We start from the raw sequence: 922746 nt of genomic DNA on the forward strand, positions 1-922746 counted from the left end.
AACGCCGGGCGGATCCGCTTGAAGATGCGCGGCACCGTTTCGAGGTTGTGCGCCAAGACTTCCGGGCGTGCCTCGAAGACCTGCTCGAGCAGTGCGGCATCACCGTTGAAGTCGGGGATCAGCAGCTCGACTCCGGTGTTCGGGTTGAGCCGTTTGATGGCGCGCACCGTCTCGGCGTAGAGCCAGGCCCCGCCGTCGGGCAGGTCGTCGCGGGCCACGCCGGTGACGGTCGAGTACCGCAGACCCATCGCCTGCACGCTGTCGGCGACGCGACGCGGTTCGTCGCGATCCAGTTCGGCGGGCTTGCCGGTGTCGATCTGGCAGAAGTCGCAGCGACGGGTGCACTGCTCGCCGCCGATCAGGAAGGTGGCCTCGCGGTCCTCCCAGCATTCGAAGATGTTCGGGCAGCCGGCTTCCTCACAGACCGTGTGCAAACCCTCGCGGCGGACCAGCGCCTTGAGCTCGGTGTACTCCGGGCCCATCCGCGCCCTGGTCTTGATCCACGGCGGCTTGCGTTCGATCGGCGTCTCGGCGTTGCGAACCTCGAGACGCAGCAGCTTCCTACCGTCTGGCGCGACCGTCACTGTGTCGAGGCTACCCGCAGCCGGCCGTCGAGCGCCTCGTCGACGGCCGTGGCCACCTGTGTCATGACGTCGTCGACGCCGATCCGGCGGCCGAGTTCGGCCGTCAGCGAGGTCACCCCGGCGTCGGCGATCCCGCACGGCACGATCGACGCGAAGGCGCTCAGGTCGCAGTCGCAGTTCAGGGCGAAACCGTGCAACGTGGTCGCCCGCGACACCCGGATCCCGATCGCGGCGATCTTGCGGGCGGGTCCGCGGTCGTGGGCGGGCACCCACACTCCGGACCGTCCGGCCACCCTTCCCGTCTGCAGCCCGAATCCGGCACAGACGGCGATCAGTGACTCCTCAAGTCGCCGAACGAAATTCACCACGTCGAGCGGTTCGGCCAATCCGACGATCGGATAGCCGACCAGCTGGCCGGGGCCGTGCCAGGTGATCTTGCCGCCCCGGTCGGTGTCGACGACGGGGGTGCCGTCAAGTGGGCGTTCGTGCGCCTCGGTGCGCCTGCCCGCGGTGTAGACCGGCGGGTGCTCGAGCAGCAACAGCGTGTCCGGCCCACCCGCGACCCGCGCGTCGGCCAGTTCACGCTGCAGCCGCCACGCGTCCTGGTAGCCGACCGTGCCGAGCCTGCGCACCTCGATCGGCCCGGTCTGAGACCGAATCGACGTTGTCACGCCTTCGACGCTACCCGCCGTCACGCGTCGGCGGATGCGGTGGCGAAGGCCAGCGCCTCGCCGATCGTGTTGTGGCGGAACACGAAGCCCGCGCGTTCGAGCGCCGCCGGTATCGCGCGCTGACCGCCGAGCAGGCCCTCGTCGGCGAACTCGCCGAGCACTGTGCGCAACGCGAAGCCGGGCGCCATCAAGGCGGTCGGCCGGCCCAGCGCGCGGCCCAGCGCGGTGGTGAACTCGGCATTGGTGACGGGTGCCGGCCCGGTCAGGTTGACGGCCCCGGACAACCCGTCGTCGCTGATCGCGAACAGCAGCGCACGCACCTCGTCCTCGAGACTGATCCAGGGTATGTACTGGCGGCCGTTGCCCAGGCGTGCGCCGAGACCGAGTGAGAACAGCGGGCGCAGCCGGCTCATCAGCCCGCCCGACTGCGCGAGCACCAGCCCGGAGCGCACCAGCACCACCCGGGCGCCGTCCTGCTGGGCCGCCCACGTCGCGTTCTCCCAGTCGACGCACAGATGCGCGAGAAAGCCGTCGCCTGGTGGTGCGGTCTCGTCGGTGACGCGCGAGCCGGTGTCGCCGTAGTAACCCACCGCGCTGGAGTTGACCAGTACCGGCACCCCGGCCTCGGCGACCGCGGCGGCCAGCACCTCGGTCGGATCGATGCGGCTGTCGCGCAGGCTCTGCTTGAACGCCCCCGACCAGCGCTTGGCGCCGACGTTGACGCCGCACAGGTTCACCACGGCGTCCACCCCGGCAAGCACACCGGAGTCGAACTCGCCGGTGTCGGGGTTCCAGAACACCTCGTCGGCGGTCGAGGGGGCACGACGCACGATCCGTATCACCCGCCGGTCGGTGGCCCGCAGGGCATAGACCAGCGCCGTACCGATCAGGCCGGAGGATCCGGCTACCGCGACGACGGCGGACACGACAGGCGCAAGCCCTTCCCGGTAGGCGTTCTACAGACCCAGGTCCGCCTCGAACGCGCCGTCTTCGAGTCGGCGTTTGATGGTGGTCAGGAAACGGCCGGCGTCCGCACCGTCGATGAGCCGGTGATCGTAGGTCAGCGGCAGGTAGCACACCGACCGCACGCCGATCGACTCGTTGCCGAACTCGTCGGCGATGACTCGCGGCCGCTTCACGATCGCACCGGTGCCCAGCATTGCGGCCTGCGGCGGAACGAGGATCGGGGTGTCGAACAGCGCCCCCTGGCTGCCGATGTTGGTGATCGTGAACGTGCCACCGGACAACTCGTCGGGCTTGAGATCACCCGAGCGGGCGCGACCGGCGAGATCGGCGATCGCGCGGGCCAGCCCGCCCAGGGACAGATCACCGGCGTTCTTGATCACCGGCGAGAGCAGGCCCTGCTCGGTGTCGACGGCGATGCCGAGGTGCTCGGCGTCGTAGTAGGTGATCTCTTTGGTTTCCTCGTCGTAGCTGGCGTTGACGTTGGGATGCGCCTTGAGGGCGTCGATCACCGCGCGGGCGATGAACGGCAGGTACGTCAGGTTGACGCCCTCGCGCTCGGCGAAGTCATTCTTCGCGCGGGCACGCAGCGCCACGATCCGGGTCATGTCGACCTCGTGGGTTTGCGTCAATTGTGCTGTGGCCTGCAGGGATTCGCGGGTCTTCTTCGCCGTCAGCTGACGGATCCGGTTGGCCTTCTGCTTGGTGCCGCGCAGGTGTGCCAGTGCGGGGGCGGCCTGCTCGTCGGCGGGTGCCTTAGCCGCGGTCGGCGTCTTGTCCGGCGCCCCGGCGGCCTGCTCATCCGATGACTCGGGCGCCTTCTTGGCCTCCGCGGCGGCCAGCACGTCCTGCTTGCGGATGCGACCGCCGACACCGGTGCCCTTCACGCTGGCGAGGTCGACGTCGTTCTCCGCGGCGAGCTTGCGCACCAGCGGTGTGACATAGGGCCCAGAATCGCCCGACGGTTGCGCCTGCGGTTCCGGCTTGGGCGCGGGCGTGGCGTCCTGTTTCTGTTCCCGTTTGGGTTCCTGCTTGGACTCGGGCTTCGCGTCCGGTTTCGGTTCCTGCTCGGGTTCCGGCTCTGGCTCGGCTTCCTGCTTGGGCTCGGGCTCTGGCTCGGCTTCCTGCTCGGGCTCGGGCTCGGCTTCCTGCTTGGGCTCGGGCTCTGGCTCGGCTTTCTGCTCGGGCTCGGGTTCGGGCTCTGGCTCGGATTCCGGTTCGGAATCGGTGGCGTCGGAATCGGCGGCGTCGGCATCGCCCACCTTGGCCAGCTCCCCGCCCACCTCGACGGTGTCGTCCTCCTCGGCGGTGATGGACAACAGCGTGCCGGCGACGGGCGACGGGATCTCGGTGTCGACCTTGTCGGTGGAGACCTCCAGCAGCGGCTCGTCGACCTCGACGGTGTCGCCGACCTTCTTGAGCCAGCGCGTCACGGTGCCTTCGGTGACGGACTCGCCGAGTTCGGGCATCAGCACCGGCGTCGCGTCACCGGAGGATTTCGCGGACTTCGAGTCGGACTTCGAGTCGGACTTGGAGTCGGACTTGGGCGAGTCCTTCTCCTCCTCCTCGGCGGCCGGTTCGGGCTGCGACTCGTCCTCCTCGGCTGGCTCATCCTGCTCGTCCTCATCGCCCGGCTGCTCATCGGCGGCCTCGTCGTCTCCGGAGGAGTCATCGGCGGCTTCGTCGTCTGCAGAGGAGTCGTCATCACCCTGGTCGTCCGAGGAGTCATCGGACTCGTCGCCGGAGTCATCGGAGCCGCCGTCCTCGGCCGAGTCCCCGATCACCGCCAGGTCGCCGCCGACCTCGACGGTGTCGTCCTCCTGGGCGACGATCTTCTGGAGCACACCGGACGCGGGAGCGGGAATCTCGGTGTCGACCTTGTCGGTGGAGACCTCCAGCAGCGGCTCATCCTGCTCGACCGTGTCGCCCTCTTGCTTGAGCCATCGGGTGATAGTCCCTTCGGTGACGCTCTCGCCTAATGCGGGCATCTGGACGGTCGTGGCCATTGATTGACTCCCTCGCTCCCCTGAACGGTCGTCAGTCCTGCTGGGTCGGACGTCTGCAAAACCCATCCTGTCATGTCCGGGCCGAGTGTTCGCCGTAGACCTTCGGACCTGTCGCTCTGGCACTATCGAAATGGAGGAGAAGGGAGTGCGGGCAGGAGTGGGAATCCTCGACAGGTTCCGGCGCACTACGCGCCGCGGCAAGGCGCCGGGCAGCGACCCGGCGGCGGATCTGAAGTATCTGCGCCAGTGGGTCGCCGAGCACACCGGTGTCGAGGCGTTCGTCGAACCGAAGACCACCGTCACCGAGGTCACCGTGGTGCTCGTGGCCGCCGACGGCGAGTGGACCAGGCGCCGCGCCGGGGGAGACGCCGGCGCGCGGCGGCTCTCCGAGCGGCTCGACATTCCCGTCTACGACGTGCAGAAGGTCGGCTACCCCCAGCGGATGCGCGACTACGACGAACGCAGGCGCATCGAACGTCGGCGTGCTGCGCGCGAGGAACTGGACGGGCACTGACGAGCGCTTGCGCGAGGAACCGACTAGCACTGACGAGCGCTTGCGCGAGGAACCGACTAGCACTGACGAGCGCTTGCGCGAGGAACCGACGGCACTGACGAGCGCTTGCGCGAGGAACCGACGGCACTGACGAGCGCTTGCGAGGAACCGACTAGCAATGAGGGCGTCCTTGGTACGGTACCGGCGGTTGCACCCAAGTCACGGGAGGTGTGATGGGGGAGATCGCCGAGCGCTACGTGGACAGCAGTGACGGCGCGCGCATCGCCGTCTACGAGCAGGGCAACCCCGACGGGCCGACGCTGGTGCTGGTGCACGGCTGGCCGGATACACACCAGTTGTGGAACAGCGTGGTGCCGCACTTGGCCGAGCGGTTCCGGATCGTGCGCTTCGATGACCGCGGCGTCGGCAAATCGTCCGTGCCCAAGCGTGTCTCGGCCTACCGGATGGCGCGCTACGCCGACGACTTCGCCGCGGTGATCGCCGCCGTCAGCCCCGGCGAGCCCGTTCACGTGCTGGCCCACGACTGGGGTTCGTCGGCCATCTGGGAGTACCTCGTCCGGCCGGAGGCCCGCGAGCGGGTCGCGTCGTTCACCTCGATCTCGGGTCCCAGCGCTGACCACCTCAACCGCTACATCATCGGCAGCCTGGCCCGGCCCTACCGGCCGCGGCGGTTCGCCCGTGGGCTCGCTCAGATGCTGCGCCTGACGTACATGGCACTGTTCTCGATACCGGTGGCGGCTCCGCTGATCATCCGTCGGGCGTTCCGTAGAGGCGCGCTGCAGCGGATGCTCACCCACGACGGCATCCCCGCCGAGCGGATCCACCACTCGCCCGACCTGCCCGTCGACGCGGCCAACAGTCTGCGGGTCTACGCCGCCAACTACTGGCGCTCGCTGACCAGGGCACGCACGGACCACTACGTCGACGTGCCGGTTCAGCTCGTCGTCAACCTCAACGACCGGTTCGTGCGGCCGTACGTCTACGAGGACACGCAGAAGTGGGTGGCGCGGCTGTGGCGGCGCGACATCGTCGCCGGCCACTGGTCGCCGATGTCACATCCGCAGGTGATCGCACGATCGGTCCTGCAGCTCGTCGATCACCTCGAGGGCAGGCCGCCGGTCCGAGAACTGCTGCGGGCACAGGTGGGTCGGCCGCGCGAATACTTCAGCGACACACTGGTTTCGGTGACGGGCGCGGGCAGCGGCATCGGCCGGGCGACCGCGCTGGCGTTCGCGCGCGAGGGCGCCGAGATCGTCGTCAGCGACATCGACGAGGGCACCGTCAAGGAAACCGCGGCCCAGATCGCCGCGCACGGGGGTGTCGCCCACGCCTACACCGTCGACGTGTCCGACGCCGACGCCGTCGAAAACTTCGTCGACCGGGTGTGTGCCGAACACGGCGTGCCCGACGTCGTGGTCAACAACGCGGGCGTGGGACACGCGGGGCTGTTCCTCGACACACCGCGCGCCGAGTACGACCGCGTGCTGGCCATCAACTTCGGCGGAGTCGTCAACTGCTGCAGGTCTTTCGGACGACGCATGGTCGACCGCGGCGCAGGCGGACATGTCGTCAACATCTCGTCGATGGCGGCGTACTCGCCGCAGCAGTCGATGAACGCCTACGCCACCAGCAAGGCCGCGGTGTTCATGTTCGGCGACTGCCTGCGCGCCGAACTCGACCGCTCCGGCATCGGGCTGACCACCGTCTGCCCGGGCGTCATCGACACCAACATCGTTCGTACCACCAGGTTTGACGCGCCTGCCGACAAACGCGCCATGGTCGAGGCCCGACGCGCCCAACTCGAGAAGAGTTTCCACGCCCGCCGTTACGGACCGGACAAGGTCGCCAAGGCGATCGTCTCGGCGGTGAAGAAGAACAAGCCGATCCGACCTGTCGCGCCCGAGGCCTACCTGGTCTACGGCGTCGCCCACCTGCTGCCGCAGGTGATGCGTAGTTCGGCGCGCGCCAGCGTCGTCTAGCCGTTGACCGCGATGTCCTCCAGGACCGCGAACATCGTCCGCGTCGGCACACCGGTGCCGCCCTTGCCGGTGTAGCCCCACGGTCCGCCGGTGTTGTAGGCCGGACCGGCGATGTCGATGTGGGCCCACTGCACGCCCTCGCGGACGAACTCCCGCAGATAGGTGCCCGCCACCAGCATGCCCGCATACCGTGACCCGCTGACGTTGGCCAGGTCGGCCACCGTCGACTTCAGATCGTCCTTCAGCTCCTCGGGCAGCGGCATGGGCCAGGCGTTCTCGCCCGCGGCCTGCGAGATCGCGGCGACGCGGTCGCGGAACTCGTCGCTGCCCATCACACCCGGGGTGCGCGCGCCCAGCGCCACCGTCTGGGCCCCGGTCAGCGTCGACGTCTCGATCAGGTAGTCCGGATCGTCCTCGCAGGCCCGAACGATCGCGTCGGCCAGGATCAGCCTGCCCTCGGCATCGGTGTTGAGCACCTCGACGGTGATGCCGCCGTACTGGGTCAGCACGTCGCCGGGCCGCTGGGCGGTTGCCGAGGGCATGTTCTCGGCCATCGGAACGGTGGCGGTCACATCGATGGGTAGCTTCTGCCTGGCGGCCAGCACCACAGTGGCGATGACGGCGGCCGCCCCGCCCATGTCGGAGGTCATGTGATGCATGTTGGCGGCCGGCTTGATCGAGATGCCGCCGGTGTCGAAGGTGACGCCCTTGCCGACGAGGGCGACTTTCTTGCCCTTCCGCTTCGCGCCCTTGTGGGACAGCCGTACCAGTCGCGGCAGGCGCGACGAGCCCTTGCCGACGCCGACGATGCCGCCAAAGCCGCCCTTCTCCAGGGCCTTCTCGTCGAGGACTTCCACCTCGAGCCCGGCAGCATCGCCCAATGCCTTTGCCCGCTTGGCGAATTCGGCGGGATAGAGGTGGCTGGGCGGAGTGTTGACGAAGTCGCGAGCGGTGGCCACTGCGGTGGCGATGTCGACGGCTCGGGCCGCTTCTTCCTTTGGTGCTCCTCGCGTGCGCGCGTCCTTCGTCTTCGCTTTGGTGTCGGCGGTCAGCGCGGTGATCGTGCGCAGTCCGGAATCCTTGGGCGCGGTCTTGTCGCTGCGGAACTCGCTGAACCGGTACGAGCCCAGGATCAGGCCCTCGATCGCGGCGGACAGGTCCAAGTCGGACAGCGTCGTGGTGACCGCTTCGGTGCCGTTGAGCGATCGCGCGGCCACGCCCGCGGCCCGGCGGATCACGTCGGCGCTGAAGTCGCGGCTCTTGCCCAGCCCGACTGCCAGCACGCTGGCCACCGGAAGCGACGGCGCGACGACGCGGGTCAGTTGCTCGGCGCCACCCTTGGCGCCGAGGGCCTCCAGCGCGGCCTCGATCTCTGCGACCGCCCGGGCGCCGAGGAACGGGTTGGCGACCACGGTCGCCGTCTTGTCCTCGTCGGCGTTGGCGACGACCGGCACGATCAGCACCGTGCCGCCTGCCTTGCGTTTGGGCAGCGACGAGCTGACGGTGACGGTGGGCGTCTGATGACCGGATGATGCTGGGCTCACGGGCAACCAGCCTATCTTCAGCGCGCGGCGTGCAGGTCATAGGCCGCAACTGCAGCGTCGAAACCTTTGAGCGACAACGGTTCCAGCGCTGCGGCGGGCCAGTCCGGCAGCTGGCCGTATACGTCGGGGCCGGCCAGGATCTGCCCCGGCGACGCCGCCCCGACCAGCCGGGCGGCGAGGTTGACCGCGGTGCCGAAGTAGTCCCCGCCGATGGCGAGCACCCGCCCGTAGCCCAGCCCGGCACGCACCTGCAACCCGGCGTCGCGGGCGCGCGGATGCTCGACGAGATCGACCGCCACCTTCGCCAGCAACTCCGGCGTCGAGGTCACCCACATGACCTCGTCGCCGATGAACTTGACCACCCGCCCGCCGTCGGCGTGCACCAGGTCGGCGATCACGCCCCCGAACTCCAGCAGCAGATCCGACAGCTCGTCCGGGCTGAGCCGTTGGGTGAGCGCGGTGAAACCCGTCAGGTCGGCGAAGCCGATGCCGCAGGTGACGCTGGCCGACGCGTCGGTAAGCCCGCCCTCGAAGTGCACCCGGGCGCTGTTGAGGTGCTGGCGCCACACGACGTCGATCAACGTGCTGAACCGAGAGGTCGATTCGGCGATCGCCCGGTAGGTCCGGGCCGTCCGGTATTCGTCGCCGCTGTGGCCCATCAAGATGTCGGGCTGGGCGAGGCGCACCATCGTCGAGCCCGCCTCGGCCAGGCGGGCCATGGCGTTACCCATCACACGTAGGAAGGCGAGCGCGGGCTCGTCGCCCATGACCGCCTTGACTTCGACCCAGCAGGCGAGCCCGTCGACGTCGGTCTGACTCAACGCCACCGCCCCGGGGTCGGACACCGACAGTCCGACGGCCGCCCACGCCTTCGTGACGTCCTCGACCGGCACACCGAGCCGTTCGGCCGCGGTGCGCAGGCTGTACGTCGGCGGCCCCGACCACTGCAGGACATCGCCGGCCAGGCCGAACAACCGGCCGCGTCGCTCGGCCTCGACCATCTCCTCGGCGGTGAAGCCCAGCGAGTCCAGGTAGGCGATCAGCGCCGCCCGCTGGTGCGCGTCGGCTATCCCCGCGGCCTGCAGGGCGTCGAGGTCCACCACCCGCACCAGTGTGCCAACCGCAGGACCGGATTAGGGTGGTTCGGCGTGACGCACGCTGAGATGAACCTGGAATGAGTGACGTGTTGAAGGGCCCGCTGGAGGACCGGCACCGGCAACTGGGGGCCAGTTTCGCCGAGTTCGGCGGATGGCTGATGCCGGTGTCCTACGCGGGAACGGTCAGCGAGCACACCTCGACCCGCACCACCGTCGGCCTGTTCGACGTCAGCCACCTCGGCAAGGCGCTGGTACGGGGTCCCGGCGCGGCGGCCTACGTGAACTCCGCGCTCACCAACGACCTGCGCCGCGTCGGGCCCGGCAAGGCGCAGTACACGTTGTGCTGCAACGACTCCGGAGGTGTGATCGACGACCTGATCGCCTACTACGTCGCCGACGACGAGATCTTCCTGGTGCCCAACGCCGCCAATACCGCCGCGGTGGTCGCCGCGCTGGCCGCACAGGCGCCGAGCGGGGTCAGCGTCACCGACGAGCACAGGTCATACGCGGTGCTGGCCGTGCAGGGGCCGAAGTCGGCCGAGGTGGTCGGCGGGCTGGGCCTGCCGACGGACATGGACTACATGGGCTACGCCGATGCCGACTTCGGCGGTGTGCCGGTGCGGGTATGCCGGACCGGCTACACCGGCGAGCACGGCTACGAGCTGCTGCCCGAGTGGGACCGAACGGCGGTGGTGTTCGATGCCCTGGTCGAGGCGGTCACCGCGGCAGGCGGCGAACCCGCGGGCCTGGGCGCCCGCGACACATTGCGCACCGAGATGGGTTATCCGCTGCACGGTCACGAGTTGTCGCCGGAGTTTTCGCCGCTGCAGGCGCGCTGCGGTTGGGCCATCGGCTGGAAGAAGGACGCGTTCTGGGGGCGCGAGGCGCTGCTGGCGGAGAAGGAGGCCGGTCCACGCCGGCTGCTCCGGGGACTCAGGGCGACCGGCCGCGGGGTGCTGCGCGCGGACCTGACCGTGCTCGACGGCGACCGCCCCGTGGGCGTGACGACCTCGGGAACGTTCTCTCCGACACTGAAAGTCGGCATCGGCTTGGCGTTCATCGACACCGCCGCCGACATCGCCGACGGTGACCGCGTCGCGGTCGATGTTCGCGGTCGCGCGGTGGAGTGCGAAGTGGTCAGGCCGCCGTTCGTCACCGCAAAAACTCGGTAGTGTGCGGATATACACTTGCTCCATGACTGACGGCCCCCTCGAGTTCACCGTTGAGCGCAACGCGCACCCGGCGAGCGATGAGGTACGGGCGTCGATTCTCGCCAATCCCGGATTCGGCCAGCACCACACCGACCACATGGTCTCGATCGATTGGCGGACCGACGGGGCCGAGGGTGCGGGATGGCAGAACGCCCGGGTGATTCCGTACGGCCCCATCGAGCTCGACCCGTCGGCGATAGTGCTGCACTACGCGCAGGAGATCTTCGAGGGGCTCAAGGCCTACCGCTGGGCGGACGGGTCCATCGTGTCGTTCCGGCCGGAGGCCAACGCCGGGCGGCTGCGCACCTCGGCGCGCCGGATGGCGATCCCCGAACTGCCCGAAGAGGTCTTCATCGAATCGTTGCGCCAGTTGATCGCCGTCGACGAGGCGTGGGTGCCGCCGGCCGGGGGTGAGGAGTCGCTGTACCTGCGCCCGTTCGTCATCGCCACCGAACCGGGACTGGGGGTGCGGCCGGCGAATCAGTACCGCTATCTGGTGATCGCCTCACCGGCCGGCGCCTACTTCACGGGCGGCATCAAGCCGGTGAGCGTGTGGTTGTCCACCGAGTACGTCCGCGCCTGCCCGGGCGGAACGGGGGCGGCGAAGTTCGGCGGCAACTACGCGGCGTCGCTGCTGGCGCAGGCCCAGGCCGCCGACAACGGCTGCGACCAGGTGGTGTGGCTCGACGCCGCCGAGCGCCGCTACGTCGAGGAGATGGGCGGCATGAACCTGTTCTTCGTCTTCGGCAGCGGCGGGTCGGCGCGGCTGGTCACCCCCGAGCTGAGCGGGTCCATCCTGCCCGGCGTGACGCGAGACTCGTTGCTGCAGTTGGCCACCGACGCCGGGTTCACCGTCGAGGAACGCAAGATCGACGTCGACGAGTGGCAGAAGAAGGCGGCCGCGGGGGAGATCACCGAGGTGTTCGCCTGCGGGACCGCTGCGGTGATCACCCCGGTGGGCCGGGTCAAGCACGCCGAGGGCGAGTTCAGCATCGCCGACGGCGAGCCCGGCGAGATCACGATGGCCCTGCGGGACACACTGACGGGACTGCAACGCGGGATGTTCGCCGACACGCACGGTTGGATGGCCCGGCTGGGCTAGTCAGGCCGAGTATCTCTCGAAGTCTCGTTGCAACAGTCGTTCGAGGTCGGACACCTCCCATCGATCTGCCGCCCCTTTTTCGCCGGGGTCGTAGTTCACCAGGTAGGCCCGGTTGTCGTCCGACGCGGCAAATCTCGGCTCGGGTGGTAGGTCGGGAACGAAGCAGTCCATGCCCACCCTGGTCTCCGTTTGACCGACCAGCATCATCGGAACCGCAAGAAGCTTGTCAGGGGTGTAGGGGATCGACCAACCAGGATATTCACGGACCACCCGGACGTATCCCTCCGTGAGGCCGAGTTCTCGCGCGAATTTTCGAATCCTTCGGGGAATGTGCTCACTGAGGTCGTAGCGGGTGCCGTAGCCACGCGTGGAGAATGCGTTGTTGAACAGCGTCCCGCTCCGGGGCAAGTCCCAGTACTCACCGATTGCGGACATCCTGCTGCGAAACATTGAGGACTGATCAAGCGCCACGATGTCTGGACGCACGCCGTTATCGCGAAGGCGCTCGCTCGCGTCCTGCAACGTGGCCGCGATTGCCCTCGACGTGCGCGGTATTGCGGCGCGCGCCGCCTCGAAGGCGTCGGCGATCTCCCGATCGGTGTGGTCGAGAATGAGAGCAGCCCCGCCCACCACGTAGCCCCGCTGGATGAGGTGAGTGATGCGGTCGAGTCGGCGTACGTCGTCGTCGCTGTAGCGGCGTCCGCCTCGAACCCGCGTGGGGGCGACCATTCCCTGACGTTCATAGAACCGCAGCGTCTTACCGTCGATGCCCGTCATCTCCGTCACAGCGGACGCGCTGTACCCACTGTGCCCTGAGCCTGATGCCCTGCCGTCGGTCATCCTGCTGCCCACATTTCATGTGCCGGTTCTTGGCGCACCCTACGGTGCGCGGCTGCTGAGCACCAGTCATTGAGCGGCCGACTTCCTAATACCGCCTCGATGTGTCAGGCCCAATCGCGTGAGCTACCCCTCTGCAGTGTCCACAATGACTGTGACGGCTCCGATCCGTTGGAAAGGTTGAATGCGCGGCATGGCGCAAACGCAAATAGAGTTCGGCGTGCTGGGACCGCTGCAGCTGAGCGTTGATTCGACGCCGATGCGGCTGGGCACCCCCAAGCAGCGCGTGATGTTGGCGATGCTGCTGATCAATCGAAATCGTCCGGTCGGGGTCGACGCGCTGATCACCGCGGCGTGGGAGCAGCGGCCACCGCCGGGGGCGCGTGCGACGATCCACTCCTACATTTCAAACCTGCGCAAGCTGTTGCACAACGCGGGTGTTGACTCGCGGGTGGTGCTGGCCAGCGCACCACCCGGGTACCAACTCAGCGTCCCTGATGACCAACTGGACCTCGGGCGGTTCATCACCGAGAAATCGGCGGGAGCACACGCCGCGGCGGCTGGCCGATTCGACGAGGCCAGCAGGCATTTCTCGGCTGCTCTGCAACAGTGGCGTGGTCCGGTCCTGGACGACCTGCGGGACTACGAGTTCGTCAACGCGTTCGCCGCCGCGCTCACGGAGGACAAGGTAGCGATGCACAGAGCGCGGGCCGAGGCCGAGATCGCTTGTGGCAGAGCACAGACCGTGATCGGTGAATTGGAAACGTTGACCGGCGAGTTCCCGTATCGCGAGCCGCTGTGGGAGCAGTTGATCACGGCCTACTATCTGCTGGGCAGGCAGGCCGACGCCCTCGACGCATTCCGTCGTGTCAAGACGACGCTGGCTGACGACTTGGGGGTTGACCCCAACCCAAGGCTGCGTGAACTCAATGCGCGGATCCTGCGCCAGGAAGACCTGGGAGCCAAGAAAGCCGCCAAAAGGACAGCCACCGCGACCGTCGTGCAGCTGGGACAACGGACGACGGTCACCTCGCCCTCGGCGGCAGCTCACCTGCGCGACAGCTCTGGGCGCTGCTTTCCACTGCATGGCGCGGCCACTCGCATCGGTCGGTCGGACGACAACGACGTTGTGCTCGACGATGTCCGGGTCAGCAGGCACCACGCCATCGTCATCGACACCGGCAGCAGCTTCGTGGTGACCGATCTGCGGTCGGCCAACGGAGTCAAGGTGGGGCGGGAGCGCATCCACGCCAGTGCCATGCTGGCCGACGGCGACTGCATTCACATCAGCGATCACGAGTTCACGTTCAAGCTCGGCCCGGCCTAAGTCACCGTGGCCGAGTCGCGGCGACCCGTTCGCGACCGCGGTCAGCGGTTATCAAGAATTCGTTGAGGAATCGTCAAGGGGTCGATCCGAAGCTGGAGCTGTCCGAAAAACAGCTCCGCCGAAAGGATTCCCGAAATGTCTGCTCCCCGCCGATTCGCCACCGCCACCATCGCCGCCGCCGCCGTCGCCCTTGCTGCGCTCGGCAGCGCCGCCACCGCCGCCGCGACCAGCGTCGACGACGCGTTCATCGACGTGATCAGCGAGCGGGGCATCGCGTTCACCTCTGCCGATGCCGCGGTCGAGGCCGGTCTGGTGGTGTGTTCGCTGGTCGATGACGGCGCCACCCCGGTCGAGGCCGCCGAGATCGTCGACGAGGAATCCGGGCTCAGCGCGCCTAACGCCGGGTTCTTCGTGGGGGCGTCGATCGCCAGCTTCTGCCCCGAGTACGGCGACTTGATCTGACCCGAGACGTCCAGGGCCCCGCGATGCGGGGCCCTGCCGTCGTCCGGCGTCGCAGGTCTCGAGCAAGACGTGGGCGGCCGTCCCGGTTCCGGCCGCACAGTTACCGAGGGCAGACTCGCCGGCATTCAACCGAGCTCGGTTCCGCCGCCGATGGCCCGAGTGTGACCTGCTCTCGCCGGAAAGTCTGTCAGCTCGATGACCGGTTCGGTGGCCACCTTGAACAGCGGGCCCAGGGACGTGTCCTAACAGGCCTCTCTGAGCGCATGGCTGGGGAACCCCCACAGGTTGTCGGGGCACGACCCGGAATCCGACCGCAGCCGGCTGTCGTCGGGGATCTGCGAGCAAGCGGCCAGGTAGCGGTAGCGGTCATAGGGTGCCGCGGCGGTGTGACGACCGTGAGTTGTTGAGTCGGCATTCCGGCCACCCCGGAGATGGTCGGCAAGGACGGGGGTCAGATCGCCGGGCCGAGTGCCGGGCCTTGGCGCGTTCACGGCGTCTCGCCCTTGGCCGCTTCGGCGACGTCGGAGACCTTCTTGACGACCGCGTCGACGAGGTTGCCGCGGAAAGTGTTGGCCACGTCGGTTCCGGCGAGGGCATCGTCGACGGTGAAGAAGGTTCCCGCGACGTAGCGGTCCTGCTGAACCTGCACGAAGAATTGCGTCGCGGGGGGCGCCCCGTCGGGCGGGGTGATCACCGATTCGAACACCGCGACGTTCTGGCACCGGCAGCCGACCAGTTTCGGGTCGGCGGGCGGCATCGAGACGGAGACGGTGCCGGCGGCGTCGGTATAGGTGCCACAGTCGGCCGAGCTTCGCTGCTCCCGCTGATAGCCCTCGGCGTCACGCGCGGTCTCGAACACCGCACCGGCGGTGGTGACCTGGGGAAAGGTGTCAGGTTCCTGGCTTGCCAGGTGGAAGCCTCTGTCTTGGAACTCCCGAGGTATCTCCGTGTGCACCACGTTGCAGAAGGCGCCCGTGGGATTGATGGAGTCAGTGGCCGACTGTTCCCAGACGTCGTCGCTGAGACTGCCTAGTTCGGCCGCAGTGAACTGCAGTTGCTCGGCGGCCTGTTCGTCGGTCAGCGCGGGCGGAGGCGGTGGAGCCGGCGGGTCGTCCGTGCCGGTGGCGGCAAGGACGCCGACGACCCCGACGGCCAAGATGATGACCGCGACCACGGCGCCCGCCCCGAGGAGCAGCGGCCGCCGGGAGCGTTTCGCCTTCGGCTGTTGTCCCGGTTGCCGCGGAATCGGGCCGCTCGGCGGGGACGGGATTCCGCCAGAGGGGGTGGGGCCGCGGGCGGGGAGGCCGCGGGGGTCGGCCCTGAGGGCGGACCACCCGCCCACTGCGGGCCGGACGCCCACTGCGGCCCGGACGGACCGGATGTCGGTCCGAGTCCGCCCGGCGCGGTGATCGTTTCGTCGGACACCTTGCTGGCGGGCGGGGGCGCCAACACCTGGTAGCTGCTGCGTGCCAGTCCGACGCTGTGGCGGGCCGCGCGAAGCTCTTCGGCGAACTGTGCGCAACTCTTCGGCCGCTCCGCCGGGTTCTTGGCCATCGCCCGCACCACCACGTCGGCGACTTGCGCCGGGACGCTGTGCTCGTGCAGCCGTGGCGGCGTGTCGTTGGCGATGCGCAGCAGCAGCGGGGCGATCGAGGTCTCGCGGTCGCGCATGAAGGGCGGTTCGCCGGTGACCAGGGTATGCAGTGCCGCTGCCAGCGCATACAGGTCGCTGGCCGGTGACGGCTCCTTGCCGCTCACGGTCTCGGGGGCGATGTATGCCAGTGAGCCGACGATGCTGCCCGCGGCCGTCAACGCTGTCTGCGCATTCGCCCGGGCAACTCCGAAATCAGCGAGCTTGGGCACCCCGTAGCCGTCGATCAGAATGTTGTCGGGCTTGATGTCGCGATGCACGATGCCCGCGCGATGGGCGGTCTCCAACGCACCGGCGATGGAGATCGCCATGTCCGTCGCCTCGTCCCAGGAATAGCGGCGCCCCTTTTTCACCGCGTCGCCGTATGAACCTCCCTCGCAGTACTCCATCAACAAGTAGGGGGCGCCCGCGGTGGTGGTGCCGTGTTCGTAGACGCAGACGATGTTGGGATGTCCAGACAGGCGGCCCACCGCGCTCACTTCACGCGCGAACCGCTTCTGCGCCTCGTCGGTGAGGTCCACATTGGCCAACACCTTGACAGCGACGAACCGGTTGAACGACTCCTGATGTGCTTTGTAGACGATTCCGAAAGCGCCCGCGCCGATCTTCTCGGCTCCACTGACACCCGGCACTCCGATCTCCACCGGCGCCCCTCTCCACCCGTATGCGCGCTGACAGACCCTGACTGCCGGCGTTACGCCATTCTTGCCGCGCTGCCGTCTACTAGCGATCGGCACGATTTCACCGTTGCGCCTCCTCGGCGACCTCGGACACGTTCTTGACCACTTCGTCGATCAGGTCGGCGGCGAATCTTTCGGCGCCGTCCTCGACGAGAATGGTCGGAATGCTGATGAAGGCCTCCGAGACGTAGCGGTCCTGCTGAGCCTGCACGATGTACTGCGTTGTCGTTGTCGCGTTGTCCGGCGGCGTGACAAGCACCTCGTAGACGTTGACGTTCTGACACCGACAGCCGACCAGGGTCGGGCTGATGGACGATATCGCCACGTCGATGCTGTTCGGACCGTCGGTGTAGGTGCCGCAATCCGCAGAAGTCTTCTGCTCACGCAAGTTTCGTTCGGCGTCACGCGCAGTCTCGAAAACCGCGCCACCCGCGTTCACCTCCATGAGGATGTCAGGCGGCGGGTCGGTCGGAACGAAAGTCCGCTGCCGGTACTCGCGCGGCAGCGTTTTCAGAGTCGTGTTGCAGAAGGCGCCGCTGGGGTTGACGGCATTGGTGTTGGGGGACTGTTCCCAATCGGTGCCCGCGTTGTTCACGTCGGTGGCGGTCAACAGCAGCTGGTCCGCGGCCTCATCGTCCGGCAGAGCCGACGCGGTGCCGGTTGGAGTCGCCGGGCCGGACCCGCCGCGGAACGCCAGAACACCGCCGATCACGGCGGCGATGAGCACGGCCGCGGCGACGCCGAGGCCGATTAGTAACGACTTGCGGGACCGCTTCGTGGGGTGTTGTGGGCCACTGGCTGGGGGCTGATGCGGCGCGACATAGCCGCCGGGTGGCGGCTGATGCGGCGGCACCTGATGCGACGGCAGAAAGCCGCCAGGCTGTCCGGCCGCCGGATTGGCCGGCCAGGTCGGTGCCGAGGGTGGTCCACCGGTCCAGGGCGGTCCGCTCGTGCCTGGCACCGGGGGGGCAATGGGCGCCACCCTGGTGGCGTCCGCCGCCTCCTGCCCGCCCGGCGGGCTCAGCGAAGCGGGGTCCGGTTCACCACCGTGCGCCCCGGCCTGCTGAGCGGCCGAGCGCAGTTCGTTGGCGAAGTCCGCGCATGAGGCGGGGCGTTCGGCCGGGTTCTTGGCCATCGCCCGCACCACCACATCGGCCACCTGCGGTGGCACCCCGTGGCCGTGCAGACGAGGCGGCGGGTCGGTGGTGATCCGATGAAGCATCGGGATGATCGTGGTGTCGGTGTCTCGGGCGAACGGCGACTCGCCGGTGATCAACGCGTGCATGGTTGCGGCCAAGGCGTAGACATCACTTGCCGGCGAGGGCTCCTCGCCCAGCACGATCTCCGGGGCGGCATAGGCCGCTGAACCGACGAATGTCCCCTGTGCGGTCATGGATGTCACATCGGCCGCACGGGCGATCCCGAAATCGGCCAGCTTCGCCGCGCCGTACCCGTCAATCAATATGTTGTCCGGCTTTACATCCCGATGGACGATTCCGGCCCGATGCGAGACCTCCAGGGCGCCCGCGACAGTTACTGCCACGTCGACGGCCTCTTCCCAGGAGAAGCGACGGCCCTTGCGCAACGCATCCCCGTAGGAACCCTGCTCGCAAAACTCCATCACCAGGTACGGAGCGCCGGAATCGGTCGTGCCGTGCGAATACACCGTGACGATGTTGGGGTGCCCCGAGAGCGAACCGATCGCACGAAGCTCGCGCGCGAACCGCTGCTGCGCGGCGGCGTTCAGATCGACGTTGGTCAGCACCTTGACCGCGACGGTTCGACCCCCAAAGGAATCCTGGCGTGCCTGGTAGACGACGCCGAAGCCGCCCTCACCGATCTTCTGGGAGGCACTTACGTCCGGGACCCCGATCTCCACTGGTGTCACTTTCGTCGTCAATACCAGGTGCTGTCGCGCACCCTAACGCCTCGGCGAACATCCTGCTTCGGATTGTCACGGGACACGAGAATCGGAACATAACCGTCACGAACGCCTGTCTCCACGGGCACACCTGGGGTTCGGGGCCGACACTGGGCCAGCGCTGCGGCCAGAAGGGCCAGAGGGGTAAGTCGGCAACAGGTTCGGTGTGCAGGCAGAAGCGATTCCCGGCTTCACGATCCGAGTCGGGTTCTTTGGTCTTTGTCAACCGGATCAGCATGAGGTGCGGCATCGCGTCGAGTTTCTTGCGCATGTCGCGCCCGCAGCCACGGCGGCCGTGCCGCGGATGTACGCATTTCTGATGATTGCGCTTGCGCATGCGTTTATGCTGACCTGAGCCGCCGGGGACGCGGTGTCGAACAACTGTGACCACCGGCGGTCATGTGCCGCGAAGTGCGCGGTGTTTACCGGTCAACCACGTGCACCGCCCGCGGGGAGTCGCTATCCTGATTGGCGTTGCCGGCGGGAAGGCGGGGCCGATGAGGACGGCCGAGCGAAAAGAGTTGCCGCACTTGGGTGTCGGCCTTGCGCGTCGCCCCCCTGCTGGCAACGCGTCCAGTGGTCGACGATCGACGGTTCCCGCAGGAGCGGTGGCAGTGGTCGTCGGGTTGGTGCTGAGCGGCTGTTCTCTGGTAGACCGGTTCACCGGCGACCCGCCGGTGCCCGAGCTGTCCGAATCCTCGCTTGACCGGCTGCTGCTGAGCGAACGACAGATCAACGAAATCGTCGGGGGACCGGACGCGAGAGTCACGTTCGAGGGTGAGGAGCTGGCCGACACCGCCGACGTGGTATCCGATCGGGACTGCCTGGGGGTGGTCTTCGACGGCGAGGAGCGGGTCTATCGGGGCAGTGGAGTCACCGCACAGCGCCGAGAAGAGTTGGAGGACGAGGACCAGGCCGAGAGCCTCATCACCCAGACCGTCGTGCTCTTCTCCTCCGCCGATCGGGCCAGGCAGTTCTTCGACGACTCGGTGAGACAGTGGCAGGAGTGCGCGAACACCTCGCTGGACCGGACCCTCGATGACGGGACCGACATCGCGATAGACATCCGTGATGTCGGCAATCCTCGGGAAGACGTGGTCTCGGTGACGATCGCCTTTCCCAACTCCGACTGTTCCCACGCAATGGGCGTGGTGTCGAATCTGGTCGCCGAGGCACGCGATTGCGGCGGCAGCGCAGGTGAAGCCGAGACGATAGCGACGACCATCATCGACAACGCGGCCGACACCGCCCGAGCCCAGTAGCGGCGAACTCCCGCCATGGTTCTGCGGCCGCGCACCCAAATACCTTTCGTGGTGGTGATGTGAGCCGCATCGGCGCGGTGCTGGCGAGTGTCGGAGTACTGGCGCTCGGCTCCTGCTCCGCAGAAGTTGACGGTGAGGCGGTGTCCAGCCTGAACAATCCGTTCCTCGTCGCGGGGTTGGCTGTGACCGACGGCCCCAACGGGCTACATCAGGACGCCCCGCCACCGACCCGGGAGCCGGTGAATTCCGACGGTGGCGGCGTAGACGAGCTCGCAGCGAGTGCGACCAGCGACGTCGAGGAGTTCTGGGAAGAGGCGTTCGGCACCGAGTTCGGCGACGAGTTCACCCCGGTGGACGAAATCGTGTCGTACGACGCCACCGAGCGACCCGGAATAGTGATCTGCGGCGAGGACACCGAGGGTTTCGTCAACGCCTTCTTCTGCGAATCCCAGGACATCATCGGCTGGGACCGCGGCGTGTTGTTACCGGGTCTGCGCAGGTCGTTCGGCGACATGGGCGTTGTGAAAGTCATCGCACACGAATACGGCCACTCCGTTCAGCGACAAGCCGGCCTGGTCGGCCGCCGCACACCGACACTGGTGTCTGAGCAGCAGGCCGATTGCCTCACCGGGGTGTACATGCGGTGGGTCGCCGAGGGCAGCTCACCGCGATTCACCCTGAACACGAGCGACGGCCTCAATGATGTGCTGGCGGCGACGGTTTCGATTCGTGATGAGCCGATGAGCGCCGACGAGGTCACTCCCGGCAGCACCGACCACGGCTCGGCGTTCGAGCGTGTCACTGCGTTTCAGATGGGCTTCACGAACGGCGCTGCGGCGTGCACGGCGATCGACGAAGAAGAGATCGTGCAACGGCGCGGCAACCTGCCGGTCCTGTTGCCCGAAGACGAAACCGGCGAGTTGCCGGTCAGCGAGGAGTCGGTGACGTCGGTAGTGGATGCGCTGAACATCCTGTTCGCACCGGACGACGAGCCCCGGCTGGAATTCGAGCGGTCTCCGGAGTCGTGCGCGGACGCCGACCCGAGCCCGCCGGTGTCGTATTGCCCGGCCACCAACACCATTTCGGTGGATCTGGCCGAACTGCGGACCGTCGGCGAGTCGTTCGAGGATCCAGGCGACTCGATGGTGCTGGCCGGAGACAACAGTGCCTATTCGATTCTGGCCTCGCGCTACATGCTGGCCATTCAGAAGGAACAGGGTCTGACCCTGGACAACCCGACGGCGGCGATGCGCACCGCGTGCCTGACGGGGGTGGCCACCACGCTGCTGGCGGAGGGAGGCGGCAACTCCGACGACCTGCCGATCACGCTGACCGCGGGCGACCTCGATGAAGCAGTGACCGGCCTGCTCAGCAACGGGCTCGTCGCCAGCGATGTGAACGGCGAAACGGTGCCCTCCGGCTTTTCCAGGGTCGATGCCTTCCGCAGCGGGGTGCTCGGCGACGAGGACCGCTGTCTGAAGCGGTTCCCCTAGCGGATCGCCAGGCCTAGTGCGGCGACCGTCGTCGTCACCTCGATCGCGGCACCCAGCACGTCACCGGTGAGGCCGCCGAACCGGCGCACGCAGTGGGCCACCATCAGCGCACCGCAACCCAAACCGACCGCGACGGCCACCGGGCCCTGCCAGAGGCGCGGACCGGCGAGCGCGGCCAGCGCCGCCACGGCGACGACCCAGGCCGCCACCACCCCGAGCGGCTGGGTCCCGGCGACCCGCGCGCCGAGTGAACTGCCCGCCGCGGCCGGCACCCCGGGCCTGCACGCCACGACCGCCGCCACCCGGCCGGCCGCCACCGCCGTCACCACGCCGGCCGCGCTGAGCTCACTGAAGGCCAGCGCCTGCGCCACGATCACGACCACCACCGACGCCACCCCGAACGGGCCCGCGGAGCCGTCGCGCATCGCGGCCAGCGCCCGGTCCGGGGGCCCGTAACAGCCCAGCCCGTCGGCGGTGTCCGCCAGCCCGTCCATGTGCAGCCCGCGGGTGGCCATTAGCACCACCGCCACCGCGAGCAGTCCCGCCAGCGGGCCCATGTCGAACGCCCACTGCGCGGCCCACAACGTCGCGGCGGCCAGCGCACCGAGCGCCAGCCCGACTGCGGGCAGGGCCGTCAGTGCGCCGCGGCCGACGGCCACCGAGCTGCGGACCGGAGCCACCGTGCCGAATGCGAAAGCCGAAGCGAGCGAACCGAACACGGCGGTCCTATTGTTCCTCGCCCGCGCGGCTGATGCCCGCCTCGTCGAACGTCGCCATCGACGTCAGCGTGGCGATCGCGGCTCCGACGATGGGCAGGGCTATCGCCGCACCGGTACCTTCGCCGAGTCGCATGCCCAGATCGACGATCGGTTCGAGGCCCAACCGGTCCAACGCGACGGCGTGGGCCGGCTCGGTGGACCGGTGACCCGCCTGCCACCACTGGCGCGCCCCCGGCGCCATGCGTTCGGCGACCAGTGCCGCCGCCGTGACCACCAGGCCGTCGAGCAGCAGGGGAGTGCGGCGCACCGCGGCCTGCGCGCAGAAGCCCGCGATCGCCGCCAGGTCCGCACCGCCGCAGATACGCAGCAGCGCAACGGGATCGGTGCGACTGTTTCGGCTGCGGTACAGCGCGTCGCGCACCGCGGCGGTCTTTCGGGCCCATCCGGCGTCGTCGATTCCCGTACCGCGGCCCACGACGGCCACTGGTTCGCAGTCTGCCAGCGCGGCGATCAATGTCGTTGCCGGCGTTGTGTTTCCGATGCCCATGTCACCGGCGATCAACACGTCGGCGCCGGCGTCGACCTCTTCGTCGGCGATGCGGCGGCCCGCCTTGATCGCGGCGGCTGCCTCATCGAGACTCAACGCGTCCTCGACGGCGATGTTGCCGCTGCCGCGACGCACCTTGTGCGCGGCGACCGGGCCGGAAGTATCGGCGTCGACGGCGATGTCGGCCACCCGCACCGTCGCACCGGCCGCCTCGGCCACGATGTTGATCGCGGCCCCGCCGACCGCGAAATTGGCCACCATCTGTGCGGTGACCTCGGCCGGATACGCCGAGACGCCTGCCGTTGCCACCCCGTGGTCGCCGGCGAAGACCACCACCCGGGCCCGCTCGAACGGTCGCGGCGGGCAGCTGCCCTGGCACGAGGCCACCCACACCGCCAGGTCTTCCAGCCTGCCCAGCGATCCGGGCGGCTTGGTGAGCCGGTCCTGGCGGGCCCGCGCGGCGGCGCCCGCGCCGGCGTCGGGCGGACCGATCGGCGGAAACTCCGGCGGATCCATCGAGGGAGACTCGGTCACACCGGCTCCTTGACCGAGACGGCCTGCCCCGCGATCACCAGCACCACCCGCTCGCACACGCCGGCCAGGCGCTGGTTCAGCGTGCCCAGTTCGTCGGCGAACCGGCGACCGGCCGCACTGGCGGGCACCACGGTCAGCCCGACCTCCGGGCTGACGATCACCAACGGGACGGCGAACGCACCCACCGCATCCACCAGGTCGTCGGTCTGCGCGGTGACCGCGGCCCCGTGCCACGCCCCCGAGCGGTCCATCGTGGCGGTCAGCCAGGCGCCTGCGTCGTCGACCAGTGTCGGCACCGGATCGGCGCGCAACTGCGCTGCCACATCGGCGCTTTCGACCGTGGCCCAGCGGTGCTGTCTGCGCTCCCGGTGGGCGGCCACCCGGGCGGCCCAGTCGGTGTCGTCGTCGGGCGTGGGCCCGGTGGCCACGTAGCGCAGCGCCGCGCCGTCGGCGACCTCGCCCATCAACGCGTCCTCGGCCCACCGCGACTTGCCCGAGCGGATGCCGCCGAGCACCAGGGTGCGCACCGGGTTCAGGCGACCTTGTCGCCGCGGTTCACCTGCGGGCGCGGCGCCCGCATCCGCCGCAGTTGCGATGCGCGGCTGGCCGCGTAGAAGCCCAATCGCCAGCCGGTTTCGGTGTTGTCCGGGAACTTGGCGTCGACCAGGCGGTTGACCTTGCGCCCGACGATGAAGCCGTCGACCACCATCACGATCACGAGCAGCAGCATTGCGGGGGACAGGAAGGCTTGCACCTGGACCGAGGGCACGGCGAGCATCACGAAGACCAGGCCGAGCGCGGACGGCATGAACAATCCGAGCACGTTGCGCCGGGCGTCGACCACATCGCGCACGTAGCGCCGGACCGGACCGCGGTCGCGCGGCAGCAGGTAGGCCTCCTCGCCGGCCATCATCTTCTCGCGGCGTGTCGACATCTCCTCGCGGCGGGCGAACTTGTCGGCCTTGCGCTCCTCGCGGGTCATCTTGGTGCGCATTTCCTTGCGGCGCCGCCGCGCCTCGGCGGCGGTCATCGGGGCGGGAGCCACCGGGCCGCGCTTTCGGGCGGCCTGGTTGCGTTTGGGTGTCGGCCTGCCCTTGGGCGCCGTGGTGCCCGCCTTGCCGTCGTCCTGGGGTCCGGCCTCGGCGGTGATCTCGGACACATCCTCGGACACATCGGTGTCCGGGTCCGGCTCGTTGGGTTTCTTGCTCTTGCGGCCCAGCAGGTTCACACCTGCCAGGTTACTTCCGCGGATGCGGCCGATCGCGGCCTGGGGACGATCTCGGGAATAGCGGCGAGAAGAGGTACCGTTGAACGAGTACGCCCCACACGATGAGGCTTTACAGGAGACCTAATGACAGTTCAGGAACAGTCGGCTTCGCAGGACGGGACGGCCACCGCCACCCATGGTGTGATCCTGACCGACGCCGCTGCCGCCAAGGCCAAGGCGCTGCTGGACCAGGAGGGCCGCGACGATCTGGCCCTGCGCATCGCCGTGCAGCCGGGCGGTTGCGCCGGTCTGCGCTACAACCTGTTCTTCGACGACCGGGCGCTCGACGGCGACCTGACCGCCGAGTTCGGCGGTGTGAACCTGACCGTGGACCGCATGAGCGCGCCGTACGTGCAGGGCGCGACGATCGACTTCGTCGACACCATCGAGAAGCAGGGCTTCACGATCGACAATCCCAACGCCACGGGTTCGTGCGCCTGCGGCGATTCGTTCAACTGATCCGAGCGGGTCAGAACTGACCGCCCGTACGCGGTAGGTACGAGCACACCAGTATCTCGTTGTCCTGGGTGAGTAGCTGGGCCACGGCCTGCTGCTCCCTGGGTTCCGATTGGCCGCGGCGCGAGCCGCTGGCCGGTTCCACCCGCATCGAGAAGAGCACCTGGGCCTGATTCGGCGACGGTCGCACCACCTTGTCGATGGACGTCACCTCGGCGCTGTCGTACTGCTTGCGGAATGCGTCGCTGGACAGACCGGCCAGCGCCAGGTCGGAACGCTTCTCCTTCACCGCGTCGAAAAGGCCGCACAGCGTGTGGCGCGCGATGGTCTCGTCGTCGCCGTTGATCAACGCATCCAGATACTCCTGGATCGCGGCCGTCGCCGACTCATCGGTCAGGGCCCCGGTGCGCGGTGTCTCGTCGTCCCCGCCGGCGAACACGATCGCCAGCACCGTGCCCGCGATCGCCAGCACCGCCACCCCCGCGCCCACGACGGCCGGCCACCGCCTGCGCTTGCGATACGGCACCGGCGGCGGAAGCATGCCCGGGTAGGCCGAGGGCACGTTCTCCGGGTAGGGGACCGACGGCGGATACATTTGCGGGCCGTTCGGTCCGGCGCCGTATTCGGGCGGGTACGGGCCGGTCATGGATTTGCTCCCCGGAGATGTGTGGCGGAAAGTGCCTGTCTACAGTGGCGGACGGGCGTTCGTAGGCAGGTTAGCGCACCGAAGCTCCGCCACGACTCGACGATGAAAGGTGACTATTCGTGACCATCGCGGTGACCGGATCGATCGCGACCGACCATTTGATGCGGTTTCCCGGCAAGTTCTCCGAGCAACTGCTGCCCGAGCATCTGCAGAAGGTCTCGCTGAGCTTCCTGGTCGACGATCTGGTGGTGCACCGCGGCGGCGTCGCAGGCAACATGGCGTTCGCGATCGGCGTGCTCGGCGGCGATGTGGCCCTGATCGGTGCGGTCGGCCGCGACTTCGACGATTACCGCAGCTGGCTGGAGTCGGTGAACGTGGACACCGAGAGCGTGCTGGTCTCCGAGACCGCCTACACCGCGCGGTTCGTCTGCACCACCGACGACGCCATGGCCCAGATCGCGTCGTTCTACCCGGGCGCGATGTCGCAGGCACGCGACATCGCCCTCGCCGAGGTCGTCAAGCGGATCGGCACCCCGGAGCTGGTGATCATCGGCGCCAACGACCCGGAGGCGATGTTCCTGCACACCGAGGAGTGCCGCAAGCTCGGCCTGGCGTTCGCCGCGGACCCCTCCCAGCAGCTGGCGCGCCTGTCCGGCGAGGAGATCCGCCGACTGATCGACGGTGCGGCCTACCTTTTCACCAACGACTACGAGTGGGATCTGCTGCTGCAGAAGTCGGGCTGGAGCGAGGCGCAGGTGATGAGCCAGATCGGGCTGCGGGTCACCACCCTGGGACCCAAGGGCGTCGACCTGGTCAGCTCCGATGGCACCTTCATCCACATCGACGTGGTCCCGGAGAAGCGGCAGGCCGACCCCACCGGGATCGGTGACGCATTCCGCGCCGGCTTCCTCACCGGCCGCAGCGCCGGGCTGAGCCTTGAGCGGTCGGCCCAACTGGCGTCGCTGGTCGCCGTGCTGGTGTTCGAGGCGCCCGGACCCCAGGAGTGGAGCTGGAACCCCGAGGAGGCGCTGCAGCGGCTCTCCGACGCGTACGGCGCCGACGCCGGCGACGAGATCGCCCGCGCGCTCGCTTAGAGCTGCACGGGGTAGTGCGGCTCGCGGATCACCGGGCTGATGCTGCGCTCGACGAAGATCGCGTGCCACAGCATGAAGATCAGCACGGTCCACAGCCGTCGGCTGTGATCGCTGGTCCCGTTCCGGTGTTCGTCGAGCATGGTGCGCACTGCGGCCAGGTCGACCAGCTCACCCGCCTGCGACGCGCCGACCATCCCGTGGGCCCAGTCCAGCAGCTCGCCCGCGCGCAGCCAGTGCCGGATCGGCACCGGGAAGCCCAGTTTCGGGCGGTTGAGCACATGGGCGGGCACGATGGGTTCCAGGGCTCGCCGGAGCGCGAACTTCGTCGTCGTTCTGGTGATCTTGCGGTCGAACGGTAGGCGTGAGGCGACCGCGAACACCTCGGGGTCCAAGAACGGGACCCGCAGCTCGAGCGAATTGGCCATGGTCATCTTGTCGGCCTTGACCAGGATGTCGCCTCGCAGCCAGGTGAACAGGTCGACGTGCTGCATGCGTGCAACCGGGTCCCAGCCTGCCGATTCCGCGTACACCGGCGCAGTGACGTCGGTGTGCGTCCACTCCTGGCGGAAGCCGGGCAGCACGGCGCGCAGTTGGGCGTCGGAGAAACTGCGCGCGTTGCCGTAGTAGCGCTCCTCGAGGGTGAGTGACCCGCGGTGCAGCAGGCTCTTCCCGCGCATGCCCTCGGGCAGCGGCCGCGACGCCCGGCCCAGCGACCGTCGCACCGGCTTGGGCAGGTACTCGAACGGCCGCAGCGACAACGGCTCGCGGTAGATGGTGTAGCCGCCGAACAGTTCGTCGGCGCCCTCGCCGGAGAGCACCACCTTGACGTGCTTGCGGGCTTCGCGGGCGATGAAGAACAGCGGCACCAGCGCCGGGTCGGCCACCGGCTCGTCGAGGTACCAGACGATCTCGGGCAGCGCGGCGACGAACTCGGCCTGGTTGACCACCTTGGTGACGTGGCGTGCGCCGATCGCCTCTGCCGACGCGACGGCCACGTCCACCTCGGAGAACCCCTCGCGTTCGAAGCCGGTGGTGAAGGTGATCAGCCGCGGGTTGTGCCTCATCGCCAGCGCCGCGATCGCGGTGGAGTCGATGCCACCGGACAGGAACGCGCCCACGGTCACGTCGGCGCGCATGTGCTTGGCCACCGAGTCCTCCAGGACGGCGGTGATCTCGTCGTAGCGTGCCTGCTCGCCCTCCCCAGAAGATGAGGTGAACGGCACCGCGGCGAACCGGGGGGTGAAGTAGCGGGTCACCCGCGGTTGCTCGCCGGGACGAATCCGGGCGTAGCTGCCCGACTCCAGCCGTCGGATGCCGGTGTGCAGGCTCTCCGGTTCCGGGACGTACTGCAGCACGGTGTAGTGCTGGACGGCGCGCACGTCGACGGTCAGATCGATGCCCAGCGTGTCCGCCAGGTCCAGCAGGCACTTCTTCTCGCTGCCGACCGCGGTGCCCCCCGGACCGGTCGCCATGTACAGCGGCTTGATGCCGAAAGGATCCCGGGCACAGAACAACTCACCGGCGACGGTGTCCCACAGCGCGAACGCGAACATGCCGCGCAGCCGCGTCAGCGCATCGGTGCCCCAGTGGTGGTAGGCGACGATGATCGCTTCGCCGTCGCCGTCGGTGGTGAACTCCGCGCCGTGCCGGGTGCGCAGTTCGTCGCGCAACTCGAGGTAGTTGTAGATCTCGCCGTTGAACACCAGCACGTAGCGGTCCGGCGCCTCCGGCGGGCCCCAGCGCAACGGCTGGTGACTGTGGGCGATGTCGATGATCGACAGCCGGTTGAACCCCAACACGGTGGCCGGGCGCTCGGGGTCGTCGGCCCAGGTACCCGGTTCGTCGGGTCCGCGGTGGCGCATCAGGTGCGAGGCGCCCGATACCGCCTCGATCAGCCCGCCGGACGGCTCAGCGGACGGGTCACGCACCAGGGCCAGCAGTCCGCACACGGCGCCAAGTATGCCCAATGCGCCCGCGGGGAGCGCAAAGCGGCGCGGACCTGTGAAGCGGAAGGCGGAGGTGTGTCGAGACCGGCACTCGGCGGTGGTCTACGCTGCGTAGTATTCGCTTCGAAGCACGGACGTGGCGCGGTCGCGCGACACCGATTTCTAGGAGGCTTCCACGTGACACCTCGCGGGCGCAACGCGGTGGCGCGCAAGGCGGCACTGTCAATCGTCCTGGGTGGTACGGCGCTGCTGCTCAGCGGTTGTAGCTGGTCGGAGGTGCTGGGCCTGGGCTGGCCGAACGGCATCACTCCGGAAGCGCACCTCAACCGTGAACTGTGGATCGGGTCGCTGATCGCAGCACTGGTGGTCGGCGCCATCGTCTACGGCCTGATCTTCTGGACCTCGGCGTTCCACCGCAGGAAGAAGACCGACACGGAACTGCCGCGTCAGTTCGGCTACAACATGCCGTTGGAGCTCACGCTGACGGTCATCCCGTTCCTGATCATCTCGGTGCTGTTCTACTTCACCGTGGTGGTGCAGGAACGGATGCTCGAGGAGGACCCCAACCCCGAGGTCGTCGTCGACGTCACGGCGTTCCAGTGGAACTGGAAGTTCGGCTACCTGGGCGTGAACTACGCCGACGGCACCTTCACCTACGACGGTGTGGACCCGGGACGTCAGGAAGCCGTCGCGTCCGGACCCGAGGGCGCCGAGGGGCCCCACGGTGGCGAGTACGGCGCGATCGCGGGCATGAACCCCGAGGACCGCAGCTACCTGAACTTCACCAAGATCGAGACGCTGGGCACCTCCAACGAGATTCCGGTGCTGGTGGTGCCGTCCGGCAAGCGCATCGAGTTCCACCTGGCCTCCGCCGACGTGGCCCATGCGTTCTGGGTGCCGGAGTTCCTGTTCAAGCGCGACGTGTATCCCAACCCGGAGGCCAACAACTCCGACTACACCTTCCAGATCAGCGAGATCAACCAGACCGGCGCGTTCGTCGGCCGGTGTGCGGAGCTGTGCGGCACTTTCCACTCGATGATGAACTTCGAGTTGCGGGTGGTGCAGCCCAACGACTTCAAGGCCTACATGCAGCTGCGCAGGGAGGGCCGGACCAACGCCGAGGCCCTGCTGGCCATCAACCAGCCGCCGAGGGCCGTGACCACCGAGCCGTTCGACACCCGTCGCGGCGAGCTGGCGCCTCAGCTGGCCCAGGCGAGCGAGTAGGGACCACCACACATGCATATCGAAGCCAGACTGTTCGAGTTCCTGACGGCGTTCTTCGTGCTGTCCTCCGTGGTCTACGGCGGGTTGACCGCGACGTTCGGCGAGGGTGGCGTCGAGTGGGCAGGCACCACAGCACTGGTCATGACGGCCGGCCTGACGCTCATCACCGGCACCTTCTTCCGGTTCGTCGCCCGCCGTCTCGACACCAGGCCCGAGGACTACGAGGACGCCGAGATCAGCGACGGGGCCGGTGAGCTGGGCTTCTTCAGCCCGCACAGCTGGTGGCCGGTGTTCATTGCGCTGTCGGCCTCGATCACCGCCGTCGGCGTCGCGCTGTGGCTGCCGTGGCTGATCGTGGCGGGCATCGCCTTCGTGCTCACGACGGTGGGCGGCCTGGTGTTCGAGTACTACACCGGCCCCGAGAAGCACTGACCGACGCCGCTCCCGCTTCGTGGGCGTCGCCCGGGCGGGAAAGGTCACAATCGGGCCACCACTTCGCCCGCGCCCCGCGCTGCGATTCATCGTCTTTGTGGCGTTGGGTAGTGTTGCCGGGGCACGGTCAGCCGCTTGTTGGGGCGTGTCGCGCCGGTTGAGTAGTCGAGAAGGATAGGCGTAGATGAGCGGGCCGAATCCCCCGGGTGACGACGGGGCGGATCTTCCAGAGCAGGAGCCGGGTGCAGGCGCCGGCGAGCAGGCCGGGCCCGGCGCCAGCGAGTCGGAGACGTTCTCTCAGGCGTATTCGGCTCCGGAGTCCGAGCAGTTCATGAGCGGCCCGTACGTGCCCGCCGACTCGTCGCTCTACGACTACGACAGCTACGAACCGACCGAGGTCGTCGAACAGCCGGACCCGCCCCGGTGGCCCTGGGTGGTCGGAGTGGTGGCCATCGTCGCCGCCGTCGCGCTGGTGGCGTCGGTGTCGGTGCTCGTGACCCGCACCGACACCTCCAATCTGGCCACCCCGCAGACCTCCACCACCACCGTCAAGCCGCCGGTGCAGGACGAGATCACCACGACGACGCCGCCGCCGCCACCACCGCCGCCGACCGAGGAACCGCCGCCTCCGCCGCCGGAGACCGTCACGGTCACTCAGGAGCCGCCACCGCCGCCTCCGCCGCCGGCGCCCATCGAGCCACCGCCGCCGCCGGCCCCCGAAAGCACCCCACCGCCCCCGCCGCCGGCACCTACCACGACGACACGGGCGGGCCCGCGCCAGGTCACCTACTCGGTGACCGGAACCAAGGCACCTGGAGACATCATCACCGTGACCTACATCGACGCGTCAGGACGCAGCCGCACTCAGCGCAACGTCTACATTCCCTGGTCGCTGACCGTGACGCCGATCTCGCAGTCCGAGGTGGGCTCGGTCCAGGCGTCGAGCCTGTTCCTGGTCAGCAGGCTCAACTGCTCGATCACCACCAGCGACGGGACGGTGCTGTCGTCGAATACCAACAACGCCGCGCAGACCAGCTGCTGATGGCCTACGACACCGACGCCTCAGGTCGCGCCCGGCTGACCCCCATGCTGGACCACAACGGACTGGACCGCACCGACCGCATCCTGCTCGGCTCCTGCGCGGCGATCTGGCTGATCGCACTCGGCGCGGGTGTCGCCGCCACCGTCGCGCTGGTGGACCTCGGGCAAGGCCGCACGGAGCCGTCCGGCGAGGCCGGGACACCCTGGCTGCTCTATGCCGTGATCGGCATCTCGGCCGTGGTCATCGCCGGTGCAGTGCCGCTGCTGCTGAGGGCGCGGCGCGAGGCAATGGCCGCCGAGGCGGGCCCGTCCGGCACGCAACCGGCGGCCCGCCCGGCATCAGGTCGAACCCAGGACCCGGCAGCCGAACCGGCGACGACCGAGAAAATCGGGGTGCCGGCGGCCAGAAGCGGCCAGGGCGCCTCGTATGCCGCGCCGCGCGCCCTGCGCACCCCGGAGGATCCCGAACCCACGTCAGCGGCCGCGGACCAGGTGTCGTTGCGCTGTGCACTGGCGATCGCGTGTGCGATCGGCATCGCCATGGTCGCCATCGGCGTGGGCACCTATTTGATGGCCGTCGACAGCACCGTGGTCGCGTGGGTGTGCTACGCGCTGGCCGCGTTGGTGACGCTGGCGATGCCCGCCGTTCCGTGGTTCTACCTGAAAGAGCTACGCGCCCAGCTGGATCAGCCGGCCGCGTAGCTCTTCAGCTCCGGCGGGTGGTCAGTGCTGACCGTTGCCGTGCCCGTTCGACGACCCGTTGCCGTGACCGTTCGAACCGTTGCGGGCCTGATGCTCGGCCAGCGCGGTGAGCGCCTTACGCTCGCCGGCGTGCTCCGCCTCGGTGATCGCCGCATGCTCTTCGATCGGGTCGGCGGACAGGAAGCTGCCGCTACCCGGCGCTCCGGCAGAGCCGAGCTTGTTCATCCGCTTCGGCAGGGCAGCGCCCTGGTACGGCAGCGGCAGTGGGTGGCCGTGCTCGTCGACCGGGCCCAGCGGCTGATGCAGTTCGATGTAGGCGCCGTGCGGCAGGCGCTTGATGATGCCCGTCTCGATGCCGTGCTCGAGAACCTCGCGGTCGCTGCGCTGCAGGCCGACAGCCCACCGGTAGGCGATGTAGTACACGATGGTGGGCACCACGACCATGCCGATGCGGCCGATCCACGTGGTCGCGTTCAGCGAGATGAAGAACTTCAGCGCGATGATGTCGTTCATCGCGCTCAGCGTCAGCACCATGTACAGGCCGATGGCCGCCGCGCCGAAGGCGGTGCGCACCGGGGCGTCGCGGGGCCGCTGCAGCAGATTGTGGTGTGCGTCGTCACCGGATAGCTTCCGTTCGATGAACGGCCAGGCGATCAACAGGATGAACACCAGGCCCATGAACAGCGCCACCCAGACGGGAGCGGGGATGGTGTAGTTGCCGAGGTAGATCTCCCACGGCGGGAAGATGCGAGCCGCACCCTCGGTCCACATCATGTAAAAGTCCGGCTGGCTGCCCGCCGACACCTGAGAGGGCCGGTACGGGCCCAGGTTCCAGATCGGGTTGATCTGCAGCAGACCTCCCATCAGGCCCAGGACGCCGACGGTCATCGCGAAGAACGCCCCCGACTTGACGGCGAACACCGGCATGACGCGCACGCCCACCACGTTCTTCTCGGTGCGGCCGGGGCCGGGGAACTGGGTGTGCTTCTGGAACCACACCAGTGCCAGGTGAACGCCGATGAGCGCGAGGATGATCCCTGGTATCAACAAGATGTGCAGGGCGTACATTCGGGGAATCCAGATGCCGACTTCCGTGCAGGTGTAACCGACGCCGCCGCAAGGGAAATCACCGCCGAACAGCGCCCAGTGCAACCAGGTGCCGATGACCGGCATGCCCAGCGTGATCGAGCTCATCGCGGCGCGCAGGCCGATGCCGGACAGCAGGTCGTCGGGCAGCGAGTAGCCGAAGTAGCCCTCGAACATCGCCAGGATCAACAGCAGTGAGCCGATCACCCAGTTCGCCTCGCGCGGGCGGCGGAACGCCCCGGTGAAGAAGATGCGTGCGAGGTGCACCATGATCGCCGCGGCGAACAGCAGTGCCGCCCAGTGGTGTACCTGGCGCACGAACAGTCCGCCGCGGACCTCGAAGCTGATGTCCAACGTCGTCTGGTAGGCCTTCGACATCTGCACGCCGCGCAGCGGTTGGTAGACGCCGTCGTAGGTGACCTCGGCCATCGACGGGTCGAAGAACAGCGTCAGGTACACGCCCGTGATGAGCAGGACGATGAAGCTGTACAACGCGATCTCGCCCAGCAGGAAGGACCAGTGGGTCGGGAACACCTTGTTCAGTTGTCGCCGCACCGCCGCCGACGGGTGATATCGCGAGTCGATCGCTTCGCCTTGGGCGGCGGCGATCTTGGCTGCGCTCGGGGGCTTTGGCAGTGTCGGACTCATGTTGTCTTCCGTTCCCAGAATGCCGGACCCACGGGCTCGACGAAGTCGCCGTTGGCGACCAGATACCCGTCCTGGTCAATGGTGATGGGCAACTGCGCCAACGCGCGCGCAGCCGGGCCGAATATGGGTTTGGCGAAATGCAGTGCGTCGAACTGCGACTGGTGGCACGGACAGAGGATGCGGTAGGTCTGCTGCTCGTAGAGCGATGCCGGACAACCGAGGTGCGAGCAGACCTTCGTGTAGGCGTACAGATCGCCGAAGTTGAAGCTCTCCTGGCCCTTGCGCTTGACCACCTTCGCCGCGTCCTGGGCTTTGATACGGATCAGCATGACCGGATTGCGCACCCCCATCGCGATCTCGGCGAGGTGGTGGCTCGACTCGACGGTGGTGCCGTCGCCGTCGGACTCCCGCCACGGGAACACGGTCTCCATGCCGCCGGCGTCGATGTCCTCGGGCCGCATCTTGACGAATGGCGACTCACCGGGCCGACCGGTGGCCCGCGCCAGAAAGATGGTATCGCCCTCGTAGCGGGGCGTCCATCCCGTCGTCCACAGCACGGCCTTCTTGCCGTCGGCGGTCGTGACGACGGGCTTCCACGGGTTCTTGATCAGGCCACCGGCGAAGGCCACCAGCGTGCCGAGGCCGAAGGCGCCGAGGCCGATGCCCAGCGACAGGCCGACGAGCTTGCGGCGCTTGATCGTCGAACCCTCGAGCGCGTCGGTCAGGTTCGCGACGGCGGTCTTGCGTTGGATCTCGGGGGAGCGGCCGTCGTGGCGCTCCTGAATGGAGATCTCCTCGGGGATGAACTTCTTCTGGTACAGCACCGCGCCGATGCCGATGGCCAGGATCGACAGGCCGAAGGTCAGCCCGTACAGGGGGGTGGCCAGGCTGTAGATGAACTCGCCCTCGGAGCCGTACGGCTTGTACTCCCAGGGCCAGAAGATGAACACCAGCAGCAGTGCCAGGCCCGCGAAGCCGCCAAGCAGAAGCCAGTACGAGACCGTGCGCCCGGCGCGCTTCTCGGCCTTGGTGCCCGCGACCGGCCAGCGGTCTTCCTTGTAGACGATTTCGACGCCGTCGAGCCTGCCGCCGAGTTCGACCAGTTCCTCGCGGGACATCTTCGCCAGTTCGGCGTCGGTGGGCTGACCCGGCACGCCCGCGTGGCCGGGAGCGTCGGTGCCCTTGGGCGCGACGTCAGCGCCGTCGGGGTTGTCCGGGTTCACGGACGATCCGTCTCCGTGTCGCTCGGTCATGCTCGCGCTCCGATCCACAGGGCCGCCGCGATGACTGCCACCATGCCGATGATCCAGGCCGCCATGCCCTCGGAAGTGGGGCCGAATCCACCGAGACCGTAGCCGCCGTAGCTCGGCGTCTCCGCCGATTCACGCACGTAGGCGACGATGTCTCGCTTCTCATCCGGGCTCAGCTGCCGGTCGGAGAACTTCGGCATGTTCTGCGGACCGGTCAGCATCGCCGTGTAGATCTCCGCGGGCGTGGCCTCACCGAGGTCGGGGGCGTACTTACCCGAAGACAGCGCACCGCCCTTGCCGGTGAAGTTGTGGCACGACGCGCAGTTGAGCCGGAACAGGTCGCCACCGCGGGCGACGTCGTCGCCGATCAGCGATGCTTCGGCCACTTGACCGTTCTCGTCGCGGGGGACCACCGGCCCGCCGCCGTTGGCCTGGACATAGGCGCCGAGGGCATCGACCTGTTCGGGGGAGAACTCCGGCGGCTTCTGCGGGGCCTGGGCCTCGTTGCGTTCGGCCGGCATGCGTCCCGTGGACACCTGGAAGAACACCGCTGCCTCGCCGACGCCGATGAGGCTGGGTCCGCGGTCGGCGACGCCCTGCAGATTGATGCCGTGACAGGACACGCACGACGTCTCGAACAGTTGCTGGCCCGTGCGCAGCAGCGCCGACTGGGACTGGTCGGCGACCGCCACCTGGGGCGTCGGCGTGAACGTGGTCGCGAGGACACCGGCGACACCGAGTCCGACCAGCAGCAGCACTGCCGCGGACAGGCGCCTGCGGAGCCGGCGGCGGGACTTGTCGGTCATCGGACCCTTTCTCAACGGACGAAATAGATGACGGCGAACAGCGCGATCCACACGATGTCCACGAAGTGCCAGTAGTACGAGACGACGATCGCGGCGGTGGCCTGCGCCGGGGTGAACTTGCTCATCCGTGTCCGGGCCAGCAGATAGAGGAAGGCGATGAGGCCGCCGGTCACGTGCAGGGCGTGAAAGCCGGTGGCAAGGTAGAACACCGACCCGTAGGCGCTGCTCGACAACGTCGTGCCCTCGTGCACCAGGTGGTAGTACTCGTACATCTGACCACCGACGAAGAACGCGCCCATCAGGAACGTGACGACATACCAGCGGCGCAGGCCGAACACGTCGCCGCGCTCGGCGGCGAACACGCCCATCTGACAGGTGAACGACGAGGCGATCAGCACCACGGTCACCGGCACGGCCAGCGCCAGGTTCAGTTCGGTCGGCGGCGGCGGCCATTCGCCGCCCGCCTGCGAACGCGCGACGAAATACATCGCGAACAGCCCGGCAAAGAACATCAACTCGCTGGACAGCCACACGATCGTGCCAACGCTGACCATGTTGGGCCGGTTCAGCGAATGTACTCGCGACGTGATTGCGGTTCCCGAGGTCCCTACAGCGCTCGTCACAGAGGCAAGTATGACGCTTTGTAGTTGTCGATCTCCACCCGGGTCGGCAGTTTCGTAATAATCACGTGGTGGATTCGACCGAAAATGCTGATCCGTTCGCCTGGCCCCGGGTGCTGGGCCGACTCACCGTCGGACGGTCCCTCGCGACGGGCCAGGCGGCCTGGGCGATGGACCAGATCATGACCGGGTCGGCGACCCCCGCCCAGATCGCGGCGTTCGGCGTCGCGATGAAGATGAAGCGACCGACGTCGGCGGAGGTGACCGAGCTGGCCGACATCATGCTCAAGCACGCGCGACGGGTGCCGACCGATCAGATCGGCACCGACACCGTCGACGTCGTGGGCACCGGCGGCGACGGGTCGAACACCGTGAACCTGTCCACGATGGCCGCCATCGTGGTGGCCGCGGCAGGCGTGCCGGTGATCAAGCACGGCAATCGGGCGGCATCGTCGCTGTCAGGCGGGGCCGACACCCTCGAGGCGCTCGGGGTGCGCATCGACCTCGGTTCCGACGCCGTCGCCCGCAGCGTCGCCGAGGTCGGGATCGGCTTCGCCTTTGCGCCGCAGTTCCATCCGTCCTATCGGCACGCCGGTGTGGTGCGCCGTGAGATCGGCGTGCCGACGGTGTTCAATCTCCTTGGGCCCCTGACGAATCCGGCGTCGCCGCGGGCGGGCCTGATCGGGTGTGCGTGGGCCGACCTGGCCGAGGTGATGGCCGGCGTATTCGCCACCCGCCGGTCCAGCGTGCTGGTGGTGCACGGCGACGACGGTCTCGACGAACTGACCACGACCACCACGAGCACCATCTGGCGGGTGCAGTCCGGCACCGTCGAGCGGCTGACATTCGATCCGGCCGCCTTCGGGTTCAAGCGCGCCGAACTCTCGGAACTGGTGGGCGGCGACGCCGAGTCCAACGCCGCCGAGGTGCGCGCGGTGCTCGGCGGCGCGACGGGCGCGGTGCGCGATGCGGTGATCCTCAACGCCGCGGGCGCGATGGTGGCGCACGCGGGGCTAGCCAGCGACGCCAAATGGGTGCCGGCCTGGGAGCAGGGGCTGGCCAAGGCGGCCGAGGCCATCGACTCGGGGGCGGCCGAACAGCTCCTCGCGCGTTGGGTGCGGTTCACCCAGAAAGCTTGATAGGCCTGTTCTTTCGAGCTGCTCGGCGGCCAGCCGGGCCGAGCGCGCCGACTCCGCCCACGCCGCCCACCTGCCCGCCGCGTGGACCGGTGAGCAGTAGCCGTCCGTGCTGCGCACGATGCGCACGCCCGGCTGCTGCAACCAGCGCGCGATGAGCGCCGTCTCCTCGACCAGCGCGCCGTACAGCGGCGCCTCGGACGGCAGAACCGCCTGTGCGCCTGCGCATATGGCGTCGACCACCGGCATCGGCGGCACTCCGCGCGCGGCGTTGCCCGCGGCGGCCAGCTGACCGTGCCGGACGACCGCCAGGTGCCAACCGCCCGCGCCGTCCGGGCGGGCAGCGACCAACTCGGCGATTCCGGCCAGCGCCCTAAGCCGCTGCCCGCGCCACAACACGTCGAGCGCGGTGGCGGCGTGGTCGCGCAGCCGCGCGGCGGTCTCGTAGCGGCCGCGCTCGGCAAGGCCGGCGATGTGGTTCAGCACGTCGGTCAGCGCCCGGCCGTCCCGGCCGGCGATGAGATCGGTGGCGCGCGAGACGATGTCGACGTACTCGGCGGCGGTGACGTCGCGCGGCGCCGGGCACGGCGACAGCTCGCGTTCCGGACACGACGGGCCGTGCCGCACACCGCGGCCCAGCCGATTGGTGCACGTGCGGACTCGGGTGAACCGCGCCAGCAGCGCGGCCGTGTCGACCGCGTCGGAGCGCGCCCGGAACGGCCCGATCACCGCGTCGCGTTTGGGTGAGCGCACCACGGAGAACCGCGGGAACGCCTCGTCGGTCAGCGCCACCCACCACCACCGCTGCGGGAACTTCGAGCGGCGGTTGTACGGCGGCGCGTGGGCGGCCAGCAGCCGCAGTTCGCGCACGCCCGCCTCCAGGTCGTGCGCGCATTCGACGTGGTCGACGGCGGTGGCCAGCGAGGCCATCTCCTTGATGCGAGTGCGCGAGTCGGCGCCGTTGAAGTACTGGCCGACCCGTCTGCGCAGGTCGACTGCGGTGCCGACGTAGAGCACCTCGGCGCCGGGGCCGCGGAACAGATAGACGCCGGGACGGTGCGGCAGCCCGGCGGCCAGTTGCCGGTTGCGCCGCTGGGCCGGGGTCACATCGGGCAGATAGGAGCGCAGGTCGGTGTAGGTGTGGATGCCCTGGTTGCCGACGCGTTCGATGAGCCCGTGCAGCACGTCGACCGTCGCCCTGGCGTCGTCGAGGGCGCGGTGCGTCGGGGTGGTGGACGCACCGAACAGCCGGGCGAGCGCCGACAGTCGCACGCTGGGCGCCTCGTCGCGCGACAGCACCCGGCGCGCCAACTTCACCGTGCACAGCACCGGCGGTTTGGGCCAGGCGATGTCGCAGCGTTCGGCGGCCGCGCGCAGGAACCCCACGTCGAAGCCCGCGTTGTGGGCGACCAGCACCGCGCCCCGGGCGAACTCGAGGAAGGCGGGCAGCACCGACTCGATCCGCGGCGCGTCGCAGACCATCGCCGTGGTGATCCCGGTGAGCGCCACGATCTGCGGGGGGATGCTGCGCCCGGGGTCCACCAGCGTGGCCAGCTCGCCGAGCACCGTGCCGCCGCGCACCTTGACCGCGCCGATCTCGGTGATGGCGTCGTGGTGCTCGCCCGAGGCGCGCCCGCCGGTGGTCTCCAGGTCCACGACGACGAACGTCGTCTCCCGCAGCGACAGGTCAGCTCGCGGATCGACGTCCGCGAAGCTGAGCTGGCCCATGCGCTGACGGTAGGAAACGGCACCGACATCGGCGGGTTGCCACGCGGGGTGTCTGCGGCGGCTGGAATGTCGGTGTGCCCCGATACCGTGCGGACAGCACCGACCGAGAGGAGCCATGGTGGGCACGGTGAAGATCGACTGCGACGACTGCGCGGTCCGGGGAGCCGGATGTCAGGACTGCGTGGTCAGCGTCCTGCTCGGGGTTCCGGACACGCTGCTCGACGATGAACGTCGCGCACTGGAGGTGCTCGCCGACGTCGGGCTGGCGCCCCGGTTGCGGCTGGTTCCGATTCACCGGCCTGGCGATTCCGGAGTGGCGTGACGACACGCTCCTGACGTGGCCGTTGATATCGGTTTCCGGTGCGGCTGTTAAATTTGCGTCTTCTGTTGGACAAGCCCGATGCCGTTTCGTAACCTGTCTGAGACCTAAGAGCAGTCGACACGGCTTCGTCACGGAAGTTTGAGGACGCAAATCTTGAGGCTCGGCTTTACGCGCTTGACCGAACGCGGGCTCCGACGACCCGGTGTGGGTGCGATTGTCGGTATCACCCTTCTCGCGGGCATGTTCACTGGCATTGTGCAGGCCGACCCGGCCGATGATGCGCTGGCAAAACTCAACGAGTTGTCGCGCCAGGCCGAGCAGACCACCGAGGCGATGCACTCCGCCCAGCTCGATCTGGACAACAAGCTGGCGATTCAACGCACTGCGGAGACCAAACACGCGGCTGACGTCGCCGCCGCAGACGCCGCCCATTCGCAGCTGGAGACCTTCCAGGTCGCCGTGAACAAGGTCGCGGCCGCGCAGTACATGGGTGGTCGCACCGACGGGTTGGACGCGATGCTGACCGCCAAGTCGCCGCAGGGCCTCATCGACCAGTTGTCGGTGCAGCGGGTGATGGCCGACGAGATGTCGGCACAGATGAAGAGTTTCCGCGAGATCGGCAGGCAGGCCGCGTTGGCCAGGGAGGCGTCGGCGAAGTCGGCCGCCGAGGCCAAGACCGCGGCCGAACAGGCCGCCGCCGTGCGCGCTGACCTGCAGTCCAAGCAGAGCCGACTGCAGATCCAGATCGCCGTCGTCAAGTCGCAGTACGAGGCGTTGACGCCGAACCAGCGCGAAGCCCTGGCCGCGCTGCCGCCCGCGCCCCCGGCTGCCGCCGCGCCGGTGCCACCGGGTGGCGACCCCGCGATCCTGGCCGCGCCGCCGGGCGCCCCTGGCCTACCCGGAGCCGTCCCGCCGGGCGATGTCGCGCCGCCCTCGGGTGGCCACTCGGCGACCGTCATCCAGGCCGCGCTGAGCCGGATCGGATCGCCGTACTCGTGGGGCGGGTCGGGCCCGAACGCGTTCGACTGCTCCGGGCTGGTCCAGTGGGCGTTCCAGCAGGCGGGCATCTCGCTGCCGCACTCCAGCCAGGCGTTGGCCAGCGGCGGTCAGCCGGTCTCGACCGACCAGATGCAGCCGGGTGACGTGGTGAACTACTACTCCGACGCCTCGCACACGGCGATCTACATCGGCGACGGCATGATGGTGCACGCCTCGACGTACGGCACGCCGGTGCGGGTTGCACCGGTCGACAATGCGCCGATCTACAACGTCCGCCGTTACTGACCGCCGTCGGAGCAGAACCCGGCTGGCCGCGCTGCTCGTCACCGAGTTGATCTGCGCGCTGCTGATCGTCGGGCGCTCCGACATCGCGCCGGGTCCCACGGTCGCCACACCGGCCTCCCTGACCACGCCGAGCGCGGCCTCGACGGCCACCACGCTGGGCGACGGCCGCACCGCGCGGCTGATCGGGCTGGGTGGTCTGCGCACCACGGCGCTGCTCGACCGCGTCGTCGCGGAGTTGCCCGCCGCCGCAGCGGCGGTCACCGCTTTCTGGGGCGCCCACTGGCCACGCCAGGTGACGATCGTCGCCGCGGCGACCGACCAGCAATTCGCCGCGGTGGGCGGCGGCGACCTGCACACCGCGGCCACCACCACCGCCGAGCGCATCGTGTTCGCGCCCGGCGCCACCCGGATGAGTGATGCCGCGCTGCGGACCGTGGTGCGCCACGAGCTGTTCCACTATGCGGCCCGGGCCGCGACAGCCGCCGACGCTCCGCGGTGGCTCACCGAGGGTGTCGCCGACTTCGTCGCCCGGCCGGCGGCAGCGCCCCCGGACGCCGCCCTGCTCGCCCTGCCGACCGACGCCGAGATGTCCGGCCCCGACCGCTCCCTGGCCTATGACCGGGCGTGGTGGTTCGCCCGGTTCGTCGCCGACCGCTACGGCACCGCGGCACTGCGCGACTTCTATGTGCGGGCATGCGGCCAGGGGCATCCCGACGTGTCGACGGCGGCGCTCGACACCCTAGGGGCGGAGCCTGCAACCCTGCTGGCGCAGTGGCGGCAGTGGGCGTCTGGCTGACGTGAGCCGGGTTCTGCTGGTCTCCAACGACTTTCCGCCGCGCCGCGGTGGCATCCAGTCCTACCTGCAGGAGTTGGTGGACCATCTGGTCGCCGCAGGCGAGCACACGGTTACGGTGTACGCCCCGAGGTGGAAGGGTGCCGAGGACTTCGACCGTCACGTTCCCTACGAGGTGGTGCGTCACCCGGGCACGCTGATGCTCCCCGAACCGTCGGTGATGGGGCGGATGAAGCGGTTGATACAGCGAAACCAGGCTGAGACGGTGTGGTTCGGCGCAGCCGCGCCGCTGGCGTTGATGGCGCCGCTGGCCCGCGACGCCGGGGCACACCGGGTGATCGCCAGCACCCACGGCCACGAGGTCGGGTGGTCGATGCTGCCGGTGGCGCGAACGGCGCTGCGCCGCATCGGCTCGAGCACCGATGTGGTCACTTACATCAGCCGCTACACCCGCCGCCGGTTCGCCTCGGCCTTCGGGGCGCACGCCGCGCTCGAGCACCTGCCGCCCGGAGTGGACACCGACCGATTCGCCCCTGATGAGGTGGCCCGCGCCGAGCTGCGTGCCCGCTACCGGCTGGGCCATCGGCCTGTCGTGGTGTGCGTGTCCCGGTTGGTGCCCCGCAAGGGCCAGGACATGCTGATCCGCGCGCTGCCCGCGATCCGGCAGCGGGTGCCCGGCGCGGCGCTCGTCGTCGTCGGCGGCGGCCCGTACCGGGACGCCCTGCGCCGGTTGGCCCACAGCTTCGGCGTAGCCGAGCACGTGGTGTTCACCGAGGGCGTGCCCGGTGACGAACTGCCCGCTCACCACGCGATGGCCGACGTGTTCGCCATGCCGTGCCGGACCCGGGGGGCCGGCCTGGACGTCGAGGGTCTGGGCATCGTCTATTTGGAGGCGTCCGCGAGCGGGGTGCCGGTGGTCGCCGGTCGCTCGGGCGGGGCGCCCGAGACGGTCCTGGGGGGCGAAACCGGCGTCGTCGTGGACGGCTGGGACGTCGGCGCCATCGCCGCTGCGGTAGGTGACCTGCTCGCCGACCCGGACTCAGCGGCCCGGATGGGGGCGGCCGGCCGACGCTGGGTGGTCGACAACTGGCAGTGGCACACCCAGGCCGAGCGGCTCGCCGGGCTGCTCTAACCCTTCTCGTACAGCGCCTCGATCTCGGCGGCGAACTTGTCCGCGACGACCTTGCGCTTCACCTTCAAAGTGGGTGTCAGTTCTCCGGTGAGCACGGTGAAGTCGACCGGCAGGATGCGGAACTTGCGGATCGCCTCCGCCTTTGACACCGCCTGATTGGCCTCCTTCACGGCCCGGTCTATCTCGGCGACCAGATCCGGATCGGAAGCCAGGTCCTGCACCGATGCGGTGTCCGCCTTGCCGTGGTGCTGCTTCCACACGTCGAAGGCCTCCGGGTCGACGGCGACCAGCGCCGCGATGAACGGCTTGTCGTCGCCCACCGCCATGGCCTGGCTGATCAGCGGGTGGGCCCGCAGCTGGTCCTCGAGGACGGCGGGCGCGACGTTCTTGCCGCCCGCGGTCACGATGATCTCCTTCTTGCGCCCGACGATCGACAGGAAGCCGTCGTCGTCGACACTGCCGAGGTCACCGGTGTGGAACCAGCCGTTCACGATGGCCTCGTCGGTGGCGGTCTGGTTGCGCCAGTAACCGCCGAACACCACCGCGCCGCGCACCAGCAGCTCTCCGTCATCGGCGATCGCCATGCTGTTGCCCGGCAACAACTTCCCGACAGTGCCGACCCTGAGCTCGTCCATCCGGTTGACCGTGATGGCGGCGCTGGTCTCGGTGAGGCCGTAGCCCTCGTAGATCGTCAGCCCGATGCCGCGGTAGAAGTGACCCAGTCGCGCACCCAACGGCGCGCCGCCGGAGATGGACGCGCGACATCTGCCACCGGTGGCGGCGCGCAGCTTGCCGTAGACCAGTCGGTCGAACACGGCGTGTTTGGCCCGCAGTAGCAAGCCCGGGCCGCCGCTGTCCTGAGCCTTGCTCCAGTCGATCGCGGTCTGGGCGGCCTTGGCGAAGATCGCGCCCTTCCCGCTGTCCTGCGCACTCAATTCGGCTGTGTTGTAGACCTTCTCGAACACCCGCGGCACCGAGACGATGACGGTCGGCTGGAACAGGCCGAACATCGGGACCAGGTTCTTGATGTCGCTGGTGTAGCCGAGCGTCACGCCGTTGGCGAAGGCGGTCATCGACAGTGCCCGCGCAAGTACGTGGGCCAGCGGCAGGAACACCAGCAGTCGCTCGCCCTTGCGCAACAGGGTGGGGAAGCAGTCCGAGGCCCCGTGGATCTCGCTGAGCAGGTTGGAGTGCGTGAGCTGGCAGCCCTTCGGCCGGCCGGTGGTGCCCGATGTGTAGATGAGCGTGGCCGGATCCGCCGACCTGATGCCGGCCAACCGCCGGTCGAGTTCCGCTGCGTCCGCGGCCGCACCGGCGTCGGCCAGGGTGTCCAGCGCTGCCGGGCCCGCCGACTCGATGACCGCCACCTCGCGCAGGGCGGGCAGCTCGTCGAGCAGTTCCTTGACCATCAGCGCGTGCGCCTCGATCTCGACGAACGCCAGCACGGCGCCCGAGTCCTCCAGCACCCACCGCACCTGCTCGGGTGCCGAGGTCTCGTAGATGGGCACGGTTACGGCGCCGACGGCGAGGATCGCGTAGTCGAGGATGACCCACTCGTAACGGGTCGACGACAGGATCGCCACGCGGTCGCCGGGCTCGACGCCGTGTGCGATCAGACCCAGCGCCGCGGAGCGGATCTCGTCGGCGGCCTGCCTGCATGTCACGTCCTGCCAGGCGCCGTCGACGAGGCGCTGGAAGATCACGTGCTCGGGGTCATCGCGTTCATGGGCGAACACGGAACTGGCGACGTGGTCGCGCTCGCCCACGGTGAACGAAGCGGGCTCACTGAATTCACGCACGATTCGGCCTCTCGCTGTCCGGCGGCTCTGCCGCATACAGCCTAGTCGGCGCTGATCACGCCGGTTAGGGCCCTTGGTCAGGGCAACAGGTCAAGACCCGGGGTCCGGCCGTATGTGAAGCTGGTAGCCCATGTACAGCATCCAGATCGCGGACGAGACCTTCGTGGCCGCTGATCCCGTCGAGGTCGGCCGCTATGTCGCGGACCCGGCGAGCTGGCGCCGCTGGTGGCCCGATCTGCGCTTGACCGTGGTCGAGGACCGGGGTGACAAGGGGCATCGATGGACCGTCACCGGCGCACTCATCGGGACCATGGAGATCTGGCTCGAGCCGAAGCTGGACGGGGTGATCCTGCACTACTTCCTGCACGCCGAGCCGTCGGGTGCGGCGGCCTGGCAGCTGGCCAGGATGAACCTGGCGAAGATGAACCACCGGCGCCGGGTCGCAGGCAAGAACATGGCGTTCGAGGTCAAACAGCGGCTCGAGGCCACCCGTCCGGTCGGCGTCTCGCGGCTGGCCTGATACTTCGGCCGCACCAACTACAGGAAGGGTAGATTTTCCACGTGGCGGACAAAACGGCGCAGACCATTTTCATCGACGCGGATCCGTCGACGGTGATGGACGTCATCGCCGACATCGGCTCATACCCGGACTGGGTAGCCGAGTACAAGGAAGCAGAAGTGCTCGAGGCCGACGCGCAGGGTTACCCGAAGACCGCTCGGCTCGTGTTGGACGCCGCGGTGCTCAAGGACACTATGGTGCTGTCCTACGTCTGGCCACCGGACCACAAGTCGGTGACGTGGAGCCTGGTGTCGAGTTCACTGCTTAGGTCCCTGGAGGGCGCATACCGGTTGGCGCCGAAGGGATCTGGAACCGATGTCACCTACGAGCTGTCGGTGGATCTGATCATCCCGATGATCGGGCTGCTCAAGCGCAAGGCCGAGCGCAGGCTCACCGACACCGCGTTGAAGGATCTGAAGAAACGAGCCGAGGCTGAGTGAGCTGACCGATGCCGCCGGCATCAGCCTGTTCGTCGGCAAGGGCGGGGTAGGCAAGTCCACGTTGGCGACCGCCACCGCCGTGCGGGATGCACGCGCGGGGAAGCGGGTGTTGCTCGTCTCGACCGACCAGGCGCACTCCATCGGCGACGTGCTCGGCACGACGGTCACACCCACCGGACTGCGTCAGCCCACCCGCGTGCTCGCCGACCTCGACACCGGCCGGGCGGAGACGGGCGGCGGGTCACTCGACGCCCTGGCCCTCGACACCCTCGCGCTGCTCGAGGCGCGGTGGCGGGAGGTCGCCGGCCTGCTGTCGTCCAAGTTCCCCCATTCGGAATTGGGAAGCGTTGCCCCTGAGGAGCTTTCGGCGCTGCCCGGCATCCAGGAGGTGCTCGGCCTGCACGAGGTCGGCGAGCTGGCGAAATGCGGGCAGTGGGACCACGTCGTCGTCGACTGCGCGTCGACGGCCGACGCGCTTCGCATGCTCACCCTGCCAGCGACGTTCGCCCTCTACCTGGAGCGGGCGTGGCCCCGGCATCGCCGGCTGTCCACCAACGCCGACGATCCGCGCACCGCGGCTGTCGTCGGCCTGCTCGAGGGCATCGGGGCGGGCACCGAACGGCTCTCCGCGCTGCTCACCGACGGCTCGGCGGTGAGCGCACACCTGGTGATGACGGCCGAGCGGGTGGTGGCCGCCGAGGCGGTGCGGACGCTGGGTTCCCTGGCGTTGATGGGGGTCAGGGTCGCCGAATTGATCGTGAACCAGGTTCTGGTCCAGGATGATTCGTACGAATACCGCAATCTGCCGAGCCACCCGGCCTTCGACTGGTACACCGAGCGAATCTCCGAGCAGCGGTCGGTGCTCGACGAGCTCGACGCGGCTATCGGCGACTTGCAACTGGTCCTGGTGCCCCATCTGGCCGGCGAACCGATCGGGTCCAAGGCGCTGGGTGAACTGCTCGACAGCTCGCGCCGCCGCGACGGTGCGCCGCCCCCGGCACCGCTGCATCCGGTCGTCGACCGCGAGTCCGGGTCGGGGCTCGAAGCGATCTACCGGTTGCGGCTAGAGTTGCCGCAGGTCGACCGTTCCGGCTTGGCGCTGGGCCGGGTCGACGATGATCTGATCATCGGTGCGGGCGGCTTGCGGCGCCGCGTGCGACTGGCGTCCGTGCTACGTCGGTGCATCGTGGTGGACGCGCAGCTGCGAGGCGCCGAGCTGACCGTACGTTTCCGACCGAATCCGGAGGTGTGGCCGAAGTGAGTGGGCCCCACCCCGAGATCGGTCCGGAACTGCGGCAGTTGGCTCAGGCGGTGCTGGACAAACTCGACCCGGCCGTGCGGTTGGCTGCGGCGCGGGCGCTGTCGGGCGGGGCGGGCAAGTGCCAGCAGGTGTACTGCCCCGTGTGCGCCCTCGCTGCGCTGGTCGCCGGCGAGCAGCACCCGTTGCTGACGATCGTCGCCGAGCACAGCGTTGCATTGCTGACGGTGATCAGGGCGGTCGTAGACGGCGCAGACGGCCCCGACCGCGCAGAGCCGCGCGGTCCGGACGAACCGCCGGACGGGCCCCCGTCCCCACCGCCACCGGCCGGTGACGAGCCGCCTCCGCCCGGCCGGTATCAGCACATTCCCGTCGTCGTCGAGGAGTAAGCCCCGGTTTGTGGTCGCATCCACAGTGCGTGGGTAAAGTTGTCGCAGAACACTTCCGTCGAGTGTTCGATCACCGGGAGGGCCCATGTGGTACTGGCTGTTCAAATACATCTTCATGGGCCCGTTGCTGTCGTTGCTGGGCCGGCCGAAAGTCGAAGGGCTGGACTATGTTCCGCAGGACGGTCCTGCGATTCTGGCCAGTAATCACCTCGCCGTCGCCGACAGCTTCTATTTGCCGTTGGTGGTCAAGCGCAGGATCACGTTCCTCGCCAAGGCCGAGTACTTCACCGGAACCGGGGTCAAGGGCTGGTTCACCCGCTGGTTCTACACCGTCGCGGGGCAGGTGCCGATCGACCGCACCGACGCCGACAGCGCCCAGAGCGCGCTGACGACCGCGCAGCGCATCCTCGATGAGGGCAAGCTGCTGGGGATGTATCCCGAGGGCACGCGCTCACCGGACGGCAGGCTCTACAAGGGCAAGACCGGGCTGGCGCGGCTGGCGCTGGAGACCGGGGTGCCGGTGATCCCGGTCGCGATGATCGGAACCGACGCCGTCAACCCGCCGGGCAGCAAGATGTGGCGGTTCGGCCGGGTGAAGGTGAAGTTCGGCACGCCGATGGACTTCAGCCGCTTCGAGGGGCTCGCGGGCAACCGCTTCATCGAGCGGGCCGTGATCGACGAGGTGATGTACGAGCTGATGCAGCTGTCCGGTCAGGAGTACGTCGACCTCTACGCGGCAGACGTCAAGGAGGGCAAGGCCGACGGGTCGGACAAACCCTCGGCGCGGATGCCGGAGGTAGCCGCCGGCTGACCCGGTGAATCAGACACCGCGGGTTAGTTGACCGCGGGCACGGGCGTGGCGTCGACCATGCCGTCGGCGCGCCGCGCAGTGCGCACCGAAACCGTCGCGGTCGCCAAGATCACCGCGACGGCCCACCACACGTAAGAGCCGCCGATCAGTTGCCGCCACAGCGAGGCCGCGGTCTCGCGGTGTTCGGGCATGAGCACGATCGGCGTCCACACCATCAACGGCAGGCCCGCCGCCGCGACCACCGCCAGGGCCGCATTCCGCAACCGGTAGGCGACGACGGCCGAGACCACGAGCGTCGGCAGGGCCCACACCCAGTGATGCGACCACGACACCGGTGAGACCACCAACCCGAACATCGCCACGCACATCAGTGCCAGTACGGGTTGGTCGGCACGCAGCACCCGGCGCACGGCGAACACGGTCAGCGCCAGCACCGCGAAGCACGCCAGCAGCCACAGCACGAATTGGGGGCCCTCACCCAGTCCGAGCCGGGCCAGGGCGCCCGCGATGTTCTGGTTGGTGTTCAGTGTCGCGGTGCCGATGCGGTCGGTGTTGCGCACCGTCTCGGTCCAGTACTCCAGCGAGTCGCTCCAGGCGAACGCCGCTCCGAGCAGCGTGGCCGCAGCCGCCGACACGGCGGTGACAAGCAGCGCGCGGACGTCGCGGCGCAGCAGGAAGTACAGCAGGAACACCGCGGGGGTGAGCTTGAGGGCGATCGCGAGGCCGAGCAGCATCCCGCGGGGCCAGGGCGTCCGGCGCGGCACGCAGTCCGCGATCACCAGGGTCATCAGCACGACGTTGATCTGGCCGAAGTCGAAATTGGACCGGATGGGCTCCAGGAGGATCACCGCGGGGGCGACGATCGCGGCCGCCAGCCACGTGCGGCGCAGCCATGCGGGTTCACTGGTCACTCTGCTCTTGCCGAGCGGCGGCTGCGGCCACACCTCCAGCCGGGTCAGCAGGATCGTCAGCGCGACGACCAGCAGTATCAGCGTCGTCGCGGTGATCACCGCGCTCGCCACGTCCAGCGACAACAGCGCAAGCGGGGAGAACAGGACGGCGGCCAGCGGGGGATAGGTGAACGGCAGGTCCAGGCCACCCTGGGTGGCGAACATGGCGCCATCGGCGTACAGCGGCCGTCCGTCCAGCCAGGCCTGTCCGCCCATCCGGTAGACGTCGACGTCGATGCGGTAGGGCGCCCGGCCGAGCAAGCGCCAGCCGGCCCAGGCCAATGCCGCCACGACCAGCAGCTGGAACACCCGCCAGGCCAGCGTTTGCCCCCAACCAGCGCCGCCGGGCGACCGCCAAATACTCATGTCGCCGACCAGACTATCCGGGCCGTCCGGCGCGTCCGCTGCTATCCCGGGCGCGACACGTGCCGGTCGGCGTAAGTTCGCTGCGTGCGCGCGGACCTCGACTTCGACTTCGCCATCCCGCCGGGGCGGCTGCCGCTCGCCTTCTGCCTGGTGGCTTTCATCGTGACGTTCTTCGTCACCCGCACGATCGTGCGCTACATCCGCCGCCATGCCGACAGCGATGCGCCGCGCAAGTGGTGGCAGCCGCGCAACATCGGCACAGGTGACGGGCTCCACATCCACCACGTGGTGATCGGTGTGATCCTGGTCATGGTGTCCGGCGTGACTATGGTGACGCTCGCCGTCGACGGTGGAGTCACCGAATTCACGGTCGCCGCAGTTTTTTTCGGCATCGGCGCCGCACTGGTTCTCGACGAGTTCGCGTTGATCCTTCACCTGCAGGACGTGTATTGGGCCGAGGACGGCCGCACGTCGGTCGACGCGGTGTTCGCGGCGGTGGCGGTCGCAGGCCTGCTGATCATGGGCTTCAACCCGCTGTCGTTCTTCGACATCCACATCTGGCGCAACGACCAGACCCTGGCCGCTCGCGCCTTCGTCGTCGGCGTCGCGGTGCTGACGTTGCTGCTGGCGATCATCGTGCTGCTCAAGGGCAAGGTGTGGACCGGCCTGGTCGGGATGTTCATCACACCTCTGCTGGTCGTCGGCGCCGTCCGGCTGTCCCGGCCGCACGCGCCGTGGGCTCGGTGGCGGTACACCAACCGGCCCCGCAAGATGCACCGCGCGCTGGAACGGGAGCGGTGGCTGCGCAGGCCGGTCGTGCAGGCCAAGCTGTGGCTTCAGGACGCGATCGCGGGCATGCCCAAGTTCCCCGACGACGCCAAGGTCGACGAGCAGCTGGACCGCGAGATCCATGCCGCCCCTGCGCCGAGGGAGCGGGCAATCGAGAAGGAACCCGCTTAGTGCGCTACTTCTACGACACGGAGTTCATCGACAACGGCCGCACGATCGAGCTGATCTCGATCGGCGTGGCCGCCGAGGATGGCCGCGAATACTATGCTGTGTCAACGGAGTTCAATCCGGAGCAGGCGGGCAGCTGGGTGCGCAAGCACGTGCTGCCCAAGCTGCCGCCGCCCGCCTCGCAGGCGTGGCGCTCGCGCAGGCGGATCCGGTCCGACCTCGAGGACTTCCTCGGCGTCGACGGCAACGAACCCATCGAGCTGTGGGCCTGGGTCGGTGCCTACGACCACGTGGTGCTGTGCCAGCTGTGGGGGCCGATGACCGATCTCCCGCCCGCCATCCCACGTTTCACCCGCGAACTGCGGCAGTTCTGGGAGGAGCGCGGCTCGCCGCGGATGCCGCCGCGTCCGCGCGATGCCCATGACGCACTCGTCGACGCCCGGCACAACCTGCGGCGATTCCAGCTGATGACCACGGGATGAGGACCCGCCGAGCACCCGCCCAGCGGTGAAAACCACATGTCCGGGGCCGTTACCATGAATGGGTGAACTGGACCGTCGACGTACCCATCGACCAGCTGCCTGCGCTGCCGCCGCTGCCCGATGACCTGCGGCACCGGCTCGACGCGGCGCTGGCCAAGCCGGCCGTGCAGCAGCCCAGCTGGGATGCCGATCAGGCCCGCACCATGCGCACCGTGCTCGAGAGCGTCCCGCCGGTGACCGTGCCCGCAGAGATCGAGCGGCTCAAGGGCCTACTGGCCGACGTGGCGCGCGGTGAGGCGTTTTTGCTGCAGGGCGGCGACTGCGCCGAGACCTTCGTCGACAACACCGAGCCCCACATCCGGGCCAACATCCGGGCACTGCTGCAGATGGCGGTGGTGCTCACCTACGGCGCCAGCATGCCGGTGGTCAAGGTCGCCCGCATCGCCGGCCAGTACGCCAAGCCGCGCTCGTCGGACATCGACGCACTGGGCCTGAAGTCCTACCGCGGAGACATGGTCAACGGCTTCGCGCCCGACGCCGCCGCCCGCGAGCACGACCCGTCGCGCCTGGTGCGCGCCTACGCCAATGCCAGCGCGGCGATGAACCTGGTCCGGGCGCTGACGGCGTCGGGCCTGGCGTCGCTGCACGCCGTGCACGACTGGAACCGGGAATTCGTCCGCACCTCGCCCGCCGGTGCCCGCTACGAGGCGCTGGCCGGCGAGATCGACCGCGCGTTGACCTTCATGAGCGCGTGCGGCGTCGACGACCGCAACCTGCAGACCGCCGAGATCTACGCCAGCCACGAGGCGCTGGTGCTCGACTACGAGCGCGCGATGCTGCGGCTCGGGGAGAACGGGGCGACCGAGCCCGTCCTCTACGACCTGTCGGCGCACTACGTGTGGATCGGGGAGCGCACCCGCCAGCTCGACGGGGCGCACATCGCCTTCGCCGAGGTGATCGCCAACCCGATCGGGGTCAAGCTGGGGCCGACGATGACCCCGGAACTGGCGGTCGAGTACGTCGAGCGGCTCGACCCGAACAACGTTCCGGGCCGGCTCACGCTGGTCACCCGGATGGGCAACAACAAGGTGCGCGACCTGCTGCCGCCGATCATCGAGAAGGTGCAGGCCACCGGCCATCAGGTGATCTGGCAGTGCGATCCGATGCACGGCAACACCCACGAGTCCTCCACCGGCTACAAGACCCGCCACTTCGACCGGATCGTCGACGAGGTGCAGGGCTACTTCGAGGTGCACCGGGCACTGGGCACCCACCCCGGGGGCATCCACGTCGAGATCACCGGCGAGAACGTCACAGAGTGCCTCGGCGGTGCACAGGACATCTCGGACACCGACCTCGGAGGTCGCTACGAGACCGCCTGCGATCCGCGGCTCAACACCCAGCAGAGCCTCGAGTTGGCGTTCCTCGTCGCGGAGATGTTGCGCGACTAGCGTCGCGCGCCGACCGCGCGCCTCAGATGAGGTTGCCGAGGTTGCTGCCGACGGTCCACGCCGCTGCGGCGATCACACCCGTCAGCGTCAGCACGGCCACCGTCCAGAACAGCAGCGCGCGCTTGCCGCGTTGCCGCGCCCAGTGAAACTCATCGAGGTCGATGCCCGCGAACTGCGTTGCCGGCGGCGGGTATTCGGGTTCGTTGTGCGCCCAGTCGGCACGGTCGAGTGCCCGGGTCCGACCGCGGGGCTGCTGGGCTTGGGGCGCAGCCGACGGCGGCCCGGCCAACGCTGTCCCCGGCCCGCTGTGGGTCGGGCGACGGGGTGCCGGCACCCGGAACGGCGGCAGGCCGAGTGCGTCGACGATCTCGTCGAGGTCGTCGGCCATCTGTGACGCGTCGGCATAGCGCGCGGCCGGGTCGCGCGCGGTGGCGTGCAGCACCAGATCGTCGAACAGCGCAGGCACGCCGGGGATCACCGTGCCGGGGGCGGGCACGTCGTGGTCCATCCGCTGGTAGGCCACAGCGAGCGCACTGTCGCCGGTGAACGGGGTGGTGCCGGTGAGCAGCTCGTAGGTGAGGATGCCGACCGCGTAGACGTCGCTGCGGGGATCGGCGGTCCCATCCCTGACCTGCTCGGGTGACAGGTACGCCGCCGTCCCCAGGATCACGCTGGTGGAGGTGATCTTGGCTTCGGCGACCGCACGCACCAGGCCGAAGTCGGCGATCTTGACGTCGCCCTCGGTCGAGATCAGGACGTTCTCGGGCTTGATGTCGCGGTGCACCAGCCCGGCGTGATGCGCCACGGCCAGCCCGCGCAGGACCGGGGCGAGCACCGCGGCCGCCGCGTGCGGCGGCATCGGGCCGCGCTCGCGCAGCAGTTCGCGCAGTGTGCCGCCCTCGATCAGCTCCATCACGAGAAAAGGGGGCTGGCCGCCGATTTCTCCGCCGCCCTGGTCGTACACCGAGACCAGACCCGGCGACGTCAACCGGGCCACGGCGCGCGCCTCGCGCTGAAAACGCGTCAGGAACAGCGAGTCACCGGCATAGCGGGAATCCATGATCTTCAGTGCCACCGGCCGATCCAGCCGCAGATCGAGTCCGCGGTAGACCGCCGACATGCCACCGGTGGCGATCAAGGCGTCCACGCGGTACCGACCGTCCAAGACGACCCCGGCGAGCGGGTCGGCTTGCGGGTGGGCGCTCACCGAAGACATGTTACGGAGCGCCGGTCGGCGATTATGCGCCTCCGACGGGGCGGATCCGGTTCTAGACTCGGTGCGGTGAGCAGCATTCCGGCCGCCGAGGATGTTCTGGATCCCGCCGAGGACGTCTACGACCTGCCCACCGTCGCCGATCTGCTCGGCGTCCCGGTCACCAAGGTCCACCAGCAGCTACGCGAGGGGCACCTGCTCGGTGTGCGCCGCGGCGGCGCGGTGGTGGTGCCGAAGGTCTTCTTCGACGACAGCGGCCACGTGGTCAAGAGCCTGCCCGGACTGTTGATGGTGTTGCACGACGGGGGCTATCGCAACACCGAGATCGCGCGCTGGCTGTTCACCCCGGATCCCTCGCTGACCATCCGCCGCGACGGCATGACGGACAAGCAGGCTAATGCTCGGCCGGTTGATGCGCTTCACTCGCATCAGGCCCGTGAGGTGGTGCGCCGGGCTCAGGCTCTCGCCTGTTGACCGCCCGCTGTCGTGGCTCGTCGGCCGCGGCGCGTCGCAGCGAATACCACGCCACCACCCCGAACGCCGTCGCCAGCAGCACGTGGCCCCACGAGTACATCCCGTGCGCCCCGTCGGGTTTCCAGATCACGGTGATCCAGGTCGACAGTCCGGCGATCACCGCGATCGCCCTGCGGCTCTGCGCCAGCGCCGCGACCACCGCCAGCGGCCAGGTGTAGTACCACGGCAACGCCGCGGGCACGAACAGCACGATGACGCCCATCAGGAGCGCGATTCCCAGCAGGGCTTCGCGGTCGGTGTGCCGAAACCGCCACCACAGCAGCGGAAGCGACACCGCGATGACCGCGATGCCGACGATCCTGGCGACGTCGAGCACTGCATAGAAGTTCACCGGCAGGAACAGCCCGCCGAACACGTTGATGAGATTCGACGCCGCAGTGGGGATCGTCAGCCAGTTGATGATCTTCACCGATCCGGCCAGTGCGGTCAGCCAGCCCAGCCCGACACCGGCGGCCAGCGAGAGCACCGCGAACACCGCGGCGAAGATCAGCGCCGACGCGGCTGTGGCGATCGCAAACGCCTTGACCGGCCCGAACCCGCGCCTGGTGCGCAGATCGCGAGCCCACACCCACACCATGAACGGAAGGGCAAGCCCGCCGGTGGCTTTCACGGCGACCGCCGCCGCGATCAGGCCGACGCCCCATACGTGGCGGCCTGCGAAGGTCAGCGCGATGCCCGCCATCATGAGCCCGACCATGAGCATCTCGTTGTGCACGCCGCCCATCAGGTGGATGATCACCAGCGGGTTGAGCACGCAGATCCACAGGGCCGTCGCCCCGTCGGCGCCGACGTGCCTGGCGACCCGCGGGGCGGCCCAGATCAACAGGACGAGGCCCGGCAGCATGCACAGCCGCAGCAGCATCGTGCCCGCGACCACGTCGTTGCCCACCAGCATCGTGACGAACTTTGCGACCAGGATGAAGCCGGGACCGTAAGGGGCGGTGGTCGTCGTCCAGATCGGACTGACGTTGTCCAGCAACGAGTTCGGGTTGTCGATCGGGCCCACCGCATACGGGTCGAAGCCGTCCCGCAGCAGTGCGCCCTGCGCCAGGTAGGAGTAGGTGTCGCGGCTGAACAGCGGCACGCTCAGCAGCAGCGGTGTCAGCCAGAACCCGGTGGTCGCGACCATGGTGTACTCGGTCGCCGTGCGGTCGATGACCCGGCGGCCCAGCCACAGCCACGCGGCCAGCATCAGCGCTACTCCGCCCCACAACAGCACCGACGACAGCACCAGGCCGTGGCCGAACCGCAGCCAGGACAGGTGCAGCGACTCCAGCACCGGGTCGTGCAGTCGCGTGCTACCCGCCCCCAGGCCGCCCGCGGTGATCAGTACGGCACCGAGAAACCCGAGGCGGGCCGGCTTGGCCTGCGGCGACGTCGCGAACGTGACGAGCCGGGAAAAGTGTTGGGAAAGCCCGCTTCCGGACGATCGTGTCGGCGTGGAAGTGGTCATGCCCCTATGCGGACCGGTTCGCGGCCAACCGGGCGAGCTCGGTCAGCCCGGTCCTGGCCTCGGGGGCGATCGGGGCGGCGGCGAGGATGTCGAGGGCCCGGCGGCTGAGCTCGTGGATACGCGCCTCCACCGCGGCCAGCGCACCGACCGACTCGATCGCCTGGCAGACCTCTTTGACCTGGGCGTCGGACAGCTCCGAGCCGATCGATGTGCGCAGCAGCTTGGCCGCCACCGGATCGGTCTTCTCGGCCCGCTCGACGGCCTCGGCGAGCAGGACGGTGCGCTTGCCCGAGCGCAGGTCGTCGCCCGAGGGCTTACCGGTCACCGCCGGGTCACCGAACACCCCGAGCACGTCGTCGCGAAGCTGGAACGCCACCCCCAGATTGGTGCCCACCTCGTGGAAGGCGTCGGCGACCTCGGGCCGGTCGGCCGCCGCGGCGGCGCCCAGCTGCAGCGGGCGCGTGATCGTATAGGAGGCGGTCTTGTAGATGTTTACGGTCATGGCCGACGCGACCGAGTCCGCGCCGCTGGATTCGGCGACGATGTCCAGATACTGGCCGCCGAGCACCTCGGTGCGGATGGCGGCCCAGACCCGCTGCACGCGACGCTGCGCGTCGACCGGGAGACCGGCCGCGGCGACGATGTCGTCGGCCCAAACCAGCGCCAGGTCGCCGAGCAGGATCGCCGCCGAGAGCCCGAACTGGTCGGCGGAGCCGTGCCAGTCTTGGGTGCGGTGCCGCTCGGCGAACAGGCGGTGCACCGTGGGCAACCCGCGGCGGGTCGCCGACGCGTCGATCACGTCGTCGTGCACCAGTGCGCAGGCGTGCAGCAGCTCCAGCGCCGAGATCAGCCGCAGCACGTTCGGGTCGAGCGGATCCTCGGCTTCGTCGGCGACGGCCCGCCACCCCCAGTAAGCGAACAGCGGGCGCAGCCGCTTGCCGCCGCGCAGCACGAACTCCTCGAGAGCCGCGGTGAGTTCGGCGTACTCGGCGCCCATGTAGGCACAGTCGCCGCGGCGATCGCGCAGGTAGTCACGCAAGTGCGCGGTGACGGCGCTGACCAGCTCGACGGCTGACGGTGCCGCTGCATGCACGCTCAGCGGGCGCCCCTTTCTCTCCTGCGTCTACTAGGCCCCGAGTGACTTCGACAGTAGAGCCTGCGGTCGATGCGTTAGCAAGTCAGTCCGGGTGCCTGCGGTCAAGCTCTCATCCCCTAATCACGGGAGCTGCCGACGCGCGGCGACTGGTCGCGGTTCAGGTAGGCCAGCACGCCGATGATGCCTGCCACCACGAAGGAGCCGATGCCCAACCAGATCGCGGCGCCGGTGAAGGAGCGGGCGCTGGGGTCGGTGTAGCGCGCCTGCGCGTTCATGGTGCTGACCACGCCCGGGCGCAGCTTCCACTCGACGATCTCGGCCGAGACCTGGTCGCCGTTGGTCGACGTCACCTCGCCGGGGAAGGACACCGTCAGCGACACGTCGGCTTCAGGATCCGACAGCGACGTCAGGTCGACGCGCCCCTCGAGGATCACCAGGTCGCCCGCGCGACGCAGCGACAGGTCCACTCCGGCGGCATCGCGGTTCATGTTGGCCAGCTGCGGCAGTTCGGCGAAGGTCAGGTCGGAGAACACCGCCTGCGAGCCGACGTAGTCGTCGCGGCTGTAGTCCGAGACCGCGACCTTGTTGGCGAACGGCAGGCTGTTGAGCAGCTGCGGGCCCTTGTCGTCGGCGTTGCGCGGGATGGCGGCCGCGACGATCTGGCCGGACACCCGGTCATCCGGCGACACCGTGATCGACGCGCGCACCCGCACACATCCGACCGCCGTCGGCAGGACGATGAGCAGGAGCAGCACGAGCGCGAGCAACCGCGTTCTGCTGCGTTTGTGGCGGGCCGGCACGTGGTCATGGTGCCAGATCACGGCGCCGGCCGAGCGGCGATATGGGGCCGAAGCGTTCACAACGGCAGTGACCGGCCCAGAATGGCGAAGGCGCGTGGATCGCCCGCGAAATGGTAGCCGCGGATTACGTCGATGAACCCGAGCCTGCGGTAGAGCCGCCAGGCCCGGTTGGACTCGCCGTTGATCTCCGGTGTGGACAGCAGGACATGGGCTTCGGCGCGGTCGGCGAGCAGTCGGCGGGCCAGTGCCTCACCCAGGCCGCGGCCCTGCGCGCGAGGGTGGATGTGCAGTTCGGTCAACTCGAAGTAGCTGGTCATGAGCTCGGTGATGCGGGCCCGGTCGGCGCCGACGCGATGCAGGCCCGCGACGACCTGCTGTTGCCACCACTGGTCGGGGGCGCCGCAGTACCCGTACGCGACACCCAGCAGCGGGGCTCCGGCTGGGTCGCCGTCGGCCGCGTCGGTCAGCTCACCCGCCGCCTCCACCGCCGCCACGGCCTTCCAGCCCGGCCTGCGGGTGTGCTCGAGCCACATCGATGCCCGCTGATCCTCGGTGCCGCGCGGGTAGCGCATCGCGTCGACATATACGGCGAGCGCGTCCCCGAGCCGACGTTGCATGTCGGCGGGCGACAGCTCGATGAGAAGTGTCGCCAACTCCTGCTCCGCCTCTCCGCGTGTCGTGCGGTGTGTCGACCCTATTATCGGGCCGGTCAACCGGTCGCTTCCAGATGACGGGGCCCGTCATACAATCGAGCGTCGAACTAGGTGGTACGGCTCAGAATCAGCTCGTATCATGACGGTTAGGTGGCCGTGAACGCGGCCGCACGCGAGTTTGAATTTTGGCCGCGGCTGCCAGGGCCGGCGCGGCCACCGGGTTCCGAGGGAGGGACGAATGCCACTCTCCGATCATGAGCAGCGCATGCTCGACCAGATCGAGAGCGCGCTGTACGCCGAGGACCCGAAGTTCGCTTCGAGCGTCCGCGGCGGGAATCTGCGTGCTCCCTCGACGCGCCGTCGTCTGCAGGGCGCGGCCCTGTTCGTGGTCGGTTTGGCCCTCCTGATCTCCGGGGTCGCGTTCCCGGCGACGCAGATCAGCGGATTTCCCATTCTCTCCGTCCTCGGTTTCATCGTGATGTTCGGCGGCGTGGTCTTCGCCATCACGGGGCCGCGGGTGGCCGGCGGCCGCGACCGGTCGTCCGCCGCCGAGGCGGGCGCGCCCCGACAGAAGCGGGCCAAGGGATCGGGTGGTTCCTTCACCAGTCGCATGGAGGATCGCTTCCGCCGCCGCTTCGACCAGTAGCTTTCCGCTCCGACGCCGGGGTAGCCCTTCTCGGGCTACCCCGTTTTCGTGCATGTGGCCGCTGCCGGTCCCCACTTCGCCCCACGTGCTCGCTGTAGCCGTCTGGCCTGCGGCGTTGTGCCCCCGCAGGCTGCGTCGAGGACGGGTGTGCGCCGAGACGAGGCGGATTTGGGGTGATCAGTGGGGACTCGGAGACACATTTTGCTATCAAATGGCGGGCTGTGGGGGATTGTGGGGTAAAGTGGCGGACAACGGAGCGACCGGGGCTCCGGAGTGAAGCGGAGGTGGCGAGATGTTTCTCGGCACCTACACGCCGAAACTCGATGACAAAGGGCGGCTCACGTTGCCCGCCAAGTTCCGCGACGCGCTGGCAGGAGGGTTGATGGTCACCAAGAGCCAGGACCACAGCCTCGCCGTGTACCCGCGCGCCGAGTTCGAGAAACTGGCGCGCCGGGCCTCGCAGGCTTCGCGGAGCAATCCGGACGCCCGCGCATTCCTGCGCAACCTGGCCGCCGCCACCGACGAGCAGCATCCCGACGGACAAGGCCGTATCACCCTGTCGGCCGACCACCGCCGCTACGCCAACCTGTCCAAGGACTGCGTGGTGATCGGCTCGGTCGACTACCTGGAGATCTGGGATTCGGCCGCCTGGCAGGAGTATCAGCAGACCCACGAAGAGAACTTCTCCGCGGCCACCGATGAAGCTCTGCACGACATCATCTGAATCGGCGGTGGACCGACGCAGACACCGACACCCGGCCCGTGCATCGCGGCCTCTGCCCGAACCGGCCCTGGCGTACTTCCCCAACGCCAGGTACGTGCTCTCGGACAGGGACCTCGGTGCAGGGGCGCGCTTCGGAGGCCTCGACGAAGGAGCGGTGATGGCCTCAGAACACGGACACGTTCCGGTCCTGCTCGACCGCTGCGTCGAACTCCTGCGGCCCGCGCTAACCCGGGTCTCGCCGAGTGGCGAGAGTGCCGTGCTGGTGGATGCGACGCTGGGCGCCGGTGGACACGCCGAGCGCTTCCTCACCGAACTGCCCGGTCTGCGTCTGATCGGCCTCGACCGCGACCCGGATGCACTGTGGATCGCAGGCGAGCGGTTGGCCCGGTTCGGCGATCGGGCGGTGCTGGTGCGGACCCGCTATGACGGCATCGGCACGGCGGTGCGCCAAACTATCGGTGCGCCAGGGCAAGTCGACGGTGTGCTGTTCGACCTCGGGGTGTCGTCCATGCAGCTGGACCGAGCCGAACGGGGCTTCTCGTACTCGTCGGACGCGCCGCTGGACATGCGGATGGACCCCGACGCCGGGTTGACCGCGGCCGAGGTCGTCAACACCTACGACGAGAAGAGCCTGAGCCGGGTGCTGCGTGAATTCGGCGAGGAGCGCTTCGCCGGGCGGATCGCGTCGGCCATCATCCGCCGTCGTGCCCGCCAGCCCTTCGCCACCACGGGTGACCTCGTCGAACTGCTCTACCAGGCCATCCCCGCTCCCGCCCGCCGCACCGGCGGGCACCCGGCCAAGCGCACGTTTCAGGCGCTGCGCATCGCCGTGAACGGGGAACTGGACTCGTTGCGCGCCGCGCTGCCCGCCGCTCTCGACGCGCTGACCCCCGGTGGCCGCATCGCGGTGATGGCCTACCAGTCGCTGGAGGACCGGATCGTCAAGGCCGCGTTCGCCGAAGCGACGGCGTCGCGCACACCGCATGGACTGCCCGTCGAACTGCCCGGCCACGAAGCGCCTTTCGTCGTCCTGACCCGCGGCGCCGAGCGCGCCACGACCCAAGAGATCGAACGAAATCCGCGTAGCGCGCCCGTGCGGCTACGAGCAATCGAGAAGCGGGGGTAGAGATCAATGGGTAAGCAGGGTAAGCAAGGCAAGCGCAGCGCATCGGCGCGCGGCGACGACGAGCGCCGCCGGTCCACGCGCACCGCCGCCCGCCGCTCGGGCGACGGGCAGACACGACGCAAGCCCGTCCGTGAGCCGCGGCCGAATCGGTCGGCGCCGCAGACCAACCCGATTCCGCGGCCGGTCGACAAGCCGGCCCGGCCGAAGAACACCTCGCAGGCCAAGGCCCGGGCCAAGGCGCGAAAGGCCAAGGCCCCGAAGGTAGTCCGGCCGCCGCTGCGCGAGCGGTTCGCCGTCAGACTGACCTCGATCGATCTCAATCCACGCACCCTGGTCGCCCGGGTGCCGTTCGTCGTGCTGGTGATCGGATCGCTGGGCATGGGTCTGGGCACCACCTTGTGGCTCTCGACCGATGCCGCCGAGCGGTCCTACCAGCTGGGCAATGCCCGCGAGACGAACCAGGCTCTGCTGCAACAGAAGGAGGCGCTGGAGCGCGACGTCCTCGAGGCACAGGCCGCGCCGGCGCTCGCCGAGGCGGCCCGCGAGCTCGGCATGATCCCATCCCGCGACACCGCGCACCTGGTGCAGGATCCCGCAGGCAACTGGATCGTGGTGGGGACACCGAAACCCGCCGAGGGTGTGCCGCCACCGCCGCTGAACACGCCGCTACCCGAGGAGGCTCCGCCGGCACCGCCCAGGCCGCCCGCGCCGCGCGTCGTCGAACCGCGCGAGCTCACCGTGCGGCTGCCCGGCAGCGCGGCATCCGCACCGGCGGCGCCGATCCCCGGCGCACCGGTCCTCGGCGCACCGGTCCCGGGCGGACCGGTCCAGGGCGCACCGGTCGCGCCCTCGGCGGTTCCGCCCGCGCTCGAGGTGCCGCATCAGTTGCCGAGCCAGCAGCCCGTACTCGGACTGGCGCCCGCCGCCGCGCCGCAGGTGGCGCCCGCCACGCCACCCGTCGACCCGGCCCAAGCCCCGCCACCTGTGCTGCCCGCGCCGCACCTGCCGGCACCGCAGGCGCTTCCGGGCCCCCTGCCCGGGGCCGAGCAGCTCACCACCGCCGCGCCCGCACCGGGCCCGGCGGCATGACCCGCGGCGAGCGGCAGCGCCGCGCACCCAACGCGTCCCGCGCCAACCGCACGAGTGCACAGGAGCGTCCTGCCAAGGCTCGCCGGACCCGGGCCCCGTCGACCGACGCCGGTTTGCGCAGCGCGTCTTTCTTGTTCCGGCACCGTGTCGGCAATGCGGCGATCTTCCTGGTACTCGTCGTCGCTGCAGGACAGCTGTTCAACCTCCAGGTGCCGCGTGCCGAGGGCCTGCGCGCCGAAGCCGCGGGCCAGCTCAAGGTCACCGACGTCCAGCAGGCGCTGCGCGGGTCGATCGTCGACCGCAACAACGACAAGCTGGCCTTCACGATCGAAGCCCGTGCGCTGACCTTTCAGCCGGTCAAGGTGCGCAAGCAACTCGAGGAGGCCTTCCAGAAAGGCGGGGCGAAACCCGATGAGGCGCCCGAACCTCAGCGCAGACTGCGCGACATCGCCGCCGAGGTGGCATCGAGGCTGAACAACAAACCCGACGCCGCGACCGTGCTCAAGAAGCTCAAGAGCGACGAGACGTTCGTCTACCTCGCCCGTGCCGTCGATCCGGCCGTCGCCGACGCGATCACCACCAAGTTCCCCGAGGTCGGCACGGAGCGCCAGGACCTGCGTCAGTACCCGGGCGGCTCGCTGGCGGCCAACATCATCGGCGGCATCGACTGGGACGGGCACGGTCTGCTGGGACTGGAGGATTCGCTCGACGCGGTGCTGGCCGGAACCGACGGCTCGATCACCTACGACCGCGGCAGCGACGGCGTGGTGATCCCGGGCAGCTACCGCAACCGCCACGACGCGGTCGACGGATCGACGGTGATGCTGACCCTCGACGACGACATCCAGTTCTACGTGCAGCAGCAGGTGCAGCAGGCGAAGAACGCCTCCGGTGCCAAGCACGTGTCGGCGGTGGTGCTGGACGCGAGAACCAGTGAGGTGCTCGCGATGGCCAACGACAACACCTTCGATCCGAGCCAGGACATCGGCAGGCAGGACCACCGCGAACTCGGCAACCCCGCGGTGTCGTCACCGTTCGAACCGGGTTCGGTCAACAAGGTAGTCACCGCCGCCTCTGTCATCGAGTACGGGCTGTCCAACCCCGACGAGGTGCTGCAGGTGCCGGGTTCCATCTCGATGGGCGGTGTCACCGTCGGCGACGCCTGGGAGCACGGCACCATGCCGTACACGACGACCGGCATCTTCGGGAAGTCGTCCAACGTGGGCACGCTGATGCTGGCCCAGCGGCTGGGCCCGGAACGGTTCTTCGACATGGTGCGCAAGTTCGGTCTCGGCCAGCGCACCGGTGTCGGCCTGCCGGGCGAGAGTGCGGGCCTGGTTCCCCCGATCGACCAGTGGTCGGGCAGCACGTTCGCCAACCTGCCTATCGGACAGGGTCTTTCGATGACACTGCTGCAGATGACCGGCATGTACCAGACCATCGCCAACGACGGTGTGCGCATCCCGCCGCGGATCGTCAAGACCTCGATCGCCCCGGACGGGACTCGCACCGACGAACCGCGGCCCGAGGGAGTCCGGGTGGTGTCGCCCCAGACCGCAAGGACCGTGCGCAACATGCTCCGGGCGGCCACCCAGCGTGACCCGATGGGCTACCAACAGGGCACCGGGCCGCAGGCCGCGGTCGAGGGGTATCAGATCGCCGGCAAGACCGGCACCGCCCAGCAGATCAACCCGGCGTGCGGGTGCTACTACAGCGACGTCTACTGGATCACCTTCGCCGGAATCGCCACGGCCGACGATCCGCGCTACGTGGTGGGCATCATGATGGACGCTCCGCACCGCGCCGCCGACGGCACACCGGGGTCGTCGGCTGCGCCGCTGTTCCACAACATCACGTCGTGGCTGCTGCAGCGCGAGAACGTGCCGTTGTCGCCCGATCCCGGCCCGCCGCTGACGCTTCAGGCGGACTGAGCGCGGCACGAACGCAGGCACCCGACCGGCGGTCGGTACTGTGTCATCGCCATGAACCTGCGCCCCAGCCACCCCGCCGGCCTCGCTCTCGGCGCGCTGGCCGAGCAGGTCAAGGCGGTGCCCGTGGCGGGCGGCGCGGCGTCGCACGTGCTCGTCACCGGAGTGACGTTGCGCAGCCAGCAGGTGCGGCCCGGTGATCTGTTCGCCGCGCTGGCCGGGGCGTCCTCGCACGGCGCCCACCATGCCGGGGAAGCCGTCGAGCGCGGTGCGGCGGCGGTGCTGACCGACGCGGCCGGAGCGGCTCACCTGGGCGCCGACATCCGGGTGCCGGTCGTGGTGCACGCCGAACCACGCTCGGTGCTGGGTGAACTCGCCGCGACGGTGTACGGGCGACCCTCGGAGCACCTGCGCGTCATCGGGGTCACCGGCACGTCGGGCAAGACCACGACGGCCTACCTGGCCGAGGCGGGCCTGCGGGCGGCCGATCGGGTCGCCGGCCTCATCGGGACGGTGGGAGTCCGCATCGACGGGCGTGACCTGCCCAGCGCACTGACCACGCCGGAGGCGCCCGACCTACAGGCGCTGCTGGCCATGATGGTCGAGGCGGGCGTGGACACCGTGGTGATGGAGGTGTCCAGTCACGCGCTGTCGCTGGGGCGCGTCGACGGGGTGCGCTTCGCGGTCGGCGGTTTCACCAACCTGTCGCGTGACCACCTCGACTTCCACCCGACCATGCAGGACTACTTCGCCGCCAAGGCGCGGCTGTTCGATCCGCAATCACCCACGCACGCAGACACATCGGTGGTGTGCGTGGACGACGACGCGGGCCGGCAGATGGCTCGGCTCGCGCACCGCGCGATCACCGTAAGCGCGGTCGGCCGCCACGCCGACTGGCAGGTGGAGGACGCGCGCACCGTCGAGCGCGGTGGTCAGGAGTTCACCGTGGCCGACCCGGCAGGGGTGCACCACGCGCTGCGGGTCGCGCTGCCGGGTCGTTTCAACGTGGCCAACTGCCTGCTCGCCGCGGCACTGCTCGACGTGGTCGGGGTGTCGCCGGAGCAGGCCGCTCCCGGCCTTCGGACCGCCACCGTGCCCGGTCGGCTCGAGCCGGTCGACCGCGGGCAGGGCTTTCTGGCGCTCGTCGACTACGCACACAAGCCCGGCGCGCTGCAGGCCGTGCTGGCGACCCTGCGCGCCCAGTGCGAGGGCAGGCTCGCCGTGGTGTTCGGCGCGGGCGGCAACCGGGACCCGGGTAAGCGCGCGCCGATGGGGCGCGTGGCCGCTGAGACCGCCGATCTGGTGGTGGTCACCGACGACAATCCTCGCGACGAGGATCCGGCCGCGATCCGGGCGGCGATCCTGACGGGCGCGTCTGCGGGTACCGCGCAGGTGATCGAGATCGGGGACCGGCGGGAGGCCATTGCCCACGCGGTCCGGTGGGCGCGGCCGGGCGATGTCGTGCTGGTCGCGGGCAAGGGCCACGAGGCAGGACAGACCAGCGGCGGGCAGACACGGCCGTTCGACGACCGAGACGAATTGGCCGGCGCACTGGAGGCAGCGGGGCAGCGCGGGTGATCGACCTGACCATCGCCCAGATCGCCGACATCGTCGGCGGCCGGCTCACCGACATCAGCGTCGAGGACGCCGCGGCCACCCGCATCACCGGGACCGTCGAATTCGATTCGCGGGCCGTCACGCCCGGCGGGCTGTTCCTGGCCCTGCCCGGCGCCCGCTCGGACGGACACGACTTCGCCGCGGCAGCTGTGCAGTCCGGTGCCGCGGCGGTTCTTGCGGCGCGACCGGTCGGGGTGCCCGCCATCGTCGTCGACCCGACGTCGGCGGCGGACCGGGGCGCCGGCGTGCTCGAGCACGACAGCGACGGGTCCGGCGCGGCCGTGCTGGCGGCGTTGGCGAAACTGGCCGCCGCGGTCGCAGGGGAACTGGTCGGGGGTGGGCTGACGATCGTCGGCATCACCGGGTCATCGGGCAAGACCTCGACCAAGGACCTGGTGGCCGCGGTGCTCGCCCCGCTCGGCGAGGTGATCGCTCCGCCCGGGTCGTTCAACAACGAACTCGGCCATCCGTGGACCGTGCTGCGTGCGACCCGGTCAACCGACTTCCTGGTGCTGGAGATGTCGGCACGGCACCGCGGAAACATCGCGGCGCTGGCCGCGATCGCCACTCCCTCGATCGGGGTGGTGCTCAACGTCGGCACCGCCCACCTCGGCGAGTTCGGCTCCCGCGAGGCGATCGCCGCCACCAAATCGGAGCTGCCGCAATCTGTTCCCGAGTCCGGTGCGGTGATCCTCAATGCCGACGACCCGGCGGTGGCCGCCATGGCCGACGTCACCCGGGCACGGGTGGTTCGGGTGTCGCGGAAGGCGCGCGACGCCGACCTGTGGGCCGAGGGGGTGACGCTCGACGCGCTGGCCCGGCCGCGGTTCACGCTGCACGCGCGCGGTGAGCAGACAAACGTGACCCTGGCCGTGCACGGTGACCACCAGGTGTCCAACGCACTGTGTGCGGCGGCCGTCGCGCTCGAATGCGGTGCATCGGGCGCGCAGATCGCCGCCGCCCTTGCCGCTGCGGGCCCGGTGTCTCGGCACCGTATGCAGGTGGTCTCCCGCGACGACGGCGTCACCGTCATCAACGACGCCTACAACGCCAACCCTGACTCGATGCGGGCCGGGCTCAAGGCGCTGGTCTGGATGGCGCGCGAAGGCGGGGCGGGACGCCGCAGCTGGGCCGTTCTTGGCGAGATGGCCGAGCTCGGCGACGACGCGATAACCGAGCACGACAGCATCGGTCGGCTGGCCGTGCGATTAGATGTGTCACGACTCGTCGTCGTCGGAACCGGGAGGGCTATGAGCGCCATGCACCACGGCGCGGTGATGGAGGGCTCGTGGGGCCCCGAGGCCACCATGGTCGCCGATGCGGACGCGGCGCTGGCCCTGTTGCGGGCCGAACTGCGGCCCTCCGATGTGGTGCTGGTCAAGGCCTCCAACGCGGCGGGCCTCGGCGCGCTGGCCGACGCGCTCGCCGCCGATCCCGGGGAATCCCGGGCATGAGGCAGATCCTCATCGCCGTCGGCATCGCGCTGACGGTCTCGATCCTGCTCACCCCTGCGTTGATCCGGCTGTTCACCCGGCAGGGGTTCGGCCACGAGATCCGCGAGGACGGGCCGCCGAGCCACCGCAAGAAGCGGGGCACGCCGTCGATGGGCGGGGTGGCGATCGTCGCGGGCATCTGGGCGAGCTATCTGGGCACCCACCTGGTGGGCGTGGTGATCGACGGCAAGGGTCCCTCGGCGTCCGGCCTGCTGGTGCTGTTCCTGGCCACCGCGCTCGGTGTGGTCGGCTTCGTCGACGACATGATCAAGCTGCGGCGCGCCCGCAACCTCGGGCTCAACAAGACCGCCAAGACCGTCGGCATCCTGGCCGCCGCGGTGATCTTCGGAGTGCTGGCCCTGCAGTTCCGCAACGCCGACGGGTTGACGCCGGGCAGCCCGGAGCTGTCCTACGTCCGCGAGATCGCCACCGTGACGATGCCGCCGGTGCTGTTCGTGCTGTTCTGCATCGTGGTGGTCAGCGCGTGGTCGAACGCGGTCAACTTCACCGACGGGCTGGACGGGCTGGCGGCCGGGGCGATGGCGATGGTGTGCGCGGCCTACGTGCTGATCACCTTCTGGCAGTTCCGCAACGCCTGCGCGACGAGCCCGGGACTGGGCTGCTACAACGTACGCGACCCGCTGGACCTGGCGATCATCGCCGCGGCCACGGCGGGGGCCTGTATCGGCTTCCTGTGGTGGAACGCCGCGCCGGCCAAGATCTTCATGGGCGACACCGGGTCGCTGGCGCTCGGCGGCATCATCGCCGGTCTGTCGGTGGCCAGCCGTACCGAGATGCTGGCCGTCGTGCTCGGCGCCCTCTTCGTCGCCGAGGTCGTCTCGGTCGTCGTGCAGATCATGGCGTTTCGCACCACCGGCCGGCGGGTGTTCCGGATGGCGCCGTTCCACCACCACTTCGAGCTGGTCGGCTGGGCCGAGACCACGGTGATCATCCGGTTCTGGCTGCTCACCGCCATCGCGTGCGGGCTAGGCGTCGCGCTGTTCTACAGCGAGTGGCTGACCACCGTCGGTGCCTGAGATGCGGTCCGGCGGGCAGGAGCGTAGCGACCGGGGAATGACCGAGCTGGACCCGCTGGCGCCGGGCGCCAGGGTGCTGGTCACCGGGGCCGGGATCACCGGCCGCTCGGTGAGTGCGGTGCTCGAGCCGACCGGGGTGCGGCTGACGATCTGCGACGACGATCCGCTGGCCCTGCAGCGACTCGTCACCCCGGCACAGGTCGTCACCACCGCGCAAGCCCGGGCGCACATCGGCGAATATGCGCTCGTCGTCACCAGCCCGGGCTTCTCGCCGAGCACGCCGGTGCTTGCCGCCGCCGCGGCCGCGGGCGTCCCGATCTGGGGTGACGTCGAACTCGCGTGGCGGCTGGACGCGGCGGGCTGGTTCGGCCCGCCACGGCGCTGGCTGGTGGTCACCGGCACCAACGGCAAGACCACCACCACCTCGATGCTGCACGCCATGCTGGTGGCCGCGGGTCGGCGGGCCGTGCTGTGCGGCAACATCGGCAACCCGGTGCTCGACGTGCTGCCCGAGCGGGCGGAACTGCTCGCGGTCGAACTGTCCAGCTTCCAGTTGCACTGGGCGCCGTCGCTGCGGCCGGACGCCGGGGTGGTGCTCAACGTCGCCGAGGACCACCTCGACTGGCACGGTTCCATGGCCGCCTACGCGCACGACAAGGCGCGGGTGCTCAACGGGCGGGTCGCCGTCGTCGGCCTCGACGACCCGGTCGCCTCGGGCCTGCTTGCCACTTCGACGGCCGACGTGCGCGTCGGCTTCCGGTTGGGCGAGCCCGCGGCCGGCGAACTCGGTGTGCTGGACGGCACGCTGGTCGACAACGCGTTCGGTGAGCGCGTCGGCCTCGCAGACGCGGCGTCGATCCCGGTCGCCGGACCCGTCGGCGTGCTCGACGCGCTGGGCGCCGCGGCGCTCGCGCGCGCCGCGGGAGTGCCCCCGGACCCCATCGCCAGGGCCCTGGCCGGGTTCGAGGTCGGCAGGCACCGCGCCGAGGTCGTCGACACCGTCGACGGGGTGACCTATGTGGACGACTCCAAGGCCACCAACCCGCATGCCGCGCAGGCATCGATCGCCGCCTATCCGCGGGTGGTCTGGATCGCCGGCGGGATGCTCAAGGGCGCCGCAGTCACCGAAATGCTCGCCTCGGTGAGAAACCGCCTGGTGGGAGCGGTGTTGCTGGGTAGCGACCGCGCGTTGGTCGCCGATGCGTTGGCGCGACACGCCCCGGATGTCCCGGTCGTTGAGGTTGTGACGGGGGAGGATTCTGGGGTGCAAGGGACAACTGGGGCAGATGTTAGTCCTGATACTCGTGTGATTCGGCTGTCCGGGCGACCGGACGGTGACACGATCATGGTCGCGGTGGTGACGGCCGCCCGCGACCTCGCCCGGCCGGGCGATGCGGTGCTGCTGGCGCCGGCGGGCGCTTCCTTCGATCAGTTCACCGGCTACAGCCACCGCGGCGACGCGTTCGCCGCGGCCGTGCGTGCGCTGCCGCGGTAAGCGCCGATGAGCAACATCCTGACCCGGTTGCGGCATCGCAGGACGGGCGCCCAGGACCAGCCTGCCGAGACCGTCGCCGAGCCCCGCGGGCCGCGCACCCGGTTCGGCGCATGGCTCGGCCGACCGATGACGTCGTTCCACCTGATCGTCGCCGTCGCTGCGCTGCTGACCTCGCTCGGGCTGACGATGGTGTTGTCCGCCTCGGGCGTCTACTCCTACGACACGGACGGCTCACCCTGGGTCGTGTTCGCCAAGCAGGTGATGTGGACGGTCGTCGGCCTGGTCGCTTTCTACGTCGCGCTGCGGGTGCGGGTGACCCTGCTGCGCAGCCTGGCGTTCGCCGGGTTCGCGTTCACCGTCGTGCTGCTGGTGCTGGTGCTGATCCCCGGCATCGGCACGGTGGCCAACGGGTCGCGAGGCTGGTTCGTGGTCGCCGGACTGTCCATGCAGCCCTCGGAGCTGGCCAAGATCGCCTTCGCCATCTGGGGTGCGCACCTACTGGCGTCGCGCCGGATGGAGCACGCGTCGCTGCGCGAGATGCTGATCCCGCTGGTGCCCGCCGCCTTCGTCGCGCTCGCGCTCATCGTCGCCCAGCCCGACCTGGGGCAGACCGTGTCGCTGGGCATCATCCTGCTCGGCCTGCTGTGGTACGCGGGCCTTCCGCTGCGGGTGTTCGCGTCCTCGCTGTTCATGGTCGTGGTGTCGGCGGCCGTGCTGGCCATGGCCGAGGGCTACCGGTCGGCGCGCGTGCAGTCCTGGCTGAACCCGGCAGCCGATGCGCAGGGATCCGGCTACCAGGCGCGTCAGGCCCGGTTCGCGCTGGCCAACGGGGGGATCTTCGGCGACGGACTGGGCCAGGGCTCGGCCAAGTGGAACTACCTGCCCAACGCGCACAACGACTTCATCTTCGCGATCATCGGTGAGGAACTCGGCTTCATCGGCGCCGCGGGCCTGCTGTGCCTGTTCGGGTTGTTCGCCTACACCGGTATGCGCATCGCGCGTCGCTCGGCCGACCCGTTCCTGCGCCTGCTGACCGCCACCGCGACCCTGTGGATCATGGGCCAGGTCTTCATCAACGTGGGCTACGTCGTGGGCCTGCTGCCGGTGACCGGCCTGCAGCTACCCCTGATCTCGGCCGGTGGAACCTCGACGGCGACAACGCTGTTCATGATCGGGCTGATGGCCAACGCGGCGCGCCACGAACCTGAGGCGGTGGCCGCGCTGCGCGCAGGCCGCGACGACCGGGTCAACAAGCTGCTGCGGCTGCCGCTGCCCGCGCCCTATGCGCCCACCAGGACGGAGGCGCTGCGTGAACGCCTGCGCACCCAGCGCGCGCCCAAGGCCGACCGCAAGAAGCCGCCGAAGCGGGCCGAGCGCCCCCAGCGTGGCCGCCCCGCCAAGCAGGGGGCAGCCCGCAAGCCGACCACCGACGAGCGTCGCAAACCCCATACGGCTGCCCGGGCCGGCCGGGCCTCAAGGCATCATGGAGGCGGCCGCCCGGAGAGGGGCAAGCGGCGCACATTGGAAGGTCAACGTTACGGGTGAGCGACACGGTGTCAGTGTCCGTGGTGCTCGCGGGTGGTGGCACCGCGGGGCACGTCGAACCGGCGATGGCGGTGGCCGATGCGCTCGCCGCCATCGACCCGGCCGTGCGCATCACCGCGCTGGGCACCGAGCGGGGGCTCGAGACCCGTCTGGTGCCCGAGCGGGGCTACCGACTCGAACTCGTCACCCCGGTCCCGCTGCCGCGCAGATTCTCCGGCGACCTGCTCCGCCTGCCGGCACGGGTGCGGCGCGCAGTCCGGGAGACGCGCGCGGTGCTCGATGAGGTCAGCGCCGACGTGATCGTCGGCTTCGGCGGTTACGTCGCGGTGCCGGCCTACCTGGCCGCCCGCGGTGGTCTGCGCCGCGACCGCGTGCCGGTGGTGGTGCACGAGGCCAACGCCAGCGCGGGGTGGGCCAACAAGCTCGGGGCGCGTGGTGCGCAGCGGGTGCTCGCCGCCGTCGCCGATCCCGGCCTGGGGCGCGTCGAGGTGGTCGGTGTGCCGGTGCGCGCGGCCATCACTTCGCTGGACCGGATCGCTCTGCGCGCGCAGGCCCGAGCCCACTTCGGCTTCGCCGACGACGCCCGCGTGCTGCTGGTCTTCGGCGGTTCGCAAGGGGCCCGGTCGCTCAACCGTGCCGTCGCGGGAGCTGCCAAAGACCTTGCAGCGGCGGGCATTTCGGTGCTTCACGCGCACGGGCCCAAGAACACCCTCGAGCTGCGTGAGCCGGCCGACGGGGACCCTCCCTACGTCGCGGTGCCCTATCTGAACAGGATGGACCTGGCATATGCCGCCGCCGACCTGGCGATCTGCCGGTCGGGGGCGATGACGGTGGCCGAACTGACGGCGATCGGCCTGCCCGCGGTGTACGTGCCGCTGCCGATCGGCAACGGCGAACAGCGGCTCAACGCGCTGCCGGTGGTCGAGGCCGGCGGTGGCCTGCTCGTCGACGATGCCGAGCTGTCGCCGGCATACGTCGCCGACACCGTCGCCGATCTGCTCACCGACACCGGCCGGCTGCAGACCATGACCGCGGCCGCCGCGCTGGCCGGCCACCGCGACGCGGCCCAGCGTGTCGCAGAGATCGCGCTCGACGTGGCTCGAAAGGCCAAGCGATGACCGGGAAGTCACCGGAACCGCTCGGCAGGCGCCACTGGGCACTGCCCGACGAGTTGGCGCGGGTGCACATGGTCGGCATCGGGGGAGCGGGCATGTCGGGTGTGGCGCGGATCCTGCTCGACCGCGGCGGGCTGGTGTCGGGTTCGGATGCCAAGGAGTCGCGCGCGGTGGCAGCCCTGCGGGCACGCGGCGCCGCGATCCGCATCGGCCACGACCCGTCGTCGTTGGACCTGCTGCCCGGCGGGCCGACCGCCGTCGTCACCACGCACGCCGCGATCCCGAAGACGAACCCCGAACTGGTCGAGGCACGCCGGCGCGGGATCCCGGTGATCCTGCGACCGGTGGTGCTGGCCAAGCTGATGGCCGGCCACACCACGCTGATGGTCACGGGAACGCACGGCAAGACCACCACCACCTCGATGCTCATCGTCGCGTTGCAGCACAGCGGCTTCGACCCCTCGTTCGCCGTCGGTGGTGACCTCGGCGAGGCGGGCACGAACGCCCACAACGGCAGCGGCGAGTGCTTCGTTGCCGAGGCCGACGAGAGCGACGGCTCGCTGCTGGAGTACACCCCAGACGTGGCCGTGGTCACCAACATCGAGGCCGACCACCTCGACTACTTCGGCAGCGCCGAGGCGTACAGCGCGGTGTTCGACGATTTCGTCGAGCGGCTCAAACCCGGTGGGGCAGTGGTGGTGTGCACCGATGACCCCGGAGCGGCCGAGCTGGCCGAGCGCACCGCGGAGCTGGGCATCCGGGTGCTGCGCTACGGAAGCGACCCGAGCCGGCCGCTGCAGGGCACGCTGTTGAGCTGGGAGCAGCACGACACCGGTGCCGTCGCCCACATCCAGCTCGCCGACGAGCCGTACCCGCGGGTGATGCGGCTGTCCGTCCCGGGCAGGCATATGGCGCTCAACGCCCTCGGAGCGGTCCTGGCCGCGGTCGACATCGGTGCACCCGTCGAGGCGGTGCTCGACGGGTTGTCCGGGTTCGAGGGGGTACGTCGGCGGTTCGAGTTGGTGGGCACCGCCAACGGCGTCCGCGTCTTCGACGATTACGCCCACCATCCGACCGAGGTGGGCGCCACCCTCAGCGCGGTGCGGACGGTGACCCAGCAGTCCGGCTGCGGTCGCGCCATCGTGGTGTTCCAGCCGCACTTGTATTCGCGCACAGAGGCTTTCGCCCGAGAATTCGGCCGGGCCCTGGACGGCGCCGACGAGGTGTTCGTGCTCGACGTCTACGCCGCGCGCGAACAGCCGATCGCGGGGATCAGCGGCGCGAGCGTCGCCGAGCACGTCACCGTCCCGGTCACCTACGTTCCCGACTTCTCGTCGGTCGCCGCACGTGTGGCCGAAGTGGCCGCGCCCAACGACCTCGTGGTCACCATGGGTGCCGGGGACGTCACGATGCTGGGGCCGGAAATCCTTGCCGCGCTGCGGGTCAAGGCCAACCGCAGTGCGCCGGGCCGACCCGGGGCCGGGATGCGATGACCGAACCGACCGACACCAACACCGGTCCGGCCGACCCGGCGGACCCGGCCGAGGTGAGCGAGGCCAGTGAGGCGGGGCCCGAGGCTGCCGCGGCGGCCGTCGACGTCGAGGGGCCTCGACGGCGGGCGCGCCGGGAGCGCGAGGAGCGCCGCCTCGCACAGGCGCGTGCCACGGCGATCGAGCAGGCCCGCCGGGAAGCCAAGCGGCGCTCGCTGGGCGGGCCTGCCGAGGAGCCCAAGCGGGTCAATGGTGCGGTCCGCGGGCTGAAGGTGCTGATGTGGTCGGCGCTGGTCAGCGTGATCGTCGTCGGACTCGGCCTGCTGCTGTACTTCACGCCGATCATGTCGGTGCGCAACACCGTGGTCGCCGGCCTCGGCGTGCTGACACAGGAGGAGGTCGTCACCGTGGCGGCCGTCCCGCCCGGCACACCGTTGTTGCAGGTGGACACCGACGCGGTGGCCGAGCGGGTGGCCGGCATCCGCCGGATCGCCAGCGCCCGCGTGCAGCGGCAGTACCCGTCGACGCTGCGGATCACGGTGGTGGAGCGGGTGCCCGTCGTGGTCAAGGATTTTCCCGACGGACCGCACCTGTTCGACCGCGACGGCGTGGATTTCGCCATCGGCCCGCCGCCGCCGGGCGTGCCCTACCTCGACGTCGAGAACCCCGGGCCCGACGATCCGCCCACCAGGGCCGCCTTGGAGGTGATGACGTCGTTGCGCCCGGAGGTCGCCACGCAGGTGGCCCGCGTCGCGGCGCCGTCGGTCGCGGCGATCACCCTGCAACTCGTCGACGGGCGACAGGTGGTGTGGGGGACCACCGACCGCACCGAGGAGAAGTCCGCCAAACTCGGGGCGCTGCTCACCCAGCCCGGCCGCACGTACGACGTGTCGAGCCCGGACCTGCCAACCGTGAAATAGCCGAAAATCTCGCGATGCGCGTCGGCGCGCCTGCGCCGCAACGGCGGGACCTCGCCCTACCGTTCTGGTTGCGCGGAACAACTTGACATAACTATAACCCTCTTGTTGAGGTTTAGGGTTTGCCAACTGATCGGCGTGTCGTCAGACAACTGGGAGGAAGGGCGATCGCGATGACCCCGCCACACAACTATCTCGCCGTCATCAAGGTGGTCGGCATCGGCGGCGGCGGCGTCAACGCCGTCAACCGGATGATCGAGCAGGGTCTCAAGGGCGTCGAGTTCATCGCCATCAACACCGACGCGCAAGCGCTGTTGATGAGCGACGCCGACGTCAAGCTCGACGTCGGTCGCGACTCGACCCGGGGCCTGGGCGCCGGCGCCGACCCCGAGGTCGGCCGCAAGGCCGCCGAGGACGCCAAGGACGACATCGAGGAGCTGCTGCGCGGCGCCGACATGGTGTTCGTCACCGCCGGCGAGGGCGGTGGGACCGGCACCGGCGGAGCGCCCGTGGTCGCATCGATCGCACGCAAGCTCGGCGCGCTGACCGTCGGCGTGGTCACGCGGCCCTTCTCCTTCGAGGGCAAGCGGCGAAGCAACCAGGCCGAGAACGGCATTCAATCGTTGCGGGAAAGCTGCGACACGCTGATCGTGATCCCCAACGACCGGTTGCTGCAGATGGGCGACGCCGCGGTGTCGCTGATGGACGCGTTCCGAAGCGCCGACGAGGTGCTGCTGAACGGCGTGCAGGGCATCACCGACCTGATCACCACACCAGGCCTGATCAACGTGGACTTCGCCGACGTCAAAGGCGTGATGAGCGGTGCGGGCACCGCGCTGATGGGCATCGGGTCTGCCCGCGGGGACGGACGCGCGCTCAAGGCGGCCGAGATAGCGATCAACTCGCCCCTGCTGGAGGCGTCCATGGAGGGCGCCCAGGGCGTGCTGTTGTCCGTAGCGGGCGGCAGCGACCTCGGGTTGTTCGAGATCAACGAGGCCGCCTCGCTGGTGCAGGACGCCGCCCATCCCGACGCGAACATCATCTTCGGCACGGTCATCGACGACTCGCTGGGTGACGAGGTCCGGGTCACGGTGATCGCGGCCGGCTTCGACTCCGCGGGGCCGGGACGCAAGCCGGTGGTCGGTGCCGGCGAGTCGCAGGGCCAGGGCATCGCCCCGGGCAAGGCGGGCAAGGTGACGTCGTCGCTGTTCGAGCCCACGGATCCGGCCAGCGTGCCGGTGCACACCAACGGTGCGACGGTCAGCATCGGCGGGGACGGCCGCGATGACGGGGGCATCTCCGATGACGACGTCGACGTGCCGCCGTTCATGCGTCACTAGACGTGCCCCGGCTCTTCGGCCCGGCGGCGCGTCGGCGGCGATACTGGCGACCGTGACCCTTCGGATACGTCGAGTGACCACCACCCGCGCCGGAGGTGTGTCCGCGCCGCCGTTCGACGCGTTCAACCTGGGTGACCATGTCGGCGACGACCCGTCCGCCGTCGGGACGAACCGTAAGAGGCTGAGCACCGCGATCGGATTGGGTGACGATGAAATCGTCTGGATGAATCAAGTGCACAGCGATCACGTCGTTGTGGTGGACGAACCCCGCGACGCGCCGGTCGACAATACTGACGCTTTGGTTACTAATCGGCGGCGGTTGGCTCTGGCGGTGGTCACCGCCGATTGCGTGCCGGTATTAATGGGCGACGCCCGCGCCGGTGTGGTGGCCGCCGCGCACGCCGGTCGGGTCGGCGCGGCCCACGGCATCGTGGTCCGCACGGTGGAGGCGATGCGGGAGCTGGGCGCGCATCCCGAAGACATCTCGGCGCTGCTGGGGCCCGCCGTCAGCGGACACAACTACGAGGTTCCCGAAGCGATGGCCGCCGAGGTTGAGGCCGCGCTGCCGGGCAGTCGAACCACGACAGGGAAGGGCACACCCGGACTCGACCTGCGGGCCGGAATCGTAAGGCAGCTCGCAAGTTTGGGCATCAAAGCCGTCGACGTGGATCCGCGTTGCACCGTGGCGGACCGCTCGCTGTTCAGTCACCGCCGCGACGCGCCGACGGGTCGTCTGGCCTCGCTGGTGTGGATGGAGTGACGACCGCCGTGGTGACGACTCGCGAGCAGGAACTGGCCGAGGCGCTGGCGGCCGTGCGTTCGCGGTTGACCGCGGCCGCCGACGCCGCCGGGCGCGATGCCGGAGAAATCGAATTACTCCCGGTCACGAAATTCTTTCCGGCCGAAGACATTGTTATTCTGCGCCGATTGGGATGCGCGTCATTCGGCGAATCACGCGAACAGGAGGCGTCCAATAAAGTCGCCCGAATCGGCGAATTGCGCGACGTGCAACCGATTCGCTGGCACATGGTAGGGCGAATTCAGCGCAATAAGGCACGCGCGGTCGCGGGCTGGGCGTATGCCGCGCATTCGGTGGACAACCGCAAGCTGATCGATGCGCTGGACCGGGCGTCGGGCGAGGCGCTGGGCGACGGGCGACGGACCGACCCACTGCGGGTCTTCATCCAGGTGAGCCTCGACGGCGACGACAAGCGCGGAGGTGTGGACGTCGGCAACCCGGAGGCGATCGACGAGATGTGTGCCGCCGCGCACGCCGCCGCCGGTCTCGAGTTCGTCGGTTTGATGGCCATTCCGCCGCTCGGTGCCGACGCCGACGAAGCGTTCGCGCGCCTGAAGGCCGAGCACCAACGCGTCCAGACGTCCTACCCTCAGCGCCTCGGCCTCTCGGCGGGCATGTCGAGCGACCTCGAGTCGGCGGTCGAACACGGCTCGACGTGTGTGCGTGTCGGTACCGCGTTATTGGGTGAACGTCCCTTACCGTCACCAGGAGTAGTCACTCCAGTCACATCTTCATCACAGGCACCAGAGTCCAAGGTCATCAGAAGGGTCGAGCGATGAGCACACTTCATAAGGTCAAGGCCTACTTCGGTATGGCTCCGATGGACGACTACGACGACGAGTACTACGAGGACGACGAGCGCGGTCCCGTCCGCGGCTACGCTCGCCGCAGCCGAGAGGATCGCTTCGAGGAGGACGGCTACCTCGACCGCGCCGGTCCGGGTCTGCGGGGCTACGACGACCGCGACTACGACGACGCCCCGACGGGGTACCGCGGCGGCTACCACGACGAGCGCTTCGAGCCCCGGCCGCGGTTGCCGCGTGAGTTCGACCGGCCCGCACCCCGGCTCGGCGGGATGCGTGGCGCCACCCGCGGTGCGCTGGCCATGGACCCGCGCCGGATGGCCGAGTTGTTCGAAGCGGGCAGTCCGCTGTCGAAGATCACCACGCTGCGGCCCAAGGACTACAGCGAAGCCCGCACCATCGGTGAGCGCTTCCGCGACGGCACCCCGGTGATCATGGACCTGGTCTCCATGGACAACGCCGATGCCAAGCGACTGGTCGACTTCGCCGCCGGTCTGGCGTTCGCATTGCGGGGCTCGTTCGACAAGGTCGCCACCAAGGTGTTCCTGTTGTCGCCCGCCGATGTGGACGTGACGGCCGAGCAGCGCCGCCGCATCGCCGAGGCCGGCTTCTACGCCTATCAGTAGGTCGGCGGCACGGACGGGTAGGCTGGCGTGGCCCCTCGGCGCCGCGGCTGTGAGGGGCTGTATCTAATGTCACACCCCTGCCCGTAGTGAGGTCGGCTTAGTTGTCGCTCTTCTTCGAAATCCTGGGTTTCGCGCTGTTCGTGTTCTGGCTGCTGCTTATCGCCCGGGTCGTCGTCGAGTTCATCCGGTCCTTCTCCCGGGACTGGCATCCGAAGGGCGCCACGGTGGTGATCCTGGAGGTCATCATGACGCTCACCGACCCGCCCGTGAAGCTGCTGCGCCGGATCATTCCGCAGCTCACGATAGGTGCGGTCCGGTTCGACCTGTCGATCATGGTGCTGTTGCTCGTCGCATTCATCGGCATGCAACTGGCGTTCGGCGCCGCGGCCTAGCCGGCTGCGGCGCGCACCCGTTCGTCGTTTCCGGCGACCGTTTGCCGGTGTCGTTTACTGGCCACCGAATCGTGTCAGCGACCGCGGCAATGGCACGGGAATGGCCCGGCAATCTTGAAATTCGATCTTATTTCTCCGCCTCTCCTGCAACGGCCGCGTCTGGTGTGACAGGATGGACGCCAGTTACGTTCCAGTAAGGCCTTACACTTTGCAGATCGGTTGACGGTCCAGACTCCAAGGGGGCAGACAATGCCGCTCACACCAGCTGACGTCCATAATGTCGCGTTCAGCAAGCCGCCCATCGGCAAGCGTGGCTACAACGAGGACGAGGTCGACGCCTTCCTCGATCTGGTGGAGAACGAGCTGACTCGTCTCATCGAGGAGAACACCGACCTGCGTCAGCGCGTTGCCGAACTGGACCAGGAACTGTCCAGCGCCGGCTCCGGCGGCGGGGGACAGTCGACTCAGTCCATCCCCGTTTACGAACCGGCCCCGGAGCCGACGCCGCAGCCCGCTGCGCCACAGCCCACATACGAGGCGCCGTCCCCGCAGCAGAGCGAGGAGCAGGCGCTCAAGGCCGCCAAGGTGCTCAGCCTGGCTCAGGACACGGCCGACCGGTTGACCAGCACCGCCAAGGCCGAGTCGGACAAGCTGCTCGCCGATGCGCGCGCACAGGCCGACGCGATGGTCAGCGAGGCCCGACAGACCGCCGAAACCACCGTCGCCGAGGCGCGTCAGCGCGCCGACGCCATGCTGGCCGACGCCCAGTCCCGGTCCGAGGCGCAGTTGCGTCAGGCCCAGGAGAAGGCCGACGCACTGCAGGCCGACGCCGAGCGTAAGCACTCCGAGATCATGGGCACCATCAACCAGCAGCGCACCGTGCTGGAGGGCCGCCTCGAGCAGCTGCGCACCTTCGAGCGCGAATACCGCACCCGGCTCAAGACATACCTGGAATCGCAGCTCGAGGAACTCGGCCAGCGCGGTTCGGCCGCGCCCGTCGACTCAAGCGCAGGCAATGACGGTGGCGGCTTCAACCAGTTCAACCGGGGAAACAACTAGGCCGCCGCGCTCGCGCCCGGCGACCTAAGGTTGATCAATGCTGATTGTTGCGCTCGTCCTCGCCGTCATCGGCCTAGCCGCGCTGGTAACTGCGGTCGTGACCAGCAATGAACTGATCGCCTGGGTATGCATCGGCGCCAGCGTGATCGGTGTGCTGCTGCTCATCGTCGACGCGGTGCGGGAGCGCTCGGCCGGGCGCCGCGGCGGAGACACCGCGGCCGAGGCCGATGTCCAGGCCGATGCCGAACCGCAGTACTACGAGGACTATCCCGAGGACGACGCCACCGTCGCAGCCGAATCGAACGACGAAGCGGAGACCTCGGTCGTCGAGCAGGCCCGCGAAGATTCTCCCGACCCGGCCCCGGAGGATTCTCGCGACGATGTCTCCGGCGAGGAGCGCTCCCGCTAAACCGTTGGCGTGGACAGCAATTCGCGTACCTCGTCGTCGGTGACCTGGTGGAAGTCCTCGAAGACCTGCCCGACGGCCTCGAAGCCCGGCGGCATGGTGGCGCACACCACCTCGTCGGCCTCGCGCGCCAGCTCCCGACACGCTGACGCCGGTCCCACCGGCACCGCCACGACCACTTGCGACGGTCCGTAGGCGCGCACCGCCCGCACCGCGGCGAGCATGCTCGCGCCGGTGGCGATCCCGTCATCGACGAGGATCGTCACCCGCCCGGCGACGTCGGCGGGGGGCCGGTCGCCGCGATAGGCCCGCTCACGGCGGTGCAATTCCTCGGTTTCGCGAGCGATCGCGGATTGCAGCGCTTCGTCGGTGATGCCGAGGCTGCGCACCAGGCTGTCGTTGACCACCACGCCACCGCCGCTGGCCAGGGCGCCCATCGCCAGCTCCTCCCACTGCGGCACCCCCAGCTTGCGGACCAGGAAGACATCCATCTGGGCGCGCAACGCCCGGGCGACCTGCCAGGCCACCGGCACGCCACCGCGCGCCAAGCCCAATACCACGGCGTCTTGGTCGCGGTAGGCCGTCAACTCCTCGGCCAGGACCTCACCGGCCTCGCGGCGGTCCCGAAACACGCGTCTGGCTTCTCGGCGGGCCAGTCCACTCCATCCGCTCATCACTCAAAATCCCCGGTGTGTGCGACTTCCTCGAGCCTACGACCGCGAGTACCCGAACCGGACGCAATCCATCAGCGTGACGACTACGAATATCGGTAACGAGGGCGGCGGAAACGGAGGAACCATGGGCATCGAATACGAGAGCACCATCGGACACCCGGTGGGCGAGGTGTTCGCCTGGCACACCCGGCCCGGCGCGATGCGGCGACTGGTCCCGCCGTGGCAGCCGATGACCGTGGTGTCAGAGACCGAATCACTGGCCGACGGCCAGGCGGTGCTCGGGCTCCCCGGCGGCCTGCGCTGGGTGGCCCAGCATGATCCGGCCGGTTTCGACCCGCCCCACCGCTTCGTCGACGTGCTTTCGTCGGACGGCCCCACGTCATGGCCGCCGCGACTCGTCAGCCGGTGGACCCACACCCACACCTTCGACGAGGTGCCCGGCGGCACGCGGGTCCGCGACCGCGTCGAGACCCCGGTGCCGGGCGCGGCGCTGCGGCCGACGTTCGTATACCGGCACCGCCAGCTCGCCGACGACCTGGCCGCGCACCGCAACGCCGCCCAGGCCGGGCTGAGCTCGCTCGTCATCGCGGTCACCGGCGCGTCGGGCCTCGTCGGCTCGGCGTTGACGGCGTTCCTGACCACCGGTGGGCACCGGGTGATCTCGCTGGTGCGGGGTCCGGCGCAGGACAAGGACGAGCGCCAGTGGAACCCCGACCGGCCCGCGGCCGACCTGCTGACCGGGGTGGACGCAGTGGTGCACCTGGCCGGGGCCTCGATCGCGGGCCGCTTCACCCAGCGCCACAAGGAGGCGATCCGCGCCAGCCGTATCGAGCCGACCCGCCGGCTGGCCGAAGCCGCGGCAACGGCGACGGACGGTCCACGCGTGTTCGTCAGCGCCTCGGCGGTCGGCATCTACGGCTACGACCGAGGCGATGCGGTGCTCTGCGAGGACAGCGTCCGCGGCGACGGGTTCCTCGCCGAAGTGGTGTCGGACTGGGAGGCCGCGACCGAACCCGCAAGCGCCGCGGGCCTGCGGGTGGTCAACGTCCGCACCGGCATCGTGCAGTCCTCACGCGGCGGCACCCTGCGGTTGATGCGACCGCTGTTCGCGGCCGGACTCGGTGGCCGTTTGGGCAGCGGCCGCCAGTGGCTTGCCTGGATCGGGCACGACGACCTGCTCGACGTGTACCACCGGGCGCTCTACGACGACAGGCTCAGCGGCCCGGTCAACGCCGTCGCGCCCGAGCCGGTGCGCAACGCCGACTACACGAAGGCATTGGCTGGCGTGCTGCACCGCCCCGCGATCGTGCCGGTGCCTTCGTTCGGGCCGCGGCTACTGCTCGGCTCGCAGGGAGCCCGTGAGCTCGCCGAAGCCAACCAGCGCGTCGTGCCGACGAAGCTGCAGGCGCTGGGGCACCGGTTCCGCCGCCCGGCCATCGAGGACGCCCTGGCTCACGAACTCGGGCACGGCTGACGCACGACCCGGGTCACGAACCCGTGCACCAGCCGCCGTACCCGCTGTGCCGCATCGGCGCCGAGTTGGAAAGTGCGCGAACGGAGTTCGTCGTGCGTGGCACCGAATCCGACGACCTCTCCGTCGCGGTCGTCGGCCAGCCACAGCTCCAGCAGCCGATGGTCGACCTCCGGGTGGAACTGCAGCGCGAGGCTGCGTCCGAGCAGGAACGCCTGGGAGGCGTCGGCGGTTCGGGCCAGTTCCACCGCGCCGGGCGGCAACGTCCAGCGGTCGAAGTGCCACTGGAACCACGGCCCGCCGGGTACCACGTCGGGCCGGTCGCTTGTGACGTCGTACCAGCCGATCTCGGGGGCCGTCGATCGGGTGACGGTGCCGCCGAACGCCTGCGCGAGGAGTTGGCCGCCGAAGCACACTCCGAGGACCGCGACGCCGGCCGCGGCGGCGTCGCGCACCATCGCCATCTCGGCGTCGACCCAGGTGCGGCGTAGCGCCTCGTCATAGACGGGCCATCGCGCGCCGAGCGGCACGATCACGTCGTAGCGAGCCGGGTCGGGGAAGGTGACTTCACCCGCGGGGGAGTCGATTCGCTCGGCGGGCACCACTTCGAATGTGTCGACGTCGAAACCGTGTTCGGCGAAGGCCTCACCGAGCAGACCCTCGGTCGCCAGGTGCTCGTTGTAGAGGAACAGAACCGTCGACGTCATCTGCACATTATTTCGGCGGGGCGAACCGAGGGCGCTGCCGGTGGATAAATTGACGTCGAAGTGGGCATTCCTCGTCGTGTCTGTCCTGGCCGAGTGGTTCCTCACCGCGGCCGAACGCGTCAACCCCAGCTGGGAGCTGCCGCCGTGGAGCGAGGGCAATCGCGCCGAGGTGCTCATCGACGGCGCGGCCTACTTCGACCGCCTCGTCACCGAGGTCGAGGCACTCGGCCCCGGCGATCACCTGTTCTTCGCCGACTGGCGCGGCGATGCCGACCAGAGGTTGCGTGACGAGGGACCGACGGTCGCCGAACTGCTGCGCGCAGCCGCCGAGCGCGGAGTGCTTGTCAAGGGGCTGATGTGGCGCTCGTATCCGAACCGCTTGCAGTTCAACGAGGAGCAGAACCGCCATCTGGCCGAGACCATCGAGCGCGCGGGCGGAGAGGTGCTGCTGGATCAGCGGGTCCTGCTGGGCGGTTCGCATCACCAGCGGTTGGTGGTGCTTCGGCATCCCGACGATCCGGAGCGCGACGTGGCGTTCATCGGCGGGATCGACCTGTGCCATTCACGTCGCGACGACGCCGAGCATCGCGGTGATCCCCAGGCGGTGCAGATGTCGAGCCGCTACGGTGACCGGCCCCCGTGGCACGACGTGCAGTTGCAGCTGCGCGGGCCGGTGGTCGGTGCGCTCGACATCACCTTCCGCGAGCGGTGGACGGCGCGCGCACCGCTGAACCTGTTCAATCCGTTGGCCTGGCTGCGCGACCGGTTCCTCGGCCCCGCCGCCGACCGCCATCCACTGCCCGACCAACCATCTGATCCACCGCCGTGCGGCGCGCACGCCGTCCAGGTGTTGCGGACCTACGGCGACGCGCTGATCGAGTACGAGTTCGCCAAGGACGGCGAGCGCAGCATCGCCCATGGTTACACCAAGGCGATCCGGCGGGCCCGTCGGTTGATCTACCTCGAGGACCAGTACCTGTGGTCGGAGGAGATCGCCGATCTGCTCGTCGGGGCGCTTCGAGACAACCCGGACCTGAACTTCGTTGCGGTGGTGCCGCGTCACTTCGACCTGGAGGGGGCGCTGGGCCGCCCGCCGACTCTGGTGGGACGGCAGCTAGCCCTGGATGCGGTCCGGCGGGTGGCACCGGACCGAGTACATGTGTTCGACGTCGAGAACCACGAAGGGACACCGGTTTACGTGCATTCCAAGGTCTGTGTGATCGACGACACCTGGGCGTGTGTCGGTAGTGACAACTTCAACCGGCGGTCGTGGACCCATGACAGTGAGCTGTCGTGTGCGGTGCTCGACGCCGAAGGGGTGTTCGCCCGTGACGTTCGCTTGAAACTGCTGCGCGAGCACCTGGACCGTGCCGGCGACGGCAGTGCGGATGCCGGTCTTGCCGATCTCGGGACCGTGGTGGACGAAATAGTCTCGTGCGCCGAGGCTTTGGAGGCATGGCATACCGGAGGGCGTCGTGGGCAGCGGCCACCGGGCCGGTTGCGCCCGCACAACATCGAACGGGTCGACCCGTTGACCCGCCTGTGGGCTGAGCCCGCGTACCGGATGATCTACGACCCCGATGGGCGGTCGTACCGCGATCGATTTCTGGGGTGGCGGCGATGAACCTGTCGGAGTGGTTCCTGACCGCGGAGGAACGCGGTAACCCGTCGTCGAAGCTGCCGGCGTGGTGTGAAGGCAACCGGGTCGAGGCGCTCGTACACGGCGCCACGTACTTCGACCGGCTCGTCACCGAGGTGGAGGCGGCGGGCGAAGGCGACTACCTGTTCTTCACGGACTGGCGCGGCGACCCGGACCAGAAGATGCGTGAGCAGGGCCCGACCATCAAGGAGTTGCTGTGCCGCGCCGCCGAACGCGGCGTGACGGTCAAGGGCCTGATATGGCGGTCGCATGTGGACTGGATGCAGTACAGCCAGGAGGAGAACCGCAACCTCAGCGAGGACATCGCGGATGCGGGCGGGGAGGTACTGCTGGATCAGCGAGTTCGCATGGGCGGTTCGCACCACCAGAAGCTCGTTGTCATCCGGCATCCCGCCGAACCGGAACGAGATGTCGCGTTCGCGGGCGGCATCGACCTGTGTCACTCGCGACGCGACGACGCCTCACACCGCGGCGACCCGCAGGCGGTCCAGATGGCCGAACAGTACGGTGACCGGCCGCCGTGGCATGACGTCCAATTGCAGGTGCGCGGACCCGTGGTCGGCGCGCTCGACGCCACCTTCCGCGAGCGGTGGGAGGATCCCGCGTCGGTGGTGATGCTCAACCCGTTCGCGTGGTTGCGAGACAAGTGGAAGGGCACCGACATGACGGCAGGCCCCCTTCCCGAGCTGCCGCCGGACCCGCCACCGTGCGGAGCGCATGCCGTACAGGTGCTGCGGACGTACGCCGACGGGCATTTCACCTACGACTTCGCCCCGAACGGCGAGCGCAGCATCGCCCGCGCCTACTACAAGGCGGTGCCGCGGGCGCGGCGGCTGATCTATCTCGAAGATCAGTATCTGTGGTCCAAGCAGGTGGCCGACCTGTTCGCCGCGGCGCTGCGCGACAACCCGGGGCTGCATCTGGTCGCCGTCGTACCGCGCTACCCGGACGAAGACGGCCGGCTTGCGCTGCCGCCCAACCGGGTTGGTCGATGGCAGGCCCTCGAGACCTGCCTGGGCGCGGCTCCGGACCGGGTGCATGTGTTCGACGTCGAAAACCACGAGGGGACACCGGTGTATGTGCACGCGAAGGTCTGCGTGATCGACGACGTGTGGGCTTGCTCGGGCAGCGACAACTTCAACCGGCGGTCGTGGACGCACGACAGTGAGATTTCTTGCGCAGTAATGGATGCCGACGGCGCGTTCGCCCGCGACCTGAGGTTGCAGTTGATGCGCGAGCACCTGGACCGTGCCGAAGACGGCAGTGAGGACGGCCAACTGGCCGATCCGGATCTGGCCGTCGACGAGATCGTCAGGGCGGCTGACGCTCTGGAAGCCTGGCATTCGTCGGGCCGTAAGGGTCCGAGGCCGCAAGGCCGGCTGCGCCCTCACAAGTCCGAGCGGCTGGGTCTGCTCAATCGGTTGTGGGCTGAGCCCGCCTACCGGTTCGCCTACGACCCCGATGGGCGCTCCATCGGGGACCGGCTGAGAGGGCGGATGTAGCGACTCGGGGATCGCATCGCCTGATTTGATGCAGACTCAATGTCAGTGGCGCCTGGCATAATCGCATATATGTTCGATGCGGCGGGGTTGGCGGTGGTCGAGGAGACCGCTGACGAGGCGGCGTTGGTGGAGCGGATCGCCTGGTTGGAGCGGGTGAAGTCGGCCGCTGCGGCCGGTCAGGCCCGCGCGGCGGCGTTGTTGGACACCCGCCGCCGCGCCGCCGAAGCCGCCGCCGGGATCCCGCCCGCCCGGCGTGGGCGCGGGCTGGCCGGCGAGATCGCCCTGGCCCGCCGCGAGGCCCCGGTGCGCGGGGGCCGCCACCTCGGGCTGGCCAAAGCCCTGGTCCACGAGATGCCCCACACGCTGGCCGCCCTGGAATCCGGGGCGCTCTCCGAATGGCGGGCCACCCTGATCGTGCGCGAATCGGCGTGTCTAAGTGTCGAGGACCGCCGCGCCCTGGACGCCGAGATGTGCGCCGATGCCGCCGCGCTGGAGGGCAAAGGCGACAAGCGCATCGAGGCGCACGCCAAAACGATCGCCTACCGCCTGGACCCGCACGCGGTGGTCGAGCGCGCGGCCAGGGCTGCAGCCGACCGCACGGTCACGATCCGGCCCGCACCCGACTGCATGACCAACGTGACCGTGCTGCTGCCGGTCGCCCACGGCGTCGGGGTGTACGCGGCGCTCAAACGCCACGCCGACACCACCGTCGACGAGCGCACCCGCGGGCAGGTGATGGCCGACACCGCCTACCAGCGGATCACCGGCAGGCCCGCTGAGGTCGCTGAACCGGTCGCGGTGAACCTGGTCATGGCCGATCAGACACTGCTCGGCGGCGACGACAGCCCCGCGGTCCTCGACGGCTACGGGCCCATCCCGGCCGAGATCGCCCGCCAACTCATCACCGCAGCGGGCCTGGACCGGCGCTCGCAGGCCACGCTGCGGCGGCTCTACCGCCGCCCCGCCAGCGCGGCGCTGGTGGCCATGGAATCCAGAGCCAGACGCTTCCCGAAAGGGTTGGCCCGCTTCATCGCCCTGCGCGATCAGCGATGTCGCACCCCCTACTGCAACGCCCCGATCCGCCACACCGACCACGCCGTCCCGCGACACCGCCGCGGACCCACCCACGTCCTCAACGGCCTCGGTTCCTGCGAACAGTGCAACTACACCAAAGAAGCACCCGGCTGGCAGGTCCACACCAGCGAAGTCGACGGCGTGCACCACGCCGAGTTCATCACCCCCACCGGCGCACACCACCACTCGGTGGCACCCCAACCACCAGGCCCACCGGCCATCGACGTCAGCGAAGTCGAAGCCCGCATCGCGATCGCGCTCACGGCCTTACACGCCGCGTAGGAAGTATCGACGCTCCGGTCGCCCGACGCCGTACTGCAGCCTCAACTCCAGAGCGCCGGTGCTCAGATAATGTTCGAGATAGCGACGGGCGCTGACCCGGGAAATGCCGACCAACTCCGCGCATTCGGCGGCCGAGACCTCACCCGCGTCACGAACGGCGTCGAGCACCAGCCTGCCCGTCTCGGCACCCAATCCCTTGGGCAGCATGGCCGGTCGGCCGGTGCCCGGATTCCCGAACAGTGAGTCGATCAGCGATTGATCCACTCCCGCAGCGGATTCGAGCGCATAGGCACGCTGCGCAAACGCCTCCAGCTTGGCCTTCAACTGGTCGAACTCGAACGGCTTGATGAGATAGTCCGCTGCCCCGCCGTCCAGTGCGCCCCGGACGGTGTCCAGTTCACGGGCCGCCGTGATCATGATGACGCCGACGGGGTTGCCGTCACCGCGCAACCGCTGCAGCACGTCGAGTCCCGTCATGTCGGGCAGATAGACGTCGAGCAGGATGAGGTCGGGCTCCATTTCCATCGCCGAGGACAGTGCCTCGACGCCGGTGCGCGCGACACCGACGGATTGGAAACCGTCCACCCGATCGACGAAACGCCGGTGGATCTCGGCGACCATGAAGTCGTCGTCGACGATCAGCACGTCACGCATGCTCGGCTTTCTCCGCTGTGCTACTCGCCGGCAGGCGCACCACGAATCGTGCTCCGCCCGAGGGGCCGTTGTCCACCACCACCGTGCCCCCGTGCTGGGCCGTCACCAGTCGCACGAGCGCAAGACCTATCCCGCGTCCGCCGGGAACGTGCGGCTTCGACGTGACGCCGCGGGCGAAGATCTCTTCTCGCAGATGCTCGGGCACTCCTGGTCCGGAGTCGAGTACCGATACGGTGAGGCCGTCTTCGTCGTTCACACAGACCGTCACCCGAGCGGCGCTCGAACCCACCGAGACGTCGACCGCGTTGTCGATGAGGTTGCCCAGCACGGTGATCACGTCGGTGGCCAGCGCCGGCTCCAGAAGCCCGAGCCGTGAGGCGGGGTCGATCTCCAGCGACACACCGCTTTCCGCGGCCAGCGTCGTCTTGGCGATCAACAGCGAGGCCACGGCAGGATCGGAGATAGCCTGTGTCACAGCGTCACTGATCTCGGCTCGCCGACGCGTCAGCGCACCGATCAGGTCCCGCACGGAGTCGTACTCTCCGAGTTGGACCAGACCGGAGATCGTGTGCAACTGGTTGGCGAACTCGTGCGTCTGCGCCCGAAGGGTATCCGTCACGCTCTTGTGCGACGACAGCTGACCTTGCAGCGCAGCGAGTTCCGTGCTGTCGCGCATCGTTGTCACCGTACCGATCTGCCGGCCCTGACTCGTCGCCGCCCGCCGGTTCAACGCCAACACCCTCGTCCGGGTGGCGATCACGACATCGCGACCATCCTCGCCGGACAGCAGGAACTCGACCACCGCCGGATCCAAGCCCATGCTGTCCACCGGGCGTCCGACCGCGTCGCCGGACAACCCCAGTAGTTCCTGTGCGCTGTCGTTGAGCAACGTGATGTCGCCCTCGTTGTTCACCGCCACCACACCCTCGCGAATGCTGTGCAACAGGGCTTCACGATGATCGGCCAATCCGGCGATCTCGGCGATCTCCAGCCCCCGGGTGTGGCGTTTGATTCTCCGCGACAACAGCCAGGACGCCAGCATCCCCAGCGCTGCACCCAAGCCGAGATACACCAGTAGCCGTTCACCGGCGCCGCCGAGCAGCTGCCACACCGAAGGATAGGGCTCGCTGACCGAGGCAACGGCCAACACGCGGCCGTCGATATCGAGCATCGGCACCTGCCCGACGAGGCTGTGCACTCCGGCCACGTCCGCGTCGCCGTACCAGGCCCTGCCTTCGTCGGCGCGGCTCGTGTCGAGGTCGACCCGTGCACCGATCCGGGAGGGGTCCGACGACGCGCGCACCACGCCGCCCGGGTCGAGAATCTCGGCGACCTCGGCACCCGAGAGTGCGACGGCCCGGTCCACCTCGGGGGCCAAGACGCGCGACGCGAAGGGATCGGCGTAGCGGTCCCGCACGATCGGCGCCGAGGCCATGTTCTCGGCCACGGCGATCATCCGCTGACCCCTGACCTCTCGGAATTCTCGGGTCGACTGCGCGACGGACACGGCGGCCACGGCCACCAGCACCACCGCGACCACGAGGAGCTGGAACACCAGGAACTGGCTGGCCAGGCTTCGGATGCTGCGGGTCGGCGACCACCGTGCAGGCGTCATGTTCACAGTGGTGTTCTCAATGACCAATACGTCCTTTGCGTACTCATCAGTGACGCGCGTCACTGACCGGGTCCAGTATTGCTGAGCATCACAACCGATTGGGGACCTCGTGAAGACGCGAACAACGACCCTGGTGGTCATCACCCTGGTCGCGGCGCTGCTGCTGACCGCCTGTGGTGTCACCCGCGGTGGTGACGAAGGCGGATTGCACCGCCTGCGCATGATGGTGCCCAACAGCCCCGGCGGCGGATACGACCTGACGGCGCGCACCGCGGTGAAGATCATGGAAGACCAGGACATCACCGGTCGTGTCGAGGTCTTCAACGTCATCGGTGCAGGCGGCACGGTCGCGATGGCCCGGCTGATGAACGAGGGCGGCAACGACGACCTGATGATGATGATGGGCCTCGGCGTCGTCGGCGCCACCTACACCAATGGCTCGCGGATCAAGGCGTCCGACGCGACGGCCCTGGCCAAGATGATCGAGGATCCAGGCGCACTGTTCGTGCCCGCCGACTCCCCGTTCAAGACAGTGCAGGACTTCGTCGCGGCGTGGAAGTCCGATCCAGCCTCGGTGACCATCGGCGGCGGGTCGTCACCCGGCGGGCCCGACCACCTGTTCCCGATGGAGACTGCGCGGGCCGTGGGCATCGATCCGCGCAAAGTGAACTTCGTGACCTACGACGGCGGCGGTGATCTGCTGACCGCGTTGCTGGGCAAGAAGATCACGGTCGGCACCTCGAGTCCCGGCGAGTTCATCGACCAGATCGATTCGGGCCAACTGCGCGTCCTCGCGGTTTCCAGCAACGAGCGCGTCGAGGGCATCGACGCGCCCACCCTCCAAGAGGCCGGCATTGATCTCACATTCTCCAACTGGCGCGGAATCATCGCCCCACCAGGCATTTCCGAAGAGACGAGGCAGGCGATGATTGCGATCCTCGAGGAGCTTCACGGCACTGCGCAGTGGAAGGAGGCGCTGGTGAAGAACGGCTGGACCGACGCGTTCGTCACGGGTGCGGCGTTCGAGCAGTTCCTCGAGGAACAGGACGCCCGGGTTTCCTCGACCCTCACCGAGTTGGGACTGCTATGACCATCACCGAAGACAAGACCCGCGACGTCCCCGAGAGGACCACCGACACGGCCCAATACCTCGTCTGCGTCGTGATGGTGGCCGTGGGCGCCTTCCTCATCTACGACGCACTCACCCTCGAGGCGGGTTTCGCCGAGGTCGATCCGGTCGGACCCAAGTTGTTCCCCATGGTGATCGGCGTCGTTCTGCTGCTGCTCGCCATCGTGCTCGCCGTCGCCATCGGCCGCGGATCGGTCGGCGAGGCCGACGCCGGCGAGGACGTCGACCCCAGCACGCCGGGGGACTGGCGCACGGTCGGGATGCTGGTCGGGCTGTTCGTGGCGGTGATCGTCCTGGTCGATCCACTGGGGTGGGTCATCACCGGAACGCTGCTCTTCGCGGGTGCGGCGGCGGTGCTGGGTAACCGCCATCACGTCCGCAACATCGTCATCGGAACGACGCTGTCCCTGATCAGCTTCTACGCGTTCTACTCCGGGCTCGGAATCCCGCTGCCCGCGGGTGTTCTGGATGGGATTCTGTAGATGGACTTCACCATGCTCCTGTCGGGGTTCGAGCAGGCCGTCACACCGATGAACCTCCTCTACGCCGTCATCGGCGTGCTGCTGGGCACCGCAGTCGGCGTCCTACCCGGTATCGGCCCTGCCATGACCGTGGCACTGCTGCTGCCCATCACCTACAACGTCAGCCCCAGCGCGGCGTTCATCATGTTCGCCGGCATCTTCTACGGTGGTATGTACGGCGGGTCCACCACCTCGATCCTGCTCAACACGCCGGGTGAATCGTCGTCGGTGATCACCGCGATCGAGGGCAACAAGATGGCCAAGGCGGGCCGGGCGGCACAAGCCCTCGCGACGGCCGCCATCGGATCGTTCGTCGCGGGCGCCATCGGCACCGCTCTGCTCGCCGCCTTCGCGCCGCCGATCTCGAGATTCGCTGTGACACTGGGCGCCCCGTCATATCTGGCGATCATGCTGTTCGCGCTCGTCGCGGTCACCGCGGTGCTCGGTGCGTCCAAGCTGCGCGGCGCCATCTCGCTGTTTCTCGGTCTGGCGATAGGCATCGTCGGCATCGACTTCCTCACCGGCCAGCCGCGCGCAACGTTCGGACTGCCGCAACTGTCCGACGGAATCGACATCGTGGTGGTCGCGGTCGCGATCTTCGCGGTGGGCGAGGCTCTTTGGGTCGCCGCGCATCTGCGCCGCCGTCCGGCCGACGTCATTCCCGTCGGACGGCCGTGGATGGGACGTCAAGACTTCAAGCGGTCCTGGAAGCCGTGGCTGCGCGGCACCGCCTACGGCTTCCCGTTCGGTGCGCTGCCCGCCGGCGGCGCCGAACTACCCACGTTCCTGTCCTACATCACCGAGAAGCGGCTGGCGAAACGCACCGGGCACGCCGCCGAATTCGGCAAGGGCGCGATCGAAGGTGTCGCCGGTCCCGAGGCGGCCAACAATGCCTCGGCCGCAGGCACTTTGGTGCCGATGCTCTCACTCGGTCTGCCGACGAACGCCACCGCGGCGGTGATTCTCACCGCGTTCGTGTCCTACGGCATCCAGCCGGGGCCGACGTTGTTCGAGAAGGAACCGCTGCTGATCTGGACCCTGATTGCCAGCCTGTTCATCGGCAACCTCCTGCTGCTGCTGATCAACCTGCCGTTGGCGCCGTTGTGGGCGAAGCTGTTGCGCACTCCGCGACCGTATCTCTACGCGGGCATCCTGTTCTTCGCCACGCTGGGTGCGCTGGCGGTCAACGTGCAGGCCCTTGACCTCGCGCTGTTGTTGGTGTTCGGCCTGCTGGGCCTGATGATGCGGAGATTCGGACTGCCCATCCTGCCTCTGATCATCGGCGTCATTCTCGGCCCGCGCATCGAACGCCAATTGCGGCAATCGCTGCAACTCGGCGGGGGAGACTGGTCCAGCCTGTTCACCGAACCCGTCGCCATCGTCGTTTACCTGCTGATGGCGGTGCTGCTGCTGATGCCGTTGGTGTTGCGGCTCATGCACCGGAGCGAAGAAACGCTGCTCATCGTCGAGGACGATGAGGACCAGCGGGAGAAGGCGGAACAGGCGTGATCACCGACGACCGCTTGCGGGAGGAGAAATGATCACCGACGACCGCTTGCGGGAGGAGAAATGATCATCGTCGGATACAGCGCCGACAGGTTCGGCAGGGCGGCGTTGGAGCACGGGATCGCCGAGGCTAAGCGGCGAAACACCGCGCTGCGAGTGGTCAATTCGACATCCGGCGATGCATACGTCGACCCGGCCTTCGCCCAACAGGACGAGGTGCACGACGTCGAGGAGCACCTTGGTGACTGCGGTGTCGACTACGAGCTCACTCAGCCCGTCGGTGTCGACACCGCGCAAGCGCTGCTCGCCGAGATGGACCGCGATGACGCCGAGCTGCTGGTGATCGGTATCCGACACCGCAACCCGGTCGGCAAGTTGTTGTTGGGCAGCGTATCGCAACGGCTTCTGCTGGAATGTCGCAAGCCGGTGCTGGCGGTCAAACCCGCCGAGTGACGTCACCGACCATCGCTATTGTTTCGGGCATGTTGCCTGACGGCGTCGGCGGTGAAAACCGCGCCTGACAGCGCCGTCCCGCCCACATTGAGGACAACGTTCCCGCCGCGTAACAGCCCACACCCGACTCCGTAACAGGCGACTGGAAGCGTCAGAGCCGCATCGAAGCCGATTTCCGCTGCTCAAAGCTCGATCTGACGCTCTACAGGAGATAGTCGTGACTGTTACGGGGACCGAACCCACCACCGCTTCCGCTGCGCCTCCCGCCGGCCGGCCGCACTGGATCGACGACTGGCGTCCCGAGGATCCCCAGTTCTGGTCCACCGTCGGGAAACCCATCGCCAGACGCAACCTCATCTGGTCGATCTTCGCCGAACACATCGGGTTTTCGGTCTGGCTGCTGTGGAGCATCGTCGTTGTTCAGATGACCGCGGGTCCCGACGGCAGTCCGGCCGCGTCCGGCTTCGCGCTGACCACTACGCAGGCGCTGTGGCTGGTCGCCGTTCCGAGCGGTGTCGGGGCTTTCCTGCGACTGCCGTACACGTTCGCCGTACCGTTGTTCGGCGGCCGCAACTGGACGGTGATATCGGCTCTGCTGCTGGTGATTCCGTGTCTAGGACTCGCCTGGGCGGTGTCCGATCCCGACATCTCTTTCGCTCTGCTGCTGCTGATCGCAGCGACGGCGGGATTCGGTGGCGGCAACTTCGCGTCCTCCATGGCCAACATCTCGTTCTTCTATCCCGAGAAGGAGAAGGGATGGGCGTTGGGGCTCAATGCCGCAGGCGGAAACATCGGCGTCGCGGTCGTGCAGAAGGTCATCCCTATGGTGATCACGGTCGGCGGCGGTGTGGCCCTGTCGTACGCGGGCCTGTTCTACGTGCCGTTCGCGGTGGCGGCGGCGGTCTGCGCCTTCCTGTTCATGGACAACCTGGCGGAGGCCAAGGCGGACGTGAAGCCGGTGTGGCAGTCGCTGCGCCACCCCGACACCTGGGTCATGTCGCTGCTCTACATCGGCACCTTCGGATCGTTCATCGGCTACTCGGCGGCGTTCCCGACGCTGCTCAAGACGGTGTTCGATCGCGGTGACATCGCGCTGATGTGGGCGTTCCTCGGTGCGGGTATCGGTTCGATCGCGCGTCCGTTCGGTGGGTGGCTGTCGGACCGCATCGGTGGCTCCCGGATCACCGCGGTGGCGTTCCTCATGCTCGCGGTCGGCGCGGCGGTCGGGCTGTGGTCGGTCCAGATCAGAAACCTGCCGATCTTCTTCGTCAGCTTCATGTTCCTCTTCATCGCCACCGGTATCGGAAACGGGTCGACCTACCGGATGATCTCGAAGATCTTCCGCGTCAAGGGCGAAGATGCCGGTGGCACACCGGAGATCATGGTCGAGATGCGCCGGCAGGCGGCAGGCGCTCTCGGCGTCATCTCCTCGGTGGGCGCATTCGGCGGATTCGTCGTGCCGTTGGCGTACGCGTGGTCGAAGGCCCAGTTCGGCACCATCGAACCGGCACTGCGGTTCTACGTCGCCTTCTTCGTGGTGTTGCTCGCGGTGACGTGGTACTGCTACATGCGCAAAGGCACCCGGATGGCGCAGGCGGGCGTCTAAGCGGTGACGGTTGACGGTTGCGTGACCCGTACGGCGTGCTCGTACTGTGGTGTGGGGTGCGGTATCGAGGTGCACACGGCAACCGACGGCGGCAAGCCGGTCATCGCGCGTGTCACCGGAGACAGGTTGCACCCCAGCAACTTCGGCCGGTTGTGCACCAAGGGCGCCACACACGCCGAGATGATGCGGGCCGACGAGGGTCGGCTGACTTCAGCATTCGTCCGGCCCGGCCGCGACGCGGAACCGGTCCCCACGTCCGTGGACGATGCAGCCGCCGAGGCCGGCAGGCGGCTGAAACAGATCGTCGACGAACACGGTCCCGATGCGGTTGCGCTCTACGTCTCGGGACAGATGTCGATCGAGGCGCAGTATCTGGCCACCAAGCTCGCGAAGGGCTTCCTGCGGACGGTGCACCTCGAGTCGAACTCGCGGTTGTGCATGGCCAGCGCCGGCACGGGGTTCAAGCAGTCCCTCGGCGCCGACGGGCCGCCTGGCTCCTACACCGACTTCGACTGCACCGACCTGTTCTTCGTCATCGGCTCGAACATGGCCGACTGCCACCCGATCCTGTACCTGCGGATGGCCGACCGGCTCAAGACTGGCGCGAAGCTCATCGTCGTCGACCCCCGCCGCACCGACACCGCCGAACGGGCCGACCTGTTCCTTCAGATCAAGCCCGGCACCGACCTGGCGTTGCTCAACGGGCTGCTGCACCTGCTGGTGCGAAACGGCGACATCGACGACGATTTCATCGCCGCGCACACCCAGGGCTGGGGCGACATGCCCCCGTTCCTGGCGGACTACCTGCCCGAAAGAGTTGCCACCATAACGGGTCTCGCCGAAGCCGACATCGAACTCGCCGCTCGGATGATCGGCGAGGCGGGGGAGTGGATGAGCTGCTGGACGATGGGGCTCAACCAGAGCACCCACGGCACCTGGAACACCAACGCGATCTGCAACCTGCACCTGGCGACGGGCGCGATCTGCCGGCCCGGCAGCGGACCGATGTCGCTGACCGGACAGCCCAACGCCATGGGTGGACGCGAGATGGGTTACATGGGGCCGGGTCTGCCCGGCCAGCGGTCGGTGCTCTCAGCGGCGGACCGGGAGTTCGTCGAACAGCAATGGGGGTTGCCGCCCGGCGCAATCCGGTCCGACGTGGGTCCGGGCACCATCGACATGTTCGGTCGGCTCGTCACGGGCGAGACTAAGGCGTGCTGGATCATCTGCACCAATCCCGTTGCCAGCGTGGCCAACCGGTCGACGGTCATCGCCGGGCTCGAAGCCGCCGAACTGGTCATCACGCAGGACGCCTACCGCACCACGGCGACCAACACCTACGCCGACATCGTGTTGCCGGCCGCGTTGTGGGCCGAATCCGAGGGTGTGATGGTGAACTCCGAGCGCACTCTCACCCTGTTGCGGCAGTCCATTCCGCCTGCGGGGCAGGCGCGGCCGGACTGGCAGCTGATCTGCCAGGTCGCCGCACATCTGGGCTTCGGTGACCACTTCTCCTATCGCAGCAGCGAGGAGGTGTTCGACGAAATCCGTCGGTTCTCGAATCCGGATACGGGCTATGACCTTCGCGGTGCGTCGTATGCGCGGCTTCGCGACGCACCCCTGCAGTGGCCTTGCCCGCCCGACGCCGCGCACCGTCACCCGATCCGCTATCTCAACGACGGCGTGAGTCAGGATCTGTACATCGACGAGACGGGCCTGGCGCCGAGGCTGGCGTTCCCGACAGCGTCGCGCCGCGCGGTCTTCCACCCTCGTCCGCACATCGACCCCCACGAACTGCCCGACGACGGGCACGCGTTCGTGCTGAATACGGGCCGGCTGCAACACCAGTGGCACACCATGACCAAGACGGGACGGGTGGAAGCCCTCAACAAACTCACCGGCGGACCGTTCGTCGAAATCCACCCCGACGACGCCCGCGCACTCGACATCGCCGAGGGCCAACGCGTCGAGGTGACCTCGCGTCGTGGCCGCGCCGTGCTGCCCGCGGTGCTCTCCGACCGTGTGCTGCCCGGCAACTGCTTCGTCCCGTTCCACTGGAACGACGAGCACGGCGCCGATCTCACCATCAATGCCCTCACCAGCGACGCCGTGGATCCGGATTCGCTGCAGCCGGAGTTCAAGGTCTGCGCGGTCAGCCTGCGCCCGGTCGCCTCTCCGGAGCTCACGGACGCCGAGAGACTCTATGTGTCAGGCTTTTTCAGCGGGCTGGCCGAAGGCGCTGCCGAGGTGCCCGTGCTCCCGCCATCCGCACCGGTCAGCGATGAGGTGCGGCGGTGGATCAACGGCCTGCTCGCCGGGCAGTCGGCCATCGCCCCCACCGGCGCCCCGGCCCGCGTCGGTGCCGGGCCGCTGGTGGTCTGGGCGTCGCAGACCGGCAACGCCGAGCAGTTCGCGTCCCGCCTCGCCGAACGCCTCGGTCGAGCGTCGCTGGTCAACATGGACGACCTCGCGCTGACCGATCTCGCCGCGGCCGGTGAAGTGCTGGTGGTCACCAGTACCTTCGGCGACGGCGGACCCCCCGACAACGGCGCCACGTTCTGGCACCGCCTGGATGCAGCCGACGCCCCGGCGCTGACCGGTGTGCGCTATGCGGTCCTCGGCATCGGCGACCGCTCCTACGACGACTTCTGCGGACACGCCAAGGCCATCGACACCCGCTTGGCCGCGCTCGGCGCGACCCGCCTGCTCGACCGCGCCGACTGCGAGGCCTACGACGAGGAGCCCTTGCGCCGGTGGGCCGACGACGTGACCGCTCTGCTGGAACCGCGGCGCACGGATGCGACGCCCACCCCCGCGCCGGCCCCGACCCAGCCCTTCACCCGCACCCGACCCATCACGGCGCCGCTGTCACGCAACACAGTGCTGACCGCGCCGACGTCGCCGAAAGAGGTGCGCCAGTTCGGTTTCGACATCTCCGAGCACCACGTCGGCTATGCCGCCGGCGACTCGCTCGGTGTGTACCCGACCAATGACCCTGCCGTCGTCGACGCCTGGCTGGCGGCGACGGGTGTGCCCGCGGGACATGTCGTGGAGATCGACGGTGTCGAGCGGCCGATGCGCGATGCCCTGATCTTGCAGTACGACTTCTGCCGAGTCACCCCGGATCTGCTGGGCTTCATCGCCGACCACAGCCGCGACGCGAAGGCGCTGCGCGCACCGAAGGCCAAACTCGACAAGTGGCTGCACGGGCGCAACGGCCTCGACCTCGTGCAGGAGTTCGTCGTCCACGCCGATCCCGACGAATGGCAGCAGGTGCTGGTCCGGCTGACCCCGCGCAGCTACTCCATCTCGTCGAGCCCGCTGGTCAGCCCGCACGAGGTGCAGCTGACGGTGTCGGTGGTGCGGTACCGCGGTACCGCGGGCGGGGCGCGCGGCGGGGTCTGTTCGACGTTCCTGGCCGACCGGGCGTCCTGCGCGCCGGTCTTCCTTCAGCGTTCACCGCATTTTCGGCCACCGGAGGACGGTGCCACGCCGATGATCATGGTGGGCCCCGGCACCGGCATCGCCCCGTTCCGAGCCTTCCTGCAGGAGCGGCGCGCGCTCGGGCACCGCGGGCGTAACTGGTTGTTCTTCGGCGACCAGCACCGGGAGCAGAACTACTACTACCGCGACGACTTCGAGGACATGGCCGACGACGGGCTGCTGACGCGGCTGGACCTGGCGTTCTCCCGCGACCAGGCCAAGCGGATCTACGTCCAGCACCGGATGATGGAGAACGGCGCCGAGTTGTGGCGCTGGCTCGACGAGGGCGCGCATTTCTACGTGTGCGGTGACGCCAGCCGGATGGCCAAGGATGTCGACGCCGCGCTGACCACCATCATCGAGACGCACGGTCGGATGTCGCACGAGCAGGCCCACAACTACAAGCGGGAACTCGTGGCGGCCAAGCGCTACGTTCGCGACGTGTACTAGACGACTCATCACATGGTGTCCGAGGGGGGACTTGGCCATCTGCGACACGGGTTGTGATCTTGGGATTGAGGGGGTGAACGCATCGTACGCTGGCGCCGACGTGACATTACCCACTATGACGACGATTTCGAGATCGCTGCCGAAGTATTGGCGTTCCAGCATCGCTGGGCGTTGGAGCGGGGCACGACCGGCTAGGAAAGCGGTTGATGAATCAGTGTCCCGGCCCAAGGCCGACCGGCCGTTTGCCGCACAACGCTAGTCGTCCCAGCATATCTTGCTGGCCGCGTCCGTGTTGATGCTGAATATGCCGTCGACCGGCTCGTTGGTGACCAGCTCTACACCGGCGTCGTAGAACCCGAGTTCCTCGGATGGGACGAACTCGTCGGCACCAGCGACGGGGCGAAGCGACTGCGGAGTGCGCTGGGGGATCTCAATCCGGTCCGTCGCGCCGACTACCGCCTCTTTGATCGCCAGGATTCCCTCGCGGGCCATGACGATCGGGTACTGCTGCGCAGTGGCGTCGAGTTTCCCGTCGGCGATGGCCTGGATGCCCTCGCAGCCGCCGTCGACCGAGACCACGATGACATCGTCTCCCGTGATCCCCGCTGCATCCAGTGCCTCTAGCGCGCCGAAAGCCACGGGCTCGTTGATCGTGTAGACGATGTTGATGTCCGGGTTGGCGTTCAGGCACACCTCTATCGCCGACCGCCCGCCCTCGATGTTCCCGCCGGTGGGCTCCTGGCAGGCGATCTCGTAATCGCCGCCGCGGTAGGTCCCAGTCCGGGCTTCGTCGCCCTTGACGGTGTCATCGACGGCGTCGATGCCCATTCCGCTCAGGAACCCTTGGTTGCGCAGACCGTCCAGAGAGACCTCGTCGCCGTCGAAGAGATCGAGCAGGGCGATAATGGCGTCTTGGTTTCCGAGCCTCCCAGCGGTCCAGGATCCGATCAGCGTGCCGGCGCGGTAGTTGTCGGTGGCGATGTTGAGGTCGACGACGTCGGACGGCTCGGTCGGGGTGTCGAGGGCGACCACGTAGATGCCCGCGTCGCGCGCCTGCCGTATCGCGTCATAGACGCCAGGCCCGTTGGGCGTGATGAGGATGCCGTCTACCCCGACCCCGATGGCCTCGTCGATGGCGGCGATCTGCCCCTCTTCGTCACCGTCCTGGGCTCCGGCCCGGAGCATGAGATCGACTCCGTGCGCCTTGGCGAACTGCTCCGCGCCCTCTTGCATGGCTACGAAGTACGGGTTGATCTGATCTTTGGTGATGAGCATCATGCGGAGGTCGTCGCGGGCGCCGCAGGATGTCAGGCCGAAAGCCAGCACGGCGACAACGCCGGCGAGGACGGCCCGCAGCGACGTCGTTCGGGGGCGGCGCACAGGATCTCCTACGGTCGGGGCCATCGTCACGCCACCTCCTGGACATCGCGTGCGCTGCGCAGGGCGAACAGGGCATATGCGGCGCAAACACCGAAGCACACGGCGGGGACGATGTAGGAGATGTTCGAGCCCGCGGAGTCCACGATTCCGCCCTGGATAAGCGGGATGGTGGCGCCGCCGACGATCGCCATCACCAGCCCGGCGGCGCCGAACTTGCTGTCTTCGCCGAGACCCTCGAGCGCAACGCCGTAGATGGTGGGGAACAGCAGCGATAGGCAAGCCGACAGTGCCAAGACGGCCACCGCGCCGATGAGGTTCGGCGACGCTATCGCGACAAAGCAAAGCGCCACGCCCAGTGCAGTCATGATCAGCATCAGCAACCGGCTGTCGACGAATCCCATGATGCCGACCATGACGAACCGGGACACGAGGAAGACGATCAGGCTGGCTTGCAGCCACCAACCGGCCTGGGACGCCGTGGCGTCGACCGCATCCTGGACGTAGATGATCGTGAAGGTCCACACACCGGTCTGAGCAGCGACATTGAAGAATTGCGCGACGACGCCGAACGAGTAGTGCCGGTTGGTCAGCAGGCGCCTGAGCCGAGATCCGCGGCCGCGGATCTGCACCTTGCGCAGCTCGGATGGGTGCGGCCGGGGGATCTTGATGATGGCGATCCCCATCCAGATCAGGACGAGGACGATCGCGAGGCCGATGTACGGGGTCATGACCGCGTTGAGCTCGACTATCTGGACGGCGAGCAACTCGCCGGGAGGCAGCGCCTGCCGCTCTGCCTGGCTGAGTGCACTGAGCTGTGGGGCGATGACGAGCGCGGCGAGCAGGACGCCCGTGTTAGCTCCGACCGGGTTGAACGCTTGCGCGAAATTGAGACGCCGGGTGGCATTGCTCTCTGGCCCCATCGCCATGACGAAGGGATTCGCCGACGTTTCCAGGATCGACAGGCCGGCCGCGAGGGCGAATATCGCGGTGAGGAAGAACCCGAAGGTGAGCGCGTTTGCCGCGGGTAGGAACAAGAAGCCGCCGACGGCGGCCAGCCCCAGCCCGGTCAGCACTCCGACCCGGTAGCCAAGGCGCTGGTTGATGAATGCTGCCGGGAGCGCCAGCAGGAAGTACGCGCCGTAGTAGGCCGACTGCACGAGCGTCGCTTCGAAGGTGCTCATCGAAAAGATCTGCCGGAACGTCGCGACCAGCGTGTCGGTCATGTTCGCGGCCGCTCCCCACGCCGCAAAACACAACACCAGGAGGATGAACGGGAAGAGCATCCCGGGGTAGAGGAAGGATGTCTTCGTCCCAGCGGGGACTTCTCGCTCGCTGGCCTCTGGGCTGTCCATCACCATCGAGGGGACCCCTCTCGTCATGCGAGGTGTATCACAGACGTCGGAGGTTTCCCATGATCATCTGGAAAACTGCCAACTAGGGACGGACAGCTTGCTGCCCTTTCGGCGTTGTCTGCAAGCGCGGGGTCAAGTCCATGGACGTGGTGTACGACGTCGTCGTGTGATTCTTCGTTGTGAGGGTTCAGGCGGTCAGTGCCGCGGGAGTGGCCTCCTGTTCTGTCGTGGTCTCGCCGATGGCGCGTGATTTGCTCAGGACGTCCAGGCCGAGGTAGCGCCGTGATTCGGCCCATTCGTCGTGTTGTTCGGCCAGTACAGCTCCGACGAGGCGGATCAGGGCGTTGCGGTCGGGGAAGATGCCGACGACGTCGGTGCGCCGGCGGATTTCCTTGTTGAGTCGTTCCTGGGGGTTGTTCGACCAGATCTGGCGCCAGATCTGTTTGGGGAACGCGGTGAACGCCAGCAGGTCCGCGCGGGCGTCTTCGAGATGCTCGGCGACCTTGGGCAGCTTGTCGGCTAGTGCATCGACGATCCGGTCGTACTGTGCGGCAACAGATTCAGCGTCAGGCTGGTAGAACACCGATGCAGCAGCGTCTTGAACCCATGGCCATGACGCTTTCGGGGTGATCGCCATCAGGTTGGTCGTGTAGTGTAGTGGGTGCGGCAGCGTTGCCAGGCCGCCCCGGGCAAGGTGGCGCCGATTGCGGCCACCAGGCCCGCGTGGGCGTCGCTGGTGACGAGTTTGACCCCGCTTAGGCCGCGGGCAGTCAGCGACCGCAGGAACGTCAACCAGCCTGCGCCGTCCTCGGCGGTGGACACGTCGATGCCCAGGATTTCGCGGTACCCGTCGGCGTTGACACCCGTGGCGATCAAGGCGTGCACGTTGACCACCCGGCCCGCCTGGCGCACCTTCAGGACCAGGGCGTCGGCAGCCATGAACGTGTACGGGCCGCATCGAGCGGGCGGGTGCGAAACGCCTCGACGGCGGCATCGAGTTCTTTGGCCATCACCGACACCTGTGACTTCGATAGCGACGTGATCCCGAGCGTCCCGACGAGCTTGTCCATCCGCCGGGTTGCGACCCCGAGCAGGTAGCACGTCGCGATGACGGTCGTCAGTGCCCGCTCGGCGCGTTTGCGGCGTTCCAGCAGCCAGTCCGGGAAGTACGAGCCCTGGCGCAGCTTCGGGATCGCCAGATCCAACGTGCCCGCCCGGGTGTCGAACTGGCGGTGCCGATAGCCGTTGCGGGAATTGGTGCGTTCGGTGCTGCGCTGGCCGTATCCGGCACCGCACAGCGCGTCGGCTTCCGCGCCTATCAGGGTGTGAATAAACGTGGCCAACAGCTCGCGCAGCACGTCGGGGTGGCAGGTGGTGAGTCGTTCGGCCAACAGGGTGGGCAGGTCGATATCGTGGGCAGTGGTCATCGCGTTGATTCCTGTGCTCGAGTGACTTTGACGGGTCTCTCGAAGAATCACGCGATGACCTTCAATCATTCGGCTACGACACGCCGGTACCGCTGATCAGGCCCGACTCGTACACCACTGTGCTGGACGCAACCAGCGGCGGTTCGGGCCGCCGGCACCCAACCGGCTATGGGTGGCCGACCTGACCTACGTGTCGACGTGGTCGGGGTTCGCCTACGCTGCGTTTGTCACCGATGCCTACGCTCGACGGATTCTGGGCTGGCGAGTGGCCTCGACCATGGCGACCTCGATGGTCCTCGATGCGATCGGCCAAGCGATCTGGACCCGTCAGCAGGAAGGTGTGCTGAGCCTCGGAGAGGTTGTCCACCATACGGATAGAGGATCTCAGTACACGTCCATCCGGTTCAGCGAGCGGCTCGCCGGAGCCGGTATTCAGCCTTCGGTCGGCGCGGTCGGTAGTTCGTATGACAACGCGTTGGCCGAGACGATCAACGGCCTGTACAAGACCGAGCTGATCAAGCCTGGCAAGCCCTGGCGCACCATCGAGGACGTCGAGATCGCTACCGCCCGCTGGGTCGACTGGTTCAACCACCGCCGCCTCTACCGGTACTGCGGAGACGTGCTGAACCGCCCCGGCGTGTCCGGAGACTCTGATGTGCCCCGGGTTCGGCGGTGTCGCCATACTTGGTTTCAGGCTACGGTTTGAGCGGATTGATGTAGCAGTTCGAACTCTATCGGAGTGCGCATCCCGAGTGCGGAATGACGCCGTTGGCGGTTGTGGAAGATCTCAAGGTAGTCGAAGATTGCGTTGGCCAGCTCGATCCGGGTCTTCCATCGCTTGCGATTGAGTAGCTCGGTTTGCATTCTGCCCCAGAATGATTCGATCATCGCGTTGTCATACAGTCGCCGATTGACCCCATCGACGGCACCAGTCCGGAACGCTTGGCGCGATCGGTGAAGGCCCACGAGGTGAACTGAACGCCGTGATCAGAGTGAATCACCCCGCCGGCCTGCGGGTCGCGATTGGCGATGGCCATGCTCAGTGCGTTGGTGACCAGTGCGGCGGTCTGGCTGGAGTCGATCGACCAGCCGACGACCCGGCGGGAGAACGTGTCCAGGACCACCGCGCAGTAGACCTTGCCTTCATAGGTGCGATGCTCTGTGATGTCGGTGACCCACAGCCGATTTGGCGCCTCTCGGGTGAACATTCGCTCGACCAGATCGGTGGCCGTGGGGGTCTCGTGGCGGGGCCGGGGCCGCCGATTGCCCGGCAGCCCCTTGATTTCTGCTCGCGCCATCAGCAGCTCGACCTGGTTGTGGCCGACCGCCAGCCCCAGGCCGAGGGTCAGCTCAGCGTGGACCCTGCGAACCCCGTAGGTGCCACGTGAAGCCGTGTGCACGGCCCGGATCTGGCCGGTGAGCCAGGCGTGGCGGACCGCCCGTGCTGAGGGCGCTCGTGAGCGCCATTCGTAGTAGCCCGACTCGGAGACCTCGAGCAGTCGACAGGCCCTCTGTACGGGCAGTCCTTCTGCGGCCATGGTGGCTATGGCCGCGTACCGCCTTTTGGGTCGTGCGGCTCCCGGAGCAGCTCACGGGCCCGTTTCAGGATGGCCACCTCGGTCTCTAGTTCTCGGATGCGCTTGTTGGCCGCGCCGAGCTCGGACAGCTCAGCACGGTTGAGGCCAGGCAGCTGCCCGGTATCGATCAACTCCTGGCGGCGCCAGTCGTAGACGGTTTGATCGCTGATCTGCAGGTCGTTGGCGATCTGGGCCACCGGGCGGCCGGCGGCCACCAAGTCGAGCACTTTGCGGCGGAACTCTTCGGGATAGCGCTTGGGCACGGACACGGCTCCTTCGGGGATGTCGTGACCAGAAGTCAAGCAAAACGACTCCGTGCAACCCGGGGCACATCAAAGTCTCCGGACTCACCGGGGCGGTTCATGCCACCGGCCGAGCTTGAGACCGCCTACTACGCTCAATCGACGAGGCCAGCCGCCGGTTGAGCTCTCAAATCAGAAAGTCTCCGGACTCACGGGGCGGTTCAGATCGACCGCAGAATCGCAGTGCGAGGGGCAGAGATCGTGGATGAGTGTTCAGGACGGGGCTGATCGACTCAGTTGGCTTCCGGCTGTGCGGAGAGCCTCGGCGAGGCGTGCTTCAGCATCGGGGAGTTGGGCTGCGGCGGCTGCGGCGGCAGCAGCCCTGCGTCGTAGCGAGCTGGCGGGGTCGAACGCGGCCTTTGCGACTCGGGTCCACATGCATGAAGCGGTGCGGGCGGCATGCGCTGCCTCGGAGGCGGCATCGCAGTGCAGTATCTCCGCGATGCGCCGACATCCATCGGCTTGCAGGTTTCGGAACAGGCCGCCACCTGTGCCGGCTTTTTCAATGAGGGCGCCGAGGGCGAACAACGCGGATTCCAGTGTGTCGTTGTCGAATAGTTCGCTCCAGCGCGCGAGGTCGGCCGCGAAGGTCGTGACCCCGTCAAGTCCTTGCCCCGCGACGGCGGCATTGGGGATCGCGACGATGTGGGCCGTATGGGTGGCACCGGTGAGGGCGTCGGCGCTTTGTGTGAGCGCGGGACCGGCGATTGTGGCCAAGTCGGGGACCATGGAAGGCCAGTCCACGATGTAGGTTGTGTGGCGGGTGGGCGTGGGGAAGCCAGTGGATGCTCGCGCTCGCCGCAAGTTCTCGTAGGGCACGACTTGTGTTGCGTCGCGGTCATTGTCGACGACGAAGGCTACTTGAGTGTCGTCATCATATCCGGTGATGACTATGTCGTGACGGCTCATGCCCAATTTGGCTCGCAGATAGGGAAGTTCACCGATGTCGGCCCAAACCATCACGGGGACACCGTCGTCGAGTTGCTCTTTGACCCATTTCCAGCCGAGGTCTGGATCTTCGGTGCTGCGCATCGAGTAGGGGGCGTTGAGCCGATCGAAGAGGTCCTGCTCGAGGTCAGAGCCCCGTCCTACCAAGTAGAGTGGCGGGCGCAACTTCTTTGAGCGGATATATGAGAAATGCAGGGCGCCGCCGAGCGCAAATACCAGACCCTCAGTGGGTGGCCCGGCCCAGCCTAGCCCAGCCCACTCGATGAGGTCACGCAGGGCGCCGGACCCGCAGTGGCCTCCCATCTGGTGGCGATACGGGATCTGTACCGAAATCAAGGTGTACTCCTTTGTAGGGGACATTCACCCCGTAGCACGTGCCTATTGGGTGCTCTTCGTGACCGAATGTCGAAACATGAACTGATAAAGTCAGAGGGATCGGGCGATGATCTCCTTCATCACTTCGTTGGTTCCGGCGTAAATCATCTGCACTCGCTGGTCCACCCAGAGGCGCGAAATCGGGTACTCCTGCATATACCCGTAACCGCCGTGCAGTTGCAGGCAATCGTCGAGGACACCCATGGCGCGTTCGGTGGTCCACCACTTGGCCATTGCGACGGTCTGGACGTCCAATCGTCCCTCGAGGTGCAGGCCTATGCAGTGGTCGAGGAACACTCGTGCGACGCGGGTTTCGGTAGCGACTTCGGCGAGCTTGAACTTCGTGTTCTGAAATCCGAATACCGGACGACCGAAGGCCTCTCGGTCGCGGGTGTAGCGCAGCGTCTGTTGCAGGGCCGCCTCCATCGCGGTAACTGCGCCGACCGCCACGATCAGGCGTTCCTGAGGCAGTTGGGTCATCAGTTGAATGAAGCCTTGGCCCTCGATTTCACCCAGCAGATGCGTCCGGGGAACCCGCACGTCGTCGAAGTACAGTTCGGAGGTGTCTTGGCCGTGCTGGCCAATCTTCTTCAAGGTTCGGCCTCGACGAAATCCGGGCCGGTCGGCCTCTACGACGATCAACGAGATCCCGTCGGCGCCCTTGCCGGGGTCTGTTTTTGCAACCACGACGATGAGGTCTGCTTGCTGGCCGTTGGTGATGAAGGTCTTCGAGCCGGTGATCACGTAGTTGTCACCGTCGCCGATGGCTCGGGTGCGGATGCTTTGCAGGTCTGATCCGGTGCCGGGTTCGGTCATCGCAATGGCTCCGACGAGCTCGCCCGATGCCATTTGAGGTAACCACCGTTGTTTGAGCTCTTCGCGGGCGTAGTGAAGTATGTAGTGGGCCACGATTCCGCTGTGCAGCCCGGCGCCCCACGAGCTGTCGGCGATGCGGGCCTGCTCTTCGAGCAGGATCGCTTCGTGTGCGAACGTTCCGCCCCCGCCGCCATATTCGGTTGGAATCGATACGCACAGCAGCCCGAGTTCTCCGGCTCGGTTCCAGAGTGAACGGTCGACCTGGTGTTGCTCAGCGAATCGCTCCCTGTGCGGTGCGAGTTCGGTGGCGAAGAACTTCGCGGCGAGTTGGCGTAAGTCGTCCAGTTCGGGGTTGAGCCACGGCGACGGGTCTGACATGGTGTCCTTTCGTTCAGAAAAGCAGCGGGTCGCGGCGAGGCGAATCAGTCACCGCCGGATACGTTGTGATCTCCCGCGCGGTGGCGTATCCGCAGTAGCTTCTTGTCGTACTTGCCCACGCTGGTTCGGGGAATCTCGGATACAAACGACCACCGTTCTGGGATCCACCACTTCGGCACTTTGCCATCAAGGAAGGCGCGTAGTTCGTCGCAACCGGGGGCAGCCGTGGGTGCTGCAACGATGAAGGCGAGGGGGCGCTCCTGCCATTTCTCATCCGGCACGCCGATCACTGCGGCTTCAAGCACCTGCGGATGGGCGATGAGAGAATTCTCCAAGTCCACTGACGAGATCCATTCTCCGCCCGACTTGATGACATCTTTCGCACGGTCGGTCAGTGTCAGGAATCCGTGCTCATCGATGCGTCCTACGTCGCCGGTGCGCAACCAGCGGTCGTCGAACTTCTCGTCGTCATCGTCACCACAGTAGGCACCTGTCACCCACGGTCCGCGGGCTTGGATCTCACCGACCGCCACTCCGTCCCACGGCAAGGTGTGGCCGTCGTCGTCACGCAGCCGCAACTCGATCCCGCAGATGGGGCGGCCTTGGCTCGCGCGCTGGATCCAGACATCGCGCTCGTCCGCCGCGCTGGCCGGCCGCGCCACCGTGGCTAGCGGTGAGGTTTCTGTCATTCCCCAGGCTTGCACCATGGGTATACCGAATTCGGTCTCGAAACGCCGGATCAATGACACCGGCACAGCGGACCCACCGCAGGCGATCAGACGCAGAGACGAGATGTCATGCCCTGGATCACTTTCCATGTAGTGGACAATGTCGTTCCAGAGGGTGGGAACCGCACCCGCAATGGTGGGCTGAGTATCTTCGATAAGCGTCACGAGAGCCGGCGCCTGCATGAACTTGTCGGGAAGGACGAGTTCCGCTCCGGCGATCAACGCCGAATGGACCAGGCCCCAGGCATTGGCGTGAAACATCGGCACGATGGGCAAGACGCGATCGGCTTCGCCTATTCCCAACGCGTTTGGGATGCAACCGGTCAGCGAATGCAGGTAGGCGGACCGATGGCTGTAGACGACTCCTTTGGGATTGCCGGTGGTGCCGCTGGTATAGCACATCGCCGACGCCGATCGTTCATCGAGTTCGGGCCAATCGAATTCTGGGAGCTGGGCGTCGATGAGTTCGTTGTAGGACAGCACGGTCTTGCCGGTGCGCCTCAACGGATCGGTATCGCCGTCACCCACCGCGATTACGGTATGGACCGAATGCATGCCCGGCAGTGCGCGGGCCAGCAACGGAGCCAAGGACATGTCGACGATCACCACCTCGTCGTGGGCGTGGTTGGCGATGTAGCCGAGTTGCTCGGGGCTCAGCCGAATGTTGAGGGTGTGCAGGACCGCACCCATCGAGGGCACGGCGCAGTACGCCTCCAGGTGTTCCTGATTGTTCCACAGGAAGGTGGCGACACGCTGATCGCCGGTGATGCCGACAGCGCGCAGACCGTTCGCCAATTGCCCGACTCGCCGGCCCAGCGCAGCGTAATCGCACCCACGGTATCCCGACTCGGTCGGGGTGATGACGCGGCGGTCAGCGTGAATCGATGTCGCATGTTTCACGATCGTTCTCACGGTTAGCGGGACGTCTTGCATGGTGCTTCGCATGGGTCACCCTTTCTCGGCCCGATTAGAGGAAGAATTCGTCTCTTGGCGGTTCGGGCCCGATGATGAACTCGCCGTAGTGGGCGCGCAGTGCGTCGATGATGTCGTCGAAGGGCAGGTCGTCGAACTCCCCGCGATCGTGGAGGTACTCCATGTGCCGGGCGCCATCGCCGGTGAAGGCGTGTAAAAGTGCATCGTGTTCTCCGTCGAACTCGATGGGTGCGACGCCGAAGCGGGCACAGAGTTCGCGATTGAACGCCGGGGTAGCCTTCACCCAACGCCCGTGCAGCAGCATGCTGCAGTAGCCGTGGTAGACGAACACGTCTGAGCCGCCCATGCGCTGACGCAGGCTCGCGCTCTGGAGATGATTGCGCACATCGGCGAAACCGAGACGTGCCGGAATCCCCGCCGCGCGGCACGAAGCCGTCAATAAAACCGCTTTGGGAATGCAGTAGGCACGGGAGGTCGCCGCCACCGCACTGGCCCGGTAGTCGCGCGGATCGTCGGAGACGGCGTACGGGTCATACCAGATCGAATCACGCACCGCGGTGAAGATGCGACGGGCTCGCTCGACAGGATCGATCGACTCGCCGATCGCAGGCGCGGTGAATCGCTGGACAGCCCCGTGCTCGAAGTCCAGGAATTCCGTAGGTTCAAGGAACCGCGCGAACTCCACGTTCATCGGCGGCGCAATCTGACGGGTAGACCGTCCACCGGGATCGGAAGTGAGGTGTTGTCCCACCGAACCTGATAGCCAGGGGCAACATCCCACGTGTACGTCCGCAGCATCTCGTGCAAGATGGCCTTCACCTCAAGCGTGCCGAAATGCATGCCGATGCACTTGTGCGCCCCGCCACCGAACGGCAACCAGGCGAAGCGGTGCGCCTGATCTTCCCGTCGAGGGGCGTCGAACCGTGACGGGTCGAAGCGGTCCGGATCGTGCCAGATCTCCCGATCGAAGTGGTTGACCGCGGGCGTGATAGCGGCCAATGTGTCGGCGGGAATGAAGTAGCCCTCGATTGCGGTGTCCTCGACGGTCTTTCGCATCACCAGGGGGACGGGCGCGACCAGCCTCAACGACTCCCTGATCACCAGGTCGAGGGTTCTAAGACCCTCCAGGTCGTCGATATCCGGCGCACGATCGCCGAGAGCGTCTGATTCCGCCCGCACTTGCTCCTGCCAGTCCGGGTGCTTGGCCAGGTAATAGGCCACCGCAGTGGTGGTGATGGTTGAGGTGTCGTGGGCGGCCATCATGAGGAAGATCATGTGGTTGATGACGTCGGCGTCGGTGAAGCGCTCACCGTCTTCACCCCGCGCGTCACACAGTGCGGCGAACAGGTCATTACTCCGGCCAGCCCGCGCGGTAGGTAAATGGCGGGCGAAGTACTGTTCCAGGACACGCCGACCGCGCACCCCGGCGCGGTACCTTGTCCCCGGCAGCGGCGCGCGGACAATTGCACTCGCCGCGCGAACGGTTGCGATGAACGCTTGATTGATGATCTCGCTGCTGTCCTTACCGCGGCCGCCCATGAACACGTCAGTGGCGATGTCCAGGGTCAAGGTCTTGAGCAGCGGGTACAGGCGCACTGACTCGCCGTTGGGCCAATGCGGTACGGAGGACTTCACAGCGGGAGTCACCTGCTCGACATATCCGGTGAGGCGCGGACGGGTGAAGGCCTCCTGCATGATTCGCCGGTGCATGAGGTGCTCATCGAAGCTCATCAGCATCAGTCCACGATGAAAGAACGTGTCGATCAAGAAGTTCCAGCCGTCTTGGGAGAAGGCCTTGGCATTGCTGGTCAGCGCCTGCTGCGTCGCCGCCGGGCCCGCAATCACGACCATCTTCGTGCCGAACGCGCCCATCCACGACACCGGACCCAATCGCTCGTAGCGCTCCCTGCCCAGTGCGGATCCGAAGCGGATGTAATCGAGAATGTGGCCGACGAAGGGCAGACCTCGATCGCCAGGAACGGCCTTGAGTCCGCTGCCGGCAGGGGGGGAGGCCAGGTTGCGGACCGGCCACCGTCGACTCAGGGTGAGCAGCCCGTCATCGACGCGGTCGGGGAACGGCAACAGCAGCACGGAGGACAAGCGGTCGCGGGCCTTGCCGGCTGGCGGATGCAGTGTCGGCATGTTCAACTCCTGGGTTCTTGGCGACGATTACTCGACCCGTCACCTCTGATGGGCCGCGCGAGTGCAGATTGCGTGGAAGACCTTTCCGCGGAGCCAGACAGGAATTCCCCCGCCGAACGAAGGGCCGCCCGCGCCTCAGGCAAGACCCGGAACATGGCTTGAAATACGTGGATCTGGCCGCGCCACACCTGTAGATCCGCGGATGACTCGAACAGTTGCATGCGGTCAGCGAATCGTCGTGAGTCATCGAGTAGCATCTCGCGGCCGCCGACCTGGATCAGCGTCGGCGGCATATCGCTGAGGTCCGTATCGAGCACACTGATGCGAGGGTCGGTGGGATCCGCACAGCCGGCATAGAGTGCGAGGCTGCGTGCGGCCGATACGGCCGACGCAAACGGGTCGCTGCAGCGCAGATCGCGTGCGAGGGCGAGCCGGCACGTCAAATCCAGCACGGGCGACATCAAGAGCATCGCATCAGGCGCAGGCAACCCATGTGCTCGCGCGCCCAGTGCGGTAGCCACGGCCAGTTGACCGCCGGCAGAGTCGCCCGCCACCGCGACCGCGCCGCCTCCCGGCGCGCCAGGGCGATCGCAGGTCAGCCATCGGTAGGCGGTGAGCGCATCGTCGGCGGCGGCCGGATAGGGATGTCGCGGCGCCAGCCGATACCGGACGGCGAACACCGGGCGCCGCGATGCGGCGGATACCTCGCCCATGAGCCCGCGGTGAGTTTTCGGCGAGCACATCGCGAACGCACCACCGTGGATGTAGAGAATCGGCGGGTCATCCTTGTCCACGCCGGGACCGAGGACCCAGTCGCCCCGTACCCGATTGCCGTCGAACGGCTGATCGACCGGCGTGACGTGCACTCCCCGCCGCGGGCCGGATGCGATGAGGGCGCCCCGCAGCACTGCATCAATGATCGACAGGCCAGCTTGATTGGCGGGCACCGCCTGGGTCAGCGGACGAAACAGACCGCGTGCCGCCAGGGCGACGAGAAAGCTCGCCGAGCTTGGCTGGCCATGGGGATTCGATCTCAAGGCTGGAGTACCGGTCCTCTCTTGGGGGAGCATGTGCTTCGACTGCTCTCCAATTACCTCGGCATCTGCGTTGTCGATGCGGTCCGCGCTGCCGCCTTGCCGCCGCACCGCCTCAGGCTCAGCCATCGGCAGCCGTCCGCGTGGCCGCCACAGCCGAAGGCGTGTCAGGCGTAGCAATGGTTTTCGCGGATCTCACAAGCCGGGATGTCTTCGGTGTCATCACATAGTCGTTCGTCTTCACGCGCGCCAGTTGCCTGGCGAACTGCGTCGCGAACCCCGGATACATCGTGCCGTTGTAGCCGTCCGCGGTGAGATACCAACTACTGCACCCGGAGTTCCACGTGGTGCCGGCGAGGCGGCTCTGCAGGCGGTGATGGTATTTGTTCTGCTGGTCTGACTCGACGTCAATGGTTTGTAGGTCGTCGTCGACGATCAGCCCGATGGCCTTCACGATGTAGTCGATCTCTGCTTCCATGTAGACCAAGGCAGAGTTGTGTCCTGGCCCGGAATTCGGCCCGAAGGTGAAAAAGAGGTTGGGATAGCCTGAAACGCTGACGCTCTTATAAGCGTAGGCGCCGTTAGACCATTCCTCCCCAAGCTTTCGACCGTTTACGCCGGAGATGGGAAACGGTGTGCCGGCTTTGCAGACATCGAAACCGGTGGCGAACACGATGCAGTCGACCTCGTGTTCGATGCCGTCTGCGGTGCGGATGCCGGTGGGCGATATGGTCGCGATCGGCCACGTGATGAGTTTGCAGTTGTCGCGTTGCAGTGCTGGATAGTAGTCACTCGTCATCAGCATCCGTTTGCAGCCGGGTCGAAACTCGGGCGTCAATTGCCTTCTGAGCCAACGGTCTTTGACTTGGCGGCGCAAGTTCGCCTGGGCCGCCCATTTAATGAGTGTGGTGGCCGGGGTGTCCCACACCATGCCGACGGCTATGACTTCGTGCGCCCAGAACCATGCTTGGCGAGCGGCGCTCTGCAGAATCGGTACCTGGCCAAACGCGGCCTTGGCGATACGAGGGTGCCGGAAATCGGGGCGGGGAAGCACCCAACCGGGCGTTCGTTGAAACACTTTGACCGATCGCGCGGTCTTCACCAACTCCGGAACGATTTGCACCGCGCTCGCCCCGGTACCGATCACTGCGACGCGCTTAGCGCTCATGTCGTAGTCGTGATCCCAGCGTGCGCTGTGGATCTTGTGGCCCTCATAGGTCTCCAAACCGCGAATGTCGGGCAGGCTGGCATTGGCGAGCGGGCCGCTTGCCATCACCACCGTGCGCGCCCGGTAGCTTGGCCCGCCGTCGGTTTTTGCGGTCCACGTGCCGCTGTCTTCGTCGAATGCCAAGCCGGTCACGTTGACGTGGAACCGGATGAACCGCGACAGCGCATGCTTGTCGACGATGCCCTTGATGTAGCCGAGTATTTCGCTGCTATCCGAGTAGGCACGCGACCAATTCGGATTCTGTTCGAAGGAATACGAATACAGAAGCGACGGAACGTCGCACGCCGCACCGGGGTAGGAGTTGTCCCGCCAGGTGCCTCCTACCTCGCTGGCACGCTCCAGGATCAGGAAGTCGTCGATGCCCTGCTGCAACAGGCGTACCGCGGTACCGAGGCCGGCGAAACCCGCCCCGATGATCAGAACTGTGGTCGTGCCGCTCACTTGGCCACCGGTTCGTAAGTGAGTTCCTCAGTCCATGACGGCGCCTTACCGAGTACTTGAGTCGGGAAGTAGTCGATCACCGTGCCCAGGCGCTGGGAGATGAAGTGCAGCGGTTGGGAGTGTTTTATCGTGGCCGACATGTGGGCTTTGAGGATGTGATAGGGGGGAACGCGGCGGGTGTGCTCACTGCGATCGCCGACGTTCGAGTAGCGGCTGACCGCGTTGTACAGCTTCTCCTCGGACAGGCCCCAGGCATTGAGGTTCATCAGCATCCGGGTCAGCAGCGGGATGTAGAGCAACGCACCGGTGAGAATTCGCGGATCGACGAGAGACGCCGCGGTCTGAATCGCGTGCACCCTCATCGGACTGGCCCCCAGATCGTTCAGCACCTGAAAACCCACCGCGAGGTGGCGGGATTCGTCGCTGTTGACCTTGGCGAACACTTGTTCGCAGACGGGATCTGCCACCTCGTCCAACAGGAACTTGAGCAATGCGCCGTCCAAGGCGGTTTCCAGCGCTGGAATGGCAGCCCCGATCACCGTCAACGGAAGCGCTTCGGCGTACCGATCGAGCCATTCGATGACCAGGCGGATGTTCTTGTTCGGCACGGGTTTCTCGCCCTCTTCGAGCATTCCCCAGCGCTGCATCAGCGCCAGCTCTGCGTTGGCGTGTCGCTGCTCCTCGGCGTGGAAATACCGGTAAATCTCTCCCAACGCGTCGAAAGGCGCTTTGGGGGCCATCGCCGCGAAAGCACGGGCACCGACATGCTCAATCCACACCACGTCAGCCATGAACTGTTTCAGGCTGGGCCGTTGCTCGTCGGAGATCAACTCGGCACCGGGTGCGTCCCAGTCGATGTCGGCCAGCGCCCACTGGCGGTCTTTGATCGTCTGCAGCATGTCGCCGTATTCGAAAGCCATGTGCTTACCTTTCTCCGAAGCTGGTGTGGTCCGAACCCGTCAACCCGTTATTCGTTGGACGAGTCCCATCGTGCGGGTGAAGGTGGCCGGCATGAGTCTCTTGACCCGCCAGAGGATTTTGGCGTCGAGTTGTGGCATAACGTGAAGCTGGCCGCGGTCGTGTGCGTCTAAAGTGGTTCGGACCACCGACTCCGCAGACACCCCTACCCATCTCATCAAGTTCGCGGCGAGCGTGGCCGCCGCCGCCTCGATGCGCGGATTGTCGACGATGTTCGTCTTGACGAAGGTGGGGCACAGGACCGTCACCGTGACCCCGCTTCCGCTCAGCTCGGCCGCCAACGTTTCCGACAGCGCCAGCACGCCCGCTTTGCTCACGTTGTATGCCGCCATCCGTGGAGCCGCGCCGAAGCTTGCCGCCGACGCGACGTTGATGACCCCTCCGAAGCCACGTTCGCGAAGCCGCGGCACAAACACTTCGCAGCCGTGGATGGCTCCCCACAGATTCACCGCCAACGTCGCGGACCAATCACTCGTAGGCGTTGCACCCACGACGTTGCCTCCGGCGCCGATGCCAGCGTTGTTGATCACCAGTCCCGCAGCGCCGCCGAACCAGTTCTCGGCCGACTTGGCGAGTTCCCGAACCTGATTCCCGTCCGAGACGTCGCAAACCACACTCAGGGCATGGCCGCCAAGCTTGGAGATCAGGTCCGCGGTTTCCTTGGCGCGAATACCATCGATGTCGGCACACACCACGCGTCCACCCCGGCGCGCCAGCTCAACGGCAAAAGCGCGGCCAATACCACTGCCTGCACCGGTGACGACAGCGTCAGAATGATCGGTGCGGCGGGTGGGACGGCCGAAGGGCAAAAGTTTCATCGGAGGCCCCGAAGTCCGAGCGTTCTGGTCGTCGACCGCAGCATTGCCGCGTGAGCAATTGGTGGCATAAGCCACCATTGTGGGCGCATGCCATCAGATTGATATGACCTACGGTGCTTTGTCAAGATGGGAATGTGCGGACGAAGACGAAGAGATGGGGCGGGCGTACCGGTGATGAACGCCGGGCGGAGCGCCGGCTGCGCCTGATCGATGCCGCGACCGAGATCTGGAGCGAAAGCGGCTGGGCGGCAGTCACGATGAGAGGTGTGTGCGCCAGGACCGGTTTGAACGACCGTTACTTCTATGAAGACTTCAAGACCCGCGACGAGTTATTGGTTGCCGCATGGGACGGGGTGCGGAACGAGATGCTCGGTGAGGTTTCCACCACCCTCGCGGAACGCATCGGGCAGCCGCCAATGGAGACCATTAGGGTGACCATCGCCTCGGTGGTCGATCGAATCGCAGAAGATCCGGGGAGGGCGAAGATCTTGCTGACTCAGCATGTGGGCAGTTCCCCGCTTCAGGATCGGCGCGCTGTCGCGCTGCAGGAGGCGACGCACCTCGTGGTCGCGGCCAGTAAGCCACACCTGAGACCGGATGCCGATGAAACCGCTCTTCGCATGGACACCTTGGTTGCGGTCGGTGGCTTCGTGGAGCTGATCACCGCCTGGCATGCAGGTTTGCTTGACGTCGCCCAGGAGGAAATCGTCGAACACACCAGTAGGCTTGCCGAAACCCTGGCCGAACGTTATCTGGTGGACGACGCTGGCCTTCGATGACGTGCCGGGACGTTACGTGTTGATCGCGGGGCGCACGCACCCCGACATCGCCGGACGTGACCGCGAGCCGATAGAACCTGCCTCTACGGCTGCGATCCAGGAGCGGGCGCCTCGCCTGTGTTTTGCAGCAACACGTAGCTGCCGAGGCTGCCCAGGAAACCTGCGCAGTGCTGGACGAGTTCGTCAGTAGTGAAGTCCAGTTCGCCGTCGAGCCAGCGGCGCAATACTTCGAACAACCCCCCCACGCCTAAGGTCGAAGCCAGATGGGCCACACCCACTGAAGAGTCGGCAATGTCGAGGTGAAGTCTGGCCTCGCGCAATACGAGGTCGGTAAAACCGGCCATCAGTTCGCTGCGTAATTCGCGGAGAAGCGGCTCGGTTGCGGATTCCACGAATAGTATCCGGGCGAGGCGAGCGTCGTTGTCGATCATGTTGACCAGCGCGCGAATCGGCGCATACGCCAGCACTTCGGGTGGGGCGCCGGCATCGGGGATGGCTCGGACTATGACGTCTTGGAAGGTGGCATAGAGCTGCTGGTAGACCGCCCGCAGGAGCGCGTCCCGATCGGAGAAATGCTGATAGAAGTAGCGCGAAGTGACACCCGATTCAGCGCAGACGGCAGTCACGGTGGCGGCGGCAACGCCGCGGGTGCCGATCAGCTCGATAGCGGCATCAATGAGACGGGTGCGCCGGTGCTGGTGGCGCTCCTCGGCGGACATCCCGCTATACACCCGCGCCGACCGCACAAAGCATAGTTTGGCATTTAAATCTGACAAGGTATAAAGTCAGATATCAGCCGACCCATGACGACGGGAGTAACAAGTGAGCAGTGAGTTGCCCGCACGTTCCACCACGCGAGTCCTGCCGAAGGCTCGCCGTGTCCGTTTCGCGATGCCTGCCGGGACCAGTCGCCAGCACTTCGTCGACGGCGACTTGGTGATGAGCCACTTTGTCTCTACCCTCTCGGCGACGTTCCCCGAGGGCGAAGACTTCTTCATCCGGTCAGTCCGCCAGTACCGTGACCAGCTCGGCGACGCTGACCTGCAGGAGGCGGTCAAGGGTTTCATCGCACAGGAGGGCACCCACCGGCACCAGCATCGGCTGCTCAACGACCGGCTCCAAGCGATGGGCTATCCGACCGATGGGATCGATCGGCACATCAAAAAGTTGGTTGAGCGACTTGAGAAACGCTTCTCTCCGGAGATGCGCTTGGCTGTGACGGCCGCCCTTGAGCACTTCACGGCGACATTCGCCGAAATCATTCTCACGAGCGACGAGGCTCAAGAACTGATCGGCGACACCGAGGTCCGGCCGCTTCTGCTCTGGCACGCACTAGAAGAATCCGAGCACAAGGCCGTCGCCTTCGACGTCTTCCAGACGGTCGGTGGAAGCGAACGCACGAGGGTCTGGGGGATGCGGATTGCCACGGTGATCTTGTTCAGCGAGTTGGTCATTCAGACCACCCGCTCTCTGGCGGGTGACCGCGCCACCTACAACCCGCGGCGCTTGTTGCGCAGCCTTCGAGCCTTTAGGCGTTCCCCGCTGTTCAGCCCGGCCGCGATTGAACGCTTCCGTTCTTACACCCGCGCCGGGTTCCATCCCGATGACTGGGACAGCACCGACATCCTCGAGCGATGGACCAAAGAACTCTTCGACGCGGACGGTGCCCAACGAATGCGGAGTAACGTCTAGCTCGACGGGACCGTCTTGCGGTTGAAGCTGGCATGGGCTGGCAGGTGTCGACTTAACAGTTCCTTGACAACTGGCACAGTGAGCTCAACAGACCGGCGAAACCTTGATCCACCTCCTGCAAAGTGCACCCCTTCTCGCTGGCCGTAGACAGATGCCGCTCGCCGCCGCTCTTGAACTCTACTGCTGTAAGGAAGATGGAACACCAACAAACACAACCGGTGTCGCATCAATCGAAGCTGTCAGCCGCCAATGCAACCGAATCACTCGGGCGGCGTGAGCGGCCGAATCCCTTGTCCATCAAACGGGGTCGAGCCCACGGAAGGTCGAACACCGTCGGGGGGCCATGCCTCTAGGCCGTCTTCGAGCGGCACTTTTAAGGACCGCAGAAATGCCGAGAACAGCCTCCAATTGCCGATCGCGGCGACGAGTTCGACGAGGACGGCTGGGTCCCCGGGCAACGCACGCTGACACGCAGCCCATGTTTCATCCGAGATGGTGCCGTCCTGCAACGTCTCGTCCGTCGCCGCGAGTATTGCCCGCTCGGCTTCGCCGAAGTGGCTGGCGTTCTGCCAGTCTCGCACCGCGAGCAGGTCGCGTTCGGGCACATCGAGTAAGCGGGCGACCCTCCAGTGCTGCGTCCATTCATAGACCGAGCCGGTAACCCAGCCGATTCGCATGATGATCAACTCTCGCAGACGCGCATCCAGCGCGCCCCTCCACAGCAATGCCTCCAGCAGTCCGTGCAATGCGACGGCCACACTGGGCCGATGAAGCGCGATCCTGAAGACCGACAGTTCAGCCATGGCGGCCGGAATTCCGCATTGAGCGGCGCGCTCGCGGGCATCTGTCAGGTCGAGCATTTCAACCCGGCTTCGGTTGCTCACGGTGGATCCTTTCGGTCGGGCGCTGCTTGGCGCTGTCAAGCACTCGGCACAAAGACGCTGTGCAGCGCCGGATTCCGCCCCGGCTCAGTGCCGGCTAGGACGTCGAGCAGCTGCGGCAGGCCCGCGAAACCCGTAGTTTCGCGGGACAATTCACCAAAAGGCCAACGGCCCGAGACCAACAGCTCGATGGCGCTCTGGTAGGCGGGGTAATCGACCCCCAAGGAACCGAAGACGCGCAATTCTTTGAAGACGAGTAGGTCTGGCTCGAAGCCCGGCGCTCCGCCGCCACCGCGGGTGCCGGCAACCACCACGCGTCCGCCCGGCTGCGCAAGAGCGACGGCTTCGGCGAAGGCGGCTGGCGCCTTCGCGGTCACATCGACGACGACGTCTGCGAGCCGGCCAGTCGCTTGTTGCAGGGCCCGGACGGGGTTATCTCGGGTGACGTCGATGGTCAGGTCCACGCCGAACTTGTGGGCTGCGGCCAACCGAGGCCGGTCGCGAGGGCCCAGCCCAGTCATCGCGACGAACGCCGCTCCGGCCTCCTTCGCTGCTATGGCCGCACAAATCCCGCGGATTCCTGGTCCGAGAACCGCGACGACGTCGCCCGGCCCCGTCTCGGGCAGCATGGCAGCCCACTTTATCCCTGCGCCCAGCGGATTGAACAACGTCGCCAGGATCGGGTCAAGTCCGTCCGGAACCGACAACAGCATGGAATCGAAGGGTAGATGCAGATGGGTGGCGTAGCCTCCCCATAGACCGGGCGCGATGTTCACGTCGACGAAGCCGAACATAGTGGCCAGTCCGTTGCGCGAGCATCTGCGATACTCGCCGCGGTCGCACTCGTGGCACTCCCGGCACGATCGAAACACCTCGACGGCGACTCGCTGGCCCACCGACACGCCCCAGCGCGCCCGTGCAGCGTCACCGACTTCCTCGATGACGCCGACGATTTCGTGTCCGGGAATGAAGGCGAACCCCGCCGGCAGGTGACCGCTGAACTGCTCGTGGTCGGTTCCGCAGAGCCCGCACGCCTCGATCCGAAGGAGACCAGACTCGTCATCGACGCGCGGCACCGGAAGAGTGCGCAGCTCAAGGGTGCGCGGCTTGGTCAACACGAGCGCGTCGGCGTTCACGACAGTTCGAACTCGACGTGGTGATCAGCGCCGTGCACCGTGACCTGGTGTCCGACCCACATCTCTTGTGACATTGTCGCCGCCACCTCGGCGTTGTCGTTGCGTGCGGCGACGCGTCGGCCGTCGGTCAAGCGCGCGAAAATCGGCACCCAGGAGGGGCCTTGGTCACGGTCGTGCACCACGGTGTAGCTGTCTATGGTCGCCTTACCGGACGCGTCGGCGGGCGAAGCGACCGCAAGGGAGGTGGCGTCAATTGCGGACTGCGCTTCGGCCATGTCCGGACTCTGCCATCCGGTTGGCGGTGGGGTCGCCGACCACAAACCCAGCGAGTGCTTTGTGATGTACCAGCCGAGTCCGGACACGAGTCCCACGGCGTCCGGTTCGCTTCGGCAGCGTCGCACCATCTCCACAATCGAATGGCTGACGTAGTTGTTGCCCGGCCCGCCGTGGTAGGGCAATCCGCCGGTCACCGTGAACCCGCGGGCATCCGCCGGATCGAGGTCGAAGGCATCGATCGCCGCCTCGACCGCGGAAGGAAAGCAAGAGTAGAAATCGAACCATCTGATGTCGTCGATGTGAACTCCAGTGGCAGCCAGCACTGCCTTGCCGGCGGCCCGTATTCCGGCGGAACGGCCCAGCTCGGGCCGCTGAACCGGAAAGTACACGTCATTGCAGGTGGCCGACGACCACGGGAAGACCCAACGATCTCGAGGCACCCCTAGTTCCTCGGCTACTTCGGCAGCCATGATGACGAAGGCGGCCGCCATGTCCACGGCGATGATGCTGTTGAGCAGCTTGGGATACGGCTCGCACACCATCCGGTTAGCCGGGGAGACCGTGCTGAGTTCATCGGCGCCGCGAGCACGCGGAAACCAGGCCTGTTCGGGGTGTCGGGACGCTTCCAGGGTGAACGGAGCCATCAGGTCCGCCAGCCAACGGCGCTGCTCGTCGAATGTGCGGCCGAATTGAGCTGCGATCGCGGATTCGAACATCGGGTACACCTGGTGCGGCCAACGTAACCCGGCGCGCATCTCGGCTTCGCTGAGTCCGGGACGTGTATCACCGAGTGACTCATCCTGTGCTGCAACGGGATTCGGCTCCAACAACGCATTACCGGATGTGACCTTGCGGGCTGACGCGCCGCATTCTGCTCCGACGATCAGCACCGCGTCGCTGACGCCGCGCCAAATGCGGCGGCCCAGGACCTCGACAAGGTACTGAGGTGTATTGCCGCCGACCGGACAACTGATGCGACGCTTCGGCGTGAGCCCGGCCGCTTCGGCAATCCTCGACGCGGGGTTGTCGCGTGGAATCATCAAGATCCCCGGTGTCGCCACCGTATCGATCCGGTGCCCGATCGTGGCCCACGCATCCTGCAGTGCTCGGCGGGTGGCCTCGGAAGCCAAATCGATCGGGTCGACGATGTCTTGGCCGCGGTGCGTGAGCTCACCGACGCCGACGACAACCGGAGTGCGTGGTGCGATGGTCAATGGTCGGGCATGCTCATCGTCGACACCTTCTATGCGACACGATTTAGATATTGTCACACCGCGCTCAACTAGGACAACCGTTCCTGTTCGCAGAACCGACTCGGTTGGGCAGGCATACTTGCATCGTGACGAAAAAATCCTTGCGATGGGGCGACGCGACTCCTGCAACAAGCCGAGACGTGGCACGCGACCGCCTACTCGATGCCGCCGAAACGTGCCTGCAACGCAAGGGGCTGTCAGGCACCACGATGGATGACATCGCCAGGCGGGCGGGCGTCTCCCGCGCCACGGTCTATCGGTACTTCCCGAGTCGCGAATCCGTCGTTTCCGGTGTCATCGTGCGCGCAGCGGAACGTTACCTCCACCGAATCAGCGGGCGGATTTCAGCGCACACCGACTTAGGTTCTGCAATACTGGATTTCGTCGCAGTCACGGTGCGCGCGGCCCGCCGCGAACCCATAATTGGATTGCTGTTCGGAAGCGACGATGAACTCGCCGGCGTAGGGCTGGCCGAGGGAACCTCGGTGGCTCTGTTCGAACTCGTCGCCGAGTTCCTTCGACCTGTCTTCACTGCACACTGGGACCAACTCGAAGCCGGCGTGTCGGTCGATGACGCCGCCGAATGGATCCTGCGGACCATTCTTAGTTTGCTCTCGGTTCGCGGGCCCCGGCACCGCAGTCCCGAAGGCATCGATGCGTTTCTGCGTCGATTCCTGCTTCCCGCCCTGCTTGCCAACACCCACAGTTGCTTCAATGCGACAACTGCGGAGTAGTGTCTCAACAATGGCATCGGTATCGGTGAACGGAATGAGGCGCTGACCATGGACTTCCCGCAGTTCAACCAGCAAATTGCCGGCGAGCTACAGAACACGTCGGGCGCGACCGGAGGCCTCTCCAAGTACCTGGATTTTCGCCACACCGAGTTCGCCGCCGGGCGGCTGGTTGTGGAAATGGATGCTCGCGCCGACCTGTTGACTCCTTTCGGCAATCTGCATGGCGGATGCTTGTCAGCGATGGTCGACCACTGCTTGGGCGTGGTGTTCTACCCGGTGATCCCTGCTGGATCCTGGGTAGCCACAACCGAATTCAAGCTGAACTTACTACAGCCTGTGTCGAATGGAGTGTGCGTTGCGGTCGCCGAGATAATTGCCCTGGGTAAGCGTAGCGGCGTCGCCAGGATCGATATCACCAATGCCGGGCGCCCGGTATGTGCCGCGCAGGGAACAGTGACCGTCGTCGGCCCGAGGGCAGGCGCCTCGTGATGACGGCAGGAGATGAAGGCCCAATCCGTGACCGAGGCCGGAATAAATGACGTCGACCTTTGAGCGCGTCCGCACCGAAGACGGGATCGCCCTTGCAGCGGATGTCTACCGAAACAAATCCGCGCGCGGAGTTGTCATACTGCTGCACGGAGGTGGGCAAAACCGCCACGCCTGGGCGGCCACGGCGCGCCGCTTACATTCGCGCGGTTACACCGTCGTCGCCTATGACGCCCGCGGCCACGGCGACAGCGAGTGGGACCCCGACGGCCGATATGATCTCGAGAATCTCGCATCCGACCTGCTAGCGGTTCGCAACCACGCCAAAGACGACCGCGCGCCGGCGGTCGTAGGCGCATCCTTGGGCGGCATGACCGTGTTGGGAACGCACTTGCTTGCGTCCGCCGATCTTTGGGGAGCCGTCGTGCTGGTCGACATCACCCCGCGAATGGAGTTCCACGGAGCACGCCGCGTCGTGTCTTTCATGGTCGCCCATCCCGATGGATTCGAAACGCTCGACCACGCCGCCGACGTCATTGCCGAATACAACCGCCATCGCGCTCGTCCCAAGAGCCTGGACGGACTTCGCAAAGTCTTGCGGCAACGCGATGACGGTCGGTGGATCTGGCGATGGGACCCAGCCTTCATCACCTCAAACTTCGAGTTCCTGCGGGGTGACGCCGCAACCGGCGCTGAAAAATTCGGCGCCATCAGCGAGCTGCTCATCGAAGGCGCGCGCCGCGTCCGAGCGCCAACGCTTCTGGTCCGCGGCGCCCACTCGGATGTGACATCGCAGCAGTCGGTCGAGGAGTTCCTCGACGTCGTACCTCACGCCGAGGCAGTGGACGTTTCCGGCACGGGCCACATGGTTGCGGGGGACGACAACGACGCCTTCACCGCAGCAGTCACCGAATTTCTCGACCGCACGATCAACAGAGAAGCAATTTCGCCATTGATTGAGGGTCGTTCGAAGGACACGTGATGCCCGCCCTCTATCGGGCTACCACACGCCCGTCGGTCTCAACGCCCCCGTACACCAACTCCCGTGGACGCAATTGCCCGGGCGCGGCATACCCGCGATTTCGAAGCCACGGTGCTGTGGTTAGCCCAGCGCACCGATCGCACCTCGATGCCAGTATGAAGTACCAGGTCTTGTTCCGATCTCTATAGGAGGATCAGGAGCATGCCCCGTCAGTATTCGCCGGATTTTCGTCAGCGTGCGTTGCGGTTGTTGGATACCACGATGGAATCCTCGGAAGTATCGTGAGTTTGAGGCGCTCAAGTCTGTGGCTGGCCAACTCGGCATCTCGGAAGAATCGGTGCGCCGGTGGCGTCGCAAAGCCCAGGTCGACGCCGGCGAGCGGCCCGGCACGACCAGTTTTGAGCACGCCTAGATCCGCCGACTCAAGCGCGAAGTCGCCGATTTGCGTCGAGCCAACGAGATTTGCAGTCTGCGTCCGCGTTTTCGCAGCGGAGCTCGACCGCCCCGCCACGAAATGATCGCCTACATCGATACGCATCGCGATCAGTTCGGGGTCGAGCTCATCTGCGCTGTGCTGCGGGCAGCAATCCCAGGATTTCTCACCTCGCGAGGCTACCGGGCCGCTCGGACCCGCCCGCCAAGCGACCGCGAGATCCGCGACGAGCAGGTGATGGCCGAGCTGGCTGCAGTGCACCGCGCGAACTACTCGGTCTATGGGGTTAAGAAGATGCACGCCACGATGACCCGGCGCGGCTGGATCCTCGGACGCGAACAAACGCGCAGGTTGATGCGCAAGGCCGGCCTGCGCGGCGTCCAACGCGGCAAGCCGGTGTTCACCACCATCACCGACCCTGCTGCGGCCCGACCCGCCGACCTGGTCAACCGGAAATTCACCGCTCCGGCACCCAACCGGCTGTGGGTCGCCGACATCACCTTCGTGCGGACCTGGCAGGGGTTTTGCTACACCGCCTTCGTCACCGACGCAGCCACCAAGAAGATCGCCGGCTGGGCGGTCTCGGCGACCATGCGCACCGAGGATCTCCCCTTGCAGGCCTTCGATCACGCAGTGTGGCAATCAAATACCGATCTATCCAAGTTGATTCATCATTCCGACCGCGGATCTCAGGGCGGATTCAACTGATCGTCGCAACATCTCGATCCAGGAGGTGTGGTGTGGCAAGGCGGAAGGATGCGAAGCCGAGCGGCGTCAGGCGGCAGTTGGCGGCTGATCGCGCGTTGCGGCCGTCGTTGCGGTCACCGGGGCGGCTGAGCCGCCGCGGTCGGTTCAGCGGCTGATCGCCCCGGGGTCTCGACTGAAGATGCTGCCGCGGGAGTGGGTGTGTCGACACCAGTTGCGACCAGGTGGTTCCGTCACGCTGGCGGAATGTCACCGATCAGTTTGGATGAGCTCACGGGGCGGTATCTGTCGTTCGCTGAGCGGGAGGAGATCGCGCTGCTACGCGCCCGGGATGTCGGGGGGTGCGTGAGACCGCCCGCCAGATTGGGCATGATCCGGCGACGGTGTCTCGAGAGCTTCGGCGAACGCGGCCACCAGGGGCGGCAAGCCGATCTACCGGGCTGGGGTGGCGCAGTGGAAGGCCCAGCAAGCGGCAAAGCGCCCGAAAACCGCGAAGCTGGCGGCCCACGATGAGCTACGTGAGTATGTGCAGGATCGGCTCAACGGTAGCGTTCGCCGACTTGATGGCACTGCCGTCGAGGGCCCGCAGACCGGTGCGTGGAAGGGGCGCAATAAGCCGCACCGCCAGGACAGATGCTGGTCGACGTCGTGGAGTCCAGAGCAGATCTCCGACCGCCTGCCGATGGACTTCCCCGATGATGAGTCCATGCGCATCAGCCACGAGGCGATCTACCAGTCGTTGTTCATCGAGAGGCGCGGAGCTCTCAAACGCGAGTTGGTCGCTTGCCCGCGTACTGGCCGGGCGCTGCGAGTCCCCGGAGCCGAACACAGAACAAGCCACAGGGACACGTCACCGCCGATGTCGTGATCAGCGAACGGCCCGCTGACGCCGCGGATCGGGCTGTCCCCGGGCACTGGGAGGGCGACTCGATCATCGGGACCGGCCGCTCGGCAATCGGCACGCTGGTGGAACGAAAGAGCCGCTCCACGATGCTGGTACACCTTCCTCGGCGTGACGGTTGGGGGCGGGCACTGCCGGTGAAAAACGGGCCGGCGCTGAGCGGCTACGGTGCCGTCGCGATGGACGCCGCGTTGGCCGCATCACTGGAACAGCTGCCCGAGCAGCTGCGGCAGACCCTTACCTGGGTCCGTGGCAAAGAGCTATCCGGACATGCCCAGTTCACGCTGGACATCGGCACGAAGGTCTTCTTCGCCGACCCGCATTCACCCTGGCAGCGACCCACGAACGAGAACACGAATGGACTCCTCCGCCAGTACTTTCCGAAAGGAACCGACCTGTCCCGATGGTCGGCCGAAGATCTCGAAGCGGTCGCCCTTGCGCTCAACAACAGGCCCCGCAAGATCCCTCGGCTGGAAGACCCCGGCAAGTCTCTGAGGGACAACTACATTCGCTTCAACAGCCCGGTGTTGCATCGACCGATTGAACTCGCTCAGTACCTATCGCTGACCTATACCGACCGGTTGGCCGAGCTCGGCATCGCTCCGTCAGTCGGATCGCGCGGCGATAGTTATGACAACGCCCCTCGCTGAGGCGATCAACGCCGCCTACAAGACCGAGCTGATCAACGGCGGTAAACCATGCGGTGCATCGACGACGTCGAACTCGCCACCGCCGAATGGGTGGCCTGGTACAACCAGGAACACCTGCACGAGACCCTCGGCTACGTTCCACCAGCCGAGTATGAGGCCGCCCTCACCGGCACCTCACAACCAGCGAGCCAGCCAACCCCGGCCCTCGCACCCAAATAGGAACAAAACCTGGGGCCACTTCGCACAGATCTGAACCGCCCCGGCGTGTCCGGAGACTTTGATGTGCCCCGGGTTGCACGGAGTCGTTTTGCTTGACTTCTGGTCACGACATCCCCGAAGGAGCCGTGTCCGTGCCCAAGCGCTATCCCGAAGAGTTCCGCCGCAAAGTGCTCGACTTGGTGGCCGCCGGCCGCCCGGTGGCCCAGATCGCCAACGACCTGCAGATCAGCGATCAAACCGTCTACGACTGGCGCCGCCAGGAGTTGATCGATACCGGGCAGCTGCCTGGCCTCAACCGTGCTGAGCTGTCCGAGCTCGGCGCGGCCAACAAGCGCATCCGAGAACTAGAGACCGAGGTGGCCATCCTGAAACGGGCCCGTGAGCTGCTCCGGGAGCCGCACGACCCAAAAGGCGGTACGCGGCCATAGCCACCATGGCCGCAGAAGGACTGCCCGTACAGAGGGCCTGTCGACTGCTCGAGGTCTCCGAGTCGGGCTACTACGAATGGCGCTCACGAGCGCCCTCAGCACGGGCGGTCCGCCACGCCTGGCTCACCGGCCAGATCCGGGCCGTGCACACGGCTTCACGTGGCACCTACGGGGTTCGCAGGGTCCACGCTGAGCTGACCCTCGGCCTGGGGCTGGCGGTCGGCCACAACCAGGTCGAGCTGCTGATGGCGCGAGCAGAAATCAAGGGGCTGCCGGGCAATCGGCGGCCCCGGCCCCGCCACGAGACCCCCACGGCCACCGATCTGGTCGAGCGAATGTTCACCCGAGAGGCGCCAAATCGGCTGTGGGTCACCGACATCACAGAGCATCGCACCTATGAAGGCAAGGTCTACTGCGCGGTGGTCCTGGACACGTTCTCCCGCCGGGTCGTCGGCTGGTCGATCGACTCCAGCCAGACCGCCGCACTGGTCACCAACGCACTGAGCATGGCCATCGCCAATCGCGACCCGCAGGCCGGCGGGGTGATTCACTCTGATCACGGCGTTCAGTTCACCTCGTGGGCCTTCACCGATCGCGCCAAGCGTTCCGGACTGGTGCCGTCGATGGGGTCAATCGGCGACTGTATGACAACGCGATGATCGAATCATTCTGGGGCAGAATGCAAACCGAGCTACTCAATCGCAAGCGATGGAAGACCCGGATCGAGCTGGCCAACGCAATCTTCGACTACCTTGAGATCTTCCACAACCGCCAACGGCGTCATTCCGCACTCGGGATGCGCACTCCGATAGAGTTCGAACTGCTACATCAATCCGCTCAAACCGTAGCCTGAAACCAAGTATGGCGACACCGCCGAACCCGGGGCACATCACTCCGTTGCTTGGGAAGGATGGAGTCATGGCATCGAATTCGTCGAGGAGGTATCCGCCGGAGCTGCGTGAGCGGGCGGTGCGGATGGTCGCCGAGATCCGAGAGCAGCACGAGACCGAGTGGGCGGCGATGCGCGCGGTGTCGGAATTGCTCGGTGTCGGTACGACGGAGACGGTCCGCAAGTGGGTGCGCCAGGCAGAGATCGACACCGGGTCTCGTCCGGGGATGACGACCGAGGAGTCGGTTGAGCTCAAGCGGTTGAAACGGGAGAACGCGGAACTCAAGCGTGCCAACGCCATCTGAAGACGGCGTCGGCTTTCTTCGCGGCCGAACTGGACCGGCCACACCACTAATCGTTCGCTTCATCAGCGAACATCACGACCGCTGCGATGGTGGTCTGCGGTGGGTGTCCAGTCGATCTGCACCGGGCTGGCTGAGCTCGGCGTTCAGATCGCCCCATCGACCTATTACGAGCACGTCGACCGCCAGCCCAGCCGCCGCCAGGTGCGCGATGAATCCCCCAAGACTGACATCGCGCGGGCGCACGCGGCCAACTACGGCGTCTACGGGGCCCGCAAGGTGTGGCTGGCGCTCAACCGCGAGGGCATCGAGGTGGCCCGCTGCACCGTGGAGCGGCTGATGGGCGAACTGGGCCTGAGCGGAGCGGTCCGGGGCAAGCCACGGCACACCACGATCGCCGACCCGGCCGCGGCCCGGCCGGCTGATCTGGTGGGGCGACAGTTCGGGCCGCCGGCACCCAACCGGCTGTGGGTCGCCGATCTGACCTACGTATCGACGTGGTCGGGATTTGCCTACGTCGCCTTCGTCGTGGATGCCTACGCCCGGCGGATTCTAGGCTGGCGGGTAGCCTCCACGATGGCGACCTCGATGGTGCTCGACTCCATCGAACAGGCCATTTGGATGCGCCAGCATGAAGGAGTGTTCGATCTCAAAGATGTTGTCCATCATACGGATCGAGGATCGCAGTACACGTCGATCCGGTTCACCGAGCGCCTGGCCGAAGCGGGTATCCAGCCCTCGGTGGGCGCCGTGGGCAGCTCCTATGACAACGCGCTGGCCGAGACCAGCAACGGCCTCTACAAGACCGAGCTGATCAAACCAAGAAAGCCGTGGCGGACCATCGAGGAGGTAGAGCTGGCCACCGCCGAGTGGGTCGACTGGTTCAATCGTCGCCGCGTCTACCAGTACTGCGGCGACATCCCGCCTGTGGAGTTGGAGACGGCCTACTACGCTCAACACCGGAGACCAGCCGCCGGCTGACGTCTCAAATCAGAAAGTCTCCGGACTCACCGGGGCGGTTCAGTTCAATCAGCGAGTTGGTTGAGGAATTGGGTGGGCTGTCAGCCGTGCTTGGTGCGGCGACCGGGGCGGAAGAACGCGCAGAGGTGTACGCGAGCCTGGGACTCCGCCTTGATTACGATCCGCATGTGCGACAAGTCAAGGAAACGGCGGACCTGAGTCGTGTCGCCGGATGTGTCCGAGGGGGTGTATGGAATCACGACATAGGTGACAGATGAGTCGGGTCATGGGTTACACCTGGAACGACGCTCGATGAGTCGCGTCATAGGTGACAGTCATGCTTCATGTCCAAGGCCCGTGTTGTGGTGTTAGAAGTCGTCTCAGAGAACCTCACAGTCAGCGCCGCCTCCCGCGCATATGGACTGTCGCGCCAACACGTTCACCGGCTGCTCAAGCGGTACCGCGAAGGGGGTCTGGAGGCCGTCGATCCACGCTCGCGGCGCCCGGCCAGCAACCCGCGGGCTGTATCCGACGAGGTGATCGTGGCCATCGTCACGCTGCGTGAACGCCTCAGCGCCGCGGGCCTGGACGCTGGACCCCTGACCCTGCAGTGGCACCTCGCCCAGTGCGGGCTGCACGTGCCTTCGACCTCGACCATCCGGCGCATCCTGCACCACCACGGCCTGATCACCCCGCAACCACGCAAGCGCCCCAAGAGCTCCTACCGGCGCTTTGCAGCCTCCCAACCCAACGAATGCTGGCAATCGGACTTCACCCACTGGCAGTTGGCCGACGGCACCGACAGCGAGATCTTGTGCTGGCTCGACGACTGCTCCCGCTACCTACTGACCTGCACCGCCTACCGGCGCGTCACCGGCGGCGACGTCGTGGCCAGCTTCACCGACACCGCCACCACCCATGGACTGCCCGCCGCCACCCTCACCGACAACGGATCGGTCTACACCTCACGATTCACCCACGGCCACAACGACTTCGAAAGACTCCTAGCCAGCCTGGGCATCACCCAAAAGAACGGCCACCCCGGCCATCCCCAAACCCAAGGCAAGATCGAGCGCTTCCACCGGACCCTCAAATTCTGGCTCATCCAGCGTTCGCGCCCCACGAGCATCACCGAACTACAAACCCTGCTCGACACCTTCACCGCGATCTACAACACCGAGCGGCCCCACCGTGCTCACCCCTGCAGCGCCACACCGCACACCGTCTACCAGGCCCTGCCCAAAGCCACCCCCGCCGGCGCCACCGAACACTTCCGCATCCGCCACGACACCGTCGATCAATTCGGCAAGCTCTCCCTGCGCTACGGCAGCCGACTTCACCACCTCGGCATCGGCCGAGAACACGCCGGAACCTCCGTACTGATCCTCGTGGCCACCAAAACCGTCACCGTCATCAGCAAAACCGGTCACCGCCTAATCGCCAGCCACACCATCAACCCCGACCGCAACTACTGGCGCAACCAACAGAAAAACCCCGGCCGATGGCCAGGGCAACCTGTAACCGATGACTCGACTCAGGTGTAACCCATGACTCGACTCATCACAGATGTGTCCGAGGGGGGACTTGAACCCCCGCAGACCTCCCAGGTCAGGGGCGCGAATCCCTCTCTAGCAGCCGAAATGCATGACTGTGGTTCACGCGGGTTGTCCTAATTTCAGAGGATTTTGTGTCCAAAGCGTGTCCAGGCCGCCGCCGTCGACCAGGCGCTCGACGTCGCCGCGGACGTGCTCGACATGTGAGCGGGCCAGCGCCGCGAACCGGCCCTGGCCGGCATGGTCCGAGCATGGTGTGGCCTTCTCACGTCGTACCCTCCCTGCCGAATCGTTCCCCGGTCGTTTGGGCGAGTTCCCTCCTTGATTTCAACCCCGGTTCCGGCAACGCTGAGCGCGTCGACACAGTTAGCTTCGACGTGTCTCGCTACTGTTAGGCGGTGACCGAGAAGGGTGATGGTCCGCAGCCGACTGTCAAAAAGGTGCTGCAAGCTCTGGATTTAGGGTCTGCCGTCGCTGAACACGATCAACTGCTCAAAGAGCATTTCGTCGAGACGTCGGTATTTAGACAAGTAGTCGAGGATCGCGTCGACGTTGTCGCTGGCGATAAAGGCACTGGGAAGACTGCAATCTTCCTGGTGTTGAGCGAGCGGTACGCCACCTACGAAGCGCTACACGATGTAGAGGTGGTGCCCGCGTTCAACCCCGCCGGGCAGCCCATCTTCCAGCGCCTACTGGACACCGAAACTATGGACGAGGCCCAGTACGTCGCTGTGTGGAAGGTTTACTTCCTATCGCTGGCCGGAAATTGGGTGCTCAACTTCTTCGACGAGGATCTTTCGAGTGATATGAGGCGGCTGGATGAGCTGCTTCGAAGCGCCGACCTCAGGTCGGCAGACGAAACGCCCGAAACTATCTTCGGCAAGCTAATCGCTCGCGTGAAGAAACAATTCGCGCGGGTAACAGGCTTCGAAGGAACAGCAAGTGCGACAGCCGAAGGCATACCAATCCTGACCGGCAGGTTTTTGTTCGACTCCGACGACAGTGATGCCGAGTCGAAAGGTAAGTCTGGAACGGACACAGTGCGACCGGACGACGCGCTTGCTCTCTTGCAGCGAATCCTCGCCGACAACGGGTTCAAGATCTGGCTTGTCGTGGATCGACTCGACGAAGCCTTCCAGGGCAAACCAACCATTGAGCGGCCCGCGCTTCGTGCACTCTTACGGACATATCTGGACATGCTGGCGTTCCCGAATGTCCGCCTCAAGCTTTTCATCCGACGCGATCTTCTCGCGCGCATCACCGTTGGCGGATCCGGCGGATTCGTCAACCTGACGCACATAAATGCGCGCAAGGTCGAAATCACATGGGACGATGAGGATCTAAAGGATCTGCTTGATCGACGGCTCAGGGCCTCGGGTCAGTTCGTCGACATGCTTGACGCGGAAACTGACTCCAGCGATGCGCTGTTTCAACTCGTGTTTCCGGATCAAGTAGACCCAGGCACGAGAAAGCCTAAGACGTGGGCGTGGATCCTGACCCGAATTCGTGATGCGAACGGGGTCAAGCCCCCTCGTAATCTCATCGACTTGGCCCTGAAAGCTCAAGAGCAGCAATTTAAGCGAGAGGAACGAAGCCCTCGGACGTACACGCCTCGCAAGGAGCCGCTCATCACGAGTGATGCGCTCAAGAAGGGCCTGCAAGCACTGAGCGAGCAGAGGGTACTCGACACCCTTCTTGCAGAAGCAGGCGAGGATGCGGTTCTCATTGAGCCATTCCGGAACGGCAAGTCCGAGCACAACAAAGAGACACTGGCGGAGCTGCTAGGCGAGAACAGCGTCAAAAAGGTTGAGGTGCTCAAAACTCTAGGGTTCCTGGAACCGATCGGCGCCAATTTCAAGATACCGATGCTCTACCGAGGCGGATTGGGCATCACGCAGGGTAAGGCATTTTCAGGCGAACCGGACGACGACGAAGACGATGAGTGAGCCGCGTATTCCGCGCGCTTCGTCACCTGCTAAGAACTAGGCGCGCGGCCTGGAGCGACGAATCCCACGCCGACGGCCGATCGTCGTGATCCGGTGGATCACCAGACGTCGCGCTCGAACGCTTCACGCGCGGACAGCCGCGGCGCGGTCCGCGGGAACATGTCGATGCTGAACGCTGCGCCCCGGTCGTCGTCGTCCGGCCGGCACAGCTGCTTGAACGCGTCGATTTCCGACGAAAAGAACATTCCTTTCCGCGGCTGCCGCGTGTCGATCGACTGGCCGTAGCTCATCGTCGACTGCGTGACTACGGCGCCGGTGCCGGCCTCGTTCCAGCGCAGCACAGCGCCGCGCAGCTTCGACTTGACGAACGCCCGCTTGGCCGGATCCAGGCTCGGGTCCAGGATGCAGGGCGCATGAAACGCGGCCTCCCCGATCGCATCGTCGATCATCTCCTGCGCCTTGGCCGGCGCGATGGTCGCGAAGTTTTTCAGGTCGTCCGGCGTCAACAGCGGCGCAGCCGGTTCTACTGGCTCAGTCATAGTCGCGGCCTCCCGTTCATGGGTGACGACGGCCGGCAGCAACCCCGGCCGTCGTCACCGTTTGAGTGCGCACGGCGCCCGCCCGAGAAAGGGGAACCGCGACACCAGGCGCAGGCAGTTACAGGACTGTCAGCTTCGCGACGCGCGTCGCGTGCATGACCTTCCAGCCCAGACGCCACGTCACGCGCACGCCGATGGAGTCCGAACTGAAATAGGCGTCGTCGGAGCGTGCGACCCGAACGGAACTCTGCGCGCCGATCACTGCGGACTGGTCGATGACCAGCAGCGAGCCGGCCGGCATGGCCGGCGTGACCAGCACCGGCAACCCGAGCAACGCCCGAGTAGCGGCCACTGTGCCGGCGCCAACCAGGGACTCATTGCTGTCGGTTGCCCGCTTCAACTTGCTCAGGGTCGCCCACGCCGTCGGATTGGCGATAATGTGCGTCGCGGTGCCACCGTCGAGTTCGACGAACGAAACCGCGTCGACCAACAGGTCGAGGTCATCACCGATCGGCGTCTCGAAGTCGATAATTCCCGGCGCGTTGAGCAGACCGGTCGGACCGGGATCGGCTTCGAGGTTGCCCAGGTACGCGGCGTTCGCCTTCGTAACGACGCTGCGCGACAGCGAGTCGACGACCATCCGCGCGGCTTCCGGCTGCGCCAGGGTCTCGAAGCTGTACTTACCCAGGGCGGCGACCTTGCCGGTCAGAACCACAACCTCGTCGAACTCTTGGTTCGCGTCCGGGATCTCGGCACCCTCCGGGACAAAACCGACAACGCCATCGTCGGCGACGAACGGCACCCGGATGGCCGGTTCGTCGCCCTCTATAGCACCAACGACGGTCGCCGTTTGGAGGATCAGCGCGTCCGGCACGACGTCGGCCGGCAGGAACGCAGTCTGATCGGGCGCCCACGCCTTCGGGCTGGTGGGGGTCGTCTGGATAGCCATAATGGAACCTCTTCTGAGAGAACGGATTTAACGAACTCACAGGAGGCGCCTGGCCTTGGACCTGCGGCCCACACGGTGGGCGTTTCTGCGGCCGAAGTGGCCTTCCCGAGGCGTTACCCCGGCCGCAGCACCGATTCTAGCCGTCGGACCCGTCACGGCCCTGGACCAGGGCAACCATCGCGTTCAGCCCGGAGGGCTTGGCCGGACGTCCGACGGTTCGGCCCTCACCCCTGACGACGTTCCCCCGCGGCCGCGGCTTCGGGATGCCCAACTGCTCGCGCGCCACCGCGACCGCCGCGGCCACGGCGTCGGCGTTCACGGTGCCGTCCTCGCCTAGCAGGTCCGCCAGCTCGGGACCGGACGCCCACAGCGCCGCCGGCCGCAGACCGGCGTCCGCCGCCAGCCGGGCGACCTCGGCGCGTTGAAGGGCTGCGACGGTCGCCTTGAGTGTGTCGCGTTCGGCTTCGACGTCGCGAAGCCGCCGGCGGTACTTGGCGGCTTCGCGACCCGGCCCGTCGCCGGCGCTGGCGCCGTCGTCGTCGGTGTCGTCCTGGTCCTCGTCGACCTCGGAGGCGCCCTCGGGGCTGGCGTCTGCCGTCTCGGCGCCCTCGGTGTCGACGGACGCGGTTTCGTCCGGTACAGCCGGCTGTGGCTCGACTGCCGCCGCGTCGGCAGAGTCCGTCGTGTCGGTCCCGGTCGTAGTGTCTGTGGTGTTCATCGGTCGTAGCCCTTCGTGTCGTATGGGTCGAACAGTTCGACGCCGGGATACTCGCCGGCTTCGATAGCCGCCGCGATACCAAGCCGGTCCGCGTGTGCCCGGTCAACCACCAGACTGTTGAACACGAACGTCTCGACTGACCGGCCGACCGCCATCGGCCGGCCATCGGCGTCGGTCAAGATGTCGGCGTCGGTCGTCGTGAACCGGCCGGCGCCCCGGTTCTGCGCCCAGCGCCGCGAGTAGTCTTCGACGTCGGCCAGCGTGATCTCATACCGCGGACCCGGCGGTCGCTTGCCTACGCCGCCGAACAACTCCCGAACCGCGGCCCGCAGGTCGTCTCTGTCCATCATTTTCGTGATCCTCTCGTTGTTGTTTTTTTGGAAAAGTTCAGGGGGGGCGGTGCCAATGCCATGAGGGGCGCCTGGGGGTGGGGGCGGGGAGCACCCGCCCTGGGGGTCATGGCTTCACCGCGCCGGACGTGTTCACGACCTGGCCGGCGATGACGCCGCGCGGACGCTGTGCGGCCGGCAGGCCTTGCAGGTACTCGCGGCAGGGATGCAGTGACGGACACGTCTCACATAGCCGCAGCGCCTCACGGCGGGCGTCGGCGAGGTCTTCCGTAGTGGATCGGCCGGCGGCGCGGGCCTCGCCGGTAGTCCGCTCGAACAGATCCGCGCGCCTCGTACAGCGCGCGCCGGGCAGCGCGGGGATGCTTTCGAGCAGTGCGCGCATGGTGTCCCAATCGGGCATGGGGGCTCAGTCCTCGGGGTCGTGCGAATGGATGGGCTCGGAGAAGGAGCGGGTCGGGTGGGCCGGCGCGGCCTGGTGCTCGACGTCGGGCGGGCTCGGCGGGCAGCGACGCACGCACGGCACCCGTCGGCGACGCGGGCCGCGGCGGTCGTCGTCGACGACGCAGGGCTGGCCCGGTTCGGCGCCGCACGTCGGGCACGGTTGGTCGATCGCGCCGCGGTAGGGCGCTGGGATTGCGCCCGCCTGATCTTTGGCTGTGGCCGCGGCCGGCCGGCCCGCTTCGAGGCGTGCATCTGCCCGGTCCTCGCGCGCCTGTCGTTCGGCGGTCGTCTCGCGGTCGATCCGATCGCGCCGGATGGCGATGGCCGCTTGCACGATGTCGCGCGGCAGCGGCCGGAACCGCTCGCCGGTCCTGTCGGTGCCGTTGTCCCGGTACGCCATCGTGACGCCGGCTAGGACGTCGGCTTCGTTCAGCCGGTAGACGGCGATCTGCTCGGCCCATGCGGCGACGGTCGCGCGGTTCGGTTGTGGGAACCAGGGGTCGTTCGCGGCGCACTTCGCGAGCGCTTTGGCCGCGGTCTGCTGGTAGTCGTGCGGGTCGCTCATCGTTCGATCGCTTTCGAGGTTTCGGGTTCGGGCCGGCCTAGTTCCATCCAGCCGGCGACTTTCGCTTCGCCGCGGGTTCGGCCGGCAGCATCGCGTTCCGCACCGCCGGTCGATCGCCGTTTCGATTCGGCCTCTCGGCGGATCCAGTTGCGCCAGGTGGCGTTCCAGTCGGCTTTGCGCGCGTCCTTGCCGGCCTTCGAGTGCCAGTAGTCGGTGAACTTGTCGTGCTCGGCTGGGAGGTCGACGTCCGGGTACTTGGCGCGCATGGCGTCGATTACGACTCGGTCTGGTTCCCACCCGTCAGGGAGACGCGTGCCCTTCGGGTCTCTTTGCCGCGGGCGGTCGTTTCGCTGAATGGGGACGATTTCGGCGCCGGCCGGTTCGTGCTCTCGCGCGCGCGCTTCTCCCTCGTCTCTATCTTTTGTCTCCAAGGTCTCTATAGGTAGTGCAGATGGCGATTTCGCCTCGGCACCGTGGCGATTTCGCCCAGGGGGCGTGGCGATTTCGCCTCGGTCCTTGGCGATTTCGCCTTCTGGCTGCTCAGACTGTGGCGAATCCGCCTTTTGGCAGTTCACGGCGTCGCCGGCGTCGGCCGGCCGATATGCTCGCGTCTGGTCCTCGGGGTTGTCCAAGTTGTTTGCTGAAACCACCGCGTCGCCGAGTTTCAGTAGCGCCCGCTTGACGGTATCGGCCGACGCCCCGATCTCATGGCCGAGGTCGCGCCGCGACACTCGCCACCATCGGAACCCGTCACGCTCGAAGCGGTTGGTGCCTTCGGACTCGCATCGGAAGCGAATATGCGCGAGCACAGCGGCGCCGGCGAAGCCGTAGCGCTGGATCTCGTCGGGCACGACCATGACGAACGGCGGTCTCATGGTGCGCTCGCTCGTTCGGAGTGCCACGCGCACGACCGGCCGGGCGTTCTCACCGACTGACGGCACGGACGGCCGTCAGCCCGCGGCCGGCCACAGCGGTACGGCGCGCACTGCACCGCGGCGCGCCATCGAAAGGGCAGCGGGCCGACCTGTTCGTGGGGCTGGTTCGCGTTACCGTGCTGCGCGTCCCCGCCGTCCAGCAGGTCGGCTTCGTTGACGAGCCACGCGACGTCTTCGCCGTCCGCGGTTACGCACCATGCGACGACGTAGCCAGCCAGGCCGGCGTCGGCCAGGCCCACACTGCGCTCCCAGTCAACGAGCACGTACCCGTCGAGGTTGCCGCCTACCATCACGCACCCTTCGCTTCATCGTTGGTAGAAACTGATTCCTGAGGCCGTGGCGCCTAGGGGTCTATGGCGACCTGCTGGATGACGGCCCGGTATTTGCGCGTGGCGCGGCCCATGTGGTCCCTCACCACGACGGTGATGACGTCGCCTTCCGCGGTGGCATCGGCGCGGGAATCCCAGTCGTCGGCCTTCTTGATCGGGAACACTTCGCTTGCGGCCGCGAGGCGGGCCGCGATCTGCTGCGCTTCGCTCATCGGGCACCGTCGACGCGATTCGACGCCAGGAAGGCGAGCACGTCAGCCCGCAGGTAACGAATCCGGCTTCCGATGCGGGTGTACGGGATTCCCTTGCGCTGGTATCGGTCCTGTGCCAGCGCACCCTCGGTCGTGCCAACGACCGCGGCTACATGCTTGCCGGTCGACACTGGTGGGAGTGCTTCTGCGGGGATCGACCTGTCGAGGTCGGCGATGAGGCGGTCCAGCGCGGTCGGGGTCATCGAAGTTGTCACCATGCGCCCTTTCGGGATTGATCGTCGAGATGATCAGGTTTGATCGTCATGGTTATCAGGTTGAATCACAACCATGTAATTGTCAAGAGCGAGTAGGTGACAGATCAAAATTGATCACTTAGTGTCGTCTGGTATGGCAGAAGGTCAGGACAAGGCGGGTCGCCGGCTAGATGCGACCGGCGAGACGGTGCAGGCGAACATCAGGCGGATTCGAGACGACGTGCTGCGAATCCCGGTCACGGAACTTTCGCGTCGACTGGAGGGCCTTGGGCGGCCGATACCACCGTTAGGTCTGCGGAGGATCGAAGACGGGACACGTCGGGTGGACGTTGACGATTTGGTGAGTATCGCTGTGGCGCTTGGGGTTTCACCTGCCACACTGTTAATGCCTGAGAGCGCTAGCGCTGAGGATGCGGTGACGCTTACCGGGTGCAAGGAGCAGGTGCCCGCCGGGTACGCATGGGAGTGGCTAGGTGGCGACTTGCCGTTGCCGGACTCTGGTGACTCCGCACTCACGTTCTATGCCCGCGCGGTGCCGACCTGGGCCACGAAGACGATGGAGCAGCGACTACTCGGCGAACGTGGGCTGAGGTCAGCCATGCGCGAGATGATCGACCAGATGGATTCCACCCATGGCGACGATTAAGCGTTACCCGACGGCCGCGGGTGAACGGTGGGAAGTCCGCTACCGCCAACCGAACGGAATCACCAGTCGCAAAAGAGGATTCACGACGAAGCGCGACGCGTCGGCGTGGGCATCGAAGGTCGAGACGACGAAGGCCGAAGGCGCCTACGTGTCGCCGGCGCGCGGCCGGGTGACGGTCGGCGACCACTCGGTCGGATGGCTGGCACGGCAGGAGCAGACCCTCTCGCCGTCCTACTACCGAACTATCGCCTACGCCTACGGCAAGCACGTCGAACCGAAGTGGGCCGGCGTCCCGGTGGGCAAGGTCGACACCCTGGACGTGAAGGCGTGGGCCGCGGCCATGACCCGCGACGGGTCGAGCGCGACCGTGGTCAACCGCGCGGTAGGCATCCTGGCGGGCATCCTCGACGACGCCGTTGAGCACCGGGCGCTCGTGTTCAATCCGGCCCGCCGGTTCAAGCGCGGCGAGAAGCCGCAGAAGGCACCGAAGCGCCACGTCTATCTCACCGAGGCGGACGTGTGCCGGCTGGCCGAGGAGTCCGGCCGCTACGCCGACCTGGTGCTGACCCTGGCGTTCACCGGCCTGCGTTGGGGCGAGGCAATCGCGCTGACCGTCGCCGAAGTCGAGTTCCTGAAACGGCGAATTTCAGTGCACCGCAACGCTGTTCAAGTCGGGCAACAGTTCGAGGTCGGGCAGACGAAGGGCAAGGAGAACCGGATGGTGCCGGTAGCGGCGTCGGTGCTGTCCCGGCTAGCGGTCCGGTGCGAGGATCGCGGCGCCGGCGACCTGCTGTTCCCGGCCCGCGGCGGCGGGTACTTGAAGCGTCCCAGCTACGACTCGACGGGATGGTTCAACAGGGCGGTCGAGCGCGCCGAAGTGCAGACGATCACCCCGCATGATCTTCGGCATACGTGCGCGAGTTTGGCTGTCAGTTCGGGCGCGAATGTCCTTGCGGTGTCGCGGATGCTGGGCCACAAAGACCCGAGCGTCACGTTGAGGATTTACGCCGACCTGTTCGACAGCGACCTGGACGCGGTGGCCGTCAATCTGGACGCGAGAATTTCCGACAGTGTCCAAACCGTGTCCAAAGCACCCGCTGACCGTCGCCGGCCGCGTCGCATAACCGCTGTCTAGCTGCGTCGATGCGTCAGCCTGTGTTGTGTCCGAGGGGGGACTTGAACCCCCACGCCCGTTAATAGGGCACTAGCACCTCAAGCTAGCGCGTCTGCCATTCCGCCACTCGGACCAGTTCTGGGCAGCTAAGGCTATCGGATCATCGAGGCCGGACCCAAACCCAGCGACCCCTCCAATGGTACGAATGGTGACTGTGACTGGTCCCGTCAACGCCGAAGCGGAGGTCGTCGACCTCGTCAGCGCGCTCATCCGGTTCGACACATCCAACACCGGTGAGCCCGCCACCACCAAGGGCGAGGCCGAATGCGCCCGCTGGGTGGCCGCCCAGCTGGAGGAAGTCGGGTACCGGACCGAGTACATCGAGGCGGGCGCGCCCGGTCGCGGCAACCTGTTCGCCAGGCTCGAAGGCGCCGATCGCAGCCGGGGCGCGCTGCTGCTGCACGGCCACCTCGACGTCGTGCCCGCCGAGGCCGCCGACTGGAGCGTGCACCCGTTCTCCGGTGCGGTGGAGGACGGCTACGTGTGGGGCCGCGGGGCCGTGGACATGAAGGACATGTGCGGCATGCTGATCGCGATCGCGCGGCACTTCAAGCGGGCAGGCGTCGTTCCGCCGCGCGACCTGGTGTTCGCGTTCATGTCCGACGAGGAAGCCGGCGGAAAGTACGGCTCGCAGTGGCTGGTCGACAACCGGCCCGACCTGTTCGACGGGGTCACCGAAGCGGTCGGCGAGGTGGGCGGCTTCTCGTTGACCGTGCCGCGCAAGGACGGCGGCGAACGCCGGCTCTACCTGGTGGAGACCGCCGAGAAGTCGATGATGTGGATGAAGTTGACCGCCCGCAGTCACGCCGGACACGGGTCGATGATCCACGACCAGAACTCCGTCACCGCCGTCGCCGAGGCCGTCGCCAGGCTCGGCCGTCACGAGTTCCCGCTGGTGCTGACCGACGCGGTCGGCCAGTTCCTGCAGGCGATCACCGAGGAGACCGGCTACTCCTTCGACATCGACTCACCCGATCTGCCCGGCACGATCGCCAAGCTGGGCCCGATCGCCCGCGTCGTCGGCGCCACCCTGCGCGACACGGCCAACCCCACCATGCTCAAGGCCGGCTACAAGGCCAATGTCATCCCGGCGACGGCCGAGGCGGTGGTCGACTGCCGCATCCTGCCCGGGCGTCAGGCCGCGTTCGAACGCGAGGTCGACGAGCTCATCGGCCCCGACGTGACGCGGGATTGGATCACCGAACTGCCTTCGTACGAGACCACCTTCGACGGTGACCTGGTGGACGCGATGAACGGCGCGATCCTGTCCGTCGACCCCGACGCGCGGATCGTGCCGTACATGCTGTCCGGCGGGACCGACGCGAAAGCGTTCATGCGGTTGGGAATTCGCTGCTTCGGCTTCGCACCGCTGCAGTTGCCGCCCGACCTGGACTTCACCGCGTTGTTCCACGGCGTCGACGAACGGGTACCCGTTGACGCGTTGAAGTTCGGCACCCAGGTTCTCGAGCACTTCCTGATGCACTGTTGACGAGACGAACGAAAGGAATTGCCCACGTGTCTTTCCCATACAACCCGTACGACTTCCTTCCCGACCTGCCGTCGTTCACGCTGTCGTCGAACACCATCACCGACGGTCAGTCGCTGGACAAGGATCAGGTCAGCGGCATCATGGGCGCCGGAGGAAGCGACGTCTCGCCACATCTGACCTGGTCGGGCTTCCCCGATGAGACCCGCAGCTTCGCGGTCACCATGTACGACCCCGACGCCCCGACCGCTTCCGGGTTCTGGCACTGGGCGGTGGCCAATCTGCCCGCCGACGTCACCGAACTGGCCGAGGGCGCCGGCGACGGCAGCGCCCTGCCCGGCGATGCGCTGATCCTGCGCAACGACGCCGGTGCCAGGCGTTTCATCGGCGCGGCGCCGCCACCCGGGCATGGTCAGCACCGCTACATCATCGCGGTGCACGCCGTGGACGTCGACAAGCTCGACCTGCCCGAAGACGCCACGCCGGCGTTCCTCGGCTTCAACCTGTTCCAGCACGCGATCGCGCGCGCGCTGATCCACGGCGTCTACGAGCAGAACTAGCTGCAGGGCTAGCGGCGGTCGCGCGTCACGGCCGACCCCACGGCCTCGGCCAGCGACCCGAAACCGCCGTCGTGCAGGCGGCGGGCGATGCCGTCGTGAATGTGCTTGGCCCACAGCCCGCCGCCGTAGACGAAGCCGGTGTAACCCTGCAGCAGCGACGCGCCCGAGGTGATGCGCGCCCATGCGTCGTCGGCGTCCTCGATGCCGCCGACGCTGATCAGCACCAGGCGGTCCCCGACGCGCCGGTACAGCCTGCGCAGCACCTCCAGCGAGCGCCGCGCTACGGGCGGTCCGGAGATTCCGCCAGGACCGAGGTCGGCGACACCTGGAGTGGCCAGCCGGTCGCGCGACACCGTAGTGTTGGTCGCGACGATTCCGGCGAGCCCCAACTCCACTGCGAGATCGGCGATTTCGTCGACATCGCGATCCGACAGGTCCGGGGCTATCTTGACCAGAACGGGTGTCGACGTCTCGGCCCGGACGGCAGCCAGGATCGGGCGCAGCGACTGCACCGCCTGCAGGTCGCGCAGTCCCGGGGTGTTGGGCGAGCTGACGTTGACCACCAGGAACGCCGCCAGAGGTCCGAGCAGGCGGGCGCTGTCGGCGTAGTCCCGAACCGCGTCCTCGGGCGGCGTCGTCTTCGTCTTGCCGATGTTGACCCCGATCGGCACCTCGGGGGCGTTTCGGGTCAGCTTCAGGGCGAGTTCGCCCGCGCCGTGGTTGTTGAAGCCCATCCGGTTGAGCAACGCCCTGTCCTCGGGCAGCCGGAACATCCGCGGCCGGGGATTGCCGGGTTGGGCCTGCGCGGTAACAGTGCCGACCTCGGCGTAACCGAAGCCCAGCGCGCCCCATGTGCGCAGTCCGCTGCCGTTCTTGTCGAAGCCGGCCGCCAGGCCCAGGGGTCCGGCGAACCGCACACCGAACACGGTGCTCGCCAGCACCGGATCGCGAGGGCCCAGCCATCGCGTCAGAGCGCGCCGCGACCACGGCACACAGGTGACCGCACGCAGCAGCGCGAACACCAGGGTGTGAATGCGTTCGGGAGCAACGAGAAACAGCGCCCGCCGCAGCGCGCGGTACATCACGGCGTCACAGCGCAGGATGCTCCGGCGCGGCCGCCCGCTCGGCGGCGGTCTTCTTGCGCCGCAGCAGCACCCGCCGGGAGCCGTCGGTGTAGAGCCGCACGCGGGTCAGTTCCCAGCCGCGGTACTCGGCCTCGATCGACAGCCGGGTCGACGCGCTGATACGGGTCACGTCCGGTGGCAGCCGCAGCGGCACCCACTCGTAGTCGTCAGAAAGGTCCTGATCCCAGCCCGCAGGCAGCCGGCCATGGCTGATCAAGCTCATGCGCCCCCACCCGGGGCATCGCTGATCACCTGCACACCCGCTCCCGATCCGGACACCACATATAGCGTGCCAGACGACTCGTCATAGGCCAGGGAGTTGGGTTGCTGCACGGTTCGATATCGCACCTTCTCGACGGGGATGCCGGTGGCCAGATCGTAGCCAATGACGCTGTTGTCCGCCGTCTGGGACACCCAGACGAGCGTGGCCGACCCCGCCAGCCCGTACGGTGCGCCGGGCACCGGGTAGCTCTGGCGCAGGATCAACGGCTCGGTGGCGAACACCAACAGGCCGTCGCCGCGGGTGTCGGCCACCAGCACCCGACCGGCCGGGTCGGCGACCATGGTCGCCGCGCCCAGACCCGCCCGCAACGCCTGGTCGTCCTCGGTTCCGTCCTCTGAGACCGTCGTCACCGACGTCTGCCCCCGGTCCAGCACCACCGCCGTATTGCCCTGCGTCACAATCTGATCGACTCGGGCGAAGACGTCGAGTTCGGCGGTCACCTCGGTCTCGGAACCCAGCGTGAGCACGGCGCCGTCGGCGGTGCCGAGGACCAGCCTGCCGTCGGCGCGGCGGGCGATCGCGGTGAAGTCGGTTCCCGGTGAGCCATCGACGCCGACCATCGTGACGGTGCCATCGGCGACGTCGACCCGGTAGTAGCCACCGCGCGTCGACAGGTACAGCCGGCCCTCGTCGTCACCTGTCATCGCCGTCGCCGGCGTCGGCAGCGAGACCGTTCTGGCGTCACCGTCCGGCGGAAACACCGTGATCAGCGATTGAACCCCTGGACCGGTCGACAGCGTCACCAGCGAGCCGCTCGCAGGATCGACCCTGGCGGCACTGCCCGGCTGCGGCAGCGGTCGCACCACGCCGGGCGGCCTGCCGGTGGCGGGGGGCGACTCGGCCGCCTGCGCGGGCACGATGGTGGGTGGCGGCGCATCGTCGGGCTTGGATGAACAGCCGGCCAGCGCCAGGATTGCCAGTGCTGCGGCGCACCTCCGAAGAGGCTGATTCTGCGTGTTTAGGCGGCGCGGCAACGGGTAGCTTCCGATCATGATTCGCGGATGTGGGCTGAATCGCCAGTCTAGGCAGACCGTTCGTCGTGTATTACCGGCCGCTCGTCGTGGCCGCGTCTTCGACGGTTACCGCGGCGGTATGGTCCGATCATGACCCTCGCCGCAGGCCGCGAACTGGGCCACGAATTCGCCATCGAGGACATCACGACCGGCCTGCACGCGAGTGGATTCGGCCAGGTCGGTGACGGACGCAGCTTCTCCTTTCATGTCGAGCGCCAGCACCTTGTCGTCGAGATCTACCGGCCACGGCTCACCCGGCCGGTACCGCTGGAGGAAGACGTGGTGGCCAGCGCCACCCGCACGCTGACCGACCTCGACCTCACCGACGCACGCAGCGTGACCGCGGCCGTCCGCGACGCGGTCGCGGCCGCACAGCCCGTGGCGCGCCCCAACCGCTGACAAACTGCACGGTACGGTCGTCGTCGTGACGGACGTGCCGGCGATGTCGTGGGTCCAGGTTCTCGTTCTCGCGGTTCTGCAAGGTCTGACCGAATTCCTGCCCGTCTCGTCGTCCGGGCACCTGGCGATCGCCTCGCGCGTCTTCTTCGCCGACGACGCCGGGGCGTCGTTCACCGCCGTCACACAGTTGGGCACCGAACTGGCCGTGCTGCTCTACTTCGCCAGAGACATCGGCCGGATCGTCAAGGCGTGGTTCAACGGGCTGCTCGTCAAGGCACATCGCAACGCCGACTACCGGCTCGGCTGGTACGTCATCATCGGCACCATCCCGATCGCGGTGTTCGGGCTCATCTTCAAGGATCAGATTCGCACGGGCGCAAGGAATCTGTGGCTGATCGCCATTGCGCTGATTCTGTTCTCCGTCGTGATCGCCGCCGCGGAGTACCTCGGCAGGCAGAGCCGCCGCGTCGAGCAGCTCACCTGGAAAGACGGCCTCATCGTCGGACTGGCCCAATGCCTTGCACTGGTGCCCGGCGTCTCGCGGTCGGGCGCGACCATCAGTGTCGGGCTGTTTCTGGGCATGCAACGTGAACTCGCGGCGCGGTTCGGCTTCCTGCTCGCCATTCCGGCGGTCTTCGCATCGGGGTTGTTCTCCCTGCCCGACGCGTTCAACCCCGTCGGCGAGGGCATGAGCGCAACTGGTCCGCAGCTGCTGGTGGCGACTGCCATCGCGTTCGTCGTCGGGTTCGCAGCAGTGGCGTGGTTCCTGCGCTTCCTGGTCCGCCACAGCATGTACTGGTTCGTCGGGTACCGCGTAGCGTTGGGCATCGTCGTGCTGATCATGTTGGGTACCGGTGTGGTGTCGGCGAGATGACCGTGATCCTGTTGCGGCACGGCCGCTCGACGTCGAACACCGCACACACGCTGGCCGGCCGGTCGGCGGGGGTCGACCTCGACGACAAAGGGCGAGAACAGGCCCAGGCGGTGGTGGTGCGGATCGGGTCGCTGCCCATCCGGGCGATCGTGCGCTCACCGCTGCTGCGCTGCGAGCGGACCGTCGAACCGCTGGCGGCGGCCCTGGGCCTCACGCCCGTGGTCGACGAGCGGATCTCCGAAGTCGACTACGGCGCCTGGACCGGGCGCAAGCTCGGCGATCTGGTCAAAGAGCCGCTCTGGGGGGTCGTGCAGCAGCAGCCGAGCGCCGCGGTGTTCCCCGACGGCGAGGGGCTGGCCCAGATGCAGGCACGCGCTGTCGAGGCCGTTCGTGAGCACGACCGCCGGCTCGCCGAAGAGCACAAGGCCGACGTGCTGTGGGTCGCGTGCACCCACGGCGATGTGATCAAGGCCGTGGTGGCCGACGCGCTCGGCACGCACCTCGACAGTTTCCAGCGGCTCACCGCCGACCCCGCGTCGATGAGCGTGATCCGCTACACGGCGATGCGGCCGTTCGTCATCCACGTCAACCACACCGGTGACCAGCTCACCACGGGGCTGACCCCGAAACCACCCCAGGCCGACGGGCAGAGCGGCGCCGACGGCGACGTGCCGCCGGAGGACGCCGTCGTCGGCGGCGGCGCAGGCTAGTGACGATTACGGCGCAAGCGGCTCAGCCGGTATTTTGGTAGATGCCATGGCCCGCGCAATCCACGTCTTCCGCACCCCCGACCGCTTCGTGGCCGGAACCGTCGGCCAGCCGGGCAACCGGACGTTCTACCTACAGGCCGTGCACGACAAGCGCGTCGTCTCGGTGGTGCTGGAGAAGCAGCAGGTGGCCGTTCTCGCCGAGCGTATCGCGGCGTTGCTGCTCGAGATCAACCGCCGGTTCGGTACGCCGATCCCACCCGAGACCGGGGAGATCGAGGACTTGAGCCCGCTGGTCACCCCGGTGGATGCCGAGTTCCGCGTCGGCACGATGGGCCTGGGGTGGGACTCCGAGGCGCAGACCGTCGTCGTGGAGCTGCTCGCCGTGTCGGACACCGAGTTCGACGCGTCGGTGGTCCTCGACGATGCCGAGGACGGACCCGACGCGGTGCGGGTGTTCCTCACTCCGGAGTCGGCGCGCCAGTTCGCGGCCCGGTCCAACCGCGTCATCTCGGCGGGGCGACCGCCCTGCCCGCTGTGCGATGAGCCGCTGGACCCGGAGGGTCACATCTGCGTGCGCACCAACGGCTACCGGCGCGGCGCGTTCGCCGAGTCCGACGATGACGTCGACTGAGCCCGGCGCGCCGGACCCCGCTGACCTCGACGAGGTGTGCCTGCGCGGCGAGCTGACGGTCATCGGGCGGATCCGCTCGGCGAGTAATGCCACTTTCTTGTGTGAGGCGAATCTTGGCCCCCGCCAAGCGCATTGCGTATACAAGCCGGTGGCAGGAGAGGCCCCGCTCTGGGATTTCCCGGACGGCACGCTGGCGGGCCGTGAGGTCGGTGCGTATCTGATCTCGGCCGCGCTCGGCTGGAACATCGTGCCCTACACCGTTATTCGTGACGGGCCGGCCGGTCCGGGCATGGTGCAACGGTGGGTGGACCAGCCCGGAGACGCCGCCGATGACAGCGAACCGCCGTCGGGTCCCGACCTGGTCGACATCCTGCCCGCCGGGCGCATTCCGCCGGGCTACCTGCCGATCCTGCAGGCGTACGACTACGCCGGCGACGAGGTCACGCTGGTGCACGCCGACGACGACCGGTTGCGCCGGATGGCGGTGTTCGACGTGCTGGTCAACAACGCCGACCGCAAGGGTGGGCACATCTTGTGCGGCGTCGACGGGCACGTCTACGGCGTCGACCACGGCGTGACCCTGCACGTCGAGGACAAGCTGCGCACGGTGCTGTGGGGATGGGCGGGCAAGCCCGTCGACGACCAGACTCTCGAGGCGGTGGCCGCGCTGGGCGACGCGTTGCGCAACGGTATGGCCGACGACCTGTGCGGTCACATCACCGACCGCGAGGTCGCCGCCTTGTCCACCAGAATAGTTGCGCTGCTTGAGGATCCGGTGATGCCGACGCCGGACCGCAGGCGGCCCATCCCGTGGCCGGCGTTCTGAGCGATACTGTCGCGATGAGCCTGACCGATGCGGCGCTGGCCGCCGAGGTGGCCGCCGAAGCCGGCGAACTGCTGCTGAAGGTGCGCGAGGAGGTCGGCTTCTACGATCCCTACGACCTCGGGGATGCGGGAGACTTCCGGGCCAACAGGCTGATCCTGGAGCGGCTGCGCGAGCACCGACCCGATGACGCCGTGCTGTCCGAGGAGGCCGCCGACGACGTGTCCCGGGTGAACGCCGACCGGGTGTGGATCGTCGACCCGGTCGACGGGACATGGGAGTACTCGCTACCGGGGCGGCCGGACTGGGCGGTGCACATCGCATTGTGGCAACGCGACGGCAGCCCCAATGGGCGCATCACGGATGCGGCTGTGGCGCTGCCGGCCCACGGTGAGGTCTACCGCACCGACACGGTGACCGCGCCGCCGCCGCGCGTCGAGGGGCCGATCCTCATCACCGCCAGCGCGAACCGGCCGCCGCCTGTGCTGTGGTGGCTGCGCGAGCGGATGGACATCCGGCTGGTGCGCATCGGCTCCGCGGGCGCCAAGGCGATGGCGGTGGTGCGCGGCGACGTGGACGCCTACCTGCACGCGGGCGGGCAGTGGGAGTGGGACTCGGCCGCGCCCGCCGGCGTCGTTCAGGCCGCGGGACTGCACGCCTCCCGCCTCGACGGCTCCGAGTTGGTCTACAACCGGCGCGACCCCTACCTGCCCGACCTGCTGATGTGCCGCCCGGAGCTCAAGGAAGCGCTGCTGGAGGCAATCCTGTCGGCCTACCGGAGCCGCAGAGGGCACTGACGGGGAATGAAACAGGCGCGCGCGTTGTCCGACACGCTGATGCCTAGAGTCGGGGCTATGAATTCGTGGCCGGCGCCGTCGGTCCCGGCGCTGCCGGGGCGCGGTCCTGCGCTGCGTTTGTACGACAGCGCCGACCGGCAGGTCCGCCCGGTCAGCGCCGGCGACACGGCCACCATGTACGTCTGCGGGATCACCCCCTACGACGCCACCCACCTGGGGCACGCGGCCACCTACCTGGCCTTCGACCTGGTGCACCGGGTGTGGCTGGACACCGGCCACCGTGTGCACTACGTGCAGAACATCACCGACGTCGACGATCCGCTGTTCGAGCGGGCTCAGCGCGACGGGGTCGACTGGCGTGCGCTGGCCGACCGCGAAATCGGCCTGTTCTGTGAGGACATGGCCGCGCTGCGGGTGCTGCCGCCGCACGACTACGTGGCCGCCACCGACGCGATCGCCGAGGTGATCGAGCTCACCGAGAAGATGCTGGCCTCCGGTGCCGCCTACTTCGTGGACGATCCGCAGTATCCCGACGTCTACTTCCGTGCCGACGCCACCGCGCAGTTCGGCTACGAGTCCGGCTACGACCGCGCCACCATGCTGCGGCTGTTCGCCGAGCGCGGCGGTGACCCGACCCGGGCCGGTAAGGGTGACGAACTCGACGCGCTGCTGTGGCGGGCGCAGCGGCCGGACGAACCGAGCTGGCCGTCGCCGTTCGGGCCGGGGCGGCCGGGCTGGCACGTGGAGTGCGCGGCGATCGCGCTGAGCCGCATCGGCACCGGCCTCGACATCCAGGGCGGTGGCAGCGACCTGATCTTCCCGCATCACGAGTTCTCGGCTGCGCACGCCGAATCCGTCACCGGCGAACGGCGATTCGCTCGCCACTACGTGCATGCGGGCATGATCGGCTGGGATGGCCACAAGATGAGCAAGAGCCGGGGCAACCTGGTGCTGGTCTCACGGCTGCGGAGCGACGGCGTGGATCCCGCGGCGATCCGGCTCGGCCTGCTCGCAGGTCACTACCGCTCCGACCGGTACTGGAGCGACGCGGTGCTCGCCGAGGCCCACGACCGGCTGGGGCGCTGGCGGGCTGCCGTGGCTCTCGAGGGCGCCCCCGACGCCACCGACGTGGTGGGCCGCATCCGCCGCTACCTCGCCGACGATCTGGACACCCCGAAAGCGCTTGCCGCGCTTGATGGCTGGACCACCGACGCGCTGACCTACGGTGGCCACGACACCGCCGCAGGCCGCACGGTGGCGACCGCCGTCGACGCGCTGCTCGGCATCGCTCTGTAGCGCCCAGCCGTCGCGGATCGGCCCCCCCAACCGAGGGCGGAGTACTTTGTCCGCCATGGGTTCTGTCAACGGGAAAGTCGCCCTCATCACCGGCGGGGCGAACGGCATCGGTGAAGAAGTCGCCCGCCGGTTGCACGGCAAGGGCGCCAAGCTGGTGCTCACCGACCTCGACGAGGGCCGACTCTCCGACGTCGCCGCTCGCCTCGGGGACGACCGCGTGCTGACCCTCGTCGCCGACGTGCGGGATCTGCCTGCGATGCAGTCCGCCGTCGACAACGGCATCGAGCGATTCGGCGGCATCGACATCGTGATGGCCAACGCGGGCATCGCGACCGCGGGATCGCTGCTGGCCGTCGACCCGGACGCGTTCAAGACGCTGATCGACGTCAACGTCGTCGGCGTGTTCAACACGGTGCGGGCGGCGCTGCCGTCGGTGATCGAACGCCGCGGCTACGTGCTGATCGTGTCGTCGGCCGCGGCCTATGCGCCGTCGGCGGGGATGGTGGCCTACGACACGTCCAAGGCCGGTGTCGAGCACTTTGCCAACGCGCTGCGGCTGGAACTGGCCCACCGCGGCGTGGATGTCGGGTCGGCGCACATGCTGTGGATCGACACGCCGATGGTGCGGGACGGCAAGGCGGAGTCGCCGGCGTTCCGCGAGATGCTGAACCGGCTGCCCGGGCCGCTGGGCAAGACCACGTCGGTCGAGAAGTGCGGCGAGGTGTTCCTCAAGGGCATCGCGGAACGCAAGCGTCAGATCAACTGCCCGCAGTGGGTGGGGCTGATGCGCTGGCTCAAGCCGGTGCTGGCCTCGCGGCTGGGGGAGCGTGCCACGTTGAAGTCGGTGCCCGAATTGCTGCCGCAGATGGACGCGGAAGTCGTCGCGCAGGGCCGGTCGATGAGTGCCAGGGCCCAGCAACTCAACGGCTGACCGCAAACAGGGCCGGTCAGCCGCGGAAGCCGGGGCCGCGGCGGCGCAGGTAGCGCTCGAACTCGGCGGCCAGCGCGTCGCCGTCGATCTTGCCGAGCGCGTCGTGCATGTCGACCTCGGCGTCGCCGCGTTCCTCCAGCGACTGCACGTACTCGGCGATCTCGTCGTCCTCGGCGGTCATCTCCGACACCGCCTGCTCCCACTCCTCGGCGGCCGAGGGCAGGTCGGCCAGCGGCACCTCGATGTCGAGGACGTCCTCGACGCGGCGCAGCAAGGCCACCGTCGCCTTCGGGTTCGGCGGCTGCGACACGTAGTGCGGGATGGCCGCCCAGAACGTCACTGCGGGGATACCGGCCTGCACACAGGCGTCCTGGAACACCCCGGCGATGCCCGTCGGGCCCTCGTAACGGGTCTCCTCCAGGCCGAACGTCTGGGCCGAATCGGACGAGTAGGCGGCCCCCGACACCGGCACCGGACGGGTGTGCGGCGTGTCGGCCAGCAGCGCGCCGAGGATGACGACGGTCGTCACGTTGAGCTTCTCGGCGATGGCCAGCAGTTCGGCGCAGAACGTGCGCCACCGCATATTGGGTTCGACGCCGTGCATCAGCACGATGTCGCGGTCCGAGCCGGGGGGCCGGCAGTGCGAGATGCGCATCGACGGCCACACCAGCTCGCGGGTGACCCCGTCGACCTGCCGGATGACCGGCCGATTCACCTGGTAGTCGTAGTAGGCCTCGTCGTCGATGTTCACGATCGTGTCGGCTTCCCAGATGGCGTCCAGGTGCTCCAGCGCGTCACTGGCGGCGTCACCGGCGTCGTTCCAGCCCTCGAAGGCCGCGACCACAATCGTGTCGTGGAGTTCTGGCATGTCAGGGCCGGTCGGCGATGAGCCGCGTGCGCGAACAGCATCGGGCCTGGGCCCGCTCGCATCCGACAAGGTCACTACGCCAGCGTAAGCCCTGCCCGACGGCTGCGAGCGGCATCGCCACACGGGTTGACTTGCATCCGGCTACTACCCTGGATCCGTGGCTGAAGTGATCAATGAAGCCGACGGCACCGATCCGCTCGACGTCTGCTCGCAAACGGACCTCGTCATCGACCACTCCAGGTGATCGCAACGAAATAGCTTCCACTGCAATCTGGTTGATCTTGTGACTACGACATTTACTACGACATTCACTACGACATTGCCTACGACATCGCCAACATTGCCGACAAGACCGCGATCGGGGTCGATTGTGGCGATGAGCTGGGCGTCCACACATCGAACGGGTGACATCGTAGACTTTTCACCGTCGAGAGGCGTTGCAACGGATCCGGGTCCTGCCGGTGTCCGCCACGCTCGGCGAAGTCAAGGACGCCTTCCGTTACGGAAGGAACGCATGTGACTGCCTCTGAGTCGAACACCTTGGAGCCCAACATCCGGCCCGACTGCACCGACGAACTGACGGCCGCACTGCGCACGCGGATCATCGTGATCGACGGTGCGATGGGCACGGCGATCCAGCGCGACCGGCCCGACGAGGCCGGCTACCGCGGCGAGCGGTTCAAAGACTGGCCGAGCGACCTGGTGGGCAACAACGACCTGCTCAACCTGACGCAGCCGCAGATCATCGAGGGAATCCACCGCGAGTACCTCGATGCGGGCGCCGACATCCTGGAGACCAACACGTTCAACGCGAACGCGGTCTCGCTGTCCGACTACGACATGGCGAAACTCGCCTACGAGCTGAACTACGCAGGCGCAGCGCTGGCCCGGGCGGCCTGCGACGAGTACAGCACCCCCGACAAGCCCCGCTACGTCGCCGGCGCGCTGGGGCCGACGACGCGGACCGCATCGATCTCGCCGGACGTCAACGACCCCGGCGCCCGCAACGTCTCCTACGACCAACTGGTCGCCGCTTACCTCGAAGCCGCCAACGGCCTCGTCGACGGTGGTTCGGACCTCATCATCGTCGAGACGATCTTCGACTCGCTGAACGCGAAGGCGGCGGTGTTCGCCATCGAGACGCTGTTCGAGGACCGTGGCCGCCGCTGGCCGGTGATCATCTCGGGCACCATCACCGACGCGTCCGGCCGGACGTTGTCCGGTCAGGTCACCGAGGCGTTCTGGAACGCGATCCGGCACGCCAAGCCGCTGGCGGTGGGGCTGAACTGCGCCCTTGGCGCGCCGGAGATGCGGCCCTACATCGCCGAGATGGCGCGCATCGCGGACACCTTCGTCTCCTGCTACCCGAACGCCGGGTTGCCCAACGCCTTCGGCGAGTACGACGAGTCCCCGCAGCGTCAGGCCGGCTACATCGCCGAGTTCGCCGAGGCCGGCCTGGTCAACCTGGTCGGTGGGTGCTGCGGGACGGCGCCGCCGCACATCGCCGAGATCGCCAAGGTCGTCGACGGCGTGAGCCCGAGAGAAGTGCCGCACATTCCGGTGGCCACCCGGCTCTCGGGCCTGGAGCCGCTCAACATCACCGAGGACTCCCTGTTCGTCAACATCGGTGAGCGCACCAACATCACCGGCTCCGCCAGGTTCCGCAACCTGATCAAGGCAGAGGACTACGACACTGCGCTGTCGGTGGCCCTGCAGCAGGTCGAGGTCGGCGCGCAGGTCATCGACGTCAACATGGACGAAGGCATGATCGACGGCGTCGCCGCGATGGACCGGTTCACCAAGCTGATCGCGGCCGAACCGGACATCAGCCGCGTCCCGGTGATGATCGACTCCTCCAAGTGGGAGGTCATCGAGGCGGGACTGAAGAACGTGCAGGGCAAGCCGATCGTCAACTCGATCTCGCTGAAGGAGGGCGAGGAGAAGTTCATCCGCGAGGCGCGGCTGTGCCGCAAGTACGGCGCCGCGGTCGTCGTGATGGCCTTCGACGAGCAGGGGCAGGCCGACAACCTGGAGCGCCGCAAGGTGATCTGCGGGCGCGCCTACCGGATCCTGACCGAAGAGGTCGGCTTCCCGGCCGAGGACATCATCTTCGACCCGAACTGCTTTGCGCTGGCGACCGGTATCGAGGAGCACGCGACCTACGGGATCGACTTCATCGAGGCCTGCGCCTGGATCAAGGAGAACCTACCCGGGGTGCACATCTCCGGCGGCATCTCGAACGTGTCGTTCTCGTTCCGCGGCAACAACCCGGTACGCGAGGCGATCCACGCGGTGTTCCTCTTCCACGCCATCAAGGCCGGCCTCGACATGGGCATCGTCAACGCGGGGGCGCTGGTGCCCTACGACTCGATCGACACCGAACTGCGGGACCGCATCGAGGACGTCGTGCTGAACCGGCGCGAGGACGCGGCCGAACGCCTGCTGGAGATCGCCGAGCGGTACAACAGGTCGGAGCAGAGCGACGAGTCGGCTGTCCAGGAGTGGCGCAACCTCCCGGTCCGCGAGCGCATCACCCACGCCCTGGTCAAGGGCATCGACGCCCACGTCGACGACGACACCGAGCAACTGCGGGCCGAGATCGCCGCCGCAGGAGGTCGCCCGATCGAGGTGATCGAGGGCCCGTTGATGGACGGCATGAATGTCGTCGGCGACCTCTTCGGGTCGGGCAAGATGTTCCTGCCCCAGGTGGTGAAGTCGGCCCGGGTGATGAAGAAGGCCGTCGCGTACCTGCTGCCCTACATCGAGGCGGAGAAGGCGGAGCCCTTGCCCGGGGAGGCTGCGAAGAAGGACACCAACGGCACCATCATCATGGCGACGGTGAAGGGCGACGTCCACGACATCGGCAAGAACATCGTCGGAGTCGTGCTGCAGTGCAACAACTTCGAAGTGATCGACCTCGGCGTGATGGTGCCCGCGAGCAAGATCCTGGACGCGGCCAAGGAGCACAACGCCGACATCATCGGGCTGTCAGGCCTGATCACCCCGTCGCTGGACGAGATGGTCAACTTCGCCGTCGAGATGGAACGCCAGGGGCTGCAGATCCCGCTGCTGATCGGCGGCGCGACCACCTCTCGCGCCCACACCGCGGTGAAGGTGGCACCGCGCCGCAGCGGGCCGGTGGTCTGGGTCAAGGATGCGTCGCGCTCGGTGCCGGTCGCCGCGGCGCTGCTCGACGACAGGCAACGGCCCGCGCTGCTGGAGGCGACCGAGAAGGACTACGCGTCGCTGCGCGAACGGCACGCCCAGAAGAACGAGCGGCCGATGCTGACGCTGGAGAAGGCCCGGGCCAACCGGACGCCGATCGACTGGGACGGCTACACGCCGCCGGTGCCCGCCCAGGGCCTCGGCGTGCGGGAGTTTCTCGACTACGACATCGCCGAGCTGCGCGAGTACATCGACTGGCAGCCGTTCTTCAACGCGTGGGAGATGAAGGGCCGTTTCCCCGACATCCTCAACAACCCGGCCTCGGGCGAGGCTGCCCGCAAGCTGTACGAGGACGCCCAGGAGATGCTCGACACCCTCATCAAGGAGAAGTGGCTGACCGCCAACGGGGTGATCGGGTTCTTCTGCGCGAACGCCGTCGGTGACGACATCGAGGTCTACACAGACGAGACCCGCACCGAGGTGCTGACCACGCTGCACAACCTGCGCCAGCAGGGCGAGCACCGGGCAGGCATCCCGAACCGGTCGCTTGGCGACTTCATCGCACCCCGTGACACCGGTCTTGCCGACTACGTCGGCGCGTTCGCCGTCACCGCGGGGCTCGGCAGCGGTGACAAGATCGCCGAGTTCAAGGCGGCCAACGACGACTACAGCGCCATCCTGCTGGAGTCGATCGCCGACCGGCTGGCCGAGGCGTTCGCCGAACGGATGCACCAACGAGTGCGCAAGGAGTTCTGGGGATATCAGCCTGACGAGCAGCTGGACAACGAGGCGCTCATCGGCGAGAAGTACCAGGGCATCCGCCCGGCGCCCGGCTACCCGGCCTGCCCGGAGCACACCGAGAAGGCGACGCTGTTCACGTTGATGGACGTCACGGAACGAACCGGCATCGAACTGACCGAGTCGATGGCGATGTGGCCCGGCGCTGCGGTCAGCGGTTGGTACTTCTCGCACCCGCAATCGCAGTACTTCGTGGTCGGCCGACTGGCCCAGGACCAGGTCGCCGACTACGCGCGGCGCAAGGGCTGGACCCTGGCCGAAGCCGAGCGTTGGCTCGCCCCGAATCTCGGCTACAACCCGGAGGACTGAATGGGGGAGGTGCTGCGCGCCGTCCTGTTCGATATGGACGGCACGCTCGTCGATTCCGAGAAACTCTGGGATGTCTCGCTGGCCGCACTGTACGTCGAGCTCGGTGGAACGCTCAGCCCCGAGGTTCGTGCCTCGATGGTCGGCGGGTCGGCCGAGGACACCATTCGGACCGTCTACACAGACCTGGGCTTGGAGCTCGATCCGGTGGCCATGGCCGAGTCGAGCCGCCGGCTGCACGACTACACCGCCGAACTCTTCGACGGCGGGCTGCCCTGGTGCGACGGTGCCCGGGAGTTACTGGAAGCGCTTGCAGCCGAACGAACTCCGATGGCGCTGGTGACCAACACCGCGCGTTTCCTGACCGATCGCGCGCTGAACAGCCTTGGCCGACATTACTTCTCGGCAACAGTCTGCGGCGACGAGGTTCCGCGCGGCAAGCCGTCGCCCGACGTCTACGAGCGCGCAGCGGCGTTGCTGGGTCTGCACCCGGCGGAGTGTCTGGCCGTTGAGGACTCGGTGACCGGAACGGCGGCGGCCGAGGCCGCCGGCTGCCCGGTGCTGGTGGTGCCCAACGACGTAGCGGTGCCGAGCGGCCGACGCCGACGTCACATCACGTCGCTCGCCCAGGTCGATGTCGCCGCGCTACGCAGGGTATACGCGGAACTGAATCCGCAGTTCGGCGAACGCACGGCATAAGCCCGGGCGCGGTGCTTGAATTGAGAGCTCCAGCTCACAGCACCGCGGAAGGGGTGACATGGCTGTCGACGGCGTGACCGGCGCTTCCGCGGACGGCGAGGACTACGAATCGGAGTACATCACCGGCAGGGTCGTCAGGGTCGCTGCCGTCGCCGCACTGGGCGGCTTCCTCTTCGGGTACGACAGCGCGGTCATCAACGGCGCCGTCTCCGCGGTCCAGGATCATTTCGGCGTCGACAACGCCACACTCGGTTTCGCCGTCGCGTCCGCCCTGCTGGGTTGCGTGGCCGGTGCCCTGACCGCCGGCCGGCTGGCCGACCGGATCGGTCGCCTACAGGTGATGCGGATCGCGGCGCTGCTGTTCCTGGTCAGCGCCATCGTCACCGGGCTCGCCAACGACATCTGGCTTCTGGTGATCTTCCGCATCGTCGGCGGTGTGGCCGTCGGCATCGCGTCGGTGATCGCGCCTGCCTATATCGCCGAGACGGCGCCGCCCGGGATACGAGGGCGGTTGGGTTCGCTGCAGCAGTTGGCGATCGTCACCGGCATCTTCCTGTCACTGGCGATCGACTTCCTGCTTGCGCACCTGGCCGGTGGGTCACGCGAGGAGCTGTGGCTGGGCCTGGAGGCGTGGCGCTGGATGTTCCTCGCCGAGGCGATACCGGCCATCGCCTACGGTTTGTTGGCCTACACGATCCCGGAGTCGCCACGCTATCTCGTTGCCACATACCGAATCCCGGAGGCCCGCCGGGTGCTGTCGGCGTTGCTCGGCGGCAAGAACATCGACGTGACCATCAACCGGATCCAGGCGACTCTTCAGGCCGAGAAGCCACCCGCCTGGAGCGATCTGCGCAAGCCGACGGGCGGGCTGTACGGCATCGTCTGGGTGGGTCTCGGATTGTCGGTGTTCCAGCAGTTCGTCGGCATCAACGTGATCTTCTACTACTCCAATGTGCTCTGGGAGGCCGTCGGCTTCGACGAAAGCATGGCCTTCCTGATCACCGTGATCACCTCGGTTACCAACATCGTCACCACCCTCGTCGCGATCGCCCTGATCGACAAGGTCGGGCGAAAGCCGTTGCTGCTCATCGGGTCCAGCGGTATGGCCGTCACCCTGGCCACCATGGCGGTCATCTTCGGCACCGCCCCGCAAGTCGACGGCCAACCTGCGCTCGGCGATGTCGCCGGACCGGTGGCACTGGTCGCGGCGAACTTGTTCGTGGTGGCGTTCGGCATGTCGTGGGGGCCGGTGGTGTGGGTGCTGCTGGGTGAGATGTTCCCGAACCGGATCCGTGCCGCCGCACTGGGACTGGCCGCCGCCGGCCAGTGGATGGCCAACTGGGCCATCACCGTCACCTTCCCCGCACTGCGTGACGTCCTCGGCGTGGCCTACGGGTTCTACGCGTTGTGCGCGGTGCTGTCCTTCGTGTTCGTGTGGCGCTGGGTCCAGGAGACCAAGGGCAAGCATCTCGAGGACATGAGCGGCGAGATCAGGCGCATAAGGCAGCCGTCTGAGCGCGATTGAGGAGACCGTCGACGTCCTGGTCGCCGGCTCCGCCGGGGCATTGGCAGGGGCGTACACCGCTGCCCGAGAAGGGTTGTCGGTCGCGATCGTCGAGGCGAGCGACCGGTTCGGCGGCACCTTCGCCTACTCCGGCGGCGGCGGGATGTGGTATCCGGGCAACCCGGTGCTGATGCGAGCCGGTTGTGACGACACGGCCTCCGACGCCCTGCGCTACTTCCGCGCCGTCGTCGGCGACCGCACCCCGGCCGAGATGCAGGAGACCTACGTGCGCGGCGGCGCAGCACTGATCGAGTACCTGGAACGCGACGAGCACTTCGCGTTCAAGGTCCTGCCCTGGCCGGACTACTACAGCTCGCTGCCCGCCGCACGCACCGACGGCATGCGCCACATCGTGTCCAAGGCGGTGCCGGACGAGCGCCTCGGACGGTTCCGCGGCCTGGTCCGAGGCCCGCTCGACCACGAGCGTCTCGGTGCCCCGCAGCCCGACCTGCTGACCGGCGGCCGGGCTCTCATCGGACGGTTCCTGTGGGCGATGGCGGACCATCCGGCGGTGGCCGCGCACCTGGACACCAGCCTCGTCGACCTCGTCGTCGACGACGGGCGCGTCGTCGGCGGGGTGGTCGAGCACCGCGGGGTGCGACGCACGATCGGTGCGCGCCGCGGCGTGCTGCTCGCAGCGGGCGGCTTCGAGCAGAACGACGCCATGCGGGCCGAATACGGCGTACCCGGCGCCGCGCGCGACACCATGGGTGCCCCGGCCAACACCGGGCTCGCGCACCGGGCGGCGATCGCGGCAGGCGCCGCCGTCGACCTGATGGACCAGGCGTGGTGGGCGCCGGGACTCATCCATCCCGACGGCAGGGCCGCGTTCGCCCTGTGCTTCACCGGCGGCATCTTCGTCGACCGCGCAGGCAGACGGTTCGTCAACGAGTCTGCGGCATACGACCGGCTGGGCCGAGAGATCCTGCGCGCCATGGGTGGTGGGACCGTCGGCACCCCCTACTGGATGGTCTACGACAGCCGCGCCGGCGAGCAGCCACCCGTCATGGCCACCAACGTGTCGTTCTCGCCGACGCAGGAGTACCGGGACAAGGGGCTGTGGGTGCAAGCCGACACCGTGGCGGGGCTGGCCACCGAGATCGGCGTGCCCGCCGACCAACTCGAGGCCACCGTCCGTCGGTTCAACGAACTCGCCCTGCGCGACGATGACGAGGACTTCGGCCGCGGCCGCGAATCCTTCGACCGCGCATTCACCGGCGGCGCCTCGCCGCTCGTGCCGATCGACACCCCGCCGTACCGGGCCGCGGCCTTCGGCGTCTCCGATCTGGGCACCAAGGGCGGGCTGCGCACCGACGTCGACGCCCGCGTCCTGGACGCCGGCGGCAGGCCGATCGGCGGCCTGTACGCGGCGGGCAACACCATGGCCGCCGTCTCCGGCGAGACCTATCCCGGTGGGGGGAATCCGATCGGGGCGTCGCTGTTGTTCAGCCACCGCGCCGCATTGCACATGGCGGGCAGATGAGCGGGTCGGGCAAACCGGCGTGACCGCGTCGGTGTCCGCGTGAAACAATCGCGTGCCGTGAAGACCTTCGATGCCCTGTTCGCCGAGCTCAGCGAACGCGCGCGCAGCCGCCCTGCCGGCAGCGGCACCGTCGCGGCGCTGGATGCGGGCGTGCACGGGATCGGAAAGAAGATCCTCGAGGAGGCCGGCGAGGTGTGGCTGGCCGCCGAGCACGAGGGTGACGAGGAACTGGCCGAGGAGATCAGCCAGCTCCTGTACTGGACCCAGGTGCTGATGATCGCGCGGGGTCTGGGCCTCGACGATGTCTACGGGAAGTTGTGAGCGTGCTCCGCGTCGCCGTCCCCAACAAGGGCACACTGTCCGAACCCGCGAGCGAGATCCTGTCGGAGGCCGGCTACCGGCGCCGCACCGACCCCAAGGACCTGACCGTCGTCGACCCCGCTAACAACGTCGAGTTCTTCTTCCTGCGGCCCAAGGACATCGCCATCTATGTCGGGTCGGGGCAGCTCGACTTCGGGATCACCGGCCGCGACCTGGCGGCCGAGTCCGACGCCCCGGTTCGTGAGCGGTTGGCGCTGGGCTTCGGATCCTCGACATTCCGCTACGCGGCGCCGGCCGGACGGCAGTGGCGCGTCGAGGACCTCGCCGGCAGGCGGATCGCCACCGCCTTTCCGAACCTGGTCCGAAAAGACTTGGCGGCCAGAGGAATCGAGGCGACGGTGATCCGGCTCGACGGCGCCGTGGAGATCTCGGTACAACTCGGGGTGGCCGACGCGATCGCCGACGTCGTCGGGTCCGGGCGGACCCTGGGTCTGCACGACCTCGTCGCATTCGGGGATCCGCTGTGTGACTCGGAAGCCGTGCTGATCGAGGGGGAGGACGCGCCCGAGGGCAACGCCGCCGCGCGCGACCAACTCGCCGCCCGGGTGCAGGGCGTGGTGTTCGGCCAGCAGTACCTGATGCTCGACTACGACTGCCCGCGTAGCCTGCTCGAGGCGGCGTCGGCCGTCACGCCGGGTCTGGAGTCACCCACCATCGCCCCGCTGGCCGACCCGGCCTGGGTTGCGGTGCGCGCCCTGGTGCCACGCCGCGACGTCAACGCGATCATGGACGAACTGGCGGCCATCGGCGCTAAGGCGATCCTGGCCTCCGACATCCGGTTCTGCCGGTTCTGATTCGACAGGACCCGCGCCGCGCTGCGTGTTAGCGTCCGGAGGTTGATCACACCGGTCGGAGGTTGAGATGACGCACGCGCTGGTTCTGTTGCTCGCCCTGGCGATCGGCGTGATCGCCGGCCTGCGGGCACTCACCGCGCCGGCCGCGGTCGCCTGGGGCGCGATGCTCGGCTGGATCGACGTCGACGGTAAGTGGTCGGAGTGGATGGCTCATCCGATCACGGTGACCGTGCTGACGATCTTTCTGCTCGTCGAGTTGGTCACCGATCAGCTGCCGCGGACTCCGAGCCGCAAGACCGCGCCGCAGTTCATCACCCGACTCATCATGGGCGCGTTCGCCGGTGCGGTGATCGGCAGCGCGTTCCTCCACACCTTCAGCGCGCTGGGAGCCGGAATGGCCGGTGCGGTGATCGGCACGCTGGCCGGTGCCGCGGCACGTCAGCGCTTCGCCGCCGCCCGCGACGGCCAGGACCGCCCCGGCGCCATCCTCGAAGACGTCGTTGCCGTCGGCGGCGGCTTCCTCGTCGCCTTCCTGGTCAGCCTCGTCTGACGGCTCGGTCCGAAATGAGTGAAGTGACAGAGGAATTCGACGCGATCATCGTCGGTGCGGGGCAGGCCGGGCCGCCGCTGGCCGGACGCCTGACCAAGGCCGGACAGCGGGTGGCGCTGATCGAGCGCAAACTGGTCGGCGGCACCTGCGTCAACTACGGATGCATCCCGACCAAGACCCTGGTCGCCAGTGCGCACGCCGCGCACCTGGCCCGCCGCGGCGCCGAATACGGTGTCAGCACCGGCGATATCGCCGTCGACATGGCCAAGGTGAAGGCACGCAAGGACAAGATCATGCTCGACGACCGCGAAGGTGTCGAGTCGTGGCTGGAGGGCATGGACGGCTGCACGTTCATCCGCGGCCACGCGCGCTTCGAGGGTCCGCATACGATCCGCGTCGGCGACCGGGTGCTGCGGGCGGAGCGGATCTTCCTCAACGTGGGTGGGCGCGCGGTGACGCCGGACATGCCCGGACTGTCCGACATCGACTATCTGACCAACGTCGGCATACTCGAACTCGACGTCGTCCCCGACCATCTCGTCGTCATCGGGGGCAGCTACATCGCGTTGGAGTTCGCGCAGATGTACCGCCGCTTCGGCGCCCGGGTGACCGTACTCGAGAAGGGCCCCCGGCTGACTTCGCGTGAGGACGAGGACGTCTCCGCGGCCATCCGCGACATCCTCGAAAAGGAAGGCATCGACGTCGTCGTCGGCGCCGACGCGATCCAATTCACCAAGCGCGACAACGGTTTCGAAGTGGTACCAAGCGACGGCGCGGCGCCGATCGCGGGCACGCACCTGCTGGTCGCCGTCGGCCGCAACCCCAATACCGACGACCTCGGGCTGGACAAGGCGGGTGTGGAGACCGACGCCCGCGGCTACATCACCGTCGACGACCAACTCCGCACGAACGTCGGCCACATCTGGGCGATGGGCGACTGCAACGGAAAGGGCGCCTTCACGCACACGTCGTACAACGACTTCGAGATCGTGGCCGCCAACCTGCTCGACGACGACCCGCGCCGCGTCAGCGATCGCATCACCACCTACGCGCTCTACATCGATCCGCCGCTGGGCAGGGCGGGCCTGACGGCCGACCAGGTGCGCAAGTCCGGACGAAAGGCGTTGGTGGGCAAGCGGCCGATGACACGGGTGGGGCGGGCCGTCGAGAAGGGCGAGACCCAGGGCTTCATGAAGGTGGTGGTCGACGCCGAGACGCACCAGATCCTCGGTGCGGCGATCCTCGGTGTCGGCGGCGACGAGGTGGTGCACGCCATCCTCGACATCATGACCGCCAAGAAGCCGTACACCGCCATCTCGCGAACGATGCACATCCACCCGACGGTCAGCGAGTTGGTGCCGACACTTCTTCAGGACTTGAAGCCACTGTCGTGAGCGACCGGCCGACCATGTCGAATCGCCGGCGTAGGGCGGCACTCACGGGCGCCGTTGCACGAACAGGGTCTGTGCCGCGGTGCCGATGAACCCCTGCCGGTCGAACAGGTCCGCGGTGGTCACTCCGATGCCGTCAGGACCGATCGAACCGCGTGCGCGCAGCGCGAAATCGGTGCCCGCAGGCAACCGGTGCAGGTGAACAGCGGTGTCGGTGTTCATGAAGACGAACCGCTCCGGGTCCAGCGCAGCGCCCACCCCGTTGGCGCTGTCGACCACCATCGCGAGCCGCTGCAGATCGGTGGTCGGCTCCGAATCGACAAGCGGCACAAGCGGACTCATCCACGATATGTTGCCGGTGCCGTCGGTCGCCGGTTGGCGCCGCCAGCTGACCGCCTCGAGGTAGCCTGTCGCCCCCTGCCAGCTGTGTGGCACCGGATCGGGTGCGCCCTCGACCAGGGGTGGATAGCGGTCGGTCGTGGCGTCGCTTGTGTCGCTGGTCGCCAGCAGCCAGGCGGTGACACGCGCCACGACACGGTCGGCGCCGCCGGGCCGGGCGGCCGACATCTCGGCCACGATCAAGGAGATCCGTGCGCCGGGGCGCTCCACCCGCGTGTGCACCCGCACCGGTGCGACGGGAATCGCGCCGAAGATGTCCAGGGTGAGGCGGCCGACCCGCATCCCGGTGTCGGCGGCCGACTCCTCGATCAGCTTGGTCATCAGCGCAAGCGGCGGCGACCCGTGCTGGATCCGCGGATCCCAGTTGCTGCGGGTCCCGTCGGTGGAGTCGAACAGTTGACCCGTGCCGTCGGCGCCGACACGGCGGTAGAAGCAGTCGATCACGCAGCGGGCTCCGCGGTGCGCAGCACGGCCTCGTCGGCGTCGGGTGAGCCCTCGTCGGGCACCTCGGGCCAGCCTGGGTACGGTGGCGGCGTCCCGCCGAACTCCGGGCAGTGTGACCGGTGGGCGCACCAGTCGCACAGTGCCGACGGTCGCGGGCGGAAATCGCCGGTGGCGCCCGCGGTCAGGATTGCCCGCCATATCGCCATCAGCGTCTTCTCGAAGCGCAGCAGCTCGTCGTGGTCGGGGGAGTAGTCGAGGATCTGACCGTCGGCCAGGTACAGCAGCCGCAGCCGCGTCGGCAACACCCCGCGAGAGCGGAACAACGCCACGGCGTAGAACTTCATCTGGAACATTGCCTTGAACTCGGCGAGGGCCCGCGCCTCGGGAGGGGCCTTGCCGGTCTTGTAGTCCACCACCCGCAGCTCGCCGGTAGGCGCGACGTCGATGCGGTCGACGAAGCCACGCAGCAGCGTGCCGTCGGCCAGCTCCACCTCGACCCGCTGTTCGCAGCTGTCGGGTTCGAAGCGGGTGGGGTCCTCGAGCCGGTAGTAGCCCGCCAGCAGGGCCCGCGCCTCGGCGAGCAGGTCGGCGCGCAGGTCCGGTGCGATGTCGCCGGCCAGATCGGGCTTTTCGGCCAGTACCTGGTCCCAGGCGGGGTCGACGAGGGTCAGTGCGGTCTCAGGCCCGCGCTGCGGAGCCGGCAGTGCGTAGAGCTGCTCCAGGGCGGCGTGCACGACGGAGCCCCGCAGCTGCGCGGAAGACGGCGGCTCCGGCAGCCGGTCGATCGCGCGGAACCGGTACAGCAGCGGGCATTGCTTGAAGTCGGCGGCCCGCGACGGGGACAGCGCCGGGCGCCGCGCCGGCCGGGCCTGCTCCGGCCCGAGGCGCGAGCCGCCGTCATCCCCGTGCTGATCACCCATACCGGCAGCCTAGAACCGACGCCCGACAACCCCGGGCAGCCGTAGCGGCGCGTCTACTGGCAGGCTGAACAGCTGTGCCAAGAACCGGTCCGTTCGCCGTGGGGGACCGGGTGCAGCTCACCGACGCCAAGGGGCGTCACTACACGATGGTGCTGACGCCCGGCGGGGAGTTCCATACCCACCGCGGAATCATCGCGCTGGACACCGTCATCGGTCTGCCCGAGGGCAGCGTCGTCAAGTCGACCAGCGGCGACCAGTTCCTGGTGCTGCGGCCGCTGCTCGTCGACTACGTGATGTCGATGCCGCGCGGTGCGCAGGTCGTCTATCCCAAGGACGCCGCGCAGATCGTGCACGAGGGCGACATCTTCCCCGGCGCCCGGGTGCTGGAGGCCGGGGCCGGCTCCGGCGCGCTGACATGCTCGCTGCTGCGGGCAGTCGGTCCGCAGGGACGGGTGATCTCGTATGAGGTGCGCGACGACCACGCCGTGCACGCCGAACGCAACGTCAGGACCTTCTTCGGGGCGCTCCCGCCGAACTGGGACCTGGTCATCGCCGACCTCGGCGAGTACGGCGGACCGGAGGTGGACCGCGTCGTGCTCGACATGCTGGCCCCCTGGGAGGTGCTCGACACGGTCGCCTCAGCGCTGGTGGCCGGCGGGGTGCTGATGATCTACGTCGCGACGGTCACCCAGCTGTCCCGCGCGGTGGAGGCACTGCGCGAGCAGCAGTGCTGGACCGAACCGCGGGCGTGGGAGAGCATGCAGCGCGGTTGGCACGTCGTCGGCCTGGCGGTGCGCCCGCAACACACGATGCGCGGCCACACCGCGTTTCTGATCAGTGCGCGCAAGCTCGCGCCGGGCGCGGTGGCCCCGATGCCGGCGCGACGCAAACGCCAGATCGGGATCTAGTCGTCGGTGCTGCGCCGCAGGCCGCGCCGGGTCGACAGCAGCTCCATCTCCGGGCGTGAGGCCACCAGCCGCTCGGCGGCATCGAGCACGTCGACGACATGGCCGCGGTCGGCCGCGACCAGCGCCACCCCGACGTTGGCACGCCGATGCAGGTCCAGCGCGCCGGTTTCGGCGGCCGACACGGCGAACCGGCGGTGCAGTTCGGCGATCACCGGGCGGACGGCCGAGCGCTTCTGTTTGAGTGAGCGCACGTCCCCGAGTAGCAGATCGAACTCCAGCCAGCCGATCCACATCGCGATCAGGGCGTCGGCGTCGGGGCCGGAACGTCGCCGAGTTGCAGCAGTGCGTCGGCCGTGTCGCGGGTCAACTTCCAGCGGCCGTCGGCGAAGTGGAACTCCATCGGGAACGTGAACTCGCCTGCGTCGGCGTCGGCGGTTCTGATGGTGATCATCGCCAGCACTGCCGGCTGAGCGCCTTGCTGACCGCCCTGCGAATCGTCGGCCCAGGTGAGGTCTTTAGCCTCGAAGGTGGTGGGCGTCAAGCCACCGTCGCGCAGCGCCTGGCCGAACTTGTCCATCGCGACCGCGTCGTCGGGCGTGGCCATCTCGATAGCGTCGAGTTTCTCGACGCCGGGGATGTTCGGGTCGGCGATGCGCGCCATGACGTCGGTCAACGCGGCCGGCGGGGGCAGTGGCGCCGTGGGTGCGGAATCGGGCGGCGCCGTCACCGTCGGCGGTCTGGTGATGGGTGCCGGCGTGGCCACCGGTGGTGTCTGCGCCGACTCGTCGTCACCACACCCGACAAGCCCGAGCGCCGCCGCGATAGCGACGGCGCTCAGGACTGTGGCTCGGGTGGTGCGCTGCACCGAATGGATCAGCCGACCGACGACAGCAGCGAAAGCGCCGAGGCCTTGCCCAGTTGCCAGTTCCCGTTCGGGGCCCGGAAGAACTGCACGGTTTCAGTCCTGCTGACTCCAGTCGCCGTCGTCGCGGTGACGGTCGCAGTCGCAGCGTCGCCCGTCTGAACGATGTTCTGAACCGAGAACTGCAGCGGGAACTTGCCCTCGCGAGCCGCGTTGCTGTACGCGCGGTCGGCGGTGATGCCTTCGATTCGTCCGGTGCCGCCCTGGATATAGGCGGCCTTGTTGCCGCTCGGGGAGAACGAGCCGGGGCCCGCGAGCACATTGAGCGTCGTCAGCAGCGGACCCTGCAGTTCCGCCCCTTCTCCTTGGAGAGGCATCGGAATGCCAAACACCACCGGCGCCACGGCCGGTCCGGCGGAGATAGCGGGGGACGCAAGAGATGTCACACCTGCCGCGGCACCGCCGACGACAGCGGCTGCCGCGACACCGGTAACGAGGGTTTTCAGGGTCACGATGGTCCTTTCGATGGGGCCAACTCACCAGAGAGGCTAACAGTGGTGCTGGTGTGTCGAATTGCTACACCGCACACAAAGTCTGAATCGCCGGTAGCGTTGAAGTTGTTACTGCACCAACTTCCGGTGCGGGGAGGAGCGCAATATGAGTGAATCAGAGCGTTCTGAAGCCTACTCAGAAGGTTTCAACACCCACGAGTCAGGTCTGTCCAGCGAGGACGCCGCCGAACTCGAAGAGCTGCGTCGCGAGGCGGCCATACTGCGCGAGCAGTTGGAGAACGCGGTCGGTCCGCATAGTGGTCTGCGCAGTGCACGCGACGTGCACCAGCTCGAGGCGCGGATCGACTCCCTCGCCGCACGCAACGCCAAGCTGATGGAGACCCTCAAAGAGGCCCGCCAACAGTTGCTGGCTCTGCGCGAAGAGGTCGACCGGCTGGGACAGCCGCCGAGCGGTTACGGCGTGCTGCTGGGTGTGCAGGACGATGACACCGTCGACGTATTCACCTCCGGTCGCAAGATGCGGCTGACGTGCTCACCCAACATCGACACCAGCACCCTCAAGCAGGGCCAGACCGTCCGCCTCAATGAGGCGCTCACGGTCGTGGAGGCCGGCACCTTCGAGGCGGTCGGCGAGATCAGCACGCTGCGCGAGATCCTGTCCGACGGACACCGCGCACTGGTCGTCGGTCATGCCGACGAGGAGCGCATCGTGTGGCTGGCCGAGCCACTGGTCGCCGCCGAGGACCTGCCCGAGTCCTACGAGGACGACCTGGCCGACGACCGGCCCCGCAGGCTGCGCCCGGGCGATTCGCTGCTGGTCGACACCAAGGCCGGATACGCGTTCGAGCGGATTCCCAAGGCCGAGGTCGAGGATCTGGTGCTCGAGGAGGTCCCCGACGTCAGCTACAACGACATCGGTGGGCTGGGCAGGCAGATCGAGCAGATCCGCGACGCGGTCGAGCTGCCGTTCCTGCACAAGGAGCTCTACCGCGAATACTCGCTGCGTCCGCCCAAGGGTGTGCTGCTTTACGGTCCGCCCGGTTGCGGTAAGACGCTGATCGCCAAGGCGGTGGCCAACTCGCTGGCCAAGAAGATGGCCGAGGTCCGCGGCGACGACGCCCGCGAGGCGAAGAGCTATTTCCTCAACATCAAGGGTCCCGAGCTGCTGAACAAGTTCGTCGGCGAGACCGAACGTCACATCCGGCTGATCTTCCAGCGCGCCCGCGAGAAGGCCTCCGAGGGCACGCCGGTGATCGTGTTCTTCGACGAGATGGACTCGATATTCCGCACCCGCGGCACCGGCGTCAGCTCGGATGTGGAGACCACCGTCGTGCCCCAGCTGCTCTCCGAGATCGACGGCGTCGAGGGCCTCGAGAACGTCATCGTCATCGGGGCCTCCAACCGCGAGGACATGATCGACCCGGCGATCCTGCGACCCGGCCGCCTCGACGTCAAGATCAAGATCGAGCGGCCGGACGCCGAAGCGGCGCAGGACATCTTCTCCAAGTACCTCACCGAGGAGCTACCGGTCAACGAGGACGACCTCGCGGAGTTCGGCGGAGATCGGTCGCTGACCATCAAGGGGATGATCGAGAAGGTCGTCGAGCGGATGTACGCCGAGATCGACGACAACCGCTTCCTCGAGGTGACCTACGCCAACGGCGACAAGGAGGTCATGTACTTCAAGGACTTCAACTCCGGCGCCATGATCCAGAACGTGGTCGACCGGGCCAAGAAGTACGCGATCAAGTCGGTCCTCGAGACCGGCCAGCCCGGTCTGCGGATACAGCATCTGCTCGACTCGATCGTCGACGAGTTCGCCGAGAACGAGGACCTGCCCAACACCACCAACCCCGATGACTGGGCGCGGATCTCGGGCAAGAAGGGCGAGCGAATCGTCTACATCCGCACGCTGGTCACCGGCAAGAGCTCGAGTGCCAGCCGCGCCATCGACACCGAGTCGAACCTGGGGCAGTACCTCTGACGGGAGCGACGGCGGCGACTCAGACCTGCAGCGAGTAGCTGTTGGCCAGGTCGTCCTGGGTCACCTGCGCGGTGCGCGACGTGGTGTCCACTCGCAAGGTGGTCTCCGGGGTTCGGGCGGCGTAGCTCCATCCCGGCGGCAGCGACAGGCGTTCGGCCAGAGCAGGCAGGTCGGCCAGCGCGAGGCTCCGGTCGACGGTCTGGCTATAGGTCTGCATCACCCAGCGCCTGCCGTGCGGGTCGACGAGTTCGTAGATCTCGCGTCCGGCGTCGAAGACGAACGCAGCGCTGCGGTCGACCTCGTTGACCTGGTACGGCCCCGGGTTCATCGACGCCAGCTTGACGGTGGCCTGCTCGATCATGTCGATTCCGCCGAACGACTTGATCGTCGGCTCACCGTCGGCCACCTTGTCGATGCTGCTCATCAACCAGTAGCGCGGGCCGTTGAGCAGCGCCGCGACGGCACCGTTGTCCCGGGCGACGGCCTCGGCGTCCAACTGCGACCACAGCTCGTCGGGGCAGTCGTTGAGCGGAAAGGTGTTGTACACCGTGGCTTCCGGTCCGTCGGCGCCGATCCGGACCAGCAGCACCTCGCCGTAGCGCTTGCCGAACACGTCTGTCGCGGCGTCCATCTCAAGCGGCCTCCTTAGTGAGTTGTCGATTTTTTCGGGGTCAGCGCGCCGAGAGCGCGGCGCGGTATCGGTTGCGGGCGGCCAACGTGAGGCGGAAGTCGTCGATCGCCGGGTTCAGGTACTGCTCGCGGTATTGAGCGTCGGTGACCGCCCGGGCGCTGAGGTACATGAACGTCAGCGCGGTGAGGAACATGGTGACCTGAATGAGGGCCTGCGGCACGGGGATCGTCATGCCCAGCAGCGTGCCGTCGCTCGAACCGTTGCGGGTCCACACCGCCAGTAGTTCCGGCGACAGCAGAATCAGACCCAGCACGAAGAACAGCAATGCCGTCACCACCGCGACGACCATGATGTGGGCCAGCTGCGATACCACGAGCACGAAGTACACGTTGAGCCGCTCGATGCGGGTGAGGGGCTCGGCGTCGGGTGGTTCGGGCATCGTCGCGAACGGTGTGCCGTCCAGCCTGGCAACCCGGTCGACGTCCGGTTCGGCGGTGTTCACCATGGTGCGGACCCGGTCGACGGTGACTGACACGACGAACGCCGCGGCGATCGCGGCGAGGAACGCCAGCGCCACCCACAGCCGCGCACGCGACACCGTGGCGGCCATCAGCCACACCGGCGAGTTGAAGAACACCAAGAAGGTCAGCAACAGGACCGGCAGTGCGCGCAGCAGCAGCGAGCCGGCCTCCACCAGATGCGACATCACCGTGCGCGCCACCCAGCCGAGGATCGACCCGACTCCGGTCGCGGTGAGCACGACCGTCGTCGCCACCCCCAGGACCACCAGCATCAGGTTACGGACGGGGTAGGAGCTCGGGCCGCCGAACACGGCGCCGAGCAGCGCGACGACGACTGCACCCGTCCCCGCCAGCATCCGCTCGCGCGGCCCGGGGATGCGTGACACCAGCCAGCCGACCGTCGCCGCGATCGGCACCACCAGCACCAGCAGCGCCAGCACGAACCACTCGCCGCGCGTCGGCCGGCCGTCGATGTCGATCGCGTGCTGGCCCGTCACCGTAACCACCACAATGGTGTTGGCCATCAGCACCGCGAAGCCGGCCAGCGCGGGGGCCGAGCGCGACCACAGCCGCCGAACCAGCCGCCCCGGGCGCAGCACCGCGGGCAGGCCGTGTGCGAGCAACCAGGCGTCGGCCGCGCGTCGCTGCGACGCCTCGATCCCGGCCACCGGCTGAGTCGCGGCCGCGGCGGGAACCCCCCGATCGGATGGCACGGTCGCAGGCTACTGCGCCTCGTCACCTACGCTGGGCGACATGCAACGGATTATCGGAACCGAGGTCGAGTACGGCATCTCGTCGCCGTCCGACCCGTCCGCCAATCCAATCCTGACATCCACGCAGGCGGTGCTGGCCTACGCGGCGGCCGCCGGAATCCAGCGCGCCAAGCGCACCCGCTGGGACTACGAGGTCGAGTCGCCGCTGCGCGATGCCCGCGGGTTCGACCTGAGTCGGTCGGCGGGCCCGCCGCCGGTGGTCGACGCCGACGAGGTCGGCGCGGCCAACATGATTCTGACCAACGGGGCCCGGCTTTACGTCGACCACGCGCATCCGGAGTACTCCGCGCCGGAGTGCACCGATCCGATGGACGCGGTGATCTGGGACAAAGCCGGTGAGCGGGTCATGGAGGCCGCGGCGCGGCATGTCGCGAGCGTGCCCGGCGCCGCCAAGCTGCAGCTCTACAAGAACAACGTGGACGGCAAGGGCGCCTCCTACGGGTCGCACGAGAACTATCTGATGTCGCGGCATACGCCGTTCTCCGCGGTGATCGCCGGCCTGACACCGTTCCTGGTCTCGCGGCAGGTGGTGACGGGCTCCGGGCGCGTCGGCATCGGTCCCTCCGGCGACGAACCCGGCTTCCAGCTCTCGCAGCGCTCGGATTACATCGAGGTCGAGGTCGGCCTGGAGACGACGCTCAAGCGCGGCATCATCAACACCCGCGACGAACCGCACGCCGACGCCGACAAGTACCGCAGGCTGCACGTCATCATCGGCGACGCCAACCTGTCCGAAACCTCGACTTATCTCAAGCTGGGAGCCACTTCGCTGGTGCTGGATCTGATCGAGGAGGGCCCGCAATGCGGGCTCGACCTGTCCGATCTGGTGCTCGCGCGGCCGGTGCACGCCGTGCACGTGATCAGCCGGGACCCCTCGCTGCGGGCCACCGTCGCACTGGCCGACGGCCGCGAACTCACCGGCCTTGCGCTGCAGCGCATCTACCTCGACCGGGTGGCCAAGCTCGTCGACAGCCGCGACCGTGACCCGCGTGCCAACCACATCATCGAGACCTGGGCGGACGTGCTCGACCTGCTGGAGCGCGACCCGATGGAGTGCGCCGAGATCCTCGACTGGCCCGCCAAGCTCCGGCTGCTGGAGGGGTTCCGCAGCCGGGAGAACCTGGGCTGGTCGGCGCCCCGGCTGCACCTGGTCGACCTGCAGTACTCCGATGTAAGGCTGGACAAGGGTCTTTACAACCGCCTGGTGGCGCGCGGTTCGATGAAGCGACTGGTCACCGAACAGCAGGTGATCGACGCGGTCGACAACCCGCCGACCGACACTCGTGCCTACTTCCGCGGGGAGTGCCTGCGGCGGTTCGGCGCCGACATCGCCGCCGCGAGCTGGGATTCGGTGATCTTCGATCTCGGCGGCGACTCACTGGTGCGGATTCCGACACTCGAGCCGCTACGCGGCAGCAAGGCGCACGTTGGAGCCCTGCTCGACTCGGTCGACAGCGCCGCGGAACTGGTCGAACAGCTCACGACGTAAGAGTTGGCGCCCACCGCCCCTGACGCGCGCTATGCCGAGCAATCAGCGCACCGAACGGTAGTGTGGAGTGACGGCGGGCTGTGGACAGCCCGCCTAGCCCGCTCAAGACATACGCAGGAGGCAGCGATGGCTCAGGAGCAGACCAAGCGCGGTGGTGGCGGCGGCGAGGACGACGACCCCACCGGCACGGCCGCCGGACAGGAGCGTCGCGAGAAGCTTGCCGAGGACACCGACGACCTGCTGGACGAGATCGACGACGTCCTGGAGGAGAACGCCGAGGACTTCGTGCGCGCGTATGTCCAGAAGGGTGGCCAGTGACCTGGCAGCATCACGAATCGCTGACCTTTCCCACCCCTTCGGACCACCGTCACCCGGTAGCTCCTTCCGTCCCGGTGGATCTGTCGTCCTTCTCTGAGCTGCTGCGCCGCCAGGCGCCCGGACTGCTACCCGCGAACCGTCAGGCCCTCGGACCCACCGATGCGGTGCCGCACGGCACGACGATCGTCGCGCTGAAGTACCCCGGTGGCGTTGTGATGGCCGGGGACCGCCGGTCCACGCAGGGCAACATGATCGCCGGCCGGGATGTTCAGAAGGTCTACATCACCGACGACTACACGGCCACCGGCATCGCCGGGACCGCGGCGATCGCGGTGGAGTTCGCCCGCCTGTACGCCGTAGAACTCGAGCACTACGAGAAGCTCGAGGGTGTGGCCCTGACTTTCCAGGGCAAGGTCAACCGGCTCGCGACCATGGTGCGCGGCAACCTCGGCGCCGCCCTGCAGGGCTTCATCGCGGTGCCCCTGCTGGCCGGCTTCGACCTCGACGATCGCAACCCGGCCGCCGCCGGGCGCATCGTGTCGTTCGACGCCGCGGGCGGCTGGAACTTCGAGGAGGAGGGTTACCAGTCGGTGGGATCGGGCTCGATCTTCGCCAAGTCCTCGATGAAGAAGCTGTACTCGCGGGTGTCCGACGCCGTTTCGGCGCTGCGGGTGGCCGTCGAGGCGCTCTACGACGCGGCCGATGACGATTCAGCGACCGGCGGGCCGGACCTGGTGCGCGGGATATATCCGACTGCGGTGAGCATCGGCGCCGAGGGCGCCGAGGAGGTGTCCGAGGACCGCATCGCTGAAATCGCCCGCGAGGTCATCGAAAGCCGTTCGCGGGCCGACACCTTCGGCCCTGACGCCATTCACCGCCCGACCGACGCGCGGGGAGATTCGTGAGCTTTCCGTATTTCATCTCGCCAGAGCAGGCGATGCGTGAGCGCTCCGAGCTTGCGCGCAAGGGGATCGCCCGCGGCCGCAGCGTCGTGGCGCTCGCCTACACCGACGGTGTGTTGTTCGTCGCGGAGAACCCGTCGCGGTCCCTGCAGAAGGTCAGCGAGCTCTACGACCGCGTCGGTTTCGCCGCCGTCGGCCGGTTCAACGAGTTCGACAACCTCCGCCGGGGGGGCATCCAGTACGCGGACACCAGGGGATACGCCTACGCCCGTCGCGACGTCACCGGCCGCCAACTGGCCAACGTCTATGCCCAGACGCTCGGCACCATCTTCACCGAGCAGGCCAAGCCCTATGAGGTCGAGTTGTGCGTGGCAGAGGTGGCGCACCATGGTGAGACCAAAGCGCCCGAGCTGTACCGCATCACCTACGACGGGTCGATCGCCGACGAGCCGCACTTCGTGGTGATGGGCGGCACCACCGAACCGATCTCGACGGCGCTGAACGAGTCGTACGCGGAGAACCTCGGCCTGGCCGACGCGGTGAAGGTCGCGGTGAACGCGCTGAAGGGCGGCGGCAACGGCGAGGCGCGCACGCTGGGTCCGTCGACACTCGAGGTCGCCATCCTGGATGCGAACCGCCCGCGCCGGGCGTTCCGGCGGATCACCGGTTCAGCGCTGGAAGCGGTTCTGCCGGAGGACGATCCGGAAGCGGCGAACACCGTGGATGGCGACTAGGCGCAGGCGGGTTCATCGGCTTCGGCCGGGTGCGGCGCAGACCAGCACCATCTCGGCGAACTCGTCCGGGGTTTCGAGTGGCGTGAAATGCCCGACACCCTCGGCGAATTGCACATCCACATCGGTGAAGTAGTGAGCCAACCGGTCGGCCCACGCGGTGGGATACAGCGGGTCGTGCCGGGGCCACAGGACGGCGGTTGGCGTGCGGATCTTGACGGCGCGCTCGGGAGGTAGTTCGGACAGGGACTGGGCCACGGTGCCCGCACCCGCGGGGTACCACGCGATCGAGGTGGTGAACGCGCCGGGCAGGGCGTAGTCGGCGACCAGCCGGTCCAGATCATCGTCGGACAGCGCGAAATGCGGGCCGGACCAATGAGTCCAGAAGTGCCGCAGGTAGTCCCGCACGGCGTCGGACAGGCCGAGTTCCCTGATCAGCCCGACGATGCTGGCGGCCTGCGCGGTGGCACTGTAGAAGTGCCGCACCGCCACGGCGTGTTTGTCCGAGCCGCCGAACCCCCGCAGGTCGGCAACGATCACGTCGGCGACATCACCGAGGATCGGTACGACGAGCCGGTGGTCATGCCGGTTGCCGGGCCACCCGTGCAGCAGCACCACGGCGGGCGCACCCGTCGTGCCGAAACGGCCGTACGCCAGCCGGAATCCGTCGACGGGCGCGCTGTGACCACATCGGCTCATTGTCGCCGCATCTCAGCCGGCTCGATGCAGAGTTACCGAATCACCGGTGATGACGGCGAGTATGTTGCGCCAGGCATCCGACGGCCGGTTCATCACATCGCTGTGGGAGCGGGGACCCGACACCAGACCACCGTCGTCGTAATGGCCTGTGTTCAAACGGATCACGCCCGGCATCTCGTCGGGGTCCGCGCCGTGCGGTCCGCCGGGAACTCCTTGCACGGCCTCGATGAGGTCACCCGGCGGTGTCATGGAGTACCTCAGCACGTCGGGGTTGCGGTTGTGCCACTCGGCGGGCTCGTCCACCCCGACCCCCGCTCCGGCCGCCGCCACGTACAGCGTGCGGTCGGCCGTAAGGCCCAGCGCCTCGGCGGTGCCGACGATGGATCCGCCGTAGGAGTGGCCGATCACGGTGACGGGGATCCGGCGCCCGGTACCGTCCACCGTGCGGTCGACGTCTTCGCTGAACGCCACCAACCGCGGCGCCATCTGCAGCGCGTAGCGCGGGTCGGCGGCGTCGAGCATCCCGCCGATCGACGTACCGCGGGGGAACGGACCGCCCAGATAGGTGATCGTCGCCACTTCGCCGCGGGAGGCGCCGACGAACCGGCGTGCGGTCGCTGTGTTGGCGGCCGACCCCTCGATCGTGGTGTTCAGACCGGGCACCAGCACCGCGACGCTGCTAGCGGCGGACAGGTCGCCGTTGAGCTCGACCAGTGAGGACCGCGCCGGGTCGAACGCGAGGATCTGCCGGTCGACGCGCCGGCTGTCGCGCGCCGGGTCGTCGATCTCACCGAGCAGGCCGCGGTAGAAGTCGATGCGTCCCTCAGCCGCGGGGTCGCCGAGGTCGTCGACGATGCCCTGGGCGATGTTGATGCGATTCGCCGACGTCCGCATGTCCCACGGCACGCCGTCGGTGTTGCCGACCTGGTGCGGATGTTCGGCGATGAGCTGCCGGCGCTGAACGGGGGTCAGCGTGGCGATCTGCGCGCTGATCCGGTCCTGGCTCATCGCGGGCCAGTCGGCGACCGAGGCGGCCCCGGGCCCCGCGCCTGCGGGAACCGTCGCGGCGGGCACCGGCCCGGACGTCGACGCGAAGGCATCGTCGATGTCGGCGGCCGCGTCCGCGTCGGCGACCCCCAGCCGGTCCAGCGCGTCGGTGATCTGAGCGGTCAGCCGGTGCGCCTGCGCGGTGATCAGATCGTCGGCCACGGCGGCGTCGCCACCGGACAGCGCGACGAGCAGGCTCCCGGGCTCGGCCTGCGGGCTCACCGTGCCGTCGTCGGCGACGACGAACCCGCCACCGTGCGCGTCGGCCACCCGCGCCAGCACCACCGCCTGCGCGGCTGCGATCTGGTCCGCCCCGTCACGCGCGGCGACCGCGGCCAGCACCAGGCCGCGGGCGGTGCTGTCGGCGGCGGTAACCAGGCGTCGTCCCCGAACACCGGCGGCGTCGGCCGCCGCGCCGGTCCAGTGGGCGCCGGCCCGGTCGACCTCGGCCGCGGCGGCATCGGCCTGCATCGCCATGCGGCGGGCCGCCTCGTCCCAGCCGCCGGCCAGACGGTGAAGCGCATCGGGCCGCCACGCTTCGGCGCGCGAGACCGTCGGCCGCGTCACCGGCGGCCGAAGCGCTCGCCGTTGCCGTGGTCGGTCCGTTCGAACGCGTCGACCGACATGTGCGCCGCGACCGCCCAGCCGCGCATCGCGGCCACGACTTCGCCCAGCCGCGCCGCTACCAGAGCGGGTGCCGCGATGTTGCCGACGACCGAGTCCGGCAGGTCGTCGGGATCCAGTGTGGGCCAACGCAACTGCGCGACGTGTTCGGCAGCGGCCAGCACCCGGTCGGCGACCGCCCGCAGCCGGGCCGGGTCGACCTCCACGATTTCCCCCATGCCAGCATGCTGGCAGATTTGCGCCGACGGGCGCCGACGTTATCCACAGGCCCCGGCCGCCGGACTTGCTAGCGAACCCGCCAGCGGTGTCCCGGCGCCCCGGTGCGGTGCACGTCATCGGCGCGGCTGCCCACCGTGTCCGGTCGGCAACCAGTAGTCTCGATGAGGTGCAGCGACGAATCATGGGCATCGAAACCGAATTCGGTGTCACCTGCACGTTCCACGGCCATCGCCGGCTGAGTCCCGACGAGGTGGCCCGCTACCTGTTCCGGCGGGTGGTTTCGTGGGGCCGCAGTTCGAACGTGTTCCTCCGCAACGGCGCCCGGTTGTACCTCGACGTGGGCAGCCACCCCGAATACGCGACCGCCGAGTGCGACAGCCTGACGCAGTTGGTCACCCACGACCGGGCGGGTGAGCGCGTGCTCGAGGACCTGCTCATCGACGCCGAGCAGCGGCTTGCCGACGAGGGCATCGGCGGCGACATCTACCTGTTCAAGAACAACACCGACTCCGCGGGCAACTCCTACGGGTGCCACGAGAACTACTTGATCGTGCGTGCCGGCGAGTTCTCCCGTATCTCCGATGTGCTGCTGCCGTTCCTGGTCACCCGCCAGCTGATCTGCGGCGCGGGCAAGGTGCTGCAGACCCCCAAGGCTGCGACGTTCTGCCTGTCGCAGCGCGCCGAGCACATCTGGGAGGGCGTGTCGAGCGCGACCACCCGCAGCAGGCCGATCATCAACACCCGCGACGAACCGCACGCCGATGCCGAGAAGTACCGCAGGCTGCACGTCATCGTCGGTGACTCGAACATGTGCGAATCCACCACGATGCTCAAGGTGGGCACGGCCTCGCTGGTGCTGGAGATGATCGAGGCCGGCGTGGCGTTCCGCGACTTCTCGCTGGACAATCCGATCCGCGCGATCCGCGAGGTCAGCCACGACCTGACCGGGCGCAGGCCGGTACGGCTGGCCGGCGGTAGACAGGCCAGCGCGCTCGACATCCAGCGCGAGTACTACGGCCGCGCCGTCGACTACCTGCAGACGCGGGAGCCGGACACCCAGATCCAGCAGGTCGTCGACCTGTGGGGGCGGCAACTCGACGCGGTGGAGAGTCAGGACTTCGCCAAGGTGGACACCGAGATCGACTGGGTCATCAAGCGCAAGCTGTTCGCCCGCTACCAGGACCGCTACAACATGGAGCTGTCCGACCCGAAGATCAGCCAACTCGACCTGGCCTATCACGACATCAAGCGCGGCCGCGGCGTGTTCGACCTGCTGCAGCGCAAGGGACTTGCCGCCCGGATCACCACCGACGAGGACATCGAGGCCGCGGTCAACACGCCGCCGCAGACCACCCGGGCCAAGCTGCGCGGCGAGTTCATCAGCGCCGCTCAGGAGGCCGGGCGCGACTTCACCGTCGACTGGGTGCACCTCAAGCTCAACGACCAGGCCCAGCGCACCGTGCTGTGCAAGGACCCGTTCCGCTCGGTCGACGAGCGGGTCAAGCGCCTGATCGCCAGCATGTAACTTCTCCTGCGCGAGCGCTCACTCTTGTACGGTTTGAGCGCCGAAATCCGTACCACGATGAGCGCTCACCGGTTATCCACAGGGCATGCTGGCGGCGCTGGCCGTCGGCGGCCAAGAATTCCGGAATGCCACCGGACCTCGTCGCCGTCTTCGCGGAGCAGGGACGGGTCGCCACGTCGGCGCAGATCCTGCGGCACGTCAGCCGTCGAGCGATGCAGCGCCGACTGCGCACCGGCGAGTTGGTCAAGGTACTTCCCGGCATCTACAGCCTCGGCGCGCCGACGGAGCTCACGCGGCTGCGCGCCCTAGACCTCCGATGCGGTGAGCAGGTAGCCGTCTGCCTGGGCACGGCCGCCGCGGTGTTCGGCTTCGACACCGAGGGCGTCACCGAGCTCCACGTGCTCAACCCGGCGGGCCATCTTCTGCGCGATCAGATCGGACTAAGGGTGCATCGGCGGGACGGCGCGCCACTGACCAGCCACCGCGGCCGCCGGCTCACCACTGCTGCGTGGACTGCGGTCGAGGTTGCGCGGGGCCTTCGCCGACCCCGGGCGTTGGCGACTCTCGACGCTGCCTTGGGCACCAAGACCTGTGATCGCGGCGAACTGCTGGCGGCAGCGGATGCGCAGGCGGGCCGGCGCGGGATCGTGACCGTGCGCGAACTCATTCAGATCGCCAGGCCGGGACCGGAATCCCCGATGGAGAGCGAGGCTCGGCTGGTCATGCTCGACGGAGGATTGCCCCAGCCCTGCCTGCAGTACGAGTTAGTCGACCTGGACGGGCGACTGTGGCGGGTCGACTTCGCGTGGCCGGACCACAAACTCGCTGTCGAGTACGACGGCTTCGATTGGCACCGGTCACCGGAGTCGCTGCGGCGGGACCGTCAGAAGAGAGCCGCGCTCGAGGAGATCGGCTGGCGGGTCCTGTCTGTCGTCAGCGATGATGTCCGACGGCACGGTGACGTGATGGTGCGCCGCATCGACGCGCAACTCTCGCGGGCCGCGGCCGCGTGAACGCGCAGCCTTGTCCGGTTCTGGAGCGAAAATCTGTACCGGAGTGAGCGCTCGGCCGTACTCCGACACGCCCTAAGCTGGCAGCCGTGGCGATCTCCAAAGTCGAGCGGCTGATGAACCTGGTCATCGCGCTGCTGTCCACGCGCAGCTTCATCACCGCCGAACGGATCCGCGAGACGGTCTACGGCTACAGCGAGACCGCCAGTGACGAGGCCTTCTCGCGCATGTTCGAGCGCGACAAGAACGAACTGCGCGACCTGGGCATCCCGCTGGAAACCGGGCGGGTGTCGCAGTTCGACCCCACCGAGGGCTACCGCATCAACCGCGACGCGTACGCGTTGCCCGCCGTCGAACTGACCCCCGACGAGGCGGCCGCGGTGGCGGTGGCGACGAAACTGTGGGAGTCGCCGGAGCTGATCACCGCCACGCAGGGAGCCTTGCTGAAACTGCGCGCCGCCGGCATCGACATCGACGCCGTCGACTCCGATTTCGCGATCGCGTCGACCGCGTCCCTGCCCGGGCTGCGCGGTTCCGAGGAGGTGCTCGGAATCGTGCTGTCGGCCATCGACTCTGGGCAGGCCGTGCAGTTCCGGCATCGGCCGGCACGCAGCGAGCCCTACACCACCCGAACCGTCGAGCCCTGGGGTGTGGTCACCCACAGGGGCCGCTGGTATCTGGTGGGCCATGACCGGGACCGCGACGCGACGCGCACGTTCCGGCTCTCCCGCATCGGTGCGGATGTCGCGGTGATCGGGCCGGCGGGCGCGGTGCGGCGACCCGACGGCGTCGACCTCCGCGAGATCGTCGACCGCGCCGTGGGGGACTGGCCATCGGGCGGGCAGGCGCGGGTGTGGCTGGCCGAGGGACGTGGCACGGCGCTGCGGCGGCGCGCGACGATGATCGGCCCCCACACGCTGAACGGCCGCGCCGGTGAGGAGATCTCGTTGGACATCGGCATGTTCGACCGGTTGGCCCGCGAGATCGCCGGCTATGGACCCGACGCGGTGGCGCTCGAACCGCAGTCGCTGCGTGAGGACGTGGTGGCGCGGCTGCGCGCCCAGGCAGAGCGAGCGGGAGCCGAAGCGTGAGTACCGTGTCGACCCGGCTGGTGCGGCTGCTCAACATGGTGCCGTACTTCCAGGCCAACCCGAGGATCACCTACGCCGAGGCGGCGTCGGACCTCGGCGTCAGCGTCGACCAACTGCGCGACGACCTGAACCAGCTGTGGATGTGCGGGCTGCCCGGCTACGGGCCCGGTGACCTGATCGACTTCGAGTTCTCCGGCGACACCATCGAGGTCACGTTCACCGCCGGCATCGACCACCCGCTGCGGCTGACCTCGCCGGAGGCGACGGGCGTGCTGGTGGCGCTGCGGGCGCTGGCCGAGGTGCCCGGGATGGTCGATCCGGAAGCCGCGCGCAGCGCGATCGCGAAGATCGAGTCGGCAGCGGGCACCGTGGGCGCGGGCTCGCCCACCGCCGCCGTCGACGAACCTGCGCCGATGGAGAGCGAGGCGGCCGCCGCCGTGCGCGCGGCGGTGCGCGACGACCGCGCGCTGGCCATCGAGTACTACTCGGCCTCCCACGACCAGCTGACCAGTCGTACCGTCGACCCGATCCGCGTCGTGCTGGTCGGTGACCACAGCTACCTGGAGGCCTGGTGTCGCACCGCCGAGGGCGTCCGGCTGTTCCGGTTCGACCGCATCGTCGACGCACAGGTCCTCGACGAGCCGGCGACCCCTCCGCCGCCTGCGGTGCAGGCCGAACCGGACACCTCCCTGTTCTCTCCCGATAATGCCGACCCCTCGCTGCCGTCGGCGACGCTGCTGATCGACCGGTCGGCGTCCTGGATGTTCGACTACTACCCGCTGGGGGTGCTTCGTGAGCTGCCCGACGGCGCCTGCGAGGCCGCGATGACTTACGCCTCGGACGACTGGATGACCCGGTTCGTGCTCGGCTTCGGGTCCGCGGTGCGGGTGCTCGAGCCTGCCGGGCTGGCGGCCAGGGTGCGCGAATCGGCCGCCGCGGCGCTGAGCGCATACGGGGTCAACGAGTAGACTGGCCGCGACGTCTGGAGGTAACCAAATTGGGTGGTCTACAACCCTGGCACTGGGTCATCGTCATCGCCGTGTTCGTGCTGCTCTTCGGTGCCAAGAAGCTCCCGGACGCGGCGCGCTCGCTGGGCAAGTCGATGCGGATCTTCAAGTCGGAGATCAAGGAGATGCAGGCCGATTCTAAGCCCGACACGGCGACACCGATCGCCTCGGAGCGGGTCGACCCCGCGACCCACAAGGCGGCTGGATCCGACGTCGCCGCCGGAGCGGCTCCGGAGACCGAACAGCCGTCGGACAAGCGTCCGGCCTGATCGTCACCGGTCCACCGCGCGCGGCGTGATGCCGCGTCAGTAGGCATGCCGTGCAGACCCCCGGAATCTTCAAGAAGCTCGATCCTCGCCGACGGCGCTCGCGGGCCAACCCCGACGGGACCATGTCGCTGGTCGAGCACCTGCACGAGCTGCGCAGTCGGCTGCTGATCGCGGCCGCCGCGGTCGTGCTCACCACCATTCTCGGGTTCCTCTGGTACACCCACGGCGTGTTCGGCCTGCCCAGCCTGGGCGAATGGCTGCGGGGCCCGTACTGTGCCCTTCCGGACTCCGCCCGCGCCGACATCACCGCCGACGGGGCGTGTCGGTTGCTGGCGACCTCGCCGTTCGACCAGTTCATGTTGCGTCTGAAGGTGGGCCTGACCGCAGGCATCGTGTTGGCGTGCCCGGTCTGGCTGTATCAGATGTGGGCCTTCATCACCCCCGGCCTGTACAAGCAGGAACGCCGGTTCGCGGTCGCGTTCGTCACCGTGGGCGCGGTGCTGTTCGTCGCGGGCGCGGTGCTGGCCTACGTGGTGCTGGCCACGGCGCTGGGTTTCCTCCTGACCGTCGGCAGCGATGTGCAGGTGACGGCGTTGTCGGGCGACCAGTACTTCGGGTTCCTGATCAACCTGCTGCTGGTGTTCGGCTTCAGCTTCGAGTTCCCGCTGCTGATCGTGATGCTGAACCTGGTCGGGGTGCTGACCTACGAGCGCCTCAAGGCGTGGCGGCGCGGCCTGATCTTCGCGCTGTTCGTGTTCGCCGCGCTCTTCACCCCCGGCTCGGACCCGTTCTCGATGCTGGCGCTGGCGCTGGCGCTCACGGTGCTGCTGGAATTCGCGATCCAGCTGGCTCGCCTGCACGACCGCCGCAAGGCGCGCCGGGCCGCACTCGAGGAGATCCCCGACGAGGAGGCGGCGCCTATCGGCAGCCCCGAACCGATAGCCGAACCCGTCGAGGCGTCGAGCGCCGTGCCGACACCCGCTCGGCCGGTGGTCGATGACGATGCCACCTGACCAGTTGACCGGCTTCGCCGAGCAGCTGTCGTTCACCCTCGACGACTTCCAGCGACGCTCCTGTGAGGCACTGGAGAGTGGCCACGGCGTGCTGGTGTGCGCACCGACGGGTGCGGGCAAGACCGTGGTGGGCGAGTTCGCGGTCCACCTGGCCCTGGCCGCGGGTGGCAAGTGCTTTTACACCACGCCCATCAAGGCGCTGAGCAACCAGAAGCACAACGATCTGGTGCACCGGTACGGCCGGGAGAAGATCGGGCTGCTCACCGGCGACCAGTCGATCAACGGCGGCGCCGACGTCGTGGTGATGACCACCGAGGTGCTGCGCAACATGCTGTACGCCAATTCGTCGACGCTGCAGGGTCTTTCCTACGTCGTGATGGACGAGGTGCACTTCCTGGCCGACCGGATGCGCGGCGCGGTGTGGGAGGAGGTGATCCTGCACCTGCCCGAGGAGGTGCGGCTGGTGAGCCTGTCGGCGACGGTGAGCAACGCCGAGGAGTTCGGCGGCTGGATCCAGACCGTCCGCGGCGACACCACGGTGGTGGTCGACGAGCATCGGCCCGTCCCGCTGTGGCAGCACGTGCTGGTGGGCAGGCGGATGTTCGACCTGTTCGACTATCGGGCCGGGGGCGCGGCCAACGCCGGCCGCGAACTCGTCGTCGACCCGGAGTTGTTGCGGCACATCGCCCATCGCCGGGAAGCAGACCGGCTGGCCGACTGGCAACCGCGCGGTCGTGGCCGGTCCGGGCATCGCGGGCGACCGACGATGTACCGGCCGCCGAGCCGGCCCGACGTGATCAGCACGCTCGAACGCGAGGATCTGCTGCCCGCGATCACGTTCATCTTCTCGCGGGCCGGCTGCGACGCCGCGGTCAAGCAGTGCCTGCGCTCGTCGCTGCGGCTCACCACCGAGCAGGAGCGCAAGCGGGTCGCCGAGGTCGTCGACCGCCGCTGCGGTGACCTGCCCGAGTCGGACCTGATCGTGCTCGACTACCACGAGTGGCGCGAAGGCCTGCTGCGCGGGCTGGCGGCCCACCACGCGGGCATGCTGCCGGTGTTTCGCCACACCGTCGAGGAGCTGTTCTCCGCCGGGCTCGTCAAGGCCGTGTTCGCCACCGAGACACTGGCATTGGGTATCAACATGCCGGCGCGCACTGTGGTGCTGGAGCGCCTGGTCAAGTACAACGGCGAGCAGCACGTGCCGCTGACGCCGGGGGAGTACACCCAGCTGACCGGGCGCGCGGGCCGGCGCGGCATCGACGTCGAGGGCCACGCCGTGGTGCTGTGGACGCCCAACGACAGCACGGCCGAACCCGCCGAGGTGGCCGGCCTTGCGTCGACGCGAACCTTCCCGCTGCGCAGTTCTTTTGCGCCGTCGTACAACATGACCATCAACCTGGTGCAGCAGATGGGACCGGCCCAGGCGCACAAGCTGCTGGAGAGTTCGTTCGCCCAGTATCAGGCCGACCGCTCGGTGGTGGGCCTGCGGCGCGGCATCGAGCGCGGCGAGCGGATGCTGGGCGAGATCGCCGACGAACTGGGCGACGAGTCGATTCTCGACTACGCGCGTCTGCGCCAGCAGATCTCCGAACGCGAACGCGCGCAGTCGCGGGCCTCGCGGCTGCAGCGGCGCCGGGCCGCCAACGACGCGCTGGCCTCGCTGCGCCGCGGCGACATCATCACGATCACCCACGGCCGCCGCGGCGGGCTGGCCGTCGTGCTGGAACCCAGCCGCGACGACGACGACCCGCGGCCGCTCGTGCTGACCGAACACCGCTGGGCCGGGCGGATCTCGTCGGCCGACTACTCGGGCGCCTCCGAGCCGCTGGGCCGGATGACGCTGCCCAAACGGGTGGAACACCGCAACCCGCGTGCGCGGCGCGACCTCGCGTCGGCGCTGAGGTCGGCGGCCGCCGGGCTCGATGGCCCGTCGGTGCGGGCCAAGCGCAGCGGAGAACCGAGGGAGCGAGACATCGATCCCGAACTGGCCGCGCTGCGTGCGCGGTTGCGCGAGCATTCCGCCCACCACCTACCGGAGCGCGAGGAGAAGGTGCGCCTCGCCGAGCGCTATCTGCGCATCGAACGGGACAACGGGCAGATCGGTCAGAAGGTCGCCGCCGCCACCAACTCGCTGGCCCGCACCTTCGACCGGATCGTGGTGCTGCTGACCGAGCGCGGATTCATCGCGGGAAACGCCGACGATCCCAAGGTCACCGACGACGGTCGGCTGCTGGCCCGGATCTACAGCGAGAGTGACCTGTTGGTGGCCGAGGCGCTGCGCGCGGGCATCTGGGAGGGTCTCGACGCCGCCGAGTTGGCCGGCGTGCTGTCGGCGGTGCTGTACGAGTCGCGTGGCGACACGCCGGGCGGCCGCGAGGGCTTCGACATCCCCACGGGCAAGCTGCGGCGCGCATTGAACCAGACCCGCAGGCTGTCCTCGGAACTGCGCCTCGACGAGCAACGCCACCGGATCACGCAGAGCCGCGAACCCGACGACGGGTTCGTCGCCGCGATATTCCGGTGGGCCACCACCGGGGATCTGACCAGCGCCCTGGCCGCCTCCGACGCGACGGCCAGCGGAAACCCGCTGTCGGCAGGCGATTTCGTGCGTTGGTGCCGCCAGGTGCTCGACCTTCTCGACCAGGTGCGCAACGCCGCTCCCGACCCGGCGCTGCGGGCCACCGCGAAACGCGCGATCAACGACGTTCGACGCGGTGTGGTCGCCGTCGACGCGGGGTGACGCGGGTCGCACAGCCCCTGCGCGGCTGCGCCAGCCTGAATACCTCATCCCACGTGCATGCAACGGTAGGGTGTTGCCAGCACGACGGAAGCAGGCCGCGACTCGGCCGCGGGCGATCAAGGAGTGAGATGAGCGGACCGCAGGGATCTGATCCGACGCAGTCGTGGCCCGGTGAGCAGCAGCAGCCGGACCAGTCGACGGGCCAGCCGTCCAGCGACCCGTCGGCCAACCAGCCCTGGCAGCCGCAGCCGTCGGGCGGCGACGCCACCCAGGCGGCGCCCCAGTGGCAGCCGCCGGCCTACGACCCGCAACAGCAACAGCCGCCGGCGCAGTACCCGGGTTATCAGCAGCCGGGTTACCAGCCGTCGCAGTATCCGGGCGCCGAGCAGCAGTTCGGCCAGCAGCCGACCGAGTACAACCCGCAGGCCTACCAGCAGCCCGGGCAGTACGGTCAGCCCCAGTACGGCCAGCAGTACCCCCAGCAGCCCGGCCAGCCGCCGTACGGCCAGCCGCCGACGGGGCCGTACGGTCAGCAGCCGGGCCAGTTCGGCCAGTATCCGCCGTATCAGCAGCCTGGCTCCGAGGACGGCTCGAAGCGCTCGCTGGCGGTGATCGGCGGTGTGATCGGCCTGCTGGCCGCCCTCATCGTTGCCGCCGTGCTGGTGATGGGCTTCTGGAAGCCGGGCTTCTTCGTCACCAAGAAACTCGACATCGACGCCGCGCAGTCCGGCGTGGAGCAGATCCTCACCGACGAAGCGAACGGCTACGGCGCCACCAACGTCGAGGACGTCAAGTGCAACGACGGCCAGAACCCGACCGTCGAGCAGGGTGCCACGTTCAACTGCGAGGTCAGCATCGACGGCACCAAGCGCCAGGTCACGGTCACGTTCCAGGACGACGACGGCACCTACGAGGTCGGCAGGCCCCGCTAACCCAGCAGGTAGGCCCGGGCGGGCCGGCTTACCGCCTGCTCAGCTGTCGGGGAGTCCGTCCAGGGCCTTCTGCAGCCGGCCGATCGACGACGTGACGCCGTAGGTCTCGGCGAGTTCGGCGACCTTGCGCGGGTGTTCGGCGGCCAACGGGAGCGCATCGGTCTTGGTGGACCAGTCGAGGTCCGCGTCGGTGGCCACCCGCACCACCGGCCCCGCCGCCTCGATGTAGTCGGCGGCGTTGAGCAGCTTCTTCCGGTACGCCTTGGACATCTTCGACTTGGGATCGTTGGCGGCGGCCAGGATGTTCTCCAGCGAACCGTGCTGGCCCAACAGCGTCGCCGCGGTCTTCTCGCCGACGCCCGGCACGCCGGGCAGCCCGTCGCTCGGGTCGCCGCGCAGCAGCGCCAGTTCGGCGTAGGCGGGTCCGGCGCGATGCACCGGGACGCCGTACTTCTCCGCCACCTCCTTCGGGCCCCACCTGATGGCCTTGGCCAACCCGCTGCCGAGGTAGAGCACGCGCACGGGCACCGGTTCGTCGCGCACGAGCTGCAGCAGGTCGCGGTCACCGCTGACCACCACGACCGCAGCGCGCTGCTCGCGGGCGGCCAGCGTGCCGAGCACGTCGTCGGCCTCGCAGTCGGGCGCCCCGGCCGTCGCGATGCCGAACGCGTCGAGGATCTCGAAGATCATGTCGACCTGCGGGGTCAGCTCGTCGGGCACCTCCTCGACGTCGGGCTCACCGGCGGGATGCTCCTCGAGCACCCGGTGGGCCTTGTACGACGGCACGAGGTCGACGCGCCACTGCGGGCGCCAGTCGTCGTCTCGGCACACCACCAGCCGGGTGGGCCGCTCGCGGGTGATGACCGTGGCGACCGCGTCGAGAAATCCGCGCAGCGCGTTGACCGGTCGCCCGTCCGGTGCCTTGATCTTGTCGGGCACCCCGAAGTACGACCGGAACCACATGCTGGCGCCGTCGAGCAGCACGAGAGCCATGCGGGCCATCCTGCCAGGCGCGCGACCCGGCGATTAACCTCATGTCATGAGCGCCAGTCGATTCAGCTCCGATGTCTACGCAGCGCGGATTGAGGCGGCGGCGTCGGCCGCTGCCGACACGGGGCTCGACGGCCTGGTGGTAACGCCCGGATACGACCTGCGCTACCTGACCGGGTCGCGGGCGCAGACCTTCGAGCGGCTGACCGCGCTGGTGCTGCCCGCCACCGGCGAGCCGACGGTCGTCGTGCCCAGGCTGGAACTGGCCGCGCTGAAGGAGTCGGCGGTGCCCGAACTCGACCTGGCGGTGCGGGACTGGGTGGACGGCGACGACCCGTATGCGCTCGTGGCGCAGGCGCTCGGCGGCGGGGTTCCCGCGGCGGGGTCGTCGGGAGGGCTCGCCGTTGCGGTCACCGACTCTATGCCCGCGCTGCACCTGCTGCCGCTCGCCGACGTGCTCGGTGCGGTACCGGTGCTGGCGACCGCCGTGCTGCGCCGGCTGCGGATGATCAAGGACCCCGCAGAGATCGACGCGCTGCGCAAGGCCGGCGCGGCCATCGACCGGGTGCACGCCCGGGTGCCGGAGTTCCTGGTCCCGGGCCGGACCGAGGCCGACGTCGCCGCCGACATCGCCGAAGCGATTGTCGCCGAAGGCCATTCGGAGGTGGCCTTCATCATCGTCGGCTCGGGCCCGCACGGGGCTGACCCGCATCACGAGTGCTCGGACCGCGAACTGCGGGCCGGCGACGTCGTCGTCGTGGACATCGGCGGCCCACACGAGCCCGGCTACAACTCCGACTCCACCCGCACCTACAGTATCGGCGAGCCCGCTCCGGAGGTGGCGCGCCGTTACGCGGTCCTGCAGCGCGCGCAGCGGGCCGCCGTGGAGTCGGTGCGACCCGGCGTCACCGCCGAAGAGGTGGACGCCGCCGCGCGCGACGTGCTGGCGGCCGAGGGTCTGGCCGACGTCTTCGTGCACCGAACCGGGCACGGCATCGGTCTCTCGGTGCACGAGGAGCCCTACATCGTGGCGGGCAATCCGCTGCCCCTGCAGGAGGGCATGGCGTTCTCCGTCGAACCGGGCATCTACTTCCCCGGCGAGTGGGGGGCGCGGATCGAGGACATCGTGATCGTCACCGCCGACGGCGCGATGCCGGTGAACAACCGGCCGCACGAACTGGTGGTGGTGCCCGCAGGTCCGGGCGCGACGGCCTAGTCTTCGGCCCGGTTCAACAGGTCCGACGAGCCGAGCACCCGCTCGACGCGCACCTCGATGACGACGCGCTTCGGGTTGACCCGTGGCGTGCGGTACCGCTGGGCGTAGCGCAGTTCGGCATCGCGCACCGCATCGGCATCGGTGTTGACCCTGGCCTTGCCCTCCAGCGAAAGCCACCGTGCGCCGTCGACCTGACTGAGCACGGCGACACCCTGGCGCTCGGCGTTGACGGCCTTCTGCGACCCGCCGCTGGTGATGACGCGGGCAATGTGGGTCGCCGGGTCGAACGTGAACCCGACGGCGACGACGTGCGGCGAGTTGTCCGATCGCAGCGTGGTCAGCATGGCCAGATGGCGCTCGGACAAGAACGCCAGCGCGTCGCTGGTGAGCCGGGTGGTGGCCTTGCGACCCGATGTAGCCATCGGGGCCAACGGTAGCGCAGGTGATAATCGCTCCCGTGCATGACACGGGTAAGGCGCCCATCGTGGTTTTCGGCGGCCGTAGTGAGATCGGGCTGCACGTGGCGACTCGGCTCGCCGCGGGCGCGACGGTGGTGTTGGCCGCGCGCCGCGCCGACGACCTCGACGAGCAGGTCGCCGCAGTGCGGGCGGCCGGTGCGGCGGCGGTGCACGCCGTCGAGTTCGACGCCGACGACCTGGCATCGCACCAGCCGCTGGTCGAGGCGATCGTCGCCGAACACGGGCCGATCGGCACCGCCGTGCTGGCGTTCGGCATCCTCGGCGATCAGGCGCTCGCCGAGCGCGACCCCGCACACGCCGCGGCGGTGGTGCACACCGACTTCACCGCCCAGGTGAGCCTGCTGACGGTGCTGGTCGCGGCGATGCGTACGGCCGGCCGGGGTGCGATCATTGCGTTCTCGTCGATCGCGGGCATTCGCGTCCGGCGGGCCAACTACGTGTACGGGTCGGCCAAGGCCGGGCTCGACGGCTTCGTCGCCGGGCTCACCGACGCCCTGCACGGATCGGGGGTGCAAATGCTGCTGGTGCGCCCCGGATTCGTCGTCGGCCGGATGACCGAGGGGATGCGACCCGCCCCGATGTCCAGCACACCCACGCAGGTGGCCGACGCGACTGTGCGCGCGCTGCGCAAGCGCCGCCAGACCGTGTGGGTGCCCGCACCTTTGGCGCTGCTGGCGGCCGCCTTCCGCGTCACGCCGCGCTTCGTCTGGCGAAGGTTGAAGCGATGATCGTCGTGGTCGGCATCGGCGCCGACGGGATGGCGGGGCTGTCCCCGGCATCGCGGACCGAATTAGCCAGGGCGACAGTCGTTCACGGGTCTCTACGGCAGCTCGAGCTGCTGGACGGCACCGTCACCGCGGCGCGCAGGCAGTGGCCGTCGCCGATGCTGCCCGCACTGCGCACCCTGCTGGACGGCGCCGACGGGGACGTGCACGTGGTGGCCAGCGGGGACCCGCTGCTGCACGGTGTCGGCAGCTCCCTGATCCGGCTGTACGGACCCGATGAGGTCGCGGTGCTGCCACACGTGTCGTCGGTGACGCTGGCGTGTTCCCGGGTCGGCTGGGCGGTGCAGGACACCGAGATCATCAGCCTGGTGCTCGGCGAGACGCACACCGCGGTGCGCCGGGGCGGGCAGGCGGTCGTGTTGTCGCGCGGCGGCCAGACGCCGGCGCAACTGGCGCGCCTGCTAACCGACAGCGGGCGCGGAGCCTCGCAGATCACGGTGCTCGAACAACTCGGCGGTCCCGCCGAGCGGCGGCGCACGGCCACCGCGCGCGAGTGGGCCGCACGGCCGCCTGCCGATGTGGACGACCTCAATGTGCTGGCGGTGCGCTACCTGCCCGACGAGCGGCGGTTCGGGGTGCTGCCCGACGTCGAGTTCGCTAACGACGGGCAGATCACCAAGCAGCCGATCCGCGCGGTGACCCTGGCGGCGCTCGGCCCGCGGCCGGGCGAGCTGCTGTGGGATGTCGGCGCCGGATCGGGCAGTGTCGCGGTCGAATGGTGCCGCAGCGGAACAGGTTGCCACGCCGTGGCTTTCGAACGCGACGAGCAGCGGCGCAACCTGATCACCGCGAATGCGCAGGCGTTCGGCGCCACAGTGGAAGTGCGCGGCGACGCGCCCGAGGCGTTCGATTCCGCGCCGCCGCCGGACGCCGTCTTCGTCGGCGGTGCGGTCTCGCGGCCCGGGTTGCTTCAGGCCTGCTTCGAGCGGCTCGCAGCGGGTGGTCGGCTGGTTGCCAACGCGGTGACGGTGGAGTCCGAAGCGGCTCTGGCCCAGATGTTCTCGTCGCACGGTGGCGAACTGCGCCGCTTCGAGTACCACCGTGGCGAGCCGCTCGGCGGGTTCACCGGGTGGCGGCCCGCGATGCCGGTGACCCAGTGGTCGGTGACCAAGCCATGACGGTCTACTTCATCGGGGCGGGTCCCGGCGCCGCCGATCTGATCACGGTGCGCGGCCAGCGGCTGCTCAGCCGCTGCGGGGTGTGCCTGTACGCGGGCTCCATCATGCCCGAGGACCTGCTCGCGTTGTGCCCGGACAACGCCCGCGTGGTGGACACCGGCCCGTTGACGCTGGACCAGATCATCGACGAGATCGCCGCCGCGCACGCTGCGAATCACGATGTGGCGCGACTGCATTCGGGTGACCCGTCGATCTACAGTGCACTGGCCGAGCAGTGCCGCCGACTCGACGACCTCGGCGTCGACTACGAGATCGTGCCCGGGGTGCCGGCGTTCGCCGCGGCCGCCGCCGTGTTGGGCCGCGAACTCACCGTGCCCGGTGTCGCGCAGACGGTCACGCTGACCCGGGTGGCCACGCTGTCGACCGCGATGCCGCCCGGTGAGGACCTGCAGACGTTGTCGCGATCGGGCGGCACGCTGGTGCTGCATCTGGCCGCGGCCCAGATTGAGGCGATCGTGCCGCAGCTGCTCTCCGGCGGATACCTTCCTGAAACACCCTGCGCCGTCGTTGCTTTCGCGAGCTGGCCGCAGCAGCAGGTGGTTCGCTGCCCGCTGGCGGACCTGGCCGAGCAGACCACCGCGGCCGGTATCACCCGCACGGCGGTCATCGTCGTCGGCGATGTGCTGGCCGCCGAGGGCTTCGCCGACAGCTATCTGTACTCGTCCGGGCGGGTCCGGCGGGACCGGCACTGATGCGCATCCTGTTGCTGGGGGGCACTTCCGAGGCCCGCGCTGTGGCGCAGAGGCTGCATCCGGACGTGGAGGTGGTCAGCTCGCTGGCTGGCCGGGTACCGGATCCGGTGCTTCCCGTGGGCCGGGTACGCATCGGGGGCTTCGGCGGTGTCGAGGGGTTGCGACGCTGGTTGCTCGACAACCCCGTCGCCGCCGTCGTCGATGCCACGCATCCCTACGCCGCCACGATGACCGCCCACGCGGCCACCGCCTGCGCCGACGTGGGTCTGCCGCACCTCGTGCTGGTCCGGCCGCCCTGGCCGTCCGGTGACGCCATCGTCGTCGGCGACGACAGTGGAGCCGCGGAAGTGGTTGCCGGCCAACGGTTCTCCCGGGTGTTCCTGACGACCGGCCGGTCGGGTACCGCGGCGTTCACCGGTGTCGACGCGTGGTTCCTGATCCGCGCCGTCACCCCGCCCGACGCCGCGGACCTGCCCGCCCGTCATCGCGTCGTGCTCTCGCGCGGACCGTACCGCTACGACGACGAGCTGCACCTGCTGCGCGAGCACCGCATCGATGCGCTGGTCACCAAGAACAGTGGCGGGGCGATGACGCGGCCAAAGCTGGATGCCGCCGAGGCGCTGGGGGTCTCGGTGGTGATGGTGCAGCGGCCGCCGCTGCCTGGCGGTGTCGCCACGGTGTCCACCGTCGAGGAAGCGGTCGAATGGGTCAGCGCGATCGGTAGGACCTGATCAGTTCGAGCGTGCCGAGGTCGCGAATGGCCCGGCAGCCGCGCCCGAGCATCGCCAGCATCATCTCGTCGCCCCGCTCGGTCGACGTCGCGAACGCCGTGCCCAGTGCGACCAGCAGCGGCGCCTGCAGCACGCCGAGGCGGTAGTCGCTCCAGCAGGTGTCGAGGTCGTAGCCGGCGACACCGTAACCGACCAACGCTCGGTGGTAGTGCTCGACGAGATCGCCCTCGATCTGCGCCCGGACGCGTGGCTCGAGGCTGGTCGCGGTGAAGTAGGCCAGGTCGCGGGCAGGCAGCCCGATGCCGACGGTCTGCCAGTCCACCACCGTGATCCGCGTGCCCTCCGGGTCGAAGAGCATGTTGTCGAGGCGGTAGTCACCGTGCATCAACGCATACCGGTCCGGCTCGGCCATCAGCCACGGCGTCACCAGTCCCATCGCGTTGATCAGCGTCTCCTGGTCTTCGGTGCCGATCCACGAACCGAGCCGGTCGATGACGATGGTGGCGGCCATCTGGCTGACGTCACCCAGACCCCTGGCTGCCTCGGTGTCACCGGGTTTGGGCATGACGATCGCTGACAACTCCGCCCACCGCGGCTCACACCAGCTGGGGCCGTGCAGGCCGGCCAGCGCCTCTACGGCCAGCCGCGCTTCCTGCGGGGTGCACCCCGCGATCTGGTCGCCCTGCACCGCGGGCGCCATGTCGGCCAGCAACAACACGACGTCGGCGCCGTCGTCGGAGATGTCGCAGTGGAAGCTCGTCGGCACTGGGATGCGCATATGGGCGGCGACCAGCGAGTAGAACTCCACCTCAGACCGGTATCCCAGCGCCACCCGTTCGCGCACGGCATCGTCCTGAGCGGACAGCTTGATCGCGAACGACGACGGCAATCCATTCGGGCCCGTGTACGTCACGGCCAACCGGTACGTCGCACCCGTCTGACCGGTGCCGATCGGTGTGACGTCCACCGACGCGACGTCGGTGCCCAGCACCGAGCCGAGCCAGGCCGGCGTCACGTCTTCAGGGCTGCGTGGAATGGCCGGCACAGAGGTCACGCGTTTCTCCTATGTCGAGTCGCTAGGCGCCGCGAGCGCTCACTGCGGTACGGAACTGAGCCCCGAAACCGTACCGGGTTGAGCGCCGGCGGGTGTTCGTGCGGGCTCATCCGGGGTAGCGGCGCGGGGTGAAGACCCGGTCGCCGTCCTCGCAGTACCACTGCGTCTGCGACGACCCGACGATCAGCAGGCAGCGCATGTCCACGTCGGCGGGGTCCAGGTCGGCCAACCGCACCACCGTCACCTGCTCGCGGGGCCCGGACACGTCGCGGCCGATCACCACCGGTGTGCCCGGGTCGCGGTGTTCGAGCAGCAGGTCACGCATCGCTCCGACCTGCCAGGTGCGGCTCTTCGAAGCCGGGTTGTAGATCGCCAGCACCAGGTCGGCCGCGGCGGCCGCGGTCAGCCGCCCGGCGATCACGTCCCACGGCTTGAGCCGGTCCGACAGGGAGATGACGGCGTAGTCGTGGCCCAGCGGCGCCCCCACTCGGCTGGCCACGGCCTGTGCGGCCGTCATCGCCGGCACCACCCGCACCCGCACCTCCGGCCACTGCTTGGCCTCCTCGAGGACGGCGGTCGCCATCGCGAACACCCCGGGGTCGCCGGAGGACACCACCGCGACCGCCCGGCCCTGCTGGGCCAGCGTGCATGCCAGTCGCGCGCGTTCCGGTTCGTCGGTGTTGTCGCTGGGATGTCTGCGCTGACCGTCCCGGGCGCCGACGCGATCCAGGTAGGGGCCGTAGCCGATCAGGTCGGTGGCCGCGGCCAGTTCGCGGCTGCTCTGCGGCGTCATCCAGTCGGGGTCGCCGGGTCCGAGGCCGACCACCGCGACGCTGCCCGCCACCGGTTCGACGCGGGCCCGTCCCGGCAGCATGGCCAGGGAGAAGTAGGGCACGGAGCCGTCGTCGACCTCGCCTGCGCCCATCACCCGCTGTCGCGGGGTACTGGCCCGCTCGACGTAGAACGTCTCGTCCAAACGGCCGGTCGCCGAAAGAGCTTCGCGCACAGCCGGATACGAGCGGCCGAGCTTGATCATCACGGCGGCGTCGGTGTCGGCGAGCCTGCGCTTGAGCTCCTCGACCGGCAAGGTGGCCGGGAGGATCGTCAGCACCTCGTCGCCCTGGACCAGGGGGGTGGCCACCGCGGCCGAGGCCGCGCTGACCGAGGTCACGCCCGGCACGATCACGGCGTCGAAGCGCTCGGTGAGCCGGGTGTGCATGTGCATGTAGGAGCTGTAGAACAGCGGATCGCCCTCGGCGAGCAGCGCCACATTGCGTCCGGCCTCCAGGTGCGCGGCGATCCGGTCGGCGGCTTCCCGGTAGAAGTCCTCCATCGCGCCCGCGTAGCCGCCGGGGTGATCGGTGGTCTCGGTGGTCACCGGATAGACCAGATGCTCCTCGAGTTGGCCGGGCCGCAGATACGGTTCGGCGATGCCGCGCGCGATGCTCTTGCCGTGCCGGGCGCTGTGATACGCCACGACGTCGGCCTCGCCGATCACCCGGGCCGCTTTCACGGTGACGAGCTCGGGATCGCCGGGCCCCAGCCCGACGCCCCAGAGCGTGCCCCGGCCTGCGCTCATTCTCGTTCCGTCGCCATCGCATTCACCGCCGCGGCGGCCATCGCGCTGCCACCGCGCCTGCCGGTCACCACGAGGTACGACATGCCGCGGGGCCGCTCGATGAGCTCCTGCTTCGACTGCGCCGAGCCGATGAAGCCCACCGGCCCGCCCAGCACCGCCGCCGGGACCGGGGCGCCGTCGTCGATCAACTCGAGCAGCCTGAACAGTGCGGTGGGCGCGTTGCCGATCGCCAGCACGGCGCCGCCGAGCCGGTCGGCCCACAGCTCCACCGCGGCGGCCGACCGGGTGGTGCCGAGCCGCGCCGCGAGGTCGGCGGCGCGGGCGTCGGCGACCAGCGAGACCACCTCGTTGTCCGCAGGCAACCGCGACCGGGTGATGCCCGCGGCCACCATCGACGAGTCGCAAAGCACCGGGGCGCCTGCGGCGAGCGCGCCGTGGGCGCTGGCCACCACGTCGTCGCTGAAGGCGACGTGCCCGGCGACGTCGACCTGCCCGCAGGTGTGGATCAGCCGGACCACCACGCGGGCCACATCGGCCGGGAAGCGCGCCAGATCCGCCTCGTCGCGGATCGTCGCGAACGACTGCCGGTAGATCTCGGCGGCGTCGCGGATGTAGTCGAGCACCCGCTCACCCTACGGGGGTGATATGCGCGGCCGGTATCCGTCTCCGGTGGCCACCAGCACTTCGCCGACCGGCGGACTTCCGCACGCTCGATCGCAGCCCACGAAGTGACGATGCACGGTGGAGGGCTCGTCGAGCATCGCTACGGCGTCGGCGCGGACGTCGGCCGCCGAACGTTCACAACCCGGCCTGCCCGTGCAGGCGCTGACCGACAGCCACGGCGAGTTCTCGTCGAACACCAGCCCCATCGGCGCGAGCACGCGCAGGGCGACATCGGCAACGCCCTCGTCGAGGTCGAAGACCAGCACCGACCGCCAGGGCGTGATCCCCACGGGCGCCTCGATCGCCGCGATGAACTCGGCGGTGCGAGCAGGCAGCACCCCGAGCGGCACCGCGGCGCCCAGCGCCACGCGGCCGTCGTTCTGCTGGATCCAGCCAACGGGCCCTCGGATCACCGGCTCCCAGGTCGCGCCGGCTGGTTCGACGACGTCCAGACCGGTGAGCAGCGGACCGTGGTCGTCGAGTTCGCCGACACGCCAAGCGTTTCCGCGGACGTCGGCGAAGCGACGCGCCACCTCGATGAGGGTGGGGACGGCGGCAGTCGGTGGCAACCGGACGCCGGTGTCGCGACCGGCCAACAGCAGCGCGAACGCATCGCCCATGGCGTGGATCCCGACGTCGGCGCCCAGGCCCGAGATGTCGGCGCGGCCGTCGTCGATGCCAAACAGGAACCGGCCGGGCAGCGCGGCCAAGCCCGGCTCGGCGCGGATGGCTTCGTCGAGATCGGTTATCAGACAACGGATGTCGGCTGCGCCGCCCACACGGCCGGACAGCGGCGAGGCGACGATGTTGCGGACCCGCTCGTGGGACGGCGACGGCAACAAGCCCGCTGCGGCCACCGCGTCGGCGAGGGCGGCCTCGTCGTCGACGATGCCGCGCACCTGGACGTTGCCGCGCGAGGTGAGTTCCAGCGTGCCCGCGCCCCACTCGGTGGCCGCCCCCGCCAGCGCCTGCAGTTGGGAAGCGGTGAGCATGCCGCCCGGCAAGCGCACCCGGGCGAGAGCGCCGTCGGCCGCCCGGTGAACCTGTAGCGCGCCGGGGCAGGCGTCGTGATCGCGCATCCTGGCCACCAGCTCACGGTACGCCGGCTGACCAGGTGCTTCGACAGGACGTCCATGCCGAATGGTGACACGGGTCACAGCGAGGCCGGCGGTGATCCGTGCCACACAAGTTGTCCTTCTTCGGCCGTTTCAGACGTACCGTCCTGCTAACTGCACGCGTGTGCAGTAGGCGAAATTACGGAAGGAACAACGATGTTCGAACTTGTCGTTTTCGGTGTCCTGCTCGTCGTGCTCATCGCCGCGCTGGGGTTGCCCTATCCGCAGAGCACCTACGACCGCTGGAACCGCCACTAGCCGGGACTGGGCCCGCGGTGCCGGCTGGCAGTCGGCGGCGGCTTCCGTCCTCGGCATCGACCTAAGCGGTGCTGATCGACGTCGCACCCGACAATCCGTATGCCTGCCGGATGACCAAGTTGGGAGACCGTCGCTGGAGCGCGCGGGCGACGTCGTCGGCAGGCGGGGAGCCACCGCATATCCCGAGCCGCAGGGTGGTCAGGTCGTGGTCGGCGGCGTCGGCATGCGACAGCTCGCGGTACATCGACGCAACACCGGAGAAGACGGTGCATCGATGACGCGCCAGCTCGTCGAGAACGGTTCCGGCATCGAAGCTCGGTACCAACACCAGCGTGCTTCCGAAGCGCACAGCGGTGTTGAGCACGCTGGAGAGCCCGAACCATTGAAACAACGGCAGCACCGCCATGCCGATGTCCTCTTCGCGCAATCCGAACAGGTCGCCTGCACCCGTGCAGCTGCTGTACAGCTGAAAGTGCGTCAGCGCCGCACCCTTCGGTCCGCCGGTGGTGTCGCTCGTATGGACGATCACCGCCGTGTCGTCGGCATCGGTCGGGGCTATGACGTCGCTGTCACCTGCGAAATACAGCTCGTCGAAATGGTGTGTGCCCGCAGGGAGAGAGGCGTCCACGGGGGCCTTCACCACGTACGTTCCCAGCCCGTCGAGTTCGGTCGCGCCCTGCACAGCCTCCTTCGCCGAAGTCTCGAAGGTGATCAGCAGGCTGGCGTCACAATCGATGAGCTGCGAACAGATCTCCGGTGCGCGCAGGCTCGGATCCAGCGGCACCAGCACCGCGCCGGCCTTGAGGATGCCGAAGTAGGCGAACAGGAAGTGGGGCACATTGGGCAGCTGGACAGCGACCTTGTCGCCCAGCCCCACTCCGAGGGCGCGCAGACTGCTGGCGATTCGGCCGGAGATCTCGTCGACCTGGGCATAGCTGAAGGCGTGCTCGCCGAGGTGGCACAGCGGCTTGTGCGGGTGAGCCGCTGAGGATTGACGAAGGATGGTGGCGAGGTTGAAGCTCACCGCGGCCTCCGATCGTCGATCAGCGCAACGGACCGGCCCAGCTGTTCAGCGACCACGCCCGGCAGAAATCCTGGCGGTGTCGGCGTCGTCGTGGTCGTAGCGGCGCGACTCGCCGTCGGGACTGCTGGACGTCTTCTGTTGGCTGCCTTCCAGGTCTTCGCGGATGGCCTCCTGCGCGGCAGGCGGCAGGGTGTGCATGATCTCGCGCACCCGGGCCTGGCGACGGTGCACCGCCTGGCGCTCTGGCATGCCGGGCGTGGCCTGGATCTGCGGGGGCACACCCTGGATCTCCTCGACGCCGCCGTGGTGGTGGCCGGAATCGATCATGGCCTGCTCCTCGGCCATCGTCGCCTCGTCCTTCTCCTCGGACATACCGATCGGGCCGATGCGGCGGCCGTTGAGGAACTGCCCGACCACCGGCTCGTCACTGGTCAGCAGCACCTCGCGCGGACCGAACATCACCAGGTGCTTGCGGAACAGCATGCCGATGTTGTCCGGCACGGTGCGAGCGACGTTGATGTTGTGCGTGACGATCAGAACGGTGCAGTCGATCTGAGCGTTGATGTCGATCAGCAGCTGCGACAGATACGCCGTACGGACCGGGTCCAGACCCGAATCGGGCTCGTCGCACAGGATGATCTGCGGGTCGAGCACCAGGGAGCGGGCCAGCCCGGCACGCTTGCGCATGCCGCCGGAGATCTCGCCGGGGAACTTGTTCTCGTCACCGGCCAGACCGACCAGCTCGAGTTTCTCCATGGCGATGTTGCGGATCTCGCTTTCCTTCTTCTTGGTGTGCTCGCGTAGCGGGAACGCGGTGTTGTCGAAGATGCTCATGGAGCCGAACAGGGCGCCGTCCTGGAACATGACGCCGAACAGCGTTCGGATCTCGTAGAGCTCCTTGGCCGAGCACTGGATGATGTCGGTGCCGTCGACGATGATCTTGCCGCGTTCCGGGCGTAGCAGGCCGATGAGCGACTTCAAAAACACCGACTTGCCCGTGCCGGACGGGCCGATCAGCCCGCTGACCTCGCCCGCTGGAATCGTCAACGTCACGTCTTCCCAGACCGTGGTGGAACCGAATGACTTGGTCAGCCCCTCGACTGTGATTCCGATGCCCATGTGCGTTCCTCCCGACGCGAACACCCCGCACCGCAGTCGTGCGGTTATCGACGGGATAACCCAGTGAGCCGCCCGAAAAACCTGGCTTAGCCGAGAAACCGGGCATGAATTTTTCGCCGTAACCGTCGGTCACCGACGAGAAGGCCCTCGCCACCCCTTCCCCCACCGCGCTGGTCCCGATCGCGCGAACGGCGTGCGGTAGTAATGGTGAGTGCCCCACCCCACGGTCCTGCTGCTGTCGACGTCGGACACCGACCTGATCACCGCGCGCTCCAGCGGCGCGAACTTCCGGTGGGCGAACCCGTCGCGACTCGTCGACGGCGAACTGCGCGAGTTGCTCGACGGGGCCGACATCGCGGTGGTGCGCATCCTCGGTGGCTACCGCGCATGGGAGGACGGCATCGACACCGTCGCGGCCAGCGGCGTGCCCACCGTGGTGGTCAGCGGTGAGCAGTCGCCCGACGCGGACCTGATGGGTCACTCGACCACCCCGGCCGGTGTCGCGCTGCAGGCGCACGTCTACCTGGCCCAGGGGGGCGTGGCCAACCTGCGTCAACTGCACGCGTTTCTGTCCGACACGCTGCTGATGACCGGGTTCGGGTTCAGCCCGCCTGAGGTGACGCCCACCTGGGGGGTGGTGCAGCGGCAGGGGCCCGCCACCGACGGCCCGACCGTGGCCGTGCTGTACTACCGCGCCCAGCATCTGGCGGGCAACACCGCCTACATCGACGCGCTGTGCGACGCCGTCGAGAACGCGGGCGGCCGTGCGCTGCCGGTGTTCTGCGCGTCGCTGCGCACCGCCGACACCGACCTGCTCGACGTGCTGGGCACCGCCGACGCGTTGGTGACCACGGTGCTCGCCGCCGGTGGCGCCACCCCGTCGGCGGCGGGTGCCGGCGGTTCCGACGACAGCTGGAACGTCGCGCATCTGGCCGCGCTGGACGTTCCCATCCTGCAGGGCCTGTGCCTGACGAGTCCGCGTGCGCAGTGGGCCACCAACGACGACGGGTTGTCTCCGCTCGACGTCGCGACACAGGTCGCCGTTCCGGAGTTCGACGGGCGCATCATCACTGTGCCGTTCTCGTTCAAGGAGATCGACGACGAGGGGCTGATCTCCTATGTCCCCGACCCCGAGCGCTGCGCGCGGGTCGCCGGACTGGCCCTGCGGCATGCCCGCCTGCGCAGCGTCCCCGCGGCTCGGAAACGGGTCGCCGTGGTGTTCTCGGCCTATCCGACCAAGCACGCCCGCATCGGCAACGCCGTAGGGCTCGACACTCCGGCCAGCGCGGTGCGGCTGCTGCGCGCGATGCGCGAGCACGGGTACTGCATCGACGACGTGGCCGGACCCGGCGACCTCGGCACGATCATCGCCTCCGGCGATGGGGACGCGCTGATTCACGCGCTGATCGAACGCGGCGGCCAGGACGCCGCCTGGCTCACTTCCGAGCAGCTCGAGGGCAACCCGATCCGGGTCTCCGCTGACGACTATCGCGAGTGGTTCGCCACCCTGCCCAGCGAGCTGACCGACGCGATCGTCCAACACTGGGGCCCGCCGCCCGGTGACCTGTTCGTCGACCGCAGCGTCGATCCCGAAGGCGAGATCGTGATCGCCGCGCTGCAGGCGGGCAACGTGGTGCTAATGGTGCAACCGCCGCGCGGCTTCGGCGAGAACCCCGTCGCGATCTACCACGATCCGGATCTGCCGCCCAGTCACCACTATCTGGCCGCCTACCACTGGATCGACAGCGAGTTCGGCGCGGATGCCGTCGTGCACCTGGGCAAGCACGGCAACCTGGAGTGGCTGCCGGGCAAGACGCTGGGCATGTCGGCGGCATGCGGATCCGACGCCGCCCTTGGTGACCTGCCCCTGATCTACCCGTTCCTGGTCAACGATCCGGGGGAGGGCACGCAGGCCAAGCGGCGGGCCCACGCCACGCTCGTCGACCACCTGATCCCGCCGATGGCGCGCGCCGAGAGTTACGGCGACATCGCGCGATTGGAACAACTGCTCGACGAGCACGCCAACGTCTCGGCGCTGGATCCCGGCAAGCTGCCTGCCATCCGCCAGCAGATCTGGACGCTGATGCGCGCGGCGAAGATGGACCACGACCTCGGACTGGACGAACGCCCCGAGGAGGACTCGTTCGACGACATGCTCCTGCATGTCGACGGTTGGCTCTGCGAGATCAAGGACGTCCAGATCCGCGATGGGTTGCACATTCTCGGTGAGAAACCCAGCGGCGAGGACGAACTCGACCTCGTGCTGGCGGTGCTGCGGGCCCGCCAACTGTTCGGCGGCGAGCAGACGGTGCCCGGTCTGCGTGAGGCGCTCGGTCTGGACGAGAACGGCGTGGAAGGCCGGGCCGATCGCACAGCCGTCGACGCCGCCGAGGCGCAGGCACGCGAACTCGTTGCAGCGCTACAGGATTCGGGCTGGGACCCGGCAGTGGTCGACACGCTGACCGACACCCCAGACGTCGCCGCCGTGCTCCGCTTCGCGGCCACCGAGGTGGTGCCGCGACTGGCAGGCACTGCCGATGAGATCGCCCAGATCCTGCGCGCCCTCGACGGTCGGTTCATCGCCGCCGGTCCATCCGGGTCGCCGCTGCGCGGTCTGGTCAACGTGCTGCCCACCGGCCGCAACTTCTACTCCGTGGACCCCAAGGCCGTGCCTTCGCGGCTGGCGTGGGAAACCGGTGTGGCCATGGCCGATTCGCTGCTGACCCGCTACCGCGACGACCACGGCGACTGGCCGCGCTCGGTCGGCCTGTCGGTGTGGGGCACGTCGGCGATGCGCACCTCGGGCGACGACATCGCCGAAGTTCTTGCCCTGCTCGGGGTCCGGCCGGTGTGGGACGAGGCCTCCCGCCGCGTCGTCGACCTGGAGCCGATCGCGCTCGCCGACCTCGGCAGGCCGCGTATCGACGTGACCGTGCGGATCTCCGGCTTCTTCCGCGACGCGTTCCCGCACGTCGTCACCATGCTCGACGACGCCGTGGCGCTGGTCGCCGGCCTCGACGAGCCGGCCGCCGACAACTATGTACGGGCCCACGCCCAGGCCGACCTCGCCGAGCACGGCGACCAGCGTCGCGCCACCACCAGGATCTTCGGGTCCAAGCCGGGCACCTACGGTGCCGGACTGCTGCAGCTGATCGACAGCCGCAATTGGCGCGACGACGCCGACCTCGCCGAGGTGTACACCGCATGGGGCGGGTTCGCCTACGGCCGCGGTCTCGACGGCGCGCCCGCCAGTGCCGACATGAACATCCAGTACCGCCGGATCGCCGTCGCGGCCAAGAACACCGACACCCGCGAGCACGACATCGCCGACTCCGACGACTACTTCCAGTACCACGGCGGCATGGTCGCGACGGTTCGGGCGCTGACCGGTACCTCGCCCGCGGCCTACATCGGCGACAACACCGGCCCCGACGCCGTGCGAACCCGCACCCTGTCCGAGGAGACCACCCGGGTGTTCCGCGCCCGCGTCGTCAACCCGCGCTGGATCAACGCCATGCGCCGGCACGGCTACAAGGGCGCCTTCGAGATGGCGGCCACGGTCGACTACCTGTTCGGCTACGACGCCACCGCCGGGGTGATGGCCGACTGGATGTACGAGCGGCTCTCGGCGGAGTACGTGCTCGACGACGAGAACCGCAAGTTCATGACCGAGTCGAACCCGTGGGCGCTGCACGGCATGGCCGAGCGACTGCTGGAGGCCGCCGACCGCGGCATGTGGGCCGCCCCGGAGAAGCCCACCCTCGACGGGCTGCGTCAGGTGCTGCTGGAGAGCGAGGGCGAGCTGGAGGGCTGACCGCTAGCACCTTCGCGCCCTGTACGCCGAATCGACGCGAACGCTAGGTTGGTGTCGTGCCTGCCACCTTCGCCGACGTCGCGCAATCCGAGTACATCCTGCTGACCACCTTCACCAAGGACGGCAGGGCCAAGCCGACGGCGATCTGGGCCGTGCCCCGGGGCGACGGGTTGGTGGCCATCACGCAGGAGAAGTCGTGGAAGGTCAAGCGCATCCGCAACACCCCGCGGGTCACCATCGCCACGTGCGACCGGCGTGGCAACCCGAAGGGGGAGCCGGTGGAGGCGGTCGCCACGATCCTGGACAAGTCGGCCAACGCCGACACCTATAACGCCATCGGCCGGCGCTACGGGCTGCTGGGCAAGACGTTCAACTTCTTCTCCAAGCTGCGCGGCGGCATGGACAACAACGTGACCCTCGAGATCAAGGCGGTGTGACGGTGGCACCGACCTTCGAGGACGTCTACGGCGAGAAGTACCTGTTGCTGACCACCTTCACCAAGGACGGAAGGCCCAAGCCGACACCGGTCTGGGGCGTGCCCGACGGCGACAAGCTCGTCATCATCACCGACGACGGGTCGTGGAAGACCAAGCGCATCAACAACACTGCGCGCGTGACGATCCAGAAGTGTGGTGTGCTGGGCAAGCCGAAGGGCGAACCGGTGGAGGCGGTCGCACGCAACCTGCCCAAGTCCGAAACCCGCCGCGTCTTCGAGATGGTGACCCGGCGCTACTGGTGGCACGCATGGTGGTGGATCCCGCAGGCGCTCGTTCGCGGGGGCATCGACAAGGTGCACTCGGCCATCGAGGTGACCGCGGCACCCGCCTAGCCCGCCGCCGAGAGGTGCTCGCCGAAGAACGCGAACACCCGGTCCCACGCATCGTTCGCGGCCGCCTCGTGATAGCCGAATCCGGTTATGCGCAGCAGCGGCTGACCGGGCAGCTTGTTGGCGAAGCTGTGCCCGGCGTCCGGGTACACCTTGATGTCGGCCTCGATTCCCTTGCCGGCGACGACCGTGCGCAGTTTGTCGGCGGCGCCGATGCCGATCGGGTCGCGACGGCCGAAGCTGGCGACGATCGGGCAGGCGCCGTCGAGCGTCTCGGCGAGCGGGCGGGGCAGCGGGGTGCCGTAGAACGGCGCCGAGGCGCCGAACCCCTTCGGCGACATGACGAGCGCGAACTGCCCGCCCATACAGAAGCCGGCGATGCCGACCGCCCCGGTGCACTCGGGCAGGGCCAGCACGTGCTCGCGCGCGGCCAGCACGTCGTCGAGGGCGCGCCCACGTTTGGTGAGCAGCTCGCGGAACACCCGGGTGATGCAGCGGGCCCGACCCCCGCGTGCGTACAGGTTCGGCGAGATGGCGATGAACCCCGCCGCGGCGACCCGCGCCGATATCGCCTCGTTGTCGGGGCCGTAGCCGATCGCATCGTGCACGATGACGACCGCGGGCCACGGTCCCGGCCCCCGCGGTACGCCGAGTAGCGCGTCGATCGGGCCGTCGGGCGTGTCGATCTCGATTCTGGCCACGGCTTCAATCTAGGGCCATTCGCGGAACCCGGCCGGGGCGTTCGCACGTTCACCCCGTATGGCGATGCGGCTGTTCCTGCTCTACGTGGTCATCGAGCTCGTGGTCGTCGTGGCGCTGGCCTCGACCATCGGGCTCGGTTGGACGCTGATCGCGGTCCTGACGACGTTCCTGGTGGGGCTGGCCCTGGCCGGGTCGCAGATCAAACGCCACATCCGCCGGCTGCGATCGGGTCTGACCGTCTCGAACGCGCACGGTGCGGCCACCGACAGCGTGCTGGTCGCACTCGGCACGGTCTTCGTCGTGATCCCGGGGCTGGCCAGTTCCCTGCTCGGCGTGTTGCTGCTGCTGCCGCCGACCCGCGCGGTCGGGCGGCCGCTGGTGACCGCATTGGCCGCGCGCCGGATGCCGTTGATCACCGCTGGTGTCGCGGGATTCGGTGCGGCCAGGGCGCGGCGCGAGTACATCGACGGCGAGGTCGTCGACGTCCACGACGGTCCCGTCGGTCCCGTCGTGGAGCAGCAGGCGGTGGAGCGGGCGCGCCACACCGACGAGGGGCGTGAGAACCCCCCGCCGCACATCCGAGGAGCATGAGAATCGTCGGGTGACGACCCTCCTGCTGAACGGGCGCATTCACAGCCCGGCGATGCCCGACGCCACGGCATTCGCGGTACGCGACGGCGTCGTCGCCTGGCTGGGCAGCGACGACGTCGGTCGCGTCCAGTACCCGGATGCGCACGTCGTCGACCTCGACGGCGCGTTCGTCGCACCCGCCTTCGTCGACAGCCATGTCCATCTGACGGCCACCGGGCTCACCGTCTCCGGACTCGACTTGCGGCAGGCCACCTCGGTGCGGGATTGCCTGGACCTGCTTGCCGACTACGTCCGCACGCACCCCGACGGGCCGGTGTGGGGCCACGGATGGGACGAGTCGGGATGGCCCGAACGCACGGCGCCGAGCACGGACGACGTCGACGCCGTGGTCGGCGACCGGCCGGCCTACCTGGCCCGCATCGACGTGCACTCGGCGGCCGCGTCTTCCGGGTTGCGCCGGTTGGCGCCCGGACTGGCCGGCGCGCAGGGCTATGCGCCGCAAGGCCCGCTGACCGCCCACGCGCACCATCTGGCCCGCGCCGCCGCCCGCGCCCGTCTCACCGCCGAGCAGCGTCGTCGGGCCCGGCTGGCGGCGCTGGACGCCGCAGCCGCCATGGGCATCGTCGCGGTCTGCGAGTGCGGGGGACCCGACATCGGCGGCCTCGACGACTGGGACGAGATCCACGCCCTCGGGCACGGCGTCGAGATCGTCGGCTACTGGGGGGAGGCCGTCTCCGACGCCGAGCAGGCCAAGGCGCTGATCGCACGGACGGGCGCGCGCGGACTGGCCGGTGATCTGTTCGTCGACGGGGCGCTGGGGTCACGCACGGCATGGCTGCAGCGCCCGTACGCCGACGCGCCGGACTGTCTCGGCAACAGCTATCTGGGCGGCGAGGCGATCGCCGCCCATCTGCGGGCGTGCACCGAGGCGGGTGTCGCGGCCGGCTTCCACGTCATCGGCGACGCGGCGGTCAGCACGGTCGTCGACGCGTTGGCCGAGGTCGTCGAGATGTTCGGCGCGGCCGCGGTGGCCCGGTGCGGACACCGGCTCGAGCACCTCGAGATGGTCACCGAGGAACAGGCCCGGCTGCTGGGGAACTGGGGTGTGTTCGCCAGTGTGCAGCCGAATTTCGACGCGCTGTGGGGCGGCGACACCGGCATGTACGCCCAGCGTCTGGGCGCCGAGCGGGCCAGGTCGTTGAACCCCTTCGCGCTGTTAGCATCCGAAGGCGTGCCTCTCGCCTTCGGCTCCGACAGCCCCGTGACCGGAATGGACCCGTGGGCCACGGTGCGCGCGGCGGCCCGGCATCGGACGCCCGGCAGTGCGGTCTCGCCGCGGGCGGCCTTCGCGGCGCTGACCCGCGGCGCGTGGCGGGCGGCCGGTGTGCGCGACGGGGTCGCGGGCACGTTGGTTCCCGGTGCGCCGGCGTCCTACGCGGTGTGGGACACCGACGATCTCGAGGTCAGCGCCCCGGCCGATGCGGTGCAGCGGTGGTCGACCGATCAGCGGTCGCGCGTACCCGCCCTGCCCGCACTCGACGGCCCGTCGCCCCGCTGCCTGCAGACCGTTCACCGGGGTGTCACCATCCATGGCTGAGGTTTCCGTCGACCACGAAACCCCCGCTCCCGGCCGTGCTGCGCGGTGGGGACAGGCCGTGGCCGCCCGGTTGCCGCAACTCGGGCTCGCCATCGTCGCGGGGATCCTGTTATGTCTGAGCTTCCCGCCGTTCGGCTGGTGGTACCTGGGGGTCCTGGCGTTCGTCTCGCTGGCCTGGGTGCTGACCCGCGAGACCACGACCATCGCGGGCGGCTTCGGCTACGGCTTCGTCTTCGGCGCGGCGTTCTACCTGCCGCTGCTGCCGTGGGTCGGCGCGTTCGTCGGGCCGGTGCCGTGGATCGGGCTGGCACTCGTCGAGTCGCTGTTCCCGGCGCTGTTCGCCGCGGGCGCGGTCGTGGTCCGGCGGCTGCCGGGGTGGCCGCTGTGGTTCGCCGGACTGTGGTCGCTGCAGGAGTGGCTGAAGGCGACGGTGCCGTTCGGCGGGTTTCCGTGGGGCAACGTCGCGTTCAGCCAGACCGAGGGCGCCTTGCGGTCCATTGCGCAGCTGGGTGGCGCGCCGCTGGTGTCCTTCGCGGTGGTGCTGACCGGGTTCAGCGTGGCCGCGATCGCTTTCGAGATCGCGCAGCGGTGGCGGCACGAAGCGGCGGGCGACGACGCGCCGCCCGCGGTGGTGCTGCCGGGGCTGTGCATCGTGGCGGTGCTGCTGGTCACGGCGCTGACGTGGCCGCATGTCCGCCAGTCGGGTCTCGGCGCCGGCGACGACCAGTCGATCACCGTAGCGGCCGTGCAGGGCAACGTGCCGCGACTCGGCCTGGACTTCAACGCCCAACGACGCGCGGTGCTCGACAACCACGTCAGCGAGACGATGCGGCTGGCCCAGGACGTGCGCGCGGGCAGGGCGCCGCAGCCCCGGTTCGTCGTCTGGCCGGAGAACTCCTCCGACATCGACCCGTTGGCCAACCCGGATGCCCGCGAGTTGATCTCGTCGGCGGCGAAGGCGATCGACGCCCCGATCCTGGTCGGCGGTGTGGTGGCGGCGCCGGGCAACAGCCCCGACAACCCGGTGGCGACGAACTCGGTGATCGTGTGGAATCCGGACGGTGGACCGGCCGATCGTCACGACAAGCAGATCGTGCAGCCGTTCGGCGAATACCTGCCGTGGCGCGGTTTCTTCAGCCGGTTCTCCGCGTATGCCGAGCGGGCCGGCTACTTCCTGCCCGGTGACGGCGCCGGGGTGGTGCAGGTCGCGGGCGTCCCGGTCGGCGTGGCCACGTGCTGGGAGGTGATCTTCGACCGGGCTCCGCGCGAATCGGTGCGCAACGGCGCCCAGCTGGTGGTGGTGCCTGCCAACAACGCGACGTTCACCGAGGCGATGAGCGAGCAGATGCTCGCGTTCGCCCGGCTGAGGGCGGTCGAACACGACCGCTACGTGGTGGTGGCGGGCACGACGGGCATCAGCGCGATCGTCGCGCCCGACGGCCGGGAGCTGGCGCGCACCGAGTTCTTCGAGCCGGACTACCTCGACGGCTCGGTACGCCTGAAGACCCAGCTGACGTTCGCCACGCAATGGGGTCCGCTGGTCGAGGGACTGCTTATCCTGCTCGGCGTCGGCAGTGTGATCGCCGCAATACTGCACAATGGATCCTTTGTGCGCCGTCGAACCGACGGCGACAACGCCAGAGGAGCCACATGACCACGGGCCAGGGGCCGGTGCAACGCCCAAGCCAGCGCACGCTGGTCATCATTCCCACGTACAACGAGCGGGAGAACCTGCCCCTGATCGTCGGGCGGGTCCAGCAGGCGCGTCCCGACGTGCACATCCTGATCGTCGACGACGGCAGCCCCGACGGCACCGGCGAGTTGGCCGACGAACTGGCCCTCGCCGACCCGGACCGCGTCCACGTCATGCACCGCACCACGAAGGGCGGTCTCGGCGCCGCTTACATCGCCGGTTTCGGCTGGGGTCTGGGCCGGGAGTATTCGGTGCTCGTCGAGATGGACGCCGACGGCAGCCACCCGCCCGAACAGCTCTACCGGCTGCTCGACGCCGTCGACGCCGGCGCCGACCTGGTGATCGGCTCCCGGTATGTGAGCGGGGGAGAGGTCCGCAACTGGCCGCGCAGGCGCATGGTGCTCTCCCGCACCGCCAACGGCTACTCGCGCATCCTGCTCGGCGTCGACATTCACGACATCACCGCCGGCTACCGGGCCTACCGCCGCGAGGTGCTCGAGAAGATCGACCTCTCCGCGGTCGACTCCAAAGGTTACTGCTTCCAGATCGACCTGACCTGGCGCACCATCAACAACGGGTTCGTCGTCGTCGAGGTGCCGATCACGTTCACCGAACGAGAGTACGGCCAGTCGAAGATGAGCGGCTCCAACATCCGCGAGGCCCTGTTCAAGGTCGCCGAGTGGGGTGTTCGCGGGCGCCTCGATCGCGCCCGCGGAGTCGGCATCACACGCTGAGCTGCGGCTCAGCCGCCGCGTTCAGCCCCGGCGGCGAGCCTTGATGATGTCGAGGCGCTCCTTGAGCAGTTCCTCGAGTTCCTCCACCGAGCGGCGCTCCAGCAGCATGTCCCAGTGGGTGCGCGGGGGCTTGGTCTTCTTCGGCTCGGGCGCATTGCCCTCGATCAAGGTGCCTTCCATGCCGTTGCGGCACAGCCAGGTGTGGGGGATCTCGGCGTCGTCGGCGAACGGGACGTCGAACTCCTCGCCGTTGTCGGTGCGGTAACGGGCAACCTGACGCGGCGCCAAGTCGTGGTTGCGGTCGGTCTCGTAGCTCACGGCTCCGAGCCGACTCCCCCTCAGGACACGATCAGCCATCGTCAACACTCCTCGATTGATTTCGTCCGGTGAATCAACGCAGCAGCACGCCGCACGGTTCCCGACTCGACCCTTCATGATACCGGGAATCGCGCGCGTCCCCGTCTACAGTCACCTTCCGTGGAGCACGGGATCAACAAGCGGCTGCGTCCCCAATCCTGCCGCTGGTGCGGCCGCGAAGTGGCCGACGCCGGGCTCGGCAGGCGCCGTCAGTACTGCAGGCAGTCATGCCGCCAACGGGCCTATGAGCAGCGCGCCCAGATCAAGGGCACGACGCTTGCGCCGGATGCGGTGGTGCTCAGCGCCGACGAGGCCGCCGAGCTCTCCGATCGCGTCTATCAGGTCAGGTGTGCCGCCGAAGACGTCGCGACGGCGGTGGAGGAGGGCGCCGCACCCGAGGAGCTGCGGGGTCTGTGTGACGCGCTGGTGCGAGCGGCCAAGGCGGCCGACGGGTGGAGATGAGGTGAACCATCGCGCGCGCTGGTTCGTCGTCACGATGACCAGCAACAACTCCTGCGATGGGACCGGCCGTGACCCTCTTGACCGCCAAGTCGCCAGCCTCCACGCCCACGGCGTCCGGTGTCTGGCGCTTCGACTCCTTCGTGCTCGACACACAGCGTTTTCGACTGCGCCGCGACGGTGAGGTGATCCGCGTCGAGCCGCAGGTGTTCGACGTGCTGACGCAGTTGGTCCGCCACCATGACCGCGTCGTTTCCAAGGAGGAGCTGTTCGACTCCGTGTGGGGTGGCCGTTTCGTCGGCGAGGCGGCGTTGACAAGTCGCATCAAGGCCGTGCGCCGGGCGCTCGGCGACGACGGCGAGTCCCAGCGCTACATCCGCACCGCACGTGGCCGCGGCTACCAGTTCGTCGGCACCCTGCTCGACGAGACCGCGCCCCCGCCACCCGCAGAACCGCAAGTCGCACCACCCGCCCCACGCCAGCACGTCGCGTTCTGCCGGGCCGCCGACCACGTGCGCCTGGCTTACGCGGTCGCAGGCGACGGTCCGCCGCTGGTGCGTGCGGCGAACTGGCTGACCCATCTCGGCTACGACGTCGAGAGCCCGGTGTGGCGACACTGGGTCCGCGACCTGTCGGCGCGGTACCGCTTCGTCCGCTATGACGAACGCGGTTGCGGCCTGTCCGACTGGGAAGCAGGCGAATTCACGTTCGACGACTGGGTGGCCGATCTGGAGTCGGTGGTCGAGACACTCGGGCTGGAACGCTTTCCGCTGCTGGGTGTCTCACAGGGCGGCGCGGTTGCGGTGGCCTATGCCGCGCGGCACCCGGAGCGGGTCAGCCACCTGGTGCTGTGCGGGGCCTATGCCCGCGGCCGTACGGTGCGCGCCGTCGGTGACGACGAGAAGCGTGCTGCGGCACTGGATGCAGAGCTCGCCAGAGTCGGCTGGGGTGGTGACGACCCCGCGTTCCGGCAGGTGTTCGCCGCGCAGTTCCTGCCCGACGGCACCCGGGCCGACTGGGCCGCGTTCGACCAACTGCAACGCCGCACCACCTCGCCGGAGAACGCGGTGCGCTTCCTCGAGGAGTTCGGCCGCATCGACGTGCGCGACCTGGCCCGTGACGTGTCCTGCCCGACGCTGATCATGCACTCGCGCGACGACCGCCGGGTGCCGATGCGGTTCGGCGAGGAACTGGCGTCGCTGATCGGCGAGTCGCGGCTGGTCGCACTGGCGAGCAACAACCACCTGCTCACCGCGACCGAGCCAGCCTGGCAGGTGTTCCGCGGCGAACTCGACGCCTTCCTCGCCCTGTGACGCGCGCGCAGCAGATCTCCACGCAATCTCCACCTGATCTTCATGTACCGCGCGGCCGGGCGGCCCATGCTGATCATATGACGAAGATGACGCGGACTCTGCTCGTGGGTATCGGCGCGATGGTCGCGTTCGGCACCCTGCCCGCCTGTTCGGGCGGATCGTCCACCGAGGCGACGCCGACCTCGCAGGCCACCACCACGACGGCCGCTGCGTTTCCGCAGTCGGCGAGGTACGTCGCCGACATGAAATCGGCCGACGGAAAGTCGATGACCATCGGCCTCGCCGTCGAGGGCGCGGACGTCGCCGCCTACGCCTGCAACGGCACCGACGACGAGGCCTGGTTCTTCGGCAGCCAGACCGACGGCAGGATCGACCTCACGTCGCGGTTCCGCGACACCTTGATGGCCGAGTTCGACGGCGCCGACCTCGAGGGCAACCTCATGATGAACGGCGTCGCCTACGACTTCACCGCGCTGCCGGTGTCCGGCCCGGCGGGCATGTACACCGCGGAGGCTGACGGTGTCCGGGCGTCATGGGTGGTCCGGGAGGACGGCTCCTCGATCGGGGTCCAGTTCCGCACCGACAGCGTCGGCGACATCACCCAGGCCGAGATCCAGCAGCTGGCCGACGCGCAGTTCCGCGCGCAGGTGCGCAACAAGCGCCAGCTCCAACAGGCTCAGCAGATCACCCGGCTGTCCGATGGGCGCATGAGCTCGACGATCAACGGCACGCAGGCCACCCCGACGCTGGTGACCGGCAGCTTCCGACTCGGCTGACTTCTTCGGCGAGCAGACGCAAAATACTAGCGGGCATGACGCGGATCCACCCGGAGCGAGCCCGCGCCGAAGCCCGCCCACCCGAGCCGGTCTGATCCATCCGAGGGGACAAGCGCTACTATCTGCGTATGAATGCAGATAACCAGGTCTGCTCTCGGCGCCTGGCCGACGAACAGGCCGATCTCGTCGTCGAAGTGTTCCGGATGCTGGCCGATGCGACGCGCGTCCAGCTGCTGTGGGCGCTGGTGGACCGCGAGATGGCGGTTAACGACCTCGCTGCACGCGTCGGCAAGCCCGCGCCGTCGGTGTCGCAGCACCTGGCCAAGCTCCGGATGGCCCGGCTGGTACGCACCAGACGAGAAGGCACACAGGTCTTCTACCGGCTCGAGAACGACCACGTCCGCCAGCTGGTCGCCGACGCGGTGCACAACGCAGAGCACGCCGCTGGTGGAGTGCCTGCTCATCACCTCGATGACAGCGAGCTGCGCATCCTGCACGACGAGGCGGCGGGCTGATGGGGTCGGGTCACAGTCACGACCACTCCCACCGCGCAGACGATGCGCTGCGAGACAGCGCGGCCGGGATCCGCGCCGTCAAGGTGAGCCTGGCGGTGTTGGGCCTGACCGCGGCCGTACAACTGGTGATCGTCATCGTCTCCGGATCGGTCGCATTGCTGGCCGATACCGTGCACAACGTCTCGGATGCCCTGACCGCAGTGCCGTTGTGGATCGCATTCGCGATGAGCCGGCGGGCGGCGACCAGGAGATACACCTACGGCTTCGGACGAGTCGAGGACCTCGCCGGACTGTTCGTGCTCGCCGTCATCGCGTTGTCCGCGGTGGTCGCCGCGGTCGAGGGTGTGCGCCGGCTTGTCGACCCCCTGCCGCTGTCTCATCTGAGCTGGGTCGCGGCGGCGGGCGTCATCGGGTTCGTCGGAAACGAGGCAGTCGCGGTCTACCGAATCCGCGTCGGCCGGCGCATCGGTTCGGCGGCCCTGCGGGCGGACGGCATGCACGCGCGCGCAGACGGCTTGACGTCGCTCGCCGTCGTGGGCGGTGCAATCGGGGTGGGGCTGGGATTTCCCGCCGCCGATCCCATCATCGGCCTGGTCATCGCCGGCGCGATCGCTGTGGTGCTGGTGTTCGCGGCGCGCGACGTCTTCGGCCGCCTGCTCGATCGCGTCGACGCCGAGATCGTCGACACCGCCCACCGTGTACTGGCCCGCCAACCGGAGGTCCGCCAGGTCCGACGCCTGCGGATGCGGTGGGTCGGTCACGAGTTGCAGGCCGACACCGAACTCGACGTCGATCCGTCACTGAGCCTGGTCGAAGCGCACAACCTCGCACACGAAGCCGAACACACGCTCGTCCGCGCGATCCCGAAGCTCGGCTCGGTCGTCGTGCACGCCTACCCGGGGCATGAGCCCGCCGTCAGCAGCTGAACATCTCGCCGATCAGCGGCGGCGCGGTCACTGGCTGCAGGCAGCCGAAGGGCTCGATGCCGGCGTCGCTGAACCGCACCGCCGACTGCTGGGCCGTGCTGGCGCAGAACAAGCCGGCGGTGTCGCTGCGGCAACGGTAGTCACCGAACGTCAGCGCCTCGCCGTAGGCCAATTCCGGGCCCTTGCCTGCGGTGAAGCGTCCGGGGTCACCGTGCAGCGACCCCACGGCGACGCTGGCGCCGTCGTAGTCGACCCAGCCGCCCTTCCATTCCCCGTAGGCGTCCTGCGGTCGCGGCGGCGGATCGACGAGGTCCACCAGGCAGGCCAGCGCGCCGTCACCCTGCTGCGAGTCGGTCATGCAAGTGGTCTTGCCCGACGGCGTGGTGAACGCGACGTCGTCGCCGAGCTCGGTCGTCTGACCCTCGCGAAACGCGACGTGGTACTGCCCTGCGTCGGCCGCATCGCCGGCGTCGATCCAGGCGATGACGTCGGCGACCGGGGCGCCCGCGGCCGGTGGGGCGGCCGCCTTGGTCGTCGTTGTGGTGGGCGTCGTGGGCGACGGCGAGCTCGCCGACCGGTCCGGCGGGATGGGTTCGATCCGTTCGGCCTGCCCGTCTGTAGCGGTCGAACACCCTCCGACCAGCACACAAGCCGCGATGAGCACAGCCATTCGCATACCGGCCAGGCTAGCGGCCCGACACGCGATCCCCGGTCAGGCGCGGCGACGGTGGGTCATTCGCTACCGTCGGGTGATGCACGAACACACCGTCCGCGTGACCACCGCGTCGGGCACCGTCGAGGGCTTCACCCGCGATGGCGTGCATCGGTGGCGGGCCATTCCATACGCCCGTCCGCCGGTGGGCCCGTTGCGGCTGCGCGCACCGCAGCCCGTGCTCCCGTGGCGCGGCGTGCGCTACTGCCACGGCCACGGCAACTGTGCGCCCCAGCAGCGCATGTACACCCTCCTCGCGCCGGGCAAGTACCAGCCGATGAGCGAGGACTGCCTGACACTTAACGTGGTCACCCCCAAGAAGAGGTTCGACGAGCCGCTTCCGGTCATGGTCTTCATTCACGGTGGCGGCTACTTCATGGGCAGTTCGGCGACCCCCATCTACGACGGCGCCGCGCTGGCCCGCAAGGGCTGTGTGTACGTCTCGGTGAACTACCGCCTGGGACCGCTGGGATGTCTGGACCTGTCGTCGTTGTCCGACGCCGAGCACTCCTTCGACGACAACCTGTATCTGCGCGATCTGGTGATGTCGCTGCAGTGGGTGCGCGACAACATCGCCGCGTTCGGCGGTGATGCCGACAATGTCACCATCTTCGGCGAGAGCGCAGGCGCCCACGCCGTCGCCACCCTGCTGGCCGTGCCGGCAGCCAAAGGACTGTTCGCGCAAGCTATTTCGGAGAGCCCGGCAGCGGGCATGGTGCGCACGCCGGAGGTGGCCGCCCAGTATGCGACGCGGTTCGCCGCCCTGCTCGGAGCACCCGACGGTGACGGCGCGGCGGCCGTGATGTCCGCGCGTCCCACCGAGCTTGTCAGCGCCTTCGAGCGGTTGATCCGGCAGGGTCAACGCGAGATGCTCGGCGCGTTCGCCGCGGGGCCCACCAACGCCACCGACTACCTGCCGCTGGACCCGGTGGAGGCGATGCGCACCGGCGCGGCCCACCGAGTGCCGCTCATCGTGGGGACCAACGCCGAGGAGGCCAGGCTGTTCGGCCGGTTCCTCAAGCTGCTGCCGATGACGGAGACGATGATCGAGCAGCTGCTGGCGCAGGCGGAACCCGCTGAGCGCGAACGCATCAGGGCCGCCTACCCGAACTATCCGGATCCGGCGGCGTGCGTGCAGTTCGGTGGCGACTTCGCCTTCGGATCGGCGGCTTGGCAGATCGCCGAGGCGCACAGCGCCCATGCGCCGACGTACCTGTACCGCTACGACTACGCGCCACGGCCGCTGCGCTGGTCGGGTCTGGGCGCCACGCACGCCACCGAGCTGCTGGCGGTGTTCGACACCTACCGGACGAACTTCGGACGGCTGCTGACCGCCGTCGGTGACCGGCGCACGGCGCTGCGGGTCAGCGACGACGTGCAGGGCCGCTGGCGCGAATTCGCCCGCACCGGTGTGCCCGGCGCGGGCTGGCCCGCCTATACCAGCGCCGATCGCGCGGTGCAGGTGTTCGACCGCCGCCCCCGCATCGAATACGACCCGCACGCCGCCCGCAGGCAGGCCTGGGAAGGCTTCTCACTGGCCGCGAGGTGACGTCACGCCCGCCGCCGCGGCTGAGTTGACACCCGTCAAAGTGTGACGTGGCGCACTGCCATGTTGGCCGGGTGCAGCCCACTGACACCCCCGCGATCGAACGTCCGGCGGACCTGAACGCCGACTGGCTCGCCTCGGTCGTCGGCGCTCCGGTCGCCGGGTTCGGCTACGACCGCATCGGCACGGGTCAGATGAGCGAGTGCTATCGCGTCTCGCTGACCTATGCGGGCGACGAGCGCGGACCGGACACCGTGGTGCTCAAGGTCGCCGCCACCGATCCGGTGAGCAGGCAGACCGGGTTGGCGCTGGGCCTCTACGAGCGCGAGGTGCGGTTCTACACCGACATCGCTCCGCGCCTCGGCGGACCTGTCGCGCCGTGTTTCTCCTCAGCGTTCGACCCCGGCACCGGTGTGTTCCACCTGGTGCTCGGTGACGCCGGCCCGGCGGTGGTGGGCGACGAGATCCGCGGCGCCACAACGGAACAGGCGACGCTAGCGCTGGCCCAGCTGGGGCGGCTGCACGGTCCGCTGCTCGGCGACTCGGCGATGGCCAGCGCCGCTTGGCTCAACCGGGAGTCGCCGGTGAACCAGGCGCTGATCGGGCAGTTGTACGCGGGCTTCGCCGAGCGTTACGCGGCGATGATCGCGCCCGAGCATTCGATGGTGTGCCGGCGACTGGTCGGCGGCTTCGACGCGTATCTGGAAGCCGAGTCCGCGCCCGAGCGCATCAGCGGGCTGGTGCACGGGGACTACCGCCTCGACAACATGCTCTTCGGCCAGCCGGGCGCGGACCGGCCGCTCACCGTCGTCGACTGGCAGACCGTGGCATGGGGTCCGGCCATGACCGACGTGGCGTACTTCCTGGGCTGCGCGCTGCCGGTACAGATGCGCCGCGACCACTACGACGCCCTGCTGGCGGCCTATCACCAGGCGCTCGGCCCCGACGCGCCGATCGGTCTCGACGACGTACGCGAGGGTGTGCGCAGGCAGAGCTTCTTCGGGGTGATGATGGCGATCGTGTCGTCGATGCTCGTCGAGCGCACCGACCGCGGCGACGAGATGTTCATGACGATGCTGCAGCGCCACTGTCAGCACGTGCTGGATGTCGACGCGTTGAGCGTCCTGCCGGAACCGACTGTGCCCGAACCGCTGACACCGACACCGGCTGACGACGGCGAGCACCCCGCGGGAGGGGAACCGCTCTGGAACGAAAGCTGGTACTTCGACTTCGTCGACCCGCAGCAGGACATCGGCGGCTGGCTGCGGCTGGGGCGCTATCCCAACCTGGACACATCGTGGCTCAACGGATTGCTCTGCGGCCCGGGCATCCCGACCTATGCGCTGCTCGACTTCGAGGGCACCGGTGACGTCGAGATGACGTTGGACGCCACCGAACCGCTGACCACGTACCGGGTCACGATGCGCGGGAGCGGGCAGGCCCACGACGATCCGGCCGCACTGCTGCGCGACGAACCCGGCAGGCCCGTCGACATGACCATGGACCTCGAGTGGACCACCGTCGGCGCGCCCTACCAGTACCGGATCACGCCGCGCTACGAGATCCCGTGCACGGTCACCGGCACCGTGACCGTTGAGGACCTGCGGTTCACGGTCACCGCGGTCCCCGGGCAGCGCGACCACTCATGGGGCGTGCGCGACTGGTGGTCGATGGAGTGGGTCTGGAGCGCACTGCATCTCGACGACGGCACGCATCTGCACGGCGTGGACATCCGAATCCCCGGCGCCCCGGCCATGGGCATCGGTTACATCCAGCGGGCGGATGCGCCGCTGGTCGAACTGCAGACGGTGACAGCGCGAGAGACGTTCGCCGACAACGGTTTACCATTACAGACGACGCTGACTCTGGCACCTGGCGACGTCACCGCGACCGTCGACGTCCGCGGACACGCCCCGGTGCTGCTGCGGTCCTCGGACGGCCGGGTGAGTCACTTCCCGCGGGCCTGGGTGACGGTGGCGACGGCCGACGGTCGCAGCGGTGTGGGCTGGGTGGAATGGAACCGCAACCAACCGTGACGCGTGGGTGTCCGCGAGCGGGTGTCAGCTCAGGCGGGCGCTGTCGTCGTCGAGGTCGTCGCGGCTCAAGCCCATCGGCGTGGCGGCAGGCAGGTCGCCTGCGGCGACGACCTTGCGGGTGATCGGCGTCAACGCGCGGAACAGCGCTTCGACCTCGCCGTCGTCCAGCGCATCGAGAGCCGACAGCGCCAGCCGGTCGGTGCTGTGCTCTACCTCCTGCTTGAGGGCGCGGCCGCTGTCGGTGAGGTCCTCACCGTCGAGCAGACCTCGCCGCGCCAATTCGTCCTGGTAGCCGCGCCACTGCTGGTCGTCGTAGTCGCGGCTGCGCATGATCATCTCTTTGGGCACCCGGCCGGCCGCCGCGTGCAACACGTTGCACGCCCGGCCCGAGACACCCAGCGTCGTGAGCACGGCGACGTGGCCGTCGCCGCGTTGTTCGCGCAGCAGCGTGGTCGCGTGCCAGAGCTTGGCCAGCGGTTCGTCGGGCCACTCCAACGCCCTATTCGCCGCGAACAGCGCGCGGCCGTCGATCGGGGCCGTGCGTGCCGCCTTCGCCGCCAGTTCGGCGGCGGTGTACACGTCGTCGCCGTCCCCGACGCCGTACCGGCGCAGCGCCGCCACCGCGGACTCGAGTCGTGCGCGCAGCGCCGCCGACGGCGGCGCGACGTCCCACGCGGCGGGCAGGGCCTTGGCGACGCGCTGCGGCGCGAAGTTGTAGAACGCCGCCGAGACAACCTCGGGCGGCACCACACCGAAGGGCGCCGAGCGGGCCGCGAAGTAGCCCATCCAGAAACCCTTGTAGCCGAGCCCGTCGAGTGCGGCGCGGGCTTCGGGGGCGAAATAGGTGACGGCGTGCACGGGTTCGAGACGGTCGAAGAACCTGCGCGCCAGCGTTGATGGCCTGTCCACCCTCGCAGTCAACCATTCGGCCCTCGCCGCCTTGCACGCATGCCTCCCGGCACGACGTATGGCGTTGATCACAACTGGGTACTGGTTGAAAATGGCGTCACCAATCGTCGTGATGGGCGTCTCCGGGTCGGGTAAGTCGGCCGTCGGTGCCGCGCTGGCCCAGCGACTCCGCGTGCCGTTCGCCGACGCCGACGATTTCCATCCGCCGGCCAACATCGAGAAGATGACGGCGGGCGAAGCCCTCAACGATGACGACCGCTACCCGTGGTTGGAGGCGATCGGGGAGTGGCTGGCCGAACGCTGCGCCGATGGCGGGGTCATGGGCTGCTCGGCGCTCAAGCGCAAGTACCGTGACCAACTGCGCCGTCACTGCGGCGAGACCGAATTCCTCCACCTGGTCGGGACGCCGGAAGTCATCAGCAGGCGCCAGTCCAGTCGGCCGGGCCACTTCATGCCCGCGTCGCTGCTGCGATCCCAGTTCGACACCCTCGAACCGCTGGAGCCCGACGAATTGGGTGTCGCCATCGATGTCGATCGGAGCATCGACGCCATCATCGACGCCTATGTCTCTGAATGTGCTTCCGGCTCAACGGAAGCCGGTGACCGGTGAGCTCACGCCTGCACACCGCAGAAACAGCGTTATCACCGTTCCGTGCCGTTGACCAACCCACCGTTGTAACCACCACAGATGTCCCGGATCGACCGGGCGATGGAATTCGGAGGTCTCGTGGAAGCAATTGACCCGGCCTACGGGGCCGGCACGCTGCTGGTGATCGCCGCCGGGGCGGTCGCACTTCTGCTGTTCCTCATCATGAAGGTCAAGCTGCATGCCTTCGTGGCGCTCGTGCTGGTGAGTGTGCTCACTGCGCTGGCCGCCGGGATTCCCGTCGCGGAGGTCCCCGACGCGCTGGCCTTCGGATTCGCCGACACGATCGGCGCCGTCGCACTCTTGGTCGGCTTCGGCGTGATGATCGGCCGACTGCTCGAGATCACTGGCGGCGCACAGGTGCTCGCGGACACCCTGATCGGCCGGTTCGGCGAGAAGCGGGCTCCGCTGGCGCTCGGCGTCGCTGCGTTGCTCTTCGGCTTCCCGATCTTCTTCGACGCCGGCCTAGTGGTGTTCCTGCCCATCATCATCACGGTCGCCCGGCGCTTCGGCGGCTCCCTGCTGCTGTACGCGCTCCCGGCCGCCGGTGCGTTCGCGATCATGCATGCCCTGGTGCCGCCTCATCCGGGACCGGTCGCAGCCGCTGGATTGCTCGATGCCAGCATCGGCCTCACCCTTCTGGTCGGCGCCCCCGTCGCCGTCTTGTCGTGGTACGTGGGTTCCTTCCTGGTTTCGCGCGTGATCGGACGCCGCGTGTTCGTCGACATCCCCGAGGCGTTGTTCGGTGAGATCAACGGGGGCCGAGACGACAAGGACGCCGACGGTGGTGGCGCCCCGGCCGCGGGGGACGGTGGTGGCGCACAGACGCTCACCCGCACCGCACCGTCATTCGCGACGGTCCTCGGTCTGCTGCTGTTGCCATTCGTGCTGATCTCCTTCGACACCGTGCTCAGCACGCTGATCACCGCCGAGGTGATCCCCGAGGACAGCACCTGGGCCCAGTACCTCATGCTGCTGGGCAACACCACCGTCGCGCTGCTGATCACCACGATCGTCGCCATCCTCGTGCTCGGTCTGCGCAACCACACCATGGCCGGCGTCGGCACCATCCTGGACAACGCGCTCGGACCCATCTGCTCGATCATCCTGATCACCGGCGCCGGCGGCATGTTCGGCGGTGTGTTGGAGCTCAGCGGCATCGGCGCCGCACTTAGCGACTCACTGTCCGATCTGGGGATGTCCCTGATCGTGCAGGCCTTCCTCATCGCCACATTGCTTCGGGTGGCACAGGGTTCCGCCACCGTCGCGTTGACAACGACGGCCGGTCTGCTGGCTGCGGCCGTCGCCACAGCAGACCTGTCGAGTCTGCAGCTGACGTGTCTGGTCATCGCCATCGCCGCGGGCGCGACGGTGCTCTCGCACGTCAACGACTCCGGCTTCTGGTTGGTCAGCCGGTTCTTCGGCATGGACGTCAAGACCACGCTGAAGACCTGGACGGTCATGGAAACCACGCTGGGTGTGTCCGCGTTCCTGATCGCGCTGGCGATCTGGATGGTCGCGTGAGACAGATCAGCCCTTGACGACCTGAGTGCCGCCGGCGAGTTCGTCGTGCTTGCCCTGCTTGGTCGGGCTGCCACTGATCGTGACCGCGATGACGACGATCGCGAGCAGACCGAGTAGGCCGCCGACGAACGGGATGATCGGAAGCACCGTCCACGAGTTGCGAATGGCCGCCTGTGCGGCGCTGGGCTTGGCCGCTCCGGACGGTCCGAGGACCCGCAGACCCAGCAGCTTCTTGCCCGGCGTCCAACCCTGCGTGGTCTCGAAAGCGAAGAAGTACAGGAACATCAGCCCACCGGTGAAGAAACCGGTGACCATGATGCTCGACATCGAGTCGGTGAGGAAGGCCAGGAACCAACTGACGATGCCGACGATGATGCCGTCGATCAGCCGGGCGAGCCAACGCACCAGCAAACCACCGGGCGCGCTGCCTGCGGGGCGGCCGCCGCCGTACGGTCCGGGCTGGGGTGCGTATTCTCCGGTGCTCACCCGTGCAATGTACCGGTGAGCGCCGGTATTTCCGTGCGATTCGCTCAGCGCAGGCGGCGGCTCTGGGCCTTGGCCAGCTTGGTCTGGACCTTGGCCTGTTGACGCGCGGTCCTGGCCTGGGCCTTGGCCTGCTTACGCGCCGTCTTGGCCTGGATCCGCGCCGCATCGGCCAGCCCCGCGCTTCGCTTGCGCGCGTTGTCGGCGAGTTCCGGCGCCCGATCGCGCGCCACGTCGGCGAATTCGGCGCTGCGCTTGCGGGCCAGTTCGGCGATCTCAGGACCGCGCTGCCGGGCGACGTCGGCGAGTTCGGCGCTGCGCTTGCGGGCGAGCTCGGCGAATTCCGGTCCCCGTTCGCGGGCGACGTCGGCGAGTTCGGCGCCGCGTTCGCGAGCGATATGGGCCAGTTCACGGCCGCGCTCGGCGCCGACCTGCAGACCGTGGCCGACCTTGTCGGCAAGTTCGCTGTCGCTCAGCGCCCCACCCGCGGCGGCTCCGGCGGGCAGCGCGGCGGTCACTGCCCCGGAGACCCGCTGCGCCGCGTGCCGGCCGCGCCAGCCGAGCGACGGTTTGCCCTCGGTGTCGACGGCGGCGATGATCAGACCACCGATGAGACTGATGTCGGTGATGAAGGCGCGGCGCTCGTCGGCTTTGCGCTGCGGGTCTGTCTCACTCCAAAAGGTATGGCCGCCAAGGCTTCCGGGTACCACGCTGAGGGCCAACGCCGCCGAAGCGACGCGCGGCAGTTTGCCGGTCGCCAACAGGAGGCCGCCGCCGATCTGCACCGCGGCGGTGGCGCGGGCCACCGTTTCGGCGTTGGCGGGGACGTTCGTGCCGACCGGGTCGGGGAGCTTACTGAGCCCCTCGAGCGTGGGACGGGCCGCATCGGCCGCGGGTTTCGGGCTGCGCAAGGCCTCGACTCCCCGGGCGATGAAAGCTGCTGACAACATCGGTCGCGCGATACGTCGGATCAACATGGCCGGGGAGTTCCCGGGTGGCTGCCGTCACAAACGTCAGTATGTGGTGTTCTCGACCTTCCGACTGCGCAGAGGTATCGCGTACCAGAACACGGCGAGCGCCACCAAGCTGAACGCGCCGGCGATCCAGGCCGAGGGGCGGTTGGCGACCGCGTCGAAGATGATCGTCGCCACCCCGGCAAGCGCGATGCCCAGCAACAGCGTGCCGACGATCGCATAGCGGTGCGCCCGGGAGACCACCCTGTCGAGACGGTGTCTGCGGAACAGCACGCGGTGCATGCTCACCGGTGCGATGAGCAGCACGGTGGCTGAAATGGAGCAGGCCACGGTGATGAGGTAGACCGTGCGCATCACCGAGTCCAGACTCGAGAAGCGGTCCGAGAACGGCAGGATGAGCAGGAAGCCGGTGAGCAGCTGGACACCGGTCTGCGCGACCCGCAGCTCCTGCAACAGGCTCGACCAGTTGCGGTCGAGCCGCTCCGCCTCTGTCTCGGCACGGTCGCTGGCCCAAGGCTCGGCGGGGCTCGGCTGCTCGTAGTCCACACCCGATTGTCCCTGACGCAACGACGTCTACGCGGAGTACACACCGGAGTACGTTCGAAACCGTGGCTCTGGTCGCCGGGATCGACTCGTCTACGCAGTCCTGCAAGGTCTTGGTCTGCGACGCCGACTCCGGCGCGACCGTCCGGTCGGCGTCGTCGCCGCATCCCAGCGGTACGGAGGTCGACCCGCAGTCCTGGTGGTCGGCGCTGCAGTCCGCGATCACCGCCGCAGGCGGGCTCGACGACGTCGCGGCGGTGTCGGTCGCCGCGCAGCAACACGGCATGGTGTGCCTCGACGTCCACGGCCAGGTGGTACGAGACGCGTTGCTGTGGAACGACATTCGATCCAGTGAGGCGGCTGTCCAGCTCACGCGGGAGCTGGGCGGGCCGCACGAGTGGGCGAACCGAGTGGGTGTCGTGCCCGTCGCGGCCGTCACCGCGACGAAGCTGCGGTGGCTCGCCGATCACGAGCCCGCGCACGCGGACGCCACGGCGGCGGTGTGCCTGCCGCACGACTGGTTGACGTGGCGGTTGAGCGGTTCGTCGGACATCGCCGACCTCAGCACGGACCGCAGCGACGCCAGTGGAACGGGCTACTACTGCGCGGAGCGCGGCGCGTACCTGCCCGACATCCTCGAGTCGGCCATGCGCGGCAGGCGCCCCGCGGTGCCCGTCGTACTCGGTCCCAACGACGCGGCCGGCCACGCTCAGTTCGGTGCGGTGTTGGGCCCCGGCGCCGGTGACAACGCCGCGGCCGCCCTTGGTCTCGGCGCGCGACCGGGCGACTGTGTGGTGTCGCTGGGTACTTCGGGGGTGGTCAGCGCCGTCGGTGAGGTGGCGCCGCGCGATCCGGAGGGCATCGTCGCGGCGTTCGCGGACGCGACGGGCAGGCAGCTGCCGTTGGTGTGCACCCTCAATGGTGCACCTGTGCTGGGCGCGGTCGCGACGATGCTGGGCGTCGACTTCGACGAGTTCGACCGGCTGGCCTTGTCGGCGCCGCCGGGTGCCGACGGGTTGACCGTTGTGCCCTACTTCGAGGGCGAACGCTCGCCGAACCTGCCGAACGCCAACGGGGCCTTCCACGGTGTTACGACGCGAAATCTGCTGCCCGCCAACATCGCCCGCGCCGCAGTCGAAGGACTGCTGGCCTCGATGTCCTACTGCATCGGCAAGATCACCGACCACGGTGTCGACGTGCAACGCATCATGCTGACCGGTGGGGGAGCCCGGTCGGAGGCGGTGCGCCGGATGGCGCCGGCGATCCTGGGAATGACCGTGCATGTGCCGACACCGGCGGAATACGTCGCGCTGGGTGCTGCCCGGCAAGCCGCCTGGGTGCTCGCGCAGGCGGATGCGCCGCCGCCGTGGTCGTTCGGTATCACGGCGACCTACCACGCCGAGGCAACTCCCGTCGTGCTCGACCAGTATCGGGCGGCGCAACCCCTGACTCTCGGGCAGTGACGCTCCGCTGAAACGGTTCACGACAGCGCGGCCGACGCTGGACCGCCGGCTCGCGGATTGGGCGAGCCGCGTTGTGACCGGCGTCATTGATGGGACCCCGTGACTTAGGGCATGCTAACTTCTTTGCAAACGCTTTGACTAAGGGTGTCCTAACTTCATGACCGATGTCGAATTCTCCTACGACCTCACGCTCGACGAGGTGCGGCGGCGTGCGGCCGTCCTCGAGGCGCTGGAAGCCGACTGGGATCCGGCCGCCGCGCTGGCCGGCGAGCAACTCGCCCACGACCTGCTGTACTCGGGCCTCGACCAGGAGCAGCAGCGCGTATACGACGAACTCGTGCGCGCAGGTGTCCTGCCCGCCAGGACGGTGCGGCATGCTGCCGATTGATCCCACCGCGGACCGGGCGCGGCGGGCGTGGTTCGAGTGCCCGAGCTGTCGCCACGGTTCGGGCTGCGCGGACTGCGCAAGCCGGCTCAACTGTTCGCACCACTGGCAGTACCTACTGAGCAACGAGGCCACCGTGGTGCACCTGCAGTGTCCGACGTGCGGCCACCTCTGGTCGACCGACACGCGCCACCGCCGGGCCGCCTGAGCTAGCGACTCGCTTCGGGCCGCGGCCACGGCGGGCGCGGCAACGACGCCCCGCCGGTCGGCCGCATGCGGTCCAGGGCCACCCGCAGAGGCGACCAGGTCGCGCGCCCACGCCGGGCGACCGCGTAGGCGGTCAGCACCACCTCCGGTTCCTTGAGCGGGAGCACCTTGACCCCCTCGCGGGTCGGTCTGCCGATCGGCAGCAGGCCGACGCCGTAACCCGCCACGATGAGGTCCTCGACGAGGTCGAGGCTGTCGATCTGGTGCGCGATGCGGGGCGTGAAGCCGGCCAGCGCCGCCAGGGTGCGGACCGCGGCCTCGTCAGCGGTGTTGCGCGAGTTGACGATCCACGTCTGGTCGGCGTAGGCGGCGATGTCGGCCGGCCCGCAGGGGTAGCTGTCGGGAACACCGAGACCCCACGTGATCGACCACAACGGCTCGATCTGCAGGATCGGCCCCGGTGAGGCGGGCGCGAGGTTGTAGTCGTAGGTCAGCGCCAGGTCGAGGTCGTCGTCGTTCAGCAGTCGGAACGCCTCGAGGGGTTCGTGCTCGCTGACCACGAATTGCACCTTCGGATGAGCCGCCGCCAGGTCCGCGACGATCGGCAGCAGCGAGACACGGATACCGGTGGCGAAGCCGCCGATCCGAACGACGCCTGAGGGTTCGGCGTCCGGATCGAGGTCCAGTCGCGCACTGTCGACGGCGGCGAGGATCGTCACGGCGTGGTCGGCGAGTCGTCGGCCCGCCGGCGTCAGGCGCACGCGGCGACCATCCGGCTCGATCAGTTGGGCACCGGTTTCCCTTGCCAGAGCAGCGATCTGCTGCGAGACGGTCGACGTCGTGAGGTGGTGGGCGTCGGCGACGGCGCGCATCGAGCCCAGGCGCGACAGTGCGAGCAGCAACTGCAGCCGACGCACGTCCACGGTGTGGATTGTTCAGGAAAGGCGAACGGTATGTCCATCGAAATCACGTGGACGTGAATGGTGGTGCTGCCGTTCAATGCGGGACATGACCGGACAGGTGCGGGCGGGCGCGCTGATGGCAGTGGCGTCGATGCTGTGCGTGCAGACCGGACTCGCACTTGCGGTGACGTTGATCGACCGCATCGGAGTCGAGGGCGCGGCCTGGTTGCGCCTGGCGTGGGCCGGCGTGCTGATCCTCGTCATCGTGCGGCCGCGACGGGCGGCGTTCAGCGGGGCCACCTTCCGCACCTGCGTGGTGCTCGGCGTAGTGACCTCAGCCATCACACTGCTGTTCATGGCTGCGCTCGAGCGGATACCGCTGGGCACGGCGAGCGCGCTGGAGTTCCTTGGCCCACTCGGCGTCGCCGTCGCCCACGGCCGAGGCCCGCACCGCCTGTGGTGGCCGGGATTGGCCGCCGTCGGCGTACTGCTGTTGACCCAACCGTGGGCCGGTGCCGTGGATCCCGTCGGTGTGGTCTACGCGCTCGCCGCGGCCGCCTTCTGGGCCCTCTACATCCTGCTCACCCAGCGCGTCGGTGACTCGGTGGCCGGGATCAACGGCCTGGCGGTCTCGATGCCGGTCGCCGGTTTGGTGGCCACGGCGACGGTCGGGCACTCGGTGCTGCCCCGGATGACGCCCGAAATCCTCCTGATCGGAATCGGGTTGGCGATCCTGCTGCCGGTGGTCCCGTTCGCCCTGGAACTTCTGGCGTTGCGCAGGCTGACCACCGCCGCGTTCGGCACGTTGATGGCGCTGGAACCGGCGTTCGCCATGATGGTCGGCCTCATAGTGCTGCACCAGGTGCCGGGGCCGACGGGCGTGATGGGTCTGGCCCTCGTCGTGGTCGCCGGTATCGGCGCCGCGCGGGCCGGTGCCCGACGGCCGCCCGTGCCCGCCGAAGTCAACTCCTAAGTGTCGATGCGCTTGCGGCGGTACAGCGTGCCTGCCGCCAACAGGACCAGGCTGATCACCAGGATGGCCGTGGCGAGCACGTTGATCTGCGGCGGCACAGCCGCTTTCACCGCCGCGTTGACGTAGAGCGGATACGTCACCGTCGATCCGCTGACGAAATAGGTGATGATGAAGTCGTCGAGTGACAACGCGAACGACAGCATGGCCGCGGCGACGAGGCCGGGCACGATCAGCGGCAGCGTCACCCTGAAGAACGTCCGCGTCGGGCCGGCGCCGAGGTCCAGCGACGCGTCTTCGAGCGTCCAGTCGAAACCGCGCACCCGCGCCCGCACCGTCATCGCGATGAAGCTGACCTCGAATGCGATGTGCGCCAGCACGATGGTCACGTATCCGGTCGCCCAGCCGAGGTCGAGGAACAGCACCAGCAGCGCAGCGCCCATCACCACCTCGGGCGCCGTCAGCGGCAGCACCAGGAACGTGTCGACCGCCCGCTGGCCCCGCCACCGCTGCCGCACCAGGGCGATGGCCACCAACGAGCCGAGCACCAGCGCGACGGCGGTGGACACCGCCGCGACGTTGAGGCTCAACTGCAGCGCCTCGGTCAGCGCGGGATACTTGAACGGGTCGAGCCAGTTGTCGAGCGTGAAACCCTGCCAGGAGTAGTTGAACTTGCCCTGCGGGTTGTTGAAGGAGAACAGCACGATGACGAAGATCGGCAGGAACAGGTACAGCAACACCAGTCCGGCCACGGTCCGCAGCAGGATGTCGCCCCACTTCGGGGACCCCTTGACCGACTTCGCGGTGGTGGCCGGACCGATCGCGGTGGGCGCCGCGGCGGCGTGCAACGGATCGGCGGTCGTCATACCAGATCCTCCGTGCCCAGCGCGCGGGTGTAGAGCAGCACGCCGACCAGGATGATGGCCATCAGCACCATGCTCAACGCCGCCGCCGCCGGATAGTCCTTGACCACCAGGAACTGCTGCTGGATCACGTTGCCGATCATCGTCGTCTGTGTGCTGCCCAGGTACTCGGCGTTGATGAAGTCGCCTGCGGCCGGGATGAACACCAGCAGGCTGCCTGCCAGTAGACCCGGGATCGACAGCGGCAGAATCACTTTGGTGAAGCTGCGGGTGTTCGACGAATACAGGTCCCTTGAGGCTTCTATCAGCCGCGGATCGATCTTCTCCAAGCTGACGTACAGGGGCAGGATCATGAAGATGATCCAGTTGTAGGTGAGCCCGCCGATCACCGCCCAGCTCGTCGACAGCAGTCGCCCGTCGCTGGGCAGCAGGCCGATGGTGTCGAGGGCGCTGACCACCCAACCGTCGTCGGCCAGAATGGTTTTCCACGCGATCGTGCGGATCAGGAACGTCACGAAGAACGGCAGGATCACCAACCCGAGGATCAGGTTCTTGAAGCGGCCTGCCTTGAACGCGATAACGTAGGCCAGCGGGAAGCTCAGCACGATGCACAGCGCCGTCGCGGTGAGGGCGTAGCCGAAGGAGCGCAGGATCTGGTCCTGGAAGCGGGTGAACGCGTCGAGGTAGTTGCCGAAGTCCCACGAGAACGTCAGTGTCGGAAGAAAGAACGAACCGGACGTCGAGGACAGCGACGTGCGTGCCAGCGAGATGAACGGCACCACGAAGAACACCGCGAGGTAGGCAAGCGCGGGCAGGATCATCAGGTACGGCGCGATCCTGCTGCGCCGGCGGCCGCTGGTGGCAACCCCTGCCATCATGCTCCTCACGTCCGCAGCGCCATGGGTTAGGCGCCGGTGACTGCCGCGTACGCGGTGTAGATGTTCTGGGTCAGTTCATCGCTCAGCGGCGACCATGCCTTGCTCCGGTCGAGGATGTCCTGCGGAGGGTTGATCAGCGCGTTGTTCGCCACCCCGGGATCGACCTTGTTGAGTTCATCGGTCATATCCGACAGCACCGGCACGAACTGAGTGAAGGCGATCAACCTGGCGTAGTTCGGTCGGTCGTAGATGTAGTTGATCCACGCCTCGGCGGCGTTCTGATTCTGCGTCGTGTAGGGAATCACCATGGTGTCGACGAAGGTGGTGCCACCGGCGTCGGGAACGATGAATCTCAGATCGGGATCGTCGGCCTGCAACTGCACCACGTCACCCGAATAGGCCTGCGCCACCAACAAATTACCTGCGGCGAGGTCTTCGGTGTAGTCGTTGCCGGTGAAGCTGCGGATCTGACCCCGGTCCTTCTGCTCGCGGACGACGTCGATCGCCTTCTGCACGTTCTCCATCGACGGATCCTGCACGAAGCTGCCTTGGGACAACATGATCATTCCGAGTCCGTCGCGCGCGTCCGAGAACAGGCTCACCCGACCTCGGAAGGCGGGATCCCACAAGTCTTCGACTTTGGTGATGTCTCGACCTGTCGCCGCCCGGTTGTACGCCAGACCGACCAAACCCGACATGTACGGTGCTGCGTAGTTGCCGTCGATGCCGCCGTCGAGCAGATTGCGACGGACATTGCTCTTGTTCGGAACTCCGGAGTCACTGATCTCGTTGAGCCACTTGAGGTTCTGCAGGCGAGCCGCCATGAAGCTGGTCGGTACCACCAGATCGGCGCCGATGTCCTGTTTGCGTGACAACGGTTCTCGGTTCTTGGCGAACCACTCCTCGTTGTCGTTGAAGTCTTCCTTGTAGTCGACGGTGATGCCGGATGCCTGCTGAAAGCCCGCGATGAAGCCGTCGGCCATGTACAGCGGCCAGTTCGACACCCGCACCGTACCGCTGGCGGGCCCGCCGTCCTGGGTGGTGGTGCTCGAGGTGTTGCTCTCCGAACCGCACGCCGTGAGAAGCGACGGGCCGAACGCCAGTGCGGCAGCGGCTGCGGCGCCTCCGCCGATGAAGCGCCGGCGGGACGTGCGGTTGGTGGCGAGGCGGGCCGGCAGGCGGGGGTCCAGTTCGTTCTGGATGGGCATGGCGACTGTGCCTTTCGTCAGGGGTAGGGAAGGGGAGTGCGTCGGTGAGGCCGGGTCGCGTCGCCTCAGGAGTCGTCGAGCATGTCCTCGAGGTCCTCGGTGGTGGGGATGTCGGCCGCGGGCAGCACCAGCGACGCTTCCGGGGCCCAGCAGACGTGCACCTCGTCGCCGGGACGCAGCAGCGGCAGTTTCTGTTCGGGACCGATGTGCGCCACGATCGGTGAGCCGTCCGGGGCAACCAGCGACAGCCGCACCACGGCTCCCTGGAAGGTCAGGTCGGTCACGGTGGCGCGCACCGCCGCGACCTCGCTGCCCGGCGGGTCTTGTGAGAGCGCGGAGACGCGCACCCGCTCGGGGCGGACCATCAGCGTCGCATGCCCGCCTGGCTCGATCGTGGTATCGCCGGGGCGTGCCTGTACTTCCGTGCCGAGCACCTCCACCTCGACGAAGTCGCGGTTGGCGCGACCGGTCCTCCTGCCGGTCCACAGATTGGCCTGGCCGATGAAGCCGGCCACGAACACCGTCGATGGCCGGTCGTAGATCTCGTGTGGGGTGCCGATCTGATCGACGTTGCCTGCGTTCATGACGGCGATGCGGTCGCTCATGGTGAGAGCTTCCTCCTGATCGTGCGTCACGTAGACGAACGTGATGCCGACCTCGCGCTGAATGCGCTTGAGTTCGAACTGCATCGCGTGGCGGAGCTTGAGGTCCAGCGCGCCGAGCGGCTCGTCGAGCAGCAGCGCGCTCGGGTAGTTCACCAGCGCGCGCGCCAGCGCCACCCGCTGCTGCTGGCCGCCGGACAGCTGGCCCGGTTTGCGATCGGCGAAGTCGGTGAGCCGCACGATCTCCAGCAGTTCGCCGACCCGCTTGCGAACCTGGGACTTGTCCAGCTTCTTGCTGCGGGGTCCGTAGGCGACGTTGTCCCACACCGACATGTGCGGGAACAAGGCGTAGTGCTGGAAGACGGTGTTGACGTTGCGCTTGTGCGGCGACACCCTCGAGACGTCGACCCCTTCGAGCCGGATCGCCCCCGCGGTGGGGCTCTCGAATCCTGCGATCATCCGCAGCGTGGTGGTCTTGCCGCAGCCCGACGGGCCGAGCATCGAGAAGAACTCACCCGAGGCGATGGAGAAGTCGGCTTCGGCGACGGCGACGTAATCGCCGAAGCGTTTCGTGACGTGGTCGATCTCGATGACCGGTAGGCCTTTGGCGCGTGCAGCGGTCCCGTCCTGTCCCGACGGGTTCTCGACGGCGGTGGTTCGTGAGCCGGTCAGTGCGGATCCTCCTCGAGCAGCTCCCCGGAATGCTGTGGGTAAACAATCGCGGATAGTCCCGACCTTCGCAAGTGAATCCGCAACGAATTAACATTCCTACAATGGATTCCTTCGTAATCCGTGGAGATACCGCGAGATTCCGCTGGACAGTCGTGCGCGAAACCGGCCGGCCGGCGGGGCCGGCTGGAGCGACGCAGCGCGTGTCGGACCATTTTTTCAGTCCCCACGGCCGTTGATCGGTGGAAACGCCGTTTACCTCGGCCGGGAAGCCGGGTAGTGCAATGGGCATGGCAGCAGTGGACGTATCGGTGTCATCGGACCTCAGCCCCAAGGCGGCATGGGCGTTGGCCTCGGACCTCAGCCGGTTCGACGAGTGGCTGACCATCTTCGCCGGCTGGCGCAGCGAGGTGCCCGCCGACATCGAGGTCGGAACCTGTGTCTCGTCGCTGATCAAGGTGAAGGGGTTCCGCAACACCATCCACTGGCATGTCACCCGCTACGACGAGCCCAAGCAGATCGAGATGGTCGGCCGCGGCAGGCCCGGAATTCGCATCGCGTTGACCCTGTGTGTCCGCGACGACGCCCCGGGTTCGACATTCCAGGTAGTCGCCGACCTGTCGGGCGGGCTGCTCAACACCCGCATCGGCAGGCTCGTCGCCAAAGTCATCGAGTCCGACGTCCGCAAGTCCGTCGCGAACCTGGCCGCGTTGCGCTGATCAGCCCCATTCGTGGTTCATGGCGCGGGTTTCGCACCGCGCCTCGACGGAGTCGATGGGTTGTGGCCGCGGTCGCGACAGCGCGATCAGGACCATCGCGAGCACCGCGGTCACCGCGCCGCCGAGGAAGATGACGAAGAAACTGCTCTCCTGCGGCACGGTCGTACCGCCGACGGTCCGGCTGAGCAGCACGGCGACCAGGGCGGCCGCGGTGGAACTGCCTATGGTGCGGGCGATGGCGTTCATGCTCGTCGCCACCCCGGTCTCGGCGGCGTCGACCTCGCTGACCACCAGTGCGGGCAGCGCGCCGTAACCCAGGCTGATGTAGGCGTTGGCCAGGATCCCGGCGACGATCACCTGCCAGGCCTTGTCGTGTGCGAATGCGATGAACAGAAACCCGGCGATTCCGGCGAGCGCGGCCACCACCAGCACCGGTCGAGCGCCGTAGCGGTCGATGAACCGGCCGCTGACCAGCGCGATCAGGAAGCCGGCGACAGCGCCTGGCAGCAGGTAGACGACGCTGGCCTGCAGCACCGTCGCTCCGAAGCCGTAACCACCTGCCTCCCTTGGCATCTGGACGAATTGCGTCAACCCGAGGAACGCGAAGTACAGTCCCATTCCGACGAAGACGGTGGCGAGGTTGGTGAGCAGGATCGGCCGGCGGGCCAGCATCGTCGTCGACACCAGGGGCCGGCGAGCGCGCCGCTCCCACCACCACCATCCGATCAGGATCACCAGCCCACCCGCGGCGCAACCGAGCGTCGCCGGTGATGACCAACCCCACGCCTGGCCCTGGGTGACCGCCAGCAGCAGCGTCGACAGGCCCGCGGCGAGGCCTGCCGCGCCCAGCCAGTCGATGGTCCCGTCGGAATGGCGCAGCCGTGGGGGCACCACCAGCAGCACGATCGCGATGACGACCACCGTGAACGCGGTGGTCAGCCAGAACACCCGGTGGTAGTCGGCACCGTCGCTCATCAGCAGCCCGACCACGACCAGGCCCGTTCCACCGCCGAAGCCCAGCGTGCCCGACAGGACGGCCATCGCCGGCATGAGCCGGTTCGCCGGGAGCTCCTCGCGCAGGATCGCGATGCTGATGGGGTAGAGCGCATACGACGCTGCCTGCAGGACCCGGCCGACGATCAGCAGCGCCAGCGACGAGGTGACGGCGGCCAGCACCGAGCCGGCCAGGACGACCGCCAGCACCCACAGCAGGACCCGTCGCTTGCTGTGCAGGTCGGCCAGGCGTCCGATCAACGGGGTGGCGGCCACGGCGGCGAGCAGATTCGCGGTGACGGCCCAGCTCACGCCGATGATGGAGGCGTCGAGCTGGTCGGCGATGATACCGAGCACGGGGACCACCGCGGTCTGCAGAACCGCGACGGTGAGCACGACGATCGACAGACCGGCGACCAGCAGTCTCGGCGACGTGACCGGCGCGTGGCTCGTGGCCTGGGGCCGTGACGCGTCGGTGTCGACCACGGCCCGCTCCGATCGTTAGCTCATCTTCGGTTCCTCGATTATGGCCGGTCGGTCCTCGGGTCCGGGGGGAGGGCCGGTGCGCCCGCTGGTGCTGATGAAGTCGTCGAGCAACTCGGCTACCTCGGTGGGCCGTTCCACGTGTGGGAAGTGACCGACGCCTTCGAGCACCTCCAGCCGGCTGTCCGGCCTGAACTGCTGCGCGACGTATGCGTGGTCGACCGGGATGATCCGGTCCTGGTCGCCCCAGATCGCCATGATCGGCGTCTCTGCGGCGATGTGCAGCCGATTCAGGGCGCTGACCGCCTGGCCGCGGTAGTCGACGACCGAGCGCAGCGTGCGCAGGAACGCGTGGCGCGTCTGCGCGTCGGCCAGCGAGGAGTAGGCGCTCCACATCTCGGCGCCTCGGGGCGATTGGATCCCGGCGGTCGAGAACCAGTTGCGCAACCTGTTGCCTGCTGCCAGGACGGCCTGCGGCGCGATGATCGGGAGCAGGAACTCGGCCCCCGGCGCCGACAGCAGTCGAAGCGTCCAGCCCACATCGGGCCCCAGCCCGCCGCTACTGATCAGCACCAGCCGTTGGCAGTAGTCCGGGTGCTGGTAGACGAACTGCATGGCCACTCCGCCGCCGAGCGACTGTCCGACGATCGTCGCGCGGGTGACACCGAGCTCGTCGAGCAGATCACGCAGCCACACCGCGAACGCGCCAAGCGAGTAGTCGCTTCGCGGCTTGTCGGAGCGACCGTGCCCCAGCAGGTCCGGCGCGACGACCCGGTACTTGCGCGACAGCTGCGGCATCACCGCCCGCCAGGTCTCCGAGCTGCCGGCCATGCCGTGGATGAGCAGCACCGTTTCCTCGCCGCTGCCGGCGTCGCGGTATGCGACGCGATCGCCGTGTAGTTCCAGGTACTTGAGCTCGATCATGTGGACCCTCCGCCCTCGTGTGAACTGCCTACCCCGAAATGGTTGCGGTTATCGCCGAATCGCTCGACCGGCAGGTCGGCGCCGTCACGGTGTTCGGCGGCCAGTTGCTCGACCGACATGCCGTCCAGCAGGCGGTCCAGGGCGCCGGTCATCGTCGGACACTCCCGAGCCGGGTGATCGGCCGGGCAGTGCAGCGCATGGGTCAAAAACTGCTGCGCGCCGCGCGCCTGGGCGATGACCTCTTCCAGATGGCCGATGTGCTGCTCGACGATAGCGCGCCACTGTGGGCTGGGGGCGTCGAGGACCGCGGCGGCGGTGTCGAGTGGCAGGCCGAGACGACCGAAGATCTTCAGGAACGCCAGCCGGCGAAGCTCGTCGCGTCCGTACATGCGCCGGCCCGCCACCCGTGACGACGGGGACACCAGCCCGCGCTCGTCGTAGTAGCGCAGCGCCGACGACGTCATCTGCAGGCGCGCGGCCGCCTCACCGATCGGGATGGGGTCCACCCCGCCATTTGACTTCAAGTCGACTTGAACCGGCAAGCTCGGACCATGGATTACTCCGCGGCGCTTCCGGTCAATCACCACGCCGACCACCCCGGGTTCTCCGGAGTGACGGGTGCGCTGTTCGCCCTTGTGTTCCTGGCTGTCGGTCGTGCCAACGCCCGATTGGCCGTCGACGCCGCCGGCGTGACCGGCGACGACCGCGTCGTCGACATCGGTTGTGGCCCCGGCGAAGCGGTGCGGCAGGCCGCGCGCCGCGGTGCGGCGGCAACCGGTGTCGATCCCGCACAGGCGATGTTGCGCACAGCGAGGCTGTTCAGCCGCGGCGACACCGTCGAGTTCAAGCAGGGCACCGCCGAGCACGTGCCGTTGCCCGACGGCTGCGCCTCGGTGGTGTGGTCGCTGGCGACGGTGCACCACTGGAAGGACGTTGGCGCCGGCCTGCGTGAGGCGTACCGGCTGCTGGTCCCCACGGGCAGGTTGCTGGCCGTTGAACGTCAGTCGCCACCGGCCGCGACGGGGCTGGCCAGCCACGGGTGGACCCGCGGGCAGGCCGAATCCTTTGCCGCACAGTGCCGGTCGGCTGGCTTCGAAGCGGTCGAGGTAGTGGGTCGCACGGCCGGGCGCCGCGACGTGTGGGTGGTGCGAGCCAAAAGGCCCTGAGTTCGACCGCTTGACGATCGGCTTGTACCGTACTAGTCGATCGTAAAGGAGGCTGACGGGTCCATGGCGAGGAGAACAGCGGTCGTCACGGGTGGCGGTTCGGGGATCGGGCGCGCCGTGGTGGACCGGTTGCGCGCCGACGGATACGACGTCGGAGTAGTCGATCTGAGCCCGGGTGACGACGATTTAGCCTACGCCGCCGACGTGACCGACCGGGCGCAGGTGGACGCCGCCCTCGCGATGGTCCGCAGCCGACTTGGACCGATCTCGATCCTGGTCAACGCCGCCGGCCTCGACGGGTTCCGCAAGTTCACCGACATCACCTTCGAGCAGTGGCAGCGCGTCATCGACGTCAACCTCAACGGCGTCTTCCACTGCGTCCAGGCCGCGCTTCCCGACATGCTGGCCGGAGGCTGGGGCCGCATCGTCAACATCTCGTCATCGAGCACCCACTCCGGTGCGCCGTACATGGCGCACTATGTCGCGGCGAAGTCGGCGGTGAACGGGTTGACCAAGACTCTGGCGCTCGAATTGGGCTCCGCCGGGGTCACGGTCAACGCGGTACCGCCCGGATTCATCGACACCCCGATGCTGCGCGCCGCCGAAGCCCGCGGCGACCTCGGCGATATCCAGGCCACCATCGACGCCACTCCCGTGCGACGGATCGGCCGACCAGAGGACATCGCGGCGGCGTGCGCGTTCCTCGTCTCGGAGGAGGCCGGCTACATCACTGGACAGCTCGTGGGCGTCAACGGCGGGCGCAACACCTAGGCGGAGACCGTCCAACAGGCTGTGCGAGGATCGCGGAATGCCTGACGAAGCGGCGCATTTCACGCCAACGGACGACGACGCCTTCATGCCGACGCGGTTCGCCCAGAGCCACTGGGGCGACGACCACCTCAACGGCCCCGCCGTCGTCGGTCTGGCTGCCCGAGCGTTGGAGGATCACTGCGGGTCAGCAGAGTTCATGCCGGCCCGGTTCACCGCCGATCTGTTCCGCGCGGCGCGTACGGCGCGCACCACCGTCGACGTGAGGGTGGTTCGCGACGGGCGGCGGGTCCGTAACGCGGAATGCGATGTGCTGCAGGACGGTCGAGCGGTAGCGCGGGCGACGCTGGTCCAATACCGGCGATCGTCGGCACCGCCGGGCCGACAGTGGGCCGCCCCGGCAGCCGCCATCACCCCTCCGGTCCCCGACGACGAACTGGCACCCTTTGTCGGCAGTGACGACGGCGGCTGGACACGTTCGCCCGGCACACACCAGAACGCCTCACGTAAGCGCTTCTTCAATGACGGCATCGACATCGTTGCCGGAGAGCAGCTGTCCGCGTTCGTCAGGGCGGTGATGCTCGCCGAATCCACCAGCCTCGTCACCAATCTCGGCACCGAAGGTATCGGCTACATCAACGGCGACCTGACCGTCGCGCTGTCGCGGCTGCCCCTCGACAGGTGGCTGATGGTGCAGGCCGACAGCCACTTGGCCTGCGACGGCGTGGCCGTGGGAACCGCGACACTGTTCGATCGACGTGGCGCGTTCGGGTCGGGCATGGTGACGGCGGTGGCGAACCCGGCGGCGCAGATCGACTTCAGCCGACAGGCTTTCCCCAGGAATGGCCTGAATTACGAGTAGTGCGAACGCATTTGTCGGTGCTGGTTGGCAGAATACGGTTATGTCCTCGACCGCCGTCTCCGACGCTTCCGATGCTTCGGTGTTGCCGAAGGAGCGGTTGGCGGTGTTGTTCGAGGAGGTGGCGCAGTTGTGTGGGCAGCGCAACGCCATCGATGGGCGGCTGGTGCAGATCGTGGCCGAGATCGACCGCGACGGGTTGTGGGGTATGACCGGGGTGCGCTCGTTGGCGGGGTTGGTGGCCTGGAAGACCGGCTGCACCGAGGCCAACGCCAAGACCATGGCCGCGATCGCGGCCCGCTGTGAGGAGTTCCCCCGCTGCACCCAAGCCCTTGCCGAGGGCCGGTTGTCACTGGATCAGGTCGGGGTGATCGCCCAGAAAGCCGGTGCGGGCTCTGATGCCCACTACGTCGAGTTGGCCGGTGTGGCCACCGTCAGCCAGCTGCGCAAAGCGATCAGTTTGGAACCGCGCCCCGAGCCTGAACCCGCACCGCGGCGCGGATCTGAGCGCTCGATCACCAAGACCTCCGATGCCCACGGGGCGTGTTATCGGATCCGGTTGTCGCACCCGGATGCGGCCACGTTCGACGCCGCCCTGCAGTCGCACCACGAGGCGCTCATCGGTGAGTGGAAACGCGACCACAACGACGACAAGCACAGTGCTGGCGAGCACAGTGCTGGCGGCGGTCAGGTGCCGCCGTTTCCCACCGTCGGGGACGGGTTCATGCGGCTGGTGGAGGCCGGCTGGGACGCCGAAGCCGCCCGGCGCCCCCACCACGCGCACACCACGGTGATCGTGCATCTCGATGTCGACAAACGCGCCGCGGCGCTGCACCTGGGTCCGCTGCTCACCGACGCCGAACGCCGATACCTGACCTGTGATGCCACCTACCAAACCTGGTTCGACAAAGACGGGCAGACCCTGGGCTGTGGGCGCACCACCCGCCAGATCAGCCGCCGGCTGCGCCGCGCACTGGAGTTCCGCCATCGCACCTGCGCGGTGCCCGGCTGCGGGGCCACCCGCGCTCTGCACGCCCACCACATCATCCACTGGGAAGACGGCGGAGCGACCGAACTCGACAACCTGGTGCTGGTCTGTCCCTACCACCACCGCATGCACCACCGCGGCCTGATCACCATCCTCGGACCCGCACCAGCGATCACCGTGCTCGACGACGACGGCGAGCCCCTGCACCCCGGATCCCTGGCGCGCCCACCCACACAACCCCCACCGATGGTGCCCCCATACCCCGGACCCCTGGGCGAACGCGCCCAATGGTGGTGGTACGACCCCTACCAGCCCCAACCACCACCAACGAACAACTAGCGACCCAGCGCGAAAATCTCTGCCGTACACCCAATTCGGCACGCTGCTGTTCATCGACTCAGGGTCTCAAGTACGCGGGATCGACGCGATCACCAGCCGCTGTTGTTGCCGTTCCGGTTCCGAGTCGCCGGGTTCTCGATCGGACCGCGCCTGTCGGGTGCGACGCTGATCGGCGCGCGTGTCACATCGATTTCGGGCTTATTCGACTGTGACGGAGATGAATTCCGCGGCGGGTAGTACGGCGTGTAGCCCGGCGCACTGTCCTGCACTGACGCGGGTGGCGGGGGAGCGGGCGGCGGCGGAGGAGGCGGCGGAGCTACAGCGGGAACACTCGTCAGTGTCGGCTGTACGCCGGGCGGTGACGGTGGTGCGCTGCTGGGCGCGGCGCTCGACGAGGGTGCCGGTGCGCCGTCGGTCGATCCGTCGGGCCCGGCTGAATCGCTTCGCAGCACCATCGGCACGATCGCGAGCAGCAGCGCCGCGGCCGCCAAGAGCAGCAGCGCGGTCAACGCCGCCTTCGTGCGGTACCACGGATTGCGCGCGGGCTTGAACGTCAGGGTGCCGACGATCGCAATGCCGGCGGGGCGCTCGATGAACGGGTGAGCGTAGCTCGTTGGGCGGGGCTCGTCCCACGAGTCGGCTTCGACCGCCGCTCGCGGTGGGTCAGCGAAGGCCGTGAAGTCGGCCAGGTCGTCCGCGGGCGCGGCGCCGATGTCATCGGAGGTGAGCGGAATCGGCTCGGTGATCGGATCGTGGGCGGTGTCGCGGACGTGGATGGCCTCGGCACCATCGTGGTGGACCTCGTACCCGGCATCATACCGGGCGTCGTCGGTCGGCTCGACCGGGATTTCTTCCAGGTCCCAGCCCCACAGGGCCCCGCGCTCGGCCATGCGAGGATGCTACGCGCCGGCGTGTGAGAACACCGTGCCCCTCCAGCAGCTCGCCACATCCTGATGCACGTCAGGAATCTCGCTGATCGGACCGGGATTTCGGTGAGCGCCTCCGCGTGGGGGACTCCGTCGTGCGAGTCGACAGCCGCGTCAGCGCCGACACGCCTGGCACGGTGGAGACCGCCTGGTACACCTCATTGCCCGTCGCGACGAGTGCCTCCAGTTGAGGCAACAGAGCGTCCATGGTCCGGAGCATCGGATCGGCCAAAGCCAGGTACCGTTCGGCACGGTCGATGGCCGTGTTGAGGCGCTCGGTCGCCGTGGCCAGGTTCTCGATCAGGTCGGGCAGCTGGCCGGCGAGTTGGAGCGATGCCGGTGGGATGCGCATCGCATCGCTCGCGACGGACTGGGCTGTCTCGGCCGCCGCCTGTGCGGCCGCCACCACATCTTTCGGGCTGGGGACTTTCTTGCTCATCTGGTCAACGATGCCGCACGTCTAGACCGCTGTCTGCGCATCGGCGGAGTAGACCCGCTCAACGCGCGGCCTGCAGCGTGATGTCGGAAATGCTGGTGCGGCTCTGCCCGTCGGTGGTCCCCAGCTTCGTGATCCACACGAGCACATTGGCCGTCTCAGTGCCGTCGTCGACCGGGATGCGGTTTTCTCCCGGTTCGAGCGGAACGCTCGGGGTGAGTTCGGTCGTGTTCGCCAGGCTCGCCGGGTTGGGGCTGTCGGCCGCTCGGATCTGCACTTCGGTTCCTGTGCTCGGCACGTCGACGGTCACTTCGCTCAGCGCGGTCGGCTCGGGCAGCCGCAGGAGCAGTCCGACACCTTGTTTGAACGCGGGAAACGGGGTGGCATCGGTGTAGATGTCGGTGGGCCACGACGTCCCGGGATCCCCGTCGATCGCCTTACCGGCTTCGTCGGGATGGTCGGGGGCGCCGCCGGGGGAGAAGACCGTGGCGCTCTCCGCCCTCACGACCGGTCCGGGGCCCCCGTCGGACCACAGGCCGAACCCCTTCGTGAGGACGACGGCCGCAATCGCGACCAGCGCGACCACACCGATCACCGCAGCTCGGACAATCGATTCTGTTCGCCGGGACTTCGGCGCGGTGGGCGCGGAGGACACGGCGGAACTGGCGCTCGATTTGCCTGACAGCACGGGCCGGCGTCGCCCCCTGGTACGTGCCGAATGGTTGATCACCGAATCGGCCATCAGAAGGGCGCCATCCCAGATGCCGTTGACCTCGACCACGTCCCCGTCGGCGAGCGGCCCGGCGATGGCGGCTCCCCGCAGCTCGGTCGGGACCACCGTGTGCACAGCGCCGGTCGACTCGTAGCGCTCCACGCGGAAGGTCCAGACTTCCTCGTCGCCGCTGCCCGGGCCTGCCGCTCTCTTATGCACAGCGCGTGCGGTGCCGTGCACCGTCATCCTGTCCAGTCGCTTCGTGTGCTGCGGTGCGACGGGGCCAGACTCATCGGCGAAGGCGAAGGGCGCGGTGTGCACGCCCGCATCGGGCGGGCCGGGTGGACCCGGCGGCGGCGCCAGCACACGGGTCGCCGAGGCGCAGTCCGGGTCACGTTCGGAGAGTGCCCGAGCCAGGTCCATGCAGCGCGGATACCGGTCGTTCGGGTCCTTGGCAAGGGCTTTGTCGAGGACACCATCGAGATCGGCGAGATCGGGCCGACGGTCGGAGAGCTTGGGTGGCGGCTCGTTGAGGTGACACCCGACCACGACCGCCCGATTGGAGTGGTTGAACAACGGAGCGCCGGTGAGCAGGTGATAGGCGGTCGCGGCAAGGGCGTATTGATCGACCCGGCCGTCGATCGACCGACTGGTCAGCTGCTCGGGTGCCGCGTAGGTGACAGTGCCGATCGCCATGTTCGCCTCGGTGAGACCGCTGATGTCGTCCGCCTCGCGAGCGATGCCGAAGTCGGTGAGAAGCACCCGGCGCCTGCCGCCGCCGGACGGTTCGGTCACCAGGATGTTCGCGGGCTTGACGTCCCGATGCAACAGCCGCCGTTCGTGCGCGAAGTCCAGGGCCTCGGCCACGGCCGTCACGATCTCGGCGACCTCCTCGTGCGGCATTCCGGACCGGTAGCGCTGTTCCACCAGTTGACCGGCGTCGGTGCCCTCGACGTAGTCCATCGAGATCCACAGCCGACCATCGAACTCGCCGCGGTCGTGAACGCCCACGATGTGCGGATGCCACAGCGTCGCGGCCAACTCGGCCTCTCGATTGAAGCGCGCCCTGAACTCCTCGTCGCCGGTGGCGTCGAGGGACAGAATCTTCAGAGCATCCAAGCGCGGTAGTCGGGGATGCTGGGCCAGGTAGACCTCGCCCATGCCACCAGAGCCGAGAAGCCGCTGAATGGTATAGCCGGCGAAAACCTCGCCGCTGCTAAACGGCATAGCGGCAAGCCTACAAAAGCGGCGAACCGCAACGCCGTTACGCCGGAGGGGCTGCGGGTACCCGATGACGACGTAGTTCGGCTGGACCAGCTCAAACCGCGTCTGTCGTAGTGGCGGGCGGTGGGCTTTGATCGCCACGGCCGCTCCGGCGCGAAAGGAAACCAAGAGGTGCAGGCTTCGTCCGCGAGTTCGCCCGATGTCGCCGACCGCGGGAACTCCGCCGACAGCGGCGGAGAAGCGCCATGGCACACCCGGTCGGTACCCGACACTGAAGCCGCGTTCGACGTCGACGCATCGGTCGGGCTCGACGAATCGACGGTCGCGGAGCGACAGCGGGAGTTCGGGCCCAACGAGTTGGGCGAGGGCGCGAAGGACCCGGCGTGGAAGAAGATCGCCCGGCTACTGGCCGACAAGATGACGATCGTCTTGGTCGTCGCCGCCGCGGTCAGTGCCTTCGTCTCCAGGGAGTGGGAGACCCCGGTCGTCATCCTGGTGGTCATCACCTTCAACACGGTGTTGAACTACGTGCAGGAAGCGCGCGCCGAGAGCAGCCTGGAGGCGTTGCGCGAGTCGTCGGTCGCGCAGACCCGGGTGCGGCGGGGCGGCCATGAATCACAGGTGCCTCCCGCAGAACTGGTTCCGGGTGACGTGGTCCGCCTCGAGGCCGGTGATGCGGTCCCGGCCGACGGCCGGCTGGTTGAGGCGGTTCGCCTGCAGGTCGCCGAAGCCTCGTTGACCGGTGAGTCGCAACCGGTCGACAAGACGACGGAAACCTTCGACGACCCGAAGCTCCCCATCGGTGACCGCGCCAACATGCTGTTCATGAACACGGCCGTCACCCGGGGTACGGCGACCATGGTCGTTACGGCCACGGGGATGAGCACCCAGATGGGCGCCATCGCCGGTCTTCTCGGCGAGGCCGGCGGCGGCAAGACCCCCTTGCAGCGCCGCATCGACCACCTCGCCGGCGTGTTGACGGTGGTGGCCATTGCCGTCGTCGCCGTGGTCTTCGTGATGGGCCTGTTGCGGGGTCAGTCCTGGTCCGAATTGCTCCTGACCGCTGTCTCGCTCGCGGTGGCGACCATTCCCGAAGGTCTGACTGCGGTCGTGGCTTTCACCCTGGCCATGGGCGCGTCCAAGCTGGCTCGGCGGGGCGCGATCATCAAGCAGCTCGCGGCGGTCGAAACGCTGGGCAGCACCGCCCACATCGCCACGGACAAGACCGGCACATTGACGCTGAACGAGATGACAGTGCGGCGGCTGCTCATCGACGGCCGTGCCTTCAAGGTCAGCGGGGAGGGATATTCGACCGACGGCAAGATCCTCACCCCCGACCGCCGGCCGCTGCCCGACCTGACCGACGCGCTGCTGTCGATGGCGCTGTGCAACGACGCCTCGATCAACGACGGGCAACTGGTGGGCGATCCCACCGAGGGCGCGCTCGTCGTACTGGCCGAAAAGGGCGGCATCGATGTCGAAGGCGCCCGCAAGTCACACCCGCGGGTGGCGCAGGTTCCGTTCGACTCGGACTACAAGTTCATGGCCACCTTCCATCGGGCCGACGACGGCGGTCCGGAGAGTCACCGCTGCTTCGTCAAGGGTGCGCCCGGGGTGTTGTTGGAGCTGGCGGATTCCGTGTTGTCCGACGACGGGCCCCGACGGCTGGAGTCCGCAGATCGCGAGCGGATCGGTGAGCGTATCGACGAGCTGGCCGCCGAAGGGCTGCGCACGCTGCTGATCGCCGGCCGCGACATCGACGGGGACCTCCCGGACGACCCCGATGAGCTGAAAGCCTGCGTGACCGGCCTCACCGTTTACGCCGTTGTCGGCATCGTCGATCCCGCACGGCCGGAAGCCGCCAAGGCCATCCAGGTGGCGCGCGAGGCGGGCATCGTCGTCCACATGATCACCGGCGACCATCTCGTGACGGCGTCGGCGATCGCGGATTCGCTGGGTATTCCGGGTGATTCGGCCGAGGGCTCGGGGCTCGACGACCTCGACGATGACGCGCTGCGCGACCGCGCCCGTGACTACGGGGTGCTGGCGCGGGTGGCCCCCGAACACAAGATCCGGTTCGTCAAGGCGCTGCAAGCACGCGGCGAGGTCATCGCGATGACCGGTGACGGTGTCAACGACGCTCCTGCGCTGAAACAGGCCGACATCGGTGTCGCGATGGGCATCACCGGCACCGACGTCTCCAAGGGTGCGGCGAAGATGATCCTCACCGATGACAACTTCGCCACCATCGTCGCCGCGGTGCAGGAAGGCCGGGGGATCTACGCGAACATCGTGAAGTTCGTCCGCTTCCAGCTGACGACGGCGTGGGGCTTCGTGCTCATCTTCCTGGTCGCCGGAGCCCTGGGACTCGCGGGTGGCTCACCGTTCACCGCACTGCAGATCCTCTGGGTGAACATCATCATGGACGGCCCCCCGGCGATGGCATTGGGTGTCGACCCGCCCGAAACCGGCACCATGACAGCGAAACCACGTCCGCCCCACGAACGGCTGTTGAACCGGCAGAGGCTCGTGCGGATCTTGCTGTTGGGTCTGGTGATGACGGTCGGAACCGTCGCTGTGCTGGCCTTCGCCGACGACCTGTTCCCGGAAAGTGCCGGCGATCCGTTGTTCGTGACCACACTGGCGTTCACCACGTTCGTCTTCTACCAGGTGTTCAACCTGCTCAACGTGCGGTCCGTCAAGCATTCGGTGTTCTCCCTGCAAACGTTCACGAATCGCTCGATCTGGGTGGCGCTGGGAGCGGTCATCGTCCTGCAGATCATGGTGGTGAACCTTGGTGTCCTGCAGGACTTCTTCGACACCACCTCGCTGACATCGGCGCAATGGGGGCTGGCGATCCTCGTGGGATCGTCGGTGCTCTGGGTCGAAGAGATCGTCAAAGCCATTCTGCGCGCACGGGATTCCTCAGGTACGGAGTCCGAGCACCAGGACGGGTCGGCCACCCATATCGAGTCAGAGCTGTCGAAACGCTGACCGCGTCCCGTCGTCGCGATTCGCACATCTGTTTGACCTTAGAGCGAAAAGTACGGCCGGTCACCATGTTCCATGGAATTGACGTCGTTGACGTATTTTGCGGTTTCTTGGCGACTTCGTGTCGTACGCTTTCGCGGCAGTCGCCTGTGCACCGTCCGCGGACGGTTCGACGCATTGGCGGCGAATCATGTGGGGTCATTGCCGACGGCTTTCGGGGGGATGCATGGGGTATGCGCAACACGTCGGTCGAGTAGGCGCGTTGGCGGTGGCGCTGGGAGTGGGCGCCGCCGTGGCGACCACGCCGGGCATAGCGCGGGCCGACGACGGTTCTTCGGTATCTCCGGGGACCGCCGAGCCTTCGTCGTCCGACGCCGCCGACGTGGTGAACGGGGGGAGTGGCGTACCGAGCGTGGCACCGGCGCCGGATCGCGTCGACAGCAGTGCGTCGGGGAGTATCGCGCCGGACGGCCCCCAGGAACCCACGACGGGTGCAACCACCACTATCACGGTCGGCTCAGCGCCCCCGGTCACCATCACGAGTTCGGGCGGCGCCAACTCGAGCGTCGGCACCGAGCCGTCGGTGACCGAAATCGACTCGGCGGATGACGACGAGGCTGAGGAAATACCGGATCTCGTCACGGCGCCGGCTTCGGGCAAGACGCCGGAAGCACCGAACGGCGGGGTCGCGACCGCTGTACCGACTCCCGGCGGCGATGTCCACGAGTCAGCCTCGGGCGTCGTCGACCAAGTCCGCACCGCCGTCGAGAGTGACGGCAGCAACGCCTTCTTGGGCGTCGCCGGGACCGCCGACTCCTTCGGAGCAGCAGGCTCGACGGTGCAGTATGCACCGGCAGAGCAAGCGGTCGCGTTCTCCGTCGCCGAGGCCGTGGTGTCGACGACATCGACGCAATCGGCGACACCGCTCGTCACCCCGGTCGTGGTCACCCCGATACGGCAGCAGCCGCCGGGTCCTTTCCAAGTTCTCGGAGCGTTGCCGGGCGCGCTCGCCAACGCCGCCGTAGCCCTGGTGACGGCGGCGCTGGCGCCGCTGTTCGCGCCCGGGATCATCAATGCTCCCAACCTCCCACCTCAGACACCGGCGCTGTGGGTGATGTTGGCCTGGGCGCGTCGACAGCTGTTCAACGCCAAGCCGACCCTTGCTCCCGTCGCGGCGACGACCGACCCCACCACCGGCCTCGTCACCGGCGACCTTCACGCCAGTGACCCCGACGGGGATCCGCTCACCTTCACCGTCGTTCGCCAGCCCGCGAACGGTGAGCTCGTCATCGATTCGGCAGCCGGCACGTACACCTACACTCCTCGTTCGGGTTTCGCCGGCAGCGACACCTTCGTCGTTACGGTTACCGACGGGGGACCCGACGGCCTGTTCGGCTTCCTCGAGGCCGACAACGGCCACAGCAGCACCGCCGCGATCACGATCCGGGTCCCGTCCCTGGCCGCAGACCCGGCGTTCACCATCGAGGGCACCGACGCCGAGACCGGCGCAGTCTCCGGCAGGCTCAACGTCACCGGCCTCGACAATGGCGCGGCCGGCCTGGCGGTCACGTCTGCGCCGTCCCGAGGCGCGGTCGTACTCAATGCCGACGGCACCTTCGTCTACACCCCGACGCCGATCGCGCGGGCGCTGGCGTCCTGGTCCGACGAGGACGTCACCGACTCCTTCACGGTGACCGTCTCGGACGGCTTCAGCGTTCCGAGGAGCGTCACCGTCACCCCGGTCGTCGACCCGTCCCTCAACGCGCTTGCCTACATGGTGCCCGCGGACTCGGGCTTCAACAGATATCTTCTCGACACCGCGGTACAGCTTGACCCAGTGACCGGTCGCGTCTACGCCGAGCGGGCCCACGGGGACTACCGGAATTATGTACCGGGCCAACCGGTTCCGACTTACCTGAGCCTGGTCGCGATTTCGCCCGACGGCACGGTCGTCGAAACCGACGAGGTCCGCGCCACGGGACACGAGGGCACCGCCATCAACCCGGTGACCGGCGTCGGATATCTCGTCTCCACCTTCGCCGATCCGGTCACGGGAGTCACGACCAGCCACATCGCCGTCATCACCGCCGAGGGTGACGCCCGCGTGATCACAGCGGCCGGCACCGCGATCGGCGGCACGGTGTTCAACGCCGCTACGGGACACGGGTACCAAACCATCGAGGGTTTCGACCCCACCACCGGACCGGTGACCCATGTCGTCCGGTTCGACAGCAATGGCGAGCTGTTGGGCATCGATAAGCTGACCGGCCGGGCCGTGGGCGGCGTCGTCACCGACCCGGTCACCGGGCGGGCCTTCCAGACCACCGAGGTGGTGCTCCTGCCGTCCAACGTGTCGACCACCCACCTCACGGTCTTCGCTGGCGATGGCTCGGCGGTGACCCACAGCGGGTTGGCGGGCAAGCCGGTGGGCCAGGTGATTGTGAATTCGACTACGGGCAGCGTGTATCAGACCTCCAGGATTCGAGACCGGATCACCGGCACCAACGAAACCGCCGTCGTGGTCGTGGACGCCACGGGCACAGTGGCGCACACGGAGATCATCTCCGGGTTGCCGATCGGCGGCGTGGTGGTCAATCCGCTGACGGGCTCGGTTTATCAGACGACGCTTCCGAACATCGGTCCAGACGACCCGTTGGTCACCGTGGTCACCGCGGTACATGCCGATGGCTCCAGTGTCACCACCGGTCGGCTGCCCGGGTCACCCGACAGTGGCGTCATCGTCAACCCGGTCAGTGGGACTGTCTACCAGCTCACCACCGACACCGCCCTGGACACCCTGGTGAACGTCATCGAGGGAGATGGTTCGGTCCACACGGCCACCCTCCCGGGAGGGATCACGGGCGAGGTCCAGTTCAACCCGGTCGGCGACTCCGCTTATGTCACCACCACCAACGGCGGCGTGACCTCTCTGACCATCGTCGACACAGCCGGCGACATCCGCACCGTGCCCGGGTCGTTGGTCGGTGTTCCGGTGTTGGATCCGGTGACCGGACAGGTGTTCGTCACCAGCGCGGGCAGCGACGGTGCGACGCTCACGATCGCCAACGCCGATGGCAGGGTCCTCGATTCCCTTGTGCTGGGCGGTATTCCGCGCGACGGTGCCGGACGGAACCCCGTCACCGGCACCATCTACCAAACTACTAACCCGCAGGACCTCAGTTCGACCACCGTGCACATCATCGGCGCCGACGGCGAGCGCATCGCCACTCATGTCTTGCCGGAATCGACGGGCTTCGGTGCGGTGGTAAACCCGAAGACGGGCATGCTCTACCAACTGACCACCTATGACGACCGCATCGCCGGCACACTGCACGTCATCGACACCGAGGGCACGGTCATCGCCCACGAGGTGCCCGGATGGCCTTTCCCAATAGACGATAACCAGGGCCTAATAGCGCGCGTCGTGGCCAACCCGGTGACCGGTGGCGCGTATCTGGTTGTCACCGACTATGTTCGGCCTGAATTCAGTCCGGCTCCAAGGGCCGAGATCGTCGTTGTCAGCCCCGATGGTGCTGACGTGACGGTCGTCGGCGAGAGCGACGGCTTCACCGGCGCGGTGGTGCGGGAGCTCGCGGTCAATCCGGTGACCGGAGTGGCCTATCAGCTCAGCCTTCTCGTCCTTCCAGGGGGCAGCGGTATGTTGATCACGTCGATATTCGACGATGCGAGTGTCGTGGTCACCGATCCGCTCGCCGGGTTGAGCCAACGCAATCCTGTCGTCGACCCCCGTACCGGCACCGTCTACCAGGTGACTGACAGGGGAGTGTGGGTCGTCGACGTCACGCCGGAAGCACTGTCCGTGGGGTGAGCCGCAGCAGCCAACCCATTCGGCCGGTTCGGTGGGGCCAATCGGAAGTAGGGGAGTCAGGTCTTCTTGCGCGTGGAGCGGCCCCGCGGGGGCTCCTTGTCCGGCGGTGTGGCGCGCCGGTTAGCGAGCCTGCCGAGGTGCGAGACGCCGGGCATCGTCGCCACCGCGCCGTACACCTCGTTGCCGGTTGCGACTAGTGCTTCCAGTTGGGGCAGGATCGCGTCCATGGTCCGGATCATCGGGTCGGCCAACGCCAGGTAGCGTTCTGCGCGATCGACGGCTTGGTTGAGACGTTCTGTTGCGGTTGCCAGGTTTTCGAGCAGTCCGGGCAGTTGACTTGCCATCTTCAGCGACGCGGGCGGAATGCGCAGGACTTCATCGGTCACCGACTGAGCAGTGGCGGCTGCCGCCTGCGCGGCCTCCTTGATATCTTTCGGCGTGGGAACCTTCGGGTTCGGCATAAGACAACGATCCCGCACTCGCGGACGGTTGTGCACCATTTGCTGCAAGCCGGTGCGTCGAAGGGCGGTGACTGCCGCGAACAAGACCGTTCGACTTCGACGGGAATCGCTCAGCCGGAATGCCGATGGTCTGTCGCATAGGCCCGTACCACGGTGGCGGTATCGCCGCCGAGTTGCAGGAATTCTTGGTCGAGCAGTTCGGCGAGACTGTCGAGGGCAGCTGTCATCAGCGCGCCCGTCAGCCGTACCTGCGACTGCGTGCTGGCGGTCGCCTCAGCGGCCAGGTGGGTGGCATATTCGAGCGAAGCTGCCAGAGAAGCATCGGCCTCCAGGTCGCGGAAGTAATACGTGGCGCTGTACTGAGTGAAGTCGTTGCGAGCTTCGACGATGCTGGCAGCCAGCGAGGCGAGCACATCGACGGGGATGTCGTCGATTCCAAGGTCAGGCTCGGCCTGGCGTGCTTTCCGCAGGGTCGACAATTGCATTGCCAATACGCGCCGACGATGCAGGGCAGGGTATATCTCGAGAACCCAGGACACCGCTGCGGTGAGAAGCATGAATCCGAACAGCGCCTCCAACGGTGCGAGCACGCGAAGCGATAGCGACAAGGGCACGATATCGCCGAAGCCGAGCGTGCCAACGGCGACCAGCGAAACGTACAGCGAATCGAGCAGATCGTGGCGTTGGCTCGGATCCAGCTCGGCGCCGTAGGCAAAACCGTCCGGCATCTGCGCAAGGTAGATAAGCGTCCAGCCAACGACGGCGACCAACCCCCAGGCGAGCACCACCATCGCGATGCCCAACGGGCCGGTCAAGGTCGAGATTCGGCGCTGCGGCGGGAGGAATCGCAGCAGCCGCCAAATCAGTCTCATCACCAGCGGCGCGATGATGCCGTGGCCGATCGGATGAAAGAGCGTGTGGAAGACGTCGCGCACTATCGCGACCACGAGCAACAGGCCGACCACGGTCAGCACCCACTCCATAAAGCATGTCCTCCGTGTGCTGGCCGGTCGGTTTCATCGTCGGACCTGGTGCCTCATGGTGAGGCGCCCGCGTGGATCGGTCACACGGCTCCCACCAATCTAGCTAGCTCACTGGGGTGGGGGTGAGGAACGGGGGGCTCACCGCGACCGCTGTAGCGTCGGGCGATGTGATCAGCGAGGGGAAGACAGCGGGTGATGACGCGATCACGCTGGCGGCAGAACTCATCGGACTCGACTGGCGTGTCGGCCAACTGTTCAAGCATCTCGGAGACGTTCCGGTAGTCGGAAACCATGGGTTTCGTGGCCATAACCGATCAGAGCGGGCGTGCCCGGCACCAGTGGCCGAAATCCCCTCGGCACAGGGCACTTTGTACCTATTGGCTCCTGTCGCGCCGGGAGTTGAATGGATGAATCAAGGATCTTTCGGTCCAACATCGATTCACGGAGGTCAACATGGCAGGCAACGTCGCTCGCGTAACTGAGTTAAGCGCCAGGTCGGAAACCAGCTTTGAAGATGCCGTGAAGACTGGCCTCGCGCGGGCCAACGAGACGCTCCGTAATGTCAAGTCCGCCTGGATCAAAGAGCAGTCGGTGGATGTGGAGAACGGCAGCATTGCGGCCTACCGCGTCAACATGCTGGTCACATTCGTGCTTGAGTGAGGGCCCTTCTCGGCCAGTGGCTCACCCTGGGTGAGTCACGGCCTGACTGGTTCAAGCCGTTGAAGGCACGACGAACGATTGCGGCGCCTACCGCACCCCGGACAGCCGGACGAGGTCATCGGCCGGGACGCCTGAAACGCTTCTCGTACGAGCCAACAATCTTGCCTCGCCGTCACACCGTCCGCTTGTCCGTTGGTGGCGACTTCGACTGTGCACGTAATTTTCTCGTGTCCATCGCCTCTTGGAGCCGTAGCCGGGCCGGCGAGCCGTGTCGGTGGTCGTCATTATGCTGACCAGATGGCTACGAGTGGCAAACGGCGAGGCAGTAATTGATCGAGTGCCGTAAGTGTGCGGAGGGCGTTTGTAGCCACTGGGCGCAGTGTCCGATGATGATTCGAGCGAAGATCGCGAAGGCGTGCCGGGATGGTCACGTGTCAGTTTGCAGGTAAACGGCGCCTGAGGCAGCTGCTGACCTGTACAGCAGAGATAAATGTTGACGACGGTTGAAAACTAGGCCAGTTGCGACGGTCGAAAAGTAGGCCACCCATACAGATTGGATGGGTGATCTCCTTGGAAGACTGGGCCTTCATTCGGCATCTTCACCGCAGCGAGGGTTTGTCGCAGCGGGCCATTGCACGTCAACTCGGCATCGCGCGTGACACGGTGGCTAGTGCGCTGGCCAGCGACGATCCACCAAAGTACGAGAGGGAATCGCCGGCCTCGGCGATCAACGAGGTGGAACCGCGGATTCGGGCGTTGTTGTCGGCCTATCCCCGGATGTCGGCGACGGTGCTCGCCGAGCGGGTGGGGTGGACGGGCTCGATCTCCTGGTTTGGGGAGCGGGTCCGGATGATCCGCCCGGAGTACCTGCCCGCTGATCCGGTCGACCGCCTCGAGCATCCGCCGGGTCGGGTGGTCCAGTGCGATCTGTGGTTCCCGGCACCCAAGATCGCGGTCGGGTTCGGTCAGGAGGCGATGCTGCCGGTGCTGGTGATGGTGGCCGCGTTCTCCCGCTTCATCGCCGCGGTGATGCTGCCCTCGCGCCAAACCATGGATCTGGTGGCCGGGATGTGGCAGCTGCTCTCACAGAACTTCACCGCGGTGCCGCACGAGTTGTGGTGGGACAACGAGGCCGGGATCGGACGCCGCGGCCGGTTAACCGATCCGGTCACCGCGTTGATCGGGACGCTGGGTTCGCGGCTGGTGCAACTCAAACCCTATGACCCCGAGTCCAAGGGCATCGTGGAGCGAGCCAACCGGTATCTGGAGACTTCGTTTCTGCCCGGGCGCAGCTTCACCTCACCGCAGGACTTCAATGATCAACTGGGACTGTGGCTTCCGACCGCAAACCGTCGTCGGGTGCGGGTGTTGGATGGTCGCCCGGTGGACTTCTTGGCTGCCGACCAAGCCCAGATGCTGACCCTGCCACCGGTGGCGCCGACAGTGGAGACGAAGACGTCGGTGCGGTTGGGGCGTGACTACTACCTGCGGGTGGCCGGCAACGACTACTCGGTGGATCCGAGTGCGATCGGCCAGCTCGTCGAGGTGAGGACCACCCTGGCCCAGGTGACCGTGATGCGGACGGGGCGCCTGCTGGCTGCTCACGATCGCTGCTGGGCAGCGCGACAGACCCTGACCGACCCTAAACACGTCGAGACCGCTGCGGTGTTGCGTCGACAGTTCCAAGCCGGGCCGCCACCGGCGACCGGTGACCAGCTGGTGCGTGATCTGGCAGACTACGACCGGGCATTCGGCGTCGACTTCACCACTGCCGAAGTCACTTCTGATGGTGAGGTGGCATGAGCATGGCCGAGGATCCGATGAAGGCCGTCCTGCACTACGCCCAAGCCCTCAAGGCGCCACGCATCCGCGACGCCGCGGCCCGCCTGGCCGAGCAAGCCCGCGACGCCGGCTGGACTCACGAAGAGTATCTGGCGGCCGTTTTATCGCGGGAGGTTGCGGCTCGTGAGGCCTCCGGTGCGGCGACCCGTATCCGCTCCGCCGGGTTCCCGACCCGGAAGTCTTTGGAGGACTTCAACTTCGATCACCAACCCGCACTCAACCGGGACATGATCGCCCACCTCGGCACCGGCGCGTTCCTGGCCAAGGCCTCCAACGTGGTCCTGCTCGGGCCACCCGGAACTGGCAAGACCCACCTCGCCATCGGATTGGCGGTCAAGGCCGCGCAGAGCGGGCATCGCATCGCGTTCGCCACCGCGGTGGACTGGGTCGCTCGCCTCAAGGCCGCCCACAACGCCGGGCGGCTCCCGGCTGAGCTGGCCAAGCTGCGTCGCATCGGGTTACTCGTTGTCGACGAGGTCGGCTACATCCCCTTCGAACAGGACGCGGCGAACCTGTTCTTCCAACTGGTCTCCAGCCGCTATGAACACGCCTCGCTGATCTTGACCTCGAACCTGCCCTTCGCCCGCTGGGGCGACGTGTTCGGTGATCAAGTGGTGGCCGCGGCGATGATCGACCGCATCGTGCACCATGCCGACGTCCTGACCCTGAAGGGATCCAGCTATCGGCTCAAGGACACCGGAATCGACACCTTGCCCTCCGCACGCGCAGACAACACGGCACAATAACCACAACCACGTGGCCTACTTTTCGACCGTCGCTTCTGGCCTACATTTGGACCGTCGTCAACAATAAAGCGCAAATCGCGCAGCACCAGATTTGCAGCTAACCGCGCCCAGGGGTGATCGAAGATCGCGAAGGGATGCCGTGATGGTCACGGACAGGTTCGGGGACAGTTAGTCGCCGTCGTAGCCGTACGCCAGGTTGACGTCGGTGCCCAGATGCATACTGGGCTGCGTGCTGACAATCAACGCGGTTTGTAGCGACATCACCGCGCAGGAGGTCGACGCCGTAGTGAATCCCGCGAACTCTGCTATGCGCGGCGGTGGCGGCGCGGATGGCGCGATTCATCGCGCGGGAGGCCCCGCGATCCTGCGCGACTGCGTCGAGCGGTTCCCGAACGGACTGGCTACAGGTGACGCCGGCTGGACGACAGCAGGCGATCTGCCTGCCCGGTGGGTTATTCACACGGTCGGCCCGAACTACAGCACTGGGCAGACCGACCGTTCGCTGCTGGAGTCCTGCTACCGCCGGGCGTTGGAAGTCGCAGACGAACTCGGTGCTCGAACTATCGCCTTTCCGCTCATCAGTACAGGCACCTTCGGCTGGCCGCGGAGGGACGCCATCGCGGCGGCGGTTGAAACCATCGCCGCCGCCGACACACGCGTCGACGAGGTGCGACTGGTTGCTTTCGATCCCGAGGTGCACGACGATATTCGTGCGCGACTGGCGTCCTGGACTCCGATTCGCATCTTGCAAGGGGTTCATGTCCTGCATCAGCGCGGCTACCATCGGTTGCGTATTTTGCCGGGAGTGAGTTCCTCAGGGATGTACTGGCGCGTCGCTATCACCAGTGCCGACAATCTGATTGACCATGTGGACTACCCACATGTCGTCAACCTTGACGCCGTACTTCAGTACTCGACGGGCGGACTCACCGACTTCGCGGGCGGTGAGGTAACGGTCACCACCCGACCCGAGTTGGTCGCCGAACTGATCCTGAATGAACTGCCTGGTACCGCTCCGACCGACGACGACCCCGCGTACGTATCCTGGTTCGCCGACCTAATGCGTCTTGTCGAGCAGTCCATGGCGCCACCCGTCGCATACGCCGACTACTTCGACGCCACCGCGGGATGGGAGATCGGGTGGGGCAGCGGCATCAGGCATCCCCGCCCACCTAAGCCCGCGGCCAACACCCCAAGGAGATCCGCTCCAATGCCATCAGAGCCATCAGCCTCAATACCCGACGACAAAGCGAACGCCTTGTATCGACTCGAGACGATTCTGCAAAAGGCGACGGGGCTTTCCCCGAAAGCCAGCGCGATGGAAGGAACGCTTATCCCACGGGGAGACCCGCTGTTGCCTGGCGCCACAATCAAATTCGCCGCCGATCACATCCGCGGTGCCGACCGTGCAGCACTATTCTATGACGACAAGTACGTTCATTTGGGTGCCTGGCCGGCGGAACTGCAGCCGCAGTACACGTATATGTATTCGGATCCGGCAAGAGTCGACGCCCTCCTTGAACTGAACACTCACGACGGCTTCACTGTCGAGCCAAACTTCCAGCTTGCGCATCGGTTCGCCCAGCCTCTTCAACGCTGGTTCCCGACCAGACTGCTGTCCGCAGAGGACTACTTGCAGCAGTGGGTCGACGATGTCCACGACGGGCGCGCTGGTGGTCGAACCCGCAATGAGATAGCCGACCCTGGCTTCTTCCAGTGGCTGGTGGAGCGCCGGTACGCCCGCGCCGCCGAAGAGGAAAGCCTCCACCAGTGGCTGGACAGCAAGAAAGCTGGCATTCAGTTCCACGTACGCCCCGGCATCCAGATCCTCAGAACCTGGTCATATGACGAAGCTTTCGCAATCGTGGGTCAGGACGAGTTTGCTGCGCAGGTACGGGCCGCGACAAGCCAGATACTGATCACTCTCGGCCAGTCGCAGCTAGGCTCCCAGAGTTGAGCCATGCCCGTTAACAACCGGGGCTGCAGAATTCGCTTCCCACCCAGCGCAGCCGAATTGCGCCCCTGAAATCCGCACTACGAGTGCGTATTACGAACCGATCTAAACACGCGCAACGCCCGGCCTCACACCTCCGGTACCTCGGCGAATGGCAAGAGGCGCCGCATCGCGCAGGTAGCAGTAGGTCCCGGCCGATGGCGCAATCCCTGAGTGTCAGTGCCTGATGCTATCCATAGTGCAGTACGCCTAGATGGAGGTAGTCATGACGCAGAGCGCGCCGGTACAGATCGTCAGCGACAATCTGGTGCTGGGTCCAGTGACGGTGGGTTTTCAGAGGACGCTGCGTATCCCCGAGACGGGGTTGCATCCGCTGCCGCCGGGTCTGGGCCGGTTTCCGTTGCGGCGGGTCGCGGACTACCCCAGTACCGCACCAGCCGAATGGCTAGTTCGTGGCGGGGTGATGCTGCCGGTCTACCAGCGCGAGGCGATGTGGCTGTCGTTCAGTGCTTCCGAGCCCGCAGCGCTGCAGATTGGCGTGGGCAAGGTGTGCGCGGTTAGCGGCTTGCCGTGGATCGATCACCTCGTCGGTGACCCGCAGAACTACGTGGCGTTGCCCCAGCAGCCCTGGCTGGACGGCATCAACTCGGGGGATGGGTTCATCCGCCAGTTCGTTGCCGTGCCGCTCGGTTTGGGCGCCACAGTCGAAGGACAGGTGACGGGGGAGGAGACCCACGGTGGCGTGCAACTCCGTGCTGTCGCTCTGACCGAGCAGGCGCTGGCGGCGTGGCACGCCGCACAGGCGCTGCAAGTGATGTGCTGCGAGGACCTTGCGGATGGCGGACCGCTGCCGGCGCCCGCGGGGAGCAGTATGGGATTGGGGGCTGGCGGCCGGATGCGTCAAGAGGTGTATGCCGACGATCGCCCGCTGGCCGACTACGACGAGGACGGCGCCCGGCGGGTCTTCGTCCACCTGTGCTCGGCCGCGCAGTGGACTGCCATCACCGGTGAGGTGCCGCCTCCGACGCCGGTGGACCGGGATGCCTACGTGGACGCCGGGTTGCCGTGGTTCGACTACTACGACGCCGACGCCCGCGATCTCGCAGCCTCGAAGATCCTGGCGAACGTCAAGAGCGTCGGCAAAAAGCTTGGCAACGAGGAGGATCCGTTCGTCGCCGTCGACCCGAAGACGGTAGTCACCATCGGCGGGGCCAGCCACGACATGGTCACTGACGGGGAGTGGTAGCCCGTTCCGTCTGGTCAGCCGGAAACTCGGGCCTCCGGCAGTACCGGGGCGTTCGAGTCCCCGGTGCTTATGAGTTGCGCGAAAAGGGGCCGGGATCTGATCAACGTCGAGCTTGTAAACCCTGGAGCGGACGGCGAGCATTTGCGCCAGCACGCCACGATGGACTGCATGCCCTCCTGCCCCGAAGGACACTGGGACTGCGGAACTGCTCAGGTGGGATGGCAGGCACTACGTGTCGTGAAATCCCATCGACTGCCTGCTCCCGATCAGATGGCATGTATCCGGCAGCCTGACCTCGCGCCGCGCCCTTCTACTTGTCGCCGGACCCTAGCCCGCCTTGCACGACCCGAATCGGATTGCGCTTCGCGTCATACTCCTTTTCAGTGCGTCGATCCGCCTTCCTCTTTTCGCGAAGGTTTTTGCGAGCTTCCGTACTGCGGAGCAATCGCTGGCAGCGCCGGCATGTTTCGACCTTGTGCGCCGGGTTCTTGAGATTGCAGAGGCGTGGCGTGCTTTCCGAGTAACTCACTTATCGAGTGGCCCCGACGTCTGATGCCGGATAGCCCGCGCCGCGTTGGAGACACGGGAGGTGAGCTGGGGTAACGCCGAGTCTGGTGCTCATGGGCACTCTCCTGCATGCACCAAATAGCAGTAAGGACAAACTTTTTCCGGCTTCTCTGGCTTCGAGGGATCGTTCGCGCCGAGATGGACATGACCGAGAGGCGTCAGCAGAATCTTGGGGTCTAGCTCCCGCAGCTTCGCCAGCTTGGTCTTGATGTGTTGTGTCAGTTCAGGTGAACGCCGGTAGTTCAGCAGTTCGCGATAAAGTCCAGCTTGCCCCTCTGCATCAGACGGAGCCGGCACAAGTTTGTCGTCCATGGACAAGCGAACCAACCTGCGAACATTCGCAATGCTGTCGGCACTGATCGGTTCCCCTGCTTCGGCGGCCTCTTTCGCCATTTCGGCGTCGGACAGCCCGCGCAGCATGCCGAGCAACACCTTGGCATAGCGGGTGCGGGGGTGGTCGATCAGGATCTGTTGGATCTCTGCGCGAATTGAATCATGAGGGCAATCGCCAGTGGAGACCATGAGCAACTGTCACATACCTCCGACCTGCTTGAAGTGGGATCGAACGTTCGATGGTTCACGCGTTGCCGGATTCGGGGCGGCACTTCCAAGAGGCCGATGGTCTTTGTCTTCGATCAGCCGAAGGTTCGTACGCTGCGGGGCCGACACTCGATCGAGACTTCGTGGTCACCACGCAGAACCACAACGTTGACCCTTCGGTTGGCGACATCTCGCCGCAATGCGCGCAGCAGGTCATTCTGGGAGTGGATGTCGCGATCGCCGACAGCGACTATGACATCGCCGCGCTCGAAAGGGCCTGCTGAATTATCGCGAACAGCGGTCACCACAAGAGCATGGCCACCGGGTGCGCGGTCGACGGCCCGACGTGCGACGCTGACTCCGAGCGACGCGCGTTCAACTGCTCCGTAGGTGATGAGCTCATGGACGACCTCAGCGACGGTGTCGGCGGGAACCGCGAAGCCGATGCCGTCCGCCTCGGGAATAGCTGCCGTGTTCACACCGATGACTTGACCGTCGACGTTCACCAACGGCCCCCCGGAGTTCCCCGGGTTGATCGCCGCGTCCGTCTGGATGACGTCAAAGATCGCTTGCTTGTCGCCGGTGGGAAGGCTCCGCTTCAGTCCGCTCACGATGCCGATGCTGATGCTCTCCGGGAACTCACCCAAAGGGCTGCCGAATGCGAAGCAGAGTTCGCCCAGTCGAGCCCCCATGGGTGAAATCATCAGTGGCTGAGCAGATTGCGGGTCCACGCGAAGGACCGCCAGATCGGTCAAAGGGTCGCGCCCGACCACCCGCGCCTCGGCCTGCTGTGCGCCGGGAAGCTGAACATAGACGGGGTCGACCAAGTCTTGCACCACGTGATTGTTCGTGACGAGGTGTTCGACGTCGTAGAGGAACGCGGACCCACCGTCTTCCTCAAAATCGTGGGTCTGTCCCTTGACGATGGCGGTCGAGAGCACAACCCGCTCTGCCAATTCGATGATCTCGTCACTGAACTGCCGAAGCAACCGCCCCGACGTGTCAGACATCGAACTCGTCGCCTTCGTCGTCGTCAAGCATGGTTCTGCCGCCGAATCGCTTCTGCAGAAGGCTGTCGTAATGGTCCGCCCGGTCGGCCACGAGGTCGATGGTGGCCAATAGCTGATCGGGCGAGAGTTCGTCGAAGATGTACAACTCCGCTGTCAGCACGATTTGTGCGTTTTCTGGGTCGGCGTACGCCTTGGCGAACGGTGTATTTCGATTGATGGAGTTGACTGCCGCGAACACCTCGGGGCGCATCGTGAAGTCCTCCAACAGCGGGGAAAAGATCTCGATGCGCGGTGGATCGTCATCCGCAGTGTGTACGTACACAACCGCGCTTCCGCGGGAGATGGGGATGTCGCCGTCCTCGTCACGCTCGATGGCGTCAACCTTGAACTCGCGCTTGAGTGTCTCCTCGAGCCACTTGTCGAGTTCGCCGGTGCGGCGTTCGCCGCCGGACCCGAATATTCGGCCAAGAAGCGGCGTCGACTGTATCCGTGGTGCGAACCGGGACAACTCATCATCTCCACTCTGCAAGCTTGCCGGTGGTCATTCTTTCTCGAACCCCGACTGATCGAACTTCAGCGTCTTCGCGTTCTCCGACACCGTACGGATCTTGTTCTCATCAAAGCCTGTTGCGTCAACCGCTTCGATCTCGATCTTCACGACCAGGTTGATGCCCTGTTCCCGAAGGTTGGCGATCACCTCATCGGCGATGTTCTTGAAGTCCATCGCGATCCTGTCCGAGCTGAGCGTCTTGACGCCGTAGAACCGCGTGAACGCGATATCGATAGGGCCGGGGCCGGTTCCAGTTCCGGTGCTTGTCCCAGTCCCAGTTCCCGTCCCAGTGCCCTTGCCGGATTCAGTGTCGGTGTTGGAGTCCGTCTCCGTTGGTTTCTCGTGCTGTCGCTGATGGATTGCGACGTCGGGCCGCACCAAGAGCAGCGAGTCCGCTGGAGTAGGAGCTGAATTGCTGTCTCCGGGGATCCAGAGTCCGACAAACCGTCCTGTGGCAGCGTCGATGCCGGTTGCCAGGGCAAAGGCATCGGTTTCCCAGATCATCGGAAGGTCGAGCACGCCCTCCTCCAGAACGCGCCGATCCCGCAAGCGCGGCATGTACGGGTACTGGCAGTAGAGCCCCCACAGCGCGCCGAGGGTGACGTGCCCGTCCTTCCAGATCTGCGGCACCTTATTGATGGCGAGACGAATCGTCACCGCGGCTTGGCGAACGGACAGATCGCCATCGTTGCCAAGCCGGCGGGACACTCGTTCGGCCAACGACTCCGACTGCCCTTCGACCTTCGTCTCTCGCACGACGAATGGAGCGCTCGCATCCGGCTGTGACGGAACCAGTGCCCACGTGAACGTCTGCAGCAGGCGAGACTTGACCGTCTGGTCGGCCAGCGCCTGCCGAGTGGACGCTTGATTCCTTTGGTTTTGGGTGAGGTCTAGGTCGGCCTCGTTGGCCAGCACATGTGACCAGCCGAGGTAGTCCCGCGTGGCGGCATCGAGTTCCTCAAGTCGCGCTTCGTCGGCTGCCAAGAAGACCAGCATGTTGCGGTTGGTTCGGTTGGCGGTGCCGCGCTGCTCGGTTGCCTTTTGGGCGAACGTCTTGGCAGGTGAGTCCGATGCGCGTTTGTGCGCAACCTTCGGATGCAGGAGGACCAGTCGGGCTTCGTCGGTATCGGGGATATCCGCGTTCGATTCGGGGCACACATGCACACCCGCGAAGTCGCCACGAGTCTTCGCCTGTCCTTGCAGGCGGCGAGCGATCTCGGCCCAGACGTCTTCCTTGTGCAGTCGCTCCGCCTGGTCTTTGGCGGTGCGGGTGATGTTGGCCTGCAGGTCGTACCAGTACTTGCCGGAACCGGAGTAGAAGTACGTGGCCCGGTCACCGAGCTGGGTCAGCGCTGAATGGAAGTTGCCAGGAACATCACCCGGAACAGCAGTGCCCAGGAAGACCCGCTGAGTTTCGAGGCCTTTGTGGGCCGACCCGATGGTGGGTGCGGCGCCGAAGAACACCGTGCGGGCCAGCCGTTTGGTCAGTGACCGCTGACCGAAGACGGGCTTCTCCTTGTCGATGCGCGCAGGTTCGGAGGTTGGCCCGTCGACATCGGCGTCGATAATGGCTTTCCACGAATCTTGCAGGTACTGGGTGAGTTCGGCATTCACGTTGGCGGTGGACAGCGGGATAGACCCGGGCATGATCAGTGGCGAGGCGTCCTCACCGGCCCACAGCGCGTGTATGACGGTGCTCATCAGCCGCAGTACGCCGCGGGTGCGTTGGAAGCGCTCCAGCGAAGACCACTCTTCGTAGAGCCGGTCGAACAATTCAGGATGGATGGGGTAGGTCCGCTTGATGCGGTCTTCGTATGCGGTGTCGCGGGATTCCCGCGGGAAGTCGTCGGTGTACTTTCGGTACATGTCGACGTAGGCGCGGGCGGTGGCGCCAATGGAGGCGAGTGCGGCACCGTCAGGTTGGACGAAGAGGCGTTGTCGGACAATCTGATAGGCCTCGGCTGAGGATGCGGGGCGCCATTGTTCGGCGACTCGACGCACCACGTTCTGTAGTCGTTTGAGCGCTTCGAGGCCGTGCGCGCCACCGACTTCTTCGGCGTTGCCGGCGACGACCTTGTCGGAGTCGTCCCCGGTTTCCGATGCGGGGATCGAAATGACCAGCAGGACACCGCGAGTGCCCTTCGCCGCCTCGGTGAGCGATTGTGCGAAGGTGAACTGGTCGTCGAAGGTACCGCCGGCGAGATCGTCGCGGCCCACGAGCGAACGGGCATAGGCGACCCATTCGTCGATCAGGATGACCGCGGGGGAGTACTTCGCGAGCAATTCGTGGAGGGCCTCGCCGGGTGTGGTGCGGTCTGCGTCGGCCTTGGCGACCAGGGCGTAGGCCTCAGCACCCCCGAGTTGCCAGGCGAGCTCGCCCCAGATGGTGTTGACGTGGGTGCCGTCGTCTTTGGTCGTACCGGACGGACTGAAGTGATTGCCGACGATGGCGACCCGGTTGACCTTGGTGCCGGTGTAGCCGTTCTTGGTCAGTAGTTCCTGAGTGTCCTGAGGGAACTGACCGACTGGCAGCCCCGCGGCGACGTGCCACAGGGCGAGCATCGAATGCGTCTTGCCGCCACCGAAATTCGTTTGCAGGTTGATGACAGGGGGCGCGTTGTCGTCGCCGGACAGCCGGCGGACCGCCCGGCCGACGAGATCGGTGAGACCTTCGGTGAGGTAGGTGCGGCGAAAGAACTCGACCGCGTCGGCGTAGCCGGAATCTTGTTCACCGCCGAAGGCCACCTTGTACAGGTCTGCGGCGAATTCAGAGGCGGCGAAATTTCCGGTGGCAACATCGTGGTGGGGCGGCAACACTTCGCGCCAAGGCTTGAGCCCGGCGGCCTCGGGGTTATCGACTGCGGCCTTGAGAGTTTTCTTGTCGTCTTTGTCGGCGGCCACGCGGCGCAGGTTGAGGCGGATGGCGTGAACCTCGTCGGCTTCCTTGGCCGCACCAATCAGTTTGAGCAGTCGCTCACCGGTGTCTAACGCGCGGTAGGCGTCGTCGTCACTGAAGGTGCCGTTGTGGGCCCACGTGTTGCGGACTTCGCGGAGTTCGATGGCGAAGGATTCCCCCGCTTTGCCAAGTGTCTTGCTGAACGGGTACCAACCCGCCTTAAAACCGTTGGTGATGTTCGCCTCGGTGAGGATGCGAAACTGGACCTGCGGGTCGAGCGGGTTGTAGGTCTTGTCCGACGGCGCACCCTTCTTCCCGTCCTTGAGTTGAACCAGTTTCGTCCAGGCTGCTCCCAGCGCTGGATCCCCCTGGCCGATAACCGAGGCGATGAAGTCATCGAGCGGGGGTGCCATCGTCTGGAACATGCGGTCGATGCGGTCACGGTTGCTCAGTGCCATCAGTCGTTCTCCATACCTACGTCGTTGGGAAACTCCTCGAGCTCAAACTGTGCCGAGTCTTCGTCGGCGAATCCCAAGTCGATGTCTCGCTGCACAGCCTTACCGATCACCCTTTCGACTAGCTCGCATAGCGATTCGCGCCGCGTACGGAAGAAGCTCTCGAAGTCGTCCTGGCGGAGGAACTCGGCCGGAATAAGATGAGTGGCCACAAGGCCGTTGAGATGCGTCGAGTCGATCTGCGCGCGGGTCTCGATCACCGGAAGGTACGACGATGGGGCGACACCGCCGATCGTGCGGTTGGTGCGCGCGCTGATCGTCGTCTTGTTGACGATGCTCTCGCGGTGCTCTGCATCGATGCCGTTAGTGTCGCACCACTTCTGGGGGAAGATGTGATGGATGTCGACCGCGAGGTCGACGTACTGAACCTTGTCGAGCGCTTTGTCTTCCATCCAGTCCCTCGCACCCCCGGCAAGGATGAGTGCGGCAATACCCTTGTAGGCGGCGGCGTTGCGTGTTCGAAGCGAGTGCAGGCGAGACTCGGTGAAGCTGGCATCCTGAACGGTCTTCGGCACCGGCATGGAGCCGTCGGTGGCCCAGGGCGGAACCATCTCGATGTCACGGGCGAACCGCGATTCGATTGCCGAGCCGTAGAGTTCGCCGAGCACGCCACACCAGTACCAGCGGACGAGCCGTTCACTCATACTGATCAGATCCGCTTGCTTGCCCAGCACCACCTTGATGGCGGCCAGCGGAACCAGTTGTTTGGGGTAGGGCACGTCTCGTCGTGCGAAGATGTGCCGGTCAGCCAAGAATGTTGACGCCCAGATGAATGCCTCGCGCAGAGGTTCGCGCCATCGCAGGTAGTCGCTCAAGGTCAGCTTCAGGACGTCCTCGCGCTTGGCCGAGATGGCCGGCGGCCGGTCGGAGGTGTCGGCGAGGTGGCGTTGGCGGGTGGTGAGCATGGTGACCGCTTGGAGGAAGTCGGTGTTCTCGACGGCGGCCAGCACCGGGTAGGACGACCACTTGAGTTGGGTTTCCCGCCAGTCGTCGTTGAGCCGGAAGTCTTCGCCGGTCTTGGCGTAGTAGTCGGCGTCGCCGGCGAAGACGGCGGTGAGCAGTTCGAACACGTTGAGAGGCAGGCCACCGATGTTCACCTTCTCGAAGACGGTGGCCACGGCAGCCTTGTCGGTGTCCTCGTCCAAGATGATCGCGGGGATGTCGTAGGTGGCCGACTGCTTGATGAACTTGTCATGGAAGTGCTTGCCTAGCGCCGGGTTTTGCAGTTCCAGGATCCAGCTCATGTAGTCGCCGTAGAGCAGGTTCAGCGGGAAGTAGCCGTGCTCGTGTTGCTTGTCCTGGTCGCTGAGGTCGAGCACCACGTCTTTGCCGAAGTTCGACCGAACGATGCCGTCGGCTGGTACCGAGATCACCGCCTCGTCAACGCGGTTCGGGTCGCTCAGCGCCGTTTCCATGTGGACGAAGTAGCGCCGGTCGAGCAATCGTCCGCGGCTGTCTTTCGTTGCGACTACACCATTCCCGCTCAGGGCTTGCGTAAGCGATGTCAGACGCTGTTGCCCGTCCAACAGAAGGTACTTCGCCTCGGTGTCTGGGGCGAGGTGGACACCCTCGATTGCGCGCGGCTTGAACCGCACCTGTGAGTTTCCGGTCTTCAGCAGCATGACCGCACCCATCGGGTGTCCGCGCAACACCGTCACCAAGAGCTGACGGATACGTTCGTCTTCCCATTTGTATCCGCGCTGGAAGTCCGGCAACTGGATCTCACCGGAACGAGTCCACTTCAGATACTCACCCAACTCGTACATCGGTGTCAGGAACCCCATGTCAATCGTCCCCTTCATCGAAGTCGAATGCACTCTGCAAACTGCCTTCAGACGTATCCGTTCGTGCGGCATCGGAAATCTCGGGCCAACTGGTGACTAGAGTGTTGAAACTCAATGCGTCCTTGGTCCAGCCGTTGCTCTCTGCAATGCGGAACAACAAGTGCGCCAACTCTTTGACGAGGTCGGCGTCGACGGCACCGTCGGGGCGGCTCAGAGCAGTGCGCAAGAATTCACCCGCTGGGCCAATACCTTTGCTTTCGAGTGTCTTGATCAGGTGGTGCAGCGCCTCCCAGTTGCTGACGTGGAGGTCCGCGAGGATGTTGTAGTCCGTGCTCAAGTCTGACGGCTTGAAGAGGCGAACCTTATTGGCCCGGCTGGTTAGAACCCCGCCACGGTCCATTGAGTCGACGGTGGTGTTACGGGCGTTCGCGAGGATGTTTGCGGACCCGAAAGTGCCAGTGCCGTAGCCATGTTGGCGATACCAGGCGATCGCGAACCGGCTTGTCGAATCGAAGTCGCCTTCCTGCTCATTAAGCACATGGTCAAGGGTTTCGTTGATCCGGGCCAATGCGGAACGCACTGACATCTTTGAGCCATCGGGTTCGATGACGGCTGAATAGCGAGAGAAGACTGCCATGCCAGGCCCGATCGCTGCCTGCGGTAGATCGACGGGTGCGATCGCCCCGTGCTGGAGCTCTTTGAGCGCAGTCGGAAGTTCCGCCTTCAGCGTCTCGACAAACTGGCGGCGATCCGTCGGGGGCGCCTCCTCGGCTCGTGGTCGAAGCGCCAAGACGATCGAGGATGCAAGGGCATTGGTGTCTTTCGCGAGCAGACGTCCACTGCCTTCCGTTCGCAGGGGCCAGGTGGCGGTCACTGCCCAACCGGAGCGAATCATACCTTCCAGCAGCGTTTCCCAACCGGTGGACGCCTGGCCGGCTTCCGTGGTTTCGGATTGCTTGAATGCGTAGTAGACGGTAATGGGAACGCCCGGCAACGCGGATGCGCGTGCGTGGCGGAAGACCTTGCGGAAACCGTCCTCGAAGAACTCGTGCGCGCCCTCCTTGCCTCCGTGCCGGTAAGGGTTCGCGACGAGCTCCTCGGCTTTTGGGACCAACATGGTGCTGAGTAAATGAGGATGGATCGGACGCAGGGACCGGCGCAGCCACACGTAGAAGAAGTCCGACAAATCTGAGTATCCGATGTTGTCGTAGTAAGGCGGGTCCGTGGAAAGTAAGGTCGAACGGTCACCAAAGGACGCTGCGTCCGATTGTCGAGCCCGACCAGGGCCCATTGGTGAATAGTCCAAGACTGCGGAGACCTTCGCGACTGTGGTACTCCAAGAGCCTCCACTCGTTGAGAACACGTGCGACTCAGCAAAGTCCCACATCATGGGAATTGCCTGCCGCGCGAACACCTCACGGAAGGCGCCGCGGTCACTCATCCAACTAGTCAGTGACGACGAGAGGTTGGTTATCTTGCTGAGTGTGATTCCCAGGTAAGTTGCCACGGCATCGGCGTAGGCGGCGGCGCCGGTGCCCGCGGCTTCGAGGCGGTCTCCTTCGGACATACCTGCGACAAGGGCATCGGCCAGCACCTTTTCACGGGCTTCGGTGACGAGGTCGCTGAATGTGGTGAGTGTGGTCAGCTGTCGAGCCGTGAACAGATCTGCGAACGTCGTCAGGCCGTATCGCACGACGTTGATGCGCCCAGGCCAGTCGAATAGTTCGCCGGCAGGTATGTCGGCGGGGCGCGGAACACCCGCGGCTGATTCGTGGTCGGGCGTGGGTTCCAGATAAATGCGGGTGCGATTGCCTTCCGCCACTATCGCCATAAGCTGGGCGCCCATACGTGCAGCCCGGCTTTCTGCGCGTATGTACTTCAGCTCAACGGCGGTCGCACAGCCGATACATATGGCGCCCGTACGCCTGACAGTGCCGTCGGTGTCTGGCGTGGGTGCGCGCTTGGGGTCGTGACCGATGGTGAACTGCACCTTGCCGTCGATGACGGACGGGACGACGTAAGCTTCCTTCCCCTTCTTCTTGCCGAGCCACCATTTGCTTGTTAGCGGCATGGCGATGCCACACGCAGGGTTGGGGCAGGTGACGGTGCGCGCCCAGATCCAGGCGATCACGGTGGCCTGAGATCCATCCGGCAGAGTGGCCTTGGGGTACAGGTGGCCGACGCGGTTTTCAGCTTCGTCGCGCATCCATTGGCCATAGCGGCGTACATCTTCAGCCAGGCCGGTCGCACCCGGCCACGGGTGAGCGAGCTGATCCCTTGCTATATCGGGGGATACCGGCGGACGCCCCGAGAACTTCGGAGGGATTTCGATGAGCGCCTTCTCGATCAGGACCGCTACGGGATTGAGATCGGACGCGTGTGCCTCCAGACCGAGCCGCTGCGCTTCCAGAGGAATCGTCCCGCCGCCGGCGAATGGATCGAATATCGGCGGTGGGTTGCCGTCGGTGGATTTGAGGATCTCGGCGTGTGCTTCGGCCAGAAGCTTCTCATCGCGGATGTTCTCCCAAACGACAATGCGCTCGATGAGTTTGTGCAGTCGCTCGCGTTCTTTGCGCTGCAGCTCCTCGGTCGGAAATTCTTCGGGATGTGACGATGGGTCATCGACCAGCTGGGCGAACAGCACGGCCCTCGCGGAGGCGAGGGGTTTGCGCGACCACCAAAGGTGCAATGTGGAGGGATGGCCGTGCCGAATCGACTTCTCTCGGGCCGATTCCCGGTTTATTACTTCCAGCGGCAGTGCGACTTCGATCAGCTTGCGCTTGGGGGTTTGGTTGTCGGACGTCATCAGAATGGCTCAGTTCCCTTGTTCCACATTTTGTTCCAGTCACCGCGGACGCCGGTGGCGTCGAAGTCGCCAAGATCCGTCGACGAGAACGGGTTGTCTAGATAGCGGACTCGGTCATGGCCTGGGCCTCGCGGATCGACCTTGACCAAAGCCAGCCGGTAGCGGGGTGCTGCGTTCTTGCCGACCATTACTTCGTTGTGCGTGACGAAGAAGTCGGCGGCACCGTCCAGCCGGGCCTTGACCTCGATGCGGTAGGAATCACCGCCAGGGTCCGAGGACAGGATGTCGAATCCCTTGTTATTGAAGGACTGTTCGACTGGCGTACGGCCAAGCGTTCGTTCCGTCGCCATCACTAGGTCGACACCTCGACGCTCGACCTCTTTGGTCTCTTTGGCGTGCATAGGTGCCGACGCAGGCAACTCGCCGTCCACCATGGAAACCGGGAGTACAAGTGCGGCCGTCATGATGCGCGGTGGCTTGGTCGACATCAGCGCCTGCTTGTCGAGCAGCTCAAGGCGTTTGCGTAGACGAGCGTCAAGCTCGACTGCTTTCCGGTTAAGGCTCTCAGCCGACTCTTTCGGCTTCTCGCCCGCGCGTTCCTTCTCGGCTGCGACGGCAGCGTCCAGAAGGAGCCGGTCACGTTCTCCTTCAAGCCGTTTCACGACAAGCTCCCGAGCCTTGGCAAGTTCCGCCGCTCGGCGGGGTTGCACCTCGGCGAGGTACTCGGGCAGTTGGGTGGTGATGATCCAGCTGGTTGCGCGATCTTCAGCTTCGGTAAGCCAAGGAGACCGTCGTGCCGCGGCAACGGCTGGGGTATCGGGTGCGGCGACGCAATCCAGGTATGGTGCCGGGCCGGCGGGCGTCACGGTGCCGAGGCTGTCGACATAGGCGTAGCCGAATCGTCGGGAGACTGCGGCACCCGTAGCGTCGGCAACCTCTTCGACGACACCGACAAGCAGATGGGGCTCCTCCAGCGTCGCCGACACGAGCACCGTGCCGCTGTTGAGAGTGCCGCCGAAATGCCGAATCGCTTCGTCCATCACCGCGTCATGTAGCGGGTGTCCTGGCGCGAGCAGGTCGGCGCGCGCCAGTTCCTCCGAGTGCACGTGTTCCAGATCGAAGGCGACTCGGTCGTACTTGGTCGCGATCGGCTGGTACTTGCTGGCTCTGATTTGTGCTGGGACGTTGGCGATCTCGTAGCGGCCGCGTTCGCGTTTGGCGATGCGGCCACCGAGCCGGGTGAACGCGGCCTTGAATGCGAGTTCGATGTAGTGCGGTTGTAGACGGCGGGCACGGGCTTCGTCCATGGCGGCGCGAAGCTTGGCTAGATCCGCGTCGGCGAGGTGATCCGACGCCAGCGCGCGTTCGTCGAGCAACTCTTTCAGTCCATCGGCCACCTTGTGGTCGATGACCTCGTGCATCTTGGCCCTCACGTCATCGCGCTCACCGTAGCGGATCGCATCTAGTAGCAGGTCACGTAAAGGTGTATCGGCAAAAGCCTCGCCGAGAACATCGAAGACCTTGCCGCCGTACGCCTTCCGCTGTTCTTCGATCTTTTCCAGCAGGCGTTCGAAGACTGCGCCTTCGCGGGTGTTGCTGGCGACGAGATTCCATAGCCGGCAGACTTCTTCTTGGCCGATGCGGTGGATTCGGCCGAAGCGCTGTTCGATGCGATTGGGGTTCCACGGTAGGTCGTAGTTGACCATCAGGTGGGCGGCTTGAAGGTTGAGGCCTTCGCCGGCGGCGTCGGTGGCTAGCAGGATCTGGCAGTCGCGGTTCTTGGTGAACTCTTCGGTGATCATGCGCCGTTCCTTGCGGCGCACCCCGCCGTGGATGGCCTGTACGGCGTTGGGCTTTCCTATCAACGTCCGGATGCGGCCGGCGAGGTAGTCGAGGGTGTCGCGGTGTTCGGTGAAGATGATGAGCTTGCGCGGCCACCCGTTGGCGTCGACGGTCAGCGCTTCGTCTTGCAGGATTCTGCTGAGCTCGGTCCACTTGCGGTCGGTGCCGGAGTCGCGGACTTGCTTGGCAACCGTCGTCAGGTCTGCGAGTTCGAGGATTTCGGCGTCGAGTTCCTCGACGGTTTGAGCAGCGGTGGCAGCGTCGAGCAGTTCCTCTTCGAGTTCCTCGATCTGTTCGGAGTTGTAGTCGTCGGCGTCCAGGCCCTCGAAGTCGATGGTGGGTTCTCTATCGGTGTAGGTGCCGTTGAGGATTTCCAGCTTTTTGCGCTCCAGGCGCTCGGTGCGCCGAACGAGGCTCCTGTAGATGGCTTCGGGGCTGGATGCCAGGCGACGCTGCAGCACGGTCAATGCGAACCCGACGGTGTTCTTTCGTTTGCCGCCCACCCGGTCGGCCCGGTTCATGCCTTCGCGCACGTAGTCGGTGACCTCTGCGTACAGCGAATATTCCAATTCGGTGAGCTCGTAGGGCACGGTTTCGGCGCGGCGTTCGGGAAATAGTTTCTTGCCCTCGAAGGTGAGGAGATCCTCCTTGACCATGCGACGCATGATGCCGTCGGTGTTGGCGGTCTTGGTGTGCTTGCCCTCGAAGCGGTCGCGGTCGAGCAGCGTGAGGAAGAGCTGGAAGTCTTCTTCTTTGCCCGAGTGCGGCGTCGCTGTCATCAGCAGCAGATGCCGCGTGATGCGCCCGAGCATTTCACCAAGCAGAAAGCGTTTCGTCTTCTCCAGCTTGCCGCCGAAGTAGTGGGCGCCCATCCGGTGGGCCTCGTCGACGATGATCAGGTCCCACTCGGTTTCTGCGAGCTGGGCCTGTAGCTCCTCATTGCGCGATAGCTGATCCATCCGCGCTATCAACAGCGGATTGGTCTCGAAGACGTTCAGATTGACGTTGGCGTCGATGAGCTGGTTGGTCAAGAGGTCGAACCGCAGCCCGAACTTGAAGAAGAGCTCGTCTTGCCACTGCTCGACCAGGCCGCCGGGGGCGACGATCAGGCACTGGCGGACGTCGTCGCGTAAGAGCAGCTCTTTGATGTAGAGCCCGGCCATGATCGTCTTGCCGGCACCTGGGTCATCGGCGAGCAGGAAGCGCAGCGGAGTGCGGGGGAGAAGCTCCCCGTAGACCGCGCGGATCTGATGGGGGAGCGGCCGGACATCGCTGGTCGCCACGGCCAGCATGGGGTCGAACAGCCCGGCCAGGGTGATCCGCTGCGCCTCGGCGACCATTTTGAAGTCGGTGGCGTTGGCGTCGAATGCGCGGCTGCCGGTCTGGGCGACGGTGAGGTTGTTCTGGTCGTTGCGGAACACGACCTGCTGGCCGAGTGCGCCGTCGCTGGTCTTGTAAGTCAGCTCCAGTGCGTCGGTGCCGTGCCATTGGGCAAAGATCACCGTGATTACCTGGGACGGGATCAGCCCGTCGATGCGCAAGCCAGGCTTCAGCTCTTCCAGCAGCACTGTTCGTCCTCCCCGTCGATAGCCGGCCCACGCTAGTCGACCCCTCCGACAGTATCGGGGGTAGTCCGCGAATCGTCGCTAGGTCCGCTAATCTCCCGCAAGGGAGCGAGTCGATCAACGGGGACCATGGGCAGCGACGAACAGCCGTCAACATCGGCAATTGGTGACGAAGTACGAGGCTGGGTCGACGCCGCCACAGCGGTGACCGCGGCCCGCCACGAGATTGCTAAAGCGGCCGTCGCACAGTCCGCAGCACTGCGAGCGCGGACTGTGAAGGCCCGACGAAACAACCGCTACCTCTGGCACGTCATACCGTTGCGCTCGGACGACCAAGCCGTCTTTCAAGCCACGGCGCGTTCGGCCTGCCTCCCGCCTATACACCCCGACGTTCAACGAGAACTCGACCGGCTCACCACCGAGGTCGCTGCGGCGACGACGGACTTGAGAAAGGTCACGGGGTTCGGCCGCCTGTTGATGTTCGGCGGCACACGAGACAAAGCCAACCAGGCTGCACAGTTCCTCACTGACTACCGCCGCTGGTTCCACAGCAGCGGTATCGGCCAGGCTATCGACCAGGCCAGGCCGGTGGACGATCAACGGATTCGGGCCTTGACCGTGAACGACGCGCTGGCCGACTGGGTGGGGTTCAAACAGCAGCTACCCGACCACGGCCAAACCGCGACGCTTGAAGACTCGACGACCTTCGCGATCCTCCCGAACGCCACAGCTGTCATCCGGCGCGCAGCCGCCGAAGAGTCCAAGCTGCGCAGGTCTGCAGTCGACGCCGGCGACAAGGTCCGAAGCAAAGAGACCGACCGGATGCTGGCAGACATGTCCGTCGAACGGCTCCGGGAAGCCACCCGCGACAAGATCCGCGTCGGGGCTCTGACGGACAACGGCATCACCAACGTGCTCGCCGTCCTGAACAACGAGGGCATACTCGAGTACTTTGACGGCATCGGGGAGACCTCCGCGACCCGCATCCGCGCTGCCGCTCGGACACTGAGACAGAACACCTTCGATGAGATGCCGATGCGCATCGACATTAAGAACCGCACCCCAGAACACACTGAATTCCTGCGCCGCCTCCGCGCCTGGGATGCGGCACGTCGTGCTTCCACGTCGTCGGCGGACATGTCGATCGTCGAGGAACTGGCACCCGTTGCGGCAGCCATCGATAATACGGTCACCCATGCCATCGTCATTCCGACCGCCTTGTCGACCGTCGAGGACTTCCGCGACGCCATTCAAATTGTGGCCCGGTCCGCGCGCGCGATCGCCGATGCGCAAGACGCGGCAACAAGCGGGGACCCGTGGGAGGACTTCCTCACCCGGCCTGCCGACTACTTTGCGCTCCTCGCCGAGCTGGGCTTCATCACTGAGGACGACGAGAAGACCCACGGCGACCTGCCCACCGAAATCATTGAAGCGGTACGTGATTTCGAGCTGAAAGGCGACTACCTCACCGCGTCGCTACGCGGATATCAAAGCTTCGCTGCACGCTTCGCTCTGGTCCAGCGGAAAGTCATCATCGGCGACGAGATGGGCCTAGGCAAAACTGTTGAAGCCCTCGCAGCCCTCGCACACCTTCGCGCTAAGGGCGAGCACAACTTCCTTGTCGTCTGCCCCGCCGCAGTAGTGACGAACTGGGTTCGCGAAGTCACCGCCAAATCAAAACTTCCCGCGCACCGCCTACATGGGCCCGACCGACGATGGGCGGCCAAGAACTGGGAGCGCAACGGCGGCGTCGGCGTCACCACCTTCGAGACCCTGCGTTGGCTCAACGACGAGGTCTCCACACCGGCACTCAGCTGCGTGGTCGTCGACGAAGCGCACTACATCAAGAACCCCGACGCGCTTCGTACGCAGCGAACATCGCAGCTCATCGACTCCTGTGAACGAGCGATTCTCCTGACCGGCACACCGCTGGAGAATCGGTTGGACGAGTTTCGCAATCTCGTCGGGTACCTGCGCCCGGACCTTGTGTTGGATGCAAACGAGTTCGCTCCGAAGAAGTTTCGTCGCCAAGTGGCACCGGCGTACCTGCGACGCAACCAGGAAGACGTCCTCACCGAACTCCCGGAACTCGTCGAGGTCGACGAGTGGATGCCGATGTCGGGCGAGGACGTCGCCGCCTACCGCGCCGCCGTAGAGCAGCGGAACTTCATGGCGATGCGGCAAGCCACGATGAAGCAGGGACTCAAGTCGACCAAAATGCAGCGCCTGGTCGAGATCGTTCAGGAGGCGGAAGCAAATGGGCGCCGTGTTGTCGTCTTCTCACACTTCCTCGACGTCCTGAGCGACATCGCACGGCACATGCCCGGAAGGGTCTTCGGCCCTTTAACCGGTTCAGTCGCAGCCAGCCAGCGACAGGTACTGGTGGACGACTTCTCCGCTGCCAAGAAGGGTGCGGTGCTGGTCGCCCAGATCGTCGCCGGCGGCGTGGGTCTGAATATCCAAGCGGCATCTGTCGTCGTGATCTGCGAACCACAACTCAAGCCCACCACCGAGTGGCAAGCCATCGCCCGTGCACACCGCATGGGACAGCTGGAATCCGTGCAGGTTCATCGACTGCTTTCCGAAGAAGGTGTGGATCAAAGGCTCCGGGAGATTCTCGCAACGAAGAAAGCGCTATTCGAAAGTTTCGCGCGCGAGAGCGACTTGGCCGCAAGCGCTCCGGAAGCCTATGACGTCACCGAGGCCGAACTCGCACGCGACATCATTGCCTCCGAGCGCGAAAGGCTCTTTGGCCAACCGGCACAGGCCGCACCCGCCGGAACCCCAGCCGAGACGAAGATAGGCGACAGCACGGCCGTTTCCGAGCAACCCCGTCGCGAGCGTCCGCCAGCTTCGCAGAGGCCGTCGACACCGGTACCTGTCATTCATCCGCCGCCAACGCCCCGTAGCCTGGCGGCCGAGCCTAGGCCTTCGAACCAGGAGTCCGCCCGCACTAGGGAGGGTACGTTTGCTGACCGGCCGCGCCGCGTCGCTCCGCAACAAAAAGAGTCACCTGCGTCTTTGAGCGCTATGCCGCAGGCGACCAGCCCTGGGCTTCCGGCACTGAAGACCTATCCTGTTTTTTCCGAAGCGTTGTCACCGATCTCGCAGACACCGGCCGACCGCATCATCGACAACATTGTTCGCATTGTCGGAGTCGAAGGTCCCGTGACCGGCTGGCGGATACACCAGGTGTACAGAAAGAGCGCGGGGAGCGGTGAGTCTCACGACGAGTTTTCTCGACTAATCAACAGGGCTATCTCAGCGGCTGAGCGCCGGCAGAGAATCGTTTCGGAGAACCCGTTCAACCAAACCGGCAATAAGCCAAGGACTTTCAGGCTGCCGAGCCAGTCCTCAGCAGTCGCACGCGAACTCGGTCCCCGGACCATTGACATCGTGCCCCCAAGCGAGGTGCTGCAGTACTGTCGGAATGCGTCAGCCGGTAAAACGCTGTCTGAAAACGAATTGGTTGACCGGGTGGGCAAGCTGCTCCGTACCAGGCAAGTACCAACTGAGCTCCGGAACGCCGTTATCGCGGCGCTGCGCCGGGATGCGAAGGCCAGCGAACAACGTGTCACGAGCCCCGCGCGTGCGTCGGCTTTAGGATCAAAGGGTCAAGGTTCCCAGAGATCAGAAAGCGTCTGTCCCTCGTGCTTTACAGTCCATGCAGGTGAGTGCGCATGACCGCTTGCACTTACTCACTCGATTCCAGCGCCGCCCATCCGTCAGCTTGCGCGGCGGCGTCGAGCAGCATCTGAGCCAGCGCACGGGATTGTGCACCGGACAAGGGGCCGTCACCAGCGATATGCACGTAGATTTCTGTCGGATTATCTCGGCTGAGCGTCCCATCCGGATACTGGAGAGCAGACAGATGCACCCCATGTTCGCAGCCGTCCACGCGCTGCTCGTCGGTGTAAACAATCCTGTACAGCTCATCACCATCCAACTCCCATTCAGTGCAACCCGCTGCGCCCGACGGCAGCGCCGGCACACAATCATTGGTCGTCATCGTGGTCCTCCGTCTCCTTTGGTTGCATCCGTTCGGCTATCGGTATCCAGCGCGGCCAGCTGACGAAGCCTCCACTCGTAGAGGGGATCCGCGGCGCGGTACGGCACATGGCCGTCGATTACGAGCTCGAACAGGTCGAGCAGGGATTTGCCACGCTCAGCTCTGCTCTCCGCAAGCAGTCGAGACTTCCAGGCAGGGTCGGACAGCGCAGTTGCTAGGCGCACGATCTCCGGGTACATGGCTGCGTTGCGACAAGCGGTGCCGGGACCCCGCTGGGTCTCGTCGGGTTCAAGCTCGGCCAAGCGGAAGCTGACGGCTTCCAACGGCTGCCAGTAGTTCCAGTGCTCCACTACCTCGTAGGCATCGGAGATCGCTTGACGAATCGACGCCCGGCCATGGCTGTGAATAAGCCTTTGGTGACGTCGGTGTGCAAGCAGTATGTCCGCACGTGAAGCACCTATGACTTTCGTGACCGGCCGCGTAGCGTCCACACGGAACGCAGTTCCGTTGAGCCACAAACTATGTACGCCGCAGAACACGTGGTCGTGTGTGGACCAGATTTGTGGGAATGTGATTCGTTCTCCATGCCTCGACGCGCAGTGTGGACAGCCGGGGCCAATGGACTCAACTTCGTGCCGGTGCAGCTGCGGGTAGATTGTCCAATCGGCAGGGACCCGTAATTCAGGCAATGCGAAGGCTACAGCGCGGTCACTCATCGACACGCTCTTGCACAAAGCAGCCCGCATCGTTGGTCCACGGCGGGTCAGCAGCGCTTCGAGGCGAGACCTACTGATGCCGTTCGCTTTCGCTAGGCGAGCGAGATATTCGGCAAGTACCTCGTTGGGGAGCGGCTTCACGGGGCGCGGAAGTGTCTGATTGCGACTGCTCATCGTAAACGTCTGCATGAATCGGCCTAGCCGGCTTTCGGCGCGCTTGGGTGACTGGTTGCGGACTCTGCCGCATGGTCGATGATGGCTGCGTCGAGCGACTCCCGGCTGACCGCATCTTCTCCGCTGAGGATTGCCGTGATCGCGGCTACGCGAATAAGGTGGCTCAGGCTGCTGATCGACCCACCCGTTCTTTGATGCAGGTACTTGGAGTTGCGCGTCAGCGTCCCGTCCCTGTGCTTGTAGAGGCGCAGTGCTGATTCCATCGACGCGACAAGGGATTTCCATTCATCGTTGAATGGAAAGTTGCCTGTCTTTATGAGGACCGAGCGCCCCGAAATCTGTCGGCCGCGGACTCCGGTGAACAGGCCGGAACGCTCCACGTTGATGCCCGCGTAGACGAAAGTGGCCGGCATGTGCTCGCTGAAGTACTTCAAATGGTCGGACATGTCCTCGCCGGCGGCGCTGGCAAGGTTGAGGTTGTGTATCTCGTCGACGATGACGAGTTCTGTGCGGGCTTCGGTGAGCACATGGCACACGGCGTCTGCGATGTCGGTTGTGTTGTGGCGTTGACGCGTCGGCAGCCCGAGGAAGTTGGCGAACTCCGATGCGAGCTTGCGAGGGGACCCTTTCGGCGGCGTCGTGATGTAGACAACAGGTATGCGATCCTGGCCGGGATACCGGCGACGTACGTTCTGCTCGTGGATCTTCCCGAGCAGCTTGATGGTGGTGGTCTTCCCACTGGCCCAAGGCCCTGACACGATCATGGACCGCCGAGCGCCGCATTCGCGTTGATTGAGCAGGGTCAGCAGGCGTCCTTGGCGGGTGATGTGGCGGACCGTAGAGGTCTCGATGATGACCAACTCCGAGTGATAGGCCATTCGGCGGTCATCGAAGGCGAGCTTCTCCGCGCCGGTGAGCGTGCTGTAGGTGTCGTGATTGAGCAAGTCAAACATTGCTGGTTTCGCGTCGACGAATCTACGCCAGCCATCAAGCGTGACTGACGGCAGCTGGCGTGGGTCGAGGTCAGGTTCGGCGCACTGATCATCAACTGTCATCTTCGAATCACCATGTGTTGGACTCTTTCTCGGCGTCGAATACAGGGAGTGGAATGACATCAGCGATATCGTCGATGTCTTCATCTGAGGGCAGGAAAGGCCCAGGCGGTTCTTCTGTCGGGGGGACAGTCGGTGGCAACTCCGCTGCAGCCCGCGTACGCGCGACAACACGGCGGTCCTTCGCAGTCCTGCGACGCCGACGTGGAGACTCAGGCGCGACGGACGCGCGTCCCAGAAGATCCTCGACTGCTGCGGTGATCGCCTCTTGGGACGTTCGTCGCTCGCCTCGACTTGTTTCGAGTTGGCGTGCATGCTCCCACAATGCCGATCCGAACGGTTGTGGTGCGGTCTGTAGCTGTGTCCAGTGGGCCATCAGGTAGCCCTCGCCGTGGTGGTTGTGGACCCAGACGCGGCTGACGTCGTACGGGTCGTAGTGAACCTGCCACTGAACACCCTTGCCTGGCACCCCCGAGATTTCGCCGCGCGCCGGATCCAGGGCGTCGCTGTCGTATACCCGGTAGTCGATGGTGATGCCCGCGGCCGTCACCGTTCGGTACAGGCTGGGGAGCAGGGCGACGTACTGGTCGGAACTCAGGGGCGCCGGGATATAGCCGCTGACGGCGAGCATCGATGCGTACTTCTCGTTCGGCGTCAGCTTCCGTTGCGGATTCAGCGGGTCGCGTAGTCCGTCGTGGGGTCGGTTCTGCCAAGCGACGACGATCCATTCGTCTAGCAGGTCCTGAAGCTCTTGCAGGGAGAAGACGGCATTCTGTTCTGCGTGCTTACCTCGGTTCTCGACCGAGGACCCGAGGTAGCCGGTGACGTATTGTGCGAAAAGGGTTTTAACCGATCCAAGGGTGCGTTCGATGATTGGCTTGTCGGTGGGCTCGTCCTTATGAGCGGGCTGCATGCTGATCCCGAACGATCTGCATGCGGAACGGAAAGTGGTCGAGAGGTACACCGCACCGCTGTCGTAGACGATGTTCTCGGGAATGATGATGGGGCGGGCAGCAGCGTGGTCGAGCCTGTCGTCGACAGACCGCATGGCGTGGTAGGGAAGGACGGAGTTCGACATCCGGACGGCATCGACCCAGCCGGGGCGCATCGGTTCCGGTGTCATCGATTTGGCGAGAAGTAGTGATGCGTCCACTGCCTTCGTTGTTGGTCGCAGCACTGCCGCGACGATGGTCCGCGTCGCAGCGTCAACGAGTCCGGTCAACTCCACTCGGCCCTTCACGGAGTCGTCGAGTCGGATCCCCACATCGAAGGGTGTCGTGTCGATTTGCATCCACTCACCTGGACGGCTTGCGACGACCTTGCTGAACATGCCTTCCGGCTGATGGTTCCTCGTCTGCCGGGTTCGAGCGGATCCGGTCGCGTGGCGCGCCTGGGGGAGTTGCTTCATCAGTCGATGGAAAGTGGTGTGGGAGGGGAGTTTCACTTGGTTGTTGAACCTCTCGACCACTCGCCGGTCCACATGCCATTTCAAGGCGATTTCGGTCCGGGTCGATTGCAGTTCGTTCTCGTTCAGGACCTCCAAGAGCACGCCCACGTATCGATCATCGACGCGTCGGGTTGGCGAGCGTCGGCGATGAAGACGGCCGTCGATGAGCCCGGCGACACCGGACCTTTCGTAGCGCCGGCGGAGTTCCTGAAGGTATTTCAGTCCCAATGGCGTTCCAGCAGCTTCGAGTTCGAGGCACTTGTTGCGCTCGCGCTGCCCAAGTGATGTCGCTCGGACGTCGTACCCATTTCGCGGCTCTGTTTGTGGGGGAGAGCCGATCGGTGTGCCGTCGACTACTTCGGAGATGTGATGCTCGAGCCACAGCACACGCTCTTGGACCTGATTCGGCAGCGTAGAAAAGTAGTCTGGCGGAATCGGGCGGCGACGAACACTAGGGGAGAAGACGTCGAATGAACTGTCCGCGAACAGGTCCGCAATCTTCACAGCGGCGAGCTGACCGTCCTCACGCCGTAGCTTCGCCACCAGTCCGTCGATCGCTACCAGCTCGCAGAGCCTGCCGTCATACCGACAGAAATCGCCGATGATGATCTTGACGGGTTCAGCATTCATCGTTTGGCCAACCGGACGAGAGTACGTTCATCGATCGGTGCCGACTCGATATCAACGTCGATCTCGTGCGTCCATAGAAGGTGATACAGAGTCGGTAGGACCAGAAGAGGCTCACCGACCGCGGTGGCCGCCTTGCTAATTGTCATCGCCTTGCAAGCCAGGTGTGCGGTGAGTTCGGTAGCGAAGTCTTGCCTTCGGTTTCGTTGGTTCCGATAGCCAGCAAGCCAGCGGAGATTTGCGGCTCGGATCGGAGGCTGCTCCGCCGCCCGGCAGAAAGACCAGCCAACCTGTCTGCATAGCTCAGCGGCTGCCTCGAACGCCTCGCGTGAATCATCATCGACGAGTCGGTTCGGCCGAACATCTACAAGTACGCCGTCGCCGGATCTCGTCCGGAGAAAAACGTCGGGAGTGTGCTCACGCTGCCTGCCTGCGGCCGACGGGAAGCGAAAGGTGAGGGGCTGTACTGATATTCCAACGATCTGCGGGTCGAAGTCAGCAGCAATCAGGAAATCGCGTTCGACCCACGATTCGAAGGGAAGGTGCGATTGGGTGGTGAGGCACCACCACTCGCCCGTGAAGTTCTTCTGGCCCTTGTACGACGGCGCTTTGCGGACAGGTGCACATTTCTCCAGCGGCACTGACCACAGCTCATCGACCGGAATTTGAGCGACAAGTTCGCCTTCAGCGGGCCGGTAGTCAATCAGCTCGCCGTTACGAATCTGCGCCGCCGCGCGCCCGTGAGGGGGCACGTTGTTCATCGTATGGCCGCTTTCCGGGATGGCCCTGCTGGACACGCCCGGTCGCGCCTAGTCGAGCACCCTCTCATTGGCAACCACGCGAAGAAGGAAAACCGCGCCACCATGGGTGTGACCTCTTTGAGCGGCTGTGTTGTGTCGTTGTTGTCCGACTTGGTATGCGCAACATGGACCGCCGGATCATGCCACCAACGCCTTTGAGGCTGTCTACCGACACCTCGGCCGTGGGCGCGATTAGGTCTGCGTCGGGGACCGATGAAATGGCCCGTGATCCCGACGCCGCGAGCCCCGGCCAATACACTCCGTCGGTGGGTTCGAACACCGTAGAGCACGACACCGTCGCTTCGCGGCAGCTTCTCAAGCTCGCCCTCGACGACGAAATCAAAAGTTGTAGGCGTTGCGACGGGATGAATATCGACGGCGTCACCGCGTCGGCGCCCGGCTACGGCTGCTTGACCTCACCGGTGGCGCTGGTCGGGCAGAGCCTCTGCGAGAAGTGCATGGGAACCCAGATTCCGTTCACCGAGGGCAGTGGCGACCTGGTCGACGAGGGCATTAAGCGCGCGGGCCGCGAGAAGAAGAACCTCTTCATCAGCAACGCGGTGCACTGCCACCCGCCGAAGAACCGCGCGTCCCATCAGCACGAGATCGTCAACTGCTCTTCGTACCTGCACCGCGAACTTGAGATTGTCCGGCCGCGGCTGGTGATCACGCTGGGCCGGGACGCCGAACGCGTGCTGAGGTTCTTCTATCCGCGGGCGCGGGTGTCGGTGCCGCCCTTCGAGGCTCCTACTGGACGGCTTCCTAAGGGTGTGCCGTACATCGTCAACGCGAAGCACCCGTCGTGGATACAGCGCCAGCACGACGACGAACTGGAAGACGAGTACGTGTCCAATCTGGCCGCGGCCATCCGGTGGAGCTTCGGTGGCGCTCGCGAGGAAGCCGAATAGGCAACGTGAAATTCCCCGCCGATGATGACGTCCTCGCTCACGGCTTCCAGTTCCGGCCGACATGGTGGGTTCCGAGGGTCGCGGAGGGGTGGGGTACCTTCCTCGAACAGCTGCCTGCCGGCGACCGCGGCTACCGCACAATCACAAGGGCTGATCTGCTCGACACCGCGACCCGTCACGGTCTGCCACCGTCACTGCTCGCTGGTTACGTCTGGGGGACCGGTGGCTCGGCGTTCCTTGTCGGGCGCCGCGCACGGGTGTTCCGGGACAACGACTCGCGGCGTGTGGACGAGGCCCTGCGCGCGGTCGCCGATATGCTGCAGCGTGGCCACACCGTCGAGGCCTACACCGCGATGCTGCGGGGGCACCAGCACTACCTCAAACATCTCGGACCGTCGTTCTTCACCAAGTTCCTCTATGCTGCAGACGCCTGTGACCGTCAACCCGGACGAGCTCTGATCCTGGACCAGTTCGTGGCCGTGGCACTGAAAGCTGTTGACGGTTGGGGCATCTCGCGGTACGGCCCGTGGGACCCGTCAACCTATGCGAAGTGGATCGACCACGCACACCGCGTCGCAGCCGCCGAGGGTGTGCGCGCGGACGCTGTGGAGATGGCCTACTTCAACCACGGCCGAAAGGTCGCGGCCCGTCGTTGACCGCGGCGTCGACTCCGTGCCCTTTGAGTCGGATCGGGATGCGTACCGCTGCGCAGGCCGACAACACTGCCGAAGGTGTCGCCGAAGAAGAGGAAGCCAGTGCTGGAGAAGTAGGCCATGGCCGATCGAACAGCGCGGCAACTTCGACCACGGTCCGTGCTACCGAGACGGTATTTATCCGCCCACCAGAGAGGGTCGCCAGCAGTGCCCACGTCGGTTTCATGGATAACAACGGTTATCCATGAGGGCTGGTCAAACGCGTCGCCGGACGGCAACTTGATCAGCTCAAGCCAATTGTCAAGCCGACACCGGCGGCTAGGTGCCTTCCACGGTATCCGGAGCAGTGGGCAAGACAAGGACCTCGAAAGGGATGGACCCGAGGTACAGCTCGTCGAGTTCGATGTCGATGCGGCATCTACCGGCAGTTGTGAACAGCGGAGTAGTCACTATGGTGAACAGCTGAGGTTGGAAAGGGGACCGCGGGTCGTCCCATTCGCTCGACGGCGTCAGATAAAGGGCGGGCATTAAAACCTCTACCCGTGACGACTCGATCGGCCCGCAGCCTTCTTCCGGAACGTACGTTGCTTTGAAGATGTGATCTTCGCGCTTGGTGTCGGCGGCCCAGTGGATCCTTCCGATCACGTGCAGCCGGAGACGATAGGGCGGTTCGCCGACAGCATCCCACGTGTAACCCGCGAAATTCTCGACGTCTATCGTGCCGCCAGGGTGCATGCCGTGATTCGTTGCTAGAGCGACAAATTCCAGGGTCGGGTGGCTCGACGAGCCATACCGTCGGCTGCACCATTGCTCACGAAACCATTCGGCCGCCTTTTCCAGCGTGCTGTCGGGGCGTGTCTCACCGGTGTCGAAGACGTCCTGCGCTACGGCCTGCACGAAGGTCTCAGCTTCGATGTCGGCGATCTGCGGCAGGATGAATCCGTTGACCCGCAAGAACGTGACCGCCGCGAACCAACCCGTCCGCTTGTTTCCATCCGAAAAGTACTGCGGGCCGGCAATGCTGTGGACGTAGGCTGCGGCTTTCGACCAAATGTCGGGAAACACCTCAACGCCAAAGTACTCAGAGCTCGGTCGCTGTGCCGCGGACTCCAAGCCGTGGGTGTCCAGCGGGGTGCCGCTGCTCTGGTCCGCGTTGATTTCGATGATTTGGTCGAGGGTGAGGTAGTGGAAATCGGTCACTTCAGTCGCTCAGAGAGCCCCGCCCACCTGACCTTCTCCTTTTTGTAGGCGGCGCGGAACACGTCATCGGCAACCTTGGCGGTCGTGGGCTTCTCAACCTCCTGACCAGTGTCTTTCGCGCTTTGGACGCTTCGATGTTCCGCCATTCCTACAGCATACGATCCAATTCGGCACGGTGAGGTTGTATGCCTGTGTGATTACCCGCCTTCGCGGTCGGCCAAGTCCGGCTCACAAACCGGGACGCTCCACGCTCAGACGACCGCGCTGTATGCGGCCCGACCCACAGCCGGAGGCCACCTAGACGATTTGTGCCGATCCGGTGCACAAGGAAACGCGGCAGCGCGGTCCCTTCGAGCCGTACGGGCAGCCTGCGAGTTCCGCCCATCCACCCAAAGGAAGGCTGTAGTGCGGCGATCTGCGCGACTGCTATCCGGTAATCGGTTCCGCTGCCCGGTACGGGCGGTGCGACCGGCGGCGACGTGTCACCGATGCCGGAAGACATTGCATCGTCCGAGAACAATACCTATCTAATCAGGACGCCGACACGCGTCGAATTCGACCGCCGGGCGCGGGTACGGCGCGCACACTTGTGAGCCACGGACTACTCCACGGGGGCGGGCAGTGACGGCCGATGAGTTGCGGTTGCAGTTGTGGGACGACAACCCGAGTCTTGTGGACTTCCTCGGGTTCGATTCCGTCGTGGCACCGATCGTCGCGGCGATCGGCACTCCGGACATCGATCCCCTCGCCATCGGTGTTCATAGCCCCTGGGGCGGCGGCAAGTCCACCGTGCTCAACCTGCTCGAAACCCGGTTGGCCCCTCGATCCGAGTTCCTGGTGGTCCGAGCCGACCCATGGCAGTACGACAACCACGACGACGTCCGCGGCGATCTCATCGTTGAGGTCCTGGACCAGGTCGCGGCTCAGTTCAGCGAAACGGGCACTATCACAGGCGCGGTGAAGGACCTGATCAAACGGCTGAGCTGGGCGCGTATTGGATTGACCCTGGGCAAGGGCGCAATGACGATGCAATGGGACGTCGACGAGCTCGTCGAGGCATTCAAACCGCGCGGGCGTACCGATGACCGTTCGATGGCTGGATTCAAAGACCAGTTCGCCCGCCTGATCGACGGATTGCCCTACGTGCAGCGCGTCGTCGTGCTGGTCGATGATCTGGATCGGTGCCTGCCGGCGGCGGTGATGGCGACCTTGGAGGCGATCAAGCTGTTCCTGTCGGTTCCCAAGATGGTGTTCGTCGTCGCCGCAGACCAGGAGATGGTGCGCGAATCAATCGCCGTCAGCCTCGGCGAAACGAGCCGCAGCAACGCATTCGCCGTCCGATATCTGGAAAAGATCATTCAGATACCGATCTCGTTGCCGAGACTGGCGCCCGCCGATGCGGAGGCATACACCGGTCTTCTGCTGGCCTCCGCCGAGGCGGACAACCCCGACGCGCTCGTCCCACTCGCCGAGCAGTGCTCAGCCCGCCGCAAGAAGGGCAAGCTTCCCCTGCTGGGTGATCTCGGCGGTCTGGACTGGAGGCCGGCGGAGACGACTCTGGCGCTGGCAACCCAACTCGCGCAGGGGCTGTCGGCGGACCGGCTAGCCAACCCACGTCAGATCAAGCGGTTCCTCAACGCGTTCGGAGTGCGCCGGCTCGCGGCGCAGTCGCGCGACGTCGACATCGAACCCGCCGTACTGATCAAGATGCTGTTACTCGAAGACCTCTACCGCTCGTCGTTCCAGACGTTGGCCGCCACGCCACCCGCGCAACGGGGTGAGCTGCTCAGCGCGTGGGAGACGTGGGCCGCCGGTACCGAGCCCAACGTCGACAAGCCCGAAGGAATCGCTGCTGAGACTCGCGACTGGGCCGCCGCGGCACCGCCTCTGGCGGCGGTCGGCCTGGACCGTTATCTGGACCTGGCAGCGTCACTGATCAACGTCGGTACCGCAGAGCAGTTGAGCGACAACGTCATCGGACTGGTCAGCACGCTCCTCGGCGAGGGGCAGGCCGCACGAGACGCGGCGCTGGTTGAACTGACTCAGCTCGGCGAGTCCGAGCAACGCGCCGCGATGGAATTCGCCCTTCGGCAGGCCCGTGGCCTCGCCGACATCGACGTGCTCATCGAGATGGCGATCAAATGGGCCGACGTAACGCCGGGGTTGGTCGATCTCGTCGTCGCGGCCGCGGACCAGGGCCTGCGCCGTCTGGGACCAGGAGTGCCCCCCATGATGGGGGCCTCTCGGCTCAAGGCCGATTACGCGGGCATCATCAGTCGCCTCGCCGCCGACGACGGTATCGACGATATGGTCCGCAACGCGGCCCGCATGGAACTCGATAACTAGATGGGGACCTGCGGCGCGTACGGCGGCAGCGATTCCGCCGCGTGGAAGCGAGTACGCGAACAATGGGGTGGACTCGGTCCCGCGTCAGGCGGTGAGGGTGTCGGTGGAAGTACCGAGGGCGCCGCCGACCCGTCCACCGAGCCCGCAGCGGACACCGGCGACGGCGGTGCCCAGTACGAGGGGCTCGTGTCGGCGATCGCGCAGGCTCTCCTGAGCGAGGACGCCGACGCTCGTCGCCGCCGGGTTCCCGCCGCGGCGCTGGGGTCAGTGCTGGCACGCCGCGGCGGAGGCCGCGGAGGCGGCGGAAGCAGCGGCGGCGGGATCGGACCCCGCGGCGGCGGCTCGGCAGCGGGCCGGCGCATCACCTCCCAAGCCGGTCGCGGCGGCGCCGCGATCGGCGCGGCCGCCGCCTACCGCGACCGCGACGCCGCGGCCCTCGCTGAATATGGCCTGACCCTCGACGAATTGGACTCGCTCACCCCTCGGATGCGTTGCGCCCGCATCCTCGACGTCGCCATCGGCCAAGCCGGACACCCCGACGAGCAGGCGATGCGCGAAGCATCACTAGCCCAGATCAAAACGTTGGTGTCCGGCGACGTCGGTGCCTCGGTTTCCCCAGTGCAGGCGGTTCGGGATTTCATCGCCGAACTGTCGATCCGATTGGGCCTCATCGAACTGCGCGACCAGATCCTGACCAACGAAACCTCGGTCGCGCAATCCCGACAGCGCGAGAAGGGCCTTCGGCAGTGGGTCAAGGCGAAGGTCGCCGGGCTCGACCTGGCTCGCTACGGCCAGGTGTCGACCGGGCAGCTCCACCAACTCGCGCGCCAGATGTCGGCCGACGTCCTGCGTCTGCTGCGAGGGCGACCGTGACCTCCAGCGCCCATCTGCTCCGTCCTGAGGGCGCCACCGAGATCACCGCCGCAGGTTACACCGTGCTCGACTGGCCCACCCGCCCGAAGAACCGCAGCTCGACGGTCGTTTCCGATCTCGCCTGGAGTCTCGCGCCACTGCCCGCCATCAGAGCGCGGGTCGCCGACCTGGTGCATGTGGCCGCGGGCGCGTACATGGCCGATCGGAACACTGCGCGTGGTGTCCGCTTCAGCCGCGACCTGGCGCTGCGGGTCGCGGTGCTTGATCCCGACGCATGGAACGACCAGGTGCTCGACGCGGTCGCCGATCTACTCGGATGGCTCACCGGCGACGTGTGGGACGTGACCATCACGCCCGCACCGGCGGTCAGGCTCCCGGACCACTGGCCAAACAAGGAGCTTGACGGACCGATCAGCCTCATGAGCGGTGGACTGGACTCCTTCATGGGCGCATTGCATCTGCTGCAGTCCGGCCGTCTGCCCTCGCTGACGGCGCACAAGGACTCCGCCACGGCCGTCCGGCACGCCCAGCGACGCACCTGGCTCTGGCTCGCACGAACATTCAGCCCCCCTCCGTCCTACACGCGCGTCGCGCTGACCCAGGCCGGAGGCCGCATCGAAGCATCGAGCCGCAGCCGCGCATTGATGTTCATGAGTCTGGGCGTGGCTGTCGCCATCGCCCGCGGCGCTCGAACTCTCGTAATGCCGGAGAACGGATACACCAGCATCAACCTTCCGTTGCGGCCGAACCGTGGCGGTGCGTTGTCCACCCGCTCCACACATCCCGAGACAATGCACCGATTCACGACCATTTTGCGGGCGCTGGACATCGACGTGGCTGTCACGAACCCCTACCAGTGGATGACCAAGGGCGAGGTGATGGCCGCCCTCGTTGACAGCTCACCACCCGACGGGTGGCTGGCTGCGGCCGCCAACACACTGTCATGCAGCAAGCTCGACGGCCGGTGGTTCGGTGCGCCGCCCACCTCCAACTGCGGACTGTGCGTTCCCTGCATGGTGCGCAGAGCGACGTTCCTGAGAGCCGATGTACCCGACGGCACTACCTACGTGGTCGACGAAGTCGCCGAAGATCAACGGCGACAGCTCATCGAAGCGCGCCGGGGAGACATCGAAGCCGTCAAGTACGCAGTCTCCGGCGGGGTCAGCTCCGATGCGATCGACGCGGGCACCTGGCCACCCGGATACGACCTCGACCGCGTCGAGGACCTGGTGCAGCGCGGTCTCGACGAACTCGGCATGCTGTCCCTGCCATGACGACATCTCACCAGCTGCCCGCGCTCGATTGCCACGCCCACATCGCACCCGACGTCACACACCGCCAGCTCGCTGCACTCGGAGATGCGGCCGTCTTCGCGGTTACACGCGACCTCGACGAGGCCGACGCGGTCACAAACCGTCACGACAAGAAACTTGTGTGGGGAATCGGAGTTCATCCGGCGTTTCCAGCCGCAGTCGCCGCCTACGATCCCGACCGCTTCCGGGCGCTGCTCCCACACTTCGCGTTCGTCGGGGAAGTCGGTATGGACCGCCGCACTCCACTCGACAGCGGACGAGCCGTTTTTTCAGACATTCTCACGGCCTGCTCAGATCGACCCGTGCTGATCTCGGTGCACAGCACGGGGCGAGTGTCAGCGGTGCTCGATGAACTCGAGAACAAACGACATGTCGGAGTCATCCTGCACTGGTTCACCGGCGCCTCTCGCGATCTGGCTCGCGCACTCGAAATGAACCTATATTTCTCGGTTAACGCCGCGATGCCCGACACCGTGTTCGAGGCGATCCCCCGTGATCGCTTGCTTCCCGAAACCGACTTCCCCGCACGGACAGTCCGAGCGCAGCGGCCTGGCCACGTCGACACTCTCGAAGACCGGCTGTCCACTGTCTGGGGACAAGGCATTCAAGACGTCCGATACCGCCTGTGGCGCAACCTGAAAACGATTGCCGTCGACAGCGGTGCCATCGAGACGCTTCCCGAGAACATTGCGGACATCATCGTCGCGACGTGAACCGCCGGACACGTGCAGCCGGTTCATGGATAACGAAGATTATCCATGAACGAACCCGGAAGACGTTGGAAGGCAGATTATTTGGCACCTGTGCTACGTTCGTTAGTCCGTCACGGTGACGTATCTGGCTTCGGTCAGCGTTGATGCCGGTCGGGTGTGAGTTTCACCGGTGGGCTGTTACATCCCGTCCGGCGCGGTGACGCGCGGCGCTCGTGTTTCCCTGGAAACGCACCACGTGCTGGCCACCCGTAAGGAAGCGGGCCGGAGCCACGAGAGGGGCGCCGCAGAGCCGAAGCGTCACAGTGACAATAGGGTTAGGCTGAGGCCCATCGACGTAACAGGAAACAATCTCGGGATTCGCGGATGTGCAGCCAACCGCCAGCAATGAATCATGAATTCTCAGACCCATCCGAATTCCAAGGGATGAGGGCGGATGATGCGCGCCGTGCCGCCGAACGTTGTCGGGATCTCGGCGACTCTGCACTGATCCGGGCAGCCACGGATGAGCCAGTGTCGGCGTCCAGGCTGCCGGTGCGAACATTTGGACAGCTCCCAAATTTGCATGTTCCAGAAGACTTTGACGAACCGCTAACAGACGCGGAAAACGCTGTCTGGGAAGCCGATTCGGCAGATTAATTCGACTTCAACGCAGCGACAGTTGGGTTCCTTAGGGGCCCGCCAACGCCCTTAATGCGTCACAGTGACGAAAAACGGTGGGGGTGCCCAGGTGGTGCAGGTGGGGTAAGTGTGCCGTCAGCGAGCTCGATTGGCGGGCTCGGCGCGAGGTCCGATCACACGACCAGCGCGGAAGCATCACGAGACGCACAGCCCGATAGGCGAATAACTGAAAACCGTGTGCGCTCGGTCGGCGCAGTAGTGAAAAAGTCGGAGATCAACTGCAAAACGACATCACGGACGGGTTCGGGCGAGTCAGTCGCCGCCGTAGCATGTAGATGAAGTGCCGATAAGCCACATTATGTCAAGTAGGCCTTCCGCATCTGCGCTGCGTCCCAATGGTTTTCATCCGATACCCACCGTGCAGCGCTCATAGGTCGAGGACGATTCGCAGTGCCGCATCAACGCGGCGCATCTCGTCTAAGCCGAGGAACCCGATGCTCTTGCCGAGCCGGCCCGGATCGACTGCCGCGGCTTGCTCGGCAAGCACCCGGGTGTTGACGCCGCCGATATCAACCTCGGGACGAAAGCTGGCGGCACGAGCCGACGTAGACGTTGGCGCGACTAGCCAGGTCGAAAGAGGCAGCTGATCTGACTGGATGACTACGGCGTAGCGGGAACCCGCCTGCTCGTGACCGCGACTCCCCCGCGGGGCATGCAACTGGAATACCTCACCACGCACGCAGAGTCTCCATATCGCGCAGCACCTGCATGGCCTCAGCGCGATCGGACTCGTCCTCAGCAAGCCTTTCCGCCTCGGCGCGAATCGTCGCGCTGGCCTTCCGTCGTGCAGCATCAATGAGAGCAGACCGAACGGCTGCGGACACAGCCGTGCCATCTTTAGTCAAGACCTCCAGCGCCTTTGATGTGTCCTCGTCCGGCCGGAAGGTGATCGTGTCAGCCATAGCGACATTGTACGACAGTTCGTAAGACAGTCACCGGATCGGCAACAGCATCGTTCCGCAGAGCGGCGCCTACGGCGGGATCGTCCAAGGCGGGTTACGGGTACGCACCTGGGAGGTCAGCCCGCAGTCGGATCCGCCTGCGTCTTCCTCACTCTCCGCAGCAACTCGTCGCGACCCAGCCAGCGATGCGAGCGCTGCGGCACGGCGGTCAGCAGCGCCACCGGCTTGCCGTTCACGGTGATCGTGATGTCCTCGCCGGCCGCGGCGCGCCGCAAGACCGACGCGGTCTCATTGCGCAGTTCACGAGAGGCAACGTCACTCATGCTACGAACGCAGCGCGACCGTAGTAACTCGAGGGGCACGCGATCATGCTCAACCCAGTAGTGGCCACCGGCCCTCGGTGAGATCGGTCAATGCGCTCTGCATATCTGCCTCGACGCGGGATCCGAATGCCTCGGCACTCTCACCGCGGCCAGGGGTCATCGGCGGCAGGACCCGTGTCACGAGTTTGGTGGGTAGCGGGATGTACGGCAGCAATCCCACTGCGCCGACGTTCAGTCCCCACGGCAGCGAGACGCTCACCGGCAGCGCCTTGACACGGAACAACTTGTCGAGCCGCAACGCCCGCGCGAGACGCTCTCCGCTGGACAACACCAACAGTGACTCACCCGCCCCCGCCGTCACCACTGGCACGATCGGCACCTGGCGGTCGATGGCGAGCTTGGCGAAACCACTGCGGCCGTCGAAGATCACCCGATTGCGATCCTCGAAAGTCTTGCCGGCGTCTTTGTCCCCGCCCGGAAAGACAAGAACGTGATGTCCTGCGTCGAACGCCTCGACAGCGCTGTCCCGGCTCGCCGGACGCGCGCCGAGCGGCTCCAACAGGCGGCCGACGCGCAACGTCCACGCCAGTTGATGTGTCAACACCGTCACCGGACGGTCGAGATTCAACTCCGCCAACGTGGCACGGACGGCGAAGACATTGAGATCGACCACACCGCCGAAGCCGTGATTCGCGACGAACAACACCGGCTCCGGCAGCGACCGCACCGCTGCGTCGATGTCGAGACGGTGGTATCGACGCACGAATTCGACGGCACCGGCCGAGATCGCCGACATCGCGCGGAAGACGACCTCGTCCGCCAGCGCGCCGCGGTCGGGCAGGCTCTCGGCGATCTCCTCCAGCGCTGCCATCAGACTGTCGGTGAAGGCCTCCAGACCCTTTCGCGCATCGTGGTGCTCCGTGTCCGTCAAGGTGAACACCTCCCGGTCAGCGCGCGCAGGCGAGACGATTATGCACGGGAACAGCGTCGCAAGGGGGCGCGTCGCCTCATGTGTCTCTCCGATAGTCGACGGGCTACCGGCAGCGACCGCGGCCTCAGCGGTACCGTGGCGGCCGTGAACTTCTCTCCTGTGTCGCTCGTCGCAGTCGGCGCGGCGTCGCTTGCCATGGTGCTCGCCGGATGTGGTTCGGACACGGATACTCAGTCGGCCACCACCACCACGTCGCCCACCACCACCACGTCGCCCACCACCGACGTCTTCACACCGCCCTCGTTGACGCAGACGCCTCCCGAGGATGCGCCGTGCCCCATGGCGGCCCCTGCGGAGGGCAGCGCCCCCGACTGGACGTTGTCGGGAGCGACGGGCAGCGTCGCGGTCACCGGACCGACGGACAAGGCTGCGCCGCAGATCGACGTGCAGGCACCCTTCAGCGTCACCGAAACCCAGGTGCAGACGCTGCAACCCGGTGACGGACCCGTCGTCGCGGACAACGCGACGGTGCTGGTGTGCTACATGGGTGTCAACGGCCGGGACGGCAGCGTATTCGACAGCACCTACGACCGAGGGGCGCCGGTCGACTTCCCGCTCGGCGGGGTCGTGCCCGGGTTCCAGAAGGCCATTGCCGGACAGAAGGTCGGCTCCACCGTCGCCGTCGCGATGAGGCCTGCCGACGGTTACCCGGAGGGTCAGCCCGCCGCCGGCATTCAGCCGGGCGACTCCCTCGTCTTCGCCATCAAGATCCTCGACGCCGCGAACTGAGCCGACGGCGCTCAGGTCTCATCGCGTCCTGGGCCATCATCACCGCGGGCCATCACCACCGCGGCAGCCAAGGCGGCCACGGCGGACAGGACGTGCCAGGCGCCGTGGAACTGCCACAGGCTGTCGGGTCGGCAGAGCGGCGATCCGGAGCGGCCGGCAACATACGCGACGAGACCGACCCCGAAGATCGTTGCCGGCATCAGCCAGCCCGACCAGTCGCGCCGCATCCCGCTGCGGACCACGCCGAGGACACACAGCAGGCCCAACAGCACGATCGGCCAATCGTGGACCGGTCCCGCCCACGACGGCTGAGGCCCGTGGTAGACGATGCTTCCCGCGCCGACCGCCACCAACGCCACCCCGGCGGCCAGGGACAGCGGCGCCCGCAACCGCGCGGCCCAGATCACCGCTATCAATCCCGCAGCGACGTAGGCCACGCTCGTCAGCGCCAACACCGGCTGGGCCAGCGCGGCGTCCACGATGCGCTCGCAGTCTGAGGAACCGATCCCCGACGCCATGGCATCAACCGGTGTCACTGCGGGTGATGCGCCAGATAGTCCTGCACGGGTATTCGCGTGGTCTCGGCGTAACCCAAGGGAAGGACGATGTCGCCTGCCGTCGTCAAGTAATAGATGTCCCACCGGTGATACGCGGCGAACGCCGCTGGGTCGGCCGCCATCACCGTCGCGTAGTCGGTGACCGCCTCCACGTACCGGTCGGAGTTGTTGTACCGGAAGAGCGCTCGTTCCGGCGCGTGGCCGAAGCCGTTCGCCGCGAGATGCCTGCCTGCCGCCATGATGCTGTCGTGCGGCGAGTTGATGTCGCCGCCCCCGCCGTAGGCGGCGAAGGTGGACGGCAGGAACTGCATCGGACCCTGGGCACCGGCGGTGCTGGTTCCGGCGACGCGCCCGAAGCCGGTCTCGATGAGGTTGATCGCGGCCAGGAAGCTCCATCCCACGCCGGTCGCATCCTGAGCCTTGCGGTAGTAGCCGAGCAGTTCGTCCGAGGGCGCCGGCTCAACGATCCGCCAGGCCGGCATCGTGTCCGGTGGCTGTCCCCCGTTCACCCGGGCCAGCTGTCGACGCGCGTTGATGTTGCGGTCGAATGCGTCGAGAAGCTGGGCAGGGACGCGAGGTCGGACCACCGCGTCCCAATCCGGGTGGCGCGCGAGAACCCGGTAGGCCCGCTGCTGACGACGCGCCGCCGCCACCAGTACCGCTTCGGGCTCCGACTCAGCGCGCAGCGTCCGTTCATCGGCCACCAGGTCGTCGGCCATCCGGACGGGATCCGACGCCAGCCGCGGTTGGGCAGGCGCCTGCTCGGAGGGGGCCGGAACGCCGGCGGTCGGCGTGGCGGTGGCCTCGACGCTGGACGATGGTGGATTCGACGGCGGAGACGGTTCGATCGGCTGCGAGCAGGCGCCCAATGCGCCCACCAGCACCAGAGCGAGCACCGGCATAGGGGACCTACACGTTGAAGTCCGGCGGCGACGGAATTTACTGCGGTCGATCATCGACCTTGAAATCGAAGCTGACGTCGGTGCCCTCGACCTTCGTCACCGTCACCGTCACGCCGTAGGTGTCGTCGCCGTCCTTCAGCTCACACCGCTCGGTGTTGCCGACCTCACCTCTGAGGTTCTGTGGGCAGGTCACCGAATCCGGTGCGCGGCCGACCTGCTGCTCGAGGCGCTTGTTGATCTCACCCGCCAGGTCTTCTCTGTCGACGGTCGGCGTTCCGCTCGAACAACCGACCATCACGGCGGCGGCGCTGGACACCAGCGCCATCCGAATCAGCTGGCCCGTCACCATGTCGATCCCTCCCCTTGCCGGCACTCACGTCGCGAGGCGATCTCTACCTGCTGAACATAGCGGAGCGGCCGAGGGCGCTGGGGTCAGTTCGTGGCCTCGGGCCCACCATCGGGGCCTGCGCGGCGGCGGCCGCCGTAGCTGTTCTCGTCCAGCGCAAAGCTGACGACGATGACGAACACGACCAAACCGATCATCACCATGCGAAGGGTGGTTTCAATGCTCATTGTCCGCTCCTCACGTCGTTGCCGGACTTCAAGATCAGCCTGGATCGACGGTAGGCGGATACTTGACGTTCTTCGTAAGGGCAATTGTCACGGTGCTTAGGGCCGAAAGTCCCTGAGGCCGGTCCGTTTGGACGTCGTTACCGACGGGTGGTTTCGGGTATCAGAACCACGAATCCGAAGGAGACGAGATGAGCACACCACAACAGCCGGGCAACGACGACGACGCTGCCGAAGCCCAGCCCGCGAGCCCGGCTTACTCGACGCCGCCTCCGGAAGGACTGCCCTCAGCCGACGACGACGAGCCGACGACCGCTGAGTAACGTACCGCCACAGCACTATTCATGCAGGGTGCGCGGCAGCGACACGACCTGAGTACACCGAACAGGATCAGGACAGGATCGCCAGTGCGGCCGCGCGGGCGTCGGCAGCGGTCGCGGCGCCCAGCGCAGCCTGGGCCGCGTCGCGGCACTGCTGCAGCGTCACCGTCGCGAGTCTGGCGCCGACTCCCCCGATCGCGGTTGCCGCGGCGGACAGCGACGTCACACCGAAACCGGTCAGCACAGCGGCCAACTGTGGATCGGCCGCGGCCTCCCCGCAGACCCCCACCGGCTTGCCCGCCGCGGTGCCCGCACGCGCAGCCATGGCCACCAACGCCAGCACTGCCGGCTGCCACGGATCGGTGAGCGTCGCCAGCTCGGCCGACATGCGGTCTGCGGCCATCGTGTACTGCGCGAGGTCGTTGGTGCCGATCGACAAGAAGTCGACGTGCGCGAGGATGCGGTCGGCCAGCACCGCGGCCGCGGGCACCTCGATCATCACGCCTGGGGTGAGTCCGTGTGACCGGACTTGAGCGGCAAACCGTTCGGCCTCGTCGACCGTCGCGATCATCGGGGCCATGACCCACGGCGGGTTTCCCGCGCGGGCGCCCGCGGCCGCGACGGCCGCCAGCTGCCGGTCGAGCAGACCGGCGTCCAACTGGGCGATTCGGATGCCGCGGACGCCGAGCGCGGGATTGGCCTCGTCCGGGTGACCGGCGAACTTCAGCGGTTTGTCCGACCCTGCGTCCAGGGTGCGCACCACCACTCTGCGGCCCGAGAACGCTTCGAGCACCTCGGCATAGATGGTGGCCTGTTCGTCGACCGTGGGCTCGGTGTCGCGATTGAGGAAGCACAGTTCGGTACGGAACAGCCCGACGCCCTCTGCGGGCGTCTGGGCGGCCGCCCGTGCGGCCGCACCGTCCTGGACGTTGGCGTAGACCGCTACGGCGTGCCCGTCGGCGGTGGCGCCCGGGCCACGCCACTGGGCGGCCCGCTGGGCGTCGCGCCGGGCGGCGTCGACGATTGCCACTGCGGCTCCGGCGTCCGGCGAAACCGTCACCGTGCCGGCCGTGCCGTCGACCAGCACGTGAGTGCCGGCCTCGACCGCGTCCAATCGGTCGACCGCGACGACACACGGAATGCCCAGTTGACGCGCGATGATCGCGGTGTGGCTGGTGGGCCCGCCCATCGAGGTCGCCAGCGCGACGACCAGCGCCGGGTCGAGACCCGCTGTGTCTGCCGGGGCCAGATCCTCGGCGCACAGGATCGACGGCGTCACCGGCAACGGAACACCCGGCTCGGGCAGCCCGGACAGTTCGGCGACGACGCGGTCGCGGATGTCGCGCAGGTCGGTGACTCGCTCGGCCATCAACCCGCCGATCTGGGTGAACATCTCGACGAACTGGGCCACCGCCTCGTCGACCGCGCGGACCGCCGGAGCGCCGGCCGCGATCCGCTTCTCCGCGGCGCCGAGCCAGGCGCGGTCCTGTGCCAGCGTCGCCGTCGCCGCCAACACTTCTGACGCGGCGCCGGTGGCGTGGGCCGCTCGGTCACGCAACCGGTCCGCGACGGCCCTGGCGGCGGCGACGAACCGCGCAGCCTCAGCGGGCCGGTCGGCGGCGGCGACCTCGACCGGCGCGGGCTCGTCGGGTACCGGCAGGCGCCCTGGCCGGATGACCGGGCCGTACCGGGCACCTGCGACCACGGGCACTCCGCGCAGAACGGTGCCCGCCGGCAGCGCCTCGGCGGGACGTGAGGTAGGTGGCGAAGACGTGGTCATGTGAACCAGGCTACAAGAAATCATTGACAAGTCAACACAAACAGGAGTAAAACCAATCATAACCAATTCGCAGCGGATCTAATCCCACATCGATGGAGGCTCATGTACGCCGAGGAACGACAGCAGGCGATCACCTCGCTCGTGCTGTCGAAGGGCCGCGCATCGGTCACCGAGCTCGCCGAGACATATGACGTGACCACCGAGACCGTCCGCCGCGACCTCGCGGTGCTCGACAGGGCCGGGCTGGTTCGCCGGGTGCACGGCGGTGCGGTTCCGGCCCGAGCGCTGCACCTGGTCGAAGCGGGCGTCAGCGAACGCGAAACCGCTCGTGCCGACCACAAGGACGCCATTGCCGCCGCCGCGGTCGAGTTCCTCCCCGTCAGCGGTGGCAGCGTGTTGCTCGACGCCGGCACCACCACCGCGCGCATCGCGGCACACCTGCCCGCGGATCGGGAGCTGGTGGTGGTCACCAATGCCGTGCCGATCGCCGCGCGCCTGGCGAGCACGCCCTCGGTGAGCCTGCAGCTGCTTGGTGGGCGGGTGCGTGGACTGACCCAGGCCGCCGTCGGCGAGCAGGCGCTGCGGGTCCTCGACACGCTGCGAGTGGACGTCGCGTTCATCGGCACGAACGCGATCAGCATGCGCCATGGGCTGTCCACCCCCGACAGCGATGAGGCCGCCGTGAAGCGGGCAATGGTCCAGAGTGCCAATTACGTTGTGGTCGCCGCGGATTCGACGAAGATGGGACGCGAAGAGTTCGTCAGCTTCGCGCCGCTGAGCAGCGTCGACACCCTAATCACCGACAGTGAGATCAGCGACGAGGACCGCGCCGACCTGATCAGCCGTGGCGTCGAGGTCGTGATCGCATGATCCTGACCGTTACGCCCAACCCCAGCATCGACCGCACCCTGATGCTGGGCTCGGCCTTGACGCGCGGCGCGGTGCACCGCGTGCAGTCGGTCACGACCGAACCGGGCGGCAAGGGCGTCAACGTCGCTCGAGCCCTCACCCTTGCGGGCCTCGACGCCGTCGCTCTGCTTCCGGCCGCCGCCATCGACCCGCTCGTCGTGGCGCTGACGCGAGCGGGCGTGCCGTATCGCTGCGTGCCGGTCGCCGAACCGGTTCGCACCAACACCGCCGTGACCGAGGCCGACGGCACGACCACGAAACTCAACGAACCGGGTGCCACCCTGGACGGCGCCACGCTCGCGCTGTTTACCGAAGCCGTCGTCGGCGCCGCCGCACAGGCGTCGTGGGTGGTGCTGTCGGGGTCGTTGCCGCCCGGCGTTCCGCAGCGGTGGTACGCCGAGGTGGTGGCCCTGCTCGCCGACCGCGACTGTCGCGTGGCGATCGACACGTCGGAGGGGCCGTTGTCCGCGGTGGCCGACGAGATCGACCATGCCGCACCCGATCTGCTCAAGCCGAACGCCGAGGAACTGGCGGGGCTGGTCGGTGAATCCGCCGACGTGTTGGAAAAAGCTGCGGCCGATGGAGATCCGGGCCCGGTCGTCTCGGCGGCGCGTCAACTCGTCGAGCGCGGCGTCGGCGCGGTGCTGGCCACCCTGGGACCCGCGGGCGCGGTACTGGTCGACGGCACCGGCAGCTGGCTGGCGAGCCCGCCGCCGATAGTTCCCCGCAGCACCGTCGGCGCCGGCGACGCGGCCCTCGCGGGCTACCTGCGCGCGCATGCCGGCGGTGCCGAACCGCCGCGGCGCCTGCGCATGGCCGTCGCCTACGGCAGCGCCGCCGCCGCACTGCCGGGCTCGGCACTGCCCACCCCGGCCCAGATCGACCTCGACGCCGTCCGCGTCACCACCATCGCCCCTGCACCGACCCAGCCGTCACCATCAACGAAAGAGTCACCATGACGAGCTCAACCCAATCGATCATCAACACCAACCTGGTGCTTCTCGACGTCGACGCAGGCGGCGACAAGGAGGCGGTGATCGCGCGCCTGGTCAACCGGCTCGCCGACGCGGGCCGCACCGGAGACGCCGACGGGTTGACCGCCGCGGCGATGGCGCGCGAAGCACAGTCAGCCACCGGCCTGCCCGGCGGCATCGCCATCCCGCACTGCCGCTCCCCCCACGTCGACACGGCGTCGATCGCATTCGCCAGGCTGCGACCCGGCGTCGATTTCGGCGCTCCCGACGGGCCTGCCGACCTGGTGTTCCTGATCGCCGCCCCTGAGGCCGGTGGCGCCGAGCACATGAAGTTGCTGTCCAGCCTGGCGCGGGCGTTGGTGCGCAAGGACTTCGTCGGGTCCCTGCGGGCGGCCACCACCCCGGCCGAGGTGGTGGCGCTCGTCGACGACGTCGTCAATCCCGAAGCCACCCGATCCGCACCTGGCGAACCGGCCGCCGCCCAGCAGCGGACGCTGGTCGCGATCACCGCCTGCCCCACCGGCATCGCCCACACCTACATGGCCGCCGACTCCCTGGCCGCGGCGGCGAAGGCGGCCGGTGTGACGCTGCACGTCGAGACCCAAGGCTCGTCGGGCAGCACGCCGTTGTCGCGTGACGTCATCGCCGCCGCCGATGCGGTCATCTTCGCCACCGACGTAGGCGTGAAGGACCGGCAGCGGTTCGCAGGCAAGCCCGTCGTGGCCTCCGGCGTCAAGCGGGCCATCAACGAACCGGACGCGATGGTGGCCGAAGCGCTCGGCGCGGCGACCGATCCCGCCGCCAAGCGGGTCGAGGGTGACGGTGCCGCCCCGTCCGCGGCCGCCGCCACCTCGACGGGTGGCGTCGGCTGGGGCACCAGGACCCGCCAGATCCTGCTCACCGGCGTCAGCTACATGATCCCGTTCGTCGCCGCAGGCGGTCTGCTCATCGCTCTCGGCTTCCTGATCGCCGGCTATGACATCGCCAACACCCCTGAGGGACAGACGGACTCGCTCGGCCGCATCATTGCGACGACGAACTCGCTGACCGATCTGCCACCGGGCGGCCTCACCCAGTACCTCGGTGCGGTGCTGTTCACGATCGGCAGCCTGGCTTTCTTCTTCCTCGTGCCCGCGCTCGCCGGCTACATCGCCTTCGCCATCGCCGACCGGCCCGGCATCGCTCCCGGTTTCGTCGCCGGCTACATCGCCTCGGTCGTCGGAGGCGGCTTCATCGGCGGCATCGTCGGCGGGCTGATCGCCGGGTTCGCGGCGCTGTGGATCAGCCGGATCAAGGTGGCGCACTGGGCCCGTGGCTTGATGCCCGTGGTCATCATCCCGCTGTTCGCATCCCTCATCGTGGGTGTGCTGATGTTCGTCCTGCTGGGTCGTCCGCTGGCCGCCGTAACCTCAGGGCTGACCGACTGGCTCGGCGGCCTGTCGGGAAGTTCGGTCATCGTCCTCGGCATCATCCTCGGCCTGATGATGTGCTTCGACCTGGGTGGCCCGGTGAACAAGGCGGCCTACGCATTCGCCACCGCCGGCCTCAACGTCGTCGACCCCGCGTCGCTGCGCATCATGGCCGCGGTGATGGCTGCGGGCATGGTGCCGCCCCTGGCGATGGCCGTCGCCACGTTCGTGCGGCCCAGGCTGTTCAGCGAACCCGAGCGCGAGAACGGCCGTGCGGCAGTGCTGCTCGGACTGTCCTTCATCACCGAAGGCGCCATCCCGTTCGCCGCGGCCGACCCGTTCCGCGTCATTCCCTCGATGATGTTCGGCGGCGCCGTCACGGGTGCGCTGATCATGGCCTTCGACGTGACGCTCAAGGCCCCGCACGGCGGGATCTTCGTGTTCTTCGCGATCGGCCACCTGCTCTGGTTCCTGGTCGCCCTGGCGGCAGGCACCGTCGCGGGCACCGTCGCCGTCGTCATCGCCAAGCAGTTCGCCCGACCCGGCGTCACCGCAGACCGGCAGCCTGCGCCGGCCACCGCATGATCCCGTCAACCACCAAGGAGAACACCACTATGCCCACCAAGACCGTCACCGTCGGTTCAGCCATCGGTCTGCACGCCCGGCCCGCCGCGATCATCGCCGAAGCGGTGGTCAACGCCGGCGTTCCCGTCACGCTGGCGATGGACGGCGGCGAACCCGTCGACGCCGGGTCGGCGCTGATGATCATGACGCTCGGGGCCGGAAACGGCGCCCAGGTCACCGTCGCCTCCGATGACGAGGCTGCGCTGGCCACCGTCGCCGACCTGGTCGAGCAGGACCTCGACGCCTGAGCCGCTACGGCGCCGGGGGTGCCATCGGCGGCGGTGCGGGCACTGCGCCCGGTGCTGTCGAGGTCCAGGGCGCGGTCAGCGAGATGGTTCCGGGCGGCAGCGGCGGCGAGGGGCCGGCACCCGGAGGTGGTCCCGAGGGAACGACCTGCGGCATGGTGAGCGCGTCGATCGGATTGGCGCCGTTGAACGTCTGCATCGCGTCCTGAACGAACCCGAGCGGGCCGGGCGTCTGGCCCTGGCCGTAGACCGGTGGGATCTCCGGCACCGGAGGCGGTCCGACGGGCGGCGGCGGCGGTATCGGCGGCATGGGTTGCGCGGCGGCCTGCCCTGCCGCGGCGACGGCGCCTGCTGCGAGGAACAGGCCGGTCGCCGCGATCTTCGCGGCGCGGTGCGGTGATGCCATGGACGAAGGCTAGCGCCTGCGGTCGCCCGGCGTACAGCGTTGGCCGATCGGCGCACGACTACCCTGGCCGGGTGGCCGAAGTGCTCTCAGTCAACATCGCGCGGGTGCGCGTGAATCCCGATGCGCCGTCGCGGTCCACGGGGATCGACAAGGTGCCCGCGAGCCAGGAGGTGATGGTCCGTGCGCCGGGACCCAAGCGCGGCGGTCACGGGAGCGGACTCGTCGGCGACACCATCGGCAACCCAAAGCTGCACGGCGGCGACGACCAAGCCGTGTACGTGTACGCCCGAGAAGATCTCGACGACTGGCAGACTCGACTCGCCCGCCCGCTCACCGACGGCATGTTCGGTGAGAACCTCACCACGACCGGCGTCGACGTGACCGACACCGTGATCGGTGAACGCTGGCAGATCGGCGACGACGGCCTGGTGCTCGAGGTGTCGGCGCCGCGCACCCCGTGCCGCACGTTCTCGGCCTTCCTCGAACTGCCGAAATGGATCAAGACGTTCACCGAGGCCATGAAACCCGGTGCGTACCTTCGGGTGATCTCGCCCGGGACGGTGCGCGCGGGCGACGCGATCTCCGTGGTGCACCGTCCCGACCACGGCGTCACGATCGGCCTGGTGTTCCGGGCCCGCATGGCCGACCCGTCGCTGCTGCCGACATTGACCGGCATAGACGCGCTCTCGTCGGAGCTCAAGGCCTACGTGCGGAAAAGACCGCCGGTCAACGGCAATTGAGCGTCGCTACCGCGACTGCGTGCACCTGCTCCGACACGAGCCGTTCCCGGCATCGGTTTCGGCGCTCCGAATCCGCATCGACGACAACCGTTTCCGCCACACGAAGCATTGCCCCGCACAAGCGGACCAGGTTGCGGTTCGGCGGATCGCTGTGCGTGTCGTAACCCGGATCGCGGGCCGCGGTTCTATGGTCGAGACGTGCCCAGCGGCGACCCGATCAGGCTCTCCGGTGAATACGTCGCCGCCACGGTCGAGCAGGTACAGCGCCGTATCGATGCACGTTTCGGGGAACGCGGGCTGACGAAGACGGCACGCGATCTCGCGCACCTCGTAGTGCTGGTGCAGACCGAGGCAGGCCAGTCGCATGTGCGACTCCGCCGCACCACCCTGGCCGCCAGGGCCGCGGGCATCGTGATCATCGCGGCCACCGTTGTCGGCTTGCTCTACAGCCTGCGCTCGGCCGTGCTGGACGGGCTGGCCCGCAGCGCGGACTGGGTGCCGCTCAGCGAGAGCGTGATCAACGACCTGGTGTTCGCCGCGATAGCGGTGGTGTTCCTGTGGGCGTTCCCCGAGCGGTTGGAACGCCGCGCGCTGCTGGGCCTCCTGTACCGCCTCCGCTCGCTGACCCATGTCATAGACATGCACCAGCTGTCCAAGGACCCCGAGCAGATCAGCGAGAACTACGTCCCGACCGCGCACAGTCTCCGGCACGGCCTGGACGCCGACCAGCTGCACCAATACCTCAACTACTGCTCAGAGCTGCTCAGCCTCACCGCCAAGACCGCAGCGCTGTGCGCAGAGTGCAGCACGGATGGCGTCGTGCTCGAGACGGTGTCGAACATCGAGACCTTGGCCACCGAACTGACCAACAAGATCTGGCAGAAGATCTCCCTACTCCCCCGCGGCTAGGCGATTTTCGCCGCCGAGTCCCACTTCTCCCAGAACAGCAGGTGGGAACGGAAGCTGGGATGGTTGACCCTGTCCAGCACCTTGATTCCGGCATTGGCGACGGCGGGGATGCCGACCACCCGGTGGAAGAAGCGGCCGCGGCGGTACTCGCGGCCCCAGTCGGCCTCGACGCGCTGCGCGTAGTTGGTGAAGTCGTCCGGGCCACCGTTCAACAACGCCGCGACGGCGCACTCGCCGGCGGCCAGCCCTGACTGCAGCGCCTTCGAAATGCCCGCTCCCGACACGGGTCTCGCTGCGCCGAGGGCGTCACCGGCGAACAGCACACCCGGTCGCCACGGCGGCCACGCCGTGAAGCCCATGGGCAACCGCCACGCCTGCAGCGCCTTGGACTTCCTCAGCTCGTCGACGGACGGCAGTGCGAACTCCGGTGGGAACGCCGCGAGGAAGCCGGTGAACAGCGTCGTCGCGTTGATTCGATGCCAGTTCTTGTAACTGGTGCAGTAGCCCAGGCCGATGTTGGCCCGCCCGCCGCCGATCGGGAACAGCCAGCCGTAGCCGGGCAACTGGTCGCCGTCGAAGGTCAGCTTCAGATAGATGTCGAGGGTGTCGGTGTCCGGTTGGGCGACCGGCATCTCGGCCCGGATCGCGATGGCCGAATAGCCGTGGTACTCGGAGTCCAGGTTGAGTGCGCGCTTGAGCGGCGAGTAGGCGCCGTCAGCGGCGATCACCGCGTCGGCCATCACCTTCTCACCGTTCTCCAGGCTGACTCCGGTGACGCGTCCGTCATCGTCCACGACCGGCGCGACCACCTCCGCCGACTGGCGTACCTCCGCGCCGGCGCCGTGCGCTTGCTCGAGCAGCAGGGTGTCCAGTTCGGAGCGTCGGGCGACGTGGCCGTGATCGGGCATGCCGGGGCGGCGGGGGAACGCCAGGTTCCATGCGCTGGGGCTGAAGATTCTGGCGCCGTTCACCCGGTGGAACTTCGCCACCTCCCCGGCTAGGCCCATCTTCTGGATGAAGCTGACGGCGCGGGGAGTGAGCCCGTCACCGCAGGGTTTGTCACGGGGAAATGCGGCTTTGTCCAGGACGATGACCCTGGCACCGGTCCGAGCGGCCTGCCACGCGGCGGCCGATCCGGCCGGGCCGCCGCCAACGATCACCATGTCGTATTTCTGCGTCATTTGTTTGCCTCGGATGGTTAGTTCCCCGCCGCAGCCGACGCTATGCGGTCCGCGTCACACCCGGGTGGGCCCCGCCATTACTAAACCGTGACGCCACGGCACCGGCCGGTTCGGTTCAGTAACGGCGCGGTACCCGGGTGCGACAGATGAGTCAGCGGCGGCTGCCCCGCGGGGCGCCGTTCCTGTCCGCGGCAGGTGTGAAGCAGTGGCACCTGAACCGGTGGCCGAAGAGCGCCGGGGTCCGCACCGAAGTGACCGCTGACTGGCGGTTCGTCTCCAAAGGATGTTCAACAGATCATGACGTTCGTACACAGTTGGGCGCGCCGGTTGCTGACCGGTGCGCTGGTGGCCCTGTTCCTTCCGAGCCTGATCGCCGTCGCGGGCGGCACGTCCACCGCAGCGGCCTATTCGCGGCCGGGCTTGCCGGTCGAGACGCTTATGGTCCCGTCCCCGTCCATGGGCCGCGATATCCCGGTGAGGTTCCAGGGCGGCGGCCCCAAGGCCGTCTACCTGCTCGACGGGCTGCGCGCCCCCGACGACAACAGCGGCTGGGACATCGAGACCGCCGCGTTCGAGAACTACTACGAGTCGGGCCTGTCGGTGGTCATGCCCGTCGGCGGCATGTCCAGCTTCTACACCAACTGGCAGTCTCCCGCCGTGGGCAACGGCACCACCTACAACTACCAGTGGGAGACCTTCCTCACCTCGGAGTTGCCGGCCTACCTGGCCGCCAACAAGGGCATCTCACCAACCGGCAACGCGGTCGTGGGCGTGTCGATGTCGGGTAGCTCGGCGCTGATCCTGGCGGCCTACCACCCCGGGCAGTTCAGCTACGCGGCGTCGCTGTCGGGCTTCCTCAACCTGTCCGAGGGCATCTGGCCGACGCTCGTGGGCTTCGCGATGCGCGACTCCGGCGGCTTCGACGCCACCGCGATGTGGGGTCCGGGCGGCGGCCCGGCCTGGCAGCGCAACGATCCGACGCTGCAGGCGGACCGGCTGGCGGCAAACGGCACCCGCCTGTGGGTGTACACCGGCACAGGCAGGCCCGGTGAGCTCGGCGGCGGCGGGGACATCCCGGGCCAGCTGCTCGAGAACATCACCCAGGACAGCAACCAGGCCTTCCGGCAGGCGTACCGGGCTGCAGGCGGGAGCAACGCCACGTTTAACTTCCCGCCCAGCGGCACGCACGGCTGGGGCTACTGGGGTGCGCAGCTGAACGCGATGAAGGGTGACATCCAGGCCACGCTGGGCGTCTGACCCCGACGACGACACCGGGCGACCACTTCGTGTGGTCGCCCGGTTCGCGTTGGAGACAATCGGTGGGTGACAGCCCACCGGCCGACTGTGCCCGCGCTTCTCGCGCGCGCCGCGCAGAACTTCGGCGAACACACCTACCTGGTCACGCCGACGGATCGGCTCACCTACCGCGAAGCGTTCGACCGCTCGGCCGACATCGCCCGGTGGCTGCTCGCGCAGGGAGTCGGCAAGGGCACCCGGGTGGGGCTGTTCTTCCCCAACGGCGTCGACTGGGTCCTGTGGTGGCTTGCCGTGTCCCGGATCGGCGCACTGGCGGTCCCGCTGAGCACCATGTACACCCCGGGCGAGATCGCGAAGGTGGCCCGGCTGGCCGACCTGGCGGTGCTGATCGCGCCGAGCAGGGTGCTGACCATCGACGTCGCCGAGCGTTTCGAGGCGGCCTGGCCCGAACTGAGCACCATGCCGGCGGGACGGCTGACGCTGTCCGCAGCGCCGTACCTGCGCCGCATTCTCTTCGTCGACGGCGAGGTTCCCGGCTGGGCGACCGCGACGACCGGCGGGGACGGTGTGGCGCACGACCTGCTCACCGCCGTCGAGGCCGAGGTCTCCCCCGCCGACCTCGCGGTCATGGTGCACACTTCCGGATCCACCGCCGACCCCAAGGGCGTCCTGCACACCCACGGCACGCTGGTCCGGCAGACCTCGACGTGGCCGACCGCGATCCGGGCGGTCACCGGGTCCGACGGGCCCACCGGCATCGTGTGCGCGATGCCCTTCTTCTGGGTGGGCGGATTGCTGGCCGTCACCGGTGCGCTGCATGACCCCGTGACCGTGTGTGTCATGCCGCGGCTCGACGCCGGGACCGCGCTCGACCTCGTCGAGCGGGAAGCGGCGAGCGGGGTGATCGGGTGGCCGGCCTTCACCCAGCGGCTGCGCGAGCACCCCAGCTTCGCCGACCGCGACCTGGGCAGCGCCCCCATGCTGCGCGACGGTCCGCTCGACATCGCGATGGTCGATGTGCCCGACGGGTTTCCGGTGCACCGCACCATGTCCGAGACCGCGGGCGGGTTCGCCTACACCGACATGCGCGTCGTCGGCGACGACGGCACCGACGTGCCCGACGGCGCGGTTGGCGAACTGCTCATCCGCGGCATCGGCGTGATGGCCGGCTACAACAAGCGTGAGCGGTGGGAGACCTTCGACGCCGACGGCTGGTACCACACCGGGGACCGCGTGTACCGCCGCGATGGCGATCCGCGACTGTTCTACATCGGCCGGACCACCGACCTCATCAAGGCCGCGGGGGCGAACGTCTCACCGCTCGAGGTGGAGGCCGTCATCAGCGAGTTCGCCGACGTGGCACAGTGCCTGGTGCTCGGTGTCGACGACCCGGCCCGGGGCGAGGAGGTGTGTGCGGTCGTCGCCCCCGCCTGCGAGGACGTCGATGTCGCCTCGATGGCCGCACGCACCCGCGCTGCGCTGTCGGCCTACAAGGTGCCGACGCGCTGGGTCATCGCCGCCAGCGACCGGTTGCCCACCCTGCCCAGCGGGAAGTTCGATCGAAAGGCGCTGCATCGCATGATCGTCGACGGCGAACTGCAGACTGTGGACGGTCGGTGATCCGATGGATGTGGTGAGGACTCCAGACGACCGCTTCGCCGACCTGCCCGACTTCCCGTTCCCGCCGAACTACGTCGCCGTGGACGCCGCGGGCGTCGGCCCGCTGCGGATGCACTACGTCGAAGCCGGTGCCGCCGACGCGCCCGTGGTGGTGCTGCTGCACGGCCAGCCCACCTGGTCCTACCTGTACCGCTACGTCATAAGGACGTTGTGCGAGAGCGGGTTTCGCGCCGTCGCCTTCGACAACATCGGATTCGGCCGTTCGGACAAACCGACGGACCCCACGGACTACACCTTCGCCAGGCACATCGATTGGGTCCACAGCGCGATCACCCGCCTCGACCTGCGTGACATCACGCTCGTCGTGCAGGACTGGGGAGGCCCCATCGGGCTGAGCGTGCTGGCCCGCGACCCCGATCGCTTCGCCCGCGTCGTCGCGACCAACACCATCCTGCACACCTGCGACCCGGATCTGGCGGGCAAGCTCACCTGGCCGCACCACTCGCTGGGCGACGGCCGGGTGATCCACCAGGAGACCCTGCTGGACTACGTGGCGTTCTACCAACGGGCCCCGCGCCTGGCGCCGAGCTTCTTCCTCGAGGCGGTGGCGGGTCCGCTGAGCCAGGAGGTGCAGGCGGCCTACGACGCACCCTTCCCGGATCCGACCTACACCGCCGGTCTGCGCCAAATGACGGCGTTGATCCCGTTGACCCGCAACGACCCCGGGGCCGCCATCGGCCGCGCGACGATGGCCGCGCTGCGCGACTGGCAGCGCCCGTTTCTGACGGCGTACTCCGACGGCGATCCCCCGACCCGCGGCTGGGACAAGGTCTTTGCCGCCGAGGTGCCCGGCGCTCGCGGGCAGCCGCATACGACGGTGGCCGGTGCGGGTCACTTCATCCAGGAGCAGCGCGGCGACGAACTGGCCCGCATCGTGGCCGACTTCATCGCCCGCACCGCGTGACTACAGACCGAACTGATCGTCGATGACGCCGAGCCAGATCTGCGCTGCGTCGATCGCGACCTTCTCGCTGATGAACGCGTGCTGGGTGCCGGTGTAGATGTCGCGGAAGGCGCGTTCCAGCCGGGTGCCCTCCCGGATCGAACTGGTGCCTGCGACCAGGTGCGCCCATTCGGCGCAGCCACGGGCCACGTCCGTGGCGTAGACGGCCGCGACGCGCATGTCGGCACGCAGCGCCGGGCTCAGCTCAGCGCCGTCGGCGACCGCGGCCTCGGCGGTCGTGAAGGCGTCGAGCACCAGCAGCCGGGCCGCCCGCCACGCGGCGACGTGATGGGCGAGGCCCTTCTGAAACGTGGGACGGCTGGCCAACGACGCCATATCGCTCATCCGGAACTTCGTCGCGGCCAACTCCTGCACATCGTCGAGCATGCTCTTGGCGACGCCGAGCGCCCACGACGCGTGCCCGGCCGCGGTGACGGGCATCAGCCCCATCCGCGTTGCGGGCGACGCGCCGCGCCTGGGCTCACGGCTGAACAGGGCGAATGTCCGCTCGGCGGGAACGAACACGTCATCGATGCTGTAGTCGTAGGACCCCGTCCCCTTGAGCCCCTGAACGTGCCAGCCGTCGTTGAAACCGACCTGGTCGCGCGGCACGACGGCGACCTGCATGTCGGGTACGCCTTCGCTGATCCAGCGCATCTGCCCCTCATCCATCGGGAAGAAGCCGGCCGCGACGTACTGGGCGTGACCGATGCCCGAGCCGAAACTCCATGACCCGCTCAGTCGGTAGCCGCCGGGCACCACGGTCCCCTGTCCGTTGGGGAAGAACTGCCCGCCCATCGTGACGCGGTTGTCGTGTGCGCCGAACACCTCGGCGAAACCCTCGTCCGGCAGGTACGCCGCCGCGGCGAATGACGACGGCAGATTCGCGATGCCGATCCAGCCGAATGAGCCGTCCTGCCAGGCCATCTCGATCCACGTCTCGATCATCTCGGTGAACGACGGTTCGACGCCGGCCGCGGCTCGCGGGTTGAATGCCGTCATCAGCCCCGAGGTCCACATCGCGTCGACCATGGCCGGGCTCAGGGTGCGCAGCCGCTCCGATTCACCCGCCTCCTTCGCTGTCAGCTCCCGCATGCCGCGCGCCAACGCGGTGGTGGTCTCGGCGGTGTCCGCTGTTCCCAGAGTCGGTGTCACCCGCCTAGGCTTTCACATTCCGCCGATCGCTCACTTGATGATGCGGACCAGATAGGGCGCCATGTTGTTGGTGCGCACCGGAGAGACCGTCACGGCCGGTTCGGTCGCCTCCAGCATCTGGCCGTTGCCCAGGAACAGCGCGACGCTCTGATTTCCGTTCGGGCCGTAGAAGATCAGGTCTCCGGGCAGGGCTTGCGACGGAAGCACCTTCTGGCCGATGTTGTACTGCGCTCCGGAGGAGCGCGGCAGCTTCACCCCTATGCCGGCGAACGCGTACACCATCAGACCCGAGGCGTCGAAGCCCACGGCACTGGTCGCCGGATTAAGCCCGACGATGTGGCCTTCGCTGTCCAGGCCAGCGACATTGTCGGCGGTGCCGCTGCCGAGGGTCGGCCCGTTGGCGTCGCCGCCGCCGTAGGAGAAGGGCACACCCCGCTGTGCGAGTCCGCGTGCGATCACCGTGTCGACCGCCTGTTGATTCGCGGCGGGCCGCGGCGCCGCGATCGCGACCCCCGGCGCCACGATCAGCATCGCGGCGGCGATCAGAAAGGCGTACATGCGTCTCATCGGTGTTTCTACTCTTTCTCGTCCGGTCGCGGGCACACCGCGCTATATCACTTCTACCGTCAAATACATCGGTTTGCCGAATTCGTGCCTGGCACAACGTCAATGAGATGCCCTATCGTGACTCAACGGTGACTTCGCGCCGTGTCACCGGCGATTCGCCCCCGCACGATTACGATGAGGTCTCCCTTCGTTGAAGTCCTGGTGATGACCCTGAAGCACGCGAACCGAGTCGCCGTCGTCGGCGGCGGCATCCTTGGCGCCGCCGTCGCCAGAGAGATGCTGCGGCGCCACCCCCATCTGGAGCTGACGCTCTTCGAGAAGGAGGACGGCCTCGCCACCCACCAGACCGGCCGCAACAGCGGTGTGGTGCATGCGGGCCTGTACTACCGACCGGGTTCCCACAAGGCGGTCATGTGCCGCCGCGGCGTCGATTTGCTCGAGCGGTTCTGCTCCGAGCGCGGAATCCGTCGGATCGCCTGCGGCAAGGTGCTGGTGGCGCTCGACGACGAGGAGCGGGCCCGCCTCGCGGAGATCGAGCGCACGGCACTCGCCAACGGGGTGCCGGGGGTACGCATCATCGGCCCGGAGCAACTGCACGAACTCGAGCCGAACGTACGGGGCGTCGCGGCGCTGCACTCACCCGCGACGTCCATCGTCGACTTCGCCGAGGTGACCCGGGCGCTGGCGGCCGACGCCGCCGACGCGGGCGCGAAAGTGCTGTGCAGACACGAGGTCACCGGCCTGCGCACGGCCGGTGGACGGGTCGTCGTCAGCGTCCGCACACCCGACGGCGACACCGAGGTCACCGTCGACCGGGTGGTCGCCTGCGGCGGATTGCACAGCGACCGGTTGGCCGAGATGGCAGGCGACGGCCCGAACCCGGTGATCATGCCGTTTCGAGGCGAGTACTACGCGTTGAAACCACACCGGCGAGACCTGGTCAACGGCCTCGTCTACCCGGTGCCCGACCCGCGTTACCCGTTCCTGGGCGTACACCTCACGCCGCGAGTGGACGGTGAGGTGCTGATCGGTCCGAACGCGGTTCTCGCGCTGGCCCGCGAGGGCTACTCGTGGCGCACGGTCTCGGTCGGCGATATGGCCGAAGTGGTGCGCACACCGGCCTTCTGGCGTTTCGCGCGGCGACACTGGCGCACCGGAGTCCGGGAGATGTACGGCTCGGTGTCGCGGCGGCGGTTCATCGCCGCGGCCCGCGCCTATGTGCCTGCGCTGTCCGACGACGATGTCGTTGCCGGCAGGGCCGGCGTCCGCGCCCAGGCCCTCGACGCCGACGGCGGACTCGTCGACGACTTCCGCATCGCCATCCGCGGCCCGATCGTGGTGCTGCGCAACGCGCCGTCGCCGGCGGCCACCTCGTCGCTGGCCATCGCCGAGCACGTCGTCAGCACGATGGAGTCCGGCTGATAACGCCATCGCCGCGCAACCCCGCGTCTACTGTTGGACACATGGCCATCATCGAAACGGACGCAGCGCCGCAGAGCCCGTTCGAGCAGTCCTTTCAGGACCAGACCGCCGCCACGCAGGAGTACTTCGACAGTCCCCGGTTCGACGGCATCATCCGCCTCTACACGGCTCGTCAGGTCGTCGAGCAGCGCGGCTCGATCCCCAGCGACCACATCGTCGCGCGCGAGGCTGCCACGGCGTTCTACCAGCGCCTGCGCGAGCTGTACGCACAGAAGAAGAGCATCACCACCTTCGGGCCGTACTCCCCCGGGCAGGCGGTGACGATGAAACGGATCGGCATCGAAGGCATCTACCTCGGCGGCTGGGCCACGTCGGCCAAGGGGTCGACCACCGAGGATCCCGGCCCGGACCTCGCCAGTTATCCGCTCAGCCAGGTGCCCGAGGAGGCGGCCGGTCTGGTGCGCGCACTGCTCACCGCGGACCGCAACCAGCATTACCTTCGGCTGCAGATGACCGATGAGCAGCGGGCGGCCACCCCGGCGACCGACTACCGTCCGTTCATCATCGCCGATGCCGACACGGGACACGGCGGAGATCCCCACGTGCGCAACCTGATTCGCCGTTTCGTCGAGGCGGGTGTGCCCGGATACCATATCGAGGACCAGCGGCCCGGCACCAAGAAGTGCGGGCACCAGGGCGGCAAGGTTCTGGTGCCGTCCGACGAGCAGATCAAGCGGCTCAACACGGCCCGGTTCCAGCTCGACGTCATGAAGGTGCCCGGCATCATCGTGGCGCGCACCGACGCCGAGGCGGCGAACCTCATCGACAGCCGCGCCGACGAGCGGGATCAGCCCTTCCTGCTGGGCGTCACCAACCTCAAGATCCCCTCCTACAAGTCGTGCTACCTGGCGATGATGAAGCGGTTCCACGAGTCGGGCGTCGCCGAACTCAACGGTCACCTGCTCTACGCGCTGCCTGACGGTGAGTACGAGGCGGCCGACGCCTGGCTGGACCAGCACGGCATCACCGAGGCCGTCACCGCGGCCGCCGCGGCCTACCAGGACGGGCCGGACGGCGCCATCGACGAGCTATTCGACGACGTGGAGTCGAAGTTCGTCGACGCCTGGCAGTTGGACGCGGGGCTGATGACCTACGGCGAAGCCGTCGCCGAACTGCTGGAGTTCCGCGAAAGAGAGGGCGAGCAACTGGACATGAGCGCCACCGAGTGGCGCGAGTTCGCCACGCGGGCGCCGATGTACACCGCCCACAAGAAGGCCGGGGAGATCAGCGCCGCCGCCACCTGGGACTGCGAGCTGGCCAAGACCCCGGACGGCTACTACCAAGTCCGCGGCGGTATCCCGTACGCGATCGCCAAGTCATTGGCCGCCGCGCCGTTCGCCGACATCCTGTGGATGGAGACCAAGACCGCCGACCTCGCCGACGCCCGGGAATTCGCCGAGGCCATCCACGCCGAGTACCCCGACCAGATGTTGGCCTACAACCTGTCCCCCTCCTTCAACTGGGACACCACCGGCATGACCGATGACGAAATGCGGGCCTTCCCTGAGGAACTCGGCAAGTTGGGGTTCGTGTTCAACTTCATCACCTACGGCGGGCACCAGGTCGACGGCGTCGCCTCCGAAGAGTTCGCCACGGCGCTGCGGCAGGACGGCATGCTGGCGCTGGCACGGCTGCAGCGTAAGATGCGCCTGGTCGAATCCCCTTACCGCACACCGCAAACGCTTGTCGGGGGGCCGCGCAGCGATGCCGCGCTCACGGCGTCGTCGGGCCGCACCGCGACGACCAAGGCCATGGGGAAGGGCTCGACACAGCATCAGCACCTGGTGCAGACCGAGGTGCCGAAGAAGCTGCTCGAAGAGTGGCTGGGATTGTGGAGCGAGCACTACCGGCTCGACGAGAAGCTGCGGGTGCAACTGCGTCCGACGCGGCCCGGCTCCGACGTGCTGGAGTTGGGCATCTACGGCGAGCGGGCCGACGGCGACGAGGAGAAGCTGGCCAACGTCATCGTCGACCCCATCAAGGACAGACACGGCCGCAGCATCCTGACGGTGCGCGACCAGAACACGTTCTCCGAGAAGCTGCGCCAGAAGCGGCTGATGAGCATCGTGCACCTGTGGCTGATCCACCGGTTCAAGGCCGAGATCGTCTACTACGTCACCCCGACCGAGGACAACATCTACCAGACCGAGAAGATGAAGTCGCACGGCATCTTCAGCGACGTCTACCAGGAGGTCGGCGAAATCATCGTCGCCGACGTGAATCAACGCCGCATCGAGGAACTCCTGAGCTCCGACCGTAAGGCGCTGCACCGGTTGATCCGCAAGGAGGACTGATCGGCTGCGGCTAGGGCGACGTCGAACCGTCGGACGTCGAACCGTCGGATGTCGTCCCGCCCGACGTCGTCCCGCCCGACGTGGTGTCGCCCGAGGTGGTGCTACCGCCCGTGGTGGTGTCGTTCGTCGTGGTGCTGTCGGTCGACGGCGCTTGAGTCGTGGACTCGGTCGTCGACTGGGTCGTCGTACCAGTCGCACTCGTGACCGTCGGAGCCGTCGTGGTGGTCGTGCCCGTCGCGGTCGGCTCCTGCGTCGTGGTGCCGGTGGTGGGCGCGGCGGTCTCGGCGGCCGAGGTGGGCGACGAAGCCGACGTGCTCGACGGCGGACTGGTCGCCGACGGCGACGGCGCCGCGGTGGTGATCGGTGCGGTGGTCGCCGATGCGCTGGTCGGGGTCACCGAGCCGAAGACCTCGGTGGGGAACGTACCGGGTTGGTCCTCCTCGACGATCACCATGATCTGCTTCGTGTAATCGGCGAGCCTGCCGTCGATCTCGTTCACGTCGACCTCGCCGTTGGCGATCTGTTCACCGTAGTCGGCGATCTCGCTCCACAGCTGCTGCAGTTCGGCTTTCGCGTCGGGCGAGAGGTCCTCGTCGAGGGTGACGAACAGTTGTCGCGCCAGCGCGTAGGTGACGCAGTTGACGCAGTCGTAGTTGAGCGCGCCTGCCAGGTTCTGCGGGACGGCGACGTTGTCGTTGTCCTCGACCGTGTCGATGACGAACACCACCTGGTATGCCACCGCCACGGCCGCGCAGTTCTCGCAGGATGCGTACGCGTGCGCCTCGTTGACGTTCATCGCGTGCTCCTCGTCGGTCTGCCAGACGAGGGCGAAGGCGGCGTCGTACACGACGGTGTTGTCGGTGGTGTTTATTGCCAAGGATTGGTTGTCGCCCTCTTCGGGGGCCAGCGGCTTGTCGAACGGGAAGACCCAACCTTGATCGCTCGGCATTGACTGTGGCGAGGCGATGATGTAACCACCACCGTTGGCCCTGGCCAGGCTGGGTTGCCGCGGTACCAGTATCAAGGCAAGTTGCGGCGTACGGAACGTCGGCGGCGCCGTGCGGGTATCCCAGAGCGTCGGCATGACGCCTCGTTGCCCCACCGACAGCGGTCGGCTGACTGCGACCGGTTGCGACGCCTGCTGTACGGATCGCTGCGAGTCACCCATCTTCTCAACGCGCAGGGCGTAGATGATATCGCTGAGCGTTCCGCGCTCGGAGGCATCGATGGGTCGGTAGTTGTCGGCGTTGGGCCACCACGCGACGGCGATCCCCGCCAGCGCAGCGGCTCCGGCGAGGCCGGCTAGCAGACGCAGCGACGGCCTGCCCTCGGTGCCGCGCCACGCGGTTGCCACGATGCGCCGCACCACGCGGACCAGCAGATAGATGATGGCAGCCATCGGGATGACGATGGCGATCATTGCCAGCACCCGAGCAACGGCCTGCACCATGTCGCCGTCGGTCCATGCGGTGGCCAACACGTCCTGCTGCTTGTTGAGCCCCGCCCAGGCCGAACCGATGAGCCGGGGCAGCGCCAGCACCGCCAGTGTGATCATGCCGATCAGCAGGGGAACCACAACGATGACCCAGGCGGTCACCACGATGCGCGCCCACCATTTCAGCTCGCGCGCCTGCGGATCCCGCCATCGCCACGGCAGCATGCCGAGCAGCGTCGGCTTCATCCGCCCGTACAGGTCCGGTACGCCGGTCAGGTCGGCCAGCACGTGATAGCCGTCGAACCGCACCAGCGGGGTGAGCTGGCGGACCATCTGGATGATCTGGGTGGCTACCACGAGCAGCAGTGCGTCGTATTGTAGCCACAGCCACAGGCCCGTGATGCCTACGGCGACAATGGCATTGAAATACAGCCCGCCGAGGTCGGTCCGCAGCCGTCCGCTGCGTCCGAGGCGGTAGGAGTCGGTGACGTCGGTGTAGAACGCCGGCCAGAGCAAGTAGAGGCCGAACCCCATGGCGCCGGGCGCCGCACCCCCGTACCGAGCCGCGGCGGCGTGCCCGAACTCGTGGAACCCCGCCGACAGCACGGTCACGGCGAACACCAGGATCAACAGGCCGGGCCGTTCGAAGGCGTCGTAGGCCGCCGCGGCCAGCCCCTTGTGGAACGACACCCACCAGACGACGGCCAGGAAGGCCGCCAGGACAGGAACGACGATCCAGAGCCGGAACAGGACCCGGAACGGGTCGGTGAGGCGTCGGGTCCGATCGGGATCGGTGACCACCCGCTTCAACCGCAGGCCCAGCAGTGGGGGCCGCTTCTTGAGCGCTGGCTCAGCGCCGTCGGCCCCGACCATCAGGCCGAGCGGTCGCAGCTTGCCGTCGACCAGCTGGGTGACGTTGTCGTCCGACACGTCGCGGCCCGTCGACTGCGACACGGCCGCCGCGACCTCTGCGGCGGTGCGAGTGCCGTCGACCTCGCGCAACGTCGCATAGAGCAGCGGCGTCAGCTGGATCGTCTGGCCGTCGGCCCGGCGGACCAGGGAGGGCGCGACCCGGTAACCGGATCCCGCCATCTCCCCGATCAGCTCGACGCCGTCCGCACGCGCCAGGGCGGCAACGTCGGCCGCGCCTGCGCGCTCGGTGGTCACGGTCATTTCGACACTCCCCGGCATCAGCAACGTCGGTCGGCGGCTCAGCTGGTGGAACCGCTGCTGTCGCCGCCGGAGCTGGTGCCGCCGGTGCTGGTGCCACCTGAGCTGGTGCCGCCGCTGTCGCCGCCTGAGCTGGTGCTGCTGCTGATGCCACTCGTCTCACCGCCGGTCGTGCCGCCAGTGTCACCCGCGTCGGGAGCCTGCGTGGTGCCCTGAATCACATCCGAGACCTGATCGGCCCCGGCATACGTTTCACCGCGCAATTCTTGGTTGATGACCGCATCCTGATACGAGATCGCATCTGCGTCGGAGTCGACGGACAGAACGTTGGCCGACACGGCGGCAGCGATCGGCGCGGCGACATTGGCATTGGCCGCGACGGCGCCGGCGATCGGAGCGGTGAGGTCGGTATCGATGTCGACGTTGACATCGACGTTGAGCAGCGGGCCCTCGAGCGTGGCGAGGTTGCCGACCTCGACCGTCCCGCCGTCGTCCGGTGGCGGCGGGGTGGGATCGCCGTCGGCCACGTCGTCCTGGTCGATAGCGCTGTCCTGAGTGGAGATAGCGGTCGCGTTGGCCTCGATGATCTGATCGACCGTGGCGTTCTGGTCGACCATGGCACCGGCGGTGGAGTTCACCGTAAGCACGTTCGCGCCTGCGGCGGCGTCGATCGGTGCCGCCACATTGAGCTGGGCGGCGACGGCCAGATCGATCGGTGATGCCACGTCGAGGAAGACGTCGACGTCGACGTTGAGGTCAAGAATCGACACCACTTCCTTGTCCGGAAGCGGGGTGGCGATCTCCGCCGCGAGTTCTTCTGGGGTCAGCCCCTGACTGCTCATCGTGTTCTCCTGTGTCCGTGGCTCGACGTTGCTGTGACGAGTCAACCTGCTGCAACTGTGGTGCTCACAGAGGTACCCACTCGATGTCAAGATCAACAAAAATACTCAGGATTCTTTAAGGTATGGAGCAAACGCGCAGCTGCAACGGTAGGCGACTAATTAACTCTGCCGTACATATGGCGGCGTTTCCGTGCACGTAGAGTGTGACGCAGTCAGGCGCCGACGCGCCCGCTGAGTTTGCTGGCAGGCGGCGGCGGCGACACATGCACCACCTTCATCGCCGTCATCTCGTCGAGCAGTTCGGGTCCGAAGCCGAAGCCGTTGCCACTGGCGCGGCGCGGTTCGGAGGCCCCACCGGGCGCGCCACCGAACACGTTGTTGATCTTGACGGTGCCCACCGGCAGCGCTCGCCACGCCTGCTGGGCGTGACCCATGTCGCGGGTCAGCACGGTGGCGGCCAAACCGTAGCGGTCGTCGGCGGCTTCGCGGAGCGCGGTTTCGAAGTCGGCGACGGTGCGCACCGGGGCCACCGGGCCGAACGTCTCCTCGCGCAGCACCTGCATGTCGGGTGTGCAGTCGGCGAGCACCGTCGGCGGGTAGAAGGCACCGGGGCCTGGCGCGGGTTCGCCGCCGGCCAGCACACGCGCGCCCTTGGCGATCGCATCCTCGACTTGGCTCTGCACCACCGAACGCTGCCTGCGGTCCACCAGCGGCCCTATCCGGTCCACCCAGTCACGGGCCTGTGTGGCCAGCGCGTCGAGGAAGGCAGCGGCCGCCGACTCCACCACATACACCCGCTCGACCGACACGCAGATCTGTCCGGCGTTGGCGAACGCACCCTGCGCGGCCTGCCCGGCGGCCCATTGCGGGTCCACGTCGGCGTCGACGATCAGCGCGTCGTTGCCGCCGTTCTCCAGCACGGCCTTGGCGCCACGTTCGGCGCAGCCCCGCTCGATGGCGCGGCCCGTCGCGCTGCTTCCCACATGGGCCACGACGTCCACCTCCGGAGCCGAGGCAAGCTGGGCGCCGACCGTTCCATCGCCGTCGAGAATCTCGAGCACGCCGTCGGGGAGATGTGCAGCCAGCAGTTCGGCGAACCGCCTGCCGGTGCCGGGGCAACGTTCACTGGGCTTGTGCACCATCGTGTTTCCGGTGACGAGTGCCGCTCCCAGCAGTCCCGCCGCCACCGCGACCGGATCGTTCCACGGTGTCAGCACGGCGACCACACCGCGCGGTTCGGGAATCATCAGATCCGTTGCGTCCCAACCCCCGTGCAGACTGCGGCCGCGGTGCAGCGGACCCAGTTCGGAGTACTGAACGAGCGTGCCCGCTCCGGCCTCGACACCGCCGAGCGAATCGTTTCGCAGCTTGCCGGTCTCGCGTTCGTTGAGCTCGGCGAGTTCGTTGGCGGCGGCGCGCACGGCCGCGGCGGCCTGGGCCAGAGCCGCGGCGCGGTCGGCTGCCGGAGTGCGGGCCCAGCCCGGGAAGGCCGCGCGAGCCCGCGCGACCGCGTCGGCACACGCCGCCGGGTCGGTGATCGGGATCCGGGTCACCATGTCGCCGGTGCGAGGGTCCGAAACGGTCAAGTCCATGGTTTGAGACACCGGGGTGTGTTACCCGGTTCGACACCGATCAACCGCGGAGGCGATCGACCCCTCAGGCGTAGAGTTCCTCGAACTTGCGGATCGATCGGTCGATGTCGCCCTTGACCGCGCGCGCCGCCGCGGAGCCGATCGGACCGAACAGCGGTGGCCCGCCGAGGTTGAGGGTGAGCGTGAATGAACTGCCCACCTCGCTCGGCGCCACCTTCATCGTGAGCCCGTACTTGGTACCGCCCACCCCGTTGCCGGTGACCTCGATGAGCTCGGGAGGGTCGAACCTCTTGATAGTCCAGGTGACCCGGTTGCGCAGCCCCTTGGCACCCGCAACGCCCACGATCTGCGTGCCGACCGACAACTCGTCGGGCACCTCTCCGCGCCACCCCTCGTGCATGACCAGCCAGTCACCCAGCGAGTTGAGGTCCGAGACGTGCTCCCAGGCCTCCTGCGGGCTCACCGCCAGATCGCGCGCCAACTCGAGTTTCGCCATGGTCGGATGGTAGCCAGCTCAGCTGGGCGCGGGCAGGCGTAACACCAACCTGGCACCGCCCAGTGGGCTGGCCTCAACCGCCGCGGTGCCACCGTGCAGTTCGGCCTGCTGGGCCACCAGCGCCAGGCCCAGCCCAGAGCCCGACCGCGAGGCGGTCGAACCGCGGGAGAAGCGCTCGAAGACCGCGGCGCGCTCGGTCTCCGGGACGCCGGTGCCGTCGTCATCGACGGTGATGGCCACCCCGTCACCCGAACTGTCTGCGGCCAGCCGGATCTCGGTGGCGCCGCCGTGCTTGACCGCATTGGTGATCGCGTTGTCGATGACCAGCCGCAGGCCGGCGGGAAGGCCGACCATGAGCACCGTGGTCGCCGACGCCAGCGACACCGTCAAGCCGGGATAGTTGCGCATCGCGTCGTGGGCTGCGCGGTCCAGCAACTCGGTGATATCGACCGGAACGAAGTCGTCGACGGTGGTGAGTTCGCCCTGGGCCAGGCGTTCGAGCGCGGTCAGCGTCGCCTCGATCCGGCCCTGGGTGCGCATCACGTCGGCGATCACCTCCTGGCGCTGCTCGTCACGCATCTGCAGAGTGGACAGCACCTCGAGGTTGGTGCGCATCGCGGTCAGGGGTGTGCGCAGTTCGTGGGAGGCGACCGCGGCGAAGTCGCGGGCGGACTCCAGGGCGGCCCTGGTGCGCTGCTGTTCGTCACCGATGCGGGCCAGCATGCCCTCGACGGCCTCGGCGATCTCGACCGCTTCCTGAACGCCGCGCACGTGTAGCTCGTCGGGGTTGGACTGCGCGTTGATCGCGCGGGCCTGCTGGGCGAGCAGCCGGAAGGGGTTGATCATGATCGACCACATCACTGAGCCCACGATCACGGTGCCGACGATCACGCCGGCGCAGATGAGCAATACCCGTCGGTGCAGCTCGTCGATGCGGCGCTGCGTCTCGGCCAGTGGTGCGCCGATCGCGATCGTCGCGTCGCCCGCCGAAAACGTCCGCACCCGGTACTCGACCCCATCGATGTTGGTGTTGGAGTAGCCGTTCTCGAACAGGGGCAACACGATGTCGCGTGGCACGGACACGGTGATGCCGTCCACGCGGGCCGTGCGCACCAGACCGCCGTCGGCGACGTCCTGATCCATGCCGCCGTCCGGCGCGGTCCGCAGCAGCATGCTGATGTCGCCGAGGCTGCTGAGCGAATCGAGGCGCCGGTCCAGTTGGCTGTACTGGTCGTTGGTGACACCGAACCACACCCAGGCTCCGAGCGTGATGACCAGTGCGACGACCGACAGCGCGGCCACGATCACGATGACGCGCAGCGACATCACCGGTGTCAGCAACCGGTAGAGGCGTCCGCCGAGAGGTTGTCGCACCATCGCCTCAGGTACGTCTCGGCAGGTGGGCGGCGATGAGCGGGGCGATCTTGGCCGCCATGTACGCGTGGCCGGCATCTGTGGGGTGGACCCCGTCCGCGCCGATCAGTTGGGGCATGCCGACGAACCAGCGCTCGGCGAGCGGATCGACGAATGTCGCGTCCGCGAGACCTGCCTGGTACTCGAGTGTGTCGCGGATGCGCAGCAGCGCCGGCGGCGGGTCAGCGGTCGGCCACGGTGGACCGATGACGACGAACCGCGCCGCCGGAGCGATGCGCCGCGCCAGCGTGAACGTGCCGTAGGCCAGGATCGACAGCTGAGTGGGATCGACGGGCAGATCGTTGCGTGAGCCGAAGAACACGACCAGCCTGTCGTCGGGTTTCACCGTCGCGGCGGTGAGGTCTTCGAACAGGCGGCCTCGGTTGCCGCGAATGCCGTAGCCCGCGCCGCCCTCGGCGCCGATGTCGGCCGCCGTGGCCACACCCTGGCGGGCCAGGATCTGCCATGCCTGGGCGGGCCAACTCTTTTCACCGAGGCCGCCCTCCCCGCCGCCGGTGGTGTAGGAGTCGCCGATCACCGCGACGCGGTTCGCCGAGAAGGTCAGCGCCACAACCTGTTCATGGCCTGCCGGGTCCGGGCGCTGGCAACCCACGACCACCATGAGGGACAGCGCGACGAGCGCCGTAACCACACGCTTCACCGCTACAGCGTATTGCGGGACAACGGAAGCCACACTTCCGACGCGCGCGCTCATCCCGCGCGCGCCGGTACCGCAGGGGTGCGCTCGCCGACGGTGTGCAGCCTGCTCGGAACCGCAGCCGGCCGTGTCTGCGGGGTGTTCAACATGCTGCGCATCCACTTCCGGGCGGGCTCCTCGACGAGGTGGTACAGCAACACCGCGCCGAGCAGCGCAATGCCGAGCAGGGTGGCCAGCGTCAGTTTGCCCGCGGCGTCGGAGGACAACCGCAGCGCGAACTGCTCGACCATCCAGTTCCACGTGGTGTGCACCAGCTCGTGCACCATGTAGAGGCTGAACGAGACGCGGCCGAGGTAGACCAGCGGCCGGGTCCCCAGCAGCCCCGGCAGGCTGCCCGAGCCGATGGCCAGCGTGAGCAACAACGGCACGAACAACACGTCGACGAGGCCCGCGCTGTCGACGATCTTGGGGAGCGGGTTGGCATTCAGCCAGTACAGAACGCCGACGATGGTCACGCCGATGGCCAGCGCGGCAAAGCCCGCGGCGCGCCGGGCCGCGTCGGTGGGCCGCAGCTTGCGCACCGCGGCGCACACCAGCGCCCCGGCGGTGAACTGCATGACGATGCGGGGCAGCCAGCTCCACGGTGTGTAGAACTGGCCCGTGGCGAGCACCAGCAGCAGCGGAGGCAGGCTGGCCACGAACGCCAGCGCGATCAGGCCGCGCGCCCGCGTCGAGCGGGCGATCCGGAAGATCACCAGCACCAGGCCGCCGAACACCAGATAGGCCAGCCATTCGGCGCTGATCGACCAGGCCGGCCCGTCCCAGCTGGAACCGTCGAAGAACGGCACGAACCACAGCTGGATCATCAGCGCCTGCTTGATGTAGTTCATCGCGGTCAGCGTGTGCGCGGCCTCCGACGGCACGTGCCCGACGTGCAGCGTGAAGATCATCCACAGTGCCGCCAGGTGCATCGTCACCAGGTAGACGGGCCACACCCGGGCAAGTCGCAGCCACAGGAACCGCACGGTGGCCCGCCAGGACCACGACTCCCCCATGCGGTCCAGGTAGTTCCAGGTCAGCACGAAACCGCTGAGCATGAAGAACAGGTCCACGCCCTGAGCGCCGCAGTCCAGCAACGGCGCCAGCGCCGACCGGAACCCGGGGACCGTCTGCTCCAGCAGCGGACGGAAATGAAACAGCACCACCCACACCGCCGCGACGATGCGCAGGCCGGACAGTGCCCTTATCTCTGCCGTGCGCACAACACTCTCTTCGCCAAGATCTCGTCGGTTCGGGTCGGGTCGCGCCAGGGATCCGCTTGCGGTGGTTCACCACGTCGTCGCGCACCGGCAGCGTCCGAACAGTACCAGCGCCGGCTCGGAGGAAGCGCGCTCCGGGCACCCCGGCCGATTTCCACTGTGATCGCCAAAGGCGTTGTTCATCAGGCGGTTTGGACCGCCCAGCCACCGTGGTCGCCGACTTGTCCCGGCACCGCGACACGCCGGAAGTCAAGTCTTGACTGATTCCAGAAAAGGGAGCATATTGGCAGCGTGCCATCGACACCCGACTACGCGGAGCAACTGCGCGCCGTCGATCTGCGCGTGACGCGTCCGCGACTCGCCGTGCTCGAGGCCGTCTACTCCCATCCCCACGCCGACACCGAAACCCTCTTCAGCGCCGTGCGTGTCGCTCTTCCCGACGTGTCCCGGCAGGCCGTCTACGACGTACTCGCCGCACTGACCGGTGTGGGTCTGCTCCGGCGGATCCAGCCCTCGGGATCGGTCGCCCGCTACGAGTCGCGGGTGGGCGACAACCACCATCACGTGGTGTGCCGCTCGTGCGGTGTCATCGCCGACGTCGACTGCGCGCTCGGCGAGACGCCGTGTCTGACGCCGTCGGATCCGGACGGGTCGCTGGACGGTTTCGTGCTCGACGAGGCCGAGGTCATCTACTGGGGGCTGTGCCCCGACTGCTCGACTGCACAAGTGTCCCGATCACAGCCGTGATCGCAGCTGTTAACACCCACCGGAAGGAATGTTGTGTCCTCTGATACATCCGATGCCAAGCCGCCCTACCCCGAGGAATCGACGCACAGCAGCGGAAGTGAGAGCGAGAACCCGGCGATCCGGACGCCGGAGCCCAAGGGGCGCCGCCCGCTGACCAATCAGGACTGGTGGCCCGACCAGATCAACGTGTCGGTGCTGCAGACCCACAAGAACAGGGGCAACCCGCTCGGCGAGGACTTCGACTACGCCGCGGAGTTCGCCAAGCTCGACGTCGAGGCCCTCAAGGCCGACTTGATGAACGTGATCACCACCTCCCAGGACTGGTGGCCCGCCGACTACGGCAGCTATGCCGGCCTGTTCATCCGGATGAGCTGGCATGCCGCGGGTACCTATCGCACCTACGACGGCCGCGGCGGGGCAGGCCAGGGCATGCAGCGGTTTGCCCCGATCAACAGCTGGCCGGACAACGCCAACCTCGACAAGGCCCGGCGGCTGCTGTGGCCGGTGAAGAAGAAGTACGGCAACAAGATCTCCTGGTCGGACCTGCTGGTCTTCGCGGGCAATGTCGCACTTGAGTCGTCGGGGTTCCAGACGTTCGGCTTCGCCTTCGGCCGTCCCGACTACTGGGAGCCTGAAGAGGTGATCTTCGGCGAGGAAGAGGAGTGGCTGGGGACCGACAAGCGCTACGCGGGGTCCAACGGCGCCCGGGAACTCGAGGAGCGCTACGGGGCGACCACGATGGGCCTCATCTACGTCAACCCCGAGGGTCCCGAGGGTGAACCGGATCCGCTGAAGGCGGCCGAGGACATCCGCGTGACGTTCGGACGGATGGCGATGAACGACGAGGAGACCGCTGCTCTGATCGTCGGTGGGCACACCCTGGGCAAGACGCACGGCGCCGGCGACGGCGACCTCGTCGGACCCGAGCCGGAGGGCGCCCCGATCGAGCAGCAGGGTCTTGGCTGGAAGTGCGCGTTCGCCTCCGGCAAGGCCAACGACACCATCACCAGCGGTCTGGAGGTGGTGTGGACCGCGACGCCGACGAAGTGGAGCAACGGCTACCTGCAGAACCTCTACGGCTACGAGTGGGAGCTCACCAAGAGCCCCGGCGGCGCGTGGCAGTACGAGGCCAAGGACGCCGAGGCGATCATCCCCGACCCGTTCGGTGGTCCGCCGCGCAAGCCCACGATGCTGGTCACCGACGTGTCGATGCGGGTCGATCCGATCTACGGCGAGATCACCCGCCGCTGGCTCGACCACCCCGAGGAGATGAACGAGGCCTTCGCCAAGGCGTGGTACAAGCTGCTGCACCGCGACATGGGTCCGGTCAGCCGCTTCCTCGGCCCGTGGGTGGCCGAGCCGCAGCTGTGGCAGGACCCGGTGCCCGAGGTCGACCATCCGCTGGTCGACGAGTCCGACATCGAGCAGCTCAAGAACACCGTGTTGAACTCAGGACTGTCGGTCCCGCAGTTGGTGAAGACGGCCTGGTCGGCGGCGGCGAGCTTCCGCGGCACCGACAAGCGCGGTGGTGCCAACGGTGGCCGCCTGCGTCTGCAGCCGCAGCGCAACTGGGAGGTCAACGAGCCGGCCGAGCTGGACAAGGTGCTGCCCGCGCTGGAGAAGATCCAGCAGGACTTCAACGCCTCCGCCTCCGGCGGCAAGAAGATCTCGCTGGCGGACCTGATCGTGTTGGCGGGGTCGGCGGCCGTGGAGAAGGCCGCCAAGGACGCCGGCTACGAGATCGACGTCCACTTCGCTCCGGGCCGCACCGACGCCACCCAGGAGAACACCGACGCGGAGGCCCTCGCGGTGCTCGAGCCGCGGGCCGACGGGTTCCGCAACTACATCCGCCCGGGCGAGAAGGCACAGCTCGAGGAGTTGCTGCTGGACAAGGCCTACATGCTCAACGTGACCGCGCCGGAGCTGACGGTCTTGATCGGCGGCATGCGGGCATTGAACGCCAACCATGGCGGCAGCAAGCACGGCGTGTTCACCGACCGGCCCGGCGTGCTGACCAACGACTTCTTCGTCAACCTGCTCGACATGGGCACCGAATGGAAGTCGTCGGCGTCGGCGGAGAACGTTTACGAAGGTGTGGACCGCGCCACGGGCCAGACGAAGTGGACCGCCACTCCCAACGACCTGGTGTTCGGCTCGCACTCGGTGTTGCGCGCGGTGGCCGAGGTCTACGCCCAGGACGACAACCAGGACAAGTTCGTCGAGGACTTCGTCGCCGCCTGGGTGAAGGTGATGAACAACGATCGCTTCGACCTGTCCTGATCAACAGATCGACAGTGCGGCGCCCCGCGAGCTCAGCCGGCTCGCGGGGCGACGTGCGTTCGGGGCCACGTTCGTGTGTGGCATATTTGTGGCATGAAGCGCATACGGTTGAGTACCACCGTCGACGCGGGTCTGCTCGGCAGTGCGCGCAGTGTGCGCTCCGGGGTGACCGATGCGGCCCTCATCGACGAGGCTCTCGCTGCGCTGCTGGCTCGCCACAGATCCGCCGAAGTGGATGCCAGCTACCGGGCCTACGACGAGCACCCCGCGGAGGAGCCGGACGAATGGGGCGATCTGGCCTCCTGGCGGCGGGCGGCTGGGGCGTCGTGAGTCAGCTTCCCGCCCGCGGTGAGGTCTGGTGGTGCGAATTGCCCGAAGTCGGCCGTCGCCCGGTCGTTGTCATGTCTCGCGACGCAGCCATTCCGCGGTTACGACGGGTGCTGGTAGCACCCTGCACGACCACGATTAGGGCACTGGCCAGCGAGGTCGTTCTCGAACCGGAGACCGACCCGGTACCCCGGCGTTCGGCTGTCAATCTCGACTCTCTCGAAAGCGTCTCGGTCGCCGTCCTGGTCAGCCGCCTCGGCCGCCTCGCCGACGGCCGCATGCACGCCATCTGTGCCGCGCTCGAGGTAGCCGTGGACTGTTCGCACCTATGACGGAAGCCGGCGGACGGGCGCCGTTCCTGCTGCTGTCGATCCGCGGCGAGGACGAAGCGGCCGACGACGAGTACCGGGCGATGAGACGCTTCGCCGGTCTCGACGGCACTGGTATGCGTCGCGTCCGGTTGACCCACGAATCGCTGGGACGCCTTGACCTCGCCGACTGGTCCGGGGTCATCCTGGGCGGTGGACCGTACAACGTCAGCGACTCCCCCGAAGCGAAGTCGGCCACCCAGCGCCGGGTCGAGGAGGAGTTGTTCGCTCTCATCGAGTGCCTTGTGAAAGAGGACTTTCCCTTCCTGGGCTGCTGCTACGGCGTCGGCACGCTGGGCACGGTCATCGGTGCGACCGTCGACCGGACCTATCCGGAACCAGTCGGCGGGATGTCGATCACGGTCACCCCGGAGGGCCGCGAAGACTCGTTGTTCGCCGACATCCCGGTCGAGTTCGACGCATATGGCGGTCACAAGGAGGCGGCCAGCCTGCTGCCGACCCACGCGGTGCGGTTGGCGTCGTCGCGGGACTGCCCCGTGCAGGCGTTCCGTGTCGGTGCCAACGTCTACGCCACGCAGTTCCACCCCGAGCTCGATTTCGACGGCATCATCACCCGCATCAACGTCTACAAGAACCACGGATACTTTCCGCCGGAGTCGGCGGAGTCGCTGAAAGCCGCTGCGCGGCAATGGGATGTGCGCTATCCACCGGTCATTCTCAAGAGGTTCATCGACAGGTACGCGCGCCGAAGGTGATTGGAAGCGAGGGTGGCCGGGCACCCCGTTGCTGTGCACACCACCGAGTACTCCCCCGGCCGCGCCGCCGACGTCTACGGCGAGCCGAATCAGAACACCGTGCTGATGTGGCACGGCGCGCAGACCGACTCGCGATCGGCGATGCGACCGTTGGCCGAACGTGTGCACCGACACGGGATGGCGGTGGTACTGGCCGACTGGGATTCCCACGCCGACGACGGCGGCCGGGCCGACCTGCTGGCGTCGGCCCACTACGCCGGCAAGCACGCCGACGGTCACCCATTGGTGGTGGTCGGCTGGTCGATGGGTGGTCTTGCCGCGGCCGGCCTGACGATCGCCGCACGGGCGCTTGGAGTGGCGGTCTCGGGTGCGGTCTGCCTCGCCGGTGCCTTCATGGTCCGCGACCCGGTCTCGGGTGCGCCGCTGCCGACTGACTTGCCCGCCGGGGAGCGGCCGCCGTTCCTGCTGCTGCACGGGGCCTCCGACGACGTCATCCCCGCCGCGGTCACCCGGGAATTCGCCGAAACCCTGCGCGACAACGACTGGCCGGTCGACTGCGTCGAACTGGCGGCCGACCACGCCTCGATCGCCGGAGCCACCTACGACCGCGACGGCGACCGCTACTTCGCCGCCTCGGATGCCGAGACGCTGGCCGTCGCCGACGAGGTCGCCGCGCGCATCGCCGCCGTCCGCCTCACCTGAGCGCCACATCGGCTTGACCTCAACAAAAGTTGAGGTAGCACACTCGTGCGCATGGTTACCTCTACGACACGAAAAGCGAATCAGCTGAACCAGATCCGTGAGGATCTCTGGCAGACCCGGTTGGACACGCCGTTTCCCGGCTTGACGACGCACTCGTATCTGTGGCGCGGACCGAAGGGCAACGTGCTCTTCTACAGTCCGGCCACCGATGCGGACTTCGACGCCATCCAGGCGCTCGGCGGCGTTCGCGCCCAGTATCTGTCGCATCTCGACGAGGCCGGGCCGAACCTGGCGCGCATCGCCGAGCGGTTCGGATCGCGGCTTCATGCGCCTGCCGCCGAGCTCGCTGACATCACCAGGCACGCCCCGGTCGACGTGCCGATCGAGGACGTCCGCCGTGTCGACGACACCGGCGTGGAGGTACTGCCCACTCCCGGCCATTCACCGGGCAGCACGAGCTATCTCGTCACCGGCACCGACGGCGCAAGGTATCTGTTCACCGGGGACACGTTGTACCGCACCGGCGACGGCGCGTGGGCCGCGGGCCTGCTGCCGCCTCGCGGCGACGCCGCCGCCCTGCGTGACAGCGTCACGCTGCTGGCATCCGTGCAACCGGACGTCGTGCTCTCCAGCGCATTCGGCGGTCACTCGGGATTGGAGATCGTCGACGCGCGGCGGTGGGCGGACATCGTCGGAGAGGCGTTGGCCAGCCTGCCTTCCTAAGCCTGCGGCCGCTGGTCGTCGGGATCGTCGGGGTCCGGGTTGCCGAACCACCGTCGCGGAGTGTGAGTCGAGTAGGTGTCGTGCCAGCTCCACCATTCGTACGGGGGGCTCTGCGGATAGCCTTCCGGTGAGTCCTCCCAGTCCTCCTGCCGGCCGAGTGCGGTCATGTCGAGCAGATGCCAGGTGCCGACGAACATCTCGTCGCCGCGACCGTTGATGAAGTAGGTCCGGTAGACGCGGCCGTCGTCGTCGCGGATGAACGCGTTGGTGCCGTGCCAGTTGGCGACACCGAAGTCCTTGTCGAAGGCCGCGCCCTCGGTGGGCAGGATGGTGAACCACGGGTGCCGCCAGTTCATCTTCGCCTTCATTCGCGCCAGGTCCGATTGTGTTGCGCGCGAGACGTAGACGAAGGTGGTGTCGCGGGCATTGAGGTGCGCCAGATGTGGTACGTGGTCGGCCATCAACGAGCATCCCGTGCAACCGTGCTCGGGCCAGTCACCGGTGCCGGGCTCGATGAACGCGCGGTAGACGATGAGCTGCCTGCGGCCTTCGAACAGGTCGAGCAGGGAGACCTTGCCGTCCGGACCGTCGAAGGCGTAGTCCTTTTCGACGGCGAGCCACGGCATGCGGCGACGCTGCGCGGCCAGCGCGTCGCGCGCGCGCATCACCTGCTTCTCCGTGACGAGCATCTCCTGCAGCGCAGCCTCCCACTGCTGTGCCGAGACGACCGGTGGTGTCGTCATCAGGCGGCCTCCAGTCCGCTCTTGAGGTTGGCCAGCTTCCACGGCCAGCCGCCGGAGATGAGCCCCCGGACAGTGCTTTCCGCCGGAAAGTCATCGTGAGTGACGGTGAGCTTGACCATCCCGTTGTCGACGGGCTCGATCTCGAAGGTGACCTTGGACCTGCGCTCGGCGGCCGCCTTCTCGACGGTGTCGGCATCGATGCCCAGCTCGGTCAGTTCGGGCACGAACGTGTGAAAGGTGAAGGCCAGCCGACGGTACGGATCGGCTTCCAGGATCACCTGTTCGGGGTGTGCGATCTTCAGATCACCGTCCGCCCAGACGTACTGGGAACCCTTCTCCCAGTCCGAGACGATCGCATGTCCCATGTACCGCTCCGAGAAAACGGGGTCGGTGATCGCCTGCCAGAGCCGTTCGGGTGTGGTCCGGATGTAGGTGGTGTAGACGAAGTCGGGGCTGCCGCTCATGGGTGGGTTCTCCAATGCTGTCTTGAGGTCCGCGAGTGTCTGCGCCCGCGCACGGTCGTACTGGTTGATCCAGCGGTCGGCGATGGCGTTGATCGGCTCGGCATTGAGGTAGTGCAGCTTCTCCCGTCCCCGCCACACCGTGGTGATGAGGTTGGCCGCTTCCAGCACGGCCAGATGCTTGCTGACCGATTGCCGCGCCATCGACAGTTCTGCGCACAGGTCCCGCAGGGTCTGACCGTTGCGCGCGTTGAGGCTGTCGAGCAGCAGGCGCCGGCTGGGATCGGCGAGTGCCTTGAAAACCTCGTCCATCTTCTCTTTCGCCGTCGTCATGCAGCCGGATGGCTGCATGAAGGAAACAATAGGCAGCCATGTGGGTGCATGTCAACGGGTGGCAGGCTCTACTCGTGAAACCGCCGACGCCCGATCCGGGCCTGGCTCACCTCGCCGACGTCGTGCCGTCGGTGCTCGCCGCGATGGGCGTCGACGGCTTCGAAGGCCGTATCCCCCTGCCCGGAGACGTCGCAGGTGCGTGCGTTCTGCTGATCGACGGCCTTGGCGCCGAACTGCTCGACACCTTCGCCGCCGACGCACCCGTGCTGGCCGGGTTACGCGGGGTGACGCTCACCGTGGGTTTCCCCTCCACCACCGCTGCCGGGCTGGCCGCGATCGGCACTGGCTGCCGGTCCGGCGAGCACGGCCTGGTCGGCTACTCGTTCCGGCTGCCCGACGCCGGTGTGGTCAACGCGCTGCGCTGGCGTCCCCACCCCTGGGGCGACGACCTGCGCGCCTCGGTGCCGCCCGAACAGGTGCAGCCGCTGCCGACGACGTTCGAACGGGCCGCGGCGGCGGGGGTCGCGGTCAGCGTGATCTCCGGCGCCGAGTTCACCGGCTCGGGGCTGACGCGCGCCGTGCTGCGAGGCGGGCGGTACGTCGGCGTGCACGCGCTCGGCGATCTGGCCACCAGGATTCGAGACACGTTACGCGACAACGGTTTCTGCTACGGCTATCACAGCGAGCTCGACATGCTTGGGCACGTGTACGGCCCGGGGTCGACGCCGTGGCGCATGCAGTTGCGCCAGATCGACCGGCTGGTCGAGTCGGTGGTCGAGGCGCTACCTGGCGGCGGCCTGCTCGCCGTCGTCGCCGACCACGGGATGGTCGCCGTCGACGAGGCCGACATCGTCGACATCGATGCCACGCCTGCGCTGCTCGACGGTGTGCAGGCGATCGGCGGGGAACCCCGCGCCCGGCACGCCTATGCAGAGGACGGTGCACGCGACGACGTGCTCGCCGCTTGGCGGTCCACGCTGGGCGATCGGGCGTGGGTGCTGTCGCGCGAGGAGGCGATCGACGGGGGGTGGTTCGGCCGGCCGGTCACCGACGCGGTGCGTACCCGCATCGGTGACGTCGTTACGGCAGCGCGCGGGTCGGCGGCGGTGGTACGGCGAACCGTCGAACCGCTCGAGTCCTCACTGATCGGGCATCACGGGTCCGTGACTTTCGCTGAGCATGCGGTACCGCTGCTCGTTGCCCATCGCTGAGTCTTAGGCGCTCGATTGGGCGAGTGGCTCGTATATCTCTTGGTGCACAGATGTTTTGGATCGGGTTGGTGTCGATCCTGCGGCAAAGCGATTGGCGGGATGACCTATTCGTTACCGGGAATGGACGTCACTACTACTTCGATGAAAATCGATAACAGACAGCGACTTTCGTGAAGTACGCTACTGAAAGACGCGCTTGTGAAGGCCGTCACAGATTTTGGTGGGCTGCAACCGTCTTTGTTAGCGTCCGACCACATGTTTGCTACTGCCATGCTGTTGACGCTCGTCAACCAGGTGTCGGGCACGCCGTACGTCTCGGGTGGAGACTCCCCCGCTGGTACCGACTGCTCCGGCCTGGTGTCCTGGGTGACCAACGCGGCGACCGGCCGCCCTGTCTATGGAGACAGGTTTCACACCGGGAACATCGAAGGTGAACTGCTGGAACGCGGGTTCCAGTACGGCAGCGCGCCCGGCGCCCTGGTGGTTGGCTGGAACAGCGGCCACGCCGCGGTGACCCTGCCCGATGGCACTCCCGTGTCGTCCGGCGAGGGCGGCGGAGTCAAGGTCGGAGGTGGCGGCGCCTTCCAGGACCAGTTCACCAACCACATGTTCCTGCCCGCGCCGCCCGAGCAGCCGCTGGATCCCGCCGCACCGCCTCCGCCGGGTGCTCCCGTGGTGATGATGGCCGGGCACCCTGCACCGCCTCCGGCCCCGCCGATGGCGCCGCCGCCGCCGCCTCCGCCCACTGCGCCGATCGGTGCGCCACCGCCGGCGCCGATGGCCCCGCCGCCGCCTCCGCCGGCCCCACCAGCGCCCGTCCCGCCGCCGCCCGCCTGAGGCGTTCGGAGGTCCGGTTAACCTCTGCGGCGTGATCGTCCTGCTTCCGCCGTCGGAGACCAAGCGGCCCGGCGGCGACGGGCCACCGCTGCGGTTGGCGGCGCTGAGCGTGCCGCAACTCGGGGCGCTGCGGGCTGAACTGGTCGACGAACTGGTCGAACTGGCCGCCGACCCGGCGGCGTGCAGGCGTGCGCTCGGCCTCTCCGCATCGCAGGACGCGGAGATCGACCGAAACGCCGAGTTGCGCAGCGCGCCAACACTCCCGGCGATCCACCGCTACACCGGCGTGCTCTACGACGCGCTTGACGTCGGGTCGCTTCGGGGCGCCGCCGCGGCCCGCGCCCGAGCGCGGCTTGCGGTGGGGTCGGCCCTCTTCGGTCTCCTGCGCGCCGACGACCCGATCCCGGCCTACCGGCTCTCGGCGGCGGCGAAGCTGCCGGGCCGTCCGACGCTGGCGGCGCGGTGGCGACCGGTGCTGGAACCGGTGCTGGCCGAACTGGCTGCCGCCGACCTCGTGGTCGATCTCAGGTCCGGTTCCTATGCGTCACTCGGGCGGCTGGCCGAGGCCGTGCGCGTCGACGTCGTCGCCGAACACGTGGACGGCAGGCGCACCGTGGTGACCCATTTCAACAAGGCGCACAAGGGCCGGCTGGCCCGGGTGCTGGCGACGACGAGGGCCGAGCCCAGCGACGCAGGTGCGGTCACCGCGATCGCCCGCCGCGCCGGGATGCGGGTGGAGCGTCGCGGCGCCGACCTCACCGTCGTGGTGCCCGCCTAAATGGGTGCGACGAAGTCGGTGGTGTAGAACTCCTCCGGCGTCTGGGAGAACGCCGACGGGCGGCTGATGAACAACCATGCCCCGGTCGCGCCCGGTTCGATCGAGTCCTGCAGCGTGACCCGCCCGTTGCCGATGTTGTCGATCTGCATGTGCGTGAGGACCACACCGGGGTCGCCGCCCCAGCACGGTGACGATGACGGCTTGGGGGCCTGGATCAGCCGCACGTCGTAGCGGATATTAGGAATGGCCGTGGCGATCTGGACGTCGGCCGACACCGTCGACCCGTCGGAGCGGATCACGGCCTGCGGCCGGGCGTAGCCGGTGGGGCCGTTCCAGTCGCTCTCGCTGAAGTCGCAGCGCCGCAGCACCTGAGCGAACGGCACGAAGGTGCCGCCGTCGTCCATGTCGGCCGACGCCTCACCCGCGGCCATCGATGGCGCGACCGGGGCCGCGACGGCCAGCGCCGCGGCCAGAGCCAGGAACCGTGTCGTTGCGCGCATGTCTTCGTCCCCGTTCCTCGTCGCCGGCAACCGATGTGCGTACCGGATTGACCACCGTCGTAACGGTAAACCACCGCCGCGCCGTACCGTGGGGACATGACGGTGTTGCCGGACCTGAGCGGCGTGCGCAAGAACCTCGGGCGCAGCCTGTTCGGCATGGTTGCCGGACCCGAGGGGCCGGCCAACCGCGCCCGCATCCACGACACCCCCGGCCCGCGCTGGTTCGCCGAGGACCGGCCGATCCGGCGGGTGCACGCCGACGCCTCGATGTTCGTCGGCGGTCTGCGCGCGCTGTTGCTGCAGTCGCTGCACCCGCTGGCGATGGCCGGTGTCGCCGAGCATTCGGACTACCGCGGCGACCCGTGGGGGCGGCTGCAGCGGACCAGCACCTTCCTCGCCGTGACCACGTTCGGCCCGGCCGATGATGCACAGCGTGCGGTCGACCGGGTGCGCGGTATTCACCGCCGTGTCCACGGAACGGCGCCCGACGGCAGGCCCTACCGCGCCTCGGACCCGCACCTGCTCGAGTGGGTGCACATCGCCGAGGTCGACAGCTTCCTGATGGCCCACCGTCTCTACGGTGCGGTGCCGCTCGACCAGGCCGGCCGCGACGCCTACGTCGCCGACACGGCCCGCGTCGCCGCCGCCCTGGGTGTCGTCGAGCCGCCGCGCACCGAGGCCGAACTGGCCGAACGCATCGAACGGTTCCGGCCCGAACTGGCGGGCACCGCGGCCGCCCGCGACGCCGCCCGGTTCCTGCTGCTGACGCCCCCGCTGCCGGTCGCGGCCAGGGCGCCCTACGGGGTGCTCGCGGCGACCGCGGTGGCGATGCTGCCCGCGTGGGCGCGCACGCCGCTGCTGCTGCCGTACTTTCCGCCGATCGAGTCGACGGTCATCCGGATGTCGGGCCGCGTGCTCGTGGGCGGCATCCGCTGGGCGATGACCGCGCGGGACTAGTCGCGGCAGTCGACGACGGCGTAGGCGCCGTCGGCGTACCGCGACCGGATGACCTTCTTGTCGAACTTGCCGACGCTGGTCTTGGGCACCTCGTCAACGAAGGCCCAGCGCTCGGGAAGCCAGAACCGAGCGACGCGGTCACGCAGGTGTGCCCGGATCTCCTGTGCGGTCACCGAGCTGTTCTGAGCGACGACAACCGCGGCCAGCGGGCGCTCCTGCCAGCGTTCGTCGGGGACACCCACCACGGCCGCCTCGAACACCGCGGGGTGTTCCATGATGGCGAGTTCGAGTTCCACCGACGAGATCCACTCGCCGCCGGACTTGATGACGTCCTTGGCGCGGTCGGTGAGCGTGATGAAGCCCTGCGGGTCGATTCTGCCGACGTCGCCGGTGCGCAACCACCCGTCGTCGAACTTGTCGGCGTCGGCGTTGCAGTAGTAGGAACCGGTGATCCACGGCCCGCGAATCTCTATCTCGCCGACGGCTTTTCCGTCGCTGGGCAGCACGGTGCCGTCATCGGCGACGATGCGGATCTCGACTCCGCACAGCACCCGGCCCGCCGAGGCCCGCAGCGTCCAGTGATCGGCGCCGGTGACCTCCGGAGGTGGGGTGGCGATGGCGGCCAGCGGCGAGGTCTCGGTCATGCCCCAGCCCTGGCGGATCACCACGCCGTGATGCTCCTGGTATTCCTTCATCATGCCCAGCGGTACGGCCGAACCGCCGCAGCACACCGTCCGCAGGGAGGAGATGTCGCGGTCGGGATTGGCGTTTAGGTACTTCAGGACGTCATTCCAGATTGTGGGCACCGCGGCCGCCACGGTCGGCCGGTGCCGTTCGATCATGTCCACCAGTGGCGCGGCCGCCAGGAAGCGGTCGGGCAGCAGCAGATCGGCGCCTGCCATCATCGCGGCGTACGGTTGGCCCCACGCGTTGGCGTGGAACATCGGCACCACCGGCAGCACCCGGTCCCCGTCGACGAGGCCGATGTTGTTCGCCGCGCACACCGCCATCGAGTGCAGATAGCTCGACCGGTGGCTGTAGACGATGCCCTTCGGATTTCCCGTGGTGCCGCTCGTGTAACACATTGCGGCCGCGCTCTTCTCGTCCAATTCCGGCCAGTCGTATACAGGTGGCTGCCCGTCGAGCAGTTCCTCGTAGCGGAGCACGGTTTGACCCGCGGCGGTGAGTGGATCCACATCGCCGTCGCCGACGGCCACCACGGTGTGCACCGCGGTCAGCTCGGCCAGTATCGGCACGAGCAGGGCTGCCAGCGACATGTCAACCAGCACAACGGAATCCTGCGCCTGGTTCGCGATGAACGCGACCTGGTCCGCGGCCAGCCTGATGTTCAGCGTGTGCAGCACCGCCCCCATGCAGGGCGCGGCGAAGTATGCCTCCAGGTGTTCCTGGTTGTTCCACATGAACGTGGCGACGCGGTCCCCGGGGCGCACGCCGAGCTCGCGCAGTCCGTGCGCCAGGCGGGCGATGCGGCTGCCGAGTTCGCCGTAGCCGATCTCGCGGTGGCCGTCGGCGGTCGCGGTGATCGCCTTGCGGCTCGAATGCCAACCGGTGCCGTGTCGCAGGATGCCGGTCACCGTCAACGGGAAGTCCTGCATCGTGCTGTCCATGAACATCTCCCAGGCGCCGAGTGGATAGCGCAATGATGGTCGAAGCGCGGTTCCGCCGGACGGGAAACGGGACAAGGATTCCGAGGCGCCGATACCATCTGCTGCCATGGGCTATCCCGGCTACGCCGAGCCGCCGCCGCCCAAGCCCCCGGTATCCGGTGCGGACATCGCGGTTTCGGTCATCGTGCTGGTGCTGACCGCGCTCATGATCGCGGCAGGCGCGGTGCTGGGCCTGTTCTCTCTGGCGTTCCTCGATCACTGTCCGCCCGAGAGCTGCAGCGAACAGGGCGCCGTCAACGCGGTGTTCAACGCCCTCATCGCCGCGGTGGTCATCGGGGTGGCGGGACTGATCGCCACGATCGTCCAGTTGGTGCGGCGCCGACGAGGCTGGCCGCCGGCGGTGACGACGCTGCTGCTCTGCGTTGTCGCGTTCTTCATCGGTGGTCTCGCCTACAGCATGGCGGTCAGCTGAAAGCAGCCACCCGACCGCCGCGGTGGCCTACCGTTTTCGATGTGGAAGCACACCGGACAGACGCGCGATAGGAACTGGCACATGCTCCGTGACATCCGGGAACTGATCGATTCGCCCGAGGAGTACGCCGAGGAGCTGCGCAGGCGCTGGGGCGGACTGCTCAGCTACCGCTACATCGGCCGCAGTTACGCGTCGATGGACCTGGTGCCCGACGACAACACGGTCACGCTGCGTCGCGACATGCGCAACGCCTCGGGCGGTCTGCTGTTCGCGGTGCTGGGCATCTCGGCGCCGGAAAGCGGCCACATGTCGGACCTGGAAGCCGTGCCCAACCCGGTGATCCACTCCTGCCAGATCCTCGACCCGGGCCGCGACGTGCGTCGCATCGAGGTGGTGTCCGAGGAACTCAAGGTCGGCAGGCAGATGGGATACAGCCGGGCCAAGATCGTCGACGCCGATCAACCCTCCCGCGTCCTGGCGCTGATCGAGGGACAGGGCGTCAGCATCGGCGTACCGCCCGACGGGCTGCAACGGATGGAGGCCAATCCGCTACCGATCGTCGACTCCCCCGATCTGCCGCCGCTCTGGCAGGTGTTCGGCGGCCACCGCCGACCCGACGGCAACTGGGGGCTGCCACCCTTGGCCGCCGAAGTCGCCTCGCCCGACGCGGCGCTGCACGTCGGTCCGCAGTTCGTGATACTCGAGGCCGCCGCGACCGACGCCGCGACCACCCTGGCCGGGACGGACCGGCTGCAGGGTGCGTCGTGTCACGTGATGTTCCTGGGGCGCGGCAAGGCGGGGCCGTTCCGGGTGGAGGCCGAACCCCTGACGGGGGCCGACGGCGCCGTGGCCGTGCGGGTGGTGATGTACGACGAAGGCGCGGGCGACCGTCGCACCACAGCGGGATCCTATGTGTTCCGCGAGGTATAGCGGCGAACGCCGGTCACCGCACATGAGACACTTTCGGCATGGTTGTCGCAATCGCCCGTCCCAAGCTCGAAGGCAACGTCGCCGTGGGGGAAGACCGGCAGATCGGCTTCGCCGAGTTCGGTGATCCCCAAGGCCGTGCCATCTTCTGGCTACACGGCACCCCCGGTGCCCGCCGTCAGATTCCGATGGAGGCTCGCGTGTACGCCGAGAAGGCGAACATCAGGCTCATCGGGATCGACCGGCCGGGCATCGGGTCGTCGACACCGCACCGCTATGACACCGTCGTCGCCTTCGCCGATGACCTGCGCACGATTGCCGACACCTTGGGCATCGACAAGATGGTTGTCGTCGGCCTGTCCGGCGGCGGGCCGTACAGCCTGGCGTGCGCGGCGGCGCTGGCGGATCGGGTCGTGGCGGCCGGCGTCATCGGCGGTGTGGCACCGACGGTCGGGTCGGATGCCATCACCGGTGGGCTGATGGGCAACCTCGGCATGCGCGTCGCGCCGCTGCTGCAGCTCGCGGGAACGCCGATCGGGCTGGTCGCGTCGGCGCTCATCCGGCTCATCAAGCCGGTCGCCTCTCCGGCGGCCGACCTGTACGGCCGGGTGTCACCGGAGGCCGACCGCCGGCTGCTGGCCCGCCCGGAGATCAAGGCGATGTTCCTCGACGACCTGCTCAACGGCAGCCGCAAACAGTTGGCGGCGCCGTTCAACGACATCGTCGTGTTCGCCCGCGACTGGGGTTTCCGGCTCGACGAGATCACGGTGCCGGTCCGCTGGTGGCACGGCGACGCCGACCACATCGTGCCCTACGCCCACGGCCAGCATGTCGTGGCGAAGCTGGCCGACGCCGAGCTGTACCCGATGCCGGGCGAGAGTCATCTCGCCGGGCTGGGCCGCGCGGAGGAGATCCTGCAGACGATGCTCAAGGTCTGGGACGAGTACGACGGGGCCGCGGCGAAATAGGGTTCCGGTACATTCCAGCCGCCGAAACCAGGTCGGAACTCTGATCTCGCGCTAGGCCCGATGACCCGGCTCGTCAGCGCTTCAGCCAGCCGGCAACGGTGCTCAGGTCGCGGCTGTAGGCCATCAGGGTGTCGTCGTGGTACAGCGCTCCCCCGCTGATCGCGTCGGATCCACGCCAGACCACGTGCACCCGCACGGGAGTGCGCGTGTAGTAGTCGGTGCGGTCGGCGTCTCTGCGGTGCCAGCCGGCCTCTACGGCGCGTTCGGACAGCTCTTCGCGCGCGTTTGCCGTCATCACGTGTTCCTCCTGTGTCGCACGGGTACGTTATCGGATCGGGGTTGCGCCGGTGCGGGAGGGATCGTGAGCGTTCGGCAGGCCGCGACGGTGGGTGTCGAGGAGGAGTTCTTCCTCGTCGACCCGGTGCACCGCACCCCGCAACCACGCAGCGGCGAGGTCATCGGCCGCATTCCCGGTGAGGTCGCCGACCTGGTGTCCGGCGAGTTCACGCTGCACCAACTGGAGGTCAGGACTACTCCGTGCCTCGACGCCGATCAGCTGCGCGCCGATCTGCTCCGCATGCGCGCCGCCGCCAACGCAGCCGCGGCCGCCGAAGGGTTGCGCCTGTGCGCCACGGGTACGCCGGTGCTGGCCGGCCGACCCGCCGCGGTGAGCGGCGACCACCCCCGTTACCGCGCCGGCGTCGCGCAGTACCGGGCGATGCTCGATGACTTCGCCGTGTGCTCGGCGCACATCCACGTGCATCTGCCCGACCGCGAGCTGGCGATTCGGGTCAGCAACCGGCTCAGGCCCTGGCTGCCGATACTCGTTGCGCTGAGCGCGAATTCGCCGTTCGACCACGGTGTCGACACCGGCTACGCCGACTGGCGGGCGGTCATCAGGAGCCGTTTCCCCTGCCTTGGCCCACCGCCGTACGCCGAATCGGTGCGCCACTACGAGCAGCTTGCCACCGGGATCGCCGACTCGGGCGCCATGCTCGATGCGGCCATGCCGTTCTGGGACATCCGGCTCAATCCTCATCTGCCGACGTTGGAGATCCGCACCATGGACGTGCAGGCCGACGTCGAGGACACCGTCGCGCTCGCGCTGTTGGTCAGGGCGCTGGTGATGACCGCCGCGGCAGCCGCCGCGCGCACGGGTGACGCGGGGCCGGTGGTGAACAGCGAGCTGCTGCGGGCGGCGTACTGGCGGGCCGCGCGTGACGGCTGGTCGGGCTGCGGCCTCGATGTGTTGACGGGCCGCCTGCTGCCGTCGGCCGTGCAGGCAAGGCAGCTGCTCGACCACATCGGTCCGGCGCTGGCCGAGCACGCGGACACCGCGACGGTGACCGCGTTCATCGACCGACTCTTCGCGCGGGGCACGGGCGCGGACGTTCAGCGCGCGTCGGCCGCACGGCGCGGCCTGCTCACCGACGTCGTCGACGACCTGATGGCGACGACGGCGCGAACGTGACGACCAGAACGTCGCGCCGGGCGGGGCGCGAGGGGTCGAGGGGGTGGATGGGCGACACCCCGTGCAGGCTGCGGCGGTCGTCGCCCAGCAGCAGGGTGCCCGGCTCGTCGAGGATGACCGACAGCAGGTGAGCGCCTGCCATGTCGTAGACCGAACTTTCGCCGCCCTCGGCGTTGTCGCGGCCGATGAGCAGCGAGGTCACCAGCGTGACGCCGTCGCGGTGCAGCCCCTCGGGTGTGGGCTTTCCTGTGTCGTCGGCCGACGCGAGCACCCGGAAGGGGGTGACCTTGACGCTCCACCGGGCGGCGTCGTCGAGCAGCACTGCGAACTCAGCGAGCAGGCTCAGGTAGTCGCGCAGCAGCGGCTCGGCGGCGAAGGCGTCGGTGAGCGGTTCGAAGTGACGTTCCCGGCCGACGTAGAGCGGGTTGGAGTCCTCGGGCTGGACGAACGCGTCGTGCGTCATCGGCTCGATGTGCCCGTCGCCGGGAGTGAACAGATAGTGGCCGTAACGCCGCAGGCGCTTGGTGCCCAGCTCCGCGGCGTAGGTGTCATCGGCCAGCTGATCCCAGTGCCTGCCGAACTCGGTCCAGGCCTGCGGGTCGGCGCCGAGGCGCGCGTTGAGTTCGGCCGGGGCCATCAGATACGTGCCGACCGTCGTCAATGGGTGGTGCGCGACTGTCATGGTCGGCGGGGATACCCACCGGGCCGCGGCTTAAAAGTGCCGACTGATCAGCCCAGTGCCCCCCTCAGCAGGTGCATCGCGATGGTAGTCGACCGGTCGCGGACGTCGGCGCGGTTGCCGGGTATCCGGACGGTCCTGGTGACGGTGGGGCCGTCGGTGCGCTTGACGCTGAAACACACGGTGCCGACGGGCTTCTCGGCCGTGCCGCCGCCGGGGCCCGCAATGCCGGTGATCGCGACCGCCGTGTCGGCCCCGAACCGGAGCAGGGCGCCGTCGGCCATCGCCTCGGCGACGGGCTCGGACACCGCGCCGTGGGTGTCGATCAGGTCGGCGTCGACGCCGAGAACCTCGGACTTCGCCTCGTTGGCGTAGGCCACGACCGCACCGGTGACGTAGGCCGACGACCCCGCCAGGTCGGTCAGCCGGGCGGCCAGCAGGCCGCCGGTGCAGGACTCCGCGGTGGCGATGCGGCGACCGGCGAGCAGCGCGGCCACCTGGTCGTCGACCCGCGACCCGTCCTCGGAGAAGATCTCCGCGCCGTGGCGCTCCCGCAGCAGCGCCGTCAGCTGCCCATACGCGTCGGCGGCGTCGGGTTCGTAGCGCGTCACGACCTCCACCTCGCCCCGCCGAAGGCACGTGGTGATCTCCAGCCGGTCGAAGCCGGCGATGGTCCGCTCGGCGTCGCGCAGCGTGTCTGCCAGTGCGGACTCGGGCAGCCCGAACATCAACACCATCTCCTGGCGGTAGACGGTGCGGCCGGCGATCGCCTGCTGCACGGCGGAGGCCTGCAGCGCGCGCGGCCACATCGGCTGCAGCTCGCGCGGCGGGCCGGGCAGCACCACGACCGTCGGCGGGCCGGCCACCACTACACCGGGCGCCGTGCCGACGGGATCGAGGACGTGCGCGCCCTCGGGCACCATGGCCTGCTTGCGGTTCGACGCGCGCACGGCCTCGGCGTCGACGTGGGGGAAGCGTGCCATCAGGCGGGCCACGATGTCGCCGATCATCTCCTCGAGCCGGTTGTCCAACACCAGGTCTCGCCCCATGAACCGGGCGACGGTCTGCACGGTGAGGTCGTCGGCGGTCGGCCCGAGCCCACCGGTGGTGACGATCAGGTCGACGCCTTCGTCGGCGAGGAACCTCAGCTGGGCCTCGATGTCACCGGGCCGGTCACCACAGATCGTGATGTGCGCAAGGTCGACGCCCAGCTCGAGGAGTCGGTCGGCCACCCACGGCCCGTTGAGGTCCTGGACCCGGCCGGTGAGGACCTCGGTTCCGGTGACGACGATGCCCGCGCGTGCGCTCACGAGCTACGACACTACGCATCCGGCACGACGACGTGGTGCCCCGGTAATGTCGTTACCCATGACTGCGCCGAAGTCGCTTCGCGAGTTGTTCGATCAGCTCGGGCTGACCGAGGTGCCCGGCGACGACGGCACCGTCGTGATGGAGATGCCCGTCGACGAGCGGACCGTCAACACCGCGGGTGGTTTGCAGGGGGGCCTGGTCGCCACGATGGCAGATGTCACCGCCGGTCAACTCGCGGCGCGAGCCACCCCGTTCGGCCACGCGATCGCCACCACGGACCTGTTCATCCGCTATCTGCGGCCCATCAAAGTCGGGCCTGCGCGTGCGGTCGCCCGGATCCTGCGGACGGGCAAGCGCTCAGTGGTGGTGCAGGTCGACATCTACCGCGCCAACGACGACGAGATCGGCGCGACCGCGACCGTCAACTTCGCCGCCGTCGACTGAAGCGGCGAGCGGCTACCTGTGCGGGACGTCGTTGGTCAGACCGCCGTCCATGACGTACTCCGCGCCGGTCGAGTAGCGGGACTCGTCGCTGGCCAGGAAGACCACGAACGTCGCGACCTCCTCCGGTTGACCCGGCCGCCCGAGGGGGATGCGCAGCATGTTATCGGGGAAGTGCTTGGTCATCGGGGTGCGGATGAACCCGGGGTGCACGGAGTTGACGCGGATGTTGTGCGGCCCGAGTTCGAGCGCCGCCGACTTCGTCAGCCCGCGCACCGCCCACTTCGACGCGACGTACGGGTGCACCATCACCGCGCCGCGCAGGCCCTCGATCGACGAGATGTTGATGATCGACCCGCCGCCTGCGGCCTTCATCGCCTCGACGGAATGCTGCATGCCGAGGAAGGTGCCGGTGAGGTTGACGTCGATGACCTTCTGCCACTTGGCCATGTCGAACTGGCCGATCTGGCCCAGCGCCACCGTGCCCGCGTTGTTGACCAACACGTTGAGCTTGCCGAAGTCGTTGACCGCGGTGGCCACGGCGGCCTCCCACTGGTCGGCCTGCGTGACGTCGAGGTGCACGTAGCGGGCCGACTCGCCGATCTCGTCGGCCAGCGCCTTGCCCTTGTCGTCGAGGATGTCGCCGATCACCACCTTGGCGCCCTCGGCGACCAGTGCCCGGGCGTCGGCGGCGCCCATCCCCTGCGCGCCGCCACTGATCAGTGCCACCTTGTCGTCCACGCGTCCCATGGGGCGTCAGGCTACCGCACCGCATCAGCGAACTAGAACCTGTTCCAATTTGGGTACGCACCACGCATACTGCTGGCCATGGCTATTCGCGTCGCGCTCGTGGGAACCGGCAACTGCGGCAGTCTCGCGCTGCGTCAACTCATCACCGATGCGCGATTCGAGCTTGTCGGTGTGGGGGTGTCGTCGGACGCGAAGGTCGGCAAGGACGCCGGCGAGTTGGCCCGGCTCGACGTGACCACGGGGGTCACCGCGGGCAACGACCTCGACGCGATCATCGCGGCCAAGCCCGACTGTGTCGTCTACTGCGCGATGGGCGACACTCGGCTGCCCGAGGCGATGGCCGACGTCCGGCGCATCCTCGCGGCAGGCATCGATGTCGTCGGCTCGGCGCTCGGTGTCCTGCAGTACCCGTGGGGCGTGATCCCCGACAAGTACATCCAGCGGGTCGAAGAGGCTGCGCAAGAAGGCGATTCGACGGTGTTCATGACGGGCGTCGACCCGGGCTTCGTGACGGACCTGCTGCCGCTCGCCCTGGCGGGCACGTGCCAAAGCGTCCAGCACATCCGCACCATGGAGATCGCCGACTACGCCACCTACGACGGGGCGACGGTGATGTTCGACGTGATGGGCTTCGGCCGGAAGGTCGGGGAACCGGGTGACCTGCCGATGCTGTATCAGCCCGGCGTGCTGAGCATCGCCTGGGGCACGGCCATCCGCCAGCTCGCCGCCGGCCTCGGTGTCGAACTCGACGAGATCCGCGATTCCGTGGAGCAGGAACCCGCCCCCGAGGACTTCGACGTCGCCGTCGGCACCATCAAGAAGGGCACGATGGCCGCGGTGCGGTTTCTGATCGAAGGGATGGTCAACGGCGATCCGGTGATCGTCGTCGAACACGTGACGCGGCTGCGCGGCGACCTGCGGCCGGACTGGGCGCAGCCCGCGCAGCCCGGGGGCTCCTACCGGGTCGAGATCGTCGGTGAACCCTCCTACACCATGGACATCTGCCCGACGAGCCGCAACGGTGACCACAACTACGCCGCGATCCTGGCTGCGGCGGGCCGCATCGTCAACGCGATTCCCGACGTCGTGGCCGCGCCCGCAGGCATCCGCACCACGCTGGACATGCCGCTCGCCACCGGGAAGGGTGTGTACTCCGCTCAGTAGGCTGGAGCGCGTCATGGATGCGCAACCCGCAGCAGCCGATCCGATCGCCGAGATCGCCGCCAGCCCCCCGGGGCCGCATGTGGGTGCGTTCTTCGACCTCGACGGGACGCTGGTCGACGGGTTCACCGCCACCCATCACGCCGCCGACCGGATCCGCCGCAGGCAGGCGCGCATCGGCGAGGTGCTCGGCGTGGTCGAGGCGTCGGTGCGATACCGCCTGGGCCGCATGCAGTTCGAGCGGCTGCTGACCCGGGCGGCCGGCTACCTGCACGGCGAGTCGCTCGCCGAACTCGACGAGTTGGGCGAACGCATCTTCATCGAACGGGTAGCAGCGCGCGTGTTTCCCGTCATGCACGAGATCGTGCAGGCGCATCAGGACCGCGGGCACACCGTGGTGCTCAGCAGCTCGGCGCTGACCATTCACGCCGAACCGGTGGCCCGGTTCACCGGGATCACCGAGGTGCTGTGCAACCACTTCGAGGTCGACGACGCCGGGCGGCTCACCGGCCGGATCGCCAGGCCGGTGATCTGGGGACGCAACAAGTCCAGCGCCGTTCAGCGCTTCTGTGAGGCCAATGACGTTGGGCTGCAACACAGTTACTTCTACGCCGATGGTGACGAAGACGCGGCGCTGATGGTGCTGGTCGGCAACCCACGGCCGGTGAACCCGCGACCGGCACTGGCGGCGATGGCCGCCGAACACGGGTGGCCGGTGCTGCGGGTCCAGGGTTCGGGCAACCGTAGACGGGTGTCGTTGCGCCGGCTCATCGGCTACGACTGAGGCGCGAGGTGAAGCGGGGACCCGAATAGCCGTCGAGCCCCCTACTTGCCCCGACGGCACCTCCGGGTACTAAACTAGAACACGTTTCAATTCGTGAGCGGCCCACCAAGGAGCAGGCATGCGCACCCCCATCTGCGACGACCTCAACATCGAGTATCCGATCTTCGCGTTCACCCACTGCCGGGACGTGGTGGTCGCTGTGAGCAAGGCCGGCGGCTTCGGCGTGCTCGGCGCGGTCGGTTACACCCCCGAGCAACTCGAGATCGAGTTGAAGTGGATCGACCAGAACATCGGCGACCACCCATACGGCGTCGACATCGTCATCCCGAACAAGTACGAGGGCATGGACGCCACCGACCTGGAGCCCGAGGTCCTCAAGAAGCAGCTCAACGCGCTGGTGCCGCAGGAGCACATCGACTTCGCCAAGAAGATCCTCGCCGACCACGGCGTGCCGGTCGACCACAGCGACGACGACGCGCTTCAGCTCCTGGGCTGGACCGAGGCGACCGCGACGCCGCAGGTCGAGGTGGCGCTGCAGCATCCGAAGTGCACGCTGATCGCCAACGCGCTCGGCACGCCGCCCGCGGACATGATCTCCCACATCCACGCCGAGGGGCGCAAGGTCGCGGCGCTGTGCGGTTCGCCGTCGCAGGCACGCAAGCACGCCGACGCCGGCGTCGACATCATCATCGCCCAGGGCGGCGAGGCGGGCGGGCACTGCGGCGAGGTCGGCTCGATCGTGTTGTGGCCGCAGGTCGTCAAGGAGGTCGCGCCGGTGCCGGTGCTCGCCGCGGGCGGAATCGGCAGCGGCCAGCAGATCGCGGCGGCGCTGGCGCTCGGCGCCCAGGGCGCGTGGACCGGATCGCAGTGGGTGATGGTCGAGGAGTCCGAGCACACCCCGGTGCAGCACGCGGCCTACGCCAAGGCGTCGAGCCGCGACACCGTGCGCAGCCGCTCGTTCACCGGCAAGCCGGCGCGGATGCTGCGCAACGACTGGACCGAGGCGTGGGAGAACCCGGACAACCCACAGCCGCTGGGAATGCCGTTGCAGTACATGGTTTCCGGGATGGCGGTCGCCGCGACGCACAAGTATCCCAACGAGTCCGTCGACGTCGCTTTCAACCCGATCGGTCAGGTCGTGGGCCAGTTCACCAAGGTCGAGAAGACCTCCGCGGTGATCGAGCGCTGGGTGCAGGAGTACCTCGAGGCGACCGGCAGGCTCGACGCGATCAACGAGGCGGCGTCTGTCTGACCTGCAAGGCGTCGTCCGGTTGACCGGAGCCGCCTGCGCCGGCTTTCTCATCGCCGTGCTGTGGATGGACCTGATCTTCGACAGTCAGGTCCGATCCCACCGTAGGTCCGGCGAGCTTCCGGAACCGGTGCTCGCCTCCATCGCGGGCTACTACCGCCGGGCGACGACGGCGGCGCGGCCGATGAACTATCTGGTCGCGGCCGTGATGGTGCTCCTCTTGTCGGTCGTGGTGATTCGGTGGGTCGACGCTCCAGGCTGGCCACTGGTGATCCCATCGCTGTTGGCCGGTGCGCCGATTCTGCTGGCGGCGGTGCGCACCGTGCCGAGCGCCAAGCGACTCGGCAGCCGCGTCGACAGCGCCGCCGCCCAGTCGTTCCTGGCCCGCGGGGTGTTCCGCGACCATCTGCTTTGCCTGGCGGCCATGACGACGTTCCTGGTCGTCTGGATCGCCCACTACTGACCCCACGCCGCCTGACTCATCAGCCCCGCCGAATATGAGCTCGTGCTCGGGAACCGGGCCTGAAGTCGCGCTCAAGCTCAGTTTCGACGAGGGGCTAGCGCCCGGTCCACGCGTTATGTAGGTTTACATACATAACTCGACCGAAGGGACCGCGTCGCATGGCCGGACATCGGGAGCGGATGGTGATCTCCGCAGCCCTGCTGATCCGCGAACGCGGTGCCCATCCGACCGCGATCGCCGACGTGCTGGCGCACAGCGGCGCACCGCGCGGGTCGGCCTATCACTACTTCCCCGGCGGCCGCACCCAGTTGCTCAGCGAGGCAATCGACTACGCCGGGGAGTTCATCGCCACCCGGATCGAACGCGCGCGCAGCGGCATCGAGTTGCTCGACGAGCTCTTCGCCGCCTACCGCGGCCAACTCGAACAAACCGACTACCGCGCCGGGTGCCCGGTCGTCGCCGTCACCGTGGAGGCCGGCGCCCCCGACGGCGGAACGACGCCGCTCATCGACCGTGCCGCAGCGGCGTTCGAACGCTGGAACAGCGCGATCGCCGAGCGACTCAGGCACGACGGCGTGGCGGCCGAGCGCGCCGACGACCTCGCGTTGTTCATCACCGCCTCGGTCGAAGGGGCGATCGTCGTTGCCCGCGCCGCACGCTCGACGGCACCGCTCGACTCCGTCCACAACCAACTCCGCACGCTCGTGGTAGCCGCGCTGCCGGAAGGATCCGTCGATGACCAGTAGCGATACCGCCGCAGCGGCAGGCCCGCAGTGGCATGCGACGGCCTGCATCCTGTGCGAGTGCAACTGCGGCATCGTGGTGCAACTCGACGGCCGCACGCTGGCCAAGATCCGCGGCGACAAGAACCACCCGGCGTCGCAGGGCTACACCTGCAACAAGGCGCTGCGCCTCGACCACTACCAGAACAACCGCGGCCGGCTGACGTCACCGATGCGGCGCAGGCCCGACGGCAGCTACGAGGAGATCGACTGGGACACCGCGATCACCGAGATCGCCGCGGGCTTTCGCCGCATCGCCGACACGTACGGCGGGGACAAGATCTTCTACTACGGCGGCGGCGGCCAGGGCAATCACCTCGGCGGCGCCTACAGCGGGGCGTTCCTCAAGGCGCTCGGCAGCCACTACCGGTCCAACGCGCTGGCCCAGGAGAAGACCGGCGAGGCGTGGGTCGACGCCCACCTCTACGGCGGCCACACCCGCGGAGAATTCGAGCACGCGGAGGTGTCGGTGTTCGTCGGCAAGAACCCCTGGATGTCGCAGAGCTTCCCGCGGGCCCGCACCGTGCTCAACGACATCGCCAAGGATCCGGCGCGCGCCATGATCGTCATCGACCCGGTGATCACCGACACCGCGAAGATGGCCGACTACCACCTGCGCGTGCGGCCGGGCACCGACGCCTGGTGCCTGGCCGCCCTGGCAGGTGTGCTGGTGCAGGAGAACCTCTGTGACGAGACGTTTCTCGCCGAGCACGTGCACGGCGTCGAACCCGTCCGAAAGGCGCTGAGCGACGTCCCGGTCGCCGACTACGCGCTGCGGTGCGGGGTCGACGAGGAACTCATCCGCGCTGCCGCGCGGCGGATCGGCGCGGCGGCCAGCGTCTCGGTCTTCGAGGACCTGGGCGTGCAGCAGGCGCCCAACAGCACACTGAGCTCGTATCTGAACAAGCTGCTATGGATCCTCACCGGCAACTTCGCCAAACGCGGTGGGCAGCATCTGCATTCGTCGTTCGGCCCACTGTTCCGGCACACCCGCGACGTCGGCCGCACGCCGGTCACCGGCGCCCCGATCGTCGGCGGCCTGATCCCGAGCAACGCGGTGCCCCAGGAGATCCTGACCGATCACCCGGACCGGTTCCGCGCGATGATCGTGGAGAGCAGCAACCCCGCGCATTCACTGGCCGACTCGCAGGCCTGCCGTTCGGCGTTCGCGTCGCTGCAATTGATGGTGGTCATCGACGTGGCGATGACCGAGACCGCACGGCTCGCGCATTACGTCCTGCCGGCCGCCTCGCAGTACGAGAAGTGCGAGGCAACGTTCTTCAACCTGGAGTTCCCGCACAACACCTTTCATCTGCGTCACCCGCTCCTCGAGCCGGCCGAGGGAACGCTGCCCGAACCCGAGATCTGGGCACGACTGATGCGTGCGCTCGAAATCGTCGATGATGCGGACCTCGAGCCGCTGCGAGTGGCGGCACGACAAGGCCGCGAAGCCTACACCCAGGCGTTCCTGCAGGCCGTCGGGTCCACTCCGATGCTGGGCAAGGTGCTGCCGTTCGTGCTCTACGAGACACTCGGACCGACTCTGCCGCAAGGTCTTTCCGGTGCGGCCGCGCTGTGGGGGCTGGCGCAGAAGGCGGCGATGACCTATCCCGAGGCGGTGCGGCGGGCGGGCCATGCCGACGGCAACGCACTCTTCGATGCCATTCTGGCCAACCCGTCCGGTGTCACGTTCACCGTCCACGAGTACGCCGACGACTTCGCCCTGATCAGCCACGCCGATCGCAAGATCGCACTGGATCTGCCGGAGATGCTCGACGAGGTCCGCGCGCTCGCACACCGGCCACCAGACCTCACCACGGCCGAGTTCCCGATCGTGCTGTCGGCCGGCGAGCGGCGCGCCTACACGGCCAACGACATCCTTCGCGATCCGAGCTGGCGCAAACGGGACGTCGACGGCGCGCTGCGCGTGAGCCTCGAGGACGCCGACACGCTCGGTCTGGTCGACGGCGGGAGGGCCCGCATCACCACGGCCGCGGGCAGCGCCGAGGCCAGCGTCGAGGTCAGCGAGGCCATGCTGCCCGGACATGCTTCCCTGCCCAACGGCTTCGGCCTGGACTTCATCGACGACGACGGCCGCACGCGCGTGCCGGGTGTCGCGCCCAATGCGCTCACCTCCAGCGACTGGCGCGACGCCTATGCGGGCACGCCGTGGCACAAGCACGTGCCGGCGCGCATCGAGGCCGTTTCGGTCTGACCGATCCGATCAGGGCAGCGGCGCCGGAGCGGGCGGCGGTGTCGGCGCCGGAGCGGGCGGCGGCGTCGGAGCGGCCGGCGAGAGCGGAACGTTCGGGCCGGGCATCTGGTCCGGGTATGGCGTGCCCAGGTTGCGCTGCGCGAGACCCCATATCAAGGCCTCCTTTGCGCTGATCTCCTGGTTCTGCACGCCCTGCCAGAGGTCCCTGAAATAGCTGAGCCTCTGATTCTCGGCGCTCTTGGCGGCCGGGTCCAAGGTGGATCCCGGCGGCAGGTTCTCGGGGCTGGCCAGATGCGGCACCTCGGCCGCGGGAGCTTCGGCGGCCGCGGGTGCTGCGGGCGCTTCAGCCCGGGCGGGTGCGGCGGGCGCGGGCGGGCGCGGAATCGCCAGCGGGTCCGGCGCAGGCGCAGGAGCGACGTCGGCCGCCGCAGCCACCACCGGCGCCGGAGGCAGGGCAGGCGGGGTGGGCGGGGCCGGGTCAGCCAGTGCCGCCGGCGCCGCCCATATCGCCACGGCAACGCCGATACCCGCACCGAACAGCGAGAACTTCTTCACGTCCATGTCGATCCTCACCGATGCCCCCTCTTGCCCGTACCGCCGTCTCACGGCGTTACTGGGTGCTTCAGTCTGAACGGGAGAATTGTTACACCTGAGCCCGATGTGACCAAGCGGTCACTATGACGGCCCGAGCGGAACACGTTCCACTTCTCATGACCTCGGACTTCTTCGAACCCGCTTCACCCGTCCCCAACAGTGGTGTAGCAATGCGGTAGGCGCACTAGACCACGTCATGTGAGGAACGCACTAATGCCGACGCCCAACCTGCCGCCCGGATTCGATTTCACCGATCCCGACATCTATGCCGAGCGCCTGCCGGTCGACGAACTCGCCGAGATGCGCCGAGTGGCGCCCATCTGGTGGAACGAACAGACGAAGGGCAATCTCGCCTTCGGCGACACCGGCTTCTGGGTGGTGACCAAGCACAAGGACGTCAAGGAGATCTCCCGCCGCAGCGACGTGTTCTCCAGCAACCAGAAGACGGCGCTGCCGCGGTACCGAGACGACGCCGATCCCGCGTCGCTGGAGGGCGGCAAGGTTGTGCTGCTCAACCAGGACGCGCCGCACCACACGCACCTGCGCAAGATCATCTCGCGCGCGTTCACGCCCCGGGCGATCGAGTCACTGCGCGACGAACTGCGCGAGCGCGCGGCCAACATCGCCAAGACCGCCGCCGCCGAAGGGTCCGGCGACTTCGTCGAACAGGTGTCGGCCGAATTGCCCCTGCAGGCCATCGCCGGGCTGATGGGCGTGCCGCAGGAAGACCGGATGAAGCTGTTCCACTGGTCGAACCAGATGGTCGGCGACCAGGATCCCGAGTACTCGCGCAACGACCCGATGGCCGCATCGGTCGAGCTGATCACCTACGGCATGCAGATGGCCGCGGAGCGGACCAAGAGCCCGGGCGACGATCTGGTCACCAAGCTGGTGCAGGCCGACGTCGAGGGACACAAGCTCACCGACGACGAATTCGGCTTCTTCGTCATCCTGCTCGCGGTGGCGGGCAACGAGACCACGCGCAATTCCATCACCCAGGGCATGATGGCCTTCACCGACCATCCGGACCAGTGGGAACTGTTCAAAGAGCAGCGCCCGGGAACCGCCGCCGACGAGATCGTCCGCTGGGCCACGCCCGTCACGTCGTTCCAGCGCACTGCGCTCGAGGACACCGAACTGTCCGGTGTGACGATCAAGAAGGGTGATCGGGTGGTGATGTTCTACCGGTCGGCGAACTTCGACGAGGAGGTCTTCGACGACCCCTACACCTTCGACATCCTGCGCGACCCCAACCCACACGTCGGATTCGGCGGCACCGGAGCGCACTACTGCATCGGTGCGAATCTGGCGCGGATGACCATCGACCTGATCTTCAACGCGATCGCCGACGAGATACCGAATCTGCGTCCGCTGGGCCGGCCCGAACGGCTCCGGTCGGGCTGGCTCAACGGCATCAAGCACTGGCAGGTCGACTACACCGGTGCCAGTAAGGCGTAGTCAGTAGTCGATGATCGAGCGCCAGTACTCCTCGGGGATCTCGGCGTTCGACCGAAGCGCCATCGCCAACCCGGTCGCCATGGCGACGCCGAGCAGCCCGAGCCACAGCCCGAACAGCCCGATCACCGCCCACAGCGCCGCGGTGACCGCAGGCCACGGCGAGAGCACGGCGAGCACCGGCGCGAAGAAGAACCCGGCACCGATGAACCACGCCGAACCCGCGCGGTCGAAGATCAGCACGAACCGCAGCCACCGTGGAACTCCGACATCGGCGGGAAGGACTGATCCCATGGGTTGCCTCCTGTCAGGGCCGGACACCGTCAACGGTGCCTGCTCGAGGTGAGCGTGGCAACTGCCTGCGCGGGGCGCTCGACGGCGAGTCGCGCGATGCTGTTGCGCCCGCCGACGAGGACACGGCCGCCGCCTTGCGGTGAAACACACGTGAGCCGTCCCGAACACCAATAGAGTCTGGCGGCATGGACAACCGACTCGTTGCAGTGGCTGCCGTCGCCCTGGCCGCTGGCGCCGCCGGCTGCTCGACACCGCCCGCGGCGCTCGGCGGGACCACCGCGAAGGTGACCATCAACGGTCAGAGCACCGGGGGGCCGCATCCGGTGCGCTGCACGCAGTCCGGATGGTCGTGGCGCATCGCCACCCCCACTGAGGCCAAGGGGTTCACCGCCAACATCAATACCGGCGACGAGGTCGTCGTGAACTCGGTGGACTTCCGCGATTTCGGCGGATTCACCGGAACCTTCTGGCAGGACCACCTCGGTGAGGCCGAAGTGACCAGCGCCGGCGGCAAGTACACCATCACCGGTTCGGCCGACGGGTCCTTCGCCGACAACCCCAGCAACGAGGCCACCGCGACGTTCCGCATCGAAGCCGACTGCTGAGGAACCGGCGATGGTGCACGCGTTCCGCCAGGCGGTCGAAGCCGGCGATCTGGACGCCGTCGTCGCCCTACTGCGCGACGATGTGGAGTTCCACAGCCCGGTGGTGTTTCGGCCCTACCGCGGCCGGGCGGCGCTGCGGCCGATTCTGGCCGCCGTGATGGAGGTGTTCGAGGACTTCCGGTACATACGGGAGATCGGCGCAGCCGAGGCGCGCGAGCATGCCCTGGTGTTCCAGGCCAGGGTGGGCGACAAGGAGATCGAAGGCTGCGACTTCATCCGACTCGACGAGGCGGGTGCGGTCAAGGAACTCACGGTCATGGTGCGGCCGTTGTCGGCGACCCTGGCGCTCGCCGAGCAGATGCGAGCCCGGCTTGCGGCGATGTAGCAACTGGTCTTACCACTTGACCTCTGGCCGCTAGTCCCGGCACACTAGGCGCATGGCGCTGCAACCCGTGAACCGGCGGTCCGTGCCCGAAGACGTCTTCGAGCAGATCGTGGCCGAGGTGCTCGACGGGCAGATGAAACCCGGCGAGTCGCTGCCCAGCGAACGCCGCCTCGCCGAGGTGCTCGGGGTCTCCAGGCCGGCTGTCCGCGAGGCGCTCAAGCGACTGACGGCCGCAGGTCTGGTCGAAGTACGCCAGGGTGACGCGACGACGGTGCGCGACTTCCGGCGCCACGCCGGGTTGGATCTGCTGCCGCGGTTGTTGATCCGCGGGGGCGAACTCGACCCGTCGGTGGTGCGCAGCATCCTGGAAACCCGACTTCACAACGGGCCGAAGGTCGCCGAACTTGCGGCGCGACGGCGCGGCGCGGCACTCGCCGCTGTTCTCGACGAGACGGTGAATGCTCTCGAAGCCGAACACGACGCCGTCGAACGGCAGCGCCATGCGCTGGCGTTCTGGGATCACGTCGTCGACGGCGCCGACTCGATCGCCTTCCGGTTGATGTACAACACCCTGCGCGCCACGTATGAGCCGGCACTGCCCGCACTGGCCGCGGTGATGGCAGACGAGGTCGGCCGCCCACAGGCCTATCGCGACGTCGCCGGCGCGATCGTGGCCACCGACCCCGAGCGGGCCCGTCGGGCCGCGCACGACCTTCTCGAACCGGCCACGACGGCTCTGCTGGCCGCACTCGACACTCTGGAGGAGAACCGATGACACCCCGGGCCAGTCGTACCCGCAAGGGGTTCACGCTCGCCGACGCCACCCGCGAGTTCTGGAAACACCCGTCGCCGTGGATGATCGGTGTCACACTGCTCGCCGCGCTGGTCGCGCGCTTCGCGGTCGGCGACTGGCGGCTCACTGACGCCGTCGTGCCGCTGGTGGTGCTGGCCGTGTTCCCGTTCTTCGAGTGGGTCATCCACGTGTTCGTCCTGCATTGGCGACCGAAACGGTTGGGCCGCATGACGATCGACCCGTTGCTGGCCCGCGACCATCGCGCCCACCATCAGGACCCGCGCGATGTCCCGCTGATTTTCATCCCGTGGAAGTCGCTGGTGTCGTGGGTGTTGCCGCTCACGGTGGCCGTCGCGCTGCTGGCGTTCCCGCGGCTGGGCATGGGGTTGACCTTCTTGATGTGCATCGGCGCGCTGGGGCTGGTCTACGAGTGGACGCACTACCTGATTCACAGCGACTACAAGCCGAAAACCGGGCTCTACAAGGCGGTTTGGCGTAACCACCGGCACCATCACTTCAAGAATGAGCACTACTGGTTCACGGTCACCAGTTCCGGCACCGCCGACCGGGTGCTCGGCACCTACCCCGACCCGCGCACCGTGGAGAACTCACCGACGGCCAAGAACCTGCACGCCGCGGCGTGAGGCCGTTGCAAGACCGTCTAGGCCTGGACGATCACCGGGTCACCGACGCCGACGGTGTCGAAGTACCAGGCGGCGTTGTCCGGGCTGAGGTTTATGCAGCCGTGGCTGACGTTCGCATACCCCTGCGATCCGACCGACCACGGCGCCGAATGGACGTAGACGCCGCCGTTGGTGATCCGCACGGCGTTGTAGACGTCGAGTTTGTACCCCTCGGGGTCGTCGAGTGGGATGCCGATGGTTCGCGAGTCCATCACGACGAAGGCTTCCTTGCGCAGGACGCTGAACGTTCCCTGCGGAGTCGGGAAGCGAGCCTTGCCCATCGACGCGGGCATTTCACGCGCCACCTCACCGTCGATACTGACCGTGAAGCTGTATGAGTTGATGTCCGCGACGCTCACCACCGATGCTCCGGTCTGGAAGGAGGCTTTGGTGTCTCCCACACTCAGCGCGATCGTCGAGTGCGCAGGCCAGAATTCGTCCGGTGTCCATTCCAGTACCCGGTCGCTGAGCCAGGTGAACGATCCGGACGGCGTCTGGGGTGCAGATACGGCGAACGATCGTTCGGCGGCGGCGCGATCGGCGACGGCCCGCTGGAAAGTGACCGTGACCGGATGCGCAACACCGACCGTCTCGCCGGCGGGTTGAATACTGGCCACAGCGTCGACCGGAGCGGCGACACGAGCGGCGGTGGTGGCGGTAGCGCCCGCCAACGCGATCGCTGCGATGCCGAGTACGGCGAGCAGGTGTCGAAGCTTCAGCACAGTCACATCCTAATGAGTCGGCAGCGTTTAACTTGGAAATCGCACGTCGTGGCGGTGCGGTCGACCGCGACGCGCGACAGAACGCGCTTTGATGATCTATCGAATGCGGTGCCCGAAACGTTTCACACCGCATCGATTCGAGCCGGTGTGGCCAGCCGGTTGACGGCCAGCAACGCATAGCCCACCACGAGCACGCCGGCGCCGAGAACACCGATGTTCGTCAGCACCGTCGTTGTACCCACCCGGGCGGGGTCCAAGAAATAGTACGGCGCACGCCTGCCCGCCTCATTGAGCAGCACCACGGCCAGCACCGCGTACGCGGCGGGATAGGCCTGCCAGGCGATCGGGTGCCACCAGCGCACCCGCCCCCGTCCACGCCCGATCAACAGCCAGTCCGCCAACGCCAGGGCCGGCACCACGACGTGCAGCAGCAGGTTGGCCGGCGTGTAGCCCATGCTGCGTTCGGTCAGGAACAGGTTCCACACGACGCCGGCGATCAGCACGTAGAGCACCACCGCGCCCCGCAGCCCGACCCGGGCGTCGGCGCGGGGTGAGACCAGGGTCCACAGGTAGTAGGCGGCTGCGAGCACGTTCGCCTGGTAGGTGAAGGTGACGAGCCGCCACGCCACTCCGGAACGGGAGGTGAGCTCGACGGCGGCCAGTGCGAACACCACGCAGACCACGATGCCGAGGCGCAGCACCAGCCGCAGGGCCGCCGAAGCGGCGGCCGGCGTCACGCAGGCGGCGGCGGTGGCGCCAGTGCGGGATCGGGTGCGAGCACCGGGCCGGGTGGCGGCATGACGGGTGCCGGGGCCTGCTGCAGCCCGGCGTCGTCTCCGATGTTCAGCCTGTCCTTGATGCGCTGCAAGAACCCCCGGCGTTCGGGTACGGGCGTCGGCTGCGCGGGCACCAGTCCTGGGGCCATCGACTCCGGGGGCAGCACCGGAGCGCCGGCCACGGGTGCGGCAACGGGCTCGGGCGGCGCGGCGGGTGGCAGCGGCGGGGCCTGCGGCGCCGGTGCCGTGTCGACGGCCACGACCGGCGGCTCGGCGGGCAGTTCAGCCGGCGGCGGCGCCACCTCGACCGGCGGCGGTGCGGGCAGCGCCGCGGGTGCCGGTGTCGCGATCGGCAGCGGTTCGGCGGCCGCGGGGACACCGGACGACGATTTCGCCGCCGGACTGGGCTCCGCGGGCGGGGCACCCTTGTCGGGCGCCAGCTGCATGCTGATCGCGACCGACACCGACGCCACGAACGTCACCGCGCCGGCGGCCAGCATCGCCAGCGGACCCGTCAGCGCCGCCGGGCGGCGGCGGCCCGCCTGATCGTCGGTATAGACGTCCGTCTCGTCCAAGCTCAGCTCGCCGATGTGGGTGGACGCCAGCGCCGCTCCACGGGCCAGCGCCAGTTCGGCCTCGGCGGGGGCGAACACCGGCACGCCCAACGCGTCCTCCAGCTGCGGCATGAGCTCGTCGACACCGGCCCCCGAACCGACCATCACCAGGGCCTGGGGTCGCCAGTCGGCCTTGGCGAACACGGCGCTGAGCCACCGGACCAGCGCCTCGTCGTCGTCGATGGCGTGGTTGACAGCTGTCTGCACGGCTCCCTCGCGGGCGTGCACCACGAGCGCGATGACGGTGTCGGACTCCACGACGCACACCGCGGTGACGTCGTTGCCGATGACCTCCGCCACGCCCCACGCCAGCGCTTCGGACGCCTCGGGCAACCGGATGGGCACGACGTTGTCGAAGCCGCAGTCGCTAAGGGACTTCAGCAGCAGTGAGGCTTCCAGGTCGGCGTTGTCGCTCCAGGTGACGCCGATGGAGTGCAGCCGGTGCCCGCGGGTCGCGGCCAGGGCCTCGGTCCGCAGCACCGCCGCAGCGGCCTCGTCGGACGTCTGCTGCGGAGTCGACCGGCGCCCCGGGATCTCAATGGCGTCGCGGTCGACAGTGGCGCCGTCGGCGTCCTGTCCCTCCACGAGGACAAGGCCGACAGCCGACGGTGTCACCGACAAACCCAGTACGGCGTCCACATACACCCCTTCGGACGTCGAGCTATCGGGGTGACGGTAACAGCACATCGGGAGACCGCTTCCCGTGGTGTCGTCGCGTTCGAGAGCAGACGTCGCCGCGGAATGTGCTGTCGTCGGTCAACCACCTGCACGCACCGGCTGCGCCTCTTTGCCGAGGTTTCTCCCGGCTCGGCGAGGCCAAGTCGTGACCCGGCCGCAACGGTTTTGGCTGTCGGTGCGGGAGACCATGGGAACCGGAGCGCTTGCACGAGCGTCTGACGAGACAACGAGGTTTGGTCGACGTAGGAGGCTGACGATGTCGGTTGCGGTACACATCGAGACCGGCGGCGCGCCGCCGGGCGGCGAGTCCGCCGCGGGCACGGTGGCGGTCGGCACCTTCGGCTTCGCGCACTGCGCCGCCGCCTGCACGTGTGGGTGGCACGGCAGGCGTCGCTATCTGAAGGCGATGGCCGTGCAGGATGCGTGGACGCACTCGATCCACCGGCATTGCGCGGTGGCAAGCCCCCTGGTCCTGCCGGCGCCGGCTTGCCGAGGTCAGTCGGCCAGGATCTCGCGCAGCATCGTCGGTTCGATGTTGCCGCCGGAAAGCACGATCACCGTCCGTCCCGCCGGTGTCACACCCCGGCGGTAGGCCGCCAGCGTCACCGCGCCGCTGGGCTCGCTGATCAGGCGGGCACGATCAGCCAATTGCCTTACCGCCGAACGTATCTCGTCTTCCGTGACGGTGATGACGTCGTCGATCACCTGCTGCAGGTGCGCGAAGGTCAGCTCGGAGGGCTGCGAGCGCAAACCGTCGGCGATGGTGCGGTTGCGGTCCTCGATCGACCAGTCGGCGCGGCGGCCGACCCGCAGACCCTGCGCGGTGTCGGCCGCCAGTTCGGGTTCCACGCCGATCACCCGGGCACCCGGACACAGCGCCTTGATCGCGGTTCCGATACCGGATGCCAGTCCCCCGCCGCTGACCGGGATCAGCACGGTCTCGACGCCGGGCAGGTCCTCGGCGATCTCCAGGCCGATGGTGCCCTGACCGGCGATGATGTCGGGGTGGTCGAACGGCGGGATCAAGACGCCGCCGGTCTGTTCGACCACCTCGGCCGCGACGCGCTCCCGCTGGCCGGCTCCGCACAGCACGACGTCGGCGCCGTGGCCCCGCGTCGCCTGGACCTTCACCGGTGGTGTCTCCTCCGGCATCACAATGTGGGCGGGGATGCCGTACACCGCTGCGGCGTAGGCCACCGCCTGGGCGTGGTTGCCGCTGGAGTAGGCGACCACTCCCCTGGTGCGCACGGACTCGTCGAGGTTGCCGATCGCGTTGAACGCACCGCGCACCTTGAACGCCCCGATCGACTGCAGGCTCTCGGGCTTGATCCACAGCGGCCGGTCGGCGTCACCGGCCCAGCCGGCCGGAAGTAGCGGGGTGCGAAGGACGTACGCGCGGATCCGCGCGGCGGCCTGCTCGATGTCGGCGAGCGATACCATCTGCACGCCGACAGTCTGGCGTACCGGCGCGTACCGTCGCCCCATGGCCCACGCGGGCATGGTCTCTGGCAGCGCCCGTTTCGCACCGAGGTCGGGTGGGTGGAGTCGTGGCAGCCCGACGCCGCCGGCGCACAGCCCGGCCCGCCCGCGCGGCCGGCGCTGCGATGTGCGACCCCCGGCGCCGGCCGCACCCCCGGCGTGAGAGGACAATCGAAGCATGCCCGGCACCCTGTATTTCGACGGCAACTGCGGAATGTGCACCCGGTCGCGCAATCTGTTGATGAAGTTCGACCGGACCGGCGAGCTGCGAACCGAACCGCTGCAGAGCGAGGGCACCGCCGCCCGGCTGGGCATTCCCGAGTCTCGGCTGCTGGAGTCGGTGCGCTGGCTCGACGACTCCGGTGCGGTGTACGCCGGGGCGGAAGCGGTGAACGCCGCGGTCTCGGCGGCCGCAGGCACCCGGGTGCCGCTGCTGGTCTACCGGATCCCCGGCGTCCGCGTGCTCGAGGAGGCTGTCTACCGATGGGTGGCCGACCACCGCTACCGCTTCCCGGGCACCACCCCCTACTGCGAATCCAACCCGGTCGCGTGCTGAGGCGCCGGTTGTCCGACGCTCAGAAATCGATCTCGGTCCACGCCGGGTCGTCGTCGCGGTGTGCTCCCCAGTTGCGGCACTCGCCGTAGAGCCGAAGGGTGGCGTGACCCGAGTCGGTCGCGTCACGGTTGATAAGCGCGACCACACCGTCTGAGCTGAGCTTCGCCCCGAAACGTTCGCCGACCACCGGAGAGCGCGCCCACCCGTCTGCGCTCATCGCATCGGCGACACCGTCCAGATACCGCGCCGGATTGCGTTCGGGCACAGCGAAAGTGGCGTACATAGTGACCTGATACGGCGGGTTCCCCGTGGTGGTGCACGGCTGGAACGAGTAACCCCCCGCGGTCTGCTGCAGTTGTGCGGCCGAGACGATCTGCCTGGCCGCGGCCACCACTTGCGCCGCTGCTTCGTCGTCGCTGAGCGGTGCACCGGACCACGTCTGGGTCTCCGCGCCCTCGACCATCACCACCGCCACGCCCAAGGCCAGAGATATCAGAAGCGTGGCCAGAAGCAGACCGCGCGACGGGCGCGATCGTAGCCAGTGACCGCCCCTGGCCGAGTCGGCAGTCCCTGTCATCGGCCCTGTCATCGGCCCGCGATGCCGAACAGCAGGCGATCGCACACGGCGTCCATCTCGGCACGTGCCGCGGCGCGGTCCGCCGCGCGCGATATGTACAGCGCCGCCTCGTCCAGCGCACCGAGCAGCACGTGTGCCGTCGACCGCACCGGTTGATCGGGGATCGAGCCCTCGGCGATGGCGTGTGCCAGCATGCCCTCGATCACGCCGAGGCCGTACTTCATGCCGACCTCGCGCCAACGAACCCAGCCGAGCACCGCGGGTGCATCGATCAGCACGATCTGGGCGACGTCGGGGGCTGAACAGCCGTCGAGGAACAGCCGGGCGCCCACCCGCATGGCCGCCAGCGGGTCGGCAGGCTGCTGCTCGGCGATCTGGCGTGCGATGTCGGCCACCAGGTCACGCTCGACGTCCTCGTAGACAGCCGCGAAGAGTTGGGCCTTGTCCTCGAACTGGTGGTAGAGCGCCCCCCGGGTGACCCCGGCCTCGGCCACGATGGCCTGCGTCGAGATGTCGGCGAACCCCCGGTCCGCGAACAACTTGCGCGCAGCCTCGATCAGCTGCGCCCGCGTCGCCGCGGTGCGCTCGGCCTGGGTGCGCCGGCCGGTGGAGCCGCCCCTGTTGACTTCCATACAGTGTGCACGTAACTTTCGTACTAAGTGTTTGTAACTTTGAGAGGATAGCGAACATGCCGCAGGTCGCGCTGACAGACGCAACGATCGACTACCGCGTGGTGGGCCCGGAGGACACCGCGCACCCTCCGGTCGTCTTCGTGCACGGCATCCTGGTCGACAGCCGGTTGTGGGACCGGGTGGCCGACGGCCTCGCGCAGCGCGGCTACCGCTGCTATCTGCCGACCTGGCCGCTGGGCTCACACACGGTCCCGGTCAATACGGGCGTGCGGCTGACCCCACACTCGGTCGCGGCGATGGTCCGTGATTTCCTTGTCGCGCTTGATCTTTCGGACGTGACCTTGGTCGGCAACGACACCGGTGGCGGGTTGTGTCAGCTGGTGGTCGACGAATTCGGTGACCGGGTCGGGCGGTTGGTGCTCACCAATTGTGATGCCTTCGACAAGTTTCCGCCCTTCCCCTTCGATTTCGTCTTCGCGTTGCTGCGCGGACCGGTGTCGATCAAGCTCCTGTTCGAGCATATGCGGCTGACGGCACTGCGGCACTCCCCGCTCGGCTACGGGCTGCTGGCTCGGCCGGACAAGCGGTTGACGGCGTCGTGGCTGGAGCCGGGGCGCACCGACGTGCGGATCCGGCGGGACCTGGCTGCCCTGCTGCGGGCGGTTCGAAAGACCGATCTGACCGATGTGGCGACGCGGTTGCCGCGCTTCACCAAGCCGGTGTGTGTGGTGTGGGGTCAGCGCGACCGTTCGTTCACCCCCTCGCTCGGCAGGCGACTCGCGGGCCTGTTTCCCAACTCCACGCTGATCGAGGTCCCCAACGCGCGGACGTTCGTGTCGCTGGACGCCCCGGACGCCGTCATCGACACCATCGTCGGCTGCGGGGAGCACCGGGGCGCGGCTAACCCTTCGTCAGCGTGAACTGGCAGACGTCGGTATAGCCTTCGCGGAACAGGTCGGCGCAGCCGGTGAGGTACTTCATGTAACGCTCGTAGACCTCTTCGGACTGGATGCGGATGGCCTCGTCCCTATTGGCCTCCAGCGCGGCCGACCAGGTGTCGAGCGTGCGCGCGTAGTGCAGCCGCAGCGGTTGCACCAGCTTGACGTCGAAGCCGGCCTTGGTCGCGTGGTTCTTGACCTTGACCGGCTGCGGGAGATCACCGCCGGGGAAGATCTCGTCCATGATGAACTTGAAGAAGCGGATCTTCGTCATCGTGACCGGCAGACCCCGCTCCTTGAACTCCTCGTCGTCGGGTTTGACGATGGTGTGCAGCATCATCACGCCGTCGGCGGGCAGCACCTTGTACGCCGTCTTGAAGAACTCGTCGTAGCGGTCGCGACCGAAGTGCTCGAACGCGCCGATCGAGACGATGCGGTCGACCGGCTCGTGGAACTGTTCCCATCCCTGCAGGAGCACCCGCTTCTCGCGTGGGCTGTCTCCCCCGGTCTCGATGCCGTCGAGGACCTTCTGCACGTGGGCCTGCTGGTTCTTGCTCAGCGTCAGCCCCACCACGTTGACGTCGTACTTCTCGACGGCGCGCTTGATGGTCGCGCCCCAGCCGCAACCCACGTCGAGCAGTGTCATGCCGGGTTGCAGCCCCAGCTTGCCCAGCGACAGGTCGATCTTGGCGAGCTGTGCCTCTTCGAGGGTCATGTCCTCGCGCTCGAAGTAGGCGCAGCTGTAGGTCTGCGTCGGATCGAGGAACAGCCGGTAGAAGTCGTCGGACAGATCGTAGTGCGACTGCACATCCTCGAAATGCGGCGTGAGATCTTTGGTGTTTTCTGGCACAGCACAGCCTCTGACGTCTTGGTTTGTGGTCACCGACGGGCGCTCCGCGCGGTTCGAGAGCCTCCCCGTCGAGAGGGAAGTCTACGCACAGCAACGGCTGGCCGACCTCATTGGCCTGGTCAGGATGATGGTCGACCGGCCGCACTATTGTTGACGCGCACGCAGCGGCGCTTCGCAGGCCCATCGACACAGAACGGAGACCGTTCATGACCAACCCTGACGGCCCCGAGTCCGGCGAGGCTGCTCCCGAGGCGGACGTGGCGGAACAACGCATTCCGGTGGCCGACGAGGACCAGGACACCTGGACCGACGCCGACCGCATCACGACCGCGCGCGACTGGGAGGCCAGCGAGGCCGACCTGGTGGAGCAGGCGCTCGAGGTGCCGTTGCCCGACGACGAGGCGGATTTCGACCGCTGAGGTCTGAGTCAGATCGGCCGCGCGCGGTGACGCCGTACTCGGCCACCGGTCGGACCGGTGACTCATCAGGGCGGGCGGAGTATGCATGAGGCATGGATCTGCGCGAGGCGGGACACCTGCGAGACATCGACGAGGGCCGCGTTTACGGCCGGCCCTACGAGGTGGCCGACGGCACCACGATCATCCCGGTCGTCAAGCCGGTCGGGCTGTTCGTCGTCAAGGACGGGCGGGCGCAATGGCAGCCCGCGGTCGACGCCACCCGCATCGCCATGTTGGGCATCTCAGTGGGGCTGGTCTCGGTGGCGCTCGCCGGGCTGGCAATGGTCCGCCGACCGCCCTGGCCCGACCTGTACGGCGAGGTCTCCCGTCGCCCCCCGGTTTCGGTCATCACCCGCCGGCGACGTCCGGGGCCATGACCACAGACCGCGGCGACGCGCCGCTCACACCGCGGCCCACCGCGAGTCAGACCTTGTGCAAGCACTCCCTACGCGACACAGTGGGGAATCTGCAGGCAAGCGAAGGAGCACGTGTTGGACGGATCGGTGACGGTCTCGATGGCGGCTCCGGCGGAGCGGATCTGGGAGTTGATCGCCGATGTGCGCAACACCGGGAAGTTCTCGCCGGAGGTGATGGAGGCCGAGTGGCTCGACGGGGCCGCCGGGCCCGCGCTCGGCGCGCGGTTCCGTGGTCACGTCAAGCGCAACGAGATCGGCCCGGTGTACTGGACGACGTGTGAGGTGACGGCCTGCGAGCCCGGACGCGAGTTCGGCTTCGCGGTGTTGCTCGGCGAAAAGCCGGTCAACAGCTGGCATTACCGGCTCACTCCGGTCGACGGTGGCACCGACGTCACCGAGTCGTTCCGCCTCGACGACTCGGTCGCGATGAAGGTGTTCTCAGCGCTCGGCGGTCAGCTACGGCGCAGGCGCAACATCCGCGATATGCGCAAGACGCTCGAACGCATCAAGGCCGTCGTCGAAACACCCGGCACCGCCTGAACCCGAGTCAGTCTGTCCGCCAACCCATCACAGGCTTCGGAGGCGACGCACCCGATCGGCGAGCGCTCGCCGCGACACGGGGGCGCTGCGGGCCAGCACCTCGAACGCGTGCGGGCAGCCCGGGTAGACGTGAAGTTCGGTCGGCACGCCTGCATCGGCGAGTCGTCGCGCATAGACGATGTTCTCGTCGCGGAAGATGTCGAGGTCGCCGACGTCGAGGTACGTCTGCGGCAGGCCGCTGAGATCCTCGGCGCGCGCAGGCGCCGCATACGCCGTAGCCGCTTCGGTTCCGGCGTCCCGGCCGAGCAGCGCGCCCCATCCGGTCATGTTGTCCTCGTAGGTCCAGGTGAGAAAGGGCGCGATCTGCGGGTCCGGTGTGGCGGTGCGGTCGTCGAGCATCGGCCAGCCACCGCAGCGCGCAGAAGCAGTCATCGACGGGAACCGGGTGCGGGCGCGGCCTCGGCCTCGCCGACCGCGGCCAGCAACGGTGCCATCTGGTCGAGCACGTGCGCATCGATCCCGAGAGCCATGCTGCGAACCCTAGCTCCCGAGCTGCTATCGCATTGCCGCGCGGCCACATTGGGCGCGGCGGTATCCGAAACGTGCCCGCCGTCCCGGCGGATTTGGTAGGAACAGCCAGAGGCACGGCGAGACGAAGGAGTCTGTGGTGAGTCGGTGGTCGCGCGAGGAGCTCGAGGATGCGTTCGCCCGCTACCAGGATGTGGTCGTCGACATCGGCGAAACGTGGGACTGGTCCAGTTACGCCGACCAGTTCACCGAGGACGCCACTTACGTCGAGCACGCCTTGGGCAACATGTCGGGTCGCGACACCATCCGCGATTGGATCGTCGCCACGATGAACACGTTTCCCGGCAGCGAGATGCCGCACTACCCAGTCGAGTGGTACTCGGTCGACGTCGACAAGGGCTGGGTCATCAACCGCAACGTCAACACGATGAAGGACCCCGGCGACGGCAGCGTGCACGGCACGCCGGTCATAACGGTGCTCAAGTACGCGGGCGACGGTAGGTGGAGTTATGAGGAGGACGCCTACAACCCGATGAACTTCCTGGTGATGGTGCAGGGCTACGTCCAGCGCTGCCACGAGCTGGGCACGCTGTCCGATGACGCGCGCCAATTCGCCCGGAACATGAACTGGACGCTGGGCTAGCGGATAACGAAGTCGGCCGGATCGGGCTCGCGGGTCCACGTCCAGTAGTCGACCAGGCGCCACGGGCTGAGCGTGTGGACCTCCCCGGAGCTGTTCTTGAAGTACGAGTGCTTGATCGTGGGCTGTGACCACACCAGCGTGCGCATCTCGGCCTGACTGCGCTCGTGCCAGTCCGTCGTCTTCTCCACGGTCGGTTCCATCGTCGCGTGTCGGCCCGTGATGAGCAGCTCCAGACATTGCGTGATGTAACGCATCTGGCATTCCGACTGGAAGATCAGGCTGCCGCCACTGGCCAGCCAGGTGCCTGGACCGTTCATGCAGAAGAAATTCGGATAGTTCGGGATCGTGATGCCCAGGTACGCCGACGGTCGCTCACCCCATCGCTCGCTGAGGACTTCTCCGTGTCGGCCACGAATGGTCATGGGCCACAACAGCTTGGTGTGCTCAAAGCCCGTGGCGTAGACGATGACGTCAGCTGAATGGCGTGCCCCGTCCTCGGTCACCACGGCGTCGGACTCGATGCGAGCGATGCCGGTGCGGACCAGCTCGACGTTGTCACGGGTCAGCGTTCTGAGCCAACTGCCGTTGTCCTGCAGTGTGCGCTTGCCGGTCGCCGGGTAGTCCGGCACCACCTTGGCCTGCAGTTCGGGGTCGTCGCCGACCTGACTGAGAATCCACTCGGTGAACATGACCCGGGTGACCTCGCTGATCTCGTTGATCGCCCTCTGCTGGTCCGGATACTCGGGATCGACGCGCGCAACGTCCAAACCCTTGTCGCACCAGGGCCAGAACAGCAGGAAGCGGTACCAGCGGCCGTAGAAGGGCAGGTGCCGCAGCGCCCACTGCACACCCGGACCCACCTTGTCGTGATAGCCGGGGTTGGGAAACATCCACTGCGCCGTGCGCTGGAACACGGTGAGGTGCGTGACATCCGGTGCGATGGTCGGCGCGATCTGGAATCCGCTCGCGCCCGCGCCGATCATGGCGACCCGCTTGCCCTTCAGGTCGACCGAGTGGTCCCATGCGCTGGAGTGGAATGCCGGTCCGGCGAATTCCCGTTGTCCTCGGATCGTCGGGGTATGGGCCCTGTCGAGTTGCCCCACCGCCGTGATCACCGCGCGCGCCGACAGTTCCGCGGTCGTGCCGTCACGACCGACGGTGTGAACGGTCCACGTGGAGGTGTCGTCGTCCCACGCGGCTTCGGTGACCTCGGTCTCCCACCGGACGTGGCGGCGGATGTCGTGCTTGTCCATCACCCGCTCGAAATAGGCTTGCAGCTCCGGCTGCTCGGCGAAGAAGTGGGTCCACTGGTCCGTCGGTTCGAAGCTGTAGCAGTAGAAATGGTTGGGCACGTCGACCCGGGCGCCGGGATAGGTGTTCTGGTACCAGGTGCCGCCGACCCCCGCGTTCTTCTCGACGATGGTGAACGGGATGCCCGCCTCCTTCAACCGGATCCCCGCCAACAGTCCCGACTCCCCGCAGCCGATGACGACGACCGGGAAGTCGTCCGCACGGCCGGCGGCCGGGACTGATCGGGCGTCGCGGCCGTCGAGTTCCATCTCCTCGAGCAGCATCGGGACGTACTCCTCCGGCACGGGTTCGCAGACCAGCCACTGCATCATCTCGCGCAGCAACTCCGCGCCGACCGGTTCGGGTTCCGGGCAGCCCCGGTCGCGGTAGTCGGCGATGACCTCCAGGGCGATTTTGCGGACCGCTGTTTTGTCCTCCTCCGACATATAGCCCTGCACTTCGTTGAGGAACAGCCCGGCCGGTTTCAACTCGCCGCGGATCAGATTCGCATCGCCGGACATGTGCACCAGCGACAGCATCAAGGTGGGGATGCTGACGTCCAGCAAGGCCGCGGCGATCCGTTCGTCCGACGTCGTAAACGGTTGCCCGGCATGTGGGTTGCGCACGGTACTTTTCTACCGGCGAGCAGACGAAAGCGCCCCCCAAACGCCGCCATTTCGGGGGCATTCGCGTCTGCTCGCGCCGACAGCGGCCTACCCTCGGAGACGTGGGCATCGCGACACGCTTGAACGGCACCGCTCCCCCCGACGTGCCACTGTCCGACATCGATCTGGGCTCCTGGAAGTTCTGGGTCGCCGACGACGACTTTCGCGACGGCGCGTTCGCCACGCTGCGCCGCGAGGCGCCGGTGTCTTTCCACCCGGCGCTGGAGACGCCGGGTGTGCAGCAAGGCCCGGGGCACTGGGCCGTCACCCGGTTCGAGGACGTCTGGTACGCCAGCCGCCATCCGCAGATCTTCAGTTCGAGTCCGAGCATCACGATAAATGACGCCAACCCGGAGCTGTCGGAGTACTTCGGCTCGATGATCGTCATGGACGACCCCCGGCACCTGCGGCTGCGCAACATCGTCAGCCGCGCGTTCACCCCGCGGGTCGTCGCACGCACCGAGGCATCCGTCCGCGATCGTGCGCGCCGGCTGGTCGAGACGATGATCGAACGGCATCCCGACGGCACCGGCGAGGTGGTCACCGAGTTGGCCGGCCCGCTGCCGCTGCAGGTCATCTGCGACATGATGGGCATTCCGGAGGACGACCACGAGCAGATCTTCCACTGGACGAACGTCATCCTCGGCTTCGGTGACAAGGACATCGCCACCGACTACGAGCAGTTCGTCAAGGTCGCCATGGACATCGGTGCCTACGCGACCGCCCATGCCGAGGACCGTCGCGTCAACCCGCAGGAGGACCTCACGACGGCGCTGGTGCAGGCCGAGGTCGACGGTGAGCGGCTGACCTCGGCCGAGATCGCGTCGTTCTTCATCCTGCTGGTGGTGGCGGGCAACGAGACCACCCGCAACGCGATCAGCCACGGTGTCCTCGCGCTCACCCGCTATCCCGACGAGCGCGCGCGTTGGTGGGCCGACTACGAGGGGCTGGCGCCGACGGCGGTCGAGGAGATAGTTCGGTGGGCCTCGCCGGTGATCTACATGCGCCGGACGCTGACCGAGGACTTCGAGCTCAGCGGCGTCAAGATGGCCGCGGGCGACAAGGCCACCCTGTGGTACTGCTCGGCCAATCGCGACGAGGACAAGTTCACCGATCCGTGGAGCTTCGACCTGGGCCGCAACCCCAACCCGCACGCCGGATTCGGCGGTGGCGGCGCGCACTTCTGCCTCGGCGCCAACCTGGCCCGTCGCGAGATCAGTGTCGCCTTCGAGGAACTGCACCGCCAGATGCCCGACATCGCGGCCACCGAGGAACCCGCCCGGCTGCTGTCGCCGTTCATCCATGGCATCAAGCGGCTGCCGGTGTCCTGGACACCAGCGCGCTGAGTTCCTCTCGGGTGGGCCCGGCCGCGGGGTTCGGACGCCAGCCGCCCGCATAGATCTCGCGCGCCCGCGGTTCGGCGGGCGCCAGGCTGGCCGGGAGGGCGTCCATGGTGACGTATGGCGCGACGATGGCATGCAGCTGCGGGTCGGCCTCGGCGGCGGCGACGATGAGATCGGAGGGCAGGGGGCTGCCGAGGTCGATGTCGCCGCCCGACCAACGCCGCACGCGGTCGGTGTCGCAGGTCAGGTGGTCGGTGTACCACGGCTTGATGTGACGCTCGCACCACGCGTCGAATTCAGTCGTGAGCGTGTGTAGATCAGCGGCATCGTGGTCGATCATCGCGATCAGTTCGCGAGCCTGCCCGAAGGCCAGCGACACTCCCCGCCCCGCCAGCGGTGTGGTGGTGCACACCGCGTCGCCCACCGAGACGAGGCCGGTGAGCACGGGCGCACCGGCGTCGTCGAGTTGGCCGCGATAGCTGTTGTACAACCGTCCCGCCGGTAGCACCGCGGCGATCGGCCGCGACCGGCGCGGGTCGACCCAGTCCGATATCCCCGGGACGGCGCGGACCGCGGCGTCGAACACGGCGTCGTGACGCAGTCGGTGCAGGCGGTCGTCGGTTCCGCTGTGTATCACGGTGACCGTGAACGTGCGGTTGTCGTGGATGAACACCACTGCGCCGTAGCCGCCGAGACTGAGCGACAGCCCGACCACGGAGTTCGTCGGGCCGAAAGCGGCGGCTGACCGCAACCGGTACTGCCGGCCGGCGTAGGTGGCGCCGCAGTCGACCCGTTCTCCGCGCCCACGCACCGCGGTTCCGAAACGGCCTGCGCGCCCGGACGCGTCGATGACCAGATCGGCCTCGAGCACCGCGCTGCCGATGCGGACACCGGTGGCCCGCCCGTGCGCGGCGACGACCTCGTCGGCGTGGGCGGTGACCAGGTGCACGCCCGGCTGCCCGGCCGCGCATCGGCGCAGCGCCTGCTCGAACACGCTGCGGCGGCACCGCAGCCCGGCCGGGCGTGTGGGCTCCCCGGGGGCCATCACCACCTCGGCGCCCGAGGTCACCAAAGCGTGGAGCGCATCGGGCAGTTCGGCCGCAAGGGCGTCGACCACATGGCCGCGGAAGCTGTGCGCGTGCTCGAACTGCATCACACCTCTGCGCCGCCACTCTCCTCGCGAGGGTGGTCCAGGGTCGCGGTCCACAAGCGTGACCTTGCGGCCGCGACGTGCCAGCGCCACGGCAGTGAAGACACCGGTCGGTCCCGCGCCGACGACAACGGTTCTCATCATGCTCCAATTGAGGTAACGTGTAGTGTAATGAATACTACGAGAGTCACTTAGAATGTCGGGTGTTGTCAAGCGTGGCTACCGCTCCGACCTCAGGGCCCAGCAGGCACGCCAAACGCAGCGGAGGGTCATCGCCGCGGCCGCGCGATTGTTCGTCGAGCGTGGGTTCGCCGCGACAACCGTCGATGCCGTCGCCGACGCGGCCGGCGTCAGCCGCAAGACCGTGTTCACCGCGGCCGGCGGCAAGCCGGAGCTGCTGAAGACGGCGCTGGACTGGGCGGTGGCCGGCGATGACGAGCCACGTGCCCTCATCGAGCGCGAAGCGGTCCGACAACTGCTCGAGCACACCGAACCCGAAGCGCTGCTGGCCGGATGGGTCCGCCTGGTCGTCGACATCGATGTCAGGGTCGGGCCGCTGGTCAGGGTCCTGGAGGTCGCGGCTGACACCGACGCGCAGGCCGCGGAGCTTGTCGAGCAGATGTGCGGCCAACGCCTTGCCGGCGCCCGGACCGTGGTTCGGCGCCTAGCCGAACTCGACGCGCTGCGTCCTGGCCTCAACCGGAGGGAAGCGGTCGACATCACATGGTTGGCCACCGACGCGGTGCTCTACGACCGACTGGTCGGCGCGCGCGGCTGGTCGCGCAGCCGGTTCGAGAACTGGCTGGCGGCCGCGTTGCGAATCCAGCTCCTCGGCCCTTGAGCCGAGCCGTTCGTTTGCCCGGCCATCGGGCGGGCAACCCGTACCGCATGCATTCCGAACACTTCCGCACGCTGTTGACCTCGAACGGGCCCTACGCATCGGTGTACTTCGAAGACTCGCACAACACCGAGGACGCCGCGGCCCTGCTGGAATTGAGGTGGCGGTCGCTGCGCGAACAACTCGAGGAGCAGGGCGCCGATCCCGCCGTCACGGAGAGCATCGAGCAGGCTGTCGTAGGCGCCCGCCCCGCGGTGGGCCGCAGCGGCCGTGCCGTGGTCGCCAGTTCCGACGGGATCCTTGTCGACGAGCATCTGATCCGGCCCGCGGGCCCGGAGGTGCGGGTTTCGCCGCTGCCCTATCTCGTGCCCATCATCGAACACGGGGTGGGCCGCCCGACCTACGCGGTCGTGATCGTCGACCATGCGGGTGGTGACCTCACGCTGTACCGGGACGGGACCGCCGTCTCCGACACCGTCGATGGCACCGCCTACCCCGTGCACAAGGCCGCCGGAGCGGAGACTCCGGGCTGGGGGGACCCGCAGGGCACCGCCGAAGGTGCCCGGCAGCGCAACGTCCGCGCGGTGGCAAGCCAGCTCACCACGCTCTTCGACGACGCCTCCCCCGAGGTCGTGTTCGTCGTCGGCGAGGTGCGCTCGCGCGCGGACCTGCTGGCCGAATTGCCCGAGCGGGTGACCGAGCGGGTGGTGGAAGTGAAGGTGGGGGCGCGAAACAGCGGCTTCGAGGACGACGACCTGCGCCACGAGATCGACCAGGAGTTCCAGCGGCGCCGGGTCGCGGCCATCGACGACGCGGCGCAACGCTTCACCGCCGCACTCGGCCGCGGTGAGGGCCTGGCCGCCGAGGGGCTGGACGGCGTGACCGCCGCGCTGCGCGCCGGAGCGGTGGAGACGCTGATCATCGGTGATGTCGGAGACGCGACTGTCGTTGCCGGCGAAGACCTCTCGACGATTGCGCCCAATCCCAACGTGCTGTCCGAGTTGGGCGCCGCACCGGCGCAGACCCTGCGGGCCGATGAGGCGCTGCCGATGGTGGCGATCTCCACCGGTGCCGAGTTGATCCGCACCGACGAGCGCATCGAACCCGCCGACGGTGTGGCGGCGATACTGCGGTACGCGCTGCGCTGAGCAGAGCCTTCGGCTGACAGCCGGCTAGCGGGCACCCACGATGTTGGCCAGAGCCGCGATCGGCGTGTCGTCGAGGTGCTGACACAGATCCAGCGAGTTCTCGAAAACCCGCTGCGCACCCGCTTTTTCGAGCTCACCGCGGGACACCCCGCCGCTGAGGACACCGATGCTCTTGACGCCTGCGCGGTTGCACGCCTCGACGTCCCAGACGGTGTCGCCGACGAACACGGCGTGCTGCGCGCTGACCTTCGCGCGGTCCAGTGCGACCTTGACGATGTCGGGCCGCGGCTTGGCCGTGTCGACGTCCTCCGACGACGTGACGGCCGCGACCAGGTCGTCGCAGTCGAGCACCTGGCGCAGGATCTGCAGTTCGTCTTCGGGGGCCGAGGTCGCGAGCACCACCTGGACCTGCAGCTTGTACACGGCCTCCACCAGCCCGCGCGCGCCCGGCAGCGGCTTGAGCATCGGCGCGAGTTCGCGGTAGTAGCGCGAGTGCAGATCCTTGGCCAGCGAGCGCGTTTCTTCGTCGCCGTCGGCGGCCAGCGTGTTGACCAGAGTGGTGCCGTCCATGCCGATCGAGCGATGGATGCGCCAGGCCTCCACCGGCACCCCGGCTTCTTCGAAGGCCCGATGCCAGGCATGCACGTGCAGGTAGTTCGAGTCGACGAGGGTGCCGTCGACGTCGAACAACACGGCCGAGGTGGTGCTGGTCTTACCCGTCACGGCGCTGATGCTCGCCCGATCGGGGCTGCTCGGGGCGGGTCTCGTGCGGGTGCACGTCGGCCTCGGCGGCCGGGTCGGAGGCACCGGACCTGGGATCAAGCGCGTCGGCGCGGGCGCGCTGCTCGTCGAGTTCATCGCGCTTGGTGTTCACCGAATCGCGGTGGGTGCGCGCAGCGTCCTGGAGCCGGTCGGCTTCGGCCGCCTTGGCCTCCGCTTCGGCCTGCGCGGCGCGGGCGCGTGCCTCGGTCTCCTGGGCGACGGACTCCCGCTTGGCGAGGTGCGGCGCCTTCTGGTCGACTTCTGCGCGCAGCCGGTCGGCCTCCACCCGGCGACGCTTGGTGCGCGCCCGACGGGCCAGGAACGCCACTAGCGCGATGATCGCGATCACCACCACCGCGACGATGATCCACACGACGATGTTGTTATCCATGTCGGCTCCTCGGGTCGATTCGACAGACCCGCAGCACTGACGAGTCCGTTAGTTAGGCGGATTTCCCGAAGGCCGACCGGCCTAAACGAAGGCGTCGGGCCGTGCTAGGGCGTTGCGGTCACCGGTCCGGTGGGCGCACACACCGATTCGGGCGGGTTGCCCGTCGACGCGCAGCCTCTGCCGGTCGCGATGTACGTGGCGCCCGGCTGGAACGGCGACAGGTACACCTGGGCCGGCAGCGTGCCGTTCCCCTGAGCGCACTTGCCCGGACCCGAGCCGCCCTCCAGTTGCACGCAGGCGACCGTGGAGAAGGGGTTGGCGTCGTCGCAGGCGGCCGGCGACATGGTCACGGTCACCATCTGGGTGCCCGAGACCGACACCACGTGCGGTGGGGACATCGAGTACGTGCACCCCCGGGCGGCCGGTTCGGCGCCGGCGACCACGGTGGCCGAAGCGCACGCCAGCGCGGCGGCTGCGGCCCCGATCGCCAGCGACCTGATCATGACGGCGATGGTAGTCAGTCGAAACGCCGAACACAGCCGGATTCGGCGGGACGGCTACCGGGCGCCGAGAGCGCGCAGCATGCCTGCGGCGGCCCGCGGCCAGGTGAACTGCTCGGCTCTGCGGCGGGCGTCGGTGCGTCGCTCGGGCTCAGGACGGCTGATGACCGAGGTGACGGCGCGCGCGATGGCGTCGGGATCGTTGTCGGCGGCCGCCCCGCTCTCCGCGGTGAGGATCTCGGCGAGCGCCGAGGTACGCGAGACGACTGCAGGCGTTCCGCAGGCCAACGCCTCCAGGGCGGCGAGCCCGAACGTCTCGTGCGGTCCCGGCGCCAGCGCCACGTCGGCGGACGCCAGGATCGTGGCGACGGTGTCACGGCATCCGATAAAACCGGTGAAGTCGACGGGCAGACCCGCGGCCTGGCGCTGCAGCCGGGCCCGCAACGGCCCCTCCCCGACGACGACCAGTCGAGCATCGACGCCCGAATCACGCAGCGAGGCAACGGTATCGATGCTGCGATGAGCGTGCTTCTCCACCGAGAGGCGACCGCAGTGCACGAGCAGCGTCTGCTCAGGACGGGCCCATCGCTGCCGGACCGTCGCCGAGCGGCGGCGGGGATGGAACTGGTCGAGGTCGACACCGAGCGGCACCGTGAGCACGTTGGTGGCGTCGATGCGGTCGAACTCCTCGCGGGCGAACGCGGTCGTGCACACCACGGCGTCGTAGCTCGCGGCGGTCCGCCGGTTGGCGACGTCGGCCACCGCACGTGCCGCCCTGCCGGGAAGCACCTGGCCGACGAGGCGGTCGAGGCGTTCGTGGGAGATCATCATCGTGGCGACGCCTCGGCGCCGTCCCCAGGCGCCCAGCGAGCGCAGCGTCAACCGGTCGGATACCTCCAACGCGTCCGGCGAGAGCTGTTCGAGCAGCCCGGTGACGGGTCCGGGAAGCACCGCGCGGTAGCCGCCGGCGCCTGGGATCAGCCACGCAGGCAATGAGATCCGGACAACTCCCGACGCAAGCTGACGCCATTCCGATTGCCTGCCGGGTACCACGAGGAACACTTCGTGGCCCCGGGCGCAGTACTCCGCGCCTAGGCGGTCGACCGCCGTGCGCAGACCGCCGGATCGCGGGCCGTAGAAGTTCGCCACCTGCACAACGCGCATGGGGTGAATGTCGCCGCGGCGCGTGTGCGGTCAAGAACGCGAACCTGACCGGCAGTCGAACGCTGCGTTAACAACCGTCAGGCGACATGCCGGGTGAACCAGTTCTGGACGCGGTACCAGGCGTCGGTTGCGGCGGCGGCGTCGTAGCGCTCCCGGGTGTCGTTGAAGAACGCATGGTTGGCACCGGGTTCGGTGACGAGTTCGAACACCATCCCCGCCTGCTCGAGGGCCGCCCGCGCGATCGGTTCGGTGGCATTCACACGCTGGTCCTCAGCAGCGTAGATCCCAAGCACAGCAACGCTTTTCGAGTCGGTGAAGTCGGGATTGTCCGGAGTCGGCCCGTAGAACGGCACGGCGGCCGCCAGCCCCGGCGCGCCGGAGTCCAGCAGCCGCCACACATACCCGCCACCCATACAGAACCCCACGGCGGCGGTGCGCTTACCGGGCACCCGCCGCTGCAGTTCGGCGATGCCCGACATCAGATCGGCCACGCCGTCTTCCGGCGGGATCCTGCCCAGGGCCGCCGTCGCCTCGGCGGGATCCCCGAACCGGCCGGTGCCGCCCTGCCCCGACAGCAGGTCGATCGCCAACGCCGAGTAGCCGATGCCCGCGAACCGGCCCGCCACCGACCGGATGTGGTCGGTGAGGCCCTTGTTCTCGTGGATGACGATCACGCTGCCGAGGGTGTCCGCCGCCTCGGCCCACGCACCCTGCAACTCGCCGCGCGGGCCGGCCCAGGTCACCGGCGTCGTCGGCAGCTCCGTTTCGCTTCCCGGCGGCGGGGCGTCGTCGGTCGCCGCACCGCTGGCGGTCACGCTCGGCTCCCCCTCCGATTCGCTGTTCCGGCCGCACGCGGTGAACAGGGCCGTGGCCGCCGCGGTGCCGACACCGAGCAGCGCCAGCCGACGCAGCGCTTCCCGGCGCGAGAGCAGGCCGTCGACGTGGTCGGTGGCGATTTCCTCGGCGATGTAGCGCTGCAAGGGGGTCATCTCCGCGAGTATGCCCCTATGCACTGGACAGCGGACCCTGATGCCCTGCGCGGCCGTGTCGCCGTCGTCGCCGGGGCTTGACAGCCGAGTTGGTCAGCGCGCTCGGAGGCGGCGGCGTCGCCGTACCGGTCGATCATCTCGACATCGGCCAAGTCCGCGGCCTCGGGGACCGGCTGCGGGAGGAATTCGGGACCCTCGACATTCTCGTCAATGACATCTGGGGCGCGGAGATCCTGAAGGGGCCGCCACCGGCGTGGAATGGCCCGATCTGGGAGCACGACCTAGACGACGGGCTGTCCATGCGGTGTTCTACCACTTGGTCAGGACGGAAGTGAACCGACTCGCCTTCAGCCACGGCCATGGAACTCGCGCGATTCGGAGCGACCTCTGTCGCCGTGACGCCGGGCGTGCAGGGTGGAACCAGCGGTCACTCACCTCGGCCGCTGGCCCGCGAGTACGGTTTCACCGATGTCGACGGCCGGATGCCCGACGGCTGGGGGGCCGAATAGCAGCAGGTCACCAAGGTACTAGACATTTTTGAAAATCTGTTCACGGTTGTCGTTGACACCGGTCAACCCGGCACTGTTCTATGGCGTGGTGAGCTACGACACGATCATCCGCGGCGGGCGCTGGTTCGACGGCACCGGAGCTCCGTCAGCGGTGCGCGACATCGGAATCCGCGACGGCCACATCATGACCATCGGCCTCGACGACCTCGACTCCACCGGATGCCCGCAGGTCATCGATGCCTCGGACAAATGGGTCCTGCCCGGCATGCTGGACATCCACACCCACTACGACGTCGAGGTGCTTGGTGGGCCCGCCCTCACGGAGTCGCTGCGTCACGGCGTCACGACCGTGATGCTGGGATCGTGCTCGCTCTCGACAGTCCACGTGAACGGAACCGACGCGGGCGACATCTTCGGCCGGGTCGAGGCGATCCCCCGCGAGCACGTCATCGCCGCCGTGGACCAGAACAAGACCTGGACCGACTGCGAGGAGTACATCGCTGCCCTCGAAGCCCGGCCGCTCGGCCCCAACGTCGCGGCGTTCATCGGGCATTCCGATATGCGGGCCGCGGTGATGGGTCTAGACCGGGCCACCCGCGCCGATGTGCGGCCCAGCAAGGCCGAACAGGCTCAGATGGAGCGCTGGCTGGCCGACGCGCTGACGGCGGGTTTTGTCGGGATGTCCTCCCAGCAACTACTTTTCGACAAGCTCGACGGTGACATATGCCGCTCGCGCACGCTGCCGTCGACCTACGCAAAACCGCGTGAGCTGCGCCGGCTCAAGTCGCTGCTGCGCCGCGCGGGCCGGGTGCTGCAGTCCGGGCCCAACATAGAGAACCCGCTCAACCTGGCCTCCCAGCTCGTGCAGTCGTTGGGCATCGTGCGCAATCCGCTCAAGACCAGCCTGCTGTCGGCCGCCGACGTGAAGTCGAATCCGTACAGCATCCACGCACTGGGACCGGCCGCCCGGTTCGTCAACCGCCTCGGCGGCGACTTCCGGTGGCAACACCTGCCGGTGCCCTTCCAGGTCTACGCCGACGGCATCGACCTGGTGGTGTTCGAGGAATTCGGTGCGGGAGCGGCGGCGTTGCATCTGCGCGACGAGGTGGAGCGCAATGCGCTGATGCGCGAGGAGGCGTACCGGCGCCGCTTCCGCAAGGAGTACGAGAGCAAGCTCGGAATCCGGGTCTGGCAGCGTGACTTCTTCGACGCCGAGATCGTCGCGTGCCCCGACCCCGCGGTCATCGGAAAGTCGTTCGGTGTGGTCGGAGCCGAGCGCGGCGGACTGCATCCCGTCGACGCTTTCCTGGATCTGGTGCTCGAGCACGGCAGGGCGCTGCGCTGGCGCACCACGATCTCCAACCATCGACCCGAGGTGCTCAGAAAGCTCGCCCGCGACAACGGTATTCAGATGGGCTTTTCCGACGCGGGCGCGCACCTGCGCAACATGGCGTTCTACAACATGGGGCTGCGCTTCCTGCGTCACGTGCGCGACGCCGAGCAAGCCGGTGAGCCGTTCATGACGGTCGAGCAGGCGGTGCACCGACTCACCGGAGAGCTCGCGGACTTCTACCGCATCGACGCCGGTCACCTGCGCATCGGGGACCGCGCCGACATCGTCGTGGTCGATCCAGCCCGACTCGACGACTCGCTGGACGCCTACGCCGAGGAACCGGTGGCCCAGTACGGCGGGCTGTCGCGCATGGTCAACCGCAACGACGACACCGTGACCGCGGTCTTCGTCGGTGGCCGTGCGGTGTTCGTCGACGGCAGGCCAACGGACCTGGTGGGCCGCCGGCGTACCGGGCGGTTCCTGCGTGCGGCGCACAAGGCGCCCGCGCTGTCTCGACAGGAAGGCGAACTAGCCAGTGTCAGTTGAGGATACGGTTCTGGGCATGTGGAAAGCGCTCTCGGAGCGTGACTGGGACTCGGTGAAGACGTACCTGTCCGACGATTGCATCTACCTCGACATGCCGGTGGGTCCCGCCGCGGCCGCGCGGGGACCGGAGAACATCGTCAAACGGCTCAAGATCGGGTTGGAACCGCTGGCCTCCTATCAGAACTTCACCGGCCTCATGGTCGACAACGGCGTCGACGTGATGTACGAACACCACGAGGAATGGCACTGGCCCACCGGGGAATCGGCCGTCCTGCAGTTCGTCAGCGTGCATCGCGTCGAGGACGGCGAGATCACCCTGTGGAAGGACTACTGGGACATGGGTGCGCTGGCCAACAACGCGCCGCCCACCTGGATGGAGGACTTCGCCAACGCCGACATGAGCTGGGTGTTCGACGCGACCGGTCTGGTCTGAATCAGCCGATCCCGTAGACGCGCTGGGCGTTGCCGTTCGCGATCATGTCCACCACACGCATCCCGTCGCGCGGCGACCACTCCCCCGCGTCGACGAACCCCTGAATCGCGTCGCGTATCCCATTGCGCCACAACCGGGCTCCCAGGAAGTGCAGCTCAGCGGGGCCGAACCCGTCCGAGCTGTAGACGATTTTGCGGAACGGCGCCATCTCCAGCAGTCGCCCGATGAACGCGCCGGCGCGAGCCCCGAGGTAGTTGATCGCCAGTCCGCCGTCGAGGTACACGTTGTTGAAGGCCTGCGCCAGGTAACCGGCTTCGCGCTCGTACGGGTAGCAGTGCAACAGCATGATCGGTGTGTCGCCGCTGCGGCGCAGGAAGTCGAGTAGGTGCAGCGGATTGCCCGCGCGCAGGTCGCAGTCGCGGTCACCGAAGCCGACATGGAACTGCAGCGGCTTGCCCACCCGCAGAGCCTGATACAGCCCGAACCGCAACAGCACCCGATCGGTCAGCCGCTGCCGGCCGCTGTCTCGCCAGCGCTTCGCCGCCTCGGCCACCTCGGCCGCGGGCGGCTCGGACAGCTCACCGGCGAAGCCGCCACGGTAGGCCAGTATCGACTTGGTCGCCACCGCGCCTGTGGCGCGCTGAGTCAGTATCGCCTCGAACGCCTCGGCGTAGTCGCCGGGACTGCGCATCGCGTCTTCGGCCACCGTCTCCAGGCGGACGACTTCGTGCACGGTACCCGGCGTCAGTCTCGACAGCTGCGCGAGGTCACCGACCCCTTCGGCGAATCCGGTGTCCACCAGCCAATCCGAGACCGTCGCCGACGTCAGGAACAACTCGGCCAGCTCTGCCTCGTCGTATTCGCTGCGGCGGTACCAGTAGGTGTCCGGGCCGGCATGCCTGGGCAGGCCGAGCAGCGGTGCGCAGTGGGCGCGCACCGCGAAGCCCAACTGCGTGTCGAACGCCGAATCGAAGTCCGCCAGCGGCTCGGTGTTCGCTTCGTTGAGGGCGTTCTCGAACCGCTCCCGCTCGGGGCGCTGCAGCCAGCAACCGTGTACGTGGTGATCGATGAGCGCGACCTGTTCGACGTGTTCGGCCAGCGCACCGCGCTTGCGCTCCGTCATACGCTCCAGGCCAGCCGGAACTTGTCGGCGACCTGTTCGGGGCTCAGTGAGCCGAAGTTCTCGTGCTCGTAGCGGCGCACCGCGACCACGGCATCGACCGCCTCGTCGCCGAGGATGCCGCGCATCGCCGCCGATCGGTCCAACTCGTCGAGGGCGTCGGCCTGCTTCTCCGGTAGCAAGACGATACCGTCCTGTTCCCGCTGCGCCTCGGTCAGCGTCGCCGGGTCGACGGTGGTCTCCGGTGGCAGCGAGAGCTTTCGCTCGATCCCGTCGAGTGCCAGACCGAGGATCGCCGCTGTCGCGAAGTAGGGATTGGCCGACGGGTCGATCACCTTGACCTCGACGTTGGCGCCGTACGGATTGCTCGGCCCACCGACCAGGAAGCGCACCGCCGCTTCCCGGTTCTCGGTGCCCCAGCAGACATAGGCGCCGGCCCAGTGTCCCGGCTGCATCCGCTGACCCGACAGCACCGAGCCGGCGAGCACACCCTGGGCCTCGGGCAGCCCGGCGACCAGTCCGGCTATGGCTGACTCTCCTTCGGCCGTCATGCCGTTGACACCGGTGCCGTCGCAGAGCAGCGGCGTATCACCGCGCTTGAGCGAGAAGTGCTGATGGGCACCGGATCCGACGCTGCCGGCGAACGGCACCGGGGACAGGCTCACCCGTAGCCCGTACCGGCGTGCGACGCGCCCGACGATGATGCGCATCAGCACCAGCGCGTCGGCCGCCGCGACGGGCGGCATTGGAGCCAGCGAGATCTCGAACTGGTTCGGACCGTATTCGGGATGGAACTGTTCGATCGCGACACCCGAGCCCGTGGCCGCGTTGGTGACGTCGCGGACGAACCCCTCGAACTCCAGCACACCGGCCAGCCCGTACTGCGCCCACAGATGTGACGGCATTCGGCTGCCGTCAGGGGCCACCAGCAGAAACTCCATCTCGTGCCCGACGACCGCGCTGATGCCGGCATCGGCCAGTCGGTCCTGCACGCGGTTGAGCGCTCCGCGGCTGCAGTACGGATCGGCAGAACCGTCCTGGTTGTAGAAACCGCCTGGCGCCCATGCCAATCCGTCGCCCAAGATGCGTAGCGCAGACATGTCGATGCGGACTCGCTGGTCGCCGACCGGGGTGATGGCGTCACCGAAGACAATGCCGGTCTGATCGATGGCGAACGCATGCCATACCGGACTGGCGCCCAGTCCGGGGTCGGCGAACGCACCCATCCGCCGCAGCGGCACGGTCTTGGCGTGCGTCAGCCCCGCCGGGTTGACGACCGTGCCGATGAGAGTCGCGACGCCGTCAGCCTCGAGCTGGGCGATGGCGGCGGCGGCGAGCGGTTTGGCTGCCGATGGGGTCACGACAGCCATTGTGCGCGGTCGCGCTGCGGCTCACAGGGTGATCTTGCAGCTTTGGCCGATGTCGAGCGTGCGCAGCATGCGACCCATTCCCAGCCACATCGCGCAGGACAGCGCGAGATCGGTGAGCAGCTCGTCGCTGAAGTGCTCGCGGCAGCGCTGCCAGAAGTCCTCGTCGTCGCGCAGGCCGGTGTGGTCGGCGGCGAAGCGCTCGGCGAACTCGGCGGCGATCCGCTCCTGGGCGCTGTAGCCGGGCCAGGTCCGCCATTCGGCGGCGTGGTCGTAGAGGTCTTCGTCGACACCGGCGGCAAGCCCTTCCGAGTCACGGGTGTTCTGACACACCACACATTCGTTGTCGAGGGCGATGACCATCCGGGCCAGTTCGCGCGCCCGCATGGGCAGTCGGTTCTTCGTGTAGACCGCGTTGGTGAACCCGGCCATCGCGACGCCGATGTCGGGCGACTTCACCACCCAGGCGGCAGCGTTGTCGTCGGCGAAGTCCCCGATGCGGCTCATGATCGGCATCGTACGCCCCGACGCCGACGGATAGGAACACGTTCTAGTTTCGGCTCGCGCCCGCCGGTGCGGGCGGTCCCTTCTCGTCGGTCCAGTCCCGCTGTACCAGCATGCGGTGGGCGATCCGCTCGAGTGCCGCCTCGACCTGCAGCCGGTCCGGCCGCCCCTCGAACGTCGGGGATGTGGCCAGCTTCTCCACGATGCGGTTGACGATCGCGGCCGAGATGGCGTCGACGCGGCGCTTACCGTCCTGCGTCAGCCACAGTCGGCCGCCGGTGCGCAGCGCCAGCCCATGCTCGACGAGGTCGTCGAACGCCGGCGCGATCACCTCATGCGGCACGCGCAGGCGCTCGGCGATGTCTGTCAGCGTCGCCGAGCCGAACACCTGGTTCTGCCGGTAGATCTGCAGTAGTGCCCACATCTGGCAGACGTCGAGTTCGCAGCCGGGCTGCTCGGCGAGCCAACGCAGCCGGATGTCGGGCGAGTCGCGGAACAGGCGGCCGACCGCGACCTCGAGGATCTTCTCCGGCGACTCGGCACTCGGCATTCCGAAGCCCTCGCCCAGGTCGGTCACCGAGACCGTCTCCATCTCGCGCAGTTCGACCTCCTTGAGGAACAGCGAGACGACGAAACCGACGACCGCGACCGGAACGGCCCACAGAAACACCTGCCCGAGGGAGTCGGCGTAGGCGTCGACGATGGGTGCGGCCATCGACGGCGATAATTCGTGCAGCGCCTGCGGGGACTCCGCTGCGCGGGGCGGGGCGCCGCCTGCGGCCAGCGCAGGCGCGATCCGGCCCGCCAGGAAATTGGCGAACAGCGAGCCGAAAATTGCTGCGCCGAAGGAACTTCCGATCGTTCGAAAAAACGTCACCCCCGATGTCGCAACGCCGAGGTCGGTGAAGCTCGAAGTGTTCTGCACGACGAGGACCAGAATCTGCATGCACAGCCCAATGCCCGCGCCGAGCAGGAACAGATACAGCGACTGGCGCCATGCCGGGGTGGCCGCGTCCATTCCGGACAACAGCAGGAACGCGACGGCCATGAGCGCTGTGCCCACGACGGGGAACACCTTGTAGCGGCCGGTGCGGCCGACGATGCTGCCGCTGCCGATGGAGGTCAGCAGCATGCCCGCGACCATCGGCAGGGTGCGCAACCCGGATTCGGTTGCCGAGACGCCATTGACGAACTGCATGAACGTCGGCAGGAACGTCAGCGCACCGAGCATCGCGAAGCCCACGATGAACCCGAGGATGCAGCAGACGGTGAACACCGGACTGGCGAACAATCGAATCGGCAGTACCGGTTCGGCGGCGCGGGTCTCGACCCACACGAAGATCGCCAGCGCACAGGCCGACGCCGCGAACAGGACGATGATCACCGCCGAGGACCACGGGTACGTGCTGCCGCCCCAACTGGTGGCCAGCGTCAGCCCCGTTGCGCCGAGGCCGACGAACAGGATTCCGGCGTAGTCGATCACGGGCCGGGCCGCCTTGTGCAGCGACGGGATCGCGACGGCGCCGACGGCCAGCACGATCAGCGCCACCGGAATGTTGATCCAGAAGGCCCACCGCCACGTGAGGTGATCGGTGAAGAAGCCGCCGAGCAGCGGGCCGATCACGGTCGTCACACCGAAGACCGCGCCGAGCGCACCTTGGTATCGGCCGCGTTCGCGCAGCGGGATGACCTCGCCGATGACGGCCATCGCCGTCACCAAGACGGCCCCGCCGCCGATGCCCTGCAGCGTCCGCGAAGCCACCAGCATGGTCATCGAGCCGGCGAGCCCGCACAACACCGAGCCCGCGAGAAAGAACAGGATCGAGACCTGGAAGACGGTTTTGCGGCCGAACAGGTCGCCGAGCTTGCCGACCACCGCCGTGACGATCGTCGAGGCGAGCAGGTAGCTGGTGACCACCCACGACTGGTGACCTGCCCCACCGAGGTCGGCGACCACCGTCGGCAAGGCCGTCGCCACGATGGTCTGGTCGAGTGCGGCCAGCAGCATGCCGAGCAGCACCGCAACGAAGATGATGTTGCGGCGCTGCGGGCTGATCAACGCGGTGGTCGACTCGTGGTCGGCGTCGGCGGTCGGCGCGGCCTGACTCGTCATGACTCCCATCCGGGGCGGAACTCTCTCCCATCACATCGTTAGTCAGGCTATGAAAGTTACGCGTTGACGCGGGTGCAGACGCGCACTGGCGGAAAGGAAGAGCAGACGAGGTGCGGTGTGGGGACGTCGGTGCGGGCTACAACGCGGTCGGCGGGCGCGAGACGCACTGCGCGGCGTACAGCGCATCGCCGAGCTTGTCCATCAGCTGCAACTGCGTCTCGAGGTAGTCGACGTGTTCCTCCTCGTTGGCGAGGATCCGCTCCAGCAGCGTCGCCGACGTGGCGTCGCCTTTCTCGCGGCACATCATGATCCCGGGGCGCAGCCGCTCGAGCACCTCGTGCTCGATCGCCAGGTCGGCCTCGAACTGCTCGCGCAGGGTCTGACCGATTCGCAGGGAGAACAGCCGTTGATAGTTGGGCAACCCGTCGAGAATGAGAATGCGGTCGGTGACTTCCTCCGCGTGAACCATTTCCTCGAATGATTCTTTGCGGGTATACGCCGCGAGTTCCGTGAAGCCCCAATTCGCCTGCATTTTGGAATGCAGGAAATACTGATTAATGGCCGTGAGTTCGCTCGTCAATTGCTCGTTGAGCAATTTCAAAACGTCCGGATCGCCTTGCATGGTCACTCCTGGGCACCTGGGGGCTGGGTCACTGTCGCTATCGGTCGTGCGGCTTCCAATCTAGTCCAGGAAATGACGGATAGCGCGCCTTTGTGGTTGGGCGAGGCGCGGTTTCGTCACTATAACGCCCCGCTCGGGCGGCGTGTGTCGCAGATCCGCGACCTACTCTGGACTGCCTAGGCTAAGTAAGGCTAGACTTCGCTAACCATGCACAGGCGGCGGTGGAGAGGCGAGGAACACCGATGAGTGAGTACGATCTGCACTCGCTCATCTTGGCCTGCGATTTCCGCGTCGACGACGTCGACCGAATGTGGCGATGGCTCAAGAAGCACCATGACCAATTGAAGTCAATCGGTGCCCATCACGTAGTTCTCTACACCTCCATCTGGGAGAAGAACCGGGTGCTGGTGACTATCGGTATCCGTAATCCGCGATCCATTCGCGAGGTGTTGCGCTCGCCGGCGATCTTCGAATGGTTCGACATCTCGGGCGCCGACGACATCCCGCCGATCTTCGGCGGCGAGGTCGTCGAGAAGATCGATCTGTACGGCCCCTCACCCGCCGAGCACGTGGGCCGGGTCGTGGTCGGCGTCATGTCGTCGGTCGCCGACGTGCCCGCGCTGATGGTCAAGGTGCACGACGGTATCGATCGGTTCAAGCGCGGCGGCGTCCGCAAAATCTGGGTCTACCGCGCCCTTGACGACGGGCACGAGGTGATGATCCTGCAGGAGGTCGAGGACGAGGACGCCGCACGCCAGTGGATCGACCACCCCGATGCCGCGGCGGAGTGGACGTCCAACGCAGGTCTCGGCGCCTACCCCACCCACTTCATCGGGCGCTTCGCCCACCTGATGAGCATCGACGAGGGCTGACGGAGGCGCCGGTGTTTGTCTGTCTGTGTATGGGAATCACGAGCCACGTGGTCGACGAGGTCGTGGCCAACGGGGCCCGGACCTCCAAGCAGATCGCCGAGGCCTGCGGCGCCGGCGGCGACTGCGGCAGGTGCAGGCGCACCCTGCGCTCGATCATCAACTCCCACCAGCAGGTCAACGAGTCGGCTTCCAGCGCCGTCGGCCCCTAGCCGGCTATCGGTCGGCGCGCTTGCCGGTGAAATCGGCGAGGGCGCTGGCGTTGGCCGCGGCGCCCATGAGCACCGCGAAGTGACCGTTCTCCCGTGCCGTCGCCTCGTCGATCTGCTCGCGGGTCGGCGCGACGATGGTCTGCTTGACCGCCATCAGGCTCGAAATCGGCCGTGCCGCAAGGATCTCGGCGTGGCGGCGTGCCTCGGGCAACAGCTCGTCGGGCTCGCAGACCTTGAACACCAGGCCCATCCGCAGTGCCTCGGCGGCGTCGACCCATTCCGACGACATCAACAGCCACGCCGCGTTCTGCCTGCCCATAAGTCGCGGTAGCAGGTACGACGAGGCGGCCTCCGGCGCGACGCCGAGGCTGGTGAACGGCGTCTTCAACCGTGCGGTGGTCGACATGAACACCAGGTCGGCGTAGCCGAGCATGGTTGCGCCGATCCCCACGCCGACACCGTTGACCGCACAGATCAGCGGCTTGGGGAAGTCGGCGAGCGCGTCGATCATCGTGGTGAAGTGGCTGCCCTGCTCGTTGAACTCCGGCTCGGAGATCCGGCGCTGCATCTCGTTGAGGTCGTTGCCCGCGCTGAACGCCCGGCCCGCGCCGGTGATCACCACCACGGCAACGCCAGGATCGGCGCCCGCATCATTGAGAGCGGTTGCGGTGGCGAGGTACAGCTGTTCGTCGAAGGCGTTGAGGACGTCGGGCCGGTTGAGCGTGAGCGTTCGGACGCGGTTGTCGTCGCTGATCTGCAGGATCATCCTGTGCTCCTCGCGTGCGCGGCCACGGCAGCAGCGTAGGCGCTAGCTGTTGCTGTACACCCGGGTGGGTGCGATGAGCACGACGGTGCGCCGCTGTTCGGCCATCACGCGGTCATACTCGGCCCAGTCGTCGTGTGTGCCGCCCGCAGCGGTGAAGACCTCGCGCAGCAACAGCCGCAGCCGGTCCGGGTCGGTCGGCCAGGGCGCGGGATCGTCGGGGCCGACGAGTTCGGCGGTTCCCTCGATGGTCGCCCACTGCCAACCGGAGCGGAATGTGGTCGTCACCTGAGGGCGGGCCCGCAGATTGGCGAGCTTGACCCTGCCGTAAGTCACGAAGGCCAGGACCGGTTCGCCGGTGACCGGGTGAGCCAGCTTGCCCACGTTCGCCAACGAGGCCTGGATGGTGCCGTCGGCACGCAGCGTCGACACCACCGCAAGCCCGTTGTCGGCGGCGCTGAGCGCGACCGCCTCGTCGAGTGTGGTCAACGGTCCTCCCCCACCTTGGAACCGTTCGCGGCGAACGGGTTTCGGTACACGTAGCGGCTAGTCGGCACGGTGTCGACGTCGCGGTCGGCGCCGAACGCGGACGTGCTGGCCAGCATGCGCCGCATCCGGTCGCGCAGATCCTCGTCGTCGGTAGCGCCGAAGAAGGCGTGCAGATCGGAGACCGCGGCCTGCGGAAAGAGCTCCTCGACGATCGCGTCGACGACCGGCGCGTCCGGGGTCAGCGTGCGGACCACGGCGTTCTGGGTGTAGCCGAACGTCGACTGGGTCTCGATCGCCACCGGCGTGTGGCCGAGATGCCATCGCGCGAACCAGTTCTGGCGGTCCATGTCCGGCGGTCTGCGCAGCAGCGCGACATTGGCCAGCCCCGCGGAGCGTTCGCCGGGTCCGGTCGGCGGTGGCGGGAGCGGCACCGACTCGGTGACCAGGTAGGCGGCGACGTCGTCGGCCTCGCGCCGCAGCCGGGACAGCACCGCACGCACCTGCTCTCCGTAGTACTGCTGGGTCCACAGGCTGACGAAGGCGACCACCGGCGGGTCCAGCGTCGTCAGCGTCATCAGCGAGTCGCGCACCACGGCGTCGCGGACGTTGACCGCCAGGCCCGGCACGCCCGTGGCGAGCAGGTCGGCGACCACCGGCCCGCGCATCCTCTCGCACCATGCCTCATCGTGGGCGTCATCGAGGTGGGTCCGCCGCAGCGCGACGATCACTTTCTCCATGCCGCGAACTTATCGACTCAGGCCTGCAACCTTTCGCGGACAGTCGCGAGGCGTCGCGCGAGTTCGGCGGCATCGATGACACCGCGGGCCATCAGCGAATGCGCCAGCGACATCAGCTGGTTCTCCGGGTAAGGCAGGTTCGCGTAGACCGTGGCCGACAGGGCGTCCTCTTCGTCGCGCCGCTGTTTGAAGTCCGGCACGTTCTCGACGCACTGGGTGCGGTCCAGCGCGTCGCACATGCCGTCGAGGCTGGTCTTCCACGGCGGCACCGGGTTCTCGACGCCGTACTTGGCGGCCATCCGCGACCACACCTGGTTGCGCTCGACGATCTCGGCGAGCGGGTCGGGGACCTCGGCGCGGCCGCTCATGTCTGCGGCGCGGGATGAACGGCCGGGCGGGTGTCGGTGATGACGTTGGTGGTGACGCCCGCCTTCGGCAACGCGACCCCGATCAGGCAGTCGCGCGTGACGATCTCGGCGAGCTGGTCCTCCGTCCAGTCCTCGGTCTCCTCGGGTTGCATGGGCATCACCATGAAGCGGTGCTTCTGGTTGGAGTCCTGCACGCGCACGCTGATCTCGTCGGGCAGGTACAGGCCGAACTCGGCCAGCACCTGGCGCGGCCAGCGCACCATGCGCCTGCGGTAGTTCGGGGTGCGGTACCACTCCGGTGAGTTGCCCAGGATCGGTCGGGGGTAGCACGAGCAGAGGGCGCAAACGATCACGTTGTGCAGGGTCGGGGTGTCCGCGAGGATTTCGAACGCGGTGAAGTCGCTCGGCGTGCCGAATCCGGTCGGCTCCATCCAGTCGACGCCGACCTCCTTGCTGGCCGTCATCGGTTCGGCCAGCGCGAGTTCCTTGAACTGGGGGTCGAGCCAGGCCTTGGCGACCAGGCGGGCCGCAGGCGTCGGGCCGATCTGTTCGGCGAACTCGGTGAAGCGCCGATGTTCCTCGGCGGTGAAGATGCCCTTCTCGATGCACAATTCGCGCAGCGCGATCTCGAGCACCTCGAAGTCGGTGATCTCGTCGACCATCGGCGCGACAGTGCGCTGGTGGTCGTGATCGTGTGCGTGGTCGGTCATGACGCCGCCTCCAGCCAGTGTTCGGGAATTTCGGTTTGGATGATGTCGTCGGCGGTGCCGGTGTAGCCGTCCCACAACTCGGACATGGTGAACCGCACGACGTAGAACCACTCCGGCTTGGCGGGGCGGTCCCACGTCTCGTCCTCGGCGGCCGGACTCTCGTAGGCGACGGTGGCGATCTCGCCCGTCGCGCCGCGCACGTACTCCGGCGTGCGCGTGTAGAAGATCACCGGAAGTTCGCGCACCACCACCGCGTCGCCCACCTTGAACTTCGGCTCTCCGGCCTGTCCGGCGTACACCTGCGGGTCACCCTTGCCCACCGCATGCTTGTGGTGGCTGTTGCGCTTCACATCGGACCCGTCACCCTCGCACTTCGGCTTGGCCTCCAGGGTCTTGCCGGTCAACCCGCCCGCGTACCGCTCCTTGACCTCGGCCATCCGCTCGCTCAGCTCGGTGAGCCCGATGTGGTGCTTCTCGACGAGCACGCGCGCGACCGCGAGCAGCCAGCGGCCGTAATACGGCAGCCCGAGGTACTCGGCCCTGCCCACGTCGACGTTGCCGATGCGGCGACGCTCCTCGGAGAGCCAGATGCCGCGCCATGCCAGCACCTCACAGATGACGTAGGTCATGTGCTCCCAGAGTTCGTACTGCTTGTTCTCATACTTCATCGGCGCATCGGGCTCGCCGCCGACGTCGTGCACCGGCTTGAGATATGCGGTGATGCGCCGGTGGTCGAGAAGATCTGGCGTCGGGGCGTCCGGCAGCTCCGGGTAGGCCGACTTAAGCCGGGCCACCAACTCGAGCTGCGCTGCCCGCTCTGCCGCCGTGCTCATGGGGACTCCCTTCGGTCGTCGAGTCCGACAGTGACGTCGGCCATCGGCACCTCCGTACACAGCAACCGAACCGGTCAGGCGACTGTATCGCCGGAGTAGCAGGCGTGCAGGTGAAATCGCCGAGCAGTCTTCTCAAGATTCAGACCGCGCCGCAACGCGCACCCGTGTCAACCGCTGTGCCGCAGTGAAATTGACGCTCACGCCGGTAGCCGCGCCGATCGTCGAATCGCGGCGCACGCCACGCTGCGCAGTCGCGCGTGGACAAATGCGTCGCGCGATCCGCGGAGTGGTCGAGCGTCATGCTGGTGGGCTTGCCCTGCCATCGAGCGCCATACCCCGGGGAGTCGCACCGGTTCGCTGCGGTCAGGCGTCAGAATGGAGCGGTGAGCACCGGCACTCGGATTCTGGATGCCCTCCGGCCCACGATGCCCGACACCGGCGCCGTGGCCCGGAGCCTGCTCGCGGCGCTGGCCATGGCGGGGATCGCGTTGGTCTGGGATTCGGGTGTCACCGCGGTGTGGGTGCTGGGCGCAGCAACCATCGCGGGCGCCGTGGCCCTGCAGGACAGCCCGGGCGGCCGGATCATGCTTGTGATCGTGGTGTCACTGCAGATGTCGGCCGCGGTGTTCGTCGGCGCCTTGACGGCCTCCCACGACGTGGTCTTCGTCATCGTGGTGGCCATCTGGTGCTTCGCCGCGGGCCTGCAGTGGGCGGTGGGCAGCAACGCCGGTCTCGTCGGGGCCGCAGCCAGCGCACTGCTCGTGCTCGCCCCACCGGTGGCGCCGACGCTCGAGTCGGTGGTGGTGCCGACCGTCCTGACCCTGATCGCGGGCGGGTTGCAGGCGGCGCTGATCGTGGTACGACCACCGCGTCGCTGGCGCACCCAGCGCGACGCCTTGACCCAGGCCTACCGCACGCTCGCCGAGACCGCCCGGCGGATCAGCGACGACCGTGGCGCACCGGTGGCGGTGACGCTTACGCCGGAGTTGCGCGACGTCTTCGTCGACACCCAGGCGAGTCGGCGGCCCGAGGCCTACCAGGGCGGGCACCGGTTACCCGAACGCATCATGGTGACGTTGCGTGCCATGGCGCGTGCGTCCGATGGTGACAGCGATGGCGTGCCCAGGACGCTGTCGGCGGCGGCGGAGGTGCTCGACGCCATCGCCGACCACAGCCACACCGCGCGGCGCGAGGCCGAGCACAGCCTGGTCCGGCTGGAGGCGGCCGTCGCGATGCTGACCGGACCGCAACAGGTTGCCGCCGAACGGCTTACGCACCAGTTATGCGAAGCCGCCGAGCTACGCTTCCCCGATCTGTACCGGCCGGACCTGGTGAGTCCCCTGCGCGGAGCCGCGACGACCGCCAAGGCGCACCTGACGTTGACATCGCCGATCCTGCGTCACGCGGTACGGCTGTCGGCTGCGGTTGCGGCGGGTGTCGCCGCCGACCGCTTCGCACCGGTCAACCACGGCCACTGGATCGCGCTGACGGTGCTGATGGTGCTGCGCCCGGAGACCGCGCACACCTACACCCGCTGCGTGGGTCGGTTGGCGGGCATCGCCGGTGGGGTCGCGCTGGCCTCGTTGATCGCGGTACTGCTGCATCCGGCGGGTCTCGTCGCCGCCGTCCTGGCCGCCCTGATCCTGTTCGCGGCCCACGCGGTCAGCGAGATCGGCTACATTGCCGTGGCCGCGGCCGTGGCCGCGGCCACCGTGTTCCTTCTCGACGTCACCACCGCCACCTCGGGTGCGACGTTGGAGGACCGTTTGTTCTCCGTCGTCATCGGCGGCGGTTTTGCGGTGGTCGCGCATGTCGTGCTGCCCGACCACGCCCTGACCCGGCTGCACCAGCGGGCCGGCGAGCTGCTGAAGACCGAGATCGACTACGCCGCAGCCGTGGTCAAGGCCTACGTGCATGAGCTCGATCGTCCGGCCGACGCGCTGGCCGCGGCGTGGCAACGCGCGTACCGAGCGCGTTCGGGGTTCGAGGCCGCCTCGGGTGCCACGCGCATGGAGTCACCGGAACTGCGGCGGTGGCTGCGGTCGTACCGAACGGCGCTGAACGCCGTCACCAGTGCGTGCACCACGCTGGAGTCGAGCCTGCCGAACCATCCGCCTGCCAGTTTGACACCGGAGTTCGTTGCCGCCGTTGACGATTACGTGGACGCGTTGCGTGGCGCACCACCGACGCCCGCGACGCCGTGGACCGTCGACATGGCCGCGTTGACGGCTGCCACGCAGCAGGTGCGTGAGCGGGCGACCGGTCTGCCCGCACGCAACGTTGCCGCTCGGGTGCTGGTGTCAGAAATCGGGGCGATCACGCGCAGCCTGTCCGGGATCGGCGCTACCCACGAGCCCACTTCGGCGCAATGAAGACGCCCTCGGCCTCGACCGTCACGCCGTCCTCATCGGCGAGGTGGCCCGCGGCGTAGGTTTTCACTCCCTCGTTCCGGGTGATCCGGGCCTCGGCGTGCAGCGACCCAAGGCGCGTGGTCCGCAGATAGCGCAGCGTGATGGTGCCCGTGAAGCGAGGCGTGGCGGCGTTGGCCGCCACCTCGCCCAGCACATGGTCGAGCACGAGGGCCGCGATGCCGCCGTGCACGTGACCGGGCGGACCCTCGTACGCCGCGCCGAGGTGGAAGTCGGTCACGACGCGACCGTCCGCGTCGTGCCGGATGGTCAGCGGCGGGGCGATCGGGTTGCGGATACCGATCACCGGGTTGCCCCACGCCAGCCGGTCTCCCCCGGACGTCAGGCGGACGCCGAACGGACCGTCGAGTTGCCGGGCGCGCAGCTGTTCGGTCGCCGTGTCGATCCGGGCCTTGACCGCGGCCACGGTGTCGGCGTCGACCTCCGTGCGGATGGTTGCGTCGATGAGCTCGCGGACCGACTCCGCGAGTGGCCCGTAGAGCGCGCGCATCCGCTCGACCTCGGCTGCGGACACGTCGCCGATGTCGGTGAATTCCACCACCGGAGAACTAGAACACGTTCCAGGATGTCGTGTCGAATCACGGCCGGGCCGTTCCGTGATCAACCGGGCGGCGAGAGCACATCGCGACGTGCGGCCGACGCGAATCCCAGCCAGGTGTGGCGATTGCCCGCCCAGCACCAGCCGACCTTCGGCGCGTCGCGGTTGGCGGCGCCGTCACGGCCGGTGCCGTTGCTGATCCACAACGCGGGCGTTCTGGCGTCCAGCGAGCCGTCGTGCTTGGGCAGCCGCGATCCGATCGTCATGAAGCACCGGTTGCGTTGCAGCACATCCGGCTGCTGCAGCACCCAGTGGAGACCCTCGCTCACGGTCAGCGCCGTGCGCCCGGCGCCGACGATCGCGGGCAGCGCTTCGTCGGGGCTCCAATTCGCCATCGCGTCACCGCGGTCGGGAGCACACACCGCGTACACCGGTGAATCCGGCAACGCCACTGACGGGATGGGCCCGAACTCGTCGAGATCGGCCATGTCGGCCACCACGAACCCCGGCTTGCCGTCGCGGCGGATCAGCGGGGCCAGCGCCGAGGGCGCCAGCAGCTCGGGGTGGACGGCCAGCAGGACGGGACCGGCGGGGTCGTGGCGGCACATGTCGCGCAGCTGTTGGACCGGAATGCCTGCGAGCTCGGCCACGCCGAGCGTGATCAGTGTTTCGGCCTGGAGGGCGAGGGCGGGCAGCGTGGTGGTCGCGGTGGTGGGCACGCGGCCACAACGAAGCTCGGTGTGCGCGAGTTCCTGGCGGGCAGACCAGAGTACGTAGACTTCGGCCCGTGGCCCTCAGTGACGACGACCTCTCCCACCTCGGGCGCTGCGTCGAGCTGGCCCGCGAGGCCCTCGACGACGGCGACGAGCCGTTCGGCTCGGTGCTGGTCGACGAGGAAGGCCGGACCCTCTTCGAGGACCGCAACCGGGTCAAGGGCGGCGATCACACGCGTCATCCGGAACTGGCGATCGCCCGCTGGGCCGTCGACAACATGACGCCCGAACAGCGTGCCGCCGCGACCGTGTACACCTCCGGCGAACACTGCCCCATGTGCGCGGCCGGGCACGCCTGGGTCGGGCTGGGTCGGATCGTCTACGCCGCGTCGTCGGCGCAGCTGACTCGGTGGCTGACCGAGTGGGGGGCGCCGCCGCCACCGGTGGTGCCGCTGCCGGTCAACACCGTGGCGCCGGGACTGCGTGTGGACGGGCCCGCGGCTCGGTTCGAGGACACGGTGAAGTCGTTGTACGAGGCGAAGTTCCGGTGACCGAACCGCCCTGGGTCGAACACGTCATCTGGTGGCATCTCTACCCCCTCGGCTTCGTCGGGGCCTATCCCGCCGAACGGGCGCCCACCCCCGACGAACACCGGTTGCGCCGCATCGTCGACTGGCTGGACCACGCGATCGCACTCGGCGCGTCCGGCATCGCGTTGGGCCCGATTTTCGCCTCGCGCACCCACGGCTACGACACCACCGATCACTACCGGATCGACCCGCGACTCGGCACCGACGACGACTTCGACGTGCTGGTCGACGAGGCACACCGGCGCGGCCTGCGGGTCCTGCTCGACGGGGTGTTCAACCACGTCGGCACCGAGTTCGCCGCCACCGAGTGGCTGCGGCGCGGCGGTGCCGAAACCTTCGAGGGCCACGGTGACCTGCTCGCGTTGGACCACGACAACGCGGCCGTCGTGGACTACACGGTCGGGGTGATGACGCACTGGCTAAACCGCGGTGCCGACGGTTGGCGACTCGACGCCGCCTACGCCGTGGCCGACCGGTTCTGGGCGCAGGTGCTGCCGAGGGTGCGCGCCGAGATCCCCTCCGCCTGGATCGTCGCCGAGATCATCCACGGCGACTACGCCGCACGGGTCCGCGCATCGGGATTCGATTCGGTGACGCAGTACGAGCTGTGGAAGGCGGTGTGGAGCGCCCTCAACGACGGCAACTTCCACGAACTGGACTGGGCGCTGGTGCGGCACAACGAGTTCCTCGACACATTCGTGCCGATGACGTTCGTCGGCAACCACGACGTCACCCGCATCGCGAGCAGACTCGACGACGTCCGGCACCTCGACCACGCGCTGGTGTTGCTGTTCACCTGTGGCGGTACGCCGAGCGTCTACGCAGGCGACGAGTACGGCTTTCGCGGCGTCAAGGAGGAGCGGTTCGGCGGTGACGACGCCGTGCGGCCGGAGTTCACCACGCCACCGCCCGACACCGGCGCACCCGGTGCGGACATCTTCCGGTTGCACCAGTACCTGATCGGCTTGCGCAGGCGACATCCCTGGCTGCACACCGCCCGCACGGCGCCGCTGCGACTGACCAACCGGCAGTACGTCTATCGCTCACACGCCGGCTCGGAAGCCTTGGTCGTCGCGCTCAACATCGACGACGCACCGCTGTCGGTCTCATTGGCCGAACTGGGTGTCGACGTCGGAGAAATCGTCGCCGGCTCGGGAGCACCGCCGGCGGACGTGGTGAGCACCGTCGACGTCGCGCCGCACGGCTGGGTGATCATCGAGCCGCGGTGAGCAGTTCGACGGTCAGCGGGTCCTCCTCGCCGCCGTAGTATTTGGCAAGCACCTCCCGGAACACCGAATCATCCTCGGCTGCACGGGCGAACAACGTCATCGACGAACGCACCTTCAGGTCGTCGGGCGAGCCGAACAGATCGCGCGCCGACACGCGTCCGCTGCTCGCGACCAGCCGGGCGCACTCGTGCAACCGCGGCCCGAGCACATCGTGGGCGAGGTACGCGCGAGCCTCGTCGAGGGACGACACCCCGTATCGCTCGGCCATCACACTGCGTCCCAGCCCGCGCAACTGCGGGAAGACGAACCAGATCCAGTGCGTGCTCTTGCGGCCGGCGCGCAACTCGGCGAGCACGGAGTCGTAGACCCTGTCCTGCTGGTCGACGAACCGCTGCAGGTCGAAAGGGTCGGGGCCGCTGTTCGCTGACGATTTGTCTTCTGCCATCTCGTCGGCAAGTTTCGCAGGCCAGCGGGGTTGTAGTGTGCGATTCAATGACGACGACCACCCCGCCGGACGTGTCGACCCAGCCCGAGCACGAGCCCCCGCCCAGACGGCGCACTCCCCGGCGCCGATTCTTGTCGCGGGTCAGCATCCAGTCCAAGTTGTTGGTGATGCTGCTGGTGACCAGCATCCTGTCCGCGGCCGTGGTCGGCGCCATCGGATTCCACTCCGGACGCACCTCGATTCGGGCATCGGTGTTCGACCAGCTCACCGAGATCAGGGGGTCTCAGAGCCGGCAACTGGAGTCGCAGTTCCGCGACCTCGAGAACTCGATGATCGTGTGGACCCGCGGTGCGACGACGACCGAGGCCATCGAGGCGTTCACCACCGCGTTCGACCAACTCGACACCGCGACCATCAACCCGCAGCAGTGGCAGTCGGTCGTCGACTACTACACCGACCAGTTCGGCGCCGCCAAGGAGCGCCAGACCGGCACCGACCTCGACGTAGACGCCCTGCTGCCCACATCGAACGCCGCCAGGTATCTGCAGGCGTACTACACCGCGCCGTTCGGCCGGTCGGACAAGGCGATCGACATCGCCGACGCGCGCGACGGTAGCCCGTGGTCGGCGGCCAGCGCCCGCTTCAACGACTTCTTTCGGGAGATCGTGCAGCGCTTCCAGTTCGAGGATGCGCTGCTGCTCGACACCAGGGGCAACATCGTCTACAGCGCCCACAAGGGCGTCGACCTGGGCACCAACATCCTCACCGGCCCGTACCGCGAGGGTGGCCTGCAGGAGGCGTATCAACAGGTCCTTACGTCGAACGCCGTCGACTATGTGGGGGTCACCGATTTCGGCGACTATCAGCCCGCCAACGAACCGACGGCGTGGATGCTGGCCCCCACCGGGCCCAGCGGCCGGGTGCAAGGCGTACTGGCGCTGCAGTTCCCGATCTCGAAGATCAACAACATGATGACCGTCAACCGCCAGTGGGAGGCGGCCGGCATGGGTGAGACCGGCGAGACCATCCTCGTCGGACCCGACGACCTGATGCGCTCCGATTCGCGGCTGTTCCTGGAGGATCCGGAGCAGTACAAGGCCGATGTCGTCGAGGCGGGCACTCCTCCCGATGTGGCACAGAACGCGATCCGGCAGGGCAGCACCACCTTGGTGCAGCCGGTGACCAGCGAGGCGACGCGTCGGGCGCAGCGTGGTCAGACCGGCACCATTATCGAGGACGACTACCTCGGCCGCCGGACGCTACAGGCGTACGCCCCGGTCGATCTGCGCGGCCTGCACTGGGCGATCATCGCCAAGATCGACACCGAAGAGGCGTTCGCGCCGGTGCTCAAGTTCACCCGCACACTGGTGCTGTCCACCGCGTTGATCATCTTCGTGGTGTGCCTGGCCGCGATGCTGCTCGCCCGGCTCTTCGTCCGGCCGCTGCGCCGGCTCGAGGCGGGCGCACAGCAGATCAGTTCGGGTGACTACCACGTCGCGCTGCCGGTGCAGTCCAAGGACGAATTCGGCGATTTGACAGTGGCTTTCAACGACATGAGCCGCAACCTGGCGATCAAGGAGGAGCTGCTCACCGAGCAGCGGATGGAGAACGACCGGCTGCTGCTGTCGTTGATGCCCGAACCCGTGGTGCAGCGCTACCGCGAAGGCGAGGAGACGATCGCCCAGGACCATCAGAACGTCACCGTGATCTTCGCCGACATCGTCGGACTCGACGATCTCGGCGACGAGCTGACATCGGAGGAGCTGTTGGCCATCGTCAACAAGTTGACGCGCCAATTCGACGCCGCGGCCGAGAGTTTCGGTGTGGAATCCATCCGCATCCTGCACAACGGATTCCTGGCCAGTTGCGGGTTGTCCGTGCCGCGCCTCGACAACGTCCGCCGCACCGTCGATTTCGCCGCCGAGATGCAGCGGATCGTCGACCGGTTCAACGCCGAGACCGGCAACGACCTCGCGCTGCGCGCCGGCATCGACACCGGCACCGTCTCCAGCGGCCTGGTCGGTCGCTCCACGCTCGCCTATGACATGTGGGGCGCGGCGGTGAACCTGGCCTATCAGGTGCAGAGCGGATCGCCGCAGCCCGGCGTGTTCGTCACCTCCCAGGTCTACGACGTGATTCGCGACAGCAGGCGCTTCACGTCGGCGGGCACGATCTCTGTCGACGGCGATGAACAGCCGATCTGGCGTCTGGTGGAGCGCGACTCATGAGCGACATCCTGGGATCGGCGTGGTTCTACTGGGCCGTCTCCGTCGCGATCGGCTTCCCGGTCGCCCTGGTCCTGCTGACCGAGTTGCACAACGCGCTGCGCCGCCGGGGCAGCTTTCTGGCGCGGCCGGTGCATCTGGTGCGCAACTACGTGGTGCCGTTGGTCGCGCTGCTGGTGCTGCTGGTCGGGGCGCTGCAGATCTCGGGGGAATCCACCACGGTGCGCGTCGTGGCGACGGTGTTCGGCTTCGTCGTCCTGGTGCTGCTGCTGTCGGGAACGAACGCGACGCTGTTTCAGGGCGCACCGGAAGGCACGTGGCGCAAACGAATCCCGTCGATCTTCCTCGACGTCGCGCGCTTCGCGCTGATCGCGCTCGGTGTGGGTCTGATACTGGCCTACATCTGGGGCGCCAACATCGGCGGTCTGTTCACCGCGCTCGGGGTGTCCTCGATCGTGCTCGGCCTGGCGCTTCAGAACTCCGTGGGGCAGATCATCTCCGGTCTGCTCGTGCTCTTCGAGCAGCCGTTCCAGCTCGGCGACTGGATCCAGACGCCGACCGCGCGAGGGCGGGTGGTGGAGGTCAACTGGCGAGCCACGCACATCGACACCGGCGCCGGACTGTTGATCATGCCGAACTCGGTGCTTGCCGGCGCCTCGTTCACCAACTACTCGCGACCGCCGGGGTCACACGCGCTCACGGTGACGACCACGTTCGCGGTCGACGACCCGCCCGACGACGTGATCTCGATGCTGAACCGGGTGGCGGCCATGCTGCCGCAACTGCGCGCCGACGCCATGCCGTCGAGCGTGCACGTCGGCGGCCTGTCGTACCTGACCAGCGTGCCGCTGAACACCCCCGCCGACGACTTGGCCACCAAAACCACGTTTTTGCGGTGGGTCTGGTACGCCGCGCGGCGGGCCGGACTGCATCTGGACGAGGCGGAAGACGAATTCGAGACGACGCAGCGGGTGCAGCGGTCGCTGCGGGCGGTGGCGCCGACGTTGCGCCTGAATCAGGCCGAGCAGGACGAGATCGTCCCCCACGTGCGCGTCACCCGCTACGGCACCGACGAGTATCTGCAGGCTTCCGGTCAGGTGCCGACCCGGATGATGTTCATCGTGAGCGGTCGGGTGCGCCTGGTAGCCGTCGGCGACGACGACGTAGTCATCGAGATCCGTACGTTGGAGACGGGTGATTTCCTGGGCCAGACGACCCTGACGCGCGAACCGGTCACGGCGTCGGCCTATGCGCTCGAGGAGGTCACCGTGGTGCAGATCGAGCGCGATCGCGTCGAAGACCTGGTGGCGCGCAAGCCGCTTCTGCTGCACGACTTCGGCCGGGCGATCGAGGAGCGCCGGGCCACCCTTCGGCGGGCGCTGGCCGCGGCATCCGACTGACCCGCGTGATGAAGCGACGCCTGCCTCGACTGCGCGAACTGGCGCCGCTGGTCACGATTCGACGGCCGCAGTGGAATTCGACGCAGCGCAGGCTGGCCGCCGCGCTCACCATCGAGGACCTCAGGCGGATCGCCAAGCGCCGCACACCCAAGGCCGCGTTCGACTACACCGACGGCGCCGCCGAGGCGGAGTTGTCGCTGGCCCGCGCTCGACAGGCCTTCCGCGACATCGAGTTCCACCCGTCGATCCTTCGTGATGTGGCGAACGTCGACACCGGTGCGACGGTGCTCGGCGGCCACGTGGCCGCGCCGTTCGGCATCGCGCCGACCGGATTCACCCGGCTGATGCACACCGAGGGCGAGCTCGCCGGTGCCCGCGCTGCCGCCCGTGCCGGCATCCCATTCTCGCTGTCGACGCTGGCCACGTCGTCCATCGAGGATGTCAAGGCGGCGAACCCGCACGGGCGCAACTGGTTTCAGCTCTACATGTGGAAGGACCGCGAGCGGTCGATGGCGTTGGTGGAGCGCGCGGCGGCGGCCGGCTTCGACACCCTGCTGGTCACCGTGGACGTCCCCGTCGCGGGCGCGCGGTTGCGCGACATCCGCAACGGGATGTCGATCCCGCCCGCGCTCACGCTGCGCACCGTGCTCGACGCAGCGGCCCACCCGCGATGGTGGTTCGATCTGCTGACCACGCAACCGCTGTCGTTCGCCTCTCTGGATCGCTGGCCGGGCACCGTCGCCGAGTACCTCGACACCATGTTCGATCCCACGGTCACCTACGCCGACCTGGCCTGGATCACCGAGCAGTGGCCGAACAAGTTGGTGGTCAAGGGTATCCAGACGCTCCACGACGCCCGCGCCGTCGTCGACCTGGGTGTCGACGGCATCGTGCTCTCGAATCACGGTGGCCGACAACTCGACCGCGCACCGGTGCCGTTCCATCTGTTGCCCAGCGTGGCCCGCGAGGTCGGGGCGGACACCGAGATTTTGCTGGATACCGGCATCATGTCGGGCGCCGACATCGTCGCCGCGATCGCCCTCGGTGCACGATTCACGATGGTGGGGCGGGCCTACCTGTACGGGTTGATGGCCGGTGGTGAGGCGGGTGCCGATCGGGCGATCGCGATCCTGAACGAGCAGGTCGTGCGCACGATGCGGCTCCTCGGGGTGACCTCGCTCGCCGAGCTGGGGCCGCGGCACGTCACCCGGTTGCACCGGCTCTCCCGCGGCGTGTCGGCCTCCCGCACCGAGTCACCCTAGGCACTTCTTCCCCACAGGTCACACGGTCGATCATCGGAGCACGAGGCCGGGCCGAGTCGCAATCGTTAGCCAACCGCGACGTCGCAACCGCATGTCACGGCGCGGCGCGGGCCCGCCCGGCGTGTTTCATTACCCAGGAAAGCGACGGCAATTGCTTTGTGGCATGCGATGAAAGGTGGGTTGGTTGCCGTTATGAAATTCATGGAGAGGTACCGAGGTACCGGTACAAGACTGTTGCGCAGGATGGCGGTGGCCGCGCTTGCGACCGTGGCGCTGCCCGGGCTGATCGGGTTCGCCGGGGGGTCGGCGACTGCGGGAGCGTTCTCCCGGCCGGGTCTGCCGGTCGAGTATCTGGATGTGTTCTCCCAGTCGATGAACCGCAACATCCGGATCCAGTTCCAGGGCGGCGGTCCCCACGCGGTGTATCTGCTCGACGGCCTGCGCGCCCAGGACGACTTCAACGGCTGGGACATCAACACCCCGGCGTTCGAGTGGTACTACCAGTCAGGTCTGTCGACGGTGATGCCGGTCGGCGGGCAGTCCAGCTTCTACACCGACTGGTATCAGCCGTCGCGGGGCAACGGCCAGGACTACACCTACAAGTGGGAGACGTTCCTGACCCAGGAACTGCCGGCATGGCTGCAGGCGAACAGGGGCGTCGACCCGAACGGCAATGCGGTGGTTGGTATCTCGATGGCAGGCAGCACGGCGCTGACCTACTCGATCTACTACCCGCAGAAGTTCGTCTACGCCGCGTCGCTGTCGGGTTTCCTGAACCCGTCCGAGGGCTGGTGGCCGATGCTGATCGGGTTGGCGATGAACGACGCCGGTGGCTACAACGCCGAGAGCATGTGGGGTCCGTCCTCGGATCCGGCGTGGAAACGCAACGACCCGATGGTCAACATCGGCCAGTTGGTGGCCAACAACACCCGCATCTGGATCTACTGCGGCACCGGCACCCCGTCGGAGCTGGACAGCTCCGGTGGCGGTGGCAACCTGATGGCCGCCCAGTTCCTCGAGGGGTTCACGCTGCGGACCAACATCACCTTCCGCGACAACTACATCGCCGCGGGCGGCACCAACGGTGTCTTCAACTTCCCGGACCAGGGAACGCACAGCTGGGGCTACTGGGGTCAGCAGCTGCAGATGATGAAGCCTGACATCCAGCGGGTGCTGGGGGCGCAGGCCAGCGCCTAGGGACACCGCCGAGATCCACCCACTACAGGGAGCCTGCCGTAACCCCGAACGGCAGGCTCCCTGCCATGTGTGGGGTACGCCGAATGAGCAGCCATGGCCGTTGATCTGCCGCCACTGCGACCAGGAATGCTCTTTCGCGTCCAGCCGAACGAGGGAACAAACACCGATGCCCCAGGGTTGAGTCCATTCGACTGAACTTTGGAGGATTGATGGCTGACGCCAACAAGGCATCGCGTGTGGTGCCGGTGCTTTTCACCAGTGACTCGATCGTGCTGCCGGGCATGGTGGTGCCGATCGAACTCGACGACGCCGCACGTGCGGCGGTCGACGCCGCCCGCGCCAGCGAGTCGGGCGAGCTGCTGGTCGCGCCGCGGCTGGAGGACCGCTACCCGTCCTACGGTGTGCTGGCCTCGATTCTGCAGGTCGGCCAGATCGCCGGCGCCGCAGCCGCGGTGGTGCGCGGCAACAGCCGGGCGCACATCGGCATCGGCGCCACCGGACCGGGCACCGCGCTGTGGGTCGAGGTGGTCGAGATCACCGACGACACCGCGGCCGGCGGCGGGGTCGCGGCGCTGGCAGCCGAGTACAAGAAGCTGCTGCTGGCGGTGCTGCAGCGCCGAGAGGCCTGGCAGATCGTCGACTTCGTCAACCAGCAGACCGACCCGTCGGCGCTGGCCGACCTGGCCGGGTACGCCACCCACCTGAGCCAGGTGCAGAAGCGCCAACTGCTCGAGACGCCCGACGTGGCCGAGCGGTTGCGCGTGCTGATCGAGTGGACCACCGACCACCTCGCCGAGGTGGAGGTCAACGACAAGATCGCCGAGGACGTCCGCGAGGGCATTGAGAAGACGCAGAAGGAGTTCCTGCTGCGCCAGCAACTCGCCGCGATCCGCAGGGACCTGGGCGAGTTGAGCCCCGACGGCGAGGAGGGCACCGACGACTACCGCGCCCGGGTCGAGGCCGCCGATCTTCCCGACAAGATCCGCGAGGCCGCGCTGCGCGAGGTGGGCAAGCTGGAACGCGCCAGCGACCAGAGCCCGGAGGGCGGCTGGATCCGCACCTGGCTCGACACCGTGCTGGATCTGCCGTGGAACGTGCGCACCGACGACTCCACCGACCTGAAGGGCGCGCGCGAGATACTCGACGCCGACCACCACGGGCTCGAGGACGTCAAGGACCGCATCGTCGAGTACCTGGCCGTGCGGGCGCGGCGCACCCAGCGCGGACTGGCCCTCGTCGGCGGCCGCGGCTCCGGCGCGGTGATGGTGCTGGCCGGTCCGCCCGGCGTCGGCAAGACGTCGCTGGGCGAGAGCGTGGCCCGCGCGCTGGGTCGCAAGTTCGTCCGGGTCGCGCTCGGCGGCGTGCGCGACGAGGCCGAGATCCGCGGCCACCGACGCACCTACGTCGGCGCTCTGCCGGGGCGCATCGTGCGGGCCATCGGCGAAGCGGGCTCCATGAACCCCGTCGTGCTGCTCGACGAGATCGACAAGGTCGGCTCCGACTTCCGCGGCGACCCGGCGGCGGCGCTGCTCGAGGTGCTCGATCCGGCGCAGAACCACACGTTCCGCGACCACTACCTGGACCTGGATCTGGACCTGTCCGACGTGGTGTTCCTGGCGACGGCCAACGTGATCGAGAACATCCCCTCGGCGCTGCTGGATCGCATGGAACTGGTGCAGATCGACGGCTACACCGCCGACGACAAGGTCGCGATCGCGCGCGACTTCCTGCTGCCCCGACAGCGGGAGCGGGCGGCGCTGATCGAGGACGAGGTCGTGGTGACCGAGGAGGCGCTGCGCAAGATGGCCGCGGACTACACCCGCGAACCGGGCGTGCGGCAGTTCGAACGGTTGCTGGCCAAGGCGATGCGCAAGGCGGCGACGAAGCTGGCCGAGTCGGCCGATGACGAGGTCGCGTTGACCATTGACGAGCCCGATCTCGTCGACTATCTGGGCCGGCCGCGGTTCCTGCCCGAATCCGCCGAACGCACCGCGGTGCCGGGCGTGGCCACCGGGCTGGCGGTGACCGGTCTCGGCGGCGACGTCCTCTACATCGAGGCCGGGGCGGCTGGCTCAGCCGGGCCGGGCGATGCATCCTTGCAGCTGACCGGTCAGCTCGGCGACGTGATGAAGGAGTCGGCGCAGATCGCGCTGTCCTACGTGCGCAGCCACGCCGAGCAGTTAGGCGTCGACCCCAAGGCGCTGGACCGGCGCATCCACGTGCACGTGCCCGCGGGTGCGGTGCCCAAGGACGGCCCCTCGGCCGGTGTGACGATGGTGACCGCGCTGGTGTCCATGGCGACCGGCCGGCAGGTGCGCGCCGATGTCGGCATGACCGGCGAGGTGACGCTCAACGGCCGCGTGCTGCCGATCGGCGGGGTCAAGCAGAAGCTGCTGGCCGCACAACGGGCGGGCCTGTCCACGGTGTTCATCCCGCAGCGCAACGAGGCGGACCTGGATGACGTCCCGGCCGACGTGCTCGACGCGCTGGAGGTCAAGCCGATGACCGACGTCGCCGAGATCGTCGCGCAGGCGCTGCAGCCGTCCGAGGCGGTCACCGCGGCGGCCTGACGCCCGCACTGGGTGCGTGCATTCACCGGATTCGGGTACAGATCCGCCGTGAGGTTCGTGCTCGATGTGCATCTGCCCGACGACGCCGACGTGTCCGCGGAGGTCGGGCGGATCCTGCGGTACTGGGGCGGGGCGATGAAGGACCTCGACGACCTCGAACCCGGCGACAAGCAGGACGTGTACGACGCGGCCTACAACCGGGTCGGGTCCTGGTCGGTGAGCGCGGATACCGAGTAGCTGTCGGCCCCTGGCGCTACGGTCCTGCCATGGCCTACGACGAGGAACTCGCCGACCGGATCCGCGAGTTGCTGGGCGCCGAGCGGGGCGTCGAGGAGAAGCGGATGTTCGGCGGGCTGGCGTTCCTGATCAACGGCAACATGGCGGTCGTCGCCAGCGGACAGGGCGGCCTCATGGTGCGGGTACCACCCGAGGAGACCGAGAAGTTGCTGGCGCGCGACCATGTCGAGCCGATGGTGATGGCGGGCCGGCAGACCCGGGGCTGGTTGCGGGTGGCCCTCGACGGCGTCAAGACCATGCGCCAACTGCGGCCGTGGGTCGGCCGCGGCGTCGACTACGCGAAGAGTTTGCCTCCGAAATAGCCGGGGTACGCGCCGCAGATGGATTCCGCAGCGCGCAAGAAGTTGGTGCAGCGGCTGCTTAAGCAGGCGGGCACCACCTACGCCGACGAGGCGGGCATCAAGCTGGACGACAAACCGATGCCGCTGTTCCAGTTGTTGACGCTGTGCATGCTGGCGAGCAAGCCTATCGACGCCTCGATCGCGGTGGCGGCCGCGCGCGAGCTGTTCGGCGCCGGGATGCGCACGCCCGAGGCGGTGCTCGACGCCGATCGCAGGGACATGATCCGCGCCCTCGGACGGGCGCACTACGTCCGATACGACGAGAGCTCGGCCACCCGGTTGACCGACATCGCCTCGAGGGTCGACGACGATTACGGCGGCGATCTGCGAAAGCTGGCCGAGCGCGGCGACCACGACGCCAGGGCGGTCAAGCGCCTGCTCATCGAGTTCAAGGGGATCGGTGACACCGGCGCCGACATCTTCCTGCGCGAGGTGCAGGACGTGTGGGCGTGGGTGCGTCCCTATTTCGACGACCGGGCCACCTCAGCGGCCCGGCAACTCGGTCTACCGACCGAGGCCGACGAGCTGGCCGCGCTGGCGCCGCGACGAAACGCCGAGCTCGCCGCGGCACTGGTCCGGGTGTCGCTCGACGAGGAGTTGCACGCGGCCGTCTCTGAGCGGCGATGATCCGGATCGGCACCTCGGGGTGGTCCTACGACCACTGGGCCGACGTGCTGTATCCGCCGGGCATGCCGGTGGCCAAGCGGCTGGCCCGGTATGTCGAGGAGTTCGACACCGTGGAGCTCAACGCCAGCTTCTACCGCTGGCCCAAGGACGCGGCGTTCGCCGGCTGGCGCGAGCGGCTCCCCGAGGGATTCACGATGTCGGTCAAGGCGCAGCGGGGGTTGACGCACTACCGGCGGCTGCGCGAACCGGAGCCGTGGATCGAGCGGTTCGAGCGGTGCTGGACGCTGCTGGGCGACCGGGCCGAATCCCTGCTCGTGCAGGTTCATCCGGAGCTCGAACGCGACGACGACCGCCTCGAGCACTTTCTGACGTCGATGCCGGACCGGATTCCGGTCGCGGTGGAACTGCGGCATCCATCCTGGGACGCTCCCGACGTGTATGCGCTGCTGGAGCGCCACAACGCGGCGTACGTGGTGATGAGCGGAGCCCGGTTACGGTGTGTGCCGCGCGCGACCAGCGCGCTGGTGTATGTCCGGATGCACGGGCCCGACCAGGACTCGCTGTATGAGGGCTCCTATCCCGACGACCAGTTGCGGCATTGGGCGGACCGCATCGCCGCGTGGCACGCCGAGGGCAGGCGGGTGCTGGTGTACTTCAACAACGACCTCGGCGGGCATGCCGTCCGCAACGCCCGCACCCTCAGGGCGATGATCGCCGGCTGAACCGCACCCCGCCTCCCCCGCCGAAATCAGGTTCCGGCACGCTTGAGTGCCGAAATGCGTGTGATAACCCTGATCTCGGCCGTGGCGCTCGCCGTCGCGGCCTGCTCCGGCGAGCGGATCGTGACCACAGACGAGCCGTACGAGCCGACACCCACGAGCACGACGAAGCCACCGCCGGCCCCGCCGCGCAACAGCGCGCATCTGGTGGACGCGTTCGATTACGTCGCGCACCCCGGCGGCACGGCCGTCTACTACTTCACCACCCCGAGCGGGCGGTGGGCGTGCGCGATCGTGCCGCGGACCCGGGCCGGCTGCATGTCGGCGACCGCCTGGCAGTCCGGGATGGGCGTCACCGGTCAACCCGATGAGGTGTTGGACGCCCAGGGCGAGCCGACGACGCCGAACGCTGTGGTGGTCGACCGAACCGGCGAGCCCACCTTCGTCGCGCTCGAGCAGCCGGAGTTCGTCTTCGACAACGCCACCGTCCTGCCGTTCAACCGGATCCTGAACGCCGCCGGGTTCCGTTGCAACGTGCAGGAATCGGGCGTGTCGTGCATGAGCGAGGCCAGCGGCAAGGGATTCAGCTTCGCGCCCGAAGGATTCGTGCCGCAGTACACCGAGGTGCCGCCGGGCGCCCCCTAGCGCAGACCGGAGATGCCATGAAGATCAACGCGGGTCAGGTAGCCGTCGTCACCGGCGGCACGAGCGGAATCGGGTTCGCCCTGGCCGACCACCTGGCGCGCCGCGGTGTCGACGTGTTGATCGCCGACCTGGACTGACCGCTACCGCAGCGCCGCCGTCCCGTCGGCGTGGACCTGCACCTTGGCGCCCGCGATGTCGTCGCTGACCGTCGCTGCCGCTTCCGAGACGTCGTTCAGCACCGCCAGCACCCGCGCATCGTCGGGGGTGCGCACCGCGAGGAACGCCTTCTCCGGGGACCCGTCGCGGCTGACCGGGGTGGTCCACGCCTCCACCGTTGCGACACCGGACCAATCCACCAGCGCGGTCCGTGTCGGCTGGGCGTCCACCTCCGATTGCACGTCCTCCCAACGAAACTCGCGAGGTGGTGGCTCAGTGCCGTAGACACCGAAGCTGTGCTTGGTGAGGTAGCCGCCGTTGGCCGTTACCAGCCCGAGCTGCCCCGGCGCGACGGTCAGCCGTTCGGCCATGGTGGCGATCGAGTGCGTCACGTAGTTGTTCCACGGGCCGCCGGCGAAGGTGAGGCCACCGGTGACGGTGAGCGGCCGGGCGGGGTCGTCGGTGGGCAGCCCCAACTCGTTGGCGGCCACCTGGACGGCCGACGGGAAGCAGGAGTACACGTCGACCAGCGCGATACCGTCGACGTCCACGCCTGCCAGTTCCAGCGCGCGCCGTCCGCCGATCCTGATCGCCGGCGAGGTGTGGAACTCCGCGCGTTCCCCGATCGCGTACGTGTCGTGGGCATCGGTCCCGGCGTACGGGAAAACCCAGCGGTCGCGGGTGATCTGGAGCCGCTCGGCTCGCTCGGCGGACGTCAGCACGAGCACCGCCGCCTGGTCGACCATGTTGTTGGAGTTCATCAGCTTGGTGTACGGCCAACTGATCATCCGGTTGGCGGGACCGGCCTGCCAGATCTGCTCGGCCGACAGCGCCTCTCGGCTCCAGGCATGCGGGTTGTCGGCGGCGACGTCGCTGAAACGCGACCACAGCCGCCCGATGCGGCGGCGGTGTTCGTCCACCGACTCGCCCGCCGAGATCCGCAGGGCCTGTTCGAACATCGGGTACACGTACGCCGGTCGGTCCAGGTGGATCTTGAGTTCGGCGGGCCCGGCCATCGGTACCCCGTCGTCGGCGCCCGGCGCCATCGGCACCGACTCGTCCTGTCGCGTCCAGTCCGGCTTGGTTCCGGCCGCCCGCAGCCTGCTGCGCGTGCGCCAGGTCTCCGCACCGGCGATCAGCACGACGTCGGCGCGACCGCTGTGGATGTCCAGGCAGGCCTCGTTGACCAGCGACTGTGGGGTGTTGCCGCCCACCCCGGTGTACCGCGTCGCGGCGTTATGGGCCGAAAGCCGTTGCGCCAGAATAAGACCCGGATCTCGGTACCGCCACGACAGCAGGCTGACGACGCGCACCGAGTCGGCCGCCTCGAGCACCCGGGGATCGGCGCCTGCGCGCGCCGCGGCCACCATCAGATCGATCGGCTCCACGTCGGGGTTCTCGTCGCGTTGGTTGACCTGGCCGTAGCCGACCAGCACCGGCGTCCTGGGGTCCATCATGGCCTTTCTCGACAGTCGAAGAGCACGCCGTCGGCGATCAGCCGGTCGACCCGCTCAGGACTCAGCCCGAGCACCGTCTGGCAGATGTCGCGGGTGTGCTCACCCGGCATCGGGGCGGGACGCGAGTCGGCGGGCGGGATGTGAGTGTAGGGCGCGGGCCCGGTCTCGCTCGGCATCGGCGCCTCGAGCAGCGGGTGGACCAGCTCGGCGAACACCCGACGGTGCCTCACCTGCGGGTCGGCCAGGACGTCGACGGCGCGGTTCATCGGCGCCGCCGCGATGCCCGCCTGCTGCAGCGTGTCGGCCACCTCGGTCTTGTCGCGCACCGCGGTCCAGGTCTCGAGGTCGGCGCCGCCGGTGAGCGCGGCGACGGTGGCCCGCTCGGCATCGGATGCCAGTGAGACGACGCACCACTCGTCGTCGCCTGCGCACGTGTAGACGGCGTGTGCGGCGTCGTCGTCGGCCACCTGCAGCCCCGCGGACCTTGCCGCCTCGGCCACATATGCCGCGGCGAGCTGGCTCACCGCGGCCTCGGCCTGCGAAACGTGGGTGCGGGCCGCATCCCCGGTGCGGTCGCGCCGGATGAGCGCTGCCAGCGCCGCGATGGCGGTCAGGCGCGCCGACACGTGGTCGGGGAAGATCGTCGTCGCGTCGTAGAAGCCGCCGTCCGGCGAGGTCCACAGCGACGTGACGCCGGTGGTCGCCCGCACCAGCGGCCCGTACCCCATCCGGGTGCTCCACGGACCCGCCGCGCCGAATGCGCTGCTCTCGGCCAGCACGATGCGAGGGTTCAGTTCACGCAGCCGTTCATAGGTGAAGCCGAGGGAGTCGAGCGTTCCGGGCTTGAAGTTGGCGAAGGCCGCATCGGCTTGCGCCACCAGCCGGGCGAACAGTTCGGCGCCTCGCGGGTCGCGCAGGTCCAGGCCGAGGCTGCGCTCGTTGCGGTGGGTCAGCGCCCACGACCTGCTCATCCGCTGACCGGGCGGCGTCTGGCGCAACCCGTCCGGGTATGCGGCGCTTTCGACCTTGACGACGTCGGCACCCAGGTCGGCGAACAGCCGACCCAGCTCACCGCCGGCCACGATCACGCCCAGGTCGAGAATCCGCAGCCCGTCGAACGGCCGCCGCGCCCCTGCCGGCTGCGCCCAGGCGCTCGCCGGTGCGCTCAGCCACGAGGCGCCATCGGCGCCGACGGCCGGAGCAAGGTGTCGGAGCCCGCGACGGTGGCCGTCGACGACGAGCGGGCCGCCCGGTATCCGCAGCGTCGAGCAGGCGAACCGGGCGGTGGTCAACGCGCCGACCGCGCGAAAGTGGTCGGATGCCAGGGCTTCGGCGGGCGTCAACACCGCCGCGATCGGCACCCCGCGCGACTGTCCTTCGGCCACCAAAGCGTCCATGGTCTGCGGTGCCACGAACTCGCCGATGACGGCGTTGAGTTCGCGCGAGGCCGCGTAGCGCGCCGCGATGGTGTCGAACTCGGGACCGGCGAACTGTTCCGGCTCGCCCAGCCAGGCGCGCATGCCGCGCCACTGCCGTGCCGACAGCAGGCAGATCCGGACGTGGCCGTCCTTGCAGGCGAAGATCGGGTAGATGTTCTGGTTGCGGGGCCGCCCGCGCCACAGTTCGGTCGTCTTCTTCAGGCCCACCGCGGCCTGCCCCTCCGACCCGTACGGCGGATCCAGCGCCTGCAGCACTCCTTCGAAGCGGGAAAAGTCGATGTACTCCCCTGTGCCGCAACGCAACCGGTGATAGTAGGCGGCCAGGGTCGCCCACGCCGCCTGCGCCGCCGCGGTCGCCGACGCGAGACCGAGCGGTGGGATCACCGGCCTACCCGTCGTCGGTCCGGTCCGCGACAGCGCAGTCGACAGGGCGTAGAGGACCGGGTCGGAGGCGCGCCAGGCCGCCCGGGGTCCGTCGGTGCCGAAGTCGGTGACCGACAGTGCCACGAGGTGCTTGTGCCGGTGTGCCAGTGCGGCGCAGGAGGTCCCGAATGCGGCTGCGCCGCGTGGTGATCCGTCGTCGACGACGATGTCGGCGGTGGCGGCCAGCTCCAGGAGCCGGTCGCGGTCTGCCGGGTCGGACGGGTCCAGAACGGCGGCGCGCTTGTTGGCGTTGTCCACCGCGAACGGTACGCCGATGCCGTCGACGCCGGGCAGGGCGCTTCGGGCGGGGCTGCCGCCCGGCGGTTCGATCTTCAGCACGTCGGCGCCCAGGTCGGCGAACAACCGGCTCACCGCGTCGGATTTGGCGCCGCCGAGGTCGAGCACCCGCACGGCGTCCAGTAGGGCTTCGGTCATGAGCGCAGCAGCCGTTCCACCCATCCCAGATGCTCGTCGGTTTCGTCGGCGACGTACATCAGGTCGACGAATGCGTCGTCGTAGCCGGCCTCGGCCAGCACCTGAACCGCCTCGGCGACCGGTTCGACCGGCGTGCCGGCGGCGACGTTGATCCGGACGACGGTGGCGATGGCCGCCGGCTCACGTCTCGCGGCGCGGGCGGCGTCGTCGATCGTGCGGCGCTGCCACCCGAGCATCTCCAACATCACGCCGCCGGGCACCTGGACCGCGGCCATCCACCCGTCGGCGCGTCTGCCAATGCGCCTGAGCCCGGCGGGTGTGAACGCGCCGAGGTACACCGGTGGATGGGGCCGCTGCACGGGTTTGAGGTGCACCCACGACGGCGGTACGGACCACCGATCGCCCTCATGCGACACCGGGTTCGTGGTCCACAACTGCTCGAGCGCGTCGAGCATCTCGTCGAGCTGCTCGCCGCGGCCCCGGAACGGTGCGCCTGCGGCCTGATACTCCTCGGGCGACCACCCGATGCCGAAGCCGGGCGTCAGCCTGCCGCCGCTGATCACGTCGATGCTGGTCAATTGGCGCGCCAGCGCCACCGGGGAATACCACGGGGCGACGAACACGCTGCTGCCCAGCCGGACCCGGTTGGTGGCCGTCGCCGCGACCGTCAATGCCACGAACGGATCCAGGGCCGTGCGGAACCGGTCGGGAACGGTGTCACCGCCCGCGTACCCGACACTGGGATTCACCGGCGTCAGCAGCCGATCCCCGACCCACAGGCTGCCGGCGCCCAGGCTCTCGGCGGTGGCCGCGAAGCGGGCCAGATCGGCGTGGGCAGCCGCGCCGAATTGCGGTATCGCGAATCCCAACACGCAGGACAGGCTAGTGCTTAACAGCGCGACCACCGGGTACCAGGATCTCACCCGCTGTTCACCCGCCACCACGACGATGGGCCAGATGACTTCCCAGGACCTCTCCCCGACCCTTACCGACGACGAACTCGGCGTGCTCGACGCGTACTGGCGCGCGGCCAACTACCTGTCCGTTGGACAGATCTATCTCCTGGACAATCCGCTGCTGCGCGAGCCGCTCGAGCCGCAGCACGTCAAGCCGCGGCTACTCGGGCACTGGGGCACGACGCCGGGGTTGAACCTCATCTACGCGCACCTGAACCGCGTGATCCGTGCCCGCGACGTGTCCGTCATCTACATCACCGGTCCCGGCCACGGCGGTCCCGGCCTGGTCGCCAACGCCTACCTCGAGGGCACCTACAGCGAGGTCTACTCCGCTATCTCCGAAGACACCGAGGGTATCCGAAAGCTGTTCCGGCAGTTCTCTTTTCCCGGCGGGATTCCCAGCCACGTCGCCTCCGAGACGCCGGGGTCCATCCACGAGGGCGGCGAGCTCGGCTACGCGCTGGTGCATGCCTACGGAGCCGCCTTCGACAACCCGGACCTCGTGGTGGCGTGCGTGGTCGGCGACGGTGAGGCCGAGACCGGGCCGTTGGCCGCGAGCTGGCATTCCAACAAGTTCCTCAACCCCGTCACCGACGGCGCGGTGCTGCCGATCCTGCACCTCAACGAGTACAAGATCGCCAATCCGACGGTGCTGGCCCGCATCCCGCAGGAGGAACTCGAGTCGCTGATGTCCGGCTACGGCTACCGGCCCATCACGGTGGCCGGTGACGACCCCGCGAACGTGCACCAGCAGATGGCGACCGCGCTGGACGAGGCGTTCGACCAGATCGGCGCGATCCAGCGGGCGGCGCGGCTGGACGGCGAGCGTGGCCGCCCGCTGTGGCCGATGATCGTGCTGCGCACGCCGAAGGGGTGGACCGGTCCGCAGAAGGTCGACGGCAAGAAGGTCGAGGGCACATGGCGATCGCATCAGGTGCCGCTTGCCGAGACCCGCAGCAACGCCGAGCACCGCGCGCAGCTGGAGGACTGGCTGCGCAGCTACCGGCCGGAGGAGTTGTTCGACGAGACCGGCGCGCTGCGGGCCGACCTGCGTGGCTTCTCGCCGCAGGGACACCGCCGGATGAGCGCCAACCCGCACGCCAACGGCGGGCTGCTGTTGCGTGACCTGGACCTGCCGGCGTTCGACGACTATGCGGTGCCTGTCGAGGAGCCTGCGTCCGAATCCGCCGAGGCGACGCGGGTGCTGGGTACCTTCCTGCGTGACGTGATCGTGCGCAACCCCGACCGTTTCCGGCTGATGGGTCCCGACGAGACGGCGTCGAACCGGCTCGCGGCCACGCTGGAGGTGACCGACAAGGCGTGGATGGGCGAGATCGGCCCCGACGACGAGCAGCTGGGACCCGACGGCCGGGTGATGGAGGTGCTCAGCGAGCACCTGTGTCAGGGCTGGCTCGAGGGTTACCTGCTGACCGGCAGGCACGGGCTGTTCAACTGCTACGAGGCGTTCGTCCACATCATCGACTCGATGCTCAACCAGCACGCCAAGTGGCTCAACAGCAGCCGCGACGTGGTCTGGCGACGGCCCATCGCGTCGTTGAACTACCTGCTGACCTCCCACGTCTGGCGCCAGGACCACAACGGCGCCTCGCACCAGGACCCGGGGTTCATCGACCACGTCGCCAACAAGCGGCCCGAGGTGGTGCGGGTCTACCTGCCGCCGGACGCCAACACGTTGCTGTCGGTGGCCGACCACTGCCTGCGCAGTCGCCACTACGTCAACGTGATCGTCGCAGGCAAGCAGCCCGCCCTGACCTATCTGGACATGGACGCCGCGGTCGCGCACTGCGCCCGCGGCGTCGGGATCTGGGACTGGGCCGGCAACGCCACCGGGGAACCCGACGTCGTGCTGGCCTGCGCAGGCGACATCCCGACGCTGGAGACCGTGGCCGCGGCCGACATCCTGCGCCGGGAACTGCCGGACCTGGCCGTGCGCGTCGTCAACGTCGTCGACATGATGCGGCTGCAGCCCGACACCGAGCACCCACACGGGCTGTCCGATCACGAGTTCGACGCCTTGTTCACCACCGACAAGCCGGTGATCTTCGCCTATCACGGCTACCCATGGCTCGTTCACCGGCTCACCTACCGGCGGACCAACCACGCGCATCTGCATGTGCGCGGCTTCAAGGAGCGCGGCACCACGACGACGCCGTTCGACATGGTGATGCTCAACGACCTGGACCGGTTCCACCTCGTGCTCGACGTGATCGATCGCGTCGACGGGCTGGCCAACCGCGCGGCACAGCTGCGGCAGCGCATGGTCGACGCCCGGTCGGCGGCCCGGCGCTACACCCGCGAGCACGGCGAGGACGACCCCGCGATCTCGCAGTGGACATGGGACACCGGGTTCCGGCCGACCGGCTCCCCGTCGATGGCGCAGGACACCGGCGACAACGAGTGACCGGGTCCGATCGGTAGACTCGGTTGTCGTGTCCGACCAAGCCGTGGTAGCAGAGCAGCCGCACCCGCTGATCGAGCAGCTGTCCGCGCTGCACCACTTCCGCGTGTACGTCGACATCGCCGTCGTCGTGGTGGTGCTCGCGCTGAGCAACCTCATCGCGCACTTCACCACGCCGTGGGCCAGCGTTGCGACCGTGCCTGCGGCCGCGGTGTTGCTTGTCGCCCTGGTGCGCTCGCGGGGCCTGGGCTGGGCCGAACTGGGTTTGGGGCGCGAGCACTGGAGATCAGGTGCGGGCTATGCGGTGGCCGCCGTCGGCATCGTGGTGTCGGTGATCGCGATCGGGCTGGTGCTGCCGTGGACCCGGCCGATGTTCATGAACAACAACTACGCCACCGTCTCCGGCGCTCTGGTCGCGTCGATGGTCATCATCCCGCTGCAGACGGTGATTCCCGAGGAGTTGGCCTTCCGCGGCGTGCTGCACGGCGCGTTGAACCGGGCCTGGGGCTTCCGTGGCGTCGCGGCCGCGGGCTCGCTGCTGTTCGGGCTGTGGCACATCGCCACCTCGATGGGCCTCACCAGCAGCAATGTCGGTTTCACCCGGCTGTTCGGCGGCGGGGTGCTGGGCACGATCGCGGGTGTGGTGCTGGCGGTGGCGGCGACCGCGGTGGCCGGTTTCGTGTTCACGTGGTTGCGCGGCCGCAGCGGAAGCCTGATCGCCCCGATCGCGCTGCACTGGTCGCTCAACGGGCTGGGCGCGCTCGCCGCCGCACTGGTGTGGCATCTGTCGATGTGATGTCGGTGGCGCGTCGGCGCGCCCGGAACTCGCGGTTCTACACCTTGTTGCCGCAGGTGGCCATGGAACACCAGGTACCGCCCCGGTTGCGCGAGCGGTCGTAGAACGCCCACCGGCACTCGGGGTTGGCGCAGGTCTTCAGATGTACCCAAGTGCCGTCACGCTGAGCGTCGCGGATGACGATCAACAATTCCAGCAGGCGGTCGGCGACCGAGTCCCCGACGACGGTCAGCCCGATCCCCCCGTCGGCGCCGACGTCCATGCGCGCGGCGCCGCGAGAGCTGACGCTGTGCAGCGGGGCGAGGTCGGACTCCGCCGGTGCCGGACCGCCGGTGTTGTGCAGCAGCAGCGCACGCACCGCCTCACGCACACCGCGCAGGAGAGCGACGTCGTCCTCGGTCACCTCCCGACCCGCGGCGAGCAGTCCCGTGCGCCGCAGCCACGGAACCGCGCCCACGCGGTCGGCGAGCCGGTCCCGGCCGAACTCGAGTTCCGCGCTGTTGACCAGCGCCTGGACCCGGTCCGGTGCGTGCGCGATGCGCGATCGCGCGGAGCGCTGATGAGCCCGCGGATGCGGTTGCAGTCCCCAACATCGTGGCCGCCGAGGACGTGCTGGCCGCCGCCGCGATGCGGTTGACCGCCCCGGCGCCGGTCGCCGCCAGGGGCATGGCGCGGTTGCGGGTGCTGCTCGCCGACGGGAACGGCCCGCTGTTCCGGTACGGCCGTGGAGACCTGAGCGGCCGACTCGGCGCCGCGCTGGCCGAGCTGTAGATGTCGGACCGTGTCTCGTGGGGCCAATAAGCGAAGAACCTCATGGCCGATCGATTCGATCATGTTGTGGCGCAGAGCATTCGGGCGTCATCACTCGATGAGGTCTGGAGCCCGGCTAGGGAGATGACGATTTGTCGTCCATAATCCCAAGGTATGGACCGACGGCGCATGGAGCAGAGCGTGCAATCGCCCGACGAGTTGCTCGACCATCTGCCCGCGCGCGTGGTGCTCGAGCGCATGCCCGTACCCGTGCTCGCGATCGGTGACGACGGCCGCATCCTGTTCGTGAACGCGGCGTTCGCCGAGATGCTGGGTTACAGCCCGAAGGCGGTCATCTCACTGAACTTCATCGAGATCTTCCAGTCCGCACCCGTCGACGAGCCGCCGGTGTCGGTGGCGCGTGCATACGCCGGCGAGATCGTCTCGCTGTTCCATGCCGACGGTTCGGTGGTGCAGGCCAAGATGAGCAAGTCAGCCCTGCTGCGCGAGGATGACGTGATGGCGCTGGCGACCTTCGAGGACCTCACCGAGCAACTCTGGCTGCGCGGCAGCCGCTGACCTCGTCACTCCTCCGATGCTCACTTGCGGTACCGACCCGCCTGACGAACGAGGAACTCGCGGAAGTAGGTCAGCGCAGACTCGGGCACCAGCGCCGGCAGCAGCACCTCCCACGCCTGCATCGCGCGTGTGACCGAATCGGCGCCACCGGTGATGGACGTCGACACCACGTTGACGCCCACCAGCGCGCTCACCAGGAACCGCCCGAGCGCGTCGACGTCGAGATCGGGGCGGATGTCGCCGTCGTCCTGGGCCTGCATGAGTCGAGCGGTGGTGTCCGCCAGCCAGGCGCGGTGGACGCCGGCTGCGACATCGTTGAACTTGGCGAACTCGACCAGCAACTGCGTCCCGGCACGCACGAGCCGCTCGGTCCCCGCCAAAGACTCGGCGGCCAGGCTGCCCTGGATCAGCCCCTGCAGCGCCGGTGCCGAGCGCGCGTCCCCTCGGTAGGCCGCGTCGAGTCGCTCTACTGCCTCCTCGATGATCGCGATGGCCAGCGACTCCTTGGAGTCGAAGTGGTGGTAGAGCGCGCCCTTGGTCACCTCGATCTGCTCGAGGATGTCGCCGAGGCCGGTGTGGGCATAGCCGCGGCGGTCGATCAACTCAACTGCGGCGTCGATGATCGTGCGGCGGGTGTGCTCGGAACGGGTCTGGCGGGCCATGGTCTCGGTTCTCCGCTCGCCGGCGACGCAACTGCGTCGCCGGCGAGGCGCGAGTTAATTGCCGCAGCCTAGCACCCGCTTGACTGGCCCATCGGACTTCCGGACGGTCGGCGGTAGTGCCGCATCCTGGCGCCGGAAGTAAACACCAGGCAAATTCTGGTCACGCTGTGAGGCCGCTGCCAGCGAATTACGGACGGTTTGCTGGCCTGTGCGGGGGGTCACACTATGAAATCATGCGATAAGTATGTAATCTGCCCTCTGTGCGTGCACCAGGTCTGATTTTCGAGATGAAACTGCAGTTGGAAGCGGTCCGAGCGCGCCGGAAACTGCGGCATCCTGCGACGCGGTAAGGGGTCGGTCAACGCTGACCGCCGCGTGAAAATCGTGTTCCGCAAATGCTGTCGCGTCTGAAGTTAATGACGCTTTCGTAGATATAGCGAATTCGCACGCCGCCGGGCATCGCGAATCGGAAGGGAGTCGGACATGAAGGTCGTCCTGTTCTGTGGCGGTTACGGCATGCGGATGCGCACCGCCGAGCACGATGTCATACCGAAGCCGCTGCAGATGGTCGGTCCCCGGCCGCTGTTGTGGCATGTCATGCGCTATTACGCGCACTACGGTCACCGCGAGTTCGTGCTGTGCCTCGGCTACGGCGCCGAGATGATCAAGGACTTCTTCCTCAACTACCGCGAGACCGAATCCAACGACTTCGTCATGAACCGTGGAGCGGTCGAGTTGCTCGGATCCGACATCGCGGACTGGACCATCACCTTCGTCGACACCGGAGTGGAATCGGCGATCGGTGAGCGGCTCCGACGGGTGCGGCCCCACCTGGGCGACGACCCCTACTTCCTGGCCAACTATGCCGACGTGCTGACCGACGCGCCGCTGGACACGATCGTCGACCGCGTGCTGGCGGCGAAGGCGGCTGCGTCGATGTTGATCGTGCCGCCTCAGGAGTCCTTCCACTGCGTTGACGTCGCCCCGGATGGCGACGTCAAGGAGATCCTGCCGGTCAGCAGGTTTCCGCTGGGGGTCAATGGCGGCTACTTCGTGCTCAGCCGGGAGGTCGTCGACCTCATACCCGAGGGCGGCGACCTGGTCGGCGACGCGCTGGAGAAGCTCTCCGGGACGGGCCGTCTCATCGGATACCGCCACGACGGCTTCTGGAAGCCTGCCGACACGTTCAAGGAGCGCGCCGAACTCGACGCAGGCTACCGGCTGGGAGACAGACCGTGGATGGTCTGGGAGTCGCCCCAATTAACCTGCGCGAGCGCATGATCCGGTTGATCCTTCAGCGGCTCGACGCCGTGGCGGTGATCGGTGCGCATTGCGACGACATCGCCATCGGGGCGGGCGCCACCCTCTCGGCGATCACCGAAACCCATCCGGATGTGGTGGTGCACGCGCTCGTTTTGACCGGCGGGGGCAGCGACCGTGAGATCGAGGAGAAGGGTGCGCTCACCGCGTTGTGCGGCAGGGCGACACTGAACATGACCGTCGCAGACCTGCCCGACGGCGGGCTCCCCGGCCAGTGGCCGGCTGTCAAGCGCCTACTCGCCGAGTTCCGCCGCCGATGCGCACCCGATCTCGTGTTCGCTCCGCAACGGGCGGACTGCCACCAGGACCACCGGTTGATCGCCGAACTGGTGCCCACCGAGTTCCGCGACCACCTCACCCTCGGCTACGAGGTCCTCAAGTGGGAGTCCGATCTGCCCAAGAGTGCGTTGTATCAGCCGCTTTCGCCAACCGCGGCACAGCGCAAAGCCGCGTTGATCGCCGAGTGCTACCCCTCGCAGGCGGCCCACGACTGGTTCGACGAGGAGTCGTTCCTGGCGTTGATGCGCGTCCGCGGTGTCCAGTGCCGCAGCCCCTACGCCGAAGCATTCGTCTGCGAGAAGGCTTCGCTGGGCCTCGGCTTGCCAGCCGTCGGCGGTTGAGGAGTCGATTCGAAGATGCGCGTACTCGTCACCGGCACCGAAGGCTATCTGGGCGCATTGGTGGCCCCACACCTGATCGCCGAGGGACACGACGTCGTCGGTCTCGACACCGGCTATTACAAGTCGGGCTGGTTGTTTCACGGCGCGGCGGTCACACCGCACACGCTGGCGCGAGACCTTCGCGAGGTGAGCGCAGCGGACCTGCGCGGCTTCGACGCCGTCGTGCACATGGCCGAACTGTCCAACGACCCGATCGGCGCGCTGATCGGCGACGTCACCTATGACGTCAACCACCTCGGCAGCCTCCACCTCGCAAGATGCGCCAAGGCCGCCGGAGTGGACAGGTTCGTCTACATGTCCTCGTGCAGCGTGTACGGGATCGCGACCGGCACGGTCGACGAGACCAGTCTTGTGAACCCGCTGACGGCGTATGCGAAGTGCAAGGCGCTGGTCGAACGCGACCTGACCGCCATGGCCGACGACGACTTCTCGCCGACGTTCCTGCGCAACGCGACGGCATTCGGCGCGTCACCCCGCATGCGCTTCGACATCGTGCTCAACAATCTGTGCGGACTGGCCTGGATCGACCACCGCATCGCGATGACCAGTGATGGCACCCCGATCCGGCCCCTGGTTCATGCGCTCGACATCGCGCAGGCCATCCGGTGCGCGCTCACCGCCGACCGCGAACGGGTGCACGCACTTGTGGTCAACGTCGGCTCCGACCAGAACAACCACTCCGTCCGCGAGATCGCCGAATGTGTGGCCCGCGAATTCCCCGGCTGCGAGTTGACATTCGGGCCCCCCGGTGCCGACGAGCGCAGTTATCGGGTCAGTTTCGATCGGATCCAGGCGGTCTTCCCCGACTTCCGGGCCGCGTGGGACGTGGCGGCCGGGGCGGCTCAGCTGCACCGTGTCTTCGCCGACATCGACCTGGACTCCGAGACATTCCGAGGCCGCGGACACACCCGGCTCAAGCAGATCGAGTACCTGCTCAAGACCGGCCAGGTGGACGAGCAGCTGTTCTGGAAGGTGCAACCGTGAAGTACACACCCACCGAGGTCGATGGCGTCACGATCGTCGACATCGAGGCGCATCGTGACGACCGCGGATTCTTCGCGCGCTCGTTCTGCGCCGGGGAATTCGCCGAGCACGGCCTCGATGCGGCGGTCGTTCAAACCAACATCTCCCACAACCACCGCAGTGGCACGCTGCGCGGCCTGCATCGGCAGGTGCCGCCGTACCGGGAAGCCAAGCTGGTGCGCTGCACCCGCGGCGCCATCGCCGACGTCGCGGTCGATGTGCGCCCCGAGTCGGCCACCTACGGACGCCACATCATGGCCGAGTTGACCGGCGACAACCACCGTGCACTGTTCCTGCCGCCGTACGTGGCGCACGGCTTTCAGACGCTGGTCGACGACACCGAGGTGATCTATCAGGTCAGCGGTCTCTACGCGCCCGAAGGCGAGCAGGGATTCCGCTGGGACGACGATGAATTCGGCATTGATTGGCCACTACCGGTGTCGGTGATCTCCGCCAAGGACCGCGGGTGGCCGCTCGTCGCCGAGTTGAGGAGCACAACACCATGATGATGGGAATCGACTCGTTGCTGGCCGATCGCGCGCAGCAGCGCGACCCGATCCGAGTGGCCATGGCCGGCTGCGGGTTCATGGGTCGTGGGCTGGTCAACCAGATCGTCAACAGCGTCCCCGGAATGGCGCTTTCGGTCATCGCCGTGCGTGATGTTCAGCAGGGCATCAGGGCGTTGGGCGATGCCGGTGTCACCGACGTGGCGATCGCCGACGGCCTGCAGCAACTGAATCGTGCCGTCCACGGCGGAATACCCGCTGTCACCTCAGATTTCGAGGCGATCACCGCATGCGAGGCCATCGACGTGGTCATCGACGTAACCGGTGCCGTGGAGTTCGGTTGTCGCCTGGCACTGGACTGCTTCGCCAACGGCAAACACCTGGTGCTGATGAACGCCGAAGTCGACGCGACGGTGGGCGCCGAGTTGGTCCGGCTCGCCGATGCCGCCGGCGTGGTGTTCACCGGCTGCGACGGTGACCAACCGGGTGTGCAGCTCAACCTCATCCGGTTCGTCCGCAGCATCGGGGCGCGTCCCCTGGTCAGCGGCAACATCAAAGGCCTCCAGGACCCGTACCGCAACCCCACCACCCAGGAGGGTTTCGCCCGCCGCTGGGGGCAGGACCCCTGGATGGTCACCAGCTTCGCTGACGGCACCAAGATGAGCGTCGAGCAGTCGATAGTCGCGAACGCGGTCGGGATGTCGGTGCACCGACGCGGCATGCTGGGCCGCGATCACCACGGACACGTCGACGAGCTCACCGAGAGGTACGACGTCGACGAACTCAGCGCACTGGGTGGCGCGGTGGACTACGTGGTCGGTGCTCATCCGAACCCCGGCGTGTACTGCCTGGCGACACACGACGATCCGAAGCAGCGGCACTACCTCGAGCTCTACAAACTGGGCGCCGGTCCGCTTTACAGCTTCTACACGCCCTACCACCTGTGCCATTTCGAGGTGCCGATCACCGCGGCGCGCGCCGTGCTGATGCGCGACCCCACGGTGCGGGCGCAGCCGACCCGGTACGTGGAAGCGGTCACCACCGCCAAAGTCGATCTGCGGGCAGGAACGGTTCTCGACCGGCTCGGCGGCTACCACTACTACGGCGAGGCGGAGAAGGCCCACATCGCCCGCGAAAAGCGACTGTTGCCGGTGGGCGCAGCCGAGGGGTGCCGCCTGGTGAGCGACCTGCCGAAGGACTCCCCCATCACCTATGACGACGTCGCGTTGCCGTCGGGCCGTCTGGTCGACCGGCTGCTGGCGGCACAGGCGCGACTGCCCGTCGGCGTGCCGCCGGGGTTGCTGGCGGGGGCGTGAAGCGATGACCAAGACATCCGGCTCGCGGCGCGTGGTCACGGTCCGAATGGCCATCGGCGGCAACGTGATCGAGCGCCGTAGCGTCGACGACGTCGTCGAGGTCGTCGAGGCCCGCATGCGGACGCGGTCGGGTCGCAGCCTGGCGGTGGGGTCGGTCAACCTCGACCACCTGCATCATTTCGGCGACGAGAGCGCACTGAACCGCCAACCGGGTCCGGAGTGGCTGCTGCTTGCCGACGGCATGCCGATCGCGTGGCGCGGTCAACTGCTCACCGCCGCCCCGTGGCCGCGGGTGACCGGAGCAGACCTGCTGCCGCGCGTGCTGGAACTCGCCCAGCGATCCGGGTATCGCGTCGGGTTCCTCGGCGGCACCGCCGACACACACTTGCGGTTGACGGAACTTCTCCGACAACGGTTCCCGGACCTGGTCGTCAGCGGCACGTGGGCGCCCGAGGCCGATCAGGTCGCTCAGGTGTCACCCCACATCGCGGCGGCGATCCGGCTCGCGCGCACCGACATCCTGGTGGTGTGCCTGGGTAAGCCGCGCCAGGAGCGCTGGGTCGTGGAACACGGCACCGCCACGGGCGCGCACCTCTTCCTTCCGTTCGGAGCCGCCGCCGACTTCCTCGCAGGTACCAAACGGCGTGCACCGCAGTGGATGCAGCGTGCCGGTCTCGAATGGCTCTACCGGCTCAGCCGCGAGCCGCGCCGCCTGGCCCGCCGGTATCTGATCCAAGGGCCCGCCGCGCTCATCATGGCGATGCGGGCGCACGCGGTCTACGCACCCGGCACCTACTACGTCGCACCGGCGGAGGGTGGTCCGGTCAGGTATGCCCCACCTCGTGCCGAGTCAGTGGAGGATCGCCTGCCCGCCGTCGGCGCCGACCGCGCCTCATGACCGAATCGACTGTGGCCGCGCCGGTTTCCTCTTCGGTTCCGCCGTCTCGCATCGCACGCGCGTTCTCGATGCAGCTGGGCTGCCGGGCGATCGGCATGGTGGCGTCGGTGGTTTCGGTCGCCATGACGGCCCGCTATCTCGGCCCGGATCGGTACGGACAGCTGACCATCGCGATCGTGTTCATCGGGCTGTGGACGTCGCTGGCCGATCTGGGGATCGGGACCGTGATCGTGCGGCGGGTGTCGTCCGGGCGCGGTGAACTCGAGCGCCTGGTCCGCGTCAACAGCGGTCTGTCCATGGTGTACTGCCTGCCACTGGCGGCACTGGCCGCCGGCGTCGGCATCCTGGTCTACTCCGATGCCGACGTGCGCACCATGATCGTGGTCCTGTCGGCGCAGCTGGTGCTGATGACCATGACGACGCGGTTCGAACCGGTGTTCGTCAGCAGCGTGCGGTTCTCCGCCGTGGCCCTCTCCGATGTCACCAGCCGGGTCGCGATGCTCGGCTGCATCGTGTGGTTGGTGGCAGGCAGGCACGACCTCATCTGGTTCGCCGCGGCGCAGCTCATACCGCCGGTGGTGCAGCTGCTGATCCAGGGAACCGCTGCGGCACAACGTGTCTCGCTGCGGCCGCTGTTCTCCTTCGCCGAGTCCCGTGACCTGCTCAGGGAGAGTCTCGCCCCGATGGGCGTCATCGTGATCGCCGTCCTCTACTGGCGCGCGGACGGCGTGATCCTGTCGGTGCTCAGCACGCACTCGGAGGTCGGCGCCTACGGTCTGGCCTACACCATCGCCTTCAACGTCGTGGTGGTCTCGACGTTCTTCCTGAAGTCGACACTGTCGACGGCCACCGACCTCTATGCCCGCGACGCGCGGGACTTCGCGCGCTTCATGCAGCGCAGCATCGAAGCGATGTACTCCCTGGGCGTGCCCGTCGCCGTAGTGGGCGTCCTGCTGGCCCCACCGCTGATCCGGCTGCTCGGCGACGAGCAGTTCGTCGACCGCGGCGCGCCCACGCTGGCATTGCTCTTCGTCGCCGTCGCACTGCGCTTCGTCACCGGCACGCTGAGCCAGGGTCTGTTCGCCTGTCAGCATCAGCGATTCCTGTTCCGGCTGTCGATCGCGACGCTGGCGGTGAACGTGCTGCTCAACGTGGTGTTGGCCGCCCCGTTCGGGGCCGTCGGGGCGGCCGCGGCGCTGGTGTGCACCGAGGTGCTGGGCATGGTGTGCGCGAGTTGGTGGCTGAGCCGGCAGTCCGGATACCGCACGCCGATCGGCCATCTGGTGCGCACCCTGCTGCCCGCCGCGGCCGCGGTGGTGGTCGTGCTGGCGCTGTCCGGCCAGCATGTACTGGTTGTCGGTGCGGCGGCCGTCGCCGCGTACCTGGTGGCCAACCTGGTGTTCGGGCCGGTGCGGGCCTCGAATCTGATGGCGCTGGTCCGACGGGAGCCTGCCGATGCGAGGTGATGTGGACCGGGCCTACCTGCGCACGCCCGCCTCTCGGCCGGCGAAGCGCGCGGCGCCGGCCGGGCCGCGGTCGCTGGCGGTGCTCATCGTCAGTTACCGCAGCCACGAGCTGTTGGAGAAGTGCCTCGGGCAGGTCGCCGAGCACCTGCCCGAGTTGCCGGTCTACGCCTACGAGAACAGCGGTGACGACTACCCGGGCCGCCACGAACTGGTGGCCCGCCACCCGGACGTGCACTGGGTGGTCGGACCCACGAACGTCGGGTTCGCCGCGGCGGTCAACACGCTAGCCGAGCACACACCGCCGCACACCGATCTGCTGCTGCTCAATCCCGACGTCCGACTCCTCGGGCCCCTGACCCGCTCGCGGCTGCTGATCCATCAGCGCGGCGTAGCCGCGGTGGCCCCGCTGATGCTGGACGATCACGGTGCCGGTGGCAGGCCGTGGGACGTGGCGACCCGTCGCCGCACCCTCACTCGCGCACTGGTGGCCGCCGCTGGATACTCCGACCGGCTGCGTGGCACGCCGCTTTCACATCTGTATCGCAGCGCCCCCCGCGAATGCGAGGACGTCGGCGGTTACCTCTGCGGGGCGTGCCTGCTGATCAACCGCGACGCCTGGGACGACATCGGCGGCTTCGACGAGGAGTTCTTCCTCTACGGCGAGGAAACCGACTGGCAGAACCGCGCACACGCCGCCGGCTGGCGGGTGCTGCTGGCCGACGAGCTCGGCGCCCGCCACGGCGACGACCCGTCGGCCGCCGATCCCCGGCCGCCGATCCAGGGCCGGACCCACCACCTGCTGCGGGCCAACATCGCGCTCCTGCTCGAACACGAACACTCAGTCCATCACGGCGACGCCTACCTGGTCGGAACGACGGTGCTGGATCGGATGCAGCGCTCGAAGCGCATCTCGCGTCGTGCCGCGGCCCCGGGCCGCGACGCCGGTCGTCCGCACATCGTGATCACCACCAACCGGCTCGTCTACGGCGGCGCGGAACGGCAGAAGGTGCTGCTGGCCACCGAATTGGATCGCCGCGGGTACCCGGTGACGCTGGTGTGCATGCAGCGATTCGGCCCGCTGGTCAAGGAGTTGCCGCCCTCCGTGCAGGTCGTGCGGCAACCGTGGTTCGCTCCGGTGCTCGACGGCGTTGCCGGGCCTGCGGTGCTCATCGGCGGCGACACCAACACCGAGACGGGGTTCGCGACGCTGTGGCGGGCGGCGGGCCGACACCGGCGCTGGCTGGTCGGCGCCCATGTCCCCCCGGCGGAGGACGGGCCGATCTACTCGCGCGGGCTGGCCGCTGCGATGCGCAGGGCCGACGGCTTCGTCGCGCTCGCACACCGGCACTGGGACCAGCTGGCCGCACACCACCGGCTGGGACAACGCTACTTCGTGGCTCCCAACGGCGTCGGCCACGCCGGACCGCCCACGCGACGCCCACGCTGCGGCCCGACGGTCAACCTGGTGATGCTGTCTCGCATCGTCGAACACAAGAACCCGCACCTGCTCATCGAGGCGTTGTCGGACCTACCCGAACTGCCTTGGCGGCTAACGATTTTCGGAGACGGGCCCGATCGCTTGGGGCTGGCGGCGCGTACTCCCCCGCCGCTGCGGGACCGGGTGCATTGGCGTGGCTGGTCGGACGGCCCTGATCCGGCGTTCGCCCATGCCGATCTGTTGTGCGTGCCGAGTCGGTCCGAGGCTTTCCCGCTGGTCATCGTCGAAGCGATGGCGCGGGCCGTCCCGGTCGCGGCGTCGGGCGTCTGCGCTGTCCCCGAGATGCTCGACCACGGCGCCGCCGGCTTCGTCGTCGACCCGGTGTCGGTCGACGGCTGGCGCGGGGCGCTGGAGCGCATCCTCGCCGATCCCACGGCGCTACCCGAGGTCGGCAGGCGAGGCCATGAGCGAATGAGCGGTCGGTACACGGTCGAGGCGATGACCGACGCGTATCTCGACGCGATCGGTGCGGTCCTGTGAGACCCGTTCGCGTGCTGTGGCTTTCGCCGTGGATGCGTCCTCTGGCGAGGGTGTATGTGGAGGCGTTGGGCCGCCGCGGTGTGCACGCGCTGCTGGTGACCTCCGACCAGCACCCGGAGTCGGGTGACGCCCGCGACTACGAGATCGTGCTCGACCCGCGGCTGCGGGCCGCCTCGACCTGGTCGCCGACGCTAGACGCCTACCGGCGGATCCGGCGGTGGCGAGCCGACGTCGTCGTCACCGAACTGGTGCGCGATCCACGCTGGATCGCGTTGGCGGGCAGTGCACCTCGCGTCAATGTGGTGCACGACGACCGGGTGCACGACGTCGCCGAACGCAGACCGCGGTACGAGAGCACGGTGTTCGACCGGTGGGCCGACGGTGCAGCAGCCACGGTGACATTCAGCGATTTCGTCGCAGCGGCCGTGCAGAACCGGCGCGACCTGCGGGGCGGCGATGTCTACACCGTGCCCCTCACCAGCGATCTGGACAGTCGCCTGGTGCCTCCGTTCGCGGCGGCCGCCGACCGCAGGGATTTCGCCGCGATCGGTCGGCTGAACCCCTACAAGAATCTCGACGTGACCCTGCAGGCCTGGGCGGCTCACGTTCAGGGAAGCGGTTGGCGCGGAGACCGGATGCTGATCCTCGGAGACGGGTACGGTCTGAGGCGCGCACTGCCGAAGCACACGGTGTGGCGTGCCGGGACCTACCGCTACAGCGACGTGGTCGAGACCCTCGCCGCTGCCAAGGGGTGCGTCGCCCATTACCGAAGGGCCTCCCAGAGCGGCGTACAGGTGCTGGCGATGCAACTGGGCGTCACACCGATCGTCTCCACCGTCGGCGCGTTGGCGGAGTTCCAGCCGCCAGGGTGTCCGCCGATCGGCGTCGACGACGTCGAGGGGCTGGTCGGCGCGTTCGACCAGCTGGCCGACCCGGTGATCGCCGTGCGTCACGGCGTCACCGCCGCGGTGCACTATGCCGCGCACCACGCCGCCGACCGCGCGGCCGAAAAGCTCATCACCGTCTTCGACGACGTTCGGCGGGCCGCATCGTGAGAACAGATGTGATGCGGGTACTGGTGGTCGGGCCCGCGCCGGCCAGCCGGCTCAGCCGCGGCGGTATGGCCACCGTGGCCGCGTTGATGGACGCCCACCCGGACCCCCGCTTCCGGGTCACCGCGATCGCCACATATGTCGACGGCGGGCCGTGGCGACGACTGTCGGTGGGAGTGTCGGGCATGCTCCGCAGCGCCTGGCTGATCCTGCGCGGACGAGTCGACGTGCTGCATGTGCATCTGTCGCACGGCGGCAGTGTCGTTCGCAAGGCGGTGCCGCTGCTGGCGGCCAGGCGAGCGAAGGTGCCTGCGATAATCCACGGCCACAGCTTCGACTTCGGCGGTTGGTTCGACACGCTGCCTGCGGGGCTGCAGCGCCTGGTACGCGCCGCGCTGCCCGCCGATCGCTGGGTGGTGTTGGGGACCGAGCACCGCTGTGAGTACGCAGTCCGCATGGGCCTGCCGGCTGATCGAATCGACGTGCTGCCCAACGCGATCCGGCTTCCGGCACAACCGGTCGAGCACATCGCGGCCGATCCCGTCCATGCCGTGATGCTCGGACGCCTCGGAGAACGCAAGGGCACCTACGACATCGTCGCGGCCGTGCGGGCGCTGCCCGCGCCCGTGCGCCGTCGGCTGCGGATCACGCTGGCCGGCGACGGTGAGAACGTCGCCGTTCGCGACGCCGTCGCGGCTGCCAACCTGGCCGGAACCGTGCACGTCGTCGGCTGGCTCACCGAATCGGAGCGGGACCAATTGCTGTCGACAGCAGACGTTTTCCTGCTCCCGAGCTACGACGAAGGCCTGCCGATGGCACTGCTCGAGGCGATGGCATGGGGGCTGGCGCCCATTGCGTCGGCGGCAGGCAGCATCGGCGAGGTGATCACCGACGGCGTGGACGGGTTGGTGGTCGAAGCGGGCGATGCTCGGCAGATCGCCGATGCGCTCGCTGCACTGGTCACCGACGAGACGCTGCGCCGCCGTATCGGGCTCGCCGCCCGGGAGCGGGCCCGCGGCTTTGCCCTCAGCGGCTGGTATGCGCGGCTGGCAGAGCTGTGGGCGTCGCTGGCGGTGACATCGGCGACCCCACGTCGCACGACCGCCGGCTGAACGCGAACGCGCTTCCCAGCGCCATGCCGAGGGTCAGCGAACTCGAGGGTTCCAGTGGTAGTGGGTCGACGATGCAGATGGCCAACAGTCCCAGGCACACCGCGGCGCTGATCTTGGCCGTTGCCGCTTCGCTGCGCAGAGCGCGCGCCACCGGAAGCAACGCGAACACTGCGAATGCGACCATGCCCAGGACGCCCGCCTTCACCAGCCACCATAGGTAGAAGTTGTGCGCGTAGGTGGTGCCCAGCGTCGCGGTGAACGAGCCCGCCTCCCCGAACGGCAATTGATAGGCGTATCCCAGTCCGTGGCCGAGCACGGGCGCATCGCCGATCGCGCGCCACAGGCTGTCGTTCTCGTGGAGCCGGGCCAGCGTCGAGGAGTCAACGGCTAGGGCGGATGTCGACACGCCGCCGACCACCCGATGGGTGAACGCACCGACCTGATCGGCGAGCCAGCCACCACCGGATCCGTCCTGCAGCAGGAAAAGTGACGTCGGCACGGCGAGCGCGAGCGCCGCCACCCCGGTCACGGCGAGCAGGGCTGACCGCCGCAACGCGGCCCATCCGATGCTCGCCAGCAGCGCCACCATGGCGGCGACCGCTAACGCGATCAGCGTGTGCCGGGAGAACGACAGCAGCGTAACGATGAGCGCGGGGACGCCGAGTAGGGCCCAGTGCGAAAGGCGGGCCCGCCCGAGGATCTGGGCGGCCACGAGTGCGGTGAGCACGGTGAGTGCGGGTGCCTGGGTCGCCGTCAGGAGCCGGATCGCGCCCGCACCGGTCTCGGCCTGCAGGCTCTCGGCCCTGCCCGCCAACCGCAACCCGGTGACCGAGGCCGCCAGGATCATCGCCGCAGAGAACCACATGACCACGGCGACGGCGCGAATGGCCTGCCTGACCTGATCCGCCCGCACGATGAGGATGGCGAGCGCGGCTCCGGCCACCATCTCGACGAGGAATGAAGCCTCCCGCGCGACGCGCTCGCCGTCGTGACCCGCCAACATTCCCATCGCGGTGCTCACCGCGATCGCGAGAAGCATGGTCATCGGCGGCAGGCAGTGCGTGAATCGCAACCGCGCACGGGGGATCAGGAAGCCGATCGCCACCAACACCGCGACCTGGTGGGCGTAGACCGACACCGGCCCAACCACCTTGGCGACATGCCAGGACTCGGGCAGCGAGGCGAACGCGGCAAACAGCGCCAGCCACACCATCCGGTGCGCACCGGTCAGGTAGACGACCAGGCAGCCGAGGACACCGATCAGCAGCAGCCCCTCGGTCGTCGACCGGACCGCGAACACGCCGACGGTGAAACACCCCAGCAGCAGCGCCGTAGCCGCGGAGAACGATCCCAGCCGGGACGCCGGGCCTGCCGACATCCTCACGCGTGATGGCCGCGAAGCGCGGCCGGTGTGGTGTCACCGACCGTATGCCGGTAGTCGGCCAGCGCGCTCGCGGCGTACCTCGGCAGTTTGGCGGCGGTCAGGACGGCCCCTGCCACCCGGCCATCGGCCGCGCGCATCTGGTGCAGCGCGGCCCCGACTTCGTCGAGCGTGGTGCGGCCGGAGCGGACCACCAGGACGGAGGCGTCGACGGCGGCGCTGAAGACGCCTATCTCGGCCGCGGCGAGTGCCGGCGGGCCGTCGATCACCAGACGGTCGAAGTTCGCCCCGAGCTTGTCCACCACGGCCGCCAGTGCCGGCAGGCCCACCTGCCGTGGCCGGCGGACCGGGGTGTCGGAGGCGAGCATCCACAGCCCGGTATGGGACGTCGGCACGACGGCGTCATCGATGAACTGCTGATCAGCAAGGACATCGGACAGTCCCAGCCGTGAGGCGAGCCCCAACAGCTCGGCGACCCTGGCCGCTCGGGGGTCTCCGTCGACGAGCAGCACGGTCTCACCGACTTCGGCGAAGGACAGCGCCAGGCTCAGCGCGGTGGTGCTGGCGCCGTCACCCCTCTTCGCGGCGGTGATCAGAAAGGAGCGGTTGTTCGTGGCGCCCGCGCCGACCAGTCGGGTGCGCAGACCACGGATCGCCTCATCGAATGCGAGGTCGGCCGGTTTTGCGCGGCCGCGGGCTCGCCTGCCCGCCGGTTCGGGGGCGCTGGTTTCCGGTAGCCGGGCGAGCACCGGCAGGCCGGAGGCCGCCGCCAGCGCGTCGGTGCGGCGAACGGTGCGGTCGGTTTTGTCGCGCACAACGGCCAGCGCGACACCGAGCAGGACGCCGGCGAGCAGGCCGAGCGCGAGGTTGCGGGCGGGAACCGGGCTGACCGGACGCTGCGGCACGATCGGCGCCTCGACCATGGTGGCAGTCGCGGTCACCACCTGCTGCGGGCCGCTGAGACCGGTACCGATCGGAACCGGAAGTGGTTGTCCGCCAACCACTCCGGCGTCGAATTCGGGGACGAGGGCGGCGAACTGGTCCGCCATGGCGGCAGCGAGTGTGGCGGCACGCTCGGGGTTCGGATCGGCAACGGTCAGCCGGAAGACCGTCGATTCGGGGGTGTAGCTCACGTCGGTGTTCTCCACCACGTTTTCGGCGCTTAGTCGGCCGCCGACCTGTTCGACGGCGCGCTGTGCGACTACGTGGCCGCCCGCCAGTTCGGCGTACGACGACAGGCGTCGCTGAGCGGCCTGCGTCCCCTCGAATGCGTCGTTGATCGTCACCGCCCCGGGAAAGGAGATCAGCACGGTGGCCGACGCCTCATAGCTCCTGGTCTGCAGGGCAGTCAGGGCGGCGGCGCCCAGCAGACAGGCGATGACCGCCGCCAGGGCGACCTTCCAGCGCATGGCGATGATGCCGATGAAAGTGCGGAAATCCACGACGCCTCGAATCTTCACTGAGCGGGTTGCTGGCAAATCCGACGATCAGTATGCAACATGCATTGGTTTCATGCTATCGGTATGTGTCGAAGGCAGGCGAGTCAGGTCGCCGTTGGGCCGCCGACCGGCGGTGTCGTCGGTCCTGACTCGTCAGGACAGGTCGAGGACGGCCACCGGGTAACGCCCTGACGCATCCCGCCCGGCGCGGGCCAAGGCCATGGGCGGATAGTCGACGACGTGCGACGCTCGGGGCTTGTGATGTGCCCATGCCACCACGGCGGCGATCGTGTAGCGGCCCGGCTCCAGCCCGGCGGCGTCCATCCGGATCCGGTCCACGGTTGACGCGGCGACCGGTGCGCCGCCGGGGTCCTCCCCCGGCCGAGTGAGTAGATCCTTCAGGTCGACCGCAGCCGTCAGCGTACGCACGGTACGTCCCGAGCGATCCAGCACGTGATAGCTGGGCACCCAATTCTCGGTGGCGACGGCGGCACCGAGATTGCTCCATCGCACCTGCAAAGTCGCCGCTCCGCCGGCGAACGACCCCGACCCGGTGACGCCTTCGACGCTGTAGCGGTAGCCGGCGAAGCGGTTGGCGCGTGACCACAGCGCGAACAGGTCCGGATCCATCGGGCGGCGGCTGTCCCGGTCGGGGAAGTTGCTGCTCGACGCCATCGACACATGGAACCGCACGACGTCGCGCACGGCCTTCTGGTAGTAGCCGCGCAGGCTCGCGCCCTTGGGCAGCTGACACCACTCGGTGATCACCGGAGCGGTCGACAGGCGGTGCACCAACTCGTCGACCAGCCGATCTTTTCGCCTGACGTAGTCCGAGTCGGGTTCGTGGGCCCATGCCGGCAGCGGTTCGTACACCCCGAGGCAGTCGGATCGGATGCCGACCGGAGCGGCCAGTGATGCGGTCACCTTCGGCGCCAGCATCTGCCGGACGATCTCGGGATTCTGCGCGGTCACCACCAGTTGGGTGCGCGGGAAGGCGGACACGTGGGCCGCCACGAGCCGCCTGATCGACACCGCGGTGATGCTCTGGTCCCGGTATTGGCTGTAGTAGCCAAGCGCACGCACGCTGTCCTCGGGCGCGGACCCGGGCGCGTTGAGGGCGTCGCGCAGGAATGCGACGTGGTTCTCGCTGAAGTCGCCGTAACCGGAGAACTCGAAGACACTGAGCCGCTCGTCACCGTCGTAGCGGCGGCCGAGCGCGGAGATCAGTTGCTCGACCGCCCCGAGATAGGCGGGGTGGTTCCACTCCGGGACCACCTGAACGACCTTCTGCGCCCGCGTCGGTGGGAACGTCCGCGTCGCCCCGGGCGTGGTACGCAACCACTCCGGGACGGCGATGTTGGTGTTGCGGGGGTAGGTGGCGTTGCAGCAGGAGTTGTAGGCCATGATCCGCAGCGTCAGTCGCATACCCCGCTTGTCGGCCTCGGCCAGAGCGTGGTCGATGGAACGGAAGTCGAAACGCCGGTCGTCGGGGGTGCCGGACCGGATCCTGCGCGGGTCCGCGGGCTGGAGTTCGGCCCAGGTGATGCGCAGGCTGGCGTCGCGCGACCCGGGCCAGGCCGGGAAGCCGCGCTGCGCCGGATTGCCCTGCGGGAAAAGTGGTGTCAGCAGGTTCTCGTACTGGCCGCGCAGGGGGTTGACGAACTCCTGCACCGTGGCCGGGATCGGCGGGCTGCCGACGACGCGCAAAGTGCCGGGGCCCACCGCGGTGGACGCCGGGGCGCAGGCGCTCACCAGCAACATCACCGCGGTGAGCGCTGCCAGGTGGGTGGGCCGACGCGACATCGCTGTGCACGGTACCGCAGAAATCTCTCCGATTCGCGGTGTGCCGCCCTCACCAGGGTATGGCTGAGCAAATCGGGTACTTGATGGCGCGTTTACCTGAGCACCGTTAGCACGCTAGATTGTCGAAAGACAGCGAAGTGAGCGCGGCGCGGATGGCGACCGGCCGGGGGTGGTGATGAGGTTAGAGATACCCGGTGGGTTCGCCGCGCCGCCGGAACACTCGCACCGCTTGCTTGTCGCCGTTGCCGCCGTGTACACGGGCGTACTCGCGGTGCTGGCAGCCTGGCTCTGGCAAACTTGGGGCGGACCCGAGGTCACCCGGCGGGCCGACGACGTCCTGACCGTGGTCGGTGTGCTGTTCGCGGCGGGGTGCTCGATCTGGGCCGCCCATAGAGCTGTGGGCCGAGTGCGACGCGGCTGGACGGCGATGGCGGTTGGCCTGCTGGCCTGGGCCGTCGGCGAAGTCATCTGGGTGGCATACGAATTGGTACTCGGCTACGAGCAGACGCCCGTCCCGTCCTGGGCCGACGTCGCCTACCTGCTCTTCTACGTGGGTGCTGTCGCCGCGGTTCTGCTGCTGTCAGCCAGTGACCAGGGCCAGTCTCAGATCCGGCTGGTGCTCGACGGCATCATCGTCGCCGCGTCGGTGTTCCTGATCGCCTGGGTCACCGTCCTGCAGCCGGTATATGAGTCGAGTTCGGAAAGCGCTGTGACACAGGCGGTCTCCCTGGCCTATCCGGTCGCCGACGTGGTCGTGATCACGATCGCATGGGCCCGTGCCGCGGCCGCCTACCGGCAGAGCCTCGGCCTGTTGATCGCGGGGCTCATCGTGGTCGCAATCGCCGACAGCGTGTACAGCGTGATGCTCGCCACGGGCACCTACACCAGCGGCAGCCTGATCGACCTCGGGTGGATCGCGGGCTGCGGGTTCATCGGCCTGGCCGCCCTGCGCAGCGTCGGCGAGCGCCCGATCGACGGCACGCTCCGGCTGATCTCGTCGCAGTTGCGGGTCTGGGGACCCTACATTCCCTTGGTGCTGGCCTGCGGGATCGGCATCGCACACGCGATACCGATGCTGACGCCGGCTCCATTCGCCGCCGCTGGCGTGCTGGTCGTCGTCGGAGTGCTGATCCGACAGTTCATTGTGCTTCTCGAGAATCGGCGGTTGTTGGCCAAGGTGACCCGACTGGCATTCCGCGACCCGCTGACGGGGTTGGCCAACCGCGCGCTGTTCCTCGACCGCGTCGAACAGGCGGTCGCGCATCAGGGGCGCAAGCACGACTCCATCGCGGTGCTGTGCATGGATCTCGACGACTTCAAGACCGTCAACGACGAACTCGGCCACCCCGCGGGTGACGAGTTGTTGATCCGGGTCGCGCAGCGGTTGTCGTCGTGTCTGCGCACCACGGACACCATCGCCCGGTTCGGTGGAGACGAGTTCGCCGTCCTGATCACCGGGAATCCCGAGGACGCGCGGGTCACCGGTGAGCGGATACTCGACAGCTTCGCCGATCCGATCGCCATCGACGGGGTCAATCTGACCATCCGACCCAGCGTCGGATTGACCGTCGCCACACCGCAGACGCCGCCGGCGACGGTCGACGACCTGATCCGCAACGCGGACCTGGCCATGTACGCCGCCAAGCGCAATGGCGGTGGATGCCTGCGCATCTTCGTGCCCGACTCCCCCGACCCGTTCGACTTGCCGACTGCCACGGACCGTCCTGCGGCCCAGGGGGTCAGCATCAGGCCGAAGGGTGTCACCCGGCCCATGCCCAGACGCAGCGTCGAACCACGCCTGCGCACGCCGACGTGGGCGCCGGTAGACGTTCGGATCGGATTGTCGGCGCTGCTGGCCGGGGTGGTCGCTTTCGCCGTCGTCCGGTCGATCCGTGGCGCCGGCGACCTCAGCGTTGTCGAGCGGTGGTGGGAGGCGGTGCTGTACCTGTCGGCCTCGATGCTGGTGGCGGCGCGTGCCTACCGCGTGCGGGCCGAACGGGCCGCGTGGTGGTGCATGGCCGCGGGTATGGCGTTGACCGGGTGGGGCAACCTCGTGACCACCTTGTGGGACACCGGCCACCCGTCGCCGTCGCCGGCCGACCCGCTGTTCCTGGCGTCGTACCCGGCACTGTACGCCGGGTTGGTGCTGCTGGTGCGGTCGCGGTTGCGCTCGGCGTCGGGTCTGGTGCGACTCGACGCAGTGATTGCGGCAATGACTTCCGCCGCCGTCAGTGCGGCAGTCCTGGCGCCGTACATCCATGCGGCAGAAGCTGTTTCGTTGGCAGGCCTGTTGATCACGACGATCTACCTGGTTGCCGGTGTGCTGGTGCTATCCATGGCGTCCGGACTGGTCGCCATGCTCGGTTGGCGCGCCGAGCCACGATGGTTCGTCTTGCTCGGCGGTCTGATCCTGTGGGTGATCGCCAACAGCATTCTCCTGCTGGAATCAGCCAGCGGTGAATACGTGCGCGGCACATGGCTCGACGCGACGTGGCCGATCTCGTTCCTGTTGGTGGCGGTCGCCTGCTGGCTGCGGCCGTCCCCACCGACGACCATCCAGGAAGGCGTGCTCCAGGCACAGCTGTGGCCGCCGATCGTGTCCACCGCCATCGCGCTCGGCGTGGCGCTCACCTCGCCGGGGGAACGGCTGGCGGTCACCCTGTCGGCGGTGACCCTCACCGCCATCGTGGCGAGGCTCGCGGTCACCTTCCGCGGGTCCGGCACGTCGTCCGTCGGTGCCGATGCGATGACAGACGAGCTCACCGGCCTGACCAACAGACGCGGTCTGACCACCGCGCTGACCGCCGACCCGCCCGATGACTCCGTCTCGTCCTCCCTCGACGGGTCTTCCGCCCGAGTGGCCCTGCTGCTGTTGGACATCAATGAATTCGACGAGATCAACGAGGCCTTCGCCCACGCCGTCGGCAACGAACTGTTGCGGTGCGTCGCGGCGCGCCTGTCGCGCGCCGTCCGGCCGGCCGACCTCGTCATCCGCTCGGGCGGTGACGAATTCGCCATCCTGCTCACCCAAGACGTCAACTTGTTGACGGCGCGAACTCAGGCGGGTGCGCTGATGGACGCGCTGCGACCGCCGTTCGCACTGGACCACTTGACAGTGCAGATCGATGTGAGCATCGCGATCGCCATGTGGCCGGAACACTGTGCTCATCCCCAGGAGCTGTTGAGCCGAGCCGAGGCGGCGCTGCCCCAGGCCAGAACCACCGAGGGCCGGATTGCTTTCTACGACGCGGAACTGGACCTGCGGCGGGGCAACGAGGACCAACTGGTCGAAGACCTTCGGCAGGCGCTCGGCGCCGACGAGTCCGGCCTCTACGCAGAAGCAGGCCAGTTGATCTGTCACTATCAACCCAAGATCACCGACGAGGGCTGGGTGCACAGCGTGGAGGCTCTGGTGCGCTGGCAGCATCCCACGCGTGGGTTGCTGCTGCCCGATCAATTTCTCGCGGCGGCCGAACGGGCAGGATTGATGCGCCCAGTGGCTGCTCGTGTCCTCGACGTGGCATTGGCGCAGACGCGGGCATGGTGCGACCGCGGCATCGATCTGACCGTCGCGGTGAACCTGTCGGCGACCAACCTGCTCGATATCGGCCTTGTCGAGACGATCGACGGGCTGCTCACCGAATACCGGTTGCCCGCCAGTGCCCTCATCGTCGAAATCACCGAGGGCACACTGGCCCCCGATTCGCGACGGTCGCGCAACACCGTTGCGGCCCTGCGGCGCCTCGGCATCCGGATCTCGCTCGACGACTACGGCACCGGGTGGTCCTCGCTGGCGCGGCTGCAGGACCTGTCGGTCGACGAGTTGAAGCTCGACAAGGTGTTCGCCGCCCGCCTTTCCCGAGATCCCCGCTCGGTCGCCATCGTGCGATCGACCGTCGCGCTGGCCCACAGCCTGGGAGCCGATCTCGTCGCCGAAGGTGTCGAGGACGCTGCCACCCTCGAGGCGCTGCGCCGCTTCGGGTGCAGCATCACCCAGGGGCACGTGCACAGCCCACCGCTGCCCCCCGACGAGTTGTACGACTGGTTGATGGACCGCTCCCCCGAACTCGCCCACTGATCGGCCCGCACCGCGGCTGTCCACCAATCGATTTGCCAACGCTATGCTTGTCGTCCGGTGCAGCCGCGCCGAGCGGCAGGAGGATGATGGGGTTCTGGCGTCGAGCGTTCCGACCGGGCTGCCTGGGCCTGTTCGTCGAGAAAGGCGTGCTTTACGCCGAGCGCGACATCGCCGAACCGCCCTTCCGGTCGCTGGGCACCGCCGAGCAGCGGCGGAGCTTCCTCGCCCCCGCCGCCGTTCCGCTGAAGAACGCCAGGGTATTTCTCGACATCGAGCTCGGCTCACGCAGGCCTCTCGAAATCCCCGTCGGGGCAACGGTTCACCGGCCCGCCGCACCGCCGCCGAGCCGGGGCGACAAGCTCTACACCGTTTCCGTGCACACCGAGTCGAACGACGTGTTCATCGGCTACCCGGCCGACGGAGGCCAGGCCCGCAACGTCTTGCGTGCGATCGAGAGGCTGGTGAGGGCGGCCGGTTAGGCCAACAGTACGGCGGCTCCGGCGATCCGACCGGAGGCGAGATCGAGCAGTGCCTCGTCGGCGCTGTCGAGTGGATACTGGGGGGTCGTCACCTCGATCCGGTGCCTGCCCGCGAACTCCAGGAACGCATGCGCGTCGGCCCGCGTGTTGGCGGTGACCGATCGGAGCTGGCGTTCACCGAACAGGTGGCGCTGGTAGTCGAGCACCGGGATGTCGGAGAGGTGGATACCGGCGATCGACAACGTGCCGCCTCGGTCGAGTGCCTCCAGAGCGGGCAGCACCAGGTCGCCGACAGGAGCGAACAGGATTGCGGCGTCCAGCGGCACCGGCGGACGATCGGCGGCGCCCTGCACCGAGGCGGCCCCCAGCGACGAAGCGAGGGCGCGCGCGTGCTCGCCACGGGTCATCACATGCACCTCGGCTCCCCGTGCGAGGGCCACCTGTGCCGTCAGGTGTGCGCTGCCGCCGAACCCGTAGATACCCAACCGCCCACCGGCGGGCAGGTCCGCACGCAGCAGCGCGCGATAACCGATGATTCCGGCGCACAGCAGCGGGGCCAACTCGGTGTCGGCATAGCCCTGCGGCAACGCGAGTGCATAGGCGCTCGGCACGACCGCGAACTCCGCGTACCCGCCGTCGGCATCCCATCCCGTGTAGCGGGACTGCGGGCACAGGTTCTCGTCGCCGCGGACACAGAACTTGCACTGTCCGCAGGTGTGACGCAGCCAGGCGATGCCGACGCGGTCGCCGACGGCGAAGTCACCGTGGGTTCGCGGGCCGACCTCGACCACCTCCCCCACGACTTCGTGACCCGGGACGACCCCCGGCCGGTGGACCGGCAGGTCCCCCTCGGCCACATGAAGATCGGTGCGGCACACGCCACATGCGCGCACTGCGACGAGTAGCTCACCCGGTCCGGGGCTCGGTATCTCGACGTTCGCACGCACCAGAGGCCGGGTGCTGATCGGAGCCGGGCGCAGGACGCGCCACGCGCACATGGTGGTCATCACTCCATCGTCGCGCCGCCGCGTGCGCGAGACCAACCCCGGCGTGCTCACTGTCGGGCGCAAGACTCGATGGACCAGCCCGCGAACGCCGACGCCGCCGGGCAGAATAGGGAAAAACCCGATTCCCATGTCGCAACCACGGCATAACCTGGATATCACGACGGGCGAGGTCGGGCGGCCGCCGAAAAGCCCAGTACCGGTTCATCAGGCCCCGGTATTGCGATCAAGAGAGGTAGGAAATGAAAGCACTTGTGGCACTGGCCGTCGGCGCCCTTGCGGCGAGCGGAATCGCGCTGGCCGCCCCGGCCAACGCGGGTTGTCAGTCCGGTTGGACGCCGTGGGGCGGTGGCGAGATCTGCGACGGACCGATCGGCCCGGACGGCAACTTCGAACGCTGCCAGAGCGTCGGCGTCCTCGGCTTCGGGGGCAGCGTGCCCTGCTTCGTCGCCAACGTCGCGAACGCCAACCCGCCGCACATCGGCCCATGACGGGCGCATAGGGCGACATTGCAGACGAATCACTCCGCGGCGAAAGCCGCGGAGTGATTTCGTTTGGGTCCCGTCAGCCCGGAGGCAGCATGCCCGGGGCGTTCTCCGGCGCGACCGGAACGGCCACTCCGACACCCGGACGCGGCGGAGCGTTCGGGTCCGCGGGCGGTGGCGGCGGAGCGTTCGGGTCCGCGGGCGGTGGCGGCGGCGCGTTCGGGTCCGCGGGCGGTGGCGGCGGCGCGTTCGGGTCCGCGGGCGGAGTCGCCGCGGGCGCGGAGTACGGCCGGATCGAGTTGGCCAGAGCGACCGCCTCGTCCTTCGGCACCGGGTTGTTGGCCGTGCCGAGCCACACGACGAACCAGCGGTCGGGGGTGCGCTGGCCGCGCGGTGTGCCCGGTTCCACCGGGTTGCCGACCACTCCGGCGAAGATCTGGCCGTTCGGCTTGTTGGTGTCGGTGAACTTCACCTCGTAGTACGACGCAGCGCCCGGCATGCCGTCGGCGTTCAGTTCGAACGTCTCCTGGTTGACCCGGGTCCCCGGGAACGGCATGAAGAACTCGCCCATGTCCGAAGCCAGCCGCTGGGCGGCCTTGGCGTTGTCGGATTCGGCGCCTGCGAACAGCTTGAGGTCCAGCCGGCCCAGCAGCACGCTGGTGTCGTTCGGCGGCTCGGCGCCCTCGGGGGCGATCTTCGTCAGCAGCGCCTGCCCGTAGGACAGCTGCGTGGAGTCCGAGACCTTCCAGCCCGGGGGCACGACGTAGCTGAGCCCCCCCGCAGGAGAGTTGACCCGTCCGGCATCCCCAGCGGGTGGGGGCGGCGCGTTGGGGTCCGGCGGTGGTGGGGGTGCGTTGGGGTCCGGCGGAGGCGCGGGTGCACCGGGCGGCGGCGGTGGCGGAAGCGGCGCGCCGGGAGCCGGCGCGGGTGCGCCGGGCGGGGCGGCGGCCCCTGCATGAAGGTGTTGCCGGTCGGCGGTGGGGGCGGCGGCGGTGTCGGCTCGGGCTGTGCGTGCGCCACTGACGGCAGTGCGAGTGCCACCGCGGTCGCACCGGTCAGCGCCGCGATCGCCAGCGTCTTCGAGAGGCCCTTGCGGGGTTGAGAAATCGCGTCCGGCTGATCCATGGGGAAGAAACTACCGTGTTACCGCCGTGACGCAAGTGCGAGTTGCTCAAAAAGTTCTCAAATGAGAAATTGCTGTGAAGTCTAAATCACAACGCACGGCCCATAATGGCGAGTTGCTGACACGAAGAGGTCCCCGCGCGTGGCGCGGGGCCTGTGGACCGTTGTCATCGCCGGCGGACGTCGGCTCTTGTGACCTCTTCTTCGCGCCGGAGCGCCGCGCCGTTACGGGCCTGCGCACACCGATACTTCCTGGGCCTTGACGGCGAAGAGCACCCGGTCGCCCGGGGCCAGGCGCAACTCGACCGCGGCGTCGGCGGTGATGTCGGCGGCGAGCCCCGGCGCCCCGTCGGGCTGGTCCTGGGCGCGCACCCGCACGGTGGGCCCACGGCCGTCGAGTTCGGCGACCGTGACCTCGACGGTGTTGCGGGGGCTGCCGTGCGGACGCTCGCGGTAGACCGCGACGGCCGCCGGGTGGAACAGCGCGACCGCCGGCTGACCGGCTGGCACGTCGGAATCCGGGCTGCCGGACCACACCGTGCCCCACGGCGTCATCAGGGCACCCGACGCGGTCGCGTGCCCGCGGACCAGGTTCACGCCCGCGAGTCGAGCGGCGAACGTGCTGCGCGGTGTCGCCAAGACCGTCGCCGTGAAACCCGTTTCGGCTACCTTCCCGTTCTCGAGCACCGCGACGCGATCCGCCAGGGTCACCACGTCGAGCAGGTCGTGCGTGATCAGCACCGCGGTGCGCCCGTCGCGGGCGAGGACCCTGCGCAGCACTTTGCGCACCGCAGCCGCCGCCCCCACGTCCAGCCCGGCCAGCGGTTCGTCGAGCAGCAGCACGTCCGGTTCGGCGGCAAGGGCGCGCGCCAGGGCCACCCGCTGGGCCTGTCCCCCGGACAACCGGTGCGGCCTGCGATCGGACAGCTCCTCGGCGCCCACCTCGGCCAGCCAGTGACCGGGCCGAGTGCTGCGTGGCGCAAACGCCACGTTGCCGAGCACGCTGAGGTGCGGAAACAGCAGCGGATCCTGCAACAGCAGCGCGATGCGGCGGTCGTGGGTCGCGACGTGGACGCCGGCCCGGGTGTCGGTGAGCACGCGCCGGCCGACGCGGACGACGCCGTCGTCGGGACGCACCAGACCGGCGATGACGTGCAGAGCGGTCGTCTTGCCCGCGCCGTTGGGGCCGAGCACGGCCAGCACCTCGCCGGCCGCGACCGCCAACTCGATGTCGACGCCGCGGTCCTCGACCACGGCCCGCATCTCCAGTCCGTCCTCACCAGGCACGGGCGCCCCTGAGGCGTCGGCTGCCCAGTCCGACGACCACCACCGCGGCCACCGCGACCAGCAGCAGTGACAACGCCACCGCCGCATCGGCGTCGGTCTCCCGCTGCAGGTAGATCTCCAGCGGCAGGGTGCGAGTGACGCCCTGGCGGGAGCCGGCGAAGGTCAGGGTGGCGCCGAACTCGCCGAGTGCACGCGCGAACGCCAGGACGGTCCCGGAGACCAGGCCGGGGGCCAGCAGAGGCAGGGTCACTCGCCACCACACCCGCGTCGGGCGGGCGCCCAGCGTGGCCGCGACCAGTTCGTAGTCGGCTCCCGCCGAGCGTGCCGCTCCTTCGAGCGCGATGACCAGGAACGGTAGCGACACGAACGTCTGCGCCAGCACCACCGCTGTCGTCGTGAACGCGATTTGAATCCCGGCGGCGTCGAGATACTCCCCGATCAGGCCCAGCCGGCCGAACGCGTACAGCAACGCGATGCCGCCGACGACCGGGGGAAGCACGAGTGGCAGCAGGACCAGCGGTCGCGCCGCCCGCACCACCGGATGGTCGCTGCGGGCCAGCACCAGCGCCATCGGCACGCCCAGCAGCAGGCACACCACCGTGCTGGCCGCGGCGGTGCGCAGGCTCAGCAACAGCGCGCTGACCGACGACTCGCTGGTCACCAGCCGGAAGAAATCCGGCCAGTTCACCTTCAGTGCGATCGCGATGAGTGGCACCACCACGAACAGCGCGCCGATCGCGGCGGGTAGGAACAGCCAGCGCGGCAGTCCCGGCGATGTGCTCGGGGACGTGCTCATGGCCGCGCCGCTTCCCGCTCCACGGGCCAAATCTATGGCACGCGGTCGTCGAGGGACCGGGCGCCCGCGAGTCGGTTTCTCGCGCTAGCTACTGTCCAGTAACATTGCGCTCGATCGCTGGGTTCAGCGCCGAGCACAACAGGGAGGTCCGCGATGGAGGTGCTCGTCACCGGAGGTGACACCGATCTGGGTCGCACGATCGCCGAGGGCTTCGGAGATGCCGGTCACCGCGTCGTGATCGCCGGCGCCCGCCGTGCCGACCTCGAGGTCGCCGCCAAGGAACTCGACGTCGACGCCATCGTCGTAGACACCAACGACCCGGCCAGCCTGGAGGCGGCCCGTCCGCAGTTCCCCCACCACCTCGACACCATCGTCAACGTTCCCGCACCGCGTTCAGACGGCGGGGACCCCCGCACCTACAGCCTGGCCGACCTGGCTGCGGCCTGGCGTTCTGCGCTCGACGCGACCATGGTCTCGGCGGTGCTGACGGTGCAGATCCTCGGTGACCACCTGCGCTCGGGTGGGTCCATAGTCACCGTCGTGCCGGAGAATCCGGCCGAGGGCAGCGCGGAAGCGGCGATCAAGGCGGCCGTGTCCGACTGGACGGCCGGCCAGGCCACCCACTTCGGGACCAGGGGCATCACCGTGAACGCGGTCGCCTCGGGACGCAGCGCCGAGCCCGGGTACGCGGGCCTGTCGCGCACCCCTCCGCCGGTGGCCGCCGAAATCGCCCGCCTCACACTGTTTCTCACGACGCCGGCCGCCCGCCACATCACGGGCCAGACGTTGCATGTGAGCCGCGGCGCGCTCGCCGACTTCGGCTGAATATTCCCGCGTTCGCCCGCAGCGGAAGCCGGGGTGCTCACTCCGCTTGTTGTGGTTACGTATTGGCGTGACCATCAGACTCGGTTTGCAGATCCCCAACTTCTCCTACGGCACCGGCGTCGCCGAGATGTTCCCCACCGTCATCGCCCAGGCGCAGGAGGCCGAGGCCGCTGGCTTCGACTCGGTGTTCGTGATGGACCACTTCTACCAACTGCCCGGGCTCGGCACCCCGGACCAGCCGATGCTCGAGGCCTACACGGCGCTCGGCGCGTTGGCCACCGCCACCTCCGATGTGCAGTTGGGCACGCTCGTGACGGGCAACACCTACCGCAACCCCACGCTGCTGGCCAAGGCCGTCACGACGCTGGACGTGGTCAGCCAGGGGCGGGCCGTCCTGGGCATCGGCACAGGTTGGTACGAACTCGAGCACGACTCGCTGGGATACGAATTCGGTACGTTCACCGACCGCTTCAACAAGCTGGGCGAGGCGCTGGAGATCATCCTGCCGATGCTGCGCGGCGAACGTCCCACCGTCGAGGGCAAGTACTACCGGACCAAAGAGGCGATGGCCGAGCCGCGGTTCCGCGATCACGTCCCGCTGATGATCGGCGGCAGCGGCGAGAAGAAGACCATCCCGCTGGCCGCCCGCCACTTCGACCACCTCAACATCATCGCCGGGTTCGACGAGCTGCCGCGCAAGCTCCAGGTCGTCAAGGAGCGCTGCGAGGAGATCGGCCGTGATCCGGCCACGCTGGAGACCAGCATGCTGGTGATCGCGATCATCGATGAGAACGTCACCGGCGACGTGATCCCCGACGACTTCAAGCAGCAGGCGGTCTACGGCAGTGCCGAGCAGGTGGCCGACCAGGTCAAGACCAAGGTGCTCGACGCGGGTGTCGACGGTGTGATCCTGAGCCCGGTGACGAGCCTCGACGGGTACCACCCCGGCCGGGCCACCGCCGTCGCTGAGCTGCTCAAGCCGCTGCTCAGCGGCTAATCCCCCGCCCGAGGTGGGATATGCCACAGCAGGCCACTTGCCGGATCGGTGATTGGGGCGACTACCGTAAGGGGTACAGATCTGCACGTGAAGCACCGTCGAGGAGCCCAGAATGAGCCATCCCGGAGCCACTGCAACTGATCGGCACAAAGTCGTCATCATCGGGTCGGGATTCGGTGGGCTGACCGCTGCCAAGCGGCTCAAGCGGGCCGATGTCGACGTCAAGCTGATCGCGAAGACCACCCACCACCTGTTCCAGCCGCTGCTGTACCAGGTGGCCACCGGCATCATCCCGTCGGGCGAGATCGCACCGCCGACTCGGATGATTCTGCGCAAGCAGAACAACTGTCAGGTGCTGCTCGGCGACGTCACCCACATCGACCTCGCGAACCAGACCGTCAAGTCCGATCTACTGGGCCACAACTACGTAACGCCGTTCGACACGCTGATCGTCGCGGCGGGGGCGGGCCAGTCATACTTCGGCAACGACCACTTCGCCGAGTGGGCGCCCGGCATGAAGTCCATCGACGACGCCCTGGAACTGCGGGCGCGCATCCTGTCGGCGTTCGAGCAGGCCGAGCGGTCCAGCGATCCCGCCCGCCGTGAGAAGCTGCTCACCTTCACGGTGGTCGGCGCCGGCCCGACCGGAGTCGAAATGGCCGGGCAGATCGCCGAATTGGCCGATCACACCCTCAAAGGCGCGTTCCGCCACATCGATTCGACGACGGCTCGGGTGATCCTGCTCGACGCCGCCCCCGCCGTGCTGCCGCCGATGGGCGAGAAGCTGGGCAAGAAGGCCCAGGCGCGGCTGGAGAAGATGGGCGTCGACATCCAGCTCGGCGCGATGGTGACCGACGTCGACCGCAACGGCATCACGGTCAAGGACTCCGACGGCACCATCCGGCGCATCGAATCCGCGACCAAGGTGTGGTCGGCCGGTGTGTCGGCCAGCCCGTTGGGGCGCGACCTCGCCGAGCAGTCCGACGTCGAGGTCGACCGGGCCGGACGCGTCATGGTGCAGCCCGACCTGACCATCCCCGGCCACCCGAACGTGTTCGTGGTCGGCGATATGGCGCACGTCGAAGGGGTGCCGGGGCAGGCGCAGGGCGCGATCCAGGGCGGTCGGTACGCCGCGGACGCGATCAAGGCCGAGCGTAAGGGCGCCGACCCCTCCCAGCGTGAGCCGTTCCAGTACTTCGACAAGGGTTCGATGGCCACGGTGTCGCGGTTCTCCGCCGTCGCCAAGATCGGCCCGCTGGAGTTCGGCGGTTTCATCGCGTGGCTGGCGTGGTTGGTGCTGCACCTGGTGTACCTGGTCGGGTTCCGGCGCAAGCTCACCACGCTGCTGTCGTGGACGGTGACGTTCCTGTCGACCCAGCGCGGCAACCTCACCATCACCGAGCAGCAGGCCTACGCGCGCACGCGGATCGAGGAACTCGAAGAGATCGCGGCCTCGATCCAGGAGACCGAGAAGGCTGCCAGTTAGAGGCGCTCCCCCTGCCAGGTCGCCAGCGCACCGCCGGAGGCCAGGGCGAGTACCGCGCCTGCAGCCGGGAAATCGGGTTGCGGGTAACGGAGTTCACTGACGCACGCCCGCGGCGTGCCCAGCGCGTCGTCGGCGACCGAGCCGTCCCCCAGCTCCATGCGGTGCCGTAGCAGCGGCATACCGTCCACGTCGGCGTGCAGTGCGCCCGACCAGAATCCCTGTCGCTCACCGGACCTGCCGATCTGCACTCGCTCGCGCACGCGCACACGGGCGGTGCCGGTCAGCGTCAGCCGAGTCGTGGTGACGTGTCGCGAAGCGCCTGCGACAACGGTGGGTTGCGGGTCGAGGTCGAGGTCGCCGGCGACCTCGAGCGCCCAGATCGCCTGCGACTCGGGCGTCGCAGCGCCGGGCAGCGCCACGGTCGCGGCCGCGCTGCGGATGGCCAGCCGGGCGCCGGACTCCACGACGACCCGCACGGTGATCACGTCACCACCCAGCGGCGTGGCCGCCGCCGACACCAGATGCACGGTGTCGGCGGCGGTGAGCCGGGCGGCCAGCCCGCCGGTGCACTCGATTCGGGGCCGGCGCCCGTTGGGGGCGACGATGACCACGTCGGAACGCATCGGCTAGTGCTCGGCCGGAACCCGCAGTTGCTCGCGCACCCACGCCAGCACCGGGGTCGCGGCGGGGTCCTCGGTCAGCGAGATCAGCAGCGTCGGGCGGTCCCCGCGGACGGCCGCCGCATCGCGGCGCATCACGTCGAGGTCGGCGCCGACCATCGGCGCGAGGTCGGTTTTGTTGACCACCAGCAGGTCCGAGAATGTGACGCCGGGTCCGCCTTTGCGCGGCACCTTGTCCCCGCCGGCCACGTCGACGACGAAGATCTGCACATCGATCAGCCCGGACGAGAACGTGGCGGTGAGATTGTCGCCGCCGGACTCGACCAGGATCAGCTCCAACCCGTCGTTGCGAGCCACGAGGTCGTCGATGGCGTCGAGGTTGGCGGTGATGTCGTCACGGATCGCGGTGTGGGGGCAGCCTCCCGTCTGCACGGCCGCGATCCGCTCGTCGGGCAGCACCGCGTGGCGGCGCAGGAAGTCGGCGTCCTCGGTGGTGTAGATGTCGTTGGTCAGCACCGCCAGCGACAGCTGCTCGCGCAACTGCCTGCACAATGCCGCGACCAGCGCCGTCTTACCCGATCCCACCGGCCCGCCGACACCGACGCGCAGCGGCTCCCCCGGTGTTCGTTGGCGTTTCGGCCGCACGACGTGGTCGTGTGGCTGCCCGTCCAGGAAATGCGGTGGCATGGTGCTCCTTTCGCGCCGACGGCGGATCTCAAGAGACGAAGAGGGGTCGTTCCCGTTCGCTGTGCCGCTGGGCCAGCACGTCAAGCAGTGGATCGGACAGCTCGGCCGGTTCCTTGACCGCGGCCGCCGCGACCTGGTCGCACTCCGACGCCAACTCGAAGGTCAGCGCGGCGACGTCACCGGGATCGAGGGCCAGCAGGCGCTGGGCGGCCGTCGCCGATCCGGTCATGGTGGTGTAGACGACCGACAGGGCGGTCTGCTCGACGGTCAACTTCGCCGCCCTCCCCACCGCACCGGCTGCGACGGCGAGATGCGGGGTCGCGCCGAGCGGTGCCCAGTCCTCACCGGCCCAGACCCGGCGGGCCAGCCGGATCAGCCCGCGGCCCTGTGCGCGCGAAGCCCGCCTGGCCGCCGGAGACGGTGTGCGGGCATCCGTTTCGCGGTCGGCTTCGCCCACCGACATGGTTCCGGCGTGGACGGCGGCGGCCAGCGATGCGGTCACCAGGCCGTGGGCGCGGATCCGCCGGCGCAGATAGGCCCGTAGCGTGGCCAGATCCACCACCAGCCCGCTGGCGACCGCCTCCTCCGCTCCACCGGAATGCACGTGGCCGCCGGTCGGCAAGCGCGAGTCGGCGAGCGCGAGCAGGTTGGTCAGTGTCATCAGAACAGGAAATACCGTTGTGCCATGGGCAGTTCGGCTGCGGGCCGCTCCTGCCACACCTCACCGTCGATACGCACGGTGAAGGTGTCGGGATCCACCTCGATGCGGGGCAGCGCGTCGTTGAGCGGCATCTGGGCCTTGCCGACCTGCCGAACGTCTCGCACCGGGACGAGTCGGCGCTTGACGTCGATCCGGTCGGCGAGGCCGTCCTCGATAGCCTGCGGCGATACGAAGTGCACCGACGTGGCCGCAGCGGCGGCCGGCGCCGCACCGAACATCGGGCGCGGCAGCACCGGCTGCGGGGTGGGAATCGAGGCGTTGGCGTCACCCATCGCCGCCCAGGCGATCATGCCGCCCTTGAGCACCGCGTGCGGGCGCACGCCGAAGAACGCCGGATCCCACAGCACCAGGTCGGCGACTTTGCCGACCTCGACCGAACCGATCTCGCCGTCGAGGCCGTGGGCGACGGCCGGGCAGATGGTGTACTTGGCGACGTAGCGGCGGGCCCGGTTGTTGTCCGCCCCTTGATTTCCGGATGTGTCGCCGGGCAGTGACCCGCGTCTGCGCTTCATCACGTGCGCGGTCTGCCAGGTGCGCAACACCACCTCACCGATGCGGCCCATCGCCTGCGCGTCGCTACCGATCATCGAGATCGCACCGATGTCGTGCAGCAGGTCCTCGGCGGCGATGGTCGATGGCCGAATCCGGCTCTCCGCGAACGCGAGATCCTCCGGGACGCTGGGGTTGAGGTGGTGACACACCATCAGCATGTCGAGGTGCTCGTCGAGGGTGTTGACCGTGTGCGGGCGGGTCGGGTTGGTCGAACTCGGAAGCACGTGGGGTTCACCCGCCACGGTGATGATGTCGGGTGCGTGGCCGCCACCGGCGCCCTCGGTGTGGTAGGCGTGAATCGACCGGCCCTTGATCGCAGCCAACGTGTTCTCCACGAAGCCCATCTCGTTGAGCGTGTCGGTGTGGATGTTGACCTGGACTCCCGCGGCCTCGGCGACGGTCAGGCAGGCGTCGATGGCGGCAGGGGTGGTGCCCCAGTCCTCGTGCAACTTGAAAGCGGCTGCCCCGCCTCGCAATTGTTCCCACATGGCCTCGGCGCTGACCGTGTTGCCCTTGCCGAGCAGTGCGACGTTGAGCGGCCAGGAGTCCAGCGACTCGAGCATCCGGGCCAGATGCCAGGCGCCAGGCGTCACCGTGGTGGCCTTACTGCCCTCGGCCGGTCCGGTGCCGCCAGCGACGATCGTCGTGATACCGCTGCCCAGCGCCTCCTCCATGATCTGCGGGCAGATCAGATGGACGTGGCAGTCGATGGCGCCTGCGGTCACGATGTGGCCGTTGCCCGCGATCACCTCCGTCGACGGGCCGACCACCAGACCGGGGTGCACACCGGACATGATGTCGGGGTTGCCCGCCTTACCGATCGCGACGATCCGGCCATCGCGGACCCCGATGTCCGCCTTGATGATCCCCCAGTGATCGAGGATGACCGCGCCGGTGATGACGGTGTCGGGAGCGCCGTCGGCGCGGGTCGCGCGGGACTGTCCCATCGACTCGCGCAGGACCTTGCCCCCGCCGAAAACCGCTTCGTCGCCCGCGAGTCCCGGACCACCACTGCGGTCCTCGGTGATCTCGACGAACAGGTCGGTGTCGGCCAACCGGATCCGGTCACCGGTCGTGGGTCCGTACAGCGCGGTGTACCGCGCCCGCGACAACGCCGTCATGACGGGTCCAACCGTCCGGGCGGGTTCGGGCTCAGCCCGTGCACCTCGCGGGCTCCGCGCAGTGCGACCAACGAAACCATCTGTGCGACACCGGGTTCAAAGCGCACTGCCGTGCCCGCGGGAACGTCGAGTCGGTGGCCGTGTGCGGCATCGCGGTCGAACGACAGCGCGGCGTTGGCCTGCGGCAGGTGCACGTGGCTGCCGACCTGGACCGGACGGTCGCCGGTGTTGACGACCTCCATCGTCAGCCGGTCCGCGCCCGCGTTGAGCTCGATGTCACCGTCGCCGAACACGATCTCGCCCGGGATCATCTGCGCGCTCACGGGATCGGGTGGTGGACGGTGACGAGCTTGGTGCCGTCGGGAAAGGTCGCTTCGACCTGAACGTCGTGCAGCATCTCGGGCACACCCTCCATCACGTCCTCGCGGCCGAGCACCTCGCGACCGCTGACCATCAACTCGGCGACCGCGCGGCCGTCCCTCGCGCCCTCGAGGAGATGATCGGTGATGACGGCGACAGCCTCGGGGTGGTTGAGCTTGAGCCCGCGTGCCTGCCGCCTGCGGGCGAGGTCGGCGGCATACGAGATCAGCAGCCGGTCCTGTTCATGCGGCGTCAAACGCATAGTGCGCGATATTGCCACGGCGCGCGGCGATCAGCAGCGCGGAGTCACGGCCGCACCGCCGTCCGGGAAGTGCTATTCGGGCATATTCTGCAGTCGGACCTGCCCCCGCGCGACGAGACGGTCGTCGTCGTCGGTGATGGAGATCGACCACAGCTGTTGGCGGCGCCCCCGGTGAATCGGCGTGGAGACCGCGGTGACGGTGCCCGACGAGATGGCCCGCAGGAAATCGGTGTTGTTGTTGACGCCTACCACGTGACCGCCGCCGTGCTCGGTCAGCCAGGTCTGGGCGGACACGCTGGCCAGGCTTTCGATGACCGAGCAGTACACCCCACCGTGCACGATTCCGAAGGGCTGCAGCAGCCGATCGTCGATCTTCAACTGCGCACGGCCCCCGTCGGGTCCCATCTGTAGATACGTCAGGCCCAGTTCGGTGTCGAACCCCTTGCCCAGCGAACTCGATGCGTCGGATGTCACGCGATCGTGTCTACACGGTGGCTTTTCGGTCCGGGGCCGGGGGTCGGGCGGTTAGGGTCGGGGTATGGCCAAGAGTGCGAAAGATCTGGTAGCCGCCGCCAACGAGGTCGTGCCTCGAATCTCGCCTGCCGACGCCCAGGACATGATCGCCGACGGCGCCTTGGTCGTCGACGTCCGCGACGCACCGGAAGTGCAGCAGAGTGGGAAAGTGGCCGGCGCCGTCCACGTGCCGCGCGGGATGCTGGAGTTCCGCGCCGACCCCGAATCGCCGTATCACGACCCCAGTTTCAGCAAGGACAAGGCGGTGATCGTCTACTGCGCGTCGGGCGGCCGCTCGGCGCTGTCCGGTCAGGCGCTCAAGGAACTCGGCTACGACCGGGTCTACAACCTCGGCGGCTTCGGCGACTGGGCTGACAGCGGGGGCGCTGTCGAAACCGTCTGAGCTCCAACGACTTCCGTGTCACGGAGCGGACAGGCCCCGCACCGATAGTGCGGGGCCTGTCCTTCGTGTGGACCGGGAGTCTCTGCAGCCCTCAGGACTCCGGTGCGGTCCGGTGGTTCGGCCGGTGTGCCTGCGATCTGCATATCAGCATAGGCAAGGCTTCCCTAATCTCGCAAGACCTTCCCCGATGTGGCTCCTGGCCGCGCCACGTACCGGCAGCCCGAAACCGACGAATGCGTCCAGCACGGCCTGTCCGCGGCGCATGCTTGCCAATTCGCTCGAACCGGCCAGCAGCGGCACCTGGGTGGCCGCACCGACGACGGCGCCCCCGACCGCGTGCCACATCGCCGCGACCGACATCCCCGCGCCGCTGATGTCGGCCAGCCTGGCGAACAGCGGTGCCAGGGTGCGGTGGCTGCGGTGGGCGACCCACGTGGTCAGCGCCGCCTCGCTGGGCAAGGCCACGATGCCCTCGCGGACCGAATGCCCGGCCCGCCGCGATCGACGTCCACGGAAGTACGGATCGTCGGGCAGGGCGCGCAGCGTCGGATCCACTACGGCCACCCAGTCGATCGCCCCCTCGGAGTCGACGTGGACCCACAGGTTCTCCGGGCCGGTGTCCCAGGCCCGGCCTTCCATCGACAGCAGCGGTATCACGCGGCCGACGACGACATGGGCGAGCGTGACCGCCAGCTGGTGGGTGACCGCTGCGCGGCTGTCGGTCTCCTCGGCGGCGAGGTCGAACATGGTCTGCAACCGGTCCGCAGTCAGCGCCTCGGCCAGTGGCCACCAGCGCCGCCGGGACAGATCACCCATCACCGCCACCCCATAGACCCGCGGGCATTCGGGGCACAGCTCGCGGAGTCGTCGGCTCGACTCGTGCAGGGGAAGGGTTCGGTCGATCGCCATGCTTGCGATGAGCGGATCGTCGACGGCAACCGTCATGACACCTCCGTACGACTGAGTTAGGTTAGCCTTACTATAGCTAGGCGCCCAACCAGCGCCACCGCGTGTGACTGGTCTCACACCGTGGCAAGACAAGGCTGTGAACACGGTGCCGACCCGGCTCAGCCTGTGGAACAAGACGTAGGTCTGGCGGGATACGACACATCGTAGTAAACCCGTAGTACGCTGGTTCTACAGCCGCGAGGAGATGAACGAACGATGGCGAAATTGACGCGTCTCGGGGAACTTGAACGCGCGGTCATGGATCACCTGTGGTCCGCGCGTGACCCCCAAACCGTGCGCCAGGTTCACGAGGCGCTGTCGGCCCACCGGGATCTGGCCTACACCACGATAATGACCGTGTTGCAGCGGTTGGCGAAGAAGAACCTCGTCGTGCAGCACCGCGACGACCGAGCGCACCGATATGCCCCCACGCATGGCCGTGACGAGCTGGTCGCCGGCCTCATGGTCGACGCCCTCGACCAGGCCGCCGACTCGGGCAGCCGGGAGGCGGCGTTGGTGCACTTCGTCGAGCGCGTCGGCGCCGACGAGGCCGCGGCGCTGCGCCGTGCGCTCGCCGAACTGGAATCCAAACACCGCCTACCGCCGCCCGCTGGCGATCCGGGCACCGGCTGAGGGAGACTTGCAGCGTGTCCGCGCTGGCATTCACCGTCATGGCGCTGGTCCTGTCGGGACCGGTGCCGGCGATGCTGGCGCGGGCGGCCTGGCCCTTTCGTGCCCCACGTGCGGCGATCGTGTTGTGGCAGGCGATCGCGCTGGCCGCGGTGCTCTCGGCGTTCTCGGCCGGTATCGCCATCGCCCTGCGGCTGTTCGCGCCGGGATCCGACGGCAGGCCCACCGCGACGATCGTCCGTGAGATCGGCGCCCTTGGGTGGCCGCTGTGGATGGCCTATGTCGCGGTCTTCGCGTTGACCCTCGTCGTCGGCGGCCGCCTCGCGGTCTCGGTGCTACAGGTCGCGGTCGCCACTCGGCGTCGCCGCGCACATCACCGGATGGTCGTCGACCTGGTCGGCAAGTCGCGCAAATGGGGGCACCTTCCGCTTGCGGGGGACGGTCTGCGGATTCTCGACGTCGACCAGCCGCTGGCCTACTGCCTGCCCGGGGTGCGCAGCCGGGTGGTGGTCAGCGAAGGGACGCTGACGCGGTTGTCGGACAAGGAGATCGCCGCCATCCTGTCCCACGAGCGGGCCCACCTGCGGGCCCGCCACGACCTCGTCCTCGAGATGTTCACCGCAGTGCACGCCGCGTTCCCGAGGTTCGTGCGCAGCGGCAGCGCATTGGACGCCGTCCGCACGCTGATCGAGATGCTCGCCGACGACGCCGCGGTGCGCACCGCCGGTCCCACCCCGCTGGCACGGGCGCTCGTCGCCTGCGCGGCGGGACCCGCACCGTCGGGGGCGCTGGCCGCGGGTGGGCCGACCACGGTGTTGCGCGTACGCCGTCTGGGCGGTCAGGGCAACAGCCTGCTGCTCGCTGCGGGCGCCTACCTCTGCGCCGCCGCGGTTCTGGTGCTGCCGACCGTCGCGGTGGTGGTGCCGTGGCTGACGGAACTCCACCGGCTCTTCATCGCATAGGGAACACTCAGCGCCGACGCGCGATCTATCCACAACCAAACAACGAAAGGCTGCCCGTATGACCTCGTCCGACGCCTCCGCTTCCGCCACCGCTCAGATCGGCGTCACGGGGCTGGCCGTGATGGGGTCGAACATCGCCCGCAATTTCGCCAGGCACGGGTACACCGTCGCCCTGCACAACCGGTCCATCGCCAAGACCGATGCACTGCTCGAGCAGCACGGTTCGGACGGCGAATTCGTTCGCACCGAGACGATCGCGCAGTTCCTCGACGCCCTGGAGAGACCCCGGCGGGTGCTCATCATGGTCAAGGCCGGAGATCCCACCGATGCGGTGATCAACGAGCTCGCCGACGCGATGGAGGAAGGCGACATCATCATCGACGGCGGCAACGCCCTCTACACCGACACCATCCGCCGCGAGAAGGCGATGCGCGAACGCGGTCTGCACTTCGTCGGCGCGGGTATCTCCGGTGGCGAGGAGGGCGCGCTCAACGGTCCGTCGATCATGCCAGGGGGTCCCGCCGAGTCCTACAAGTCGCTCGGCCCGCTGCTGGAGGAGATCTCCGCGCACGTCGACGGGGTACCGTGCTGCACCCACATCGGCCCCGACGGCGCCGGTCACTTCGTCAAGATGGTGCACAACGGCATCGAGTACTCCGACATGCAGCTCATCGGCGAGGCCTACCAGCTGCTTCGCGACGGGCTCGGCAAGAGCGCCGCTGAGATCGCCGACGTGTTCGACAGCTGGAACTCCGGCGACCTCGACAGCTTCCTGGTCGAGATCACCGCGAAGGTGCTGCGCCAGACCGACGCCAAGACCGGCAAGCCGCTGGTCGACGTCATCCTCGACGAGGCCGAACAGAAGGGCACCGGTCGCTGGACCGTTAAGTCGGCCCTCGATCTGGGTGTACCGGTGACCGGCATCGCCGAGGCGGTGTTCGCGCGCGCGTTGTCGGGTTCGGTGGCCCAGCGGACGGCGACCACCGGGCTGGCCTCCGGTGACCTCGGTGACAAGCCGAGCAACGCAGAAGAGTTCACCGAGGACATCCGCCAGGCGCTGTACGCGTCGAAGATCATCGCCTACGCGCAGGGCTTCAACCAGATCCAAGCAGGCAGCGCTGAGTACGACTGGGACATCACCCCCGGCGACATGGCCACCATCTGGCGCGGGGGCTGCATCATCCGGGCCAAGTTCCTCAACCGGATCAAGGACGCCTTCGACGAGAACCCGGACCTGCCGAGCCTGATCGTCGCGCCGTATTTCCGCAGCGCGATCGAGTCGGCGGTCGACGGCTGGCGGCGCGTCGTGGTCACCGCGACCGAACTGGGCATCCCGATCCCCGGCTTCTCGTCGGCCCTGTCCTACTACGACGGACTGCGCCAGGAGCGCCTGCCCGCCGCGCTGACCCAGGGCCTGCGCGACTTCTTCGGCGCGCACACCTACGGCCGCATCGACGCCGACCGCGCCGAGCGCTTCCACACGCTGTGGAGCGGTGACCGCAGCGAGGTCAAGGCCTGAGACTCCTCCGGACTGACTCCCCCGGCGACAACTAGACTCGCCGGTGATGCGTTTCCTCGAGGGCCACCGGCCCGGCTACGACCTCACCTACAACGACGTGTTCATCGTTCCCGGACGATCCGACGTGCAGTCCCGGATGGACGTCGACCTGTCCACGTGCGACGGTTCGGGCACGACGATCCCCGTCGTGGTGGCGAACATGACCGCGGTCGCGGGACGGCGGATGGCCGAGACGGTGGCGCGCCGCGGCGGCCTGGTGGTACTGCCGCAGGATCTGCCGATCTCGGTGGTCCAACAGACCGTCGACTTCGTCAAGAGCCGCGACCTCGTCGTCGACACCCCCGTCGTGCTCTCCCCCGACGATTCGGTCTCGGACGCGACCGCGCTGATTCACAAGCGCGCGCACGGCGCCGCGGTGGTCGCGTTCGAGGGCCGGCCGATCGGCCTGGTCACCGAGGCCAGCTGTGTCGGCGTCGACCGCTTCACCCGCGTCCGCGACATCGCGTTCTCCGACTTCGTCACCGCGCCCGTCGGCACCGACCCGCGGAAGGTGTTCGACCTGCTCGAGCATGCGCCGATCGACGTCGCGGTGCTCACCGAGGCCGACGGCACCCTGTCCGGGGTGCTCACCCGTACCGGCGCCGTGCGCGCGGGCATCTACTCCCCCGCCGTCGACGCCGCGGGCCGGTTGCGCATCGCGGCCGCCCTCGGCATCAACGGCGACGTCGGGGCCAAGGCCCGCAGCCTCGCCGAAGCGGGCGTCGACCTGCTGGTGATCGACACCGCGCACGGCCACCAGGTCAGGATGCTCGAGGCGCTCAAGATCGTGAACTCGCTCGACCTCGGGCTGCCCATCGCGGCGGGCAATGTGGTCTCCGCCGAGGGCACCCGGGACCTGATCGGCGCGGGCGCGTCGATCGTCAAGGTCGGCGTCGGGCCCGGCGCCATGTGCACCACCCGCATGATGACCGGTGTGGGGCGACCGCAGTTGTCGGCCGTTGTCGAATGTGCCGATGCGGCAGAGCAGGTGGGCGGCCACGTCTGGGCCGACGGTGGCATCCGGCATCCCCGCGACGTCGCGCTGGCGCTGGCGGCCGGGGCGGCCAACGTGATGATCGGATCGTGGTTCGCCGGCACCTACGAGTCGCCGGGCGATCTGATGCGCGACCGCGACGACCAGCCGTTCAAGGAGAGTTACGGCATGGCGTCCAAGCGCGCCGTCGCCGCGCGCGCCGCCGCCGACAGCCCGTTCGACCAGGCGCGCAAGGCGCTGTTCGAAGAGGGCATCTCGACCTCGCGGATGGGCCTGGATCCCTCCCGCGGCGGGGTCGAGGACCTGCTCGACCACATCACCTCGGGGGTGCGCAGCACCTGTACCTACGTCGGCGCCGCGAGCCTGGCCGAACTGCACGACAAGGCGGTACTCGGGGTGCAGTCGGCCGCCGGATTCGCCGAGGGACACCCGCTGCCCACTGGTTGGTGAGTCCTTCGGCCCAGTGGGTAACCGCTACCATGATTTGTTCCCAAGTCCTCCACTCGAAAGGGGTCTCGTGCCGCAGGCACCCGTCGAGGCCTCGGATTCCGGGCGGGCGCTGACCGTCGAGCAGCCCGGCCACGAGCCCTCGGACGCCGAGCCCTCCTCTAGTCGGCCGGGCGCCCGGCCCGGCACCCCCCCGGCGGGAATGCGATGACCGCCGCGATGTCGCTGCTGTCGCTCCTGGCGATCGTGCTGCTGATCGCGGGCACCGCCGTATTCGTGGCCGCCGAGTTCTCGCTGACCGCGCTGGAGCGCAGCACCGTCGACGCCAATGCGCGCGGAGGCCACCGGCGCGACCAGATGGTCCAGCGGGCGCACCGCACGCTGTCGACCCAGCTCTCCGGCGCCCAGGTCGGCATCTCGATCACCACGCTGGCGACCGGTTTCCTCGCCGAGCCCGTCGTCGGCCGATTGATCCGCCCGGGTCTGGACGCGATCGGCCTGCCCGCGCAGTTCGCCACCGGCCTGGCGCTGGTGCTGGCCATCGTGATTGCGACGTCGCTGTCGATGGTGTTCGGCGAACTGGTGCCCAAGAACCTCGCGGTCGCCCGACCGGTGCCGACCGCGCGCTGGTCCGCCGGGCCGCAGCTGCTCTTCTCCGCGATGTTCACTCCGCTGATCCGGCTGACCAACGGTACGGCCAACATGATCCTGCGCCGGCTGGGCATCGAACCCGCCGAAGAGCTGCGATCGGCGCGCTCGCCGCAGGAGCTGGTGTCGTTGGTGCGCAGCTCCGCGCGCAGCGGCTCGCTGGACCCCGTCACCGCCGCTCTGGTGGACCGATCGCTGCAGTTCGGCGACCGGATCGCCGAGGAGTTCATGACCCCGCGCCAGAAGATCGAGGCGCTGGAAGCCGACGACACCGTCGCCGACCTGGTCAGGGCCGCCATCGAGACCGGTTACTCACGCTTTCCCATCATCCGCGGCGATCTGGACGAGACCGTCGGCATCGCTCACGTCAAGCAGGTCTTCGAGGTGCCGATGGGCGAGCGCGACACCACTCGACTGGCCTCACTGGCGCTGCCGATCGCCAAGGTGCCCTCCACGCTGGACGGCGACGCGGTGATGACGCAGATCCGGGCCAACGGGCTGCAGACCGCGCTGGTGGTCGACGAGTACGGCGGGACCGCGGGCATGGTCACCGTCGAGGATCTGATCGAGGAGATCGTCGGCGATGTCCGCGACGAACACGACGTCGAGCCGCCCGACGTGGTCCCCGCCGGACGTGGCTGGCAGCTGTCCGGGCTTCTGCGCATCGACGAGGTGGCCGACGCGACGCCGTTCCGTGCCGCCGAGGGCGACTACGAGACCATCGGCGGGCTGGTGCTCGAGACGCTCGGCCACATCCCCGAAGAGGGCGAGTCGGTGGAGCTCGACGCGTTCGACCCGGACGGTCCGCTGGAGGACCCCAACCGCTGGCTGGCCACGGTGCTGCGGATGGACGGCCGCCGCATCGACCTGCTCGAGCTGACGGAGCTGGGCCGCAGCGGAGATCACAAGGAGCGTGCCGATGGGTGATTACCTGGGCGTGCTGCTGACGGTGGTGCTGCTCGGGGTCAACGCGTTCTTCGTCGCTTCGGAGTTCGCGCTGATCTCGGCGCGCCGCGACCGGCTCGAAGCGCTGGCCGAACAGGGCAAGAAGAGCGCGGTGACCGTCATCCGCGCCGGGGAGAACCTGTCGCTGATGCTGGCGGGCGCGCAGCTGGGCATCACGATCTGCTCGATCCTGCTCGGCCGCGTCGGCGAACCGGCCGTCGCGCACCTGCTGGAGAAGCCGTTCCATGCGCTCGGCATCTCCGAGACGGTGCTGCACACGGTGTCGTTCATCGTCGCGCTGGGGATCGTGGTGACACTGCACGTGCTGCTCGGCGAGATGGTGCCCAAGAACATCGCGATCGCCGGGCCGGAGTCGACCGCAATGCTGCTGATCCCGACATACCTGGTCTGGATCCGGCTGGCGCGGCCGTTGATCTCGTTCTACAACTGGTGTGCCAACGTCACGCTGCGGCTGTTCCGCGTCGAACCGAAGGACGAACTCGACGTCACGGTGTCGACCGTCGAACTGTCCGAGATGATCGCCGAGTCGCTGTCCGAGGGGCTGCTGGATCCCGAGGAGCACGGCAGGCTCACCCGCGCGCTGCAGATCCGCGACCGTTCGGTCAACGACGTCGCGGTGCCGCTGAGCGAGATCAGGGCCGTCCCGGTCGCGCGCCAGGGCGCCGGGCCGACGGTCGGCGCGATCGAGGAGGCGCTGGGCGAGACCGGTTACTCGCGCTTCCCCATCACCGACGGCTCCGGCGGATATGTCGGCTACCTGCACATCAAGGACGTGCTGCCGCGTTTCGAGGACGTCGACGCGGTGCTGGACCTGGCGATGGTCCGGCCGCTGCCCAAGGTGCCGGCGTCGCTCCCGCTGCCAGACGCGTTGTCTCGGCTGCGGCGCAGCAACAGCCATCTGGCGCTGGTCACCGCGGCCGACGGCACGGTCACGGCGATGGTCGCGCTCGAAGACCTGGTCGAGGACCTGGTCGGCACGGTGCGCGACGGGACGCATCGTGTCTGAGCTGCTGTCTGAAGCCGAGTGGACGAGGCGGGAACGGATGCATCACGCCCGCGTCGACGCGTTCTGTTCATCCCATCTTCACCGGGCCCGGACGGGGCAGACGCATCCGGTGTGGGACTTCCTGTTCACCTACTACAGCCTGCGGCCGCGGCAGCTGCGAAGCTGGCACCCCGGGTTCGGCGTGACGCTGGCCGGCGAGTCCGCCCGGCCCCGGCTGAGCCGCACCGGGTACGGGTGGGACGGTGACGGAGTGGCGGTGACCGGCGACCATCTGCTGGCCCGCCTGCCGACCGTCCGGTTCGTCGCCGGGTTGCTGCGCGCGACGGCCGCCCGGCCGGCCCGGCTCAACTGCTTCGGCCTGCACGAGTGGGCGATGGTGTACCGCGCGGCGTCGCTGCGCCACGACTCGGTTCCGCTGCGGCTCGGCGCCGCAGGCACCGACGCCGTCGTCGAGTCGATGCCGCTGCGCTGCAGCCATTTCGACGCGTTCCGCTTCTTCACCGAACCGGCCGCGCGGCGCAACACCGAGCAGCTCAGCAGGCAGCGCCAACGCGAAACCGAGCAGCCGGGCTGCCTGCACGCGGCGATGGACCTGTACAAGTGGGCGTTCAAGCTGGGCCCGCTGGTGCCCTCGGAACTGGTGATGGACGCCTTGGCGTTGGCGGCCGATGCCCGTGCACTCGACATGCGGGCCAGCCCCTATGATCTCCGCGACTACGGATTCGAGCCGATCGCGATCGAGACACCGGCCGGTCGAGCCGAATACGTGCGGGTCCAGCAGCAGGTCGCACAGCGGGCGGCACCCTTGCGGTCCGCTCTTGCTGACCGGTGTCACCTGCTGCTCAAAACGGCGGGCAGTACCGAGCCGGTTACCGCTGGGTAAGCTGGATCGACAGTCCAAGGGAGGAATGATGACCGATCGCGTCACGGTTGGAGACCTGCGCGTGGCCCGGGTGTTGTACGACTTCATCAACAACGAGGCCCTGCCGGGTACCGACCTGGATCCCGACACCTTCTGGTCGGGCGTGGACAAGGTCGTCGCCGACCTGACGCCGCAGAACGACGAACTGCTGGCCAAACGCGACGATCTGCAGGCGCGCATCGACAAGTGGCACCGGCAGCGGGTCATCGAGCCGATCGACTCCGAGGCGTACCAGGCCTTCCTCACCGAGATCGGTTACCTGCAACCCGAACCCGACGACTTCACCATCACCACCTCGGGTGTCGACGCCGAGATCACCACCACCGCGGGCCCGCAGCTGGTGGTGCCGATCCTCAACGCGCGCTTCGCGCTCAACGCCGCCAACGCCCGCTGGGGCTCGCTGTACGACGCGTTGTACGGCACCGACGTCATCTCCGAGGAGGACGGCGCCGAGAAGGGCACTAGCTACAACAAGATTCGCGGCGACAAGGTCATCGCCTACGCCCGACGCTTCCTGGACGGCGCGGTGCCGTTGGCGTCCGGCTCGTGGAGCGACGCGACCGGCCTCAAGATCGACGGCGGCCGATTGCTCGCCGACCTCGGCGACGGGCAGGCTGAAGCCGTCGGGCTGGCCGATCCCGAGCAGTTCGTCGGCTACACCGGTGAACTCGGTTCCCCGCAGTGGTCGGTGCTGCTCCGCAACAACGGTCTGCACATCGAGATCCTGATCGACCCCGAATCACCCGTCGGGTCAACCGATGCCGCAGGCGTCAAGGACGTCGTGCTGGAGTCGGCGGTCACCACGATCATGGACTTCGAGGACTCGGTGGCGGCGGTCGACGCCGACGACAAGGTGCTCGGTTATCGCAACTGGCTGGGCCTGAACCGCGGCGACCTCACCGAGGAGGTGAGCAAAGCCGGTGAGACGTTCACCCGCACGCTCAACCCGGACCGCACCTACCACACGCCGGACGGTTCTGGCGAGCTGACGCTGCCCGGCCGCAGCCTGCTGTTCGTGCGCGACGTCGGTCACCTGATGACCAACGACGCGATCCTGCGAACGGACGCCAACGGTGACGAGATCGAGGTGTACGAGGGCATCCAGGACGCGCTGTTCACCAGCTTGATCGCCATGCACGGGCTGAGGTCCGGGGACGACGGCTCCGCTGGGAACGGGCCGTTGGCCAACAGCCGCACCGGCTCGATCTACATCGTCAAGCCGAAGATGCACGGACCCGAGGAGGTGGCTTACACCGTCGAGTTGTTCAGCCGCGTCGAGGATGTGCTCGGCCTGCCTGCCAACACCCTCAAGGTCGGCATCATGGACGAGGAGCGGCGCACCACGCTGAACCTCAAGGCCTGCATCAAGGCCGCCGCCGACCGGGTGGTGTTCATCAACACCGGCTTCCTGGACCGCACCGGCGACGAGATCCACACCTCGATGGAGGCCGGGCCGATGATCCGCAAGGGTGCGATGAAGAGCACCGACTGGATCAAGGCCTACGAGGACCAGAACGTCGACATCGGGCTGGCCACCGGGTTCTCCGGCAAGGCGCAGATCGGCAAGGGCATGTGGGCGATGACCGAGCTGATGGCCGACATGGTCGAGCAGAAGATCGGCCAGCCGAAGGCCGGCGCCACCACCGCGTGGGTGCCGTCGCCGACCGCGGCGACCCTGCACGCCATGCACTATCACGAGGTCGACGTCTACGCGGTCCACCAGGAGCTGGCGGGCAAGCGGCGCGGCACGGTCGACCAGCTGCTCACCATCCCGCTGGCCAAGGAGCTGGCGTGGGCGCCCGAGGAGATCCGCGAGGAGGTCGACAACAACTGTCAGTCGATCCTCGGCTACGTGGTGCGCTGGATCGACGCAGGCGTCGGCTGCTCGAAGGTGCCCGACATCCATGACACTGCGCTGATGGAAGACCGTGCCACGCTGCGTATCTCGAGTCAGCTGCTGGCGAACTGGTTGCGGCACGGGGTCATCACCGAGGACGACGTGAAAGCCAGCCTGCGACGCATGGCGGCGGTGGTCGACGAGCAGAACGAGAAGGATCCGGACTTCAAGCCGATGGCGCCGGACCCCGAGGCCAGCATCGCGTTCCAGGCCGCGCAGGAACTGATTCTGTCGGGCACCGATCAGCCCAACGGGTACACCGAGCCGATCCTGCACCGCCGTCGTCGCGAGTACAAGGCCGCCGTCGGCGGTGCGTGATCCGCTGACCCGTCGAGGTCGCGAGCAAGGGCGTAATGGGCAGGCATAGCAAACCGGATCCCGAAGATTCGGCAGGCCGGGATTCCGGGGCACAGCACAACGAGTCCCAGACCGAGCGCTTCGATCACTTCGGCGACACCCCGAACTACGGCGAGGACCGGGGCGAGGATTTCGTCGGCGACGGGCCCGCTGGGGCGGTCCCCCCGCGCTCGGGTCCGCAGCACAGTGTCGATTGGGACGGTGGCGAGTGGACGGGCAGCCACCGCGCGGTGACGCCGAAACGGCGCGGCGTCAGCGTCGGAGTCATCGCCGCGCTGGTGACGGTCGTCGTGGTTGTCGGAGCGGTGATCCTGTGGCGCTTCTTCGGTGACGCGCTGTCGGACCGCAGTGACGCCGCGGCCGCCCGCTGCGTAGACGGTGAACTCGCGGTCGCCGTCGCGGCCGACCCGTCGATCGCCGAGCACGTGCAGGGGCTGGCCGACCGGTACAACGAGACCGCGGCGCCGGTCGGCGACCGATGCGTCAACGTCGGCGTCACACCGGCGACCTCCGATCAGGTGGTCAACGGATTCACCGGCACCTGGCCCGCCGAACTCGGTGAGCGGCCCGCGTTGTGGATCCCCGCGAGCTCGGTCTCCGAGGCGCGCTTGGAGGCGGCCGCAGGCGCGAAGACGATCAGCGACAGCCGTTCACTGGTCAGCACCCCCGTGCTGCTCGCTGTTCAACCTCAGCTCAAAGGCGCCCTGGCGCAGCAGAACTGGTCGACTTTGCCGCAACTGCAGACCGACCCGGCGGCGCTCGACGGGCTCAACCTGCCCGGCTGGGGTTCGCTGCGGCTCGCGTTGCCGCTGAGCGGCGACGGCGACGCGTCCTACCTGGCCGCCGAGGCGGTCGCCGCGGCGTCCGCACCCGCCGGCGCGCCGCCGAGTGCGGGCATCGGCGCGGTGAACAGGTTGGTGGCCGGTCAGCCCGAGTTGGCCGACGACCGCGCCTCGACCGCGATGGATGCGATGCTGACCGCCGACGAGCCGGCCGCCGCCCCCGTGCATGCCGTCGTAACCACCGAACAGCAGTTGTACCAACGCAGCACGGCGCTGCCGGACGCCCGAAACGTCGTCGCGTCGTGGCTGCCGCCCGGGCCCACCGCGATGGCGGACTACCCCACCGTGCTGTTGTCGGGCGACTGGTTGTCGAAGGAACAGCAGACGGCGGCCAGCGAATTCGCCCGGTTCATGCGCAAGCCCGAACTGCTCGCCGAACTCGCGGACGCCGGCTTCCGGGTCGAGGGAGCCGCGCCGCCGAACAGTGAGGTCGTCGACTTCGCACCGGTGTCGGCGCCGTTATCGGTGGGCGGCACCGAGGTGCGCGCCACTGTCGCCAACGCCTTGACGGCGCCGGTGCAGAGCCCGGCGGTGACGATCATGCTCGACCAATCGATGCCCACCGACGAGGGCGGAAGGTCGCGGCTAGCGAACGTGGTGGCGGCGCTCGACGCCCGGTTGCAGGCCCTGCCGCCGACATCGGCGGTCGGGCTGTGGACCTTCGACGGTAGCCAGGGCCGGTCGGAGATCGCCATCGGCCCGCTCGGCGATCAACTCAACGGCCAACCGCGCTCGGCGGCGTTGACCGCGGCCCTGGACGCGCAGTCCGCGTCGGGTGGCGGCGCGGTCTCGTTCACCACGCTGCGGCTGGTCTACACCGCAGCGATGGCCGATTACCGTGAGGGACAGCCGAACTCGATCCTGGTGATCACGACGGGACCGCACACCGACCAGAGCCTCGGCAGCGAGGGATTGCAGGCCTATATCCGCGGCGCCTTTGATCCGGCACGCCCGGTCGCGGTCAACGTAATCGACTTCGGTGCGGACTCCGACCGCGCCACCTGGGAGGCCGTCGCGCAGATCACCGGCGGCAACTATCAGAACCTGCAGAGTTCGGCGAGCCCCGAACTGACCTCGGCGGTCGCGAACTTCCTGGGTTAGTGCGCCAGCAGGCTCAACGCCGACCGCGCGAACACGTCGGGCACCTCGACCTGCGGGTAATGGCCGACGCCGGGTAATTCGACGACGTCGGCGGCCGGCCGTAGCTCGCGCAGCCCGTCGAGCACGTTGACGGTCGCGACCGGATCGCCGAGCGCCCACAGGAAACTGAGCGGCCTGGGCCAATCGGCCACCGCACCGTGCCAGCGCGACGCGTACTCGACCCGCTCACCGAGGTAGGAGATCAGCAGGTGCGGGATCCGGTGACCGTCGTGGTAGGCCATCAGCGCCCACTGGGCTTCGGCCTCCTCGCGGGTCAGCGGGTGGTCGTCGCTGAACAGCTTGCCGAACCCACGGGCGAACCCCCGCTCGCTGATCAGGCGGGCCGCCACCTGGCCGAGGGGGCCACGCAGGATCTTCTGGATCGGCCGCAGACTGGCCCGGTCGAGGATGACGCTGCCGTTGGTCAAAACCGCGGCCTGCAGATCGAACGGCAAGCGGCTCTCCAGGTCTCGGGCCAGCAGTTCGGTGGCCACCGACGTGCCCATGTCGTGTGCGACCAGCACGACGGGTCCCGGCGTCGTATCGGCCAGCACGGACGAGACGATGTCGGCCTGCTCGAAAAGGCTGTAGCGGTGCGGACGCGGTTTGGCCGAAAGCCCGAAGCCCAGGAAATCCAGCGTCACCCACGCGCGATCCCTCAGGTGCGCGACGACGTGGCGGTAGTCGAACGAACTCGACGGGTAGCCGTGCAACAGCAGGATCGTCGGGCCGTTCCCGTCGGCCGAGCGGACGAACACCTCCCCGGCAGGCGTCGGCATCAGGCGGCCGCCGTCCCGCCATTCCCGTACGCTGTCAGGGAGCACGCCTCGGACCGTACCAACGGATTTTCGCGTCGGCGTCGCGTTCGTCGCAGATTCCGTTCACCATGAATCTCATGTCAGTCGAGTTCGTTCCCGACCCAGCGCTGTACCCGTTCGCGTCCCACTGGTTCGACAGCTCTCGAGGTCGACTGCACTACGTCGACGAGGGCACCGGCCCGGTCATCATGCTCTGCCACGGCAATCCGACGTGGAGCTTTCTGTACCGCGACATCATCAAGGGCCTACGGGCTCAATTCCGGTGCATCGCACCCGACTACCTGGGGTTCGGTCTCTCGGAGCGGCCTGCGGCATTCGGTTACCGGATCGAGGAGCACGTCGAAGTGGTCGGCGAACTGGTCGACCACCTGGGCCTCGATGGCTACCTCACCATGGGACAGGACTGGGGCGGTCCGATCAGCATGGCGGTCTCGCGTTTCCCGACCATGTGCTCGTGGAACTTCCCCAGGCCAAGCACTTCATCCAGGAGGATGAGCCCGAGGCCATCAGCCAGGCGATCCTCGCCCGCTTCGGCTGACTTCCTCGACGCCCGGCAGACGCGCCTTTGCGTAGCGCTAGGCGAACGCCTCGACCGGCGGGCAGGAGCACACCAGGTTGCGGTCGCCGTAGGCGCCGTCGATGCGTCGCACCGGGGGCCACACCTTGGGGCGGAAGTTCTTGCCCAGTGGATAGGCGGCCTGCTCGCGGCTGTACGGATGGGGCCAGTCGGCCACCAGCAGGCTCTCCGCGGTGTGCGGGGCGTTGCGCAGCGGGTTGTCGTCCACCGGCCACCCGCCGGAGCCGACCTCGTCGATCTCCGCGCGGATCGCGATCATCGCCTCGCAGAACGCGTCGACCTCCTCGATGCCCTCACTTTCGGTCGGCTCGACCATCAGCGTGCCTGCCACCGGGAAGCTCATTGTCGGGGCATGGAAACCATAGTCCGCCAGACGCTTTGCGACATCGTCGACGGTGACGCCCGTCTGCTTGGTGATGGTCCGCAGATCGAGGATGCATTCGTGGGCGACCATGCCGTTCTCGCCGGTGTAGAGGACCGGGTAATACTCGTCGAGGCGGCGGGCGATGTAGTTGGCCGACGCGATCGCCGTCAGCGACGCCGCGCGCAACCCGGCCGCGCCCATCATCCGAATGTAGGCCCAGCTGATCGGCAGGATCGACGCCGATCCGTAGGGCGCCGCCGACACCACGGGCCGCGCTGCCCCGTCGACCCGAGCGCCGTCGCCGAGTTCGGCGGCGAGCGGGTGGCCCGGCAGGTACTTGGCCAGATGGGCCCGCACCGCGACAGGCCCGACGCCCGGGCCGCCCCCGCCGTGCGGGATGCAGAACGTCTTGTGCAGGTTCAGGTGGCTGACGTCGCCGCCGAACCGGCCCGGCCGGGCCAGGCCGACGAGCGCGTTGAGGTTCGCGCCGTCGACGTAGACCTGGCCGCCGACGTCGTGCACGGCCGCGCAGATGTCGGCGATGTCGTGCTCGTAGACGCCGTGGGTCGAGGGATAGGTGATCATCAACGCCGACAACCGGTCTGCGTGTTCGGTCACCTTCGCGCGCAGGTCGTCGAGGTCGACGTCTCCGTTCGCGCGGCAGGCCACCACGACGACGCGCATGCCGGCCAGCGCCGCCGAGGCGGCGTTGGTGCCGTGCGCACTCGACGGGATGAGGCAGATGTCGCGGTCCGGTTCGCCGCGCTCAGCGTGGTAGGCCTGGATGGCAAGCAGTCCCGCGTACTCGCCCTGCGACCCTGCGTTGGGCTGCAGCGACACCGCATCGTAGCCGGTGATGTCGACCAGCCACTGCTCCAGATCCGCGATCAGCTTGCGCAGACCGGGGGTGTCGGAGGCCGGCGCGAACGGGTGCTGACGGCCGAACTCGGGCCAGGTGATCGACTCCATCTCTGCTGCCGCGTTGAGCTTCATCGTGCAGGAACCGAGCGGAATCATGCTGCGGTCCAACGCGATGTCCTTGTCGGCCAGCGACCGCAGGTAGCGCATCATCTCGGTTTCGGTACGGTAGCGCGTGAACGCCGGGTGCGTCAGGAAGCCCGACGCGCGCGTCGCGATGGCCGGGGCGTCGAAGTCGCCCTCCACCGGCGTCGCCTCGAACGCCGACAGCACCGCCTCGACGTGCGCGGCGGTGGTGGCCTCGTCGCAGGCCACCGACACGTGGTCGTCGTCGACGAGCCACACGTTGATGCCACGCGCCTTGGCGGCGTTGCGCACCTCGGCCGCGCCGCTCGGCACCCGGGCCAGCACGGTGTCGAAGAAGTCGCGGTGCACCACCTCGACCCCTGCCGCCGCCAGTCCCGCGGCCAGCGCGCGGGCGCGGCCGTGCACGCGGGCGGCGATCCCGGTCAGCCCGTCGGCGCCGTGGTAGCTGGCGTACATCGCGGCGATCACCGCCAGCAGCACCTGCGCGGTGCAGATGTTGCTCGTGGCCTTGTCGCGGCGTATGTGCTGCTCGCGGGTCTGCAGCGCCAACCGGTACGCCGGCGCGCCGTCGGCGTCCAGCGACACCCCAACCAGGCGACCGGGCAGTTGTCGCGCATGCTTGGCATGGACCGCCAGGTAGCCGGCGTGCGGCCCGCCGAATCCCATTGGCACGCCGAATCGTTGGGTGGTGCCGAAGGCGACGTCGGCCCCGATGTCACCGGGCGGGGTGACCAGCGTCAACGCCAGCAGATCGGCGCCGATCGCGACCAGCGCGTCCCGCTCGTGCGCCTCGGCGACCAGCGACGTCCAGTCGTCGACGCATCCGCTGGCGCCCGGCAGCTGCGCGATGACACCGAAGAAGTCGCCATCCGGCAGCCCCCGCCGCAGGTCGGCGGTGACGATCTCGATGCCCAGCGGTTCGGCGCGGGTGGCCACCACCGCGGCGGTCTGCCGGAACACGTCGGAATCCATCACCAACCGGTTCGACGGCCCGCGCACGGCGCGATGCATCAGGGTCATCGCCTCGGCCGCCGCCGTGCCCTCGTCGAGCATGGAGGCGTTGGCGACCTCGAGGCCGGTCAGGTCGGTCACCATGGTCTGGAAGTTCAGCAGCGCCTCGAGCCGGCCCTGGCTGATCTCGGGCTGGTAGGGCGTGTACGCGGTGTACCAGGCCGGGTTCTCCAGGATGTTGCGCAGCAGCACCGGCGGCGTCAGCGTGTCGTGGTAACCCTGTCCGATCATCGACACCGCGACCGTGTTGGTGTCGGCGAGCGCGCGCAGCTCGGCCAGCGCCTGCTCCTCGGTGGCAGCGGCGGGCAGCGTGTCGAGACCCGGCGCCAGGCCGTCGGCCGACGGCGCATCGAGGATGCCGGCGGGCAGCGCCTTGGCGGCGAGTTCGTCCAGCGATTCCACGCCGATGGTCTTGAGCATCGTCGCCAGGGCGTGGGCGTCGGGGCCGATGTGGCGGTCGGCGAAGTTGGGCTGATGATGATCGAACACTCGGGACTGCTCCAGTCGCATAGAGGAACCGCGGGTTCCCCTCCCTCTGTCGTCGACCCGGTCCGGGCGCCTGAGAGATTCGGCGCGCGAGAACGCCTTTCCCCATGGGCGGGCAGGCCGTCCCGCGAGGGAACCGCTTACCGCTTTCCAGAGGCATCGTGGCCGTGCGCGGTCCGGGTGCCTGAGAGGTTGACGGAGAGGTGTTGCTCCTTCGGCGTCCGTGGCTGGCGGTCACGGAACTCTCCCGCGCAAAGGCGATGCGCTGCCGAGTTTACCGGGCCTGCCCGCGTGGAGGAGGGAGGGTCAGCCGATCTTGCGGTCGCGGTGCTTGCGTCGCGACGCCAACTCGTCCTCGGGCGCCGCGATCGATTCACCCCCGTCGGCACGCTCGCCGGGGAAGTCGGCGATCGCGCCGGTCAGTTCCCGCATCGCGCCGGAGACAGCGATGCCGAACACGCCCTGCCCACCCTGCAGCAGGTCGACGACCTCCTCGGCCGACGTGCACTCGTAGACCGTGGTGCCGTCCGAGAACAGCGTGATGTTGGCCAGGTCCTGAACGCCGCGTTGGCGCAGGTGGTCGACGGCGACGCGGATGTTGTGCAGCGAGATGCCGGTGTCCAGCAGTCGCTTGACGATCTTGAGGACCAGGATGTCCTTGAACGAGTAGAGCCGCTGGCTGCCCGATCCGGCCGCGCCGCGGATCGACGGGACCACCAGCGAGGTGCGCGCCCAGTAGTCCAGCTGCCGGTAGGTGATGCCTGCGATCTGGCAGGCGCTGGGCCCGCGGTAGCCGACGAGTTCGTCGGGCACGGAGTCGTCCGGGAAGAGCCCCGCCTGCACCGGTTCGCTGGGCGCTGTCATCTGCGGATCCGTTCGGCCGCCGGCAGTGTTGAGGTCCAGCTGCTCCTGACGTGGCGTGTCTCCCACTTCCACAATCCTCTCGCCGATCGAACCCGCTGGCGTCTTGTCAGTGTCCCGCCAAGCGCACATTTGCCGAGCCCGAGTGTGTCGAGCATACGCTTCTCGCCGGGCCTTCGACTGCCCATCAGAATCCGGCTACCAAAGTATGGCCGCCCGATTCGTCGTTGCGGAGACTCCGCCCCGCGTGTCGAGTACGACGAGATGTATCCGTGACAATGGGCCTACGACGTCAGTACTGGCATGCGTGCCGCCGCCGCTGGACCCTCCGTCACTACAAGGCTACGTGGCTTTGAAGTCATCGGGCGAGACGCTGTCGAGAAACTCCTTGAACTTCTCCACCTCGTCCTCGCGCACGGTGCCTGCGGCCTCGTCGTCGTTCTCGTCGGGAATCAGCAGGCCGGCCTCGGCCAGCACCGCCTCCTCGACGTAGATGGGCACCCCCACCCGCAGCGCGATCGCCACCGAGTCCGACGGCCGCGCCGAGACCTTGATGTCGCGGTCGAAGATCAGGTCGGCGTAGAACGTGCCTTCCTGCAGGTCGACGATGCGCACCTCTTTGAGCGAATGGCCAAGCGCGGCAATGACATCTCTGATCAAGTCATGCGTGAGCGGGCGCGCCGGCTCGACTCCCTGCTGTTCCAGCGCGATTGCGGCGGCCTCCGACTGCCCGATCCAGATCGGCAGATACCGGTCGCCATTGGCCTCTCGCAGCAACAGCACCGGCTGGTTCTGGGGCTGCTCAACGCGAATGCCGACCACACGAACCTCACCCATCTGTGTCTGCCTTCCGCACACAAGAAACCCGCCGTAAAGCCATCGGTTTCGAGTCTAATCCTCAGCGATCGAGTACGTCGCGCACCGCCGACTTGATCAGCGACGTGTGCAACGTGATCGCCAGCGCAGCCACCTCACGGGCAAGGTCGTCGGCGCGGTCGCGAGCGCCCGCCTTGCCCGCTTTGACCACCGGTCCGGCGATCTGGGCGATCAGATCGGACTGCCGGTCGGCCGCGGACCGGAAGGCACGCAGGTGGCGGGGCTCGACGCCGTAGTCGGCGAGCGCGCGGGCGCACTGCGCGATCACCACCGAATGCTCGTCGAAGAAGGTCGCGCCCGGTCCCCGGAACGAGGGCGTTATCACTCCGGCCTTGATCAGAGCCGTCAGCAACTCGTCATCGACGCCCGAGCGCGCCAGCAGGTCCTCGCGGGACAGCCGCACCTGCGCGGGCGCCACGGCAGCCGAATCCTCCCGCCCTCCAGACACCGGCACCAACCGCGGCTGGCCGTAACCGGAACCGCTCGGGGGCAGCTCACCGTCCGGCTGTGCGTCGAGTTGGGACTTGATGACCTTCAACGGCAGGTACTGGTCGCGCTGGGCGGTGAGGATGAACCGCAGCCGCGCGCAGTCGTAGGCGGTGAACCGCCGGTAACCCGACGCCGTGCGCTCGGGGGTGACCAGCCCTTCGGCTTCCAGGAACCGGATCTTGGAGATGGTCACGTCCGGGAAGTCGGGCCGCAGCAGATCGAGGACCGCACCGATCGACATCCCGGTGAGCGCGGGAGTGTCGGGTGCCGTCATGGTTGCTCGTCGCGGGAGCGCTCACCGGCCACTAGCCGGTCGAACCGCTCTCGTCGCTCTTGGGCCCGGTCAAGAACACCAGGCGAAACTTGCCGATCTGCACCTCGTCGCCGTTGGCCAGCGCCGCGGAGTCCACCGGCTCCCTGTTGACGTAGGTGCCGTTCAGGCTCCCCACGTCGACCACCTGGAACTCGCCGCTTTCGAGGCGGAACTCGGCATGCCGACGGCTCACCGTGACGTCATCCAAGAAGATGTCGCTATCGGGATGACGGCCCGCCGACGTGGTCGGCTGGTCGAGCAAGAAGCGGGACCCGGCGTTCGGTCCGCGCTTGACGACGAGCAGGGCCGAGCCGACGGGCAGACCTTCGACCCCCGAGACCGCTCCTTCAGCGCCCGCCGCCGCCGGGGCGTCCAGTTCGTTGAGGAAGTCGGCGCGGAATACCGATGTCGTCTCCACGGTGACTTCGTCAGACGTCTGGTCAGCCCCAGAGTTCTGGTCGTTCTGTGGCACCCGCTGCTCCTAACTGGCTGTGCGTGGCGATACCGCGTCGGTGTCGACCGTACCGCGCAGTGGGCTTCACTGTGCCCACCACCGCCGGATCAGCCCTAGTTGGCTTCGGCGTCTGCACGACCCTAACAACTCGTCATTCGGTCACGGTGGCGCGGTAGCCGTCGGCATCAAGAAGTCCGCCCAGGCCCGCCTCCAGCGCCAAGGCGTCGGCCTGCAGCTCGACCAGCCAGCCCTCGCCATAGGGGTCGGAGTTGACCAGCTGCGGCGTTGCCTCCAGATCGCCGTTCACCGCAATGACTTTCGCGCTGACGGGCGCGTAGAGGTCCGACACCGACTTGGTGGATTCGACCTCGCCGAACGATTCGCCGGCGGTGACGTCGGCCCCGACGTCGGGCAGCTGGACGAACACCACGTCACCGAGGGCCGACTGCGCGTAATCGGTGATCCCGACGCGAACGGTGCCGTCGCCGGTGCGCTGCACCCACTCGTGTTCCTCGGTGTAGTGCAGGTCGGCTGGGATTTCGCTCACGAAGCTCCTCTGGTTCCAGGGTTGTTCGTCGAGGACTCGCGCCCTCACTTGACGGGCTGAGCGTATTGGCGTGGTTTCGGTTGCCGCAAGGCGGTGACGTCGACCCGGGCGGACTGCTCGATCGACATGGTCCCGCCGACGCGCTCGACGCTGTCCACGGCGCCGCCGGGAATGTTCATCGCCGCGGCAAGTGTCGGTGGATCACCAATGGCGAGAACCGAATACGGTGGGTTCAGCGTGGTGCCGTCGACCACCAGTGCGCCGGGGGCGCCCATCACCCAGGTGGACACGCCGACGCGGACCGCGGTTCGCTGGTCGCCGGCGCGCCCCTGAATCTCCATCGCCTCGGCACCGGCGTTGCGCAGTTCGTTGATCACGTCGAGAAGGGTCTCGGCGGGCACGCCGGGCGCGTTGTCGCTGATGGTCAGCCTGACGCCGGGCCCCGTGGCGGGCACCGTCCCGATCAGGATCGACAGCGCCGCGAGCCTGGCCTGCGCGTTCTCGATCGCCGCCTGATCGCTGCTGCCGGAGGCCTGCAGCTCTGCCAGGGTGCGCTGCAGTTCGGCCACCTCGGTGTTCAGCGCGGCCTCGCGCTGCTGCAACGAGTCGAGCAGCACCAGCAGATCGGCCGGGCGGGCGGTCTCCAGCGAATCACCGGACTCGTTCTGGCGCACCTGGGTGACGATCGCGATGCCCAGCAAGATGCACAGCACCACCGCCAGCGCGCCGAAGATCAACTGCGACCGGCTGCGGAGCCGACCGCTTCGGTCCGTGCCGTCCGGCGGCTGGGCATCGGGCGCCAGTTCGTGGCGGCCGTGCTGCGGCTGCTTGTGCTGCGGGGTGTGTTCGTTCATCAGGCGCCGAACAGCCTGCGCCGCAACGCGGCTGCATTGCCGAAGATCCGGATACCGAGCACGACGATGATCGCGGTGGACAGCTGGGTGCCGACGCCCAGCTGGTCGCCGACGTAGACGATCAGCGCGGCGACGAGCACGTTGAACACGAACGAGACCACGAACACCTTCGAGTCGAAGATGCGTTCCAGATAGGCCCGCAGCCCGCCGAACACGGCGTCCAGCGCGGCGACCACCGCGATCGGCAGATACGGCTGGACGAACTCGGGCACGTCCGGCTGGAACACCAGGCCGAGCACGATGCCGACGACGAGTGCGGCGATTCCGATCACGTGGCTGGACTCATCTCCCGGGTCATTGCCCAATCTGTCTGGCGAAGTTCACTTCTCGAACGGACGCCGCGGGCAGGGTAAGCGCGTCGCCCGCGCTCACGCTCACTCCCACGCCGTAGGCGGACTCGAGCAGCCGCAGCCGCTGCAGGCCGGGGCTGCGGTCGAACACATCCTGCATCTCGCGTGGCGGTCCGACGGCGAGAACCTCGTACGGGCTGCTGATCGGTTGATTGTCGACCAAAATACCCCCGCCCGCCTGGCGGACCGTCACATTGGGTCCGATCCGGACACCGCCCACAGACAACGCCTCGGCGCCGCTCACCGACAACGAGTTGACCACCAGCTGCAGGTCTCGGTCCAGGATGATCTGCTGGCTGCCCGGCAGCCGCTCCTTGGACACGTCGCTGAGGTCGGCCTCCTCGCTGACGCCCGGGTCGGTCACGGTGATGGTCAATCCCGGACCGGTGACCGGGGTGGCCGCGGCGGCGATGTTGGCCTGGTCGAGTTGGGCGAGCAGCCGCTGGCCGAGGGCATCGCCTTCCAGGCGGCTGCGGCGTTCGGCATCCACTTCGGTGGCCAGCGCATCGCGACGGGCGGACAGTTCGCTGACGGTGCTGTCGGCCGCGCGCACACTGCCGGCGAGGGCCTGCTGGGTGGCCTGCATTCCCGGGGCGGTCTCGCGGGCCTGGGCCATCGCGACGGCGAACACCGTCACCAGCAGCGCCGCACCGGCCACCTGCCACGCCCAGGCCTGCCACCATGGGCGCACCCGGCCTGCCGCCCTGGCCTCGGCCGCCGCGGCGTAACCCGGGTCGAGGTGGTCGGTCAGCAGCGAGCGCAGCAGCGACGGCACGGGGATCAGCGTCGGCCGGTCGGCCGCATGCGCATTCCGGCCCGCCTCGAGGTCGTAGCCGCCGAGCGCGCTCATCTGTGCCCTCGGCTCTTCGCGCGAGCGCTCATCGGGTTCCTCGGCTCTTCGCGCGAGCGCTCATCGGGTTCCTCGGCTCTTCGCGCGAGCGCTCATCGCGGCCACCTTGGGCATGTGCCGCATCACCAGCCCCACCTGCAGCAGGTACAGCACGCCCGACCACAGGTACATCGCCAGCCCCCAGATGAGGAAGGCCCAGCCACACGCCAGGATCACCCGGCTCCACAACGCGTCCCACTGCCCCAACAGGATCAGCGGGAGCCCGGACATCAGCGCGAACGTGGCCGCCTTGCCGATGTAGGTGACCGGCAGCGCGGTCAACCCGCGACTGCGCAGCAGAGGCAGCGTGGCGGCCAGCACCGCGTCGCGGCCCACCAACGTCACCACGGTCCACCAGGGCAGCGAGCCGTGAACCGCCATCGCCACCGGAACCACGATCATGTAGATGCGGTCGACGAGCGGGTCGAGCAACTCCCCCAGTCGCGAGGATTGGTTGTCGACCAGGCGCGCGATCTTGCCGTCGGCCCAGTCGGAGAACCCGCTGAACATCAGCACCGCCACCGCCCATGCGTTGGCGTCGGCGACCAGGAGCAGCCACAGGAAGACCGGGATCAGCACCAAGCGCACCACGCTCAGCACGTTGGGCACGGTCAGCACCCGGTCCCGGGCGGGGCCCGGCTCGTCCGGCGGCGGCGAAGGCGCCCGACGATGCGCCTCGGTCATGGGCTAAACCTAGCGGAACACACCCGGCAGGCTCAGCGCCGACAACGAGTCGTCGGCGAGCGGGTTGTCATGGACCATGTAGGTCCAGGTCGACGTCGGCCGGGCGAGCTTGGACAGGTCGATGCCCGGCTCGTCCTCGATCGACTGCGCGGTCTCGAAGGTCTGCTGGGCCGCCTCGATCGCGTCGGCGGCCAGCGACGCGAACGCGTCGACGGCCATCCGGTGGAACTCGTCGATCGGGGTCTGGTTGCCCAGCGCGCGCAGGTGGATGCTCTCCCGGATGTCGGCGAGGTAGGCCAGGTGATCGGCCCAACCGCGGTCCAGGTGGTAGAGCATGATCAGCCGGCAGACCTTTTCCAGCTTGTCCTCGCCGAGCCGCTCCGCGACCTCCTCGTAGCGCTTCGGTGACCGTTCGGCCAGTTCCTCGCGCGCCGTCGGCGTGCGCAGCAGCGTGTTCCGGCGTTCGACGATGATGGCGCGCTGCTGGGCGATCAGCTGGTTGTAGCGCCAGTTGTTGGCGTGGATGTCGAGCATGCGGCCCTCGGCGATGCGTTGCGCGTGGTCCAGCAGGCCCGCGGCCTTGCGGTTGACGACGCGGCCGTCCTCCTTCTCCGGGTCGGTGTCCATCGGCAGCTTGTTCGGCTCAAGGTGGGCGGTGACCACGTCGTCCTCCCAGCTGGCGAAGAAGACCGACGAGCCCGGGTCGCCCTGGCGTCCGGCGCGCCCACGCAGCTGGTTGTCCAGGCGCTGGGTGTGGTGGCGGCCGGTGCCGATGACGTGCAGCCCGCCGAGTTCGGCGACCTCTTTCTTTCTGGCGTCGTGATCGCTTACGTCGGACCCGCCCAGCCGGATGTCGGTGCCCCGCCCGGCCATCTGGGTGGACACCGTGACGCTGCCCAGCTTGCCGGCCTCCGCGATCACCGCGGCCTCCTCGGCGTCGTTCTTGGCGTTCAGGACGACGGCGGGCACGCCGGCCTTGACCAGCCTCTCGTGCAGTTCCTCCGATTCGGCGACGTCTCGGGTGCCGACGAGCACGGGTTGGCGCGTCTCGTGGACGGTCCTGATGTGCTCGACGATTGCGTCGTTTCGGGCGGCGGCGGTGACGTAGACCCGGTCGGGTTCGTCCTCGCGGATGTTGGGCTTGTTCGGCTCGATCGGCGAGACCCCGAGCTTGTAGAACTGGCGCAGCTGCTCACCGGCGGCCAGCGCGGTGCCGGTCATGCCGCAGACGGTCGGATAGCGGTTGATCAGCGCCTGCACGGTGATGGTGTCGAGCACCTCACCGGTCTCGGTGGTCTCGATGCCCTCCTTCGCCTCCACGGCGGCCTGCAGCCCGTCGGGCCAGCGCTGCAGCTGGGCGATGCGGCCGCGGGAGGCGTTGATCAGGTGGACGGCGTCGTCGCGGACGATGTAGTGCACGTCCCGTTGCAGCAGGACGTGCGCGTGCAGCGCCACGTTGATCTCGGTGAGCGTGGTCGCGACGTGCTCCTCGGAGTACAGGTCGATGCCGCCGAGTTTGGCCTCGACCTTCTGCGCACCGGTCTCGGTCAGGTGCACGTTGCGGGCGTCGGTGTCGGTGTCGAAGTCCACACCCGGGGTCAGTTCGCCGACCATTCGGATGAGCTCGATCTTGGGCGTCTCGCGGTGGCTCGTGCCGGCCAGCACCAGCGGCACCAGCGCCTCGTCGACGAGCACCGAGTCGGCCTCGTCGATGAGCGCGACGTCCGGGTTCGGCGATACGAGGTCGGCCACGTCGGTGACGAGCTGATCGCGCAGCACGTCGAAGCCGATCTCGTTGACCGAGGCGTACGTGATGTCGCATTCGTAGGCCGCGCGACGCTCGTCGGCCGTGGACTTCTCGGTGATCCAGCCGACCGTGAGTCCCAGCGCCTCGAGCAGCGGGCCCATCCACTCGGCGTCCCGGCGGGCGAGGTAGTCGTTGATGGTGATGACGTGCACGCTCCGGCCGCCGAGCGCGTAGCCGGCCGCGGCGATCGCGCCGGACAGCGTCTTGCCCTCACCGGTGGCCATCTCGACGACGTCACCGGCGAGCATGCGCAGCGCGCCGAGCAGCTGGACATCGAAGGGCCGCAGCGTCGTTGTCCGTTCGGCGGCTTCTCGCGCGATGGCCAGGAACTGCGGGATGTCGATCGACTCGGCCAGGTCGTCGAGGTTGAGCAGCTCGGCGGCCTTGCGCAGCTGTTCGTCGTCGAGCGCGGCGGCCTTCTCTTCGAATTCCGCCGAACTGTGCACCTGCGCCATCGAGTGCGCCTGGTCCCGGTCGGTGCTGGCGCCGAGCATCCGCCAGAACCGATTGCTGACACGACCTGAGGCTCGGGTCTTGGTCTTCGCCACACAATCAAGGTACGCGGCCCCGGCCCGCCGCCCGCTAGGCGAGGTTGGAGCGACGGGGGTAGGCCACCGTCGGGTCGGTCAGCGCATTGACGACTGCGGGCAGGCCCGACGAGAACGCGCGATCCAGTGCGGGCCGCAGTTCGGCGGGCGCCGACACCAACTCGCCGTGCCCGCCGAGCGCCGCGACGACTTCGTCGTAGCGGGTGCCCGGCCGTAGTTCGGCGACGACGGAGTAGCCGTAGATCGCCTCCATCGGGTGCTTCTCCAGCGCCCAGATGCCGTTGTTGCCGATCACCGACACCACCTGAACGTCGTGGCGTACCAACGTGTCCCATTCCATCCCGGAGAACCCGAACGCCCCGTCGCCCTGCAGCAGAACCACCTGCCGATGCGGCAGGGCCAGCTTGGCCGCCAGGGCGTAACCCGGCCCCGACCCGAGGCAGCCGAACGGCCCGCTGTCCAGCCACGCCCCCGGCACGTAACTGTCGATCACTCGGCCTGCATACGAGCCGAAGTCGCCGGCGTCGATCACCACGATGGCGTCGCGGTCCAGCATCGCGCTCAGTTCCGCATACACCCGCATGGGATGCAGCGGCATGCGGTCGTCGCCCAGCTCGTCGGCCTCGGCCGCCCGCGCTGAGGTCTCCACCGCGCGCAACGCCGCGATCCACGCCTCGTGATCAGGCCCCGACGCGGTCGACAGCGCCGCCAACGTCGTTGTCAGGTCCCCGTACAGGGCGGCGGCCACCGTGCGCGGATGGGGGCGCTGCTGCGGGACGCGGTCGACGGCGATCAGCGTCGTGTCGGGCCCGAACACTCCACCGAAGCCGAGGCGAAAGTCCATCGGCACCCCGATCACGACGGCGACGTCGGCCTCCTTCAACGCCTTCGATCGGGCCCGGGAGAACGCGAGCTGATGGTCGGCGGGAACCGTGCCGCGCGCCATGCCGTTCATCAGCACCGGAATGCGTAGGGCCTCTGCGAGTTCCAGCAGGGCGGCCTCGGCATGGCCCCACCACACGTTGGTGCCCCCCATCACGACGGGCCGCTCGGCCTGTGAGAGCAGTCGCAGCGCGGTTTCGAGTGCATCGCCGTCGGCCTGCCGCACCGCCGGCGGCTCGGTCAACGCTCCGGGGGCACCGGCGTCGGCGGCCTCGCTGAAGACGTGGTCCATCGGGAAGTCGACGAACGCCACCCCGGAGATTCCGTCCGCCGCTCCGACCGACGCCCGCAACGCGTCGTCGACCAGCTTGCCCGCCGCGTCCGGGGAATCCGCGGTGGCCGCGAACCGGCACAGCGGCGCCACGAACGGGACATGGTCGATCTCCTGCAACGAGCCCTGACCCCACCGCAGTGCAGGCGCGCGGCCGCCGAGCACCACGAGCGGCGACTGGTTCTGCTGGGCGGCGGCCATCGCGCTCATACCGTTGGTGACGCCGGGGCCCGCGGTCAGCGCGGCCACCCCGGGCAGGCGGGTCACCTTGGACCATCCCTCGGCGGCGAAGGCGGCGGTCTGCTCGTGCCGGGTGTCGATGAGCCGGATGTTCTCGGCGCGGCACCCGTCGTAGATCGAGAACAGGTGGCCACCCGAGAGTGTGAAGACCGTGTCGATGCCGCTGGCCCGCAGCCGCCGGGCGATCAGATGTCCCGCATTGACCCGGTCTGTATCCGCAGCATCGAGGCTCATGGGGGGAGCATAATCAGCCGTGGTCGGTGACCAGGAGATCGAAGTCGGCGAGGGCCGATCGTGGCTGCACGGACTCGCCGTCGGCGGTTGAGACGGTCGCGGCGCCGACCGCAGGTTGTCGCGGTACCTTGCCCGCATGGATGAGGGAATGTTCGTCCCGACGCTGGACTGGAGCAGCGAGCTCCTGGACTCGTTGAGGTGGATCGCCCAGGCCTGGGCGATCGCGGCGATCTGCACGGTGGCGGTGCTGGTGCTGATCATGAGGCGCACCGAATGGGGCAGGCAGTTCTGGCGCATCACCGGCGACTACTTCAAGGGCCCGGAGAGCGTCAAGGTGTGGCTGTGGCTGGCGGTGATCCTGCTGTCGGTGATCGTCGGCGTTCGCCTCTCGGTCCTGTTCAGCTACCAGGGCAACGACATGATGACGAGTTTCCAGGTGGTCGCGGCCGGCATCGGCAACGACGACGACCTCGTCAAGGCCTCCGGCAGGGACGGCTTCTGGCTCTCGATGCTGGTCTTCGCGGTGCTGGCGGTGCTGCACGTCTCGCGGATCATGCTGGATCTGTTCATCACCCAGCGGTTCATGCTGGCGTGGCGGATCTGGCTGACCGACCGCCTCACCGGAGACTGGCTCGACGGCAAGGCCTATTACCGGGGCCGGTTCATCGACCAGACCATCGACAACCCCGATCAGCGCATTCAGCAGGACATCGACATCTTCACCGCCGGGGTCGGCGGCCTGCCCAACACCCCGAACAACACCTCCACCGCGACGCTGCTGTTCGGGGCGGTCAACGCGATCGTCTCGATGATCTCGTTCACGGCGATCCTGTGGAACCTGTCGGGCACGCTCACCCTGCCGGTGCTCGGAACCGAAGTGCCCAAGGCCATGTTCTGGATCCTGATCGGGTATGTGCTCTTCGCGACGGTCGTCGCGTTCTGGGTCGGCAGACCGATCATCGGGCTGGCCTTCAACAACGAGAAGTTCAACGCGGCGTTCCGGTACGCGCTGGTGCGGCTTCGCGACGCCGCCGAGGCGGTTGCGTTCTACCGCGGTGAGGCGGCCGAGCGCAGCGGGTTGCGCAAGCTGTTCGTCCCGGTGGTGTCCAACTACAAGCGCTACATCAACCGGATGATGGGCTTCTACGGCTGGAACCTGTCGATGGACCAGATCATCGTGGTGCCGCCGTATCTGTTGCAGTTCCCCCGGTTCTTCAGCGGCGAAATCACGCTGGGTGCGATGAGCCAGACGGCGTCGGCGTTCGGCAACATCGAGCAGGGACTGTCCTTCTTCCGCAACGTCTATGACCAGTTCGCCGGCTACCGGGCGGCGATAATCCGGCTGCACGGGCTGGTCGTCGCCAACGACGAGGGCCGCGCGCTTCCGGAGATCACCACCACGCCGTGCGCCGACGGCACCGTGGCGCTGTCCGACATCGAGGTCCGCACGCCGGACGGGCGGCAGCTCATCAATCCCCTCGACCTGCGGCTGGAGGTCGGCGACACCATGGTGGTCACCGGTGCGTCCGGCGTCGGCAAGACCACATTGTTGCGCAGCCTCGCCGAGCTGTGGCCCTACACGTCCGGCACGTTGACGCGGCCGTGCGGCGACAACGAGACGATGTTCCTGTCGCAGCTTCCGTATGTGCCGCTCGGTGATCTGCGCGCCGTGGTCAGCTACCCCAACCAGGAGGGCGCCGTCGCCGACCAGACGCTGGAGCGCACCCTGGAGGCGGTGGCACTGCCGCATTTGGTCGGGCGGCTCGACGAGGTGCAGGACTGGGCCAAGGTGCTCTCACCCGGTGAGCAACAGCGCATCGCGTTCGCCCGGATCCTGCTCACCGAACCCAAGGCGGTGTTCCTCGACGAGTCCACCTCCGCGCTCGACGAGGGCGTCGAGTTCCTGCTGTATCAGCTGGTGCGCACCCGGCTGCCCGACACCATCCTGGTCAGCGTCAGCCATCGAAAGACCGTCGAGCAGCACCACACGCACGAGCTGGAGCTGCTCGGCGACGGAGACTGGCGGTTCAGCCGCATCGAGGGCAGCGAGCCGGCCCTGGTCTAGCGATGTGCGGCGGCGTGCGCGCCTGCGCGCCTGCCGAAGAACGACCCTTCGCCGAGCTGGGTTCCACTGGCGTACCCCTTGCCGTCCTGAGCGATGTTCGACGCGCAGGCGCCGGCGGCGTAGAGCCCGGGCACGGCTGCGCCGTCCTCGCGCAGCACCTCGCCGTCGATCGAGACCGCCAGTCCGCCCATGGTGAACCCGCTGTACATCGCCCGGCCCAGTGACAGGTCGAACACCGCGTACGGTCCCTTGTCCTGCGCGGCAACATATTCGGGCTGCTTGTGGAAGTCCGGATCGTCTCCTCGCGCCGCGTAGTCGTTGTACCGCTTCAGCGTGGCCACCAGGTTGCCCTGCGGAATGCCAAGTGCCGCTTCGGCTTCCTCGATGGTCTCGAAGCCGTCCAGGAATTTGATCAACGGCATCTCGGGCATCTCCATGTGCGCCTCGTCGACGATCAGATACGCCGTCTGATCGGGTTGTTCGAGGACGAAGGCCGAGGTGCGCGAATGGTAGGAGTCTTCGGCGACGAAGCGTTTGCCGTCCTTGTTGACGATGATTCCGGTGAGCAGGATCTCCGGTGGATAGGCCGCGGCCGTGATGAACAACTGATCCATGTTCGTGGCGACCCCGCCCGCCGACATGCCCAGCCGGATGCCAAGGCCGTCGTCGTTGGGGTTGCCGAGGATGTAGGGCTCGACCTCGCCGTGGTGCTTGGTCTTCCGCTTGTGGCCCAATGCCGGTGTGTACTCGGCGACCATGTCGGCATTCATGGCGAATCCGCCCGCGGCGATGATGACCGACTTGGCTCTGATCGCCCCGGTCTCGCCGAAGTGCTTCCACTGCACGCCCACGACGCGGCCGTCGTCGACGACCAGGTTCGTGGCGCCGGTCTCGTATCGGATCTGCACCCCGAGGTCGGCGGCGCGCTTGACCAAGAGGTCGATCACCATCGCGGCGCCGCCCAGTTCTCCGGGCACCGGGACGGAGTGGCCGCGCGGGGCCGGCTTGGCCTGCTCGCAGAACGGCCACACCTTCTCGTTGCCGGTGTAGGACAGGCCCTCGGTGCCGGGCGGAACCACCACCTTGCCGGGATAGAAGCTGCGCTCGAACTGGAAGCCGAGCGCCTCCAGCCAATCGAAGTGCTCGACGCTGCCCTCGCAGTACGCCCGGATCTTGTCGTGCTCGGGCTCGCGCGACATCGCGACCAGGTACTTGTACATCTCGTCGGGGCTGTCGTCGTGGCCGGTGGCCGTCTGCACGGCGGTGCCGCCGCCGAGATAGAAGTGACCGCCGGCCATCGATGTGGTGCCGCCCGCGTCGGCGGCCTTCTCTAGCACCAGCACCCGGGCGCCGGCCGCAGCGGCGCTGACCGCCGCGCATCCGCCGGCGATGCCGAATCCGAGCACCACCACGTCGGTTTCGTCGGACCAGGACGTCACTTCGGCCGCTGCCACGGTGTCGGGAATGTCGGTCTTCACGTCTGCTCCTGTTTCACGTACTCGAAGAATGCCTTGATCTCATCGGGGATGTAAGCGATCTCGACATAGGGCACCCCGGCCGCCGGCGCCGCGACATAGGCGAACCGCATACCGCCGGGCATCTGCCCCTGTGCGACGACCGACATCCCTGCGTTTTCGACGTCGACCAACGCCGCGTCGAACGCCTCTACGTCCGACTTCTCCACGCAGATGTGGTGCAGGCCGGGCCCGCAGGCTTCGAGGAACTCGCTGTAGAGGCTGGCTCCCGACATCGGCGCGATGAGCTCGAGTTGCGTCTCCCCGGCATAGCTCAACGAGATGGTCGCGACGAAGTCCGCCGGTTCGCCGCGAAACGTGCAGGCGTCCGGCGCGAAGTGCACGTCGGGCATACGCACCCATCTCTTCGCGCCCAACAGCGCGCTGAGCACCTTCTCGGTCGCATCGAGGTCCCGCGTCACCCACGCAATTTGGACAGGTGTCTGGGCATGCATCGCGTCGAGGATATCGTCGGCCCGCCGCCTTGGCTAGAACGTGTTCTAGTTATTCCTCGCCGTAGTACGCCGCCAGGCACCGATCGGCCGACCCGCGCGCCGATTCCGAGTCCTCACCCGAAGCGACGTGGGCGGTGTACCACGCCTCGCCCGAGAGTTTCAGGAAACGGCGGCCCTCTTCGGTGGTGGTCCATTCCTGCCCCTCCGCGGGGTCGACGCCCTGTCCGGAGGCCAGGTTCAGCGCCAGGCCGAGCAGCATGGAGTCCCACCCGATGCCGGTGGCGCCGGGGCCGAACCGGCGCCAGGTCTCGTCGTCCACCTGCGCGATGTGCTCGATGACCAGCCGCGCCCGCTCAGCGTCTTCGGCGATGACGCTGACGTCGATCCAGCTGACGCTGCCGCCCGATTCCCAGGTCGCGGTGAAATTCTTCGGCGGATCGCAGGTCAGCACCGTCCCGTTGGCGTGACCCTGCAGTTGGTAGGAACCGCCGACCTCGAGGTCGCCGGACACGGGCAGGAACCACCGCGCGATGCGGTCGGCCGTGGTGACCGCTTCCCACAGATCGTCCTGGTCGGTGTCGTAGGCCTGGCTGATGGTGACGACGTGCGCCTCCCCCGACTCGATCGCCCGCGTTCCGACGGTGCGCCGCACCGCGTTGATCTGATGGTCGACATCGATGTCTTTCATGGTGCCTTCCTTCGTCGTTCCCGTTTTCCGCGGGCGATCTCGGTGCCCAGCGCGTTCAGATGCGGGGTCCAGAAGCGACGGAACCGGTCGAGCCACTGGTCGACGTCGCGTAGCGCAGCCCCGTTGACGGCGTAGAGTCGCCGCTGGCCCTCCGGTCGTACGGTGGTGAAGCCGTTGTCGCGCAACACTTTCAGATGTTGTGATACCGCCGGCTGCGTGACTGCGAACTCGGTCTGGATGGCTTCGCCGATCGCGCCCGCCGACAACTCGCCCTCGACGAGCAGTTCGAGGATGCGGCGGCGCACCGGGTCGCCCAGGACGTCGAACGCGTGCACGGACTAAAGATAAAGGCGTAACTTATATAAGTCAAGGCTTCAATAAGTGAGCCACCGGGGTTGAGTCTCCGGCGCGACGTCTCGAACTCGACGGGCGCTAGGGGACGCTGATCGGAGGGGCCACGGAGGACGCCGCGGAGATGACGTCCTCTCGGGCCTGCTGGCTGGCCGCCTGCCAGGACACCGCCGCGGGGAACCGGCCCCAGGTGCTGTTGAACATGCCGATGATCGCGGCCCGCCCGTCGGGTGTGAACACGTACACCGGGCCTCCGGAGTCACCCTTCTGGCTGACCACGCCGTTGGCCATGGTGAACCAGCCGTTGTTGACGGCTTCCACGGTGCCGCAGCTCTCGCCGGTGACGACTCCGAAGTGACAGACCGGCTGACCCGGCGTCGGCGCCACGGTCGGGTCGGACACCAGCACCCTGCCGCCCGGCAGGACGTTGTTGATCATGACGTCGGGGGCCAGGGTGATCGCCATCCAGTCGGCGATCTGGTGGTTGGTGTCGATCGTCGCACCGTTGGGTGTGTTGTCGCGGAAGACGGTCTGCATCCCGACGAGGTTGCCGGCCTTGTCGTGCACGGGACCGCTGCCGCGGCAGTGACCGGCCGTGAAAGCGACCCGCGCCCCCGGATCGACATAGCCCAGGGTGCAGACGTTGGTGTCCTGGCGGATCTCCATGCCGGGAAACACCGGCACGCCCGGGGCGGGCTGCGCAGGCGCGGCGAGGAGCGTGAGGGCGCCGATCGGGGCGATCGCTGCTGCCAGTGGGCGTAACCATCGACGGCGCACTGTCGCCTCCGTTCTACGGGTCAGGGTTGACACGGTACCGGCGTGTCGCGGAGCCCAATACCGGAGCGACAGAATTACAATCCGCCCGACTCGGAGAACCACTCGACGATGGTGCCGTCACTAGCCCATCGGTCAAGGTCTCGGGAGCGTTACGAAACGGGTACGGCTAGGAGTCGAAGCCCAATCCCAGAGCGTTCGACGAGGTCGGGGTCGTCGCCGGCATCGAACAATGTCTTCACGTGGCGGACCCTACGTGGCCGGCGGCGCGGACGTCGACGATCTGCGCCGGGGTCGGCGTCGGCCGCCGGTGAAGCGGGTCAGCACCGGCCCGACGATCGCCATGACGAAGACGTACGGCATGGCGACGGCGCTGACCTGCGGGATCGACAGACCGACCAGTCCGATGATGACGAGCGAGAACTCCCCGCGCGCAATCAGCGCGGTTCCGGCGCGCAGTTGGCCCGGACGCCCTACCCCGTCCCGGCGGGCGGCGAACACGCCGGTCGCCACCTTGGTCGCGCCGCTGACCACCGCCAGCGCCAAGGCGGCGGGCAACATCGGTACCAGGTCGGCCGGGTCGACCGCATAGCCGATGGCCAGGAAGAAGACCGCGGCGAACAGGTCGCGCAGCGGGCTGAGCACCGCGCGGGCGCGATCGGCGGCGTCGCCGGTCAGCGTCAGGCCGACTAGGAAGGCGCCGACCGCGGCCGAGGCGTGCACGAACTCGGCAAGGGCCGCCACGATCAACGTCAGCCCCAGGATGCGGAGCAACAGCTGCTCGTTGTCCGGATGGGCCACGAGCCGGCCGACGTGGTGGCCCCACCGGTACGACGCCAGGAAGGCGACGACCAGGGCCGCCACGGCGATCGCCATCCCCAGCAGGGCCTGTACGAGCGTGCCGCCGGCGGCGAGGACCGCCAGCAGCGGCAGATAAGCGGCCATCGCGAAGTCCTCCAGCACGAGGATCGACAGCACGGCCGGCGTCTCGCGGTTGCCGAGGCGGCGCAGGTCGGCGAGCAGCCGGGCGATGACTCCGGACGACGAGATCCAGGTGACACCGGCCAGCGCGAGGATTCCGACTCCGTTGAGACCCAGCAGCACTCCGGCCAGCGCGCCGGGCGACGCGTTGAGCACGAAGTCCACCCAGGCGGACGGCATGTGTCGGCGCAGGCTGCTGGCGAACTCGGTGATCGAGAACTCCAACCCCAAGGTCAGCAGCAGGAGCACGACGCCGATCGAGGCGCCGGTGCGCATGAACTCCCCCGCCGCGGGGATCGGTGCGAATCCCCCGTTTCCCAGCGCGAGGCCGACCAGCAAATACAACGGAATCGGCGAGAGTGCGAACCGGCGCGCCACGGTGCCCAGCACGGTGAGCACAGTGAGGATGACGCCGAGCTCGAGAAGCAGCGCCGTCGAGATCGGCACCGCCTCAACCCCGGGTCACGAGGTCTTCGACACCCGCCAGGCCCTGCTCGGTCCCGATCACCACCAGCACATCACCGGCCCGGAGCAGATCGGTCGGGCCGGGCGAGGCCAGCACCGTCTCGTCGCGCACGATCGCCACGATCGAGGCACCGGTGCGGGTCCGGGCACGGGTGTCGCCGAGCGGGCGGTCGACGAACGGGCTGTCCGGCGGCAGGGCCACCTGACCGGCGTTCAGGCCCGGCACCTCGCGGGTGAGGTCGGCGAACCGCTCGGCGATGCGCGGTGCGCCCAGGATCTGCGCCAGCGCCTCGGCCTCCTCCTGTGACAGCCGGAAGACGTCCTGCGCCTGGTCGGGATCGTCTCGCGGATACACCACGAACTCGAAGTCGCCGGTGCGTCTGGCGACCACGCCGATGCGGTCGCCGTCGCGGTTCTCGAACTCGTAGCGCAACCCGACGCCGGGCAGCAGTACCTCTTTGACGTCCATGCCTACATCTTGCGGCGTCGGCTGCGGTGTCAGACGGGCACTTGGGCCGATTGCCCGGCCGCGGTTCGCTGCGGCGCCGGCTGCCAGCCCGGCGGGCCGAAGAGATAGCCCAGCTTGTCCCGCCATCGCGGCGCCCGGCGCACGTCGCGCGCCATCGCGACGTACTCGTGCGTCTGCAGCGTCCGGATGTTGTAGGTGTCCACCTGCTTGGTCAGCCCGTAGTGCGGCCGGACCGTCTCGGCGGCGAAGCTGCCGAACAGCCGGTCCCACACGATGAGGATGCCGCCGTAGTTCTTGTCGAGGTACTGCTGGTCCATACCGTGATGCACCCGGTGGTGCGACGGCGTGTTGAAAACGAATTCGATTGGCCCCCAGAGTTTTCCGATCCGCTCGGTATGAATCCAGAACTGGTAGACGAGGTTGATCGAGAAGCTGGCGAACACGATCCACGGCGGCACGCCGAACAGCGGCAGCAGCGCGCGCAGGAACACATCGCCGCTGATGTTCCACTTCTGCCGCAGCGCGGTGGCGAAGTTGAAGTACTGGCTCGAGTGGTGCGCCTGGTGGGTGGCCCAGACGAGCCGGACCCGGTGGGCCATTCGGTGGTACAGATAGTAGAGCAAATCGACGCCGACGATCGCGATGACCCAGGTGTACCAGGCACCGGCGGGTAGTTGCCACGGCGCGACGTAGACATACAGCGCGGCATAGCCCAGCAGTGCGACGAAGTTGAGCAGGCCGCTGGTGCCGATGGACACCACGCCCATCCAGATGCTGGCCCAGGCATCGGCGCGCAGGTAGCCCCCGGCAGGTGCGCGCTCGGCTGCTTCGTCGTGCGCGAGCTTGCGGGCGGCGGCCCATTCGATGACGAGCAGCAGCAGGAAGAAGGGCACCGCGAAGACGACGGGATCGTGCATCAGGGGTGGCAGCACGTGGGAGAAGACACCGTTCAGGTCCACCTCAACACCTCCAGCCACTTCCGGTGCAGAGCATACGACTCAACGGAAGCTGAGTACCTGATCGCCCCACGCCAGGCGCAGGTCGCGGTCGAGGTCGTCGACGATGCGGTCCTGCGCGTCGATGACCAGCGTGGCGCGGTCGCCGGCGCGGTACGGCCGCCATCGGGGGTCACCCGCGCCGGCGTCGGGAACACCGTCGACGGCGAAGTTCAGCCAGCGCCTGCGCATCCGCTCCGAGAGCGTGCGGCCCGCCTTCAGACCGCCCAGCCGGAAGGTGGGGTCCTTCGGGCCGGCGACCAGATTGCCCCAGACGTAGGGCAGTTCGGTCGCGTGGGCGGCGCCGAGGCGAAGCAGGCGCAGCATCGGGGTGGCGAAGTCGAACCGGTAGAGGTAGGTCGGCGCCACCTCCTGGTGACCCTCGGCGAACCACACCGAGGGCATCCGGAACCCGATGTCTCGCGCGACCCCCATGCCGATCCGCTTGCCACGGCCACGGTAGGCGGCCCGGATCTGCTCCTCACCGGGCAGCTGCAGCTCGGGCTGTTCGGCCGCGATCTCGGCGAACATCGCCCTGATCGCGCCCGGCGTGATGGGCATCAGCGGCGACTTCATCCAGCGGAACAGCGCCGCCTCGTGTTCGTTGGTGCCGATGATCAGCGGAACGGGATGCGTCCGGCCGTCGCGGGCCAGCTTCACCGGATTGCCGGGCACGATGTCCCCGTCGATGATGGGGGCGAACGCCAGCGTGCCGGGTGTGCGCACGGGGATGTCGTCGAACACCTTCTTGGATGCGGCCAGCAGCGCATGCATGGGCACCGACGGCAGCCGGCCCGCTTCCTCGCGCCGCATGCCCAACTCCTCGAGGAACAGGCTGGTGACCCGCTGCGCGCGGTCGCGGTCGTACATCGACGTCGCGGGTGAGCTCTGCGCGATCGCGGCGCCGAACAGTCCGTCCGCGGCCGGGCTGCACAGCAGCGTGGTGATGACGCCCGCGCCCGCCGACTCGCCGAACAGTGTCACCCGGTCGGGGTCTCCCCCGAAGCCGGCGATGTTGTCGCGCACCCACTGCAGGGCGAAGAGGACGTCGCGCAGGCCGGGGTTGGTGGCGAACTGGTCGCCGTGCGAGGACAGGTCGAGGAAGCCCAGTGCGCCCAGCCGGTAGTTGACGGTGACGATCAGAGCATCCCCACCGGATGCCAGCGCGCGGCCGTGGTACAGCGGCTGGGCCGAGGAGCCGAGCAGGTAGGCGCCACCGTGCACCCACACCAGGACGGGTTTGCCCGCGCCGGGCTCGGTGTCCGACGACGCCCACACGTTCAGGCTCAGGCAGTCTTCCCCCTGCGGAGCGCCGAGGTCGAGCGGGATTCGCGGATCGGTCGGCTGCGGGCACGCCGGACCCACCCTGGTCGCGTCGCGGGGCTCGTGCCATCGCGGCGCGGGCTGCGGCGCCCGCCACCGGAGGTCTCCGGCGGGTGCGGCGGCGTAGCGGACGCCCTTCCACACTTTGACGATCCCGTCGTCCACGCCGCGGACCGGGCCGTACGCGGTGTCGACGACGAGGCGGTCGGTGCCGCGGCGTGCGTCGGCGGTCATCGGAACTCCCTGACTCGGTGAAGGAACTGCCCAATCAGGTTACGCGCGGGCACGTAAGGATGGTATATCTGGTGAGGTGAGTGTCACATTCGTATCACCGAGTGACCGGCTTCGCCGGCGCATCGTCGCCGATTTCGAGCGCAGCGCCGGCCGGCATGACGACCCAGCGGTCTACGGCGGCCCGCCAGGCGATCCGGGGCTGCTTGGGCCGGGGAGCGTGTCCTGGGAGGTCAACGCCGACCTGGCGGCGGTGTCGCAGGCCGGGCTGCCTGCGATCGTGCTCGAGATTCTGCACCCGTCCGTGATCGCAGGGGTGCAGGACCTGTCGAACTACCGCGAGGACCCCTTCCAGCGCGCCAGGGCCACCCTCGGCTACGTCCTGGCCACCACCTTCGGCCACACCGAAGCCGCAACGCGGGTCATCGACCGCGTCCGGCGGGTGCACTCCCACGTAACCGGGACCCGGCCGGACGGGGTGGCCTACCGCGCGCTGGATCCCGACTTGATCGCGTGGGTGCACACCTGCATCCCGTGGATGATCTTGCGGGCATTCGAACACACGAAACGGTCCCTGTCGCGGCAGGAGAAGGATCGCTACCTCGCCGAGCAGGCGGTGATCGGCAGAATGGGCGGGGCCGACTGGGTACCCACCAGCACAGCCGAACTCGACGACTTCGTCGCCACGATGCGCCCGCGGCTGAGCGTGAACGCGCAGACACGTGAGTTCCTCGACTTCCTGATGACCTCTCCGTTCTTCGGGAACCTGCCCGCGCCGGTGGACCGTCGGCTGCACCGCTTCGCGATTTACGCGGGTATGAGCCGGGCACCGCGGTGGGCGCGCGAGCTCGTGGGCTACGACCGCCCGGCCGCGCTGACCCGCCGACTCATCGAACCGGCGCTGCAGCTCGATGCCCGGCAGCTGCGCTGGGCGTTCGGCACACCGCGCTACGCCGAACTGGCACGGGCGCGGGCGGCAGGTGCTGCGACGGAGCTCGTGACGACGTGATCGACGCCGCACTCATCGGCGCGGTCGGCGGTGCGTCGGGGCGCGGCAGCATCGACGAGACGGCCGACCGTACCGGCCAACGCATCCTCGATGCTGCCGTGCAGGAAGCCGCCGCCGTTGGCCTGCAACGGATCACGGTGGAGGACGTGGTGCGCCGCGCGGGCGTGTCCCGGATGACGGCCTACCGGCGCTACCCCCGTCGCGACGACCTCGTCGAGGCGCTGGTCCGGCGGGAGACCCAGCGGTTCCTCGCCGCGGTCGCCGACGCGATCGACACCGTGGTGGACCCGCACGAGGGCGTCGCCGAGGCGTTCATCGCGGCGGTCACCTTCGCCCGCGAGCACCCGATGCTGCGCCGCGCCGGGCAGGTGGAACCAGCGCCGATCGGCGACTCCACGGAACTGGTGAAGATGGGTTCGGCGTTCATCGCCAACTACATTCACGGCGAGTCGGCGGGCACGCCCGCGCAGTCGGTGCGCTGGGTCGCCGATGTGTTCGCCCGGCTGTTCTTCACCTACATCTCCATGCCGCCCGCCGACCCCGACTTCGGCGACGATGCCGAACTGCGCAGGTTCGCACACGACGTCCTGACTCCGATGGTGGAACGCGCGCTGAGCTAGGTTGGTCGGGTGACCAAGTGGGCACTGCTTCTCGGTGCCATCGCCACCGAGGTGGCCGCAACCCTGTCTTTGCGTGCCGCACAGGATCATTCGGGATGGCTGCTGGTGGTGGTCACCGGGTACCTCGGCGCGTTCGCGTTGTTGACGATGGTCTTGCGGGCCGGGATTCCGATCGGGGTCGCCTACGGCATCTGGGGTGCGCTTGGCACCGCGGGCACGGCCACGCTGGCCGCGGTGATCTTCGGCGACCCGTTCACCTGGCCGATCGTCGCCGGCATCGCCCTGATCATCGTCGGCGTGCTGCTCATCGAACTCGGCTCGCATCGGCCGGCCCAGGCGTGATGTGGTGGACGCTGGCCGCGGCGATCCTCCTCGAGGTCGTCGCGACGCTGTCGCTGCGAGCCTCCGCCGGTTTCCGCAAGAAGGCGTGGATCGGCCCCGTGGTGCTCGGTTATCTGGCGTCGTTCTACCTGTTGTGGCTGACGCTGGGACTGGGGATGCCCGTCGGGATCGCGTACGGGGTATGGACGGCCTGCGGCGTCGCCCTCGTCGCCCTCATCGCACGGGTGCTGTTCGCCGAACCGCTGACCTGGGTGATGGTCGCAGGCATCGCGCTGATCGTGGCCGGTGTGCTCACGATCGAGCTGGCCAGCGCCGCACACTGAGCACCCCGGCCAGGGCAAACACCACCACGCCCGCTACCGGCACGGTCACCAGCCCGACCCGAAGGGTGGTCGCGTCGGCGGTGACGCCGACGATCAGCGGAGCGCCGAAGAAGCCGATGCGCATCAGCCAGGTGACGACCATCAGGCCGCTGCCGGGGCGCAGTCCCGGAAGCTGGTCGGCGCGGTGCATCGCGGCCGGAATCAGGGTCGCAACCCCTAAACCGGCGGCGGCGAACCCGGCGATCGTGCCGAGGATCGAGGGGAACGCCAGTGCGGCGCCCATGCCGGCGGCCGTGATGAACCCGCCGGCCCGCACCACTGCGCGTTCGCCCAACCGGTCGACTAGGCGATCTCCGATCAGCCGTCCGACGACCATCGCCCCGGCCATCCCGACGTAGCCGAGGGCCGCGACCGCGCCCGGTGCCCCGAGAACGTCGCGAAGATACAACGTCGCCCATGAACTCCCGGCATCCTCGACAACGGCACCGGCCACCGCGATCACCACCAATGCCAGCAGCGCCGCGTACACCGCAGGGCCCGCGCCGGCGCCCTGGGTACTGCGCCCCGCCGGCCGGCTGTCAAGGTCGGAGCCCTTCAGCAGGTGGGGATAGGCGATCACGACGACGGCGCTGAAGATCAGCGCAGCGGTCGTCAGGTGCACGGTGCGCGAGATGTCCAACGCGATCGCCGCGGCGCCCATCGACCCGCCGAGGATCGCGCCCGCCGACCACACGGCGTGGAACGAGTTGATGATGGACCGGCCGTAGGCGCGCTGCAGGCGTAAGCCGTGGGCGTTCTGCGCGACGTCTGTCACGGCGTCGGACGCGCCTGCGACGAACAGAGCCGCGGCCAGCATGACGGGTCCGGCGGCCAGACCGGCGACCACGACGAACGCTGCGATGCCGAAGGTCCCGACGACCGCGACCCGTGCCGAGCGGTACCGCCGGATCAGCGCCGCCGCCGTCAGTCCCGCGACCAGCGCCCCCGCGGAGAACGCCGCGATCGCCCCGCCGTACACCGCATTGGACAACTGCAGGTCGGCCTTGATCTCCGGGTAGCGCGGGAGCAGGTTGGCGAACAGGGCACCGTTGCTGCCGAACAGGGCGGCGACCGCGACGCGGGCCCGGCGGTGCTGCGCCATGCGGCCGACCCTACCGAGATCGCTTGTCCGGCTTGGCCGGGGTTAATACGGGCCCCAACGGGTATGAACTCCGGTCGTGGCGAAGCGCGCAGAAGGTACGGACCGGGCAAGATCAACGACATGACTGAGTCCGACGCGTCACTGGCCGAACTGGCGCGCCGCTACGGGGTGGCAACGGAATACGAGGACTGGACCGGCAAGAACATCGCCGTCGCCGAGTCGACCCTGATCTCGGTGCTCGACGCCCTCGGCGTCGCGGCAGGCACCGGCGACGAGCGGGCCGCCGCCCTTGCCGACCTGGACCGCGACTACTGGACGCGCTCGCTGCCGCCGACGATCATCGCGCGCTCAGGCAGCGCCAAACCGTTCTGGGTGCACGTCGACCACGGCGATCCGGTCGGCCTGTGGATCCGCCTCGAGGACGGTTCGGTGCGCACCGGCCTGCGGCAGCTCGAGAACAATCGCCCACCCTTCGACCTCGACGGCCGGCTGATCGGCGAAGCCTCGTTCGAGTTGCCCGCCGACCTGCCGATCGGCTACCACCGCCTGCATCTGCAGGTCGGCTCGTCGGACATCGGCACACCGATCATCGTCTCTCCCGCCACGCTGGCGCCCCCGCCCGGGCGGCACTGGGGACTGGCCACCCAGCTCTACAGTGTGCGATCGGAAAACTCTTGGGGCATCGGCGATCTGACGGATCTGACGGACCTCGCCGTGTGGTCGGCGGCGCGGCATCGGGCCGGCTTCATCCTGGTGAACCCGCTTCATGCGGCGGCGCCGACCGGACCGATGGAACCGTCGCCCTACCTGCCCACCTCGCGGCGCTTCGTCAACCCGATCTACCTGCGGGTGGAGGCGATACCCGAATACGCCTATGTCCGCCGTCGCGGCCGGATGCGCAAAGCGCGCGAGTACGTGCAGAGCCGCGCGCACCGCGCCGACAAGATCGACCGCGACTCGGCGTGGAAGGTCAAACGTGCCGCGCTGCATGCCCTGTACCAGGTGCCGCGCTCGGCAGGGCGCGAACTCGCCTATGCCGCCTACCGCGAGCGCGAGGGCGCCCGCCTCGACGACTTCGCAATCTGGTGCGCGCTGGCCGAGCGGTACGGCGGCGACTGGCACGGGTGGCCCGAAGAACTTCACCATCCCGCCGCCGCCGCGGTCGCCGAGTACGCCTCCGAACACGCCGATGCCGTCGACTTCCATCGGTGGCTGCAGTGGCAACTCGACGACCAGCTCACCGCCGCACAGGCCACTGCGGTCCAGTCCGGGATGGATCTGGGCATCATGCACGACCTGGCCGTCGGGGTGGACCCCAACGGCGCCGACTCCTGGGCGCTGCAGGACGTGTTGGCGCTCGGCGTCACGGCGGGCGCGCCTCCCGACGAGTTCAACCAACTGGGCCAGGACTGGTCACAGCCGCCATGGCGCCCCGACCAGCTCGAGAAGCAGGCATACGAGCCGTTCCGCGCATTGGTCAACGCGGTGCTCCGGCACGCAGGCGGGGTGCGCATCGACCACATCATCGGGTTGTTCCGGCTCTGGTGGATTCCGCAGGGCGCCCCACCCACCGACGGCACTTACGTGCGCTACGACCACGAGGCGATGATCGGCATCGTGGCGCTGGAGGCCCACCGCGCCGGCGCCGTCGTCGTCGGCGAGGACCTGGGCACAGTCGAGCCGTGGGTGCGGGACTACCTGCACGATCGTGGGCTGCTCGGGACGTCGATCCTGTGGTTCGAGGCCGACCGCGACGGTCCCGATGCCACGGGCGGACCACTGCCCGCCGAGCGTTGGCGTGAATTCTGCCTGTCCGCGGTCACCACGCACGACCTGCCGCCGACGGCGGGTTATCTTGCGGGCGTGCACGTGCGGCTGCGTGAGGAACTCGGGCTGCTGACCCGGCCCGCCGACGAGGAACTGGCCGCCGACCGCGAGCAACAGCACGCCTGGCTCGCCGAACTGCGCCGCGTCGGGCTGCTCGACCACGAGCACACCGTTGTCGCCGACGTCGTCGAGGCATTGCATCGCTATCTCGGCCGCACGCCATCGCGTCTGCTCGCCCTGTCGCTGGCCGACGCGGTCGGCGACCTACGCGCCCAGAACCAGCCGGGAACCACCGACGAATACCCGAACTGGCGGATCCCGCTGACCGGTCCGGACGGCAGGAAACTGCTGCTCGAGGACGTGTTCGACGACGAAGGAGCGGCCCGCCTTGCCGAGGCGATGCGCTCGGCGGTGCACCCGTCGGTGTAACGCGGGCGGCCCCGTCTCCGGTTTCACATTCGTCACCGCTGCGATATGTTCGCAGCGCACCGACCGAGGAGAGATCACGTGAAGAAGCTTGTTGTGTTCAGCGGTGGACTCGTGGCCGTCGGATCAGCGGCGTTGGTGGGCGCCGGCATCTTGGGTTCGGGCGTAGCCATGTCCCAGCCGAACTACAGCGTGGTCGGCGAGCCGTACAACAAGGCACTGCAGATCCTCAAGCAGCACGGCATCAAGGCCTACTTCGGCGGTTCGTTCGGCAGCGAGTTGCCGCAGGCGCAGTGCCTGGTCGACCAGCAGAAGGTCACCTCCGGCGGCCGCATGCTGCTGATGCTCGACTGCAGCCAGAACGCCGTCGACCAGATCGCGCAAATGGGTCCGGCCGGTGGCCCGACGGTCGGTGGCAACGGCATCACCACGGTCACCCCGACGCCCGTCGTGCCGATCCAGGGCGCACCCGGCGCCGGCGCGCCGCCACCCGGCTGACGCGTCAGCCCTCGACCATCTCCCGCAGGTTGACCAGCGTTCGGCTCATATTGCGGCCGACCTGACGCGCGGCCACTCGGTCGGCGATCAGTCCGAGCACGTTGCCAGCCGACTCGTAGGCCAACCGAAAAGTGACCTTCGTGCGTCCGTCGTCGGTCTCGCGAAGCCGGAACCGGCCACGCTGAGAAACGCCGGTCAGCGCGGTCCACGACAGCTCGCGGGGCGGGTCGAACTCGACCACCTCGACCGTGCCGCCGATCGGCACGGAACCCACCTTCCAGTGCACGGTGTAGCGCGCGCCCAACCCGGCCGGGTCGTCGCTGAGCGTCTCGAACCGGTTCAGGCTGGCCATGAACTGCGGATAGCAGCCCGGATCGCTGACCACCTTCCAGATCGTGTCCCGGTCCGCGTCGATGACGCACTGCCGTTGGACCCTCATCGGTTCGCTCTCTTCTTCGCGCAGGCGCTCATCGGTTCGCTCTCTTCTTGGCGCAAGCGTCCCCTGCCCTTCGGGCGTGGGCCCACATCAGCCGATCACCGGGAGCCGTCGCTTCGCCGCCAGCCGGTCCACGCCGCTCTGCAGGCTGTTGAGGACCTTGTCGTTGATGACGTCGTCTTCGCTGGACGCGATGTCGTCGGCATCGATCGGATCCTGCACCTCGATGGCGATCTTCGTGGGCAGCGGCAGCCGCGGCACCATGTCGCTGACGGCCAGGCCCCACGGCGGCGCCAGCAGGATGGGCACGCTCTTCAACCGCGCCATCTTGTCGACCATCAACAGCTTGGCCAGCCATTGCCCGCGGTCGAGGAACAGCGCGGCCTCCTGGCCTCCGACGCTGGCGACGGGCACGATCGGCACCCCGGCCTCACGGGCGAGCCGCACGTAGCCCTTGCGTCCGCCGAAGTCGACCCGGTGCCGCTGCCAGGACGGTCGGAACACCTCGTAGTCCCCGCCGGGATACACCAGCAACGCCGCGCCCGACTTCAGCGCCATGGTGGCGTTGTCGTGGTTGGCCGCCACCGTGCCGAACTTGCGCAGTGATCCCAGTCCCGGCATCGAGACGACGAGGTTGTGCGCGAGTTGGTAGAAAGGCCGCTCGACGCCGAAGTACGAGCAGAACGCGAGCGTGAAGACGAAGGTGTCCGGCGGTAGATTGCCGCCGCTGTGATTGCCCACGAGCAACACGGGCCCGTCGGCGGGGATCCGGTCGAGTCCCTGGACATCGGCGCGGAAGTACAGGGACGCCAACAACCACAGGCCCGGCAACTGCTCGCGGATGTAGTCGGCGTCGCGCTGGTCGAGGTCGGCCTTGGGGACCCGGGCCGCCACCTGATCCTTGGCCCATCCGAGAACGTCGTCGATCCCCGCCATGCAACGTCATATTGACAGGGCGAGCGAACCTGAAACCTGCGTTCCCACCTAGTTCTCCTAGACTGCGGTACACAAGGCTTCGACAGGAGGCTGACATGCTGCGACCCCGCCGCTTCGATCGCGAGATCGACCCGGGTCCCGTGCAGATCCAGGCCCGCCAGGTCAAGTTCGACCTGACCGGCATTCCGCTGGAGTGGATCCCCGGACACCCCGTCGCCTCGACGATGATCAACCTGTTCAACGTCGTGCTGCCCGCGGCCGAGCACTGGTTCGTCAAGACCTACAACGAGGCGCTGCCACTGGTCGCCGATCCCAAGCTCGCCGACGACATCCGCGGGTTCGTCGGCCAGGAGGCCACCCACGCCGCCGCGCACGACCACGTCATCGAGGAGTTCCTCGTCGGCAACGGCGTCGACCCGGCGCCCATGCTGGACGCCGTCGACTACATTTTCGAAAAGGTCTTGGCGCCAACAGATTCCACCGATCCCGAGCGACGGCTCAACAACCTCTGCGAGCGGTTGTGGTTCATCGCGGCGATCGAGCACTATACGGCCGTGCTGGGTGACTTCGCGCTCAACTCCAGCTGGGACGAGCACAACGCGAACCCGACGATGGTCGACCTTTTCCGCTGGCACGGCAGCGAGGAGGTCGAGCACCGCTGCGTCGCCCACGACACGGCGGTGTACTTCCACGACAGTTACCCTGACCGCATCCGGGCCATGGTGACGGCGGCGACCATGATCTTCGCGTTCTTCCAGCGCGGCACCTGGTATCTGCTCAAGTCGGACCCCACCAGCGACATCGGGTGGTTGCAGATGCAGCGGCTGCGGATGCAGGACTCCAAGCTGGGTCTGCTGCCCACGTTCCGGACCCTGTTCGGAGCCAACACCCTGACCTACTTCCGGCCCGGTTTCTCGCCGGAGGAAATGGGCTCGACCGCTCAGGCCGTCGCCTACCTGGCCACCTCGCCGGCCGCGCGGGCCGCTCACCTTTGATGGGCCTGCGGCAGCGCTACCGGCAGTTGCCGGGCAACCCGCTGCGCCGGGACCGGCCGTTTTTGGCGCTGGGCTTGGCGGACGCGGTCATCTCCGGCCTCGATGCGCTGGCCGCCGCGACCCGCCGGGTGGCTCCGCCGCCCGAGCGGGACCACAGCCTCGTCCTGCGCGTGGCCGACCGGCAGGTGGTGGCCCACGACGACAACGTGGTGGCGTTGACCCTCACCGCAGCCGACGGCGGTGCGCTGCCCCGCTGGCATCCGGGCGCGCACATCGACGTCCACCTGCCCAGCGGGCTGATCCGTCAGTACTCGCTGTGCGGTGATGCGGCGGCCACTGATTCCTATCGGATCGCCGTGCGACGTATGCCCGCAGGTGGCGGCGGGTCGGTCGAGATGCACGGCCTGCAGCCGGGCGCAACGGTGACGTCGCACGGCCCGCGCAACGCCTTCCCGATGACGGTGCCCGGCTTCGGGTCGCCGACCCGGCAACTGCGGTTCGTCGCGGGTGGCATCGGGATCACGCCGATTCTGCCCATGCTGGCCCTCGCGCAGCGGCTCGGAGTCGACTGGTCGATGGTGTACGCCGGCCGCAGCCTCGACAGCTTGCCGTTCGTCGACGAGGTCGCGGCGTTCGGCGACCGGGTGACCGTGCGCACCGACGAGGTCGACGGCCTGCCGAGCGCTGCCGAGCTCCTCGGTGACTGTCCCGGGGGCACCGCGGTCTACGCCTGCGGCCCGGCGCCGATGCTGACGGCGATCCGCGCCCGGCTGGTCGGCCGCGACGACGTCGAACTGCACTTCGAACGGTTCGCTGCGCCGCCGGTCGTCGACGGCACCGAATTCGGTGTGACGGTCGCCTCGAGTGGGCGAAGCGTGCGAGTGGGCGCCGAGGAGACCTTGTTGGCGGCGCTTAACCGCGCCGGCGTGTCCGCGCCGTATTCGTGTCAGCAGGGCTTCTGCGGAACCTGCCGGACCCGGGTGCTGGCCGGCGCCGTCGACCACCGCGACACGCTGCTGACCGAGCCGGAACGAGACGAGCACATGCTGATCTGTGTCTCGCGTGGGGTACAGGGAACCGAACTGACGCTCGACCTGTAGCCGCTTCTCGTACTATTCGCCCATGCCGCTGGCCGATGGCGCGACGTTCGCCGGATACACCATCGTCCGACAACTCGGTTCCGGCGGCATGGGCGAGGTGTACCTGGCACAGCACCCTCGGCTGCCACGCCGCGATGCGCTCAAAGTGCTGCCCGCCTCGGTCTCTGCCGACGAGGAGTACCGCGAGCGGTTCAACCGCGAGGCCGACATCGCCGCCACCCTCTGGCATCCGCACATCGTCGGCGTCCACGACCGCGGTGACCACCAGGGCCAGATCTGGATCTCGATGGACTACGTCGAGGGCACCGACGCCGCTCGGCTGCTGCGCGACAGCCACCCCGACGGCATGCCGCAACGCGAGGTCGCGGCCATCGTCGCGGCCGTGGCCGATGCGCTCGACTACGCCCACCAGCGCGGCCTGCTGCACCGCGACGTCAAACCGGCCAACATCCTGCTCGCCCATCCCGAATCCGGCGATCAGCGAATCTTGTTGGCCGACTTCGGAATCGCCAAGTGGGCGAACGACATCAGCGGGCTCACCGCGACCAACATGACGGTCGGCACGGTCTCCTACGCCGCACCCGAGCAGCTGATGGGTGAGCGGCTCGACGGCCGCGCCGACCAGTACGCGCTGGCCGCCACGGCGTTTCACCTGCTGACCGGTAGGCCGCCGTTTGCGCACTCCAACCCGGCCGTGGTGATCAGTCAGCACCTCTCGGCGGCGCCGCCTGCGATCGGCGCCCGGCGCCCGGACCTCGCGGGTCTGGATCCGGTGATGGCCAAAGCGCTCGCCAAGGACCCGAAAGACCGGTTCGAACGATGCGCGGACTTCGCCAGGGCGCTGCGCCACCAGCTCGGCGTCGCCGCCGACGATGACGACAGCACCCGGCAGGTGCCGATCGCCACCCCGTCCAAACGGTCGCCGATTCGCGCCGCAGTGCTGGTCCCCGCGGTCCTCGCCGTCCTGCTCGTCGCTGCGGTCGCATTCGCGCTCGCGGAACTGCGCCGCGCCGACGAAGAGGAGGCCGCGGTGAGGCAGACTTCCGCGCCCGCGCCGACCCCCTCGGCGTTGCGGGCCTTGCCGCCGCCACAAGCGCCTGCGCCGCCCCCCACCGCCACCACGACGGCCCCGACCACCACGACGGCCCCGACCACCACGGCACCGGCCGCCGCGGTGATCGGCGCCGACTGCTCACCGGTGGGCAGCACCGGTACAACCGAAGACGGGTCCACCGCCTACTGCTCGACGTTGCAGACCACCGGCGCATCGATCTGGTCGCTCACCGAGGGCGACATACCCAGCCCCACCATCACCGCCGAGCCCACCGACGAGGTGTTGCCGTTAGCCGAGGAGTCCCCGGTGCGTGTCTGCATGCAGCAGACGGGCCAGACCCGCCGCGAGTGCCGGCGCGACATCCGCGAGAGCAACGGCCTGCCGTCGCTGCCATGAAATACGCCGTCATCGCACCCGTCGCGGCGGGCGTCACGGGAAACCCGGCGTTCATGGCCGAGTTCGCCCAGCACCTCGAGCGGTGCGGGTTCGAGTCGGTCGTCGCGGTCGAGCACACCGTGCTCATGTCGCACTACACCAGCGTGTACCCCTACGACAGCTCCGGCCGGGTGGAACTACCCGCCGACTGCGCGGTGCCCGATCCTCTTGACCTGCTTGCCTTCTTGGCCGGCCACACCCACCGGCTGCGGTTGGCGACCGGCGTGCTGGTGCTGCCCAACCACCACCCCGTCGTGCTCGCCAAACGGATCGCCACGCTGGACGTCCTCTCGGGCGGGCGGCTGCGCCTGTGCGTCGGGATGGGCTGGCTCAAGGAGGAGATCGAGGCCTGCGGCGCCGACTTCGCCACCCGCGGCCGCCGCGCCGACGAACAGATCGCGGTGATGCGGCTGCTGTGGGAGGACCGCCCGGGCGGCGCCGACCACGACGGCGAATTCTTCCGCTTCGCCAACGCGATGAGCTACCCGAAACCGGCCGCCCCGGTGCCGATCCATATCGGCGGGCACAGTCGGGCCGCGGCCAGGAGGGCGGGACGGCTCGGTGACGGATTCCAGCCGCTCGGTGTCGGCGGCGCCGACCTCACCGACCTCGTCGCGCTGATGCGCGAGGAGGCGCTGCGGTGTGGGCGCGACCCGGAGGTGCTGGAGCTCTCGCTGGGCCACCTGGTGACCAAGGTCGACGCCGACCGCGCTGCGAAACTCGAGGCGCTGGGCGCGGACCGGCTGGTCCTGGCCATGCCGGCGACCGCCGACATCGCCGAGGCCTGCGACGCCCTGTCCGCCTGCGCGCAACGGCTGGGGCTCACGGCATGACCCTCGGGGCGGCGGACCGGTTGGCGGTGGCCGACCTGGTACACCTGTACGCATCGGCCGTCGATGACCGCCGCTTCGAGGACGTTGTCCAATTGTTCACCGAGACAGCCGAACTGCGGCTGCCGGACCCGCCGCGGTCGCTGGAGCCGGTGCGCCGCCACCACGGCCGCGAGGGGGTACGGGCGGCGATGGCCGGTCTGGCAGCGATGTCCGGCGTGGCCCGCACCGAGCATGCGATCGTCGGTGAGGTCTACGCCGCATGCGACGAGCCGAACTACGCACTGGGCCGGATCACCTGCATCGCGCACCACTGGACGATCTCCGGTGGCGTCGACCAGGGCAGGGCCACCGACCTGGTGTGGCACCTGCGCTACGACGACGAGTACTTGCGCACGCGGGCGGGCTGGCGCATCCACGGCCGCAAGCTGACCATCAACGCGATCGAGACCCGTCCTGTTCACCGGCTCCGACTGCCGCAAGCAGACGGTCGAGCAGGAGCCGCTGACCCTTCAACAGCTTCGACCGAGCCTGCGCCACGGGAAACCAGACCAGGCGGTCGATTTCGGGATACTCCCTGAAGCTGCCCGACCCCTTCGGCCACTCCAACACGAAGGTATTGGACCGGGTGCCCGCCAAGTCGAGGTCGCCCCGCACCGCGAAGGCGGTGACGAGCTTGCCCCCGGGTTGTCTGACCTCGGCGAGGTCAATGCGCGGCCCCTCGGGTGGCGGCTTGCCGGTCTCCTCCTCGAACTCGCGGCGCGCGACCACCCACGGATCATCGCCTGCCGCGTACTCCCCTTTCGGGATCGACCACGCACCGTCGTCCCGGCGGGCCCAGAACGGCCCGCCGGGGTGCCCTAGAAGCACCTCGACGCCGTCCTCGCCCATCCGGTACAGAAGTAGACCGGCGCTCAACTTGGGCACTCCTGACCCTCACTCCCCTGGCCCCACTTCCCTGGGCCCCACTCCCCTTCGCCTCAATCCCCCCGCGAGCGACCGTGTCGTACGTCGACACGCTGTGTTCGCCGCAAGACTGCGGTCGCTTGCGGTCGACGAGTGGTCAGTACTTGCGGTCGCCCTCGCTGCTGTCGAAGAACGCCCAGCCGCCCTGCTCATCCTTGACCTCCATGCGCCAGCCCAGTTCAGGTTCGGCCTTCTGGTCGACGAACCAGGCGTGCGCATCGTCGGCACTCTCGATGTCCTTGGTATCGACGACTTCGCCCTTGGGGTTCAACACACGGTAGGTAGCCATGGGATTTCAGTTCCCCCCAGAGCGGCGGTTGAATCAGTCGGTTTTGGTCATCGGAATGCCCTCGCTCGCCGAGAACCGGGCATCCTCCTGCGACGAGAGTCCGAACGAGACAACGGAGCGGTCCCAGAACAGGTCCGTCAGATACGCCAGCGTCACGGCCCACCGGTTGACTCCCCGCGGGATGGCGTACACGTGGTAGGCGCGGGTCACCAACTTGGCCGCGAGGCCGGACAACTGGATGTTGAGCGGGTTGGCCACGGCGTAGCGCGGGCCGAGATCGACGACAAGGCCCATGTTGCGGTGCTTGTACCGCTTGGCCTTTCCGTAACCGAGACTCGCAGCGACATTGCGCGCCAACACCTTTCCCTGTCGGGTGGCGTGCTGCGCGGTCGGTGGGGTGATCGCACCGGGTTGTGTCACATCCGGCACGGCGGCCGCGTCGCCTGCGGCGAACACGCCTGGCTGGCCGGGCAACTCCAACTCCGTGGTGACCTTCAGCCGGCCTTTCTCCGTCGGCAGGCCCAGCTTCTCGATCAGCGGTGCACCGGTCACCCCGGTGACCCAGGCGACCGTGTGCGTGCGGATCAAGGAATCATCGCTGAGGACAACGTGTTCGGCGTGCACTTCCTTGAGCGTGACGCCGAGCCGCACGTCGATGCCCCGCGACCGCAGCACCCGCTGCGCGGCGGCGCCGAGCTTCTCGCCGACCTCCGGCATCACCTGTTCGGCCATGTCCAGCAGCACGAAGTTCACCGAGTCCGGGTCGAAGCCCATCTGCTTGGCCGCCGAATCGGCCAGCGCGCGCAGCTGCACGGCCAGCTCGGTGCCCGAGTACGACGCGCCGACCACCACGATGGTCCGCCGGGCCGCCGCCCGGCCCGCGTCGTCGTCGACATCGGCCAGCTCCAGCTGCTGCAGGACGTGATCGCGCAGATACAGCGCCTCGGCGGTCGACTTGAGCCCACGGGCATGCTCGGCCAGCCCGGGCACGTCGAACAATCGGGTGACCGATCCGGGGGTCAGCACCAGCCTGTCCCACGGCAGGACCCGCGAGCGCTCCTCGGGATCGGTGAACGTCACAGTGCGGTCGCTGAAGTCGACGCCGTCGACCCGGCCGCGGATCGCCTGTACCCCGTGCAGGGTGTTGGCCAGCGGAATCGCAACGAACCGGGCGTCCACCAGGCCGCCTGCGACGTCGGGTAGCAGCGGGGTGTAGAGCATGTAGTCGACCGGGGAGATGATCGAGATGTCGATCTGGGCGCCGTGCTTGCGGAACTTCTTGGCCAGGTGCCGGGCGCATTCGAATCCGGTGAACCCGCTGCCGACGATTACCACGGACGTCACCGGCCCCACTGTACGGAATGGTCGAGAGGCGGGATGCTTGAGCCATGACGCGCCCGCGCTCGCTGCGCCGATTCGATCCCTTCCGGCCCATCGACATGCTGTCGGCGCTGTGGTCGACCGCGGCGGTGGCCCCGATGAACAGCGGAGCGGCGGCCGCGTACCGGACTCTGTTCATGACCGTCCGGCGATTGGTCGTCGGCAGGCGGCTGACCGTCAGCCTGGACCGCGGTGATCTCACGCTCACCGTCACCGAGTTCGACTCGAGGCTCGATGTGCGCGCACTGTCGGTCGGCCAACTCAACGACATCCGGCTCGCCGCCCGCGACATCCAATGGGCCACAAATGAGTTCGACCACGCCACCGCGGTTCTGCACAACGTTCACATGCGCCCGACGGTTCCCCCGGTCCTCGTGGCCGCCCCCGTCGAGCTGACGCTGGAGGTGCCCGCACCGGTGCTCGCCGACCTGTTCCGCTGGGCGGCGCCCCGCCTGATCGGCGAGGTCGGGACCGACGGCGTCGCACGGCTGCGGCTGGCGCGCCGGCCCTCGGCCGGTCACCTCGAGGTCGACGCTCGTCTCGACGGCTCGACACTGTGGCTCGACCCGCGGGAACTGGTCCTGCGCCGGTCGCGCTGGCGGTTGCCGCGGCGCACTCCGGCCTACCCGGTCCACCTCCCGGAATTGCCCCACGGTGTGCTGCTCACCGGCGTCAGCTTCGCGCCGGGCGTGGTTCGGCTGTCGGCGGTGGTGCCGGAGTGGCGCATCGACGTGCCCCGGACCCGATTGGAAGACGTAATGACTCAGCTGAGCGCCGTTGGAGGGCCGTTGAACCTGACCTGGCTCGGCCGCCTGTTCTGATTAGCTGAGCGTCCCTTTCGTCACCCACCGACAATCGATTCCTGCCAGCCGCCGGTCAATTACTGCCAGCGGAATTAATGCTGTCACCTGTGGGTTTAAGCCGTCAGAACCGGCACGAATGCTCGAGAAGCCGGAACGCCGCGTCCGAACCGCGTCATTCGCTCCGCGGCTCGAACCACATCCGAAAGAAGGCACGTGAGATGAAGAAGATCGGATTCGCCGCCACTGTCGCCAGCGGACTGGCCGCTGCAGTTATCGGGCTGGCCGCCCCGGCCGCCTCGGCGCCCACCGGAAGCGACAACGCCCAGCAGACCATCGGCCAGCTGCGCGCTCAGGGCTACACCGTGATCGTCAACCGGCTCGGCAATGCGCCGCTCGATCAGGCCGAGGTCGTCGGTATCCGGCAGGGCCAGACCTTCAGCATGATCGACGCCGGCGCCCCGTTGATCGGCAGCAGCCACAACTACACCACGGTCCAGGAGCGCGTCGTCTACGTCGACGTCAAGTAGCACGGCACCGCGAAGCGAGGGGCATCCGAACGGGTGTGCCCCTCGCTTCGTACTGCGCGACTAGAGTGCCGATGTGGCCGCGTACTCGCGCTATGTCGCTATCGGGGACAGCCAGACCGAGGGACTGTGGGACGGCGACGACGACCGCGGTCTCATCGGTTTCGCCGACCGGCTGGCGCTGCTGATCGACTCGTACCAGCCGGGCTTGAGCTACGCCAACCTCGCCGTACGCGGTCGGCGCATTCTCGATCTGCTCGTCGAGCAGCTACCGCTTGCGCTGGCCATGCGGCCGGACCTGATCACCGTTTGCATCGGGATGAACGATGTGACGCGTCCGGGGCCGTACTTCGATCGCGCGCTGGCAGACCTCGACACCCTGCACAACCGGTTGGCAGACTCCGGCGCGACGATCGTGACCACGACTTTCCCGGACCTGGCCCAGGTATTGCCGATCGGCCGCATGCTGGAGTCACGCGTGCTTCGGATCAACGACGAGATCCGGACCGCCGCCGAGCGACACGGCTTTCGGCTCGTCGACCTCTACGGTGCTCCGTCGATGTCGGATCCGGAGATCTGGAGTCCCGACCGCATCCACGGCTCGACGAGGGGTCACATCCTGTTCACCGCCGCGGCCGCGGAGGCACTGGGCCTGCCCGGCAGCAACCACGACTGGGCGCAGTGCGATGGGCCGGTGCAGCCGACACTGCGCCAACTCGCCCATTCGCAGGCGCTCTGGACGCAGAACATGCTGGTGCCGTGGTTGTGGCGCTACGCGCGGGGCCGGTCCGCGGGAGGCGGTCGGGGACCCAAGCGGCCCCGCCTGGGCAGTCTGCCGGCCTAGATTCCCAGGAACGGAAGCGGAATCGGCGACTGACCGCTGCCGATCGCCGAGACCGCCGCCGGGCAGAACATCGAGATCGCGATGCCGGTGAACATCGTCGCCGGGCCCAGGGACATGCCGCCCATGTCGGCGACCTCGGCCGCGACGTCGGCCGCGTTCTGACCGGGCTCGGACAGCATCGGGCAGACCTGCTGGCCGATGCTCGCCGCGCTGCCGGGATCGCCCATCGCGACGCCGGCTTCGGTGACCGCGTTCAGGAACGCGTCTTCTACGGGGTCGGCCTGCGCAGGACTGGCCACGACCGCAGCGGCGGTCATCATGGCGGTGGTCAGCGCGAGGCCGAAGGCTGGTTTGCGAAGCACCCGCGAATCGTACGCGCTCGGATCGGACTCGTCAGACTCCGGTCCAGGTCTCGTCGATCATGTCCGCGACATTGATGATCTTCGCCTTTTGCGACGCCGGGCTGTCGATCTCCCCCGCCACGTGCGCAGAGATGAACCGCTTGATCTCGGCGTCGATGCCACCGAGCACCCGCAGCACTTCACCGCGCAGCGACTGCGATGTGACGTGGATGGAGATGTCCGATGACCGCGGTTTCTCCACATCCAAGATCAACACCAGCGGCTCGGCGGCCCGCGCGGTGGCGCGCAGCGCGATCTCGCCGAACACCATGAACTTCGGCTTGTCGATCCGCAGGTCGACGATCATGTCGATCTCCAGCGGGATGCGGATCGCGAACGTGATCATCGGCCCGACCTGGCGTTTCAGGCGGGGCTTCTGGACCCGGACCTTGGCGGTGACCTTGGCGAGCTTGCCCGGCCCCTGGGCCATCGGCCCCATCTCGAACGCATCGCCTGCGATCTCGCCGATCGCATCGCCGACGCGGTCCTCGGTCACCGCGATCTCGAAGAACCTGCGACCGAACTCCTCGTAGGTGATCTCGTCATCGGCGGACATGGTGCCCATACCGTCTCACGTCCCCCTGTTCCCCCGTGGTCAACGCGACCGAATCGAGACCACGCGCCGCTAGCCGCCGCCCTCGCTGCGCGCCTCGGCGCCGGTCTCGCCGGTGTCGAGGGAGTCATCGTTGAAGGTCTGGCCAACGTAGCTGCCGTCCTCGTCGCCGTCCTTGCCGGCGCGCGACGCCGCCACCTTGTTGTCGTCCTCGACGTCTTGTTCGCTCCGCTGGTCATCGTCGCCCGGGGTCATGCCGTCCGGGTTACCCGCGGCCGACGTGCTCAAACGGTGCTCGGCGACGGTCGGCGAGTCAGGCCTGGGAGAAGTAGCGGATCCGTTCGATCGCGAACGGCTTGGCCGCGACGTCGGCGATCAGCACATCGCGACCGTCGCTGCGGTCGATGCCGGCGACCAGGCAGTGGCCCGACGCGATGACCTTGCGCGGTTGCGCGCCGACCAGCCGTGTCAGCAGTTCTGCGCTGCTCATCGGGGTGCGGTCGCCTGCGGTGATGCGGGCGCCCTTGCCGAGCCAACGGCGCATCGCCACCTCGTCTCCGACCCGCGCGTCGGTCAGGAATTGGCGGAAGTGCCGCTTGCCGCGGGCGCCGGTGCCGCGAAAGCCGCTAAGGAAGCCCACCGCGCCGGCGGGGCCCTGATTCACGAGCAGATCCCGGGTGAGTTGCAGCCCGGCAGGCACCGCCCGCGCACCGCTGCGCGCGAACTGCCCCACCATGGCGGGCAGCTCCCAAAACGCCTGCAGCTCGGCAATTCTCACCTCACCGCGGTCATCGGCGAGTCGATAACAAAGATAGGCCGGAATGTACATGGTCAGCCCTGCGGCCATGGCGACCTCGAGTTCGAGGTCGCGGATGACCGTGGAATCCACCACCAGGTCCACGTCACGGTGGAAGGTGATGTCGCGGGGACCGATGAAGGTGTCGTAGAACGCGGTGAGTCCGCCCGTTCCGCGGTGCGGCTGCGAACCGACCGGGTCCTCGACGACGCCGTCGGAGGTGAAGGCGTCGACCCACGCCTGCCGGTCATGGACGGTGAACGCTGCGGGTGATCGCTCGACGGCGGCCAGCGCGTCCGCCGGTGAGATGGCCATAAGTGTGCCTACCACCCCGGCTGGCCTCAGTCGACTACTTCGGCACCTGCGGGCACACTGGGGGTCAGCGCCGTGCGGCGGTGCACGGTTGAAGGAGGAACCACCATGAGCAGCAGCGGACCTTTCGGCTTCGACCCCGATGAGTTCGACCGCGTCGTCCGCGAGGCCGGCGAGGGTCTGCGAGACGCGCTCGACGGTCTCGGCAAGTTCCTGAGCACGCCCGGCGAACGCGCGGGCTGGGTGAATCTATTCGACGAGTTCACCCGCTCGTCGCGCCCCCGCCGGGAGCCGGAGACCACCGGCGAGGCCGGCGACGGCGTGTGGGCGATCTACACCGTCGACGACGACGGTGGTGCCCACATCGAGCAGGTCTACCCGACGGAACTCGACGCGCTCCGGGCGAACAAGGACAACACCGACCCGACCCGCCGCGTGCGCTTCCTGCCCTACGGCATCGCGGTCAGCGTGCTGGACGCCTCGGGCACGTCCGACGGCGCCGCTTCTCCGGCCGACGACGCCTGAGGTTCCGTCCGCCGGGTATCACCGGCGGGTGTCACTCCCAACACACGCTGGATGTCGGGCCTCATCTGCTGCAGTTGCTGGCCGGCGTAGCCCCAGCTGTGGATGCCCTCGGGGAAGTTGAAGACGCCGTTGTCCCCGCCCGCGGCGATGTAGGCGTCGACGAAGGCGCGGTTGGAGTCGATCGCGAAGCCTTCCAGAAACCCCAGTCCGGCGATCGGCGCGTCCGGACTGGCGAGTGCGGGATCGGTGAGTGTGCCGTCGCCGCAGTAGATCCAGACGCGGGTCCCGTTGGCGGCAAGCCGCCCCGCCTGCATGGTGGGGTCGTTGCGAACCCACGCGGGATCACTCGGCGGGCCCCACATGGCGCCGGGGTCGAAGCCGCCGTTCCACATCATCGCGACCCTGACCTGGCCCGGTCCGTTCGGTGCGGACAGATTCAAGAAGCCGGACAACGAACCGGCGTAGCTGAACTGCTGCGGATGGTAAGCGGCCAGGATCAGCGCCGCCGATCCGCCCATCGAGAAGCCGACGACGGCGTTGTCGCTCTGACGGACCTGTTTGTTGGCCGCTAGCCACGCCGGAAGTTCCTGGGTGAGAAAGGTTTCCCAGTTGTAGGTGACGGTCCCGCCACTGCCTTTGGCAGGGGCGTACCAGTCGCTGTAGAAGCTGGACTTGCCGCCGACGGGCATGACGACCGAGATCCCCGTGCCGTTGTACCAGTCGAACGCTTGGGTGTTGATGTTCCAGCCGTTGAAGTCGTCACCGGCCTCCATGCTGTCCAGCAGGTACAGCGCGGGCGAACCGGCTCCCCCGGAAAGGAATTCCACGCGCACCGTGCGCCCCATCGCGGAAGACGGCACGTCGAGTTGTTCGACGGGCAGATCCGGGCTCGAGAACGCCGCCGCCGTTGGTGCTCCCGCGGTCACGCAGAGGCTTGCCGACAGCAGCGCGGCCATCATGACGCCGGCGGCGGCCCGCACGACTCGGCCGGCCATCCCCACTCGTGCCATCGGTTACCTCCATCGCACCATCGGCCCGACCCGTAGCGGAGGATACGCCCGCCACGGCGGTCACCAGCTAATTTCGGACGCACTTGCGTTATCATCATAAAAACAATCAGATAGCCGACTTCCGACCGAGGACCGTTGATGGACCGGGACCACCTGATCGATCTGACGCGGCGGGCACTCAAACTCGCCCGCGACGACACGACCGACCTGATGCCGGCCGAATTGGCCGTGGCAGCAGCCACATACACCTCCGCGCAGCGCCACGGGCAGGACGTCGCGCTGCTGATGCGCTCGCCTCAATTGGTTGGCTACTCGTCGGAGTTGCCCCGCCCGGGCACCTACTGCACCAAGACGGTGATGGGGCGTTCAGTCCTGATCACCAGGGCGGGCGACGGGGTGGTACGGGCATTCGAGAACGTCTGCCTGCACCGCCAGTCTCGGGTCGCCGACGGCTGCGGTGCCGCTCGCCGGTTGGCCTGTCCATACCACTCGTGGAGCTACGACCTGCACGGCACGCTGACGGGCGTGCCCGGTAAGGAGGGATTCCCGCAAACCCGTTCCGGCTCAGCGAAACTGGCCGAACTGCCAGCGGCCGAATGCGCCGGCTTCCTCTGGATATCGCTCGACTCCGACGCGGCGCTCGACATTCCGGCGTTCCTCGGACCCCTGGCCGGCGAACTAGAAGCCTGGGGCATCGGACACTGGTCGCCGCTGGGCGAGAAAGTTCTCGACTGCCCGATCAACTGGAAGCTCGCGATCGACACGTTCGCCGAGAACTATCACTTCGCGACGGTGCACAGGAACACCTTCGCGACGATCGCGCGCAGCAACTGCACCGTGTTCGACTCGTTCGGTCCGCACCACCGGCTTGTGTTCCCGCTCAACGGCATTCTCGAGCTGGAGGATGTCCCCGAGGAACGCTGGGACCCGCTGCACCACATGGTGGTGATCTACGCGCTGTTCCCGAACATCGTCCTGTCGTGCACGATCGCCAACGGGGAGCTGTTCCGGGTGTATCCCGGCGACGGTCCGGGCCGGTCGATCACCGTTCATCAGAACTCGACTCCGCTGGATGTGTCGGAGGAGTCTGTGGCCGCCGGGGCGGCGGCCGTCTTCGACTACGCGCACGCCACCGTTCGTGACGAGGACTACGCCCTCGTCACCACATTGCAGGCCAATCTCGCGTCCGGTGTACGTGACCACCTCGTTTTCGGCCGCAACGAACCGGGTCTGCAGCACCGGCACACCACCTGGGCCACCGCAGTCGACCGATAAGGCTCATTTTCGGCAGCGACACGACGGCTTGATTGAGCGGCATTGCCCGCCAGGATTATCGAGCCCGGTTGCCCGAAACTTGTCAGACCCCGCTGTCATGATGGGGTCATGTCCTCGACGGCCGACTGCGATGCTTCGGTGTTGCCGAAGGAGCGGTTGGCGGTGTTGTTCGAGGAGGTGGCCGAGTTGTGTGGGCAGCGCAACGCCATCGATGGGCGGCTGGTGCAGATCGTGGCCGAGATCGACCGCGACGGGTTGTGGGGTATGACCGGGGTGCGCTCGTTGGCGGGGTTGGTGGCCTGGAAGACCGGCTGCACCGAGGCCAACGCCAAAACCATGGCCGCGATCGCGGCCCGCTTGGAGGAGTTCCCCCGCTGCACCCAGGCGCTATCGCAGGGCCGGTTGTCACTGGATCAGGTCGGGGTCATCGCCCAGAAAGCCGGTGCGGGTTCGGATGCCCACTACGTCGAGTTGGCCGGTGTGGCCACGGTCAGCCAGCTGCGCAAAGCGATCAGTTTGGAACCGCGCCCCGAGCCTGAACCCGCACCGCGGCGCGGACCTGAGCGTTCGATCAGCAAGACCTCCGATGCCCACGGGGCGTGTTATCGGATCCGGTTGTCGCACCCGGATGTGGCCACGTTCGACGCCGCCCTGCAGTCCCACCACGAGGCGCTCATCGGTGAGTGGAAACGCGACCACAACGACGATGAGCACAGTGCTGGCGAGCACGGTGCTGGCGAGCAGTGCGAGGGCGGCGGTCAGGTGCTGCCGTTTCCCACCGTCGGGGACGGGTTCATGCGGTTGGTGGAGGCCGGCTGGGACGCCGAGGCCGCCCGGCGCCCCCACAGTGCGCACACCACCGTGGTCGTGCATCTCGATGTCGACAAACGCGCCGCGGCGCTGCATCTGGGTCCGCTGCTCACCGACGCCGAACGCCGATACCTGACCTGTGATGCCACCTACCAAACCTGGTTCCAAAAAGACGGGCAGACCCTGGGCTGTGGGCGCACCACCCGTCAGATCAGCCGCCGGCTGCGCCGCGCGCTGGAGTTCCGCCATCGCACCTGCGCGGTGCCCGGCTGCGGGGCCACCCGCGGACTGCACGCCCACCACATCATCCACTGGGAAGACGGCGGAGCGACCGAACTCGACAACCTGGTGCTGGTCTGTCCCTACCACCACCGCATGCACCACTGCGGCCTGATCACCATCCTCGGACCCGCACCGACGATCACCGTGTTCGACGACGACGGCGAGCCCCTGCACCCCGGATCCCTGGCACGCCCACCCACACAACCCCCACCCGACGTGCCCCCATACCCCGGACCCCTCGGCGAACGGGCCCAATGGTGGTGGTACGACCCCTACCAACCCCAACCACCAACGAACAACTGAGTCGCGGTGGTGCTCGGTTGGAGCGGCCGTGTCCGGGATCAGCGTTGAGCGAGTATGTAACAACGGCGGCTGGGATACTCGCGGCCGGCAGCTGTCGCTCGATCCGTGCCTCAACGGTGAAGTCCGCAGCGGAGACCTCGGCGGCCACGTAGTCCGGGTCAAGGAAATACCCGTCGAGCTCAACGCTCTTGCCGAACCAACTGTTCAAGTGATTGACCGAGCCCGCCGGGAACTCGGCGCTGGCCACATGAAACCCCAAGAGCAGCCAACCGTTTGGCCGTATGACACGAGCGAACTCACGACAGGCAGAAGCCCTCTCGCTCGGAGTCAGATGAATGATCGAGTACAGGGAAACGACGCCCGCCCACGCGGCGTCTGCCACCGGGAGATCCAACATCGTGTCCACGTCGAACGTCAGATCGGGTGCCTTCCGACGCGCGATCGCGACCATCGCCGACGACAGGTCCAGGCCCATGACGTCAGCATGGTGTGCTGACAGGAACCGAGTGACATGCCCGGGACCACAGCCGACGTCACAGATTCTCCCGGCCCCGACCATTTCAGTGAAGGCGATCAGTAATGCGCGGTCCAGCGGCTTGCCATCGAGCTCAGCGCCGAAGGCAGCACTGTAGTCCTCCGCCACAGCGTCGTAGGCCGCTTGGACACCCCGAGCTGATGCTGCCTCGCTTCCCTTACCGGCGGGAGATTCGGCCGCACTCACCGATCGAGGCTACCGCGACAGGCCCGATGTCACTGGCGTTGCAGCGCCGACACCAGATCGTCGACGATTCGGTCGATGACGGGTCCGCAGTTCTGCATCTCCTTCTGCAACAGGTCGATGGCCTCGTCCCGGCGGCCGTCGGTGACGAGACCGCGCACCGAAGCGACCCGGTCCTCCCCCACCTCCGCCGCCAGCACGTCGACCAGCTCCCAGTCGCGGTACAGCGCCAGTGAGCGCTCGTAGAAGGCGAAACCGGTGACCGGTTCACCGCCCAACGTTCCCCGATACCGGTACGGGCCCTCCATGTACTCCAGCGGCAAAGCATGCGCGGGCGCTGCGACCAGCGGCTCGCCGGTCAGGTCGAGGCCGAGCCGGCGCGACACGAGCCGGTGCCGGTCAGGCAGGTACCTCGCCGCGGCGGGCGGCGGAACCAGCGTCCGTACCGACTCCGGCCACCGGACGTGGCTCAGCACCGTGACTTCGACGTCGTCGGCGAACTCCGGTTCCGGGCCACCGTCGGGCCAGCTTGTCGTTGCCCCCGAGAACGGTTGCAGCGCATTGCGATCAGCGCGGTCGAACTGCCGCCAGATGCTGAGGTCCACTCCGTTGTCGAGGTTGATGGTGCGCCACTCGTGTGCCCGCCAGCGGATGTCACCGTCCGGACCGCCCGCGTTGGCCACGCGTGGGAACCACTGCCGGTCGACATGGCCCGATGTGCCTGACACCCGCTCAGACACCGCCCCCCAGGTCAGCGTGCCCGACATCGACATGCCCGTCTGGAAGTACGAATACGTGCCGGCTTGCCCGAAACAGTCGATCCGCCCGTTGTGGGCCGCGGCGCCCAGCGGCACCGGCGCGCGTGACGGGCGCACACGCAGATCCAGCTTCATCTGATCCCCGGTGACTGGGTCGGCGCCGACGAAGGCGACGTCATAGGTGTACGGGACCAACTCGCCTGTTTCGTCGCGAACCGTCACCCACTCCGCCGTTCCGCAAGGGCTGTCGTAGGTGATCTCGAGATGACCCCGGGCCACGCCCAGTTTCGGCTGCGCTCCCGGAGCCGTGTTCGCCGGTGGCATGTCGTAATCGGTATAGGACGCGTAGGTGCCGCGGTCGAGGTCGAACAACGCCAGGGTGTAGAAGTCCGCGGCGATGGACTGCCCTGGCCGGTTCTCGTTGAAGATCGACAGGAACGCGAACCGACGCCCGGAGTCAGCGTCGAGTTCGCCGGCCAGAAACCAGGTATCGGACTCGAAGTCGGGGTGATCTGCTTCGGCGGCGGGAAAGTCGAGTTGCGGGTCGCCGGGCACGAGCGCGAACGGATAACGACGCCAGTCCGCACCCACCGTGGCCATACCTCCGCGCTCCATGTTTATAGTAATAGCAACTTTAGCCCCGCAGGCGGCGACGCCGGGACGGAACGGAGGCGCGGTCATGAAATCTCTTGTCTACGACCGCCTTTTCATCGGCGGGCAATGGCAACAGCCGGCCACCGCACAGCGGCTGCCGGTGATCTCTCCGCACACCGAGGAGCAGATCGGCGAGACGCCCGAAGCCGCAGCCCAGGACGTCGACCGGGCGGTGCGCGCGGCGCGGACCGCATTCGACGACGGGCCCTGGCCACGGATGAGTGTGGCCGACCGGATCGCCCACATCGAGAAACTCGCCGCCGTCTACAGCGCCCATACCGACGAGATCGCCGATCTCATCACCGCCGAGATGGGGTCGCCGCGTAGCTTCAGCAGGCTCGGGCAGGGCGCGGGCGCCGTCGCGCAGATGCACCTGAACCTGGTGGCCGCGCGGGACTACCCCTGGGTCGAGCGGCGCAAGGGCCTTTTCGGCGACGTGCACATCCGTCGGGCACCGGTCGGCGTCGTGGGGGCGATCGTGCCCTGGAATGTGCCGCAGTTCCTCATCATGCCGAAGCTGATCCCGGCACTCATCGCCGGCTGCACGGTGGTGGTGAAGCCGGCGCCCGAAACGCCCATCGACGCGATGTGGCTGGCCGAGATGATCGAGGAGATCGACCTGCCCGACGGCGTGGTCTCCATCATCCCCGGCGGACGCGAGACCGGCGAGAGCCTGGTTCGCCATCCCGGAGTCGACAAGATCTCCTTCACCGGGTCGTCGGCGACCGGCAGGCACATCGCGGCACTCTGCGGCGAACAACTCAAGCGCGTCAGCCTGGAACTGGGTGGCAAGTCCGCGGCGATCGTGCTCGACGACGCCGACATCGGCCGCACCGTCGGCCACCTGAAGATGGCGAGCCTGATGAACAACGGGCAGGCTTGCGTCGCGCAGACCCGGATTCTGGTGAGCGATCGGCGCCACGACGAACTCGTCGACGCGCTGGCCGAGATGATGTCGGGGCTGCAGGTGGGCGACCCGACCGACGAAGCCACCGACGTGGGTCCGCTCGTCGCCCAGCGGCAGCAGCAGCGGGTGCAGGGCTACATTCAGGCCGGCCTCGAGGAGGGAGCCCGAATGGTGCTCGGCGGCAAGGACGCTCCGTACGAACGCGGCTGGTACGTCCAGCCGACCCTGTTCACCGACGCGACCAACGACATGCGCATCGCCCGGGAGGAGATCTTCGGTCCGGTGCTGACGGTGTTGACGTACTCCGACGAACGCGAGGCGATCCGAATCGCCAATGACACCGACTACGGACTGGCCGGCTCGGTGTGGACCGCCGACGTCGCTCACGGTCTGGAGATCGCCGCTCAGATCCGTACGGGCACCTACGGAATCAACATGTACACGCTGGACACCACCATGCCCTTCGGCGGCTTCAAACAATCCGGCATCGGTCGGGAGTTCGGTGCCGAGGGACTCTCCGAGTACGTCGAACTGCAGACGACCGTGAGTGCCGACCCGCTTCCGCAACTACCCTGACAGCTCGAGGGTGACCTCGGCCGGGCAGCACAACTCGTCGCGCTGGTTGGACACGGTGATCTCCAGATCGACCAGTCGGCCCGCGCGTTTGGCCACCACACGGCCCCGTCCGACCATCGAATCACCGGCGTAGATCGAGCCGAGCAGCGTGATCTTGCGCCGGACGACCCGGCTGCACGGCCCCGCCCAGTCGGTCGCGACCCGATCGACGAAACCGGCGATGTGCATGGTGTTGACGAAGATCCTCGGATGACCGTGCCGCTGGGCGTAATCGGGGTCGAAGTGTGCCGGAAAGTAGTCCCAGGTCGCACCGGAGTTCATCACCACGCGTTGATAATCGATCGGGTCGACGACCTCGGGCAGGTCGGTGGCGACGGTCACGTCGTCCCACCGGACGTCGTGCATCACCGGTCGCCCTCCGGCGTGAACCGGAAGAGCGTATTGCGGTTGACGGCCACCAGCGTCCCGTCCGCCCGGTGGAAGTGGTCGCAGGTCTCGACGAAATGGCCGGCGCCGAGACGTGTCCGCTTCACCGGTGACACCGACACCACCTCCTCGACGACCGACAACCGATCGCCCTCGACGATCGGGCAGGGAAACTCCACCTCGTTGGAGGCGTTGATGAACGTGGTGCCGGGCAACGGCACGCGGATCGCGATCGCTGCTGTCGGTACCCGGCCGTCCGGCAGCCACGGCGGCGGTATCAGCCAGCCCATCAACAGCGCGGGCGGAGCGATCAGCCCACCCCAGTGCAGGCGCGCGAACTCGTCGTCCCAGTACGACGGGTTGCGGTCGCGCACCGTCGCGGCGAAGTGCTGGATGCGCGCGGCGCTCACCGCGGTCCCGGCATACCTCGGCGGTGTGCGCGTGCCGACCATGCGCAGGGCGTCGTCATAGCTGCCGAAAGCGAGGTCGTACCGGACTGGGTCGTTCACACCGGTAGCGCGCTCTCGCGGGGCACCGCGTCCCAGACGAGATCGCGCGAGGTGAAGTACCATCCGCCGCGCTCGTAGACGAGTCGATCAGTGTAGCTGCCGGTGGAGCGGATCACGTTGCCATGCAACAGGAGTGCGACACACTGCTGCGACGCCTCGATACCGTCGACCGTGACGTCGTGGTCGACGGTGATCAACCGCTGCCCGTCACCGCCGTCGAACGCAGCGCTCAGGTCGGTGAACGACTGCCCGCCCCGGGTGTACGTCGCGCCCGAGTGCCGGAAGGTCGCGAGCCACCCGATCATGTCACCCGCCGAATACAGGCGGTTGTACCGCGCGTTCAGGTTGAGGATCGCCGCTCGCGCGGCCAGTCCGTCGAGCACGTACTGCTGTTGGTACGTCAGCGTCACCTCTGCTCCTTCATCTGCTCAGCGGGTGCCCGTGGGCGTCGCGGTCCCAGGCTCCTGCGCTCACTCCCCGGGCCCGTAGCAGGTCCTTGCGCACCCGACCGATGGCGTTCTTGGGGATCTCCGAGACCACATCCAGATAGCGGGGCACGCAGAAGTAGGGCATGCGGCCGGAGCAGAAGTCGACGAGTTCGGTGAACTCCAGCGCGGCGCCGGGCACGAGCGTCACCACGACCAGGATGTCGTCCTCACCCAGCTCGCTCGGCACGCCCACCGCCGCGGCCTCAAGTACCGCGGGGTGAGCCGTCACAACCTGTTCCACCTCGACCGACGACACATTCTCGCCGCGCCTGCGCAGCGAGTCCTTGGCGCGGTCGAGGAAGGTCAGGTTCTGGTCGGCGTCGAGGCGGCCGAGGTCACCGGTGTGAAACCACTGGGGATGACGGTCGACACGCAGTTCCGCGCCGTCGACGGCGGACACCACATACCCCTCGCTCATCACATGCGCTGTCCGCGGCCGACAGGTGATCTCACCCACGACGCCGTCGGGTACGGGACACCCGTCGCCGTCGACCACGCGTACCTCGAAGGCCGGATTGACTTGTCCCGAGGTACCCGGAACGCCCGAGTCCGAAACCGACTTGACGGCCAGCGGAAAGGCCTCGGTCAGCCCGTACATCGTCACGACGCGGCACCGGTACCGGGCCTCGATACCGCGGTACCGGTCGGCGGCGACCGGCGCCGCGGAGATGAACCGCAACCCGGTCTCGGCGTCCCTCGAGTCCGGCGGCAGGTTCCACAACATCTCCACCATCGCACCGGCACCTGCGAAACCGACAGCGCCGCAGTCACGTACCTCATCCCACACCTCGGTCGGATGGAATGCCGCTGCGAGCACGCTGGTGCCGCCGACCAGCATGGGAGCAAGCACGGTCGGTGCGGCACTGAGATGGAACAGCGGCATCGCGGTCCAGATCACCTCACCCGCGCTGAACTCCCACGCCGCCGCTGCGGTGGCCGCCGCCACGAAGAGATAGTGCCAAGTGGCCGCGACGGCCTTCGACGGGCCGGTGGTGCCCGAGGTGAAGAACAGCGCACCGATGTCGGCAGGACCCGCAGCCGCCGACCGCTGCACCTGGGTGGTCTTCTCGGCCAGCTCGGCTGACAGCGACGATCCCAGGTGGACAACGGTATTCAGCGTGTCGATGCCGCCGGCGACGTCGGCGAGCCGGTCGGCGCGGTCGGCGTCGGTGAGCACGACCCGCGCGCCGGACACCGTGAGCGCGTGACCGAGGAAGTCACCCTTGCTGGCGGCATTGACCGCCGCGATCACTGCACCGATACGCGCGGCGCCCAACCAGAAGTAGACCCATTCCGGGCACGTTCCGGTGAACAGCGCGACCGTTTCGCCGGCCGCGACGCCACGATCGAGCAGCACATTGGCCGCCGCGCAGGATCGGTCGCGCATCTGCGCGAATGTCACGGGCGTGCCTGCGATCGACATCATCACCCGGTTGGGGAACTGCTCGGCACGCCGGTCGAGCACCTCGGGCACCGTGAAGCTCCCGACACCGAACATCGCCGGTTCGGCAGCGCCCACCGGCCGGCCGCTGGGCATCAGGCTCCTGCAGCAGCCGGATCGGGCAGACCGTCGACGGTGTACCCGAAGTCGCCGGGTGACGGCTCGGCTCCCGGATAGAACCTGTGCGCCCAGCGCCGCAACGCCGCGTAGTCGCGGGCCTCCTCTGGCGCGAGGTTCGGCTTCTCCAGATACTTCATGTTCTCCCAGGTGAAGAAATCCTGCTTGATCACTTCTTGCTGCAGTTGCAGGAACTTCGCCGCTCGACCGGTCGGCGCGTCGCCGCCGTCGCCCGGTTCACGGATGGACGCCTGGGTGTAGAAGTAGTCGGTGTAGTCCTCGTCGACCGGCGTCTGACCGGTGACCTGGACCGTCGCGACCAGTTCGGACGGGAAGCGAACCACGCCGAGGCCGAGCGAGTAGTTGTCGTAGACGATCTTGGCGTCGACGGGGCCGGTGGGGGTCAGCCACGTCTTCGCCCGTCCCCCACCGAAATTCGCGTTCACTGTCGCATGCAGGTGGTAGCCGGACACCTCGAAGGACGCGGTGTTGGCCGGATTCGCCGCCTTGTGGACGTACTGCACGTGGTAGGGGTCGGCGGCGTTCTCGATGATCATCTGCGCATGGACCTTGACGCGGTTCACCATTCGCGTGTGCGGGTGCAGTGGGTAGTACTCGTCGGTCTCGAGTTCGGGCAGCACGGGCGGCTGCCAGTACGGCGCTCGGCCATGTCGCTCGTGCCAGACCAGCAGGAAGCCGTACCACTCGACGCAGGGGTAGGTCCTGATGCGCACGTTCTGCTTGCAGCCGATCCTGCTGTAGGGAATGAGCGCGTTGGTGCCGTCGCCCCGCCACTGCCAGCCGTGCCAGGGGCAGACGATGTGCTCGCCCTCGACAGTGCCGCCGACTCCCATGTTGGCGCCCAGATGCTGGCAGTACGCGTCGAGCACGTGCACCGCACCGGTACGGGTCCGGAACATCACCAGCTCCTCGCCGAAGTAGTGCGCCCGTTTCACCTGGCCGGGGACCAGATCGGAGGCGAAGCCGACGATGAACCACCCCGTCGGGAAGCGGTACGTCGAGAGGCTGATGCCGCTCGGGCCGAACTCCCGCTCCGACGGATCGATCCCCGGGTCGTCAACCGTATCCGTCAACGCTTTCTCCGTCCGCGCACGCCACATCCGCAGGTTGGCTCGACCCGCTCGTTGCCTATTTTTACTATTTTAGGCATTCTGGGTCAAGGACGGCGACGTGAGGAGAGCCATGCCGACGACGACACCGGTCGACCTCTCGGACACCGCGTTGTGGCGCAACGGCTTTCCTGACGAGCTGTTCGCCGAACTGCGTCAGGCGCAGCCGGTCTTCCACCACGAACTCACCGACGGCGTGGCCGAGTCCGTCGAGCACGACTTCTGGGTGACGACCAGGCACCGCCACTCGCTGCGAATCCACCGCGACACCGACAGTTTCACGGCTGTCGACGGCCCGCTGATCCAGGGCATCGGCCCGGCCGGGGCGTTTCCCACCATCATCAACATGGACCCGCCTGAGCAGACCAAGCGGCGACGGGTGATGTCGCACGCCTTCACCCCGCGAGCGATCGGCCGGCTCGAGGACGGCATCCGGACGCGTGCGGCGTCGTTGATCGATGCGCTGCTCGACAACGGCGGCGGTGACTGGATCACCGACGTCGCCGACGTCCTGCCGATGTCGGTGATCGGCGACATCATCGGCATCCCCGACGAGGACCGGCCCGAGATCTTCGACTGCTTCGACCGGATCCTGCAGGCGAATTCGCCGGAGGCCGAGGTGACGGCGCAGGACCGGATGGAGTCGTTCGGGAAGATCTTCGCCTATGCGGTGGACTTGACCGCCGAGAAGCGGCGCAACCCCGTCGACGACATCTGGAGCGTACTCACCTCCGCGGTGATCACCGACGAGAACGGCGATCAACTGTCCATCCCCGGCGCCGAACTCGAAACCTTCTTCTTCGTCCTCGCTTTCGCGGGCAGCGACACCACCAAGAATGCGCTGGCCTACGGACTGCAGGCGTTCGTCTCCCACCCCGCCGAGATCGAGCGGTACCGCGGTGACGCCTCGATCCGGGCCGCTGCCGTCGAGGAGGTGCTGCGCTGGGCCACTCCGGTCGCGTTCTGGACGCGGACCACGAAGGTCGACATCGAGATGGACGGTGTGCGCATTCCGCAGGGTGCCCGAGTGGTGTCGATGCTGCGGTCCGCGAACCGTGACGAGGAGGTGTTCGCCGACCCGTTCACCTTCGACATCGGCCGCGCCGACAATCCGCATGTGGCATTCGGCGGCGGCGGTGCCCATTACTGCTTGGGCGCGATGCTTGCGCGCGCCGAGATCCGGGCGGTGCTCGACGAACTGCTGTGCCGGGCCGACGGGATCGACCTCGGGCCGTCGAAGGTCACCTACCCCGACCTCACCAACAACATGACGATCTTCGACCGCATGCCGATCGCCCTGCGCGCGCGCTGATCACAGCCCCTTCGGACGGGTGCCTATCACGCCCTGCCCGGTGAGCCGCTCCAGCTCGGCGTCGGACAGGCCGCACAGTTCGGTCAGGACCTGCGTGTTGTGCTGTCCGAGTGTCGGGGGTGTGCGAAGCAGCCAAGGCTGCGCGCCGTCCAGGCGGGTGAACGGCGGGCACGGGTACAGGTTGACCCCCGCGCTGGGGTGGTCGAGCGCCTCGAAGAACCCCCGGTGACGCAGCTGCGGATTGTCGGTCACCAGCGACGGCGAGATCACCACCGCTGCCGGCACTCCCGCTCGCACCAGCCGTTCGGCCGCGCTATCCGCGTCACGGGCCGCGAGCCATGCGCCGAGATCCGTGTCGCCGGTGACGTCGTTCAGCGCCTGGCGCTGCGCGGCGGTGCCGATGGTGACCGCGATCCACCGATCCTCGCCGGCGCACGGGTATACGTCCTGCACCGCGTCGGTGTGCCCGCGATTGCCCCGCCGCTGCATCACGCGGCCGAACACCTCGTATTCGATTGTCTGTGCGGCGGTCACGTTCAGGACGGTCTCGATCATCGGCACCTCGACCAGTTGGCCATGGCCCGTCCGGTCGGTGAACTGGCGGGCGGCGAGCAGCGCGAACGCGGCGTGCGCACCGGCCAGCGGATCACAGGCGCCCCGCGGCGCGACGGGTGGACCGTCGGGCAGACCCGTCACCCACGCCAGCCCGGCGATCTGTTCCATGGTGGGTGCGAAACCCACCCGGTCGCGCCACGGGCCGGACAGGCCGAACGCCGGCATCCGCATCATCACCAGGCGGGGGTTCAGTTCCAGCAGCACCTCGGCGCCGAGCCCGAACTGTTCCATGACTCGCGGCGAGAAGTTCTCCACCACGGCGTCGGCGCCGCTGATCAGCTGCTTGACCAGCCGAAGGCCGTCGTCGGACTGCAGGTCCAGGGTGACGGACCGCTTGTTGGTGTTCATGGCGTGAAAGACCCACCCGTACTCCCACCAGTCGTCTACGTCGCGACGCATTCCGCCCGAGTAACGGATACCGTCGGGCCGCTGAATCGACTCCACCTTGATCACGTCGGCTCCGAACGCCGCCAGAGCGTGCGTTGCCGCCGGGCCGGCCCAGAACGCGGTGAAGTCGACGACCCGCAGTCCCGCCAGCGGAGGACGCCCGTCCGGCTTTGAAACCTCGCGATGCCGTGGCGGCCAGCATTGTTCACCGTCGGCGTCACCGATCGCGGGCGATTCCCGGATCGGCGCCGGGCGGGCCCGCGACATCAGCCAGGGTGGCCGCGGCTGGTGGAAGCCGGCCGGATTGTCGACGTAGACCCCCCTTTGCTCCATATGGTCCATGTCCCGGATCGTCGCGCCGTTTCCCAGTGGGGCCAACGGTAATCGGAACAGTTGACCGAGTTCGACTATCTCGGCCACGGTGCGTTCGCGCAGCCACGGGTCGATGCGCTCGCGGATCCAGTCCCGGTACGCGAACCGCCCGATCTGGAACTGCAGTTGCTCGATCTCCGTCAACTCCGGACATTCCACCATCGCCGCGAAGTCCAGCCACTGCTGGCCGGTGACCATGCTGATCCCGACATAGCCGTCCTTGGCGGGCTCGATGGACGGCACCTCGACGGAGCGCTGCACGGGCGGAACCTGCAGCAGCGCCGAATGCAGCCACTCACCGCTCTGCATCAGGGTCACCGCCTCGAGCATCGACATGTCCAGATGGCCGCCAGCACCGCCGCCGCTCACCCGGTGATGCAGCGCCATCGCACCGAGGGCGGCCCACGCCCCGCCCATGTACTCGCCCAGATCGCCACCGATCGAGAGTGGCGGGCCCGCCGGGTCGCCCCGGAACCCGGTGAGGCCCGAAGCCGCTTGCAGGGTGAACTCGCTCGCCGGGCGCTGCGCCCACGGCCCGGTCCAGCCGAAGTCGGAGATGGTCACGACGATGCATCCCGGCGCCGCATCGAGAATTCCGTTCGGGTCGATACCCTGCCCGTGCGCCGTTGCCTTGTCCGCGGTCACGACCACGATGTCGGCACCGTCCAGCAGATCTGCGGAAAGTTCTGTGACGCTGCGTTTCCCGGCGTTGAGAAACCTGAACAGCGGCGAATCGCCTCCGTCGAGGGGTGCGCCGGTCATGGTCAGCCGGCGCAACGCGTCCCCGTCGGCGGGTTCCACCTTCACCACGTCAGCGCCCGCGTCGGTGAACAATTTGCCGCAGTAAGCGCCCGCGATCCGGCCGGTGATCTCGATGACCCGCAGATCGTCGAGCGGGGTCGCTACCACCTCAGCCACAGACGCACTCTCCCCATCACAACCGCTCGCCGTTTCTTTGTCATCTTAATAACTATTGACGGATGGCGGCCGGTACACCCAGGTGACGGACCTGTCACTGTTAATATTGCGGCGTCATGACAACACTGGGTATCGGCCCCGAGGCGCGGCGTCGGTTGGGGGCACGCAGGACCGCCGAGATCATCGCCGACGAACTGCGCCGCCAGATCATCGACGGCGAACTCGCCGACGGCGATCTGCTGCCCCGCCAGGAGATCCTCGTCGAGCAGTTCAACGTCAGCCTTGTGTCGCTGCGAGAAGCGTTGCGGATCCTGGAAACCGAGGGCTTGGTATCGGTGCGGCGCGGTAACCGCGGCGGCGCGGTGGTGCACGCCCCGGCCAAGGCCAGTGCCGCCTACATGCTCGGACTGCTGCTGCAAAGCGACTACGTTCCGCTCGCCGACCTCGGCACCGCGCTGCAGGAACTCGATCCGATGTGCGCGGCGCTGGCGGCACGTCGCCCCGATCGCGCGGAGACGTTGATCCCCAGACTGAAGGAACTCAACGACGAGATGGCCGAGCACATCGAGGACGGCGCGCGGTTCACCGAGATCGGCGGGCAGTTTCACGACGAGATCGTGCGCGGGTGCGGCAACCACACGATGATCGCGGTGGTGGGCAGCCTGGAGACGTTATGGACCGGCCACTTGAACTGGTGGGCAGCCGAATCGGCGGCCAAGGGCGAGTATCCGGCCATGGGCAAGCGCCGTATCGCACTGGGCGTGCATCAGAAGATCACCGAGGCCATCGCAGCCGGAGATGCCGAGCGCGCGCGCAAACTGGCCGCGAGACATGTCGCCGACACGCAGACCTATCTGCTGGCCGGCGATCCGGAGCAACGCATTGTGGCGCTGTCCCCCCAGGCGCTCGCACAGCGCCAGCGCTGAGAGGTGCAGTGTGCGAACAGCACTCATCACCGGCGGTAGCGGCGGCATCGGGCGGGCCTGCGGCGTGAAACTGGTGGACAGCGGGTATGACGTCGTGTTGACGGCGCGGCGGGAGGCGCCCCTGCGGGCGGCCGCCGACGAGATCGGCGCCCGGTACGCGGTCGCCGACGCCAGCCAACCCTCGACGTTCGAACCGGCCGTCGAGGCCGCAGGACACGTCGACCTGCTGGTGCACGCATCCGGGATCCTCGGCGGAACCTACGCTCGCAAGCAGACCTTCGAGCAGTGGCGCGCAACACTTTCGGCCAACCTCGACTCGTGCTTCGTGGTGACCTCGGCCGCTCTCCCCCGGATGACGGCGGGTTCGCGCTTCGTCTTCATCTCCTCGTCGGCGGCGCACGAGCCGATGCGCGCGCGCACCGCGTACTCGGCCGCCAAGGCGGGCATGAACGCGTTCGCAGGCGCGCTCGCACAGGAGGTCGACCGCGACGGGATCAACGTGCATGTGGTCACGCCCGGCCCCGTGGAAACCGAGATGCTGACCGATGTGCCGTTCGAGATGTATGCGGTCCGGGCCGCCGACGTCGCCGACGCCGTCGCGTGGCTCGACACCCTGGACCCGTCGGTGGATCTGCCCGAGATCAGGCTTCACGCGGTCACCCGAGGGCCGTCGGCGCGGCCACCGGTGGTACCGCCGGAAGCCGAACGGCGCGCAGCCAACCGGTGAACCCGCCTCACGGTTCGCCGGGCAACGCCTTCACGGTCGACGGCAGGCCGTAGAGGGCGGTGGCGTTGCCGCGCATGATCCGCTCGCGCTGATCGGCGGGGAACCGCCGGATCGCCCAGTCCGGCGAGTCGTAGCTCCAATGCGGATAGTCGGTCGAGAACATCAGGTTGCCGCCGAGGTCCATCATCTCCAGGTACTCGCGGTACACGCTGACATTGACTTCTTCCAGCGGCTGGGTGGTGAACCGGACATGCTCACGGATGTACTCCGACGGCCTGCGCCTGACGTGGGGCAGATCGGCCTTGCGCCGCTGCCAGATTCGGTCCATTCGCCACATCACCGGCATCGCCCAGGTGAAGCCGCCTTCCACGAACACCACCCGCAGATCGGGATGGCGGTCGAAGGCGCCGTCGAAGACCAGGCTCATCAGATGCGAGACGTACAGCAGCGGCCAGGACGCGAAGAAGTCGTGCCAGTGCGCCGGATTCCCGACCGGATAGATCGGGATCAGCTCGAACGGCGTCTGCCCCATCAAGTGGGTGGCGACGGGCAGACCATGACGCGCGGCGGCCCCGTACAGCGGGTCGAAATGTGTACTTCCGAAGGGGATTCCCCGTGTCTGCGGCGTGATCAGCACTTCCGCCATGTAGGGGTGACCTGCCCAGCGTTCGATTTCCCTGGCCGCCGCCTGCGGGTCCTGGGCGGTGACGCTGATCGCCCCGCGCCAGCGCCCGTGCCAGTTGGCATCGCCCAACCACACGTCGGCCAGCCAGTCGTTGTGCGTGGCCTTGAGCACGTGTTCGGCCTGGGGTAGTTGCGCATCGCACATTGGTTCCAGCACCGCGATGCTCACGCCGGCATCCACCAGCAACTGCTTGGCGGCGAAGTCCGGGTCACTGCCGGCAACACCGCCGCTGGGCGGGGCCGCGTCGACTCGCAGCGACATCGTCTTGTACGAATCGGGAGTGTCGTAGAAGTGGGGCAACGGTGAGACGGCATTGCCGGTCGGCCACAGCTTGTCTCGCCACTGCGGCGGTGCATACGTCCTGAGGATCTCGGCCGAGACCGGCAGCGGATGCACGTCGGTGTCGACGATGCTCACCGCGATATCGCGGCTGACGGGTGGCCGCTCGATGGTCGTCATAGCGCGCGGTCCTTCACCTCGAGTTCCAGCCCGAACAACTGGTCGGCATTGCGCCACAACACGTTCTCGCGCTGGCGATCGTTCAGGCCGGCCACAGCTGAATCCGGGCCCGCCATCGACCAGTGGGGATAGCCCGAGCCGTACATCACCAGGTCCGCCTTGTCGGTAAGGTCCAGCCACCGTTCGGCATGGCCGGTGTCGGTGGGTCCGTCGAACGCCGAGGTGCAGAACCGCACGTGGTCGGACAAGTACTCACTGGGATAACGGTCGACCCAAGGCGTCTGGTCGCGCATCGACAGCCAGAACGTATCCAGCCGCCACATGAGCGGGGTGAGGATGTCATGGCCGCCGTCGGTGAAGACGAAACGCAGACCCGCATGCCTGCCGAACATGCCTTCGACGATGAGCGTTGCCAGGTGGACGAAGAAGTTCAGCGGCATGAACGCCGCGTAGCCGGGGTAGGTGAGCGCATGGCCGGCGAACGTGGGGGCATGGTCGACTCCGTTGCCGCCGTTGATGTGTACCGCCACCGGCAGGCCGTGTGCGGCGGCGGCCTCCCAGATCGGTTCGAACATCGGCTTGCCGTATGGCTCGCGGGACTGCAGCGGGACACCGACCTGCACCATCTTCGGATGCCCCGCCAGCCGTTCGATCTCGGCGACGGCACCCTTGACGTCCTCGGGGTTGACCCGGATGGTGCCGCGGAAGCGGTCGGTCGTGTCGGGGTCGAGCCAGCGGTCGAGCAGCCAGTCGTTGACCGCCGCGCAGATGCGGCTGTTGAGCAGGTAGTCGGCGATGTTGCCCCGGGTCAGCGGGTTGAGGATCGCCAGGTCGACCCCGCCCTCGTCGAACAGGTGACGGGCGACGGTTTCCGGGTCCGACCCGGGATACCCGTCGCCGTACAGGTCGGACCGGTAGTCCCCGCCCGGTGCCTGGTACCACTGTTGTTCGACATCGGGGATCGCGCGCAATTTGTGCGGTGCGGAGAGATATCGGCGGATCTCGCTGTTGTACCGGAAGTGCGGCTGCACGGAGCTGTCGACCACCGGGGTGTCGATGACGGGGGCGTTCATGCGATCAGGTACACCTGTCCGTCGGTCACGTCGACCTGATAGGTGCGCACTCGCTTCGTCGGGTCGGCGACGTTCACACCGGTGGTGATGTCGAACTCCCACTGGTGCCACGGGCATCGCGCGATCTGGCCGTCGCGCACGTGGCGGATGCCGTCGGGCATCTCCGGCGCGTACTCGGTGGTGCCGCGGACGTATCCCTCGCACAGCGGCGCGCCCTCGTGTGAGCAGTAGTTCGCGATGGCATACAGGGCCCCGCCGATGTTGTAGACACCCACACCGAAGGGACCTGCCTGCACGAGCCTCATGCTCCCGGGCGGCAGATCCTCGACGGCACACACCGCTCGTCGCTGCATGGCGTCCCTTCGCGTTCCTTGACCTAGAATACCTAAAATAGTAAAGATAGCCGCAACAGAGAGCGCGCTACCTGCTGCCCGGGAGGCAAGGTGACGATCAGCACCGATTCGGACGACCAACTCGCCCCCGACGTGGCCGACGATCTGTACGCCTTCTTCGCGTACATGCGGCGAACCGAGCCGGTCTGGCGTGGCACGATCATGGACACCTCGATGGCCCCGCCAGAACTCCTGTCGGCCGACGAGTGGACGCTGTTCGACTTCGAGAGCGTGTTCGCAGCGTTCCGGGACGACGAGGTCTACGGCTCCGAGATGTACAACCAGACGATCGGCCTGGTGTTCGGTCCGACGATTCTCGGGATGCACGGCAAGCAGCACCACGACCACCGAAGCCTGGTGGCCAAGGCGTTTCGGCAGAGTGCGCTGGCGCAGTGGGAGCCTGAGGTGATCGTGCCGATCTGCGACCGCCTCGTCGACGAGTTCAAAGACGACGGTGAGGTGGATCTGATCAAGGCGGTGACCTTCGAATTCCCCACCCGCGTCACCGCGGCGCTACTGGGGCTGCCACAGGAAGACCTGGAACTGTTCCGGCGGTTGTCTCTCGACCTCATCTCGATAACCGAGAACATCGAGGCGGGCCTGACCGCGTCGGTGGAACTCGGGGCCTACTTCCAGGATCAGGTGGACCAGCGCCGCAGCGCGCCCACCGACGACATCATCGGCGACCTGGTCAGCGCGGAGATCGACGGCGAGAAGCTCACCGACGAGGCGATCATCTCGTTCCTGCGGCTGCTGCTGCCCGCTGGACTGGAGACCACCTACCGGTCGTCCAGCAACCTGCTGTATCTACTGCTCACCCATCCCGGCCAGCTGCGGGATCTACAGGACAACCGCGAGCTCATTCCCGCCGCCATCGAGGAGGGACTGCGCTACGAGACACCGCTGGTGATGGTGCCCCGCAACGTGACTCGCGACGTGCAGATCCACGGTGTGCAGATTCCCAAAGGCGCCCAGATCAACCTCTGCATCGGCTCGGCCAACCGCGACGAGAAGCGGTGGGACAACGCCGGCGCATTCGACATCCACCGGCCACGGCGCGCCCACATCTCGTTTGCCGGCGGACTGCACAGCTGCCTGGGCATGCACCTCGCGCGGGTCGAGACGCGGGCGATGCTCAACAGCATCTTCGACCGCGTGACCGATCTGCGACTCCACATCGACGATGACACCACGATTTCCGGCATGCCGTTTCGCTCCCCCAGGCACTTGCCCGTGAGCTTCCGCCCGGCCTCATGAGAAGCCGGGCGGCGATCCTGCACGACATGGGTCAGCAGTGGTCGGTCGAGGACTTCGAGTTGGATCCCCCGAAGGCCGGCGAGGTGCTCGTGCAGATGGCCGCGGCGGGGCTGTGTCATTCCGACGAGCACATCCGCAACGGTGACATGTCGGCATCCAACGAGGTGATGGAGGCCTACGGCCTGCCGTCGATGTTCCCGATGATCGGCGGCCACGAGGGCGCAGGCACAGTCCTGGACGTGGGCCCTGGGGTCAGCGAGTTCGCGCCGGGTGATCATGTGGTCACGTCGTTCGTCGCGGTGTGTGGCCGGTGCCGGTGGTGCAACTGCGGCATGGAGTACATCTGCGACATGGGGGCCCAGGTCATGATCCCCGGGATGCCGACCGACGGCACCTTCCGTCACCACACCGCCGACGGCCGCCGGCTCGGCCACCTGTCGAAGGTGGGTGCGTTCGCCGAACACACTGTCGTGTCCACCGATTCGGTCGTCAAGGTCTCGCCGCATCTACCGCTGCTGCCAATGGCACTGCTGTCATGTGGAATACCGACCGGCTTCGGCTCGGCGGAGAATCGGGCTCAGGTGCGGGCCGGCGACACCGTCGTGGTCATCGGGGTGGGCGGCATCGGCACCGGCGCGATCCAGGGCGCGCGGATCTGCGGCGCCGCACAGATCGTCGCCGTGGACCCGGTGGAGTTCAAGCAGAAATCGGCGTTGGGGTTCGGCGCGACACACAGCGCCTCGTCGACGGAGGAAGCCGCCGACCTGGTGCGCGATCTGACGGGCGGTGTCATGGCCGACAGTGTCATCGTCGCGCCGTCGCTGATCACCAAGGACGACGTGCAGGCCGCGCTCAGCCTCACACGAAAGGGCGGCACCTGCGTGCTGACCGGTATGACGAGGCAGACCACCAACTCCATCGCGATCAACCTGCAGGAGTTCATCCTCTGGAACAAGAACCTCGTCGGCACGGTGTTCGGCTCGTGCAATCCCCGAGTGGACATCCCCCGGTTCGCGCGCCTCTACGAGGCAGGCCTGTTGCGGCTTGACGAGATGATCACTCGGCGCTATCGGCTCGACGAGATCAACGGCGGCTACCGCGATCAACTCAACGGCGACATCGTCCGCGGGGTGATCGATTTCAGTCTGGGCTGATTCTCACAGGATCCGCGACATCTTGCCCTGCCAGTACCGGTCGCGGATCCTGCGCTTGTACAGCTTGCCGTTGGGGTCCCGCGGCAGGGCGGGATCGAATTCGATCGTGCGCGGGCATTTGTAGCCCGCGAGATGGTTTCGGCAGTAGTCGATCAACTCGCGCTCCAGTGCGGGGCCAGGTGTCACTCCCTGCCGGGGCTGGACCACCGCCTTGACCTCTTCGCCGTACTCGTCGTTCGGCACACCGAAAACCGCCGCGTCCACCAGTAACGGGTGCATAACCAGGAGGTTCTCCACCTCCTGCGGATAGATGTTCACCCCGCCCGAGACGATCATGAACGTCGAGCGGTCGGTGAGGTAGAGGTAGCCGTCCTCATCCAGGTAACCTACATCGCCCAGCGACCGCCACCCGTGCGCGTTGGCGACGGCCGCCGTCTTCTGCGGGTCCTTGAAGTACTCGAATTCCGGTCCGCCCTCGAAGAACAACTCGCCCGCCTCGCCGGCGGGCAGTTCGGCGCCGTCCTCACCGACGACGTGCACCGGGGTGTACGGGCGGCCGACGGACCCCGGATGGGCCAGCCATTCCTGCGGGTCGATCGTCGAACCGGCGAATCCCTCGGTACCGCCGTAGTATTCGTGGATGATCGGTCCGAACCAGTCCATCATGGCGTGTTTGACCCCGATCGGACACGGTGCGGCCGCGTGGATCACGCACTGCAGGCTCGACACGTCGTAGGACCGTCGCACCTCGTCGGGAAGCTTCAGCATGCGCACGAACATCGTGGGAACGAACTGGGCATGCGTGACGCGGTGCGTCTGGATCAGCTGCAGCACGGTCTCGGCGTCGAATTGTCGCATCAGCACCGTCGCCGCGCCCACCCGCTGCACCGCCATTGTGTAGTTGACCCCCGCCGCGTGGTACAGCGGTGCCGGCGACAGGTACACGCTGTCGGTTGTCATCTTGTATCGGTGACGCAGCGCGTTCTCGAGAAGCTTCTGCCCCCAGGATCCTTCGCCGTCGGTCGGCAGCGGCCGCCGTACCGCCTTGGGCCTGCCCGTGGTGCCCGACGAGTACAGCATCTCCGACCCGTCGCTGCGCGGTGGTGGAGGTCCGGCAGCGCCGAGTGCGTCATAGTACCCTCGCCACCCGGACAACTCACCGCCCACGCAGATCCGCAGCCCTGCGCCGTCGACGCGCTCGACCAACGCGCTGAGCGAGGCGTCAACGAACAGCGCTCGGGCTTCCGAGTCGCTGACGATGTAGGCCACCTCGTCAGGGGTCAGGTGAGTGTTGACTGCTGAGTAGTACAGCCCGGATAGCTGGCAGCCCCAGGCGATCTCGAGAAACTCGCGGCGGTTGGGCAGCAGCAGCGCGACACCGTCGCCGCGGTGCAGACCGGCGTCGTGCAGGACCGCGGCCACGCGCTGGCTACGCTCGTACAGCTCACCGTAGGTGACGACGCCGCCGTCGGCCTCGATCAGCGCCGGCGCATCCGGGTCGGTGACGCGCACTCTAGGAGGCGGCGCCGTCGGTCGAGGCGGCCGCCTGACGCTGCGCCATCTCCGACGGCAGGATCTTGTCCTTGAACACCTGCTGGATCAGCTCCTGGACGTCCTTGCTGATGGACGCAAGCGCCACAAGGTCATTGGAGCTCTGCCAGTGCACCCGCATTCCCATCAGCTCCCACGCCCGCTTGAGGTTCGCCTTGGTCGCCAACAGCGTCGTCATGGGTGCGCGGGCGATGTGCCGGGCGATCGCCTCCACGCGGTCGTCGAGGTCCTCACGCTTGACCACCTCGTTCACGAGGCCGACCTCCAGGGCCTTGCGCGCGTCGATCACCTCGGCCAGGTACAGGTAGTACGCTGCGCGGCGCCAGTTCATGAAAACCCACGGTTCGATGGAACATTCGCCCGACGGCATCCCGAACCCCTGCAAGGGTGGGTACGAGAAGTAGGCGTCCTCCGACGCGATCACGATGTCGGTGGTCAGGCCCATGTGCGTACCGCCGCCCACGCAGTAGCCGTGCACCTGCGCGATGGTCGGCTTCGCGAACTCCCACAGGTTCAGTGTCGGCTTGACGAACAGGTCCGACTGCGGCTTCCAGGGGTGGCCCATCTTCATCGCACCCTCGACGAACGCCGGATAGTCGACGGCGTTGTTGCCGATCGCGTGCCCGGAGCAGAAGCCCTTGCCGTTGGCCTTGAGCACCAGCACCTTGATGTCGTAGTCGCGGTCGGCGTCGAGCAGTGCCGCGTCGACCTCCTCGGCGAGCTTCTGATCCTGGGCGTTGGCCTTCTCAGGCCAGTTGAGGATGATGCGCGCGATCGGACCGTCCTTCTGGTAGATGATCCGCTCGCGGGTCTCGTTGAGTTCCACTCGTTGAATACCTTTCGTTAAGAGGTGATCACGCCGATCTGGGCGCCGATGTCGTAGATGGTGCCGATGTCGCCGGTCCAGTGCACAGTGCCCGAGGCGCCCGCCTCGATCTCCTGTTCCACCTTCTCGGTTGCGATCGTGTAGATGGGTGTCCCCTCGTCGACGTGCTGACCCGAATCGACGAGTAGCTCGGTGAGTTCGGCTTCCGAAACGGCGACCGACACGCGCGGGATGCGAATGACGAAGTCAGGCACGCACACCCGCCCTCTCGCGCGTGCGCTGCGCGGCGGCGACGATGCGCGCCGCCGACGGGTAGATCTGCGCCTCCAGCGCAGGCGCCGCCGGAGTGGGCACGAACCGGGCGGCAACGCGCTCGATGGGCGCGGCGAGTTCGTCGAAGCACTCGGCCTGCAACGTCGCGACGACCTCGGCGCCCGGGCCGGCGAACTGCACCGCATCGTGGACGACGACGGCGCGGCGCGTTTTGCGCACCGACTCGACGATCGTCTCGACGTCGAGCGGGACGAGCGTGCGCAGATCGACGACCTCGGCGCTGACGCCCTGTGCGTCGAGTGCGGCGGCGGCCGCGAGGGCCTCATGCACGCTACGCCCGTAGCTGATCAGGGTGACGTCCGACCCGGTCCGCTTGACGTCGGCCATGCCCAGCGGGATCGCGAACGCGGGACCCGTTGGCACCAACCCCTTCTGCGCCTGGAGCCGGATGGTCTCGACGAACAGGCACGGGTCCTCGTCGAAGATCGCCGACGTCAGCAGTCCCTTGCCGTCGCGTGGGGTGGACGGCACGATCACCTTCAACCCGGGGATGTGCATGAACCATGCTTCCAAGCTCTGCGAGTGCGTGGCCCCGGTCGCGAGGCCGCTGTAGACCTGCGTTCGCACCGTGATGGGGGCGCTCGTCCGCCCCGCCGTCATGAAGCGCAGCTTGGCCGCATTGTTGATCAGCTGGTCGGCGGCGATGCCGATGAAGTCCATGATCATGATCTCGGCGACCGGGAGCAGCCCATCGATCGCCGCTCCGATCGCCGCGCCCAGGATCGCGGCCTCGGAGATGGGGGTGTCGAGCACGCGCTGGTGGCCGTATTTCGTCGAAAGGCCGCTGGTCGGACCGGAAGCCCCGGGATCGGCGATGTCCTCACCCAACAGGAACACCCGCTCGTCGGCGGCCATCGCCTGGTCGAGCGCGAGGTGCAGCGCCTCGCGCATCGACATCTCCTTCTCCTCCACCGATGCCGCCCTCAGACCGGGTACCGGATCGCGGTGGCGTAGACGTCGCGGTCGAGCTCGTCGGCGGTCGGCGCGTCGGCGTCCAGCACGGCACGCACGGCCCGCTCGACCTCGCCCAGCGCCTCGTTCTCCACGCGGTCGAGTTCCGCGTCGGTGCACACGCCCGTCTCGATGAGGTGGCGCCGGAAGCGCGGCACCGGATCGGCCGCTATCGCGGCCTCGAGTTGTTCGGCGGGCATGTAGGGCATCCGGTCGCCGAAGTAGTGGCCGCGGAAGCGGAACGTCACACACTCCAGCAGTGTGGGACCGTCTCCGCGCCTCGCCCTTTCGAGCGCGCTCTGCAGAGCGCCGGTGACCGCGATCGGGTCGTTGCCGTCGATGCGGACACCCGGCATGCCGTATCCGGCCGCGCGGTCGGCGACCCGGTCGAGCTTCATGGTGTCGGCCGTGGGCGTCATCTCCGCGTATTGGTTGTTCTGGCAGACGAACACCGTCGGCAGGTTCCACAGCGCCGCCATGTTGGCAGCCTCGTGGAAGGACCCGGTGTTGGTGGCGCCGTCGCCGAAGCTCACCACCGTCACGCGGTCGAGGCCCTTGCGTTGGGCCGCCATTGCCAACCCGACCGCGACAGGAGGGCCCGCGCCGACGATTCCGGTGCACAGCATCACCCCGCGCTGCGGGTTGGCGATGTGCATGGTGCCGCCCTTACCCCGGCCGGCGCCGACGGTGCGGCCCATCATCTCGCCGTAGATCTCGGTGAGTGGAACGCCTTTGCCGATGAGGTCGTGCAGGCCGCGGTACGTCGTCACCAGTTGGTCGTCCTCTCGCAACGCGACGCCCATGGCGGCGGCGATCGCCTCCTGGCCGCGCGACGGCCAATAGACACACATGAACTCACCGGTGCCGATGCCCTTGCTCAACCGGTCATCGGCTGCCTTCATCAGCGTCATCAACGCATAGAGGCGGCGCTGGACGTCGTTCGGCTGAGTCATGGCTCCAGTGAACCGATCTCGCGATACACGCGGGGCACCGGCGGTGGATCCATGCTGAGGTTCTCCATACCGGTCAACCCGCCACGCGCACCGAGGTCGCCCAGTCGTGCCACTGCGGCGTCGAGATCGTCGCAGTCGAGTTCGTAGATCGCGACGAACGGGCCGACGCCGTTCGTCGGCGCGAACCGCCGTGCCGACACGACACCGTCGACCGACAGGATCTGCGCCAGGTGCGTGTCGTTGTACCAGGCGTGGTAGTCGGCTTCCTTGTCCGGTGACACCGGCATGGTCTCGACATACATGATCCCTCGCGGCACGGTCACCGTCCTTCTGTGCGCCCGACCAGTACTTCACTTCGAGGAACCCGCGCTCCTGTCCGCGTGCTGCGCCACTGATCAGCGCGACCATACCCGCCCATCATGGCCTCCTCGGTTCACGCCAACTCTAAGCCCCGCGCTCGCTATACTCACAAAAATAGATAAAACAGCTCTGCAAGCCAACAGGACCCTGGTGGACTTCTCGTACCCTCCCGATGTGGAGCAGTTCCGCAAGGATTTGCGGACGTGGCTGGCCGCGAACCTCACCGACGAGGTGGTGACGGCCAACCGGCGACGTGGGCGCGATCCGGGTGCGTTCGATGTGCTGCGGGCCTGGGACGCCACCGTGGCGGACGCGGGCTGGGGCGCGGTGTCCTGGCCGGTGGACTACGGTGGCCGCGGGGCCTCGGTCCTCGAACAGCTGGTGTACGCCGAGGAGACCACGCGTGCGCGAGCGCCGGTGCCGCTCAATGTGATCGGTATGAACAACATCGCGCCGGCGATCATGCACCACGGTTCCGAGGCGCAGAAGCGAGACCTGCTCCCCCGCATGGTCCGCGCCGACGACATCTGGTGTCAGGGCATGTCGGAACCGGAGGCTGGATCGGACCTGGCGGCACTGCGCACCCGCGCCGTTCGAGAGGGCGACCACTTCGTGGTCCACGGCCAGAAGATCTGGACCTCATTGGGGCATCGGGCCGACTGGTGTCAGCTCTACGTCCGAACCGATCCCGACGCGCCCAAGCACAAGGGCATCTCCTGCCTGATCGTCGACATGACACTTCCCGGCATCGACGCGCGGCCGCTGGTCACCCTCAACGGCGCATCCGACTTCGCGGAGGTGTTCTTCAACGACGTCCGAGTCCCCGCCGATGCGCTGCTCGGCCCGCTCGACGGCGGCTGGGCGGTCGCGACCACCACGCTCAGCCACGAACGGGCGGGCGCGGCTCGGCTGTACGCCCACCTGCAGCTGCAACTGCGGGATCTGGTGGCGGATCTGGCCGAGGTGACGGTCGAGGACCGTCCACCGCTGACCGACCGGTCCGTCCTGCGTCGTATGGGTGAGCTGTCGGTGCGCATCGACTACCTCGAAATGCTGTGCAAGCGGGCGATATCGGCCTCGTTGCACGGCGGCGACGGACTGTCTACCGCGAGCCTGGCCAAGAGCGTGTGGGCCGAGGCCGGGCAGCGGCTCGCCGAGCTTGCGTTCGACCTACTCGGACCGAGTCACCCGGACGGACGGTGGACCGATCAGCGGCTGGCGTCACGCTCGCTAACGATCGCAGGCGGAACCACTCAGATCAATAAGGGCATCATCGCCACCCGCATTTTGGGATTGCCGCGCGCATGAACCTCGAGCTCACCGACGAGCAGCTCAGCCTGCGTGACACCGTGCGTCGTTTCCTCAACGAGAAGGCATCTGTTGCGACACATGTACGGCCGATGCTCGACGACACGACCGGGACGACGGATGCGGTCTGGGCGGGGCTGGCCGGCCTCGGGGCCCTCGGCCTTCTGGTCCCGCAGGAGTGCGGCGGCGCAGGGGCCTCGATGGTCGAGGCGGGCGTCGTCGCCGAGCAACTCGGTGCGGCCGTGAACCCTGGACCCTGGATGTCGTCAGCGGTTGCAGCGCCCCGCGCGCTGCTGCGTCTCGGCGCCGATGCGGACGCCGAGCACCTGCTCCGGTCCGTTGCCGACGGGTCGACGGTCGTGACGGTGGCGGCGCTGTACGGCCCCCGTCCCCAGGTGCAAATGGGAACCACATTGCGCGGCACCGCGACCGCCGTGCCCGACGCCATCGCGGCCGGTGTGCTCCTGGTGGTAGCCGACGAAGACGATGGCTCGGCACTTTTCGAGGTCGACGCCGCAGCCGACGGCGTGACCGTCGTACCCCGCCACCACGTGGACCCGACCCGCAAGCTCGCCGACGTCACCTTCGACGGCGCCTGCGCGCGGCGGCTGGCGGACGCACCCGACGACGCGGTACAGGCCGTCCTCGACGACGTCCTGATCGCCTGCGCCGCGGACGCGGTCGGCGCTGCGCACACCGTCGCAGGCCTGGCCGTGGACTACGCCAAGGTGCGCCGACAGTTCGGCAAGCCGATCGGTGGTTTCCAGGCGGTCCAGCATCTGTGCGTGGACATGTACGAAACCGTCGAACTCGCGCGCAGCGGTGTGGCGCACGCGTTGTGGGCCGCAGACGTAGCCGAGCCCGCAGAGCGGCATCTGGCCGCCCTGCGCGCGAAAGCCTTTGCAGCCCAGCTCACCAGGGTCGGCGACACCGCGATCCAGGTGTTCGGCGGTATCGGGTTCACCTGGGAGCACGACGCACACCTGTATCTCAAACGGCTTCTCAGTTTCGCCGCCATGGCCGGCGGTGCCGACCGATACCTCGAGGAAGTCGGCATGCGGCTGGTCTCGGCGGTCACCGAACCCCGACCCGACGTAGGAGGAGACCCGCTGTGACAGGAGTACTCGACGGCGTCCGCGTCGTGGAACTGGCGTCGTGGACGTATGTCCCGTCCGCGGGAGCCGCGCTGGCGGACTGGGGCGCCGACGTCATCAAGGTCGAGGACGTCAAGGCCGGTGACCCCGGCCGTGCGCTGGTGATCGGCGGTTTCACCAAGGACAACGCCCGCGCCAAGATCGACTTCATCCTGGAGATCGGCAACCGCGGCAAGCGCAGCGTCGCCGTCGACCTCAAGTCCGACACCGGCCGCGAGCTCTTCGGCCGGTTGCTCGCGACCGCCGATGTGTTCCTGACTAATTGGCTGCCCGGGGCGCTGGAACGGGCCCGGCTGACCGTCGAGGACATCCGGTCGTTCAACCCCAACATCATCATCGCGCGCGGAACCGGCACCGGGGTGCGCGGACCGGACCGCGACAAAGGCGGCTTCGACGCCGCCACCTATCTTTCGCGGGGTGGCGTTTCCTACACCATGACGCCGTTCGGCACCGAGACGCCCGCGGTGCAGGGCCCGGGGTTCGGCGATCTGCAGGGCGGTATCACCCTGGCAGGCGGGGTCTGCGCGGCGTTGTTCCACCGCGAGCGGACTGGCGAGACGTCGATCGTCGACTCGTCGCTTCTGGCGCAGGCGATGTGGACCATCGCCCCGTCAATCTCGGTGGCCGATCTCTTCGACATCGACGGCATCCCCGGGGCGCCGCCGGGACTTGCAATCAACCCACTGGTCAACCGGTACAAGACCCGCGACGCGCGGTGGATCCAACTGGTGTTCCTGCAGCCGGACCGGTTCTGGGCGGGCTTCTGCGACCGCATCGGCCTGCCGGAACTCGCCACCGACGAGCGGTTCGTGCCGTCGAGTAACCTGATCGCCAACGCCGAGCAGGCTTGCAGGCTCGTCGGCGACCGCATCGCCGCAGAGGACCTCGCCTATTGGAAGGAAGCGCTCGCCGACGAGCCCGGGGTGTGGGCCCCCCTCGCGACCCCGCGAGAGACCCTCCGCGACCCGCAGGTTCGACCCAACGGCTACGTCGTCGGCAACGTGGACGATCACGGCAACGACTACCAGATCGTGGCCGCGCCAGTGCAGTTCAACGAGACACCGCCCGCGCCGACGCGTGCACCCGAGCACGGCCAGCACACCGAGGAGATCCTGCTGGAGCTCGACCTCGACTGGGACGACATCTCGGCGGCCAAGGACAGTGGCGCGATTCTCTAGGAGGGGCCGATGACCGAGTCCGGCAGCGAGCGGCGCATGCTCGAATCAGTGATCTACGAGCGTGAGCCGCCGATCGCCCGCATCATCCTCAACCGGCCGGACAAGGCCAACACCAAAGACGCCAGCCTGGTGCAGGAGGTCGACCAATGCCTGCACGAGGCCGACCGCGACAGGGAGATCAAGGTCGTCATCCTCAAAGCCAACGGCAAGGGCTTCTGTGGTGGGCACGTCGCGCGATGGGGTCCGGACGAGAATCCCTACCCGGATTTCGGGGACACCTTCGAGGATCTCTACAAGGGAACCGCCGACCTGTTCCTGTGGCCGACGCTGTACCTGTGGGAGTTCCCCAAGATCACCATCTCCCAGATCCACGGCTACTGCATGGGCGGCGGCATCTATCTGGGGTTACTGACCGATTTCTGCATCGCGTCCGACGACGCGTACTTTCAGATGCCGCTGGCACAGAGTCTCGGGGAACCCGGTGGGCACACCATGATCGAGCCGTGGCTGATGATGAACTGGCACCGCACCATGGACTGGCTGCTGTTGGCGCCGACGCTATCCGCCCAGGAGGCGCTGGAGTGGGGTCTGCTCAACAAGGTGGTGCCCCGCGACGACCTCGAGGCCACCGTCGAGGACATGGCTCGCCGCATCGGCACTGCTCCGCTCACCACGCTGATGGCCGTCAAGAACAACGTCAAGCGCGCTTACGAGTTGATGGGAATGCGGGTGCACCTGCAGGTCAGCCACATCCTGACCAATATGGTGGGAGCGGCCACCGACGTCCAGGACCGACGGGCTCAGCTGATCCAATCCGGTCGCACGCCAAGGGATTTCATTCAGGACGAGCAGACGTGAGAATGGCCTCCGTCACCGGCAGGCAGCGTGCCGGGCCGCGACCCAGCCGAAGATCATCGTGTTGGCGATACTCCCGCCCGCCCCTAGGTAGTTGCGACCCATCACGGTCGCGGTGATGTTCCCGGTCGCGTACAGTCCTTCGATCCAGCGGTCCTGCTCGTCGAGAACCCGCGCGTACTCGTCGGTGATCAGCCCGCCGCAGGTACCGACGTCGGCGGGAAACACTCGCGTGGCGTAGTACGGCGCCGAATTCAGCGGACCGAGTGCTGGGTTCGGGCGGTGACCGGGATCGCCGAGGCAACGGTTGTAAGCCGACTGCCCTCGGCCGAAGTCCGGATCGAGGCCGCGGGCGGCGAAGTCGTTGAAGCGCTTGACCGTGGCCTCCAGGGCGTTGGCGGGAACGTCGATCTCGCGCGCCAGGTCGGCGATGGTCGCCGCCCGTTTGACCGCTCCCTGGGTGATCAGTTCCTCGGACAGCGTGCGCTTTTTGAGCGGGTTGGCGCCCGAGACGTACCTGCCGATGTAGCCCTGATCGAAGATCTGCCAGCACGGTACGGCCTTGTTCGCATACATCGCCTTGCCGACCTCGACGTAGGAGTTCGACTCGTTGCAGAATCGCCTGCCGGACCCGTCGACGTAGATGGCACCCGGTCGTTGCCGTCCCGATCCGAGCGACGCTGCGCCCGGGTCGGCCAAAAACACCATCGGCAGCCACCACGCCTCGTCGAGGAGATCGGTTCTCGCACCGAGCCCCATCGCGGTCTGGAGTACTTCCCCGGTGTCACCGGCGTTGGCGATCGACCACTTACCGTCATTGGGCTGATCGGCGCTGTAGCGCCGGCGCATGTCCGAATTGCGGCTGAATCCGCCGGCGGCCAGCAGAACCCCTTTGCGCGCCTGGATGTTGAGCGTAGTACCGTCGCACACCACGCGCGCTCCCACAACGCGGCCGTTCTCGACAATGAGGTCCGCCATCGCCGCGTTCGTCCACACCGGCGGTTCCCCGCCGTCATCGAGCATGATCTTCAGCATCTGGCCGATCAGGGAGGCGCCGTTGGTCATCAGCTCGCGCCGCCGCAGCCTCGCGATCCTGGTGCGCGCGAAGACCCGCAGCGCGACGGCGAAGGCGCGCGGCGACCGGTTGAAGTACTGGACGGCGCGCAGTTCGTTGGTCTTGACGACGAACCCGTAGTTCTTGGCCATCGAGGGCTGCACCTTCGAGGCCCACGCGCCCAGTACGGCCGAGTCGAACGGAACGCCCTCGACCGAGCGTCCGGCGGCGTTGCCGCCCTTGAGGTTCGGGTAGTAATCGCTCCAGCCCGGACACCTCACCATCCGCACACCCTTGCGGATCAGGAAGTCGACCATGTCGTAACCTGCGCTCAGGAACATCTCGCGCCGCGCCGTCGAGGAGACCTCGCCGATGTCGCCGACGACCGCGTCGAAGTAGGCGAGGCCCTCGGCGGGTGAATCGGCAACGCCCTGCGCGCGCATCAGCGGATTGTCGGGCAACCAGATCATCCCTCCCGACATCCCGGTTGACCCACCGACCAGTTCTTGTTTCTCTACCACCAGTGGTTCGATACCCGCATCCAGTGCGGCGAGCGCGGCGACCATGCCCCCGCCCCCACTGCCCGCGATCAGCAGGTCGACGGATCTGTCCCAGGTCACCATGCCGAGACCTGTTCGTTGAGGCCGAGATCGACGATCGGCACGTCGATGGTCGTGTTGGTCTTCTGGATGGCGGGCACCAGTCGGTCGGACGGCAGGCCGGCGAGAAAACCGTCGATGACACGTTCGAAATTCGAAATGAGACCTTCGATTCGATTCGACAACCGCATGTATTCGAAGCCTCGGGCATGCAGGCCCTTCTGCTGACGTGGCAGATTTGTGAAGTCCTGGGCGGGAATCGTCGGCCAACTCGGGTCATCGGGCGGCAACGGTTCGGGCGGGAGGGGTCTACCCGGCGACCGGTCGTTCGGATACCGGGTGAGAGACCAGATCTCGAACAACGTCTCCTCGGGACCGAGGGGGCGGATCCGGTACGACGCCGCGCTGCTGTACTGCGGCAGCAGGAAGTAGTGCGGAAAGCAGAAGCCGATCGGGTCGATGACACCGCGCCGGTCAAGGTCGTTGAGGTCGGGGAAGTCGCAGCCGCGTGCCCGGTGCCACTGCGTGACACCGTCGTTGACCGCGCCGCGCCAGGCGGCCATCGCCTTGGCCGGGTCGTCAGGCAGCGCCATGTCCCGAAGGCTCTCGGCGACCCGCAGATCGTTCTCGTGCGTCATACCGCCCATGCCCGAACCCAGTGTCCGCATGAAGTACAGGCTCGCCTGGACGACCGGATGAATCGATTCGGAGTCGGGGTGAAAGGCCGACGGCAGCAGTTGCGGGTGCGTCTGTGGGACGTGATAGCCCTCCATGAACGCCGCCGTAGCCAGCTTCCAATTCACCGGCAGCAGGCATGACTTCCACCACTCGGTGTGCAGCGCCGCCACGTTCCACTCGTCGTGCCGGGACGCGAAGGGCTCTGCCCATTCCCGCAGCGGCGGGGCGTCGTCGTCGAGGTTGATCCACGCGCACCCGCCCCACAGTTCGCACCGCACGGAGGCGAGCGCGAGATCCTCGGCACAGAGGTTGTTCTCGTCGAACTCATCGGAGCGAAGCACGAAGGTGCTGGCTCCGTCCAAACCCCAGCACCACCCGTGAAACGGACAGACGAAGCTGCGCCGCGATCCGCGGCCCTCGACGAGTTTCATCCCGCGGTGCCGGCACGAGTTGTAGTAGGCACGCACGTTCGACTCGTCGACCCGGACCACTATGACGGACTGGTCGAGGATCTCGTACTCGACGAAGTCTCCGGGCGTCGGGATCTCCTCGAGACGGCACGCCATCTGCCACACCCGGGGCCAGAACATCTCGGCTTCCAGCGCATAGAACTCGGAGTCGAAATAGCGCTGCTTGGGAATGCGATCGGCGGATTGGACCGCCAACGGCACCGGCAGCGGCGTCCAATCCACGTCAGGCACTGCGCTCAGCCCTCCTGCCTCAGCGTTCGGAATGCCACCAGCGAAGCTCTAAAATAGCAAAAATAGCAACTCGGCAGGAGAACGCTTTCTCATCCATGAGTCACGACAGCGCGTAGAAGCGCTGCGCGTTGAGTCCGGCGATCTTCTCGCGGCTCTTGTCCTCGATGTCGGCGCGGGTGCGCAGTGGCGCCGTGCTCTCCGGCCAATCTCCGTCCCAGTGCGGATAGTCGCTGGCGAACATGATGAAGTCGTCACCGAGGGCCTCGATCACCGCAGGCAGCTGCCCTTCGTCGGATTCGCAAGTCGCCCAGATGTTGCCGGCCGCCAGGTACTCCTGTGGTTCCCGTTGCCAGCCCTCGCCGATCCAATCACCCCGCTTCTCATAGTGCTCGTGGAGGCGCTCGATGAAGTACGGCAGCCAACCGACGCCCGCTTCGAGGAACGCCACCCGCAGTCGCGGGTGTCTGTCGAACACGCCGCCGGAGATCAGCGCCGTCATCGCGGTCATCTGGTCGAACGGAAAGCTGACGCAGTGCACCTGGATGTAGTTGGTGAACCGGTCGACGCCGATCTTCGGCAGGTGGATGCCCGGAGCGCCGTGCACACCCAGCGGCATGTCCATATCGACGGCGGCGGCGTAGAACGGGTCAAGATCGGGATGGTCCAGGTTGCGGGTGCTCAGCGCAGGCGGAATATGGGTCGCCACCAGCCCGAGATCCTTTGCCTCTCGCATGATGTCGACGGCCGTGTGACCGTGTTCGATCGGCGTCACCGCGATGCCGCGTAACCGGCCGTTCGACATCGCGCAGTAGTCGGCGACCCAGCGGTTGTAGAGACGGGCGAAACCGGCGGCCAACTCCGGGTGCCGCAGCGTCGGCGTGCACAGTCCCAGGCTGGGGTACAGCACCATGGTGTCGATGTGGTCGCGATCGGCATTGCCGAGCACACCTTCGGCCGAAAAGCAGTTCAAGCCGGGCGAGGAGGACAGCCCGTGCTCGGTCGGACACCCGGCGCCCGGCCCGGACGATTGCGGATAGTCGCGGCCCTCGATCACCAGGGCCAGGCCGTCGGTGCGTGGGGCGATGTGTTGCGGCCACCGTCGCATCGCCTCGACCGCCAGCGAGGCGCCTTCGGCGACATGCCCATCGGCATCAACGATCCGCATAGATGTTTGCCAAAACTACGCTGCCGGGCGCGATACCGCGTCGCATTCGAGGCGCGGGTCATATTCGCCGACGCGACTCGGTTCGCCGGCGGTGGCGAGCCGGATCAGAGGAAGCGAGGCGGCTAGTACTGGCCGAGTGGCCGGCAGACGTTGGAGATCGGATTCCAGTATTCGCCTGGTGCACAGGCCAGCGGGACAGTCGCCACCGGGCCTCGACACACATTGGCGACGGGGTCCCACCACCCGTCCGGGCAGTTCAGTGGCTGGGCCGAACCGGATGCCGACATCATGAGAGAGACTGCCGTGATCGGGGCCGAGGCGGCGGCGACGATCATCGACCGACGGATTGCCTTGTTCATGCCTCGAGTTTGCCCCGAAGCGGGCCGCCTTAATCAGCCCGCCCGCAGTTCAGGGCAGCACGACGTCCAGTCGCTCCCATCCCCGCACGGTCGACGTGGGCGCCAGCCTGGCGGTGTCGGTGTCGACATCCCACTCGGGCCACCGGTTGAGCAACTCGTCGAGCGCGACCCGTCCTTCGAGTCGGGCGAGGTTGGCGCCCAGACAGTAGTGCACCCCTTTGCCGAACGTGATGTGGCTGATGTTGTCGCGGTGGATGTCGAACGTGTCCGGGTTCGGGTAGCGCCGCGGATCGCGGTTGGCCGCCCCGAACATCAACAACATCGCGCCGCCTGCCGGCACGGTGCGGCCGTGGGCCTCGAAATCCGTCGTGACCAGGCGGGCCACATTGTGACCGGTCGGCTCGAAGCGCAATGTCTCATCGACCGCCCGGGGCAGCAGCGATCGATCCCGCACCACCTCGCGGCGCTGGTCGGGATGCTCGGCGAGCACCTTGGCCAGCCAGCCGATGAGCCGCCCGGTGGTCTCGTTGCCTGCGCCCGCGACGACCTGCGTGTAGTGCAGCACCTCCTTGCGGGTGAGCTTGCGCGTCACCCCGCTCTCATCGGTGAACTCGACATTGAGCAGTGCGGTCATCAGATCGTCAGAGGGGTTCTTGGCGCGCCAGTCGACGTACTCGGCGTAGATGCTGCCGTCGGCGATCTTGTCGGCCCGCACCACCTTCATCGGCGAACCGGGTTTGGTGCGCAGGCTCGCGTCATTGGCGTCGCGCACCGACACCTGCTCGGACTCCGGGATTCCGAGCAGCATGCCGATCACCCGCATCGGCATCATGGCCGCCAGCTCGGCGATGATGTCGAACCGGTCGCGGCCCACCAGCGGGTCGAGACAGTTGATGCAGTACTGCCGGATCTGGTCCTCGATCGCCGCCATCCGGCGTGGGGTGAACACGCGCGACATGAGGCCGCGCAGCATGGTGTGGACGGGCGGATCCTGCATCATCATCACGCCCTTGGGCATGTCGAACTCCGACTGGATGAGCTCGAGGATGTCGCCTCGGCTGTTGGAGAAGGTCTGCCAGTCGAGCAGCGCACGCTCGACGTCCTCATGGCGGGAGAGTGCCCAGAAGTCGTACTGCTGGTTGTAGTAGAGCGGGGCTTCCTCGCGCAGGCGGGCGTACGTCGGGTACGGGTCGGCGACGATGTCCACCCGATACGGGTCGTAGTAGACGGCGCTGTCGGTGGCACTGTGCGGGCGGACGGTCATGGTTTTCCTTCCCTGTTTCAAGCCCTGGTTCAAGCCCTATTTCAAGCAGCTGCCTGCGTCCACGGGCAGCGGAACACCGGTGACATATCGGGATTCGTCGGAGGCGAGGAACAGCACCGCGTTGCTGATGTCTTCGGCTTCCACCCACGGAATCGGCAGCATGTGGAAGCCGCGGCAGATCGGCGCGAGGTCGTCCGGGCCGGGGTTGTCCAGGTCCGGCCGGAACATCCGATAGGTCTGGTCGTTCATCAGCAGCGGAGTGTTCACGTGCGTGGGATGCACGGAGTTCACCCGGATCGAGTGCTGCCCTAGTTCGACGGCGAACGTCCGCATCAACCCGACGACGCCGTGCTTGGCCGCGGTGTAGTGCCCGGTATGGGGGTAGGCCTTGAGGCCGGCCACCGAACTGGTCAAGACGATCGAGCCGCCGCGTCCTCCGGCGAGAAGGTGCGGGACACCCGATTTGACCGACTTCCACACCCCGCCGAGGTTGACGTCGATCATCTCCTGCCAGATGTCCTCGCGGATCTTGTGCAGTTTGGTGCCGACGGTGCCGATCCCGGCATTGGCGACGATGATGTCGAGCCGGCCGAGTTGTTCGACTCCGGCGTCGACGGCGGCCTTGAGCGCCTCGAAGTCGCAGACGTCGACCTCGGCGGTCACGATGCGTCGGTCGAGGTTCTTGACCAGGTCCGCGGTGTGCGCCAGGTCCTCGGGCGTCGAACCGTCCGCCGGCGAATCCGGGAAGGCGCGGCACACGTCCACGGCGATGATGTCGGCGCCCTCCTGCGCCAGCCGCACGGCGTGACTACGGCCCTGTCCGCGAGCCGCCCCGGTGACGAACGCGACTTTGCCCGCTACCCGACCTGCCATCGACGCCGCTCCCCTCACTTGTTGGGCGATCGCCCAACACATATGCTGGCGCCATGTCTAGCAGCCCAGTTGAGGGCCGGTCAAGGGGTGGTCGCGAGTCGGCGACGCGGGCCGCGCTGATCGAAGCGACCGCCCAAGTCATGCTTGAAGAAGGCTACGCGGCGGCGACGTCTCGGCGGGTTGCAGCCAAGGCCGGCGTCAAGCCCGCGCTGGTGCACTACTACTTCCCGAGCATGGACGACCTGTTCCTGGCTGTCCTGCGTGCCGGCGCCGAGACGAACCTGGCCCGCCAGCGCGAAGCGGTGGCGACAGACCAACCGCTGCACGCCCTGTGGCAACTCAACAGCACCCACGGCGCCCGGTTGTTCATGGAGTTCATGGCGCTGGCCAATCACCGCAAAGCGATCCGCAGCGAGATCGCCGCATATGCCGAGCGCTTCGGCGCAGTGGAGGAAAGCGTGGTGGCGCTGGCGATGCGGGCCCACGGCGCCGACGTGGAGGCTTTTCCGCCGGTCGTGATGTCTATGATCGTCACGAGCCTGGCCCGTATCGTGCTGCTAGAACGCGGGCTCGGCATCACCCGTGGTCACGCTGAGGCCGAAGCTTTCGTCGAGCACTATCTGGAGCGATTCGAACTCACCGCGGGGTGACCCGGATCACACGGCCGCGGTCGTGGTGACCAGCAGCACGATGACTTGAGCTAACCTATCGCTCAGTGAGAAGTTATACGGGCTAACTTAAGCACAGCTGAATCGCGGCGGATACGAAAACTCGAGGGCGCAAGTACATGGGTGGCATTGGGTCGGGGCGGTCGGAGTGATCCGAGTCGCCAGAAAAGTGTGGATCCCGCTCGTCATCGTGCTCGTGGTGGCCATCGCCGGCTTCACCGTTCACCGGATTCGCACCTTCTTCGGTGCCGAGGGCATCATCACCACCCCCAAGGTGTTCGCGGAGGATCCCGAACCGTTCGACCCGAAGGTCATCCGCTACGAGATCTTCGGCACCGGTTCCTACGCCGACATCAACTATCTCGATCTCGACGCCCGGCCGCAGCGCGTTGACGGGGCCGCGCTTCCCTGGTCGTTGACGCTGCAGACGACGGCACCCTCGGCCGCTCCCAACATCGTGGCCCAGGGCGACGGCGGCAGCATCACCTGCCGGATCACCGTCGATGACGTAGTCAAGGACGAAAGAACCTCCACGGGCGTGAACGCTCAGACCTTCTGCTTTGTGAAGTCCGCATGAGCATTCCGACGAACGAAGCCCCCACCGACGCCTTCCCGCCCGCCCGGCACGCCAAGCGGCCGTTCGTGCCGCGCATGATCCGCATCTTCGCGGTCCCCATCATCATCGGCTGGATCGCGCTCATCGCGGTGCTCAACGTCGTCGTGCCGCAGCTGGAAACGGTCGGGCAGATGCGCGCGGTGTCGATGAGCCCCGAGTCGGCCCCGTCGATGATCGCGATGAAGCGCGTCGGCCAGGTCTTCGAGGAGTACGACTCCGACAGCTCGGCGATGGTCATCCTCGAGGGTCAACAGCCGCTCGGTGAGGATGCTCGCGCCTTCTACGACCAGATGGTCGACAGGCTCGAGGCCGACACCAAGCACGTTCAGAGCGTGCAGGACATGTGGAGCGATCCGCTGACGGCGGCAGGCGCGCAGAGCAACGACGGCAAGGCCGCCTACGTTCAGGTGTACCTGTCCGGCAACCAGGGCGAGGCGCTGGCCAACGAGTCCGTCGAGTCCGTCCAGGACATCGTCAGCAGCCTGCAACCGCCGCCAGGGGTCAAGGCCTACGTGACCGGCCCCGCGGCACTTGCCGCCGATCAGCACATCGCCGGCGACCGCAGCATGCGGATGATCGAGGCGCTCACCTTCACGGTGATCATCGTGATGCTGCTGCTGGTCTACCGGTCCCTCGTCACGGTGGTGCTGACGCTGGTGATGGTGGTGCTGCAGTTGGCCGCGGCGCGAGGCGTGGTGGCGTTCCTCGGCTTCCACGAGATCATCGGCCTGTCGACATTCGCGACCAACCTGTTGGTGACGCTGGCGATCGCGGCGGGCACCGACTATGCGATCTTCTTGATCGGCCGGTACCAGGAGGCGCGCGAGGCCGGCGAGGACCGCGAGTCGGCGTTTTACACGATGTACCACGGCACCGCCCACGTGGTGCTCGGCTCGGGACTCACCATCGCCGGCGCGACGTTCTGCCTGAGTTTCACCAGGCTGCCCTACTTCCAGTCGTTGGGTGTGCCGCTGGCCATCGGCATGACGGTCGGTGTGCTGGCCGCGCTCACGCTCAGCGCGGCGATCATCGCCACGGCCAGCCGGTTCGGCAAGCTCCTCGAGCCCAAGCGGGCGATGCGGGTGCGTGGTTGGCGCAAGATAGGCGCCGCCGTCGTGCGCTGGCCCGGCCCCATCCTGGTCGCGACCATCGCGCTGTCGCTGGTCGGTCTGTTGACCCTGCCCGGCTACCGAACCAACTACAACGACCGCAACTACCTGCCCGCCGACCTGCCCGCGAACGAGGGCTACGCGGCCGCCGACCGGCATTTCTCGCCTGCCCGGATGAACCCCGAACTGCTGATGATCGAGAGCGATCACGACCTGCGCAACCCGGCGGACTTTCTGGTCATCGACAAGATCGCCAAACAGGTGTTCCGGGTGCCGGGGATCTCGCGGGTGCAGGCCATCACCCGCCCCGACGGCAAACCGATCGAGCACACCTCCATTCCGTTCCAGATCAGCATGCAGGGCACCACCCAGCAGATGAACCAGAAGTATCTTCAGGACCGGATGGCCGACATGCTCGTGCAGGCCGACGAGATGTCCAAGACCATCGAGAACATGGAGCGGATGTCGGCGCTCACCAAGGAGATGGCGGCCACGACGCACAGCATGGTCGCCAAGATGACGGACATGACCGTCGACGTGGCCGAATTGCGGGACCACATCGCCGATTTCGACGACTTCTTCCGGCCGATCCGCAACTACTTCTATTGGGAGCCGCACTGCTACAACATCCCGATCTGCTGGGCGTTCCGGTCGGTGTTCGACACCCTCGACGGCATCAACACGATGACCGACGACATCCAGAACCTGTTGCCCGACATGCAGCGACTCGATCAGCTGATGCCGCAGATGGTCACGCTGATGCCGCCGATGATCGACACGATGAAGACGATGCGCACCATGATGCTGACCATGTATGCCACCCAGAAGGGCATGCAGGACCAAATGGCTGCGATGCAGGAGAACTCGACTGCCATGGGCGATGCGTTCGACGCGTCGATGAACGACGACTCGTTCTACCTCCCGCCGGAGGTCTTCGAGAACGAGGAGTTCAAGAAGGGCATGGAGAACTTCATCTCCCCCGACGGAAAGTCGGTGCGCTTCATCATCAGTCACGACGACGACCCGATGACACCCGAGGGCATCGCCAAGATCGAGGACATCAAGCAGGCCGCCAAGGAAGCCGTCAAGGGCACACCGCTGGAGGGTTCGAAGATCTATCTGGCCGGCACCGCGGCCGTCTTCAAGGACATGGCCGACGGAAGCCTCTACGACCTGCTGATCGCCGCGATCGCCTCGCTGGGACTGATCTTCATCATCATGTTGCTCATCACCCGAAGTGTGGTGGCGTCGGCGGTCATCGTCGGCACGGTGGTGCTCTCGCTCGGCGCCTCGTTCGGCCTGTCGATCCTGTTGTGGCAGCACCTGCTGGGCATCGAACTGCACTGGATGGTGATGGCAATGGCGGTGATCGTGCTGCTGGCCGTCGGCGCGGATTACAACCTGCTGCTGGTGTCGCGGTTGAAAGAGGAACTGCACGCCGGCATCAACACCGGCATCATCCGCGCGATGGGCGGCAGTGGTTCGGTGGTGACCTCGGCCGGCCTGGTCTTCGCGTTCACGATGATGTCGATGGCCGTCAGCGAACTCACCGTGATCGGCCAGGTCGGCACCACCATCGGTTTGGGTCTGCTGTTCGACACGCTGGTGATCCGGGCGTTCATGACACCGGCCATCGCGGCGCTTATGGGCAAGTGGTTCTGGTGGCCCCAGCGGGTGCGTGAACGACCAGTGCCCGTACCGTGGCCCAAGCCGCGGCAGATGACGCCGGCAGGTCCGAAGGGAGGCCAATCATGACTCGTGTGATCGCCGGAATAGCCTCTCTGGCAGCAGCTTTGGTGTTCGCGGTCCCGGCGCAAGCCGATCCGGACACCGACTTCGCCAACGAGTTGCACACATACGGCATATACGGGCAGAAGGACTTCAACGCCTGGATCGGCAAGATCACCTGCAAGCGGCAGCGCAACGGCCTCGACACGAGCGCCCACGAGTCGGCGCAGTTCATCCAGCATCAGCTGCAGCGCAGTCAGAACAGCACCGAGCAGGCCTATCAATTCCTGGCCGCCGCGCTGCGCTACTACTGCCCCGACCTGACGCCGATACTCGACCAGGCGCGATAGCGAGGAGTGAAAAGTGTTACGTAGAGCAGGCATAGGGTTGGCCGCCTCCGGCTGCGCGGCGATGATGCTCCTGGCGAGCCCCGGCGTCGCGGCCGCCGATGCCACCGACGACTATCCGATCCCGAACCGCATCCTGAAGACGACATGCACCGTCGACCAGTACATGGCGGCGGTGCGCGACACCGACCCGGTGTACTACGAGCGCTACATGATCGACTACAAGAACAAGCCGCCCGAGGTGCAGCAGGGCGCCCGTGACCGCATCTACTGGTTCTTCTCGATGGATTACGCCGGCCGGCGGGAATACTCCGAGAAGACGGCGACCGACGCCTTCTACGAGCAGATGGCGTGGCGGTGGCCCAACTGGGCGAAGCTGTTCTTCAACAACAAGGGCGTCGCCGCGCACGGCACCGATGTCTGCATGAACTACCCGGTCAGCGACCCCTCAGTCTGGACCTGGTAGTCGAGCGGACGACTACGGCAGTCCGCCCAAGATCGGGCTGAGCGTTGCGGTAAGCGGATCCTGCGGAAGAGGATTCGCCGGGGTGGCCGGACCGGCCGGCCCCGGTGCCGAACCCGAAGGCCCCGGCAGCGACATCGCGGTCTGCGCGCCGTGCGACGCAGGCGCCGCAGCGGCTGGTTGAACGGTGACCGGTGCCGGTGCGACCGCGACCGGTTGCGCCTCGACCGCCTCGGCCGCCGCTTCGACCGGCGCCTCGACCGCCTCGACCGGCGCCTCGACGGCAGGGACGAGCGGTTCGGTCATCGGTTCCGTGACTACATCGGGAACGACCTCCGGCGCCGCCACCGGTGCTGTGGCGACGACCGGCGAGGCAGGCCTGGCAGTCAGGGCCCGGGGCGACGGGACGGCGTGCACGCTGATCGCCGAAGTCGACGTGTCCGCGGCGGGCGCGAGGTCGGACGTGCCGGCGGTCGTCCAGTTCTGTGAGTCCGCGGGTTCGGACGGCCCGGCCGGTTCCGGGCCGACGGCGAACAACGCGAACGCGGCCGCTGCCAGGACTATGGCGGCGCGGGAGCGCGGCCCGAAGCGGTACCGGCGTGCCTGCCGATATCGGGTGCGGACCGTTGTGAGTTTCCCGACCGCCGACACCGCCGGTGCTTCTGCCGTCTTCAGCGCGGCTCCCCGCGCGAGCGCCAGCTGCGCGTCGTCTGATGCGACGACCGGAACGTGGAGCCCCTCTTCCAGCGGACCGGCGATCAGCTCGAGGTCACCGCGCGATCCGATCAGAAGCAGGCTCTGCGGCTCGGCGCGCATCTTGTCGAACGACTCGCTCAACCAGCGGCCGAGGCCGTCGGCGCTGTCGCGCATCTGGGTACGCGCCGTGCGGGCGGTGTCGTCGAGGACCGACGCGACGGTGACCGCCGCGGACTCCACCACACACACCGCGCACCGGTCCAAGCCAAGGTCCCGGCCGTAGGTTCCAGCCCAGACGCGGGCGGCTTCCGGCAGCGGTACTGGGCACACCGTCTCGAAACCCATGTCGGCCAGCGATGTCAACAACAGTGCGGCCTTTGCCTCCACGTCTTTGGTCCAGGTCACCGCGGCGGTGATCACTTCATGACCGCTGGCGGCCGCGATGGCCTGAGCACCGCGTACCGCCGACTCGTGCCTGGTGATATCCCCGTCGGTCACCGTGTCCCCGACGACGTCGAAGTGGTCATGGTCCAGGGTGGTGGCGTCGGCCGTGGGGTCGTCCAGCAGGACCCAGCTGACACTGTTCGATGTCATCGACAGTCCCAACACCGTCTTCATGCTGCCTACCTTCGTCGAGCCGTCGGATCCGGCTAGCAGTCAGCTGACCGACATAGTTTGCTCTTGGCCTCGTCACACGTCGAAGAAGCCACGTTCTTTTCGCTTGAACGGTTATCGGCTTCCTGCGACCAGTGTTACAGGAGGTACTCGTCTGGCGATCGGAATGTGATGGGCGGTGTTTTACGCCGAGCAGGAGCGCAGGTCAGCGCCGCAGTAAATGTGACGTAACAGTTATCCGTAACGGTTACGCTTACGGCCATGGTCGACGCCCGCCGAACCTGTGTTAACTGTGCTGGTGAATTCGCCGGTCGTCGAGACGCCCGGTACTGCTCCACCGCTTGCCGACAGAGGGCGTACCGCCGGCGAAACCGTAACGCACCCCCGGTTACGGCTATCACGGCGAACGGCCCGGTCACGGATGGCGATGAGTGGATGCGGGATCGCTTCGGAAACAACGAGCACACCGGCTACACGCCGATGGTCGAGCGCAAGCCCGGGGTCGTCCGTGTCGGAAGACATCGTGTCGCATATCAGGGCGACGGATCCGAAATCATCCACGATTATGTGCAGGCCATTTCCTGCATCGGCCGGCTAATCCGCGACGACACCAGCGGTACGTGGCAGCACGACCTCCGAACTCCGTTGGGTTACTCGTTGCCCGCTCAACTCGATCCAGTTGCCGCTGCCAATCTAGCAAGCCAGCTGCACGCTGCCATCCCGAGAATCGCGGAGCTGGCCGCGTTGCTGGAGGGACGTGGGCGCATGACGCCCTTGCACACCAAAGTTCCTCTCGGCCCTTTGCCCGTGTCCGGTTTCGACGGTCCAGCGCAAATAGAATCCATCGCGCCTATCTTTAGTCGGGAATGGTAAGACAGGCTGTCGAGTTCGCTGCCGACCGGTCACTGCGTTCGCTTTCGGTGGTCTCGGTCTGGTAGGACTAAGGCGGACCTAACACCGCAGGGAGGAGCTCCGCCGAGGTGACTGCCTGGTGAGCGCTCCGACCGTGGAGCCGGGCGCGCGGACCGACCACGCGAAACGATCAACACTGGCCAAGTGGATCCGGCGGCTGGCGTTGCCGATCATTGTCGGCTGGGTCCTGCTGATCGGCGTGCTCAACGTGACTGTGCCGCAGCTCGAAGTCGTCGGCCAGATGCGGTCGGTGTCGATGAGCCCGTCGGAAGCACCGTCGGTGATCGCGATGAAGCGCGTCGGCGAGGTCTTCCAGGAGTTCCAGTCCGACAGCGCGGTGATGATCGTCCTGGAGGGCGATCGGCCGCTGGGTGACGAGGCGCGCCGGTACTACACCGAACTGGTCGACAGGCTCGAAGCCGACGACCGGCACGTCGAACACATCCAGGACTTCTGGGGCGACCCACTCACCGAGGCCGGCGCGGTGAGCGCCGACGGCAAGGCCGTGTACGTGCAGGCCTACCTGGCCGGCAACATGGGCGAGGCGCTGTCCAACGAGTCGGTGGAGGCGGTCAAGCAGATCGTCGACGGCCTCGCGCCCCCACCGGGAGTCGAGGTCTTCGTCACGGGCGGGTCGGCGTTGGTGGCCGACCAGCAGATCGCCAGCGACCGCAGCGTACGCATCATCGAATACGTCACGTTCGCCGTCATCATCACGATGCTGCTGCTGGTCTATCGGTCGGTAGTGACCACGCTGATCACGTTGGTGATGGTGGTCCTGGCGCTGGCGGCGACGCGCGGCGCGGTGGCGTTCCTCGGTTATCACGAGCTCATCGGGTTGTCGACGTTCGCGACAAACCTGCTTGTGACGCTGGCGATCGCCGCGTCGACCGACTACGCGATCTTCCTCATCGGGCGCTATCAAGAAGCCCGCACGACAGGCGAGGACCGCGAGTCGGCGTTCTACACCATGTTCCGCGGGACGGCGCACGTGGTGTTGGGCTCGGGTATGACGATCGCCGGTGCAACGTTCTGCCTTTCGTTCACCCGCCTGCCGTACTTTCAGTCGCTGGGTGTCCCGCTGGCGGTGGGAATGACCACGGCCGTATTGGTGGCGCTGACGTTGGGACCGGCGATCATCTCGGTAGCCAGCAGGTTCGGCAACATCCTCGAGCCGAGGCGTGCGATGCGCATCCGGGGCTGGCGCAAGATCGGTGCCGCCATCGTGCGCTGGCCCGGCCCTGTCCTGCTGGCGACGGTCGCCCTCTCACTCGTCGGCCTACTAGCCCTGCCCGGCTACCGGCCGAACTACAACGACCGCAACTACCTGCCCCAGGACCTGCCGGCCAATCAGGGCTTCGCGGCCGCAGAACGGCACTTCTCCCCCGCGACCATGAACCCGGAACTGGTGCTCATCGAGAGCGACCACGACCTTCGCAACTCCGCTGACTTCATCGTCATCGACAAGATCGCCAAGGCGATCTTCCGCGTGCCGGGAATCAGCCGGGTGCAGACCATCACGCGGCCGAGCGGAAAGCCGATCGAGTTCAGCACGATTCCGGCGCAGCTGAGCCTCAGCGGCGTGAACCAGCAGTTGAACAGCAAGTACCTCGAAGACCGCATGGACGACATGCTGGTCCAGGCTGACGAGATGCAGACGACCATCGACACGATGACGCGCATGATGTCGCTGATGGGCGAGATGTCGGCGACCACGTCCAGCATGGTCGAGAAGACCAAGACCATGACCATCGACATCGCCGAATTACGTGATCACGTGGCCGATTTCGACGACTTCTTCCGGCCGATCCGCAACTACTTCTACTGGGAACCACACTGCTTCAACATCCCGATCTGCTGGGCGATGCGGTCGGTCTTCGACACCATCGACGGTCTCAACACGATGACCGACGACATCCAGCAACTGGTGCCCGATCTCGAACGCCTCGATGCGCTGATGCCCCAACTGATCGCGCTGATGCCCGAGCAGATCGAGTCGATGAAGACCATGAAGACGATGATGCTGACGATGCACGCCACCCAAGGCGGGTTGCAGGACCAGCAGTCGGCCATGTCGGAGAACCAGTCGGCGATGGGCGACGCATTCAACGACTCGTGGAACGACGACACGTTCTACCTGCCGCCGGAGATCTTCGAGAACGAAGAGTTCAGACGCGGCATGGAGAACTTCATCTCGCCGAACGGGCACGCGGTCCGGATGATCGTCCAACACGAGGGCGATCCGCTCAGCATCGACGGCATCGACCGCATCGATGCCATCAAGCACGCCGCCAAGGAGGCGATCAAAGGCACGCCGCTGGAGGGCTCGACGATCTACGTCGCAGGCACCGCCTCGGCATTCCGCGACATGCAGGAGGGCAACACCTACGACCTGATGATCGCGGCGATCCTGGCGCTGGCGCTGATCTTCACGATCATGCTGCTCATCACGCGAAGTGTGGTGGCGGCTGCGGTCATCGTGGGAACGGTCGTGTTGTCGCTCGGTGCCTCGTTCGGCTTGTCGATCCTGTTGTGGCAGCACATCCTCGGCATCGACCTGCAATTCATGGTGATGGCGATGGCCGTCATCATTCTGCTGGCCGTCGGCGCCGACTACAACCTGTTGCTGGTGTCGCGGCTGAAGGAGGAACTGCCGGCAGGCATCAACACTGCCCTCATCCGGGCGATGGGAGGCAGCGGTTCCGTCGTCACCGCGGCGGGTTTGGTGTTCGCGTTCACCATGATCTCCATGTCGGTCAGTTCGTTGACCGTCGTGGCACAGGTCGGCACCACCATAGGCATGGGCCTGCTGTTCGACACGCTGGTGATCCGCGCGTTCATGACGCCGTCGATCGCAGCACTGATGGGCAAGTGGTTCTGGTGGCCGCAGATCGTCAGGCCGAGACCGAAACCCGCGCCGTGGCCCGCGCCGCGACAGCCGACGCCGTGAAGAAGCCGAGCAGCGCCCATCCCGTCGCGCCGGTGAGACCGTGCTTGGCCACCAGGGTCAACACCACGCCGGCGACGACGATCAGGACCCCGGCGGTGGTGGAACGGGCACCGGTGGCCTGAACCGGCACGTCCCACCACGGCAGCCGGCGATGCTCCAGCGGCGAGAGCAGCCGGAACATCACGGCCATCACCACCGCGAACACAACTGCCCGCAGCACCAGCATGGCCCAGAAGTCGGGCGCGTTGACGTCGAAGGCGTCGCGCCCGACGGCGTGCAGGGAGAACGCCGCGATCGCGATCGCCACAATGTGCCACAGGTAGAGGGTCATGGCACCGCCGTTGCCCGTGGCGACGACATACCAGACGCGCGGCCTCTCGGCCCACCGGCGGATCGGCCCCGCTGAGGCCACGAACAGGCACGACATCCAGGTGCAGTGCAGGCCGAGCAGCAGCGTGGGCGGGGAGGTGTTCGACAGTTCCTCAATGCCGGTCACCACTAGAGCGACCTCGTACGGTCCGCTCACCACAAGCAGGATTTGGGCGGTCAGGGCGGCGAGGGCGCCGAGCAGCGCGGCCCGTACGGTGACGAGATTGCGGGCGTAGGCCACGCCGATCACCATCGGAATGAGCCATACCACAACGAAGTTCATGACCCCGAACAGGTCGTTGCCTGCGACGATCCGAAGCGCGTCGAAGGCGCCGGCGGCGGCCAGCAGGGCGGCGATGAGCGCGAGGGCCGCGCGCCCCGAGGTGAGACGGGTCAGGGCCGGCACGAACGCCAACACGACGAGATACACGCCGAGGAACCACAGCAGCGCAACCACTTCTCGGCCGAGATCGGCGGCGGATTCGGCGCCAAGCGTCAGATGGACCACCGCAAGACCGATCGACCATGCTGCCAGATACCAGAACAACGGTCGGCACAATCGCTGCGCGCGCCTGACCAACCATGTCCCCCACGCCGAGCCGGGGTGCCAGCCGTACGCGCCGGCCGCGCCGCCTGCGAAGAAGAACAGCGGCATCACCTGCAGAATCCAGGTGACGGGGGCGGCCGCGGGCAGCTCACCCAGCGAGTTTCCGATGCGCACACCGCCGTCCTCGATGGTGGCAAGCAGCAGCGCACAGTGACCGAAGATGACGACGAGCAGCGCGCCGAGACGGCCGACGTCGACGGCGCGATCGCGGTCGCCGGGGGTCGCGGCGTTGAGCTTGGCGGCGCCGGACAGGGACTTGGTGAGCGGCATGCCTCAAGGATGCCGGTCGCTGGCGTGAACCGGATGAGTAGGACCACCCGAGAGGCCGTGTCGTCACAGCGCGCCACGGCGATGTCAGGGCATATCGCGATCTGCATCGATTATGCATCGATTAGTTGCATCGATCTCGCATCGTTTGGTATATTGACATCATCGTCAGACGGTTGGTCCTCGCGATCGTTGACCAACCAACCGGATTCAGGAGTGCGACCATGGCCTTCGACACCATGAGTATCGAGTCGACGCTCCGGCTGGTGTTCATCGGCGGGTTCCTGGCCCTGCTCATTCTCAGCCTCGCGATGGACGAGGACAGCTACGCCCGCAGGTCTACGCGGCGCCGCCGGCGGGCCGGGAAAGTCCAAACGGCATCCGACGGATCCGGCGCCGAGGCTGACCGCACGACGATTGCCTCACGATCTCGGGCAGCGAAAGAGAAGGTCGGCTGAGCGGCTGTGTGACCTATAGGGCCGCACGCCGACCGGCCGTCGCGCCGCCGAACGCGGGCCGTCGATTTGCCTGACGCGGTGGTGGGTACTTAGCAGTATCCACGCATTCATTCCGGGGGAGGCAGCATCCGATGGTTGGTCAGGAAAACGGTGAAGGTGGCCGGTGGGACGTCGGCTTCAAAGGCGATGCGGTGTACCTGGAACGCCGCAGCGAGGACGACGAACAACTCTTCAGGGACAAGCTGGAACCGGAGGAAGCGCGCGAACTCGCCTCGCTGTTGAACAAATACGCCGACAAAGCGGATTCGGCCGACACAGGTGCTTCGAGCGACGACGATTCGGACGATGACTCCGACGACGACGATTCGGACGATGGCGACGATTCGGATGACGGCGGTGGCTCTCATGACGTTGACTCTGATGAGGAGAGCCGGGACCGCGACTGAGGCATACTGCCTTCCATGGGGGCGACGGTGACGCGTACAAAGCGGTTCTGGGCGGCGTGGATGGCCGCGGGTGTGGTCGTTGCGGTCGGGACGGCCGGCCCGGCGAGTGCAGACGAGATATCGGCGAACGCGGTAGGTACATACGACGCCGTGTATCCGTGGGACACGACGACGTGGGTCGTCACGCCGTGTGAGGACGATTCGGTCCAGTGCGTCCATGTGACCGAGTACGGCGCCGGCGACACCGCGCGGGAGTATCCGGGGTGGAGTGCGAACGCCTACTGGCAGGTCGGTTGGTGGATGATCCAGGGCGTCGACACACCCAATGCCCTGACATGTGAAGACGGTTCACAGCACAACCTGCCGATGAACTATGTATGGGATGCCGCGACCGGTTCCGGCGTTCGCTCCTACTACGAACCGGGGATCTGTGATGGCAACGCCTACAACGGGTTCAACGAATTGACCGTGACTAGGATCGCACCTGCGACGGCGCCGGCTTAGCGGCCGGGAATAGAACCGGGATGATCACTGGGCGGTCAGGGCCGGAAACGGCCGTTCGTCGTAGACATCACAACCAGCGCCTAACGGTGGCCGAAAACCGCGATCGCTCGCGCTCATGTCTCCTGTCGCAGGTATCCCGTCGGCCAGCCCGTAGCGTAGGTAAACCGTTCCCATAGGACTGGCGACCGGCTGACCGAGGAGCGTGAGGTTCGTGGGCACCTCGCCACCATCGAAGACTTTCTTGCCCACCCCGAGAACGATCGGATGCACCCAGAGATTGAGGCGGTCGAAGAGCTTCTCGCGAAGAAGCGTCTGGACCAGGTCGAGGCTGCCGACGACGCTGACATGCTCGTGCTGATCGCGGATCTCGCGGACGGCGCCGGGCAGATCCGGAGCGAGTTGCGTGGAGCCTGCCCATGAGAGGTCGGGCCTGCCGCGGGACGCCACGTACTTCGGGACACGGTTGAAGATGGCGGCGATCTCGTCGTCCTGGCCGCTCTGCCGATGCGGCCAGTGCGCAGCGAAGATGTCGTACGTCCGACGGCCGAGCAGCAGGGCGTCCGTGGCTTCATACGCGGCGCCGACCTGTTCACCGCAAGCCTCGTCGAACAGGGGTGCCTGCCACCCACCGAACGGGAAACCGGCCGGATCCTCGTCGGGTCCGCCCGGCGCCTGCCCGACGAGGTCGAGGGTCGCGAAGAGTTCGATGTGGACGAGGCCCATGCCTACTCCCGATGGTCGGCGATCTCGGTCAGAAGGTAGACCTATAGGTGAACTCAGATTCATCGGCGTGGCGGCGCCCGCAGGGGACGTTTTAGGTGCTCGACGTGACCCTGGTGTCGTGCGCTACGGGCACAAATTGGGCTCATTGCGGGGCATTGTCCGACGCTGCGGTATGGTTCATCGCGTCCGCCGGTTGCTTGGCGGCATTGCGGGCTGTGGCGCAGTTTGGTAGCGCACTTGACTGGGGGTCAAGTGGTCGCAGGTTCAAATCCTGTCAGCCCGACGCAATCATCGACGCATTGTGGTGGCGCTAGTCGGATGCGCAGCTGATACAGGTTGTCCAGGCTGCCGAGTCCTGGCGAGGTGTCCTCCCCGGGCGGGGTCTCGCCGCCACGTCCGCCTCTGCAAGGCGTTCGGTCTGCAAGCATGCCGACCGGCTGGCACTGGACTAGAGTCACTTCACCGGCCAACGGCGCTGGACCGACCAGCAGCCTTCACGGCCATCACCTGTCCGGCTCCACGCGGTACAAACTTTCGCCGGCCGCAGATGGTCGGCCCCTGAGTTCGAACACTGCTGCCGTCCCGTCACAGCACCAACCGCCATCACGGGGTATACCCAAGCGGTGACCGCACGCGACGACACGCCGCTCTGGCTCTTCGCCGATCAGCTCGGCCCGGTATTCCACGGCGGCGAGCACGCGCACCGCGAGGTCCTGCTCGTAGAGTCCGATGCGGCGCTGCGCAAGCGCCGCTATCACCGCCAGAAGCTGCACCTGGTCCTCTCGGGACTGCGCCACGCCGAGCGCGATCTCGGTGACCGTGCCAGCCTGCTCAAGGCCGACACCTACACCGACGCACTCGAGCGCTTCGGCCGAGCGGTGGTGGTTCATCAGCCCACCTCGCACACCGCCGAACAGTTCGTGCACCGTCTGGTGAAGCAGGGCCTGGTCGCAGATGTCCTACCCACGCCGATGTTCGCGTTGTCCCGCAAAGACTTCGAGGAGTGGGCGGGAAATCGCACCCGCTTCCGGATGGAGGACTTCTACCGCGACCAACGCCGCCGCTTCGACGTCCTGATGGACGGCCGCGAGCCCGTCGGGCGCCGCTGGAACTACGACGAGGACAACCGCGAGCCACCGCCGAAGAAGCAGTCGACCCTCGGCGTGCCCAAGCCGTACCAACCACGCGAAGACGACATCGACGAGCATGTCCGCCGCGACCTCGACGCGACGGGCCTCGACACCGTCGGCGCCGACGGCCCGCGACTGTTCGCCGTCACGCCCGCTGAGGCCCAGCGCGCGCTCAGGCGCTTCATCGACCATCGGTTGCCCACCTTCGGTCGGTGGGAGGACGCCATCATGGGCGGTGACTGGGCGATGTCGCACTCGCTGCTGTCGGTGCCGCTCAACCTCGGCGTGCTGCATCCTCTCGAGGCCGTCCACGCCGCCGAGCAGGCGTACCGCACGGGCGCCGCGCCGCTGGCCGCCGTCGAGGGCTTCATCCGCCAGATCCTGGGGTGGCGCGAGTACATGTGGCACCTGTACTGGCACTTCGGTCCCGGCTACCTTCGCAACAACAACCTGGACGCCCGTACCAAGTTGCCCCAGTGGTGGGCCGAACTCGACGCCGACGCCGTCACCGCCGAATGCCTGCGGCACGCGCTGATGGGAGTCCGCGACCGCGGTTGGACCCACCACATCCAACGGCTGATGGTGCTGGGCAACTTCGCGCTACAACGCGGCTATTCACCGAGCCTGCTGACCGACTGGTTCGCCACCGCATACGTCGACGGCTTCCGGTGGGTGATGCCGACCAACGTCATCGGCATGAGCCAACACGCCGACGGCGGCGCGCTGGCCACCAAGCCGTACTCCGCCGGTGGCGCCTACATCAACAAGATGAGCGATCACTGCGGCGACTGCGCCTACGACCCGAGAAAGCGCCTCGGCGAGGACGCCTGCCCGTTCACCGCCGGGTACTGGACGTTCGTGCACCGCCACCGCGACCTGCTCGCCCGCAATCGGCGCACCCAGCGCTCGGTGGCGATGCTGGAGCGCCTCAAAGACATCGATGAGGTGCTCGAGCAGGAGCGCACGCGGCGGGCCTATTGACACTCACCGGCGGGTGGCGACGGACTCGACGTCATCGGTGACGGGCACCGACTTCGGCGCCCGCGAGTTGCGCCACGCCAGGAGAACCAGCGAGGCCCAGGCGATCACGATCGACGAGTACAGCGCCGTCGACCACGGCCACTCGATGCCGAAATAGTGCACCAGCTTCTGGCTGTTGGTCAGCACGATCACCCCACCGACGGCGCTGCCCAGCAGCGCCGGGCTGATCCGGCTGACCAGCCAGGCGGCAATCGGGGCCGCGATGACTCCGCCGACTGCGAGGCCGAGCACGATCGGCAGGTTCTGCACGAACTCCTCGCGCAAGCCGATCAGGAACCCCAGCGACGCCGACGCCGCGACCAGGAACTCCGACGCGCTCACCGAACCGATCACCGTGCGCGGTGCGGTCTTGCCCCGCGACAGCAGCGTGCTGGTGGTGACCGGTCCCCAGCCGCCGCCACCGGAGGCGTCGATGAAGCCGCCGAACAAGCCGAGCGGGCTGAGGAACTTCGCCGAATGTGGCGTCTCCCCGTGCCGCAGCACCGGCGGATTCCGCAACGAGAAGCGCAGCAGCACATAGCCGCCGATGACCACCAGGATTCCGGCCATCAGCGGTGCGGCGTGCTCGGTCGACAGCGACGACAGCACCGTCGCTCCGGCGAACGCGCCGATCGCACCGGGTGCGCCCAGCTTCAACACGATCGACCAGTCGATGTTCTTGAACCGCCAATGCGACAGCCCGGACGCCAGCGTGGTGCCGACCTCGGCCAGGTGCACGGCCGCACTGGCCTGCGCGGCGCCGACACTGCTGAGGACCAGCAGTGTGGTGGCCGTTACGCCGAAAGCCATTCCCAGCGCACCGTCGACCAGTTGTGCGCCGACGCCGACGAGCGTGAAGATCAGCAGCGAACGCATAGGTTCTGCTTTCGGATGAGGTGGTCACCTGGTGGGACCGGACGGACGGTGGGCGCGAAGTCAGATGCGCGCGCGACACCACTCGTCGAAGGCGATGATCCGTCGCGACGGCCAGAACGGCTCGAGTGCACACAGGGCTGACGGCGCGGTGCGGAATCGGCGTTCAGCCACCCGTCTCCCCTTCCCGGTCACGACGTACCCGGCCACCTTACCGAATGGATCTACAGACTCAGCAATCGGTAGAGCCCGATCATTCCCACCACGATGATCACCGCGCGCAGGGCGTTCGGCGAGAACCGTCGTCCGTAGTGGGCGCCGAGGAACCCGCCGACCAGCGAACCGATCGCGATCAGGCCGGCCGCCACCCAACTGATGCGGTCGAACGCGACGGCCATATAGGCCGCTGCCGCGACGATGTTGACGATCAGCGACAGCAGATTCTTGGCCGCGTTCATTCGCTGGATGTCCTCCGGAAGCAACGCGCTCATCGCCGCGAGCAGCATGATGCCCTGCGCAGCGGTGAAATAGCCGCCGTAGACCCCGACGGCGAACGTCGCGACCACCAGGGCCACCATCCGCGCGGTGGACACATGGTCGGCCGACCGGCCGGCCGCCTCGGCCCGTCGCCGCGCGAACTCCTGGATCCGGGGTCCCACGATCACCAGAGCCAGTGCGGCGACAAGGAGCACCGGCACCACCTGTTCGAACACCGCCTCGGGCAGGTGCAGCAGCAGAAACGCCCCCAGGCCCGCGCCCACGAACGACGCCGGGATCTGCCACGCCAACCGATTCGCCTGGCCGCGTAGTTCGCGCCGGTAACCCCAAGTGCCCGACACGCCACCGGCGACCAGGCCGACCGCGTTGGACATGGTGGCGGTCACCGGTGGAAAGCCCAGTGCGACCAGCGTCGGGAAGGTGATCAGGGTGCCCGAGCCGACGAGCGTGTTGATCGCGCCTGCGCCCAGACCCGCCACCGCGATCAGGACCATGTCGACGATGGGCACCCGGTGAACACTACTGAGCGGCTCCGACCGACTCCCGACCGATCAGCGACGCTCAGCGCACCGCGGGCTCCCTCAACGTCGCTTGGCGCCGCGTTTCTCCCGCACCCGCACGTTGATTCGGATCGGACTGCCCTCGAAGCCGAAGGTCTCGCGCAGCCGTCGCTCCAGGAACCGCCGGTAACCCGCCTCCAGGAAGCCGGTCGTGAACAGCACGAACGTCGGCGGGCGGGCGGTCGCCTGGGTGGCGAACAGGATCCTTGGCTGCTTGCCGCCGCGCACCGGCGGCGGATGTGCCGCGACCACTTCCTTGACGAACGTGTTGAGCCGGCCCGTCGACACACGCGTGTCCCACGACTCCAGCGCCTTCTCCAGTGCCGGCACCAGCTTCTGCACCGCCCGTCCCGTCCTGGCCGAGACATTCACCCGCGCCGCCCACTGCACCTGTACCAGTTCGCGGTCGATCTCGCGGTCCAGCAGGTACCGGCGATCCTCGTCGACCATGTCCCACTTGTTGAACGCCAGCACCAGTGCCCGGCCCGCCTCGATGACCATCGACACCACCCGCAGGTCCTGCTCGGTCAGGGGCTGCGAAGCATCGACCAGGACGATCGCCACCTCGGCGGCGTCGATGGCGCCGCGCGTGCGGACCGACGCATAGAACTCGTGACCGCTGGCCTGGCCGACCTTGCGGCGCAACCCAGCCGTGTCGACGAATCGCCAGAGCTTGCCGTCCATTTCGATCAGCGAGTCGACCGGATCCACCGTGGTGCCCGCGACGTCGTGCACCACCGACCGCTCATCTCCTGACAGCCTGTTTAGCAGCGAGCTCTTGCCGACATTGGGTTTGCCGACCAACGCGACGCGGCGCGGCCCTCCCCCGCCGGAACCCAATTCCGATACCGCGGGCAAGGATTCCATCACCGAGTCCAGCAGGTCGGCAACGCCGCGGCCGTGCATGGCGCTGACCATGTGCGGCTGTCCGAGACCCAGTGACCACAGTTCGGCCGCATCGGCCTCCAGCCGTTCCGAGTCAACCTTGTTGGCCGCGAGAAAAACCGGCTTGCCCGACCGCTGCAGCAACCGAGCCGCCGCCTGATCGGCCGTCGTTGCGCCCACGACCGTGTCGACGACGAAGACGACGGCGTCCGCGGTGCGCATCGCCACGGTCGCCTGCTCGGCGACCAACTGCTGCAACCCTTTCGCGTCGGGCTCCCAGCCGCCGGTGTCCTGCAGCACGAAGCGACGCCCCGACCAGAGTGCGTCGTAGGACACCCGGTCACGCGTCACCCCCGGCACATCCTGGACCACCGCCTCTCGGCGGCCGAGGATCCGGTTGACCAACGTCGACTTGCCGACGTTGGGTCGCCCGACCACCGCGACCACCGGCGGCGGCGCGGCCGCCTCCTCGATCGCCTCAGCGACCTCATCAACTCCGATGTCCGCGCCGACGTTCCAATCGTTTTCGTCGACCCAGGTTCCATCGTCACTCACTGCTGCGCTCCCTCACGTTCCTGCACCAGGCGCAGCAGGTGTGCGATCACGTCGCGCTGCGTCATCGCGCTGGTGTCGACCACCACCGCGTCGTCGGCGGGCCGCAGCGGGGAAACCGGCCTCGTGGAATCCAGATGGTCGCGGCGCCGCACATCGGCGAGCACCGCCTCGTAATCGTCGGCCAGTCCGGATGCCACGTTCTGTTCGTTGCGCCGCCGTGCGCGCTCCTCCGCCGATGCCGTCAGGAAGATCTTGAGGTCGGCGTCGGGCAGCACCACCGTGCCGATGTCGCGGCCCTCGACGACGACGCTGCCCCGACCGCCCACCAGCGACCGCTGCACGTCGACCAACCGGGTACGCACGGCGGGCACGGCCGAGACCGCGGACACGGCCCGTGTCACCGCGTCGCCGCGGATCTCGACCGAGACATCCTCGCCGCCGAGGAAGGACCGGTCCTCCTCCGGGTCGTGGCCCACGCTCAACTCCGCCCGATTGGCCACCGCGGCGACCGCGTCTGCGTCGGACAGATCAACACCAGCGCGCAGCACGGCCAGCGTGGCGATCCGGTACATCGCCCCGGTATCGAGGTAACGCGCCCGGAGTTCGCGTGCCAAACCCCTTGACACCGTGGACTTTCCTGTGCCGGCCGGCCCGTCGACCGCGATCACCATCGCGCTCACAGTCCCACCGCCCGATACAGCTCGCCCAGTTCCTTCTGCGTCAGCACCCGGATGCTGCCCGGCCGCTGGTCACCCAGCGACACCGTGCCGATGTCGGTGCGCACGAGTTCCCGTACCGGAAAGCCCGCTGCGGCCAGCATCCGACGCACGATCCGCTTGCGGCCCTCGTGCAGCGTCACCTTCACCAGGGTCTTGCCGGGAACCTTGTCCACCACCGCGAAATCGTCGACCCGTGCGGGTCCGTCGTCCAACTCGATGCCCTCACGCAGCTTGCGGCCGAACCCGCGCGGCACCGTGCCCTCCACGGTCGCCAGATACGTTTTGGGCACCTCGAACGACGGATGCATGAGCCGGTGCGCCAGCTCACCGTCGTTGGTCAGCAGCATCAGCCCTTCGGTGTCGGCGTCGAGCCGCCCGACGTGAAACAGCTTCTTGTTCCCCCTCACCCGGTGCTCGACGAGATCCCCGAGGCACGGCCGGCCGCGGTCATCGGACATCGTCGAATGCATGCCCTTGGGCTTGTTGATGGCCAGGTGGACCAGCGTGTCGTCCAACGTGACGCGCGCCCCGTCGACGCGGATCACCGATACGGCTGGGTCGACGCGAGTACCCAACTCGGTCACCACCCGGTCGTCGACCTCGACCCGGCCGTCGCGGATCATCTTCTCGGCGACCCGGCGCGACGCGATGCCGGCCTGCGACAACACTTTCTGCAGCCGCACGCCCTCGACTTCAGCCATGCGCATCGGTGTCCACGTCGAAGGTCATCGGCTGTTCGCGAGGCGGCGCGCCACTGAGCTTGATGAAACGCGGTTCGTCGTCCAGGTTTTCGCTGAGATCGTCGATGACATCCACGTCGGGCAGCAGTGGCGCGATGTCGGGTAGGTCCGCCAGCGACGTCAACCCCAGTCGTTCCAGGAACAACTCGGTGGTCGCGAACGTCACCGCGCCGGAATCCGGGTCGGTGCCCGCCTCGGTGATCAGACCGCGGGCCACCAGGGTGCGTATGACGGCGTCTACGTTGACGCCGCGCACGGCGCTCACCCGCGCCCGCGTCACCGGTTGGCGGTAAGCGACGACGGCCAGCGTCTCGAGCGCCGCGCGCGTCAGCTTCGAGCGCGCCCCGTCGAGCAGCAACCGCTCCACGTATGGTGCGTAGCGCGCGCGGGTGTACATCCGCCAGCCGCCGCCGGCCTCGCGCAGATCGATCCCGCTGTCGCGCGCCGCATACTGCTGGGCCATCGCGGCCAGCTGGGCCGCGACCCGGTAGGGCGGTTGCTCGATGGCGAGCGCGAGTTGTTCGACCGACGCCGGGGTGTCGACCACCAGCAGCAGCGCCTCCAGCGCAGCGCCGAGTTCGGCGTCCGGCATCTCCGGAGGTTCGGCGACGTCGATGCCGAGCGCGGCATCGGTGGGCGTCTCTTCGGGGGTCTCGTCATCCATATTGGTCTTCTTCCACCGCGAGGTGTTGGTGCGTCGGCCGCTCGCCTGTCCATGAGATCTGGAGTGCCCCAAGCGGTTCCGGCTGCTCGAACGCCACTGCCCGCGCCCGGTAGAGCTCGAGCAGCGCGAGGAACCGCCCGACGATCTCGATCGGCGCCTGACAGTCGGCGACCAGGTCGCGAAACGACGCCCACTGCCCGATCCCGCGGGTCTCCAGCAGCGTCATCAGGTTACCGACCTGCTCGGGCACCGACACGGCCACGTGGTGCAGATGGTCGGTGCCCACCGTCGGTACGGGGCGCGGGGTGAGCGCGGCCGCCGCGATGTGCGAGAACGCCTCGACGTCGACGCCGATCATCACCTCGGGCAGCAGCTCGGCATACCGCTCCTCGAGGGCCACCGACCGCGGATAGCTGCGCAGCGCCGCCGCCTCCAGCTCGGCGAACATCTCGGCGACATGCTTGAAGGCCCGGTACTGCAGCAGTCGGGCGAACAGCAGGTCGCGTACTTCCAACAGCGCGAGATCCTCGTCGTCATGCACCTCGCCCGCGGGCAGCAACCGCGCGGCTTTGAGATCCAGCAGCGTCGCAGCGATGACCAGGAACGCGGTCGTCTCGTCGAGCCCGAGCTGCGACCCGATGGCCTTGGTGTAGGCGATGAAGTCGTCGGTGACCCGGTGCAACGCCACCTCGGTGACGTCGAGGCGGTGCGCGAATATGAGCTGGAGCAGCAGGTCGAACGGGCCCTCGAAATTGCTCAGCCGGACCTGGAAGCCTGCCTGCGAAGACTGGTCCGGCTCCTGCCTCGTCACGCGCCGAACCGGTTGATGACCTCGCGGGCCAACGACCGGTACGACTGTGCGCCAACCGATTTGGGCGCCCATGTCGTGATCGGCTCGCCGGCGACGCTGGTCTCGGGGAAGCGCACCGTGCGGGTGATGACGGTGTCGAACACCAGGTCGCCGAACCGCTCCACGACCCGGGCCATCACCTCCCGTGAGTTGACGGTGCGCGGGTCGTAGCGGGTGATCAGGATGCCGCTGATCGACAGCTTCGGGTTCAGCCGGTCGTGCACCTTATCGACTGTGTCGGTCAACAGGGCCAGCCCGCGCAGGGAGAAGAACTCGCACTCGGTCGGGATGATCACGCCGTCGCTGCAGGCCAGTCCGTTGACGGTCAGCAGACCCAGCGACGGCTGGCAGTCGATCAGCACGTAGTCGTAGCGGTCCAGCACCGGGTACAGCGCGCGGGCCAGCGACTGTTCCCGGCCCACCTCGTTGACGAGTTGGATCTCGGCGGCAGACAGGTCGATGTTGCTGGGCACCAGGTCGAGGTTCTTGACCCGGGTGTGGATCAGCACATCGTCGATCGACACCCGCGGCTCGACCAGCAGGTTGTGCACGGTGTGCTCGAGCTCGTAGTGCGGCACACCCAAGCCGGCCGACAGCGCACCTTGCGGATCGAGGTCCACCAGCAGCACGCGGCGGCCGTACTCGGCCAGGCTGGCGCCGAGGTTGATGGTCGACGTGGTCTTACCGACACCGCCCTTCTGGTTGCACATCGCGATGACCTTGGCGGGACCGTGCGTGGTCTTCGGTTGCGGTTCGGGAATGCTCCGCGGCGGGCGGCCGGTCAGGCCCACCTCCGGCTCGCCGCCGTCGGCGTCGGTCATGCCGGACCGTCGCTGGTCAGGCAACTCATCGGCATGGCGAGCATCCGGGCAAGTTTAACGGGACACCCCTGCCAGGTCTGCCAGACCCGCGGGCGACTTTTCGCCGATCAGCTGGCTATGGTGACGCCGTGGGATGGAAGCAACGGATGCCCCTGCTGCGGTGGTCGTTCCTTCGGATGGTGGCCGGTGTGCGCAACATCAGCACCACGGGCCAGGTCGGGGACGGACGTGAGGCGGCGGCCGCGGACTTTGTGGTGGCCCATGCGCGCCGCGGGGACGTCGACGACGTGATCGCCACCATCGACAGGTTCGCCACCGAGAAGTCGTTCCTGATCAACGTGGGCGACGAGAAGGGCGCGATACTCGACGCCGCGGTCCGGCGCGCTGACCCGCGCCTGATCCTCGAACTCGGCACCTACTGCGGCTACGGCGCCTTGCGACTGGCCAGGGCGGCACCGGCCGCGCGCGTCTTTTCGGTGGAGCTGGCGCAGGCCAACGCCGACGTGGCGCGGCGAATCTGGGCACACGCCGGCGTAGACGACCGCGTCACCTGCGTCGTCGGCACCATCGGCGACGGCGGTCGCACACTCGACGCGCTGGCCACCGAGCACGGGTTTGCGCCCAGCCTGCTCGACGTTGTTTTCCTCGACCACGACAAGAACGCCTATCTGCCCGACCTGCAGAGCATCCTGGGCCGAGGGTGGCTGCACCACGGCTCGATCGTCGTCGCCGACAACGTCGGGATCCCTGGCGCGCCGAAGTATCGGGAGTACATGCGTCAGCAGCAGGGCCGGTCGTTCACGACCGTCGAGCACAAGACGCACGCCGAGTACCAGACCCTGCTGGCCGATTTGGTGCTCGAATCGGAGTACCTCGCCGACTGACCGGCCGCGACCCGGCAGCCACATCGCGTCCTGACTAGCGGGCCCGCGGATGGGCCCCCGCCCACACCTCGCGCAGCGTGTTGACGGTGACCATGGTGTATATCTGCGTCGTGGTGACCGAGGCGTGTCCGAGCAGTTCCTGCACGACGCGAACGTCGGCCCCGCCGTCGAGCAAGTGCGTCGCAAAGGAGTGGCGCAACACATGGGGCGACACCGTCGCGGTGACGCCCGCGCGCTCGGCGGCATCCTGCAGCACCTGCCATGCGCTCTGCCGCGACAGCCGTCCCCCGCGCGCGTTCAGGAAGATCGCCGCCGTGCCTTTGCCGCGACGCGCCAGGTCCGGTCGCCCGCGCACGAAATAGGCGTCGAGCGCGGTGACCGCGGGCCTGCCGACCGGCACCAGGCGGTGCTTGCCGCCCTTACCGCGCAACAGCACCGACCGCGCTCGAGTGTCGATGTCGTCGATGTCCAGGCCGACGGCCTCGGAGATGCGTGCGCCCGATGAGTACAGCAGTTCGAGCAGCGCGCGGTTTCGCAGCGTCAGCGCGCTGTCGGCTTCGCTGTCACCGCCCGCGGCCTCCAGCAGCGCGAGCACCTCGTCGATGGTCAGGCTCTTGGGCAGCCGCCTGCTGGGAGTGGGCGGCTTGACCGCCGACGCCACGTTGACATCGGTGAGGCCTTCGGCAGTGGCGAACCGGTGCAGTCCGCGGACCGCGATCAGGGCACGCGCGGCCGAGACCGCCGACAGCGGCGTTGTGCCGGCCTGGGGGTCACCGCGGCGCAGTGCGACAAGGAACTCGCTGACGTCCGCCTCGGCCACCTTCGTCAGGTCGTCGATGTTGCGGGCCGCCAGGTGCTCGGTGTAGCGCCGGAGGTCGCGGCGGTAGGAACTCAGGGTGTTCGCCGCGACACCGCGCTCGATCGTCAGGTGGTCGAGATAACCCCGTACCTGGTCGTCGAGGGGCGCACGGACGGTTGGCGGCACCGTCACGGGTGGCCCTTGCGGCGACCGAATGCGGTCGGCCGATCCGTCCAGGGGGCGTCGACGGGACGCAGTGCCGCCGTGTCCCTGACGGCCTGAGCGGCCAAGATACCGCCTGCGGCAAGCGAATTGACGATCTCGCCGGAGAGCACCATGCGCACTGCGTCCGCGAGCGGGAACCACTTGACGATCAAGTCGGCTTCCTCGTCGCGGGCAGTGGGCCGGCCCACCTGGCTCAACCCGGTAGCCAGGTAGATGCGCACACTCTCGTCGCTGAAGCCGGGCGCCGAGTCCAGATCGACCAACACACGCCAGTCCGTCGCCGACAGCCCGGCCTCCTCCTCCAGTTCGCGGGCGGCGGTGACTTGCGGCGGCTCACCGCCGAGGTCGAGCAGCCCTGCCGGGAGTTCCCAGAGCCGTCGACCGAACGGATGACGGTACTGGTAGACCAGCGCGATGTTGCGCTCGTCGTCCATCGCCAGCACGGCCACCGCGCCGTAGTGCTCGACGACCTCGCGCCGGGCGACGTTGCCGCCGGGCATGCGGACGTCGTCGGCGCGCAGCGCGAAGATCTTGCCGACGTAGATGGTTTCCGATGAGACCGTCTCGAAGTCGTGCTCAGCCACGGGTGGCGGGCTCTTGCAGCAGTTGCCCGACCTGGTCGGGATGCTCCACCCCGTTCGACCGCTGTTCGGGAATGTCCATCCCCGGCAATCGCTCCTCGGCTTTGTAGGTCAGCGCCGCACCGACGAACGAGACGAACAGCGGATGCGGCCGGGTGGGCCTGCTCTTGAGTTCGGGGTGCGCCTGCGTGCCGACGATGAACGGGTGCACGTCGTCGGAGTATTCGACGAACTCGACGAGGTGGCCGTCCGGCGACGTCCCGGAGAATCGGAGACCGCTCTCGGCGATGCGCTCACGATAGAGGTTGTTGACCTCGTAGCGGTGTCGGTGCCGCTCGGACACCTCCGTCGTGCCGTAGGCCCGTGCCACGATCGAATCCTCTTCGAGCACCGCCGGATAGGCGCCGAGCCGCATGGTGCCGCCGAGGTCGGCCTCGCCGGCGACGGCGTCGCGCTGGTCGGCCATCGTCGAGATCACCGGGTCGGGGGTCTGCGGGTCGAACTCCGCGGAGTTGGCCTCGGTGATGCCCACCGACCTGGCCGCCTCGATGACGATGCACTGCAGCCCCAGGCACAGCCCGAGCACCGGCAGCCCCCGCTTGCGCGCGTACTGGATGGCCCCGATCTTGCCTTCGATGCCCCGGATGCCGAAGCCGCCGGGGATCAGCAGGCCGTGCACGTCGGACAACTCGGCGGCGGCGGCGGTGTCGGTTTCGCAGTCGTCGGAGGCGACCCAGCGCATCTCGACCTTGGCGCGGTGCTTGAACCCGCCGGCGCGCAGCGCCTCAGCTACCGACAGGTAGGCGTCGGACAGGTCGATGTACTTGCCCACCAGCGCGATTCGAACCGTCTCGTGCGGTTCGTGCACCCGCTGCAGCAGATCGTTCCACTGCGTCCAGTCGACGTCGCGGAACGGCAGGTTGAGCCGGCGCACCACGTAAGCGTCGAGTTCCTCACGGTGCAGCACCCTGGGGATGTCGTAGATCGACGGCGCGTCCGGGGTGGAGATGACGCCGTCGACGTCGACGTCGCACATCAACGCGATCTTGTTCTTCAGCGGTTCGGGAACGTCGCGGTCGCAGCGCAGGATCAACGCATCCGGTGTGATACCGATGCTGCGCAGCGCGGCCACCGAGTGCTGCGTCGGCTTGGTCTTCAGTTCGCCCGAGGGCGCCATGTAGGGCACCAGCGAGCAGTGCAGGAAAAAGCAGTTCTCGCGGCCGACCTCGTGGCGCACCTGGCGCGCGGCTTCGAGGAACGGCAGCGATTCGATGTCGCCGACCGTGCCGCCGATCTCGGTGATCACCACGTCGGGGCGGTGACCGTCGGCGTCGGGGGCCGCCATCGCCAGCACGCGGTTCTTGATCTCGTCGGTGATGTGCGGGATGACCTGAACAGTGTCGCCGAGGTACTCGCCGCGGCGCTCCTTGGCGATCACAGACGAATACACCTGACCGGTCGTCACATTCGCCGATCCGGACAGGTTGCGGTCGAGGAAGCGCTCGTAGTGGCCGACGTCCAGGTCGGTCTCGGCGCCATCCTCGGTGACGAACACCTCACCGTGCTGGAACGGGTTCATGGTGCCGGGGTCGACGTTGAGGTAGGGGTCCAGTTTCTGCATCGTCACCTGCAGGCCCCGCGCGGTCAGCAACTGTCCCAGGCTCGACGCGGTGAGCCCCTTGCCGAGTGAGGAGACCACGCCGCCCGTCACGAAGAGGTGCTTGGTGGCCGTTTGCGGGTGCTTGCGTAGCGGCTTCATGTGGCCGGGCAAGGGCAACCTCCGTGACGACGGGCAGGGCTTACTTTTCTAGGCCGGTTCCTAGCTTCGGGGCCTGCCGACCCACGGAACCCCACCCTAACACCGACACCGACAAGGCGTCGGTGCCGCGCCGTGCGGCCCGCACGGGGCAGGTTCTCAGCGGAACCCTACTGGGGGACCGTCACCGACGTCGCACCCTGCCCGATGCCGTACTTGCCGGGCTTGCCGCCGTTGATCAGGTCGCTCAACGCCAGTGCCGCGGTGATGCGGCCGGACTCGATGCCGACGTCGTCGACGGTGCTGACCGCTGAGGACAGCGCGGCGTCCGATCGGGCCACCGCGACCGCCGCGGTGCCCGAGGCCGAGCCGTCACGGCCGGCCAGCACGGTGCCGGACCCGTGCGGCGCCATGCCCACGGCGAACCGCGCGACCGTGGACCCGCGATTGCCGGCATCGTCGCCGAGCGCCCCACCGGTCACGATCAACGCGGTGTTCGCCGCCCCCACCCGCTGGTCGCCGTAGGCGATGAAGCCCGTATCTCGCAGGGTGGCCAGCACGGTTTCGCGCTGCACGTCGTCGACGCCCTGTGCCTTGGGATCCTTGTCGATCAGCAATGCGATGCCCAGCAGGTCGCCGGCCTGCGAGCCCTGATCCACCGATGTCGTGCTCAGCTGCTTGCCCGCGGGCACGATGGGCGAGTTCACCACCGACAACAGCTTCTCGGCGGCATTGGCGTCGACGAACTGCTGGGTCAGCTCCACCGTTCCGGTCACCGTACCGCCGGCCTGCCCGACCAGCCGGGTCATCGCCTCGACGTCATCGTCGGCGGCATCCGGAGTGCGGAACAACACCACCGATTTGTCCACCAGCGTCTCGCGCAGAATCCGGGGCGCCATCTGGGCATCGAATTCGTCTGCTGCGGTCAACTTCTCGTTGAGCGCGTTCTTGTCTTCGGTCAGGGTGTTGATCTGATCCTGCAGTTGGTGCTTGTCGTCGCGTAGCCCGGACAGCACGGTGTTGGACAACATGCCCGACCCCAATGCGACGCCGATGGCCAGGGCAAGAAAGACCGCAGCCAGCGAGATCGCATGTGTGCGTAACGAAATCATGTGCTCAGCCCCTACGGCCTAGGTGACCCAGCCCTGGACCCACAGCGAGAAGCGGTTCCAGTAGTCGACGACCCAGTCGAGCAACGTCGCATCCACGCGTGCCACCCACAGCGCGACGATCACCGCCACAAGCATCGCGAGCACCAACAGTGCGATCGCTCCTCCGGAGACCCGGCTGCGGTACAGCGTCGCAACGGCTTTCGCATCGACGAGTTTCTCGCCGACCTTCAGCCGGGTAAGGAATGTCGACGGGTTGCTCTGCTGGCGGGATCGGTCGAAGAACTCCTCGATGCTGGCGGTGTGGCCGGCGGTTACGATCAGCGACGCGCCGTGGTGGTCGCACAGCAGCAGGGCAAGATCGGCAGCCGAACCGGCGGCGGGGAACGTCATCGCGCCGACACCCAGGTCCTGGATTCGTTCCAGTCCGGCCGCATGCCCGTCGGCGTCGGCGGGCAGCACCACCTGCGCACCGCAGCGCAGCACCTCCGCGCTGATCTTGTCCGGGTCACCGACGATGAGCTGCGGGCGGTAGCCGGCCTTGCGCAGCACGTCGGCACCGGTGCCCACGCCCACCAGCACCGGCTGATACTCCTTGATGAACGGCTTGAGCGCTTTGAGGTCGACGGCGGCGTTGGCGTCCTCGGCGACGATGACGACGTGACGGCGGTTGAGGTCGATCTCGATGTCGGGGATCCCGATGCCGTCGATGAGCAGCGGGCTCTCGCTGCGGATGAACTCGATGGTGTTGCCTGCGAACGCCTCGAGATGCGCGACCAGGCCGCTCTTGGCCTCGTGCATCAGCTCGTGGATCTCGTGGTCGGTGCGTTCGACGCCGGAGATCAGGCGTCGGTCCCCGGAGTAGACGCCGCCTTCGTGCAGGCGCACCCGCGCGCCGTCCTTGACCTTCTTGAACAACTCCGGACCGGTGTCGTCGATCAGCGTGATGCCGTTGGCGACGAGCACCTCGGGGCCCAGGTTCGGGTAGCGCCCCGAGATCGACGGGGAGGCGTTGACGACAGCCGTGACCCCGGCTTCGACGAGCGCATCGGCGGTGATCCGGTCGAGGTCCAGCGCGTCGATCACGACGATGTCCCCTGGGCTGATGCGTCGCAGCAGCCGATCGATGTCGCGATCCACACGGGCGGTGCCGGTGATGCCCGGCCGTGAATTGGCATTGCGGGAGAGCAGTGCTGACATCTTCATGCCGCGATTTTGTCGAGATGAGGCCGTCAACCGGTGGAGGCGCGCCGTAACAGGAGCCTCAGAAGTATCAGCTGTAACATCTGCACCAGGTACTGGGGACCTCTGATCTGGGCTCAGGCGCGATCGGTGTGTGCCTCGAACAACTCGACGAGGTTGCCGGACGGGTCGAGCGCCAGTGCCTGTCGGCCGCCGCGCCCGGTGATGACTTCGCCGCGAAATGGCACACCCGCCTCGGACAGCGCTGCGACCGAATCGTCAAGGTTGTCGACCTGCAACTGGATTCGATTCCAGCCGCCCGGGATCGGCTGACTGCCGTCGCTGACGGTCTGCCCTGCGCCCCCGCCACCGCCGGGCGAGTTGACCAGCAGGCGCAAGGGTCCTCGGCGCAGCATGGCAAATCCCGGCCCGGGTCTCATGGCCACTTCGAAGTCGAGCAGTGAGGTGTAGAAGTCGACCGCAGCGTCGACGTCGTCGACGATGTAGCGGACGCTGAAGCGGGACATAAGCGCACCTCCTGCGAGTTATGATACATCTGTGTCCCAGACTTGTCAGCGCGATCCGCGCGCCGAACACTCACGACGGGCCATCTGCCGTGCGGCCCTCGACGAGTTCGCCGAGGTCGCCTACACGGGCTTTCGCATGGAGGCGGTCGCCGCGCGCGCCGGTGTCGGACGCAGCACGCTGTACCGGCACTGGCCGGACAAGGTGGCGTTGGTCGCCGATGCACTCGAGACGTTGAACGTCCAACCGGATCCCGGTCGTGCCGTGACCACGGCGACTGCCCGTCAGCAGGTCGAGGTGCTGCTGCGCCACCTCGCTGGGGCACTGACCGATTCCCCTGTCGGACGGTGTATTCCAGCGTTGATCCACGCAGCCGAAGCCGAACCGGCCGTCCGGGATTTCCTTCGCGCCTACTCGGCACAGCGGCGTCAGCGATTGACCGACACGATCGCCACCGGTGTCGCCTGCGGCGAGTTTCCGCAGGATGTCGACCCCGATGCGGCGGCTACCGCGCTGTCTGGCGCTCTGTTCTACCGGCGAGTCGTCACGGCGCACGCTGTGGACGCGGAGTTCCTGCGCCAGCTGATGGACACCGTGCTGGGACGTTAGCGGCCTTCGGTGCGGTCCGCCCGGGCCGCGTCGAGGAGTTCGCGCGCGTGGGCCCGGCCGCTGTCGGACTCCCCCAGGCCGGCCAGCATCCGCGCGAGTTCGGCGACGCGTTCGTCGTCATCGAGGCGACGCACGCCGCTGGCCTTGCTCTTGCCGCCGCTCGTGACCGCCAGATGGACATCGGCGTAGGCGGCCACCTGCGGGAGATGAGTGACCACGATGACCTGATGCGTTCGGGCCAGTCGAGCCAGGCGGCGCCCGATCTGCACCGCCGCCCGCCCGCCCACTCCGGCGTCGACCTCGTCGAAGACCATGGTCGTACCTTCGGCCGACGCGGCGAGGACGACCTCGAGGGCAAGCATGACGCGCGAAAGCTCACCACCGGATGCGCTCTTGTTCAGCGGCAGCACATCGGTGCCGTGGTGTGCGGCGAAGCCGAACTCGACGCTGTCGACGCCGTCATGGCCGGCGTGCACGGCTTCGCCGGAGGCGATCTTGACCGGTGCGGAATCGTCGGCCCTCGCATATAGCGGGCCGACCGACACGGTGAACTGGGCGTCGGCCATGGCCAGGCCAGCCAGTTCGGCGGTGACGGCTTTGGACAGCCCCTTCGCTGCTTTGGTCCTGGCCTTGGTCAGATCGGCGGCGGCGGCGACGACCTTGCTTTCCAATTCGTCGACGCGGCGGCCCAGTTCGGCGAGGGTCTCCTCGGACACGTCGAGCTGAGCCAGACGATCCCGCGACTGACCAGCCCACGCGAGGACGCCGTCGATGTCTGGCGCGTACTTGCGGGTGAGTGTGCGCAGCTCGGCCTGTCGGGCCAGCTTTGTCTCCAGCGCGCTCGCGTCGCTGGGCAATCCGGACAGGAACGCCCCGAGGTCGCCGCTCACGTTGCCGATCACGGCGAGCGCCTCGGTGAGTTGTTCGGCCATCGCCGTGAGTGCGGTGTCCCTTGCCGATTCCAGCGCGGACTTCGCTTGGGCCACAGCGTGAGCCGCCGAGGCCGACTCGGGTGACGGGTCGTCCGGGCCCGCCAGCGCCGTCCGGGCGACATGCGCCGCTTCACGCAACGCGTCGAGCTCGGACAGCCGCCGGATCTCGGCGACGAGCGCGTCGTCCTCGCCGGGTTGCGGCGCCACGGCGTCGATCTCGTTGAGTCCGAACTTGAGCAGATCAGCTTCCTGGGTCAGCTCCCTGGCCCGCTGTCTGCGGTCGAGCAGGTCGCGACGCGCCGCGAACCAGTGCTCACGTGCGGCCCGGTACCTCGTGAGCTGTGTCTCCACGTCGGCGAATCGGTCCAGCGCTCCGCGTTGTTCGTCGGGGCGCATCAACCTCAGCTGGTCGTTCTGGCCGTGCACCGCCAGCAGTTCGGCGGTGAATGTGCTCAACGACTTCGCGGGTACGCTACGCCCGCCGAGGTAGGCGCGCGAGGGGCCGTCGCGGCTGACGGAGCGGGCGGCGATCACGCTGCCGTCGTCGTCGCGGTCGGCACCCGATGAGTCGAGGATCTCGTCGATGACCGATCCGCCGTCGAGTTCGGTTGTGGTGAAACGACCTTCGACGACCGCGCGGTCGGCGCCCGAGCGTACCCGGCTTGCGTCGGCACGCGCTCCGCCGAGCAGATGCAGGCCGGTGACGACCATGGTCTTGCCCGTGCCGGTCTCACCGGTCAGCACCGTGAAACCGCGGTCGAACTCGGCCGTCGCGGTGCTGATCGCGCCCAGGGACTCGATGCGGATCTCGGATAGCACTACTGTCCGCGCCACCCCGTGACCGGCAACCGGAACTTGCGCACGAGGCGGTCGGTGAACGGCGCGCTGTCGAGCCGGATCCACTTCACCGGGGTGCCGCAGCGCGTCACCTCGAGCCGGCCGCCCGCGGGCACGGTCATCTCCCGTCGGCCGTCACAGAACACCAGCGCATCATGACCGTCGGCTTCCACCTCGATCGCGATTGCGGCGTCGGGACTGGTGACCATCGGCCGGGCGAACAGGGCGTGCGCATTGTTGGGCACCACCAGGATCGCCTCCAGGTCAGGCCACACGATCGGTCCGCCCGCGGAGAACGCCCAAGCGGTAGATCCGGTAGGCGTCGCGACCAGCACGCCGTCACATCCGAATGACGACACCGGCCTGCCGTCGACCTCGAGCACGGCGCCAAGCACGCCCAGCCGCGGGCCCTTCTCCAGGCTGGCCTCGTTCAACGCCCAGCCACGGTCGACGATAGAACCCTTCACGCGCACGACCACGTCGAGCGTCATGCGTTCCTCGACGCGGTAGTCCCGGTTGACGACGTGGTCGAGCACGGTGTCGATCGAATCGGCCTCGGCCTCGGCGAGAAACCCGATCCGTCCGAGATTGACGCCCAGCACCGGGATTTCGACATTGCGCGCCAGTTCGGCCGCCCTCAAGAAGGTGCCGTCGCCACCGAGCACGAGAACCAGCTCGCAACCCTCGGCGGCCTGCTCGTCGGCGTCGACCACCTCGGTTTCGACTCCCAGCGCCCGCACATCGTCGGGTGAGAGGCGCACCGGACCGCGGTCGACCGCTTCGGCCGACAGAACTCTCAGCCGAATACCGTTGTCCTCGAGTACCTTCTGCACTCGTCGAGCCACCTCGGTGGCTTCCTCGCGGCCGGTGTGCACCACGAGCAGGATGGTGCGATCGGCGGTCATTGCGGTCCCTCCGCGACCGCGCGGCGCACCGCCTGCTCGAGCGCCTCGCCCTGCGCAGGCGTCTGGGTGCGCGCACGCAGTCGCAGGAAGTATTCGACGTTGCCGGACGGTCCGGGCAGCGGACTCGCGGTGACGCCGACGGTATGCCAGCCCAGTGCTGACGCCCGCTCCGCCACCGTGTGCACGGCCTCCGCGCGCAGGTCCGGAGCGGAGACGACGCCACCGGCGCCGACGCGGTCCTTGCCGACCTCGAACTGCGGCTTCACCATCGGAACGATATCGGCGTCCGGTGATGCGCATGCGATCAGCGCAGGCAGCACCGTGGACAGCGAGATGAACGACAGGTCGGCGACCACGAGATCCACCGGCCCGCCGACGGCTTCGGCGGTCAGATCGCGCACATTGGTGCGCTCCAACACCGTCACCCGCGGGTCGGTGCGCAGCGCCCAGGCGAGTTGGCCGTACCCGACATCGACGGCTACCACCTCACGCGCGTCCCGGTCGAGCAGGACTTCGGTGAACCCGCCGGTCGAGGCCCCGGCATCGAGACAGCGCCGCCCGTGCACCGTCAACGCGAAGGCGTCCAGCGCACCTATCAACTTGTGTGCGCCCCGAGACACCCAGGAGCGTTCGTCGGCGCCCTCGACGGTCAGCGCCGCCGTGACCGCGACCGCGGTGGCGGGCTTGGCCGCAGGCATCCCGTCGATGTTCACCCGGCCGGCGCCGATCAACTCGGCGGCCTGCTGACGGGAGCGGGCCAGACCGCGCCGCACCAGTTCGGCGTCCACTCTCGCGCGCCGCGCCACGAATCAACCCTTCTCGACCGACTCGAGTGCCTGCACCAGCACGTCGTGGGCTTCCTCCAGTCGCGCCGCGATGATCTCGATCTCGGCGTCGGCCAGGTCTTCGAACCCTGAGCCTTCCTGCGCGGGGTCGGGCAGATCAGCCAACAACTCCGCGATGCGTGCGCGAATCTGTTCGGGGTCGGTAGTCATATCGGTGTTCACGCTAGTCGATTGGGCACGTCACGCACCGACCACCGCTGTAAGGCCTGTTGGGCGGTGTGGTCACCGGCGCGCAGGATCAACGCCGCGGCGTCGCCGCCGGCGCTCCAGACGGCGCTGGCCGTGGCGCGCACCACCGACATCGGATCATCGGCGTGCTGGCCGGTGGAATGCACAACGGCCGTCTCTCGATCGACCTCGACGTGCCAGGCCGGATGCGGGCCGATGCGAAGCGCCTCGGCCGGTGCGTACAGGGACCGCAGATCGGCGGCCACGTAGGTCGGTCGCTCCGATGCCGCGGCGCGGATCATGTCCTCGGCGGTGCTCACCCCGGTGAGCACCAGCAGGCTCGGGAGCCCTGCGGCGTTGGCGCCTGCGATGTCGGTGTCGAGACGGTCACCGACCACCAGCGGAGCGCCGAACCGACCGCGCGCCAGCGCGTCGTTCAGCAGCGTCGGCTGCGGCTTGCCGGCGACCTGCGGCTCACGGTCGGTCGCGGCACGCAGGGCCGCCACCATCGAGCCGTTGCCGGGCAGCAGTCCGCGCTCCGATGGCAGGGTGCGGTCGACGTTGGCCGCCACCCAGAGGGCGCCGTTTCGGATCGCCAGCGCCGCTTCGGCGAGGTCCGCCCAACCGGTCTGCGTGGAGTGGCCCTGCACGACGGCGACGGGCTCCTCCGACCAACGTCTGACGGGTTCGAGCCCGACCCGCACGACCTCGGCGGCCAGCGCATCGGTGCCGACCACGAGCACCACCGACGCGGCCGGTAACTGGGCGGCAAGCAGATTGGCGGCGCTCTGCGCGCTGGTGACCACGTCGGCGGGCTCGGCGGTGAACCCCAACGTGTGCAGATGTTCGGCAACTTCAGCCGGTCCGCGCGAGGCGTTGTTCGTGACGTAGAGCGTGCGGGCGTCGATGGTCGCCAACGTCTCGAGGGCACCGTCGGTGGCCTGTTGTCCGCGAAAGACCGTCCCGTCGAGGTCGAGCAGAAGGCAATCGTGTTGTTGCGCAAGCGTGCTCACCTCAGGTGAGCTCCGTGATGCGCTCTTCGGCATCGGTGACGCCCTCGACGTCGGCGGCCGCGGCGTTGAGGAACCACTGCAGCGCGTCCTGACCGCGACCCAGGACAAGCAGGGTTTCGGCGTAGGCGTAAAAGAGCCGGGCGGCCGTCTGGCCGGTTCGTCTCGGATCCAGCTGCGGCGTTGACAGGACGGCCAGCGCCTGCTCGTGCTGGCCCAGGTCGGAACGGGCGCCGGCCACCACCATCCGTAGTTCGTCGGCGTCATCACCGGTGAGCTGCGCGGCTTCGGGACTGCGCGCCAGCTCGACCGCCCGTTCGGGACGGCCGACGCCGCGCTCACAGTCGGCGATCAACGCCAGCAGCGACGACTTGCTGCCCAGCCGGCGGGCGGCGCGCAATTCGGCGAGAGCCTGCGCCCAGTCGCCGCACTGATAGGCGGCGATGCCAACGGCTTCCCGCACGGCGGCGATCCGGCCCGACCGCGCGCGAGCGGCTCGGGCATGCTCGAGCGCGGCCTGAGGATCGTCGTCGATCAGCTCACCGGCCGCGACCAGATGCTTGGCGACGAAGTCGGCCGTGAATCGGTCCAAGGTGGTGAGCTCGCCACGGATGTCAGGTGAGAGTTGCTTGGCCTCAACGCCTTCCGGCAGCGGCGGGCCCTCAAGCTGTCGCGCCTCGGTAGCGGGTTTCGGCTGCGACCGGCGAGCCCGGTTCGGACCCGACGAGCGCGGCGCCGAACGCTGCGGGCGGCCGTCGTCGCCGCCCCTTCTGTCCTGAGCCACATCTGCCTTTCTACCCCATGACGCGACAGGTGAGAATTCGAATTGAATTCACGCCAAATAGAATTACCCCCCACGAAATTGTGGGGGGTAATCCTAATGTGTGTTCGGCGGTGTCCTACTTTTCCACCCGGGTTGGGTAGTATCATTGGCGCTGGCAGGCTTAGCTTCCGGGTTCGGGATGGGTCCGGGCGTTTCCCTGCCGCTATTGACCGCCGTAACTGTATTCACTTGTTTTCAAGTGCCCACCTTTGTGTGTGGTGGGGGGTTTTGTGTGCCCTGGTGTTTCGATGGTGGTGGGGTGTGGGTTTGTGTGGGTTGTGGTTGCGGTGTTTGTGGTAAGTTTTCGGCCGGTTAGTGCCAGTTCCCTGCGCCCATTGCTGGGTGTGTAGGTCTGGTCTATCGATCCCGTGTTCTGCGGGGGGCCTTATCCCACTTGATGGGTGAGAAGCCTGGTCTTGGAGGGGGTTTCCCGCTTAGATGCTTTCAGCGGTTATCCTGTCCGAACGTGGCTATCCAGCGGTGCCCCTGGTGGGACAACTGGTGTACCAGAGGTTCGTCCGTCCCGGTCCTCTCGTACTAGGGACAGGTTTCCTCAAGCTTCTGACGCGCGCGGCGGATAGAGACCGAACTGTCTCACGACGTTCTAAACCCAGCTCGCGTGCCGCTTTAATGGGCGAACAGCCCAACCCTTGGGACCTGCTCCAGCCCCAGGATGCGACGAGCCGACATCGAGGTGCCAAACCATCCCGTCGATATGGACTCTTGGGGAAGATCAGCCTGTTATCCCCGGGGTACCTTTTATCCGTTGAGCGACACCCCTTCCACTCGGGGGTGCCGGATCACTAGTCCCGACTTTCGTCCCTGCTTGACGTGTAGGTCTCGCAGTCAAGCTCCCTTGTGCACTTACACTCAACACCTGATTGCCGTCCAGGTTGAGGGAACCTTTGGGCGCCTCCGTTACTTTTTAGGAGGCAACCGCCCCAGTTAAACTACCCGCCAGGCACTGTCCCTGAACCGGATAGACGGTTCGAGGTTAGAGGCCCAATACGATCAGAGTGGTATTTCAACAGCGACTCCACCCACACTGGCGTGCGGGTTTCACAGTCTCCCACCTATCCTACACAAACCGTATCGAGCACCAATACCAAGTTGTAGTGAAGGTCCCGGGGTCTTTTCGTCCTGCCGCGCGTAACGAGCATCTTTACTCGTAATGCAATTTCGCCGAGTCTATGGTTGAGACAGCTGAGAAGTCGTTACGCCATTCGTGCAGGTCGGAACTTACCCGACAAGGAATTTCGCTACCTTAGGATGGTTATAGTTACCACCGCCGTTTACTGGGGCTTAAATTCTCCGCTTCACCCTCGAAAGGGTTAACGGGTCCTCTTAACCTTCCAGCACCGGGCAGGCGTCAGTCCGTATACCTCGTCTTGCGACTTCGCACGGACCTGTGTTTTTAGTAAACAGTCGCTTCTCACTGGTTTGTGCCACCCCCTGCCGCTGCCGGCCGCGAAGGCCTTGACGGTGTGGGGGTCCCCCTTCTCCCGAAGTTACGGGGGCATTTTGCCGAGTTCCTTAACCATAGTTCACTCGTACGCCTCGGTATTCTCTACCTGACCACCTGTGTTGGTTTGGGGTACGGGCCGTGTATGCGCTCGCTAGAGGCTTTTCTCGACAGCATAGGATCACCGAATTCGCCTCACTCGGCTATGCATCACCTCTCAGGATATGTGAAACCCGGATTTGCCTAGGTCTCTCCCTACAGGTTTGCCCCAGTATTACCACTGACTGGTACGGCTACCTTCCTGCGTCACCCCATCGCTTGACTACTACCCACACGGGTCCCACGCAGCGGAGAAACCCCGCACCCCGAAGGGATTGGTGGCTTCTCGTTTGGGTGGTTAGCGGTGTGGATTCGTCAGGGACGCTCATACACGGGTACGGGAATATCAACCCGTTGTCCATCGACTACGCCTGTCGGCCTCGCCTTAGGTCCCGACTCACCCTGGGCGGACTGGCCTGGCCCAGGAACCCTTGGTCTTCCGGCGGGCAAGGTTCTCACTTGCCTTATCGCTACTCATGCCTGCATTCTCACTCCCCCACCCTCCACAGCCAGATCACTCTGCTGCTTCGCTAGATGAGGGACGCTCCCCTACCCAACCCCATGTCATGCATGGAATTGCCGCGGCTTCGGCGGTGTGCTTGAGCCCCGCTACATTATCGGCGCACAATCACTTGACCAGTGAGCTATTACGCACTCTTTCAAGGGTGGCTGCTTCTAAGCCAACCTCCTGGTTGTCTTCGCGACTGCACATCCTTTTCCACTTAGCACACGCTTAGGGGCCTTAGCCGGCGATCTGGGCTGTTTCCCTCTCGACGCACGGAGCTTATCCCCCGCCGTCTCACTGCCACACTTTCACTTGTCGGCATTCGGAGTTTGGCTGACGTCAGTAACCTAGTAGGGCCCATCGGCCATCCAGTAGCTCTACCTCCAACAAGAAACATGCGACGCTGCACCTAAATGCATTTCGGGGAGAACCAGCTATCACGGAGTTTGATTGGCCTTTCACCCCTACCCACAGCTCATCCCCTCAGTCTTCAACCTAAGTGGGTTCGGGCCTCCACGCGGTCTTACCCGCGCTTCACCCTGGCCATGGGTAGATCACTCCGCTTCGGGTCCAGAACACACCACTACACACGCCACTGCTGACGTGATACGCCCTATTCAGACTCGCTTTCGCTGCGGCTACCCCACCCGGGTTAACCTCGCGACATGTCCCTGACTCGCAGGCTCATTCTTCAAAAGGCACGCCATCACCCCACCCCGAAGGGAAGGCTCTGACGGATTGTAGGCACACGGTTTCAGGTACTCTTTCACTCCCCTCCCGGGGTACTTTTCACCATTCCCTCACGGTACTAATCCGCTATCGGTCACTGGGAAGTATTCAGGCTTACCGGGTGGTCCCGGCAGATTCACAGCAGATTCCACGGGCCCGCTGCTACTCGGGGACACTGTGACAACAGATGATGAGTTTTCGTCGACGGGGCTCTCACCCTCTACGGCAGACCATCCCAGGCCACTTGAACTAACACACCATTTTCTCACTGCTGCTCTCCTCGGCGGAGGAAAGAACACAGACCCCACAACACCGCACACACAACCCCGCCGGGTATCACATGCACACGGTTTAGCCATCCTCCGCTTTCGCTCGCCACTACTCACGGAATCACAATTGTTTTCTCTTCCTACGGGTACTGAGATGTTTCACTTCCCGCGTTCCCCCAACGCCTATACATTCAGCGTTGGGTGACACGACATCACTCGTGCCGGGTTTCCCCATTCGGACATCCTCGGATCCACGCTCGGTTGACAGCTCCCCGAGGCATAACGCAGCCTCCCACGTCCTTCATCGGCTCCCAGTGCCAAGGCATCCACCATGCGCCCTTAAACACTTACACACAAACATTTCTAGAAGAAATTGCAAAGACACGACACCACAGCAACCCCGCCACCAAAAGCAACGGAGCCCTCCGGCATCTGTCTAGATGCTCGCAACCACTATCCACAAATCAAACACCACACCCCACCACCAAAGACAGGGCGACAACCAGTCCCATCTCCGGTTTCCCACACTCGGGACGAAGAGATAGCGGGCTTGTTGTCTCAAAGCCCAATAGTGTGTCTGGCAACCCCTCACCGGCTCGATCACTCGAAACCCATAACCGGCGAAACTGTTTGTCGTGCACCCAGCCGGCGCCACTACAGCCACCGACTCCTCACGGCTCGACCAGAACCCAATGTCCCGATCTTTTCGTGGTGCTCCTTAGAAAGGAGGTGATCCAGCCGCACCTTCCGGTACGGCTACCTTGTTACGACTTCGTCCCAATCGCCGATCCCACCTTCGACGGCTCCCTCCCACAAGGGGTTAGGCCACCGGCTTCGGGTGTTACCGACTTTCATGACGTGACGGGCGGTGTGTACAAGGCCCGGGAACGTATTCACCGCAGCGTTGCTGATCTGCGATTACTAGCGACTCCGACTTCACGGGGTCGAGTTGCAGACCCCGATCCGAACTGAGACCGGCTTTGAAAGGATTCGCTCCACCTCACGGCATCGCAGCCCTTTGTACCGGCCATTGTAGCATGTGTGAAGCCCTGGACATAAGGGGCATGATGACTTGACGTCATCCCCACCTTCCTCCGAGTTGACCCCGGCAGTCTCTCACGAGTCCCCGCCATAACGCGCTGGCAACATGAGACAAGGGTTGCGCTCGTTGCGGGACTTAACCCAACATCTCACGACACGAGCTGACGACAGCCATGCACCACCTGCACACAGGCCACAAGGGAACCGACATCTCTGCCGGCGTCCTGTGCATGTCAAACCCAGGTAAGGTTCTTCGCGTTGCATCGAATTAATCCACATGCTCCGCCGCTTGTGCGGGCCCCGTAAATTCCTTTGAGTTTTAGCCTTGCGGCCGTACTCCCCAGGCGGGGTACTTAATGCGTTAGCTACGGCACGGATCCCAAGGAAGGAAACCCACACCTAGTACCCACCGTTTACGGCGTGGACTACCAGGGTATCTAATCCTGTTCGCTCCCCACGCTTTCGCTCCTCAGCGTCAGTTACTGCCCAGAGACCCGCCTTCGCCACCGGTGTTCCTCCTGATATCTGCGCATTCCACCGCTACACCAGGAATTCCAGTCTCCCCTGCAGTACTCCAGTCTGCCCGTATCGCCCGCACGCCCACAGTTAAGCTGTGAGTTTTCACGGACAACGCGACAAACCACCTACGAGCTCTTTACGCCCAGTAATTCCGGACAACGCTCGCACCCTACGTATTACCGCGGCTGCTGGCACGTAGTTGGCCGGTGCTTCTTCTGCTACTACCGTCACTTGCGCTTCGTCGTAGCTGAAAGAGGTTTACAACCCGAAGGCCGTCATCCCTCACGCGGCGTCGCTGCATCAGGCTTGCGCCCATTGTGCAATATTCCCCACTGCTGCCTCCCGTAGGAGTCTGGGCCGTATCTCAGTCCCAGTGTGGCCGGACACCCTCTCAGGCCGGCTACCCGTCGTCGCCTTGGTAGGCCATCACCCCACCAACAAGCTGATAGGCCGCGGGCCCATCCCACACCGCAAAAGCTTTCCCTACCCAGCCATGCAACCAGGAAGGTGTATTCGGTATTAGACCCAGTTTCCCAGGCTTATCCCAAAGTGCAGGGCAGATCACCCACGTGTTACTCACCCGTTCGCCACTCGAGCACCCCCGAAAGGGCCTTTCCGTTCGACTTGCATGTGTTAAGCACGCCGCCAGCGTTCGTCCTGAGCCAGGATCAAACTCTCCAAACAAAACCCAAACAAAATGAGCCATTCAGAACAATCCGAACCAAGCAACCAGCACAAAACTGGTCAAAAAAACATCACACCCCTAAACGGGAAAAAGAGGCGCAACAAAAAAACAACAAACAAAAACCACCAAACACACTATTGAGTTCTCAAACAACACACCCGCGCAGCCGCGCCACCAAGCCCGCGGCCAATGGCCGCGTCTTCGTAGTGCGGACGCTCGGGAACCCACCGAAGTGGGGTTTCCCTCTGGGACGCCGCCGCGCTCTTCGGGCTGGGCCCGTGTCGCAGCGACTCCGATAAGTTACGTGAGGGATAACTTGGAGTCAAATGGGCTGCTGGTGCGGGTTTTTCGGACCCGGCACCGATCATGCGCACCAGGGTGCGTTGACTCCAACAGAACCTCCAACGCGATGCCGCTCGGGTTTGTTCCCGAACTCAGCCGACGCGTTCGATCCCGGCGATGCTGCGCTTGCCGCGCCGCAACACCAACCAACGGCCGTGCAGGAAGTCGGAGGCTTGCGGCGCCCAGTCGTCGCTGTCGATCCGAACATTGTTGACGTAGGCGCCGCCCTCGCCGACGGTCCGCCTGGCCGCGCCCTTGCTCGCCGAGAGCCCGCTGGCCACGAGCAGGTCGGTGATCGTCTCGTGGCCGCCCGGCTTGAACTCTGCGACCGCCGCTTCGCGCAGGGCCGCACCGAGCGTCGGCTCGTCGAGCTCGGCAAGCTCTGCGCGGCCGAACAACGCCTGGCTGGCGTACTCGACCGATCGCGTCGCCGATTCACCGTGCACCAGCGTGGTCAACTCGCGTGCCAGCCTGCGCTGCGCGGCCCGTTCGTGGGCTCGCTGCGTCGTCGCCTCGTCCATCGCGGTGAGCTCGTCGGGCGTGAGAAAAGTGAACCAGCGCAGGTAGCGCACCACGTCGGCGTCCGCGGTGTTGATGAAGTACTGATACCAGGCGTACGGGCTGGTCATCGCGGGGTCCAGCCACAGGCTGCCGCCACCGGTCGACTTGCCGAACTTCCTGCCTTCCGAATCGGTGACCAGCGGTGTCGTCAGCGCGTGCACCGTCGCACCCGCCTTCTGACGCACCAGCCGGACGCCGGCGATGATGTTGCCCCACTGATCGGACCCGCCGATCTGCAGTGAGCACCCGTACCGCTGGTGCAGCTCGACGTAGTCGTTGGCCTGCAGCAGCATGTAGCTGAACTCGGTATAGGAGATGCCCTCACCTTCGAGCCGGCGGCGGACGGTGTCACGGTCGAGCATTACGTTGACCGAGAAGTATTTGCCCACGTCGCGCAGGAACTCGATCGTCGACAGCGGTCCGGTCCAGGACAGGTTGTTCTCCACCACTGCGCCGGTGGGCGAACTGTCGAATTCGACGAACCGCTCGAGCTGACCGCGAATCCGGCCGGCCCAGTCAGCCACAGTGTCGGCCGTGTTCAGCGTCCGCTCCCCCGTGTCGCGCGGGTCGCCGATCATGCCCGTGGCGCCGCCGGCCAGCACGATCGGACGATGGCCGGCCTGCTGAAGGCGGCGCAGGGTCAGCAGCGGGATCAGGTGTCCGGCGTGCAGGCTCGGGGCGGTGGGGTCGAAGCCCGAATACACGGTGACCGGACCTGCGGCCAGTGCTTCGGCCAGCGCGTCGCGGTCCGTGGACTGCGCGATCAGCTCGCGCCACTCCAATTCGTCGAGGATCGACGTACCCATGTCCGCGATCTTTCCGTACTAGTCGCTGGCACCGGGAACCGGTGCCCGCGGGCTACGCCGGTACACCGAGACCTCAGGTCGCCCAGCCAGCCAGAACCGCCACGGTCGGTCGGCCGCCTTGCTGACCCCTACCCGCGGTCCCTCCTCGGCGGGCTGCCGTTCACCCAGCATCAGCTCGATCGGGCCCGCTGAGTCGAACAGGTCGAGTCCGTTGTCGTCCATCGTGATGCCCAGCGCCGAACACAGATTGCCGGGACCCCTCGCCAGCCCCGCCGGGCGAACCGTCTCACCGCGGCGGGCCAGTGCCGTGTCGAGACCGGCCTCGACGGCGGCGGCTCGCAGCAGCACCGCTCCTGCGATGCCGTCGGTCGCGCATGCGACGTTGGCACAGACGTGGATGCCGTGGCTGCGGTAGGTGTAGAGCCGACCCGGCGGCCCGAACATCACCGAGTTGCGTGCGCTCGGCCCGCGGTAGGAATGTGCCGCCGCGTCCGGCCACGGACCGTCGGCAGGGCCGCCGTACGCTTCGACCTCGACGATCAAGGCGCTCACCCCGCGAGCGGTGAGGGTCGCACCCAGTAGCCGGCGCGCCGCGGTCAGCGGATCGACCGACAGCGGCTCGGCTGTCACCGTCAACGACCGAAGGGCGCGGCGAGCGCCTTGGCGACCAGGTCGTAGGCGACCGCCTCCTCGGGATGCACGCCCGGGAAGAAGTAGAAGCCGTGCGGCATTCCGGCCGGGAAGTAGTCGACGGTCTCCCCGCCGGCGGCTCTGATGCGCTGCGCGAAGGCCTTCGCCGAATCGACGATCGGGTCGTGGGTGCCGGCGACCACCACGGCCAACGGGTAGCCGGTCAGGTCGCCCTCGATCGGACTGACCCAAGGGTGGTCCCACGGCGTCGCGCTGACGTAAGCGCCGCGGATGAAGCCCGCGAACGGCATGTCGTAGACGATGCCGCGAGGAGCCAGATCCAGAAACGACGGCCATCGCTCGAACTGGAAGTCGGCGAACGCACCGAGCATCACCACCGCGTCGGGTATCCGTACGCCCTCGTCACGCGCCCGCAGCGGGATCGCCGCCGCCAGGTTCGATCCCGCCGAGTCGCCGGCGACGGCGAGTCGCGATACGTCCGCATCGATCTCGTCGCCATGCTCGACAATCCAGCGGTACACGTCGTAGGCGTCGTCGAGCGGAACCGGGAAAGCGAACTCGGGTGCCGACCGGTAGTTGGCCGACACCACCAACGCGCGGTTGGTGAAAGCGAGCTTTCGGGCCAGAAAGTCGCAGTCTTCGGACGACCCGACGGTGAAGCCGCCGCCGTGGAGATAGAGGATCACAGGCAGCGTCCCGTCCGGGACGTCGGCGGGCCGGTAGAGCTGGCACCGCGCCACCCCGTCGCGCACCGGCAGGTAGACCTGGTCGACTGCGACGTCGGGCACCGCCTCGGCGCCGGTCGGCGGCACCAGCGAGGGGTCCGGTTGCCGCCCGTCACCGATGTAGCCGGAACGCACCGGCGCAATCATCAAGTCGCGCAATGCAACAGGTTGCCGGTTGTTGGCGATCACGCGATACATCGGCATCGCCGGATCATCAGGATCGATATAGCTCAGCCCGTCGATGGTCACCGGCAACGTGACGTCGACCTGGCCGTCGGGAACTGTGCGCAGATATTCGCGGACCATCGTCGGCAATCCTACGGCCGGCAGTCGGCCGGCATTGACATCGGCGGCCTTGGCGAGTCATATTCATCATATGATGACTTCATCGGCAGATGAATTCTCGCGCGACCGGAGTCAACCGGCCATCGACATCCGCGGTCTGCGGGTGGTGCGGGGCAACCGCGTCGCCCTCGACGACATCACGGTGCAGATCGCCCAGGGCACGACCACCGGCCTGCTGGGACCCTCCGGGTGCGGCAAGACGACGCTGATGCGCAGTGTCGTCGGCACCCAGATCATCAGCGAGGGAACCGTGACCGTGCTCGGTAGACCCGCGGGGTCGGCCGACCTGCGGCACCGCGTGGGCTACGTGACCCAGGACCCGACCGTCTACGACGACCTGCGCGTCATCGACAACGTGCGCTATTTCGCGGCGTTGTACGGCACGGACGCTCAAGCCGCCGATGAGGCGGTCAACGCGGTCGGCCTCGACGACCACCGAACGGCACTGTGCCACAACCTCTCCGGTGGTCAGCGCACCCGTATTTCACTGGCCTGCGCGTTGGTGTCGCGCCCGGATTTGTTGGTGCTCGACGAACCCACCGTCGGACTGGACCCGGTGCTGCGCGTGGATCTCTGGGAACGTTTCCATGAGCTCGCCCGCCGAGGCACGACGCTGCTCGTCTCCAGCCACGTCATGGACGAGGCCGACCACTGCGGGGACCTGTTGCTCATGCGCGAGGGTCGCCTGCTCACCCATACCACGCCGAGCAAGTTACGAGAGGACACGGGATGTCAGTCGCTAGAGGAAGCGTTTCTGTCCGTCATCCGGCACAGCACCGCAGCCGGAAGAAGCCCAGCCGGCTGAGCGTGCGGCCATACCTGGCCACGACCACGCGGATCCTGCGCCAGCTGCTGGCCGATCACCGCAGTGTCGCGATGATTCTCGTGGTGCCCGTACTGATCATCACGCTGATGTACTTCATGTTTCAGAACGTCCCGACCCGGCCCGGCGCACCCGATCCGTTCAACAACGCGGCCCTGGTCGTGCTCGGGCTCTTCCCGTTGTTGGTGATGTTCTTGATCACCGCGATCACGATGCAGCGCGAACGGGTCTCCGGCACGTTGGAGCGCATCCTGACCACGCCGCTGCGCCGACTGGATCTGCTTGCCGCCTATGGCAGCGCGTTCTCCATCGCCGCTGCGGCGCAGGCTTCTGTCGCGACCGTGGTGTCGTTCTGGCTGCTCGGCTTCGAAACGGCCGGTAGCCCCGGGTGGGTGTTCGTCATCGCGATCGTGAATGCGGTGCTGGGAGTCGGGCTGGGCCTGCTGGCGAGTGCGTTCGCGCGCACCGAGTTTCAGGCGGTGCAGTTCATGCCGCTGGTGATAGCGCCGCAGCTGCTGCTGGCCGGGGTGATCGTCCCTCGTGCGCAGATGCCGCAATGGCTCGAGTGGATCAGCAACGTGATGCCCGCCAGCTATGCGCTCGAGGCGCTGCAGGAGGTGGGCAGGCATCCGGAGCTGACCGCGGTCGCGGTTCGTGACATCGTTGTGGTGATCGGATGCGCGGTGCTCGCGCTCGCTCTGGCCGCAGCCACGCTACGACGAAGGACTCCCTGATCACTTGACGACCAACGCAGAACGCAAACGGCCCGGCCGACCGCCGGGGACGTCGGACACCCGGGAGCGCATTCTTGCCAGCGCGCGTGAATTGTTCGCGCGCAAAGGGATCGACAGAACCTCGATCCGCGCGATCGCCGCCGATGCAGGGGTCGACCCGGCGCTCGTGCATCATTACTTCGGCACCAAGACGCAACTGTTCGCCGCAGCCATCCACATCCCGATCGACCCCATGCAGGTGATCGGACCGCTGCAGGAGATTCCGGTCGAGGACATCGGCCGGACACTGCCATCGATCCTGTTGCCGCTGTGGGAGTCCGAGCTGGGCAAGGGCTTCATCGCGACGCTGCGGTCGGTCCTCGCGGGGAACGACGTCTCGCTGGTGCGGTCCTTCTTCCAGGAGATCATCGCCGCCCAGATCGGCGCCCGCGTCGACGACCCGCCCGGCACCGGCCCGGTCCGGGTCCAGTTCGTGGCCTCACAGCTGGTCGGCGTGGTGATGGTCCGCTACATCCTCGAACTCGAGCCGTTCAAGTCGTTGCCCGTCGAGCAGGTGGCCGAGATCATCGCTCCCAACCTGCAGCGCTACCTGACCGGCGACCTACCCGACCTGTCCTGACGCAAGATCGAGCATCCGCTGGTGTTCGCCGTCATCGGTGACCGCGACAGCCTCGTCGATCAACAACACCGGAATCCCGCCGTCGATGCGGTAGGCGCGGCGCAGCCGCGGGTTGTAGAGATACTCGTCCTCGACGAGCAGCAACGGTCCGCGATCCTGCGGACAGACCAGGATCTCCAGAAGCCTGGCGTCCAGAGCCATCCGCGTCAGCCGACCGGATTGAAGCCCATGCCGGGGAGCACCGGCACGGGACCGGCGATCGGCCCTTGGGCCGCGGCCGATTGCTGGGCTCGCAGCTGCAGCTTGCGCTGGTAGGCGATGGTCTCCTTGAGCGCCTCGACCAGCGGGGTCTGGTTCGGCCGTTTGTCGAGCGCCTCGATGAGGGCGGTGGCGTTGGCCCCGGACGGGCGGAACCCCTGTCTCCGCAGGAGCATCGCGTCGTCGATCAGCTTGGAGATCTGTCCGCCGCCGTCGCCCTGCGCGTACTCGGCGTGGATGGACTGCAACACCTGGTCGGCTTGCCGGGCCCGTTGGGCGGCCGCGACGGCCTCCTCATCGACCCGGTTGCAGTCGTCACCGGTGCACGGCTTCTTCGGGCCGTCGGCCTCGGCGGTAGGGGTCGGCGCCTCGGTGGTCGTGGGCTGGGCGGGCTGCGCGGACGCGGTCGGCGCGCCATTTTCTGTGAACAGGGTGGCGGCCAGCGCGGCGCCGGCGATGCCGCCGATGACGACGCGGCGCCAGGCCTCGCGATCACTACCGGTCTGCAGCGAGAACAAGGTCATCATTCCTCCAGCTCGGTGACGCGACTGCCCGACGCGGCGGCGTTCGACCACCAGCGGGGAGCCTAACAGCGACCGCCCGAGGCGGCACGGTCATCCAGGCTGGCCCTCGGCGATCTCGGTACGCACCGCAACGGTCAACCGCTTGTACCGATTCGTATCGGGGTCCAGGTACCAGGCGTTACGCGACGGCTTCGGGAGGCCCTCGGCGCGCAGCGGGCTGATCAGGGGTCGGTAGGAGGCGCTGAGTGCCATCTTCGAGACCACGTGGACGATGTCGGGTGGGCAGCCGACGGGAAGGTCGGACAGCGCCTCCGACAGATCGGCCGAGGGGATGCTGCCGCCGGGGCGCAGGGCGAGCGCGGTCACGGCCAGTTCGTGGCCATTCACCTCGACCCCGTAGGTCACCGCGAGGTCGACCGCCCCGAGATGGCCGACGGCGTCGTTGACAGGTGCGGAGAACACGCAGCCCCGTGCGGTGCGGATGACCAAGCCCCGGTTGTCGACGAGCCAGTAGTCCCCGTCTTCGTCGCGGCGGAACAGGTACTCGGTGGACACCCAGGTGTCGGCCGGGGCGAACACACCGCGCTTGATCGAGGCGGTGGGGTCCACTGGTCCACGGGGATGGGCGAGCAAGACGCCGACCTCGTTGTCGTCGGCCCGGCGCACGAAGCCGTCGTCGTCCTCGAGGATCAGGTCCTCGTCGGGGTCGTAGGCGGCCAGCGCGACCTCGCCACCGCCGGGCAGCTGCCTGCCCTTGCTGCCGATCTTGGCGCCGGACACGTTGGCCAGCACGGCCTGACCGTCGGTGGTCGCGAAGAACTCGACGATCTGGGCGGGCGCGAACACCTCGACGACGCGCTTCCACAGTCCGGTCGGCATGCCCGAGCCGATGAACAACCGCACGGGATGGCTGCCGACCAGCGAGAACGACGGGTCGTCGATGACGTCGCGCAGCATGCCCCACGTGTAGGTCACGACGGTGACGCCGTACTGGCGGATCTCTTGGACGAACCGGTCGGGCCGGGGGCCGCGCGACAACGCGATCCGTGACCCGCCGACGACGGCGCCACCGAGTGCCACCAGCAGTCCCGACTGGTGGTGCAGCGGGGTCAGGCAGTACACGGTGTCGTTTCGGCTGAGGTTGGCGGCGGACGCCGTGCCGAACGCCGAGAGCGCCCAACGGTAGTTGGTGATCTGCCGGGCGTGGAGTTCGCCGCCGACGGTGCTGAAGGCGACGAAGGCCAGATCCCGGGCCAGTCCCGGATTCGGTCGGTACCAGCCCGGCAGGTCCACGACCTCGGGATCGATCTGTTCCATGTCGACCACGCCTGCGTGCTCAGGCAGGTGAAGGTCGCGGGACTCGCCGCCACCCAGGATGAGCACCCGGGTGCCCAGCCCCCGCGCCGCGTCGAGGTGGGTGGGGTCGGCGATGATCTCCGACACCGAGCCCAGGCGCACGGCGGCGGCCAGGTCGACGTCGGGCGGCATCAGGACCGCCACCGCCCCCAGCCGGGACAGTGCGGCGATCGCGACCAGGGCGCTGGGGCGGGTCTCCATCAACACGCCGACGTGCGCCCCCTGGCGCACCCCGACTTCGATGAGCCCGCGAACGACGTTGTCGATGCGTCGGTCGACCGCCTCGTAGGTGTGCACTCGGCCGTCGAACAGCAGGGCTTCGCCGTTGGGTGCGTCCCTGGCCTGTTCGCTCATGATCCGCCCGAGCGAGATGCGGGTGTGGTCGTTGATCTGGCCGAGTCGCGCCAGGCGCGGCAGCGTTCGGGCCGTCTCGACGGCCAGCGCACGGGCGGATTTGTTGGCCGACACCAGCGCGCCCGCGGCGGAGCGTGCGAAGCTGAAGACCATCTCGGTGGCCGCCCCCGCCCCGTGGGCCACCCGGGAGCTCAGCGAGACACCGCTTTCGCTGTGCTCCTGCGGCAACAGCGCCATCGGGTTCACGTCCCCGGGCAACTCGCCGGTGCCGTCGAGCCACTTCACCCACTGTGCGACCGTCGGCCACGTCTGGTCGGCCGCCTTGGAGCCCACGACCAGACCGAAATGACCTGCGCGGATCAGATACTCATAGACATCGGCCTTCGGGGCAGCGCGCTTGATGCCGCGCACGGACGCGGGCTGTCCGATGTCGTCCACCTCGCCGACCACCGCGAGCACCGGGCAGTCGATGTCGGAGAGCGTGACCAGGTCGCCGTGAATGTTGAAGCCGCCGCTCATCATCCGGTTGTGGGCGATGAATTGCTTGAGCAGTTCGGCGATGGCCGGTCCCGACCAGGCGATCCACCCCTCGGAAGCCAGGAAGCGGCGCTGCTGCTCGCGCGGCAGCAGCGCCTCGCGGTCATGCAACTGGCGCAGGAAGTCGATACGCGACTGTGCGGTCTTGAGCGGATCGAGCATCTGAAACCCGGTGCGGGCCAGCCAACCGGGGATGTCGATGCGGCTGAACACATGGTCGGCCATGAAGTCCGCCGCGGCGGGCGCGATGCCGGGCGGCAGGTTCATCGGCAGCGCGGCCAGGGTATCGACCGGCGAGCCGAACGCGATGATGCTTGCCAGGTCCTTGGATCGGCGGTAGGCCGCCGACTGGTAGGCGAACATGCCGCCCTGCGAGTAGCCGGCCAGGTGCACGTCGCGGCCGGTGACCTCTTTCACGGTGTCGATCGCCTCGCTGAGCGCGACGACGTGGTCCGCGAGGGTGCGTTCCATGCCGCCCTCGACCTTGTCGGGTGCGCCGAAGTCGATGACCCACGGGTCGATGTCGACCTTGTGCAGGATGCCGACGGCGCCGTCGTCGCGGGTCACGTCCCACATGTCGGCCGACATCATCATCGGGTGCACCATCAGCACGGGTGGGCCGGGTTGCCTGGCGCCGGGCCGCGTGTCCGGCGGGAAGTACCGACGCAACCGGTACATCGGCACGCTCTGGATGATCTGAAACGGCGAAGGCACCGCCCCGGTCTCCAGTCCGCCGTAGCGCAAGACCTCCAGGCCATTCTGAGCAGTGGCCACCAGTCGGCCTACGGGCCTGGTTATCGCCGACAAGTCCACCACCGCGCTCCCCTTTATGCGACCTCGCGTTCCCCCGAGTAACGGGGCAATCATGGCACAGCCTGTGCCGCGGAACGGTCGACCTATCATCGGCGGTCGTGGCGAACCTGATCAACGTCGAACGCGTGACGGTCAGCTACGGCACCCGTACGCTGCTCGACGCTGTGAGCCTGGGCATCGACGACGGCGACGCGGTCGGCGTCGTCGGACGCAACGGCGACGGCAAGACGACCCTGCTGCAGATCCTGACGACGGCGCGCGAACCCGACTCCGGTCGGGTGACTCACACGTCCGGGCTGTCGGTCGGCTACCTGCACCAGAGCGACGACTTCGGAGCCCAGGCCACCGTCCGCGAAGTGATCGTCGGCGGCAGGCCCGACCACGTATGGGCTGCAGAACCGCACACCCGCGACGTGGTCTCGCACCTGCTGGGCGGCGTGGACGTGGACACCACCGTCGGGCACCTGTCCGGCGGTGAGCGGCGGCGCGTGGCGCTGGCCACCGTCCTCATCGCCGGCCACGACGTGCTCGTGCTCGACGAGCCGACGAACCATCTCGACGTCGAGGTGATCGGGTGGCTCGCCGGACACCTCAACGCTCGGCCTGCCAGGGCGCTGGTGGTGGTCAGCCACGATCGCTGGTTCCTCGACGCGGTGTGCACCAGGACGTGGGAGGTGCACAGCGAATCTGGGAAAGGGCGAGTCGACGGTTACGAGGGGGGCTACGCGGCCTACGTGCTGGCGCGCGCGGAGCGGATGCGGCTGGCGGCAGGCGCCGAGGCGCGCCGCCAGAACCTGATGCGCAAGGAACTCGCGTGGCTGCGGCGGGGTCCGCCGGCGCGCACCTCCAAGCCCAAGTTCCGGATCCAGGCGGCCAACGAGTTAATCGCCAACGAGCCCCCGCCGCGCGATTCCCTGGTGCTGCAGAGCTTTGCGACCACCCGACTCGGCAAAGACGTGTTCGACCTGCACCGCGTCCGCCTCGAGGCGGGCGACACCGTCGTGCTCGACAAGATCGACTGGTCGATCGGGCCGGGCGCACGCATCGGCCTGGTCGGCGTCAACGGCACCGGCAAGACGACGGTGCTGCGGCTGCTGGCCGGCGAGCTGGCCCCCACGGCCGGCACGATCAAGCGCGGCGCCACGCTGAAGATCGGTTACCTCAGTCAGGCGCTGGCCGAACTCGGCGGCGCCGAGCGGGTGCTCGACGCGATCGAGAACCGCCGTCGAATCACGGAACTGGCGGGCGGACGGGAGATCAGCGCCGACACCCTGCTGCGAGACTTCGGATTCACCGGCGACAAGCTGACCGCGCGGGTGGCGGAGTTGTCGGGCGGCGAGCGGCGCAGGCTGCAGTTCCTGCGCATGCTGCTCGACGAACCGAATGTGTTGCTGCTCGACGAGCCGACCAACGATCTCGACATCGACACGCTGACTGTCATCGAGGACTACCTGGACGGCTGGCCCGGCACCCTGATCGTGGTCACGCACGACCGCTACTTCCTCGAGCGCGTCACCGACGTCACCTATGCGCTGACCGGCGGTGGTCGCTGCGACCTGCTGCCCGGCGGCATCGATCAGTATCTGGCGCAGCGGGCCTCCGCGGCGCCGTCGAGTGCTCGACCGGAACCGCAGAAGGGTGAGTCGGCAGCGGCGCGCGAACGGCGCACCGGCAAGGAGATGACCCGCATCGAGGGTCAGTTGGAGAAGCTGGACCAGCGGATCGCCGCACTGCATCAGTCGATGGCCGAGGCGGCATCCGACCACGTCCTGCTCGGTCGGCTCAACGACGAACTCCGCGAGCTGGCGCAACGCAAGGACTCGCTCGAAGAGGCGTGGCTGGCCGCTGCCGAGGACTGACCGGCGCAGATCACCGCCGCAGCCGCAGGCGCAGGTCGTCGACCGCCCCGCGCACCACCCTCAGTTGCCTGGCCACCTGCACGGGTGCCGTGCCTCCCCTGGCGTCGCGGGAGTTGACCGATCCGTCCACGGTGAGCACTTCGCGCACCTGCGGCGAGAGCTCCGGGTGGATGCCCGCCAGTTCGGCGTCCGCGAGGTCTTCCAGGCCGACGCCGCGCACCTCGGCCGCACGCACCGCGGCACCCGCCGCCTCGTGCGCGACGCGGAACGGCACTCCCCGTCCCACCAGCCACTCGGCGACATCGGTGGCCAGCGTGTAGCCCAGCGGGGCGAGCTCGGCCATCCGGTCGACGTCGAACCGCAGCGTCGCCACCAGGCCCGCCATCGCAGGCAGCAGCAGCTCCAGCTGGGCCACCGAGTCGAACACCGGTTCCTTGTCCTCCTGCAGGTCGCGGTTGTAGGCCAGCGGTTGCGCCTTGAGGGTGGCCAGCAGCCCGGTCAGGTTGCCGATGAGACGGCCGGACTTGCCCCGCGCGAGCTCGGCGATGTCGGGGTTCTTCTTCTGCGGCATGATCGAGCTGCCGGTCGACCAGGAGTCGTGCAACTCGACATAGCCGAATTCGGTCGTGCTCCAGAGGATGATGTCCTCGGCCAGCCGGGACAAGTCGACGCCGATGATCGAGAAGACGAATGCCGCCTCGGCGGCGAAGTCCCGGGAAGCGGTGGCATCGATCGAGTTGTCGGCCGCCGCGGCGAATCCGAGGTCGGCGGCGATCGCGTCGGGATCGAGGCGCAGCGACGACCCGGCGAGCGCCCCGGATCCGTAGGGCGACACGGCCGTGCGCTTGTCGACGTCGGCGAGCCGGTCGACATCGCGCAGCAGCGGGTGGGCATGCGCCAGCAGGTGATGGGCGAGCAGGACGGGTTGCGCCGACTGCAGGTGCGTCTTGCCGGGCATGATCGCCGTCGGGTGGGCTGCGGCCTGGTCGGCGAGTGCGGACGCCACCTCGAGCACCCCGTCGGCGACCCGCCGGATCGCATCGCGAAGCCACAGCCGAAACAGCGTGGCCACCTGATCGTTTCGCGAGCGGCCCGCGCGCAGGCGGCCGCCGAGTTCCGCGCCGACGCGGTCGATCAGGCCGCGTTCCAGCGCGCCGTGCACATCCTCGTCGGTGACGAGAGGCCCGAAGCCGCCGTCGGCGACGTCGGCGGCCAGGCTGTCCAGGCCGACCAGCAGCCCGTCACGCTGCTCCTCGGTCAACAGGCCGGCCGCAAACAGGACGCGCGCGTGCGCCTTCGACGCTCGGATGTCGTAGGGCGCCAACACCCAGTCGAAGTGCGTCGACTTCGACAGCGCCGCCAGCGCATCGGACGGTCCGCCGGAGAATCGCCCACCCCACAGCGAGCCTTCGTTGGTGCTCACTTACCGGCCAGATCCCGGCGGGCCGAGATGCTCGACGACAGGCCGTGGATCTGCACGAAGCCGCGGGCCGCGGACTGGTCGAACGTGTCGCCTTCGTCGTAGGTGGCGAGGTTGAAGTCGTACAGCGACTCTGCGCTGCGGCGACCGTTGACCGCGATGTGCCCGCCGTGCAACACCATTCGGATCTCCCCCGAGACGTGCTCCTGGGTACTGGCGACGAACGTTTCCAGCGCGGTCTTCAGCGGCGAATACCAAAGCCCGTCGTAGACGAGCTCGCCCCATTTGCGGTCGGTGCCCCGCTTGAAGCGGCCGAGCTCGCGTTCGAGGGTGACGTGTTCGAGCTCGGTGTGCGCGGTGATCAACACCATCGCCCCCGGCGCCTCGTAGATCTCGCGGCTCTTGATGCCCACCAGGCGGTCCTCGACGACGTCGAGCCTGCCGACACCCTGCTCACCGCCGCGCCGGTTGAGCTCCTCGATGGCCTCCAAGACGCTCACCGGCCTGCCGTCGATGGACACCGGGACACCGCGCTCGAAGCCGACGACGACCTCGTCGGGGACCCCCCAGTTGACCGTCGGGTCGACGGTGTAGTCGTAGACGTCCTTGGTCGGCGCGTTCCAGAGATGCTCCAGGAAGCCGGTTTCCACGGCGCGGCCCCACACGTTCTGGTCGATGGAGAATGGGGAGCGCTTGGTGACGTTGATGGGAATCGCGTTCTCTTCGGCGAATGCGATGGCCTTCTCGCGGGTCCACGCGTAGTCGCGGACCGGCGCGAGCACCTGAAGATCCGGGGCCAGCGAATTGAACCCGACCTCGAAGCGCACCTGGTCGTTGCCCTTGCCGGTACAACCGTGTGCGACGGTGCCGCCGCCGTGCTTGCGCGCCGCGGCCACCAGGTGCTTGACGATCAGCGGCCGGCTCAGTGCGGACACCAACGGGTAGCGGTCCATGTAGAGCGCGTTGGACTGGATCGCGGGCAGGCAGTACTGCTCGGCGAACTCGTCGCGGGCGTCCACGACGACTGCCTCGACCGCCCCGCAGTCGAGCGCGCGCTGCCGGATGACCTCCATGTCCTCGCCGCCCTGTCCGAGGTCGATCGCGACGGCGACCACCTCGCGTCCGGTCTCCTTGCCGATCCAGCTGATCGCCACCGAGGTATCCAGACCTCCGGAGTACGCCAGGATGACGCGTTCGCTCATCGGTTACCAGTCTCCTTCTGTTGGATGCCTTCGAATTTCGTCGCCAGTTCCGCGCCGGTCATCGGCTCGCGGGCGACGACCAGGATGGTGTCGTCGCCGGCGACGGTGCCCACGACGAACGGCAGCGCCGCCCGGTCGATCGCGCTGGCGAGGTAGTGGGCCGCGCCCGGCGGGGTGCGCAGGATCGCGAGGTTGCCACTGGCGTCGGTGGACACCAGTAGCTCGGCCAGCAGCCGTGACATCCGTTCCGTGCCGCCGGAGACGCCGCGCACCGGACTGCCGTCCTCGGGCACGACGTAGACGCCGACGCCGCCGTCTGCCCCACGCAGTTTGACCGCGCCGAGTTCCTCGAGGTCGCGCGACAGCGTCGCCTGGGTGACATCGATGCCCTCGCCGGCCAGCATCGCGGCCAGCTCACCCTGGCTGTGTACGGACTGCGTCGACAGGATCGACACGATGCGCGCCTGCCTGCCCGCCCTGGTCGCCGCTGAGGTCACTGCTCGACTCCCGCTCGCTCCAACAGCCACACCAGCAGCGCCTTCTGCGCGTGCAGGCGGTTCTCGGCCTCGTCCCACACCGCGCTGTGCGGCCCGTCGATCACGTCGTCGGTGATCTCATCACCACGGTGTGCGGGAAGGCAATGCAGGACAACGGCTTCGGAGTCGGCAAGGGTGACCAAGTCGGAGTTGACCTGGAACGGGCGGAACGGGCCGACCCGATCGAGGCCGTCGTCCTCCTGTCCCATGGAAGTCCAGGTATCGGTGACCAGTACGTCGGCGCCCTCAGCGGCTGCCCGTGCGTCGGCGGTCAGCGCCACCGTCGCCCCGGTCTGTGCGGCCCGCTTCTTGGCGGCGGCAACGAAATCCGGGTGCGGTGCGAAGCCGTCGGGGGCGGCGATCGTGACGTCGATGCCCGCGGTCACGCCGCCCAGCATGAGCGAGTGCGCCATGTTGTTGGCGCCGTCACCGAAGTAGGACATCCGCAGGCCGGCCAGCGCGCCTTTGCGTTCGGCGAGCGTCTGGAGGTCAGCAAGCACCTGGCAGGGGTGGAACTCGTCGGACAGCGCGTTGACGATCGGCACCGTCGACCCTGCTGCCATCGCGGTCAGCCGATCCTGAGCGAACGTGCGCCACACGATCGCCTTGACGTAGCGGGACAACACCCGGCCGGTGTCTTCGAGCGTCTCGTCGCGGCCGAGCTGAGTACTGCGACCGTCGACCACGACGGCGTGGCCGCCCAGTTGGGCGATGCCGATCTCGAACGAGAACCTTGTCCTGGTCGAGTTCTTGTCGAAGATGACCGCCACGCCGCACGGCCCCTCCAACGGGCGGTGGCCGAACGGGTCGTTCTTCATTCGCGCCGCCAGCGCCAGCACCTCGGCCTGCTCGTCGGGGGTCAGGTCGTCGTCGCGCAGGAAGTGGCGGATCACTGCGCGGCGCCTCGGTCGAGAACGCCAGGCAACGCGGCCAGAAAGGCATCGACCTGGGCCTCGCTGATGATCAGCGGCGGGGCCAGCCGGATCACGTTTGGTGCGGCGGCGTTGATGAGGAAACCCGCCTCACGCGCAGCGGATTCGACGGGCTTGGCCTTCTCGGCGGTGAGCACGACACCGCGCAGCAAGCCCCGGCCGCGGACGTGGTCGACGAGCGGATGGCCCAGTTCTTCGATGCCGGTCGCCAGGGTCTTGCCGAGGGTGTCGGCTCGGCTGATGAGGTCGTCGTCGGCGAGCACGCGCAGCACGGCGAGCGCAGCCGCAGTGCATACCGGGTTGCCGCCGAACGTGCTGCCGTGCAGGCCTGGGGTGAGCAGGTCCGCCGTGTCGCCGACGGCTATGCACGCCCCGATCGGCAGCCCCCCGCCGAGTCCCTTGGCCAGCGTCACGATGTCGGGCGTCATCCCGTCGTGCTGGTGGGCGAAGAACGCGCCGGTGCGGCCCATTCCGGTCTGCACTTCATCGAGGACTAGCAACGCGCCGTGCCCGGCGGTGATCTCGCGCGCCGCGGTGAGGTAGCCGGCCGGCGGGACGACGACGCCGCCCTCACCCATGATCGGCTCCAGGAACACCGCGGCGGTCTCGTCGTCGACGGCGGCTCGCAACGCTTCCACGTCGCCGTACGGGACATGGGTGACGTCGCCGGGCAGCGGCTCGAACGGCGCCTGTTTCGAGGGCTGGCCCGTCAGCGCCAGTGAGCCCATCGTCCGGCCGTGAAAAGCACCCTGTGCCGCAACCAGTTTCGTGCGTCCGGTAAGGCGGGTGATCTTGAAAGCAACCTCGTTGGCCTCGGTCCCGGAGTTGCAGAAGAACACCTTGGCTGGAAGATCCGGGCCGCCCAGCGCCCCGACCAGCGCCTCGGCGAGCGCGACTCCCGGCTCGGTGGCGTAGAGATTGGAGGTGTGCCCCAATGTGTTGAGCTGGCGGGTGACCGCATCGATCACCGCGGGGTGGCGGTGGCCCAGGATGTTGACCGCGATGCCGCCCAGCAGGTCCACATAGGACTTGCCGTCGGCATCGGTCACGACGGCGCCGTCGCCGGTGGCCAGCGCCAGCGGCGGGGTGCCGTAGTTGTTCATCATGACGGCCTGCCAGCGATCCAGGAGTGTCATGCTTCGCCCTTCTTGTCCGACTCCTCGCCGAAGCTCGTACCTCGCTGCGTCATCGTCGTCGGACGGACCACCTTCGTGCCGGTGCCCTCGTCGGTGAACAGTTCGACCAGCACGCAGTGCTCGATGCGGCCGTCGATGACGTGCGCGCTGGGGACGCCCCCTGCGACGGCCCGCAGACAGGCCTCCATCTTGGGCACCATGCCGGTCTCCAGCGTCGGTAGCAACTGGCTCAGTGCGGCCGCGTCGATCTGGCTGACCAGCGAGTCGCGGTCGGGCCAATTGGTGTAGAGGCCTTCCACATCGGTCAGCACCACCAGTTTCTCGGCGCCCAACGCCTCGGCGAGCGCGGCCGCGGCCGTGTCGGCGTTGATGTTGTGCACCACGCCGTCGACATCCGGGGCGATGGTGGACACCACCGGGATGCGGCCCGCGGTGATGAGGTCGCGCAGCGAGTCGGCATCGACGCTCTCCACATCGCCGACCAGGCCGATGTCGGTGTCCACGCCGTCGACCATGACACTGCGCCGCACCGCGGTGAACAGGTGCGCGTCCTCGCCTGTGACGCCGACGGCATACGGTCCGTGGGCGTTGATCAGGTTGACCAGCTCGCGGCCGACCTGACCGAACAACACCATGCGCACGACGTCGAGCACCTCGGGCGTGGTCACCCGGAAGCCGCCCTTGAAATCGCCTGCCATACCGAGTCGTCGGAGCATGGCGCTGATCTGCGGACCACCACCGTGCACCACCACCGGATGGATGCCGCAATTGCGCAGGAACACCATGTCGGCGGCGAACGCGACCTTGAGGACGTCGTCGGTCATCGCGTTGCCGCCGTACTTGACCACGACGATCTTGCCGTGCAGCTGCTTGAGCCACGGCAGCGCTCCGGCAAGTACCTTGGCCTTGACCGGAGTCACGGCGGAGCCGCCGCCGGCCACCTCGGACGACGTCATGAGCTGTAGGCCGAGTTCTCTTCGACGTAGCCGTGTGAGAGGTCGGTGGTGCGGACCGCTGCACACGCCGTGCCGACGCCGAGGTCGATGGTGACGTCGATGTCGGCCCCGGAGAGGTCGACCTCGCGGGCGCCCGGCGCGCCGACGCCGTCGCTGCAGACGGCGGAACCGTTGAACGACACGGAGATCCGGTCGGGGTCCAACTCGACCGGCGCCATGCCCACAGCCGCCAGCACGCGGCCCCAGTTCGGATCCGACCCGAACAGCGCGGTCTTGACCAGGCTGTCGCGGGCGACGACCCGGGCCGCGGTCAGTGCGTCGTCCTCCGAGGCCGCACCCGACACCGTGACCACGATGCGCTTGGTCACCCCTTCGGCGTCGGCCTGCAGTTGCGCGCACAGGTCGTCGCACACGCTGCGCAGCGCGTCGTCGAGTTCGCGCTGAGTCGGTGTGATAGCGCTGGCGCCGTTGGCCAGCAGCAGCACCGTGTCGTTGGTCGAACAACTACCGTCAACGTCGAGGCGGTCGAACGTCATCGCCACCGCCTTGCGCAGCGCCCGGTCCAGCGTGGCTGCGTCGGCGACCGCGTCGGTGGTGATCACACACAGCATCGTCGCCAATGACGGGGCCAGCATGCCTGCGCCCTTGGCCATCCCACCGACCGTCCAGTTGCCGGCGTGGTGCAGCGCAACCTGTTTGGGCACCGTGTCGGTGGTCATGATGGCGCGTGCGGCCTCTTCACCGCCGGTCAGCCCGCCACCGAGTTCGTGCACGATCTCCTGCACCCCTGCGAGCACCTTGTCCATTGGCAGCAGGTCGCCGATCAGCCCCGTCGAGCACACGGCGACTTCGATCGCGCCGGTCTCGGTGCCCCAGTCCGACAACGCGGCGGCCAGTGCCTCGGCGGTGGTGTGGGTGTCCTGGAAGCCCTGCGGGCCGGTGCAGGCGTTGGCGCCGCCCGAGTTGAGGATCACCGCCCGCAGCCGGCCGGTGGTGAGCACCTGCTGCGTCCACAGCACCGGCGCGGCCTTCACCTTGTTGCGGGTGAAGACGCCTGCGGCGGCGTAGTCGGGGCCTTCGTTGAACACCAGCGCGAGATCGAGGGCGCCGGAGGCCTTGAGGCCCGCGGCGATCCCGGTCGCCCGGAAGCCGGCGGGAGCGGTGACGCCCTGGGTGCGCACGAGGCGGCTCTGCGTCGCCGGAGCAGCCTGGCCGGCGACATCAGCTCCGGTCACGGCGCCACCCCCACGACCGAAAGCCCTTCGGTCTCCGGCCAGCCCAGCGCCAGGTTCATCGACTGCACGGCCGCTCCACCGGTGCCCTTGACGAGGTTGTCGATCGCGGCGATGCCGATGAAGGTCCTCGCATCTTCATCCACGGCGACGGCCAGCTGGGCGGCGTTGCTGCCGAGCACCGCCCCAGTCTTCGGCAGCTGTCCTTCCGGCAGTAGGTGCACGAATGCTTCGGCGTCGTAGGCTTTTTCGTAGGCGGCACGGATCTCCGACAGTGGCGCGGCGGTGCGCGCGGTGCAGGTGGCCAGTATGCCGCGTGAGGTCGGTATCAGCACCGGGATGAAGGAGACGGTGACATCGCGGTCGGTCAGCGCACGCAGACCCTGAGCGATCTCGGGGGTGTGCCGGTGCTTGCCGCCGACGTTGTAGGCCCGCGCCGATCCGATGACCTCGGCACCGAGGAGGTCGACCTTGGCGGCCCGGCCCGCACCGGAGGCGCCGCTGACCGAGACGATGGTGATGGCGGGCTCGATGAGGTCCTCGGCGATCGCCGGCCACAGCGCCAGCAGGGCAGCTGTCGGGTAGCAGCCTGGCACGGCGATGCGCTTGGCGTCACGCAACCGGTCGCGTGCGCCGGGCAGTTCGGGCAACCCGTAGGGCCAGCTGCCGGCGTGCGCCGAGCCGTAGTAGCGCTCCCACGCGGTGGCATCGGTCAGGCGGAAGTCCGCACCGCAGTCGATGATCAGCGTGTCGGGCCCGAGTTGATCGGCCAGCGCCGCGGAATGACCGTGCGGCAGGCCGAGGAAGACGACGTCATGGCCTGTCAACGTGTCCGCGTCGGTCGCGTCCAGCACGCGGTTGGCCAGCGGCAGCAGGTGCGGGTGGTGTTCGGACAACACCGTGCCCGCGCTGGCCGCGGCCGTCAGCGCACCGATGGTCAGCCGACCGTCCGAATAGGCCGGATGGCCGAGTAGGAGGCGCAGGATCTCGCCGCCGGCGTAACCGCTCGCGCCCGCCACTGCCACAGAAACCATGCGGCCGATTCTGCATGGTTATGCAAGCAGGTGCAAACTCATATGAAGTCAGGCCATGGCAACCGGAGCGCTCGGCCTTCGGCTGCCGTCGCCCTCCATGACCTCGCGCGCAGCTCGTTCACCCGAGCGGATGGCGCCATCGACAAACCCCATCATGACGTGTGACGACTCGGTGCCGGCCCAGTGGACGCGACCACACGGCTCGCGCAACGCATGCCCGAACTCGGTCAGTACACCCGGCGGCGTATGGCTGATCATCCCGCCTCCCGAGTACCTCTCGACGGTCCAGTCCTGTTCGGTGTAGTCGGTGGGCGAGTTCGCCTTGGCGCCGAACCGCTCGGTGAGTGCGGCCAACACAGCCGATCGCCGGTCGGCCACCTCCATCCGGGAGAGCTCACGAGCCCCCGGCCCTTCCGCCACCACGCACAGCAGGCCCGGCCGACCGACGTCGGTGCACGCATCGATGGTCACCGGCGCGGCGGTTCCGGGGGCTGCGGACTGTCCAGTCAGTCCGTCGGTGCGCCAGAAGGGCTCGTCGTAGACGACGTGGCTCTTGAGTACCGAACCCGACGGCCCCCTCTGGTGCAGCATGGACCGGTCGATCGGGAGCATCGGCTCGTAAATGATGTGGCCGGCGATCGCGAGCGGCACCGCGACCACCACCCGGCTCGCCCGAACCGTCATCCCCTCGGCGCGGACCGTCACCCCGTCGGCGTCCTGCCGGATGACTCGAACCGGCTGCTCGAGATGAACGGATCCGGCCACTTCTGCCGCCATGGCGTCGTAGATCGCCCGCATGCCGCCGACCGGCCGTGCGTCCTCGGCGGCGTCCTTGACGCCGAGCACGAACTCCGGTCCACCCGCGGACGCCAACTGGAACAGCACGTAGAGCATTGACAACTCGGAAGGCGCCGAGGTGTAACTGCCGGACAGCGCCATGCCGAGCAGTTCGTGGGCCTGCTTGGCGGGCAGGTGATGGTCGAGCCACTGCGCGAGGGTCATGCGGTCCCATTTCGCAGCCTTCGGCGCCGACCAGGGCGCCTCCAGGGGAATGGACTTGCACATGCGCTTCAATTCGAGAAACGCGGCACCCAGGTTCAGCGAGGTCAACGGGTTCATGGTCCAGGGGATCTGGCCGCGGTAGCGGTACTGCTTCCCGTCGACGACCATCATCGCCTCGGCGTCGGTGAACTGTTTGTAGGTGGCGATGCCGAACTCTTTCATCAGCGCGTACACGCGGTCCTGGCCGGGGCCCACCCAGGTGCCGCCGTGGTCGATGTATGTGCCGTCATCGCGCAGCTCGGTGAACGTCCGCCCACCGATGCGGTTCCGCGCTTCGAGCACTGTCAGCGAATGGCCGGCTTGTTTGAGTCGCAGCGCCGCCGCAAGCCCGGCGAAGCCGGCTCCCACCACGCAGTAATCAACGTCGACGTCTGACATGGTCGCCCCCTCGAGTGTTCAGGGACGCTACGCCAATATTGCCGAGAGCGTCAATGATCTGCGCTCAGCGACGCTGTTCGGCGCCGACCCGCTGTGCGGCGGCCTGCACGGCCGCGTCCCGCGCGGCGCTGGCCTCGTCCTCGGTGAGGGTGCGGTCGGCGGCGCGGAACCGCAGCGCCAGTGTCAGCGACTTGCGGCCCTCACCGATCTGCGGGCCCGTGTATACGTCGAACAACCGCACGTCCTCGAGCAGTGTGCCCGCCCCGGACCGGACGGCCGCGATGACGTCGGCTGCGGCGACGTCATCGGCGACGACAAGGCTGACGTCCTGGAACACCGCGGGGAACGGCGAGACCGCCGGGGCGGGCAGCGCCTCGACGATCGGCACCGCGTCGAGATCCAGTTCGACGGCGCAGGTGCGCTTCGGCAGCCCCGAGCGTTCGACGACGGCCGGATGCAGTTCTCCCGCGTGCCCGACCACCGTCTCACCCAACAGCACCTCGGCGCAGCGACCCGGATGCCACGGCAGGTATTGGGCGGGGCGAAACGTCAGTTCGACACCGGCGGCGCGGGCGACGACCCGCACCGCCTCGAACGCGTCGCTCGCCTCGACCCTGCGGCCGGGTCCCCACGGCCCCGCGGTTTCGCGCAGGCCGGTCAGCACGATGCCGACATGCTGTGGCTGGCGTGGCAAGGATGCGTCGAGGTCCGCGATCTCCGTGTCGGTCGGGCGTCGGTCGGTCGGGATCGGCTGGACCGCGCGGGTCTCACTGGTCGGCTCGACCACCTGCTGGACCGCGAACAGTGCGACGTCCACTGCGCCGCGAGACACGTTGCGACTCAGAGCCTCCAACAGACCCGGCAATAGCGTGGTGGCCAGTTGCGGCCGGTCGGCCTCCAGCGGGTTGAGCACCTGTGTGGTGGTCCGGCGGCTGTCGTCGGCCGGTAGCCCCCATTGGTCGAACACGCCGGCGGGCAGGAACGGCGTCGGCAGGATCTCGACGTAACCGTTGAGCGCCAGCGACTTTCCGATCGCGCGGCGGCGCTTCTGTGCCGGGCTCAGGCCGCGGCCCGGCGGGGCCAGCGGCAACACCGACGGGATGACCTCCAGCCCCTCCAGGCGCAGTACCTCTTCGACGAGGTCGGCGGGCTGGCGCAGGTCCGGCCGCCAACTGGGCGGTGTGGCCGTCACCCGACCGCCGCTGACGTCGACGCGCGCACCGATCTGAGCCAGTCGACGTTGCGTCGTCCCGTCGGGGTAGCCCACCCCTGCGGTCCGGTCGGGCAGGTCGACGGCCATGCTCACCGCAGCGGGCGACCAGTCGTCGCGTGCAGGACTCCCGCGCCAGTCGGTCAAGCTTGGTTCGACGCTGCCACCGGCGATGTCGGCGAGCAGGGTGGCACAGCGATCCAGCGCGGCAACCGAGATGGCGGGGTCGACGGTGCGTTCGTAGCGGCGTCCGGCCTCGCTGTAGAGGCGCAGCCGCCGCTGGGTGCGCGACACCGCGGCCGGGTCCCAGACCGCGGCTTCCAGCAGCACGTCGACGGTGGTGTCGCGCACCTCGGTGGTCCCTGCGCCCATCACGCCGCCGATCGCCGCGGTCGCAACGTCGTCGACGATCAGAACGTCGGTCGGGTCAAGGCGCCGCTCGACATCGTCCAGCGTCACCACGGTCTCCCCCGGCGTCGCGAAGCGCACGGTGAACCCGCCGGTGATCAGGCTCCGATCGTGGGCGTGCATCGGATGGCCCAATTCGAGCATCACGTAGTTGGTGACGTCGACCGCAGGCGAGATGGCGCGGATACCGCATAGCAGCAGTCGGCGCTGAAGCCACCACGGCGACAATGCTTTCGGGTCGATGCCGATGACGGGTCGCAGTCCGAATCGCTGCACGCCGGTACCGGGTTCGACGGTCAACGGCAGCGCCTCACCGTCGGCGGGCAACGCCGCGACGTCGGCCGGATCGATGAAGTCCAGGTCGTAGGCGTTCGCGATCTCGCGCGCCATCCCGCGCACCGACAGGCAGTAGCCGCGATCGGGGGTGATAGCCAGGTGGAACACGACGTCATCGAGACCCAGCAACTCGGCGGCCGGATGCCCCGGTTCCGCCGTGCCGGGAGGCAGGACCAGGATGCCGGAGTGGTCGGTGCCCAGGTTCAATTCGGCCGTCGAGCAGATCATCCCGTCCGACGTCCGGCCGTAGGTCTTGCGGCTCGAGATGGCGAAGTCGCCCGGCAGGACCGCGCCGGGCAGTGCCACGACCACCAAATCGCCGACCGTGAAATTCGTTGCACCACAGACAATTTCATGCGGCTCGACATCGCCAGCCTGTGAACCCAAGTCGACCTTGACGGCCCGGATCGGCTTCTTGAACTCGGTCAGCTCCTCGATATCGGCGACCCGGCCCACGGTCAGCGGACCCGTCACCGGCCCGACCGGGATGACCTCCTCGATCTCGTGGCCGATGCGGATCAGCGCCTGCTCGAGCTCGGAAGGACCCGCGTCCCAGCCTGGAGCGCCGGCCTGCACCACCTCGCGCAGCCAGCTGTACGGCAGCCGCATCAGGCCCCTACTCCGAATGGGAGCGAAAACCGCACGTCACCCTCGACCATGTCGCGCATGTCCGGAATTCCGTTGCGGAACTGCAGGGTTCGTTCCAGGCCCATGCCGAAGGCGAACCCGGAATACACCTCGGGGTCGATACCGCAGGCCCGCAGCACGTTCGGGTTCACCATGCCGCAGCCACCCCACTCCACCCAGCCGGGGCCGCCCTTCTTGTTCGGGAACCAGACGTCGACCTCGGCCGACGGTTCGGTGAACGGGAAGAAGTGCGGGCGGAAGCGGGTGCGGCCCTGCGGACCGAACTCCGAGCGGGCGAACGCGTCGAGCGTCCCGCGCAGGTGCGCCATCGTCAGCCCCTTGTCGACCGCGAGGCCTTCGACCTGGTGGAACACCGGGGTATGGGTGGCGTCGAGCTCGTCGGTGCGGAACGTGCGCCCGATCGAGACGATGTAGACGGGAAGGTCGCGTTCCAACAGCGTCCGGATCTGCACGGGCGAGGTGTGTGTGCGCAGCACCTGCCGCGACCCGTCGGGGGCGATTTGGAACGTGTCCTGCTCACTGCGGGCGGGGTGGTCGGGCGGGAAGTTCAATGCGTCGAAGTTGAACTGCTCGGTTTCGACCTCGGGGCCCTCGGCCAACTCCCACCCCATCGCGACGAAGGTGTCGGCGATGTGCTCCGCGAGGATGGTGATCGGGTGGCGCGCCCCGATCGGCTGACGTGTCGACGGCAGCGTGACGTCGATTCGCTCGGCCACCAGCACGGCCGCGTCGCGTTCGGCGCGCAGCGTTGAAAGCCGCTCGTCATACGCGTGCTGAACGTCGCCGCGGGCCACGTTGACGCGCTTGCCCGCATCGGCCCGGTCCTCCTTTGCCAGCGAACCCAGCGCCTGACGAGCCAGCGCGATGGGCGAACGGTCGCCGAGGTGGTCGGTCCTGGCGCGCGCGAGCGCATCGAGGTCGGTCGCCAGGTCGAACGCATGCCGAGCCGCACTGACCACCTTGGTCAGCGCTTCTTCCGAGAGGTCTACGGGCTGATCAGCCACCCGGCGATCATAGGTGATGACCGGAACGCCCCTGGAACGGATATCGGCGCCCTACTCGTCTTCGCCGTCTCCGGATTCCTCCTCGTCCGCCGCCGGCTTTCGGTTACGCAGCCGGTACATGACGAAGTCGGTGGGCACCCCGTCCTGCTTGGAAGCGAACACCTGCCTGCGCAGCCGCTTGGCGGTGACCCCCATCGCTTCGAAATCCTCTTCCGGAATCCGCTCCAGCGTGGCCGCTGAGACCACCAACTCCCCGCGGGTCGCGCGGGCCATCACACGGGCGGCGATGTTGACGTCGACGCCCAGCCAGTCCGAGCCGAGGCGCTGCGGATGGCCGGTGTGCACACCGACCCGCATCCGCGGCGTGTAGCCGTCGATCTCGACGGTTTTCACCGCCTCGCGGGCGGCGATGGCGGCCCCTACCGCCGTCGTCGGATCGTCGTACACCGCCATGAGGCCGTCGCCCATGCGCTTGACGATGCGCCCGCCGGCACGCAGCAGGGGCGGCTCGATGACCTGCGACACCCGGCGCAGCAGTCGCAACGTCGCGTCGTCGCCTGCGTTCAACGACCAGGCCGAGAACCCGACCAGATCGGTGAACACCAGCGTCGCCTCGCGATTGGCGGGCTTCCCGGACACCCGCTCGGTGAGGGCCTGCCACACCTGCAGCGCGCCGAGGCTCACCTCACGCGTGGCGGCTTCGCGCTCGAGGATCCGGTCCGCGGCCCGGGCAGCTGCACGAGGCCCGCCGACGCCGGCCGTCGAAAGCGGGTCACCGAAATCCGGGTCGCCCGGCAGGGACCGTCGCGCACGCCGGAGAAAGGCGATGACGTCCGGGTTGTGATTCCTGCCCTTGAGCCAGCTCAGTGGGCCGCGTGGGCGGCGCGGGTCGGAATCGCGACGCGACTGTGGGTCGAGTTCTCCTATTCCACCGGACCCCTCGTGGAACGGCTCGACATTCACGTCACCAGCCTATGCGCGTCTGTCGGAGCCGAGCAATTGAGCGATGCTCGACAGCGAGCCAGAGCACGACCGACCCCCAACTGAAGGCGCTGGTCACAGAGGCATGGCAGCACCGTTGCCGATGAATAACAGTGCGGTCGGACCGCCCCCGCAAAGCGTAGACAACACCCGTTGTCAACATTATCGTGAATTTCACCGTCACTTCAGCGAGGAATTGATGACCGCGAGACCCACCTCCATCCGATCGCAGATACCCGAGGACGCTCCCCTCGGACCCGACTCTTTGACATGGAAGTACTTCGGCGATCTGCGCACCGGCCTGCTCGGGGTGTGGATCGGCGCGGTGCAGAACATGTACCCCGAACTCGGCGCGGGCGTCGAGGACCATTCGATCCTGCTGCGTGAACCGCTGCAGCGGGTGGCCCGCTCGGTGTATCCGATCATGGGTGTGGTGTACGACGGCGATCGCGCACCGCAGACCGGGGCGCAGATCAAGGGGTACCACGCCACCATCAAGGGCACCGACGCCGAAGGCCGTCGCTACCACGCGCTGAACCCCGACACGTTCTACTGGGCCCACGCAACCTTCTTCATGCTCATCATCAAGACGGCCGAGTACTTCTGCGGCGGGCTGACCGAGGCCGAGAAGCGCCAACTCTTCGATGAGCACGTGCAGTGGTACCGGATGTACGGGATGAGCATGCGGCCGGTCCCCGAGACCTGGGAGGAGTTCACCGAGTACTGGGACAGCAAGTGCCGCGAGGAGTTGGAGATCAACCGCGCGACGCTCGACATCTTCTCCATCCGCATCCCCAAGCCGTGGTTCGTTCTCATGCCGACCCCGGTGTGGGACCAGATCTTCAAGCCGATGGTCGGCGCTCAGCGCTGGATCGCGGCCGGGCTGTTCGACGAGGCGCTGCGCGAGAAGGCGAACATGCGGTGGACCCCCGGTGACGAGGTGCTGCTGCGCTTGCTCGGCAAGTTCGTCGAGTTGCTGTTCGTCGCCGTGCCCGACGAGATTCGGCTGCATCCGCGGGCGCTGGCCGCATACCGGCGGGCCGAGGGCCGCCTCCCCGCCGACGCCCCGCTGGTCGAGGCGCCGGCCTTCATGGCGCCGCCCAGCGACCGCCGCGGCCTGCCAATGCACTACGTTCCGCCGCGCAAATCGCTGCTCGGCCGGGCAGGCTCGCTGGTGCACACGACGTTCTCGTTGGCAGGGCTGCGTCCGGCGCGTGGACGCAGTAGGGCAGCCTGAAGGAATGCTCGAATGGTCTGATGTCGATCTCGCCGTGCGCGATGCCGTCCGTGAATTCGTCGACAAGGAGATCCGCCCGCACGTCGACGCACTGGAAAGCGGCGAGATGGAGCCGTACCCGATCGTCCGCAAGCTTTTCGCGGCGTTCGGCATCGCCGACATGGCCCGCGACTCGCTGAACAAGCGCCTGGCGCGATTGCGCAACAGCGGTGAATCGTCGGACAAGCCGTCGGGCGGCGGGATGTTCGGCGACGGCGCAGGCGGCATGGGGTTCGTCGTCATCAGTGAGCTGTGCCGGGTGTCGATGGGCGTCGTCACCGGAATGGGCGTCAGCCTCGGCCTGACGGTGCCCACCATCATGAGCCGCGGCACACTGGCTCAGCAGGAGCGCTGGCTGCCCGACCTGGTCACCTATGACAAGGTCGGCGCCTGGGCGATCACCGAGCCGGATTCGGGCTCGGATGCGTTCGGCGGCATGAAATCCTACGTCGTGCGTGACGGAGAGGACTACCTGCTCAACGGCCAGAAGACGTTCATCACCAACGGGCCCGACGCCGACGTGGTGGTCGCATACGCCAAGCTCGACGAACCGGGGGTCGAGAAGCGCGACCGCAAGGTGCTGACGTTCGTGCTGGACCGCGGCATGGAGGGCTTCGTGCAGTCGAAACCGTTCCGCAAGATGGGCATTCACAGCTCGCGTACCGGCGAGTTGTTCTTCAACAACGTGCGGTTGGGTCGCGACCGCCTGCTCGGAGAGACCGAGGACGGGTCCGCGGGAGACGGGCGGGCCAGCGCGCGGTCGAACTTCTCCGCCGAGCGCATCGGCGTCGCGGCGATGTCGCTGGGCGTCATCGAGGAGTGCCTGCGGCTGTCGGTCGAGTACGCCAAGAGCCGCAAGTTGTGGGGCCAGGAGATCGGGCAGTTCCAGTTGATCCAGCTCAAGCTGGCCAACATGGAGGTCGCCCGGATGAACGTGCGCAACATCCTGTTTCGCGTCATCGAGGCGGCACAGACCGGTACGGCGATCTCGCTGCCGGAGGCCTCGGCCATCAAGTGGTACTGCTCGCAGGCCGCCACCGACGTCGCGATGGAGGCCGTTCAGCTGTTCGGCGGCAACGGCTACATGACCGAGTACCGCGTCGAGCAGTTGGCGCGCGACGCGAAGTCGCTGATGATCTACGCCGGCAGCAACGAAGTGCAGATCACCCACGTGGCACGCGGTCTGCTCAGCGGATAGATGCGCCGACTGTAACGTCAGGGCGCGATTTGCCTCGATTCCGCGCCACCACGTTGCACTCGCGCCGCGCGTGCGCTCTGGTAGAGGCAGATCGCCGCGGCCGAGGCGACGTTGAGGCTCTCGGCGCTGCCCGGCATGGGAATCCGGATGCGATGAGTCGCCGACGCGGCCAACTCGGTAGGCAGGCCGTGCGCCTCGGGGCCGAACAGCCACGCCGTCGGCGCGGCCAGCTGTGCGTCGTCGAGCGAGATCTCGCCGTCGACAGCTGTGGCCAGCAGCTGCAACCCGGCCGCGCTCAGCGCCGCCACAGCGGCTGCCGAGTCCGGTTCGGACACAACGGGAATGGTGAAGATACTGCCGGCCGAAGCGCGCAGGCACTTGCCGTTGTACGGGTCCACGCTGTGCCCGGCGAACACCACCGCGTCGGCGCCCATCGCGTCGGCGATGCGGATCAGCGTGCCGGCATTTCCGGGTTCGGAGATCTCCACCGCGACCGCGACCAACCGCGGCGCGGCCGCGAGCACGTCGCTCAGCGATGTCTCGGGCAGCGTGCAGACCGCGACCAGGCCGACCGGCGTCACCGTCTCGGACAACGACTTCGCGGCCCGCTCGGTCACCAGGTGCACCGGGACGCCGGTCAGCATCGCACCGAACCGGTCCCACGCGGGTTCGGTCACGAAGACCTCGGAGACCAGTCCGCGCCGCAGCGCTGCCTCGACGAGGTTGGGCCCCTCGGCCAGGAAGCGCGCGGCGCGGCGTCGTCCGGTGTGGCGGTGCAGTTTGACCGCCGCCGCCACCCGGGCGGAGCGTTCGGTGAGCGTCAGGCAGCCTCGCCGGGGCCTGATGTCGCCGGCCTTCCGGCTCCGGCAGGCGCGTTCACGTCCTCGGGCAGCGCACCCTTGGCGACCTCGACCAGCGCGGTGAAGGCGGCCGGGTCACTGACCGCGATCTCGGCGAGGTTCTTGCGGTCCACCTCGACGCCCGCGGCCTTGAGCCCCTGGATCAGCCGGTTGTAGGTGATGTCGTTGGCTCTGGCCGCGGCGTTGATGCGCGAGATCCACAACTTGCGGAACTCGCCCTTGCGGGCACGCCGGTCGCGGTAGGCGTAGTTCAGCGAGTGCAGCTGCTGCTCTTTGGCCTTGCGGTACAGCCGTGAGCGCTGCCCCCGGTAGCCCTTCGAGGCCTTCAGGATGGTGCGCCGCTTCTTCTGGGCGTTGACTGCGCGCTTGACGCGTGCCATGAGAGTGTTCCTATTCGTTCAGGTCGTTCGAGTGGTGAGCTGGCTCAGCCGTTCAGCAGCTTCTTGACGCGGTCCTTGTCGGCGGCCGACACGCCGGTGCGGCCTTCCAGGCGCCGGGTCCGGGTGCTCGGCTTGTGCTCGAACAGGTGACGACGGTTGGCCTTCTGGCGCATGATCTTGCCGGTCCCGGTGCGCCGGAACCGCTTGGCAGCGCCGCTGTGGGTCTTGGCCTTGGGCATGTGTCCTCAGTTCTTCGGTGTGTCGGTCTGTGCTTCGCTGGGCTCAGCGCTCGCGCGCTGTGCAACGGGTGCATCCGCATCGTGCGCCGCCTTGGCGCGGGTCTTCGCGCCGCGGTGCGGAGCCAGCACCATCGTCATGTTGCGGCCGTCCTGCTTGGCCGACGTCTCGACGAAGCCGTAGTCGGCGACGTCGGCGCCCAACCGTTGCAGGAGCCGGTAGCCCAGTTCGGGCCGCGACTGCTCGCGTCCGCGGAACATGATCGTCACCTTGACCTTCGACCCCGCTTGCAGGAAGCGCACCACGTGGCCCTTCTTGGTCTCGTAGTCGTGCGGGTCGATCTTGGGTCGCAGCTTCTGTTCCTTGACGACGGTCTGCTGCTGGTTCTTGCGAGACTCGCGTGCCTTCTGCGCCGTCTCATATTTGAACTTGCCGTAGTCCATGATCTTGCAGACCGGCGGCTTTGCATCCGGGGCAACTTCGACAAGGTCGAGATCGGCATCCGCGGCGACGCGGAGAGCGTCTTCGATGCGCACAATGCCTACCTGCTCGCCACCCGGTCCGATCAACCGGACTTCGGGTACTCGAATGCGCTCGTTGACGCGGGTCTCAGTGCTGATGGGGCCTCCTACTGTTGTCCGTCGAGGAGGCCCACTGCCGTCGGCGCTCTGCTCCAATGAACAGAACGGCCCTGCTCGCAGCAGGGCCCGAAGCCGACCAGGACAGGCACCGAATGCCTGTGACCGGACCGCTGAGCCTTCGGAAACTCCGGTGGCCAACGGTGGGAGCGGGACTCCACTTGCTGTCCCTGGCGGTCGCCGGGACGGTCGCGCATGCCACTCTAGCAGGCATGACCGAGTTTCCCGAATCCCGGCCGACGGTGCGCGAGCTCGCCGAGATCCCTGCCGTCGAGGTGATCACCCGCGCGGCGGTCATGCTGATGAGCGCGGCGGCCGAGAAGCTCGGCCTGTCCGACGACGATCCCGACGACAGCCCCCACCGCGACCTCGACGAGGCACGCCGGCTGATCACCGCGCTCGCCGGTCTCGTCACCGCGTCGGCCGAGTACCTCGGCCTGCACGCCGGCCCGCTGCGTGACGGGCTCAAGTCGCTGCAGCTGGCGTTCCGCGAGGCGAGCGCGGCACCGGATGAACCGGGCAAGGGGCCCGGAGAGAAACACACCGGGCCGGTCTGGTAGTCAGTCGCCACCCATTTGACGGGTGGAGCGAATACTGTCGCGCCCTATGACGGTTGTGAGTCCTGTCGGCATTCGCCGCAGGTCGAGGTACTGGTGGGTGCCCGCGGCAGCGGGGTGGACCGTCGGCGTCATCGCCACGTTGTCGCTGATCGCCAGCATCTCGCCGTTCGTCCGTGCGCTCATCCGGATGCCGCGCGAGTTCGTCAACGACTACATCTTCAACTTCCCCGACACCAGCTTCGCGTGGGCATTCGTGCTGGCGCTGCTGGCCGCCGCGCTGGCGGCGCGCAAACGCATCGCCTGGTGGATCCTGGTCGGCTACATGGTCGCCGCGGTCGGCTGGAACGTAGGCGACCTCCTCACCGGTGACGAGACGGTCGTGCAGGAGATCGGCGAGGTGATCGGCCTCGTCTTCCACATCGCCGCGATCCTGTTCCTGGTGCTGGCCCGCGGCGAGTTCTGGGCCAAGGTGCGCCGCGGCGCGCTGGTGAAGGCGGCCGCCACCCTGGTTGCGGGGATGGCGGTCGGCACGCTCACCGGATGGGGCCTGCTCGAGCTGTTCCCCGGCTCCCTGGCCCGTCCGGACCGGTTCTGGTATGCGCTGAACCGGGTGAGCGCCTTCGCCGGAGCCGACGCCTCGATCTTCTCCGGCCATCCCCATGTCTTGGTCAACGCGTTGCTCGGCCTATTCGGAGCACTGGCGCTGATGGTCGCCGCCATCGTCCTGTTCCAGTCCCAGCGCGCAGACAACGCGCTGACCGGCGAGGACGAATCCGCGATCCGCGGGCTGCTGGAGCTGTACGGCAGGAACGACTCGCTCGGTTACTTCGCCACTCGCAGGGACAAGGCGGTGGTGTTCGCACCCACCGGGAGGGCGGCGATCACCTACCGCGTAGAAGTGGGTGTCTGCCTGGCCAGCGGCGACCCCGTCGGTGACCCCCAGGCATGGCCAGCCGCCATCGACGCGTGGCTGGCGCTGTGTCAGACCTACGGCTGGGCGCCGGGCGTGATGGGTGCCAGTTCGGCCGGTGCCGAGGCGTTCCGCGTGGCCGGGCTCAACGCGCTGCAACTCGGCGACGAGGCGATCCTGCATCCAGACACCTTCCGGTTGTCGGGCCCCGACATGCGTGCCGTGCGCCAGGCCGTCACCCGGGCCCGGCGCGCAGGTGCGAGCGTGCGCATCCGCAGGCACCGCGAACTCGGCGCCGACGAGATGGCCCGGGTGATCGAGCGCGCCGACGCCTGGCGCGACACCGACGACGAACGTGGCTTCTCCATGGCGCTGGGCCGGCTCGGCGACCCCGCCGACGGGGACTGCCTGCTGGTCGAGGCGGTGCAGAACGAGCAGACGGTTGCCATGCTCTCGTTGGTGCCGTGGGGCGCCAGCGGCGTCTCGCTGGATCTGATGCGACGGTCCCCGGGGTCACCCAACGGCATGGTCGAACTCATGGTCAGCGAGTTGTGCATGCAGGCCGAGACCATCGGTGTCGCCCGCATCTCGCTCAACTTCGCGATGTTCCGGTCGGCATTCGAGCAGGGCGCCCAGCTCGGCGCCGGTCCGGTCGCCCGGCTGTGGCGCAGCCTGCTGGTGTTCTTCTCGCGCTGGTGGCAGCTCGAGACGCTGTACCGCTCGAACATGAAATACCAGCCGCAGTGGGTACCGCGCTATGCCTGCTATGAGGACGCGCGCCTCGTCCCGCGGGTCGGCGTGGCGTCGGTGATCGCCGAAGGCTTTCTCGTGCTGCCGTTTTCGCGGCGCCACGAACAGCCGCACACGGGACACCACATCGCGGTCCCGCAGGACGTGGTCGCGACCGGGCTGCTGCATCACGACGGCACGGCGCCCGATGTCGCCGGTTTGCAGGCCGGCCTGTCGGATGGCGATGAGCTGGCGCGGCTGCCCGAACAGGTCCGGGTGCGGATGGCCAAGCTGAAGTCCCTGCAGGACAGCGGAATCGACGCCTACCCGGTCGGCGAGCGGCCCTCCCACACCATCGCCGAAGCGATCGACGCCGCCGACGACACCGCGGTGACGGTCGCAGGCCGGATCCTGCGCATCCGCGACTACGGCGGTGTGCTGTTCGCGCAGTTGCGCGACTGGTCTGGCGAAGTGCAGTTGCTGCTGGACAATTCGCTTCTTCGGGCGGGTACGACGGCCGAATTCACCCGAGCCATCGATCTCGGAGACCTCGTTCAGGTGTCGGGCACCGTTGGCTACAGCAAGAAGGGCACCCGCTCGCTGCTGGTGCATGGATGGCGCCTGATCGGCAAGTGCCTGCGACCGCTGCCCGACAAGTGGAAGGGGCTCACCGATCAGGAAGCCCGGGTCCGCGCTCGCTATATCGACCTGGCGATCAACACCGAGGCCCGTGACCTGATCCGCGCCCGCAGCGGTGTGCTGCACGCGATCCGCGAGACGTTGGTGGGCAAGGGTTTTCTCGAGGTCGAGACGCCCATCCTGCAGCAGATCCACGGCGGCGCCAACGCTCGGCCGTTCCAGACCCACATCAACGCCTACGATCTCGACCTCTATCTGCGCATCGCCCCGGAGCTGTACCTCAAGCGGCTGTGTGTGGGCGGAGTGGAACGGGTCTTCGAGCTGGGTCGCGCATTCCGCAACGAAGGTGTGGATTTCAGCCACAACCCGGAGTTCACGCTGCTGGAGGCCTACCAGGCGCACGCCGACTACAACGTCTGGATCGACGGGTGCCGCGAGCTGATCCAGAACGCCGCGCAGGCGGCCAACGGCGCGCAGGTCTTCCTTCGTCCGGGTGCCGACGGCACGCTGCAACCGGTGGACATCTCCGGTGAATGGACGGTCAAGACCGTGCACGGCGCCGTGTCGGAGGCGCTCGGCGAACAGATCGCACCGGACACGGAGTTGGCGACACTGCGCAAGCTGTGCGACGCCGCCGACATCCCCTACCTGACGCACTGGGACGCCGGCGCGGTGGTGTTGGAGCTCTACGAACGCCTGGTCGAGGACCGCACCCAGGAGCCGACGTTCTACAAGGATTTCCCCACCTCCGTCTCGCCGTTGACGCGGCCTCACCGCAGCATCGCCGGCATCGCCGAGCGATGGGACCTGGTGGCGTGGGGAGTCGAGTTGGGCACTGCCTACAGCGAATTGACCGATCCGGTCGAACAGCGCAGGCGGCTGCAGGAGCAGTCGCTGCTCGCGGCAGGCGGTGACCCCGAGGCGATGGAACTCGACGAAGATTTCCTGCAGGCCATGGAGTACGCAATGCCGCCCACCGGTGGCCTCGGCATGGGCGTCGACCGGGTCGTCATGCTCATCACCGGGCGCAGCATCCGCGAGACGCTGCCCTTCCCGTTGGCCAAACCGCGTTAGCGCGCGTGGTGCACAGCCTTCATCGCAGCACAGCGCGGGGGTACCGTGAGCGACATGCCGGACGAATCGACTCCCGAGCCGGAGCCCGCCGTCGAAGCCGAGGTCGTTGAGCCCAAGCCCGAAGCCACCACCCCTGTCGAGCCCGTCGACACCGGGTACACACCCGGCGGTGTGCCGACATTCGACTCGGTGCGCGAGAAGATCGAGACCCGGTACGGCACCGCGATCGGCGCGGCGGAGCTTGCCGAGGAGACGCCGGAAGGCCGTAGCGTCGCCGAGCAATACGACGAACGACAGCGTGCCGCCGCCGAGCGGCTGGAGCAGATTCGCGCGCAGATGCGAAAGCAGTCCGGCGACTCTCGGTAGTTCATCGGTCCTTGCTTCGTTTCGTCGGTCGCCGCAGGTACGGTTCGCAGGCGATGCGCAGCTTTTCGGTCGACCAACGCCGTGCCCGACTCGCCCGTCGGCACTTCCTGTCCGAGTCCGCGCCCTCGGTGCGCGACGTCGTGGCCACCGTTGTGGGCCTGCACGCCACCGATCCCGCCACGCCCTACCTGTCGCTGTGGGCTCGCGTGCCGCAATTCACGGTGGCGGAGCTGGATTCGTTGATGTACCGGCAGCGCACGCTGGTCAAGCACCTCGCGATGCGCCGCACCCTGTGGACGGTGCGCGACGAGGACCTGCCGATGATCCAGGCCGCCGCCAGCGACCGCGTCGCCGACAATGAGCGCCGCCGACTCGTCGCCGACGCGGTGCGCGCAGGGCTCTGCACCGACGGTGAGGCCTGGCTCGCAGGCGCCCGCGCGGCGGTGCTGCGACATCTCAGCGAAGAAGGTCCGGCCAACGCGACGGAACTCCGTGCCGCAATCCCCGAGCTCGCCGGCACCTACGACCCTGCGCCCGGTAAGCGGTGGGGTGGTCCGACACCGATCGGGCCGAGGGTCCTCACTGTGATGGCGGTATGCGGGGACATCGTGCGCGGGCCGAACGACGGTGGGTGGACGGCGTCGCGGCCGCGATGGGTCGCCGCCGCGCAATGGTTGACCCCGGCCGACCCCGTCGATGGGGACATGGCACGGGCCGACGGGGTGCGCCGGTGGCTGCGGACGTTCGGCCCGGCGACGCTGACCGACGTGAAGTGGTGGTTCGGCACCACGTTGACCTGGGCGCGGAAGGCGCTGCGCGACATCGGCGCCGTCGAGGTCGATCTCGACGGCACCCCCGGCTTCGTCCTGCCCGACGACCTCGACGACGAGCCGTCGCCGGGAAACTGGTGCGCGCTGCTTCCGGGGCTCGACGTCACCACGATGGGCTGGTTCGACCGGGACTGGTATCTCGGCGGGCACCGCAGTCACGTGTTCGACACCAACGGCAACGGCGGTCCGACCGCATGGTGTGACGGCCGGATCGTCGGCGCCTGGAGGCAGGACGACCGCGGGCGCGTCGAGGTGCGGCTGATCGAGGACGTCGGCCACGCCGCTCGGGAGGCCCTGCAGCGCCGCGCCGACGAACTGACCGAGTGGCTCGACGGTGTGCGGATCAGCCCGCGGTTCCCGTCGCCTCTCTCGAAGCGTCGTGTCTAGGCGCTGACCTTGCCGCGCTTGCGGCCGTTGGCCTTCCGCCGCGGCACGCCCAGCGCTTCGGCGAGAAAGTGTCCCGTGTAGCTGTCGGGGTTGAGCGCGACGTCCTCCGGGGTGCCGGTCGCGACTACCGTGCCGCCCCCGGCACCGCCGTCGGGGCCCATGTCGACGATCCAGTCCGACGTCTTGATCACGTCGAGGTTGTGCTCGATGACGATCACCGTGTTGCCCTTGTCCACCAGACCGTTGATCACCTTGAGCAGCTTGCGGATGTCCTCGAAGTGCAGACCGGTTGTGGGCTCGTCGAGGATGTAGACGGTGCGGCCCGTCGAGCGCTTCTGCAGTTCGGAGGCCAGCTTCACCCGCTGTGCCTCACCGCCGGACAGCGTCGGCGCGGGCTGGCCCAGGCGCACGTAGCCCAGGCCGACGTCGACGAGCGTCTTGAGGTAGCGGTGGATCGAGGTTATCGGCGCGAAGAACTCCGCCGCCTCCTCGATCGACATGTCGAGCACCTCGGCGATGGTCTTGCCCTTGTAGTGCACCTCGAGCGTCTCCCGGTTGTACCGCGCGCCCTGGCACACTTCACACGGCACATACACGTCGGGCAGGAAATTCATCTCGATCTTGATGGTGCCGTCGCCCGAACACGCCTCGCAGCGGCCGCCTTTGACGTTGAACGAGAACCGGCCCGGCTGATAGCCGCGCACCTTCGCCTCGGTGGTCGCGGCGAACAACGTCCGGATCTTGTCGAACACACCGGTGTAGGTGGCCGGGTTCGACCGCGGCGTCCTGCCGATGGGCGACTGGTCGACGCGCACCAGCTTGTCGAGCTTGTCCAGGCCGGTGACCCGCGTGTGCCGGCCGGGCACCTGGCGGGCGCCGTTGAGTTTGTTGGCCATCACCGCGGCCAGGATGTCGTTGACCAGCGTCGATTTGCCTGAACCCGACACGCCGGTGACCGACGTCAGCACGCCCAGCGGGAACGTGACGTCGATCTCTCGCAGGTTGTGCTCCCTGGCGCCGACGACAGTGACCTGCCGCTTCTTGTCGACCGGGCGCCGGATCGCCGGGACCTCGATTTCCTCCTTGCCCGAAAGATAAGCGCCGGTAAGGGATTCCGGATTCTTGAGCAGCTCCTCGTAAGGGCCGCTGTGGACGATCTGCCCGCCGTGTTCCCCGGCCGCCGGGCCGATGTCGACCACCCAGTCGGCATGGGCGATGGTGTCGAGGTCGTGCTCGACGACGATCAGCGTGTTGCCCAGATCCCGCAACCGCACGAGCGTGTCGATGAGCCTGCGGTTGTCGCGCTGGTGCAGGCCGATCGAGGGTTCGTCGAGCACATAGAGCACGCCGACCAGCCCGGAGCCGATCTGCGTGGCCAGCCGGATCCGTTGTGCCTCACCGCCGGAGAGCGTCGCCGCGGCCCGCGACAACGACAGGTAATCGAGGCCGACGTCGAGTAGGAAGCCCAGCCGCGACTGGATCTCCTTCAGCACCTGACCGGCGATGGCCTGCTCGCGTGGGCCCAGCGTCAGCGCGTTGAGGAACTGTGAGCAGTCCGCTATCGACAACTCGGCGACTTCGGCGATGGACCGCGGCCCGAACTCCCCCGCCGTCAACGTCACCGCCAGGATCTCGGGCTTGAGGCGCGAGCCCTCGCACTCGGGGCAGGGCACGTCCCGCATGAAGCCCTCGTAGCGCTCCTTCATCTGCTCGGAGTCGGTCTGCTCCATGCGGCGCTGCAGGAACGCCATGACACCTTCGAAATCGGCGTAGTACGAACGCGTTCGGCCGTAGCGGTTCTTGTACCGCACGTGCACCTGTTCGTCGCAGCCCTCGAGAATCGCCTTGCGCGCCTTGGCAGGCAACTTCTTCCACGGCGTGTTGACGTCGAACCCGAGCTGGTCGCCGAGCCCGGCCAGCATCCGAGTGAAGTAGTCCGCGGTCTGCCCCATCGACCACGGCGCGATGGCGCCCTCGGCCAACGTCAGCTCGGGATCGGGCACGACCAGCTCGGGGTCGACCTCCTTGCGGACACCCAGCCCCAGGCACTCGGGGCAGGCGCCGTAGGGCGAGTTGAACGAGAACGACCGCGGCTCGAGGTCGTCGACGGCAAGCGGGTGACCGTTCGGGCAGGCCAGCTTCTCGGAGAACCGCTGCTCCCGGTGCGGATGGTCGTCCTCGCGATCGACGAACTCGAGCACCACGATGCCGTCGGCGAGGTTCAGCGCCGTCTCGATCGAGTCGGTCAACCGCTGCTTGGCACTGGCCTTCACGGTGAGCCGGTCCACGACGACCTCGATGTCGTGCTTCTCCTGCTTCTTGAGCTTGGGCGGATCGGTCAGCGGATGCACCACGCCGTCGACCCGGACGCGGCTGTAGCCCTGCGTGTTCAACTTGTCGAACAGGTCGACGAACTCGCCCTTGCGGGTGCGCACCACCGGGGCGAGCACCTGGAACCGCAGGCCCTCGTCCATCGCCAGCACCTGGTCGACGATCTGCTGGGGGGTCTGGCGGGCGATGCGCTGCCCGCAGACCGGGCAGTGCGGGGTGCCGGCGCGCGCGTAGAGCAGGCGCAGGTAGTCGTACACCTCGGTGATGGTGCCGACCGTCGAGCGCGGGTTGCGGTTCGTCGATTTCTGGTCGATGGACACCGCAGGCGACAGACCCTCGATGAAGTCGACGTCCGGCTTGTCCATCTGCCCGAGGAACTGGCGCGCGTACGCCGACAGCGACTCGACGTAGCGTCGCTGGCCCTCGGCGAAGATCGTGTCGAAGGCCAACGACGACTTGCCCGATCCCGACAGTCCGGTGAAGACGATCAGCGCGTCGCGCGGAAGTTCAAGATCAACGCTTCGCAGGTTGTGCTCCCGCGCACCCTTGACGACAAGGCGGTCAGCCACGCCCACCCTCTTTCACAAGATCAAGTCCTGCCTCAGGACAGAGTTGAAACCCATGCTATGTGCCGTGTCCGACAACTCCGGGGCCACGCCCCAGCCGAGCCGGATACGGTGAGCACATGACCGTCGTCCAGGACAACTACACCGGCCATGTCGACCCCGGGACCGCGGCTCGGCGCACGCTTCCGGGTGCATCGGTCGTGAAGGTCTCGGTGGGACCGATGGACAACAACGCCTACCTGATCACCTGTTCCCGAACGGGCGAGACACTACTCATCGACGCCGCCAACGACGTGCCCGTCCTACTCGAGCTAATCGAGAAATGTGCACCGAAGCTCTCGCTGATCGTCACCAGCCACCAGCACTTCGACCACGTTCAGGCGCTCGAGGAGATCGCGAAGGCGACCGGTGCGCCGACAGCCGCGCACCGACTGGACGCCGAGGCTCTGCCGGTCCAGCCCGACCGGGTCCTGGAACACGGCGACACGATCAAGATCGGCGAGCTGACGTTCGACGTGATTCACCTGCAGGGCCACACGCCCGGCTCGGTTGCGCTCGCGCTGGACGGGGCCGACGAGGCGACCCACCTGTTCACCGGCGACTGCCTCTTCCCGGGCGGTCCTGGACGTACAACACACCCGAACGATTTCGACTCGCTGATGAGCGGCCTTGAAACCAAGGTATTCGGCCGCTTTGACGACGCCACGGTCGTCTACCCCGGCCACGGCGACGACACCACCCTTGGCGCCGAGCGTCCATACCTTGCCGAGTGGCGCGATCGCGGCTGGTAGCCGTCGAGCGCGCCGACATATGCGCGCGCTGCGACATATGTCGGTATCCAGCATTTGCACTGTTCACGACATATGTACGACTTCCCTTGCAGCCCTTGGCAATTCGTAATCCGTGGGGTTAGCTTCGGTGCATGACACCTACCGATGCGATCCTCGCGGACCTCGACGCCGACGGCGTGCTCACCGGCTTGCCGGCCGACGACGCCGAGCTCCTGGTCGCCGCGCTGAGTTACGACGTCTGCCTGCGGAGCGATCCGGCCCGTTCGATGAGGTCCCGCGCCGCGGCGGTGCGTGCCGGCCGGTGGCCGTGCGAGGACCGCTCCGGCGTGGCCCAGGCGCTCGACGCCGCCGCGGCCCTGCTGGACGTGCTGTGAGCGGGCCGGCGCCACGACCGTTCCCGCCGGCGTGGGCTGGCCTGGTCGACGCCTACCTAGCGGCTGAGCGCGGCGCGGGCCGGTCGCCGGCCACCATCGCCACCCGGCGCGGGCACCTGGCCTTCATGGCGCGCGGGCTCCGCTGCGGACCGGCGCGGGTCACCACGGCCGGGATCCTGGCGTGGTTCGGCCGGCAGACGTGGAGCATCGAAACCCGGCGCAGTCACCGCAACACGGCCGTGTCGTTCTTCGGGTGGGCGCATCGCGCCGGCCACCTGTCGACGAACCCGGCCGCGGACCTGCCGGTGATGCGCGCCGCGGCGCCGGCGCCGCGGCCAGCCCCCGACACAGCATGGTCCGCCGCGATCGCCGGCGCGGATCGGCGGGTGCGGCTGATGCTGCGGCTTGCCGCCGAGGCGGGCCTACGGCGCGCCGAGATAGCCCGCGTGCATCGTCGCGACCTGACGTGTGGGCCGGCCGGCGCCGAGCTCCTAGTCCACGGCAAGGGCGGAAAGCTGCGCGTCGTCCCGATCGGCGACGACCTGGCCGTCGCGATCGCCGGCGCCGACGGGTTCCTGTTCCCAGGCGACGAGGACGGTCACCTGTCGCCGCGATGGGTCGGCAAGCTGATGGCCGGCGCACTTCCCGACCACTGGACCGCCCACACGCTGCGCCACAGGTTCGCCACCAGGGCGTACCGCGGGAGCCGCAACCTGCGCGCGGTACAAACCCTGCTCGGCCATTCCAGCGTTGCGACTACCGAGCGTTACACCGCGGTCGACGACGATGAAACACGGGCTGCGATGCTCGCCGCTCAGTAGGCTCACAGTCCATGCGGGGGAGTCTTGTGGCGTTGGCCGGTCTGTTGATCGTGCTCGCCGGGTGCGGTGACCAGGACAGCGGCAGTGAGCCGAGCACCAGGGCCACGTCGGCGATCACGGCGCCCGACCCCGGCACCGCGCGAATACCGCCGATGCCAATTCCGTCGTCGGGCGCACCGGCATCGCCGCCACCAGCCGCCGCGCCGGCCGGCTGCGATGACGCGCCCGCCAAGATCGTCGGCATCATCAACGCCACCACAGACAACGCGGTCAGGTCAGTTCGAGCCGGCGCGGGCCCGAGCCCGTAGATACTTCTGTCGCGCCGGCGTCGCTGCCGTGCGGATCGTGAGCATGGTCTGATAACCGCGCTGCCAGCACTTCGCCAGCGCCAGCGACTTCCCGCGGTACGGGTTCATGTCGCCGATTTCGGCGTTCTGGCCGGCCCGCAGCGCCGCTACGGCGTCCTCGCGGAACGTCACCCGGCAAGCATGAGTTCACGCGGGCCCGCAGCTGCGGATCCCACGCCGACGCCGGTGCTACAGGATGACGGCTTCTCGGGCACCCGTCCGGCGCCCATACGGTCGCGCCGGCCGGACGCAGCTGACTCCCCACAGCGCCAGCGACACCGCGATCAGCGCCGACGAACCCGGTGCCTTGCGGTCCCAGCCGAACGCCTGCCCGCCCAGCATCGGCCGCTGCTTCGCCGAGAGCACACCGCGCGACAGTTCGACCTGCCCGCGGTGCGCCAGCGCGCCGTCGGCGACAGCATCGACGAACTGGCCCGCAGCGATCGCGACCTCACGGTGCCCGACCAGCGTCGGACGTACCCGCGGGCCGGCCCAGTCGAGTTCGGCCAGCGCGCCGCGCTCGTCGACGACCACGGCGCGCACCCGCGGCCCGATATGCGCGGCGACCCATCCGGGTAGCCACGTCACACCCGGCCCGGTCTCGTACCACTCGACATGCAGCCGGCCATCCGCGCGCCGGCCGGCCACACACACCGTCGCCGCGTCCCGCGACGGCCCAGCATCCACGCCGATCGCGACGTCCGCCACCGGCACCGAGCCCGATTCGGTGAGCGCTTCCCACACCGCGGCGTCGAACACCGCATCACCGGCAGCGCGCGGCACCCACATCGACAGGCGCTCAGCGCGGAACGTGTCCGGCGGCAACACCGCGCGGTCGTCGACGATGGCCTGCAACGGAACCCGGCCGGTCGCCACGGCCGGATTCGTGCGGGTCCACACCGCCTGGTCGTCGATGTCATCGCCCCACTCGGCGCACCACTCCCACCACGCCAGCCGCGGATTCAGACCGTCGTGCGCCGACTGGCGCATCGACGAGAACGCCTCGGAGTCGTGCATCGGCCCCGGCGCCGTCCCGAAGAACAACGACTGTGCGTGTGGGCGGCTGTAGACGGTGGGTTGCAGCGCGCCGACCTCCGCGGCGGGCAAGTCTTCGGCTTCGTCGACGATCAGCCGGTCGATCGTCAGGCCGCGGCCGGCCGACGCCGACCGGGTGGTGAACGCGATCCGCGCGCCGGTGTCCAGTTCGACGTACTCCGCGCCAATCATCTGCGAATGCCGGCGCACCCGGCGCGCAAGATCTTCGTCGGACTGAATCACTTCCCACAGTCGGCGAAACGCGTCGCTGCTGGTCTTCACAGCGTGCGCGGTGTGCAGGATCTGCTCGTCGAGTTCGTAGAGCCCGAACAGTTCCAACGCCAACAGAATCTGGCCCTTGCCGGACTGGCGGGCCACCACAACCCCGGCCTGCGACACCGACCACGTACCGCCGGACTCGCGCAGGATGCCGCGCACAATGTCGGCCTGCCACGGATCCAACGGGACACCGTAGGCGGCAGCAAGTTCGACGCAATCCCGGCCGGTCGCCTCGTTGCCGTCGGGCACCCGCGAGAACGTCGGCGCCGTCGCCCTCGCCCTGTTCCTGGCGCTCATCGCGCCGCGCGACGGCGCCGGCGGGCCGCGATTTCGTCGAGTTTCGACACACCAGCCGGGGGCGCCGCCTTGCCCAGCGCCGCGACGACGATCCGGTACTCACGCGACGCCGACACAACGTCACGCGGCGACGTCTGCGGATCGTCGATGATGCCAGCCAGCCGGTCGCGCAACGCCTCCAACCGGCCGCGATCGGTCTTCGGTTTCGGCTTCCTGTTTGCTCGGGTCACTTGGGGCTCCAGATGTTTACCTATGCCGGGGGGCGTCGCGCGGATCGGTGCTGATGGGTACCGCCCCCTGGTCTGTGTTGTGGCTGGTCAGGGCGGTTCATCCGAGTACGCCTGAGTTGCGGCCGATGGTGCCGTCGGGTTGGTTGCTGCGGCGTTCGTTGCATTGCTTGTGGGCGGGCCTTAGCTGGTCGTGGCCGTGGTCGTCGCCGCCGCGGCTGGTGGGGGTCTGGTGGTCGACGACGAAGGACCAGGGGTCGGGCCAAGGCACTGTGAGGTCGATGGGTTGGCCACAGAAGCAGCAGGGTTCGCCGGCGCGGACGCGGTGGGCGATGCGCTTGCGTGCTCGGTCGCGGATGGCTTTGGTGGCGAACGGCATGGGGTCAGTTCTGCTCGTCGTCGCGATCGTCGTCGCCGCTCGGTCCCCACGCCCTGCTCGTCTCGAATGTGCAGCCGGGTCGCGGGTTGTGGATGCCGTTGCATCGGGTGCAGTGTTGGCCGTCGGGTGCGTGCTCTTGGTTGGTGGTCATGTCTGCTCGGTCCAGGTCTGTAGGGGCTTGCGGTCTCGGCCGGATGCGGTGGCTGTGAAGTAGCGCCGCGGCGGTGGTGCTGTCTTACCTGGCGGGTAGAGTCCGACGTCGGCCCATTTGGCTTCGGTGTCGTTGAGCCCGTCGGGCTTGGCTCTGTTGTCCCACTCCTCTTGCGTGTAGGGCGGATAGCCTATTTCGCATGGGACTGCGTACTTTTCGCTGAACTTTGCGCGGAGTTGTTCGGCGTCGCGAGTGACGCGGTTTGACAGGTAGAGCGCTTCGAGTAGCGCTGTACCCGCGCGCCAGCACGGAAGCTGGTCGGGGTTGTCGGGTGGTCGTTGGTGGCGCACGACGTTGAAGGCGCGGACGCGGCCAATGACGACGTCGTACTGCTGGTAGTAGCTGGCTTGTTCTTCGATCCACGGAACGCGGGCGTCGATGAAGCCGTCTTTTTCGGGGATTCCGAGGGTGCCGTGCCGGCCGAGGTTGGCGATCCGTTGGTATTCGTCGGCGGCGTAGTAGTGGGTGGCTGATGCGAGTTGGATGTCGACGGCTTGCATGACGTAGATGCCGCAGCTGCATCCGGGGTGCGGCGGTGTGTGCTGCGGGTTGTGGCGGCAGACGGCGTGGTTGACGCCGCGGCCCCACACTGTCTGGTCTTTCGGGTTGACATTGCGCAGGTCTCTCCGCTGGCCGAGCCGCGCGGGAAGGTGCCAGTAGCGCCATGCGGTGAGTGTGTCGATGACGGGTTCGTCTTCGGCGCTGTTGGTGGTCACGTCCTGGTCCTCGTCGTCGTCTGGGTGCCTCGCGGCGGCGCTGCCGGTCGACCGGGAACTCGATGGCGCGCCGGCCGCGAGGCCGTCTGTGGCCTGGCTACCAGGACTTGACGAGCCTGTCCTTGCTCCGCTGCTCGTCCTCGCGTTGGGCGGCTGCGCGGTCCGCTTGGAACTGCGCGACCCGTTCCATGTATTCGCCGAGCGTCGCGAGCCGCAGCGGCAAACCGAACTTCGCCAGTTCCCACACGTCGAGGTCGCCTGCCGGCTTGAGTTCGTATGCCGGCTCGAGGTCGTCATGGCTGGCGGGCGTGAGGATCAGCGGCGCGGTTCGCGGGCCGCTGCGGATGCCGGCGACCATCCCCAACATGTTGAATCCGTGGGTTGCTGCTTCCCAAGCCACTACGGCGGCTTGGACTTTGTGTAGGTGGTGCATGGTTTCGCCGCCGGTCTTGATGGCGCGGTCGGTGTCGGTGACGTTCAGATGCGGTACCGCTTCCGCCGCGGCGTACAGGTCGGCCGCATACGGTTCGAGCGCGTCCGCCCACCCGGTCAGAACCTCGTCCGCATGGTCGCAGAGCGCCGCAGCTAGCAGCTGGTTGACGTGGGTACGCGCGGCCTGTTCGATCCCCGACGAGGCGAGCACGCGGGACGTGAGTAGGCGTTGAACAGCCTTGTCGGTGTGCGGGTCGCGGCCCTGTTCGAGCGCGCTGATCGCCGCGTTCGTCAGCTGGCCCGCTGAAGCCTTGGCGATCGGGGAGACGGCGCCGGCGAGGGCGTCGGCCCGGTCGAGGGCGTCGAGATAGGCGGCTGGCAGCGGGGCGCCGAGCGTTTCGGCTGTCTGGGCGACGGTCCGCGCGTGGGTTTGCGCCGTGATTAGGTGTTGCATGGTTGGTTTCCTCTCGGGCGTGGGTGATTCATGGATGGATGGTGCTGCGGGTTAGTCGTCGACGGTCGGCGTGTGCGGTCGTAGTTAGCGGCCTTTGTCGACGCGCTCCGGTCCGGGTGGTGTGGTCCGGCCGACGGTCTTGCCGGCGGCGAGTCCGGCGATGACGGGCTCCTGGTCGGTGTCCGCGAACAGGGCGCGCACCCAGCGGCGTTGTTCGTCGGCGCCGTCGTCGCCCTGGTGCTGTTCGTCGTCGAGCACCTGGCCGTCGTCGGTGAATAGCTGGCGCGCGAATCGGCGGTTGACTTCTTCGGTGCGTTCGTCGCTGGTGCGTTGGGTCCTTTCAAGTTGGTGTAGGAGTCGCCGGTTGGCGTCGTCGGTGCGTTTGTCGCTCATGTGTCCTCCGGGAAGATGTAGCGGCCGGCGACGGGTTTCATGCCGGCCGCTCTGGCTCGGTTCCTGACCGTTTTCGGCGTGCAGCCCCATTCGTCGGCAAGCTGTTTGGTCGTCTTCCATGCTGGCGAATCGGGGTGCTGTGGCTTTCCCGCTGCGGAAAGTTCCCTGTTCAGGGCGGCGTGCAGATCCCGTAGTGCGGTCGGGACAGTGATGCCGAACTGCTGGCGCCGGCGGATTTCTTCGCCGATCCAGTACGCCGCTCGGCTGATGTGGTGCCGTGACAGGCCGCTCACGGATCTGGCCGATCGCCGCAGTGGATGCAGACGCCGCGCCGGCCGCGGATGGTGTGCCCGCAGTTGATGGTGCGTTCGGCTTCGTCGAGGTCGCGCACGGCGGCGCGCCACTCGTCGACTTCGGATGGTGTGGTCACGACCACGGCCTGACCAGGTAGGCGCGAATTGTCTGCGTGGTCGGGTCGGTCATCACCTGGAAGAAGCCGAGGGACCGCCCGTCGGGGTCATCCGGCAGCGCGGTTCCGTCCGAAATGGGCTGCTCGGCAGCAGGATCGGGCTGCCAAATGTGGCTGACGGTGCCGGTACCGGCCGGCGTAATGTCGGCTGTCGATTCGATGCGACGCCCGTCGGAGTACCGGCCGGTGTCACCGAACAGCGCGGCCAGGTCTGCAACGTTGTTCACCGGCGGCGGGACGGCGCCGTCGTCGTCGGTTGTCCATGATCTGAGGATCGCCGCCGCGTATTTGAGCGCGTCGTCGGCGCGAACGGGGCGCGGTGTCATTGGTTCACGCGCCCGGTCGACGTGACCACTCGTCCGGCGATGACACCGTGCGGTCGCTGAGAGGGCCGCAGGCCGTCCACATAGGCGCGACACGGCACCAGGCTGGGGCACTCCGCGCACAGCGCCAGAGCGGCCGCTCTGGCCGTGTCGAGTTCGTCTCTGGTGGGTTCGCCGTCGGCGCGCTGCACGGCAACGGTCCTCTCGTACAGGTCCGCCTTGCCTTTGCATCGGGCGCCGGGAAGGTCGGGAACGCCGGCGAGTAGCGCGCTCATGGTCCGCCAATCGGGCATGTGGGTTTACTCCTCGGTGTCGTCGATTTGGTAGATCGGCTCGGTGATGTCTCGAACTGCGGGCGGTGTGGCCGGCGCGCAGTGGTCGCAGCGGCGCGCCGGGTCGACGGGTGTGTGGTCCGGGCCGAGCCGCCAGCCGTTCGGGTCGCAGCGACGACAGGCGCGGATCGCGGCAACCCGCTCGGCGCGGACGCTCTGCTCAATGGCGCTCCGACGGCTCATCGGACAACCCGATCGCGTGCTCGCGCGCGCGCTGGTGCCGTACCCGAGAAACGCAACGACAGGCTGCCGCCCTCGCTTCGCTCGGTTGCCACGTAAACGCTGCTGTTCGCTTGCCGTTGTTCGACGCTGCCGTGTTGCTGTCGATCGGGACGCTGCCGGCGTCGAGTGGTGGGGCGCGCTTGGCGGCAGACAGGCAGCGGCAAGAGACCAGAAAGCAGATCAGTGGCAAGGGGGCGGAGCCCCCGCCGCAGCCTGTTTTCGGGGCTCGACGGTCGCGCTGGGAGCGCGGCAGCGGTTACGTCTGCAAACTCATCGCTGACACAAGCTTGCGATGGTTCGAGACGTACCCATATGTCCCGGTGGGACATTGAAGTATCGCCGCAGTTCACGGCGGGCGCGCGTGTAGCAAGGTTGAACACAGCCATAGGTCTGTCCCACCCGGAGTCCCACTGGGACAAGCACTTTCCAGCAAACACATTCACCACCCGCCGGCGGCATCGTCGGGGGGTTTGAGAGCCCGCTGTCTACGCTTGCGGCTTGTCTCCCTCGAACGCTTCTCGAAGACCGTCTTCGGCTTGTTCTCATCGCGCAGGTAGAGGTATCGGTAACCGCCCTGCATCGCCACCCAGATGCCCGCTTCAACCAACTGTTTCGCTTCGCGAGTCGCCTTCCAGCCGCGTACTTCCCGCTCCGGGATGAACCAGGACTCCAAGTCGCCGAGCACGGATTCGGCGGCGAGGAAATCGCGGCCGCGGGTCTGGTCGTTCGCCCACGAAAGCGCCTTCCAATACAGGCCAAGCGCGGCCATTCCGACGTTGTTGAGCCAGGGATCCTTCCAGTCGTCGTCGCTCATCAGAATCCACAGCATCGACGGATCGGAACGCGCGTTGGTCGGGTCGGAGCCAGCGGACACCGCCGCGTAGGTGTGCATCGTGTCGAGCGCCCGGTCGAGCCGATCGCGCCGCGACGGCCGGCCCGGTCGACGGCGCCGCCGCGGCATACCCCAGAACGCCAGCTGCTCAGTCACCATCACGCGTCCTGAGGGTGGGTCTCCGCGTCGCGGGCGGCGGTGGCGGCGTCGAGTAGTCGGCCGGCCAGTTCGATCGCGAACTGGCCGGTCACCGAGAACGGATCGGTACCTGAGCCGATAGCAAGCGAGACCCGCCCCGGCCGCGACGCATTGGGCGCGACATGGACAGTGGGCGTATCGGGTGGCCGATTCACGCGACACCGCTGGGCTTCGTGGCGGTGGACGGCCGGAACAGTTCGGCGAGCCGCATCCGCTGCTCATCAGTGAGTGGCGGCGCCGTTGAGAGCACCCGTTCGATGTAGTCGGCTGCCTGCGCTTCTTTGAATCCGCGCTTGGCTTCGATCAGATCGACGTCATCGTCGGGCCGGGATCGGCTCAGGGCGCCGATCTTGGCTCGGTGATGCGCCGCGGCCTTCGAGAGGGCCATTGGAACCTCTTATTCGCGTGAGGGATTTCCCTCCGCGAGAGGCTCTGGCAGACCACCCGACCCTTGCGGGCCCGTGCTACGACTTCACCATAGCAGCGAGCACTCGCAAGCTGATTTCCGGCGCGCCGGATTCCGGCGATGGCGGCAAAGCGTTGGGCGTAGCTGCGATTCGGTCGAATATGGGCTCGACCCGTTGCGCTGGCGACGGCGGCAGCGCGAATCCGCATTGATGGCACCTGATGTCGAAGTGGCGCCGGTAGCCCCTTCCAGCGGTGGCGCTCAGTCCGTGCCGGTGGTTCCCATCACGGTCAAGAATCTTGACTACTTTCGGACGCATGTCGCGGTGGTGCGGCTCGCCGTCGACGAGCTCTACCAGTGCGCCCTCACGGCTGGACTCGACCCACACAGCGCCCAACCGGCCCATTTGTCGAATGAATGTCCAGTAGCAAGCCGGCTGTTCGTCGGTGTGGTCGTCCTTGCACACCACGGTCAGCAGGGCGACTCGGACGCCGCCATCGCCTGTCATCGTTCCTGCCTGCGCGACGCCCACTCGAACCTGACACTTTCGGGGTCGAAGCCGGGGCCGGGGCGTGTGCGGTCGATAACGACTCGCAGCCCGAGTGCGCCCAGCACCGCGCGGCGCTGAGCCACTGTCATGTCGTCCCACCTTTGACTGGCCTGCGGTCCTGCCAACGGTCGCAGAGCGTCGAGGTCAAGCGATACCACCGACGCGGCGCGACGCTGCTCCGCCTGGTCAAGCTCGGGTTGCAGACGCGCGGTAATGCGACGCAACTGCTCGGCGGTGATGGCGCCCTCGGCGAACGCGTCGGCGGCGTCGGCCAGTCGCCGGTTGAGTTCGTCGATACGGTGCGAGCAGCGCCGTGCTTCGGCGTCGTCGCCGAGTAGAAAGTCGAGCGCGTCGGGCATCGACATGCGGCCGATCACAACGCCTTTGACCAAATTGTCCACGGCGGGCTCGGAGCGGCCGACGCAGCCCTTTCCGTCGCACACGTACAGGTCGAGCGGTCGTCCGTGCGGTCCCCGTTTGGTGACGGCTCGTAGCTTCTCGCCGCAGACGCCGCACTCCCCGATCCCCCACGACAGCAGATGCCGGCGCGCACCAGGCCGCGTCGTCCCGTTCGACTGCCGGCCGGGATCGGCAAGCAGCGCGACGACCTTCTCATGCTTGGCGCGGTCGACCAGCGCGGGCCAGCACCCGTCGAAACGTTCCTCGTCGGGCTGGCCGCGATGGTGGATCCGCTGCGCGACGTTGGACTCGCGCAAAGCGAGTTTCTTCACCGACGTCTTTCCCCATCGCGACGACTTCGGCGCCGGCACGCCAAGATCGTTCAACCGATCGGTGATGCCACGTAGCGACTCGCCCGCCAGCAGACGGTCGACGACCTCGCGCACCACGTCGGACTCCTGCGGATGCTCGGTCCAGGTCGCGGCCGATCCGCTGCCGTGCTTCACCCACCCATAGCCAAGATCGCCGGACGGCCGGCCTGACCGCGCGCGCCGGACCGCGGCGGCGGTGACGCGCTCGGACTTAATCTCCGACTCCCACGTCGCCAACGCGCCTTGAATGTCGACCCACGTCCGGCCCGCAGCAGTTGACAGGTCGTAGTCGCCGCCCTGCGCCTCGGACACGTTGACCTTGCATGAGTGGAACGCGTCGATGAACTCAGCGCGTTCACGACGGTTACGGGTCATCCGGGTCAGGTGATAGACGATCACGCGGTCGATCTTGTGCTCGCGGGCGAGTCGGAGCACCTTCTGATAGGCGGGTCGGTTGGCGCCACGGAATGCCGATATGTCGTTGTCGGCATGTTCCGCGGCGATCCGGTAACCGCGTGCGGATGCGAACGTACGGGCGTGTTCCAGCTGATCGGCCACGCCGACCGCCTGACCTGTGGTGTCCTGGCTTATGCGCGCATAGAGCGCGACCCTTTCCCCCGGAGACGTATTCACATGTTAGAGCCTACGGTGTTCCCCGGCGGTGTGGGCAAGACGTGGCAGGACGGTGACTTCGAGCGCCTGCTCGGTGACGTGAGCACCCGGGTGTTCGACGTCTACGGCGACTCGACGGTCGTCTACCCAGGCCACGGCGATGACACCGCGCTCGGCGCCGAGCGCCCGCACCTCGGCGAGTGGAAAGAACGGGGTTGGTAGACGGGCCGGTCGCGGTCGTCACCGGTGCCAGTCGTGGCGCCGGCCTGGGCATCGCGCGCGCACTCGGCGGTCACGGGTGCACCGTCTACGTCACCGGGCGCACCGAACGCGCGGACCAGTCGCCGCATGGCGGCACCGTCTACAAGGCCGCCCAAGAGGTCACGGCGGCCGGCGGCACCGGCATCGCGGTCGTGGCCGACCACTCCGACGACGACCAGACGAAGGCGCTGTTCGACCGGATAGCGCGTGAGCAAGGCCGGGTGGACATTCTGGTGAACAACGCGGCCCTCATCCGCGACGAGATGATGGCGCGTAAACCGTTCTGGGAGAAGTCGATCGATGTGATCGACATTGTGGATGTCGGTGTGCGCAGCGCGTACGTCGCCACGGTGTACGCGGCCCCGCTGATGGTGCCGCAGCGCAACGGGCTGGTCGTGTTCACCTCGGCGCCGGGCGCCGCCCACTACGTGTTCGGTCCGTCCTACGGCGTCCATAAGGCGGGCATGGACAAGATGGCCGCCGACATGGCGGTCGACTTCCGTGAGCACGGCGTCGCGGCCGTCTCCATCTGGATGGGAATCCTGCTGACCGAACGGCTCGCCGCCATGATCGCCACCACTCCGGAGAAGTTCGGCGGACTGATCGAGATAGCCGAGACCCCGGAATTGACGGGCCACCTCATCTGGGCGCTGTTCCACGATCCGCAGCGGCTGAACAAGAGCGGTCAGACGTTCATCGGTGCCGAACTGGCGGTCGAGTACGGCATCAGAGACGACGGCGATCGCCGGCCACCGTCGTACCGGGACTTGCACGGCGTCCACCCGATCCCGCAGTTCGACCGGATCCTGCGGTGACCACTGGGTACTGGTGGTAGGCGGCGGAGCCGCCATGACCAGGCTGGCTTAATCTGGTCGCGGTAGTCGGTGAGGAGACAAAGGATGAATGAGGACCAGTTTAAGAAGGCGCAAGGCGGCGCCGGGTTCATCGCGGCGCTCGACCAGAGCGGCGGCAGCACCCCGAAGGCGCTCAAGCTCTACGGCATCGCCGAGGACGCCTACTCCGGTGACGACCAGATGTTCGACCTGGTACACGAGATGCGGACCCGCATCATCACCAGCCCGGCCTTCGACGGGGATCGCATCATGGGCGCGATCCTGTTCGAGATGACGATGGACCGCGAGATCGAGGGCCGTCCGACCGCCGACTATCTGTGGAACGTCAAGAACATCGTGCCGTTCCTCAAGATCGACAAGGGCCTGGCCGAGGAGAAGGACGGTGCCCAGACGATGAAGCCGATGCCCGGCCTCGACGATCTGCTGGACCGCGCCGTCGCCAACGGCGTCTTCGGCACCAAGGAACGCTCCGTCATCAAGCTCCCCGGCGCCGGCCTGCAGGCCGTGGTGGACCAACAGTTCGAGGTCGCGCAGCAGGTACTGGCCAAGGGTCTGGTGCCGATCATCGAGCCCGAGGTCGACATCAAGAGCCCCAAGAAGGCCGAGGCAGAGGATCAACTGAAGGCCGCCCTGCTCGCCGGCCTCGACAAGCTGGGCGACGACCAGAAGGTCATGCTCAAGCTGACGCTGCCCGACACCGACAACCTCTACAAAGAGCTCGTCGAGCACCCGAAGGTGCTGCGTTTGGTGGCCCTCTCCGGCGGATACAGCCGCGACGAGGCCAACGAGAAGCTCTCGCGCAACACCGGTGTGGTCGCCAGCTTCTCCCGCGCGCTGACCGAGGGGTTGACCGCTCAGCAGAGCGACGAGGAGTTCAACGCCACGCTGGACCAGGCGATCGCGAGCATCGCCAAAGCGTCGGCCACCTGACCGCACTGCGGGGCTACGCGTCGGCGGTGCTCGCCGGCGCGCTACCCGCCCTCGCGTTTCCCGCGCCGTCGTGGTGGTGGATCGCCTGGGTGGGTCTGATTCCGCTGCTCTTCGTCGTCCGCGCTGCACCCACGGCAGGGCGGGGTGCCGTGCGTGCGTGGCTGGCGATGGCCGCCTTCGTCGGCGTCACCCAGTACTGGCTGTGGCCCGTCGCGGGCCCTCTTCTTCTCGTGCTGGCCGTCGCCATCGGCGCGTTGTGGTTGCCATGGGGATGGGCCGCTCATCGGTTGCTCACCGGTGCGCTCACCGGCCACGGACTGCTCACCGCGGTGGCGGTCCTGCCCTCGATGTGGATCCTCGCGGAGGCGGTGCGCTCGTGGCACCGCCTCGGTGGCGCCTGGGCCGTGCTCGGAGCGTCGCAGTGGAACCAGCCGGCGACGTTGGCGCCGGCCTCGCTGGGTGGGGTGTGGCTCGTCAGCTTTCTCGTGGTCGCCGTGAACACCGCCGTTGTCGGCGCGATCCTCCTGCGCACGTCTCGGGCGATCGCACTACCGGTTGCGCTGGCGGCGATCGGACCGGCGTGGTTCTGGCTGGCTCCGGCGCCCGAGCCCGCCCCGACGATGCGGGTGGCGCTGGTCCAACCCGGGGACATCGAGGACGCGACACCGCGTCAGGCCGCGAGCGAGGCTCTCACCGCCGGCCTGGCCGGTCAATCGGTGGATCTCGTCGTCTGGGGTGAGAGCAGTGTCGGGGTGGACCTCGCCCAGCGGCCCGACGTCGCTGCGCGGCTGGCTCGTCTGTCTCGGTTGGTCGGCGCCGATCTACTGGTCAATGTCGATGCCCGCACCGCGTCGGGTGGCATCTACAAGTCGTCGGTGCTCATCGGCCCCGGGGGTGTGCTCGGGTCGTATGCCAAGACACGGCTCGTGCCCTTCGGCGAATACGTGCCACTGCGGTCCGTGTTGGGTCGGGTCACCGAGGGCACGGCGGCCGCCGGTGAGGACCGCCGCCAGGGCGACGGGCCGGTGGTGCTGCGCACCGGCGGCGTCGGGGTGGGACCCCTGATCAGCTTCGAGACGTTGTTCTCGGACCTCGCGCGCAAGGCGGTCGAACTCGGTGCGGATCTCATCGCCTATCAGAGCGCGACATCGTCGTACCAGGGCAGCTGGGCGCAGCCGCAGTTGGCGAGCATGGCTGCGGTCCATGCGGCGGAGGTGGGCCATCCCGCGGTGCACGCGGGGCTGTCCGGGGTCAGCTCGGCGTTCGACGCCACGGGGCGCCGCCTGGCCTGGTTACCCGCGTCCGAGCGCGGTGTCGCGGTGGTGGACGTCCCACTCGCCGCACGCCCCACCGGCTATCTACGGTGGGGCGACTGGGTTGTCGGGCTGGCGCTGGTGCTGACTACGGCGTGGTGTGCACGATCAGCACATCGGTCTTGGACCGGCGCGCGACGTTCGCAGGTACCGAGCCGAGCAACCGGCCGGCGATGGTGGACAGCCCGACGTTGCCGACCACCAGCAGATCGGCCTTAATCTCCTCGGCCAGCTCCACCAGGGCGTCGACGGGCGCGCCGACGACTGCTTTCTCCTCGACGTTCTGGGCACCGACCTTGTGGGCGCGCTCCTTGGCCTCGCGCAGGATCGCGTAGATCGGCGCGTTGCCGGACATTTTGTACCCCTCGTCCTTGAGGACGTCGGCGGCCCGCTGGTCCTCGGCCTGGGGGAAGTACGCCGTCGCGATGACCAGCTTGGCGTCGGTCCCGGCGATCTGACCAGCCTTCTCCACCGCGCGCAGCGACGAGTCCGATCCGTCCGTGCCGACCAAGACGGTCTGATAGGCGCTCATCCATGTCCTCCCAGGGTCGATTCCAACGCCACCCGGAACAGTATCCCGTCGAGTGGCGTTTGCCTGCTATTTCGTCGTACTTGGCAGGCAACATCACCTCGCACCGGCTTACGTGACGTCGCCTACAACCAGCGTTGTGCGGGAGGTCGGGCACGCCGACGCAACCTGCACGGCGACGGCAGATCTGCTGCCTCTTAAGGCAAGTCGACCGTTCGCGCCGAGCAATCATCGGTGGTGCAAATTAGCGGTCGAGGCGGCGGATTCACAGAGCCCCAAGCGGGTAACCGCAATCCATGTCCTCACGGCCGGCGCACACCGCTGCGGACTTCGTCCCGGACACCCGTGTCCTCGACGAACTCGCCGACGCCGCGCATGGGTGCAAGGGCTGCGACCTTTATTTGGACGCCACGCAGACCGTCTTCGGCGGTGGGTCGCCGACAGCCAGGATGATGCTCGTCGGCGAACAACCGGGCGATCAGGAGGACAAGGTGGGGGCGCCGTTCGTCGGACCGGCGGGCAGGCTCCTCGACAAGGCGCTGGTGCAGGCCGGAATCGAGCGGGACCAGGTCTATGTGACCAACGCGGTCAAGCACTTCAAGTTCACCTTGCCCGAACGCGGTAAGCGCCGCATCCACAAGACTCCCGGCCGCACCGAGGTGGTGGCGTGCCGCCCCTGGCTGCTTGCGGAGTTGGAGGCGGTGCGGCCCGAGATCCTGGTTCTGATGGGCGCGACAGCGGCGAAGTCGTTGCTGGGCAGTGACTTTCGACTCACTGCCCATCGCGGAGAGGTGCTCCGGCTGCCCGCCGTCGGTGAGATCGAAGTCGCCCCCGAGGTGGTCGTCACCGTCCACCCGTCATCGGTGCTGCGCGGTCGCTCGGAGGACCGGCAGAAGGCTTTCGACGCTCTGGTCTCGGATCTGCGGTTCGCCGACGGCGTCCGTGCGGGTAGGACATGATCGCCAGATGGCTGTTGGTGTCGACCACGCGGTCCGACTGCGGGATGGACGGCTCACCGCGTATGCCCAATACGGTTCGCCTGACGGCTACCCGGTCATCAACGCACACGGCGGGCTCGCCTGCCGCCTGGATGTCGCCGCAGCCGATTCCGTAGCTACCGACCTCGGCGTCCGGCTGATCTCGCCGGACAGGCCGGGAGTCGGGCTCTCGTGCCCTCAGCCAGGACGCACCGTGCTGGACTGGGCACGCGATGTGGCAGAACTGCTCGACAGCCTCGATGTCGACCGCTTCTCGGTCATGGGCTGGTCGATGGGCGGGCAATATGCCGCGGCGGTCGGACACGCATTGGTTGACCGCGTGAATCGGGTGGCGATCGTCGCGGGCGTGCTGCCGCTAACCGAACCTGGTGTCTTTCAACAGCTTCCGTCCATGGACCGCCACTTGACCCGTATCTCGCAACGGTCGCCGTGGCTGGCACGACAGTGCTTCCGGGCGATGGGAGCGTTAGCGGGTGCGGCGCCGACGCTCTACGGCCGCCTCGCAGCGCGGGCGCTCGGACCGGCGGACGCCGCGGTGATCCGTGACGAAGGTTTCACCGCTTTTTCACAGATGTCGCACGAAGCTTTCCGTCAGCCGCACGGTGCCGCCGAGGAGTATCGGGCATGGATGCGGCCGTGGGGCTTCGCGCTTGAGGACCTGAAGGTGCATGTCGACGTCTGGATGGGCTTACAGGATGAACTGGTGGACAAGACCTGGCCCGAGCAGCTCGCCGCACGTATTCCACACGCCGCATTGCACGTTCGTGCCGGTGGGCACTTCGTGGCCCACCGGCACTACCGTGAGATCCTCGATGCGCTGCGCCGGCCGAGGAGCAACGGCGTTGCGGCATCATGAGGCCGAGGTGCACCGCAAATTCGCAATTCGCGGCGCGCCGAGGGTGATCAGGGCGACGGCGGCTGTTTACTTGTCCACATGGAGCTCTGGTTGGCCGCCAACGTTCCAGGGCCGCCTTTCTTCGCGGGCCCGGGACAAGGCGCGCGTCAAATCGTCGAGCTGTTCGTCGCCTTCGGCCTGACCGCGCTCATCGGCCTGGAGCGCGAGATCCAGGGCAAGAGTGCGGGACTGCGCACCCAGACCATCGTGGGCACGGCGGCCGCTCTCATCCTGCTGGTCAGCAAGTACGGGTTCACCGACGTGTTGCAGGACAACCTGGTGGTCGTGGACCCGTCCCGAGTGGCGGCGCAGATCGTCTCCGGTATCGGCTTTCTCGGCGCCGGCATCATCATCTTCAGGCGCGGTTCGGTGCACGGACTGACGACGGCGGCCGCCGTGTGGGAGTCGGCGGCGATCGGGATGGCGGCCGGTGCCGGGTTGCTGTTGCTCGCGGCCACGGTCACTGCCATGCATTTCCTGATCATCCTCGGCTTCATGCCGCTCGCGCGGAGGCTGACCGCGCGCCTGAGCGGATCGATTCGCATGCACATCACCTACCGCGAGGGCGCCGCGGTGATGAGCCGGCTGCTGCAGGCCTGCGAACGTCGGGAATGGCTGCTGACCGACCTTGCAGCAGACTCCCCTGGTGAACCGCTCGGTGCGGCTCCCGGTGAGTCAGGCGTGATGCTGACGCTCGCCGGCCGCGGGATCATGACCGCACCGACCGTGCTCGCCGCGATCGACGGCGTCACGTCGATCCGCCAGCTCGACGAAGACGCCGACCCGGATTAGCGAGCGTCGATCGCCACCGCGCAACGGCGTCCGCTGCGCGTCGAGGCGACCACCCCGAGAGCGGCCAGGACCGCGAACGCCCCGAACAGCCAGCGCGCGGGTGTCGCGGTGCCGTTCTCCGTCATGTTCACCGCGACTCCGGCCAGCCCGGCGCCGAACGCGCCGCTGATCAGTTGGACCGTGTTGATCGCGGCGGCGGCCGCGGGCCCTTCCGCCGGGTCGTCCACCCGACGCATCGCCCATGCCGACAGATGCGGCCACGCGATACCGACGCCGGCGCCGGTGACCAGCAGCGCGACCGCCCACACCGCGATCAGGCCGAAAGGCACAGCGTCGCGGAACGTGACGGCGGCCAGCCCCAGCCCGACGGCCATCACCGCGGGTGCAACGGCGACCGTGCGCCGGATCGCCCGATCGTCGTTCATCGAGGCGCTGCTGATCTCGCCGACGGTCCAGCCGATGGCCAACCCCGCGGCGAGGAACCCCGCCGCGACGGGGGTCAGGCCCGCCAACCGCTGCCCGAACAACGGCACGTACATGTCGGCCATGGTCGCGGCCATCAGTACGCCCAGCGACAGGTAGATCCACTTCAGCGGGCCGGGCCCGAAGGTGCTCGGCGGCAACACCGCGGCGGGCAGCCTTCGGTCGACGAACAGGAACACACCCACCAGCAGCGCGCCCAGGATCAGTAGCGCCGCGGTGGCCCACACCTGGCGCGGCAACCCCGCCACACTCACCGCCAGCGCCGCCGCCCCCAGCAGCACCAGAGGCCACACCGGAATCGGCACCCGCCGCAGGTCGAGCTCGGTATCCCGGCGTGCGGGCAAGGCGACGGGCACCAGCACCGCGACGGCCACGGTCAGGATCATCAACATGGCGAACGCCCAACGCCACGAGGCGAATTGGGCGAAAAGACCGCCGCCGGCCGGGCCGATGAGCGTGCCGACGCCCCACATCGCGGAGACGAGCGCCGACGCCTTGGTCCACAGCCGGTTCGGCAGCGCGGTATTGATCACCGCATAGCCCAATCCGGCGAGCAGTCCGCCGCCGAGGCCCTGCACGATGCGGCCGACCAGCAACGCCTCCATGGTTGGTGCCGCGGTGCACACCACGCTGCCCGCGCCGAACACGCTGAGGCTCAACGAATATGCCCCTCGCGGGCCGAACCGTATCAGCGTCGAGTGCACGGTCGTGGCCGCCACCACCGATGCGACGAGGTACACCGTCGTCACCCAGGCGTACAGCCGCTGCCCGCCGATGTCGGCGACGGCATTGGGCAGCAGGCTGATCGTCAGGAACTCGTTCGTCGCGTACAGCGCCACCCCGCCCGCAAGGACGGTCGAGGCGCCGAGGTTGCCGCGACCCAACAACTCACGCCAGGTGCCCGTGGTGATCCCCGCGGTTTCGGTCACCCGATCACGCTAAGAGCTCAACCACTGTTGAGGTCAAGCGGCGCGTGGACATCACTTCAAACCGGCGGCGTCCATACCGCGCAATTCCTTCTTCAGGTCGGCGATCTCGTCGCGGATCCGGGCCGCCAGTTCGAACTGCAGATCCCGCGCCGCGGTCATCATCTGCTCTGTGAGATCCCTGATGAGGTCGGCCAGTTCGGCGCGGGGCATGTTGGAGGTGTCGCGGCCCTCGATGATTCCGGCGCTGACGGCGCGGCCGGGTTCGCCCTGTGCGCGACGGCCGCGTGATGCGTTGCGGCCCGACCCGCCGACCTCGACATCGTCGGCCTCGCGGTACACCTGGTCGAGGATGTCGGCGATCTTCTTGCGCAACGGTTTCGGGTCGATGCCGTTGGCCTCGTTGTAGGCGATCTGCTTGGCGCGGCGCCGCTCGGTCTCGTCGATGGCTTCCCGCATCGACTCGGTGATGTTGTCGGCGTACATGTGCACCTCGCCCGACACGTTGCGTGCCGCACGGCCGATCGTCTGGATCAGGCTTCGGGTAGACCGCAGGAAGCCTTCCTTGTCGGCGTCGAGGATCGCCACCAGTGACACCTCGGGCAGGTCCAGACCCTCACGCAGCAGGTTGATACCGACCAACACGTCGTACTCGCCGAGCCGCAGTTGCCGCAGCAACTCCACGCGGCGCAGCGTGTCGACCTCGGAGTGCAGGTAGCGCACCCGGATGCCCATCTCCAACAGGTAGTCGGTGAGGTCCTCGGCCATCTTCTTCGTCAGCGTGGTGACCAGGACGCGCTCGTCGCGCTCGGTGCGCTTGCGGATCTCGCCGATCAGGTCGTCGATCTGGCCCTTTGTCTGCTTGACCACGACCTTGGGGTCCACCAGGCCGGTCGGGCGGATGACCTGCTCGACGAACTCACCGCCGGACTGGCTGAGCTCGTAGGGGCCCGGCGTCGCGGACAGATACACCGTCTGCCCGATCCGGTTGGCGAACTCCTCCCACGTCAGCGGCCGGTTGTCGACCGCCGACGGCAGGCGGAAGCCGAAGTCGACCAAATTGCGCTTGCGCGACATGTCGCCTTCGTACATCCCGCCGATCTGGGGCACCGTGACATGCGACTCGTCGATGACGAGCAGGAAGTCCTCGGGAAAGTAGTCGATCAACGTTGCCGGCGCGGTCCCAGGACCGCGGCCGTCGATGTGACGTGAGTAGTTCTCGATGCCCGAGCAGAACCCCACCTGCCGCATCATCTCGATGTCGTAGTTGGTTCGCATGCGCAGCCGCTGTGCCTCCAGCAGCTTGCCCTGGCCCTCGAGCTCGGCCAGCCGCTCCTCGAGTTCCTGCTCGATGGTCGAGATCGCGTGCGCCATGCGCTCCGGGCCGGCGACATAGTGCGTCGCAGGGAAGATCCGCAGCGAGTCCACCTTGCGCACCACGTCGCCGGTCAGCGGGTGCAGGTAGTACAGCTCCTCGATCTCGTCGCCGAAGAACTCGATCCGCACGGCCAGCTCCTCGTAGGACGGGATGATCTCGACCGTGTCACCGCGCACCCGAAACGAACCTCTGGTGAACGCCAGGTCGTTGCGGGTGTACTGAACGTCGACGAGCAGCCGCAGGAGCGCATCGCGGGGCACCTCGTCGCCCACCTTGAGTTCGACGCTGCGGTCGAGGTACGACTGCGGCGTGCCCAGACCGTAGATGCACGACACCGACGCCACCACGACGACGTCGCGGCGCGACAGGAGGCTCGACGTCGCGGAGTGCCGGAGCCGCTCCACGTCGTCGTTGATCGAACTGTCCTTCTCGATGTAGGTGTCGGTTTGGGCGATGTACGCCTCGGGCTGGTAGTAGTCGTAGTAGGAGACGAAGTACTCGACGGCGTTGTGCGGCAACATCTCCCGCAGTTCGTTCGCCATCTGCGCGGCGAGGGTCTTGTTCGGCTCCATCACCAGGGTGGGCCGCTGCACCCGTTCGATGAGCCACGCCGTCGTCGCCGACTTACCGGTACCGGTGGCGCCAAGCAGCACCACGTCGTGCTCCCCCGCCCTGATGCGCCGCTCGAGGGCATCGATGGCCGCGGGCTGGTCGCCTGCTGGCGCGTACGGGCTGACGACCTCGAATCGGCCGCCGGTACGCACGACGGAGTCGACGGGGCGGTACTCCGAGTGCGCGAGGACCGGGTGTTCAGTAGCGAAAGCCATAATGCACCAGGTTAAGCGTGCCCACCGACAACTTCATTCCCCGTCCGAGCGGCCCGCACGACTATCCTTGGCGCCATCCACCCTCCCAAGCACGAGACGTTCGACCTGACCACCCGCACCAACACCGATCCGAAGGGCATCGTGCGGGCCGTCGACGTCTATTCCGAGCAGCCGTGGGGGCTCTACATGGCCCGACCCACCCCGGGCCGGGCACAGTTCCACTACCTCGAATCGTGGCTGCTGCCTTCGCTGCGGCTGCGCGCGACGGTGTTCCACTTCAATCCCGGCCACGAGCGAGACCAGGACTACTACCTCGACGTGGGTCGATACACGCCGGGACCGACGGCATGGCACTCCGAGGACCATTACCTCGACCTGGTGGTGCGCACCGGCGTCGGCGTCGAGCTCACCGACGTGGACGAGTTGCTGACGGCCGTCCGCCACGGTCTGCTCACACCGGAGACCGGTGAAGCGGCGATGCAGACTGCGGTATCCGCAATCGACGGGCTGGCCAGGCACGACTACGACCTGAACGGCTGGGCGGCGGGCCACGGAATGGCCCTCACCTGGCGCGGTGCACGGTAACGTGCGGACCCCTCCGGCCGATCTTGATGGAGATGGCAACCCCTGTGAATTTGAGGCCCGATGCGCTGGCGGTACGCTCTCGTTCCATGAGCCCTAGCCAGCACCGATGGTGGGCGGCCGCGACCCTGACGGCCGTGCTCACGGGTTCGCAGCTGCTCCCGGCGTCGGCGACGGCCGAGCCGGTGACCGCGCCGACCACCGAAGAGCAGGCCGCGCCCGCCCCCGACGTCCTGCACAACGTGATCTACCGGGCGCGGGCGGACGGGACATCCCGTGGCGCCGTCGTGGCCTACAAGATCGACGACACCAACGTCAACAGCGAGCAGCCCACCCTGCTGCCGGGGCGGACGTTCGAGGTCAACACGGTTCTCGACGACCCGACGCTCGCGGGCATTGAGGTCTCGATCGACTGGCCGTACGGATCGAACCTGCACTGCGAGATCCTGGTCGACGACCAGGTCGTGGCTAAAGCCGACCAGTTCATCGCGCCGCGTCTGCTGCGCCCCAAGGACGACCCGCGCTACGGCACCTTGCAGTGCGGCGCCACGTTGAACACCGACGCCGCGGTGCCGCCGCCCGTGGATCCGGCAGCCACAGCGCCGGAGCCGGTCGCGGCGCCGGCGGCCGACCCGGCCGTTGTTCCACCCGCCTGACGGCTACGGCCGCCAACCGGTGGTGTCGGCCCACTCCCACGCGCGCCGGTACGCATCGAGAAACCAGGGTTCCTTGCCGTCGGCGTAGCTGTCCGCCGTCGCATGGCCCTGGCCGGCGACCCGGCGTTTCAATCCGAGGTAGTCGGCCTGCACACCGGGATTGGCGCGGATCCAGTCGACGAACAGCAGCGCGAACTGCTGACCGGGCCAGCCCTCGACGCGCAGATGGACGTTGGTGGGCCGGACCGGGTCGGCCGAGCAGTGAACCCGCTTGTGCCACAACCCCGGATCGTTCGTGTCGTCGAAGCGAACGGCCGTGCTGCGGGCATGCGGCTTGGCGACATCGGTGGTGGTCGGCGTGGGCACGTACCCCGCGGCCGCCAACGCCTCGCGCAACTCGTCGGCGACTTGCAGCGAGGCGACCGTCACCTGGATGTCGATGACGTCCTTGGCATCCATCCCGGCGACCGCTGTGGACCCGATGTGGTCGATGCGGACGGCGCGGTGCCCGCACGCGGTGGTCAACCGCGTGAGGATGCGCCGTGCCTGATCCGGCCACGTCGGGTCGTAGGGCACCAGGACCGGCTCGGCTCGAGCGGGCGTTCCGGTACGCAGGTTGTGTGCGAACGGCAGGATCCGCTCGTACCACAGCGCCCGGGCCGCCTCCACCAGCTCGCCCTGGCCGCCGTTGTTGTCCAGCCACACGTCGGCGACCGCCCGGCGCTGCTCCTCGGTGGCCTGCGCGGCGATGCGGGCGCGCGCGTCCTGGTCGCTGAAGCCGCGGTGCTCGATCAGCCGCTTGACCCGTAGCTCCTCGTCGGCATGCACGATCACCACCAACGGGAACATCGGCGCCATGCCGGACTCCACCAGCAGCGGGATGTCCTCGACGATGACGGCGTCGTCGTCGGCCGCCGCGATCAGCTCGGAGCGGCGGTGTGCCACCAACGGATGCACGATGCCGTTGAGGGTCTTGCGTGAGTCGTCGTTGCTGAAGGCGATCGCCGCCAGGGCAGGCCGGTTCAGTGCGCCGTCGTCGTGCAGGATGTCCTCGCCAAAGGCTTCGACGAGCTTGGCGAGTCCCTCGGTGCCCGGCTCGACGACCTCCCGGGCGATCACGTCACCGTCGACGACGATGCCGCCGAGCTCGCCGAACGTCGAGGACACCGTCGATTTCCCGGCGCCGATCCCGCCGGACAACCCTATGCGCAGCACCGCACCAGTCTGTCAGGGTCGCCGGACGACGGACGCCCCGACTCTGGCGAGCCGGGGCGTCCGTTCCGAACTGATCAGGCGTTGCCTGCGAGCTTCTCCCGCAGCGCGGCGAGCTGGGCGTCACTGGCCAGCGAACCGCCGGTGGACTGCTCCTCACCGCGGGTCGCGCCGTTGGCCGAGGAGGGGGCCGCTGCTGCTTCCGCATCGGCTGCGGCGAACTTCTCCATCTGCGCGGTGTGCATCTTGTGCCGGCGCTCGGCCTCGGCGTAGCGCGACTCCCACTCCTCACGCTGCTTCTCGAAACCCTCGAGCCACTCGTTGGTCTCGGAGTCGAAGCCCTCCGGGAAGATGTAGTTGCCCTGCTCGTCGTAGCTGTCGGCCATGCCGTACTTGCTCGGGTCGAACTCCTCGGTGTAGTCCTCGTTGGCCTGCTTGAGGCTCAGCGAGATGCGGCGCCGCTCCAGGTCGATGTCGATGACCTTGACCATGGCGTCGTCGCCGACCTGGACCACCTGATCCGGAACCTCGACGTGGCGCTCGGAGAGTTCCGAGATGTGCACCAGGCCCTCGATGCCCTCCTCGACGCGGACGAACGCGCCGAACGGCACCAGCTTGGTGACCTTGCCCGGCACGATCTGGCCGATCGCGTGGGTACGGGCGAAGTGGCGCCACGGGTCTTCCTGAGTCGCCTTGAGCGACAACGACACCCGCTCGCGATCCATGTCTACGTCGAGGACCTCGACGGTGACCTCGTCACCGACATTGACGACCTCGGACGGGTGGTCGATGTGCTTCCAGGACAGCTCCGAGACGTGCACCAGGCCGTCCACACCGCCGAGATCGACGAATGCGCCGAAGTTGACAATGGAGGACACGACACCCTTGCGGATGGCACCCTTGGTGAGCTGGTTGAGGAACTCGCTGCGCACCTCGGACTGGGTCTGCTCCAGCCAGGCGCGACGCGAGAGCACCACGTTGTTGCGGTTCTTGTCCAGCTCGATGATCTTGGCCTCGATCTCCTTGCCGATGTACGGCTGTAGATCGCGGACCCGACGCATCTCGACCAGCGATGCGGGCAGGAAGCCGCGCAGGCCGATGTCGAGGATCAGGCCGCCCTTGACGACCTCGATGACGGTGCCCTTGACGGCCTCGTCCTTTTCCTTGAGCTCTTCGATGGTGCCCCAGGCGCGTTCGTACTGAGCGCGCTTCTTGGACAGGATCAGGCGGCCTTCCTTGTCCTCCTTGGTGAGGACCAGAGCTTCGACCTCATCGCCCACGGAGACGACCTCGTTGGGGTCGACGTCGTGCTTGATGGAGAGCTCACGGGAAGGGATGACGCCTTCGGTCTTGTAACCGATGTCGAGCAGGACCTCGTCACGGTCAACCTTGACGATGGTTCCCTCGACGATGTCGCCATCGTTGAAGTACTTGATGGTCTTGTCGATGGCGGCGAGAAAGTCCTCGCTCGAGCCGATGTCGTTGACGGCTACTTGCGGCGAGGTGACGGAGGGACTTGGCATATGGTGGGTTGCTCCGGACAGGTTTGGTCGTAGGGACTGGGACTTGAATTTTCGGTGATACCTGCCGCGGACGAGTCAACAAACCACACACAGGTACCTGTCGAGGTTACTCGACTGGGCACATGCTGGACAAACCCGGTTCCCACCGGTGGCGGGACGCGGCCGGTTCGAGCAGAGGTTGTGGGCGCGTTCGGCGCCGCACCGGCCCGGATACCCTGCTCGGGTGTCGTTTCCGATCGCACCGCCGTGCCAGCGCAAGGTCCGCACGGCCGGGGTTCCGGTGATCGTCCTCATCCTGCTCGGCACGGTCGCGGGCCTCATCCTCATCGCCCTGACCGCGCTGAACCCGGTCGGCGCCGCTATCGGGTTCGTGCTGTCCAGCGTGGCGATGGTGGTGGTCGTGCTGTGTTATGTGTGGCTGGACCGCTGGGAGCCCGAGCCGCCGCGCCTGCTCGTGTTCGCCTTCCTGTGGGGCACGTCGGTCGCCGTGGTGCTGTCGGTGCTGCTCGGGCTCTATGTCGAGGCCCTGATCGCGCCGGCTGGGAGCGAGTCCGTCGGCTGGGTGTCGACCGTGGTGGCCGCGCCGGTGGTCGAAGAAGCGGCCAAGGGCGCGTTCCTGCTGCTCATGATGACGGGGTACCGCCGCCACGAGCTCAATTCGCTGACCGACTGTCTGGTGTACGCGGGCTTGGTGGGAGCCGGGTTCGCGTGGCTCGAGGACGTCCTCTACATCGCGGGCGGCGAGTCTGTCGGCGATTCCCTGCTCACCGCGGCACTGCGGTTGATCATGGCGCCGTTCGCGCACTCGCTGTTCACGTCGTTCTTCGCCATCGGGGTGTTCTTCGCGCTGAATCGCCGCAGCCAGGCGGCCAAGCTGATCTACATCGCGGCGGGCTACGCGGCGGCGGTGGTCGTCCACGGGCTGTGGAACGGCTCGTCGCTGCTGGGCCTCGAGTGGTACCTGGCGGTCTACGTGCTGTGGATGATGCCGATCTTCGCCCTGGCGATCGTGCTCGCGGTGCAGAGCCGTCGGCGGGAGCAGCGCATCGTGGCCGCCAAACTGCCGGGCATGGTGCAGGCGGGCCTGGTCAGCGCCAACGAGGCGACCTGGCTGTCTTCCATTCGCGCGAGGAAGGCAGCGCTCGTCCAGGCGAGGCGTGCGGGCGGGAAGCCGGCGGCCAAGACCGTGCAGAGGTTCGCGGCTCAGGTCGTCGAACTGGCCTTCGTCCGCGACCGCATCGACCGCGGATTCGGCGACGAGCGGATCTACGCGATGCAGACCGAGGAGGCCTACGCGGTGCACGCCGCGCGCGCGTCGGCACCGACGCTGCAGTGGCTGGCCGGTTACCGCGCGCCCGGGGCCCGGTGAGTCAGTGCGCCGCCGCGTCCCAACTGCGCCCGTAGCCGACAGACACCTCGAGCGGTACGTCGAGCGGGTAGGCGCCGCCCATCTTGTCGCGCACCAGTTTCTCGAGGGCGTCGTGCTCGCCGTCGGCCACCTCGAAGAGCAGTTCGTCGTGCACCTGAAGCAGCATCCGTGACTGCAGCTTGGACTCCTTCAACGCGGCGTCGACGTTGATCATCGCCACCTTGATGATGTCGGCGGCACTGCCCTGGATCGGTGCGTTGAGCGCGGCGCGCTCGGCGGCCTCACGCACGTTGCGGTTGCTGCTGTCGAGTTCGGGCAGATAGCGCCTGCGCCCGAACACCGTCGAGGTGTAACCGTCCTTTCGGGCCTGGTCGACCACGTCACGCAGATAGTCACGGATCCCGCCGAAGCGCGCGAAGTACTGCTCCATCTGCACCTTGGCCTCTTCGGTGGAGATCTTCAGCTGGGCGGCCAGCCCGTAGGCGCTCAACCCGTAGGCCAGCCCGTAGGACATCGCCTTGACCCGGCGTCGCAGGTCGGCCGTCACCTCGTTGATCGGCACGTCGAACGCCCGGGAGGCGACGAAGGAGTGCAGGTCCTCGCCGGTGTTGAAAGCCTCGATGAGGCCGTCGTCTCTCGACAGGTGCGCCATGATGCGCATCTCGATCTGGCTGTAGTCGGCCGTCATCAGCTCGGTGTAGCCCGCGCCGACCACGAACGCGTCGCGGATGCGACGGCCGGCGTCGGTGCGGATCGGGATGTTCTGCAGGTTCGGCTCCGTCGACGACAACCGGCCCGTCGCGGCGATCGTCTGGTTGAACGTCGTGTGGATCCGCCCATCGGAGGCCACCGAATTGAGCAACCCGTCGACGGTGACCTTGAGCCGGGTGGCGTCGCGGTGCGCCAGCAGATGCTGAAGGAACGGGTGCCCGGTCTTTTCGAAAAGACTCTGCAGCGCGTCGGCGTCGGTGGTGTAGCCGGTCTTGGTCCGCTTGGTCTTGGGCATCTCGAGCTCGTCGAAGAGCACGACCTGCAGCTGCTTGGGCGAGCCGAGGTTGATCTGCTTGCCGATCACCGCGTACGCGGCTTCGGCTGCGTCGCGGATCATGTCGGCGAACTCGGACTGCAACTCGCCGAGCTGGCCGAGGTCGACGGCGATGCCCGCGGTCTCCATCTGCGCGAGCACCCGCTGCACCGGCAGCTCGAGATCGCCGAGGAGCGAGGAACATTCCATGCGGGCCAGCTCCTCGTCGAGCGCGTCGGCGAGGTCCATCACCGCGTTGGCCCGCAGGAGGACGGTCTGCACCGCCTGGTCGTCGACGCCGTCCGGTTCATTCAAGCTGTCATCGAGCAGCGAAAGCTGTTGTTGCTCGGGGTTGTCGGCGCGCAACTCGCGCTTGAGGTAGCGCAGCGACAGGTCGTCGAGGGAGAAGCTGCGCTGCCCCGGTCGGACCAGGTAGGCGGCCAGCGCGGTGTCGGAGGTGACCCCGGCCAGCTTCCAGCCGCGACCCTCCAGGTCGTGCGTCGCCAGCTTGGCCTCATGCAGCGCCTTCGGCAGCCCGGGGTCCGCCAGCCAGGTGGCCAGCGCTTCCTCGTCCTCGACGGTGAGGGCGGCGGTGTCGATGTAGCGGCCGTCGCCGTCGGCCGCGACGATCGCGAGCGCGGTGGCGTCGGCGTCATAGGCCAGGTGCGTGCCGACCACCGCCACCCCGAACCGCTTGCCGGCGCTGTGCTCGGCCAGCCAGTGTGCGAGCTCCCCCGCCACCAGCGCCTGGCCACGCACGTCGAAACCCTGGTCGACCTCCGGGTCGGTGGAGGCAAGCGTCTCGAACAACCGGTCGCGCAGCACGCGGAACTCGAGGTCGTCGAACAGCCGGTGGATCTGGTCGCGGTCCCAGGGCTGCATCCGCAGGGTGTCCGGAGTCTGCGCCAACGGCACGTCCTTGACCAGATCGGTGAGTTCCCGGTTGAGCACGACGCTCGACAGGTTCGCCCGCAGGGCGTCGCCGACCTTGCCCTTCACGCTGTCGACGTTGTCGACCAGCGCCTGCAGCGATCCGTATTCGGCGATCCACTTGGTCGCCGTCTTCTCCCCGACGCCGGGGATACCCGGCAGGTTGTCGCTCGGGTCACCCCGCAGGGCCGCGAAGTCCGGGTACTGGTGAGGGGTCAGGCCGTACTTCTCGAGGACGGCGTCGGGCGTGAACCGGGTCAGCTCGCTGACCCCCTTGCGCGGGTAGAGCACCGTGACATCCTCGTTGACCAGTTGCAACGAGTCGCGGTCGCCGGTGACCACCAGTACGCGGTAGCCGCCCTCGGCGGCCTGGGTGGCCAGGGTGGCGATGATGTCGTCGGCCTCGAAGCCGGGTTCGGCGAGCACCGTGATGCCGAGCGCACCGAGCACCTCCTTGGTGATGTCGATCTGGCCGCGGAACTCGTCGGGCGTGGACGACCGGCCGGCCTTGTAATCGGGGTACTTGTCGACCCGGAACGTCTGTCGGGACACGTCGAAGGCGGCGGCGATGTGGCTGGGCTGCTCGTCGCGTAGCAGGTTGATCAGCATCGCGGTGAAGCCGTAGACCGCGTTGGTGGTCAATCCGTTTCGTGTCTTGAAGTTCTCGGCGGGCAGCGCGTAGAACGCCCGGTAGGCCAACGAATTGCCGTCCAGCAGCATCAGTGTCGCCTTGTCGGTGGCCATGGCGGTCGCAGTGCTCGCTGTCACGGCCCCACTCTATGCACCGGCGGCGACACGGGCCTACCGGCTACTGGGTCTTCACGGTGCGACCTGCTGGTCGACGTCCATGTCTTGGGGTCCTGCATTGGCGTGCAGCCCGTTGCCCTCCACCAGCGCGTAGGTGTAGTCGGCGTTGGCGCCACCCGCGGTGGCGGTGCTGCCGTCACCGACGACGCTGGCGGTGTTGAAGGTCCCGAATCCGAAGAGGCTGCCACCTGCCTGGGCATCGCTGCCGTTACCCCAGACGAAGGCCAGGTTGTTGTCGCCGAACAGCGCGGTGGACTCGCTGTTGGTGCCGTTGACGATGGCTTCGTTGTTATTGCCGTAGCCGGCCATTGCGTAGCTGTCGTCGCCGAACACGCCGGCCTGGTGGTCATCGCCCTGAGTGGCGAGCGCCGTGCTGTTGTTGCCGTAGACCTCGGCGTAATTCTCGTCGCCAAGGTTCGCATCAGCGATGCTGTTATTTCCGACGACTATGGCGGTGTTGCCGTCGTTGCCCTCACCGGGATCGCCGGTGAAGGTCTGGCCGGCGAAGGCCCTGCTGCCGTCACCGATGATGGTGGCGGTGTTGTTGTCGCCGTGTCCCGACGCGGCCGAACTGTCGTTCCCGTCGACGGTGGCGATGTTGTTGTCGCCGGAAGCGGCGTTCGACTGGCTATTGTCGCCGACAGTGATCGCGGTGTTGTAGTCGCCCGAGTAGGCGCTCGCATTGCTGCCGTTGCCGGTGACGGTGGCGATATTGCCTGTCCCGTTGCCCACCTCGGCCGTACTGTCATTGCCGGTGACAGTGGCGACATTATCTTCGCCGAGAACGGTGAACGCGTCACTGTTGTCACCGGTGACAGTGGCCGTGTTGTTGTCGCCGCCGAGCACGAAGGCCCGACTGTTGTCGCCGGTGACGACGGCGGTGCCGTTGGTGCCGACGTAGGTTTCCAGATTGCTCGGCACGGTTCCGGCGATAGCGCGACTTTGGTCGCCGTCGACGATGGCAGTGTTGTTCTCGCCACCGGAAGCGGTTGCGCTGCTGAAGTTCCCAGTAACTGTCGCGGTGTTGTTGATGCCGCCCGTGTCCCGCTCTGAGGTGCCGGCGGTGGCGGTGCTGTTGTCGCCGGTGACGGTGGCGGTGTTGTTGGCGCCGTCAACAGCGGTCGCCGAGCTGAGGAATCCAGTGACGGTTGCAGTGTTGTTGTCGCCGCTGGCGGTCGCCGTGCTGTTGATCCCGGTGACTGAGGCGGTGCTGCTGGTGCCGCTCGCGCTCGCCGTGCTCGCGCCGCCGTCAACGGTTGCGGTGTTGCCGTCGCCGTCCGCGGTCGCGGTGTTGTTGTCACCGGCGATCGTGACGGTGTTGTTGGTGCCGGTCGCGGTAGCCGTGCTGTAGTCACCGTCGACCGTTACGGTGTTGCCGCTAGCGTCGACGGTGGTGGCGCTGAAAGTGGCAAGTGGACTATCACCGGTGCCGACAGTGGCGGTGCTGTTGTTGCCCGTCACGGTGACCGTGTTGTCCTCACCGCTGACGGTCGCCGTGCTGTTGTCGCCCTGGACAGTGGCCGTGTTGCCGCTGCCGCCGATCGCGGTGGCAGTGCTGTTCGTGCCGATTGCCGTCGCCGTGTTGTGATCGCCTTCCGCCGTCGCGACACTGCCGTCGCCGCGGGCTCTGGCGACCGATCCCTGACCATCGCTGGTAGCAAACGCAGTGCCCTTCTGGACGCGTGTGACGCCATTAGTCGAGACGCTCATGTTCTGCCCGGGCGGGGTCCCCTTCTTCGCGGTCTCCGGCGCCGCGGAATCGGACGCGCTCGAGCCCGCCGGCTCCGCGTACGCCAGGCCTGGCAGTGCGGCCACCCCGGCACCGATACCCAGGAAGACGGCCAGGGCCCCGATCCGGCCGATGTGATTCGCATACGACATTTCGATTCCTCCCCACTGCGCCTCGAACGCGGGCCGTCAAGTTCGACCGAGACAAGTATGAGCAGGTCAGACGCCCGTAGCGGACGTAGTCAACTACGCCTTTTCGTGGGTAGAGATCGAGCCGGCTACGCCATTTCGACCGCTGTCGGTGCCGCGACTACGCCTCTCGCTTGGTGGCGCGATACCGGTGTCCTTCGACCGTGCGCACCGACACGTTGAGCCGCTCGGCGATTTCGCGGTTCGACATCCCCCGCGCAGCCAGTGACAGCACTTCACGTTGACGGCCGGTCAGCAGGGTCGCTTCGACAGTCCGTAGTGCCGGGGTCGCCAGGCCTCCGCAGGTCTCGGCAAGTCTGTGGGCGCGCGACAGTTGAGTCAGTGCGGACCCGCGCTGATCTCGCCGCCGGTACGCGGTCGCCGCCTGCGCCGCTGCATCGGTGGCTGATGCGAGATCGCCGAGCTCCTCGAATTCGCGCGACGCCTCAGACAACCTGTGCGGGTCACCTGTGGCCGCGCTGTCGGCATGTGCTGCCATGGCGGTTACTCGTCGTCCCTCGACAATGCTGCAGAGCTCGGCGAGTCGGGTCGCCGGATTCGGATCACCGAACCGGACAGCAGTGTGCAGGCACGCCGCCTCTTGTGCGAAATAGCCATTTTTCCTTGCGATCTCGGCGGCTCGCAGGCACTGTTGCACAGCGGCGGTCAATGCACCTTCGGCAGCCGACACCCAGGCTTCTGCCGTCAAACAGCGCGGCTCGAGGTACACAAAGGGGTTTGGCTCGGCCCTCAAGGCGGTCAGCACGGAGGCCGCTTCATCGACGTCGCCCATCATCGCCAGCGCCACAACGAGGTCGCACCGCGACAGCATCTCAGGCGATCTCACGTTGCCGATCTGAGTGAATATTTCAACCGCCTTCTCCAGCCTTTCTCGCGCCGACCGAACTCGCCCCAGGGCGAGTTGGACGTGTCCCACGAACATTGCGGCGTAGGCGGTCGAAGCGACGGAGGTGTCGATTGTTCGACGGGCGATGCGCTGGCTCAGCGCTTCCGCTTCTGAAAGCTGTCCGGCGAATATGAGGGCTTGGATGTAATGCTCGGTAAATCCCAACAACATCGGGGCGGCGCTGTGGGACACCTCGGCCAAGTGGTAGCCTTGTTCGGCGGCGTCAATCGCCTGACCGGTGCGGCCCGCATAGCCGAATGCCAGCACGAGCGCGTAGTAGGCGTTCATGGTCGCAACGTCTGAAAGATTGCGGCCAAGAACTGCATTGGCGGCCTCCACCGCGGCCGGAACGGACCCTTCAGCCGCGTCGACCAATGCCCGGTAGGCTAGGAGGACACCATGCGACTCAGCTGGAAGCCGGGCTTGCGCATCGTCGAGCACCTGACGAGACCTGGCCGTCAGGCCCAGTACCCAGTAAAGGTTTGCGGCCCGGAACATCGCTAGGTTGGCGAACTCGGCGGGCGAGAAGCGCTGGTTGGTTACGTCCGCGACGATGCCTTCCGCTTCGGGCGCTCGTCCTATCTGATGCAAGGCGCACGCGTGGAGGTAAGTCGCCTCGTATGTCGGGTCGATACGCCGCGCTTCGCCCGCAAGTCGTTCTGCGAGTACAGGATTGATCAGTTGCATCGCGGCGCCGGCGGCTTGTGTGAGGAGCGCACCGTTGGGCGGCAGATCCGATTCCAGCGTCAGCAGGGCACGACGAAGGAGGTCCTGTGTGTCGCGGACCGCCCTGTCATCGAGCGCGCGCACGACACGCCCGCGCAGGTATCGACCGCGCATCCCGGCGGTCTTCCAGCGGCGAACCTCACCGTAGAGGGGGTGGCCCAGCCGAGCTACAGCGCCGCTGCCGTCGTATTCGATCTCGACGAGACCTCGTGTTCGGGCGTGCTCGACCGACGACCACCCCACGATTTGCGCGAGCAGGTCACAATCCAACGGTCCGGCCACTGTCAACAGGTCGATGACCTCGGCCAACGGCTCCGATAATGCGCCCATCTGGGCGGTCACCAGCTCCGCCAACTCCGTGAAATGCAACGGGTCGCCAGACCATGACCAAAGGCCGTTTTCGACGCACCAATGCCTGCGCGCCAACTCCTGGTCGACGAGGTGGCGAAGGAACAGGACATTGCCCCGGGTCAGATTCCATAGCCGGGCGACGGTCGACGAGTCCACCGGTCCGTCGAGCACCCGCGTGAGGAGCCGGCCCGATTCCTCTTGTGTCAGCGCGGACAGGTGGATTCTTTCGAGATACGAGTCCTTCCACAACGCGGTAATGGCATCGGGCGCTGGCTCGTGATTACGTACTGTCAGAACGACGTTCGCCAATTTGCGGTGCACGAGCTGGTGTACGACAAAGGCCGAGAGATCGTCGAGTAGATGTGCGTCGTCTACCCCGATAACCACTGGACGAGCGTGCGGGGTCGCGGTCACGCCGTCGATGACGGAGCGCACCAACAACGTGGGATCAGCGCCGGTGTCACCGACCCAGGCCGAAAACGCACCGAGCGGCAGTGCCGATCCGGCCCTGGTCGCGACTACCCATCGGATCTCGCACTGCGCTGATACCACTGCCAGGACCTCCCGCGCGAGTCGGCTCTTGCCGACTCCCGGATCTCCGGCAACGACCACTCCGGTATACGCACTGGACCCGACCAAACGGTCCCCGATCTTTGCCACTTCCTCCGCACGACCAGTGAACGGCCAGTCGTTGCCCACGAACGAATCGTAATTTCACCTAGCTGCGACGACACTCCGAATGGCCACCTTTGAGCTATTGCCAGGACGCGTCGTACGCGTTGAAGACGTATAGACCGGCGTGGGCGTGAGCACAGGAGGAAACACCACCACAGTTCCACGAAGCGACGACTGGAACACGTTTCAGTTCTGCCGTTGGACTGGGTACGCTGACCGGGTGTCAGCATCCACTCAACCGGCGATCGAAGGCTGGTTCGCGACCGATGGTTCGGGGCTGCCCTATCTGATCGGCGGCAAGTGTCATCAGTGCGGGACGTTCGTGTTCCCGCCGCGGGCCAACAACTGCCCGAATCCGGCGTGCGACGGTGATGAGCTGGCTCAGGTGCCGCTGTCGCGGCGCGGGACGCTGTGGAGCTACACCGAGAACCGTTACGCTCCCCCGCCGCCGTACCCGGCGCCCGATCCGTTCGAGCCGTTCGCCGTTGCCGCCGTCGAGTTGGCCGATGAGGGGCTCATCGTGCTGGGCAAGGTCACCGACGGCACGCTGGCCGCCGACCTGAAGGTGGGCATGCAGATGGAGTTGACCACGATGCCGTTGTATGTCGATGACGACGGCGTCGAACACGTCGTCTACGCCTGGAGGATCGCCCCATGAGTCCTGAGCCGCTCTACATCCTGGGCGCGGGTATGCATCCCTGGGGTAAGTGGGGCCGCGACTTCACCGAATACGGTGTGGTGGCCGCTCGCTCGGCGCTGGCCGAGGCCGGGCTGGACTGGCGACAGATCCAACTCGTCGCCGGCGCCGACACCATCCGCAACGGCTATCCGGGCTTCGTGGCAGGCGCCACCTTCGCCCAGAAGCTGGGCTGGAACGGTGTGCCGGTCAGCTCGAGTTACGCCGCGTGCGCCAGCGGGTCGCAGGCGCTGCAGAGCGCGCGGGCCCAGATTCTGGCCGGTTTCTGCGATGTGGCATTGGTCATCGGCGCCGACACCACCCCCAAGGGGTTCTTCGCCCCGGTCGGCGGCGAACGCCGCAACGACCCCGACTGGCAGCGCTTCCACCTGATCGGGGCGACCAACACCGTGTACTTCGCGTTGCTGGCCCGCAGGCGCATGGATCTCTACGGCGCCACGCTGGAGGACTTCGCGGCGGTGAAGGTCAAGAACGCCCGCCACGGGCTGGACAACCCGAACGCGCGGTACCGCAAGGAAGCCACCATCGACGACGTGCTGGCCAGCCCGGTGGTCTCCGATCCGCTGCGGTTGCTGGACATCTGCGCGACCTCCGACGGGGCGGCGGCGCTCGTGGTGGCCAGCAAGTCCTTCGCCGAACAACACCTCGGCTCGCTCGAGGGGGTGCCCTCGGTGCGCGCGATCAGCACCGTCACCCCGCGGTATCCGCAGCATCTGCCCGAACTCCCAGACATCGCCACCGACTCCACCGCTGTGGTCAACGCGCCCGAGCGGGCGTTCAAAGACCAGATTCTCGACGCGGCCTACGCCGAAGCCGGCATCGGACCCGAGGACCTGAGCATGGCCGAGGTCTACGACTTGTCCACCGCACTGGAGCTGGATTGGTACGAACACCTGGGCCTGTGTCCCAAGGGCGAGGCCGAACAGTTGCTGCGCAGCGGTGCCACCACCATCGGCGGCCGCATTCCGGTCAACCCGTCGGGTGGGCTGGCGTGTTTCGGAGAGGCCATCCCCGCGCAGGCCATCGCGCAGGTCTGCGAATTGACCTGGCAGCTCAAGGGCCAGGCCACCGGCCGCCAGGTCGAGGGTGCCACCGTCGGAATCACCGCGAACCAGGGCCTTTTCGGACACGGCTCGTCCGTGATCGTTGCCCGTTAGCGAGTTTGCGCCCTACGGCGCCTCGTACTGGGGCGCGCTGGCGGTGTTCGCCCTGGGCGCCGCGCTGCTGGTGTGGGTCGGGCGCAGGCAGTCCGAGCAGCAGGCGCGCCGCTTCGGGCGAATCCTCGGTGCCGTCACCGCGGCCATCTACGCCGCGATCCTGGTCTACAACCTGATTCCGCCCGACATCGGCTACTCCGTCCCACTTCAGTTGACCGACCTCGCGACCGTTGTCGCCGCTTATGCGCTGTGGTCGCAGCGGACGTGGGCCTACACGCTGACCTACTACTGGGGCCTGGTGCTCAGCGTGCAGGCGTTGATCACCCCGGTGTTGCGGGGACCTGACTTCCCCCACTACCAATTTCTGGCGTTCTATGCGATCCACTTGATCGTCGTGTGGGCCGCGATCTATCTGACCTGGGGCCGCCGCATGCGGCCCGACTGGCACGGCTACCGGTTCGCTGTGCTGGTCACCACGATGTGGGTGGCGGTCACCGTCGCGTTCAATGCCGTCGCGGACACCAACTACGGCTTCCTCAACGCCAAGCCCGCCTCCGCGTCCCTGCTGGATTTCATGGGTCCCTGGCCGGTGTATCTCGTCGTGGCGGCGGCGTTGGTGTTCACGGTCTGGGCGCTGATGACGTGGCCGTGGGTGCGTCGCCGCTATGCGACGCCGAGGTAGGCGGCGCGGATGCTGTCGTCGTCGAGCAGTTCTCGCGCGTTGCCCTCCCGGGTCACCTCGCCGGTTTCCAGGATGTAGGCGCGGTCCGATCGGCTCAGCGCCTGTTGGGCGTTCTGCTCCACCAGCAGCACCGTGGTGCCCTTGGCGTTGATCTCGGCGATGATCTTGAAGATATGCGAGATCACCATCGGCGCAAGGCCCATCGACGGTTCGTCGAGCAGCAACACGCGCGGGCGGGCCATCAACGCCCGGCCGATCGACAGCATCTGCTGTTCGCCGCCAGACAGTGTGCCGCCGACCTGGCTGCGCCGCTCGGCCAGCCGCGGGAAGGTCTCCAGCACCCAGTCCAGCCTCGCCCGATGCTCCTGCTTGGAATCGAACTTCCTTCCATAGCAGCCCATTTCGAGGTTCTCGACGACCGTCATGCCAGGGAAGACCCCGCGTCCTTCCGGGGCCTGCACCAACCCGCGGATTGCGCGGTGGTGCGCCTTGACCTTGCTGATGTCGTCGCCTTCGAACCAGATCGATCCGGAGGTCAGTGGCAGCAACCCGGAGATCGCCCGCATCGTGGTGGTCTTGCCTGCGCCGTTGGAACCCAGGAGTGTAACCAGTTCGCCCTCGTGCACCGTCAGCGAGATTCCGTGCAGCGCAAGGATTCGCCCGTACTGCACGACGATGTCACGCAGTTCGAGCACCACGGGTCGCTGGCTTTGCGTTCGATCACTCGACTGTGTCATCGGGCACTCCCAGATAGGCTGCGATGACCGTCGGGTCTTCGCGGATCTCGGCGGGCAGGCCTTCGGCGATCTTGCGGCCGAACTCGAGCACCACGATGCGGTCGGTCACGCCCATCACCAGCCGCATGTCGTGTTCGATCAGCAACACGGTGTACCCGTCGTCGCGGATCTTCTGGATCAGCTCGATGAGTGCGGCCTTCTCGCGCGGGTTGAACCCGGCCGCGGGCTCGTCGAGGCACAGCAGCTTGGGCTCGGTGGCCAGTGCGCGTGCGATCTCGAGGCGTCGCTGATCGCCGTACGGCAGGTTCCTCGCCTTCTCCTCACCGCGGTGCGCGATCCCGACGAAATGCAGCAGCGCCGCGGCGCGTTCGACGGCCGAACGTTCCTCGCGGCGATGGCGCGGGGTCCGTAGCAGGGCGCCGGGTACCGAGGTGAAGTGCCTGGCGTCGGTGCCCACCATGACGTTCTCCAGCGCTGTCATCTCGCCCCACAGCCGGATGTTCTGGAAGGTGCGCGCGATCCCGCGGCGGGTGATCTGGTGGCGCTTGATCCGGCCCAGCGGGGCGCCGTCGAAGGTGACCGTTCCGGACGCCGGTCGGTACACGCCGGTGATGGCGTTGAAGCAGGTGGTTTTTCCCGCACCGTTCGGGCCGATCATGCCCAGGATCTCGCCACGCCGGATGTCGAAGGTCAGCGAGTCCAGCGCGATGAGGCCGCCGAACCGGACGGTCAGATCGTTGGTCTGAAGCAGTACCTCGCCCTCGGCCGCCCGAATGTCACGGTGTACTCCGGCGACTTCCTCGATTGTCACCGAACCGACTCCTTCTCCGGGGCAGCCAACAGCCGACGCGCCGCTTTGCCGTAGGACAGCAACTGCTGGCGAGCCGGGAACAACCCCTGCGGCCGGAAGATCATCAGCACGACCAACGCTATACCGAAGAACAGATACTTCAGGTCGCCCAGGTTGACGCCCAGGAACTCGACTCCCAGCAGGCGGTTGGGCAGGTACACGATGACGAACGCACCGACGATCACGCCGAGCTTGTTGCCCTGTCCACCGAGCACCACGGCGCACAGGAACAGCATCGAGTTGATGATGTTGAACGTCGGAGGCGCCACGAACTGTACCTGGCCGGCATACAACGCTCCGGACAGTCCTCCGATGGCTGCGCCGATCACGAAGGCCCACAGCTTGAACCGGAAGGCGTTGACGCCCATGATCTCGGCGGCGTCCTCGTCCTCACGGACGGCTATCCACGCGCGTCCGACGCGGCTGCGTTCGAGGTTGCCGACGAGCATCAGGATGACGACGATGAGCACCAGGCCCAGCCAGAACCACCAGGTGCCGTAGTTGGCGTCTCCCGTGGAGTTCGCGCTCGAGAAGACACCCTCGGGAAGGCGCTGCGTCTCTCCGACGCGGGGGTACTCGACGCCGGGAAGCCCTCGCGGGCCGTTGGTCACGTCGGCGAGATTGTCCGCCAGCAACCGGATGATCTCGCCGAACCCGAGCGTGACGATCGCCAGGTAGTCGCCGCGTAAGCGCAGCGTCGGAGTCCCGAGGATGAGGCCGGCCAGTGCCGTGATCGCCATCGCCAGGGGCACACACGACAGCCAGGCCCAGTCCTCGCTGAAGAACCCGTCGGGTCCGGTCCTGTTCCACGGGCTGCTCGGGCTGGTCAGTAGGGCGACCGTGTAGGCGCCGACGGCATAGAACCCGACATAGCCCAAGTCGAGCAGACCGGCTTGGCCTACAACGACATTGAGACCGATCGCGATGATTGCGACCATCGCGAACTGTGCCATGGTGCCGCCGAAGCTGATGTTGGGGGTGTTGAGAAACGGCGGTGGAAACAGGGGCAACAGCGCCAGTGCGCCGAACGCCAGTGCGCCGAATCCCCACTTCTGCACCCGCGACAATCCGTCCCACCATCGGCGAAGCGCGTCGCCGGGGGCCAGGAGCTTGTCGCTCGCCTTCATGCCCGGGCCTTTCCGAGGCTCTCTCCGAGGATGCCGGTAGGACGGAACAACAGCACCAACACCAGCAGCACGAACGCCACGACGTCGCGCCACTGGGTCCCGAACACCGCCTGGCCGTAGTTCTCCATGATGCCGAGTAACAGGCCGCCGAGTAGCGCGCCGCGCAGATTGCCGATACCCCCTAGTACGGCGGCCGAGAACGCCTTGATACCGAGCAGGAATCCGCCCGAGTAGATGATGCCCTGAGGCACCTTGAGGGTGTAGAGCAGTGCCGCAGCACCGGCGAGCAGTCCCCCGATCAGGAAGGTCGTCATGATGACGCGCTCGCGGGACACCCCCATCAAGGTCGCAGTGGTCGGGTCCTGGGCAACCGCGCGGATACCACGGCCGAATTTCGTGCGGTTGATCGCGACGTCGGTCATGAGGGCCAAGACCAGCGCCGCCACGACGATGATCAGCGTGATGTTGGTGACCGCCGCATCGAAGATCGCGAACTGAGTCTCGGGCTCCACCAGGCGAATCGGCTGCTGCGCGTTGGACCCACCGTAGCCGTCGATGATCTCGGGGAGAATGAAGTGAACGAATTCCTGTAGTGCGAAGGACATGCCGATCGCGGTGATCAGGAACGAGAGCCGTTCGGCGTTGCGTCTGCGCAGCGGACGGTACGCCACCGCTTCCAGGCCGACTGCGGTCGCACCGGACACCAGCATCGCGAACGCCATCGCGATGGCCAGATACAGCACCGTCAGCGCGATGCCGACGTCATAGGTGTTGCCGCTCGGTGTGAAACCCAGAATCATGTCCAGGCAGAAGTAGGCGCCGAACATGCCGAGCATGAACACCTCGGAGTGGGCGAAGTTGATCAGTTTGAGCACGCCGTACACCAGCGTGTACCCGACCGCGACCAGAGCGTAGATGGCACCCCAGGACAGACCGTCGATCGTCAACTGCCAGAAGCCCTCTCGCAGGCCCTCCAGGTTGAAGCTGATGTTGGCAAGGCAGGCGTACTGGTCGACGCACTGGGGACTCATCCGGCGGCGGGCTCCTCGAAGGCTGGTGACGAGAACGCGTCCGAGCCGTGCGGTCTCGGACGCGTCCTCGGTCGGTCGCTACTGGACCTTGTAGATCCAGATGAGGCTGGTGGTCAGCTCGCCGCTCGGAGTCCACTGATACTGCCGAGCCACCCCTTGGCCGTTGTAGTTGCGCACGTAATCCAGTAGCGCGGGCCGGGTGATGGCTCCCGAATCGATGCCCTTCAGCATGATGGTGCCGAGGTCGTAGCCCTCGGCGCTATAGGTGCCGGGTTCCTGGTTGAACTTCTGGGTGTACTCATCGGCCCACGCGCCGGTCGCCGGACCGCAGGGGCAGGACAGCACAGCGTCCTTCGACGATTGACCGGCCTGCTTGACGAATTCGGGGTCCTTCACACCGTCACCGCTGACGAAGGTGCCCTCGAAGCCGCCGTCTTTCAGCTGCTGCGCGAGCGGAGCCGCCTCGGCGTAGTACCCGCTGAAGAACACCGCGTCCGGAGCGGAGTTGTTGATCTGTGTCACCGCGGCGGAGAAGTCCTTGTCGCCCTTCTTGACCGAGATGTTGCACGACGGATCGGCGACCGGCCCGAGCGTCTCGCGAATCGCCTGGGCCAGTCCGAGTCCGTAGTCGGTGCTGTCGTCGACGACGCAGACCGTGGAGAAGCCGAGCCCGTTCTTCATGTAGTTGGCCACCGCAGGACCCTGTACACCGTCGTTGCCCAGCCCACGGAAGAACGTTCGCCAGCCCTTCTCCGACAGCGTGACATTGGTCGCCGACGCGGTGGCAGCCACCAGCCCGGCCTGATTGAAGACGTCGCCGGTGGCGTTGGTCTCACCGGAGAAGGCGGGTCCGATCAACCCTATGGTGAACGCGTCGTCCACGATCTGCGGTGCGATCTGGGTGGCCTTCTGGGGGTCGCCCTCGGTGTCGAACGTCTTGAGCTGGACCTGGCAGCCCGGATTGGCGGCGTTGTGCTTGTCAACGGCGAGTTGGACACCGTTCTTGATGTTGATACCCAACGCGGCGTCCGGACCGTTGAGCGCGCCGGCCATCGCCAGCGACACCGGCGGGCACTGCGCGTTGCCATCACCTGCCGGATCCGCCGCCGCCTCCTCTTCGGGCGCGGGGACCTCGGCGCCGCTCTGGTCGATCTGCACCTGCTCGACGATCTTCAGGTCGGTTTGTGCGCCGTCTCCCTCGCCGGGCTGGGACTGCTGGCAGCCGGCAAGCCCGAGTACAACCAGACTTGCGCCACTGATCGCAAATGCCTTCCGTGCCACGCCACCGCGCACACTTCACCTCCGGGTCAATGTTTTCGTCCGCATCGGCACCCGGTTCAGCTGGGCGGGGCGGCGATGCTTCGGGACGACCTTAGCCAACGCATGGCCCTGGTGCGTGCTGTTGGGAAATGCGTGGCGGCGATCCGGTGGCCGAACGCGGCGAAGTGCGCGGTCGGAAACGCAGTGTTTACCGGCGACCGACCGGGGAGCTAGTTGGTCACCGCGGTGTCGCCGGGCGTGTCGAGTGTTTCCAACACCACCTCGGCGACCCGCTTCATGGTGGTTCGGCGGTCCATGGCGGCGCGCTGGATCCACTTGAACGCTTCGGGCTCGGTCATCCCCTGCTTGGCCTGCAGCAGGCCCTTGGCGCGTTCGACCAGTTTGCGCGTCTCCAGACGATCCGACAGTGTCGCGACTTCGCGCTCGAGCGCGGAGATCTCGCTGAACCGGCTGACCGCAACCTCGATCGCCGGGATGAGGTCGGTGATGGTGAACGGTTTGACGAGGTAGGCCATCGCGCCCGCATCGCGGGCCCGCTCGACCAGTTCGCGCTGGCTGAAAGCGGTGAGGATGACGATCGGCGCGATGCGCTTTCCCGCGATCTCGGAGGCCGCGTCGATGCCGTCGCGACGCGGCATCTTCACGTCCATGATCACCAGGTCCGGTTTCAGGCTCACGGCAAGATCGACCGCCTCCTGCCCGTCGCCCGCCTCGCCGACGATCTCGTAACCCTCGTCGCGCAGCATCTCTGCCAAGTCCATCCGAATGAGCGCTTCGTCCTCGGCGACGAGAACGCGGCGTGCCTTGGGACTGTCGGCTTGTGACCCGGTCGTGGAGCCAGTCATGGAGCCCATTGTGGCGGTCGTGGCCGCGTTCAGCGACTTCGGGTCATCCTCTATCGTGGTAAGCCGCGCCGGGACGCCCTCGTAGCCCAATTGGCAGAGGCACACGACTCAAAATCGTGACAGTGTGAGTTCGAGTCTCACCGAGGGCACTCTCCTCCGTGCGGCCACCATCGAAACGCCGAGGTGGGTGATATCACAGCGCTAGGCTTCGTGCGTGGAGATGAGGTTTCGGCCGGTCTGCGTGCCTGAGTTGGCACTGGAGAGTCGAACGCCCGCCCGGGTCAGGCATTACGCCGACAGCGCGGCCCGCCAGCGCAGAGTGCTGAACGTGACCGCGATGATCAGCGTGGCCATCAGCATTTTCTTCGGCCTACACGGTCTGCTGTTCGGTGGTGATCTCTGGTGGATCTCGTTGATAAACTTCGGCAGCGCAGCGATTTTCGCGACAATTCCGCTGCTGTGCCGGCTCGGTGAACTCGTGGCCCCCCTGGTGTTCTTCGCGGTCGCCTACACCTCGATCGGCGTGCTCTGCGCACTCCTGGGCACGCAAACCGGGCTGCAGTTCTACTTCGTCGCCGCCGCCGCGATCACCGTCGTGGTCCTGGGCATCGACCACATAGTGCTGGCCGCGGTGCTTGCCGCACTGGGTGCGGTGTCGGTCGTGGTGCTGGAATTCTCGGTGCCCGAGGACACCGGCCGCAGCCAGATGGAGTCGGAACTCGTCTTCGTGCTGACGGTGGTGACCGCATGGATCCTCGTCGTCGCGACCCTGTGGTACGCCTTGCGCGAAATACGTCGTGCCCGTGAGGCGATGGAAGCCGAGTACGAACGCTCGGAGCGGTTGTTGGCCAACATCCTTCCCGCGACCATCGCCGAGCGGCTCAAGGATCCCAGTCGCACGGTCATCGCCGACAGCTACGACGACGCGGCGATCCTGTTCGCCGACATCGCCGGCTATACGAAACGGGCCAGTGACACCACGCCCGACGAGCTGGTCAGGTTCCTCGACCGGCTCTACACCGATCTCGACGCCCTTGTCGATCGGCATGGCCTGGAGAAGGTGAAGACCAGCGGGGACTCCTACATGGTGGTCAGCGGCGTGCCGCAACCGAGGCCGGACCACATCGAGGCGCTGGCCTGTCTGGCGCTTGACATGGCCGACGCGGTCGCCGGGCTCAGGGATCCGCACGGCCGGGAGGTACCGCTGCGCATCGGATTGGCCGCCGGCCCGGTCGTCGCCGGTGTCGTCGGCGCGCGCAAGTTCTTCTATGACGTGTGGGGCGACGCCGTCAACGTCGCGTCACGAATGGAGACCACCGACGTGGAGGGCAAGATCCAGGTGCCGAACGACGTTTACGAACGCCTCCGGGACACGTTCGCCTTCGAGCAGCGCGGCGAGGTCGACGTCAAAGGCAAGGGTGTCATGACGACCTGGTACCTCGTCGGGCGTCGCAACGACGCCGCGGTGTGCCCCGCCGCCGATCGGGAACCGGTCAGCGGTCAGAGAGCTCACTCGGCTTGAGGCGCTCGGCAAGCGCTCCGAGTCGCCACAGGGTTTCTCGATTGCGCGGGTAGACCACCATGTCCGAGAGCCGGTTGGGCATGACGGCCGCGGGCCCGCTGATGGGGAACTCCTGCATTTCGACTCGGCAGCCGTCCGGAATGTCGCTCAGCCGCAGGATGATCCGAGCGTTCCCGAACGGTCGGCCTTTGGCGTGTAGTACCAACTTCTCCGTCGGCACACATTCCTCGACCAGGGTCTTGTCGTTCAACAACAGCGGCCAGACACCGATTGAATGACGGATAACGGAGCCGGCCGCCGGCCAGTCGGGATCCACGGCGCGCATCCGGCTGTTGCCGACAACCCACTGGGAGTACGTCCATCCATCGGCCATCACGTCCCACACTTGCCGGCGGGAGGCGTGGATATCGCGAGTCACAGTCACCCGGGGGATATACCCGCATCGCCGGAAACGACGCACGGGACCGCCGGCAGCGGGTTAAATTTTTGAGTTCTCCGACTTGATCAGCCAGGCGAGTTTCTCCAGGCCGTCGATCAGTTGATGCAGGATGTCTGCGGTGCTGGGGTCTTCGGCATCGACCGCATCGTGCACCGCCCGCAGGGTGTCGACCGTGGCGTAGATGCGCGCCGTGATCAGTTCGACGACCTCGGTCGAGCTGCGCTCGTAGGCCGGAAACTGCGGCAACGTCGTGTCGGCCGCCACGGTGTCCGATCGGCCGTCGGGCACAGCGTCCAGGGCCCGCATGCGCTCGGCCACCGTGTCACTGGCGTCCCTGGCGAAGTCGACCAGCTCATCGAGCTGCAGGTGCAGGTCGCGGAAGTTGGTGCCGACGACGTTCCAGTGCGCCTGCTTACCCTGAAGGTGCAGTTCGATGAGGTCGACGAGCACCCGCTGCAAGCTGGTGCTGAGTTCCGTCGACGCCTGGAACCCTTGGATCTCTGCTTCTGTGCGACGTGATGTACCCATAACTGCTTCAACACCTCCTAATCTGGAATAAGTCCATTTTAGCGAGTGCCGGCCATCACATCGGTGGGTTTCTCATCCTGTTTGGCCAGCATCCGCGCGTAAGTCGCGCCGGTACCGAGCAGGATCAGACCCACGACGATGAACACGGTCACCCGGAAGATGCCGTCGAGCGTGCCGAGGTCGAAGAGAAACAACTTGGCCATTGCCACCGCGACCAGGGCCAGTCCCCCGCCGATGGGAAGTGAGCGCTCAGGCCTCGGCAACCGAACGGCGTGGCCGAACAGCGCTGCGGCCACCGCGATCCAACAGATGGTGGCGGCCATGTGGCCTGCCAGGAAGCCGCCGTCCTGGCCGCCGATCAGCACGCCGGCGGTCACCGTGGACGTCGTGACCGTGTAGAGCGCCACGCCTGCCGCTGTGCCCCACGCCACGTTGTCCCGACGCGGCAGCGACCAGACCAGCACGGTGGCGCACGCGGTGAGCAGGAGTCCGGTGACAAGCGTCGAAGCCGCGTGGGCGATCGGGACGTCGACTGGATGCACCAGCGCGAACGGCGGCGCGTAACTCAGATAGAGGCCACCGCCGATGAGCGTGAAGCCCGCCGCCGTCCACCGCGCGGCGGGCAGGCGCCGACCCGCAATCGCCACCACCAGCGCCATGCCGAGTAACACCGGGCCGGCGATGTAGCCGTCGAACGCCAACAGCACCGCCGTCACCGCCGAAACGGCCGACAGCGCGACCCAGACAGCGCGCACCACGCGGTCGCCGCCGATGCAGCGTTGACCTGCCAGCAGAACCGCCGACACGGCGGCGGCCAGCGCGGCAGCCATGAGTGCCGCAGCCACCCGATCGACGGCCAACGCCGCGCACAGGACGGGCAGGGTCCCCGCCGACGTCAGCAGCGCCAGCACGGCCCTGTTCGCCGTCTGCGGCCCCAGGATCAACGCCGAGGCGATGGCCAGCACGGCCGCGATGCCGCAGGCGCCGGCCAGCCACGCGCCGTGCCCGTCGTCGAAGTGCACTGCCAGAAGCGCTATCAGCAGAGGCAGCGTGCTCGCGGCGATGCGCGCCGCATGCAGCCAGAGCCAGTCCTTGCCGAGTTGCACCGGCAGGGACGCCGCGGCCAGCGTGAGCATGTAGCCGACGAGCAGCAGAGAGATCCCGCCGGCCACGACGGGTGCGAGCACCAGCAGGGGGACCAGCACGAGCAGCCCCAGATGCTCGGAGTCCCAGCGGCGGGCCATGGTCAGTCCGCCGCCGCCGATCGCGGCGGCGAGCACCAGCCCGACCGGCGCCGCCAGCCAGCCGTAGATGGTCGTCGCCGCGACCACATCCATGTACGCCCCCGCGATCCCGGTGGCGGCCAGGGCAATTGCCCCGGTGCGGCCGCCGGGGCGCGCATTGAGCCAGACGGCCGCGCCGACCAGGACGGAAGCGAGCACCGCCCCGCCCGCCACCCTCATCTCGGGCCGCAGAATCCCGGCCTGGGCGGCGAGTACCAGGAGCAGCACGATGCCGACCAGCGTGACGGCGACTCCTGCGACAGCGAGGAGCTTGCCGACCCAGCCCTCGTCGCGCATCGGCTTCGGCGCAGGCGGAACCGGCGCCTGCATCGGCAGTACGGGCGGTGGAGCCTGGTACTGCGGTGGGGGCGTCGGGAAGTACGACGTCGGCGGTACGGCCGGCCGCTCGGCCAGCATCCGGTCGAGCACCGCGATGCCGGCCGTCACCCTGGCCAATTGTTGTGAGAGCGCAGCGACGTCTGCGGACAATCGGGCGACGACGGCGCGATGCGGTTCGGTCATATCGGTCATCGTCACAGTCGTGCGGCCGGAACGGATGAGTAGGACTACTCGTCCAGGCCGTGTTCGATTGCGTAGCGGGCGAGTTCTACCCGGTTGGCGACCTGCAGCTTGCGGAACGTCGCCTGCACGTGGTTCTCGACCGTTCGGTGGCTCAGTGACAACCGGCTCGCGATCTGCTTGGCGGTCAGGCCTTTCGCCACGTAGCGCAGGACCTCCGTCTCGCGTTCGGTGAGTCTGGGTGTCTCCGGACCCGGCGCCTGCGCGATGCGGCGGTACTCCCCCAGCACCAGCCCGGCAAGCCCCGGCGTGAATACCGCACGACCGTCCGCGGTGGCCCGCACCGCGTCGCCGAGCTCCTGCTTCGACGCGCTCTTGACCAGATAGCCCGTCGCACCGGCCTTCACCGCTTCGAGCACATCGTCGCGCTCGTCGGAGGCCGACAGCACCAGGATCCGCGAAGAGGGCGAAACCGCGAGCACCTCCGCAGTCGCCCGTGCTCCGTCACCGTCGGAGAGCCGCATGTCCATGACGACGACGTCGGGGCGGACGACGCCGGCCCGACGCCGGGCCGAGGCGACCCCTTCGGCGGTGGCGACGACCGTGAAACCGTCCTCGGCGAGGTCGCGCGCGACCGCATCCCGCCAGATGGGATGGTCGTCGACGACCATCACCGTCGGGGCAGCGTCAATTCCCATTCCGTCCCGCTTCCCGGGCCGGTGTGCAGCGTGGCGGTGCCGCCCAGCCATGTCATTCGGCCCACGATCGATTTCGACACTCCCACCCGGCCTTCGCGCACCGCCTGGTCCAGACGGCCCTCGGGAATGCCCACACCGTCGTCGCGGATGCTGACGGTGACCGCATCTCCGAGATCCTCCAGCAGCACATAGGCGCGCGCATCCGGGCCGGCGTGTGCGGCGACGTTGTCGAGGGCATTGACGGCCGCCGCGCACAGTTCTGCGGCCTGTGCCGCCTCGAGCAACACCGGTTCGGAGGGCAGGCTGACAGAGACACGGTCGGACGCGCGCTGACGCAGCAGCGCACCGAGATCAGTCATCGCGCCGGCCCTGGGTTCGGCATCGGCCGAGCTGACCAGCCTGCGCAGCGCTCGCTCCTGCTCACCGGCCAGCTCGGCGAGTTCGGCTGTCTCCCCGCCGATCTCGCGGCCCCGGCGGGACACCAGCGCCAACACCTGGATTGCACCGTCGTGCACCTGGCGCGACAGTCGCGCGCGTTCCTGGTGCGCCGCGGCCAGCCGGGTCGCCTGCTCGAGCTCGGCGTGCGCCCGGCGGGCGGTCTGCGCGGCCATTCCCACTGCCAGCCCGACGGCGAGTTCGATGACGATCGTCGCGTTGCGGCCGAGGTCGTAGTTGATGAAGCCCTTGACGACCGTGCTGGCGATCATCACGACCACACCCGTTGCCATCCCGGCGATCGGTCCGGAAACGATGGCGGCCGAGATGGTGGCGTTGGTGGCCCACAAGGTAGTCGGCCAGGACTGATTGTCGAAGCCCCACTGCGAGGAGGCGACCACCTCCGTCGACAGGACCAGCGCCACGACGACCAGGATTTCGGCCACCACCCACAATGGCCGCCTGCCGAAACCGTGGAGGTAGGCCACCGCACAGGCGATGCTCCACCCGATCAGGACGGCGAACAGCAGCCACGCCAAACCGGGCCGCTCGAGGTTGTCGTTGACGGCGAACTGGAAACCCAGTGCGTAAAGGGTACTTAGCAGCCGGAACACCTGCGCCGCGCGCCACAGCGGCGTCGCCGGGTCCGGCGTGCTGTCCGGCATTCGGCTACAGGACCTTGGAAAGGAACGCCTTAGTGCGGTCGTGTTTCGGATTGCCGAGCACCTCGCGAGGCAGTCCGCTCTCCACGACGACGCCGCCGTCCATGAACACCAGGTGGTTGGCCACCTCGCGGGCGAAGCCCATCTCGTGGGTGACCACCACCATCGTCATTCCCTCGGCCGCAAGCTTTTTCATCACCTCGAGCACCTCGCCGACGAGTTCGGGATCCAGCGCAGAGGTGGGCTCGTCGAACAACATCAGCTTCGGGTTCATGGCCAGTGCCCGCGCGATCGCCACCCGCTGTTGCTGGCCGCCCGAAAGCTGCGCCGGATACGCGTCGGCCTTCTCCGACATCCCGACTTGCTTGAGTAGATCCTTACCGCGCGCGACGGCCTCGTGCTTCTTGACGCGTTTGACATGGATGGGCGCCTCGATGATGTTCTCCAGCGCCGTCCGGTGTGGGAAGAGATTGAAGTGCTGGAAGACCATGCCGATGTCGCGCCGTTGCCTGGCAGCGTCCTTCGGCGACATCTCGTACAACTTCTTGCCCTTGTCGCGGTAGCCGATCAGCTCGCCGTCGACATACAACCGGCCGGCGTTGACTTGTTCGAGATGGTTGATGCAGCGCAGAAACGTCGACTTGCCCGAACCCGACGGCCCCACCATCACCAGCACCTCCCCCTTGCCGATCTCCAGCGTGATGCCCTTGAGGACCTCGAGGGCACCGAAGCTCTTGCAGACGCTTTCGGCTTTCACCATCGGCGCAGTCATAGGTGTCCCTCCGCGGTCTGCGCCTTGGCAAGGGCTTGGAGTTGCTTGGTCGTCAGCTTCCTTGATGCACCGCGCGAGAAGTGACGCTCCAGATAGAACTGGCCGACCATCAGCACGCTGGTGATGACGAGATACCACGTCGCCGCCACCAACAGCAGCGGCACCGGTTCGAAGATGCGTGCGGCGATCTCGCGCGAGGTGATGCCGTAGAGGTCCAGAGTGAACGGGACCGCGGTCACCAGCGACGTGGTTTTCAGCATGCTGATGACCTCGTTGCCGGTCGGCGGGATGATTACCCGCATCGCCTGGGGAAGCACGGTGCGGCGCATGGTCATCCCCCACGACATGCCCAGCGCGGTCGAGGCCTCGGCCTGTCCCTCCGGCACGGAAGTTATTCCGGCGCGGATGATCTCGGCCATGTAAGCCGCCTCGTTCAGCGCCAGGCCGATGATCGCGAGCAGGAACGGTATGGACAACGACTGCAAATTCAGCTCGAAGAGGGACGGTCCGAACGGCACGCCCAGCCGGATGTTCTGGTAAATGGTCGGAATCAGGCCCCAGAACACCAACTGCACGTACACCGGGGTGCCACGGAAGATCCACAGGTAGGCCCAGGCCACGGAGCGCAGCACCGGGTTCGGGGACAGCCGCATCACCGCGAGTATCACCCCGAGCACGATCGCCGCCACCATCGAGTAGATGGTCAACTGCAGGGTGTTGACGACGCCGACCTTCAGCACCCGCTCGTTGAACAGGTACTCCAGGTAGGTCGACCAGCGGTATGCGTCGTTCGTCACTGCGCCATAGAGGAACAGCCCGACCAGAACGAGGATGACGACCGCCGCCACCCACCGCCAGGGATGCCGAAGTGGCACGGCGTCGATGGCAGCGGGAGTGGTGGGTGGCGACGTGTCAACCGCGGTCATGGCGAAATCCTCAGTTGACAGCGCCGTTGATGACGGGCTTGTCGATCATCCCGTTCTCCACGCCCCAGTTCTTGGCGATCTCCTCGTACTGGCCGTTCTCGATGAGGTGCTCGAGTGCCATCTTCAGCGACTGTGCGAGCGGCGAGCCCTTCTGCACCGGCCAGCCGTACGGTGCCGAGTCGAAGATCTCACCGGCGGCCTCGAGTTTTCCGTTGCTCTGCTTGATGGCGTACGAGGTGACCGGGGAATCCGCAGACATCGCTTCGACCTGGCCGAGCACGACCGCGTTGGTCGCGGCGTCCTGTCCGTCGAACGCAACGATCTCGATCGGCGGTTTCCCGCTGTCGGTGCACGCCTTGCTCTTTGCGGGCAGTTCCTCGGTCTCCTGTGTGGTGGTCGCCTGCACCGCGACCTTCTTGCCGCAGGCATTGTTCGGGTCGATGGGCGCACCGGGCCGCTGGGCCCACAGTGTGCCCGCGCTGAAGTAGGTGACGAAGTCGACCGACTGCTCGCGTTCCTTCGTGTCGGTGAACGACGACATGCCGACGTTGTAGGTGCCGCCCTGGATCGACGGGATGATCTTGGCGAAGTCGGACTCTCGGTACTCGGGGGTCAGGCCCAGTGTCGCCGCGATCGCGTCCATTAGGTCGACGTCGAACCCGACGATCTCTCCACTGGGATCCTTGAATTCGTTGGGCGGGTAGGGAATGTTGACCCCGACCACCAACTTGCCGGACGACTTGATGGCCTCGGGAACAGTGTTGGCGATCTCGTCGACCTTCTGGGCCGACACGGTCGGCGCCGCGCTGGTGGTCTCGCTGCCACCCCCGGTCTCGCTCGCGCATCCCGTGAGCGTGAGTGCGCCGGCCGCGGCGAGCACCGCGGCGAAGCGCCAGAATCTGCCCCGGCGGGTCTGACAGTCTCCAGACACGTCTGCCTCTACTTTCTGCTTCGTGGACCCGGCGCGAAGCGCCGGTAACGGAACAGTAAGCCAGCTTGTGCGCTGTGGCAGGAGAACGATTAGCCCGGCGCGACGACCGCGCTGCCGATTCGCCACGCCGAATCCGTTTCGCTGTGCCAAGCTTTCGCCATGGTGAATCTCGCTCCGCCCGGCATGCTGCAGCATCTCTGGAAATCGACCCTGCTCTCCGGGGTTCTCGCCGTCGCGCTCGGCGTACTCATCTGGCTCTGGCCGGGCATCACCATCGTCGTTGCGGCGATATTCTTCGGCGCCTATCTGCTGGTCGCCGGTATTGCGCAGGTGATATTCGCCTTCAGCCTGCACGTCTCGGCCGGTGGGCGGGTGCTGCTGTTCATCTCCGGGGCCGCGGCGCTGATCCTTGCTGTGCTGTGTTTCCGTAGTTTGCAGGAGTCGATCCTGCTGCTGGCGATCTGGATCGGCATCGGCTTCATCTTCCGCGGCGTGGCCACCGCGGTGTCGGCGATCAGCGATCCGACGCTGCCCGGCCGCGCGTGGGAGATCTTCATCGGAGTCGTCAGCCTGATCGCCGGCGTGGTGATGCTGGCCGCGCCGTTCGAGTCGATCGAGACGCTGACCATCGTGGTGGGCATCTGGCTGATCGTGCTGGGGGTGTTCGAGATCGTCTCCGCGTTCGGTATCCGCAAGGCGTCGAAGAACCTCGCGACGCTGACCGGGGCGCGCAACACCGACGAACCGCCCGCGCAACCGCTCGTAGAACAGGCGTAACGACACTTCGAGGCGAGTCCAAAAGCCCCTAGCGAAAACGCCGCGCTTCGCTACTACACTGTGTCGTAGACAGTGTCGGTGAAGCTGGGGAGCGGTCGGATGGATGCCTTGGACGTCTCGCGGTGGCAGTTCGGGATCACCACCGTGTACCACTTCCTGTTCGTTCCGCTGACCATCGGCCTGGCGCCCATCATCGCGGCGATGCAGACGGCCTGGGTCGTCACCGGTGACGACCGCTGGTACCGGCTGACCAGGTTTTTCGGCAAGCTGTTCCTGATCAACTTCGCCCTCGGCGTGGCGACCGGCATCGTCCAGGAATTCCAGTTCGGCATGAACTGGAGCGAGTACTCGAGGTTCGTCGGCGACGTCTTCGGCGCACCCCTGGCGTTCGAGGGGTTGATCGCGTTCTTCTTCGAGTCGACCTTCATCGGCTTGTGGATCTTCGGCTGGCACCGGCTGCCGCGGCTGGTGCATCTGGCGTGCATCTGGATCGTCGCACTCGCAGTCAACGCCTCGGCTTACTTCATCATCGCCGCGAACTCCTTCATGCAGCACCCCGTGGGGGCTCGGTTCAACCCGCAGACCGGACGCGCGGAATTGGTCGACTTCGGTGCGCTGCTGACCAACAACACCGCGGTGTGGGCTTTCTGGCACGCCGTCACCGGATCGTTCCTCACCGCGGGCACTTTCGTGGCCGGCGTGTCGGCGTGGCTGATGGTCCGCTCGCACCGGCGGGCCGAGGAGTCCGATGCCCGTGCGATGTATCGTCCGGCCACGATCGCAGGCAGCCTGGTCGCCTTGGTAGCCGCTGTGGGCTTGTTCTTCACCGGCGACGTCCAGGGCAAGCTGATGTTCGTCCAGCAACCGATGAAGATGGCCTCGGCAGAGTCGTTGTGCCACAGCGAAACCGATCCCGACTTCTCGATCCTCACCGTCGGGACGCAGAACAACTGTGACAGCGTCACCCACGTTCTGGAGGTGCCATACGTGCTGCCCTACCTGGCCGAAGGCGAGTTCAGCGGCGTCACCCTGGAGGGCGTCGAAGACCTGCAGAAGCAGCATGAGGAACGGTTCGGCCCCGGCGATTACCGGCCGAATCTATTCGTGACGTACTGGGCGTTCCGGGCGATGATCGGGCTGCTGCTGGTGCCGGTAGCGTTCGCGCTCATGGCGCTTTGGCTGACCCGGCGCGGGCGGATCCCGAATCAACGATTGCTCTCCCGGCTTGCGCTGATCGCCATCCCTGCGCCGTTCCTGGCCAACTCCGCCGGTTGGGTGTTCACCGAGATGGGCCGCCAGCCTTGGGTTGTCGTGCCCAACCCGACCGGAGACTCCATGGTCCGGCTGACCGTGCAGGAGGGGGTGTCCGGTCATTCTGCAGGCATGGTGCTGTTTTCGCTGGCGGTGTTCACGCTCGTCTACGGCGTGCTGGCGGTGATCTGGTTCTGGCTGATGCGCCGCTACGTGGTCGAGGGCCCCCAGGAGCACGACGCCGACCTCGCTCCACCCGAACCACCACGGGACGACGACGTCAAGCCGTTGTCGTTCGCCTACTAGGAGGTCGCCGTGGGGCTACAAGAACTGTGGTTCGTGCTGATTGCGGCTCTGTTTCTGGGCTTCTTGATCCTCGAGGGCTTCGACTTCGGCGTCGGCATGCTGATGATCCCGATGGGCAGGGTGGGCGACGGCGACCCCGAACCGCGCCGCCGCGCCGTGCTCAACACCATCGGCCCGGTATGGGACGCAAACGAGGTGTGGTTGATCACCGCAGGCGCGGCGATGTTCGCAGCGTTCCCGAACTGGTACGCCTCGATGTTCTCGGCGCTCTACTTGCCTTTGCTGGCAATTCTTTTCGGCATGATTCTGCGAATCGTCGGGATCGAGTGGCGTGGCAAGATCGATGATCCCCGCTGGCGTGGCTGGGCCGACGTCGGCATCGCCGCCGGATCCTGGGTGCCCGCCATTCTGTGGGGCGTCGCATTCGCGATCCTGCTCCAGGGCCTGCCCGTCGACTCAGACGGCAATGCGCGCTCATCGGTCACGGACATACTGAACCCCTACACCGTGCTCGGCGGCCTGACGACCGCCTCGCTGTTCGCGTTCTACGGTTCAGTGTTCGTCGCGCTCAAGACGGCGGGCACGGTGCGTGACGACGCGTTCCGCTTCGCGCGTGCGCTCTCGCCGGCCGTCGTTGTGCTCGCCGGCGGCTTCGCGCTGTGGACCCAGGCCGCGCACGGCCGGACGTGGACCTGGCTCCCGTTGGGCGCGGCGGTCACCGCACTGCTGCTGGCGGTCGGGCTGATGTGGATGAGGCGACGAGAAGGTGTCGCCTTCGTCGCCACGGTCGTGGTGGTCGCCGCCGTCACCGTGCTGCTGTTCGGATCGATGTACCCGAACCTGCTGCCGTCCACCCTGAACCCACAGTGGAGCGTCACGATCTACAACGGCTCGTCGAGTCCCTACACGCTCGAGATCATGTCCTGGGCGTCACTGACGTTGGTGCCGTTGGTCATCGGCTACCAGGCCTGGACGTACTGGGTCTTCCGTAAACGCATCACCGCCGAGGCGATACCTCCCGGCACGGGTCTGCCCAGGCGGCCATCCTGACCACCCGGACGCGCGGCCCCGTCGATCCCCGGCTGGTGCAGGGATCGACGGCGATGCGCCGCTTCCTCGTCGCCACCACCGGCTTCGGCGTGCTGATCTCGGCGTGCACGATCGCCTCGGCGGTGGTGCTGGCCGACATCGTGGCCCGGGTGATCACGGATCCCACGCAACGCCATCTGGAAGCCGTGTCGACGTCGCTGTGGCTTCTGCTGGCGGTCTGGACGATCCGGGTGTTGGCGCAGTGGCAGCAGGGCCGCCTGGCACAACGCGGTTCGAGTGCCGTGATCGCCGAGTTGGCCGACAAGGTGCTCACCGCGGTGGCGTCGCTGCCGCCGCGCCGGCTGGCCGAGCATCGCGACGCTGCAGCCGCCGTGGTGACGCAGGGGCTCGACGGTCTCCGGCAGTATCTCACCGCTTACCTTCCCGCGCTGATTCTGGCGGCGATCCTGACGCCCGCCACAGCCGCGGTCATCGCGGTCTACGACTGGAGATCGGCAGCGATCGTGTTGACCGCCCTGCCGCTCATCCCGATCTTCATGGTGCTCATCGGTCTGGCCACCGCCGACCGCTCCGCAGCGGCACTGACCGCGATGACCGCCTTGCAGTCCCGGTTGCTGGACCTGATCGCGGGTCTTCCGACGCTGCGCGCGTTGCACCGTGTCGGAGGGTCGATCAGCAGGATCGCTGAACTGGGTGCGGCACACCGCCGTTCGACGATGGCCACGTTGCGGGTCGCATTCCTGTCGGCTCTGGTGCTCGAACTGTTGGCCACGCTCGGGGTGGCGCTGGTCGCGGTTAGCGTCGGTATGCGACTGGTCTACGGGCAGATGACCCTGACGGCCGGACTGACCGCGCTCCTGCTGGCACCCGAGGTGTTCTGGCCGCTGCGCCGCGTCGGAGTCGCCTTCCACGCCGCGCAGAACGGCAAGACCGCCGCCGATGCGGCACTCACGCTGGTCGAGCAGCTTCCGGTCGCTGACACCGGCGTCCGAACGGTGACCGCCCGAGGCGCGGTCATCCACATCGACGCGCTGGACGCCGACATCGAACCCGGCCGGGTGACCGTGTTGACCGGACCCAACGGCGCCGGTAAATCAACGCTGCTGCAGGCCATCCTGGCTCTCGACACGCCACCGTGGGGGCGTGTCCTGGTCGACGGCGTCGATGTGGCCGACCTTCGCCCGCAGGCCTGGTGGTCGCAGGTGTCCTGGTTGACGCACCGACCGGTCCTGGTCGCCGGCACCGTCCTGGAGAACCTGAACCTCTTCGGCCAGCTCACCGACATCCACGCCGCCTGTCGCGCAGCATGTTTCGACGAAGTGCTGGTCGAACTGCCGGAGGGACTCAACACCCGGATCGGCCGGGGCGGTGTCGGTCTGTCCCTGGGACAACGCCAACGCCTCGGACTGGCCAGAGCCTTCGGCTCGGCGGCGGCGGTGCTGCTGCTCGACGAGCCCACCGCCCACCTTGACGCGGTCGCCGAACAGCTAGTGCTGCGTGCGATCGTGGAGCGGGCGTCGGCGGGCGACACGGTCGTGGTCGTGGGACACCGTGACCCGGTGCTGGCGATCGCACACCGGATCGTGCCGGTGGGGAGCGCCGATGTTGCGTGAGCTACTGCGGCCACGGCTGCCCCGCCTGCTGTCGGCGATCGTCCTCGGCGTGCTGTCGTTGGGCAGCGCCCTGGCCCTGACCGGGGTCTCGGCGTGGCTGATCACCCGAGCCTGGCAGATGCCGCCGGTGCTGGACCTGACGGTCGCGGTGGTCGCCGTCCGCGCGCTCGGCATCGCTCGTGGCGTGCTGGGTTACTGCGAGCGGCTCGCCTCCCACGACACCGCGCTGCGAACTGCCGCGGCGGCACGGGAATGGCTGTACGCGACCCTGTCCTGCGGTGATGCCGAAGTCGCCACGCGCCACCACAGCGGCGAGCTGGTGACCCGCGCCGGCGCCGACGTCGATGAGCTGTCCGACGTCCTGGTCCGCGCCATCGTGCCGATCGCAGTCGCGCTCGTGCTCGGGTTCGCCGCCGTCGTGATCATCGGCGTGATCTCACCGGCGGCCGCCGCCGTGCTGACCGCCTGCCTGCTGGTCGCCGGCGTCGTCGCGCCCTGGTTGAGCGCCCGCGCCGCCGACGCCGCCGAGAAGGTTGCCGCTGCGCACCATTCGTCTCGCGATGCGGCCGTCATGACCGCTCTCGAGCACGCGCCGGAGCTGCGGGTCAGCGGCCGGCTCGACGAGTTCATCGGCGCCGCCGGACGTGAGCAGCGCGAGTGGGGCCGTGCCATCGACCGGGCGTCCGCACCGGCAGCCCTCGCGGCGGCGGCGCCGTCCGCGGCGATCGGCGCCAGTGTGCTGGGTGCGGTCATCGCGGGCGTCGGCCTGGCTTCGGCCGTGGCACCGACGACGGTCGCGATACTGATGCTGTTGCCGCTGGCGGCGTTCGAGGCGACCACTGCGCTGCCGGCCGCCGCCGTGCAGCTCGCCCGCTCACGCGGGGCCGCTCGCCGGCTGGCCGAACTGGCCGCGCCACCGGACCCGTACCGGTCGCGACCCGCGGTTCCCACAGTCGACATCCACACCGGTGACAGGCTTGCGGTGACAGGCGCGAGCGGCTCCGGCAAGACGACGCTGCTCATCAGATTGGCCGAAAGATACTCCGCAGCAGTCTTTTTCGCTGAGGATGCGCACTTGTTCGCCACCACTGTGCGCGACAACCTGCTGGTCGCTAGGGGTGACGCCGGAGACGACGAGATCGCCGACGCGCTGTCGCGTGTCGGGCTGAGTGCCTGGTTCGACGCGTTGCCGGACGGCTTGTCCACCGTGCTGGTCGGCGGTGCGGCGGCGGTGTCCGCGGGGCAGCGCAGGCGCCTCCTGCTGGCCCGCGCGCTGCTCACGACGGCTCCGATCGTGTTGCTCGACGAACCCACCGAACACCTCGACGCCGCCGACGGCTGCCGGATCCTCACCGAACTGCTCACTCCCGGCGGGCTTTTCCCGGCCGATCGGACCGTCGTCGTCGCCACCCACCACCTGCCGTACGGAGTTTTCTGTCGCACCGTCGATCTGGCACCGGGCGGAGTAACCTCTTCGGCATGAGCGAACCGGACAAACCCGAGACGCCTTCGTCACCGTCGCCGTCACCGCCGCCGCCGGGACCCTCCGGCTCGTCGGCACCGCCGCCGCCTCAGTACGGCGCGTACCCCGGTGGTTATCCCCCACCCCCGCAGCAGCAGCCGTACGCGGGCTACCCGCCACCGCCGAGGGGACCGCAGAACGGCCTGGGCATCGCATCGCTGGTGGTGGCGATCATCGCGCTGCTGTCGGTGTTCGGTGGAGTCGTGCTGGGCGTCGTCGCGGTGATCCTCGGGTTCCTCGGCTGGAACCGCGCGAAGCGGGGCGAGGCGACCAACGGCGGAATGGCCGTGGCCGGCATCGTGCTGGGCTTTCTCAGCATCATCGAGGCCATCGTGTTCATCGGATTGGCCGTCTGGGGCTTCGGCGAGGTCGGTGGCACCGACTACATCGACTGCCTGTCGAATGCGGGCAACGACCAGCAGGCCATCGACCAGTGCGCCGAGCAGTTCCAACAACGCGTCGAGGACGAGTTCTCGGTGACGCTGACGCCGACGCCCTAGCACAGAAGCGGACGTATCTCGATAGGGGTACGACCGCTTGCGTCGGCACATGGCGAGGTGAACACTGCCGGGTATCGGCTGTATTGGAGGCCAGATGGCAGTCACGTTGGCACCGAATCCGACCGCTACCCGCGCGCACGCCATAGGGTCGGCACACCGCAGTCTTGCGCTCGCCGAGCGCTTGACTCACGCCTTGGCGTCAGCTGACCAGTGGGTCGATCTCGCACCGGCACTCGCGGCACGGCCGACTGCAGACCAGGTAAGTGACCACGTCGAGATGGTCGTCGGTGCGCTCCTTCGTGAGATCCAAGCTCGCAAGAACCTCCCCGACGCCGCGCTTGCGCCCCTCTACGAAGCGGTCATCGAATTGCAGCGATGCGGAAGCGAAATCGCGCAGCAGCGCGCCGACGACCGCATCCGCATCCTCAGCGCGGCGCGGGGCGCTGACGCCTACCTCGGCTCTGATCTCGACGTGTCGACGTTGTTGGAGCGGTCTGCGGCGGCTGCCTGTCGTGCCTGTGACCTCGACCGTGCCATGATTTTCATGCTGCGCGACGGCCACCTGCACGCCGCTGCAACCTATTTCGCAGGCCACGACGACTGGGCGGCCGACTGTCACGCCCATGCGGTGCAGACACCCATCGACTTGAGCGCAGGGCGCCTGGAGACGGAGATGATCCGCCGACAGCTGCCTGCGCTGATGACCGACACCATGAACGACCCGCAGGCTTTCGCACCGATCGTGCAGAGGATCCAGACCCAGAGCTATGTGGCGGTTCCGATCGTCGTCGACGGGGCGGTGGTGGGAAGCCTGCACCTGGACGCCTACTACCGCCAGCGCGACGTCGATTCGGTCGATCGTGATGCGGCGGCGGTGTTCGCCCGATCAATCGGCCATGCACTGGAGCGTGCGCTGGCGGCCGAGCAGTTGGCGGCGCAGCGCGCAGCGCTATGCGATTTGGTGCGGCAAACCGACACCAGTCTGCGATTGCTCCGGGGTGGCCAGTCCGCCAGACCGCCGTTGCGCCACGGTCTGCCGCATCCTCAACCGGCGCCTCACCTGGCTCCCGCCCGGGAGGTTGCGCCGGCGCGGGCGATGACATCGGCCGCTGCAGGCGCCCCGGCGAGCCTGACACGGCGGGAAATCGAGGTGCTGCGGCTGATGTCGACCGGGGCGACGAATGCAGAGATCGCGGCTCGATTCATCGTCGCCGAAGGCACGGTGAAGACTCATGTGAAACGCATCCTGCGGAAACTCAACGTCACCAATCGCGGTCAAGCTGTGGCGATCTACGCCGGCTTGGCCGCGCCGCGCTGACCCCACCGGTCGTACCCCTGTCGGTGGATCCTCGTATCACCTTCGGGCTCCTTCGGCGCTTGTTGGGAGACCTTGAACGCCATCACGGGTGAGCATGGAGCTCCGATGACACATCGACAGTCGAAGGGGAACCCAATGTCGCTCATCGATCAGAGTGCGGAGCCGAGGACCGACCGCCGTAACAGGCACGTCGAGCAACTCGTCGATCGTTTCGTCGACCGGCGCAGCGGCGCGTCGAGTGCATATGACTCGGTGGTGATCGCCGGCAACGGAATCGGAGCGCAAGTGTTCGCTGCGCAGCTGGTGCACCACCCGCGCTTCGCGGGCAACGTGACCATTGTGGCACCGGAACTGGTGGAGAGTCGCCGCTTGATCAACGGCGTGAGCCTTCGTGGGCTGGCCGCCGACGTCATCGGCGAAGCCCTGGGCGTCAGCCATGAACGGCTGTTGCGGGACGTCGCCGGCCCGGGTCCGCTGCCCGTTGCCAACCGGCAGACCGCTTCGATGGCGTACCAGAAGGACGACGGCTGGCATTTCACCCGGCGCGGAGCCTGGCAGGGTGGCAAGCGGGGCGGACCGCGGCCAGTCGTCTACGGAGTCCGCAACTCCCGCCTGATCGGCGGCATTCGCGAGATTCTCGACAAGGATGCGATCGGCTTCCGCGCCGAGAAGGTGGAGTCGGCCGAGCATCTGCGCAGCCTCGCCACGGGCAACAATCCACTGCTCGTCAACGCCACTACCAACCCACGACTGCTCAACGCCGAAACGGAGAAGCCCGCGAAGAAGGTGCTGGCGGTGCAGGTGCCCTTCATCGCACCGCCGGCGGGACCACTCGCGCCGACTGAGCCCGGCACCGCCTTCGCGCCGTTGATCCGCCGCGACGGTGCCATCGACGTCGGATACTTCACGCCGTTCCGTGACCCCCTTTCGCCGCGCTCCAGCTGGTATGGGATTTTCGCCCGCGTCGTCGACGCCGATTCCGGCTTCGACAGCGACCAAGAGTTCGGGGTCATGATCGACGAGCTCTACGGCGTGGGTGCGGCGATGGGCTTTGTGCCTGACGACCCGGACGAAACGCTCGCTCGCGCGCTGGTACCGGCAGCGCCTTGGTCGACCATCGCGCCGTCGCGACCCGGCATGCTTGATCTGAAGCGCATGTACTCCGGCGGTGCGCCCTGTTTCTACGCCGACGGTATGGTCTCGTCGGCGATCGGCGGTATCATCGGCGCCGAAGCCGTTGTGCATGGCCAGGATCCCGACAGAGCCATTCGACGCGCACTTCGTGTCGTGCGCAGGCACAATTTCCTGTGGTGGATCGAGACAACGCAGATCGCGCCCCTCGCAGACTTTCTCATGCGAATCAACGTCAGAACTGCCATGGCGTATCCGCATTCGGTCGGCATCAATCTATGGCGCTCCGCCGCATAGGAAACCGCGATGATCGGGCACGATGAATTCCGTTCAGCGATGCGTTGTCTCGCCGCAGGCGTGACCATCATCAGCACAAGCGGCAGCGAGGGACCGCTTGGCATCACCGCCACCGCAGTGACGTCATTGACACCCGACCCGGCGAGTGTGCTGTGCTGCGTCAACAAGAACCTCAGTGTCAGCAACGCCATCCGAGAAAGCCGCCGCTTCGGCTTGAATGTCCTTCGGGTCGAACACCGCGGTCTGGCCGCGCGGTTCGCCGGCATGGGTGGAATACGGGGCACCGCGAAGTTCGGCGAAGGGGCGTGGGTGCAGACGGCCAGTGGTGTTCCCGCCCTGGCCGACAGCCTGGTGTCGTTGGACTGCAGCCTGGATCGAGCCATCGAGGCGGGTACCCATCACATCTTGATCGGCCTCATCGCGGAGGTCCGGATCGGAGGGCGCGGCGATCCGCTGGTGTATTGCGATGGCACTTTCGCAAGTCTGCTCGCCGTCTGACGCTGACACCGACGTTGACGCCGACGCCCTAGCCGCGGGCCGGGAAGTACTTGACGATGCCTTCCTGCACCACCGTTGCGATCAGCCGGCCCGATCGGTCGAAATAATGTCCGGTGCCCAGCCCGCGTGAATCCGCGGCCACCGGCGACGACGTCGAGTACAGCAGCCAGTCGTCGAATTTCACCGGCCGGTGAAACCATACCGAGTGGTTGGTGGTGACGGCGAAGAGCCTGTCGAAACCCCACGACAGACCGTGGGTGGTGATGATGGAATCCAGCACGGTGGTGTCCGAGGAGTACACCAGTGCCGCGGCGTGCAGCACGGGGTCGTCGGGCATTTCGCCGAGGCCCTTCATCCACACCCGGTTGTGCGTCAGGGTCTCGCCCTTGCTGCGCATCACCCAGCTCGGGTCGTTGGTGTAGCGCCAGTCGATCGGCCTCAGCGCGTTCACGAAGTGCGGAACGACCTCCTCATAGCCGCGCAGCAGGTCGTCGACCGGTGGCACCGACAGGGGATCGGGCAGTTCGGGCGGATCGACGCCGTGTTCGAGGCTGCGGCCACCCGACAGGTAGGAGACCATCGCCGTGGCGAGCAGCGCACCGTCCTGCATCACGTCGACGCGGCGGTTGGCGAACCGGCGTTCGTCGCGCAGGCGCACGATGTGGAATTCGAGGTCCTTATCAGGGTCGCCGCCCGCGATGAAGTGCGCCGACAGTGCGCTCGGCGGAGCGGGGTGTCGCAGGCTGCGGCTGGCCGCCACGAAGGCCTGGGCCAGCATCTGGCCGCCGAACGTGCGCACCGGGTTCTTGCTGGGGTGCGCGCCGATGTAAGTGTCGTCGTCGGTCTGGCTCAGGTCGAGTATCGCGAGCAGCTCGTCGAAGTCTCGATTTGATTCTCTTCGCGCAAGCGGCTCATCGGTGTTTGATGCTCTTCGCGCAAGCGGCTCATCGGCGGTTGACACACAACCTCCTGCTCGGGTGTCAGACGTCGTCCTCGCCGATCCGGTGCACATGGATCAGATTCGTGGAGCCTACTGTCCCCGGCGGAATGCCTGCGATGACGACCACCAGGTCGCCGCGTTTGTACCGGCCCAGCTCGAGCAGTGACTTGTCCACCTGGCGGATCATCCCGTCCGTGGTCTGGATGTGCGGCACGATGAACGTCTCGGTGCCCCAGCTCAGCGCCAACTGGCTACGCACCTCCGGCAGCGAGGTGAATGCGAGCAGCGGCAGCGGCGTGTGCAGTCGTGCCAGCCGGCGCACGGTGTCCCCGGACTGCGTGTAGGCCACGAGCGCCTTGGCGTCAAGTCGCTCGCCGATATCGCGCGCCGCGTATGAGATGACGCCGCGCTTGGTGCGCGGCACATGCGTCAACGGCGGCGCGGCCACCGAGTTCTCCTCGACGGCGGCGATGATGCGCGCCATGGTCTTGACCGCTTCGAGCGGGTACTTGCCGACCGATGTCTCACCGGACAGCATCACCGCGTCCGCGCCGTCGAGCACCGCGTTGGCGACGTCGGACGCTTCGGCCCGGGTGGGCCGCGAGCTGTCGATCATCGATTCCAGCATCTGGGTGGCGACGATGACGGGTTTGGCGTTCTCCCTTGCCATTTGGATGGCCCGCTTTTGCACGAGCGGGACCTCTTCGAGTGCCAGCTCGACGCCGAGGTCACCACGGGCAACCATGATGGCGTCGAATGCCAGCACGATGGCTTCGAGATTGTCGATCGCCTCGGGCTTCTCGAGCTTCGCGATGACCGGCACGCGCCTGCCGACGCGGTCCATCACCTCGTGCACCAGTTCGATGTCGGCCGGGGATCGGACGAACGACAGCGCGACCAGGTCGATGCCGAGCCGCAGCGCGAACTCCAGGTCCTCGATGTCCTTCTCTGACAGTGCGGGCGCCGAGACGTTCATGCCGGGCAGCGACATGCCCTTGTTGTTGCTGACCTCACCGCCTTCGGTGACCTTGCACACCACGTCGTTGCCGTCGATCTCCTCGACGACCAGCCCGACGTTTCCGTCGTCAACCAGCACGCGGTTGCCCGCGGAGGCGTCCTGTGCCAGCCGCTTGTATGTGGTGGACACCCGGTCGTGGCTGCCCTCGCAGTCGTCGACGGTGATCCGAACCGTCTCGCCTGCGGACCACTCTGTGCGTCCGTCGGCGAACCGGCCGAGCCGGATCTTGGGCCCCTGCAGGTCGGCGAGGATGCCGACGGCGCGGCCGGTGGCATCCGAAGCGGCGCGGACCCGCTTGTAGTTGGCGTCGTGGTCGGGGTAATCGCCGTGGCTGAAGTTGAGCCTGGCGACGTTCATTCCGGCCTCGACCAGCGCACGGACGGCGTCGTCGGACGCGGTGGCCGGTCCCAGGGTGCAGACGATCTTTCCGCGTCTATTCACGACAGTTGAGCATAGTCGTTGATCGATTCAGACGACGGCCAGCGGAAGGGCGCCCGGGATCACCGGAGCAGGCAGGTCGGACTCCCCCATCAGGTACGCGTCCACGGCGTGTGCGGCGCTGCGGCCCTCGGCGATCGCCCACACGATCAGCGACGCGCCGCGGTGGGCATCCCCGCAGACGAACACGCCGGGCGCATCGGTCTGCCAGTCGGAACCGCACGGCAGGGCGCCGCGCCGGTTCAGCGTGAGCCCCAGCGCGTCGAGCAGCGGCAGGCGCTCCACGCCGTCGAATCCGATGGCCAGCAGGGCCAGGTCACAGCGGATCTCGATCGGGTCTCCCACCGGGGTGATGACGCGCCCGCCGGCAGGGTTTTCCGCGTCACGCTCGACCTTCACCTCTGCGATCTCGATGGCCCGCAGGTCGCCGTGGTCGTCGCCGAGGAAACGTTGCACCGCCACCTGATAGCGGCGGTCGCCGCCCTCGGCATGGGCGGGTGACAGGCGAGTTCGCAGGACGATCGGCCACGTCGGCCACGGCGAGCGCGCGTTGTCACGCACCACGGGCGGTTCGGGGTTGTAGTCGAGTTGGGTCACCGACGTGGCGCCCTGGCGGTGTGCGGTGCCAAGGCAGTCCGCACCGGTGTCACCGCCGCCGATGATCACGACATGCTTGCCTTCGGCGCTGACGGGGCTTGGCCCGTCACCCTCGCACTCCTTGTTGGCGGGCACGAGGTAGTCCATCGCCAGGTGAACGCCGTTGAGGCCGCGTCCCTCGACGTCGTTGTCGCGGGCATGCAACGCGCCGACGGCCAGTACGACCGCGTCGTGCTGTGCCCGCAACTGCTCGACGGTCAGGTCGACGCCGACCTCGCACTCGGTGACGAACCTCGTGCCCTCTGCCCGCATCTGGGCCAACCGCTGCTCGAGCCTGACCTTCTCGAGCTTGTACTCCGGGATGCCGTAGCGCATCAACCCCCCGATGCGATCGTCGCGCTCATAGACCGTGACCCCATGGCCGGCGCGCGTGAGTTGCTGTGCTGCAGCCAGTCCGGCCGGACCGGAGCCGACGACCGCCACGCTCCTGCCGGTGGCGATGGCCGCGGGCTGCGGTTCGACGATGCCGTCCAGCCACGCCTGGTCGGCGATCGTCTGCTCGATGCGTTTGATGGTGACGCTGCCGCCGGTCTGCTCCTCGGAGATGGACAGCACGCAGGCGGTCTCACACGGCGCCGGACAGAGCCTGCCGGTGAACTCCGGGAAGTTGTTGGTCGCATGCAGGCGATCGCTGGCCGCATCCCACCGGCCGCGGCGCACCAGGTCGTTCCACTCGGGAATCAGATTGCCGAGCGGGCAGCCCGCTGTTCCGGAGTGGCAGAACGGGATTCCGCAGTCCATGCAGCGACGGGCCTGCTGGGACACTTCACCGGCGCGCTGATGGGGATCCTGTTGCTCGTAGACCTCGTGCCAATCGCCGACGCGTTCATCGATGGACCGCTTGGGCGCGTCGACCTTCGGAACCTTGAGAAAACCGGTGTGGTCAGCCACGGCTGGCCTCCATGATCGCGGTGTCGACGTCTCGGCCCTCACGCTTGGCCGACAGCGTCGCTTCCAGGACGCGCCGATAGTCGCGAGGCATCACCTTGGTGAATTGGGCGCTGCGCCGCGGCCAGTCCGCAAGGACGGAGGCCGCCAGGCTGCTGCGGGTGTATTGCGCATGCCTGGTGACGACGTCGCGCAGCCAGGTCAGATCCTCGGGGTCGAGGCGCTGCAAGTCGACCATCTCGGTGTTGACCCGCTCGGGATCGAGGCCGAGCACGAAGGCGATGCCACCGGACATGCCGGCGGCCATGTTGCGGCCGATCCTTCCCAGCACCACCACCCGTCCGCCGGTCATGTATTCGCAGGCGTGGTCGCCGACGCCTTCGACGACGGTCAGCGCGCCGGAGTTGCGCGCGGCGAACCGTTCTCCGACGCGCCCCCGCAGATAGACTTCGCCCGAGGTCGCCCCGAAGAGCAGCGTGTTGCCGGCGATCACGTTGTCTTCCGGCAGGAACAACACGTCGTCGGGCGGCCGGACGATGATCCGACCACCTGAAAGGCCCTTGCCCACATAATCGTTCGCATCACCGACGAGTTCGAGGGTGATGCCGGGCGGCAGAAATGCGCCGATGGACTGGCCCGCCGAGCCGGTGAGCGTGACGTGGACGGTGCCGTCGGGCAGTCCCTGCGCCCCGTAGCGCCGGGTGACCTCGGCGCCCAGCAGCGTGCCGACCGTGCGGTTGACATTGCGCACCGGCAGATCCAGCCGTACCGGGTGCGCGTCTTCGAGCGCGCCCTCTGCGAGTTGGATCAAGGTCTGGTCGAGCGCCTGATCGAGCGCGTGGTACTGGTCGCGCACCTTGCGCCTCGGTGTCGGCTCACCGGTGTGGCCGTCGGGTTGAACGGTGAAGATCGGCGACAGGTCGAGCCCCTGCGATTTCCAGTGCGCGACGCCCCGGTCGGTGTCGAGCAGCTCGGCATGACCGACGGCCTCGTCGATGCTGCGGAACCCCAGTTCGGCGAGCCGGCGGCGGATGTCCTCGGCGACGAAGCGGAAGTAGTTCTCGATGAACTGCGGCTTGCCAGTGAATCGTTTGCGCAACTCCGGATTCTGGGTGGCCACGCCGACCGGGCAGGTGTCGAGGTGGCACACCCGCATCATGATGCAGCCCGACACCACAAGCGGTGCCGTCGCGAAGCCGAACTCCTCGGCGCCCAGTAAGGCGGCCACGATGACGTCGCGGGCAGTGCGCATGCCGCCGTCGCACTGCACGGTGATGCGATCGCGTAATCCGTTGAGCATCAGGGTCTGCTGAGTGTCGGCCAAGCCGATCTCCCAGGGCACGCCTGCGTGCTTGAGGCTGGTCAGCGGCGCCGCGCCGGTACCGCCGTCGTAGCCGGAGATGAGCACGACGTCGGCATGCGCCTTCGACACCCCGGCGGCCACGGTTCCGACGCCGACGCTGCTGACCAGCTTGACGTGGATGCGCGCCCGGTCATTGGCGTTCTTGAGGTCATGGATCAGCTGGGCGAGGTCCTCGATGGAGTAGATGTCGTGGTGCGGCGGCGGTGAGATGAGCCCCACGCCGGGTGTCGAGTGCCTCGTCTTGGCGATGTTGGGGTACACCTTGAATCCCGGAAGCTGACCGCCCTCACCGGGTTTGGCGCCTTGAGCCATCTTGATCTGGATGTCGGTGGCGTTCACCAGGTAGTCGCTGGTGACACCGAAGCGGCCGCTCGCGACCTGTTTGACGGCGCTGCGGCGCGTCGGGTCGTGGAGGCGATCGGTGTCCTCTCCCCCTTCACCGGAGTTGGACCGGCCGCCGAGCTTGTTCATGGCGATCGCCATGGTCTCGTGCGCTTCGGCGGAGATGGACCCGTAGCTCATCGCTCCGGTGTTGAATCTGGTGACAATCGACTCAACAGGCTCGACTTCCTCGAGGGGAACCGGCGGCCTGGTCTTCTTGAAGTCGAACAGCCCGCGCAGCGTGCCGCCGTCGCGGGACAGCCGGTCGACCTCGTCGGAGTACTGTCGAAAGATGTCGTAACGGCCGGTGCGGGTCGAATGTTGTAGCAGGAAGACGACTTCGGGAGTGAATAGATGCAGTTCGCCTTCACGGCGGAATGCGTACTCACCGCCGACCTCGAGGCGCCGGTGCACTCGCTCGGTCGGATTGTCGGGATAGGCGCGGCGGTGACGTTGCCTGACCTCCTCGGCGATGACGTCGAGGCCGACGCCACCGAGTTGGGTGGGGGTGCCGGTGAAGTACTCGTCGACGACCTGCTTGTCGACGCCGACCGCCTCGAATGCCTGCGCGGCGGTGTATGAGGCGACGGTGGAGATGCCCATCTTGCTCATCACCTTCATCACCCCCTTGCCCAGCGCCTTGCAGTAGTTGCGCACAGCGGCAGCGGGTTCGATTCCGGTGAGTTCGCCTTCCCGGATCAGGTCCTCGATGGTCTCGAAGGCCAGGTAGGGGTTGACCGCGGCGGCGCCGAAGCCGATGAGCATCGCGATGTGGTGCACCTCGCGGGCGTCGCCGCTCTCCACGACCAGCGCCACGGTGGTGCGCTCCTTGGTCCGCACCAGGTGGTGGTGCACGGCGGAGACGGCGAGCAGCGACGGGATGGGTGCACGCGTATGGTCGGAGTCACGGTCTGAGATCACCACCGTCCGTGCGCCTTTGGCGATGGATTCGCAGGCCTTGGCACGAAGATCCTCGAGTGCGTCGGCGAGACCCTCACCACCGCGTTCGACGTCGTAGAGGGCCTTGAGGACCGTGGTCCGCAGGCCGGGGTGCTCGCCGTCGCCGTTGATGTGCACGATCTTGCCGAGCTCGTCATTGTCGAGCACCGGCCAGCGCAGCACGATCTGACGGCAGGAGGCCGCCGTGGGCTCGAGCAGGTTCTGTTCGGGCCCCATGATGCGCGCCATGGAGGTGACGATCTCCTCGCGGATCGCGTCCAGAGGCGGGTTGGTGACCTGAGCGAACAGCTCGACGAAGTAGTCGTATAGCAGCCGGGATCGTTGCGACAGCACCGCAGTGGGAGTATCGGTGCCCATCGAGCCGAGCGGCTCGGCTCCGGAAGCGGCCATCGGGGTGAGCAGGATGCGCAGATCCTCCTCGGTGTAGCCGAAGGCGATCTGGCGTTTGACGACGTTCTCGTGATTCGGCTGCACACGGCTGCGGCCGGGAAGCGTGGTGATGTCGAGTAGACCGGCGTGCAGCCACTCGCCGTAGGGTTCCTGTCTCGACAGCGCACTCTTGATCTCGTCGTCGGTGACGATACGGCCGGCGGCGGTGTCGACGAGGAACATCTTGCCCGGCTGCAGCCGACCCTTGGCCACGATCTGCGCCGACGCCACATCGAGCACACCACTCTCACTTGCGAGGATCACGCGGTCGTCGATCGTGCGCCACCAACGCCCGGGCCGTAATCCGTTGCGGTCCAACACCGCTCCTACGAGCGTGCCATCGGTGAAAGTCACGCAAGCTGGACCGTCCCACGGCTCCATCAGCGAAGCGTGGAACTGCCAGAACGCCCGCTCCTCGGCATCCATGGTGGCGCTGTTCTCCCACGCCTCGGGGATCATCATCAGCACGGCGTGCGGCAGGCTCCGCCCGCCGAGGTGCAGCAGTTCGAGCACTTCGTCGAAGGATGCGGAGTCCGACGCTTCCGGGGTGCAGACGGGTGACAGGCGCGACAAGTCGCCGGGGATGCAAGCGCTGGCGATCATGGCCTCTCGTGCGTGCATCCGGTTGCGGTTACCGCGGACGGTGTTGATCTCACCGTTGTGCGCAACGAAGCGAAACGGATGGGCCAGCGGCCAGGATGGGAATGTGTTGGTTGAGAAGCGACTGTGCACGATGGCGATCGCGCTCTCGCAGCGCACGTCGCGCAGGTCCGAGAAGTACTGCGGCAGTTGCGCCGTGGTGAGCATCCCCTTGTAGACGATGGTGCGGCTGGACAGGGAAGGGAAGTAGACGCCCTCGCGTTCGGCCCGTTTGCGCAGCGGGTAGACGGACCGGTCGAGTTCCAGACCGCCGATGTCGCGAGTCGAGGTGACGAACATCTGCTCCATGTGTGGCATACAGCCGCGCGCAGCCTTGCCGAGGTCCGCGCCATCAGGGTCCACCGGCAGCATCCGCCAGCCGAGGATCTGGAGGCCCTCATCGTCGGCGATGGCTTCAATGGCGTCACGGGCGGTCGCGCGGGCGTTGGAATCCGGCGGCATGAAGCAGACTCCTGCGGCATACGTGTTTGTGCCGTCAAGTGCCTGCGGTGGGAGTTCGAAGTCGACTGTCCTGCGCAGCAATTCAGTGGGTAATTGGATGAGGATGCCGGCACCGTCGCCGCTGTTCGTCTCGGCGCCCGCTGCTCCGCGGTGGTCGAGGTGCTCGAGTGCGGTCAACGCGTCGGAGACGACAGCGTGAGATCGACGACCTTTGATATCGGCGACCATTGCGACGCCGCAGGAGTCCGACTCGTTGTCGGGATCGTAGAGTCCCTGGGGTTGGGGAAATGCCGAGAAGAGCATCGCGGGCACCTTCGCAGTCCGGGAGAAATGCATGTCCGGGGACTGCAGCGGCCCTCACGGGAGTCTATCAGCGCAACCGGCTGCTCACCCGTCGAGAACCGTCGGGACCAGCGGAAACCCGGGCAGGTTGCGCGCGACCGACCAGGCGAGGATGGCGGTGATCACCACGGCGATCGCCGGCGCGTTCATCAGGACTTTGCCTTGTCGCCACCGCACCAGACACCACGTGAACAACAGCGGTAGACCGACGAGAAGGAAGACGTTGTCGGAGACGGCGGCGGCGAGGTCACCGTTCAGGACGTCGTGCGTCATGCGAAGACCACCGCAGCCTGGGCAGTACAAATCGGTCAGGGCGTAGAACGGACACGCTGGAAAAAGGAATGCGGGGCTGTGAGGGTCACCGAACCCGACATAGGCAAGAGCGCCCGTCAACAGGGCGCCCGTCCCCAGTGCGCCGTAGAGCCGTTTGCGGCCGGTGTCGACGCTAGGTGCCATCGCGCAGCGGCAGCCCCTGCGGGTCGCGGACCTTGTCGGTGAAGATCAGGACAGCGTCGATGATGCCCCAGATGATGGCGCCGATGCCGCAGGTGATCAGACCGACGACGAGTTGCGCGATGCCAAGACCGGTGTAGCCGAGGTACATGCGGCCGATGCCGACCAGCCCGAACAGACCGATCAACTGCAGTAGCCCCGCGACGACTTTCGACTTCTCCGAGAGCGGCTCGCCTGTCATGGGATGACGACCATACGGCGCGCTCGGATCGACGTACTGCGGGTATGCGCCCGGCGGCGGGCCGTACTGACCGGGTGGCGGTGAGTACTGCGGCTGGTATTGCGGCTGCTGCGGGGGCGGCGGAGGCGTGCTGCCGTGCTCGCTGCCTCCGAACTGCGGCTCAGTCATGGCGTCCAGCATGCCATGCCGTGCTGTGCCGGGTAAGTAGGGAAAACCCGCCTGTTACGGCGTGCTCAGAAGGGTGGTGGTTCGTAGGTGGCGGCGAGCCAGGCTTGGTATTGGCGTTCGTGTTCGGCGTCGAGTTCGAGGCGTTGGCGGCGTTCGGCGGTGATGCGGTCGCGGCGGTCTTGGTCGCGGGTCTGGGTGCGCCGCGGAATCAAGGCGGTGCGGTCGGTGTCGGGGTCGAGGGTGTGCGGCGGTAGGTTCAGCTCGCCGGTGGGCTGGGCGAGGGTGGGGTACATCGCCGCGCCGTGGGCCTCGCATCGGTAGAGGTGTCCGGTCGGGGATGTCAGCAACACGGTCCCGTCGGGTAGCTGCTGTTCGCTCCAGCCGGGAACGAACGTCTTGACCAAGTGGTGAATCCGGCAGTAGCACTTGGTGTTCGACGGATGGGTCGGCCCGTAGGGCCACGGTGTGGTGTGGTCGATGTCGGATGTACGGGCCGGTTTGTCACAGCCGGGCCAGCGACATGTCAGATCCCGCCACTGCACGAACTCCTTGAGCGTGGCCGAGGGCCGATACCCCGCATCGGCGGCGCCGTCAGCCCGGGGCGCCGTCAGCGGCTTGAGGTCGGCGGTCTCGGCGATGGAGCGTACCGACTCGGCCGGCAGCACCCCGAAACCGGGCAGATATCCCGGGGTGTCGCTGGTGCCCTCGACGGTGGCCTGCTCGGCCAGCAGGTGGATCACCGCGCTGGCCGCATCGGCACGCACCGCGGCCGCCGGGCAGTCCTCGCGCCCGCATCGGCACACCAGGGCGGCCTGGCCGCGCGCCAGCGCGCCACTGGCATCGGCGCGGCGCTGCTCTTTGGTGCGCGGGTCGTGCTGGCACACCGTGGCCGCCAACGCATCCAACCGCTGGCTAAGCGCCGCGCCGTCCTCGGCGCGGATGTGGCCGTTGATCCAGGCCATGCCGGCGGTGTCGCTGGGATAGATGTCGAGGTGGCGGCACTCGTCGACCTTGGGTGGGATGCGTACCGCGGCCGGGTCGACGCTGGCCACGATCCGGTCGATGCGATCGCGCAGCTTGGGCTCCGACAGTTTCATCCACCGGGTCACACTGGCTGCCAGCGCCGCATCGACGCGGGCGATGACGTCGTCTTCGACGTTCTCGGTGCGCGCAATGATCGCCGCCAGCATCCGGTAATCGATCAACCCGCTGCGCAGCACCTTGCCCACCCTCGGCAATCGTTGGCGCAGCGTGGCCGCCGTCGTGACCTGGCTCAGCGCGCGGTGGTAGCTGATGTTCTGGATCGGTGAGATCTCTGCAGCCGTCGCAACGTGGGCGTCGGTGGCAAAGAACCGGGCCTCCAACAACTGCTGCTCGCGGCGGGCGAACAGCTCCCCGATCAAGTCCAGCCGCCGACCCATCGCCGCACACTCCTCACGGCTTTCCTCACCGATCAAGTCGATGAGCTCCGCATCAGTGGGCGAATCGAACATACTTTCGATTATGCCACCCGCCGCCGACGGCACCCAGCGGTTGGCTTCGCCTCCTGTGGATGACCGAGAACGGTTCAGCGGCGACGTCGAAATAGGCGGCGCAGTCGACCACCCGGTTCGCGGGCGGGCTGGCCGCTGGTCGCTTTGCGCGAGGCCGAGGAATCGCCCACGCCTCGGTCCTCTGCGGTGCGAGGCTCGCTGGCGTCGGCTTCGCCTTCGACCGCGCCCACACCACCGACGGTGTCATCGGACTCGCCGGGCTGGTCGGTGTCCGCCTCAGCTTGGGCGTCGGCGGCGGCCGCGGCGGCGTCGGCTTCGCGTTCGACGGCGGCTTCGTGGGCCTCCGGTGCATCGGCTAGGGCTTCGGCGGCATCAGCACCTTCGACCGCGCCCACACCACCGACAGTGTCATCGGACTCGCCGGGCTCGTCGGTGTCCGCCTCAGCTTGGGCGTCGGCGGCGGCCGCGGCGGCGTCGGCTTCGCCTTCAACGGCCGCTTCGTGGGCCTCCGGTGCAGCGGCCAGGGCTTCGGCGGCATCAGCACCTTCGACCGCGCCCACACCACCGACAGTGTCCTCGGACTCGCCGGGCTCGTCGGTGTCCGCCTCAGCGTCGGCTTCGGCGGCATCGCCGACTTGGTCGGTGTCCGCCTCAGCGGTGGCTTCGGCGGCATCGGCCAGCACGTCGGCAAGCTCGTCGTCGCCCGTTTCACCCTCTTCTGGCTCGGCTACCTCGGCGGCGTCGGCTTCGCCTTCAACGGCCGCTTCGTGGGCCTCCGGTGCATCGGCCAGGGCTTCGGCGGCATCAGTACCTTCGACCGCGCCCACACCACCGACAGTGTCCTCGGACTCGCCGGGCTCGTCGGTGTCCGCCTCAGCGTCGGCGTCGGCGGCATCGCCAGGCTCGTCGGTGTCCGCCTCAGCGGTGGCTTCGGCGGCATCGGCCAGCACGTCGGCAAGCTCGTCGTCGCCCGTTTCACCCTCTTCTGGCTCGGCTACCTCGGCGGCGTCGGCTTCGCCTTCGACGGCCGCTTCGTGGGCCTCCGGTGCATCGGCTAGGGCTTCGGCGGCATCAGTACCTTCGACCGCGCCCACACCACCGACAGTGTCATCGGACTCGCCGGGCTCGTCGGTGTCCGCCTCAGCGGTGGCTTCGGCGGCCTCGGCCAGCACGTCGGCAAGCTCGTCGTCGCCCGTTTCACCCTCTTCTGGCTCGGCGGCCTCGGCCTCGGCATCGGCCGCCTCCCCTGCCGCCGCGAACTCTTCGGCCTCTTGGATGTCCTCGTCCGGCGCCTCGGCGACTTCCCGGGCAAGATCCTCAGCCTCCGCTACCGCCTCGGCCGCCGGTTCTTCGTCACCCTCAGCGGCGAACTCCTCCGCCTCGGCCACCGAATCGGCGGGGATACCGGCCACGTCGGCACCGAGTGCCTCCGCCGAAGCATCTTCGGATTCGGCGCGATCGCTGGATTCAGCGAACTCGGCTGCCTCGACGATGTCCTCGTCCGGTGCCTCGGCGACATCGGCGGTGAGGGCCTCGGCCTCGGCGGCCGCTTCGGATCTGCCGGCATCGTCCTTCGATTCGGCCTCTTCCTCTTCGGACGCCACCTTCGCCGCGGCGACCACACCGGAAGGCGCCGCGACGGTCGCAAAGCTCTGGGTCAGCTCTTCGACTGTCGACCGCTCCGCAACCTCGGCGTTGCCCTTGAGCGTCGCCGGGTCTTCGCGGCCTTTCGGAGCGGCCATGATGTACACGACCGCTCCGATGAAGACGAACGTCGAAGTGAAGGAGTTGATTCGGACACCATCGATAAGGGTCGCGTCGTCAACCCGTAGTAGTTCGATCCAGAACCGGCCCAGGCAGTAGCCGGCGACGTAGAGCGCGAACAACCGTCCGTGGCCGAACTTGAATCGACGGTCGACGTAGATCAGGACGGCGAACACCACCAGGTTCCACAACAATTCGTAGAGGAATGTCGGGTGAACCGTGTTGAGGACCTCGCCGGTCGAGATGCCGTTCAGATTGTCGATGGCACCCGACGCATCCCGGCGCTCGTAGATCTCGAGCGCCCAGGGCAGGTTCGTGGGTGCACCGAACAGCTCTTGGTTGAAGTAATTGCCGAGGCGTCCGATCGCCTGCGCGAGAATGATTCCCGGTGCAATGGCATCGCCGAATGCCGGCAGCGGGATCCCCCGCCGTCGGCAGGCGATCCAGGCGCCGACACCACCGAGGGCGACGGCGCCCCAAATTCCAAGACCACCGTCCCAGATCCGGATCACGCCGGCCAGACCGGCGCCACCCTCACCGAAGTAGCGCCACCAGTCGGTCATCACGTGGTACAGACGGCCGCCGATGAGACCGAACGGCACGGCCCACAACGCGATGTCGTAGATGACGCCGCGCTCGCCGCCGCGGGCCTCCCACCGTCGATCCCCGATGACCAATGCCGCGATTATCCCGATGATGATGAACACGGCATACGCGCGAATAGGTACCGGGCCGATCTCCCATACGCCCTGAGGCGGACTGGGAATGGCCGCCAGGAAAGTCGTCGTCACGCAGTGATCCTCTGCCGGACACCGTCAGCAAGTTCAGCGGCCAGCGCGCCGACCGCGTCGACGCCGTCCCTCAACGCCGAGACCAGGGCCGAACCCACGATGACCCCGTCGGCGTAGGCCGCGATCTCGGTCGCCTGCTCGCGAGACCGGACGCCCAGACCGACGCCGACCGGAATATCCGACACCGCTTTCACCCGGCTCACCAGTTCGGGGGCGGCCGTCGACACCGCGTCGCGCGCACCGGTCACGCCCATCGTCGATGCGGCGTAGACGAAGCCGCGCGAGGCCTGAACGGTGGCCGCTAACCGTTCCGGCGTCGACGACGGCGCCACCAGAAAGATCCGGTCCAGGTCGTGCGTTTCGGAGGCGGCCAGCCACTCCGACGCCTCGTCGGGAATCAAGTCGGGAGTGATCACGCCAAGGCCACCGGCCGCAGCGAGGTCACGTGCGAAAGTGTCGATTCCCCAACGCAATACAGGATTCCAATACGTCATCACCACGGCGCGGCCGCCGGCGTTACTGATGGCTTCCACCGCCTTCAGCGCGTCACGCACTCGCACTCCCCCGCGCAGCGCCACTTCGGTCGCCGCTGCGATAACGGGGCCGTCCATACCTGGATCGGAGTAAGCGATCCCGACCTCGACGAGGTCACATCCGTTCTCGACCAGCGTCGTCATCGCCGCAATGGACGTCGCCACATCCGGAAAACCGGTCGGCAGGTATCCGATCAGGGCGCTGCGGTCCTCGCGGCGGCACACGTCGAACATCGACGCCAGGCGACTCTCGCGGCTCATGGCGCACCGTCCAGCAAGCCGAACCACTTCGCCGCAGTTTCCACGTCCTTATCACCGCGGCCGGAGAGATTGACCAGGATGATTGCGCCGCTTCCGAGTTCCCGGCCCAGCTGCAAGGCGCCGGCGATGGCGTGGGCGGATTCGATCGCCGGGATGATCCCCTCGGCGCGGCTGAGCAGCGAAAAGGCCTCCATGGCTTCGGTGTCGGTGATCGGCCGGTACTGCGCGCGGCCGATGTCCTTGAGGAACGCATGCTCGGGACCGACGCCAGGATAGTCCAGGCCGGCGGAGATCGAGTGCGATTCGATGGTCTGTCCGTCTTCATCCTGCAACAGGTAGGAGAACGACCCCTGGAACGCGCCGGGCGACCCACCGGTGAAAGTCGCTGCGTGACGGCCGGTTTCGACACCATCGCCCGCCGCCTCGTAGCCGATCAGCCGCACGTTCGGGTCGTCGATGAAGGCATGGAAGATGCCGATCGCATTGGATCCCCCGCCCACGCATGCGGTGACCGCGTCCGGCAGTCGACCCGCCTGCGCCTGAATCTGCGCGCGCGCCTCGAGACCGATCACCCGCTGGAAATCACGCACCATCGTTGGAAAGGGGTGCGGGCCTGCGGCGGTGCCGAAGCAGTAGTAGGTGGTGTCGGCGTTGGTGACCCAATCGCGGAAGGCTTCGTTGATCGCGTCCTTCAACGTCTTGGATCCGGACTCCACGGACACCACTGTCGCGCCGAGCAACCGCATCCTGGCGACGTTAAGCGCCTGCCGGGCGGTGTCGACCGCGCCCATGTAGACGATGCACTCCAAGCCGAGGAGCGCGCATGCCGTCGCGGTCGCGACGCCGTGCTGGCCTGCGCCGGTCTCGGCGATCACCCGGGTCTTGCCCATCTGCCGGGCCAGCAACGCCTGCCCCAGCACGTTGTTGATCTTGTGAGAACCGGTGTGGTTGAGGTCTTCCCGCTTCAAGAAGATCCGCGCGCCGCCTGCGTGCGTGGACAACCGCTCCGCTTCGTACAGCGGGGACGGCCGCCCGCTGTAGTGGCGCTGAAGGCGGTCGAGTTCGTCGAGGAATTCCTGGTCGCCGCGGGCCTTCTCGTACGCGGCGGTGACCTCCTCGATGACGGCCATCAACGCTTCGGCGACGAACCGTCCGCCGTAGACACCGAAATGTCCGCGCTCGTCGGGATCGTGCAGGGTCGGCTCCGCTACGGCCGCGCTGGAACGGGGCAACTCGGGGCCGGTCAGGTCAGCCACTTCAGCGCGCGGGTTTGGGGCAGGACGGATGCGTTCCTGCAGTGACGAGATCGGCAACGGCGGTGCGGGGATCACCGCTGGTGACCAGTCCCTCCCCCACGAGCACCGCGTCGGCACCCGCACCGGCATAGGCCAGCAGGTCGGCGGTGCCACGCACACCCGACTCCGCGATGCGGATGACATCGGTGGGCAGTCCGGGCGCGATGCGCGCGAAGCAGTCCCGGTCGACGTCGAGTGTCTTGAGATCGCGGGCGTTCACCCCGATCACGGTGGCACCGGCCGACAAAGCGCGGTCAGCCTCCTCCTCGGTGTGCACTTCGACCAGTGCGGTCATGCCCAGCGATTCGGTCCGTTCCAGAAGCGACTCCAGCACCGGCTGCTCCAGTGCTGCGACGATGAGCAGCAGCATGTCGGCGCCGTGCGCGCGGGCCTCGTGAATCTGATATGGCCGGATGATGAAGTCTTTGCGCAGCACCGGGATTCGCACCGCCTTGCGCACAGCGTCGAGGTCGTCGAGCGAGCCGTTGAAGCGCCGCCGCTCGGTCAGCACGCTGATGACGCGTGCGCCGCCGCTCTCGTATGCCTGGGCCAGCTTCGCCGGATCGGAGATCTGCGCCAGCGCACCGCGCGACGGGCTGGCACGCTTCACCTCGGCGATCACGGCGATACCCGGTGCGCGCAGTGCGGCCATCACGTTCAACGGCGGCACCGCATCCTTGGCTTTCGCCTTGATCTCGGCCAACGGGATGGCGGCCTCGCGGGCAGCGACGTCGGCACGGACTCCCTCGATGATCGAGTCGAGTACGGTTGCCGAACTCATGACTGCCGATTCCCTTCCCCCGGTAGCGCCCAATGATCTGCAAGGAAGGGTAACCGCCACCGCAGCAACTCCGATCACCGCCCCTTGTTGTCCGGATTGGTCGGGTCGCGCCCCTCGTCGAGGGCATCCCACATCGCCCGCTCCGAGACCTCCCCCTCCGATCCCTCGACCGCGTCGGAGGTCCGCCGCGAGTACCTGCTGGCGGAACCCTCGACCGCAGCGGGCCGCATGAACAGCACCGCGGCCGCCAAGGTCACCGCGGCCGCGACCAGGGTGATCACCGCCCCGCCGTAGTGACGTTGCGTGCCCACGATGTCGGCCACCGGCGCCTCGGCCAGATTCGACGCCCGCACCGCGACGTCCTCGACGACCCACAAGCTGATCGCCAAGTACGCCATCCCCGCGCTGGCCGCCGCTATCAGCACCGCGAGCAGCCGCAACGGCCAGCCTCGCACCGCAAGCGCGGCGACCGCGGCGGCCAGCAGCAGCACCGCGAGCGGCACCAGGGCCGTCGACCAGGTGGCTCCGGAAAGGGCGACGGTCTTGGGCCGGCCGAGCCCGTCGAACGAGGTCACCTCCACCCACGTCATCCGCGAGGCGCCCCACAGGCTCGCGGCGGCGAGCAGGAGACCGAGTTGGGCGCTGCGGATCACGGTTCGGTCAGCGTTTCGGCGGCAGCGATGGCGTTGAGCACGGCGCGCGCCTTGTTCGACGCTTCCGTGTGCTCGTAGGGGCCGTTGGAGTCGGCGACGACCCCACCGCCTGCCTGCACGTATGCGGTGCCGTCGCGCATCAGTGCGGTGCGGATGGCGATCGCGAAGTCGGCATTGCCGGCGAAGTCCAGGTAGCCGAGCACGCCGCCGTAGAGCCCGCGGCGGGTCTGCTCGACCTCTTCGATCAGCTCCATGGCCCGCACCTTCGGCGCACCCGACAGCGTGCCCGCGGGGAAGCACGCCGTCACCGCGTCCAGCGCGGTCTTACCCTCGGCGAGCAGCCCGGTGACGGTCGACACCAGGTGCATGACATGGCTGTAGCGCTCGATGTGGCTGTAGTCCTCGACACGTACCGTGCCGGGCCGGCAGACCCGGCCCAGGTCGTTGCGGCCCAGGTCGACGAGCATCAGGTGCTCGGCGCGCTCCTTCTCGTCGGCCTGCAACTCCTTTTCGAGCAGCAGGTCTTCCTCCTCGGTGGCACCGCGCCAGCGGGTGCCTGCGATCGGATGAGTCGACGCGCGGCCGTCCTTGACGGTCACCAGCGCCTCCGGGCTGGAGCCGACGACCGAGAAGTCCAATCCGCCAGCCTCGTTGGGCACGTTGAGCAGGTACATGTACGGGCTCGGGTTGGACACCCGCAGCATCCGGTACACATCAAGGGGATCGGCGTCGGTGTCCATCTCGAAGCGCTGTGAGGGCACCACCTGGAACGCCTCGCCCGCCTCGATGTCGCGCACGAGCTTGTCGACGATCGCGCTGTACTCGTCGACCGTGCGCTGGGCGCGGTACAACGGTTCGGGCCTGGCGAACGTGGCCACAGCCGACGGCAGGTGCTCGCCCAGCGCGGCGGTCATCACGTCGAGGCGGGCCACGGCGTCCTCGTAGGCCCAGTCGGCCCGCTCGTCGGTGCCGTTCCAGTTCACCGCGTTGGCGATCAGCGTGATGGTGCCCTCGTGGTGGTCGACGGCGGCGATATCGGTGGCCAGCAACAGCAACATGTCGGGCAGACCGAGGTCGTCGATGGTCGACGACGGCAACTTCTCCAGGCGCCGCACCATGTCGTAGGCGAAGAACCCGACCAGTCCCGAGGACAGCGGCGGCAGACCGGCCAAGGGCTCGGTGTTGAGCAGTTCCAGCGTCGCGCGCAGCGCCCGCAGCGGGTCGCCACCCTGCGGCGCGTCCTGCGGCGTCGTACCCAGCCAGACGGCTTCGCCGTGCCGAACCGTCAGCGCCGACGGCGCCCCGGCACCGATGAACGACCATCGCGACCACGAGCGGCCATGCTCGGCCGACTCCAGCAGGAACGTCCCGGGCCGGTTGGCGGCGAGCTTCCGGTAGGCCGACAGCGGGGTCTCACTGTCGGCGAGCACCTTGCGGGTCACCGGCACCACACGGTGTTCGGCGGCCAGCGCAAGGAAGTCCTCGCGCGAGGTGGTGCCGAGGGGGCTGGCGGTGGTCTGCACCGGTCAATTCTCCCAGACGCACCTCATCGGTGAACGGATGCACGACGTACATGTCGCCTCGCCGCCTGTGGCACGGTTGGCCGACGCCCGGTCCACGTCCAGGACCCGTCCCCCGCGTCCGCAGATGGTGTCGAGCGCGGCGTAGCGTCGACGACCATGACAGCTATCAAGCAGGGTGACCGGGTCGCCGACTTCCGACTCCCCGACCAGACGGGCACCGTGCGCGCACTGACCGAACTGCTCGCCGACGGGCCGATCGTGCTGTTCTTCTATCCGGCCGCGATGACTCCGGGCTGCACCAAGGAGGCGTGCCACTTCCGCGACTTGGCAGCCGAATTCGCCGCGGTCGGCGCCGGCCGGGTCGGCATCAGCACCGACGCGGTGGACAAGCAGGCGAAGTTCGCCGACAAGGAGAGCTTCGACTATCCGCTGCTCTCCGACGCCGATGGTGCCGTGGCGTCGCAGTTCGGTGTCAAGCGCGGCCTGCTCGGCAAGTTCATGCCGGTCAAGCGCACCACGTTCGTCATCGACACCGACCGCACCGTCCTGGCGGTGATCGCGTCGGAGATCAGCATGGACAGCCACGCCGACAAGGCGCTCGAAGTGCTGCGACAACGCCAGTCGGCCTAGCCTGTCCGCAGCGCTTTCAGTCCTCGGGCGCCAACAGCACGTCGGCGTCGAAGCAGGTGTGGTCGCCGGTGTGACAGGCAGCGCCCTGCTGGTCGACCTCCAGCAGGACCGTGTCACCGTCGCAGTCCAACCGCACAGAGTGCACGTACTGGGTGTGGCCCGACGTCTCGCCCTTCACCCAATGTTCCTGCCTCGACCGCGAATAGTATGTCGCCCTTCGCGTTTCCAGTGTGCGGGCCAGCGCGATGTCGTCCATCCACGCCACCATCAACACCTGGCCGGTGGCGCGTTCCTGCGCGACCGCTGCGATCAGACCGTTGGGGTCGCGCTTCAACCGCGACGCGATGTCCGCGTCCAGTGTCATCGCAATCCTCGGTTCTTCGCGCAAGCGCTCATCGCAACCCTCGGCTCTTCGCGCAAGCGCTCATCGCAACCCTCGGCTCTTCGCGCAAGCGCTCATCGCACCACGATTCCTTCGGCCGCCATCGCCGCCTTCACCTGGCCGATGGTCAGCTCGCGGAAGTGGAAGACGCTGGCGGCCAATACCGCGTCGGCACCCGCGAGCACGGCGGGCGCGAAGTGTTCGGGTGCCCCGGCGCCCCCGCTGGCGATCACCGGCACGGTCACCGCTCCGCGCACCGCCTTGATCATCGGCAAGTCGAAGCCCCCCTTGGTACCGTCGAAGTCCATGGAGTTGAGCAGGATCTCACCGACCCCGAGTTCTGCACCGCGCGTTGCCCATTCGACGGCGTCGATCCCGGTTCCGCGGCGACCACCGTGGGTGGTGACCTCCCAACCGGACGGCGTGGACTGCTGGTCCTGCGGGACGGTGCGCGCGTCCACCGACAACACGATGCACTGCGACCCGAACTGTCGGGACAACTCGGCGAGCAGTTCCGGGCGGGCAATCGCCGCGGTGTTCACCGCCACCTTGTCAGCACCGGCGCGCAGAAGCACGTCGACGTCGGCCACCGACCGGACGCCGCCGCCGACCGTCAACGGGATGAACACCTGCTCGGCGGTGCGCCTCACGACCTCGAGCATGGTCGTCCGTCCCGACGACGACGCGGTGACGTCGAGGAACGTCAGTTCGTCGGCACCCTCGGCGTCATAGGCGGCCGCCAACTCGACGGGATCGCCCGCGTCGCGCAGGTTCTCGAAGTTGACACCCTTGACCACGCGGCCGTCGTCGACGTCCAGACACGGGATGACTCGTACGGCGAGGTCATTGGGATCCATCAGAAGTCCTCGGGATCACCGACGGCGCGCAACAGGTCGAGAAGCTGATCATAGGTGCCTGGGGCCCCGGCCAGCGCCGACGGCGAATCCACCGTCCATTCGTTGCCTGACAGGTCGGTCACCACGCCTCCAGCGGCCCGGATCAGCGCGACACCGGCGGCATGGTCCCACACGTGACCGCCGAAACTTATTGCCCCACCGAGGATGCCGGCAGCGGTATAGGCCAGGTCGATGCCGGTGGCGCCGTGCATGCGCATCCGCGAACACTCGCGGCTCAGGTTCTCCACGACCGCGAGTCGGTACCGACCCGGGACCTTGCCGCGGGAGTCGACGTTGAATGTGCTCACCCCCACGATGGAATCCGACAACGGGGCCCGTGCCAGCGACGGTTGCGCGACGCCGTTGCTCAACAACGGTCCACCGACGACGGCGGTGAAGCGCTCGCCGGTGAAGGGCACCCACGTCAGGCCGGCCACCGGTTCACCGTCGCGGACCAGACCCAGCAGGATGGCGGCCATGGGGGATCCGGCGGCGTAGTTGAAGGTGCCGTCGATCGGGTCGAGCACCCACACCAGCGGCGAGTCCAGGTCGGCGCCACCGAATTCCTCGCCGTGTACCTCGATTCCGGTTCGGTCGGTCAGCGCCTCGACCACCTGGCGCTCGATCGCCAGGTCCACCTCGGTGGCGAAGTCGTTGCCCTTCTTCTGTACCGCCGAGTCCGCGCGGTGGCCGTCGATGAACGGCTTGGAGGCGTCTTCGAGGATCTGCGCGGCCTCGGCGACCAGGCCGTCGAGGTCCCCGGTGTCCAGCGCCATCTAACGCTCCACCGCGGCCAACGCGTCGGGCAACGTGAACCGCCCGGCGTACAACGCCTTTCCGACGATCGCGCCCTCCACCCCGCGGCGGGTCAGCGTGGCGATCGCCCGAAGGTCATCGAGATTCGACACCCCGCCGGAGGCGATCACCGGCGCATCCGTGCGTTCGCACACCAGGGTCAACAGTTCGAGGTTCGGCCCGTTGAGGGTGCCGTCCTTGGTGACATCGGTGACGACGAAGCGCGAACATCCCTCGCGGTCAAGGCGTTCGAGCACCTCCCACAGGTCGCCGCCGTCGGTCTCCCAGCCGCGACCGCGCAGCCGGTGATCGCCGTCAACGATCTTGACGTCCAGCCCGACGGCGACCTTCTCGCCGTGCTCGGCGACCACCTTGGCGCACCACTGAGGGTTCTCCAGCGCCGCGGTCCCCAGATTCACCCGGGCACATCCGGTGGCCAGCGCGGCGGCCAACGACTCGTCGTCGCGGATGCCGCCCGACAGTTCCACGGCGACGTCCAGCTTGCCGACCACTTCGGCGAGCAGTTCGCGGTTGCTGCCCCGGCCGAATGCGGCGTCCAGGTCGACGAGGTGGATCCACTCGGCACCGTCGCGCTGCCATGTCATCGCGGCGTCTAATGCCGAGCCGTATGCTGTCTCGCTGCCGGCCTGGCCCTGCACCAGGCGGACAGCACGGCCCTCGACGACGTCGACGGCGGGCAGGAGAATCAGTCGTTCCGGCACTCTGGTGGTCTCCTCTTCGCGCGAGCGCTCATCGGTGGTCAACCTAGTGCCTTCACCCAGTTGGTGAGCAATTCTGCGCCGGCGTCGCCGCTCTTCTCGGGATGGAACTGGGTCGCCGACAACGCGCCGTTCTCGACCGCCGCCAGAAACGGCACGTGGTGATTGGCCCACGTGAGCCTCGCACCGGGGTCGCCTTGCCACTGCTGCGCGGCGTAGGAGTGCACGAAGTAGAACCGGGTGTCGGCGTCCATCCCCTTGAACAGGGTGGTGTCTTCGGGTGCGTCCACGACGTTCCACCCCATGTGCGGGATCACCGGCGCGTCCAGGCGCACCACCGCGCCCGGCCACTGGCCGCAACCCTCGGTCTCCACACCGAACTCGACTCCGCGCGCGAACAGGATCTGCATGCCGACGCACACTCCGAGCACCGGCCTGCCGGCGGCCACGCGCTCGGCGATGAGCGTCGCACCGTCGATCTTGCGCAGCCCAACCATGCAGGATTCGAACGCACCGACGCCGGGCACCACCAGGCCGTCGGCGTTGCGTGCCGCGTCCGCGTCGTCGGTAACGGTGACGTCGGCGCCGACCCGCTCCAGCGCGCGCTGCGCCGAGCGCAGATTGCCCGAGCCGTAGTCCAGGATGACGACTTGTCGGCTCACAGCGTGCCTTTCGTCGACGGCACGCCAGTGACCCGGGGGTCGAATTCGACCGCTTGCCGCAGCGCCCGGGCGACGGCCTTGTACTGCGCCTCGGTGATGTGGTGCGGATCGCGGCCGTAGAGGGTGCGCACGTGCAGCGCGATGCGTGCGTTCATGGCCAGCGACTCGAACACGTGCCGGTTGACCACCGTGTGGTACGGCGCCTGCGAACCCGCGATCGTGAAGTGCAGCATGTGATCCGGTTCGCCGGTGTGCACACAGTAGGGCCGGCCCGACACGTCGACCGCGGCGTGCGCCAGCGTCTCGTCCATCGGTATCCACGCGTCGCCGAAGCGCCGGATGCCCTTCTTGTCGCCGAGCGCCTGACCGAGCGCCTGGCCCACCACGATCGCGGTGTCCTCGATCGTGTGATGCCCCTCGATCTCGACGTCACCGGTGGCGCGCACGGTCAGGTCGAAGCTGGCGTGGCTGCCCAGCGCAGTGAGCATGTGATCGAAGAAGGGCACACCGGTCTCGACGTGCACCTGGCCGGTGCCGTCGAGATCGAGTTCCACGACGATGTCGGATTCCTTGGTCTTGCGCTCGATTCGCGCGCGACGGGGCGCGACGTGGGACTGGGTCACGATGCTCCTACTCTGACGAGTTCGATGGTGGCGAGCCGGGCGCTGGCGGCCAGCAGCGCGTCGTTCTCCCCGGCCAGGCCGGTGGTCGCACGCAGATAGCCGGGGATGCCGACGTCGCGGATCAGGATGCCCGCGTCGAGGTAGCGCTGCCAGCTGGCGGGCGCGTCGGCGAATTCGCCGAACAACACGAAGTTGGCGTCACTATCGATGACCGTGAAACCCATGCCGGACAACGCCTCTGCCACACGATTGCGCTCGGCGATCAGCTTCGCGACGCTGCCCAGCGTGTCATCGGCGTGGCGCAATGCGGCGCGGGCGGCGGCCTGGGTGATCGATGACAGGTGGTACGGCAACCGCACCAACAGCATCGCCTCGATGACGGCAGGCGCGGCGATCAGATAGCCGAGTCTGCCGCCGGCGAACGCGAAGGCCTTGCTCATCGTCCGGGTGACGACCAGCCTCGTCGGATAGTCGTCGATGAGATGCACCGCGCTGGGCTGCGACGAGAACTCGCCGTAGGCCTCGTCGACGATCATCACGCCGGCGCTCATCGCGTCGAGCAGGCGACGCAGATCCTCGAGCGGAACGCTCTGTCCCGAGGGGTTGTTCGGGCTGGCGACGAACACGATATCGGGGCCGTGCTCGCGCACCGCCGCCACGGCCACGTCGACGTCGAGACCGAAGTCATCGGCGCGGTTGGCCACCAGCCACGCGGTCTGGGTGCCGTCGGAGATGATCGGGTGCATCGAGTACGACGGCACGAATCCTATTGCACTGCGGCCCGGGCCGCCGAACGCCTGAAGCAGTTGCTGCAGGATCTCGTTGGAGCCGTTGGCGGCCCAGAGGTTCTCGACGCTCAGCGGGGTGCGGGTCTGCGCGGACAGATACGCGGCCAGGTCGGTGCGCAGCGCCACCGCGTCTCGGTCGGGATAGCGGTGCAAGTCGCTCGCGACGGCCGCGACCGAGGCGGTCAGGTCGTCGATGAGCGCCTGCGTGGGCGGGTGCGGGTTCTCGTTGGTGTTCAGCCGCACCGGAACATCGAGTTGTGGCGCGCCGTACGGCGATTTGCCGCGCAGGTCCTCGCGCAGCGGCAGATCGGCGAGCGTCACCTCGTCGCCTGCGGTCACCGCCCGAACCTCCGTCGGACCGCCTCGCCGTGTGCGGGCAGGTTCTCGGCCTCGGCCAGCGTGATGACGTGGCCGGACACGTCTTTGAGCGCCGCCTCGTCGTAGTCGACGACGTGGATGCCGCGCAGGAACGTCTGCACCGACAGTCCGCTGGAGTGCCGCGCGCACCCTGCGGTCGGCAGCACGTGGTTGGAGCCCGCGCAGTAGTCGCCCAGGCTCACCGGGGCGTACGGGCCGACGAAGATCGCTCCGGCCGAACGGATCCGACCGGCCACCTCGCGCGCGTCGGCCGTCTGAATCTCGAGGTGCTCGGCGGCGTAGGCGTTGACGGTGCGGATGCCCGCGTCGAGGTCGTCGACGAGCACCGTCGCCGACTGCCGACCGCCGAGCGCCGCGGTCACCCGCTCGCGGTGCACCGTCGTCTCGAGTTGCGCAGCCAGTTCGCGGTCGGTGGCGTCGGCCAGCTCGACGCTCGAGGTGACCAGCACGCTGGCCGCCATCTCGTCGTGCTCGGCCTGGCTGATCAGGTCGGCGGCGACATGCCCGGGATCGGCCGTGTGGTCGGCCAGGATCGCGACCTCGGTGGGACCGGCCTCGGCGTCGATTCCGACCTGCGAGCGGCAGATCCGCTTGGCGGCGGTGACGTAGATGTTGCCGGGGCCGGTGATCATGTCGACGGGCGCCAGCTCCGTCCCGTCGCTGTCGGTGCCGCCGTAGGCCAGCAGCGCGACAGACTGGGCTCCGCCGACGGCCCAGACTTCGTCGACACCCAGCAGGGCGGCGGCGGCCAGGATGGTCGGGTGCGGCAGTCCGTGGAACGCGCCCTGCACGGAGGCCTGCGGCGGGCTGGCGATGACGAGGGAGTCGACGCCCGCGGTCTGCGCAGGCACCACATTCATCACCACGCTCGACGGGTAGACCGCGTTGCCGCCGGGAACGTACAGCCCCACCCGCTCAACGGGCACCCAGCGCTCGGTGACGGTCGCTCCGGGCGCCAGCGTCGTCGTGGTGTCGGTGCGGCGCTGGTCGGCGTGCACGGCACGGGCCCGCTCGATTGCGACCTCCAACGCGGCGCGGACATCGCCGCCCACTTCGGCCAACGCGGCGTCGAGCCGTTCCCGGGGTACGCGGATCTGGGCAGGTCGCACCCCGTCGAAGGACTCGCCGTACTCCAGGGCCGCCTGCGCGCCGTGCGCGGCGACCGCGTCGACGATGGGCCGGACCGTGCCCAGGACCGCGTCCACGTCGACGCCGCCGCGTGGTAACGCCGCCCGCAGGCGCGCGGCGGACAACTGTGCCCCACGCAAGTCGATGCGGGCGATCGGTCCCGGCGATACATTCACGGAGACCATTCTCCCAGAGCACCACAAATCGGTTTGGAGGCCTCATGAAAGCTGCCGAGCACCCGAACAATGCTCCCGGGGTGCCGATGGTGTTCCCGCCGTGGTTCGAGAATTTCCAGGTCAAGTACTTCAACCCGATGCTCAAGCCGTTCGCCCGGGTGCTGCCCGGGATGGCGACGATCAAGCACCGCGGGCGCAAGTCCGGGCGGCAGTACGAGACGATCGTCACCGCGTACCGCAAGGGCAAGGTGCTCGCGATCGCGCTGGGGCACGGAAAGACCGACTGGGTGAAGAACGTCCTGGCTGCCGGTGAGGCCGATCTGCATCTGGTTCGCCGCGACGTTCACGTGGTCAACCCGCGAATCGTGCCCGCGGGCGGCGCCGCCGACGGCCTGCCCTTGATGGCTCGGCTTCAGGTGGGCCGGATGGCGATCTTCGTCGCCGACATCGCCTGACTACACCGTGCGGGTGAACACCGTCTTGCCGGTCATCGCCGGCCATTGCGACGGAGCGTCCTCCCACGGGACGACGGCCTGGACCACGGGTGAGAGCGGTTGCCGGGCAAGCAGGTTCAGCACTTCGGGAAGAGCCGCGCGAGCGTTCACCCGCCCGGTGACGAACCGCGCCCCGCGGGTGTACATCTGCAGCAGCGGCATCTGCACCGAATCCTCGATGTAGATGCCGGTGTCGGTGCACACACCACCGGGCCAGGTGGCCCGCAGCGTGGCGGCCAGCAGGGCCGGGTCGGCCGTCGTGTGGACTGTCACCGGGTAAGGATCGGCGGTCTTGTCCGGCTTCTCCCGGTCGTGAACCACTGCCCCCAACTTCTCGGCAACCGCCAGCCGGACCGGGTCGGTGTCGACGTAGTCGACGAGCGCGCCGAGCGCGGTCGCGGTCGCAGTCGCATACAGCCCGATCGACAGCCGGCCCATCACCAGCACCCGTCGATCCGCCGGTGGCAGCGCGTCCAGTTCGGCGCGGTAGGGGCCGACGGTGCGCCAGCCGTCGGGGATGTTGTCCGACATCGAGGCGATCGCCACCGGATCGGCCTCGGCGGGCACCGCGATGAGCATCGCGTCGGCATACGGCACGACGACCAGGTCGGCCAGGAAACCGCCGCCGTCCAAGCCGGCCAGGGGCGCCATCCCGTACATCGCCATCAGCGGCACCGACGCGCACGAACCCGTCGCGCCCCGCAGGCAGGCCGCGCACTGGCCGCAGTTGATCTGGAACGGCACGATGACGCGGTCACCGACGCCGAACCCGCGCACGTCGTCGCCCACTGCGACGACCTCGGCAACGCCTTCGTGCCCCACCGCATGGCCGGGCGGCATGGGCAGCCTGCCTTGTGCCACTGCGACGTCCAGGTCACAGCAGGCCACCGCCAGCGGTCGCACAATCGCCTGGCGCGGGTGGTTGATCTGCGGATCTGGCGCGTCCCGCCAGGCGTACGCCCCGGCTTGTTCGAACACGAGCTGTTGCATGCCACACCTCTCTTTAGTGGTCGTTCAACTATTGTTGAGTGACCTTTCTAGTAAAGTCAAGGGATGCCTCGTCCCGACCGGAGCCGCACGGCGCTCGTCGACACCGCCGCCCTGCTCTTCCGCAGGCAGGGATACGCCGCGACGGGCGTCAACCAGATCCTCGAACTCGCCGACGTGAAGGCCGGCTCGCTGTATCACCACTTCCCCGACGGCAAACAGCAGTTGGCCGCGGCGGTGGTACAACGCGCCGGCGCCGACATCGAGTGTCGTCTACGCGAACTCCTGGACTCCGGAGCGCCGGTGACCGACATCGTCGACGGCTGGATCGACCTCACGGCCGCCGGCCTGGCCTCCGATCAGCGCGACGGCTGTCCGATCGAACCGATCGCCACCGAATCGGTGCACGCCAGCGCCGCGGTGCGGGCAGCCTCGGCGGCGGCGTTCGACAGCTGGTGCCGGGCGGTCACGGACCGGTTGCGGACCGACGGGTGGGCACCGGAGCGGGCGCAGCGGACGGCGACCGCCGTGATCGCGCTGATTGAGGGCGCGCTGATCCTGTCGCGCACGTCCGGTGACCCGGCCGCGCTGGATGCGGCCAAGGCGGCCGCCCGCGTTCTGCTCGGCGCTCAGGACACTACTTGCACAGCTCCGTGATGGTGTTGTTGGCCGCGTCGGCGTCGGCGAGCCGCTTGGCCTGCGCCGGTTCACCATTGGGCACACCGGCGGTCGCGTGGGCGCCGATGTCCATCAGGTTGTCGGCGAACTCGCGAATCTTGTCGGCGAGCTGGTCGGGGGTCGCGGGATCGAGCCGGGCCAGCAGATACTGGCCGCCGTCGTAGAGCGACACCCTGGCGTTGGCCGCGACCGCCTGCGCGCCGGTGACGTCCTGCGGGCCGCCCGCGGGCGCCAGGTTGGTGTTCAGCGAGATCCCACGGCGCACGACGTCGGCGGCGTTGCAGACCTTGACCTTGGCGTCGGCGATCTGAGCCGGGTCGTAGTCCGGCTCGGAGTTCTTCGAGTCGTACAGCGCCCATCCGGCAACGGCCAGAGCGGCCAGGGCGATGACGAGACTGATGACGGTCAGCAAGACCAGCCGGCGCGGCGAGTCCTCATACACGCGACCGATCGTAACGGCAGGCACACCGTCGCCAGCGACATGACGGCCTAGAGGTCGAGCCCGATGTCGAGCACCCGCACGGAGTGCGTGAGCGCGCCGACGGCGAGATAGTCGACCCCGGTGCCCGCGTACTCGGCGGCCGACTCCAGTGACAGCCCACCCGATGACTCCAGCTTCGTCGTAGGCGAACGCGAGTCGCGGCGCTGCACCGCGATCTGCGTCTGCCACACCGGGAAGTTGTCCAGCAATACGAGTTCGACAGGATCCGAGCCCTCGGCCAATACTTCGTCGAGTTGCTCGAGAGAGTCGACCTCGACCTCGCACTCGATGTCGGGGGCGAGCGCCCGCACCGCGCGCAGGGCGGCCACCACCGAACCGGCGGCCGCGACGTGGTTGTCCTTGATGAGCGCGGCGTCACCGAGGCCCATCCGGTGGTTGACGCCTCCGCCGACGCGTACCGCGTATTTCTGCAGTGCCCGCAGCCCCGGCAGGGTCTTGCGGGTGTCGCGGATGTCGGCCGCGGTGCCCGATACGGCGGCCACCCACGCGGCCGTGGCCGTCGCGATCCCCGACAGGTGGCAGACCAGGTTGAGCATGGTCCGCTCGGCGGTCAGCAATCCCCGCGTCGGCGCTTCGACGGTCAACACCGCCCCGCCGGCATCCAGCCGGGTCCCATCGGTGACGCGATGCTTCACCAGATAGCCGCCGGCGCCGAGCACCTCGTCGAGCACCAGCAGTGCGACGTCGACGCCGGCGATGACACCGGCGTCCCTGGCCACCATCGACGCCGTCGTCCTGGCTTCGCCGTCGACCGTCGCCAGCGTGGTGACGTCCGGCCCGTAGCGCAAATCTTCCTCCAGCGCGCGGGCGATGACCCTGCGAGCCTCGGTCAGCTCGTCGGCGTTCAGTTCCATCAGCAGCACGCCGCGGCGGGGATCAGCGTCCCGGCCTGCAGCGGGTCGGTGTCGGGGAAGTCGCTGCGGTGGTGGCAGCCACGGGTTTCGGTGCGGGCCGTGGCGGCGGCCGCAACCGCGACCGCGGTGGTGGTCAGCGCGACGTCCTCCAGGTCGGCGCGCGAGCCGATCACCCGCGCCGGCGCGCCGTCCAGCTGCCGGCTCAACGCGGCCAGCCCCGCGCCGTCCCGCGCCACGGAGGCGTGCGTGGTCATCGCCCGCTGGAGATCGGCGCGCGGCAAGGCCCGCCGCACGACGGGTTCGGGAGGACGGGCGGTCACCGGTCCGGCCTCGACAGCGTGTGCGGCCGCGGCCGTGCCGGCCCGACCGCCCACCACCAGACCTTCGAGCAGGCTGTTGGACGCCAGTCGGTTCGCGCCGTGCATGCCGGTCCGCGCCACCTCGCCGGCAGCGAACAGGCCGGCCATCTCGGTGCGACCGTGCACGTCGGTGCGCACGCCGCCGCAGCTGTAGTGCGCACCGGGTACCACGGGGATTGCCTCGAGCGTCGGGTCGATGCCCGCGGCCCGGCATGCCGCGGTCACGGTCGGGAACCGCTCGGTGAAGCCGTCGATCCGGCGCGCGTCGAGGAAGACGCACGGCGCGCCGGTCGCCTCCAGCCGCGCGTGAATCGCGGCGGCGACCACGTCGCGCGGCGCCAGATCGCCCATGGGGTGCACGCCGTCGGTCACCGAACGGCCCTGCGAGTCGATGAGGACGGCGCCTTCGCCGCGCACGGCCTCGGTGATCAGCGGCCGCCGGCCCGCGGCCTGCCCGTCGAACAGCATGGTCGGGTGGAACTGGATGAACTCAAGTTCGCTGACCTGCACCCCGGCCCACGTCGCCAGCGCTACCCCGTCACCGGTCGAGCCCTCCGGATTGGTCGTGGCGGCGTAGAGGTGGCCGAGGCCTCCGGTCGCCAGGATCACCGACGGAGCGTGCACCACGCCCAGCCCGTCCTCGTTGAGCACGAGCACCCCGGTGACCACGCCGGCATCGTGCAGGAGCTCGATGGCCGCATGATTGTGCCGGATGTCCAGTTCGGCGGCAGCGCCGTTGAGCGCGCGCTGCACCTCGGCCCCGGTTGCGTCGCCGCCCGCGTGGATGATCCGCCGACGAGAATGCCCACCCTCTCGCGTCAATGACCACGATCCGGGGGCTGATTCGTCGAAGCGCGCCCCGTCGTCGACGAGCTCGACCACCGCGCGGTAGCCGTCGGCCACTATCGAACGCACCGCGTCGGGGTCGCACAAGCCCGCTCCCGCGGCCAGTGTGTCGGCCACGTGCGCGTCGACCGAGTCATCCGTGTGCGGAAGCACTACGGCGATACCGCCCTGTGCGTAGAACGTCGCAGTGTCGCCGGTCTTGCTGAGCACCATGACCTTGCGCCCGCGCCGGTGCGCGGCCAGCGCGGCGACCAGGCCGGCCACCCCGGTGCCGATCACCACGACGTCGGCGCGCTGCTGCCAGCGTCCGGCCCACAGCCCGGTACCGCAGGCCCGGGCGCGTGTCATTCGCCGCCCCCGGGTTGGCCGATGGCGATCATCCGCTGCACGCTGGCACGCGCCAGTCGAGCGGTGTCGGGATCGACGTCGACCTCGTCCTCGCCGTCCACGAGGCACCGCAGCAAGGCGGCCGGGGTGATCATCTTCATGTACCGGCACGACGCGCGATCGTTCACCGCACGGAAGTCGACATCGGGTGCGGCACGGCGCAACTGATGCAGCATGCCGACCTCGGTGGCGACCAGCACCTGGCGCGCCCCGGTTTCGCGCGCCGCATCGAGCATCCCGCCGGTGGACAGGATCTTGACCCGGTCCTCCGGAAAGGCGCCTTCACCCGCGAGGTAGAGCGCCGATGTGGCACAACCACATTCGGGGTGCACGTACAGCTCGGCGTCGGGATGCGCACGGGCCTGGTCGGCGAGTTCGTCACCGTTGATGCCGGCGTGCACATGGCATTCGCCCGCCCAAACGTGCAGGTTCTTGCGGCCGGTGACCCGACGCACGTGCGCACCGAGGAACTGGTCGGGACAGAACAGCACCTCACGGTCCTCGGGAATCGAGGCGACAACCTCGACGGCGTTGGAGGAGGTACAGCAGATGTCGGTCTCGGCTTTCACCGCGGCGGTGGTGTTGACATAGGAGACGACGACCGCGCCGGGATGCTCGGCCTTCCAGGCCCGCAGATCGTCTGCGGTGATGGACTCGGCCAGGGAGCAGCCCGCCCGCTGGTCGGGAATCAGCACCGTCTTGTCCGGCGAGAGGATCTTGGCGGTTTCGGCCATGAAGTGCACACCGCAGAACACGATGGTGTCCTCGGGGACCTCCGCGGCGATCCGGGACAGTGCCAGCGAGTCACCGACGTGGTCGGCGACGTCCTGGATCGCCGGCAGCTGGTAGTTGTGCGCGAGCAGCGTCGCACCGCGCAGGTCGGCGAGGCGCCGCACTTCGGCAGCCCACTCCTCGTCCCCGTCGACGCCGGAATAGCCGCCCGGACCGTTGACGATGCGGCTGGTCAGCTCGTGTGCGGGCACCCGGTCCAGAACCGTCATGGCCGCCTCCTTCGTCGAATCGGGTTTTCGACTTATAATCGAAAACATGCCATATCGTAGCACCACCCACGAGGTGCTCGCCGCTGTCTTCCAGGTCCGCGACCGTAACCGTGCGGGCGAACTCCAGAAACCCACCCTTCACGTGCTGTTATGGCAGCGCGCACTGGATCCCGAGCGCGGCAAGTGGTCACTGCCGGGTGGCCGGCTGGGCGACGATGAGGATCTGACCAGCTCTGTCAGGCGCCAGCTCGCCGAGAAAGTGGATCTGCGTGAGATTGCTCACCTCGAGCAGCTCGCGGTGTTCTCCGATCCCGACCGCGTGCCCACCACCCGCACCATCGCGTCGACATTCCTCGGGCTGGTGCCCTCCCCCGCGACCCCGGAGCTGCCGCCCGATACGCGCTGGCACCCCGTCAGCGACCTGCCGCCGATGGCCTTCGACCACGGCACCATGGTCGAGCACGCACGCACCCGACTGGTCGCCAAACTTTCCTATACGAACATCGGATTCGCCCTGGCGCCAACCGAATTCGCTTTGTCGACGTTGCGAGACATCTACAGCGCCGCGCTCGGGCACCATGTCGACGCGACCAACCTGCAGCGGGTGTTGGAACGGCGCAAGGTGATCACCCGTACCGGAACCACCGCGCGCTCGGGACGCAGCGGCGGCCGACCCGCGGCGCTGTTCCGGTTCACCGAGGCGCGTTACCGGGTGACCGACGAGTTCGCGGCGCTGCGGCCGCCCGGTTGAGGGGCGACACGACGTCCGACGTGCGAAATTGGATTCTTAACGGTTCCTTAAGTAAGAATGACCGGATGGACTTGGGCAATGTGGCACCGGCCGCCGATGCCGAGTGGATCGGCCAAGTACCCCACGAGGACCTGGTCCGCGGCGCCCGCCCCCGACTGCCCGCCGACGATCCGTTCTACGAGCCGCCTGCGAACTTCTACCACGCAGCGCCGGGCACGGTCCTGCGCAGTCGTGACGTCGAAGTGGCCTTCCTGGGTCTGGTCCCGCAGAAGTTCACCGCCACCCAACTGCTGTACCGCACCACCGACATGAACGGCGCGCCCGAGGCGACGGTCACCACCGTGATCGCGCCCGCCGAGCGGACGAACCGCGCTGTCATACCCGTGATCTCGTACCAGTGCGCCATCGACGCGGTGACATCGCGATGCTTCCCGTCGTACGCGCTGCGCCGCCGGGCGGTCGCGCCCGGCGCGCTGGCCCAGTTCGAGTTCTTCCTCATCGCGGCCGCCCTTGCCGAGGGGTGGGCGGTCTCGGTGCCCGACCACGAGGGGCTCCAGGGAATCTGGGGCACCCCGTACGAGCCCGGCTACCGCATCCTGGACGGACTGCGTGCCGCGGTCAGCTGTCAGCGGCTGGGCCTGGACGCGTCCGCGCCGATCGGGCTGTGGGGATACTCCGGTGGCGGGCTGGCTTCGGCGTGGGCGGCCGAGATGCACGGCCAGTACGCCCCCGAGCTCAACATCGTCGGGGCCGTGCTGGGCTCGCCGGTCGCCGACCTGGGCAACGCGTTTCGCAGGCTCAACGGCAGCTTCTACTCCGGACTGCCCGGGATGGTGGTGGCCGCCCTGTCGCACGTCTATCCCGACCTCGACCGGGTCATCCAGGCGCACGCCACCGATGCAGGCAAGGCGATGCTGCTGCGGATCGAGAACATGACCACCGCGCACGCCGTCCTGCGCTATATCGGCATGGACATGGGCAAGCTGGTCGACGTGCCGCTCGAGGAGATACTCGATTCGCCCGAGGTCAAGCTCGTCTTCGACAGCATCAAGCTGGGCACGGCGGTGCCGACGCCGCCGGTACTGCTGGTGCAGGCGGTGCACGACAAGATCGTCTCGGTGGACGACATCGACGAGCTCAGCGAGATCTACCGCTCGGGCGGCGCCTCGGTGACCTACCACCGCGATCTGTTCAGCGAACACATGCTGCTGCACCCGATGTCATCACCGATGGCATTGCGCTGGCTGACCGACCGGTTCAACGGCAAGCCGCTGTCCGAGCATCTCGTGCGCACCACGTGGCCGACGCTGCTCAACCCGATGACCTATGTCGGCATGGCGCGGCTGGTCAAGATCGCGGCCAAGGTGGTCACGGGCCGGAAGGTGGAGCGCTCTCCACTGTGACGGGCCGGGCGAGTACCGGCTCGTCCACCGGCGGCCACGCGCCCAGGTCGTCGCGCGCGGTCGCCACGGCGCTCAACGAGTAGACCAGCGTCGCGACCGCGGCGGGAAACAGCACGGTCAGCGCCGCCTGTAGCGGTGAGTGACCGAAGAACACCGGTGGCGCCTCGACGACATAGTGCACGCGGTCCTGTTCCGACACGGGCGCCCCGGCGACGTCAATCGTCCCGTAGTGCAGATGCACCAGCAGCGCGCCGACGCCGGCCGCCGCCGCCGCGCCGAGCGCAGAGCCCGCCGCCAGTGCCGCCGTCATCGTCGGGCCGCGATGGGCGCGCCACTGCCAGACCGCCACCGCCGCGACCACAGCCAGGGCGCACAGCATGCCGACGAGCAGGAAGGCGGCGACGAAGAAGTGGTCGCCCTCGTTGCCGAGGTAGGCGCGGACGCGCTCACCGCCGCGGGTGAGCGCGATGACGCCGTGCACCGGCGGGGCCAGCCACGCCCACAGCGCGCCCACCGCCGTTCCGGCGACGATCAGCGCCGCGATGACCGCACCTGCCGCGCGGTTGCGCGAGATACTCGGCGCCGGAACGTCGCTCATCGCAGCTCCAGATCCTTGGAGTCGGTGTGCCCGTGGCGCGAACAGGTGGCCGTCCACCCGTCGGGACGCACCTGGACGACCATGCGGCGGCCACAGTCGGCGCAGAAGCGTGGCGGTTCCAGGCCGAGGCCGGCGGCGGCCGGCACCGCCGTGCCGTCGGGTTCGCCGGTGTAGACGTTGAACGGCATGACTGATTTCTACAGGGTCGCGTTAAGCGCCTTGATGGGCATCTGCAGATCGTCGAGCAGTTCCAGGTCGGCTTCGGCGGGCCGGCCCAGCGTGGTCAGGTAGTTGCCGACGATGACCGCGTTGATGCCGCCGAGAATGCCCTGCTTGGCGCCCAGATCGCCGAGGGTGATCTCACGACCGCCCGCGAATCGGAGCATGGTGCGCGGCAGCGCCAGGCGGAAGGCGGCCACGGCCTTGAGCGCCTCGGCAGCCGGCAGCACGTCCAGGTCGCCGAACGGGGTCCCCGGCCGCGGGTTCAGGAAGTTCAGCGGCACCTCGTGCGGGTCGAGTTCGGCGAGGTCGGCGGCGAACTCCGCACGCTGCTCCAGCGTCTCCCCCATGCCCAGGATGCCGCCGCAGCAGACCTCCATGCCGGCGTCGCGAACCATCTGCAATGTGTCCCACCGCTCTTCCCAGGTGTGGGTGGTGACGACGTTGGCGAAGAACGAACGAGCCGTCTCCAGATTGTGGTTGTAGCGGTGCACGCCCATCTCGGCGAGCCGCGTGACCTGCTCCTCGGTGAGCATCCCGAGCGAGCAGGCGATCTGGATGTCGACCTCGTCGCGAATGGCCTCGATGCCTGCGGCGACCTGGGACAGCAACCGCTCGTCGGGACCGCGCACGGCTGCGACGATGCAGAACTCCGTCGCACCGGTCTTCGCCGTCTGCTTGGCGGCCTCCACCAGGCTCGGGATGTCGAGCCAGGCGCTGCGCACCGGGGACGCGAACAGCCCCGACTGCGAACAGAAATGGCAGTCCTCGGGACATCCGCCGGTCTTGAGGCTGATGATGCCCTCGACCTCGACGTCGGGTCCGCACCACTTCATCCGCACCTGGTGAGCAAGCTCGAGCAGCGCGTCGAGGCGGTCGTCGGAAAGCTGGAGCACCTGCAGCGTCTGCTCCTGGGTCAGGCCTTCGCCACGCTCCAGCACCTGCTGCCGCGCCTCTCCCAAGATGTCGCCCACGCGTGGCCCTCTCCTCCAACTTGAACACGTCGGCGAGCCGACAATTGAACACGTCGGCGAGCCGACAATTGAACAGCGTTCAGGTTAGGGTACGGGCGTGCAGCTTCACAAACGCGACGTGGTCGAGGCGGCGACGGCGCTGCTGGACGACTACGGCATCGCCGACTTGACGATGCGGCGGTTGGCCCGCGAGCTCAACGTCTCCCCAGGCGCGCTGTATTGGCACTTCGCGAACAAGCAAGAGTTGTTGGGGGCGCTCGCCGACCGGATCCTCGAGCCGGTGGACGACGTCGGCGGCCATTGGCAGGAGCGCATCGCGGGGGTCTGCTCGGGGCTTCGGGACGCGTTGCTGTCGCACACCGACGGGGCGGAGCTGGTGTCGGCGAGCTTCGCGGCGGGGCAGTCCGCGGCGATGGCAGGCATTCTCGCCGCGCTCACCAGCGCGGCGGCGGACGCCGGCGTTGCGCCCGAGCGGGCGGAACTGGCCGCCCGCACCGTCGTCTACTACGTGCTCGGGTTCACCGTCGACGAGCAGTCGCGGCTGCAGTGGGATGCCGCGGGCGCAGCGCTGCCCGCACAGCAGTCGGTGTTGACGGAGGACCCCAGCGCACGTTTCGCGTTCGGCCTGCGACTCCTCGTGGCCGGTATCGCCGTCGGCGAACGTGAGGCTCTGCGCTAGAGAGTCGCCGAATCTCGGCGCATAGGCTCACCCCCGATGATCACCGTCGAGGATGTCCGCGGTATCGCGCTGGCGCTGCCCAGGGCCTACGACGGTGGTGCGCGATCGCGTGACGTTCCGGGTCGGACGGCTGGTATTCCTCGCCTTCTCGCCGGACGAGACGGTGCTGGGATTCGGCTTGCCCCGGGAGGAACGAGCCGGTCTGGTGGCGGCCGAGCCCAAAAGTTCATGCTGCCGAGGCCGTCCGAGATGCAGTACAACTGGGCGGTGGTCCGCCTCGACGCGATCGAACTCGACGAGCTGCGGGAGCTGATCCTCGATGCGTGGCGCATGTGCGTCCCGAAGAGCGTTGCCGCGCAGATCGATTAGCCGATCGGGTACTCGATCCGACGGTCGCCGTCCCAGTGCCGCAGACCGGTGATCGTGCCGGGCAGGTCCCGGCCGACCGACCGGATCGTCAGCGCCGTCGGAAGCTGGTCGGGCGGCAGGCGGCGCGCCAGGGTGACGTGCGGCGTCCACTGCCCCGGATCGGAGTGCGGCAGGGTGCCGTTCGGCAGGTACGGGCGGCACGCGTCGTGCACCTCCGCGTGCAGGGCCATCAGCTCGCGCGAAGGCACCAGTGAACGCACCAGCGTGAAAGTCCGGCCGCCGAACAGCATCGGCGCGCCGATGATGCAGGTCATCGGCAGCCGGTCGAGCACCGGCCGCAACGCCTCGTGCACCGCGTCGTCCAGCTGCTCGGCGACCGTCAGCGTGACGTGGGGACGAATGCTCGGCGACCGGTGCCCGGCCTGGCTGCGCACTCCGGCCGCCATCAGGTCGCCCCATACCCGCCGCACCGCAGAATCGGTGTCGTCGTCGAAGGTCAACTCGACCGAATGCACCATCTCTACAGGCTCGCGAGCCAGTCGGTGTCGACCGCCGATGCGCTCATCGCCTCGAACTCCGCGGCACTCAGCACTCCTGCCCCGGCGGGCAGTACCGCACGGATCGGCGCCATCCCGGCCAGCGCCTCGCGGTTGCCCTCTTCGGCGACACCCGGTTCGCGAGGCCACGATCCGATCACCAGGCCGGCACATGAAACACCATGCGCCGCAAGCGCTTCGAGCGTCAGCGCGGTGTGGTTGAGCGTACCCAGCCTGGAATGTACGACGATCAGCACCGGTGCGCCGAGATCGCCGGCGACGTCGCGCAACGTCACCCCGTCGCCGATCTCCGCCAGCAGCCCGCCCGCACCCTCGACCAGAGTCAAGTCCGCATCGACCTCGCATACCGATCCGACCAGCTCGGCGCGCGTGGGCAGCGCCATGCCCGCGCGCTGCGCAGCGGCCCGCGGCGCCAACGGCTCGGGATAGCGCCACCGTCCGCTCAGTCGAGCCACCCCGGCGAGCCGGCCGACGTCGGCGAGGTCGTCGTCGCGCGGGCTGCCGGTCTGCACGGGCTTGCACACCGCGACGTCGATGCCCAGCAGCCGCGCACGGCAGGCCAGCGCGGCGGTGGCCACCGTCTTCCCGACGTCCGTATCCGTGCCGGTGACCACGAGCGTGCTCACCGGCGGGCGGTGGCCAGCACGTCGGTGAGAACCTGGCGCGCCAGCCGCATCTCGTCGTCGGTGAGCGACGCTCGCGCGGTCAGTCGCAGCCGCGAGGTGCCCGCGGGCACGGTCGGCGGGCGGAAGCATCCGACGCGTACGCCGCGGTCCAGACACGCCACCGCCGCACTCAGCGCCACCTCCGGTTCGCCAAGGACCACCGACACCACCGCCGAATCCGGCCGCTCGGGCACCGAGCAGATGGCGGCCAGCTCGGCCGCGTGGTCCAGCACCGCTTGCGCGCGCCACGGTTCGGCGATCAGCACATTGAGCGCCGCCTGGGCCGCACCGACCGCCGCGGGCGCCAGTCCGGTATCGAAGATGAATGGTCGCGCGGCGTCGATCAAGTGGGCGCGCACCGCCGCCGGACCCAGCACCACACCGCCCTGACTGCCCAGTGCCTTGGACAACGTCGCGGTCATCACGATGTCGGGCGCGCCGGCGAGGCCGACCTCGTGCAGCAGACCGCGTCCGCCTGCGCCGCGCACGCCCAGCCCGTGCGCTTCGTCGACCACCAGCAACGCGCCGTGCCGTCGGCACACGTCGTGCAGCGCGCGCAGTGCAGCCAGGTCGCCGTCGGCGGAGAACACCGAGTCGGTCAGCACGACGGCGCGCTCCTCGTCGCGGTCGGCGAGCGCGTCGGCCACGGCCGCAATGTCCCGGTGCCGGGTCACCACCACACGGCCGCGCGACAGGCGGCAGGCGTCGACCAGCGAGGCGTGTGTCAGCGCATCGGACACCAGCAGCGAGCCGGCGCCCGACAGCGAGACGACGGCGCCGAGGTTCGCGGTGTAGCCGGAGGAGAAGAGGAGGCCGGCTTCGGCGCCGACGAAGTCCGCCAGCGCGCCTTCGAACGCTTCGTGCAGCTCGGTGTTGCCGGTGACCAGCCGCGAGCCGGTGGAGCCTGCGCCCCACGTGCGTAGCGCCGCGACGCCACCCTCGATCACCGCTGGGTGCTGTGACAGGCCGAGGTAGTCGTTGGACGCGAGGTCGAGGTCGGCTCCGACGGGAGGGCGGGCCCGCAGCGACCGGCGCAGGCCCGCGGCACGCCGCTGCCGCTCGACGTCGCCGAGCCAGGCCAGTGGCGACAGGTCGGTTCGCGTCACTCGGTTGCCTCCGGGGATGGAACACGTCGGCGAGCCGACAATTGAACACGTCGGCGAGCCGACAAATTGAACACGTCGGCGAGCCGACAATTGAACACCGTTCAGGTTAAGGCACGCGCAACCGCAACCATCGCCGAGGTGATCTGGGCGATCTCGTCCGGTGTGCAGATGTAGGGCGGCATCGCGTAGACGAGGTTGCGGAACGGCCGCAGCCAGACGCCGCGCCGCACCGCCGACGGGGTCGCGACACGCAGGTCCACCGGCTCCTTCATCTCGATCACGCCGATCGCGCCGAGCACCCGCACGTCGGCCACCCCGGCCAGCTCGGCCGCCGGCGCCAGCCCCTCCGACAGGCCCGTCCCGATCCGTCGAACCCTCGATCGCCAGTCGCCCTCGAGCAGCGTCTCCACCGAGGCCACGCCGACTGCGCACGCCAGCGCGTTGGCCATGAACGTCGGGCCGTGCATGAGCGCCCCGGGCTCGTGGGAGCTGATCGTGCTGGCGATCTCGCGGGTGCACAGCGTCGCGGCCAGCGTGAGGTAACCGCCGGTCAGCGCCTTGCCCACGCACATGATGTCGGGGACCACCGCCGCATGGTCGGCGGCGAACAGCTCGCCGGTGCGGCCGAATCCGGTGGCGATCTCGTCGAAGATCAGCAGCACCTCGTGGCGGCTGCACACCGCGCGCAGATCGGTCAGGTAGCGCGGGTCGTGAAACCGCATGCCGCCCGCGCCCTGCACGACGGGTTCGACGATCACCGCGGCCAACTCGCCGGCATGCGACGCCAGCTGCTCCTCGAACCCCGCCATGTAGGCCGGGTCGTAGCCGGCGGGCACCTGCGGCGCGAACACCTGAGCCGCGAGCACCGAATTCTCACCGGTCCACAGCTCGTGCATGCCGCCGTCGGGGTCGCACACGCTCATCGGTGTGAACGTGTCGCCATGGTAGCCACCGCGCCACGTCATCAACCGGTGCTTGTGCCCGCGGCCAAGGCTGCGCCAGTACTGCAGCGCCATCTTCACGGCGACCTCGATCGACACCGAGCCCGAATCGCTGAAGAACACGGTCTCCAGGCCCTCGGGGGTGATCTCGACAAGCAGTTGCGCGAGCCGCGCCGCGGGTTCATGCGTCAGCCCGCCGAACATGACGTGGTTCATGGTGCCCAGCTGTCGGGTGATCGCCGCGTCCAGTACCGGGTGGCCGTGACCGTGGATGGCGGTCCACCACGACGCCATCGCATCGAGTGCCTGAATCTCGTTGCCCTCGTGGTGCAGCGTGAGCCACGCTCCGTGCGCGGCCAGCGCCACCATCGGCGGTTGCGCCTCGGCGCCGATCGTGCTGTAGGGATGCCAGACGTGGGCGGCATCGATCGCGCTGATCTCGGCAGGCGTCAAGGCTGGCACCTTCGGTAGATTATCCGTCGACCATGATGACCCTCGCCCCTCCCCGGCCGGCGCCCCCCTCGCACCCGGGCCCGCCGCCGCGCGCGACGAAAGGCCCGGCCGCGCGCACCTCGGCGTCCTACCGACACGACCTCGACGGTCTGCGCGGTGTCGCCATCGCGCTGGTCGCCGTGTTCCACGTCTGGTTCGGCCGGGTGTCCGGGGGTGTCGACGTCTTCCTGGTCCTGTCCGGCTTCTTCTTCGGCGGACGGCTGCTGCGGACCGCGATGACGCCCGAGGCGTCGCTGTGGCCGGTCCCGGAGCTCACCCGCCTGGTCCGCCGGCTGCTGCCCGCGCTAGTGGTCGTGCTGGCAGTCGCCGGGGTGTTGACCATCCTGATTCAGCCCCAGACGCGCTGGGAGACGTTCGCCGACCAGAGCCTGGCGAGCCTCGGCTATTTCCAGAACTGGGAGCTGGCCAACACCGCGTCGGACTATTTGCGTGCCGGTGAAGCGGTGAGCCCGCTGCAGCACATCTGGTCGATGTCGGTGCAGGGACAGTTCTACCTGTCGTTCCTGGCGCTGATATTCCTGTTCGCACTGGTGTTCCGCAGGGTGCTGGGCAAGCACATGCGCGTGGCGTTCGTCGTTCTGCTGAGCGCGCTGACCGTCGCGTCGTTCGGGTACGCGATCATCGCGCACAACGCCGACCAGGCCACCGCGTACTACAACAGCTTCGCGCGCGCCTGGGAACTGCTGCTCGGCGCGCTGGTCGGCGCCCTGGTGCCGCATCTGCGGTGGCCGATGTGGTTGCGCACTACGGCGTCGGTGCTCGCGCTGGCCGCAATCCTGGCGTGCGGCTTCCTGATCGACGGTGTCAACGAGTTCCCCGGCCCGTGGGCGCTGGTTCCGGTGGGCGCCACCATCCTGTTCATCCTCTCGGCGGCCAACCGGGTCGCCGACCCGCACACCGGTGGTCGGATGCCGCTGCCCAACCGACTGCTGGCGACGGCGCCGTTCGTGTCACTGGGCGCGATGGCCTACGCGCTGTACCTGTGGCACTGGCCGTTGCTGATCTTCTGGCTGTCCTACACCGGGCACACGCGCGCCGACTTCGTCGAGGGCGCCGCGGTGCTCCTGGTGTCGGCGGTGCTGGCCTGGCTCACCACCAGGTACGTGGAGAACCCGTTGCGCTACCGGGCGTCGGCCGCCCCAACGGTCACGGTCCCGCTGCGGGTCCGGCTGCGCCGCCCCACTTTGGTGCTCGGTTCGGTGGTCGCGCTGCTGGGTGTGGCGCTGACCGCCACATCGTTCACCTGGCGCGAACACATCGTCGTCGAACGCGCGAACGGCGAAGAGCTGTCGGGGCTCTCGACGCGCGACTACCCCGGCGCCCAGGCGCTGTTGACCGACGCGCGGGTGCCCAAGCTGCCGATGCGCCCGACCGTGCTGGAGGCCAAGAACGACCTGCCGCAGACCACCGAGGACGGCTGCATCAGCGACTTCGACAACGTCGACGTCATCAACTGCACCTACGGGGATCCAACTGCCACGCGCACCATCGCGCTGGCCGGCGGTTCGCACGCCGAGCACTGGATCACCGCACTGGACCTTCTGGGCCGTGCGCACGGCTTCAAGGTCGTCACCTACCTGAAGATGGGTTGCCCGCTGACCACCGAGGAACGGCCGCTGGTGATGGGCGACAACCGGCCTTACCCGAAGTGCCGCCAGTGGAACCAGAAGGTGATGCCCAAACTCATCGCCGACCGGCCGGACTACGTGTTCACCACCGCGACGCGGCCGTGGAACATCAAGCCCGGCGACGTCATGCCGGGCACCTACGTCGGCATCTGGAAGACCCTGTCCGCCAACAATATTCCCGTGTTGGCGATGCGGGACACCCCCTGGCTGGTGCGCAACGGCAAACCGTACTTCCCCGCCGACTGCCTGGCCAACGGCGGCAACGCGATCTCCTGCGGGGTGAAGCGGAGCGACGTGCTGTCGCGGCGCAACCCCACCCTCGACTACGTCGCGCGGTTCCCGCTGCTGAAACCCCTCGACCTGAGCGACGCGGTGTGCCGTGAGGACATCTGCCGGGCAGTGGAGGGAAATGTGTTGCTGTATCACGATGCTCATCACATCTCGACGACCTACATGCGCACGATGACGAACGAACTCGGCCGTCAGATCGCCGCGGCCACCGGCTGGTGGGCCGCCTGATGACCTCCGAGCCCGCGCCGGTACCCACCGTCTGGCCGGGAACGGCCTACCCGCTCGGCGCCACCTACGACGGTGCGGGCACGAACTTCTCGCTGTTCTCCGAGGTGGCCGACCGCGTGGAGCTGTGCCTGATCGGCAAGGACGGCCGCGAGGAACGAGTCAACCTCGACGAGGTCGACGGCTACGTGTGGCACTGCTACCTGCCGACGGTCACGCCCGGTCAGCGCTACGGCTTCCGCGTGCACGGCCCGTGGGACCCCGCGGCCGGGCACCGGTGTGACCCGAGCAAGTTGCTGCTCGACCCGTACGGCAAGTCGTTCCACGGCCGGTTCGACTTCTCCCAGGCCCTGTTCTCCTACGACCTGGAGGCCGACGACCTCGCCTCCGGCGGCACCCCGCCGCGCATCGACTCGCTGGGTCACACGATGACCAGCGTGGTCATCAACCCGTTCTTCCAGTGGGCGTCGGACCGCGCGCCGCGCATTCCCTATCACGAGACGGTGATCTACGAAGCGCACGTCAAGGGCATGACACAGACCCACTCGGGCGTGCCTGAGGAGTTGCGCGGCACCTACGCCGGGCTCTGTCACCCCGTGATCATCGAGCACCTCAAGGCGATCAACGTGACAGCGATCGAGCTGATGCCGGTGCACCAGTTCCTGCACGACCACCGGCTGCTCGACCTGGGGCTGCGGAATTACTGGGGCTACAACACTTTCGGCTTCTTCGCACCGCACTACGAGTACGCCGCATCCAAGCACGCCGGCGGCGCGGTCGCTGAGTTCAAGACCATGGTCCGGTCCTTCCACGAGGCGGGCATCGAGGTCATCCTCGACGTGGTCTACAACCACACCGCAGAGGGCAGCCACCTCGGTCCGACGCTGAACTTCCGCGGCATCGACAATGCCGCCTACTACCGACTGCTCGACGGGGACCTGCGGCTGTACAAGGACTTCACGGGCACCGGCAACAGCCTGAACCCGAGGCATCCCCACACGCTGCAGCTGATCATGGACTCGCTGCGCTACTGGGTGATGGAGATGCACGTCGACGGGTTCCGCTTCGACCTGGCCTCGTCGCTGGCCCGCGAGTTCTACGAGGTGGACCGGCTCTCGGCGTTCTTCGACCTGGTCCAGCAGGACCCGGTGATCAGTCAGGTCAAGCTGATCGCCGAGCCGTGGGATGTGGGCGAGGGCGGCTATCAGGTCGGCAACTTCCCAGGTTTGTGGACCGAGTGGAACGGGAAATATCGCGACACTGTGCGAGATTACTGGCGGGGCGAGCCCGCAACCCTTGGCGAGTTCGCTTCGCGGCTGACCGGTTCCTCCGACCTCTACGAGGCCACCGGGCGGCGGCCAAGCGCAAGCATCAACTTCGTCACCTGCCATGACGGCTTCACGCTCAACGACCTGGTGTCCTACAACGAGAAGCACAACGAGGCCAACGGCGAGGACAACCGCGACGGCGAGAGCCACAACCGGTCGTGGAACTGCGGGGTCGAGGGCCCGACCGACGACCCGGACATATCGGCGTTGCGCGCCAAGCAGATGCGCAACATCATGGGGACCCTGATGGTCTCGCAGGGCACGCCGATGATCTCGCACGGCGACGAGATCGGCCGCACCCAGCTCGGCAACAACAACGTCTACTGCCAGGACTCCGAGGTCTCGTGGATGGACTGGTCGCTGTGCGAGAAGAACGCCGACCTGCTGGAGTTCACCAGGAAGGTCGCCGGGCTGCGCAAGGACCACCCGGTGTTCCGCAGGCGACGCTTCTTTCAGGGCACACCGATCCGCGCCCGCGGCGAGGCGCGCGACATCGCGTGGCTGACCCCTGCCGGTGAGGAGATGACGCCCGAGGACTGGGGCAGCGGGCTCGGCAAGTGCGTCGCGGTGTTCCTCAACGGCGAGGCCATCCCGGCGCCCAACGAGCGCGGCGAACGGGTCGTCGACGACTCGTTCCTGTTGTGTTTCAACGCCGATGACCACTCCCAGGACTTCTTCACTCCGGCGGGCGGCTACGCCACGGAGTGGACGGCGGCGCTGGACACCTCCGACGACACCGGCGCCACCGACCTGGTGGTCAAGGCGGGCGACAAGATCTCGTTGCAGGCCCGCTCGCTGCTCGTGATGCGCAAGACCGCGTAGCGCATGTCCGTCCTGTCGACCTACCGGCTGCAGATGCGCGGGGACTGCTTCACGTTCGCCGACGCCGAGAATCTGCTGGACTACCTCGCCGCGCTGGGCATCTCGCACCTGTACCTCTCCCCCATCCTCACCGCGTCGAAGGGCTCCACCCACGGCTACGACGTGACCGATCCCACCACTGTGTCGGCCGCGCTCGGCGGGCCGGACGGCTTCGCGCGATTGTCGCGGGCCGCGCGTGACAAGGGCCTCGGTCTGATTGTCGATATCGTTCCCAACCACGTGGGAGTGGAGAAACCGCAGGAGAATCCGTGGTGGTGGGACGTGCTCACCCACGGCCGGGACTCGGCCTACGCGACCTTCTTCGACATCGACTGGGACCTCGACCACGGCCGCGTGGTGCTGCCGGTGCTCGGCTCCGCCGACGACGTGAACGAGCTCGTCGTCGACGGTGACGTGCTGCGCCTCGGGGACCTTGTCTACCCGATCGCGCCCGGCACCGGTGACGGCACCGGAGCCCAGGTTCACGATCGCCAGCACTACCGGCTCGTCGCCTGGCGCGCCGGGCCGGGCGAACCGACGGCGAATCTGTCCGGCGTGTGCGGATACCGCCGCTTCTTCTCGATCACCTCGCTGGCCGGGTTGCGCCAGGAGGACCGCGCGGTGTTCGACGCCACCCATGCCCAGGTCAGGCGCTGGTTCGCCGAGGGTCTGGTCGACGGGGTCCGCATCGACCATCCCGACGGGCTGTCCAATCCGGCCGGCTACCTGACCTGGTTGCGCGAGCTCACCGGGCCGAACGCCTGGATCGTCATCGAGAAGATCCTCGCCGCCGACGAACCGTTGGAACCGAGCCTGCTTGTCGACGGCACCACCGGTTACGACGCGATGCGCGAAATCGGCGGCGTCTTCCTCGATCCAGCGGGCGAGAAGGCGCTGACCGACCTGTTCGAATCCAGCGGCCCGGCGTACCGCGAGATGCCCGCGCTGGCGCGGCGGCTCAAGGCGGACGCGGTCACCGATACGCTGCGCAGCGAGCTCGCCCGGCTGCGGCGCACCATGGTCGCGGCCACCGGCAACGACCATCCGCAGCTGTCCGATTCCGTGGCGGCCCTGCTCAGCCACATCGAGGTCTACCGCTCCGACTACCGCTCGTTGGTCGGTGTGCTGCCGCGGGCCTTCGCCGAAACCTGTTCGGAGGAGCCGGAGTTGGCGGCTCCGCTGGCCGTCGCCGCCGCCGCCCTGGCGGTGAGCACCCAGACCGGGGTGCGGCTGCAGCAGCTGTGCGGCGCCGGGACCGCCAAGTCCATGGAGGACTGCCTGTTCTACCGCGACGCGCGGCTCGTGTCGCTCAACGAGGTCGGATCGGAGCCGGGTCATTTCGGTGTCAGCGTCGCCGAGTTCCACCAGCGGGCCGCCGTGCGCGCCCGGCTGTGGCCGCACGCCATGGTGTCGCTGTCCACCCACGACACCAAGCGTGGCGAGGACGTGCGCGCCCGCATCGGCGTGCTGTCGCAGGTGCCGTCGCTGTGGGCGGAGCTCGTGGGCAAGTGGATGCTGGCCGCCCCACCGCCCGACGCAGGCACCGGACTGTTCTTGCTGCAGAACATCTTCGGCGTGTGGCCGGTCGACGGTGAAGTCACCGACGAGTTGCGTCGCCGCCTGCATGCCTACGCCGAGAAGGCGATTCGCGAGGCCGGCGTCCACACCACCTGGAACGCCCCCGACGACCGGTTCGAGTCAGGCGTGCACAGCTGGCTGAACACGGTCCTCGACGGCCCGGTCGCCGCGGAGATGACTTCGCTGGTGGCGCGGATCGACCTGTACGCGCGTAGCGACGCCCTGGGCCAGACACTGCTGTCGCTCACGGTGCCCGGCGTGCCCGACGTCTACCAGGGCACTGAGTTGTGGGAGGACAGCCTCGTCGACCCGGACAACCGCAGACCGGTCGACTACGCGACCCGGCGCGAAGCCCTCACCGCGTTGCGCCACCCGAAGATGCGGGTGGTCAACGCCGCCCTCCGAATGCGCCGCGACCTGCCGTCGAGCTTCACCGACGGTGGCTACCGGCCAGTGCTCGCCGACGGTTCCGGCGCCGAGCACGTGGTCGCGTTCCTGCGCGGCGACGACGTGTTGACCGCCGCCACCCGGCACGCCGTGCGGTTGTCCGAAACCGGTTGGGGTGACACATCTCTGGAGTTGCCCGCCGGAGTGTGGCAGGACCGTATCAGCGGCGTCCGGCACAGCGGCCAGGTGCTGGCCGCCGAGTTGTTCACCGAACTGCCGGTAGCGCTGCTGGAGCGAGTCGATGGCTGAATTCTCGGTATGGGCGCCGCGGCCGCGGCAGGTGCGGCTCGACGTCGAGGGCACCCTGCACGACATGTCGAGAGCCGACGACGGCTGGTGGCGCGCTGAGGTCGAGGCGCCCGCCGACGCCCGCTACGGCTTCGTGCTCGACGACGACCCGACCGTGCTGCCCGACCCCCGCTCCGCCCGTCAGCCCGGCGGCGTGCACGGCCGCTCCCAGATGTGGCGGCCCGCACCCGAGGCCTGGAACGACGCCGACTGGCCCGGCCGGTCGATCGAGGGATCGGTGATCTACGAGTTGCATGTCGGGACGTTCACCGCCGACGGCACCTTCGACGCCGCCATCGACAAGCTGGGCTACCTGGTAGATCTCGGTGTCGACTTCGTCGAGCTGATGCCGGTGAACGCGTTCGGCGGCACTCACGGCTGGGGCTATGACGGCGTGCTCTGGTACGCCGTGCACGAGCCCTACGGCGGTCCCGATGCGCTCATCCGGCTCATCGACGCCTGCCATCGGCGCGGCCTCGGGGTGCTGATCGACGCGGTGTTCAACCACCTCGGCCCGTCGGGCAACTACCTGCCGCGCTTCGGACCTTATCTGTCCACGGGCAGTAACCCGTGGGGCGAGTCGATCAACATCGCCGACGCCGAGGCCGACGAGGTGCGCCGCTACATCATCGACTGCGCGCTGCGGTGGATGCGGGACTTCCACGCCGACGGGCTGCGGCTGGACGCGGTGCACGCGCTGGTCGACACCACGGCCATCCACATTCTCGAGGAACTGTCCGCCGAAACCGACGCTCTGGCAGAGCGATTGGGCCGGCCACTGTCGCTGATCGCCGAGAGCGACCTCAACGACCCACGGCTCATCACGCCGCGAGATCAGGGCGGCCTCGGCATGACAGCGCAGTGGGACGACGACATCCACCACGCCATCCACTCCGCGGTGTCGGGCGAACGGCAGGGCTACTACGGCGACTTCGGCACCATCGAGGCTCTGGCCACCACCCTTCGGCACGGCTACTTCCACGCCGGCACCTACTCGTCGTTCCGGCACCGCCGTCATGGCCGACCGCTGGACACCTCCGCCATTCCAGCCACCCGCCTGCTGGCCTACACGCTCACCCACGACCAGGTGGGCAATCGCGCCGTCGGTGACCGGCCGTCCCAGAACCTGACCTTCGGCCAGCTGGCGGTCAAGGCCGCACTTGCGCTCGGATCGCCGTACACGGCGATGCTTTTCATGGGTGAAGAGTGGGGATCGTCGTCGCCGTTCCAGTTCTTCAGCTCGCATCCCGAGCCGGAACTCGCGCGGGCCACAGCGGAGGGGCGCAAGCGTGAGTTCGCCGAGCACGGGTGGGACGCCGACGAGATCCCCGACCCGCAGGACCCCGAAACCTTCCTGCGCAGCAAGCTCAAGTGGGATGAGGTCGACGACGGCGACCACGCCCGGCTGCGGCGGGTGTATCGGGAGCTGATCGGGCTGCGGCACAACGAATCCGATCTCGCTGATCCGTGGCTGGACCACCTCGGCGTCGACTACGACGAAGAGGAGGGCTGGATCGTCATGCACCGCGGATCGCTGTCGATCGCGTGCAACCTTGCAGATGCGGCCGTCACGGTCCCGGTCGGCGGTGAGGTGGTGCTGGCATGGGGTGAGCCTGCAGCCGATGCGGACCGCGTGCGACTAGAGGGCCATTCCTTCGCGATCCTGCGCGGCAGCTAGAGCAGGTAGCGGTAAGCCGGTGAGCCGGGCTCCAGCTTCTCGACGTGGATCTCGGAGGTCTTCATCCGTTCGGTCAGACCCTCGAAGTCGGCGGCCGAGCCCAGCTCGATACCGACGAGGGCCTCGCCGGTATCGCGGTTGTTGCGCTTGACGTACTCGAACAGCGTGATGTCGTCGTTGGGGCCCAGCACCTGGTCCAGGAACCGGCGCAGCGCCCCGGGCTCCTGCGGGAAGTCGACGAGGAAGTAGTGCTTGAGGCCGAGGTGCACCAACGAGCGCTCGAGGACCTCGCCGTAGCGCGAGACGTCGTTGTTGCCACCGGAGATCACGCACACCACCGTCGAACCCGGCTCGACGCCGGCTTCCAGCAGCGCCGCGACCGACAGCGCGCCGGCAGGCTCGGCGATGATGCCCTCGTTCTGATAGAGGTCGAGCATCGCCGTGCACACCGCGCCCTCGTCGACCGTGGTGATCGACACCATGTCGCCGGCCGCGGCCAGCGCCGCGTACGTCAGTGTGCCGGCCCGGCTCACCGCGGCACCGTCGACGAACTGGTCGACGTGGTCCAGAGTCACCGGCTCGCCGGCGGCCAGCGCGGCCATCATCGCGGCCGCGCCGGCCGGCTCGACACCGAGCACCGAGGTGCCCGCCGTCCGCTCGGCCAGGTAGGTGGTGATGCCTGCGATGCAGCCGCCCCCGCCGACCGGGACGATCACCATATCCGGCTCATCGTCGAGCTGGTCGAGGATCTCGGCGGCGATCGTCCCCTGACCGGCGATCGTGCGCAGGTCGTCGTAGGGCGGCACGAGCGTCGCGCCGGTGCGGGCGACGTCCTGCAGCGCGGCGGCCGCGGCCTCGTCGTAGGTCTTGCCGCCGACGATCAACTCGATGTGCTCGCGGCCGTGGTAACGGATGCGGTCCCGCTTCTGCTTCGGCGTCTTGGCCGGCACGTAAACCCGGCCCCGCACACCCATGGACCGACACGCCATCGCGAATCCCTGCGCGTGGTTGCCCGCCGATGAGCACACCACACCGGCCTCGAGTTCATCCGCCGACAACTGCATCAGCAGGTTGTGGGCGCCACGCAACTTGTAGGACCGCACGGCCTGCAGGTCCTCGCGCTTGAGGTACACCGTCGCTCCGGTGGCCTCGGACAGGCGTTCGCTGATCTGCAGCGGGCTACGCAGCACCACTGCCGAAATTCGCCGAGCAGCCTCATCGATGTCGGCGGCGTGCAGCGGCGCCGACATTCGAGGACTCTGACTCAGTTCAGCGGACACCGGTCAATGGTGCCACCAACCTGCAGTTTCTACGTAATCGGGGTGAGCACGAACACCGGTATCGCACGATCGGTCTTGGTCTGATACTCGGCGTAGTCGGGCCAGGCCGCCACGGCGCGCTCCCACCAGACCGCTTTCTCCTCGCCGAACACCTCCCGCGCCTCGTACTCGCGGTTGACCTCGCCGTCCTGCAACTCCACCCGCGGGTGCGCCTTGACGTTGTGGTACCAGACGGGGTTCTTCGGGGCGCCGCCCAGCGAGGCGACCACCGCGTACTGACCGGCGTGTTCCACCCGCATCAGCGGGGTCTTACGGACCTTGCCGGTCTGGGCCCCGATCGTGGTCAACAGGATGAGCGGTTTGCCCTTCATGTCGACGCCGTCGGTGCTGCCCGTCTCGATGATCTTGTCGGCGTGCTCGCGCACCCAGTCCCACGGGCTCGGCACATATTCTCCGGAAAGTGGCATGTGACCAGCCTAGACCGGTCGGTATCGAACTCGCCGGATCCGGTGTTTCGGGTGGCCGAAATTTCAATTGCGAGCTATCGTCGTGGCATGACCACCGCCGGGCAAGTCCGCACCGCCGCCAGCAGGTTGGCGTGCGACGTCTCCGTGGCCGGCGTGCCGTGGCCGGCGTACAAGGTGATCGCGCTGATCCTGGGTGCCGTAGTGGCGGTCGCGTCGGCGTGGTGACGATGAGTGCGGCGCCCGCCGTGCTGGGTGGCGCCGCCGCGGGCACCGTCGCCTGGATCGCGTTCGGCGCCTACTGCGCGGCCTGCCGCTAGCCCGCGATCAGGCGCCGCAGGGTGGCCAGATCGGCGGTTACCGCCGCGACGTCCGCTTCGAACTGCTCGTCGCTCATGCCGGGTCTGCGTCGCACCGCGAAGACCACCTCGCAGCCGCTGCTTCCCGGCGAGCCACCGGGCACCACTCGCATCGGGTTGTAGACGGCCTCGCCGGACGGCAGTCGCACGATGTGGTCGAGGACCCCGAACTGGTTGGGCGGTGCGAATTCGACCGTCACCTCACCCATCGGGGAGTCGGCCACCCATCCGTCCGGTGTCTGCCGTAGCCCACCTTCAGCCAGCCCCGCGGCCCACCGCGGCCAGGTGTGCGGATCGGCGGCGAACTCGTAGACGGCTTCGGGGCGCGCGTCGACCCATACGCTGACGTGTCGCGACTCCATGAGTCCATGGTGGGCCATCACACTTACCTGATGAACTCCCCACCCGAGCAGCGCCACGTCCCGTCCTGGCTGCGGCGCGGTGAGCCGGAGAGCACCTTCCCGGTCCTCATCGCGGTGTCGGCCGCGATGGCGTTGCAGGTCGCGATACCCCACAGCTACACGCTGGTCCCCCGCTGGCCGCTGCTGGTGCTCGAGGGACTGCTGCTGTTGGCGCTGCTGACCCTGAACCCGGTCGTGATGACGCGGCGAACGTGGTTCGGCCGGTGCGCGACCTGGCTGCTGCTGGCCGCGATCACCGCGGACAACACCTTCTCGGCGATTCTGCTGGACATCGGCATTCTGACCGGTCGTCAGAGCAACGACGCCGCGATCTTGTTGGGCAGCGGTGCGTCGATCATCGTCACCAACGTCATCGTGTTCGGTATCTGGTACTGGGATCTGGACCGGGGCGGTCCGTTCGCGCGCCGCGCCGGCGAGCGGCCCTATCCTGACTTCCTTTTTCCCCAGATGGCGAATCCCGATGTGGCCAAACCCGATTGGCGCCCGACCTTCCTGGATTACCTGTACCTCAGCGTGACGAACGTGATGGCTTTTTCGCCAACCGACACCATGCCCCTGGCGCGCTGGGCGAAGATGATGATGACGGTGCAGGCGATGGTGGCACTCTCGACCGCCGGGCTCGTCATCGCAAGAGCCGTGAACGTGTTGGGTTGACCGTGCGACGATGACGGGCGTGGCCCGGATCGTCCACCTGCTGACGCTGCTCGGTGTCAACGCCGTTCCCGCGGCGGGGTGGTTCGTCGGGAGCTGGTCGGCGGGCACCACGCTGATCGTCTATTGGATCGAGAACGTGGCGGCATGTCTGTTCATAGCAACGCGCATCCTGGCCCACCGACGTCTGAGCCCGCGCCGCGGGCACTTCCGGTATCTGGCGCCGAACTCCGACCGTCGTGCCCGACCGGGTTCGTTCGTCAAGGGGTTCCTCGTCGTGGGTCTCGCGTTCAGCGCGGCGCACGCCGTCTTCCTCGCCGCCATCCTCGGACTGCTCGACCACCGCGGTGACCTCATCGCACGAGTGGACTGGCGCAGCGTCCTGATCGGATGCGGGTGGATGCTCGCCTTCCTTGTCGTGGATCTGGCGGTGGATCTGATTCGGTTGCGCCACTGGTCGTTCTGGCGCGTCGAGCAGGCCGCCAACCGCGGTCTCGGGCGGGTGATCGTCGTGCACCTCACGCTGATCTTCGGCATGTTCGGCGTCGCCGTCACCGGTGCGCCGTCGGCGCTGTTCGGCGTGTTCGTCGCGCTCAAGACGCTCTATGCGGTCGGCTCGATGCTTCCGCAGTACGATCCGGTCACCGCGCCACGGTGGCTCAGCGGCCTGATGAACCGGCTGCCCAACGCCCATCCCGGCGAGCGGTTCGAGGACTACTGGGTCGCCGAACGCGCCGAGGAAGCCGAACGGCGCGTCCGCAACGAGGAGCCGTGGGTCAACCGCCCAGACAGCCCGGACCCAGCAGTTCCTTGAGATCACCCATCAACGCCGACGACGGGGTCACGCGCAGCGACACGTCGAGTTCCAGTGTGGTGATGCGTTCCCCGCTGATCAGCCGTAGGTGAACCTGTGACGTGCCGGGATGGCGGGCCAGTACCTGCTTGAGTGCGCTCACCTTGTCGACGGTGCACTGGCGCGTCGGCAAGCTGACCGCCAGTGGACGGTCCAGTTGTGCGTTGGAGAAGTCCGGCGCCACAAGGTCGTTGGCGATGAGCGAGATTCGGTCGTCGCGGATCGCCACCTTGGCGCCGACCAGGACGACCGCGTCGTCGGCGATCTCACCACCGAACGTCGAATACGTCTGCGGGAAGAACAGCACCTCGATGCCGCCGGTGAGGTCCTCCAACTGCGCTGAGGCCCAAGGCAGCCCGTTCTTGTTGACCCGGCGGTTCACCGACGCCAGAATGCCGCCGACGCGCACCTGGGTGTCGTTGGCGACGTCACCGTCGAGGATGGCTGGGATCGCGGTGTCAACCTGGTTCGCCAGCAGATGGGCGATGCCGTTGAGCGGATGCCCCGAGACATAGAGGCCCAGCATCTCGCGCTCGAGCGCGAGTCTGTGCTTGTCGTCCCATTCCTCGCCGGGCACCTTGATGGTGAACACCGTGTCCATCGAATCGGTACCCGACCCGCCGGCGCCGCCGAACAGGTCGAACTGACCCATCGCCTCCGCCTTTTTGGTGCCCAGCACCGAGTCCACGGCGTCGGTGTGCACCAAGAACAAACCCTTGCGCGGGTGGCCGAGCGAGTCGAAGGCTCCCGCCTTGATCAGTGACTCGGTGACCTTCTTGTTGCAGGCGCCGATGTCGATCTTGTTCAGGTAGTCCGAGAAGTCGACGTACTTGCCCTTCTCGGTGCGCGTGTTGATCAGCGAGGCAACGACATTGGCGCCGACGTTGCGGACCGCGCCCAGCCCGTAACGGATGTCCTCACCGACGGAGGCGAAGTTCAGCTCCGACTCGTTGACATCCGGCGGCAGCACCGTGATGCCGAGCCGCCGGCAGTCGGCCAGGTACACCGCGGCCTTGTACTTGTCGTCGCCCACCGAGGTGAGCAGACCGGCCATGTACTCGGCCGGATAGTTCGCCTTCAGGTACGCCGTCCAGTACGACACCAGCCCGTAGCCGGCCGCGTGCGACTTGTTGAACGCGTAGTCGGCGAACGGCAGCACGGTGTCCCAGAGCGCCTTGATGGCGCCTGCGGAGAACCCGTTGTTCCTCATGCCCTCCGAGAAGCCCTCGTACTCCTTGTCGAGCACCTCGCGCTTCTTCTTGCCCATGGCCTTTCGCAGAATGTCTGCTCGGGCGAGCGAGTAACTGGCCACCTTCTGCGCGATGCGCATGATCTGCTCTTGGTAGACGATCAGCCCGTAGGTCTCGGCGAGAATGTCGCGCAGCGGCTCCTCGAGTTCGGGATGGATGGGCTTGATGGCCTGCCGGCTGTTCTTGCGGTCGGCGTAGTCGTTGTGGGCGTTCATGCCCATGGGTCCCGGCCGGTACAGGGCGATGACTGCCACCACGTCGCCGAACTCGGTGGGCTGCATTCGCCGCAGCAGATCGCGCATCGGCCCGCCGTCGAGCTGGAACACCCCCAGGGTGTCGCCGCGGCCCAACAGGTCGTAGGTGGCCGCGTCGTCGAGCGGAACCGATTCGAGGTCGAGTTCGATGCCCCGGTTGGCCTTGATGTTCTCCAGCGCGTCGCCGATGATCGTCAGGTTGCGCAGGCCAAGGAAATCCATCTTCAGCAGGCCGATGGCCTCACACGACGGATAGTCCCAGCCGGTGATGATCGCGCCGTCCTGCGGCCGCTTCCACAGTGGAATCGCCTGAGTCAGCGGCTCACTGCTCATGATCACCGCGCAGGCGTGCACGCCGGCGTTGCGGATCAGCCCCTCCAGGCCGCGGGCCGTCTCGTAGATGGTGCGCACATCGGGGTCGGTGTCGATCAGACCGCGGACCTCGGCGGCTTCCTTGTACCGCTCGTGCTCGGGGTCGGTGATGCCCGACAGCGGGATGTCCTTGGCCATGATCGGCGGCGGCAGCGCCTTGGCGATCCGGTCGGCGATCGCGAAGCCGGGCTGGCCGTAATGGATGCGGGCCGAGTCCTTCAGCGCGGCCTTGGTCTTGATGGTGCCGAACGTGATGACCTGGGCGACGCGGTCGTGACCCCATTTGTCGGCCGCGTAGCGCACCATCTCGCCGCGCCTGCGGTCGTCGAAGTCGATGTCGATGTCGGGCATCGACGCGCGCTCGGGGTTGAGGAAGCGTTCGAACAGCAGACCGTGCTCGATCGGGTCGATGTCGGTGATGCGCAACGCGTATGCCACCAGCGAACCGGCCGCCGATCCGCGGCCCGGCCCGACGCGGATGTCGACCGAGCGCGCGTAGCTGACCAGGTCGGCCACGATCAGGAAGTACGACGGGTAACCCTTGGCGCAGATCACGTCGATCTCGTAGGCGGCGCGGTCGACATAGGACTGCGGCACCCCGCCCGGGAAGCGTTTGGCCAGTCCCGCGTCGACTTCGTGCCGCAGCCACGACGCTTGGTCGTGACCGTCGGGGACGGGAAAGACCGGCATCCGGTCGCGCATGGCCCAGACGTCCTCGTAGGAGCTCACGCGCTCGGCGATCAGCAGCGTCGAGTCGCACGCGCCCGGCACGGCGTCGTCCCAGAGGGCACGCATCTCGGCGGCCGACTTGAGGAAGTAGCCGTCGCCGTCGAACTTGAACCGGTTCGGATCCGACAGGGTCTTACCCGTCTGCACGCACAACAGCGCCTCATGGTTGTGGGCCGCGTCGCGGGTGACGTAGTGGCAGTCGTTGGTTGCCAGCGGCGGGATGCCGAGCCTCTGCCCGATGTCGAGCAGTCCATCGCGTACCCGGCGCTCGATGTCGAGCCCGTGATCCATCAGTTCGAGGAAGAAGTTCTCCGGCCCGAAGATCTCCCGCCATTTCGCGGCCGCGGCCACCGCCTCGTCATACTGACCGAGCCGGAGCCGGGTCTGCACCTCTCCGGACGGGCAGCCGGTGGTCGCGATGATGCCCTCGGCGTGCTCGGCGATCAGCTCGGCGTCCATGCGCGACCACTTGCCGAGCTGGCCCTCGAACGACGCCAGCGACGACAGCGTGAACAGGTTGCGCAGCCCGGTGGCGTTCTCGGCCACCATCGTCATGTGGGTGTAGGAGCCGCTGCCGGAGACGTCGTCGCCCTTCTGGCTGGGATCGCCCCAGAGGATGCGCTTGGTGTCGAACCGCGAGCCGGGAGCGATGTAGGCCTCGACACCGATGATCGGCTTGATGCCGGCGTCGGTGGCGGCGTTGTAGAACTCGCTGGCGCCGAACATGTTTCCGTGGTCGGTCATGCCGATCGCAGGCATCTGGAGCCGCTGCGCCTCGGCCAGCATCGGCTTGACCTTGGCGGCGCCGTCCAGCATCGAGTACTCGGTGTGGTTATGCAGGTGCACGAACGAGCCCGAAGACCGCGGATCCAAACTGCTCATAGGGTGGCCAGTCTAGGACCGCGCCCCGACAGATCTCGGCGTGTCCGGAGTGCGTGTCCGCGCCGGTTGCGACGCGCTCAGCCGCCGAATGCGACGGCCCCCAACCAGGCGGCCGGATCCGCCGACGTCGCGTAGGCCGCACGATCGTCGACCATCGCCACGGGCGGGGGCGCCACAGTCGGCACGGGGGCACTGTCGGCCGAAACCAGCAATCCTTTCCTGAACATCCGGTCAAGTTGCTTGGCTATGTCGGCGAGGCCGTCGGCCGCATGCACGAAACCGGCGAGGAAGCCCATGCCCCAGAACATCGCGGACAGCATGTTGACGACGGCCGCGGCGTCCGCGTCGGCAGGTAGTTCCCCGGTGGCGATCGCCTGGTCGACGATCCTGCTGTAGAAGTCGGCAACGGCTCCGCTCACGGGTGAGGCGGTGCCGCGCAGGCTGGGACAGCGGTGCTGCTCGAACCGTGAGGTGACGATGAACCGCATCAGCGAACCGTCCGACCGGTCCGCGCTGCGGGCGGCGACGACGAAGGCACTCAGTTGTTTGCGCAGGCCATCTTCGCGCAGCGCGGCTGCGATGCACTCGGTTACGATCAGGTACGCCTCCTGCTGGAGGATCTCGAAGATCTCTTCCTTGGTGTGGAAGTAGTAGTGCATCGTCGGACGACTGAACCCGGCGCGCAGGGCGATGGCCTGGAACGTCGCCGCCTCATACCCGCACTCGTTTATCACGTGGCGCGCCGCCTGAAGGATTGCGGCTCGCGTCTCCGCCGAGTGGGATCCGACGGGCCGGCCCCGCCCGCGTCCGCCGGGTAGCGGCTGGTTCCCACTGGCCATTAGCAAACGCTAGGACATTGCTACTTCCTGGTCAACAAGACAGCGCGCGTCAGTTTGGCAAAAGTGTCACCGGCGGGACGGTGCCAGCGCGCGCCGATCGGCACGCGCGCGCCGGATCGCGTCGAGGCTGAACACCGCCAGGCCCAGCCAGATCAGCGCGAAGCCGATCCAGCGCGCGGGCGGCATGGGTTCTCGCCCGACGACCACACCCCACGTCAGCTGCATGGCCGGGGTCAGGTAGAACAGCAGGCCCAGCGTCACCAGCGGCAGCCGCTGCGCTGCGGCAGCGAACAGCAACAACGGCAGCGCCGTCACCACCCCGGACACGATCATCAACACCACATGCCCACCGCCTAACCCGGTGAACGTGCCGTGCCCGGTGGCCTGCAGTGCGACGATGTAGGCCATCGCGAAGGGCGCCGCCACTCCGGCCTCCACACCGACGCTGACGCGGGGATCGACCGGCACCACCTTCTTCACCGCTCCGTAGAGCCCGAAGGACAGCGCCAGTCCGAGGCTGATCACCGGCGGGGCGCCCACCTCGATCGTCAGCACCACCACGGCGGTCACTGCGATGGCCAGAGCCACCACCTGCGCGCGGTTGAGCCGTTCGCGGAACACGATCAGCCCGAGCGCGACGGTCACCAGCGGGTTGATGAAGTAGCCGAGTGCTGCATCCACGACATGGCCGTTGTTGACGGCGTAGACGTAGATGCCCCAGTTGACGGAGATCAGCGCCGACGCCGCGGCCAACAGAACCCAGGTCCCTCCGGTGATCTGCCGCAGGTCGCCCAGCCGGCGGACCACCGCCAGCACCACCAGCATGAACAGGAAGCCCCACACGATGCGGTGCGCCAGCACCTCGACCGCACCAGCAGGCTTGAGCAGCGGGAAGAACGCCGGGAACACGCCCCAGCACAGGTAGGCGCCCACCCCGAACAGCAACCCGGACCGGCGGGGGGCGCTCACAGTTCGTGATTGCGCAGCAGATCGAGCGCATGCTGCAGATCAACCGGGTACGGGCTGGTGATCTCCACGCGCCGCCCGTCGGCCGGGTGCACGAACGCCAGCGACCGGGCATGCAGCCACTGCCGGTCCAGCCCCAGCTTCTTCGCCAGGGTGGGATCGGCACCGTAGGTGAGGTCGCCGACGCACGGGTGGTGCAGCGCGGCGAAGTGCACCCGGATCTGATGGGTACGGCCGGTCTCGAGTTGGATGTCGAGCAGGCTGGCCGCACGGTGCGCCTCCAGCGTGTCGTAATGGGTGACGCTGTGCCTGCCGTTCTCGGTGACCGCGAACTTCCAGTCGTGGCCGCGGTGCCGCCCGATCGGGGCGTCGATGGTTCCGCTCGACGGGTCGGGGTGGCCCTGCACCAGGGCGTGGTAGCGCTTCTCGACGGTGCGCTGCTTGAACGCGCGCTTCAAGACGGTGTATGCGCGTTCGCTCAGCGCGACGACCATGACACCCGACGTGCCGACGTCGAGGCGGTGCACGATGCCCTGGCGCTCGTGAATCCCCGAGGTGCTGATGCGAAACCCGGCGGCGGCCAGGCCGCCCAGCACCGTGGGACCGCTCCAGCCGACGGTCGCGTGTGCGGCGACCCCCGGCGGCTTGTCGACGGCGACCATGTCGTCATCGGAGTACAGGATCGCCATGCCCTCGATGTCGACGGGCGTGTTCCTCACGGGGGGCGGCGCTTCGGGCAGTCGTACGTCGAGCCAGGCGCCCGCAGTGAGCTTGTCGGACTTGCCCGCGCGGACCCCGTCGATGTCGACACCGCCCTCCTCGGCCAGTGCGGCCGCCGCGGTGCGTGACAGGCCGAGCAGTCTGGAGAGCCCGGCGTCGACCCGCATTCCGGCGAGCCCTTCGGGCACCGGCAGTGACCGGTCGGCCATCTACTCGTCCTTGACCGGTTTGCGGCGCCCGACCGTGTCGAAGTCGTAGCCGAACAGCGACAGCGCCACCAGCAGGATCGCTCCGCCCACCACCGAGGGGTCGGCCACATTGAACACCGGCCACCAGCCGATCGACAGGAAGTCGACGACGTGGCCCTGCAGCGGGCCCGGCGAGCGGAAGAACCGGTCGACGAGGTTGCCCATCGCGCCGCCCAGGATCATCCCCAGCCCGACGGCCCACCAGGGGTTGACCAGTCGGCGGCCCATCCAGATGATGCCGATGACCACGCCGGTGGCGATCAGCGTCAGCACCCACGTGTAACCGGTCGCCATCGAGAACGCGGCGCCGGAGTTGCGCACCAGCGTCCAGGTGACCGTGTCACCGATGATCGACACGGGCTGGCCGGGCGTGAGCAGCCTGACGGCGAGCACCTTGGTGACGACGTCGGTCACCAGCAGCACCGCCGCGATGGTGAACAGCAATCGCAGCCGCTTCTTCGGCGGCGCCTGTTCATCGGTCGCCTGCTCGGCCGCTCCCGAGTCGTCTGTCACTCCCCCATCATTCCAAAGTCGAAATCCGGAAGAATCTCCCACCATGGGCGGTCTCCTCGTCGTCACCACCGGCGGCACCATCGCCACCAGCGCCGGTGCCGACGGGGTCAAGCGGCCCACCCGCAGCGGTGCTGAGCTCGCCTCGGGCCTGAACGTCGAGGTCGTCGACCTGATGGCGGTCGACAGCTCCCAGTTGACGCCTGCGGACTGGGACCGGATCCATGCGGCCGTGAGCGACGCCGACGCCGACGGTGTGGTGGTCACCCACGGCACCGACACCATGGAGGAGACGGCGCTGTGGCTCGACCTCACCTACTCCGGTGCGGCGCCCGTGGTGCTGACAGGGGCTCAGCGCAGCGCCGACGCTGCGGATGCCGACGGCCCGACGAATCTGCGCGACGCGCTCACCGTCGCGGCCGACCCGGCCGCGCGGGGACTGGGTGTGCTGGTCAGCTTCGCCGGTGTGGTGTGGCAGCCGCTGGGCCTGCAGAAGGTCGCGACCTCGGACCTGCGCGGCTTCGCCGGTACGGCGGTCGGCTCGGTGGCCGACACCGGCTTCGTCGTCGAGGCGGCCAAGGATCGGCCGAGCTTCGGCCCCCTGTCAGCGGCTGCCGCGCCGCGGGTGGACACCGTGGCGGTGTATCCGGGTGCCGACGCCGTCGCGATGGACGCCTGCGTGGCCGCGGGTGCCCGCGGCATCGTGCTCGAGGCGCCGGGTGCGGGGAACGCGGGTACCGCGGTGATCGAGGGGGTGCGCAGGCTATGCGCCGACGGAGTGGCGGTCTTGGTCTCGACGCGGGTGCCGGGTGGTCGGGTCAGCCCGGGCTATGGGCCGGGCCGAGACCTGGTCGACGCGGGCGCCGTCCCGGTGCCGCGGCTACGCGCCGCACAGGCCAGGGTGATGCTGATGGCGGTGCTGGCCGCCGGCTCATCCGTCGAGGACGTCCTCGGCCGCTGGGGCTGAGCGGGCGGCGAGCGCGCTGACGTAGTCCGGCCAGTCGAGGCTGTCGACCGGGTTGGCCCGCTCGACTCCGGGGGTGCCGGCGGGAAACGTGCGGGCCTGCCCGGGCCCGCTAGCACGGGTCTCGAACCGGATGGTCATCACCCCGTGCCCGGCGCCCTGGATCCAGCCGTGCCCGAAGTCCGGATGCTCGACGTCGTCGCCGATACGCCAGGCCGGTGGCGCCGCGGCGAGATCTGTCACCGTCGGCGGCAGCCGGCTGTCGGCGACGTCCTCGTTCGCCATCAGGTCCAGGTCGGGAAACAGCGACTCCTGCCGGACCTCTGACAGTCCCGAAAAACCCACGCCGACAAGTCGAATGGGTCCAATCTCGACCGGGTCGAGCAGTAGCCGCCGGGCCGTGGCGATCAGCGTGCCCGCATCGGTGGTGGCGTAGGGCAGCGTCGCCGAACGGGTAAGGGTGCTCATGTCGGACTTCTTCAACTTGACGGTGACGGTGCGCGCACCGCGACCGTCCTTCTCCAGCCGCGCGTGCGCGTGTTCGCCGATCGGACCGGCGGCATCGCGCAACTGGTCGAGGGTGGTCAGGTCTTCGGGAAAGGTCGACTCCGCGCTGATCTGCTTGGCGGGCGCGTTTTCGGCGACGGGCCGGTCGTCTATGCCGCGCGCCAGCCGGTGCAGCGCCGGGCCGACGGTGCCGCCGAGGATGTTGGCCACCTCGGCCTCGCGCAGCGCGGCGAACGCCCCGATGGTTTCGATGCCGAGCCGGTGCAGCTTCTCCTCGGCGACCGGTCCGATCCCCCACAACTTGCGGACCGGCAGCGCGTCGAGCACCCGGCGCTCCTCGTCGCGCCGCACGATCCGGATGCCGTTCGGTTTGGCCAATCCCGACGCGATCTTGGCGATCTGCTTGCCCGAGCCCGCACCGACGGAGGCGACCAGCCCGGTCTCGTCGAACACGCGGGCCTTAAGGTCCGAACAGAAGTGCTCGACGTCGGCCGGCGTGGAACCCGCCAGCTCGGCGGGTTCACCGAACGCCTCGTCGTAGGACAGCTGTTCCAGCACGGGCACCGTCGCCCGCACCGTTTCGAAGACGCGGCGGCTGGCCACGCCGTAGACGACGCCGCGCGGCGGCAGCACCACCGCCGCGGCGCCGACCAGCCGCCGGGCCTGATGCATGGGCATCGCCGATCGTGCGCCGAAGACGCGCGCCTCATAGCTGGCGCCCGCGACCACTCCGCGGCCCCCCAGCCCGCCGACCAGCACCGGCCTGCCGCGCAGCGTCGGACGGGTCAGTTGCTCGACGGACGCGAAGAACGCATCCATGTCCAGGTGCAGGACCCAGCGTGCGTCCACACCTGCCGATGCTAGGACGCTAGCGTGACGGTCATGACGAACCCGGGCGTCGAGCCCTGCGATGTCGCGATCCGCGACGACTCCATCCGGCTCGGTCAGTTTCTCAAACTGGCCGGTCTCATCGACTCCGGGGCTGACGCCAAGTCGGTGATCGCCGACGGTCTGGTCACCGTCAACGGTGCGATCGAACACCGGCGCGGCAGGCAGCTGCGCGCCGCCGACGTCGTCGTGTTCAACGGTCGCAGCGCCCGCGTGGTCGGCGGGTGATTCGCTAGACCTTGGCGATCGCCACCCGCACCCCGTCACCGATCTCACTGCCGTCCACGGGCTCGCCGAATTCGAAACGGGTGGCCAGGATTTCATGCGCGATGAGATCGCTGTGGGTGCGCGCCCACGCCTCGCGGGTCGGCGGCACCGCCATCACGACCGAGATCCGGTCCGACACCTCGAGCCCGGTCGACTTGCGTAGGTCCTGAAGCTCGCGAATGCGGTCCTTGGCCCAGCCCTCGGCCTCGAGTTCCTCGGTGACGCTGCCGTCGAGCACCACCAGGCCGGCGCCGTCGGCCAGCGCGGCCGTGTACAGATCTTCGGGTCGAGCTCCGCTTCGCTGCGTCTCCCGTGGCTCCGCGGCCACCAGCCGCGAGCTGTACTCCTCGGGCTGCAGCACCGCCGGCCCGGCCGTCAGACTGCCGTCGGGGTTGACGATGGCTTCGCCCGCCTTGACGGCCCTGATGGCCGCCTGCACGTCCTTGCCCAGTCGCGGCCCGGCCACGCGGGCGTTGACGGTCAGCTCGAACCGGCCGTAAGCGTCGATGTCGTCGGTCAACTCGACGGCCTTGACGTTGAGCTCGTCGGCGATCAGGTCGCTGAAGGGCGCCAGCCGCTGCGGGTTCTCCACCGCCACAGTCAGTTTGGGCAGCGGCAACCGCACCCGCAGCTTCTTGGCCTTGCGCAACGAGGATGCGGCCGAGGCCACCTCGCGCACCAGGTCCATGGTTGCCACCAGGTCGGGATCTTTTGGCAGCAGTCCCTCGGCAGGCCAGTCGGTCAGGTGCACCGACCGCTCACCGGTCACCCCACGCCAAATCACCTCGGTGATCAGCGGCAGCAGCGGCGCGGCCAGCCGTCCGGTGACCTCCAGCACCGTGTGCAGCGTGTCGATCGCGTCCGGATCCTCCTCCCAGAACCGCGAACGGGACCGCCGCACATACCAGTTCGTGAGGGCCTCGGTGAACTGCCGGAGCTGGTCGCAGGCACCGGAGATGTCGCAGACATCCAGTGCCGCGGTCAAGTCGTCGCGGAGCACCGCCAGCTTGGCCAGGATGTAGCGGTCCAGCACATGGCGCGAGTCGGTGCGCCACGTCCCCTTCTTCTGCGCGTACAACGCCAGGAAGGTGTAGGCGTTCCACAGCGGCAGCAGCACCTGGCGGACACCCTCGCGGATGCCCTGTTCGGTGACGATGAGATTGCCGCCGCGAAGAATCGGCGAGGCCATCAGGAACCAGCGCATCGCGTCGGAGCCGTCCCGGTCGAACACCTCGGTGACGTCCGGATAGTTGCGCAGCGACTTGCTCATCTTCTGACCGTCGTTGCCCAACACGATCCCGTGTGCCACACATGTCTTGAAGGCCGGCTTGTCGAACAACGCGGTGGCCAGGATGTGCAGCGTGTAGAACCAGCCGCGGGTCTGGCCGATGTACTCGACGATGAAGTCACCGGGGAAGTGCGAGTCGAACCACTCCCCGTTCTCGAACGGATAGTGCACCTGGGCGTACGGCATCGAACCCGAGTCGAACCACACGTCGAAGACGTCTTCGATGCGGCGCATCGTCGACTTCCCGGTGGGGTCGTCGGGATTGGGCCGGGTCAGCTCGTCGATGTAGGGCCGGTGCAGATCGGTGGGCCGCACGCCGAAGTCGCGCTCCAGTTCGTCGAGGCTGCCGTACACGTCGATGCGTGGGTATTTCGGGTCGTCGGACCTCCACACCGGGATCGGGGTGCCCCAGTAGCGGTTTCGGGAGATCGACCAGTCGCGAGCGCCCTGCAGCCACTTGCCGAACTGGCCGTCCTTGACGTGCTCGGGATACCAGGTGATGTCCTGGTTGAGCTCCACCATCCGGTCGCGGAACTCGGTCACCTTGATGAACCACGACGACACCGCCCGGTAGATCAGCGGGTTGCGGCAGCGCCAGCAGTGCGGATACGAGTGCTCGTAGGTCTCGTGACGCAGCAGCACGGCGCCGTGGTCGGCCGCCGGTCCTGATCCGTTCTTCAGATCCCGGATGATCTGCGGGTTGGCGTCGAAGACATGCTGGCCGGCATAGTCCGGCACCGTCGCGTCGAAGCGGCCTTTCGGGTCGACCGGCGTGACGGCCTCGATCCCCGCCGCCTGGGCAGTGACCATGTCGTCCTCGCCGTAGGCCGGCGACATGTGCACGATGCCGGTGCCGTCGTCGGTGCTGACGAAGTCGGCGGGCAGCACGCGGAACGAGTGCGGCGCATCGGAGAAGTACGCGAACGGCGGGAGATACCGCGTCTCGAGCAGGTCCCGGCCGGTGTAGGTGCCCAGCACCTCGGGCTCCTCGCCGAGCTCGCGGGCGTACGCGGCCAACCGGGCTTCGGCGAGCACGTAGCGATTGCCGTCGGGCCCCTGCACCTGCACGTAGGTGACATCGGGTCCCACCGCCACCGCCTGATTCGACGGCAGTGTCCACGGTGTCGTGGTCCAGATCAGCAGGTAGGCGCCGTCGAGCGCCGCCGAAGCCGAATGCTCTTCGCGCGAGCGCTCATCGGCGTCAACGCGGAACCCGACGGTGATCGCCGGGTCCTGGCGGCTCTGGTAGACGTCGTCGTCCATCCGCAGTTCGTGGCTGGACAGCGGTGTCTCGTCGTTCCAGCAGTACGGCAGGACGCGGTTGCCCTCGTAGGCCAGCCCCTTGTCCCACAGCTGTTTGAACGCCCAGATGACCGATTCCATGAACTCGGGTTCGAGCGTCTTGTAGTCGTTGTCGAAGTCGACCCAGCGGGCCTGGCGGGTGACGTAAGCGCGCCACTCGTTGGTGTACTTGAGCACCGACGCACGGCAGGCGTCGTTGAACTTCTCGATGCCCATCTCGTCGATCTGCGACTTGTCGGTGATCCCGAGTTGGCGTTGCACCTCCAGCTCGGCGGGCAGGCCATGGGTGTCCCAGCCGAACCGACGTTCCACCTTGTAGCCGCGCATCGTGCGGTAGCGCGGCACGATGTCCTTGACGTAGCCGGTGAGCAGATGGCCGTAGTGCGGTAGCCCGTTGGCGAACGGCGGGCCGTCGTAGAAGACGTACTCCGGGGCCTCGTCGCGGCGGGCGATGCTGGCGCGGAAGGTGTCGTCGGCGTCCCAGTACTGCAGGACGTCGGCCTCGAGTTTCGGAAAGTTCGGCGCCCCGGCCGTTGGCTTGGGGTAGGCGGTCACGGTGTCTCCTGTGCCGATTGTGGCCTCCGGTCACGGTAGCCAGAAGTCAGGCACGGGGACGACGTCGCGCTCGTGCGCGGGCGCCGCGGTACCACCCCGCTTGCGCACACCGTTGTGCGCCGCTCCGTTTCGGGCGATGACGGGCCCGCCCGTCCGGGTCTACTGAGCAGCCGGGAATCAACCCGTCAGCTGTTCTTCCGAAGGCTCCCCGGTGATTGCCGGATCGGTGCCGTTGGCGTCGATTCTAACGGGGGCTGCAATATGAACGGCCGCCGAGGGCGAGAGACCTCAGTTCACTGCGGCGGCAGCGCGTCAGAGGTCATCTCGATGAGTGCGAGCGGGAACTGCTCGGCGAGTTCCTCGACGGTGTAGTCCTCGAAGCGGCTCGTGTCGTACCACCAGTCGACATGCACGTCACCGGCGGCGCGGTACACGCGCACCTCGAGCGCATGGCCGAGGCCGGGCGGGGTCTCCTCCACCGGAACGGTCTCGTGCGGGGCCTCGCCGATGTAGTTGAGGTAGACCTCCGACGGCTCGGCCGCGACGTGCTCCCCGGCGCCGGCCAGGGCGCGGTGCACGCCGGCGAGCACCTCGGTCGCGCTGGCCTGCGCAGCGGTCGCGCAGATCAGCGGCACCGCGTCGAGCAACGATCCGCGCTCGCTGGCGATATCGATGGGAACGACTCCGGTCCCGAGCGTGCGGGCGATGGTCCTGGTCAGGGCCGCCAGCAAGATCTCGTCGACCGGCAGATCGAGCCATTCGGCGGCGCCGTCGAGTTCGGCGGTGAGCTCCTCGCTCACCGGCGTCGACGTCTTGGCCATGTCGGCGACGCGGGTGGTGTCTGCGGTGTCGTAATCCGTGACGCGCACCGTTGCTGAAGCAAATTCGCCGAGCGGGTGCAGTACCTCTGTGGTCGGCGTAACCAGGTAGGGAGCAACCATGAAAGTCAACATAACTCAGATGTCCCAGAATTGGGAGACGCATCCCAAAAGTGTGACGCCAGTGTCAATTAAGGCAACCCAGTCCGGTTTGCGGACGCCGGTGCCCAAGGCCGGGAACTTACGTTAGAGTAAGTGGATGCCACGGACCGACGAGAACGGCAGACAGCTGAAGGCTCTGCTCGACTACCTTCTGGACGGGGACATCGAGGCCAAGGACATCTACGACGCATTGGGCACCTCGAGCAGCACCTACTACCGCAGAATCAAGGAAGCCGACTACCCCGACGCCGAAGAGCTGCGGCGGGTCTCCGACCGGTTCGGCCTGAGCTATCCCGATCTGCAGGTCCGCTTCGGTCTGATGACCAAGCAGGAGATTCTCACTTACGTCGAAGCTCTCTCGACGACGGGCGGATCGCAGTCGGCGCTCCTCGAGGCCACCAGGACGCGCACGCGCGCCCCGAAACTCTCTGAACTGCGGCCGAGGAGTGACGCTCCACCCCTCTAGCCCCTACACTTTGCTGAGTACACGGCGGTTCGAAGGCATCGTTCATGGGTTTGGCGACACTCATCGCAATCACTCTTTGCTGTATCGCATGGAGTTTGTGGATCCGCCGCGTCACCTGGTCCTCCCGCTGGGAGGTCGCCGCGACCCTCAACATCGCTTTGCAGGGCGCCGCCGTGCTGCTGATGAGCCCCTGGGCGTCGGAGACGCTGGGCGTGGCGCTGCACGCGCTGACCGGCAAGTGGAACCTTGAGGACTTCATCGGTCACGACTGTTACATCGTCGCCGCGTCGGCGGTCGTCTACAACGCGCTGGGCCGGCTGCAGGACGACCATCTGCTGCAGAAGTCGTTCAAGAAGTACGTCGAGCTTCCCGCCACGCTGTGCATTCCGTTGCTGCTGGTGGCGTTTTCGCTGGGCAACGGCGCGCGGATCTATAAGCGCGACTTCTTCCAGGTGCCGACCGACTTCTGGCTTAACACGTATTGGCTGATCCTGTGCGGCATCCTCATCTACCTGCTGGGCTACGGCAGCCGGGCGTTGCTGGTGCTGCGCAAGGATCCCCGGTCGCGGAACATCGCCAACGTCTACCTGATCTCGTCGGCCGCCGGCATCGCGGCGTGCGTGGTGCGGCTGCTCACCGCCTACATTCCGGCCCTGCAGGGCATCGATGCGGGCACCACCCTGGTCTGGGTATTCGCCTGCATGTGCGGTGCCGGCTTCGCGCTCACGTCGGCCGAGTCCTGGCGGCGCAAGACCAGATGGTTCAGTAACAGTCCGCGCTGAGCCCGGTCAGCCTGCGACCGGTCGCCGCACCCCGTGAAACGGCGCGCCCAGGTCCGGCACCGTCCGGTAGCCGCGCCTGCGCGCCCGCGCGGCGTCACGCCGGATGAGCGCGTGCAGGCCGGCGAAGGTCACCTGGTCCAGCACCATGCGGGTCAGGAGGCGGTTGTGCACGAACCCGAACGACAAACCGGTCGACGGGTCGGCCCATCCGACGGAACCGGCCAGCCCGGCGTGGCCGAAGCCGGACATCACGCCCGGCGGAAGCGGCAACGAGTGGTAGCCCAGGTGAAAACTTAACGGCAGGAACAGGTTCCGGTCGGGCCAGTAACTCGGCTTGCCGGTCATCCCGGCCGCCCGTTCCGGCGAAAGGAACTGTCTGCCCTCGATCCGTCCGCCGTTGGCGATCGCGCCGTACATCTTGGCCAGGCTACGTGCCGTGGCGACCCCGTTGGCGGCGGGGATCTCGGCGTCGAGGAACGGCGTGTCGCCCTGCACGACGGCTTTCATGCCCGGGAAGTACATCGACCCGAACGCACCGGAAACCCCGAGCGCTGCCACCCGCGGCGCCACGAAGTTGAACAGCGGATTGGCCAGCGTGCCCTGCGGCGCCAGAATCTGCGCCGCGCGGGTGGGCGCGCCGACCGGCGGCCGGCCCAGGTGCAGGCCGTCGGTGTCGAGCGGCTCGGCCAGTTCCTCGCGGATCAGGTCGCGCATCCCCTTGCCGGTGATGGCCCGACCCAAGCCCGACATCATCCAGCCGTAGGTCAGCGCGTGATAGGCCTGATGCCCGAACAGCAGCTTGTTGACCGGCGCCGAGGCGACCCGGTCCTCCATCACCTGGTGGTCGAGCAACTCCGCCTTCGTGCAGCCGTTGAGGTGCGACAGGCCCGCCCGGTGCTGCATCATGTCGCGTACCGTGATGGCGGCCTTGCCCTTGGCGCCGAACTCCGGCCAGTACTGTGCGACCGGCGCGTCGTAGTCGACGAGCCCACGGTCGGCGAGCCGGTGAATGACCGTCGACGCCATGCCCTTGGTGACCGAGAAGACCATCGCGCCGGTGTTCGCGGACCAGTGCTGGGTGCCGCGGCGGTCGGAGTAGCCGGTCCACACGTCGACCACCGGCTCACCGTGCAGGTAGATCGACAGGGCGCCGCCACCGAACCGGCGTCCCGGGAACAGCTGCGAGAAAACCCGCAGGGTGCAGGCGAAGTTCGGATCCGCCGCGCCCTGGACACCGCGCGGAAGCGCCGCGTCGCGCTCCCGGCTTTTGACACCCGTCACAGATTTTGAATTTACCTGCCGCTGCGACAAATAAACCGGCTGTTACCTATTTGTTAGCTGATCTCACGTCAGCGGCGTCCAACAGTTGCTGGGCCGCCAACGCCGGGGTCAGCTCGCCCTCGCGCACCTGGCGCTCCACCTCGGCGCGAATCTCCCGAACGTGTGGGCTCGACAGCACCCGGTCCAGCACGGCGTCGCGGACCATCGACCAGGTCCACTCCACCTGCTGAGCCCGCCGGCGTGCCTCGAACTCCCCCGCCTCCGTGAGGACTCGGCGATGCTCGAGCACGGTGTCCCACAGCTCCCGCAGCCCGGAGCCCTCCAACGCGCTCATGGTGAGAACCGGTGGCCGCCACAGCGTTTCGCGGGGGTAGATGAGCCGCAGGGCCGCGGTGAGCTCACGGGCGGCGGCCTTGGCCTCGACCGCGTGCTCGCCGTCGGCCTTGTTGACCACCACGATGTCGGCGAGCTCGAGCACGCCCTTCTTGATGCCCTGCAGTTGGTCGCCGGTACGGGCCAGCGTGAGGAACACGAACGTGTCGACCATGTTGGCGACAGTCACCTCGGACTGCCCCACCCCCACCGTCTCGACGAGGATCACGTCGAAGCCGGCTGCCTCGAGCAACACGATGGTTTCGCGGGTGGCCTTGGCGACGCCACCCAGCGTCCCCGAGGTCGGCGACGGGCGGATGTAGGCGTCGCGGTGCACGGCGAGTCGGGCCATCCGCGTCTTGTCCCCGAGGATGGACCCGCCGGTCCGGGTCGACGACGGGTCGACGGCGAGCACCGCGACCCGGTGCCCCCGCTCGATGAGATACATGCCGAGCGCCTCGATGGCCGTCGACTTGCCCACTCCGGGCACCCCGGTGATGCCCACGTGCAGCGCTGTGCCCGCGTGTGGCATCAGTCGCAGCAGCAGCTGCTGCGCTTGCGCACGGTGGTCGGCGCGGGTGGACTCGACCAGGGTGATGGCTCTGGGCAGCGCGGCGCGATCGCCGTCGACCACGGCGTCGGCGAGTTTCCGAACTCGATCGCCCATCTAGTCGAGGCGGTAGCCGAGCCGTTCGGCCAGCTTGTGCAGCAGGCCGATCGCGGCGTCGGCGATCACCGTGCCGGGCGGGAAGATGGCCGCCGCCCCTGCCGCGTACAGCTCGTCGAAGTCACCGGGCGGAATCACGCCACCCACCACGATCATGATGTCGGGTCTGCCGACCTCCTCGAGGGCCTCGCGCAGCGCAGGCACCAGGGTGAGGTGACCGGCGGCCAGCGACGACACCCCGACTACGTGGACGTCGTTGTCGGCGGCCTGCTGGGCGACCTCGTCGGGAGTGGAGAACAGCGAGCCGACGTCGACGTCGAAGCCGATGTCGGCGAAGGCCGTGGCGATGACCTTCTGTCCGCGGTCGTGACCGTCCTGGCCCATCTTGGCGACCAGGATGCGGGGCCTGCGGCCATCGGCCTCCGCGAACTTCTCGACGAGCTCACTGGCCTGAGAAAGCGGCGAGATGTTTCCTCCTCCGAATCCGACTTCGTCGCGGTAGACCCCGGCGATGGTACGGATCTCGGCCTGGTGACGGCCCCAGACCTGCTCGAGAGCGTCGGAGATCTCACCGACGGTGGCCTTGGCCCGCGCGGCGTCGATCGCCAGTGCCAGCAGGTTGCCGTCCCCGGTGTCGGCGGCCCGGCTCAGTGCCCCCAGCGCCGCGTCGACGGCGGCCTGATCCCGGTCGGCGCGCAGCTGAGTCAACTTGGCCAGCTGTTCGGCGCGCACCCGGCTGTTCTCGACCTTGAGCACCTCGATCTCCTGGTCGGTGCCATCGCCGGTGGCAACCTGGTACTTGTTGACCCCGATGACGGGCTGCGCACCCGAGTCGATGCGGGCCTGCGTGCGCGCAGCGGCCTCCTCGATGCGCAGCTTGGGGATGCCATCGCCGATGGCCTGCGCCATCCCACCGTGCTGGTCGACCTCCTCGATATGGGCACGTGTGCTCTCCGCTAGAGCATGTGTCAGCGATTCCACGTAGTAGGAGCCGCCCCACGGGTCGATCGGCCGGGTGGTGCCGGATTCCTGGGCCAACAGCAGCTGGGTGTTGCGTGCGATGCGAGCCGAGAAGTCGGTGGGCAGCGCCAGCGCCTCGTCGAGCGCGTTGGTGTGCAGCGACTGAGTGTGTCCCTGCGTCGCGGCCATCGCCTCGATGCAGGTGCGCGCGACGTTGTTGAACGGGTCCTGTGCAGTCAGTGACCACCCGGAGGTCTGCGAATGAGTGCGCAGTGACCGGGATTTCGGGTTCTTCGGGTCGAACTGCGCAACGAGCTCGCTCCACAGCAGCCGGCCGGCGCGCAGCTTGGCCACCTCCATGAAGAAGTTCATCCCGATACCCCAGAAGAACGACAGCCGCGGCGCGAACTTGTCGATGTCCAGCCCGGCAGCCAGCCCGGCCTTGATGTACTCGACGCCGTCGGCCAGCGTGTAGGCCAGTTCCAGATCGGCTGTCGCACCGGCCTCCTGGATGTGGTAGCCGGAGATCGAGATCGAGTTGAACTTCGGCATGTTAACGCTGGTGTAGCCGAAGATGTCCGAGATGATCCGCATCGACGCCTTGGGCGGGTAGATGTAGGTGTTGCGGACCATGAACTCTTTGAGGATGTCGTTCTGGATGGTGCCCGCGAGCTTCTCCGGCGGCACCCCCTGCTCCTCGGCGGCCACCACGTAGAGCGCGAGAATCGGCAGCACCGCACCGTTCATGGTCATCGACACCGAAACCGTGGACAGGTCGATGCCGTCGAACAGCTGGCGCATGTCCAGGATGGAATCGATCGCCACGCCGGCCATCCCGACGTCGCCCTGCACGCGCGGGTGGTCGGAGTCATAGCCGCGGTGGGTGGCCAGGTCGAAGGCCACCGACAACCCCTTCTGGCCGGCGGCCAGGTTGCGGCGGTAGAACGCGTTGGACTCCGCGGCGGTGGAGAAGCCGGCGTACTGGCGGATGGTCCACGGCTGGTTGACGTACATCGTCGGGTACGGGCCACGCACGAACGGCGGTTCCCCCGGGAAGGTGTCCAGGGGATAGCCGGCGGCGACGGCGGCGTCGCGGTCGGCGCTGACATAGACGGGCTTGACGTCGATGCCCTCGGGCGTCGACCAGGTCAACTGCTCGGGACGGTAGCCGTGTGCTGCCGCCGCCGCGTCGATGTGGGCCGCGACCGCGTCCGCACTCGGCGGCTCGATGCCGGTTCCGCCGTCGAGCGGAATCTCGGCGAAACTTCCGATGTCCTTGCCGATGCCCGCTGTGGCAGTCACCTCAGGCCCCCAATCTGTCGAGCAGGTCCGACAACGCGGCGACCGCGTCGATCTTGGCGGTCAGATAGCCGTCCGGTTTCGAGTCCGCCTCGGCGACCGCCTTTTCCGGGCCCGCCAACAGCACGTGCGAAACGCCCGCGGCCCTTGCGGCGTCGACGGTGCCGCCCGCTTCTGCGGCGTAACGTGCGTCGGTGCCGCAGATCACCGCGATGGTGGCCGCCGTGTCCGCCAAGTCCTCGGCCACCGCTTCGATGCCGCCGGACGCCAGCAGGTTGGTGGCGAAGGTGGTGCGGATGTTGTGTTCGGCGAGCGGACCCAGTGGCAGCAGCAACACCCGGGGCCGTGCGCCGGTGTCGGCCAGGAAGGCGTCCGAGCGGTCCCGCAAGGCCTCGAACGCCGCGGCGTACCGCACCACACCGTCCAGTGGGTCACCTTGCGGCAGCGGGGCTTCCGCGAGGTTGGGAAACTCGTTGACGCCGGTGACCGCGGTGCGGCGGTGCGCGATGTCGTCCGCGCGCCGCGCGGCCACCTGTGCGATCTGGTCTGCGATGTGGTCCTGGGCCGCGGGCGCGTCGAAGCCGCCACGCGACTCGATGGCCTGGAAGTGCTGCCACGCCTGCGCGGCGAGTTGCTCGGTGAGGTCCTCGACGTGCCAGGAACCGGCGGCCGGGTCGAGCACGCGGCCGATGTGCGACTCCTCCAGCAACAGCAGTTGGGTGTTGCGGGCGATGCGGCGCGCGAAACTGCCCGCCGTGCCGGGGAATCCGCCGTCGATGGCGACGTCGAACGGATGCACCTGCACGGTGTCGGCGCCGCCCACCCCCGCGGCGAAGGCCGCCAGCGTGGTGCGCAGCATGTTCACCCAGGGATCGCGCTTGGCCATCATCGGAAGCGAGGTCACCGCGTGCAGGGTCGCCGCACCCGCGTCAGGGGCCCCGGCCACCTCGGCGACCCGCGCCCAGAGCCGACGGGCGGCCCGCAGCTTGGCGATGGTCATGAACTGGTCGTCGTCGGCCGTCAGACGGAAACTGATCTGCCGTAACGCATCGGCAGCCGACGTGGCACCGGCGGCCAACAGCCTGAGGTAGGCCACTCCCGCGGCCACCGCACCCGCCAGTTCCCACGACGCGTTCGCGCCACGGTTGTGGAAGGCCGGACCGTCGACGGTGATGGCGCGGACATGGCCGCCGTGCTCCCCCAGCTTGACGGCGGTCGCCACGACGTCGGCGATGTCGGGCGCCGGCCCGCCGCTCAGCTTGGCGGTCAGCGGATCGTTGCCCAACTCGACGGCCAACCGGCTGCGCTGGTCATCGTCGAGAGGGCGCAGCAAGGATTGCACTGCATCGACCACGGCATTGAAATCACCTGTGTCACCGTGCATTTCGAAGATCACAGGCACCAGGTCCAGGAATACCCCGTCGAGCAGCTGTTCGAGTTCCGCGGCAGGAACCCCGGTCGGTCCACCGATGCGGATCACCAGCGCGCTGACCCCTTCGGTCAGTGCGAGCAGCACCGCGCCGTTGACCGCGGCGACTCCGTCGGGGCAGGTCGCGGGAAAGGCTTCGGCGACCTTCCAGCCCGACTTGACGTCGCGCAGCGCGTCGCCGCCCCGCACGAAGGGCCACTGCCCGGGCAGCGGCGGCTCCGGCAGGGTGTCCACACTCGTGTACAGCGGCCGGATCGCGAAGCCGTCGTAGGTCTCCGAATCCAGCAGCCGCTCGGGCTCGGCGGGCAGATCGGCGGGATCCTTGCGAGTGCTCTTTGCCAGCACACCGGCGACCGCCGAGCGCCAGCGCTCGCGATCAGCCTCGACCGCAGTGGGTTTCTGCACGTCCATCAGGCTAAATGATCGCGATCACAGCGCCGGCCAGTGGTCGCCCGACTCACCGCCGTGCCGGCGGGTGCCGGCGGCGACCGCTGCGTACTCTTGGTAGACGTGAACCCCGTCGTCAGCACCCTGCGGGCGGTCCCGGCGGCGGTGGTCGCGGCGGGGGCCGGCATCTCGCGTCGGCGACTGATCGCTGTCGCGACGGCGATTGTGATTCTCGTCGCAGTCGCGTTGCTGGTGCCGCTGCCGACGGCGGTGCAACTGCGGGACTGGGCGACCTCGGTCGGCCCGTGGTTCCCGCTGGCTTTCCTGACCGCACACGTCGTCGTCACGGTCTTTCCCTTCCCGCGCACCGCCTTCACGCTGGCCGCGGGCCTGCTGTTCGGTCCTGTGCTCGGGATCCCGTTGGCCGTCGTCGCGGCCACCACGAGCGCGGTGATCGCGCTGCTGCTGGTGCGGGCCGCCGGGTTGCAGCTCAACCGGCTGGTCAGCCACCCGCGGATGCAGTCGCTGGACGCGCGGATGGGCCGGCGGGGCTGGCCGACGGTGCTGGCGATGCGGCTCATCCCCGCGGTGCCGTTCTCGGTGCTCAACTACGCGGCGGGTGCGTCGTCGGTGCGGCTGGTGCCCTACCTACTGGCCACGCTGGCAGGGCTGGTGCCCGGCACGTCGGCGGTGGTGATCCTGGGCGATGCGCTCACCGGCAACGTCGATCCCCTGCTGGTGGTCGTATCGGCGTGCACCGCAGGCGTCGGCGTCGCCGGGCTGTTCTACGAGGCGCGCGCACACCGCTCGAACCGCGACCGCGCAGCCGAAGTAGACCGCACCGACCCCGAGCCCGCCGTCATTCAGGGCTGACGCCGCGGTTCGTCACCGTCAGCACCAGGAAGGTGGCGAGCAGCCCAGCGGCGGGCAGGGTGTTGGCGGGGCGATCCCGCACCCTCAGGTGCGCCCCCACCGCGAGGGTGAAGTACACCGTCAGCATCGCGGTGGTGAGCCGGGCCAAGCGGGGAAATCGGTCCACTGCGAGCAGGCCCGGCACCGACGCTGCCTTGGCCGCCACCATGACCCATCGGGCATCGTTCGGCACGTTCAGCTCATCGAGGGCGCGGGCGATCGGCGCCAGCGGTATCGCGCAGGCCAGCGCATCGCCCGCCTGCACCACGGCGAGCGCACGGTGGACGCGCGCGACGGTCGTCACTCGCCTGCGCCACTGTGCCGGCCGGGCGACGGCTGCGCCTGGTCCTGCTGACTCAGTGGCGGGTACCGCATGGGCTCGGAAGCGCCGGAGGGTGGTCCGCCCAACTGCGGCGGGATGTAGCCGGCACCTTCGACAGACGTGCGCGCCTCGGCCTCGGCCTTGGCCACCGCCCGCGCGATCTCGGGATCGGTCTCGGTGTTGAACCAGTCCGCGACTTCCTCATCGTCATCGTGCCTACGCGGCGTGTCGTCGACTGGCGACGGCGTATAGCGGAACACACCGTCCTCGCCGGGAGCGCCGAGCATCTTGGTGAATCCCTGCAGCGCCGAACCGAAGTCGCTGGGCACCAGCCAGACCTTGTTCGCCTCGCCCTTGGCCATCTCCGGCAGCGTCTGCAGATACTGGTAGGCCAGCATCTCTGGGGTCGGCCTGCCCTCCTTGATCGCAGCGAACGTCTTCTCGATCGCCTTCGCCTGCCCTTGCGCCTGCAGGTAGGCAGCGGCGCGTTCACCTTGCGCGCGCAGCATGCGCGACTGCCGGTCGGCCTCGGCGGCCAGGATCGCAGCCTGCTTGGCGCCTTCGGCGGCCAGGATCTGGGCCTGCTTCTGCCCCTCCGCCTGCTTGATCGCGGCTTCCCGGCTGCCCTCGGCCGTCAGGATCATCGCGCGCTTCTCGCGATCGGCGCGCATCTGCTTCTCCATGGAGTCTTGGATGGAGGGCGGCGGGTCGATGCTGCGCAACTCGACGCGCGCCACCCGCAGACCCCAACGGTTGGTGGCCTCGTCAAGGACGCCGCGAAGCTGTCCGTTGATCGAGTCGCGCGAGGTCAGCGTCTGCTCAAGCGTCATGCCGCCGACCACGTTGCGCAGCGTCGTGGTGGTCAGCTGCTCGACACCGACGATGTAGTTGCTGATCTGGTACACCGCCGCCTGCGGGTTGGTGACCTGGAAGTAGACGACGGTGTCGATGTTGACCGTCAGGTTGTCCTCGGTGATGACGGGCTGGGGCGGGAAGGACACCACCCGCTCGCGCAGATCCACCCGGGCACGGATCCGGTCGACGAAGGGCAGCAGCAGTGTCAGCTGACCCGAGACGGTCTTGCTGTAGCGGCCCAGCCGTTCGATCACGGCGGCCTCGGCCTGCGGGATCAGCGCGATCGACTTGGCGACGATGATGGCGGCGAACACCACCAGCACGCCGACGAGGATCAGGCCGGCGATGGCACCATCCATGACGGTTCCTCCTTCGTGTCCGGGGTGGCCCAGGCTTTCTCTAGACGACTTTCTGCACGACGGCGGTGGCGCCGTCGATCTGGACGACGGTTACTTGATCACCCGGTTCGTAGACATCGTTGTCGTTGTAGGGACGCGCGGTCCAGACTTCGCCGTCGAGCTTCACCTGCCCCTCGTGGCGCGCCACCCGATCGAGCACTAGAGCGCTCTTGCCTTCCAGCGCCTGCGCCGGATCGGGCAGCCCCGTTCCCGACTGGAAGTGCCTGCGCAGCGCGGGCCGCACCAGCACCAGCAGCAGCACGGACACGACCGCGAACACCGCGCCGTGCACCCACAGCTCATCGAAGATCAGGCTGGAGCCGGCGGCTGCGAGCGCTCCGCCGCCGAGCATCAACAGGAACAGGTCGCCGGTCAGCGCCTCGGCGCCGGCGAGGGCCAGCGCAGCGATGAGCCAGATCAGCGCAGCAGGCATGGCCCCAGCCTAGCGCGTAGCCGACCGCATCCAGGCCTAACAACTACACTGCGATCATCATGTGGTGTCCCAGTGTCTCGCTGTCGGTGTGGGCCAACGCCTGGCTGGCGGGCGCCGCAGCCCCCGACGACGTCCTTGATGCGCTATCACATTGGGCGCCAAAGCATTCCGTGACCGCATATGATTCGGTGGCCGCCGGACGCACCGGCTTGCCATGGCCGGATCTGCTGGACACCGGCGCCGTCTCGCTGCTGCAGACGATGCGCAGCGCGGCGCGGCCGGCCGAACTGGTCCCGCCGGTCTTACTTGCGCTGCCGGTGCCCGGCGACGTGCGCGGACTGCCCGCCGGCACGCAATTTCAGCGCGACGCTGTGACCGCGGGAGAGGCGATCGTCGTCTCCGGCGACCGGGACGGCCCGATCGGCCTGGTCCCGGATTTCGAGTACGGCGAACTCGACGCCGACGACGACTTCGAGCGGAATCCGTGCGCGCTGTCGTGGACGGTGTACTCAGTGCCCGCCGCGACGACGCCGGCTCAGCACGTCGACCTGGGCGATGCCGAGTACGAACTGCGCTCGGCGGTGCGTGCGGCGGCAGAGGCGCTCGGCGCACTGCGCGCCGGTGCGGCCGATGTCGAGGTCGACGACCCGCGCGGGCTGGTGGAGCAGGTGCTCGAATCCGCTCGCCGTCACCCGTTTCCCGCTCATGCGCCGGACCGGGCGCTGCGCGTGCTGGAGAACGCCGCGCACGTCGACGCCATCATCGCGGTCAGCTCGGAGCTGATCCCGATCGGCCTGCACAGCTCGTCGGAGGTGCAGATCGCCAACGACGCGCTGCGGCCGCTCGCCACCACCGTGCGCTCGGCACGTATCGCAGCGGTCGAGGCGATCCTGCACTCGGCGTGGCGCGGCTAGGCCCCACAGTTCGGCGTGCACACTACGCCGTCGACCGAAAACCCCTGTAGCGGAGGGGCGTCGGCGCTGACCACCCGTGCAGGCGGCCTGCCGTCCCGCAACTCGGCGAGCAGGTCGGCCGCCACCCGCGCCAGGTCGGCGTTCGGCGTGGCCGCGCGCGCGAACGCGACTCCGGCTTCGTCCGCCTGCAGCCGCAGCTCGTGGTCGAGATCCCACACCACCTCGATGTGGTCGGCGACGAAGCCGATCGGACAGACCACCACCGCCGTCGTACCCGCCGCGGCCAGTGCGTCGAGATGGTCGCCCACATCGGGCTCGAGCCATGGCATCTGCGGCGGACCGGACCGCGACTGCCACACCTGGTCGTAGTCTTCGTAACCTGCCGCGGCGGCGACCAGCTTGGCCGCATGGGCGACCTGGTGCGCGTAAAGGTCGGCACCACAACGGTTTCGCGCCGAGAACGGGATGGAGTGGGCGGTGAACACCAGGCGTGCGCCCGCGGGCACCGTCTGCGCGGCCACGGTCACCGCATCAGCGAACATCTGCACGAACAATGGATGGTCGAAGTACTGGCGCAGCTTGACCAGACGTGGCGCGGAGTCACCGGCCGCCCGACGTCCCCGCGCGATGTCCTCCACGTACTGCGTGCAACTGGAGTAGCCGCCCCACGCCGACGTAGTGAAGACCGCGGCGCTGCGGATGCCGTCGTCGCGCATGGCGGTGACGGCGTCCTCGACGTAGGGCGCCCAGTTGCGGTTGCCGAAGTACACCGGCACGTCGAGGTAGGTGCGCAACTGCTCGATCAGTTCGCGGTTGATGCCGTTGATCGGTGAGACACCACCGAAGTGCAGATAGTGCTCGGCGACGGCGGCCAGTCGCTCGCGCGGGATGCCCCGGCCCCCGGTGACGTTCTCCAGGAACGGCATCACGTCCTCGGGCGCCTCCGGCCCGCCGAACGAGAGCAGAAGGACGGCCTCGGGATCCATCTAGAGCAGCTGCGTGCTGGCGCCGCCGTCGGCGTAGACGACGGTGCCGGTGGTGGCGGGCAGCCAGTCCGAGATCAGCGCGAGCACCGTCTTGGCCACCGGCGTGGGGTCCTTCATGTTCCATCCCAGCGGCGCGCGCTGGTCCCAGCCCTCCTCGAGCAGCTTGATCTGCTCACCGGCGTCGTCGCCGAGGGCTCCACCGACGATCGCGCTCATGGCCAGCGTCCGGATCGGCCCTGCGGCAACGAGATTCGAGCGCACCCCATACTGGCCTGCCTCCCGGGCCACGAACCGGTTGACCGACTCGAGCGCGCTCTTGGCGACGGTCATCCAGTTGTAGGCCGGCATCGCCCTGGTGGGATCGAAGTCCATGCCGACGATGCCACCGCCGCGGTTCATGATCGGCAGCAGCGCCTTGGCCAGCGATGCGTAGGAGTATGCCGAGATGTGGATGCCCTTGGCGACGTCCTCGTAGGGCGCCTCGAAGAACGGGTTGATGCCCATCCCGGATTGCGGCATGTAGCCGATCGAGTGCACCACCCCGTCGAGCTTGTTGCCCTGCCCGATCACCTCGGTGACGCGGTCGGCCAGGCTGTCGAGGTGCTCCTGATTCTGCACGTCGAGCTCCAGTAGCGGCGCCGGGTTCGGTAGTCGATCGGCGATGCGCTTGATCAGCTTGAGCCGGTCGAACCCGGTGAGCACCAGTTCGGCGCCCTCCTCCTGGGCCACCCGCGCGATGTGGAACGCGATCGACGAGTCGGTGATGATCCCGGTGACGAGGATCCGCTTGCCTTCAAGAAGTGTCACAGTGAAAGTCCTTCTCTTATCTGTTAGTGGCCCATGCCCATGCCGCCGTCGACCGGGATCACCGCGCCTGCGATGTAGCTCGCGTCCTCGGATGCCAGGAAACTGACCGCACCGGCGACCTCCTCGGCGGTGCCGACGCGCTTGGCCGGGATGAAGTCCAGGGCGCCGGCCTGGATCCGTTCGTCCAGCGCGCGGGTCATCTCGGTGTCGATGTAGCCGGGGGCCACCACGTTCGCGGTCACATTGGCTTTGGACAGCTCACGGGAGATCGAGCGGGCCATTCCGATCAGACCGGCCTTGGCGGCCGCGTAGTTGGCCTGATTACCGATGCCCCACATGCCCGAGACCGAACCGATGAAGATGATCCGGCCGAACCGCTTGCGCTGCATGCTGCGCGAGGCGCGCTGGGCCACCCGGAAGGCGCCGGTGAGGTTCGCGTCGATGACCTTCTCGAACCGTTCCTCGGTCATCCGCATGAGGAACGCGTCGGCGGAGATGCCGGCGTTGGACACCAGCACCTCGACCGGGCCCTGGTGTTCCTCGACCTCGGTGAAGGCGCGATCGACGGCGTCGTTGTCGGTGACGTCGCACTGGACGCCGAACAGTCCGTCGGGCGCCCCAGAGCCGCGGTGGGTGACCGCCACCTTGTGGCCGTCGGCGGCCAGGCGCGCGGCGATGGCCTGACCGATGCCCCGGTTGCCGCCGGTCACCAGCACCGAGCGTGGGACGAACGGCGGTCGGCCGGCAGCCTCGGCCGGGTTGTCAGTCACGGTCATGGAGGCCAACTTAACGTGTCTCGAGCATTCTTAAGAAATCGCCTTAGCCGCCCCGCTACATCGGTAGCCGGCGGTTGATCAACAGGCTCGCCAGCGCGGCGAGTGCCGCCACCAGGGCCGCCAGCCGCAACCACCCCGTCGTCGCCTCGCCGCGCACGGTCTCGTAACCGATCTGATCCTGGAGGGTGTCGTAGACGTTGTTGAGCTCGTCGAGGTTGGAAGCGGTGTAGGACTCCCCGCCGGAGAGTTCGGCCACCTTCTCCATCATGTCGTCGTCGACGGGCACCGGCACCCGCTCGTTGTTCACCTCGACCGACCCGTTGGCGGTGCCGAACGAGATCGTCGAGATCGGCACGCCCTGGTCCTTGGCCGAGCGCGCCGCGGTGTAGGCGCCCTTGGGGTTGTCGGGATTCGACGGCACGGTCTCCTTGCCGTCGGAGAACAGCACGATGCGCGCAGGCGGCGGTGTGTCGCCACCGCCGATCACCGCGCCGACGGTCGAGATCGACGACAGCGCGGTGAAGATGGCCTCTCCGGTGGCGGTGCGGTCGGCCACCTGCAGGTTGTCGATGGCCCGCCGGCTCGCGTCGCGATTTGTGGTCGGGGAGACCAGCACGGTCGCCGTGCCGGCGTAGGCGATCACACCGAGGTTGATCCCCGGCGTCAACTGGTCGACGAACTGCTTGGAGGCTTCCTGGGCGGCGGCCAGCCGGCTCGGTTCGACATCGGTGGCCCGCATCGACTGCGACACGTCGATGGCGAGCATCACCACCGCCCGGTTGCGCGGCAGCCGTTCGTCGTGGGTGGGCCCGGCGAGGGCGATCGTGCAGAACAACAGCGATACCAACAGCAGGACCGCCGGCACGTGACGCCAGCGGCTCGGGCGCTGCGGTGCGACGCTGTCGAGAAGTTCGGTGTTGGCGAACTGCTGCAGTCTCCGGCGCCGGGACCGCTGCGCGACGAAGTACCACCCGATGAGCGCCAACACGGCGATCAGGAAAAGCGCGAACCACCAGAGGTGCGTGAAGCCCGTCAGCGATACCGGTCCCAGCAGCGGAAGGGTCATGTCAGTTCGTCATCCTCGCGGACTCAGTTCGGCAGACGACGGTTGATGAGCAATGCCGCCAACGCCGCCAGCCCGAGCGCCAGCGCGCCCAGCCGCAGCCAGCCGGTGCTCGCGTCGCCCTTGATGGTCTCGTAGCCGATCTGCTGCTGCAGGTCGGCGTAGACCTGGCGCAGCTGTTCGAGGCTCGATGCGGTGAACGCCTCACCGCCGGACAGGTCGGCGATCTCCTTGAGCATCTCGTCGTCGACGGGCACCGGCTGGCGTTGGTCGTTGATCTCGACATAGCCGTACGGCGTGCCGAAGGAGATCGTCGAGATCGGCACGCCCTGGTCCTTCGCGGTGCGCGCCGCGGTGTAGGCGCCCTTGGGATTGTCCGGGTTCGACGGCACGGTCTCCTTGCCGTCGGAGAACAGCACGATGCGCGCAGGCGGCGGTTCGTCGCCGCCGCCGATCACCGCGCCGACGGTCGCGATAGCCTGCAGCGCGGTGAAGATGCCTTCGCCGGTGGCGGTTCGGTCGGCGAACTGCAGCTGGTCGATCGCCGCCTTGGTGGCCGCGCGGTTGGTGGTCGGCGCCACCAGGACCGTCGCGGTGCCCGCGTAGGAGATCAGCCCCAGGTTGATGCCAGGCGTCAGCTCGTCGGCGAACTGCTTGGAGGCCTCCTGCGCCGCGGCCATCCGGTTCGGCGACACGTCGGTGGCCCGCATCGACTGCGAGACGTCCATGACCAGCATCACGACCGCACGGTTGCGCGGCACCCGCACGTCATGCGTCGGGCCCGCCATCGCCACGGTCAAGAACACCAGGGCAATCACCAGCAGGATCGCGGGCAGGTGCCGCCAGCGCGACGGTCGCTTCGGCGCGACGCTCTCCAGCAGCTCCATGTTGGCGAACCGCAGCATCCGGCGCTGCCGGGCCATCTGGAACACGACGTACAGCGCGGCGATGCCCAGCACCACCAGCAGGAACAGGAAGAACCAGACGTGTTCGAAACCGGACAGCGTAATCGGTCCGAGCAACGGTAATGTCATCTGCGCTCAATCATTTCGCGGCAATCTGCTGTTATGCGCGGCCGGCCAGCGCGAGCCGGCGGGTGGCGACGAAGCGGACCACGTCGGCGATCCAGTCGCGGTCGGTGCGCAGCGACAGCAGCGGCGCGTCACAGCGTCGCAGCGTGCGTGCCACCTCGGCGCGGTGGGCCGCTGCGGCCTTGGCGAAGTCGTCGCGCAACTGCTCGTCGATGGTGAACTCGCGGACCCGGCCGGTCTCGGCGTCCTGCAGGATGACGTCGCCCACGGGCGGTAACTCGACATCGCGCGGGTCGAGCACCTCGATGCCGAGCACCTCGTGGCGGCCGGCGATGGCCCGCAGCGGCCGCATCCAGTTGATGGGGCCCAGGAAGTCGCTGATGATCACCGCCATGCCGCGACGGCGCTCCGGTCTGCGCAGCGCGTCGATGGCGGCGGCGAGGTCTCCGCGCACCCCGGCCGGAGCGCGCGGAGTGGTGGCGATGGCGCGCAGAATCTCCTGCTCGTGTATGCGACCCGACAGTGCAGGCACCCGCCGTGTGGTGTCGCCGTTGGAGATGATGGCGCCCAATCGGTTCCCGCCCCCGCTGTTGAGGAAGGCGATCGCCGCGGCCGCAGCCACCGCAAGGTCGCGTTTCTCGCACTCGACGGTGCCGAAGTCCAAACTCGCCGACACGTCGACCACCAGCCACGTCTCGAGTTCGCGGTCGGCGATCATCTGGCGCACGTGCGGATGGGTGGTGCGCGCGGTCACCGACCAGTCCATCCGGCGCACATCGTCGCCGGGCTGATACAGCCGTGACTCGCCGGGCTCGGAACCCGGTCCGGGCAGCAGGCCGAGGTGGTCGCCGTGCAGCACCCCGTCGAGCTTGCGGCGCACGGTCAGCTCCAGTTTGCGCAGCGCCGCCGAGAGCGCGGGATCGCGGATCTCTCCACGCTTCAGCGACGGCAGGTCGACCGCACGTCGGGAACTGGTCACCGACCGCTGGCCGCGGCAGCTGCGGCGGGCACGACGGGATGCACCGAATGGCCTTGCTGCGGAATGGCGTTCACCTGCGGCAGGGCCACGGTCTGCAAGATGCGGTTGATCACCGTCTCGGCGGAGATCTCATCGGCCAGCGCGTCGTAGGTCAGCACCAGGCGATGGCGCAGCACATCGGGAATGACCTCGACGACGTCCTGTGGGATGACGTAGTCGCGACCGCGAACCAGCGCGAGCGCCCGTGCGGCAGCGATGATGCCCAGCGACGCGCGCGGTGAGGCGCCGTAGGCGATCCACGCCTTGGCGTCGGGCATCCCGAACTTCTCCGGGTGCCGGGTCGCGGTCACGACGCGCACGACGTAGTCGACGAGTGCGTGGTGGACGAAGTTGTTGGAGGCGACGTCCTGCAGGCGCATCAGGTCGCCGGGGCCGAGGATCTGCTTGGGCTCGGGCGGCTTGACGCCCATTCGGTAGATGATCTCACGCTCTTCCTCGGGCGACGGATAGTCGATGTTGAGCTTGAACAGGAAGCGGTCCCGCTGGGCCTCGGGCAGCGCGTAGACGCCTTCCTGCTCGATCGGGTTCTGCGTGGCCATCACCAGGAAGGGCGCGGGCAGCGGGAAGGTCTTGCCGCCGATCGAGATCTTGCGCTCGGCCATCACCTCGAGCAGCGCCGACTGCACCTTTGCAGGTGCACGATTGATCTCGTCGGCGAGCAGGAAGTTGACGACCACCGGGCCGAGTTCGATGTCGAACTCCTCCTTGCCGACCCGGTAGATGCGGGTGCCGATGATGTCGGTGGGCACCAGGTCGGGGGTGAACTGGATCCGCGCGAAGGTGCCGCCCACCACCTTGGCGAAGGTCTCGACGGCCAAGGTCTTGGCGACGCCGGGCACGCCTTCGAGCAGCACATGGCCCTTGGCGAGCAGCCCGACCAGCATCCGCTCGACCAGTTGGTCCTGTCCGACGATGATGCGCTTGACCTCGAACACGGCGCGCTCGAGGGTGTGGACCTCCTGCTGCAGGCCACCGTTGGTGGCCGGAGCGGCGTGTGAGCCCTGCGGGTAGCCCTGCGCCGGTCCCTGGCCGGGATAACCTGCGGCGCCCTGCGGCGGCCCACTCGGTGACGTCATCAACGTTCCTTCCACATCAACTCGCTGGTCGTGGCATGTCAGGCCGGTGCAGGCCGCATGCTCGTCGTCAACTATTCCAGGCACTCCGGATTCCGTCGACGTTGCCCGGAACGTTCAGCTTCTGCTCAGTGTGCGCTCAGGATTCGATGATGCGTGCGGCGTACGGCTGCAGGCCTGCGGTCCGCAGCGGACTCACCGTCACCTTGCCCGCGCTGCTGGCCGACTCCAGCACCTGCCCGTTGCCCAGGTAGATGGCGACGTGCTGGCTTCCGCCGGGGCCCCAGAACACCAGATCCCCCCGTTTGGCCTGGGCTATCGGCACCTTGCGACCGGTGTCGTACTGGTCGCCGGAGTACTTCGGGATCAGCACGCCGACCCCGGCATAGGAGAACTGGGTGAACCCGGAGCAGTCGTAGCCGACGGTGCCGGCACCCGAGTCGATGCCCAGGCTCGGGCCGTTCGGCTTGCCGCCGCCCCAGGAGTAGGGCGTGCCCATCTGCGACGCGCCCCGCCGGATGACGTATTCGATCGCCTGCGGTCCACGCACCCGGCCGGGGGCCACCGACGCGACCTCGGGAGCCGGCCCGAACCCGAGCGTGCTCAGGAACTTGCGACCGAGGTTCATCGTCGCCTCGGTGGCTTGCGCGGTCGCCGCCAGCGACGCGTTCGCGATGGCCAGCGGGTCGCCGGGCGCACCCGCCGATATCAGCTTGGGCAGGGTCGGGTCCCACTGTCCGTCCCCCGGCGCCGACGCGGCCGGGGTCGAAAGCCCGACCGCCACGGCGACCGCTGCGAAGAGCAGCGTGAAGCCGCCGAGCAATCGAGTCACCGTGGCGCGCAACGTGTTCCCTGTCTTTCCTGTCCTTGAACGCATCACCATTCGATGAGACGTGTCGCGTACGGCGTCATGCCGCTGGTACGCACCGGTGAGACCTTGACCACCGAGCCGGTGTAGGGCGCTTCGAGCATCTGCCCGTCGCCGAGGTACAGCGCCACGTGCTGGCTGGCGTTCGGACCCCAGAACAGCATGTCGCCACGGCGCATCTGCGACGACGGCACCTTTCGGCCGGCGTTGTACTGCGAGCCCGAGTAGTGGTCCAGCTTGATGCCGACGCCGGCGAAGGCGTACAGCATGAGCCCGGAGCAGTCGAAGCCGACGGTGCCCGCGCCGGAGTCGATGCCCCGGCTGGGCCCGGCCGCGTTGCCGCCGCCCCAGGAGTACGGCACGCCCATCTGCGACATCGCGCGCTTGATGACGTACTCGGTCGCCTGCCTGCCGTAAACGCGTGGGATCGCGCCGTTGTTGAAGACCGGCGCGGCGGCGGCCGGCTCAGGGATCAGCCCCAGTGACTGCAGGAACTTGCGGCCGAGGTCCTGGGTCACCTGCGCCGAGGTCGCCGCGATACCCAGGACCTCGTTTATGATCGCGATCGGGTCGCCGCTGACGAAGGCACTTGGGATCGCAGGCAGGAATGGATCCCACGCCGTGGCCCAGTTGCCGGTCGCCGGGTCCACGCCCTGGGGCCGGGGTGCGCGGTCCCAGTCGGTCGTCGACGCGGCCGACTGGGTGATCGGCCGGCTGGGCGACGGGGCGGGGCGCGCCTGTTCGAGCTTGGCCTGCGCGGCGGACCGCTCGGCGGCGAGCTTGTCGATCTCGGCCTGCTGCGCCTTGAACGTCTGCTGCGCATCAGTCAGCGATGCCACCGCGGTCTGCTGGCTGGACTCGGCGTCGGCGACGGCCTTGTCGGCGGTGCGCTTGGCCAGGCGCACCGCGGAGTCCCGGTTCACCTGCTCGGTGCGTGCCCGCTGCAGATCGGCCATCACCCGTTGCGCGCTGACCGACAGCGCCTGGCCCGCGGCCGCGGTGTTGAGGATGTCCGTCGGGTCGGAGGCGGTCAGGTAGGAGTCCGACGGGCCGTTGACATAGGTCGCCGCCGCGAACGAGTCGAAGCGCTGCTGGGCCTGCTCGATCGCGATGTTGGCGTCGGCGACGCGCCGGCTGCTGGCCTCGACCTCACGCTGGGCGGCCGCGGCGTTGTCGCGGGCCGCCTGCACGTCGAGGATCGCCTTGTTGACGCTTTCCTGCTGTTGCTGGATCGCGGCGCCGAGGTCCTGCAGCTTCTGGTTGGCGTCCGCGACCGCCGCGACCAGTGAGGCGATCGTGTCGGGGGCAGCTGGTTGGGCGACGGCCAGTGCGGGAGTTGCCGACAGCATGCCGACCGCAAGCAGCGCGGCGCACACCCGTCGTCCGCACTGCCGCGCGGAGGAGGCACCAGGGATGCGTCTCATGCGACTCAGGTCTCCTATGGCTTTCGCGAACGTGCGACCACATTCGTCCGGCGACTGTGCACAGAAGTCACAGATTGCACATCTACAACATCTACAACATCAGGCACCGAATGCACCGTACGTCACATCTGACGCTAAAGAAACTTAAGCCACGAATTACAGGTTTGTAATTGAATGTTGCGTTATCCGGCCGTTATTTCCGCTATTGACGGCTCACCGGTCTGCAACACGAAAACCGTTGCGCGCCTGCGGAATCAGGACCGCTCGCGCGGCGTGACGCGCTTGCTGCGGATCTGTAAAAGTCGCGTTCCGATAACGGCTGCAATGACGCCTAACATGATCACAATCGTCATCGCCGTCCACGGAAAGTGCGGGCTGGTCAACTCGCCGACGAAATTCTCCGCGCCCTGGACGGGACCGCGTCCCTCGGCGACGTCCTGGCCCGCCTCGAGGGTCATCCGGTCGTACGTCGTGCTGTAACTGCCCGACTCGTTCGGGCTGAGCACCAGTACCGTCGACCCGGGGAATTCCTGCCCGACTTCGGTGGCGACGTCTCGCAACGGTGGATCGGTCGGCGGGTCGGTGTCCACGACGACGATCTTGAGGTCGATGCCCTGTTGTTGACCGGCGGCCACCACATCGGTCAGACCGTCGATGTCCTGCGTTGGCGAGGCGCTGACGGCGTCGTCACGGACGTCGTCGAACACGAGGGCCATACAGGTGTCAACCGGTGTGGTCGCCGGGTCCTGACCGACCGGCCCGCACACGTCGGGCGGAATGTAGGCGGGCGGGACGAGGATTCCGTGCGGTCCGATCACAGGGTGAACCGTACCGCGATGGGTACTCCACGGGGTGGCAGCACGCCCGTGCGGCGACGAGACTGGTCACCGGGCCTGGGTGTTTTGCAGGACAAGCGTACTGTTAGAGTCAGCGGCGTCGCCGACACAGCCCGTCGGTGGCGATAACTAGCCGGGAGTTGATGTGAGCAAAGGCAATACGGAGAACTCTTCTGTCAATTCTTTCGATGCCCGCGACTCCTTGAAGGTCGGGGACAAGAGTTACGAGATCTACCGCCTGGACGCGGTGCCGGGCACGGAGAAACTCCCCTACAGCCTCAAGGTGCTCGCCGAGAACCTGTTGCGTACCGAGGACGGCACCAACACCACCAAGGAGCACATCGAGGCCATTGCCAACTGGGATCCCAGCGCCGAACCGAGCGTGGAGATCCAGTTCACCCCTGCCCGGGTGATCATGCAGGACTTCACGGGCGTGCCCTGCATCGTCGATCTGGCCACCATGCGGGAGGCCATCGGCGACCTCGGCGGCGATCCCGACAAGGTGAATCCGCTGGCGCCGGCGGACCTGGTCATCGACCACTCCGTGATCGCCGACCTCTTCGGCCGCGAGGACGCGTTCGAGCGCAACGTCGAGATCGAGTACGAGCGCAACGGTGAGCGCTACCAGTTCCTGCGCTGGGGCCAGGGAGCGTTCAACGACTTCAAGGTGGTGCCGCCGGGAACCGGGATCGTGCACCAGGTCAACATCGAGTACCTGGCGTCGGTGGTGATGGACCGGGACGGTGCCGCCTACCCGGACACCTGCGTCGGCACCGACAGCCACACCACCATGGAGAACGGCCTCGGCGTGCTGGGCTGGGGCGTCGGCGGCATCGAGGCCGAGGCGGCGATGCTGGGCCAATCGGTGTCGATGCTGATCCCGCGCGTCGTCGGTTTCAAGCTCACCGGCGAGCGCCGCGCCGGCGTGACCGCCACCGACGTCGTGCTGACCGTCACCCAGATGCTGCGCCAGCACGGCGTCGTCGGCAAGTTCGTCGAGTTCTACGGCGACGGTGTGGCCGAGGTGCCGCTGGCCAACCGGGCCACGCTGGGCAACATGAGCCCCGAGTTCGGCTCGACGGCAGCGATTTTCCCCATCGACGACGTCACGATCGACTACCTGCGCATGACCGGGCGCGACGACGAGCAACTGGCCCTGGTCGAGACCTACGCCAAGGAACAGGGCATGTGGCACGACCCGTCACGGGAGCCCAAGTACTCCGAGTACATCGAGCTGGACCTGTCCGACGTGGTGCCGTCGATCGCCGGACCGAAACGCCCGCAGGACCGCATCGCGCTCGACGAGGCCAAGAGCGCTTTCCGCAAGGACATTCACAACTACGCCGGCGACGAGAAGGATCCGGCAGAGTACTCGAAGCTCGACGAAGCGGTCGACGAGACCTTCCCCGGCAGTGACCCGGTCTCGCTGTCCTCCGGCAACGGCGGAGAGCCGCCGCTGCATTCGGCGGCCGTGGGCGCCGAGGGCCGGCCGACGAATCCGGTCACGGTGAAGTCCGAGGAACGCGGTGAGTTCGTCATCGATCACGGCGCCGTCGCGATCGCGGCGATCACCTCCTGCACCAACACCTCCAATCCCGAGGTGATGTTGGGGGCTGCACTGCTGGCGAAGAACGCCGTCGAGAAGGGCTTGGCGGCCAAGCCATGGGTGAAGACGACGATGGCTCCCGGCTCCCAGGTGGTCACCGACTACTACGAGAAGGCCGGACTGTGGCCGTACCTGGAGAAGCTCGGCTTCTACCTGGTCGGCTACGGCTGCACCACCTGCATCGGCAACAGCGGTCCGCTGCCGGAGGAGGTCAGCCAGGCGGTCAACGACAACGACCTGGCCGTCACCGCCGTGCTGTCTGGTAACCGCAACTTCGAGGGCCGCATCAACCCCGACGTGAAGATGAACTATCTCGCCTCACCGCCCCTGGTGATCGCCTACGCGCTGGCCGGAACCATGGATTTCGACTTCGACGCCGACTGCCTGGGCACCGACGACGACGGGAACGAGGTGTTCCTCAAAGACATCTGGCCGTCGCAGCAGGACATCAACGACACCATCGCCTCGGCGATCAACACCGAGATGTTCACCAAGAACTACGCCGATGTTTTCAAGGGCGACGATCGGTGGCGCAACCTGCCGACGCCGAGCGGCAACACCTTCGAATGGGACGAGAACTCGACGTATGTGCGCAAGCCGCCGTACTTCGACGGAATGCCCGCCGAGCCCGAGCCGGTCAGCGACATCCACGGCGCAAGAGTGCTTGCGCTGCTAGGTGATTCGGTGACCACCGACCACATCTCCCCCGCCGGCAGCATCAAGCCCGGCACACCGGCCGCGCAGTACCTCGACGAGCACGGGGTCGACAAGAAGGACTACAACTCCTACGGATCGCGCCGCGGCAACCACGAGGTGATGATCCGTGGCACCTTCGCCAACATCCGCCTGCGCAACGAGCTGCTCGACGATGTGTCCGGCGGCTACACCCGCGACTTCACCAACGGCGGCGAGCAGGCCTATATCTACGACGCGGCGCAGAACTATGCGGCGCAGGACATTCCGCTGGTGGTGCTCGGCGGCAAGGAGTACGGCTCCGGCTCGTCGCGCGACTGGGCGGCCAAGGGCACCCGACTGCTCGGGGTCCGCGCCGTCATCGCCGAGTCGTTCGAGCGCATCCACCGGTCGAACCTGATCGGCATGGGTGTCATCCCGCTGCAGTTCCCCGAAGGTGAGTCGGCGGAATCGCTGAAGCTCGACGGCACCGAGACGTTCGACATCACGGGCATCGAGGAACTCAACGAAGGGGGCGACGGCGAGGACGGAGGCAAGACGCCCGAGACGGTGCACGTGACCGCCACGAAGAATGACGGAGCAGGCGGCGAGAAGGTCGAGTTCGACGCGGTGGTGCGCATCGACACCCCGGGTGAGGCGGACTACTACCGCAACGGCGGCATCCTGCAGTTCGTGCTGCGCAACATGCTGAAGACGTAGTAGCGGTAAGGGACTTCGTCCACCGACGAGCGCTTGCACGAGGAGCATCAACCCATGCCCCGAGTCACCGACGACCACCTGGCGGCGCGTCGTCGTCAGATTCTCGACGGTGCCCGACGATGTTTCGCGGAGTATGGCTACAACGAGGCGACCGTTCGACGGCTCGAGCAGACGATCGGGCTGTCGCGCGGCGCCATCTTCCACCACTTCCGCGACAAGGACACGCTGTTCTTCGAGCTGGCCCGCGAGGATGCCGAACGGATGGCTGAAGTCGCGGCGCGTGAAGGCCTGGTTCAGGTGATGCGTGACATGCTGGCCGCCCCCGACCAGTTTGACTGGCTGGCCACCCGACTGGAGATCGCGCGCAAGCTGCGCAACGACCCGGAGTTCTCCCGCGGATGGTCCGAGCGGTCGAGGGAACTGTCCGCAGCGACCACCCAACGGCTCCGAATGCAGAAGCAGGCGGGACGGCTGCGCGACGACGTGCCCAGCGCGGTACTACAGACCTACCTCGACGTGGTCCTCGACGGTCTGGTGGCGCGACTGGCGTCCGGAGATGACCCTGAAAAGCTCAGTGCCGTACTGGACCTCGTCGAGGTTTCACTGCGCACTCGAGGGGCTGAGCGGACCCCCGAACGAACCCCGCCCCCGAACTAGCTCGCGCGCCTGCTGCGGTGATTGGGTCCGCCACGGCTGCGCATCGTCGTTCCCGACTCGCGCAGCATGCTGTGGATCGAACCATACGAGCGACCCGTAGACGCGACCAGCGTCCGAATGCTTGCGCCCCCCTCGTAAGCGCTCTTCAGTTCGTTGAGCAGTTGGTCTCGCGACCTGTCCGTCTTCTTCATCGGCACCTCCCCGCGCACTTGTGATGCCCCGACGAATACCCAGGGTAAGAACCGGCTACACGCAACGGAGGTAATCGAGAAAAGGATTCGTGTTTTGACCTAGGCGAGTTCGATGAGGTCGCGGTACTCGTCGGACCAGAAATCCTCGGTTCCGTCGGGAAGCAGCACCACGCGCTGCGGGTCCAGCGCCTCGGCCGCACCGGGATCGTGGGTGACCAGCACCACCGCGCCGACGTAGCTGCGCAGCGCGTCGAGCACCTGCTCGCGCGAGGCCGGGTCGAGGTTGTTGGTGGGCTCGTCGAGCAGCAGCACGTTTGCCGTCGAAGCGACCAGCCCGGCCAGGGCCAGCCTGGTCTTCTCCCCGCCGGACAGCGTGCCCGCGGGTTGCTCGAGCTGGGGGCCGCTGAACATGAACGCGCCCAACAGTCCTCGCAGGTCCTGCTCGCCGGTGTCGGGCGCCGCATGCCGGATGTTCTCCCACACCGTGGCCCTGTCATCGAGGGTGTCGTGCTCCTGGGCGAAGTAGCCGAGCTTCAGGCCGTGCCCCGGCTCGAGGCCCCCGGCGTCCGGCGTCTCCACCCCGGCCAGCAGGCGCAGCAGCGTCGTCTTGCCCGCGCCGTTGAGCCCCAGCACCACGACCCGCGAACCGCGGTCGATGGCCAGGTCGACGCCGGTGAAGACCTCCAGCGAGCCGTAGTTCTTGGTCAGCCCCTTGGCCACCAAAGGGGTGCGCCCGCACGGGGCCGGCGTCGGGAACTTGATCCTGGCCACCTTGTCGGCGACGCGTTCCTCGTCGAGCGCCGCCATCATCCGGTCGGCGCGTCGCAACATGTTCTGCGCGGCAACGGCTTTGGTTGCCTTGGCGCCCATCTTGGCGGCCTGGGTGCGAAGCGCGGTGGCCTTGCGCTCGGCGTTGGCGCGCTCGCGGCGGCGCCGCTGCTCGTCGGTGGCGCGCGCGTCGAGATACTTCTGCCAGCTCATGTTGTAGACGTCGACCTCACCGCGCACCGCGTCGAGGAACCACACCCGGTCCACGACGTCGGCGAGCAGGTCGACGTTGTGACTGATCACGATCAGCCCGCCCGTGTGCTGCTGGAGGAAATCGCGCAGCCAGCCGATGGAGTCGGCATCGAGGTGGTTGGTGGGCTCGTCGAGCAGCAACGTGGTCGAGGATCCCGCGCCGCTCTCGGACGCCGCGAACAGGATGCGGGCCAACTCCACGCGTCGGCGCTGACCGCCCGACAGGGTGCGCAGCGACTGGGTCAGCACCCGTTCGGCGAGCCCGAGGCTCGCGCAGATGCGGCCGGCTTCACTCTCGGCGGCGTACCCGCCGAGGGCGGCGAACCGCTCCTCGAGTTGCCCGTACTTGCGCACGGCCTTGTCGCGGGCGGTGCCGTCGGCGACCTCCGCCATCAGCACCTGCTGCTTCTCCAGGTCGGCCAGCAGCGTGTCGAGCCCGCGCGCCGACAGCACCCGGTCGCGGGCCAGCACGTCCAGGTCCCCTTCGCGGGGATCCTGCGGCAGGTAGCCGACCTCCCCGTTGCGCATGATGGTCCCGGCGTACGGTTCGCCTTCGCCGGCCAGGATGCGCATGGTGGTGGTCTTGCCCGCGCCGTTGCGACCAACCAGCCCGATCCGGTCGCCGGGCTGCACCCGCAACGCCGTCCCGTCGGTGGACAGCAGCGTGCGCGCCCCGGCGCGGACCTCCAGGTCCGTTGCGGTGATCACGCTTGGCTCCTGTGTCGTCGGCTACTTGTCGTCGGCTACTTGTCGTCGGTAAATGCAGGGGCCCGCATCTCGGCGCGCGCTGCCACCGCTTCTTCGAAGTTGGCGGTAAGCAAACGGACGAAAAGTTGTCCCAGGCCCTCGGCCTGCATGTGCCCTTCCAGGCTACCGGCGTCCAGTCCACTCCAAAGTGTGCGCTTGGTCAACTCGATTCCTGGCCGGGAGAACGACGCGACCCGTTCACCGAGTTCATAGCAAACCTCCAGGAGCTGGTCGTCGGGCACGCTGCGCGAGACCAGTCCGATGCGCTCGGCTTCCTCGGCGTCGACGTCGCGACCGGTCAGCATCAGCTCGAACGCCCGCGATGTCCCGATCGCACGCGGCAGCAGGTAGGACAGGCCCAGCTCGCTGGCGGTCAATCCGTTGTTGATGCCGGCCGCGCGGAAGTAGGCGCCCCGCGCGGCGACGCGGATGTCGCAGGCCAGCGCCAGACACAGCCCCCCGCCGATCGCGGCGCCGTTGACGGCGGCGATGACCGGCTGGTGCATCTTGCGTAACGCGAGTATGACGTCGTCGAGCACCTCCATGGAGCGCAGGGCGAACGTCGGGCGGGTGAGCCCGTCGATGTGCGGCACCGAGCCCGCCGACTTGTGGTCGGCGCCGGAGGAGAAGCCGCGCCCCGCGCCCGTGAGCACGATCGCGCGCACCGAGTTGTCGTAGGTCAGCTCGTCGAGCACCTTCTTGAGAGGAACCATCACATCGAAGGCCATCGAGTTCATGCGCTCGGGCCGGTTCAGCGTCACCAGAGCGACGTTGCTGCGGGGCCTGTCTACGAGGACGAAGTCCGAACGTCCTCGGTCAGCGTGGTCGGTCACGTACTGCACGCTATCGCGTGCGCGGCATCACTCCGGCTGGCCGTTGTTCTGGGCGGCGATCGCGGCGTCGATATCGAAGTCCTTGACCCGCTGCACCAGCTCCTCGAGGGCCGCCGGCGGCAGCGCTCCAGGCTGGTTGAACACCAGCTTGCCCTTCTTGAACGCCATCAGCGTGGGGATGGACCGGATGTCGGCTGCGGCGGCCAGCGCCTGTTCGGCCTCGGTGTCGACCTTGGCGTACACCACGTCGGGGTGCTCCTCGGAAGACGCCGCGAAGGTGGGGGCGAACGCTCTGCAGGGGCCACACCACGACGCCCAGAAGTCCACCAGCACGATCTCGTTGTCGTTGATGGTGTCGTTGAATTGTTCGGCGGTGATGTCTTGGGTAGCCACGATCAGTCCTAACGCTGGGGGTTCGCTGGGTGTTCCCAGCCTAGGCGCGGTGAAACCGGGGCGGGCATCATCGATACTCGGGATTGGCGAAGTCGTAGCGGCAGCCCGCGTCCCATCCGGTACGGATGTTCCCGTGGGCGGGGACGCCGCCTGCTGAGCGCAGCATGCGCGCCAGGTGCATCAGGTTCCACGTCATGAATGTCGTGTTGCGGTTGGTGAAGTCGTTCTCCGGCCCCCCGGAGCCCGGGTCGAGGTAGGACGGCCCAGGGCCGGCCTCGCCGATCCAGCCGGCGTCGGCCTGCGGCGGAATCGTGTATCCGATGTGCTGCAGGGTGTAGAGCACGTTCTGCGCACAGTGTTTGACGCCGTCCTCGTTGCCGGTGATCAGGCAGCCTCCGACGCGGCCGTAATACAGGTACTGGCCGTGCTCGTTGAGCAGGTGTGAGCCGCCGTAGAGCCGTTCATGGACCCGCTTCATGACCGAGCTGTTGTCACCCAGCCAGATGGGACCGGCGAGCACCAGAATGTCGGCGGCCAGCACCTGGTCGAAGATCGCGGGCCAGTCATCGGTGGCCCACCCGTGGTCGCGCATGTCGGGCCACACGCCCGTGGCGATGTCATGGTCGACGGCGCGGACCTGCTCGACCGCGACACCGTGTTTGCGCATGATCGCGGCGCTGATGTCGACCAGGCCCTGCGTGTGGCTGGGCTCGGGGGACCGCTTGAGGGTGCAGTTGATGAAAAGCGCCCGCAGACCGGAGAAGTCCAGATCAACCTCGGCCATGGTGCAGCTCCCTTCTGCCGCGCTCGAAGAACTCGGCGATCCGTGCCGCGAGCGCGTCGACGTCATCGGCGGGGTCGAGTGAATGCAGTGCGCCGAACGGCGCGTTCCAGAACGGGCCCGTCCGTTTCTGCCACGGGCCGACGTACGCGTACGGCGTCGGGTGGGTGTCGTCGCCGGCCGATACGCCGTAGTTGACCTCATCCTCGGTGACGGCGACGTCGAAGTGCTCCGGCCAGAGCACCGGGTGCTGTTGGGGCAGCACCTGTTTGAGCGCATGGCCGCCGGCGTAGAGACTGCGGTGCACCCACTCGGCCGCGACCGGGTCGAGTCGCAGATCGGTATCCGGCGCCATGGGGTCGAGGACCGCGTAGACGCCCAGGGGCGGACCGGCGTCGATGCCCGCCGCGAGGGCGATCGCGTCCATCGGCCCGGTCAGCGGCAGGCTGCCGTCGGGAAAGACGATCTCGGTGCCATGCAAGGCGAGCGGGATCGCCGTCGCGGCGAACCCGTCGGGTCGCACGGCGAGGCGGATGGTGCCCGCGGCACGGTATTGCGGGCCGGCGACGAGACTTTCGGCGACGCCGCGCAATTGCGTTCGAGTGTGTGCGAAGACCTCGTCGAACCCGACCGTCATCGCGCCCCTTCCCGGCTCATCTCATACGCGACCGGCGGTGTCGGCGGACCGGGCGGTGTTGGCCAACAATTGGTCGCGCCGCTTCGGCCACCAGAACAGCTCGATCACCAACACGACCAGATACACGGCGGACGCCACCGCGGTGCCCCAGGACCCGAACAGTCCGTCCCACACCGCCGTTGCCAGCGCCACGACGAGGACGAGCGGCAACACCCACCTCACCGGACGGGCCTTTTCGGCGGCTGCGTGCAGACCCCGGCTGTAGTCGACGACGGCCCCGCTCAGCCGCGGGTCACCGATGTGCTCACCGCGGCGGGCAGCGCCTGCCACCGCCACCCGGTCATCGGGGTCGAGCCGATCGGCCCCGGGCCAGAATCGCGTCATGTGCCGCGACATCCACGTGCCGTAGAAGGCGCCCACCACGACGAACACGATCAGCCCGGACAGCAGGAATCCCGAGTCGAGCCACGCCAACACGCCCACGCCGAGGCCGACGGCGCCGCCCAGGGTCAGCCCTCGAAGAGCGGGACCGCCACGCCACACGAACGCCGGCACGGTGAGCACACGTAGATTCTGCTGCCCCTGTCACGTGCAGGAGGGAGAATCCGGATCAACAGGTGTAATCCCGTCCGGTGCTAGACGGTGAACCCCAGTGCCCGCAGCTGCTCGCGGCCGTCCTCGGTGATCTTGTCCGGCCCCCAGGGCGGATTCCACACCCAGTTGATGCGCAACTCGTCGACCAGCCCGGCGCCCACCAGGGCGGTGCGCGACTGATCCTCGATGACGTCGGTGAGCGGGCACGCCGCCGACGTGAGCGTCATGTCGATCAGCGCGACGTTTCCGTGCTCGCCCTTCTCGACGTTGATCCCGTACACCAGCCCCAGGTCGACGACGTTGATACCGAGTTCGGGGTCGACGACGTCGCGCATGGCCTCCTCGAGATCGAACAAGAATTCCTCGTTCGGCACTGCGGTGTCACTCATCCTGCCTCCTGAAATCTCTCTGACGCCTGCGCCAGTGCGTCTTTGAAAGCCATCCAACCCAGCAACGCGCACTTGACCCGTGCCGGGTACTTCGCGACACCGGCGAACGCGATGCCGTCTCCCAGTACATCTTCTTCACCCTCGACGGTCCCGCGCGACGAGACCATCTTTGTGAAGGCGGCCACCGTGTCGAGGGCATCGCCCACGATCCGTCCGATCAGCTGATCGGCGAGCACCGACGTCGCGGCCTGGCTGATCGAACAGCCCTGCCCGTCATAAGAGATGTCGGCGACCCGCTCGCCGCCGTCGCACAGGCTCACCCGCAGCGTCACCTCGTCGCCACAAGTCGGGTTGACGTGGTGCACTTCGGCATTGAACGGCTCACGTAGCCCGCGGTGGTGCGGATGCTTGTAGTGATCGAGGATCACTTCCTGGTAGATCTGCTCGAGCCGCACGTCACTGCCTGCCGAAGAAGTCGACGGCGCGACGCACGCCGGCCACCAGGCGCTCTACCTCGTCCATGGTGTTGTAGACCGCGAACGACGCGCGCGCGGTCGCGGCGATGCCGAACCGGCGGTGAAGTGGCCAGGCGCAGTGGTGGCCGACCCGCACCGCGATTCCCTCGTCGTCGAGAACCTGCCCCACGTCGTGCGCGTGGATCCCGTCGACGACGAAGCTGACCGGCGACCCGCGGTCAGCCAGCGATGCAGGCCCGATGATGCGCACCGCGTCGATGACAGACAGGCCCTGCATCGCCGCCGCCACCAGCTCGGCTTCGTGGGCCTGGACCACCGGCATCCCGATCTCGCGCAGGTAGCGCGCCGCCGCAGCCAGGCCGACGACCTGTGACGTCATCGGCGTCCCCGCCTCGAAGCGCTGCGGCGCAGGGGCGTAGGTGGCCTCCTCCATCGTGACCGTCTCGATCATCGAGCCGCCGGTGATGAACGGGGGCATCGCGTTGAGCAGATCGCGGCGGCCGTACAAGACGCCGATACCGTTGGGCCCCAACATCTTGTGCCCGGAGAACGCCGCGTAGTCGACACCCAGGGCGTGCAAGTCGACGGGCTGGTGCGGCACGGACTGGCAGGCGTCCAGCAGCGTGAGCGCACCGACGGCCCGTGCCCGTGCGACGATCTCGGCCACCGGCGCGAGCGCGCCGGTGACATTCGAATGATGGCTGAAGGCAACGATTTTCACCCGCTCGTCGAGCCTGAGTGAGTCGAGGTCGATGCGGCCGGCTTCGGGCCCGTCGGGGATGACGGAGTACCACTTGAGCGTCGCGCCGGTGCGACGGGCCAGCTCCTGCCACGGGATCAGGTTGGCGTGGTGCTCGAGTTCGGTGGTGACGATGACATCGCCGGGCCCCACGGCGCGGTCGAACCGGGCATCGCCGAGGACGTAGGCCACCAGATTGATGGCCTCGGTCGCGTTCTTGGTGAACACCAGCTCGTCCGGATCGGCGCCGACCAGCGCCGCGATGTCGGCGCGGCCGTCCTCGTAGGCGTCGGTGGCCTCCTCCATCAACTGGTGCGCGCCGCGGTGCACCGCGCCGTTGGACGACACCAGAAAGTCCCGCTCGGCGTCGAGAACCTGCAACGGACGCTGTGAAGTCGCGCCGGAATCCAGATACGCCAGCTGGTTTCCGCCGCGCATCACCCGCTGCAGGATCGGGAAGTCGGCGCGGATGGCCGCCACGTCGAGCGGGCGAACCGACGCGGTCATGGCTTACGCCCCCGCGGCGGCCGATTGGGCGAAGCGGACGTACCCGTTCTCCTCGAGCTCGTCGGCCAGTTCGGGACCACCCGACTCCACAATGCGTCCGCCGACGAACACATGCACGAACTGCGGCTGGATGTACCGCAGGATCCGGGTGTAGTGGGTGATCAGCAGCACACCACCGTGCTCGGCCTCCGCGTAGCGGTTGACGCCTTCGCTGACGACCCGCAGAGCGTCGACGTCCAGACCGGAGTCCGTCTCGTCGAGGATCGCGATCTTGGGCTTGAGCACCGACAGCTGCAGGATCTCGTGGCGCTTCTTCTCACCGCCCGAGAAACCCTCGTTGACGCTGCGCTCGGAGAACGACGACTCGATGTCGAGGTCGGCCATCGCGCCCTTGACCTCTTTGACCCAGTGCCGCAGCTTGGGCGCTTCGCCGCGCACGGCCGTCGCGGCGGTGCGCAGGAAGTTCGACATCGACACACCCGGCACCTCCACCGGGTATTGCATCGCCAGGAACAGCCCCGCGCGGGCGCGTTCGTCGACGCTCATCGCGAGCACGTCTTGACCGTCGAGCGTGATCGACCCCGACGTCACCGTGTACTTGGGATGGCCCGCGATGGCATAGGACAGCGTCGACTTGCCCGAGCCGTTGGGCCCCATCAGCGCATGGGTCTCCCCCGAGTTCACGGTGAGGTCGACGCCCTTGAGGATCGGGATGTCGGTCCCGTCCTCCGCGGACACGACGCTGACGTGCAGGTCCTTGACTTCTAAAGTGGTCATCGGTGGCTGATCCCTTCGGTCAGTTCCAGTTCGTGTTCGATGGCCTCGGTCAGGCGCTCGCGCACCGCGGGCACGGCGATCTTGGAGATGATCTCGCCGAAGAAGCCGCGCACGATCAACCGGCGGGCCTGGCCTTCGGGGATGCCCCGGGCCTGGAGGTAGAACAGCTGCTCATCGTCGAAACGCCCAGTGGCACTGGCGTGTCCGGCGCCGGCGATTTCACCGGTCTCGATTTCGAGATTCGGCACCGAGTCGGCCCTGGCCCCGTCGGTGAGCACGAGGTTGCGGTTGGTCTCGAAGGTGTCGGTGCCGCTGGCCGCCGCCCGGATCAGCACGTCGCCGACCCACACGGTGTGCGTGTCCGGCCTGTCGGAGTCCGGATCACCTTGCAGCGCACCCTTGTACGTGACATGAGAGCGGCAATTGGGTTGGGCGTGGTCGACGAGCAGACGCGACTCGAAGTGCTGGCCGTCGTCGGCGAAGTACAGCCCGAGCAGCTCGGCGTCTCCGCCGGTCGCACAGAACCGCACGCGACCGGTCAACCGCACCACGTCACCGCCGAGGGTGACAGCGGCGTGGCGCAGCACGGCATCCTTACCCAGCGCTGCGTGATGGCTGCTGACGTGCACGGCGTCATCGGCCCAGTCGGCGATCGACACCACCCGCAGCGTCGCGCCGTCCCCCACCAGGAACTCGATGTTGTCGGCGTAGGTGCCGCTGCCGCGCTGATCGATCACCACCGTCGCCTCGCCCAGCTCGCCGACGCGGACTTGCAGATGCCCGTAGGCCGCCGCGCCCTCGCCGGGACCGACGATCGTGACCTCGATCGGCTCGCCCACCGCTGCCTGCTTGGGGACCTCGATCACCGTCGCTGTCTGGAACGAGGAATACGCCTGTGCGGCAACGCGGTCAGCCGGCGCACCGGCCTGCCCCAGGCGGGCGTCCTCACGCGGGACGCGGTCCACCCGCACCTCGTCGGACGCGCTGACCTGAATCGTCGCCGTGCCGGACGTGACAGCCGAACCGTCGTGCAGTCCGCGCAGGCGCCGCAGCGGGGTGAACCGCCAGATCTCGTCGCGGCCGCCGGGCACCTCGAAGGCGTTCACGTCGTAGGACGTGAAGATCTCGCCCTTGTTCAGCGCCGACCCCGCGGGTGTCCCCTCGGCGGCGGCGGCCAAATTCGCTTGCGCCACTAGATATTTTCCCGTCGCTTCGCTCGCCCCACTAGCCGACCGCACCTTCCATCTGCAGTTCGATGAGCCGGTTCAGCTCGAGCGCGTACTCCATCGGCAGCTCTTTGGCGATCGGTTCGACGAACCCGCGCACCACCATGGCCATCGCCTCGTCCTCGGTCATGCCGCGGCTCATCAGATAGAACAACTGGTCCTCACTGACCTTGGAGACCGTGGCCTCGTGCCCCATCGTCACGTCGTCCTCCCGGATGTCGACGTAGGGATAGGTGTCGCTGCGGCTCACCGTATCGACAAGCAACGCATCGCATTTGACGCTGGAGCGGGATCCGTGTGCACCCTTGTTAACCTGTACCAGGCCGCGGTAGGACGCCCGGCCGCCGCCACGGGCCACCGACTTGGACACGATGTTGCTCGACGTGTTCGGCGCCAGATGCAGCATCTTGGCGCCGGTGTCCTGGTGCTGGCCCTCGCCGGCGAACGCGACCGACAACACCTCCCCCTTGGCGTGCTCGCCGGTCATCCAGACCGCGGGGTACTTCATGGTGACCTTGGAGCCGATGTTGCCGTCGACCCACTCCATCGTCGCGCCCGCCTCTGCCCTGGCACGCTTGGTGACCAGGTTGTAGACGTTGTTCGACCAGTTCTGAATGGTTGTGTACCGGCACCGGCCGCCCGGCTTGACGATGATCTCGACCACCGCGGAGTGCAGCGAGTCCGACTTGTAGATCGGCGCGGTGCAGCCCTCGACGTAGTGGACGTATGCGCCCTCGTCGACGATGATCAGCGTCCGCTCGAACTGACCCATGTTCTCGGTGTTGATCCGGAAGTAGGCCTGTAGCGGGATGTCGACGTGCACACCCGGCGGCACGTAGATGAACGAACCGCCCGACCACACCGCGGTGTTGAGCGCGGAGAACTTGTTGTCCCCGGCCGGGATCACGGTGCCGAAGTACTGCCGAAAGAGCTCGGGGTGCTCGCGCAGGCCCGTATCGGTGTCGAGGAAGATGACGCCCTGGGCCTCGAGATCCTCGCGGATCGAGTGGTAGACCACCTCGGACTCGTACTGAGCGGCCACGCCCGAGACGAGGCGTTGCTTCTCCGCCTCGGGGATACCGAGCTTGTCGTAGGTGTTCTTGATGTCGGCGGGCAGGTCGTCCCACGTCGCCGCCTGCTTCTCGCTGGAGCGCACGAAGTACTTGATGTTGTCGAAGTCGATGCCCTCGAGGTTGGAGCCCCAGTTCGGCATCGGCTTCTTGTCGAACGTGCGCAGCGCCTTGAGCCGAATCTGCAGCATCCACTCGGGTTCGTTCTTCTTCGAGGAGATGTCGCGCACGACCGCCTCGGACAACCCGCGCTGTGCGGCCGCGCCCGCGACGTCGGAATCCACCCAGCCGTAGCCGTAACGGCCCAGCGAGGCGATGGCCTCTTCCTGGCTGAGCGGTTCGCCGACCTTGTGGGCCTCGGGCGTGGTCGTCATGTCGACGCTCCTTGCTTGCTTTCGGTGTTCGTGGTGGCTCCGGCGCGGGCTGTGCGCCGAAGTGGTTTCGGGCCGTCCAACGGGACATGCGTGGTGCAGGCACAGTCGCCGTTGACGATCGTGGCCAGCCGTTGTACATGCGTACCCAGGATCTCGGCGAACGCTTCGCGCTCGGTTTCGCACAACTCCGGGAACTCCTCGGCGACGTGCGACACCGGACAGTGATGCTGACACAACTGGATGCCGCGGACGGGACCGGAGACCGGTGTCATCGGCGTCACCGTCGTCACATAACCGGCGTTGGTCAGTGCCGCCGCGACCCGGTCTGCAGTTGATTCAACGTCATCGGGTCCCTCGGTTACTCCCGCCAGGATGCCGTCGATGCGGCGCCGCGCGAAGGCGCGCACCGCGTCGTCGCCGCCGATCTCCCGCAGCTGTCGGATCGCCGCGACCGCGAGGTCGTCGTAGGCGTGGGCCAGCTTGGCCCGGCCGGCTGCGGTGAGCCGGTACCGCTTGGCCGGCCTGCCGCGGCCGTTGTGCTGCCAGGCGGCTGCGGCGCTGGACTGTGCATCGCCGGCGTCCATCAGCGCGTCGAGGTGCCTGCGCACGCCCGCGGCGGAGATGCCGAGCCGTTCGCCGATCTCGCCGGCCGTGATGGGTCCGGATTCCAGCAGCAGCTGCACGATCGCGCCGCGCGTGCGGCGGTCGGCCCCTGCGTTGGCCTCCGGATGTAATTTCACAACACTATTGTGTCGGAATTCCGAAACCCGGTAAAGCAAGGGCACCCTTATCGTGACGGCCGCCATAGGACCGGCGGTTACGCTGCTGAGGTGGCAGCCGGCCCCCCTTCGCTCAGCTCGTCGATCGCCCGATGGCACGCCGACGAGCGCCCGGTGGGCTCGCCGCTCAACGATGCCGAGAACATGGCGTTGCGACGGACCCGGCTGTTCGGCGCCGCGGGAACGGTGTTGATGGCGATCGGCGCCCTCGGCGTCGGCGCGCGGCCGGTGGTGCAGGATCCGACCTTCGGGGTGCGGCTGCTCAATCTGCCGTCGCGGATCCAGACGGTGTCGCTGACCATGACCACCACCGGCGCGGTGATGATGACGCTGGCGTGGCTCATGCTGGGCCGGTTCGCGCTGGGCGATCGCCGGATGTCGCGCAGCCAACTCGACCGCACGCTGCTGCTGTGGGTGCTGCCGCTGCTGATCGCCCCCCCGATGTACAGCCGCGACGTCTACTCCTATCTCGCGCAGAGCGAGATAGCGATGAAGGGCCTCGACCCGTACCGGGTGGGGCCGGCGCCCGGGCTGGGCCTGGACCACGTGTTCACGCTGTCGGTGCCGAACATGTGGCGGGAGACGCCCGCTCCCTACGGTCCGCTGTTCCTGTGGATCGGCCAGGGCATCTCGGCACTCACCGGCGAGAACATCGTCGCGGCGGTGCTGTGCCACCGCCTCGTGGTGCTGCTGGGGGTCGGCCTGATCGTGTGGGCCGTGCCGCGGTTGGCCCACCGGTGCGGGGTCGCCGAGGTCAGCGCGCTGTGGCTGGGGGCGGCCAACCCGCTGCTGATCATGCATCTGGTCGCGGGCATCCACAACGAGGCGCTGATGCTGGGGTTGATGCTTGCAGGCACCGAGTTCGCGCTGCGTGGCATCGACGCGACGACGCGCCTGATCCCCCGGCCGTTGTCGTGGCCGCGCCGCAGGCAGGACTGGGCCCGGTGGTGGCCGATGGCCATGCTGCTGATCGGTGTCGTGCTGATCACGATGTCTTCTCAGGTCAAGTTGCCGTCGCTGTTGGCGCTCGGGTTCGTGGCGATGGCCCTGGCCTGCCGGTGGGGCGGCACGGTGAAGGCGTTCCTGGTGGCCGGTGGCTCCCTGACCGCTGTCTCGGTCGCGGTGATGGCGGTGATCGCCTGGGCCAGCGGGCTGGGCTTCGGCTGGCTGTTCACCCTCGGCACGGCCAACGTCGTGCGCAGCTGGATGTCGCTGCCGACGCTGCTCGCGTTGGGCACCGGTCAGGTCGGCATCCTGCTCGGGCTCGGCGATCACACCACCGCGATACTGGGCCTCACCCGCGCCATCGGCGTGTCGATCATCGCGGTCCTGGTGGCCTGGCTGCTGTTGGCGGTGCTGCGCGGCCGGCTGCATCCGGTCGGCGGCCTGGGTGTCGCGCTCGGCATGACCGTGCTGCTGTTCCCCGTCGTCCAGCCCTGGTACGTGCTGTGGGCCGTGCTACCGCTGGCCGCCTGGGCGACGCGCCCGGCGTTTCGCGGGGCCACCATCGTGGTGACGCTGGCCGTCGGCATCTTCGGCCCCACTGCGAACGGTGATCGCTTCACGCTCTTCCAGATCCTGCTCGCCGTGGTGGCGAGCACGGTGATCGCCGCGCTGCTCATGCTGCTCACCTACAACCGGCTGCCGTGGCGCGGCATACCGACCGCCACCGAAACGTCACCACCGCCGCCGCAATCGGTGCGGCGCGACGCCTACGCTGACTCTCCGTGATGCCGACCTCGTCCGTGCCCGTACGGCTGCGCGGGGTCAGCAAGCGTTACGGGTCGACGACCGCCGTCTCGAACCTCGACCTCGAGGTGCAGACCGCCGAGGTGCTCGCGCTGCTCGGCCCCAACGGCGCAGGCAAGACCACGACCGTGGAGATGTGCGAGGGGTTCGTTCGGCCCGACGCGGGCTCGATCGAGATCCTCGGACTGGATCCGGTCAGCGACAACGCCCGACTGCGCGAGCGCATCGGCGTGATGCTGCAGGGCGGCGGTGGTTACCCGGCCGCACGCGCCGGCGAGATGCTCGACCTGGTCGCCGCCTACGCCGCCCACCCCCTCGACCCACAATGGCTGTTGGACACCTTGGGGCTGGCCGAGGCGGCCCGCACCACCTATCGCCGGCTCTCCGGCGGCCAGCAGCAGCGGTTGGCGCTGGCCTGCGCGGTGGTGGGCCGCCCGGAGCTGGTCTTCCTCGACGAGCCCACCGCGGGCATGGACGCGCATGCGCGAATCGTGGTGTGGGAGTTGATCGAAGCGCTGCGCCGCGACGGTGTGACCGTGGTCCTCACGACGCACCAGCTCACCGAGGCCGAGGAGTTGGCCGACCGGATTGTGATCATCGACCGCGGCGCCGTGGTCGCCACCGGGTCGCCCGCGGAACTCATGCGCAATGGCGCGGAGAACCAGCTGCGGTTCCGCGCCCCCCGCCGGCTCGACCTGTCGCTGCTGATCTCCGCCCTGCCCGAGAGCTACCAGGCGAGCGAGACCGCGCCCGGCGAGTACCTGATCGAGGGCGCGATCGACCCGCAGGTGCTGGCCACCGTGACGGCGTGGTGCGCACGGCTCGACGTGCTGGCCACCGACATGCGCGTTGAGCAGCGCAGCCTCGAGGATGTCTTCCTCGATCTCACCGGACGGGAGTTGCGGTCGTGACGAGCGCTTGCGCGAGGAACCGAAAATGATGACCACCAACCGCTTCGAGCCGGGCACCTTCGCGCCCGACCCAAGGCCGGCGACCGTGCCGAAGATGCTGGCCGCCCAGTTCGGGCTGGAACTTCGACTGTTGTTGCGCAACGGCGAGCAGTTGCTGCTGACGATGTTCATCCCGATCACGCTGCTCGTGGGCATGACGTTGCTGCCGCTCGGTTCGTTCGGCGACAACCGGGCCGCGACGTTCGTGCCGGCGATCATGGCGCTGGCGGTCATCTCCACCGCGTTCACCGGACAGGCGATCGCGGTGGCGTTCGACCGCCGGTACGGCGCGCTAAAGCGCCTCGGTGCGACGGCGCTCCCGGTGTGGGGCATCATCGCGGGCAAGTCGCTTGCCGTGGTGGCCGTGGTGTTCCTGCAGGCGCTCGTGCTGGGCGCCATCGGACTGGCGCTGGGTTGGCGTCCGCAGGTGGCCGGACTGGGCCTCGGCGCGCTGATCATCGCGCTGGGTACGGCGGGCTTCGCGGCGCTGGGCCTGCTGCTGGGCGGCACCCTGCGCGCCGAGATCGTGCTCGCGGTGGCCAACCTGCTGTGGTTCGTCTTCGCCGGCGTCGGCGCGCTGACCCTCGAAGGTGGAATGGTCCCGTCCGCGCTGCAGTGGGTGGCGCGCCTGACCCCCTCTGGGGCGCTGACCGAAGCCCTGTCGCGGGCGATGACGCAGTCAGTGGATTGGTTCGGCCTGTTGGTACTCGCGGTGTGGGGCGGTGTCGCCGCGCTGTGCGCGCTGCGTTGGTTCCGTTTCACCTGAAGCCACAGCACGACACCCGCTACTACGTCGTGTAGTTTCACTGCACTACCATCGGGGCGTGCGACGCGTCTTCATGCGGCTGGTCGACCTGCTGCCGCTGCCCAGCCTGCGGACGCAGCGCATCATCGCCTTCCTCGTCATCCTCACCCAGGGCGGCATATCGGTGACGGGCGCGATCGTGCGCGTCACCGCCTCCGGCCTGGGCTGTCCGACGTGGCCCCAATGCTTCCCCGGCAGTTTCACCCCGGTGCCGGTCGCCGAGGTTCCGGTGGTGCACCAGGCGGTCGAATTCGGCAACCGGCTCATCACCTTCCTGGTGGTGCTCACCGCCGCCGCCGCGGTGTTGGCGGTCCTGCGCGCACGACGCCGCCGGGAGGTGCTCGTCTATGCGTGGCTGATGCCGGTGTCGACGGTGGCGCAGGCAGTCATCGGTGGCATCACGGTGCTGACCGGGTTGTTGTGGTGGACCGTGGCCATCCACCTGCTGGTGTCGATGACCATGGTGTGGCTGGCGGTGTTGCTGTTCGTCAAGATCGGCGAACCCGACTCCGGCGTGCCGGTTCGCCGGGTGCCGAAGCCGTTGCGCCAGTTGACCTTCCTGTGCGGTCTAGCGTTGGCCGCGGTGCTGGTGAGCGGGACGCTGGTCACCGGCGCCGGCCCCCACGCCGGCGACAAGAGCATCGAGGCGCCGGTACCGCGACTGCAGATCGAAATCGTGGCGCTGGTGCAGTTGCATGCGACGCTGCTGGTCGCCTACCTGTCGTTGTTGGTGGCGCTGGTGTTCGCGCTGCGCGCGGTCGCGGCGCCCCGACCCGTCGTGCGGCGACTCGCGATGCTGCTCGTGCTGGTCGCCGCCCAGGCGCTGATCGGGCGCGTTCAGTACGCGCTGGGGGTGCCAGCCGCGTTGGTGGCCGTGCACGTCGCCGGGGCCGCCATCTGCACCGCCGCCACCGCCGCGCTATGGGCGTCGATGCGACAGCGGGCCGAGCCCGAACCGGTCGAGAGCTGACTCGACGCCCACCGCGAACATCCGCTGCCTGCGTTCCCGGGTCGCGGTGTCCAGTTGCGCCCAGCCCAGCGACGGCTCGACGAGTTCCACCTCGAGCACCCGCGGGTCATCGCGCCCGCCGATGACGTCCACCCGCGCATACAGCAGGTCTGCGGGCGCCATGTCCAGGTGCGCGGCCGCCGCCTCGAGTGCGGCGTGCGCGACGTCCCACACCTCGAAGTCGGGGTCGGCGGGCGTGAGGGTCTCCTCGGCATAGGTCCCGGACTCGTCGAAGACCGGCGGCTTGCCCGGCACCGTCAGGATCGGCCCCTTGGTGAAGGCGTGCGACGGCGCGCCGCCGAGGAACACCAGCGCGGTCTCCCCCGCCTGGATGCGCGCGTCGTACGGCTGCACCAGCACCGTGCGACCCCGCGCCTGCAGCGCCGCGGCGTACCGACGTGCGTCGTCGTGATCACGGAATCGAAGGGCCGCAACGGACCCCACCCCGATCGCCGGTTTGACCACCACCTCGTCGCTGTCCGGTAGCCGCACCCGTTGCCCGGGCCCGAAGAAGCGGCTGGGCACCGTCGGGACACCGGCACCCGCCAGGTCGGCGAGGTAGCGCTTGTCGGAGTTCCACGCGACCGCCTCCGGCGGGTTCAGCAGGTTGCGCACGCGCCGCGTCCAGGCCATGAACTCGTCGAGACGGTCGGTGTAGTCCCACGTCGCACGCAGGATCACCAGGTCGGCCTCCAGGGTGGCCGGGTCGTCCCAGGACCGCCAGCGGGCGTGCAGGCCGTGCTTGCGCAGCGCCGCCACCAGGCCCGCGTCGTCACCGTCTCCCTCGGGCAGCGCCGGGCATGCGGCCAACACGATGCGCGGGTGGAACACGTCGGGCCGGGCGAGCTTCACAACGGCCAGGATATTGGGAGGATGAGGACATGCACGCCATCGAAGTCGCCGTGACCGGCGGACCCGAAGTCCTGAGCTACGTCGACAAGCCGCAGCCCGTGCCCGGCCCCGGCGAGGTGCTGATCAAGGCCGAGGCGATCGGCGTGAACTTCCTCGACACCTACTTCCGATCGGGCCAGTATCCCCGGCCCACCCCGTTCGTCGTCGGCAACGAGGTGTGCGGCGTCGTCGAGGCCGTCGGCGAAGACGTCGCGGCGTTGAAGGTCGGCGATCGCGTCGTCACCGCACAGGCCAATGGCGCCTACGCCGAATACAGTGTCGCGCCAGCCGATTTCGCCGCCTACGTCCCCGAAGGCGTCAGTCCCGAATCCGCCGCGGCGGCTCTGCTCAAGGGGATGACCGCGCACTACCTGATCAAGTCGCTGTACCCCGTGCAGCAGGGCGATGCGGTGCTGGTGCATGCCGGTGCGGGCGGGGTCGGGCTGATCCTCACCCAGTGGGCGACCGCGATGGCCGTGCGCGTCATCACCACCGTGTCGACACCGGAGAAGGCCGAGTTGTCGCGGCAGGCGGGCGCGGTCGAGGTGCTCGACTACCCCGAGGACCCGGCCGAGTTCGGCGCCAGACTCAAGGAGATGACCGACGGCGGTGTGGCCGCGGTGTACGACGGCGTGGGCGCGGCCACGTTCGAGGCCAGCCTGGCCAGCCTCGCGGTGCGCGGCACGCTGGCCTTGTTCGGCGCGTCCAGCGGACCGGTGCCCCCGTTCGACCCGCAGCGCCTCAACGCGGCCGGATCACTGTTCCTGACCCGGCCGACCCTGGTGCACTACACCCGTACCGCCGACGAGTTCGCGTGGCGGGCGGGCGAACTGCTCGACGCCATCGCCTCGGGCACATTGAGCATCACGGTCAGTGAGCGCTACCGCCTCGCCGATGCCGAGCAGGCCCACCGCGACCTGCAGGGCCGCAAGACGGTCGGCTCGGTGGTGCTGATGCCCTGACTCAGAACAGGGTGGGCAGCGCCAGGGCCGAGTCGACGGCCAGCGCACAGAACACCACGGCGAGGTAGTTGTTGGACTGTAGGAACAGCCGCAACGGCTTGACGGGTTCACCGCGGCGCACGCCGGCGTAGAGCTGATGCGCCATCGCCAGGAACCAGATACCGGCCAGCAGCGCGACCGACAGGTACAGCCAGCCGGTTGCCGGGGTGAGCGCCAACGTGGCGGCGACGGTCAGCCAGGTGTAGATCAGGATCTGCTTGGTGACCTGCCGCTCGGTGGCCACCGCGGGCAGCATCGGCACCCCCGCGGCCCGGTAGTCCTCCTTGTAGCGCATGGCCAGCGCCCAGGTGTGCGGCGGCGTCCAGAAGAAGATGATCGCGAACATGACCAGCGCCTGCCAGGAGATGGTCCCGGTCACCGCCGACCAGCCGATCATCACCGGCATGCAACCGGCCGCCCCGCCCCACACGACGTTCTGCGACGTGCGTCGCTTGAGTAGCAGCGTGTAGACGAGAACATAGAAGGCGATCGTCGCTCCGGCCAGATGAGCCGAGAGCATGTTGGTGGTCCACCACAGCCAGAAGAACGAGGCGACCGACAGCGCCAGCCCGAACACCAGGGCATGGCTGCGCGGCACCGTGGCGCGGGCCAGCGGCCTGCGCTCGGTGCGCTTCATCACCTTGTCGATGTCGGCGTCGGCGACGCAGTTGAGCGTGTTGGCCCCCGCGGCCGCCAGCAGGCCGCCGACCAGCGTGTTGAGGATCAAGAGGGGATCCACGGTGCCGCGGTCGGCCAGCAGCATCGCCGGGATGGTGGTTACCAGGAGCAGTTCGATGACCCGCGGCTTGGTCAGCGAGATGTAGCCGAGCACCGTGTCGCGGAGGCGGTTGGGCGTCCCGTCGATGCGGCGGCCTTCGCGAACGCTCACGCAGATAACTCCTTTGAGAAGGCGGCAGCGCGGGGCTTCTACTACAGACGATGGTAGACCCCACCTGAACGGCGGCCTAATCGTCCCCCAGCAGCCTGCGACGGATGACCATCGCGCACTAGGGTGGTTCAACGAGCAGCTATAAGAGCTCACCGTCGACCAGGAGTGCGCCTGTGACCACGCTCGAAGAAATCTCCGCCCTGACCCGGCCGAACCATCCCGACGACTGGACCGAGGTGGACACCCTCGCAGTCGACACCGTCCGGGTGCTGGCGGCGGACGCGGTGCAGAAGGTCGGCAACGGCCACCCGGGCACCGCCATGAGCCTCGCCCCGCTGGCCTACACCCTCTTCCAGCGCCAGATGGTGCACGACCCGAGCGACGTGCACTGGCTGGGCCGCGACCGGTTCGTGCTGTCTTGCGGGCACTCCAGCCTGACCCTCTACATCCAGCTGTACCTCGGCGGGTTCGGCCTCGAACTGTCCGACATCGAGTCGCTGCGGACCTTCAAGTCGAAGACACCGGGCCATCCGGAGTTCCGCCACACCAGGGGCGTCGAGATCACCACCGGGCCACTCGGCCAGGGGCTGGCGTCGGCAGTCGGCATGGCGATGGCGTCGCGGTACGAGCGCGGGCTGTTCGATCCCGACACGCCATGGGGCGAGAGCCCGTTCGACCACTACGTCTACGTGATCGCCTCCGACGGTGACATCGAAGAGGGCATCACCAGCGAGGCGTCGTCGCTGGCGGGCACCCAGCAGCTCGGCAACCTGATCGTGTTCTACGACCAGAACCAGATCTCGATCGAGCACGACACCAACATCGCGCTCTCCGAAGACGTCGCGGCTCGGTACCGCGCCTACGGCTGGCACGTGCAGGAGGTCGAGGGCGGCGAGAACGTCGTCGGCATCGAACAGGCCATCGCCGCGGCCAAGAAGGTCACCGACAAGCCGTCGTTCATCGCGCTGCGCACCATCATCGGCTATCCGGCGCCGAACAAGATGAACACCGGCGGTGTGCACGGTTCGGCGTTGGGTGAGGAGGAGGTGGCGGCCACCAAGGAGATCCTCGGCTTCGACCCCGACAAGACGTTCGAGGTGCGGCCGGAGGTGATCGAGCACACCCGCAAGCTGGTGGACCGCGGTCAGGAGGCACACGCGAAGTGGCAGAGCGGCTTCGACGCCTGGGCCGAGCGCGAGCCCGAACGCAAGGCGCTGCTGGACCGGCTGCTGGCCAAGGAGCTGCCCGACGGCTGGGACACCGACCTGACCCACTGGGAGCCGGGCTCCAAGGCGGTGGCCACCCGCGCCGCGTTCGGTCAGGTGCTAAACGACGTGGCCCCCAAACTGCCCGAGCTCTGGGGCGGGTCGGCGGATCTGGCCGGCAGCAACAACACCACCATCAAGGGCGTCAAGTCCTTCGGCCCGCCGTCGATCTCCACCGAGGACTTCTCGGCGGACTGGTACGGACGGGTGTTGCACTTCGGGATTCGTGAGCACGCAATGGGCGCGATCCTGTCGGGCATCGTGCTGCACGGGCCGACGCGCGCGTTCGGCGGAACGTTCCTGCAGTTCTCCGATTACATGCGGCCTGCGGTTCGCCTGGCGTCGCTGATGGACATCGACACCATCTACGTCTGGACCCACGATTCCATCGGCCTCGGCGAGGACGGTCCCACCCACCAGCCGATCGAGCACCTCGCGGCGCTGCGTGCCATCCCGAACCTGTCGGTGGTGCGCCCCGGTGACCCGAACGAGACGGCCTACGCCTGGCGCAGCATCATCGCCCGCGGTAACGGAAGCGGTCCGGTCGGTTTCATCCTGACGCGCCAGGGCATCCCGGTCCTGGAGGGCACTGACTCCGACGGTGTGGCGCGCGGCGGCTATGTGCTCGGCGGGGCCTCCCCCGAAGAAGTGCGCGACGCCGACGTGATCATCATCGCGACCGGATCCGAGCTGCAACTCGCAGTCGAGGCCCGGAAGCAGTTGGCGGACAAGGACATCACCGCCTACGTGGTCTCGATGCCGTGTGTCGAGTGGTTCGAATCGCAGCCGAAGGAGTACCGCGATTCGGTGCTGCCGCCGACGGTCTCGGCGCGGGTGGCGGTCGAAGCGGCTGTCGCGCAGAGTTGGTACAAGCTCGTCGGCGACACCGGTGAGATCGTCTCGATCGAGCACTACGGCGAATCCGCCGACGACAAGACTTTGTTCCGTGAGTTCGGTTTCACGCCCGAAGCGGTGGTGGCCGCGGCGGAACGATCAATAGACAACTGATATCGAAAAGGTCTGGAAAGGCACAACAATGGCTCAGAATCCGAACCTCGCGGCGCTGTCGGAGGCAGGCGTGTCGGTATGGCTCGACGACCTCTCGCGCGACCGGCTGCAGACCGGAAACCTGCAGGAACTGATCGACACCATGTCCGTGGTCGGTGTGACGACCAATCCGTCGATCTTCCAAGCCGCCCTGTCCGCGGGGCACGCCTACGACGCGCAGGTCAACGAACTGGCCGAGCGCGGCGCCGATGTGGACGCCACCGTCCGCACCGTCACCACCGACGACGTCCGCAACGCCTGCGACGTGCTGGCCAAGCAGTACGAGGCGTCCGGCGGCGCCGACGGGCGGGTCTCCATCGAGGTCGATCCGCGCCTCGCGCAGGACACCGACAAGACCATCCTGCAGGCCGTCGAATTGTGGAAGATCGTCGACCGGCCCAACCTGCTGATCAAGATCCCTGCCACGATGGCCGGCCTGCCCGCGATCACCGCCGTTATCGCCGAGGGCATCTCGGTCAACGTGACGCTGATCTTCTCCGTCGAACGCCACCGCCTGGTGATGGACGCCTACCTGGCGGGCCTGGAGAAGGCGAAGGAGGCCGGTCATGACCTGTCCAAGATCCACTCCGTCGCCTCGTTCTTCGTGTCGCGGGTCGACACCGAGATCGACAAGCGGCTGGAGAAGATCGGCACCCAGGAGTCGCTGGCGTTGCGGGGCAAGGCCGGCGTCGCCAACGCCCGGCTGGCCTACGCCGCCTACGAGGAGGTGTTCGTCGGCGGCCGGCGCTACGAGGCCCTCAAGGCCGACGGCGCCCGTGTTCAGCGCCCGCTGTGGGCGTCGACCGGTGTGAAGAACCCCGACTACTCCGACACGCTCTACGTCACCGAACTGGTCGCACCCAACACGGTGAACACCATGCCGGAGAAGACGATCGACGCGGTTGCCGACCACGGCGTCATCACCGGTGACACCGTGACGGGAACCGCAGGCGAGGCCCAGGCGCTGTTCGACGAGCTGGCCGCCGTCGGCATCGATCTGCCCGACGTCTTCCGGCTGCTCGAGGAGGAGGGCGTCGAGAAGTTCGAGAAGTCGTGGCTCGAGTTGCTCGAGGCCACCCAGGGTCAGCTCGACGCAGCTGGCAAATGACGGCGTGGGTCAACCCGCTTCGCGACAAGCGCGACAAGCGGATGCCCCGGATCGCGGGGCCGTGCGGCATCGTCATCTTCGGCGTCACCGGTGACCTGTCGCGCAAGAAGCTGATGCCCGCCATCTATGACCTGGCCAACCGCGGGCTGTTGCCGCCGTCGTTCGCGCTGGTCGGGTTCGCCCGGCGCGACTGGGCCGACGAGGACTTCGGTCAGGTCGTCTACGAGGCCGTCAAGCAGCACGCGCGGACGCCGTTCCGCCAGGAGGTGTGGGATCGGCTGGCCGAAGGCTTCCGGTTCGTGCAGGGCACCTTCGACGACGAGTCGGCATTCCAGAAGCTGGCCGAAACGCTGGAGAAGCTCGATGCCGAGCGGGGCACCGGCGGCAATCACGCGTTCTACCTGTCGATTCCGCCGAAGGCCTTCCAGCAGGTGACCGAGCAGCTCCAGAAAACCGGACTCGCCCGCCCGCAGGAGGGCCGGTGGAGCCGGGTGGTCATCGAGAAGCCGTTCGGGCACGACCTGCAGAGCGCACGTGAGCTCAACGCCGTCGTCAACAGCGTGTTCCCCGAGGAGTCGGTGTTCCGCATCGACCACTACCTGGGCAAGGAGACCGTTCAGAACATCCTGGCGCTGCGCTTCGCCAACGAGTTGTACGAACCGATCTGGAACAACAACTACGTCGACAGCGTGCAGATCACCATGGCCGAGGACATCGGACTCGGCGGGCGGGCCGGCTACTACGACGGTGTCGGCGCCGCACGCGACGTGATCCAGAACCACCTGCTGCAGTTGCTGGCCCTGACCGCCATGGAGGATCCGGTCAACTTCGGCCCGCACGAGTTGCAGGCCGAGAAGATCAAGGTGCTCTCAGCGACCAATGTGGTCGAGCCACTGGACCAGACCACCGCGCGCGGACAGTACGCGGCGGGCTGGCAGGGCAGCGAGAAGGTGGTCGGCCTGCTCGAGGAGCAGGGTTTCTCCAAGGACTCCACCACCGAGACCTACGCGGCGATCACCCTCGGGATCGACACCCGCCGCTGGGCCGGCGTCCCGTTCTACCTGCGGACCGGAAAACGGCTGGGCCGCAGGGTGACCGAGATCGCCCTGATCTTCAAGCGGGCGCCCCATCTGCCGTTCGACAAGACGATGACCGAGGAACTCGGGCAGAACGCGCTGGTGATCCGGGTCCAGCCGGACGAGGGCATCACCACGAGGTTCGGGTCCAAGGTGCCGGGCAGCGCGATGGAGGTCCGCGACGTCAACATGGACTTCTCCTACGGTTCCGCATTCGCCGAGGACTCCCCCGAGGCCTACGAGCGGCTGATCCTCGACGTGCTGTTGGGCGAGCCGTCGCTGTTCCCGGTCAACCGTGAGGTCGAATTGTCCTGGGAGATACTCGATCCCGTGCTGGAACACTGGGCGGCGCATGGCAGGCCGGAACCGTACGAGTCTGGCACCTGGGGCCCCGCGTCGGCCGACGAGATGCTGCACCGCACGGGCCGGGAATGGAGGCGGCCGTGATTGCCGAGCCAATGATGCGCGCAATGACCGGCGAAGGAGTCGAGCCATGATCGTCGACCTGCCCGGCACCACCACCAACGACATCAACAAGAAGATCACCGGGCTGCGTGAAGAAGGCGGCGCCATCACCCTGAGCCGGGTGCTCACGCTGGTCATCTCCCTGAACTCCGATGAGCTGCTGGAAGATTCGATCGAAGCCGCCAGCTTCGCCAGTCGTGAGCATCCGTGCCGGGTGATCGTCACCGTACCCGGCGACCGGGATGCGGCGGAATCGCGCCTCGATGCGCAGCTACGCGTCGGTGGCGACGCGGGCGCCGGTGAGATCGTCGCCCTGCGAATGCACGGGGAGCTCGCCGACCACGCGAACAGTGTGGTGCTTCCCTTCCTGCTGCCCGACACACCGGTGGTCGCCTGGTGGCCGGCGGGTGGCCCGGATGTTCCCGTGCAGGACCCGCTGGGACGGCTGGCGATCCGGCGGATCACCAACGCCACCGAGTGCTCCGACCCACTGGCCGCGATCAAGGGCCGGCTGCAGGGCTACACCCCCGGCGACACCGACCTGGCCTGGGCTCGAATCACGTACTGGCGGGCGCTGCTGGCATCGGCGGTGGACCAGCATCCGCACGAACCGGTCACCTCTGCTCTGGTGTCGGGCCTGGGCCACGAGCCGTCACTCGACGTCCTCGCCGGTTGGCTGGCCGCCCGCATCGACGGTCCGGTGACGCGCGCGGTGGGTGAGCTCAAGGTCGAATTGACCCGCAGCAGCGAGACGATCACCCTGCGACGGCCGCAGGAAGGTGTGACGGCGACCCTGACCCGCACCAGCAGACCGGAGGCGCGTATCCCGCTGGCGCGGCGGGAGGCCAAGGAATGCCTCGCCGAGGACCTGCGCAGGCTGGACGCCGACGAGATCTACCACGAGGCGCTGCAGGGAATCGACAAGGTGCAGTACGTATGAATGTCGTCGTCGAGAAGTACTCGGACACATCGGCTTTGACTGCAGCCGCCGGCGACCGGCTGGTCGCGGCCGTCGTCGACGCGATCGTCGAACGGGGCAGCGCACACATCGTGCTGACCGGTGGCGGGACGGGCATCGCGTTGCTCGAACGTGTCGCGCAGCGCGGCGGTGAGGTCGACTGGTCGAAGGTTCACGTGTACTGGGGTGACGAACGTTTCGTGCCCGCCGATGACGACGAGCGCAACGACAAGCAGGCGCGCGCGGCGCTGCTGGACAGGGTGGACATCCCGGCCGACAACGTGCATCCGATGGCGCCCAGCGGCGGTGAGTTCGGCGACGACCTCGACGCGGCGGCCGCCGGATACGAGCGGGAACTGTCCGTCAACGCCGACGACGGGCAACCCGCGCCGGATTTCGACGTCCACTTGCTCGGCATGGGCGGCGAGGGACATGTGAACTCGCTGTTCCCCCACAGCTCCGCAGTAAGGGAGAGCGAGCGGTTGGTGGTCGGCGTCGTCGACTCCCCCAAACCGCCGCCGCGTCGCATCACGTTGACGCTGCCGGCGGTACGGCGGTCGCGGGAAGTCTGGCTGGTGGTGTCGGGCACGGAGAAGGCCGAAGCGGTGGCTGCCGCCGTCGGCGGCGCGGATCCGGACGAGGTTCCGGCCGCCGGGGCCGTGGGTCGCGACGAGACGGTGTGGCTGCTCGACGAGGAAGCGGCCGCCAAGCTTCCGCCGCGATCAGGCTGACGTCCGATCGCGCCAGCGGCTGGTGTAGGCCAGCCGGGCGAAGTAGTCGTGCCGGGGCTCACGGATCATCGCCCGCTGACGCTTGATCACCGAGCGCATGGTGAGCGCCATCAGCACGACCATGACGAGCGCGGTGACCGCCATGAGAAACGGCGTGGCCATGAGTTCGTTGAAGTCGGTGGTGTACATACTTGGGGTTCGTAGCCGGGGTGGAGTTGGATGGGCCACCGGAGATGACGTTCGCACAGGGTGGTCATAATGACGGTCATGGCGGACAAGGGTGGCAAGCCGGTGCGCACCGGGTCGGAGCGCATCAGGAAGCTCGCGCAGGCAGCACTCAATGCCGACGTCACCGTCGAGCAGGTCGACACCATTCTCGAAGGGCTCAGCGAGACCCTGGAGGACCTGAACAGTTCGACGGCCAACCTCGACGCCACGCTGGAGCGGTTCAACGAGACCATCAGCCAGATCAACGAGCTCGCTCCGCGCCTGAACGCGGTGGTGGACCGCATGGAAGGCATCGTCGACCGGGTGGAGCGCATCGTGGGCATGGGTGAGTCGGTGATGTTGCCGCTCGCCGCGACCGAACAGGCCGTGCGGGGGGCCGTCAACAAGGTGCGGCGCACCACCGGGCTGTAGCGCGGCCCTATCCGCTGTTGCGCAGCGCGGTGGCCAGGCCACTCATGGTGAGCAGGATGCCGCGCTGGACCAGTTCGTCGTCGTCGCCCGAGCGGTAGCGCCGCAACAGCTCGACCTGCAGGTGGTTCAGCGGTTCCAGATACGGGAAGCGGTTGAACACCGACCGCGCCAGCGCCGGGTTGTCGGCCAGCAGGTCGTCGTGGCCGGTGACGAGCTCGTGCATGCGGATGGTGCGGTGGTGTTCGTCGGCGATCATGCCGAACACGCGGCGCCGCAACTGCTCGTCATTGACCAGTTCGGAGTAGCGGGCGGCCAGGCCCAGGTCGGACTTGGCCAGCACCTGCGCCATGTTCGACAGCACCGTCCGGAAGAACGGCCAACGCCGATACAGGTCCTGCAGCACCTCCAGGCGGGCCTGCTCGGACTCGGGGCCGGCAGCGATCCACTGCTCGAACGCCGTGCCGGTGCCGTACCAGCCGGGCAGCATCACCCGCGACTGACTCCATGCCAACACCCACGGGATCGCCCGCAGGTCGGCGATCGACGTCGTCGGCTTGCGTGACGTCGGCCTGCTTCCGATGTTGAGCGCACCGATCTCGCTCACCGGTGTGGACGCCTTGAAGTAGTCGACGAACCCCGGGGTGTCGTGCACCAATTCGGCATAGGCGCCTTGGGCCCGCGCGGCGAGATCGTCCAGCACCTCGTAGGCGGGCCCAGCCCCGTCCCCCAGACCTTCGACGTCGAGCAGGGTCGCCTCCAGCGTGGCGGCCACCAGCGTCTCCAGGTTGCGATGCGCGATCTGCGGTTCGGCGTACTTGGCGGCGATGACCTCACCCTGTTCGGTGATGCGCAGCGAGCCGTTCACCGCCCCCGGCGGCTGCGCGAGGATCGCGTCGTAGCTCGGTCCGCCGCCGCGGCCCACCGTCCCACCGCGACCGTGAAAAAGCCGCAACCGGATTCCGGTCTCGCGCGCCGACTCCACGAGATCGAGTTCGGCGCGATACAGCGCCCAGTTCGCCGCCAGGTACCCGCCGTCCTTGTTGGAGTCGGAGTAGCCGAGCATCACCTCCTGGCTCTCGTCGCGGGCGGACACCACCGTCCGGTAAACCGGAAGCTCCAGCGCCGCCTCCAGAATCGACGCGCCGCGCTGCAGATCGTCGATCGTCTCGAACAGCGGCACGATGCCGACCGGGGCGTACGGCTCTTCGCCCGATACGTCCAGCAACCCCGACTCCTTGAGCAGGATCGCCGCCTCCAGCATGTCGGACACCGACTGGCACATCGAGATGACATAGTTGGGCACCGCCTGCGGCCCGAACACCTCGACGGCGCGCGCGGCCGCGGCCACGATGTCGAGCTCCTTGCGAGCCAGCTCCGACAGGGCGGCGCCGGGCTTGGTCAACGGCCGGCGCGTGACCAGCTCGGCGGCCAACAACTCGACCCGCTCCGGCTCTTCGAGTGACCGGTAGTCCGGATGCACGCCGGCCCACGCCAGCAGTTCGGCGACGACCTCCTCGTGCACCTCGGAGTTCTGCCGCATGTCCAGCCCGCACAGGTGAAACCCGAACGCGCGCACCGACTCCCGCAGCCGCGCAAGACGATCGTCGGCGAGCACCGCGCTGCCGTTCGCACGCAACGACGCGTCGACGGTGTCCAGATCGGCCGATAGCTCAGCGGGCCTGTCGTAGCGCTGTAGCCCGAGGTCGAGTTCGTGCTCGGGCTGGCGGTCGAGTATCTCGTGCGCGGTCGCCGTCAGGCGGCCGTGAACGACCCGCAGCGCACGGCGGTACGGTTCGTCGGCGCGTGCGGGTTCACCGCACTGGTCGGCCAGCGCGGCGAGCCCGTCGCTGATCCGGACCAGCCGCGCCGACAGCGACAACTCCTGCTCCAACGCGGTGATCTCCGCGAAATAGTGCTCCAGCGCGGTATAGGCCGCGCTGCCCGTCGCAAGGCGCACCACCTCGCCGGTGACGTTCGGGTTGCCGTCGCGGTCACCGCCGATCCACGAGCCCGGCCGCACGATGGGTTCGGCGAACAGGTCGGCCTCGGGCCAGCGATCCTGCAGCGCCGTGCGAACGCCCGCATTTACCGCCGGGATGACCTCGAAGAATGCGGCCGGGTAGTAGCGCAGCCCGGTCTCGATCTCGTCCTGGATCTTCAACCTCGACAACCGGATCAGCGCGGTCTGCCACAACGTCAGGATGTGGCGGCGCAGTTCGCGCTCGACGTCGCGGCCGTCGTCGGTGCTGCTTTGTCCGTGCAGGCGCAGGCGCATCAACTCGGTGATGCGGTGCTGGGTGTCGAAGACGGTGCGGCGCCTGGTCTCGGTGGGATGCGCCGTGATCACCGGTGACACCAACGCGCCCGTAAGCGCGTCGGCGACGGTGCCGGCGTCCAGTCCGGCGGCGTCGAGCTTGGCGTAGGTGGCGGCCAGGCTGGTGTTCTGCGGTGGCTCGCCGGCGGCGAGGTGCACCGCCCGGCGGCGCTCGCGGTGGATGTCCTCGGCGACGTTGGCCAACAGCGCGAAGTGGGTGAACGCCCGGATGACGGGAATGGCACGGTGGATGTCGATGCCGTCGAACATGTCGGCCAGGTCAGCGCGGTCGATCTCCGAGCGGCGCACCCGGAACGACTCGACCCGGGCGCGCTCGACGAGGTCGAACACCTCCTCGCCGTTCTGTTCGCGCACGGTGTCGCCGAGGATCGCACCCAACAGACGGATGTCCTCGCGCATCGGTTCGGTGGCCTCGCGGCCGACCTGGGTGCGATGTACAGCGCCGATGGGTTCCAGTCCGGCGACTTCAGCCATGCGTCAAGTATCGGCGCCCGCGCACGTCGCCGCAGGACGAGTCCCGGTCAGCTGTATTTGATCTGCAGCGCGACGCCGATGATCGAGACCACCCATATCCCGGTGACGAAATACGTCAGCCGGTCGAGGTTCTTCTCCACCACCGTCGAGCCGGACAGGCTGGACTGAACACCGCCGCCGAACAGCGTCGACAGGCCGCCACCCTTGGCACGATGCAGCAGCACCAGGAGCACGACCAGCACACTGGTCACGATCAGGATGATCTGCAGGGCCAATTCCATGGCCGCAAGACTACCGAATGCTCGCCGATGCTCACGACGGCAGGGGCCCGCCCGCCGCGATGGCCGACAAGGTGGCGAACTGCTCGGCATCCAGGGAAGCACCGCCGACCAGGGCGCCGTCGACGTCCTCGGCAGCGATGATCTCACCGACGTTCTTGGCGTTCACCGAGCCGCCGTAGAGGACCCGCACCCCGGCCGCCAGCTGCGGCGTTGCGAGCCTGCCCAGCTCGTCGCGGATGGCCTTGCACACCTCCTGAGCGTCGGTGGCGCTGGCCACCCGCCCGGTGCCGATCGCCCACACGGGTTCGTAGGCGATGACGGCCTGGCCGACCTGTTCCGTGCTGAGACCGGCCAGCGAGCCGCGCAGGGACTCGACGTTGTGCTCGACGTGGTCACCCGCCTCGCGCACCTCGAGCGGTTCGCCGATGCAGATGATCGGGATTAGGCTGTGCCGGAACGCGGCGGCGGCCTTGGCGGCCACGACGGCGTCGTCCTCATGGTGGTGGGTGCGCCGCTCGGAGTGCCCGACGATGACGTAGCTGCAGCCCAGCTTGGCCAGGAACGCGCCGCTGACGTCGCCGGTGTAGGCGCCCGAGTCGTGCGGCGAGAGGTCCTGCGCACCGTAGGTCAGCAGCAACTTGTCGCCGTCGACCAGCGTCTGGACACTGCGCAGGTCGGTGAACGGCGGTATCACCGTGACGTCGACTTTGTCGAAGTACTTCGCGGGCAGCGCGAACGCGATCTTCTGCACCAGCGCGATGGCCTCGAAGTGGTTGAGGTTCATCTTCCAGTTGCCGGCGATCAATGGCTTGCGGCTCACGTTTCGAGGACCCCTCACTCTTCTAGCACAGCGATGCCGGGCAGTTCCTTGCCCTCAAGGTATTCCAGCGACGCGCCGCCGCCGGTGGAAATGTGTGAGAAACCGTCCTCGTCGAGACCGAGTTGCCGCACCGCGGCCGCGGAGTCACCACCGCCGACGACGCTGAACGCGCCCTTGCCGGTGGCCCCGATGATCGCCTCGGCGACACCCTTGGTCCCCGCCGCGAACGCGGGGAACTCGAACACGCCCATCGGGCCGTTCCAGAAGATGGTTCTGGCGTTCGACAGCAGCGCGGCGAACCTCTTCACCGACTCCGGACCGATGTCGAGGCCCATCTTGTCGTCGGGGATGCGGTCGGCCGCAACGGTTTCCGACGGCGAGTCGGCCTTGAACTCGTCGGCCACCACGATGTCGACCGGAACGTGGATCACGTCGTAGAAGGTGTCCATCAGCTTCTTGCAGGTCTCGATCATCTCCGGCTGGACCAGTGACTTGCCCACCGAGACGCCTTGGGCGGCAAGGAAGGTGAAGCACATACCGCCACCGATGAGCAGGCTGTCGGCCTTCTCGGCAAGCGACTCGATCACCGCCAGCTTGTCGGAGACCTTTGAGCCGCCGAGCACCACCGCGTAGGGCCGGTCGGTCGAGCTGGTCAGCTGCTGAAGCACCTTGACCTCGGCGGCCACCAACTGTCCCGCGTAGTGCGGGAGCAGCGTGGCCACGTCGTACACGGAGGCCTGCTTACGGTGCACCACCCCGAAGCCATCGGAAACGAATGCACCGTCCTCGCCCACGAGTTCGACCAACTGCCGGGCCAGCGCCAGCCGCTCGTCGTCGTCCTTACTTGTTTCGCGCGGATCGAACCGGACGTTCTCCAGCAACAGGATGTCGCCGTCGGTCAGGCCTTCCGAGCGGGCCAGCGCATCGCTGCCGACGACATCGCCGGCCAATTGCACGTGGCGACCCAAGAGCTCCGTCAACGCCTCTGCGACCGGTGCCAGCGAGTACTTCGCCTCCGGTCCACCCTTGGGACGGCCCAGGTGCGCGGTGACGAGGACCTTTGCGCCTGCGTCGGACAGTGTCCGCAGGGTGGGCACCGAGGCGACGATGCGGCCGGGGTCGGTGATGGCGCGGGCGCCGTCACCCTTGTCGTCGAGCGGGACGTTGAGGTCCGAGCGCACGAGCACACCGCGCCCGGATACCCCTTCGGCCAACAGGTCGGAGAGTGACTTCAGGGAAGTTGCAGGCACGGCGGCGCGGGCCTACAGCGACTTGCCGACCAGTGCGACCAGGTCCACGAGGCGGTTGGAGTAACCCCACTCGTTGTCGTACCACGACACGACCTTGGCCTGGTTGTCGATGACCTTGGTCAGCCCGGAGTCGAAGATCGAGCTGTGCGGGTCGGTGACGATGTCGCTGGACACGATCGGCGCGTCGTAGTACTTGAGGATTCCCTTGAGCGGACCCTCGGCCGCGGCCTTGAACGCGGCGTTGATGTCCTCGGCGCCGGCGCTCTTGCTCAACTCGGCGGTCAGATCGGTCGCCGAACCGGTGGGGATCGGCACGCGCAGCGCGTACCCGTCGAGCTTGCCCTTGAGCTCCGGCAGCACCAGGCCGATGGCCTTTGCGGCGCCGGTGGAGGTCGGCACGATGTTGAGTGCGGCCGCGCGGGCGCGACGCAGGTCCTTGTGCGGGCCGTCCTGCAGGTTCTGGTCCTGGGTGTAGGCGTGGATGGTCGTCATCAGGCCTCTGACGATGCCGAACTCGTCGTTGAGCACCTTGGCCAGTGGGCCGAGGCAGTTCGTGGTGCAGGAGGCGTTGGAGATGATGTTCTGGCTGCCGTCGTACTGGTCGTCGTTGACGCCGAGCACCACCGTCAGATCCTCGCCCTTGGCCGGGGCGGAGATGATCACCTTCTTCGCGCCCGCCTCCAGGTGACCCTTGGCCTTCGCGGCGTCGGTGAAGATGCCCGTGGACTCGACGACGACGTCGACACCGAGGTCACCCCACGGCAGAGCGGCGGGGCCCTCCTTGACCTCGAGCGCCTTGATCTTTGTGGAGCCGACGACGATGGTGTCCTCGCCCTCCAGACCGACCTCGTACGGCAGCCGGCCCAGGATGGAGTCGAACTTCAACAGGTGCGCCAGCGTGGCGTTGTCGGTGAGGTCGTTGACCGCGATGACCTCGATGTCGGTGGCCTTGCCTTCGGCCTTCTGGCCGTCGAGTGCCCGGAAGAAGTTCCGCCCGATGCGGCCGAAGCCGTTCACGCCTACGCGGATCGTCACGCTGTCTCCTTAGTCGCCTCTGGTGTGGTGCTCACCGGCCAGCCTAGTGGTGCGACAGCGACCACGCGCGGGCTGGTCAGCATGGCACCTGCGCCCTGCGCAGCGGACGACTTTCGCCTGCCGCGCCGGTGACCTTCGTCCCTGTGCACCCAACCCTGTCCCTGGTGTCATCACCTGATGACAGCTGATCACGCGGCATCGTGGACGGATGATTCGCCGGGTGCGGCCGCCGCACAGCGGGTCGCCGAACTTCGGGATCTCAATGCGCGGTTGAAAGCCGGCGGCCGAGTCACCGCGGTCGATGTCGAGGCCGCCGCACGTCACGCACACGAAGCACATGAGCGGGCGCGCCGGGCGCATCTCGTCGCCGCGCAGCGGCATCGCCGGGCCGCCTGGGCACACGATCGCGCCGCGCAGATGCACCGGACGGCCGCTGCGTCGGGGGTCGGCGATGTCGTCACGCATCTGCGGGCGATCGAAATCCACGAAGCCGCGCGCGACGAGGACTGTCGCGCCGCCGAGGTCGCGCAGCGGATGGCCGATAGCGAATAACGCCCGGCGCCGGTCAGAGCCGGCCGAGACGCTGATCGGCGTAGGGGTTGCCCAGCCATTGGCGGCGAATGCGCTGCAGTGTGCCGTCGGCCTCCAATTCAGCCTGCGCGACGGTGAGCCGGGCCAGCAGCGCCTGGTCGCCGGGGGCGACCGCGATCGCGATGTGCTCGACGGTGATGCCGCGTTGAACGACTTCCACCCCGGGCTTCGACCCGGCCAACTCGGTCAGGACCGGGGCCAGTGTCATCACCGCGTCGCAGTCGCCGGACTCCAGATCGGCCACCGCGGAGCCGATCGAGCCGTAGTCGTAGACGCGGATGGCGCCCGCATTGCCGTCGGCCACCAGACGCTCGGCGACAGGCCGGCTGGTGTCGCCGCGACGCACGCCGATGGTCAGCCCCGCGAGGTCGTCGACGGAGCGGACCCGGGGCAACCGCCGGGTGTCGACGGCCAGCGACTGACCGGAGATCAGATACGGCGGAAGGTACGCCGCTTTCTCCTCCCGCTCGGGGGTGACAGTGATGCCCGCGGCGACACACTCGTACGACGACCCGAGGCCGTCGAAAATACCGTCGAAGTCGACACCGGAATAGGGCACCAAGTGCACTGTCACGCCCAACTTCTCACCCAGCGCCTGCATCAGGTCGAGGTCGAGCCCGGCCTCGTCGGGCATCCCGCTGAACGGCGGATCGGGAACGGCCGCACCGACTCTCAGCGTTTCCATGGCCTCACCGGCTCAGGCGTCTTCAAGCAGGTCCGGCGTCACGGCCGACTCGGTGTCGGGGATGCCGTCCTGCTTGGCCTTGCGGTCGGCCATCGACAGTAACCGCCGGATGCGGCCTGCCACAGCGTCTTTGGTCATCGGCGGGTCGGCGAGGCGACCCAGCTCTTCCAGCGACGCCTGTCGGTGCTCCACGCGCAGCTTGCCTGCGGCCGCCAGGTGGTCGGGCACCGTGTCGCCGAGGATGTGCAGCGCGCGCTCGACGCGCGCCGCCGCGGCGACCGCTGCGCGCGCGGAGCGCCGCAGGTTCGCGTCGTCGAAGTTGGCCAGCCGGTTCGCCGTCGCCCGCACCTCGCGGCGCATCCGGCGTTCCTCCCACGTCAGCCTCGTGTCCTGTGCGCCCATCCGGGTCAGCAACGCGCCGATCGCCTCACCGTCGCGCACCACGACCCGGTCGGCGCCGCGGACCTCGCGGGCTTTGGCGCTGACCCCCAGCCTGCGTGCCGCACCGACCAGTGCCAGTGCCGCCTCCGGACCGGGGCAGCTGACCTCCAGGGCCGACGAACGACCCGGCTCGGTGAGCGATCCGTGTGCCAGAAACGCTCCCCGCCATGCCGCTTCGGCGTCGGCGACACTGCCGCCGACGACCTGGGCGGGAAGCCCGCGCACCGGGCGACCCCGCAGATCGAGCAGGCCGGTCTGCCGGGCCAGCGCCTCCCCGTCCTTGGCCACCCGTACGACGTAGCGGGTGCTCTTGCGGATTCCGCTGGCCGACAGCACGTGCACCACGGCGTTGTAGCCGTACAGGTCGTAGATGTCCTTGCGCAGCCGCCTGGCGATGATTCCCAGGTCGACCTCCGCCTCGACGATCACCCGGCCCGAGACGATGTGCAGTCCCCCGGCGAATCGCAGCAGCGAGGCCACTTCGGCGCGGCGGGCGCTGACCGAGTTCACGACCAGCCGGCTCAACTCGTCTTTGACCTCGGCTGTCATCGCCACGGGTCGTCACCTCTCGGTCCGTTCATGGTCGGTGTGGGCACGGTCGGCGTGGGCGGTGTCGGGCCGCGCAGGCGCACACCGTCCAGGGCCGCGGCCAACCTCGCCGGGTCATGTAAAGGTGTACCAGGTCTGGACACGTCGGCGAACTCGACTCGGGCACCCAGAATCGTCGCGGTGCGCCGCAATTGATCGCGCTCACGCTCACTGGGCACGCGGCTCGCATCGACGATGATGTCGTGCATGGTGAATCCGGGCGCGTGCTGGGAGAGCACGTGGATGTGCCGCTCGACCGAGAAGCCCGCCGTCTCGCCCGGCTCGGCGGCCAGGTTGAGCACCAGCGCCCGGCGCGCCCTTGTGGCCTGCAGTGCGCGCGCCAACTCGGGCACCAGCACGTGCGGGATGACGCTGGTGAACCACGATCCGGGTCCCAGCACCACCAGATCGGCGGCCATGATCGCGTCGACAGCCTGGCGCGTCGCCGGCGGATCACCGGGCAGCAGCCGCACCCGACGCACCTTGCCGACGGTCGTGGCGATCGCCACCTGACCGCGGATCACCCGGCTCATCCGTGGATCGGCCTCCAGACCGGCCACGTCGGCCTCGATGCTCAGGCCGAACGGGCACATCGGCAGCACCCTGCCCTTGACGCCCAGCATGCGCCCGAGCTCGTCGAGCGCGGCGACAGGGTCGGCGAGCACCTCGCTGAGCCCCGCCAGCATCAGGTTGCCGATCGGATGTCCCGCAAGAGCGCCGCTGCCGCCGAAGCGGTGCTGGATGATCGTGGCCCACAGCCGTCCGTGCGGACTGTCGGACGCCAACGCCGCCAACGCCATTCGCAGATCACCCGGTGGCACCACGTCGAGCTCGTTGCGCAGCCGCCCCGACGAGCCGCCGTCGTCGGCCACCGTAACGATCGCCGTGACGTGCGGGCTCAGCCTGCGCGCGGCCGACAGCGTCGCATACAACCCGTGGCCCCCGCCGAGGGCGACGATCCGCGGGCTGCTCATTCGCGGCCCAGATCCCGGTGCAACGCCCGCACCGTCAAGTTCTCACCCGCCTGCAGACGGCCCGCCAGAGCTTCGGCGATCGCCACACTCCGGTGTTTGCCGCCGGTGCACCCGATGGCGACGGTCATATAGCGCTTCCCCTCGCGACGGTATCCGTCGATGACGACGTCGAGCAGCCGATGATAGGTGTCCAGGAATTCGCCGGCACCGGCCTGCCCCAGAACGTAGTCCCGCACGGCGGGATGCTGACCGGTATGGGGCCGCAACTCGTCGACCCAGTGCGGGTTCGGCAAGAACCGCACGTCCATCACCGTGTCGGCGTCCATCGGCAGCCCGTACTTGTAACCGAACGACTCGACCGTCACATTGGTGTGCGCGACCGCCTCACCCCCGAACGCCCGCTCGATGCTCTCCCGCAGCGCGGGCACCGACAACGTCGACGTGTCGATCACCAGATCGGCGGAGGCGCGCACCGGCGCGAGCAGCGTCCGTTCGGCCGCGATGCCCTCGGCCAGAGTCTGGTTGCCCTGCAGCGGGTGGCTGCGGCGGTTCTGCTCGTAGCGGCGGACCAGGATGTCATCCGAGGCCTCGAGGAACAGCACGCGCGGCGTGATGTTTCGGGTGGCCAGGTCCGTGCGCACCCAGTCCAGATCGCCGCTGAAGCCGCGTGAGCGGACGTCCATCACCACGGCCAGCTGAGTGATGCGTGAGCCGGCCGCCAGACCGAGCTCGACCATCCGCGCGATCAGCTCCGGCGGCAGGTTGTCGGCGACATACCAACCCAGGTCCTCGAGCACCTTGGCCGCCGTTCCTCGCCCCGCACCGGACAACCCGGTGACCAGCACCACGTCGATATCTGATTCGCCGGCTCCGCCGACGGGCGCGGCTTCGGGACCCGCCTCGTCGCGCAGTTCCTCGTGCATACCCTGATCCGTCATCCCGATACCTTGCTCCGATCATCGCCGATCGCCGCGCCGGGCACACTGGAATCGGACGCTCCGCCGAGCGCTTCCAGCACCGCGCGTGCCGTAGCGACACCGATACCCGGTACCGCGGTGATCTCCTCGACCGTCGCCTCCTTCAACCGTGCCACCGATCCGAAATGGGTCACCAGGGCCTTGCGCCGGTGCTCGCCAAGGCCGCGCACCGAATCCAGCGCCGACGCCGTCATCCGCTTGGACCGCTTGCTGCGGTGATAGGCGATCGCGAACCGGTGCGCCTCGTCACGGACCCGCTGCAGCAGGTAAAGGCCCTCGCTGTTGCGGGGGAGAATCACGGAGTCAGGTGCTGATCCGTCTTCTCCGGGCACCCACACCTCCTCGAGTCGCTTGGCGAGCCCGATGACCGCGACGTCGCTGATGCCGAGATCGTCGAGCACCGCCTGTGCCGCGTTGACCTGCGGTGCCCCGCCGTCGACGACGTACAGGTTCGGCGGGTAGGCGAACTTGCGCGACTTGCCCTCAGGGGAGAGTTCGGTCGGATGCTGCACATCGTGCAGGTGCCGGTAGAACCGGCGCCGCGTCACCTCGGCGATCGACGCGACGTCGTCGGACCGGCCATCGCCGGCCCCCTCTCTGATCGCGTAGTGCCGGTAGTCGGACTTGCGCGGCAGGCCATCCTCGAACACCACCAGGGAGGCCACCACATCCGTGCCCTGCACGTGACTGATGTCGACGCACTCGATGCGCAACGGCGCGTCGGCTAACCCGAGCGCATCTTGAATGCTTTGCAGCGCAGCGGTTCTCGCGGTGAAGTCACCGGCCCGCTTGAGCTTGTGCTGGGTGAGGGCGCCCTCGGCGTTGCGCTTGACGGTTTCAGCCAGTGCGCGCTTGTCACCGCGCTGTGGCACGCGCAGCGCGACCCGGGAGCCGCGCAACTGCGACAGCCACGCGGCCAGTTCCTCGGAGTTGCCGGGTAGACACGGCACCAGGACCTGTCGCGGCACCGGGTTCGTCGACTCGTCCGCCGCCCCGCCCAGCGCGGCCTGATCACCGTAGAACTGGGTCAGGAACTGCTCGACGAGCTGCTCCTGGCCGTCGGAATCGCCCGGCTCGCCGGATTTCTCGACGATCCACCCACGCTGACCACGCACCCGTCCGGCGCGGACGTGGAACACCTGCACAGCGGCTTCGAGCTCGTCGTCCGCGAACGCGACCACGTCCGCGTCGGTGCCGTCGCCGAACACGACGGTCTGCTTCTCCAGCGCCCGCTTGAGCGCACCGACGTCGTCACGCAGGCGCGCGGCGCGCTCGAAGTCCAGTTCCTCGGCGGCCTGGTTCATCCGGCGTTCGAGATCACGGATCATCTTGTCGGTCTTGCCCGCGAGGAAGTCGCAGAAGTCGAGCACGATCTGCCGGTGCTCCTCGGCGCTGACCCGGTTGACGCACGGCGCAGAGCACTTGTCGATGTAGCCGAGCAGGCATGGACGGTCGATCTGCCTGTGCCGCTTGAATACTCCCGCCGAGCACGTCCGCGATGGAAACACCCGGGTCAGCAGGTCGAGCGTCTCGCGGATGGCCCAGGCATGTGAGTAGGGGCCGAAATAGCGCACCCCCTTGCGCCGCGCGCCGCGGTACACCATCAGCCGCGGGTACTCCTCGTTCAAGGTCACCGCGAGCACTGGGTAGGACTTGTCGTCGCGGTAGCGGATGTTGAACCGGGGGTCGAATTCCTTGATCCAATTGTATTCGAGCTGCAGCGCCTCGACTTCGGTGGTGACCACCGTCCACTCGACGCTGCCCGCGGCCATCACCATCTGCCTGGTGCGCGGCGCAAGGCCGGCGATGTCGGCGAAATACGAGTTTAGCCGGCTGCGCAGACTCTTTGCCTTGCCGACGTAGATCACTCGGCCGTGGGGGTCACGGAACCGGTAGACGCCCGGCTCGACGGGAATCGACCCGGGCGCAGGGCGGTAGGTCGAGGGATCGGGCACGGATTCCAGGTTACTGCTGCGTTCCGACGGTCCCGATCCACTACCGTCGGATGATGCGGCCCTTCTCGCTGACCACGCTGTTGGCCACGCTCACAGCGCTGACGGTGGTACTGGCCGGCTGTGCCGCTGACGAAACCGCTGACCCGCAAGCCTCCGGGCCGTGCGCAATAGTCGAGAACGGCACCCCGACGCCGAAGACGCCCGCAGCGGCGGCCACCACGTCGCGCGACATCGCGACAGATCCGGAGGTCGCCTCCGTCGGCTACCGCAAGGACATGACCCCGGTGCGCTCTGCGACGTTCTCGGTGGCCACCGCCAATCCGGTGGCGACGCAGGCAGCCTGCGAGGTGCTGCGCGACGGCGGCAGCGCGGCCGATGCGCTGGTCACCGCTCAAGCGGTGCTCGGTCTGGTCGAGCCCCAGTCCTCGGGTGTCGGCGGCGGCGGATTCCTGCTGTACTACGACGCCGCATCGGGTTCGGTTCAGGCCTACGACGGTCGCGAGGTCGCGCCCGCGGCGGCCACCGAGAACTACCTGCGCTGGGTCTCCGACACCGACCGCACCGAACCACGGCCGGACGCCCGCGCCTCGGGCCGCTCCATCGGCGTGCCCGGCATCGTCCGGATGCTGCAGGAGGCGCACGCCGCACACGGCAGCACCGCATGGCGTGACCTGTTCGCGCCTGCCGTCGCGCTGGCCGACGACGGGTTCGAGATCAGCCCGCGGTTGGCTGCCGCGATCGCCGACGCCGCGCAGGAGCTCAAGACGGACCCACAGGCGGCCGAATACTTCCTCGATCCCGGCGGCACGCCCAAGACGGCGGGCACCCGGCTCACCAACCCCGCGTACGCAAAGACGTTGGGCACCATCTCCACTGACCCGCAGGCGTTCTACACCGGAGCGATCGCCCGCGACATCGTCGCAGCCGCGACCGACACCACCGGCGGCCGTACGCCCAGCCTGATGACCGCCGACGACCTCGCCCGATACCCGGTGAAGATCCGCGAGCCGTTGTGCGCCCAATACCGGGGCCGCGAGATCTGCGGCATGCCACCGCCGTCCTCGGGCGGCATCGCCGTGGCCGCGACACTGGGGGTGCTCGAGCGCTTCCCGATGGCCGACCATCGCCCCACTGACATGGACCTCAACGGAGGCCGTCCCACCGTGATGGGTGTACACCTCGTCTCGGAAGCCGAGCGACTCGCCTACGCCGACCGCAACAAGTACGTCGCCGACACCGATTTCGTGCCGCTGCCCGGCGGCGGCACCGACACCCTGCTCGGCAGCGACTACCTCGCGGGCCGCGCGGCCCTTATCTCCGAACGGCGCACCATGGGGAAGGCCGAACCCGGCGACTTCGGCGCACCGACCACCCCGGCGCCTGCGACCCCCGAGCACGGCACCAGCCAGGTCAGCATCGTCGACGCCCGGGGCAACGCGGCGGCACTGACCACCACGGTGGAGTCGGCGTTCGGCTCGTTTCACATGGTCGACGGTTTCCTCCTCAACAACCAGTTGACGGACTTCTCCGCCGAGCCGGCCGGCCCCGACGGCGCCCCGGTCGCCAACCGCGTCCAGCCGGGAAAGCGACCGCGGAGTTCGATGGCGCCCACCTTGATCTTCGAGCAGGGCCAACAGCGACAACGCGGCCGGCTGTACGCCGTTCTGGGTTCGCCGGGCGGATCGGTGATCATCCAGTTCGTAGCAAAAACCATTGTGGGGATGCTCGATTGGCGGATGAACCCGCAACAGGCGGTGTCCATGGTCGACTTCGGCGCCGCCAACAGTCCGGAGACCAACGTCGGCGGCGAACATCCGAACATCGACACCGCCGACAACGGTGACCATGACCCCCTCGTACAGGGGCTGCGCAAGCTCGGCCACCAAGTCGACCTCGCCGACCAGTCCAGCGGCCTGTCCGTCGTGCAGCGCGACGACGGCGGCCTCGTCGGCGGTGCGGACCCGCGCCGGGAGGGACTGGTCATGGGCGACACCCGGTGAGCACCCGGGTCGCCCGCCTACGCGAGTCGGACTGGCGCGTGTTCGCCCAAGTTCGCTTGCGTGCGCTCACCGAGTCGCTGGGCCAGGACGACCCGCACTACCGGGAGGAAGCCGCGTTCACCGCCGCCCAGTGGCGCCACCGCTTGCGCGAGCATGCGCAGTTCGCGGCGCTCGTCGCCGATCGCCCCGTTGGGCTGATCGCGGCCCAGCAGCAGAACGCCGAGACCGTCTACCTCTATTCGCTGTGGCTGCACCCTTCGGTGCGGGGTCACGGGCTGGCGCGACGGTTGGTGGCGGCGAGCCTGGACTGGGCCCGCGCGTGCGGCGTTCGCACCGTCCGGCTTCGGGTGGCCGCCGACAACGCGGCGGCCCGAGGTGTCTACGAGAGCCTCGGCTTCGAGGTGGCGCACAACGACGCCAACGGGCCGGGCGAACTGGCGATGACGCTCAGCGTGAGTTGATGCCCTTGTAGCGCTCGAGCAGTGCACGCACCGTGTCCATCGCCTCGACAGCGCGGTGCTTGTCGACAGCCTGGATCGCCATCACGGGGATGTACTCGTCGTCGGGCAGGTCGACGCGCGCCCACCGCGCACCACGCGGGAACGACACGCCCACCACGTCTGACCATTCAATCAACCGGTAGCCCCACAGGTTTCGCACCGCGACACCCTGCGGACCGATTCGCAGGCGCGGCCGGGCGAACAGCAGCACCAGGGCGCCGATGACGACTCCGAGCAGGGCGATCGCCACCTGGTCGGCGGTCTGGAAGATCACCCCGGTCGACGAGATCTTCAGCAGCGCGCCCACCGTGACATGTGCGGCGATGATCAACAGCGCGGCGCCGTAAGCGAAGTACGGCGTCAGATGCGGTCGGATTTCGACGTCCCAGTTGCTGTCGTCTCGACTCCCCACTCGCTCTGGTCCTCGCTCGTTCCTCGCTGCGATCCTCGCTCGCGGTCGTCTCCGGGCGTTCATGTCGACGCGCGCAGGTTCCGCAGAGTCAGCGCGGTGGACAACGCGGCGGCGGCCGCCTGCGCCCCCTTGTCCTCTGCGGAGGTGGCCAAGCCGGCGCGGTCGAGGGCCTGCTGCTCGGTGTTGGTCGTCAGCACACCGTTGGCGACGGGGGTGGACGCGTCGAGCGAAACGCGCGTGAGGCCCTGCGTCACCGCGTCGCACACGTAGTCGAAGTGCGGGGTCTCACCGCGGATGACCACGCCCAGCGCCACCACCGCGTCATGGTCGGCCGCCAACGCCTGTGCCACCACGGGGATTTCGATCGCACCGAGAACCCGCACCACGGTCGGATTGTCGATACCCGCGTCGGCGGCGACCTTGCGGGCACCGTCGAGCAGCGCGTCGCAGATGGTCTCGTGCCACGTGCTGGCCACGATGGCCAGCGTCACACCCGACGCGTCCAGCTGCGGCAGATCGGGTATGCCCGTACCACTCACAGCGCTCCGCCGAGGTCGCGCTCGGAGGGCCGCCGGTCGCCGAGCAGGTACACGCCCTCCTCGTAATCGGCCATGGTGGTGGCCTGGTGATAGTCGTCGAGACCGCTGAGGTCGTGGCCCATCCGGTCCCGCTTGGTCATCAGGTACCGGATGTTCTCCTTGTTCGCCCGCACCGGCAGCGGTACGCGTTCGGTGATGTGCAGGCCGTAGCCGTCCAGACCGACGCGCTTGGCCGGGTTGTTGGTCAGCAACCGCATCGAGCGCACCCCAAGATCGACGAGGATCTGCGCGCCGATGCCATAGTCGCGGGCGTCGGCGGGCAGGCCGAGCTTGAGGTTCGCGTCGACGGTGTCGTCGCCGGCGTCCTGCAACTGGTAGGCCTGCAGCTTGTGCATCAGGCCGATGCCGCGGCCCTCGTGGCCGCGCATGTAGAGCACGATGCCGCGGCCCTCACGGGCCACCATCGCCATCGCGGCGTCCAGTTGCGGACCGCAGTCGCATCGCTTGGAACCGAACACATCGCCCGTCAGGCACTCCGAGTGCACCCGCACCAACACGTCCTGGCCGTCGCCGGTCGGGCCGGCGATGTCGCCCCTGACCAGCGCGACATGCTCGACGTCGTCGTAGATGCTGGTGTAGCCGACCGCGCGGAACTCGCCGTGGCGGGTGGGGATGCGCGCCTCGGCGACGCGCTCGATGTGCTTCTCGTGCTTGCGCCGCCACTCGATGAGGTCGGCGATCGAGATCAGCGCCAGGTTGTGTTCGTCGGCGAAGATCCGTAGCTCGTCGGTCTGCGCCATCGCGCCTTCGTCCTTCTGGCTGACGATCTCGCAGATGGCACCCGCCGGTTGCAGGCCGGCGAGCCGGGCCAGGTCGACGGCGGCCTCGGTGTGCCCGGGACGGCGCAGCACGCCGCCGTCCTTGGCCCGCAGTGGCACCACGTGTCCGGGCTTGGTGAAATCGTCGGCGACACTGGCCGGGTCGGCGAGCAACCGCATCGTCGTTGCCCGGTCGGAAGCTGAAATACCGGTTCCCACACCGATTCTCGCGTCCACAGTGACGGTGTAGGCGGTGCCGTGCTTGTCCTGGTTGACCGCGTACATGGGCAGCAGGCCCAGCTTGTCGCAGATCGCGCCGTCCAACGGCACACACAGGTAGCCCGACGTGTACCGGACCATGAACGCGACGAGTTCGGGGGTGGCCTTCTCGGCGGCGAAGATCAGATCGCCCTCGTTCTCGCGATCCTCGTCATCGACCACGACGACGGCCTTGCCGGCGGCGATGTCGGCAACCGCCCGCTCGATTGAGTCCAGCCTCGTCACCACATCAGTATGAACCACCACCGTGCGATTGTTATTGCCGCTCCCTTTACCTGCAGTGATATAGCGGTCTCGATCCGCTACGGTCAGAATCGGTCATCGGGGCCGGGGCTCTCGCGCTCCTCTGGTCGATACCGGTGGCCGGCGCCGCCCAAGCCGCCGCCGATGCCGCCGCTAACAGGAACGGTTAAATAGCACTTCGGCGGCGGCATCTGAGCTAGCCGGGGACTGCGCAACTTCAGTCGCCACTTGACTGACTTCGCGAATCAAGCAGCCGCTCAACGTATTTGGCGATGATGTCGACCTCAAGGTTGACGGGCGTGCCCACCTCGGCGCGGCCCAGCGTGGTGAGTTCGAGCGTCGTCGGGATCAGCGAGACCTCGAACCAGTCGTGCCCGACCGCCGACACCGTCAGCGACACCCCGTCCACGGTGATCGAGCCCTTCTCCACCACATACCGCGACAGCGTGGTGGGAAGTGCGATGCGCAACACCTCCCAACGCTCCTCCGGTGTGCGGGCGATCACATGGCCGGCGCCGTCGACGTGGCCCTGCACGATGTGCCCGCCAAGCCTGCTGTTGACCGCCGCCGCCCGCTCCAGGTTCACCCGGCTGCCCACCCCGACGCCGCGCAGGCTCGACCGGTTCAGGGTCTCCCCCATGACGTCGGCGGTGAACGCGCCGTCGCTGCGCACCTCCACGACGGTCAGACACACCCCGTTCACCGCGATCGAGTCGCCGTGGCCCGCGTCGGACGTCACCACCGGTCCGCGGATGGCGAGCCGGGCGGAGTCACCCAGGTCCTCCATGCCGACGACTTCGCCCACTTCTTCGACGATTCCGGTGAACACGCCGCCAGACTATCCAGACAGCCGCTTCTCGCCGAAGAAGGTCGCCACCGGGTTGCCGTTGAAATTCGGCACCGCCGCGTAACCCTCCGCGAGATAGAGCCCCTCCGCGTGCGGTTGCCGAGGGCCGGTGTCCAACCGCACGGTGTCGTACCCGAGTTCGCGTGCCGCTTCCTCCAGAGCACGCAACAGCGCGCGCCCCACCCCGTGACCGCGGGCGCCCGGAACGACGTACATGCGTTTGATCTCACAGGCACCGTCGGGCAGGCGCTTGATGCCACCCGCGCAGACCGCGGCGCCGTCGCGGTAACCCACCAGAAAGGCCCCGCCGGGCGGGCCCAGTTCCGCCGCCCCAGCCGCAGGCATGTCGGGGCTGTTGAGGTCGAGCCCGTCGTAGAGCTCTCGCATCTCCTCGACCATCGCCGCAACCAGCGCAGCGCTGTCTCCGCGATCGGCCGGGACCCGGCGAAAGTCCAGTTCAGGAGCCACGTTTCCATTCCACCACGCAAACCATGCCGGACGTCACTGAGTGGGCACCCTCTACGATGCACTCATGCTGACGCGCCTCCTGGCCACCCTCGCCACCCTCGTCACCGCCACCGCTCTTCTCGGGGCGTGTTCCGGTTCGTCGCAGGACTCCCGAAACCTCCCGGATGCCGCCACGCTGCTGCAGCAGTCCGCACAGACCACCAAGGGTCAGACGAGCGTCCACCTGAGACTGACAGTTCAGGGCGAGATCAAAGAACTGCCGATCGAGTCGCTCGAAGGAGACCTCACCGCCACACCCGCAGTGGCCGCGCAGGGCAGCGCAGACCTCATCTTTCTCGGACAGAAGCTGGAGAACGTGGGCTTTGTGGTGTCCGACGGCAACCTGTTCGCAACACTGAGCGCCGGCGGGGCGTACCAGGATTTCGGCCCCGCCGCCGACATCTATGACGTTTCGGCGATCCTGAGCCCGACGGCAGGCCTGGCCAACGTGCTGGCCAACTTCTCCGACCCCAAGGCCGACGGACGCGAGACGATCAACGGGGTCGAGACCGTCCGGATCACCGGCACCGTCAGCGCCGACGCCGTCAACAAGATCGCCCCGCAGATCGGTGCCACCGGTCCCGTTCCGGGCACCGCCTGGGTCGCCGAAGAAGGCGATCACGAGTTGATGCAGGCAAAGCTCGAACCCTCCCCCGGCAACAGCGTGACGATGACGACGTCGGACTGGGGCAAGCCGGTGACGGTCGCCAAGCCCGCCGTCTGATGGCGAATCTGGGCGGACCCACCGACCCCGGAGCCGCTCCGGCGGCGACATCGGACCCCGGAGCCGCTCCGGCGGCGACATCGGACCCCGGAGCCGCTCCGGCGGCGACATCCCGACGGAGGATCGCGATCAGCGCAGGCAGCCTCGCGGTGCTGCTCGGCGCGCTCGACACGTATGTCGTCGTAGCGATCATCCGCGACATCATCCTCGACATCGGCATCGCGATTAACCAGCTCCAACGGGTCACGCCGATCATCACCTGGTACCTGCTGGGCTACATCGCCGCCATGCCGCTGCTGGGGCGCGCCTCCGACCGATTCGGCCGCAAGTTCATCCTGCAGGTCAGCCTGGCCGGATTCGCCGCGGGCTCGGTCATCACCGCGTTGTCCAACGACCTGATCCCCATGGTTGTGGGCCGTACCATCCAGGGCGTCGCCAGTGGCGCCCTGCTGCCCGTCACGCTGGCGCTGGCCGCCGATCTGTGGGCCAACCGCAACCGGGCCTCAGTGCTCGGCGGCATCGGCGCGGCACAGGAACTCGGCAGCGTGCTCGGACCGCTCTACGGCATCGCCGTCGTCGCGGCATTGAACACCTGGCGCGACGTGTTCTGGATCAACGTGCCGCTTGCGGCCGTCGCCATGGTGCTGATCCACTTCAGCCTGCCACCGCGGCTCAAACCCGACCAGCCGGAGAAGGTCGACGTGGTGGGCGGAGTGCTGCTGGCCATCGCCCTGGGCCTGGCGGTGATCGGGCTGTACAACCCCGCCCCCGACGGCAAGAAGATCCTGCCGAGCTACGGGCTGCCGATGCTCATCGGCGCGGCGGTCGCCCTGGTGGCGTTCTTCGTCTGGGAACGCTTTGCGCGCACCCGGCTCATCGAACCGGCCGGGGTGCGTTTCCGTCCGTTCCTGGCGGCACTCGGCGCGTCGCTGTGCGCGGGCGCTGCACTGATGGTGACGCTCGTCAACGTCGAACTGTTCGGCCAGGGCGTGCTGGGCAAGGACCAGACCGAAGCGGTGCTGTTACTGCTGCGTTTTCTGATCGCGCTGCCGATCGGCGCCGTGATCGGCGGCTGGCTCGCCAGCAGGATCGGCGACCGCATCGTGGCCTTCCTGGGTCTGATGATCGCCGCGGGCGGATACTGGCTGATTTCGAAGTGGCCGGTCGACCTGCTCTCGGCGAGTCACGACCTCGGCTTCGTCACCCTGCCCGTGCTCGACACCGACCTGGCGATCGCCGGCTTCGGCCTGGGCCTGGTGATCGGACCGCTGACATCGGCGACACTGCGGGTCGTGCCCGCCGCTCAGCACGGCATCGCATCGGCAGCCGTTGTGGTGGCCCGCATGGTCGGCATGTTGATCGGCCTGGCCGCCCTCACGGCGTGGGGGCTGTACCGGCTCAACCAGCATCTGCAGACCCTGCCCTTCCCGCCGGGCGCCGACACGCTGGCCGAGCGGTTGGCCGCCGAGGCCGACCGGTACCGCGCGGCATATGTCCTGCAGTACGGCGACATCTTCCTGGTCACCGTCGTGGTCTGCGTCGTCGGCGCGCTACTGGGCCTGCTCATCAGCGGGCGCGATGAGCACGCGGACGAACACCAGGCCGCCGCACGGCCTGACGAGGGGCCCGCAACCGAGACCCACGAGAAGGAGACCCCCGGTCTCGAGCAGCAGCCCTCCGGGCGCCACCGCCGCTAGGGATCCCCTCAGCAGCGCTCGAGGCCGGGGCGCAGCAGTATCGGCTGCGCCGGCGGCGGCTGTTCCTCGGCAGCGGGCCGCCGGATGACGTCGCAGATCAACGTCGCGAGCCCGCGGGGGTCGATGGGTCGATTGCTGAGCCAGTCCTGCACAGCAGTCATAGGTCTTCCTCCGGTCGTGCTCTCAGCGCGCGAATCGTCGGTGAAAGCGCGAATGCGTCGAGGGCCGCAGGTGCCCCGTACCGCACGAGTCTACCGGCGCGAGCGCCCTGATTGGCTGCCCGCCGCGCCGGGTATGCGTGGCGTTGACGACAACTATCACGGAGAAAGTTCATGTCAAGTTCACTGAACGGCAAGAAGATTGCTTTCCTGGTCGCGCCGGAGGGCGTCGAGCAGGTGGAGCTCACAGAGCCTTGGAAAGCCGTGGAAGAGGCCGGCGGCAGCCCCGAACTGGTGTCGACCGAGGTCGGCAAGGTCCAGGGGTTCAATCACCTGACACCGGCCGACACGTTCGAGGCCGACAAGGCCGCGGACTCGGTGTCGGCGTCCGATTATGCCGGTCTGGTCCTGCCGGGCGGCGTCGCCAACCCGGACTTCCTGCGCACCAACTCCTCGGCCGTCGCATTCGCCAAGGCGTTCTTCGACGAGGGCAAGCCGGTCGCGGTGATCTGCCACGGACCGTGGACGCTGGTCGAGGCCGACGTGGTGCGGGGACGCACGATGACGTCGTGGCCTAGCGTGAAGACCGATCTGGTCAACGCCGGTGCGAACTGGGTCGACGACGAAGTGGTCGAATGCTCCCGTGGGCCCAACACCCTGGTGTCGAGCCGCAAGCCCGACGATCTGCCCGCCTTCTGCAACACCATGGTGAGCGCCTTCGCCAAGTAACAGGATCGAGGTCTAGCTCGGTACCAGGCTCAACAGCACGTCGGGGCCTATCGGGTCGATGCCGTCGAATCGCCAGCGTTGCGCGTGAGCGATGCTGAGCACGCCGACATCGTCCACAGCGGTGACCGGCCCGCCTAGCAGGATCGGCGCGACGTAGGCCAGGATCCGGTCGATCACTCCGGCCCGCAGGAATGCCCCCGCCAGCGTCGGCCCGCCCTCCAGCAGCACGTCGGTGCGGTCGGACAGCGCCTTGATCACCTCGTGAGGGTCGTGGGTCCGAATCACCATAGTGCGCGAGTCGTCGTTGAGAACCTTTGCCTCCTGCGGGATCTCGCGGTCACCGACGACGACCCGCAGGGGCTGGCGGTCGGCCAGCGACCCGTCGGGCATCCTCGCGGTCAGCACCGGGTCGTCGACGAACACGGTGCCCGTGCCGACCACGACGGCATCGGCCACCCGGCGCCTGCGGTGGACGTCGGCGCGGGCGGTCTCGCTCGTGATCCACTGACTGGTGCCGTCGGCGGCGGCGCTGCGCCCGTCCACGCTGGTCGCGAACTTCCAAGTCACATGTGGCATTCCGGTTCGCTGCCGATGCAGCCACTCCCGCAGCGGACCGCCCGCCACCGCATCGGCGAGCACGCCGGCGCTCACCCCGAGCCCCTCGGCGCTCAACCGGGCCGCCCCGCCCGCTGCGACCGGGTTCGGGTCGGGCACCGCATACACCACCCCCGAAACACCCGCTGCGAGAAGGGCCTCGACGCACGGCGGCGTGCGGCCGTGGTGGTTGCAGGGCTCCAGGGTGACCACCGCCGTTCCGCCCACGGCACGCCCCCCGGCCCTGCGCAGCGCGAGCACCTCGGCATGCGGGCCACCCGGCGGTCTGGTCGCTCCGACCCCGGCCACGTTGTTGTCGCTGTCGAGGATGACCGCTCCGACAGGCGGATTGGGATACGTATTGCCCTTGACGGCCTGGGACTGCTGGATCGCCAGCCGCATGGCGGCCTCGACGGTCATAGGGTCAGATGCGGGGCCGCGGCGGCGGCCTGGCGGCGCAGCGACTGCACCGCCGCGGCCGGATCCTCCGCGCTGTAGACCGCTGATCCGGCGACGAAGCAGTCGACGCCCGCCTCGGCGGCCTCGGCGATGGTGTCTTCGTTGATGCCGCCGTCGATCTCGATCACGATCGTCAACTCCCCCGCGTCGACCAGTCGCCGGGCGGTTCCGACCTTGGGCAGCACCTCGGGAATGAACTTCTGGCCGCCGAAGCCCGGCTCCACCGACATGATGAGCAGGGTGTCGAACTCACGCAGTATCTCGAGGTAGGGCTCCAACGGGGTGCCGGGCTTGACCGACAAGCCGGCTTTCGCGCCGGCGGCGCGGATGTCGCGGGCGACGCCGACGGGATTGTCGGTGGCCTCGGCGTGGATGGTCACGTTATAGGCACCGGCCTCGGCGTACGGCGGCGCCCAGCGCTCGGGGTTCTCGATCATCAGATGGCAGTCCATCGGGATGTCGGTGACGCGCAGCAGCGCTTCGACTACGGGTTGGCCGATCGTCAGGTTCGGCACGAAGTGGTTGTCCATCACATCCACGTGCAGCCAGTCCGCACCCTGCACGGCCTGGGCCTCCTCTGCGAGCCGGGCGAAGTCGGCGGCCAGGATCGACGGCGCGATGAGCGGTCCAGCCATGCGGCTACCTTACTTTGAGGGCGGCCGCGAACATCGCATCGGTGCCGTTGCGATGCGGCCAGAGCTGCACGTACGGGCTCTCTCCGAGCCCGTCGACGGGGGCGAAGAGCGGCCGGGCGTCCATGGCGGTGACCGGGTGGCGGCGTAGCGCGTCGGCGACGACACCGACCGTCTCGGCCAGGTGCGGCGAACACGTCGCGTAGAGCACGACGCCGCCGGGCCGGGTCAGCCGGATGGCCGAGGCGAGCAGTTCGCGTTGCAGTCTGGCCAGTGGCGGAACGTCGGTCGGCCGGCGCCGCCACCGTGCCTCGGGCCTGCGCCGCAGCGCGCCGAGTCCGGTGCACGGGGCATCGACCAACACTCGGTCGAAGCCGGTCGGCACACCCGGGTCGCGGCCGTCGACGCGCAGCACCTCGACCTGCAGTCCGCGGGTGTTCTGCTCGACCAGGTCGGCGCGCGCGGATGCCGGCTCGACCGCGGTGACCTGCGCCGCGTCTCCCGCGAGCGCGGCCAGCAGCGCGGTCTTGCCGCCGGGGCCCGAACACAGATCCAGCCACCGGCCGGTGTCCGGCCCGTCGGTCTCCGCGCGCGCCACGGCCTGTGCGACCAGTTGGCTGCCCTCGTCCTGAACCAGCGCCGCGCCGTCACGCACGGCCGCCAGCCGGCCGGGATCGCCGCCGGCCAGGTACACCGCGAACGGCGAGTACCGGCCGACCGTGCCACCGACCTGCTGCGCCAGGTCGTCGGCGGTGAGCACGCCCGGCCGGGCCGCCAGGTGCACGGCGGGCCGGGCGTCGTCGCTGGCCAGCAGCGCGTCGAGTTCACCGGCGTCGGCGCCGAGCGCATCGGCGAACGCCTGGGCGATCCACCGCGGATGGGCATGCACGAACGCCGTATGGCCCACCGGATCGCCGGCGGTGTCGGGCGCCAACTCGTCGAGCCACGACTGCTCGTCGCGCCCGGCGATGGTCCGCAACACGCCGTTGACGAATCCGGCTCGCGCCGAATCGAACTCGATACCCGCCTGCTCCACAGTGGTGGACACCGCGGCGTGCGGTTCGACCCGGGTACGCAACAGCTGGTAGGCGCCAAGCCGCAGCAGATCCAGCAGCACCGGGTCGATTCTTTCGGGTGGGCGGTCGGCGGCGCGGCCGATGACGGCGTCGAGCAGACCCGCGGTGCGGCAGGTGCCGTAGGTCAGTTCGGTGGCGAAAGCGGCGTCGCGGCCCGTGATCCCGCGGTCGCGCAGCAGCGCCGGCAGCGCCAGGTTGGCGTAGGCGTCTCGCTCCGAGACGGCACGGAGCACGTCGAACGCCGCGCGGCGCGCAGGGTCGAGTGGCTTGCGGCGCTGTGGACGTCTCTTGTGCGGCTTGGTCATCGGGCCGGCACCGACTCGTCGAGGCGAGCGCCGCGGGCCCAGTCGGCCGCGTTCATCGCCTTCTTGCCGGGCGGCTGGACGGTGCCCAGCAGCACCGGGGTCGATGCGGTGCCGACGCGCACGCCGTCGCGTCCCACCCGGACGACGCCCGCGGGCAGCACGTCGGCCTGATCGTCGACGGTCACCGGTCCGAGCTTGACGCGCAGTTCACCGATCATCGTCCAGGCACCGGGGTTCGGCGTGACGGCGCGGATGCGCCGCTCGACCACGTGTGCGGGCAGATCCCAGCGCACGCGCGCCTCCTCGACCGTGATCTTGGGTGCGACGGTCACCCCGTCGGGCGGCTGCGGCACCGGGGTGAGGGTGCCGTCGGCGATGCCGTCGAGCGTTGCCTCCAGCAGCGCGGCCCCCGAAACCGACAGGCGCTCAAGTAGATCGCCCGCCGTGTCGGTGGGCCGAACGGTTTCGGTGACCACGCCGTACACCGGACCCGAATCGAGCGCGGGTTCGATCAGGAACGTCGTCGCACCCGTGACGGTGTCGCCTGCGGCGATCGCAGCCTGCACCGGCGCGGCGCCGCGCCACGCGGGCAGCAACGAGAAGTGCAGGTTCACCCAGCCGCGCTCCGGCACGGCCAGCAGCGGTTCGCGCAGCAGCGCGCCGTAGGCAACCACGGCACAGCAGTCCGGGGCCAGCTCGGTCAGCTCGCCGACGAACTCGTCGGAGTTGGGCCGCTGGGGGCGCAGCACCGGGATGTCGTGGGCCATCGCCAGCCGCGCGACCGGCGATGGCGCCGGCTTACCGCGACGGCCCGAGGCCGCGTCGGGACGGGTGAGGACCGCTATCACCTCGTGGCGCGGCGACTCGATGAACCGGCGCAACGACGGCAGGGCGGGTTCGGGTGTCCCGGCGAAGACGATGCGCACCGCGCCAGTGTAGAGACGGCCCGGATCGCGCCGTAGCAGCGCTCAGCGCGGTGTCTGGTAGTACTCGCGCTCCGAGACACCGGTCAGCGGCGCGACGAACATCCACGGGATCGTGGTGATCAACCTGTTCAAGGAGGCGACCGCGTCGTTGTAGTACTGGCGCGCGAAGGCGAGTTTGTTCTCGGTGTCGGCGAGGTTGTCCTGCAGGTTGAGGAAGTTGTTCGACGAGCTCAGCTGCGGATAGTTCTGGCCGAGCGCCAGCAGGGGCGCCAGCGCGCTGTCGAGATCCTTCTCCGCGGCGCTGCGCTGCGCCACCGACTTTCCCGACGTGGCCGCCGTCAACGCCGCGCGGGCGTTCGTGACGTGGTCGAGGATGCCTTTCTCATGCGTGGCGAAGGTCTGCACCGTGTGAACCAGGCTCGGGATCAGCGACGCGCGCCGGGTGAGTTCGACGTCGATTCCCGACAGCGCCTCGGCGACGCGCACGTCGGCGGCGCGCAGCTTGTTGTAGCCCACGACGAACAAGACGAGCGCCAGCACTGCCAGCGCCAGCGCGATGATCAGCAGGGTCGTCACCATGATCCGCCGCCCCCTCCTCCCCACCGCCACCGCCACCACCGCCGCTGAAGCTGCTGCCGCCGCTGCTGCTGCCCGACGACGCCTGCGATGCGGTGTAGGCGCCGATCGAGGACGACAACGCCGACTCGAAGGAGTCGAAGTTCGCGCCGCCGGAACTGCCGATGAACCCACTACCGGTCGTCGACGACGAGTGGTACCAGTCGGGCTGCGGGGCAACCGTTCCCGTCGCCGCCTCGTACTTCTTCGCCCACAGCGCCGCGGCACCGGCGGCGACCGCGAACGGCACGTAGGCCGAGTAGAGGTCCTTACGGGCCCCGAAGTCGAATCGGGCCTCGGCCGAGTCCGTCGTCAACATCCGGTGGAAACCGCCGACTCGCGACCACAGTTCGCGGCCCGCCGGGGTGCGCCTGCTGCCGACCCCCGGCGTCCACGACCCGAGCGACAACAGGAAGAACACCGCGAAGGGCAGCGCCCACATGGTGGTGGGGAACAGCCACCGGAAGACTGCGGTCAGCATGAGGATGAACGCGACGGCGTTCGCGGTACGCACCCACAACTCGGTTCTGCGCTTGACCAGGAGACCGTCCCCGTACGCCCACTTCTCGACCGCCTTGGCCATGTCAGTCTTGGCCTTGCTCAGCTTCTCTCCCGACTTGACGGTCTTCTTGGCCTCGAACTCGGTGCCCGGTCCCTGCACCTTCAGCGCCGACCCGACCGCCACGCTGACCGGGTCCACGTCGGCCCAGGCGCTGCGCTCGGCGATGCCGCTGACCCGCCAGTGCTTGTCGGACCTCTGGCGCAGTTCGACGAGCCTGCGTTCGGCCAGGTAGAACAGCGTCGCGGTCAGGCCGTGCTTCGGGACCGCCTCGGTGCGAATGTATTCCGCCTGCACCGGTCCCAGCCCCGGCGGCGGCGCGTATTGCAGTGGGAAGCCGGGCGAGGGTTCGACGGTGGTGCGTACCCACAGCAGTGCACCCAGTCCGAACGCCACCGTCAGCCCCGCGACCCAGAGCACGCCCGACACCGACCGGCCGAGCACGAGGTCCCACTCGTGAGACCACGGCAACTCGGTGCGCGGCGGAGTCGGCACATCGACGGCAGCGCGCACGGTCACCGGCGTGCGGGGCGCAAGGTTCTGCGCCGTCAGACGCACGGTGTCACCGGAGACGCTCAGGCTGCGGCACGGGGCGCCAACGCCGTAGCCGACCGAACACTGCGCCCCCGGCACGTCCCCTGGCAGGGTGACCGAGATGTCGGCGCGCTGGATGCGGTTGTTCCACGCCGGCGCGATGACGTTCCAGTAGAAAGCCGTTTCGACTCCGGTGGGGTCGCCGCTCGACGCGGCGAATCGACGGTCGGCGCCGGTGGTGCCGGGATCGAGGACACCGTCGATGGCATAGCGGATCTCGAAGACGTGCCTGCCGGGACTGAGGTACTCGTCGGGATCGCCGATCTTGGCCACCCGGAACCGATCGCCGTCCTCCCACAGCAACTCGTAGGGCACCGAACCGCCGTCGAGGGTGATCGACTCGATTTCCGGCACCTGCCGCACGCCCGGGCTGTTGGGGTTGGCCACGTCCCAGTAGCGGAAGATGCCGTGCCTGCCGCCAGGGAAGTCCGCGGTGATGGTCTCCACCGCCTCGAGTCGGCCCTCTGCGTCGACGTCGAAGTCCGCGCGGAAGTTGGCGATGACGACCGGGTCGGCAACGTCGGAGGCTTGGGATCCGCCCGTGAAGACGAGTGGCCACAGCAGCCCAAAAGCCAACAGCAGCAACGTGATCAGCCACAGGATCAGCCGGCGCACCGCCACCTCCCGTCCGCTGCGATGCCAGGTGTCCGCATCACCCTATGTGCAACGGGTCGATTTGGACACGAACCGGCTGCTGATCGTGGCGCGCGCTGAGCACCGCGGTGGCCCGGCGCAGGGCCGCCGCAAGGGCCAGCCCCATGTCGCGCGGCACCCGCACCAGCATCCGGATCACCGTGCTGTCGGGGCCTATCCCGGGCGGCCGTCGTGCGCCGCTCGGAAGATCGACGGGCCCCAGCCGTTCCGCGGTGTCGGGCAGTTCGGCGCTGTCGAGCAGAGCGTGCACCGCTTCCGGCACGCCGTCGAGGGCGGCCATGTGCGTGGTGGGCGGCAGACCCACCTCGCCGCGGGCGCCCAGCTCGGCATCGGAGTGGCCGACGGGGTCCCAACGGATCAGCGCCTGCACCGTGGGGATCGTCGACTCGGCGACCACGGCCACCACCCCGCCGTCGGATCGGCTGCGCACCAGCGCGCCCGCGGCCATCCAGCGACGCAACGTGTCCTCGGCGGCGCGCAGATCCTGACGGCCCAACAACGCCCAGCTGTCCAGGAGCAACGCCGCGCCGTAACCCTTCGCTGCGACGGGTTCGGCGCCCGGCGTCGCGACGACCAGGGCGGGCTGTGCGGCTACCTCGGGCACCATCGCGTCACCGCCGGACGTGATCACCATGGTTCCGGTGAACGCGCGGCCGAGTTCCTCGGCGGTGCGGCGCGCACCGATGACGACCGCGCGCACCGCGTCCGAACCACAACGGAGGCACCGCAACGCGGTGTCGGCGCGTCCACACCACCGGCACACCGCTCCGACGGCGTCGCGCTCGGGCAACGACAAGGGCCCGGTGCAGTGCCTGCAGCGGGCGACGGTGCGACAGCGCGCGCAGGCCAGCGCGGGCACATAACCGCGGCGGGGAACCTGGACCAGCACCGGCGCGCCTGCTTCGAGCGCCTTGCGCGCGGCCTGCAGCGCCATCGACGGGAGCCGCGCGGTGTGCGCGGCGGGGTCGCGCTCCTGGCTGAAACCGCTGTCGTCGATCGCGACGACCCGCGGAGCGGCCGTGCGCACCGCCGAGCGCGGTGCGACAAGGTCGTGTGCCCAGCGGCTCCGCACCAGGGCCTGCGCCTCGGCGGTGCGGGCGAATCCACCGATCAGCGCCCCGCAGCGCAATTGATGCGCCCGCAGCATCGCGACCTCGCGGGCATGGGGGTAGGGAGCGCGCGGCTCGGCGAGCGTGTCGTCACCGTCGTCCCACACCGCCACCAGCCCGAGATCGGTCACCGGCGCGAACACCGCGCTGCGGGTGCCGATCACCAGGCGTGCAGTGCCGCGCAGCGCCGACAACCACCGCCGGTACCGCTGTGCGGGACCGAGTCCCGCCGACAACGCCACCACGCGGGACTCGTCGATCAGCCCCGCCGCGGCGGCGTGCACGGCGTCGATGTCGCGTTGATCCGGGACGATGACGAGTGCGCCACGGCCGGAGCCGAGCGTGACGGCGGCGGCCTCGGCCAGCCGGTCGGCCCACCGCTCGCCGGGTAGCGCCTGCCACACCGCGCGAGCGGCCCGGCCGTCGCCCAGCGCCGAGAGGAACTGCTCGCCGCGGCCGTAGACCCGCCACGCCTCGGCGTCCACGGACACCGGTTGCAGGGGTGCCGGATCGGACTGCGGCTGCTTCTCGACGTTCGCGTGCCGGGGCGGGACGGCCAGGCGCAGCACGTCGGCTCGGGTGCCCGCGTAGCGCGCCGCGACCGCGTCGGTCAGCCTGCGGATCTCCGGTGTCAGCACCGGCTCGGCCGACACCACCCGGTCCAGCCAGCCCAACTTGCCGACATGCTCGGTGTCCGAACGTCTTTCCAGCACAAAAGCGTCGACCAGCCGGCCGTGGAACCGCACCCGCACCCGTACCCCCGGTTGGGCGTCGTCGGACTGCTCGGCCGACACCAGATAGTCGAATTCGCGGTCCAGGTGCGGCACCGTCAGCATCGGCAGAACACGCGCGATCGGCTCGTGTTCGGCCCGCTGCCTGGTCGCCGTCACCTACGCAGTCGTAGCAGACCGCGCAGACAACGAGAACAGCGAGGACCGCGCTGCCGTCCGGCCGAAGAAGAAGCCCGCGGTGATGAGCAGCAACGACGTCGCGTACACCCACCAGATCGGCACGGCCAGCATCTCTTTGTCGGTCGGCGCCAGCACGAATTCACTGATGCCGATCATCGCGTCCGAGACCGCGAAGCACGCCGCGCCCAGTGCCGTCCACAATGTCGGCAGCCGGGCCAGCAGCGCGGTGCACACCATCGCGCCCAGCACCGCGATGTAGAGCGTGACCGGCACCGCCATGCCGTCGGCGAGCAGTCGTGGCCAGAACCACACCAGCAGCGCCAGGCAGGCCGCGACGGTGACGCCAGCGGCCACCAACCGCGGCGCAGATCGTGCGGCCAAGGGCAGCAACGCCGCCAGGAAGCACAGGTGTGCGATCAGGAACGCGGCCAGGCCGAGCACGAACGATGGCTGCCACCACGGCATCGCCAACAGGAAGTCCCCCGCCGCAGAGAACACCAGCGCGCCGACGAGCCAGCGCCGCTCGCGCGCGATCGGGTGAGTCAACGCGGCGATCGCCAGCAGCACCGCAGTGGCCGCCTTCACGGCCGGCTGAAGCATGAACTGTCCGGTCAGCGCTTCGCCCGCAGGCAATCGCAGCGCCGTCACGATGAGGAACACGCCGTAGCAGGCGCCGACGGCCGCGGCCGCCACCCATAGCAGCCTGGTTCGCGGGTGTACGTACGGTGTAGCCACGTCCGTTCCCGAGGTAGAGCCGGCGAGCCCGGAACCGATAGACGCCATTCTGCTGAAGGTACTGGAGGCGGTGCCGTTTCAGGGGTCCCGTCGTGCATCACGCCCTGGGGACCACCTCACCGGTGCTTCGCCGGTGTCCTCGCGGGTACCGTGGGCGCAACGCCCAACGACGGGAGGCCTCATGACCGTGCCCGATCACGACACCGTCATCGTCGGCTCCGGATTCTCCGGCATCGGTGCGGCGATCAAGCTCGACAAAGCCGGAATGGGCGACTACCTCATCGTCGAAGCAGGCGACGGGCCCGGGGGGACCTGGTACTGGAATACTTATCCCGGTATCGCCGTGGACATTCCGTCGTTCTCGTATCAATTCTCGTTCGAGAAGAGCGCGGAGTGGACGCGCACTTACGCGCCCGGCGACGAGTTGCGCGCATACGCCGAACACTGCGTCGACAAGTACGGCCTGCGCGACCGGATCCGGTTCGGCACCAAGGTGCTCGGCGCGGCCTTCGACGACGACGAGAGCCTGTGGCGGGTCGAGCTCGACACCGGCCAGACGGTCACGGCGCGCTTCCTCGTCAACGCCTGCGGGGTGCTGGTCACCCCGAACCTGCCCGACATCGCCGGTGTCGACTCCTTCGCCGGCGTGACGATGCACACCGCGCGGTGGGACCACCAGCAGGACCTGACGGGTAAACGCGTGGCGATCATCGGTACCGGCGCATCGGCGGTGCAGGTCATCCCCGAGATCGCGCCGATCGTGGAGCGGCTCACGGTGTTTCAGCGCACGCCGATCTGGTGTTTCCCGAAGCCCGATGTGCCGCTGCCGCCGATGGCCCGGCGCATCATGCGGCTGCCCGGCGGGCACGCCGCCCAACGGCTTCTCAGCCAGGCCTATGTCGAGCTGACCTTCACGTTGCCCGCTCAGTACTTCACCATCAACCCGATGGCCAAGAACATGTCCAAGGTCGGCGAGGCGTATCTGCGCAAGCAGGTCGACGATCCGGCGGTTCGCGACAAGCTCACGCCCCGCTACGCCGTCGGCTGCAAGCGGCCCGGCTTCCACAACACCTATCTGTCGACGTACAACCGCGCCAACGTGGAGTTGGTGACCGAGCCGATCGAGAAGATCACCGGCTCGGGGGTTGCCACTGTCGACGGCCGGACCCGCGAGGTCGACGTGTTGATCCTGGCCACCGGGTTCCGGGTGATGGACAGCGACGACATGCCCACCTACCCCGTCACAGGATCCGGTGGGCGATCGTGGAGCCGACACTGGAACGAACACCGGCTACAGGCCTACGAGGGTGTCAGCGTGCCCGGCTTCCCGAACTTCTTCACGGTGTTCGGTCCGTACGGCTACGTCGGGTCGTCGTACTTCGCGCTGATCGAGACCCAGACCCATCACATCGTGCGGTGCCTGAAGCGGGCCAGTCGCACCGGCGCGCGGCGCGTCGAGGTCACCCAGGAGGCCAACGACCGCTACTTCGCCGAGATGATGCGCAAGCGGCATCGGCAGATCTTCTGGCAGGACAGCTGCAAGCTGGCCAACAGCTACTACTTCGACAAGAACGGCGATGCCCCGCTGCGGCCGACCACCACGTTGGAGGCCCTGTGGCGCAGTCGAAGCTTCCCGCTGCGGGATTACCGGTTCACGGCTTGATCGTCGTCAGACGCGGTTGTCGTGTCTGACTCCTCAACGCGGCTCGTTCCTCGCCGCTTGATCGTCGTCAGACGGCGGTTGTCGTGTCTGACTCCTCAACGCGGCTCGTTCCTCGCCGCTTGATCGTCGTCAGACGGCTGCCTTGAGGTCGTCGACCTTGTCGAGCCGCTCCCATGGCAGGTCGACGTCGGTACGGCCGAAATGGCCGTAGGCGGCGGTCTGGGCGTAGATCGGGCGCAGCAGGTCCAGGTCGCGCACGATGGCGCCGGGCCGCAGATCGAACACCGACGTGATCGCCTTCTCGATGCGGCCGGGGTCGACGGACTCGCTGCCGAACGTCTCGACGAACAGGCCGACGGGAGCCGCCTTGCCGATCGCATAGGCGATCTGCACCTCGACCCGCTCGGCCAACCCCGCGGCGACGACGTTCTTGGCCACCCAGCGCATCGCGTAGGCCGCCGAACGGTCCACCTTCGACGGATCCTTGCCGGAGAAGGCGCCGCCGCCGTGGCGGGCCCATCCGCCGTAGGTGTCGACGATGATCTTGCGGCCCGTCAGCCCGGCGTCGCCCATCGGTCCGCCGAGAACGAACTTGCCGGTGGGGTTGACCAGCAGACGGAAATCGGAGGTGTCCATCGTGTCGTGGTCCAGGTCGGCCAGCACCGTGTTGACCACCTTCTCACGGATGTCCGGCGTCAGCGTGGCATCCAGGTCGATGCCCGCGGCGTGCTGGGTGGACAACACGACGGTGTCCAGGCGGACCGGCGTCGTACCGTCGTACTGGACCGTGACCTGGGTCTTGCCGTCCGGACGCAGGTAATCGAGGACCCCGGTCTTGCGGACCTCGGTCAGCCGCCGCGACAGCCGGTGCGCCAGCGCGATGGGCAGCGGCATCAGTTCTGGGGTGTCCTTGATGGCGTAGCCGAACATCAGCCCCTGGTCGCCCGCGCCCTGCAGGTCCAGCGGGTCGCCGGCGCCGCCGACGCGGGTCTCGTGGGCGGTGTCGACACCCTGCGCGATGTCGGGCGACTGGCGGCCGATGCCGATGTTGACGCCGCACGTCTCGCCGTCGAAGCCCTTGTCCGAGGAGTCGTAGCCGATCTCCAGGATGCGGTCGCGCACTGTGTTGGTGATGTCGGCGAACGCTTCCTTGGCCGACGTGGTCACCTCGCCGACGACGTGCACCTGTCCCGTGGTGACCAGAGTCTCCACCGCGACCCGCGACTTCGGATCGCCCTCGAGCAACGCATCGAGCACCGAATCGCTGATCGCGTCGCAGATCTTGTCGGGGTGACCCTCGGTCACCGACTCACTGGTGAACAGCCGAGCTTCGCTCACGGTGCGATCCTTCCGCTCAAGTCTCTTGAGATAGTCCGTCAATTGTGTTGCCCTGTCGCACCCAAGCGGGTGCGCCGGTTGCGCGCAAGCTTTTCACGCTGCCGTGTGCGTGATGAGAGCTACCCGCCGCCGCTCTGCAGGAAGGCCACGATCGCGTCCACGATACGGCTGGCCATCAGAGTTTTCGAGCCGTGTTCCAGAGCGGATTCCGTGCCGTCGGCGGCCAGCAGCCAGCCGTCGTTGGTGTCCACTTCGAACGCCCGATTCTCGCCCACGGCGTTGACGACGAGCAAATCGCATCCCTTGCGCTGCAGTTTCGCCCGAGCGTGGTGCAGCACGTCGCCGTTGGCGTCACCGGTTTCGGCAGCGAAGCCGACGATGGCACGCATGTCGGGCAGCTGTCCGTCGCTTCGGGCGCGCACAGCGCCGGCGAGCACATCATCGGTGCGGGTCAGCTCGATGGCAGGCGTCGCGGCGTCCGGGTCGGCGGACTTCTTTATCTTGCTGGCCTGCATGTTCGTCGGCCGGAAATCGGCGACGGCCGCGGCCATCACCAGCACGTGCGCGTCCGGAGCGTGCTTGGACACGGCGTCCTTGAGCTGGGCGGCCGAACCGATGTGGACGACGTCGACGCCGGCCGGGTCGACGAGGCCCGCGGTGTTGCCCGCGATGAGCGTGACGTCGGCGCCGCGCTGGGCCATCACCCGGGCCATCGCGTAGCCCTGCTTACCCGAGCTGCGGTTGCCGATGAACCGCACCGGGTCCAGCGGTTCGCGGGTGCCGCCTGCCGTGACGAGCGCCTTGACGCCGGCTAGGTCGTAGGGCAGCGCGTCGCCCCGGGCCAGCAGCAGCTGAGCCAGCGTGGTGATCTCCTCGGCCTCGGGCAGCCGGCCGGCGCCGCTGTCGGAGCCGGTGAGCCGGCCGGAGGCGGGTTCCATGACGACAGCGCCGCGATGGCGCAGGGTGGCGACATTCTCGACGGTCGCCGGGTGGAACCACATCTCGGTGTGCATCGCCGGGGCGAACAACACCGGGCACCGCGCCGTCAGCAGCGTGGCGGTGAGCAGGTCGTCGGCGCGGCCCGCGACCGCGCGGGCCAGCAGATCGGCGGTGGCGGGCGCCACCACCACAAGGTCGGCCGACTGGCCGATCCGCACGTGGGGCACCTCGTGGACGTCGTCCCAGACGCCGGTGTGCACCGGATGGCCCGAGAGGGCCTCGAAGGTGGCAGCGCCGACGAAACGCAGCGCCGATTCGGTGGGAACGACGCGGACGGAATGACCCGCCTCGGTCAGCTGCCTGACCACGGTGGCCGCCTTGTAAGCCGCAATGCCACCGGCGACGCCGACGATGATCCGCTTGGGCTCCATGCGGGCCGCTCCCTGCCGCTACTCGCCCTCGGTGTGCTCGAGCAGGTCTCCGTGGATCTCGCGCAGCGCAATCGACAGCGGCTTCTCCTGCAGGCCGGGCTCGACCAGCGGGCCGACGTACTCCAGGATGCCGTCGCCGAGCTGGTTGTAGTAGTCGTTGATCTGACGCGCCCGCTTGGCGGCGTAGATCACCAGCGCGTACTTGCTCGACGCGCGGTTCAGCAAGTCGTCGATGGGCGGGTTGGTGATGCCCAACGGCGTGTCGTAGCCGCCGATGCCGGACGCGTCGATGTCGTCCACGGCGGCCAGGTGCCCGTCGGCGTGCGGGGTGCTCACGTGAGAATTCTCCTGGCGGTTTGAGTGAAAATCGGGTGGCTTGGGCTCCCTCCGCATTGCTGCGATGCTGGGGCTAGCTGTGGGCCACCAGCAAGGATACCAATTCAGCGCAGGCAGATTCCAAATCGCTGTTGACGACGACGCTGTCGAAGTCGTCCTGAGCGGCCAGTTCGGCCTTGGCGGTCGCCAGGCGGCGAGCCATGATCTCGGGCGTCTCCGTGCCCCGCCCCGACAAACGTGTCTCGAGCACCTGCCAGCTGGGCGGAGCAAGGAACACGGTCAGCGCTTCGGGCATCGCCGCTTTGACCGCGCGGGCGCCGGCGAGATCCACTTCGATCAGGACCGGGTGTCCGGCGGCGACCGCGTCCCGGACGGGCTGCGCTGGGGTGCCCGACCGATGCAGCCCCCCGTGGATGTCGGCCCATTCGAGCAAAGCGCGGGCCTCGATCAGCTGCTGGAATCGCTCTGGGGTGACGAAGAAGTAGTCGACGCCCTCCACCTCGCCCGGACGGGGCGTCCTGGTGGTGACGGACACAGAGAAGTACAGGTCGGGAATGCGTTCGCGCAGGCATCGGACCACGGTCGATTTCCCGACGGCTGAGGGGCCGGACAGCACAACCACCCGGCCGGCCCCTCGGCCGGCGCTCAACGTATTGCGCCTAGGACTGGTCGAACTTTTCCAGCAGCGCCTTGCGCTGACGGTCGCCGAGCCCGCGCAGCCGGCGGGTGGGAGCGATCTCGAGTTCGGTCATGATCTCCTGCGCCTTGACCTTGCCGACCTTGGGCAACGCCTCCAGAAGCGCAGACACCTTCATCTTGCCCAAGACCTCGTCGGTCTCGGCGTCCTTGAGCACCTGCTTGAGGTTGGTGCCGCCGCGCTTGAGCCGATCCTTGAGCTCGGCTCGTGCTCGACGTGCGGCAGCAGCCTTCTCCAACGCTGCCGCGCGCTGTTCGTCGGTCAACTGGGGAAGGGCCACGGGTTCCTCCGTCTCGTCACCATCATCTGTTTCTGCCTCAGCTGATCAGGAATTCAGAACAGCCAGCGACGACGACCGTACCCACGCATCCTGACGAAAGCGAACCCCACCCCCTGCTTTCCGCGATAAAAGCCCAGCGTGTCGGCCCGGGCCGGGCCGCAGGCTGAACCGCCCGCATAAGTGCCGACCAAGCGAAATGCGCCCGCGAACCGCCGGAACCGCCTGCATTTCAAGGCTTTTCACCGGCGCTCTGGGCCGTTTCACGGCGATGGTGTGTGACCGGGACCACATCGAGGCGCTGAGGGAGGGCCGAAAAAAGAAAATTTTCGCTGGTCATGCCGTTTGGGCGTGTCGCACGGGACGCGCTTGAGCGGGTGCTGTGGCCGGTGATGCAGGTGTTTCAGACGATGCTGGTGAGTCCCCCACGCGGGCGGCCGCTAACCGCCGAGGTAGGCGAGGGCGCCGCGCATCCGGTCCGCGGCCGCGCGCAGCGATGCAACGTCGGGGCCTGCGCGCAGCACGTCCCGCGACACCGCAGGCAGCAGCTGGCCCGGCAGCGCTCCCCCGAACCCCTCGAGCGCATCCGGACGCCCACCCTGGGCACCGACACCAGGGGTCAGCACCGGGCCGTTCAGTACGCTCACGTCCGGCGGGTCCGACAGCGTGGCGCCCACGACGACACCGATCGAGCCCGGTCCGGGCGCCGCCGCCTGGTTGACCGCCGCAGCGGCGTCGACGATCGACTGCGCCACGCTTCGCCCGCCGGTGTCGGCGCGCTGCACGCCGGCGCCCTCGGGGTTCGACGTGGCGGCCAGGACGAAGACGCCGCGGCCGTGCGCGAGCGCGGTGTCGATCAGCGGCTGCAGGGAACCGAAGCCCAGGTACGGCGACGCGGTCACCGCGTCGGCCGCCAGCGGCGAATCACCGGCCCAGGCGTGCGCGTAGGCCGCCATCGTCGACCCGATGTCACCGCGCTTGGCGTCGGCCAGCACCAACACGCCCGCCTCACGTAGCGCGCCGAGCGTGTGCTCGAGTACCGCGTAACCCGCCGATCCGTACGCCTCGAAGAACGCGACCTGTGGTTTGACGACGGCCGCACCGGCGAACGCCGCAACACAGATATCGCAGAAGCGCCGGAGCCCGTCGACATCCGCGGTCAGCCCCCACGACCGCATCAACTCCGGATGCGGATCGATGCCCACACACAGCGGTCCCCGCCGTGCGACCGCATCGGCCAGGCGCAGACCGAAGGTGCTCACGTCCCCAGCACGCTGTGCAACTCCTGCAGCGACATCACGTCGATGTCACCGCGGATTCCGGCCTCGATGCCCTGAACCGCCGCCGACGCGCCCTGCACTGTCGTCACGCACGGAATGTTGTTCGCCACTGCGGCCGAGCGGATCTCATAGCCGTCGATGCGCGGACCGGAGTTGCCGTACGGCGTGTTGATCACCATGTCGACCTCGCCGGCCCTGATGACGTCCAAGGCCGAGGAGGCCGGCCTGCCCTCCCCCGGTTCCTCGAAGTGCTTGCGCACCTCGTCACAGGGAATACCGTTGCGACGCAGCATCTCCGCGGTACCTTGGGTGGCCAGCACCCGGAAGCCGAGGTCGGCCAGCCGTTTGACGGGGAACACCAGCGAACGCTTGTCGCGGTTGGCCACCGACACGAACACCGTGCCCTCCGCGGGCAGCGACCCGTAGGCCGCGGTCTGGCTCTTGGCGAACGCGCTGCCGAAGTCGCGGTCGATGCCCATCACCTCGCCGGTCGACTTCATCTCGGGACCGAGCAGCGAATCGATCTGCGCGCCGTCGGCCTTGCGGAACCGGTGGAAGGGCAGCACGGCCTCCTTGACGGCGACCGGTGCGTTGCGGGCCTTGGTGGAGAATGAGGCGCCGTCGCCGGTGCGGGCCAGCAGACCCTCCTCGCGCAACTGGGCGATGTCGGTGCCCAGCATGATCCGTGCGCACGCCTTGGCGAGTGGCACCGCGGTGGCTTTGGAGACGAACGGCACCGTGCGGCTGGCACGCGGGTTGGCCTCCAGCACGTAGAGCACGTCGTCCTTGAGGGCGTACTGCACGTTGAGCAGTCCGACGACGCCGATGCCGTGCGCGATCGCCTCGGTGGCCCGGCGGACCGCGTCGATGTCGCTGCGGCCCAGCGTGACCGGCGGCAGCGCGCATGCCGAGTCGCCGGAGTGGATGCCGGCCTCCTCGATGTGCTCCATGATGCCGCCGATGTAGACCTCGCTGCCGTCGCACAGGGCGTCGACGTCGATTTCGATGGCGTCTTCGAGGAACCGGTCGACGAGCACAGGATGCTCGGGCGACAGTTCGGTGGCTCGGGTGATGTAGCCGTCGAGGGTCTCGTCGTCGTAGACGATCTCCATGCCGCGTCCGCCCAGCACATAGGACGGCCGTACCAGCACGGGGTAGCCGATGTCGGCGGCGATGCGGCGGGCCTGGTCGATGCTGGTGGCCATGCCGAACTTCGGTGCGGGCAGGCCGGCGTCGGCGAGTACTTCGCCGAATGCGCCGCGGTCCTCGGCGAGGTCGATCGCCTTGGGGCTGGTGCCGACGATCGGCACGCCCGCGTTCTCCAGGCGTTCGGCCAGCCCGAGCGGGGTCTGCCCGCCGAGTTGAACGATGACGCCGACGACGCCGGGGCCGCCCCGACCGGACTCCTGCTCGGCGTAGTACACCTCCAGCACGTCTTCGAAGGTCAGCGGTTCGAAATACAGCCGGTCGGCGGTGTCGTAGTCGGTGGACACCGTCTCGGGATTGCAGTTGACCATCACCGTCTCGAAGCCGGCCTGGCTCAACGTCGTTGCGGCGTGTACACAGCTGTAGTCGAACTCGATACCCTGCCCGATGCGATTGGGACCCGAACCGAGGATGAGCACCTTGGGTCGCTCGGTTTGCGGCGCGACCTCGGTTTCGGCGGCGGGATCGAGTTCGTAGCTGCTGTAGTGGTACGGCGTCTTGGCCTCGAACTCGGCGGCACACGTGTCGACGGTCTTGTACACCGGGTGGATGCCCATGCGCCTGCGCAGCGTCCGCACACCCACCTCGCCGGCGAGTTCCGGTCGTAGCTCGGCGATCTGGCGGTCCGACAGCCCGTGGTACTTGGCGCGGCGCAGCAGGTCGGCGTCGAGCACCGGCGCGTCGACGATCTCGGCGCGCAGCGTGACCAGCAGACCGATCTGCTCGATGAACCACGGGTCGACGCCCGAGGCCTGCGCGACCTGCTCGACCGTGGCGCCCAGTCGCAACGCGAGTTCCAGGTCGTAGAGTCGCCCGTCGGTCGGCGTCTGGAGCCGGTGCAGCAGTTCCTCGACGGTGACTGCGTCTTCCTGGTCGGCGGGGCCCGTCCAGAACCCGGCACGCCCGGTCTCCAGCGACCGCATCACCTTGCCCAGGGATTCGACGAAGTTGCGGCCCAACGACATCGCCTCGCCGACCGACTTCATCGTGGTGGTCAGCGTGCCGTCGGCGCCTGGGAACTTCTCGAACGCGAACCGCGGTGCCTTGACCACCACGTAGTCCAGCGTCGGCTCGAAACAGGCCGGCGTCTCCTTGGTGATGTCGTTGACGATTTCGTCGAGGGTGTAGCCGATGGCCAGCTTTGCGGCGATCTTCGCGATCGGGAAGCCGGTCGCCTTGGACGCCAGCGCACTCGAGCGGGACACCCGCGGGTTCATCTCGATGACGATCAGCCGGCCGTCCGCCGGGTTGACGGCGAACTGGATGTTGCAGCCGCCGGTATCGACGCCGACCTCGCGCAGGATCGCGATGCCCAGGTCGCGCATCGTCTGGTACTCACGGTCGGTGAGCGTCATCGCCGGCGCGACGGTGACCGAGTCGCCGGTGTGCACACCCATCGGGTCGAAGTTCTCGATCGAGCACACCACCACCACGTTGTCGTGTCCGTCGCGCATGAGCTCGAGCTCGAACTCCTTCCAGCCGAAGATCGACTCCTCGATCAGCACGTTCGCACTGGGCGACGACGCGAGCCCGTGCCCGGCCATCCGCTCGACATCCTCGGCCGAGTACGCCATGCCCGAACCCAGTCCGCCCATGGTGAAAGAGGGCCGCACGACGACCGGCAGCCCGAGGTCCTCGACGGTCTCGCGGACCTCTTCCATCGTGAAACACACTCTGCTGCGGGCGGATTCGCCACCCACCTTGGCGACGATGTCTTTGAACCGCTGGCGGTCCTCGCCGCGCTGGATCGCCTCGAAGTCCGCGCCGATCAACTCGAGGTCGTACTTCTCCAGCACCCCGTTCTCCGACAGCGCCACCGCGGTGTTCAGCGCGGTCTGGCCGCCGAGCGTGGCCAGCAAGCCGTCGATCTTGTTGCCGCGCTCGGCCTGCTGGGCGATGACGCGCTCGACGAACGCCGGCGTGATCGGCTCGACGTAGGTGTGGTCGGCGTACTCCGGGTCGGTCATGATGGTCGCCGGGTTGGAGTTGATCAGCGTGACCTGCAGGCCTTCCTCGCGCAGCACCCGGCACGCCTGGGTGCCGGAGTAGTCGAACTCCGCGGCCTGGCCGATGATGATCGGCCCGGAGCCGATCACCAGCACGTGGTTGAGGTCAGTCCGCCTGGGCACCAGTCCCCCTCCCCGCCGCGAGCGCGCAGCCTGGTACGCAGAGCGCGCCGGAATCTGTCCACGAGTGTGCGCTCGCGCTCATCTTTCTCCCGCCATCAAGTCGACGAACTGGTCGAACAGGTAGTTCGCGTCGTGGGGTCCCGCCGCCGCCTCGGGGTGGTACTGCACCGAGAAGGCGCGGCCGTCGACGAGTTTGATGCCCTCGACCACCCCGTCGTTGGCGCACGTGTGGCTGACGACGGCCTGTCCGAAGGGGGTATCGAAAACCTCGCCGCGCTCGCCCTCGAGTGCGAACCCGTGGTTCTGCGCGGTGATCGCGACGTTGCCGGTCTCGTGATCGATGACCGGGACGTTGATGCCGCGGTGGCCGAACACCATCTTGTACGTCGAGCGGCCCAGCGCGCGCCCGAGGATCTGGTTGCCGAAGCAGATGCCGAACATCGGGATGCCTGCTGCGAGCACCTCTCGGGTGACGCCGACGACGTGGTCGGCCGTGGCGGGGTCGCCGGGGCCGTTGGACAGGAACACCCCGTCCGGCTTCAGGTCGGCGATCTGCTCGAACGTCACCGACGAGGGCACCACATGGCTGCGGATGCCGCGCTGCGCGAAGTTGCGTGGCGTGTTCGTCTTGATGCCCAGGTCGATGGCCGCGACGGTGAAGCGTGGCGCCCCATCGGGTTCCACGACGTAGACCGACTCGGTGCTGACCTGCCCGGCCAGGTTGGCGCCCAGCATTGACGGCTGGCTACGCACCCGGTTCAGCAGATCGTCGGGGTCGGCGAGCGCCGTACCGCTGAACACACCGGCCTTCATCGAGCCCCGGCTGCGCAGGTGGCGCACCACCGCCCTGGTGTCGATACCGGCGATGCCGACGATGCCCTGCCGGTCGAGTTCCGCGTCGAGCGTGCCGGTCGCCCGCCAGTTCGACGCGCGCGGCGAGGGGTCGCGCACCGCGTAACCCGCCACCCAGATCCTGTCGCCGCGACTCTCGGCGTCCTCGTCATTCCAGCCCGTGTTGCCGATCTGCGGCGCGGTGGCCACCACGATCTGCCCGTGGTAGCTCGGATCGGTCAGGGTCTCCTGGTAGCCCGACATCCCGGTGGAGAAGACGGCCTCCCCGAGCGTCTCGCCGATCGCACCGAACGTCGTGCCGGTGAACACCCGGCCGTCCTCCAGCACAAGTACGGCTTTGTCGATCACGCCGCCTCCTGTTCTACCCACAGCGAATACTCCCGACGGTCGTTGGCGCGGAACCCGGTGTCGATCTCGGTGCCCGACGGCAGCTGCCACCGGATCGCCAGGATGCCCTGGTGCGGCTGACCTTCCCCCCGGGGTGCCCCCCTGCCCTTCGCGCGGGCGGTACCACCAGCGCTCCTGCCCCCGAGGATCACCTTTCCGGCGATGCCCCGCTCGGTGCGGATGGCGGTGATCGACTCGTCGGGGATCCAGATCGGCCCGGCGCCGCTGCGCTGCAACATGATTCCCTCGGGATATCGGGTCAGCACCGCCTTGGCGCGGAAGCCGAGGTCACCGACGGCCACGCGGTCGTTCCAGTGCGGAACCAGCGTGCTGCCGACGTACAACCCCTTGGTGGCGGGCACGATGGCCGGTCCCACCGTGTCGGGCAGCGCGGGCAGTGTGCCGATCAGTTGCGCCTGGCGTTCGGCGCGGCGCCGCCACCCGCGCATCATCGCCTGGATCAGCACCGCAATCAGCACCGCGACGACGGCCGCCATCACGAGCGAGCCCACCAGCGTGCCGGTATTCACGCCGGGCTCTTCCCGTCGCGCGCCGTGACCACACCGCGCAGCATCGTCAGCGTGACGACGGCGGGCAACTCCATGTCCTCGTACGGAGTGTTGTCGGACCGGCTCGCGAGTGCGATGCCCTCGACTGTCCAGGTGGTGTCGGGATCGACGACGGTCAGGTTGGCGGGCTCACCGATCTCCAACGGCCGGCCCTGGTCGGGCAACCCGACGATCTCGGCGGGCCGCTCGCTCATCACGCGCGCGACGTCGCGCCACGTCAACAGGCCCGGCCGCACCATGGTCTCGACCACCACCGACAACGCGGTCTGCAGTCCGAGCATGCCCGGCCGCGCGACGGCGAACTCGCAGCACTTCTCGTGTTCGGCGTGCGGTGCGTGATCGGTGGCCACGCAGTCGATGATTCCGTCCGCCAGTGCCCGGCGCAGCGCTTGCGCGTCGGAGGCCTCTCGCAACGGCGGGTTGACCCGGTTGCGCCCGTCGTAGCTGGCCAGCCGCCCGTCGTCGAGCAGGAGGTGGTGCGGGGTGACCTCCGCGGTGATCGAGATGTTTTGCGCCTTGGCCCATTTCAAGAGCTCGACGGTGCCTGCGGTGGAGGCGTGGCAGATGTGTACCCGCGCCCCGGCGTCGCGGGCCAGCAGGGCGTCGCGCGCGACGATGGACTCCTCGGCTGCGCGGGGCCAGCCGGCCAGCCCGAGTCGGGCGGCGTTTGGCCCCTCGTGGGCGACAGCGCCGACGGTCAACCGCGGCTCCTCGGCGTGCTGGGCGATCAGCACGCCCAGACCCGTCGCGTACTCCAACGCCCGGCGCATGATCAGCGGGTCGTGCACGCAGATGCCGTCGTCGGAGAACATCCGGACCTGTCCGGCACCGGCGGCCATCAGACCCATCTCGGTGAGTTGAGCACCCGCGAGCCCCATGGTGACTGCGCCGACCGGATGCACGTCGACCAGCCCGACGTCCTGGCCGCGGTGCCACACATGGTCGGTGACGACGGGGCTGTCGGCGACCGGGCTGGTGTTGGCCATCGCGAACACCGCGGTGTAGCCGCCCAGAGCCGCTGCGGCCGAGCCGGTTTCGATGTCCTCGGCGTACTCGCGCCCCGGCTCGCGCAGGTGGGTGTGCAGGTCGACGAAGCCCGGCAGCAGGATCTGGCCGGCCGCGTCGACGACGTCCGAAGCCTTTTCGAGTCCTCCGGACTCTGCCAGGTCCGTGCCGATGTCGACGATCTGTCCGTCCGACACCAGCACGTCGACCGGCTCACCTTCTCCGTACGGACGCACCCGCCGAATCACTACCGTCATGCGCTGATCGCTTCCTCTTCCGCCCCGACCAACAGGTGGAACAGCACCGCCATCCGGACATGCACGCCGTTGGAAACCTGTTGCAGGACAGCAGACTGCGTGGAGTCGGCCACCGAGAACGCGATCTCCATACCGCGGACCATCGGTCCGGGGTGCAGCACCACCGCGTTACCGGGCAGCAGCGCCTGCCGCTTGGCCGACAACCCGTAGAGCACCGAGTACTCGCGCGCCGAGGGAAAGAAGCCGCCGTTCATCCGTTCGGCCTGCACCCGCAGCATCAATACCGCGTCGGCGGTGGGCAGTTCGGCGTCCAGACTGTGCGACACGGTGACCGGCCAGCCGGCGACGCCGACAGGCAGCAGCGTGGGCGGCGCTACGAGCACCACCTCGGCGCCGAGCGTGTGCAGCAGCAACACGTTGGAGCGCGCCACCCTGCTGTGCAGCACATCACCCACGATGACCACCCGCTTGCCTTCGATGCCGCCGAGCCGCTGGCGGATGGTGAGCGCGTCGAGCAGCGCCTGAGTGGGGTGTTCGTGGGTGCCGTCGCCGGCGTTGATGACGGCCGGACCGGACCCCCCCTCGGCGGCCGTCCATTCCGCCAGCTGCTGCGGCGCCCCCGACGCCGGGTGACGGATGATCAGGGCGTCGGCGCCCGCGGCGCGCAGGGTCAGCGCGGTGTCGCGCAACGACTCGCCCTTGGACACCGACGAGCCCGATGAGCTGACGTTGATGACGTCCGCGCTCATCCACTTCCCTGCGACCTCGAACGACACCCGGGTGCGGGTGGAGTTCTCGTAGAACATCGTGATGATGGTGCGCCCGCGCAGCGTCGGCAGCTTCTTGACCTCCCGGCCCAGCAGCGCCTGGCTGAACCGGTCGGCGTTGTCGAGGATGGCCACCGCATCGTCGCGCGACAGATCGGCGGCCGAAAGCAGATGTCTCACGATGGTTTCTTCTTCAACGTCGGCTCTTCGCCCAAGGGCTCATCGCGGCGCGGCCTACTCATCACCGTGGCGGTCCTCCACGAGGTGCGATCCAGATGCCCTCGACGTCATCGTTTTCGGCCAGGCGCACCTTGACATTCTCGCTGCGTGACGTGGGCACGTTCTTGCCGACGTAGTCGGCTCGCAGCGGCAGTTCGCGGTGACCGCGGTCGACGAGCACCGCGAGTTGGACCGCCCGGGGCCTGCCGATGTCGCGCAGGGCGTCCAGCGCCGCGCGCACCGAGCGTCCGGTGTAGAGGACGTCGTCGACCAGGATCACCAGGGCCTGGTCGATGCCGCCCTCGGGAATCGACGTCTCTTCCAGGGCACGCGGCGGCTTGAAGTCGAGGTCATCGCGGTAGAGCGTGTTGTCGAGGGAACCGCGCGCGACCGTGACGCCGGCGAATTCCCTGATCTTCTCGGCGAGCCGTGCCGCCAGGGTGACGCCGCGGGTCGGGATGCCGAGCAGGATGACCTTCGGAGGACCGGCAGGATCATCCAATGCGGTCTTCTCGATGATCTGGTGGGCGATCCGGGAGATGGTTCGGCCGACGTCCGCGGCGGACATCAGCTCCCGGTCGGTGTCTGACGGGCCGGTGTTGGCGCCCAAGCGACTCTGACCTCCTTCTCCGCCTCTCTGGACGGGTCGTTAAAGGACGTCGAAACTGCGGCGAGCTTAGCACCTGCCGATCCGGTCGCCTGCCGCGACATCAGTACGCTTGGGCGCGATGAAACTCGACGGGAACGCGGCGTCCATCCGCGAGGCGATCGACGCCGGACTGCTCGCCGGCGCGGTGACGCTGGTGTGGCACGCCGGTGACGTGGTTCAGGTCAACGAGTTGGGCTGTCGCGATGTCGACGCCGGACTGCCCATGCAACGCGACACCATCTTCCGCATCGCCTCGATGACCAAGCCCGTCACCGTCGCGGCCGCGCTCAGCCTCCTCGAGGAGGACAAACTCAGCCTGGCCGACCCCGCTGCCAGGTGGCTGCCCGAACTCGCCGAGATGCGCGTCCTGACCGACCCGCGAGGGGATCTGGACAAGACCACGCCGTCGCGGCGGCAGATCACCATCGACGACCTGATGACGCACCGCAGCGGACTGGCCTACGCGTTCTCCGTACTCGGACCGCTGAGCCGGGCCTACGGCAGGATGTCGTTCCGTCAGGATCAGGACCGGTGGCTTGCCGAACTGGCCGCGCTGCCACTGGCACACCAACCCGGCGAACGGCTCACCTACAGCCACTCGACCGACGTACTCGGGATCGCGCTGTCGCGCATCGAGGGCAAGCCACTCTCCGAGATCCTGGCCGAGCGGATCTTCGAACCGCTGGGCATGACCGACACCGGTTTCGCGGTGGGCAGGTCCGGGCGCCCCCGCGCGGCCACCATGTACAAGCTCGCCCAGGCGGCCTCCGACAACCCCGTGCTGCGCGATGACGTGATGGGTCCAGCGCCGATCACCGACCCACCGTTCTGCGCCGGCGGCGCAGGACTGTGGTCGACGGTCGACGACTACCTGCGATTCGCCCGGATGTTGTTGGCCGGCGGGACACTCGACGGTGTCCGGGTGCTGTCCGAGGAGTCGGTGCGGGTGATGCGCACAGACCGGCTCACCGACGAGCAGAAGCGCCAGCCCTTCCTCGGCGCACCGTTCTGGGTGGGCCGCGGCTTCGGTCTGAACCTGTCGGTGGTGACCGACCCGGCGAAGTCGCGCCAGCTGTTCGGACCCGGCGGGTTGGGCACGTTCAGTTGGCCGGGCGCCTACGGCACGTGGTGGCAAGCCGACCCGTCGGCCGAGCTGATCCTGATCTACCTGATCCAGAACCTGCCGGACCTCGGCGTCGACGCCGCCGCGATCGCGGGCAACACCTCGCTGGCCAAACTGCAAGGAGCGCAGCCGAAGTTCGTGCGCCGGACGTATGCGGCACTGGATCTCTGAAACGGCTCAGCGCACGGTGGCGTCCAACCAGTCGAGCGTGACGGCGTTCGACAACGTGAGATTCCCGAGCTGGCAGTGTGTGTCGGCGCCCTCGGCGCCGCTGAACATCCTTCGCGTCACCGGACCGGTCGCCTGCTCGGCGAACACCTCGAACTGACGCAGAGGCTCGCCGCCCTCACCGGTGCCCACCAGCGCCAGGGCCGGACACTTCACCAGAGCGGGGTCGACGGTGAACTGCCTCAAGTAGTCGAATGTGCCGAGAAACGTCGTCTGACCGAAGCGCCGGATCAGCGAGCGCGACATCTCCTTGATCGGCGGCGGCATCTCCTCGTCCGGGATCTCGTCGATGTCGTCGAGGCTGAAGTCCTCCTCGGGGCTCAGCACCTCCTGCGGGTCACCGCCCATGCCCGCGACGAACGACACCATATAGGCCCGCAGGTCTATCACGGGCGAATTCGCCACCAGCGCCCGCACTCTCGAGTCGTTCGCGGCGGCCCGTGTCGCAAAGTATCCGCCGAAGCTGATGCCGAGAAGCGCCAGACGCCGCGCGTCGACCTGCGGCAGCTCGAGCGCCCGGTCCAGCCACGCCGACACCCATGACTCGGTGTCCGGCACGAAGTGGGTGTCGGGTTCGGTTCGCGCAGTGTCCATCTGGCCGGGCCCGCAGATCTGCAGCACTCGCCAGCCACGCTGCAGCGCCGAGAGCCCGATCTGGAAGTACGTCTCCTCCAGGGTGCCGTCGAAGCCGCTGGTGACCGCGAGCGTCGGCCCGGGCGTGGTGGCACCGGGCGGCACGAACCAGTATCCCGGCAGCCGCTGCCCGCGCCAGGGCAGCCACAACTCCTCCACGCCGCCCTCGCCCAACGCGGCCAGGAACGCCGCCCGGCTGGCGAGCCCCAGCTCGACGTGGCGATGGGTGCCGAACGGCGAAAAGTACTCGGCCGCACGGAAACTGTTCGACGCGTGCAGATAGCGCTCACGGGCGCTGAGGCCGTGGCCGGCGGCCGCACGGTCGTCTGCGTCGCTGCGCTGCCGGTCGGCCAGCGTGGCGAACTCGTCGGACCACGACTGCGGTCCGCCCGCGCGGATACGCGCCGCGACGGCCAGGGTCTCCCCGACCGACGCGCCGCCGTACGGCGCGGAACCGAGGTGGCGCAGGAGTTGGAAGTCGAGTTCGGCGTCGTCGAAACCGGCGACTCGGGTGGTGCTTCGAACCGTGGTGTCGGTCAACAGGACTCCTTCCCAGCAGGACTTATTCGCCGGGTCCCCGAACCGCTTTCGCAGCCGCCCGTATCTGTGGCGTCACGAGCATCACCTGACCGAGCACCCCGTTCACGAAACCCGGTGAGTCATCGGTCGACAGTTGCTTGGCCAGTTCGACTGCCTCGTCGACCGCGACGGGCTCGGGCACGTCGTCGCCGTGCAGCAGTTCCCACACCGCCACCCGCAGGATGGCACGGTCCACGGCGGGCAGCCGGTCCAGCGTCCAGCCTTGCAGGTGCGCGGCGATGAGGTCGTCGATGTGGGCGGAGTGTTCAGTCACGCCGCACGCCACCGTCACCGTGTACGGATTCAGCGGCGTGACGTCGGCCTGCGTGTCGGCCAACGCGTTGCGCGCGTCGGCCACCTCGGCGGCGGTGATGCCGCGCGCCTCGGCTTCGAACAGGAGGTCGACGGCGCGCTTGCGCGCCTGATGGCGGCCACGGTCGGCGGGCCGACCAGTCCGGCTCCGGTCGCCCTTGCGGTCAGGCATTCACCCGTCCGAGGTAGCTGCCGTCGCGGGAGTCGACCTTGAGCTTGTCGCCGGTGTTGATGAACAGCGGCACCTGGATCTCGGCACCGGTTTCCACGGTGGCGGGCTTGGTGCCCGCGCTGGACCGGTCGCCCTGCAGGCCGGGCTCGGTGTGGGTCACCTCGAGTTCCACCGTCACCGGCAGTTCCAGGTACAGCGGAGCACCGTTGTGGAAGGCGATCTGCACCGGCATGCTCTCCAGCAGGAACTTGGCCGCGTCCCCGACCAGCGAGTCCGGCAGCGGGTGCTGTTCGTAGTCCTCGGAGTCCATGAACACGAAGTCCGAACCGTCGCGGTAGAGATATGTCGCGTCGCGGCGGTCCACCGTCGCGGTCTCCACCTTCACCCCGGCGTTGTAGGTCTTATCGACGACCTTGCCGGACAGCACGTTCTTGAGCTTCGTCCGCACGAAGGCCGGCCCCTTGCCGGGTTTGACGTGCTGGAATTCGACGATTTGCCACAGCTGCCCGTCGATCTGTAGGACGAGCCCGTTCTTGAAGTCGGCGGTCGTTGCCACGGTCGGTTGTTCTCCTGTCAGAGGATGGCCAGTTCCCTGGGGAACCGGGTGAGTGAGTCAGCGTTCTGGTGTCGCGGGCCGGACGGCTCCGGGGCCTGTCCGGGATCACTGCACACCACGAGCGTGTCCTCGATCCGGACACCGCCACGGTCGGGCAGATAGACACCGGGTTCCACAGTCACCGCGGAACCAGCAAGGAGTGTACCGGCGGAGGCGGCCCCGATCCCCGGCGCTTCGTGGATCTGCAGACCGACGCCGTGGCCCAGGCCGTGGCTGAAGTTCTCCGCGTAGCCGGCCTCGGCGATGACGTGGCGCGAGGCAGCGTCGACGTCCTTGAGCGCGACACCGGGCGCCAGGGCCTGCCGACCCGCGTGCTGGGCGGCGGCCACCAGGTCGTAGATCTCGCGCTGCCAGTCCGCTACGGGCGCCAGCACGAAGGTGCGGGTCATGTCGGAGTGATAGCCGGCGACCAGGGCACCGAAGTCGATCTTGACGAAGTCGCCCGGCGCCAGCACCGCGTCGGTCGGCCGATGATGAGGAACAGCCGAATTCGGACCCGCCGCGACGATCGTCTCGAACGACGGGCCGTCGGCGCCGTGGTCGAGCATCAGCGCCTCCAACTCGCGGCCGATCTCCTTCTCGGTGCGGCCGGCCCGCAGACCGCCGCGGTCCACGAGGTCCTGCAACGCCGCATCGGCCGCCTCGCAGGCGAGCCGCAACAGCGCGATCTCGCCGGCGTCCTTCACTTCCCGCAGCGCTTCCACCGTTCCTGCGGCGCGCGTCAACTCCGTCCGCTCACCCGCCACCTCGGACAGCCGGGTGAAGGCGTCGACGGTCACCACATGGCTTTCGAAACCCAGCCGACGTACGCCTTCGCCAGCGGCACGGGCCACCAGATGCGGACCGCACGCACGTTCGATGACGACCTCTGCGTCCGGACTCTGCCGGGCGGCCTGGGTGCGGTAGCGCCCGTCGGTGGCCAGCACCGGCGTTTCGTCGTCCACGCGCACCAGCAGCGCGGCGTTGGACCCGGTGAAGCCGCAGAGGTAACGCACGTTCACCAGGTCCGACACCAGCATGGCGTCGAGGCCGGCGGCGGCGAGCCGCTCGCGTAGCCGAACCCGGCGTTGTGAAATAGTCACAGTCGATGACGCTACTCGCTAAGGTGTGGCCCCATGAGTAAGTGGTTGCTGCGCGGACTGGTGTTCGCGGCCCTGATGGTGATCGTGCGATTGCTGCAGGGCGCGATGATCAACGTGGCGGAAACGAAGGCCGGTTTGATCAGCGTCTGTCTGGTAGCCGCGTACATCGTCGTGGTCTTCGTTGTCGGCTTCCTCGACGGCCGCTCCGACGCGCGCGCCAACCCCGACCCGGACCGCCGCGGCGACCTCGCGATGACGTGGTTGCTGGCCGGCCTGGTCGCCGGCATCGTCAGCGGCCTCGTCGCCTGGTTCATCTCGCTGTTCTACAAGGGCCTGTACGTCGAGGCGCTGGTGAACGAGGTGACGACGTTCGCCGCGTTCACCGCGCTGCTGGTGTTCCTGGTGGCGATGGCCGGCGTCGCGATCGGCCGTTACCTGGTCGACCGCAAGGCTCCCGAGGTCCCGCACCACCGCTCGACACACGACGACGACCGCGCCGACACCGACGTGTTCGCGGCGGTCAATCCGGGCGGCCAGGACACGGCGCCGACGACCACGGATGGCGGCGGAACGGAGCGCGCCGACCGCGGCGACAACCGGTCCTGATTCCCGCGACGGACCGACCGGCTCAGCCGAGGCTGGCCAGATACCGCAGCGCCAGCACGTAGCCCTGTACGCCGAGGCCGACGATCACCCCGGTGGCCACCGCGCTCAGGTAGGAGTGGTGCCGAAACTCTTCGCGGGCATGCACGTTGGAGATGTGCACCTCGATCAGCGGCGCGCTCAGTTCGGTGCAGGCGTCCCGCAGGGCGATCGAGGTGTGCGTGAGCGCGCCCGCGTTGAGGATCACCGGGTCCCCGGCATCGGCGGCGGCGTGCACCCAACCCAGCAGGTCGGCTTCGCTGTCGCTCTGGCGGACAACGGCTTTCAACTCCAGCGCCTCGGCTTCGCGCTCGATCAGCGCGATCAGATCTTCATGCGTGGTGCTGCCGTAGACCTCTGGCTCGCGGCTGCCGAGCCGCCCGAGGTTGGGACCGTTGAGCACCAACACCGTCTTCGTCATGACACCGCCGTTCCGATCTCCGAGTAGGCCGCCGCCAGCAGCGACGGGTCCGGCCCCTCCAACCGGCCGGGCTTGCCCGGTCCGTCGAGCACCACGAAACGCAGCACGCCTGCTCGGGTCTTCTTGTCGCCTGCCATGTTCTCGAGCAACTCGGGGAACGCGTCGGCGTCGTAGCTGACCGGCAGGCCCAGCGCCCCGAGCACGGACCGGTGGCGGTCCGCGGTCTCGTCGTCGAGCCGGCCGGCGAGGCGGCCGAGTTCGGCGGCGAACACCAGACCCACCGACACGGCCGCGCCGTGCCGCCAACGGTAGCGTTCGCGACGCTCGATGGCGTGCGCCAGGGTGTGGCCGTAGTTGAGGATCTCGCGCAGCTGCGATTCCTTCTCGTCAGCGGCCACCACCTCGGCCTTGACGGCGATGGCGCGTCGGATGAGTTCCGGCAGAACGGTTCCCGTGGGATCGACGGCGGCTTCCGGATCGGCTTCGATCAGGTCGAGGATCGTGGGATCGGCAATGAAACCCGCCTTGACGATCTCGGCCATCCCGGCGACGAGCTCGTTGCGCGGCAACGTCTCGAGGGTGGCCAGGTCGACCAGCACGGCGGCGGGTTGGTGGAACGCTCCCACCAGGTTCTTGCCCGCATCGGTGTTGATGCCGGTCTTGCCGCCGACCGCGGCGTCGACCATGCCCAACAGCGTGGTCGGCACATGCACGATGTCGACGCCGCGCAGCCAGGTGGCCGCCGCGAAACCCGCGACGTCGGTCGCCGCTCCCCCGCCCAGGCTCACGATCGCGTCCTTGCGGCCGACCCCGATGCGGCCCAGCACTTCCCAGATGAATCCGAGGACGGGCAGGTCCTTACCGGCTTCGGCGTCGGGGATCTCGATGCGGTGGGCATCTATACTGTTGTCGGACAACATCTTCCGGATGGCCTCGGCGGTTTGGGCGAGCACCGGCTGGTGCAGGATCGCCACCTTGTGCCTGCCCTCGAGCACGCGTTGCAGCTCACCGAGCAGACCCGTGCCGATGATGACCGGATACGGCGGATCGACGTGGACGTCCACGGTCACGGGTTCAGTCACGGTTGGCCTTCGCGTTGCGGGCTGCGACCGCCGCCGGTGACGGCGGCGCCCCGGTGCTCGGTTCTGCGGTGAGCGAGGACGGGTCGCGGCGCCACGGTGGACGGCGGCGCCTGCGCGGCGGGCGGGGTCGGTCGTTGTTCTCGAGTCGGTCGACGATGTAGCGCACCACCGCTCCCGGGTTGCGCCGGTTGGTGTTCACCCGGATGGTCGCCAACCGCCGGTAGAGCGGGACGCGCGCGGTCATCAGTTCCGTGAACTTCTCGCTGCGGTCGCCGCCCGCCAGCAGCGGCCGCACGGTGCTGCCGCCAGTACGGCGCACCCCCTCCGCGGCGCTGATCTCGAGATAGATCACCGTGTGGCCGGCGAGGGCCTCCTGCACACCGGGAGTCGTCACCGCGCCGCCACCCAGCGACAGCACACCGTCATGCGTCTGCAACGCTGAGCGCACGACCTCCTCCTCGATGCGACGGAACTCCTGCTCGCCGTCGGTGGCGAAGATGTCGGCGATGCTGCGCCCGGTGGCCTGTTCGATCGCCGCGTCGGTGTCCAGCAGCGTGAGGTTGAGGGCCTTGGCCAGGCGACGGCCGATCGTTGACTTGCCCGATCCGGGCAGGCCGACCAGTACCGCCCTGGGCGCCATCAGTGCGACGCCTGCAGCGGTTCGGCGGACGGTTCCCGCGCAGCGACCGCCCGCAGGTAGTTGTCGATGTTGGCGCGCGTCTCGCTCAGCGAATCGCCGCCGAACTTCTCCAGCGTCGCGCGCGCCAGCACCAGCGCCACCATGGTCTCGACGACGACACCGGCGGCGGGCACCGCGCAGACGTCCGAGCGCTGGTGGATCGCGACGGTCTCGTCGCCGGTGGCCATGTCGACGGTGGCCAGCGCCCGCGGCACGGTGGAGATCGGCTTCATCGCCGCGCGCACCCGCAACGGCTGGCCGTTGGTCATCCCGCCTTCCAGGCCACCCGCCCGGTTCGTCGAGCGCAGCACACCGTCGGGACCGGGATACATCTCGTCATGGGCGACGCTGCCCCGGCGGCGCGCGGTGCGGAACCCGTCGCCGATCTCGACGCCCTTGATCGCCTGGATGCCCATCACCGCGGCGGCCAATTGGCTGTCCAACCGGTTGTCGCCACTGGTGAACGAACCCAGTCCGACGGGCAGGCCGTTGGCGACGACCTCGACGACGCCGCCCAGTGTGTCGCCGTCCTTCTTGGCGGCCTCGATCTCGGCGATCATGGACTGTTCGGCCGCCTCGTCGAAGGCCCGCACGGGGCTGGCGTCGATGGCGGCCAGGTCGGCAGCCTGCGGCGGCGGGCCGTCGTAGGGGTCGGAGGCGCCGATCGAGATCACGTGCGAGAGCACCTCCACGCCGAGGGCGTCGCGCAGGAACGCCCTGGCGATCGTGCCCGCCGCGACGCGGGCGGCGGTCTCGCGGGCGCTCGCGCGTTCGAGAACCGGCCGGGCGTCGTCGAACCCGTATTTCAGCATGCCGGCGTAGTCGGCGTGCCCGGGCCGGGGCCGGGTCAGCGGCGCGTTGCGGGCTGAGTCTTTCAAGTCCGCCAGTCGGTCGGGGTCGACCGGATCCGCGGCCATCACGGTCTCCCACTTGGGCCACTCGGTGTTGCCGATCTCGACGGCGATCGGACCGCCCAGCGTGAGTCCGTGGCGCACGCCGGCCAGCAGCGTGACCAGGTCCTGCTCGAACTTCATCCGGGCCCCGCGGCCGTAACCGAGTCGCCGTCGCGCGAGCTGCGCGGCGATGTCGTCGGAGGTGACGTGGACACCGGCGACCATGCCTTCGACGACCGCGACCAGGGCGCGGCCGTGGGATTCACCAGCGGTAGTCCATCGCAACACGTGTCCCATTTTCGCACGTCGGCCACGCGGCGCCGATTCACCCGCTGCCAGGCCGTCCGGCACGAGACCCAAACCCAGGCGTTACAGCGGCGAAACGAGCAGGGTGACGCCCGGCATCTGCTCGGATCGCCCTGCCACTAGGAGGTCGCGAGGCCGTCGAGGACACGGCGGATCTCGGCGAGCGCTTGGCGGTGCGCGGCCCGCTGATCGTCGGCGCGCGCAATGATCATCGCCGTCTCGCAGAGCGCCCCGAACAGGAAGTGGGCCAACGGTCCGGGCGGACGATCGGTGATACGTCCGGCATCCGCCGCCCGGGTGATGCCGGTCTGCATCATCGTCAGCAGTGGTGTCTCCAGACGGCGCATGTCGTCCCACCCCAGCGCGGTGAAGGCGTCCAGCAGCACGATGCGCTGCGTGCCGGGTTCCAGACACTCGTCGAGGAATGCGCGGCATGCGGCGGCGAACGCCTGCCACGGGTCGCGCTTGCGGCGGTACGCGGCCAACAACGGTGCCGTCATCCGCTCGACCTCGCGCGTGAACACCGCCTCGAAGAGTTGTCGCTTACCCGCGAAGTGGTGATAGACCGCGCCTTTGGTCACCTCGGCACGCGCCGCGACAGCGTCCAGTGAGGTCGACTCGTAGCCGTCGGAGGCGAACAACTCCCTGGCCGCGTCGACGAGGGCCGCGGTGGTCGCCTCGGTGCGCTCGGCCTGGGTACGCCTGGAGATCCTGGAGGGACTCACAGCACCCGGTAGACGCGGTAGTCGATGTGGTTGGGCGACAACACGTTGTAGCCGACGGCGACGACCTGACTCAGCCAGGCGTACCGTTCGTCGGCAGTCTCGAAGGTCGGCGTCGTACGGACATAGGTCTCGTCGAATCCCAGCACCTCACCGGCGGCCAACCGGCCCAGTCCGTCCGCGGGCACCTTGATGACGCCGCGGGCCTCGTAGTGAACGAGGGCACCGTCGTGGGTGCGCAGTGTGGCCCGCACATCGACGCGTCCGACACCATCGCTGCCGACGACGAGCCAATCGCCGCCACCTGGAAGCACATCACCGACCAGCTTCGGTCCCCGCAGGCTCCCGCCGGTCGCGACGAATGTCATGCGGGTTCCCAGGGCCGTCGCAATCGGCTGCGCCGGAAGCAGATCCACATGCATGTCGAAGAGGTGCTCGACCGGAAGCGCGTCCACCAGGGGCAGCTGCGCCGCCGCGGTCATGCGCTGACCTCGCTCAGCGCGGCCTGCAGCTGAATCGGGTCGACGAACGTGTCCTTGCGCGTGACCAGCCCCTCCGGTGACACCATGACGACGTCGAGGCAGTCGAAGCGCACAGCCCCGGAGATCAGCGCCCAGTCCAGCACCCAGTGATCAGAGCCGTACAGCACGCGATACGTCTCGAACGAGAAGTCCGGGAACTGCGCGAAGATGCCGGCGAAGGTGTCCCGTACCGCGCTGCGGCCGACAGCGGGCTCTCCGCCCATGTGCGTCCAGAACCGGGTGTCCTCGCTGTGCAGCGCGGCGATCGCGTCCGGATCGCGCCTCTCCCATGCGGCGAAGTAGCGAACCGCGACGGATTCCAGGTCAAGTTCTGCTTGTTTCATACCCTGAGTATGCATCTACCTACCGTGAGTATGCAAGTTTGTGCGGTCAGCCGATCGCCATCACGCCGGCAACCGCCGTGGCCAGACACATCGAGAACCCGTGCGGCACCGTGGTTTTGACACCGCGTCCCACGCTGATGAAGGCCCACAGCGCCGATCCGACCGGTGCCGCCAACGCCGCGACCGCCCAGATGTCGGTGCCGAGCGCACCGGTAAGCGCGCCGACGCCGAGCGCCAGCTTGACGTCGCCCGCGCCCATCGATCCGGGCGCGAGTACGTGCACCAGCAGATAACCGCCGAACAACAGCAGCGCGCCGAGCACAGCGGGGAGGCCGCGCCCGGCGACCACGGCTGCGATCAGAACGACAGCAGCGCCCGGCAGCGTGAGGGCATTCGGCAATCGCCGCAGGCAGATGTCGTAGACGCTCAACATCGTCAGCCAGGCCAACGCACAACCCGCCAGTACCGCCCCCACGCTCGAAGGCTAACCCCGCTCCAGCGCAGCCCTCATCGCTTCTTGGGGCGCCGGCAGGCCCGTGAACTGTTCGACTTGCGCGAACGCCTGGTGCAGCAGCATCTGCAGCCCGCTGACGACGCGGCCGCCGGCCGCGTGCACCGCGGCGGCCAGCGGCGTCGGCCACGGATCGTAGATCGCATCGAGCAGCAACGGAACGCCAGCGACCGTATCGGCACATCGCCCTGCCACGTCGGCGGGGATGGTGCTCACCACGACGTCCACGCCGCTCACCGGCATGCCGAGCTCGACCCAGCGCGCGCGCATCCCCACCCGGTCCGCCAACGCGACGAGCGACTCGGCCTTCTGCCGGTTGCGCGCCACCACCGACAACTCCCGCACCCCGAGTTCGGCCAGCCCGACGACGGCGGCGGGCGCGGTTCCGCCCGAGCCCAGCACCGCAGCCGACCGGCCCGACATCGCGCCCAGGGCACCGGTCACCCCGTCGACATCGGTGTTGTCCGCGCGCCAGCCAGAGCCGACGCGCACCAGCGTGTTGGCCGAGCCGACCAGTTCCGCCCGCGCGGTGCGCTCTTCGGCGAACTTCAGTGCCGCGAACTTGCCGGGCATGGTCACCGAGACGCCGATCCACTCCGGCCCGAATGCACCGACCACCGCGGGCAACTGCTCAGCGCTGCACTCGATGCGCTCATAGGTCCAGTCGTGCAGGCCAAGCGCGCGGTACGCCGCCAGGTGCAGCTGCGGTGACCGCGAGTGCCCGATCGGTGAACCCAACACCGCGGCTCGACGTGCCCTACCGCTCATCGCGCATCCGCCCAAATCGCCGTCACCGCGCGGAGTCGAGGACCCCGTTGCGTTGTGCCAGTTCGATGTTGGCGAGGTGCTGCTGGTAGTCGCGGGTGAACAGGGTGGTGCCCTGCATGTCGATGGTGACGAAGTACAGCCAGTCCCCCGACTCGGGGTTCTCGGCGGCGGCGAGCGCCGCCTGGCTCGGCGAGCAGATCGGCGTAGCCGGAAGTCCAGGCCGCACATAGGTGTTCCACGGCGTCATCTGGCCACGGTCGACATCGGTGGTGGCCACCTCGATGCGGTCCAGCGCGTAGTTGACGGTGGAGTCGAACTCAAGGGTGCGGTTCTCGGCGAGCCGGTTGTAGATGACACGGGCGACCTTGCCGAAGTCCTCCGGCGTCGATTCCCGCTGCACCAACGAACCCACGATGAGGATCTCGTAGGGCGACATGTTCGTCGCAGCGGCCGCGTCGAGCAGGCCGCCCTGCGCATACCGGGTCGCGCTGACCGAGATCAGGGTCGCGAGGATGTCCTGCGGTTGTGCCGACGGATCGATGTTCCAGGTACCGGGTGCGATCAGCCCCTCCAGGCGACGGGAGTCGTCGCCCATCGTGGTCACGGGTCCGACCGCCCACTCGGGCACCTGCAGCAGGGCTGGAGGTGCGGTGGCCGCCACCTCCTTGAGCGCGTCAGCCGAAACACACTTGCGTTCTCCGTCGAGGTCGACGCAGGTGGCCTGCGAGATCATCGTCAGGATGCCCTCGGTGACCGCGTTGGTCTTCACGTCGCGAACGTCGTCGAGTTGGCGGCCTTCGGGAATGGTCAGCTTGCCCACCCGGTTCTGTGGGTCCGCCAGCCGCTCAACCGCGTTCGCAGCCGGGATCTCGGTGCGCAACTTGTAGAAGCCGGGCTGGATGGACGCGATCGCGGCATTGCCCTCAGCGGCGTCGATGAATGCGCCTGCGGTCGCGACGACGTTGCTCTCCTTCAGTGTGTTGCCGATCGCGGTGGTCGAGTCGCCGTCGTGCACCTGGATCACGACGTCGTTGACACCGTCACCGGAGAAGTCGTTGCTGCCGAAGAACGAGTGCCACAGCCGGGAGCCGAGGAACACCACACCGACGACTACGACGATAAGCACGCCCAGCATCAACACAGCGCCGATACGACGCCTGCGGCGGGTGCGCGCCTCCCGGGCACGGTCCGCGCGGGTAACCCGGCGTCGGGGCGGACCGACCGCTACGGGTTCTGCCCGCTCCCGGCTCCAGTGGTTAGTCATCGCCGACCTCTCCGTGCGCGCCACCGTGACAACTCGCTGCTCGCGTGGTCGTTGCCGCGCGTCGTTGATCCAACCAGTTCTGCAGAATCCCTACCGCGGCCGCCTGGTCGATGACCGACCGTTGGCCCTTGGCGCGCACGCCGGCCTCGCGCAGCGAGCGCTGGGCCACAACCGTAGTGAGTCGTTCGTCGGCCAGTCGCACCGGTGTCGGTGCGATGCGCCGCGCCAGCGCGTCGGCCAGCGCGACGGCGTCTTCAGCTGATGACCCGGACCGGTCGGCGAGCGTGCGGGGTAGCCCGACGACCACCTCGACCGCACCCTGCTCCTGGACCAGGCCCGCGAGCCGGCGCAGGTGCCTGTCGGAATGTTTGCGGCGGTCACGCATCACCGTTTCCAGCGGCGTTGCCAGGATGCCGTCCGGGTCGCTGGCCGCCACCCCGATCCGCACCGTGCCGACGTCGATGCCGATCCGCCGACCGCGGCCGGGGTCCGGAGGGTCGAGAGGGCCGGCGGGCCGATCGGGCCGGCGGTCGCCTGGTGCTCTTCGCCCAAGCGGCTCGTCGCCCGTCGGTGTGGGCTTCACGCGCTGGCGCTCCGGTCGATCTCTGCGCGCAGCGCGGCCAACGCCGCGTCGATACCCGCGGCCCCCCTGCCCGAACCCTGCGCCAGGTCGGGTTTGCCGCCACCACGGCCGTTGACGGCCGCGCCAAGCGGCTTGACCAGGTCGTTGGCCCGAAGGCCGAGGTCCTGTGCCGCGGCGTTCACCGCGACCACGAAGGGCACTGCGTCGTTCTCACCTTCGGCCATCAGGGCGACGACGGTCGGGTCGCTGCCGAGCTTGCCGCGGATGTCCCCGACGAGGGTGCGCAGATCTGCAGCCGACATCCCGCCGGCCATCCGCTGCGCCACGACACGGACCTTACCGATAACTTCCGCTCCCGCGGCGGCATTGGCTGCCGCGGCGCGGGCACTCGCCAGCCGCAGCCGCTCGAGTTCCTTTTCGGCTGCGCGCAACCGTTCCACCAGGTTTGCCACCCTGGCGGGAACCTCGTCCGACGGCACCTTCAGCGACGACGCGAGGCCGGCCATCAACGCGCGTTCCTTGGCGAGGTGGCGGAACGAGTCGAGGCCGACGTAGGCCTCCACGCGGCGCACGCCCGAACCGACCGACGACTCCCCGAGAACGGTCACCGGGCCGATCTGTGCCGAGTTGTGCACGTGCGTGCCGCCACACAACTCCAGCGAGAACGGGCCGCCGATCTCGACCACCCGCACCTGCTCGGGATACTGCTCGCCGAACAGCGCCATCGCGCCCATGGCCTTGGCCTTCTCCAACTCCGTGGTGAACGTGTGCACCTCGAAGTCGGCTTCGACGGCCTGGTTGGTGACCTCTTCGATCTCGGTGCGCTGCTGCTCGGACAGGGGGCCTTGCCAGTTGAAGTCGAATCGCAGGTAGCCGGGCCTGTTCAGGGAGCCGGCCTGGACCGCGTTAGGCCCCAGCACCTGTCGCAGGGCGGCGTGCACCATGTGGGTGCCCGAGTGCCCCTGCGTGGCACCGTGGCGCCACCTCGGGTCGACGGCGGCCACCACCGTGTCGCCCTCCACGAACTCGCCGGATTCGACGTTGACGCGGTGCGACCACAACGTCTTGGCGATCTTCTGCACGTCGGTGACGGCGGCCCGAGACGTTCCAGACGCGCCGGACGCACCGGCACCGTCGATGTTGCCCTCGTCGGCGATCTGGCCGCCGGACTCGGCGTAGAACGGGGTGCGGTCGAGGATCAGCTCGACCCGGTCGGGCCCGGCCCCTCGATCGGCTTGGTTGTCGCGACTGACCACCGGGACCCGCTTGCCGTCGACGAAGATGCCGAGGATCCGCGCCTCGGTGGTCAGCTCGTCGAAGCCGGTGAACTCCGTCGGTCCCGCGTCGACCAGGTCGCGGTACGCCGACAGGTCCGTGTGGGCCTGCTTGCGGGCCGCGGCGTCGGCCTTGGCGCGCGCCCGTTGCTCGGCCATCAGGCCGCGGAACCCCTCTTCGTCGACGCTGAGATCGGCCTCGGCGGCCATCTCGAGGGTCAGCTCGATGGGGAAACCGTAGGTGTCGTGCAGCGTGAACGCGTCGCGGCCGGACAGCTTGTCGGTCCCGGAGGCCTTCGTGGCGCGCGCTGCCTCGTCGAACAGCCGGGAACCGGAGGCCAGGGTGCGGTTGAACGCGGTCTCCTCGGCCACGGCGATGCGCTGGATTCGGTCGAAGTCGGCGACCAGTTCGGGATACGACGGTCCCATCGCGTCACGCACCGTGGTCATCAGATCCGCCATGATGGGCTGCTCGACACCGAGCAGCTTGGCGGCGCGGATGATTCGGCGCAGCAACCGGCGCAGCACGTATCCGCGGCCCTCGTTGCCCGGGCTGACTCCGTCGCCGATGATGACCGCCGCCGTACGGCTGTGGTCGGCGATGATCCGGTAACGCACGTCATCAGCGTGTGAGCCGTGGACTCCATACGGACGCGGCGCGACCGCGGCGACGAGGTCGATGACCGGGCGCAGCAGATCGGTCTCGTAGACGTTGTCGACGTTCTGCAGCAGGCACGCCACCCGTTCGACACCCATGCCGGTGTCGATGTTCTTGCGCGGCAGCGGGCCGAGGATCTCGAAGTCCTCCTTCGACGTGCCCTGGCCGCGCTCGTTCTGCATGAAGACGAGATTCCAGATCTCGATGTAGCGGTCCTCGTTGGCCACCGGGCCGCCACCCTCGCCGTACTCCGGGCCGCGGTCGTAGTAGATCTCCGATGACGGACCGCACGGTCCCGGGATGCCCATCGACCAGTAGTTGTCGGCCATGCCGCGGCGCTGGATGCGTTCGGCGGGCAACCCGGCGACCTCCTGCCACAGCGCGACCGCCTCTTCGTCGTCGAGATACACCGTCGCCCACAGCCGTTCGGCGTCGAAGCCGTACCCGCCCTGGTCCTGAGGATTGGTCAGCAGCGTCCAGGCGAACTCGATCGCGCCCTTCTTGAAGTAGTCGCCGAAGGAGAAGTTGCCGGCCATCTGGAAGAAGGTGTTGTGGCGGGTGGTGATTCCGACCTCGTCGATGTCTGGGGTGCGGATGCATTTCTGGACGCTGGTCGCCCGGTCCCATGGCGGCGCCTGCTGGCCGAGGAAGTAGGGCACGAATTGCACCATGCCGGCGTTGACGAACAGCAGATTGGGGTCGTCGAGGATCACCGAGGCACTCGGCACCTCGGTGTGGCCCGCCTTCACGAAGTGATCGAGGAAGCGCTTCCTGATCTCGTGGGTCTGCACGTCTGACACGTCCTTGTTCGTCGCTTGCGATGATGCTGGGTTGCCGCTGGGTTGCCGGTGAACCTGCGACTGTTCGACCGCACTACAGTACCGGTCGCCATCGGCGGCCCCGGAAAGTCAACGAACCGGCGCCGCGCTCGGTGCCCGTCAGCCGGCGATGAAGCTCAACCGCACCTTGCGCTGCGGGTTGTCGCGGTTCAGATCGACCAGCACGATGCTCTGCCAGGTGCCCAGCAGCGGCTGGCCGTCCTGAACCGGCAGTGTCACCGACGGCGACACCAACGCGGGCAGCACGTGGTCGGCGCCGTGTCCCGGCGACCCGTGCGAGTGGCGGTAGCGGTCGTCGCGCGGCAGCAGGCGGTCGAGGGTGTCGACCAGGTCGTCATCGGAGCCGGCGCCGGTCTCGATCACCGCCACCCCAGCCGTCGCGTGGGGCACGAACACGTTGCACAGGCCGTCGCCGCGCCCGTCACAGAAGGCACGCACCTCGTCGGTCAGATCGACGATGCGGCGTCGCGCCGCGTCGATGTCGAGCACGTCGGAGTCCACGTCGTCGAGGGTACGAGCCCTCGATCCAAGATCAGAACCCGGTCCGGTCGCCTGATCCATTGAATCGGCGGCCGGCCGAGAGGATGCTGAAGGGTACTCCGGTGGCGCCACCGGGGCGCCGCCCCGGAATGTAAGGGGTGATCCGTGTACGCACGATCAACCACTGTGCAGGCGCGGCCGTCTTCCATCGACGACGCAATCACGTTCATCCGCGACGAGGCCATGCCCGCACTCGCGGCGATGCAGGGATACGTCGGCCTGTCGCTGCTGATCGACCGTGAATCCGGTCTGTGCATCGCCACCAGCGCATGGGCAACCGACGATGCGCTGCGGAATAGCAGCGCCGAGGCGGCCGCGCTGCGCGAGCGCGCCGCTGATGTCCTCGGCGGGGAAGCCACCGTCGACCACTGGGAAGTCGGCGCCTTGCACCGTGACCACCGCTCGGGCGAAGGCGCTTGTGTGCGGGCCACATGGCTGCGAATGCCACCCGGTCACGCCGATCGGGCCGTCGAGTTCTACCGGACCGAGGTATTGCCCGCACTCGAGGATCTCGAGGGATTCTGCAGCGCCAGCCTGCTGCTCAATCGCTCGACGGGGCGCGCCGTGTCGTCGGCGACCTTCGACAGCCTCGAAGCCATGGACCGTAACCGGGAGCAAGCCAGGGAACTGCGCAACTCGCGGACCCGAGAACTGGGTGCCGACATCACCGACGTCGGCGAGTTCGAACTCGCGATCGCCCAACTCAGGGTCCCCGAACTGGCGTAACCGGTACGGAGAGGCGTTTATCTACGCCTGCGTAAGGGTATTTCTGCTCCACTCAGGCCCATGGAGGAGACATGACCATCACCGGCATCATCAGCGCCATTCTGATCGGCATCGTGGTCGGCGTTCTCGGCCGCTTGGTGCTCCCTGGCAGGCAACCGATCGGCTTCCTCGTGACGATCCTGGTAGGCATCGTGTCCGCCTTCATCGGCACCTGGCTCGCCCACGCGTTGGGCCTGCCGACCGCGACCCGCGGAGTCGACTGGATCGAGTTGTTGGTCCAGGTGGTCGTCGCCGCCGTCGGCGTCGCGTTGGTCGCCTCCCTGATGGGCCGCCGGCGTACCGGCGTGACGCGGACGCGCCGTCGGTCCGGCTTGATGCGGTAACCAAGACCCCCCTTGCGACCCCGGCTGCGCCCCCCGGCAGCCGGGGTCGCCCCCGTCTACAGCGTCTTCAGCAGCTCATCGAGCTTCTCGTAGCCCTCTGTCATCCCGCCCTCCATCCCGGACGACAGCAGCGCGTCACGGGCCTCGATCGTCGGGCAGATGGAGCGGCCGCGTAGCCGGGAACGGCCGTTGCCCAGGTCCTCGAACCACAGGTATTCGATGTTGACCATGTCGGGTGCGCCATCGAATTCGAAGGTCTGCAAGATGAATTCGTTGTCCCGGACGGTGTGGAAGGTTCCGTTGAAGCCGAACTCCCCGTGCTCGTTGTGGTGCGTGTAGCGGTAGCCTCCGTGGCTCTTGAACACCCACTCGACGACGTCCATCTCCAGGTCCCGGGGGCCCAGCCACTTCGTCACCAGCTCGGGTTCGGCGTGGGCGCGAAACAGCGCCTCGACGGGAGCGTCGAACTCTCGGGTGAACTCCATGGCCAGGGTGTCGACGGGTGCGGTCAGATTGAGCGCGTTCATTGCTCGGTTCCTCTCTTCTCGGTGTTCATCTCGGTGTCATCTGTCATCTCCGCCAGCAGGGCGTCCAGCCGGCGGTAACTGCGTTCGGCGTCGAGCCGGTACCGGTCGATCCATCTCGTCATCCGTTCCAGCGCCGCGGCGTCCAGGTGGACGGGCCGCCGCTGAGCTTCGCGGGTCCTGGTGACCAGACCCGCCTGTTCGAGCACCTGGATGTGCTTGGACACCGCCTGCTTGGTGATGTCGAACGGAGCGGCCAGCTCGTTGACCGTCGCCGGTCCTCGCGACAGGCGCGCCACGATCGCGCGCCGGACGGGATCGGCCAGCGCCAGGAAAGCGCGATCAAGCCGGGTCTCGGCATCATCGTCACGCTCCAACAGTCAACCTTCACATTGATAAACCAATTGGTTGATTAAAACCATAGGGCGCTGCGCGGTCAGCGTCAAGGGCGGTTCGGTGTGGGCGTCAGCGCCTGCGGCGGATGATCGCCCGCAGCTTCTCCAGCCGCCCTGCGATTTCCCGTTCGTTGCCGTGAGTCGTGGGACGGTAATAGTCGACACCCACCAGCTCGTCGGGCGGGTACTGCTGGGCGACAACGCCGTCGGGGTCGTCGTGGCTGTAGCGGTAGCCGATCGCGTTGCCCAGCGTCGTCGCGCCGGAATAATGGCCGTCGCGCAGATGCGTGGGCACCAGCCCCGCCTTGCCGGCCTTGATGTCGCCCATCGCCGCGCCCAGCGCGGTGGTCACCGCGTTCGACTTCGGGGCCGTCGCCAGATGCACGGTCGCATGGGCCAGGCTCAGTTGGGCTTCGGGCATGCCGATCAACTGGACGGTCTGCGCGGCGGCGACCGCGGTCTGCAGCGCGGTCGGATCGGCCATGCCGATGTCCTCACTGGCCAGGATCATCAGCCGGCGGGCGACGAACCGCGGGTCCTCCCCCGCGATCAGCATTCGGGCCAGGTAGTGCAGCGCCGCGTCGACGTCGGAGCCACGTACCGACTTGATGAACGCGCTGATGACGTCGTAGTGCTGGTCACCGTCGCGGTCATAGCGCACCGCGGCCCGGTCGAGCGACTGCTCGATCGTCTCGACCGTGACCTCTTCGCCGGCCTCGGCGGCCACCTCGAGTGCGGTCAGCGCCCGGCGGGCATCGCCGGCGGAGAGTTGTACGACGAGTTCGACGGCTTCGTCGGTGACGGTGAGCTTGCCGCCGAGTCCTCGAGGGTCGTCGACGGCGCGGCGGACCAGGGTGCGCACCGCATCGGCGTCGAGCGGCTGCAACTGCAGGATCAGCGACCGCGACAACAGCGGGGCGACCACCGAGAACGACGGGTTCTCCGTGGTGGCCGCGACCAGCAGCACCACCCGGTTCTCGACCGCCGAGAGCAGCGCGTCCTGCTGGGTCTTGGAGAACCGGTGCACCTCGTCGATGAACAGCACGGTCTGTTCACCGTGCCCGGCCGCTCGCCGTGCGGTCTCGATGACAGCGCGTACCTCTTTGACACCGGCCGACAGCGCCGAGAGCGCCTCGAACCGGCGACCGGTGGCCTGCGAGATCAACGAAGCCAGCGTCGTCTTACCGGTTCCCGGCGGGCCGTACAGGATGACCGACGCCGCGCCCGAGCCCTCGACCAACCTGCGCAGCGGCGAGTTCGGCTGTAGCAGGTGGTCCTGGCCGACGACCTCGTCGAGCGTTGCCGGCCGCATCCGCACCGCCAACGGCGCCGAGGCGCCGACGGCCGCTATTCCGGTCGAAGGCGCCTCGCCGGGGACGTCGAACAGACCGTCGGACACGTGTTCTGCTTACCACGACGTGTTGGCCGGTGGCGTCACGAGTCAGCAGGCGCCGTCACGAAATCGATCAACTCCTCGACGCGGCCGATGAGTGCGGGCTCGAGGTCGTTCCAGTCCCGCACCCGGCCGCGGATGCGCTGCCAGGCCCGGGCGGTGTCTGCCCGTCCGGTCGCGGGCCAGCCCAGCGCCCGGCAGACGCCCTTCTTCCAGTCGACGCCCTTCGGCACGACCGGCCACGCTTCGATGCCGAGGCGTTCGGGCTTGACCGCCTGCCAGATGTCGACGTATGGATGGCCGACGACGAGGGTGTGCGCACCGCCCGCGCCCTTGCTCACATCGGCTGCGATGCGCGCCTCCTTGGAACCGGCCACCAGGTGGTCGACGAGGACGCCGAGGCGTCGGCCGGGGCCGGGGCCGAATTGCGCGACGATCGAGGCCAGATCGTCGATGCCGCCGAGACATTCGACGACGACGCCCTCGAGGCGCAGATCGTCGCCCCAGACCTGCTCGACGAGTTCGGCGTCGTGGCGGCCCTCGACGTAGATCCGACTTCTCAGCGCCACCTTCCCGCGGGCTCCGGTCACCGCGACGGAACCCGATGCGGTGCGGGCTCTGTCCGGGGCGGCGCCGCGCGGAGGGGTGAGGATGACCGGGCGGCCGTCGATGAGGTAGCCCGGCCCGACCAGGAACGGTTTTCTGCGCCCGTGCCGGTCCTCGAGTTCCATCCGCCCGTACTCGATCCGCACGACGGCCCCGACATAGCCGGTCTGCGCATCCTCCACGACCAGTCCGATCTCGACCGGTCGTTCGGTGGAGCGGACCTTGGCGCGGTGCGGGTTGTCGGCGAGTACGTCGGAGCCATAGCGGTCAGCCACCGGGCGATCGTAGGACCAACTCCCTGCGCCGGCGGACACCAAGTGGCCGCGACACGCCGAGACGCGACTGTCGGATACCCGGGCGCACGTTCGCTGAAGCTCGCCGACGTCAGGCGCCGCCACTGACTTCGGCGAGTCTCTCCGGGTTCGAGGTGATCTCCTCGATGACCGTGTGAATGAAGCGCATCTTGTCGAGCACAGGTGGCGGCAGCACGAACGGATAGAGATCCTCTTTGCCCATCGACCGGTTGATCATGTTGAGCGCCCACGACAGCGGCAGCCACAACTCGATGATCGCGTCGAAACCGCTCGGGCCCAACACCTTACGCTCGAACGTCGCGGCGGCGGGCGCGAGCCCGAAAGCGGCGGCGGTGTCGAGTGTGTCGCGGATGTGCAGGTAGTGGGCGAAGGTCTCGGCCCAGTCCTCGGCGGGATGCATGGTGGCATACGAGGAAACGAAGCTCTGCTCCCAGTTCGGCGGTGGCCCGTCGGCGTAGTGACGGTCCAGTGCGGCCTGGTAGTCGGCATCTGCATCGCCGAACAGTTCGTGGAAGCGGTTCGCGTACTCGGGTGACACGCTGACGAGTCGGTAGTAGTAGTAATGGCCGATCTCGTGGCGGAAGTGCCCGAGCAGCGTCCGGTACGGTTCGTCCATCGCCTTGCGCAACTGCTCACGGTGCACGTCATCGCCTTCGGCGAGATCAAGTGTGATCACGCCGTTCTGGTGTCCGGTGAAAACCTTCTGCTCTGCGCTGGCGAGCAGGTCGAAGGCCAGGCCGTAGTCGGGATCCTCGTCGCGGCCGACGATGGGCAGCTTGAGTTCGTGCAGCTCGGCGACCAACCTCCGCTTGGCCTTCTCGGCCTCGGCGAAGGCGGCGAGCGCCGTCGTGTCCGCGTCCTGGGGTCGGGTGCGGGTCAGTTCGCATGCGGAGCACAGCTTGTGCACATCACCCCGTTCGACCAACCAGTTGCACTGCGCGAGATGCATGTTCGCGCACAGCTGATAGCGGTCGCCGTCGGTGAACCCGGCCTGGCTCTGTTCGTCGCCCGTGGCGATGACCAACAATGCCATGTCGTCGATCGAGAAACCCAGCGGCCGCCCGCACGACAGGCACAGCGAGTTCTCGAATGCCAACCGCTGGCCGCAGTTCGGGCACAGGAAGTCACGCATGCAGGACTCCCCCGTCGAACGGCGCGACGTCGACCGAGACGTCGATCACGCTTCGTTGCGAAGCGGTGAAGATGATGCCGCGCAGCGGCGGCACGTCGGCGTAGTCGCGGCCGTATCCCACGGCGATGTAGCGTTCGTCGACCATCTGGTCGTTGGTGGGATCCATTCCGAGCCAGTGGTTCTGGGGCGTCCACACTGCGGCCCAGGCATGCGTCGCGTCGATACCGATCATCCGTTCCTTTCCGGGGGGAGGGTCGGTCGCCAGATATCCCGACACATAACTGGCGGCCAACCCGTTGGCGCGCAGGCAGGCGATGGCCAGCCGTGCGAAGTCCTGGCATACCCCTTCTCGCGCCGCCAAAACGTCGCTGACCTGTGTTGAGACCGTGGTCGACCCGGAGCGGTAGGTAAAGTCGTCGTGTATCCGGTGGGTGAGGTCGGCGAGCACCTCGACGAGCGGTCTCCCGGGCGCGAAACTCGATGCGGCGTAGTCCCGCACGGTATCGGTGATCTCCGGCGGCTGCAGGTCGAGGGTGAACTCGACCGCGAGGGCCGCATCGGTGCCGACCGGTCGGGCGATCTCCCACGGCGCCATGGCCGACCCGGACCCGTACAGCCACGGCGGCGGCGGGTCGACCTCTACAACCGATTCGCTGGTCACCGACAGGGTGCGGTGCGGCTCGGTCACGTGGAAGTACGAGCTGATGTTGCCCCACACGTCACGGCTGCTTGAGCGGTCGGCCGGCGCAGGCGCGATGGTCAGTTCGTGTGACAGGCAGCGCTGCCGGGCGGCGTCGCGGGGGGTGAGGAAGCCGCGGCCGTAGGAACTGGTGACGACGTCGCTGTAGTGGTACGCGGTGCGGTGCCGGACCCGGTAGGCCCTGGTGTCCGGCGACGGCGTCGGTCCATCGAAGGGCGAAGTCATGGGAGCAGCCGCCATTCTCCGGGACCCCAGAGATGCTGCATGCCGCCGGGCAGGGACAGATGCATTGCGGTGATGACACCGGACAGCTCGCGCAGATCCTCGTTCGTCCGCTCGAGCAGCTTGACCAACTCTGTGCGCGAGCCGTCGGCGACACCCTCGAGGTCGGGGGGATCGACTCGACGCAGCCGGGTGCCGATTTCGTCGACCAACCGTTCGGGACGCGAGGACCCCGACGACCCTGGCAGCGCCTTGAGTCCGGCGCGCAGGCGGTCCAACTGGTATGCCAGCGACCGCGGGTTCGCCGCGTCGAACAGCACCAGTTCGGCTACCGCGGTCATGCTCACCGTGCCCAGCATCCGTCGCCGGTAGGTGACCGCGGATTCGCACACCACCAACGTCGACTCGGTGATGGCCTGCTCGGCGTCGGCGCTGCGCACGGTGGTGAGCGTCGCGTTCAGCAGCGCCGTGAGATCGAGCCCTCGTTCCAGGCGCTTGCCGATGTCCATCATCGTCCAGCCGACGTCGCGCACCATCGATTCGGCGGCCACCCCGGACAGCGCCAGCATGCCGGCCAGCGCGAGACTGCTGGTCGCGGACAGGAAGCTCTCCGCCTCGGCAGGCGACTCCGGCGGCGCTGACGAGTGCAGCAGTGCGCGTTCGACGGCGGCCAGCACCATCCACGTGTCGTTGGACAACTGATCGCGCACCGAACGTACCGACAGCCCGAGCCGTTCGACCGACTGTGCGAGCGAGCCCGGCCGGTACCGATCCGCCGTCAACGCCCACAACGTCGACTGCGCGGTCGCAACCCGCTCGTCGTGATCGGCGGACATGTCGCCGGTACCGGTCACGTGGTCCAGCGCGGCCAGCAGGACCGGCACACACTCGCTGCCGGCCATCTCACGGCGGTAGCGGAATTCGTGACAGCGCTCGCGGGTCACGGTCAACAGGCGTGCCATGTGCTCGGCCCGTTCGGCGTAGCGGCCCATCCAGTACAGATCGGACAGCACCCGCGGCGAGCTGACCGCGCTGACCGGGCCCGGGGTAGGCACGGGCACGTCCGCCGCGGAGATCCGCTCGACGGTGATCCGCTCGGGCGCCCGCACCCACACGTCCTTGGCCGCGATCGTCGTGAGCCGATCGGCCGCGTGCCCCGCGGCCACCGTGTATCCCAAGCCGCCGACCATCGGCGCATAGCCACCCCGCTGCGCGACGGTGAACAATCGCAGACCGACATTAGCGGCCGACAGTCCGCTGAGACCGTGATCACCTGGCGCCGAGGAGAATTCCGGTAGCTCCTGACCGACGAATTGCCAGGGCGCCGCCTCGATGCGGGCTGCCAGGGCGCCACGCTGTACCGCCGTCAGCGCCGGACCCACCAGGGGTGTACCGCCGGTGATTGGTCGGATCAGCAACGACGACAGGTGCGCCAGCAGATGTGATCGTTCAGTGTCGATGCCGCCCCAGTACATCGGCGGCGTTTCCAGCAGCGGCGCCTCACCGAGTAGGCGTTCAGCCAGCTGAGGCAGAAACCGCTGCAGCCCAGGGCTTTCCAGGACGCCGCTGCCGAGGGTGTTGACCACCGTGACGGTCCCGCGGCGGAGCACCTCGACCAGGCCGACGACGCCGAGGCGCGAGTCGGCACGCAGGTCCAGCGGGTCGGCGTAGTCGGCGTCGACGCGCCGCAGAACGACGTCGACACGCCTGAGTGTGCCCATCGAGCGCATCCACAGCGTGCCGTCGCGCACCACCAGATCGGCGCTCTCCACCAACGGGAACCCGAGCACGCTCGCCACGTATGCCTGGTCGAAAGCGGTTTCGGAGTGGATGCCCGGACTGAGCACCACCACCGTCGGCTCATCCGCCGACTCCGGGGCGGCCTCGATCAAGGCCAGCCGCAGAGCCTGAGCCCATGGCGTGGTGGGTCGAGGGCCGATGCGTTCGTAGAGGTCGGGGATGGCGTGTGCGACGACTCGACGGGCGGCGAGTGCGTACCCGGCACCCGACGGTGCCTGCGTCCAGTCGGCGTTGACGCGGAAGGCGCCGTCGGTGGCGCGACTGAGATCGCAACCGTGCAGGAACAACTGGTGGCGGCCGGGCAGCACGATGCCGTGGGCGGCCCGGAGGTAACCGGGATGGGCGAAGACCAGTTGCGCAGGCAGCACTCCGCTGGTCACCGACCGCTGCGGGCCGTAGAGATCGGCGAGAACGGCGTCCAGCAGTCGCGAGCGCTGCACGACTCCGGCTTCCAGCGCGTCCCAGTCGGCGGCCGACAGCACCAGTGGCAGCGAGTCCAGGCGCCATGGCTCCGGCTCAGCCGCTTCTCCGTCGGTGCCGACGGGGATGTAAGTGATGCCGTCGTTGTCGACCAGGTTGCGGACGACGGCCCCCAGCTGCGCCAGTCCGGCCCGGCCACGCTCCCCGACGCATTCGGCGAATTCCCGCCATGCGGGTCGGACCTCCCCTGTCGCATCGAGGAGTTCGTCGAACCCGCTGTCGGCCTCGGGATGCACGTCGAACAGCGGCCGCTGGGTCCGCGCCGTGCGGTACCGGGTCAGCAGGTCGTCGAAGTCGGGCGCGCTCGGCGCCGGCAGTGCCATCAGAGCGAAACGGTACGCACTCGCCACGGGACCACGATGCCGGCCGCACGCACGCCCATAGCGGCTGATCAAACCATAGGGCGCGGCCGCGCGCAGGGCGAGTACCACCGGGCGCATCGCCGACAGTGATGGCCGGTCGGCTATTGACGGCCGTCTTCGACCGCCAGCAGGAACATCTTCCAGAACTCGGGGAAGCGCATGCCGGCCCTGCGACTGAACGGGTCGGCTTCGACACGCTGACCCCACCGGCCTTGAAACCCCTGCCTGCCGTCGTCGCTCGGCCACCACGGTTGAGATGGCCGGTCGACGATGTAGTCGTAGCGGCGACCGTCGAGCCGCAGGTCGCGGGCACAGCGCCAGGGTGTGGGTTTCGACCAGGTGGCCGGCGGGGTGACGCTCGACGGGTGGAGGGTGACACCCCCGGCCCCGACCTCGCCGTCCGGCGCCACCGACTCCGCGGGGAAATTGGTCCCGAAGTCGGCCCAGAGGTGATCGGTTCCACCGAACAGTTCCTCCAGGCCCAACGCGATCCAGCCGATCGGGTTCGACAACTTCAATATCAACAGCGCGACGTCTTCGTCGCGCCCGGGCGTCGAGTAAGGCGTGTCGGCAAGACCGTTGTCGGAGGGCTCCTTGCCCGGCGGGAAGGGTGCCACGGGATGCACCGCATCGTCGAGATAGAGGCTGTGGGTGCCGGGGCTGACCCACAACTGGGGATGCTGCCCCGTCAACGTGGGTTGTTGCTGACCCGGATTCCACGTGACCACTTTCATCGCGGTCCGGAATTCGTCGTCGACCATGCTCGGTGTCGACGGCACGGTGGGCGAGCCGGTGATCCCTATGGCGGTGGGTTCCCCGTAGTCGTCGCCGGCACTCGCGCGCTCCAGCAGCAGGACCATGCATGCCCACTGGCCCGCGTGCGATCCGGCTTCAACGGCCTCGATATTCGCGCCGCCCACGGCCAGTTGCCGTTCCGGAAAGAAGAAGTAGTAGCACAGCAGCGCCGGATTCTGAAAGCTGTCCACGGTCGCGCCCAGGTCCGGTACCCGCACCCGATCGGCAAGATGCTTCAGTCGATCGGTGTCGAAAAACTCTGCGTGATACCAGAATTGACTCTCGCGCAGGGACGCATTGGTCGCGTAGGTGTTCTGGATCTTGGCACGATTGGCGTACGGGTGGGCGCTGCTCGTCGTGACGGAGGGTTGGCCGGCGCCTGACTTGTCGATCCAGCCGTCGAGTTCGAGGAACAGTTCCTCGGCCACGACGCCGGTAGCCGTTGCCTCCGTTCCCAGGAAGGTCCCCGGCTCGTTTGCGGCGGCCGAGAGTTGGCCGGCCTTCACCCGCGGGGCGGCGCCCCACGACGCCTTGTCGTCGAATGGCGACGTCGCCTGCCACAGGGCGCAATGCTCGACGAAACGCTTGGCATCCGAGGGAAAGGAGCGCTCGTCCCGGTGGAAGAACAGGATCGGCTCGAACTTGGCGATCAGCGCTTCGATCGGATCGGGCGGCGGCGGAGGCTGCGGGGGTGCCGTCGCGACCGTCACCGCGAACGCGATGGCCACCGCGTTGGCGGCGCCGTTCCAATTCCATGTCAGGGCTCCGGACGTCACGCGCTCCTCGGTGTGCAGAGTCGCCGAGCTGGCGAACTGCTGGGTCGGGGCCTGGATGTGGATCTGTGTGCAATCGGCGCCCGCGGCGACGACCCGGCTCGCCTGGTTGGGCGCCTCGACGAGGACGCCGCCGACCGATACCTCGTACTGACCCGCAGACGGGTTCGGGCTGATCGACAGCGTGGCGACGTTGGGCACCACGACTTTCGACCGCTTGGTGACCACCGCGGTGGTGTCGCCGGCGACCGCGTCGTATTCGAAGATCGACCAGGCGCAAAGGTCTTGTTGGGCGGTGAAAGTGAATGTCACCGGGCCCGCCGTGGGCGCCGGACCGCGCGCGACGAAACAACTAAGCCGTCGACTGCCGTTCGAGCCCATGGTCACCGAATCGACGAGATCCCACACGACGCCGTTTCCGGTCACCACCGGTTGGGGTGCACCGGCGCCGAAACCGCCTGCGAAATTGGCCACGAACGCACAGATCACTCGGTTGGCGCCGGGAGTAATGGTGCCACTGGCGTAGGTCGTGGCGTTGGTGGTGTTGTTGCCGGCGTCGAGTCTAGTGAGCGCCATTGCCGCCGCCCTCGGGTCCGCCGAGATATGCCGCTAGCGTGGGATCGCAGTCGAGCGAGGGCATTTCAGCTCTGAATCGCCGATAGCACTCTGAGTCAACCAGCCTGCGAAGACTGGCGGGGCGATCCGGCATACCGTCGGTCCGTAGGTCGGCGGCCGCCCGCTCGAGCAATGCCGCCATCTCGGGACCGCCCATCTCGTTGGCACGCCACAACTCGCGGTAACGCCGCCGCGACCGTTCGAATCGCTCCGACGCCTTATCATCGGCGTTGATACCCGCGGCGATGTCGCGCAGCAGCGCATCCACGCGGTCGTCGAGCTCTTGTGCACAGTCAGGATTGTCCTCCCTCCAGCGCAGGAGCCACCTCAAGAACTCCTCCCAGCATGCCCTCGTGCTCTCGTCCATCGGGCGGTCGAAGAAGTCGCGCGCGATCCGGTGTGGATCCAGTCGCCACACCTTGACCTCGTCGACAGAGCCCACCATCGGAAATTCGACATGCATGGTGTTGCCGATGCACAACCCGTACTCGGGCAACACCGGCCATCGGGGGACGGTGCGAGCCACCGGAACCCCGTCGATCGCCAGCTCGATGGTGGAGAAACCGTCGTGGGCCACGGCTAGGGTGACCCACCGGTCGTAGGGGACCGCGATATTCGGGCCCAGGCCATGGAGGTCCGTACGGATCAGATCCGATCCCCACGACGTCTTCTTGCGTTGGACCAACTTGAGCGGGCCGGTCCTCGGGCCCATCCAGGTCGGCGGTTTCACCGGTGCAGCGGGGGTCGGCGCCTGGCTGAAGCTCGCCTGCAGCCGGGGGCCCACCACGGCGAAGTTGAACCGGTAGCCCGACATCAGCCAGCGCGGCCCGCCGCCGAGATGCAGGGCCAAGCCCGCGGTCTGGCTGTCGAGGCGAACCGTGAGCTCGGCCCGCAGACCGCCGAGAGGCGACCAACTGGCGCTCGGCGGGACATAGATGCGTTCGCCGTCCTCGCGTATCCGGACCGCGCCGGACCCGACCGTGGCACCGTCGGCAACGAAGGCCGGTGCCCCGATCCCCAGCACCTCACCGTGACTGCCGTGACCGACAGAACGGTCGTAGACGACGCCCGGTGTGCCCGAGTACGTGTGGTGGCAGATGAGCTCCCATGGATCGGACATTCCACCCCCTGAAACCGGCGACCGGCGCGGTCGGATTCTCGCACCCTCGGCAGTGGCCCCGACAGGTTTTGCACCGCTTCCCGGGAACCGGTCCGCGGCGGGGGCCGACACTAGGCACCCAAACCCCGTGCCGGGTTGTTTGTGGCCGGACGGGGCTAACCGTGTCCGCTCAGCCGCACCGCGAGCTCGTCGGGCGGCACGCGGTGTCCGTCGGCGCAGCGGATCTCCACGGTGGCCTCGGCCCCGCAGCCGCGGTGCGCCAGGCGCAGCGGCGTCCGGTTCGGCAGATGGCGCCTGCCCCACTCGAACATCGCCCACACCACCGGCATGAAGTCGCGGCCGGCCTCGGTCAGCACGTACTCGTCCCGGCTGCGCTGGCCGGGCTCCTGATACGGCCGCCGCTCCAGCAAGCCGGCCGCCACGAGATCCGAGAGACGTGCCGCGGCAGCGGCTTTGGTGATGCCGATCCGCCGCCAGAAATCGTCGAACCGGTTGGTGCCGTAGTACGCCTCGCGCATGACGAGCATCGCCGACTTCGTCCCCAGCACCGCCATGGTCTTCTCGATCGGGCACTCACCCACCGCAGACCAGGAGTCGCGGTCGGTGAGCGGGCCCTCCAGGAGTGTCATGCACTTCACTCTACCCCTGAGTTGTTTTGGCTATACCTAGCTGGTATAGCTGGGTATAGCTCTGATTACTCAGCAATTGGCACAGGAGACACCATGACCGGATACGGATATCGGGACGCCGTCATCGTCGGGGCGGTACGCACCCCGATCGGCAAGGGCAAGGCCGGGGGTGCCCTGCACGACGTCCTGCCGGTCGACCTGCTCGCCCACAGCCTCACCGAGCTCGTCGCCAGGACCGGTATCGACCCGGCCACCATCGACGACGTGATCGCCGGCGCCGTCACCCAGGTCGGCGATCAGGCCGTCAACATCGCCCGCAACGCCGTGCTCGGCGCCGGCTTTCCGGAGACCGTGCCCGGCACCACCATCGACCGGCAGTGCGGCAGCAGCCAGCAGGCCATCCACTTCGCCGCGCAGGGGGTGATCTCGGGTGCCTACGACGTCGTGGTGGCCGCCGGTGTGGAGTCGATGTCGCGGGTACCGATGGGCTCGAGCGTGCTGCCGGGCAGCGACCCGTTCGGCGCGATGGCACAGCGCTACCCCGAAGGCCTGGTGCCACAAGGCATCAGCGCCGAGTTGATCGCCGCCAAGTGGGGGCTCTCCCGCCAGCAGCTCGACGAGTTCTCCGCGTCCAGCCACGAGAAGGCCGCTGCGGCGACGAAAGAGGGCCGGTTCGACGACGAACTGATTCCGGTCGGCGGGCTCACCACCGACGAGATCATCCGGCCCGGGACGACGGTCGACACGCTGTCCGCGCTGGAGCCCGCGTTCTACAGCCCGGCATACGAACAGCGGTTCCCCCAGATCGGGTGGCGCATCACCGCGGGCAGCTCCTCGCCGCTGTCCGACGGCAGCGCGGCGGTGCTGATCACCACAAGCGAGGTGGCCGCCGAACTCGGCCTGCGCCCGCTGGCTCGAATCCACTCGATGACCGTCGTCGGCTCCGACCCGCTCTACATGCTGACCGGCGTCATCCCCGCAACGGAGAAGGTGTTGAGCAACGCTGGGCTCGCAGTCACTGATATCGATCTGTTCGAGGTGAACGAAGCCTTCGCGCCGGTGGTGCTGGCGTGGGCGCAGGAATTGGCGGGAGCGCCGGCTTCGTCTCTACTTGCGAAGACGAACGTCAACGGCGGCGCGATCGCGATCGGTCACCCGCTTGGGGCCAGCGGCGCGCGGCTCATGACGACACTTGTCAACGCCCTCGAACAGCGCGGCGGCCGCTATGGGCTGCAGACGATGTGCGAGGGCGGCGGCATGGCCAACGCCACGGTCATCGAGCGCCTCTAGCCACCGGCGTCACGCCTTGACGAGCTCGAACAGCGGAATGACGCGGTTGGTATTGGCCTGATAGTCGGCGAACACCGGCACGGCCTCGACCACCTTGGCGTAGAGCGCGTCGCGTTCGGCGGTCGGCAGCTCGCGGACGTCCACGTCGTAGGCCTCCGTACCCACCTCGATGCGCGCCCGCGGGTCGGCCCGCAGGTTGTGCACCCACGCCGGATCCTTGTCGGCGCCGGCGTAGGAGCCGATGATGATGAGCCTGCCCTCGATCGTGAAGTAGGCCAGCGGCGAGATCCGCTGTTGGCCCGACTTCGCGCCGGTGGTGTGCAGCAACAGCAGATCGGCTCCCTCGAAGGGGCCGCCTACCTTGCCGCCGTTGGCGCGGAACTCGTCGATGACGGTGGCGTTGAACGCATTGATGTCGGAGATCTCGGTCACTTCTTCTCCAGCCGTCCAACGCCGCGGCGTATTCCGCGATAATTCACGATCATGCAGGTAATCGTCACGGGCGGCAACAGCGGCGTGGGCAAGGCGACCGCGACCGCACTCGCGGCGGCGGGTCACAGTGTGCTGATCGCGTGCCGCGACGTCGAGAAGGGCAGGCAGGCGGCCTCCGACATGCCCGGCGATGTGGAGCTGGCCCCGCTCGACCTCGGCGATCTCGCCAGTGTGAGAATGTTCGCCGACTCGGTGAAAACTGTTGACGTGCTTGTCAACAACGCCGGGGTGATGGGGATGCCGTTGACGCGCACCGCGGACGGCTTCGAATCCCACATGGGCATCAACCATCTCGGCCACTACTTGTTGACGTGCCTGCTCGCCGACCGCATCACCGACCGGGTGATCTCCGTGGCCAGCGCGACCTACCTATACTGCCGCCTTCACCTCGATGACCTCAACTGGCACACGCGTCGGTACTCCAAGTGGAGCGCCTACGGCGAATCCAAGCTGGCCAACCTGCTGTTCGTCGCGGAACTCACCCGCCGCGGCATGCGCGCGTACGCGTCGGATCCCGGCGCCACCGACACCGACATCACCCGCTCACTGGATATGGGTGAGCATCGCCGCATGCGGCGGCTGCTGCACACTCCCGAGCAGGGCGCGCGGGCCACCCTTGCGGCGGTGGGCACGGAAATGCCGAGCGGCACCTATTTCGCGCCGCGGTTCAACCAGGTGGGCCGGCCGAAGCCGACCACGTTGCGCCCCAAGGCCACCGACGCACTGTCGGCACAACGGTTGTGGAACCTGTCGGCCGAACTGACCGGCTGCGACTGGCCCTAGACGGTCTTCGGCTTGGCGTCGATCCCCGAGTCCCTGCGCTGCTGTGCGGTGATGGGCGCGGGCGCACCGGTCAGCGGGTCGACCCCGCCGCCGGACTTCGGGAACGCGATGACTTCGCGGATGGAGTCCGTGCCCGCCAGCAGCGCGGTGATGCGGTCCCAACCGAAGGCGATGCCGCCGTGCGGCGGAGCGCCGAACATGAACGCCTCCAACAGGAATCCGAACTTCTCCTGCGCCTCGGCCTCGCCGATGCCCATCACCGCGAAGGCATTCTCCTGCACGTCGCGGCGATGGATACGGATCGAGCCGCCGCCGATCTCGTTGCCGTTGCAGACGATGTCGTAGGCGTCGGCGAGCACGCTGCCCGGGTCGGTGGTCAGCCGGTCCTCGAACTCAGGCTTGGGCGCGGTGAAGGCGTGGTGCACCGCGGTCCAGGCGCCCGATCCCACGGCGACGTCGCCGTGCGCGGCCGCTTCGTCCGCGGGTTCGAACATCGGGAAGTCGACCACCCAGGTGAACGCCCACGCGTTCGGGTCGATCATGTCGAGTCGCTTCGCGATCTCGATGCGCGCCGCCCCCAGCAGCGCCCGCGACGACTTGGCCGGACCGGCCGAGAAGAACACGCAGTCACCCGGCGATGCGCCGACCGCGGCGGCCAGTCCGTCGCGTTCGGCGTCGGAGAGGTTCTTGGCCACCGGGCCCCCCAGCGTGCCGTCCTCGTTGATCAGCACATAAGCCAGCCCGCGGTGCCCGCGTTGTTTGGCCCACTCCTGCCACGCGTCCAACGTCCGGCGCGCTTGCGAGGCCCCGCCGGGCATCACGACCGCGCCGACGTACGGAGCCTGGAACACCCGGAACGGCGTGTCCCGGAAATACTCGGCCAGCTCGACCAGTTCCAGACCGAACCGTAGATCCGGCTTGTCGGAGCCGAACCGGCGCATCGCCTCGGCATAGCTGATCCGCGGCAACGGCAATGGCACGTCGTAGCCGATCAACGCCCACAGCGCCGCGATGATCTCCTCCGACACCGCGATCACGTCCTCGGTGTCGACGAAGCTCATCTCCATGTCGAGCTGGGTGAACTCGGGCTGCCGGTCGGCGCGGAAGTCCTCGTCGCGGTAGCAGCGCGCGATCTGGTAGTAACGCTCCATGCCCGCCACCATCAGCAGCTGCTTGAACAGCTGCGGGCTCTGCGGCAGCGCGTAGAACGAACCCGGTTGCAGCCGGGCAGGCACCACGAAGTCGCGGGCCCCCTCCGGCGTCGAGCGTGTCATCGTCGGCGTCTCGATCTCCACGAAGTCATTCCGCGCCAGCACCGCACGGGCGGCCGCATTGACCTTGGAGCGCAACCGGATTGCATACCCCGGGCCGTCACGGCGCAGATCCAGGTAGCGGTACTTGAGCCGCGCTTCCTCGCCGGCCTGCTCGTCGAGCTGAAACGGCAGCGGGGCGCTCTCGCCCAGCACGGTCAGCGAGGTGGCGTTGACTTCGATCTCGCCGGTGGCGATCTCCGGGTTGGCGTTGCCCTCGGGGCGGATCTCGACGACCCCGTCGACGGCGATGCAGAACTCCGCGCGCAACCGGTGCGCCGACTCGAGCACTTGCCCTTGTTCCAAGCCCTCGCGAAACACCACCTGCGACACCCCGGATGCGTCACGCAGGTCGATGAAGATGACGCCGCCATGGTCGCGGCGACGCGCCACCCAGCCGGCCAGCGTCACCTTCTGACCGGCGTCGGCAGGCCGCAACGCTCCGGCGCCATGACTGCGCAGCACACAAACTCCCTGGGAATCGCCTGATGGGACAACTGCCCAAGTGTAGAGGGGACGATTACGCCGGTACGTTGGCGAGGTGGATGAGCGCTCGCGCGAAGACCCTGTGGGAGCCAGCAGCATCGCCCTGGTCGGACCCGGCGCGATCGGATCCACCGTGGCCGCCCTGCTGTATGCCGCAGGGCATCCGGTGCAGCTGTGCGGGCGGACCGCTCGGGATTCGATCGAGGTTCGGCCCGACGACGGCGATCCCATCACGGTGCCCGGACCGGTGCTGACCGATCCGGCGGACGCCGAGGGGCCGTTCGACGTCGTTTGCTCGCGGTGAAGGACACCCAGAACGAGCAGGCCGCGGCGTGGCTGGCCCGGTTGTGCGACGACCGCACCATCGTGTGTGCTCTGCAGAACGGCGTCGAGCAGGTCGAACGCATCGGCCGGTACTGTCCGGGTTCGACGGTGGTGCCGGCCGCGGTGTGGATTTCGGCCGAACCGGAACTGGGCGGGGCGATCCGGCTGCGCACCTCGGCGCGGCTGGTGCTGCCCGACGTCGAGGCCGCCCGAACATTGGCCGACGTGTTCGACGACACCGCGATCGCGGTGGACGTCGACCCGAACTTCCCCAGTGCCGCATGGCACAAGCTCCTGGTGAACGCCGTTGTCGGCCTGATGGTCCTGACCGGCCGCCGGACGGGGATGTTCCGGCGCGACGACGTGGCCGCGTTGGCGCGGCGGTATCTGGCCGAGTGCCTCACGGTCGCGCGCGCCGACGGTGCGCACCTGGGCCAAGAGGTGATCGACGAGATCGTCGGCATGCTGGCCAAGTCGCCGCCCGACATCACCACGTCGATGCTGACCGACCGCCAGGCGGACCGGCCGCTGGAGTGGGACATCCGCAACGGGGTCATCGCGCGCAAGGCCGCCGAGCACGGGCTGGCCACCCCGATCAGCGACGTGCTGGTGCCGCTGTTGGCGGCCGCCAGCGACGGCCCCGGCTAGACACTGTCATCTACTGTGTATGGCCATGCAGGCATGCGAACGCGTCGACCTCGGGTTCATCGACACCGCGCCGTTCCGGTTCGTCAGCACCGTCGACCTGGCGATCACCCCCGAGCAGCTGTTCGAGGTGCTCGCCGATGCCGAGTCCTGGCCGCACTGGGCGACGGTGATCACCAACGTCGAATGGACCAGCCCCGAACCGCGCGGGGTCGGCACCACCCGCACCGTGACGATGCGCGGCGGCATCGTCGGTGGCGAGGAGTTCCTGGCGTGGAAACCGTTCAGCCACATGGCTTTCCGCTTCAATGAGGCGTCCACGGGAAGCATCGCGGCTTTCGCCGAGGACTACCGCGTGGTGCGCACCCCGCGCGGATGTCACCTGACGTGGGTGATGGCGATGAAACCCAACGGCGTTGCAGCCAAGCTGGGCATGTCGCTGGGTCGGCCGGTGATGGGCTGGATGTTCCAGAAGTTCCTCTACAACCTGCGCGACTACTCCGCGAAACGCTTCCCCATCACCTGATACCTCGTCTGAGTCAGTACAGCCCTGCCCAGGCCCGCCGGCGCTCTGCGTCGGGATCGGAGACGATTTGGTCGCGCGCGGACATGATGATGCGGGTGTAGCGGTGCTCGGTGTCGTAGGCGGGCCAGTCGTGGCCACTCGACCAGTCGATCGCGCCGTCGTCCCAGCCCTTGGCCGCGAAATCGAGCCAGGCACGCTGCATCCGTCGCCCCACCGACGGCGGCAGCCGCCGGCCCAGCGGGTGCAGCTTGCGGCCGATGAATGAGGCGTAGCTGTGCTGAATGTGCACGATCTCACTGCCATGCGTGGCGCCGAGACCGAGCATGCGCAGGCTGAAGCCGATGTGGTCGAACCGGTACATGTGCGTCGGAGCGTGGCCGCTGTAGGCATCGGCGAACGCCCAGGCCGGTCCGCCGAACATCACGTCGGAGCCGAACGCGATCAGCGCCCGCCGCCGCGGATAGTCGGGGTAGGCGGCCAGCACCCGGTCCTTGGCCTCGGGCGCGGCACGGTCGAAGTAGGCGTCGACGGAGGGTCGCGTGGTGGGCAGCATCGGCGGCTTGGTCCACGCGAACATCGACGCCTCGTGGCTGTTGGTGCCGATGATCAGCGGCACCGTGGCCAGTTCACCGTCACGCGCCGCGTCGACCGGATGACGCGGCAGCAGATCGACGCCGTAGGTCAGCCCGTAAGCCAGCATGGGAGTCGTCGCGGCACTCTTGGACTGCAGATGGCCCGCCGCGCGGCGCAACTCCCGCTGAGGTAACCCCTTGATCTCGCTGACGGGCACTCCGAGCCGGTCGACGAACTCGTGCGCCTGCCGGGCGCGCTCCTCCCGGTGGCCGATCAGCGGCAGCGCGGGGCTCTGCGCGATGGCACGGCTGAACAGACCGTCGGCGGCGGGGCTTGCCAGCAGCGCCAGCACCGACGTCGCACCCGCGGACTCGCCGAACACCGTGACCTGGTTCGGATTTCCGCCGAACGCGCCGATGTGCTCGCGGATCCACCGCAGCGCCGCCATCTGATCACGCAGCGCGAGGTTGTCATCGTATCCCTCACCGAGGTCGCTGAGCTCGAAGCCACCGAAGACCCCGATGCGATAGGTGACATTGACGACCACCACGTTGCCGTTGGCGGCCAATCTCGAACCGTTGTAGAGCTGGAACTGACCGGCCCCGTAGACGAACGCGCCGCCGGGGATCCACACCATCACGGGCAGCGACGCGCTGGTGTCCGGTGACCACACGGTCAGGGTCAGGCATGCCTCGTCGCGGATCTTCGGGTCGTCGCGCCCGCCGCCGACGAACGACTTGGTCTGCGGCGGTAGCGGTCCGTGTTCCAGGGCATCGCGCACCCCGCCCCACGGCTCTTTGGGAGTCGGCGCGAGGAACCGGCGCGCACCGACCGGTTGCTCGGCGTACGGGACACCGCGCCAGACGCCGACACCGCCCTCGCTGGTGCCGCGCAGGTCGCCGAGGTCGGTGTGCACGACTGCCGAATGTCCGGCGACGACTGCCACGAGGAGAATCCTAGTGTGCAAAGCTGGGCGTCATGACCTTCAACGAAGGCATGCGAATCGACACGAGCACCACCTCGACCAGCGGCGGCGGACGGGGACCGGGACGCGGCATCGCGGTCGGCGGAGGTGTCGGTGGCCTGCTGATCATGGTGATCGCGTTGTTCCTCGGGGCCGACCCGAGCGCGATGGTGCCCCAGCCGGGCCAGTTCGACAGCCAAGGTGTCGAGGCGCCCGGGTTCGACTTGAGCCAGTGCCGTACCGGTGCCGATGCCAACGCGATCGTCCAGTGCCGCGTGGTGGCGACGGGTAACTCGGTCGACGCGGTGTGGCAGCAGTTGCTGCCCGGCGAGTACGTGCGGCCGCGGGTGGAGATATTCGAGAACGATATCGACACTCGTTGCGGTGCGGCGACCAGCGACGTCGGGCCGTTCTACTGCCCCGCCGACCAGACTGCATACTTCGACGTCGGGTTCTTCGACGTTCTGAAGACTCGATTCGGTTCCAGCGGCGGACCGTTGGCGCAGGAGTACGTCGTCGCCCACGAGTTCGGCCACCACGTGCAGCACCTCACCGGCGTGCTGAACCGAGCACAGGGCTCCGGCGCGGCGGGGCCGACCGGCGACGGTGTGCGCACCGAGTTGCAGGCCGACTGCTACGCCGGCGTGTGGGCGCACTACGCGGCCATTACGAAGCAGCCCGGCACCGACGTCACGTTTCTGCAACCGTTGACCGATAAGGACATCGCCGATGCGCTGTCGGCGGCGGCGTCGGTCGGTGACGACCGCATTCAGGAGGCGACCACCGGCCGGGTCAATCCCGAAGCGTGGACGCACGGTTCGGCGGCGCAGCGGCAGAAGTGGTTCACCGAGGGCTACCGGACCGGCGACCCCAACGCCTGCGACACCTTCGCGGCAACCAACCTTGGCTAGGACGCCCACGGCCGTCGACGCCGTAGCCGAGCGCTATCTCGAGACCTTCGCGCGCCTCGATCCCTGTGCCGCAACAGAAATGGGTATCGCCGGCCGGGCCCATGAGGCCGACATCACCGACTACTCGCCCGACGGGGTCGCGGCCCGCGCCGACGCAGCACGATCGGCGCTACGCGAACTCGACGCGCTCACCCCCGCTGACGACGTCGACACCGTGACGATCGCCGCGATGCGGGAGCGGCTGACGGTCGCCATCGACCTCCACGACGCCGGCCTGGACGTCGGCGAACTCAACGTGATCGCCTCGCCGCTGCAGACCATGCGCAACGTGTTCGACCTGATGCCCACCGACACAGAGGACGACTGGGCGCAGATAAGCCGACGGCTGGCCCGCCTGCCCGACCGCGTCGCCGGATATGCCGACGCGCTGCGCGCCGCCGTCACCGCCGGGCATCCGCCCGCCGTGCGCCAAGTCGCGCGCGGCATCGAACAGTCCACGAGCATTCAGCATCTGCTCGTGGACATGGTCGCGGACGCAGCGTCGACCAACCCGGCGCTGCACGAGGATCTGCAGCAGCACGCGGCCAACGCCGCCCACGCCTACCGCGAACTGGGGCGACTGCTGGGCGACGATATCGCACCGTACGCACGCCAGGAGGACGCCGTCGGCCGCGACACCTACCGGCTGTGTTCGCGCTCGTTCCTCGGCGCGACGGTCGATCTCGACGAGACCTATGAGTGGGGCCTGAACCTGCTGGAAGGCGTTGTCGCCGAACAGGATGCGCTTGTCCAGCAGCTCTACCCCGGAGCCTCGGCGGCTGAGGCGCTGCGGCGCCTCGACGGCGAGGACCGCTACACGGTGCATGGCGTCGACGCATTGCAGGCCTGGATGCAGGACCTGTCCGACCGTGCGGTCGAGTCCTTGGCCGACAACCATTTCGAGATCGCCGAACCGCTGCGACGGCTCGAGTGCCGCATCGCACCTACCCACACGGGCGGCATCTACTACACCGGCCCCTCGGAGGACCTCAGCAGGCCCGGCCGCATGTGGTGGTCGGTACCGCACGGCGTCGACACCTTCCACACTTGGCAGGAGACCACGACGGTGTTCCACGAGGGGGTGCCGGGACATCACCTGCAGATCGGGCGCGCGGTGGTGCTCGCGGACCGACTCAACCGTTGGCGCAGGCTGGGCTGCTGGGTGTCGGGCCACGGCGAGGGCTGGGCGCTCTACGCCGAGCGACTGATGGCCGAACTCGGCTGGCTCGACGATCCGGGCAATCGGATCGGCATGCTCGACGCGCAACGCTTCCGGGCGGCGCGGGTGGTCATCGACATCGGGGTGCACTGCCAGATGGCGGCACCCGAGGGCGGGCTGTGGGACGCCGAGAAGGCGTGGCATTTCCTAGTCTCGCACAGCGCGATGACCGAGGAGCATCTGCAGTTCGAACTGGACCGCTACCTCGGCTGGCCGGGTCAGGCGCCGTCGTATGCGATCGGGCAACGCATCTGGCAGCGACTACGCGACCAGGCCCTGGCACAGGGGCGCTCGCTCAGGCAGTTCCACAGCCGCGCCCTGGACCTCGGCGGCTTGCCGCTCGATGTGCTCGAGTCGGCACTGACCGACGATTTCGCCCCCAGCTGATCGTCTTCTGTTCTCCGGTGGCGGCGGTCTAGCGTCAGGGAATGGAATCCGTCGCCGTCACACCGAACCTCACCATGCTGGTGGTCGACGGCTGGCAGGTCTACGTGTGGCGCGACAGGGACTCGACGACGCTGATCGACACGGGGGCACCCGGTTCGGGCGCCGCGATCCTGACGGCGGTGCCCGCAGTCGACCGGATCGTGCTGACACACGGTCACGTCGACCACATCGGCTCGGCCGCCGAGCTTCGGTCAGCCACCGGCGCACCGGTGCACGCGGGCGCCGGGGACGCCGACTCCATCGCTAGCGGGACGGCGCTGCCCCCACCGGTTTTCGAGGACTGGGAGGTGCCGATACACCAGCGGGTAGCCGCAGGTCTTCCCGACGCGGCGCCCGCGGTGCCGGTCGACCGGGAGCTTCATGACGGAGACTTGCTCGACTTCGGCGGTGGCGCCGAGATACTCGCCATTCCCGGTCACACCGAGGGCAGCATCGCGGTTCACCTGCCGCAACACGGCGTGCTGCTCACGGGCGACACGATCGCCAACGTCGGCTCCCTCATGCTCGGCACGTTCAACCAGGACCGCGCCCGCACCGTGGAATCCTTTCGCCGGCTGGCCGGACTCGAGGTGGAAATCGCGTGTTTCGGCCATGGTGAGCCCATGACATCGGACGCCGGTGCGAAACTCCGCGAGGTCGCGGCGGCCCTGTAGGCGAAAGGAGAGCCGGCATGCGTATCGCTGTAGCCGGGGCGACCGGCAACATCGGCGCCCGCACCGCAGGTGCCCTGGAGCGGAACGGACACGACGTCGTCCGCATCAGCCGCTCACTCGGCGTGGACCTGACGACCGGGGACGGTCTCGATGAGGCGCTCACCGCCGTCGACGCCGTCGTCGACGCGATCAGCGCCCCGCCCTCGGACCGCGACGCGACCGCCGAGTACTTCGGGACCACCACCCGCAACCTGCTCGCCGCCGAGCAGCGTGCAGGCGTCCGCCACCACGTGCTGCTGTCGATCGTCGGCATCCACGCCATCGAGGGCAACCCGCATTACTCGGGCAAGCGCGAGCAGGAACGGCTGGTCAGCGAGGGCCGCGTGCCGTGGACGATCGTGCCCGCCACCCAGTTTCACGACTTCGCGGCGACGGTCACGTCGTGGACCGAACAGGACGGCGTCGCCACGATCGCGCCGCTACTGGTCCAGCCGATCGCACCCGACGACATCGCCGAGGTGCTGGCCGAGGTCGCGGTTGGCGAACCGCAAGGCCGCCACGTCGACGTCGCCGGGCCGGAGACTGAGGATCTCGTTGACATGGCACGCCGCACACTGCAGGTCAAGGGCCTTGACATCAAGTTGGTACCGACCTGGGCCGGTGTCTTCGGCGTGACGATGGCGGGAAATGTTCTGCTGCCGGGTGCGAACGCTCGCATCACCCCGACCACCTTCGAGGCGTGGCTGGCCGCCGGCGCCGACTGAACCGTTGACCGCATTGAACACATATCGCTAATGTGTTCAAATGCCCGAACGGTCGGTGTCGCCCGTCCTGCTGGCGGCCGCGACGGCGACGTTGCGTCGCCTGGGCCCCCGGCAGTTCAGCCTGACCGCGGTGGCCGAGGCGGCCGGGGTTTCGCGTGGCACCGTGCACAATGCGCTCGGCGGCCGCGACGCGGCGATCAAGACGGCGCTGGATTCGCTGGCCTCGGCGTTCATCGACACCATGGCCGCCGAGGTCGACCGGGAAGCCACGCTCGCCGATCAGGTCGCGGCAGCCGCGGTCCTGGTGTGTCGGCACCGCCAGCACTCCGACTCGGTGGCCCCGCGGGGCAGCGACGAGAGCATCCTGGTGCTCCTGCTCCGCAACATCGGCGACGACCTGTTGAAACGCGCGGTGGAGCTGTGGAAGTCACGGGTACGCGCCGCGCAACGACGTGGTGAGGTCGGCGCGGGGGTGGATCCCGGCCGGGCAAGCGAATGGATAGTGCGAATGCTGTTGAGTTTCGAGTTGGTGCCGCCGATCGGGGTGAATCTGGACAGCCCACGCGCGGTACGCCGGTTCGTCTGCGATCACATCGTCGATGGGCTGAGGGGAGGCCGGCATGGCTGAACGGGTCATCGCCGAGGCCCGTGGCCGCCAAACCACGGAGGTACCGGCATGACGAATCCCGACCGCCCCTTGGCGGGCAAGGTGGCTTACGTGACCGGCGCCGCCCGCGGACAGGGCCGCGCGCACTGCATCCGACTGGCGCGCGCCGGGGCCGACATCGTGGCCATCGACGCCTGTGGGCCCGTTGCCGAGCACAACGGCTATCCACCTGCCCTGCCCGAGGACCTCGCTGAGACGGTGAACCTCGTCGAAGGCGAGGGCCGCAAGATCGTCGCCGACCGCGTCGACGTCCGCGACGCCGTCGGCCAGCAGCGCGTGGTGGCCGGGGCGATCGAACAGTTCGGCCGCCTGGACATCGTCGTCGCCAACGCCGGCGTGATGAACTGGGGTCGGCTGTGGGAGATCTCGGCCCAGCAGTGGCAGGACGTCCTCGACGTCAACCTCACCGGCGTCTGGAACACGGTCAAGGCCGTGGTGCCGCCGATGATCGACGCAGGCAACGGCGGATCGATCATCACCATCAGTTCGGCCGCCGGCATCAAGGCCGTTCCGGGCTGCGGGCACTACTGCGCCAGTAAGTTCGGTGTCGTCGGCCTCACCAACTCTCTGGCCGTTGAACTCGGCGAATTCGGCATCCGGGTCAACTCCGTTCACCCGTACGGCACCGACACCCCGATGGGCAATGACACCTCGATGTGGCAGATCTTCGCCGACCACCAGAACTACATCCACAGCTTCTCACCCGGCGCACTACCGACCGATTCACTGGCCGACCCCGACCTCATCTCCGACATCGTGGTGTGGCTGGCGAGCGACGCGTCGTCCCTGGTGACGGCGGCCCAGATCCCGGCCGACAAGGGCTATCTCAAGATTTAGCACCGCCGAGTCTGAACTTTTTCATGCGAATTGCGCGAATCACACGCATAAGTTCAGTTTCGACACGGCTTCTACAGGCGAGACTGCTCCTTGATCGCACCATCGGAGGTGCGCAGCGGGCGGATCAGCGCGTCCTGGCCGAACGACGCCAGCAGCTCACCGGACTCGGTGTGCACGGTGCCGCGCACGTACGACATCCCGGCTCCGACCTGTGTGCTCTCGTGGCTGTAGAGCAGCCAGCCGTCCCAGGAGAACGGCTCGTGGAAGCTGACCGAGATCGTCATCGGCGCAGTGGACACCGTGACGTGCGACTGCGCGGTGCCGATTCCCTCGTGCGCGCGCATCGTCGTCGAAATACCGAGATGCCCGGTGAAATACGCGACCAGCGCCTTGGCCAGCTCGTCGCGCGCCGGGATGGGGTCGTAATGCAGCCAGGCATGCAGTTCCGGCGGCCCCACCTCGTCGGGGCTGTTGACGTCGACCACGTCCACCAACCGCACCTGCCGTCCGGCCATGGGCATCCTGCAGTCATGAGCATCGGTGGGAGCCGTCACCTGCGGGCAGGCCAGCGCATGGCGGATGACATCGGCGGTCGGCACGTCGGCCAGCACGGTCACCGTTATGCACCGTTTGCCGTTCTGCTTGGCCGCGACGACGGCCGTTGCGGTGGAACGACCTTCGCTGACGACGTCGATGTCCAACTCGACCGGGCCCGCACCGACCATCACCGCACGCGCGAACACCGCATGCACCGAGCGCACCGATTTGCCCTGGAACCGCTTGGCCGCCGCCACGATCGCCTGCGCGAGCACCTGCGTGCCCTCGACCACCTGGCGCTCGTCCTCGCCTGCGGGCCCGGTCTCGGCCGTGAAGAGATTCTCGCCTGCGGATTGCACGTCGAACAGGTCGAGCAGTCCCTGCACAGACCACGGCGTGTGGGCTGAGTCTGTCGTCATGGACAGGAACAGTAACCGAGCATCTGCAAAAGCGGTAACGTCATTACCAGCATTCCCAAGTTTGAAGGTGGTGACGATGGCCAAGCCCAGCGGACGGGCGACGAGCACCGTCGGCGCCGACACCGAGTCGCGGCCTACCCGATTCATGCGGTCGGCGCTGGCGATCCTCGGCGAGACGGGACGCACCGACTTCACGGTCCTGGAGGTGGTCGAGCGGTCCAAGACGTCGTTGCGGTCCTTCTACCAACACTTCTCGACCAAAGACGAACTGCTTCTCGCGCTGATCGACAAGATCATGTCCGAGTCGACGCGCCGTTGGCGTGACGACACCGCCGAACTGCCCCCCGCCGAGGCGTTGCGCGTGCTCATCGACCGGATCTGCACCCCGGCCGAGTCGTCCACCCAGGACCGGGTCAACCGCGGTCTGACCTACTACAACGACCATCTGGCCGAGGCGCTGCCGCGCGAATACGCCCGCGTTCTCTCACCCGTCCACGACCTCATCAAAGACATCATCGATCGCGGCATCGCCGAGGGCGCCTTCCGCACCGACCTCGACGTCGATGCCACCGCAGCCCTGATCATGCAGTCGGCACTAGGCGCCATGCGCCTGCAGGTGCTGGGCGCCGAACTCAATGGCGCGCCGGTGACCGCTGCCCACATCTACGGCTTCTGCGTCAACGGCCTGCTCGCCAGCTGATCCCGACACCTCGTCTGACCTGCACCCGACCGCCGGAGAACCAGCTTCTCGAGCCGCGCTGTTTTCGCTGGTCTGTAAGTGGTAATGTCATTACCACCAGAGTGAAATCAGACTTCCCGGAGACTTAGGAGTCGACATGGCCCGCAAGCTGCCCTATCCGGTGTTCGACGCCGACAACCACTTCTACGAGCCGAAGGAAGCGCTGACGAAGTTCCTTCCGGACCGCCGAAAGAACGTCATCGACTACATCGAGGTCCGCGGCCGCACCAAGATCATGGTGCGCAATCAGGTCAGCGACTACATCCCCAACCCGACGTTCGAGGTGGTCGCCCGGCCGGGGGCGCAGGAGGAGTATTTCAAGCACGGCAGCGGCGGCAAGAGCTTCCGCGAGGTGATGGGAAAGCCGATGAAGGCGATCCCCGCCTTCCGCGAACCGGCCGCGCGTCTCGAGGTCATGGACGGCCTCGGGCTCGACTACTCGCTGATGTTCCCGACCCTGGCCAGCCTCGTCGAAGAGCGGATGAAGGACGATCCCGAGCTCATCGCCGACGTCATCCACGCCCTCAACGAGTGGATGTACGAGACATGGCAGTTCGACTACGAAGCCCGCATCTTCTCCACGCCGGTCATCAACCTGGGCATCATGGACCGCGCGCTTGAAGAGCTTCAGTGGTGTCTCGAGCGTGGCGCCAAGACCGTCCTCGTGCGACCCGCGCCGGTGCCGGGCCTGCGCGGCACCAAGTCGTTCGGTCTACCTGAGTTCGACCCGTTCTGGGATGCCTGTGTGAAGGCCGGTATCCCGGTGTCCATGCACGCATCGGACTCCGGATACGCCGAGTACCTCAACGACTGGGAGCCCGCCGACGAGTACCTGCCCTTCAAGCCCACCGCGTTCCGCATGGTCTCGATGGGCAAGCGGCCGATCGAGGACTCGATGGCCGCGCTGGTGTGCCACGGCGCGTTGACCCGCAACCCCGATCTGCGTGTCCTGTCCATCGAGAACGGCGCCGACTGGGTGCCGTACCTGTTCAAACAGTTCGACGGCGTGTACAAGAAGATGCCGCAGGAGTTCCCCGAGAACCCCATCGAGGCGTTCAAGCGCGGCGTGTACGTGGCGCCGTTCTGGGAGGACGACTTCAAGCAGATGGCCGACCTGCTGGGTGTGGACCGGGTGATCTTCGGCTCCGACTGGCCGCATCCGGAGGGACTGGCCGAGCCGACGCATCTAATCGACGACCTGCAGGGGCTCGACGACGAGGGACAGCGAAAGGTCATGGGCGGCAACATGATCGACCTGTTCAAGGTACCTAACGAGATCGTGCACAATCCTGACGTGCCCGCGCTCGTCATCCCCGCCTGATTTAGAGGCACGCATTTTCGCATGACCACGAAAGCGAGCCGGCGCCGGTGACCGACAGCCCGAACAACCCCGAGGTACTGCTCTTCGCGTCGACGACGCAATCGTTCCTCGAGAAGGAGACGCCGCTGCGCCGCATCCGCGAGATGCACGACGCAGGAACCTCTTTCGATCCCGGCTGGTGGCGCCGGGCCGCTGAGCTGGGCTGGACCAGCCTGCTGGTGCCCGAGCACCTGGGCGGCGGAAGTGTCTCGGGCGACGGGGTCAAAGACCTGGCACTGGTGGCCGAAATAGCAGGCAAGACCGTCACCCCCGGTCCCCTGCATCCGGTCAGCACCGTGCTCGCCGGGCTCGTCGAGGCACCGGATCACCATGCGGACACCATCGAGGCGCTGATCGCCGGCGAGGTGGTGGCGTCATGGGCGGTGTATGAACCGGGCCGCCCGTGGGCACCGCTGACCCCGACGGTCACCGCGACGCGGACCGCCAGCGGCTTCCGGATCGACGGGGTCAAGGACCGCGTCGAGGGCGGTGCCGACAGTCAGATATTGCTCGTCACAGCGCAATCCGAGGGCGCGGTACGCCAGTTCCTGGTGCCGTCCGACACGCCCGGCGTAACGGTGGAGCCGCAGAACTCCATCGACATGGTCAAGAAGTACGCACGGGTGCGGTTCGACGGCGTCGAGGTCGACGTCTCAGCGGCCGTGGGCACCGCCGAGCAGACCGATGCGCTGATCGCCCGGCAGAGCCAGATTGCGATGGTGCTTCAGTGCGCCGAGGTCGTCGGCATCCTGGACACCGTGCTGGCGTTCACGATCCAGTGGGGCTTCGACCGGCACTCGTTCGGCCGCCCGCTGGGCTCCTATCAGGCGCTCAAGCACAAGTACGCCGACCTGAAGATCTGGTTCGAAGCATGCCGCGCGACCACGAATGCCGCGGTGGCCGAGGTCGCCGCGCGCTCCCCCGGCGCCGATCTGACGGTCAGCGTCGCGAAGTCGTATGTGGGCGAATACGCTCCGGGGATGGTGCAGCAGTGCGTGCAGTTGCACGGCGGCATCGGTGTGACATGGGAACACGATCTGCACCTGTTCCTTCGCCGGGTGGCGTTGAACCGGTCGATGTTCGGCACACCCGAGGACCACAATCTCCGTGTCTACTCGCTCAACAGGGTGAGCCCACACGCAAGCCGGGGACTGGAGCAAGCCTCATGACCGAGACGGCATCGGCGCCGCCCACCACCGAGGAGTCCGTTGAGGACTTCACCGCCCGCGCCGAGGCGTGGCTGGCGCAGAACATGCCGCCGATCGACCCCGCCAACCCGCCCGAACACGACCGCGGCGAAGATGAGCCCTGGCTGCGGGCGCGCGAATTGCAGCGGAAGCTGAACGACGGCGGCTTCGCCGGGATCTGTTTCCCGAAGGAGTACGGCGGTCTGGGCCTTCCGATCGCGTACCAGAAGGCCTTCGACAACGTGTCGCGCAGCTACGAGTTGCCGATCATTCTCAACACGCCGACGTTCACGATTTGCGCGGCGACCATTCTCGACACCGGCAGCGAGGAACAGAAGCGCCGACACATCTCGGCCGCGCTGCGGGGCGACGAAGTGCTGGTGCAACTGCTGTCCGAGCCGAGCGGCGGCTCGGATCTCGCCGGCGTCATCACCCGCGCCGAACGCAAGGGCGACAAGTGGGTCATCAACGGCGCAAAAACGTGGAGCACAAGCGCGTTCGCCGCCGATTATGGGCTGATGCTGGCCCGCACCAACTGGGACGTGCCCAAGCACGAAGGGCTGACGATGTTCCTGGTGCCGATGAACAGCCCGGGCATCACGCTGCGGCGCATCAAGCAGGTCAACGGCTCGGTCGAGTTCTGCGAGGAGTTCTTCGACAACCTCGAACTCGACGACGACGCGGTGGTCGGCGAGGTCAACGGAGGCTGGCACGTCGCATCGCGCCAGCTCTATCACGAGCGGCGAGCGGTCGGCGGCGGGTCGGAGTTCGCCAGTGGCATCGGCGCAGAAGGCAAGTCGGATGTCCCCATCGACTACGTCGAGCTGCTGGACAAGGTCGGCCAGCCCGACAACGAACGGCTTCAAGCGATGGCGGGCCGCGCGTTGGTGCACCGCGCGGTGCAGGCGCAACTCGTCGACCACGTCTACCACGGCGTGCTCGACGGCTCGCTGCCGCCGGCGGCGGGTTCGATCATCCGAATCACTCATGCCGAGACACACCACCTGGAATTCGACACTGCCCTGGCCATCGCCGCGAGCGGTGCGGTGGTCGACGTCGGCGACGGCCTCACCCGGTACGGCGAGCGCTACCTCTCCCGACAGACCGCGGCGCTTGGCGGCGGCACCACCGAGATCGCGCGCAACATCATCGGCGAGCGCGTGCTGGGCTTCCCGCGCGAACCCGCCGCCGACCGCGGCGTGCCGTTCAATCAGGTCAAGCGCAACAAGAGCTGAGCCCCTCGTTCCGGGCTCCGACAGCGGTTTCGACTAGAACAGCGTCGGCTGCAGCTCCGGCGGCGGAGTGGCCGCCGACGCCTCGGCGGCGCGGAACGACCGGCGGTCCGGAACCAAGCCGTGTCTCCTGATGAGCGGAGCCGCCCTGTCGTGCAGCATCTTCCGGTAATCCTGCGGCAGGTAGGCGCCGCGTCCGTAGAGGTCGCGGTATGTCGCGACGAGGCGGGGGTGGCAGCGTGCCAGCCAGCCCATGAACCAGCCGCGCGTGGAGCCGCGCAGGTGCAGGCCGAACACCGTGACGCCCGTGGCTCCCGCGGCGGCTATCTGGGCCAGCAGTGCGTCGAGGTGGGCCACCGAATCCGTCAGGTACGGCAGTACCGGGGCCACCATGACGTGGCAGTCGAGGCCGGCGTCGCGAATGGCGGCGATGAGACCGAGGCGCGCCTGCGGCGAGGGCGTCCCGGGTTCGACGTCCCGGTGCAGGTCCGGATCGCCCACGGCAAGCGACACCGCCACGCTGACATCGACCCGGCGCGCGGCCTCCGTCAGCAGCGGCAGGTCACGGCGCAGCAGCGTGCCCTTGGTCAGGATCGAGAACGGGGTGCCGGAGTCGGCCAGTGCGGCGATGATGCCCGGCATCAGGGCGTAGCGGCCCTCGGCGCGCTGGTAGGGGTCGGTGTTGGTGCCGAGCGCGACGGTCTCGCGCTGCCACGACGGCCGCAACAATTCGCGGCGCAGGACGTCGGCCACGTTGGTCTTGACCACTACCTGGCTGTCGAAATCGGTGCCGCAGTCGAGGTCGAGGTATTCGTGGGTGGGCCGCGCGAAGCAGTACCGGCAGGCGTGCGAACACCCGCGGTAGCCGTTGACCGTGTACTTGAACGGCAGCATCGAGGCGTGCGGCACCTTGTTCAACGCCGACTTGCAGAGCACTTCGTGGAAGGTTATTCCGTCGAACTGCGGTGTCCGCACGCTGCGGACGAAACCGATTCGCTGCAGACCGGGCAAAGCTCCGTCGTCGACGCCGACACCCTGGCCATCCCACCGCATACATCCATTCGAACGCACGTTCGACACGATGTCAAGGACCGCTGACCGGTGGTCCCATTCCAATCTATAGCGCGGATGGGGGCTTGCGGCAAGGCCGGGGTCATGCCTCAAAATCGCTGGCCGGAGACGAAACTGGACGGTTTCGGCAGGGGCGGAAGGACCAGGAACCGCGTGCCAAGTGATCAACACGCAGCCGAACTGCAGGCCGAGCAGCGCTACGTGGCCGGGTTGTACGAGCGACTCGACGCCGAACGGAGGCGGGTCAAGGACCGGTACCGCGCGGCCCTGCGCGGCGATGCCGACTCGCTCGTCGACCGCGATGCCGAAGTGCATGCGCTGGCCAAGCAGATGAACCGACTGAACGTGGCCGACCACGGGTTGTGTTTCGGGCGCCTGGACCCGGTCACCGGTGACCCGAAGTACATAGGCCGCATCGGCCTGTTCGACGAGGCCCACGACTACGAACCGCTGTTGCTCGACTGGCGCGCCCCGGCGGCGCGCCCGTTTTACACCGCCACCCCGGCCCATCCCGAGGGCATGCGCAGGCGCCGTCAGTTCCATCCGCTCGGGCGCCGGGTGCTCGACTTCACCGACGAAGACCTGGGAAGGCCCGGAGCCGGCGCCCACGGCGATGCGGCGCTGCTGGCAGCGGTCAACGCGCCGCGCAATCCGGGAATGCGCGACATCGTCGCCACCATTCAGGCAGAGCAGGACGAGATCATCCGCCTCGACCACTCCGGTGTGCTGGTGATCGAGGGCGGGCCGGGCACCGGCAAAACCGTGGTGGCACTGCACCGCGTCGCCTACCTGCTCTACACCCATCGCGAGCGGATCGAACGGCACGGAGTCCTCGTGGTCGGTCCCAATCCGGCGTTCCTCGACCACATCTCGCGGGTGCTGCCGTCGCTGGGCGAGACCACCGTGGTTTTCATGACCGTCGGTGACCTGCGGCCGGGACTGCACGTCACCGCCGAGGAAGAGCCCGGGGTCGCTCGGTTCAAGGGCTCGCTGAAGATGATCGACGTGCTCGTCGCCGCGGTCGCCGACCGCCAGTGGCTGCCCGCGGAACCGCTGCGGATCGAGCTGTCGGACGTCACGGTGCGCATCGACTCCGAAACCGCGGAGTGGGCCAGGCAGGAGGCACGCGACAGCGGACGCCCGCACAACGAGGCCCGCGCGGTGTTCCGCGAGATCGTGACGTATGTGCTTACCGAACGCGCGATCGCCCGCATCGGCAAGGGTTGGTTGACGCGGGGAGACCGGGACGCCTGGGAGGATCTGCGCGCGGCCCTGACCGACGAGCTCGCCGAGAGCGAGCAGTTCGCCGCGGCACTCGACGAGCTGTGGCCCATCCTGACCCCGGAATCGGTTTTGGCCCCATTGCTTTCGTCACGCGAGCGGCTGCGGGCGGTGGGTGCTGACCAGGCGCTGTGGCGCGCGCAAGGTGACGCCTGGACGGTCTCGGACGTGCCGTTGCTCGACGAATTGGTCGATCTGCTGGGCCGGGACGCGCCGGCCGACAAGTCGGCCGACAGGCAGCGTCGGGCCGAAGAGGCTTACGCCGCAGGCGTTCTCGACATCATGGTGGCGCGTGAGGATCTGATGGACGACGAGGATCATCTGATCGCCAGCGATCTGCTGTACGCCGAAGACCTGGCCGACCGCTTCACCGAACGCGACAACCGCGACGTGGCAGAGCGGGCCGCCGCCGACCGGGACTGGACATACGGTCACGTGGTGGTCGACGAGGCGCAGGAACTGTCCGAGATGGACTGGCGGGTGCTGATGCGGCGCTGCCCCAGCAAGTCGTTCACGGTGGTGGGCGATCTGGCGCAGCGCCGGTCGGCGGCGGGCGCTACGTCGTGGGCAGCGATGCTGGACCGGTATGTGCCCGACCGATGGCTCTACCGGTCACTGTCGGTCAACTACCGCACTCCGGCCGAGATCATGGCGGTGGCCACGGCACTGCTCTCCGAGTTCGCACCGGACGTCGTACCGCCGGAGTCCGTGCGGGCCTGTGGGGTACCGCCGTGGGCGCGCCGGGTGCCGCGAGACGGACTGGCCGACGCCATCGCCGAATTCGTGCGCGCCGAGGCCGGCCGGGACGGCACCAGCCTCGTGATCGGTCCTGCGGACGTGCCCGGTGCCGTGCCGCCGACGCAGGCCAAGGGCCTCGAATTCGACGCCGTTCTCGTCGTGGAACCGGAGCGGATCCTCGCTGACGGTCCGCGCGGCGCCGCCGACCTGTATGTCGCGCTCACCCGCGCCACGCAGCGGCTGGGAGTCCTGCATTGCGCTGCCCTGCCGCCGGTGTTGCGAGGCCTCGCCGAGCGCATCGCGTCCGAGTGACCGTGTGGCATGATGCGCATCATGCGAGATGGGCCGGGTCCGCGGGCCCGGGCGAAGCGGGAGTCGTCTTGACCGGATCCTGGACCTGGCTGCGCGCAATGTGGCTGCGAAGACACTGACCGACAACGGGATTGAGGAGGGGTCATGAGTGCCAGGCCGTACGGGACGCTGAAGTATCGGGAGATCAACGGTAAGCGGATGGCCTACGTCGAAGAGGGCTCGGGTGATGCGATCGTCTTCCAGCACGGCAACCCGACGTCGTCGTACGTGTGGCGAAATGTGATGCCGCATCTGGCCGACCTCGGCCGTCTGATCGCCTGCGATCTGATCGGCATGGGCGGTTCGGACAAGCTCGACGACTCGGGGCCCGACCGCTACCACTATGCCGAACAGCGCGACTATCTGTTCGCGCTGTGGGACGCACTGGATCTCGGCGACCGCGTCATCCTGGTGCTGCACGACTGGGGGTCGGCGCTGGGCTTCGACTGGGCCAACCAGCACCGGGACCGCGTGGCGGGCATCGCCTACATGGAGGCCATCGCCATGCCCATCGAGTGGGCCGACTTCCCGGGTCCGGCGAGCGATGTCTTCAAGGGTTTCCGCTCCCCGCAGGGCGATGCGATGGTGCTCGAGCAGAACCTGTTCGTCGAAGCGGTGCTGCCCGGTGCGATCCAGCGCAAGCTCAGCGACGACGAGATGGAGCACTATCGCGCACCGTTTCGCAACCCCGGCGAAGACCGCCGTCCGACGCTGTCGTGGCCGCGCAACATCCCGATCGAAGGGGAACCGGCCGACGTCGTCGCGATCGTCGAGGAATACGGCGCCTGGCTTGCGCGATCCGATGTGCCGAAGCTGTTCGTCAACGCCGAACCCGGCGCGATCACCCGCGGGCGTGTCCGCGACTTCGTCCGTACCTGGCCCAACCAGACGGAGGTCACGGTCGCCGGCACCCATTTCATCCAGGAGGACAGCCCCGACGAGATCGGCGCCGCGCTCGCATCATTCGTGCGCGCGGTTCGCGCCGCGGGCGAGACGTCGGGCTAGCCGCTGCGGCTCACCACTGGCTCAGCTGGCAGTGGGCGGTGTAGGGCCCGCTGTTCTGCACCGCCACCTGTCCGTCGATGGTGATCTCGCAATTGGGATTCGGTGGGGCCGTCATCGCGTGGACGCCGGTGCTGGCGGTGAGGATCGCCCACTGCGGATCCTCCAGGGTCGTCTCGAACACCCACGGCACGCCCGGCTGCAGCACCACCTCCTCCTTCTTCAGGAAGGCGTAGGCGTCGGCGTTGTAGGCCTCCTTGCTCGGGGGTTGTGCGGTCAGATAGTTGAGGGTGTAGTCGCTGGCGCCGGCCGAAACCAGCGTGTACTTCACGACGTGACCCGTGGACTGGGCGCTCGCAACGCTGTGGTTGAGCGCTATCGACGCCGCTGCCAGCAGGAACGCGGCCCCGACTCTGGTTGTCGCTGTTCGCATGTCCGTCACATCGCCGCACCGTACCGGATCGTTACCGCTGCGGCAGGTCAGGCACCGCGCGTCGCAGACCAACGGCAAACCAACAGCAGAACAGCAACAGGTTAATCAGGTCGTCACACATAGACACTTCGCAGAAACACCGCCGCTCTAACGTCCCGAATCGACACCTAACGGTGTTGCGACTCTGGCACTCGACTCGACGCTCGTCGGGCGCTGTGCACTGCGGATATATAGGGGAAGGCTGTTATGCGACTACCACGACGCTCGTCGGTGAAACGGTCGGCTCTCGCTGCGGGAAGCATCGTCGCCGCGGCGAGCCTGGTGCTGGCCGGCTGCGGCAGCAAGGCGACCGAGTCGGATTCGGCGAACGCGCAGTCCTGCGTCGACACCTCCGGTCCGACGATCAAGGTGGGCGCGCTGAACTCGCTGTCGGGCACTATGGCCATCTCCGAGGTGACGGTCCGCCACGCCATCGACCTTGCGGTCGAACAGATCAACGCATCGGGCGGCGTGCTGGGCAAGCAGGTCCAGCTGGTCGGTGAGGACGGCGCCTCCGAACCCACGGTGTTCGCGGAGAAGGCGGAGAAGCTCATCTCCAGCGACTGTGTCGCCGCGGTCTTCGGCGGGTGGACGTCGTCGTCTCGCAAAGCGATGCTGCCGGTCTTCGAGAGCGCCAACTCGCTGCTGTACTACCCGGTGCAGTACGAGGGCCTGGAATCGTCGAAAAACATCTTCTACACCGGGGCGACCACCAACCAGCAGATCGTGCCCGCGCTCGACTACCTCAAGGGCCGAGGCGTGACGTCGCTGTACCTGGTGGGCAGTGACTACGTGTTCCCGCAGACCGCCAACCGGATCATCAAGGCGTACGCGGAAGCCAACGGGATGGAGATCAAGGGCGAGGACTACACGCCACTCGGCTCGACCGACTTCTCCACCATCGTCAACAAGGTCCGCAGCGCCGACGCGGACGCCGTGTTCAACACGCTCAACGGTGATTCCAACGTCGCGTTCTTCCGCGAGTACCGCAACGTCGGGCTCACGCCCCAGGATATGCCGGTGGTGTCGGTGTCGATCGCCGAGGAGGAGGTCGGCGGCATCGGTGTGCAGAACGTGACCGGCCAGCTGACCGCCTGGGACTACTACGAGACCGTCGACAACCCGATGAACAAGGCGTTCGTCGCGGCCTATAAGGACAAGTTCGGCGCGAACAAGCCGACGTCGGATCCCATGGAAGCGGCCTACGTGTCGGTGTTCCTGTGGAAGAACACCGTGGAGAAGGCGAAGTCCTTCGACGTCAAGGCGGTGCAGGACGCCGCTGGTGGTGTGACGTTCGATGCCCCCGAAGGTCTGGTCACCATCGACGGCGAGAACCACCACATCACGAAAACCGCGCGCATCGGCGAGATCCGCCCCGACGGGCTGATCTACACGATCTGGGAGTCGCCAGGGCCGATCGAGCCCGACCCCTACCTGAAGTCGTACCCATGGGCCGCGGGCCTGTCCAGCTGAGTCGGGGATGGATGTCCTGATCGGGCAGCTGGCAACGGGATTGAGCCTCGGCTCGATCCTGTTGCTGGCTGCGCTGGGCTTGTCACTGACGTTCGGTCAGATGGGCGTCATCAACATGGCGCACGGCGAGTTCATCATGGCCGGCTGCTACACCGCCTACGTCGTGCAGCAGATCGTATCCAGTGCCGGTGCGTCTCTGCTGATCTCGTTGGTGCTCGGCTTCACGATCGGCGGTGTGATGGGCGCGCTGCTGGAGACGACGCTGATCCGACGCATGTACCACCGGCCGCTGGACACCCTGCTGGTGACGTTCGGCGTCGGCTTGGTGCTGCAGCAGGTCGCCCGCGACGTCTTCGGGGCACCCGCGGTCAACGTGGTGGCGCCGGCGTGGCTGTCCGGCGGCGTGGAGATCTTCGGCGCGGTGGTACCGAAGACCCGCATCTTCATCCTTTTGCTCGCCGTGGCTTGCGTCGTCGCACTGGCCGCCGCCTTGAAGATGAGCCCGATGGGCCGGCGGATCAGGGCCGTGGTCGCCAACCGCGACCTCGCCGAGACCAGCGGCATCTCTTCGCGCAGAACCGATGTGACGACGTTCTTCATCGGTTCCGGGTTGGCGGCAGTCGCCGGGGTGGCGTTGACGTTGATCGGTTCGACGAGCCCGACGATCGGCCAGAGCTATCTGATCGACGCGTTCCTCGTGGTGGTGGTCGGAGGTCTCGGGCAGATCAAGGGCACCGTCATCGCGGCGTTCGGGTTGGGCTTCTTGAACTCGTTCATCGAGTACAACACCACCGCGTCGCTGGCGAAGGTCATCGTCTTCGTGATCATCGTGATCTTCCTGCAGGCCCGGCCGCAAGGGCTGTTCACCGTTCGGACAAGGAGTCTCGCGTGACGACCTTCCTGGGTCGATGGCAGACGTGGGCCGGCTTCGGTGTCGCGGCGGTGCTGCTGTTCGGTGTCGCGCCGGTGGCGCTGTCGGACTTTCGGCTGAGCCTGCTGGGCAAGTTCCTGTGCTTCGCGATCGTCGCGGTCGGGATCGGGCTGGCCTGGGGCCGCGGCGGCATGCTGGTGCTGGGGCAGGGGGTGTTCTTCGGCCTCGGGGGCTACATGATGGGCATGCACCTCAAGATCGCCGACGCACAGATCTTCGGCAACGACGTGCCCGACTTCATGCAGATCGCCGGTGTCCGCGAACTGCCGGCCTACTGGCAACCGTTCGCCTCCCCCGCGTTCACGTTGCTGGCGATCGTCGTGGTGCCGACGGGTATCGCGGCCGCGCTCGGTCTGGGGGTGTTCAAACGCCGGGTGAAGGGTGCCTACTTCGCGATCCTGTCTCAGGCGTTGGCCGCGGCGATGGCGATTCTGCTGGTCGGCCAGACCAGCCTGGGAGGCAGCAACGGTCTCAACAGGTTCCGCACGTTCTTCGGGTTCACGCTCAACGACCCGGCCAACCGGCGGATGTTGTACTTCATCGCGGCGGGGGTCCTGCTCGTCGTCGTCGCCGTGGTCCGGCAACTGATGCAGAGCCGCTATGGCGAACTGCTGGTGGCCGTGCGCGACGGCGAGGAGCGGGTGCGATTCCTCGGCTACGACCCGGCCAACATCAAGGTTGTCGCATACACCGCGGCGGCGTTGTTCGCCAGCATCGCGGGCGCGCTGTTCGCGCCGATCGTCGGGTTCATCGCACCGTCGCAGGTCGGCATCCTTCCGTCTATCGCGTTTCTGATCGGCGTGGCGATCGGCGGGCGCACCACGCTGCTGGGTCCGGTGCTGGGCGCGATCGGCGTCGCGTGGGCGCAAACCCTGTTCTCCGAACGGTTCCCCTCGGAGTGGATCTACGCCCAGGGTCTGTTGTTCATCGTCGTCGTCGGCTTCTTCCCCGCCGGTCTGGCAGGGCTGGGGATGTTGCTGAAACGCCGCCGGGTCCGCAAGCCGAAGGACCCGGCGCCGCCGAAACCTGTGACCGCAGCCGATCCCGATGCGCAGAAGGTGGGCGCCGCCACATGACCACGGAAGTGCACCCGATGGAACCCGCGACGGGGGGCAACGTCGGCATGGGCACCGAGTACCTCGAAGTCCGAGGACTCACCGTCGATTTCGACGGCTTCAAGGCCGTCAGCGACGTCGACCTCACGCTGTTCCAGGGCGACCTGCGGTTCCTCATCGGGCCGAACGGGGCGGGCAAGACCACGGTCGTCGATGCGATCACCGGCTTGGTGCACGCGACCGGGTCGGTCAACAAATCTGGAGTGGAACTGCTCGGCAAGAAGGTGCACCAGATCGCGCGGTCGGGTGTGGGCCGGACCTTCCAGACCGCCAGCGTCTTCGAACAACTGACAGTCCTGCAGAACCTGGACATCGCCGCGGGCGCGGGCCGGTCGGTGTGGTCGCTGCTGCGCCGGCGCAGCAGTGTGCCGCCCGTCATCGAGGAGGCGCTCGAGACGATCGGGCTGGCCGGCCTGGCCGACAAGCCGGCGGGGGTTTTGGCACACGGCCAGAAGCAGTGGCTGGAGATCGGTATGCTGCTCGTCCAGAACGCCGACGTGCTGCTGCTGGACGAACCGGTCGCGGGCATGAGCCACGAAGAACGCGAGGAGACCGGAAACCTGTTGCGGCGCATCGGCGCTCAGCGCACGGTTGTCGTCGTCGAGCACGATATGGACTTCATGCGCGCCTTCGCCACCTCGGTGACCGTGCTCGCCCGCGGGCAGGTGATTGCCCAGGGATCGGTCGCCGACGTGCAGGCGAACCCGAAAGTGCAGGAGGTCTACCTCGGCACCGCCGCAGCGGGCACCGGCGGCGTGCCGGACGAACTCATCGAGGAGAACCCCTGATGCTCCAGCTTGTCGACGTGAGTTGCGGATACGGCAGGTCGGAGGTCATCCACGGCGTCAGCGTGGAGGTGCCGTCCGACGGGGTGGCGGCGGTGATGGGCCACAACGGCGCCGGCAAGACGACCCTGCTGCGCGCCGCGGTGGGGTTGCTCAAATGCAATACCGGCACGGTGCTCTTCGATGGCGACGACATCACCAGATTGCGTCCCAGCGCTCGGGTGGCACGGGGTCTGGCCTACGTCCCGCAGGGACAGCAGTCTTTCGGTCAGCTGACGACGATGGAGAACCTGCAGGTGGTCGCGGACGGCCGGAGGAACGGCAAGCAGCTGATCGACGAACAGCTCGACCTGTTTCCCGCGTTGAGCGAGTTGCTGACGCGGCGCGCGGGCCTGCTGTCGGGCGGGCAACGCCAACAGCTGGCGATCGCCCGCGCGCTGATCACCACACCGAAGTGCCTGATCCTCGACGAGCCCACCGAAGGCATCCAGCCGTCGGTGGTCGCCGAGATTGAGGCGGCGATCACCGCCCTGACCCGGCGTGGTGACTTCGGTGTGCTGCTGGTCGAGCAGCACATCGGCTTCGCGCTGGAGTCCTCGCAGCGCTATTACGTCCTGGAGTCCGGCCGCGTCACCTCCAGCGGCACCGGCGGCTCGGCATCGGAAGCCGATGTCCGCGCCGCCATGGCCATCTAGGGCCCCTTGCTCGCGAGGCCCCCCTTTGCGCGCGAGCGTGCGGGTCTGCTCCCGACACTCCGCGAATCTTCGACAGTTTGCGCACGCCCGCGACCGGCGAGGTGGCACGCTGCATGGCGTGGAATCTTCAGCCGAGCCCCGCGTTCTCGCCGACACGGGTGGTCTGGTGGTCACCGATGACGGGCGACGGGTCAACGTCTTCGACCGCCGCACCGGAGGCCTGGTTGTGATGACGTTCGTGCTGGGCGTGCTGACCCTGGTCGTCGGCGGATTCGGTCTGGTCGCACTCATCGGCGGCACGCCGTCGCGCGGCCTCGGCGCGATCTTCACTGCGGCGGCAGCGGTGTTGGCGGTTCTGCTCGCCGTCGCCGTGCGCAAGTTTCGCCGGCGTCGCCGCCAACCGCTGCACACATGCCGGTCCGTCGCGGTGCTCGACCGAAAGCTGAACCTGTTCAGTTACGGCGGGGGCGGGCTCGTCCAGCTGGATCAGGTGCAGTTCGCCCGCAGGTTCCAAATCGGTTCCAGCTCACCGAAGCTGGTGGCCGTCACCCCTGGCGATACGAAAGTTCTCAAGCGCGGCAACCCGTTCGACGGTGGAGTGGGCAAGGTCGACGAGCTGCTCAACGCCGTCGCCCAGGGCGTGCACTGACGCGTCACCTTTCCAAGTGAGTGCGATCAACGAGGTGGCACCGCCGCAGTCGACGCACGCTCGACGGGCCGCGAGCGTGCAGCCCTGTCGCAATTTCGCGGCGTGTCGCGCAGCAGACACGCACGCTCGGCCGAATGTGGTCAGCCGCGGTTGAGTCGGGCGAGTACCTCGGTGAGCACGTCGTCGACCGGGACGTCGGTCTGCTCGCCGGTCGCGAGGCTCTTCACCCCGATCGTGCCCGCCTCGATATCGCGGTCGCCTGCCACCAGCGCCAGCGCGGCGCCCGACCGGTCCGCGGCGCGCATCGCGCCCTTGACACCGCGGTCACCGTAAGCCAGGTCGACACGCACACCGGCGGCGCGCAACCGTGCGCCCAGCACCGACAGCTTCAGCTTGGCCTGCTCTCCCAGCGGCACCCCGAACACGTCGACGCGGGCCCTGCCGCCGACCTCTCTGCCCTCGGCCTTGAGCGCCAGCACGGTCCGGTCCACGCCGAGTCCGAAACCGATGCCCGACAGGTCTTTCCCGCCGAGCTGGCGCATCAGCCCGTCGTAGCGGCCACCACCGCCGATGCCGCTCTGCGCACCGAGTCCGTCGTGCACGAACTCGAACGTAGTCTTGGTGTAGTAGTCCAGACCGCGCACCATGCGCGGGTTGATGACGTAGGGCACGTCGAGGGCGTCCAGATGCGCCAGCACGCTGTCGAAATGCTGCTTGGCGACATCGGACAGGTGGTCGAGCATCACCGGCGCGTCAGCGGTCAGTTCCCGGATGGCGGGGCGTTTGTCGTCGAGCACCCGCAGCGGGTTGATCTCGGCGCGCCTGCGGGTCTCCTCGTCGAGGTCGAGCTTGAACAGGAATTGCTGCAACAGTTCCCGGTACTGCGACCGGCAGGTGTCATCGCCCAGAGACGTGATCTCCAACCGAAAGCCGTCGAGCCCCAGGGACCGGAACCCGGCGTCGGCGATCGCGATCACCTCGGCGTCCAGTGCGGGGTCGTCGACACCGATTGCCTCTACACCGACTTGCTGTAGCTGGCGGTAGCGGCCGGCCTGCGGACGTTCGTAACGGAAGAACGGTCCGGCGTAGCAGAGCTTCACCGGCAGCGGGCCGCGGTCGAGTCCGTGCTCGATGACGGCGCGCATCACGCCTGCGGTGCCCTCCGGCCGCAGCGTCACCGACCGGTCGCCGCGGTCGGCGAAGGTGTACATCTCCTTGGAGACGACGTCGGTGGACTCGCCAACGCCGCGGGCGAACAGCGCGGTGTCCTCGAAGATCGGCAGCTCGATGTCGCCGTACCCCGCCCTGCGGGCGGTGTCGAGCAGGCCGTCACGGACACCGACGAACTGCGCCGAGTCGGGCGGCAGGTAGTCCGGGACGCCCTTGGGCGCCTGAAACTCACTCACTTAGCTCAAGCCTTCGAGAAACGGATTGTGGCGGCGCTCGAATCCGATCGTGGACTTGGGGCCGTGCCCCGGTAGTACCACGGTGTCGTCGTCGAGCACCAACAGTTTGTTGACGATCGAGCCGAGCAGGTCGCGGCCGCTGCCACCCGGCAGGTCGGTGCGGCCCACGGACTGCCGGAACAGGGTATCGCCCGTGAAAGCCAACTCGTCGGGCCCCCGCACCACACGGAACACCACCGAACCCCGGGTGTGGCCGGGCGTGTGGTCGACGGTCACGGTGATGCCGCCCAGCTCGATCTTGTCCCCGTCGCGGTCCAGCTCGACGACCTGCCGAGGCTCGCGGAACATCGCCTTCAACGCGAACTGGGCCAGACCCGTCGCAAGTCCCGGCCCGAAGTCCTTGATCGGGTCGGTGAGCATGACGCGGTCCTCCGGATGGATGAAGGCCGGGCATCCGTACATGTCGGCCACCTTCTGCGCCGACGAGATGTGGTCGATGTGCCCATGGGTGAGCAGCACCGCCGAGGGGGTCAGGTGGTTCTCGTCGAGGATCCGGCGAAGCGGCGACATCGCCCGCTGCCCCGGGTCGACGACGATCGCGTCGGCGCCTGGGTGGGGAGCCAGCACGTAGCAGTTGCACGCCAACATGCCGGCCGGGAAGCCGGTGATGAACACGGCGTCCAGTCTCCCACCCCGCCTCGGCGTGGGGCGTAAGGCCACACTCAGCAACGCCTGGCACACTCGTTGCCGACCGATCCACATCAGCCAGGAGGACACCGGCGGTGCCGACCAACGAACAGCGGCGCGCGACAGCGAAGCGCAAACTCGAACGGCAACTGGAGCGACGTGCCGCCAAGGAACGCAGACGTCGCCTGTGGGCGATCATCGGCTCGGTGGCCGGCGCCGCCGTGGTGGTCGCCGCCGTCGCGACCGTCGTCGTCATGAACAAGGACTCCGACAGCCAGGACATGGCCGCCACCGACACGTCGACCACCTCCGCGGCGCCGTCAGCGCCCGGCGAGTTGCCCGCCTTCGCCGCGCCCGCCGGCCTCGGCGAGGACTGCCAGTACCCGGCGTCGGCCGAGAAGGCGAGCAAGGACGTCGAGCCGCCGCGCACGGGCAAGGTGCCGACCGATCCCGCGCAGGTCAGCGCCAGCATGGCGACCGACCGAGGCAACATCGGACTGCTCCTGGACAACGGCAAGGCGCCGTGCACGGTGAACAGCTTCGCCAGCCTCGCGCAGCAGGGCTTCTTCGACAACACCCCGTGCCACCGGCTGACCACCGCGGAGTCGCTGAAAGTGCTCCAATGCGGTGATCCGAGCGGCAAGGGCACCGGCGGACCGGGCTACTCGTTCGCCAACGAGTACCCGACCAACCAGTACCAGCCCGATGACCCGCAACGGCTGGAACCGGTGCGCTACCCGCGCGGCACCCTGGCCATGGCCAACGCCGGCCCCAATACGAATGGCAGCCAGTTCTTCCTGGTCTACGGGGACTCGATGTTGCCGCCGGGCTACACGGTCTTCGGCACGATCGACGAGACCGGCCTGGCGACGCTGGACAAGATCGCGTCGGCCGGGGTCGCCGGCGGCGGGCAGGACGGTGCTCCTGCGACGCCGGTCAACATCAAGTCGATCCTGCTGGACTGAGCAGGGTGACCACCCCGTCGCCGTACGGCGCCTACCCGCCCCCGGGTGCATATCCGCCACCGGGCCACGGCTACCCGCCGGGATTCGCAGGCTACGGCTATCCGCCGCCGCGGCCGACCAACACGATGGCCATTCTTGCGCTGGTGTGCGCGTTCCTGTTCGCGCCACTGGGCATCGTGTTCGGCCACATCTCGCTGTCGCAGATCAAGAAGACCGGTGAGGAGGGCCGCGGACTGGCGATCGCGGGGCTGATCGTCGGCTACCTGGTGACGGCGCTCACTGTCGTGATCATCGTGGTCAGCATCGTGTTGGTGACTACGCTCGCGCGGGATCTGGAGAGGTTCGACGCGATGACGCCCGAGCCGGGCGTCACGGCGACCCCGAACCCCGCTCTCGCCGAACTGCCCGACTTCGAGCCGCCGCCCACTCTCGGCTCGAACTGCCAGTACCCGTCCACCTCCGAACCGCCGAGCAAGCCCGCTACGCCGCCGCGCACGGGGCGGGTACCGACCGACCCCGAGACCGTCGGCGCCGGCATCAAAACCAACCAGGGCAACATCGGCGTCCAACTCGACAACGCCAAAGCGCCGTGCACGGTCAACAATTTCGCCAGCCTGGCGCAGCAGGGCTTCTTCGACGGCACGCCCTGTCACCGGCTCACCACCGGCGACCTCGCGGTGCTGCAGTGCGGCGATCCGACCGGTTCGGGCACCGGCGGACCGGGCTACCGATTCCCCAACGAGTACCCGACTAATCAGTACCGGCTGAGCGATCCGGCGATGCGGACCCCCGTGCGCTACCCGCGCGGCACGCTGGCGATGGCGAACACCGGTCCGGGCACCAACGGCAGCCAGTTCTTCCTCGTCTACGAGGACTCGGAGTTGCCGCCGACCTACACGGTGTTCGGCACGATCGACCGGACCGGATTGGCCACTCTGGACAAGATCGCGGCCGAGGGGGTGGCCGACGGCAGCGAGGACGGCAAACCGGCGGCCGATGTTCGGATCGAATCGGTGCGGCTCGACTGAGGACACCCGCTATTCAGTGGGTGCTGTCTCGATGTAGAACTCGACGTCGTCGCCTTCGACCTTGGTGACGCGCATGTTCGCGGTGTACTCGACGCCCTCGGGCCCGGTGAACGTGCACTCGAACGTGGTGCCTGCCTCGGCTTTCACCCCGTCCGGGCACTTGACGTCGGTGGGCGTGAAACCCGTCTGCTCGGCGACCAGGTCGCTGACCGACTTCGCCGCGCCTTCGGCCGTGATGGTGGAACCGCAGCCGGCGACGACCATCGCGACCGAGGCGGCAAGAACAGCCGACGGGGCACGCATTGTCGAAGTATCGCAGATACGGCAAAAATTGACGCGGCCAAATTTCATCTCGGCGACCGCCTCGCGCGCCGACGCCCGGCCTCAGGCGGCGGAGGTGACCCGGTACACGTCGTAGACGCCCTCCACATTGCGCACCACGTTGAGCACGTGGCCCAGGTGCTTGGGATCGCCCATCTCGAAGGTGAACCGGCTGATCGCCACGCGGTCGTTGGACGTGGTCACCGACGCCGACAGGATGTTCACCTTCTCGTCGGCAAGCACCCTGGTGACGTCCGACAGCAGCCGATGCCGATCGAGGGCCTCCACCTGGATAGCCACCAGGAACACCGACGACGGCGACGGCGCCCAGGCCACCTCGATGATGCGTTCCGACTGTTGCTGCAACGACGCGGCGTTCGTGCAGTCGGTGCGGTGCACGCTGACACCGCCGCCGCGGGTGACGAATCCCATGATGTTGTCGCCGGGGACCGGGGTGCAGCACTTGGCCAGCTTCGTCAGCACGCCTGGTGCGCCGGGCACCGACACCCCGACATCGTCGCTGGTGCGCTGGCGGACCGACATGGTCGCGGGCGTGGAACGCTCGGCGAGTTCGTCGGCGGCCTCCTCATCGCCGCCGACTTGGGTCACCAGTCGCTGCACCACGTGGCGCGCAGAGACGTGGCCCTCCCCCACCGCGGTATAGAGCGCCGACACGTCGACATAGCGCAGGTCGCGCGCGAGCGTGCCCATCGACTCGGCGTTCATCAAGCGCTGCAACGGGAGTCCGCCGCGACGGACCTCGCGGGCGATGGCGTCCTTGCCCGCCTCGAGGGCCTCCTCGCGGCGTTCCTTGGCGAACCACTGACGGATCTTGGCCTTGGCGCGCGGAGACACCACGAAGCCCTGCCAGTCCCGCGACGGGCCGGCGTTGAGCGCCTTGGAGGTGAAAACCTCGACCACTTCGCCGTTCTCGAGCTTGCGCTCCAACGCGACCAGTCGACCGTTCACGCGGGCGCCGATGCAGCGGTGCCCCACCTCGGTGTGGACCGCGTACGCGAAGTCGACCGGTGTGGACCCGTTGGGCAGGGTGATGACATCGCCCTTCGGCGTGAACACGAAGATCTCCTGCACCGCGAGGTCGTAACGCAGCGACTCGAGGAACTCGCCCGGATCGGCGGCCTCCCGCTGCCAGTCGAGTAGCTGGCGCATCCACGCCATGTCGTCGATCTCGGCGGCCGTGTGCTGGTGCGGAACTCCGTTGCGGCCCTTCGCCTCCTTGTAGCGCCAATGTGCGGCGATGCCGTACTCGGCGGTGCGGTGCATATCGCGGGTGCGGATCTGCACCTCCAGCGGCTTGCCTTCCGGCCCCACCACCGTGGTGTGCAGCGACTGGTAGACGCCGTAGCGTGGCTGGGCGATGTAGTCCTTGAACCGGCCTGCCATCGGTCGCCACAACGAGTGGACCACACCGACGGCGGCGTAGCAGTCCCGGATCTCCTCGCACAGGATGCGCACGCCGACGAGGTCGTGGATGTCGTCGAAGTCACGGCCCTTGACGATCATCTTCTGGTAGATCGACCAGTAGTGCTTGGGCCTGCCCTCGACGACCGCGTTGATCTTGGCGGCGGTGAGCGTGGCCGTGATCTCGGCGCGCACCTTGGCCAGGTAGGTGTCGCGCGACGGCGCGCGGTCGGCGACCAGGCGCACGATCTCGTCGTACTTCTTGGGGTGCAGGATCGCGAAGGACAGATCCTCCAGCTCCCACTTGACGGTGGCCATGCCGAGCCGATGGGCAAGCGGCGCAATGACTTCCAGCGTCTCACGAGCCTTGCGGGCCTGCTTCTCGGGCGCGAGGAACCGGATGGTGCGCATGTTGTGCAACCGGTCGGCGACCTTGATCACCAACACTCGCGGGTCACGGGCCATCGCGATGATCATCTTGCGGATGGTCTCGCCTTCGGCGGCGGTGCCCAGCGCGACCTTGTCGAGCTTGGTGACGCCGTCGACCAGATGACCGACCTCGGTGCCGAACTCCTCGGTCAACGCCTCCAGCGTGTAGCCGGTGTCCTCGACGGTGTCGTGCAGCAGCGCCGCGATCAGCGTGGTGGTGTCCATGCCGAGTTCGGCCAGGATGTTGGCAACCGCCAACGGGTGCGTGATGTAAGGGTCGCCGGAGCGGCGCAACTGGTCGGCGTGACGCTCCTCGGCCACCTCGTAGGCACGCTGCAGCAACTGCAGGTTGGCCTTCGGGTAGAACTCCCGGTGGACGGCGACCAGCGGTTCCAGGACGGGGTTGATGGCGCTGCGCTGTGAAGTCATGCGGCGGGCCAACCGCGCGCGCACCCGTCGCGATGCGCTCGCCGAAGCCTTCGGGGTCTCCAGCGGCTGGGTCTCCGGTGACTGCGCAGCGGTGGGCGGCGACTGCACGGCCTGGCCCGTGCCGGGTTCGTCAGCCATGGTCACCTCCACTCCTGCCTGTCGGCCCAGCGCTCACCGGCCTGCGGTCCGAACCGGTGGCCGATTCTTCGAGGATATCGTTCAGACCCGGTGCAGTGAGGTGACCGGCAGCGGTTCGAGCACAGCGCGCCCGCCCAGCGCCGTGAGCTCGAGCAGCACGGCCGCCCCGGTCACCGACGCGCCGGTCTGCTCGAGGAGCTTGACCGCCGCGGTCGCGGTGCCGCCGGTGGCGAGCACGTCGTCGATGATCAGGATCCTGCGCCCTCGCAGATCTATGCCGTCCGCCGGGATCTCCAGCGTCGCCGTGCCGTATTCCAGGGCGTAGCTCTCCCGGTGCACCGGTGGGGGCAGCTTGCCGCCCTTGCGCACCGCCAGCACGCCCGTGCCAAGCCGCAAGGCCACCGCGGCTCCGAGCAGGAAGCCGCGCGCGTCGATACCGGCCACCAGCTCGGCGCCGGCGGCCGACTCGGCGAGCGCATCGGTGACGGCGGCCAGTGCGCGCGCGTCGGCCAGCAGCGGGGTGAGGTCCTTGAACTGGATGCCCGGTTCGGGGAAGTCGGGCACTTCCCGCATCATCGACGCGATCAGCGCCGAGATGTCGGAATCGCCTGCGCTCACCGCTCCAGCACCCAGCGGTCCATGTTCCATCCCGCGCCCCATCGAGTCGGATTGCTGTCCACCGCGTAGATGTTCTTCGACGTCAGCAGTGTCCGCTGCTGACGGTACAGCGGCAGCGTGGGCATGTCCGCCCACAGGATCGGACCGCCCTCGCCGACCAGCCGCGCCATCTCCTTGGGATCGGAGGCGACGGCCATCGCGGCGATGATTCCGTCGACCTGCGGGTTGGAGTAGCGGGGCAGGTTGTTGCCGTTGCCGGTGTGCAGCTCGTAGGCGTCCATCGCCGACGAGCCGGTGGACCCGCTTCCCGTGGCTCCGCCGGTGCCGGCGATCAACACGTCGATCTCGCTGTTGCGCAGGGCCAGCGGTCCGACGGTCTCGGATGCGGCGTCCTGCACCGTGATCCCGGCCGGCGCGCAGGCCTTGGCGATCGCACCCACGGTCGCCGCCAGCCGGGGGTTGGGGCTCTGGTAGCCGATCCGCACCGTCAATGGCCTCGCGTCCAGGGCGGCGCGCGCGGCGTCGGGGTTGGCGGCGACGAACTGGCCGGCCTCCGCAGCCCCTTCGGCCGCGGAGTAGGCGTCCTCGGCGGCCGGATTCAGCCGGGAGTTGGCGATCGGCACCTCGGCGTTGCGGGCGATGGTGTCACGGGGTGTGCAGTGAGCCAGTGCCCGGCGCGCGGGCGGGCCTGCCAGCGGGCCCTCCGGCGCGAAGATCAGCTGCTCGACGCCGGCCGACGGGGTGTCGGAGCGCACCCAGTCATCGGGCACGTTGAGGGTGCCCGAGGAGCCGGTGGCGATGTCGACGACGTCGTAGGCACCCTGATTGATGCGGTCCTGGATGTCGGCGCCGCGCGGCCACACCGTTACCCGGTCGGTGACCGGCGGCGCGCCCCACCACTTGTCGTTGGCCACCAGGACCACGGCGCCGTCGTCGGTCACAGAGTCCAGCTTGTAGGGCCCTGAGGACGGGAACTTCTTGAGATCCCCGCCGCCCATGCCGGGCTTGAGCTCCCAGCCGTTGTTCCACACGCGGGCGATGCGCTCGACCGCTGCGCCGTCGTTGTCGAGGATCGCTCTTGTGACCGCGCCGTCACCGAGACCGAGCTCGTCGGCGATGACGTGTGACGGCATCATCGAGGTCGCGGCGAACAGCTGGCCGAAGTCGGTGAATGCGCGGTCGGGCGCGAACGACACCCGTGCCTTCTTCTGACCCGGGGTGCAGTCCACGGTCGCGATGTCGCTGTAGCCGGCGCGGCTGGCGGCGTCGAACACCGGGAAACGGCCGGACTGCGACGCCCAACTGAGCACCATGTCGTCACAGGTGATCGGCTTACCGTCGGAGTAGACGGCGTTGGGCTTGATCTCGTAGTCCAGGACGAGGGGCGCCCGGCCCACCACGGAGATGGTGCCGAAGTCGAGGTCGGCGACGATCTGGCCGTCGGGTCCGTGATAGTTGAACCCGGTCAGCACCCTGGCGAACGCCTGCGGTCCACCCGATGCGGCGCCGACGACCGTGTTCGTGTTGTACGTGCTCAACGCGCCGTCGACGGCATAGTCGATGCTGTCGGCGGGGCTGGCGGTGCATGCCGACCCGGCCGCCGCGACGAAGGCCAGGACGGTCACCAGCACGCCGCCGCGCCGGGCAGCTGCCCTTCTGCTCCTCGCGCGCGCAATGCGGGGCATCATCGCGCTACCGCCGCCGCGTGTCGCGCTTACCCGACGGTCGCCCGGTCCGGGTCGCGGTGGGCCGCACCGGCCGCGCGCCCGGTGCGGGCTTGTCCGGCGGCGGCGCCGATTCGGCCCGTGCGACGGCACCAACGGGTTCCTGCTCGACCTCCGGCGCGGTGTCGGCCGCCTTCGCGGCGGCGCCCTTGCGACGGTTCATCACCTTTCGGGTGTGCGACCGGACCAGCTGGGTGCGCTCGCGCAGCGACACCAGCAGTGGTGTCGCGAAGAAGATCGACGAGTAGGTTCCGACGATGACGCCGACCAGCTGGACCAGCGCGAGGTCCATCAGTGTGCCGACACCCAGCAGCCACACCGCGATGACCATCAGCGCCAGGATCGGCAGCACCGATATGAGGCTGGTGTTGATCGAGCGCATGAACGTCTGGTTGACGGCCAGGTTCGCCTGTTCGGCGAAGGTGCGGCGGGTGGTGTGTTCGAACCCCTGGGTGTTCTCCTCGACCTTGTCGAACACGATGACCGTGTCGTAGAGGGAGAAGCCGAGAATGGTGAGCAGGCCGATCACCGTGGCCGGCGTCACCTCGAACCCGACCAGCGCATACACCCCCGCCGTGACCACCAGGTCGAAGACCAGGGTGGTCAGGGCCGCGATCGCCATGTAACGCTCGTAGCGCACGGCGATGTAGAGCGCCGCCAACACCAGGAACACCACCAGCGCGATCAGCGCCTTCTGGGTGATCTGGCCGCCCCAGGTCTCCGACACCGCCGAGTCGCTGATCGCCTGTCTGCTCGGCTCACCGCCGGCGCCCCTAGGTTGGAACTCCTCGAACAGCGCGGTGCGCAATTCCTCGATCTGCGGGTTGTCCAGGGTCTCCGACCGGATCTGCACGGTCGCCGAGTCCCCGCTGCCGACGATCACCACCGTCTGCGGCGCCATCTCCAGCGCTTCGCTGAAGACAGTCTCCACCTGGCTCGGGGTAACCGTGCCGGACTGGGTGTTGGCCGGCATCGAGACCTTGGTGCCACCTTCGAAGTCGATGCCGAAGGTGAAGCCGCGCAACAGAATGCTGGCCAGCGCTGCAGCGACGATGAGACCGCTGACCGCGTACCACAGGTTGCGTTTGCCGATGACCTCGAACGCGCCGGTGCCGGTGTAGAGCCGGACGAAGAAACCGTGCCGAGGCGTGGCGGCTTCCAGGTCAGGCGCCTCCACCCCGCTGGTCTGCTGGTCTTCGGGAGGCTGCTTGGCGGCCATGTCAGTTCCGTCCCATCGCATGCGCGGCCGCTCGCCGTTCCCTGGCGATCTGCTGGACCGCGCCCAGGCCGTTGAGCGCCGGCTTGGCCAGCAGCGTCGACTTCGACGCCAGGTAGACCAGCGGCCAGGTCACCAGGAACACCACGACCACGTCGAGGACAGTCGTCAAACCCAGCGTGAACGCGAAGCCCTTCACCTGGCCGATGGCCAGCGCGTAGAGCACCACCGCGGCCAGCAGTGTCACGGCGTTACCGGACACGATGGTCTTGCGCGCCCGGGCCCAACCGCGTGGCACCGCCGAGCGGAACGAACGCCCTTCCCGGATCTCGTCTTTGATGCGCTCGAAGAACACCACGAAGGAGTCGGCCGTCATACCGATACCGATGATGAGGCCCGCGATACCGGCCAGGTCCAACGTGTAGTTGATCCATCTGCCGAGCAGCACGAGGAGCGCGTAAACCATTGCGCCGGAGGCCACCAGCGACAACGCGGTCAACACCCCCAGTATCCGGTAGTAGAGCAGAGAGTAAGCCAACACCAGCGCCAAGCCGACCGCACCGGCGATCAGTCCCGCCCGCAGCGAGGACAATCCCAGTGTGGCGGAGACGGTTTCGGCCTCGGATGACTCGAACGACAGTGGCAGCGAGCCGTATTTCAGAACGTTGGCCAGCTCACGGGCCGTCGCCTGGGTGAACTGACCGGTGATCTGGGTGCGTCCGCCGGGGATGGCTTCCTGGATCTCGGGTGCGCTCACCACCGTGGAGTCGAGCACGAACGCGGTCTGGGTGCCGACGTTGGCTGCGGTGAAATCCGCCCAGGTCTCCGACGCATCGCTCTTGAACTGCACGTCGACGACGTACTCGCCGCGTTGCTGGTCGAGCCCGGACGTGGCGTCCTCGATCTGCTCACCGTTGATGATCGCCTTGTCGAGCAGATAGACGTTGCCGTCCTCACCGCAGGTGATCAGCGGGAGGTTCGGGTCGTCATTGCCGGCGAGCACATCTTCCTCGTCGCACCGGGTCGCCTGGAACTGCAGCGCCAGGATCTGGATCTGCTGGTCGGTGCTCTGGCGCAACTGCTTCTCGTCGGCGATCCGCTGCTGCAGCGGGATGTCCTGCGGGTTCTGCGGCGCGGTCGTCCTCGGTGGCGACGGGGCACCGGGCGTGGGCGTCGGCTCAGGGGCCGGCTGCGCCGGGGGCTCCTGGGGGTATGGACGAGGCTGCGGCGCCGGGGTGGCCGGCGGTCGTTGACCGGCCGGAGGCTGCGTTCCCGCCGGTGGGGCGGGCTGGCCGCCGGGCAGCGGAGCACCCGGCTCGGCCGGGGCGATCGGCGGCGGGCCGGGCTGTTGGCCGGGCCCACCCGGCGGCGCCCCGGCGGGGCCCTCGATCTCGGGTTGCTGCGCCTGCCCTTCGCCCGGGATCACGTGGATGACCGGCCGGATGTAGAGCCGCGCGGTCTGGCCGAGGCTGCGGGCGTCGCTGCTGTCGCTGCCGGGCACCGTGATGACCAGGTTGTTCCCGTCGATGATCACCTCGGACCCGGACACACCGAGGCCGTTCACCCGATCGGTGATGATCTGCTGGGCCTGGTTGAGCGCGTCGCGGGTAGGCGGGGACCCGTCCGGCGTGCGCGCGGTCAGGGTCACCCGGGTGCCGCCCTGCAGGTCGATTCCCAGCTTCGGCTCGGCTTCCTTAGTGCCGGTCAGGAAGACCAGGCAGTAGGCACCGATCAGCAGCACCAGGTAAAGCGCCAGGTAGCGGGCAGGGTGCACCGGCGTCGAAGACGATGCCACGTTTATTCAGGTCTCCTCGAGATCAGTTCGTCAGCACCGCAAAGAGTACGTGCTCTTTCTGTGTCCTTGGCCCGCGGACTCAGCCGTCGGTCTTTGTGTTCGGGCGGTCGGTGAGCTCGGTCGCGGTCGACTCCGGCTCGACCTCGTCGAGGTCGTCGTCCTCGGTGATGCGGTCCCGAACAGCGAGCTTCATCCAGGTGGTGACGACCCCCGGCGCGATCTCCAGCTCGACGTCGTCGTCGCTGATTCCCACGATCGTGCCCTCCAGCCCCGAGGTGGTGTGGATGCGGTCGCCGATCTGGAGCGAATTGTGCAGGTCGATGGTGGCCTGCATGGCTTTCTTCTGGCGCCGCGACGCGAAGAACATGAACGCGCCCAGCACGATGAGCAGCGGAAGGAAGACGACCAAGTCCATGGCGATACTGTCTTTCGTTTCGTCGTGTATTCCGGCGCATCTGGCCTGCGGACCACGCGCCTCGTAAGTGACCAGTGTGCCATTGCGGCGTGCCGCGGATCCCCTCCCGTCGCCGTGGGCGCACCGCAGCGCAGCCACGCCGCGACTTCTGCGACGAATTCCGTCGCATGACAGCTCGGTGGGCAAGCATCTCGTCTCACCCTGCCGGTGATGCCCACCGATTCGGTGCATTCACCGTTAGGCTCACAGCGACACGATCGCCAGGAGATGAACCGTGAGCCCCCTCGAGCAGAGCCGCCACCTTGCCACCCCGATCCCAGGTCCCCACTCGCAGCGCCTGATCGACCGGAAAGCCGGCGCCGTATCGCGGGGTGTCGGCACCACCATGCCGGTCTACGCGGCTCGCGCGTTCGGCGGCATCGTCGAGGACGTCGACGGCAACCGGTTGATCGACCTCGGCTCGGGAATCGCCGTGACGACGATCGGGAACTCGTCGCCGCGGGTGGTCGACGCGGTGCGACGCCAGGTGGCCGACTTCACCCACACCTGTTTCATGATCACGCCCTACGAGGGCTACGTCGCCGTCGCCGAAGCGCTCAATCGGCTCACTCCTGGTGCCCACCAGAAACGCTCGGCACTGTTCAACTCGGGTTCAGAGGCGGTCGAGAACGCGGTCAAGATCGCGCGCTCCTACACCCGCAAGACGGCCGTCGTGTCGTTCGATCACGCCTACCACGGGCGCACCAACCTCACGATGGCCCTGACCGCCAAGGTGATGCCGTACAAGCACGGGTTCGGTCCGTTCGCGCCCGAGGTCTACCGCGCGCCGCTGTCGTACCCGTTTCGCGACGCCGAGTTCGGCAAGGAGATGGCGACCGACGGCGCGCTGGCCGCCAGGCGAGCGATCACCGTGATCGACAAGCAGGTCGGCGCGGACAACCTGGCCGCGGTGATCATCGAGCCGATCCAGGGCGAGGGCGGCTTCATCGTGCCCGCCGACGGCTTCCTACCCGCACTGCAGGACTGGTGCCGGGACAACAATGTGGTGTTCATCGCCGACGAGGTGCAGACCGGGTTCGCGCGTACTGGCGCGATGTTCGCCTCTGAGCACGAGGGCATCGAGCCCGACCTGATCGTCACCGCCAAGGGCATCGCCGACGGACTGCCGCTGTCCGCGGTGACGGGTCGCGCCGAGATCATGGATGCCCCGCACGTCAGCGGGCTCGGCGGGACGTACGGCGGCAATCCGCTCGCCTGCGCGGCGGCGCTGGCGACGATCGAGACGATCGAGTCGGAGAACCTCGTCGAGCGGGCCCGTCAGATCGAGACGCTGATGAAGGACCGGCTGGGGCGGCTGCAGGCCGAGGACGGGCGCATCGGCGACGTACGCGGCCGCGGCGCCATGATGGCGATGGAATTGGTGCACGCCGGCTCGCTCGAGCCGGATCCCGCTCTGGTCAAAGCGTTGTGCGCCGGATGCCACGCCGCCGGAGTGATCGTGTTGTCCTGCGGGACGTTCGGCAACGTCCTGCGCTTCCTGCCGCCGCTCGCGATCAGCGACGACCTTCTCGTCGAGGGTCTCGACGTGCTCGCTTCGGTGCTCGAAAACCTGTGAAAAAAAGAAAGATCGGATGACCAGCCAGATGTCCACAGTGCAAAACTTCATCGGCGGCGAACTCGTCGACTCGGTCGGCGGTGCGACGATGCCACTCATCGACCCGGCGACAGGTGAGCGGTACGCCACCGCACCGGTCTCCACCGAGGCCGACGTCGACAACGCCTATGCCGCTGCCGCCAAGGCGTTCACAGGTTGGAAGCGCACCACGCCCTCGGCGCGGCAGAAGGCACTGCTGGACTTCGCCGACGACGTCGAGCGCAACGCGCAGGCGCTCGTGGAAGCCGAGGGCCGCAACACGGGCAAGCCGAATCACGTGACCATGGCCGAGGAGATCCCGCCGATGGTCGATCAGATCCGGTTCTTCGCCGGGGCGGCGCGGATGCTGGAGGGCAAGTCTGCCGGCGAGTACATGGAGAACCACACCTCGTGGATCCGGCGCGAACCGGTCGGCGTCGTCGGTCAGGTCGCGCCGTGGAACTACCCGATGATGATGGCGATCTGGAAATTCGTCCCCGCCGTCGCGGCCGGCAACACCGTCGTCATCAAGCCCAGCGACACCACCCCGGTCACCACCGTGATGCTCGCCGAGATCGCGGCACGGCACTTCCCGCCCGGCGTGCTCAACGTCGTCTGCGGTGACCGGGAAACCGGCGCCGCTGTCGTCGCACATCCGACGCCGGCGATGGTGTCGATAACGGGTTCGGTCGCCGCGGGCCGCGCGGTCGCCGTCAGCGCGGGCGGCCACCTCAAACGCACGCATCTCGAGCTGGGCGGCAAGGCCCCGGTCATAGTGTTCGACGACAGCGACATCGCCGCCGCGGCCGAGGGCATCGCCACCGCGGGTTACTTCAACGCCGGTCAGGACTGCACCGCGGCCACCCGCGTACTGGCCACGGCCAGGGTCGCGTCCGACTTGACCGAGGCCCTGGCCGAGCAGGCGCGGGGCGCGACGACGACGTACGGCAAGCCGGTCGATGACGAGGACGCCTGGGTGCCCCCGGTGAACAACGCCGCGCAGTTGGACCGAGTGCTCGGGTTCCTCGGCGATGTGCCGTCCCATGCGACGGTCGCCGTGGGCGGAGGACGGCAAGGCGACAAGGGTTTCTACGTCGAACCGACCGTGATCGGCGGACTGCGCCAGGACGACCGGCTGATTCAGCAGGAGATCTTCGGTCCGGTCATCACCGTGCAGTCGTTCGGCGACGAGGACGAGGCCATCGCCTGGGCCAACGGGACCGAGTACGGGTTGGCGTCGTCGGTGTGGACCAAGGATGTGTCGCGGGCGCTGCGTGTCTCGGCCGCACTGGATTTCGGATGTGTGTGGATCAACACCCACATCCCCCTGGTGGCCGAGATGCCGCACGGCGGATTCAAGTCCTCGGGCCACGGGAAGGACTTGTCGATGTACGGTTTCGAGGACTACACCCGCGTCAAGCACGTGATGGCCTACACGGGCTGACCGCGCGTGCACCGGCGGGTGGCACAGGCGCACCCCTAGACCGTCGGAATCGTGCCGCCGTCGACGACCACGTCGGCGCCGACGATCGACGACGCCGCGTCGGACACCAGGAATCCGACCACCTCCGCGACCTCGGCAGGCTGGGC

The 922746-nt window shown here is 67.9% G+C and carries 871 protein-coding genes, 3 tRNA genes, 3 rRNA genes, 21 pseudogenes, 2 riboswitches and 1 other annotated feature (2 of these 901 running past the window's edge); of the genes and pseudogenes, 401 read left to right on the plus strand and 497 right to left on the minus strand.

Annotation, left to right across the window (positions count from 1 at the left end):
* The 4 genes in view from lipA to sucB are tightly spaced (at most 30 nt apart) and all read right to left on the minus strand, a layout consistent with a single transcriptional unit that may run on beyond the window.
* Positions 1 to 584: the 5' portion of a lipoyl synthase gene (lipA, locus tag K3G64_RS18250; protein WP_238886298.1), read on the minus strand. 379 nt of this gene lie to the left of the window's left edge; the window shows 584 of its 963 coding nt (coding positions 1–584); its start codon is at positions 582 to 584; its stop codon lies off the left edge, out of view.
* Entirely contained in the window at positions 581 to 1255 is a 675-nt protein-coding gene (gene lipB, locus K3G64_RS18255) for a lipoyl(octanoyl) transferase LipB (RefSeq protein ID WP_238886299.1), read from the minus strand. Before lipB ends, lipA begins: the two co-directional genes overlap by 4 nt.
* Positions 1256 to 1275: 20 nt before the next feature.
* On the minus strand, positions 1276 to 2181 hold the full coding sequence (locus K3G64_RS18260) for a TIGR01777 family oxidoreductase (protein ID WP_238886300.1): 906 nt from the start codon (positions 2179 to 2181) through the stop codon (positions 1276 to 1278).
* Positions 2182 to 2211: 30 nt separating this feature from the next.
* Positions 2212 to 4224: a 2-oxoglutarate dehydrogenase, E2 component, dihydrolipoamide succinyltransferase gene (gene sucB, locus K3G64_RS18265; protein WP_238886301.1), complete on the minus strand. Its 2013-nt coding sequence runs from the start codon at positions 4222 to 4224 to the stop codon at positions 2212 to 2214.
* A gap of 157 nt (positions 4225 to 4381) precedes the next feature.
* Here sucB and K3G64_RS18270 point away from each other — a divergent pair, with 157 nt between their 5' ends.
* Both K3G64_RS18270 and K3G64_RS18275 read left to right on the plus strand, forming a co-directional pair.
* Positions 4382 to 4738, plus strand: a complete 357-nt coding sequence (locus tag K3G64_RS18270; RefSeq protein WP_238950790.1) for an oxidoreductase — start codon at positions 4382 to 4384, stop codon at positions 4736 to 4738.
* 212 nt (positions 4739 to 4950) lie between these two features.
* On the plus strand, positions 4951 to 6717 hold the full coding sequence (locus tag K3G64_RS18275; protein ID WP_238886302.1) for an SDR family oxidoreductase: 1767 nt from the start codon (positions 4951 to 4953) through the stop codon (positions 6715 to 6717).
* Here K3G64_RS18275 and K3G64_RS18280 read toward each other — a convergent pair.
* Positions 6714 to 8261, minus strand: coding sequence for a leucyl aminopeptidase (locus K3G64_RS18280; protein ID WP_238886303.1), 1548 nt, complete (start codon positions 8259 to 8261; stop codon positions 6714 to 6716). The two genes, K3G64_RS18275 and K3G64_RS18280, sit on opposite strands and share 4 nt — an antisense overlap.
* A gap of 17 nt (positions 8262 to 8278) precedes the next feature.
* Entirely contained in the window at positions 8279 to 9364 is a 1086-nt protein-coding gene (locus K3G64_RS18285; RefSeq protein ID WP_305071263.1) for an adenylate/guanylate cyclase domain-containing protein, read from the minus strand.
* A 71-nt stretch (positions 9365 to 9435) separates the two neighbouring features.
* Between K3G64_RS18285 and gcvT the strand changes: the two genes are divergently transcribed.
* Positions 9436 to 10530: a glycine cleavage system aminomethyltransferase GcvT gene (gene gcvT, locus K3G64_RS18290; RefSeq protein WP_238886304.1), complete on the plus strand. Its 1095-nt coding sequence runs from the start codon at positions 9436 to 9438 to the stop codon at positions 10528 to 10530.
* 22 nt (positions 10531 to 10552) lie between these two features.
* Positions 10553 to 11671 (plus strand): branched-chain amino acid aminotransferase, encoded by a 1119-nt coding sequence (locus K3G64_RS18295; protein WP_238886305.1) that lies wholly within the window; start codon positions 10553 to 10555, stop codon positions 11669 to 11671.
* Here the strand turns inward: K3G64_RS18295 and K3G64_RS18300 are convergent, their stop codons facing one another.
* A complete protein-coding gene (locus tag K3G64_RS18300; RefSeq protein ID WP_238886307.1) occupies positions 11672 to 12448 on the minus strand; it encodes a helix-turn-helix domain-containing protein in 777 nt (258 codons plus the stop codon).
* A gap of 253 nt (positions 12449 to 12701) precedes the next feature.
* Here K3G64_RS18300 and K3G64_RS18305 point away from each other — a divergent pair, with 253 nt between their 5' ends.
* Together K3G64_RS18305 and K3G64_RS18310 are read left to right on the plus strand one after the other, a co-directional pair.
* Positions 12702 to 13835: a BTAD domain-containing putative transcriptional regulator gene (locus tag K3G64_RS18305; protein WP_238886309.1), complete on the plus strand. Its 1134-nt coding sequence runs from the start codon at positions 12702 to 12704 to the stop codon at positions 13833 to 13835.
* A 135-nt stretch (positions 13836 to 13970) separates the two neighbouring features.
* Positions 13971 to 14297 carry a DUF732 domain-containing protein gene (locus K3G64_RS18310; protein ID WP_238886311.1) on the plus strand — a complete coding sequence of 109 codons (327 nt, stop codon included), beginning with the start codon at positions 13971 to 13973 and terminating at the stop codon, positions 14295 to 14297.
* Between the two features lie 487 nt (positions 14298 to 14784).
* On the opposite strand, the gene K3G64_RS18315 is transcribed toward K3G64_RS18310, so the two are convergent.
* The 3 genes from K3G64_RS18315 to K3G64_RS18325 form a co-directional block, all read right to left on the minus strand.
* Positions 14785 to 15471, minus strand: coding sequence for a hypothetical protein (locus tag K3G64_RS18315; RefSeq protein WP_238886313.1), 687 nt, complete (start codon positions 15469 to 15471; stop codon positions 14785 to 14787).
* Entirely contained in the window at positions 15375 to 16592 is a 1218-nt protein-coding gene (locus tag K3G64_RS18320) for a serine/threonine-protein kinase (RefSeq protein ID WP_238886315.1), read from the minus strand. The genes K3G64_RS18315 and K3G64_RS18320 overlap by 97 nt, the downstream gene beginning before the upstream one ends.
* A 97-nt stretch (positions 16593 to 16689) precedes the next feature.
* Positions 16690 to 18507 carry a serine/threonine-protein kinase gene (locus tag K3G64_RS18325; protein WP_238886316.1) on the minus strand — a complete coding sequence of 606 codons (1818 nt, stop codon included), beginning with the start codon at positions 18505 to 18507 and terminating at the stop codon, positions 16690 to 16692.
* Positions 18508 to 18715: 208 nt separating this feature from the next.
* On the opposite strand from K3G64_RS18325, the gene K3G64_RS18330 reads away from it, so the two are divergent.
* The 3 genes from K3G64_RS18330 (at position 18716) to K3G64_RS18340 (ending at position 21304) form a co-directional block, all read left to right on the plus strand.
* A complete protein-coding gene (locus K3G64_RS18330; protein ID WP_238886318.1) occupies positions 18716 to 18904 on the plus strand; it encodes a hypothetical protein in 189 nt (62 codons plus the stop codon).
* Between the two features lie 253 nt (positions 18905 to 19157).
* Positions 19158 to 19811, plus strand: a complete 654-nt coding sequence (locus tag K3G64_RS18335) for a sensor domain-containing protein (protein ID WP_238886320.1) — start codon at positions 19158 to 19160, stop codon at positions 19809 to 19811.
* A 59-nt stretch (positions 19812 to 19870) separates the two neighbouring features.
* Positions 19871 to 21304: a neutral zinc metallopeptidase gene (locus tag K3G64_RS18340; RefSeq protein ID WP_238886322.1), complete on the plus strand. Its 1434-nt coding sequence runs from the start codon at positions 19871 to 19873 to the stop codon at positions 21302 to 21304.
* Here K3G64_RS18340 and K3G64_RS18345 read toward each other — a convergent pair.
* The 4 genes from K3G64_RS18345 to K3G64_RS18360 are packed head-to-tail and all read right to left on the minus strand — an operon-like array spanning position 21301 to position 24332.
* On the minus strand, positions 21301 to 22023 hold the full coding sequence (locus tag K3G64_RS18345) for an adenosylcobinamide-GDP ribazoletransferase (RefSeq protein ID WP_238886323.1): 723 nt from the start codon (positions 22021 to 22023) through the stop codon (positions 21301 to 21303). The two genes, K3G64_RS18340 and K3G64_RS18345, sit on opposite strands and share 4 nt — an antisense overlap.
* A gap of 7 nt (positions 22024 to 22030) precedes the next feature.
* The gene (gene cobT, locus K3G64_RS18350) at positions 22031 to 23086 is read right to left on the minus strand and encodes a nicotinate-nucleotide--dimethylbenzimidazole phosphoribosyltransferase (RefSeq protein ID WP_238950794.1); all 1056 of its coding nucleotides are present in this window, start codon (positions 23084 to 23086) and stop codon (positions 22031 to 22033) included.
* Positions 23087 to 23100: 14 nt separating this feature from the next.
* A complete protein-coding gene (locus K3G64_RS18355) occupies positions 23101 to 23631 on the minus strand; it encodes a bifunctional adenosylcobinamide kinase/adenosylcobinamide-phosphate guanylyltransferase (RefSeq protein ID WP_238886324.1) in 531 nt (176 codons plus the stop codon).
* A gap of 5 nt (positions 23632 to 23636) precedes the next feature.
* Complete coding sequence (locus K3G64_RS18360; protein WP_370646984.1) at positions 23637 to 24332, minus strand: DUF3043 domain-containing protein; 696 nt, start codon at positions 24330 to 24332, stop codon at positions 23637 to 23639.
* A 123-nt stretch (positions 24333 to 24455) separates the two neighbouring features.
* Between K3G64_RS18360 and K3G64_RS18365 the strand changes: the two genes are divergently transcribed.
* Positions 24456 to 24830, plus strand: a complete 375-nt coding sequence (locus tag K3G64_RS18365) for a HesB/IscA family protein (RefSeq protein ID WP_238886325.1) — start codon at positions 24456 to 24458, stop codon at positions 24828 to 24830.
* A 10-nt stretch (positions 24831 to 24840) separates the two neighbouring features.
* On the opposite strand, the gene K3G64_RS18370 is transcribed toward K3G64_RS18365, so the two are convergent.
* The gene (locus K3G64_RS18370) at positions 24841 to 25473 is read right to left on the minus strand and encodes an Rv0361 family membrane protein (protein WP_238886326.1); all 633 of its coding nucleotides are present in this window, start codon (positions 25471 to 25473) and stop codon (positions 24841 to 24843) included.
* 119 nt (positions 25474 to 25592) lie between these two features.
* Between K3G64_RS18370 and K3G64_RS18375 the strand changes: the two genes are divergently transcribed.
* Positions 25593 to 26567, plus strand: a complete 975-nt coding sequence (locus K3G64_RS18375; RefSeq protein ID WP_238886327.1) for a carbohydrate kinase family protein — start codon at positions 25593 to 25595, stop codon at positions 26565 to 26567.
* Here the strand turns inward: K3G64_RS18375 and asnB are convergent.
* The gene (gene asnB, locus K3G64_RS18380; protein ID WP_238886328.1) at positions 26564 to 28516 is read right to left on the minus strand and encodes an asparagine synthase (glutamine-hydrolyzing); all 1953 of its coding nucleotides are present in this window, start codon (positions 28514 to 28516) and stop codon (positions 26564 to 26566) included. The two genes, K3G64_RS18375 and asnB, sit on opposite strands and share 4 nt — an antisense overlap.
* Before the next feature lie 174 nt (positions 28517 to 28690).
* Between asnB and ctaC the strand changes: the two genes are divergently transcribed.
* The 4 genes from ctaC to K3G64_RS18400 all read left to right on the plus strand — a co-directional run bounded on the left by ctaC (position 28691) and on the right by K3G64_RS18400 (position 31912).
* Entirely contained in the window at positions 28691 to 29737 is a 1047-nt protein-coding gene (gene ctaC, locus K3G64_RS18385; RefSeq protein ID WP_238886329.1) for an aa3-type cytochrome oxidase subunit II, read from the plus strand.
* 12 nt (positions 29738 to 29749) lie between these two features.
* Positions 29750 to 30169, plus strand: a complete 420-nt coding sequence (locus tag K3G64_RS18390; RefSeq protein WP_238886330.1) for a cytochrome c oxidase subunit 4 — start codon at positions 29750 to 29752, stop codon at positions 30167 to 30169.
* A gap of 184 nt (positions 30170 to 30353) precedes the next feature.
* A complete protein-coding gene (locus K3G64_RS18395) occupies positions 30354 to 31211 on the plus strand; it encodes an MmpS family transport accessory protein (protein WP_238886331.1) in 858 nt (285 codons plus the stop codon).
* Entirely contained in the window at positions 31211 to 31912 is a 702-nt protein-coding gene (locus K3G64_RS18400) for a DUF2561 family protein (RefSeq protein ID WP_238886332.1), read from the plus strand. Before K3G64_RS18395 ends, K3G64_RS18400 begins: the two co-directional genes overlap by 1 nt.
* A 21-nt stretch (positions 31913 to 31933) precedes the next feature.
* Here the strand turns inward: K3G64_RS18400 and qcrB are convergent, their stop codons facing one another.
* The 4 genes from qcrB to ctaE are packed head-to-tail and all read right to left on the minus strand — an operon-like array spanning position 31934 to position 36325.
* Positions 31934 to 33646, minus strand: a complete 1713-nt coding sequence (gene qcrB / locus K3G64_RS18405; RefSeq protein WP_238886333.1) for a cytochrome bc1 complex cytochrome b subunit — start codon at positions 33644 to 33646, stop codon at positions 31934 to 31936.
* Positions 33643 to 34899 (minus strand): cytochrome bc1 complex Rieske iron-sulfur subunit, encoded by a 1257-nt coding sequence (gene qcrA / locus K3G64_RS18410; protein ID WP_370646986.1) that lies wholly within the window; start codon positions 34897 to 34899, stop codon positions 33643 to 33645. Before qcrA ends, qcrB begins: the two co-directional genes overlap by 4 nt.
* Positions 34896 to 35702 (minus strand): cytochrome bc1 complex diheme cytochrome c subunit, encoded by an 807-nt coding sequence (gene qcrC, locus K3G64_RS18415; protein ID WP_238886335.1) that lies wholly within the window; start codon positions 35700 to 35702, stop codon positions 34896 to 34898. Before qcrC ends, qcrA begins: the two co-directional genes overlap by 4 nt.
* Positions 35703 to 35713: 11 nt before the next feature.
* Positions 35714 to 36325: an aa3-type cytochrome oxidase subunit III gene (ctaE, locus tag K3G64_RS18420; protein WP_238886337.1), complete on the minus strand. Its 612-nt coding sequence runs from the start codon at positions 36323 to 36325 to the stop codon at positions 35714 to 35716.
* 68 nt (positions 36326 to 36393) lie between these two features.
* On the opposite strand from ctaE, the gene trpD reads away from it, so the two are divergent.
* Complete coding sequence (gene trpD, locus K3G64_RS18425; protein ID WP_238886338.1) at positions 36394 to 37461, plus strand: anthranilate phosphoribosyltransferase; 1068 nt, start codon at positions 36394 to 36396, stop codon at positions 37459 to 37461.
* Here trpD and K3G64_RS18430 read toward each other — a convergent pair.
* Positions 37399 to 39303 (minus strand): annotated as a pseudogene (locus K3G64_RS18430) (DEDD exonuclease domain-containing protein); the annotation flags it as partial. The gene trpD and the pseudogene K3G64_RS18430 overlap by 63 nt on opposite strands.
* Here K3G64_RS18430 and K3G64_RS18435 point away from each other — a divergent pair.
* The 4 genes from K3G64_RS18435 to K3G64_RS18450 all read left to right on the plus strand — a co-directional run bounded on the left by K3G64_RS18435 (position 39302) and on the right by K3G64_RS18450 (position 42717).
* On the plus strand, positions 39302 to 39508 hold the full coding sequence (locus K3G64_RS18435) for a hypothetical protein (RefSeq protein ID WP_238886340.1): 207 nt from the start codon (positions 39302 to 39304) through the stop codon (positions 39506 to 39508). The pseudogene K3G64_RS18430 and the gene K3G64_RS18435 sit on opposite strands and share 2 nt — an antisense overlap.
* A 240-nt stretch (positions 39509 to 39748) precedes the next feature.
* Positions 39749 to 40792, plus strand: a complete 1044-nt coding sequence (ripC, locus tag K3G64_RS18440) for a peptidoglycan hydrolase RipC (protein ID WP_238886342.1) — start codon at positions 39749 to 39751, stop codon at positions 40790 to 40792.
* Positions 40761 to 41588 carry a peptidase gene (locus tag K3G64_RS18445; protein ID WP_238886344.1) on the plus strand — a complete coding sequence of 276 codons (828 nt, stop codon included), beginning with the start codon at positions 40761 to 40763 and terminating at the stop codon, positions 41586 to 41588. The genes ripC and K3G64_RS18445 overlap by 32 nt, the downstream gene beginning before the upstream one ends.
* A gap of 1 nt (position 41589) precedes the next feature.
* The gene (locus K3G64_RS18450) at positions 41590 to 42717 is read left to right on the plus strand and encodes a glycosyltransferase family 4 protein (RefSeq protein WP_238886346.1); all 1128 of its coding nucleotides are present in this window, start codon (positions 41590 to 41592) and stop codon (positions 42715 to 42717) included.
* Here the strand turns inward: K3G64_RS18450 and K3G64_RS18455 are convergent.
* The gene (locus K3G64_RS18455; protein WP_238886348.1) at positions 42714 to 44516 is read right to left on the minus strand and encodes an AMP-dependent synthetase/ligase; all 1803 of its coding nucleotides are present in this window, start codon (positions 44514 to 44516) and stop codon (positions 42714 to 42716) included. The two genes, K3G64_RS18450 and K3G64_RS18455, sit on opposite strands and share 4 nt — an antisense overlap.
* Positions 44517 to 44646: 130 nt before the next feature.
* On the opposite strand from K3G64_RS18455, the gene K3G64_RS18460 reads away from it, so the two are divergent.
* From K3G64_RS18460 to K3G64_RS18480, 5 genes are all read left to right on the plus strand, one after another.
* Positions 44647 to 45036 (plus strand): polyketide cyclase / dehydrase and lipid transport, encoded by a 390-nt coding sequence (locus K3G64_RS18460; protein WP_238886350.1) that lies wholly within the window; start codon positions 44647 to 44649, stop codon positions 45034 to 45036.
* 41 nt (positions 45037 to 45077) lie between these two features.
* Positions 45078 to 45515 carry an SRPBCC family protein gene (locus K3G64_RS18465; protein ID WP_238886351.1) on the plus strand — a complete coding sequence of 146 codons (438 nt, stop codon included), beginning with the start codon at positions 45078 to 45080 and terminating at the stop codon, positions 45513 to 45515.
* Entirely contained in the window at positions 45508 to 46776 is a 1269-nt protein-coding gene (locus K3G64_RS18470; protein ID WP_238950800.1) for an ArsA family ATPase, read from the plus strand. Before K3G64_RS18465 ends, K3G64_RS18470 begins: the two co-directional genes overlap by 8 nt.
* A complete protein-coding gene (locus K3G64_RS18475; RefSeq protein ID WP_238886353.1) occupies positions 46773 to 47162 on the plus strand; it encodes a hypothetical protein in 390 nt (129 codons plus the stop codon). Before K3G64_RS18470 ends, K3G64_RS18475 begins: the two co-directional genes overlap by 4 nt.
* A gap of 85 nt (positions 47163 to 47247) precedes the next feature.
* Positions 47248 to 47973: a lysophospholipid acyltransferase family protein gene (locus K3G64_RS18480; protein ID WP_238886355.1), complete on the plus strand. Its 726-nt coding sequence runs from the start codon at positions 47248 to 47250 to the stop codon at positions 47971 to 47973.
* A gap of 23 nt (positions 47974 to 47996) precedes the next feature.
* On the opposite strand, the gene K3G64_RS18485 is transcribed toward K3G64_RS18480, so the two are convergent.
* On the minus strand, positions 47997 to 49289 hold the full coding sequence (locus K3G64_RS18485) for a glycosyltransferase 87 family protein (protein WP_238886357.1): 1293 nt from the start codon (positions 49287 to 49289) through the stop codon (positions 47997 to 47999).
* Between the two features lie 84 nt (positions 49290 to 49373).
* On the opposite strand from K3G64_RS18485, the gene K3G64_RS18490 reads away from it, so the two are divergent.
* The 3 genes from K3G64_RS18490 to K3G64_RS18500 all read left to right on the plus strand — a co-directional run bounded on the left by K3G64_RS18490 (position 49374) and on the right by K3G64_RS18500 (position 52179).
* Entirely contained in the window at positions 49374 to 50249 is an 876-nt protein-coding gene (locus K3G64_RS18490) for a hypothetical protein (protein WP_238886358.1), read from the plus strand.
* Positions 50249 to 50728 (plus strand): polyadenylate-specific 3'-exoribonuclease AS, encoded by a 480-nt coding sequence (locus K3G64_RS18495; RefSeq protein WP_238886360.1) that lies wholly within the window; start codon positions 50249 to 50251, stop codon positions 50726 to 50728. Before K3G64_RS18490 ends, K3G64_RS18495 begins: the two co-directional genes overlap by 1 nt.
* Before the next feature lie 62 nt (positions 50729 to 50790).
* Positions 50791 to 52179: a class II 3-deoxy-7-phosphoheptulonate synthase gene (locus K3G64_RS18500; RefSeq protein ID WP_238886362.1), complete on the plus strand. Its 1389-nt coding sequence runs from the start codon at positions 50791 to 50793 to the stop codon at positions 52177 to 52179.
* Positions 52180 to 52201: 22 nt separating this feature from the next.
* Here the strand turns inward: K3G64_RS18500 and K3G64_RS18505 are convergent, their stop codons facing one another.
* Positions 52202 to 53395, minus strand: a complete 1194-nt coding sequence (locus K3G64_RS18505; protein ID WP_238886364.1) for a protein kinase domain-containing protein — start codon at positions 53393 to 53395, stop codon at positions 52202 to 52204.
* A 66-nt stretch (positions 53396 to 53461) separates the two neighbouring features.
* Here K3G64_RS18505 and K3G64_RS18510 point away from each other — a divergent pair, with 66 nt between their 5' ends.
* Positions 53462 to 53866 (plus strand): Rv2175c family DNA-binding protein, encoded by a 405-nt coding sequence (locus K3G64_RS18510; protein ID WP_238886366.1) that lies wholly within the window; start codon positions 53462 to 53464, stop codon positions 53864 to 53866.
* On the opposite strand, the gene K3G64_RS18515 is transcribed toward K3G64_RS18510, so the two are convergent.
* The 4 genes from K3G64_RS18515 to K3G64_RS18530 form a co-directional block, all read right to left on the minus strand.
* A complete protein-coding gene (locus tag K3G64_RS18515; RefSeq protein WP_238886368.1) occupies positions 53787 to 55379 on the minus strand; it encodes an alpha-(1->6)-mannopyranosyltransferase A in 1593 nt (530 codons plus the stop codon). The genes K3G64_RS18510 and K3G64_RS18515 overlap by 80 nt on opposite strands.
* Before the next feature lie 4 nt (positions 55380 to 55383).
* Positions 55384 to 56472, minus strand: a complete 1089-nt coding sequence (gene idsA2 / locus K3G64_RS18520; RefSeq protein ID WP_238886370.1) for a bifunctional (2E,6E)-farnesyl/geranyl diphosphate synthase — start codon at positions 56470 to 56472, stop codon at positions 55384 to 55386.
* A 119-nt stretch (positions 56473 to 56591) separates the two neighbouring features.
* Positions 56592 to 57275 (minus strand): LppM family (lipo)protein, encoded by a 684-nt coding sequence (locus K3G64_RS18525; RefSeq protein ID WP_238886372.1) that lies wholly within the window; start codon positions 57273 to 57275, stop codon positions 56592 to 56594.
* A 56-nt stretch (positions 57276 to 57331) separates the two neighbouring features.
* Positions 57332 to 57928, minus strand: coding sequence for a GNAT family N-acetyltransferase (locus tag K3G64_RS18530; RefSeq protein WP_238886374.1), 597 nt, complete (start codon positions 57926 to 57928; stop codon positions 57332 to 57334).
* Between the two features lie 238 nt (positions 57929 to 58166).
* Here K3G64_RS18530 and K3G64_RS18535 point away from each other — a divergent pair, with 238 nt between their 5' ends.
* The 20 genes from K3G64_RS18535 to K3G64_RS18630 all read left to right on the plus strand — a co-directional run bounded on the left by K3G64_RS18535 (position 58167) and on the right by K3G64_RS18630 (position 79578).
* Positions 58167 to 58574 (plus strand): DUF3040 domain-containing protein, encoded by a 408-nt coding sequence (locus tag K3G64_RS18535; protein WP_238886375.1) that lies wholly within the window; start codon positions 58167 to 58169, stop codon positions 58572 to 58574.
* A gap of 292 nt (positions 58575 to 58866) precedes the next feature.
* Positions 58867 to 59298, plus strand: a complete 432-nt coding sequence (mraZ, locus tag K3G64_RS18540; protein WP_238886377.1) for a division/cell wall cluster transcriptional repressor MraZ — start codon at positions 58867 to 58869, stop codon at positions 59296 to 59298.
* Positions 59273 to 60424 (plus strand): 16S rRNA (cytosine(1402)-N(4))-methyltransferase RsmH, encoded by a 1152-nt coding sequence (gene rsmH, locus K3G64_RS18545; protein ID WP_370646988.1) that lies wholly within the window; start codon positions 59273 to 59275, stop codon positions 60422 to 60424. The genes mraZ and rsmH overlap by 26 nt, the downstream gene beginning before the upstream one ends.
* 6 nt (positions 60425 to 60430) lie before the next feature.
* Positions 60431 to 61513: a hypothetical protein gene (locus K3G64_RS18550; protein ID WP_238886380.1), complete on the plus strand. Its 1083-nt coding sequence runs from the start codon at positions 60431 to 60433 to the stop codon at positions 61511 to 61513.
* Positions 61510 to 63444, plus strand: coding sequence for a peptidoglycan D,D-transpeptidase FtsI family protein (locus K3G64_RS18555; protein ID WP_238886381.1), 1935 nt, complete (start codon positions 61510 to 61512; stop codon positions 63442 to 63444). Before K3G64_RS18550 ends, K3G64_RS18555 begins: the two co-directional genes overlap by 4 nt.
* A gap of 51 nt (positions 63445 to 63495) precedes the next feature.
* Positions 63496 to 65019, plus strand: coding sequence for a UDP-N-acetylmuramoyl-L-alanyl-D-glutamate--2,6-diaminopimelate ligase (locus K3G64_RS18560; RefSeq protein ID WP_238886382.1), 1524 nt, complete (start codon positions 63496 to 63498; stop codon positions 65017 to 65019).
* Positions 65016 to 66512, plus strand: coding sequence for a UDP-N-acetylmuramoyl-tripeptide--D-alanyl-D-alanine ligase (locus tag K3G64_RS18565; RefSeq protein WP_238886383.1), 1497 nt, complete (start codon positions 65016 to 65018; stop codon positions 66510 to 66512). Before K3G64_RS18560 ends, K3G64_RS18565 begins: the two co-directional genes overlap by 4 nt.
* The gene (gene mraY, locus K3G64_RS18570; protein ID WP_238886384.1) at positions 66509 to 67588 is read left to right on the plus strand and encodes a phospho-N-acetylmuramoyl-pentapeptide-transferase; all 1080 of its coding nucleotides are present in this window, start codon (positions 66509 to 66511) and stop codon (positions 67586 to 67588) included. The genes K3G64_RS18565 and mraY overlap by 4 nt, the downstream gene beginning before the upstream one ends.
* Before the next feature lie 37 nt (positions 67589 to 67625).
* Positions 67626 to 69083 carry a UDP-N-acetylmuramoyl-L-alanine--D-glutamate ligase gene (murD, locus tag K3G64_RS18575; protein ID WP_238886385.1) on the plus strand — a complete coding sequence of 486 codons (1458 nt, stop codon included), beginning with the start codon at positions 67626 to 67628 and terminating at the stop codon, positions 69081 to 69083.
* 6 nt (positions 69084 to 69089) lie between these two features.
* Positions 69090 to 70628: a putative lipid II flippase FtsW gene (ftsW, locus tag K3G64_RS18580; protein WP_238886386.1), complete on the plus strand. Its 1539-nt coding sequence runs from the start codon at positions 69090 to 69092 to the stop codon at positions 70626 to 70628.
* A gap of 65 nt (positions 70629 to 70693) precedes the next feature.
* Positions 70694 to 71746, plus strand: coding sequence for an undecaprenyldiphospho-muramoylpentapeptide beta-N-acetylglucosaminyltransferase (gene murG / locus K3G64_RS18585; RefSeq protein WP_238950802.1), 1053 nt, complete (start codon positions 70694 to 70696; stop codon positions 71744 to 71746).
* Positions 71743 to 73236, plus strand: a complete 1494-nt coding sequence (gene murC, locus K3G64_RS18590) for a UDP-N-acetylmuramate--L-alanine ligase (RefSeq protein WP_238886388.1) — start codon at positions 71743 to 71745, stop codon at positions 73234 to 73236. The genes murG and murC overlap by 4 nt, the downstream gene beginning before the upstream one ends.
* On the plus strand, positions 73233 to 74153 hold the full coding sequence (locus tag K3G64_RS18595; RefSeq protein ID WP_238886390.1) for a cell division protein FtsQ/DivIB: 921 nt from the start codon (positions 73233 to 73235) through the stop codon (positions 74151 to 74153). The genes murC and K3G64_RS18595 overlap by 4 nt, the downstream gene beginning before the upstream one ends.
* A gap of 170 nt (positions 74154 to 74323) precedes the next feature.
* Complete coding sequence (ftsZ, locus tag K3G64_RS18600) at positions 74324 to 75490, plus strand: cell division protein FtsZ (protein WP_238886392.1); 1167 nt, start codon at positions 74324 to 74326, stop codon at positions 75488 to 75490.
* Positions 75491 to 75542: 52 nt separating this feature from the next.
* Complete coding sequence (gene pgeF / locus K3G64_RS18605; RefSeq protein WP_238886394.1) at positions 75543 to 76250, plus strand: peptidoglycan editing factor PgeF; 708 nt, start codon at positions 75543 to 75545, stop codon at positions 76248 to 76250.
* Positions 76247 to 77068: a YggS family pyridoxal phosphate-dependent enzyme gene (locus tag K3G64_RS18610; protein ID WP_238950804.1), complete on the plus strand. Its 822-nt coding sequence runs from the start codon at positions 76247 to 76249 to the stop codon at positions 77066 to 77068. The genes pgeF and K3G64_RS18610 overlap by 4 nt, the downstream gene beginning before the upstream one ends.
* The gene (locus K3G64_RS18615; protein ID WP_238886396.1) at positions 77065 to 77718 is read left to right on the plus strand and encodes a cell division protein SepF; all 654 of its coding nucleotides are present in this window, start codon (positions 77065 to 77067) and stop codon (positions 77716 to 77718) included. Before K3G64_RS18610 ends, K3G64_RS18615 begins: the two co-directional genes overlap by 4 nt.
* Before the next feature lie 101 nt (positions 77719 to 77819).
* Entirely contained in the window at positions 77820 to 78110 is a 291-nt protein-coding gene (locus K3G64_RS18620) for a YggT family protein (protein ID WP_238886397.1), read from the plus strand.
* A gap of 249 nt (positions 78111 to 78359) precedes the next feature.
* A complete protein-coding gene (gene wag31 / locus K3G64_RS18625; RefSeq protein ID WP_238886398.1) occupies positions 78360 to 79169 on the plus strand; it encodes a DivIVA-like cell division protein Wag31 in 810 nt (269 codons plus the stop codon).
* A 37-nt stretch (positions 79170 to 79206) separates the two neighbouring features.
* Entirely contained in the window at positions 79207 to 79578 is a 372-nt protein-coding gene (locus K3G64_RS18630) for a DUF308 domain-containing protein (RefSeq protein WP_238886399.1), read from the plus strand.
* On the opposite strand, the gene K3G64_RS18635 is transcribed toward K3G64_RS18630, so the two are convergent.
* Positions 79575 to 80249 carry a phosphoribosyltransferase gene (locus K3G64_RS18635; protein ID WP_238886400.1) on the minus strand — a complete coding sequence of 225 codons (675 nt, stop codon included), beginning with the start codon at positions 80247 to 80249 and terminating at the stop codon, positions 79575 to 79577. The two genes, K3G64_RS18630 and K3G64_RS18635, sit on opposite strands and share 4 nt — an antisense overlap.
* A gap of 124 nt (positions 80250 to 80373) precedes the next feature.
* Between K3G64_RS18635 and K3G64_RS18640 the strand changes: the two genes are divergently transcribed.
* Entirely contained in the window at positions 80374 to 81723 is a 1350-nt protein-coding gene (locus tag K3G64_RS18640; protein WP_238886401.1) for a TIGR01777 family oxidoreductase, read from the plus strand.
* On the opposite strand, the gene K3G64_RS18645 is transcribed toward K3G64_RS18640, so the two are convergent.
* The gene (locus K3G64_RS18645) at positions 81702 to 82427 is read right to left on the minus strand and encodes a type 1 glutamine amidotransferase (RefSeq protein ID WP_238886402.1); all 726 of its coding nucleotides are present in this window, start codon (positions 82425 to 82427) and stop codon (positions 81702 to 81704) included. The genes K3G64_RS18640 and K3G64_RS18645 overlap by 22 nt on opposite strands.
* Positions 82428 to 82503: 76 nt before the next feature.
* Between K3G64_RS18645 and K3G64_RS18650 the strand changes: the two genes are divergently transcribed.
* The 3 genes from K3G64_RS18650 to K3G64_RS18660 all read left to right on the plus strand — a co-directional run bounded on the left by K3G64_RS18650 (position 82504) and on the right by K3G64_RS18660 (position 86945).
* Positions 82504 to 84051 carry a phospholipase D family protein gene (locus K3G64_RS18650; RefSeq protein WP_238950806.1) on the plus strand — a complete coding sequence of 516 codons (1548 nt, stop codon included), beginning with the start codon at positions 82504 to 82506 and terminating at the stop codon, positions 84049 to 84051.
* Positions 84048 to 85589 (plus strand): phospholipase D family protein, encoded by a 1542-nt coding sequence (locus K3G64_RS18655; protein WP_238886403.1) that lies wholly within the window; start codon positions 84048 to 84050, stop codon positions 85587 to 85589. The genes K3G64_RS18650 and K3G64_RS18655 overlap by 4 nt, the downstream gene beginning before the upstream one ends.
* Positions 85590 to 85658: 69 nt before the next feature.
* Positions 85659 to 86945, plus strand: a complete 1287-nt coding sequence (locus tag K3G64_RS18660; protein ID WP_238886404.1) for an HNH endonuclease — start codon at positions 85659 to 85661, stop codon at positions 86943 to 86945.
* Here K3G64_RS18660 and K3G64_RS18665 read toward each other — a convergent pair.
* On the minus strand, positions 86931 to 87599 hold the full coding sequence (locus K3G64_RS18665) for a response regulator (protein WP_238886405.1): 669 nt from the start codon (positions 87597 to 87599) through the stop codon (positions 86931 to 86933). The two genes, K3G64_RS18660 and K3G64_RS18665, sit on opposite strands and share 15 nt — an antisense overlap.
* Positions 87592 to 89214 carry a sensor histidine kinase gene (locus K3G64_RS18670; protein WP_238886406.1) on the minus strand — a complete coding sequence of 541 codons (1623 nt, stop codon included), beginning with the start codon at positions 89212 to 89214 and terminating at the stop codon, positions 87592 to 87594. Before K3G64_RS18670 ends, K3G64_RS18665 begins: the two co-directional genes overlap by 8 nt.
* A gap of 109 nt (positions 89215 to 89323) precedes the next feature.
* Between K3G64_RS18670 and K3G64_RS18675 the strand changes: the two genes are divergently transcribed.
* The 6 genes from K3G64_RS18675 (at position 89324) to K3G64_RS18700 (ending at position 98362) form a co-directional block, all read left to right on the plus strand.
* Positions 89324 to 90304, plus strand: a complete 981-nt coding sequence (locus K3G64_RS18675; RefSeq protein WP_238886407.1) for a Bug family tripartite tricarboxylate transporter substrate binding protein — start codon at positions 89324 to 89326, stop codon at positions 90302 to 90304.
* Positions 90301 to 90825: a tripartite tricarboxylate transporter TctB family protein gene (locus tag K3G64_RS18680; RefSeq protein WP_238886409.1), complete on the plus strand. Its 525-nt coding sequence runs from the start codon at positions 90301 to 90303 to the stop codon at positions 90823 to 90825. Before K3G64_RS18675 ends, K3G64_RS18680 begins: the two co-directional genes overlap by 4 nt.
* Complete coding sequence (locus K3G64_RS18685; RefSeq protein ID WP_238886411.1) at positions 90826 to 92373, plus strand: tripartite tricarboxylate transporter permease; 1548 nt, start codon at positions 90826 to 90828, stop codon at positions 92371 to 92373.
* A gap of 60 nt (positions 92374 to 92433) precedes the next feature.
* A complete protein-coding gene (locus K3G64_RS18690; RefSeq protein ID WP_238886413.1) occupies positions 92434 to 92823 on the plus strand; it encodes a universal stress protein in 390 nt (129 codons plus the stop codon).
* Between the two features lie 217 nt (positions 92824 to 93040).
* Positions 93041 to 94429, plus strand: a complete 1389-nt coding sequence (locus K3G64_RS18695) for a NarK family nitrate/nitrite MFS transporter (RefSeq protein ID WP_238886415.1) — start codon at positions 93041 to 93043, stop codon at positions 94427 to 94429.
* A 21-nt stretch (positions 94430 to 94450) separates the two neighbouring features.
* Positions 94451 to 98362, plus strand: coding sequence for a bifunctional nitrate reductase/sulfite reductase flavoprotein subunit alpha (locus tag K3G64_RS18700; RefSeq protein WP_238886417.1), 3912 nt, complete (start codon positions 94451 to 94453; stop codon positions 98360 to 98362).
* A gap of 255 nt (positions 98363 to 98617) precedes the next feature.
* Here the strand turns inward: K3G64_RS18700 and K3G64_RS18705 are convergent, their stop codons facing one another.
* The 3 genes and pseudogenes from K3G64_RS18705 to K3G64_RS18715 all read right to left on the minus strand — a co-directional run bounded on the left by K3G64_RS18705 (position 98618) and on the right by K3G64_RS18715 (position 102521).
* The gene (locus K3G64_RS18705) at positions 98618 to 99742 is read right to left on the minus strand and encodes a substrate-binding domain-containing protein (RefSeq protein WP_238886419.1); all 1125 of its coding nucleotides are present in this window, start codon (positions 99740 to 99742) and stop codon (positions 98618 to 98620) included.
* 26 nt (positions 99743 to 99768) lie between these two features.
* Positions 99769 to 101121 (minus strand): L-fucose:H+ symporter permease, encoded by a 1353-nt coding sequence (gene fucP / locus K3G64_RS18710; RefSeq protein WP_238886420.1) that lies wholly within the window; start codon positions 101119 to 101121, stop codon positions 99769 to 99771.
* Between the two features lie 160 nt (positions 101122 to 101281).
* Positions 101282 to 102521: pseudogene (locus K3G64_RS18715) on the minus strand (IS256 family transposase).
* Positions 102522 to 102654: 133 nt separating this feature from the next.
* On the opposite strand from K3G64_RS18715, the pseudogene K3G64_RS18720 reads away from it, so the two are divergent.
* Positions 102655 to 103227, plus strand: a pseudogene (locus K3G64_RS18720) (IS3 family transposase); the annotation flags it as partial.
* Here K3G64_RS18720 and K3G64_RS18725 read toward each other — a convergent pair.
* From K3G64_RS18725 to K3G64_RS18770, 10 genes and pseudogenes are all read right to left on the minus strand, one after another.
* A pseudogene (locus tag K3G64_RS18725) lies at positions 103212 to 104361 on the minus strand (IS3 family transposase). The pseudogenes K3G64_RS18720 and K3G64_RS18725 overlap by 16 nt on opposite strands.
* 252 nt (positions 104362 to 104613) lie before the next feature.
* The gene (locus K3G64_RS18730) at positions 104614 to 105684 is read right to left on the minus strand and encodes a BtrH N-terminal domain-containing protein (RefSeq protein WP_238886422.1); all 1071 of its coding nucleotides are present in this window, start codon (positions 105682 to 105684) and stop codon (positions 104614 to 104616) included.
* Between the two features lie 90 nt (positions 105685 to 105774).
* Positions 105775 to 106917 carry an acyl-CoA dehydrogenase family protein gene (locus tag K3G64_RS18735; protein WP_238886424.1) on the minus strand — a complete coding sequence of 381 codons (1143 nt, stop codon included), beginning with the start codon at positions 106915 to 106917 and terminating at the stop codon, positions 105775 to 105777.
* 44 nt (positions 106918 to 106961) lie between these two features.
* Positions 106962 to 108590, minus strand: coding sequence for a long-chain fatty acid--CoA ligase (locus K3G64_RS18740; RefSeq protein WP_238886426.1), 1629 nt, complete (start codon positions 108588 to 108590; stop codon positions 106962 to 106964).
* Between the two features lie 22 nt (positions 108591 to 108612).
* The gene (locus K3G64_RS18745) at positions 108613 to 109269 is read right to left on the minus strand and encodes a transglutaminase-like domain-containing protein (RefSeq protein ID WP_238886428.1); all 657 of its coding nucleotides are present in this window, start codon (positions 109267 to 109269) and stop codon (positions 108613 to 108615) included.
* The gene (locus K3G64_RS18750) at positions 109266 to 110720 is read right to left on the minus strand and encodes a cytochrome P450 (RefSeq protein ID WP_238886430.1); all 1455 of its coding nucleotides are present in this window, start codon (positions 110718 to 110720) and stop codon (positions 109266 to 109268) included. The genes K3G64_RS18745 and K3G64_RS18750 overlap by 4 nt, the downstream gene beginning before the upstream one ends.
* A 2-nt stretch (positions 110721 to 110722) precedes the next feature.
* On the minus strand, positions 110723 to 111790 hold the full coding sequence (locus K3G64_RS18755) for an alpha/beta hydrolase (protein WP_238950808.1): 1068 nt from the start codon (positions 111788 to 111790) through the stop codon (positions 110723 to 110725).
* An 85-nt stretch (positions 111791 to 111875) separates the two neighbouring features.
* A complete protein-coding gene (locus K3G64_RS18760; protein ID WP_238886432.1) occupies positions 111876 to 113423 on the minus strand; it encodes a flavin-containing monooxygenase in 1548 nt (515 codons plus the stop codon).
* Positions 113420 to 114343, minus strand: a complete 924-nt coding sequence (locus K3G64_RS18765) for a ferritin-like domain-containing protein (RefSeq protein ID WP_238886434.1) — start codon at positions 114341 to 114343, stop codon at positions 113420 to 113422. Before K3G64_RS18765 ends, K3G64_RS18760 begins: the two co-directional genes overlap by 4 nt.
* 39 nt (positions 114344 to 114382) lie before the next feature.
* A complete protein-coding gene (locus K3G64_RS18770) occupies positions 114383 to 115219 on the minus strand; it encodes an SDR family NAD(P)-dependent oxidoreductase (RefSeq protein WP_238886436.1) in 837 nt (278 codons plus the stop codon).
* Positions 115220 to 115353: 134 nt separating this feature from the next.
* On the opposite strand from K3G64_RS18770, the gene K3G64_RS18775 reads away from it, so the two are divergent.
* Positions 115354 to 115998: a TetR/AcrR family transcriptional regulator gene (locus K3G64_RS18775; protein WP_238886437.1), complete on the plus strand. Its 645-nt coding sequence runs from the start codon at positions 115354 to 115356 to the stop codon at positions 115996 to 115998.
* 83 nt (positions 115999 to 116081) lie between these two features.
* On the opposite strand, the gene K3G64_RS18780 is transcribed toward K3G64_RS18775, so the two are convergent.
* Positions 116082 to 116717 (minus strand): TetR/AcrR family transcriptional regulator, encoded by a 636-nt coding sequence (locus K3G64_RS18780; RefSeq protein WP_238886439.1) that lies wholly within the window; start codon positions 116715 to 116717, stop codon positions 116082 to 116084.
* Between the two features lie 172 nt (positions 116718 to 116889).
* Between K3G64_RS18780 and K3G64_RS18785 the strand changes: the two genes are divergently transcribed.
* On the plus strand, positions 116890 to 117690 hold the full coding sequence (locus K3G64_RS18785) for a metal-dependent hydrolase (protein ID WP_238950810.1): 801 nt from the start codon (positions 116890 to 116892) through the stop codon (positions 117688 to 117690).
* 260 nt (positions 117691 to 117950) lie between these two features.
* On the opposite strand, the gene K3G64_RS18790 is transcribed toward K3G64_RS18785, so the two are convergent.
* The 3 genes from K3G64_RS18790 to K3G64_RS18800 are packed head-to-tail and all read right to left on the minus strand — an operon-like array spanning position 117951 to position 121197.
* The gene (locus K3G64_RS18790; protein WP_370647223.1) at positions 117951 to 118550 is read right to left on the minus strand and encodes a carboxymuconolactone decarboxylase family protein; all 600 of its coding nucleotides are present in this window, start codon (positions 118548 to 118550) and stop codon (positions 117951 to 117953) included.
* Positions 118551 to 118609: 59 nt separating this feature from the next.
* Positions 118610 to 119707, minus strand: coding sequence for a zinc-dependent alcohol dehydrogenase (locus K3G64_RS18795; protein ID WP_238886443.1), 1098 nt, complete (start codon positions 119705 to 119707; stop codon positions 118610 to 118612).
* Entirely contained in the window at positions 119704 to 121197 is a 1494-nt protein-coding gene (locus K3G64_RS18800; protein WP_238950812.1) for an acetyl-CoA acetyltransferase, read from the minus strand. The genes K3G64_RS18795 and K3G64_RS18800 overlap by 4 nt, the downstream gene beginning before the upstream one ends.
* 125 nt (positions 121198 to 121322) lie before the next feature.
* Between K3G64_RS18800 and K3G64_RS18805 the strand changes: the two genes are divergently transcribed.
* The 11 genes and pseudogenes from K3G64_RS18805 (at position 121323) to K3G64_RS18850 (ending at position 132424) form a co-directional block, all read left to right on the plus strand.
* Positions 121323 to 121970: a TetR/AcrR family transcriptional regulator gene (locus tag K3G64_RS18805; protein ID WP_370646990.1), complete on the plus strand. Its 648-nt coding sequence runs from the start codon at positions 121323 to 121325 to the stop codon at positions 121968 to 121970.
* A 48-nt stretch (positions 121971 to 122018) separates the two neighbouring features.
* The gene (locus K3G64_RS18810; RefSeq protein ID WP_238886447.1) at positions 122019 to 122459 is read left to right on the plus strand and encodes a PaaI family thioesterase; all 441 of its coding nucleotides are present in this window, start codon (positions 122019 to 122021) and stop codon (positions 122457 to 122459) included.
* Between the two features lie 46 nt (positions 122460 to 122505).
* Positions 122506 to 123438 (plus strand): alpha/beta fold hydrolase, encoded by a 933-nt coding sequence (locus K3G64_RS18815; protein WP_238886449.1) that lies wholly within the window; start codon positions 122506 to 122508, stop codon positions 123436 to 123438.
* Between the two features lie 412 nt (positions 123439 to 123850).
* On the plus strand, positions 123851 to 124579 hold the full coding sequence (locus K3G64_RS18820; RefSeq protein ID WP_255728132.1) for an IS3 family transposase: 729 nt from the start codon (positions 123851 to 123853) through the stop codon (positions 124577 to 124579).
* Positions 123915 to 124030: a sequence feature (AL1L pseudoknot), on the plus strand. (Overlaps the previous gene by 116 nt.)
* Before the next feature lie 107 nt (positions 124580 to 124686).
* Positions 124687 to 126021 (plus strand): annotated as a pseudogene (locus tag K3G64_RS18825) (IS30 family transposase).
* Between the two features lie 4 nt (positions 126022 to 126025).
* A pseudogene (locus tag K3G64_RS18830) lies at positions 126026 to 126346 on the plus strand (integrase core domain-containing protein); the annotation flags it as partial.
* Positions 126347 to 126477: 131 nt separating this feature from the next.
* Positions 126478 to 127627: pseudogene (locus K3G64_RS18835) on the plus strand (IS3 family transposase).
* Between the two features lie 65 nt (positions 127628 to 127692).
* Positions 127693 to 128946 (plus strand): annotated as a pseudogene (locus K3G64_RS18840) (IS3 family transposase).
* Positions 128947 to 128993: 47 nt separating this feature from the next.
* Positions 128994 to 129203: pseudogene (locus K3G64_RS25705) on the plus strand (hypothetical protein); the annotation flags it as partial.
* A 66-nt stretch (positions 129204 to 129269) separates the two neighbouring features.
* Positions 129270 to 130469, plus strand: coding sequence for an IS481 family transposase (locus K3G64_RS18845; protein WP_238886451.1), 1200 nt, complete (start codon positions 129270 to 129272; stop codon positions 130467 to 130469).
* Positions 130470 to 130876: 407 nt separating this feature from the next.
* A complete protein-coding gene (locus tag K3G64_RS18850) occupies positions 130877 to 132424 on the plus strand; it encodes a P-loop ATPase, Sll1717 family (RefSeq protein WP_238886452.1) in 1548 nt (515 codons plus the stop codon).
* A 98-nt stretch (positions 132425 to 132522) separates the two neighbouring features.
* On the opposite strand, the gene K3G64_RS18855 is transcribed toward K3G64_RS18850, so the two are convergent.
* From K3G64_RS18855 to K3G64_RS18900, 10 genes are all read right to left on the minus strand, one after another.
* Complete coding sequence (locus K3G64_RS18855; protein ID WP_238886453.1) at positions 132523 to 133005, minus strand: hypothetical protein; 483 nt, start codon at positions 133003 to 133005, stop codon at positions 132523 to 132525.
* Between the two features lie 76 nt (positions 133006 to 133081).
* Positions 133082 to 133837, minus strand: a complete 756-nt coding sequence (locus tag K3G64_RS18860) for a phage major capsid protein (RefSeq protein ID WP_238886454.1) — start codon at positions 133835 to 133837, stop codon at positions 133082 to 133084.
* Positions 133838 to 134048: 211 nt separating this feature from the next.
* Positions 134049 to 134630: a hypothetical protein gene (locus K3G64_RS18865; protein ID WP_238886456.1), complete on the minus strand. Its 582-nt coding sequence runs from the start codon at positions 134628 to 134630 to the stop codon at positions 134049 to 134051.
* Positions 134627 to 134980, minus strand: a complete 354-nt coding sequence (locus tag K3G64_RS18870; protein WP_238886457.1) for a hypothetical protein — start codon at positions 134978 to 134980, stop codon at positions 134627 to 134629. The genes K3G64_RS18865 and K3G64_RS18870 overlap by 4 nt, the downstream gene beginning before the upstream one ends.
* Positions 134981 to 135086: 106 nt before the next feature.
* Positions 135087 to 135380, minus strand: a complete 294-nt coding sequence (locus tag K3G64_RS18875) for a hypothetical protein (protein WP_238886458.1) — start codon at positions 135378 to 135380, stop codon at positions 135087 to 135089.
* 6 nt (positions 135381 to 135386) lie between these two features.
* On the minus strand, positions 135387 to 135986 hold the full coding sequence (locus tag K3G64_RS18880; RefSeq protein WP_238886459.1) for a hypothetical protein: 600 nt from the start codon (positions 135984 to 135986) through the stop codon (positions 135387 to 135389).
* The gene (locus tag K3G64_RS18885; protein WP_238886460.1) at positions 135983 to 136861 is read right to left on the minus strand and encodes a hypothetical protein; all 879 of its coding nucleotides are present in this window, start codon (positions 136859 to 136861) and stop codon (positions 135983 to 135985) included. The genes K3G64_RS18880 and K3G64_RS18885 overlap by 4 nt, the downstream gene beginning before the upstream one ends.
* Positions 136858 to 137211 carry a hypothetical protein gene (locus tag K3G64_RS18890; RefSeq protein ID WP_238886461.1) on the minus strand — a complete coding sequence of 118 codons (354 nt, stop codon included), beginning with the start codon at positions 137209 to 137211 and terminating at the stop codon, positions 136858 to 136860. Before K3G64_RS18890 ends, K3G64_RS18885 begins: the two co-directional genes overlap by 4 nt.
* A gap of 53 nt (positions 137212 to 137264) precedes the next feature.
* Positions 137265 to 137462 (minus strand): hypothetical protein, encoded by a 198-nt coding sequence (locus K3G64_RS18895; protein ID WP_238886463.1) that lies wholly within the window; start codon positions 137460 to 137462, stop codon positions 137265 to 137267.
* Positions 137459 to 137704, minus strand: coding sequence for a DNA-binding protein (locus K3G64_RS18900; RefSeq protein ID WP_238886465.1), 246 nt, complete (start codon positions 137702 to 137704; stop codon positions 137459 to 137461). Before K3G64_RS18900 ends, K3G64_RS18895 begins: the two co-directional genes overlap by 4 nt.
* Positions 137705 to 138131: 427 nt before the next feature.
* Here K3G64_RS18900 and K3G64_RS18905 point away from each other — a divergent pair, with 427 nt between their 5' ends.
* Together K3G64_RS18905 and K3G64_RS18910 are read left to right on the plus strand one after the other, a co-directional pair.
* Positions 138132 to 138362 (plus strand): hypothetical protein, encoded by a 231-nt coding sequence (locus K3G64_RS18905; protein WP_238886466.1) that lies wholly within the window; start codon positions 138132 to 138134, stop codon positions 138360 to 138362.
* Positions 138349 to 139497 (plus strand): site-specific integrase, encoded by a 1149-nt coding sequence (locus K3G64_RS18910; protein ID WP_238886467.1) that lies wholly within the window; start codon positions 138349 to 138351, stop codon positions 139495 to 139497. The genes K3G64_RS18905 and K3G64_RS18910 overlap by 14 nt, the downstream gene beginning before the upstream one ends.
* Before the next feature lie 26 nt (positions 139498 to 139523).
* On the opposite strand, the gene K3G64_RS18915 is transcribed toward K3G64_RS18910, so the two are convergent.
* Positions 139524 to 139609: transfer RNA gene (locus tag K3G64_RS18915), tRNA-Leu, on the minus strand.
* Between the two features lie 72 nt (positions 139610 to 139681).
* On the opposite strand from K3G64_RS18915, the gene K3G64_RS18920 reads away from it, so the two are divergent.
* Positions 139682 to 141025 carry a M20/M25/M40 family metallo-hydrolase gene (locus K3G64_RS18920; RefSeq protein ID WP_238886468.1) on the plus strand — a complete coding sequence of 448 codons (1344 nt, stop codon included), beginning with the start codon at positions 139682 to 139684 and terminating at the stop codon, positions 141023 to 141025.
* Between the two features lie 26 nt (positions 141026 to 141051).
* On the plus strand, positions 141052 to 141582 hold the full coding sequence (locus K3G64_RS18925) for a YbhB/YbcL family Raf kinase inhibitor-like protein (RefSeq protein WP_238886469.1): 531 nt from the start codon (positions 141052 to 141054) through the stop codon (positions 141580 to 141582).
* An 8-nt stretch (positions 141583 to 141590) separates the two neighbouring features.
* Here K3G64_RS18925 and K3G64_RS18930 read toward each other — a convergent pair whose 3' ends face one another.
* The 3 genes from K3G64_RS18930 to K3G64_RS18940 are packed head-to-tail and all read right to left on the minus strand — an operon-like array spanning position 141591 to position 143981.
* On the minus strand, positions 141591 to 142664 hold the full coding sequence (locus tag K3G64_RS18930; protein ID WP_238950814.1) for a quinone-dependent dihydroorotate dehydrogenase: 1074 nt from the start codon (positions 142662 to 142664) through the stop codon (positions 141591 to 141593).
* A 7-nt stretch (positions 142665 to 142671) separates the two neighbouring features.
* The gene (locus K3G64_RS18935; protein WP_238886470.1) at positions 142672 to 142929 is read right to left on the minus strand and encodes a DUF5703 family protein; all 258 of its coding nucleotides are present in this window, start codon (positions 142927 to 142929) and stop codon (positions 142672 to 142674) included.
* The gene (locus K3G64_RS18940) at positions 142926 to 143981 is read right to left on the minus strand and encodes a hypothetical protein (RefSeq protein ID WP_238886472.1); all 1056 of its coding nucleotides are present in this window, start codon (positions 143979 to 143981) and stop codon (positions 142926 to 142928) included. Before K3G64_RS18940 ends, K3G64_RS18935 begins: the two co-directional genes overlap by 4 nt.
* A 111-nt stretch (positions 143982 to 144092) precedes the next feature.
* Here K3G64_RS18940 and K3G64_RS18945 point away from each other — a divergent pair, with 111 nt between their 5' ends.
* Genes K3G64_RS18945 through K3G64_RS18980 form a run of 8 tightly spaced genes read left to right on the plus strand, consistent with a single transcriptional unit; the run spans position 144093 to position 150463 of the window.
* Complete coding sequence (locus tag K3G64_RS18945) at positions 144093 to 144401, plus strand: hypothetical protein (RefSeq protein WP_238886473.1); 309 nt, start codon at positions 144093 to 144095, stop codon at positions 144399 to 144401.
* Between the two features lie 43 nt (positions 144402 to 144444).
* Complete coding sequence (locus K3G64_RS18950; RefSeq protein WP_238950816.1) at positions 144445 to 145275, plus strand: undecaprenyl-diphosphate phosphatase; 831 nt, start codon at positions 144445 to 144447, stop codon at positions 145273 to 145275.
* Positions 145272 to 145985 (plus strand): histidine phosphatase family protein, encoded by a 714-nt coding sequence (locus tag K3G64_RS18955; RefSeq protein ID WP_238886475.1) that lies wholly within the window; start codon positions 145272 to 145274, stop codon positions 145983 to 145985. Before K3G64_RS18950 ends, K3G64_RS18955 begins: the two co-directional genes overlap by 4 nt.
* A gap of 46 nt (positions 145986 to 146031) precedes the next feature.
* The gene (locus K3G64_RS18960; protein WP_238886476.1) at positions 146032 to 146616 is read left to right on the plus strand and encodes a DUF3090 domain-containing protein; all 585 of its coding nucleotides are present in this window, start codon (positions 146032 to 146034) and stop codon (positions 146614 to 146616) included.
* On the plus strand, positions 146603 to 147442 hold the full coding sequence (locus tag K3G64_RS18965) for an SCO1664 family protein (protein ID WP_238886477.1): 840 nt from the start codon (positions 146603 to 146605) through the stop codon (positions 147440 to 147442). The genes K3G64_RS18960 and K3G64_RS18965 overlap by 14 nt, the downstream gene beginning before the upstream one ends.
* Before the next feature lie 14 nt (positions 147443 to 147456).
* A complete protein-coding gene (locus K3G64_RS18970) occupies positions 147457 to 148236 on the plus strand; it encodes a 3'(2'),5'-bisphosphate nucleotidase CysQ (protein ID WP_238886478.1) in 780 nt (259 codons plus the stop codon).
* A 57-nt stretch (positions 148237 to 148293) separates the two neighbouring features.
* The gene (mshC, locus tag K3G64_RS18975; RefSeq protein ID WP_238886479.1) at positions 148294 to 149532 is read left to right on the plus strand and encodes a cysteine--1-D-myo-inosityl 2-amino-2-deoxy-alpha-D-glucopyranoside ligase; all 1239 of its coding nucleotides are present in this window, start codon (positions 148294 to 148296) and stop codon (positions 149530 to 149532) included.
* Between the two features lie 55 nt (positions 149533 to 149587).
* A complete protein-coding gene (locus K3G64_RS18980) occupies positions 149588 to 150463 on the plus strand; it encodes an SDR family oxidoreductase (protein WP_238886480.1) in 876 nt (291 codons plus the stop codon).
* A gap of 16 nt (positions 150464 to 150479) precedes the next feature.
* On the opposite strand, the gene K3G64_RS18985 is transcribed toward K3G64_RS18980, so the two are convergent.
* Complete coding sequence (locus K3G64_RS18985; RefSeq protein WP_238886482.1) at positions 150480 to 151331, minus strand: PAC2 family protein; 852 nt, start codon at positions 151329 to 151331, stop codon at positions 150480 to 150482.
* Positions 151332 to 151847: 516 nt separating this feature from the next.
* Here K3G64_RS18985 and metH point away from each other — a divergent pair.
* The 8 genes from metH to K3G64_RS19025 all read left to right on the plus strand — a co-directional run bounded on the left by metH (position 151848) and on the right by K3G64_RS19025 (position 162465).
* Positions 151848 to 155603: a methionine synthase gene (gene metH / locus K3G64_RS18990; RefSeq protein WP_238886484.1), complete on the plus strand. Its 3756-nt coding sequence runs from the start codon at positions 151848 to 151850 to the stop codon at positions 155601 to 155603.
* Positions 155604 to 155615: 12 nt separating this feature from the next.
* Positions 155616 to 156299 (plus strand): HAD family hydrolase, encoded by a 684-nt coding sequence (locus K3G64_RS18995; RefSeq protein WP_238950817.1) that lies wholly within the window; start codon positions 155616 to 155618, stop codon positions 156297 to 156299.
* A 58-nt stretch (positions 156300 to 156357) separates the two neighbouring features.
* The gene (locus K3G64_RS19000; RefSeq protein WP_238886486.1) at positions 156358 to 157824 is read left to right on the plus strand and encodes a sugar porter family MFS transporter; all 1467 of its coding nucleotides are present in this window, start codon (positions 156358 to 156360) and stop codon (positions 157822 to 157824) included.
* Positions 157811 to 159346 carry an FAD-binding protein gene (locus K3G64_RS19005; protein ID WP_238950819.1) on the plus strand — a complete coding sequence of 512 codons (1536 nt, stop codon included), beginning with the start codon at positions 157811 to 157813 and terminating at the stop codon, positions 159344 to 159346. Before K3G64_RS19000 ends, K3G64_RS19005 begins: the two co-directional genes overlap by 14 nt.
* Before the next feature lie 39 nt (positions 159347 to 159385).
* Complete coding sequence (locus K3G64_RS19010) at positions 159386 to 159667, plus strand: phosphoribosyl-ATP diphosphatase (RefSeq protein WP_238886487.1); 282 nt, start codon at positions 159386 to 159388, stop codon at positions 159665 to 159667.
* Positions 159668 to 159669: 2 nt separating this feature from the next.
* Positions 159670 to 160521: an ATP phosphoribosyltransferase gene (gene hisG, locus K3G64_RS19015; protein ID WP_238950821.1), complete on the plus strand. Its 852-nt coding sequence runs from the start codon at positions 159670 to 159672 to the stop codon at positions 160519 to 160521.
* 67 nt (positions 160522 to 160588) lie between these two features.
* Entirely contained in the window at positions 160589 to 161071 is a 483-nt protein-coding gene (locus tag K3G64_RS19020; protein WP_238886488.1) for a DUF4126 family protein, read from the plus strand.
* A 23-nt stretch (positions 161072 to 161094) separates the two neighbouring features.
* Entirely contained in the window at positions 161095 to 162465 is a 1371-nt protein-coding gene (locus tag K3G64_RS19025; protein ID WP_238950822.1) for an FAD-containing oxidoreductase, read from the plus strand.
* 42 nt (positions 162466 to 162507) lie between these two features.
* Here K3G64_RS19025 and K3G64_RS19030 read toward each other — a convergent pair whose 3' ends face one another.
* Both K3G64_RS19030 and K3G64_RS19035 read right to left on the minus strand, forming a co-directional pair.
* Positions 162508 to 163305, minus strand: coding sequence for a thioesterase family protein (locus K3G64_RS19030; RefSeq protein ID WP_238886489.1), 798 nt, complete (start codon positions 163303 to 163305; stop codon positions 162508 to 162510).
* The gene (locus K3G64_RS19035) at positions 163302 to 164225 is read right to left on the minus strand and encodes a RecB family exonuclease (protein WP_238886490.1); all 924 of its coding nucleotides are present in this window, start codon (positions 164223 to 164225) and stop codon (positions 163302 to 163304) included. The genes K3G64_RS19030 and K3G64_RS19035 overlap by 4 nt, the downstream gene beginning before the upstream one ends.
* Positions 164226 to 164299: 74 nt before the next feature.
* Between K3G64_RS19035 and K3G64_RS19040 the strand changes: the two genes are divergently transcribed.
* Complete coding sequence (locus tag K3G64_RS19040) at positions 164300 to 165133, plus strand: tRNA (adenine-N1)-methyltransferase (protein WP_238886491.1); 834 nt, start codon at positions 164300 to 164302, stop codon at positions 165131 to 165133.
* Here the strand turns inward: K3G64_RS19040 and K3G64_RS19045 are convergent.
* The 3 genes from K3G64_RS19045 to K3G64_RS19055 are packed head-to-tail and all read right to left on the minus strand — an operon-like array spanning position 165130 to position 166399.
* Entirely contained in the window at positions 165130 to 165426 is a 297-nt protein-coding gene (locus K3G64_RS19045; RefSeq protein ID WP_238886492.1) for a DUF503 domain-containing protein, read from the minus strand. The genes K3G64_RS19040 and K3G64_RS19045 overlap by 4 nt on opposite strands.
* Before the next feature lie 5 nt (positions 165427 to 165431).
* Positions 165432 to 165998 carry a hypothetical protein gene (locus K3G64_RS19050; protein WP_238886493.1) on the minus strand — a complete coding sequence of 189 codons (567 nt, stop codon included), beginning with the start codon at positions 165996 to 165998 and terminating at the stop codon, positions 165432 to 165434.
* An 8-nt stretch (positions 165999 to 166006) separates the two neighbouring features.
* A complete protein-coding gene (locus tag K3G64_RS19055) occupies positions 166007 to 166399 on the minus strand; it encodes a hypothetical protein (RefSeq protein WP_370646992.1) in 393 nt (130 codons plus the stop codon).
* Between the two features lie 253 nt (positions 166400 to 166652).
* On the opposite strand from K3G64_RS19055, the gene arc reads away from it, so the two are divergent.
* The gene (gene arc, locus K3G64_RS19060) at positions 166653 to 168491 is read left to right on the plus strand and encodes a proteasome ATPase (protein ID WP_238886495.1); all 1839 of its coding nucleotides are present in this window, start codon (positions 166653 to 166655) and stop codon (positions 168489 to 168491) included.
* A 19-nt stretch (positions 168492 to 168510) separates the two neighbouring features.
* Here the strand turns inward: arc and K3G64_RS19065 are convergent, their stop codons facing one another.
* Together K3G64_RS19065 and K3G64_RS19070 are read right to left on the minus strand one after the other, a co-directional pair.
* Complete coding sequence (locus K3G64_RS19065) at positions 168511 to 169122, minus strand: hypothetical protein (protein WP_238886496.1); 612 nt, start codon at positions 169120 to 169122, stop codon at positions 168511 to 168513.
* Between the two features lie 40 nt (positions 169123 to 169162).
* Positions 169163 to 170356 (minus strand): hypothetical protein, encoded by a 1194-nt coding sequence (locus K3G64_RS19070; protein ID WP_238886498.1) that lies wholly within the window; start codon positions 170354 to 170356, stop codon positions 169163 to 169165.
* A gap of 40 nt (positions 170357 to 170396) precedes the next feature.
* Here K3G64_RS19070 and dop point away from each other — a divergent pair, with 40 nt between their 5' ends.
* The 4 genes from dop (at position 170397) to prcA (ending at position 173859) form a co-directional block, all read left to right on the plus strand.
* On the plus strand, positions 170397 to 171905 hold the full coding sequence (gene dop, locus K3G64_RS19075) for a depupylase/deamidase Dop (RefSeq protein ID WP_238886500.1): 1509 nt from the start codon (positions 170397 to 170399) through the stop codon (positions 171903 to 171905).
* 126 nt (positions 171906 to 172031) lie between these two features.
* Positions 172032 to 172223, plus strand: coding sequence for a ubiquitin-like protein Pup (locus tag K3G64_RS19080; protein ID WP_238886501.1), 192 nt, complete (start codon positions 172032 to 172034; stop codon positions 172221 to 172223).
* Between the two features lie 20 nt (positions 172224 to 172243).
* Entirely contained in the window at positions 172244 to 173128 is an 885-nt protein-coding gene (prcB, locus tag K3G64_RS19085) for a proteasome subunit beta (RefSeq protein WP_238950824.1), read from the plus strand.
* Positions 173125 to 173859: a proteasome subunit alpha gene (gene prcA, locus K3G64_RS19090; protein WP_238886502.1), complete on the plus strand. Its 735-nt coding sequence runs from the start codon at positions 173125 to 173127 to the stop codon at positions 173857 to 173859. The genes prcB and prcA overlap by 4 nt, the downstream gene beginning before the upstream one ends.
* A 12-nt stretch (positions 173860 to 173871) precedes the next feature.
* On the opposite strand, the gene K3G64_RS19095 is transcribed toward prcA, so the two are convergent.
* From K3G64_RS19095 to K3G64_RS19105, 3 genes are read right to left on the minus strand one after another with little or no spacing between them, the layout of a single operon-like run.
* Positions 173872 to 174555 carry an alpha/beta fold hydrolase gene (locus K3G64_RS19095; RefSeq protein WP_238886503.1) on the minus strand — a complete coding sequence of 228 codons (684 nt, stop codon included), beginning with the start codon at positions 174553 to 174555 and terminating at the stop codon, positions 173872 to 173874.
* Positions 174556 to 174567: 12 nt separating this feature from the next.
* Positions 174568 to 176169 carry an alpha/beta hydrolase gene (locus K3G64_RS19100; protein WP_238886505.1) on the minus strand — a complete coding sequence of 534 codons (1602 nt, stop codon included), beginning with the start codon at positions 176167 to 176169 and terminating at the stop codon, positions 174568 to 174570.
* The gene (locus K3G64_RS19105; RefSeq protein WP_238886507.1) at positions 176166 to 176444 is read right to left on the minus strand and encodes a DUF7162 family protein; all 279 of its coding nucleotides are present in this window, start codon (positions 176442 to 176444) and stop codon (positions 176166 to 176168) included. The genes K3G64_RS19100 and K3G64_RS19105 overlap by 4 nt, the downstream gene beginning before the upstream one ends.
* A 167-nt stretch (positions 176445 to 176611) precedes the next feature.
* Here K3G64_RS19105 and pafA point away from each other — a divergent pair, with 167 nt between their 5' ends.
* The 8 genes from pafA (at position 176612) to K3G64_RS19145 (ending at position 186032) form a co-directional block, all read left to right on the plus strand.
* Positions 176612 to 177970, plus strand: a complete 1359-nt coding sequence (gene pafA, locus K3G64_RS19110; protein ID WP_238886510.1) for a Pup--protein ligase — start codon at positions 176612 to 176614, stop codon at positions 177968 to 177970.
* 125 nt (positions 177971 to 178095) lie between these two features.
* On the plus strand, positions 178096 to 178983 hold the full coding sequence (locus K3G64_RS19115; RefSeq protein ID WP_238886512.1) for a DUF559 domain-containing protein: 888 nt from the start codon (positions 178096 to 178098) through the stop codon (positions 178981 to 178983).
* 86 nt (positions 178984 to 179069) lie between these two features.
* Positions 179070 to 180071 carry a helix-turn-helix transcriptional regulator gene (locus K3G64_RS19120; protein WP_238886514.1) on the plus strand — a complete coding sequence of 334 codons (1002 nt, stop codon included), beginning with the start codon at positions 179070 to 179072 and terminating at the stop codon, positions 180069 to 180071.
* Positions 180068 to 181039: a helix-turn-helix transcriptional regulator gene (locus tag K3G64_RS19125; protein WP_238886516.1), complete on the plus strand. Its 972-nt coding sequence runs from the start codon at positions 180068 to 180070 to the stop codon at positions 181037 to 181039. The genes K3G64_RS19120 and K3G64_RS19125 overlap by 4 nt, the downstream gene beginning before the upstream one ends.
* 29 nt (positions 181040 to 181068) lie before the next feature.
* Complete coding sequence (gene tatA, locus K3G64_RS19130) at positions 181069 to 181347, plus strand: Sec-independent protein translocase subunit TatA (RefSeq protein ID WP_238886518.1); 279 nt, start codon at positions 181069 to 181071, stop codon at positions 181345 to 181347.
* 50 nt (positions 181348 to 181397) lie between these two features.
* Entirely contained in the window at positions 181398 to 182360 is a 963-nt protein-coding gene (tatC, locus tag K3G64_RS19135) for a twin-arginine translocase subunit TatC (protein ID WP_238886520.1), read from the plus strand.
* A complete protein-coding gene (locus tag K3G64_RS19140; RefSeq protein WP_238950826.1) occupies positions 182350 to 185100 on the plus strand; it encodes a DEAD/DEAH box helicase in 2751 nt (916 codons plus the stop codon). The genes tatC and K3G64_RS19140 overlap by 11 nt, the downstream gene beginning before the upstream one ends.
* Before the next feature lie 128 nt (positions 185101 to 185228).
* Complete coding sequence (locus tag K3G64_RS19145) at positions 185229 to 186032, plus strand: DUF4333 domain-containing protein (protein ID WP_238886522.1); 804 nt, start codon at positions 185229 to 185231, stop codon at positions 186030 to 186032.
* Positions 186033 to 186071: 39 nt separating this feature from the next.
* Here K3G64_RS19145 and K3G64_RS19150 read toward each other — a convergent pair whose 3' ends face one another.
* On the minus strand, positions 186072 to 187025 hold the full coding sequence (locus K3G64_RS19150) for a 5'-3' exonuclease (RefSeq protein ID WP_238886523.1): 954 nt from the start codon (positions 187023 to 187025) through the stop codon (positions 186072 to 186074).
* A gap of 46 nt (positions 187026 to 187071) precedes the next feature.
* On the opposite strand from K3G64_RS19150, the gene K3G64_RS19155 reads away from it, so the two are divergent.
* Entirely contained in the window at positions 187072 to 188238 is a 1167-nt protein-coding gene (locus tag K3G64_RS19155) for a M24 family metallopeptidase (protein ID WP_238886525.1), read from the plus strand.
* Here the strand turns inward: K3G64_RS19155 and K3G64_RS19160 are convergent.
* A complete protein-coding gene (locus K3G64_RS19160) occupies positions 188235 to 188660 on the minus strand; it encodes a F420-dependent biliverdin reductase (RefSeq protein ID WP_238886528.1) in 426 nt (141 codons plus the stop codon). The genes K3G64_RS19155 and K3G64_RS19160 overlap by 4 nt on opposite strands.
* A 35-nt stretch (positions 188661 to 188695) precedes the next feature.
* Here K3G64_RS19160 and K3G64_RS19165 point away from each other — a divergent pair, with 35 nt between their 5' ends.
* The 4 genes from K3G64_RS19165 to K3G64_RS19180 are packed head-to-tail and all read left to right on the plus strand — an operon-like array spanning position 188696 to position 192103.
* Positions 188696 to 189445 carry an SDR family NAD(P)-dependent oxidoreductase gene (locus K3G64_RS19165; protein WP_238886530.1) on the plus strand — a complete coding sequence of 250 codons (750 nt, stop codon included), beginning with the start codon at positions 188696 to 188698 and terminating at the stop codon, positions 189443 to 189445.
* A complete protein-coding gene (gene cbiE, locus K3G64_RS19170; RefSeq protein WP_238886532.1) occupies positions 189442 to 190620 on the plus strand; it encodes a precorrin-6y C5,15-methyltransferase (decarboxylating) subunit CbiE in 1179 nt (392 codons plus the stop codon). Before K3G64_RS19165 ends, cbiE begins: the two co-directional genes overlap by 4 nt.
* A complete protein-coding gene (gene cobM / locus K3G64_RS19175; RefSeq protein ID WP_238886534.1) occupies positions 190617 to 191372 on the plus strand; it encodes a precorrin-4 C(11)-methyltransferase in 756 nt (251 codons plus the stop codon). Before cbiE ends, cobM begins: the two co-directional genes overlap by 4 nt.
* Positions 191372 to 192103: a cobalt-precorrin-6A reductase gene (locus K3G64_RS19180; RefSeq protein ID WP_238886536.1), complete on the plus strand. Its 732-nt coding sequence runs from the start codon at positions 191372 to 191374 to the stop codon at positions 192101 to 192103. The genes cobM and K3G64_RS19180 overlap by 1 nt, the downstream gene beginning before the upstream one ends.
* On the opposite strand, the gene K3G64_RS19185 is transcribed toward K3G64_RS19180, so the two are convergent.
* The 6 genes from K3G64_RS19185 to K3G64_RS19210 form a co-directional block, all read right to left on the minus strand.
* Entirely contained in the window at positions 192081 to 193157 is a 1077-nt protein-coding gene (locus tag K3G64_RS19185; protein WP_238886538.1) for a phosphotransferase family protein, read from the minus strand. The genes K3G64_RS19180 and K3G64_RS19185 overlap by 23 nt on opposite strands.
* A gap of 106 nt (positions 193158 to 193263) precedes the next feature.
* Positions 193264 to 194736 (minus strand): precorrin-2 C(20)-methyltransferase, encoded by a 1473-nt coding sequence (locus K3G64_RS19190; protein ID WP_238886540.1) that lies wholly within the window; start codon positions 194734 to 194736, stop codon positions 193264 to 193266.
* Complete coding sequence (locus tag K3G64_RS19195; RefSeq protein ID WP_238886542.1) at positions 194733 to 195359, minus strand: precorrin-8X methylmutase; 627 nt, start codon at positions 195357 to 195359, stop codon at positions 194733 to 194735. Before K3G64_RS19195 ends, K3G64_RS19190 begins: the two co-directional genes overlap by 4 nt.
* Positions 195360 to 195368: 9 nt before the next feature.
* The gene (cobG, locus tag K3G64_RS19200) at positions 195369 to 196487 is read right to left on the minus strand and encodes a precorrin-3B synthase (protein WP_238886544.1); all 1119 of its coding nucleotides are present in this window, start codon (positions 196485 to 196487) and stop codon (positions 195369 to 195371) included.
* Positions 196488 to 196833: 346 nt separating this feature from the next.
* Positions 196834 to 197796, minus strand: coding sequence for a class I adenylate-forming enzyme family protein (locus tag K3G64_RS19205; RefSeq protein ID WP_238886546.1), 963 nt, complete (start codon positions 197794 to 197796; stop codon positions 196834 to 196836).
* 45 nt (positions 197797 to 197841) lie between these two features.
* A complete protein-coding gene (locus K3G64_RS19210) occupies positions 197842 to 198915 on the minus strand; it encodes an ABC transporter ATP-binding protein (RefSeq protein WP_238886548.1) in 1074 nt (357 codons plus the stop codon).
* 211 nt (positions 198916 to 199126) lie between these two features.
* Between K3G64_RS19210 and cobN the strand changes: the two genes are divergently transcribed.
* The 3 genes from cobN to K3G64_RS19225 are packed head-to-tail and all read left to right on the plus strand — an operon-like array spanning position 199127 to position 203558.
* Positions 199127 to 202729 carry a cobaltochelatase subunit CobN gene (gene cobN, locus K3G64_RS19215; RefSeq protein WP_238886550.1) on the plus strand — a complete coding sequence of 1201 codons (3603 nt, stop codon included), beginning with the start codon at positions 199127 to 199129 and terminating at the stop codon, positions 202727 to 202729.
* 56 nt (positions 202730 to 202785) lie between these two features.
* The gene (locus tag K3G64_RS19220; RefSeq protein ID WP_238886551.1) at positions 202786 to 203166 is read left to right on the plus strand and encodes a PPOX class F420-dependent oxidoreductase; all 381 of its coding nucleotides are present in this window, start codon (positions 202786 to 202788) and stop codon (positions 203164 to 203166) included.
* Positions 203167 to 203168: 2 nt separating this feature from the next.
* On the plus strand, positions 203169 to 203558 hold the full coding sequence (locus tag K3G64_RS19225) for a PPOX class F420-dependent oxidoreductase (protein ID WP_238886552.1): 390 nt from the start codon (positions 203169 to 203171) through the stop codon (positions 203556 to 203558).
* Here K3G64_RS19225 and K3G64_RS19230 read toward each other — a convergent pair.
* Positions 203555 to 204256 (minus strand): dienelactone hydrolase family protein, encoded by a 702-nt coding sequence (locus tag K3G64_RS19230; RefSeq protein ID WP_238886553.1) that lies wholly within the window; start codon positions 204254 to 204256, stop codon positions 203555 to 203557. The genes K3G64_RS19225 and K3G64_RS19230 overlap by 4 nt on opposite strands.
* A 58-nt stretch (positions 204257 to 204314) precedes the next feature.
* Here K3G64_RS19230 and K3G64_RS19235 point away from each other — a divergent pair, with 58 nt between their 5' ends.
* The 4 genes from K3G64_RS19235 to K3G64_RS19250 are packed head-to-tail and all read left to right on the plus strand — an operon-like array spanning position 204315 to position 208872.
* Positions 204315 to 204848 carry an FxsA family protein gene (locus K3G64_RS19235; protein WP_238886555.1) on the plus strand — a complete coding sequence of 178 codons (534 nt, stop codon included), beginning with the start codon at positions 204315 to 204317 and terminating at the stop codon, positions 204846 to 204848.
* Between the two features lie 10 nt (positions 204849 to 204858).
* Positions 204859 to 206445 carry an amidohydrolase gene (locus K3G64_RS19240; RefSeq protein WP_238886557.1) on the plus strand — a complete coding sequence of 529 codons (1587 nt, stop codon included), beginning with the start codon at positions 204859 to 204861 and terminating at the stop codon, positions 206443 to 206445.
* A complete protein-coding gene (lnt, locus tag K3G64_RS19245; protein ID WP_370646994.1) occupies positions 206438 to 208099 on the plus strand; it encodes an apolipoprotein N-acyltransferase in 1662 nt (553 codons plus the stop codon). Before K3G64_RS19240 ends, lnt (K3G64_RS19245) begins: the two co-directional genes overlap by 8 nt.
* Entirely contained in the window at positions 208096 to 208872 is a 777-nt protein-coding gene (locus K3G64_RS19250; protein ID WP_370646995.1) for a polyprenol monophosphomannose synthase, read from the plus strand. The genes lnt (K3G64_RS19245) and K3G64_RS19250 overlap by 4 nt, the downstream gene beginning before the upstream one ends.
* Positions 208873 to 208893: 21 nt before the next feature.
* Here K3G64_RS19250 and K3G64_RS19255 read toward each other — a convergent pair whose 3' ends face one another.
* Positions 208894 to 209229: an RNA polymerase-binding protein RbpA gene (locus K3G64_RS19255; RefSeq protein WP_238886558.1), complete on the minus strand. Its 336-nt coding sequence runs from the start codon at positions 209227 to 209229 to the stop codon at positions 208894 to 208896.
* A gap of 132 nt (positions 209230 to 209361) precedes the next feature.
* Between K3G64_RS19255 and K3G64_RS19260 the strand changes: the two genes are divergently transcribed.
* From K3G64_RS19260 to K3G64_RS19280, 5 genes are all read left to right on the plus strand, one after another.
* On the plus strand, positions 209362 to 209691 hold the full coding sequence (locus K3G64_RS19260) for a hypothetical protein (RefSeq protein ID WP_370647225.1): 330 nt from the start codon (positions 209362 to 209364) through the stop codon (positions 209689 to 209691).
* 56 nt (positions 209692 to 209747) lie between these two features.
* Positions 209748 to 211001, plus strand: coding sequence for an alpha/beta fold hydrolase (locus K3G64_RS19265; protein ID WP_238886562.1), 1254 nt, complete (start codon positions 209748 to 209750; stop codon positions 210999 to 211001).
* Between the two features lie 77 nt (positions 211002 to 211078).
* Entirely contained in the window at positions 211079 to 211777 is a 699-nt protein-coding gene (locus K3G64_RS19270; RefSeq protein WP_238886564.1) for a hypothetical protein, read from the plus strand.
* 128 nt (positions 211778 to 211905) lie between these two features.
* On the plus strand, positions 211906 to 212292 hold the full coding sequence (locus K3G64_RS19275; RefSeq protein WP_238886566.1) for an ArsR/SmtB family transcription factor: 387 nt from the start codon (positions 211906 to 211908) through the stop codon (positions 212290 to 212292).
* Positions 212292 to 213218, plus strand: coding sequence for a cation diffusion facilitator family transporter (locus K3G64_RS19280; protein WP_238886568.1), 927 nt, complete (start codon positions 212292 to 212294; stop codon positions 213216 to 213218). The genes K3G64_RS19275 and K3G64_RS19280 overlap by 1 nt, the downstream gene beginning before the upstream one ends.
* Here the strand turns inward: K3G64_RS19280 and K3G64_RS19285 are convergent.
* Complete coding sequence (locus K3G64_RS19285; RefSeq protein WP_238886569.1) at positions 213208 to 213894, minus strand: hypothetical protein; 687 nt, start codon at positions 213892 to 213894, stop codon at positions 213208 to 213210. The two genes, K3G64_RS19280 and K3G64_RS19285, sit on opposite strands and share 11 nt — an antisense overlap.
* A 76-nt stretch (positions 213895 to 213970) precedes the next feature.
* On the opposite strand from K3G64_RS19285, the gene K3G64_RS19290 reads away from it, so the two are divergent.
* Together K3G64_RS19290 and K3G64_RS19295 are read left to right on the plus strand one after the other, a co-directional pair.
* Positions 213971 to 215479: a carboxylesterase/lipase family protein gene (locus K3G64_RS19290; protein ID WP_238886571.1), complete on the plus strand. Its 1509-nt coding sequence runs from the start codon at positions 213971 to 213973 to the stop codon at positions 215477 to 215479.
* A gap of 71 nt (positions 215480 to 215550) precedes the next feature.
* On the plus strand, positions 215551 to 217512 hold the full coding sequence (locus K3G64_RS19295; protein WP_238886572.1) for an ecdysteroid 22-kinase family protein: 1962 nt from the start codon (positions 215551 to 215553) through the stop codon (positions 217510 to 217512).
* Positions 217513 to 217536: 24 nt separating this feature from the next.
* Here K3G64_RS19295 and K3G64_RS19300 read toward each other — a convergent pair whose 3' ends face one another.
* Positions 217537 to 218421: an SCO6745 family protein gene (locus tag K3G64_RS19300; RefSeq protein WP_238886573.1), complete on the minus strand. Its 885-nt coding sequence runs from the start codon at positions 218419 to 218421 to the stop codon at positions 217537 to 217539.
* Positions 218422 to 218512: 91 nt separating this feature from the next.
* Between K3G64_RS19300 and K3G64_RS19305 the strand changes: the two genes are divergently transcribed.
* Together K3G64_RS19305 and K3G64_RS19310 are read left to right on the plus strand one after the other, a co-directional pair.
* On the plus strand, positions 218513 to 219031 hold the full coding sequence (locus tag K3G64_RS19305; protein ID WP_238886574.1) for a gluconokinase: 519 nt from the start codon (positions 218513 to 218515) through the stop codon (positions 219029 to 219031).
* 117 nt (positions 219032 to 219148) lie between these two features.
* The gene (locus K3G64_RS19310; RefSeq protein ID WP_238886575.1) at positions 219149 to 220591 is read left to right on the plus strand and encodes a GntP family permease; all 1443 of its coding nucleotides are present in this window, start codon (positions 219149 to 219151) and stop codon (positions 220589 to 220591) included.
* A 6-nt stretch (positions 220592 to 220597) separates the two neighbouring features.
* Here the strand turns inward: K3G64_RS19310 and K3G64_RS19315 are convergent, their stop codons facing one another.
* From K3G64_RS19315 to K3G64_RS19325, 3 genes are read right to left on the minus strand one after another with little or no spacing between them, the layout of a single operon-like run.
* Complete coding sequence (locus K3G64_RS19315) at positions 220598 to 221077, minus strand: RDD family protein (protein WP_238886576.1); 480 nt, start codon at positions 221075 to 221077, stop codon at positions 220598 to 220600.
* 44 nt (positions 221078 to 221121) lie between these two features.
* Complete coding sequence (locus tag K3G64_RS19320) at positions 221122 to 222051, minus strand: DoxX family protein (RefSeq protein WP_238886577.1); 930 nt, start codon at positions 222049 to 222051, stop codon at positions 221122 to 221124.
* 36 nt (positions 222052 to 222087) lie between these two features.
* On the minus strand, positions 222088 to 222594 hold the full coding sequence (locus tag K3G64_RS19325; RefSeq protein WP_238886578.1) for a DUF6328 family protein: 507 nt from the start codon (positions 222592 to 222594) through the stop codon (positions 222088 to 222090).
* Positions 222595 to 222656: 62 nt separating this feature from the next.
* Here K3G64_RS19325 and K3G64_RS19330 point away from each other — a divergent pair, with 62 nt between their 5' ends.
* A complete protein-coding gene (locus tag K3G64_RS19330; protein ID WP_238886579.1) occupies positions 222657 to 224054 on the plus strand; it encodes a xylulokinase in 1398 nt (465 codons plus the stop codon).
* Positions 224055 to 224211: 157 nt separating this feature from the next.
* A complete protein-coding gene (locus K3G64_RS19335; RefSeq protein ID WP_238886580.1) occupies positions 224212 to 224442 on the plus strand; it encodes a DUF6400 family protein in 231 nt (76 codons plus the stop codon).
* Positions 224443 to 224648: 206 nt separating this feature from the next.
* Here K3G64_RS19335 and K3G64_RS19340 read toward each other — a convergent pair whose 3' ends face one another.
* On the minus strand, positions 224649 to 225569 hold the full coding sequence (locus K3G64_RS19340) for a LysR family transcriptional regulator (RefSeq protein ID WP_238886581.1): 921 nt from the start codon (positions 225567 to 225569) through the stop codon (positions 224649 to 224651).
* Between the two features lie 85 nt (positions 225570 to 225654).
* Between K3G64_RS19340 and K3G64_RS19345 the strand changes: the two genes are divergently transcribed.
* Complete coding sequence (locus tag K3G64_RS19345) at positions 225655 to 226521, plus strand: EamA family transporter (RefSeq protein ID WP_238886583.1); 867 nt, start codon at positions 225655 to 225657, stop codon at positions 226519 to 226521.
* Here the strand turns inward: K3G64_RS19345 and K3G64_RS19350 are convergent.
* The 4 genes from K3G64_RS19350 to K3G64_RS19365 all read right to left on the minus strand — a co-directional run bounded on the left by K3G64_RS19350 (position 226518) and on the right by K3G64_RS19365 (position 230570).
* Complete coding sequence (locus tag K3G64_RS19350) at positions 226518 to 227384, minus strand: ABC transporter permease (RefSeq protein ID WP_238886585.1); 867 nt, start codon at positions 227382 to 227384, stop codon at positions 226518 to 226520. The two genes, K3G64_RS19345 and K3G64_RS19350, sit on opposite strands and share 4 nt — an antisense overlap.
* Positions 227381 to 228256 carry an ABC transporter permease gene (locus tag K3G64_RS19355; protein WP_238950828.1) on the minus strand — a complete coding sequence of 292 codons (876 nt, stop codon included), beginning with the start codon at positions 228254 to 228256 and terminating at the stop codon, positions 227381 to 227383. Before K3G64_RS19355 ends, K3G64_RS19350 begins: the two co-directional genes overlap by 4 nt.
* Before the next feature lie 29 nt (positions 228257 to 228285).
* Positions 228286 to 229467, minus strand: a complete 1182-nt coding sequence (locus K3G64_RS19360; protein WP_238886587.1) for a polyamine ABC transporter substrate-binding protein — start codon at positions 229465 to 229467, stop codon at positions 228286 to 228288.
* Positions 229468 to 229532: 65 nt separating this feature from the next.
* Positions 229533 to 230570, minus strand: coding sequence for an ABC transporter ATP-binding protein (locus K3G64_RS19365; protein WP_370646997.1), 1038 nt, complete (start codon positions 230568 to 230570; stop codon positions 229533 to 229535).
* A gap of 458 nt (positions 230571 to 231028) precedes the next feature.
* On the opposite strand from K3G64_RS19365, the gene K3G64_RS19370 reads away from it, so the two are divergent.
* Positions 231029 to 231457 (plus strand): type II toxin-antitoxin system Rv0910 family toxin, encoded by a 429-nt coding sequence (locus K3G64_RS19370; protein ID WP_238886589.1) that lies wholly within the window; start codon positions 231029 to 231031, stop codon positions 231455 to 231457.
* On the opposite strand, the gene K3G64_RS19375 is transcribed toward K3G64_RS19370, so the two are convergent.
* From K3G64_RS19375 to K3G64_RS19385, 3 genes are read right to left on the minus strand one after another with little or no spacing between them, the layout of a single operon-like run.
* A complete protein-coding gene (locus K3G64_RS19375) occupies positions 231458 to 232936 on the minus strand; it encodes an MFS transporter (RefSeq protein WP_238886591.1) in 1479 nt (492 codons plus the stop codon).
* A 15-nt stretch (positions 232937 to 232951) separates the two neighbouring features.
* Complete coding sequence (locus K3G64_RS19380) at positions 232952 to 233857, minus strand: alpha/beta fold hydrolase (protein ID WP_238886593.1); 906 nt, start codon at positions 233855 to 233857, stop codon at positions 232952 to 232954.
* Positions 233854 to 234363 (minus strand): helix-turn-helix domain-containing protein, encoded by a 510-nt coding sequence (locus tag K3G64_RS19385; protein WP_238886594.1) that lies wholly within the window; start codon positions 234361 to 234363, stop codon positions 233854 to 233856. The genes K3G64_RS19380 and K3G64_RS19385 overlap by 4 nt, the downstream gene beginning before the upstream one ends.
* Before the next feature lie 45 nt (positions 234364 to 234408).
* Here K3G64_RS19385 and K3G64_RS19390 point away from each other — a divergent pair, with 45 nt between their 5' ends.
* The 4 genes from K3G64_RS19390 (at position 234409) to K3G64_RS19405 (ending at position 237977) form a co-directional block, all read left to right on the plus strand.
* Positions 234409 to 235023: a class I SAM-dependent methyltransferase gene (locus K3G64_RS19390; RefSeq protein ID WP_238886595.1), complete on the plus strand. Its 615-nt coding sequence runs from the start codon at positions 234409 to 234411 to the stop codon at positions 235021 to 235023.
* Between the two features lie 63 nt (positions 235024 to 235086).
* On the plus strand, positions 235087 to 235794 hold the full coding sequence (locus tag K3G64_RS19395; protein ID WP_238886597.1) for an SDR family NAD(P)-dependent oxidoreductase: 708 nt from the start codon (positions 235087 to 235089) through the stop codon (positions 235792 to 235794).
* A 37-nt stretch (positions 235795 to 235831) separates the two neighbouring features.
* Positions 235832 to 236653 carry an acyl-CoA thioesterase domain-containing protein gene (locus K3G64_RS19400; protein ID WP_238886599.1) on the plus strand — a complete coding sequence of 274 codons (822 nt, stop codon included), beginning with the start codon at positions 235832 to 235834 and terminating at the stop codon, positions 236651 to 236653.
* Between the two features lie 40 nt (positions 236654 to 236693).
* A complete protein-coding gene (locus tag K3G64_RS19405; protein WP_238886601.1) occupies positions 236694 to 237977 on the plus strand; it encodes an HNH endonuclease signature motif containing protein in 1284 nt (427 codons plus the stop codon).
* 89 nt (positions 237978 to 238066) lie between these two features.
* Here the strand turns inward: K3G64_RS19405 and K3G64_RS19410 are convergent, their stop codons facing one another.
* The 3 genes from K3G64_RS19410 to K3G64_RS19420 form a co-directional block, all read right to left on the minus strand.
* On the minus strand, positions 238067 to 238867 hold the full coding sequence (locus tag K3G64_RS19410; RefSeq protein WP_238886602.1) for a hypothetical protein: 801 nt from the start codon (positions 238865 to 238867) through the stop codon (positions 238067 to 238069).
* A 70-nt stretch (positions 238868 to 238937) separates the two neighbouring features.
* The gene (locus K3G64_RS19415) at positions 238938 to 239342 is read right to left on the minus strand and encodes a hypothetical protein (protein WP_238886604.1); all 405 of its coding nucleotides are present in this window, start codon (positions 239340 to 239342) and stop codon (positions 238938 to 238940) included.
* Positions 239343 to 239400: 58 nt separating this feature from the next.
* Positions 239401 to 241278 carry a serine/threonine-protein kinase gene (locus K3G64_RS19420; RefSeq protein WP_238950832.1) on the minus strand — a complete coding sequence of 626 codons (1878 nt, stop codon included), beginning with the start codon at positions 241276 to 241278 and terminating at the stop codon, positions 239401 to 239403.
* A 168-nt stretch (positions 241279 to 241446) separates the two neighbouring features.
* On the opposite strand from K3G64_RS19420, the gene K3G64_RS19425 reads away from it, so the two are divergent.
* Together K3G64_RS19425 and K3G64_RS19430 are read left to right on the plus strand one after the other, a co-directional pair.
* On the plus strand, positions 241447 to 244269 hold the full coding sequence (locus tag K3G64_RS19425; RefSeq protein ID WP_238886606.1) for a calcium-translocating P-type ATPase, PMCA-type: 2823 nt from the start codon (positions 241447 to 241449) through the stop codon (positions 244267 to 244269).
* A gap of 223 nt (positions 244270 to 244492) precedes the next feature.
* The gene (locus tag K3G64_RS19430; RefSeq protein WP_238886608.1) at positions 244493 to 248095 is read left to right on the plus strand and encodes an Ig-like domain-containing protein; all 3603 of its coding nucleotides are present in this window, start codon (positions 244493 to 244495) and stop codon (positions 248093 to 248095) included.
* A 56-nt stretch (positions 248096 to 248151) separates the two neighbouring features.
* On the opposite strand, the gene K3G64_RS19435 is transcribed toward K3G64_RS19430, so the two are convergent.
* On the minus strand, positions 248152 to 248556 hold the full coding sequence (locus K3G64_RS19435; protein WP_238886609.1) for a hypothetical protein: 405 nt from the start codon (positions 248554 to 248556) through the stop codon (positions 248152 to 248154).
* A gap of 110 nt (positions 248557 to 248666) precedes the next feature.
* Positions 248667 to 249539: a potassium channel family protein gene (locus K3G64_RS19440; RefSeq protein ID WP_238886610.1), complete on the minus strand. Its 873-nt coding sequence runs from the start codon at positions 249537 to 249539 to the stop codon at positions 248667 to 248669.
* Positions 249540 to 249992: 453 nt separating this feature from the next.
* Between K3G64_RS19440 and K3G64_RS19445 the strand changes: the two genes are divergently transcribed.
* The 5 genes from K3G64_RS19445 to K3G64_RS19465 all read left to right on the plus strand — a co-directional run bounded on the left by K3G64_RS19445 (position 249993) and on the right by K3G64_RS19465 (position 255987).
* The gene (locus K3G64_RS19445; RefSeq protein WP_238886611.1) at positions 249993 to 250199 is read left to right on the plus strand and encodes a dodecin family protein; all 207 of its coding nucleotides are present in this window, start codon (positions 249993 to 249995) and stop codon (positions 250197 to 250199) included.
* 570 nt (positions 250200 to 250769) lie between these two features.
* On the plus strand, positions 250770 to 252002 hold the full coding sequence (istA, locus tag K3G64_RS19450; RefSeq protein WP_441338867.1) for an IS21 family transposase: 1233 nt from the start codon (positions 250770 to 250772) through the stop codon (positions 252000 to 252002).
* A gap of 2 nt (positions 252003 to 252004) precedes the next feature.
* On the plus strand, positions 252005 to 252787 hold the full coding sequence (gene istB / locus K3G64_RS19455; protein ID WP_441338866.1) for an IS21-like element helper ATPase IstB: 783 nt from the start codon (positions 252005 to 252007) through the stop codon (positions 252785 to 252787).
* 229 nt (positions 252788 to 253016) lie between these two features.
* Complete coding sequence (locus K3G64_RS25710) at positions 253017 to 254744, plus strand: O-acetyl-ADP-ribose deacetylase (protein WP_370646998.1); 1728 nt, start codon at positions 253017 to 253019, stop codon at positions 254742 to 254744.
* Between the two features lie 262 nt (positions 254745 to 255006).
* Complete coding sequence (locus K3G64_RS19465; RefSeq protein ID WP_238886614.1) at positions 255007 to 255987, plus strand: hypothetical protein; 981 nt, start codon at positions 255007 to 255009, stop codon at positions 255985 to 255987.
* Between the two features lie 618 nt (positions 255988 to 256605).
* On the opposite strand, the gene K3G64_RS19470 is transcribed toward K3G64_RS19465, so the two are convergent.
* The 7 genes from K3G64_RS19470 to K3G64_RS19500 form a co-directional block, all read right to left on the minus strand.
* Positions 256606 to 257076, minus strand: a complete 471-nt coding sequence (locus tag K3G64_RS19470; RefSeq protein WP_238886615.1) for a hypothetical protein — start codon at positions 257074 to 257076, stop codon at positions 256606 to 256608.
* A 113-nt stretch (positions 257077 to 257189) separates the two neighbouring features.
* The gene (locus K3G64_RS19475; protein WP_238886616.1) at positions 257190 to 258104 is read right to left on the minus strand and encodes a S1C family serine protease; all 915 of its coding nucleotides are present in this window, start codon (positions 258102 to 258104) and stop codon (positions 257190 to 257192) included.
* Entirely contained in the window at positions 258097 to 258612 is a 516-nt protein-coding gene (locus K3G64_RS19480) for a T3SS (YopN, CesT) and YbjN peptide-binding chaperone 1 (RefSeq protein WP_238886617.1), read from the minus strand. The genes K3G64_RS19475 and K3G64_RS19480 overlap by 8 nt, the downstream gene beginning before the upstream one ends.
* Positions 258613 to 258645: 33 nt before the next feature.
* Entirely contained in the window at positions 258646 to 262008 is a 3363-nt protein-coding gene (locus tag K3G64_RS19485) for a Swt1 family HEPN domain-containing protein (RefSeq protein WP_238886618.1), read from the minus strand.
* A complete protein-coding gene (locus K3G64_RS19490) occupies positions 262008 to 263921 on the minus strand; it encodes a GmrSD restriction endonuclease domain-containing protein (RefSeq protein WP_238886620.1) in 1914 nt (637 codons plus the stop codon). The genes K3G64_RS19485 and K3G64_RS19490 overlap by 1 nt, the downstream gene beginning before the upstream one ends.
* Positions 263851 to 266655: a DUF1156 domain-containing protein gene (locus K3G64_RS19495; RefSeq protein WP_238886622.1), complete on the minus strand. Its 2805-nt coding sequence runs from the start codon at positions 266653 to 266655 to the stop codon at positions 263851 to 263853. Before K3G64_RS19495 ends, K3G64_RS19490 begins: the two co-directional genes overlap by 71 nt.
* A complete protein-coding gene (locus tag K3G64_RS19500; protein WP_238886624.1) occupies positions 266655 to 270065 on the minus strand; it encodes a helicase-related protein in 3411 nt (1136 codons plus the stop codon). Before K3G64_RS19500 ends, K3G64_RS19495 begins: the two co-directional genes overlap by 1 nt.
* Positions 270066 to 270191: 126 nt before the next feature.
* On the opposite strand from K3G64_RS19500, the gene K3G64_RS19505 reads away from it, so the two are divergent.
* Complete coding sequence (locus K3G64_RS19505) at positions 270192 to 273746, plus strand: DEAD/DEAH box helicase (RefSeq protein WP_238886626.1); 3555 nt, start codon at positions 270192 to 270194, stop codon at positions 273744 to 273746.
* 10 nt (positions 273747 to 273756) lie between these two features.
* Here the strand turns inward: K3G64_RS19505 and K3G64_RS19510 are convergent, their stop codons facing one another.
* From K3G64_RS19510 to K3G64_RS19530, 5 genes are all read right to left on the minus strand, one after another.
* Complete coding sequence (locus K3G64_RS19510; protein ID WP_238886627.1) at positions 273757 to 274071, minus strand: hypothetical protein; 315 nt, start codon at positions 274069 to 274071, stop codon at positions 273757 to 273759.
* Entirely contained in the window at positions 274068 to 274421 is a 354-nt protein-coding gene (locus K3G64_RS19515; RefSeq protein WP_238886628.1) for a hypothetical protein, read from the minus strand. Before K3G64_RS19515 ends, K3G64_RS19510 begins: the two co-directional genes overlap by 4 nt.
* A gap of 563 nt (positions 274422 to 274984) precedes the next feature.
* The gene (locus tag K3G64_RS19520) at positions 274985 to 276016 is read right to left on the minus strand and encodes an ATP-binding protein (protein ID WP_238886629.1); all 1032 of its coding nucleotides are present in this window, start codon (positions 276014 to 276016) and stop codon (positions 274985 to 274987) included.
* A 7-nt stretch (positions 276017 to 276023) separates the two neighbouring features.
* Complete coding sequence (locus tag K3G64_RS19525) at positions 276024 to 278090, minus strand: Mu transposase C-terminal domain-containing protein (protein ID WP_238886630.1); 2067 nt, start codon at positions 278088 to 278090, stop codon at positions 276024 to 276026.
* On the minus strand, positions 278087 to 278848 hold the full coding sequence (locus K3G64_RS19530; protein WP_238886631.1) for a TnsA-like heteromeric transposase endonuclease subunit: 762 nt from the start codon (positions 278846 to 278848) through the stop codon (positions 278087 to 278089). The genes K3G64_RS19525 and K3G64_RS19530 overlap by 4 nt, the downstream gene beginning before the upstream one ends.
* A gap of 305 nt (positions 278849 to 279153) precedes the next feature.
* Here K3G64_RS19530 and K3G64_RS19535 point away from each other — a divergent pair, with 305 nt between their 5' ends.
* A complete protein-coding gene (locus tag K3G64_RS19535; protein WP_238886632.1) occupies positions 279154 to 279795 on the plus strand; it encodes a uracil-DNA glycosylase family protein in 642 nt (213 codons plus the stop codon).
* A gap of 5 nt (positions 279796 to 279800) precedes the next feature.
* Positions 279801 to 280451, plus strand: coding sequence for an 8-oxoguanine DNA glycosylase OGG fold protein (locus K3G64_RS19540; protein WP_238886633.1), 651 nt, complete (start codon positions 279801 to 279803; stop codon positions 280449 to 280451).
* Positions 280452 to 280766: 315 nt separating this feature from the next.
* On the opposite strand, the gene K3G64_RS19545 is transcribed toward K3G64_RS19540, so the two are convergent.
* The gene (locus K3G64_RS19545) at positions 280767 to 281648 is read right to left on the minus strand and encodes a type II toxin-antitoxin system death-on-curing family toxin (protein WP_238886634.1); all 882 of its coding nucleotides are present in this window, start codon (positions 281646 to 281648) and stop codon (positions 280767 to 280769) included.
* 621 nt (positions 281649 to 282269) lie between these two features.
* Here K3G64_RS19545 and K3G64_RS19550 point away from each other — a divergent pair.
* The 4 genes from K3G64_RS19550 to K3G64_RS19565 are packed head-to-tail and all read left to right on the plus strand — an operon-like array spanning position 282270 to position 286893.
* Positions 282270 to 283994: a KAP family P-loop NTPase fold protein gene (locus tag K3G64_RS19550; RefSeq protein ID WP_238886635.1), complete on the plus strand. Its 1725-nt coding sequence runs from the start codon at positions 282270 to 282272 to the stop codon at positions 283992 to 283994.
* Complete coding sequence (locus K3G64_RS19555) at positions 283995 to 284867, plus strand: hypothetical protein (protein ID WP_238886636.1); 873 nt, start codon at positions 283995 to 283997, stop codon at positions 284865 to 284867. It abuts the gene before it with no gap.
* Positions 284864 to 286141 (plus strand): queuosine biosynthesis protein queC, encoded by a 1278-nt coding sequence (locus K3G64_RS19560; protein ID WP_238886637.1) that lies wholly within the window; start codon positions 284864 to 284866, stop codon positions 286139 to 286141. The genes K3G64_RS19555 and K3G64_RS19560 overlap by 4 nt, the downstream gene beginning before the upstream one ends.
* Complete coding sequence (locus tag K3G64_RS19565; RefSeq protein WP_238886638.1) at positions 286138 to 286893, plus strand: TatD family hydrolase; 756 nt, start codon at positions 286138 to 286140, stop codon at positions 286891 to 286893. The genes K3G64_RS19560 and K3G64_RS19565 overlap by 4 nt, the downstream gene beginning before the upstream one ends.
* A 1045-nt stretch (positions 286894 to 287938) precedes the next feature.
* Here K3G64_RS19565 and K3G64_RS19570 read toward each other — a convergent pair.
* The 4 genes from K3G64_RS19570 to K3G64_RS19585 all read right to left on the minus strand — a co-directional run bounded on the left by K3G64_RS19570 (position 287939) and on the right by K3G64_RS19585 (position 289727).
* Positions 287939 to 288250, minus strand: a complete 312-nt coding sequence (locus tag K3G64_RS19570) for a type II toxin-antitoxin system PemK/MazF family toxin (RefSeq protein ID WP_238886639.1) — start codon at positions 288248 to 288250, stop codon at positions 287939 to 287941.
* Positions 288240 to 288473 (minus strand): hypothetical protein, encoded by a 234-nt coding sequence (locus tag K3G64_RS19575; RefSeq protein WP_238886640.1) that lies wholly within the window; start codon positions 288471 to 288473, stop codon positions 288240 to 288242. Before K3G64_RS19575 ends, K3G64_RS19570 begins: the two co-directional genes overlap by 11 nt.
* A 116-nt stretch (positions 288474 to 288589) precedes the next feature.
* Positions 288590 to 288796, minus strand: a complete 207-nt coding sequence (locus K3G64_RS19580; RefSeq protein WP_238886641.1) for a type II toxin-antitoxin system Phd/YefM family antitoxin — start codon at positions 288794 to 288796, stop codon at positions 288590 to 288592.
* Positions 288797 to 288845: 49 nt separating this feature from the next.
* Positions 288846 to 289727 carry a 1-acyl-sn-glycerol-3-phosphate acyltransferase gene (locus K3G64_RS19585; protein WP_238886642.1) on the minus strand — a complete coding sequence of 294 codons (882 nt, stop codon included), beginning with the start codon at positions 289725 to 289727 and terminating at the stop codon, positions 288846 to 288848.
* A 195-nt stretch (positions 289728 to 289922) separates the two neighbouring features.
* On the opposite strand from K3G64_RS19585, the gene K3G64_RS19590 reads away from it, so the two are divergent.
* The gene (locus K3G64_RS19590) at positions 289923 to 290516 is read left to right on the plus strand and encodes an FKBP-type peptidyl-prolyl cis-trans isomerase (protein ID WP_238950834.1); all 594 of its coding nucleotides are present in this window, start codon (positions 289923 to 289925) and stop codon (positions 290514 to 290516) included.
* A gap of 11 nt (positions 290517 to 290527) precedes the next feature.
* Here K3G64_RS19590 and K3G64_RS19595 read toward each other — a convergent pair whose 3' ends face one another.
* The 4 genes from K3G64_RS19595 to K3G64_RS19610 all read right to left on the minus strand — a co-directional run bounded on the left by K3G64_RS19595 (position 290528) and on the right by K3G64_RS19610 (position 292548).
* A complete protein-coding gene (locus tag K3G64_RS19595; RefSeq protein ID WP_238886644.1) occupies positions 290528 to 291034 on the minus strand; it encodes a hypothetical protein in 507 nt (168 codons plus the stop codon).
* Between the two features lie 14 nt (positions 291035 to 291048).
* Entirely contained in the window at positions 291049 to 291975 is a 927-nt protein-coding gene (locus K3G64_RS19600) for a lytic transglycosylase domain-containing protein (RefSeq protein WP_238886646.1), read from the minus strand.
* Between the two features lie 37 nt (positions 291976 to 292012).
* Complete coding sequence (locus tag K3G64_RS19605) at positions 292013 to 292324, minus strand: DUF4333 domain-containing protein (RefSeq protein WP_238886648.1); 312 nt, start codon at positions 292322 to 292324, stop codon at positions 292013 to 292015.
* A gap of 83 nt (positions 292325 to 292407) precedes the next feature.
* Complete coding sequence (locus K3G64_RS19610; protein ID WP_238886650.1) at positions 292408 to 292548, minus strand: hypothetical protein; 141 nt, start codon at positions 292546 to 292548, stop codon at positions 292408 to 292410.
* Between the two features lie 188 nt (positions 292549 to 292736).
* Here K3G64_RS19610 and K3G64_RS25560 point away from each other — a divergent pair, with 188 nt between their 5' ends.
* Positions 292737 to 292868 (plus strand): hypothetical protein, encoded by a 132-nt coding sequence (locus tag K3G64_RS25560; protein WP_255727798.1) that lies wholly within the window; start codon positions 292737 to 292739, stop codon positions 292866 to 292868.
* Positions 292869 to 292935: 67 nt separating this feature from the next.
* Here the strand turns inward: K3G64_RS25560 and K3G64_RS19615 are convergent, their stop codons facing one another.
* Positions 292936 to 294705 (minus strand): putative PEP-binding protein, encoded by a 1770-nt coding sequence (locus K3G64_RS19615; protein ID WP_238886652.1) that lies wholly within the window; start codon positions 294703 to 294705, stop codon positions 292936 to 292938.
* A 42-nt stretch (positions 294706 to 294747) separates the two neighbouring features.
* On the opposite strand from K3G64_RS19615, the gene K3G64_RS19620 reads away from it, so the two are divergent.
* Genes K3G64_RS19620 through K3G64_RS19635 form a run of 4 tightly spaced genes read left to right on the plus strand, consistent with a single transcriptional unit; the run spans position 294748 to position 298809 of the window.
* Entirely contained in the window at positions 294748 to 295515 is a 768-nt protein-coding gene (locus K3G64_RS19620; protein ID WP_238886654.1) for a DeoR/GlpR family DNA-binding transcription regulator, read from the plus strand.
* Complete coding sequence (locus tag K3G64_RS19625) at positions 295512 to 296513, plus strand: 1-phosphofructokinase family hexose kinase (protein ID WP_238886656.1); 1002 nt, start codon at positions 295512 to 295514, stop codon at positions 296511 to 296513. Before K3G64_RS19620 ends, K3G64_RS19625 begins: the two co-directional genes overlap by 4 nt.
* On the plus strand, positions 296510 to 298522 hold the full coding sequence (locus K3G64_RS19630) for a PTS fructose transporter subunit IIABC (RefSeq protein ID WP_238886658.1): 2013 nt from the start codon (positions 296510 to 296512) through the stop codon (positions 298520 to 298522). Before K3G64_RS19625 ends, K3G64_RS19630 begins: the two co-directional genes overlap by 4 nt.
* Before the next feature lie 29 nt (positions 298523 to 298551).
* Positions 298552 to 298809: an HPr family phosphocarrier protein gene (locus K3G64_RS19635; RefSeq protein WP_238886660.1), complete on the plus strand. Its 258-nt coding sequence runs from the start codon at positions 298552 to 298554 to the stop codon at positions 298807 to 298809.
* 4 nt (positions 298810 to 298813) lie between these two features.
* Here K3G64_RS19635 and K3G64_RS19640 read toward each other — a convergent pair whose 3' ends face one another.
* Positions 298814 to 299212, minus strand: a complete 399-nt coding sequence (locus K3G64_RS19640) for a hypothetical protein (RefSeq protein ID WP_238886662.1) — start codon at positions 299210 to 299212, stop codon at positions 298814 to 298816.
* Between the two features lie 80 nt (positions 299213 to 299292).
* On the opposite strand from K3G64_RS19640, the gene K3G64_RS19645 reads away from it, so the two are divergent.
* Both K3G64_RS19645 and K3G64_RS19650 read left to right on the plus strand, forming a co-directional pair.
* Positions 299293 to 299952 (plus strand): MOSC domain-containing protein, encoded by a 660-nt coding sequence (locus K3G64_RS19645; RefSeq protein WP_238950836.1) that lies wholly within the window; start codon positions 299293 to 299295, stop codon positions 299950 to 299952.
* A gap of 198 nt (positions 299953 to 300150) precedes the next feature.
* Complete coding sequence (locus K3G64_RS19650; protein ID WP_238886664.1) at positions 300151 to 300861, plus strand: hypothetical protein; 711 nt, start codon at positions 300151 to 300153, stop codon at positions 300859 to 300861.
* On the opposite strand, the gene K3G64_RS19655 is transcribed toward K3G64_RS19650, so the two are convergent.
* The gene (locus K3G64_RS19655) at positions 300858 to 302042 is read right to left on the minus strand and encodes a geranylgeranyl reductase family protein (protein WP_238886666.1); all 1185 of its coding nucleotides are present in this window, start codon (positions 302040 to 302042) and stop codon (positions 300858 to 300860) included. The genes K3G64_RS19650 and K3G64_RS19655 overlap by 4 nt on opposite strands.
* A 297-nt stretch (positions 302043 to 302339) precedes the next feature.
* On the opposite strand from K3G64_RS19655, the gene K3G64_RS19660 reads away from it, so the two are divergent.
* The 3 genes from K3G64_RS19660 to K3G64_RS19670 all read left to right on the plus strand — a co-directional run bounded on the left by K3G64_RS19660 (position 302340) and on the right by K3G64_RS19670 (position 305883).
* Positions 302340 to 303299 (plus strand): esterase family protein, encoded by a 960-nt coding sequence (locus K3G64_RS19660; protein WP_238886668.1) that lies wholly within the window; start codon positions 302340 to 302342, stop codon positions 303297 to 303299.
* A 66-nt stretch (positions 303300 to 303365) separates the two neighbouring features.
* Positions 303366 to 304919, plus strand: a complete 1554-nt coding sequence (locus K3G64_RS19665; RefSeq protein WP_238886670.1) for a class I adenylate-forming enzyme family protein — start codon at positions 303366 to 303368, stop codon at positions 304917 to 304919.
* Between the two features lie 4 nt (positions 304920 to 304923).
* Complete coding sequence (locus K3G64_RS19670; protein ID WP_238886675.1) at positions 304924 to 305883, plus strand: haloalkane dehalogenase; 960 nt, start codon at positions 304924 to 304926, stop codon at positions 305881 to 305883.
* Here K3G64_RS19670 and K3G64_RS19675 read toward each other — a convergent pair whose 3' ends face one another.
* Together K3G64_RS19675 and ripD are read right to left on the minus strand one after the other, a co-directional pair.
* Positions 305884 to 307017: an acyl-CoA dehydrogenase family protein gene (locus K3G64_RS19675; protein WP_238950837.1), complete on the minus strand. Its 1134-nt coding sequence runs from the start codon at positions 307015 to 307017 to the stop codon at positions 305884 to 305886.
* A gap of 90 nt (positions 307018 to 307107) precedes the next feature.
* Positions 307108 to 307644 (minus strand): NlpC/P60 family peptidoglycan-binding protein RipD, encoded by a 537-nt coding sequence (gene ripD / locus K3G64_RS19680; protein ID WP_238886680.1) that lies wholly within the window; start codon positions 307642 to 307644, stop codon positions 307108 to 307110.
* A gap of 204 nt (positions 307645 to 307848) precedes the next feature.
* On the opposite strand from ripD, the gene lhgO reads away from it, so the two are divergent.
* Positions 307849 to 309066 carry an L-2-hydroxyglutarate oxidase gene (gene lhgO, locus K3G64_RS19685; protein ID WP_238886681.1) on the plus strand — a complete coding sequence of 406 codons (1218 nt, stop codon included), beginning with the start codon at positions 307849 to 307851 and terminating at the stop codon, positions 309064 to 309066.
* A 41-nt stretch (positions 309067 to 309107) separates the two neighbouring features.
* The gene (aceA, locus tag K3G64_RS19690; protein ID WP_238886684.1) at positions 309108 to 311420 is read left to right on the plus strand and encodes an isocitrate lyase ICL2; all 2313 of its coding nucleotides are present in this window, start codon (positions 309108 to 309110) and stop codon (positions 311418 to 311420) included.
* A gap of 10 nt (positions 311421 to 311430) precedes the next feature.
* Here aceA and K3G64_RS19695 read toward each other — a convergent pair whose 3' ends face one another.
* The 7 genes from K3G64_RS19695 to K3G64_RS19725 form a co-directional block, all read right to left on the minus strand.
* On the minus strand, positions 311431 to 314028 hold the full coding sequence (locus K3G64_RS19695; RefSeq protein WP_238886685.1) for a hypothetical protein: 2598 nt from the start codon (positions 314026 to 314028) through the stop codon (positions 311431 to 311433).
* A gap of 38 nt (positions 314029 to 314066) precedes the next feature.
* Positions 314067 to 314867, minus strand: a complete 801-nt coding sequence (locus tag K3G64_RS19700; protein WP_238886686.1) for a peptidoglycan-binding protein — start codon at positions 314865 to 314867, stop codon at positions 314067 to 314069.
* A gap of 212 nt (positions 314868 to 315079) precedes the next feature.
* On the minus strand, positions 315080 to 316459 hold the full coding sequence (locus K3G64_RS19705; protein WP_238886694.1) for an aldehyde dehydrogenase family protein: 1380 nt from the start codon (positions 316457 to 316459) through the stop codon (positions 315080 to 315082).
* Between the two features lie 64 nt (positions 316460 to 316523).
* Positions 316524 to 316955, minus strand: coding sequence for a type II toxin-antitoxin system Rv0910 family toxin (locus K3G64_RS19710; RefSeq protein WP_238886696.1), 432 nt, complete (start codon positions 316953 to 316955; stop codon positions 316524 to 316526).
* Positions 316956 to 316973: 18 nt separating this feature from the next.
* Positions 316974 to 318332, minus strand: a complete 1359-nt coding sequence (locus K3G64_RS19715) for a sensor histidine kinase (RefSeq protein ID WP_238886702.1) — start codon at positions 318330 to 318332, stop codon at positions 316974 to 316976.
* 4 nt (positions 318333 to 318336) lie between these two features.
* Positions 318337 to 319029, minus strand: a complete 693-nt coding sequence (locus tag K3G64_RS19720; RefSeq protein WP_238886703.1) for an Rv0518 family GDSL lipase — start codon at positions 319027 to 319029, stop codon at positions 318337 to 318339.
* Between the two features lie 50 nt (positions 319030 to 319079).
* Complete coding sequence (locus K3G64_RS19725; protein WP_238886704.1) at positions 319080 to 320288, minus strand: acyltransferase family protein; 1209 nt, start codon at positions 320286 to 320288, stop codon at positions 319080 to 319082.
* A gap of 288 nt (positions 320289 to 320576) precedes the next feature.
* Between K3G64_RS19725 and K3G64_RS19730 the strand changes: the two genes are divergently transcribed.
* The 7 genes and pseudogenes from K3G64_RS19730 to K3G64_RS19760 all read left to right on the plus strand — a co-directional run bounded on the left by K3G64_RS19730 (position 320577) and on the right by K3G64_RS19760 (position 326148).
* Complete coding sequence (locus tag K3G64_RS19730) at positions 320577 to 321032, plus strand: Fur family transcriptional regulator (RefSeq protein ID WP_238886705.1); 456 nt, start codon at positions 320577 to 320579, stop codon at positions 321030 to 321032.
* Positions 321033 to 321065: 33 nt separating this feature from the next.
* Positions 321066 to 323312 carry a catalase/peroxidase HPI gene (katG, locus tag K3G64_RS19735; protein ID WP_238886706.1) on the plus strand — a complete coding sequence of 749 codons (2247 nt, stop codon included), beginning with the start codon at positions 321066 to 321068 and terminating at the stop codon, positions 323310 to 323312.
* 75 nt (positions 323313 to 323387) lie between these two features.
* Positions 323388 to 323642: pseudogene (locus tag K3G64_RS19740) on the plus strand (type II toxin-antitoxin system antitoxin MazE5); the annotation flags it as partial.
* A complete protein-coding gene (locus tag K3G64_RS19745; RefSeq protein WP_238886707.1) occupies positions 323639 to 323971 on the plus strand; it encodes a type II toxin-antitoxin system PemK/MazF family toxin in 333 nt (110 codons plus the stop codon). The pseudogene K3G64_RS19740 and the gene K3G64_RS19745, both read left to right, overlap by 4 nt.
* On the plus strand, positions 323968 to 324723 hold the full coding sequence (locus tag K3G64_RS19750) for a glutamine amidotransferase (RefSeq protein ID WP_238886708.1): 756 nt from the start codon (positions 323968 to 323970) through the stop codon (positions 324721 to 324723). Before K3G64_RS19745 ends, K3G64_RS19750 begins: the two co-directional genes overlap by 4 nt.
* Before the next feature lie 12 nt (positions 324724 to 324735).
* Complete coding sequence (locus tag K3G64_RS19755; protein ID WP_370647001.1) at positions 324736 to 325425, plus strand: alpha/beta hydrolase family protein; 690 nt, start codon at positions 324736 to 324738, stop codon at positions 325423 to 325425.
* Positions 325426 to 325476: 51 nt separating this feature from the next.
* Positions 325477 to 326148, plus strand: coding sequence for an MBL fold metallo-hydrolase (locus K3G64_RS19760; protein WP_238886710.1), 672 nt, complete (start codon positions 325477 to 325479; stop codon positions 326146 to 326148).
* Here the strand turns inward: K3G64_RS19760 and K3G64_RS19765 are convergent.
* Complete coding sequence (locus K3G64_RS19765) at positions 326145 to 326891, minus strand: DUF899 domain-containing protein (RefSeq protein ID WP_238886712.1); 747 nt, start codon at positions 326889 to 326891, stop codon at positions 326145 to 326147. The two genes, K3G64_RS19760 and K3G64_RS19765, sit on opposite strands and share 4 nt — an antisense overlap.
* Complete coding sequence (locus tag K3G64_RS19770; RefSeq protein ID WP_238950840.1) at positions 326891 to 327664, minus strand: ArsR/SmtB family transcription factor; 774 nt, start codon at positions 327662 to 327664, stop codon at positions 326891 to 326893. The genes K3G64_RS19765 and K3G64_RS19770 overlap by 1 nt, the downstream gene beginning before the upstream one ends.
* 95 nt (positions 327665 to 327759) lie before the next feature.
* On the opposite strand from K3G64_RS19770, the gene K3G64_RS19775 reads away from it, so the two are divergent.
* From K3G64_RS19775 to yaaA, 3 genes are all read left to right on the plus strand, one after another.
* Positions 327760 to 328896, plus strand: coding sequence for an alkaline phosphatase family protein (locus K3G64_RS19775; RefSeq protein ID WP_238886713.1), 1137 nt, complete (start codon positions 327760 to 327762; stop codon positions 328894 to 328896).
* Between the two features lie 255 nt (positions 328897 to 329151).
* The gene (locus K3G64_RS19780) at positions 329152 to 329733 is read left to right on the plus strand and encodes a C40 family peptidase (protein ID WP_238886715.1); all 582 of its coding nucleotides are present in this window, start codon (positions 329152 to 329154) and stop codon (positions 329731 to 329733) included.
* Between the two features lie 31 nt (positions 329734 to 329764).
* On the plus strand, positions 329765 to 330511 hold the full coding sequence (gene yaaA / locus K3G64_RS19785; protein ID WP_238886717.1) for a peroxide stress protein YaaA: 747 nt from the start codon (positions 329765 to 329767) through the stop codon (positions 330509 to 330511).
* On the opposite strand, the gene K3G64_RS19790 is transcribed toward yaaA, so the two are convergent.
* Positions 330508 to 331011, minus strand: coding sequence for a hypothetical protein (locus tag K3G64_RS19790; protein ID WP_238886719.1), 504 nt, complete (start codon positions 331009 to 331011; stop codon positions 330508 to 330510). The genes yaaA and K3G64_RS19790 overlap by 4 nt on opposite strands.
* Before the next feature lie 96 nt (positions 331012 to 331107).
* Here K3G64_RS19790 and K3G64_RS19795 point away from each other — a divergent pair, with 96 nt between their 5' ends.
* On the plus strand, positions 331108 to 331968 hold the full coding sequence (locus K3G64_RS19795) for an oxygenase MpaB family protein (protein ID WP_238886720.1): 861 nt from the start codon (positions 331108 to 331110) through the stop codon (positions 331966 to 331968).
* Here the strand turns inward: K3G64_RS19795 and K3G64_RS19800 are convergent.
* Positions 331965 to 333596 carry a fatty acid--CoA ligase gene (locus tag K3G64_RS19800; protein WP_238950842.1) on the minus strand — a complete coding sequence of 544 codons (1632 nt, stop codon included), beginning with the start codon at positions 333594 to 333596 and terminating at the stop codon, positions 331965 to 331967. The genes K3G64_RS19795 and K3G64_RS19800 overlap by 4 nt on opposite strands.
* A gap of 106 nt (positions 333597 to 333702) precedes the next feature.
* Between K3G64_RS19800 and K3G64_RS19805 the strand changes: the two genes are divergently transcribed.
* The 3 genes from K3G64_RS19805 (at position 333703) to K3G64_RS19815 (ending at position 335963) form a co-directional block, all read left to right on the plus strand.
* The gene (locus tag K3G64_RS19805) at positions 333703 to 334068 is read left to right on the plus strand and encodes a hypothetical protein (protein WP_238886721.1); all 366 of its coding nucleotides are present in this window, start codon (positions 333703 to 333705) and stop codon (positions 334066 to 334068) included.
* Positions 334069 to 334149: 81 nt separating this feature from the next.
* Positions 334150 to 334998, plus strand: a complete 849-nt coding sequence (locus K3G64_RS19810; RefSeq protein ID WP_238886722.1) for a hypothetical protein — start codon at positions 334150 to 334152, stop codon at positions 334996 to 334998.
* Positions 334999 to 335036: 38 nt separating this feature from the next.
* Complete coding sequence (locus K3G64_RS19815) at positions 335037 to 335963, plus strand: alpha/beta fold hydrolase (protein ID WP_238886723.1); 927 nt, start codon at positions 335037 to 335039, stop codon at positions 335961 to 335963.
* A gap of 73 nt (positions 335964 to 336036) precedes the next feature.
* Here K3G64_RS19815 and K3G64_RS19820 read toward each other — a convergent pair whose 3' ends face one another.
* Positions 336037 to 336258 (minus strand): hypothetical protein, encoded by a 222-nt coding sequence (locus K3G64_RS19820; RefSeq protein WP_238886724.1) that lies wholly within the window; start codon positions 336256 to 336258, stop codon positions 336037 to 336039.
* Between the two features lie 66 nt (positions 336259 to 336324).
* Between K3G64_RS19820 and K3G64_RS19825 the strand changes: the two genes are divergently transcribed.
* The gene (locus tag K3G64_RS19825; protein ID WP_238886725.1) at positions 336325 to 337434 is read left to right on the plus strand and encodes a carboxylate-amine ligase; all 1110 of its coding nucleotides are present in this window, start codon (positions 336325 to 336327) and stop codon (positions 337432 to 337434) included.
* Here the strand turns inward: K3G64_RS19825 and K3G64_RS19830 are convergent.
* Both K3G64_RS19830 and K3G64_RS19835 read right to left on the minus strand, forming a co-directional pair.
* Positions 337388 to 338116: a 2OG-Fe dioxygenase family protein gene (locus K3G64_RS19830; RefSeq protein ID WP_238886727.1), complete on the minus strand. Its 729-nt coding sequence runs from the start codon at positions 338114 to 338116 to the stop codon at positions 337388 to 337390. The two genes, K3G64_RS19825 and K3G64_RS19830, sit on opposite strands and share 47 nt — an antisense overlap.
* A 47-nt stretch (positions 338117 to 338163) precedes the next feature.
* Positions 338164 to 339423, minus strand: coding sequence for a competence/damage-inducible protein A (locus K3G64_RS19835; protein ID WP_238886728.1), 1260 nt, complete (start codon positions 339421 to 339423; stop codon positions 338164 to 338166).
* Between the two features lie 58 nt (positions 339424 to 339481).
* On the opposite strand from K3G64_RS19835, the gene K3G64_RS19840 reads away from it, so the two are divergent.
* Positions 339482 to 339868 (plus strand): PaaI family thioesterase, encoded by a 387-nt coding sequence (locus tag K3G64_RS19840; protein WP_238886730.1) that lies wholly within the window; start codon positions 339482 to 339484, stop codon positions 339866 to 339868.
* 12 nt (positions 339869 to 339880) lie between these two features.
* Here the strand turns inward: K3G64_RS19840 and K3G64_RS19845 are convergent, their stop codons facing one another.
* Positions 339881 to 340615 carry a glucose 1-dehydrogenase gene (locus K3G64_RS19845; protein WP_238886732.1) on the minus strand — a complete coding sequence of 245 codons (735 nt, stop codon included), beginning with the start codon at positions 340613 to 340615 and terminating at the stop codon, positions 339881 to 339883.
* Between the two features lie 78 nt (positions 340616 to 340693).
* Here K3G64_RS19845 and K3G64_RS19850 point away from each other — a divergent pair, with 78 nt between their 5' ends.
* The 6 genes from K3G64_RS19850 to K3G64_RS19875 all read left to right on the plus strand — a co-directional run bounded on the left by K3G64_RS19850 (position 340694) and on the right by K3G64_RS19875 (position 347269).
* Positions 340694 to 341779, plus strand: coding sequence for an NAD(P)H-dependent amine dehydrogenase family protein (locus tag K3G64_RS19850; RefSeq protein ID WP_238886733.1), 1086 nt, complete (start codon positions 340694 to 340696; stop codon positions 341777 to 341779).
* Between the two features lie 13 nt (positions 341780 to 341792).
* Positions 341793 to 342560 carry an HAD family hydrolase gene (locus K3G64_RS19855; protein WP_238886735.1) on the plus strand — a complete coding sequence of 256 codons (768 nt, stop codon included), beginning with the start codon at positions 341793 to 341795 and terminating at the stop codon, positions 342558 to 342560.
* A 118-nt stretch (positions 342561 to 342678) separates the two neighbouring features.
* Positions 342679 to 343812, plus strand: coding sequence for a nitronate monooxygenase (locus tag K3G64_RS19860; protein ID WP_238886736.1), 1134 nt, complete (start codon positions 342679 to 342681; stop codon positions 343810 to 343812).
* A 19-nt stretch (positions 343813 to 343831) separates the two neighbouring features.
* Positions 343832 to 344272, plus strand: coding sequence for a hypothetical protein (locus K3G64_RS19865; RefSeq protein ID WP_238886737.1), 441 nt, complete (start codon positions 343832 to 343834; stop codon positions 344270 to 344272).
* A 158-nt stretch (positions 344273 to 344430) separates the two neighbouring features.
* Positions 344431 to 345018: a TetR/AcrR family transcriptional regulator gene (locus tag K3G64_RS19870; protein WP_238886739.1), complete on the plus strand. Its 588-nt coding sequence runs from the start codon at positions 344431 to 344433 to the stop codon at positions 345016 to 345018.
* Positions 345008 to 347269, plus strand: a complete 2262-nt coding sequence (locus K3G64_RS19875) for a molybdopterin-dependent oxidoreductase (RefSeq protein WP_238886741.1) — start codon at positions 345008 to 345010, stop codon at positions 347267 to 347269. Before K3G64_RS19870 ends, K3G64_RS19875 begins: the two co-directional genes overlap by 11 nt.
* A 9-nt stretch (positions 347270 to 347278) precedes the next feature.
* Here the strand turns inward: K3G64_RS19875 and K3G64_RS19880 are convergent, their stop codons facing one another.
* Positions 347279 to 347842, minus strand: a complete 564-nt coding sequence (locus tag K3G64_RS19880) for a hypothetical protein (protein ID WP_238886743.1) — start codon at positions 347840 to 347842, stop codon at positions 347279 to 347281.
* Between the two features lie 234 nt (positions 347843 to 348076).
* Here K3G64_RS19880 and K3G64_RS19885 point away from each other — a divergent pair, with 234 nt between their 5' ends.
* On the plus strand, positions 348077 to 349321 hold the full coding sequence (locus K3G64_RS19885; protein ID WP_238886745.1) for a cytochrome P450: 1245 nt from the start codon (positions 348077 to 348079) through the stop codon (positions 349319 to 349321).
* Here K3G64_RS19885 and K3G64_RS19890 read toward each other — a convergent pair whose 3' ends face one another.
* Complete coding sequence (locus tag K3G64_RS19890) at positions 349322 to 349612, minus strand: hypothetical protein (protein ID WP_238886747.1); 291 nt, start codon at positions 349610 to 349612, stop codon at positions 349322 to 349324.
* A 185-nt stretch (positions 349613 to 349797) separates the two neighbouring features.
* Here K3G64_RS19890 and K3G64_RS19895 point away from each other — a divergent pair, with 185 nt between their 5' ends.
* From K3G64_RS19895 to K3G64_RS19910, 4 genes are read left to right on the plus strand one after another with little or no spacing between them, the layout of a single operon-like run.
* Positions 349798 to 350217, plus strand: coding sequence for a lipoprotein LpqH (locus K3G64_RS19895; RefSeq protein ID WP_238886748.1), 420 nt, complete (start codon positions 349798 to 349800; stop codon positions 350215 to 350217).
* 10 nt (positions 350218 to 350227) lie between these two features.
* Positions 350228 to 350602, plus strand: a complete 375-nt coding sequence (locus K3G64_RS19900; protein ID WP_238886750.1) for a nuclear transport factor 2 family protein — start codon at positions 350228 to 350230, stop codon at positions 350600 to 350602.
* Between the two features lie 52 nt (positions 350603 to 350654).
* Positions 350655 to 351377, plus strand: a complete 723-nt coding sequence (locus K3G64_RS19905; RefSeq protein WP_238886752.1) for a FadR/GntR family transcriptional regulator — start codon at positions 350655 to 350657, stop codon at positions 351375 to 351377.
* The gene (locus tag K3G64_RS19910) at positions 351374 to 352039 is read left to right on the plus strand and encodes a sterol desaturase family protein (RefSeq protein WP_238886754.1); all 666 of its coding nucleotides are present in this window, start codon (positions 351374 to 351376) and stop codon (positions 352037 to 352039) included. Before K3G64_RS19905 ends, K3G64_RS19910 begins: the two co-directional genes overlap by 4 nt.
* A gap of 17 nt (positions 352040 to 352056) precedes the next feature.
* On the opposite strand, the gene K3G64_RS19915 is transcribed toward K3G64_RS19910, so the two are convergent.
* The 4 genes from K3G64_RS19915 to K3G64_RS19930 form a co-directional block, all read right to left on the minus strand.
* Positions 352057 to 352800 carry a L,D-transpeptidase gene (locus K3G64_RS19915; protein ID WP_305071264.1) on the minus strand — a complete coding sequence of 248 codons (744 nt, stop codon included), beginning with the start codon at positions 352798 to 352800 and terminating at the stop codon, positions 352057 to 352059.
* Positions 352801 to 352922: 122 nt separating this feature from the next.
* A complete protein-coding gene (locus K3G64_RS19920) occupies positions 352923 to 353537 on the minus strand; it encodes a Pr6Pr family membrane protein (RefSeq protein WP_238886756.1) in 615 nt (204 codons plus the stop codon).
* Positions 353534 to 354829, minus strand: a complete 1296-nt coding sequence (locus K3G64_RS19925; RefSeq protein ID WP_238886758.1) for a DUF7159 family protein — start codon at positions 354827 to 354829, stop codon at positions 353534 to 353536. The genes K3G64_RS19920 and K3G64_RS19925 overlap by 4 nt, the downstream gene beginning before the upstream one ends.
* Positions 354830 to 355363: 534 nt before the next feature.
* Positions 355364 to 356308: a threonine ammonia-lyase gene (locus K3G64_RS19930; protein ID WP_238950845.1), complete on the minus strand. Its 945-nt coding sequence runs from the start codon at positions 356306 to 356308 to the stop codon at positions 355364 to 355366.
* A 217-nt stretch (positions 356309 to 356525) separates the two neighbouring features.
* Here K3G64_RS19930 and K3G64_RS19935 point away from each other — a divergent pair, with 217 nt between their 5' ends.
* Positions 356526 to 356903: a thiol-disulfide oxidoreductase DCC family protein gene (locus tag K3G64_RS19935; protein ID WP_238886760.1), complete on the plus strand. Its 378-nt coding sequence runs from the start codon at positions 356526 to 356528 to the stop codon at positions 356901 to 356903.
* Positions 356904 to 356922: 19 nt separating this feature from the next.
* Here K3G64_RS19935 and K3G64_RS19940 read toward each other — a convergent pair whose 3' ends face one another.
* Together K3G64_RS19940 and K3G64_RS19945 are read right to left on the minus strand one after the other, a co-directional pair.
* Complete coding sequence (locus K3G64_RS19940; RefSeq protein WP_238886762.1) at positions 356923 to 357480, minus strand: hypothetical protein; 558 nt, start codon at positions 357478 to 357480, stop codon at positions 356923 to 356925.
* Between the two features lie 8 nt (positions 357481 to 357488).
* On the minus strand, positions 357489 to 358112 hold the full coding sequence (locus tag K3G64_RS19945) for a TetR/AcrR family transcriptional regulator (protein WP_238886764.1): 624 nt from the start codon (positions 358110 to 358112) through the stop codon (positions 357489 to 357491).
* A 56-nt stretch (positions 358113 to 358168) separates the two neighbouring features.
* Between K3G64_RS19945 and K3G64_RS19950 the strand changes: the two genes are divergently transcribed.
* The gene (locus K3G64_RS19950) at positions 358169 to 359032 is read left to right on the plus strand and encodes an alpha/beta fold hydrolase (protein WP_238886766.1); all 864 of its coding nucleotides are present in this window, start codon (positions 358169 to 358171) and stop codon (positions 359030 to 359032) included.
* On the opposite strand, the gene K3G64_RS19955 is transcribed toward K3G64_RS19950, so the two are convergent.
* The gene (locus K3G64_RS19955) at positions 359013 to 359900 is read right to left on the minus strand and encodes a cyclopropane mycolic acid synthase family methyltransferase (protein ID WP_238886767.1); all 888 of its coding nucleotides are present in this window, start codon (positions 359898 to 359900) and stop codon (positions 359013 to 359015) included. The genes K3G64_RS19950 and K3G64_RS19955 overlap by 20 nt on opposite strands.
* A gap of 206 nt (positions 359901 to 360106) precedes the next feature.
* Here K3G64_RS19955 and K3G64_RS19960 point away from each other — a divergent pair, with 206 nt between their 5' ends.
* From K3G64_RS19960 to K3G64_RS19970, 3 genes are all read left to right on the plus strand, one after another.
* Positions 360107 to 360319, plus strand: a complete 213-nt coding sequence (locus K3G64_RS19960) for a hypothetical protein (protein WP_238886769.1) — start codon at positions 360107 to 360109, stop codon at positions 360317 to 360319.
* A 92-nt stretch (positions 360320 to 360411) separates the two neighbouring features.
* Positions 360412 to 360735 (plus strand): hypothetical protein, encoded by a 324-nt coding sequence (locus K3G64_RS19965; RefSeq protein ID WP_238886777.1) that lies wholly within the window; start codon positions 360412 to 360414, stop codon positions 360733 to 360735.
* Positions 360736 to 360849: 114 nt separating this feature from the next.
* Positions 360850 to 361314: an SRPBCC family protein gene (locus tag K3G64_RS19970; RefSeq protein ID WP_238886779.1), complete on the plus strand. Its 465-nt coding sequence runs from the start codon at positions 360850 to 360852 to the stop codon at positions 361312 to 361314.
* 27 nt (positions 361315 to 361341) lie between these two features.
* Here the strand turns inward: K3G64_RS19970 and K3G64_RS19975 are convergent, their stop codons facing one another.
* Positions 361342 to 361746, minus strand: a complete 405-nt coding sequence (locus K3G64_RS19975; RefSeq protein WP_238886780.1) for an alpha/beta hydrolase — start codon at positions 361744 to 361746, stop codon at positions 361342 to 361344.
* A 235-nt stretch (positions 361747 to 361981) separates the two neighbouring features.
* On the opposite strand from K3G64_RS19975, the gene K3G64_RS19980 reads away from it, so the two are divergent.
* A complete protein-coding gene (locus K3G64_RS19980; protein ID WP_238886781.1) occupies positions 361982 to 362485 on the plus strand; it encodes a nuclear transport factor 2 family protein in 504 nt (167 codons plus the stop codon).
* Here the strand turns inward: K3G64_RS19980 and K3G64_RS19985 are convergent.
* Positions 362482 to 364401: a flavin-containing monooxygenase gene (locus K3G64_RS19985; protein WP_238886783.1), complete on the minus strand. Its 1920-nt coding sequence runs from the start codon at positions 364399 to 364401 to the stop codon at positions 362482 to 362484. The two genes, K3G64_RS19980 and K3G64_RS19985, sit on opposite strands and share 4 nt — an antisense overlap.
* A gap of 59 nt (positions 364402 to 364460) precedes the next feature.
* On the opposite strand from K3G64_RS19985, the gene K3G64_RS19990 reads away from it, so the two are divergent.
* The gene (locus K3G64_RS19990) at positions 364461 to 365786 is read left to right on the plus strand and encodes a cytochrome P450 (protein ID WP_238950847.1); all 1326 of its coding nucleotides are present in this window, start codon (positions 364461 to 364463) and stop codon (positions 365784 to 365786) included.
* Here the strand turns inward: K3G64_RS19990 and K3G64_RS19995 are convergent.
* On the minus strand, positions 365749 to 367077 hold the full coding sequence (locus K3G64_RS19995) for an FAD-dependent oxidoreductase (protein WP_238886785.1): 1329 nt from the start codon (positions 367075 to 367077) through the stop codon (positions 365749 to 365751). The two genes, K3G64_RS19990 and K3G64_RS19995, sit on opposite strands and share 38 nt — an antisense overlap.
* 52 nt (positions 367078 to 367129) lie before the next feature.
* Here K3G64_RS19995 and K3G64_RS20000 point away from each other — a divergent pair, with 52 nt between their 5' ends.
* Both K3G64_RS20000 and K3G64_RS20005 read left to right on the plus strand, forming a co-directional pair.
* Positions 367130 to 367774 (plus strand): TetR/AcrR family transcriptional regulator, encoded by a 645-nt coding sequence (locus K3G64_RS20000; protein ID WP_238886787.1) that lies wholly within the window; start codon positions 367130 to 367132, stop codon positions 367772 to 367774.
* 47 nt (positions 367775 to 367821) lie between these two features.
* Positions 367822 to 368919 (plus strand): Rv2629 family ribosome hibernation factor, encoded by a 1098-nt coding sequence (locus tag K3G64_RS20005; protein WP_238886789.1) that lies wholly within the window; start codon positions 367822 to 367824, stop codon positions 368917 to 368919.
* Positions 368920 to 368943: 24 nt separating this feature from the next.
* Here K3G64_RS20005 and K3G64_RS20010 read toward each other — a convergent pair whose 3' ends face one another.
* From K3G64_RS20010 to K3G64_RS20030, 5 genes are all read right to left on the minus strand, one after another.
* Positions 368944 to 369642, minus strand: a complete 699-nt coding sequence (locus tag K3G64_RS20010) for an HAD family hydrolase (protein WP_238886793.1) — start codon at positions 369640 to 369642, stop codon at positions 368944 to 368946.
* The gene (locus K3G64_RS20015) at positions 369632 to 370072 is read right to left on the minus strand and encodes a hypothetical protein (protein ID WP_238886795.1); all 441 of its coding nucleotides are present in this window, start codon (positions 370070 to 370072) and stop codon (positions 369632 to 369634) included. Before K3G64_RS20015 ends, K3G64_RS20010 begins: the two co-directional genes overlap by 11 nt.
* A 104-nt stretch (positions 370073 to 370176) precedes the next feature.
* On the minus strand, positions 370177 to 370575 hold the full coding sequence (locus K3G64_RS20020; protein ID WP_238886797.1) for a hypothetical protein: 399 nt from the start codon (positions 370573 to 370575) through the stop codon (positions 370177 to 370179).
* Between the two features lie 54 nt (positions 370576 to 370629).
* Complete coding sequence (locus K3G64_RS20025; RefSeq protein ID WP_238886799.1) at positions 370630 to 371736, minus strand: glycosyltransferase; 1107 nt, start codon at positions 371734 to 371736, stop codon at positions 370630 to 370632.
* A gap of 77 nt (positions 371737 to 371813) precedes the next feature.
* On the minus strand, positions 371814 to 372725 hold the full coding sequence (locus K3G64_RS20030) for a dienelactone hydrolase family protein (RefSeq protein WP_238886801.1): 912 nt from the start codon (positions 372723 to 372725) through the stop codon (positions 371814 to 371816).
* Positions 372726 to 372743: 18 nt separating this feature from the next.
* Between K3G64_RS20030 and K3G64_RS20035 the strand changes: the two are divergent.
* The 3 genes and pseudogenes from K3G64_RS20035 (at position 372744) to K3G64_RS20045 (ending at position 375546) form a co-directional block, all read left to right on the plus strand.
* A pseudogene (locus K3G64_RS20035) lies at positions 372744 to 373234 on the plus strand (hypothetical protein).
* Between the two features lie 88 nt (positions 373235 to 373322).
* Positions 373323 to 375113, plus strand: coding sequence for an N-acyl-D-amino-acid deacylase family protein (locus K3G64_RS20040; RefSeq protein WP_238950849.1), 1791 nt, complete (start codon positions 373323 to 373325; stop codon positions 375111 to 375113).
* Between the two features lie 16 nt (positions 375114 to 375129).
* Positions 375130 to 375546 carry a nuclear transport factor 2 family protein gene (locus K3G64_RS20045; protein WP_238886803.1) on the plus strand — a complete coding sequence of 139 codons (417 nt, stop codon included), beginning with the start codon at positions 375130 to 375132 and terminating at the stop codon, positions 375544 to 375546.
* Position 375547: 1 nt separating this feature from the next.
* Here the strand turns inward: K3G64_RS20045 and K3G64_RS20050 are convergent, their stop codons facing one another.
* The 5 genes from K3G64_RS20050 to bfr all read right to left on the minus strand — a co-directional run bounded on the left by K3G64_RS20050 (position 375548) and on the right by bfr (position 381272).
* Complete coding sequence (locus tag K3G64_RS20050; RefSeq protein ID WP_238886805.1) at positions 375548 to 376669, minus strand: amidohydrolase family protein; 1122 nt, start codon at positions 376667 to 376669, stop codon at positions 375548 to 375550.
* Complete coding sequence (locus K3G64_RS20055; RefSeq protein ID WP_238886807.1) at positions 376666 to 378036, minus strand: glutamine synthetase family protein; 1371 nt, start codon at positions 378034 to 378036, stop codon at positions 376666 to 376668. Before K3G64_RS20055 ends, K3G64_RS20050 begins: the two co-directional genes overlap by 4 nt.
* Before the next feature lie 21 nt (positions 378037 to 378057).
* Complete coding sequence (locus K3G64_RS20060; protein WP_238886808.1) at positions 378058 to 378540, minus strand: carboxymuconolactone decarboxylase family protein; 483 nt, start codon at positions 378538 to 378540, stop codon at positions 378058 to 378060.
* 43 nt (positions 378541 to 378583) lie between these two features.
* Complete coding sequence (locus K3G64_RS20065) at positions 378584 to 380650, minus strand: MDR family MFS transporter (protein ID WP_238886810.1); 2067 nt, start codon at positions 380648 to 380650, stop codon at positions 378584 to 378586.
* 136 nt (positions 380651 to 380786) lie between these two features.
* Positions 380787 to 381272, minus strand: coding sequence for a bacterioferritin (bfr, locus tag K3G64_RS20070; protein WP_238950851.1), 486 nt, complete (start codon positions 381270 to 381272; stop codon positions 380787 to 380789).
* 242 nt (positions 381273 to 381514) lie between these two features.
* Here bfr and K3G64_RS20075 point away from each other — a divergent pair, with 242 nt between their 5' ends.
* Together K3G64_RS20075 and K3G64_RS20080 are read left to right on the plus strand one after the other, a co-directional pair.
* Positions 381515 to 382144, plus strand: coding sequence for a fatty-acid--CoA ligase (locus tag K3G64_RS20075; protein ID WP_238886812.1), 630 nt, complete (start codon positions 381515 to 381517; stop codon positions 382142 to 382144).
* An 11-nt stretch (positions 382145 to 382155) separates the two neighbouring features.
* Positions 382156 to 382353, plus strand: coding sequence for a (2Fe-2S)-binding protein (locus K3G64_RS20080; RefSeq protein WP_238886814.1), 198 nt, complete (start codon positions 382156 to 382158; stop codon positions 382351 to 382353).
* A 4-nt stretch (positions 382354 to 382357) separates the two neighbouring features.
* On the opposite strand, the gene K3G64_RS20085 is transcribed toward K3G64_RS20080, so the two are convergent.
* The 6 genes from K3G64_RS20085 to K3G64_RS20110 are packed head-to-tail and all read right to left on the minus strand — an operon-like array spanning position 382358 to position 386253.
* Entirely contained in the window at positions 382358 to 383119 is a 762-nt protein-coding gene (locus K3G64_RS20085) for an enoyl-CoA hydratase/isomerase family protein (protein WP_238886815.1), read from the minus strand.
* A gap of 42 nt (positions 383120 to 383161) precedes the next feature.
* A complete protein-coding gene (locus K3G64_RS20090) occupies positions 383162 to 383605 on the minus strand; it encodes a TIGR03618 family F420-dependent PPOX class oxidoreductase (protein ID WP_238886817.1) in 444 nt (147 codons plus the stop codon).
* Positions 383602 to 384342: an EthD domain-containing protein gene (locus K3G64_RS20095; RefSeq protein ID WP_238886819.1), complete on the minus strand. Its 741-nt coding sequence runs from the start codon at positions 384340 to 384342 to the stop codon at positions 383602 to 383604. The genes K3G64_RS20090 and K3G64_RS20095 overlap by 4 nt, the downstream gene beginning before the upstream one ends.
* A 17-nt stretch (positions 384343 to 384359) precedes the next feature.
* Positions 384360 to 384710, minus strand: coding sequence for a thiocyanate hydrolase (locus K3G64_RS20100; protein ID WP_238886821.1), 351 nt, complete (start codon positions 384708 to 384710; stop codon positions 384360 to 384362).
* On the minus strand, positions 384707 to 385420 hold the full coding sequence (gene scnC / locus K3G64_RS20105; RefSeq protein ID WP_238886823.1) for a thiocyanate hydrolase subunit gamma: 714 nt from the start codon (positions 385418 to 385420) through the stop codon (positions 384707 to 384709). Before scnC ends, K3G64_RS20100 begins: the two co-directional genes overlap by 4 nt.
* Positions 385417 to 386253, minus strand: a complete 837-nt coding sequence (locus K3G64_RS20110; protein ID WP_238886825.1) for an SH3-like domain-containing protein — start codon at positions 386251 to 386253, stop codon at positions 385417 to 385419. The genes scnC and K3G64_RS20110 overlap by 4 nt, the downstream gene beginning before the upstream one ends.
* A 383-nt stretch (positions 386254 to 386636) precedes the next feature.
* On the opposite strand from K3G64_RS20110, the gene K3G64_RS20115 reads away from it, so the two are divergent.
* A complete protein-coding gene (locus K3G64_RS20115; RefSeq protein ID WP_238886826.1) occupies positions 386637 to 388625 on the plus strand; it encodes an FUSC family protein in 1989 nt (662 codons plus the stop codon).
* On the opposite strand, the gene K3G64_RS20120 is transcribed toward K3G64_RS20115, so the two are convergent.
* Together K3G64_RS20120 and K3G64_RS20125 are read right to left on the minus strand one after the other, a co-directional pair.
* Positions 388597 to 389223, minus strand: a complete 627-nt coding sequence (locus tag K3G64_RS20120) for a PaaI family thioesterase (RefSeq protein ID WP_238886827.1) — start codon at positions 389221 to 389223, stop codon at positions 388597 to 388599. The genes K3G64_RS20115 and K3G64_RS20120 overlap by 29 nt on opposite strands.
* A 59-nt stretch (positions 389224 to 389282) precedes the next feature.
* Entirely contained in the window at positions 389283 to 389939 is a 657-nt protein-coding gene (locus K3G64_RS20125) for a DUF5701 family protein (protein ID WP_238886828.1), read from the minus strand.
* Between the two features lie 68 nt (positions 389940 to 390007).
* On the opposite strand from K3G64_RS20125, the gene K3G64_RS20130 reads away from it, so the two are divergent.
* Both K3G64_RS20130 and K3G64_RS20135 read left to right on the plus strand, forming a co-directional pair.
* On the plus strand, positions 390008 to 390484 hold the full coding sequence (locus K3G64_RS20130) for a nucleoside deaminase (RefSeq protein ID WP_238886830.1): 477 nt from the start codon (positions 390008 to 390010) through the stop codon (positions 390482 to 390484).
* Positions 390481 to 391752, plus strand: a complete 1272-nt coding sequence (locus K3G64_RS20135; RefSeq protein WP_238886833.1) for an alpha-amylase family protein — start codon at positions 390481 to 390483, stop codon at positions 391750 to 391752. The genes K3G64_RS20130 and K3G64_RS20135 overlap by 4 nt, the downstream gene beginning before the upstream one ends.
* Here the strand turns inward: K3G64_RS20135 and K3G64_RS20140 are convergent.
* Positions 391736 to 392197 carry a DUF1810 domain-containing protein gene (locus K3G64_RS20140; RefSeq protein WP_238886834.1) on the minus strand — a complete coding sequence of 154 codons (462 nt, stop codon included), beginning with the start codon at positions 392195 to 392197 and terminating at the stop codon, positions 391736 to 391738. The two genes, K3G64_RS20135 and K3G64_RS20140, sit on opposite strands and share 17 nt — an antisense overlap.
* A 47-nt stretch (positions 392198 to 392244) precedes the next feature.
* Between K3G64_RS20140 and K3G64_RS20145 the strand changes: the two genes are divergently transcribed.
* The 11 genes and pseudogenes from K3G64_RS20145 to K3G64_RS20195 form a co-directional block, all read left to right on the plus strand.
* Complete coding sequence (locus K3G64_RS20145; RefSeq protein ID WP_370647004.1) at positions 392245 to 394425, plus strand: adenylate/guanylate cyclase domain-containing protein; 2181 nt, start codon at positions 392245 to 392247, stop codon at positions 394423 to 394425.
* Positions 394422 to 395822: a mechanosensitive ion channel domain-containing protein gene (locus K3G64_RS20150; RefSeq protein ID WP_238886835.1), complete on the plus strand. Its 1401-nt coding sequence runs from the start codon at positions 394422 to 394424 to the stop codon at positions 395820 to 395822. The genes K3G64_RS20145 and K3G64_RS20150 overlap by 4 nt, the downstream gene beginning before the upstream one ends.
* An 8-nt stretch (positions 395823 to 395830) precedes the next feature.
* Positions 395831 to 397084: an alpha-hydroxy acid oxidase gene (locus K3G64_RS20155; protein WP_238950854.1), complete on the plus strand. Its 1254-nt coding sequence runs from the start codon at positions 395831 to 395833 to the stop codon at positions 397082 to 397084.
* Between the two features lie 192 nt (positions 397085 to 397276).
* On the plus strand, positions 397277 to 398281 hold the full coding sequence (locus K3G64_RS20160; protein ID WP_238886836.1) for an esterase family protein: 1005 nt from the start codon (positions 397277 to 397279) through the stop codon (positions 398279 to 398281).
* Positions 398282 to 398490: 209 nt separating this feature from the next.
* On the plus strand, positions 398491 to 400851 hold the full coding sequence (gene lon, locus K3G64_RS20165) for an endopeptidase La (protein WP_238886837.1): 2361 nt from the start codon (positions 398491 to 398493) through the stop codon (positions 400849 to 400851).
* A 48-nt stretch (positions 400852 to 400899) separates the two neighbouring features.
* Complete coding sequence (locus K3G64_RS20170) at positions 400900 to 401088, plus strand: hypothetical protein (protein WP_238886838.1); 189 nt, start codon at positions 400900 to 400902, stop codon at positions 401086 to 401088.
* 29 nt (positions 401089 to 401117) lie between these two features.
* Complete coding sequence (locus K3G64_RS20175) at positions 401118 to 401450, plus strand: TfoX/Sxy family protein (protein WP_238886839.1); 333 nt, start codon at positions 401118 to 401120, stop codon at positions 401448 to 401450.
* 18 nt (positions 401451 to 401468) lie between these two features.
* Complete coding sequence (locus tag K3G64_RS20180) at positions 401469 to 402116, plus strand: endonuclease (protein ID WP_238886845.1); 648 nt, start codon at positions 401469 to 401471, stop codon at positions 402114 to 402116.
* On the plus strand, positions 402113 to 402838 hold the full coding sequence (locus tag K3G64_RS20185) for a DUF72 domain-containing protein (RefSeq protein WP_238886847.1): 726 nt from the start codon (positions 402113 to 402115) through the stop codon (positions 402836 to 402838). Before K3G64_RS20180 ends, K3G64_RS20185 begins: the two co-directional genes overlap by 4 nt.
* A gap of 54 nt (positions 402839 to 402892) precedes the next feature.
* A complete protein-coding gene (locus K3G64_RS20190; protein ID WP_238886849.1) occupies positions 402893 to 403480 on the plus strand; it encodes a hypothetical protein in 588 nt (195 codons plus the stop codon).
* Between the two features lie 17 nt (positions 403481 to 403497).
* A pseudogene (locus tag K3G64_RS20195) lies at positions 403498 to 403614 on the plus strand (SDR family NAD(P)-dependent oxidoreductase); the annotation flags it as partial.
* 6 nt (positions 403615 to 403620) lie between these two features.
* Here the strand turns inward: K3G64_RS20195 and K3G64_RS20200 are convergent.
* From K3G64_RS20200 to K3G64_RS20210, 3 genes are read right to left on the minus strand one after another with little or no spacing between them, the layout of a single operon-like run.
* Positions 403621 to 405090 carry an acetyl-CoA acetyltransferase gene (locus tag K3G64_RS20200; protein ID WP_238950856.1) on the minus strand — a complete coding sequence of 490 codons (1470 nt, stop codon included), beginning with the start codon at positions 405088 to 405090 and terminating at the stop codon, positions 403621 to 403623.
* Positions 405090 to 407390 carry a CaiB/BaiF CoA-transferase family protein gene (locus K3G64_RS20205; RefSeq protein WP_238886852.1) on the minus strand — a complete coding sequence of 767 codons (2301 nt, stop codon included), beginning with the start codon at positions 407388 to 407390 and terminating at the stop codon, positions 405090 to 405092. Before K3G64_RS20205 ends, K3G64_RS20200 begins: the two co-directional genes overlap by 1 nt.
* The gene (locus tag K3G64_RS20210; protein WP_238886853.1) at positions 407387 to 408262 is read right to left on the minus strand and encodes a TIGR03619 family F420-dependent LLM class oxidoreductase; all 876 of its coding nucleotides are present in this window, start codon (positions 408260 to 408262) and stop codon (positions 407387 to 407389) included. Before K3G64_RS20210 ends, K3G64_RS20205 begins: the two co-directional genes overlap by 4 nt.
* 76 nt (positions 408263 to 408338) lie before the next feature.
* Between K3G64_RS20210 and K3G64_RS20215 the strand changes: the two genes are divergently transcribed.
* Both K3G64_RS20215 and K3G64_RS20220 read left to right on the plus strand, forming a co-directional pair.
* A complete protein-coding gene (locus K3G64_RS20215; RefSeq protein ID WP_370647231.1) occupies positions 408339 to 410768 on the plus strand; it encodes a phosphoketolase family protein in 2430 nt (809 codons plus the stop codon).
* Positions 410769 to 410796: 28 nt separating this feature from the next.
* Positions 410797 to 411561, plus strand: coding sequence for a CPBP family intramembrane glutamic endopeptidase (locus K3G64_RS20220; protein ID WP_238886857.1), 765 nt, complete (start codon positions 410797 to 410799; stop codon positions 411559 to 411561).
* Positions 411562 to 411598: 37 nt separating this feature from the next.
* On the opposite strand, the gene K3G64_RS20225 is transcribed toward K3G64_RS20220, so the two are convergent.
* Positions 411599 to 412018, minus strand: a complete 420-nt coding sequence (locus tag K3G64_RS20225; protein ID WP_238886859.1) for a CGNR zinc finger domain-containing protein — start codon at positions 412016 to 412018, stop codon at positions 411599 to 411601.
* A 68-nt stretch (positions 412019 to 412086) separates the two neighbouring features.
* Here K3G64_RS20225 and K3G64_RS20230 point away from each other — a divergent pair, with 68 nt between their 5' ends.
* Both K3G64_RS20230 and K3G64_RS20235 read left to right on the plus strand, forming a co-directional pair.
* Positions 412087 to 412332 carry a hypothetical protein gene (locus K3G64_RS20230; RefSeq protein ID WP_238951048.1) on the plus strand — a complete coding sequence of 82 codons (246 nt, stop codon included), beginning with the start codon at positions 412087 to 412089 and terminating at the stop codon, positions 412330 to 412332.
* Positions 412333 to 412485: 153 nt separating this feature from the next.
* Positions 412486 to 412890, plus strand: a complete 405-nt coding sequence (locus K3G64_RS20235; protein WP_238886861.1) for a PAS domain-containing protein — start codon at positions 412486 to 412488, stop codon at positions 412888 to 412890.
* 20 nt (positions 412891 to 412910) lie between these two features.
* Here the strand turns inward: K3G64_RS20235 and K3G64_RS20240 are convergent, their stop codons facing one another.
* A complete protein-coding gene (locus K3G64_RS20240) occupies positions 412911 to 413552 on the minus strand; it encodes a ScbR family autoregulator-binding transcription factor (RefSeq protein WP_238886863.1) in 642 nt (213 codons plus the stop codon).
* A gap of 483 nt (positions 413553 to 414035) precedes the next feature.
* Between K3G64_RS20240 and K3G64_RS20245 the strand changes: the two genes are divergently transcribed.
* Genes K3G64_RS20245 through K3G64_RS20290 form a run of 10 tightly spaced genes read left to right on the plus strand, consistent with a single transcriptional unit; the run spans position 414036 to position 424903 of the window.
* Complete coding sequence (locus K3G64_RS20245) at positions 414036 to 414833, plus strand: glucose-1-phosphate cytidylyltransferase (RefSeq protein WP_238886865.1); 798 nt, start codon at positions 414036 to 414038, stop codon at positions 414831 to 414833.
* The gene (locus K3G64_RS20250; protein WP_238886867.1) at positions 414830 to 415492 is read left to right on the plus strand and encodes a PIG-L deacetylase family protein; all 663 of its coding nucleotides are present in this window, start codon (positions 414830 to 414832) and stop codon (positions 415490 to 415492) included. The genes K3G64_RS20245 and K3G64_RS20250 overlap by 4 nt, the downstream gene beginning before the upstream one ends.
* A 15-nt stretch (positions 415493 to 415507) precedes the next feature.
* Positions 415508 to 416536: an NAD-dependent epimerase/dehydratase family protein gene (locus K3G64_RS20255; protein WP_238886869.1), complete on the plus strand. Its 1029-nt coding sequence runs from the start codon at positions 415508 to 415510 to the stop codon at positions 416534 to 416536.
* Positions 416533 to 417081: a dTDP-4-dehydrorhamnose 3,5-epimerase gene (gene rfbC / locus K3G64_RS20260; protein ID WP_238886871.1), complete on the plus strand. Its 549-nt coding sequence runs from the start codon at positions 416533 to 416535 to the stop codon at positions 417079 to 417081. Before K3G64_RS20255 ends, rfbC begins: the two co-directional genes overlap by 4 nt.
* Positions 417078 to 418397, plus strand: coding sequence for an NAD(P)H-dependent oxidoreductase (locus K3G64_RS20265; RefSeq protein ID WP_238886872.1), 1320 nt, complete (start codon positions 417078 to 417080; stop codon positions 418395 to 418397). The genes rfbC and K3G64_RS20265 overlap by 4 nt, the downstream gene beginning before the upstream one ends.
* A 4-nt stretch (positions 418398 to 418401) precedes the next feature.
* Positions 418402 to 419295 carry a WecB/TagA/CpsF family glycosyltransferase gene (locus K3G64_RS20270; protein ID WP_238886873.1) on the plus strand — a complete coding sequence of 298 codons (894 nt, stop codon included), beginning with the start codon at positions 418402 to 418404 and terminating at the stop codon, positions 419293 to 419295.
* A complete protein-coding gene (locus tag K3G64_RS20275; RefSeq protein WP_238886874.1) occupies positions 419292 to 420761 on the plus strand; it encodes a flippase in 1470 nt (489 codons plus the stop codon). The genes K3G64_RS20270 and K3G64_RS20275 overlap by 4 nt, the downstream gene beginning before the upstream one ends.
* Positions 420751 to 422739, plus strand: coding sequence for a glycosyltransferase (locus tag K3G64_RS20280; protein WP_238886875.1), 1989 nt, complete (start codon positions 420751 to 420753; stop codon positions 422737 to 422739). Before K3G64_RS20275 ends, K3G64_RS20280 begins: the two co-directional genes overlap by 11 nt.
* A gap of 11 nt (positions 422740 to 422750) precedes the next feature.
* Entirely contained in the window at positions 422751 to 423794 is a 1044-nt protein-coding gene (locus K3G64_RS20285; protein WP_238950858.1) for a glycosyltransferase, read from the plus strand.
* Positions 423791 to 424903, plus strand: a complete 1113-nt coding sequence (locus tag K3G64_RS20290) for a glycosyltransferase family 4 protein (protein ID WP_238886876.1) — start codon at positions 423791 to 423793, stop codon at positions 424901 to 424903. Before K3G64_RS20285 ends, K3G64_RS20290 begins: the two co-directional genes overlap by 4 nt.
* Here the strand turns inward: K3G64_RS20290 and K3G64_RS20295 are convergent.
* The 3 genes from K3G64_RS20295 to K3G64_RS20305 form a co-directional block, all read right to left on the minus strand.
* Positions 424818 to 426281, minus strand: a complete 1464-nt coding sequence (locus K3G64_RS20295; protein WP_238886877.1) for an O-antigen ligase family protein — start codon at positions 426279 to 426281, stop codon at positions 424818 to 424820. The two genes, K3G64_RS20290 and K3G64_RS20295, sit on opposite strands and share 86 nt — an antisense overlap.
* Before the next feature lie 2 nt (positions 426282 to 426283).
* A complete protein-coding gene (locus tag K3G64_RS20300) occupies positions 426284 to 427726 on the minus strand; it encodes a polysaccharide biosynthesis tyrosine autokinase (protein WP_238886878.1) in 1443 nt (480 codons plus the stop codon).
* A gap of 150 nt (positions 427727 to 427876) precedes the next feature.
* Entirely contained in the window at positions 427877 to 429484 is a 1608-nt protein-coding gene (locus tag K3G64_RS20305) for a hypothetical protein (protein WP_238950860.1), read from the minus strand.
* Between the two features lie 271 nt (positions 429485 to 429755).
* Here K3G64_RS20305 and K3G64_RS20310 point away from each other — a divergent pair, with 271 nt between their 5' ends.
* Positions 429756 to 433604 (plus strand): diguanylate cyclase domain-containing protein, encoded by a 3849-nt coding sequence (locus K3G64_RS20310; RefSeq protein ID WP_238886881.1) that lies wholly within the window; start codon positions 429756 to 429758, stop codon positions 433602 to 433604.
* Positions 433605 to 433690: 86 nt separating this feature from the next.
* Positions 433691 to 434083 (plus strand): hypothetical protein, encoded by a 393-nt coding sequence (locus K3G64_RS20315; RefSeq protein WP_238886882.1) that lies wholly within the window; start codon positions 433691 to 433693, stop codon positions 434081 to 434083.
* Here the strand turns inward: K3G64_RS20315 and K3G64_RS20320 are convergent.
* Complete coding sequence (locus K3G64_RS20320; protein WP_238886883.1) at positions 434080 to 435090, minus strand: zinc-binding alcohol dehydrogenase family protein; 1011 nt, start codon at positions 435088 to 435090, stop codon at positions 434080 to 434082. The genes K3G64_RS20315 and K3G64_RS20320 overlap by 4 nt on opposite strands.
* 239 nt (positions 435091 to 435329) lie before the next feature.
* Here K3G64_RS20320 and K3G64_RS20325 point away from each other — a divergent pair, with 239 nt between their 5' ends.
* The gene (locus K3G64_RS20325; protein ID WP_238886884.1) at positions 435330 to 435578 is read left to right on the plus strand and encodes a CDGP domain-containing protein; all 249 of its coding nucleotides are present in this window, start codon (positions 435330 to 435332) and stop codon (positions 435576 to 435578) included.
* 73 nt (positions 435579 to 435651) lie between these two features.
* Here K3G64_RS20325 and K3G64_RS20330 read toward each other — a convergent pair.
* The 3 genes and pseudogenes from K3G64_RS20330 to K3G64_RS20340 all read right to left on the minus strand — a co-directional run bounded on the left by K3G64_RS20330 (position 435652) and on the right by K3G64_RS20340 (position 438777).
* Positions 435652 to 436697: pseudogene (locus tag K3G64_RS20330) on the minus strand (alanine and proline-rich secreted protein Apa).
* Positions 436698 to 436919: 222 nt separating this feature from the next.
* Positions 436920 to 437957, minus strand: a complete 1038-nt coding sequence (locus K3G64_RS20335; protein WP_238950861.1) for a sulfate/molybdate ABC transporter ATP-binding protein — start codon at positions 437955 to 437957, stop codon at positions 436920 to 436922.
* A 13-nt stretch (positions 437958 to 437970) separates the two neighbouring features.
* The gene (locus K3G64_RS20340; RefSeq protein WP_238886886.1) at positions 437971 to 438777 is read right to left on the minus strand and encodes an ABC transporter permease; all 807 of its coding nucleotides are present in this window, start codon (positions 438775 to 438777) and stop codon (positions 437971 to 437973) included.
* Positions 438778 to 438930: 153 nt separating this feature from the next.
* On the opposite strand from K3G64_RS20340, the gene K3G64_RS20345 reads away from it, so the two are divergent.
* The 3 genes from K3G64_RS20345 to K3G64_RS20355 all read left to right on the plus strand — a co-directional run bounded on the left by K3G64_RS20345 (position 438931) and on the right by K3G64_RS20355 (position 442085).
* Positions 438931 to 439602: an SDR family oxidoreductase gene (locus K3G64_RS20345; RefSeq protein WP_238886888.1), complete on the plus strand. Its 672-nt coding sequence runs from the start codon at positions 438931 to 438933 to the stop codon at positions 439600 to 439602.
* A 67-nt stretch (positions 439603 to 439669) separates the two neighbouring features.
* Positions 439670 to 440599, plus strand: coding sequence for an LLM class F420-dependent oxidoreductase (locus tag K3G64_RS20350; protein WP_238886891.1), 930 nt, complete (start codon positions 439670 to 439672; stop codon positions 440597 to 440599).
* Between the two features lie 112 nt (positions 440600 to 440711).
* Positions 440712 to 442085: an NAD(P)/FAD-dependent oxidoreductase gene (locus K3G64_RS20355; protein ID WP_238886893.1), complete on the plus strand. Its 1374-nt coding sequence runs from the start codon at positions 440712 to 440714 to the stop codon at positions 442083 to 442085.
* Here the strand turns inward: K3G64_RS20355 and K3G64_RS20360 are convergent.
* From K3G64_RS20360 to K3G64_RS20390, 7 genes are all read right to left on the minus strand, one after another.
* Entirely contained in the window at positions 442082 to 442708 is a 627-nt protein-coding gene (locus K3G64_RS20360; RefSeq protein ID WP_238886894.1) for an urease accessory protein UreD, read from the minus strand. The genes K3G64_RS20355 and K3G64_RS20360 overlap by 4 nt on opposite strands.
* A gap of 3 nt (positions 442709 to 442711) precedes the next feature.
* Complete coding sequence (gene ureG, locus K3G64_RS20365; protein WP_238886895.1) at positions 442712 to 443392, minus strand: urease accessory protein UreG; 681 nt, start codon at positions 443390 to 443392, stop codon at positions 442712 to 442714.
* Between the two features lie 28 nt (positions 443393 to 443420).
* The gene (locus K3G64_RS20370) at positions 443421 to 444056 is read right to left on the minus strand and encodes an urease accessory protein UreF (RefSeq protein WP_238950863.1); all 636 of its coding nucleotides are present in this window, start codon (positions 444054 to 444056) and stop codon (positions 443421 to 443423) included.
* The gene (locus tag K3G64_RS20375; RefSeq protein ID WP_238886896.1) at positions 444053 to 445786 is read right to left on the minus strand and encodes an urease subunit alpha; all 1734 of its coding nucleotides are present in this window, start codon (positions 445784 to 445786) and stop codon (positions 444053 to 444055) included. Before K3G64_RS20375 ends, K3G64_RS20370 begins: the two co-directional genes overlap by 4 nt.
* Positions 445783 to 446097 carry an urease subunit beta gene (locus tag K3G64_RS20380; RefSeq protein ID WP_238950865.1) on the minus strand — a complete coding sequence of 105 codons (315 nt, stop codon included), beginning with the start codon at positions 446095 to 446097 and terminating at the stop codon, positions 445783 to 445785. The genes K3G64_RS20375 and K3G64_RS20380 overlap by 4 nt, the downstream gene beginning before the upstream one ends.
* An 8-nt stretch (positions 446098 to 446105) precedes the next feature.
* Entirely contained in the window at positions 446106 to 446408 is a 303-nt protein-coding gene (locus tag K3G64_RS20385; protein ID WP_238886897.1) for an urease subunit gamma, read from the minus strand.
* 72 nt (positions 446409 to 446480) lie between these two features.
* A complete protein-coding gene (locus K3G64_RS20390) occupies positions 446481 to 446813 on the minus strand; it encodes a PaaI family thioesterase (protein WP_370647233.1) in 333 nt (110 codons plus the stop codon).
* 133 nt (positions 446814 to 446946) lie between these two features.
* Here K3G64_RS20390 and K3G64_RS20395 point away from each other — a divergent pair, with 133 nt between their 5' ends.
* Complete coding sequence (locus tag K3G64_RS20395; protein WP_238886901.1) at positions 446947 to 447324, plus strand: rhodanese-like domain-containing protein; 378 nt, start codon at positions 446947 to 446949, stop codon at positions 447322 to 447324.
* Positions 447325 to 447468: 144 nt separating this feature from the next.
* Here the strand turns inward: K3G64_RS20395 and K3G64_RS20400 are convergent, their stop codons facing one another.
* Positions 447469 to 448269: an iron reductase gene (locus tag K3G64_RS20400; RefSeq protein WP_238886903.1), complete on the minus strand. Its 801-nt coding sequence runs from the start codon at positions 448267 to 448269 to the stop codon at positions 447469 to 447471.
* Positions 448270 to 448488: 219 nt separating this feature from the next.
* Here K3G64_RS20400 and K3G64_RS20405 point away from each other — a divergent pair, with 219 nt between their 5' ends.
* The 9 genes from K3G64_RS20405 (at position 448489) to K3G64_RS20445 (ending at position 460602) form a co-directional block, all read left to right on the plus strand.
* Positions 448489 to 448905, plus strand: coding sequence for a BlaI/MecI/CopY family transcriptional regulator (locus K3G64_RS20405; RefSeq protein WP_238886905.1), 417 nt, complete (start codon positions 448489 to 448491; stop codon positions 448903 to 448905).
* 14 nt (positions 448906 to 448919) lie between these two features.
* The gene (locus K3G64_RS20410) at positions 448920 to 449864 is read left to right on the plus strand and encodes a M56 family metallopeptidase (RefSeq protein ID WP_238886907.1); all 945 of its coding nucleotides are present in this window, start codon (positions 448920 to 448922) and stop codon (positions 449862 to 449864) included.
* A gap of 58 nt (positions 449865 to 449922) precedes the next feature.
* Positions 449923 to 451383 carry an NADP-dependent phosphogluconate dehydrogenase gene (gene gndA, locus K3G64_RS20415; protein ID WP_238886909.1) on the plus strand — a complete coding sequence of 487 codons (1461 nt, stop codon included), beginning with the start codon at positions 449923 to 449925 and terminating at the stop codon, positions 451381 to 451383.
* Between the two features lie 43 nt (positions 451384 to 451426).
* Entirely contained in the window at positions 451427 to 452866 is a 1440-nt protein-coding gene (locus tag K3G64_RS20420; RefSeq protein ID WP_238886910.1) for a GuaB1 family IMP dehydrogenase-related protein, read from the plus strand.
* A 204-nt stretch (positions 452867 to 453070) separates the two neighbouring features.
* Positions 453071 to 454438, plus strand: coding sequence for a hemolysin family protein (locus tag K3G64_RS20425; protein ID WP_238886911.1), 1368 nt, complete (start codon positions 453071 to 453073; stop codon positions 454436 to 454438).
* Positions 454431 to 455483 carry a hemolysin family protein gene (locus K3G64_RS20430; RefSeq protein WP_238886913.1) on the plus strand — a complete coding sequence of 351 codons (1053 nt, stop codon included), beginning with the start codon at positions 454431 to 454433 and terminating at the stop codon, positions 455481 to 455483. Before K3G64_RS20425 ends, K3G64_RS20430 begins: the two co-directional genes overlap by 8 nt.
* Positions 455484 to 455520: 37 nt before the next feature.
* On the plus strand, positions 455521 to 456366 hold the full coding sequence (locus K3G64_RS20435; protein ID WP_238950867.1) for a 3-methyladenine DNA glycosylase: 846 nt from the start codon (positions 455521 to 455523) through the stop codon (positions 456364 to 456366).
* A 28-nt stretch (positions 456367 to 456394) separates the two neighbouring features.
* Positions 456395 to 458620 carry a malate synthase G gene (locus K3G64_RS20440; protein WP_238886915.1) on the plus strand — a complete coding sequence of 742 codons (2226 nt, stop codon included), beginning with the start codon at positions 456395 to 456397 and terminating at the stop codon, positions 458618 to 458620.
* 35 nt (positions 458621 to 458655) lie between these two features.
* Complete coding sequence (locus K3G64_RS20445; RefSeq protein ID WP_238886917.1) at positions 458656 to 460602, plus strand: substrate-binding domain-containing protein; 1947 nt, start codon at positions 458656 to 458658, stop codon at positions 460600 to 460602.
* On the opposite strand, the gene K3G64_RS20450 is transcribed toward K3G64_RS20445, so the two are convergent.
* Positions 460599 to 461465 carry an alpha/beta fold hydrolase gene (locus K3G64_RS20450; RefSeq protein WP_238886919.1) on the minus strand — a complete coding sequence of 289 codons (867 nt, stop codon included), beginning with the start codon at positions 461463 to 461465 and terminating at the stop codon, positions 460599 to 460601. The two genes, K3G64_RS20445 and K3G64_RS20450, sit on opposite strands and share 4 nt — an antisense overlap.
* Positions 461466 to 461536: 71 nt before the next feature.
* Between K3G64_RS20450 and K3G64_RS20455 the strand changes: the two are divergent.
* Positions 461537 to 461893, plus strand: a pseudogene (locus K3G64_RS20455) (alpha/beta fold hydrolase); the annotation flags it as partial.
* A gap of 141 nt (positions 461894 to 462034) precedes the next feature.
* On the opposite strand, the gene gcvP reads toward K3G64_RS20455, so the two are convergent.
* From gcvP to K3G64_RS20515, 12 genes are all read right to left on the minus strand, one after another.
* Positions 462035 to 464905 carry an aminomethyl-transferring glycine dehydrogenase gene (gene gcvP, locus K3G64_RS20460; RefSeq protein WP_238886921.1) on the minus strand — a complete coding sequence of 957 codons (2871 nt, stop codon included), beginning with the start codon at positions 464903 to 464905 and terminating at the stop codon, positions 462035 to 462037.
* Positions 464906 to 464953: 48 nt separating this feature from the next.
* A riboswitch (glycine riboswitch) is annotated at positions 464954 to 465064 on the minus strand.
* A riboswitch (glycine riboswitch) is annotated at positions 465065 to 465162 on the minus strand. It abuts the riboswitch before it with no gap.
* A 46-nt stretch (positions 465163 to 465208) separates the two neighbouring features.
* A complete protein-coding gene (locus tag K3G64_RS20465) occupies positions 465209 to 465832 on the minus strand; it encodes a MerR family transcriptional regulator (protein ID WP_238886923.1) in 624 nt (207 codons plus the stop codon).
* Positions 465833 to 466105: 273 nt separating this feature from the next.
* On the minus strand, positions 466106 to 466600 hold the full coding sequence (locus tag K3G64_RS20470; RefSeq protein WP_238886925.1) for a bifunctional nuclease family protein: 495 nt from the start codon (positions 466598 to 466600) through the stop codon (positions 466106 to 466108).
* A 61-nt stretch (positions 466601 to 466661) separates the two neighbouring features.
* On the minus strand, positions 466662 to 467402 hold the full coding sequence (gene ftsR / locus K3G64_RS20475; RefSeq protein ID WP_238886929.1) for a transcriptional regulator FtsR: 741 nt from the start codon (positions 467400 to 467402) through the stop codon (positions 466662 to 466664).
* A gap of 31 nt (positions 467403 to 467433) precedes the next feature.
* Positions 467434 to 467913, minus strand: a complete 480-nt coding sequence (garA, locus tag K3G64_RS20480; protein WP_238886930.1) for a glycogen accumulation regulator GarA — start codon at positions 467911 to 467913, stop codon at positions 467434 to 467436.
* A 133-nt stretch (positions 467914 to 468046) separates the two neighbouring features.
* Complete coding sequence (gene gcvH / locus K3G64_RS20485; RefSeq protein WP_238886932.1) at positions 468047 to 468442, minus strand: glycine cleavage system protein GcvH; 396 nt, start codon at positions 468440 to 468442, stop codon at positions 468047 to 468049.
* Positions 468443 to 468486: 44 nt separating this feature from the next.
* The gene (locus K3G64_RS20490; RefSeq protein WP_238886934.1) at positions 468487 to 469296 is read right to left on the minus strand and encodes a DUF881 domain-containing protein; all 810 of its coding nucleotides are present in this window, start codon (positions 469294 to 469296) and stop codon (positions 468487 to 468489) included.
* On the minus strand, positions 469296 to 469628 hold the full coding sequence (locus K3G64_RS20495) for a small basic family protein (protein ID WP_238886936.1): 333 nt from the start codon (positions 469626 to 469628) through the stop codon (positions 469296 to 469298). Before K3G64_RS20495 ends, K3G64_RS20490 begins: the two co-directional genes overlap by 1 nt.
* 22 nt (positions 469629 to 469650) lie before the next feature.
* Complete coding sequence (locus tag K3G64_RS20500; RefSeq protein ID WP_238886938.1) at positions 469651 to 470556, minus strand: DUF881 domain-containing protein; 906 nt, start codon at positions 470554 to 470556, stop codon at positions 469651 to 469653.
* 60 nt (positions 470557 to 470616) lie between these two features.
* On the minus strand, positions 470617 to 471279 hold the full coding sequence (locus tag K3G64_RS20505) for a CDP-alcohol phosphatidyltransferase family protein (protein ID WP_238886940.1): 663 nt from the start codon (positions 471277 to 471279) through the stop codon (positions 470617 to 470619).
* Between the two features lie 9 nt (positions 471280 to 471288).
* Positions 471289 to 473580, minus strand: coding sequence for an accessory Sec system translocase SecA2 (gene secA2 / locus K3G64_RS20510; RefSeq protein WP_238950869.1), 2292 nt, complete (start codon positions 473578 to 473580; stop codon positions 471289 to 471291).
* 88 nt (positions 473581 to 473668) lie between these two features.
* Positions 473669 to 475321: an acetolactate synthase gene (locus K3G64_RS20515; RefSeq protein WP_238886942.1), complete on the minus strand. Its 1653-nt coding sequence runs from the start codon at positions 475319 to 475321 to the stop codon at positions 473669 to 473671.
* A 148-nt stretch (positions 475322 to 475469) separates the two neighbouring features.
* On the opposite strand from K3G64_RS20515, the gene K3G64_RS20520 reads away from it, so the two are divergent.
* On the plus strand, positions 475470 to 477386 hold the full coding sequence (locus tag K3G64_RS20520) for an ABC transporter ATP-binding protein/permease (RefSeq protein WP_305071295.1): 1917 nt from the start codon (positions 475470 to 475472) through the stop codon (positions 477384 to 477386).
* On the opposite strand, the gene K3G64_RS20525 is transcribed toward K3G64_RS20520, so the two are convergent.
* The 9 genes from K3G64_RS20525 to K3G64_RS20565 form a co-directional block, all read right to left on the minus strand.
* Positions 477383 to 478864, minus strand: coding sequence for an FAD-binding protein (locus K3G64_RS20525; protein WP_238886946.1), 1482 nt, complete (start codon positions 478862 to 478864; stop codon positions 477383 to 477385). The two genes, K3G64_RS20520 and K3G64_RS20525, sit on opposite strands and share 4 nt — an antisense overlap.
* A complete protein-coding gene (locus K3G64_RS20530; RefSeq protein WP_238886953.1) occupies positions 478861 to 479355 on the minus strand; it encodes a VOC family protein in 495 nt (164 codons plus the stop codon). Before K3G64_RS20530 ends, K3G64_RS20525 begins: the two co-directional genes overlap by 4 nt.
* A 49-nt stretch (positions 479356 to 479404) precedes the next feature.
* Positions 479405 to 480043, minus strand: coding sequence for an SRPBCC family protein (locus tag K3G64_RS20535; RefSeq protein ID WP_238886956.1), 639 nt, complete (start codon positions 480041 to 480043; stop codon positions 479405 to 479407).
* Positions 480040 to 480378: an ArsR/SmtB family transcription factor gene (locus K3G64_RS20540; protein ID WP_238886957.1), complete on the minus strand. Its 339-nt coding sequence runs from the start codon at positions 480376 to 480378 to the stop codon at positions 480040 to 480042. The genes K3G64_RS20535 and K3G64_RS20540 overlap by 4 nt, the downstream gene beginning before the upstream one ends.
* A gap of 97 nt (positions 480379 to 480475) precedes the next feature.
* Entirely contained in the window at positions 480476 to 481171 is a 696-nt protein-coding gene (locus tag K3G64_RS20545; protein WP_238886958.1) for an Rv1815 family serine proteinase, read from the minus strand.
* 249 nt (positions 481172 to 481420) lie between these two features.
* A complete protein-coding gene (locus K3G64_RS20550) occupies positions 481421 to 482596 on the minus strand; it encodes a cation:proton antiporter (RefSeq protein WP_238886959.1) in 1176 nt (391 codons plus the stop codon).
* A gap of 4 nt (positions 482597 to 482600) precedes the next feature.
* On the minus strand, positions 482601 to 483083 hold the full coding sequence (locus K3G64_RS20555; RefSeq protein WP_238886960.1) for a cation:proton antiporter regulatory subunit: 483 nt from the start codon (positions 483081 to 483083) through the stop codon (positions 482601 to 482603).
* Between the two features lie 29 nt (positions 483084 to 483112).
* Positions 483113 to 484000: a sterol desaturase family protein gene (locus tag K3G64_RS20560; RefSeq protein WP_370647235.1), complete on the minus strand. Its 888-nt coding sequence runs from the start codon at positions 483998 to 484000 to the stop codon at positions 483113 to 483115.
* A gap of 81 nt (positions 484001 to 484081) precedes the next feature.
* Positions 484082 to 485635 carry a carboxylesterase/lipase family protein gene (locus K3G64_RS20565; protein ID WP_238886962.1) on the minus strand — a complete coding sequence of 518 codons (1554 nt, stop codon included), beginning with the start codon at positions 485633 to 485635 and terminating at the stop codon, positions 484082 to 484084.
* 76 nt (positions 485636 to 485711) lie between these two features.
* On the opposite strand from K3G64_RS20565, the gene K3G64_RS20570 reads away from it, so the two are divergent.
* From K3G64_RS20570 to K3G64_RS20585, 4 genes are read left to right on the plus strand one after another with little or no spacing between them, the layout of a single operon-like run.
* Positions 485712 to 486641, plus strand: coding sequence for an oxygenase MpaB family protein (locus tag K3G64_RS20570; protein WP_238886963.1), 930 nt, complete (start codon positions 485712 to 485714; stop codon positions 486639 to 486641).
* A complete protein-coding gene (locus K3G64_RS20575) occupies positions 486638 to 487261 on the plus strand; it encodes a TetR/AcrR family transcriptional regulator (protein WP_238886964.1) in 624 nt (207 codons plus the stop codon). The genes K3G64_RS20570 and K3G64_RS20575 overlap by 4 nt, the downstream gene beginning before the upstream one ends.
* Positions 487262 to 487270: 9 nt before the next feature.
* The gene (locus tag K3G64_RS20580; protein ID WP_238886965.1) at positions 487271 to 487603 is read left to right on the plus strand and encodes a DMT family transporter; all 333 of its coding nucleotides are present in this window, start codon (positions 487271 to 487273) and stop codon (positions 487601 to 487603) included.
* Complete coding sequence (locus K3G64_RS20585) at positions 487603 to 487926, plus strand: DMT family transporter (RefSeq protein WP_238886966.1); 324 nt, start codon at positions 487603 to 487605, stop codon at positions 487924 to 487926. The genes K3G64_RS20580 and K3G64_RS20585 overlap by 1 nt, the downstream gene beginning before the upstream one ends.
* On the opposite strand, the gene K3G64_RS20590 is transcribed toward K3G64_RS20585, so the two are convergent.
* A complete protein-coding gene (locus K3G64_RS20590) occupies positions 487895 to 489067 on the minus strand; it encodes an MFS transporter (RefSeq protein WP_238886967.1) in 1173 nt (390 codons plus the stop codon). The genes K3G64_RS20585 and K3G64_RS20590 overlap by 32 nt on opposite strands.
* A 120-nt stretch (positions 489068 to 489187) precedes the next feature.
* Here K3G64_RS20590 and malQ point away from each other — a divergent pair, with 120 nt between their 5' ends.
* Both malQ and K3G64_RS20600 read left to right on the plus strand, forming a co-directional pair.
* Positions 489188 to 491323 carry a 4-alpha-glucanotransferase gene (gene malQ, locus K3G64_RS20595; protein ID WP_238886968.1) on the plus strand — a complete coding sequence of 712 codons (2136 nt, stop codon included), beginning with the start codon at positions 489188 to 489190 and terminating at the stop codon, positions 491321 to 491323.
* A gap of 78 nt (positions 491324 to 491401) precedes the next feature.
* Positions 491402 to 491818: a hypothetical protein gene (locus tag K3G64_RS20600; protein ID WP_238886969.1), complete on the plus strand. Its 417-nt coding sequence runs from the start codon at positions 491402 to 491404 to the stop codon at positions 491816 to 491818.
* Positions 491819 to 491822: 4 nt separating this feature from the next.
* On the opposite strand, the gene K3G64_RS20605 is transcribed toward K3G64_RS20600, so the two are convergent.
* Together K3G64_RS20605 and K3G64_RS20610 are read right to left on the minus strand one after the other, a co-directional pair.
* The gene (locus K3G64_RS20605) at positions 491823 to 492257 is read right to left on the minus strand and encodes an SRPBCC family protein (RefSeq protein ID WP_238886970.1); all 435 of its coding nucleotides are present in this window, start codon (positions 492255 to 492257) and stop codon (positions 491823 to 491825) included.
* Between the two features lie 87 nt (positions 492258 to 492344).
* Positions 492345 to 493190 (minus strand): lysophospholipid acyltransferase family protein, encoded by an 846-nt coding sequence (locus tag K3G64_RS20610; RefSeq protein ID WP_238886971.1) that lies wholly within the window; start codon positions 493188 to 493190, stop codon positions 492345 to 492347.
* A gap of 95 nt (positions 493191 to 493285) precedes the next feature.
* Here K3G64_RS20610 and K3G64_RS20615 point away from each other — a divergent pair, with 95 nt between their 5' ends.
* The 5 genes and pseudogenes from K3G64_RS20615 to K3G64_RS20635 form a co-directional block, all read left to right on the plus strand.
* Positions 493286 to 494185 carry a metal-dependent hydrolase gene (locus K3G64_RS20615; RefSeq protein WP_238886972.1) on the plus strand — a complete coding sequence of 300 codons (900 nt, stop codon included), beginning with the start codon at positions 493286 to 493288 and terminating at the stop codon, positions 494183 to 494185.
* Entirely contained in the window at positions 494185 to 495285 is a 1101-nt protein-coding gene (locus tag K3G64_RS20620) for a PDR/VanB family oxidoreductase (protein WP_238886973.1), read from the plus strand. Before K3G64_RS20615 ends, K3G64_RS20620 begins: the two co-directional genes overlap by 1 nt.
* A gap of 22 nt (positions 495286 to 495307) precedes the next feature.
* Complete coding sequence (locus K3G64_RS20625; protein ID WP_238886974.1) at positions 495308 to 496735, plus strand: serine/threonine-protein kinase; 1428 nt, start codon at positions 495308 to 495310, stop codon at positions 496733 to 496735.
* Positions 496732 to 497607: an LLM class F420-dependent oxidoreductase gene (locus tag K3G64_RS20630; protein ID WP_238886975.1), complete on the plus strand. Its 876-nt coding sequence runs from the start codon at positions 496732 to 496734 to the stop codon at positions 497605 to 497607. The genes K3G64_RS20625 and K3G64_RS20630 overlap by 4 nt, the downstream gene beginning before the upstream one ends.
* Positions 497604 to 497972 (plus strand): annotated as a pseudogene (locus K3G64_RS20635) (nuclear transport factor 2 family protein); the annotation flags it as partial. The gene K3G64_RS20630 and the pseudogene K3G64_RS20635, both read left to right, overlap by 4 nt.
* A gap of 67 nt (positions 497973 to 498039) precedes the next feature.
* Here K3G64_RS20635 and K3G64_RS20640 read toward each other — a convergent pair.
* The 3 genes from K3G64_RS20640 to K3G64_RS20650 all read right to left on the minus strand — a co-directional run bounded on the left by K3G64_RS20640 (position 498040) and on the right by K3G64_RS20650 (position 500203).
* On the minus strand, positions 498040 to 498531 hold the full coding sequence (locus tag K3G64_RS20640) for an NUDIX domain-containing protein (RefSeq protein WP_238886976.1): 492 nt from the start codon (positions 498529 to 498531) through the stop codon (positions 498040 to 498042).
* Between the two features lie 136 nt (positions 498532 to 498667).
* Positions 498668 to 498859, minus strand: a complete 192-nt coding sequence (locus tag K3G64_RS20645) for a hypothetical protein (RefSeq protein ID WP_238886977.1) — start codon at positions 498857 to 498859, stop codon at positions 498668 to 498670.
* A gap of 33 nt (positions 498860 to 498892) precedes the next feature.
* On the minus strand, positions 498893 to 500203 hold the full coding sequence (locus K3G64_RS20650; RefSeq protein ID WP_238886978.1) for an NAD(P)/FAD-dependent oxidoreductase: 1311 nt from the start codon (positions 500201 to 500203) through the stop codon (positions 498893 to 498895).
* 44 nt (positions 500204 to 500247) lie between these two features.
* Here K3G64_RS20650 and K3G64_RS20655 point away from each other — a divergent pair, with 44 nt between their 5' ends.
* From K3G64_RS20655 to K3G64_RS20665, 3 genes are all read left to right on the plus strand, one after another.
* Positions 500248 to 501060, plus strand: coding sequence for a hypothetical protein (locus K3G64_RS20655; protein WP_238886979.1), 813 nt, complete (start codon positions 500248 to 500250; stop codon positions 501058 to 501060).
* Between the two features lie 200 nt (positions 501061 to 501260).
* On the plus strand, positions 501261 to 501569 hold the full coding sequence (locus K3G64_RS20660) for a hypothetical protein (RefSeq protein WP_238886980.1): 309 nt from the start codon (positions 501261 to 501263) through the stop codon (positions 501567 to 501569).
* Positions 501570 to 501642: 73 nt separating this feature from the next.
* On the plus strand, positions 501643 to 502410 hold the full coding sequence (locus K3G64_RS20665) for an SGNH/GDSL hydrolase family protein (protein WP_238886981.1): 768 nt from the start codon (positions 501643 to 501645) through the stop codon (positions 502408 to 502410).
* Here K3G64_RS20665 and K3G64_RS20670 read toward each other — a convergent pair.
* The 4 genes from K3G64_RS20670 to K3G64_RS20685 are packed head-to-tail and all read right to left on the minus strand — an operon-like array spanning position 502407 to position 504475.
* Positions 502407 to 502772 carry a DUF732 domain-containing protein gene (locus K3G64_RS20670; RefSeq protein ID WP_238886982.1) on the minus strand — a complete coding sequence of 122 codons (366 nt, stop codon included), beginning with the start codon at positions 502770 to 502772 and terminating at the stop codon, positions 502407 to 502409. The genes K3G64_RS20665 and K3G64_RS20670 overlap by 4 nt on opposite strands.
* A gap of 31 nt (positions 502773 to 502803) precedes the next feature.
* Positions 502804 to 503376, minus strand: coding sequence for a hypothetical protein (locus K3G64_RS20675; protein ID WP_370647006.1), 573 nt, complete (start codon positions 503374 to 503376; stop codon positions 502804 to 502806).
* A gap of 60 nt (positions 503377 to 503436) precedes the next feature.
* Complete coding sequence (locus K3G64_RS20680; protein WP_238950873.1) at positions 503437 to 503619, minus strand: hypothetical protein; 183 nt, start codon at positions 503617 to 503619, stop codon at positions 503437 to 503439.
* A gap of 58 nt (positions 503620 to 503677) precedes the next feature.
* Complete coding sequence (locus tag K3G64_RS20685; protein ID WP_238886983.1) at positions 503678 to 504475, minus strand: nuclear transport factor 2 family protein; 798 nt, start codon at positions 504473 to 504475, stop codon at positions 503678 to 503680.
* Between the two features lie 105 nt (positions 504476 to 504580).
* Between K3G64_RS20685 and K3G64_RS20690 the strand changes: the two genes are divergently transcribed.
* Positions 504581 to 504997 (plus strand): hypothetical protein, encoded by a 417-nt coding sequence (locus K3G64_RS20690; protein WP_238886984.1) that lies wholly within the window; start codon positions 504581 to 504583, stop codon positions 504995 to 504997.
* On the opposite strand, the gene K3G64_RS20695 is transcribed toward K3G64_RS20690, so the two are convergent.
* Positions 504922 to 506007: an esterase family protein gene (locus K3G64_RS20695; RefSeq protein WP_238886985.1), complete on the minus strand. Its 1086-nt coding sequence runs from the start codon at positions 506005 to 506007 to the stop codon at positions 504922 to 504924. The two genes, K3G64_RS20690 and K3G64_RS20695, sit on opposite strands and share 76 nt — an antisense overlap.
* Before the next feature lie 138 nt (positions 506008 to 506145).
* On the opposite strand from K3G64_RS20695, the gene K3G64_RS20700 reads away from it, so the two are divergent.
* Together K3G64_RS20700 and K3G64_RS20705 are read left to right on the plus strand one after the other, a co-directional pair.
* On the plus strand, positions 506146 to 507282 hold the full coding sequence (locus K3G64_RS20700) for an aromatic ring-hydroxylating oxygenase subunit alpha (protein ID WP_238886986.1): 1137 nt from the start codon (positions 506146 to 506148) through the stop codon (positions 507280 to 507282).
* Between the two features lie 108 nt (positions 507283 to 507390).
* The gene (locus K3G64_RS20705; protein WP_238886987.1) at positions 507391 to 508677 is read left to right on the plus strand and encodes an HNH endonuclease signature motif containing protein; all 1287 of its coding nucleotides are present in this window, start codon (positions 507391 to 507393) and stop codon (positions 508675 to 508677) included.
* A 274-nt stretch (positions 508678 to 508951) separates the two neighbouring features.
* On the opposite strand, the pseudogene K3G64_RS25715 reads toward K3G64_RS20705, so the two are convergent.
* Positions 508952 to 509236 (minus strand): annotated as a pseudogene (locus K3G64_RS25715) (class I SAM-dependent methyltransferase); the annotation flags it as partial.
* Between the two features lie 191 nt (positions 509237 to 509427).
* Positions 509428 to 510744 carry a carotenoid 1,2-hydratase gene (locus tag K3G64_RS20710; RefSeq protein WP_238950874.1) on the minus strand — a complete coding sequence of 439 codons (1317 nt, stop codon included), beginning with the start codon at positions 510742 to 510744 and terminating at the stop codon, positions 509428 to 509430.
* 88 nt (positions 510745 to 510832) lie between these two features.
* On the opposite strand from K3G64_RS20710, the gene K3G64_RS20715 reads away from it, so the two are divergent.
* Positions 510833 to 512290 (plus strand): aldehyde dehydrogenase, encoded by a 1458-nt coding sequence (locus tag K3G64_RS20715; RefSeq protein ID WP_238886988.1) that lies wholly within the window; start codon positions 510833 to 510835, stop codon positions 512288 to 512290.
* On the opposite strand, the gene K3G64_RS20720 is transcribed toward K3G64_RS20715, so the two are convergent.
* From K3G64_RS20720 to K3G64_RS20740, 5 genes are read right to left on the minus strand one after another with little or no spacing between them, the layout of a single operon-like run.
* The gene (locus K3G64_RS20720) at positions 512282 to 512695 is read right to left on the minus strand and encodes a MaoC family dehydratase (RefSeq protein WP_238950876.1); all 414 of its coding nucleotides are present in this window, start codon (positions 512693 to 512695) and stop codon (positions 512282 to 512284) included. The genes K3G64_RS20715 and K3G64_RS20720 overlap by 9 nt on opposite strands.
* On the minus strand, positions 512695 to 513168 hold the full coding sequence (locus K3G64_RS20725) for an FAS1-like dehydratase domain-containing protein (protein ID WP_238950878.1): 474 nt from the start codon (positions 513166 to 513168) through the stop codon (positions 512695 to 512697). The genes K3G64_RS20720 and K3G64_RS20725 overlap by 1 nt, the downstream gene beginning before the upstream one ends.
* A 53-nt stretch (positions 513169 to 513221) precedes the next feature.
* Positions 513222 to 513635, minus strand: a complete 414-nt coding sequence (locus tag K3G64_RS20730; RefSeq protein ID WP_238886989.1) for a nuclear transport factor 2 family protein — start codon at positions 513633 to 513635, stop codon at positions 513222 to 513224.
* A 10-nt stretch (positions 513636 to 513645) separates the two neighbouring features.
* A complete protein-coding gene (locus tag K3G64_RS20735) occupies positions 513646 to 515250 on the minus strand; it encodes an AMP-binding protein (protein WP_238886990.1) in 1605 nt (534 codons plus the stop codon).
* Positions 515250 to 516365, minus strand: coding sequence for a Rieske 2Fe-2S domain-containing protein (locus K3G64_RS20740; RefSeq protein WP_238886991.1), 1116 nt, complete (start codon positions 516363 to 516365; stop codon positions 515250 to 515252). Before K3G64_RS20740 ends, K3G64_RS20735 begins: the two co-directional genes overlap by 1 nt.
* A gap of 109 nt (positions 516366 to 516474) precedes the next feature.
* Here K3G64_RS20740 and K3G64_RS20745 point away from each other — a divergent pair, with 109 nt between their 5' ends.
* The gene (locus K3G64_RS20745; protein ID WP_238950880.1) at positions 516475 to 517713 is read left to right on the plus strand and encodes a cytochrome P450; all 1239 of its coding nucleotides are present in this window, start codon (positions 516475 to 516477) and stop codon (positions 517711 to 517713) included.
* Here K3G64_RS20745 and K3G64_RS20750 read toward each other — a convergent pair whose 3' ends face one another.
* A complete protein-coding gene (locus K3G64_RS20750; protein WP_238886992.1) occupies positions 517714 to 520005 on the minus strand; it encodes a CaiB/BaiF CoA-transferase family protein in 2292 nt (763 codons plus the stop codon).
* A 116-nt stretch (positions 520006 to 520121) separates the two neighbouring features.
* Here K3G64_RS20750 and K3G64_RS20755 point away from each other — a divergent pair, with 116 nt between their 5' ends.
* Both K3G64_RS20755 and K3G64_RS20760 read left to right on the plus strand, forming a co-directional pair.
* Positions 520122 to 520931 carry a FadR/GntR family transcriptional regulator gene (locus tag K3G64_RS20755; RefSeq protein WP_238886993.1) on the plus strand — a complete coding sequence of 270 codons (810 nt, stop codon included), beginning with the start codon at positions 520122 to 520124 and terminating at the stop codon, positions 520929 to 520931.
* Positions 520932 to 520941: 10 nt separating this feature from the next.
* Positions 520942 to 521658, plus strand: a complete 717-nt coding sequence (locus tag K3G64_RS20760; RefSeq protein ID WP_238886994.1) for an SDR family NAD(P)-dependent oxidoreductase — start codon at positions 520942 to 520944, stop codon at positions 521656 to 521658.
* Positions 521659 to 521665: 7 nt separating this feature from the next.
* Here the strand turns inward: K3G64_RS20760 and K3G64_RS20765 are convergent, their stop codons facing one another.
* The 3 genes from K3G64_RS20765 to K3G64_RS20775 are packed head-to-tail and all read right to left on the minus strand — an operon-like array spanning position 521666 to position 524180.
* Entirely contained in the window at positions 521666 to 522802 is a 1137-nt protein-coding gene (locus K3G64_RS20765; RefSeq protein ID WP_238886995.1) for an amidohydrolase family protein, read from the minus strand.
* Complete coding sequence (locus K3G64_RS20770) at positions 522799 to 523875, minus strand: amidohydrolase family protein (protein WP_238886996.1); 1077 nt, start codon at positions 523873 to 523875, stop codon at positions 522799 to 522801. The genes K3G64_RS20765 and K3G64_RS20770 overlap by 4 nt, the downstream gene beginning before the upstream one ends.
* Positions 523872 to 524180, minus strand: a complete 309-nt coding sequence (locus K3G64_RS20775; RefSeq protein ID WP_238950881.1) for a Rieske (2Fe-2S) protein — start codon at positions 524178 to 524180, stop codon at positions 523872 to 523874. The genes K3G64_RS20770 and K3G64_RS20775 overlap by 4 nt, the downstream gene beginning before the upstream one ends.
* 138 nt (positions 524181 to 524318) lie before the next feature.
* On the opposite strand from K3G64_RS20775, the gene K3G64_RS20780 reads away from it, so the two are divergent.
* Positions 524319 to 525524: a cytochrome P450 gene (locus tag K3G64_RS20780; protein ID WP_370647007.1), complete on the plus strand. Its 1206-nt coding sequence runs from the start codon at positions 524319 to 524321 to the stop codon at positions 525522 to 525524.
* Positions 525521 to 526678 carry a Zn-dependent alcohol dehydrogenase gene (locus tag K3G64_RS20785; protein WP_238886997.1) on the plus strand — a complete coding sequence of 386 codons (1158 nt, stop codon included), beginning with the start codon at positions 525521 to 525523 and terminating at the stop codon, positions 526676 to 526678. The genes K3G64_RS20780 and K3G64_RS20785 overlap by 4 nt, the downstream gene beginning before the upstream one ends.
* 3 nt (positions 526679 to 526681) lie before the next feature.
* Here the strand turns inward: K3G64_RS20785 and K3G64_RS20790 are convergent, their stop codons facing one another.
* From K3G64_RS20790 to K3G64_RS20815, 6 genes are read right to left on the minus strand one after another with little or no spacing between them, the layout of a single operon-like run.
* Positions 526682 to 528190 (minus strand): acyl-CoA synthetase, encoded by a 1509-nt coding sequence (locus tag K3G64_RS20790; RefSeq protein WP_238886998.1) that lies wholly within the window; start codon positions 528188 to 528190, stop codon positions 526682 to 526684.
* Between the two features lies 1 nt (position 528191).
* Positions 528192 to 529055 carry an enoyl-CoA hydratase-related protein gene (locus tag K3G64_RS20795; protein WP_238886999.1) on the minus strand — a complete coding sequence of 288 codons (864 nt, stop codon included), beginning with the start codon at positions 529053 to 529055 and terminating at the stop codon, positions 528192 to 528194.
* Positions 529056 to 529072: 17 nt separating this feature from the next.
* Positions 529073 to 529309 (minus strand): lipoyl domain-containing protein, encoded by a 237-nt coding sequence (locus K3G64_RS20800; protein ID WP_238887000.1) that lies wholly within the window; start codon positions 529307 to 529309, stop codon positions 529073 to 529075.
* Entirely contained in the window at positions 529302 to 530285 is a 984-nt protein-coding gene (locus tag K3G64_RS20805; protein ID WP_370647008.1) for an alpha-ketoacid dehydrogenase subunit beta, read from the minus strand. The genes K3G64_RS20800 and K3G64_RS20805 overlap by 8 nt, the downstream gene beginning before the upstream one ends.
* Before the next feature lie 26 nt (positions 530286 to 530311).
* A complete protein-coding gene (locus tag K3G64_RS20810) occupies positions 530312 to 531292 on the minus strand; it encodes a thiamine pyrophosphate-dependent dehydrogenase E1 component subunit alpha (RefSeq protein ID WP_238887002.1) in 981 nt (326 codons plus the stop codon).
* Positions 531289 to 531609, minus strand: coding sequence for a DUF4286 family protein (locus tag K3G64_RS20815; RefSeq protein WP_238887003.1), 321 nt, complete (start codon positions 531607 to 531609; stop codon positions 531289 to 531291). Before K3G64_RS20815 ends, K3G64_RS20810 begins: the two co-directional genes overlap by 4 nt.
* A 193-nt stretch (positions 531610 to 531802) precedes the next feature.
* Here K3G64_RS20815 and K3G64_RS20820 point away from each other — a divergent pair, with 193 nt between their 5' ends.
* From K3G64_RS20820 to K3G64_RS20835, 4 genes are read left to right on the plus strand one after another with little or no spacing between them, the layout of a single operon-like run.
* Complete coding sequence (locus tag K3G64_RS20820) at positions 531803 to 532960, plus strand: acyl-CoA dehydrogenase family protein (protein WP_238887004.1); 1158 nt, start codon at positions 531803 to 531805, stop codon at positions 532958 to 532960.
* Positions 532957 to 534075 (plus strand): acyl-CoA dehydrogenase family protein, encoded by a 1119-nt coding sequence (locus K3G64_RS20825; RefSeq protein ID WP_238887005.1) that lies wholly within the window; start codon positions 532957 to 532959, stop codon positions 534073 to 534075. Before K3G64_RS20820 ends, K3G64_RS20825 begins: the two co-directional genes overlap by 4 nt.
* On the plus strand, positions 534072 to 535292 hold the full coding sequence (locus K3G64_RS20830; protein ID WP_238887006.1) for a CaiB/BaiF CoA transferase family protein: 1221 nt from the start codon (positions 534072 to 534074) through the stop codon (positions 535290 to 535292). Before K3G64_RS20825 ends, K3G64_RS20830 begins: the two co-directional genes overlap by 4 nt.
* Positions 535293 to 535301: 9 nt before the next feature.
* Positions 535302 to 536150, plus strand: a complete 849-nt coding sequence (locus K3G64_RS20835) for an enoyl-CoA hydratase-related protein (protein ID WP_238887007.1) — start codon at positions 535302 to 535304, stop codon at positions 536148 to 536150.
* Positions 536151 to 536162: 12 nt separating this feature from the next.
* Here K3G64_RS20835 and K3G64_RS20840 read toward each other — a convergent pair whose 3' ends face one another.
* From K3G64_RS20840 to K3G64_RS20865, 6 genes are all read right to left on the minus strand, one after another.
* Positions 536163 to 537824 carry an FAD-binding protein gene (locus K3G64_RS20840; protein ID WP_238887008.1) on the minus strand — a complete coding sequence of 554 codons (1662 nt, stop codon included), beginning with the start codon at positions 537822 to 537824 and terminating at the stop codon, positions 536163 to 536165.
* Positions 537818 to 539170, minus strand: a complete 1353-nt coding sequence (locus K3G64_RS20845) for an aromatic ring-hydroxylating oxygenase subunit alpha (RefSeq protein WP_238950885.1) — start codon at positions 539168 to 539170, stop codon at positions 537818 to 537820. The genes K3G64_RS20840 and K3G64_RS20845 overlap by 7 nt, the downstream gene beginning before the upstream one ends.
* A 109-nt stretch (positions 539171 to 539279) precedes the next feature.
* Complete coding sequence (locus K3G64_RS20850) at positions 539280 to 540344, minus strand: amidohydrolase family protein (protein WP_238887009.1); 1065 nt, start codon at positions 540342 to 540344, stop codon at positions 539280 to 539282.
* A 122-nt stretch (positions 540345 to 540466) separates the two neighbouring features.
* Positions 540467 to 540703, minus strand: coding sequence for a hypothetical protein (locus K3G64_RS20855; RefSeq protein WP_238887010.1), 237 nt, complete (start codon positions 540701 to 540703; stop codon positions 540467 to 540469).
* Positions 540704 to 540752: 49 nt separating this feature from the next.
* A complete protein-coding gene (locus K3G64_RS20860; RefSeq protein WP_238887011.1) occupies positions 540753 to 541967 on the minus strand; it encodes a cytochrome P450 in 1215 nt (404 codons plus the stop codon).
* A 36-nt stretch (positions 541968 to 542003) separates the two neighbouring features.
* Positions 542004 to 542840 (minus strand): mycofactocin-coupled SDR family oxidoreductase, encoded by an 837-nt coding sequence (locus tag K3G64_RS20865; RefSeq protein WP_238887012.1) that lies wholly within the window; start codon positions 542838 to 542840, stop codon positions 542004 to 542006.
* 53 nt (positions 542841 to 542893) lie between these two features.
* Here K3G64_RS20865 and K3G64_RS20870 point away from each other — a divergent pair, with 53 nt between their 5' ends.
* The 5 genes from K3G64_RS20870 to K3G64_RS20890 all read left to right on the plus strand — a co-directional run bounded on the left by K3G64_RS20870 (position 542894) and on the right by K3G64_RS20890 (position 547774).
* Complete coding sequence (locus K3G64_RS20870; RefSeq protein ID WP_238887013.1) at positions 542894 to 543490, plus strand: TetR/AcrR family transcriptional regulator; 597 nt, start codon at positions 542894 to 542896, stop codon at positions 543488 to 543490.
* Positions 543491 to 543656: 166 nt separating this feature from the next.
* Entirely contained in the window at positions 543657 to 544085 is a 429-nt protein-coding gene (locus K3G64_RS20875) for an MmpS family protein (RefSeq protein ID WP_238887014.1), read from the plus strand.
* Complete coding sequence (locus tag K3G64_RS20880) at positions 544082 to 546988, plus strand: MMPL/RND family transporter (protein WP_238887015.1); 2907 nt, start codon at positions 544082 to 544084, stop codon at positions 546986 to 546988. Before K3G64_RS20875 ends, K3G64_RS20880 begins: the two co-directional genes overlap by 4 nt.
* Complete coding sequence (locus K3G64_RS20885; RefSeq protein ID WP_238887016.1) at positions 546985 to 547311, plus strand: DUF732 domain-containing protein; 327 nt, start codon at positions 546985 to 546987, stop codon at positions 547309 to 547311. The genes K3G64_RS20880 and K3G64_RS20885 overlap by 4 nt, the downstream gene beginning before the upstream one ends.
* Positions 547312 to 547372: 61 nt before the next feature.
* The gene (locus K3G64_RS20890) at positions 547373 to 547774 is read left to right on the plus strand and encodes a DUF5078 domain-containing protein (RefSeq protein ID WP_238950886.1); all 402 of its coding nucleotides are present in this window, start codon (positions 547373 to 547375) and stop codon (positions 547772 to 547774) included.
* 12 nt (positions 547775 to 547786) lie between these two features.
* Here the strand turns inward: K3G64_RS20890 and K3G64_RS20895 are convergent, their stop codons facing one another.
* Positions 547787 to 549085: a DUF7159 family protein gene (locus tag K3G64_RS20895; protein WP_238887017.1), complete on the minus strand. Its 1299-nt coding sequence runs from the start codon at positions 549083 to 549085 to the stop codon at positions 547787 to 547789.
* A 432-nt stretch (positions 549086 to 549517) separates the two neighbouring features.
* On the opposite strand from K3G64_RS20895, the gene K3G64_RS20900 reads away from it, so the two are divergent.
* Positions 549518 to 549955, plus strand: a complete 438-nt coding sequence (locus tag K3G64_RS20900) for a hypothetical protein (RefSeq protein WP_238887018.1) — start codon at positions 549518 to 549520, stop codon at positions 549953 to 549955.
* Between the two features lie 118 nt (positions 549956 to 550073).
* A complete protein-coding gene (locus K3G64_RS20905) occupies positions 550074 to 552944 on the plus strand; it encodes an MMPL/RND family transporter (RefSeq protein ID WP_238887019.1) in 2871 nt (956 codons plus the stop codon).
* Here the strand turns inward: K3G64_RS20905 and K3G64_RS20910 are convergent.
* Positions 552889 to 554190: an acyltransferase family protein gene (locus K3G64_RS20910; protein ID WP_238887020.1), complete on the minus strand. Its 1302-nt coding sequence runs from the start codon at positions 554188 to 554190 to the stop codon at positions 552889 to 552891. The two genes, K3G64_RS20905 and K3G64_RS20910, sit on opposite strands and share 56 nt — an antisense overlap.
* Positions 554191 to 554411: 221 nt before the next feature.
* On the opposite strand from K3G64_RS20910, the gene K3G64_RS20915 reads away from it, so the two are divergent.
* The 3 genes from K3G64_RS20915 (at position 554412) to K3G64_RS20925 (ending at position 555595) form a co-directional block, all read left to right on the plus strand.
* The gene (locus K3G64_RS20915; protein ID WP_238887021.1) at positions 554412 to 554645 is read left to right on the plus strand and encodes a hypothetical protein; all 234 of its coding nucleotides are present in this window, start codon (positions 554412 to 554414) and stop codon (positions 554643 to 554645) included.
* Between the two features lie 191 nt (positions 554646 to 554836).
* Positions 554837 to 555091, plus strand: a complete 255-nt coding sequence (locus K3G64_RS20920) for a hypothetical protein (RefSeq protein WP_238887022.1) — start codon at positions 554837 to 554839, stop codon at positions 555089 to 555091.
* Between the two features lie 27 nt (positions 555092 to 555118).
* Positions 555119 to 555595, plus strand: coding sequence for a hypothetical protein (locus K3G64_RS20925; RefSeq protein ID WP_238887023.1), 477 nt, complete (start codon positions 555119 to 555121; stop codon positions 555593 to 555595).
* A 24-nt stretch (positions 555596 to 555619) separates the two neighbouring features.
* On the opposite strand, the gene K3G64_RS20930 is transcribed toward K3G64_RS20925, so the two are convergent.
* The gene (locus tag K3G64_RS20930; protein WP_238887024.1) at positions 555620 to 556318 is read right to left on the minus strand and encodes a dihydrofolate reductase family protein; all 699 of its coding nucleotides are present in this window, start codon (positions 556316 to 556318) and stop codon (positions 555620 to 555622) included.
* A 209-nt stretch (positions 556319 to 556527) separates the two neighbouring features.
* On the opposite strand from K3G64_RS20930, the gene K3G64_RS20935 reads away from it, so the two are divergent.
* A tRNA-Pro gene (locus tag K3G64_RS20935) sits at positions 556528 to 556601 on the plus strand.
* A gap of 340 nt (positions 556602 to 556941) precedes the next feature.
* Positions 556942 to 558429, plus strand: a complete 1488-nt coding sequence (locus K3G64_RS20940; RefSeq protein ID WP_238887025.1) for a cryptochrome/photolyase family protein — start codon at positions 556942 to 556944, stop codon at positions 558427 to 558429.
* 3 nt (positions 558430 to 558432) lie between these two features.
* On the opposite strand, the gene K3G64_RS20945 is transcribed toward K3G64_RS20940, so the two are convergent.
* The 8 genes from K3G64_RS20945 to K3G64_RS20980 all read right to left on the minus strand — a co-directional run bounded on the left by K3G64_RS20945 (position 558433) and on the right by K3G64_RS20980 (position 565633).
* The gene (locus K3G64_RS20945; RefSeq protein ID WP_238887026.1) at positions 558433 to 559344 is read right to left on the minus strand and encodes a sulfite exporter TauE/SafE family protein; all 912 of its coding nucleotides are present in this window, start codon (positions 559342 to 559344) and stop codon (positions 558433 to 558435) included.
* 221 nt (positions 559345 to 559565) lie between these two features.
* Positions 559566 to 560333: a sulfite exporter TauE/SafE family protein gene (locus K3G64_RS20950; protein ID WP_238950888.1), complete on the minus strand. Its 768-nt coding sequence runs from the start codon at positions 560331 to 560333 to the stop codon at positions 559566 to 559568.
* Between the two features lie 87 nt (positions 560334 to 560420).
* Positions 560421 to 561839: a ribosome biogenesis GTPase Der gene (gene der, locus K3G64_RS20955; protein ID WP_238887027.1), complete on the minus strand. Its 1419-nt coding sequence runs from the start codon at positions 561837 to 561839 to the stop codon at positions 560421 to 560423.
* Complete coding sequence (cmk, locus tag K3G64_RS20960) at positions 561836 to 562510, minus strand: (d)CMP kinase (RefSeq protein ID WP_238887028.1); 675 nt, start codon at positions 562508 to 562510, stop codon at positions 561836 to 561838. Before cmk ends, der begins: the two co-directional genes overlap by 4 nt.
* A gap of 5 nt (positions 562511 to 562515) precedes the next feature.
* Positions 562516 to 563259, minus strand: coding sequence for a pseudouridine synthase (locus K3G64_RS20965; RefSeq protein ID WP_238887029.1), 744 nt, complete (start codon positions 563257 to 563259; stop codon positions 562516 to 562518).
* A complete protein-coding gene (gene scpB / locus K3G64_RS20970) occupies positions 563252 to 563962 on the minus strand; it encodes an SMC-Scp complex subunit ScpB (RefSeq protein ID WP_238887030.1) in 711 nt (236 codons plus the stop codon). The genes K3G64_RS20965 and scpB overlap by 8 nt, the downstream gene beginning before the upstream one ends.
* Complete coding sequence (locus tag K3G64_RS20975; RefSeq protein ID WP_238887031.1) at positions 563955 to 564773, minus strand: segregation/condensation protein A; 819 nt, start codon at positions 564771 to 564773, stop codon at positions 563955 to 563957. The genes scpB and K3G64_RS20975 overlap by 8 nt, the downstream gene beginning before the upstream one ends.
* Complete coding sequence (locus K3G64_RS20980) at positions 564770 to 565633, minus strand: ParA family protein (protein WP_238887032.1); 864 nt, start codon at positions 565631 to 565633, stop codon at positions 564770 to 564772. The genes K3G64_RS20975 and K3G64_RS20980 overlap by 4 nt, the downstream gene beginning before the upstream one ends.
* A 146-nt stretch (positions 565634 to 565779) precedes the next feature.
* On the opposite strand from K3G64_RS20980, the gene K3G64_RS20985 reads away from it, so the two are divergent.
* Positions 565780 to 566517, plus strand: a complete 738-nt coding sequence (locus tag K3G64_RS20985) for an O-methyltransferase (RefSeq protein ID WP_370647238.1) — start codon at positions 565780 to 565782, stop codon at positions 566515 to 566517.
* A gap of 34 nt (positions 566518 to 566551) precedes the next feature.
* On the opposite strand, the gene xerD is transcribed toward K3G64_RS20985, so the two are convergent.
* From xerD to K3G64_RS21015, 6 genes are all read right to left on the minus strand, one after another.
* The gene (xerD, locus tag K3G64_RS20990) at positions 566552 to 567502 is read right to left on the minus strand and encodes a site-specific tyrosine recombinase XerD (RefSeq protein WP_238950890.1); all 951 of its coding nucleotides are present in this window, start codon (positions 567500 to 567502) and stop codon (positions 566552 to 566554) included.
* A gap of 2 nt (positions 567503 to 567504) precedes the next feature.
* Positions 567505 to 568125: an NUDIX domain-containing protein gene (locus tag K3G64_RS20995; RefSeq protein ID WP_238887034.1), complete on the minus strand. Its 621-nt coding sequence runs from the start codon at positions 568123 to 568125 to the stop codon at positions 567505 to 567507.
* Positions 568118 to 569881, minus strand: a complete 1764-nt coding sequence (locus K3G64_RS21000) for a CTP synthase (protein ID WP_238950892.1) — start codon at positions 569879 to 569881, stop codon at positions 568118 to 568120. Before K3G64_RS21000 ends, K3G64_RS20995 begins: the two co-directional genes overlap by 8 nt.
* Positions 569882 to 570048: 167 nt before the next feature.
* On the minus strand, positions 570049 to 570990 hold the full coding sequence (locus K3G64_RS21005) for a copper transporter (RefSeq protein WP_238887035.1): 942 nt from the start codon (positions 570988 to 570990) through the stop codon (positions 570049 to 570051).
* Between the two features lie 18 nt (positions 570991 to 571008).
* A complete protein-coding gene (gene steA / locus K3G64_RS21010; RefSeq protein ID WP_238887036.1) occupies positions 571009 to 572193 on the minus strand; it encodes a putative cytokinetic ring protein SteA in 1185 nt (394 codons plus the stop codon).
* Between the two features lie 113 nt (positions 572194 to 572306).
* Positions 572307 to 572696: a VOC family protein gene (locus tag K3G64_RS21015; RefSeq protein ID WP_238887037.1), complete on the minus strand. Its 390-nt coding sequence runs from the start codon at positions 572694 to 572696 to the stop codon at positions 572307 to 572309.
* Positions 572697 to 572727: 31 nt separating this feature from the next.
* On the opposite strand from K3G64_RS21015, the gene K3G64_RS21020 reads away from it, so the two are divergent.
* Positions 572728 to 573303 (plus strand): TetR/AcrR family transcriptional regulator, encoded by a 576-nt coding sequence (locus K3G64_RS21020; protein WP_238887038.1) that lies wholly within the window; start codon positions 572728 to 572730, stop codon positions 573301 to 573303.
* Here the strand turns inward: K3G64_RS21020 and recN are convergent.
* The 12 genes from recN to K3G64_RS21080 form a co-directional block, all read right to left on the minus strand.
* The gene (gene recN, locus K3G64_RS21025) at positions 573300 to 575054 is read right to left on the minus strand and encodes a DNA repair protein RecN (RefSeq protein ID WP_238950894.1); all 1755 of its coding nucleotides are present in this window, start codon (positions 575052 to 575054) and stop codon (positions 573300 to 573302) included. The genes K3G64_RS21020 and recN overlap by 4 nt on opposite strands.
* Entirely contained in the window at positions 575054 to 575977 is a 924-nt protein-coding gene (locus K3G64_RS21030) for an NAD kinase (RefSeq protein WP_238887039.1), read from the minus strand. The genes recN and K3G64_RS21030 overlap by 1 nt, the downstream gene beginning before the upstream one ends.
* The gene (locus K3G64_RS21035; RefSeq protein ID WP_238887040.1) at positions 575974 to 576783 is read right to left on the minus strand and encodes a TlyA family RNA methyltransferase; all 810 of its coding nucleotides are present in this window, start codon (positions 576781 to 576783) and stop codon (positions 575974 to 575976) included. Before K3G64_RS21035 ends, K3G64_RS21030 begins: the two co-directional genes overlap by 4 nt.
* 3 nt (positions 576784 to 576786) lie before the next feature.
* Entirely contained in the window at positions 576787 to 576972 is a 186-nt protein-coding gene (locus K3G64_RS21040) for a hypothetical protein (protein WP_238887041.1), read from the minus strand.
* A gap of 8 nt (positions 576973 to 576980) precedes the next feature.
* A complete protein-coding gene (locus K3G64_RS21045) occupies positions 576981 to 578003 on the minus strand; it encodes an HAD-IIA family hydrolase (protein WP_238887042.1) in 1023 nt (340 codons plus the stop codon).
* A 1-nt stretch (position 578004) separates the two neighbouring features.
* Positions 578005 to 578784, minus strand: a complete 780-nt coding sequence (locus K3G64_RS21050; protein ID WP_238887043.1) for a tetratricopeptide repeat protein — start codon at positions 578782 to 578784, stop codon at positions 578005 to 578007.
* Positions 578785 to 578886: 102 nt separating this feature from the next.
* Positions 578887 to 579001 (minus strand): 5S ribosomal RNA (rrf, locus tag K3G64_RS21055).
* 113 nt (positions 579002 to 579114) lie between these two features.
* Positions 579115 to 582240: ribosomal RNA gene (locus K3G64_RS21060) — 23S ribosomal RNA — on the minus strand.
* A gap of 369 nt (positions 582241 to 582609) precedes the next feature.
* Positions 582610 to 584131: ribosomal RNA gene (locus tag K3G64_RS21065) — 16S ribosomal RNA — on the minus strand.
* Together the 16S, 23S and 5S rRNA genes form the textbook arrangement of a ribosomal RNA operon.
* Before the next feature lie 435 nt (positions 584132 to 584566).
* Positions 584567 to 585841 carry a tyrosine--tRNA ligase gene (gene tyrS / locus K3G64_RS21070; RefSeq protein ID WP_238887044.1) on the minus strand — a complete coding sequence of 425 codons (1275 nt, stop codon included), beginning with the start codon at positions 585839 to 585841 and terminating at the stop codon, positions 584567 to 584569.
* Positions 585842 to 585859: 18 nt separating this feature from the next.
* Complete coding sequence (locus K3G64_RS21075; RefSeq protein ID WP_238887045.1) at positions 585860 to 586471, minus strand: DNA-3-methyladenine glycosylase; 612 nt, start codon at positions 586469 to 586471, stop codon at positions 585860 to 585862.
* 2 nt (positions 586472 to 586473) lie between these two features.
* A complete protein-coding gene (locus K3G64_RS21080) occupies positions 586474 to 587523 on the minus strand; it encodes an alpha/beta hydrolase (protein ID WP_238887046.1) in 1050 nt (349 codons plus the stop codon).
* Positions 587524 to 587593: 70 nt separating this feature from the next.
* Between K3G64_RS21080 and K3G64_RS21085 the strand changes: the two genes are divergently transcribed.
* Genes K3G64_RS21085 through K3G64_RS21095 form a run of 3 tightly spaced genes read left to right on the plus strand, consistent with a single transcriptional unit; the run spans position 587594 to position 589738 of the window.
* Positions 587594 to 588367 (plus strand): ABC transporter ATP-binding protein, encoded by a 774-nt coding sequence (locus K3G64_RS21085; RefSeq protein ID WP_238887047.1) that lies wholly within the window; start codon positions 587594 to 587596, stop codon positions 588365 to 588367.
* A 2-nt stretch (positions 588368 to 588369) separates the two neighbouring features.
* The gene (locus K3G64_RS21090; protein WP_238887048.1) at positions 588370 to 589119 is read left to right on the plus strand and encodes an ABC transporter permease; all 750 of its coding nucleotides are present in this window, start codon (positions 588370 to 588372) and stop codon (positions 589117 to 589119) included.
* Between the two features lie 4 nt (positions 589120 to 589123).
* Positions 589124 to 589738, plus strand: coding sequence for a TetR/AcrR family transcriptional regulator (locus tag K3G64_RS21095; protein WP_238887049.1), 615 nt, complete (start codon positions 589124 to 589126; stop codon positions 589736 to 589738).
* Here K3G64_RS21095 and K3G64_RS21100 read toward each other — a convergent pair.
* The 3 genes from K3G64_RS21100 to K3G64_RS21110 all read right to left on the minus strand — a co-directional run bounded on the left by K3G64_RS21100 (position 589721) and on the right by K3G64_RS21110 (position 593580).
* Positions 589721 to 589939, minus strand: coding sequence for a Trm112 family protein (locus K3G64_RS21100; protein WP_238887050.1), 219 nt, complete (start codon positions 589937 to 589939; stop codon positions 589721 to 589723). The genes K3G64_RS21095 and K3G64_RS21100 overlap by 18 nt on opposite strands.
* Before the next feature lie 5 nt (positions 589940 to 589944).
* Positions 589945 to 590523: a hypothetical protein gene (locus tag K3G64_RS21105; RefSeq protein WP_238887051.1), complete on the minus strand. Its 579-nt coding sequence runs from the start codon at positions 590521 to 590523 to the stop codon at positions 589945 to 589947.
* Between the two features lie 87 nt (positions 590524 to 590610).
* Positions 590611 to 593580 carry an acyl-CoA synthetase gene (locus tag K3G64_RS21110; protein WP_238950896.1) on the minus strand — a complete coding sequence of 990 codons (2970 nt, stop codon included), beginning with the start codon at positions 593578 to 593580 and terminating at the stop codon, positions 590611 to 590613.
* 98 nt (positions 593581 to 593678) lie between these two features.
* Here K3G64_RS21110 and K3G64_RS21115 point away from each other — a divergent pair, with 98 nt between their 5' ends.
* Entirely contained in the window at positions 593679 to 595439 is a 1761-nt protein-coding gene (locus K3G64_RS21115; protein WP_305071265.1) for an ABC-F family ATP-binding cassette domain-containing protein, read from the plus strand.
* A gap of 10 nt (positions 595440 to 595449) precedes the next feature.
* Here K3G64_RS21115 and argH read toward each other — a convergent pair whose 3' ends face one another.
* The 12 genes from argH to K3G64_RS21175 all read right to left on the minus strand — a co-directional run bounded on the left by argH (position 595450) and on the right by K3G64_RS21175 (position 609800).
* The gene (gene argH, locus K3G64_RS21120; RefSeq protein ID WP_238887052.1) at positions 595450 to 596862 is read right to left on the minus strand and encodes an argininosuccinate lyase; all 1413 of its coding nucleotides are present in this window, start codon (positions 596860 to 596862) and stop codon (positions 595450 to 595452) included.
* Complete coding sequence (locus tag K3G64_RS21125) at positions 596859 to 598061, minus strand: argininosuccinate synthase (RefSeq protein WP_238887053.1); 1203 nt, start codon at positions 598059 to 598061, stop codon at positions 596859 to 596861. Before K3G64_RS21125 ends, argH begins: the two co-directional genes overlap by 4 nt.
* Positions 598058 to 598588, minus strand: coding sequence for an arginine repressor (locus K3G64_RS21130; protein ID WP_238887054.1), 531 nt, complete (start codon positions 598586 to 598588; stop codon positions 598058 to 598060). Before K3G64_RS21130 ends, K3G64_RS21125 begins: the two co-directional genes overlap by 4 nt.
* Entirely contained in the window at positions 598555 to 599490 is a 936-nt protein-coding gene (argF, locus tag K3G64_RS21135; RefSeq protein ID WP_238887055.1) for an ornithine carbamoyltransferase, read from the minus strand. Before argF ends, K3G64_RS21130 begins: the two co-directional genes overlap by 34 nt.
* Positions 599487 to 600665 carry an acetylornithine transaminase gene (locus tag K3G64_RS21140; RefSeq protein ID WP_238887056.1) on the minus strand — a complete coding sequence of 393 codons (1179 nt, stop codon included), beginning with the start codon at positions 600663 to 600665 and terminating at the stop codon, positions 599487 to 599489. The genes argF and K3G64_RS21140 overlap by 4 nt, the downstream gene beginning before the upstream one ends.
* Entirely contained in the window at positions 600662 to 601621 is a 960-nt protein-coding gene (argB, locus tag K3G64_RS21145) for an acetylglutamate kinase (protein WP_238887057.1), read from the minus strand. The genes K3G64_RS21140 and argB overlap by 4 nt, the downstream gene beginning before the upstream one ends.
* Positions 601618 to 602856, minus strand: coding sequence for a bifunctional glutamate N-acetyltransferase/amino-acid acetyltransferase ArgJ (argJ, locus tag K3G64_RS21150; RefSeq protein WP_238887058.1), 1239 nt, complete (start codon positions 602854 to 602856; stop codon positions 601618 to 601620). Before argJ ends, argB begins: the two co-directional genes overlap by 4 nt.
* Entirely contained in the window at positions 602853 to 603887 is a 1035-nt protein-coding gene (argC, locus tag K3G64_RS21155; RefSeq protein ID WP_238887059.1) for an N-acetyl-gamma-glutamyl-phosphate reductase, read from the minus strand. The genes argJ and argC overlap by 4 nt, the downstream gene beginning before the upstream one ends.
* Positions 603888 to 603935: 48 nt before the next feature.
* On the minus strand, positions 603936 to 605327 hold the full coding sequence (locus K3G64_RS21160; protein ID WP_238887060.1) for a flavin monoamine oxidase family protein: 1392 nt from the start codon (positions 605325 to 605327) through the stop codon (positions 603936 to 603938).
* A 64-nt stretch (positions 605328 to 605391) separates the two neighbouring features.
* Positions 605392 to 607890, minus strand: coding sequence for a phenylalanine--tRNA ligase subunit beta (pheT, locus tag K3G64_RS21165; RefSeq protein WP_238887061.1), 2499 nt, complete (start codon positions 607888 to 607890; stop codon positions 605392 to 605394).
* Positions 607890 to 608933 (minus strand): phenylalanine--tRNA ligase subunit alpha, encoded by a 1044-nt coding sequence (pheS, locus tag K3G64_RS21170; RefSeq protein WP_238887062.1) that lies wholly within the window; start codon positions 608931 to 608933, stop codon positions 607890 to 607892. The genes pheT and pheS overlap by 1 nt, the downstream gene beginning before the upstream one ends.
* Before the next feature lie 51 nt (positions 608934 to 608984).
* Positions 608985 to 609800 (minus strand): adenylate/guanylate cyclase domain-containing protein, encoded by an 816-nt coding sequence (locus K3G64_RS21175; protein ID WP_238950899.1) that lies wholly within the window; start codon positions 609798 to 609800, stop codon positions 608985 to 608987.
* Positions 609801 to 610113: 313 nt separating this feature from the next.
* Between K3G64_RS21175 and K3G64_RS21180 the strand changes: the two genes are divergently transcribed.
* Positions 610114 to 611151, plus strand: a complete 1038-nt coding sequence (locus K3G64_RS21180; protein ID WP_238887063.1) for an oxygenase MpaB family protein — start codon at positions 610114 to 610116, stop codon at positions 611149 to 611151.
* 4 nt (positions 611152 to 611155) lie between these two features.
* The gene (locus K3G64_RS21185; RefSeq protein ID WP_238887064.1) at positions 611156 to 612388 is read left to right on the plus strand and encodes an acyl-CoA dehydrogenase family protein; all 1233 of its coding nucleotides are present in this window, start codon (positions 611156 to 611158) and stop codon (positions 612386 to 612388) included.
* A gap of 17 nt (positions 612389 to 612405) precedes the next feature.
* On the opposite strand, the gene K3G64_RS21190 is transcribed toward K3G64_RS21185, so the two are convergent.
* The 4 genes from K3G64_RS21190 to infC are packed head-to-tail and all read right to left on the minus strand — an operon-like array spanning position 612406 to position 614485.
* Positions 612406 to 613212, minus strand: a complete 807-nt coding sequence (locus tag K3G64_RS21190; RefSeq protein ID WP_370647241.1) for a TrmH family RNA methyltransferase — start codon at positions 613210 to 613212, stop codon at positions 612406 to 612408.
* The gene (gene rplT, locus K3G64_RS21195) at positions 613209 to 613628 is read right to left on the minus strand and encodes a 50S ribosomal protein L20 (RefSeq protein ID WP_238887066.1); all 420 of its coding nucleotides are present in this window, start codon (positions 613626 to 613628) and stop codon (positions 613209 to 613211) included. Before rplT ends, K3G64_RS21190 begins: the two co-directional genes overlap by 4 nt.
* Before the next feature lie 44 nt (positions 613629 to 613672).
* Positions 613673 to 613867 (minus strand): 50S ribosomal protein L35, encoded by a 195-nt coding sequence (gene rpmI / locus K3G64_RS21200; protein WP_238887067.1) that lies wholly within the window; start codon positions 613865 to 613867, stop codon positions 613673 to 613675.
* Between the two features lie 6 nt (positions 613868 to 613873).
* Entirely contained in the window at positions 613874 to 614485 is a 612-nt protein-coding gene (gene infC / locus K3G64_RS21205; protein WP_238950901.1) for a translation initiation factor IF-3, read from the minus strand.
* 230 nt (positions 614486 to 614715) lie between these two features.
* Here infC and K3G64_RS21210 point away from each other — a divergent pair, with 230 nt between their 5' ends.
* The 4 genes from K3G64_RS21210 to K3G64_RS21225 are packed head-to-tail and all read left to right on the plus strand — an operon-like array spanning position 614716 to position 619998.
* Complete coding sequence (locus K3G64_RS21210; RefSeq protein WP_238887068.1) at positions 614716 to 615063, plus strand: DUF1844 domain-containing protein; 348 nt, start codon at positions 614716 to 614718, stop codon at positions 615061 to 615063.
* Positions 615064 to 615109: 46 nt separating this feature from the next.
* Entirely contained in the window at positions 615110 to 618415 is a 3306-nt protein-coding gene (gene lysX, locus K3G64_RS21215) for a bifunctional lysylphosphatidylglycerol synthetase/lysine--tRNA ligase LysX (RefSeq protein WP_238887069.1), read from the plus strand.
* Positions 618416 to 618469: 54 nt separating this feature from the next.
* The gene (locus tag K3G64_RS21220) at positions 618470 to 618781 is read left to right on the plus strand and encodes a PspA/IM30 family protein (RefSeq protein WP_238887070.1); all 312 of its coding nucleotides are present in this window, start codon (positions 618470 to 618472) and stop codon (positions 618779 to 618781) included.
* A gap of 53 nt (positions 618782 to 618834) precedes the next feature.
* Positions 618835 to 619998, plus strand: coding sequence for a winged helix DNA-binding domain-containing protein (locus K3G64_RS21225; protein WP_238887071.1), 1164 nt, complete (start codon positions 618835 to 618837; stop codon positions 619996 to 619998).
* Here the strand turns inward: K3G64_RS21225 and uvrA are convergent.
* Positions 619995 to 622898 carry an excinuclease ABC subunit UvrA gene (gene uvrA, locus K3G64_RS21230; protein ID WP_238887072.1) on the minus strand — a complete coding sequence of 968 codons (2904 nt, stop codon included), beginning with the start codon at positions 622896 to 622898 and terminating at the stop codon, positions 619995 to 619997. The genes K3G64_RS21225 and uvrA overlap by 4 nt on opposite strands.
* A 116-nt stretch (positions 622899 to 623014) precedes the next feature.
* Here uvrA and K3G64_RS21235 point away from each other — a divergent pair, with 116 nt between their 5' ends.
* From K3G64_RS21235 to K3G64_RS21250, 4 genes are all read left to right on the plus strand, one after another.
* Positions 623015 to 623686 (plus strand): MBL fold metallo-hydrolase, encoded by a 672-nt coding sequence (locus tag K3G64_RS21235; RefSeq protein ID WP_238887073.1) that lies wholly within the window; start codon positions 623015 to 623017, stop codon positions 623684 to 623686.
* Positions 623687 to 623817: 131 nt separating this feature from the next.
* Complete coding sequence (locus tag K3G64_RS21240; protein WP_238887074.1) at positions 623818 to 624060, plus strand: hypothetical protein; 243 nt, start codon at positions 623818 to 623820, stop codon at positions 624058 to 624060.
* Positions 624057 to 624881 carry a tyrosine-type recombinase/integrase gene (locus K3G64_RS21245; RefSeq protein ID WP_238887075.1) on the plus strand — a complete coding sequence of 275 codons (825 nt, stop codon included), beginning with the start codon at positions 624057 to 624059 and terminating at the stop codon, positions 624879 to 624881. The genes K3G64_RS21240 and K3G64_RS21245 overlap by 4 nt, the downstream gene beginning before the upstream one ends.
* A gap of 11 nt (positions 624882 to 624892) precedes the next feature.
* Positions 624893 to 625189 carry a hypothetical protein gene (locus tag K3G64_RS21250; RefSeq protein ID WP_238887076.1) on the plus strand — a complete coding sequence of 99 codons (297 nt, stop codon included), beginning with the start codon at positions 624893 to 624895 and terminating at the stop codon, positions 625187 to 625189.
* On the opposite strand, the gene K3G64_RS21255 is transcribed toward K3G64_RS21250, so the two are convergent.
* The 18 genes from K3G64_RS21255 to K3G64_RS21340 form a co-directional block, all read right to left on the minus strand.
* The gene (locus K3G64_RS21255) at positions 625157 to 625360 is read right to left on the minus strand and encodes a ribosome modulation factor (protein ID WP_238887077.1); all 204 of its coding nucleotides are present in this window, start codon (positions 625358 to 625360) and stop codon (positions 625157 to 625159) included. The two genes, K3G64_RS21250 and K3G64_RS21255, sit on opposite strands and share 33 nt — an antisense overlap.
* A gap of 57 nt (positions 625361 to 625417) precedes the next feature.
* Positions 625418 to 626839, minus strand: a complete 1422-nt coding sequence (locus tag K3G64_RS21260; protein WP_238887078.1) for a hypothetical protein — start codon at positions 626837 to 626839, stop codon at positions 625418 to 625420.
* On the minus strand, positions 626836 to 627069 hold the full coding sequence (locus tag K3G64_RS21265; protein ID WP_238887079.1) for a hypothetical protein: 234 nt from the start codon (positions 627067 to 627069) through the stop codon (positions 626836 to 626838). The genes K3G64_RS21260 and K3G64_RS21265 overlap by 4 nt, the downstream gene beginning before the upstream one ends.
* Positions 627070 to 627166: 97 nt before the next feature.
* A complete protein-coding gene (locus K3G64_RS21270) occupies positions 627167 to 627445 on the minus strand; it encodes an HNH endonuclease (RefSeq protein WP_238887080.1) in 279 nt (92 codons plus the stop codon).
* Positions 627446 to 627449: 4 nt separating this feature from the next.
* Positions 627450 to 627596, minus strand: a complete 147-nt coding sequence (locus K3G64_RS21275) for a hypothetical protein (protein WP_238887081.1) — start codon at positions 627594 to 627596, stop codon at positions 627450 to 627452.
* The gene (locus K3G64_RS21280) at positions 627593 to 628372 is read right to left on the minus strand and encodes a hypothetical protein (RefSeq protein WP_238887082.1); all 780 of its coding nucleotides are present in this window, start codon (positions 628370 to 628372) and stop codon (positions 627593 to 627595) included. The genes K3G64_RS21275 and K3G64_RS21280 overlap by 4 nt, the downstream gene beginning before the upstream one ends.
* A gap of 97 nt (positions 628373 to 628469) precedes the next feature.
* Entirely contained in the window at positions 628470 to 629258 is a 789-nt protein-coding gene (locus tag K3G64_RS21285) for an aldehyde dehydrogenase (protein ID WP_238887083.1), read from the minus strand.
* A gap of 84 nt (positions 629259 to 629342) precedes the next feature.
* Complete coding sequence (locus K3G64_RS21290) at positions 629343 to 629651, minus strand: RNA polymerase subunit sigma (protein ID WP_238887084.1); 309 nt, start codon at positions 629649 to 629651, stop codon at positions 629343 to 629345.
* A complete protein-coding gene (locus K3G64_RS21295) occupies positions 629648 to 629944 on the minus strand; it encodes a hypothetical protein (protein WP_238887085.1) in 297 nt (98 codons plus the stop codon). Before K3G64_RS21295 ends, K3G64_RS21290 begins: the two co-directional genes overlap by 4 nt.
* Positions 629941 to 630081: a hypothetical protein gene (locus K3G64_RS21300; RefSeq protein ID WP_238887086.1), complete on the minus strand. Its 141-nt coding sequence runs from the start codon at positions 630079 to 630081 to the stop codon at positions 629941 to 629943. Before K3G64_RS21300 ends, K3G64_RS21295 begins: the two co-directional genes overlap by 4 nt.
* A complete protein-coding gene (locus tag K3G64_RS21305; RefSeq protein WP_238887087.1) occupies positions 630078 to 630446 on the minus strand; it encodes a hypothetical protein in 369 nt (122 codons plus the stop codon). Before K3G64_RS21305 ends, K3G64_RS21300 begins: the two co-directional genes overlap by 4 nt.
* The gene (locus K3G64_RS21310; protein WP_238887088.1) at positions 630443 to 630736 is read right to left on the minus strand and encodes a hypothetical protein; all 294 of its coding nucleotides are present in this window, start codon (positions 630734 to 630736) and stop codon (positions 630443 to 630445) included. Before K3G64_RS21310 ends, K3G64_RS21305 begins: the two co-directional genes overlap by 4 nt.
* Before the next feature lie 6 nt (positions 630737 to 630742).
* On the minus strand, positions 630743 to 630958 hold the full coding sequence (locus K3G64_RS21315; protein WP_238887089.1) for a hypothetical protein: 216 nt from the start codon (positions 630956 to 630958) through the stop codon (positions 630743 to 630745).
* A gap of 478 nt (positions 630959 to 631436) precedes the next feature.
* Positions 631437 to 631991 (minus strand): hypothetical protein, encoded by a 555-nt coding sequence (locus tag K3G64_RS21320; RefSeq protein WP_238887090.1) that lies wholly within the window; start codon positions 631989 to 631991, stop codon positions 631437 to 631439.
* Positions 631988 to 632182, minus strand: a complete 195-nt coding sequence (locus K3G64_RS21325; protein ID WP_238887091.1) for a hypothetical protein — start codon at positions 632180 to 632182, stop codon at positions 631988 to 631990. The genes K3G64_RS21320 and K3G64_RS21325 overlap by 4 nt, the downstream gene beginning before the upstream one ends.
* The gene (locus K3G64_RS21330) at positions 632179 to 632415 is read right to left on the minus strand and encodes a hypothetical protein (RefSeq protein WP_238887092.1); all 237 of its coding nucleotides are present in this window, start codon (positions 632413 to 632415) and stop codon (positions 632179 to 632181) included. The genes K3G64_RS21325 and K3G64_RS21330 overlap by 4 nt, the downstream gene beginning before the upstream one ends.
* A gap of 76 nt (positions 632416 to 632491) precedes the next feature.
* Positions 632492 to 632965 (minus strand): hypothetical protein, encoded by a 474-nt coding sequence (locus tag K3G64_RS21335; RefSeq protein ID WP_238887093.1) that lies wholly within the window; start codon positions 632963 to 632965, stop codon positions 632492 to 632494.
* The gene (locus K3G64_RS21340) at positions 632938 to 634386 is read right to left on the minus strand and encodes a recombinase family protein (RefSeq protein ID WP_238887094.1); all 1449 of its coding nucleotides are present in this window, start codon (positions 634384 to 634386) and stop codon (positions 632938 to 632940) included. Before K3G64_RS21340 ends, K3G64_RS21335 begins: the two co-directional genes overlap by 28 nt.
* A gap of 15 nt (positions 634387 to 634401) precedes the next feature.
* Here K3G64_RS21340 and K3G64_RS21345 point away from each other — a divergent pair.
* The 4 genes and pseudogenes from K3G64_RS21345 to lnt (K3G64_RS21360) form a co-directional block, all read left to right on the plus strand.
* Positions 634402 to 634587 (plus strand): annotated as a pseudogene (locus K3G64_RS21345) (hydrolase); the annotation flags it as partial.
* Positions 634581 to 635441: an SDR family NAD(P)-dependent oxidoreductase gene (locus K3G64_RS21350; protein ID WP_238887095.1), complete on the plus strand. Its 861-nt coding sequence runs from the start codon at positions 634581 to 634583 to the stop codon at positions 635439 to 635441. The pseudogene K3G64_RS21345 and the gene K3G64_RS21350, both read left to right, overlap by 7 nt.
* A gap of 84 nt (positions 635442 to 635525) precedes the next feature.
* Positions 635526 to 636410: a fructose bisphosphate aldolase gene (locus K3G64_RS21355; protein ID WP_238887096.1), complete on the plus strand. Its 885-nt coding sequence runs from the start codon at positions 635526 to 635528 to the stop codon at positions 636408 to 636410.
* A 26-nt stretch (positions 636411 to 636436) separates the two neighbouring features.
* Positions 636437 to 637846 (plus strand): annotated as a pseudogene (gene lnt / locus K3G64_RS21360) (apolipoprotein N-acyltransferase); the annotation flags it as partial.
* Here the strand turns inward: lnt (K3G64_RS21360) and K3G64_RS21365 are convergent.
* Positions 637812 to 638255, minus strand: a complete 444-nt coding sequence (locus tag K3G64_RS21365; RefSeq protein ID WP_238887097.1) for a universal stress protein — start codon at positions 638253 to 638255, stop codon at positions 637812 to 637814. The pseudogene lnt (K3G64_RS21360) and the gene K3G64_RS21365 sit on opposite strands and share 35 nt — an antisense overlap.
* Positions 638256 to 638548: 293 nt before the next feature.
* Here K3G64_RS21365 and K3G64_RS21370 point away from each other — a divergent pair, with 293 nt between their 5' ends.
* From K3G64_RS21370 to K3G64_RS21380, 3 genes are all read left to right on the plus strand, one after another.
* A complete protein-coding gene (locus K3G64_RS21370; RefSeq protein WP_238887098.1) occupies positions 638549 to 639211 on the plus strand; it encodes a UdgX family uracil-DNA binding protein in 663 nt (220 codons plus the stop codon).
* Positions 639212 to 639218: 7 nt separating this feature from the next.
* Entirely contained in the window at positions 639219 to 640106 is an 888-nt protein-coding gene (locus K3G64_RS21375; RefSeq protein ID WP_238887099.1) for an alpha/beta fold hydrolase, read from the plus strand.
* A 78-nt stretch (positions 640107 to 640184) separates the two neighbouring features.
* Positions 640185 to 640937: an MgtC/SapB family protein gene (locus K3G64_RS21380; protein WP_238887100.1), complete on the plus strand. Its 753-nt coding sequence runs from the start codon at positions 640185 to 640187 to the stop codon at positions 640935 to 640937.
* On the opposite strand, the gene K3G64_RS21385 is transcribed toward K3G64_RS21380, so the two are convergent.
* Both K3G64_RS21385 and uvrB read right to left on the minus strand, forming a co-directional pair.
* On the minus strand, positions 640934 to 642349 hold the full coding sequence (locus K3G64_RS21385; protein ID WP_238887101.1) for an MFS transporter: 1416 nt from the start codon (positions 642347 to 642349) through the stop codon (positions 640934 to 640936). The genes K3G64_RS21380 and K3G64_RS21385 overlap by 4 nt on opposite strands.
* Before the next feature lie 51 nt (positions 642350 to 642400).
* A complete protein-coding gene (gene uvrB, locus K3G64_RS21390; RefSeq protein ID WP_238887102.1) occupies positions 642401 to 644551 on the minus strand; it encodes an excinuclease ABC subunit UvrB in 2151 nt (716 codons plus the stop codon).
* Positions 644552 to 644626: 75 nt separating this feature from the next.
* On the opposite strand from uvrB, the gene K3G64_RS21395 reads away from it, so the two are divergent.
* The gene (locus K3G64_RS21395; RefSeq protein WP_238950903.1) at positions 644627 to 645136 is read left to right on the plus strand and encodes a DUF402 domain-containing protein; all 510 of its coding nucleotides are present in this window, start codon (positions 644627 to 644629) and stop codon (positions 645134 to 645136) included.
* An 86-nt stretch (positions 645137 to 645222) separates the two neighbouring features.
* A complete protein-coding gene (locus K3G64_RS21400; protein ID WP_238887103.1) occupies positions 645223 to 645789 on the plus strand; it encodes a hypothetical protein in 567 nt (188 codons plus the stop codon).
* A gap of 3 nt (positions 645790 to 645792) precedes the next feature.
* Here K3G64_RS21400 and coaE read toward each other — a convergent pair whose 3' ends face one another.
* Both coaE and rpsA read right to left on the minus strand, forming a co-directional pair.
* Positions 645793 to 647004 carry a dephospho-CoA kinase gene (gene coaE, locus K3G64_RS21405; protein WP_238887104.1) on the minus strand — a complete coding sequence of 404 codons (1212 nt, stop codon included), beginning with the start codon at positions 647002 to 647004 and terminating at the stop codon, positions 645793 to 645795.
* Positions 647005 to 647078: 74 nt separating this feature from the next.
* A complete protein-coding gene (gene rpsA / locus K3G64_RS21410; RefSeq protein WP_238887105.1) occupies positions 647079 to 648524 on the minus strand; it encodes a 30S ribosomal protein S1 in 1446 nt (481 codons plus the stop codon).
* Between the two features lie 178 nt (positions 648525 to 648702).
* Between rpsA and K3G64_RS21415 the strand changes: the two genes are divergently transcribed.
* Entirely contained in the window at positions 648703 to 649893 is a 1191-nt protein-coding gene (locus K3G64_RS21415) for a PrsW family intramembrane metalloprotease (protein ID WP_370647243.1), read from the plus strand.
* 1 nt (position 649894) lies between these two features.
* Here the strand turns inward: K3G64_RS21415 and polA are convergent, their stop codons facing one another.
* Together polA and K3G64_RS21425 are read right to left on the minus strand one after the other, a co-directional pair.
* Positions 649895 to 652591 (minus strand): DNA polymerase I, encoded by a 2697-nt coding sequence (polA, locus tag K3G64_RS21420; RefSeq protein WP_238950905.1) that lies wholly within the window; start codon positions 652589 to 652591, stop codon positions 649895 to 649897.
* A 75-nt stretch (positions 652592 to 652666) separates the two neighbouring features.
* The gene (locus K3G64_RS21425; protein ID WP_238887107.1) at positions 652667 to 653500 is read right to left on the minus strand and encodes a hypothetical protein; all 834 of its coding nucleotides are present in this window, start codon (positions 653498 to 653500) and stop codon (positions 652667 to 652669) included.
* 193 nt (positions 653501 to 653693) lie between these two features.
* Between K3G64_RS21425 and K3G64_RS21430 the strand changes: the two genes are divergently transcribed.
* Together K3G64_RS21430 and K3G64_RS21435 are read left to right on the plus strand one after the other, a co-directional pair.
* Entirely contained in the window at positions 653694 to 654005 is a 312-nt protein-coding gene (locus K3G64_RS21430; protein ID WP_238887108.1) for a hypothetical protein, read from the plus strand.
* Positions 654006 to 654047: 42 nt separating this feature from the next.
* Positions 654048 to 654242: a hypothetical protein gene (locus tag K3G64_RS21435; RefSeq protein ID WP_238887109.1), complete on the plus strand. Its 195-nt coding sequence runs from the start codon at positions 654048 to 654050 to the stop codon at positions 654240 to 654242.
* Between the two features lie 450 nt (positions 654243 to 654692).
* Here K3G64_RS21435 and K3G64_RS21440 read toward each other — a convergent pair whose 3' ends face one another.
* Positions 654693 to 657254 (minus strand): helix-turn-helix transcriptional regulator, encoded by a 2562-nt coding sequence (locus K3G64_RS21440; RefSeq protein ID WP_238887110.1) that lies wholly within the window; start codon positions 657252 to 657254, stop codon positions 654693 to 654695.
* 196 nt (positions 657255 to 657450) lie between these two features.
* Here K3G64_RS21440 and K3G64_RS21445 point away from each other — a divergent pair, with 196 nt between their 5' ends.
* From K3G64_RS21445 to K3G64_RS21455, 3 genes are read left to right on the plus strand one after another with little or no spacing between them, the layout of a single operon-like run.
* Positions 657451 to 657888 carry a Zn-ribbon domain-containing OB-fold protein gene (locus tag K3G64_RS21445; protein ID WP_238887111.1) on the plus strand — a complete coding sequence of 146 codons (438 nt, stop codon included), beginning with the start codon at positions 657451 to 657453 and terminating at the stop codon, positions 657886 to 657888.
* Positions 657885 to 659084 carry a lipid-transfer protein gene (locus tag K3G64_RS21450; protein WP_238887112.1) on the plus strand — a complete coding sequence of 400 codons (1200 nt, stop codon included), beginning with the start codon at positions 657885 to 657887 and terminating at the stop codon, positions 659082 to 659084. Before K3G64_RS21445 ends, K3G64_RS21450 begins: the two co-directional genes overlap by 4 nt.
* Positions 659074 to 659766, plus strand: a complete 693-nt coding sequence (locus K3G64_RS21455; protein WP_238887113.1) for a YwaF family protein — start codon at positions 659074 to 659076, stop codon at positions 659764 to 659766. The genes K3G64_RS21450 and K3G64_RS21455 overlap by 11 nt, the downstream gene beginning before the upstream one ends.
* Here the strand turns inward: K3G64_RS21455 and K3G64_RS21460 are convergent.
* The 6 genes from K3G64_RS21460 to K3G64_RS21485 form a co-directional block, all read right to left on the minus strand.
* Complete coding sequence (locus tag K3G64_RS21460) at positions 659748 to 660503, minus strand: ABC transporter ATP-binding protein (protein WP_238887114.1); 756 nt, start codon at positions 660501 to 660503, stop codon at positions 659748 to 659750. The two genes, K3G64_RS21455 and K3G64_RS21460, sit on opposite strands and share 19 nt — an antisense overlap.
* Entirely contained in the window at positions 660487 to 661314 is an 828-nt protein-coding gene (locus K3G64_RS21465; RefSeq protein ID WP_238887115.1) for an ABC transporter ATP-binding protein, read from the minus strand. Before K3G64_RS21465 ends, K3G64_RS21460 begins: the two co-directional genes overlap by 17 nt.
* Positions 661311 to 662480 carry a branched-chain amino acid ABC transporter permease gene (locus tag K3G64_RS21470; RefSeq protein ID WP_238887116.1) on the minus strand — a complete coding sequence of 390 codons (1170 nt, stop codon included), beginning with the start codon at positions 662478 to 662480 and terminating at the stop codon, positions 661311 to 661313. Before K3G64_RS21470 ends, K3G64_RS21465 begins: the two co-directional genes overlap by 4 nt.
* Positions 662477 to 663511, minus strand: a complete 1035-nt coding sequence (locus tag K3G64_RS21475; protein ID WP_238887117.1) for a branched-chain amino acid ABC transporter permease — start codon at positions 663509 to 663511, stop codon at positions 662477 to 662479. The genes K3G64_RS21470 and K3G64_RS21475 overlap by 4 nt, the downstream gene beginning before the upstream one ends.
* Before the next feature lie 78 nt (positions 663512 to 663589).
* Positions 663590 to 664804, minus strand: coding sequence for a branched-chain amino acid ABC transporter substrate-binding protein (locus K3G64_RS21480; protein WP_238887118.1), 1215 nt, complete (start codon positions 664802 to 664804; stop codon positions 663590 to 663592).
* A 197-nt stretch (positions 664805 to 665001) separates the two neighbouring features.
* Complete coding sequence (locus K3G64_RS21485) at positions 665002 to 665637, minus strand: ANTAR domain-containing response regulator (RefSeq protein WP_238887119.1); 636 nt, start codon at positions 665635 to 665637, stop codon at positions 665002 to 665004.
* Between the two features lie 75 nt (positions 665638 to 665712).
* Between K3G64_RS21485 and K3G64_RS21490 the strand changes: the two genes are divergently transcribed.
* Positions 665713 to 665786 (plus strand) — tRNA-Leu (locus tag K3G64_RS21490).
* Between the two features lie 71 nt (positions 665787 to 665857).
* On the plus strand, positions 665858 to 667159 hold the full coding sequence (locus K3G64_RS21495; protein WP_238950906.1) for an adenylate/guanylate cyclase domain-containing protein: 1302 nt from the start codon (positions 665858 to 665860) through the stop codon (positions 667157 to 667159).
* Here K3G64_RS21495 and K3G64_RS21500 read toward each other — a convergent pair.
* Genes K3G64_RS21500 through K3G64_RS21535 form a run of 8 tightly spaced genes read right to left on the minus strand, consistent with a single transcriptional unit; the run spans position 667131 to position 674352 of the window.
* Positions 667131 to 667583, minus strand: a complete 453-nt coding sequence (locus K3G64_RS21500; RefSeq protein WP_238887120.1) for an SRPBCC family protein — start codon at positions 667581 to 667583, stop codon at positions 667131 to 667133. The two genes, K3G64_RS21495 and K3G64_RS21500, sit on opposite strands and share 29 nt — an antisense overlap.
* A gap of 54 nt (positions 667584 to 667637) precedes the next feature.
* Positions 667638 to 668126, minus strand: coding sequence for a Dps family protein (locus K3G64_RS21505; RefSeq protein WP_238887121.1), 489 nt, complete (start codon positions 668124 to 668126; stop codon positions 667638 to 667640).
* Between the two features lie 38 nt (positions 668127 to 668164).
* Positions 668165 to 669931, minus strand: a complete 1767-nt coding sequence (locus K3G64_RS21510) for a DUF2339 domain-containing protein (protein WP_238887122.1) — start codon at positions 669929 to 669931, stop codon at positions 668165 to 668167.
* A 44-nt stretch (positions 669932 to 669975) separates the two neighbouring features.
* On the minus strand, positions 669976 to 670626 hold the full coding sequence (locus K3G64_RS21515) for a response regulator (RefSeq protein ID WP_238887123.1): 651 nt from the start codon (positions 670624 to 670626) through the stop codon (positions 669976 to 669978).
* Complete coding sequence (macS, locus tag K3G64_RS21520) at positions 670599 to 671726, minus strand: MacS family sensor histidine kinase (RefSeq protein WP_238887124.1); 1128 nt, start codon at positions 671724 to 671726, stop codon at positions 670599 to 670601. The genes K3G64_RS21515 and macS overlap by 28 nt, the downstream gene beginning before the upstream one ends.
* 4 nt (positions 671727 to 671730) lie before the next feature.
* On the minus strand, positions 671731 to 672483 hold the full coding sequence (locus tag K3G64_RS21525; protein WP_238950908.1) for an amino acid ABC transporter ATP-binding protein: 753 nt from the start codon (positions 672481 to 672483) through the stop codon (positions 671731 to 671733).
* A gap of 8 nt (positions 672484 to 672491) precedes the next feature.
* The gene (locus K3G64_RS21530) at positions 672492 to 673421 is read right to left on the minus strand and encodes an amino acid ABC transporter permease (protein ID WP_238887125.1); all 930 of its coding nucleotides are present in this window, start codon (positions 673419 to 673421) and stop codon (positions 672492 to 672494) included.
* A gap of 10 nt (positions 673422 to 673431) precedes the next feature.
* Positions 673432 to 674352, minus strand: coding sequence for an ABC transporter substrate-binding protein (locus K3G64_RS21535; protein ID WP_238887126.1), 921 nt, complete (start codon positions 674350 to 674352; stop codon positions 673432 to 673434).
* A gap of 159 nt (positions 674353 to 674511) precedes the next feature.
* On the opposite strand from K3G64_RS21535, the gene K3G64_RS21540 reads away from it, so the two are divergent.
* The 6 genes from K3G64_RS21540 (at position 674512) to K3G64_RS21565 (ending at position 681371) form a co-directional block, all read left to right on the plus strand.
* Entirely contained in the window at positions 674512 to 675129 is a 618-nt protein-coding gene (locus tag K3G64_RS21540) for an HdeD family acid-resistance protein (RefSeq protein WP_238887127.1), read from the plus strand.
* A gap of 99 nt (positions 675130 to 675228) precedes the next feature.
* Positions 675229 to 676686: a cytochrome ubiquinol oxidase subunit I gene (locus K3G64_RS21545; RefSeq protein ID WP_238887128.1), complete on the plus strand. Its 1458-nt coding sequence runs from the start codon at positions 675229 to 675231 to the stop codon at positions 676684 to 676686.
* A 9-nt stretch (positions 676687 to 676695) separates the two neighbouring features.
* The gene (gene cydB, locus K3G64_RS21550; protein WP_238887129.1) at positions 676696 to 677736 is read left to right on the plus strand and encodes a cytochrome d ubiquinol oxidase subunit II; all 1041 of its coding nucleotides are present in this window, start codon (positions 676696 to 676698) and stop codon (positions 677734 to 677736) included.
* 53 nt (positions 677737 to 677789) lie between these two features.
* Positions 677790 to 679349 carry a thiol reductant ABC exporter subunit CydD gene (gene cydD / locus K3G64_RS21555; protein ID WP_238950910.1) on the plus strand — a complete coding sequence of 520 codons (1560 nt, stop codon included), beginning with the start codon at positions 677790 to 677792 and terminating at the stop codon, positions 679347 to 679349.
* Positions 679339 to 680832, plus strand: a complete 1494-nt coding sequence (locus K3G64_RS21560) for an ATP-binding cassette domain-containing protein (protein WP_238887130.1) — start codon at positions 679339 to 679341, stop codon at positions 680830 to 680832. The genes cydD and K3G64_RS21560 overlap by 11 nt, the downstream gene beginning before the upstream one ends.
* Positions 680829 to 681371 carry a DUF4190 domain-containing protein gene (locus K3G64_RS21565; RefSeq protein ID WP_238887131.1) on the plus strand — a complete coding sequence of 181 codons (543 nt, stop codon included), beginning with the start codon at positions 680829 to 680831 and terminating at the stop codon, positions 681369 to 681371. Before K3G64_RS21560 ends, K3G64_RS21565 begins: the two co-directional genes overlap by 4 nt.
* A 199-nt stretch (positions 681372 to 681570) precedes the next feature.
* Here K3G64_RS21565 and K3G64_RS21570 read toward each other — a convergent pair whose 3' ends face one another.
* Positions 681571 to 681939 carry a hypothetical protein gene (locus K3G64_RS21570; RefSeq protein WP_238951050.1) on the minus strand — a complete coding sequence of 123 codons (369 nt, stop codon included), beginning with the start codon at positions 681937 to 681939 and terminating at the stop codon, positions 681571 to 681573.
* Between K3G64_RS21570 and K3G64_RS21575 the strand changes: the two genes are divergently transcribed.
* The 3 genes from K3G64_RS21575 (at position 681844) to K3G64_RS21585 (ending at position 684615) form a co-directional block, all read left to right on the plus strand.
* A complete protein-coding gene (locus tag K3G64_RS21575) occupies positions 681844 to 682689 on the plus strand; it encodes a LuxR C-terminal-related transcriptional regulator (protein ID WP_238950912.1) in 846 nt (281 codons plus the stop codon). The two genes, K3G64_RS21570 and K3G64_RS21575, sit on opposite strands and share 96 nt — an antisense overlap.
* 135 nt (positions 682690 to 682824) lie before the next feature.
* On the plus strand, positions 682825 to 684117 hold the full coding sequence (locus K3G64_RS21580) for a hypothetical protein (protein WP_238887132.1): 1293 nt from the start codon (positions 682825 to 682827) through the stop codon (positions 684115 to 684117).
* 9 nt (positions 684118 to 684126) lie between these two features.
* Positions 684127 to 684615, plus strand: coding sequence for a flavin reductase family protein (locus K3G64_RS21585; protein ID WP_238887133.1), 489 nt, complete (start codon positions 684127 to 684129; stop codon positions 684613 to 684615).
* A 28-nt stretch (positions 684616 to 684643) separates the two neighbouring features.
* Here the strand turns inward: K3G64_RS21585 and K3G64_RS21590 are convergent, their stop codons facing one another.
* From K3G64_RS21590 to K3G64_RS21650, 13 genes are all read right to left on the minus strand, one after another.
* Positions 684644 to 685486 (minus strand): acyl-CoA thioesterase II, encoded by an 843-nt coding sequence (locus K3G64_RS21590; protein WP_238950914.1) that lies wholly within the window; start codon positions 685484 to 685486, stop codon positions 684644 to 684646.
* Between the two features lie 109 nt (positions 685487 to 685595).
* Positions 685596 to 687014 carry a pyruvate kinase gene (gene pyk / locus K3G64_RS21595; protein ID WP_238887134.1) on the minus strand — a complete coding sequence of 473 codons (1419 nt, stop codon included), beginning with the start codon at positions 687012 to 687014 and terminating at the stop codon, positions 685596 to 685598.
* A 27-nt stretch (positions 687015 to 687041) separates the two neighbouring features.
* Positions 687042 to 688559, minus strand: a complete 1518-nt coding sequence (locus K3G64_RS21600) for a glutamate synthase subunit beta (protein ID WP_238887135.1) — start codon at positions 688557 to 688559, stop codon at positions 687042 to 687044.
* Positions 688552 to 693093 (minus strand): glutamate synthase large subunit, encoded by a 4542-nt coding sequence (gene gltB, locus K3G64_RS21605; RefSeq protein ID WP_238887136.1) that lies wholly within the window; start codon positions 693091 to 693093, stop codon positions 688552 to 688554. Before gltB ends, K3G64_RS21600 begins: the two co-directional genes overlap by 8 nt.
* 84 nt (positions 693094 to 693177) lie before the next feature.
* Positions 693178 to 693588, minus strand: a complete 411-nt coding sequence (locus K3G64_RS21610; RefSeq protein ID WP_238887137.1) for a DUF2752 domain-containing protein — start codon at positions 693586 to 693588, stop codon at positions 693178 to 693180.
* Positions 693578 to 693994: an NINE protein gene (locus K3G64_RS21615; protein ID WP_238887138.1), complete on the minus strand. Its 417-nt coding sequence runs from the start codon at positions 693992 to 693994 to the stop codon at positions 693578 to 693580. The genes K3G64_RS21610 and K3G64_RS21615 overlap by 11 nt, the downstream gene beginning before the upstream one ends.
* A 65-nt stretch (positions 693995 to 694059) precedes the next feature.
* Complete coding sequence (locus K3G64_RS21620; protein WP_238887139.1) at positions 694060 to 695487, minus strand: HNH endonuclease signature motif containing protein; 1428 nt, start codon at positions 695485 to 695487, stop codon at positions 694060 to 694062.
* Positions 695488 to 695561: 74 nt separating this feature from the next.
* Entirely contained in the window at positions 695562 to 698042 is a 2481-nt protein-coding gene (lgt, locus tag K3G64_RS21625) for a prolipoprotein diacylglyceryl transferase (protein ID WP_238887140.1), read from the minus strand.
* Positions 698039 to 698836: a tryptophan synthase subunit alpha gene (gene trpA / locus K3G64_RS21630; protein WP_238887141.1), complete on the minus strand. Its 798-nt coding sequence runs from the start codon at positions 698834 to 698836 to the stop codon at positions 698039 to 698041. Before trpA ends, lgt begins: the two co-directional genes overlap by 4 nt.
* On the minus strand, positions 698833 to 700092 hold the full coding sequence (gene trpB / locus K3G64_RS21635; protein ID WP_238887142.1) for a tryptophan synthase subunit beta: 1260 nt from the start codon (positions 700090 to 700092) through the stop codon (positions 698833 to 698835). Before trpB ends, trpA begins: the two co-directional genes overlap by 4 nt.
* Before the next feature lies 1 nt (position 700093).
* On the minus strand, positions 700094 to 700912 hold the full coding sequence (gene trpC, locus K3G64_RS21640; RefSeq protein WP_238887143.1) for an indole-3-glycerol phosphate synthase TrpC: 819 nt from the start codon (positions 700910 to 700912) through the stop codon (positions 700094 to 700096).
* A 74-nt stretch (positions 700913 to 700986) separates the two neighbouring features.
* The gene (locus K3G64_RS21645) at positions 700987 to 701565 is read right to left on the minus strand and encodes a TIGR02234 family membrane protein (protein ID WP_238887144.1); all 579 of its coding nucleotides are present in this window, start codon (positions 701563 to 701565) and stop codon (positions 700987 to 700989) included.
* Positions 701562 to 703088 carry an anthranilate synthase component I gene (locus K3G64_RS21650; protein WP_238887145.1) on the minus strand — a complete coding sequence of 509 codons (1527 nt, stop codon included), beginning with the start codon at positions 703086 to 703088 and terminating at the stop codon, positions 701562 to 701564. Before K3G64_RS21650 ends, K3G64_RS21645 begins: the two co-directional genes overlap by 4 nt.
* Before the next feature lie 165 nt (positions 703089 to 703253).
* Here K3G64_RS21650 and K3G64_RS21655 point away from each other — a divergent pair, with 165 nt between their 5' ends.
* Complete coding sequence (locus K3G64_RS21655) at positions 703254 to 703718, plus strand: peroxiredoxin (protein ID WP_238950916.1); 465 nt, start codon at positions 703254 to 703256, stop codon at positions 703716 to 703718.
* Positions 703719 to 703734: 16 nt separating this feature from the next.
* Here the strand turns inward: K3G64_RS21655 and hisI are convergent, their stop codons facing one another.
* The 8 genes from hisI to hisD form a co-directional block, all read right to left on the minus strand.
* A complete protein-coding gene (gene hisI, locus K3G64_RS21660; RefSeq protein ID WP_238887146.1) occupies positions 703735 to 704082 on the minus strand; it encodes a phosphoribosyl-AMP cyclohydrolase in 348 nt (115 codons plus the stop codon).
* Positions 704083 to 704174: 92 nt separating this feature from the next.
* Complete coding sequence (gene hisF / locus K3G64_RS21665; protein WP_238887147.1) at positions 704175 to 704957, minus strand: imidazole glycerol phosphate synthase subunit HisF; 783 nt, start codon at positions 704955 to 704957, stop codon at positions 704175 to 704177.
* The gene (locus K3G64_RS21670; protein ID WP_238887148.1) at positions 704957 to 705772 is read right to left on the minus strand and encodes an inositol monophosphatase family protein; all 816 of its coding nucleotides are present in this window, start codon (positions 705770 to 705772) and stop codon (positions 704957 to 704959) included. Before K3G64_RS21670 ends, hisF begins: the two co-directional genes overlap by 1 nt.
* On the minus strand, positions 705773 to 706501 hold the full coding sequence (gene priA, locus K3G64_RS21675) for a bifunctional 1-(5-phosphoribosyl)-5-((5-phosphoribosylamino)methylideneamino)imidazole-4-carboxamide isomerase/phosphoribosylanthranilate isomerase PriA (protein ID WP_370647245.1): 729 nt from the start codon (positions 706499 to 706501) through the stop codon (positions 705773 to 705775).
* A 50-nt stretch (positions 706502 to 706551) separates the two neighbouring features.
* Positions 706552 to 707172 (minus strand): imidazole glycerol phosphate synthase subunit HisH, encoded by a 621-nt coding sequence (hisH, locus tag K3G64_RS21680; protein WP_238887149.1) that lies wholly within the window; start codon positions 707170 to 707172, stop codon positions 706552 to 706554.
* Entirely contained in the window at positions 707169 to 707795 is a 627-nt protein-coding gene (gene hisB / locus K3G64_RS21685) for an imidazoleglycerol-phosphate dehydratase HisB (protein WP_238887150.1), read from the minus strand. The genes hisH and hisB overlap by 4 nt, the downstream gene beginning before the upstream one ends.
* A complete protein-coding gene (locus tag K3G64_RS21690; RefSeq protein ID WP_238887151.1) occupies positions 707792 to 708922 on the minus strand; it encodes a histidinol-phosphate transaminase in 1131 nt (376 codons plus the stop codon). Before K3G64_RS21690 ends, hisB begins: the two co-directional genes overlap by 4 nt.
* The gene (hisD, locus tag K3G64_RS21695) at positions 708919 to 710274 is read right to left on the minus strand and encodes a histidinol dehydrogenase (RefSeq protein WP_238887152.1); all 1356 of its coding nucleotides are present in this window, start codon (positions 710272 to 710274) and stop codon (positions 708919 to 708921) included. The genes K3G64_RS21690 and hisD overlap by 4 nt, the downstream gene beginning before the upstream one ends.
* A gap of 35 nt (positions 710275 to 710309) precedes the next feature.
* Between hisD and K3G64_RS21700 the strand changes: the two genes are divergently transcribed.
* Positions 710310 to 710720, plus strand: a complete 411-nt coding sequence (locus tag K3G64_RS21700) for a nitroreductase family deazaflavin-dependent oxidoreductase (protein ID WP_238887153.1) — start codon at positions 710310 to 710312, stop codon at positions 710718 to 710720.
* Here the strand turns inward: K3G64_RS21700 and K3G64_RS21705 are convergent, their stop codons facing one another.
* A complete protein-coding gene (locus K3G64_RS21705) occupies positions 710721 to 711749 on the minus strand; it encodes an alcohol dehydrogenase catalytic domain-containing protein (protein ID WP_238887154.1) in 1029 nt (342 codons plus the stop codon). It abuts the gene before it with no gap.
* Between the two features lie 63 nt (positions 711750 to 711812).
* Here K3G64_RS21705 and K3G64_RS21710 point away from each other — a divergent pair, with 63 nt between their 5' ends.
* Positions 711813 to 712403 (plus strand): TetR/AcrR family transcriptional regulator, encoded by a 591-nt coding sequence (locus K3G64_RS21710; RefSeq protein ID WP_238887155.1) that lies wholly within the window; start codon positions 711813 to 711815, stop codon positions 712401 to 712403.
* Here the strand turns inward: K3G64_RS21710 and K3G64_RS21715 are convergent.
* Genes K3G64_RS21715 through nadA form a run of 4 tightly spaced genes read right to left on the minus strand, consistent with a single transcriptional unit; the run spans position 712384 to position 716373 of the window.
* Positions 712384 to 712866, minus strand: a complete 483-nt coding sequence (locus K3G64_RS21715) for a hypothetical protein (protein WP_238887156.1) — start codon at positions 712864 to 712866, stop codon at positions 712384 to 712386. The genes K3G64_RS21710 and K3G64_RS21715 overlap by 20 nt on opposite strands.
* 47 nt (positions 712867 to 712913) lie before the next feature.
* The gene (nadC, locus tag K3G64_RS21720) at positions 712914 to 713780 is read right to left on the minus strand and encodes a carboxylating nicotinate-nucleotide diphosphorylase (RefSeq protein ID WP_238887157.1); all 867 of its coding nucleotides are present in this window, start codon (positions 713778 to 713780) and stop codon (positions 712914 to 712916) included.
* Positions 713780 to 715333 carry an L-aspartate oxidase gene (locus tag K3G64_RS21725; RefSeq protein WP_238887158.1) on the minus strand — a complete coding sequence of 518 codons (1554 nt, stop codon included), beginning with the start codon at positions 715331 to 715333 and terminating at the stop codon, positions 713780 to 713782. Before K3G64_RS21725 ends, nadC begins: the two co-directional genes overlap by 1 nt.
* A complete protein-coding gene (gene nadA, locus K3G64_RS21730; RefSeq protein WP_238887159.1) occupies positions 715330 to 716373 on the minus strand; it encodes a quinolinate synthase NadA in 1044 nt (347 codons plus the stop codon). The genes K3G64_RS21725 and nadA overlap by 4 nt, the downstream gene beginning before the upstream one ends.
* 46 nt (positions 716374 to 716419) lie before the next feature.
* Between nadA and K3G64_RS21735 the strand changes: the two genes are divergently transcribed.
* Entirely contained in the window at positions 716420 to 717124 is a 705-nt protein-coding gene (locus K3G64_RS21735; protein WP_238887160.1) for an NUDIX hydrolase, read from the plus strand.
* Between the two features lie 65 nt (positions 717125 to 717189).
* Positions 717190 to 718527 (plus strand): lipase family protein, encoded by a 1338-nt coding sequence (locus tag K3G64_RS21740; RefSeq protein WP_238887161.1) that lies wholly within the window; start codon positions 717190 to 717192, stop codon positions 718525 to 718527.
* On the opposite strand, the gene K3G64_RS21745 is transcribed toward K3G64_RS21740, so the two are convergent.
* The 3 genes from K3G64_RS21745 to bioB are packed head-to-tail and all read right to left on the minus strand — an operon-like array spanning position 718493 to position 720318.
* On the minus strand, positions 718493 to 719125 hold the full coding sequence (locus K3G64_RS21745) for a DUF2567 domain-containing protein (protein ID WP_238887162.1): 633 nt from the start codon (positions 719123 to 719125) through the stop codon (positions 718493 to 718495). The two genes, K3G64_RS21740 and K3G64_RS21745, sit on opposite strands and share 35 nt — an antisense overlap.
* Positions 719122 to 719313, minus strand: coding sequence for a biotin synthase auxiliary protein BsaP (gene bsaP, locus K3G64_RS21750; RefSeq protein WP_238887163.1), 192 nt, complete (start codon positions 719311 to 719313; stop codon positions 719122 to 719124). Before bsaP ends, K3G64_RS21745 begins: the two co-directional genes overlap by 4 nt.
* A 9-nt stretch (positions 719314 to 719322) precedes the next feature.
* A complete protein-coding gene (bioB, locus tag K3G64_RS21755) occupies positions 719323 to 720318 on the minus strand; it encodes a biotin synthase BioB (protein ID WP_238887164.1) in 996 nt (331 codons plus the stop codon).
* Between the two features lie 97 nt (positions 720319 to 720415).
* On the opposite strand from bioB, the gene K3G64_RS21760 reads away from it, so the two are divergent.
* Together K3G64_RS21760 and K3G64_RS21765 are read left to right on the plus strand one after the other, a co-directional pair.
* Complete coding sequence (locus K3G64_RS21760) at positions 720416 to 720997, plus strand: TetR family transcriptional regulator (protein WP_238887165.1); 582 nt, start codon at positions 720416 to 720418, stop codon at positions 720995 to 720997.
* 36 nt (positions 720998 to 721033) lie between these two features.
* Positions 721034 to 721366 carry an MmcQ/YjbR family DNA-binding protein gene (locus tag K3G64_RS21765; protein ID WP_370647011.1) on the plus strand — a complete coding sequence of 111 codons (333 nt, stop codon included), beginning with the start codon at positions 721034 to 721036 and terminating at the stop codon, positions 721364 to 721366.
* Here K3G64_RS21765 and K3G64_RS21770 read toward each other — a convergent pair.
* From K3G64_RS21770 to K3G64_RS21785, 4 genes are all read right to left on the minus strand, one after another.
* Positions 721363 to 721884, minus strand: coding sequence for a 2'-5' RNA ligase family protein (locus K3G64_RS21770; protein ID WP_238887166.1), 522 nt, complete (start codon positions 721882 to 721884; stop codon positions 721363 to 721365). The genes K3G64_RS21765 and K3G64_RS21770 overlap by 4 nt on opposite strands.
* 2 nt (positions 721885 to 721886) lie before the next feature.
* Complete coding sequence (gene bioD / locus K3G64_RS21775) at positions 721887 to 722549, minus strand: dethiobiotin synthase (protein ID WP_238887167.1); 663 nt, start codon at positions 722547 to 722549, stop codon at positions 721887 to 721889.
* Positions 722546 to 723694, minus strand: coding sequence for an 8-amino-7-oxononanoate synthase (locus K3G64_RS21780; protein WP_238887168.1), 1149 nt, complete (start codon positions 723692 to 723694; stop codon positions 722546 to 722548). Before K3G64_RS21780 ends, bioD begins: the two co-directional genes overlap by 4 nt.
* Before the next feature lie 101 nt (positions 723695 to 723795).
* Positions 723796 to 725097, minus strand: a complete 1302-nt coding sequence (locus K3G64_RS21785) for an adenosylmethionine--8-amino-7-oxononanoate transaminase (protein WP_238887169.1) — start codon at positions 725095 to 725097, stop codon at positions 723796 to 723798.
* 23 nt (positions 725098 to 725120) lie between these two features.
* On the opposite strand from K3G64_RS21785, the gene K3G64_RS21790 reads away from it, so the two are divergent.
* From K3G64_RS21790 to treZ, 4 genes are read left to right on the plus strand one after another with little or no spacing between them, the layout of a single operon-like run.
* Positions 725121 to 727295: an acyltransferase family protein gene (locus K3G64_RS21790; RefSeq protein ID WP_238887170.1), complete on the plus strand. Its 2175-nt coding sequence runs from the start codon at positions 725121 to 725123 to the stop codon at positions 727293 to 727295.
* On the plus strand, positions 727295 to 729442 hold the full coding sequence (gene glgX / locus K3G64_RS21795; RefSeq protein ID WP_238887171.1) for a glycogen debranching protein GlgX: 2148 nt from the start codon (positions 727295 to 727297) through the stop codon (positions 729440 to 729442). Before K3G64_RS21790 ends, glgX begins: the two co-directional genes overlap by 1 nt.
* Before the next feature lie 3 nt (positions 729443 to 729445).
* Positions 729446 to 731755 carry a malto-oligosyltrehalose synthase gene (treY, locus tag K3G64_RS21800; protein ID WP_238887172.1) on the plus strand — a complete coding sequence of 770 codons (2310 nt, stop codon included), beginning with the start codon at positions 729446 to 729448 and terminating at the stop codon, positions 731753 to 731755.
* A complete protein-coding gene (gene treZ, locus K3G64_RS21805) occupies positions 731748 to 733472 on the plus strand; it encodes a malto-oligosyltrehalose trehalohydrolase (RefSeq protein WP_238887173.1) in 1725 nt (574 codons plus the stop codon). Before treY ends, treZ begins: the two co-directional genes overlap by 8 nt.
* Here the strand turns inward: treZ and ilvA are convergent.
* Both ilvA and K3G64_RS21815 read right to left on the minus strand, forming a co-directional pair.
* Positions 733469 to 734752, minus strand: a complete 1284-nt coding sequence (gene ilvA / locus K3G64_RS21810; protein ID WP_238887174.1) for a threonine ammonia-lyase — start codon at positions 734750 to 734752, stop codon at positions 733469 to 733471. The two genes, treZ and ilvA, sit on opposite strands and share 4 nt — an antisense overlap.
* A 29-nt stretch (positions 734753 to 734781) precedes the next feature.
* Positions 734782 to 735219, minus strand: a complete 438-nt coding sequence (locus K3G64_RS21815) for a nitroreductase family deazaflavin-dependent oxidoreductase (RefSeq protein ID WP_238887175.1) — start codon at positions 735217 to 735219, stop codon at positions 734782 to 734784.
* Positions 735220 to 735306: 87 nt separating this feature from the next.
* On the opposite strand from K3G64_RS21815, the gene K3G64_RS25725 reads away from it, so the two are divergent.
* Entirely contained in the window at positions 735307 to 735444 is a 138-nt protein-coding gene (locus K3G64_RS25725) for a hypothetical protein (RefSeq protein ID WP_370647012.1), read from the plus strand.
* An 88-nt stretch (positions 735445 to 735532) separates the two neighbouring features.
* Here the strand turns inward: K3G64_RS25725 and K3G64_RS21825 are convergent, their stop codons facing one another.
* Positions 735533 to 735937, minus strand: a complete 405-nt coding sequence (locus K3G64_RS21825; protein WP_238887176.1) for an SRPBCC family protein — start codon at positions 735935 to 735937, stop codon at positions 735533 to 735535.
* Here K3G64_RS21825 and K3G64_RS21830 point away from each other — a divergent pair.
* Positions 735923 to 736651 carry a hypothetical protein gene (locus K3G64_RS21830; protein ID WP_370647013.1) on the plus strand — a complete coding sequence of 243 codons (729 nt, stop codon included), beginning with the start codon at positions 735923 to 735925 and terminating at the stop codon, positions 736649 to 736651. The two genes, K3G64_RS21825 and K3G64_RS21830, sit on opposite strands and share 15 nt — an antisense overlap.
* Before the next feature lie 10 nt (positions 736652 to 736661).
* Entirely contained in the window at positions 736662 to 737462 is an 801-nt protein-coding gene (locus tag K3G64_RS21835) for a DUF6498-containing protein (protein ID WP_238887178.1), read from the plus strand.
* Here K3G64_RS21835 and dnaE read toward each other — a convergent pair.
* The 5 genes from dnaE to lspA form a co-directional block, all read right to left on the minus strand.
* Positions 737425 to 740988: a DNA polymerase III subunit alpha gene (dnaE, locus tag K3G64_RS21840; protein WP_370647014.1), complete on the minus strand. Its 3564-nt coding sequence runs from the start codon at positions 740986 to 740988 to the stop codon at positions 737425 to 737427. The genes K3G64_RS21835 and dnaE overlap by 38 nt on opposite strands.
* A gap of 77 nt (positions 740989 to 741065) precedes the next feature.
* Positions 741066 to 741827 carry a TetR/AcrR family transcriptional regulator gene (locus K3G64_RS21845; protein WP_238887179.1) on the minus strand — a complete coding sequence of 254 codons (762 nt, stop codon included), beginning with the start codon at positions 741825 to 741827 and terminating at the stop codon, positions 741066 to 741068.
* Positions 741828 to 741893: 66 nt separating this feature from the next.
* The gene (gene rarD / locus K3G64_RS21850) at positions 741894 to 742796 is read right to left on the minus strand and encodes an EamA family transporter RarD (RefSeq protein ID WP_238887180.1); all 903 of its coding nucleotides are present in this window, start codon (positions 742794 to 742796) and stop codon (positions 741894 to 741896) included.
* Positions 742793 to 743722 (minus strand): RluA family pseudouridine synthase, encoded by a 930-nt coding sequence (locus tag K3G64_RS21855; protein ID WP_238887181.1) that lies wholly within the window; start codon positions 743720 to 743722, stop codon positions 742793 to 742795. Before K3G64_RS21855 ends, rarD begins: the two co-directional genes overlap by 4 nt.
* Positions 743723 to 744319, minus strand: a complete 597-nt coding sequence (gene lspA / locus K3G64_RS21860; protein WP_238887182.1) for a signal peptidase II — start codon at positions 744317 to 744319, stop codon at positions 743723 to 743725.
* Between lspA and K3G64_RS21865 the strand changes: the two genes are divergently transcribed.
* Positions 744318 to 745238: an asparaginase gene (locus tag K3G64_RS21865; RefSeq protein ID WP_238887183.1), complete on the plus strand. Its 921-nt coding sequence runs from the start codon at positions 744318 to 744320 to the stop codon at positions 745236 to 745238. The genes lspA and K3G64_RS21865 overlap by 2 nt on opposite strands.
* On the opposite strand, the gene K3G64_RS21870 is transcribed toward K3G64_RS21865, so the two are convergent.
* Positions 745203 to 746591: a DNA polymerase IV gene (locus tag K3G64_RS21870; RefSeq protein ID WP_238887184.1), complete on the minus strand. Its 1389-nt coding sequence runs from the start codon at positions 746589 to 746591 to the stop codon at positions 745203 to 745205. The genes K3G64_RS21865 and K3G64_RS21870 overlap by 36 nt on opposite strands.
* Before the next feature lie 33 nt (positions 746592 to 746624).
* Here K3G64_RS21870 and K3G64_RS21875 point away from each other — a divergent pair, with 33 nt between their 5' ends.
* A complete protein-coding gene (locus tag K3G64_RS21875) occupies positions 746625 to 746858 on the plus strand; it encodes an RNA-binding S4 domain-containing protein (protein WP_238887185.1) in 234 nt (77 codons plus the stop codon).
* 4 nt (positions 746859 to 746862) lie between these two features.
* Here K3G64_RS21875 and ileS read toward each other — a convergent pair whose 3' ends face one another.
* Positions 746863 to 750060, minus strand: a complete 3198-nt coding sequence (gene ileS / locus K3G64_RS21880; protein ID WP_370647247.1) for an isoleucine--tRNA ligase — start codon at positions 750058 to 750060, stop codon at positions 746863 to 746865.
* Positions 750061 to 750335: 275 nt separating this feature from the next.
* Positions 750336 to 750983: a hypothetical protein gene (locus tag K3G64_RS21885; protein ID WP_238887187.1), complete on the minus strand. Its 648-nt coding sequence runs from the start codon at positions 750981 to 750983 to the stop codon at positions 750336 to 750338.
* A 136-nt stretch (positions 750984 to 751119) separates the two neighbouring features.
* Here K3G64_RS21885 and K3G64_RS21890 point away from each other — a divergent pair, with 136 nt between their 5' ends.
* Both K3G64_RS21890 and K3G64_RS21895 read left to right on the plus strand, forming a co-directional pair.
* The gene (locus tag K3G64_RS21890) at positions 751120 to 751488 is read left to right on the plus strand and encodes an XRE family transcriptional regulator (RefSeq protein ID WP_238887188.1); all 369 of its coding nucleotides are present in this window, start codon (positions 751120 to 751122) and stop codon (positions 751486 to 751488) included.
* Positions 751489 to 751532: 44 nt separating this feature from the next.
* Complete coding sequence (locus tag K3G64_RS21895) at positions 751533 to 752270, plus strand: hypothetical protein (protein WP_238887189.1); 738 nt, start codon at positions 751533 to 751535, stop codon at positions 752268 to 752270.
* A 6-nt stretch (positions 752271 to 752276) separates the two neighbouring features.
* Here K3G64_RS21895 and K3G64_RS21900 read toward each other — a convergent pair whose 3' ends face one another.
* The 4 genes from K3G64_RS21900 to mutA are packed head-to-tail and all read right to left on the minus strand — an operon-like array spanning position 752277 to position 758689.
* Positions 752277 to 753551: a serine hydrolase domain-containing protein gene (locus tag K3G64_RS21900; protein ID WP_238887190.1), complete on the minus strand. Its 1275-nt coding sequence runs from the start codon at positions 753549 to 753551 to the stop codon at positions 752277 to 752279.
* Positions 753552 to 753597: 46 nt separating this feature from the next.
* A complete protein-coding gene (gene meaB / locus K3G64_RS21905) occupies positions 753598 to 754590 on the minus strand; it encodes a methylmalonyl Co-A mutase-associated GTPase MeaB (protein WP_238887191.1) in 993 nt (330 codons plus the stop codon).
* Positions 754591 to 756834, minus strand: coding sequence for a methylmalonyl-CoA mutase (scpA, locus tag K3G64_RS21910; protein ID WP_238950921.1), 2244 nt, complete (start codon positions 756832 to 756834; stop codon positions 754591 to 754593).
* 19 nt (positions 756835 to 756853) lie between these two features.
* The gene (gene mutA, locus K3G64_RS21915; protein ID WP_238887192.1) at positions 756854 to 758689 is read right to left on the minus strand and encodes a methylmalonyl-CoA mutase small subunit; all 1836 of its coding nucleotides are present in this window, start codon (positions 758687 to 758689) and stop codon (positions 756854 to 756856) included.
* A 99-nt stretch (positions 758690 to 758788) separates the two neighbouring features.
* Here mutA and K3G64_RS21920 point away from each other — a divergent pair, with 99 nt between their 5' ends.
* Positions 758789 to 759538, plus strand: a complete 750-nt coding sequence (locus tag K3G64_RS21920) for a TVP38/TMEM64 family protein (protein ID WP_238887193.1) — start codon at positions 758789 to 758791, stop codon at positions 759536 to 759538.
* On the opposite strand, the gene K3G64_RS21925 is transcribed toward K3G64_RS21920, so the two are convergent.
* The 3 genes from K3G64_RS21925 to K3G64_RS21935 are packed head-to-tail and all read right to left on the minus strand — an operon-like array spanning position 759525 to position 761585.
* Complete coding sequence (locus K3G64_RS21925; RefSeq protein ID WP_238887194.1) at positions 759525 to 759881, minus strand: DoxX family protein; 357 nt, start codon at positions 759879 to 759881, stop codon at positions 759525 to 759527. The genes K3G64_RS21920 and K3G64_RS21925 overlap by 14 nt on opposite strands.
* Positions 759878 to 761113: an SPFH domain-containing protein gene (locus tag K3G64_RS21930; RefSeq protein WP_238887195.1), complete on the minus strand. Its 1236-nt coding sequence runs from the start codon at positions 761111 to 761113 to the stop codon at positions 759878 to 759880. Before K3G64_RS21930 ends, K3G64_RS21925 begins: the two co-directional genes overlap by 4 nt.
* A gap of 40 nt (positions 761114 to 761153) precedes the next feature.
* On the minus strand, positions 761154 to 761585 hold the full coding sequence (locus K3G64_RS21935; RefSeq protein ID WP_238887196.1) for an NfeD family protein: 432 nt from the start codon (positions 761583 to 761585) through the stop codon (positions 761154 to 761156).
* Between the two features lie 59 nt (positions 761586 to 761644).
* Here K3G64_RS21935 and K3G64_RS21940 point away from each other — a divergent pair, with 59 nt between their 5' ends.
* A complete protein-coding gene (locus K3G64_RS21940) occupies positions 761645 to 762499 on the plus strand; it encodes a hypothetical protein (protein WP_238887197.1) in 855 nt (284 codons plus the stop codon).
* On the opposite strand, the gene K3G64_RS21945 is transcribed toward K3G64_RS21940, so the two are convergent.
* The 10 genes from K3G64_RS21945 to K3G64_RS21990 all read right to left on the minus strand — a co-directional run bounded on the left by K3G64_RS21945 (position 762496) and on the right by K3G64_RS21990 (position 772384).
* Positions 762496 to 763485, minus strand: coding sequence for a ferrochelatase (locus K3G64_RS21945; protein WP_238887198.1), 990 nt, complete (start codon positions 763483 to 763485; stop codon positions 762496 to 762498). The genes K3G64_RS21940 and K3G64_RS21945 overlap by 4 nt on opposite strands.
* Positions 763486 to 764292 (minus strand): NADH-dependent enoyl-ACP reductase InhA, encoded by an 807-nt coding sequence (gene inhA, locus K3G64_RS21950; protein WP_238887199.1) that lies wholly within the window; start codon positions 764290 to 764292, stop codon positions 763486 to 763488.
* 23 nt (positions 764293 to 764315) lie between these two features.
* Positions 764316 to 765068, minus strand: coding sequence for a 3-oxoacyl-ACP reductase FabG1 (fabG1, locus tag K3G64_RS21955; RefSeq protein ID WP_238887200.1), 753 nt, complete (start codon positions 765066 to 765068; stop codon positions 764316 to 764318).
* Positions 765069 to 765123: 55 nt separating this feature from the next.
* Positions 765124 to 766134 carry a VWA domain-containing protein gene (locus K3G64_RS21960; RefSeq protein ID WP_238887201.1) on the minus strand — a complete coding sequence of 337 codons (1011 nt, stop codon included), beginning with the start codon at positions 766132 to 766134 and terminating at the stop codon, positions 765124 to 765126.
* 23 nt (positions 766135 to 766157) lie between these two features.
* Positions 766158 to 767165 carry a VWA domain-containing protein gene (locus K3G64_RS21965; protein WP_238887202.1) on the minus strand — a complete coding sequence of 336 codons (1008 nt, stop codon included), beginning with the start codon at positions 767163 to 767165 and terminating at the stop codon, positions 766158 to 766160.
* Positions 767166 to 767196: 31 nt separating this feature from the next.
* Complete coding sequence (locus tag K3G64_RS21970) at positions 767197 to 768141, minus strand: DUF58 domain-containing protein (RefSeq protein WP_238887203.1); 945 nt, start codon at positions 768139 to 768141, stop codon at positions 767197 to 767199.
* Positions 768138 to 769277, minus strand: a complete 1140-nt coding sequence (gene moxR1, locus K3G64_RS21975; RefSeq protein ID WP_238887204.1) for a chaperone MoxR1 — start codon at positions 769275 to 769277, stop codon at positions 768138 to 768140. Before moxR1 ends, K3G64_RS21970 begins: the two co-directional genes overlap by 4 nt.
* Positions 769278 to 769413: 136 nt before the next feature.
* Positions 769414 to 770151: an NlpC/P60 family peptidoglycan endopeptidase RipB gene (gene ripB / locus K3G64_RS21980; protein ID WP_370647015.1), complete on the minus strand. Its 738-nt coding sequence runs from the start codon at positions 770149 to 770151 to the stop codon at positions 769414 to 769416.
* A complete protein-coding gene (ripA, locus tag K3G64_RS21985) occupies positions 770151 to 771566 on the minus strand; it encodes an NlpC/P60 family peptidoglycan endopeptidase RipA (protein ID WP_238887205.1) in 1416 nt (471 codons plus the stop codon). The genes ripB and ripA overlap by 1 nt, the downstream gene beginning before the upstream one ends.
* Before the next feature lie 254 nt (positions 771567 to 771820).
* Complete coding sequence (locus tag K3G64_RS21990) at positions 771821 to 772384, minus strand: Rv1476 family membrane protein (protein ID WP_238887206.1); 564 nt, start codon at positions 772382 to 772384, stop codon at positions 771821 to 771823.
* A gap of 163 nt (positions 772385 to 772547) precedes the next feature.
* Here K3G64_RS21990 and K3G64_RS21995 point away from each other — a divergent pair, with 163 nt between their 5' ends.
* Positions 772548 to 775400: an aconitate hydratase gene (locus K3G64_RS21995; protein WP_238887207.1), complete on the plus strand. Its 2853-nt coding sequence runs from the start codon at positions 772548 to 772550 to the stop codon at positions 775398 to 775400.
* A gap of 54 nt (positions 775401 to 775454) precedes the next feature.
* Complete coding sequence (locus K3G64_RS22000; RefSeq protein ID WP_238887208.1) at positions 775455 to 776057, plus strand: TetR/AcrR family transcriptional regulator; 603 nt, start codon at positions 775455 to 775457, stop codon at positions 776055 to 776057.
* On the opposite strand, the gene K3G64_RS22005 is transcribed toward K3G64_RS22000, so the two are convergent.
* The 14 genes from K3G64_RS22005 to K3G64_RS22070 all read right to left on the minus strand — a co-directional run bounded on the left by K3G64_RS22005 (position 776054) and on the right by K3G64_RS22070 (position 787617).
* On the minus strand, positions 776054 to 776248 hold the full coding sequence (locus K3G64_RS22005; protein WP_238887209.1) for a helix-turn-helix domain-containing protein: 195 nt from the start codon (positions 776246 to 776248) through the stop codon (positions 776054 to 776056). The genes K3G64_RS22000 and K3G64_RS22005 overlap by 4 nt on opposite strands.
* A 99-nt stretch (positions 776249 to 776347) precedes the next feature.
* Positions 776348 to 777976, minus strand: a complete 1629-nt coding sequence (locus tag K3G64_RS22010) for an ABC-F family ATP-binding cassette domain-containing protein (RefSeq protein ID WP_238887210.1) — start codon at positions 777974 to 777976, stop codon at positions 776348 to 776350.
* A 35-nt stretch (positions 777977 to 778011) separates the two neighbouring features.
* Entirely contained in the window at positions 778012 to 778848 is an 837-nt protein-coding gene (locus tag K3G64_RS22015) for an enoyl-CoA hydratase (protein WP_238887211.1), read from the minus strand.
* Positions 778849 to 778875: 27 nt separating this feature from the next.
* A complete protein-coding gene (gene trxA / locus K3G64_RS22020) occupies positions 778876 to 779241 on the minus strand; it encodes a thioredoxin (protein WP_238887212.1) in 366 nt (121 codons plus the stop codon).
* Between the two features lie 67 nt (positions 779242 to 779308).
* Complete coding sequence (locus tag K3G64_RS22025; RefSeq protein ID WP_238887213.1) at positions 779309 to 780025, minus strand: flavodoxin family protein; 717 nt, start codon at positions 780023 to 780025, stop codon at positions 779309 to 779311.
* A complete protein-coding gene (locus K3G64_RS22030; RefSeq protein WP_238887214.1) occupies positions 780012 to 780659 on the minus strand; it encodes a hypothetical protein in 648 nt (215 codons plus the stop codon). Before K3G64_RS22030 ends, K3G64_RS22025 begins: the two co-directional genes overlap by 14 nt.
* A 21-nt stretch (positions 780660 to 780680) precedes the next feature.
* On the minus strand, positions 780681 to 781223 hold the full coding sequence (locus tag K3G64_RS22035; RefSeq protein WP_238887215.1) for a hypothetical protein: 543 nt from the start codon (positions 781221 to 781223) through the stop codon (positions 780681 to 780683).
* A gap of 71 nt (positions 781224 to 781294) precedes the next feature.
* Positions 781295 to 781642, minus strand: a complete 348-nt coding sequence (locus tag K3G64_RS22040; RefSeq protein ID WP_238887216.1) for a metal-sulfur cluster assembly factor — start codon at positions 781640 to 781642, stop codon at positions 781295 to 781297.
* A complete protein-coding gene (gene sufU / locus K3G64_RS22045; protein ID WP_238887217.1) occupies positions 781639 to 782097 on the minus strand; it encodes a Fe-S cluster assembly sulfur transfer protein SufU in 459 nt (152 codons plus the stop codon). Before sufU ends, K3G64_RS22040 begins: the two co-directional genes overlap by 4 nt.
* A gap of 1 nt (position 782098) precedes the next feature.
* Positions 782099 to 783364: a cysteine desulfurase gene (locus tag K3G64_RS22050; RefSeq protein ID WP_238887218.1), complete on the minus strand. Its 1266-nt coding sequence runs from the start codon at positions 783362 to 783364 to the stop codon at positions 782099 to 782101.
* Between the two features lie 3 nt (positions 783365 to 783367).
* A complete protein-coding gene (gene sufC / locus K3G64_RS22055; RefSeq protein ID WP_238887219.1) occupies positions 783368 to 784141 on the minus strand; it encodes a Fe-S cluster assembly ATPase SufC in 774 nt (257 codons plus the stop codon).
* Complete coding sequence (gene sufD / locus K3G64_RS22060; RefSeq protein WP_238887220.1) at positions 784138 to 785334, minus strand: Fe-S cluster assembly protein SufD; 1197 nt, start codon at positions 785332 to 785334, stop codon at positions 784138 to 784140. Before sufD ends, sufC begins: the two co-directional genes overlap by 4 nt.
* A gap of 31 nt (positions 785335 to 785365) precedes the next feature.
* Positions 785366 to 786811 carry a Fe-S cluster assembly protein SufB gene (gene sufB / locus K3G64_RS22065; RefSeq protein WP_238887221.1) on the minus strand — a complete coding sequence of 482 codons (1446 nt, stop codon included), beginning with the start codon at positions 786809 to 786811 and terminating at the stop codon, positions 785366 to 785368.
* Positions 786808 to 787617 (minus strand): helix-turn-helix transcriptional regulator, encoded by an 810-nt coding sequence (locus K3G64_RS22070; protein ID WP_238887222.1) that lies wholly within the window; start codon positions 787615 to 787617, stop codon positions 786808 to 786810. The genes sufB and K3G64_RS22070 overlap by 4 nt, the downstream gene beginning before the upstream one ends.
* 24 nt (positions 787618 to 787641) lie before the next feature.
* On the opposite strand from K3G64_RS22070, the gene mptB reads away from it, so the two are divergent.
* From mptB to K3G64_RS22090, 4 genes are all read left to right on the plus strand, one after another.
* Entirely contained in the window at positions 787642 to 789321 is a 1680-nt protein-coding gene (gene mptB, locus K3G64_RS22075; protein ID WP_238887223.1) for a polyprenol phosphomannose-dependent alpha 1,6 mannosyltransferase MptB, read from the plus strand.
* Positions 789321 to 790250: an ABC transporter ATP-binding protein gene (locus tag K3G64_RS22080; protein ID WP_238950925.1), complete on the plus strand. Its 930-nt coding sequence runs from the start codon at positions 789321 to 789323 to the stop codon at positions 790248 to 790250. The genes mptB and K3G64_RS22080 overlap by 1 nt, the downstream gene beginning before the upstream one ends.
* 25 nt (positions 790251 to 790275) lie before the next feature.
* A complete protein-coding gene (locus K3G64_RS22085) occupies positions 790276 to 791055 on the plus strand; it encodes an ABC transporter permease (protein ID WP_238887224.1) in 780 nt (259 codons plus the stop codon).
* 73 nt (positions 791056 to 791128) lie between these two features.
* Positions 791129 to 792064 carry a COX15/CtaA family protein gene (locus K3G64_RS22090; RefSeq protein ID WP_238950927.1) on the plus strand — a complete coding sequence of 312 codons (936 nt, stop codon included), beginning with the start codon at positions 791129 to 791131 and terminating at the stop codon, positions 792062 to 792064.
* Here K3G64_RS22090 and K3G64_RS22095 read toward each other — a convergent pair.
* A complete protein-coding gene (locus K3G64_RS22095) occupies positions 792014 to 792955 on the minus strand; it encodes an ATP-grasp domain-containing protein (RefSeq protein WP_238887225.1) in 942 nt (313 codons plus the stop codon). The two genes, K3G64_RS22090 and K3G64_RS22095, sit on opposite strands and share 51 nt — an antisense overlap.
* Positions 792956 to 792984: 29 nt before the next feature.
* On the opposite strand from K3G64_RS22095, the gene K3G64_RS22100 reads away from it, so the two are divergent.
* Positions 792985 to 793956, plus strand: coding sequence for a quinone oxidoreductase family protein (locus K3G64_RS22100; protein WP_238887226.1), 972 nt, complete (start codon positions 792985 to 792987; stop codon positions 793954 to 793956).
* Position 793957: 1 nt separating this feature from the next.
* Here the strand turns inward: K3G64_RS22100 and K3G64_RS22105 are convergent, their stop codons facing one another.
* The gene (locus tag K3G64_RS22105) at positions 793958 to 794884 is read right to left on the minus strand and encodes a heme o synthase (protein WP_238887227.1); all 927 of its coding nucleotides are present in this window, start codon (positions 794882 to 794884) and stop codon (positions 793958 to 793960) included.
* Between the two features lie 173 nt (positions 794885 to 795057).
* Here K3G64_RS22105 and tkt point away from each other — a divergent pair, with 173 nt between their 5' ends.
* Genes tkt through pgl form a run of 5 tightly spaced genes read left to right on the plus strand, consistent with a single transcriptional unit; the run spans position 795058 to position 801534 of the window.
* Positions 795058 to 797157 (plus strand): transketolase, encoded by a 2100-nt coding sequence (gene tkt, locus K3G64_RS22110; protein WP_238887229.1) that lies wholly within the window; start codon positions 795058 to 795060, stop codon positions 797155 to 797157.
* A 28-nt stretch (positions 797158 to 797185) separates the two neighbouring features.
* Positions 797186 to 798304: a transaldolase gene (tal, locus tag K3G64_RS22115; protein ID WP_238887231.1), complete on the plus strand. Its 1119-nt coding sequence runs from the start codon at positions 797186 to 797188 to the stop codon at positions 798302 to 798304.
* The gene (zwf, locus tag K3G64_RS22120; protein WP_238887232.1) at positions 798301 to 799827 is read left to right on the plus strand and encodes a glucose-6-phosphate dehydrogenase; all 1527 of its coding nucleotides are present in this window, start codon (positions 798301 to 798303) and stop codon (positions 799825 to 799827) included. Before tal ends, zwf begins: the two co-directional genes overlap by 4 nt.
* A gap of 46 nt (positions 799828 to 799873) precedes the next feature.
* Complete coding sequence (gene opcA, locus K3G64_RS22125; protein WP_238887240.1) at positions 799874 to 800785, plus strand: glucose-6-phosphate dehydrogenase assembly protein OpcA; 912 nt, start codon at positions 799874 to 799876, stop codon at positions 800783 to 800785.
* Positions 800782 to 801534, plus strand: coding sequence for a 6-phosphogluconolactonase (pgl, locus tag K3G64_RS22130; protein ID WP_238887242.1), 753 nt, complete (start codon positions 800782 to 800784; stop codon positions 801532 to 801534). The genes opcA and pgl overlap by 4 nt, the downstream gene beginning before the upstream one ends.
* Here the strand turns inward: pgl and K3G64_RS22135 are convergent.
* Complete coding sequence (locus K3G64_RS22135; RefSeq protein WP_238887244.1) at positions 801526 to 801723, minus strand: hypothetical protein; 198 nt, start codon at positions 801721 to 801723, stop codon at positions 801526 to 801528. The genes pgl and K3G64_RS22135 overlap by 9 nt on opposite strands.
* A 78-nt stretch (positions 801724 to 801801) precedes the next feature.
* On the opposite strand from K3G64_RS22135, the gene K3G64_RS22140 reads away from it, so the two are divergent.
* Positions 801802 to 802173, plus strand: a complete 372-nt coding sequence (locus K3G64_RS22140; protein ID WP_238887250.1) for an ATPase — start codon at positions 801802 to 801804, stop codon at positions 802171 to 802173.
* Positions 802174 to 802180: 7 nt separating this feature from the next.
* Here K3G64_RS22140 and ppc read toward each other — a convergent pair whose 3' ends face one another.
* Genes ppc through gap form a run of 5 tightly spaced genes read right to left on the minus strand, consistent with a single transcriptional unit; the run spans position 802181 to position 808368 of the window.
* Positions 802181 to 804982 (minus strand): phosphoenolpyruvate carboxylase, encoded by a 2802-nt coding sequence (gene ppc / locus K3G64_RS22145; protein WP_238887251.1) that lies wholly within the window; start codon positions 804980 to 804982, stop codon positions 802181 to 802183.
* A 47-nt stretch (positions 804983 to 805029) separates the two neighbouring features.
* On the minus strand, positions 805030 to 805263 hold the full coding sequence (secG, locus tag K3G64_RS22150; RefSeq protein WP_238887256.1) for a preprotein translocase subunit SecG: 234 nt from the start codon (positions 805261 to 805263) through the stop codon (positions 805030 to 805032).
* Positions 805264 to 805294: 31 nt separating this feature from the next.
* Positions 805295 to 806083, minus strand: coding sequence for a triose-phosphate isomerase (tpiA, locus tag K3G64_RS22155; RefSeq protein WP_238887258.1), 789 nt, complete (start codon positions 806081 to 806083; stop codon positions 805295 to 805297).
* Between the two features lie 14 nt (positions 806084 to 806097).
* Complete coding sequence (locus K3G64_RS22160) at positions 806098 to 807333, minus strand: phosphoglycerate kinase (RefSeq protein ID WP_238887260.1); 1236 nt, start codon at positions 807331 to 807333, stop codon at positions 806098 to 806100.
* Between the two features lie 12 nt (positions 807334 to 807345).
* Positions 807346 to 808368 (minus strand): type I glyceraldehyde-3-phosphate dehydrogenase, encoded by a 1023-nt coding sequence (gene gap / locus K3G64_RS22165; protein WP_238887262.1) that lies wholly within the window; start codon positions 808366 to 808368, stop codon positions 807346 to 807348.
* A gap of 177 nt (positions 808369 to 808545) precedes the next feature.
* On the opposite strand from gap, the gene K3G64_RS22170 reads away from it, so the two are divergent.
* Positions 808546 to 808920: a hypothetical protein gene (locus K3G64_RS22170; protein WP_238887264.1), complete on the plus strand. Its 375-nt coding sequence runs from the start codon at positions 808546 to 808548 to the stop codon at positions 808918 to 808920.
* A gap of 13 nt (positions 808921 to 808933) precedes the next feature.
* Here K3G64_RS22170 and K3G64_RS22175 read toward each other — a convergent pair whose 3' ends face one another.
* From K3G64_RS22175 to uvrC, 5 genes are read right to left on the minus strand one after another with little or no spacing between them, the layout of a single operon-like run.
* Positions 808934 to 809644: an ABC transporter substrate-binding protein gene (locus K3G64_RS22175; RefSeq protein WP_238887265.1), complete on the minus strand. Its 711-nt coding sequence runs from the start codon at positions 809642 to 809644 to the stop codon at positions 808934 to 808936.
* 12 nt (positions 809645 to 809656) lie between these two features.
* The gene (whiA, locus tag K3G64_RS22180; protein WP_238950929.1) at positions 809657 to 810634 is read right to left on the minus strand and encodes a DNA-binding protein WhiA; all 978 of its coding nucleotides are present in this window, start codon (positions 810632 to 810634) and stop codon (positions 809657 to 809659) included.
* Positions 810631 to 811647, minus strand: a complete 1017-nt coding sequence (yvcK, locus tag K3G64_RS22185) for a uridine diphosphate-N-acetylglucosamine-binding protein YvcK (protein WP_238887267.1) — start codon at positions 811645 to 811647, stop codon at positions 810631 to 810633. Before yvcK ends, whiA begins: the two co-directional genes overlap by 4 nt.
* Positions 811644 to 812585: an RNase adapter RapZ gene (rapZ, locus tag K3G64_RS22190; protein ID WP_238887269.1), complete on the minus strand. Its 942-nt coding sequence runs from the start codon at positions 812583 to 812585 to the stop codon at positions 811644 to 811646. The genes yvcK and rapZ overlap by 4 nt, the downstream gene beginning before the upstream one ends.
* Positions 812582 to 814579: an excinuclease ABC subunit UvrC gene (gene uvrC / locus K3G64_RS22195; protein WP_238887271.1), complete on the minus strand. Its 1998-nt coding sequence runs from the start codon at positions 814577 to 814579 to the stop codon at positions 812582 to 812584. The genes rapZ and uvrC overlap by 4 nt, the downstream gene beginning before the upstream one ends.
* 53 nt (positions 814580 to 814632) lie before the next feature.
* Between uvrC and K3G64_RS22200 the strand changes: the two genes are divergently transcribed.
* Positions 814633 to 816579 (plus strand): gamma-glutamyltransferase family protein, encoded by a 1947-nt coding sequence (locus K3G64_RS22200; protein WP_238887273.1) that lies wholly within the window; start codon positions 814633 to 814635, stop codon positions 816577 to 816579.
* Positions 816576 to 817040: a GNAT family N-acetyltransferase gene (locus K3G64_RS22205; RefSeq protein ID WP_238887275.1), complete on the plus strand. Its 465-nt coding sequence runs from the start codon at positions 816576 to 816578 to the stop codon at positions 817038 to 817040. Before K3G64_RS22200 ends, K3G64_RS22205 begins: the two co-directional genes overlap by 4 nt.
* Here the strand turns inward: K3G64_RS22205 and K3G64_RS22210 are convergent.
* The 5 genes from K3G64_RS22210 to K3G64_RS22230 all read right to left on the minus strand — a co-directional run bounded on the left by K3G64_RS22210 (position 817027) and on the right by K3G64_RS22230 (position 820685).
* Complete coding sequence (locus K3G64_RS22210; RefSeq protein ID WP_238887277.1) at positions 817027 to 817491, minus strand: PH domain-containing protein; 465 nt, start codon at positions 817489 to 817491, stop codon at positions 817027 to 817029. The two genes, K3G64_RS22205 and K3G64_RS22210, sit on opposite strands and share 14 nt — an antisense overlap.
* Positions 817492 to 817550: 59 nt before the next feature.
* Entirely contained in the window at positions 817551 to 818030 is a 480-nt protein-coding gene (ribH, locus tag K3G64_RS22215) for a 6,7-dimethyl-8-ribityllumazine synthase (protein ID WP_238887279.1), read from the minus strand.
* The gene (locus K3G64_RS22220; RefSeq protein WP_238887281.1) at positions 818027 to 819352 is read right to left on the minus strand and encodes a bifunctional 3,4-dihydroxy-2-butanone-4-phosphate synthase/GTP cyclohydrolase II; all 1326 of its coding nucleotides are present in this window, start codon (positions 819350 to 819352) and stop codon (positions 818027 to 818029) included. Before K3G64_RS22220 ends, ribH begins: the two co-directional genes overlap by 4 nt.
* Before the next feature lie 235 nt (positions 819353 to 819587).
* Complete coding sequence (locus K3G64_RS22225; protein WP_238887282.1) at positions 819588 to 820199, minus strand: riboflavin synthase; 612 nt, start codon at positions 820197 to 820199, stop codon at positions 819588 to 819590.
* A 9-nt stretch (positions 820200 to 820208) separates the two neighbouring features.
* Complete coding sequence (locus K3G64_RS22230; RefSeq protein ID WP_238887284.1) at positions 820209 to 820685, minus strand: GNAT family N-acetyltransferase; 477 nt, start codon at positions 820683 to 820685, stop codon at positions 820209 to 820211.
* Positions 820686 to 820749: 64 nt separating this feature from the next.
* Here K3G64_RS22230 and K3G64_RS22235 point away from each other — a divergent pair, with 64 nt between their 5' ends.
* Positions 820750 to 821448, plus strand: coding sequence for an LppX_LprAFG lipoprotein (locus K3G64_RS22235; protein WP_238887286.1), 699 nt, complete (start codon positions 820750 to 820752; stop codon positions 821446 to 821448).
* Complete coding sequence (locus tag K3G64_RS22240) at positions 821448 to 823145, plus strand: MFS transporter (protein WP_238887288.1); 1698 nt, start codon at positions 821448 to 821450, stop codon at positions 823143 to 823145. The genes K3G64_RS22235 and K3G64_RS22240 overlap by 1 nt, the downstream gene beginning before the upstream one ends.
* A gap of 8 nt (positions 823146 to 823153) precedes the next feature.
* Here K3G64_RS22240 and K3G64_RS22245 read toward each other — a convergent pair whose 3' ends face one another.
* Positions 823154 to 823306 carry a hypothetical protein gene (locus K3G64_RS22245; RefSeq protein ID WP_238887290.1) on the minus strand — a complete coding sequence of 51 codons (153 nt, stop codon included), beginning with the start codon at positions 823304 to 823306 and terminating at the stop codon, positions 823154 to 823156.
* 171 nt (positions 823307 to 823477) lie between these two features.
* Here K3G64_RS22245 and K3G64_RS22250 point away from each other — a divergent pair, with 171 nt between their 5' ends.
* The gene (locus K3G64_RS22250; protein ID WP_238887291.1) at positions 823478 to 824032 is read left to right on the plus strand and encodes a type 1 glutamine amidotransferase domain-containing protein; all 555 of its coding nucleotides are present in this window, start codon (positions 823478 to 823480) and stop codon (positions 824030 to 824032) included.
* 12 nt (positions 824033 to 824044) lie between these two features.
* Here K3G64_RS22250 and ribD read toward each other — a convergent pair whose 3' ends face one another.
* The 8 genes and pseudogenes from ribD to K3G64_RS22290 form a co-directional block, all read right to left on the minus strand.
* Positions 824045 to 825046 (minus strand): bifunctional diaminohydroxyphosphoribosylaminopyrimidine deaminase/5-amino-6-(5-phosphoribosylamino)uracil reductase RibD, encoded by a 1002-nt coding sequence (gene ribD / locus K3G64_RS22255; protein ID WP_238887292.1) that lies wholly within the window; start codon positions 825044 to 825046, stop codon positions 824045 to 824047.
* Positions 825043 to 825720: a ribulose-phosphate 3-epimerase gene (gene rpe, locus K3G64_RS22260; protein ID WP_238887293.1), complete on the minus strand. Its 678-nt coding sequence runs from the start codon at positions 825718 to 825720 to the stop codon at positions 825043 to 825045. The genes ribD and rpe overlap by 4 nt, the downstream gene beginning before the upstream one ends.
* Positions 825721 to 825724: 4 nt before the next feature.
* Complete coding sequence (locus tag K3G64_RS22265; protein ID WP_238887294.1) at positions 825725 to 827098, minus strand: RsmB/NOP family class I SAM-dependent RNA methyltransferase; 1374 nt, start codon at positions 827096 to 827098, stop codon at positions 825725 to 825727.
* Positions 827095 to 828024 carry a methionyl-tRNA formyltransferase gene (gene fmt / locus K3G64_RS22270; protein WP_238887296.1) on the minus strand — a complete coding sequence of 310 codons (930 nt, stop codon included), beginning with the start codon at positions 828022 to 828024 and terminating at the stop codon, positions 827095 to 827097. Before fmt ends, K3G64_RS22265 begins: the two co-directional genes overlap by 4 nt.
* A 42-nt stretch (positions 828025 to 828066) precedes the next feature.
* Positions 828067 to 828603, minus strand: coding sequence for a LemA family protein (locus K3G64_RS22275; RefSeq protein ID WP_238887297.1), 537 nt, complete (start codon positions 828601 to 828603; stop codon positions 828067 to 828069).
* Positions 828597 to 830407: pseudogene (locus K3G64_RS22280) on the minus strand (DUF2207 domain-containing protein). Before K3G64_RS22280 ends, K3G64_RS22275 begins: the two are co-directional and overlap by 7 nt.
* A gap of 37 nt (positions 830408 to 830444) precedes the next feature.
* The gene (locus tag K3G64_RS22285; RefSeq protein WP_370647248.1) at positions 830445 to 832391 is read right to left on the minus strand and encodes a primosomal protein N'; all 1947 of its coding nucleotides are present in this window, start codon (positions 832389 to 832391) and stop codon (positions 830445 to 830447) included.
* Between the two features lie 54 nt (positions 832392 to 832445).
* Entirely contained in the window at positions 832446 to 833249 is an 804-nt protein-coding gene (locus tag K3G64_RS22290) for a lysoplasmalogenase (protein WP_238887301.1), read from the minus strand.
* Positions 833250 to 833382: 133 nt separating this feature from the next.
* Here K3G64_RS22290 and K3G64_RS22295 point away from each other — a divergent pair, with 133 nt between their 5' ends.
* Positions 833383 to 834864, plus strand: a complete 1482-nt coding sequence (locus K3G64_RS22295; protein WP_238887303.1) for a flavin-containing monooxygenase — start codon at positions 833383 to 833385, stop codon at positions 834862 to 834864.
* 129 nt (positions 834865 to 834993) lie between these two features.
* On the opposite strand, the gene metK is transcribed toward K3G64_RS22295, so the two are convergent.
* The 12 genes from metK to pyrR form a co-directional block, all read right to left on the minus strand.
* A complete protein-coding gene (gene metK / locus K3G64_RS22300; RefSeq protein WP_238887305.1) occupies positions 834994 to 836202 on the minus strand; it encodes a methionine adenosyltransferase in 1209 nt (402 codons plus the stop codon).
* 119 nt (positions 836203 to 836321) lie between these two features.
* Positions 836322 to 837572, minus strand: a complete 1251-nt coding sequence (coaBC, locus tag K3G64_RS22305) for a bifunctional phosphopantothenoylcysteine decarboxylase/phosphopantothenate--cysteine ligase CoaBC (protein ID WP_238887307.1) — start codon at positions 837570 to 837572, stop codon at positions 836322 to 836324.
* An 18-nt stretch (positions 837573 to 837590) separates the two neighbouring features.
* Positions 837591 to 837908 (minus strand): DNA-directed RNA polymerase subunit omega, encoded by a 318-nt coding sequence (gene rpoZ / locus K3G64_RS22310; protein ID WP_238887309.1) that lies wholly within the window; start codon positions 837906 to 837908, stop codon positions 837591 to 837593.
* A 73-nt stretch (positions 837909 to 837981) separates the two neighbouring features.
* Complete coding sequence (gmk, locus tag K3G64_RS22315; protein ID WP_238887311.1) at positions 837982 to 838557, minus strand: guanylate kinase; 576 nt, start codon at positions 838555 to 838557, stop codon at positions 837982 to 837984.
* Between the two features lie 10 nt (positions 838558 to 838567).
* Positions 838568 to 838885, minus strand: coding sequence for an integration host factor, actinobacterial type (gene mihF, locus K3G64_RS22320; RefSeq protein ID WP_003889986.1), 318 nt, complete (start codon positions 838883 to 838885; stop codon positions 838568 to 838570).
* A gap of 437 nt (positions 838886 to 839322) precedes the next feature.
* On the minus strand, positions 839323 to 840144 hold the full coding sequence (pyrF, locus tag K3G64_RS22325; RefSeq protein WP_238887313.1) for an orotidine-5'-phosphate decarboxylase: 822 nt from the start codon (positions 840142 to 840144) through the stop codon (positions 839323 to 839325).
* Complete coding sequence (gene carB, locus K3G64_RS22330) at positions 840141 to 843497, minus strand: carbamoyl-phosphate synthase large subunit (RefSeq protein ID WP_238887318.1); 3357 nt, start codon at positions 843495 to 843497, stop codon at positions 840141 to 840143. Before carB ends, pyrF begins: the two co-directional genes overlap by 4 nt.
* A gap of 78 nt (positions 843498 to 843575) precedes the next feature.
* The gene (carA, locus tag K3G64_RS22335; protein WP_238950931.1) at positions 843576 to 844694 is read right to left on the minus strand and encodes a glutamine-hydrolyzing carbamoyl-phosphate synthase small subunit; all 1119 of its coding nucleotides are present in this window, start codon (positions 844692 to 844694) and stop codon (positions 843576 to 843578) included.
* A complete protein-coding gene (locus K3G64_RS22340; RefSeq protein ID WP_238887319.1) occupies positions 844694 to 845266 on the minus strand; it encodes a PH-like domain-containing protein in 573 nt (190 codons plus the stop codon). Before K3G64_RS22340 ends, carA begins: the two co-directional genes overlap by 1 nt.
* Complete coding sequence (locus K3G64_RS22345; RefSeq protein ID WP_238887321.1) at positions 845263 to 846567, minus strand: dihydroorotase; 1305 nt, start codon at positions 846565 to 846567, stop codon at positions 845263 to 845265. The genes K3G64_RS22340 and K3G64_RS22345 overlap by 4 nt, the downstream gene beginning before the upstream one ends.
* Positions 846564 to 847517 (minus strand): aspartate carbamoyltransferase catalytic subunit, encoded by a 954-nt coding sequence (locus K3G64_RS22350; RefSeq protein ID WP_238950933.1) that lies wholly within the window; start codon positions 847515 to 847517, stop codon positions 846564 to 846566. Before K3G64_RS22350 ends, K3G64_RS22345 begins: the two co-directional genes overlap by 4 nt.
* 58 nt (positions 847518 to 847575) lie before the next feature.
* The gene (pyrR, locus tag K3G64_RS22355) at positions 847576 to 848121 is read right to left on the minus strand and encodes a bifunctional pyr operon transcriptional regulator/uracil phosphoribosyltransferase PyrR (protein WP_238950935.1); all 546 of its coding nucleotides are present in this window, start codon (positions 848119 to 848121) and stop codon (positions 847576 to 847578) included.
* A 160-nt stretch (positions 848122 to 848281) separates the two neighbouring features.
* On the opposite strand from pyrR, the gene K3G64_RS22360 reads away from it, so the two are divergent.
* Positions 848282 to 849496, plus strand: a complete 1215-nt coding sequence (locus K3G64_RS22360; RefSeq protein WP_238887323.1) for a serine hydrolase domain-containing protein — start codon at positions 848282 to 848284, stop codon at positions 849494 to 849496.
* Positions 849497 to 849502: 6 nt separating this feature from the next.
* Here K3G64_RS22360 and K3G64_RS22365 read toward each other — a convergent pair whose 3' ends face one another.
* The 4 genes from K3G64_RS22365 to K3G64_RS22380 are packed head-to-tail and all read right to left on the minus strand — an operon-like array spanning position 849503 to position 852947.
* On the minus strand, positions 849503 to 850726 hold the full coding sequence (locus K3G64_RS22365; RefSeq protein ID WP_238887324.1) for an alpha/beta hydrolase family protein: 1224 nt from the start codon (positions 850724 to 850726) through the stop codon (positions 849503 to 849505).
* A gap of 22 nt (positions 850727 to 850748) precedes the next feature.
* Entirely contained in the window at positions 850749 to 851249 is a 501-nt protein-coding gene (nusB, locus tag K3G64_RS22370) for a transcription antitermination factor NusB (RefSeq protein ID WP_238887326.1), read from the minus strand.
* Entirely contained in the window at positions 851242 to 851805 is a 564-nt protein-coding gene (gene efp / locus K3G64_RS22375; protein WP_238887328.1) for an elongation factor P, read from the minus strand. The genes nusB and efp overlap by 8 nt, the downstream gene beginning before the upstream one ends.
* 17 nt (positions 851806 to 851822) lie before the next feature.
* Entirely contained in the window at positions 851823 to 852947 is a 1125-nt protein-coding gene (locus K3G64_RS22380; protein ID WP_238887329.1) for a M24 family metallopeptidase, read from the minus strand.
* 33 nt (positions 852948 to 852980) lie between these two features.
* Here K3G64_RS22380 and K3G64_RS22385 point away from each other — a divergent pair, with 33 nt between their 5' ends.
* Positions 852981 to 853553: a B-4DMT family transporter gene (locus tag K3G64_RS22385; RefSeq protein ID WP_238887331.1), complete on the plus strand. Its 573-nt coding sequence runs from the start codon at positions 852981 to 852983 to the stop codon at positions 853551 to 853553.
* A gap of 22 nt (positions 853554 to 853575) precedes the next feature.
* On the opposite strand, the gene aroQ is transcribed toward K3G64_RS22385, so the two are convergent.
* From aroQ to K3G64_RS22450, 13 genes and pseudogenes are all read right to left on the minus strand, one after another.
* The gene (gene aroQ / locus K3G64_RS22390) at positions 853576 to 854010 is read right to left on the minus strand and encodes a type II 3-dehydroquinate dehydratase (protein WP_238887333.1); all 435 of its coding nucleotides are present in this window, start codon (positions 854008 to 854010) and stop codon (positions 853576 to 853578) included.
* Positions 854007 to 855092 carry a 3-dehydroquinate synthase gene (gene aroB, locus K3G64_RS22395; protein WP_238887334.1) on the minus strand — a complete coding sequence of 362 codons (1086 nt, stop codon included), beginning with the start codon at positions 855090 to 855092 and terminating at the stop codon, positions 854007 to 854009. The genes aroQ and aroB overlap by 4 nt, the downstream gene beginning before the upstream one ends.
* A 139-nt stretch (positions 855093 to 855231) precedes the next feature.
* Positions 855232 to 855732 (minus strand): annotated as a pseudogene (locus K3G64_RS22400) (shikimate kinase); the annotation flags it as partial.
* Positions 855732 to 856952: a chorismate synthase gene (gene aroC / locus K3G64_RS22405; RefSeq protein ID WP_238887336.1), complete on the minus strand. Its 1221-nt coding sequence runs from the start codon at positions 856950 to 856952 to the stop codon at positions 855732 to 855734. The pseudogene K3G64_RS22400 and the gene aroC, both read right to left, overlap by 1 nt.
* 137 nt (positions 856953 to 857089) lie before the next feature.
* Entirely contained in the window at positions 857090 to 857695 is a 606-nt protein-coding gene (locus K3G64_RS22410) for a TetR/AcrR family transcriptional regulator (protein WP_238887338.1), read from the minus strand.
* Positions 857692 to 858174 carry a DUF3237 domain-containing protein gene (locus tag K3G64_RS22415; RefSeq protein WP_238887340.1) on the minus strand — a complete coding sequence of 161 codons (483 nt, stop codon included), beginning with the start codon at positions 858172 to 858174 and terminating at the stop codon, positions 857692 to 857694. The genes K3G64_RS22410 and K3G64_RS22415 overlap by 4 nt, the downstream gene beginning before the upstream one ends.
* Positions 858171 to 858557 (minus strand): nuclear transport factor 2 family protein, encoded by a 387-nt coding sequence (locus K3G64_RS22420; protein ID WP_238887342.1) that lies wholly within the window; start codon positions 858555 to 858557, stop codon positions 858171 to 858173. The genes K3G64_RS22415 and K3G64_RS22420 overlap by 4 nt, the downstream gene beginning before the upstream one ends.
* 46 nt (positions 858558 to 858603) lie before the next feature.
* Positions 858604 to 859032: a prepilin peptidase gene (locus K3G64_RS22425; RefSeq protein ID WP_238887343.1), complete on the minus strand. Its 429-nt coding sequence runs from the start codon at positions 859030 to 859032 to the stop codon at positions 858604 to 858606.
* A gap of 9 nt (positions 859033 to 859041) precedes the next feature.
* Positions 859042 to 859836 carry a shikimate dehydrogenase gene (locus tag K3G64_RS22430; RefSeq protein ID WP_238887345.1) on the minus strand — a complete coding sequence of 265 codons (795 nt, stop codon included), beginning with the start codon at positions 859834 to 859836 and terminating at the stop codon, positions 859042 to 859044.
* A gap of 22 nt (positions 859837 to 859858) precedes the next feature.
* Entirely contained in the window at positions 859859 to 861100 is a 1242-nt protein-coding gene (locus K3G64_RS22435) for an endolytic transglycosylase MltG (RefSeq protein WP_238887347.1), read from the minus strand.
* Positions 861093 to 861683 carry a Holliday junction resolvase RuvX gene (ruvX, locus tag K3G64_RS22440; RefSeq protein ID WP_238887349.1) on the minus strand — a complete coding sequence of 197 codons (591 nt, stop codon included), beginning with the start codon at positions 861681 to 861683 and terminating at the stop codon, positions 861093 to 861095. Before ruvX ends, K3G64_RS22435 begins: the two co-directional genes overlap by 8 nt.
* Positions 861680 to 864406, minus strand: a complete 2727-nt coding sequence (gene alaS, locus K3G64_RS22445; RefSeq protein WP_238950936.1) for an alanine--tRNA ligase — start codon at positions 864404 to 864406, stop codon at positions 861680 to 861682. Before alaS ends, ruvX begins: the two co-directional genes overlap by 4 nt.
* 147 nt (positions 864407 to 864553) lie before the next feature.
* Positions 864554 to 864943 carry a secondary thiamine-phosphate synthase enzyme YjbQ gene (locus tag K3G64_RS22450; RefSeq protein WP_238950937.1) on the minus strand — a complete coding sequence of 130 codons (390 nt, stop codon included), beginning with the start codon at positions 864941 to 864943 and terminating at the stop codon, positions 864554 to 864556.
* Between the two features lie 156 nt (positions 864944 to 865099).
* On the opposite strand from K3G64_RS22450, the gene K3G64_RS22455 reads away from it, so the two are divergent.
* On the plus strand, positions 865100 to 865720 hold the full coding sequence (locus K3G64_RS22455) for a hypothetical protein (RefSeq protein ID WP_238887356.1): 621 nt from the start codon (positions 865100 to 865102) through the stop codon (positions 865718 to 865720).
* Positions 865721 to 865791: 71 nt separating this feature from the next.
* Positions 865792 to 866103: a GlsB/YeaQ/YmgE family stress response membrane protein gene (locus K3G64_RS22460; protein ID WP_238887358.1), complete on the plus strand. Its 312-nt coding sequence runs from the start codon at positions 865792 to 865794 to the stop codon at positions 866101 to 866103.
* Between the two features lie 56 nt (positions 866104 to 866159).
* On the opposite strand, the gene K3G64_RS22465 is transcribed toward K3G64_RS22460, so the two are convergent.
* The 10 genes from K3G64_RS22465 to K3G64_RS22510 all read right to left on the minus strand — a co-directional run bounded on the left by K3G64_RS22465 (position 866160) and on the right by K3G64_RS22510 (position 877963).
* Positions 866160 to 866630: an SRPBCC family protein gene (locus tag K3G64_RS22465; protein ID WP_238887360.1), complete on the minus strand. Its 471-nt coding sequence runs from the start codon at positions 866628 to 866630 to the stop codon at positions 866160 to 866162.
* A complete protein-coding gene (locus K3G64_RS22470) occupies positions 866627 to 867004 on the minus strand; it encodes an ArsR/SmtB family transcription factor (RefSeq protein ID WP_238887362.1) in 378 nt (125 codons plus the stop codon). The genes K3G64_RS22465 and K3G64_RS22470 overlap by 4 nt, the downstream gene beginning before the upstream one ends.
* Positions 867005 to 867092: 88 nt before the next feature.
* Entirely contained in the window at positions 867093 to 868421 is a 1329-nt protein-coding gene (locus tag K3G64_RS22475) for a replication-associated recombination protein A (protein ID WP_238887366.1), read from the minus strand.
* 35 nt (positions 868422 to 868456) lie between these two features.
* Positions 868457 to 869296 (minus strand): DUF3097 domain-containing protein, encoded by an 840-nt coding sequence (locus tag K3G64_RS22480; protein WP_238887368.1) that lies wholly within the window; start codon positions 869294 to 869296, stop codon positions 868457 to 868459.
* Positions 869297 to 869405: 109 nt separating this feature from the next.
* A complete protein-coding gene (locus K3G64_RS22485; RefSeq protein WP_238887370.1) occupies positions 869406 to 870467 on the minus strand; it encodes a zinc-binding metallopeptidase family protein in 1062 nt (353 codons plus the stop codon).
* Positions 870460 to 871392 (minus strand): transglutaminase family protein, encoded by a 933-nt coding sequence (locus K3G64_RS22490; RefSeq protein ID WP_238887375.1) that lies wholly within the window; start codon positions 871390 to 871392, stop codon positions 870460 to 870462. Before K3G64_RS22490 ends, K3G64_RS22485 begins: the two co-directional genes overlap by 8 nt.
* Positions 871389 to 873992 (minus strand): circularly permuted type 2 ATP-grasp protein, encoded by a 2604-nt coding sequence (locus K3G64_RS22495; RefSeq protein ID WP_238887377.1) that lies wholly within the window; start codon positions 873990 to 873992, stop codon positions 871389 to 871391. Before K3G64_RS22495 ends, K3G64_RS22490 begins: the two co-directional genes overlap by 4 nt.
* Positions 873993 to 874132: 140 nt before the next feature.
* Positions 874133 to 876175, minus strand: a complete 2043-nt coding sequence (locus K3G64_RS22500) for a hypothetical protein (protein WP_238887379.1) — start codon at positions 876173 to 876175, stop codon at positions 874133 to 874135.
* Complete coding sequence (locus K3G64_RS22505) at positions 876162 to 877334, minus strand: LamG domain-containing protein (protein WP_238887381.1); 1173 nt, start codon at positions 877332 to 877334, stop codon at positions 876162 to 876164. Before K3G64_RS22505 ends, K3G64_RS22500 begins: the two co-directional genes overlap by 14 nt.
* Before the next feature lie 155 nt (positions 877335 to 877489).
* Positions 877490 to 877963 carry a winged helix-turn-helix transcriptional regulator gene (locus tag K3G64_RS22510; RefSeq protein ID WP_238887382.1) on the minus strand — a complete coding sequence of 158 codons (474 nt, stop codon included), beginning with the start codon at positions 877961 to 877963 and terminating at the stop codon, positions 877490 to 877492.
* A gap of 93 nt (positions 877964 to 878056) precedes the next feature.
* Here K3G64_RS22510 and K3G64_RS22515 point away from each other — a divergent pair, with 93 nt between their 5' ends.
* Entirely contained in the window at positions 878057 to 879253 is a 1197-nt protein-coding gene (locus tag K3G64_RS22515; protein ID WP_238887384.1) for a thiolase family protein, read from the plus strand.
* A gap of 9 nt (positions 879254 to 879262) precedes the next feature.
* Here K3G64_RS22515 and K3G64_RS22520 read toward each other — a convergent pair whose 3' ends face one another.
* On the minus strand, positions 879263 to 879685 hold the full coding sequence (locus K3G64_RS22520) for a nitroreductase family deazaflavin-dependent oxidoreductase (RefSeq protein WP_238887386.1): 423 nt from the start codon (positions 879683 to 879685) through the stop codon (positions 879263 to 879265).
* A 51-nt stretch (positions 879686 to 879736) separates the two neighbouring features.
* On the opposite strand from K3G64_RS22520, the gene K3G64_RS22525 reads away from it, so the two are divergent.
* Positions 879737 to 880528, plus strand: coding sequence for an SDR family NAD(P)-dependent oxidoreductase (locus tag K3G64_RS22525; RefSeq protein ID WP_238887388.1), 792 nt, complete (start codon positions 879737 to 879739; stop codon positions 880526 to 880528).
* Here the strand turns inward: K3G64_RS22525 and aspS are convergent.
* Complete coding sequence (aspS, locus tag K3G64_RS22530) at positions 880525 to 882303, minus strand: aspartate--tRNA ligase (RefSeq protein WP_238887390.1); 1779 nt, start codon at positions 882301 to 882303, stop codon at positions 880525 to 880527. The genes K3G64_RS22525 and aspS overlap by 4 nt on opposite strands.
* A gap of 124 nt (positions 882304 to 882427) precedes the next feature.
* Between aspS and K3G64_RS22535 the strand changes: the two are divergent.
* Both K3G64_RS22535 and K3G64_RS22540 read left to right on the plus strand, forming a co-directional pair.
* Positions 882428 to 883296: pseudogene (locus K3G64_RS22535) on the plus strand (oxidoreductase).
* A 19-nt stretch (positions 883297 to 883315) separates the two neighbouring features.
* Positions 883316 to 883819 carry an SRPBCC family protein gene (locus K3G64_RS22540; protein WP_238887391.1) on the plus strand — a complete coding sequence of 168 codons (504 nt, stop codon included), beginning with the start codon at positions 883316 to 883318 and terminating at the stop codon, positions 883817 to 883819.
* Positions 883820 to 883832: 13 nt separating this feature from the next.
* Here K3G64_RS22540 and K3G64_RS22545 read toward each other — a convergent pair whose 3' ends face one another.
* Positions 883833 to 885338, minus strand: a complete 1506-nt coding sequence (locus K3G64_RS22545; protein WP_238887393.1) for a carboxylesterase/lipase family protein — start codon at positions 885336 to 885338, stop codon at positions 883833 to 883835.
* 32 nt (positions 885339 to 885370) lie between these two features.
* Here K3G64_RS22545 and ypfJ point away from each other — a divergent pair, with 32 nt between their 5' ends.
* The 6 genes from ypfJ to K3G64_RS22575 are packed head-to-tail and all read left to right on the plus strand — an operon-like array spanning position 885371 to position 890893.
* Complete coding sequence (gene ypfJ, locus K3G64_RS22550) at positions 885371 to 886267, plus strand: KPN_02809 family neutral zinc metallopeptidase (RefSeq protein ID WP_238887395.1); 897 nt, start codon at positions 885371 to 885373, stop codon at positions 886265 to 886267.
* The gene (locus K3G64_RS22555) at positions 886260 to 887912 is read left to right on the plus strand and encodes a DUF885 domain-containing protein (RefSeq protein WP_238887397.1); all 1653 of its coding nucleotides are present in this window, start codon (positions 886260 to 886262) and stop codon (positions 887910 to 887912) included. Before ypfJ ends, K3G64_RS22555 begins: the two co-directional genes overlap by 8 nt.
* A gap of 41 nt (positions 887913 to 887953) precedes the next feature.
* Positions 887954 to 888625 (plus strand): MBL fold metallo-hydrolase, encoded by a 672-nt coding sequence (locus K3G64_RS22560; protein WP_238887398.1) that lies wholly within the window; start codon positions 887954 to 887956, stop codon positions 888623 to 888625.
* Between the two features lie 17 nt (positions 888626 to 888642).
* Positions 888643 to 889389, plus strand: a complete 747-nt coding sequence (locus tag K3G64_RS22565; RefSeq protein WP_238887400.1) for an SDR family oxidoreductase — start codon at positions 888643 to 888645, stop codon at positions 889387 to 889389.
* 40 nt (positions 889390 to 889429) lie between these two features.
* Complete coding sequence (locus K3G64_RS22570) at positions 889430 to 890017, plus strand: TetR/AcrR family transcriptional regulator (RefSeq protein WP_238887401.1); 588 nt, start codon at positions 889430 to 889432, stop codon at positions 890015 to 890017.
* A 48-nt stretch (positions 890018 to 890065) separates the two neighbouring features.
* The gene (locus K3G64_RS22575; RefSeq protein ID WP_238887403.1) at positions 890066 to 890893 is read left to right on the plus strand and encodes a mycofactocin-coupled SDR family oxidoreductase; all 828 of its coding nucleotides are present in this window, start codon (positions 890066 to 890068) and stop codon (positions 890891 to 890893) included.
* A gap of 71 nt (positions 890894 to 890964) precedes the next feature.
* Here K3G64_RS22575 and K3G64_RS22580 read toward each other — a convergent pair whose 3' ends face one another.
* A complete protein-coding gene (locus K3G64_RS22580) occupies positions 890965 to 891849 on the minus strand; it encodes an acyl-CoA thioesterase (RefSeq protein ID WP_238887405.1) in 885 nt (294 codons plus the stop codon).
* A 76-nt stretch (positions 891850 to 891925) separates the two neighbouring features.
* Between K3G64_RS22580 and K3G64_RS22585 the strand changes: the two genes are divergently transcribed.
* The 4 genes from K3G64_RS22585 (at position 891926) to K3G64_RS22600 (ending at position 896370) form a co-directional block, all read left to right on the plus strand.
* Positions 891926 to 892549, plus strand: a complete 624-nt coding sequence (locus tag K3G64_RS22585) for a TetR/AcrR family transcriptional regulator (protein WP_238887406.1) — start codon at positions 891926 to 891928, stop codon at positions 892547 to 892549.
* Between the two features lie 136 nt (positions 892550 to 892685).
* Positions 892686 to 893909, plus strand: a complete 1224-nt coding sequence (locus tag K3G64_RS22590) for an amidohydrolase family protein (RefSeq protein WP_238887408.1) — start codon at positions 892686 to 892688, stop codon at positions 893907 to 893909.
* 47 nt (positions 893910 to 893956) lie between these two features.
* Positions 893957 to 895117, plus strand: coding sequence for an acyl-CoA dehydrogenase family protein (locus K3G64_RS22595; RefSeq protein WP_238887410.1), 1161 nt, complete (start codon positions 893957 to 893959; stop codon positions 895115 to 895117).
* The gene (locus K3G64_RS22600; protein WP_238887412.1) at positions 895114 to 896370 is read left to right on the plus strand and encodes an acyl-CoA dehydrogenase family protein; all 1257 of its coding nucleotides are present in this window, start codon (positions 895114 to 895116) and stop codon (positions 896368 to 896370) included. The genes K3G64_RS22595 and K3G64_RS22600 overlap by 4 nt, the downstream gene beginning before the upstream one ends.
* 33 nt (positions 896371 to 896403) lie before the next feature.
* Here the strand turns inward: K3G64_RS22600 and K3G64_RS22605 are convergent, their stop codons facing one another.
* Positions 896404 to 897420, minus strand: coding sequence for an Rv2578c family radical SAM protein (locus tag K3G64_RS22605; protein WP_238950939.1), 1017 nt, complete (start codon positions 897418 to 897420; stop codon positions 896404 to 896406).
* Between the two features lie 171 nt (positions 897421 to 897591).
* On the opposite strand from K3G64_RS22605, the gene helR reads away from it, so the two are divergent.
* Together helR and K3G64_RS22615 are read left to right on the plus strand one after the other, a co-directional pair.
* Positions 897592 to 899769 (plus strand): RNA polymerase recycling motor ATPase HelR, encoded by a 2178-nt coding sequence (gene helR / locus K3G64_RS22610; RefSeq protein WP_238887413.1) that lies wholly within the window; start codon positions 897592 to 897594, stop codon positions 899767 to 899769.
* A gap of 144 nt (positions 899770 to 899913) precedes the next feature.
* Complete coding sequence (locus tag K3G64_RS22615) at positions 899914 to 900813, plus strand: haloalkane dehalogenase (RefSeq protein ID WP_238887415.1); 900 nt, start codon at positions 899914 to 899916, stop codon at positions 900811 to 900813.
* A 10-nt stretch (positions 900814 to 900823) separates the two neighbouring features.
* On the opposite strand, the gene K3G64_RS22620 is transcribed toward K3G64_RS22615, so the two are convergent.
* The gene (locus tag K3G64_RS22620; RefSeq protein ID WP_238887416.1) at positions 900824 to 901243 is read right to left on the minus strand and encodes a hypothetical protein; all 420 of its coding nucleotides are present in this window, start codon (positions 901241 to 901243) and stop codon (positions 900824 to 900826) included.
* 246 nt (positions 901244 to 901489) lie between these two features.
* On the opposite strand from K3G64_RS22620, the gene urtA reads away from it, so the two are divergent.
* The 6 genes from urtA to K3G64_RS22650 all read left to right on the plus strand — a co-directional run bounded on the left by urtA (position 901490) and on the right by K3G64_RS22650 (position 906930).
* Complete coding sequence (urtA, locus tag K3G64_RS22625; RefSeq protein WP_238887418.1) at positions 901490 to 902755, plus strand: urea ABC transporter substrate-binding protein; 1266 nt, start codon at positions 901490 to 901492, stop codon at positions 902753 to 902755.
* Positions 902756 to 902762: 7 nt separating this feature from the next.
* Positions 902763 to 903647 carry an urea ABC transporter permease subunit UrtB gene (urtB, locus tag K3G64_RS22630; protein WP_238887419.1) on the plus strand — a complete coding sequence of 295 codons (885 nt, stop codon included), beginning with the start codon at positions 902763 to 902765 and terminating at the stop codon, positions 903645 to 903647.
* Positions 903644 to 904762: an urea ABC transporter permease subunit UrtC gene (urtC, locus tag K3G64_RS22635; RefSeq protein ID WP_238887421.1), complete on the plus strand. Its 1119-nt coding sequence runs from the start codon at positions 903644 to 903646 to the stop codon at positions 904760 to 904762. Before urtB ends, urtC begins: the two co-directional genes overlap by 4 nt.
* Complete coding sequence (gene urtD, locus K3G64_RS22640) at positions 904759 to 905589, plus strand: urea ABC transporter ATP-binding protein UrtD (protein ID WP_238887422.1); 831 nt, start codon at positions 904759 to 904761, stop codon at positions 905587 to 905589. Before urtC ends, urtD begins: the two co-directional genes overlap by 4 nt.
* Positions 905589 to 906281: an urea ABC transporter ATP-binding subunit UrtE gene (gene urtE / locus K3G64_RS22645; RefSeq protein ID WP_238887424.1), complete on the plus strand. Its 693-nt coding sequence runs from the start codon at positions 905589 to 905591 to the stop codon at positions 906279 to 906281. Before urtD ends, urtE begins: the two co-directional genes overlap by 1 nt.
* A gap of 118 nt (positions 906282 to 906399) precedes the next feature.
* Complete coding sequence (locus K3G64_RS22650) at positions 906400 to 906930, plus strand: hypothetical protein (RefSeq protein WP_238887426.1); 531 nt, start codon at positions 906400 to 906402, stop codon at positions 906928 to 906930.
* Between the two features lie 140 nt (positions 906931 to 907070).
* On the opposite strand, the gene hisS is transcribed toward K3G64_RS22650, so the two are convergent.
* Together hisS and K3G64_RS22660 are read right to left on the minus strand one after the other, a co-directional pair.
* On the minus strand, positions 907071 to 908336 hold the full coding sequence (gene hisS, locus K3G64_RS22655) for a histidine--tRNA ligase (RefSeq protein WP_238887428.1): 1266 nt from the start codon (positions 908334 to 908336) through the stop codon (positions 907071 to 907073).
* Positions 908337 to 909011, minus strand: a complete 675-nt coding sequence (locus K3G64_RS22660; protein WP_238887429.1) for an MBL fold metallo-hydrolase — start codon at positions 909009 to 909011, stop codon at positions 908337 to 908339.
* 107 nt (positions 909012 to 909118) lie between these two features.
* On the opposite strand from K3G64_RS22660, the gene K3G64_RS22665 reads away from it, so the two are divergent.
* Together K3G64_RS22665 and K3G64_RS22670 are read left to right on the plus strand one after the other, a co-directional pair.
* On the plus strand, positions 909119 to 909988 hold the full coding sequence (locus K3G64_RS22665) for a peptidylprolyl isomerase (RefSeq protein WP_238887431.1): 870 nt from the start codon (positions 909119 to 909121) through the stop codon (positions 909986 to 909988).
* A 5-nt stretch (positions 909989 to 909993) separates the two neighbouring features.
* On the plus strand, positions 909994 to 911016 hold the full coding sequence (locus tag K3G64_RS22670) for a peptidylprolyl isomerase (protein ID WP_238887433.1): 1023 nt from the start codon (positions 909994 to 909996) through the stop codon (positions 911014 to 911016).
* Between the two features lie 9 nt (positions 911017 to 911025).
* Here the strand turns inward: K3G64_RS22670 and K3G64_RS22675 are convergent, their stop codons facing one another.
* The 7 genes from K3G64_RS22675 to yajC form a co-directional block, all read right to left on the minus strand.
* On the minus strand, positions 911026 to 911319 hold the full coding sequence (locus K3G64_RS22675) for a DUF4333 domain-containing protein (RefSeq protein WP_238887435.1): 294 nt from the start codon (positions 911317 to 911319) through the stop codon (positions 911026 to 911028).
* Positions 911320 to 911400: 81 nt separating this feature from the next.
* Positions 911401 to 913755, minus strand: coding sequence for a RelA/SpoT family protein (locus K3G64_RS22680; protein WP_238887443.1), 2355 nt, complete (start codon positions 913753 to 913755; stop codon positions 911401 to 911403).
* A gap of 81 nt (positions 913756 to 913836) precedes the next feature.
* Positions 913837 to 914415, minus strand: a complete 579-nt coding sequence (locus K3G64_RS22685; RefSeq protein WP_238887445.1) for an adenine phosphoribosyltransferase — start codon at positions 914413 to 914415, stop codon at positions 913837 to 913839.
* Entirely contained in the window at positions 914370 to 916058 is a 1689-nt protein-coding gene (locus K3G64_RS22690; RefSeq protein WP_238950941.1) for an ABC transporter substrate-binding protein, read from the minus strand. Before K3G64_RS22690 ends, K3G64_RS22685 begins: the two co-directional genes overlap by 46 nt.
* A gap of 7 nt (positions 916059 to 916065) precedes the next feature.
* Positions 916066 to 917316 carry a protein translocase subunit SecF gene (gene secF, locus K3G64_RS22695; RefSeq protein ID WP_238887447.1) on the minus strand — a complete coding sequence of 417 codons (1251 nt, stop codon included), beginning with the start codon at positions 917314 to 917316 and terminating at the stop codon, positions 916066 to 916068.
* A gap of 1 nt (position 917317) precedes the next feature.
* Positions 917318 to 919108 carry a protein translocase subunit SecD gene (secD, locus tag K3G64_RS22700; protein WP_238887449.1) on the minus strand — a complete coding sequence of 597 codons (1791 nt, stop codon included), beginning with the start codon at positions 919106 to 919108 and terminating at the stop codon, positions 917318 to 917320.
* Positions 919109 to 919187: 79 nt separating this feature from the next.
* Positions 919188 to 919523 (minus strand): preprotein translocase subunit YajC, encoded by a 336-nt coding sequence (gene yajC, locus K3G64_RS22705; RefSeq protein WP_238887450.1) that lies wholly within the window; start codon positions 919521 to 919523, stop codon positions 919188 to 919190.
* 274 nt (positions 919524 to 919797) lie between these two features.
* On the opposite strand from yajC, the gene gabT reads away from it, so the two are divergent.
* Positions 919798 to 921138, plus strand: a complete 1341-nt coding sequence (gabT, locus tag K3G64_RS22710; protein WP_238887458.1) for a 4-aminobutyrate--2-oxoglutarate transaminase — start codon at positions 919798 to 919800, stop codon at positions 921136 to 921138.
* 28 nt (positions 921139 to 921166) lie between these two features.
* The gene (locus K3G64_RS22715; protein WP_238950943.1) at positions 921167 to 922600 is read left to right on the plus strand and encodes a gamma-aminobutyraldehyde dehydrogenase; all 1434 of its coding nucleotides are present in this window, start codon (positions 921167 to 921169) and stop codon (positions 922598 to 922600) included.
* Positions 922601 to 922635: 35 nt separating this feature from the next.
* On the opposite strand, the gene K3G64_RS22720 is transcribed toward K3G64_RS22715, so the two are convergent.
* On the minus strand, positions 922636 to 922746 hold the 3' end of the coding sequence (locus tag K3G64_RS22720) for an SDR family oxidoreductase (protein ID WP_238887460.1). Its footprint extends 663 nt past the window's final position; only the last 111 of its 774 coding nucleotides appear in the window; its start codon lies off the right edge, out of view; its stop codon occupies positions 922636 to 922638.

It is taken from the genome of Mycobacterium sp. IDR2000157661, assembly GCF_022317005.1.
In the GTDB taxonomy this organism is placed as follows: Bacteria; Actinomycetota; Actinomycetes; order Mycobacteriales; family Mycobacteriaceae; genus Mycobacterium.

Coding starts and splice junctions, on each gene's coding strand:
- sucB (WP_238886301.1), bottom strand. CDS start 4,224: ATGGCCACGACCGTCCAGATGCCCGCATTAGGCGAGAGCGTCACCGAA.
- K3G64_RS18275 (WP_238886302.1), top strand. CDS start 4,951: ATGGGGGAGATCGCCGAGCGCTACGTGGACAGCAGTGACGGCGCGCGC.
- gcvT (WP_238886304.1), top strand. CDS start 9,436: ATGAGTGACGTGTTGAAGGGCCCGCTGGAGGACCGGCACCGGCAACTG.
- K3G64_RS18295 (WP_238886305.1), top strand. CDS start 10,553: ATGACTGACGGCCCCCTCGAGTTCACCGTTGAGCGCAACGCGCACCCG.
- K3G64_RS18300 (WP_238886307.1), bottom strand. CDS start 12,448: ATGACGGGCATCGACGGTAAGACGCTGCGGTTCTATGAACGTCAGGGA.
- K3G64_RS18305 (WP_238886309.1), top strand. CDS start 12,702: ATGGCGCAAACGCAAATAGAGTTCGGCGTGCTGGGACCGCTGCAGCTG.
- K3G64_RS18310 (WP_238886311.1), top strand. CDS start 13,971: ATGTCTGCTCCCCGCCGATTCGCCACCGCCACCATCGCCGCCGCCGCC.
- cobT (WP_238950794.1), bottom strand. CDS start 23,086: ATGGATCCGCCGGAGTTTCCGCCGATCGGTCCGCCCGACGCCGGCGCG.
- K3G64_RS18365 (WP_238886325.1), top strand. CDS start 24,456: ATGACAGTTCAGGAACAGTCGGCTTCGCAGGACGGGACGGCCACCGCC.
- K3G64_RS18370 (WP_238886326.1), bottom strand. CDS start 25,473: ATGACCGGCCCGTACCCGCCCGAATACGGCGCCGGACCGAACGGCCCG.
- K3G64_RS18390 (WP_238886330.1), top strand. CDS start 29,750: ATGCATATCGAAGCCAGACTGTTCGAGTTCCTGACGGCGTTCTTCGTG.
- K3G64_RS18395 (WP_238886331.1), top strand. CDS start 30,354: ATGAGCGGGCCGAATCCCCCGGGTGACGACGGGGCGGATCTTCCAGAG.
- K3G64_RS18400 (WP_238886332.1), top strand. CDS start 31,211: ATGGCCTACGACACCGACGCCTCAGGTCGCGCCCGGCTGACCCCCATG.
- qcrB (WP_238886333.1), bottom strand. CDS start 33,646: ATGAGTCCGACACTGCCAAAGCCCCCGAGCGCAGCCAAGATCGCCGCC.
- qcrA (WP_370646986.1), bottom strand. CDS start 34,899: ATGACCGAGCGACACGGAGACGGATCGTCCGTGAACCCGGACAACCCC.
- qcrC (WP_238886335.1), bottom strand. CDS start 35,702: ATGACCGACAAGTCCCGCCGCCGGCTCCGCAGGCGCCTGTCCGCGGCA.
- K3G64_RS18435 (WP_238886340.1), top strand. CDS start 39,302: ATGGTGGGCACGGTGAAGATCGACTGCGACGACTGCGCGGTCCGGGGA.
- ripC (WP_238886342.1), top strand. CDS start 39,749: ATGTTCACTGGCATTGTGCAGGCCGACCCGGCCGATGATGCGCTGGCA.
- K3G64_RS18445 (WP_238886344.1), top strand. CDS start 40,761: ATGCGCCGATCTACAACGTCCGCCGTTACTGACCGCCGTCGGAGCAGA.
- K3G64_RS18460 (WP_238886350.1), top strand. CDS start 44,647: ATGTACAGCATCCAGATCGCGGACGAGACCTTCGTGGCCGCTGATCCC.
- K3G64_RS18480 (WP_238886355.1), top strand. CDS start 47,248: ATGTGGTACTGGCTGTTCAAATACATCTTCATGGGCCCGTTGCTGTCG.
- K3G64_RS18485 (WP_238886357.1), bottom strand. CDS start 49,289: ATGAGTATTTGGCGGTCGCCCGGCGGCGCTGGTTGGGGGCAAACGCTG.
- K3G64_RS18505 (WP_238886364.1), bottom strand. CDS start 53,395: ATGTCTTCGGTGAGCGCCCACCCGCAAGCCGACCCGCTCGCCGGGGTC.
- K3G64_RS18515 (WP_238886368.1), bottom strand. CDS start 55,379: ATGACCACTTCCACGCCGACACGATCGTCCGGAAGCGGGCTTTCCCAA.
- K3G64_RS18535 (WP_238886375.1), top strand. CDS start 58,167: ATGCCACTCTCCGATCATGAGCAGCGCATGCTCGACCAGATCGAGAGC.
- mraZ (WP_238886377.1), top strand. CDS start 58,867: ATGTTTCTCGGCACCTACACGCCGAAACTCGATGACAAAGGGCGGCTC.
- rsmH (WP_370646988.1), top strand. CDS start 59,273: ATGAAGCTCTGCACGACATCATCTGAATCGGCGGTGGACCGACGCAGA.
- K3G64_RS18550 (WP_238886380.1), top strand. CDS start 60,431: ATGGGTAAGCAGGGTAAGCAAGGCAAGCGCAGCGCATCGGCGCGCGGC.
- K3G64_RS18555 (WP_238886381.1), top strand. CDS start 61,510: ATGACCCGCGGCGAGCGGCAGCGCCGCGCACCCAACGCGTCCCGCGCC.
- K3G64_RS18560 (WP_238886382.1), top strand. CDS start 63,496: ATGAACCTGCGCCCCAGCCACCCCGCCGGCCTCGCTCTCGGCGCGCTG.
- mraY (WP_238886384.1), top strand. CDS start 66,509: ATGAGGCAGATCCTCATCGCCGTCGGCATCGCGCTGACGGTCTCGATC.
- murD (WP_238886385.1), top strand. CDS start 67,626: ATGACCGAGCTGGACCCGCTGGCGCCGGGCGCCAGGGTGCTGGTCACC.
- ftsW (WP_238886386.1), top strand. CDS start 69,090: ATGAGCAACATCCTGACCCGGTTGCGGCATCGCAGGACGGGCGCCCAG.
- murG (WP_238950802.1), top strand. CDS start 70,694: ATGGCGGTGGCCGATGCGCTCGCCGCCATCGACCCGGCCGTGCGCATC.
- murC (WP_238886388.1), top strand. CDS start 71,743: ATGACCGGGAAGTCACCGGAACCGCTCGGCAGGCGCCACTGGGCACTG.
- K3G64_RS18595 (WP_238886390.1), top strand. CDS start 73,233: ATGACCGAACCGACCGACACCAACACCGGTCCGGCCGACCCGGCGGAC.
- ftsZ (WP_238886392.1), top strand. CDS start 74,324: ATGACCCCGCCACACAACTATCTCGCCGTCATCAAGGTGGTCGGCATC.
- K3G64_RS18615 (WP_238886396.1), top strand. CDS start 77,065: ATGAGCACACTTCATAAGGTCAAGGCCTACTTCGGTATGGCTCCGATG.
- wag31 (WP_238886398.1), top strand. CDS start 78,360: ATGCCGCTCACACCAGCTGACGTCCATAATGTCGCGTTCAGCAAGCCG.
- K3G64_RS18630 (WP_238886399.1), top strand. CDS start 79,207: ATGCTGATTGTTGCGCTCGTCCTCGCCGTCATCGGCCTAGCCGCGCTG.
- K3G64_RS18635 (WP_238886400.1), bottom strand. CDS start 80,249: ATGAGCGGATGGAGTGGACTGGCCCGCCGAGAAGCCAGACGCGTGTTT.
- K3G64_RS18640 (WP_238886401.1), top strand. CDS start 80,374: ATGGGCATCGAATACGAGAGCACCATCGGACACCCGGTGGGCGAGGTG.
- K3G64_RS18645 (WP_238886402.1), bottom strand. CDS start 82,427: ATGACGTCGACGGTTCTGTTCCTCTACAACGAGCACCTGGCGACCGAG.
- K3G64_RS18655 (WP_238886403.1), top strand. CDS start 84,048: ATGAACCTGTCGGAGTGGTTCCTGACCGCGGAGGAACGCGGTAACCCG.
- K3G64_RS18660 (WP_238886404.1), top strand. CDS start 85,659: ATGTTCGATGCGGCGGGGTTGGCGGTGGTCGAGGAGACCGCTGACGAG.
- K3G64_RS18665 (WP_238886405.1), bottom strand. CDS start 87,599: ATGCGTGACGTGCTGATCGTCGACGACGACTTCATGGTCGCCGAGATC.
- K3G64_RS18670 (WP_238886406.1), bottom strand. CDS start 89,214: ATGACGCCTGCACGGTGGTCGCCGACCCGCAGCATCCGAAGCCTGGCC.
- K3G64_RS18680 (WP_238886409.1), top strand. CDS start 90,301: ATGACCATCACCGAAGACAAGACCCGCGACGTCCCCGAGAGGACCACC.
- K3G64_RS18685 (WP_238886411.1), top strand. CDS start 90,826: ATGGACTTCACCATGCTCCTGTCGGGGTTCGAGCAGGCCGTCACACCG.
- K3G64_RS18690 (WP_238886413.1), top strand. CDS start 92,434: ATGATCATCGTCGGATACAGCGCCGACAGGTTCGGCAGGGCGGCGTTG.
- fucP (WP_238886420.1), bottom strand. CDS start 101,121: ATGACGAGAGGGGTCCCCTCGATGGTGATGGACAGCCCAGAGGCCAGC.
- K3G64_RS18735 (WP_238886424.1), bottom strand. CDS start 106,917: ATGTCAGACCCGTCGCCGTGGCTCAACCCCGAACTGGACGACTTACGC.
- K3G64_RS18740 (WP_238886426.1), bottom strand. CDS start 108,590: ATGCGAAGCACCATGCAAGACGTCCCGCTAACCGTGAGAACGATCGTG.
- K3G64_RS18745 (WP_238886428.1), bottom strand. CDS start 109,269: ATGAACGTGGAGTTCGCGCGGTTCCTTGAACCTACGGAATTCCTGGAC.
- K3G64_RS18750 (WP_238886430.1), bottom strand. CDS start 110,720: ATGCCGACACTGCATCCGCCAGCCGGCAAGGCCCGCGACCGCTTGTCC.
- K3G64_RS18755 (WP_238950808.1), bottom strand. CDS start 111,790: ATGCTCCCCCAAGAGAGGACCGGTACTCCAGCCTTGAGATCGAATCCC.
- K3G64_RS18765 (WP_238886434.1), bottom strand. CDS start 114,343: ATGGCTTTCGAATACGGCGACATGCTGCAGACGATCAAAGACCGCCAG.
- K3G64_RS18770 (WP_238886436.1), bottom strand. CDS start 115,219: ATGAAACTTTTGCCCTTCGGCCGTCCCACCCGCCGCACCGATCATTCT.
- K3G64_RS18780 (WP_238886439.1), bottom strand. CDS start 116,717: ATGTCCGCCGAGGAGCGCCACCAGCACCGGCGCACCCGTCTCATTGAT.
- K3G64_RS18785 (WP_238950810.1), top strand. CDS start 116,890: ATGCCTGCCGGGACCAGTCGCCAGCACTTCGTCGACGGCGACTTGGTG.
- K3G64_RS18790 (WP_370647223.1), bottom strand. CDS start 118,550: ATGCTCGACCTGACAGATGCCCGCGAGCGCGCCGCTCAATGCGGAATT.
- K3G64_RS18810 (WP_238886447.1), top strand. CDS start 122,019: ATGGACTTCCCGCAGTTCAACCAGCAAATTGCCGGCGAGCTACAGAAC.
- K3G64_RS18815 (WP_238886449.1), top strand. CDS start 122,506: ATGACGTCGACCTTTGAGCGCGTCCGCACCGAAGACGGGATCGCCCTT.
- K3G64_RS18845 (WP_238886451.1), top strand. CDS start 129,270: ATGTCCAAGGCCCGTGTTGTGGTGTTAGAAGTCGTCTCAGAGAACCTC.
- K3G64_RS18865 (WP_238886456.1), bottom strand. CDS start 134,630: ATGAACACCACAGACACTACGACCGGGACCGACACGACGGACTCTGCC.
- K3G64_RS18870 (WP_238886457.1), bottom strand. CDS start 134,980: ATGATGGACAGAGACGACCTGCGGGCCGCGGTTCGGGAGTTGTTCGGC.
- K3G64_RS18875 (WP_238886458.1), bottom strand. CDS start 135,380: ATGCCCGATTGGGACACCATGCGCGCACTGCTCGAAAGCATCCCCGCG.
- K3G64_RS18880 (WP_238886459.1), bottom strand. CDS start 135,986: ATGAGCGACCCGCACGACTACCAGCAGACCGCGGCCAAAGCGCTCGCG.
- K3G64_RS18885 (WP_238886460.1), bottom strand. CDS start 136,861: ATGAGACCGCCGTTCGTCATGGTCGTGCCCGACGAGATCCAGCGCTAC.
- K3G64_RS18890 (WP_238886461.1), bottom strand. CDS start 137,211: ATGGTAGGCGGCAACCTCGACGGGTACGTGCTCGTTGACTGGGAGCGC.
- K3G64_RS18895 (WP_238886463.1), bottom strand. CDS start 137,462: ATGAGCGAAGCGCAGCAGATCGCGGCCCGCCTCGCGGCCGCAAGCGAA.
- K3G64_RS18900 (WP_238886465.1), bottom strand. CDS start 137,704: ATGACCCCGACCGCGCTGGACCGCCTCATCGCCGACCTCGACAGGTCG.
- K3G64_RS18910 (WP_238886467.1), top strand. CDS start 138,349: ATGGCGACGATTAAGCGTTACCCGACGGCCGCGGGTGAACGGTGGGAA.
- K3G64_RS18920 (WP_238886468.1), top strand. CDS start 139,682: ATGGTGACTGTGACTGGTCCCGTCAACGCCGAAGCGGAGGTCGTCGAC.
- K3G64_RS18930 (WP_238950814.1), bottom strand. CDS start 142,664: ATGTACCGCGCGCTGCGGCGGGCGCTGTTTCTCGTTGCTCCCGAACGC.
- K3G64_RS18935 (WP_238886470.1), bottom strand. CDS start 142,929: ATGAGCTTGATCAGCCATGGCCGGCTGCCTGCGGGCTGGGATCAGGAC.
- K3G64_RS18940 (WP_238886472.1), bottom strand. CDS start 143,981: ATGATCGGAAGCTACCCGTTGCCGCGCCGCCTAAACACGCAGAATCAG.
- K3G64_RS18945 (WP_238886473.1), top strand. CDS start 144,093: ATGACCCTCGCCGCAGGCCGCGAACTGGGCCACGAATTCGCCATCGAG.
- K3G64_RS18950 (WP_238950816.1), top strand. CDS start 144,445: ATGTCGTGGGTCCAGGTTCTCGTTCTCGCGGTTCTGCAAGGTCTGACC.
- K3G64_RS18955 (WP_238886475.1), top strand. CDS start 145,272: ATGACCGTGATCCTGTTGCGGCACGGCCGCTCGACGTCGAACACCGCA.
- K3G64_RS18960 (WP_238886476.1), top strand. CDS start 146,032: ATGGCCCGCGCAATCCACGTCTTCCGCACCCCCGACCGCTTCGTGGCC.
- K3G64_RS18965 (WP_238886477.1), top strand. CDS start 146,603: ATGACGTCGACTGAGCCCGGCGCGCCGGACCCCGCTGACCTCGACGAG.
- K3G64_RS18970 (WP_238886478.1), top strand. CDS start 147,457: ATGAGCCTGACCGATGCGGCGCTGGCCGCCGAGGTGGCCGCCGAAGCC.
- mshC (WP_238886479.1), top strand. CDS start 148,294: ATGAATTCGTGGCCGGCGCCGTCGGTCCCGGCGCTGCCGGGGCGCGGT.
- K3G64_RS18980 (WP_238886480.1), top strand. CDS start 149,588: ATGGGTTCTGTCAACGGGAAAGTCGCCCTCATCACCGGCGGGGCGAAC.
- K3G64_RS18985 (WP_238886482.1), bottom strand. CDS start 151,331: ATGCCAGAACTCCACGACACGATTGTGGTCGCGGCCTTCGAGGGCTGG.
- K3G64_RS19000 (WP_238886486.1), top strand. CDS start 156,358: ATGGCTGTCGACGGCGTGACCGGCGCTTCCGCGGACGGCGAGGACTAC.
- K3G64_RS19020 (WP_238886488.1), top strand. CDS start 160,589: ATGACGCACGCGCTGGTTCTGTTGCTCGCCCTGGCGATCGGCGTGATC.
- K3G64_RS19035 (WP_238886490.1), bottom strand. CDS start 164,225: ATGGGTGATCAGCACGGGGATGACGGCGGCTCGCGCCTCGGGCCGGAG.
- K3G64_RS19045 (WP_238886492.1), bottom strand. CDS start 165,426: ATGTGGATCGGCTGGCTGGAGTTCGATCTGCTACTCGGGGACGTGCGC.
- arc (WP_238886495.1), top strand. CDS start 166,653: ATGAGTGAATCAGAGCGTTCTGAAGCCTACTCAGAAGGTTTCAACACC.
- K3G64_RS19065 (WP_238886496.1), bottom strand. CDS start 169,122: ATGGACGCCGCGACAGACGTGTTCGGCAAGCGCTACGGCGAGGTGCTG.
- dop (WP_238886500.1), top strand. CDS start 170,397: ATGCAACGGATTATCGGAACCGAGGTCGAGTACGGCATCTCGTCGCCG.
- K3G64_RS19080 (WP_238886501.1), top strand. CDS start 172,032: ATGGCTCAGGAGCAGACCAAGCGCGGTGGTGGCGGCGGCGAGGACGAC.
- K3G64_RS19095 (WP_238886503.1), bottom strand. CDS start 174,555: ATGAGCCGATGTGGTCACAGCGCGCCCGTCGACGGATTCCGGCTGGCG.
- K3G64_RS19105 (WP_238886507.1), bottom strand. CDS start 176,444: ATGGGGGAAATCGTGGAGGTCGACCCGGCCCGGCTGCGGGCGGTCGCC.
- K3G64_RS19115 (WP_238886512.1), top strand. CDS start 178,096: ATGCCACCGGACCTCGTCGCCGTCTTCGCGGAGCAGGGACGGGTCGCC.
- K3G64_RS19140 (WP_238950826.1), top strand. CDS start 182,350: ATGCCACCTGACCAGTTGACCGGCTTCGCCGAGCAGCTGTCGTTCACC.
- K3G64_RS19145 (WP_238886522.1), top strand. CDS start 185,229: ATGAGCGGACCGCAGGGATCTGATCCGACGCAGTCGTGGCCCGGTGAG.
- K3G64_RS19150 (WP_238886523.1), bottom strand. CDS start 187,025: ATGGCTCTCGTGCTGCTCGACGGCGCCAGCATGTGGTTCCGGTCGTAC.
- K3G64_RS19155 (WP_238886525.1), top strand. CDS start 187,072: ATGAGCGCCAGTCGATTCAGCTCCGATGTCTACGCAGCGCGGATTGAG.
- K3G64_RS19160 (WP_238886528.1), bottom strand. CDS start 188,660: ATGGCTACATCGGGTCGCAAGGCCACCACCCGGCTCACCAGCGACGCG.
- cbiE (WP_238886532.1), top strand. CDS start 189,442: ATGATCGTCGTGGTCGGCATCGGCGCCGACGGGATGGCGGGGCTGTCC.
- cobM (WP_238886534.1), top strand. CDS start 190,617: ATGACGGTCTACTTCATCGGGGCGGGTCCCGGCGCCGCCGATCTGATC.
- K3G64_RS19180 (WP_238886536.1), top strand. CDS start 191,372: ATGCGCATCCTGTTGCTGGGGGGCACTTCCGAGGCCCGCGCTGTGGCG.
- K3G64_RS19190 (WP_238886540.1), bottom strand. CDS start 194,736: ATGAGCGCAGGCCGGGGCACGCTCTGGGGCGTCGGGCTGGGGCCCGGC.
- K3G64_RS19210 (WP_238886548.1), bottom strand. CDS start 198,915: ATGGGCATCGGAATCACAGTCGAGGGGCTGACCAAGTCATTCGGTTCC.
- K3G64_RS19235 (WP_238886555.1), top strand. CDS start 204,315: ATGGCGATGCGGCTGTTCCTGCTCTACGTGGTCATCGAGCTCGTGGTC.
- lnt (WP_370646994.1), top strand. CDS start 206,438: ATGGCTGAGGTTTCCGTCGACCACGAAACCCCCGCTCCCGGCCGTGCT.
- K3G64_RS19250 (WP_370646995.1), top strand. CDS start 208,096: ATGACCACGGGCCAGGGGCCGGTGCAACGCCCAAGCCAGCGCACGCTG.
- K3G64_RS19255 (WP_238886558.1), bottom strand. CDS start 209,229: ATGGCTGATCGTGTCCTGAGGGGGAGTCGGCTCGGAGCCGTGAGCTAC.
- K3G64_RS19265 (WP_238886562.1), top strand. CDS start 209,748: ATGGGACCGGCCGTGACCCTCTTGACCGCCAAGTCGCCAGCCTCCACG.
- K3G64_RS19270 (WP_238886564.1), top strand. CDS start 211,079: ATGACGAAGATGACGCGGACTCTGCTCGTGGGTATCGGCGCGATGGTC.
- K3G64_RS19275 (WP_238886566.1), top strand. CDS start 211,906: ATGAATGCAGATAACCAGGTCTGCTCTCGGCGCCTGGCCGACGAACAG.
- K3G64_RS19280 (WP_238886568.1), top strand. CDS start 212,292: ATGGGGTCGGGTCACAGTCACGACCACTCCCACCGCGCAGACGATGCG.
- K3G64_RS19285 (WP_238886569.1), bottom strand. CDS start 213,894: ATGCGAATGGCTGTGCTCATCGCGGCTTGTGTGCTGGTCGGAGGGTGT.
- K3G64_RS19290 (WP_238886571.1), top strand. CDS start 213,971: ATGCACGAACACACCGTCCGCGTGACCACCGCGTCGGGCACCGTCGAG.
- K3G64_RS19305 (WP_238886574.1), top strand. CDS start 218,513: ATGGCGTCACCAATCGTCGTGATGGGCGTCTCCGGGTCGGGTAAGTCG.
- K3G64_RS19320 (WP_238886577.1), bottom strand. CDS start 222,051: ATGTTGATCCGACGTATCGCGCGACCGATGTTGTCAGCAGCTTTCATC.
- K3G64_RS19335 (WP_238886580.1), top strand. CDS start 224,212: ATGACCGATGTCGAATTCTCCTACGACCTCACGCTCGACGAGGTGCGG.
- K3G64_RS19345 (WP_238886583.1), top strand. CDS start 225,655: ATGACCGGACAGGTGCGGGCGGGCGCGCTGATGGCAGTGGCGTCGATG.
- K3G64_RS19350 (WP_238886585.1), bottom strand. CDS start 227,384: ATGACGACCGCCGATCCGTTGCACGCCGCCGCGGCGCCCACCGCGATC.
- K3G64_RS19355 (WP_238950828.1), bottom strand. CDS start 228,256: ATGGCAGGGGTTGCCACCAGCGGCCGCCGGCGCAGCAGGATCGCGCCG.
- K3G64_RS19360 (WP_238886587.1), bottom strand. CDS start 229,467: ATGCCCATCCAGAACGAACTGGACCCCCGCCTGCCGGCCCGCCTCGCC.
- K3G64_RS19365 (WP_370646997.1), bottom strand. CDS start 230,570: ATGCTCGGCCCGTCGGGCTGCGGCAAGACCACCACGCTGCGGATGATC.
- K3G64_RS19370 (WP_238886589.1), top strand. CDS start 231,029: ATGGCAGCAGTGGACGTATCGGTGTCATCGGACCTCAGCCCCAAGGCG.
- K3G64_RS19380 (WP_238886593.1), bottom strand. CDS start 233,857: ATGATCGAGCTCAAGTACCTGGAACTACACGGCGATCGCGTCGCATAC.
- K3G64_RS19390 (WP_238886595.1), top strand. CDS start 234,409: ATGGATTACTCCGCGGCGCTTCCGGTCAATCACCACGCCGACCACCCC.
- K3G64_RS19395 (WP_238886597.1), top strand. CDS start 235,087: ATGGCGAGGAGAACAGCGGTCGTCACGGGTGGCGGTTCGGGGATCGGG.
- K3G64_RS19400 (WP_238886599.1), top strand. CDS start 235,832: ATGCCTGACGAAGCGGCGCATTTCACGCCAACGGACGACGACGCCTTC.
- K3G64_RS19405 (WP_238886601.1), top strand. CDS start 236,694: ATGTCCTCGACCGCCGTCTCCGACGCTTCCGATGCTTCGGTGTTGCCG.
- K3G64_RS19410 (WP_238886602.1), bottom strand. CDS start 238,867: ATGGCCGAGCGCGGGGCCCTGTGGGGCTGGGACCTGGAAGAAATCCCG.
- K3G64_RS19415 (WP_238886604.1), bottom strand. CDS start 239,342: ATGAGCAAGAAAGTCCCCAGCCCGAAAGATGTGGTGGCGGCCGCACAG.
- K3G64_RS19420 (WP_238950832.1), bottom strand. CDS start 241,278: ATGCCGTTTAGCAGCGGCGAGGTTTTCGCCGGCTATACCATTCAGCGG.
- K3G64_RS19430 (WP_238886608.1), top strand. CDS start 244,493: ATGGGGTATGCGCAACACGTCGGTCGAGTAGGCGCGTTGGCGGTGGCG.
- K3G64_RS19435 (WP_238886609.1), bottom strand. CDS start 248,556: ATGCCGAACCCGAAGGTTCCCACGCCGAAAGATATCAAGGAGGCCGCG.
- K3G64_RS19440 (WP_238886610.1), bottom strand. CDS start 249,539: ATGGAGTGGGTGCTGACCGTGGTCGGCCTGTTGCTCGTGGTCGCGATA.
- K3G64_RS19445 (WP_238886611.1), top strand. CDS start 249,993: ATGGCAGGCAACGTCGCTCGCGTAACTGAGTTAAGCGCCAGGTCGGAA.
- istB (WP_441338866.1), top strand. CDS start 252,005: ATGGCCGAGGATCCGATGAAGGCCGTCCTGCACTACGCCCAAGCCCTC.
- K3G64_RS19465 (WP_238886614.1), top strand. CDS start 255,007: ATGACGCAGAGCGCGCCGGTACAGATCGTCAGCGACAATCTGGTGCTG.
- K3G64_RS19470 (WP_238886615.1), bottom strand. CDS start 257,076: ATGGTCTCCACTGGCGATTGCCCTCATGATTCAATTCGCGCAGAGATC.
- K3G64_RS19475 (WP_238886616.1), bottom strand. CDS start 258,104: ATGTCTGACACGTCGGGGCGGTTGCTTCGGCAGTTCAGTGACGAGATC.
- K3G64_RS19485 (WP_238886618.1), bottom strand. CDS start 262,008: ATGGCACTGAGCAACCGTGACCGCATCGACCGCATGTTCCAGACGATG.
- K3G64_RS19490 (WP_238886620.1), bottom strand. CDS start 263,921: ATGCCGCACGAACGGATACGTCTGAAGGCAGTTTGCAGAGTGCATTCG.
- K3G64_RS19495 (WP_238886622.1), bottom strand. CDS start 266,655: ATGACGTCCGACAACCAAACCCCCAAGCGCAAGCTGATCGAAGTCGCA.
- K3G64_RS19505 (WP_238886626.1), top strand. CDS start 270,192: ATGGGCAGCGACGAACAGCCGTCAACATCGGCAATTGGTGACGAAGTA.
- K3G64_RS19510 (WP_238886627.1), bottom strand. CDS start 274,071: ATGACGACCAATGATTGTGTGCCGGCGCTGCCGTCGGGCGCAGCGGGT.
- K3G64_RS19520 (WP_238886629.1), bottom strand. CDS start 276,016: ATGACAGTTGATGATCAGTGCGCCGAACCTGACCTCGACCCACGCCAG.
- K3G64_RS19525 (WP_238886630.1), bottom strand. CDS start 278,090: ATGAATGCTGAACCCGTCAAGATCATCATCGGCGATTTCTGTCGGTAT.
- K3G64_RS19530 (WP_238886631.1), bottom strand. CDS start 278,848: ATGAACAACGTGCCCCCTCACGGGCGCGCGGCGGCGCAGATTCGTAAC.
- K3G64_RS19555 (WP_238886636.1), top strand. CDS start 283,995: ATGGGGACCTGCGGCGCGTACGGCGGCAGCGATTCCGCCGCGTGGAAG.
- K3G64_RS19565 (WP_238886638.1), top strand. CDS start 286,138: ATGACGACATCTCACCAGCTGCCCGCGCTCGATTGCCACGCCCACATC.
- K3G64_RS19575 (WP_238886640.1), bottom strand. CDS start 288,473: ATGGCTGACACGATCACCTTCCGGCCGGACGAGGACACATCAAAGGCG.
- K3G64_RS19580 (WP_238886641.1), bottom strand. CDS start 288,796: ATGAGTGACGTTGCCTCTCGTGAACTGCGCAATGAGACCGCGTCGGTC.
- K3G64_RS19590 (WP_238950834.1), top strand. CDS start 289,923: ATGGTGCTCGCCGGATGTGGTTCGGACACGGATACTCAGTCGGCCACC.
- K3G64_RS19595 (WP_238886644.1), bottom strand. CDS start 291,034: ATGGCGTCGGGGATCGGTTCCTCAGACTGCGAGCGCATCGTGGACGCC.
- K3G64_RS19600 (WP_238886646.1), bottom strand. CDS start 291,975: ATGCCGGTGCTCGCTCTGGTGCTGGTGGGCGCATTGGGCGCCTGCTCG.
- K3G64_RS19605 (WP_238886648.1), bottom strand. CDS start 292,324: ATGGTGACGGGCCAGCTGATTCGGATGGCGCTGGTGTCCAGCGCCGCC.
- K3G64_RS19610 (WP_238886650.1), bottom strand. CDS start 292,548: ATGAGCATTGAAACCACCCTTCGCATGGTGATGATCGGTTTGGTCGTG.
- K3G64_RS25560 (WP_255727798.1), top strand. CDS start 292,737: ATGAGCACACCACAACAGCCGGGCAACGACGACGACGCTGCCGAAGCC.
- K3G64_RS19615 (WP_238886652.1), bottom strand. CDS start 294,705: ATGATTGGTTTTACTCCTGTTTGTGTTGACTTGTCAATGATTTCTTGT.
- K3G64_RS19620 (WP_238886654.1), top strand. CDS start 294,748: ATGTACGCCGAGGAACGACAGCAGGCGATCACCTCGCTCGTGCTGTCG.
- K3G64_RS19625 (WP_238886656.1), top strand. CDS start 295,512: ATGATCCTGACCGTTACGCCCAACCCCAGCATCGACCGCACCCTGATG.
- K3G64_RS19630 (WP_238886658.1), top strand. CDS start 296,510: ATGACGAGCTCAACCCAATCGATCATCAACACCAACCTGGTGCTTCTC.
- K3G64_RS19635 (WP_238886660.1), top strand. CDS start 298,552: ATGCCCACCAAGACCGTCACCGTCGGTTCAGCCATCGGTCTGCACGCC.
- K3G64_RS19640 (WP_238886662.1), bottom strand. CDS start 299,212: ATGGCATCACCGCACCGCGCCGCGAAGATCGCGGCGACCGGCCTGTTC.
- K3G64_RS19655 (WP_238886666.1), bottom strand. CDS start 302,042: ATGACGCAGAAATACGACATGGTGATCGTTGGCGGCGGCCCGGCCGGA.
- K3G64_RS19660 (WP_238886668.1), top strand. CDS start 302,340: ATGACGTTCGTACACAGTTGGGCGCGCCGGTTGCTGACCGGTGCGCTG.
- K3G64_RS19670 (WP_238886675.1), top strand. CDS start 304,924: ATGGATGTGGTGAGGACTCCAGACGACCGCTTCGCCGACCTGCCCGAC.
- K3G64_RS19675 (WP_238950837.1), bottom strand. CDS start 307,017: ATGCGGGAGCTGACAGCGAAGGAGGCGGGTGAATCGGAGCGGCTGCGC.
- ripD (WP_238886680.1), bottom strand. CDS start 307,644: ATGAGACGCATGTACGCCTTTCTGATCGCCGCCGCGATGCTGATCGTG.
- lhgO (WP_238886681.1), top strand. CDS start 307,849: ATGACCCTGAAGCACGCGAACCGAGTCGCCGTCGTCGGCGGCGGCATC.
- aceA (WP_238886684.1), top strand. CDS start 309,108: ATGGCCATCATCGAAACGGACGCAGCGCCGCAGAGCCCGTTCGAGCAG.
- K3G64_RS19695 (WP_238886685.1), bottom strand. CDS start 314,028: ATGACCGTGACCACCGAGCGCGCAGGCGCGGCCGACGTTGCCGCCCTG.
- K3G64_RS19700 (WP_238886686.1), bottom strand. CDS start 314,867: ATGAGCAGTCAGGGGCTGACCCCAGAAGAACTCGCGGCGGAGATCGCC.
- K3G64_RS19705 (WP_238886694.1), bottom strand. CDS start 316,459: ATGGACTTGACCGTTTCGGACCCTCGCACCGGCGACATGGTGACCCGG.
- K3G64_RS19710 (WP_238886696.1), bottom strand. CDS start 316,955: ATGGCGAAACTCGAGTTGGCGCGCGATCTGGCGGTGAGCCCGCAGGAG.
- K3G64_RS19715 (WP_238886702.1), bottom strand. CDS start 318,332: ATGGTGCGACAACCTCTCGGCGGACGCCTCTACCGGTTGCTGACACCG.
- K3G64_RS19750 (WP_238886708.1), top strand. CDS start 323,968: ATGACGGAAGCCGGCGGACGGGCGCCGTTCCTGCTGCTGTCGATCCGC.
- K3G64_RS19760 (WP_238886710.1), top strand. CDS start 325,477: ATGGTTACCTCTACGACACGAAAAGCGAATCAGCTGAACCAGATCCGT.
- K3G64_RS19765 (WP_238886712.1), bottom strand. CDS start 326,891: ATGACGACACCACCGGTCGTCTCGGCACAGCAGTGGGAGGCTGCGCTG.
- K3G64_RS19770 (WP_238950840.1), bottom strand. CDS start 327,664: ATGGACGAGGTTTTCAAGGCACTCGCCGATCCCAGCCGGCGCCTGCTG.
- K3G64_RS19780 (WP_238886715.1), top strand. CDS start 329,152: ATGTTTGCTACTGCCATGCTGTTGACGCTCGTCAACCAGGTGTCGGGC.
- K3G64_RS19790 (WP_238886719.1), bottom strand. CDS start 331,011: ATGCGCGCAACGACACGGTTCCTGGCTCTGGCCGCGGCGCTGGCCGTC.
- K3G64_RS19795 (WP_238886720.1), top strand. CDS start 331,108: ATGACGGTGTTGCCGGACCTGAGCGGCGTGCGCAAGAACCTCGGGCGC.
- K3G64_RS19800 (WP_238950842.1), bottom strand. CDS start 333,596: ATGGACAGCACGATGCAGGACTTCCCGTTGACGGTGACCGGCATCCTG.
- K3G64_RS19805 (WP_238886721.1), top strand. CDS start 333,703: ATGGGCTATCCCGGCTACGCCGAGCCGCCGCCGCCCAAGCCCCCGGTA.
- K3G64_RS19810 (WP_238886722.1), top strand. CDS start 334,150: ATGCTCCGTGACATCCGGGAACTGATCGATTCGCCCGAGGAGTACGCC.
- K3G64_RS19815 (WP_238886723.1), top strand. CDS start 335,037: ATGGTTGTCGCAATCGCCCGTCCCAAGCTCGAAGGCAACGTCGCCGTG.
- K3G64_RS19820 (WP_238886724.1), bottom strand. CDS start 336,258: ATGACGGCAAACGCGCGCGAAGAGCTGTCCGAACGCGCCGTAGAGGCC.
- K3G64_RS19830 (WP_238886727.1), bottom strand. CDS start 338,116: ATGACAGTCGCGCACCACCCATTGACGACGGTCGGCACGTATCTGATG.
- K3G64_RS19840 (WP_238886730.1), top strand. CDS start 339,482: ATGACTGCGCCGAAGTCGCTTCGCGAGTTGTTCGATCAGCTCGGGCTG.
- K3G64_RS19845 (WP_238886732.1), bottom strand. CDS start 340,615: ATGGGACGCGTGGACGACAAGGTGGCACTGATCAGTGGCGGCGCGCAG.
- K3G64_RS19850 (WP_238886733.1), top strand. CDS start 340,694: ATGGCTATTCGCGTCGCGCTCGTGGGAACCGGCAACTGCGGCAGTCTC.
- K3G64_RS19855 (WP_238886735.1), top strand. CDS start 341,793: ATGGATGCGCAACCCGCAGCAGCCGATCCGATCGCCGAGATCGCCGCC.
- K3G64_RS19860 (WP_238886736.1), top strand. CDS start 342,679: ATGCGCACCCCCATCTGCGACGACCTCAACATCGAGTATCCGATCTTC.
- K3G64_RS19870 (WP_238886739.1), top strand. CDS start 344,431: ATGGCCGGACATCGGGAGCGGATGGTGATCTCCGCAGCCCTGCTGATC.
- K3G64_RS19875 (WP_238886741.1), top strand. CDS start 345,008: ATGACCAGTAGCGATACCGCCGCAGCGGCAGGCCCGCAGTGGCATGCG.
- K3G64_RS19885 (WP_238886745.1), top strand. CDS start 348,077: ATGCCGACGCCCAACCTGCCGCCCGGATTCGATTTCACCGATCCCGAC.
- K3G64_RS19890 (WP_238886747.1), bottom strand. CDS start 349,612: ATGGGATCAGTCCTTCCCGCCGATGTCGGAGTTCCACGGTGGCTGCGG.
- K3G64_RS19895 (WP_238886748.1), top strand. CDS start 349,798: ATGGACAACCGACTCGTTGCAGTGGCTGCCGTCGCCCTGGCCGCTGGC.
- K3G64_RS19900 (WP_238886750.1), top strand. CDS start 350,228: ATGGTGCACGCGTTCCGCCAGGCGGTCGAAGCCGGCGATCTGGACGCC.
- K3G64_RS19905 (WP_238886752.1), top strand. CDS start 350,655: ATGGCGCTGCAACCCGTGAACCGGCGGTCCGTGCCCGAAGACGTCTTC.
- K3G64_RS19910 (WP_238886754.1), top strand. CDS start 351,374: ATGACACCCCGGGCCAGTCGTACCCGCAAGGGGTTCACGCTCGCCGAC.
- K3G64_RS19930 (WP_238950845.1), bottom strand. CDS start 356,308: ATGGTATCGCTCGCCGACATCGAGCAGGCCGCCGCGCGGATCCGCGCG.
- K3G64_RS19935 (WP_238886760.1), top strand. CDS start 356,526: ATGCCCGGCACCCTGTATTTCGACGGCAACTGCGGAATGTGCACCCGG.
- K3G64_RS19940 (WP_238886762.1), bottom strand. CDS start 357,480: ATGACAGGGACTGCCGACTCGGCCAGGGGCGGTCACTGGCTACGATCG.
- K3G64_RS19945 (WP_238886764.1), bottom strand. CDS start 358,112: ATGGAAGTCAACAGGGGCGGCTCCACCGGCCGGCGCACCCAGGCCGAG.
- K3G64_RS19950 (WP_238886766.1), top strand. CDS start 358,169: ATGCCGCAGGTCGCGCTGACAGACGCAACGATCGACTACCGCGTGGTG.
- K3G64_RS19960 (WP_238886769.1), top strand. CDS start 360,107: ATGACCAACCCTGACGGCCCCGAGTCCGGCGAGGCTGCTCCCGAGGCG.
- K3G64_RS19965 (WP_238886777.1), top strand. CDS start 360,412: ATGGATCTGCGCGAGGCGGGACACCTGCGAGACATCGACGAGGGCCGC.
- K3G64_RS19975 (WP_238886780.1), bottom strand. CDS start 361,746: ATGACTGCTTCTGCGCGCTGCGGTGGCTGGCCGATGCTCGACGACCGC.
- K3G64_RS19995 (WP_238886785.1), bottom strand. CDS start 367,077: ATGATGAGAACCGTTGTCGTCGGCGCGGGACCGACCGGTGTCTTCACT.
- K3G64_RS20000 (WP_238886787.1), top strand. CDS start 367,130: ATGTCGGGTGTTGTCAAGCGTGGCTACCGCTCCGACCTCAGGGCCCAG.
- K3G64_RS20005 (WP_238886789.1), top strand. CDS start 367,822: ATGCATTCCGAACACTTCCGCACGCTGTTGACCTCGAACGGGCCCTAC.
- K3G64_RS20015 (WP_238886795.1), bottom strand. CDS start 370,072: ATGGATAACAACATCGTCGTGTGGATCATCGTCGCGGTGGTGGTGATC.
- K3G64_RS20020 (WP_238886797.1), bottom strand. CDS start 370,575: ATGATCAGGTCGCTGGCGATCGGGGCCGCAGCCGCCGCGCTGGCGTGC.
- K3G64_RS20025 (WP_238886799.1), bottom strand. CDS start 371,736: ATGCGCGTTGTGCAGGTGGCGAACTTCTACGGCCCGCGATCCGGCGGT.
- K3G64_RS20030 (WP_238886801.1), bottom strand. CDS start 372,725: ATGACCCCCTTGCAGCGCTACATCGCCGAGGAAATCGCCACCGACCAC.
- K3G64_RS20045 (WP_238886803.1), top strand. CDS start 375,130: ATGTGGAAAGCGCTCTCGGAGCGTGACTGGGACTCGGTGAAGACGTAC.
- K3G64_RS20050 (WP_238886805.1), bottom strand. CDS start 376,669: ATGACGGAGCGCAAGCGCGGTGCGCTGGCCGAACACGTCGAACAGGTC.
- K3G64_RS20055 (WP_238886807.1), bottom strand. CDS start 378,036: ATGGCTGTCGTGACCCCATCGGCAGCCAAACCGCTCGCCGCCGCCGCC.
- K3G64_RS20060 (WP_238886808.1), bottom strand. CDS start 378,540: ATGAGCCGCATCGGGGACTTCGCCGACGACAACGCTGCCGCCTGGGTG.
- K3G64_RS20065 (WP_238886810.1), bottom strand. CDS start 380,650: ATGACGAGTCAGGCCGCGCCGACCGCCGACGCCGACCACGAGTCGACC.
- bfr (WP_238950851.1), bottom strand. CDS start 381,272: ATGCAAGGCGATCCGGACGTTTTGAAATTGCTCAACGAGCAATTGACG.
- K3G64_RS20075 (WP_238886812.1), top strand. CDS start 381,515: ATGAGTGAGTACGATCTGCACTCGCTCATCTTGGCCTGCGATTTCCGC.
- K3G64_RS20085 (WP_238886815.1), bottom strand. CDS start 383,119: ATGATCCTGCAGATCAGCGACGACAACCGCGTCCGAACGCTCACGCTC.
- K3G64_RS20095 (WP_238886819.1), bottom strand. CDS start 384,342: ATGGAGAAAGTGATCGTCGCGCTGCGGCGGACCCACCTCGATGACGCC.
- K3G64_RS20100 (WP_238886821.1), bottom strand. CDS start 384,710: ATGAGCGGCCGCGCCGAGGTCCCCGACCCGCTCGCCGAGATCGTCGAG.
- scnC (WP_238886823.1), bottom strand. CDS start 385,420: ATGACCGACCACGCACACGATCACGACCACCAGCGCACTGTCGCGCCG.
- K3G64_RS20110 (WP_238886825.1), bottom strand. CDS start 386,253: ATGAGCACGGCGGCAGAGCGGGCAGCGCAGCTCGAGTTGGTGGCCCGG.
- K3G64_RS20140 (WP_238886834.1), bottom strand. CDS start 392,197: ATGGCAGAAGACAAATCGTCAGCGAACAGCGGCCCCGACCCTTTCGAC.
- K3G64_RS20145 (WP_370647004.1), top strand. CDS start 392,245: ATGACGACGACCACCCCGCCGGACGTGTCGACCCAGCCCGAGCACGAG.
- K3G64_RS20150 (WP_238886835.1), top strand. CDS start 394,422: ATGAGCGACATCCTGGGATCGGCGTGGTTCTACTGGGCCGTCTCCGTC.
- K3G64_RS20155 (WP_238950854.1), top strand. CDS start 395,831: ATGAAGCGACGCCTGCCTCGACTGCGCGAACTGGCGCCGCTGGTCACG.
- K3G64_RS20160 (WP_238886836.1), top strand. CDS start 397,277: ATGAAATTCATGGAGAGGTACCGAGGTACCGGTACAAGACTGTTGCGC.
- lon (WP_238886837.1), top strand. CDS start 398,491: ATGGCTGACGCCAACAAGGCATCGCGTGTGGTGCCGGTGCTTTTCACC.
- K3G64_RS20175 (WP_238886839.1), top strand. CDS start 401,118: ATGGCCTACGACGAGGAACTCGCCGACCGGATCCGCGAGTTGCTGGGC.
- K3G64_RS20180 (WP_238886845.1), top strand. CDS start 401,469: ATGGATTCCGCAGCGCGCAAGAAGTTGGTGCAGCGGCTGCTTAAGCAG.
- K3G64_RS20185 (WP_238886847.1), top strand. CDS start 402,113: ATGATCCGGATCGGCACCTCGGGGTGGTCCTACGACCACTGGGCCGAC.
- K3G64_RS20190 (WP_238886849.1), top strand. CDS start 402,893: ATGCGTGTGATAACCCTGATCTCGGCCGTGGCGCTCGCCGTCGCGGCC.
- K3G64_RS20200 (WP_238950856.1), bottom strand. CDS start 405,090: ATGGACCCCAGGACGCCGGTGCTGGTCGGCTACGGCCAGGTCAACCAA.
- K3G64_RS20205 (WP_238886852.1), bottom strand. CDS start 407,390: ATGACCGAAGCCCTACTGGACGCCGTGCGGGTGCTCGACCTCGGCGGC.
- K3G64_RS20215 (WP_370647231.1), top strand. CDS start 408,339: ATGGGCCAGATGACTTCCCAGGACCTCTCCCCGACCCTTACCGACGAC.
- K3G64_RS20235 (WP_238886861.1), top strand. CDS start 412,486: ATGGACCGACGGCGCATGGAGCAGAGCGTGCAATCGCCCGACGAGTTG.
- K3G64_RS20240 (WP_238886863.1), bottom strand. CDS start 413,552: ATGGCCCGCCAGACCCGTTCCGAGCACACCCGCCGCACGATCATCGAC.
- K3G64_RS20245 (WP_238886865.1), top strand. CDS start 414,036: ATGAAGGTCGTCCTGTTCTGTGGCGGTTACGGCATGCGGATGCGCACC.
- K3G64_RS20250 (WP_238886867.1), top strand. CDS start 414,830: ATGATCCGGTTGATCCTTCAGCGGCTCGACGCCGTGGCGGTGATCGGT.
- K3G64_RS20255 (WP_238886869.1), top strand. CDS start 415,508: ATGCGCGTACTCGTCACCGGCACCGAAGGCTATCTGGGCGCATTGGTG.
- K3G64_RS20265 (WP_238886872.1), top strand. CDS start 417,078: ATGATGATGGGAATCGACTCGTTGCTGGCCGATCGCGCGCAGCAGCGC.
- K3G64_RS20270 (WP_238886873.1), top strand. CDS start 418,402: ATGACCAAGACATCCGGCTCGCGGCGCGTGGTCACGGTCCGAATGGCC.
- K3G64_RS20275 (WP_238886874.1), top strand. CDS start 419,292: ATGACCGAATCGACTGTGGCCGCGCCGGTTTCCTCTTCGGTTCCGCCG.
- K3G64_RS20280 (WP_238886875.1), top strand. CDS start 420,751: ATGCGAGGTGATGTGGACCGGGCCTACCTGCGCACGCCCGCCTCTCGG.
- K3G64_RS20295 (WP_238886877.1), bottom strand. CDS start 426,281: ATGTCGGCAGGCCCGGCGTCCCGGCTGGGATCGTTCTCCGCGGCTACG.
- K3G64_RS20305 (WP_238950860.1), bottom strand. CDS start 429,484: ATGTTGCTGGTGAGCGCCTGCGCCCCGGCGTCCACCGCGGTGGGCCCC.
- K3G64_RS20315 (WP_238886882.1), top strand. CDS start 433,691: ATGGGGTTCTGGCGTCGAGCGTTCCGACCGGGCTGCCTGGGCCTGTTC.
- K3G64_RS20320 (WP_238886883.1), bottom strand. CDS start 435,090: ATGACCACCATGTGCGCGTGGCGCGTCCTGCGCCCGGCTCCGATCAGC.
- K3G64_RS20325 (WP_238886884.1), top strand. CDS start 435,330: ATGAAAGCACTTGTGGCACTGGCCGTCGGCGCCCTTGCGGCGAGCGGA.
- K3G64_RS20335 (WP_238950861.1), bottom strand. CDS start 437,957: ATGCGGGCCGTGGTCGAGGACCGCGGCGTCGACATCGAGTTGGCGGTC.
- K3G64_RS20340 (WP_238886886.1), bottom strand. CDS start 438,777: ATGAGCACGTCCCCGAGCACATCGCCGGGACTGCCGCGCTGGCTGTTC.
- K3G64_RS20345 (WP_238886888.1), top strand. CDS start 438,931: ATGGAGGTGCTCGTCACCGGAGGTGACACCGATCTGGGTCGCACGATC.
- K3G64_RS20355 (WP_238886893.1), top strand. CDS start 440,712: ATGAGCCATCCCGGAGCCACTGCAACTGATCGGCACAAAGTCGTCATC.
- K3G64_RS20360 (WP_238886894.1), bottom strand. CDS start 442,708: ATGCGTTCCGACGTGGTCATCGTCGCCCCCAACGGGCGCCGGCCCCGA.
- ureG (WP_238886895.1), bottom strand. CDS start 443,392: ATGCCACCGCATTTCCTGGACGGGCAGCCACACGACCACGTCGTGCGG.
- K3G64_RS20375 (WP_238886896.1), bottom strand. CDS start 445,786: ATGACGGCGTTGTCGCGGGCGCGGTACACCGCGCTGTACGGACCCACG.
- K3G64_RS20380 (WP_238950865.1), bottom strand. CDS start 446,097: ATGATCCCGGGCGAGATCGTGTTCGGCGACGGTGACATCGAGCTCAAC.
- K3G64_RS20385 (WP_238886897.1), bottom strand. CDS start 446,408: ATGCGTTTGACGCCGCATGAACAGGACCGGCTGCTGATCTCGTATGCC.
- K3G64_RS20390 (WP_370647233.1), bottom strand. CDS start 446,813: ATGGGACCCGACGGGGGCCGTGCGCAGTTGAAGATCGACGATCGGCTG.
- K3G64_RS20395 (WP_238886901.1), top strand. CDS start 446,947: ATGGCCAAGAGTGCGAAAGATCTGGTAGCCGCCGCCAACGAGGTCGTG.
- K3G64_RS20400 (WP_238886903.1), bottom strand. CDS start 448,269: ATGACGGTTGCCGTCGACGATCCGCTCATCGCAAGCATGGCGATCGAC.
- K3G64_RS20405 (WP_238886905.1), top strand. CDS start 448,489: ATGGCGAAATTGACGCGTCTCGGGGAACTTGAACGCGCGGTCATGGAT.
- gndA (WP_238886909.1), top strand. CDS start 449,923: ATGACCTCGTCCGACGCCTCCGCTTCCGCCACCGCTCAGATCGGCGTC.
- K3G64_RS20425 (WP_238886911.1), top strand. CDS start 453,071: ATGACCGCCGCGATGTCGCTGCTGTCGCTCCTGGCGATCGTGCTGCTG.
- K3G64_RS20430 (WP_238886913.1), top strand. CDS start 454,431: ATGGGTGATTACCTGGGCGTGCTGCTGACGGTGGTGCTGCTCGGGGTC.
- K3G64_RS20435 (WP_238950867.1), top strand. CDS start 455,521: ATGCATCACGCCCGCGTCGACGCGTTCTGTTCATCCCATCTTCACCGG.
- K3G64_RS20440 (WP_238886915.1), top strand. CDS start 456,395: ATGACCGATCGCGTCACGGTTGGAGACCTGCGCGTGGCCCGGGTGTTG.
- K3G64_RS20445 (WP_238886917.1), top strand. CDS start 458,656: ATGGGCAGGCATAGCAAACCGGATCCCGAAGATTCGGCAGGCCGGGAT.
- K3G64_RS20470 (WP_238886925.1), bottom strand. CDS start 466,600: ATGGGTGAGGTTCGTGTGGTCGGCATTCGCGTTGAGCAGCCCCAGAAC.
- ftsR (WP_238886929.1), bottom strand. CDS start 467,402: ATGACGGCACCCGACACTCCCGCGCTCACCGGGATGTCGATCGGTGCG.
- K3G64_RS20490 (WP_238886934.1), bottom strand. CDS start 469,296: ATGAACGAACACACCCCGCAGCACAAGCAGCCGCAGCACGGCCGCCAC.
- K3G64_RS20500 (WP_238886938.1), bottom strand. CDS start 470,556: ATGAGCGCGCTCGGCGGCTACGACCTCGAGGCGGGCCGGAATGCGCAT.
- K3G64_RS20505 (WP_238886940.1), bottom strand. CDS start 471,279: ATGACCGAGGCGCATCGTCGGGCGCCTTCGCCGCCGCCGGACGAGCCG.
- secA2 (WP_238950869.1), bottom strand. CDS start 473,580: ATGCTCGGCGCCAGCACCGACCGGGACCAGGCGCACTCGATGGCGCAG.
- K3G64_RS20515 (WP_238886942.1), bottom strand. CDS start 475,321: ATGAGCCTCGATGCTGCGGATACAGACCGGGTCAATGCGGGACATCTG.
- K3G64_RS20520 (WP_305071295.1), top strand. CDS start 475,470: ATGTTCGTCCCGACGCTGGACTGGAGCAGCGAGCTCCTGGACTCGTTG.
- K3G64_RS20530 (WP_238886953.1), bottom strand. CDS start 479,355: ATGCATGCCCAGACACCTGTCCAAATTGCGTGGGTGACGCGGGACCTC.
- K3G64_RS20535 (WP_238886956.1), bottom strand. CDS start 480,043: ATGAAAGACATCGATGTCGACCATCAGATCAACGCGGTGCGGCGCACC.
- K3G64_RS20555 (WP_238886960.1), bottom strand. CDS start 483,083: ATGGACGTCAAAGAGGTACTGCTGCCCGGCGTCGGGTTGCGCTACGAG.
- K3G64_RS20560 (WP_370647235.1), bottom strand. CDS start 484,000: ATGCACGATCCCGTCGTCTTCGCGGTGCCCTTCTTCCTGCTGCTGCTC.
- K3G64_RS20565 (WP_238886962.1), bottom strand. CDS start 485,635: ATGACCGCCGACGCACGCCGCGGCACCGACCGCCTCGTCGTCGACACC.
- K3G64_RS20585 (WP_238886966.1), top strand. CDS start 487,603: ATGTGGTGGACGCTGGCCGCGGCGATCCTCCTCGAGGTCGTCGCGACG.
- K3G64_RS20590 (WP_238886967.1), bottom strand. CDS start 489,067: ATGGCGCAGCACCGCCGGGCCCGCGTCGCGGTCGCCGCCCTGTTCGGC.
- malQ (WP_238886968.1), top strand. CDS start 489,188: ATGACTGAGTCCGACGCGTCACTGGCCGAACTGGCGCGCCGCTACGGG.
- K3G64_RS20605 (WP_238886970.1), bottom strand. CDS start 492,257: ATGAGGGTCCAACGGCAGTGCGTCATCGACGCGGACCGGGACACGATC.
- K3G64_RS20610 (WP_238886971.1), bottom strand. CDS start 493,190: ATGGCGGGGATCGACGACGTTCTCGGATGGGCCAAGGATCAGGTGGCG.
- K3G64_RS20615 (WP_238886972.1), top strand. CDS start 493,286: ATGCTGCGACCCCGCCGCTTCGATCGCGAGATCGACCCGGGTCCCGTG.
- K3G64_RS20620 (WP_238886973.1), top strand. CDS start 494,185: ATGGGCCTGCGGCAGCGCTACCGGCAGTTGCCGGGCAACCCGCTGCGC.
- K3G64_RS20625 (WP_238886974.1), top strand. CDS start 495,308: ATGCCGCTGGCCGATGGCGCGACGTTCGCCGGATACACCATCGTCCGA.
- K3G64_RS20630 (WP_238886975.1), top strand. CDS start 496,732: ATGAAATACGCCGTCATCGCACCCGTCGCGGCGGGCGTCACGGGAAAC.
- K3G64_RS20645 (WP_238886977.1), bottom strand. CDS start 498,859: ATGGCTACCTACCGTGTGTTGAACCCCAAGGGCGAAGTCGTCGATACC.
- K3G64_RS20655 (WP_238886979.1), top strand. CDS start 500,248: ATGACGCGCCCGCGCTCGCTGCGCCGATTCGATCCCTTCCGGCCCATC.
- K3G64_RS20660 (WP_238886980.1), top strand. CDS start 501,261: ATGAAGAAGATCGGATTCGCCGCCACTGTCGCCAGCGGACTGGCCGCT.
- K3G64_RS20675 (WP_370647006.1), bottom strand. CDS start 503,376: ATGGGCACCATGTCCGCCGATGACGAGATCACCTACGAGGAGTTCGGT.
- K3G64_RS20680 (WP_238950873.1), bottom strand. CDS start 503,619: ATGACCCCGGGCGACGATGACCAGCGGAGCGAACAAGACGTCGAGGAC.
- K3G64_RS20685 (WP_238886983.1), bottom strand. CDS start 504,475: ATGGCCATCTCACCGGCGGACGCGCTGGCCGCCGTCGAGCGATCACCC.
- K3G64_RS20690 (WP_238886984.1), top strand. CDS start 504,581: ATGAGCAGCAGCGGACCTTTCGGCTTCGACCCCGATGAGTTCGACCGC.
- K3G64_RS20695 (WP_238886985.1), bottom strand. CDS start 506,007: ATGGCACGAGTGGGGATGGCCGGCCGAGTCGTGCGGGCCGCCGCCGGC.
- K3G64_RS20700 (WP_238886986.1), top strand. CDS start 506,146: ATGGACCGGGACCACCTGATCGATCTGACGCGGCGGGCACTCAAACTC.
- K3G64_RS20705 (WP_238886987.1), top strand. CDS start 507,391: ATGTCCTCGACGGCCGACTGCGATGCTTCGGTGTTGCCGAAGGAGCGG.
- K3G64_RS20715 (WP_238886988.1), top strand. CDS start 510,833: ATGAAATCTCTTGTCTACGACCGCCTTTTCATCGGCGGGCAATGGCAA.
- K3G64_RS20720 (WP_238950876.1), bottom strand. CDS start 512,695: ATGCACGACGTCCGGTGGGACGACGTGACCGTCGCCACCGACCTGCCC.
- K3G64_RS20725 (WP_238950878.1), bottom strand. CDS start 513,168: ATGGTCGGCACGCGCACACCGCCGAGGTATGCCGGGACCGCGGTGAGC.
- K3G64_RS20735 (WP_238886990.1), bottom strand. CDS start 515,250: ATGCCCAGCGGCCGGCCGGTGGGCGCTGCCGAACCGGCGATGTTCGGT.
- K3G64_RS20745 (WP_238950880.1), top strand. CDS start 516,475: ATGCCGACGACGACACCGGTCGACCTCTCGGACACCGCGTTGTGGCGC.
- K3G64_RS20755 (WP_238886993.1), top strand. CDS start 520,122: ATGACAACACTGGGTATCGGCCCCGAGGCGCGGCGTCGGTTGGGGGCA.
- K3G64_RS20765 (WP_238886995.1), bottom strand. CDS start 522,802: ATGACGACCATCGAGCGGCCACCCGTCAGCCGCGATATCGCGGTGAGC.
- K3G64_RS20770 (WP_238886996.1), bottom strand. CDS start 523,875: ATGAACGCCCCCGTCATCGACACCCCGGTGGTCGACAGCTCCGTGCAG.
- K3G64_RS20775 (WP_238950881.1), bottom strand. CDS start 524,180: ATGAGGCTCGTGCAGGCAGGTCCCTTCGGTGTGGGTGTCTACAACATC.
- K3G64_RS20785 (WP_238886997.1), top strand. CDS start 525,521: ATGAGAAGCCGGGCGGCGATCCTGCACGACATGGGTCAGCAGTGGTCG.
- K3G64_RS20805 (WP_370647008.1), bottom strand. CDS start 530,285: ATGTCGATGCGCGAGGCGCTGCACCTCGCGCTCGACCAGGCGATGGCC.
- K3G64_RS20810 (WP_238887002.1), bottom strand. CDS start 531,292: ATGACTCAGCCGAACGACGTCCAGCGCCGCCTCTATGCGTTGATGACG.
- K3G64_RS20825 (WP_238887005.1), top strand. CDS start 532,957: ATGAACCTCGAGCTCACCGACGAGCAGCTCAGCCTGCGTGACACCGTG.
- K3G64_RS20835 (WP_238887007.1), top strand. CDS start 535,302: ATGACCGAGTCCGGCAGCGAGCGGCGCATGCTCGAATCAGTGATCTAC.
- K3G64_RS20840 (WP_238887008.1), bottom strand. CDS start 537,824: ATGGTGACCTGGGACAGATCCGTCGACCTGCTGATCGCGGGCAGTGGG.
- K3G64_RS20850 (WP_238887009.1), bottom strand. CDS start 540,344: ATGCGGATCGTTGATGCCGATGGGCATGTCGCCGAAGGCGCCTCGCTG.
- K3G64_RS20855 (WP_238887010.1), bottom strand. CDS start 540,703: ATGAACAAGGCAATCCGTCGGTCGATGATCGTCGCCGCCGCCTCGGCC.
- K3G64_RS20860 (WP_238887011.1), bottom strand. CDS start 541,967: ATGACCGTCCGCCCGCACAGTGCCACCGACAGCGCCGTCTACTACGAC.
- K3G64_RS20865 (WP_238887012.1), bottom strand. CDS start 542,840: ATGGCAGGTCGGGTAGCGGGCAAAGTCGCGTTCGTCACCGGGGCGGCT.
- K3G64_RS20870 (WP_238887013.1), top strand. CDS start 542,894: ATGTCTAGCAGCCCAGTTGAGGGCCGGTCAAGGGGTGGTCGCGAGTCG.
- K3G64_RS20880 (WP_238887015.1), top strand. CDS start 544,082: ATGAGCATTCCGACGAACGAAGCCCCCACCGACGCCTTCCCGCCCGCC.
- K3G64_RS20885 (WP_238887016.1), top strand. CDS start 546,985: ATGACTCGTGTGATCGCCGGAATAGCCTCTCTGGCAGCAGCTTTGGTG.
- K3G64_RS20890 (WP_238950886.1), top strand. CDS start 547,373: ATGATGCTCCTGGCGAGCCCCGGCGTCGCGGCCGCCGATGCCACCGAC.
- K3G64_RS20895 (WP_238887017.1), bottom strand. CDS start 549,085: ATGAAGACGGTGTTGGGACTGTCGATGACATCGAACAGTGTCAGCTGG.
- K3G64_RS20900 (WP_238887018.1), top strand. CDS start 549,518: ATGCGGGATCGCTTCGGAAACAACGAGCACACCGGCTACACGCCGATG.
- K3G64_RS20910 (WP_238887020.1), bottom strand. CDS start 554,190: ATGCCGCTCACCAAGTCCCTGTCCGGCGCCGCCAAGCTCAACGCCGCG.
- K3G64_RS20915 (WP_238887021.1), top strand. CDS start 554,412: ATGGCCTTCGACACCATGAGTATCGAGTCGACGCTCCGGCTGGTGTTC.
- K3G64_RS20930 (WP_238887024.1), bottom strand. CDS start 556,318: ATGGGCCTCGTCCACATCGAACTCTTCGCGACCCTCGACCTCGTCGGG.
- K3G64_RS20945 (WP_238887026.1), bottom strand. CDS start 559,344: ATGCGTTCGCTGCTGATCTTCACGCTCGTCGGCGTCGGCGCACAACTG.
- K3G64_RS20950 (WP_238950888.1), bottom strand. CDS start 560,333: ATGGTCCTGATCGCGGTGGCGGGTCTGGGCGCAGGCGCGATCAACACG.
- cmk (WP_238887028.1), bottom strand. CDS start 562,510: ATGGTGATCGCGGTCGACGGGCCGGCCGGCACAGGAAAGTCCACGGTG.
- K3G64_RS20965 (WP_238887029.1), bottom strand. CDS start 563,259: ATGGCTGAAGTCGAGGGCGTGCGGCTGCAGAAAGTGTTGTCGCAGGCC.
- scpB (WP_238887030.1), bottom strand. CDS start 563,962: ATGGATGACGAGACCCCCGAAGAGACGCCCACCGATGCCGCGCTCGGC.
- K3G64_RS20980 (WP_238887032.1), bottom strand. CDS start 565,633: ATGACCGACGCCGACGGCGGCGAGCCGGAGGTGGGCCTGACCGGCCGC.
- K3G64_RS20985 (WP_370647238.1), top strand. CDS start 565,780: ATGCCCCTGCTGCGGTGGTCGTTCCTTCGGATGGTGGCCGGTGTGCGC.
- K3G64_RS21000 (WP_238950892.1), bottom strand. CDS start 569,881: ATGAAGCCGCTACGCAAGCACCCGCAAACGGCCACCAAGCACCTCTTC.
- K3G64_RS21005 (WP_238887035.1), bottom strand. CDS start 570,990: ATGATTTCGTTACGCACACATGCGATCTCGCTGGCTGCGGTCTTTCTT.
- steA (WP_238887036.1), bottom strand. CDS start 572,193: ATGAAGATGTCAGCACTGCTCTCCCGCAATGCCAATTCACGGCCGGGC.
- K3G64_RS21015 (WP_238887037.1), bottom strand. CDS start 572,696: ATGTCCCGCTTCAGCGTCCGCTACATCGTCGACGACGTCGACGCTGCG.
- K3G64_RS21030 (WP_238887039.1), bottom strand. CDS start 575,977: ATGACCGCCGATCGCACCATCCTGCTCGTGGTGCACACCGGCCGCGAG.
- K3G64_RS21040 (WP_238887041.1), bottom strand. CDS start 576,972: ATGACTACCGACCCCGAACAGATTCGCGCACGCATCGCGGAGTTGTTG.
- tyrS (WP_238887044.1), bottom strand. CDS start 585,841: ATGGGTACGTCGATCCTCGACGAATTGGAGTGGCGCGAGCTGATCGCG.
- K3G64_RS21080 (WP_238887046.1), bottom strand. CDS start 587,523: ATGGTCCGCGAATATCTGCGCACAGTTCCCGACGGCCAGGTCGACGTC.
- K3G64_RS21085 (WP_238887047.1), top strand. CDS start 587,594: ATGATGACTTCATCGGCAGATGAATTCTCGCGCGACCGGAGTCAACCG.
- K3G64_RS21100 (WP_238887050.1), bottom strand. CDS start 589,939: ATGGCTCTGGACGCCAGGCTTCTGGAGATCCTGGTCTGTCCGCAGGAT.
- K3G64_RS21105 (WP_238887051.1), bottom strand. CDS start 590,523: ATGATGACCTTGTTCTCGCTGCAGACCGGTAGTGATCGCGAGGCCTGG.
- K3G64_RS21125 (WP_238887053.1), bottom strand. CDS start 598,061: ATGAGCGAACGCGTCATCCTGGCGTACTCCGGAGGTCTGGATACCTCG.
- K3G64_RS21140 (WP_238887056.1), bottom strand. CDS start 600,665: ATGACACTCCTGGATCGCTGGCAGGCCGTCATGATGAACAACTACGGC.
- argB (WP_238887057.1), bottom strand. CDS start 601,621: ATGACGTCGTCCGAGGTGGCCGGCGGCGGCTCCGCCGTGACTCCGGTC.
- argC (WP_238887059.1), bottom strand. CDS start 603,887: ATGGTTTCTGTGGCAGTGGCGGGCGCGAGCGGTTACGCCGGCGGCGAG.
- K3G64_RS21160 (WP_238887060.1), bottom strand. CDS start 605,327: ATGTCAGACGTCGACGTTGATTACTGCGTGGTGGGAGCCGGCTTCGCC.
- pheT (WP_238887061.1), bottom strand. CDS start 607,890: ATGCGGCTGCCGTACAGCTGGCTGCGCGAGGTGGTGCAGGCCGGCGCT.
- K3G64_RS21180 (WP_238887063.1), top strand. CDS start 610,114: ATGACCGCGAGACCCACCTCCATCCGATCGCAGATACCCGAGGACGCT.
- K3G64_RS21185 (WP_238887064.1), top strand. CDS start 611,156: ATGCTCGAATGGTCTGATGTCGATCTCGCCGTGCGCGATGCCGTCCGT.
- rplT (WP_238887066.1), bottom strand. CDS start 613,628: ATGGCACGCGTCAAGCGCGCAGTCAACGCCCAGAAGAAGCGGCGCACC.
- rpmI (WP_238887067.1), bottom strand. CDS start 613,867: ATGCCCAAGGCCAAGACCCACAGCGGCGCTGCCAAGCGGTTCCGGCGC.
- K3G64_RS21210 (WP_238887068.1), top strand. CDS start 614,716: ATGACCGAGTTTCCCGAATCCCGGCCGACGGTGCGCGAGCTCGCCGAG.
- lysX (WP_238887069.1), top strand. CDS start 615,110: ATGACGGTTGTGAGTCCTGTCGGCATTCGCCGCAGGTCGAGGTACTGG.
- K3G64_RS21220 (WP_238887070.1), top strand. CDS start 618,470: ATGCCGGACGAATCGACTCCCGAGCCGGAGCCCGCCGTCGAAGCCGAG.
- K3G64_RS21225 (WP_238887071.1), top strand. CDS start 618,835: ATGCGCAGCTTTTCGGTCGACCAACGCCGTGCCCGACTCGCCCGTCGG.
- K3G64_RS21235 (WP_238887073.1), top strand. CDS start 623,015: ATGACCGTCGTCCAGGACAACTACACCGGCCATGTCGACCCCGGGACC.
- K3G64_RS21240 (WP_238887074.1), top strand. CDS start 623,818: ATGACACCTACCGATGCGATCCTCGCGGACCTCGACGCCGACGGCGTG.
- K3G64_RS21250 (WP_238887076.1), top strand. CDS start 624,893: ATGCGGGGGAGTCTTGTGGCGTTGGCCGGTCTGTTGATCGTGCTCGCC.
- K3G64_RS21260 (WP_238887078.1), bottom strand. CDS start 626,839: ATGAGCGCCAGGAACAGGGCGAGGGCGACGGCGCCGACGTTCTCGCGG.
- K3G64_RS21270 (WP_238887080.1), bottom strand. CDS start 627,445: ATGCCGTTCGCCACCAAAGCCATCCGCGACCGAGCACGCAAGCGCATC.
- K3G64_RS21275 (WP_238887081.1), bottom strand. CDS start 627,596: ATGACCACCAACCAAGAGCACGCACCCGACGGCCAACACTGCACCCGA.
- K3G64_RS21285 (WP_238887083.1), bottom strand. CDS start 629,258: ATGCAACACCTAATCACGGCGCAAACCCACGCGCGGACCGTCGCCCAG.
- K3G64_RS21290 (WP_238887084.1), bottom strand. CDS start 629,651: ATGAGCGACAAACGCACCGACGACGCCAACCGGCGACTCCTACACCAA.
- K3G64_RS21305 (WP_238887087.1), bottom strand. CDS start 630,446: ATGACACCGCGCCCCGTTCGCGCCGACGACGCGCTCAAATACGCGGCG.
- K3G64_RS21310 (WP_238887088.1), bottom strand. CDS start 630,736: ATGCCCGATTGGCGGACCATGAGCGCGCTACTCGCCGGCGTTCCCGAC.
- K3G64_RS21315 (WP_238887089.1), bottom strand. CDS start 630,958: ATGAGCCGTCGGAGCGCCATTGAGCAGAGCGTCCGCGCCGAGCGGGTT.
- K3G64_RS21330 (WP_238887092.1), bottom strand. CDS start 632,415: ATGGCCCTCTCGAAGGCCGCGGCGCATCACCGAGCCAAGATCGGCGCC.
- K3G64_RS21355 (WP_238887096.1), top strand. CDS start 635,526: ATGAATGAGGACCAGTTTAAGAAGGCGCAAGGCGGCGCCGGGTTCATC.
- K3G64_RS21365 (WP_238887097.1), bottom strand. CDS start 638,255: ATGAGCGCCTATCAGACCGTCTTGGTCGGCACGGACGGATCGGACTCG.
- K3G64_RS21370 (WP_238887098.1), top strand. CDS start 638,549: ATGTCCTCACGGCCGGCGCACACCGCTGCGGACTTCGTCCCGGACACC.
- K3G64_RS21375 (WP_238887099.1), top strand. CDS start 639,219: ATGGCTGTTGGTGTCGACCACGCGGTCCGACTGCGGGATGGACGGCTC.
- K3G64_RS21380 (WP_238887100.1), top strand. CDS start 640,185: ATGGAGCTCTGGTTGGCCGCCAACGTTCCAGGGCCGCCTTTCTTCGCG.
- uvrB (WP_238887102.1), bottom strand. CDS start 644,551: ATGGCTTTCGCTACTGAACACCCGGTCCTCGCGCACTCGGAGTACCGC.
- K3G64_RS21400 (WP_238887103.1), top strand. CDS start 645,223: ATGAGCCCTAGCCAGCACCGATGGTGGGCGGCCGCGACCCTGACGGCC.
- rpsA (WP_238887105.1), bottom strand. CDS start 648,524: ATGCCAAGTCCCTCCGTCACCTCGCCGCAAGTAGCCGTCAACGACATC.
- polA (WP_238950905.1), bottom strand. CDS start 652,591: ATGGCCACCGACAAGGCGACACTGATGCTGCTGGACGGCAATTCGTTG.
- K3G64_RS21450 (WP_238887112.1), top strand. CDS start 657,885: ATGAGTCCTGAGCCGCTCTACATCCTGGGCGCGGGTATGCATCCCTGG.
- K3G64_RS21460 (WP_238887114.1), bottom strand. CDS start 660,503: ATGACACAGTCGAGTGATCGAACGCAAAGCCAGCGACCCGTGGTGCTC.
- K3G64_RS21470 (WP_238887116.1), bottom strand. CDS start 662,480: ATGAAGGCGAGCGACAAGCTCCTGGCCCCCGGCGACGCGCTTCGCCGA.
- K3G64_RS21475 (WP_238887117.1), bottom strand. CDS start 663,511: ATGAGTCCCCAGTGCGTCGACCAGTACGCCTGCCTTGCCAACATCAGC.
- K3G64_RS21485 (WP_238887119.1), bottom strand. CDS start 665,637: ATGACTGGCTCCACGACCGGGTCACAAGCCGACAGTCCCAAGGCACGC.
- K3G64_RS21495 (WP_238950906.1), top strand. CDS start 665,858: ATGAGGTTTCGGCCGGTCTGCGTGCCTGAGTTGGCACTGGAGAGTCGA.
- K3G64_RS21505 (WP_238887121.1), bottom strand. CDS start 668,126: ATGGGTACATCACGTCGCACAGAAGCAGAGATCCAAGGGTTCCAGGCG.
- K3G64_RS21510 (WP_238887122.1), bottom strand. CDS start 669,931: ATGACCGAACCGCATCGCGCCGTCGTCGCCCGATTGTCCGCAGACGTC.
- K3G64_RS21515 (WP_238887123.1), bottom strand. CDS start 670,626: ATGGGAATTGACGCTGCCCCGACGGTGATGGTCGTCGACGACCATCCC.
- macS (WP_238887124.1), bottom strand. CDS start 671,726: ATGCCGGACAGCACGCCGGACCCGGCGACGCCGCTGTGGCGCGCGGCG.
- K3G64_RS21525 (WP_238950908.1), bottom strand. CDS start 672,483: ATGGTGAAAGCCGAAAGCGTCTGCAAGAGCTTCGGTGCCCTCGAGGTC.
- K3G64_RS21530 (WP_238887125.1), bottom strand. CDS start 673,421: ATGACCGCGGTTGACACGTCGCCACCCACCACTCCCGCTGCCATCGAC.
- K3G64_RS21540 (WP_238887127.1), top strand. CDS start 674,512: ATGGTGAATCTCGCTCCGCCCGGCATGCTGCAGCATCTCTGGAAATCG.
- K3G64_RS21545 (WP_238887128.1), top strand. CDS start 675,229: ATGGATGCCTTGGACGTCTCGCGGTGGCAGTTCGGGATCACCACCGTG.
- cydD (WP_238950910.1), top strand. CDS start 677,790: ATGCGCCGCTTCCTCGTCGCCACCACCGGCTTCGGCGTGCTGATCTCG.
- K3G64_RS21560 (WP_238887130.1), top strand. CDS start 679,339: ATGTTGCGTGAGCTACTGCGGCCACGGCTGCCCCGCCTGCTGTCGGCG.
- K3G64_RS21565 (WP_238887131.1), top strand. CDS start 680,829: ATGAGCGAACCGGACAAACCCGAGACGCCTTCGTCACCGTCGCCGTCA.
- K3G64_RS21580 (WP_238887132.1), top strand. CDS start 682,825: ATGTCGCTCATCGATCAGAGTGCGGAGCCGAGGACCGACCGCCGTAAC.
- K3G64_RS21585 (WP_238887133.1), top strand. CDS start 684,127: ATGATCGGGCACGATGAATTCCGTTCAGCGATGCGTTGTCTCGCCGCA.
- gltB (WP_238887136.1), bottom strand. CDS start 693,093: ATGCTCTTCTCGGCATTTCCCCAACCCCAGGGACTCTACGATCCCGAC.
- K3G64_RS21610 (WP_238887137.1), bottom strand. CDS start 693,588: ATGGCACCTAGCGTCGACACCGGCCGCAAACGGCTCTACGGCGCACTG.
- K3G64_RS21615 (WP_238887138.1), bottom strand. CDS start 693,994: ATGACTGAGCCGCAGTTCGGAGGCAGCGAGCACGGCAGCACGCCTCCG.
- K3G64_RS21620 (WP_238887139.1), bottom strand. CDS start 695,487: ATGTTCGATTCGCCCACTGATGCGGAGCTCATCGACTTGATCGGTGAG.
- trpA (WP_238887141.1), bottom strand. CDS start 698,836: ATGAGCCGCGAGAGTCGCCTGGCGTCGATGTTCGACGTGTGCCGCCGC.
- trpC (WP_238887143.1), bottom strand. CDS start 700,912: ATGAGTTCGGCAACCGTACTCGACTCGATCATCGAGGGAGTCCGTGCC.
- hisI (WP_238887146.1), bottom strand. CDS start 704,082: ATGACACTGGACGCGGACATCGCGTCGCGGTTGAAGCGCGACCCCAAC.
- hisF (WP_238887147.1), bottom strand. CDS start 704,957: ATGGATCCCAATGACCTCGCCGTACGAGTCATCCCGTGTCTGGACGTC.
- K3G64_RS21670 (WP_238887148.1), bottom strand. CDS start 705,772: ATGGCGCTGGACACCGGGGACCTCGACGGCCTGGTCGCCGAGGCCGCG.
- hisD (WP_238887152.1), bottom strand. CDS start 710,274: ATGGTCTCCGTGAATGTATCGCCGGGACCGATCGCCCGCATCGACTTG.
- K3G64_RS21700 (WP_238887153.1), top strand. CDS start 710,310: ATGAAAGCTGCCGAGCACCCGAACAATGCTCCCGGGGTGCCGATGGTG.
- K3G64_RS21705 (WP_238887154.1), bottom strand. CDS start 711,749: ATGCAACAGCTCGTGTTCGAACAAGCCGGGGCGTACGCCTGGCGGGAC.
- K3G64_RS21710 (WP_238887155.1), top strand. CDS start 711,813: ATGCCTCGTCCCGACCGGAGCCGCACGGCGCTCGTCGACACCGCCGCC.
- nadC (WP_238887157.1), bottom strand. CDS start 713,780: ATGGAACTGAACGCCGACGAGCTGACCGAGGCTCGCAGGGTCATCGCC.
- K3G64_RS21725 (WP_238887158.1), bottom strand. CDS start 715,333: ATGACACGCGCCCGGGCCTGCGGTACCGGGCTGTGGGCCGGACGCTGG.
- nadA (WP_238887159.1), bottom strand. CDS start 716,373: ATGACGGTTCTGGACCGGGTGCCCGCACACGAGCTGACCAGCCGCATC.
- K3G64_RS21735 (WP_238887160.1), top strand. CDS start 716,420: ATGCCATATCGTAGCACCACCCACGAGGTGCTCGCCGCTGTCTTCCAG.
- K3G64_RS21740 (WP_238887161.1), top strand. CDS start 717,190: ATGGACTTGGGCAATGTGGCACCGGCCGCCGATGCCGAGTGGATCGGC.
- K3G64_RS21745 (WP_238887162.1), bottom strand. CDS start 719,125: ATGAGCGACGTTCCGGCGCCGAGTATCTCGCGCAACCGCGCGGCAGGT.
- bsaP (WP_238887163.1), bottom strand. CDS start 719,313: ATGCCGTTCAACGTCTACACCGGCGAACCCGACGGCACGGCGGTGCCG.
- K3G64_RS21765 (WP_370647011.1), top strand. CDS start 721,034: ATGATCACCGTCGAGGATGTCCGCGGTATCGCGCTGGCGCTGCCCAGG.
- K3G64_RS21770 (WP_238887166.1), bottom strand. CDS start 721,884: ATGGTGCATTCGGTCGAGTTGACCTTCGACGACGACACCGATTCTGCG.
- K3G64_RS21790 (WP_238887170.1), top strand. CDS start 725,121: ATGATGACCCTCGCCCCTCCCCGGCCGGCGCCCCCCTCGCACCCGGGC.
- glgX (WP_238887171.1), top strand. CDS start 727,295: ATGACCTCCGAGCCCGCGCCGGTACCCACCGTCTGGCCGGGAACGGCC.
- treY (WP_238887172.1), top strand. CDS start 729,446: ATGTCCGTCCTGTCGACCTACCGGCTGCAGATGCGCGGGGACTGCTTC.
- treZ (WP_238887173.1), top strand. CDS start 731,748: ATGGCTGAATTCTCGGTATGGGCGCCGCGGCCGCGGCAGGTGCGGCTC.
- K3G64_RS21815 (WP_238887175.1), bottom strand. CDS start 735,219: ATGCCACTTTCCGGAGAATATGTGCCGAGCCCGTGGGACTGGGTGCGC.
- K3G64_RS25725 (WP_370647012.1), top strand. CDS start 735,307: ATGACCACCGCCGGGCAAGTCCGCACCGCCGCCAGCAGGTTGGCGTGC.
- K3G64_RS21825 (WP_238887176.1), bottom strand. CDS start 735,937: ATGGAGTCGCGACACGTCAGCGTATGGGTCGACGCGCGCCCCGAAGCC.
- K3G64_RS21835 (WP_238887178.1), top strand. CDS start 736,662: ATGACGGGCGTGGCCCGGATCGTCCACCTGCTGACGCTGCTCGGTGTC.
- dnaE (WP_370647014.1), bottom strand. CDS start 740,988: ATGAGCAGTTTGGATCCGCGGTCTTCGGGCTCGTTCGTGCACCTGCAT.
- K3G64_RS21845 (WP_238887179.1), bottom strand. CDS start 741,827: ATGGCCAGTGGGAACCAGCCGCTACCCGGCGGACGCGGGCGGGGCCGG.
- K3G64_RS21855 (WP_238887181.1), bottom strand. CDS start 743,722: ATGGCCGACCGGTCACTGCCGGTGCCCGAAGGGCTCGCCGGAATGCGG.
- K3G64_RS21865 (WP_238887183.1), top strand. CDS start 744,318: ATGGGCGGTCTCCTCGTCGTCACCACCGGCGGCACCATCGCCACCAGC.
- lspA (WP_238887182.1), bottom strand. CDS start 744,319: ATGGTGGGAGATTCTTCCGGATTTCGACTTTGGAATGATGGGGGAGTG.
- K3G64_RS21875 (WP_238887185.1), top strand. CDS start 746,625: ATGACGAACCCGGGCGTCGAGCCCTGCGATGTCGCGATCCGCGACGAC.
- K3G64_RS21885 (WP_238887187.1), bottom strand. CDS start 750,983: ATGGTTGCTCCCTACCTGGTTACGCCGACCACAGAGGTACTGCACCCG.
- K3G64_RS21890 (WP_238887188.1), top strand. CDS start 751,120: ATGCCACGGACCGACGAGAACGGCAGACAGCTGAAGGCTCTGCTCGAC.
- K3G64_RS21895 (WP_238887189.1), top strand. CDS start 751,533: ATGGGTTTGGCGACACTCATCGCAATCACTCTTTGCTGTATCGCATGG.
- meaB (WP_238887191.1), bottom strand. CDS start 754,590: ATGGGCGATCGAGTTCGGAAACTCGCCGACGCCGTGGTCGACGGCGAT.
- mutA (WP_238887192.1), bottom strand. CDS start 758,689: ATGGACGTGCAGAAACCCACTGCGGTCGAGGCTGATCGCGAGCGCTGG.
- K3G64_RS21930 (WP_238887195.1), bottom strand. CDS start 761,113: ATGGATGGTGCCATCGCCGGCCTGATCCTCGTCGGCGTGCTGGTGGTG.
- K3G64_RS21935 (WP_238887196.1), bottom strand. CDS start 761,585: ATGCCTGCTGCGCTGATCTGGCTCATCGCTGCGCTGGCCCTCGCCGGC.
- K3G64_RS21940 (WP_238887197.1), top strand. CDS start 761,645: ATGTGGTGTCCCAGTGTCTCGCTGTCGGTGTGGGCCAACGCCTGGCTG.
- K3G64_RS21945 (WP_238887198.1), bottom strand. CDS start 763,485: ATGGATCCCGAGGCCGTCCTTCTGCTCTCGTTCGGCGGGCCGGAGGCG.
- fabG1 (WP_238887200.1), bottom strand. CDS start 765,068: ATGACCGTGACTGACAACCCGGCCGAGGCTGCCGGCCGACCGCCGTTC.
- K3G64_RS21960 (WP_238887201.1), bottom strand. CDS start 766,134: ATGACCCTTCCGCTGCTGGGACCGGTATCGCTGACGGGCTTCACGCAC.
- K3G64_RS21965 (WP_238887202.1), bottom strand. CDS start 767,165: ATGACATTACCGTTGCTCGGACCGATTACGCTGTCCGGTTTCGAACAC.
- moxR1 (WP_238887204.1), bottom strand. CDS start 769,277: ATGACGTCACCGAGTGGGCCGCCGCAGGGCGCCGCAGGTTATCCCGGC.
- ripB (WP_370647015.1), bottom strand. CDS start 770,151: ATGCGTTCAAGGACAGGAAAGACAGGGAACACGTTGCGCGCCACGGTG.
- ripA (WP_238887205.1), bottom strand. CDS start 771,566: ATGAGACGCATCCCTGGTGCCTCCTCCGCGCGGCAGTGCGGACGACGG.
- K3G64_RS22000 (WP_238887208.1), top strand. CDS start 775,455: ATGCCCCGAGTCACCGACGACCACCTGGCGGCGCGTCGTCGTCAGATT.
- K3G64_RS22005 (WP_238887209.1), bottom strand. CDS start 776,248: ATGAAGAAGACGGACAGGTCGCGAGACCAACTGCTCAACGAACTGAAG.
- K3G64_RS22025 (WP_238887213.1), bottom strand. CDS start 780,025: ATGGCCGAGGTTGATCTGGACTTCTCCGGTCTGCGGGCGCTTTTCATC.
- K3G64_RS22030 (WP_238887214.1), bottom strand. CDS start 780,659: ATGACGGTCGGGTTCGACGAGGTCTTCGCACACACTCGAACGCAATTG.
- K3G64_RS22040 (WP_238887216.1), bottom strand. CDS start 781,642: ATGAGTGACACCGCAGTGCCGAACGAGGAATTCTTGTTCGATCTCGAG.
- K3G64_RS22050 (WP_238887218.1), bottom strand. CDS start 783,364: ATGACCGCGTCGGTTCGCCCGCTCGACGTGGCGGCCATCCGCGCCGAC.
- sufC (WP_238887219.1), bottom strand. CDS start 784,141: ATGACCACTTTAGAAGTCAAGGACCTGCACGTCAGCGTCGTGTCCGCG.
- sufB (WP_238887221.1), bottom strand. CDS start 786,811: ATGACGACCACGCCCGAGGCCCACAAGGTCGGCGAACCGCTCAGCCAG.
- K3G64_RS22070 (WP_238887222.1), bottom strand. CDS start 787,617: ATGGCGGCCGTCACGATAAGGGTGCCCTTGCTTTACCGGGTTTCGGAA.
- K3G64_RS22080 (WP_238950925.1), top strand. CDS start 789,321: ATGCCGACCTCGTCCGTGCCCGTACGGCTGCGCGGGGTCAGCAAGCGT.
- K3G64_RS22085 (WP_238887224.1), top strand. CDS start 790,276: ATGATGACCACCAACCGCTTCGAGCCGGGCACCTTCGCGCCCGACCCA.
- K3G64_RS22090 (WP_238950927.1), top strand. CDS start 791,129: ATGCGGCTGGTCGACCTGCTGCCGCTGCCCAGCCTGCGGACGCAGCGC.
- K3G64_RS22100 (WP_238887226.1), top strand. CDS start 792,985: ATGCACGCCATCGAAGTCGCCGTGACCGGCGGACCCGAAGTCCTGAGC.
- tal (WP_238887231.1), top strand. CDS start 797,186: ATGGCTCAGAATCCGAACCTCGCGGCGCTGTCGGAGGCAGGCGTGTCG.
- zwf (WP_238887232.1), top strand. CDS start 798,301: ATGACGGCGTGGGTCAACCCGCTTCGCGACAAGCGCGACAAGCGGATG.
- opcA (WP_238887240.1), top strand. CDS start 799,874: ATGATCGTCGACCTGCCCGGCACCACCACCAACGACATCAACAAGAAG.
- pgl (WP_238887242.1), top strand. CDS start 800,782: ATGAATGTCGTCGTCGAGAAGTACTCGGACACATCGGCTTTGACTGCA.
- K3G64_RS22135 (WP_238887244.1), bottom strand. CDS start 801,723: ATGTACACCACCGACTTCAACGAACTCATGGCCACGCCGTTTCTCATG.
- K3G64_RS22140 (WP_238887250.1), top strand. CDS start 801,802: ATGGCGGACAAGGGTGGCAAGCCGGTGCGCACCGGGTCGGAGCGCATC.
- ppc (WP_238887251.1), bottom strand. CDS start 804,982: ATGGCTGAAGTCGCCGGACTGGAACCCATCGGCGCTGTACATCGCACC.
- secG (WP_238887256.1), bottom strand. CDS start 805,263: ATGGAATTGGCCCTGCAGATCATCCTGATCGTGACCAGTGTGCTGGTC.
- K3G64_RS22170 (WP_238887264.1), top strand. CDS start 808,546: ATGACAGCTGATCACGCGGCATCGTGGACGGATGATTCGCCGGGTGCG.
- K3G64_RS22175 (WP_238887265.1), bottom strand. CDS start 809,644: ATGGAAACGCTGAGAGTCGGTGCGGCCGTTCCCGATCCGCCGTTCAGC.
- whiA (WP_238950929.1), bottom strand. CDS start 810,634: ATGACAGCCGAGGTCAAAGACGAGTTGAGCCGGCTGGTCGTGAACTCG.
- yvcK (WP_238887267.1), bottom strand. CDS start 811,647: ATGAGCAGCCCGCGGATCGTCGCCCTCGGCGGGGGCCACGGGTTGTAT.
- rapZ (WP_238887269.1), bottom strand. CDS start 812,585: ATGACGGATCAGGGTATGCACGAGGAACTGCGCGACGAGGCGGGTCCC.
- K3G64_RS22200 (WP_238887273.1), top strand. CDS start 814,633: ATGCGGCCCTTCTCGCTGACCACGCTGTTGGCCACGCTCACAGCGCTG.
- K3G64_RS22235 (WP_238887286.1), top strand. CDS start 820,750: ATGCTGACGCGCCTCCTGGCCACCCTCGCCACCCTCGTCACCGCCACC.
- K3G64_RS22240 (WP_238887288.1), top strand. CDS start 821,448: ATGGCGAATCTGGGCGGACCCACCGACCCCGGAGCCGCTCCGGCGGCG.
- K3G64_RS22245 (WP_238887290.1), bottom strand. CDS start 823,306: ATGACTGCTGTGCAGGACTGGCTCAGCAATCGACCCATCGACCCCCGC.
- K3G64_RS22250 (WP_238887291.1), top strand. CDS start 823,478: ATGTCAAGTTCACTGAACGGCAAGAAGATTGCTTTCCTGGTCGCGCCG.
- ribD (WP_238887292.1), bottom strand. CDS start 825,046: ATGACCGTCGAGGCCGCCATGCGGCTGGCGATCCAGCAGTCCCAGGCC.
- rpe (WP_238887293.1), bottom strand. CDS start 825,720: ATGGCTGGACCGCTCATCGCGCCGTCGATCCTGGCCGCCGACTTCGCC.
- K3G64_RS22265 (WP_238887294.1), bottom strand. CDS start 827,098: ATGACCAAGCCGCACAAGAGACGTCCACAGCGCCGCAAGCCACTCGAC.
- K3G64_RS22275 (WP_238887297.1), bottom strand. CDS start 828,603: ATGGTGACGACCCTGCTGATCATCGCGCTGGCGCTGGCAGTGCTGGCG.
- K3G64_RS22285 (WP_370647248.1), bottom strand. CDS start 832,391: ATGCTGACGGTGCCGCACCTGGACCGCGAATTCGACTATCTGGTGTCG.
- K3G64_RS22290 (WP_238887301.1), bottom strand. CDS start 833,249: ATGGCGTCTATCGGTTCCGGGCTCGCCGGCTCTACCTCGGGAACGGAC.
- K3G64_RS22295 (WP_238887303.1), top strand. CDS start 833,383: ATGACCGTGCCCGATCACGACACCGTCATCGTCGGCTCCGGATTCTCC.
- coaBC (WP_238887307.1), bottom strand. CDS start 837,572: ATGGAGCCCAAGCGGATCATCGTCGGCGTCGCCGGTGGCATTGCGGCT.
- K3G64_RS22345 (WP_238887321.1), bottom strand. CDS start 846,567: ATGACGGTAGTGATTCGGCGGGTGCGTCCGTACGGAGAAGGTGAGCCG.
- pyrR (WP_238950935.1), bottom strand. CDS start 848,121: ATGTCCGCCGCGGACGTCGGCCGAACCATCTCCCGGATCGCCCACCAG.
- K3G64_RS22360 (WP_238887323.1), top strand. CDS start 848,282: ATGAAACTCGACGGGAACGCGGCGTCCATCCGCGAGGCGATCGACGCC.
- nusB (WP_238887326.1), bottom strand. CDS start 851,249: ATGCCTGACCGCAAGGGCGACCGGAGCCGGACTGGTCGGCCCGCCGAC.
- K3G64_RS22385 (WP_238887331.1), top strand. CDS start 852,981: ATGAGTAAGTGGTTGCTGCGCGGACTGGTGTTCGCGGCCCTGATGGTG.
- aroQ (WP_238887333.1), bottom strand. CDS start 854,010: ATGACGAAGACGGTGTTGGTGCTCAACGGTCCCAACCTCGGGCGGCTC.
- K3G64_RS22415 (WP_238887340.1), bottom strand. CDS start 858,174: ATGACCGCGGCGGCGCAGCTGCCCCTGGTGGACGCGCTTCCGGTCGAG.
- K3G64_RS22420 (WP_238887342.1), bottom strand. CDS start 858,557: ATGAAACAAGCAGAACTTGACCTGGAATCCGTCGCGGTTCGCTACTTC.
- K3G64_RS22430 (WP_238887345.1), bottom strand. CDS start 859,836: ATGAGCGGTAGGGCACGTCGAGCCGCGGTGTTGGGTTCACCGATCGGG.
- K3G64_RS22435 (WP_238887347.1), bottom strand. CDS start 861,100: ATGACTAACCACTGGAGCCGGGAGCGGGCAGAACCCGTAGCGGTCGGT.
- K3G64_RS22460 (WP_238887358.1), top strand. CDS start 865,792: ATGACCATCACCGGCATCATCAGCGCCATTCTGATCGGCATCGTGGTC.
- K3G64_RS22465 (WP_238887360.1), bottom strand. CDS start 866,630: ATGAACGCGCTCAATCTGACCGCACCCGTCGACACCCTGGCCATGGAG.
- K3G64_RS22485 (WP_238887370.1), bottom strand. CDS start 870,467: ATGCGTGACTTCCTGTGCCCGAACTGCGGCCAGCGGTTGGCATTCGAG.
- K3G64_RS22490 (WP_238887375.1), bottom strand. CDS start 871,392: ATGACTTCGCCCTTCGATGGACCGACGCCGTCGCCGGACACCAGGGCC.
- K3G64_RS22495 (WP_238887377.1), bottom strand. CDS start 873,992: ATGGCACTGCCGGCGCCGAGCGCGCCCGACTTCGACGACCTGCTGACC.
- K3G64_RS22500 (WP_238887379.1), bottom strand. CDS start 876,175: ATGGCGCTCACTAGACTCGACGCCGGCAACAACACCACCAACGCCACG.
- K3G64_RS22505 (WP_238887381.1), bottom strand. CDS start 877,334: ATGTCCGATCCATGGGAGCTCATCTGCCACCACACGTACTCGGGCACA.
- K3G64_RS22510 (WP_238887382.1), bottom strand. CDS start 877,963: ATGACACTCCTGGAGGGCCCGCTCACCGACCGCGACTCCTGGTCTGCG.
- K3G64_RS22515 (WP_238887384.1), top strand. CDS start 878,057: ATGACCGGATACGGATATCGGGACGCCGTCATCGTCGGGGCGGTACGC.
- K3G64_RS22525 (WP_238887388.1), top strand. CDS start 879,737: ATGCAGGTAATCGTCACGGGCGGCAACAGCGGCGTGGGCAAGGCGACC.
- K3G64_RS22540 (WP_238887391.1), top strand. CDS start 883,316: ATGGCCATGCAGGCATGCGAACGCGTCGACCTCGGGTTCATCGACACC.
- ypfJ (WP_238887395.1), top strand. CDS start 885,371: ATGACCTTCAACGAAGGCATGCGAATCGACACGAGCACCACCTCGACC.
- K3G64_RS22560 (WP_238887398.1), top strand. CDS start 887,954: ATGGAATCCGTCGCCGTCACACCGAACCTCACCATGCTGGTGGTCGAC.
- K3G64_RS22565 (WP_238887400.1), top strand. CDS start 888,643: ATGCGTATCGCTGTAGCCGGGGCGACCGGCAACATCGGCGCCCGCACC.
- K3G64_RS22570 (WP_238887401.1), top strand. CDS start 889,430: ATGCCCGAACGGTCGGTGTCGCCCGTCCTGCTGGCGGCCGCGACGGCG.
- K3G64_RS22575 (WP_238887403.1), top strand. CDS start 890,066: ATGACGAATCCCGACCGCCCCTTGGCGGGCAAGGTGGCTTACGTGACC.
- K3G64_RS22580 (WP_238887405.1), bottom strand. CDS start 891,849: ATGACGACAGACTCAGCCCACACGCCGTGGTCTGTGCAGGGACTGCTC.
- K3G64_RS22585 (WP_238887406.1), top strand. CDS start 891,926: ATGGCCAAGCCCAGCGGACGGGCGACGAGCACCGTCGGCGCCGACACC.
- K3G64_RS22590 (WP_238887408.1), top strand. CDS start 892,686: ATGGCCCGCAAGCTGCCCTATCCGGTGTTCGACGCCGACAACCACTTC.
- K3G64_RS22600 (WP_238887412.1), top strand. CDS start 895,114: ATGACCGAGACGGCATCGGCGCCGCCCACCACCGAGGAGTCCGTTGAG.
- K3G64_RS22605 (WP_238950939.1), bottom strand. CDS start 897,420: ATGCGGTGGGATGGCCAGGGTGTCGGCGTCGACGACGGAGCTTTGCCC.
- K3G64_RS22615 (WP_238887415.1), top strand. CDS start 899,914: ATGAGTGCCAGGCCGTACGGGACGCTGAAGTATCGGGAGATCAACGGT.
- K3G64_RS22620 (WP_238887416.1), bottom strand. CDS start 901,243: ATGCGAACAGCGACAACCAGAGTCGGGGCCGCGTTCCTGCTGGCAGCG.
- urtA (WP_238887418.1), top strand. CDS start 901,490: ATGCGACTACCACGACGCTCGTCGGTGAAACGGTCGGCTCTCGCTGCG.
- urtB (WP_238887419.1), top strand. CDS start 902,763: ATGGATGTCCTGATCGGGCAGCTGGCAACGGGATTGAGCCTCGGCTCG.
- urtD (WP_238887422.1), top strand. CDS start 904,759: ATGACCACGGAAGTGCACCCGATGGAACCCGCGACGGGGGGCAACGTC.
- urtE (WP_238887424.1), top strand. CDS start 905,589: ATGCTCCAGCTTGTCGACGTGAGTTGCGGATACGGCAGGTCGGAGGTC.
- K3G64_RS22675 (WP_238887435.1), bottom strand. CDS start 911,319: ATGCGTGCCCCGTCGGCTGTTCTTGCCGCCTCGGTCGCGATGGTCGTC.
- K3G64_RS22680 (WP_238887443.1), bottom strand. CDS start 913,755: ATGGCTGACGAACCCGGCACGGGCCAGGCCGTGCAGTCGCCGCCCACC.
- K3G64_RS22685 (WP_238887445.1), bottom strand. CDS start 914,415: ATGGGGCGCGGGATGGAACATGGACCGCTGGGTGCTGGAGCGGTGAGC.
- K3G64_RS22690 (WP_238950941.1), bottom strand. CDS start 916,058: ATGCCCCGCATTGCGCGCGCGAGGAGCAGAAGGGCAGCTGCCCGGCGC.
- secF (WP_238887447.1), bottom strand. CDS start 917,316: ATGGCCGCCAAGCAGCCTCCCGAAGACCAGCAGACCAGCGGGGTGGAG.
- yajC (WP_238887450.1), bottom strand. CDS start 919,523: ATGGACTTGGTCGTCTTCCTTCCGCTGCTCATCGTGCTGGGCGCGTTC.
- K3G64_RS22715 (WP_238950943.1), top strand. CDS start 921,167: ATGTCCACAGTGCAAAACTTCATCGGCGGCGAACTCGTCGACTCGGTC.